Origin of the sequence: Photobacterium jeanii (assembly GCF_001650345.1) — a bacterium.
Classification (GTDB): domain Bacteria; phylum Pseudomonadota; class Gammaproteobacteria; order Enterobacterales; family Vibrionaceae; genus Photobacterium; species Photobacterium jeanii.
In genome coordinates, this window is the sequence record NZ_LVHF01000033.1 from 1 (window position 1) to 922,746 (window position 922,746).

The 922,746-nt window shown below is 43.9% G+C and carries 754 protein-coding genes, 6 tRNA genes, 3 pseudogenes and 4 riboswitches (1 of these 767 only partly in view); of the genes and pseudogenes, 405 read left to right on the forward strand and 358 right to left on the reverse strand.

Annotated elements, in window-relative coordinates; translation table 11 throughout:
• A partial coding sequence (locus tag A3K86_RS17735) for a transketolase-like TK C-terminal-containing protein (RefSeq protein WP_332310137.1) occupies positions 1–652 on the forward strand: 652 nt, incomplete at its 5' end.
• A gap of 336 nt (positions 653–988) precedes the next feature.
• Here A3K86_RS17735 and A3K86_RS17740 read toward each other — a convergent pair.
• Together A3K86_RS17740 and A3K86_RS17745 are read right to left on the reverse strand one after the other, a co-directional pair.
• Positions 989–3,607, reverse strand: coding sequence for an alpha/beta fold hydrolase (locus A3K86_RS17740; protein WP_162844303.1), 2,619 nt, complete (start codon positions 3,605–3,607; stop codon positions 989–991).
• 48 nt (positions 3,608–3,655) lie between these two features.
• On the reverse strand, positions 3,656–4,930 hold the full coding sequence (locus A3K86_RS17745; protein ID WP_068334447.1) for an OmpP1/FadL family transporter: 1,275 nt from the start codon (positions 4,928–4,930) through the stop codon (positions 3,656–3,658).
• A gap of 611 nt (positions 4,931–5,541) precedes the next feature.
• Between A3K86_RS17745 and A3K86_RS17750 the strand changes: the two genes are divergently transcribed.
• The 8 genes from A3K86_RS17750 (at position 5,542) to A3K86_RS17785 (ending at position 11,841) form a co-directional block, all read left to right on the forward strand.
• Positions 5,542–6,081 carry a hypothetical protein gene (locus A3K86_RS17750; RefSeq protein WP_068334450.1) on the forward strand — a complete coding sequence of 180 codons (540 nt, stop codon included), beginning with the start codon at positions 5,542–5,544 and terminating at the stop codon, positions 6,079–6,081.
• 341 nt (positions 6,082–6,422) lie between these two features.
• Positions 6,423–6,824: a DUF2170 family protein gene (locus tag A3K86_RS17755; RefSeq protein ID WP_068334453.1), complete on the forward strand. Its 402-nt coding sequence runs from the start codon at positions 6,423–6,425 to the stop codon at positions 6,822–6,824.
• Positions 6,821–7,507 carry a PspA/IM30 family protein gene (locus A3K86_RS17760; RefSeq protein WP_068334455.1) on the forward strand — a complete coding sequence of 229 codons (687 nt, stop codon included), beginning with the start codon at positions 6,821–6,823 and terminating at the stop codon, positions 7,505–7,507. The genes A3K86_RS17755 and A3K86_RS17760 overlap by 4 nt, the downstream gene beginning before the upstream one ends.
• A gap of 18 nt (positions 7,508–7,525) precedes the next feature.
• Positions 7,526–8,572 (forward strand): potassium channel family protein, encoded by a 1,047-nt coding sequence (locus tag A3K86_RS17765; protein WP_068334458.1) that lies wholly within the window; start codon positions 7,526–7,528, stop codon positions 8,570–8,572.
• Positions 8,565–9,200, forward strand: a complete 636-nt coding sequence (locus A3K86_RS17770; RefSeq protein WP_068334460.1) for a YjfK family protein — start codon at positions 8,565–8,567, stop codon at positions 9,198–9,200. Before A3K86_RS17765 ends, A3K86_RS17770 begins: the two co-directional genes overlap by 8 nt.
• 25 nt (positions 9,201–9,225) lie before the next feature.
• Entirely contained in the window at positions 9,226–9,642 is a 417-nt protein-coding gene (locus A3K86_RS17775; protein ID WP_068334462.1) for a DUF350 domain-containing protein, read from the forward strand.
• Between the two features lie 11 nt (positions 9,643–9,653).
• Positions 9,654–10,277 (forward strand): DUF1190 family protein, encoded by a 624-nt coding sequence (locus A3K86_RS17780; protein ID WP_068334464.1) that lies wholly within the window; start codon positions 9,654–9,656, stop codon positions 10,275–10,277.
• A gap of 670 nt (positions 10,278–10,947) precedes the next feature.
• Positions 10,948–11,841 carry an endo alpha-1,4 polygalactosaminidase gene (locus A3K86_RS17785; RefSeq protein WP_068334466.1) on the forward strand — a complete coding sequence of 298 codons (894 nt, stop codon included), beginning with the start codon at positions 10,948–10,950 and terminating at the stop codon, positions 11,839–11,841.
• Positions 11,842–11,958: 117 nt separating this feature from the next.
• Here the strand turns inward: A3K86_RS17785 and A3K86_RS17790 are convergent, their stop codons facing one another.
• From A3K86_RS17790 to A3K86_RS17810, 5 genes are all read right to left on the reverse strand, one after another.
• Positions 11,959–13,215 carry a quaternary amine ABC transporter ATP-binding protein gene (locus A3K86_RS17790; RefSeq protein WP_084406673.1) on the reverse strand — a complete coding sequence of 419 codons (1,257 nt, stop codon included), beginning with the start codon at positions 13,213–13,215 and terminating at the stop codon, positions 11,959–11,961.
• Positions 13,208–14,107 (reverse strand): ABC transporter permease, encoded by a 900-nt coding sequence (locus A3K86_RS17795; protein ID WP_068334469.1) that lies wholly within the window; start codon positions 14,105–14,107, stop codon positions 13,208–13,210. Before A3K86_RS17795 ends, A3K86_RS17790 begins: the two co-directional genes overlap by 8 nt.
• Before the next feature lie 135 nt (positions 14,108–14,242).
• Positions 14,243–15,241 carry an ABC transporter substrate-binding protein gene (locus A3K86_RS17800; RefSeq protein ID WP_068334476.1) on the reverse strand — a complete coding sequence of 333 codons (999 nt, stop codon included), beginning with the start codon at positions 15,239–15,241 and terminating at the stop codon, positions 14,243–14,245.
• A gap of 349 nt (positions 15,242–15,590) precedes the next feature.
• Entirely contained in the window at positions 15,591–16,991 is a 1,401-nt protein-coding gene (locus A3K86_RS17805) for an alpha-amylase family protein (protein WP_068334478.1), read from the reverse strand.
• 440 nt (positions 16,992–17,431) lie between these two features.
• Positions 17,432–20,134: an EAL domain-containing protein gene (locus A3K86_RS17810; RefSeq protein WP_068334484.1), complete on the reverse strand. Its 2,703-nt coding sequence runs from the start codon at positions 20,132–20,134 to the stop codon at positions 17,432–17,434.
• A 403-nt stretch (positions 20,135–20,537) separates the two neighbouring features.
• Between A3K86_RS17810 and A3K86_RS17815 the strand changes: the two genes are divergently transcribed.
• A complete protein-coding gene (locus tag A3K86_RS17815; protein ID WP_068334487.1) occupies positions 20,538–21,947 on the forward strand; it encodes an alpha-amylase family protein in 1,410 nt (469 codons plus the stop codon).
• Between the two features lie 107 nt (positions 21,948–22,054).
• On the opposite strand, the gene A3K86_RS17820 is transcribed toward A3K86_RS17815, so the two are convergent.
• Complete coding sequence (locus A3K86_RS17820; protein WP_232322025.1) at positions 22,055–23,524, reverse strand: cytochrome-c peroxidase; 1,470 nt, start codon at positions 23,522–23,524, stop codon at positions 22,055–22,057.
• A 457-nt stretch (positions 23,525–23,981) separates the two neighbouring features.
• Here A3K86_RS17820 and A3K86_RS17825 point away from each other — a divergent pair, with 457 nt between their 5' ends.
• Positions 23,982–24,641 (forward strand): nitroreductase family protein, encoded by a 660-nt coding sequence (locus A3K86_RS17825; protein ID WP_068334492.1) that lies wholly within the window; start codon positions 23,982–23,984, stop codon positions 24,639–24,641.
• Positions 24,642–24,728: 87 nt separating this feature from the next.
• On the opposite strand, the gene A3K86_RS17830 is transcribed toward A3K86_RS17825, so the two are convergent.
• Positions 24,729–25,619, reverse strand: coding sequence for a LysR family transcriptional regulator (locus A3K86_RS17830; protein ID WP_068334495.1), 891 nt, complete (start codon positions 25,617–25,619; stop codon positions 24,729–24,731).
• Positions 25,620–25,788: 169 nt separating this feature from the next.
• Between A3K86_RS17830 and A3K86_RS17835 the strand changes: the two genes are divergently transcribed.
• From A3K86_RS17835 to A3K86_RS17845, 3 genes are all read left to right on the forward strand, one after another.
• Complete coding sequence (locus tag A3K86_RS17835; protein WP_068334498.1) at positions 25,789–26,772, forward strand: linear amide C-N hydrolase; 984 nt, start codon at positions 25,789–25,791, stop codon at positions 26,770–26,772.
• Between the two features lie 206 nt (positions 26,773–26,978).
• Positions 26,979–27,665, forward strand: a complete 687-nt coding sequence (locus A3K86_RS17840) for a hypothetical protein (RefSeq protein WP_068334501.1) — start codon at positions 26,979–26,981, stop codon at positions 27,663–27,665.
• 325 nt (positions 27,666–27,990) lie between these two features.
• Positions 27,991–29,103, forward strand: a complete 1,113-nt coding sequence (locus tag A3K86_RS17845) for a BamA/TamA family outer membrane protein (RefSeq protein ID WP_068334503.1) — start codon at positions 27,991–27,993, stop codon at positions 29,101–29,103.
• Positions 29,104–29,198: 95 nt separating this feature from the next.
• Here the strand turns inward: A3K86_RS17845 and A3K86_RS22735 are convergent, their stop codons facing one another.
• The 3 genes from A3K86_RS22735 to A3K86_RS17850 all read right to left on the reverse strand — a co-directional run bounded on the left by A3K86_RS22735 (position 29,199) and on the right by A3K86_RS17850 (position 30,536).
• Positions 29,199–29,342: a hypothetical protein gene (locus A3K86_RS22735; RefSeq protein WP_157599473.1), complete on the reverse strand. Its 144-nt coding sequence runs from the start codon at positions 29,340–29,342 to the stop codon at positions 29,199–29,201.
• A gap of 157 nt (positions 29,343–29,499) precedes the next feature.
• Positions 29,500–29,655, reverse strand: a complete 156-nt coding sequence (locus A3K86_RS22740; protein ID WP_157599474.1) for a hypothetical protein — start codon at positions 29,653–29,655, stop codon at positions 29,500–29,502.
• A 92-nt stretch (positions 29,656–29,747) separates the two neighbouring features.
• Positions 29,748–30,536, reverse strand: a complete 789-nt coding sequence (locus A3K86_RS17850) for a hypothetical protein (RefSeq protein ID WP_068334510.1) — start codon at positions 30,534–30,536, stop codon at positions 29,748–29,750.
• Positions 30,537–31,221: 685 nt separating this feature from the next.
• Positions 31,222–31,285, forward strand: a riboswitch (Fluoride riboswitch).
• A gap of 158 nt (positions 31,286–31,443) precedes the next feature.
• Between A3K86_RS17850 and A3K86_RS17855 the strand changes: the two genes are divergently transcribed.
• The 4 genes from A3K86_RS17855 to dcuC (A3K86_RS17870) all read left to right on the forward strand — a co-directional run bounded on the left by A3K86_RS17855 (position 31,444) and on the right by dcuC (A3K86_RS17870) (position 36,143).
• Positions 31,444–32,136: an iron-sulfur cluster assembly scaffold protein gene (locus A3K86_RS17855; RefSeq protein WP_068334515.1), complete on the forward strand. Its 693-nt coding sequence runs from the start codon at positions 31,444–31,446 to the stop codon at positions 32,134–32,136.
• A 13-nt stretch (positions 32,137–32,149) separates the two neighbouring features.
• Positions 32,150–33,124 carry a GGGtGRT protein gene (locus A3K86_RS17860; protein WP_068334517.1) on the forward strand — a complete coding sequence of 325 codons (975 nt, stop codon included), beginning with the start codon at positions 32,150–32,152 and terminating at the stop codon, positions 33,122–33,124.
• Positions 33,125–33,543: 419 nt separating this feature from the next.
• A complete protein-coding gene (gene pepT, locus A3K86_RS17865) occupies positions 33,544–34,782 on the forward strand; it encodes a peptidase T (protein ID WP_068334519.1) in 1,239 nt (412 codons plus the stop codon).
• Positions 34,779–36,143: a C4-dicarboxylate transporter DcuC gene (gene dcuC / locus A3K86_RS17870; RefSeq protein WP_068334520.1), complete on the forward strand. Its 1,365-nt coding sequence runs from the start codon at positions 34,779–34,781 to the stop codon at positions 36,141–36,143. Before pepT ends, dcuC (A3K86_RS17870) begins: the two co-directional genes overlap by 4 nt.
• A 73-nt stretch (positions 36,144–36,216) precedes the next feature.
• Here dcuC (A3K86_RS17870) and A3K86_RS17875 read toward each other — a convergent pair whose 3' ends face one another.
• From A3K86_RS17875 to A3K86_RS17905, 8 genes and pseudogenes are all read right to left on the reverse strand, one after another.
• The gene (locus A3K86_RS17875) at positions 36,217–36,927 is read right to left on the reverse strand and encodes a glutathione S-transferase family protein (protein WP_068334521.1); all 711 of its coding nucleotides are present in this window, start codon (positions 36,925–36,927) and stop codon (positions 36,217–36,219) included.
• 199 nt (positions 36,928–37,126) lie between these two features.
• On the reverse strand, positions 37,127–38,221 hold the full coding sequence (locus tag A3K86_RS17880) for an NADH:flavin oxidoreductase (protein ID WP_068334524.1): 1,095 nt from the start codon (positions 38,219–38,221) through the stop codon (positions 37,127–37,129).
• Positions 38,222–38,473: 252 nt separating this feature from the next.
• On the reverse strand, positions 38,474–38,851 hold the full coding sequence (locus A3K86_RS17885) for a hypothetical protein (RefSeq protein ID WP_068334526.1): 378 nt from the start codon (positions 38,849–38,851) through the stop codon (positions 38,474–38,476).
• 318 nt (positions 38,852–39,169) lie between these two features.
• The gene (locus A3K86_RS17890) at positions 39,170–39,871 is read right to left on the reverse strand and encodes a hypothetical protein (RefSeq protein ID WP_146145588.1); all 702 of its coding nucleotides are present in this window, start codon (positions 39,869–39,871) and stop codon (positions 39,170–39,172) included.
• Between the two features lie 302 nt (positions 39,872–40,173).
• Positions 40,174–41,048: pseudogene (locus A3K86_RS17895) on the reverse strand (IS1595 family transposase).
• A gap of 146 nt (positions 41,049–41,194) precedes the next feature.
• Positions 41,195–41,296 (reverse strand): annotated as a pseudogene (locus tag A3K86_RS23015) (EamA/RhaT family transporter); the annotation flags it as partial.
• Positions 41,297–41,376: 80 nt separating this feature from the next.
• Positions 41,377–41,943, reverse strand: a complete 567-nt coding sequence (locus A3K86_RS17900) for a hypothetical protein (RefSeq protein ID WP_146145589.1) — start codon at positions 41,941–41,943, stop codon at positions 41,377–41,379.
• Between the two features lie 47 nt (positions 41,944–41,990).
• Complete coding sequence (locus A3K86_RS17905; protein WP_068334534.1) at positions 41,991–52,895, reverse strand: putative Ig domain-containing protein; 10,905 nt, start codon at positions 52,893–52,895, stop codon at positions 41,991–41,993.
• 473 nt (positions 52,896–53,368) lie between these two features.
• On the opposite strand from A3K86_RS17905, the gene A3K86_RS17910 reads away from it, so the two are divergent.
• From A3K86_RS17910 to A3K86_RS17920, 3 genes are all read left to right on the forward strand, one after another.
• Entirely contained in the window at positions 53,369–54,319 is a 951-nt protein-coding gene (locus A3K86_RS17910; RefSeq protein WP_068334535.1) for an alpha/beta hydrolase, read from the forward strand.
• 537 nt (positions 54,320–54,856) lie between these two features.
• Positions 54,857–59,413, forward strand: coding sequence for an SslE/AcfD family lipoprotein zinc metalloprotease (locus A3K86_RS17915; protein WP_068334536.1), 4,557 nt, complete (start codon positions 54,857–54,859; stop codon positions 59,411–59,413).
• Between the two features lie 182 nt (positions 59,414–59,595).
• A complete protein-coding gene (locus tag A3K86_RS17920) occupies positions 59,596–60,843 on the forward strand; it encodes a dipeptidase (protein ID WP_068334538.1) in 1,248 nt (415 codons plus the stop codon).
• 79 nt (positions 60,844–60,922) lie between these two features.
• On the opposite strand, the gene A3K86_RS17925 is transcribed toward A3K86_RS17920, so the two are convergent.
• The 4 genes from A3K86_RS17925 to A3K86_RS17940 form a co-directional block, all read right to left on the reverse strand.
• The gene (locus tag A3K86_RS17925) at positions 60,923–61,444 is read right to left on the reverse strand and encodes a sigma-70 family RNA polymerase sigma factor (RefSeq protein ID WP_068334540.1); all 522 of its coding nucleotides are present in this window, start codon (positions 61,442–61,444) and stop codon (positions 60,923–60,925) included.
• A 216-nt stretch (positions 61,445–61,660) separates the two neighbouring features.
• Positions 61,661–61,909 carry a thioredoxin family protein gene (locus A3K86_RS17930; RefSeq protein ID WP_068334542.1) on the reverse strand — a complete coding sequence of 83 codons (249 nt, stop codon included), beginning with the start codon at positions 61,907–61,909 and terminating at the stop codon, positions 61,661–61,663.
• Positions 61,910–61,954: 45 nt separating this feature from the next.
• Positions 61,955–62,959, reverse strand: a complete 1,005-nt coding sequence (locus tag A3K86_RS17935) for a permease (protein WP_068334543.1) — start codon at positions 62,957–62,959, stop codon at positions 61,955–61,957.
• A gap of 123 nt (positions 62,960–63,082) precedes the next feature.
• Positions 63,083–63,742 carry a CatB-related O-acetyltransferase gene (locus tag A3K86_RS17940; protein ID WP_068334544.1) on the reverse strand — a complete coding sequence of 220 codons (660 nt, stop codon included), beginning with the start codon at positions 63,740–63,742 and terminating at the stop codon, positions 63,083–63,085.
• Between the two features lie 114 nt (positions 63,743–63,856).
• Here A3K86_RS17940 and A3K86_RS17945 point away from each other — a divergent pair, with 114 nt between their 5' ends.
• On the forward strand, positions 63,857–64,765 hold the full coding sequence (locus A3K86_RS17945; RefSeq protein WP_068334548.1) for a LysR family transcriptional regulator: 909 nt from the start codon (positions 63,857–63,859) through the stop codon (positions 64,763–64,765).
• Positions 64,766–64,838: 73 nt separating this feature from the next.
• Here the strand turns inward: A3K86_RS17945 and A3K86_RS17950 are convergent, their stop codons facing one another.
• The 3 genes from A3K86_RS17950 to A3K86_RS17960 form a co-directional block, all read right to left on the reverse strand.
• The gene (locus A3K86_RS17950; RefSeq protein WP_068334549.1) at positions 64,839–66,107 is read right to left on the reverse strand and encodes a sigma-54-dependent transcriptional regulator; all 1,269 of its coding nucleotides are present in this window, start codon (positions 66,105–66,107) and stop codon (positions 64,839–64,841) included.
• A complete protein-coding gene (locus A3K86_RS17955) occupies positions 66,104–68,338 on the reverse strand; it encodes an ATP-binding protein (protein ID WP_162844304.1) in 2,235 nt (744 codons plus the stop codon). Before A3K86_RS17955 ends, A3K86_RS17950 begins: the two co-directional genes overlap by 4 nt.
• 135 nt (positions 68,339–68,473) lie before the next feature.
• Positions 68,474–69,733, reverse strand: coding sequence for an ABC transporter substrate-binding protein (locus A3K86_RS17960; protein ID WP_068334553.1), 1,260 nt, complete (start codon positions 69,731–69,733; stop codon positions 68,474–68,476).
• A gap of 384 nt (positions 69,734–70,117) precedes the next feature.
• On the opposite strand from A3K86_RS17960, the gene A3K86_RS17965 reads away from it, so the two are divergent.
• Positions 70,118–71,449 (forward strand): MFS transporter, encoded by a 1,332-nt coding sequence (locus A3K86_RS17965; protein ID WP_068334555.1) that lies wholly within the window; start codon positions 70,118–70,120, stop codon positions 71,447–71,449.
• A 152-nt stretch (positions 71,450–71,601) separates the two neighbouring features.
• On the opposite strand, the gene A3K86_RS17970 is transcribed toward A3K86_RS17965, so the two are convergent.
• The 9 genes from A3K86_RS17970 to A3K86_RS18010 form a co-directional block, all read right to left on the reverse strand.
• A complete protein-coding gene (locus A3K86_RS17970) occupies positions 71,602–71,970 on the reverse strand; it encodes a hypothetical protein (protein WP_068334556.1) in 369 nt (122 codons plus the stop codon).
• A 243-nt stretch (positions 71,971–72,213) separates the two neighbouring features.
• The gene (gene alr, locus A3K86_RS17975; RefSeq protein ID WP_068334558.1) at positions 72,214–73,434 is read right to left on the reverse strand and encodes an alanine racemase; all 1,221 of its coding nucleotides are present in this window, start codon (positions 73,432–73,434) and stop codon (positions 72,214–72,216) included.
• A 50-nt stretch (positions 73,435–73,484) separates the two neighbouring features.
• Positions 73,485–75,122 (reverse strand): methyl-accepting chemotaxis protein, encoded by a 1,638-nt coding sequence (locus A3K86_RS17980; protein ID WP_068334560.1) that lies wholly within the window; start codon positions 75,120–75,122, stop codon positions 73,485–73,487.
• A 192-nt stretch (positions 75,123–75,314) separates the two neighbouring features.
• The gene (locus A3K86_RS17985) at positions 75,315–76,541 is read right to left on the reverse strand and encodes an EAL domain-containing protein (protein ID WP_068334564.1); all 1,227 of its coding nucleotides are present in this window, start codon (positions 76,539–76,541) and stop codon (positions 75,315–75,317) included.
• Between the two features lie 1,145 nt (positions 76,542–77,686).
• Positions 77,687–78,304 (reverse strand): AAA family ATPase, encoded by a 618-nt coding sequence (locus A3K86_RS17990; RefSeq protein WP_068336972.1) that lies wholly within the window; start codon positions 78,302–78,304, stop codon positions 77,687–77,689.
• A gap of 284 nt (positions 78,305–78,588) precedes the next feature.
• Entirely contained in the window at positions 78,589–79,692 is a 1,104-nt protein-coding gene (locus A3K86_RS17995; protein WP_068334566.1) for an alkene reductase, read from the reverse strand.
• 26 nt (positions 79,693–79,718) lie between these two features.
• Entirely contained in the window at positions 79,719–80,357 is a 639-nt protein-coding gene (locus A3K86_RS18000; protein WP_068334570.1) for a GrxB family glutaredoxin, read from the reverse strand.
• A gap of 117 nt (positions 80,358–80,474) precedes the next feature.
• Positions 80,475–81,665, reverse strand: coding sequence for an MFS transporter (locus A3K86_RS18005; RefSeq protein ID WP_068334572.1), 1,191 nt, complete (start codon positions 81,663–81,665; stop codon positions 80,475–80,477).
• A gap of 106 nt (positions 81,666–81,771) precedes the next feature.
• The gene (locus A3K86_RS18010; RefSeq protein ID WP_068334576.1) at positions 81,772–82,440 is read right to left on the reverse strand and encodes an SDR family oxidoreductase; all 669 of its coding nucleotides are present in this window, start codon (positions 82,438–82,440) and stop codon (positions 81,772–81,774) included.
• 112 nt (positions 82,441–82,552) lie between these two features.
• Here A3K86_RS18010 and A3K86_RS18015 point away from each other — a divergent pair, with 112 nt between their 5' ends.
• Positions 82,553–83,467, forward strand: coding sequence for a LysR family transcriptional regulator (locus A3K86_RS18015; RefSeq protein WP_068334579.1), 915 nt, complete (start codon positions 82,553–82,555; stop codon positions 83,465–83,467).
• A gap of 100 nt (positions 83,468–83,567) precedes the next feature.
• Here the strand turns inward: A3K86_RS18015 and A3K86_RS18020 are convergent, their stop codons facing one another.
• The 4 genes from A3K86_RS18020 to A3K86_RS18035 form a co-directional block, all read right to left on the reverse strand.
• Positions 83,568–84,686, reverse strand: coding sequence for a mandelate racemase/muconate lactonizing enzyme family protein (locus A3K86_RS18020; protein ID WP_068334583.1), 1,119 nt, complete (start codon positions 84,684–84,686; stop codon positions 83,568–83,570).
• 161 nt (positions 84,687–84,847) lie between these two features.
• On the reverse strand, positions 84,848–85,789 hold the full coding sequence (locus A3K86_RS18025; protein WP_068334586.1) for a DMT family transporter: 942 nt from the start codon (positions 85,787–85,789) through the stop codon (positions 84,848–84,850).
• Between the two features lie 62 nt (positions 85,790–85,851).
• Positions 85,852–87,027, reverse strand: coding sequence for a UxaA family hydrolase (locus A3K86_RS18030; protein ID WP_068334588.1), 1,176 nt, complete (start codon positions 87,025–87,027; stop codon positions 85,852–85,854).
• Positions 87,024–87,356: a UxaA family hydrolase gene (locus A3K86_RS18035; protein WP_068334591.1), complete on the reverse strand. Its 333-nt coding sequence runs from the start codon at positions 87,354–87,356 to the stop codon at positions 87,024–87,026. Before A3K86_RS18035 ends, A3K86_RS18030 begins: the two co-directional genes overlap by 4 nt.
• A gap of 202 nt (positions 87,357–87,558) precedes the next feature.
• On the opposite strand from A3K86_RS18035, the gene A3K86_RS18040 reads away from it, so the two are divergent.
• Complete coding sequence (locus A3K86_RS18040) at positions 87,559–88,218, forward strand: GntR family transcriptional regulator (protein WP_068334594.1); 660 nt, start codon at positions 87,559–87,561, stop codon at positions 88,216–88,218.
• A 139-nt stretch (positions 88,219–88,357) separates the two neighbouring features.
• Here the strand turns inward: A3K86_RS18040 and ada are convergent, their stop codons facing one another.
• Complete coding sequence (gene ada / locus A3K86_RS18045) at positions 88,358–89,416, reverse strand: bifunctional DNA-binding transcriptional regulator/O6-methylguanine-DNA methyltransferase Ada (protein WP_068334597.1); 1,059 nt, start codon at positions 89,414–89,416, stop codon at positions 88,358–88,360.
• 213 nt (positions 89,417–89,629) lie between these two features.
• Between ada and A3K86_RS18050 the strand changes: the two genes are divergently transcribed.
• The gene (locus A3K86_RS18050) at positions 89,630–90,586 is read left to right on the forward strand and encodes a DMT family transporter (RefSeq protein WP_068334600.1); all 957 of its coding nucleotides are present in this window, start codon (positions 89,630–89,632) and stop codon (positions 90,584–90,586) included.
• A gap of 107 nt (positions 90,587–90,693) precedes the next feature.
• On the opposite strand, the gene A3K86_RS18055 is transcribed toward A3K86_RS18050, so the two are convergent.
• Positions 90,694–92,562: a fructose-specific PTS transporter subunit EIIC gene (locus A3K86_RS18055; RefSeq protein WP_068336976.1), complete on the reverse strand. Its 1,869-nt coding sequence runs from the start codon at positions 92,560–92,562 to the stop codon at positions 90,694–90,696.
• Between the two features lie 277 nt (positions 92,563–92,839).
• On the opposite strand from A3K86_RS18055, the gene A3K86_RS18060 reads away from it, so the two are divergent.
• Together A3K86_RS18060 and A3K86_RS18065 are read left to right on the forward strand one after the other, a co-directional pair.
• Entirely contained in the window at positions 92,840–93,142 is a 303-nt protein-coding gene (locus A3K86_RS18060) for a PTS fructose transporter subunit IIB (protein WP_068334602.1), read from the forward strand.
• Positions 93,143–93,156: 14 nt separating this feature from the next.
• Complete coding sequence (locus A3K86_RS18065; RefSeq protein WP_068334605.1) at positions 93,157–93,933, forward strand: PTS sugar transporter subunit IIA; 777 nt, start codon at positions 93,157–93,159, stop codon at positions 93,931–93,933.
• 25 nt (positions 93,934–93,958) lie between these two features.
• Here the strand turns inward: A3K86_RS18065 and A3K86_RS18070 are convergent, their stop codons facing one another.
• Positions 93,959–94,798, reverse strand: a complete 840-nt coding sequence (locus tag A3K86_RS18070; RefSeq protein WP_068334608.1) for a helix-turn-helix transcriptional regulator — start codon at positions 94,796–94,798, stop codon at positions 93,959–93,961.
• Between the two features lie 368 nt (positions 94,799–95,166).
• On the opposite strand from A3K86_RS18070, the gene A3K86_RS18075 reads away from it, so the two are divergent.
• From A3K86_RS18075 to A3K86_RS18095, 5 genes are all read left to right on the forward strand, one after another.
• A complete protein-coding gene (locus A3K86_RS18075; RefSeq protein WP_068334611.1) occupies positions 95,167–97,107 on the forward strand; it encodes a fructose-specific PTS transporter subunit EIIC in 1,941 nt (646 codons plus the stop codon).
• Between the two features lie 197 nt (positions 97,108–97,304).
• Positions 97,305–98,519: a mannose-6-phosphate isomerase, class I gene (manA, locus tag A3K86_RS18080; RefSeq protein ID WP_068336980.1), complete on the forward strand. Its 1,215-nt coding sequence runs from the start codon at positions 97,305–97,307 to the stop codon at positions 98,517–98,519.
• Positions 98,520–98,796: 277 nt separating this feature from the next.
• Positions 98,797–99,237, forward strand: a complete 441-nt coding sequence (locus A3K86_RS18085) for a PTS sugar transporter subunit IIA (protein WP_068334614.1) — start codon at positions 98,797–98,799, stop codon at positions 99,235–99,237.
• A 12-nt stretch (positions 99,238–99,249) separates the two neighbouring features.
• Positions 99,250–100,644, forward strand: a complete 1,395-nt coding sequence (locus tag A3K86_RS18090) for a fructose-specific PTS transporter subunit EIIC (RefSeq protein WP_068334618.1) — start codon at positions 99,250–99,252, stop codon at positions 100,642–100,644.
• A 351-nt stretch (positions 100,645–100,995) separates the two neighbouring features.
• Entirely contained in the window at positions 100,996–103,032 is a 2,037-nt protein-coding gene (locus tag A3K86_RS18095; protein ID WP_068334621.1) for a methyl-accepting chemotaxis protein, read from the forward strand.
• A gap of 79 nt (positions 103,033–103,111) precedes the next feature.
• Here A3K86_RS18095 and A3K86_RS18100 read toward each other — a convergent pair whose 3' ends face one another.
• The 7 genes from A3K86_RS18100 to A3K86_RS18130 form a co-directional block, all read right to left on the reverse strand.
• The gene (locus A3K86_RS18100) at positions 103,112–103,531 is read right to left on the reverse strand and encodes a GNAT family N-acetyltransferase (protein WP_068334624.1); all 420 of its coding nucleotides are present in this window, start codon (positions 103,529–103,531) and stop codon (positions 103,112–103,114) included.
• 213 nt (positions 103,532–103,744) lie between these two features.
• On the reverse strand, positions 103,745–106,921 hold the full coding sequence (locus A3K86_RS18105; RefSeq protein WP_068334627.1) for an efflux RND transporter permease subunit: 3,177 nt from the start codon (positions 106,919–106,921) through the stop codon (positions 103,745–103,747).
• Positions 106,922–106,932: 11 nt separating this feature from the next.
• Positions 106,933–108,054, reverse strand: a complete 1,122-nt coding sequence (locus A3K86_RS18110; protein ID WP_068334631.1) for an efflux RND transporter periplasmic adaptor subunit — start codon at positions 108,052–108,054, stop codon at positions 106,933–106,935.
• Positions 108,055–108,245: 191 nt separating this feature from the next.
• Entirely contained in the window at positions 108,246–109,139 is an 894-nt protein-coding gene (locus A3K86_RS18115; RefSeq protein WP_084406676.1) for a LysR family transcriptional regulator, read from the reverse strand.
• 316 nt (positions 109,140–109,455) lie between these two features.
• Complete coding sequence (locus tag A3K86_RS18120) at positions 109,456–109,806, reverse strand: hypothetical protein (RefSeq protein ID WP_068334634.1); 351 nt, start codon at positions 109,804–109,806, stop codon at positions 109,456–109,458.
• A gap of 129 nt (positions 109,807–109,935) precedes the next feature.
• Positions 109,936–110,592, reverse strand: coding sequence for a hypothetical protein (locus A3K86_RS18125; protein WP_068334638.1), 657 nt, complete (start codon positions 110,590–110,592; stop codon positions 109,936–109,938).
• Positions 110,593–110,981: 389 nt separating this feature from the next.
• Positions 110,982–112,238 carry an MFS transporter gene (locus A3K86_RS18130; protein ID WP_068334641.1) on the reverse strand — a complete coding sequence of 419 codons (1,257 nt, stop codon included), beginning with the start codon at positions 112,236–112,238 and terminating at the stop codon, positions 110,982–110,984.
• A 186-nt stretch (positions 112,239–112,424) separates the two neighbouring features.
• Between A3K86_RS18130 and A3K86_RS18135 the strand changes: the two genes are divergently transcribed.
• Both A3K86_RS18135 and A3K86_RS18140 read left to right on the forward strand, forming a co-directional pair.
• A complete protein-coding gene (locus tag A3K86_RS18135; protein WP_068336986.1) occupies positions 112,425–113,321 on the forward strand; it encodes a LysR family transcriptional regulator in 897 nt (298 codons plus the stop codon).
• A 195-nt stretch (positions 113,322–113,516) separates the two neighbouring features.
• A complete protein-coding gene (locus A3K86_RS18140; RefSeq protein ID WP_068334644.1) occupies positions 113,517–114,938 on the forward strand; it encodes an esterase/lipase family protein in 1,422 nt (473 codons plus the stop codon).
• 194 nt (positions 114,939–115,132) lie between these two features.
• Here the strand turns inward: A3K86_RS18140 and A3K86_RS18145 are convergent, their stop codons facing one another.
• Positions 115,133–115,807, reverse strand: coding sequence for a fructose-6-phosphate aldolase (locus tag A3K86_RS18145; RefSeq protein WP_068336989.1), 675 nt, complete (start codon positions 115,805–115,807; stop codon positions 115,133–115,135).
• A 257-nt stretch (positions 115,808–116,064) separates the two neighbouring features.
• Here A3K86_RS18145 and A3K86_RS18150 point away from each other — a divergent pair, with 257 nt between their 5' ends.
• From A3K86_RS18150 to A3K86_RS18160, 3 genes are all read left to right on the forward strand, one after another.
• Entirely contained in the window at positions 116,065–117,006 is a 942-nt protein-coding gene (locus A3K86_RS18150; protein WP_068334647.1) for a glycyl-radical enzyme activating protein, read from the forward strand.
• 2 nt (positions 117,007–117,008) lie between these two features.
• Positions 117,009–119,432 (forward strand): formate C-acetyltransferase/glycerol dehydratase family glycyl radical enzyme, encoded by a 2,424-nt coding sequence (locus A3K86_RS18155; RefSeq protein ID WP_068334650.1) that lies wholly within the window; start codon positions 117,009–117,011, stop codon positions 119,430–119,432.
• 77 nt (positions 119,433–119,509) lie between these two features.
• Positions 119,510–120,250 (forward strand): DeoR/GlpR family DNA-binding transcription regulator, encoded by a 741-nt coding sequence (locus A3K86_RS18160; RefSeq protein ID WP_068334653.1) that lies wholly within the window; start codon positions 119,510–119,512, stop codon positions 120,248–120,250.
• Positions 120,251–120,388: 138 nt separating this feature from the next.
• Here the strand turns inward: A3K86_RS18160 and A3K86_RS18165 are convergent, their stop codons facing one another.
• The 6 genes from A3K86_RS18165 to gshA all read right to left on the reverse strand — a co-directional run bounded on the left by A3K86_RS18165 (position 120,389) and on the right by gshA (position 129,208).
• A complete protein-coding gene (locus A3K86_RS18165; protein WP_068334656.1) occupies positions 120,389–121,408 on the reverse strand; it encodes a linear amide C-N hydrolase in 1,020 nt (339 codons plus the stop codon).
• Positions 121,409–121,550: 142 nt separating this feature from the next.
• On the reverse strand, positions 121,551–122,060 hold the full coding sequence (def, locus tag A3K86_RS18170) for a peptide deformylase (protein ID WP_068334659.1): 510 nt from the start codon (positions 122,058–122,060) through the stop codon (positions 121,551–121,553).
• 180 nt (positions 122,061–122,240) lie between these two features.
• Positions 122,241–123,764 (reverse strand): glutathione synthase, encoded by a 1,524-nt coding sequence (locus A3K86_RS18175; RefSeq protein WP_068334662.1) that lies wholly within the window; start codon positions 123,762–123,764, stop codon positions 122,241–122,243.
• A gap of 43 nt (positions 123,765–123,807) precedes the next feature.
• The gene (locus tag A3K86_RS18180; protein WP_084406677.1) at positions 123,808–125,694 is read right to left on the reverse strand and encodes an ABC transporter ATP-binding protein; all 1,887 of its coding nucleotides are present in this window, start codon (positions 125,692–125,694) and stop codon (positions 123,808–123,810) included.
• Positions 125,687–127,537 (reverse strand): ABC transporter ATP-binding protein, encoded by a 1,851-nt coding sequence (locus tag A3K86_RS18185; protein WP_068334664.1) that lies wholly within the window; start codon positions 127,535–127,537, stop codon positions 125,687–125,689. Before A3K86_RS18185 ends, A3K86_RS18180 begins: the two co-directional genes overlap by 8 nt.
• Positions 127,538–127,558: 21 nt before the next feature.
• Positions 127,559–129,208, reverse strand: coding sequence for a glutamate--cysteine ligase (gene gshA / locus A3K86_RS18190; RefSeq protein WP_084406678.1), 1,650 nt, complete (start codon positions 129,206–129,208; stop codon positions 127,559–127,561).
• Positions 129,209–129,502: 294 nt separating this feature from the next.
• Between gshA and A3K86_RS18200 the strand changes: the two genes are divergently transcribed.
• Both A3K86_RS18200 and map read left to right on the forward strand, forming a co-directional pair.
• Positions 129,503–129,745, forward strand: a complete 243-nt coding sequence (locus tag A3K86_RS18200) for a ParD-like family protein (protein WP_068334670.1) — start codon at positions 129,503–129,505, stop codon at positions 129,743–129,745.
• A 10-nt stretch (positions 129,746–129,755) separates the two neighbouring features.
• On the forward strand, positions 129,756–130,538 hold the full coding sequence (gene map / locus A3K86_RS18205; protein ID WP_068334673.1) for a type I methionyl aminopeptidase: 783 nt from the start codon (positions 129,756–129,758) through the stop codon (positions 130,536–130,538).
• A 121-nt stretch (positions 130,539–130,659) separates the two neighbouring features.
• On the opposite strand, the gene ptcA is transcribed toward map, so the two are convergent.
• The 3 genes from ptcA to arcC form a co-directional block, all read right to left on the reverse strand.
• Positions 130,660–131,706: a putrescine carbamoyltransferase gene (gene ptcA, locus A3K86_RS18210; RefSeq protein ID WP_068334676.1), complete on the reverse strand. Its 1,047-nt coding sequence runs from the start codon at positions 131,704–131,706 to the stop codon at positions 130,660–130,662.
• Between the two features lie 386 nt (positions 131,707–132,092).
• Positions 132,093–132,704, reverse strand: coding sequence for a TetR/AcrR family transcriptional regulator (locus A3K86_RS18215; protein ID WP_068334680.1), 612 nt, complete (start codon positions 132,702–132,704; stop codon positions 132,093–132,095).
• 12 nt (positions 132,705–132,716) lie between these two features.
• Positions 132,717–133,631, reverse strand: a complete 915-nt coding sequence (arcC, locus tag A3K86_RS18220) for a carbamate kinase (protein ID WP_068334684.1) — start codon at positions 133,629–133,631, stop codon at positions 132,717–132,719.
• A 269-nt stretch (positions 133,632–133,900) separates the two neighbouring features.
• Between arcC and A3K86_RS18225 the strand changes: the two genes are divergently transcribed.
• Positions 133,901–135,337 (forward strand): APC family permease, encoded by a 1,437-nt coding sequence (locus A3K86_RS18225; protein ID WP_068334687.1) that lies wholly within the window; start codon positions 133,901–133,903, stop codon positions 135,335–135,337.
• Positions 135,338–135,339: 2 nt separating this feature from the next.
• A complete protein-coding gene (aguA, locus tag A3K86_RS18230; protein ID WP_068334691.1) occupies positions 135,340–136,431 on the forward strand; it encodes an agmatine deiminase in 1,092 nt (363 codons plus the stop codon).
• Positions 136,432–136,516: 85 nt separating this feature from the next.
• Here the strand turns inward: aguA and A3K86_RS18235 are convergent, their stop codons facing one another.
• Positions 136,517–137,590 (reverse strand): hypothetical protein, encoded by a 1,074-nt coding sequence (locus A3K86_RS18235; protein ID WP_068334694.1) that lies wholly within the window; start codon positions 137,588–137,590, stop codon positions 136,517–136,519.
• A 521-nt stretch (positions 137,591–138,111) separates the two neighbouring features.
• Positions 138,112–138,202: transfer RNA gene (locus tag A3K86_RS18240), tRNA-Ser, on the reverse strand.
• Between the two features lie 348 nt (positions 138,203–138,550).
• Here A3K86_RS18240 and A3K86_RS18245 point away from each other — a divergent pair.
• Positions 138,551–138,748: a hypothetical protein gene (locus A3K86_RS18245; protein WP_068334697.1), complete on the forward strand. Its 198-nt coding sequence runs from the start codon at positions 138,551–138,553 to the stop codon at positions 138,746–138,748.
• Between the two features lie 103 nt (positions 138,749–138,851).
• Here A3K86_RS18245 and A3K86_RS18250 read toward each other — a convergent pair whose 3' ends face one another.
• The gene (locus A3K86_RS18250) at positions 138,852–139,532 is read right to left on the reverse strand and encodes a CatB-related O-acetyltransferase (RefSeq protein ID WP_068334701.1); all 681 of its coding nucleotides are present in this window, start codon (positions 139,530–139,532) and stop codon (positions 138,852–138,854) included.
• 271 nt (positions 139,533–139,803) lie between these two features.
• On the opposite strand from A3K86_RS18250, the gene A3K86_RS18255 reads away from it, so the two are divergent.
• The gene (locus A3K86_RS18255; protein ID WP_068334704.1) at positions 139,804–140,502 is read left to right on the forward strand and encodes an HAD-IA family hydrolase; all 699 of its coding nucleotides are present in this window, start codon (positions 139,804–139,806) and stop codon (positions 140,500–140,502) included.
• 5 nt (positions 140,503–140,507) lie between these two features.
• Here the strand turns inward: A3K86_RS18255 and A3K86_RS18260 are convergent, their stop codons facing one another.
• Positions 140,508–141,962, reverse strand: a complete 1,455-nt coding sequence (locus A3K86_RS18260) for a tetratricopeptide repeat protein (protein ID WP_232322027.1) — start codon at positions 141,960–141,962, stop codon at positions 140,508–140,510.
• Between the two features lie 128 nt (positions 141,963–142,090).
• On the reverse strand, positions 142,091–142,315 hold the full coding sequence (locus tag A3K86_RS18265; RefSeq protein WP_068334707.1) for a transcriptional regulator: 225 nt from the start codon (positions 142,313–142,315) through the stop codon (positions 142,091–142,093).
• A gap of 541 nt (positions 142,316–142,856) precedes the next feature.
• On the opposite strand from A3K86_RS18265, the gene A3K86_RS18270 reads away from it, so the two are divergent.
• Positions 142,857–143,582: a hypothetical protein gene (locus tag A3K86_RS18270; protein ID WP_068334710.1), complete on the forward strand. Its 726-nt coding sequence runs from the start codon at positions 142,857–142,859 to the stop codon at positions 143,580–143,582.
• 150 nt (positions 143,583–143,732) lie between these two features.
• Here the strand turns inward: A3K86_RS18270 and putP are convergent, their stop codons facing one another.
• The 4 genes from putP to A3K86_RS18290 form a co-directional block, all read right to left on the reverse strand.
• Positions 143,733–145,229, reverse strand: coding sequence for a sodium/proline symporter PutP (gene putP, locus A3K86_RS18275; protein WP_068334714.1), 1,497 nt, complete (start codon positions 145,227–145,229; stop codon positions 143,733–143,735).
• 220 nt (positions 145,230–145,449) lie between these two features.
• Entirely contained in the window at positions 145,450–146,160 is a 711-nt protein-coding gene (locus tag A3K86_RS18280) for an aldehyde dehydrogenase family protein (RefSeq protein WP_068334717.1), read from the reverse strand.
• A 69-nt stretch (positions 146,161–146,229) separates the two neighbouring features.
• A complete protein-coding gene (gene putA / locus A3K86_RS18285) occupies positions 146,230–149,340 on the reverse strand; it encodes a bifunctional proline dehydrogenase/L-glutamate gamma-semialdehyde dehydrogenase PutA (RefSeq protein ID WP_068334720.1) in 3,111 nt (1,036 codons plus the stop codon).
• 445 nt (positions 149,341–149,785) lie between these two features.
• Positions 149,786–150,559, reverse strand: a complete 774-nt coding sequence (locus A3K86_RS18290; protein ID WP_068334723.1) for an AraC family transcriptional regulator — start codon at positions 150,557–150,559, stop codon at positions 149,786–149,788.
• A 735-nt stretch (positions 150,560–151,294) separates the two neighbouring features.
• Between A3K86_RS18290 and A3K86_RS18295 the strand changes: the two genes are divergently transcribed.
• The 3 genes from A3K86_RS18295 (at position 151,295) to A3K86_RS18305 (ending at position 155,281) form a co-directional block, all read left to right on the forward strand.
• Positions 151,295–152,251 (forward strand): AEC family transporter, encoded by a 957-nt coding sequence (locus tag A3K86_RS18295; protein ID WP_068334726.1) that lies wholly within the window; start codon positions 151,295–151,297, stop codon positions 152,249–152,251.
• Between the two features lie 406 nt (positions 152,252–152,657).
• Entirely contained in the window at positions 152,658–153,848 is a 1,191-nt protein-coding gene (locus A3K86_RS18300) for a putative manganese transporter (protein ID WP_068334729.1), read from the forward strand.
• 722 nt (positions 153,849–154,570) lie between these two features.
• Complete coding sequence (locus A3K86_RS18305) at positions 154,571–155,281, forward strand: helix-turn-helix transcriptional regulator (protein ID WP_068334732.1); 711 nt, start codon at positions 154,571–154,573, stop codon at positions 155,279–155,281.
• Between the two features lie 224 nt (positions 155,282–155,505).
• Here A3K86_RS18305 and pdxH read toward each other — a convergent pair whose 3' ends face one another.
• A complete protein-coding gene (gene pdxH / locus A3K86_RS18310) occupies positions 155,506–156,147 on the reverse strand; it encodes a pyridoxamine 5'-phosphate oxidase (protein WP_068334735.1) in 642 nt (213 codons plus the stop codon).
• 223 nt (positions 156,148–156,370) lie between these two features.
• Between pdxH and A3K86_RS18315 the strand changes: the two genes are divergently transcribed.
• The 3 genes from A3K86_RS18315 to A3K86_RS18325 all read left to right on the forward strand — a co-directional run bounded on the left by A3K86_RS18315 (position 156,371) and on the right by A3K86_RS18325 (position 161,795).
• A complete protein-coding gene (locus tag A3K86_RS18315; protein WP_332310139.1) occupies positions 156,371–158,179 on the forward strand; it encodes a sensor histidine kinase in 1,809 nt (602 codons plus the stop codon).
• On the forward strand, positions 158,176–159,528 hold the full coding sequence (locus A3K86_RS18320; protein WP_068334738.1) for a sigma-54-dependent transcriptional regulator: 1,353 nt from the start codon (positions 158,176–158,178) through the stop codon (positions 159,526–159,528). Before A3K86_RS18315 ends, A3K86_RS18320 begins: the two co-directional genes overlap by 4 nt.
• Positions 159,529–159,857: 329 nt before the next feature.
• The gene (locus A3K86_RS18325) at positions 159,858–161,795 is read left to right on the forward strand and encodes an EAL domain-containing protein (protein ID WP_068334741.1); all 1,938 of its coding nucleotides are present in this window, start codon (positions 159,858–159,860) and stop codon (positions 161,793–161,795) included.
• Between the two features lie 359 nt (positions 161,796–162,154).
• On the opposite strand, the gene A3K86_RS18330 is transcribed toward A3K86_RS18325, so the two are convergent.
• The 6 genes from A3K86_RS18330 to A3K86_RS18355 form a co-directional block, all read right to left on the reverse strand.
• The gene (locus A3K86_RS18330) at positions 162,155–163,801 is read right to left on the reverse strand and encodes a DUF342 domain-containing protein (protein WP_068334744.1); all 1,647 of its coding nucleotides are present in this window, start codon (positions 163,799–163,801) and stop codon (positions 162,155–162,157) included.
• Positions 163,802–164,282: 481 nt separating this feature from the next.
• Positions 164,283–164,657, reverse strand: a complete 375-nt coding sequence (locus A3K86_RS18335) for a hypothetical protein (protein ID WP_068334747.1) — start codon at positions 164,655–164,657, stop codon at positions 164,283–164,285.
• 219 nt (positions 164,658–164,876) lie between these two features.
• Positions 164,877–165,626, reverse strand: a complete 750-nt coding sequence (locus A3K86_RS18340) for a phosphatase (protein WP_068334749.1) — start codon at positions 165,624–165,626, stop codon at positions 164,877–164,879.
• Between the two features lie 45 nt (positions 165,627–165,671).
• Positions 165,672–167,840: a tRNA(Met) cytidine acetyltransferase TmcA gene (locus tag A3K86_RS18345; RefSeq protein WP_068334752.1), complete on the reverse strand. Its 2,169-nt coding sequence runs from the start codon at positions 167,838–167,840 to the stop codon at positions 165,672–165,674.
• A gap of 104 nt (positions 167,841–167,944) precedes the next feature.
• The gene (locus tag A3K86_RS18350) at positions 167,945–168,919 is read right to left on the reverse strand and encodes a ParB/RepB/Spo0J family partition protein (RefSeq protein WP_068334755.1); all 975 of its coding nucleotides are present in this window, start codon (positions 168,917–168,919) and stop codon (positions 167,945–167,947) included.
• Between the two features lie 4 nt (positions 168,920–168,923).
• Entirely contained in the window at positions 168,924–170,141 is a 1,218-nt protein-coding gene (locus tag A3K86_RS18355; RefSeq protein ID WP_068334758.1) for an AAA family ATPase, read from the reverse strand.
• A 1,353-nt stretch (positions 170,142–171,494) separates the two neighbouring features.
• Between A3K86_RS18355 and A3K86_RS18365 the strand changes: the two genes are divergently transcribed.
• The 4 genes from A3K86_RS18365 (at position 171,495) to A3K86_RS18380 (ending at position 177,329) form a co-directional block, all read left to right on the forward strand.
• The gene (locus tag A3K86_RS18365; protein WP_068334764.1) at positions 171,495–173,495 is read left to right on the forward strand and encodes a replication initiator protein RctB domain-containing protein; all 2,001 of its coding nucleotides are present in this window, start codon (positions 171,495–171,497) and stop codon (positions 173,493–173,495) included.
• Between the two features lie 26 nt (positions 173,496–173,521).
• Positions 173,522–175,786, forward strand: a complete 2,265-nt coding sequence (locus tag A3K86_RS18370) for a patatin-like phospholipase family protein (RefSeq protein ID WP_232322028.1) — start codon at positions 173,522–173,524, stop codon at positions 175,784–175,786.
• Between the two features lie 252 nt (positions 175,787–176,038).
• A complete protein-coding gene (locus tag A3K86_RS18375; protein WP_068334767.1) occupies positions 176,039–176,593 on the forward strand; it encodes a sugar O-acetyltransferase in 555 nt (184 codons plus the stop codon).
• Positions 176,594–176,777: 184 nt separating this feature from the next.
• Complete coding sequence (locus tag A3K86_RS18380) at positions 176,778–177,329, forward strand: 3'-5' exonuclease (protein ID WP_068334770.1); 552 nt, start codon at positions 176,778–176,780, stop codon at positions 177,327–177,329.
• Positions 177,330–177,401: 72 nt separating this feature from the next.
• Here A3K86_RS18380 and A3K86_RS18385 read toward each other — a convergent pair whose 3' ends face one another.
• On the reverse strand, positions 177,402–177,755 hold the full coding sequence (locus tag A3K86_RS18385) for a RidA family protein (protein WP_068334773.1): 354 nt from the start codon (positions 177,753–177,755) through the stop codon (positions 177,402–177,404).
• A 634-nt stretch (positions 177,756–178,389) separates the two neighbouring features.
• Here A3K86_RS18385 and A3K86_RS18390 point away from each other — a divergent pair.
• Positions 178,390–179,451: a porin gene (locus A3K86_RS18390; protein ID WP_068334776.1), complete on the forward strand. Its 1,062-nt coding sequence runs from the start codon at positions 178,390–178,392 to the stop codon at positions 179,449–179,451.
• 129 nt (positions 179,452–179,580) lie between these two features.
• On the opposite strand, the gene A3K86_RS18395 is transcribed toward A3K86_RS18390, so the two are convergent.
• Entirely contained in the window at positions 179,581–180,153 is a 573-nt protein-coding gene (locus A3K86_RS18395; protein WP_068334779.1) for a porin family protein, read from the reverse strand.
• Between the two features lie 499 nt (positions 180,154–180,652).
• Between A3K86_RS18395 and A3K86_RS18400 the strand changes: the two genes are divergently transcribed.
• Complete coding sequence (locus tag A3K86_RS18400; protein WP_068334782.1) at positions 180,653–182,650, forward strand: alkaline phosphatase D family protein; 1,998 nt, start codon at positions 180,653–180,655, stop codon at positions 182,648–182,650.
• A 94-nt stretch (positions 182,651–182,744) separates the two neighbouring features.
• Here the strand turns inward: A3K86_RS18400 and A3K86_RS18405 are convergent, their stop codons facing one another.
• From A3K86_RS18405 to A3K86_RS18430, 6 genes are all read right to left on the reverse strand, one after another.
• The gene (locus A3K86_RS18405) at positions 182,745–183,671 is read right to left on the reverse strand and encodes a VirK/YbjX family protein (protein ID WP_068334784.1); all 927 of its coding nucleotides are present in this window, start codon (positions 183,669–183,671) and stop codon (positions 182,745–182,747) included.
• A gap of 160 nt (positions 183,672–183,831) precedes the next feature.
• On the reverse strand, positions 183,832–184,404 hold the full coding sequence (locus A3K86_RS18410) for an Lcl C-terminal domain-containing protein (RefSeq protein ID WP_068334787.1): 573 nt from the start codon (positions 184,402–184,404) through the stop codon (positions 183,832–183,834).
• Between the two features lie 2 nt (positions 184,405–184,406).
• On the reverse strand, positions 184,407–185,861 hold the full coding sequence (locus A3K86_RS18415; RefSeq protein ID WP_068334790.1) for an Lcl domain-containing protein: 1,455 nt from the start codon (positions 185,859–185,861) through the stop codon (positions 184,407–184,409).
• A gap of 29 nt (positions 185,862–185,890) precedes the next feature.
• On the reverse strand, positions 185,891–188,275 hold the full coding sequence (locus A3K86_RS18420; protein WP_068334793.1) for a proprotein convertase P-domain-containing protein: 2,385 nt from the start codon (positions 188,273–188,275) through the stop codon (positions 185,891–185,893).
• 13 nt (positions 188,276–188,288) lie between these two features.
• Positions 188,289–190,469, reverse strand: a complete 2,181-nt coding sequence (locus A3K86_RS18425; RefSeq protein WP_068334796.1) for a TonB-dependent hemoglobin/transferrin/lactoferrin family receptor — start codon at positions 190,467–190,469, stop codon at positions 188,289–188,291.
• An 88-nt stretch (positions 190,470–190,557) separates the two neighbouring features.
• Positions 190,558–192,768 carry a prolyl oligopeptidase family serine peptidase gene (locus tag A3K86_RS18430; protein ID WP_068334799.1) on the reverse strand — a complete coding sequence of 737 codons (2,211 nt, stop codon included), beginning with the start codon at positions 192,766–192,768 and terminating at the stop codon, positions 190,558–190,560.
• 383 nt (positions 192,769–193,151) lie between these two features.
• Here A3K86_RS18430 and A3K86_RS18435 point away from each other — a divergent pair, with 383 nt between their 5' ends.
• The 3 genes from A3K86_RS18435 to A3K86_RS23090 all read left to right on the forward strand — a co-directional run bounded on the left by A3K86_RS18435 (position 193,152) and on the right by A3K86_RS23090 (position 195,582).
• Positions 193,152–194,465, forward strand: coding sequence for an anaerobic C4-dicarboxylate transporter family protein (locus A3K86_RS18435; RefSeq protein WP_068334802.1), 1,314 nt, complete (start codon positions 193,152–193,154; stop codon positions 194,463–194,465).
• Positions 194,466–194,695: 230 nt separating this feature from the next.
• Positions 194,696–195,301, forward strand: a complete 606-nt coding sequence (locus A3K86_RS18440; RefSeq protein WP_068334805.1) for a hypothetical protein — start codon at positions 194,696–194,698, stop codon at positions 195,299–195,301.
• Between the two features lie 146 nt (positions 195,302–195,447).
• Positions 195,448–195,582 carry a hypothetical protein gene (locus A3K86_RS23090; protein ID WP_269747618.1) on the forward strand — a complete coding sequence of 45 codons (135 nt, stop codon included), beginning with the start codon at positions 195,448–195,450 and terminating at the stop codon, positions 195,580–195,582.
• Between the two features lie 253 nt (positions 195,583–195,835).
• On the opposite strand, the gene A3K86_RS18445 is transcribed toward A3K86_RS23090, so the two are convergent.
• On the reverse strand, positions 195,836–196,273 hold the full coding sequence (locus A3K86_RS18445; protein ID WP_068334808.1) for a PACE efflux transporter: 438 nt from the start codon (positions 196,271–196,273) through the stop codon (positions 195,836–195,838).
• A 212-nt stretch (positions 196,274–196,485) separates the two neighbouring features.
• Between A3K86_RS18445 and A3K86_RS18450 the strand changes: the two genes are divergently transcribed.
• A complete protein-coding gene (locus A3K86_RS18450) occupies positions 196,486–197,370 on the forward strand; it encodes a LysR family transcriptional regulator (RefSeq protein ID WP_068334811.1) in 885 nt (294 codons plus the stop codon).
• 121 nt (positions 197,371–197,491) lie between these two features.
• Here A3K86_RS18450 and A3K86_RS18455 read toward each other — a convergent pair whose 3' ends face one another.
• A complete protein-coding gene (locus A3K86_RS18455; RefSeq protein ID WP_068334814.1) occupies positions 197,492–200,365 on the reverse strand; it encodes an FAD-binding and (Fe-S)-binding domain-containing protein in 2,874 nt (957 codons plus the stop codon).
• Between the two features lie 255 nt (positions 200,366–200,620).
• Between A3K86_RS18455 and A3K86_RS18460 the strand changes: the two genes are divergently transcribed.
• A complete protein-coding gene (locus A3K86_RS18460; protein WP_068337007.1) occupies positions 200,621–201,529 on the forward strand; it encodes a LysR family transcriptional regulator in 909 nt (302 codons plus the stop codon).
• A gap of 139 nt (positions 201,530–201,668) precedes the next feature.
• Here the strand turns inward: A3K86_RS18460 and A3K86_RS18465 are convergent, their stop codons facing one another.
• From A3K86_RS18465 to A3K86_RS18475, 3 genes are all read right to left on the reverse strand, one after another.
• Positions 201,669–203,366, reverse strand: a complete 1,698-nt coding sequence (locus A3K86_RS18465; RefSeq protein ID WP_068334817.1) for an L-lactate permease — start codon at positions 203,364–203,366, stop codon at positions 201,669–201,671.
• A 685-nt stretch (positions 203,367–204,051) separates the two neighbouring features.
• Positions 204,052–204,408, reverse strand: a complete 357-nt coding sequence (locus A3K86_RS18470) for a YibL family ribosome-associated protein (protein ID WP_068337010.1) — start codon at positions 204,406–204,408, stop codon at positions 204,052–204,054.
• A 138-nt stretch (positions 204,409–204,546) separates the two neighbouring features.
• A complete protein-coding gene (locus A3K86_RS18475; RefSeq protein ID WP_068334820.1) occupies positions 204,547–205,332 on the reverse strand; it encodes an AraC family transcriptional regulator in 786 nt (261 codons plus the stop codon).
• 169 nt (positions 205,333–205,501) lie between these two features.
• Here A3K86_RS18475 and A3K86_RS18480 point away from each other — a divergent pair, with 169 nt between their 5' ends.
• The 3 genes from A3K86_RS18480 to A3K86_RS18490 all read left to right on the forward strand — a co-directional run bounded on the left by A3K86_RS18480 (position 205,502) and on the right by A3K86_RS18490 (position 208,248).
• A complete protein-coding gene (locus A3K86_RS18480; RefSeq protein ID WP_068334823.1) occupies positions 205,502–206,653 on the forward strand; it encodes a multidrug effflux MFS transporter in 1,152 nt (383 codons plus the stop codon).
• A 162-nt stretch (positions 206,654–206,815) separates the two neighbouring features.
• Positions 206,816–207,193, forward strand: a complete 378-nt coding sequence (locus tag A3K86_RS18485) for a SpoIIAA family protein (protein ID WP_068334826.1) — start codon at positions 206,816–206,818, stop codon at positions 207,191–207,193.
• A gap of 176 nt (positions 207,194–207,369) precedes the next feature.
• Positions 207,370–208,248, forward strand: coding sequence for a 6-pyruvoyl trahydropterin synthase family protein (locus tag A3K86_RS18490; RefSeq protein ID WP_068334829.1), 879 nt, complete (start codon positions 207,370–207,372; stop codon positions 208,246–208,248).
• 128 nt (positions 208,249–208,376) lie between these two features.
• Here the strand turns inward: A3K86_RS18490 and A3K86_RS18495 are convergent, their stop codons facing one another.
• From A3K86_RS18495 to yqeC, 3 genes are all read right to left on the reverse strand, one after another.
• Positions 208,377–209,321, reverse strand: coding sequence for a dienelactone hydrolase family protein (locus A3K86_RS18495; RefSeq protein ID WP_068334832.1), 945 nt, complete (start codon positions 209,319–209,321; stop codon positions 208,377–208,379).
• 99 nt (positions 209,322–209,420) lie between these two features.
• A complete protein-coding gene (gene yqeB, locus A3K86_RS18500; RefSeq protein WP_068334835.1) occupies positions 209,421–211,019 on the reverse strand; it encodes a selenium-dependent molybdenum cofactor biosynthesis protein YqeB in 1,599 nt (532 codons plus the stop codon).
• Between the two features lie 44 nt (positions 211,020–211,063).
• Positions 211,064–211,942 (reverse strand): selenium cofactor biosynthesis protein YqeC, encoded by an 879-nt coding sequence (gene yqeC / locus A3K86_RS18505; protein WP_084406680.1) that lies wholly within the window; start codon positions 211,940–211,942, stop codon positions 211,064–211,066.
• Positions 211,943–211,981: 39 nt separating this feature from the next.
• Here yqeC and mocA point away from each other — a divergent pair, with 39 nt between their 5' ends.
• The 12 genes from mocA to A3K86_RS18565 all read left to right on the forward strand — a co-directional run bounded on the left by mocA (position 211,982) and on the right by A3K86_RS18565 (position 231,727).
• Positions 211,982–212,593 (forward strand): molybdenum cofactor cytidylyltransferase, encoded by a 612-nt coding sequence (gene mocA, locus A3K86_RS18510; RefSeq protein ID WP_068337017.1) that lies wholly within the window; start codon positions 211,982–211,984, stop codon positions 212,591–212,593.
• 424 nt (positions 212,594–213,017) lie between these two features.
• On the forward strand, positions 213,018–216,134 hold the full coding sequence (gene ygfK / locus A3K86_RS18515; protein ID WP_068334838.1) for a putative selenate reductase subunit YgfK: 3,117 nt from the start codon (positions 213,018–213,020) through the stop codon (positions 216,132–216,134).
• 14 nt (positions 216,135–216,148) lie between these two features.
• Positions 216,149–217,477, forward strand: a complete 1,329-nt coding sequence (ssnA, locus tag A3K86_RS18520; protein ID WP_068334841.1) for a putative aminohydrolase SsnA — start codon at positions 216,149–216,151, stop codon at positions 217,475–217,477.
• A gap of 14 nt (positions 217,478–217,491) precedes the next feature.
• Positions 217,492–219,705 (forward strand): xanthine dehydrogenase family protein molybdopterin-binding subunit, encoded by a 2,214-nt coding sequence (locus tag A3K86_RS18525; protein ID WP_068334843.1) that lies wholly within the window; start codon positions 217,492–217,494, stop codon positions 219,703–219,705.
• Positions 219,695–220,165, forward strand: a complete 471-nt coding sequence (locus A3K86_RS18530; protein ID WP_084406681.1) for a (2Fe-2S)-binding protein — start codon at positions 219,695–219,697, stop codon at positions 220,163–220,165. Before A3K86_RS18525 ends, A3K86_RS18530 begins: the two co-directional genes overlap by 11 nt.
• Positions 220,159–221,052 (forward strand): FAD binding domain-containing protein, encoded by an 894-nt coding sequence (locus A3K86_RS18535; protein ID WP_068334849.1) that lies wholly within the window; start codon positions 220,159–220,161, stop codon positions 221,050–221,052. Before A3K86_RS18530 ends, A3K86_RS18535 begins: the two co-directional genes overlap by 7 nt.
• A 255-nt stretch (positions 221,053–221,307) precedes the next feature.
• Complete coding sequence (locus A3K86_RS18540; protein WP_068334852.1) at positions 221,308–222,837, forward strand: hypothetical protein; 1,530 nt, start codon at positions 221,308–221,310, stop codon at positions 222,835–222,837.
• A gap of 584 nt (positions 222,838–223,421) precedes the next feature.
• The gene (gene ygfM / locus A3K86_RS18545; RefSeq protein ID WP_068334854.1) at positions 223,422–224,216 is read left to right on the forward strand and encodes a molybdopterin-dependent oxidoreductase FAD-binding subunit; all 795 of its coding nucleotides are present in this window, start codon (positions 223,422–223,424) and stop codon (positions 224,214–224,216) included.
• A gap of 2 nt (positions 224,217–224,218) precedes the next feature.
• Entirely contained in the window at positions 224,219–227,089 is a 2,871-nt protein-coding gene (locus A3K86_RS18550; RefSeq protein ID WP_068334857.1) for a molybdopterin-dependent oxidoreductase Mo/Fe-S-binding subunit, read from the forward strand.
• A 138-nt stretch (positions 227,090–227,227) separates the two neighbouring features.
• On the forward strand, positions 227,228–228,634 hold the full coding sequence (locus A3K86_RS18555) for a nucleobase:cation symporter-2 family protein (RefSeq protein ID WP_068334860.1): 1,407 nt from the start codon (positions 227,228–227,230) through the stop codon (positions 228,632–228,634).
• An 88-nt stretch (positions 228,635–228,722) separates the two neighbouring features.
• On the forward strand, positions 228,723–230,039 hold the full coding sequence (gene guaD / locus A3K86_RS18560; protein WP_068334863.1) for a guanine deaminase: 1,317 nt from the start codon (positions 228,723–228,725) through the stop codon (positions 230,037–230,039).
• A 305-nt stretch (positions 230,040–230,344) separates the two neighbouring features.
• The gene (locus A3K86_RS18565) at positions 230,345–231,727 is read left to right on the forward strand and encodes an NCS2 family permease (RefSeq protein ID WP_068334866.1); all 1,383 of its coding nucleotides are present in this window, start codon (positions 230,345–230,347) and stop codon (positions 231,725–231,727) included.
• A gap of 149 nt (positions 231,728–231,876) precedes the next feature.
• Here the strand turns inward: A3K86_RS18565 and A3K86_RS18570 are convergent, their stop codons facing one another.
• Positions 231,877–233,634: a sigma 54-interacting transcriptional regulator gene (locus A3K86_RS18570; RefSeq protein ID WP_068334869.1), complete on the reverse strand. Its 1,758-nt coding sequence runs from the start codon at positions 233,632–233,634 to the stop codon at positions 231,877–231,879.
• Positions 233,635–234,206: 572 nt separating this feature from the next.
• Between A3K86_RS18570 and ygeW the strand changes: the two genes are divergently transcribed.
• The 4 genes from ygeW to hydA all read left to right on the forward strand — a co-directional run bounded on the left by ygeW (position 234,207) and on the right by hydA (position 239,798).
• Positions 234,207–235,394, forward strand: coding sequence for a knotted carbamoyltransferase YgeW (gene ygeW, locus A3K86_RS18575; protein ID WP_068334871.1), 1,188 nt, complete (start codon positions 234,207–234,209; stop codon positions 235,392–235,394).
• A 211-nt stretch (positions 235,395–235,605) separates the two neighbouring features.
• Positions 235,606–236,808 carry a diaminopropionate ammonia-lyase gene (gene dpaL / locus A3K86_RS18580; protein WP_068337020.1) on the forward strand — a complete coding sequence of 401 codons (1,203 nt, stop codon included), beginning with the start codon at positions 235,606–235,608 and terminating at the stop codon, positions 236,806–236,808.
• A gap of 221 nt (positions 236,809–237,029) precedes the next feature.
• Entirely contained in the window at positions 237,030–238,241 is a 1,212-nt protein-coding gene (locus A3K86_RS18585; RefSeq protein ID WP_068334874.1) for a YgeY family selenium metabolism-linked hydrolase, read from the forward strand.
• A 102-nt stretch (positions 238,242–238,343) separates the two neighbouring features.
• Entirely contained in the window at positions 238,344–239,798 is a 1,455-nt protein-coding gene (gene hydA / locus A3K86_RS18590) for a dihydropyrimidinase (RefSeq protein ID WP_269747619.1), read from the forward strand.
• Positions 239,799–239,870: 72 nt separating this feature from the next.
• Here hydA and A3K86_RS18595 read toward each other — a convergent pair whose 3' ends face one another.
• Together A3K86_RS18595 and A3K86_RS18600 are read right to left on the reverse strand one after the other, a co-directional pair.
• Positions 239,871–240,620 (reverse strand): MipA/OmpV family protein, encoded by a 750-nt coding sequence (locus A3K86_RS18595; protein ID WP_198160455.1) that lies wholly within the window; start codon positions 240,618–240,620, stop codon positions 239,871–239,873.
• A 188-nt stretch (positions 240,621–240,808) separates the two neighbouring features.
• Positions 240,809–241,879, reverse strand: coding sequence for a linear amide C-N hydrolase (locus tag A3K86_RS18600; protein WP_068334880.1), 1,071 nt, complete (start codon positions 241,877–241,879; stop codon positions 240,809–240,811).
• 259 nt (positions 241,880–242,138) lie between these two features.
• On the opposite strand from A3K86_RS18600, the gene A3K86_RS18605 reads away from it, so the two are divergent.
• Positions 242,139–243,017 (forward strand): LysR family transcriptional regulator, encoded by an 879-nt coding sequence (locus A3K86_RS18605; RefSeq protein ID WP_068334883.1) that lies wholly within the window; start codon positions 242,139–242,141, stop codon positions 243,015–243,017.
• Here the strand turns inward: A3K86_RS18605 and A3K86_RS18610 are convergent.
• From A3K86_RS18610 to A3K86_RS18630, 5 genes are all read right to left on the reverse strand, one after another.
• On the reverse strand, positions 242,962–244,404 hold the full coding sequence (locus A3K86_RS18610) for a sensor histidine kinase (RefSeq protein WP_068334886.1): 1,443 nt from the start codon (positions 244,402–244,404) through the stop codon (positions 242,962–242,964). The genes A3K86_RS18605 and A3K86_RS18610 overlap by 56 nt on opposite strands.
• Before the next feature lie 61 nt (positions 244,405–244,465).
• Entirely contained in the window at positions 244,466–245,290 is an 825-nt protein-coding gene (locus A3K86_RS18615; protein WP_232322029.1) for a response regulator transcription factor, read from the reverse strand.
• Between the two features lie 123 nt (positions 245,291–245,413).
• Positions 245,414–246,103, reverse strand: a complete 690-nt coding sequence (locus tag A3K86_RS18620; RefSeq protein WP_068334888.1) for a spondin domain-containing protein — start codon at positions 246,101–246,103, stop codon at positions 245,414–245,416.
• 9 nt (positions 246,104–246,112) lie between these two features.
• Entirely contained in the window at positions 246,113–246,790 is a 678-nt protein-coding gene (locus tag A3K86_RS18625; RefSeq protein ID WP_068334891.1) for a spondin domain-containing protein, read from the reverse strand.
• A gap of 133 nt (positions 246,791–246,923) precedes the next feature.
• A complete protein-coding gene (locus A3K86_RS18630; RefSeq protein WP_068334894.1) occupies positions 246,924–247,802 on the reverse strand; it encodes a LysR family transcriptional regulator in 879 nt (292 codons plus the stop codon).
• A 220-nt stretch (positions 247,803–248,022) separates the two neighbouring features.
• Here A3K86_RS18630 and A3K86_RS18635 point away from each other — a divergent pair, with 220 nt between their 5' ends.
• From A3K86_RS18635 to A3K86_RS18650, 4 genes are all read left to right on the forward strand, one after another.
• Positions 248,023–248,748, forward strand: a complete 726-nt coding sequence (locus A3K86_RS18635) for a hypothetical protein (RefSeq protein ID WP_068334897.1) — start codon at positions 248,023–248,025, stop codon at positions 248,746–248,748.
• 304 nt (positions 248,749–249,052) lie between these two features.
• On the forward strand, positions 249,053–251,425 hold the full coding sequence (locus A3K86_RS18640; RefSeq protein ID WP_068334900.1) for a Lon protease family protein: 2,373 nt from the start codon (positions 249,053–249,055) through the stop codon (positions 251,423–251,425).
• A gap of 316 nt (positions 251,426–251,741) precedes the next feature.
• Positions 251,742–254,159, forward strand: coding sequence for a TonB-dependent receptor (locus tag A3K86_RS18645; RefSeq protein ID WP_068334903.1), 2,418 nt, complete (start codon positions 251,742–251,744; stop codon positions 254,157–254,159).
• A 241-nt stretch (positions 254,160–254,400) separates the two neighbouring features.
• The gene (locus A3K86_RS18650; protein ID WP_068334906.1) at positions 254,401–255,513 is read left to right on the forward strand and encodes a linear amide C-N hydrolase; all 1,113 of its coding nucleotides are present in this window, start codon (positions 254,401–254,403) and stop codon (positions 255,511–255,513) included.
• A 129-nt stretch (positions 255,514–255,642) separates the two neighbouring features.
• Here the strand turns inward: A3K86_RS18650 and A3K86_RS18655 are convergent, their stop codons facing one another.
• The 3 genes from A3K86_RS18655 to A3K86_RS18665 form a co-directional block, all read right to left on the reverse strand.
• The gene (locus A3K86_RS18655) at positions 255,643–256,293 is read right to left on the reverse strand and encodes a hypothetical protein (RefSeq protein WP_068334909.1); all 651 of its coding nucleotides are present in this window, start codon (positions 256,291–256,293) and stop codon (positions 255,643–255,645) included.
• Between the two features lie 141 nt (positions 256,294–256,434).
• Positions 256,435–257,994, reverse strand: a complete 1,560-nt coding sequence (locus A3K86_RS18660) for a DHA2 family efflux MFS transporter permease subunit (protein ID WP_068334912.1) — start codon at positions 257,992–257,994, stop codon at positions 256,435–256,437.
• Between the two features lie 2 nt (positions 257,995–257,996).
• A complete protein-coding gene (locus A3K86_RS18665; RefSeq protein WP_068334915.1) occupies positions 257,997–259,031 on the reverse strand; it encodes an HlyD family secretion protein in 1,035 nt (344 codons plus the stop codon).
• A 120-nt stretch (positions 259,032–259,151) separates the two neighbouring features.
• Between A3K86_RS18665 and A3K86_RS18670 the strand changes: the two genes are divergently transcribed.
• Entirely contained in the window at positions 259,152–260,039 is an 888-nt protein-coding gene (locus A3K86_RS18670) for a LysR family transcriptional regulator (protein ID WP_068334918.1), read from the forward strand.
• A 162-nt stretch (positions 260,040–260,201) separates the two neighbouring features.
• The gene (locus tag A3K86_RS18675) at positions 260,202–260,777 is read left to right on the forward strand and encodes a PEP-CTERM sorting domain-containing protein (protein ID WP_068334921.1); all 576 of its coding nucleotides are present in this window, start codon (positions 260,202–260,204) and stop codon (positions 260,775–260,777) included.
• A 133-nt stretch (positions 260,778–260,910) separates the two neighbouring features.
• Here the strand turns inward: A3K86_RS18675 and A3K86_RS18680 are convergent, their stop codons facing one another.
• The 17 genes from A3K86_RS18680 to A3K86_RS18760 form a co-directional block, all read right to left on the reverse strand.
• Positions 260,911–262,143 carry a beta-ketoacyl-ACP synthase gene (locus tag A3K86_RS18680; RefSeq protein WP_068334926.1) on the reverse strand — a complete coding sequence of 411 codons (1,233 nt, stop codon included), beginning with the start codon at positions 262,141–262,143 and terminating at the stop codon, positions 260,911–260,913.
• Positions 262,140–262,865 carry a 3-ketoacyl-ACP reductase FabG2 gene (locus tag A3K86_RS18685; protein ID WP_068334930.1) on the reverse strand — a complete coding sequence of 242 codons (726 nt, stop codon included), beginning with the start codon at positions 262,863–262,865 and terminating at the stop codon, positions 262,140–262,142. Before A3K86_RS18685 ends, A3K86_RS18680 begins: the two co-directional genes overlap by 4 nt.
• On the reverse strand, positions 262,862–263,326 hold the full coding sequence (locus A3K86_RS18690) for a hotdog family protein (protein ID WP_068334933.1): 465 nt from the start codon (positions 263,324–263,326) through the stop codon (positions 262,862–262,864). The genes A3K86_RS18685 and A3K86_RS18690 overlap by 4 nt, the downstream gene beginning before the upstream one ends.
• On the reverse strand, positions 263,319–264,545 hold the full coding sequence (locus tag A3K86_RS18695) for a beta-ketoacyl-[acyl-carrier-protein] synthase family protein (protein WP_068334936.1): 1,227 nt from the start codon (positions 264,543–264,545) through the stop codon (positions 263,319–263,321). The genes A3K86_RS18690 and A3K86_RS18695 overlap by 8 nt, the downstream gene beginning before the upstream one ends.
• Positions 264,546–264,562: 17 nt before the next feature.
• Positions 264,563–265,294, reverse strand: a complete 732-nt coding sequence (locus A3K86_RS18700; RefSeq protein ID WP_068334939.1) for a DUF3261 domain-containing protein — start codon at positions 265,292–265,294, stop codon at positions 264,563–264,565.
• The gene (locus tag A3K86_RS18705) at positions 265,291–267,669 is read right to left on the reverse strand and encodes an MMPL family transporter (protein ID WP_107270289.1); all 2,379 of its coding nucleotides are present in this window, start codon (positions 267,667–267,669) and stop codon (positions 265,291–265,293) included. The genes A3K86_RS18700 and A3K86_RS18705 overlap by 4 nt, the downstream gene beginning before the upstream one ends.
• Positions 267,670–267,694: 25 nt before the next feature.
• Positions 267,695–268,345 carry an outer membrane lipoprotein carrier protein LolA gene (locus tag A3K86_RS18710; protein ID WP_068334947.1) on the reverse strand — a complete coding sequence of 217 codons (651 nt, stop codon included), beginning with the start codon at positions 268,343–268,345 and terminating at the stop codon, positions 267,695–267,697.
• Positions 268,326–268,766: an acyl-CoA thioesterase gene (locus A3K86_RS18715; protein ID WP_068334950.1), complete on the reverse strand. Its 441-nt coding sequence runs from the start codon at positions 268,764–268,766 to the stop codon at positions 268,326–268,328. The genes A3K86_RS18710 and A3K86_RS18715 overlap by 20 nt, the downstream gene beginning before the upstream one ends.
• 76 nt (positions 268,767–268,842) lie before the next feature.
• Positions 268,843–270,375 (reverse strand): HAL/PAL/TAL family ammonia-lyase, encoded by a 1,533-nt coding sequence (locus A3K86_RS18720; RefSeq protein ID WP_107270242.1) that lies wholly within the window; start codon positions 270,373–270,375, stop codon positions 268,843–268,845.
• Positions 270,376–270,377: 2 nt separating this feature from the next.
• A complete protein-coding gene (locus A3K86_RS18725; protein WP_068334956.1) occupies positions 270,378–272,087 on the reverse strand; it encodes a glycosyltransferase family 2 protein in 1,710 nt (569 codons plus the stop codon).
• A gap of 3 nt (positions 272,088–272,090) precedes the next feature.
• Positions 272,091–272,438 (reverse strand): ApeI family dehydratase, encoded by a 348-nt coding sequence (locus tag A3K86_RS18730; RefSeq protein WP_068334958.1) that lies wholly within the window; start codon positions 272,436–272,438, stop codon positions 272,091–272,093.
• Between the two features lie 85 nt (positions 272,439–272,523).
• On the reverse strand, positions 272,524–273,900 hold the full coding sequence (locus A3K86_RS18735; RefSeq protein ID WP_068334961.1) for an AMP-binding protein: 1,377 nt from the start codon (positions 273,898–273,900) through the stop codon (positions 272,524–272,526).
• 19 nt (positions 273,901–273,919) lie between these two features.
• On the reverse strand, positions 273,920–274,480 hold the full coding sequence (locus A3K86_RS18740; RefSeq protein ID WP_068334964.1) for a COG4648 family protein: 561 nt from the start codon (positions 274,478–274,480) through the stop codon (positions 273,920–273,922).
• Complete coding sequence (locus A3K86_RS18745) at positions 274,480–274,737, reverse strand: acyl carrier protein (RefSeq protein WP_068334967.1); 258 nt, start codon at positions 274,735–274,737, stop codon at positions 274,480–274,482. The genes A3K86_RS18740 and A3K86_RS18745 overlap by 1 nt, the downstream gene beginning before the upstream one ends.
• A 6-nt stretch (positions 274,738–274,743) precedes the next feature.
• Positions 274,744–275,001 carry a phosphopantetheine-binding protein gene (locus tag A3K86_RS18750; RefSeq protein ID WP_068334970.1) on the reverse strand — a complete coding sequence of 86 codons (258 nt, stop codon included), beginning with the start codon at positions 274,999–275,001 and terminating at the stop codon, positions 274,744–274,746.
• A gap of 37 nt (positions 275,002–275,038) precedes the next feature.
• The gene (locus A3K86_RS18755; protein ID WP_068334973.1) at positions 275,039–275,827 is read right to left on the reverse strand and encodes a lysophospholipid acyltransferase family protein; all 789 of its coding nucleotides are present in this window, start codon (positions 275,825–275,827) and stop codon (positions 275,039–275,041) included.
• A gap of 3 nt (positions 275,828–275,830) precedes the next feature.
• A complete protein-coding gene (locus A3K86_RS18760) occupies positions 275,831–276,559 on the reverse strand; it encodes a beta-ketoacyl synthase chain length factor (protein ID WP_068334976.1) in 729 nt (242 codons plus the stop codon).
• A gap of 142 nt (positions 276,560–276,701) precedes the next feature.
• Between A3K86_RS18760 and A3K86_RS18765 the strand changes: the two genes are divergently transcribed.
• The gene (locus A3K86_RS18765; RefSeq protein ID WP_068334979.1) at positions 276,702–277,088 is read left to right on the forward strand and encodes a hypothetical protein; all 387 of its coding nucleotides are present in this window, start codon (positions 276,702–276,704) and stop codon (positions 277,086–277,088) included.
• A gap of 146 nt (positions 277,089–277,234) precedes the next feature.
• On the forward strand, positions 277,235–278,302 hold the full coding sequence (locus A3K86_RS18770; RefSeq protein WP_068334982.1) for a methyltransferase: 1,068 nt from the start codon (positions 277,235–277,237) through the stop codon (positions 278,300–278,302).
• Between the two features lie 39 nt (positions 278,303–278,341).
• Here A3K86_RS18770 and A3K86_RS18775 read toward each other — a convergent pair whose 3' ends face one another.
• Positions 278,342–279,253 (reverse strand): alpha/beta hydrolase, encoded by a 912-nt coding sequence (locus A3K86_RS18775; protein WP_068334985.1) that lies wholly within the window; start codon positions 279,251–279,253, stop codon positions 278,342–278,344.
• A gap of 367 nt (positions 279,254–279,620) precedes the next feature.
• On the opposite strand from A3K86_RS18775, the gene A3K86_RS18780 reads away from it, so the two are divergent.
• On the forward strand, positions 279,621–282,932 hold the full coding sequence (locus A3K86_RS18780) for a S41 family peptidase (RefSeq protein ID WP_068334987.1): 3,312 nt from the start codon (positions 279,621–279,623) through the stop codon (positions 282,930–282,932).
• Positions 282,933–283,021: 89 nt separating this feature from the next.
• Here A3K86_RS18780 and A3K86_RS18785 read toward each other — a convergent pair whose 3' ends face one another.
• The 3 genes from A3K86_RS18785 to A3K86_RS18795 all read right to left on the reverse strand — a co-directional run bounded on the left by A3K86_RS18785 (position 283,022) and on the right by A3K86_RS18795 (position 285,649).
• A complete protein-coding gene (locus A3K86_RS18785; protein WP_068334990.1) occupies positions 283,022–283,561 on the reverse strand; it encodes a GNAT family N-acetyltransferase in 540 nt (179 codons plus the stop codon).
• Between the two features lie 46 nt (positions 283,562–283,607).
• Positions 283,608–284,774, reverse strand: coding sequence for a glutathionylspermidine synthase family protein (locus tag A3K86_RS18790; protein WP_068334994.1), 1,167 nt, complete (start codon positions 284,772–284,774; stop codon positions 283,608–283,610).
• A gap of 260 nt (positions 284,775–285,034) precedes the next feature.
• Positions 285,035–285,649, reverse strand: a complete 615-nt coding sequence (locus A3K86_RS18795; RefSeq protein WP_068334997.1) for a TetR/AcrR family transcriptional regulator — start codon at positions 285,647–285,649, stop codon at positions 285,035–285,037.
• A gap of 110 nt (positions 285,650–285,759) precedes the next feature.
• On the opposite strand from A3K86_RS18795, the gene A3K86_RS18800 reads away from it, so the two are divergent.
• A complete protein-coding gene (locus A3K86_RS18800) occupies positions 285,760–286,938 on the forward strand; it encodes an MBL fold metallo-hydrolase (RefSeq protein ID WP_068335001.1) in 1,179 nt (392 codons plus the stop codon).
• A gap of 97 nt (positions 286,939–287,035) precedes the next feature.
• Here A3K86_RS18800 and A3K86_RS18805 read toward each other — a convergent pair whose 3' ends face one another.
• A complete protein-coding gene (locus A3K86_RS18805) occupies positions 287,036–287,926 on the reverse strand; it encodes a LysR family transcriptional regulator (RefSeq protein ID WP_068335005.1) in 891 nt (296 codons plus the stop codon).
• A gap of 146 nt (positions 287,927–288,072) precedes the next feature.
• On the opposite strand from A3K86_RS18805, the gene A3K86_RS18810 reads away from it, so the two are divergent.
• From A3K86_RS18810 to A3K86_RS18835, 6 genes are all read left to right on the forward strand, one after another.
• Complete coding sequence (locus A3K86_RS18810) at positions 288,073–289,305, forward strand: serine hydrolase domain-containing protein (RefSeq protein ID WP_232322030.1); 1,233 nt, start codon at positions 288,073–288,075, stop codon at positions 289,303–289,305.
• Between the two features lie 108 nt (positions 289,306–289,413).
• A complete protein-coding gene (locus A3K86_RS18815; RefSeq protein WP_068335008.1) occupies positions 289,414–289,764 on the forward strand; it encodes a hypothetical protein in 351 nt (116 codons plus the stop codon).
• Positions 289,765–289,976: 212 nt separating this feature from the next.
• Positions 289,977–290,414: a hypothetical protein gene (locus tag A3K86_RS18820; RefSeq protein WP_068335011.1), complete on the forward strand. Its 438-nt coding sequence runs from the start codon at positions 289,977–289,979 to the stop codon at positions 290,412–290,414.
• Positions 290,415–290,474: 60 nt separating this feature from the next.
• Complete coding sequence (locus A3K86_RS18825; protein ID WP_068335014.1) at positions 290,475–291,008, forward strand: GNAT family N-acetyltransferase; 534 nt, start codon at positions 290,475–290,477, stop codon at positions 291,006–291,008.
• A gap of 133 nt (positions 291,009–291,141) precedes the next feature.
• Positions 291,142–291,675, forward strand: coding sequence for a molybdopterin adenylyltransferase (gene mog, locus A3K86_RS18830; protein ID WP_068335016.1), 534 nt, complete (start codon positions 291,142–291,144; stop codon positions 291,673–291,675).
• Positions 291,676–292,083: 408 nt separating this feature from the next.
• The gene (locus A3K86_RS18835; RefSeq protein WP_068335018.1) at positions 292,084–292,362 is read left to right on the forward strand and encodes a hypothetical protein; all 279 of its coding nucleotides are present in this window, start codon (positions 292,084–292,086) and stop codon (positions 292,360–292,362) included.
• A gap of 560 nt (positions 292,363–292,922) precedes the next feature.
• Here A3K86_RS18835 and A3K86_RS18840 read toward each other — a convergent pair.
• Positions 292,923–293,480, reverse strand: a complete 558-nt coding sequence (locus A3K86_RS18840) for a hypothetical protein (protein ID WP_068335021.1) — start codon at positions 293,478–293,480, stop codon at positions 292,923–292,925.
• A 145-nt stretch (positions 293,481–293,625) separates the two neighbouring features.
• Between A3K86_RS18840 and A3K86_RS18845 the strand changes: the two genes are divergently transcribed.
• A complete protein-coding gene (locus A3K86_RS18845; RefSeq protein WP_068335023.1) occupies positions 293,626–294,108 on the forward strand; it encodes a glutathione peroxidase in 483 nt (160 codons plus the stop codon).
• Here the strand turns inward: A3K86_RS18845 and A3K86_RS18850 are convergent.
• Positions 294,097–295,059, reverse strand: coding sequence for a CHAD domain-containing protein (locus tag A3K86_RS18850; RefSeq protein ID WP_068335026.1), 963 nt, complete (start codon positions 295,057–295,059; stop codon positions 294,097–294,099). The genes A3K86_RS18845 and A3K86_RS18850 overlap by 12 nt on opposite strands.
• 238 nt (positions 295,060–295,297) lie before the next feature.
• Here A3K86_RS18850 and hppD point away from each other — a divergent pair, with 238 nt between their 5' ends.
• Complete coding sequence (gene hppD, locus A3K86_RS18855) at positions 295,298–296,383, forward strand: 4-hydroxyphenylpyruvate dioxygenase (protein ID WP_068335029.1); 1,086 nt, start codon at positions 295,298–295,300, stop codon at positions 296,381–296,383.
• 124 nt (positions 296,384–296,507) lie between these two features.
• Here the strand turns inward: hppD and A3K86_RS18860 are convergent, their stop codons facing one another.
• Together A3K86_RS18860 and A3K86_RS18865 are read right to left on the reverse strand one after the other, a co-directional pair.
• Positions 296,508–298,028 carry a phospholipase D family protein gene (locus A3K86_RS18860; protein WP_068335031.1) on the reverse strand — a complete coding sequence of 507 codons (1,521 nt, stop codon included), beginning with the start codon at positions 298,026–298,028 and terminating at the stop codon, positions 296,508–296,510.
• Positions 298,029–298,216: 188 nt separating this feature from the next.
• Positions 298,217–299,218 carry a helix-turn-helix domain-containing protein gene (locus tag A3K86_RS18865; RefSeq protein WP_198160446.1) on the reverse strand — a complete coding sequence of 334 codons (1,002 nt, stop codon included), beginning with the start codon at positions 299,216–299,218 and terminating at the stop codon, positions 298,217–298,219.
• Between the two features lie 515 nt (positions 299,219–299,733).
• Here A3K86_RS18865 and A3K86_RS18870 point away from each other — a divergent pair.
• The 4 genes from A3K86_RS18870 to fusA all read left to right on the forward strand — a co-directional run bounded on the left by A3K86_RS18870 (position 299,734) and on the right by fusA (position 305,578).
• Positions 299,734–302,271 (forward strand): FG-GAP-like repeat-containing protein, encoded by a 2,538-nt coding sequence (locus A3K86_RS18870; RefSeq protein ID WP_068335035.1) that lies wholly within the window; start codon positions 299,734–299,736, stop codon positions 302,269–302,271.
• A 179-nt stretch (positions 302,272–302,450) separates the two neighbouring features.
• Positions 302,451–302,897 carry an acyl-CoA thioesterase gene (locus A3K86_RS18875; RefSeq protein WP_068335037.1) on the forward strand — a complete coding sequence of 149 codons (447 nt, stop codon included), beginning with the start codon at positions 302,451–302,453 and terminating at the stop codon, positions 302,895–302,897.
• A gap of 129 nt (positions 302,898–303,026) precedes the next feature.
• Positions 303,027–303,117: transfer RNA gene (locus A3K86_RS18880), tRNA-Ser, on the forward strand.
• A 370-nt stretch (positions 303,118–303,487) separates the two neighbouring features.
• The gene (gene fusA, locus A3K86_RS18885) at positions 303,488–305,578 is read left to right on the forward strand and encodes an elongation factor G (protein WP_068335040.1); all 2,091 of its coding nucleotides are present in this window, start codon (positions 303,488–303,490) and stop codon (positions 305,576–305,578) included.
• Positions 305,579–305,700: 122 nt separating this feature from the next.
• Here fusA and A3K86_RS18890 read toward each other — a convergent pair whose 3' ends face one another.
• Positions 305,701–306,660: a polysaccharide deacetylase family protein gene (locus A3K86_RS18890; RefSeq protein ID WP_068335043.1), complete on the reverse strand. Its 960-nt coding sequence runs from the start codon at positions 306,658–306,660 to the stop codon at positions 305,701–305,703.
• A gap of 178 nt (positions 306,661–306,838) precedes the next feature.
• Positions 306,839–308,473 (reverse strand): methyl-accepting chemotaxis protein, encoded by a 1,635-nt coding sequence (locus tag A3K86_RS18895; protein ID WP_068335046.1) that lies wholly within the window; start codon positions 308,471–308,473, stop codon positions 306,839–306,841.
• Between the two features lie 607 nt (positions 308,474–309,080).
• On the opposite strand from A3K86_RS18895, the gene A3K86_RS18900 reads away from it, so the two are divergent.
• Entirely contained in the window at positions 309,081–309,329 is a 249-nt protein-coding gene (locus tag A3K86_RS18900; protein ID WP_068335049.1) for a hypothetical protein, read from the forward strand.
• Positions 309,330–309,491: 162 nt separating this feature from the next.
• On the opposite strand, the gene A3K86_RS18905 is transcribed toward A3K86_RS18900, so the two are convergent.
• The 7 genes from A3K86_RS18905 to A3K86_RS18935 all read right to left on the reverse strand — a co-directional run bounded on the left by A3K86_RS18905 (position 309,492) and on the right by A3K86_RS18935 (position 318,651).
• Entirely contained in the window at positions 309,492–310,835 is a 1,344-nt protein-coding gene (locus A3K86_RS18905) for a TldD/PmbA family protein (RefSeq protein ID WP_068335052.1), read from the reverse strand.
• Positions 310,835–312,220 (reverse strand): TldD/PmbA family protein, encoded by a 1,386-nt coding sequence (locus A3K86_RS18910; RefSeq protein WP_068335054.1) that lies wholly within the window; start codon positions 312,218–312,220, stop codon positions 310,835–310,837. Before A3K86_RS18910 ends, A3K86_RS18905 begins: the two co-directional genes overlap by 1 nt.
• A gap of 224 nt (positions 312,221–312,444) precedes the next feature.
• A complete protein-coding gene (locus A3K86_RS18915; RefSeq protein ID WP_068335057.1) occupies positions 312,445–313,428 on the reverse strand; it encodes a CobW family GTP-binding protein in 984 nt (327 codons plus the stop codon).
• Positions 313,429–313,519: 91 nt separating this feature from the next.
• The gene (locus A3K86_RS18920; protein ID WP_084406683.1) at positions 313,520–315,679 is read right to left on the reverse strand and encodes an acetoacetate--CoA ligase; all 2,160 of its coding nucleotides are present in this window, start codon (positions 315,677–315,679) and stop codon (positions 313,520–313,522) included.
• 56 nt (positions 315,680–315,735) lie between these two features.
• Positions 315,736–316,377, reverse strand: coding sequence for a maleylacetoacetate isomerase (gene maiA, locus A3K86_RS18925; RefSeq protein ID WP_068335060.1), 642 nt, complete (start codon positions 316,375–316,377; stop codon positions 315,736–315,738).
• Between the two features lie 41 nt (positions 316,378–316,418).
• Entirely contained in the window at positions 316,419–317,462 is a 1,044-nt protein-coding gene (locus A3K86_RS18930; RefSeq protein WP_068335063.1) for a fumarylacetoacetate hydrolase family protein, read from the reverse strand.
• A gap of 49 nt (positions 317,463–317,511) precedes the next feature.
• A complete protein-coding gene (locus A3K86_RS18935) occupies positions 317,512–318,651 on the reverse strand; it encodes a homogentisate 1,2-dioxygenase (RefSeq protein WP_068335065.1) in 1,140 nt (379 codons plus the stop codon).
• A 374-nt stretch (positions 318,652–319,025) separates the two neighbouring features.
• On the opposite strand from A3K86_RS18935, the gene phhA reads away from it, so the two are divergent.
• Both phhA and A3K86_RS18945 read left to right on the forward strand, forming a co-directional pair.
• A complete protein-coding gene (gene phhA / locus A3K86_RS18940) occupies positions 319,026–319,838 on the forward strand; it encodes a phenylalanine 4-monooxygenase (RefSeq protein ID WP_068335067.1) in 813 nt (270 codons plus the stop codon).
• A gap of 58 nt (positions 319,839–319,896) precedes the next feature.
• Positions 319,897–320,247 carry a 4a-hydroxytetrahydrobiopterin dehydratase gene (locus tag A3K86_RS18945; protein WP_068335070.1) on the forward strand — a complete coding sequence of 117 codons (351 nt, stop codon included), beginning with the start codon at positions 319,897–319,899 and terminating at the stop codon, positions 320,245–320,247.
• Positions 320,248–320,328: 81 nt separating this feature from the next.
• On the opposite strand, the gene A3K86_RS18950 is transcribed toward A3K86_RS18945, so the two are convergent.
• Entirely contained in the window at positions 320,329–322,422 is a 2,094-nt protein-coding gene (locus tag A3K86_RS18950; protein ID WP_068335073.1) for a serine/threonine-protein kinase, read from the reverse strand.
• Between the two features lie 263 nt (positions 322,423–322,685).
• Between A3K86_RS18950 and tagH the strand changes: the two genes are divergently transcribed.
• The 22 genes from tagH to A3K86_RS19060 all read left to right on the forward strand — a co-directional run bounded on the left by tagH (position 322,686) and on the right by A3K86_RS19060 (position 353,528).
• On the forward strand, positions 322,686–324,317 hold the full coding sequence (gene tagH / locus A3K86_RS18955) for a type VI secretion system-associated FHA domain protein TagH (RefSeq protein ID WP_146145591.1): 1,632 nt from the start codon (positions 322,686–322,688) through the stop codon (positions 324,315–324,317).
• Positions 324,318–324,319: 2 nt separating this feature from the next.
• Positions 324,320–324,787 (forward strand): type VI secretion system lipoprotein TssJ, encoded by a 468-nt coding sequence (tssJ, locus tag A3K86_RS18960; protein WP_068335078.1) that lies wholly within the window; start codon positions 324,320–324,322, stop codon positions 324,785–324,787.
• Positions 324,788–324,924: 137 nt separating this feature from the next.
• Complete coding sequence (tssK, locus tag A3K86_RS18965; RefSeq protein ID WP_068335081.1) at positions 324,925–326,250, forward strand: type VI secretion system baseplate subunit TssK; 1,326 nt, start codon at positions 324,925–324,927, stop codon at positions 326,248–326,250.
• A gap of 16 nt (positions 326,251–326,266) precedes the next feature.
• Positions 326,267–327,586 carry a type VI secretion system protein TssL, long form gene (gene tssL / locus A3K86_RS18970; RefSeq protein WP_068335084.1) on the forward strand — a complete coding sequence of 440 codons (1,320 nt, stop codon included), beginning with the start codon at positions 326,267–326,269 and terminating at the stop codon, positions 327,584–327,586.
• Entirely contained in the window at positions 327,586–331,131 is a 3,546-nt protein-coding gene (tssM, locus tag A3K86_RS18975) for a type VI secretion system membrane subunit TssM (RefSeq protein WP_068335088.1), read from the forward strand. The genes tssL and tssM overlap by 1 nt, the downstream gene beginning before the upstream one ends.
• A complete protein-coding gene (gene tagF, locus A3K86_RS18980; protein WP_068335091.1) occupies positions 331,113–331,799 on the forward strand; it encodes a type VI secretion system-associated protein TagF in 687 nt (228 codons plus the stop codon). Before tssM ends, tagF begins: the two co-directional genes overlap by 19 nt.
• Positions 331,799–332,623: a PP2C family protein-serine/threonine phosphatase gene (locus tag A3K86_RS18985; protein ID WP_068335094.1), complete on the forward strand. Its 825-nt coding sequence runs from the start codon at positions 331,799–331,801 to the stop codon at positions 332,621–332,623. The genes tagF and A3K86_RS18985 overlap by 1 nt, the downstream gene beginning before the upstream one ends.
• Positions 332,623–333,756 carry a type VI secretion system protein TssA gene (gene tssA / locus A3K86_RS18990; RefSeq protein WP_068335097.1) on the forward strand — a complete coding sequence of 378 codons (1,134 nt, stop codon included), beginning with the start codon at positions 332,623–332,625 and terminating at the stop codon, positions 333,754–333,756. The genes A3K86_RS18985 and tssA overlap by 1 nt, the downstream gene beginning before the upstream one ends.
• 34 nt (positions 333,757–333,790) lie before the next feature.
• Complete coding sequence (gene tssB / locus A3K86_RS18995; RefSeq protein WP_068335100.1) at positions 333,791–334,324, forward strand: type VI secretion system contractile sheath small subunit; 534 nt, start codon at positions 333,791–333,793, stop codon at positions 334,322–334,324.
• Entirely contained in the window at positions 334,324–335,814 is a 1,491-nt protein-coding gene (tssC, locus tag A3K86_RS19000; RefSeq protein ID WP_068335103.1) for a type VI secretion system contractile sheath large subunit, read from the forward strand. The genes tssB and tssC (A3K86_RS19000) overlap by 1 nt, the downstream gene beginning before the upstream one ends.
• 62 nt (positions 335,815–335,876) lie before the next feature.
• The gene (gene tssC, locus A3K86_RS19005; protein WP_068335106.1) at positions 335,877–337,427 is read left to right on the forward strand and encodes a type VI secretion system contractile sheath large subunit; all 1,551 of its coding nucleotides are present in this window, start codon (positions 335,877–335,879) and stop codon (positions 337,425–337,427) included.
• A 3-nt stretch (positions 337,428–337,430) separates the two neighbouring features.
• Positions 337,431–338,243, forward strand: coding sequence for a type VI secretion system accessory protein TagJ (locus tag A3K86_RS19010; protein ID WP_068335109.1), 813 nt, complete (start codon positions 337,431–337,433; stop codon positions 338,241–338,243).
• 6 nt (positions 338,244–338,249) lie between these two features.
• Positions 338,250–338,717: a type VI secretion system baseplate subunit TssE gene (tssE, locus tag A3K86_RS19015; protein WP_068335111.1), complete on the forward strand. Its 468-nt coding sequence runs from the start codon at positions 338,250–338,252 to the stop codon at positions 338,715–338,717.
• Between the two features lies 1 nt (position 338,718).
• Positions 338,719–340,548 (forward strand): type VI secretion system baseplate subunit TssF, encoded by a 1,830-nt coding sequence (gene tssF / locus A3K86_RS19020; protein ID WP_068335114.1) that lies wholly within the window; start codon positions 338,719–338,721, stop codon positions 340,546–340,548.
• Positions 340,545–341,513: a type VI secretion system baseplate subunit TssG gene (gene tssG, locus A3K86_RS19025; protein WP_068335117.1), complete on the forward strand. Its 969-nt coding sequence runs from the start codon at positions 340,545–340,547 to the stop codon at positions 341,511–341,513. The genes tssF and tssG overlap by 4 nt, the downstream gene beginning before the upstream one ends.
• 23 nt (positions 341,514–341,536) lie before the next feature.
• Positions 341,537–344,116, forward strand: a complete 2,580-nt coding sequence (gene tssH / locus A3K86_RS19030; protein ID WP_068335120.1) for a type VI secretion system ATPase TssH — start codon at positions 341,537–341,539, stop codon at positions 344,114–344,116.
• 221 nt (positions 344,117–344,337) lie between these two features.
• Positions 344,338–344,835, forward strand: a complete 498-nt coding sequence (locus A3K86_RS19035; RefSeq protein WP_068335123.1) for an Hcp family type VI secretion system effector — start codon at positions 344,338–344,340, stop codon at positions 344,833–344,835.
• Between the two features lie 53 nt (positions 344,836–344,888).
• Positions 344,889–346,739: a type VI secretion system tip protein TssI/VgrG gene (gene tssI / locus A3K86_RS19040; protein WP_068335126.1), complete on the forward strand. Its 1,851-nt coding sequence runs from the start codon at positions 344,889–344,891 to the stop codon at positions 346,737–346,739.
• A 115-nt stretch (positions 346,740–346,854) separates the two neighbouring features.
• Positions 346,855–347,802 (forward strand): hypothetical protein, encoded by a 948-nt coding sequence (locus tag A3K86_RS19045; protein ID WP_068335128.1) that lies wholly within the window; start codon positions 346,855–346,857, stop codon positions 347,800–347,802.
• Positions 347,803–347,814: 12 nt separating this feature from the next.
• Entirely contained in the window at positions 347,815–352,218 is a 4,404-nt protein-coding gene (locus A3K86_RS19050) for a DNA/RNA non-specific endonuclease (RefSeq protein WP_068335130.1), read from the forward strand.
• Positions 352,215–352,562, forward strand: a complete 348-nt coding sequence (locus tag A3K86_RS19055; protein WP_068335133.1) for an immunity protein YezG family protein — start codon at positions 352,215–352,217, stop codon at positions 352,560–352,562. The genes A3K86_RS19050 and A3K86_RS19055 overlap by 4 nt, the downstream gene beginning before the upstream one ends.
• 300 nt (positions 352,563–352,862) lie before the next feature.
• A complete protein-coding gene (locus tag A3K86_RS19060; RefSeq protein ID WP_068335135.1) occupies positions 352,863–353,528 on the forward strand; it encodes a GAD-like domain-containing protein in 666 nt (221 codons plus the stop codon).
• Positions 353,529–353,702: 174 nt separating this feature from the next.
• On the opposite strand, the gene A3K86_RS19065 is transcribed toward A3K86_RS19060, so the two are convergent.
• Complete coding sequence (locus A3K86_RS19065) at positions 353,703–355,688, reverse strand: bifunctional metallophosphatase/5'-nucleotidase (RefSeq protein WP_068335138.1); 1,986 nt, start codon at positions 355,686–355,688, stop codon at positions 353,703–353,705.
• 483 nt (positions 355,689–356,171) lie between these two features.
• Between A3K86_RS19065 and A3K86_RS19070 the strand changes: the two genes are divergently transcribed.
• The gene (locus A3K86_RS19070) at positions 356,172–356,660 is read left to right on the forward strand and encodes a hypothetical protein (protein ID WP_068335140.1); all 489 of its coding nucleotides are present in this window, start codon (positions 356,172–356,174) and stop codon (positions 356,658–356,660) included.
• 93 nt (positions 356,661–356,753) lie between these two features.
• Here the strand turns inward: A3K86_RS19070 and A3K86_RS19075 are convergent, their stop codons facing one another.
• Positions 356,754–357,380, reverse strand: coding sequence for a hypothetical protein (locus tag A3K86_RS19075; RefSeq protein WP_068335142.1), 627 nt, complete (start codon positions 357,378–357,380; stop codon positions 356,754–356,756).
• Positions 357,381–357,686: 306 nt separating this feature from the next.
• Here A3K86_RS19075 and A3K86_RS19080 point away from each other — a divergent pair, with 306 nt between their 5' ends.
• Genes A3K86_RS19080 through A3K86_RS19090 form a run of 3 tightly spaced genes read left to right on the forward strand, consistent with a single transcriptional unit; the run spans position 357,687 to position 361,274 of the window.
• Positions 357,687–359,042, forward strand: a complete 1,356-nt coding sequence (locus tag A3K86_RS19080) for a paraquat-inducible protein A (RefSeq protein WP_068335144.1) — start codon at positions 357,687–357,689, stop codon at positions 359,040–359,042.
• The gene (pqiB, locus tag A3K86_RS19085; RefSeq protein ID WP_068335146.1) at positions 359,035–360,684 is read left to right on the forward strand and encodes an intermembrane transport protein PqiB; all 1,650 of its coding nucleotides are present in this window, start codon (positions 359,035–359,037) and stop codon (positions 360,682–360,684) included. The genes A3K86_RS19080 and pqiB overlap by 8 nt, the downstream gene beginning before the upstream one ends.
• Positions 360,684–361,274, forward strand: coding sequence for a PqiC family protein (locus A3K86_RS19090; protein ID WP_068335149.1), 591 nt, complete (start codon positions 360,684–360,686; stop codon positions 361,272–361,274). Before pqiB ends, A3K86_RS19090 begins: the two co-directional genes overlap by 1 nt.
• Positions 361,275–361,375: 101 nt before the next feature.
• On the opposite strand, the gene A3K86_RS19095 is transcribed toward A3K86_RS19090, so the two are convergent.
• The gene (locus A3K86_RS19095; RefSeq protein WP_068335150.1) at positions 361,376–361,588 is read right to left on the reverse strand and encodes an acetyltransferase; all 213 of its coding nucleotides are present in this window, start codon (positions 361,586–361,588) and stop codon (positions 361,376–361,378) included.
• Between the two features lie 292 nt (positions 361,589–361,880).
• Between A3K86_RS19095 and A3K86_RS19100 the strand changes: the two genes are divergently transcribed.
• A complete protein-coding gene (locus A3K86_RS19100; RefSeq protein ID WP_068335152.1) occupies positions 361,881–362,870 on the forward strand; it encodes an ROK family protein in 990 nt (329 codons plus the stop codon).
• A gap of 138 nt (positions 362,871–363,008) precedes the next feature.
• Here A3K86_RS19100 and A3K86_RS19105 read toward each other — a convergent pair whose 3' ends face one another.
• Positions 363,009–364,241 carry a serine/threonine protein kinase gene (locus tag A3K86_RS19105; RefSeq protein WP_068335155.1) on the reverse strand — a complete coding sequence of 411 codons (1,233 nt, stop codon included), beginning with the start codon at positions 364,239–364,241 and terminating at the stop codon, positions 363,009–363,011.
• 459 nt (positions 364,242–364,700) lie between these two features.
• Here A3K86_RS19105 and A3K86_RS19110 point away from each other — a divergent pair, with 459 nt between their 5' ends.
• Positions 364,701–365,627: an AraC family transcriptional regulator gene (locus A3K86_RS19110; protein ID WP_068335158.1), complete on the forward strand. Its 927-nt coding sequence runs from the start codon at positions 364,701–364,703 to the stop codon at positions 365,625–365,627.
• 102 nt (positions 365,628–365,729) lie between these two features.
• Here the strand turns inward: A3K86_RS19110 and A3K86_RS19115 are convergent, their stop codons facing one another.
• Together A3K86_RS19115 and A3K86_RS19120 are read right to left on the reverse strand one after the other, a co-directional pair.
• Complete coding sequence (locus tag A3K86_RS19115; protein ID WP_068335159.1) at positions 365,730–367,193, reverse strand: sodium:solute symporter family protein; 1,464 nt, start codon at positions 367,191–367,193, stop codon at positions 365,730–365,732.
• 9 nt (positions 367,194–367,202) lie between these two features.
• Positions 367,203–368,138, reverse strand: a complete 936-nt coding sequence (locus A3K86_RS19120; RefSeq protein ID WP_068335161.1) for a DMT family transporter — start codon at positions 368,136–368,138, stop codon at positions 367,203–367,205.
• A 476-nt stretch (positions 368,139–368,614) separates the two neighbouring features.
• Between A3K86_RS19120 and A3K86_RS19125 the strand changes: the two genes are divergently transcribed.
• The 3 genes from A3K86_RS19125 to A3K86_RS19135 are packed head-to-tail and all read left to right on the forward strand — an operon-like array spanning position 368,615 to position 371,573.
• Positions 368,615–369,772, forward strand: coding sequence for an ABC transporter substrate-binding protein (locus tag A3K86_RS19125; RefSeq protein ID WP_068335165.1), 1,158 nt, complete (start codon positions 368,615–368,617; stop codon positions 369,770–369,772).
• On the forward strand, positions 369,769–370,818 hold the full coding sequence (locus tag A3K86_RS19130; protein ID WP_068335168.1) for a FecCD family ABC transporter permease: 1,050 nt from the start codon (positions 369,769–369,771) through the stop codon (positions 370,816–370,818). The genes A3K86_RS19125 and A3K86_RS19130 overlap by 4 nt, the downstream gene beginning before the upstream one ends.
• The gene (locus A3K86_RS19135; protein ID WP_068335171.1) at positions 370,815–371,573 is read left to right on the forward strand and encodes an ABC transporter ATP-binding protein; all 759 of its coding nucleotides are present in this window, start codon (positions 370,815–370,817) and stop codon (positions 371,571–371,573) included. The genes A3K86_RS19130 and A3K86_RS19135 overlap by 4 nt, the downstream gene beginning before the upstream one ends.
• 77 nt (positions 371,574–371,650) lie before the next feature.
• On the opposite strand, the gene ohrR is transcribed toward A3K86_RS19135, so the two are convergent.
• The gene (ohrR, locus tag A3K86_RS19140) at positions 371,651–372,091 is read right to left on the reverse strand and encodes a transcriptional regulator OhrR (RefSeq protein WP_068335173.1); all 441 of its coding nucleotides are present in this window, start codon (positions 372,089–372,091) and stop codon (positions 371,651–371,653) included.
• Between the two features lie 201 nt (positions 372,092–372,292).
• On the opposite strand from ohrR, the gene ohr reads away from it, so the two are divergent.
• Complete coding sequence (gene ohr / locus A3K86_RS19145; protein ID WP_068335175.1) at positions 372,293–372,721, forward strand: organic hydroperoxide reductase Ohr; 429 nt, start codon at positions 372,293–372,295, stop codon at positions 372,719–372,721.
• Positions 372,722–372,814: 93 nt separating this feature from the next.
• Here the strand turns inward: ohr and A3K86_RS19150 are convergent, their stop codons facing one another.
• Complete coding sequence (locus A3K86_RS19150; RefSeq protein WP_068335178.1) at positions 372,815–373,855, reverse strand: porin; 1,041 nt, start codon at positions 373,853–373,855, stop codon at positions 372,815–372,817.
• Positions 373,856–373,857: 2 nt separating this feature from the next.
• Positions 373,858–374,340, reverse strand: coding sequence for a hypothetical protein (locus A3K86_RS19155; RefSeq protein WP_068335181.1), 483 nt, complete (start codon positions 374,338–374,340; stop codon positions 373,858–373,860).
• 113 nt (positions 374,341–374,453) lie between these two features.
• Between A3K86_RS19155 and A3K86_RS19160 the strand changes: the two genes are divergently transcribed.
• From A3K86_RS19160 to A3K86_RS19170, 3 genes are all read left to right on the forward strand, one after another.
• Positions 374,454–377,123, forward strand: coding sequence for a hybrid sensor histidine kinase/response regulator (locus A3K86_RS19160; RefSeq protein WP_068335184.1), 2,670 nt, complete (start codon positions 374,454–374,456; stop codon positions 377,121–377,123).
• Between the two features lie 258 nt (positions 377,124–377,381).
• Positions 377,382–378,476 (forward strand): NapC/NirT family cytochrome c, encoded by a 1,095-nt coding sequence (locus tag A3K86_RS19165; protein WP_068335187.1) that lies wholly within the window; start codon positions 377,382–377,384, stop codon positions 378,474–378,476.
• Positions 378,477–378,496: 20 nt separating this feature from the next.
• Positions 378,497–380,941 carry a molybdopterin guanine dinucleotide-containing S/N-oxide reductase gene (locus A3K86_RS19170; RefSeq protein WP_068335190.1) on the forward strand — a complete coding sequence of 815 codons (2,445 nt, stop codon included), beginning with the start codon at positions 378,497–378,499 and terminating at the stop codon, positions 380,939–380,941.
• A gap of 777 nt (positions 380,942–381,718) precedes the next feature.
• Here the strand turns inward: A3K86_RS19170 and A3K86_RS19175 are convergent.
• The gene (locus A3K86_RS19175) at positions 381,719–382,876 is read right to left on the reverse strand and encodes an MFS transporter (RefSeq protein WP_107270245.1); all 1,158 of its coding nucleotides are present in this window, start codon (positions 382,874–382,876) and stop codon (positions 381,719–381,721) included.
• Between the two features lie 563 nt (positions 382,877–383,439).
• Here A3K86_RS19175 and A3K86_RS19180 point away from each other — a divergent pair.
• The 3 genes from A3K86_RS19180 to A3K86_RS19190 all read left to right on the forward strand — a co-directional run bounded on the left by A3K86_RS19180 (position 383,440) and on the right by A3K86_RS19190 (position 386,767).
• On the forward strand, positions 383,440–384,603 hold the full coding sequence (locus tag A3K86_RS19180) for a MerR family transcriptional regulator (RefSeq protein WP_068335193.1): 1,164 nt from the start codon (positions 383,440–383,442) through the stop codon (positions 384,601–384,603).
• A gap of 7 nt (positions 384,604–384,610) precedes the next feature.
• Positions 384,611–385,198: a GNAT family N-acetyltransferase gene (locus A3K86_RS19185; RefSeq protein ID WP_084406685.1), complete on the forward strand. Its 588-nt coding sequence runs from the start codon at positions 384,611–384,613 to the stop codon at positions 385,196–385,198.
• Between the two features lie 237 nt (positions 385,199–385,435).
• Entirely contained in the window at positions 385,436–386,767 is a 1,332-nt protein-coding gene (locus A3K86_RS19190; RefSeq protein WP_068335196.1) for a ferredoxin reductase family protein, read from the forward strand.
• A gap of 66 nt (positions 386,768–386,833) precedes the next feature.
• Here the strand turns inward: A3K86_RS19190 and copI are convergent, their stop codons facing one another.
• From copI to A3K86_RS19215, 5 genes are all read right to left on the reverse strand, one after another.
• A complete protein-coding gene (copI, locus tag A3K86_RS19195; protein WP_068335198.1) occupies positions 386,834–387,379 on the reverse strand; it encodes a copper-resistant cuproprotein CopI in 546 nt (181 codons plus the stop codon).
• Positions 387,380–387,456: 77 nt separating this feature from the next.
• A complete protein-coding gene (locus A3K86_RS19200; RefSeq protein WP_068335201.1) occupies positions 387,457–390,627 on the reverse strand; it encodes an efflux RND transporter permease subunit in 3,171 nt (1,056 codons plus the stop codon).
• Positions 390,628–390,629: 2 nt separating this feature from the next.
• The gene (locus tag A3K86_RS19205) at positions 390,630–392,363 is read right to left on the reverse strand and encodes an efflux RND transporter periplasmic adaptor subunit (RefSeq protein WP_068335204.1); all 1,734 of its coding nucleotides are present in this window, start codon (positions 392,361–392,363) and stop codon (positions 390,630–390,632) included.
• 15 nt (positions 392,364–392,378) lie between these two features.
• Positions 392,379–393,761, reverse strand: coding sequence for a TolC family protein (locus A3K86_RS19210; protein ID WP_068335206.1), 1,383 nt, complete (start codon positions 393,759–393,761; stop codon positions 392,379–392,381).
• 147 nt (positions 393,762–393,908) lie between these two features.
• Positions 393,909–394,349, reverse strand: a complete 441-nt coding sequence (locus A3K86_RS19215; protein WP_068335208.1) for a hypothetical protein — start codon at positions 394,347–394,349, stop codon at positions 393,909–393,911.
• Positions 394,350–394,553: 204 nt separating this feature from the next.
• Between A3K86_RS19215 and A3K86_RS19220 the strand changes: the two genes are divergently transcribed.
• On the forward strand, positions 394,554–394,931 hold the full coding sequence (locus A3K86_RS19220) for a VOC family protein (RefSeq protein WP_068335209.1): 378 nt from the start codon (positions 394,554–394,556) through the stop codon (positions 394,929–394,931).
• Between the two features lie 93 nt (positions 394,932–395,024).
• On the opposite strand, the gene A3K86_RS19225 is transcribed toward A3K86_RS19220, so the two are convergent.
• Complete coding sequence (locus A3K86_RS19225) at positions 395,025–395,906, reverse strand: NAD(P)-dependent oxidoreductase (RefSeq protein WP_068335212.1); 882 nt, start codon at positions 395,904–395,906, stop codon at positions 395,025–395,027.
• Positions 395,907–396,186: 280 nt separating this feature from the next.
• On the opposite strand from A3K86_RS19225, the gene A3K86_RS19230 reads away from it, so the two are divergent.
• From A3K86_RS19230 to A3K86_RS19260, 7 genes are all read left to right on the forward strand, one after another.
• Positions 396,187–396,747, forward strand: a complete 561-nt coding sequence (locus A3K86_RS19230; protein WP_146145592.1) for a hypothetical protein — start codon at positions 396,187–396,189, stop codon at positions 396,745–396,747.
• Between the two features lie 263 nt (positions 396,748–397,010).
• A complete protein-coding gene (secD, locus tag A3K86_RS19235) occupies positions 397,011–398,816 on the forward strand; it encodes a protein translocase subunit SecD (RefSeq protein ID WP_068335215.1) in 1,806 nt (601 codons plus the stop codon).
• A 3-nt stretch (positions 398,817–398,819) separates the two neighbouring features.
• Positions 398,820–399,719, forward strand: coding sequence for a protein translocase subunit SecF (gene secF, locus A3K86_RS19240; protein WP_068335217.1), 900 nt, complete (start codon positions 398,820–398,822; stop codon positions 399,717–399,719).
• 459 nt (positions 399,720–400,178) lie between these two features.
• Complete coding sequence (locus A3K86_RS19245) at positions 400,179–401,810, forward strand: methyl-accepting chemotaxis protein (RefSeq protein ID WP_068337046.1); 1,632 nt, start codon at positions 400,179–400,181, stop codon at positions 401,808–401,810.
• A gap of 371 nt (positions 401,811–402,181) precedes the next feature.
• On the forward strand, positions 402,182–402,880 hold the full coding sequence (locus A3K86_RS19250) for a hypothetical protein (protein ID WP_068335221.1): 699 nt from the start codon (positions 402,182–402,184) through the stop codon (positions 402,878–402,880).
• A gap of 136 nt (positions 402,881–403,016) precedes the next feature.
• Complete coding sequence (locus A3K86_RS19255) at positions 403,017–404,207, forward strand: cystathionine beta-lyase (RefSeq protein WP_068335223.1); 1,191 nt, start codon at positions 403,017–403,019, stop codon at positions 404,205–404,207.
• A 170-nt stretch (positions 404,208–404,377) separates the two neighbouring features.
• A complete protein-coding gene (locus A3K86_RS19260; protein ID WP_068335225.1) occupies positions 404,378–404,731 on the forward strand; it encodes a hypothetical protein in 354 nt (117 codons plus the stop codon).
• 128 nt (positions 404,732–404,859) lie between these two features.
• Here A3K86_RS19260 and A3K86_RS19265 read toward each other — a convergent pair whose 3' ends face one another.
• Entirely contained in the window at positions 404,860–405,144 is a 285-nt protein-coding gene (locus tag A3K86_RS19265) for a hypothetical protein (protein ID WP_068335228.1), read from the reverse strand.
• Between the two features lie 255 nt (positions 405,145–405,399).
• On the opposite strand from A3K86_RS19265, the gene A3K86_RS19270 reads away from it, so the two are divergent.
• From A3K86_RS19270 to A3K86_RS19290, 5 genes are all read left to right on the forward strand, one after another.
• Entirely contained in the window at positions 405,400–405,993 is a 594-nt protein-coding gene (locus A3K86_RS19270) for a DNA-3-methyladenine glycosylase I (RefSeq protein WP_068335230.1), read from the forward strand.
• A 90-nt stretch (positions 405,994–406,083) separates the two neighbouring features.
• Positions 406,084–407,034 (forward strand): cation diffusion facilitator family transporter, encoded by a 951-nt coding sequence (locus A3K86_RS19275; protein ID WP_068335232.1) that lies wholly within the window; start codon positions 406,084–406,086, stop codon positions 407,032–407,034.
• A 249-nt stretch (positions 407,035–407,283) separates the two neighbouring features.
• Positions 407,284–407,670, forward strand: a complete 387-nt coding sequence (locus tag A3K86_RS19280) for a hypothetical protein (protein WP_068335234.1) — start codon at positions 407,284–407,286, stop codon at positions 407,668–407,670.
• Between the two features lie 182 nt (positions 407,671–407,852).
• Entirely contained in the window at positions 407,853–408,206 is a 354-nt protein-coding gene (locus tag A3K86_RS19285; RefSeq protein WP_068335237.1) for an SMR family transporter, read from the forward strand.
• A 195-nt stretch (positions 408,207–408,401) separates the two neighbouring features.
• Positions 408,402–409,283, forward strand: a complete 882-nt coding sequence (locus A3K86_RS19290; RefSeq protein ID WP_068335239.1) for a LysR family transcriptional regulator — start codon at positions 408,402–408,404, stop codon at positions 409,281–409,283.
• A 7-nt stretch (positions 409,284–409,290) separates the two neighbouring features.
• On the opposite strand, the gene A3K86_RS19295 is transcribed toward A3K86_RS19290, so the two are convergent.
• The gene (locus tag A3K86_RS19295; protein ID WP_068335241.1) at positions 409,291–410,316 is read right to left on the reverse strand and encodes a zinc-binding alcohol dehydrogenase family protein; all 1,026 of its coding nucleotides are present in this window, start codon (positions 410,314–410,316) and stop codon (positions 409,291–409,293) included.
• A 278-nt stretch (positions 410,317–410,594) separates the two neighbouring features.
• On the opposite strand from A3K86_RS19295, the gene A3K86_RS19300 reads away from it, so the two are divergent.
• Together A3K86_RS19300 and A3K86_RS19305 are read left to right on the forward strand one after the other, a co-directional pair.
• Positions 410,595–410,885 (forward strand): putative quinol monooxygenase, encoded by a 291-nt coding sequence (locus A3K86_RS19300; RefSeq protein WP_068335243.1) that lies wholly within the window; start codon positions 410,595–410,597, stop codon positions 410,883–410,885.
• A gap of 126 nt (positions 410,886–411,011) precedes the next feature.
• The gene (locus A3K86_RS19305; RefSeq protein WP_068335246.1) at positions 411,012–411,788 is read left to right on the forward strand and encodes a glycine betaine ABC transporter substrate-binding protein; all 777 of its coding nucleotides are present in this window, start codon (positions 411,012–411,014) and stop codon (positions 411,786–411,788) included.
• 79 nt (positions 411,789–411,867) lie between these two features.
• Here the strand turns inward: A3K86_RS19305 and A3K86_RS19310 are convergent, their stop codons facing one another.
• Together A3K86_RS19310 and A3K86_RS19315 are read right to left on the reverse strand one after the other, a co-directional pair.
• Positions 411,868–412,803 (reverse strand): LysR family transcriptional regulator, encoded by a 936-nt coding sequence (locus tag A3K86_RS19310; RefSeq protein WP_068335248.1) that lies wholly within the window; start codon positions 412,801–412,803, stop codon positions 411,868–411,870.
• Between the two features lie 328 nt (positions 412,804–413,131).
• A complete protein-coding gene (locus A3K86_RS19315; protein WP_084406686.1) occupies positions 413,132–414,838 on the reverse strand; it encodes an amidohydrolase in 1,707 nt (568 codons plus the stop codon).
• A gap of 415 nt (positions 414,839–415,253) precedes the next feature.
• On the opposite strand from A3K86_RS19315, the gene A3K86_RS19320 reads away from it, so the two are divergent.
• The 9 genes from A3K86_RS19320 (at position 415,254) to A3K86_RS19360 (ending at position 426,980) form a co-directional block, all read left to right on the forward strand.
• The gene (locus tag A3K86_RS19320; protein ID WP_068335250.1) at positions 415,254–416,021 is read left to right on the forward strand and encodes an efflux RND transporter periplasmic adaptor subunit; all 768 of its coding nucleotides are present in this window, start codon (positions 415,254–415,256) and stop codon (positions 416,019–416,021) included.
• Positions 416,022–416,027: 6 nt separating this feature from the next.
• Positions 416,028–419,078 (forward strand): efflux RND transporter permease subunit, encoded by a 3,051-nt coding sequence (locus A3K86_RS19325; protein WP_068335252.1) that lies wholly within the window; start codon positions 416,028–416,030, stop codon positions 419,076–419,078.
• Between the two features lie 176 nt (positions 419,079–419,254).
• Positions 419,255–420,223, forward strand: a complete 969-nt coding sequence (locus A3K86_RS19330; protein WP_084406687.1) for a LysR substrate-binding domain-containing protein — start codon at positions 419,255–419,257, stop codon at positions 420,221–420,223.
• A gap of 111 nt (positions 420,224–420,334) precedes the next feature.
• Entirely contained in the window at positions 420,335–421,219 is an 885-nt protein-coding gene (locus A3K86_RS19335) for a carbohydrate ABC transporter permease (RefSeq protein WP_068335255.1), read from the forward strand.
• A 16-nt stretch (positions 421,220–421,235) separates the two neighbouring features.
• Positions 421,236–422,240 carry a carbohydrate ABC transporter permease gene (locus A3K86_RS19340; protein ID WP_232322031.1) on the forward strand — a complete coding sequence of 335 codons (1,005 nt, stop codon included), beginning with the start codon at positions 421,236–421,238 and terminating at the stop codon, positions 422,238–422,240.
• Positions 422,241–422,246: 6 nt separating this feature from the next.
• Entirely contained in the window at positions 422,247–423,515 is a 1,269-nt protein-coding gene (locus tag A3K86_RS19345; RefSeq protein WP_068337054.1) for an extracellular solute-binding protein, read from the forward strand.
• Between the two features lie 88 nt (positions 423,516–423,603).
• Positions 423,604–425,124, forward strand: a complete 1,521-nt coding sequence (locus A3K86_RS19350) for a CehA/McbA family metallohydrolase (RefSeq protein ID WP_068335258.1) — start codon at positions 423,604–423,606, stop codon at positions 425,122–425,124.
• On the forward strand, positions 425,114–425,842 hold the full coding sequence (locus tag A3K86_RS19355) for an HAD family hydrolase (protein WP_068335260.1): 729 nt from the start codon (positions 425,114–425,116) through the stop codon (positions 425,840–425,842). Before A3K86_RS19350 ends, A3K86_RS19355 begins: the two co-directional genes overlap by 11 nt.
• A gap of 4 nt (positions 425,843–425,846) precedes the next feature.
• The gene (locus A3K86_RS19360; protein ID WP_068335263.1) at positions 425,847–426,980 is read left to right on the forward strand and encodes an ABC transporter ATP-binding protein; all 1,134 of its coding nucleotides are present in this window, start codon (positions 425,847–425,849) and stop codon (positions 426,978–426,980) included.
• 96 nt (positions 426,981–427,076) lie between these two features.
• Here A3K86_RS19360 and A3K86_RS19365 read toward each other — a convergent pair whose 3' ends face one another.
• The 7 genes from A3K86_RS19365 to A3K86_RS19395 all read right to left on the reverse strand — a co-directional run bounded on the left by A3K86_RS19365 (position 427,077) and on the right by A3K86_RS19395 (position 435,982).
• The gene (locus A3K86_RS19365; RefSeq protein WP_068335266.1) at positions 427,077–427,580 is read right to left on the reverse strand and encodes a hypothetical protein; all 504 of its coding nucleotides are present in this window, start codon (positions 427,578–427,580) and stop codon (positions 427,077–427,079) included.
• 93 nt (positions 427,581–427,673) lie between these two features.
• Entirely contained in the window at positions 427,674–429,878 is a 2,205-nt protein-coding gene (locus A3K86_RS19370; protein WP_084406688.1) for a type I secretion system permease/ATPase, read from the reverse strand.
• Entirely contained in the window at positions 429,875–431,815 is a 1,941-nt protein-coding gene (locus tag A3K86_RS19375) for a bifunctional diguanylate cyclase/phosphodiesterase (RefSeq protein ID WP_068335268.1), read from the reverse strand. The genes A3K86_RS19370 and A3K86_RS19375 overlap by 4 nt, the downstream gene beginning before the upstream one ends.
• A 4-nt stretch (positions 431,816–431,819) precedes the next feature.
• On the reverse strand, positions 431,820–432,452 hold the full coding sequence (locus A3K86_RS19380) for a transglutaminase-like cysteine peptidase (RefSeq protein ID WP_068337057.1): 633 nt from the start codon (positions 432,450–432,452) through the stop codon (positions 431,820–431,822).
• A gap of 180 nt (positions 432,453–432,632) precedes the next feature.
• Positions 432,633–433,241 carry an OmpA family protein gene (locus A3K86_RS19385; protein WP_068335270.1) on the reverse strand — a complete coding sequence of 203 codons (609 nt, stop codon included), beginning with the start codon at positions 433,239–433,241 and terminating at the stop codon, positions 432,633–432,635.
• A 14-nt stretch (positions 433,242–433,255) separates the two neighbouring features.
• The gene (locus A3K86_RS19390; RefSeq protein ID WP_068335273.1) at positions 433,256–434,584 is read right to left on the reverse strand and encodes a TolC family outer membrane protein; all 1,329 of its coding nucleotides are present in this window, start codon (positions 434,582–434,584) and stop codon (positions 433,256–433,258) included.
• Between the two features lie 3 nt (positions 434,585–434,587).
• Positions 434,588–435,982: an HlyD family type I secretion periplasmic adaptor subunit gene (locus A3K86_RS19395; RefSeq protein WP_068335275.1), complete on the reverse strand. Its 1,395-nt coding sequence runs from the start codon at positions 435,980–435,982 to the stop codon at positions 434,588–434,590.
• Positions 435,983–436,359: 377 nt separating this feature from the next.
• Here A3K86_RS19395 and astB point away from each other — a divergent pair, with 377 nt between their 5' ends.
• Positions 436,360–437,697, forward strand: coding sequence for an N-succinylarginine dihydrolase (gene astB, locus A3K86_RS19400; protein ID WP_068335277.1), 1,338 nt, complete (start codon positions 436,360–436,362; stop codon positions 437,695–437,697).
• Positions 437,698–438,023: 326 nt separating this feature from the next.
• On the opposite strand, the gene A3K86_RS19405 is transcribed toward astB, so the two are convergent.
• The gene (locus A3K86_RS19405) at positions 438,024–438,659 is read right to left on the reverse strand and encodes an alternative oxidase (RefSeq protein WP_068335279.1); all 636 of its coding nucleotides are present in this window, start codon (positions 438,657–438,659) and stop codon (positions 438,024–438,026) included.
• Between the two features lie 493 nt (positions 438,660–439,152).
• Here A3K86_RS19405 and A3K86_RS19410 point away from each other — a divergent pair, with 493 nt between their 5' ends.
• The gene (locus A3K86_RS19410) at positions 439,153–440,871 is read left to right on the forward strand and encodes a phospho-sugar mutase (protein WP_068335281.1); all 1,719 of its coding nucleotides are present in this window, start codon (positions 439,153–439,155) and stop codon (positions 440,869–440,871) included.
• Between the two features lie 149 nt (positions 440,872–441,020).
• On the opposite strand, the gene A3K86_RS19415 is transcribed toward A3K86_RS19410, so the two are convergent.
• Positions 441,021–442,169: an amidohydrolase gene (locus A3K86_RS19415; protein ID WP_068335284.1), complete on the reverse strand. Its 1,149-nt coding sequence runs from the start codon at positions 442,167–442,169 to the stop codon at positions 441,021–441,023.
• 138 nt (positions 442,170–442,307) lie between these two features.
• Between A3K86_RS19415 and A3K86_RS19420 the strand changes: the two genes are divergently transcribed.
• The 4 genes from A3K86_RS19420 to A3K86_RS19435 all read left to right on the forward strand — a co-directional run bounded on the left by A3K86_RS19420 (position 442,308) and on the right by A3K86_RS19435 (position 448,225).
• Complete coding sequence (locus A3K86_RS19420; protein ID WP_084406690.1) at positions 442,308–442,589, forward strand: PepSY domain-containing protein; 282 nt, start codon at positions 442,308–442,310, stop codon at positions 442,587–442,589.
• A gap of 627 nt (positions 442,590–443,216) precedes the next feature.
• Complete coding sequence (gene glgC / locus A3K86_RS19425; protein WP_068335288.1) at positions 443,217–444,434, forward strand: glucose-1-phosphate adenylyltransferase; 1,218 nt, start codon at positions 443,217–443,219, stop codon at positions 444,432–444,434.
• Complete coding sequence (gene glgA / locus A3K86_RS19430) at positions 444,424–445,935, forward strand: glycogen synthase GlgA (protein WP_068335294.1); 1,512 nt, start codon at positions 444,424–444,426, stop codon at positions 445,933–445,935. The genes glgC and glgA overlap by 11 nt, the downstream gene beginning before the upstream one ends.
• Positions 445,936–446,341: 406 nt before the next feature.
• Positions 446,342–448,225: a methyl-accepting chemotaxis protein gene (locus A3K86_RS19435; RefSeq protein ID WP_068335299.1), complete on the forward strand. Its 1,884-nt coding sequence runs from the start codon at positions 446,342–446,344 to the stop codon at positions 448,223–448,225.
• Between the two features lie 93 nt (positions 448,226–448,318).
• Here the strand turns inward: A3K86_RS19435 and glgX are convergent, their stop codons facing one another.
• The 5 genes from glgX to A3K86_RS19460 form a co-directional block, all read right to left on the reverse strand.
• The gene (glgX, locus tag A3K86_RS19440; RefSeq protein WP_068335302.1) at positions 448,319–450,247 is read right to left on the reverse strand and encodes a glycogen debranching protein GlgX; all 1,929 of its coding nucleotides are present in this window, start codon (positions 450,245–450,247) and stop codon (positions 448,319–448,321) included.
• Between the two features lie 146 nt (positions 450,248–450,393).
• Positions 450,394–451,209: a MalM family protein gene (locus A3K86_RS19445; RefSeq protein ID WP_068335307.1), complete on the reverse strand. Its 816-nt coding sequence runs from the start codon at positions 451,207–451,209 to the stop codon at positions 450,394–450,396.
• Between the two features lie 157 nt (positions 451,210–451,366).
• Entirely contained in the window at positions 451,367–452,677 is a 1,311-nt protein-coding gene (locus tag A3K86_RS19450) for a maltoporin (protein ID WP_198160457.1), read from the reverse strand.
• Positions 452,678–453,621: 944 nt separating this feature from the next.
• Positions 453,622–453,963 (reverse strand): hypothetical protein, encoded by a 342-nt coding sequence (locus A3K86_RS19455; RefSeq protein ID WP_068335312.1) that lies wholly within the window; start codon positions 453,961–453,963, stop codon positions 453,622–453,624.
• A gap of 162 nt (positions 453,964–454,125) precedes the next feature.
• On the reverse strand, positions 454,126–454,308 hold the full coding sequence (locus A3K86_RS19460) for a hypothetical protein (protein WP_068335314.1): 183 nt from the start codon (positions 454,306–454,308) through the stop codon (positions 454,126–454,128).
• A gap of 291 nt (positions 454,309–454,599) precedes the next feature.
• On the opposite strand from A3K86_RS19460, the gene A3K86_RS19465 reads away from it, so the two are divergent.
• The gene (locus A3K86_RS19465; RefSeq protein ID WP_068337062.1) at positions 454,600–456,465 is read left to right on the forward strand and encodes a BCCT family transporter; all 1,866 of its coding nucleotides are present in this window, start codon (positions 454,600–454,602) and stop codon (positions 456,463–456,465) included.
• Positions 456,466–456,707: 242 nt separating this feature from the next.
• The gene (locus tag A3K86_RS19470) at positions 456,708–457,655 is read left to right on the forward strand and encodes a universal stress protein (protein ID WP_068335317.1); all 948 of its coding nucleotides are present in this window, start codon (positions 456,708–456,710) and stop codon (positions 457,653–457,655) included.
• Between the two features lie 97 nt (positions 457,656–457,752).
• Here A3K86_RS19470 and malK read toward each other — a convergent pair whose 3' ends face one another.
• Positions 457,753–458,862 carry a maltose/maltodextrin ABC transporter ATP-binding protein MalK gene (malK, locus tag A3K86_RS19475; RefSeq protein WP_068335320.1) on the reverse strand — a complete coding sequence of 370 codons (1,110 nt, stop codon included), beginning with the start codon at positions 458,860–458,862 and terminating at the stop codon, positions 457,753–457,755.
• Positions 458,863–459,522: 660 nt separating this feature from the next.
• Between malK and malE the strand changes: the two genes are divergently transcribed.
• From malE to A3K86_RS19515, 8 genes are all read left to right on the forward strand, one after another.
• Complete coding sequence (gene malE, locus A3K86_RS19480; RefSeq protein ID WP_068335321.1) at positions 459,523–460,704, forward strand: maltose/maltodextrin ABC transporter substrate-binding protein MalE; 1,182 nt, start codon at positions 459,523–459,525, stop codon at positions 460,702–460,704.
• Between the two features lie 63 nt (positions 460,705–460,767).
• Positions 460,768–462,357 (forward strand): maltose ABC transporter permease MalF, encoded by a 1,590-nt coding sequence (malF, locus tag A3K86_RS19485; RefSeq protein ID WP_068335322.1) that lies wholly within the window; start codon positions 460,768–460,770, stop codon positions 462,355–462,357.
• A gap of 12 nt (positions 462,358–462,369) precedes the next feature.
• Positions 462,370–463,260: a maltose ABC transporter permease MalG gene (gene malG / locus A3K86_RS19490; RefSeq protein ID WP_068335325.1), complete on the forward strand. Its 891-nt coding sequence runs from the start codon at positions 462,370–462,372 to the stop codon at positions 463,258–463,260.
• A gap of 137 nt (positions 463,261–463,397) precedes the next feature.
• A complete protein-coding gene (locus tag A3K86_RS19495) occupies positions 463,398–464,408 on the forward strand; it encodes a helix-turn-helix domain-containing protein (RefSeq protein ID WP_068335327.1) in 1,011 nt (336 codons plus the stop codon).
• Between the two features lie 139 nt (positions 464,409–464,547).
• Entirely contained in the window at positions 464,548–465,876 is a 1,329-nt protein-coding gene (locus A3K86_RS19500) for a metal-dependent hydrolase family protein (protein ID WP_068335331.1), read from the forward strand.
• A gap of 152 nt (positions 465,877–466,028) precedes the next feature.
• Positions 466,029–466,622 (forward strand): DUF3299 domain-containing protein, encoded by a 594-nt coding sequence (locus A3K86_RS19505; protein ID WP_232322032.1) that lies wholly within the window; start codon positions 466,029–466,031, stop codon positions 466,620–466,622.
• 136 nt (positions 466,623–466,758) lie between these two features.
• Positions 466,759–467,955 carry a carbohydrate porin gene (locus tag A3K86_RS19510; RefSeq protein ID WP_068337068.1) on the forward strand — a complete coding sequence of 399 codons (1,197 nt, stop codon included), beginning with the start codon at positions 466,759–466,761 and terminating at the stop codon, positions 467,953–467,955.
• Positions 467,956–468,125: 170 nt separating this feature from the next.
• On the forward strand, positions 468,126–469,385 hold the full coding sequence (locus tag A3K86_RS19515) for a metal-dependent hydrolase family protein (RefSeq protein ID WP_068335334.1): 1,260 nt from the start codon (positions 468,126–468,128) through the stop codon (positions 469,383–469,385).
• A 637-nt stretch (positions 469,386–470,022) separates the two neighbouring features.
• Here A3K86_RS19515 and A3K86_RS19520 read toward each other — a convergent pair.
• The 4 genes from A3K86_RS19520 to A3K86_RS19535 form a co-directional block, all read right to left on the reverse strand.
• Complete coding sequence (locus A3K86_RS19520) at positions 470,023–470,631, reverse strand: hypothetical protein (RefSeq protein ID WP_068335336.1); 609 nt, start codon at positions 470,629–470,631, stop codon at positions 470,023–470,025.
• Between the two features lie 175 nt (positions 470,632–470,806).
• Positions 470,807–471,991 (reverse strand): GGDEF domain-containing protein, encoded by a 1,185-nt coding sequence (locus tag A3K86_RS19525; RefSeq protein WP_107270250.1) that lies wholly within the window; start codon positions 471,989–471,991, stop codon positions 470,807–470,809.
• A 132-nt stretch (positions 471,992–472,123) separates the two neighbouring features.
• Positions 472,124–472,666 (reverse strand): DUF1415 domain-containing protein, encoded by a 543-nt coding sequence (locus A3K86_RS19530; RefSeq protein WP_068335342.1) that lies wholly within the window; start codon positions 472,664–472,666, stop codon positions 472,124–472,126.
• Between the two features lie 227 nt (positions 472,667–472,893).
• Complete coding sequence (locus A3K86_RS19535; RefSeq protein ID WP_068335348.1) at positions 472,894–474,918, reverse strand: exoribonuclease II; 2,025 nt, start codon at positions 474,916–474,918, stop codon at positions 472,894–472,896.
• 656 nt (positions 474,919–475,574) lie between these two features.
• Between A3K86_RS19535 and A3K86_RS19540 the strand changes: the two genes are divergently transcribed.
• Positions 475,575–477,170: a sensor domain-containing diguanylate cyclase gene (locus tag A3K86_RS19540; protein WP_162844305.1), complete on the forward strand. Its 1,596-nt coding sequence runs from the start codon at positions 475,575–475,577 to the stop codon at positions 477,168–477,170.
• A 486-nt stretch (positions 477,171–477,656) separates the two neighbouring features.
• Positions 477,657–479,543, forward strand: coding sequence for a DEAD/DEAH box helicase (locus A3K86_RS19545; protein ID WP_068335353.1), 1,887 nt, complete (start codon positions 477,657–477,659; stop codon positions 479,541–479,543).
• Positions 479,544–479,693: 150 nt separating this feature from the next.
• Here the strand turns inward: A3K86_RS19545 and A3K86_RS19550 are convergent, their stop codons facing one another.
• Together A3K86_RS19550 and A3K86_RS19555 are read right to left on the reverse strand one after the other, a co-directional pair.
• Positions 479,694–480,692: an alpha/beta hydrolase gene (locus A3K86_RS19550; protein WP_068335356.1), complete on the reverse strand. Its 999-nt coding sequence runs from the start codon at positions 480,690–480,692 to the stop codon at positions 479,694–479,696.
• Positions 480,664–481,620 (reverse strand): LysR family transcriptional regulator, encoded by a 957-nt coding sequence (locus A3K86_RS19555; protein ID WP_068335357.1) that lies wholly within the window; start codon positions 481,618–481,620, stop codon positions 480,664–480,666. Before A3K86_RS19555 ends, A3K86_RS19550 begins: the two co-directional genes overlap by 29 nt.
• A 286-nt stretch (positions 481,621–481,906) precedes the next feature.
• Between A3K86_RS19555 and fabG the strand changes: the two genes are divergently transcribed.
• The 5 genes from fabG to A3K86_RS19580 all read left to right on the forward strand — a co-directional run bounded on the left by fabG (position 481,907) and on the right by A3K86_RS19580 (position 486,467).
• Positions 481,907–482,641: a 3-oxoacyl-ACP reductase FabG gene (fabG, locus tag A3K86_RS19560; RefSeq protein ID WP_068335360.1), complete on the forward strand. Its 735-nt coding sequence runs from the start codon at positions 481,907–481,909 to the stop codon at positions 482,639–482,641.
• A gap of 398 nt (positions 482,642–483,039) precedes the next feature.
• The gene (locus A3K86_RS19565) at positions 483,040–484,536 is read left to right on the forward strand and encodes an oligopeptide:H+ symporter (protein ID WP_068335363.1); all 1,497 of its coding nucleotides are present in this window, start codon (positions 483,040–483,042) and stop codon (positions 484,534–484,536) included.
• A gap of 201 nt (positions 484,537–484,737) precedes the next feature.
• Entirely contained in the window at positions 484,738–485,031 is a 294-nt protein-coding gene (locus tag A3K86_RS19570) for a hypothetical protein (protein WP_068335365.1), read from the forward strand.
• A 3-nt stretch (positions 485,032–485,034) separates the two neighbouring features.
• Positions 485,035–485,835: a PD-(D/E)XK nuclease family protein gene (locus tag A3K86_RS19575; RefSeq protein ID WP_068335369.1), complete on the forward strand. Its 801-nt coding sequence runs from the start codon at positions 485,035–485,037 to the stop codon at positions 485,833–485,835.
• Positions 485,836–485,843: 8 nt separating this feature from the next.
• Positions 485,844–486,467: a hypothetical protein gene (locus tag A3K86_RS19580; RefSeq protein ID WP_068335378.1), complete on the forward strand. Its 624-nt coding sequence runs from the start codon at positions 485,844–485,846 to the stop codon at positions 486,465–486,467.
• Between the two features lie 72 nt (positions 486,468–486,539).
• Here A3K86_RS19580 and A3K86_RS19585 read toward each other — a convergent pair whose 3' ends face one another.
• A complete protein-coding gene (locus tag A3K86_RS19585) occupies positions 486,540–486,884 on the reverse strand; it encodes a hypothetical protein (protein WP_068337075.1) in 345 nt (114 codons plus the stop codon).
• 227 nt (positions 486,885–487,111) lie between these two features.
• Here A3K86_RS19585 and A3K86_RS19590 point away from each other — a divergent pair, with 227 nt between their 5' ends.
• Positions 487,112–488,287 (forward strand): methyl-accepting chemotaxis protein, encoded by a 1,176-nt coding sequence (locus A3K86_RS19590; RefSeq protein WP_068335386.1) that lies wholly within the window; start codon positions 487,112–487,114, stop codon positions 488,285–488,287.
• A gap of 132 nt (positions 488,288–488,419) precedes the next feature.
• On the opposite strand, the gene A3K86_RS19595 is transcribed toward A3K86_RS19590, so the two are convergent.
• The 7 genes from A3K86_RS19595 to A3K86_RS19625 all read right to left on the reverse strand — a co-directional run bounded on the left by A3K86_RS19595 (position 488,420) and on the right by A3K86_RS19625 (position 496,942).
• Complete coding sequence (locus A3K86_RS19595) at positions 488,420–489,427, reverse strand: substrate-binding domain-containing protein (protein ID WP_068335388.1); 1,008 nt, start codon at positions 489,425–489,427, stop codon at positions 488,420–488,422.
• Positions 489,428–489,482: 55 nt separating this feature from the next.
• Entirely contained in the window at positions 489,483–490,403 is a 921-nt protein-coding gene (gene rbsK, locus A3K86_RS19600) for a ribokinase (RefSeq protein ID WP_068335392.1), read from the reverse strand.
• A gap of 228 nt (positions 490,404–490,631) precedes the next feature.
• Positions 490,632–491,513: a ribose ABC transporter substrate-binding protein RbsB gene (gene rbsB / locus A3K86_RS19605; protein WP_068335395.1), complete on the reverse strand. Its 882-nt coding sequence runs from the start codon at positions 491,511–491,513 to the stop codon at positions 490,632–490,634.
• 109 nt (positions 491,514–491,622) lie between these two features.
• Positions 491,623–492,615, reverse strand: coding sequence for a ribose ABC transporter permease (gene rbsC, locus A3K86_RS19610; RefSeq protein ID WP_068335397.1), 993 nt, complete (start codon positions 492,613–492,615; stop codon positions 491,623–491,625).
• Entirely contained in the window at positions 492,612–494,117 is a 1,506-nt protein-coding gene (rbsA, locus tag A3K86_RS19615) for a ribose ABC transporter ATP-binding protein RbsA (RefSeq protein WP_068335401.1), read from the reverse strand. Before rbsA ends, rbsC begins: the two co-directional genes overlap by 4 nt.
• A gap of 28 nt (positions 494,118–494,145) precedes the next feature.
• On the reverse strand, positions 494,146–494,565 hold the full coding sequence (gene rbsD / locus A3K86_RS19620; RefSeq protein ID WP_068335403.1) for a D-ribose pyranase: 420 nt from the start codon (positions 494,563–494,565) through the stop codon (positions 494,146–494,148).
• A 1,585-nt stretch (positions 494,566–496,150) separates the two neighbouring features.
• Complete coding sequence (locus tag A3K86_RS19625; protein WP_068335405.1) at positions 496,151–496,942, reverse strand: TOBE domain-containing protein; 792 nt, start codon at positions 496,940–496,942, stop codon at positions 496,151–496,153.
• Positions 496,943–497,182: 240 nt separating this feature from the next.
• On the opposite strand from A3K86_RS19625, the gene A3K86_RS19630 reads away from it, so the two are divergent.
• The 11 genes from A3K86_RS19630 (at position 497,183) to A3K86_RS19680 (ending at position 506,308) form a co-directional block, all read left to right on the forward strand.
• Positions 497,183–498,892, forward strand: a complete 1,710-nt coding sequence (locus A3K86_RS19630) for an NAD-dependent malic enzyme (RefSeq protein ID WP_068335408.1) — start codon at positions 497,183–497,185, stop codon at positions 498,890–498,892.
• A gap of 634 nt (positions 498,893–499,526) precedes the next feature.
• Complete coding sequence (locus tag A3K86_RS19635) at positions 499,527–499,709, forward strand: hypothetical protein (protein ID WP_068335411.1); 183 nt, start codon at positions 499,527–499,529, stop codon at positions 499,707–499,709.
• Between the two features lie 18 nt (positions 499,710–499,727).
• Complete coding sequence (locus A3K86_RS19640) at positions 499,728–500,525, forward strand: EAL domain-containing protein (protein WP_068335415.1); 798 nt, start codon at positions 499,728–499,730, stop codon at positions 500,523–500,525.
• A 1-nt stretch (position 500,526) separates the two neighbouring features.
• Positions 500,527–501,042, forward strand: a complete 516-nt coding sequence (locus tag A3K86_RS19645; RefSeq protein WP_068335417.1) for a hypothetical protein — start codon at positions 500,527–500,529, stop codon at positions 501,040–501,042.
• 13 nt (positions 501,043–501,055) lie between these two features.
• Complete coding sequence (locus A3K86_RS19650) at positions 501,056–501,433, forward strand: hypothetical protein (RefSeq protein WP_068335423.1); 378 nt, start codon at positions 501,056–501,058, stop codon at positions 501,431–501,433.
• A 5-nt stretch (positions 501,434–501,438) separates the two neighbouring features.
• Entirely contained in the window at positions 501,439–501,873 is a 435-nt protein-coding gene (locus tag A3K86_RS19655) for a hypothetical protein (RefSeq protein WP_068335424.1), read from the forward strand.
• Between the two features lie 12 nt (positions 501,874–501,885).
• The gene (locus A3K86_RS19660; protein WP_068335427.1) at positions 501,886–502,365 is read left to right on the forward strand and encodes a hypothetical protein; all 480 of its coding nucleotides are present in this window, start codon (positions 501,886–501,888) and stop codon (positions 502,363–502,365) included.
• A 414-nt stretch (positions 502,366–502,779) separates the two neighbouring features.
• The gene (gene arfB, locus A3K86_RS19665) at positions 502,780–503,193 is read left to right on the forward strand and encodes an alternative ribosome rescue aminoacyl-tRNA hydrolase ArfB (RefSeq protein ID WP_068335432.1); all 414 of its coding nucleotides are present in this window, start codon (positions 502,780–502,782) and stop codon (positions 503,191–503,193) included.
• 192 nt (positions 503,194–503,385) lie between these two features.
• On the forward strand, positions 503,386–504,369 hold the full coding sequence (locus tag A3K86_RS19670) for a DUF4382 domain-containing protein (RefSeq protein WP_068335438.1): 984 nt from the start codon (positions 503,386–503,388) through the stop codon (positions 504,367–504,369).
• Between the two features lie 165 nt (positions 504,370–504,534).
• Positions 504,535–505,227: a DNA alkylation repair protein gene (locus A3K86_RS19675; protein ID WP_068335441.1), complete on the forward strand. Its 693-nt coding sequence runs from the start codon at positions 504,535–504,537 to the stop codon at positions 505,225–505,227.
• A gap of 280 nt (positions 505,228–505,507) precedes the next feature.
• Entirely contained in the window at positions 505,508–506,308 is an 801-nt protein-coding gene (locus A3K86_RS19680) for a DUF4349 domain-containing protein (protein WP_068335442.1), read from the forward strand.
• Positions 506,309–506,403: 95 nt separating this feature from the next.
• On the opposite strand, the gene A3K86_RS19685 is transcribed toward A3K86_RS19680, so the two are convergent.
• Positions 506,404–507,099, reverse strand: a complete 696-nt coding sequence (locus A3K86_RS19685; protein ID WP_068335444.1) for a MaoC family dehydratase — start codon at positions 507,097–507,099, stop codon at positions 506,404–506,406.
• Between the two features lie 432 nt (positions 507,100–507,531).
• Between A3K86_RS19685 and A3K86_RS19690 the strand changes: the two genes are divergently transcribed.
• From A3K86_RS19690 to A3K86_RS19705, 4 genes are all read left to right on the forward strand, one after another.
• Entirely contained in the window at positions 507,532–508,707 is a 1,176-nt protein-coding gene (locus tag A3K86_RS19690) for a serine hydrolase domain-containing protein (RefSeq protein WP_232322033.1), read from the forward strand.
• Positions 508,708–508,803: 96 nt separating this feature from the next.
• On the forward strand, positions 508,804–509,049 hold the full coding sequence (locus A3K86_RS23150; protein ID WP_068335447.1) for an alternative ribosome-rescue factor A: 246 nt from the start codon (positions 508,804–508,806) through the stop codon (positions 509,047–509,049).
• A 58-nt stretch (positions 509,050–509,107) separates the two neighbouring features.
• Positions 509,108–510,181: a phosphotransferase gene (locus tag A3K86_RS19700; protein WP_068335450.1), complete on the forward strand. Its 1,074-nt coding sequence runs from the start codon at positions 509,108–509,110 to the stop codon at positions 510,179–510,181.
• The gene (locus tag A3K86_RS19705) at positions 510,168–511,091 is read left to right on the forward strand and encodes a 3'(2'),5'-bisphosphate nucleotidase CysQ family protein (RefSeq protein ID WP_068335453.1); all 924 of its coding nucleotides are present in this window, start codon (positions 510,168–510,170) and stop codon (positions 511,089–511,091) included. The genes A3K86_RS19700 and A3K86_RS19705 overlap by 14 nt, the downstream gene beginning before the upstream one ends.
• A 27-nt stretch (positions 511,092–511,118) precedes the next feature.
• Here A3K86_RS19705 and A3K86_RS19710 read toward each other — a convergent pair whose 3' ends face one another.
• Together A3K86_RS19710 and A3K86_RS19715 are read right to left on the reverse strand one after the other, a co-directional pair.
• Positions 511,119–511,607, reverse strand: a complete 489-nt coding sequence (locus tag A3K86_RS19710) for a hypothetical protein (protein WP_068335456.1) — start codon at positions 511,605–511,607, stop codon at positions 511,119–511,121.
• A complete protein-coding gene (locus A3K86_RS19715) occupies positions 511,591–512,463 on the reverse strand; it encodes a transcriptional regulator (RefSeq protein ID WP_068335463.1) in 873 nt (290 codons plus the stop codon). The genes A3K86_RS19710 and A3K86_RS19715 overlap by 17 nt, the downstream gene beginning before the upstream one ends.
• Before the next feature lie 903 nt (positions 512,464–513,366).
• Here A3K86_RS19715 and exaC point away from each other — a divergent pair.
• The 7 genes from exaC to A3K86_RS19750 all read left to right on the forward strand — a co-directional run bounded on the left by exaC (position 513,367) and on the right by A3K86_RS19750 (position 518,993).
• Positions 513,367–514,872, forward strand: coding sequence for an acetaldehyde dehydrogenase ExaC (gene exaC, locus A3K86_RS19720; RefSeq protein ID WP_068335466.1), 1,506 nt, complete (start codon positions 513,367–513,369; stop codon positions 514,870–514,872).
• A gap of 45 nt (positions 514,873–514,917) precedes the next feature.
• The gene (locus A3K86_RS19725; RefSeq protein WP_068335467.1) at positions 514,918–515,184 is read left to right on the forward strand and encodes a hypothetical protein; all 267 of its coding nucleotides are present in this window, start codon (positions 514,918–514,920) and stop codon (positions 515,182–515,184) included.
• Positions 515,185–515,260: 76 nt separating this feature from the next.
• The gene (locus A3K86_RS19730) at positions 515,261–515,542 is read left to right on the forward strand and encodes a hypothetical protein (RefSeq protein ID WP_146145593.1); all 282 of its coding nucleotides are present in this window, start codon (positions 515,261–515,263) and stop codon (positions 515,540–515,542) included.
• A 281-nt stretch (positions 515,543–515,823) separates the two neighbouring features.
• The gene (modA, locus tag A3K86_RS19735; RefSeq protein ID WP_068337081.1) at positions 515,824–516,591 is read left to right on the forward strand and encodes a molybdate ABC transporter substrate-binding protein; all 768 of its coding nucleotides are present in this window, start codon (positions 515,824–515,826) and stop codon (positions 516,589–516,591) included.
• Positions 516,581–517,273 (forward strand): molybdate ABC transporter permease subunit, encoded by a 693-nt coding sequence (modB, locus tag A3K86_RS19740; protein WP_068335473.1) that lies wholly within the window; start codon positions 516,581–516,583, stop codon positions 517,271–517,273. The genes modA and modB overlap by 11 nt, the downstream gene beginning before the upstream one ends.
• Positions 517,267–518,349, forward strand: a complete 1,083-nt coding sequence (modC, locus tag A3K86_RS19745; RefSeq protein WP_068335477.1) for a molybdenum ABC transporter ATP-binding protein ModC — start codon at positions 517,267–517,269, stop codon at positions 518,347–518,349. The genes modB and modC overlap by 7 nt, the downstream gene beginning before the upstream one ends.
• Positions 518,350–518,414: 65 nt before the next feature.
• Positions 518,415–518,993 (forward strand): hypothetical protein, encoded by a 579-nt coding sequence (locus tag A3K86_RS19750; protein ID WP_232322034.1) that lies wholly within the window; start codon positions 518,415–518,417, stop codon positions 518,991–518,993.
• Positions 518,994–519,151: 158 nt separating this feature from the next.
• Here the strand turns inward: A3K86_RS19750 and A3K86_RS19755 are convergent, their stop codons facing one another.
• Positions 519,152–519,484: a gamma-glutamylcyclotransferase family protein gene (locus A3K86_RS19755; protein ID WP_068335480.1), complete on the reverse strand. Its 333-nt coding sequence runs from the start codon at positions 519,482–519,484 to the stop codon at positions 519,152–519,154.
• Between the two features lie 160 nt (positions 519,485–519,644).
• A complete protein-coding gene (locus A3K86_RS19760) occupies positions 519,645–520,793 on the reverse strand; it encodes an iron-containing alcohol dehydrogenase (RefSeq protein WP_068335482.1) in 1,149 nt (382 codons plus the stop codon).
• A gap of 137 nt (positions 520,794–520,930) precedes the next feature.
• Between A3K86_RS19760 and A3K86_RS19765 the strand changes: the two genes are divergently transcribed.
• Positions 520,931–521,818, forward strand: coding sequence for an AraC family transcriptional regulator (locus A3K86_RS19765; protein ID WP_068335484.1), 888 nt, complete (start codon positions 520,931–520,933; stop codon positions 521,816–521,818).
• Positions 521,819–521,866: 48 nt separating this feature from the next.
• Here A3K86_RS19765 and A3K86_RS19770 read toward each other — a convergent pair whose 3' ends face one another.
• Both A3K86_RS19770 and A3K86_RS19775 read right to left on the reverse strand, forming a co-directional pair.
• Positions 521,867–522,595: a hypothetical protein gene (locus A3K86_RS19770; RefSeq protein WP_068335489.1), complete on the reverse strand. Its 729-nt coding sequence runs from the start codon at positions 522,593–522,595 to the stop codon at positions 521,867–521,869.
• Between the two features lie 321 nt (positions 522,596–522,916).
• Positions 522,917–523,960 carry a GMP reductase gene (locus A3K86_RS19775; protein WP_068335505.1) on the reverse strand — a complete coding sequence of 348 codons (1,044 nt, stop codon included), beginning with the start codon at positions 523,958–523,960 and terminating at the stop codon, positions 522,917–522,919.
• Between the two features lie 438 nt (positions 523,961–524,398).
• Between A3K86_RS19775 and A3K86_RS19780 the strand changes: the two genes are divergently transcribed.
• Both A3K86_RS19780 and A3K86_RS19785 read left to right on the forward strand, forming a co-directional pair.
• Entirely contained in the window at positions 524,399–524,731 is a 333-nt protein-coding gene (locus A3K86_RS19780; protein ID WP_068335509.1) for a hypothetical protein, read from the forward strand.
• A 252-nt stretch (positions 524,732–524,983) separates the two neighbouring features.
• Positions 524,984–525,511, forward strand: a complete 528-nt coding sequence (locus A3K86_RS19785) for a hypothetical protein (RefSeq protein WP_146145594.1) — start codon at positions 524,984–524,986, stop codon at positions 525,509–525,511.
• 140 nt (positions 525,512–525,651) lie between these two features.
• Here the strand turns inward: A3K86_RS19785 and A3K86_RS19790 are convergent, their stop codons facing one another.
• Together A3K86_RS19790 and A3K86_RS19795 are read right to left on the reverse strand one after the other, a co-directional pair.
• Positions 525,652–526,452, reverse strand: coding sequence for an endonuclease I family protein (locus A3K86_RS19790; RefSeq protein ID WP_068335519.1), 801 nt, complete (start codon positions 526,450–526,452; stop codon positions 525,652–525,654).
• A 557-nt stretch (positions 526,453–527,009) separates the two neighbouring features.
• Positions 527,010–528,050: an AraC family transcriptional regulator gene (locus tag A3K86_RS19795; RefSeq protein ID WP_068335521.1), complete on the reverse strand. Its 1,041-nt coding sequence runs from the start codon at positions 528,048–528,050 to the stop codon at positions 527,010–527,012.
• 159 nt (positions 528,051–528,209) lie between these two features.
• On the opposite strand from A3K86_RS19795, the gene A3K86_RS19800 reads away from it, so the two are divergent.
• Together A3K86_RS19800 and A3K86_RS19805 are read left to right on the forward strand one after the other, a co-directional pair.
• Positions 528,210–528,611, forward strand: a complete 402-nt coding sequence (locus A3K86_RS19800; RefSeq protein WP_068335524.1) for an MFS transporter — start codon at positions 528,210–528,212, stop codon at positions 528,609–528,611.
• Positions 528,604–529,827 carry an HlyD family secretion protein gene (locus A3K86_RS19805; protein WP_068335526.1) on the forward strand — a complete coding sequence of 408 codons (1,224 nt, stop codon included), beginning with the start codon at positions 528,604–528,606 and terminating at the stop codon, positions 529,825–529,827. The genes A3K86_RS19800 and A3K86_RS19805 overlap by 8 nt, the downstream gene beginning before the upstream one ends.
• Positions 529,828–530,036: 209 nt before the next feature.
• Here the strand turns inward: A3K86_RS19805 and A3K86_RS19810 are convergent, their stop codons facing one another.
• A complete protein-coding gene (locus A3K86_RS19810) occupies positions 530,037–531,233 on the reverse strand; it encodes an acyltransferase family protein (protein ID WP_068335528.1) in 1,197 nt (398 codons plus the stop codon).
• Between the two features lie 211 nt (positions 531,234–531,444).
• A complete protein-coding gene (locus tag A3K86_RS19815) occupies positions 531,445–532,617 on the reverse strand; it encodes a cation:proton antiporter (RefSeq protein WP_068335529.1) in 1,173 nt (390 codons plus the stop codon).
• Between the two features lie 413 nt (positions 532,618–533,030).
• Between A3K86_RS19815 and A3K86_RS19820 the strand changes: the two genes are divergently transcribed.
• The 3 genes from A3K86_RS19820 (at position 533,031) to A3K86_RS19830 (ending at position 535,345) form a co-directional block, all read left to right on the forward strand.
• Positions 533,031–533,672 (forward strand): 2OG-Fe dioxygenase family protein, encoded by a 642-nt coding sequence (locus tag A3K86_RS19820; RefSeq protein WP_068335532.1) that lies wholly within the window; start codon positions 533,031–533,033, stop codon positions 533,670–533,672.
• Positions 533,672–534,919 carry a cysteine desulfurase-like protein gene (locus A3K86_RS19825; RefSeq protein WP_068335535.1) on the forward strand — a complete coding sequence of 416 codons (1,248 nt, stop codon included), beginning with the start codon at positions 533,672–533,674 and terminating at the stop codon, positions 534,917–534,919. Before A3K86_RS19820 ends, A3K86_RS19825 begins: the two co-directional genes overlap by 1 nt.
• Before the next feature lie 234 nt (positions 534,920–535,153).
• Positions 535,154–535,345, forward strand: coding sequence for a hypothetical protein (locus A3K86_RS19830; protein WP_068335538.1), 192 nt, complete (start codon positions 535,154–535,156; stop codon positions 535,343–535,345).
• Positions 535,346–535,455: 110 nt separating this feature from the next.
• On the opposite strand, the gene sstT is transcribed toward A3K86_RS19830, so the two are convergent.
• From sstT to A3K86_RS19865, 7 genes are all read right to left on the reverse strand, one after another.
• Entirely contained in the window at positions 535,456–536,694 is a 1,239-nt protein-coding gene (sstT, locus tag A3K86_RS19835) for a serine/threonine transporter SstT (protein WP_068335542.1), read from the reverse strand.
• A gap of 448 nt (positions 536,695–537,142) precedes the next feature.
• Complete coding sequence (locus A3K86_RS19840; protein WP_162844306.1) at positions 537,143–538,849, reverse strand: BatD family protein; 1,707 nt, start codon at positions 538,847–538,849, stop codon at positions 537,143–537,145.
• A gap of 5 nt (positions 538,850–538,854) precedes the next feature.
• The gene (locus A3K86_RS19845; protein ID WP_068335555.1) at positions 538,855–540,765 is read right to left on the reverse strand and encodes a vWA domain-containing protein; all 1,911 of its coding nucleotides are present in this window, start codon (positions 540,763–540,765) and stop codon (positions 538,855–538,857) included.
• Positions 540,758–541,723, reverse strand: coding sequence for a vWA domain-containing protein (locus A3K86_RS19850; protein WP_068335561.1), 966 nt, complete (start codon positions 541,721–541,723; stop codon positions 540,758–540,760). The genes A3K86_RS19845 and A3K86_RS19850 overlap by 8 nt, the downstream gene beginning before the upstream one ends.
• Positions 541,716–542,285, reverse strand: a complete 570-nt coding sequence (locus A3K86_RS19855) for a DUF4381 domain-containing protein (protein WP_068335566.1) — start codon at positions 542,283–542,285, stop codon at positions 541,716–541,718. Before A3K86_RS19855 ends, A3K86_RS19850 begins: the two co-directional genes overlap by 8 nt.
• A gap of 7 nt (positions 542,286–542,292) precedes the next feature.
• Positions 542,293–543,258: a DUF58 domain-containing protein gene (locus tag A3K86_RS19860; protein WP_068335576.1), complete on the reverse strand. Its 966-nt coding sequence runs from the start codon at positions 543,256–543,258 to the stop codon at positions 542,293–542,295.
• Complete coding sequence (locus A3K86_RS19865) at positions 543,255–544,211, reverse strand: AAA family ATPase (RefSeq protein WP_068335579.1); 957 nt, start codon at positions 544,209–544,211, stop codon at positions 543,255–543,257. The genes A3K86_RS19860 and A3K86_RS19865 overlap by 4 nt, the downstream gene beginning before the upstream one ends.
• Positions 544,212–545,044: 833 nt before the next feature.
• Here A3K86_RS19865 and A3K86_RS19870 point away from each other — a divergent pair.
• From A3K86_RS19870 to phaC, 4 genes are all read left to right on the forward strand, one after another.
• On the forward strand, positions 545,045–545,785 hold the full coding sequence (locus A3K86_RS19870) for an SDR family oxidoreductase (protein WP_068335582.1): 741 nt from the start codon (positions 545,045–545,047) through the stop codon (positions 545,783–545,785).
• Between the two features lie 37 nt (positions 545,786–545,822).
• Complete coding sequence (locus A3K86_RS19875) at positions 545,823–547,028, forward strand: acetyl-CoA C-acetyltransferase (RefSeq protein WP_068335585.1); 1,206 nt, start codon at positions 545,823–545,825, stop codon at positions 547,026–547,028.
• 83 nt (positions 547,029–547,111) lie between these two features.
• Positions 547,112–547,462, forward strand: coding sequence for a phasin family protein (locus A3K86_RS19880; RefSeq protein ID WP_068335588.1), 351 nt, complete (start codon positions 547,112–547,114; stop codon positions 547,460–547,462).
• Positions 547,463–547,529: 67 nt separating this feature from the next.
• Positions 547,530–549,359 (forward strand): class I poly(R)-hydroxyalkanoic acid synthase, encoded by a 1,830-nt coding sequence (gene phaC / locus A3K86_RS19885; protein ID WP_068335591.1) that lies wholly within the window; start codon positions 547,530–547,532, stop codon positions 549,357–549,359.
• 110 nt (positions 549,360–549,469) lie between these two features.
• Here phaC and A3K86_RS19890 read toward each other — a convergent pair whose 3' ends face one another.
• Positions 549,470–550,699: a response regulator gene (locus tag A3K86_RS19890; protein ID WP_068335593.1), complete on the reverse strand. Its 1,230-nt coding sequence runs from the start codon at positions 550,697–550,699 to the stop codon at positions 549,470–549,472.
• 400 nt (positions 550,700–551,099) lie between these two features.
• Here A3K86_RS19890 and A3K86_RS23025 point away from each other — a divergent pair, with 400 nt between their 5' ends.
• Positions 551,100–551,855 carry a putative hemolysin gene (locus tag A3K86_RS23025; protein WP_068335596.1) on the forward strand — a complete coding sequence of 252 codons (756 nt, stop codon included), beginning with the start codon at positions 551,100–551,102 and terminating at the stop codon, positions 551,853–551,855.
• Between the two features lie 86 nt (positions 551,856–551,941).
• On the opposite strand, the gene A3K86_RS19900 is transcribed toward A3K86_RS23025, so the two are convergent.
• The 3 genes from A3K86_RS19900 to A3K86_RS19910 form a co-directional block, all read right to left on the reverse strand.
• Positions 551,942–552,592: a hypothetical protein gene (locus A3K86_RS19900; RefSeq protein ID WP_068335598.1), complete on the reverse strand. Its 651-nt coding sequence runs from the start codon at positions 552,590–552,592 to the stop codon at positions 551,942–551,944.
• 146 nt (positions 552,593–552,738) lie between these two features.
• The gene (locus tag A3K86_RS19905) at positions 552,739–556,713 is read right to left on the reverse strand and encodes an AsmA family protein (protein ID WP_068335601.1); all 3,975 of its coding nucleotides are present in this window, start codon (positions 556,711–556,713) and stop codon (positions 552,739–552,741) included.
• 290 nt (positions 556,714–557,003) lie between these two features.
• Positions 557,004–557,810, reverse strand: a complete 807-nt coding sequence (locus tag A3K86_RS19910) for a porin family protein (protein WP_068335604.1) — start codon at positions 557,808–557,810, stop codon at positions 557,004–557,006.
• A gap of 461 nt (positions 557,811–558,271) precedes the next feature.
• Between A3K86_RS19910 and A3K86_RS19915 the strand changes: the two genes are divergently transcribed.
• From A3K86_RS19915 to A3K86_RS19925, 3 genes are read left to right on the forward strand one after another with little or no spacing between them, the layout of a single operon-like run.
• A complete protein-coding gene (locus tag A3K86_RS19915; RefSeq protein WP_068335607.1) occupies positions 558,272–559,006 on the forward strand; it encodes a metal ABC transporter ATP-binding protein in 735 nt (244 codons plus the stop codon).
• Positions 559,003–559,869, forward strand: a complete 867-nt coding sequence (locus tag A3K86_RS19920; RefSeq protein ID WP_068335610.1) for a metal ABC transporter permease — start codon at positions 559,003–559,005, stop codon at positions 559,867–559,869. Before A3K86_RS19915 ends, A3K86_RS19920 begins: the two co-directional genes overlap by 4 nt.
• A 14-nt stretch (positions 559,870–559,883) precedes the next feature.
• Entirely contained in the window at positions 559,884–560,909 is a 1,026-nt protein-coding gene (locus A3K86_RS19925) for a metal ABC transporter substrate-binding protein (RefSeq protein ID WP_068335613.1), read from the forward strand.
• Between the two features lie 137 nt (positions 560,910–561,046).
• On the opposite strand, the gene A3K86_RS19930 is transcribed toward A3K86_RS19925, so the two are convergent.
• Positions 561,047–562,237 (reverse strand): C45 family autoproteolytic acyltransferase/hydolase, encoded by a 1,191-nt coding sequence (locus tag A3K86_RS19930; protein WP_068335615.1) that lies wholly within the window; start codon positions 562,235–562,237, stop codon positions 561,047–561,049.
• A 434-nt stretch (positions 562,238–562,671) separates the two neighbouring features.
• On the opposite strand from A3K86_RS19930, the gene A3K86_RS19935 reads away from it, so the two are divergent.
• Positions 562,672–564,513 (forward strand): methyl-accepting chemotaxis protein, encoded by a 1,842-nt coding sequence (locus A3K86_RS19935; protein WP_068335618.1) that lies wholly within the window; start codon positions 562,672–562,674, stop codon positions 564,511–564,513.
• A gap of 249 nt (positions 564,514–564,762) precedes the next feature.
• On the forward strand, positions 564,763–565,095 hold the full coding sequence (locus A3K86_RS19940) for a YnfA family protein (protein ID WP_068335621.1): 333 nt from the start codon (positions 564,763–564,765) through the stop codon (positions 565,093–565,095).
• Positions 565,096–565,249: 154 nt separating this feature from the next.
• Here A3K86_RS19940 and A3K86_RS19945 read toward each other — a convergent pair whose 3' ends face one another.
• Together A3K86_RS19945 and A3K86_RS19950 are read right to left on the reverse strand one after the other, a co-directional pair.
• Complete coding sequence (locus A3K86_RS19945; protein WP_068335623.1) at positions 565,250–567,667, reverse strand: Ig-like domain-containing protein; 2,418 nt, start codon at positions 567,665–567,667, stop codon at positions 565,250–565,252.
• A gap of 494 nt (positions 567,668–568,161) precedes the next feature.
• The gene (locus A3K86_RS19950; protein ID WP_068335626.1) at positions 568,162–569,853 is read right to left on the reverse strand and encodes an AMP-binding protein; all 1,692 of its coding nucleotides are present in this window, start codon (positions 569,851–569,853) and stop codon (positions 568,162–568,164) included.
• A gap of 274 nt (positions 569,854–570,127) precedes the next feature.
• Here A3K86_RS19950 and A3K86_RS19955 point away from each other — a divergent pair, with 274 nt between their 5' ends.
• The 7 genes from A3K86_RS19955 (at position 570,128) to A3K86_RS19985 (ending at position 577,697) form a co-directional block, all read left to right on the forward strand.
• A complete protein-coding gene (locus tag A3K86_RS19955) occupies positions 570,128–570,832 on the forward strand; it encodes a L,D-transpeptidase family protein (RefSeq protein WP_068335628.1) in 705 nt (234 codons plus the stop codon).
• A 224-nt stretch (positions 570,833–571,056) separates the two neighbouring features.
• Positions 571,057–571,518 (forward strand): TetR family transcriptional regulator, encoded by a 462-nt coding sequence (locus tag A3K86_RS19960; RefSeq protein ID WP_068335631.1) that lies wholly within the window; start codon positions 571,057–571,059, stop codon positions 571,516–571,518.
• A gap of 705 nt (positions 571,519–572,223) precedes the next feature.
• Positions 572,224–573,621 (forward strand): TolC family protein, encoded by a 1,398-nt coding sequence (locus tag A3K86_RS19965; RefSeq protein WP_068335634.1) that lies wholly within the window; start codon positions 572,224–572,226, stop codon positions 573,619–573,621.
• Positions 573,621–574,601 carry an HlyD family secretion protein gene (locus A3K86_RS19970; RefSeq protein ID WP_068335637.1) on the forward strand — a complete coding sequence of 327 codons (981 nt, stop codon included), beginning with the start codon at positions 573,621–573,623 and terminating at the stop codon, positions 574,599–574,601. Before A3K86_RS19965 ends, A3K86_RS19970 begins: the two co-directional genes overlap by 1 nt.
• 1 nt (position 574,602) lies before the next feature.
• Positions 574,603–575,799, forward strand: coding sequence for an ABC transporter permease (locus A3K86_RS19975; protein ID WP_068335640.1), 1,197 nt, complete (start codon positions 574,603–574,605; stop codon positions 575,797–575,799).
• Complete coding sequence (locus A3K86_RS19980) at positions 575,796–576,980, forward strand: ABC transporter permease (RefSeq protein ID WP_068335641.1); 1,185 nt, start codon at positions 575,796–575,798, stop codon at positions 576,978–576,980. Before A3K86_RS19975 ends, A3K86_RS19980 begins: the two co-directional genes overlap by 4 nt.
• Positions 576,981–577,223: 243 nt before the next feature.
• A complete protein-coding gene (locus tag A3K86_RS19985) occupies positions 577,224–577,697 on the forward strand; it encodes an RDD family protein (RefSeq protein ID WP_068335644.1) in 474 nt (157 codons plus the stop codon).
• Between the two features lie 108 nt (positions 577,698–577,805).
• On the opposite strand, the gene A3K86_RS19990 is transcribed toward A3K86_RS19985, so the two are convergent.
• From A3K86_RS19990 to A3K86_RS20010, 5 genes are all read right to left on the reverse strand, one after another.
• Positions 577,806–578,276, reverse strand: a complete 471-nt coding sequence (locus A3K86_RS19990; RefSeq protein ID WP_068335646.1) for a CreA family protein — start codon at positions 578,274–578,276, stop codon at positions 577,806–577,808.
• Between the two features lie 96 nt (positions 578,277–578,372).
• The gene (locus A3K86_RS19995) at positions 578,373–579,425 is read right to left on the reverse strand and encodes a hypothetical protein (protein WP_068335649.1); all 1,053 of its coding nucleotides are present in this window, start codon (positions 579,423–579,425) and stop codon (positions 578,373–578,375) included.
• A 90-nt stretch (positions 579,426–579,515) separates the two neighbouring features.
• Positions 579,516–579,998, reverse strand: coding sequence for an META domain-containing protein (locus A3K86_RS20000; protein WP_084406694.1), 483 nt, complete (start codon positions 579,996–579,998; stop codon positions 579,516–579,518).
• A gap of 107 nt (positions 579,999–580,105) precedes the next feature.
• Positions 580,106–580,447, reverse strand: a complete 342-nt coding sequence (locus A3K86_RS20005) for a hypothetical protein (RefSeq protein ID WP_068335652.1) — start codon at positions 580,445–580,447, stop codon at positions 580,106–580,108.
• Positions 580,448–580,580: 133 nt separating this feature from the next.
• Positions 580,581–580,886 carry a cysteine-rich CWC family protein gene (locus A3K86_RS20010; protein WP_068335656.1) on the reverse strand — a complete coding sequence of 102 codons (306 nt, stop codon included), beginning with the start codon at positions 580,884–580,886 and terminating at the stop codon, positions 580,581–580,583.
• Positions 580,887–581,029: 143 nt separating this feature from the next.
• Here A3K86_RS20010 and A3K86_RS20015 point away from each other — a divergent pair, with 143 nt between their 5' ends.
• Positions 581,030–581,575, forward strand: coding sequence for a hypothetical protein (locus A3K86_RS20015; protein ID WP_068337089.1), 546 nt, complete (start codon positions 581,030–581,032; stop codon positions 581,573–581,575).
• 54 nt (positions 581,576–581,629) lie between these two features.
• On the opposite strand, the gene A3K86_RS20020 is transcribed toward A3K86_RS20015, so the two are convergent.
• Together A3K86_RS20020 and A3K86_RS20025 are read right to left on the reverse strand one after the other, a co-directional pair.
• The gene (locus A3K86_RS20020; RefSeq protein WP_068335658.1) at positions 581,630–581,938 is read right to left on the reverse strand and encodes a hypothetical protein; all 309 of its coding nucleotides are present in this window, start codon (positions 581,936–581,938) and stop codon (positions 581,630–581,632) included.
• Positions 581,939–582,078: 140 nt separating this feature from the next.
• Positions 582,079–582,387 carry a hypothetical protein gene (locus A3K86_RS20025; protein WP_068335661.1) on the reverse strand — a complete coding sequence of 103 codons (309 nt, stop codon included), beginning with the start codon at positions 582,385–582,387 and terminating at the stop codon, positions 582,079–582,081.
• A gap of 493 nt (positions 582,388–582,880) precedes the next feature.
• Between A3K86_RS20025 and A3K86_RS20030 the strand changes: the two genes are divergently transcribed.
• Positions 582,881–583,378 (forward strand): GNAT family N-acetyltransferase, encoded by a 498-nt coding sequence (locus A3K86_RS20030; RefSeq protein WP_068335665.1) that lies wholly within the window; start codon positions 582,881–582,883, stop codon positions 583,376–583,378.
• A 73-nt stretch (positions 583,379–583,451) separates the two neighbouring features.
• Here the strand turns inward: A3K86_RS20030 and A3K86_RS20035 are convergent, their stop codons facing one another.
• From A3K86_RS20035 to A3K86_RS23095, 4 genes are all read right to left on the reverse strand, one after another.
• Entirely contained in the window at positions 583,452–584,003 is a 552-nt protein-coding gene (locus A3K86_RS20035; protein ID WP_068335667.1) for a GNAT family N-acetyltransferase, read from the reverse strand.
• A 187-nt stretch (positions 584,004–584,190) separates the two neighbouring features.
• Complete coding sequence (locus A3K86_RS20040; RefSeq protein ID WP_068335670.1) at positions 584,191–584,634, reverse strand: SRPBCC family protein; 444 nt, start codon at positions 584,632–584,634, stop codon at positions 584,191–584,193.
• A gap of 1,136 nt (positions 584,635–585,770) precedes the next feature.
• Complete coding sequence (locus A3K86_RS20045) at positions 585,771–586,346, reverse strand: hypothetical protein (protein ID WP_084406695.1); 576 nt, start codon at positions 586,344–586,346, stop codon at positions 585,771–585,773.
• 83 nt (positions 586,347–586,429) lie between these two features.
• A complete protein-coding gene (locus tag A3K86_RS23095) occupies positions 586,430–586,930 on the reverse strand; it encodes a type II secretion system protein (protein ID WP_084406696.1) in 501 nt (166 codons plus the stop codon).
• Between the two features lie 520 nt (positions 586,931–587,450).
• Here A3K86_RS23095 and A3K86_RS20055 point away from each other — a divergent pair.
• Positions 587,451–588,659, forward strand: coding sequence for a NupC/NupG family nucleoside CNT transporter (locus A3K86_RS20055; RefSeq protein WP_068335673.1), 1,209 nt, complete (start codon positions 587,451–587,453; stop codon positions 588,657–588,659).
• A 74-nt stretch (positions 588,660–588,733) separates the two neighbouring features.
• Here the strand turns inward: A3K86_RS20055 and A3K86_RS20060 are convergent, their stop codons facing one another.
• Positions 588,734–590,101 carry a serine hydrolase domain-containing protein gene (locus A3K86_RS20060; protein WP_068335677.1) on the reverse strand — a complete coding sequence of 456 codons (1,368 nt, stop codon included), beginning with the start codon at positions 590,099–590,101 and terminating at the stop codon, positions 588,734–588,736.
• A gap of 301 nt (positions 590,102–590,402) precedes the next feature.
• Positions 590,403–591,353 carry a ribosome biogenesis GTPase YlqF gene (gene ylqF, locus A3K86_RS20065; protein WP_068335680.1) on the reverse strand — a complete coding sequence of 317 codons (951 nt, stop codon included), beginning with the start codon at positions 591,351–591,353 and terminating at the stop codon, positions 590,403–590,405.
• Between the two features lie 519 nt (positions 591,354–591,872).
• Between ylqF and A3K86_RS23175 the strand changes: the two genes are divergently transcribed.
• A complete protein-coding gene (locus A3K86_RS23175) occupies positions 591,873–593,171 on the forward strand; it encodes a methyl-accepting chemotaxis protein (protein ID WP_068335683.1) in 1,299 nt (432 codons plus the stop codon).
• Positions 593,172–593,283: 112 nt separating this feature from the next.
• On the opposite strand, the gene dcuC (A3K86_RS20075) is transcribed toward A3K86_RS23175, so the two are convergent.
• Positions 593,284–594,675: a C4-dicarboxylate transporter DcuC gene (gene dcuC / locus A3K86_RS20075; protein WP_068335686.1), complete on the reverse strand. Its 1,392-nt coding sequence runs from the start codon at positions 594,673–594,675 to the stop codon at positions 593,284–593,286.
• 546 nt (positions 594,676–595,221) lie between these two features.
• Positions 595,222–596,259 (reverse strand): YdcF family protein, encoded by a 1,038-nt coding sequence (locus A3K86_RS20080; RefSeq protein ID WP_084406697.1) that lies wholly within the window; start codon positions 596,257–596,259, stop codon positions 595,222–595,224.
• A gap of 171 nt (positions 596,260–596,430) precedes the next feature.
• Here A3K86_RS20080 and A3K86_RS20085 point away from each other — a divergent pair, with 171 nt between their 5' ends.
• From A3K86_RS20085 to A3K86_RS20095, 3 genes are all read left to right on the forward strand, one after another.
• The gene (locus A3K86_RS20085) at positions 596,431–596,823 is read left to right on the forward strand and encodes a VOC family protein (protein WP_068335689.1); all 393 of its coding nucleotides are present in this window, start codon (positions 596,431–596,433) and stop codon (positions 596,821–596,823) included.
• Positions 596,824–597,018: 195 nt separating this feature from the next.
• A complete protein-coding gene (gene eptA, locus A3K86_RS20090) occupies positions 597,019–598,638 on the forward strand; it encodes a phosphoethanolamine transferase EptA (RefSeq protein ID WP_068335692.1) in 1,620 nt (539 codons plus the stop codon).
• Between the two features lie 33 nt (positions 598,639–598,671).
• A complete protein-coding gene (locus A3K86_RS20095; protein WP_068335695.1) occupies positions 598,672–599,031 on the forward strand; it encodes a diacylglycerol kinase in 360 nt (119 codons plus the stop codon).
• 80 nt (positions 599,032–599,111) lie between these two features.
• Here A3K86_RS20095 and A3K86_RS20100 read toward each other — a convergent pair whose 3' ends face one another.
• From A3K86_RS20100 to A3K86_RS20115, 4 genes are all read right to left on the reverse strand, one after another.
• Positions 599,112–600,116 (reverse strand): nickel/cobalt transporter, encoded by a 1,005-nt coding sequence (locus tag A3K86_RS20100; RefSeq protein WP_068335699.1) that lies wholly within the window; start codon positions 600,114–600,116, stop codon positions 599,112–599,114.
• 4 nt (positions 600,117–600,120) lie between these two features.
• Positions 600,121–600,843, reverse strand: coding sequence for a DUF1007 family protein (locus A3K86_RS20105; protein WP_084406698.1), 723 nt, complete (start codon positions 600,841–600,843; stop codon positions 600,121–600,123).
• 362 nt (positions 600,844–601,205) lie between these two features.
• Complete coding sequence (locus tag A3K86_RS20110; protein WP_068335702.1) at positions 601,206–601,994, reverse strand: DUF4198 domain-containing protein; 789 nt, start codon at positions 601,992–601,994, stop codon at positions 601,206–601,208.
• Between the two features lie 41 nt (positions 601,995–602,035).
• Positions 602,036–602,347 (reverse strand): hypothetical protein, encoded by a 312-nt coding sequence (locus tag A3K86_RS20115; protein WP_068335705.1) that lies wholly within the window; start codon positions 602,345–602,347, stop codon positions 602,036–602,038.
• Between the two features lie 200 nt (positions 602,348–602,547).
• Here A3K86_RS20115 and A3K86_RS20120 point away from each other — a divergent pair, with 200 nt between their 5' ends.
• From A3K86_RS20120 to A3K86_RS20130, 3 genes are read left to right on the forward strand one after another with little or no spacing between them, the layout of a single operon-like run.
• Positions 602,548–602,802 carry a FeoA family protein gene (locus A3K86_RS20120; RefSeq protein ID WP_068335708.1) on the forward strand — a complete coding sequence of 85 codons (255 nt, stop codon included), beginning with the start codon at positions 602,548–602,550 and terminating at the stop codon, positions 602,800–602,802.
• Complete coding sequence (gene feoB / locus A3K86_RS20125) at positions 602,799–605,300, forward strand: ferrous iron transport protein B (protein ID WP_068335711.1); 2,502 nt, start codon at positions 602,799–602,801, stop codon at positions 605,298–605,300. The genes A3K86_RS20120 and feoB overlap by 4 nt, the downstream gene beginning before the upstream one ends.
• Complete coding sequence (locus tag A3K86_RS20130; RefSeq protein ID WP_068335714.1) at positions 605,293–605,496, forward strand: FeoB-associated Cys-rich membrane protein; 204 nt, start codon at positions 605,293–605,295, stop codon at positions 605,494–605,496. Before feoB ends, A3K86_RS20130 begins: the two co-directional genes overlap by 8 nt.
• Before the next feature lie 145 nt (positions 605,497–605,641).
• Here the strand turns inward: A3K86_RS20130 and A3K86_RS20135 are convergent, their stop codons facing one another.
• The 3 genes from A3K86_RS20135 to A3K86_RS20145 form a co-directional block, all read right to left on the reverse strand.
• Entirely contained in the window at positions 605,642–606,499 is an 858-nt protein-coding gene (locus tag A3K86_RS20135) for an alpha/beta hydrolase (RefSeq protein ID WP_068335717.1), read from the reverse strand.
• Between the two features lie 187 nt (positions 606,500–606,686).
• Positions 606,687–607,523 (reverse strand): hypothetical protein, encoded by an 837-nt coding sequence (locus A3K86_RS20140; RefSeq protein ID WP_068335720.1) that lies wholly within the window; start codon positions 607,521–607,523, stop codon positions 606,687–606,689.
• A 296-nt stretch (positions 607,524–607,819) separates the two neighbouring features.
• Complete coding sequence (locus tag A3K86_RS20145) at positions 607,820–608,692, reverse strand: hypothetical protein (RefSeq protein WP_068335723.1); 873 nt, start codon at positions 608,690–608,692, stop codon at positions 607,820–607,822.
• Between the two features lie 702 nt (positions 608,693–609,394).
• On the opposite strand from A3K86_RS20145, the gene A3K86_RS20150 reads away from it, so the two are divergent.
• Together A3K86_RS20150 and A3K86_RS20155 are read left to right on the forward strand one after the other, a co-directional pair.
• Positions 609,395–609,862, forward strand: coding sequence for an NUDIX domain-containing protein (locus A3K86_RS20150; RefSeq protein WP_068335726.1), 468 nt, complete (start codon positions 609,395–609,397; stop codon positions 609,860–609,862).
• A 1-nt stretch (position 609,863) separates the two neighbouring features.
• Positions 609,864–610,130: a DUF1496 domain-containing protein gene (locus tag A3K86_RS20155; protein ID WP_068335729.1), complete on the forward strand. Its 267-nt coding sequence runs from the start codon at positions 609,864–609,866 to the stop codon at positions 610,128–610,130.
• Positions 610,131–610,205: 75 nt separating this feature from the next.
• On the opposite strand, the gene A3K86_RS22875 is transcribed toward A3K86_RS20155, so the two are convergent.
• From A3K86_RS22875 to A3K86_RS20170, 4 genes are all read right to left on the reverse strand, one after another.
• A complete protein-coding gene (locus tag A3K86_RS22875; RefSeq protein ID WP_162844307.1) occupies positions 610,206–610,370 on the reverse strand; it encodes a hypothetical protein in 165 nt (54 codons plus the stop codon).
• A 275-nt stretch (positions 610,371–610,645) separates the two neighbouring features.
• Positions 610,646–610,951 (reverse strand): DUF406 family protein, encoded by a 306-nt coding sequence (locus A3K86_RS20160; RefSeq protein WP_068335733.1) that lies wholly within the window; start codon positions 610,949–610,951, stop codon positions 610,646–610,648.
• Between the two features lie 172 nt (positions 610,952–611,123).
• A complete protein-coding gene (locus A3K86_RS20165; RefSeq protein ID WP_068335737.1) occupies positions 611,124–611,468 on the reverse strand; it encodes a DUF3316 domain-containing protein in 345 nt (114 codons plus the stop codon).
• A 267-nt stretch (positions 611,469–611,735) separates the two neighbouring features.
• Positions 611,736–613,661: a RecQ family ATP-dependent DNA helicase gene (locus A3K86_RS20170; RefSeq protein WP_068335739.1), complete on the reverse strand. Its 1,926-nt coding sequence runs from the start codon at positions 613,659–613,661 to the stop codon at positions 611,736–611,738.
• A 357-nt stretch (positions 613,662–614,018) separates the two neighbouring features.
• Between A3K86_RS20170 and A3K86_RS20175 the strand changes: the two genes are divergently transcribed.
• Together A3K86_RS20175 and A3K86_RS20180 are read left to right on the forward strand one after the other, a co-directional pair.
• Positions 614,019–615,662, forward strand: coding sequence for a methyl-accepting chemotaxis protein (locus A3K86_RS20175; protein WP_068335746.1), 1,644 nt, complete (start codon positions 614,019–614,021; stop codon positions 615,660–615,662).
• Positions 615,663–615,865: 203 nt separating this feature from the next.
• Positions 615,866–616,840, forward strand: a complete 975-nt coding sequence (locus A3K86_RS20180) for a GGDEF domain-containing protein (protein ID WP_068335750.1) — start codon at positions 615,866–615,868, stop codon at positions 616,838–616,840.
• Positions 616,841–616,884: 44 nt separating this feature from the next.
• Here the strand turns inward: A3K86_RS20180 and A3K86_RS20185 are convergent, their stop codons facing one another.
• A complete protein-coding gene (locus tag A3K86_RS20185) occupies positions 616,885–617,850 on the reverse strand; it encodes a LysR family transcriptional regulator (RefSeq protein WP_068335753.1) in 966 nt (321 codons plus the stop codon).
• Positions 617,851–617,979: 129 nt separating this feature from the next.
• On the opposite strand from A3K86_RS20185, the gene A3K86_RS20190 reads away from it, so the two are divergent.
• The 3 genes from A3K86_RS20190 to A3K86_RS20200 all read left to right on the forward strand — a co-directional run bounded on the left by A3K86_RS20190 (position 617,980) and on the right by A3K86_RS20200 (position 621,481).
• The gene (locus A3K86_RS20190; RefSeq protein WP_068335756.1) at positions 617,980–618,483 is read left to right on the forward strand and encodes a lactoylglutathione lyase family protein; all 504 of its coding nucleotides are present in this window, start codon (positions 617,980–617,982) and stop codon (positions 618,481–618,483) included.
• A gap of 315 nt (positions 618,484–618,798) precedes the next feature.
• Complete coding sequence (locus A3K86_RS20195; protein WP_068335759.1) at positions 618,799–619,911, forward strand: YcjF family protein; 1,113 nt, start codon at positions 618,799–618,801, stop codon at positions 619,909–619,911.
• Complete coding sequence (locus A3K86_RS20200) at positions 619,892–621,481, forward strand: GTPase family protein (protein ID WP_068335762.1); 1,590 nt, start codon at positions 619,892–619,894, stop codon at positions 621,479–621,481. The genes A3K86_RS20195 and A3K86_RS20200 overlap by 20 nt, the downstream gene beginning before the upstream one ends.
• An 80-nt stretch (positions 621,482–621,561) precedes the next feature.
• Here the strand turns inward: A3K86_RS20200 and murQ are convergent, their stop codons facing one another.
• Complete coding sequence (murQ, locus tag A3K86_RS20205) at positions 621,562–622,467, reverse strand: N-acetylmuramic acid 6-phosphate etherase (protein ID WP_198160458.1); 906 nt, start codon at positions 622,465–622,467, stop codon at positions 621,562–621,564.
• Between the two features lie 195 nt (positions 622,468–622,662).
• Positions 622,663–623,529, reverse strand: a complete 867-nt coding sequence (yghU, locus tag A3K86_RS20210) for a glutathione-dependent disulfide-bond oxidoreductase (protein WP_068335767.1) — start codon at positions 623,527–623,529, stop codon at positions 622,663–622,665.
• 172 nt (positions 623,530–623,701) lie between these two features.
• Here yghU and A3K86_RS20215 point away from each other — a divergent pair, with 172 nt between their 5' ends.
• Positions 623,702–624,451, forward strand: a complete 750-nt coding sequence (locus A3K86_RS20215) for a hypothetical protein (protein ID WP_068335770.1) — start codon at positions 623,702–623,704, stop codon at positions 624,449–624,451.
• A gap of 77 nt (positions 624,452–624,528) precedes the next feature.
• Here the strand turns inward: A3K86_RS20215 and A3K86_RS20220 are convergent, their stop codons facing one another.
• On the reverse strand, positions 624,529–625,419 hold the full coding sequence (locus A3K86_RS20220; RefSeq protein WP_068335773.1) for a DMT family transporter: 891 nt from the start codon (positions 625,417–625,419) through the stop codon (positions 624,529–624,531).
• A 333-nt stretch (positions 625,420–625,752) separates the two neighbouring features.
• On the opposite strand from A3K86_RS20220, the gene A3K86_RS20225 reads away from it, so the two are divergent.
• The 5 genes from A3K86_RS20225 to A3K86_RS20245 all read left to right on the forward strand — a co-directional run bounded on the left by A3K86_RS20225 (position 625,753) and on the right by A3K86_RS20245 (position 630,126).
• Positions 625,753–626,208, forward strand: coding sequence for a hotdog fold domain-containing protein (locus A3K86_RS20225; RefSeq protein ID WP_068335776.1), 456 nt, complete (start codon positions 625,753–625,755; stop codon positions 626,206–626,208).
• A gap of 66 nt (positions 626,209–626,274) precedes the next feature.
• The gene (locus tag A3K86_RS20230) at positions 626,275–627,057 is read left to right on the forward strand and encodes an AraC family transcriptional regulator (protein ID WP_068335779.1); all 783 of its coding nucleotides are present in this window, start codon (positions 626,275–626,277) and stop codon (positions 627,055–627,057) included.
• Between the two features lie 128 nt (positions 627,058–627,185).
• A complete protein-coding gene (locus tag A3K86_RS20235; RefSeq protein ID WP_068335782.1) occupies positions 627,186–627,392 on the forward strand; it encodes a DUF3283 family protein in 207 nt (68 codons plus the stop codon).
• A gap of 202 nt (positions 627,393–627,594) precedes the next feature.
• A complete protein-coding gene (locus A3K86_RS20240; protein ID WP_068335785.1) occupies positions 627,595–627,843 on the forward strand; it encodes a hypothetical protein in 249 nt (82 codons plus the stop codon).
• Positions 627,844–628,170: 327 nt separating this feature from the next.
• Complete coding sequence (locus A3K86_RS20245) at positions 628,171–630,126, forward strand: tetratricopeptide repeat-containing diguanylate cyclase (RefSeq protein ID WP_068335788.1); 1,956 nt, start codon at positions 628,171–628,173, stop codon at positions 630,124–630,126.
• A gap of 86 nt (positions 630,127–630,212) precedes the next feature.
• On the opposite strand, the gene A3K86_RS20250 is transcribed toward A3K86_RS20245, so the two are convergent.
• Entirely contained in the window at positions 630,213–631,550 is a 1,338-nt protein-coding gene (locus A3K86_RS20250; RefSeq protein WP_068335792.1) for a sodium/glutamate symporter, read from the reverse strand.
• A 545-nt stretch (positions 631,551–632,095) separates the two neighbouring features.
• Between A3K86_RS20250 and A3K86_RS20255 the strand changes: the two genes are divergently transcribed.
• Positions 632,096–633,388, forward strand: coding sequence for an MDR family MFS transporter (locus A3K86_RS20255; RefSeq protein WP_068335795.1), 1,293 nt, complete (start codon positions 632,096–632,098; stop codon positions 633,386–633,388).
• A 148-nt stretch (positions 633,389–633,536) separates the two neighbouring features.
• Here the strand turns inward: A3K86_RS20255 and A3K86_RS20260 are convergent, their stop codons facing one another.
• From A3K86_RS20260 to A3K86_RS20275, 4 genes are all read right to left on the reverse strand, one after another.
• Positions 633,537–634,565, reverse strand: a complete 1,029-nt coding sequence (locus A3K86_RS20260) for a hypothetical protein (RefSeq protein WP_068335798.1) — start codon at positions 634,563–634,565, stop codon at positions 633,537–633,539.
• Positions 634,566–634,754: 189 nt separating this feature from the next.
• Positions 634,755–636,335 (reverse strand): BCCT family transporter, encoded by a 1,581-nt coding sequence (locus tag A3K86_RS20265; RefSeq protein ID WP_068335802.1) that lies wholly within the window; start codon positions 636,333–636,335, stop codon positions 634,755–634,757.
• A gap of 372 nt (positions 636,336–636,707) precedes the next feature.
• Positions 636,708–636,953 carry a DUF2164 domain-containing protein gene (locus tag A3K86_RS20270; RefSeq protein WP_068335805.1) on the reverse strand — a complete coding sequence of 82 codons (246 nt, stop codon included), beginning with the start codon at positions 636,951–636,953 and terminating at the stop codon, positions 636,708–636,710.
• A gap of 227 nt (positions 636,954–637,180) precedes the next feature.
• The gene (locus A3K86_RS20275) at positions 637,181–638,335 is read right to left on the reverse strand and encodes a helix-turn-helix transcriptional regulator (protein ID WP_068335808.1); all 1,155 of its coding nucleotides are present in this window, start codon (positions 638,333–638,335) and stop codon (positions 637,181–637,183) included.
• A 177-nt stretch (positions 638,336–638,512) separates the two neighbouring features.
• Here A3K86_RS20275 and A3K86_RS20280 point away from each other — a divergent pair, with 177 nt between their 5' ends.
• Positions 638,513–639,448, forward strand: coding sequence for a DUF808 domain-containing protein (locus A3K86_RS20280; protein ID WP_068335811.1), 936 nt, complete (start codon positions 638,513–638,515; stop codon positions 639,446–639,448).
• Between the two features lie 65 nt (positions 639,449–639,513).
• Here A3K86_RS20280 and A3K86_RS20285 read toward each other — a convergent pair whose 3' ends face one another.
• Positions 639,514–640,236: a YebC/PmpR family DNA-binding transcriptional regulator gene (locus A3K86_RS20285; protein ID WP_068335814.1), complete on the reverse strand. Its 723-nt coding sequence runs from the start codon at positions 640,234–640,236 to the stop codon at positions 639,514–639,516.
• Positions 640,237–640,611: 375 nt separating this feature from the next.
• Between A3K86_RS20285 and A3K86_RS20290 the strand changes: the two genes are divergently transcribed.
• The 6 genes from A3K86_RS20290 to hypE all read left to right on the forward strand — a co-directional run bounded on the left by A3K86_RS20290 (position 640,612) and on the right by hypE (position 646,077).
• Positions 640,612–640,702, forward strand: a tRNA-Ser gene (locus A3K86_RS20290).
• Between the two features lie 44 nt (positions 640,703–640,746).
• Positions 640,747–640,823 (forward strand) — tRNA-Asp (locus tag A3K86_RS20295).
• Between the two features lie 335 nt (positions 640,824–641,158).
• Positions 641,159–643,522 (forward strand): carbamoyltransferase HypF, encoded by a 2,364-nt coding sequence (gene hypF, locus A3K86_RS20300; protein ID WP_068335817.1) that lies wholly within the window; start codon positions 641,159–641,161, stop codon positions 643,520–643,522.
• 82 nt (positions 643,523–643,604) lie between these two features.
• Positions 643,605–643,862: a HypC/HybG/HupF family hydrogenase formation chaperone gene (locus A3K86_RS20305; RefSeq protein ID WP_068335820.1), complete on the forward strand. Its 258-nt coding sequence runs from the start codon at positions 643,605–643,607 to the stop codon at positions 643,860–643,862.
• Positions 643,859–645,046 (forward strand): hydrogenase formation protein HypD, encoded by a 1,188-nt coding sequence (gene hypD, locus A3K86_RS20310; RefSeq protein WP_068335823.1) that lies wholly within the window; start codon positions 643,859–643,861, stop codon positions 645,044–645,046. Before A3K86_RS20305 ends, hypD begins: the two co-directional genes overlap by 4 nt.
• Positions 645,043–646,077 carry a hydrogenase expression/formation protein HypE gene (gene hypE / locus A3K86_RS20315; RefSeq protein ID WP_068335827.1) on the forward strand — a complete coding sequence of 345 codons (1,035 nt, stop codon included), beginning with the start codon at positions 645,043–645,045 and terminating at the stop codon, positions 646,075–646,077. The genes hypD and hypE overlap by 4 nt, the downstream gene beginning before the upstream one ends.
• 207 nt (positions 646,078–646,284) lie before the next feature.
• On the opposite strand, the gene A3K86_RS20320 is transcribed toward hypE, so the two are convergent.
• Both A3K86_RS20320 and A3K86_RS20325 read right to left on the reverse strand, forming a co-directional pair.
• On the reverse strand, positions 646,285–647,616 hold the full coding sequence (locus A3K86_RS20320) for a reverse transcriptase domain-containing protein (protein ID WP_068335830.1): 1,332 nt from the start codon (positions 647,614–647,616) through the stop codon (positions 646,285–646,287).
• Position 647,617: 1 nt separating this feature from the next.
• Positions 647,618–648,271, reverse strand: a complete 654-nt coding sequence (locus tag A3K86_RS20325; protein ID WP_068335834.1) for an SLATT domain-containing protein — start codon at positions 648,269–648,271, stop codon at positions 647,618–647,620.
• Positions 648,272–648,715: 444 nt separating this feature from the next.
• Between A3K86_RS20325 and A3K86_RS20330 the strand changes: the two genes are divergently transcribed.
• On the forward strand, positions 648,716–649,513 hold the full coding sequence (locus tag A3K86_RS20330; RefSeq protein ID WP_068335837.1) for a RecX family transcriptional regulator: 798 nt from the start codon (positions 648,716–648,718) through the stop codon (positions 649,511–649,513).
• An 87-nt stretch (positions 649,514–649,600) separates the two neighbouring features.
• On the opposite strand, the gene focA is transcribed toward A3K86_RS20330, so the two are convergent.
• The 3 genes from focA to hypA form a co-directional block, all read right to left on the reverse strand.
• Positions 649,601–650,491 carry a formate transporter FocA gene (gene focA, locus A3K86_RS20335; protein ID WP_068337103.1) on the reverse strand — a complete coding sequence of 297 codons (891 nt, stop codon included), beginning with the start codon at positions 650,489–650,491 and terminating at the stop codon, positions 649,601–649,603.
• 404 nt (positions 650,492–650,895) lie between these two features.
• A complete protein-coding gene (gene hypB, locus A3K86_RS20340) occupies positions 650,896–651,975 on the reverse strand; it encodes a hydrogenase nickel incorporation protein HypB (RefSeq protein ID WP_084406701.1) in 1,080 nt (359 codons plus the stop codon).
• 1 nt (position 651,976) lies between these two features.
• Positions 651,977–652,318, reverse strand: coding sequence for a hydrogenase maturation nickel metallochaperone HypA (gene hypA / locus A3K86_RS20345; RefSeq protein ID WP_068335840.1), 342 nt, complete (start codon positions 652,316–652,318; stop codon positions 651,977–651,979).
• A gap of 380 nt (positions 652,319–652,698) precedes the next feature.
• Between hypA and A3K86_RS20350 the strand changes: the two genes are divergently transcribed.
• The 32 genes from A3K86_RS20350 (at position 652,699) to A3K86_RS20500 (ending at position 689,585) form a co-directional block, all read left to right on the forward strand.
• A complete protein-coding gene (locus A3K86_RS20350) occupies positions 652,699–653,313 on the forward strand; it encodes a 4Fe-4S dicluster domain-containing protein (protein WP_068335843.1) in 615 nt (204 codons plus the stop codon).
• Positions 653,310–655,337: a hydrogenase 4 subunit B gene (gene hyfB / locus A3K86_RS20355; RefSeq protein ID WP_068335847.1), complete on the forward strand. Its 2,028-nt coding sequence runs from the start codon at positions 653,310–653,312 to the stop codon at positions 655,335–655,337. The genes A3K86_RS20350 and hyfB overlap by 4 nt, the downstream gene beginning before the upstream one ends.
• Entirely contained in the window at positions 655,337–656,290 is a 954-nt protein-coding gene (locus A3K86_RS20360) for a respiratory chain complex I subunit 1 family protein (protein ID WP_068335850.1), read from the forward strand. The genes hyfB and A3K86_RS20360 overlap by 1 nt, the downstream gene beginning before the upstream one ends.
• A gap of 18 nt (positions 656,291–656,308) precedes the next feature.
• Positions 656,309–657,748 carry a hydrogenase 4 subunit D gene (locus A3K86_RS20365; protein ID WP_068335853.1) on the forward strand — a complete coding sequence of 480 codons (1,440 nt, stop codon included), beginning with the start codon at positions 656,309–656,311 and terminating at the stop codon, positions 657,746–657,748.
• Positions 657,749–657,757: 9 nt separating this feature from the next.
• Positions 657,758–658,408, forward strand: a complete 651-nt coding sequence (gene hyfE, locus A3K86_RS20370) for a hydrogenase 4 membrane subunit (RefSeq protein ID WP_068335858.1) — start codon at positions 657,758–657,760, stop codon at positions 658,406–658,408.
• Positions 658,409–658,412: 4 nt separating this feature from the next.
• Positions 658,413–660,041, forward strand: a complete 1,629-nt coding sequence (locus tag A3K86_RS20375; protein WP_068335862.1) for a hydrogenase 4 subunit F — start codon at positions 658,413–658,415, stop codon at positions 660,039–660,041.
• 4 nt (positions 660,042–660,045) lie between these two features.
• Positions 660,046–661,785 carry a hydrogenase large subunit gene (locus tag A3K86_RS20380; RefSeq protein ID WP_068335865.1) on the forward strand — a complete coding sequence of 580 codons (1,740 nt, stop codon included), beginning with the start codon at positions 660,046–660,048 and terminating at the stop codon, positions 661,783–661,785.
• Positions 661,786–661,796: 11 nt separating this feature from the next.
• Positions 661,797–662,360, forward strand: a complete 564-nt coding sequence (locus A3K86_RS20385; RefSeq protein WP_068335868.1) for a formate hydrogenlyase complex iron-sulfur subunit — start codon at positions 661,797–661,799, stop codon at positions 662,358–662,360.
• A complete protein-coding gene (locus A3K86_RS20390; protein WP_084406702.1) occupies positions 662,347–663,249 on the forward strand; it encodes an NADH-quinone oxidoreductase subunit B family protein in 903 nt (300 codons plus the stop codon). Before A3K86_RS20385 ends, A3K86_RS20390 begins: the two co-directional genes overlap by 14 nt.
• Positions 663,250–663,256: 7 nt before the next feature.
• On the forward strand, positions 663,257–663,664 hold the full coding sequence (locus A3K86_RS20395) for a formate hydrogenlyase maturation HycH family protein (RefSeq protein WP_068335870.1): 408 nt from the start codon (positions 663,257–663,259) through the stop codon (positions 663,662–663,664).
• Positions 663,664–664,122, forward strand: coding sequence for a hydrogenase maturation peptidase HycI (hycI, locus tag A3K86_RS20400; protein WP_068335873.1), 459 nt, complete (start codon positions 663,664–663,666; stop codon positions 664,120–664,122). The genes A3K86_RS20395 and hycI overlap by 1 nt, the downstream gene beginning before the upstream one ends.
• 259 nt (positions 664,123–664,381) lie before the next feature.
• Positions 664,382–664,930 (forward strand): 4Fe-4S dicluster domain-containing protein, encoded by a 549-nt coding sequence (locus A3K86_RS20405; RefSeq protein WP_068335877.1) that lies wholly within the window; start codon positions 664,382–664,384, stop codon positions 664,928–664,930.
• Between the two features lie 22 nt (positions 664,931–664,952).
• Complete coding sequence (gene fdhF / locus A3K86_RS20415; RefSeq protein ID WP_084406703.1) at positions 664,953–667,103, forward strand: formate dehydrogenase subunit alpha; 2,151 nt, start codon at positions 664,953–664,955, stop codon at positions 667,101–667,103.
• Positions 667,104–667,270: 167 nt separating this feature from the next.
• Entirely contained in the window at positions 667,271–669,412 is a 2,142-nt protein-coding gene (locus tag A3K86_RS20420) for a sigma 54-interacting transcriptional regulator (protein ID WP_068335885.1), read from the forward strand.
• Between the two features lie 119 nt (positions 669,413–669,531).
• Positions 669,532–670,359: a formate dehydrogenase accessory sulfurtransferase FdhD gene (gene fdhD / locus A3K86_RS20425; RefSeq protein ID WP_068335889.1), complete on the forward strand. Its 828-nt coding sequence runs from the start codon at positions 669,532–669,534 to the stop codon at positions 670,357–670,359.
• A gap of 46 nt (positions 670,360–670,405) precedes the next feature.
• The gene (locus A3K86_RS20430; protein ID WP_068335892.1) at positions 670,406–670,984 is read left to right on the forward strand and encodes a HupE/UreJ family protein; all 579 of its coding nucleotides are present in this window, start codon (positions 670,406–670,408) and stop codon (positions 670,982–670,984) included.
• A gap of 420 nt (positions 670,985–671,404) precedes the next feature.
• Entirely contained in the window at positions 671,405–671,893 is a 489-nt protein-coding gene (locus tag A3K86_RS20435; RefSeq protein ID WP_068335894.1) for a toxin-activating lysine-acyltransferase, read from the forward strand.
• 6 nt (positions 671,894–671,899) lie between these two features.
• A complete protein-coding gene (locus A3K86_RS20440; RefSeq protein WP_068335897.1) occupies positions 671,900–673,282 on the forward strand; it encodes an MchC protein in 1,383 nt (460 codons plus the stop codon).
• Between the two features lie 22 nt (positions 673,283–673,304).
• Positions 673,305–674,477 (forward strand): glycosyltransferase family 2 protein, encoded by a 1,173-nt coding sequence (locus tag A3K86_RS20445; protein WP_068335901.1) that lies wholly within the window; start codon positions 673,305–673,307, stop codon positions 674,475–674,477.
• Between the two features lie 104 nt (positions 674,478–674,581).
• A complete protein-coding gene (locus A3K86_RS22760) occupies positions 674,582–674,752 on the forward strand; it encodes a hypothetical protein (RefSeq protein WP_157599476.1) in 171 nt (56 codons plus the stop codon).
• 16 nt (positions 674,753–674,768) lie between these two features.
• Positions 674,769–674,957 (forward strand): hypothetical protein, encoded by a 189-nt coding sequence (locus A3K86_RS20450; protein ID WP_068335904.1) that lies wholly within the window; start codon positions 674,769–674,771, stop codon positions 674,955–674,957.
• Between the two features lie 81 nt (positions 674,958–675,038).
• Positions 675,039–675,185, forward strand: a complete 147-nt coding sequence (locus tag A3K86_RS22880; protein WP_162844308.1) for a hypothetical protein — start codon at positions 675,039–675,041, stop codon at positions 675,183–675,185.
• Between the two features lie 96 nt (positions 675,186–675,281).
• The gene (locus A3K86_RS20455) at positions 675,282–676,544 is read left to right on the forward strand and encodes an HlyD family secretion protein (RefSeq protein WP_068335908.1); all 1,263 of its coding nucleotides are present in this window, start codon (positions 675,282–675,284) and stop codon (positions 676,542–676,544) included.
• On the forward strand, positions 676,541–678,667 hold the full coding sequence (locus A3K86_RS20460; protein WP_068335911.1) for a peptidase domain-containing ABC transporter: 2,127 nt from the start codon (positions 676,541–676,543) through the stop codon (positions 678,665–678,667). The genes A3K86_RS20455 and A3K86_RS20460 overlap by 4 nt, the downstream gene beginning before the upstream one ends.
• 77 nt (positions 678,668–678,744) lie before the next feature.
• Positions 678,745–679,431, forward strand: coding sequence for a class I SAM-dependent methyltransferase (locus tag A3K86_RS20465; protein WP_068335914.1), 687 nt, complete (start codon positions 678,745–678,747; stop codon positions 679,429–679,431).
• A 198-nt stretch (positions 679,432–679,629) separates the two neighbouring features.
• Positions 679,630–681,159 (forward strand): radical SAM protein, encoded by a 1,530-nt coding sequence (locus A3K86_RS20470; protein WP_068335917.1) that lies wholly within the window; start codon positions 679,630–679,632, stop codon positions 681,157–681,159.
• A gap of 13 nt (positions 681,160–681,172) precedes the next feature.
• Positions 681,173–682,717 (forward strand): radical SAM protein, encoded by a 1,545-nt coding sequence (locus A3K86_RS20475; protein ID WP_068335920.1) that lies wholly within the window; start codon positions 681,173–681,175, stop codon positions 682,715–682,717.
• 266 nt (positions 682,718–682,983) lie between these two features.
• Complete coding sequence (locus A3K86_RS20480) at positions 682,984–683,586, forward strand: TetR/AcrR family transcriptional regulator (protein ID WP_068335923.1); 603 nt, start codon at positions 682,984–682,986, stop codon at positions 683,584–683,586.
• A 160-nt stretch (positions 683,587–683,746) separates the two neighbouring features.
• Complete coding sequence (locus A3K86_RS20485) at positions 683,747–684,778, forward strand: NADP-dependent oxidoreductase (protein ID WP_068337105.1); 1,032 nt, start codon at positions 683,747–683,749, stop codon at positions 684,776–684,778.
• A 177-nt stretch (positions 684,779–684,955) separates the two neighbouring features.
• Positions 684,956–685,498, forward strand: coding sequence for an RNA polymerase sigma factor SigZ (gene sigZ, locus A3K86_RS20490; RefSeq protein ID WP_068337108.1), 543 nt, complete (start codon positions 684,956–684,958; stop codon positions 685,496–685,498).
• Between the two features lie 313 nt (positions 685,499–685,811).
• On the forward strand, positions 685,812–687,629 hold the full coding sequence (locus A3K86_RS20495) for an SgrR family transcriptional regulator (RefSeq protein WP_162844309.1): 1,818 nt from the start codon (positions 685,812–685,814) through the stop codon (positions 687,627–687,629).
• A 324-nt stretch (positions 687,630–687,953) separates the two neighbouring features.
• Positions 687,954–689,585 carry a methyl-accepting chemotaxis protein gene (locus A3K86_RS20500; protein WP_068335926.1) on the forward strand — a complete coding sequence of 544 codons (1,632 nt, stop codon included), beginning with the start codon at positions 687,954–687,956 and terminating at the stop codon, positions 689,583–689,585.
• Between the two features lie 85 nt (positions 689,586–689,670).
• On the opposite strand, the gene A3K86_RS20505 is transcribed toward A3K86_RS20500, so the two are convergent.
• Positions 689,671–690,567: a LysR family transcriptional regulator gene (locus A3K86_RS20505; RefSeq protein WP_068335928.1), complete on the reverse strand. Its 897-nt coding sequence runs from the start codon at positions 690,565–690,567 to the stop codon at positions 689,671–689,673.
• Positions 690,568–690,677: 110 nt separating this feature from the next.
• Between A3K86_RS20505 and A3K86_RS20510 the strand changes: the two genes are divergently transcribed.
• On the forward strand, positions 690,678–691,730 hold the full coding sequence (locus tag A3K86_RS20510) for a linear amide C-N hydrolase (RefSeq protein ID WP_068335931.1): 1,053 nt from the start codon (positions 690,678–690,680) through the stop codon (positions 691,728–691,730).
• 73 nt (positions 691,731–691,803) lie between these two features.
• Here the strand turns inward: A3K86_RS20510 and A3K86_RS20515 are convergent, their stop codons facing one another.
• Positions 691,804–693,726 (reverse strand): amidohydrolase, encoded by a 1,923-nt coding sequence (locus tag A3K86_RS20515; RefSeq protein WP_068335934.1) that lies wholly within the window; start codon positions 693,724–693,726, stop codon positions 691,804–691,806.
• Positions 693,727–694,215: 489 nt separating this feature from the next.
• On the opposite strand from A3K86_RS20515, the gene A3K86_RS20520 reads away from it, so the two are divergent.
• The 3 genes from A3K86_RS20520 to A3K86_RS20530 all read left to right on the forward strand — a co-directional run bounded on the left by A3K86_RS20520 (position 694,216) and on the right by A3K86_RS20530 (position 698,183).
• Complete coding sequence (locus A3K86_RS20520; protein WP_068335938.1) at positions 694,216–696,294, forward strand: TonB-dependent receptor; 2,079 nt, start codon at positions 694,216–694,218, stop codon at positions 696,292–696,294.
• Positions 696,295–696,403: 109 nt separating this feature from the next.
• On the forward strand, positions 696,404–697,621 hold the full coding sequence (locus tag A3K86_RS20525) for an MFS transporter (RefSeq protein ID WP_068335942.1): 1,218 nt from the start codon (positions 696,404–696,406) through the stop codon (positions 697,619–697,621).
• Positions 697,622–697,913: 292 nt separating this feature from the next.
• Complete coding sequence (locus tag A3K86_RS20530; protein ID WP_068335945.1) at positions 697,914–698,183, forward strand: hypothetical protein; 270 nt, start codon at positions 697,914–697,916, stop codon at positions 698,181–698,183.
• 275 nt (positions 698,184–698,458) lie between these two features.
• On the opposite strand, the gene A3K86_RS20535 is transcribed toward A3K86_RS20530, so the two are convergent.
• A tRNA-Gly gene (locus A3K86_RS20535) sits at positions 698,459–698,533 on the reverse strand.
• A gap of 313 nt (positions 698,534–698,846) precedes the next feature.
• Positions 698,847–699,011, reverse strand: coding sequence for a hypothetical protein (locus A3K86_RS22885; protein WP_162844310.1), 165 nt, complete (start codon positions 699,009–699,011; stop codon positions 698,847–698,849).
• A gap of 327 nt (positions 699,012–699,338) precedes the next feature.
• Between A3K86_RS22885 and A3K86_RS20540 the strand changes: the two genes are divergently transcribed.
• Entirely contained in the window at positions 699,339–699,725 is a 387-nt protein-coding gene (locus A3K86_RS20540) for a LexA family protein (protein WP_068335948.1), read from the forward strand.
• Positions 699,725–701,029, forward strand: coding sequence for a Y-family DNA polymerase (locus tag A3K86_RS20545; RefSeq protein ID WP_068335951.1), 1,305 nt, complete (start codon positions 699,725–699,727; stop codon positions 701,027–701,029). Before A3K86_RS20540 ends, A3K86_RS20545 begins: the two co-directional genes overlap by 1 nt.
• Before the next feature lie 88 nt (positions 701,030–701,117).
• On the opposite strand, the gene A3K86_RS20550 is transcribed toward A3K86_RS20545, so the two are convergent.
• The 3 genes from A3K86_RS20550 to A3K86_RS20560 all read right to left on the reverse strand — a co-directional run bounded on the left by A3K86_RS20550 (position 701,118) and on the right by A3K86_RS20560 (position 705,252).
• Entirely contained in the window at positions 701,118–703,088 is a 1,971-nt protein-coding gene (locus A3K86_RS20550) for a BCCT family transporter (RefSeq protein WP_068335954.1), read from the reverse strand.
• 415 nt (positions 703,089–703,503) lie between these two features.
• Entirely contained in the window at positions 703,504–704,379 is an 876-nt protein-coding gene (locus tag A3K86_RS20555) for a tetratricopeptide repeat protein (RefSeq protein ID WP_068335957.1), read from the reverse strand.
• A 231-nt stretch (positions 704,380–704,610) separates the two neighbouring features.
• Entirely contained in the window at positions 704,611–705,252 is a 642-nt protein-coding gene (locus A3K86_RS20560) for a 3'-5' exonuclease (protein WP_068335960.1), read from the reverse strand.
• Positions 705,253–705,312: 60 nt separating this feature from the next.
• Here A3K86_RS20560 and A3K86_RS20565 point away from each other — a divergent pair, with 60 nt between their 5' ends.
• From A3K86_RS20565 to A3K86_RS20575, 3 genes are all read left to right on the forward strand, one after another.
• Positions 705,313–705,609, forward strand: coding sequence for a GNAT family N-acetyltransferase (locus A3K86_RS20565; protein ID WP_068335963.1), 297 nt, complete (start codon positions 705,313–705,315; stop codon positions 705,607–705,609).
• 218 nt (positions 705,610–705,827) lie between these two features.
• Positions 705,828–706,382, forward strand: coding sequence for a type II secretion system protein (locus A3K86_RS23100; protein ID WP_269747622.1), 555 nt, complete (start codon positions 705,828–705,830; stop codon positions 706,380–706,382).
• A 241-nt stretch (positions 706,383–706,623) separates the two neighbouring features.
• The gene (locus tag A3K86_RS20575) at positions 706,624–706,899 is read left to right on the forward strand and encodes a hypothetical protein (RefSeq protein WP_068335966.1); all 276 of its coding nucleotides are present in this window, start codon (positions 706,624–706,626) and stop codon (positions 706,897–706,899) included.
• A gap of 139 nt (positions 706,900–707,038) precedes the next feature.
• Here A3K86_RS20575 and tdh read toward each other — a convergent pair whose 3' ends face one another.
• The gene (gene tdh / locus A3K86_RS20580) at positions 707,039–708,070 is read right to left on the reverse strand and encodes an L-threonine 3-dehydrogenase (protein WP_068335969.1); all 1,032 of its coding nucleotides are present in this window, start codon (positions 708,068–708,070) and stop codon (positions 707,039–707,041) included.
• Positions 708,071–708,134: 64 nt separating this feature from the next.
• A complete protein-coding gene (locus tag A3K86_RS20585) occupies positions 708,135–709,331 on the reverse strand; it encodes a glycine C-acetyltransferase (RefSeq protein ID WP_068335972.1) in 1,197 nt (398 codons plus the stop codon).
• 214 nt (positions 709,332–709,545) lie between these two features.
• On the opposite strand from A3K86_RS20585, the gene A3K86_RS20590 reads away from it, so the two are divergent.
• Together A3K86_RS20590 and A3K86_RS20595 are read left to right on the forward strand one after the other, a co-directional pair.
• Entirely contained in the window at positions 709,546–710,460 is a 915-nt protein-coding gene (locus A3K86_RS20590; RefSeq protein ID WP_068335975.1) for a LysR family transcriptional regulator, read from the forward strand.
• A 50-nt stretch (positions 710,461–710,510) separates the two neighbouring features.
• On the forward strand, positions 710,511–711,578 hold the full coding sequence (locus tag A3K86_RS20595) for an AbrB family transcriptional regulator (protein WP_084406708.1): 1,068 nt from the start codon (positions 710,511–710,513) through the stop codon (positions 711,576–711,578).
• A 123-nt stretch (positions 711,579–711,701) separates the two neighbouring features.
• Here A3K86_RS20595 and A3K86_RS20600 read toward each other — a convergent pair whose 3' ends face one another.
• Positions 711,702–712,997 carry a DEAD/DEAH box helicase gene (locus A3K86_RS20600; RefSeq protein ID WP_068335977.1) on the reverse strand — a complete coding sequence of 432 codons (1,296 nt, stop codon included), beginning with the start codon at positions 712,995–712,997 and terminating at the stop codon, positions 711,702–711,704.
• A gap of 445 nt (positions 712,998–713,442) precedes the next feature.
• Here A3K86_RS20600 and A3K86_RS20605 point away from each other — a divergent pair, with 445 nt between their 5' ends.
• A complete protein-coding gene (locus tag A3K86_RS20605; RefSeq protein WP_068335979.1) occupies positions 713,443–714,627 on the forward strand; it encodes a right-handed parallel beta-helix repeat-containing protein in 1,185 nt (394 codons plus the stop codon).
• Positions 714,628–714,759: 132 nt separating this feature from the next.
• Here A3K86_RS20605 and A3K86_RS20610 read toward each other — a convergent pair whose 3' ends face one another.
• The 3 genes from A3K86_RS20610 to prsT form a co-directional block, all read right to left on the reverse strand.
• Positions 714,760–715,164, reverse strand: coding sequence for a VanZ family protein (locus A3K86_RS20610; RefSeq protein ID WP_068335981.1), 405 nt, complete (start codon positions 715,162–715,164; stop codon positions 714,760–714,762).
• 21 nt (positions 715,165–715,185) lie between these two features.
• A complete protein-coding gene (locus A3K86_RS20615) occupies positions 715,186–716,043 on the reverse strand; it encodes a S1 family peptidase (protein WP_084406710.1) in 858 nt (285 codons plus the stop codon).
• A 106-nt stretch (positions 716,044–716,149) separates the two neighbouring features.
• Positions 716,150–718,933, reverse strand: coding sequence for an XrtA/PEP-CTERM system TPR-repeat protein PrsT (prsT, locus tag A3K86_RS20620; RefSeq protein ID WP_068335983.1), 2,784 nt, complete (start codon positions 718,931–718,933; stop codon positions 716,150–716,152).
• 202 nt (positions 718,934–719,135) lie between these two features.
• Between prsT and A3K86_RS20625 the strand changes: the two genes are divergently transcribed.
• Positions 719,136–720,401 carry a GNAT family N-acetyltransferase gene (locus A3K86_RS20625; RefSeq protein WP_084406712.1) on the forward strand — a complete coding sequence of 422 codons (1,266 nt, stop codon included), beginning with the start codon at positions 719,136–719,138 and terminating at the stop codon, positions 720,399–720,401.
• On the opposite strand, the gene A3K86_RS20630 is transcribed toward A3K86_RS20625, so the two are convergent.
• From A3K86_RS20630 to A3K86_RS20650, 5 genes are read right to left on the reverse strand one after another with little or no spacing between them, the layout of a single operon-like run.
• Entirely contained in the window at positions 720,350–721,843 is a 1,494-nt protein-coding gene (locus A3K86_RS20630) for a chondroitinase-B domain-containing protein (RefSeq protein WP_068335988.1), read from the reverse strand. The two genes, A3K86_RS20625 and A3K86_RS20630, sit on opposite strands and share 52 nt — an antisense overlap.
• A 35-nt stretch (positions 721,844–721,878) precedes the next feature.
• Positions 721,879–723,384, reverse strand: a complete 1,506-nt coding sequence (locus A3K86_RS20635) for an oligosaccharide flippase family protein (RefSeq protein WP_068335991.1) — start codon at positions 723,382–723,384, stop codon at positions 721,879–721,881.
• The gene (locus A3K86_RS20640; RefSeq protein ID WP_068335994.1) at positions 723,372–724,106 is read right to left on the reverse strand and encodes a nucleotidyltransferase family protein; all 735 of its coding nucleotides are present in this window, start codon (positions 724,104–724,106) and stop codon (positions 723,372–723,374) included. The genes A3K86_RS20635 and A3K86_RS20640 overlap by 13 nt, the downstream gene beginning before the upstream one ends.
• A gap of 17 nt (positions 724,107–724,123) precedes the next feature.
• Positions 724,124–724,705 (reverse strand): D-sedoheptulose-7-phosphate isomerase, encoded by a 582-nt coding sequence (locus tag A3K86_RS20645; RefSeq protein ID WP_068335998.1) that lies wholly within the window; start codon positions 724,703–724,705, stop codon positions 724,124–724,126.
• Positions 724,693–725,721 carry a GHMP family kinase ATP-binding protein gene (locus tag A3K86_RS20650; protein ID WP_068336001.1) on the reverse strand — a complete coding sequence of 343 codons (1,029 nt, stop codon included), beginning with the start codon at positions 725,719–725,721 and terminating at the stop codon, positions 724,693–724,695. The genes A3K86_RS20645 and A3K86_RS20650 overlap by 13 nt, the downstream gene beginning before the upstream one ends.
• A gap of 320 nt (positions 725,722–726,041) precedes the next feature.
• Between A3K86_RS20650 and A3K86_RS20655 the strand changes: the two genes are divergently transcribed.
• On the forward strand, positions 726,042–727,361 hold the full coding sequence (locus tag A3K86_RS20655; RefSeq protein WP_068336004.1) for a putative O-glycosylation ligase, exosortase A system-associated: 1,320 nt from the start codon (positions 726,042–726,044) through the stop codon (positions 727,359–727,361).
• Between the two features lie 75 nt (positions 727,362–727,436).
• On the opposite strand, the gene A3K86_RS20660 is transcribed toward A3K86_RS20655, so the two are convergent.
• From A3K86_RS20660 to A3K86_RS20700, 9 genes are all read right to left on the reverse strand, one after another.
• Positions 727,437–728,351: a glycosyltransferase family 2 protein gene (locus A3K86_RS20660; RefSeq protein WP_068336007.1), complete on the reverse strand. Its 915-nt coding sequence runs from the start codon at positions 728,349–728,351 to the stop codon at positions 727,437–727,439.
• A gap of 50 nt (positions 728,352–728,401) precedes the next feature.
• On the reverse strand, positions 728,402–729,595 hold the full coding sequence (locus A3K86_RS20665; RefSeq protein ID WP_068336010.1) for a glycosyltransferase family 4 protein: 1,194 nt from the start codon (positions 729,593–729,595) through the stop codon (positions 728,402–728,404).
• Between the two features lie 4 nt (positions 729,596–729,599).
• Positions 729,600–730,784 carry a glycosyltransferase family 4 protein gene (locus tag A3K86_RS20670; RefSeq protein WP_068336013.1) on the reverse strand — a complete coding sequence of 395 codons (1,185 nt, stop codon included), beginning with the start codon at positions 730,782–730,784 and terminating at the stop codon, positions 729,600–729,602.
• A 7-nt stretch (positions 730,785–730,791) separates the two neighbouring features.
• Entirely contained in the window at positions 730,792–732,672 is a 1,881-nt protein-coding gene (locus A3K86_RS20675) for an XrtA/PEP-CTERM system amidotransferase (RefSeq protein ID WP_068336016.1), read from the reverse strand.
• A gap of 76 nt (positions 732,673–732,748) precedes the next feature.
• Positions 732,749–734,158, reverse strand: a complete 1,410-nt coding sequence (gene xrtA, locus A3K86_RS20680) for an exosortase A (RefSeq protein WP_068336019.1) — start codon at positions 734,156–734,158, stop codon at positions 732,749–732,751.
• A complete protein-coding gene (locus A3K86_RS20685; RefSeq protein ID WP_068336022.1) occupies positions 734,151–735,368 on the reverse strand; it encodes a TIGR03087 family PEP-CTERM/XrtA system glycosyltransferase in 1,218 nt (405 codons plus the stop codon). The genes xrtA and A3K86_RS20685 overlap by 8 nt, the downstream gene beginning before the upstream one ends.
• Before the next feature lie 25 nt (positions 735,369–735,393).
• Positions 735,394–736,434 carry a FemAB family XrtA/PEP-CTERM system-associated protein gene (locus A3K86_RS20690; protein ID WP_068336025.1) on the reverse strand — a complete coding sequence of 347 codons (1,041 nt, stop codon included), beginning with the start codon at positions 736,432–736,434 and terminating at the stop codon, positions 735,394–735,396.
• On the reverse strand, positions 736,370–737,314 hold the full coding sequence (locus A3K86_RS20695; RefSeq protein ID WP_068336029.1) for an XrtA system polysaccharide deacetylase: 945 nt from the start codon (positions 737,312–737,314) through the stop codon (positions 736,370–736,372). Before A3K86_RS20695 ends, A3K86_RS20690 begins: the two co-directional genes overlap by 65 nt.
• 99 nt (positions 737,315–737,413) lie before the next feature.
• The gene (locus tag A3K86_RS20700; protein ID WP_068336033.1) at positions 737,414–738,814 is read right to left on the reverse strand and encodes a TIGR03013 family XrtA/PEP-CTERM system glycosyltransferase; all 1,401 of its coding nucleotides are present in this window, start codon (positions 738,812–738,814) and stop codon (positions 737,414–737,416) included.
• A gap of 216 nt (positions 738,815–739,030) precedes the next feature.
• Between A3K86_RS20700 and A3K86_RS20705 the strand changes: the two genes are divergently transcribed.
• The 8 genes from A3K86_RS20705 to A3K86_RS20740 all read left to right on the forward strand — a co-directional run bounded on the left by A3K86_RS20705 (position 739,031) and on the right by A3K86_RS20740 (position 748,848).
• The gene (locus tag A3K86_RS20705; RefSeq protein ID WP_198160449.1) at positions 739,031–739,678 is read left to right on the forward strand and encodes an XrtA/PEP-CTERM system exopolysaccharide export protein; all 648 of its coding nucleotides are present in this window, start codon (positions 739,031–739,033) and stop codon (positions 739,676–739,678) included.
• A 17-nt stretch (positions 739,679–739,695) separates the two neighbouring features.
• Positions 739,696–741,243, forward strand: coding sequence for an XrtA system polysaccharide chain length determinant (locus A3K86_RS20710; protein WP_068336038.1), 1,548 nt, complete (start codon positions 739,696–739,698; stop codon positions 741,241–741,243).
• A complete protein-coding gene (locus tag A3K86_RS20715; protein ID WP_068336042.1) occupies positions 741,240–742,274 on the forward strand; it encodes an XrtA-associated tyrosine autokinase in 1,035 nt (344 codons plus the stop codon). Before A3K86_RS20710 ends, A3K86_RS20715 begins: the two co-directional genes overlap by 4 nt.
• The gene (locus A3K86_RS20720) at positions 742,243–743,706 is read left to right on the forward strand and encodes a TIGR03016 family PEP-CTERM system-associated outer membrane protein (protein ID WP_162844311.1); all 1,464 of its coding nucleotides are present in this window, start codon (positions 742,243–742,245) and stop codon (positions 743,704–743,706) included. The genes A3K86_RS20715 and A3K86_RS20720 overlap by 32 nt, the downstream gene beginning before the upstream one ends.
• 2 nt (positions 743,707–743,708) lie before the next feature.
• Positions 743,709–744,953: an XrtA/PEP-CTERM system-associated ATPase gene (locus tag A3K86_RS20725; protein WP_068336046.1), complete on the forward strand. Its 1,245-nt coding sequence runs from the start codon at positions 743,709–743,711 to the stop codon at positions 744,951–744,953.
• 179 nt (positions 744,954–745,132) lie between these two features.
• Complete coding sequence (locus A3K86_RS20730; protein ID WP_068336049.1) at positions 745,133–745,705, forward strand: nucleoside triphosphate pyrophosphohydrolase family protein; 573 nt, start codon at positions 745,133–745,135, stop codon at positions 745,703–745,705.
• A gap of 86 nt (positions 745,706–745,791) precedes the next feature.
• Positions 745,792–746,604, forward strand: coding sequence for an alpha/beta fold hydrolase (locus tag A3K86_RS20735; RefSeq protein ID WP_068336052.1), 813 nt, complete (start codon positions 745,792–745,794; stop codon positions 746,602–746,604).
• 537 nt (positions 746,605–747,141) lie between these two features.
• Positions 747,142–748,848 (forward strand): S8 family peptidase, encoded by a 1,707-nt coding sequence (locus A3K86_RS20740; RefSeq protein WP_068336055.1) that lies wholly within the window; start codon positions 747,142–747,144, stop codon positions 748,846–748,848.
• Positions 748,849–749,016: 168 nt separating this feature from the next.
• Here A3K86_RS20740 and A3K86_RS20745 read toward each other — a convergent pair whose 3' ends face one another.
• The 4 genes from A3K86_RS20745 to gcvH all read right to left on the reverse strand — a co-directional run bounded on the left by A3K86_RS20745 (position 749,017) and on the right by gcvH (position 753,669).
• Positions 749,017–749,418, reverse strand: a complete 402-nt coding sequence (locus tag A3K86_RS20745) for a hypothetical protein (protein ID WP_068336059.1) — start codon at positions 749,416–749,418, stop codon at positions 749,017–749,019.
• 103 nt (positions 749,419–749,521) lie between these two features.
• Positions 749,522–749,860, reverse strand: coding sequence for a cytosolic protein (locus A3K86_RS20750; protein WP_068336062.1), 339 nt, complete (start codon positions 749,858–749,860; stop codon positions 749,522–749,524).
• Positions 749,861–750,105: 245 nt separating this feature from the next.
• Positions 750,106–752,985, reverse strand: coding sequence for an aminomethyl-transferring glycine dehydrogenase (gene gcvP / locus A3K86_RS20755; RefSeq protein WP_068336065.1), 2,880 nt, complete (start codon positions 752,983–752,985; stop codon positions 750,106–750,108).
• A 306-nt stretch (positions 752,986–753,291) separates the two neighbouring features.
• A complete protein-coding gene (gene gcvH / locus A3K86_RS20760; protein ID WP_068336068.1) occupies positions 753,292–753,669 on the reverse strand; it encodes a glycine cleavage system protein GcvH in 378 nt (125 codons plus the stop codon).
• A gap of 529 nt (positions 753,670–754,198) precedes the next feature.
• On the opposite strand from gcvH, the gene A3K86_RS20765 reads away from it, so the two are divergent.
• Together A3K86_RS20765 and gcvT are read left to right on the forward strand one after the other, a co-directional pair.
• Positions 754,199–754,825 carry a helix-turn-helix domain-containing protein gene (locus tag A3K86_RS20765; protein WP_068336070.1) on the forward strand — a complete coding sequence of 209 codons (627 nt, stop codon included), beginning with the start codon at positions 754,199–754,201 and terminating at the stop codon, positions 754,823–754,825.
• 387 nt (positions 754,826–755,212) lie between these two features.
• Positions 755,213–756,331, forward strand: coding sequence for a glycine cleavage system aminomethyltransferase GcvT (gene gcvT, locus A3K86_RS20770; protein ID WP_068336073.1), 1,119 nt, complete (start codon positions 755,213–755,215; stop codon positions 756,329–756,331).
• A 160-nt stretch (positions 756,332–756,491) separates the two neighbouring features.
• Here gcvT and A3K86_RS20775 read toward each other — a convergent pair whose 3' ends face one another.
• Together A3K86_RS20775 and A3K86_RS22890 are read right to left on the reverse strand one after the other, a co-directional pair.
• A complete protein-coding gene (locus tag A3K86_RS20775; RefSeq protein ID WP_068336076.1) occupies positions 756,492–757,043 on the reverse strand; it encodes a hypothetical protein in 552 nt (183 codons plus the stop codon).
• 434 nt (positions 757,044–757,477) lie between these two features.
• Positions 757,478–757,639 (reverse strand): hypothetical protein, encoded by a 162-nt coding sequence (locus tag A3K86_RS22890; RefSeq protein WP_162844312.1) that lies wholly within the window; start codon positions 757,637–757,639, stop codon positions 757,478–757,480.
• A gap of 594 nt (positions 757,640–758,233) precedes the next feature.
• Here A3K86_RS22890 and A3K86_RS20780 point away from each other — a divergent pair.
• Positions 758,234–759,214, forward strand: a complete 981-nt coding sequence (locus A3K86_RS20780; RefSeq protein WP_068336080.1) for a DUF6929 family protein — start codon at positions 758,234–758,236, stop codon at positions 759,212–759,214.
• A gap of 69 nt (positions 759,215–759,283) precedes the next feature.
• On the opposite strand, the gene A3K86_RS20785 is transcribed toward A3K86_RS20780, so the two are convergent.
• Both A3K86_RS20785 and A3K86_RS20790 read right to left on the reverse strand, forming a co-directional pair.
• Positions 759,284–759,595, reverse strand: a complete 312-nt coding sequence (locus tag A3K86_RS20785; protein ID WP_068336083.1) for a hypothetical protein — start codon at positions 759,593–759,595, stop codon at positions 759,284–759,286.
• Positions 759,596–760,031: 436 nt separating this feature from the next.
• The gene (locus A3K86_RS20790) at positions 760,032–760,367 is read right to left on the reverse strand and encodes a hypothetical protein (protein WP_068336086.1); all 336 of its coding nucleotides are present in this window, start codon (positions 760,365–760,367) and stop codon (positions 760,032–760,034) included.
• A gap of 213 nt (positions 760,368–760,580) precedes the next feature.
• On the opposite strand from A3K86_RS20790, the gene A3K86_RS20795 reads away from it, so the two are divergent.
• Positions 760,581–762,668 (forward strand): TonB-dependent siderophore receptor, encoded by a 2,088-nt coding sequence (locus A3K86_RS20795; protein ID WP_068336089.1) that lies wholly within the window; start codon positions 760,581–760,583, stop codon positions 762,666–762,668.
• Positions 762,669–762,814: 146 nt separating this feature from the next.
• The gene (locus A3K86_RS20800) at positions 762,815–763,291 is read left to right on the forward strand and encodes a peptide-methionine (S)-S-oxide reductase (RefSeq protein WP_068336091.1); all 477 of its coding nucleotides are present in this window, start codon (positions 762,815–762,817) and stop codon (positions 763,289–763,291) included.
• 251 nt (positions 763,292–763,542) lie between these two features.
• Here A3K86_RS20800 and A3K86_RS20805 read toward each other — a convergent pair whose 3' ends face one another.
• Positions 763,543–764,811 (reverse strand): RidA family protein, encoded by a 1,269-nt coding sequence (locus tag A3K86_RS20805; RefSeq protein WP_068336094.1) that lies wholly within the window; start codon positions 764,809–764,811, stop codon positions 763,543–763,545.
• Between the two features lie 683 nt (positions 764,812–765,494).
• Entirely contained in the window at positions 765,495–766,520 is a 1,026-nt protein-coding gene (locus A3K86_RS20810) for a LacI family DNA-binding transcriptional regulator (RefSeq protein WP_068336097.1), read from the reverse strand.
• Between the two features lie 199 nt (positions 766,521–766,719).
• Between A3K86_RS20810 and A3K86_RS20815 the strand changes: the two genes are divergently transcribed.
• The 3 genes from A3K86_RS20815 (at position 766,720) to A3K86_RS20825 (ending at position 770,602) form a co-directional block, all read left to right on the forward strand.
• Complete coding sequence (locus A3K86_RS20815; RefSeq protein WP_068336099.1) at positions 766,720–768,198, forward strand: glycoside hydrolase family 32 protein; 1,479 nt, start codon at positions 766,720–766,722, stop codon at positions 768,196–768,198.
• Positions 768,199–768,214: 16 nt separating this feature from the next.
• The gene (locus A3K86_RS20820; protein ID WP_068336102.1) at positions 768,215–769,585 is read left to right on the forward strand and encodes a PTS transporter subunit EIIC; all 1,371 of its coding nucleotides are present in this window, start codon (positions 768,215–768,217) and stop codon (positions 769,583–769,585) included.
• Between the two features lie 93 nt (positions 769,586–769,678).
• Complete coding sequence (locus tag A3K86_RS20825; protein ID WP_068336105.1) at positions 769,679–770,602, forward strand: aminoimidazole riboside kinase; 924 nt, start codon at positions 769,679–769,681, stop codon at positions 770,600–770,602.
• A gap of 85 nt (positions 770,603–770,687) precedes the next feature.
• Here the strand turns inward: A3K86_RS20825 and A3K86_RS20830 are convergent, their stop codons facing one another.
• Entirely contained in the window at positions 770,688–771,602 is a 915-nt protein-coding gene (locus A3K86_RS20830) for a LysR family transcriptional regulator (RefSeq protein WP_068336108.1), read from the reverse strand.
• Positions 771,603–771,735: 133 nt separating this feature from the next.
• On the opposite strand from A3K86_RS20830, the gene A3K86_RS20835 reads away from it, so the two are divergent.
• Together A3K86_RS20835 and A3K86_RS20840 are read left to right on the forward strand one after the other, a co-directional pair.
• A complete protein-coding gene (locus A3K86_RS20835) occupies positions 771,736–772,986 on the forward strand; it encodes a C45 family peptidase (RefSeq protein WP_068336111.1) in 1,251 nt (416 codons plus the stop codon).
• Between the two features lie 306 nt (positions 772,987–773,292).
• Complete coding sequence (locus A3K86_RS20840) at positions 773,293–774,684, forward strand: glycoside hydrolase family 1 protein (protein ID WP_068336114.1); 1,392 nt, start codon at positions 773,293–773,295, stop codon at positions 774,682–774,684.
• A gap of 83 nt (positions 774,685–774,767) precedes the next feature.
• Here A3K86_RS20840 and A3K86_RS20845 read toward each other — a convergent pair whose 3' ends face one another.
• Both A3K86_RS20845 and A3K86_RS20850 read right to left on the reverse strand, forming a co-directional pair.
• Complete coding sequence (locus A3K86_RS20845) at positions 774,768–775,583, reverse strand: helix-turn-helix domain-containing protein (RefSeq protein WP_068336118.1); 816 nt, start codon at positions 775,581–775,583, stop codon at positions 774,768–774,770.
• A 79-nt stretch (positions 775,584–775,662) separates the two neighbouring features.
• Positions 775,663–775,971, reverse strand: a complete 309-nt coding sequence (locus tag A3K86_RS20850) for a DUF6506 family protein (RefSeq protein WP_068336121.1) — start codon at positions 775,969–775,971, stop codon at positions 775,663–775,665.
• 378 nt (positions 775,972–776,349) lie between these two features.
• Here A3K86_RS20850 and A3K86_RS20855 point away from each other — a divergent pair, with 378 nt between their 5' ends.
• Complete coding sequence (locus A3K86_RS20855) at positions 776,350–777,675, forward strand: sphingomyelin phosphodiesterase (protein WP_068336125.1); 1,326 nt, start codon at positions 776,350–776,352, stop codon at positions 777,673–777,675.
• Positions 777,675–778,661, forward strand: a complete 987-nt coding sequence (locus A3K86_RS20860; RefSeq protein ID WP_068336128.1) for a hypothetical protein — start codon at positions 777,675–777,677, stop codon at positions 778,659–778,661. The genes A3K86_RS20855 and A3K86_RS20860 overlap by 1 nt, the downstream gene beginning before the upstream one ends.
• Before the next feature lie 142 nt (positions 778,662–778,803).
• Here the strand turns inward: A3K86_RS20860 and A3K86_RS20865 are convergent, their stop codons facing one another.
• Positions 778,804–780,864, reverse strand: a complete 2,061-nt coding sequence (locus A3K86_RS20865; RefSeq protein WP_068336129.1) for a chitinase — start codon at positions 780,862–780,864, stop codon at positions 778,804–778,806.
• A gap of 588 nt (positions 780,865–781,452) precedes the next feature.
• Here A3K86_RS20865 and A3K86_RS20870 point away from each other — a divergent pair.
• The 6 genes from A3K86_RS20870 to A3K86_RS20895 all read left to right on the forward strand — a co-directional run bounded on the left by A3K86_RS20870 (position 781,453) and on the right by A3K86_RS20895 (position 786,434).
• Positions 781,453–781,749 carry a helix-turn-helix transcriptional regulator gene (locus A3K86_RS20870; RefSeq protein WP_232322036.1) on the forward strand — a complete coding sequence of 99 codons (297 nt, stop codon included), beginning with the start codon at positions 781,453–781,455 and terminating at the stop codon, positions 781,747–781,749.
• Between the two features lie 59 nt (positions 781,750–781,808).
• The gene (locus tag A3K86_RS20875) at positions 781,809–782,198 is read left to right on the forward strand and encodes a VOC family protein (RefSeq protein ID WP_068336135.1); all 390 of its coding nucleotides are present in this window, start codon (positions 781,809–781,811) and stop codon (positions 782,196–782,198) included.
• 139 nt (positions 782,199–782,337) lie between these two features.
• A riboswitch (TPP riboswitch) is annotated at positions 782,338–782,437 on the forward strand.
• A gap of 144 nt (positions 782,438–782,581) precedes the next feature.
• Entirely contained in the window at positions 782,582–783,367 is a 786-nt protein-coding gene (gene thiM / locus A3K86_RS20880) for a hydroxyethylthiazole kinase (RefSeq protein ID WP_068336137.1), read from the forward strand.
• Between the two features lie 11 nt (positions 783,368–783,378).
• Positions 783,379–783,987 carry a thiamine phosphate synthase gene (gene thiE / locus A3K86_RS20885; RefSeq protein ID WP_068336141.1) on the forward strand — a complete coding sequence of 203 codons (609 nt, stop codon included), beginning with the start codon at positions 783,379–783,381 and terminating at the stop codon, positions 783,985–783,987.
• Positions 783,988–784,426: 439 nt separating this feature from the next.
• Complete coding sequence (locus A3K86_RS20890) at positions 784,427–785,809, forward strand: rhodanese-like domain-containing protein (protein WP_068336144.1); 1,383 nt, start codon at positions 784,427–784,429, stop codon at positions 785,807–785,809.
• A 106-nt stretch (positions 785,810–785,915) separates the two neighbouring features.
• Positions 785,916–786,434, forward strand: a complete 519-nt coding sequence (locus A3K86_RS20895; RefSeq protein ID WP_068336147.1) for a lactoylglutathione lyase family protein — start codon at positions 785,916–785,918, stop codon at positions 786,432–786,434.
• Positions 786,435–787,016: 582 nt separating this feature from the next.
• Here A3K86_RS20895 and A3K86_RS20900 read toward each other — a convergent pair.
• Positions 787,017–787,107: transfer RNA gene (locus A3K86_RS20900), tRNA-Ser, on the reverse strand.
• 250 nt (positions 787,108–787,357) lie between these two features.
• Entirely contained in the window at positions 787,358–787,672 is a 315-nt protein-coding gene (locus tag A3K86_RS20905) for a DUF3081 family protein (protein ID WP_068336149.1), read from the reverse strand.
• Between the two features lie 275 nt (positions 787,673–787,947).
• On the opposite strand from A3K86_RS20905, the gene A3K86_RS20910 reads away from it, so the two are divergent.
• On the forward strand, positions 787,948–789,132 hold the full coding sequence (locus A3K86_RS20910; RefSeq protein WP_068336152.1) for an amino acid aminotransferase: 1,185 nt from the start codon (positions 787,948–787,950) through the stop codon (positions 789,130–789,132).
• Positions 789,133–789,179: 47 nt separating this feature from the next.
• Here A3K86_RS20910 and A3K86_RS20915 read toward each other — a convergent pair whose 3' ends face one another.
• The 4 genes from A3K86_RS20915 to A3K86_RS20930 form a co-directional block, all read right to left on the reverse strand.
• Positions 789,180–790,901, reverse strand: coding sequence for an ATP-binding protein (locus A3K86_RS20915; RefSeq protein ID WP_068336155.1), 1,722 nt, complete (start codon positions 790,899–790,901; stop codon positions 789,180–789,182).
• A gap of 5 nt (positions 790,902–790,906) precedes the next feature.
• On the reverse strand, positions 790,907–791,443 hold the full coding sequence (locus A3K86_RS20920; protein ID WP_068336159.1) for a heme NO-binding domain-containing protein: 537 nt from the start codon (positions 791,441–791,443) through the stop codon (positions 790,907–790,909).
• A gap of 151 nt (positions 791,444–791,594) precedes the next feature.
• Complete coding sequence (locus tag A3K86_RS20925) at positions 791,595–792,089, reverse strand: hypothetical protein (RefSeq protein ID WP_068336162.1); 495 nt, start codon at positions 792,087–792,089, stop codon at positions 791,595–791,597.
• 213 nt (positions 792,090–792,302) lie between these two features.
• Positions 792,303–793,031: a nitroreductase family protein gene (locus A3K86_RS20930; protein ID WP_068336165.1), complete on the reverse strand. Its 729-nt coding sequence runs from the start codon at positions 793,029–793,031 to the stop codon at positions 792,303–792,305.
• A gap of 303 nt (positions 793,032–793,334) precedes the next feature.
• On the opposite strand from A3K86_RS20930, the gene A3K86_RS20935 reads away from it, so the two are divergent.
• On the forward strand, positions 793,335–794,108 hold the full coding sequence (locus A3K86_RS20935; RefSeq protein ID WP_068336168.1) for a hypothetical protein: 774 nt from the start codon (positions 793,335–793,337) through the stop codon (positions 794,106–794,108).
• Positions 794,109–794,400: 292 nt separating this feature from the next.
• Positions 794,401–796,101 (forward strand): HTH-type transcriptional regulator SgrR, encoded by a 1,701-nt coding sequence (gene sgrR / locus A3K86_RS20940; protein WP_068336171.1) that lies wholly within the window; start codon positions 794,401–794,403, stop codon positions 796,099–796,101.
• A 102-nt stretch (positions 796,102–796,203) separates the two neighbouring features.
• Here the strand turns inward: sgrR and A3K86_RS20945 are convergent, their stop codons facing one another.
• The 4 genes from A3K86_RS20945 to A3K86_RS20960 form a co-directional block, all read right to left on the reverse strand.
• On the reverse strand, positions 796,204–797,424 hold the full coding sequence (locus A3K86_RS20945; protein WP_084406714.1) for a D-alanyl-D-alanine carboxypeptidase family protein: 1,221 nt from the start codon (positions 797,422–797,424) through the stop codon (positions 796,204–796,206).
• A 274-nt stretch (positions 797,425–797,698) separates the two neighbouring features.
• A complete protein-coding gene (locus A3K86_RS20950) occupies positions 797,699–798,172 on the reverse strand; it encodes a hypothetical protein (RefSeq protein ID WP_068336174.1) in 474 nt (157 codons plus the stop codon).
• Positions 798,169–799,170 carry an ABC transporter ATP-binding protein gene (locus A3K86_RS20955; RefSeq protein WP_068336177.1) on the reverse strand — a complete coding sequence of 334 codons (1,002 nt, stop codon included), beginning with the start codon at positions 799,168–799,170 and terminating at the stop codon, positions 798,169–798,171. Before A3K86_RS20955 ends, A3K86_RS20950 begins: the two co-directional genes overlap by 4 nt.
• A complete protein-coding gene (locus tag A3K86_RS20960; RefSeq protein ID WP_068336180.1) occupies positions 799,167–800,012 on the reverse strand; it encodes an ABC transporter ATP-binding protein in 846 nt (281 codons plus the stop codon). The genes A3K86_RS20955 and A3K86_RS20960 overlap by 4 nt, the downstream gene beginning before the upstream one ends.
• A 313-nt stretch (positions 800,013–800,325) precedes the next feature.
• Here A3K86_RS20960 and nhaD point away from each other — a divergent pair, with 313 nt between their 5' ends.
• The 6 genes from nhaD (at position 800,326) to A3K86_RS20990 (ending at position 808,488) form a co-directional block, all read left to right on the forward strand.
• Complete coding sequence (gene nhaD, locus A3K86_RS20965) at positions 800,326–801,753, forward strand: sodium:proton antiporter NhaD (RefSeq protein ID WP_068336183.1); 1,428 nt, start codon at positions 800,326–800,328, stop codon at positions 801,751–801,753.
• A gap of 372 nt (positions 801,754–802,125) precedes the next feature.
• Positions 802,126–804,222: a TonB-dependent receptor plug domain-containing protein gene (locus tag A3K86_RS20970; RefSeq protein ID WP_146145595.1), complete on the forward strand. Its 2,097-nt coding sequence runs from the start codon at positions 802,126–802,128 to the stop codon at positions 804,220–804,222.
• Positions 804,222–804,746, forward strand: coding sequence for a YfiR family protein (locus tag A3K86_RS20975; protein ID WP_068336190.1), 525 nt, complete (start codon positions 804,222–804,224; stop codon positions 804,744–804,746). The genes A3K86_RS20970 and A3K86_RS20975 overlap by 1 nt, the downstream gene beginning before the upstream one ends.
• Positions 804,746–806,770 carry a diguanylate cyclase domain-containing protein gene (locus A3K86_RS20980; RefSeq protein WP_068336193.1) on the forward strand — a complete coding sequence of 675 codons (2,025 nt, stop codon included), beginning with the start codon at positions 804,746–804,748 and terminating at the stop codon, positions 806,768–806,770. The genes A3K86_RS20975 and A3K86_RS20980 overlap by 1 nt, the downstream gene beginning before the upstream one ends.
• A 167-nt stretch (positions 806,771–806,937) precedes the next feature.
• Complete coding sequence (locus tag A3K86_RS20985) at positions 806,938–807,243, forward strand: hypothetical protein (RefSeq protein WP_068336196.1); 306 nt, start codon at positions 806,938–806,940, stop codon at positions 807,241–807,243.
• A 405-nt stretch (positions 807,244–807,648) separates the two neighbouring features.
• Entirely contained in the window at positions 807,649–808,488 is an 840-nt protein-coding gene (locus A3K86_RS20990) for an isopenicillin N synthase family dioxygenase (RefSeq protein WP_068336199.1), read from the forward strand.
• A 98-nt stretch (positions 808,489–808,586) separates the two neighbouring features.
• Here the strand turns inward: A3K86_RS20990 and A3K86_RS20995 are convergent, their stop codons facing one another.
• Positions 808,587–809,330, reverse strand: a complete 744-nt coding sequence (locus tag A3K86_RS20995) for a TetR/AcrR family transcriptional regulator (protein WP_068337130.1) — start codon at positions 809,328–809,330, stop codon at positions 808,587–808,589.
• A gap of 161 nt (positions 809,331–809,491) precedes the next feature.
• On the opposite strand from A3K86_RS20995, the gene A3K86_RS21000 reads away from it, so the two are divergent.
• The 6 genes from A3K86_RS21000 to A3K86_RS21025 all read left to right on the forward strand — a co-directional run bounded on the left by A3K86_RS21000 (position 809,492) and on the right by A3K86_RS21025 (position 816,550).
• Positions 809,492–810,574 (forward strand): efflux RND transporter periplasmic adaptor subunit, encoded by a 1,083-nt coding sequence (locus tag A3K86_RS21000; protein WP_146145596.1) that lies wholly within the window; start codon positions 809,492–809,494, stop codon positions 810,572–810,574.
• Between the two features lies 1 nt (position 810,575).
• Positions 810,576–811,646 (forward strand): efflux RND transporter periplasmic adaptor subunit, encoded by a 1,071-nt coding sequence (locus A3K86_RS21005; protein ID WP_068336202.1) that lies wholly within the window; start codon positions 810,576–810,578, stop codon positions 811,644–811,646.
• The gene (locus A3K86_RS21010; protein ID WP_068336205.1) at positions 811,643–811,903 is read left to right on the forward strand and encodes a hypothetical protein; all 261 of its coding nucleotides are present in this window, start codon (positions 811,643–811,645) and stop codon (positions 811,901–811,903) included. Before A3K86_RS21005 ends, A3K86_RS21010 begins: the two co-directional genes overlap by 4 nt.
• A 2-nt stretch (positions 811,904–811,905) precedes the next feature.
• Positions 811,906–814,980, forward strand: a complete 3,075-nt coding sequence (locus tag A3K86_RS21015) for an efflux RND transporter permease subunit (RefSeq protein ID WP_068336207.1) — start codon at positions 811,906–811,908, stop codon at positions 814,978–814,980.
• 197 nt (positions 814,981–815,177) lie between these two features.
• Entirely contained in the window at positions 815,178–815,735 is a 558-nt protein-coding gene (locus A3K86_RS21020) for a sugar O-acetyltransferase (protein ID WP_068336209.1), read from the forward strand.
• Positions 815,736–816,109: 374 nt separating this feature from the next.
• Complete coding sequence (locus A3K86_RS21025) at positions 816,110–816,550, forward strand: hypothetical protein (protein ID WP_068336211.1); 441 nt, start codon at positions 816,110–816,112, stop codon at positions 816,548–816,550.
• Between the two features lie 83 nt (positions 816,551–816,633).
• Here the strand turns inward: A3K86_RS21025 and A3K86_RS21030 are convergent, their stop codons facing one another.
• The 4 genes from A3K86_RS21030 to msrP form a co-directional block, all read right to left on the reverse strand.
• Positions 816,634–818,040, reverse strand: coding sequence for an amidohydrolase (locus A3K86_RS21030; RefSeq protein ID WP_068336213.1), 1,407 nt, complete (start codon positions 818,038–818,040; stop codon positions 816,634–816,636).
• Positions 818,041–818,390: 350 nt separating this feature from the next.
• Entirely contained in the window at positions 818,391–819,014 is a 624-nt protein-coding gene (locus A3K86_RS21035) for a hypothetical protein (RefSeq protein ID WP_068336216.1), read from the reverse strand.
• Between the two features lie 269 nt (positions 819,015–819,283).
• Positions 819,284–819,916: a protein-methionine-sulfoxide reductase heme-binding subunit MsrQ gene (msrQ, locus tag A3K86_RS21040; RefSeq protein WP_068336219.1), complete on the reverse strand. Its 633-nt coding sequence runs from the start codon at positions 819,914–819,916 to the stop codon at positions 819,284–819,286.
• Positions 819,917–819,928: 12 nt separating this feature from the next.
• The gene (gene msrP, locus A3K86_RS21045) at positions 819,929–820,942 is read right to left on the reverse strand and encodes a protein-methionine-sulfoxide reductase catalytic subunit MsrP (protein ID WP_068336223.1); all 1,014 of its coding nucleotides are present in this window, start codon (positions 820,940–820,942) and stop codon (positions 819,929–819,931) included.
• Positions 820,943–821,302: 360 nt separating this feature from the next.
• Between msrP and A3K86_RS21050 the strand changes: the two genes are divergently transcribed.
• Together A3K86_RS21050 and A3K86_RS21055 are read left to right on the forward strand one after the other, a co-directional pair.
• The gene (locus A3K86_RS21050) at positions 821,303–821,728 is read left to right on the forward strand and encodes a MarR family winged helix-turn-helix transcriptional regulator (RefSeq protein ID WP_068336225.1); all 426 of its coding nucleotides are present in this window, start codon (positions 821,303–821,305) and stop codon (positions 821,726–821,728) included.
• 58 nt (positions 821,729–821,786) lie between these two features.
• On the forward strand, positions 821,787–823,154 hold the full coding sequence (locus A3K86_RS21055) for an MATE family efflux transporter (protein ID WP_068337135.1): 1,368 nt from the start codon (positions 821,787–821,789) through the stop codon (positions 823,152–823,154).
• Between the two features lie 123 nt (positions 823,155–823,277).
• Here the strand turns inward: A3K86_RS21055 and A3K86_RS21060 are convergent, their stop codons facing one another.
• Positions 823,278–823,706: a MarR family winged helix-turn-helix transcriptional regulator gene (locus A3K86_RS21060; RefSeq protein ID WP_068336228.1), complete on the reverse strand. Its 429-nt coding sequence runs from the start codon at positions 823,704–823,706 to the stop codon at positions 823,278–823,280.
• Between the two features lie 15 nt (positions 823,707–823,721).
• Positions 823,722–824,345: a cytochrome b/b6 domain-containing protein gene (locus A3K86_RS21065; protein ID WP_068336230.1), complete on the reverse strand. Its 624-nt coding sequence runs from the start codon at positions 824,343–824,345 to the stop codon at positions 823,722–823,724.
• 164 nt (positions 824,346–824,509) lie between these two features.
• Between A3K86_RS21065 and A3K86_RS21070 the strand changes: the two genes are divergently transcribed.
• Both A3K86_RS21070 and A3K86_RS21075 read left to right on the forward strand, forming a co-directional pair.
• Complete coding sequence (locus A3K86_RS21070; RefSeq protein ID WP_068336233.1) at positions 824,510–824,932, forward strand: c-type cytochrome; 423 nt, start codon at positions 824,510–824,512, stop codon at positions 824,930–824,932.
• A gap of 54 nt (positions 824,933–824,986) precedes the next feature.
• Entirely contained in the window at positions 824,987–825,661 is a 675-nt protein-coding gene (locus A3K86_RS21075) for a hypothetical protein (protein ID WP_068336238.1), read from the forward strand.
• 93 nt (positions 825,662–825,754) lie between these two features.
• On the opposite strand, the gene rfbB is transcribed toward A3K86_RS21075, so the two are convergent.
• A complete protein-coding gene (gene rfbB, locus A3K86_RS21080) occupies positions 825,755–826,783 on the reverse strand; it encodes a dTDP-glucose 4,6-dehydratase (RefSeq protein WP_068336239.1) in 1,029 nt (342 codons plus the stop codon).
• 215 nt (positions 826,784–826,998) lie between these two features.
• Between rfbB and A3K86_RS21085 the strand changes: the two genes are divergently transcribed.
• Positions 826,999–827,478, forward strand: coding sequence for a methylated-DNA--[protein]-cysteine S-methyltransferase (locus A3K86_RS21085; RefSeq protein ID WP_068336242.1), 480 nt, complete (start codon positions 826,999–827,001; stop codon positions 827,476–827,478).
• On the opposite strand, the gene A3K86_RS22765 is transcribed toward A3K86_RS21085, so the two are convergent.
• Positions 827,470–828,090, reverse strand: a complete 621-nt coding sequence (locus tag A3K86_RS22765) for a hypothetical protein (protein ID WP_146145597.1) — start codon at positions 828,088–828,090, stop codon at positions 827,470–827,472. The genes A3K86_RS21085 and A3K86_RS22765 overlap by 9 nt on opposite strands.
• Positions 828,091–828,206: 116 nt before the next feature.
• The gene (locus A3K86_RS21095; protein WP_068337138.1) at positions 828,207–829,187 is read right to left on the reverse strand and encodes a GlxA family transcriptional regulator; all 981 of its coding nucleotides are present in this window, start codon (positions 829,185–829,187) and stop codon (positions 828,207–828,209) included.
• Positions 829,188–829,311: 124 nt separating this feature from the next.
• Between A3K86_RS21095 and A3K86_RS21100 the strand changes: the two genes are divergently transcribed.
• On the forward strand, positions 829,312–831,162 hold the full coding sequence (locus A3K86_RS21100; protein ID WP_068336249.1) for a beta-ketoacyl synthase: 1,851 nt from the start codon (positions 829,312–829,314) through the stop codon (positions 831,160–831,162).
• Between the two features lie 225 nt (positions 831,163–831,387).
• The gene (locus tag A3K86_RS21105; protein ID WP_232322054.1) at positions 831,388–832,023 is read left to right on the forward strand and encodes a DNA-3-methyladenine glycosylase family protein; all 636 of its coding nucleotides are present in this window, start codon (positions 831,388–831,390) and stop codon (positions 832,021–832,023) included.
• A 28-nt stretch (positions 832,024–832,051) separates the two neighbouring features.
• Here the strand turns inward: A3K86_RS21105 and A3K86_RS21110 are convergent, their stop codons facing one another.
• Together A3K86_RS21110 and A3K86_RS21115 are read right to left on the reverse strand one after the other, a co-directional pair.
• Entirely contained in the window at positions 832,052–832,594 is a 543-nt protein-coding gene (locus A3K86_RS21110) for a hypothetical protein (protein WP_068336252.1), read from the reverse strand.
• A 108-nt stretch (positions 832,595–832,702) separates the two neighbouring features.
• Positions 832,703–833,254, reverse strand: a complete 552-nt coding sequence (locus A3K86_RS21115; RefSeq protein ID WP_068336254.1) for a hypothetical protein — start codon at positions 833,252–833,254, stop codon at positions 832,703–832,705.
• Positions 833,255–833,582: 328 nt separating this feature from the next.
• Between A3K86_RS21115 and dbpA the strand changes: the two genes are divergently transcribed.
• Positions 833,583–834,968, forward strand: coding sequence for an ATP-dependent RNA helicase DbpA (gene dbpA / locus A3K86_RS21120; RefSeq protein WP_068336257.1), 1,386 nt, complete (start codon positions 833,583–833,585; stop codon positions 834,966–834,968).
• Positions 834,969–835,085: 117 nt separating this feature from the next.
• On the opposite strand, the gene A3K86_RS21125 is transcribed toward dbpA, so the two are convergent.
• The 16 genes from A3K86_RS21125 to A3K86_RS21200 all read right to left on the reverse strand — a co-directional run bounded on the left by A3K86_RS21125 (position 835,086) and on the right by A3K86_RS21200 (position 852,528).
• Positions 835,086–835,514 carry a hypothetical protein gene (locus A3K86_RS21125; protein WP_068336260.1) on the reverse strand — a complete coding sequence of 143 codons (429 nt, stop codon included), beginning with the start codon at positions 835,512–835,514 and terminating at the stop codon, positions 835,086–835,088.
• A 230-nt stretch (positions 835,515–835,744) separates the two neighbouring features.
• Positions 835,745–836,245 (reverse strand): hypothetical protein, encoded by a 501-nt coding sequence (locus A3K86_RS21130; protein ID WP_068336263.1) that lies wholly within the window; start codon positions 836,243–836,245, stop codon positions 835,745–835,747.
• Between the two features lie 195 nt (positions 836,246–836,440).
• Positions 836,441–837,916 (reverse strand): transcriptional regulator, encoded by a 1,476-nt coding sequence (locus tag A3K86_RS21135; protein WP_068336265.1) that lies wholly within the window; start codon positions 837,914–837,916, stop codon positions 836,441–836,443.
• Between the two features lie 241 nt (positions 837,917–838,157).
• A complete protein-coding gene (tenA, locus tag A3K86_RS21140; RefSeq protein ID WP_068336268.1) occupies positions 838,158–838,823 on the reverse strand; it encodes a thiaminase II in 666 nt (221 codons plus the stop codon).
• A gap of 27 nt (positions 838,824–838,850) precedes the next feature.
• Positions 838,851–839,792, reverse strand: a complete 942-nt coding sequence (locus A3K86_RS21145; RefSeq protein WP_068336270.1) for an ABC transporter substrate-binding protein — start codon at positions 839,790–839,792, stop codon at positions 838,851–838,853.
• Between the two features lie 77 nt (positions 839,793–839,869).
• The gene (locus A3K86_RS21150; protein ID WP_232322055.1) at positions 839,870–840,643 is read right to left on the reverse strand and encodes an ABC transporter permease; all 774 of its coding nucleotides are present in this window, start codon (positions 840,641–840,643) and stop codon (positions 839,870–839,872) included.
• A gap of 28 nt (positions 840,644–840,671) precedes the next feature.
• Entirely contained in the window at positions 840,672–841,436 is a 765-nt protein-coding gene (locus A3K86_RS21155) for an ABC transporter ATP-binding protein (RefSeq protein ID WP_068337144.1), read from the reverse strand.
• Positions 841,437–841,508: 72 nt separating this feature from the next.
• Positions 841,509–842,339 carry a bifunctional hydroxymethylpyrimidine kinase/phosphomethylpyrimidine kinase gene (gene thiD / locus A3K86_RS21160; RefSeq protein ID WP_068336275.1) on the reverse strand — a complete coding sequence of 277 codons (831 nt, stop codon included), beginning with the start codon at positions 842,337–842,339 and terminating at the stop codon, positions 841,509–841,511.
• Positions 842,340–842,408: 69 nt separating this feature from the next.
• Positions 842,409–842,534, reverse strand: a riboswitch (TPP riboswitch).
• Positions 842,535–842,787: 253 nt separating this feature from the next.
• Positions 842,788–844,203 (reverse strand): hypothetical protein, encoded by a 1,416-nt coding sequence (locus A3K86_RS21165; RefSeq protein ID WP_068336277.1) that lies wholly within the window; start codon positions 844,201–844,203, stop codon positions 842,788–842,790.
• Positions 844,204–844,402: 199 nt separating this feature from the next.
• On the reverse strand, positions 844,403–845,440 hold the full coding sequence (locus tag A3K86_RS21170; protein ID WP_068336280.1) for a helix-turn-helix domain-containing protein: 1,038 nt from the start codon (positions 845,438–845,440) through the stop codon (positions 844,403–844,405).
• A gap of 93 nt (positions 845,441–845,533) precedes the next feature.
• Positions 845,534–846,949, reverse strand: coding sequence for a hypothetical protein (locus A3K86_RS21175; RefSeq protein WP_068336282.1), 1,416 nt, complete (start codon positions 846,947–846,949; stop codon positions 845,534–845,536).
• 430 nt (positions 846,950–847,379) lie between these two features.
• Positions 847,380–848,831: a catalase KatE2 gene (katE2, locus tag A3K86_RS21180; protein WP_068336286.1), complete on the reverse strand. Its 1,452-nt coding sequence runs from the start codon at positions 848,829–848,831 to the stop codon at positions 847,380–847,382.
• A gap of 353 nt (positions 848,832–849,184) precedes the next feature.
• A complete protein-coding gene (locus A3K86_RS21185) occupies positions 849,185–850,075 on the reverse strand; it encodes an amino acid ABC transporter permease (RefSeq protein WP_068337147.1) in 891 nt (296 codons plus the stop codon).
• 26 nt (positions 850,076–850,101) lie between these two features.
• Positions 850,102–850,914 carry a transporter substrate-binding domain-containing protein gene (locus A3K86_RS21190; protein ID WP_068336291.1) on the reverse strand — a complete coding sequence of 271 codons (813 nt, stop codon included), beginning with the start codon at positions 850,912–850,914 and terminating at the stop codon, positions 850,102–850,104.
• A gap of 58 nt (positions 850,915–850,972) precedes the next feature.
• Positions 850,973–851,782, reverse strand: a complete 810-nt coding sequence (locus A3K86_RS21195) for an amino acid ABC transporter permease (protein WP_068336294.1) — start codon at positions 851,780–851,782, stop codon at positions 850,973–850,975.
• 8 nt (positions 851,783–851,790) lie between these two features.
• A complete protein-coding gene (locus A3K86_RS21200; RefSeq protein WP_068336297.1) occupies positions 851,791–852,528 on the reverse strand; it encodes an amino acid ABC transporter ATP-binding protein in 738 nt (245 codons plus the stop codon).
• A 322-nt stretch (positions 852,529–852,850) separates the two neighbouring features.
• On the opposite strand from A3K86_RS21200, the gene aroG reads away from it, so the two are divergent.
• On the forward strand, positions 852,851–853,903 hold the full coding sequence (gene aroG, locus A3K86_RS21205; protein WP_068336300.1) for a 3-deoxy-7-phosphoheptulonate synthase AroG: 1,053 nt from the start codon (positions 852,851–852,853) through the stop codon (positions 853,901–853,903).
• A 127-nt stretch (positions 853,904–854,030) separates the two neighbouring features.
• On the opposite strand, the gene A3K86_RS21210 is transcribed toward aroG, so the two are convergent.
• From A3K86_RS21210 to A3K86_RS21220, 3 genes are all read right to left on the reverse strand, one after another.
• Positions 854,031–854,561 (reverse strand): DUF4136 domain-containing protein, encoded by a 531-nt coding sequence (locus A3K86_RS21210; RefSeq protein WP_084406715.1) that lies wholly within the window; start codon positions 854,559–854,561, stop codon positions 854,031–854,033.
• Positions 854,562–854,718: 157 nt separating this feature from the next.
• Positions 854,719–854,916: a hypothetical protein gene (locus A3K86_RS21215; RefSeq protein ID WP_068336303.1), complete on the reverse strand. Its 198-nt coding sequence runs from the start codon at positions 854,914–854,916 to the stop codon at positions 854,719–854,721.
• A 207-nt stretch (positions 854,917–855,123) separates the two neighbouring features.
• Positions 855,124–856,554 (reverse strand): hypothetical protein, encoded by a 1,431-nt coding sequence (locus A3K86_RS21220; RefSeq protein ID WP_068336306.1) that lies wholly within the window; start codon positions 856,552–856,554, stop codon positions 855,124–855,126.
• A 246-nt stretch (positions 856,555–856,800) separates the two neighbouring features.
• Here A3K86_RS21220 and A3K86_RS21225 point away from each other — a divergent pair, with 246 nt between their 5' ends.
• From A3K86_RS21225 to A3K86_RS22895, 6 genes are all read left to right on the forward strand, one after another.
• The gene (locus tag A3K86_RS21225) at positions 856,801–857,625 is read left to right on the forward strand and encodes a crotonase/enoyl-CoA hydratase family protein (RefSeq protein WP_068336308.1); all 825 of its coding nucleotides are present in this window, start codon (positions 856,801–856,803) and stop codon (positions 857,623–857,625) included.
• Positions 857,626–857,754: 129 nt separating this feature from the next.
• The gene (locus A3K86_RS21230; RefSeq protein ID WP_232322037.1) at positions 857,755–858,330 is read left to right on the forward strand and encodes a rhomboid family intramembrane serine protease; all 576 of its coding nucleotides are present in this window, start codon (positions 857,755–857,757) and stop codon (positions 858,328–858,330) included.
• Between the two features lie 5 nt (positions 858,331–858,335).
• Positions 858,336–858,653: a DUF1840 domain-containing protein gene (locus A3K86_RS21235; RefSeq protein ID WP_068336311.1), complete on the forward strand. Its 318-nt coding sequence runs from the start codon at positions 858,336–858,338 to the stop codon at positions 858,651–858,653.
• A gap of 141 nt (positions 858,654–858,794) precedes the next feature.
• Positions 858,795–860,129 carry a DEAD/DEAH box helicase gene (locus A3K86_RS21240; protein WP_084406716.1) on the forward strand — a complete coding sequence of 445 codons (1,335 nt, stop codon included), beginning with the start codon at positions 858,795–858,797 and terminating at the stop codon, positions 860,127–860,129.
• Between the two features lie 213 nt (positions 860,130–860,342).
• A complete protein-coding gene (locus tag A3K86_RS21245; protein ID WP_068336315.1) occupies positions 860,343–860,945 on the forward strand; it encodes a 2OG-Fe(II) oxygenase in 603 nt (200 codons plus the stop codon).
• Positions 860,946–861,190: 245 nt separating this feature from the next.
• Positions 861,191–861,796 (forward strand): PEP-CTERM sorting domain-containing protein, encoded by a 606-nt coding sequence (locus tag A3K86_RS22895; protein WP_068336318.1) that lies wholly within the window; start codon positions 861,191–861,193, stop codon positions 861,794–861,796.
• Between the two features lie 66 nt (positions 861,797–861,862).
• Here A3K86_RS22895 and A3K86_RS21255 read toward each other — a convergent pair whose 3' ends face one another.
• From A3K86_RS21255 to A3K86_RS21265, 3 genes are all read right to left on the reverse strand, one after another.
• On the reverse strand, positions 861,863–862,408 hold the full coding sequence (locus A3K86_RS21255) for a hypothetical protein (protein WP_068336321.1): 546 nt from the start codon (positions 862,406–862,408) through the stop codon (positions 861,863–861,865).
• A 330-nt stretch (positions 862,409–862,738) separates the two neighbouring features.
• On the reverse strand, positions 862,739–863,389 hold the full coding sequence (locus A3K86_RS21260; protein ID WP_068336323.1) for a CatB-related O-acetyltransferase: 651 nt from the start codon (positions 863,387–863,389) through the stop codon (positions 862,739–862,741).
• 399 nt (positions 863,390–863,788) lie between these two features.
• Positions 863,789–864,754 (reverse strand): LysR family transcriptional regulator, encoded by a 966-nt coding sequence (locus A3K86_RS21265; protein ID WP_068336326.1) that lies wholly within the window; start codon positions 864,752–864,754, stop codon positions 863,789–863,791.
• A gap of 258 nt (positions 864,755–865,012) precedes the next feature.
• Here A3K86_RS21265 and A3K86_RS21270 point away from each other — a divergent pair, with 258 nt between their 5' ends.
• Entirely contained in the window at positions 865,013–865,555 is a 543-nt protein-coding gene (locus tag A3K86_RS21270; protein ID WP_068336329.1) for a hypothetical protein, read from the forward strand.
• A 93-nt stretch (positions 865,556–865,648) separates the two neighbouring features.
• On the opposite strand, the gene A3K86_RS21275 is transcribed toward A3K86_RS21270, so the two are convergent.
• Positions 865,649–865,990, reverse strand: a complete 342-nt coding sequence (locus tag A3K86_RS21275; protein WP_068336332.1) for a hypothetical protein — start codon at positions 865,988–865,990, stop codon at positions 865,649–865,651.
• A gap of 208 nt (positions 865,991–866,198) precedes the next feature.
• Between A3K86_RS21275 and A3K86_RS21280 the strand changes: the two genes are divergently transcribed.
• From A3K86_RS21280 to A3K86_RS21290, 3 genes are all read left to right on the forward strand, one after another.
• Positions 866,199–866,576: a hypothetical protein gene (locus A3K86_RS21280; protein WP_068336336.1), complete on the forward strand. Its 378-nt coding sequence runs from the start codon at positions 866,199–866,201 to the stop codon at positions 866,574–866,576.
• 147 nt (positions 866,577–866,723) lie between these two features.
• Complete coding sequence (locus tag A3K86_RS21285) at positions 866,724–868,571, forward strand: M3 family metallopeptidase (protein WP_068336339.1); 1,848 nt, start codon at positions 866,724–866,726, stop codon at positions 868,569–868,571.
• A gap of 54 nt (positions 868,572–868,625) precedes the next feature.
• Positions 868,626–869,435 (forward strand): hypothetical protein, encoded by an 810-nt coding sequence (locus A3K86_RS21290; RefSeq protein ID WP_068336342.1) that lies wholly within the window; start codon positions 868,626–868,628, stop codon positions 869,433–869,435.
• 81 nt (positions 869,436–869,516) lie between these two features.
• Here the strand turns inward: A3K86_RS21290 and A3K86_RS21295 are convergent, their stop codons facing one another.
• Positions 869,517–869,936, reverse strand: a complete 420-nt coding sequence (locus tag A3K86_RS21295) for a DUF3010 family protein (RefSeq protein ID WP_068336345.1) — start codon at positions 869,934–869,936, stop codon at positions 869,517–869,519.
• Between the two features lie 88 nt (positions 869,937–870,024).
• Here A3K86_RS21295 and A3K86_RS21300 point away from each other — a divergent pair, with 88 nt between their 5' ends.
• Together A3K86_RS21300 and A3K86_RS21305 are read left to right on the forward strand one after the other, a co-directional pair.
• Positions 870,025–870,477 carry a methyltransferase family protein gene (locus A3K86_RS21300; RefSeq protein ID WP_068336347.1) on the forward strand — a complete coding sequence of 151 codons (453 nt, stop codon included), beginning with the start codon at positions 870,025–870,027 and terminating at the stop codon, positions 870,475–870,477.
• A 300-nt stretch (positions 870,478–870,777) separates the two neighbouring features.
• The gene (locus A3K86_RS21305; protein ID WP_068337156.1) at positions 870,778–872,064 is read left to right on the forward strand and encodes an L-cysteine desulfidase family protein; all 1,287 of its coding nucleotides are present in this window, start codon (positions 870,778–870,780) and stop codon (positions 872,062–872,064) included.
• 103 nt (positions 872,065–872,167) lie between these two features.
• Here the strand turns inward: A3K86_RS21305 and A3K86_RS21310 are convergent, their stop codons facing one another.
• The gene (locus tag A3K86_RS21310; RefSeq protein ID WP_068336351.1) at positions 872,168–872,545 is read right to left on the reverse strand and encodes a c-type cytochrome; all 378 of its coding nucleotides are present in this window, start codon (positions 872,543–872,545) and stop codon (positions 872,168–872,170) included.
• A 307-nt stretch (positions 872,546–872,852) separates the two neighbouring features.
• Between A3K86_RS21310 and A3K86_RS21315 the strand changes: the two genes are divergently transcribed.
• The 6 genes from A3K86_RS21315 (at position 872,853) to A3K86_RS21340 (ending at position 879,107) form a co-directional block, all read left to right on the forward strand.
• Positions 872,853–873,326: a 2TM domain-containing protein gene (locus A3K86_RS21315; protein ID WP_068336354.1), complete on the forward strand. Its 474-nt coding sequence runs from the start codon at positions 872,853–872,855 to the stop codon at positions 873,324–873,326.
• A 393-nt stretch (positions 873,327–873,719) separates the two neighbouring features.
• Entirely contained in the window at positions 873,720–874,595 is an 876-nt protein-coding gene (locus A3K86_RS21320) for a WYL domain-containing protein (RefSeq protein ID WP_198160452.1), read from the forward strand.
• Between the two features lie 536 nt (positions 874,596–875,131).
• Positions 875,132–876,268 carry an HlyD family secretion protein gene (locus A3K86_RS21325; protein ID WP_068337163.1) on the forward strand — a complete coding sequence of 379 codons (1,137 nt, stop codon included), beginning with the start codon at positions 875,132–875,134 and terminating at the stop codon, positions 876,266–876,268.
• Between the two features lie 26 nt (positions 876,269–876,294).
• Positions 876,295–877,296, forward strand: coding sequence for a DUF2955 domain-containing protein (locus A3K86_RS21330; protein WP_068336357.1), 1,002 nt, complete (start codon positions 876,295–876,297; stop codon positions 877,294–877,296).
• 33 nt (positions 877,297–877,329) lie between these two features.
• Positions 877,330–878,397, forward strand: a complete 1,068-nt coding sequence (locus tag A3K86_RS21335) for an AI-2E family transporter (protein WP_068336362.1) — start codon at positions 877,330–877,332, stop codon at positions 878,395–878,397.
• Entirely contained in the window at positions 878,394–879,107 is a 714-nt protein-coding gene (locus A3K86_RS21340) for a potassium channel family protein (RefSeq protein ID WP_084406718.1), read from the forward strand. The genes A3K86_RS21335 and A3K86_RS21340 overlap by 4 nt, the downstream gene beginning before the upstream one ends.
• Before the next feature lie 68 nt (positions 879,108–879,175).
• Here the strand turns inward: A3K86_RS21340 and A3K86_RS21345 are convergent, their stop codons facing one another.
• Entirely contained in the window at positions 879,176–880,090 is a 915-nt protein-coding gene (locus A3K86_RS21345) for a polyprenyl-phosphate transporter (protein WP_068336367.1), read from the reverse strand.
• Between the two features lie 530 nt (positions 880,091–880,620).
• Here A3K86_RS21345 and A3K86_RS21350 point away from each other — a divergent pair.
• Positions 880,621–881,019 carry a VOC family protein gene (locus tag A3K86_RS21350; protein WP_068336369.1) on the forward strand — a complete coding sequence of 133 codons (399 nt, stop codon included), beginning with the start codon at positions 880,621–880,623 and terminating at the stop codon, positions 881,017–881,019.
• Positions 881,020–881,357: 338 nt separating this feature from the next.
• Positions 881,358–881,648, forward strand: coding sequence for a hypothetical protein (locus A3K86_RS21355; RefSeq protein ID WP_068336372.1), 291 nt, complete (start codon positions 881,358–881,360; stop codon positions 881,646–881,648).
• Positions 881,649–881,679: 31 nt separating this feature from the next.
• On the opposite strand, the gene A3K86_RS21360 is transcribed toward A3K86_RS21355, so the two are convergent.
• The 3 genes from A3K86_RS21360 to pdsR all read right to left on the reverse strand — a co-directional run bounded on the left by A3K86_RS21360 (position 881,680) and on the right by pdsR (position 885,927).
• Positions 881,680–882,327 carry a hypothetical protein gene (locus tag A3K86_RS21360; protein ID WP_068336375.1) on the reverse strand — a complete coding sequence of 216 codons (648 nt, stop codon included), beginning with the start codon at positions 882,325–882,327 and terminating at the stop codon, positions 881,680–881,682.
• A 727-nt stretch (positions 882,328–883,054) separates the two neighbouring features.
• Positions 883,055–885,229, reverse strand: a complete 2,175-nt coding sequence (gene pdsS, locus A3K86_RS21365) for a proteobacterial dedicated sortase system histidine kinase (protein WP_068337166.1) — start codon at positions 885,227–885,229, stop codon at positions 883,055–883,057.
• Positions 885,230–885,234: 5 nt separating this feature from the next.
• Positions 885,235–885,927 (reverse strand): proteobacterial dedicated sortase system response regulator, encoded by a 693-nt coding sequence (pdsR, locus tag A3K86_RS21370; protein ID WP_068336377.1) that lies wholly within the window; start codon positions 885,925–885,927, stop codon positions 885,235–885,237.
• A 216-nt stretch (positions 885,928–886,143) separates the two neighbouring features.
• Here pdsR and pdsO point away from each other — a divergent pair, with 216 nt between their 5' ends.
• Together pdsO and A3K86_RS21380 are read left to right on the forward strand one after the other, a co-directional pair.
• Complete coding sequence (pdsO, locus tag A3K86_RS21375) at positions 886,144–886,875, forward strand: sortase-associated OmpA-like protein PdsO (protein ID WP_068336381.1); 732 nt, start codon at positions 886,144–886,146, stop codon at positions 886,873–886,875.
• A 22-nt stretch (positions 886,876–886,897) separates the two neighbouring features.
• Complete coding sequence (locus tag A3K86_RS21380) at positions 886,898–887,089, forward strand: hypothetical protein (protein WP_068336384.1); 192 nt, start codon at positions 886,898–886,900, stop codon at positions 887,087–887,089.
• 56 nt (positions 887,090–887,145) lie between these two features.
• Here the strand turns inward: A3K86_RS21380 and A3K86_RS21385 are convergent, their stop codons facing one another.
• Entirely contained in the window at positions 887,146–888,426 is a 1,281-nt protein-coding gene (locus A3K86_RS21385) for a glycosyltransferase family 4 protein (protein WP_084406751.1), read from the reverse strand.
• 348 nt (positions 888,427–888,774) lie between these two features.
• Positions 888,775–889,731, reverse strand: a complete 957-nt coding sequence (locus tag A3K86_RS21390) for a chemotaxis protein CheV (RefSeq protein WP_068336389.1) — start codon at positions 889,729–889,731, stop codon at positions 888,775–888,777.
• A 652-nt stretch (positions 889,732–890,383) separates the two neighbouring features.
• On the opposite strand from A3K86_RS21390, the gene fdhF (A3K86_RS21395) reads away from it, so the two are divergent.
• The gene (gene fdhF / locus A3K86_RS21395) at positions 890,384–894,550 is read left to right on the forward strand and encodes a formate dehydrogenase subunit alpha (protein ID WP_068336392.1); all 4,167 of its coding nucleotides are present in this window, start codon (positions 890,384–890,386) and stop codon (positions 894,548–894,550) included.
• A gap of 91 nt (positions 894,551–894,641) precedes the next feature.
• On the opposite strand, the gene A3K86_RS21400 is transcribed toward fdhF (A3K86_RS21395), so the two are convergent.
• Positions 894,642–898,199, reverse strand: coding sequence for an Ig-like domain-containing protein (locus A3K86_RS21400; RefSeq protein ID WP_068336394.1), 3,558 nt, complete (start codon positions 898,197–898,199; stop codon positions 894,642–894,644).
• A gap of 1,174 nt (positions 898,200–899,373) precedes the next feature.
• Here A3K86_RS21400 and A3K86_RS21405 point away from each other — a divergent pair.
• The gene (locus A3K86_RS21405; RefSeq protein ID WP_068336396.1) at positions 899,374–899,754 is read left to right on the forward strand and encodes an NADH:ubiquinone oxidoreductase; all 381 of its coding nucleotides are present in this window, start codon (positions 899,374–899,376) and stop codon (positions 899,752–899,754) included.
• Positions 899,755–899,832: 78 nt separating this feature from the next.
• On the opposite strand, the gene A3K86_RS21410 is transcribed toward A3K86_RS21405, so the two are convergent.
• Positions 899,833–900,300: an RNA methyltransferase gene (locus tag A3K86_RS21410; protein WP_415860044.1), complete on the reverse strand. Its 468-nt coding sequence runs from the start codon at positions 900,298–900,300 to the stop codon at positions 899,833–899,835.
• A gap of 262 nt (positions 900,301–900,562) precedes the next feature.
• Here A3K86_RS21410 and A3K86_RS21415 point away from each other — a divergent pair, with 262 nt between their 5' ends.
• The 7 genes from A3K86_RS21415 (at position 900,563) to A3K86_RS21445 (ending at position 908,136) form a co-directional block, all read left to right on the forward strand.
• Positions 900,563–902,392, forward strand: a complete 1,830-nt coding sequence (locus A3K86_RS21415) for an extracellular solute-binding protein (RefSeq protein WP_068336402.1) — start codon at positions 900,563–900,565, stop codon at positions 902,390–902,392.
• 72 nt (positions 902,393–902,464) lie between these two features.
• On the forward strand, positions 902,465–903,556 hold the full coding sequence (locus tag A3K86_RS21420) for a microcin C ABC transporter permease YejB (RefSeq protein WP_068336405.1): 1,092 nt from the start codon (positions 902,465–902,467) through the stop codon (positions 903,554–903,556).
• Positions 903,556–904,578: an ABC transporter permease gene (locus tag A3K86_RS21425; RefSeq protein ID WP_068336408.1), complete on the forward strand. Its 1,023-nt coding sequence runs from the start codon at positions 903,556–903,558 to the stop codon at positions 904,576–904,578. Before A3K86_RS21420 ends, A3K86_RS21425 begins: the two co-directional genes overlap by 1 nt.
• 3 nt (positions 904,579–904,581) lie before the next feature.
• Positions 904,582–906,258 carry an ABC transporter ATP-binding protein gene (locus A3K86_RS21430; protein WP_084406719.1) on the forward strand — a complete coding sequence of 559 codons (1,677 nt, stop codon included), beginning with the start codon at positions 904,582–904,584 and terminating at the stop codon, positions 906,256–906,258.
• 88 nt (positions 906,259–906,346) lie between these two features.
• Positions 906,347–907,234, forward strand: a complete 888-nt coding sequence (locus A3K86_RS21435; protein WP_068336411.1) for an aspartoacylase — start codon at positions 906,347–906,349, stop codon at positions 907,232–907,234.
• Between the two features lie 113 nt (positions 907,235–907,347).
• Positions 907,348–907,533: a DUF2986 domain-containing protein gene (locus A3K86_RS21440; protein ID WP_068336415.1), complete on the forward strand. Its 186-nt coding sequence runs from the start codon at positions 907,348–907,350 to the stop codon at positions 907,531–907,533.
• A 141-nt stretch (positions 907,534–907,674) separates the two neighbouring features.
• Entirely contained in the window at positions 907,675–908,136 is a 462-nt protein-coding gene (locus tag A3K86_RS21445) for a dCMP deaminase family protein (RefSeq protein ID WP_068336418.1), read from the forward strand.
• A 77-nt stretch (positions 908,137–908,213) separates the two neighbouring features.
• Here A3K86_RS21445 and nagA read toward each other — a convergent pair whose 3' ends face one another.
• The 5 genes and pseudogenes from nagA to A3K86_RS21470 form a co-directional block, all read right to left on the reverse strand.
• Positions 908,214–909,350 (reverse strand): N-acetylglucosamine-6-phosphate deacetylase, encoded by a 1,137-nt coding sequence (gene nagA, locus A3K86_RS21450; protein ID WP_068336420.1) that lies wholly within the window; start codon positions 909,348–909,350, stop codon positions 908,214–908,216.
• Between the two features lie 355 nt (positions 909,351–909,705).
• Positions 909,706–910,635: pseudogene (locus A3K86_RS21455) on the reverse strand (helix-turn-helix domain-containing protein).
• 52 nt (positions 910,636–910,687) lie between these two features.
• Complete coding sequence (locus A3K86_RS21460) at positions 910,688–911,137, reverse strand: hypothetical protein (protein WP_068336426.1); 450 nt, start codon at positions 911,135–911,137, stop codon at positions 910,688–910,690.
• Positions 911,127–912,008, reverse strand: a complete 882-nt coding sequence (locus A3K86_RS21465) for an N-acetylmuramidase domain-containing protein (RefSeq protein WP_068336430.1) — start codon at positions 912,006–912,008, stop codon at positions 911,127–911,129. The genes A3K86_RS21460 and A3K86_RS21465 overlap by 11 nt, the downstream gene beginning before the upstream one ends.
• 368 nt (positions 912,009–912,376) lie before the next feature.
• Positions 912,377–912,916, reverse strand: coding sequence for a hypothetical protein (locus A3K86_RS21470; protein ID WP_068336433.1), 540 nt, complete (start codon positions 912,914–912,916; stop codon positions 912,377–912,379).
• A gap of 277 nt (positions 912,917–913,193) precedes the next feature.
• On the opposite strand from A3K86_RS21470, the gene A3K86_RS21475 reads away from it, so the two are divergent.
• Together A3K86_RS21475 and A3K86_RS21480 are read left to right on the forward strand one after the other, a co-directional pair.
• A complete protein-coding gene (locus tag A3K86_RS21475; protein ID WP_068337173.1) occupies positions 913,194–914,579 on the forward strand; it encodes an MDR family MFS transporter in 1,386 nt (461 codons plus the stop codon).
• A gap of 169 nt (positions 914,580–914,748) precedes the next feature.
• A complete protein-coding gene (locus tag A3K86_RS21480; RefSeq protein ID WP_068336435.1) occupies positions 914,749–915,510 on the forward strand; it encodes a DmsC/YnfH family molybdoenzyme membrane anchor subunit in 762 nt (253 codons plus the stop codon).
• Between the two features lie 80 nt (positions 915,511–915,590).
• On the opposite strand, the gene A3K86_RS21485 is transcribed toward A3K86_RS21480, so the two are convergent.
• Positions 915,591–916,130 (reverse strand): hydrolase, encoded by a 540-nt coding sequence (locus A3K86_RS21485; protein WP_068336439.1) that lies wholly within the window; start codon positions 916,128–916,130, stop codon positions 915,591–915,593.
• A 363-nt stretch (positions 916,131–916,493) separates the two neighbouring features.
• Between A3K86_RS21485 and A3K86_RS21490 the strand changes: the two genes are divergently transcribed.
• Entirely contained in the window at positions 916,494–918,263 is a 1,770-nt protein-coding gene (locus tag A3K86_RS21490) for a bifunctional metallophosphatase/5'-nucleotidase (RefSeq protein ID WP_068336443.1), read from the forward strand.
• Positions 918,264–918,619: 356 nt separating this feature from the next.
• Here A3K86_RS21490 and ribB read toward each other — a convergent pair whose 3' ends face one another.
• Both ribB and A3K86_RS21500 read right to left on the reverse strand, forming a co-directional pair.
• The gene (gene ribB, locus A3K86_RS21495; protein ID WP_068336445.1) at positions 918,620–919,300 is read right to left on the reverse strand and encodes a 3,4-dihydroxy-2-butanone-4-phosphate synthase; all 681 of its coding nucleotides are present in this window, start codon (positions 919,298–919,300) and stop codon (positions 918,620–918,622) included.
• Positions 919,301–919,461: 161 nt separating this feature from the next.
• Positions 919,462–919,632, reverse strand: a riboswitch (FMN riboswitch).
• A 75-nt stretch (positions 919,633–919,707) separates the two neighbouring features.
• Complete coding sequence (locus A3K86_RS21500) at positions 919,708–920,640, reverse strand: hypothetical protein (protein ID WP_068336446.1); 933 nt, start codon at positions 920,638–920,640, stop codon at positions 919,708–919,710.
• 269 nt (positions 920,641–920,909) lie between these two features.
• On the opposite strand from A3K86_RS21500, the gene A3K86_RS21505 reads away from it, so the two are divergent.
• The 3 genes from A3K86_RS21505 to pntA form a co-directional block, all read left to right on the forward strand.
• Complete coding sequence (locus A3K86_RS21505) at positions 920,910–921,101, forward strand: hypothetical protein (protein WP_068336449.1); 192 nt, start codon at positions 920,910–920,912, stop codon at positions 921,099–921,101.
• A 266-nt stretch (positions 921,102–921,367) separates the two neighbouring features.
• On the forward strand, positions 921,368–921,649 hold the full coding sequence (locus tag A3K86_RS21510) for an HlyU family transcriptional regulator (RefSeq protein WP_068336452.1): 282 nt from the start codon (positions 921,368–921,370) through the stop codon (positions 921,647–921,649).
• 435 nt (positions 921,650–922,084) lie between these two features.
• Positions 922,085–922,746: the 5' portion of a Re/Si-specific NAD(P)(+) transhydrogenase subunit alpha gene (gene pntA / locus A3K86_RS21515; RefSeq protein WP_068336454.1), read on the forward strand. 895 nt of this gene lie beyond the right edge of the window; only the first 662 of its 1,557 coding nucleotides appear in the window; the start codon lies at positions 922,085–922,087; its stop codon lies beyond the right edge, outside the window.

The window sequence follows — 922,746 nt, forward strand, 5'->3', positions numbered from 1 at the left end:
TGCGCTAATGAAAGTGCAAAACATCCAAGTTTACACTCACGATTCAATCGGTCTGGGTGAAGATGGTCCTACGCACCAACCAGTTGAGCAAATCTCTTCACTACGTCTAACACCTAACATGAGCACATGGCGTCCATGTGACCAAGTTGAGTCAGCTGTAGCGTGGAAACTGGCTATCGAGCGTAAAGACGGTCCAACGTCACTAATCTTCTCGCGTCAAAACCTAGCGCAACAAGAGCGTGATGCAGAGCAACTAGCGAACATCGCTAAAGGTGCTTACATCCTGAAAGATTGTGAAGGCAAGCCAGAGCTTATCCTTATTGCAACGGGTTCTGAAGTTGAGCTAGCAGTAGCGGCAGCAGCAGAGCTAACAGCAGAAGGTAAGAAAGTACGTGTTGTTTCAATGCCATCAACAGATGCATTCGACAAGCAAGACGCTGAATACCGTGAAGCAGTACTACCATCAGACGTAACAGCGCGTATCGCTATCGAAGCGGGTATCGCAGACTTCTGGTACAAGTACGTAGGTTTCGGTGGCAAGATCATCGGTATGACTACCTTCGGTGAATCTGCACCAGCAGGCGAGCTATTCAAGATGTTCGGCTTCACCACTGAAAACGTTGTGAACACAGCAAAAGAGCTACTAGCTTAATTTGCTGATAACGAATCAAGGGTGCACCTGTGCGCCCTTGTTTTGTTAGTACTGACACTATTCAGTATTTATGGGCAACAAGAATCCTTCGCTTGTTGCCCATAGCAAGCAAAATTCTAACAACAATAAGTTCTACCTTTCATCAGACTGTTAGAACAGAATCCCTTCTTACATTGCCGAACATGACGTTCGGCTTTTTTTGTAAACCCTTTGCCCGCCCATGTTTGATCACATGAGACCAAAGTTTAAGCACCTGAAACAAAAACGCCCCAGCATAAGCTGAGGCATTCATTATTTCACTTCCATCCGAGATTTCACTTACATCCTAGGTGCGAGCTATTCACTTACATCGATAATGGTAAGGTCTTGTGGCGCAATGCGGTGAGAACCTTCTACGTACTGACCAGCGCTCAGTGAATACTCAACAAAGGATGCCGCTTGAATAGCCAATTCAGTTGCCGCCGAGTCAACCGAGCGATAATCCCCATTACCTTCTGTTTCCGATGTCGTCAGTGTGCCTGCTCCAATATTATGAGTCCCCGTCAGAAAACGGGTAAATGAACGATCCGAGCTATTCAATGTATTTTTTAAGCCGTAAACCGTCTCAAGCGGTGTCGCCCCTGCTAGCGGAAATTCGGTGGTATCAAGTGAGTAATAAGGTTTAAATGCCGAACCATTAAAGCAGCCCATATCTTGGCTTGCATTAGCTCCCGTCGTTTCGGTTGCTTGATTACACACTTCGTACATGGTCGGATTCGTATGCTCAACCTTAATCGGCACCGTCTGATCGGCAGTAGTGAAGTAGTTACCGGCAATGTCTTGTAGTGCTGGTTGTTGTGAAATACTCCCGGTCACTGACAACGATAAAATCGGAGTCTCTTTCAGCTCATTACCATAGTTAAGCGGGTCAACCGTATCAACAACAGCTTGCATCAAGTATTGAAACTCACTGAAATAAACTTTCGCAACGTCATCTGATTTCAGTTTGTAGTCACTTGGATTTTGCTCTGCATATTGGCGTACCGCAGCCACACTTTCTAGACCTAGCTCTGTCGCCATACGTTGATGAAATTCAGGCATAGCTTTGATCGCGGGTGGCACTTCGCTGTGACCTAGCCATACTGAATTCATCAAAATACCACCGATACCACCACCTGGGTTGGCAAGGATAGCGCCATTTAACGCAAGATCGCTTTCAGCAACAATGCCACTAAAACTCGCCCCAGCAATAGCGCCCATCGAGTGACCCATCACAAATACATTCTCGCTATCAAAACGTTCAGCAATGTTCGTTGGATATGTAAAGTTCAATCCTTGGTCTAGCGACGCACGCAGGTTAATCAAATCTGCGATACTTTGACGCAAGTTATCACGCGATGTCAGCAACGCATCCGCTTTCAGGAAGTTCTTCACATCAGCCTGCTCATGACCACTAAATAAGCCCCGCAGTGACTGACTCACATTCACTTCATAACTGCCATCACCATCGAAATCCACCGCTCGGGTATTGTGCAATGGGTGATCAATAGCAATCACAGCATAACCTTGGTTGGCTAATTCAGCTTGCACAAAGTTATCCAGTAGCAACATGCCACCGTTGCCGAACTCTTTTGCTGCCGTGATACCATGAGCAAACAACACCACAGGCCAACCATCGTTAGGCATTGGGGTACGATCGGGGTTTGGCAGTACCACTTGTACTTGAAGCTCTTGAGTAGCTGTAGATATCGGCATAAGCGGATCGCGAATTGTCCCCTCACCTTCTACGTGCCAAGCACTATAGAGCGGCTGACAGCTTTCTCGGGTGAAACGATAGCTATCAAAGTAGGTTTCATTGTCATCAACTTTGATACCGTCAGTTTTAAACCAAAAACGCGCATCAGCCTGATTATTGCTATCAATGGCACAATTGGTGTGATTGATAGCAGAGGAGTCAGCAAGGTAATAAGGCAGTTTGACTGTCGCTTGTAACTTGCGTACGCACTCAACCAACAAGCCATCGCCGACGTTGCTATCACAGAAGTTAGGGTCGATATCTGGGTTACCAATAATGCCGCCAACTACACGCCCGACAATAGTATCTAAGACTTCAGGCGGAAGCCCTGCACCAACCAAATGCTCTTCAGGCGTATCAGCAGAAGTTAACCCATTAGCATCGGCTTCTGGATTCTTAACTAATGATTTCAGAACCTTGCCAATTGATTGAGTTTTAATGGCTGCGATATAAAAAGTATTGTCAGGGGTGATCGCTTCATCGCCCAGCGTTGTAAATAAAGCCTCAGTCTGCGCCTTATAAGCCGCTAAAAGAGGATCGGTTTGCTCATTTTGGAGCAAATCATTAAATGCAACGGATGGTTTAACTGCATCGCCACTGGTACTTTTCAGGCCATTTGATACCACTAAAACATGCTGAGTTGCCGCCGCAAAAGGGCGCAACGGTAAAATTTGTAAATGACCAAAACGAGTTGCTTGTACCGTAAAATCTTTTCCGAATTTAAGCTCGCCATAGCCACTTAATGGGAAAGAGCGCTCCGCAAACAAACGCACATTATCTTTAAATGTACCGCTATCTAACTGAGATACATCCCCTTCCATCGGCAGTGAAAACGGCGCAGTGGTTGACCAGCCATCAAGATCTTCTAAGGCACATTTAGTCGCATTTTCAACGCTTGACTCAGGCGTCGCACCATCGTCAGTATCGCCACAACCGAAAATAATCAGTTGGTTATCAATACTTTGAACACCATCCTTGCCAAGAAAATACAAATCATTTGGCATAGGTAGGTTGCTATCACTGGCGATCTGCTTGGTATTCTCGATGCCAAAAGTAAATGCTAAGTTTGCTGGCAATAGCTTATCTTCGCTACTGCTGTCATCGTCAGATGAGTTACATGCCGCTAATGTGCTGGCTGTGAGTGCCACCAGCATCGCTTTCGTAATTAGATTCTGTTTCATGAGATCCTCGCGATTCATACTCTGCTCCGATGGCAGAGCAAAGTATTACTAGAAGGTGTATGAATATTGAATGGCGTAAAGCATGGCGTTACTGGTGGTGGTCTTGAAGAAAAGTCCTTCCTCTTCAATGATCTCACCGGTTTCACCTTCAAGGTAAGTCAGCCCCAAATCGAATTGGTGAGCACCACGGTAGTAAGACACCCCTGCGGAGTACCAGATACGATCCGAGTCAGGAATACTGGCGGTAACATGTTGATCGGTTGGTGTTTCATCGTAAGCGACACCGGAGCGTACCGCCCAATGTGGGGTAATTTGGTAAGTGGCACCTAAAGAGTAACGATTAGAGTCTTTCCACTCTTCTGGCTTTTGGAGGCAGACTTTATCGTTGTCACCTTTGGTACTACATTCATTGCCAACAGAGGTGGCTTTGATCTCTTGGAAGCTACTCCAGCCAATGTGCACCCAGCTGTAATGAAGGGCAAATTTGTGCGTGAGTTGGTGATGGCCAGATAACTCAAACATTGCAGGCAGACTTAACGTAAGCTCGCCATCAACATTTTTTACGTACTCTAATTTGGCATTTTCAGTGTCCATCTGAATACCGCTGAACTCACCGCTCATATCAATATCGGAAGCCCCTGTGTACGCAAAGCCCCAACGATGATTGTCATTTAGCTTATAAACCGCCCCGACTTTATAGCCAAAACCAATCCCATTGCCTTCTAGGCTGGCGAATTTATTGGTTTCTCCTTTCGTCACCATTTCCGCGATAGGTGAATAACGATTTAACTCAGCATGAGCCAGCAATAAACTCGCACTGGCCCCCAACGCCAGACTGTCGTTAATCTCATAAGCAACACTGGTATTAAGGTTAATCACAGTAACGGCGGTATCGCCTGCAATAACGCCAAATTCTTGGTTCACTTCATCGCTGTATTCAGACGCAAGGCCAAAATCAGAATACGAGCCAAAGCCGACTGTTAACTTGTCGTTGAATTCATGCGTCATGAATAGGTTTGGCACAAAAGCCGGTGGCGCCGCTTCTTCTTCAAACGCATCAACCGTGGTGCCTTTACTGAACTCGATTTGAATATTGGGATCGATATACGCAATACCCGAGCTGATGTTGGTACCTTCTAGCATGCTCATCGACGCAGGGTTGCGAGCTAAGGTCGCTGCGTTATCTGCAATGACAGCCTCACCAGCAAATGCTCGTCCTAGGCCAGATGCTGAGTGCTCTGCAATCTGAAACCCAGCTGCCGCTGTCATACCACTCCATGCACCTAGCATACTCAGTGCTATCAGTTTCTTTTTATTCTTCATCCTAACCGCCTCGCTGCCTGACTTACTGAGGGAAAACCTCATCATTTTGATTTTGGATTCAGCGGGGAATTTACAGAACGAAATACCATATATCAAATATTGCGTGAAAAAACTGTTAAGTGGAGAATTCTAATTTTCGCTTAACCTATTGTTTTACTGCAACTATTAATAAGTCCAACAATAAGATTTTAGACTTTTTACTCTATTGCAACACAATGAATTAACGATATTTTATTTTTAGTAAAGCAGGTGACGTTAATTAAGATTAAGCAAATTTATAGCGCGGTAAGGTAATAACAACTGCAAGATAGAGCAAAGAGCCTCCAAACTAGACTAACGACATTTCTGGCGAAAAAACGCTCAACAATAAAATTCAATAGGTGTCATAGTAAATTACTTGCAACACTTTACCGTTTACCATACCATTTAATGGTTAGTCTTTTTCAAATCACTTTCCTTAGCGTTTGCTAATTCGCTAAGTATTAAGGCAGTTACTCTTGTTCTAACTGCCCCTTTTTTTCTCTGACTTTCAAAAGGCACCATCCAGTTGAGTCAAAACCTTAAAATTTAATCTTTTGATGGCATTGGTGGGCACCAATAATGGAATAAACATGGCACGTGTAACGCGCAGCGAAGCTGAAAGAACAAAACAAAAGATCCTCCAAGCCGTCACTCACTGCTTACTCGATCCAAGTATCGGGTTCGATAAAATGACGTACACACGTCTACAAGAAATGACCGGATTATCACGCGGTGGCATCCTCAATCACTTTAATAAAAAAGCTGACTTTTTGATCGCACTCGATCATGATTTTCACCTCTGTTTACTCTCTCCGCTTGATTTCAGTAGCCGTGATGCTTTTATTCATTCCTTCGAGCTCGCTTTACAACAAAGAGAGTTTCGCACCATCCTCATTCTGATGATCCGCCATATTGCACAAGGTGCACCCAATATCATCGCAGAGCGGACATGGCTACTGATGGCAACCAAAATCAAAACAGAATTAGGGGAAACTGTTCTCGAAGAAGACTTACCGCGCCTTCTTGGCAAAGTTTGCACCCTATTGCTGAATGAACAACAACACTTCCCATCGATAGCAATGACCAGCCAACTTCTTACATCTCGTCTCGTACCTAGCGAGGTTGAGTAACCCCAAATTCAGCGCAGAATTACCTTTTCGTACACACAGAAACCAGCCTTACAGTACGCATTCACTTTGCCTTTAATTAGGATTAATGACAGTTCCAATAAGGCACTGCGCTGCAACAAACCGCCTTTTTTTTGACAATTTGTTCCACAAAAGTGCTTCTACCCTTCACAATTCTCACCTTATTTGTTTAAACTTGCAGCTATATCTTGGAGATAACGCCATAATAAATGGGGCATTTTTCCGCTTCATTTAAACAACATTGAACGTTTACACAATCTTGGGACCTAAGTTCCATACCTGATTGTCCATTATTTTAAACAGACCAATGAAAGGGGCTCACAATGACGTGGCAACTACCTGAACTGCAAACGCTGCTAGCAGAACATGATGGCTGGCAAGTTGAAGCAACTGAACAAACGCTCATCATCAAAAACGAAGACCAAATTGAAGCTTACCTAGCGGTTGCAGGCGAACAAATTTTGGTAGAAGTGCTGCTATTTGCTCAACAGCAAGTAAAAGATGCAAACGCACTGAACGACTTTGTTCTACGCACTCACAAAATGTTCCCACTATCAACCATTGGTATTAACGACATTGATGGCGAAAGCTACTACGTTGCCTTTGGCTCTTTGTCTTCACAATCAAAAGCAGAAAGCGTTGTTATTGAGGTAGCAACTCTGTTCCGAAACGTTGAAGCCTTTATCGAACTTTATCAAGACCACCTAGCGGAGAATGCAGCATGAGTGTTTGGAAAAAACTAGTGACAGCCCTTAAAGGTGGCGCAAATGAAGCTGCTGAAGCGGTAGCCGACAATCAAGCGCTACGTATTCTTGACCAAGAAATCCGTGAAGCAAAAGCTGAGCTACGTCGTTCTGACGAGGCACTAGTGAAGATCGTTGCCAAACGTAAGCTGTCTTCACAAAAAGTGGCTAGCTTTGAAAGCGGCATAGCTGAGTACGAAGGCCATGCTCGCTCTGCAATGGAAAAAGGTCAGCAAGATCTTGCACTTGAGTGTGCACAAAAAGTCGCGAACCTTCGCAACGAACAGCAAACAGAGCAAACTTACCTAGAGCAGTTCACTCAATCTGAACAAAGCATGCGCACTAACATTGCGCAAGCTAAAGACAAACTACGTCAACTAGAGCAACAAGTTGATGTTGTTAAAGCGAACGAAGCAGTACAAAAAGCACAATCTGCTGTTTCAGCAACTAACGTGGGTGCAAATGCAAAAATGCACACGGCGGTTGAATCGCTAGAGCGCATTAAGCGTCGCCAAGCAGAGAAATCAGCTCAGCTTGAAGCGGCAGCTGAAATGGCTGAAGAGCAATCTGGCAGCGGCCTAGATAAGAAACTGGCTGAAGCAGGTATCACTCCAGGTGGTAGCCAGTCAGCAGAAGACGAACTAGCGCGTATTTTGGGTAAATAACCCACTCGGAGGTAGTGAATGTCAATCTGGTTAATGCTGCGCCGCTGGGTAGCGACTCAATTCGGTCAACTTAGTAGCCGCAACCTTGCGCTGTCTTTACTTGCTTACGCAGCAATCAGCTGGCTGTTATTACGCCTTGCTGGCGAAACAGCGCTAACTCACTCATTAACGGATTTCGTTTACTACCTCTTTGTTACTGCATCAACCGTGGGCTACGGCGACATGTCGCCAACCACAGACTTAGGCAAATGGGTCGTCTCTTTATTCGTTATTCCGGGCGGATTAGGGCTTTTTGCCATTGGAGTCAGCCGTATCGCGAGCCTATTACTCCACTACTGGAAAGGTGGATTAATGGGGAAACGGAGTCTGAAAGTGAAAAAACACATTCTCGTGCTAGGTTGGAATGAACAACGCACGCTAAGTCTACTCAACATGCTATTGCACGAAGAGCAAGGACGACGCGATATCGTGTTATGTGTCCGACCTGAAATTGAAAACCCAATGCCGGGTAAAATTGAATTTGTACGCGTCGTGAGCTTTACCGATCATCAAGGCATGCAACGCGCAGGTGTTACTGATGCCGATTGCATCATTGTCGATAACCCAGAAGATGATGTGACCTTATCAGCTGCGCTTTACTGCGCGAACCAAAACCCTGATGCTCACTTACTGGCGTATTTTAACGATGAAGCCTTAAGCCAATTGCTTAAGCAGCACTGTCCGAACGCTGAGTGTATTCCTTCGGTATCAATCGAGATGCTTGCGAAAGCGGCGGTTGATCCCGGTTCAAGCGAACTGCACCATGAATTACTGAGCACGCAAAAAGGCATGACTCAGTACTCGGTTATCTATCCGCAAGATAAACCTACCACCACCATAGCCCCGCTGTTTCCGCTTTTTAAACAGCAACACGATGCGATTTTAATCGCCATTGATTCAGGCAACGGTGTGGAGCTGAATCCACCATTAGATCGCACAGTAACACCGGGCGATAAACTGTTTTATATCGCGGATGAACGTGTCGATGACTTTAATTGGCAGCAATTAGGAGAAGAGCATGTTTGATTGGTTTAAGAAGAAATTAACGCCGGAAGAACCTAAAATCCAAGCCCCTGAAGTGCTTGGATTACGTTTAGGTGGCGCTGTGGAATTAGACGATCTTCGCCTCAAGCTCATTGAGCCTGATCTGATCATCGAAGGTGCAGCACGCACCCAGCTCATTCAAGCTGTGGGCGTCGTTAACCTTGATGAGCAAACCCGCTTACTACGCTACTACACCGACGACGATGGCTTCATTCAAGTGCTGCAACATGGCCGCTCTGATGCTGATGTCAGTGAAGTGAAGCTGTACTACTTCTACCACACTAAACCGATTGATACTCAAGCCCAATGGAATGACGCGCTAAACCATCACATTGTGCAAGATAGCAAAGAGCTTGAAGGTCACCACTTCGACAAAGTGTGGGAAAACGAGCGCCCTGTGGCGATGACGGAAAAAACCTACCTCAGCGATGGCACCAGCAGTGAAACCGATCAGTTTGTGATGATTTACGAACGCGAACTCGGCAATGACCAATTTGAGTCAATGATGATCGCGGGTGAAGAGAAGTTTGTTAAAGACCGTGCAGAATGGTGTGTTGTCACTAGTACAGGATTCCCATTAACCCCGACTGACTTCACTGTCATCGGATAATTAATAACGATTTATAGGATAATTCATGGAAGTTTTTAGCCAATCTCTTGCTGGCCTAGGGGCGTTTCTACTCTATTTTTCACTATCAATAGTATTCTTGATGCTATTTAAATTTGTGTACGTACGCTTCACTCCACATGATGAATGGAAGCTGGTTAAAGAGCAGCAAAACACAGCAGCTGCTGTCGCGCTATCAGGATCTGTATTGGGTTACAGCCTAGCCATTGCAGGTGCAGCGTCTAACTCAGTGAACCTAATCGACTTTGCTATTTGGGGTGTGGTTGCTCTTATCGCGCAACTAGCGGCGTTTTACCTTGTTCGCTTTGGCTTTATGCCTAAAGTGGTTGAGCGTATTGAAGCCAACGAAGTCCCTGCGGGTTTATTGATGGCTGCAACGTCAGTGTCTGTAGGCCTACTTAATGCCGCTTGTATGAGCTACTAAGGGAGGCGGCAATGAAAAAGCGTAGTGAACGCGTCGTTCTTGCTAGTATGCGCAAAAACTGGCGCCCATACATGGTGACTCCGCTAACTGCGGTCTTCACTGGTATCGCTTTAACCGGTTGTAGCGACAACAGCAGCGAAGCAGAAATCTATCACACTCTAGATGACTGTATTAGCGATAACCCAAGTTACAGCGAGCAATGCCGCTCTGCATACCAATTTGCCCTTCAAGAAGCACAACGAACTGCCCCTAAATACCAACGCATGGATGACTGTGTGGCGGAATTTGGTGCTAACGGCTGTATGCAATCACCGGGCAACAACTGGTTTATGCCAGCAATGGCGGGCTTCATGTTTGCACGTCTGATCAACAACAACACTGGTTACTACTCTCAGCCAATGTTCCGTTCATACTACCCTGGTAGTGTGTTCTACGACCGCTGGGTCACCGCTGATGGCTACGACTACGGACGCAGTTCATACCGCAAATCGACGGTACGTGTCAGCAAAGATCAGATGAAACCTAAAGCGACACAAAGCAAAACCATTTCACGTGGTGGTTTTGGCTCTAGCGTTTCGGCTAAATCAAGCTGGAGCAGCAGTAAGTCTTCTTCAAGTAAGAGCTGGGGCGGCTAATCGCATAAAATGGGTATTGCTGAGCATTCGATCGATTGACTTAGCAGTACCCATTTCCTCTACACAACACTCTCCCCTAACTCCTATCCACTCTACACTTTGCATTTTCTTTTTCATCCCACTCTTTTTTGCATATATTCCTTTTAGTTTTTTATTCTCATCGCGGCTTAAAACAATTTAATTTTCATCAGCAAAATTATCAAATAAACATTCAAATTAATCATTATTTCTTTGTTATTTAATTTTAATATCAACGCCCTTACCCAAATAAGATAAATATTAACCACCAAATAAAAACAAATAAGTACCACAAATTAATAACACTAATATTCTTGGTAATTTAATTTATTTCAGACGATTATTAATTACAAATGAAGCAGTACATTGTCATGCTTATGTCAGAGTTATCAGCATTAAAACGCATGCATATTGCACACTATAGTGAAAACGGTTAAATTATCACCGGTTCAACGAGACAGTCTCACTTCTAAGAATAGGTAACACTTTACCAATCAACCTTTTATGGTTGTACCTTAGCTAACCCTTTGATCTCATATTACTTTCTATGAGTCTTCACTTGCTTTGAATTAAATCTAATTAAACATTGCAATAACAGTTAGTTAAGTAAATACACCTTTCACTGCTGTGAAATAAAAGAAATTGAGTGCTTATGCGATTATTATCTGCGGTATTACTTTCATCTTTATTGCTAACTGGCTGTGGCTCAGGCTCGGGCGAATCTGCCACAAATAACAATAGAGATAACAATACTACGCCGGTTACACCTCCGGTTCCTGATCCTGACTTAAAACCGGATGTCCCACCGACACCTGAAGGTAATTGGTATAAACCAACACCATCTACCACGTGGCAATGGCAGTTAACAGGCACAGTAAATACTTCGTATAACGTTGATGTGTATGATATTGATCTTTTTGACTCATCCGAAGATTTAATTGCTCAACTACAGCAATCAGGCAAAAAGGTTATCTGTTATTTCTCAGCAGGTTCTTATGAAAATTGGCGCTCTGATGCCAATAAATTTAACGAAAGTGATCTTGGTAATAATTTAGATGGCTGGCCGGGTGAACGCTGGCTTGATATTCGCTCGGCTAACGTACTGTCGATCATGAAAGATCGTATGACCCTTGCGAAGCAAAAAGGGTGTGATGCGGTTGAGCTTGATAATGTTGACGGTTATAGCAATAACACCGGCTTTAACCTAACCAATAGCGATCAATTGGCATTTAACCGCGCAGTAGCTAACTATGCGCATTCGCTTAATCTCTCAATTGGCTTGAAGAACGATCTTGAGCAAGTACTAGAGTTAGTCGATTACTTTGACTTTGCCATTAATGAATCTTGCACCGACTACAACGAATGTCATTTACTCAAGCCATTCATTGATGCAGGAAAAGCGGTCTTCAATGCCGAGTATCAGCAAAAATACGTTAACGATGCCAGCGCACGCGACGCCATGTGCCAGCAATCAAAACAGATGCAGTTCAGCACCTTAGTGCTACCCGAAGATCTAAACGATAGCTTCCGCTACAGCTGTCTATAACTGCAAAAGACACTAACAACAAAAAGGCAGTGAGTAGTATTAACTACCCACTGCCTTTTACTTTCCACCATTTAAACACCTTTGGCTATTCCTGTTGCTGAAAGCACAGCTAAACAACTAGGCCGCCAACTCCTTTTTACTAGCCGACTTTTTTGAGTCATCACCCTCGTCTTGATTGTGATGCTCACTCAGCACTTCAGCTAACGTCGAACGCGATAAACGCCCTTCGACATCACCTTCCGCATTCACGACGGGTAATGGGTGTTCGTTATCCAAGGTTTCAGGGATCACCTCTTCCAACAAAGCATCACTTGGAATAGCAGGTACGTCTTCCAGCAAAGATGCATCAATCGCTTTGCTGTAATCTTCCTGCTCTACATTCTCCAATGCTTCTTGAGTGATCACCCCTTGGTAGCCGTCATCATTAACGTAATAACCGTAATCATCTTTGGCTTTACGCATTTCTGCCACCGCTTCACCAATGGTATCTGCTGAAATACGCACCACTTGCGGCTTCATCACGGTTTCAACCGTCAGCGCACGGGCACGATTAACGTCTTTAACAAAAGCTTCCACATAATCATCAGCTGGATTAAGCAAGATATCGACTGGCGCCCCTTGTTGTACCAATACCCCATCACGCAAAATCGCAATGCGATCGCCCAGACGTAACGCTTCATCCAGATCATGGGTAATAAACACAATAGTTTTGTGAAGCTTTTCTTGTAGCTCGATCAGTTGGTCTTGCATCTCGCTTCGGATCAATGGGTCAAGCGCCGAGAACGCCTCATCCATCAATAGAATATCGGCATCAGTACACAGGGCACGTGCTAACCCAACCCGTTGCTGCTGCCCACCCGACAATTGCGAGGGATATTGGCTTTGATAGCCGCTAAGACCTACGGTATCGAGCCATTCTGTGGCTTTTTGATGACGCTCAGCTTTGGCTACGCCTTGGATCTGTAAGCCATACGCAATGTTCTCAAGTACAGTTCGGTGTGGCATCAAGCCAAAGCGTTGAAACACCATCGACATCTTATGGCGACGGAAGTTTTGTAGCGCTTTTTGATCAAGCTTCATCACGTCTTCGTTATGAACAATGATTTCTCCCGCAGTCGGCTCAATCAAACGATTAAAGTGGCGGATTAAAGTCGATTTCCCCGAGCCTGAGAGTCCCATCACCACAAATATCTCGCCCGGGTACACATCTAAATTGATGTCACTTAACCCAACGGTATGCCCCGTTTGCGTTAAGATTTCATCTTTCGATTTACCGGCTTTCACTTGCTCAAGCACTTTAGCACCATTGGGGCCAAACACCTTGTAGAGGTGCTTCACACTGATCAGCGGCGTTTTATTATCTTGCTTAGCCATGTTCGTGCCCTCCAAGGTGCTGCTGCGTGCGTTTGGCATAGCTTTGTGAAACCCTATCGAAAATGATCGCCAAGGCGACAATGGCTAAGCCGTTAAGCAAGCCTAATGTAAAGTATTGGTTGGTAATGGACTTAAGTACAGGTTGCCCCAAACCTTTCACCCCAATCATGGAAGCTATAACCACCATCGCCAATGCCATCATGATAGTTTGGTTGATCCCCGCCATAATATTTGGCAATGCCAGCGGTAACTGCACGCCAAACAGACGCTGCATTGGGCTAGCACCGTAAGCCGTGGCGGCTTCAAGCACTTCTTTATCAACTAACCGAATCCCTAAGTTAGTTAACCTGATCACAGGTGGAATAGCGTAAATCACTACCGCAATTACCCCTGGGATTTTGCCAATACCAAGTAACATCACCACAGGAATGAGATAAACGAACGCGGGCATGGTTTGCATAATATCGAGCAAAGGCGTCACAACCGACTGCACCCGATTCGATCGCGCCATCGCAATCCCAATCGGGATCCCAAGCCCAATAGCCACCAGCGTTGACACCAAAATGATACTCATGGTGCGCATGGTGTTATCCCACATGCCAAAAAAGCCAATCAAAAAGAAAGCCACTGCCACGCCTAAAGATAGCTTCCACGAGCGACTCGCAAGGTAAGCAAGCCCTGTCAACACGGCAATAACCAACCACCAAGGGGTGGCCAATAACAGCTTTTCAAAACCAATTAAAAATGACAATAAAGGGTCAAATACGGCTTCAATTGCATCACCGTATTCTCGTGAAAAACTCCGATACGCGCCGTCTAAGGTCTTTCGTATTTCTAGCAATTGATGGCGATCCAATTGCGGTATTTCCGTTAGCCAAGACTGATCAGCCATAACTCATCCTTGATTTCTATCTACAACCTCTCCTGCTTTTAGATGCAATCCCCCTAGGTAAGAGCAATACATCATTCAGGAGATAAAACTAAGAAGCCCGTCAATCATTGACGGGCATAAAGTGAGAGTGAACACTTACATTGCTGCGAGTGCTTTCTTGATCTTGTCAGCGGCTTGAGGTGAGACCCAAGGCGTCCAAGTTTGTGGGTATTCTTTGAGGAAGTGCTCCATCGCGATTTCACCATCCGCTTGGTATTCTTCCATCCACGCTAGAATGTCATTCATTTGATCATTACCAAATGAACGCGCTTTCAGATAGGCCACCGCATCAGGGGCACGCTCAGCAAAAGTGGCAGTGATCACCGTATCAACTGGTGATGGCGGATACATCGTCGGTTTAGGCTCTAAACACTCTTCTTTGGTGATACAAGATTGGTAGTGCTCTTCATCTATGCCCGAGCCAAAATCTACCTTCACCATTTTGTATTTACCCAGTACCGCTGTTGGCGCCCAGTAATAGCCAAACCAACCTTCTTTGCGTTCATAAGCTTTAGCAATTGAACCCGCTAAGCCCGCACCTGAGCCTGGATCGATCAGTTCAAAGCCTGACTTATCCAACTCCATTGCGTTAAAAAGGTTATTGGCTGAGATTTGGCAGTTCCAACCAGCAGGACAGCCCATAAAGGCCGATTTTGAATCATCTTCAGGATGAGGGAAAAGTTTGGCATTCGCCATAATGCCTTTAATGGTGGCAAGGCTTGGATCTTTCTCGACCATATACGCAGGTACCCAGAATCCTTCTTCACCACCATCAGACAAAGTAGAACCAGTGATCACCAAACGCCCATCTTTTGCGCCGCGCTCTAGCGCTTCTTTCATTGAGTTACTCCACAACTCAGGCGCAATGTCAGGCTCCCCTTTTTCGATCATCGAGGTCCCCGTTGGCATGGTGTCACCGGGAACAAGCTCGGCATCACAGCCATAGCCCTGCGCCAAGATGAACTGATCGATATGGGCAATCAAAGTTGCTGAGTTCCAGTTCATATCGGCAATGGTCACCTTACCGCACTCTTGTGCTGACGCCGACATTGACGCCCCTGCCAACATCAACGCCGTTACCAGAGTCTTCTGCATAAAACATTCCTTATTTCAGTGTCTTGATATCCATGATTTCGCCTTTTCAGCTACACGATAACCGCTTCCTGCGATCCCTTAAGTAGCAAAACAGCCGCTTTTGTAAGCAACCTATAGATAAACTTTCGTATGGACATTTATACAAAGCGTTTACCTGTTTTAGGTTGCCAGCGGCTGTTAAAGGAATAGTCCAACCATGACTCACCATGATTAACTATATTTTGCACACTAAATAATTATTGAATACTTCAACAGAAAGTCCAACTTGAACTCAGTTATTTTCAGTTAGTTTAAACCAACAACACAAAAATAAATGTTTAGTGCTGTAATAAAATTGCCATTTTTCTCACTAATTTTTCAGCATAATGGCGCTTCTAGCTGGCACTGTCACCGTATGATAACGAGAGTTGATGGTTTCAACGTGGCCGCTTAATACATCTTGATAAGGCTGATACCAGTTAAACTCATAACGATTTGTATCTATGGTGTAAGACTTATCTGTGCCACATTTATTGATGCCCACTAACCCTGCTTTTTCACGTTTAAACACCACTAAGCACTGGTCGCTATGCATCATTTCCATCGTTTTGCCTTGCATTGCATTATGGAAACTGATCATCTTCACCATCTCGCTGCGATTCCAAACATCCGCCCAACGCCCATGGTCTGCATCTTCATGATCGGGTAACTCATCGCTATACACCAATGGTGTGCCACCATCGCGCCCCATAATGTAGCTGTATGCCAGCTTCTCATCTGTTGGGTCCATGATCTGATAACGGAAGCCCTTATTGGTTGGAATATCGTGCGTAATGGTAAAAGTCACTGCACGCTGTGAAGATAGCGCTTGCCCGTACGCTTCAGGATCATGCAATAACTGCATACTACCGTTATAAGAAAAAGCAGCGCGCATCGAAGCAAATAGAGGGAAGTCGTAAGCACCATGTGCTGTATTGTTTAAGTACGGGGCTAAGAACTTATCAAAGCTGCTATTACCTTTACCGCCACTGGTGATCACCTCACCAAACACATGCATGCCTTGCGTGATCTCGTTAGTGAAAATCTGATCAATTTGGTACTGGCTCATGTGCTTCACAGCATCAATGCGGAAGCCTTTGATCCCCATCGCTTTTAGTGCCTTGAGGTATTGACGTTGCTGATCAACCACCCAGTGATTAGGATCTAAATCAGGCAATCCAGTATCACCGTCTGTGCCACATAAGCGCCAGTATTGGACATTACCCGGATTATCCCAATCACTGATGCAACCTGCTGGGTGGAAATCATTGCTAGAAAATAGTCCTTTGCTCAAGTCACCGAATAGCTTTTGGCGTTCAAAATACTCAGCGTTATTTTTATATTGATCTAATAACGCTTTGCCTGGGTAATTAAGGTCGGCGCGTTTCCAACTTTCGTTCGCCATATGGTTGAGCACCACATCCGCGTACACCTCGATACCGTTCTTTTTCATTACGGCAATCAATTTTTCTAAGTCTTCCTTATTACCTAACTCAGAATCGATTAAACGTAAATCTTGAGGCTGATAACGGGCCCACCACTCATTCCCCGAAGATTTCATAGCAGGCGCAATCAAGACTTTCTTATATCCAGCTTGTGCAATTGCGCTGGCATTGGCTGTGATGTCGCTGTACTTCCAGTTGAATGCATGCAAAATCACGTCAGCCGATGCCGTAGAGCTCAGCGCACAGCCCGCAAACGCTGCCGCTAGCAGTAATGGTTTTTTAAACATATAGGGTTTCTCATCGTTATTGGTATTAGTTGCACTTAACCATCGACAAATCATCGTGTTATGCCAAAGGCATAGTTAAAAATCGACAGTAAAGGGTGCAGCAAAAGTCGCCACTTATCATGCAATGTGATAAGTGAACGCATCGGGGAAGTGACGTTGCGATCTGCGAAAATATTTAAATTAGAGGTAAGACGCTAAATGGCAACGCACAGAAATGTAGACAATTTGAATACAAAAATAGACTGCCACAGCCCAAGGTTGTGACTCCCATCAGACTATGTAGAGAAGCGAAGAAAGAAAGTGTGAAGGTGACGATATTTTGCTTACAAATAAACACCACAAAATCATAAGCCACAATGATTAATTACTACAGAATACTAACCGAGATAGCTATTCTCGAATATCAATCTGAAATCTAGGGCTTTGCAACATTTCATCCTTTAAGGATTTTCGCGGTACGCCTGCGCTAGAAAATCATCAAGCTGTGCTGCTGGTAAAGGACGACTATACACATAGCCTTGAATAAGGTTACACCCTAAGGCTTTCACTAATTCAGTTTGCTTATGAGTTTCGACCCCCTCAGCAAGCGTGCAGTACCCAAACGAGTGGCACATCATCACGATAGAGCGAACAATCTCACTACTGGATGATTCGGTATCAATATCCATAATAAATGAGCGATCGATTTTCACGTATTTCAGCGGTAGCTGTTTAAGCAGCGACAACGAAGAATAACCCGTCCCAAAGTCATCCAGCGCAATTTCAAACCCAACTTTTATAAACTTATTCAGCACTCGCTCACAATAAGCCAAATCGGTGATCGCCGCTGTCTCTGTGATTTCCAAAATGATATTAGATGGATCGCCCCCTTCTTCGAGTACGATAGCAATATAATCTTCCGCAAAATTGGGGCGCATTAACTGACCAGGGCTAACATTGATCGACAGCTTAAGCACCTGATCAGGGTACATCGTTGCCCAACGTACGTGTTCTCGCACTGACTTTCGGGTCACAACTTCACCCAACCTCGCAATCAAGCCACTGTCTTCAGCAACAGGAATAAATTTAGCCGGACTCACGACGCCAAGTACTGGTGAATGCCATCGAGCTAAGCTTTCCACTCCGTAAATTTTTCCAGTATGAGGATCAAACTGTGGCTGAAAATAAACCGTTAATTCATCGTTTTCAATCGCTTGACGCAGCAGTTGTTCTAAGGTTGCTTGCAGCTGTACATCTAAGTCCATTGAACAGTCATACAGCATTACATTCACCGAACTACTACGTTTAGCGCGATACATCGCAATATCTGCTTTTTTAATCAAGTCATCAGCGGTTGCGCCATCTTTAGGGTAAAAGGCAATCCCCATGCTGCCACGTGTGGATAGCTCTATAGACTGGTAGCTAAACGGTGTTTCAATCTCTCGCAACATCCGTTGCGCTAACTGCATTGCACTCTCTTTTGTCGAAACATCACAAAAAAATAAAAACTCATCGCCACCTAAACGAGCCAAATAGTCATTTTTTCGCACCACGCGTCGCAGCGAAGCCGAGACATGCTGTAATAGAGCATCACCGACATCATGACCATAAGTGTCATTAACGAATTTGAAGCGATCTAAATCCATCAACATCACGGCATGTGGTACTGCCGGGGATTCACGGATATGACGATCGAGCTGCTCTTTCATCATTAAGCGGTTTGGGATCCCCGTCAAAGTATCGAAATAAGCCAAATGACGAATTTTCTGCGCCATGTTTTGCGTTTTTTTCTCACGCAACTCGATCGATTCAATCAAAGCATCGCGCTCAATAAAAAGTGACAACATATCTAAGTAGTTATTAAACATGCAATAACCACTCATCGTAGAATTCGCGTATAAGTCATCCACCACTGCGACGACCCCACATAAACCATCAGTATCTTGGGGAATAGGAATGAGTGTCACTAAATAGGAATCAGGTAAATGATGATCAAACAACTGGCGAGGCGGATACTGCTCAGGCGTAAATGACACCTTGGTAATTTCGGTACAACGCTGTGTTTGCTCAGCAACTGAACACACCTGCGTAACATAGAGCTTATCCTTGTCTCTTTGCTGATAATTCAGTGCGAAACATGCCCATTTAAGCGACGCGTTATAAACACTGGGTAGATTAAGCAAAGAATAAAAGCCGTGCTGTGCCAAATTAAAAAACGATTCATGAATTTCTTCCGGTCGATTCACCAAATCATCCAAAAGCTGCTGACGCACCGCACTAATCGAAGGACCTTGATTTTTCTTTTCGTCTGGAGCGCCACAAGAATCTCGTACAATCAGCTGCTGCGGCATAATAATCGCCGGTGACGAATAAGGTGCGCCATAAATACGTGCTAATAATCGATCTAACGCTCGCTCCACCAGCACTTCTAATTGCTGATCTACTGTCGATAACGCTGGCTCAAATCGTGCGCCAAGCAAAGTATTATCAATACTGATCACCGCCAAATCATCAGGCACGCGGATACCCGCGACCTTCAGCTGCTCGATAAACCCAACCGCGTTATAATCGGTAGCACAAATCACCGCAGTACAAGGAGATTGACGACGGATAAATTGCCGACCAGCTTCACGTCCACCAGGAAGCGTTGATTCTCCAGCATGGAAAAACCACTCAGGTTTATAGTCCAGATCCCAATGAGTAAACCGATTACAATAAGCTGAAAAGCGGCGTTTGATATCTTTCACTGCGGTGTTACCACAAAAGGCGATCTGACGATGCCCAAGCGAAACTAAATGATCAAAAGCTGATTCAAGCCCCTGTTGTTGGTGACTCGTAATAGTTTCCACTTCCAACTCAGGGTAGATCCCCCCCAACGACATAACTTTAATGCCTTTCTCTATCGCCTTTTGCATCAGTTGAGGTGAAGCGGAATCTAATATCGAAATTAAGCCATCAAGGTGATCAAATGCGAGTGTCAAATCATATTGGTCAAAGCCACCTGAGCGAATAAGTATTAAGTTAATCCCTTTTTGCTGCGCGATAACACGAAGGCTTGAAGTGATCTCACCTAGATAAAAACCGCTCAATAACGGCACTATCACCCCGATAGTTACAGAGGGCTTATTAAAAGGGGAATAATGGTTATCAGCTAACAGTGGCATGAACTCAATCTCGTTATTATTCTAGGCACAGGCTTTTCTGGTCTTAGCACCGCACTTTCTGTCTTTTATGGCTAAAAAACCTGACCAGTGAATCATAAAAGCTGTGCTTTATGACCACATCCTCCTCCCCTGAATAATTCCCATTAATTGACAATTTTGTTAACTGGTTAGCATATTTAGCCGTCGCATCAATCGCTTTTCCCAATATTACTGCCTAAATATCGCAGTCACTGGCATAAGTGCTTATTGTCACATAAAAATAATAAACATCAGCAAAGCCGTTATCCCCTAGCTCCTCGCGTCTCATCCTTGTGACTCCTACCCTTGATTTTGACAAAGAGAGGAGGTTTTCCCACAAAACTGCCATTACTATGCATGCAGTATTTAACAAGGTTGTTTCTCCATGAACGCGATTTCAACACCAATCAAGGCACTGCAGTCACAGGCAACCAATGTGATTTTGCACACCTTTGACTGGCCTTACAGCCGCATTGCGGACTATGCCTCAGATATAGCCAAAGCGGGATTTAGCGCAGTACTGGTTTCACCACCAATGAAATCTTTAAAAAGTGAAACTGGCACGCCTTGGTGGCAACGCTACCAACCGCAGGACTATCGGGTGATCGACAACCAATTAGGCGATACCCAAGATTTTAAAGCCATGATAGCGGCAATGCAGGCCGTTAACTTACAGGTGTATGTCGATGTGGTGTTTAACCACATGGCAAACGAAGAAGACATTAATGATGGGTTGATCTATCCCAACCTCAAGGTATTGGCCAATTACCAACAAAACCATGAGCGCTACCGTGAATTGACACTGTTTGGCGATTTAAGCCAACCTTTATTTAACGCAAATGATTTTGTACTGGCATTCCCGATCAAAGACTGGACCGATCCGTGGGAAGTACAGCATGGACGGATCAGCAATGGTGATCGAGACCCCGGCTTACCGACCCTGAAATATTCAGCCAAAGTCGTTAATGAGCAAAAAGCTTACCTCAAAGCACTAAAAGATCTTGGAGTGCAAGGTTTTCGCATCGATGCCGCTAAGCACATGACCATGGAACACTTGCACCAAGTGTGGGATGAGGAAATTTGTAAAGACTGCCATATCTTTGGTGAAATCATTACCGATGGTGGTGCGACCAAGGAAGAGTATGAGCTATTCTTACAACCCTATTTAGCCAATACCTACTTAGGGGCGTACGACTTTCCGCTCTTTCATACCCTCAAGGCAACGTTAACTGAAAAAGACGGTAACATGGCAAGCCTGATCAACCCTTATTCACTGGGTTCGGCATTAGCACACGATCGCGCTATTACCTTTGCCATCACTCACGATATCCCCAACAATGAAGTCTTCCTTGATCAAGTCATGCCAGAAGCGGCTGAGCGACTTGCCTACTGCTACTTACTAGGACGTGATGGGGGCGTACCTTTGATCTATGCCGATCTTGATACCAGTGGCATTACCAATCATGCCAAGCATCCGCGCTGGTTTGATAGCTGGCAAGATCCTCAGTTACAGCAAATGATCCACTTCCACAATCTCATGCATGGTCTGCCGATGAAGGTTATCAGTCATGATAACGATTGCCTGCTGTTTGCCCGCGTAGACGCGCAAGATCAACAGCGTATTCATGGGCTAGTCGCTCTTAACAAGGGCGATAAAGCCGCCACCATGCGCTTACCAGTTAAAGTCCGTGATGAATTACTCAAACTCGACGGAGTTACAGTTAATACCGAACTACAAACACTCACTCTAGCGCCAAGCACTTGCGCCATGCTGTTTAGCGAACAAATCCAATAATGTGATTTACGATCCCGAGCTAAAAAAATGCCGAGTCTTCATGACTCGGCAAGCAGGGAAAACAATCACTTCAAGCAATCATTACGGTACAAGAACCATGTATACGCTTACTCCTGAGGAAAAGGATCATGGAATAATGGCGATGTTAAGAAAGTCTCATCAGTGAGCGTTTCCATGAAAGCAACCAATGCCTCTTTCTCTTGTTGAGTGAGATTGAATCGTGCTGGCGGTCCCGATTGGCTACCGTTACGACGCAGAATTGGTGCGAGATTACGATGGGCTTGCACGCCACTGTTGTAAAACTCCACAACATCCATCAAGGTTTCAAAACGACCATCGTGCATATACGGTGGACTCGCTTCAATATTGCGAAGCGATGGCACTTTAAAGAAACCACCACCCGCCCCTTCATCGTCACTGGTATTGGCGTCTAATCCATTGTTGTGCGAGCTATCACCGGTATGAGCAGAGGTATGGTGGCAAGTATCGCAACGTAACGAACCATTACGATCGCCCGGTACGCCAGAGAATAAACGTAACCCTAATAACTCTTGCTCGGTAAACACGGCTTCAAAATCGGGGTCATTCCAACTACCAGCAGTAAATGCCTGATCAAACTTCGACTGATAAGTCACCATAGTGCGAATAAACTGTGCTAACGCTTGCGCGATTCGCTCGCTGGTGATCGCCTCATCACCAAATGCGGCTGTAAAGAGTGGACCATAAAAGCTGGTTTGACGGAGTTTCACTTCCAGATCGAGCAAGTTCATCCCCATTTCGACACCATCTTGAATTGGCATCAACACTTGTTGCTCTAGGGTTTCTGCCCGCTCATCCCAGAAAAAACTTTTTGGGGTGTAATAACGTGCATTAGATAAACTCATCGAATGTCGCCCTGTTTTTCCGCCCTCAAAACCATCACTGAACACTTTGGGGTCGGAAAAGCCATGCTGTTGCTGATGGCAAGAAGCACAAGAAACGGTGTTATTTTGCGATAAGCGTTTATCGTAAAAAAGCACTCGCCCAAGGTTGGCACCGGCGTTATTCATTCGGTTTTCAAACGGCTCGGTATCTTGTCCAGCTACATTACCAAAGCTGGCCGTAATACGAGTGTAGTAACGAGGTTGGGCGTCAACATACGCCTCAAAATCAGGTGTTACACTGAGATCTGGAAGGGCGAGGCCATCAATATCCACTTTAGGCTCAGGTTCCGGCTCTGGTGGTGGGTTATCGCCGTCACCGCTGCCATCGCTACTATCACCACCTTCGCTGCCACCTCCACTCTGATCACCGCCACTAGAGCCATCGCCTCCTGAGCCGCTACCTCCAGAATCATCTCCACCAGCACCATCATCACCAGTGCTGCCGCCCCCCTCGGGAGGAGGCGTGACGCCGCCTTGATCGCCAGAACCATCAGTTTCTGGGTTTTCAATCTCGCCCGCTTCATCTGCGGGGGTACGGCCTTCTTCGGTTGTTACTGAAAGTACAGGGGATGCACTTTCTTCATTTGCGTCATCATCACACGCCACGACGGATGTCAGGACGACAGCCATCGCGATCATTTTAGGAGTATTCATTAATACTACCCTCTAGCCAACTTGATTATTGTTAGGGATTTAGCTGGGCTGTAACGCCCATTTCCCCTTGTTTTTATATTTTGTGGTGCGCTTTTTTGCGCCCAATATCAAACTAGCAAGCAAGGGTATGTCTTGTGTCTTATAACCAATAATAACCACCTTTTTAAAATGGTTATTGCCATTTATAAAGTAAAAAAAGGAGAGAAAACAACTACGCAACAGCGTGAGGTTTATCTGAGAATGTTTAGTTTCGTGTTCAATAGAACCCGCTCCCTCACGCTAATTATGGACATTTAATACCATAATGATTGGACGATATGGCTATTTCCCCTTGTGACAATCATCACTATTCTAGCCCCCAACAACACGGAGCAGCATGAATAGCGCAGCCTACCTGCAATCAATCGCTGTCTTTATCGTGGTCATATTTTGCAATAATTAATCGCGGGAGAAGCACATGTCTCACCAAATCATTAAAGATCTAAACACACGTTACACAGCAAAAAAATACGATGCGACTAAACGTATTTCGGCTGATGACATGAATGTGATTAAAGAAGCACTTCGTCTTTCAGCGTCATCAATCAACTCACAGCCTTGGAAATTTATCGTGATTGAAAGTGATGCCGCCAAACAACGTTTCCACGATACTTTTGTCAACAAACACCAGTTTAATCAACCACACGCAACCGAAGCTTCACACATTGTGTTATTTGCTTATAACCCGCATTACACCAAAGAAAACTACAAAAAAGTGGTAGACGCTGAAGTAAGCTCAGGTCACCTACCAGCAGATCGCTACGATGCAATGCTAAACGGTGCGTACGGTTTTGCAGAAGCTAACACAGATGAAAATGGCTTTAACGGTCATTGGACTAAAGCGCAAACCTATATCGCGTTAGGCAATACGCTACACACATTGGCGCGCTTGGGTATCGACTCGACCCCAATGGAAGGTGTCGACCCTGAGATGATCAGTGAACTGTTTAAAGACGAGCTCGACGGTTACATTTGTGACGTTGCACTGGCGATGGGTTATAGCCTTGAACGTGAAGACTACAACCACGGGCAACCAAAAGCGCGTCTAGCTCAAGAGCAAGTTGTGACTGTGCTTTAGGGTTAACCAAAACACTTCCTCCGACTCTGTATATCAAAACCGAGCGAAAAAGCTCGGTTTTGTTTTTAGGTCAATGCAGCGCCAACATTAACGATCCGACAACGTTTTCACTTGCTCAATAAAAGCTGCGACTGCAGAGTTCGCCACAGTATCAGCAGGCAGCAACAGCTCTGTAAACCAATTCACATTTGCTGCTCCATCCACGGTAAACAAGGCTAACTCACCCGATTCCAAATACTCCTCGACTCGGTAACGTGGCACTATCGCCCACCCCATATTCAACGCTACCAAATCCATCAAATCTGCCAAATTCTTTGCGGTGAAATGTCGATTTGCCAAAATATGACCACTCAACTGCGGCGTTTGCTCCACAAACTGATAGATGATCTGCGGGAACTGACGTATATCTTGTTCTGAGACTTTATCCTTATCAGCTAGCCATTTAGGTGATGCCACATAAACCAATTCAAAATTAAATAGCTGCTTAACCGTTAACTGAGGCAAGTTTTGAAACAGGGTGGTGATAATCCCTACATCGGCCTGACCTTCTCGCACCCACTGCGCGACCTGCAAAGGATCACCGCTAAGAACACTAATCGCCAACGTCGGAAACTGCGCCGTCATCGCCTTCACACAACGCAGTAACTGACGATCACGTACGGTCACATCAAGCGCCAAGGTAAACGAATCTGGCTGATGCATTTCCATCGCGGCTAATTTGCTAGAAAGGTGCATCGACTCAACCAACACAGGTTTGGCATAACGATAAAACTCTTGCCCCTGCTGAGTTAAATGGATCTTACGCACTTTGCGCTCAAAAAGCTGAAACCCTAAATCGATTTCCAATGTCGCAACTTGCTGGCTTACTGTCGTGGCATGTTTACCTAATTTGATTGCCGCTTGTTTAAAGCTACCTTCATCACTGGTCGTCACAAAAGCCGCTAATTGCTCAAGAGAAAATTGCGCCTTACTTTTCACCGCACTGGACTCCTCGCTGCTGTCGTTCTATCTGAATTAACTCTTATCACGCCTAAACTGCTCCATCAATATAGCAGGATAAAACCCTTCTTATACGAGTTAATGAAATGAACAAACCCAATCATAATCTCCCTCGTCCTAACCCAATACGTAGTTTTCGAGGTATCCCATGAAAAAGACACTTTTAGCACTCACCCTTGCCGCTACCACTTCTGTTGGTTTAACCGCAACAGCTCAAGCTTGTACCAACTTCCACTTCAATACTGATAAAGGCAATACCATCATTGGTCGTACTATGGAGTGGCCGGGGGAAATTAATGGCCAAATTGCCCTAGTTCCACAGCAACATAAATTTAGCTTTGCACAAGCGCAATACGGATTTGTTGGCATTCAACACGGTGAAGAGCTATTTAGCTCAGCACTGAATGAATATGGACTAAGTGGTGAAGCTCTTGCGCTTGGTGCCGCTGATTTTGCACCAGAAGGTACCGGAAAAATTCGCTCTGGTGATGTCATTGGCTTCGTATTAAGCCAAGCTAAAAACGTTGACCAAGTTATTGAACTGCTGAAGAAGACCAAAGTCTCTGTGGCGAAATACGATGTGGTTGATGGCTTGGCGCTAGGCATGCACTACGCTTTCAATGACGGTAAAAAAGCCATTGTGGTGGAATACGTAGATGGTAGCGGTTACCCAAACATTTATGAAAATAAACTGGGCGTTATGACCAATGACCCAACCTATGAACAACAAGAAGCCCTAGCACATATGATGCTAGATGGCGGTAAAGCGAAATTATCGGAAGAAACATTTGCTGCCTTCGATTACTCACCGATTGGGCGCTTCCAAAAAATGGTCGCTTTTAACTACACCCAAGATCTTAGCCAAGTCAAAACCGACTTCGATGCCGTAAACCGTGCGTGGTCTATGGTGAATGCCGTTGATATTCCTCAAGGCACCTTATACTGGCGCTTTGCCTCAGAGGAAGTGCCGCAATTTACCTCTTATTCCAATGTGGTAGATATCGACAACAAAGATTACTACTACCGCACCTACGACAACATGAACGTGCGTAAAATTGATTTAGACAACATCGATTTTTCAAAAGCGGAATACCACACAACCAGTATTTTCAATACCCAAACTGCGTACTAATTACCACTCATAACTTCAATACCCCGCTTAGCACTTGCTGGCGGGGATTGTCATTTTCGGTGCCAGTAACTGTAAGCAACTTAATGCTTCAGACAATATCCTCACAAGAATTTGAAATGTCATTTTGCAAAAAAACAATATGCACAGTGTTTTGTATTGTGCAATTTTAAATTGGTAACGGCTACTAACATAAGGAAAGAAACGATATGGCTATTTTACAAAGTTGTACTTACCAATTTGATCGCGTTCATGGCGTAACTAGAGTTAGGCTAATAAAGAAACTTTCTTGCGATATGACAGTTCCTCGTTATGACGAGCTTGTTGATGCTGCTGGAAATAGTCACCAGAGTTTTTATTGGCCGGGTTTAGCACCCGCTGCGAATGGCGAAGTTATACAACCTGTTTTGGGGATTTTAAATGGTGGTAATTTCACCCAAATGAGAGCTTACACAGTAAAGTCTGAAGGTGGTTATACTAATACGGGTTGGGGTTATACCCAAGAACATGGTTACAACGTCATGCCTCAAGGTCATATTCACGTAGAACCAGGAACAGTATTACACGGGTACATCGAGTATATAGGTAAAGATCCAGAAGATGACACGGTTTACATTTATGAAGCCGGTTTTTCAAATCCAGGCTTTGAATCCACAATTGAAAGAATAAGAGTTCATCAACCTTATGCTAATGCACAGCTATGTGTAGAACCAAGGGGAGCTAAAACCCTTGCGCCAGTATTTGTGTTTGCAAACGTTCAGGTAGAGTATACCGACACTTATGTGCCATCAGGCTATTATCCAAATAACGATAATAGTAATGGTTGGAGATCTGATAATGGCGAGATAACTATGGTCGGAAATACAGCGACTTTTCATCGTCATACAACAGTATAGGCTTGTTACAATTGTCTCATCCTAAATTTTAGTAAGCCAGTAACGCAAGTTGCTGGCTTTTTTCATGATTGTCATTTTAGGTTGCTGGTAACGGTAAGCATCAACGCAATAAAAAATGCATAGACATTACAACATATCTCCCGCCATTCACCGCCGATGTATTAGCCCTGCTAATACATCCTCATTTAGCGCAAAAGCCCCCTACATAGATAATCTCGCTTTGTATATTGCTGTGTTATTCAACAACCCAGCCAATCAGGGCATGTGATCCACGGATGAATGATCAACCCCTTCGTAAAACGATCATAACTCCGAGGCCAACACCATGAACAAAGCAGCACTAGCGCTTACCTGCGCTATAGCAGCAGGTTTTAACCCTTCATCCGTTTTCGCTAATGACTGGATCGACCCTGTCGATGGGCAGTTAGATGCATCCAAATGGCTACTCGATAACGCCTACGGCTTTATGCCTTTTCCTATTATGTTGACCGACCCAGATATCGGTAATGGCGGCGGGGCTGCATTGTTGTTTTTTCATGAAACCGATGAGCAAAAGAAAGTGCGAACAGAAAACCCAGATAAAGTGGCTTCTATTGCGCCTAGCGTATCTGGATTAGTGGCGTTAGGTACGGACAACGGCTCAAACATTTACGGCGGTTTTCATAATGGTGTCTGGAATGACGATACTATTCGCTACGAAGGCGGGGCGTACAAAGCCAATTTAAACGTTCAGTTTTATGGTTTTGGCGATGCGACCAAGATGAATGTTGACGGCATGTGGATCTACCAAAAAATAAATTTTCGTTTAGGTAAAAAATCAAACTGGTGGTTAGGCGCGGACTATAACTACACCAGTGGCGATATCACTTTCGATAATCAAAAAGATCTTAAGCTAACCGATAAAGACTCAACGTTAGGCGTTAAGCTGGCTTACGACAGCCTAGATAACAAATTTAGCCCAGAGCAAGGCATTAAAGCGGGATTAACCTATACCCGTGCCGCCAAAGCACTCGGCGGTGACTTTGATTACGATAAACTTGAGTTAGACGTACAATCGCATCACAAACTCAATGAACAATGGATTGCGTCTTGGCGTACGAAAGCGATCAACCTGTCTGACGGTGCTGCGTTTTATAACAAACCCAGCATAGATCTACGTGGTATGGCTAACTTACGCCATCAAGGTAATCGCGTTTTCCAAGGTGAAGCTCAGCTCACCTATAAGATTGATCCACGTTGGAGTGTACTTGGCTTTGCTGGTGCAGGTACTGCCTACGATAACGATACGCTTGGCAACAAAAATCCTAAATTTCACGGGGCTTACGGCGCAGGTTTCCGTCACCTCGTTGCTCGTCAACTGGGCCTAAAATGGGGTGTCGATGTTGCGCAAAGTAAAGATGAATCAACAGTAACTCTACAATTTGGTAGCGCGTGGTAATTCGCGCTCCCATACAAAGTAAAACGGCTGCCAATGGCAGCCGCTTGAATAAACCGCCATATAGGCAAGTTATGTATTCATCTATTTATTCGTGCTCAAAACACATGCATTTTTACGATTGCGATAAAAGCGGCAATGGCAAATATTTGCATCGCATTTTGTAACCAGCTTAATTGCTTTTTAATGCTTTCTACATCTTCAAGCAAAATATTGATTTTTTCTTCTGTTTCACGGGGCATAAAATTACTTATTAGGGTGGTAAAGATAAGAGAGCACTCAACCTATTAACTAGCGTTGAGCGATTTTAGGCAGAGTACACTTGACGGTTTAGGTGCGTTCGCAAATTTTCTAACACTATTTAAAATAGATAAGGTTTATCGTAATGATCAGAACACGTCACACTAAGCTGATCCCTAAGCGTTTTTCGCCATCAATCACGTCATAAATTGTTTGCATTACGTATGACGTTAAGTTCTGTGCTGCCCATTCAAGTGTAATAATTACACCTTTATAGTTAATTTTTGTATTGGCATCATAACCGTCATTAATCATGAATTGACCTTTTGTATTTATTATTGGTTATTTCAAAAGTAATAGTGCTTTCAATGGCAATTACTCTAAGCAAAGCTTTTACTGCAAAATCATCAGGCACTTTCAATAGCCATCATTGAAAGTACACCGTGAACAATAATTTGAAATTGTTTTTTATTGCAGTGGAATTTTACTTGTAGGTTATCTGCTGTACATCCGTAATAATCTGCAATTTGCTTTAATGTCTTATTGCTGACTGACTTAACATATGCCGATGCCGTAGAGCTAACAATCAGTTCATTTTGATCAGCAATAGCGTCATCAATGGCTTTCTGATTATTGTCGGTCGTAATTATCTGCAGCCTTTCTGACGTATACTTTGAAAAGCTATTTTCTACTTTCTCTTCAACCTTATTCCTATCGTAATGACCGTAAAAGAAAGCCCACTTTTGATCTTTTAGTATAATTATCGAGTGATATTGTTGTGACTTTATGTCGGTTTTGACCTCCTTAATATCGACTAAGTCTGTCAGGTAATAGCATTTCCCATCTTTGTTTATGCTGCCATTAATGACGACACCTTCAACAAGGTCGCTCGATGTTTGATGCATTCCATTAGCTTTTTTTCCTTCAAGCTGATTAATAAAGAGTTCTTTCTCAACAACATTTACCGCTAATTTCATGTTAGCTAACGCAACACACTTTCTGCCCGTTGTACTGATCGAGTAAATCGACTCTTCAATTGTGTCTAGCGTGGATTTAAAGCGGATATTTAGACCTTGGACTAGATCGGTACAATCACGGCGAAACTCTTCTCTTATCCTTTTCAACGTCATTTTACCGCGCTGAAGCTGCTCAATATTGATTTTAGTTATATTAATAAACTGTGCAGGTGTATTCATAAAAACCTTATTTTTGAATGTTGCCAATCCTAATTTATGTGCTCATCATCACCCATTCAACAAATACACACCAAAAAAGTGTTTCCAAAATTTAAGTGCTTTTCATATTTCTATTTAATTACGTTTTAAATATTCAGCTACTGCTTTGTCATTTCACTTGTATTATTAACTGATTTTTAACCTGAATATAACCACTAAAAGCGCCTTACTCGCCGTTAACCTTAAAGGTATTAGCATCGCCATATTCAATAACAGAAAAAACAGGTACTTCTGAGAGTGAATATAAAAAAAGCAATAATAAAATTATTTACCTACTAACATATTCCCTTAACACGCCATCAGACAATTAGCATTGATAGATTGCTAAAAGGTAACAACAAACATAAAACCATAGGTTGTCAGATATTAAAAAGCGCCGATGCTGCGGCACCAGAGCTTTGTACTAACACTAGCGAAATAAGCCAATGTTTCATCACTTTCGCTTGTTTAAATCAGGCTAAGGGATACCTAGTTGCTGATCGCAGCACCTCGACTCAGTCAACGTTTTCGCTAACTCATTGGAATGGAAGATATACGAGTGATCACCGTCACGTTTTTATATTGATATAACTATAAAGGCACCGATTTATAGAGAAAACGAATCTAAAAAGTGGGTTGCGACGCATAACGCATTAGCCGTAACATGTTTGGCAAAGGTGATGGGGTTCCACCTACTTAACCGCCATGTGGCTGATGACTCCTACAGAAAAGAGAACAGGTGAAACTGTTGGTCGAGCAGCGGATGTTGCTCATATCAATATGCACAAGATAAAGATCCTCGATGGGTTTTCGCACTGTCGCATTGATATATTTTCTGTAGGGAGAGCGCCAACCCTCACTTGTTTTCCTGCAACTAAAGGAAAACACCATGCAATATTCCGCTGAAATCCAATCAATGTGCCCAATTCAACGTGGCGACTTACACCCTTCTGCACCTATTCCAGTTGAAGGTCGCATGATCCGTCCGCAAGACGTGATCGCCATTTCAGGTTTAAGCCACGGTGTCGGCACATGTGCACCTCAACAGGGCGCAGCCAAGCTCACCCTCAACGTAAAAAATGGCATTATCGAAGAAGCGCTCATTGAAACCATAGGTTGTTCTGGCATGACGCATTCAGCATCCATGGCAGCCGAAATATTAACGGGCAAAACGCTACTCGAAGCGCTTAATACCGACTTAGTGTGTGATGCCATCAACGTCGCAATGCGCGAAATTTTCCTCCAACTTGCTTACGGTCGAAGCCAATCGGCCTTTTCAGAAGGTGGCTTAGAGATCGGCGCTGCCCTTGAAGATTTAGGAAAAACCCAACGCAGCCAAGTAGGTACAAGCTACGCCACCAGCGCCAAAGGGGTTCGCTACATGGAATTAGCAGAAGGTTATGTCACTAAACTCGCCCTCGACGACAATAACGAAGTGATTGGTTATCAATATCTCAACCTCGGCAAAATGATGGCAAGCATTGAAAAAGGCATCGCAGCCGATGATGCAATGAAAGAGGCAACTGGCGTTTACGGGCGCTTTGCCGATGCTGTAACCACCATCAATCCACGCCAAGCATAACGAGGGCCACATCATGAATACTCAAATCAACCGCTACCTACAAGAAATGAATATGGCCTCGTTGGAAGAAGCGAACCAGTACTGCCAGTCTTTTGGTATTGCGCCACACCAAGTCGTATTAGACACTCAACCTATCGCGTTTGATAATGCTTGCGATGCTTACACCCTCGGCACAGCATTAGCGCTTTTTCGCCACAGCCAAACCGCTGAAGCGGCGGCCAATGCCATTGGTGAAGGACTTCAAGCTTTTTGTAAAGAAGGAAGTGTTGCAGCCCAACGTCATGTCGGTTTAGGTCATGGTGCCCTTGCCGCTCGCCTATTAAACGAAGACACCCAATGCTTTGCTTTCCTTGCAGGTCATGAATCCTTTGCCGCAGCAGAAGGGGCGATCAAAATTGCCATGAATGCTAATCGCGCTCGCCAAACGCCACTCAAAGTTATCTTAAATGGTTTGGGTAAAGACGCCGCATACCTTATCTCACGCATTAACGGCTTTACTTATGTACGCACTGAATTCAATTACGATACAGGAGAGTTAGTCGAAGTGAGCCGCCGTCGTTTTTCCAACGAACTTCGCGGTGAGATCCTATGCTACGGTGCCGACGATGTCCGCGAAGGGGTCGCCATCATGCATCGCGAACAAGTCGATGTGAGCATTACAGGTAACTCAACTAACCCAACACGCTTCCAACACCCAGTCGCAGGGATCTACAAATCTGAACGTTACGCTCAGCAAAAACCGTATTTCTCTGTGGCTTCAGGCGGCGGTACAGGTCGTACGCTACACCCAGATAATGTTGGCGCAGGCCCTGCCTCTTACGGTCTCACTGACACCATGGGCCGAATGCACGCTGACGCTCAGTTTGCCGGTAGCTCATCAGTGCCTGCGCATGTCGCCATGATGGGTTTCATCGGCATGGGTAACAATCCGATGGTAGGGGCAACGGTGGCACTAGCAGTGGCTGTCGATCAACAATTGCACCACTAATCGGCTCTCTTAAGCGAGATAATACCCCCGTTAATCTCGCCGTTAATGACATCCCTTCCGCTAAGCCCAGCATGACGCTGGGCTTTACTTATCTATCCCCTACTAAAATGACGAGCCCGTCCGTATCCACAAAGATCCCAAATATCACTCAAAAAGATCAAAAGTGCTTTTAAATCATGATGTAAGAAAGAGTAATTATGCTTTCAAATCTGGCTATCTGACCGATCGTGAATAAGAACTAAATAACCAATATTGGAATCACCACCCTCACTAGGCTGTTTTGTGAGGAGCTGGTCACACTTTGCGCACCTGTATTATTTTTATTCATTTATATATCAATAGGTATGAATAACGCACATTAAACATCTCAAGTTATGTGTGGATATATTGACATTTTGTCACACAAATCGAGATGTATTATGGATATTAAAGATCGCTTTCTTGGCTACACAAAAATCAACACCACCACCAATCAAAAAGCGGGTGCAGCAGGGATCATGCCTTCATCTCCAGGTCAAATGGAATTAGGTAAGCTGATCGTTAGCGAGCTCAAAGCGATGGCGGGTTTAACCGATATCGAGCACCGCGATAACGGTATAGTGACAGCAACCCTTCCAGCAAATTGCACTGCAAACTTACCAACCGTGGCCTTCTTTGGACACCTTGATACTTCCAGTGAACATACTGGTGATACCCATGCATCTTTGATCCATTACCAAGGTGGTGATATTGAGCTCGGCCATGGCGCCACTATTACTGTGGAAGACAACCCAGAGCTCAACGACTATCGCGATCAAGACATCTTCGTCACCGATGGCACCAGCTTGCTAGGTGCCGATGACAAAGCAGCAATCGCTGCGATAATGCACGCCCTACAAACCCTCACTACAGATCCTTCCATCAAGCACGGTGAAGTAAAAGTTGCGTTCGTACCCGATGAAGAACAAGGGCTGCTCGGAGCCAGCGCATTCAATACCCCTGACTTTGCCGACTTTGGTTATACCCTCGATTGCTGCGGGATTGGCGAGTTTGTTAAAGAAAACTGGAATGCTGGCGGTGCGGTCATTACCTTCCACGGGCAGAGTGCTCACCCAATGAATTCAAAAGGCAACTTAAAGAACTCACTGTTAATGGCACATGATTTCATCAGCCTCTTCCCACGCCTTGAGACCCCAGAAAACACCGAAGGGCGCGAAGGTTACTATTGGATGAAAAAGCTCGAAGGCAACTCAGCGCAAACCGTGCTCAACATTGATATCCGAGACTTCACCAAAGAGGGCTATGAGCACCGTAAAGTCTTTGTTGAAAAAGCATGTCAGTCCTTCCTTAACCTTTACGGTGAAAAGTGCCTTAGCTACAAAATCGCGGACAGATACGAAAATGTCTCCAATTACCTCGATAACGACATTGGTCAACAAGCTCTACAACTTGCTCAAAATGCCTACGAAAGTAACGGCATTGATATGAAAGTGATCCCAATGCGTGGTGGCTACGACGGCGCTGTTTTCTCCGCCAATGGTATTCCTTGTCCGAACATTTTCACGGGCGCTCATAACTTCCACTCCATCAACGAATATCTTCCTCTGCCCTCTTTGATTGCAGCTTCTAACGTGGTGCAAACCATCATCACCAAGATCGCCGAAGGGAATAACCAATGATTGAAATCCTCATTGTCTTACTGGTTATCGTCGCAACAGCGCGGCTGATCCTGAAAGGCTACAAAACCGAAGCTGTGTTATTCATGGCTGGTATTGTGTTAATGGCCTGCACAGGGCTTTTTGGTTGGGGAGAGGTGTTACCTGCGAAAGTCGCCTCAACCAACCTTGCCGCGTTTGATCCCTTTAAGTTCATCAGTTACATGTTGGGATACCGTGCCGGCGGGCTAGGGCTGACCATCATGGTATTGATGGGTTTTGCAGAGCTCATGACCCGAATCAAAGCCGATGCCGTGATTGTGCGCCTTGCCGTCAAACCTTTATCCGTAGTTAAGAATCGTAATATTCTGTTGTTCTTTGGCTATATCATTGGGGCATCGCTTCAACTTGCGATTCCAAGCGCCACTGCTCTCGCGGTGCTTTTAATGGTCACCTTATATCCTATCCTGACAGGGTTGGGGATCTCTAAAGCCTCTGCGGCTGGGGTTATTGCTTCGACACTGGGCTTAACGTTAACGCCACTCGGTGTTGATGCCATCAAAGCCAGTGAATCGGTTGGGATGGGCTTGATGGATTACCTTTCTTACCAAGCTCCCACCAGCGCGGTAGCCATTGTTGCAGTTGGTGTTGCGCATGTACTTTGGCAGTCATACCAAGATAAAAAAGAAGGTCACGTTATTGACCCTAACCTTGAAGCGTCAACGGCATCCGACTCAGATCAAGCACCAAACATCTACGCTATTTTGCCTATGCTGCCAATCATAGCGGCAATCGTGTTCAGCAAACTCGTGATCAGTTCTATCCACCTTGATGTGGTGACAATCGTGCTGATTTCTGTGTTCATCTCGCTGTTATTTGAAGGGATCAGAACACGTTCGCTCAAAGAGTGTTTAGACTGTTTTGGTGCCTTTATGAAAGGATGCGGCAACGCTTTAACTGGCGTCGTGTTCTTACTGGTAGCTGCGGGTGTGTTCGCCTATGGTATCCAATCTACTGGTGCGATTAATCACCTCATTGAATCTGCGCAAGGAGCAGGTATGCCAGCATTAATGCTGACGTTAGTCTTTGCCGTTGTAGTAGGTTTAGCTGCGCTAGTAATGGGCTCAGGTAATGCCGCCTTCTTATCATTTGTTGATATCGTACCAACCGTTGCCAGCTCAATGGGTGCCAACCCAGTAGCGATGATGCTACCCATGCAACAAGCCTCGGCACTCGCGAGAGCGGCTTCCCCTGTTGCGGCTTGTGTCATTGTTTCAGCAGGTGGTGCAAAACTATCAACCTTTGAAGTCGTTAAACGAACCAGTGTACCAATGCTCGTAGGTTTCGTGGTTCACTTCATCGCTGTCATGGTGTTAGTCAATTAATTCACCCTCTGTAGCTCAAAGCTGACGCGCCTTGTCGCCAATATTTTACGTAAGGCGCGTCACTCTTTTTTCATTAATTACAGCAAGAGCTCGCAGCACTATTGCAGCTTGACGTTGCGCACTCCCCTTCTTCGCCATTCATCACACTAGCTAGGTAAGTGTTAGTTAGATAGAAACCACTGAACGTCGCGACAAAATCTTGTGGCACTGTCTTTTCAGGTAAACCTGACGCCAATAAGGCGGCTTGCCATTGTTGGACTTTCGGAAAGCCATCTAGCATATCAACACCCGATTTCTCTTTGATCACCGCCGCACGGTGCAACAAAGGCAACCAAGCAATATCCACATTAGAAATGTAATCGCCTTTGAAGAACGCACTATCACCCAGCTTGTTTTCGGCTTTAGCAAACGCCTTCGATAAATTCGCTAAACGGGTCTCAAAGGTTTCTTTGTCTTTACTGCCCATGGTGCCACATTGCGGCATATAGTGTTTGCTCGCTTGATAAGACCAAGCGCGATCTTGCGCCTTTTGCTCCGGCGTTAGGGCTTCGATTGGCGCGTATTTATCATCGAGGTATTCAACAATCGCATCAGATTCAAACAGCACCGTTTTATCTTCAGTGATCAACACAGGCACTTGACCGTTTGGCGCAATATCCAAGAACCACTGTGGCTTGTTACTTAGCTCAATGTATTCAATTTCAAATGGGATCTCTTTGGTAATGAGCGCCCCCATTACACGTTGAACAAAAGGGCAATTCTTGAAACTAATTAGTTTAATCATTTGGCGACTCCAACATCGGTCAATTCATTTTACTTACACCTATAAGACGCAGCAGACCAAGAAAAGACGAAACTAAATGCCAATTTCTAAAAAACGGATAAAAAACATAAACAACCACACGTAAAAAAGCCGCAGTGAAGACACTACGGCTTTAAAAATAACGCTCTGCTTTTATGTATTAAACACTCATGCCGTCAGCTTACTTACGCTTATTGTGCACCACGCAGAAGTTACCACGACGAGTACGACACTTAGAGCAGCGCTCACAATCAACAACGGCTTTATCGCCTTCTTTCCAGCGTTTGATCAAATGCGGCTCAGCCAATAGCGGGCGCGATAACGCGAAATATTGAATATTGGTGTTGTCGGCAATAGCTTCAATCGCATCGATATCGCTCAAGCCGCCCACGGTGATAACAGGTACGTTGACATCTTTACTGATCACGTCGCCATATTCGTGGAAATAGCCTTCTTGTTGCAAGGTATAGCCGTCAAACTGCTCGCCAATCAGCTCATTTGCTTTGCCGTGGATATTACCCGAGATAATGATCGCATCAACGCCCATCGCTTCAAGTTGCTTACAGATAATGCGTGTTTCATCGAAGGTTAAACCACCCTCGAAGAATTCAGTTGCCGTTAGCTTCACAAGAATTGGGAAATCATCGCCCACCAGCTTGCGGATCTCGGTATAGATCTCGACCAGAAAACGCATACGGTTTTCTAAACTGCCACCGTATTCATCTTCACGACGGTTGTAATATGGGCTTAAAAACTGGTTGATCAAATACGTGTGGGCAGCATGAATTTCAACGCCATCGAAACCCGATTGTTGCGCTCGACGACTTGCTTGCGCGAAAGCCTGAACGATGTAATCAATCTCGTCTTTGGTCATGGCTTTACCTAGCGTTTGTGTACCACGCTCAGGCACTTCGCTCGGCGCAAAGATAACCCTTTCACCCACGTTGTGAGTGGTTTTCGTGCCGCCGTACGCTAACTGCATCACGATCTTTGAGTCGTTTTCGTGCACTAGCTCGGTCAGCTTTTTGTACTCGTCGATAAAAGAGTCGTTATACATGCCCATCATGCCAGCATTGGGCTTTTCTTCCTCAACAATGTTCGCGTAGCCAGTCACGATTAAACCGACTTCTCCTTGCGCAAGTTCTTCGTAGATGGCGTACAGCTTATCTGTCATGTGCCCATCTTCGGTTGCCATATTTTCCCAAGTCGCGCTGCGTACAAAGCGGTTCTTTAGGGTCATGTTGCCAATACGGGCTTGTGAAAACAAAATGCTCAAGTCCAGTCCTCTTAAATCGTATGTAGGGAACTCATCTACCCTGCATTAGCTGCCAAGTTCCAAAGTAAGCGCTAATACCGTATGCGATGAATGGCCGCCATACTGACGCTAAAAACGAGGAAAATCCTTAATCTGGATTAAGTTAGTGTGAGATATATCACTATGGGATGGGTTCAATGAAAGGCAAAACAAAAAGGCGCTAGCAAACTCAATGCTGCTAACGCCTTAATTCAGTATTTTTAAGCTAAGTGATTACTCTACAATGCCGCAATCAGTACAGCTTTGCAGTGCCACTTCGTGTTCGAATACCGCTTTCTCGTTGCCATCAGCTTGTAGCTCAGCGATTTCTTCCGCTACTTCTTGCTCGTCTTCAGCTTCGATTTGATCAGCTAGTTCTTCTTCTGAGTAACCGTAGAAGTTCAGTAGAAGGTACTCACGCGCTTCTTCTTTAGTACAAGTCACGTTTACTGAAAGATCTGCTTCAACGTTGCCTTTCGCAAGAATCTCATTCAGTTGCGCTACGACATCTTCTTTCATCGCAGCAGTCAACCAACCAAGATCAGTGCTTACTTTGGTCTTTTTACAGTCAAAACAAGGTAGTTGATGAAAGTAGTATTCAAAATTAGTCATAGGTAATTTCTTCTTTGAGTGTTGTATACCCAGATTATCCGCGTTTTCTCGCAAAATACTATCTAAATAGACGCTAAATGTAGGATTGAAGAGATGATTTCGCTAACCACTGCACAAAGGCAGTTACCACCAGCCAAGCGACTAAAAACCTAACTCTTAGATAAAATTAATCTAACAGCAAGAACATTCCCGTAAACGAGTAATGTCTTTGAACTATTTTTGCGCCGTTTTTTTTAATAGAATCTGACCCCAAAGTGGTAATACAGCTTACACGTAAAAAATCCAAACAGTTTAGATTGGTTTCTGATGCCACTCCAATTATTCCCACCAAGCATCTTTCGGCTTAATGATATCAGCACAAGTACCTTTCAAAACCTGCTGACTATATGGTGGTAATAGCTCGGGGTCGCTCAAAAAAAGCATGGAGAGTTGCCGCATCATCTCAGCAAAAGATGGTGTTCTATACTCATAAGCATGAGAGAGTATGGCGACCTCCACCTCTCCATCCTCAGTACGTGAGCTAGGATACATTAATATTAACTCATACGAAGAATAACCATACTTCCCAAGAACAATCGCTTCTTTGACATATGAATACCTACCATCAGAGCCATCTTGCGCGATACCATATCGATAATATTGTTCATCTTCTGATTCAATCGGAAACAGTTGGTAACTTGCCAGCAACTCAGGATCAAAGTCTCTTAAATGAAGTACCTCATCTGGAGAGTAAATTCCAACCTCCTCCTTATCACTAATAGATAAGAACTCTCCACCTAAGGAGAAATACGCGCGATAGAAGTCACTCAATGATTTGGGGATAGCGACAGCAACATATTTCCACTGTTCAATATGATTAGCAGGTATTTTATCTTCGTCAGGAACGTTATTTAATTTAATAAAGTTAAAATCAGAGCTAAGCTCATCCTGTTTTTTTAACCAGCAGGATAAGAACTGCTGCCAACTATCCGATGATGAATGATAACCAGAGTTAAGAGAACTGAGCCTAATACCTGTCATGATTTTTTTATCCTTTTTCCCTGCAAACGCTACATTAAAACACACTGATAAAAGCAGAATAAAAGTTATTGATCTTATCATTTCTCACTTATACATCATGAGTCTGCAATTCCTACTGGGTACCACTGTGAAAAATCGTCTTCATAATAGCGCCAATTTGTTACCAACGTACATTCGGGATTTGTCGCCAACATATCAAAGTAACTTACGATGCTAGCATAGTCAGCGACATCGAAGGTTGTGTTGCGTTCTGGATCTTCATGGCTTACCAAGCATACAGGAAATGGCAATTTATTTTCTGATTACCACCGAACCTCAGCTAGCTTAAGTAAGCGTTGAGGCATCGGAGCGGTTTGAATGCTTGAATATATGAGCTGCTCCAGCATATTTGCTAGGTCAAAGCGCCGATTAAACTTAAAGCAAAATTCAGCAAGATAACGAGGTAAGTGTTTTTTGTTGATGGCATGATAAGTGCCATGCATTGAGTTTTTTACATTACTAATCATGGTATTTACCCATTTAAAATAAGGCAACGCTACGCAATCTGCTCCGCCACCAGTAACAATCGCATGGTGAAAGTTTTCGGTATCTTCGATGCCACGAAAACAAGCAAGTCCATCGGAAATTACGAGTGATTTTGGTCGTAAATGCGATTTAGCCCAACGAGTTAGCTCTGCTTTCTTAAACCCATGAACAGCAGTAAAGCGCATGTGTATAGGGTGCACTTTTCATTCATTGATACTGCCGCAACAAATGGACGCTTTCCTTTCGCGCCACGTCCACGGATACCACGTTGGACACCGCCCCAATAGGCATCATCAATTTGACCATAACCATCTAGCGGTGACTCATCATCACGTTCTTTCATCGCCTGCATGAGCTTCTGCTTTACGCGCCATGCCGTGTTATATGACACACCGAGTTGTCTTAAAAGTTCAAGAGCAGAGATACCATTTTTTTCTTGAGTTATAAGGTAAATAGCGAGAAACCATACAGTTAAAGGCAATTTAGAATGTGCAAATAGAGTTCCTGATATCAACAAAGCTTGATAATGGCACTGATTACACTGAAATAAAGCACGAGAATGTAACTGGCAATATTTGTCATGATGGCAGTTAGGGCAACGCATATTGAACAGTTTTTTCTGGTATTGTTCTTCTGTACCATAAATAGTCATAAAATGATGAATAGAAATACTTTTTTAAAATTGCACTTTATTTTTAGCCATGAATTAGCCCTCAAAAACATTCTTAAATAAGTATAGTTAGAGGAGCTGAGCTTTGTCGGTAATCAACAAAACTTATCAAGTTGCCTCTTTTGGCTTCATGGTTTAGAGTTCACTCCAACAAATACATTGATTAACGCACCTAAAATAATCAAAGTGCCGCCAGTTAATGTCCAACCTGATGGAATTTCATTAAACACTAACTACAAGCCCCCTCTCATCGCCATCATTAATCTAGGAACTTGTTATACTAAATCAGTAAAGAGATTATATCCAACAGTCACATCTCTATATAGCCATTGGTGTGCACAGTATATTTTCCAGAAATTAACCCTGATTCAATGTCCTTTAGGTAATCAAGTATTGAACTTCCTATTACATCACCATCAACATAATAGGATGTAATAATTAGCCTTCCAACGTTCTTCTCAAAATTGTCGTAAAGTATATAACCAGCACCTACTTCAAAGGTAAATATCGGAACAAAACGTGACAAGTTATAAACCACTTCATCACCTAATCCCATCTGTGCTTCGTTTATTACAAATGGCTCTCCATTTATGATTTGATACTCTTCATCTAAATGAAAAAAATAGAAAAATGACTGTTCATTATTACACTTATACTGAGATTTAATCTCTTCAACCGATAGAACAGCATGCCCTTGGAAAAGATTGGTCATTAAATCGTAATGCTTCTTATAAGCATCAACGACAGCAGAGTATTCCTTCGGGAGCAGTATTTTTCCAACATGCTCAATATGAAGCTCTACAGGTTGATAATCGCAACATTCAATGTCATTAATTAGATCTCTTACAAACTCGACATCTAATTTATCTTTACCCATAACGCTAAAACTCCAAAAGCTCATTAGTAAAAAAATTGTATACTTCATTAGTATCCAAACTTACCATTACTGTAATAGAAACTGACGTCACCAGATGCTATTATCAGATATTGATCACCATCATTACCTCGTCGCACAGCTCTGCCCCAAACCTGCCCTGAGCGAATATTATCACTGTGACTAATCAACCTTAGCGATACACGCTTGGAATAGTACATATCTTTCCCTCCCTGATACGACGCAGCAAAGGGATACTCATCACAGGATAAGCCAGTGTTACTAGTAATATTGCCTCGACATTCGTTGGTAGACTTCAGCCAATATCTATCTTTATTTCTACCCTTGCTATATGTCAGAAGTGAAGGTAAAGGTAATCCATTAGATCCTTGTCCACTAATTGAGTCACTAATATGCTCTTTCGCTTCCACATAATCTGAGCCAATAACAACTATATTATCCAGACCACAATCTCTACCTTCTGACATTTGGCATCTCTTCACCTCGGTATGAGTGTATGCTGTAGCCCCTCCAATAACTGTTGTCGCAAATACTGCACGAGAGATTAGATTTCGGCCCAACAGACTCGTCGCTGATGTTGAAATTGACGAGACGGCTCTCATAATGGAGAAACTAACCGAAAAAGTCGGCAAACTCATCGCGTAATATCCAGTAGGGTCAACATAATTTGACGGGGAGCCGTTAACATAGAGGTACTTGTTTAGCGTGATCGGTTGAACTGCATGTCCCGCCCACTCGTCCATCTGCGTAAACCTCCCCACAGATTGATCGTAATAACGAGCCCTCAGGTAATACTTATCAAGCTCCGCATCATATTGCTCACCGGTATACAGGTACGCATTGTCAGATGCACCTGTCTGCTTTAATACTGTGCCGTAGCCGTCATAGTCATAAGTGTCAGTGACTGAACCTGTCTCATCAACAAGCGCACGTGTTGAGCCCAAACCATCATAAACAAAATAGCTGTTTGTTCCCTGAGCATTAAAGCTCAACAGATCTGCACCATAAACATAGGATTTGTTCTGCGCACCGTATTCGCGCACTACCTGAGCGTAATTTCTATTTTCATCAATTATATAGTGTGTAATCACCCCATTGATGCTGGCTGATGTTCTGATGCCATTTGGATTGTACTCATATACCGCAAACTGCGTACCGTCATCAAAACTAGTCAAACGGTTCTTAGTATTATAGAAATAGCGTTTCTCTATAGCACCGGATGTTCGTTCAGCCAATAGGTTACCGTTGGCATCGTAGCTATACTGCGTTAAGTCTTTAGTGACTAATCTGTCGTTGGCATCATAGTTATAGAGTGAAACAACACCGTCAAGCGTTTCCTTCGTCCGGTTCCCTGTCACGCCATATTCATGTTCAATCACCTGACGGCTACCGTCTGCCTCAAGGTAACTTTCCTTGACGAGTCGGCTTAACACATCATATTGATAATCGACATTCCTGCCTCTATGGAGCTCCTCGAGGCGCGTACGCTGACCACTGTCCGACCAGGAATATCGGTAGTGCGAAACAACCGCACCAGAGGTCGACTGTGTGTACTTCTCAATCAATCGATTTAAATTGTCGTACACATGGTGCGTTGAAATACCATTAGGATGATAAATAACATCGGCCATACCCAATGCTGTATAGCTGTATTGAGTAATGCCTCCCTCATTATCAGTTACTGTTGAAAGGCGATTGACTGCATCGTAAGTGTAAGTGGTTGTATTTGTCTGTCCCTGAGATTCAACGGTCAAACTTAACTTATTACCATTCGTATCATACTGATAGCTCAAACGGTCGCCGCTCGGTTGTAACTCGGTGGTTAGGCGGTTAAGCACATCGTACTGATACTCCCACACCTGCACGCTCTTCGCCGTTTCTATCGATGTACGTACCTTGTTGCCTGCTACATCATATTCATAACGCTGAGTCTGCTCATGAAGAGTCCCCACTCCGGATATTTCGGTTATCAATCGACCCATTGCATCATAAGTATACGTTGTCACCTCACCATTAAAATCAGTGTGATTTTCAACTTGATTAAGTGCGTTGTAAGTAAAGGTTTCAATCTGCCCCATCGGCAATGTACGCGACAATACATTACCCAAGCCGTCATACTGCCAGCGGGTTTCCTGGCCAAGAGCATCAATTTGTGCAATGCGATTACCCAGTTCATCGTAACGGTACTCAGTTCGGCTATTTGCCGCATCAACAACAGCAATCAAACGACCTTCAGCATCGTATTCATATTGTGTTGTCACGCCGGATTGGTCAGTTTCGGCTACCTTCCTTCCAAGCCTATCAAACGCAGCACTAATCGCTGTTCCATCGGCAAATCGGGTAACGGTTTTATTGCCTAACTGGTCATACTCGTACTCTGTTCGATTGCCAAGTGGATCAATAGTAGCCGTTACATTACCTTCGCTGTCATACTCATACTGCGTTGTACTACCAAGGGCATCCTTAGTCGCAATACGTCTATTAGCAGCATCATAAACATTTGTGGTTCGGTTCCCGTTGGCATCGACTTCAGCCGCTATTCTGCCGGCAGCATCGTATTCGGTCTCAACCCGACTACCATCAGCTTGAATGATGGCAACCTGTCGATTTAACGCATCATATACATAAGTCGTTACTGAACCAGCGGCGTCAGTCTCGCTGATCAGATTACCCTCGGCGTCATAGGCTTTCTGGGTACGACTGCCATCAGGATACGTAATGGCAATTTCCCGACCGTAGCCGTCATAGTCTGTTAACGTTTTATGGCCAAGCGCATCTGTTGAAACTATTAGCTGGCCCATTGCATCAAACTGAGATTGACGCGAATAGCCAAGGGCATTAATTGTCTCAATTATATTTCCAGCACTGTCGTAGCGGTATTCCGTCACGAGATCCTCTGCCATACCCCCTTGAAGCTTGCGCTCAACAATCTCACGTACCACACGGTTATTTGAATCGTACTCAAACCGTTTTGTTATGCCTGTCGGTGTTATCTCTGTAAGCTTGTTACCTGTACTGTCATACGTATATGAGGTAATGTTACCAAGCATATCCTTAGAAGTTCTTAGATTCCCTTTGGCATCATATTCAAAGGTAGCCTGGCTTCCTGTTGGATCGCTCAACGTCACCAAATTACCAATACCGTCATAGGTATTTACATATCGATTACCTCGACTGTCGATGATTTCAGTTTCCTGTCCTCGATCGTTATATTTATATTCAGTGGTATTTCCCAGTGCATCGGTAACCGTCAGTTGATCATTTTTGGTATTGAACGTTGAATAACTGATATTCCCTAAAGCATCGGTCGAGCTTAATTTGTTTCCTCTCTCGTCATAGGTATATTGTTTGGTATTACCCAAAGCATCCACCTCAGTCGTGATATTTCCATCGTCATCGTAGTAATAGAATGCTGTATTACCGTTGCGGTCTGTCACTACCGACTGTTTTCCCGCAATATCGTGCGAAAATTCAGTTCTATTACCCTGTTCATCTTCTTGAGCAATTAATCGTCCGCCATCATCATAGATATTGCGAACCAGACGACGGTCCAGTGGATCATTGATCTTCAACAGACCGTGATTACGGTTATAATCAAATGTTGTTGTATGACCAAGAGGATCCGTCACCGACCTCAGGTTACCTAAACCATCATAACGATACTGGTGAGCCTGACCAGAAGGATCGGTTACTTGGGTAATACGTCCCTGGGTATCGCGATCAAAGAGTACACTTTTCCCAGCTGAGTGAATCATGCCATCACGGGTATACTGAACCGAATGACCGTTTGTTGATACCAACTTTTTCAGCCCCTCCCCCTGATGCAATTCCATCTTTACACCGGTTTTCAATGTCAGCGCATAGCGATTTGGATCTGCAACATCAATCAGAGTTGAGAAGTCATACAACTGCCCACCTACATATCGAAGCTGAACATGCTCTAATGCCGCCAAAGTAGATTGGGTATCGCCGACAGGTTTGAATGACAACTTCACATCCAAAGCTGGTACTAATTGACTACACTCTGGCGTTAAGACCGCTTCAAAGCGTTCAACATCACCATCTGGCAAAGTGACAGTCACTTCCGGCCTAGCACCTTTCGGCTCAATACAATATTTCGTATTCAGCATGCTGCCGTACTTATTTAACGTCCAACTCATGCCCAACTTATCAGATTCTTGAACATTGAAGTCTGCTAAGCCCAGGCTCCAGCCATATCCGAAATCACCACTTTCAGATTTACTCCGGCTGTCATATGTCCGATCTACTGTGATCGGTAATCCCATCATAGGAATATCAACATCCCGCTGGGTAATTGAGAAGTTACCTACCTTCAGGTCACCAGAAACTAAGACATCTACGCCTGCAACACTCTGGTTACCATCTAAATCAATAGCTTCAATGGCGATTGTGTATACACCATTGTTCAACATCGACGGGTCAAAACTTGCCAAAGCTGAATTAGAAACGGATTGGAAACCTTCCATCAAAATCTGACGTTTAGTCGGCTCACCATCGGGATATACGATCAGCGCATAACTAGCCAGGTTATCGTCTTCTACAGTACCAACTACATCTACCATTGAGCTGATTCCTGCATTCTCAACAGGTGAGGTAATTGAGACCACTGGGGCGGCGGTATCTGTACCCGTAATGACTGCAATGGTTTCCTTCGTCGATACCTCTATACCCTGGCTATCTACAACGGTAGCAACAAGTTTTATCAGAGAAGGCTTATCCGCTTTCGCTTCAGATGTTAATTGGCCATCAAGTGCAAGCAACTGTCCATTAGCTGTCATCACAACTTGATATGGAGGAACACCGCCTGTTGGCTGTACTTGAACCGTAGCAACCTCCCCCACCTTCAATTGACCAGCACTCACGCCAATCGTAACATCTAGCGGCAATGCCCATTCAGAGATAGTGATAGTCCAGCTACGGTGGATAAAATGAGTTCCATCAGAAACTTCGAGTGAGACGGCAACTTGCCCTGTCAGCTCAGCAGGCACTGACCATGCAATACGGCCTTTAGCGTCAACAGTCATCCCAGACGGCGCCTCAATCAAGCGGAAGGTTAGCTGATCACCATCCGCGTCAGTAGCTGACATAACCGATACGTATTGCCCACCTTGTACGGCTTCACGAACAGGAGAACCCGTCAAGACTGGAGCAACATTGCCTCCGGCAGTGCTGACAACAACCTCGTAGCTCTGACGTGTTTCAATTTTATTGTCAGATACAGCAATTTCTACCGACACAGTATCATTAAACCCAGCAGGCACAGCCCACTGAACCGAACCAGTACTACTTATTGTCATTCCTTGTGGTGAGCTAATTAAGCGGAAAGCAAGTGAATCTTTATCAGGATCATTTGCAATAACCTGATAGCGATAATCAGTACCAGCAACAACAGAGGTAACCGGCTGTGAGGTAATAACTGGTGGTTGATTATTTGAACCAGTTTCAATTTTTATCGTATAGCTCTGTTCAACACTATCAAAACCATCATTAACCGCGATAGAAACAGAGTATGTGCTAGGCTGAATATTTGCCGGTACTGCCCACTCAATTAGCCCGCTTTGGCTCACGGTCATTCCTTCAGGATAACGAGTGAGTGTATATGTTAACGCATCACCATCAGGGTCAGTTGCCTTCACCTCATATTGGTAAATTTGACCTGCAGTTCCAATTAACCGTGGAGAAGAAGTAATCACCGGAGTCTGATTTGGTTTAGCGCCAATCACTGTAATTTCATACGATTGCACAACAGTAGAAATACCATCTGAGACTTCTATGCTTACCGGATAGTTACCTGGTTTTAAATTTGCAGGGATAACCCATTGGATATCACCAGAGGCGCTTAAGGACATACCTTGCGGGTACTGGACCAAAGCAAAGGAAAGAACATCGCCATCGTCATCCGAAGCTACAATCTGATACTGATAAATACCACCTTGCTCGATGGACAAGAGCGGTGTTGATGTGATTTTGGGTTCACGATTAAGCGTAGTTTCAACTTCCAATTGGAAGGATTGATCAACACTCCCGCCACGTCCATCCCTGACACGTACCAAAATATCATGTGTTCCGACTACAGGCAGAGACCAAGTCACAAGACCTGTAGCATCGACCTGAACTTCTCCCGGATACATAACTTCATAAATAAGGGAGTCATCATCAGGATCCGACGCCAGAATCTGGTACTGCCACTCCTGCCCTTCTACTGTAGTGAGCTTCGGAGTAGATGAAATAACCGGCGGCTGGTTTTCTGCCATAACCGTCACTTTCATCTGCGCCTGCGATGTTGCACCATAGGTATCAACCGCAACGAATGAAAAGACATGCGTTCCGATATCTGACTCGGTTGGCGTCCAGTTCAGCGAACCCTTTACAGGGTCAAAGAGTGCAGCTGCTGGTAAGCCAGTTGCTCGCCAAGTAATAACATCCCAGGCATTTGGGTCACTGGCCTTCAGGTTAAACGACAACAGCTGATTACTTTTCAGCGTCAGATCTTGTGGTTGTACAAAAGAGGGCGCGACGTTCAGGGGCTCGGTACGAACAGAGAATTGCTGTTTATCACTAGCCCCATCCTGATCGGCTACAGAGACAGTCAATAACACCACGTTTGCCGTGTTATTAAAGCGGTTACACTCCGTTTCATAACCCTCTGCATCAATCAACAATTGAACTGACGAGAAAGCAGAAAAGTCAATGTTTTCAGTAAAGGCAAATTGACTATTTGGCTCAATAGATGGCAATGACCAAGTAGCTAAAGACTGAGAAGTAGTAGGATCCAGCAACGTCAGTGTTAATCCGCCCTGACTTTTCGCTTCACCACCATTTCCAATTGCAATACTCAGTTCACCATCAATATATGTGAAATCTGCAACCGTTAAATCAGATACCGCAGTAAGCGTCCGCCCAGGAAACGTGTTCAGACGGTAAGTATTATGTGACAACCAGCTTGGTAACTGGCCAATCGGAACCGTTCCATCATCATTGATGTTATCAATGTGATAAGCGTGCTGGTTCCAAATTGAACGGGTTGGCGCCCAGCCTTTACCTTCTAGTACTCGAACGCCATTAACACCGTTAAACCAACGATTATTTGAGACTAAAACAATTTCCGCCTCACGATCATTATCTAGATCTACAACTAACGGATACTCATATAACGTGCCCGACGGGTTCGGAAGCTGGTAAATAACATCACCAGTATTGCCATCATAAACTCGGAAATTCAGCTCATCTGAATAAAGGATTTCAGCCTGTCCATCACCGTCAAAGTCAAATACTGATGAGCCTGTTTTCTGGCTGCTTCTATCTTGTGTTTGTTTCTGCCACTTAACACTGCCATCGGCTTCAAAAACAAAATAGTAGAATTTGGCGGCTAAGGTAATTTCTGGTTTAGCATCACCATCAACATCAGCAATGGTTATTGGGCCACCACCAGTGCCCGGTACCGTAATCGGCCCCCAAACATAACTACCGTCATGATTGAGCATACTGAGTTTGTTGTCTCCAGCTATGACCACTTCTGGTAACGAGTCACCATCAAAGTCAGCGACACCGGCAAATAACATCGCAGGACCTTGCCAACGAACGTTACCATTTATGTCGTAAAGTTTCCCGCCAGACAGTACCTCTTGGATACCATCACCATCTGCATCAAAAACAATTGGTGAAATACTTGAATCAATACTGAATAAACGGTCACCGTTTAGATCATAGACACCCTGGGCGTAGACAATTTCTGACGCTCCATCAGCATCCAAATCAGCAATAGCGACATGGCCACGGCCACCAGCAGGCTTACGCCACTTTAAGCCGCCATCATTTTCATAAACAGCTAAGTCTCCATTCGGCTGACCAGCCACTATCTCAACCAAACCATCGGAATCGATATCAGCCGCCGCCAAGCCATAAGATGGGTCTGCCCAAGGGCCTTGATTTGAGGCTGCCCACAATTCACTACCGTCTGCACCGTTCAACGCTCTAACAATACCTGGACGGCTATATTGGCTGCTGTTGAAGGTTGGGAAAACCACATCTGGGTAATCCAGTGTATTAATTTCACCATCAGCATTATCATCATTGAGCTGAACAACAATAGGAGCGGCCATCACTTGGTTGTATGAGCCCATTGATGAACTTTTACTCCAATGCCATTTTATTGTCGGCTTAAATTCACTTGGAGCAGATAATGGCTGACGACAAATTTCTGGGCTTTGCCACCCCATATCTGGGGCTGCACTTTTCCATTGTAATTCACCAGAAGCGCCATTTATTGCTCCTGAGCTTGTTGAATATACGAGTGTATCGCCTTCATTAGGATCGGTTGCAGTAACTAGGTAACGGTACTGACTACCTTCTTGGCTCAAGTATTCAGGTAGCGATGTGATCTTCGGCGGAAAATTAGGCGCTTTGTTTACGGTTACGATAACTGAAATTGTAACGCTATTACCGGCCAGATCTGTCGCCACGACATCATAGGTATACACTCCTGGATCGACATTGGTTGTATCCCATGATACCTGGCCAGTTCTGGCATCGATCTTCACGCCAGCAGGGGAACTTCTTAGCGTAAACTCCAATTGGTCCCCAAGATCAGGATCATTAACTTCTGGGGTAAAGGAGAACTGACCACCTGCATTGATATCTTGAAAAACCTCAGTATTTTCAACCGATGGTGGATCATTGATATTATTCACCCCGATTTCAAACAACTGTGTGTCCACACCACCCCAATCATCTGCCACCTGTAGTGTAACAAGGGCCCGTAGTGTCTGATTGTTGTCAGCTAAACATTCAGATTTTGCATCAGCAAGACCAATGCTAGCCCCTAGCGTAATCGCATTATCTGACATCTTGACGGCATTAAAGCTAATAAGCTGTTCCTGATCAGTTGCTAAATTTAACGCCAGTGTTTGACTTGCAAGCTCCCTTCTAGTGCCATCGTTCAGGACTTCAAATAAGGAGAGTGTCGCCTCTGAAGAAATATTTAATAGACCACGATTATACAGTGTTACCGGGATATTGAGTTGCTCTAACTCTGCTGCATCATGAGGTAGCGAAATTTGTTTAACGATAACATCAGACTGAGGCAGTGGTGGCAACTGACTGATAATTTCACGAACTTTGATTTCAACAAAGGCTTTACTGAAAGCCTGGGCATAAACTCCGCCACGGCGCAAATAATTTAGGTCCCACGCTGCGCCGCCAGTTTCAAGCGCTAACTGAATGTAATGAGCATTTGTAGCACCATAGGCCCTACCACTATGTTTAGCATTGTTACAAAGGCTAAAGCTACCGTCATTCTCTGCAACATAACCGCTACCATCAGCATCCATACCAAGTGCAGCGCGGCCGTCTTCACATACGAATCCACCGTCGATAACAACATTAAGTACCGCTTTTTGGGCAATGAGTTGAGTTTTTATCGATTCATATGTGATCGATGAATTGCCATTATCGCGATCTTCATCACTGATCAATATAATATTTTTTGCAGTTTTTGGACGAAGAGGGTAATCATTCAGCAATAACTGAGCTGCCGACCAACCATCTTCAAAACCACCGCTAGCTACAAACTGCTTAGTAATCTTATTAAACTGTTCTGCATTGACGAAAATGTCACCATCTGTAGCTAGCATACGTAACAAAGCTGCTCCAGAGCCACGATGTCCGAAGCCTACTGCACCATAAAGATTTACCTCATGCTGTGCGCCAACACCTCTTTCGATTAAGAGTGATTCAAGTGTAGATATAATGCTTGTCAACCATTGTTGCTCGCCTCCCATAGATCCCGATTCATCCATAGCAATCAAGATATCGGCCGCACCCTGAACCAATTTTGTAGGCTTCTGAGGAACAGAGCAGTAGCCATTTACGCCTTTTAACGTATCAACAAATTCCTTATTTGGCTGCCAAGTAGTAATCCCTGTATCAGCAATAACACTGAAATTTTCTGGGCCTCGAAGAACGCTCCACGCTAAAGGATCATTATCCTCATCAATAGCCTTTGCTTCATACACATACGTCTCACGTTCGTTTACTGAGTTAAGAGCCGTTGAAACAATAATCGGTGCACGATTAATGAATGACAGATCACCTTCAAATGTATTAAAACCGAGGTGCATTGCTCCAGCAAAAGACTTGGCAATCAATGGGCCATAAGCATCGCCATGAGGCGCATCAAGGTGGGCAGATGGGGCTAATACAGTACCTTCGATGGCTACACCAGCTAAACGAATATTTACGGCATCTGGAAAATTAAAAATGGTACGACTGCGATGAGGAATTAAGTCTGCAAAACTTTTGTTGGTTAGGCTGGCATCGGTACCACTGATATTGAATACGATAGTAGCATCTTCAGGAATGTTGGAAACGGAAAAAGTATGCGCTTTACTAACCGCCGAAGCATCAAGATCGAAAACCTGCCAATTACTGTTTCCATCCCCTTGAAGATATAAACCTCCCCATTCGAACTTAGTTGAACCATTGGCAGGAAAAACAGAGAGTCGGCGTGAGAGATCATTCAGATATAATTTCTGTTCGGGAAGATCCAGTGGTAAATCACCATTCATTATTTTTTGGCTTTCAGACAAACCATCAAAAACAGACTTCCCTATACCATTCAACCTTCCACCAATTATCGCATCACCATAGTAAAGGCGACCCACAGGGAAAGTGATGTCTCCACCAACATAGAGAATATAGCCGCTTGTTTCCGGAGGAAGTCCATCACCAATACTATAACCATTAATCTGCATATTTCTGCCCACATATAGCGGGCCATCAGCGTCACCACTCGGTGCAGTGAAGTCTTCAAATATGAAGGCACTGAAACCTCCAGCTTCACGAAGCGTATTTGCTGAACTAACAGATATGTTGAAAAATAAAAATAGTGTTAATAATAAGGCTATTGGTCTCATATGTCTGACTCGGTTGAGAAGCTCAACAGCACGCTATATTTAAAGCACCTGTATTTAAATCAGTAACAATTAATGTTTCGGAGCAACTAACAGATCACAACAAATGATTAATATAATATTTTCATTTTAAGAATATTCCGCTCGCAATACTCACTCTTTCACATATCAAATAATGGTAAACAACCTCCTCTCTACTAAACTTAGATCGATTCAATTTTCTGCTTCATTCACTTCCCTGATGCTGTCAGCAGAAAAGGCGTTGGTCACAACAGCCTGACGGTTCAAGGAAAATCCTGATTTCTTCCTTTTGACGTACCTCCAAGCCCTACCCTACAGGCATTGACAGGTTTAAGGTTTAGCACGTTTCCTCGGTATTAATTGATGTAGTTTCAGGCCAGCACTATCAGACCAACAGGTATGTATGGATTCAGATGCTATTCACTGATTCACGATAAATAGCGAAGGAAAATGCCATGATTTATTTTGTCTCTAACCGAAACATCACAGATTCTCCATTGTTGTTTGGCGATAGCTTCAATGCGCAAGGTGCCGAAGTTTTGCGGGTGGCGAAAGCAGATCAAGACAATGAGGGAAACTTTTCACTGGCGCTGATGGATGAAACGCCAATTATGCATAACGGCGACATTGCCGATGAGGTGCAAACGCCTTTAGAAGCTGTTTTTGAACAATGTGATAATGCAGATAGCCCATGCGTGTTGTTTGTTCATGGGTTTAATCAAGACATGAAGAAAAACCTGAAAAAATGCCGTGAAATTGAAGCGTACGGTGTGAATGTGATTGCCTTTTCTTGGCCGTCGAATCCGGGGCCTAATTTTATCTTACGTAAGATCAGCGAATACAAACGCGCCCGTAAGAATGCTCGTCGTTCTGCGATGGCGTTTGAACGCTTGCTCGATAAGTTAAACGGCTTTGTTGAAACCAACCGAAGTAAAACCCGCAAGCAAGGACAAATCCAGACGCTTGCGATTCATAGTTTGGGCAACTACCTCATGCAGTCTATGGTGCAGGTGCCAGACTATGATCACCAAGCCGCAATGTTTAAAAACATTCTTCTTCATCAAGCAGATGCTGATAACCCAGGCCATGCATCGTGGCTTGATACGCTTGGGCAAAACAGCCGTGTGCTAGTGACCGTCAATGAAACCGATGACGTGCTCGATTTCTCTGACTTTATTAACCCTGATCGTATCGGTAATACAGCCGCAAACATGACAGCTCAGTACGCTACTTACTACAACTTCACCGATGCCGCTGGTGCAAACGACAGCCACCGTTTATGGCATAAACCCGCAGTTGAAAACCCAACGATTAAGCATTTCTTTAGCCGTGTTTTCCATGGCAAGACCCCTGTTAAGGCAGGAATGCAATATGACGGCAACTTAAATTGCTACAACATACTGTGATTGAGCTTGTGTAATGTAATTTCAAGTTAACCGATAAGGTCAGCCATGCTGACCTTATTTTTTGCCAACTATCGACCCAGCACTCAACGCCTAAATAAATTTATAAATCGAGCAATCGTTAATCACTTGGTTTTATTATTTTCTGGGTTTTAATTTGAGAACGAATAAACAACCAGTTGCAATAAATCGCTAGCAAGTTAATTAATAATTCTACGCATTTGATTATTATTTTCTATAAAACAACCGCTGAACCATTATGCTGAAATGTTTATTTACATGTCACAAAGGATGTTTGGTTTTAGCTGTAATCTATTGTTTAAACTAGAAAGAGTAGATAGGGTTAAATTGATTAGAATCGTAAGTATATTTTTCAGTTATATCTAGACAATTAAACATTCAGTAATTGCATCAAACGCATCTTTATAGGGATAATTGGCACTCACTTCATCTTTTACGAATAACGTTAACTCATTAGCCTTATTCGTTCATCAGTGAAGTATTAAGCCTATTTCATAATTATTTTTATAGAGCCTATCTATGATCAGCCTTAGCTCACTCAATAAAAGTTTGCTTGCTGTTGCTATTGCTTCTTCATTCCTTGCTGGATGCAATGATGACGTAGTAACCAATAACACCCAAACACCTGACACTGGCAAGCCGCCAACAGAAACAACACCGCCGACGGATATCGTGCCGCCAACCGAAACGATTCCACCGACAGATATTATTCCACCAACAACTTATACCGCGAGCTTATTAGCCTCAGGAAAAGTGATCACTGGCGATGTTGACTGTAACGGCACCAGCCTAACCAATGGTACATTCGACGTTTCACAAGGTACGTCTTTCACCTGTTCTTTAGGCTCTGTTACTTTGGGGGATTTCACTGCCCCATTCCCACAAGAATCACAAAGCAAAGCGCTCACTGCGTCAGCGAACCCACCCGCTCACGACGACAATAAAACACTCTCTTTTGAGCTAACAAAAGACGGGAATCAAAACGCAGCTAAGATCCTGCAATCTATCAATAGCTGTGAATCTGACGATAAGATCTGTCTGCAAGAAATCGATTCTTACGATATTGAAGACGTCTACCAGCACCTAGACGATAACGACGCTGTCGATGCTTACTTTGCCGCTAAAGAAGAAAAAGCGACGGATGAAGTGGGCAAAGCGCCAAGTTCACACGTTGATAATACGGTAGTGCCAGCGGTAGACCCTGCTGCCAATAATGATCTTAACTCTAACTTTGTTTCTGCTAATGCAGAGGCGAGCCATGCCTACAAACCAAGTGCTGAGGCTCAAGTTCTTACCCGCAGTAAACTGACTGACAGCAAAGGTACTCCGATTGCTGGCATAAGTTTTTTCTCTGCCCATTCCAGCGGGATGACAGATGAGAAAGGTGAATTTGAGTATAAGTGGGGCGACACCATTACTTTTGGTATCGACACGTTTGAATTCGGTAAAGTCACTGGTAATCAGGTGGATTACAAGCTGACAGATGTCACCGATAACCCAGTGACGAAAGAAAATATTCAAGCACTGGTTGAACGTTACGCCACTAACCAAGGTTCGTCGTATCAAATCACCGACAACATTCACCAAACTTTTGCTAAGTATCCGAATGTTATCAATGAATTGATCAATCTAGCACTACCTAACGGTGAACGTTTAGAAGGGTCTAATTTCTCGCTACCTAACGAGTTTGAAGCGCAGTTTAGTAATGGGCTAACTGCAGACATAGACAGTGAGCTGCGTGTAGCAGGAACGGTAGCGCCTATTATGTACCGCGCTTACTCGGCACCCGTGCCAAAAGCACTGAGCATAGATAGCAGCGGTAAGTATGTTACCAATACACTGCACAAGCTGTTTGCCAATGTAAGTAGCTTCCATGTATTTAACGATAACGGGAGTTTTTACGGCTCAACGGGTTATACCCGTGGTATGCGGGCGCTAAATATCTCGAACGAAGCATTCCCAATCATGATGCCTCGCACCGATATAAACCGCACTATTCCGTTCGGTCTACAACAAGCATGGACACGTGAGGGCAAACCTTACATCGCTGAATACCCGGGTATTAAAATGCCACAAATCCCGTTGGTATCGAAAGACAACGCGACTTACGGTTTCCCGTTTGTTACCGCAGGTAGCATAGGTAAAGGCAAGGTTGTGTTCATGGGTAACGCCATGTATCCAAGCATTTTGTCTTGTCCTGACAACTACTGGGCCAACCGTGAACTGAAAATCGACAGCGCAGCTAAGACGTGTACTGCCACTGCGGTTGAAAACCAAAAGCATAATGACAATGGCGATATGAAACGCTTCTTCGCTAACTTGTTTACATGGTTTAACAATGGCGAATCAACGGCAGGACTCAATGTTGCCACCAATATCGGTACCGCTTATGCGGCTTACCATAACGGCGGATACAACGGTATTCACCTAGGTAGAGAGTACAGTTTCTTTATTAGCTCAGAGTACGGTTTAGGCTCTGTCACTCCACTAACCACAGGTGGCTTTGAGGGGCTTTCTGCTGACGATACGCCAATTCTGATCTTGCAGGCGTATCCACCAAAATCCTTACCAGATGGGCAAAGTAACCGTCTACTTGCCGACTTGGAAAACCCGAACCTAAACCAAGACGATATCACCGCGCTGATCAAATACATCAACGATGGCGGTAACGTGTTGTTTATGGATGCGATCCAAACCACCAACCCAGAGCCAATTGGTCGCTTAGCGGATGCCGCTGGCGTGATGCTAGGTGGGCAAAATGTCACGCCAACCAACCAAACATTCTGCGGTAGCTCGTATTACTGTCAGTCACCTTATCCAAACCCGCATGTGAAAGGGCAAAAGGATATGGTGGTGCTAGAGCGCTTCCCAGATAAAGATGGCAAGCAGCCTTTTGTTGTTCAACAAGATGGCTCGGTTGAATGGACAGACGAGAAAGCGAAGCTTGAAATTCCAACCTATCAAGCACCAAAACTTGATAGCCAAGGCAACCCAGAGCTAGATAGCAACGGTCAACCTGTCATGGTTGAAAAACAAGCGCGTATTTTCGTCGAAACACCACAAGAGCGTGATGCAGCCATCGCTGAACTCCAACACGCTTTTAAAGGTACACCTGTTTGTTCAAATACCTACGAGTACGAGTTCAACTGTATTGAAACTCGCTCTGGCGATGGGATGACAGATCGTGGCAGCTATGGTCGTTCTGACTTTGATCGCTACCCTGTGAGTAAAGATGTGATTGAAAGCATGGTGAAAGCGGCAAACTTAGGGTCGAACTTCACTGCGCTATACAACCATGAAATCTACTACCGCACCCAGGGCAAGCAAGGTCAACGTCTGTCTACGGCTGCCCTCAACCAAGCCTACGATAATCTGGCTGTGTGGATGTGGAACGACAACCCGTACCGCTACGAAACAAACGTACAAGACGAGCTCGGCTTCAAACAAGCGGTGCAGTTCTTGAACTGTTACACCTCAGGTCAGCATCAAGCTAACGCAGGTGAAGCTAATTGTCCGGTCGATCTTAAAGCGTCGCTAGTGGCAAATAAGATGATCCACGGCTCTGGCGAGCTCAGTGATCAACTGAACCCTAGCTACCCACTGAACTACATGGAAAAACCGCTGACGCGCATCATGCTAGGTCGCTCATACTGGGATCACCAAATTGTTGTCGATACCACGCAATATCCGGGTCGCACCACGGGCGCAGGCTCAAGTGCTACTGCCACCATTGAAACCGATGGTAACGCGGTAACGTACTCAGCGGGGAATAACCAATCGACAGGGTTATGGGCACCTCAGCTACAACAAGTGACCGTCAGTGGCGGTGTTGAAGCGACGATTACTGTCATGATGGCCGATGATTTAACGGGGAAACCAAAGCACGAAGTGAGCTTAAAACGCCCACCACGCATGCAAACCAGTTATCACTACGACGGTAGTAGCCTTAACTTCACGGCTCCTTACGGTGGTCTTATTTACATCAAACCGAAAGTGAAAGACAGCGGCGAGCAAACTTTCAATTTCAATGGTGTTGAGCAAGCCGCTTGGTGGAAAGATGGGCATTGGGTGAATACGCCAAGTTCAGCGCAAGCACCCATTGCTGAAGTCGATACAGGTTCTTTCATCTACACCACTGCTATGCATAACCTAAGCGGCACCGATCTTGATCAGTTCGCAAAAGACATGAACCGTTTCGCAGAAGCGGCAAGTGATTTCTACGGTCGTGATGAAATGGTTGAAGATGGTAAGCATCGTCGTTTCACCTACACCGAGCTGAAAGGCTTCCGTCATCGCTTTGTGAATGATGTGCAAATCTCCATTGGTGCTGCGCACTCGGGTTACCCTGTGATGAACACGGGCTTTAATGCCAGCAGAAACACAGTGCCAACCAATGCCGTTGATGATTGGCTAATTTGGCACGAAGTGGGCCACAACTTGGCATCGGCACCCTTTGTGGCTGAAGGGAGTACCGAAGTAACCAACAACCTACTGGCGCTGTACATGCAGGAACTGGAAGGTCGTAATGCTAATCCACAAATGGATCGCATTAGTGCCGACATTCGCAAGGCGCCAATGTGGCTTAGCAGCAATCGAGGCCATGCTTGGGCGAACGGTGATGCTGGTATGCGTTTGGTGATGTTTGGTCAGCTCAAGATCTGGGCGAAGAATCACTTCTCGTTAGATAACTGGTACGCAAGCAACGACACAAAACCTGCAATTTACGGCAAAGACGCTGGCTGGAATATGATCAAACTGATGCACCGTAAAGCCCGTGGCGACGTACAAGGCGATACACTGCAAGGTCGTAACGGCATCAATTACTGTAGCCCTAAAGATACTCGCCTATCAGGTGGTAACTTGATGATGGTATGTAGCTCTTATGTCTCTGGCTACGATTTGAGTGACTTCTTCCAACAGTGGAATGTCGGCGAAACCTCAATGACCAACCCAGACGGCAGCAAGGTTTACGGTGGTGGTATTGATGCGAAAGGGTTAGCAAAACTAGCTGAGCTTAACCTTAAAAAGCCATCGAGCAACCCACTGAATGTTAACTCGCTAAGTTATAGCAACTAAAGCAAAGTGACGCCTTAAAACGTAAACTAAACCCCATCCCTCGACCTAGTCGAGGGATTTTTTTATTGAAGCAAAGCCCCCGCGTCTCAAACAGGAAATTGCACAATCACGCTTATCATCAATACTAAGGTGCGTATTTCACACTAAAGAAGCATCATTTGAGTCACTTTCACGAGGTTGTCATGCTGAAGACGTTATCACTCGCCGCAATTGGGGTCGCCTGTTTCACTCACTCGACATATGCCAGTATCGAAAGTAAAAACTGGCCAGCCTCCGACAAGGCAAAAGCCTTTGTGCAAGACACTATCGTGATTGGCATGTTAGCGAGCCCTTATGGTGCAGGCTGGACCGACGATCAACAGTTACTCGACTATTTTCAAGCCGCCCGTGATGCAGGCATTACCGGACATGAATATACCATTACCGCTGCTGATCATAACTTTGATGATTTCATCTTCCACCACCACAAACACAGATCGGCAATGGCAAAACAACCAGACAATTTCATCATTGCTTACTCCAACCAAGATATAGAGCGTGCTCATGTTGAAGGTAAAACAGCGGTAATTTGGAATAGCCAAACAGCAACTATTTTAGAAGAAGATGTTACCCGTATAGCACTACTCAAAGACATGGGGTTAAAAACCATGATCTTGGCTTATAACGACATATTCAGAACAGGTTCGGGGCAATTAGCGGCTTACAACGGACGTGATATTGGGCTAACACCGTGGGGAAAATCGGTCATTGATGAGATGGTGAAATACCGTATCATCCTCGATTTAAGCCATACCGGCTCGAAAACAGCCAATGATGCAATGGACTACATGGAGAAAACATACCCTGGTGTCCCATTCGTTTACACCCACTCTGTACCCGCGGGTCTTTACAAAAGCGAACCCGATGCCACACCTAAAGGCTGTTATCGTGCCATTCCCGATGATGAAGCGATACGCGCAGCCAAATCTGGCGGCTACGTTGCTCCAACCTTCACCGAGTGGATGATGGATGGTGTTTGGCCGGAAGACATTTCCCCTCAGCAAGCGGCAGATATGGTCGATTACTATGTAAAATTAGTCGGTGTTGATCATGTAGGGATCGCGACTGACGATATGTTTTCAACCGCAATGGTGGTCGATTTTGCTACCAAGAACGCCAAAATGTACGACGATGGCGGCTACATGATAGAAGCCTTTAATAAAGGGGCCACAGGCAATGGCGAGCTAGCCAAAATCTTAGCAGCAATGACCGATGAATTATGGAAACGTGGATACAGCAACGAGGATCTCGCTAAGATTTACGGCGGAAACAAAATGCGAGTTTACGCCCAAGTAGCCGAAGGTGTTAACCCTAAAGCCTTCCAAAAAGCTTACAGCCAAAAATTAAAAACGCTCACAGAGCTGCGTAAACAGTCACGCCAGCAAAAGTAACAAGCACAAATAACAAACCAAGTTACTAGTTTTTAAAGATGATTAGAGTTTGGCTCTAATCATCTTAGCCACTAAGAAATCACTCCTCAGGGGCAATAGCCAAGCGCTTAAAACAGCACACGCCTGTGTGATCTTGCTCGACTCGACATTCGCTCACTAATTTGCTTTTTAAGGTCATACGCGCTCGGCGAAGGCGGGCTTTGGTGGCCGATAACGTCAATTGATGACGGTTAGCATACTCAAGCTGAGTTAAACCATTAAGATCGCATTGTTCGATGATATCGCGCTCTTTATCGGGCATGAGCGGCAATACACGTGGTAAACAAGTTTGCAGTTGAGTCATCACAGGCGTACTCGCCTTCGCTTCCGAGAGTTCATCATTCTGATCGGTAGGCACTTTTCGGCGAAGATGATCGATAAACTGATGCTTGGTCACTTTAAACAACCAAGACTTTCCATCTTGCAGACTACAAAAACGCTGACGATGACGCATGCCCTTGAGAAACACATCTTGCATGATGTCTTCAGCTTCATGCTGGTTTTGCGTCTGCTTCATCAACCAAGCATAAAGTTGTGGCTCTGCCTCACCCCACGCTTTCATCAAACACTTCATGGCTCACCCAACAAACATACTCGGCAACATACCCAGCTAATAGCAAACAGAATAAATTGCGAATAAATGGAACGACAAAAGCCGCTATTGCCATTCCAACATTACATTTTCATGCAACATTGCAAAGCAAAGCGACTTCTAGTAGTTAAATCGTAATGCACTAACGCCTATCAGAATAAACGAGTACGTCTTAACGACCCCTTATTAGGCTACAACATCCTCAGTTAATAATTCGTGCACTCGCTCAAGAGATGGCACCGAACCTGTGTGTTTAACCACACCATCCACGCCCACACCTGGCGTGCTCATAATGCCCGCATTCATAATAGCTTCTAGGCTGGTGACTTTTTCAACTTGGACATCAATCCCCAACTTTTGCGCGGCAGCAACAATGCGCTCTGCTGTGACGGTGCAATTTTTACAACCTGAACCATAAACTTGAACTGTTTTCATAAAAGCTCCTTGTGATCGCTTGTTTCGTTAAATGCAGATGAAATATCAGTAGTAGGCATTAAACAGCCAACCTGTGATAGAAATGGCTATCAACAAATAACCCGCAATCGCCGCTAATAAGCGATAGCGCATCACTTGTTTCAACATAATGAATTCCGGCAAGCTTACCGCCACTGCGCCCATGCAAAATGCCAATGTGGTTCCAATCGGCATCCCTTTATCAAGTAATGAACCCATGATAGGAACAACCCCAGAAGCATTGGCATAGATGGGGATCGCGCTTAGTGTTGCGGCTGGCACAGTCCACCATTGCCCACTGGCAAGGTTTTGCTCAAACCATTCGGCAGGCACGAAGCCGTGGATAAATGCGCCCAGCCCAACGCCAATGATCACCCATTTCCATACTCGGCCAAAGATGGTGCGAGTCTCTTGCGCGGCAATATTGTGGCGATCATGCAAGGTGATAACTTGGGGCGTTGTCGGTATTGCTGTTGTAGTTTGAGAGCTAGCCTGAGCACTGGCTTGATTCACCTGTTGATACGCTTTCGCCAAGAAGGGTTGTAGCCAGCGGTGGGCTTGGCATTTATCGAGCACGACACCCGCGATCATGCCTAACAACATCCCAATCGCCACATACATTACGGTGAATTTTACCCCCAGCATGCTGCCGAGCATGATCACCACCACTTCGTTCACCAAAGGGGAAGTGATCAAAAACGCGATAGTAACGCCAATCGGAATTTGCGCTGATACAAACCCCATAAACAAAGGAATAGAGCTGCAAGAGCAAAACGGCGTAATCGCACCAAACATGGAGCCGAGGAAATACCCCACGCCTTTGTGCTTACCTTGCAGGTAATCGCGCACCCTATCAACGCTCAAGCTGGCGCGAATAAATGAAATGGCATAAATCAGCGCCACCAGCAGTACCAAGATCTTGCTGGTATCTTCAATAAAGAAATGCAGCCCGACGCCAACAGAAGTATCAGGCGAGAGTTGAAAAACCGAGTAAGTTAACCAATCGGCAAGATGAGTAAAAATCGCTAACACTGTCGTGCACCCTAATCATGTATCTACTACTAACACGCAGCAGCTCACCAAAGGATGCACATTTTTTTTATTATTTCCGCCAAATCAGCCAAACAAGCGATGATTGCCCAACCTAGCGTGACATTATTGATGCAATATGTGCTTTTGATAGTAATCTTCCAAGGCAGTGACATCGCCACTGCATAGCCAACGCATCGCCCCTTTGATCTCTTCCAATGACCAATCCCACCACTGAATACGCAATAAAGACTCGGTTGTTTGCGCATCAAAACGTCGCTTCACAACTTGATTGTTACCAACCACCACGCAATAGGGCTCTACATCTTTGGTGATCACCGAACGCGCCCCAATAACAGCACCGTCACCAATGTGAACACCGGGCATGATCATGGCTTCACTACCAATCCACACATCATTGCCAATAACAGTATCACCCGCGCGTTGGAAACCACTCTTAACTTCATCGCCAAATACCTCACTTGAAAACGGGAACGTTGACACCCAATCAATGCGATGACCTTGATTACCCGCCATCATAAAAGTAGCGCCTGAGGCAATAGAGCAAAATTTGCCAATGATCAGTTTATCGACTTCACCAAACACGCCGCTTTGCCACACATCGTGTGTAAAATCGTCGCCAAGTAGATAACGGACGGCTTGTTCTTCAAACGATTTACCGTGATAAAAACCGGAGTAATAACTGTGTGCTCCCACCTCGATATTCGGGTGATTAACCTGCTGCTGTAAGTTTTGCCCTTCGAGCCAACTATTGAATACTTTCATACGCCCTCTGCAATTAAAAAACTCATAAAACTGTTGAGATAAAGGAAGTTGGCGTGAGTTTAAATAACCCCTATTATTTCCAGTAGAGCAAATAACGACATTCAGAATTACCATATGGAAATAAAGTGGCTACCTTACGTCCCTCTCTATATCGCCTTGTGCGAAGAGCGAAGTATTGCTGGAGCAGCAAACCGCTTAGGTTGCTCAAATGCCCATGCCAGCCGTCAACTGAGGCAATTAGAAGATATTCTTGCGGTTCAGTTAATACAGCGTACCACCCGTCAATTTAACCTGACGCAAGACGGCATCGCCTTCTACAAACAGGTCAAAGCTTTATTTGAAAACGCAGAGAGCATCAATGACTCGCTGTGTGGAAAAGAAACATTAACGGGCAAATTACGCATTGCTGCATCGGCATCATTCGGGGCTTTACTTCTTGCTGAACCTTTTGCGGAATTCAAACGAGATTACCCTGAGATTGCGCTTGAAATCATATACACCGAAAAGCCATTGGATTTGATCGATTCCGGGTTTGATGTGGCAATCTATCTAACCGAAAGCCCACCAGAAGGCTATGTCGGGCATTACTTACGATCACGTCAGTGCAAACCTTTTGCACACCAAAGTTACCTTGATGGACATGGCACCATTGAGCACCCTTCTCAGCTCAATAAATACCGTCATATCTTGTACCGCAATACGGAATTTACTTTAGATAGATGGACTTTTACTGAAGCGAATACAAATCACACTGTAAAGGTAAAGCTGCACCATGACTTTAGCGTTAACTTAGTCAACGCCATGGTTGATACCATGATGGCTGGATGTGGTGTTGCAATGCTGGATGAGTTTGCGCTTGCCAAGCTCCCAACAGACAAGCGAGCAGAGGTGGTGGAATTACTCCCCAATTGGCAAACCAGCGCCATATTGCCGCTGTATATTCTGTACCCCAAACGGGAGCATTTGCCGAAGCGCACAAGGCTATTGGTTGAGTTTCTTAAACAACGCTTACAGGGCATGTAACTCACGATGTGAGTACTAACACGCAGCTGCCAATGCTGACAGCTGCGCGCTAACGTTCAGACCAAGAAAAGAATTAATTTCTTTTGTAATTGGCCTTATCTAATCCGTACTTCTTCATTCGCAAATACAATTTTTTCCTCTGTATCTGCAGGTAATTAGAAACATCATTAATCTGACCTGAGAACAAATACAAAGCATCTTCAATCAACTGTCGTTCGTATTTTTCGACTAGCTCATCCAGTGCCCCATCCATTTGTTCTACCGGATAAACCCGCTCAGCAACCGACAACTTCACAATACCAATGGCATAAAGCTCAGCCACACTCTTTAACTCCCTAACATTACCCGGCCAGCAATGATCATTGAGCGTATTCAAATAGGAGCTATCAACCTTTGGCATCTCTTTACTCAGTAGCAAGCAGCTATTTTTTAAGAAATGTTTAAACAGAATTTTGATATCTTCTTTCCGCTTGCGTAAAGGCGGTATCGAGAATCTGGCATTATTGAGCAAATAATAGAGCTCAGGTAACAATGTATGCTCTTGCAGCGCAAGCTCAGGCGCTTGACTAAAAATAGAGACGAACTTAACGGTATGTTTGCCACTGCGTTCTTGCTCAAGAAGATAACGGCTCAAATACCCTTGCACCTCTTCCGGCATTTTACTCGGCTCATTCAGGATGATGGTGCCATTTTCAGCATCTTTGATCAGCGTTTCTAACTCGGTCACTGTTGCTAAACTATCACCAACTTTGAACAAAAGCGGGCCACTTTGCCGCGGGCTTAATTCATGCAGCAAGGTCGCGGATGTATATCGCCCAACACCATTTTCACCTTCGATAAGCACATCTTTATCAGCCATCGCGAGTAACTTAATGCGTTCGCGTATTTCGACGATCTCAACACTTTTACCCAAGAGTTTTTTCGGTAAATCTCTTTCAATCAGATGCCATTGCTCAACAACCTTTGACCGCTCACTAATGACTTTTTCCAGTAAGCTCAAGAGCTTTTTAGGTTTCAACGGTTTCTCAAGATAATCACTGGCCCCCTTCTGAATGGCTTCCACCGCCATTTCGATATCGCCATGACCCGTAATAGTAATAATCGGCAAATGAGGGCTAATCGCTTTCACTTTATCGATAAGCTCCATGCCACTCATGGTTGGCATATAGATATCTGTCAGTATCACCCCTGACCAATTAGGATGAATTTGCTGTAGCGCTTTATGGGGGTCTAAAAAGGCTTTCGTTTTATATCCAGCGAGCTCTAATAGGTGCTGGCTAGAATCTAAAACATGTTGATCATCATCGATAAGCACGACTTGAACATCATCACCTAAAATCATTGTATCGGGAACTCCAAAACTATCATTGCACCACCATCTAACGTCGATGCTAGCTGAATTGAGCCATTTAAACGGGCCATTATTGAATGGCAAATATTTAAGCCAAGCCCTAACCCAACTTCCTTTGTGGTCGTAAAAGGGGTAAATATCTGGTTGATAATGGCAGGGTCAAAACCAGGTCCATTATCGCTACAAGCCAAAACTATCGAGTGCTCGCTACACTCTAGTTTGCTGAGGGTAACAACGCCTTGATCTCCGCCAACAGGCGCTAGTGCATCACAGCTATTAATCAGCAAATTCACTATTACTTGCTCTATTTGAATAAGATCACCTACACAGCAACAGTCATCGCCCAGCTGGTTACACAAGTTGATATTGTGTTGCTTCGCCCTTGAGTCAGCGATACCTATCGCACTGTTAACAGCTTGATGAAGGTTGACCTTTACGGCAGGGTTCATGAATGAGGTCTTTTTAGAAAAGCCACGTAAGTTCGTGATGATCTGCTCCATACGATCGCTGATCTCATCCATCTTCGCCATAGTGTTGTAAATATCGGGATAGTCATTGGCGTTATAAGTCATCTGCACCGTGTAGATGTATGTTGAAAGCGCTGACAATGGTTGATTGAGTTCATGTGCCAGCGTCGTCATCGCTTGCCCCACAACCGCCATTTTCGCCGCTTGAATCAACTCTTCTTGGGTGGCAACCAAGGTTGCTTCTGCTCGTTTTCTATCTTCAATTTGGCTATGTAGCTCGATGTTTGCTTGTGTCAGTGAATGGGTTTTTTCTTCCACCTTCTGTTCAAGCCAACGCGCCACATTCGCTTGTTCGGTAATGTCGGTTAAGGTAATGATGATCTTGGGAATCGTGTTCTGATAATAAACACGTAAATCTAAGCGAAAATAGTTAACTTGCTGCTCTTCACTTACGATTTCCAGTGTAATGGTGTAAGCACCATTAAGTAATAACGCACTATCGGATGCAAATAATGTCCGCAGCTGAAAGTGATAACGAGGGTCAAACAAGCTCCAAATATATTCATTTTCAAATGATCGACCACATAAACTAAAAAGGTGACGAGCACTAGAGTTCATTGACTCAATCACCCCTTCAATTGAGCAAGTCACAAGGCTAGCTTGGGTGTTATTAATTAAATTGAGCGCATTCGTGTTTTCAACTTCTTGAAGCTGAAAACAAAAATCATTTAATGTTTTACCCAGCAGTCCTATCTCGTCATTTCCTGTGACGGGGATCAATCTATTTGTCTCTCCCGTCGCGACCGAGTTTAAATTCAAGCTTAAATGATACAAACGCTGAACAATTCGCTTACGCACAAAATAAAAGTAAATAAGTGCACTCAACAATATTGATGTGGTTAAAACAAGCAATAAAAAGACATTACCCGCCTCAATAATGTTACGAGTACTCAATTTTATGCCAGATAGATCGACACTGGTCGTGCTCACCAGGTGCTTGATTTGTTGCTGTTGATATTCCAAGCGGTTTTGAATGTTCTGGCGCTGCTGATTAGCGTGTTCATTCAATAATTTTAGAGCTTTAAGGTTGTTATATAACTTACCATCCGGCTTGACTAAATCAAAAAACTCTAACAAGAGTTGGCGATAAGTAATACTGGCGGCGTTATGCTCTAACTTTTCACTCAGCCGTGCAATTTCATCGGTCTTGTAACTAATAAAGTGAAAAGCACTCTCTAAATTACGCTGTTTATATTGTCGAATAACTTCATTCACTAACGAAACAAGTTCATTTTCTTTGAGTGTCATCATTTGCAACGTTGTGAAGTCTTCGTACAGAATAGATTTTGTTTCTGAACTTAACCTTGTTCGTTCACTGGTTATTTGCCATTCAATTTCTTGTCTTAATGGATTCACCTCATCGACAATATCTTGGTGAAGCCATGATACACTTTCAGAAATTTTATCTAGTTCTTGTTTGATTTGAATCTTACGCGATAGCAGTGGGACAAACGCATCAATATCAACACCCAACAACTGATATTCACCTCTCAATTTATTAATCACAGATGATTTCGTTAACGTTGCGGTAAAGCGGTCAATATCATCAAGCGTTTTGTCCAAGCTAGCATCAAGTTGGTTAAGTCGAATAATATTTCGCGTCGTATGTATTTCGTTTAAATACGCTTGTAGTTGAGTGCTACTGCGCTCTAACTGATAACTTGCCTTTAATGATGGCATATTATTATCGAGCATTGCGTCCACTTTATCATCGAGCATATTCCAAGTAATAAAAGCCACCGCACTAATAAAGAAAACCATTAGTAAGATACAACTAAATGCAGCGACAAGCCTTGAGCTCAGGGTATTAGGAAACTTTGGCAACCTGACTTACTCTTGATTAATTTCATTAATTAATTGGTTGGCTATCACTAAGTTCTCGCTTAGCGTTTGTTGCCAACGACGCACCTCTTCAGCCACAGCCGTATTAAGGCGGTGCGCAGTTCCTGTTTGGTTAAACAATTCTAAGTAATCGCTTGATTGCGCTTGTTGAGCCGTTACTGGAACTTTAGATGCATAACGCTTTACCAAGGTAAGATTTCTCTTGTCAGCTTGTGACAAATCCGTTTTTTTCTCGAGTTGGTAAATTGATTGCCAAGTAACCTTTAATTGATGGAGTTGCTCTGTGATCGCTTGGTCAAAAAGTAACGAAATAAGTCCATCTCGCTCATAAACCAGCTCTTTATTCAGTACAACACTTGTCTTTTGGGCTAATTCTGGTTGCGCTAAAGAAAACTTAGTGATCGAGGTAGTTTTAAGTAATTCCTGCCCTTTATTTGATAACAGAAAATCAATGATTTTCTCGCTTTCTTTTTTGGCATCACTGTCTTTAGTTATAGCAATATAGGTGGGCATTAATATTGATTTTGGCATATAGCTAAAATCAACATAATCAAAACTACGTTTACTGTTTATTGCGTAATTATCAATCACAGGCCCAGCACCAATAAGCCCTTGTGAAATCGCTTCACTCACACCGAAACTGCGTGATGAAATAAAAGCAATGTTACCGCCAATCTTCATTAACAGTTGCCACCCTTTATCCCAGCCATAATTTTGCAATATATTTTCAACCATCAAACTAGTTGTACCAGAACGCGCAGGTGTACTCATGGTGATATGGTTGAAATATTTAGAATCTGATAAATCCTGCCATGTTTTAGGTGATGCTAAGTTATAGCTTTTTAAATATTCATTGTTATACATCAGCCCAAAACCAGAATAAGCAAATGCGGTGACTTTTCCCGACATTTCTAAAACATGAGGCTTTAACCATTCCGGTGTTTTATTCTCATTGTCGATTAATAGTAATTTCCCTTTTTCTTCTAACTCATGAAAAAGAACTGACGATGAAGAGATGATAATATCAACATTGCTCGCCCCTTCTCGCTCTAATAACCGAACAGCTGAACGATTACGGCGAAAAATGACATCCACTTTGACATTCGGGTTAATCGCTTGAAACTGACTCACCATTTGTGAAATTGACCCTTCAGAAAAGGTAGTAAGAATCACAATCGGCTTTTCTTTTGCTGCCATCACCGCTGTTGATATTGATATCAAAAACGAAAAGAGAATAAATCTGCTCATACCAACATTGCTTCATATCTTTGCTTTAATAATAATCCGCAATGTTAATGATTAATTTCTTGCATTTTGTGTGTTAGGTCAAACTTCAGTAAATAAGTAGAAATTCGCTAAAATCATAAATGTGCCTTTATCGGAACATAAGATTATTGGCCATCGATTAAATTTATTACTCATTCTATTTTAGCCTCTCTAAATGTGCTTTTTTGTCTCACAGAAATAGGCGTTTGGGACATTTCTTTCCCAAATCCACCCTCTTGTTGATTCATTTTTCCTCTTTATTATCCATTCCCATACAGGGGCATCCCCAAAAGAATTCACAAACTCAGGTCACCTTTTTATTGACCTAACAATCCAATTTTACTTATTCGATAGGATTAACAAGAAATGAATACCTCCAAATTAGATGCGACGTATCGAAAATTTCGGTGGCAAATAATCTTAGCTACCTTTTTAACCTACACAGTGATGTATATATCCCGAAAAGCGTTTGCAGCGGCTGCGCCTCTTCTTATGGAAGACTTGGGTATGACAGTGGTCCAGTTTGGCGCAGCATCTTCTATCTATTACATCGTTTACGGGCTAGCAAAGTTTAGCTCTGGCTTAGTTGCTGACCGCATCAACCCTCGCGCCTTCCTTGGTTCTGTTTTAGTACTTGTCGCCATCATCAACGTTGGCATCGGTATGACAGACAACGTGACAATGCTATTAGCGCTGTACTGCCTAACAGCCGTTGTACAAGGGTGTGGTTTTCCACCAATCGCCAAATCTATTAGCCAATGGTATTCAAAATCAGAGCGTGGTGGCTGGTACTCTATTTGGAACACCTCACATAACCTAGGTGGTGCCTTAGCGCCTCTTATCGCCTCTACCGTGATTGCAGCGACAGGTGATTGGCGTTATGCCTTCTATGTACCAGCGGGCATTACAGCGGTACAAGCGATTATCTGTTTCTGGCTAATGCGTAATAAACCTGAAACCTACGGCTTACCAAATGTGGGTGAGTGGAAAGGTGACGCCAAACAAATTGAGATCAACAAGCGCTCTGAAGCTGGCTTAACCATGTGGGTGATGTTTAAACGTTACATCTTAACCAACCCTATCATTTGGCTAGCCATTAGTGGTGACCTTTGTATCTACGTTATCCGCACGGTAACGAACGACTGGGTATCGGTCTACTTCGTAAAAGAACTAGGCTGGGATCTGGTGAAATCAAATTCACTTGTCGCTTGGTTTGAAGCTGGCGGCATCATTGGTGGTTTAACGTCAGGGATTATTTCCGATAAGCTTTTCGGTGCAGACCGCTGGAAAACCATCCTCATTTATTCGTTTGTTTTAGTGGCTGGTATGGTGGGTGTTGTGCTGACCATTGATGTAAGTTACCTCCTCGTTTCAGGCTGCTTCTTTGTCATTGGTGCAGGTATTTATGCCCCTCAAATGCTGTTCGCATTAGGTATCATTGAAGCTTCACACGCCGATGGCGCAGGTGCTGCAACGGGCCTTAAAGGTGGTATTACCTACATTGGTGCCGCATTAGCCGGTGCGCCAATTGCAATGATTGAAGCAGCCTATTCTTGGAATGGTGTCTTTATGATCCTTGGTTGTATCGCCGTGACACTGATTGTTCTTACTTGCGTTATCATTCGTTTGGATAAAAGAAACGCGAAACAAAGTAGTACGAATCTAGAAGGTAAAATCGCGAGCTCTGAAGCGGTATAAAATAAACTAGTCGTGCAAAGTTAATAAGCAATACTAGAGGTTGAGGTGAAGAGTCTCAGCCTCTTTGCTTTATAACGCTATCGACTTTAATCACACTCTATCAGCATCATTCTCAGCTTTCCCCTCCCCACGCAATCAAAACAAGTATTGCGTCAACGGATCTGCACTTTTCCTTCAAGTTTTCGCAGTGAACGAAGCACTTCTTGAAGAAAAAGCTCATCATCAGGAAGTGTTTCCCCTGACTCGTTTTGAGGCTCTGCTTCACCGCGATGATTCGAATCTGGCTCTCGCTTATCTTTAGAGGACGGCGATGAAGGTGCGTCTTCGTTTTTAGCGTTTGAAGCTTGTAGAGAAGATGGTTTCCAGTTCGCTATTTGCTGAACACGAGCAAGGTGCTCAGCTGATAACTTAGGCGGAAATCGCGCAGGAAGAGGAGGAAGCACACCGCTATCTTGTGCGTGTTGGTTTACTCGGTTTGCCTTAGACCATTGACCTTTAAAGTACGAATTGCGTTTATTCATTTATCAAATACCAATTGTTTTTCAGCAGCAAATTGATGCCCTGACAATTGGCTCCCTTAGTTAAAACAGCGCTTAATTGCGCTCAATGTCGCTTCTTAGAAAGCGCCTTATCGAACATCACATGCTATTTTCATGAACGATATTTTCGACGCAGAAAGAAAAAACTACTTTGTCTTCATGCGATAACTCACCTAAAGCCAAAGTAGTCTGTATTTATTTTTATTATTTAAGGTATCGCTAAATTTAGTCTGTGATGTAATAGCGAGGGTTAGTCTGACCCCAAACCGTGTACAACTCAGGGAAGATCAAGCTTGAGTGTGTTTCCATTTCTGTTGCGGTAATTGTCTCACCTTGCTGCTGACCAAATAGCACCACTTCTTGACCAGGTTTGATACCTTCCAATCCTGTGATATCTACCATGGCTGTGTTCATCGACGTTACACCCACAACTTTTGCGCGTTGACCGTTAATGATCACCTGAGCATTGTTACCCATCTTGCGAGGGTAGCCATCAGAGTAACCCACTGGAATATTGGCTAGCACGCTGTCTTTATCAGTTGTGAAGGTGCTGTCGTAACCGACAGTTTTGTTTGCTGGCAAGTGATGAATTGATGCCACTCGAGTTTTGAACGACACAATTGACGGGTACTCAGGGTTAGTTGGCAAATCACCAAATAACACACCACCCGGGCGCACCATATCAAGCTGCGCTTCTGGTACATTCAACGATACGTAAGAATTCGCCACATGAAGCGTAATATCATCACGATTCAAATCAGCTTTGTTCATTAACCACGCAGAATCTTTGTTGAATGCTTTTAACTTCTCGCGCACTTCATCTGCATTGTAGTTCGGGAAGTGCGTCATGATGCCAACAACGTCAAGGTTAGCTTGAGAAGCAATATCAACCGCTTCTGCTTTGCCCGCTTTCGTCGACATATCAATACCATTACGACCCATACCGCCGTTATTCAACGCCACATGTACCTTAATGGTCTTGTTGTTACGCGCAGCAAAATCAGCAATATCTTTTGCTTGCTGGTAACTACCAATCAGCTCTTCAATATCAAGATCTGCGCTTTGCTTCACTTCGCTTAAACTCGCAGAGCGTACACGCATCAGTTGACCTTTAAAGCCACTATCACGTACCGCACGCGCTTCAGCGTTACTCGCAATCGCCACACACGGGATTTGCTGCTCAATGACCATTGGCATCAAACCTTGAATACCGTTGCCGTAGGCATCGGCCTTCATCACTGCACAGATTTTGGTGTCTGCTTTAATGTGCGTTTTGAACTGCTCGATATTGGACTTAAATTGCCCCAAGCTAATTTCCAACCACGAGTTCGATTGGTTGATTTCTTTCGCGGTTGGAATGTGGTGATCGATCGCTAACGGTGCACTAATTGTCGAAAACGCTGGTAGCGCCATCGCTAACGAAAGTACTGTCATTTTAAATTTCATAAGGTTTCCATTCTGTAGAAATTAGCCTGAGGAATTAAGTTCTAAGGCAATTAATTAAGCTTGAATCGGTTCATCGCGTTATGAAGTGAAGTCGCTAATTGACTCAATTCACCACAAGCAAGCACGGTCTGTTGTGCACCTTCAGCAACTTCTTGCGATGCCATATTAATGGTTTCGATATGGCTGCTTAGCTCACCGGCAACCGCATCTTGTTGACTACAGGCACTGGCAATTTCAGTCCCCATATCAGAAATATCTGCCACCGTATCTTCAATCGAACTCATTAGCTTCAACGCTTGGGTGCCTTGATCTGAGTAAGTTTCAATACATGCGCACGACTTCTCGGTCGCATCTTTCGCTTGCTTCGCATAGTTCTGTAGCTTCTCAATCACCGCTGTGATTTCACCTGTTGAGTCTTGCGTACGCGCAGCAAGGGTACGTACTTCATCAGCAACCACGGCAAAACCACGACCAGATTCACCCGCTCGCGCCGCTTCAATCGCTGCATTCAGTGCCAACAAGTTGGTTTGATCAGCAATGCTACGAATCACGTCAACAATGATGTTCACTTGGTTAGATTGCTCTTCCAACTCAAGGACGGTATTACCCGCATCACCAATTACCGCTGAGATCTCTTGAATAGAGTCCACCATCTCTTGGTTACTCTTGGCGCCTTGTTTCGCTTGTTGGTTCGCGTTATTGGCTTGAAGCGCTGATTTTTCGGTGTTTTGCGCCACATCTGATACCGAGGTTTTCATCTCTGTCATCGCTGTTGCGATTTGGGCAATCTTGGACTGCTGATCTTGCATACCACGAGTCGAAAGCTCAGAAATTTGGTTCATTTCCTCAATGGCGCTACTTAGCTGGGTTACCGCAGAAATGATTTCTTCAATAAGCTGGCGAAGGTTACTCTGCATTTTCGATGATGCATCGGCCAACACGCCCAATTCATCATTACCAATCGCATCACGATCAACATGCGTTGAAAGATCGCCTTCGGCAATCGCATTGGCTTGTTTCACAATCAAGTGCAGCGGATTACAAATTAAACGAGAAAGGATAAGAGTCATTGATACCATCACCAACAAGATCAAAATGTTGCTGAAGATAGATGAGCTTGAAAGACTTTGCACTGAACCCAAAATTTGTGAGCGGTTGTCGTTCATTGCGCCTTTTAGAATTTGGCTCAATGTCGATACTTCACTTTCAATGCCTTTGAACGATGAATAGGCATCTTTCAGTAGTAGCTGCGCTGCTTGTTCTTTTTGATTCGCCATAGCAGCTTGGTTGAAGCTCTGAACAATATTGGTGTAGTTTGTCCATGCTTGATCAAGACGGTTAAACGCTTCTTGCTCTTCACCCGGCCAGACTGTTTTACCGTAAGCGGTTATTAGCTGATCAATATCATTCATCAAAGCTTTGCTGTCATTGAGCTCATTCGTCAATTGCACTTCCGAATCGATGTTCACCAGCATGGCTAATTGATTACGTCTCAATGTTGCCACTTCATCGTATATGCGATTTACTTTTTCATAGGCAGGTAAAGTGTCGTCGGTATAGTTAAGAATGTTTGACTCAATATTCGTTAACCCCGAATGAAATACGAAGGCAACAGCGGCGTTTATTATCGTAATAACAAGAAACGAAACTGCAATCTTCTTGCCTATCGTTAAGTTTTTCAAGAACATCAATGTATTTCCTTTAATTTCCACTCTTTGGTGGAACTTTATAAATATCAAGCTCCGCTAACTTCAATGAAGTTAACGCTCACTCTGTCTGTTAATATTTTTATTATTAATGGTTTGCTTTCGACGGCTGACACTTCGTTATAATGAAATGACAACACAAACTGGCAGCAGCAATAGCATTGGTCATACTCACTATTCACCTCTGCTCGTTACTCCACCACAGCAAATCGCGCTAGGCTTTGCAGATTCTGCGGCAGATGAAAAGGAAGGCAGTTTAATCGGCTTAGACAACAAAAAGCCCTGTAAGAATACATTTGATTTTTTCGGCAATAATGCAAGGTGCTCTTCGGTTTCGACCCCTTCAATCACTAAACCAACATCAATACTTTCTGACAACGTCAGCATGAATTTCAAGGTTTCACTAGCGACAATGTCATGGTCACAAGTACGAATAATCGACTTATCAATTTTGATGAAATCAAAGTGCTTTTCAGACAACAAATTAATATTGGAGTAGCCGCAGCCAAAGTCGTCAATCGCAAACCGAAACCCAGCTTGCTTTAAGTTGGCAATATTATCCTTGGCATGTTTTTGCGACAGCATTTCACTGTACTCGACCACTTCAAAAATAATCTTTGAGCGCAGTTCTGGTACCCTTTCAGTCGCAACCATCACATCATCGCAAAAATCGATCATCATAAGATCGGTATTGCTAATATTAATGCTGATATTAGGTAGTGATTGCTTACTTTCAAGTGCAAAATCAATCACCTTCTGCAGAATCATCATAGTGAGTGAATAATGCAAATGCGGCTTGGTTGCCACTAAAGGCATGAACTCACCAGGACCACCATATTCAGATCGTTGCCAACGTAATAAAATTTCCCAAATTTCAACTTTAGCCGTATCTGTACTGTGATAAATCGGTTGGTAACACAGATCGAAACTGTCACCACCTAAGCGGATATCATGACTTAAGTCTTGAATGATTTGGCGTTTACGAAGACTACGTTGGTAGTCACTATCACGATAACTGTAGAGACCATTGAGCGATTTAAGCGACTTCTTTACGCAATACGCCATTTTCTTGAATAGATAACTTTTCCCTTTAGAGATATCCACATCTGAAAACGACATACTGGCAATCGAGTAATCAAATGGCAGTAACTTATCTTCTACAACCTTTTGATTCGGTAGCGCGCGTTGCACTTTTTGCTGTTGGTCAATCAATTGCTCTTGCGTCCATGGCGTGTCTTTCACAAACACCATGACAATGTATCTATCTTCAAACAATCCCATCACGGTTGGTGACAGTGCTTGATCTAGATGTTGATGTAATTGCGCCTTAATTTTACGACTCGTTTTCGAGTCAAAGAAGCGATAATAATCCGACGAACGTCCAACACAGACCACATGCATAATATGGTGGACTTCATCATTGACCTCATTAATTTTAAGTATTTTTTTTTGAATATAATTAATATTAGGTAGCTTACTTTCTTCGCAAAATAAGCTTTTTAGTTTTTGTCTTTTTTGCTCTCTTTCTAATCGAAGCTGAGCAAAGGAACGTTTTTTTCTCTCTCTGGACACCCGAATAGTCAACAATGCGCACATTGCAGTTAGCACAGTAGAACCGCATAACAGAGTTACGTTAATTGAGCTAAATACCATGATTTCTTTCGCAATATGACCATTAGGAAGTGCAACAAGAATCTCAAATTTAAAATTAAGGTCAATTAATATCTGGTCGGATGACTTGTCCTACAAATGAGTTTAATGACGTACAACATTGATAAAATAATGCAATGAAAAAGCAGCTGTAAAAATAATTACACTGCATCTTTTATTGTTCACCATACGGAAAAACAACTATAGCTTAATATAGTCGAAAGCCATGTTAAGTTGATTAAAAGCGCAGTTTTTCTAAATTTTGCTATGCCCTCCACCGCTTTGTTCTATTGATAGAAAACAAGCAGAAAGACCACGCAAGATCATGGTCGAATTTTGATCACCACAAGCGTAAAGCCTTTGATTTTTAGATAACTTATAATGAAACCACAAACGATATGCTAGTCTCGCGACAACGGAAATTGCTTATTAATTATTCTATTAATAGGATTAAAGATTCATTTAGAGAAGTGGTGAGTTTATTAAAAACATCAAAAAAACAGCCAAAATAATGTCATCGCGCGATAATATTTTGACAGTTTTAATCTTATAATTTTTAAATTTAGAGCGAAAAGAAAATACGGTACCAATATAAAAACAACTATAGCGAATAGTTAAAATTTGTATATAAATTACCTTTTAATAGAATTGACATCAAACCTTGTAAAAATTTGAATAACACACTTTGATTGTTCAGTTTGTTAAAAAATAGTCAATTTTTGCTTGTGGCACATAATCCACAGCATTTATAAGGTTAAGTTCGCATCCCAAAAACGTCTAAATGACACAAAATTATTGGAACTATCATCCGAATTTTGACTAAAAAGCAGCGCTTGGTTTATAAAACTCACCACTTTATCGATATTTTAATTGCTATATATCAGTAACAGTATTTGTTAATAATGAACCGCTTCAACATTTAGCTCCTCTAAAATAAATGCCACTCTTTGCTCAACACTTATTTGGGGAACTTCCACCAGCTGATAATCGAATGCTTGATAGGCTTTAATCATTGCCTGATAAGTAGCAGTTGCGGTTGTAAAATCTTGCTTCCTTTCCTTGTCATTAACATAGATCTCCTGCCATGGCGGGAAAATAAAGACGGTTGGATGATAGCGGTGAGACTGGCAAGCATGGTTGAGCATAAAGCTCATTGCCAACTCCTCAAGCAGGGAGTAACCATAACAATCAATAATCCCACGCTCATAAAAGCACAATGACTCACCTTGCACTGTAGACTGGAATGTCACTGACCCACTCTTCTGGGCGTCTGTAGCAAATCGCTTTTCGATTGACGCTCCAGCATGAAATTGATGAATATCGGTCGCCAGCATGACATCCCGAAAAGCCGTTTTGTCATCCCAAGGCAATGCCGTGCCAAGTAAGTCAATTTGTTGCTTGATCACTGAGCGCCCTGCCTCAGGCACACAGGCATACCCCAATTCAGCCAATGCACTAAGCACTGAGGTTTTGCCAGAGCCGGGACCACCTGTGAAAACGACACGTTTTTTCATGGCACTCATAGATATTCCTTTTTATTAAAACTTAGTCGAAATAGAGAGGGAGATAAGAGAACTTGAACCAGCTCGGGATGAAACTTCAGCCACGCCAGAAAAACGCAGCAAATAATAAGAAAGGTCGTAACGGAGGAGTAGGTTATCATCACACTTATTGATAGGAAAGTCAGTAAGTGCAAATTTAGAAGATCGGAATAGGCGTTTTAGTCGTGGCGAGTAAAGAGGATGAAACAACAAAAGGATGGTTTAGTAATAACCATCCTTTTTAATATCAGGTGAAATTACGCAGTCTCTACCTCTAGCGCAGGGTAATCCGTGTAGCCCTTCTCGTTACCACCAAAGAGCGTTGCTCCATCTAAATCCGCCAAAGGAGCTTGATGCTGAAGACGCACCACTAAGTCTGGATTCGAAACAAACGGACGACCGAAGGCAATCAAATCCGCGTAACCTTTTTCTAAGATCTCATCAGCTCGAGCTTGGTTGTAGCGACCTGCAACAATGATGGTGTTGCTAAACAATTGACGTAATTCAATACGGAAACTTTCAGGGATTTCAGGGGCATCATCCCAGTCAGCTTCAGATAAATGCATGTAAGCAATATCACGGGCTTGTAGCTGTTTTGATGCTTCAAGAATCGTCGGTACAATGTCTGGGCAGTTCATATCTTTAAAAGTAATGAATGGTGCTAGACGCACGCCTACCTTATCAGCACCGATAGCGGCAATAACCGCATCAACCACTTCAAGTAAGAAGCGAATACGGTTTTCGCGGCTACCACCGTAATTATCGCTACGATGGTTTGAGTTAGTACGTAAGAACTGATCAATCAAGTAACCATTACCGCCGTGGATCTCAACGCCATCAAAGCCCGCTTCCACCGCACGTTTTGCTGCGTAGGCAAAGTCTTTCACCACACGGTCGATATCAGCTTGAGTCATTGCGCGTGGTTTCACGCAATCAATCATGTTGCCATTGCCTTGCTCATCCGCAATCCATACCTTGGTCTCTACAGGCGCCAATGCTGATGGTGCTATTGGTAGCTCACCGTGTTGGAATGTTGGGTGAGAAACACGCCCTACATGCCATAGCTGACAGTACATAGCGGCACCTTGATCTTTAGCGGCTTTAGTGACTTTTTTCCAACCCTCAACTTGCGCGTTGGTGTAAACACCCGGAGTGAACGAATAGCCTTGAGAGTCATCAGAAATCTGTGTTGCTTCTGAAATGATCAACCCTGCCGTTGCACGTTGTTGATAGTAGGTTGCCATCATATCGTTAGGAATATTCCCTGGCTGGCTTGTACGGGCACGTGTCATTGGTGCCATCACCACGCGGTTTTGTAGCGTTAGTTGTTTTAGCTGTGCTTTTTCAAATAATTGGCTCATTGTTTTGTTCCTTCAATCCTGAAAAATTAGTAATTAGGTGTAAGTAATTTCACTTTTGATTTCTTACTGACCGACTCCATCCAGTCTCGGACAGTGCGATCCCATTCAATTTCTAGTGCGCTAAAAAAGCCACGAAGAATAGAGAAGATCACGGCTTCATCGACCAAGCTCACGTACTGGTAAGAATCGAGTTTGAGTATGTCGCCAGCAAGACGGATCAAGGTTTCCACTTCTTTGGCAATGGCTGGTGTATTGGCAAGCAAAACATCAAAATTTAGCTCTTCCGTTTCTTTCTTGCTACGCCATGCTTTTTTCGCCGATTCTGTCGCAAACTCAGCTAGGTGCATCGATGACCAACGTGGGTAACCAATTTTCTGCAACGGTTTAAAGGCTTCACGTTGCCACTCAAGCACTGCGGGGGACGGTTGGTGAGTTTCGGTTGATTTCGCTTGCGCTAGGAAGTAATGAATAATATCGAGGCTTTCTGCTAACGCTTCACCGTTATTTTTCACCAAAACAGGCACTTGTTTGCTGCCGATAATATCGGTGGTTGTGGTGTCATCATCATAATCGATTGTGATGACGTCAACTGAGAGGTTGAGCATACCTGCGACATAACGGACGCGAGCGCTAAATGGGCAATGTTCGTAAATATACAGTTTCATGTTTTATCCTAATACTCTGATTTTATTTCTTATTTATGCCACTTGAAGTGGGCTTTCTTGTATTGTGTTATCCATAGCGAGTGACTCAGTGGTAAGCCACTCGCTAAAAGTTTGTACTTAGGCGTTATCCAGCTCTGGTGTCATTGCCTGTAGACCTTTCTCTCGACGGTTAGCATGTGCGATAAACAGCAAACCAATCACAGGAACAATGATGGCAGCGTATGGGATCATGCCCGCGCCCATTTGACTATCGAGCACCATGCCACCTAAGAAGCCACCAAAAGCATTCGCTAAGTTAAAGGCTGAAATATTGGCAGTGGCAGCCAATTCTTGTCCTTCACCACCGTGGTTCATTACTCGAAGCTGCATCGCAGGTACGTTGGCAAACGATGCAATACCAAACACAAATGCTGCCGCTACAAACATCACTTTGCTTTCAACCACCAGCCCTACTAGCACCAGTGACACAATCATCGCAAAGGCCCAGAACATTGATGCTTTTTGCAGATTCTTATCTGAAGAATGTCCACCAAGGGTGTTACCCGCAATCAAGCCCACACCAACGATAACGAGAATCCAAGTCACAGCATCTTCACCAAAACCTGTCACGTGCATCGCAATAGGCGCAATGTAACCGTACAAAGTCATGAAGCCAGACCAAGCAAACACGGTGATCGCAAGGCTAAGTAACAGCATTGGATTTTTAAACGCCAGCAATTGTGCTTTAACATCTTTCGCTTCACTGTGACCTGTTGATTGGATCACAGTGCCGATGAAGAACAGTGCCACCAGACCGAATGCCGCTACTGTGATAAACGTGGTATGCCAACCGAAATTAAGTCCAATCCAAGTGCCTCCTGGCACACCTAATACATTCGCAAGAGTCAGGCCGGCAAACATTTGACCCACAGCGCGACCCGCCATTTTTTCAGATACCAAGTTGGTTGCGACTACAGCACCAATCCCATAGAAAGGCCCCTGAACTAACCCTGTCACCACACGACTTACCATCAAAATGAGATAGTTAGGCGCAAAGGCAGATAACAAGTTGCCGGCAATAAATAACACCATCAAACCTGCCAATACGGCTTTCTTATTAAAACGGGCGAGGTAAATCGTCAGTAGTGGGCCACCGAACACAATCGCCAGTGCATAAGCACTAATGAGGTAACCGGCTTGTCCTTCAGTAATGGATAATGAATTCGCCACTTGTGGCAAAATTCCAGCAATAACAAACTCAGCAGTGCCAATCGCAAACGCTGCAAGCGTCAAAATCCATACCTGCAACGGCATTTTTTCTTTATTCATTGGGATCTCTTTATTATTAATTCGTTAAGTGAGCGGGATTACAGTTAACTTTCAAAATAAGTTATTCAGGGCGCGGCGCTGTTTATCAACGCCGCACTGATGCGGCTTAATTCAGCAGTGCACCACCATCAACATCGATGATCGCCCCAGTCATATAAGTGTTTTGAATTGGAAGCAGGTATGCCATAGCCAAATCGCTAGCTTCGCCTACTTTGCCAACAGGAAGACTCTGTTGCGCTCCAGCTAACATCGCTTGGCGCGCATCGTCAGCCATACCTTGATATGCCTCGGTATTAGTTAAACCTGGGCTTACGGCATTAACGCGAATAGGGGCTAACTCTTTAGCCAACACTTTGGTTGTGGCTTCAAGTGCAGCATTCATTGCTGTTTTAACATAGGTATTGGCGACCACTTTGCGCGACAACATGCCTGAGGTTAGCGTGATGCTGCCACCTTGTTTGATATAACGAGCACCATGTTTCGCTGCATTCACCGCCCCCCAGAACTTGGTATCAAATGCCGCTTTCGCTTCTGTAGTATCAACATCAACAACTTTACCGCCCGGTGCAGAAGAACCTGCTGTAATGATCAGATGATCAAACGCACCAATAGATTCAAAGTAGTGGTACACCGCTTGTTCATCGCTAATATCTAAGCCGGTTTGACGACTCGCGACATGCACAATGCTGTTTTCACCTTCCAGTTGTTTGGCAACGGCTGCGCCAATGCCTGATGTTCCACCGATAACCACATAAGTTGTTTGCTCTGTTTTCATGATGACTGCCTCAGTATTGTTTCGATGGAGTTAGTATATTCATTCGACATAATTTGATAATTGAGTAATTATCAAATTAATTATTCGACTGAGATGAACAATAGAGGCGAAAGTGGATAAGTTTTCAGATATGACATTGTTTGTCAGCATAGTGAAGAATCAAGGACTAGCGGCCGCTGGACGAGAGCTTGGACTTTCCCCTGCCACGGTTACCGCAAGGTTGCAAGCTTTAGAAGATCGCTACAGCGTCAAATTACTCAACCGCAGCACCCGTCATATTTCACTGACCGATGCGGGTGCGATGTACCATCAAGCCTGTTTAGAAATCATAGATAGTGTGCAAGAAACTGAGAATCTTCTTCAAACCGGTACGAAAGAAGTCCGCGGTTCGCTAAAAATCTCGGCACCTCGCGATATTGGCAAGCAATTTATCTCACCATTAATCTCTGAATTTGCTGACCAATACCCAGATGTCGTCCCCTATCTCTATTTAAACGATAACTTATCGAACTTAGCGGAGTCGGGACTGGATATCGTCATCCGTTATGGTGAGCTGGCTGACAGCAATTTAATTTCCCGCAAACTGGCATCAAGCCGACGGGTCTTGTGCGCATCTCCTGATTATCTGGCGCGAAAAGGCACGCCGATAACGCCACAAGATTTGGCACACCATGATTGCCTAACCATGGTACGTAGCAACGAAGAACTTAAAACTTGGCACTTCCAAGACAGTGAACAGCACAATGTGATCACTGTAGTGCCCAAACGCTGTTCCGATGATGGTGAAGTGATCCGTCAATGGGCATTGGACGGTGCTGGCATTGCCCTGAAGTCGATTCTCGATGTGCAAGAAGACATTAAGCAGCAGCGCTTAGTTACTCTACTCAATGGGTATATGAAGAACTTCAACGCTTCAACCTCTGCCACAGGCGCAGATCTGAACGTGATTTACATGAGTCGCCAATACCAACCCAAACGCATCCGCTTGTTTGTTGATTATTTAATTGAGCGGTTTCAGCAGCTCTAAAACCGTGTATTGCGCCTCATTACAAAAACAGGGCAGACCATTTTACTGATTTGCCCTAGTCTTTTTTCAACTGTTTTCGTTGTTATTAAAATGAGTGCTGTTAATCAATGCGATACTGTTCAATAAGCGCTTCATCAAGTTCAATACCTAGCCCCGGCGCATCTGACACCTTCACATAACCGTTATCAAATTGAAGCTGATTTTTCACAAGCGACGTAAATAACGGACTAGTGCTTTGAGAAAACTCCATCAAAGTTCCATGCTCACAAGAAGCCAAGAAATGCACTGATGCGGCAAGTAGAATTCCAGTACTAAATCCATGTGGAATCAGTTGGGTACCATGAAGCTGTGCCATGTCGTATATCTTTTTCATCTCAGTGATACCACCACAACGTGTAATATCTGGCTGAACGATATCGGCATTTGACTTGGTAATAAATTCTTGGAACTCGTAGCGTGTTGTCAGTGATTCACCACCAGCAATTTTTTGCGAAACTTGCTGAGTCAATTTGTTGTAACTGTTTAAACTATCCGCTAATACTGGCTCTTCGATCCAGTTGAGGTTAAAAGGCTCTAAACGCTTTGCCATCATCGCTGAATGACCACACGTATGCCATTTAGACGCCAAGTCGATCTGCACTTCGACTTCAGGTCCTACGGCTTCACGTACAACTTTAACAATTTGATAATCGATTTCAGGATCATCACCAAAGACACCACCACCAAATTTAATACTAGTAAAGCCTTGCTCAATAAGAGCCTTTGCAATAACACTGTTATCTTCTGGGTTATCAGCAGGAATAAAAGTCCCGTAACAACGAATACGATCACGATATTTACCACCTAACAAAGTATGTACAGGTACACCATAAAACTGACCCGCAATATCCCATAGGGCAATATCAATCGCACTGATTGCATGAATACCAGCCCCACGGCGTCCCATGTAATTCGAAGCCCAGTACATTTTGTTCCATAGGCGTTCAATCTCTAGCGGGTTTTCACCCAGTAATAAACGCTTTAAGCCATTACAATAAAAATTAGTTTGTGGCGCTTCAATGCATGCTTTGACCATCGCAGGGCTAGTATCTGACTCACCAATACCCACAATACCTTGATCGGTGTGAACCTTTACCACTACCGCATCTTCACCCCATTCACACTCAGCCTCTAATGCAGGAACGCGTAAGGTAATCACTTCAATATCTGTAATTTTCATTCTTTCTTTCCTAACTATTTTTAATTTATTTTCGTTTTTTTGCTTTTATTTAAGAGTGATACAGCGGCAACACTAAACCCGCCCAGCTTGTTAACAAGCAGGTGAAATGCATATCAAAAATCAATTTTTTATAGAGTGTTACCGCTGCTTATTAGCAGCAATTAAGCTGTTTCTTTTTCAGTTGCCGCTGCCAATCCCAATTTACGTTTAATGACATTGATATCCATATCGAACAAAATCAAAGCACCAATTACCAATACTAGACCAATGATTTTTTGTGTTGTAACAGCTTCATCCAATAAGAATATAGACAGTACAAATGCCGATAATGGGATTAAGTTTTGTACCATATTGGCACGAGTAACACCGGTTAAGACTAATGATTTAAAGTACATCACATAAGCCAAACCAGAACACACTAAACCTAACATGAGCACGCTAAATAAATTCATGCCACTCGCAAACACCACGCTCACTTCTGATAAGTCGGAACCTTTAAATGCAGCCAAGATAACCAATGAAATGGTCGCAAATAAAAATTGGTACAGCATAGTAGAAAGACCATCGTAACGATCTGCAAAGTTCTTATTAATAAAGCAAGAAACGATAAAACCCATAACACCAATCACCATATACATGTGGCCGATGTTTAAACCTGTATATTGATTGGTAGGATCGAAAGCAATAAAGAACGCCCCGACGAAACTAATAATTACCGCAATAGTTTGAATCAAGGTTGGCAACTTTCGGTAAAGCGGAATCGATACCAAGACAGTGAAGATTGGAATCATACCGTTAATCACCCCCACTTCCGATGCTGAAATATATTCCAACGCCAGCAGTGAGGTATAAAAGAACATAGCTTGAGCAGCAATACCTGAAATTGCCATTAACGGAATATCTTTCACCTGCAACCATTTACGGTCTTTCGTGAAAAAGAAAAACACAATGCCTAGCCCCACAGTTGCAAGACTATAACGCGCAATCGCAAAAACCACCGGATCAAGTTTACCTGCTAACACGCCAGAAAATGGGAACGAAGCCCCCCACATCACGGCACACATAATCGCTAAGACTAACCCTGTTTTTTCTTGTTTGTTCATGTCTGATCTCCGCCGCACATTTTAGTAATGTACGGCTAATAATTGAATGGTAGGGAAATTGCTTACTCAGGACAGATATTCAGCACTCGCTCAAGTCTTTGATCTTTCTGATACAAAGACGCATAAGCAAAACCAACACCTTCAATATTCGTTAGACCGCCATTGGCAACAAAATGAATTTTCTTCACAATTTCATCTGAAACATTATCGATAGTATCGGTCGCCTTCATGATGCCGCAGGCATTGATATCCATATCTTCAGTGATCAGATGTTCATTACCGGAGACGCGAATTACTGGCGTAATGGCGTTGTTGAAACCAGCACCACCTGACGTCCATAAGATTAAATGTGCTCCAAGCGATGCAAAGTGCATTGCTGCTGAACCACACAGGTGAGTCGTCTCTGTGAGGTAAAAGCCCGGTTTAGTTGGTTTTTCACGATGAAGGTGGTTAATGCGAAGCACATCTTGAATAGCACGAGTCCCCGTTTTATGCATCGCACCATGGGATTTTTCATCAATTGTGGTTAAGCCACCGACACTATTACCAATCGACATGGTTTCCACATCTGTGCCTTCCACATGCCAGCGGTGCTCCTCTTCTGCAATCAACTGACAAATCTTGTCAGCAACCTCAGTACTCACTGCACGCTGGCGAAGAATGTCTTCACAACCAATCAGCTCAATTAACTCACCAGCCATACAGGTTGAGCCCATATCCACCATCTTATCAACTGCAGCTCCAACACTTGGGTTAGAAGCAATACCAGAACTGGTATCCGAGCCACCACATTTCACACCAATCACCAGTTTAGATACGGGCACATCCACACGCTCGATACTGTTAGCATAAGCTTCAAGCTTTTTACCCAACTCTATACCTTCACTTATCGTGGTACGCGTTCCTTTTGATTTAATGACGGTCATTGAGTAAGCATGCAAACCAGTTGCACGAATAGGTGCAGCAACTAGCTCAGGATCAATCGAGCCACACCCCATTGCGATAACCAATACACCGGCCACATTTGGATTAATTCCGGTATGAATCATGGTATCGATCATTTCTTCGTTACCACCCAGCATGCAGGTGTTGTAGTTCGTGACGACTATTGAACCTTTCACTTCATTACTGATATTGCGTGCAATGCCTTCACAACATTCATCAACCGCAATAATCAGTAAATGGTTACGTATTCCGAACGTACCGTTTGGGCGTGGATAACCTTTAAAAGTGCTCATTGTTCAATCTCCATCTCTTCGATAATCAACTCGATAATATTTTCAGGAATATCAAGGCGAATACTGCGCACATTCTGAACATGTACTAATTGACCCAAGGCAATATCTGTAACTGCCTTCCCGATAGTGAAGCCAGACTTAATAACTTCCTGACCATTATCGATTGGGCATAACGCCACTTTGTTACCAAAAGGGATGTTTTGTAGGACCATGACCTTTGCAACGGTCTGGTTTTCTGTGGAGATGATTTCTACCTCTTCACCTTTGCGCAAATTACCCAAAAGCGTCGCCACATTGTCAGCTTTGGAAAGCTGGATCGCTTTAATCATTATTCGATCTCTTGTTTATTGTCGGACAATCGACATTAATACAAACAACAGATTTACAATAATTGATTTTAGTCAATATCCGGTTGAGTCTTTGCGGCGCAATTCACCGAACTGTGACAGATCGCAGATCTTTTGTTGTTTGCAGTCGGTTGATCATCGTAAGATTGTTCGACAGAACCCCGTGTACAAACAAGTAAAGACAATGAAGTTCAATAAACAGAGCCTCGAAGAACAAGTGACCGATTACCTCCGCGAAAAAATTATTAGTGGGGAGATAAGTCAAGGCGAAAAGATCATCGAAAGCACCATGGCGAAAGAGCTCGATTTATCACGAAGTACGATCCGAATGGCACTTAACTCGTTGTCGCATGAAGGATTAGTGATCTCGAAACCCTATGCTGGTTGGCATGTAATTTCGTTAAATGAAGATGACTTGTGGGAGTTGTATAACTTGCGAGTAGCGCTAGAAAGCCAGTCGGCATCTATGGCTGCCGAGCAAGCAACCGACAAAGATAAGCAAGAACTTCAAGCAATCTTAAATGATTACCTTCAGCTTTGTGAAGAAAACCCAACGGATCTTCGTGCGATCATCGATGCAGATTTCGCGTTACACAACAGAATTGTTGAAGCAAGTAACAGTAAACGAATGGAAAAGATCTACAGTCAAATTGCAAATCAGCTTAAGACTTACCTTTGCATGACTCACTATGACTACGATATTTCCCAAAGTGGACTGAGTCATAAACCAATTATTGATGCAATTATTAATGGCGATCCAAAGGCGGCTCGTACTGAAGCAAAGGCAAATATCACCCCCTTCACTGATTTATGTGCTTTGCTAAAAGCAGAAAAGAAAAACTAATTCCCCCCAAGGTGAGTCAGTTATTCTCTACTCTTTTCTCTATTAACTGATCACTCCTTGCTCTATCAAGGCGCTCACTAAGCTGGCGCCTTTTATACCGTGTTTATTATCTATACTTGTCACCAGACGAAAGATGGAATTACTGGTGAATACCTTCTTTTACGAGCAATGCTTGCTTACGCTCCAGCCCCCAGCGGTAACCACCGAGAGAGCCATCGCTGCGCAATACGCGATGGCAGGGGATCAGAATACCAATTCGGTTCTTACCGCAAGCGGTGCCAACAGCACGGACTGCATTGGGTTTATCAATGTGAGCAGCCACTTCACTGTAGCTCATGACCTCCCCCTCTTTGATACTGAGTAAAAAGCGCCATACTTTCATTTGAAAAGCGGTGCCTCGGATGTCTAACGGCACCTCAGGCTTGGGGGCGCCTTGGCTGATATGGTGATCAAGGGCGGTCATCCAGTTATCTAATTCCGGCGTATCTTGTGCGGCGGAAGGGACCAAGGTAGCCTTAGGAAATTCAGCCGACAGCAACTCAACCAAATGACTTTCATCATCACCAAATTGAACCGAACATACGCCTTTTTCTGTCGCAGCCATGATCATCAAACCCAGCGCGGTTACTCGACAAGCATAATGAATATTCTCGCCTTCCCCGCCAGCACCATAAGCTTTGGGCGTCATACCCATAGTACGAGTCGCCTCACCGTATACTCGACTCAGTGAGCCATAGCCAGCCCCGTAAATCGCTTCAGTTACCCCTTCTCCTTGTTGCAACGAACGTTTGAAATGATTCAGCCGCAAAGCATCTTGATAGTGCTTTGGCGAGATCCCCAACATGGCTTTAAACACCCGTTGTAATCGCGATGGTGACAACGCTGCAATATCACCCAATTGAGCTAAGGTGATCTTCTCATCAAGGTGAGCTTCAATATAACGGGCAACCGCAATCATCTGCTGAGTTTGCTCACTTTTTCCCAGTGGAAAACAGCGCTGACAAGGCTGAAAACCCGCTAGCAACGCCGCCGAACTATCAGCAAAAAAACGTACATTTTCTGGTTTTGCCGCTTTTGACGAGCAGGAGGGACGACAGAAAACACCAGTCGTGATCACGCCATAATAAAAACGACCGTCAAAACGAGGATCTCGTTGAGCGACGGCTTGTCTCATTTCATTTTCACTTAGCGGTACCATGGGCTTCTCACTATCTCTGTTGCGACTATCAACTTAATATCATCACAGTTTGCTGGATCCGGCTATCCGATTCTTGCTAACAAAAACACGACAAAGGCAAAATTCGGATGTTTGTTCATTACTCTCATTCCTAAACTCAGTGGCAAATAGCGTGTCGCCACAGGCGAAGCGCTTCATCATCTATAGTGAATACGAACAAACAGGTAGGAATTGATGACAAACTCAATTACTCACACCATGAGCGCCAAAGTCTGGGCAATGTTGATCTTACTTTCCATATTATGGGGCGGATCGTTTTTCTTTGTCGGAATCGCGGTTCACGAGCTACCACCACTCACCATAGTCACTCTGCGAGTCACCTTAGCTGCACTCACTTTATGGCTATTTGCTTTCTTTATCGGGCTTCGTCCACCTACAAGCCTTAAAGTGTGGGGATCATTTTTAGGAATGGGATTATTAAACAATGTGTTGCCATTTATTTTGATCGTTTGGGGACAAACACAAATCGCCTCGGGGCTGGCAGCTATTTTAAACGCCGCAACACCCATTTTTGCTGTGGTCGTGGCTGGATTATTGTTACCCGATGAAAAACCGACCCCATTAAAAATCTTTGGCGTGGCGATTGGATTTATTGGGGTCGTCACTGTTATTGGTTTACCGCAACTAGAATCAATAACCGCCATACAAAACGGGCATCAAAGCAGTGTTTACTTCCTTGCTCAGCTCGCCATTGTCACCGCCACTATTTGCTACGCATTAGCAGGCGTTTATGGGCGCCGCTTTAAAACGCTCGGCATTAACCCCGTGCTGACAGCCGCAGGGCAAGTAACAGCTTCAAGCTTAGTATTACTACCAATTACAATCACTGTAGAGGGAAATTCACAGACTTTCGCGAGTGTCAGCAACATCACTTGGCTTGCCATCAGCGCACTTGCCGTATTCTCGACAGCAATGGCTTATGTTCTGTATTTCAAAATATTAGCGCAAGCAGGTGCAACCAATGTGTTACTGGTGACGCTACTCGTTCCCGTTTCCGCTATCTTACTTGGCGCGGCATTTCTTAATGAATCATTAGCAACAACCCACTTTATTGGCATGATGATCATTGCACTGGGCTTATCAGCCATTGATGGTCGGCTATGGCAAAAATGGCGCACACACCCGAGTTAACTCACTGGCGAGAATAGAATCAAGGTAAGAAAAAGGCTCCATAAAATTATGGAGCCGAGGAGCACAATAGCTTGGGGGAACTATTGAGTTGGTATGAATTTAATAAGCTAACGCTTGGACTGAATTAACGCGGCTGCATTTAGCATCGCATCTTTGGTGCTGACATCAATAGTCGCGATATTCGTAAATCGCTCAGGCGCTTTAATCGCGACATCGTGGGCAAAGATCACCAACTTCGCTTTCGCGATATCACGCTCGGTGATCCGATTAATGATCCCGTTCGCCCCTTGAGTTTCCACCTTGATTTTAACGCCTAACGCACACGCCGCTTTCTCTAACGATTTTGCCGCCAAGAAGGTATGGGCAACCCCTGATGGGCACGAAGTAACAGCCAATATATCCGCTTCGCCTTCACCCTCTACCGAACTGTAATGACCTGAGGCTAAGGCATGATCTTCATCCTCATTCACTGTCTTTTTGAGCGCAATAACAATAAGTGCGGTTGTTAGAGCACCTAGTAGGGTCCCGATTAAATAACCGAGCTTGCCATCAACCACGGGTAACACAATCCATCCGCCCCACGGCGCATGGTTGAGCACATGAAACATAAATCCAGTAACGTTACCCACAATACCACCAGCAACAATCGCTGGAAGCACCCTTGCAGGATCGGCTGCGGCAAATGGGATCGCCCCTTCGCTGATCCCTATCATGCCCATGATGCCAGCGGCTTTTCCCGCTTCTCTCTCATCACGTTTGAATTTCTTTGGCGACAAAAATGTGGCTAACGCCAGCCCAAGCGGCGGAGTACAAATCGCAATACCCACCCCGCCCATCAACCAAGGTTGAGTATTCACTTGGGTCTGAGCAAACAACGTCGCGACCTTATTGATTGGCCCGCCCATATCGAAAGCCGTCATCGCCCCTAAGATACTGCCGAGCAATACCTTACCAGAGCCAGCCATCCCCGTTAGCCACTCGTTTAACATCAACATCGCGCTTGCTATCGGATTACCTATCAGCCACATCACTGCACCACAGGTAGCAAACGTCCCTACCAGAGGATAAATAAAAATGCTGCCGAGCGAGCTCATACTATCGGGTAGGGTGATTTTCTTGAGCATCTGCACCACAAAGCCAGCAAAAAAGCCAACGACAATCGCGCCCAGAAAACCGGTGTGATAATGATTTACCGCCACCCACGAGCCAATCATCCCCGGTGCTAAACCCGGTTTATCAGCAATGGAATAGGCGATATAGCCACCTAACACTGCAGTAAAGAGAGTTAATCCGGCAATGCCCATTTCAGCAATATCCGCCAGCATCCCAGTTTCAGGTACACCACCATGACCTGAAATCATCACCGAAAGCGACAGCAGTACTCCTCCGGCAACAATAAAAGGGATCATATGAGAAGTGCCAAACAACAAGTGTTCTTTAATGTGCGCCAGTCGCTGCTTGAACGGGCTTAATGGCTCTGCGATAAATTCAGGTACATCAAAAGCAGTGTGACCAAACTGAGTTGGCTCAATATCAGTCAGTAACTCAAGTGCTTCCTCCACGGATTCCGCACCCTTGAGCTTTGTAATGAAACTTTCTTCGATTAGCTTGGTTGAGAGTTGCGCCAGCACTTCAATGTGGTGATGATCTTGCCCATCGGGCGAGGCCAACATAAAAAACACATCGGAAAGCTCACCGTCTTCAGCGCCATAATCTATCCCGCTGCGACTAATCCCAACCGCGACCGCAGGTTTCGCCACTGCTCCACTTTTGGCATGAGGGATCGCGATCCCTTCCTCGAAACCGGTATTCCCGATCTCTTCCCGTTTCCAAACATCGGCCAAAAATTGAGTCTTATCGACGAGCTTACCTGCCGCATCGAGTAAGTCGGTCAGCTCTGCGAGCACGTCTTCTTTGTTTGTCGCCTTGAGATCCAAACAAATGATCTCAGACTCGATCAGATCGGTTATATCCATGTGTTTGCCTGTCATGTCTCCAAGTCGCCATACCATCACAGCCCGTGCTGGATGCTCTGCCCTTTGACGCTGGGATCTTACTCGTGTCACAGTCACTTTTTGCCATAAGAGTACCCAGTGGCCCCCCTATGAGATATAGGACTAAAACACCATTAACTGGATAAATGTAACATGGTTGGCAAACTGTGATTTGGGTCTTTCATATATTGCTAGCAAAACAAGGCATTCCTTTTGCGCTGTGCTAATATCCGCAAAAAATAGACGTTGAGAAGATCGCATGAAAATTGTTGCTGTCACTGCCTGCCCAACTGGTATTGCACATACTTATATGGCAGCCGATGCGCTTACCAAAGCGGCACCGAAATACAATGTCCACATCAAAGTTGAAACCCAAGGCGCAATGGGCATCGAAAACCAACTTACCTCGCACGATATCGCCCAAGCCGATAAAGTCTTGATTGTATCTGATATTGAAATCGAACAAGCCGCTCGATTTGAGACCATGGATACCATCAAGATTTCGATTGAAGATGTGCTACTCAACGTCGATAAAGTCTTTCTCGTTCACTGCCGTCATTAACAAACCATACAAGCATGAACGAATACCAAATCACCTTTCTGGTGGATAATGCCGAAGCGAGCACTTACGTCGCCCAACCGCTGCGCCAGTTGGCGAAAAAATTCAAAAGTACGCTCCGTATTATCAACATTACCCGCAATCGTACCGCTGAACTGAGCAAGTCTGTCGCCATGCTACAAGCAGGGTTAGTTCAAGGCGATCTCTGCCAAATCACAGCGGTGGGCATTGATGCCGAGCTTGCCTGTTTTGTTCTCAAAGACATCATTGCCGAGCACTTTACAATTGTGGGTGCGCAAATCAATTACGAATTTTCAAGCCAGCTCACCGAGCGTTTTCCGCAGATTTGTCCACCAAGTGAGATCCACTGGCACTACGCCAAAGCCCAAACCGAGCTGACCAAATTTGAGTGTTTAAAAGGGCTGGCGCAGCTTATCTACCCACAAGATCCTGATGAGTTAATTTTGGCTTTCATCAAACGTGAAGAACGTTCAGCCACTTGTGTCACACCAGGGATCGCGCTGCCGCATGTGATGTTTGCCGATACCAACCATATTTCGGTTGCGGTGATCACCAGCGAGACACCGATTGATTGGGAGTCAAAGATGGGCGAGGTGCACTTAGCAATAGCACTGGTGATGCCAGCCAAACCCACCCGTGAACAGATCGTCTCTGCGACTAACCTCACCCGTAACTTATTGTGCGATCAGTTATGCGAGCGCTTAAAACTCACCAAAAGCCGAGTGGCACTTCAAGCCATGCTGATGTACTCGATGTCACGTTTATTACCTTAACGGGTGAGCTTTATTCTGACGGGTATCACATCGAGCCTCGGTACTCGGTTGGCGTTCTACCGGTACGGCTTTTAAACACACGGCAGAAGTAGTTCACGTCTTTAAAGCCACAGCGTAGCGACACTTCATTCAGCTTAAAATTGTATTTCTTGAGCATGAACTTGGCGCGATCAATCCGTACCCAAGTAATGTAATCAGCCAATGTCATGTGCCCTTGCTGACGGAACAAGCGTGATAGATGATTCGCCGAAATACTAAAGCGAGAGGCAATACTGTCACGGGTGATCGAACGATGAAAGTTCTCTTGAATATAAATACAAATGCCTTGGTAAAGATCTTGAACGCGACTGTGTGATTTCTCGACGGGTGCATCCAGCATGGTTTTACTGTATTGCAACAAGGCTTGGAGCAATAACTCGTCCATCGGTTTTTTGTTACTTTCCCGTGCCAACGAACTCAAAGCTTCCAAAATATTATCAATCGCAAAACCCGAGCGAGTTTGAATACTGTGCTTTTGAATGTCGTAAAAACTCGCCTCACCTTTACGTTTACTCACCAAACTCAGCCCTAACTGGCGCCGTCCAAACAGCATACTTAAGACCGAGCAATCAGTATCCCAATCCGGTTTATTCCAGCAGTTAGGCGGCACAAAAATCGCGTCTCCCGTCTTAGCGATGACCTTGGTAATGGTGCGGTCATGCCCTTCCATTTCATTGATGTATTCGCCATCTAGCACTAACTCTAAACGTGGAAAGTTAACCTGATAGCTAAACGGTGGAGGGGTATGAAAATCCCCCGCAAACCAAATGTGATGGAATGGTTCGCGCTCATTGAGCACCGACGAAATCAAATCATGAAATACCATTATTACACTCTCAATAAGCATGCTTAATGCTATGCAGATATAGATATACCTGCTGTTGAGCTTGTTGGCTATTGAGCAAAATCACAACTTACGATAAGCGTTACAATAATCCAGAAAAAGACTTAAATTTACAGCTCTACAAAGCGTTAAACCCACACCAATAATAAACATAATCCATTGTTATAATTAGATTAAATTGTTTTCACCCCTGTATTTCCATCACTAAACCCGCCTTCAACACCGATCAAAATCACACTCTTTTTCTCTAGCTACAATCGTCTAGTAAATGCATTTTATCTTCACTACAGACTCTGTTTCAGCCAGTGAAAAATACCTTTAACACAAGAAAACAGTATTAGAGGTTTTTCATGATCACCACGTTAATCAATCAAGATTTGATTAAGCTCGATCTCCAAGCCGACTCAAAAGAAGCGGTATTTAACGAATTAATCGAGATCTTATTTGCCCAAGGGCGTATTTCAGACAAGGCGCAATTTCTCGCAGATATCCAAGCGCGTGAGGCCGTCGGGAACACTGGCTTTGAAGAAGGCGTGGCGATCCCGCACGCCAAAAGTGCCGCGGTATTAAAACCGGCGGTGGTTATTGGGGTTAGTCAGTCAGGGATCGACTATGGTGCAGAAGATGGCTTGCCTTCAAAACTGTTTTTCATGATTGCCTCACCAGACGGTGGTGACAATCATCACATTGAAGTGCTCGCTCAGCTTTCTTCTAAACTGATCGAAGATGGCTTTATCGACAATTTCATCAACGCCCCATCGAACGAAGCGGCGTTAGCCCTGCTACTCGCTGAGCAAAACCAAGCAGCACCATCAACCCCTTCTCATACAGATGTAGCAAACCAAGGCTTTATCATTGGCGTGACGGGTTGCCCTGCAGGTGTTGCACATACCTACCTTGCAGCCGAAGCCCTTCAGAAAGGAGCGACCGAGTTAGGTTACGACATCTTAGTCGAGACCAATGGCTCCATCGGGGTGAAAAACAGCCCTAGCGCAGATGACATTGCCCGCGCCGACGCCATTGTGGTGGCGTGTGATAAGCAAGTCGACATGACGCGTTTTGCTGGTAAGCGCCTTATCAAAACCAATGTTAAAGCGCCGATCAAAGATGCCAAAGGCGTGATTAACCAAGCACTTGCCGCACCGCAATACCAAGTCGAACAAGGAGCAAATCCAGCATCACAAGCCGCAACCTCAGCCAATTCAATGGCAAGCAAAGCCTCAGATGCACGCTCTGATCTGTACCGTTATTTAATGAACGGTGTGTCGCACATGATCCCATTTGTGGTGACAGGCGGCTTGTTGATCGCCCTTGCGCTTGCCATTGGTGGCGAGCCTTCAGAAGCAGGCATGGCGATTCCTAAAGGCAGCATGTGGAACCAAATTTTGGATGTGGGTGTGGTCGCCTTTACGCTGATGATCCCCATCCTTGCAGGCTATATCGCTTACGCCATTGCTGACCGTCCAGCGTTAGCACCGGGCTTAATTGGTGGTTGGATCGCCAATAACGGTTCTTTCTACGGCGCTGATGCTGGTACTGGCTTTATTGGTGCCATCGTCGCGGGTTTGTTAGTGGGTTACTTCGTGAAATGGATTGTCTCCATTAACTACCACAAATTCATTCAGCCACTGGTGCCAATCATGATTGCACCAATAACGGGCTCACTGTTCATCGCTGGCTTATTCATCTTTGTGATTGGCGCACCGATTGCGGATTTGATGACCAGCCTTACCGCGCTATTGACCAGCATGAGCACAGGTAACGTGATCCTACTGGGTATCGTCCTCGGTGGTATGGCGGGCTTTGATATGGGTGGTCCATTCAACAAAGTCGCGTTCCTGTTCTCGGTTGGCATGATTGCTAGCGGTCAAACCCAATTCATGGGGGCAATGGCTTGTGCTATCCCAGTCGCTCCACTCGGTATGGCGCTCGCAACCGCATTGGGCCGTAAATTCGAACTGTTTGAAGCCTCTGAATTAGAAGCCGGTAAAGCCGCTGGTGCGATGGGTTTAGTAGGCATTTCAGAAGGTGCGATCCCATTTGCCGCTCAAGACCCGATGTCTGTTATTCCTGCCAACGTACTGGGCTCGATGGTTGCCGCTGTTATGGCGTTCTCTTTCGGCATTACCAACAGCGTTGCTCACGGTGGTCCTGTAGTGGCGCTACTTGGCGCAATGAACCACCCGCTACTGGCGCTGATCTGCATGGCAGCAGGTGCGACAGTGACAGCTCTCACCTGTGTCGCACTCAAGAAAATGCGCAAAGCAAAACTGGTCGCAGTGACAGCGTAACGCACATTCCTCTCATCGTCATGGCTTGAGCAATAACGCTCAAGCCAAACCAAAAACTTTCTTCTATTTCACATTAATGATGACAGGTGATCCTCATGTCTGATCTACATGCTGCCACTGTATCTCACCAAGGATACGCTCCTGAAGCTGCACCTACTGCGCCAAACACGAACACGGCGTTAAACCAGCGCCATTCAATGCAAGTGGAACTAACCTTGCTACCGACTATGTTGCGTAAGTTTTTTCCGATGACCAATGTGATCCAAAACTACGCATGGGGGAGCACCTCTTCCATCCATGATCTCTTTGGCATAACTAACCCAAACCACGAACCTCAAGCTGAAGTCTGGATGGGAGCGCACCCCAACGGCTGCTCAACCATAGGAATTGGCGCTAATGCCACCAAACTCTCTACCTTGATCGACAACAATGCCGCCCTATTTTTAAACGATGCGATTGCCGATCATTTTGGTGAGCTGCCTTACCTCTTTAAAATATTGGCGGCTGAAAAAGCGCTATCGATCCAAGTACATCCAAATAAAGCGCAAGCCGAACGGGGCTTTGCGCGAGAACAACAGCAAGGTATTGCGCTCACTGCCAGCCATCGCAATTACAAAGATCCTAACCACAAGCCAGAACTGGTATATGCCTTAACACCGTATCAGGCAATGAATGGATTTAGATCGACGGCGCAGATCATCAATAACTTTAAACAACTGGCGATCAGCGAGCTTGAGCCCTTAATTAACCAACTAGAATCATCACCGACACCACAAGCGTTAGCCGACTTCTTTGCCGCGCTACTTTCAATCGAAGGTGAAGCCAAAGCTCAAGCAATTAATAAACTAATCCACTATGCCAGCCAATCCGAACAACCGCTGTTTACCTTAATTACCGAGTTAGCTAAACAGTACCCTGGCGATGTTGGTTTATTCGCCCCACTACTGCTCAATGTCATCACTCTAGAACCTGGTCAAGCGATGTTTTTAGATGCTGAAACCCCCCACGCTTACATTAAAGGGACTGGACTTGAGATCATGGCAAACTCAGACAACGTGCTGCGCGCAGGGCTCACCCCTAAACACATGGACGTGGACGAACTGATCGCCTGCACACGATTTGTAGAAAAGCCTTATCAAGACTTACTGCTAACGCCGATAGAGTGTGAGGACATGCTGGAATACCCAATTCCAGTCGACGATTTTAAGTTCGCTATTATTCAACGTGCTCACCAGCGCATTATTGTCAGCAATAGCGCTGAGATCTTACTGCCACTGGACGATACATTAGTGCTAACTCACCCAGATGGAGAATCTTGCGTGATTGAAAAAGGACAATCTGTGTTTATTCCGGCCTACGCACAAAGTTATCAGCTCGATTGTAAAGGAAGGATCGCCCGCGCTTATTGCTAATAGCCAATCTTTAATCGCCTTGCTTTAATAATCCAGCTATTAAGAAAAAACGTTAACAAACATATTAATAAGCCTCGTTCATGCGAGGCTTTCTTTTGTCATCAACTTTGCTAGCAACAAAAATAAATGTGATCACACCGAGGTTCTATTAATGACCTTAGTCACACTTAAAATAGGGTGATACAAAAATATAGTTGATGATCTTTTTTTACTATTTCTGATTTTTAGCTCAAGCCTTAAATTAAACACATCAGTTAAATACGTAACGAGTTAAAAAATGATCACGCAATTAACCAACCTAAACCTAATTAAAAAAGAGCTAACGGCAAATACCAAAGCAGAAGTGTTTGATGAGCTAGCTCAAATGCTGTTTGAAAATAGCCGTATTAGCAGCAAAGCTGATTTCCTTACCGATATCGCAGCGCGTGAATCTATTGGTGTGACATCAACCGATGGCATCGCCTACCCTCACTCAAAAAGTAAAGCTGTTATCGAGCCTGCTATAGCTGTTGGTGTTAAGGCTAACGGCATTGACTACGATGACGAAGACGGCATCAAACCAACCGTGTTCTTTATGATTGCCTCTCCTGATAATGGCGCTGATCACCACATTTACGTTCTTCAAGAATTATTCGGAAAATTCAGCGAAGAATTTATTGAAAATATCCATAACGCAAAAGATGAAGACCAAATTCTGACTATTTTAATTAATTCATAAGGCATAGTAATTATGAGTACCCTAGCCGTTCAACCAACAAATAATAGTGATGTTAAAAAGTTCATGAGTACCTTAAAAGGTCACCTTTTATTCGGTACTTCTCACATGCTGCCTTTCATTGTCGCCGGTGGTGTATTATTAGCACTCGCGGTAATGGCATCAGGTAAAGGCGCTGTACCTGCTGATGGTCTCCTTGCTGATATTTCTAATATTGGTATTAAAGGTTTAGTGTTATTCCCAATTATTCTTGGTGGTTTCATTGGCTATTCCATCGCGGATAAACCCGCTCTTGCTCCTGCGATGATTTCATCTGGCATTATGGCAGACATGGGCGGCGGCTTCCTTGGCTGTATCGTGGCAGGTTTCATTGCTGGTGGCGTCGTTTTCCAACTAAAGAAAATCCCACTATCAGCTAACATGACAGCCCTTGGTGCTTACTTCATCTACCCACTTCTTGGCACCCTAATTTCTGCAGGTATCGTGCTTTGGGGTATCGGTGAACCAATCAAAATCTTCATGGCAGCAATGAACGAGTTCCTTGCTTCTATGGCTGGCGCATCAAAAATGGTACTGGGTACAATTCTTGGTGGTATGACAGCATTTGATATGGGCGGCCCAATCAACAAAGTAGCAACCCTATTTGCTCAAACACAAGTTGATACCCAACCTTGGCTAATGGGCGGTGTTGGTATCGCGATCTGTACCCCACCACTAGGTATGGCGCTAGCAACTTTCATGTTCAAAAAGAAATTCACAAAACAAGAACAAGAAGCTGGTAAAGCCGCCGCTATCATGGGCTCAATCGGTATCTCTGAAGGTGCAATCCCATTCGCTGCGAACGACCCTGTACGCGTACTTCCTTCTATCGTTGCGGGCGGTATCGTTGGCTGTGTATTCGGCTTCTTAACTAACGTTTTACTTCATGCTCCTTGGGGCGGTTTAATCACCGCACCGGTATCAAGCAACATCCCAATGTATGTGGTTGGTATCGCACTAGGTTCGCTCACAACCGCGCTTATCGTTGGCTTCTGGAAACCTGTGGTTGTTGAAGATGACGAACAAGAAATTGAAGCAGCGCCAGTACAAACTGCGGCACCAGTGGCTGGCGAAGGTGAATACGATGTGGTTGCCGTAACTTGTTGCCCATCAGGTGTGGCTCACACCTTCATGGCAGCGAAAGCGCTAGAAAAAGCAGGTGCGGCTGCGGGGATCAAAATCAAAGTTGAAACCCAAGGTCAAAACGGGGTGCAAAACCGCATTACCGACCTAGATGTAGCTAACGCGAAATTGGTTATCTTGGCTCACGATATTCAAGTGAAAGACGCCCAACGCTTCGCAAATGCCAATGTCGTTGAGTGCTCAACCAAAGAAGCGATGAAGAAAGCCGCGACGCTTATCCAAGGTTAAGTAATTCGTTAACTCACGCACAATTACAACACCAATAAAGCTCTCCTCTTTGGAGAGCTTTTTATTTCATGGTACCTTTCGTTATTCCAGCCCAGCTATACTATCAGTCGCTTATTAAATGCATTTCATTCCTAACTGAATAAATTGGTTCACCAAAATAACGAACTGATTGCATATTTAGACTGTAATTTAACTTTTCAATTTTTAAATAAACTTAAATAACCAAGATCAAAAAAAGACATAATTGTCACTCTTATTAATAAGCATTCATTTACACATCCCTTCCACGAATACATTATTGCGTTTTTATTTCCAGAGGGGTAAGAGAAGCGTCTTCTCTAAAAACAGAAAATGTGGAAAGCACTTAATAATAAAAGCATAGGATTCCAACTAAAGTTTGTAATAAGCGTATTGCTTATTATTTCTTTCTCGTCGGTAGCCACCATTGTTTATCGAAACTCTGCCGAGATCTTACTCGAAGATACATTACAAGAGCAGCAATCGAAACTAAACGCGATGGCAGCAAGTATTGCCGGACAATTCAATATCTACCTTGAAAGCGCCAAAGAGCTCGAAAGTGCTTTTCGTCTTGGTTACCTACATGGATTAACCGTTGAAGGTGACACGATTAACTTTGCAGGACAGCAAGTTCGCAATGTCACGCTTAACGGACAATCTATGATCAACAACACCGATGTTGTCGATCGCTTTACCCAAAACACCAGTGCAATTGCGACTTTATTTGTTGCCACAGGCAATGACTTCATTCGTGTAGCGACATCACTCAAAGATCATAATGGTAACCGTGCACTAGGCACGAAACTGGGGCTAAATCACCCTGGTTATCAGCAACTAAAAAATGGTCAGCCTTACTACGCGAAAGTTGTTCTTTTCAATCATGACTACCTTACCTATTACGCACCAATTAAAAATGCCAATGGCAAAGTGGTAGCGATCTCCTTTATTGGTCTATCGATTGAAAGCGCATCTAAAGCGGTGTTTGATAGCGTAAGTAATATCCGCTGGGGTGATTCTGGCTATACCATTGTGACCGATAACGATAAAAGCAACTTGGGTGTTTATCTTTACCACCCAGATAGCACCAAACTCGGTCAATCCATTATCAACATTGCTGACTCCAGTGGTAATAAACCATTTGGTCAGATTTTTGAATCAAACAACGGTATTATCAAATACCCATTTGAGTTCAATGGTATGGTCGGTGAAAAATACCTAGTTTACACCGAAGTACCTGGTTGGAACTGGAAACTACTAGGCGGTACTTTTATTAAAGAAGTCACCCAAGGTAGCCAACAGCTTCTAACTATCATCGTTATTGTTGCGCTTGTTGCTGGCGTGCTGACCTTTATTATCCTTGGTTTCTACCTCAATAAGCTGATCAACCCACTTGTGTCACTAACAGGCTACATGGATCGCTTAGGTAAAGGTGAAGTAACCTTGACCATGGAAAAAGGCAATACCCAATCAGGCAACGAAATTGAACGCCTAACAGGTGGTGTTCATAACATGGCTGCCAAGTTAAACGAATTGGTTGGCGCCATTCGCACCACCAGCGAAACCGTCCATAGCCAAGCAAGCAATGTGTCTAACGACGCTCAACAAAGCCTCAGCCAATCGGATGTTCAGCAAGAACAAGTGGAGCAAGTGGTTACAGCAATCGAAGAGATGGCATCATCGGCGAAATCCGTTGCTGAACAAGTTGAGGCCATTGCTGAGAGTGTCCGCTCAGCGAACCAAGACAGTACATCTGGCTCTGATTTGGTATCGCAAGTGAGCGTAGAAGTGGCAGATCTAAACGAACAACTCAAGCAATCAGCAGAAGCCATCGATATGGTGAGCCGCGAAAGCGACAACATTCAAGCCGTGACCCGCATGATTGATGAAATCGCCGAGCAAACCAACTTGCTGGCATTAAACGCAGCAATCGAAGCTGCGCGTGCCGGCGAACAAGGGCGAGGCTTTGCTGTCGTAGCAGATGAAGTACGTACCCTAGCGCACCGCACCCAAGAGTCAGTAAAAGAAGTTGTCGGTATTATCGACCAACTTCGCGGCTGTACTAGCAGCGCGGTATCTATGATGTCGGAGAGCCAGAAGAAAGGAAAACTGGTAACCGAGCAAGCGACACAAGCAGGTCTGGCTTTAGAAGGCATTACCACGCAGGTAACCGAAATTGCCGCTCAAGCAGAAGTGATTGCCGCAACGTCTGAAGAGCAAGCGCAAGTATCACAAGAGATTGCGACCAATGCGACCGAAATCAGCAACCTGAACCGCCAAGGTCGAGATATTGCTGCAGAAACATCAAAGAGTGCAACCAATCTGCAAGAGCTATCAGAAGAGCTACAAAACCAAGTAGATTACTTCCACTAAGCGATAGCGCTAAAAGCAAAATACCATTGCACTAATCACCAGCAAAAGAGAGGCATGATGCCTCTCTTTTTTTTTATCTCTATGCACTTAAGGTTTTCGTCAAAAAATGCAGCGAGCTGGATTGCGGATAATCTTCAAGGGTCATTTGGCATTGATAGCCCAGCTTTTCATAGAAAGGGCGAGCCTGAAAACTTAACGTATCCACCAGCGACTGACGACAACCTAGCTTTATTGCTTGTTGCTCTAATCGCTCCATCAACTGACTGCCCACCTGCTGACCACGCACTGCTTCATCGACCCACAAAAACTTAATCAATAACCAATTGCCCCACACTTCCGCGTAGATCCCACCTTGTTTTTGCTCTCGCTCATCAATGGCGTACAAGGCCAACGACTGTTTGCGGATCCCCTCTAGGTGCGGAGTGTTATGACGAATCAAACCATCACGGATCACCTTAATATCATCATCACTGGGACTGAGGTCGAACTGATATTCCATGGTGATACTCCTTTATCGCTCATTTCATTCTTTGTCATCATCAATATCGACTTACGCCTTTACTCTATCTTTGTACGGAATAAAGGTTAAGCACAGAAACGAAAAAAGGTTTCCCCTCAATGTATCAGCCAAACATCAAGAGGAAACCTGTGGTTATGTCGTTTTAGTGCAAGTCACCAACACTAAACTTTGAGAACAATTTAAAGCTTGTTATCACGCCTGCTGTGGCGCTTGCTCTAATTGTTCAAGCTGAGATTCTGATTGCTGCTCGACCTGCTTTGTCGCTAATGGGCGACGCCATTCACGTAAGCGCTGCAATGCCACAAAGTAAATCGGTACTAGCAAACAACCAATGATAGTCGCTGCTAACATGCCGCCAAAGCTGGCTGCACCTAGGGCATTCAGGCTGGCTGCACCTGCATTCGATGCCAATACCAATGGCACGACACCCAAGATGAAGGCGAAGGCTGTCATCATTACCGCACGAATACGCAGCGCAATCGCTTCTTTTGCTGATTCAAGGATACCCAGACCACGCTCTTCACGTAGCACTTTGGCAAACTCGACAATCAGAATGGCATTACGGCTTGCCATACCAATCATCAGAATCAGTGCCACTTGGGTGTACAAGTTAATGGTGCCACCGAGTGAAGCAACAAAGGCAAGCGCACCAAAGACCCCGGTCGGCACACACAATACAATGGCTAATGGGATCATCCAGCTTTCGTACTGAGCCACCAAGAACAAGTATGTGAACAAGAGAGCCAGCGCAAACAAGTAAGGCGCAGAATCACCCGCTTCAAGCTCTTGGTAAGTCATCCCTGTCCACTCCACTGCATAGCCATCAGGCAGCGCTGTTTTCGCTAGCGCTTCCATCTTGGCAATCGCATCGCCCGAGCTAAAGCCCGCCGCTGGGATCGCTAATACTTGAGCTGTATTGTACAAGTTATAACGTGCGGTAGAGTCGGCACCCACCAATGGGCGATATTCAGCAAAGCTAGAAAGCTTGATCATCTCACCTGACGCAGAACGAACGTAGACACGTGATAAGTCCGCTTCTTCATTACGGTACTCTTGCTCTGCCAATAAATTCACTTGGTAGTTCTTACCGAACTTAGTGAAGTCATTGACATAGGCGTTACCCATCATAGCGCCCAGTGTGGCATTCACTTCTGCCAAATCCACGCCTAGTGCCATTGCTTTTGCACGGTCAATATCGAGATACAGCTGAGGAACATTGGCGCTGAAGGTAGTAAATGCAAAGTCGATTTCTTCCGCTTCATTTAACGCCGCTAAGTAACTCTCAAGTGCTGGTGCCATCTCTTCGATTGGACGACCATTCAGCTCTTCCACTTGTAACGTCAAACCGCCCGCATTACCTAGCCCCGGAATAGGAGGCATCGAGAACGCCATACCCGCGACATTGGGATCACCATCAATCATGGCCTGTACTTTCGCGACTAAGGCAAACTCTGTTTCCTCAGGGCTATTACGTTCATGCCAATCATCCAGAACCACAATCATCATACCGGCATTCGATGATGCAGCGCCTTTTAGCAAGCTGTAGCCTTTCGCTGCGACGACGTGTTTCACGCCCGGCAGTTCACTCACTTTCGCGACCATGTCATCGATCATAGGATCGGTGCGATCCATCGACGCTGCTTCAGGCAAGCTGACATCGACCATGAATGAACCTTGGTCATCCGCAGGTATAAAGTCAGTCGACATGGTTTTACCCAGCATAGCCGTCGCACCAATCATGGCGGCAAACAAGAAGCCAGCAATCAATAAGCGCTTGCCCAAAAAGCCCACAGAATTTACGTAACCACGGGTTACCCAATCAACAAAACGGTTGAACGCAGCCAGTACACCACGGGTTGGCTTTTCTTCATGGCGCATTAATGCCGCACAAAGCGCTGGAGTAAGCGTCAATGCCACAATGGTTGAGATCGCCGTCGATACCGAAATCGTCACACCAAATTGCTGATACATCTGCCCCACCATACCCGGTGCGACTGAAACAGGACCAAATACCGCCAACAACACCAAGGCTGAAGCAATCAATGGGCCAGTCACTTCCTTCATTGCTTTCGAGGTTGCTTCAGGCGCAGCAAGGTGCTCCTCTTCCATGATCCGTTCTACGTTTTCTAACACCACGATAGCGGCATCCACCACCACCCCGATAGCCAGAATCAAACCGAACATAGAGATGGTGTTGATATCAATACCCAGTGCTGACATCACCACGAACGTTGCCACCAACGAAACCGGGATCGCCACGGTTGGGATCAAGGTTGCACGCCAGCTTTGTAAGAATAAGAAGGTCACTACCACAACTAAGCACACAGCAATGTAGAGCGTTTCAAAAACCTCATCCATCGACAGCTTAATAAAGGTGGTCGAGTCGAATGACACTTCGTAGTCCATATCGGTTGGGAAGCGATCCGCAAGGCTCTCCATCGCAGCACGCACATCTTCAGCAACTTGCACCGCATTCGCACCCGGCGCTTGGTAAATCGCTAAGATTGGACTCTCTTTACCTGCGAACGTAGACATTGCAGCATATTGTTCAGAACCCAGCTCCACTCGCGCCACGTCTTTAAGGTAAATGAAGCTACCATCTGGCTCTGCGCGCAGAATAACCTCTTCAAATTGCTCTGCATTAACCAATCGACCTTGGGTTTGGATGGTGTATTGAAATACCTGCTGACCCGCTCCCGGACGCTCACCCAGTTTACCCGCTGCTACCGTGGTATTTTGAGCCGCAATCGCCGCTGAAATATCGTTGGCTGTAATACCCTTTGCCGCCATTTTTTCTGGGTTTAACCATACGCGCATCGAGTATTTTTGCTCACCAATCACCTGCACTTTACCTACGCCTTTAACACGCAATAAAGCATCAACCATATTGAGTGAAGCGTAATTCGACAGGAACAAGTTGTCGTAGGTACCGTTAGGTGAAAACGGGTTAACTGTCATCAAAATTGAATTCGAGACTTTCTCGACTGTCACCCCTTGCTGTTTCACTGGCTCTGGCAACTTGGCCATCGCTTTATTAACGCGGTTTTGCACCAGCACCTGCGCCTTATCAGGGTCAGTACCTATCGCAAAAGTCACGTACGCAATGTAGGTGTTATCGTTGTTCGATTTTGAGTCGAGGTAAATCATCCCCTCAACGCCATTGATCTCTTGTTCAATCGTGGTAGCGACCGTATCACGCAACGTGTTGTGATCTGCGCCGGGGAAAACTGCAAACACTTCAATCGAAGGTGGTACGACATTCGGAAATTGTGAAATCGGCATTTTCGCTAAGCTAAGTAAACCCGCTAGCGTCATCACAATCGAAATAACGATCGCGAATTTCGGCCGTTTAATGAAAAACTCTGCCATGACATCAACCTCTACTGGATTACTTCAATCGGTTGACCTGCACGCACTTGCTGCAAGCCTTCCACAATCAGGCGTTCACCATCTTGAAGTCCATTTTCAACTACCCAGTTTTTCCCTAAACGCTGACCCAGCGTTAGGTAACGCTGCTCAGCTAAATCCTGCTGATTGGCAACCATCACAAAACGACCCGCTTGATCTTCTTGCACCGCCGATTGTGGGATCACAATCTTTTGCTCACCCTGGCTATTAGTGGTAGTTAGCGTCACGAACTGCCCCGGCACCAAAAGTGCTTCAGGGTTGGGAAATTTGATACGAAAAGTGATTGTGCCGTTGCTACCGTCCACTTGGTTATCGACAAAGTTCACTTCACCTTGGTGGCGATAAACTGTGCCATTGGCAAGTTGTAAACGAATATCCGGTGCGGTGATCGCTTCACCACGCTGCATCTTGTCTTGGAGGTCGTTTAAATATTGTTTCTCGTTAAGCTTGATGCTGACGTACATATTGTCGTAGCTCACCAAACGCGTTAAAGCGGCGCTTTCAGGGCCAACTAAGCTGCCTGTACTCACACGACTCGCCCCAACCACACCATCAAATGGCGCTGTTACCTTGGTGTAAGACAGTTCCAACTTAGCGCGTTCTAAATCCGCTTTCGCAGCTTTCACTTGGGCAGCTAACTCTTTGCGCTCCGCTTCTAATTGCTCAAGCTCAATTTGGGTGAGTGCGGCTTTCGCGACCAGTTTTTTCGCTTTGCGGTAAGTTTTATCACTGATTTGAAATTGCGCATCGGCTTGTTCCACCATGGCTTCAAGGCGCTGCACTTCGATTTGATATGGCACAGGATCAATACGGAATAATACCTCGCCTTTTTTCACCATTTCGCCTTCAGTGAATAAGCGCTCGGTAATGTAACCTGACACTTTCGGAACGATATCAACTTTATCGACCGCCTGAGTTTTTCCCACAAATTGCTCACTCAAACTGGTTTCTTGTAGGGCTAACGGAAGCACTTTCACTTGAGGGCTAGGTGCTGCCATCGTGACCTCTGCGGATGCAGAAGGAATAATAGACTCGTTACACGCTGCCAAGAGTAACGGCATCAAAACAACGAGGGCTTTGGCTGATGTACGCATGTGGATCTCCAGAAGGATTAAAATCGCGGAGATCATAAAAAGAAAGGTATCAATTGAAGAATCAGGACCTATAACCTCAAGTTATAGGTCGCGATAAATGTGCCAGTTAATCTTGATTGAAATCAATGAAAGCTGCCAAGTGATTGAAAACAACCTTCATCATGCAGAAGGGCGAAGCAATAAAGTGTGAACTATTTCAAACTAAACTCCTGCTGCAAACTGGAGCGAAGAAACTGAGCCACAGGGCCGAGTCGCTCGTTAGCACGCCACATCAAATCTACCAAGAACGCAGTGCTATTGGTTTGAAATACAGGGTTAAACTCTTTTAGGGTGCCGCTTTCAATTTTATGCTCAAGTAGCAATGACGGAACGGTCGCCCAGCCAATACCCTGCTCAACCATATGTAATAAATCATGTTGATACTGAGCACACCAAATCTCTTGCGAGATCTTACCCTGAGATGACCAAAATGGATGCTCTAACATGGCTTTACAGGCAATTTGACGCTCATTTAGCATGTCGTCTATCGAAACGGATTCCAGATCTGCCAATGGAAAATCTGGACTGCAAATAAATGACCATTCAATATTACCAATAGAAGCAAAATCCATGTTTCTAGGCACAGCATCAGTCACTAAACAGACCCCAAACAACGCCGTTCCCTCACTCACCAGTTGCTCAAACTCAGCCCCAGATGCTCGCAGCAGATTAATCACTGTCAGTGGGTAGCGCTGCGCTACTTTTTCCAGCGTGGTTTCTATTAACTCAACGGGGATCAACTCTTCAATCACAATCGTTAATGAGTCTTCAACCGCCATATTGGCTTGCTTGGCGTAATTTTGGATTCGCTCCGCTTGCCTCAGTAACACTTTAGCTTGATCGAATAAACGTATGCCTTGCTCTGTCATCACTGGGTATTTCCCCGAACGATCAAACAGAGTCATTCCTAAATCAAGTTCAAGGTTATTAATGCTAATACTGATCGCCCCTTGGCTTTTACCAAGGTGACGAGCAGCAGCAGAAAATGAACCTTTCTCTGCCGCGGTCATAAAAGCGGATAACTGATCTAAATTAAGCATACGCATACGATATTAAGCCTATTGATACATTGATTATTGATGCTGGCTCTTATATAGGCGAATCAAAACCTCAATATTGTGAGCCAATCACATTCACGCACAGTCAATTTGAATAAGCGGAACAAGAGCTCTATCCAAATTACTAGATATAAAAAGACCCCACTCAAAATGCAGGTGAGTGGGGTGGTCGACAATGAATAAAATGAAAAAACCCGATGCAGTAGTGTGCATCCATAAGGTCAATCAACGAATGACCTTAAAGTTGCCCGCTAACTGTAAACTAACGTCTTCATTCGCCATTACATCAGAGAGAGGGTAAAAATTAAGGCAATAACGACGCACCAATTTCAGCTTCAATTAAGGCATCTTCCGTTATGGCATCCTCAATAACGGCATCTTCGACTTCTCTATCGATAATGTCTTGCTCAATACTGTCGACAACAATCGCATCTTGAATGGCTTCCTGACATTCAATGTCGGCGTAAGCACCATCAATCACATTGGCACTCGCACCAATCGCGGCGCCAGTCGACGCATCGCCCGCCACAGCACCAACAACACCACCCACTACCGCGCCTTCAATAGCATCGGTAATTTCATTACGCGGTTCACACGGATTTGCCATCACACTCATCGAGCCCATCGCGAGCAAAACAGCCAAAACTTTTTTCATAACAGATCTCTTTACACTCTTTCTCGACTTAGTACTTCGGCAATGAAACCCACTAAGCCTTTAATAAAATTATTGCTTTCGCCTTCCTTGGCGACGACATCAAATTAGTTATTAACAGAGAGCCTGTTATTAGAAATCAAGCACTAGGCCAATTTTCCCGTAGGAGTTACGCTTATCTTTTTCGATGAAACTACCTTCGTTACCCACTTCAACGTATGGCTTGATACCATCGATATTGTTGAAAGTGGCACGAAACTCATAGTTTTGGATGTGGTTACGCGCCGATACTTTTTTGGTTGCGTTATCCAATTGAGATTGATTAATAAACTTCGCGCTTACGTACACGTTATCCGTCGCTTGCACACCTGCGCCTAAATCAACACGTACGATATTTGATTGCAGATCTTTTACTTTTTTCAATGCAACATCGTTACGAACACGGCCAAATACATCAACTTCACCCAACTGAGTACCTGCCGATAGGCCTAGCTTGCCAACATTTGTTGGAAGTTGAGTTTGGTGTACATACTCGCCTTCACCTTTTAGCCAGAAGCTATCAAAATCGTGGGTGTAGCTCGCGTTATATTCGTTGTTTGAGCCTGCACGCTTAGCAGATAAACCAAAGCCTTCATAACTTACAAAAGCTTTAAGACCTGCTTTATTTTCACCAATCTGGCCCTGAGAGTTCACTTTCTGATCCAGTTCTAAACCACCTGCTAGCTCACTTGCTACTGCGCCACCAGAAAGTAGTGCCATCATAGACACTGCCAAGATTGCCTTTTTCATCCTAAATACCTCTAAATCACAAATAAGGCATCCGTGCTCAATTCCCCTGTCCTTAGGTGAGGCAGACTTTACGTAATGGTGAAATTAAGAGCGAAATAGGACCTATTGACATAACTAATATGTCAAACGATACGTATATAAAAGAGTTTGTGGTGTAGGGTTTTGTGGGCAGGGAGGATAAGATCAGAATGCTCGCAGTACCTGTGGCTAAAGGCACTGCGATTCAATGTGTAAATTATGGCTAAATTGAGGCTTACAAGAATTTCTCAATTAACACTTCATCAATGTATTAACCGCGCACATAAGAGAACAGCTTTTCATAGCCTTTATCTTCAGCCGCAACAAGTGTCGACTCAAACAAACGCTTCAATACCTTGCGAGCACCATAATCAATCACCATAATTAATGAACCTCACCCACAACACTGGCACCAATAAAATTAGCGCAGAAGCAACATAAACCAGCATTGAAAAATCCAGTTGCTGTGAATGAATTTCCACCATCACAAAAACACTACCAACTGCGCCACCAATGGCGATCGAAATATGCTGCAGCGCATTTTGTAAACTAATAAAGATTGGTCTTTCGACCTCATTTAGTCCTGTGATTAACTCAGTTGAAACGACCAAAGTACGGGCTGAACTCACGACGACAAATAAACAAAAAGCGAATGCGGCTAAGTGTAGATTTTCAAACTCAAACCCCATCACTAATGTAGTAACCATCAAGAGTGAACAAAACCAGACTAAAGCCATGACAGCCTTCTGATGAAACGGCTTTCGCGCGTACGCCTGCATAAGTACAAAAGCACCTACCCCGCTTACGGTATAACAGCTACTCAATAACTCACTCTTAATATGAAGGTTGGTTATCAATAGAACCGGAAACTGTGTGGAAACCGTAAAGGTACTAAGTACTGCCGCAACCAAGATTAACGCTGAAAAAACGATTTTCCGGTTATTTACTTGCGAGTTATTACGAATGCCTAAACGCCATAATTGGCGATGTGGTTTAGCATTATTCGAAAGTTCTAAAGTAGGCTTTGATGTAAACGCAGGCTGACCATTTCGCGTATTAAACACCACAAAAATAGCTAACAAAGCCACGCCAATAAGAACTGCGCCCAAAACGCTAAACCCTTGCTGCCAATTCACCGTCGATGAAAGAAATATCAGGCAAGGTACGCCCAAAGCTAGCGCCAAAGGAAAGGAGCTAAACAGCAATGCCAAATTGCGTTTTTTCTGCTCATCACTGGAAATCAACAACACATAATTCAGTACCCGCACCGCTAAAATGCCGCCAAACCCACCAGTGATAACCCGTACGATCAACAACAGATAAAAATCACTGATATGAGCTGTGATTAAGGTCATTAGAGTGATCCCCGTCAGCGCGATATTTATCTTCCTTTGCTCATTGATGTGATGCTGCGTACCGCGAACAAACAAGCAAACCACCGCCGCTGAAACAGCGTAAGCTGAGACCAAGTAGCCAGCATAAGCACTACTACCTACAGTATCTAATGCCATAGAGGCACTAAACGGCACTACCACTAACGAATCGAGGGCAACAAGAAAATAAATGAGAAAACAAAACCATTGCTGGTATCCCAGCTTGTTTGTAGAGCAAGGGGTGACGTTATCCATAGCACTCACTTTGATTTAGGTATCAACAGGAATAACGCAATGTAATTAAGAGTGATTTTGCAATAAAGATGCAATTGCTGGTTAGATAATCCCAGATAAGATAACAATAATTCTCGTATAATCTGTGGCGGATAAGCTCCAGCCATAAAAAGAACATCAACAGAGGCAATGACAGCGAGGTGGGTAGTGCTAGATAAAATTGAACAGAAATGGCTACAAAGTTTTCATGCTGTTTTTGAGCTCAATAGCTTTAAAAACGCGGCCGAGCAACTCGAGCTCCCCACTTCCAATATCAGCCGTCACATTACCTTGTTAGAACAGGCGTTAAATGTACGATTGTTTGAGCGCACGACTCGCCGTGTCAATGCCACCGAGGCAGGGAAACAGCTTTATTCTTCCACTCACTCTATATTCACAAACTTAAACGACGCATTAGAAGATATCGCTAAACACACCCACACCATGAGCGGACGACTTAGGCTCATCATGCCCGACATTGCGCCTTTATCCTCAGCCCTGGTGTCGTTTAGTTGTCGTTACCCTGATATTAACATTGGCTGCGAGACCAGTTTAAATCCACAAGAAGATCTTCTTGATGGCTTTGATCTCATCATCAGCTTTAACCGCGGCAAGCTCACCGACTGTGGTTGGGTCGCGAAAGAAATTCACCGTTTAGAAAGCGTCGTAGTCGGTTCTCCTGCGCTGATTAGCAAAGTAGGTAAACCTTATTTGCTTACCGAGTTAATCCAAATGCCATGTATTAGCAGTTTAACCGCACTCAACGCCAGCCCATGGGTCTTTCAAACAGGCAAACATCAGTTCATCAAACAAAGCGTCAACGCATCATTTAAAGTCAATAGCGGACAAACCGCCAGAACTGCCGCCATTGCAGGGTTAGGTTTTGCGATATTACCAAAAGAATCGTGCCGCCAAGAGCTTGAAGCTGGCACACTGAGCATAGTTGATATGGAAGCCACACCAGCCGATCTGGTGCTATACGCCATGTACTCAGGGCTAAAACATACCCCGCATCGTGTATCTGTGTTTCTTCAACACTTGCAAGAAGTGCTCAGTCAACATTAAGACCCTGTCCCATAAGTGATTCACCCATTGAGCCTTTTGTGACTCTCCTCTCCCTTGTCACCATCTTTATTAACTAGGTTCAAAGCAACCGTTGCCATTATCGTAAATCAAGAGCGTAAACGTAACGCTCTGGTCGTTTCATTGCACCTAGAGCATCGGCAAATAGCGATTAACTTACTGAGAGGGAATCAACACATGATTGTGATATTTGTTCATGGATGGAGCGTTACAGATACCAATACCTATGGCTTATTGCCTGAAGCTATCGCCAAGCAAGCCAGCAACTACGGGCTTAATATCGACATAAAACATATTTGGTTGGGGCGATATATCAGTTTTAACGACACAGTAAATATGACTGATATCATTCGCGCATTTGACCAAGCCTTACGAGACCAAATTCCAGCAGGCGATCATATCGCTGAGTTTTCCTGCATAACCCACTCAACGGGTGGTCCAGTTGTTCGTGAATGGTTGAATCACTATTATGGCAGCCACAATTTAGCGCAGAGTCCGTTACGTCATTTAGTGATGTTAGCGCCTGCTAATCATGGCTCACCATTAGCCGCACTCGGCAAACAGAGGGTTGGTCGAATTAAAGCTTGGTTTGATGGCGTAGAGCCTGGTCAGTTGATACTTGATTGGCTATCTCTTGGCAGCCAGCAACAAATCGATTTAGCTAAAGCCTACCTTGACTACCAACCTGCATCTAACCGCTTTTATCCGTTTGTGTTAACGGGTCAATCCATCGACAAGAAATTCTACGATTTTGTAAACAACTACCTAACCGAGCCCGGCTCTGATGGTGTCGTTCGGGTCTCGGGAGCGAATATGAACTTCAGCATGGTGAAGTTTGTAGAGTCAGAAGAAACAGATACTGTCTCACACATGTCTGAGAACCTCGCGGTGAGTTTGTTAAAACCCGTGAATGGATTCAACCGTCCCGAGCCAGTTCCCATCGGTGTAGTCCCAAATGCCAGTCACTCAGGAAAAAGTAAAGGGATCATGCGTAGTATCGCTAGCGCTAACTCAAAGAAAGTCCAACTTGCTGAGATTCTAAAATGCCTGCAAGTCACCTCACCTGACGATTACCAACAGCGCCAACTGGCACTCTCAGCACTGACCCAACAAACACAAAAACGAAGCCATCGTTATATCAATTTGGTTTTTATCGTTAAAGATGACCAAGGAGTACCTATAACCGACTACGATCTGGTTTTACTTGGTGGACCAAATCGCGAACCCGACAAACTATCAAAAGGCTTCTTCATCGACCGCCAAAAAAATGCAGCCAACCCCAATCATCTCGTCTATTACATAGATTACGATGTCATCATCAAAAGCAAACTAACCGGTTTTAGGATTATTGCCAGACCAGACCAAGGTTTTAGTTTTTATCACCCTGTTGAATTTCGTGATGAAACAGCAGAAATTGATGCGTTACTTAAACCCAATGAGACCTTATACATTGAGGTGGTGATTCACCGCCGTGTTGACCAAGCGGTTTTCCTCTTTGATGAGGCAAGTAATCCCCAAATGCACAAAAAAGGAAAATTAATTAAAACTGAAACCCGCCATAACTTTAAGGAGCAAAAACCAATAGACAAACCAATTTAATCACTCAACCAGAAGCAATTAACTCTGCAAAAGAAGCCGCAGTAATAAAGAAGTGAGAATAGATTAATAATTTTAAAACATGCTCACACGTCACCCTATCGGTTTGAATAGCGAGTTAACCCAAACCACTGAAAATAATAACGCTAAAAAAGGGAAGCTCATTGCTTCCCTTCATTTTGAGAAATGACACACGATCAACTTTCAAATGAAAGCTTCTCGCCGAACGTCTCTTTCCAATCTTTATCGAACTGTTCAACCGCAGGTTTGACTGCTGGATGAGCGAACATTTGCGCCGCCACATCGGTTGGTAATGTAATGGCTTCGATGCCCAGTTTCATCACCTCCATCGCTTGTTGAGTGTTTTTGAAACTGGCTGCCAAAATCTTCGCTGGTAGTTGGTTTTGATCGAGCAACAATTGAAGATCGGCGACCACTTCAACACCGTTGCCGTTCATCGCATCAATGCGGTTTACGTAAGGTGCTAGGTAGTCTGCACCGCACAGTGCTGCAAGGAAACCTTGTTGAGCAGAGTAGATAGCGGTAGCAAGAACCTGAATTCCCTCTTTTTTCATTAACTTAATTGCCGCTAAACCCGTTTCTGTTGCTGGCACTTTTACCACCATATCGTAAGGCAATTCATTCAGTTGACGTGCTTCTGCCACCATGCCTTCAACAGTTGAACTCACGACTTGCGCGTGAAAACGCGGTGTCCCGCCAAGTGCTTCTTGCATGCCTGTTAGGGTTTCATTCAGTCCCTGTTTTGACTTCGCCAAAATGCTTGGGTTTGTCGTCACGCCTTTTAGCGGTAGGCACTGGTTAAAGCGTTTTACTTCTGCCACATCAGCAGTATCTAAATAAAGTTCAATCATGGTTTCTACCTTAAACAAAATCTTCGTTTTGATGATGGGATCACTATAGATCTGACAATCGAACGAGATCTTGATTTTGATCAATTGAAATTTCATTTGAAATCACAATAATTTCACCAAATGAAAGCAAAGTGAAACTTGTGAACACTCAAATGAAGCTTTCAGTTAGAACACAGAAAAGCCGTTCATAAGACTTAACCAGCAAAAAGAAACGAATTAAGTACACAGCGGTAGCACAGACCAAGAGGCAAGCAGAGATGTATTTCAATATCCAAAGATTCTCTACCCATGATGGCGATGGCATTCGTTCCATTCTTTTTCTTAAAGGATGCAGCTTGTCTTGCCCATGGTGCCAAAACCCAGAAAGTCGCAGCGAAAAGCATTCACTGTTGTTTGATCAGCGAAGCTGCATGGAAGGCTGCCAGCTTTGCGTTTCTGCATATCAAACCACAACTCAATCCATAGCGGGTAGCGAAACGGTGGGTGATGGTATTCAACGCATCGACAACCAGCTCATCATCAATCGCAAGGCAATTAAAGAAGACCAATTGATCGCGCTACGAAACGTCTGTCCTACGCAAGCACTGACCGTCTGCGGTGAAGAGGCGAAATCAGACATGCTGTTCGACACCTTGATGAAAGACAAACCTTTCTATGACCAAAGCCAAGGTGGTGTGACCTTCTCCGGTGGTGAGCCTCTCATGCAAGCGGATTTAGTGGCCGAACTCGCGCAGCGTCTGCATGACCACCAAGTCTCGACTGCTATTGAATCGTGCATGCATGTGCCATGGAAGAACGTCGAAAAAGCCGCGCCGCATATCGATTGTTGGTTGGCGGATTTAAAACACACCGATGAAGAAAAGTTTCTTAGTTGGGCGAAAGGTTCACTAAAACGCATCAAAGACAATTTCCGAAAACTGGCACCTATCGCGAAACGCATTGTGATTCGCGTTCCCGTTGTGCCGGGGTTCAATGACACCATCGAAGAGTTGAAAGACATCATCGATTTTGCGGCCTCACTAGAAAGCTGCCAAGAACTTCACTTGCTGCCGTACCACACGCTCGGCATCAATAAATACCGTTTGCTCGATATGCCTTACGAGTGTTCTGACAAGCCATTAAACAAACCAGAACTGCTAGAAAGCGCCATGCAATACGCAAGCGAAAACACCCAACTTAACGTGATTGTAAGAGGTTAACTATGGACCTGAACACCCTTCCTGAGCGTATCAAAGCGCACAAATCGGCACTGGTAAACATTGTAACGCCACCTGTCTGTACCGAGCGTGCAGAGGCATACACTCGTGCTTATCAAGCAAACGAAGACAAACCTGTAATTGTCCAACGTGCGCTAGCACTGCAAGAGCACTTACGCACTCGTACGATTTGGATTAAGCACGATGAGTTAATCGTCGGTAACCAAGCGAGCAAAGTGCGCGCTGCGCCTATTTTCCCGGAATATACAGTCCGTTGGATTGAAGCGGAAATTGATGGACTAGCCGACCGTCCGGGTGCAGGCTTTGCGGTCACCGAAGAAGATAAGCAAAGCATCCACAGCATCACACCGTACTGGCGCGGTAAAACGGTTCAAGATCGTTGTTATGGCTTGTTTACCGATGAGCAGCAAGAAATCTTAGCCAGCACCATCATTAAAGCTGAAGGCAACATGACTTCGGGTGACGCGCACCTAGCGGTGGATAACGAGAAAATCTTGAAGCTAGGCATGAACGGTTTGCTAGAGGATGTTCGTCAGCACCGCGTAAACAATGATGTTTCGACCTTTGAAGGCTTGAAGAAAGAGCAGTTCTACAAATCGGTCGAAATCGTGTTGCTTGCCATTAAAGATCACATGGTGAGCTACGCTGAATTAGCAGCAAAAATGGCGCTTGAAGAGACGCGCCCGCTGCGCAAAGCTGAGTTAGAAAGCATTGCGGCAAACTGTCGTCATGTGGCGAGTGATGCGCCAGAAAACTTCTGGCAAGCACTGCAATTGAGCTACTTCGTTCAATTGATGCTACAAATCGAATCGAACGGTCACTCGGTTTCTTTCGGTCGTATGGACCAATTCCTCAACGAATTTTATGTTCGTGATATCGAAAACGGCACAATTGAGAAAGACTTCGCATTAGAGTTGCTACAAAGCTGCTGGTTGAAGCTGCTTGAAGTAAACAAGATTCGCTCTGGTGCGCACTCGAAAGCATCGGCAGGTTCTCCGCTGTATCAAAACGTGTGTATCGGCGGTCAGAAGTTGAATGAAAAGGGTGAGCCTGAAGACGCAGTGAATCCACTTTCTTGGGCGATTCTGGAATCTTGTGGTCAGTTACGTTCGACGCAACCTAACTTGAGTGTGCGTTACCATGAGGGGTTAAACCAAGAATTCCTGATGGGCTGTGTTGAAGTGATTAAATGTGGCTTCGGTATGCCTGCGTTTAACAACGATGAGATTGTCATTCCTGAATTCATCAAACTTGGCGTAGAGAAAGAAGACGCGTACAACTACGCATCTATCGGTTGTATCGAGACGGCGGTTCCGGGCAAATGGGGTTACCGTTGTACGGGCATGAGCTTCATTAACTTCGCCCGTATTCTGCTCGCTTCATTGAACGAAGGTGTGGATGCAACAACGGGTAAAGCTTTCCTGCCACACGATAAGTCATTAGCAAAGGGCAACTTTGAGAACTTTGAACAAGTGACGGCGTCTTGGGCAGAGCAAATCCGCTACTACACCCGTAAATCGATTGAGATTGATACAGTAGTCGACAGCGTACTTGAACAGCAAGCTCAAGACATCTTCTGTTCAACGCTGGTAGATGACTGTTTAGCTCGCGGTAAAACCGTGAAAGAAGGTGGCGCGAAATACGACTGGGTATCAGGCTTGCAAGTCGGTATCGCCAACTTGGGGAACAGCCTAGCAGCCATCAAGCACCTTGTTTTCGATGACGCACAAATCACTCAACCAGAGCTTGCAAAAGCATTGGCAGAAGATTTCGACGGCATGGAGAACGAGCAGCTTCGCCAACGTCTTATCAACTTTGCACCAAAATACGGTAACGATGATGATGCAGTAGATCAACTACTGGCAGACGCGTACCAAGTGTACATTGATGAGCTAGAGCAGTTCGTTAATACGCGTCATGATCGTGGTCCAATTGGTGGCGGTTACTACGCAGGCACATCAAGTATTTCGGCAAACGTCCCATTCGGCGCTTCAACCATGGCAACGCCAGACGGCCGCAAAGCGAAAACGCCATTGGCAGAAGGTGCAAGCCCATCGTCTGGCTCAGACCGTTTAGGCCCAACAGCTGTGTACAACTCGGTCGGTAAGATCCAAGCGAATAAGATCCTTGGTGGCGTGCTGCTTAACCAGAAGTTAAGCCCGGCAGCGGTTGAGTCTGAAGGGGATAAGCTCAAGCTTTCTATGTTAATTCGTACCTTCTTCAATCATCACAAAGGTTGGCACGTGCAGTACAATATCGTCTCTCGTGAGACCTTGTTGGCTGCGAAGAAAAACCCAGAGCAATATCGTGATCTTGTTGTGCGAGTTGCAGGCTACTCAGCCTTCTTCACCGCGCTATCACCAGATGCGCAAGACGACATTATTGCGCGCACTGAGCATGAGTTATAACTGAAGCTTCACTTGAGTTTCAAATGAAAGGAAGAGGCACTATAATAGTGCCTCTTCCTGTATTTAGAGCCCGCAAGATGAATCCTAGACAAAACGAAATTCTACAATTAGTGAATGACAGAAAACGCATTCAAGTCACTGAACTTGTTGAAATTATCGGGGTGTCAGGAGTGACAATCCGCCAAGATCTTACTTACCTTGAACAAGAAGGATATTTAAAACGCGTACACGGCGCGGCAACCACACTTCAAATTGATGATATCGACAGTCGTTTAGAAGTTCGTTTTGATATTAAGCAAGCACTCGCGAATAAAGCCGCTGATTTAGTGGCTCCGAATGAAACCGTGCTCATTGAAGGTGGTAGCGCCAACGCCCTGCTTGCGAGAACACTCGCAGAACGCGGTGACGTTACTATCATCACACCATCGGCTTACATTGCTCACCTGATCCGCAATACCTCAGCAAACATCATCTTGCTTGGCGGTGTATATCAACCTCAAGGTGAGAGCTTAGTTGGGCCATTGACCAAACTATGCATTGAAAATATTCATTTCAGCACCGCATTTTTAGGTATTGATGGCTTCCACCAAGATACAGGTTTCACCAGCCGCGACATGATGCGAGCAGACATCGCATCCACTATTATGGCAAAACGTCGCCGTAATATCATACTGACCGACGCAAGCAAATTTGGGCAAATCTTTCCGTCTACTATCGGGGCGACAAACAATATATCAGTCCTCCTGACTGACGATTCGGCACCTAAAGACGATATCAGCTTCTTAAAAGCACAAGGTGTAACCGTTTATTTCGGCTAGTCATACGCTTAGTAATTGTCAGCACCACAAAAGACTCTGATTTAGAAAAACATAAAGGGTGACTTACACCAATCGGAATAAGTCACTCTATTTATTATTTAAATTAATTGAGCCTCTTTACACCATCATCCTAGGCAATTACTTATCCTGCGGATGAATACCAAGCGTTGTCGGTGCTGCTTTGTTTACATCAAACATGGTGAAGTTGTACGTTTCTGCCGCCCAAGTATCGTAGCGATCAAGTACCCACTCACCTGCGTTGCGGTCTGTGTGAACTGTCCATAATGTTGGGAAAACATCTGGCGTTTCTAGGCTATGGTCAAGCTGCTCGTAACCAGCAAAGGTGCTGTTAGCGACTGCTTTCATTGCGTTTTTCGCCGCAATGTTATCGGTCACGTCACGTGCATACATGTCTGTCATGATTTCTTTAGCACGTAGGCGACGGTCGATTGGGTGAATACTGCCATCTGATTTTTTACCGTTAGCACTAAACTCAAGATGCACGGAAAGCTCAGGGTTGTTGGTTAACGCCTCTCCGTCTTTACCGCGATACACTTTAAGTTCGCCTTGGACGAATTCAACCACAGCAACATCGCCTGTCTTATCAGCAAATTGGTAATGCACTGGCGCCTGCGTACAGTGACCATGGCTGTTTGGTAAGTTACAAATTTCAGCTTCGATGATATCGACTTTTGAGTTTTCGATAGCGTCTAACACCTCTGCGACTGTCGCAAAGTTATCTGCCGCCCAGTTGGGTACTTCTAGAGCTGATACATCTGGTGTGTCTGCCGTGCCTTCAGGGAAAGCGGTGTAATCGCGCCCCAAGTACAGAATACGCGCTTCTAAGCCTGCGTCATTCATCGCCTCGGCAACAATCCCTTTACCCAGTTCAGTTTTCGACTCTGAGAAAGATTTGATTTTGAGCGTTGCGTATTTCGAGGTTGTTGCTTCGGCATTTTTCGTCGCAGCGTAAACACTCTTCACACCTTTACCTGTACCAATCACGGCCGCTTCATCGTGACCAAACCAGTCCATAGAACGTGTCGATAGCGATGCTTCGCCGTTGTGATAAACCGCAGTGGTACAAGCCTGTGCGGTACCTACGATTGCTGTGGTTGCAGTTGCTGCTAAAGCGATTGCTAAGATTGTCTTGTTCATGTCATCTACTCATTTCGTCATCTGAAGTTGGGTAAAGATTAATGCGACAATGAAATAAACAACAACGAGGAGCTGTAAGCCTAGCTTACAGCTAAGAAGAAATAATCGAGGAAAAAGGCAATTGAGATAAACAATACAGCAGCTAGGCTTTAGCCACCGCTTTAAGGTGTTTCTTCACTTTCTTCATCGCCATTTGGCGCTTGAGCGGTGAGAGATAATCAATGAACAAGTTACCTTCAAGATGATCGATTTCATGTTGCATTACAATCGCCAGAAACTCGCTACTCTCAATAGTGATAGGTTGACCTTGACGATCGAGCGCCGACACGGTTACCGAGGTATAACGCTCAACTTCAGCGTAATAATCAGGGATAGATAAACAACCTTCTTGCCCCATGGCTTTATTCTCGCCACTCACCACTTGTGGGTTAATCAGCACCAAAGGCTGATCGCGCGCCTCTGACAAGTCAATCACGACTATCGCCTCACGACGGCCAACTTGCGGCGCGGCTAAGCCAATACCGTTATCTGTGGCATATAAGGTCTCTAACATGTCATCAATAACAGGCTGTGCAGCAGCAATATCAGTGACAGGCTCTGCTTTTAATTTCAGTCTTGGATCTGGGATAGTCAGTATGTCTAAAACAGCCATAACGTCCTTACACTTATTAATCATTACGATGAAAAGACTGTATGAAGGCACGCAAGTTAAGTCGTCGACTTCACACTTCACCTCTCTTACATAGCGCAAAAATACGCTACACATCAAGCAAAAAGCGCAGCCTAAACTGCGCTTTATGAGCTTTGCTTTCTTTTGGCGACTAGAGAGGGATTAATCCACCAGCGTCAGAGAGTCGAGGATCCCTTTGCCACTGTGGATCCCACCTTCGTTCTCGCTTGCGGGTTTACTGCGGATCAAATACCCCGCATAGCCATTAAACTCGGTAACGGGCTGACCTTGATAGTGCGCCGTGAACAAACCGATTTCACTCACTAAATCCGTTACCAAACTTTGCTTGCTATCGCGCACCGCAATGGTCGGTTTCTCACGCTCGTGTGGATACAAGCGTTGCATGAGCGCCCATGCGTCGTATTCGGCAGGTTTAAGCTCACTCAGCTTGGCACTAATATCATCCCCAAACACACAGTGACCACCGCCCTCACCTTGGTTTTTCAGTACCCACTCTTGCTTATTGGCTTGTGTATTGAACCACGTGATTGTCTCTGTCGAAATCGGCTTCATGTCAGCCAGCACACTTTTCACCAGCTCCGCTTCCGCCAAGCTCAATCCCCAACGCGCATAATCTGCCGCAGGCATCATGGTCAGGATCATCTGCATCGATTTACTGGTCGCCAATTGTTGGCTAATGGTGGCATTAACCGCCACGCGGTGCTTCTCAATAAACAAACGGGTCTGACTCAAAGTATGGCAACACACAGGTTCGTTTAGTGCAGGGGCGTAATAGTCCATGTACTGATAGCCTGCGCGTAAGTAAACCACATCAATCGCGCCCACGCCATCCAACATCAGACGTTGATTGTCGCCACTCGAGAGCTGAGTACTAAGCTGCTCAAAGGTGCGACGAACGGTGCGAATGCCACGCTGCTGTAACGCCACTTCTAATAAGTGCTGATCGTAAACATTGTCTTCGTTGTTTTGCACCACCATTAAGAATGTCGGCTTGTGATTCACCGCTTGAGTGCTATTTTCACCTTGAATGCTAGTTGCACCTTGAGTACTAGTTATACCTTGAATGCAAGCAAACTCAGCGTTGATCTTATTCGCGGCAGTGGCGATGCCGAGCGCGAGCTGCTCCATACCAATATTATCGGCAGGTGTAGCATTTTCATCTTCCAACCACTCGCGGTATATCGCTCCCCACTGATTGGACATAAACTGATGTAGCTCGGTCGCTCGCTGACCGAAAGGTCCCATCCCTGCTGCGATACCATTAAACTCAATCACTTTAGCGCCATGCTGGCGATCATCCATGAAATCGGTGCGCATCAATAACAAAGGTTGGCGTGCTGGTAGACGGCGGCTCTCTTGCTCACCATGCGCTTGCTGATGGAGCGCCATCAAGCTGCCAAAAAACGGATCGGCTTTTGCCATATCGCGCAATGAAGATTGCAGAAAATCATGATCTTCTGAAACCGCACTGATCAACTTAGCGATCAGTGGCGTGACCTTTAACAAATGCTGATACACAGGGCGCTCCATTGTCGTCGGTGCAATACTAAACGGACAATGCCGAGCCGTATTATCAGCCTGACGAAACGCCACACCATGCATGATTGCCCACTCACAGGCATCTTCAATCACTTGATTAGAAACAAAAGGTTGTTGGTTGTTCATTCGCTAATGCTCTTTAATTCTCTATTCTGAGTATCTCAATGCGTTACATGGATACATTCGCGGTGCTTTCCGCCAAGCCAAGTGCACTGTTTTGATGTTCGTTTTCTTCTTGCGCCTTTTGCGCTAAATACAGGTCGCGATAATCCCCTTGCAAGGCAATCAACTGCTCATGCGTACCGCTCTGTACCACTTTGCCTTTATTCATCACCAAGATTTGATCGGCATGTTGAATAGTTGATAAACGGTGTGCCACGGTGATCACTGTACGTCCATCTTGAACACGCGCTAAAGCATCTTTCACCGCCTCTTCGGTGTCACTATCGATATTGGCAGTCGCTTCGTCCAATAAGAAAATTTTAGGATCATGAGAAATAGCACGCGCTAACGCCAGTAACTGACGCTCACCTACCGACAGCGACGCGCCACCATTGCCCGGTTGATGTTCATAGCCATTCGGAAGACGCTGAATGAACTTATGAGCACGCACTTTTTCAGCCGCCTGCATCGCTTGTTCTCTGCTTTGTTGTGAATCGCTATTCTCAGCTTGTGACAAGCTGATATTGTCTAACACGCTACCGCTGAAAATCGTTGGATCTTGCGATACCAAACCAAACAATTGGCGCAACTGACCATCAGGAATGGCTTGAATAGGCTGACCACCCACCAAGATCTCACCTTGCTGATGCTGATAAAAACGCATCAACAAGTTAATCACCGAGCTTTTCCCGCTGCCTGTGTGACCCACAATCGCGGTGAACTTGCCCCCTTTGGCAGTAAAGCTCACGTCTTTGAGGACAGGTTTATCAGCCTCGTACCCCATGGTGACATTACGAAACTCAATATCATGAGGTTCGGCTACAGGCGCAAAAGGTTGCGCATATTGCGGACGTTCGGATTCATCATCCAATAACTCGAAAATACGCTTGGACGATACTGTCGCCACCTGCAATTTACGCAGCTCCATCGACAGTTGACGAAACGGGTCAAAGAAACGCTCGATATAATTCAGGAACGCATACAAGGTACCCACTTCGACCACACCTGTTGCGATCTGAGGTTGATTTAAAGAAACACCCGCAAACCAAGCAACAATGCCAACCGCGGTTAAACTTGATACCAAGCGAGTTAACGGCAACAGCATTAAGCTGTCGATCGCGATCGAGCGAGTACGGAATTGAAACCAGGCTTGGTTTTCCTGTTCAAACTTACGCTGAAATGCTTTTTGCTGACGGAACGCTTGGATCAACGCCATACCTTGAAGTGATTCGTTGATCTGCCCGTTAATATTACTGATTTGAGTACGAATACCATCAAACACTGGCATCGATACTTTGCGATACAAGTGCATGATAAACAGCAAGATCGGGATCAATACCAAGCTCAATAGCATCAAGTGCCAATCAAGGAGGGCTATCGCAATAAAGATCGCGCTAATGCGCAAACTCCCCTGAATAATGGTAGGAAATGTCGACACAAACATATCGCGCAGAGACTCAGTATCGTTGGTGATATACGACACCAATTTCCCCGCAGGCAACTTATCAAAGGTACTGATCGGAAAATGCAGTACATGACTAAACAGCTGCCTGCGCACATCATTAACCACCAGCAAAGCGCTGTGTCGAAAGGTCACGGCTTGCAAATAGCTAAATAGCGCCGACACTAAGTAGAACAGCATCACCAACCCAGTTAAACCCGCGAGGTGCTGCCATTCAAATTGCTGCGGCACAATCACTTCATCAAGGATCACTTTTGCCAACCATGGGATCGCCATCTCAGCGCTCACCGCAATAGCAAGCATCACAAATGCCAACCCAAAACGAAGCTTATGCGGCAATGAATAGCGTAATAAACGACGATACAAAGACGTCTGTTGCTGTGGTTGAGACTGCTGTTGTTTGGAAGAGTGAGCGTGCGTTGAATTAGGCATACACCTCTCCTTGTTGTTCATTCGTTTGAGTTGTTGTTTTAGGTGTTGCACTCATATCCTGAGTATCGCTCGGCTTAGGATCCAAATTGTTACCTAGCTGGCTCTGACGCTGGTACACCATGGCATACCAACCTTGGGCTGCGACTAACTCGTGATGCGAGCCTCGCTCTTCAACCTGCCCATCATTGAGCACCAAGATATGATCCGCTTCGATGAGGTTGGTTAATCGCTGCGTCACTAGCAGCATGGTTTTATGGCTGTAATGCGCTTTCAGGTTCTGGCGCACAGCCACTTCGGTTTTCATATCAAGTGCACTAAATGGGTCATCCAACAGCAAAATATCGGCATCCGATAACAGAGCACGTGCCAGTGTTAAACGCTGACGCTGACCGCCCGACAAGTTAGTCCCACCCTCGCGAAGTTCGGTCTCAAAACCATCTGGCATGGCTTCAATTTCATCGAGAATCCCTGCCATCTTTGCGACATGTTTGATTTCAGCAAGCGTCGCATCTGGTTTAGCTAACGCAATGTTGTCGGCTGTAGAGCCTGAGAACAAAAACGGCTTTTGTGGCACCCATGCAACTTTTCGACGCAGCGAATCAAACGTCAGGCTCTCAATGGGATAACCACCAATGCTGATAGTTGAGCTCGATTTAAGTTGGAACTGGCGCAACGCTAGCTGCAACAAGGTACTTTTGCCGCCCCCTGTTGGACCTGTGATCCCCACTAAACCCCCCGCAGGTAGTTCGAACTGAATATCTTCTAATACGCGGCGTGGCGCATGGCCTGATTCGGAGTTATCACCTTGATAGCTAAAGGCTTTAATATTAAAGCTCATATTAGCCACCGCATCCGATGGCAAAGCAACCTCACCTTCTTTAACTTCACTTTGCTCGGCAAACAGCCCTTCTAAACGGCGCCACGAAGTGCTGCCACGCTGAAACACATTAAACTGCCAACCAAATTGCAAAAACGGCCCCAGCAACTGACCAAGATACAAAGTAAAAGTGGTAAACAAGCCAACACTAATAGCACCTTGGCCTATCAGCCATGCGCCGTAACCCAGTGACATCACAAACGATAATCCGTAAACCAACTGAATTGTTGGCGCGAAAGCGGCATCTACTTTAGCTACCGCTAAGTTAGCACCTAAGGTGTCATCAAGCGTTTTGCCAAAACGCGTTTCTTGGCGTTGACCAATACCGTGAGAGCGTACTGCGCGAATGCCTGAAACCGTCTCGCGGGTTTCTTCCGTTAGGTTGGAGAACATGGCTTGTGCTTGTCCAAACGCCTGATGCAACTTGGTGCCATAAATGCGCGTTATCAGCACCAAGAGTGGAAATGGGAGTAATGCCACGGCGGTAAGTTCACCGCTGACGACAAAAATCATCCCGAAGATCACGGTAAAGCCAGCAATCAAAGAATCCACCAGCGTCATGATCCCCATGCCCGTCGCTTCTTCGACGGCATTGATATCATTGGTGGCGTGCGCCATTAAATCCCCGGTACTACGACGGGCATAAAAGGCAGGCGACAACGATGCAAACTTAGCGAACAAGTCACGACGAAGCACACGCGTAATGCCAATCGCCGCCCCATACAATTTGCTTTGCCACACATAGCGTAAGCCGTACATCGCCAGCGCTGAAAACGCGATACCGGCTAAATGCATCAATAACGAATCTAGCGTTAAGGTATTAGCACTGATGCTATCGACAATGCGACCAATCAACCACGAAGGTACGAGGTTAAGTAACGCGACCAATTGCAGCACCACAATGGCAATCAGGTACTGTCGGGCAAACATTTTTATGTAGCCCCTTAATTTCCAAAGAATATTCATAACTTTCGCTGTTGGTTATTGCTAAATCTCACAGTCACACTGTAAGTTGTTCTTCTGTTTGAGAAATTCATCAAAGCTCATTTCTTGTTGCGCTTCCCTTTGGGCTTGAGCAACCAATGACTCTTGCGCCAAATCGACCAATTTCTGTTGTGCAACAGGATCAAGACCAGACTCACGGTGCTGCGTAGTATGCTGCTCAGATAACGCATGGATCAGAGCGTTATGGCCAAGCTGATGCTTTTTCATATCCGCTAATAGCTTCGCCGATGGGGTGAGTTCGCTGTTGTTAAACTTGGCTCGTTCACGCTCGATAGCAGCAAAGTAACTTTGATTGCTGATAGCGCTAACGTGTTTATCGTGTTGGATGTCATTGTGTTGATCAAACCCTGCCGCCAACGTCCCCATTGCATCCAATAACTGATGACCCAGTTCCGCAAGCAACACATCTCCATCTAACGTTGGCAACATTAAATCTGGCTGCCGCCCTTGGGTCGCCACCAACTCTTGTCGTGCCATGAGCAACTGGCGTTCCTGCTCGTCAATTTCAGGGCTGGGCGCAAGGGCACAATACGTTAAGAACAGATCCAAAAACTGGCTTTGTGCCTCATTAATCCCAAGCGGTAGATACGGGTTGTTATCGAGACTGCGCAGCTCAATGTACTCCACCCCGTGATGGCACATCGCCATTAACGGGCGTAACTCAGCACTCACAATTTTTGGTCGAACCGAACCATAAAGCTCATTTTCCAACTGCAATACCGAGGCATTCAATTGCTGCTCATGGTCAAAATGGGTATAGCGCTCGCTTGGCTTCGTCAGTACACGATATAAGTCGGTTAAATACGCTTTTTGATTATTAAAACTCAACGGGTAAGCCGACTGTTCACTACTGCTGTAACCCAAATTACTAACACGCAATGACGTTGCCCACGGCAGATAATAGGTATCGGTATCCCACTGGGTAAGATTATGTTCGCGCCCCTGCAAATAGCTTTTATCTAACGCAGGCGTCGCGCCAAACAAATACGGGATCACCCAGCCATGACGTAAGACATTACGGATCAAATGAAAGTATCGCTCTGAGATAAACGCCGCTAAGTTAGACTCTTCAACATCCACGCCCGTCTGCTGTTGATACAACAATTGCCACACCGTATTCGGCAACGAGAAATTGTAGTGAATACCAGAGATTAGCTGCATCCGTTTGCCATAGCGGTTAGCCAAACCTTCGCGATAGCGTACTTTTAAGCGACCCGCATTAGACTTCCCATAATCAGCAATCCTAATGTCGTGCTCAGCAGGCAGTACAGGCGGCATACTCGCTGCCCATAGGGTTTCATCACTCGCAATATTACGCGCTACAAACTGGTGCAACTCAGTTAAGGTCGAAAATGTTGCTTGGCGATCGGTCAGTGCTGGCGTCACGAGCTCTAATTGCGCTTCAGCAAAATCCGTCGTGATATACGGGTGGGTCAACGCCGCGCCTAACCTTGTTGGGTGAGCGGTTGTGGTTAATTCGCCTTGTGGTGATGTACGTACCAACTCCCGTTCAATACCTCGTCGAATCCCAGCTAACGCAGCTTGGGTTATTTTTGGATCCTGTCGTTGGGACTCATTTAATTGCGACTCTCTTACCGCTAAACCACGGCTCGTCAATAGTAGTTCACTCATGTTATCTGCTGCTCTTATCCATGCTGAGTTTGTCAGCATGCAAAAATCACTGAATACAGATAAAGACGAATCAGAACCGAAAAAGACGACGAAAAATCACAATTTTTTTCGATTTTTTATCTACGTCATTAAAATAATTTATTTTTCATTGGTTTACGCAATTTTATTTGTACTAGCCTGACACGTATTCGGCTAAGCGCCACCCGTCACCAGAGTGAGCTAATATCGCAACGCTTGACTCATCACACACATCAAATACAATCCATATACGTTTTGTATATGAAAGATATAAAGATGGGTATTGTTAAGATTTCGGAGCAACTTCATGAAGAGATCCGAAAAGCCAGCTCTGTGATGTCACGCTCGATCAACTCGCAAGCTGAATTTTGGATCAAAATCGGCATGCTGGCAGAACTTCACCCTCAGCATACTTTTAACCAAATTGTCTCTGAACTCATGAAGTCGGCAGACGTTTCAATCACCAGCGTTGCTACAGCATCGAGTGAAAACGACGCGCCTAGCGAAAAAAAGGCATAAGGAGAAAGTCATGGCCGCAAATATTCATATCAAAAATGAAGCGGAAATCGCGCTCATGCGCAACGCAGGTCAATTGCTGGCTGAAGTGTTCCATATGCTTGATGACTTTGTGAAACCCGGTCTATCGACCATGGAGATCAACGATAAAGTGGAAGACTTTATCGTGAATGAACTCAAAGCGCGTCCTGCCAGCAAAGGGCAATACGATTACCAATTTGTGCTCAATTCATCGATCAACGAAGTCGTTTGTCACGGTGTGCCAAAAGCCACTCAGTTTTTGAAAAGCAGCGACATCATCAACCTTGATATCACACTGGAAAAAGACGGCTTTATTGCTGATTCCAGCAAAATGTATGTAATGCCTGATGCAACACCAGTAGCCAAGAAGCTGGTGAAAACGACCTATCAAGCGATGTGGGAAGGGATCAAGCAAGTTAAGCCAGGCGCACGCTTAGGCGATATCGGTCATGCGATCCAAAAGTACGCCGAATCTCACGGCTACAGTGTGGTGCGTGAATATTGTGGTCATGGTATCGGTCGCGAAATGCACGAAGACCCACAAGTATTGCACTTTGGGCTGCCAAACCGAGGCTTACAGTTAAAAGAAGGCATGGTGTTCACTATCGAGCCGATGATCAACCAAGGCTCGTACAAACTGAAAACCAAAAAAGACGGCTGGACAGTCGTCACCCGCGATAAAAAGCTGTCTGCTCAATCCGAGCACACCATTGTCGTTACAAGCACAGGCTATGAAGTATTAACCCTGCGCCAAGAAGAATCGCTGCCGCAATAATAAATCACCCAAAGTAGCCACATAAAAAACCACCACTCAAACACTGAGTGGTGGCAAAAAAGTAAGAGGTTACATCTCGATGAGTAATGTGGGCGTAGCACTCACTACGCCCAATATTGCTTTATAGTGCGTTAAGGAAAGAGGCAATTTTGTCTTGGTGCATTTGTACGGTTTGCTCTGTTGGCAATTTCATGTCTTTGTGAGTGAAGTACACCAACAAGGCCATTTGCGCAGTCAGACGGTTTTCTGCCTCATCGAAAATCACAGAAGTATCCGATTCCATGACTTCACGGGTACATTCACGTTGGTCGTTTGCAGGCAAACAGTGCATGAACATTGCGTTTGGACCCGCTTTATCCATCATCTCTTGTGTTACTACATACTCTGGAATGAAGGTTGATAGACGGATTTCTTTTTCGTCTTCTTGACCGAACCAGTAGAAGCTATCTGCCACAATGATGTCACAGCCTTCGACTTCATCTGTGTTATCAGTGATCACCAGTTTACCGCCTGATGTTTCGCAATTATCTAATGCAATATCAACCCATTTTTGTGGCGCTTTGAAACGCTCCGGACAAATGTGTTTGAAGGTCATACCGAACTTGGTACAAGCAAACATCAGTGAAGAAGCAACATTGGTCGCATCACCTACGAAGGCTACAGTGAGATCGCTCAGTGATTTACCTTCAGGTAGGTGCTCTTGCATTGTAAACAAGTCAGCCATGATTTGCGTTGGGTGTAACCAATCACACAAACCATTGATAACTGGTACGCTTGCGTGTTCAGCTAGGCCTGCAACAGTATCGTGGTGGTCAACACGCGCCATAATGACATCAACCATACGAGACAGCACGCGACCTGTATCCTCTAGCGATTCTTTGGCACCTAGGTGAATGTCTTTTGGAGATAGGAACAATGCATGTCCACCAAGGATAGTAGCTGCCGTTTCAAACGAAACGCGAGTACGCGTTGATGGTTGCTCGAAAATCATCGCTACCGATTTACCTTTGAACAACTGAGGAACCGCATTATCACGACGAGCTTGTTTAAGCATCGCCATCAAATCTAGAATTTCAGTTAACTCTTGTTTAGTGAAATCTTGAGTTTTTAGAAAATGACGAAGATTTGCTTTATGTAGGTCAGTTGCACTTGAAGATGGAAGTTTCATAGTCAGATCCTTTTTCTACGCGGTGATTTATTTTGGCAATTTGCCGTGTTTGTTTTGATGCGTTCAGTATCTGAAATATCGGCGTTGAGATCTTAAATTAGAATCACTAATCGGTGGCTACTTTTAGAATAGAAAAAATTGTATGAAGAACATCAAAATAAAAACGTGTCTTTAGTTAATATTTTCGATATTTGATTTTAATACTCACGCCAAGCAATAAAATACTAGCCAACTGTATTATTAATACCGAAGGTGATTAGTCTTATCAGTCAGAAATATAAAGACTTACCGAACTTTCATACATATAAGAACCAAACAAAAAAAGCCCCCAACCGGGAGCTTTTTAATCCTATTAACTTTATAAATCTAAGCTAATAAAAACAGGCTTACATTGCATGTGCAGGTGGTAAATTACGCGGTAAATACGCGCCTAAATAAGCTTCTGTGAGCACAATAGCTTCACGTGCCATTTCAGGAGCAATATCCCCATCTTCACGGTAATTCATTGAGTAGACTTTATCTGCCACTTGCAACGCAATCGCAAAGATATTGACGTCAGCAGGCAGTTCTGGCAAAGCAAAATGACGACGGTATATTGCCTCAACTTTTTGCCCTAATAGCTGATCGTTATTGGCATCGGCTTGACGAACAGACGTGTAGGTATGTTGCCCTAACAGAGTATGCTGTACCAAAGGCGTACTGCGATAATAGTCGACAAAACCTTGCTCTATCATCCGATTAATATCAGACCAATGATGCACTTGCTCATCATCCACCGCATTTTCGAGCACACTCGTGAAATCTTTGAAGATATCGTTCATCAATTCACAAATCAGTGCTTCGATATTGGGGTAGTGATGGTAAACGGTAGAAGCGGCAATGGCGGCTTCTTTGGCGACATCATATATAGAAATCGAGTTCACGTTCCGTTGTGATGCCAGCCGTATTGCGGCGCTGTGTATCCGTTCTAATCGCTGTTCTGTCGACTCTTTTTTCATCGCTCTGTCTACCTATAGGTGAATGTGCGTACCCGAATCTCTTGCCATTATCTGCGCAGCTTTATGCAATGAACCGATATGGCCAGTCCCTGAGGTTTGTTTCGCAAATTCACAACATGCATCCACTTTTGGTGCCATAGAACCCGCAGCAAAAGTGTACTGAGAAATTGCTTCTACACTAATATCATGCAGTGGTTTTTCTGTTGGTTTACCCCAATCAACACAAACATAATCGCCATCAGTGAGGATCAAGAAATGTTCCGCATTCAGTTGCTTAGCTAGTGTTGCTGCGGATAAATCTTTATCAATCACTGCTTCAACACCACGCAGTCCTGCTTCGCTTTCAATCACTGGGCAACCGCCACCGCCGCAACATATTACCGTATGATCGCTATCCAAAAGCGTGCGGATACTATCAATTTCAAGGATTCGTTGTGGTTGAGGTGACGGTACTACCCGACGGTAATATTCCCCATCAGGCTTAATGTGCCATGCATATTGATGCGCTTTCTGCTCTGCGGTTTCTTTATCGTAAACAGGGCCAATAAACTTATTTGGATCAGCAAAAGCAGGATCCTGCTCATCAACGGCAATCTGAGTTAAGAGAGTGCTTATATTACTTTGCGGCATGTATTTTTTCATTGCCTGCGCCATCATGTAGCCGATCATACCCTGAGTTTCAGCACCTAATACATCCATTGGGTAAGGCGGAGCATCGGCATAAGCGAGGTTTTGTAACGCCAGTAATCCAACCTGCGGTCCGTTACCGTGCACGATAACAACACGGTAGTCTTCATTGAGTTGCGCCAATGCTTTTGCTGCAACATCTATATTTTTCGCTTGGTTTTCGTAACTCATTAGCTCGCCACGTTGCAGTAGTGCATTGCCGCCAACAGCTACAACAAGAATTGGCTTATGGGTACTCATTGTTATCACCTACATTGATTTTATGTGAAATGGTGACACTTAAATTAGCGCTATTGATATTTCAGCTAGTTTGATCGGAATCAATTTTCTCGCCTGATGAAGTTTCTCCTAGTTTATTTCTGTTGATGCTCACGAATTAACCAGCCATTTAAAGCGGTCACCCGATAAGTGATTCTAATAACAAGAAGTCATCAATGAGAATCTTATTATTATCCGTGAAAAAGAAATGGCTCAGGAAATAAGTAAAATTCTTCACGGAGATATATATTATGGATACCAAACCTTCTGGTGGGAAAATGGGGGTCGGCAGTCTGGCGTTATTTAGTCTGTGTGCCGTCATTGTGGTTGATACCTTAACTGCGTCCGCTTCAATTGGGGTCAGCGCCATTGGATGGTGGCTGGTAACTTTAATCGTTTTTGTAATACCTTACGGATTAATTACTTCTGAACTTGGTACCACTTATCCTGGTGATGGTGGTATTTACGACTGGGTAAAAAAAGCCTTTGGTTATCGTTGGGCAGTACGTACAACGTGGTTTTATTGGATTAACGTTGGGCTATGGATGCCTGCGGTTTACATTATGTTTGCTGGCATGTTTGCCGAACTCTTCTTTCCAGATCTTTCCTTATTCTGGCAAATCGCAATTTGTATCATCCTAACTTGGCTCACTATTTGGATCTGTAACGTATCGGTTGATGTTGGTGTATGGGTTACCAACATTGGTGCGGTACTGAAAGTGACAGTAATTGGCGTACTGGGTGTGGGTGGCTTTATATACGCCGCTAAACACGGTGTTGCCAACGAGTTTTCAGTATCAGCCATGATGCCTAGTTTAGACACTGGGGTCGCTTTCCTACCCGCTTTGGTCTTTAACCTTATGGGGTTTGAGTTGGTCGCGACCATGACCAAAGAAATGAAAGACGTGCGTGACATGCCGAAATCAGTGTTCCTTGCCGCAGGCATCACCGCGTTCCTGTATGTGTTCGGTACTGTCGGTATTTTAATGGCCTTGCCTGTGCAAGATATCGGCTTAGTTGCAGGGATCATCGATACCCTACGTAAACTGTTTGGTGACTCGGCATTTGGCTCATTCATGGTTTATGCCATTGGCACTATGGCACTGCTCACCTTTATCGGCAACATGGTGACTTGGACTATGGGCGCTAGCCGTGCGGCAGCTGAAGCGGCAGGCGAAGGCGAGCTACCTGAAGTAGTCGGTAAACTTTCAGAAAAATACGACACCCCAATCGGGGCAAATAACATCACCGGGATCCTATCTACCATTGTTATCTTGGCTTACGCGTTATTTGCCCAAAGCAGCGATGAGTTGTTCTGGTCGGTATTTGCGTTCTCTAGCTGTATTTTCCTACTGCCTTATCTGTTCATGTTCCCTTCTTTCTTGAAATTGCGCATCAGCGATCCAGATACACCGCGTCCATTCCGTGTACCTGGCAACATGACGGTGCAATGGGGTCTGAGCATCATCTGTTTTCTGGTTATCGCCCAAGCCGTTGTGCTTTTCATCTTCCCAGATCTACTGACATTAACCGTCGACTGGGTATACAGCGCACCAGTACTTATCGGGGTGATCATCACTGTGTTGGTTGGTGAATACCTGCTGAAACAAGCCATCGAACGCAAAACTGAACCGGAGTCTTCAATCGATTTATCCAACCTTTCTGACAACATGAAAAAGGAAGCCTAATTATGAGCAAACGAGTAAATTCCACCCCATTCACAGATGGGTTCAGAATGCCGGGTGAGCATGAGCCACAGGACGCGGTATGGATGGCATGGCCAGAGCGTTGTGATAACTGGCGCTACGGTGGTAAACCAGCGCAGGCAACCTTTGTTGAAGTCGCAAAAGCGATTTCAAAGACAACACCTGTAACCATGACGGTCAGTGCGCAGCAATTTGAAAATGCACGTACTATGTTGCCAGACAACATTCGCTTGGTAGAGATGAGCAGCGACGATTCATGGATGCGTGATATCGGTCCATCTTACGTCATTAATAGTGACGGTGAACGTCGTGGGGTGGATTGGCACTTCAATGCATGGGGTGGATTGGTTGACGGTCTGTATTTCCCTTGGGACAAAGACGATGCTGTAGCCCAAAAAGTGTGTGAAATGAACCAAGATGCGAGCTACCGTGCGCCAATCGTGCTTGAAGGTGGATCAATTCATGTTGACGGTGAAGGTACGCTTTACACCACTGAAGAGTGTTTATTACACCCAAGCCGCAACCCAGATCTCAGCCGCGAGCAACTTGAGCAAGTGCTGCATGATTACCTGGCTGTTGAAAAAGTTATTTGGATCCCAAGTGGTTTATATAACGATGAAACCAACGGACACGTTGATAATTTGATCCACGTTGTGCGTCCGGGTGAAGTCGTTCTTACTTGGTGTGAAGACCCACAAGATCCGCAGTACGCACTATCACGTAAAGCCTTAGATGCACTAGAAACCCAAACTGATGCCAAAGGTCGTCAAATCAAGGTACATAAAATCCCAATGCCAGGGCCTTTATATATCTCTGAGAGCGAAGCAAACGGCGTTGATGCCTCTGACGGTATGGAGCGTGAAGCAGGTGAACGCCTTGCAGGCTCATACGCCAACTACCTGATCACAAATGATCAAATTGTTTATCCATTGCTGGATAAAAATCACGATGCCGAAATGGAGTCGATCTTAAACGAGTTATATCCAGGCTACATGGTAACCGGGGTAGATGCGCGAGAAATTCTACTCGGTGGCGGTAATATTCACTGTATTACCCAACAAGTACCTGCCGTTTAAACATCTTTGTTTTACGACACGCGAAAAAAAACCGCTGAACCAATCAGCGGTTTTTCTTATTTATTACGCAATGTAACGTGCATCGTTATTGTGTCGCCACAGTATTCGTAAACGCCGCTTTATCATCGATACTGTCATAACTGACTCCATACGGCTTCATCACATGATCAAAAGCCGCCTCAAACAGTGATGTACCCGGCTCAGATTGAGGCGCAATATGATCATCAAAGCTACCGCGAATAATCATCCCCTGCCAACGAGTTGGACCAGAGCCATAGGTCGCCGCATGACCAGAGCACGATGTTGATTTTTCATCAATCGGCGCCAACATTTCTCCGTTATCAAGCGCAGTTTGGTGCACCGCTTTACAGCTCTGCTCAATCTGGTTGATCACCTTAAACACTTGCCAAAAATCTTGAATCGAAGCACCTTGAGACTTCAAGTAACGCAACACACGGTTATAAGCCCCATACTCAGAGCTACCATCTTTAAGTCTCAACATCACCGCCTGTTGCAAACCATCATGCGTCACTTGCGTTGGCGTCATGCCCACTTGAGCGATAAACGCATTCAGCTGCTCATTACTCGCCATTTCATTGGTCGATAGTGCCGTGGCTACCGCTTCGGCATACCAAGTATGGGCAAAATTTAAGCCTGTAGGGCCAATTAGACGAGCTTGATAAGTATGCTTAATCTCGTGCTTCACTAACTTTTCAAGCTCAGTACCAGCGCGTTGAGGGCCAATCACAAAGCCTAGCTCGTTTCCTGCCCCGTTTTTTCCTTCCTTGGCTAACACACAAACCTCAAGAGGATGAGCATAATCAATGCTAAGATCTGCCCAGCTATTCCAACTGTACGCCTTGAGATCGGTATTAAAGGTATGTTGAGCAATCCGCGCGATTTCCTGCATTTTGGCATCACTAACATTACCCTTAGCGCCAACAATAAAATGATCAGTTCGAAATTTCGCTTTGGTATCAAAGCAGTGACCATGCTGATCTAACGCGCTGTTATCGTTTTCTACCTTGATATGACTATATAACTGACTCGGTTCAGCACTATTGCTACTACCACTATCGCCACTCTCTGCGCCACCACAGCCATAAAGCCCAAATACTGACACAAGGCATAGCCCTGTCACTGCTACACTCGAACGCATAATCATCCTTATTATTTGATTATTATTATGCCAACACCATTCGCCACTGTGCCATTAGCGGTTTATCACCTTGATGACAGTGTTATGGACTTCTTAACTCGCTTTCTAAATCAGCTAATTAATAGAATTAGTATTAACGCGATGCATTGTAAGCAAGCAGAAAAATGACACTGTGATTCGCATCAAGCTAGTCAGGTTTAAATGTGGATTTTCAAGCAACAGAAAGATGAGAGTTTGTTGAGGCTTTGGATATGGCGGATTTGTTCAAACCTGATTTCTCAAAACTCAAATGCAAAAAAGGCGCTGATAAATCAGCGCCTTTCTTAAATGTGGCGGAGAGATAGGGATTTACTGCTCGCAAGCTCGCGCCCTGCGGGCTATTGCCTTTTCGCGCCTTCGGCACGGGCAATGTGTTTTCGCTTCGCTCAGGTGAACCCTACTCTAGGGTTCGGCACCCTATCTCATCATTTCCCATGTTACAGATGTAAAAAAGCCAGCAATTAAGCTGGCTCTTTTGAATGTGGCGGAGAGATAGGGATTTGAACCCTAGATACGCTACAAACGTATGCCGGTTTTCAAGACCGGTGCTTTCAACCACTCAGCCATCTCTCCGTAGTGCGGCGAATAATACGCAGTTCCCGAAAACCTGTAAACCCCTCAATTGTCTAAGTGGCCGCAATTTAAACAAAAATAGCGAATTAATTTGATTATCAGCTTAAATGGAAGATTTTAAATGCCTGCGGTTGCACTAGAGAGCAAAAAAGAGACAAAAATCACAGTGTTTTCTATAGTGAGGAATGATCGAGACTACGCGGATTTTTGCTTGAGAGCCATTACTTTCAGCTTTATTTATAACATTTTTGCTGCTGCTCACAGACCTGATTATCTTGTCTTATATCTGTCATATTCCTTTGATAAACATATCAGCGATGTCGATGCATACGTCTTTAGGAGGAAATTGTGTCTATCAATTCTATCAATCATGCAGAAATGTCCGATGTCTCTTCAAAGTGGGATTTCAAAGATGAGACAGCTTCAAACTTAACGGATAACAAGAAACAACAAGCAGAAGCTCGCCGTAAAATTGAAATGATGCGTGAGATCCGCGAAAGTGGATTAACGCTGGAAGAAGCACGCGATTTAGGTCTATTACACTGAACGCTTAGCTACACCCCAATCAATTAGGGGCGTTTAATACTCACGCCCCTAATAGTGCCACCATGTCGGAGTCATGAACCGACAACTAGCGAAACATTTAGGATCATTCACTATCGCTCATAGCTTGATTCCACGATAAGAAGCGCTGATGCAAGCTGGCAATATCGTTACTACAAATCAAATCCATATTGTCTTGCAGACGGCTTAGCGGCCAGTGCCACCACTGCATGTCGAGCAGCATGGTAATTTCATCATCGCTAAAACGCTTCTTTACGCTGTGTCCTGGATTACCTACCACAATGGAATAGGGTTCAACATCTTTGGTCACCACAGCACGAGCACCAATCACTGCGCCATCGCCAATGTTTACACCGGGCATAATCACACATTCAGTGCCAAGCCAAACGTCATTACCAATCACAGTGTCGCCTGCACGCTTAAAGCCAGACTTTACCTTATCGCCAAAGACTTTGTAATCAAACGGAAACGCTGATACCCAATCGTGTCGGTGGCCTTGGTTACCCGCCAGCATAATCGTGACACCGGATGCGATAGAGCAAAATTTACCGATTTTAAGGCGATCGATATCGGTAAACATCCCCGACTCCCACACCTCTCGACTCGGTTTATCGCCCATCAAGTAGCGCACACAGCACTCTTCAAATTGCTTTTCATGGTAGTACCCAGAGTAATAGCTGTATTCGCCGACTTCGATGTTAGGGTTAGTAATATGGTGCCGGATCTCGTGCCCGCTCAACCATGTAGGGAAAATTGGCGCTGTCATATTGTTATCCTTTTATTATTTTTTACCACTGCTGCGCTCAGCCTGAGTAGAAGTTCCATCTTGTTCGAACCAGAACATTCTTACGGTCACTGCCAATGCCGCCCCTTGCTGAGACAGGTTAAGTATAGGTTGTCGTTATCTAGCTCTCATTTATTAACGCAATTAGTTCGTCAATTATGATAAAGATAACAAAAGCATCTCGACGCTATTGTTGTTCAACACGAGTCGTACTATCCCTATACCTCAAGAGCGACAACACAGGAGATCAGCGATGAAAGAATTAGCCAACGTGGAGTGCATCATTTTTGATTGCGATGGCACACTGGTCGATAGTGAAAAGCTCAATCAACAAGCCTTGAGTGAAACATTTGCCCATTATGGTGTGCAGCTAAACGCGGATAATCATTGGCAGCATTTTCAGGGGGGTAAGATGACGGATATCTTGGCTGACACTCGGGATCGCTACAATTTACTCGTCACCGTCGACGAGCTAGAACCGCGTTATCGCGAAGCTTGCCAACGCTTGTACCTTCAAGGGGTTGAACCTGTCGCAGGTGTGCCTGAGTTATTGGATAAACTTAGCACTCAAGGTTATGAGCTATGTATTGCCTCAAATGCCCCCAGCAATAAGATCACCGAACTGCTCAACCTCACAGGGCTGAGCGATTACTTCCAAGGTCGTGTCTTTAGTGGGTTTGATACTAACAGCTGGAAGCCAGACCCAGATTTGCTGCACTATGCTGCGATGCTAATGGGCGTGCCATTAGAGAAGTGTGTATTTGTAGATGATACGGTGCGCGGAGTACAGGCAGGCATTAATGCGCACATTCCCACTTTCCATTTACAAGCTAACCCGAGTGCGCAGAAGTTTGAACACCCAGATGTCGTGGCGCTGCATAGCATGCCAGAGCTGTTAGCTTATCTCAGTCCATCTCACAGCCAAGTTAACACTTGCTGTGAAGGAGCTTAATGCTTCTAGCTCATGACTCCCGATGAGCGTTCACCATTCGATGATTGAACGCTCTCTTCAAGGCTATTATTCATTGAGTCCCACGACGTAGACCAATTCATAGTCTGATACTGCTGAGATGACTTAGGGCTCTTTTCTTGATTCTCTCGGCTCGCATCATCCAAAGGCTCACTCAATACCTGTGTATTTTGCTCCGCACCATCAAAAGTCATTGCTACACCTTCCACACTTGTCTCAAATTCGGCTTGTGATGGCGTTGATACCGCGATTGGCGAAGTAGCCGACTCAGCCTGATAGCCTGCTGATGATACTGGCGATACAGGTTTCGCATATATTGAAACGTGCTCGACAGCTGGCTCTTGCTGCGCGTTTTCAAACATGAACTCTTCACCATCAAGTAATAGATCATCGTGAGCTAAACGGCGTAGGTCATCCTCGGTAGGACGATAGCCTTTACGGTTATACACTTTGTCGATGAGTTTGATAACGCTATGCTCTGGGATCACATCTTGCGCCATCTGACGATAGATGGTTTTTGTAAGGCGCTGCACATCAAGAATAGAGGTAATCCCTACCACTTGTACCACATCATCACGCTCTTTTTTCGCCTCTTTCAAGCCACCCGCATACGCCAGCGATAACCAAATATAAGCAATCGCGGCATCATTAGCCGTCAGACCTAAATGCATTTTGGCTGCAAGGTATTGCGCCTCGCTATTACCTTGCTCTGCGGCACGCTCTAACCAATACAATGCTTTGGTTTTGTCTTTAATCACCCCTAAGCCGGTTTGATAACAGAACGCCAATTTTAAAAAGGCTTTTGCATCATGATTGATAGCGGCACGCAATCGCCAGCGAAATGCTTCCTGAGGATTATTCTGCGTAGCCATTTCAGACACATACCAATCGCCTAAAAAAAGTTGGGCAGGTACGAAATCAAGCCGAGCGGCTGCGAGAATATTTTCGACTCCGCTATCAAAATTGATATCGGTGCCGTAACCACGAAGTTGGTAGCGACCTAGATCAAACAAAGCTTGCTGATCTCGGCGTTTGGCTTTGATGAAAGCTTCCCAATATTTTGAGCGAGCTTCGCCGTGAGGGTCCTCAGGATCGAGTTTACATAATCGCGCCAACGCATGTTGGGCAATTTCATTGTCTTGTTCAGCCGCTTTTTGATACCAGCGAACTGCCAGCGAAACATTATTAGTCTCACACTCCTTCGCTAGCGAGAGCAAACTAGGAATATGACCCGTTTGTGCTTTAAACACTTTATCTTCATGTTCAGCAGCCTTGGCTTTTTCCAATACCAACTGATACTTCTCTGCCTTACTGACTTGCTCGCGTTGCTCTTGTTCTTTGCGACGCGCCGCCTTGAAATAACGGTGAATTAGCCATGCTAGGGGCACAGTCAAGCCTGCCGCACCAACGGCAATGGTAGAAAGTTGATCCCATGAAAACAAAGCAAGCCCCTTTTTCTGCAAACAGAAGCGGTATGATACCGCTATTTTTGCTTATTTTTGCAAAAAAATTGGGGTTAGCTCTTATTAATGTTGCTTTATTGACAATTTAGTCGATAAGTCGAACTAAATTAACGCTTTGGCAGCATCAATATCGACTTTATTTGCTGAAGCTTATTGCTTTGTTCACTACGGATCACTTCGATAATATTCAATAATGCCGTAGTTTGTGCTGAAGGCGATTTACCACCTTCTAAATACTGATAGTTACGCAAGGTCATGCGTAGCTTTTCACTCATTTCTAGCTGTGTACAGCCAAGCTCTTCACGAAGTACTTTTACGTTAGATTTTGTCATTGTCTTGTCTATCAATTCGCCAATTCCACTGGCTATCCCCAACATCTTTCAGCCAATGACCTATGGTTTAAGCGAAAAAAAACCAGCCCAGTTGGGCTGGTAAGCAAAATACTTATGGTAAGTAATTCAATAATACACTTGAACCAAAATAGGATTTTCATGAAAAAGACAGTTAGCTTACTAAGCAACTGTGACGTCGAACATAATATCAACATTCAGTTTGATGTCAAATGAAAACACATTTCCTAACATTTATTTTCAAGTCATCATTTATGTGCTGTTCAATCAAACAGCTTAGAGCAAGTAATTTCAAGCTTGATAAGTGAAGATCATACCATCAACACTGCAAAATACCGTTCCCCCCTTCCCCGCAAAAATTACTTTTACAGCAAATCTATCGTCAAATTATAACCGCTTTTTCTTTTCTTTCTTTTCATGATCTACGTCAAACCCACCCATTGATACTACGACATCAAACAATTAACCTAATAGCTCAACATCGAACAATAATTATAGACGTGTAAGCTTAGAGGTACCTTTTATGAAACCCGCAATTTTCCCACTGCTAGCAGTCGCAGCTCTTCCTGTTCACGCCGAGGAACATCAGCCAGATCCTGCTGATTTAACCCAAACCAATACGTTTATTTGGGCACAGGCAGGCAATAAAGATTACACAGTAACGGGCGGCATCGCAGGGAGCCTAACAAGCAAATTCAATTACTTAGGATTATTTGAACACAGTCGTAGCTGGAAACGCGACACAGGCAATGCAAACGACAGTACTCGGGCACGCTTGTTTGGTACCCAAGATGTTAATTGGGGAGCAATTTCAAAAGTGGGGGCATCGGTGGATTACATCAAAGGCCATAACGATACCCCGTTAGATACTCTGGCTGTCGGTGCCATCGCCAAAGTGGAGACAGGTCTGGATTGGCTTGCCCTCTACCCGAACCTAGCATATGTCGAACTAAGCGCTCGTGATAGCCAGATTAAAAACAAATCTAAGGGTTACCAAGCCAACCTCTTTGCCTCAATCTATCTAGATGAATCAGGCCAATATCTGATGCTCCAACCGCAATATACATCCACTGAATATATTGACGTCAAGAAAATGGAAGTGAGTTACGGGTTACCACTCTCCGAATCAGGCAAGTTATGGGCTGATATCAAGTTGGGTTACACCAGAACCAGCGGCAAGAAAGCCCTATCAAAAGCCGCTTTTGATAGCGATAAGCAAGTGAAAGCAGGCGTGTCTTACTACTTCTAATCCCTTTGGGTCATTAGAGGTTAACAATGAAATACACAAATCATGGATAACAAAAAAGCCCACCAAACTAAATTGATGGGCTTTCCTTTTGTTCTTTAACTTAGCAAGTGGGCTCGTAATCAAAAATCATCTACGAGCCCCTCAACGCTGTTAGTCAAACTCGACCAAGTTTTTCTCGTATTGATCGAACTGTGCTTGAACCTCTTTCGAAGGTTTACCTGTTAGTGAGCTCACCGCCACAATAGACACTGTCGCGAAAATAAACCCAGGTACGATTTCGTAAAGGTCGAAAATGCCGCCATTGAGTTGTTTCCAAATAACAACGGTCATAGCACCCACAACGATACCCGCTAGCGCACCATTACGATTCATGCCTTTCCAGAACAAGCTAAGTAATAATGCCGGACCAAATGCAGCACCAAAACCAGCCCATGCATAAGACACTAAGCCAAGCACTGTGCTATCAGGGTTCATAGCCAATACCAGCGCCACGATTGAAAGGATAATAACCGCAGCACGACCAACAGTCACAATCTCTTCTGTTGATGCTTGAGGACGGAATACTTGCTTATAGAAATCTTCCGCCAATGCCGATGACGATACCAATAGTTGAGAATCGGCAGTACTCATGATGGCCGCAAGGATCGCCGCCAGTAGAATACCCGCTACCACAGGGTGGAAAATCGAGTTCACCAACAGCATGAAGATTTTCTCGCCGTCAGCCAGTTCACCTGCCAATTGGTTATCAACGTACAAGATACCCACAAGACCAACTAAGATCGCACCACCCATAGATAATGCCGTCCAAGCTACAGCGATACGACGTGCCGTACCAATATCTTTATTCGAACGAGTCGCTTTAAAGCGCGCCAAGATATGAGGTTGACCAAAGTAACCTAGACCCCACGCCATGAGCGAGACAATCGCGATCCATGATAGAGGTTCACCTTTTACATCGTTGAACAAGGTCATCAGCTCTGGGTTTTTCATTTCCAGCGCTGCAGTCAGATCGCCCACACCACCATTCATTGCCGCAATCGGCACGATAAGCAACGCTGCCGACATCAGGAGACCTTGTACCAAGTCAGTCCAAGAAACCGCTAGGAAGCCACCAAACAAGGTGTAAGACACGACACAAACCGTACCCACAATCACAGCAATGCTGTAATCAAGGCCAAATACGGTTTCAAATAATTTACCGCCTGCTACCAAACCGGAACTGGTGTAGAAAAGGAAGAACAGCAGAATAAAGAATGCTGAAATGGTTTGGATCAGTTTCGATTTGTCATCAAAACGACGAGCTAAAAACTCAGGTAGCGTTAACGCATTGTCGGTTGTGATGCTGTAAGTACGCAGACGTTTGGCACAGATCAACCAGTTAAGCCAAGTCCCTAGTAGCAGCCCCCCGGCTAACCAAAAAGACTCGATCCCCGCTGCAAAAGCGTAACCCGGAAGACCCAGCAGTAACCAGCCACTCATATCTGATGCCCCCGCCGATAGTGCAGCTGGCCACGGCCCTAAGGTACGGCCACCAAGGAAGTAATCGGCGGAGTTAGACGTTCGTTTATAGGCAATATAACCAATCGCCAACATGGCGATCAGATAGGCAACAAAGGTTGCCGTGATCGCAAAGCTATTTTCAATCATTCTAGAGTTCCCTCACTGATAGCTTCAGTCATAGCTGAAACTTTTTGGTTATGTATTCGTGCCAATAGGCGCTATAAATCACCCAATTTGGCACGAATAAGTAGCATGCTTGCCATCATTCTGCCCACTGAAAGCGTACTCTCAGCAAGCGTATACGTGGCGAAAAGCAATCGACATCCCTTGACGATTACGAGGCCGTATTGACCTAAAATCACCAAGATTAATGTTCTTCTCCTCCTCCCAACTCAAGCAGAGTGGCATTACCGCCCACCGCTGTAATGTTGATGGTACGGGTACGCTCAGTAATAAAGCGTAGCGAATAAGTCGGGCTGCCAATTGTCGGCAACTCGGTACAATCGGTTTCTGCAATCAGCTGAGCCAGCAAGCCATCACGAGCAGCTAATTGACGCGCAAACTGCTGCGCAGTGTTGCTATTACCGGCATACACCACTCCAGCCACCGAGGTATGCAAAATAGCGGCTTGGCCTTCTTCATCATTGAGCACTAACACGGTATTAAGTGGGCAACCCGCGACAGTCAACGACGCCACTAAGGCTTCACCACTCACAGCTGCATTTGCAGGCAGCGACAACAACACGGTATTACCTGTAATTAAAGCAGTGACCAGTTGACCTATGATCGCCACTTCTGAGGCAGACTCGTCGGCTGTAACAACGAAGCACCCTCGTCCGGCACTGTATAACTCATTGGTTTCACCTGTTGGTCCCGGCATTAATTCCACTTGGCCAACGTGTTCCAATGCATTCAAGCACTGGAAATTCACCATTTTTTGGATCTGTTCGTTTTGCCCTGCCGCCCACTGCGTCAAAATACGGTTGCGCTGTTCAAAACCCAGCGCATTCCAGTTCTCCCACGCCGCGAGACTGGTCGCGACCAAAGTATCTAAATGTGTGTGCTGTACGTTTGTCATGACTTAATCCTTCAATCTTGTTCGGTCACGGTGGTGATCCACCGTGAGACATATCTGTTATTTACTGGCTTATGCGCTGTAAACATCTTGGGTAAAGCGATAGAGGTAATGTGGCCCCCCAGCTTTTGGCCCTGTGCCAGATAGTCCTTGACCGCCAAACGGTTGGACGCCAACAACAGCCCCCACTTGGTCACGGTTGATATAACAGTTACCTACTCGCATCCGTTGTTCGATGTAACGGTAAGTGCGCTCGTTTCGGCTGTGGATCCCTAACGTCAGACCAAAACCCGTTTGATTGATTTGATTAATCACAGTATCGAGTTCATCTGCTGCAAAACGGACAATGTGTAAAATCGGACCGAATTTTTCGTTTTCCAAGACATCAATACCGCTGATTTCAAATGCTGTTGGCGCAACAAAATCACCATGCTGACAATCAGCAGGTAAGTCCGCTTGCGCAACCAATTTAGCGCGGTTTTTTAATGCTTGAATATGGGTAAGCAGTTTTTCTTTTGCTTGGGCATCGATAACAGGCCCAACATCGGTTTGATGGAGATGTGGATTACCCACAGCGAGTTCCGCCATCGCGCCTTTGATCAAACCAATAATGCGATCGGCAATGTCTTGCTGAACAAACAGTACTCGTAACGCCGAACAACGTTGACCCGCAGAGGCAAACGCTGATCGCACCACATCACGCACCACTTGCTCAGGCAAAGCGGTACTATCGACAATCATGGCGTTTTGACCGCCTGTTTCCGCAATGAAAGGCACAGGCTCACAATCGCGGTTCATCAAGGTACGGTTAATGCGCTGAGCGGTTTCCGTCGATCCCGTAAAAGCAACACCAGCAATGCGTGGATCGGCTGTTAACGCCGCCCCCACTACAGCCCCAGTACCCGGCACAAACTGAATGGCATCGGCAGGTACACCGGCTTCAATCATCATTTCAATCGCACGGAACGCGATGATCGATGTTTGCTCGGCGGGTTTAGCAACCACGGTATTACCAGCAACCAAAGCCGCTGAAACCTGACCGAGGAAAATCGCTAGTGGGAAGTTCCACGGGCTAATACACGCGAATACGCCACGCCCTTGATACGTGAATTGTTTGGTACGTCCATCGAACGTTTCGACCACATGTGGCTGGGCAAATTCAGTCGCAGCCTGTTGGGCATAGAAGCGACAAAAATCTACCGCTTCACGGATTTCATCGATCCCATCTTGAATCGTTTTACCCGCTTCACGGTGACAAAGCGCGACTAGCTCACCGGTATTTTGCTCCAGTAAATCAGCAAGGCGCGTAAAGCATGCCGCACGCTCAGCCACTGGCGTTTGCGACCACGATGCATAGGCTTGATGCGCGTTATCAATCGCTGTAGTAACTGTCTCTGCGGTTGCAAAAGTCACTTCTCCGACCGCTTGGCGACGATCATAAGGGGAGGTGATTGCGTGCTTATCCCCCGCTTGTGCTTGCCCGTTCACTAGTGGAGCAGCTTGCCATTGGTGATCATTAAACGCCGTTACCGCTGCGTTAAACGGAACCCATTCAGATTCAATATCAATATTGATCCCTGCTGAGTTTTGGCGCTCATCACCAAAAATCGCGGGAGGAAGATCAATCAAGCTGTTATGCAAGGTGGCACGAGAGCGTAACGTATCAACCGGATGTTGAGTAAGTGATTCAATTGGGCAGTTCGCATCAACTAAGCGGTGTACAAACGAGCTGTTTGCCCCGTTTTCTAGCAAACGACGGACTAAGTACGGCAGCAGATCTTTATGGCTACCCACAGGGGCATAAATACGAACGTGAGTTTGGTACATCGCCATTGCATGGTTATAAAGCGCATCGCCCATGCCATGCAGACGCTGGAATTCAAAATCTTTATGGTTTGCCATTGCGACAATCGCCGCCACCGTATGGGCGTTATGGCTAGCAAATTGCGGATAAATCAAACCACGTAGCTGAGGTGATAGCAGGAAGCGAGCACAAGCAAGGTACGAGGAATCGGTCGCTTCTTTGCGAGTAAATACCGGATAAGCTTGATAACCGCTTTGTTGCGCCAATTTCAGTTCACTGTCCCAGTACGCACCTTTTACCAAGCGTAGCGGGATCACATCACCTTGCGTTTTACTCAGCGCTGCCAACCATGCCAATACAGGCAAAGCTCGTTTTGAATACGCTTGGACAACCAGCCCAAAGCGTCCCCAGCCAAGCACTTCTTGTGCACAGTAGAGTTTTTCAAACAGCTTTAGCGATAGCTCTAAACGGTCGGCTTCTTCAGCATCAATGGTGATACCCACATTCAATTCACGCGCACGTACCAATAACGACAATACCGATTGGTACATCTCATCCAGCACTCGCGCTTCATTAGCTACGTCATAGCGAGGATGCAAAGCTGATAGTTTGATCGATACCGTAGGATCCGGTGATTTTGGATTGTGGTAACCGTCTTTACCTACCGCTTCAATGGCCTTGATATAGTCATTGAAGTACTTCTCGGCATCTTGCTTAGTCAGCGCCGCTTCGCCCAACATATCGAATGAGTAGGTAAAGCCTTGCTCGCGCTTGTCATGACCATTTTTCATCGCTTCAGCGATGGTACGACCCAACACAAATTGATGGCCCATGATTTTCATCGCCTGATTCATGGCTTGGCGGATCACAGGTTCAGACATTTTATTGACGAGGCGATTAATCACATGGTTTGGCTTACCATCAGTATTGCCATCCATAGTGACGACTTTCCCTGTTAGCATCAGCCCCCATGTTGAGGCATTCACAAACAGAGAATCGGAATTTTTCAGGTGAGATTTCCAATCCGCAACGCTGAGCTTATCGCGGATCAGCGCATCGGCAGTGGCAGCATCAGGAATACGCATCAACGCTTCTGCCAGACACATCAGCAAGATCCCTTCTTTGGTATCTAGGCTGTATTCCAACAATAACGCATCGATCATCTGGATCGCTGTTTTATCCGCACGAACACGGCTAATAAGTTCGGCGGCGCTCTCCGCAGTATGCGTTCGCTCATGCTCGCTTGGCTCAGCCAAAGGAAGTAACTGGGTCAACCACTCAGACTCATCCACCGCATACAATGGCGAAATCAACGCCCATAGCTCAGCTAATGGTCGTTCAATAAAGGATGGCTGAAGTACCTCTGCCGCATTAAACATAATCATTCCCTCAATTTTGGCTCTGGATATAACCCCAATAAATGTTACATCAGTGTTACCGTTGAGGGGATCATATTTTTCGCCACTCACCTAGTCTTGCTATATTCTCCGATATTTTTTAGAAAAAGTCCGTTTTTTAACAAAACAAGACCCAAAACAGCAGCAAAAAACACTAAAGAACATTATTTTTTGCTCGAACTTGATTTGTACAGCATGCAAAAAGACGCTATTTCAACCAATAAAATACAGCTGTGCAAAATAGCTAAAACGGAAAAATACGTTCAGTGGAGAAAAACGAAAGTTTGAGAAGCAAGCAAAAAGTGCGAGAAAAAGGAAAATATCCGTAGAGACAGCACTGCTATTAACAGTTCAATAACAACAGAGAGAAGATGAAAGGGTAGTTAAAACAGCCAATTTTCGCGGACGAAATATTGTGAAATCCTTGTTATGAGAAGAAATCCTTGCGGAACTTCGCTGGTGGCATACCGTAAGTTCGTGAGAAAGCTTGGGTAAAACTGCTTTGGCTACCAAAACCGCATGATTGTGCGACTTGAGCCAAGCTCAACCCCGATTCCCGCAGAAGTTGCTGTGCTAACTCTAAACGTTTTTGCAAAACATATTGATGCGGTGTCATGCCTGTCTGGGTTTTGAACAAATGATGAAACTGACTTTCACCTAGGTATACCAAACCCGCCAATTGCATAACTGATATTTTGCGGGTGATGTGCTGAATGATGTACTGATCAATGATATCCATATTCAAGCGCGAGATCTGACGGTCTGAAGCTAGAGGTTTGAAGTGACGCTGTAACACGCACATCAAAGTATCGGTGCAAGCTCTACTTAGCAACAAATCATCAGGACTCGCCATCATTTCAGCCGTTAATGCTCGGATCAAAGTCTGTACTTGGCTATCAAGATGAAAATAGCTGGATTGCGCAAACAGGCGTTCGATCCGCTCATCAGCATGAACGGTATGAGTCACGGTCTCGGGTACATTCAATACCAAGATCTCATTTTTGCCCAAGCCAGAGAAAGCGTGTTCAGAGTCTGCCGTCACTAAACAACCTTGTCCTGGCCCCACTAAGTTGCCATAGCCTTCAATATCAAATTCTGTTTGACCAGATAGACCAATAACCACTTGGTTATAACCATGGTTATGGTGATCCATTTGCTCCGGTAACATCACAATTTCAGAAGGTTTGTATTTATCGGCCATAGTATTTAGACCATTTCACTCTTAAGCAGACTCAGACAGTGAGACTACTACATAATGCCCTAAAAACGAATAAATCAGAGCGATTCTCATTCGGCACTGGCTAAGCCAACACCACTCTGCGTCATATAGTAACGATTCCATTTCTAGTGCGGGTTAATGCACAGTTGTAATCGGAACAATGATCAAGAAGGGCTTGAGTTACGGTTAGTGTCATTTCAATTTTTTGACAAGCTTGATCAGGCCTGTATTCATCAGGCATCTGAGCGATAACAAGCAAACGCAGTTTTCATCGTTCCAATAACAGAAATAGACTTCAATTTACAAATACCTATTATTTTTCATTACCTTAGATAAAAATGCACCTTGATCATCGTTTCACTGTTCTAACACTGAAACACCCACCATCGAGAGTAGGAGAAAGGAATAGATCAACAGTTACTTGATCATTTTTCCGTAGTTAGTCGGGATCTGTCGAAGGATCTTACTTGATCATAGTTCCAAGAGCGCATTTGGTCATTGCTGCGAACACTGACTTGATCATCGTTGCAAGATTTTGGGGAGAGTCGGTTGAAAGTCGGATTAATCATGAATTGGACATTAACTTGATGTCACATCCTTTCGCCAGTAAAAAGTTGTGATACAACAACATAATACTGACCGAAATAAGAATATAGTCAGCGACTTATTCTGGTTAGCAACACCATTCTCATCTGGATAAGGAGTTCTTAGAGTCAGATGCACACGTTTCTAGCGCAACTCAGCTTTTCTTTTTCTGTCACCGGGCCCATTTTCATCATGTTGGCGCTGGGGGTGATCTTAAAATGGCGTGGACTCATCGACGATAAGTTTACTCAAACAGGATCTAAGTTGGTGTTTAACGTCACTTTGCCAGCCCTGTTGTTCTTGAGTGTGGTCAAAGCCGATCTTCAGCAAGCCGGACATTTCCAACTTATCATTTTTGCTCTACTTGGTAACTTACTGTTATTTGGTCTATTTGAACTCGCGGCCGGAACCATGATCAAGAGAAGATCCGATCGTGGGGTCGCCATTCAAGGCGCTTTTCGTGCTAATACAGGCATCATTGGCTTAGCCTATGCGGCAAATGCTTACGGCGAAGCCGGGTTAGTGGTCGGTTCTTTGTATGTGGCTGCCGTTACCGTGTTGTACAACATACTGGCTGTGATCACTTTAACCCGCTATAACGATAAAGCGGCAAAGTTAAACATTGCTAGCTTGGGCAAATCTATTGTTCGTAACCCTCTGATCATCAGCATTTTTATCGCAATCCCTATTTCTTACCTTCACATTGAGATCCCAGCGGTACTATTAAAGTCAGGACGCTATTTTGCTGATATGACTTTACCGTTGGCATTGCTCTGTACTGGCGCGAGCCTTGATTTTGGGCAGTTAAAACATGATATGAGTAGCGCACAGTTCGCTAGTTGGGCACGGTTAGTTATTGCACCAACTATCATGACGGTGACAGGTTATTACTTAGGCTTCAAACAGTTAGAACTGGGGATCATTTTCTTAATGACGGCCGCACCAACAGCGGCAGCCAGTTATGTTATGGCACACGCTATGGGGGCCAATGCCAAATTAGCAGCCAACATTATTGCGTTAACCACCCTTTTTTCCACTTTTACCTGTAGTTTAGGGCTCACTATTCTCGGCACACTACAGCTTAACTAATTGTTCGCTAACAATTATTAGCGGTACATCACTCGAACTGTTTTTGACGACGCCATAGAAAAACAGAGCAGTACTCCTATCAATAAATTACTGCTCTGTTTCTATAATTCTAGAAGCACTATATTCTCGCCTCATTATTACCTCATTACCTCTTCTTCTCCCGTCCGCCCATCGCCCTGCTTGATCTCAAGCTGATAACTCGAACTACCCGCTCTAACTGCCTGATCTAACAGCATGGTCTAACCGCCTTGTCTAGAGCGAACGCTAAATACAGCTATATATAAGGACAAAAAGGTTCGAGTTGGTAATAAGCACAAAAACCAATTGATAATGATTCTCAATTGCAGTTAAATATAATGAGTTTAATGGAATAGTGTCTTAACGACGTAAGCGGAGTCAAAACCCAATGTCATCAATTCAACGTGCAGTATCGCAGATCCAGCAGCAGCAAGGCTGGCAGCTCACTAATAAACGACTGATTTTGCCGGTGATCCTACTGGCTTTACTCGCCTCACCTACCACGCGTGAGCTTACAGTCTCTGTGCTTTCAGACGCATTTTGGCAAGTTGCAGCTTATGTAGCGGCCACTTTAACTCTCTACCATGTCATTGCGAGTAAGATGAACAAAGAAAGCAAGCTGAAAACCTTGCTTAACAACCACTCTCGCTTCCAAGTTGTTTTTGCCTCCTTTATGGGCGCACTCCCAGGTTGTGGTGGCGCTATCGTGGTGATCACTCAGTATGTACGAGGGCAACTCAGCTTTGGGGCCGTTGTGGCAGTATTGACCGCCACCATGGGTGATGCCGCTTTTCTTCTGTTAGCAACAGAACCAAGCACTGGGTTAATGGTGATGGCTATCGGTTTTGCGGTTGGTTTAGCTTCTGGTTGGTTGATTGATGCGATTCACGGCACCGACTTCATGCGCCCTAAAGTCAAAACTGAAGCACAAGCCGAATGTTGCCAGCAAAATGCAACCCCGCCGGCCAAAGTCATGAAGCTGCAAGGTCAATTTTGGAAATGGGTGCTCGCTCCAGCCATTGTGGTGGCGGTGATGGGATCGCTACAAATCGATATCGATCAGACTTTCAAACTTGAACAAGGCACTATTGATATTATAGGTACTCTCGCAGTGCTGATGGCCTTGTTCTTATGGGCTATCAGTCGCGATATAACTAACTATGAATCAGCAGTATCAGAAGATCCTAAAGCTGCTTCAAGCCATATGTATCAACGTATCGCGCAAGATACTAACTTTGTAACCAGCTGGGTTATTGGGGCATTTCTGATCTTTGAACTGACAGTGTTCTGGACTGGTGTTGATCTTGGTGCGCTGTTCTCTAATTGGGCGCTGCTGATCCCACTAATGGGGGTATTAATTGGTTTGCTACCGGGTTGTGGTCCACAAATTATCGTAACGAGCTTGTATCTGTCAGGGGCTATTCCGATGTCAGCACAACTCGGTAATGCGATCAGTAACGACGGCGATGCCCTCTTCCCTGCAATTGCCCTAGCGCCTAAAGCAGCCTTAGTCGCAACGCTATATTCGACAATACCGGCAATCATTACCGCTTATACCTATTTCTACTTTTTTGAGTAAACACGCCACAAAAAGTAAGAGACTAGCTAGCGCAGTTAACACAAGAAAAGGATTTTCGAGTAAATCTTTACTCCCCCACCAAAAGCACCTTCGGGTGCTTTTTTTTGCCTATACGACGGGACAAAGTAACCATCAGAGCAGCTTTTTTACTAAGCATCACTTTTTGCAAACTAACAAAGTTTAAGTCGCGATACAAAATCAGCTTATACGAGGTCCTTTACAACAAACCAAGGAAAATTATTCAAAAAAAATTCGTAACTGAACCACACCAAATCGTGACTCAGATCTAACTTTTTAGACCATCACCACCACAAAACACTGGTCGGATCACAAAACGCTTCAAGCTCACAAGCCATTAGAAATGTCAATAGGTGAATTCCCCCCTATCTGTACTCCGTACGGTTCGTTATATTTTATCCCGTAGGCAGCGAGGTGAAACCCGCTAACTACAGTACCCTCAACGGGTGCTTTCCAATTAAGCGCATTTCAGTATAAACCCTCATACTGATATATATGAACTTCATTGGATACCTCTTCTACACGTCGTACAGGATTGTGCTCTTCGGAGTCAAACTCTTGTCTTTGCCGGCCTCTTAGGCCGGCTTTTTTTTATTTTTTTACACTTTTGCCTAAGTTTCCGTCAGTATAGCCTTGTAACCTCTACGAAAGTGATTAAACTTCCATTCTGTATAGTGTTCTTTAGCCCGAACAAGGCATTTCCTGTGACAGATAAAATAGACCAGAACTTACTAAATATATTTAGCCAACTTCCAGGTTGCTGGGGATGCAAAGATAATGATTCTATATTTGTTTTTGCCAATCAAGAATATGGCAAAATAATCGGCGTCGACCACCACCTCGACTGCATTGGGCGTAGTGACTTTGATATGCCGAGCCCGACAGCTGAATGTGCCGAAGCTTTTCGAGTTCAAGATCAGCAAGTCATGGATTCGGGAAAAAGAATGAAAATTCTTGATATTCATCCTTATTCTGATGGAAATTGGCGGGCACATTTATTTACTAAAACGCCATGGAAAAATGAAGACAATAAAACCGTAGGAACTATTTTCAGCGGGATAGAGCTAAAAGACACAGCAATATTAGAAGTCGGCCATTGGATTTGCCGTGCAGCCGGGCTAGACCCACGCCAGCAGGCATCATTCAACCTAGACCTAAACCAAAGTAACATCATACTCAACACTCGCGAATCCGAAGTGCTATTCCTATTACTCTATGGAAAGAAGCCACAATATATAGCACGTGTGCTCAATGTTTCAGTAAAAACAGTTGAAAACTACGTACTAAAACTACGGGAAAAGTTTCATGCTAATTCAAAGAACGAATTAATCGATTTAGCATTGGACAATGGTTTCGGATCGCATATTCCAGAAAGTATGCTTACTAGGCAACTTTCTGTAATTTTAAAAGAATAAACCTTATTTTTTATATGGATGAATAATCTTTCAGTAAAATTCCCTTTATAAATGTAAGCGCTTATAAATTAAAAATATGACACGTCCCGTTTATCTATACTCATCTTGTGTTATATAAATTAATACATAAAAAGAAAGCGCTATATGCGCTTTCTTTTTTATAAGTGAAATAAGTTTTATATTATAAAGCAGTCAGTAAAAGACATTATTTCACTGACTAGAAATCAAGGCGCAAGACGCTCGATATCCCACTCATAACCCGCTTCTGTTTGGGTGAACAAAAAGCGATCATGCAAGCGATGTTCACCACCTTGCCAAAACTCAACCGAAGACAGCTTCACACGATATCCCCCCCAAAAAGTAGGAAACGGCACTTCACCCTTCGCGAACTTCTGTTTTAGCTCCATAAACTTGCCTTCTAACGCCTGTCGAGCAGTTAGGCGACTGCTTTGCTTACTGGCCCATGCAGCGATCTGGCTGTCTTTAGGGCGCGATGAGAAGTACTTCATCACTTCAAACGTAGACAGTTTTTCAGCGACACCAGTAATATGAACTTGACGTTCAATACCATGCCATGGGAAATGAAGACTTATCTTAGCATTGTCTGCTAAATGCATGGCTTTACGGCTGCCAAGGTTGGTATAAAACACAAAGCCGTTCTCATCAAAATGTTTGAGCAACACAATACGCTGAAAAGGTTGACCATCTTGATCAACCGTTGCCACTGTCATGGCAGTAGGATCTGTTAACTTCGCCTCTATAGCCTGATCCAACCATTTTTGGAACAAAGGGATCGGTGATTCAGGTAAGTCATGACGGCGTAACCCGCCTCGGGTGTATTCTCGACGAATATCAGACAAATCCATTGTTATCTCCACTGTTTAACAGGATACACAGCTGTGATTTGTGGCGATTTCACCACCTACAGCTTTGGCGATGATAATACGATATGCCCTATTAAACAAAAAGTTTGCAATAACAATCACATCTTATCTGTGAGGCAAACAAATGCAACTGACGAGCTTGATACTATGGCAGCGTAATCCTAAATCCCACATGCGCATCGTAAAGATGTCACAGGAATGCTAAGTGAATAAACGAACCACCTTGATGGTACTCGCCTTTGTTGGCGTTGTGCTGTGCTCACTTGTCAGTATGATCACTTATCAGCAAGTAAAGCAGCACTTATCTGAACAAATTATCAACGACGTGAGTCAGCTTGGTGAAAAGCTTGATGCTCAGTTATCGCGTTATAGCCAAGTCCCTCAAGTCTTAGCCAACGACCCTCGGCTCCAGTTTATTTTAACTCAGACGCATACCGCCACATCGACACAAGGCACCAAGACCAATCAACTGCTAGAGTCCTGGGCCAATACTTTGGGCGCCGATGTGCTGTACCTTATCAACACCCAAGGAGAAACACTCGCTGCCAGCAATTGGCAATCAGAAACCAGTTTTGTGGGTCAGAACTACAGCTATCGCCCTTATTTCATTCAAGCCATGGCGGGAGCAACGGGTCAATACTTCGCACTTGGCGTCAGCTCTGACAAACGTGGCTACTATTTCTCAGCCCCAGTTTACCAACAAGACCGCATTATTGGTGTGTTAGCGCTCAAAGTGGATTTATCGTTAATCGAGGATATTTGGGATTACGACCAAGTCGACTATGCGATTGTCGATCAGCACGGCATTATCTTTTACAGCTCAGAAGCCAGTTGGCTCTACCGTGCACTGATCCAGCTCCCAGATAACCTAAAACAACAAATCATCGCATCTCGCCAGTATGGTAATGCACCACTATCAAGCATAAGTAAGCACTCACTACTTAACGATTTTAAACAACGTGATATTGCCCATATCACCCATCCAACCAGTGAAATAACAACCAGTATGTTGGTGAGCACTCACGAAATGGCAGAAGCAGGCTGGGCAATTTACGGATTTTCACCGATCAATACTGCATACCAATACGTTATTCAGGCCGTCATGATTTTTACGGTATTTTACTTATTGCTCTGCTTAGCGATTGTGTCTTGGATGCAAACCAGCTTTGCACAGCGTCAATTAGCATTATTGAACGATAAATTAGAACAGCTGGTGATCGAACGAACCCGTAATTTAATGGAAACCAACCAAGCGCTGCGCGATACCATACATCAATACGAGTTAACCCAAGCGGAACTCAAACAGGCACACAGTGAACTGATCCAAGCGGCAAAATTAGCCATGCTAGGCGAGCTTTCTGCCAGTATTAACCACGAGATTAATCAGCCGTTAGCCGCCATGCGCACCTATGCTGAAAACTCGCGTAAATTACTCGCCAAAGAGCGCTACGAGGCCGTTGCAGGCAATATCGATGAGATCATCAGCCTCAACCAAATGATTGCTGACATTATCGCGCGCTTTAAAGTCTTTGCCCGTAAAACCACAGATAACAATAACCGCACTGTGGTTGCCGACTCCATCCGCTCTGCAACCAGCTTATTACGGAATAAGTTGATCAAACATGGCGTGATTCTACGCGTAGCCGAATTACCGCCCCATTTAGTTGTCAACATTGACGCCGTACAATTTGAGCAAGTACTCATTAATTTACTTCACAATGCAATTCAAGCACTTGACGATGCCCATCCACCACAAATTGGGGTTGATTTTGTGACTACCGCTGAGACGGTTGCCATCCATATTTGGGATAATGGCCCAGGGCTAGACGATGAACTTAAAAACAAAATCTTTAACCCTTTCTATACCTCTAAACCCGATGGATTGGGACTAGGACTGACTATTTCACGCCGCATTATCGACGCCTTTGCTGGCACCATTACCGTTGAAAATCACAGCGGTGGCGGATGTGAATTTATTATTAGCTTGCCGCGTAGTAACGAGGAAGGACAATGAACAAAAAAGTCATTTTCATTGATGATGAAAAACCGATTCGTGACGCCCTGGGGCAAACACTTGAAATTGAAGATTATGATGTCAGCTTATACGCCAGCGCCAAACCAGTGCTAGCTGAGCTCGATAATCACTTTGAAGGGGTCATTATCTCAGACATCAACATGCCTGAAATGGACGGTATTGAGTTTCTTAAGCGTGCGCTTACCATCGACCCTGAACTGTCCATCATCCTGTTAACGGGGCATGGCGACATCTCAATGGCAGTCGAAGCCATGCGGCTCGGTGCGTACGATTTTCTGGAAAAGCCTTTCTCAACCGAAAACTTATTAGATGTCGTTAAACGCGCAGGCGATAAGCGTGAATTGATCTTAGAAAACCGCGATCTACGACGTGAACTCGAAGCTCAAAGCGGCCCGGGGCCTCGGATCTTAGGCAATAATCCAAAAATAAAACAACTACGCCGAATACTGACCCACATAAAAGATACCCCTGCCGATGTAATGATCCACGGTGAAACAGGCACAGGTAAAGAGTTGGTAGCCCGTTTTCTTCACGATCACAGCATTCGCCACGATAAACCTTTTGTTGCCATTAACTGTGGTGCTATTCCCGAAACGATGATCGAAAGTGAGCTCTTTGGCTTTGAGTCAGGGGCTTTTACAGGGGCACAGAAAAAGCGCGTCGGCAAAATTGCCCACGCCAATGGCGGCACCTTATTTCTCGATGAGATCGAGTCCATGCCTATGTCGTTGCAAATTAAATTACTGCGGGTACTTGAAGAGAGAAAAGTCGAACCCTTAGGGACTAACCAAGCAGTCGATTTAGATATTCGCATCATTGCGGCGACCAAAAATGACTTAAAGAAGAAAAGCGACAAAGGCGAGTTTCGCGATGATCTCTATTATCGTCTTAACGTTGTTTCCGTTGAAATTCCGCCACTACGTGAACGCAAAGATGATATTCCGATGCTGTTTCAAAACTTCATTCGCTCAGCATCAACTCGTTATAGCATCGAGCCCACAGCCATTACCTTAGATCAGCAGCAAAAGCTCCTCAGCCATGACTGGCCCGGCAATGTGCGTGAACTTCGTAATCTTGCGGAACGATTGGTACTGATGGGGGATGCATCGGTCTTTAATGAAGGTTACAGCATTAACAGCGAGCAAACGCCGTTAAGTTTAAGCGAGCGCGTTAACCAATTTGAATTTACATTACTGTGCGATGCACTAAAACGCCACAATGGGCGCTTGAAAGAAGCACAAGAAGAGTTGGGCTTGGCACGTAAGACATTGTATGACAAGATGAAAAAACACAACATCAACAAAGACGATTACAAATCAAGCCATTAACTCTGCAAAGCAGGCAAGCATCACAGTGATTCTTGCCTGCAAAATCATGCAATCCCTGCACCACTTTCAATCAAGCTTTGCTGTTCACTCGCAAAAACTCCCCTTCCCCCATTTGCTTAATGCTTTTTTTTATTAGCCTTTGATAAATTTTTGACTACGTACAGATAGTTGGCGACAAGCAGCAGAATAAAAAATGACGAATGCTGATTGATAGAAGTTGTCAGGTGAGATCACACTCAAGTCGATTTTTCTTTCCTACAATCAAGTTGCCTCTACACACCATCACGTAAGTGGTTCCGCTATAGTTTACTTTCAGTCAGGCGCATGCAATGACACTATTTAAGCAGTTATTTCGCATCACCCTAATTACTGGTTTTTTGCTCATCAGTTTAGTATTCGTTGCGCGCTTTAGTTGCGAAAAACATGAAGCCTTCAGCCAGCAGCATGAACGCATTCGCTACGTGTTCAACCTCGATTTAGCGAACATTCCACAACAGGATTACGATAGCAGTCTTGCTGGATTGTCGTCACTTTTACGTATGCAACTCCACCCACGTGATTATCAAACCATTAGTATTGCTCCAGCGCTTAGCCAGCAACAGTCGTTAACTATCACGACACCACACAATAAGTCATCGTCACCAGCTTGGTTTTCTAACTTGTTTTCAGGCACTCCTCAGTCGTATAGCCACACGATTCATTTAGCCAAAGCCACAATGCTAGTTACCGTGTCAAACAACGTAAAATGGTTGAGCGATCACTTGTGGGAAAAAGCACTTCATTACTTAATGGAAGCATTTGCCGCTTTTACCGTTTATGGCATTTTACTTTTTGTCTGGCTGCGCCGTACCTTGCAGCCCGTACAACGTTTGTCCCTCTATGCTGAACAGCTAGAGCAGAATCCACAAAGTGCCAGTCCTGCGCCTCGTACGCGCTTTTTAGAACTGAATAACATCGCACGTAGCTTCCAGCATTTGGCGCAGCAACTTGAAAATCACTTTCGACTCCAAGCTAAAGAAGCTGCCCATTTACGAGAAAAAGCTTATCGCGATCCTATCTCCCATTTGGGTAACCGAGAGTATTTTTTAAATCAACTCAATGCTTGGCTCACCAAAGATGAGCAAGGTGGGCTGATGTTGATACAAGCCAAAATCATCAATCAAAGCTATCGCCATAAGAACTTCCAGAAAGGGGACCAACTGGTACGTGACATCGCCGAGACCCTAAACTCCAACGTTATTCATAGCAATTGTACTCTCGGACGAATTTCTAAAACGGAATTTGCTATTTTGCTGCCGCAGATCAGCCAAGAAAAGCTGATGGCATTAGCCGAGTTATTGCACACTAGTTTGCAACCTCTTACCTCGGAGTTTGATACCCCGCTCAGCGTGACTATCGGCTTAGCCATAACCGACAGCAAAACATCCGCCAGTCAACTTTTGGCTCAGCTTGATAATGCGCTGATTGCGGCCTCACAATCGCCTGCCAACCCGATAGCGATGTCACCTGGCGAAGGGAGCACCAACAAAGGCAAGCAATATTGGCACGAGTTAGTTTCGTCCGCGATCCGCAATCGCCAAGTCTATTTTCATTTCCAGCCAGTGTTGCTGCAAAACGAGCAGGTCTATCATCAAGAGGTATTTAGTACCGTACGTCAGCACGATAGTAGCTTTTCTGCCAATCAATTTATCGGTGCGTTAGATGAACTGAGCCAAGGCACCCAGTTTGATAAACACGTTATTGTAAATTGCATTAAGCAGCTGCAAGCCGAGCCTCAACTGCCACCTTTGGCAATAAACTTAACGCGCAGTAGTGTCCAAGACCCCGCATTTCATCGCTGGCTTAACGAGCTCTTACCACACCATCATTTGTTGTGCTCAAGATTATTCTTTGAGATTCAGGAAAGTTGTTTTGTGGAAAACAATGATATGACACAGTTGCTATGCCAACAACTGACGCGATTTAATGTCGGTTTTGGGATCGACAATTTCGGACGGCATTTCAAATCGCTTGAATACCTAAAAGTATTCAAACCCGCTTACGTCAAAATTGATTTTGCGTTTACCGTTCAGCTAAACAACCCAGCTCAAGCGGCCGTACTCACATCGATTTCCCGCACCGCTCATAGTTTAGGTATTGTCACCATCGCGACTCGCGTTGAAACAGAAACTCAACTTGAGCGCTTGTCTGAACTTTTTGTTAGCGGTTTCCAAGGCTTCATTATTGAGCGTCAAGTAAGTAAGCACCACGAGCCACTTACGCTTTAATTCGAATTTACACTGTAAACACCATCCCTAGCTCAATGCTTTTACAGTGTAAATTCACCTCTCTTGCTGCGACCTAGGAACTATTCCCTTGTAACAGTACTCTCAAAAGCTCTGACTTCAGTATTCAAAGCTAATCACCAATAGTTACTAACCAATATTCAGGCTCACTAAATTTGAGAGCTAACCACTAACGGCAACATACAATCTCGGTGACGAAACTAATCTTGTAGCTCAACTGAAGTTGCGATTGGCACTTGATCACCAATTGACGAATTACACTGCTTAGAGGATTTATACGAAGGAGCGTTATTTACAGTGTAAATAACGAAAAGGAAAGAAACAGAAAATAACAACGGAGGCTACAGAGGTTTCATCTCTAGCTGATTATCTCGGACAGAAAACACTGACGGGCCATGCTCACTTGTCAGCAACCGGTTATGCTTCTCAATCTGACAACTCACACCAGCATGAACACATTTAACCGCCGTCACGCTAACTTGAGCTAGCACTTGTTGGTACTCCTCTCTTAACTGCTCGTAACTGGCTTTGTAATGACGTAAATTCTGCTGGTGGCGCTTATGCTGCTCAACAACTTTTGCGACCAGCTCTGGTGGGCGTTTATCGGTAGGGATTTTTAACAACTTAAATTGCGCTTGTTTCATGGTTGCCAGCTGTTGCTTCTCTTGCTCAAACAAACGTACGGTTGCAGCGATCTGCTGGCGAAGCTCAACGTAATTAGCAAAGGCTGTGATCTTAGTGGTGGTTCCCGCTAGCGCACCTATCGTTAACGCATGCACGCTATAACCTACATTAATGTCACCGCCACTCAGAGTGCCGTAACGCTTTAAATCATCAAGTACCGTCAATTTACCTTTTGTGGTTAATTTACAATGCAATGCATGATGGCTGAAACTAATATCATCTTTCGCCTCAACCTCGACGTACTGAGCGAACTTACTTGTCAGCTTTCCCCCAGTGCGAATAACACAAGTATAGCCCTCATCAGTGCTGGCTTGTTTACCCAAAATCCCCTTCATGACGGTGATATCACCTTTGGCTATAATTTCTGCCTGCTCAACAAAACCGAGAACAGTCACCGCCCCCGACACAGTAACCTTCATCCCTGGCTTAACGTCGCCTTTGATAACAACGCTGCCATCAAACTCTACATGGCCAATAGTGGGTGACACATCTTTGATCACTAATGCATCGTCTACTTGGACCCCATTTTTTTTAATGATTGGAACCCCGGACTGAGTCGCAACTAAGATATTCGGATCATAATCACTGACTGCCGCACCGTCGTAATGATTAAACAGCTTGTCTTCACCAGCTTTAGCGGGAAGCGATTCCCCCAACACGTTATAGCCATCAACACCTGCACTCGCGGGTACTCGCAGCATCAAGGATTGACCAACCGACACGCTACATAGCTCACCTAAGTCACGCATATCAACTTTGTCATGATCGAGTTGTTTAGGCTTTAATACGCGATGGCTAACATCCACGATTAAAGGCTTAAAGCGGCTATTCTCACCATTTTGCGGTAAACGCCCGAGTGCGACTTGCATTGTGAGTTTTTCGCCAGCTTTCAACCAACGACTTTTCGCCAACAGCGTTTGCAGTAAATGCTTACGTATCCCTTTAATGATGTTGTTTTGTTTTAGCGCCGCCAATAAAGCTTTTCCGGATATGTCTTTACCACCGTAAGCACCAATCACAGTAATGGAGGCTGACATATTGTTATTTGTAGTCTTCACTATCAAAGAGGCATCGCGCTGCTCAGCAATCACAATATCTTGAGGTTCGAGGGCTTTATCTGCATTTAAGATAGCAATAGCGGAGTCGATGGCACTCTCATAACGAAACAAACTCCCACCATGCAAGGAGGCTAATTGCTGATAAATATCACCACGCTCAACTAAGGTCTCTTGCTCAAGCAACGGCTGGGCATGAATAGAAATGGTATTTTTATCTTTGCTCAACTTGAGGAGCGATAGCGCCATAGAGAAACTCCAGTTACCCTACAAATAAACAGTCATCCTTAAATTCATTTTACTCAGTTACTAAGCAGTAAAAAGAGCCAAGCTTTAATAACGTCGTTCAAGTCTCACCAAAAAATAGTCCCGCTCTTTCACTATTTTTATTCTAAGTCCTTATTAGCACTAAAAGAGTGCAAACCTACCCACCCAAAATAATAAATGGGTAGGTATCCACCCATTCTACATATCCCCATCATAGCTAGTTATAGGACGGAACAAAGATAAGCAATTGATAAATAAAGAATAAAAATTTAAATCACGCAAATTTAAGAACTTGGCACGACTTTGGCTATATGAAGAGTAACTAATCTAGGGCTAACTTCTGAGTGAAGTGGTGATATTCCCCCCGATTATGGTCACCACTTTGTCCTATTTGCTTGCCTCTTCATTTTGAAGAGGCTTTTTTTTGTCTTTTGACTGTATTAATTACCATTCTCAATGGTAATTAATAGATTTGACTCAACAAGGCTTCATCAATGATGCTGTCTGTATTTGCAAGATAGCAATGTAGCCCAGCTCCCTGTGGCAGCGGCGCAAGAACAATATTACGTAACAGACCGATGCTAAACAGTTGCAGTTGCAGTTGATATTCAGATTCGATATCTAGCGGAATGGAAGACTCAATAATGCAAGACGAGCGACCAATTTCTTTAATCCTGACACGTAAACCAAGTTTAGTCAGTTCATCACTGATCGCTTTTTGCTTAATTAAACGAGCGACTAAACCAGAAGGCTCGACACGATAGCGCACTTGGTTAGCTAACGCGTCAACCCAATGAATCGAATTAGCACTGTGACGTGTGAAGGTTGTCAGACGCATAACCACGCTCCTTGTGTTGATCCTGTAGACCCTTATCGCACCTTATATAGTAGAGCAGAAATATGAGGGGTATTTTTAACAATAGACCACTCATTGAGAAAGCATAGCGTTTTTCAATAATCAGTCTGTAGCAAAGATAAGATGGCGAGATTTACAGAGAGGCATTTACAGTGTAAATCTAAAAACATGGAATTTACACTGTAAATAAAAACGAGCTAATTAGGCATTGTGGAAAACGGAGAACTCTTCAATCGGAGCTCGACCACGTTCAGCAAGAAAAGAAAGAAAGCTTGATGGCGTGTATGTAACAACTTGTTCGCACGGGAAATCAACTTTAGCTAATAACTGCTTCACAAAAGTAAAGTTACCGACATCATAAGCAAAGTGGGCATCAGACCCCGTCGTAATACGTCCACCAAACTCTTTAATACACGCGGCAATATCTTCACAACGCTGCTCACTACCAGCGCGAGATCCAGACAACGAAGAGTTATTAATTTCTAATACCACATTGTGGCGTGCCGCTGCTTTGATAACAGCTTCGAAATCAAAGTCGAAATTCGGATTGCCAGGGTGGCCGATAGCATCAACCTTTCCAGACTGAATGACATTGAGTAATGCTTGCGTATGTTGCTTAGCATCAGCGGGGCGAAAAATAGGCTCATGAAAACTCGCAATAGCCCAATCAAGCATGGAGAGAATTCTGTCATCCATATCAATCTCACCGGCGGTGTTCAAAATATTAGTCTCAACACCACGAATCACACCGACCCCATGTAGAAAGCGAGGCAAAACTCGCTGATTGGCAAAATGCCAAAAATGTGGGGCACCCGGCATCGTCGGGGCATGATCCGTTACACACATTATCGACAAACCACGTTGCGCTGCCGCTGCAGCATTTTCGAGAACAGTACTATAAGCATGACCACTCGATATTGTGTGTGTATGAGTATCAACTGAAATTTCCATAACGCTCCTTTCCTTTAACTTGCCCGCAGTAAAAAGCGATGACAATTACCACTCCGAGAGTAACTGTGTCAAAGCCGTACGCATTGCAGACTCCGCCTCTTTTCGACCACTAAAACCATAGTGCGAAATAATTGTCGACCAACTCTGGCGCTGAATAACTTTACTGGTGACCAAATAAAAATCATCGCTTAGGATGCCACTTTTTCGCGAGAGCAACTGAGAGGTAAACCAAGCAAGCGATCCCACAACTTGATCGTATCCCAAGCCACCTTGGCTATATAAACACAACTGATGTTTCACAAGTTGCTGCTGAGTAGAAGATAAACTCACAAGTGCTGGCTTTAAAAGAGGCAAAGCCAGCTGTGGCGATAACTCAGAGAATTGCTCGCCAACTTGATAACTAAAATTGAGTTCGAATAAAAAACTCGCTGACGAATACCATTGGTGCGCTTCAACAGAAAGCGGCTTCACAGCCAACGCTGAATGGCAACCACTGGCCATATCTTTGGTCACACCAAGACGAATCACAGCAAAATCCGCTTGGCGCCAAAACGCTAATAGCTCAGGGGCGATGCCAAAACTAGTACCAACATAATCAAGCTTGTAATCTTGCGCCCAACGCAAAACAGCTTGCAATAACTTAGCGCCTAACTGGCGACGCCATAAACGGGGGTGAATTGCGATACGTTGAATGCGCCCCGCTTTTTGCTGCGCCGCTAATGACAAACCAATATGTGCAGCAACCGACTGCGGTAATAGATGACCACGAAGACGACGTTGACCACGCATAACACAATCTGCTAACTCAGCCGTAAACTCACCTTCAAGCGAAACTAAACAGCAGCCTATCACTTCATCATGCCAACTCATGCACCAAACTTGCAGTGCTTGATCGTCAAGCAGTTGAAAAAAATCAGCAGGTGATGTTTGGTAATGGGCATTGACGAGCAAGCCAAAAACTTGTGACAAGCGCTTCGGGTTAGCAAGCAAATCTTGCTTTGATAGCGACACAACCTGAATGTCATCATTGCTGATAGTCTGTTGAGTTAACAGTTCAATCAACGGATGCTCATCGGCAATTTCAGCATCCAGCATTAAAGTTGAAAAAGTCCACCCTTCTAGTGGATCGCGGCTCGCCCAACGAATAGGTTGTGATAAATGCAAGCCCCGCCATTGCGGCTGGGTTTGAGAAAGGTACTGATTAAACTTAATCGCAAAACCACGCCCTGTCCCTTCATAACCATGAACGGTCGAGGCAAACGCGATACGATTATAATTTTTAAGCAGCTGCTGTAACTGTGCCGCTGGTATTGCTGCCGCTTCATCGACAATCAAAAAATCACAACTAATACCATCTTGTAATAAGCGATCAGGAGCAACAAACCGTAATCGGCTGTGTTGCCAACTCAAATCGTGTTCATTTACTCCTAACGCTTGGTCATCATTTAAAACGGTTGAATTCGCTAACAACTGCTTAGCGTGTTGAAACAGCGTTGCCACGGTAGCCATGCTTGGCGCCGTCACCACAATATCAAGTTTACGCTCGACCATTAAACTGGCCGCAGCCAATCCCAGTGCCGATGACTTACCTCGACCACGATCCGCTGTTAACACCAAAGGACGTTTACGATGCCCAGTAACAACCTTACGGATCGCTTCAACCGCAGTCACTTGCTCTGTCGTCACACATCCCCACGCAAGTTGACTCGTCTGCTGAGCGTTATCATCCTCGCTCACAACGTTCGCCAACAGCCAAGCATTCACCTTTTGCTCGCAAGATTCAGCACTATCACTTTGACACAAACGCAAACACTGCGACTGTGCCATCTGCTGGCGTAACCATTTCATCGAGCCTGTCGTTGCATTATTTTGGTCACCATCTTGTGGTGATATCAGCAGCAACAATACCCCACCACCACATACAGTACCGCTCAAAGTACCAAACGCGTCGGGATGAAAAGTTTCATTAGCATCGACGATCAAGCAATCCACTTCTTGCCCTAGCCACGCTTTGGCCTTCTTCGGCGTAACGCTTGGTACATCAAAACAAGAAGCTGCTTTGCCCAACCAGAGCGGAGAGCGATACAAAGAAATAAAAGCAGCAAGATGATAATGTTGCCAGTCGGCATCGCCTTCAAGGACAACCAAACCGCGATGACGACGCGCTTGTAGTTGCTCAACGAGGTGGGAGGGATAATTTAATGGACTGCTCATACCGATACTCAAACAAGAATTACGGTAAGATCATACCATGTTGGCTTATAAAAAAAGCCACGCAAATGCGTGGCTTCAATAAGAGGCGTTTTCCCAAATAAGGCTTATTTCAGGTAATCGCTGATGTAAGCAAGAATGTCGTCAACTTGCTTGCTCGATAACTTTTTCATTTTCAGCTGCAACTTGTCTTCGTCACGCAGAAAACTCACCTTACCTTTGATCAGCTCTTGCTGCTGTGGCTTAGTCACAACTTCACGAGGCTTGATCGCTTCACCCATATTCTCAAGTACCATAGTGACTTCTCGAGTAATACGAGCAATGCCCTGTACATCCATGGTTTGCCATAGTGGCGCTGATTTATCAGCAAGCTGACCAATCAATTGTTGCTGCTCTTGCTCGGCTAAACCAAAGAATAAGCGGTGTAATTTGACGATAGTTGGGCGACCCAATTCACTCACACTTGGGTATGCCATCAGCAGCTCCATCGGTAAGCTTGCCGCTTTAAGTGCACCACTTACCAAAGCTTCACTGCATTGACAGTATTTAGCCAACTCTTTTTGATCGTCAACTTTGCCTTGTGCCAGCAACAGCTGCATCTCTTTACCACGCTCATACAAAGACAGAGGTTTATGGGCGTTAGCAACATCAGATAAGAACTTCGCATGCTCGCTATTAATGCCTTTGGCTACATAGATAAGAAAGTCTTTGTTCGCCAAAATACACGACATTCGACGGCGACTACCGTCAAGCACTTCGATGCGACCGTCTTCAAGCCAACGACCAACAGCCGGGTATTGCTGCCCACGCTCTTTAAGGGTGGTTAAAATATCGGCTAACGCATGCTCATTAAGAAAAGCTTGCTCACGGGCATTTTCAGCAAACACTTGTGTTTGTGTCGCGACTTTTCCCGCATCGATTTTCACTAACTCAAAAGCGACCGTCTCTTCGCCCGCAACAGCAAGTTCGATAATTGCCGCTTTATCTTGCGCTGCTTTTTGCGCTTCAACCACATTGGTTGCCCGACGTTTATCTGCTTTACCAAATAAACGTGCGTTCAAATCTGTTGTTTTGATTGCCATCTGACTACGCCTCCTTATTCAGATTCGCCCAGTGACTGTGCATCACGCGTTCAAGCTCAAGGCCTACACGTTGGATAGCATCTTGCGCTGTTGAAAGGGTTTTCTTACCCCCTTCAAACTCTGCCGCTGTTAAATCAAACACTGTGCTGTAGGTATCAGCACAAGTTTCAAAAGCACGACTACGTGGCACCGTTGCCATCATCACTTGATCGCGTAACAAGTAATTCATCTCTGTCAATACAGAGACCTGCTTCTTGTTATCATCTTCAAACATGGTTGGCATCAAACGAATAAACTCAAGCCCATGCCACTCTGTCGGGAACATTTCATACACAGTCGGCAAGTGTTGGAAGAAGTTAACCGTTGACGCCCAGTCAAGACGCTTCGCTGCACATGGAATGATCAACGCATTGGATGCATACATCGCATTCCATACTAATGGGTCAATGTGCGGACCAGTATCGATCATAATAATGTCAAATTCGTCGGCGATTGGGTCAATAACCCGCTCTTTTAGCAAACGAACAATATCAAGATCTTGGTTTACAGCCAGATCTTGCCATGCATCAGCATTGAACATCGCATCTTCAGGGAAGGCTGCAATGGTCTTTAAATTTGGGTACTGGGTTGGCAAAACCACATTGTTCATCAAGAAATCTTTGTCCATTTCTTGACCTTCAGGAACATTATTCAACATCACATCAACGGCTGAATAAATCGTTTCCTGCTCACCAATACTGATTTGTGGATTCAAGAACAAGCGCAATGAACCTTGGGGATCAAGGTCAATCAAACAGATGCGGTAACGTTTATCTAAGTCCAACGCCAAGCAAGCAGCAAGGTGAACTGCCGTCATGGATTTACCCGTACCACCTTTCTGGTTTTGAACATTCACCACCCAAGGTTTACGCCCGGCACCTTCACGCTCATAAAACGCCGGCTTCTTTGCAGCATCCATCAACTGGTGTGCTTCTTCTAGCGTGATCGAGTAGTGGTTTGCGTTATTTTTAGTAAATTGATGACCAGTCGCTTCCATACGAGAAATCGCGTCATCCAATTTACGACGAGTTAACCCCGAACGCGTTTCCATTAAAGCTTTCGACATCGGAGGAAAATGCTCTTCGCGGCGCTCTTCCAAAACGATCTCAATACGGTCCGCCTGAACCTGTTTTGTTTGCTCGGCAATATTGAGCAAGTTCTCTATTGTTTGTTCCCTGTTCATTATCACTTTTTACCCCTGACAATCATGTTTGCTATTGTACAGCAAAATCAAGCATCAACAATAAAAAGCTGAACAAACTTGCAGTTAGATAAAATTGATTCAAAAAGCCGCTATTTCACTTTTTATCGTGACTCTTTTTACGACTAAAGTCACACCTTTGGCACCTCAAATAAAAGTGTTACAGCGTCACGCATTTACAATGTAAATCTAACTTTTAGCCCTTATAGCCTCGGAAGCGTGAAAATCAGCCTCCAAATTACGGAGCATGTCATTTCAATTTAAATGCGATCAAAAATCACGCTATTTTGGCCATCAGCTGAAATCAGTCCAATTTCACTATCAAATTAGGCTGAAATTAATAAAAACGCCTAAAATCAACAACACAACCTTGATCATGTATCCGAGTCATTCCGTTGCGCGATATCAGAAACCTGACAATGAAGAGGGGAGGGAGGATATCAACGCGCAGGAAATAGAACTTACTTGATCATTGTTCCAGCCGTTATAGCGATGCATTGAATCAATGATCAAGGGAAATTCACAGCTGAAAAACGCGTAGATCTGAGATAAAATCTCATCATGGGTGATCGGATCGATGATCAAGTAATTGGATCTCAGGTCATTTATCTCGGAAGCATGTAAAATAGCCGCCAAACTACGGTAAGTGCCCTTTCAATAAGGGTTCGTGACAAAAACGAACGGCAAGATTGGTTCTACTCAGTGCGTTAAAATGCCAATTCGTTAAATTGAAAAACAGAATTTACCGCTTGATCATCCATCCGGCGTCGGACACATGTAAACTAGAGCCGAGTTTACGGTGATTGTCTTTTCGAATTTTGTATTTCAACCTGTTTTAGCACTCGCTTTCACAACCAAGCACCGTAAAAACAACTCAAATACGTGCGATCAACAACTACATGATCATCTTTCCGACTTATTTGAAGCCTGAAAATGGTCCAATTGGCGATCGGTTTCGATCATAATCACTACCAGCAAAGAATAAGCTGTGGATAAACTGTGTTTTCTGCATGATCATTGTTTCACTATTAAGATGATCATGCTTTCATGTCTCTAATGATCATCGATCCGTTGCCATGATGATCATTGTTCTTTGACTTATATGATCATCTATCCGTGACTATGTTGATCATCGTTCTGAAGTAACCATTTTTTTACTTTATTAAATTCAGTCACTTAGAGTGAAGTTGGCAACCTGATCATATAATCATTTAATCAATAAGATCACTTTTAAACAAAAAGATCTTATTTAAGTATTTCAATAAAAAGAGCTTTCTTTCTTGTTCTATTTCTATTAATCTTTCGGAAAGATGATAGAACTACGGCTAGTGACAAATGAAAGGCGCCCCAAACGAGCTTAATGATCCCGTTGAAAAGATATTGATCCCTTTGCCGAGATCCCACAAAGATGGGCACTTATTCTCGATCCCTGGTGGTTTAGTGGATTGGTTACCTCAGTACCAACACTTTAAAGGGGTAACGAAAAGCATCGTTGAGTTACTGAACTTAATTTCGCTTCGAGGCTTATCAAGCCAAGACGGAATGGTTTCAACTACTGAATTGGTTGAAGCAACGGAAGGTCAATTAACTCGTGCTGCCATTCAGCAACGTTTACGTGCCGCTGTCACCATAGGTTTATTTACTCAACAACCTGTTCGTTTTGAAGAAGGGTTGGCGGGTAAAACCATGCTTCATCACTTTGTTAATCCGGCCTTGCTGATCTCACAGCTCGGTACTGGTAGCCTGCACTCACAACAGAGCAAAGAGCAAGAAAAGCAAAAGCGCTCCAAAGCCCTCGCGCAAAATCACGTGAATCGCCGTTTACTGACTGAGCATGGTTTAGGCACTCCGCCTTCAATGCCCGATGAAGCGGATCAAATTGTGGTTTCTCCCACCAGCTGGGCTGGGATCATTGATCAAGCGTTAGCGCCTCCGCGTACCAAGAAGAGTTACCAGAAATCCATGGTCGCCATTAGTGGCACGAAAGCGATCATCGAGACACGATCTTCTAAGTCGATCATGACGGTAGATGATCTAATGACCTTGTTTGCGTTATTCACCTTAACGGTGCAATACCATGATCATCATATTGAAGATTATGAGATCCAAGCGCGTTCATTGGCGAACAAAACACCAGTTTATATCACGGATATTTTGGCGTTACGGGGTAAAAAAGACAGTGGTCCTGCCCGTGATTCAATTCGTGAAAGTATTGATCGCATTGAATTTACTGACTTTCAATTGCATGAGTTAACCGGTCGCTGGCTAAGTGAAAACATGCCGGAAGGCTTCAAAAGTGATCGCTTCCGCTTCATTGCTCGCACGATCACTGCATCCGAAGAAGCCCCGCAAGAAGGCGATAACGGTGAGATCAAGATCAAGCCAAACTTGTATATCTTGGTATGGGAGCCGTCGTTCTTCGATGAATTGCTCACTCGCGATTATTTCTTCCTGTTTCCACCGGAAATTTTGCGTCAGCATACTTTGGTTTTCCAGCTGTACACCTTCTTCCGAAGCCGTATGTCACGCCGTGTTAACGATGCCATGCTGCTTAGCGAACTGAATCAAAAACTGGCGCGTAACATTGAATGGCGTCGTTTTTCGAGTGATTTGATCCGAGAGTTGCGTAAATTGGCGGATGATAAAGTCAGCGATGATGTGTTTGCCGTGAATCTTTGGGGCTATCATTTAACGATTTCTCCATTAGAAAACGATAAACGCTACTGTGATTATCAAATCGATATTCGCTGTGATGCCGATGAAGTGATCCGCTATTCGCGAGCTAAGACCTCTAACGAAGGTAAGCGCACCATGGCACCAACCATGCCAAACCCGTTACGCAATGAGATCTTACCTAAACGCGAGCTTGATCAGCTTTCCCAGATCATTGATGGGGAATTTGAACCGATCCAGCGTAAAGAGGGTCGCACCAAAGGTCGTTTAGGTCGTCGCGTGAAGTTGCGTAAGCACCTGGTTGAGATCAACGCTGACGAGTTAACGATCATTTTATCGAAATACACGTCACCAGAAGCGCTACAACGCAGTATCACAGCATTATCTGCTATGACTGGGCACTCTGCTTCAAGTGTATCTGAAGAGTGCCATGAGCTATTAGAGAAGCTAGATTGGCTTCGGGTAGCGGATCAAGTAGTGAGTTACGAAACCTTGAGCAAAACGGTCGAGTTGTACAATAGTCAGCAAGATGATCGCCACTTATCAATTGAGCGGTTAATCTCTGGTTTAGCGGTTCGCCGTAAAGTCTGTAAACTTGTCCATGAAGGGCATATTAACGAGCAGGTACTGACTGCGTTAGATGATGTCGCCCGTGGCGTGTAATGTCATCAATACATTGAAGAGGCTGTGTGAAAAAACGTAAAGGGATCTTATGCTGGGTTGGCGCGATAGCTTTGGTGCTAACCCCCAGTGCCTTGATGGCGCAAGAACGCGCGAAAATGGGCTTGGTGTTGAGCGGTGGTGGAGCGAAAGGTGCTGCCCATATTGGCGTGCTGGAAGTGCTTGAAGCTAACCGTATTCCTGTTGATGTCATCACAGGGACGAGTATCGGTGCGTATGTCGGTGGCCTCTATGCTATGGGCCTAACCGCTGAAGAGCTGAAACAAAAAACCTTGTCCGCCAATTGGGCGACGGGCTATGTGGATCGTGCCAGCCGTGATGATTTGTTGCTGCGTCGTAAGCAGCAAAGCGATAACTACCAGCTTCATACCGACATTGGCGTGACACCAAAAGGGGAGTTTAAAGCTAAACCCGGTGCTTTTCAGGGGCAGGGAATGGCTGTTTTGCTCCGAGATCTGACCGATAACCTACCGACTCTGGCTTCTTTTGATGATTTAGTGATCCCTTACCGTAGTGTGGCAACCGATATTGCCCATATGACACCTGTGGTGATTGACCAAGGGCATCTTGCTACTGCGATGCAGGCATCAATGACGGTGCCGGGGGCGCTTAGCCCTGTTGAATGGCAAGGCAAGAGCTTGGTTGATGGCGGAGTGGTCAATAACATGCCGGTTGATGTGGCGCAGCAGCTGGGTGCTGATGTGATTATTGCCGTGGATTTGCGCGATCCTTTGGTCGATGATGAGCAACTCAATAGTGCTTTGACAATTATTTCTCAGCTCACTACCTACATGACCAACAGCAGTGCGGATCATCAAAAATCCTTGATGACCGATCAAGATATTTACTTAAGACCTGATCTTACTTTCATGACGGCGCCTGATTTCGACAAAATGGGTCAGGCTTATTTGGCGGGTCGTGAGGTCGCGAGCAAGGCGCTACCTCGATTATTGGCCTATCAGCTATCGGAGCAAGATTACGCTCAGTACGTGAAGCAAAAGCAGGATCGTCGCAGTCAATTGTTTGTGAGCTCGGCGTATTACATTGATCGCGTCGAAGTTAAGAATCAAACCCTGCGCAGCGATCACGCCTTATTGACCTTGTTCGATCTTGAAGCGGGACGAGTGGTCACTAATCAAGAGTTGGAAGCGGCGGTAAATCGTCTTAACTCGCAAGATCTGTTCTCCCGCATCACTTATCAGATTGAGCAAAATGGTGATGAAAATGTACTGGTGCTTGATGTCACTGAAAAGTCATGGGGACCGGGCTACCTTAACTTCAAATTTACGTTCCAAGACGATTTCTCGCAACGCTCTGATTTTACCTTTGGTGCGCAATACCTTTACACCAATTTGACCGATAAAGGCGGAGAGTGGTTATTTGAAGCGGAGTTAGGCAGCTGGAAAAACTTTCATTCTGAGTTGTACTTGCCGCTAGATTACTCGCAGCGATTTTTTTCACAAACCTCAGTCTCGTACAGTAACGAATTGCGCAGTTTCCGAGTGGATCAGTTAGCACCTAGATTCGAGTTAAACAGCCGATCATCAAGTGTCGAAGGGCGCTATCAACAGAGCCAGTTGAGCACCGAGTTAGGGGTTAACCTTGGTCGATGGAGCTCCTACAGTTTTGGGCTGATTGGCTTGCAAGGGGATGTCACTATACCGTCAATGGACTTGACTGAGAGCTTTAAAGGTTACGGTGTGTATAACCGTTATGTGTATGATACGTTGGATAATCAGTTCTTTCCGACCCGAGGCACGCAAAGCTGGTTAGAGCTAGGATTACTGCGAACAGAGAGCGAAATTAAATCTAATCGCACTAACGACGATACGTTTGTCTATAACTTTCATCTTCTTAAACCGTTCAATTATGAGCGCCACTCTTTAGTCGCGATGGCTGAGTTTGCGGGCTCTGATTCCAATGAGCTGCTGCCTATTTTCGCGCAAGATCTTGGTGGTTTATTTAACTTGTCTGGCTATCACAAGTACGAGTTAAATGGTCGTCATAAGGTGCTAGGAGCTTTGATATATCGTTATCAGTTGGCTGATAACAACTTTGGTGCGTTTTCTACGCCGGTTTACATTGGTGGCTCGTTCGAGCAAGGCGGGATCTGGAATGATATGAGTCAGATCTCGTCGCAAGATGTTATCACCGCAGGTAGCCTTTTTGTTGGTGTTGATTCGGTGCTTGGACCTGTCTATTTTGCTTATGGTCGAGCTGAAGGCAGTGAAGACTCCTTCTATATTACGCTGGGTAATACCGTCAAAAACTAGGGTTATTATTCATTCGTGATTAAATACAATAATTAGCCAAAGGCAGTGATAATACTCACTGCTTTTTTATTGTTGATGTTTTCTACCAACTAAAAGCGCCCGTGTGCTAACTTAATTTCTTGTTTCTTCACCGAATGTGATCGCGCCTGTATTCCAGCGGCTTTTTGACTATTTTCTTATCCTAGGGGGATGTTGTTTTGCATCATCCCCACTTATGCTGCCCACATAATTTTTACCAAAATGATGAAAAAGATGAAGACTGAAAAAGAGAAGATGCTCGCTGGCGACATTTACCAAGCGTTCGATGAAGCGCTGGTGGCGGAGCGAGATAAGGCGAAAGGCTTGTGTTTTCGTTTGAATCAGACTTGCTCAACAGCGCGAGAGCAGCGCCGAGCAATTGTGGATGAGTTATTGGGTTATGTAAGTGATGCTTGGCTAGAATCGCCATTTCACTGTGACTACGGCTACAACATCAAAGTGGGCGAGGGCTTTTATGCCAATCATGGTTGCACCATCTTAGATGGCGCGCCAGTGCGCTTTGGTGATAATTGCTTGTTAGCACCAGGTGTCGTGATTGCCACAGCGGGACACCCGCTTGATCCTGTGACGCGAGCGGCAGGGGATGAGTTTGCCAAACCAATCACAGTGGGTAACGATGTGTGGTTTGGTGCAAATGTGACTGTTTGTCCTGGAGTGACGATTGGTGACAACGTTGTCATTGGTGCGGGCAGTGTGGTGACTAAAGATCTTCCAGCTAATACTGTCTGTGTCGGATCGCCTGCAAAACCGATTAAGCCGATTGAGTGATGACGACATTGCGGTAAAGATCTTGGAACGATGATCAAGGCGCTCTTTCTTTTCATCTTGATCATTGATCCGAAAATAAGCTTTGGTGGTGGTTTTATCTTAAGCAAACTGATTGGCTAAGGCGTTATTTGAGGTGAAAAATGGTATGCTTGCGGGCTGTGTGTAGCTCCATGCTGGAAAGATAATGAATTATAACCGAATTGTCTGTTTTGACCTCGAAATGTGTTGCTGGAATGATGATCGCAAAGCGCGAACAGGTGAAATCATAGAGATCGGGGTTGCTGAAATAGACTTGCAGCGTGGTGAAGTGGTCCGCCGTGCTCAGCATTATGTGTTGCCTGAGCATGATGAAATCTCCCCATTTTGTACTGAGCTGACCGGGATCAAACCTGAAATCGTTGAAAAGAACGGTAAACCATTGGCGACAATCCTCAAGTCTATCGAGCAAAAGTTTGGTGGTCGCCATAAGATCTATGCTGCTTGGGGGCATGATGATCGTATTTTGCAGGCAGAATGTGAAGCCAAAGGGCTCAAAATGCCGTTTCAGGAGTATTTAAACGTAGCGACTTTATTCCGTTTACAGCCTGAAGTTCATAAGAAGCGATGTGGTCAGCGTGCAGCGATGGAGATGGCGGGAGTCGAATGGGAAGGGCGTCAGCATTCCGGTTATATCGATGCGTACAATTTGGCTCGCTTAACCTTAACCTTATTTCCTAAGCCACAGTCAGAAGAGTAAACCCGCTTTTGCTCAAATACTAAAAAGCCGCTGAGATATTCAGCGGCTTTGTCATTAATGGCTTGCTGTAACTTAATCTTTTAGTGCTGCTGTTACGATTAGCTCAACTTTTAGCTCTGGACGCGCTAGTTTCGCCTCACCACAAGCACGTGCCGGCGCATGACCTTCTGGGATCCAGTTGTCCCATACTTCGTTCATTTCTTGGAAATCTGCCATATCTGCAAGCCATACGATAACTTGTAGCATGTGCTCTTTGTCACTACCTGCTTCGTTAAGTAGTACTTCTACGCGACGTAGTGCTTCTTTTGTTTGATCAGCAACGCTGTCACCCGCGATACCAACTTGGCCACAAAGGTAAACAGTGTTGCCGTGCTTAACAATTTTACTCATACGCTGGTTGGTTTGTTCACGTTGGATAGTCGTCATTGTAGTGCCCTATAAAATGCAGAGTTTGTTGCAGTTTTAGCTTATAACTGCAAATTTTGTTGGTTCGATGTTATATCAGAAAAGGGGGCGATCGCAATATAAATGCGAGAAAAGCACTCAGCATGATGGGTTTTATTTAACTGATTTGGTATTGATTTGTGTTTTGAGTTTTGTGTGAATTATTCGTGTCAAGAATAATTATGTGCTGGCTATGAATATCGTTAAAAAGTCATAGTCAATAAAGTTCAAAAATATTGTTAAATATCTAGAATAAAAAAGAATAACAACCTTTACCTATCTTATAAAAAGTAATGAATGATAACTGAATAAATATTAGTCAGTGTTAAGTGGGATATTCTTTAATTTATCGCCATATGAATACTGTTGATGCCAGTGTTTATGGTGTTTTGTTGTACTTTTGGTTCGTTTTTTAACAAATTAAAATGAATATTTTTTTAGTTTTAAATTGTGTGTTAATTGTGCTAATTGTTCAGCTTATATTTTTGTTTGTTAAAATATTGTGATTTCGTTGTGCGTTTTGCTGTTGTGTCAGCATTTTTTTCCTGATAGGTTTTTGTCAGCAGGTTAAGGAAAGAATCTGCAATTAAGGAATATAAAAATACAGGATAGTATGATGAAAAAAACACTTCTAGCAGTAGCAATCCCTTCTCTTCTTTTTGCAAACATGGCCTCAGCGGCAGAAATTTATAAGTCAGATCAAGGATCGGTCGACTTTTATGGCCAATTACGTACCGAGCTTAAAAAGAACCCTGATAAAGAAGTCACTCTAGGTGCAGGTTCATCGCGTGCCGGTGTAACAGCGCAGTACACCCTGGCTGAAGGTGTGGATGTGTTCGGTAAGGTCGAGTTTGGCCTTGAAGGTAAAGGCGATTACGTAATGAAGAACCGTCTCCACATTGCGGGGGTGGCGACGGATTTTGGTAAATTCTCTTTTGGTCGTCAGTGGGTAGTATCAGATGAAGTATGGGGTGCGGAATATTCTTACTTCTTCGGTGGTACGGGTCTTCGTCACGCAACACTTTCTGGTGCACGTCACGATGCACTGATCAAATATAATTACGATGGCGAAAACTTCTGGGTAGCAGCAAACTACGGTTTAGATGAAGATGATTCTAAACAAGAGTTGGCAGAACTGTATGCAGGTACCTCGATTGGTGATTTCAACCTACATGTTGGTGGTGGTCAAAATACCGCGAAAAATTACAAAGTAGGTACAGATAAAACGACAGATCCTACGAAACCAGCAGATGTAAAAACTGATCTTCGTAATACCTACTTTGAAGGTACTGCGGAATATAGTTTTGGTGCAGCGCTAGTTGGCTTTACTTACTACAATGCAACGCTTGAAGATCTGAAATCACCAGCAGAAATTAAAGAAGATGCTTTCACTGTCGGTGGTACTTACGCAGTGACAGATAAAGCAACAGTTTACTCTGGTTTTGAATACGTTAAACAGAAAACCAGTGGTCTAGATACTGAAGATGGTGACGGTAAAAACTTCTACCTAGGTACAGTGTATAAGTTTAACAGCTGGGCACGTATCTATGGTGAGTACGGTTATGCGAAAGGTACAACAACGGGCTTCACTAATAAAGGTTCTGACAGCTTTGTTGGTCCAACAAAAGTGAAAGACGGTGAAAACCTATTTGCAATCGGTGCACGTGTTTACTGGTAAGCCGATACTCTGAGACCTTTTCTTTTTGCCCCGCCTAATGTTAGGCGGGGTTTTTTCGTTTAAGGGGAAGTAAAAAGCCCAGCTTGAAAACTGGTATCAAGCTGGGCTATGGATGCAGTTTTGGTGATATTAGAACTTGTAGTTCACCATGATGCTTACTGTATCGAGATCAAGGTCATTGTATTCCGGAATATCAACCGAAGAGAATTTGTATTCAGCGGCAAGAACAAAATGCTCATTAAATGTCGCACGTACACCTGTACCTAATGCAAGCGCATATTCGTTTTCGTCGAACTTCCCTTGATTGGTGTCTGTTTGCGCATTGATATTCTCAATACCAATGAGCCCATAAGGCTTAATTTGGAAGTTATTTTTGCCCACAAACGTGTAGCCAATATCGCTATATAAGCCCCAAGTTGTAATATCCACTTTACCCGGTAAGCGAGAAGGATTTTGATCATTATCGTTATCAAAAGTCGCGTCTGAGTAGCGTCCTACGATACCGACAATACGGTTAAAGTCGTATCCGGCTTCAAGAACAAAACCCGTTGCATCATCGATCAGTTCGTCTGACTCGTGATTTATGACCCCGCCACCTACTCGAAAGCCTGAAAAAGATACTTGTGAGTCTGGTTCTGTTTCTGCGAAAGCAGAGCAGGAAATGAATAGCGGCAGCATAGCCATCATTAATTGCTTTTTCATTAATCAACCTTAATTTGCGCATAAAGGCAGTACTCGGCTTATCGTTCATTGCAATAATGCCAAAGTAAATCCATTGCCTGAAATGTTGTAGTTATAGTAATTAGCGTGCTGTCTCCATCAAGTTTCAGCCGCTAATTTAGTTGTAGCACTTATAAGACATATTAAAAGTGATAGCCGCTATCTTATTGTTTAAATTAAAGTCATCTCTCACATTTTAGTGAAGTGATGGTCAACGAGATCGCTTTTATCTCGACATAGTAAGCAAATTATTAGTTATGTGCTTGCGATGCGTTGATATGCTCATTAGTGCTTTTGTAGTGCAATAATATCGTATTTATCCTGACTGTCAGCTTGATAGATGTGTCAATATTACGCTTTGTCTCAGTCTTGAGGCAGTATCTTTCGGTGTCTTCATTTTGCGATAAGTTGTTGTAGTATGGGAGGCTATTGCAAGTTTGCTTTAGATTGGTTGGCGTGAGGTATATTCAACGGTATGGGCATGACGGCGGAAAAAAATAATAACGATACCTTAGTGAGTGTTAAGCATACTGAATTACCTTTGGTGCTGGCGGGTCCGATTGTTCGCAAAGCAACGGCTCAACACTTGTGCTTATGGTTAGTGTGCTCGCAGCCTTTAGAAGGGCTGTTTTCGCTCTATTTATCCGGCGAAACGACACCGATTTATCAAGCCAAAATTACAGCGCAAGATCAGCTTCAAGTAGGACGGCATGCGTGGGTCGTGCTTGCTCAGTTTGAAGGGGAGTTCCCCACTGATGAAGCGCTCGATTACCAGCTGTTAACTCAGGAGGGTGATATCGTCACCTTGCTGCCTCATTTGCGTTATGGCGGTGAGGAGAGGTTAAGCCTCATTATTAAAACTCAGGCCGATTATGTACTCCATGGCTCTTGTCGTAATCCACACCACGAAAGTGCTGATAGTTTGGTTGCCGCAGATGCCAAAATAGCGACCCAAGCGGTGATGGAGCGTCCTTCACTGCTGATGATGAGTGGCGATCAAATCTATGCTGATCATGTTGCAGGGCCAACGTTGGATGCGATTGAGCAAGTTATTTCCTTATTAGGCTTACCTGACGAGACTTTTCCCCTTGCTGAGCAAGCGACAGCAGGGGAAGCAGGTGTGGGTAAACCACTCCTTTCAAGCCAAGAGTTATATCAAAGCCCGTATCACCTATACGGGCGTGATCATCTACTGCCACATCATATTGATAATACACGTAACTGGAATCGTCTTTGCCGCTGGCTTCCTCGCTTATCTCCTTGGCAAGAGGCGATTTTTAGCTCGCGTGAGAGCGAAAACCATCTCATCACTTTTGCTGAATATTTTGCGATGTACTTGTTGGTCTGGTCACCAACCATGTGGCAGTACGTTGATATCGCAAGGTTGGAGAAAGCCAATTTTGTTGTGAATGGCGAACCATTAGCAGATAAGTGGCAAAAGTTATGGCAGCAAGAAAAACAACACATTGAGCGCTTTATCGTAGGCTTACCGCAAGTGCAGCGGCTAATGGCACACATTCCAACTTATATGATTTTTGATGATCACGATGTGACTGACGATTGGAACTTAACCGTTGGTTGGGAGAAAGCGGCGTTTGATAATTTATTATCACGTCGAGTGATAGGTAATGGTTTACTGAGCTATTGGCTGTGCCAAGGCTGGGGTAATGCCCCTGAGCATTTTGATGCCGCCTTTTTAGCCCATGCTCAGCGTTACTTTGTTAACCCAAGCGCTGAGTTACAAGATGCTTTTATTGCCCATCTCTACCGTTTTGAGCACTGGCATTACACCATAGAGACTCAGCCTAAGATGTTGGTGCTTGATACTCGTACCCGTCGCTGGCGGTCTGAGTCTAAGATGAATAAGCCATCAGGGTTAATGGATTGGGAGGCGCTGGTGGAAATGCAACAAGCGATGCTCAATCAGCCTGCGGTGATCATTGTTTCGGCGGCGCCAATGTTTGGGGTCAAGTTTATTGAAATGCTGCAGCGGATCATGACGTGGTTTGAACAACCGCTATTGATCGATGCAGAAAACTGGATGGCACACCCAGGATCGGCAAATACGCTACTCAGTATCTTTACCCATACTAAAACGCCCACGAACTTTGTGATTTTATCGGGTGATGTTCATTATTCATTTGCTTACGACATTAAGCTGCGTTTTCGTCGCTCAAGTCCGAATATCTTCCAGATCACCTCAAGTGGGATCAAAAATGAATTTCCCAACCGCTTACTGCGCTTTTGTGATTTGATGGATCGCTTGCTATACAGCCCGAGGTCACCACTAAATTGGCTGACGAAACGTAAGCGATTAAAGATTTATAAGCGCGATCCTGATACTCAAGGTCATCATCGATTGGTGAACCGCAGTGCAATTGGCGAGTTGCGATTAGATGCGGAAGGTAAACCCATTGATATTGCAATTTTAACCGCCGAAGGGGAGAGAGTGAGTTTTCCTCCGATTGAACGACGTTAGTCATAATTTTGCTGAATATATCGGAGTGGGGAAAGTAAATTAAATACCAGATCTAAGGTTACGATCTGGTATTTAGAATTTTATAACTCATCGCTTAATGGTGAGTATATGCGGCTAGGTTTTGGCGTATAGCGAGTTCTGTTTCATCAAGCCATTGATAACGCTTGGTATATAGTCTTCTTTTATTTTTATTTAGGGTTGAGGGATCTTTTCGTTCTGGTGCAGTTGGGATCGAAAATAAGAATTTATTTGTTTTCGTTCCATTATATTCAGCCCATAAATCATCGTAATCGAATGTCACTGAATTTCGTTTAGAGCCAACATAACGCAGGGCCTGATATATATGCCCTTTATTTGAAACGCCTTTTACTTCGTCGATTTGCCAAATTTTGGCAAGCATTAGCACTAGTTCAACCATTAAGGCTTTTGTTCTTAATCCATGCAGCGAGCGGGTTAAAGTTTTGATGACTTCGTTGCGATCGGCAATTTGTGAGGCAGGACCTTGCAACATACCTATGTGTAAAACGCGTTTATCTGAACCTGAGATATTAAATGATAATGAGTACACTTCTTTTGCATCTTCATTGATCAACTTAAGGCCAAGTCCGCCTTCTCGGCTCGCGCCACAGTAAAGGTTTACGCGGTATTTGGCTTGTTCCCTGTCTTCAAACTCAAGCAAGGTTAACCCTTGGTATGACGTTACTTTTTCTGCATTCAAACCAAAAGTTTGCTCTATAAATTGGTAGTGTTCGCAAAGGTGTTGAGCGCGCTCTCGTGATGACCAATTGACGCATAAATACGGCTTTAATGGCTTTTCAATAATATCAGGGTTTTTATCTAGAACCGGCTTTAACGCCTCAGTATTAAAGGTGTTAATGATGGTCTTTAGTGAGTGGCGATAAACTAAGCCTAATAAGCAAAAGCGTGCATTCTTTCTTATTTTATTTACACCTTTGGAATTTGGGTGAATTTTATTGGCTAATTTCGGTAATGATGACAGATAAGTTGGAGTGCTATGCATAAAATATCAAACGTTGTTTTTTTATTAATCATAACGTTTTTATTCCTAGCTAACCAGAAGGATCGATGTCGCACTAAATGGGTATATTTGACGTATTTGTTGTAAAAAATAACCGAGCATATGCTCGGTTATTAATATAAATGTTTGTAATGATTATTACTTATTTACTGCTAACTAGTAAGACACCTAGTTTTGTACTTGAAGCATCAAAAGTTGTAGTTAAACCATCACCCATACCCACAGTAAGGATATTGCCTTTATTTGAGTAGGATGGTGTTGAACTCCATGCTGTACTTTCTAGTGAGAGGTAATCAAAGTTCAGTGGGAAGAAACGTTTGTTTACCGCGGGTGACACACAGCTTGATTCTCGTAATGACTGTAGCTCTTTAATGTTAGGTAAGCGCCACTCTTGGCGACCACCTAATTGGTGAAGAGGGTCAGATACGTCATTGTTAATGATTTCAGCTCGTTGCAAGGCTGCCTGCCAGTACATCCCCGTTACTTTGCCTTCACAGACATTGTTGGTTTTATTCCAAGTTTGGCCGAGGGCACAGCGACGCCATACCAAATCAGTACGTAGATCTGTTACTGTGCCGTCGTTGTTATCTTTAAAGCGTACATCTGGCGCAGATTTGGTTAAGTTTAAATCACACTCTTGGCTGGTTGCCATCGCGTTGGTGGTCATTAAAGCAAAAAGAGCGGTAATTAGAGTGCTGGTAACTGTTTTTTTCATTGTTATTTTCCTTGGCTAACCATACGTACGTTCATTACTGTTGGGTAATTACATTCGACATTTTCTTGTTTGCATAACAGTTGTACGCCTGCTTCACCGAAGCTATCACTAACCTGATCTAAGTAATTGTAAATATGCATTTCTTTAGCTTGGTTCGGGGCATACATTAAGCTTGAGGACCAGTACCAGCCAAAGCCTTCTGATCCACCGTCAACATTCGGGAAGTACTTAGTCTCTAGACCGATTAAGTTGTCGTCATCGTCAGTGGCGGTTGAACCAAAGTTAAGTAGATCGTATTGCTCGTTAAAGGTTGGTAGACGCCAGGTATTGATTCCACAAAGCTGCTCTTTATTCACCATCTCTTGGTACTGACCTGTGGTGTTAATACCTGACTTATTCGTTTTTTGAGATAGCTTGATCGCTTCACTATGAGGTTGAATACCACCTTTGATTTGGATAGCGAATTCATTTTTCTTCCAACGCGGGGAGGTTGGATCGTTAGATTTCACTTCCCAAACAAGTTTGGTGCGCTCATCTCGAACACAGCTCCATTCGGCAGCACTATCTGGTAATGCCTGACCTTTGGCATCTAGCTTGGTAAATTTAAACCCATTGCCAGAGTGGCTATTTTTTTCGGTTGCATCAAAGCCAATGTTGGCATCTTGCAGTGGGAAACCGGCTTGTGGGGTATCGGTGAAATCAGTACCGTCAAAGTATTGAGTGATACCGGTATCATTACCCACAAGACGGGCTAGGCTTTGTTGCTCTAGTTGCGCGGCTTTATCTGCAATCTCTTGCTCGGTGAGAGAGTCTGCAGTAATGAAGTCTTTTTGACTATGCAGGTCTTTCGCCAACGAACTCAAAATTCGGCTACGTTGCTCATCTTTCACAGATGCTGATAGCAGTTGAATGTTTTTATCAACCTGTGTCAAAGCGGGATCGTTAAAGTTATCGCTAAGATCACCCGAGATGCTCAAACCTTGCTTTTCTAGTTTGGCTTGTACATCCCTGATTGCTTCACGAGCACTAAAACCATGCTCCATATTAGCGGCTACTAAGGTACTGATACCATTAATAACATTACCTTTTTCTTTTTGCAGCGATGGTGTCGCTAAGGTAACACTCTTGCTGGTGTAAGCTCGACTCTGATCATCGGCAGCATTCAAGGTAGAAACTGCAAGTAAACGTGACAGTAAAATATCCTTGTTGTTGCTAGTGATACTAAATAAGCCGCTTTGTACTTGGACTTTTGGTTCACTAGGGTTACAAACCCAGTCTGCATTTAAGTCAACACAAACAGTGGTGTCTTTATCTAGGTAGTTAGATTGCACTTCACCTGTGATGGTGTAGTCCAGTTTTGGATCTGGCTTGGCATTGTTATCAATAGTGTTGCTTGAGCCACCATTACAGCCTGCAAGCAGGGTCGCAATAGTGATAGTGAGTAACGTTTTTTTCATGATGCTGTTTCTCTACAAATAGTTTGGCATTAACGCTTGATTGAACGACGCGTAAATAAGCTCGCTTTGCTATAGCCCAGCTGTACTAGGGCAAGGAGTGCTAACCAGAGTGCACTGCCGCCACCGCCACTGTTGTTATCGGGTTTAGGTTGTGGCGTTGGAATTGGGGTTACGTTGGCGTCTTTACACTCGTAATCTTTGATATGAGTGACACCAAATGACACCAGTTGACCGCGGTTGCCAATTGCAATGTCAGTCACTTCAAGGCGCCATGCACCAGACATACGAGTCCCTAACAGTTCCTTGAGCTGTGGGTGATCTGCTAGGCGGTACACTGTGTATTTATCGGTTTGATAATGTGCTTGATGGTCGTGCAAGGTGATCTGCTGACCATCAGGGGCAATCAAAATGACTTTCAATTCGCGGTGATCTGGGTGCGTTAACTGGGTGATCACCGCAAAATCATCGCCGACCGTCGCTTGATCGCTGTTGCTAAAGAAAGTGGCGTAAGTCACTCCTTTACGCATTGGCGTCAGTGGATTCGTACTTTTTTTGGCGTCAATCAGTGCTTGATTTAACGTTTTTGGTGACTGCGTAAATTTAGGCGTGCCGTACACAAACTTTTGTTGGAAGCTGAGATCTTGCATGCGTTGCTGGCTATCAAAACGCAGTGAAGCATCCAGTGTGAGATCGAGTGTTTGACCACACTGAGGCTGCTTAGCGAGTGGATAAGTCAGCTTATGGTGTTGTTTCGCTTTAAGTGTTAGCGGCTTATCAGCAGTTGCTAGCTTTTGTGTGCTTGCTTGCCCTGTCGCTGATAGTTGACCCGTTAAGCTCATTGGCTGTTGCGTTGGGTTGTAGATAACAGCGCTAATTTGTCCATTGTTTTTTGATGTTTTGCTATCAATAAACTGTGGTGTAGCCGTTAGCATTAACTTCGTGGGTAGCAAGTTATGCTGAGTAAAGTGGCGACGTAAAATTGCACCATACTCCTGATTTGGGTATAGCGTTTGTGCGGCGTCAAGAATGCTTTGTGCGGTATGGTGCATTTTCACACCACGCCCTAAACCGTAAAGTCCTTCGATGATAATACGGTTCATGGCATCAAAGGCATCACCATGATAGAGCGCAACCGCGTCTTTTAGTGATTGGAATAGCGGTGTTGACCACAATTGATCGGATAGCGAGCCATTAACTGAGATATGGGCTTGGTAATCCGCACTTGGGTAGTAGCGTGCTTGGTGATCATCTAGTCGACGGGTGCCACCTTTGCCACCGAAGTGACCATCAAAGTTAAATACCTCATCAAGCTCGAATTCAGAACCTTGCTGGTATTGAGTGCGGAATGACGACATACCTGCCCAGTAGTCACCAAAACCTTCACCAATACCGCCGGTATCACCGTATGACCAGTCAGGTACCACGTAGAAATTAATGGTGTGCCCAAATTCATGCAAGACCACATCGGCATCGAGAGTATCTGGTGAACCACCGAGACCAAACGACAACAAATTCATGTCAGCTAAGAACTTAGAGTTGTTCTCGCTTGAAGCCTGCGCATCGAATTGAACTTTCTTGTAGAACAGCTGATCAAAGCCTAGTTGCTCAACGTAACGTAACGAGCTATCAAGATGGTAGAAAGCCATTACATCGTAAAAGTAATTATGGACAAAGGTATTATCAGCCGCCTTGGCAGGATCAAGCTTGGTAATATCAATGTTAGCGATGCCGTCTGCAACAAAGGAGAGGTGCCCTTGCTGTGGCTGCTGCGCTTGTTTACCCGTTTCACCATCAGGCAGATTGATGATGTCGATTGCCACTAACTTGTCATTGGCAAGCACACACTTTGCGTCAGCTGCGGTGCTACAAAGCACAGGCATAGTAACCTGTTGGTAGTTAGAGGGCAGTGTATAGTTGGCAAAGTCACCATCTGTTGGCACCGGTTCTTGATTCATGGTGCGTGGGTCTGGGTTGTAGACCTGAGTGGTGACATTCACTGTTTTGGCCGCTGCTGGGATCGCTGGCTGAGTAATATCAAAATTGGTGCGCGGTTTTTCAATGGTACCGTCACATGAGCCAGACAGTGCTTCAAGCTGCGCGTAAATACGTTGTACTTTTTGTGTTTTATCAACACTTAGCACCAAGGTTTTATGACAGTTCTTACCTTGATCATCAATCACATCAAAGTTGTAGTGAGTACCGTTTAAACTTTCACGCTGGTAACGAGCAGTGAGATCGGTGACAACACTTGTCGGCTGCGCTTGGAAGTAATCAAGCAAGTATTGCTTCGCTTCTGCGCTGTTATTGATCATGGCAGCATTGGCTGGGTAGAGCAGTTCGGCAGCTACCCCCTGCTGGCTAGCCAGCAGGGAGAGTAAGCAAAGTGTGGTTTTATTTAAAGCATGCGTTTTCATCCGACATCCATCCTTAGAATTGGTAATTAGCATTGACATTGAAGTAGCGACCTGGCTCGGTTGAGTACTGTTTCGCACTTTCACCGATTCCAGCTACGTCTTGGTAACGAATGTATTCTTTGTTGAATAGGTTGATGACGTTGGCGTTAACGCGGAAGTTTTTGGTGATGTTATAGCTCAGACCCAAGTCAACGGTGGCCCATGCATCTGTAGTCGCACATGGCACTTTCATTTCGACATTGTTGTAACACGTAGGAGTGCGAGATAGCGGCATTGCCCCTGCGAAATTCAAGCGAGAGTAGGCCGTGATTTGATCCAGTGAGTAGTCAAATTTGATGTTGCCTTCTACAGGCGTAATGGTGCGAATTGGCTCGCCTTCGTTATCTTTACCATCAACAATGCCAATGTTGCCTGAGAGCTTCATTGCTTCATTGATTTGGTAAGCTGATGACAGCTCAATACCGTACGTTTTCACCCCAGCTAGGTTTAGGTATTGGAATTCCCAGTGAGTTTTATCTGCAGCTTGACCAACAGCTTTTTGCTCGATGAAATTGTCAAACTTGGAGTAGAACACGGCTGCGTAAAGCGATAGCTGACCATCGTCGTATTTACTGCCTAGCTCGAAGTTGTCACTGGTTTCTTGTTTAAGCTTTGCGTTTGGAATGATGACAAACGGCTTAAGCGGGTTAAATAGGTGTGGCACGTAGCCGTAAGTTTTATCGTAAGCGGGTGCCCTAAAACCGTGTGAGTAGCTTAGGTAGCTGTTAAATGCTGGCGTAAATTGGTATGCCACAGATAGGCTAGGGGATAGTTCACTACTGTTATTTTCAGTGATCTCGTGGCCACCAATCTGAGTGACTTTGGTTGGACTGAGTCGTTGCAGATCGTAACGAACCCCGGGTGTAATGGTCCAATTTTGCCATTCAATTTTATCGTGGATGAATGCGGCTGCCGTTAGCATAGTGGCATCAGCAAAAGAGTCTTTCACCGTGTCGCTCAGGCCACGCCAGTCATAGATGTTTTTCGTGATAGGGCGACGGTATTTATTTTGTTCAAATACGAACCCCCAAGCCACTTGGTGTTTGGTGTTGTCACCTAAAAGGAAGTCTTTTTTCTGATCAGCAGATAGCCCGATCAGCTCATCTTCATAGATGCGTTGCTCTACTTGACGGCGCTTCTCTGTGATCCCACTTTGCTCGCGATGCATGTATACATCTTTGAACGTGTCAGAATTCTTGAGGCGGTAGTAAGCTTTGATATCTGAGCTATCAAGCAGTAGGTTATCCAGCACTTCAAATTCAGCACCAACTTGGGCATCAAAGCTGGTGGTTTTGCCGTCTTCAAAGTATTTATCAGCAAGCCATTTACCATCTTCTTGTACTGGTGCAATACCGTCCTGACGCACCATAGTTTCTTTGTAATACGACAGGTTGGCTTTTAGCATCACCAAGTCATTCAAGAAGTAGTTATGGGTAAATTCCGTGCCGTAACCGTCGACATCACGCTCGTAGAGATCACGATTAAAGTTACGTGTTTCACCACCTTTCCAGCCAGAAACCAATAACAAGCTTTCATGATCGCCAAAGCGCTTAGCTAACGTAGTTTCTAGTTTGTATTTGTCGCTGATCCCTGCGTAACCCGCATTCACTTCAAAATGACTGTCTTGCTTACCGAGGTAATCACCTGGTTGTTTAGTAGTTACTACCACCACCCCACCGATTGCACCCGAGCCATACAGTGATGAGCCTGCGCCTTTGATCACTTCAACTTGCTTAACGTTCGCCATATCAAAGCTGTTGCGACCGGTCACATCGTTAAGATCTGCAGCACCATAACCATCACCCACTTTGACGCCGTTTTTGATAATCGCAATGCGGTTGCCTGACATACCACGAATGGTGATATTTTGCGGACGACCAGCACCACCGGTTACGGTGACACCTGGTTGGTGGTTGAGGGCATCATAGAGTTCTGTTGCCCCTTCTTGCTTGATTTGTTCATCAGAAATAACCGCGATTGAGCCGCTAGTTTTCGATAACGGTTGCTCGATTTTGGTTGCGGTGACAACAACGGTTTCCATCTCAATGACAGATTGAGGTGCTGAAATATCCGCCGATTCTGTGCTGTTTTCTGATGCAAAGGCGTGCGAAGCCAATCCGCTGAGTACAGCGAAGGCCAATGGGTGAAGTTTCATGTTGTTATTCTCTGCGTTAACTTAGCTAGTTATTAGGCTCTGTGTAATGGTTTATTGGATTTACTGATTCACTGGCTTGCGTTTGCAATCACGATGATGACGGTTGCATCGAGTCTTGCGACGACTGGTTTTGCGATGTTGTATTTGCCGCCGACGAGGTCATCTTTTGTTGATGTAAGCCCAGTAAGAAGGCGTATTCCATTGCTTGCGCTGCCATTGCCGTTTTGCGGTTTTTCTGGTGGCCAGCATTGAAATCGGTAGTCAGTAAATAAGGGGCGTTAGCTGTACTTAATGCTTGCAGCTTGGCGATGAATTTCGCCCCTTCCCAATACGGCACTTGGCTATCATTAAGCCCAGTGCGAACTAGCATAGGTGGGTAAGCTTGTGGTTTGAGGTTGTCGTAAGGGCTATAAGTTTTCATCACAGCCAAATCTTTTGTTTTGGCTGGGTTCCCCCACTCTTGGTATTCCTGTTGTGTCAGTGGTAGTGATGGATCAGACATGGTGTTGATCACATCCACAAACGGTGACTGTAGTACAGCACCACTGAAGGTGTTCGGTGCCGCATTAATGGCTGCAGCAACTAAAGTGCCACCAGCACTACCACCAATGGCATAAATCTCACGTGGCTGAGGCAACGCTGAATGGGCATTAGCGCCAGTGCCTGCTGAAATGCTTGGCATGTATTGCTGCATTACTTGAGCAGTCGCAACAAAGTCTTTGATGCTATTAGGTTTATTCAACCCTTTACCTGCTTGATACCATTCGCTGCCGAGGTAGCCGCCACCACGAACATGGGCGATAGCATAAATAGCGCCTTGATCGAGCAAACTGATCACTTGCGGCATAAAGTAAGGTTTCATTGGCGTACCGTAAGCACCGTAGCCGTATAAAAATACAGGGCTGTCTGCGGTGATTTTATCGTGACGAAATGCCAGTGAAACAGGCACTTCAACGCCATTGGCGCGCACCCGAATTTGCTCTGAGTGGTAGTGCTCAGGTGCAATGTTAGGGTAGTTATCTTGTGATAAACGACGCTCTTCACCCGTTTCAATGTCGAGTTCAGACCACGTTGCAGGAGTGGTCATCGACATTGAGCGAATGCGCACAAGGTTACTTTTTGCATCACCATTTTGTGATAGCCATGCGACAGTACCGTTTGCCGTCATTGGGCGACGGAAACGTTCTTTGCCGTTCTGATCCAAGACCACCAGCTCATCACTGCCTTGTTGGCCCAAGATCACCGCGATGCCTTTATCGAACAGATACCAGTTTTTGATTTCAGTGCCTGCTTTTGGCACAAACACAGGTGTGAGCTGTTCAATTTGGCTGCCTAAAGGACCACGGAAAAGTGCCATTTCACCTTGGTGATTACTAAAGCTGATCAGCTGTTGATTCAGAATGTCGCTGTAGTATTCAGTGCCTTTCTCACGCTGTTGAAGCGGTGCAGAAAGCTCGCCAGATGTCAGCGATAGCACGTATTGTTCGCTGGTATCGTGGTTGTTGCTTTGTACTAAGGCATAGTTTTTATCACCAGTTGGGTACAGTGATACCAACCATGCTGGGTTGTCGTCTTGCCAAATGACCTGTGGGTTAGCCGGCTGGTGACGATTAATTTTTACGATCTGAAAAGGGCGATAAGTGTGGGCTTCGTTGGTAACTACATACAGAGCATCACTGTTGGTTGTCCAAGCAATTTCAGTGCTTAAACCAGACGCTAATTCGGTAGCTTTTTGGCTTTTGATGTCAATAAGGCTGAGTGTGTAGTTGCGATCGCCACGGCGATCCTCCAATACCGCAATGGTATTGCGATCAGGGCTGATAGCCCAATGACCAAGCGAGTAGTAGTTCGAGAGTGCAGCGCGTTGGGTGAGGTTAAAAATCACCTCGGCATGATCTTCAGATTCATTAGCAAAGCGACGAACTAATACGCGTTCATCGTTACGCGTTTCAAAACGGTATCGGTAGTCACCATCGATTTTCCATGGTTTTTCCGCCTTTTGTGGTGCGTAGTCCTGCCATTGTTGCAAAAGCTGCTGCTGAATGGGGTGATATTGCGCTAGTGCTTGATCTGCATGCTGGTTTTGTTCAGTAAGAAAATGGCGCACTTGGCGAGATTGACGGCTGTCATCACGTAGCCATGCGAAAGTGTCTGAAACCGATGGAAGTAGCTGTTGCTGAGTTTCTTGTTGTTGAACTGGTGATGGTTGCGAGGGGGCACTCGTCACCGAATCATGACTCAGGGCTGGTTGACTTAGTAATAATCCAGAAATAACGAAAGCAACAGCATTAAGTTTCATAGTTTGGGTTCTTATTTATTTTTATGGCATACAAAGCAGATAGCAAGAAAGTGCTATTCGAAAGGCGGGCATAATGCATCTAAATAAAAATGATATCAATTATCATTTCACTTATTTCATGGTTTTTTTGACATATGCCCATTTTTTATACTGTCACCATGGCTTAAGGCAGTTGATAAGTGCTGAAAATTTGACGGTTAATGCGCAATTGCTTTGATGTGATAGTGATTGTTTATGCCGCTAATTTGATACAACTCAATAACCATGCAAAAAACGTGACTACTCATTATTTGTGTGATGAATGTATAAATCTTATGGATATTAAGTCAGTATCATGTGCGCCAGGTAACATTTGTTTAAACGTAGTCATCAGGGAGATTGATGTGTTTATAGTTGAATTTTTAATTGTTCTTGGTTGTATTTTAGTCGGTGCGCGTATTGGTGGTATCGGTCTAGGTGTGATGGGCGGTGTCGGTTTGGCGGTACTGAGCTTCGTATTTGGGCTGCAACCGACCAGTCCGCCAATCGACGTAATGTTGATGATCATGGCGGTTGTAGCTGCTGCAGCATCAATGCAAGCGGCAGGTGGCTTGGATTACTTAATCAAAATTGCGTCTAACATTTTACGTAAGAATCCACGTCAAATTACTTTCATTGCACCGATTGTGACTTATGTCTTCACCATGATGGCAGGTACAGGTCACGTAGCTTACTCAGTGCTACCTGTTATTGCTGAAGTAAGTCGTCGCAGTGGTGTTCGCCCTGAACGTCCATTAGCAATGGCAGTTATCGCATCACAATTTGCGATTGTTGCTAGCCCAATTGCAGCCGCTGTTGTGGCTTTGGTGGCTTTCCTTGAGCCTCAAGGTATCACGTTAGCCGATGTGCTGATGGTAACCATTCCTGCTACCTTCCTTGGTCTAGCTGCTGCTTGTGTGATTGTGAACAAGCTTGGTAAAGAGCTAAAAGACGATCCTGAATACCAACGCCGTCTTCAAGATCCAGCGTTCCGCGCTGAGATGGAAGAAGAAGTGAAAGTTGAAGAAATCGAAATTAAACCTGAAGCAACACGCGCTGTGTCGCTATTCTTGTTTGGTTCTTTAGCTGTAGTAATCATGGGTGCTTTCCCTTCACTACGTCCAAGTTTTGATGGTCACGTAATGGGTATGGCGCATACGATTGAAATCGTAATGCTTTCTATTGCAGCACTGATTATTTTGATTTGTAAGCCTGACGGTTACGCGATTACACAAGGATCTGTGTTCCACGCGGGTATGCGCGCTATCGTGGCTATTTTCGGTATTGCATGGCTAGGTGACACTCTAATCGGTGGTCATGGCGATATGGTGAAAGAAGCGGTTTCTGGCCTTGTTGAAGTTGCACCATGGACCTTTGCATTTGCGCTATTCGGCCTATCCGTTATGGTGAACAGCCAAGGTGCTACAACAGCAGTACTGGTACCAGTAGCTATCGCACTTGGCCTACCACCAGCAGTGATCATTGCGACATTCGTGGCGGTTAACGGTTACTTCTTCATTCCAAACTACGGTCCTATCATCGCATCAATCGACTTTGACCGCACTGGTACGACTAACATTGGTAAGTTTATCTTTAACCACAGCTTTATGATCCCAGGTTTGCTGAGCATGATTTTCAGCATCATCTTTGGTTTCATCTTCGCAGGTATCGTGTTGTAAGTTCTTCTACTCACATCACTCTATTTACAGCCCCGCAATGCGGGGCTTTTTTTGTCATTTTTTTCGTCGCCCTATCTACACAATTATCTGATCATTTGCTTAGCCTTGTTGGTCTTCATACATTTATTTCAGCTAATAGATCGAGATGTCTCGAAATGCGCTAGGTTCAAATTTGCTCTAGATAAACGGCTTACGTAGGTTCTGTTTATTTAATAGTAGAGGGAATCACTATGTCGTTAAATAGCGTAACTAGGCCTGTCATACTTGATGCATTGTCACGCCAGCAACTAGAGAAACAGTGTCAAAATCGAATGAATTGGTCTGACGGAGGACGCTGGATTGGACAAGGAAAAGCGCCTAATTGCGCGGTAAAAGAGCGACATTCACGTACCCTCTCTCATACCTATAGCTTTCCTACCGATGAGCTTGCGACTAAGTGGAACCTTGAGTGGGAAAAGCGAATTCGACATATGGGGCATATGGGAACGGCTGCGCTTACAACGGGGTTAACTTTGATGACCGGAGGTATGGTTGGTATTACGGTAGGTACAATTGCAGCGATAGTGAAGGATGAGTTACAAGCTGGCATGGGTTACCCTCGAATGGCCCGTGGTAGTAGCTATGAGGTAATCTTTAAGTATGAATTTCAGTGGTCCCCTTACCCTAGCCAAGCCTTTCTTTTATTGACGATTGAGACGCTTGGAAAAAATCATCAAGGTGACATTACATATCAGACTTCAGGTACACGTAAGTATATGTTGAAAGATTTGCCTGATGGATTAGGACGTCGGCTTGCTATGGCACCGTCGCAAAAAACACAGTCAGAGTTTAAATAATTGGCGTTACTTTTTGGCTTTAAAAACGTGTTCGTATATGACACATGCAATGATGAGAATATGAGCCAGAATGAGATCTTCTGTATTGTTGATTAACAGCCAAGAGGCAATAACAGCCAAAGCTGCAACGAGATAAAGGGGAATTAATGTCTTTTTTTTCTGCGGGCTTTTTTTCATTTTCACTCAAGTATCTTGGTTCAGAAAGTGAAGATTGGCATAACTTGGCAGAAATGTTGAACTGGAGTGATGTGAGTAGTGAGCAATACGACAGCCTGTGCTGAATTTTTTTTGAATGTTCATAATTGGTGATAGATTGCTCGCACTTTACACTGTAAATAAAAAGGCTGCTCAGGGCGGTGCAACACCACTGAGCAGCGAAATTTATAGTTATGATATTGTTTTTCTTCTACACGCCCTGTTGTTTCCTGGTGGGCTGACTTCTTGCTCTTGGCTGATTGTTCCTACTCGTGGTTGCCCATTCGATAGGTTCAGCGCGGAGGCTTTACATTAACTCTTCATCATCAAAATCCAGTGTTAGGTCAGTGAAGGAGAAGAGTTGATCGACTTCTTTATGATGCTTGCCCTTACGTTGTCGTACACCCAGTTAAAGATAAAGGCATAGATGGTGATAAAGACAGTCACACCCACATCCATGATGAAGGCTTCAATCATGCTGACTTGTAGGATGTATGCCATGACTGGAATGGTTAAAACCAGCAAGCCGATCTCAAACAAAATGACATGGAAAATACGCAGTTTTATACTGCGTTTTTCTTTATCTTCGGTAAAAAACTTATCGAATACCCAATTGAAAACGAAGTTCCATGCCATTGCGATAGTGGCAATGATTATCATGGTTCCTGATACGGCACTCACTTCATGATCGGTAAATACCATCATCAAAACGATAGATAGGCTGACAGCCAATACTTCAAACAATACAGCGTGAAAAATACGCTCAATCGCTCCCATTTTTCTTTCTCTCTCGATTTTTACAGGTCAACAGTCATGACCTTGTTGGTTTCTCGTGATTAGGTTTCAGTTAATGAAGCCCATGTTAGGCTTAGTGCGCTCTGTGAGCAGGCGGGATTATTGCGTTATGCTTATTGATTGAAAAGTTAACAGCCATCACAACTCGTGATGACTTGCTGGTTAGTGAACTGGCGAGAGTAAGAGGAATGACGATGTACAGTTTCGAGCAGTTAAAGATTTTCGTGACCGTGTGCGAATGTGGCTCTTTTTCTGCAGCGGCACGAAAGTTAAAGCGGGCGCAGTCGGGAGTGAGTCAATCCATAGCCAACTTGGAAATTGCGATAGACCAAGAGCTATTCAACCGTGAAAAGAACACACCGACGTTAACCAAAAATGGTAAGGCGTTGTTACCGATAGCCAAATCGATATTGCATCAACAGCATTATTTTGATCAGAAAGTGGAATCGCTTGAGCGCGAGGATGAGCATGAGCTGGTGGTCGCGATAGAAGAAAGTTTGGTTAACGATGAGTTATTGTCTGTATTTAGCGGTATCGCTGAGCAGTTTCCTATCACTCATATTGATATTGTGTCGGCTTCCACTTTCGACATTATTGCGATGGTGAAAAGCGGTGACGCCCAGCTAGGCGTGATATATACCGATGGTGAGTTTCGTGAAGACATGGACTTTGTCTCCTTGGGTTACAGTCGCTTTATTACCGTCACAGCGCCCGATCATCCGTTGGCGGCGTTATCGTCGGTGAAAAGTCATGACTTACAAGAGTATCGCCAGATCGTGCACCGAAGCTCGCAACAGCAGGAGCTGTGGTTTAGTTATGGGATCAGCAGTAAGACATGGTATGCCAATAGCCATCAAATCATGCTGCAACTGGCGATGAAAGGGCTGGGATGGACAGTGGTGCCAGAGCAGTTAGCGCAAGCGAGTATTGCCCAAGGCAAGCTGGTGGCGTTGCCAATTGATTTTGAACCGCAAGGTTGGCTTACCAGTGTTGGTTGCTTAGTTTCTCGGTCACGCCCAACAGGGCCGGTACTTGAGAGTTTATTGTCATCGTTGCAACGTAATATGGATTTACAGTGATGGAATAAAAAATCGCTCAGCCACGCTATGGTTTCTGAGCGATTCATCACTTAATGATTAGCCTAACTTTTATGTGCTTTTTAACCTGTTAACCCATTTACAAGCAGTCGTTATTGGTTAATTAGCGGTTTGAAGTTGCGGTATTTGCGTTCTCAGCGCTGGCATTAGCCGCATGACTCACTTTATCCACCAAATACAAGATAGAGCGATACTCAATACCGCTATGCGCTGATAAGCCAATCTCACAAGTACGGCTGTTAGAGTAACCTTCATTACAGTTTTCAGGCACTTGAGGCTTCAACGGTGCCAGAGCTGATGCATTGAGTTCAGGGGTAGTGAAGCCCTTATCACCCGCAAAGCCACAGCACAGAATATCTTCAGGAATGATGACTTCTTTGGCACACGCTTCTGTGACTTTTTGCATCACACCTGCTAAGCCATTGCGACGTGAAGTACAGGTGATGTGTAGCATCACAGGTTCTTCTTGCGGTGTAATGGTGAGTTTAGGTAGCACGAAATCCGCCACAAACTTAAACGGCTCTAAAATGGTGATCCCTTGGCGCATGGTTTCTTTGCTTAAGCTTGCGCATGGGCTGGTATCCATCAGAACGGGCAACTTACCTTGTTCTGAAATCTGCCACAGGCTCTGTTCAAGCTCTTGGGCTTTGTCGTTGGCGGTATCAGCAAAACCTTTGCTTTTGTACGGCATACCACAACAAAGGTTGTCGAGTTTTTGTGGCAACACCACTTCATAACCAGCCTTTTCCAGCAGCGAAATCGTCACTTCGGCTAATGGACGCGGATCAGCGGCATTCTTCTCTGTCCCCATGTTGCGTGATGCACAGCTTGGGAAGTAGACCACTTTTTCTTTGCCGATTGTAAAGATGGTTGGGGCTTTCATACTGCCAGCTGAACGAGGCATATGTTCATTCCACAATGGTAGCTTTTCACCACTGAGTTTGTGGGCGGTTTTACTGAGCGCTTTCATGCCTTTGGTGCCAATCACAGAGTGAACACCATTGACGGCACCTAAGCTTAGCTTGGTCGCTTTAGTGACGGTGGAGAAATGCTCCGCTGTCCAGCGAGCGATGGATTTTGCCATCGGAGAGTGCTGCTGACGCAGTTTTCGCATCAAATCGCCAGTATTGATCCCCACAGGACAACGATCGGCACACAAGCCAGTCGCTGCACATGTATCCACCCCTTGGTATTGGAAAGCTTTTTCCATTTCAGCCAAACGGGTTGGATCTTCTTCAGTACGACGCAGGCGGCTAATTTCACGAAACACGGTATTTCGCTGGCGCGGTGTTAGCGAAAGATTGCGCGATGGGCACACCGGCTCACAAAAACCGCATTCGATACATTTGTCGATCAGAGTATCGGCCGCAGGCATGGCTTTGAGATCTTTTACATGGGCTTGATGGTCATCATTGATGATCACCCCAGGGTTTAAGATGCCAGTAACATCGAAGATTTGCTTAATGCGCTGCATTAGTGCGAAGCCTTCTTGACCCCATTCCAGTTCGACGTAAGGTGCCATGTTGCGACCAGTACCGTGCTCTGCTTTGAGTGAGCCTTGGTAATCGACTGCCACTAACTGGGCAACGGCATCCATAAAATCGCTGTAGCGTTGGATCTCTTCTTGGCTATCAAAGGCTTGTGTGAACACAAAGTGAAGGTTACCAGCGAGGGCATGACCAAAGATGATCGCCTCATGGTAGTGGTAACGGGTGAATAGTTCTTGGAGCTCGCGCACGGCTGGCGCCAGTTGTTCGATCGGAAACGCCACGTCTTCAATGATCACCGTGGTCCCCGTTTCACGCACCGCGCCTACAGCAGGGAACAAGCCTTTACGAATACCCCAGAGCTGTGCACAGGTTGTGGTATCTGTACTGAAAGCAACTTGGTGCATCGGTTCAAACAAGCTGATGAGGGTCGAGATAGCGGCATCTTGCCCTTTGAGGTCGTCATCGTTCTCAGCGTGTATCTCGATAAGCAGTGCGGCAGCTTCGGTATTACCTTCTTGCCCTAATTGAGCAATGAAATCAGGCATGCCCGGTTCATCAGCCACAGAAGCCAATGCGCGGCTATCCATCAACTCGACCGCTGCGGCAGTGGTTTTGCTAAGCTCGCTCACTGCGCGACATGTGGTTTCGATATCTTTAAACACATACAAGCCCGATGCTTTGTGGGCGTGATCGATCACTGTGTTATACGTGATATCTGCGATAAACCCGAGCGTCCCTTCTGAACCAATGAAGAGGTGCTGCAAAATATCAATCGGATCGCAGTAGTCGGTGAGGGAGTTAAGGCTATAGCCCGTGGTGTTTTTTAAGCGGTATTTGTGGCGAATTTTATCAGCCAGTTCAGGGGTGTTTTTACAAGCGTCGGCAAGCTCGGCCAAATCATTGAGTAACTCAGCATGAGATTGTTGGAACGCTTGGCGACTTGCTTCATCAAGGGTATTGAGCACAGTACCGTCGGCAAGCACCACTGTCATACCCGCCAGCGTTTGATAGCTGTTTTGCGCAGTGCCACAACACATGCCCGATGCGTTATTCGCCGCGATACCACCAATTTTACAGGTATTGATAGACGCGGGATCGGGGCCGATTTTACGACCATGTGGGGCTAGTAGTTTGTTGGCTTCTGCGCCGATGATCCCCGGTTGCAGAGTGATTTGCTGGGCATCATCGCTGATTTTGTAATTACGCCAATTGTTGGTCAGCGTGATTAGTACCGAATCTGACAAAGCTTGTCCTGACAGGCTCGTACCCGCTGCGCGAAAGGTGACTGGAATAGTGAGTGCGTAGCAGGCTTTGAGCGCAGTCACGACTTCATCAAGCGAGTCGAGCTGCAAAATGATTTTTGGTACTAAGCGGTAAAAACTGGCATCTGTGCCGTAGGCCAGAGTGAGGGTCGGATCAGTAATGATGCGCTTTTTATCAATAGTATTGGCAAGCTGATCAATCAATGTGGTGTAGGGATGTTGCATCTTTTGTGCTCCATGGCGTTCACTGTCTTAATGCTTATCGCGACAGGAAATGCTGGGGTTAATTGTAATTATGGTGTCACTTGGCCTTTTCGGCTTCTTATAACTCATTACATAGGCAGGATATCGATGAGCGGGTCTTTTGTGTTGCGCCCGACTGCCTATTTTGAAAGCTGTTAGATTTAATATTTTAATAACATTTGTTTGGTTGATATACTGCCACCAATACACAAGTTTGTTGCAAAAAGTATACTAATGATGCGAAGCACTGATGATTACTTGATCTTCTATCACCTGATTGAGCAAGGCTCCTTCAGTAAGGCGGCCGATCTGGTGGGGCTCACCAAATCGGTAGTCAGTAAGCGGATCACCCGTTTAGAGCAAGACCTTGGCGTTCAACTCTTATATCGAACAACCCGTAAATTAACGCTGACCGAAGCTGGGGAAGTGTTCTTTGCCCATGCGCGCGAGGTTTATTACTCGGTACAAAACGCCGAGCAAGCGATGAGTGGGTTAGGAGAAAGTCTCACAGGGACGATTCGTATTACAGTACCAACGATCTCAGGCGAGTTATTGTTACCCCAAGCGATCGCTGAATTTAGTGCTAAATATCCTGATATTCATATTGATATGGATTTGGATAACCGCTTTGTCGACATTGTGGCTGAAGGGTTTGACTTGGCTATCCGAACGGGTGCTTTACCTGATTCAAGCTTTATTGCACGGCGGTTAGTTGAGGCGCACTGGGTGATTTGTGGTGCACCTGAATACTTTGCTCGTCAAGGTGTACCGAAAGTGCCCGCGGAGCTTACTCAGCATAATTGCTTAGCTTATAGCTATCAGGAAACGGGCGCTAAAGAATGGTTGTTTAAAGATGATGACAAGCCTTACACCCTTAAAGTGGATGGTAATTTCACGACCAATAATGCCTCGGCATTGCGTCGGGCTGCTCTGTTTGGACAAGGCTTAGTGTATGTCCCTCGGGTGTTGGTGGCGGAAGATTTACAATCAGGAGCCTTAATAGAAGTGTTACAAGAGCAGGTGGGTAAGCGTCTTGGTATTTATGCGATCTATCCCTACACCCGCCATCAACCTATGAAAGTGAAGTTGTTTATTGAGCACCTTTATCAGTGCTATCAGAAACATGAAGCCAAGTTTTCATCGTAAGTTAAATTCGTATAAGCGTACTTAAACCAAACTTAATCTCGAGTAAGAAAAGCGAAAAAAGAAGGGTGAATTGACCTTAGTTTTTTCGCTTTTATTTGATTGGCTGACATTTAGTATATTGGTAATAACAGCGTCATTTTTATACCAGCGTACTCATGATTGCCGCGACAATACCGTAGATTAACATTGGGATCACGGTGCGCTTAATGATATAGCCTTCTTTATTTGCAATGCCCAGAATAGTCGATACCGCAATGATGTTGTTAATGCACACCATATTCCCCATTGCGCCGCCAACGGATTGCAATGCCAAAATAGTGGTTTGTGGTAACCCTACGTTAATTGCAATAGTTTGTTGAATCGCGCCAAAGGTAAGGTTAGAGACTGTTGCTGAGCCTGAGAAGAAAGCACCAAGCGCGCCTAGATATGCGCCTACAAATTGCCAACTGGTCCCCATCAAATCAGAGAAGGCTTGTCCTGTTGTCATGATTGGGGAGTTTTCTCCTCCTGTCATCATGAGCTTTACCATGATCAGTGCACCTACAAGAGCAATGAATGGCATTTTGATCCGGTTTGCGGTTTCCGAAAACATTTGTCTTACCACATGACCTTCCAGTTTAAACAGCGGAATTGAGATTAATACCACCAGTAAAAATGGGATCAGTGCTGGTACATACAGAGTTTTGTAAGCCCATGAAACATCAGTACCGAAAATATGGCTGAGTTTTAGTATCAATGCTTGGCTGATACTGAAATCACCCAATGGTCCCAATGAGAGTGTGAAGATTTCAGTGCTATCGGTGAGTAAAGGCTTGATACCCAACTGCTTGATACGCGTCACGATAAGAATCGTAATGAGCAAAATAGTGGGGGTCATGGCCTTTATTATTTGGCTAAATGGAACAGCCTGATCAGTGCCTTTGCTGTTAGTGCCTAATGGGTTTGAGTGGGAGTTGCTTGTGCGTACTGATACTTGTAAATCCACAGAGGTATCTGCATTTGCAAATGTTTCATTTCCCGTCGCCATTTGAACGCTTTCTTGCGGTTCTTTATGAGCTAAACCAAGGCCAAAGCGAGCCACAACCACAGAGAGAATTAAGCCAATAGCGCCACCAACTAATGCTGGGAATTCATAATTCCATTGCGCCAGCATGAAGTAGGGAACGGTACATGACAGTGTGCTGGTTAAGACAAATAAGTAATTTTGGCGAATTGTTTGCCAGCTTACAATAAAGCGCAGCGCGAGTGGAGGGATAACAAATGCCGCCACAAAGTGGATCAGGGCTGAGATTTTGCCTGTCGCGAGTAATGTTGCGTCATCTAAACCTAAATTTGAAAAACCAAACCAAGTCGGTGTTCCGACTGCGCCGAAGGAAACGGGTACCGAGTTCATTACCAAAGCAAGCATGGCGACTTTGAGTGGATTGAAGCCTAATCCCACGAGAATTGGCGCTGCAATGGCTGCAGGAGTACCAAAACCAGACGCGCCTTCAATCATGAATGCAAACGCCCAACCAATGATCATTAATTGCGCGACTTGATTTTTGCTGATCCCTTCTAGCCAGCGACGAATAATGTCTTCTGAGCCGGAAAGGTAGATCATGCGATTTAACAAAATAGCGCCAGCAACAATTGAAATTGGGGTGATAGCTGAAAGGATACCGGCAATGATGTTGGCGCTAATTAAGGTTAAATCAGTACCAAAGTAAAACAGTTGTAAAGCGCCAACCATTAGGGCTGTGATTGGTAGGGCAATGTGAGAGGGCAACCCGTTTTTCTTGGTCATCATCCAAATAAGAATGATGATAGGGATAATGGATAAAAATAAAGATGTCATGTGCTTCCACTCCATGTGGGTTTATTTATCATTTTGTTGTTTTTATTACACGCAAACTGAAAAAACGTTAATTTTTGTAAGCGGCTTTTTGGTGGGGATGACATTCTAAAGCGGAAAAAATGAATGGCTATGGCTGTTTTTTTGTTTAATAAAGCCTTTTTAGTTGTAAGGGTAAATGTTAATGCTTGTTTTAAATTGTGATAAATACAATGGGCGCAGAGAAAACAAGGGTGTAACACATATTTTGTGTCTAATAGCAGAATTAATTAGGTGATTGCAGGAAACGAAGAAGTGCATAATGACGACTAATTTATTAGACGTATTAGATTAAAAAATAGCAAAATATCGGTGTAGTAAAGCTTAATGATGATCAAGCCATTGAAAGCATTGATGTAATTTTACAACATAATTAGCTTTCATCTTATGATTTGTCCGAGTTTTTGTTATTGAGTTTCAGTGGATGCTTAACGTGCTTACTGATTTTATGGTGATTGAGTTTGCTTAAATGTACTCGTTGAGCGGGTAGGTTGCGAAGTGTTTCTCACAAAACGCTAACATCAATATGGCGCTAGTTTGAATTGGCTTGCTTGGTGTGGTGAATTAAAAACAAACAGCCCATCACACTGTGATGGGCTGTTTGTGTTAAGCCGAGTTTTAATGCGGATAGCCGCTAAACAATGAAGGCTTAGAAAGGTTTGTTAGCAAAACCTGTTACTTCTTTGATACCCATTTCACGGCCGATTGCCGTCATTGGGTGAACAACAACAAGACCTTTTACCGATTTTTTCAGCTTACCCATGTCAGCTTGTTCAGCTTTAGTAAGCGCACGGTTGAATGCCATCGCTTTGATGTCGTTGCCCTTATCGTTTGCTTGACGTGAACGTGTGCCCTTAATGCCATCACGTTTCTTTTCAAGCTTAGCAATTTCAGCTTTGAACTGATCAATCATAGGTTGATCACTACGGCTCATTGCCGCTGCCAGCTTATGACGACACTTGTCTAGGCGGTTATTCACTTGCTGAAGTTCTTGCTTTAGATTCATTTCATTACCTTTGGGTGCTAAATCGACTTGTTGTATCAAGTCTGGTTGAGGCAAGTATAACAAGCTCCCTGCCAGATCCCCAATGATCTGTTGTGTGAACTGTTATGACGGGGTGAACAAGGCACGTGTTGGCAATGGCTAGCCTGCGTATTGCTTTGGGGTTTCGCCAGTATGCTGTTTAAAGAAACTAATGAATGCGCTGTCGCTGGAAAACTCCAGCAAACTGGCGGTGGCAGCCACTGATTTGCCGATACTCAAATGTTCAATGGCTGATAATAAACGCCATTGTTGCCGCCACTCTTGATATGACATCCCGGTATCACGCTGGAAAATGCGGGTGATGGTTTTCTCGCTGGCTCCTATGGATTTCGCCATCTCTTTTAACGAACTGGGTAGCGCTTGCTTGGTTTTTATTGTTTGCCACCACGTCTGTAAGCGCGGGTCTTGTGGGCTAGGTAGGTGCAAATCTTGAACTGGGGCTTGTGTGAGCTCTTGCCAAAATAACGCTAACAAAGTGTGCTGATCGTGTGAGGTCACGCTCCATTGCCAAAAGGCCATTCGTTCAATCAAAGCCCGCAGCAGCTCATTAACACTGACTATGTGAACATTTGCCAGCTGTGGATGGGTTTCCAGTAACGCTTGGTATAACTCAGGTGAAAAATAGATTGAGCGGTACGCGACCACGTTATACATGTGAGCGCGATGGACAGTATTTGGTGGGATCCACGCAGCTCGTGTTGGTGGCAGCACGCATTCCTGTTGTTCAAACGCCAGCGTCATACATCCCTTTGGAGCAAACAAGAGTTGTGCTTTTTGGTGGTGATGAAAGCCAGAGTCATGGCGTCCGACATCGGCAGCGATGCCGACTACATCTGTGGCTAGGGTATCGGGGTTAAAAGGCTTCTCTCCTGTGATCAGCGCCATGGTTTTCCTCGCTCCGTATTAACCAAGAGATGACTGGAATAGAAGATCAGCATACGCCATGAAATACAGCTTGTCTTTATTTTGATGTTTTTTGTCTTAATTGTTGTAACTGGACTTTTGGTGGCTCGATATAGTGTGCGCCATTCGTTGTTACCGAGAGATAAAAGACATGACTCGAAAACCCAATACTTGGTTGATGGCCATTTTGATGATGTTTCCCCAGATCATCGAAACCATTTACAGCCCAGTACTTCCTCATATTGCCGATGCATTTGCTGTAACAGAAGCAACAGCGGCACAGACATTATCTGTCTATTTCACCGCTTTTGCGCTCGGCGTTTTTTGCTGGGGGATGTTAGCGGATTGGCTAGGTCGTCGACCTGCGTTATTACTTGGATTGATAACCTACGGTGTCGGTTCTGTCGTAGCCATTTATGCGCCAAGCTTTGATGTGTTATTGCTGGCTCGGGTGTTATCAGCATTCGGTGCTGCGGTTGGCTCAGTCGTTACTCAGACTATGCTTCGCGATAGTTATGAAGGCACTGATTTAGCTAAGCTGTTTTCTATCATGGGCGCGGCGATTGCACTTAGCCCTGTGATTGGACTAGCAACAGGTGGCAGCTTGGCAAGTCTAGGCGGACACCAATGGGTGTTTAGCTTGTTATTTGTGATGGCATTGGTGCTGTTTATCGTGAGCGCGAAATGGCTGCCTGAAACGCAACCTAAAGATAAACATTTATCATCAAGCCAACGCCCATCAGTGTGGTCTGTGGCGGTAACCATGTGTGGCGATCGTCAACTATGGCTCAATGCCGCGCTTGTCGCTTTGTTCAATATTATGCTGTTTAGTTACTACTCGTTAGCACCGTTTGTATTCACTCGCATGGGCTATGGTTCGGTCGAGTTTGGCTATAGCGGCGTGGTGTTAGCGTTAGGCTGTTTTATCGGCAGTTTGCTAAACAAGCAGTTCCACAGCCGTCAGTTTAAGGCGACTACGCTGATTTTGTTCGCAGCAGTGGGAGCTTTGATTGGTAGCGTCGGTGTGTGGTTGTTGCAAACCAGTTTATGGTTCCTATTGCCAATGATGCTGGTGGTGATCAGCTTTGGTATCGCGATCCCGAATGTATTAAGCCAAGCGCTACAGAACTATAAGCAGGTGGCAGGCACCGCTGGCGCTTTATTTGGCTTAGGTTATTACTTGCTGATTGGTGCGGGCTTGGCGATTGCGGCATGGTGGCAGCAATTGGGACTGGTACTGATAAGTTGTGCCTTATTAGCACTGATTTGCACCTTAGGTTTGTTCCGTCGCACTGCATCTTAGTTTTTAGGGAGCCCTTATTTCAATAAAGTGTCAGCTTGGCTGCTTGGTGTCAGAAAGCCGCTACACTGAGTTAGGGGCACCCTAATAACCGCAAAACAGGCTGGTGGATTATATGATTGCATCAGCCTTGGATTTGCTTGTTTGCAAACTCAGGAGGCTAAGATGGCGCTTTCACACGGTTTAGCGATGGACATCGATCAAAAAGATGATCACTTCTTTATTGAAATCAAAGCGATTGGTACTTTGACGCACGGTGATTTTGAAAAGATCACCCCAATACTGGATGACGCTTTGGCGAGTGTCGAAAAGCCACAAATTGATGCTTATATCGATGGTTCCGACTTTGAAGGTTGGGAGCTACAAGCAGCGTGGGACGATCTTCGCTTGGGTTTAAAGCACGGTAAGAAATTCCATCGTGTGGCGATTTATGGCAATCAGCGTTGGCAAGAAATCATGGCGAAAGTCGGTGGCTGGTTTGTGGCGGGAGAAGTGCGCTATTTCGACGAGCCGCTTGATGCTTTGGCTTGGCTTCGCAGTTAATTGTAGCGCTTTTGCTTATAAGCGCAGAGTCATCAAATAGGTGAATTAAGCGTCATCCAGAGAGTGATAATTGTCACAATAGCTTGATGAATGGTTAGGTGGTTTACTCACCGTATTTGCCGAGTATAATGCCCCCTCTTAGCAAAACGACAACCATTATCAATAAGGACTTCAGTTTGAAGCTATTCGTTAGAGATCTCACCGTTATCGATGCCTCTTACCTGTGTGCAACACGAGGTATGGTAGGGGAAAGCTGGATTCTGGATGTAGTGATGTCTGGTGAGCTAAATGAAATGAGCATGGTGCTTGATTTTGGACGCGTGAAAAAGCAAATTAAGCATTTGGTCGATGAATATGTCGATCACCGTCTGTTGGTGCCGATGCGTGATCCTGCGATGAAGCTGGCTGCAACCAAAGAAGGTTACTCAACCCTAGATCTGCTGCGTGGCGAGAAAGGTATTCACCTCCATTGCCCTGACGAAGCGTTCTGTTTGGTCGATGCTGATGAAATCACCATTGAAACCGTGACTGAGCATGTTTACCAAGTATTGAAAGGTGAATTGCCAGAGAACGTTGAAGGGTTAGAAATTACCTTACGTCACGAGAACATTGATGGTGCGTTTTACCATTACTCTCACGGCTTGAAAAAGCACGATGGTAACTGTCAGCGTATTGCTCACGGTCATCGTTCACCAATCGAATTACTGGTGAATGGTCAGCGTGACAGCGAACGTGAACAAGCATGGGCGCAGCGTTGGCAAGACATTTACCTTGGCTCGCAAGAAGATCAAGTTACGATTGATGAACTTGCTCTAAGCGCACATGCACAAGCGATTAGCGATGAAAGCCACTATGGTTTCCGTTACACCGCGCCGCAAGGTGAGTTTGAATTGGCGATTGCCCGTAGCGAAACAGAAATTTTGCCAACGGACACCACTGTAGAACTATTAGCGGGTTACATTGCCGATGAAGTAAAAGCAACGCTATCAGCAGACGATGCGTTAGACGTTGTTGCTTACGAAGGTGTTGGCAAAGGCGCAATGGCATCGCTATAAGTAGCCTTATGGCTTAGCCGCCAATTAGTTTTCTGAAGTCCCCATCATGCTGTGACAGCTACCTCGCTGTTCATCAACAGAGTGATGGGGATTTTTTATGCCTGCTATTTGGTGCTTTTCTTGCCCGTTCATGCCCTGAGGTACTGATTAAAAAAGGTTAAGGTTCGCTGCCAAGCTTGTTCTGCTTCTGGTTCGGCATAACGGGCGGTGGAGTCGTTATGAAAGCCATGATTTACATCTGGGTAGATGTAAGCGTTATAGTTCGCGTTGATGGCTTTCAAATCGGTTTCGTAATCGGGCCATGTGTCATTAACGCGCTTATCTAAACTCGCAAAGTGAAGTTGAAGTGGCGCTTTGATCTGTGGGCGTATTTCTTTGGCTGCGGGTGTACCATAAAAAGGGACGACAGCATTGAGCGTATCGCCTATGGTGGCGGCTAACATATTGACGACATAGCCACCAAAGCAAAAGCCGACCGCACCGAGTTTTCCGTTACTCTGTGGGTGCGCTTTTAAGAAGTTTGCCGCAGCAATAAAGTCTTGTTCTATTTTGGCGCGGTCCATGCTTTTTTGCATTTCCCTTCCTTGATCATCATTGCCCGGATAACCTCCTAATGGAAACAGTGCATCCGGCGCCATGGCAATGAATCCCGCTTTGGCGAGCCGTCTGGCAACGTCTTTAATATAGGGATTGAGCCCTCGATTTTCATGGATCACCAATACCACAGGCGCACTTTTGGGTATCGGATGCGGCATCACTAGGTATCCTCGACCTTCCCCGTGTCCTTGTGGTGATTGAAAGGTTTGATAGCTAGCACGGATATCAGGATCGTTAAACGACACTTGTTCTGCTTGAGCGTAATTGGGCATCAGGGCTTGAGTGAGTACCGCCATACTCAGCCCAACCACCGCCAAACTTGATAGCCGTGCGAGAAACTCACGACGATCAATAACGCCATGAGCATATTCGTCGTACCAATCAAAGGCTTCTTGCGGAATGGGGTGAGGTTGTGGATCCGATACTTCGGGTTGCGAATAGCGTGATTGCGGTGAAGCCTTATGTTGCGAGCTCATGGTCAGTCCCCTGCGTTTTTTATAAAGCATAGACACAATTTAGGGGATGAGTCGTTGCAGGAGCTGACCATAATTCGTTAGTAAGCGGTTGCTAATTGGTTAGCTTACTCGCTTGTGTTCAAGATGTAGCATGGCTTCCAAGACACTCCCTGCTATTGCGCGTGCTTTATCTGATACTGTCGTGTAATCCGCTTCTGAACCTCTAGGGTCAATATCACCAATTTTAAAGCCTTCACGAACGGTCAGACCGTCGTTCAATAATCCGCGTACCATTCCTCCCAGTGGCGCAATGACCGGGCTGTCACCGATATGGGCAATGACATCACCTTCTTCAACCAGATCGCCGAGTTTAACGTGGTTATGCATCACACCAGAACATGGCGAGCGAAGCACACGTTGGTGTGTGTAGCCCGCAATATTGCCGGGAACGCCAGTATTTGGTTGGGTTGAACCGTGGTAAATCACGCGACCTAAATCATGGCCTCGGTTGGTTTCAATTACGGCATCACAATCTTTACCCGCGGTAAAACCTGGGCCCAAGGCGATGGTGATAGGCGCCATGTCTTTGCGAGTGCCGAGATTGTGCTTGGCAAGAATCGCGTCGACCAAGAAGGTTGGCTTGAGAGTATCAGCCGAGGTGCAATCTTCATCGATCACAACCGGAATTTGGTTGCGGTCAATGATATCGAACACTTCGCTTTTGTTGTTGGCTTTGCACGCTGTGATCCCTTCCACTTCGACGGGGCTGCCATATAAGCACTGCGCGAACGATACGCCGCAGCGAATCATGGTGGGTTTGGCGATATCTGTCATCACGACTTTGTAGCCGGCATTGAATAGGCGAACAGCAACACCTGTTGATATGTCACCCGCGCCGCGTAGTAAAACCAATTTATTGCGGTTAAGGCGGGCATCATCTTTCATTTGGCCGCCTACTGACTCATGTTTCACCTTGAGGATTTCAGCCATTATGCTGATGGCGATCTCCTCCGGTGTTTCTGCGCCGATATTGAAACCGATAGGGGAGTGGATATTTTTGATCCTATCTTCATTGACGCCGCTTTGGCGTAGGTGAGTAAAGAGCGCCTGTACTTTTCGACGACTTGCCATAAGGCCGGTATAGCGAGTTTCACAATCGACGACTTTGGATATGGCATCTTGATCTTGGTGATTCGTCGCGATGACGACATAGCTGTCTTTGTTGATATCGAGCTGTTCGATGGCTTGTACCATAGTCTCGCCGAGTAGACGTTTGGTACCGATTGGAAAATGTTCTTCAGCAAGACTATCAGCATAAGCATCGGCGACCGAAATATCGAAACCCAGTACGTGGGCGGCTTGGGCAACGGCACGGTTGACGTGTCCTGCGCCAATAAGAATCAAACTAGGACGTAAGCCGTAAACGTCGATAAATACTGTCATCGCGCCACCGCAATCCATCCCCATAGCATCAGGGCCACTGCGGGTCATACGTCCTTTCACAACGCGCGGCTTTCTCTCTTGTAGCGCTTCCAAGGCTTGCTCGATCACATATCGCTCAATCATTCCCCCGCCGACTGTGCCTGCGATGGTGCCATCAGCCCTGATGATCATCTGGCCTGAATGGCGCGGTGCAGAGCCGCGGGTTTCTATGATATTGGCAAGTGCGAATGGCACGTTCTCTTGTTCTAGTTGGGCTGCCTTGGCAAAGATATTCATGTTCTATGACCTCTGTACTGACGAAGTCAGGTAGCTGCTATGATTCAGTGGCATGACTCAGTAGCATTAGCTACTTGTTCCTTCAAAATAACGTTTTTGATTGGTGTTTCCGCCTGCATTTCCGTTAGCCAAACTGCGTTGAGTTGCGGGCTGTTTGCCAGCACTTCTTCGGCTATCTTGCTTACGGTTTGGGCATCGTTGGCGAGATCCATTTTGTTTATCAACCAAATCTTTTTTGCTGTTTTTGGGGTTGATTTAAAGAGTCCTTGTGGATGAGATACCAACCGCTGCAATACTTGAGTGTCTATCACCTCACCCGGTTGGCATTTTGTAATGGCTGAGAAAGCTGGCCAACGGTGGATGTGACAGGGCATTGCTTTGCGGTTGATGGCTTCTGCGCCAGTGACACCAATCACCATGTTTGAATAACTAGGAATGCAAGGTTCATTCCTATCAGGCGCTTTTATTGGTAGTGAGTGCGCACCATCGCCTTCAATAATAAAAACAGTGAAGGGACAGTGGTTTTCGATAAATTTTATCTCTTTTTCAGATAAGCCTAATACTTTAGGTTGGGGCGTTTTTAAATGATCCGTTATCAAAGATTTGTAGACGAAAGTGATTGTAGGCTCACAAATACCAAAAGCGTGTTGTGCTGAAAAATGATAAACGCTATTTATTTCGTCGATAGGAATAATAGAGTCAGCTTGTTCTTGAGTAGGCAAATACATTTTTGTCGTTGTTGTTACACATACCGAACAGCCCCATTGCTTGAACTTTTTCGCTAGCCAAAATGCAGCGGATGTTTTTCCTCCCCCACCGACCAAAGTAATATATAAAGGGCTATCTTTAGATGTTAAAGTGTATTGATATAACTCAGGCAAGATATATTCACTTGGATTGTTTTCAATTAATCGTGTCTTCATCTGATAAACCATAAATGTTATTTAATGGGTTTCTTTATTATGGATAAATCGTTAAGTCCCAAGCGTATAGACTGCGTGATACCTGCGGCAGGTTTATCATCAAGGATGGGAAGTTGGAAGCTCATGCTACCTTACCAACAGCATACAATCCTTGATGCAAGTATCGAAAACACGCTCTCATTTTGTAGTCGAGTTATCTTGGTTGTGGGCTATAGAAGGTTAGAACTTATTGAAAAGTATAAGGATAATGAAAGAATTTTATTGGTGCACAATGAGAGTTACAAACAGGGGATGTTTAGTTCTATTCAGCAGGGCGTTAAGCATGTAGAGAGTGATAGCTTTTTCATTACCCATGGCGATATGCCTTGTATTCCCTCGTCTATATTTCAACAATTATGGTCAGCACGAGGCAGTTGTACTGTGTTTCCTGGTAGTCCCACACGACCGGGCCATCCAGTGCTGATCCCTCAGAGGTTGAAACATACAGTGATGCATGCCGATGTGAAATCATCGATGAAAGCCATTCTCTTTAGTGAGCAAGCTAAATATTTAGAGATGGATGTAGAAGAAATATATTTAGATGTCGATACGCCAAAAGCTTATAAATATTTGTGTCAAAGGTCACATCAGAACTATCAAATTGATAGTTGATTTTGGCGTTATTATTAATGTGATAGAAATAGCATGTTGATATCACATTTTATCATAGTTTCTATTTAATCCTGTTTTTTCATTTTATCGCTAATATCTATCAGTATGATTTATATCAAACTGATAGCTTTTTATTAATATGATAGCTTTTTCCTTTAATTAATAATCATCCTCATTTGTAGATTGTATTTATTGCAGGTTTCTTGGTGTAAATAAATTCAGTTCTTTTTCTCTAGTGATAAATCACGTTGAATTTTCGACTTCGCTCACGAAATTAATTAATAAATTACTAGGTTTTAATCCGGTTAAAAAGTTTGGCTTAGTAGTTGCTCTTTAGTTAATAACGTATTTATGCGGTTTTGCCCTACACATTGTGTAAATAAACGTGCCTGGAAGAACAAGAATAACATCAAGGAGATCTATCATGGGAGACATCATGCGTCCCGTTCCGTTCGGTGAGCTACTTAACCGAATGTTCAGTGAATATAAGCAGAGTAAATCTATCTTCGGTATTCCAGAACAACAGTTCTACCGTAAAACGAGTAACACCTCGTTGTCGGTATGGGGAGAGTATTGTGAAACCCCTGTTGGTCCTGCCGCTGGACCACATACTCAACTTGCCCAAAATATCATTACATCATGGTTAGCTGGCGGTCGTTTCATGGAGCTGAAAACCGTCCAGAAGCTTGATCAACTTGAGCTCGCAAAGCCATGTATAGATGCGGAAGATGAGTGTTTCAATACCGAATGGTCGACCGAATTTACACTTATCAAAGCGTATGATGAGTATCTGAAAGCGTGGATGGCCTTACACCTACTAGAAGAGGTGTTTGCGCCGAGAACAGACGGTGAGAATAAGTCATTTATCTTCAATATGAGTGTGGGTTATGACTTGTCTGGAATCCAAACGCCAGCAATGCAGACATACATCCACGATATGCTGGATGCGAGTGAGCACCCCAATTTTTCCCGCTATACCAACGAGCTGAAAGCTTTCATCCTAGATCCTGAGTTTATTCATGAGTATCAGCTAGAAGATAGACGCGATCGTTTGAATGCCATGATCGATGCTATTCCTGCCCAGTTAACCCGTGGTGTCACCCTTTCTACTATGCACGGCTGTCCTCCTCATGAAATTGAAGCGATTTGTCGCTACATGATCGAAGAGAAAGGGATCAACACCTTTGTTAAGTTAAACCCAACGTTATTGGGCTTTGAACGTGTCCGTGGGATCCTCGACAACGCTGGCTTTGATTATGTTGCGCTGAGTGAAGCGTCTTTTAGTAATGATCTTCAAATTGAAGATGCTAAAGCCATGCTTCACCGTTTGGTCGATCTTGGTAAAGACAAAGGGATCGGCTTTGGCGTTAAACTCACCAACACCCTAGGTACGCTCAATAAAAAAGGTCGCCTACCTGATAAAGAAATGTACATGTCAGGCCGTGCCTTGTTCCCGTTATCTATCAATGTCGCGTTAGAACTCTCTCGCGAATTCAACGGTACACTGCCAATTTCATACTCGGGCGGTGCCAGCAAATTCAATATTCGCGAAATCTTCGAAGCAGGGATCCGTCCTATCACCATGGCGACTGACTTGCTGAAACCGGGTGGTTACCTTCGCTTGTCTGACTGTGCCAAAGAGCTAGAAGGCAGTGATGAGTGGGGCATGGGCAAAGTGGATTTGGTTAAGCTTGAAGCCTTGGCGGTGAAATCCCTCGATGCCGATTACGTCCAGAAACAGTGGCGTGGCCCTGAAGAAATCAGTGTTAAGAAAGCCGTACCTCTGACTGACTGTTATGTCGCCCCTTGTGTGACGGCGTGTCCGATTAGTCAGGATATTCCAGAATATATCCGCTTGATGGGTGAGCATAAGTACACCGAAGCGCTTGAAGTCATTTACGCCCGTAACGCTTTGCCTTCTATCACGGGGCATATTTGTGATCACCAGTGCCAGTACAACTGTACTCGTCGTGATTACGAAGGTGCGCTCAATATCCGTGAGATGAAGAAAATCGCATTGTCCAAAGGCTGGGATGAGTATAAAGCCAAATGGCATCAGCCAAACCTAGATACAGCCAAACACCCTGTTGCGGTGATCGGTGCCGGTCCTGCGGGGCTTTCTGCGGCTTATTTCATGGCACGTGCGGGTCACCCTGTTACCGTGTTTGAGAAAGAACAAAATGCTGGTGGGGTGGTGAAGAATATTATCCCTCAGTTCCGTATTCCTGCGGAAGCGATAGAGCACGATATCCAGTTCGTGAAAGATCACGGGGTGAATATTGAGTACGGCTGTAACCCAGCGCTGACGGTAGATGCCCTTAAACAAAGTGGTTTCAAATACGTCTGCTTGGGGATAGGTGCAGACAAAGGCAACCCAATTGCGCTATCTGGTGGTAACACCAATATCTACAAATCACTGGAATTCTTACGCAGTTTCAACGATGGCGACGAGCTCAAACTTGGCAAACATGTGGCGGTTGTTGGGGCTGGTAACACCGCCATGGACAGTGCCCGTGCTGCCCTGAAAGTTGATGGTGTTGAGAAGGTGACGATTCTTTATCGCCGTACTATCGCGGAAATGCCAGCCTACAAAGAAGAATATGAAGAAGCGGTAGAAGATGGCGTGCAGTTCATGTTCTTAACCAACCCTGAGCAATTTGAGGCGGGTGGTAAGTTGACCGCGCGCGTCATGGAGCTGGGTGAGCCCGATGAGAAAGGACGCCGCCGTCCTGTTGCGACTGACATGACGATTGAGCTTCAAGTCGATGCCTTGATCACTGCGGTGGGTGAGCAATCAAATTGCGAAGTGCTCTCTCGCATGGGGATCCCGATGGGAGCCGATGGCTGGCCTGTCGTCGACAAAGATAGCGGTGAAACCGAGGTTGAAAATGTGTTCTTGATGGGTGATGCCCAGACAGGCCCATCGTCAATCGTGTCGGCAATTTCAGGTGGTCGCAAAGCGGCAACAACCATCTTGGCCCGTGAAGCACAGGCCGATGAGCAACTAGAAGCGAAATCTGATGTGCAGGTTGAAGCGGTATACGCACGTAAAGGTGATATCCAAGTTAAGTTGATTGCAGCCAACCAACTGGAAGAAGCCGACCGTGAAGCGTTCATCGATCAAGAAGCAAAACGCTGTTTGGAATGTTCGTACATTTGCAGCAAGTGTGTCGATGTTTGTCCGAACCGCGCCAATATTTCACTGCCAATTCCGGGCTTCCGTGATCAGTTCCAGACATTACACCTCGATGCGTACTGTAATGAATGTGGTAACTGTGCTCAGTTCTGCCCATGGGATAGCAAGCCGTACAAAGACAAGTTCACGCTATTTAACTTGCGTGAAGACTTTGCCAACAGCACCAACGCCGGATTCTTCGTTGATGGTGAGGAGGTCTTGGTTCGCAGTCACAGTGAGATTTATTCCTTCCGTATTAATGAGCAGGGCAATGTGGAGATGCCAGAATCGCTCGCCGATGAAGCGACGATTATTAACTATGTCATGGCTAACCACAGCTACTTGCTTGGCAAAGTAGACGTTTAGTGAGGAGTCAGGGAATGTTAGTACTCAGAAACGCAACAGCGGTGCAGTTTGAGCCTGCACTGATCAAAGAAGGCGTCGATATTGTTATTGATGGCGACCAAATCAAGGAAGTTGGCGCCAATTTAGCTGCCAATTACCCTGATGCCGTCATCAAGGATATGGCTGGCAAACTGGTGATGCCGGGCATTGTCTGCTCCCACAATCACTTCTATTCGGGATTAGCGCGCGGAATCATGGCGGATATTAAGCCAAGCCCAGACTTCATTTCGATACTGAAGAACCTGTGGTGGCGAATGGACCGAGCCTTGGATGAAGAAGCGCTGTACTACAGCGGTTTGATTTGCTCACTCGAAGCGATTAAGAGCGGCTGTTCTGCGGTGATTGATCACCATGCATCGCCAAACTATATCGCAGGCTCTCTAAACACCTTACGCAAAGGGTTTATCAAGGCGGGTTTGCGTGGCATGACTTGCTTTGAAACCACTGATCGTAACCACGGCATGAAAGAAATGGTGGCAGGTGTTGAAGAAAATATCGCGTTTGCTCAACTGATTGACAGTGCTAAAGAAAAGGGTGATGAACCTTACTTAGTCGAAGCCCACATTGGCGCGCATGCGCCGTTTACCGTCACCAACGACGGCCTCTCAATGATGGCTGAGGCGGTGCAGGCAACAGGTCGTGGGATCCATGTTCATGTGGCAGAAGACCGCTATGACGTGACCCATAGTCACCATCACTACAGCCAAGACATTGTTGAGCGTTTAGATAGCTTCGGCTTGATCAACGAGAAGACGCTCTTAGCACATGGCCTGTTCTTATCCGACAAAGACATTGCCATCCTGAACGCCAAGAACGGCTTCTTAGTCCACAACGCCCGTTCGAATATGAACAACAACGTTGGCTATAACGACAGGCTGACGCGCTTCCAACATGTTGCCTTGGGTACCGATGGTATTGGTGCCGATATGTTTGAAGAATTGAAGTTCGCCTTCTTCAAACACCGTGATGCAGGAGGACCGTTGTGGCCTGACAGTTTCTTACGCCACTTATGGAACGGTAATGAAATTCTGGCCCGTAACTTCGGCGCGAAATTCGGTCGTCTCGATGCAGGCAACAAAGCCGACTTAACCATTCTTGATTACACCAGCCCGACACCATTGGTTGCGGATAACCTCGCAGGTCATGTTGCCTTTGGCTTCAATGCGGGCAATGTGAATAGCGTGGTGGTGGAAGGTCGCTTTGTTTATGAAGATCGAGCGTTCCCGTTCGATGTGGCGCCGATATACGCAGAGGCTCGCAAGGTTGCTCAGCGTTTATGGCAAACCATGGATCAGTTGGATTAATGTGAGATCCCGTTATGGATACGGTAAATACGCGCTTTAAGTGGGAGGAAGCCACAGGAGCTGCGAAATACATTGCCGATCGCCATTACGAGGGACTATTAGAAGGGCGGTTTTATCGCTCTTCTTGCCCTCGTGGGCAGATTAAATCGGTAACACTTCCATCCTTGCCTGACGGCTATCATATCTTTGGTGCAGATGATGTTCCCGGACAGAATGTGCTGCCCATTGTCGAAATCGACTGGCCAGCGTTTGCTGACCGAGAGGTACGGTTTGTCGGTCAGGTGATCTACTTGGTCGTCGGCCCTGATCCCGATGTCGTTGATTCACTGCTCAATGAAATCCATGTCGATTATGAGCCGTTGACACCTGCCTATACCATCAATGAGTCCAAGGCCCTGAAAGACGGCGCCATTCACGCTGATAACAATGTCCTTGATAGTCACATGTTGACCAAAGGGGACATTGAAGCGGGTTTTGCCAATGCGGTCACCATCATTGAAGAAACCTGCTCGACGAACTATCAAGAGCATATCTATCTCGAAACGCAAGGGGCGGTTTGTTATCCACAAGATGGCAAAGTGGTGCTTGAAGGCTCGATGCAGTGTCCTTGGTATGTGCACCACACCATGGCGGTTGTTCTGGGCCATGACAACGTTAGGGCGATCCAGTGTCCAACTGGTGGCGGATTTGGCGGTAAGGAAGACTTCCCCGATGTGCTTGCTGCGCCATTAGCGGTTGCGGTCGAGAAGTTGCAGCAACCCATCAGGCTTATTTTTGAGCGTGGGGAAGATATTGCCACTACCTCTAAGCGTCACCCTGTTACTTTCCACTACAAAACCGGTGTTGATGCCAATGGCAAGATTGTCGCCATGGACATCAAATTCGATGTCAATGCCGGCGCTTACCTGAGCCTATCAGGCATCGTGTTGCAACGCACCATCACCACGGCAACCAATGTGTACGACATTCCTAATGTCCGGGTCGAAGGGCATGCTTGGGCAACGAATACCGTACCGACGGGGGCGTTCCGTGGCTTTGGTTCACCGCAGAACTGCTTCTGTATGGAAACCCACATTCATCATGTCGCTAAAGAAATTAACGCTGATCCTGTCGCATTTAAACAACAGCATATGCTGACATCTCAATCCCAATCGCTGACGGGCGCTGAAATCTTCGGTGAGTTAGTGCTTGATGAGATGCTGCAAAAAGTGCTCGATATGTCGGACTATCAGCGCAAATTTGCCGAATTTAGCCAGATGGAAGAAACACACCCTGAGCGCCTTAAAGGCAAAAGCACAGGCAAAAATAAAGGTATCGGATTAGCGATATTCCAGCACGGCTGTGGTTTTGCGGGTGACTTGGAAGACACCTTAGTCAGGGCCAAAGTTAAATTGGTTAAAGAGCCTGACGGTACGGTGCAAATCCTCGCGTCTAATACCGACATAGGCCAAGGGCTAAGCCTGACTTTCCGTAAGATCGTGGCAGATACGCTCAATAAACCCCTAGATCTTGTTCAAATTGCAGTACCTGATACAGGCATCGTCCCTGATTCCGGTCCAACAGTGGCGTCGCGCTCGATCTTGATCGTCGGCTATATCCTCGAAAAAGCCGCGAAAAAGCTGCAAAAAATGTGGCTAGAAGGTGAACCACAAGAGATCGTCGAGGTTTACTGTAAACCTGACTATCACCAGTGGAACCAAGACACTTACCAAGGCAATGCCTACCAAGCAACCAGCTACGGCGCCAACGTGGTCGAAGTTGAGGTTGATATGGCAACGGGTGAAGCTGAAATTACGGGCGCTTGGGCGGTATATGACATAGGTAAGGCGATCGACGGCACGATTTTCAGAGGCCAGATTGAAGGTGGCTTGGTGCAGGCTCTGGGTTATGGCAGTTGCGAAAAATTAGAGCTCACCCAAGATGGCGTTTTTGCTCAACGGTCAATGGCCGATTATGTTATCCCGACAGCGCTTGATGTTCCTGCCATTGGTAGCGCACTTGTCGATAACCCGTACCCGTATGGGCCAAATGGCGCCAAAGGTGGTGGTGAGCTGACGCATAATGGCGGCGCGGCTGCCTTTGTTGCTGCGGTTGAGAATGCCATTGGCGTACCACTGTCATCAATACCCGTAACGCCAGAAAAAGTGTGTGAGGCACTGGCTGATGGAAAGCGCACTCAAATTAAGACAAGAAGTGCTGGCAATGGAGAGCCTATCAATGAAGATTGAATTCTACCTAAATAGCGAACTTGTCGCTGTAGACGTTGAACCCATGCAGTCTTTGCTTCACACCTTGCGCGGCACTATGGGGCATACTGCAACCAAAGAAGGTTGCGGGGAAGGTGAGTGTGGTGCCTGTTCGGTACTTTTCAATGGGCGCTTGGTTAATGCTTGCATGATGCCTATCAGCCAAGTTGAGGGCGGTGATGTTATGACCCTTGAAGGCTTACGGCAGACAGAAAAAGGCTTGTGTGTGATCAATGCGCTGCTTGAAGCAAAAGGCGTGCAATGCGGGTTCTGTACTCCAGGAATGGTACTCGCGCTTTATGCCTTACTTGACGCTGATCCTAACCCTTCTGAACATGCTATTCGCACTGCCATTTCAGGCAACCTTTGTCGTTGTACGGGCTACGGGATGATTGTTGAAGCCGCCAAGATTGCTGCGCGAAAAGGGGAGGGCTTATGGTAAACGTCTATCGGCCTGAAACTTTGGCTCAGGCATTGGATACCTTGTCGACAGGCAAGATGACAGTGTTCTCTGGGGGCACTGATTTGATGGTTCAGCATGGCGTCAGAGCTGGGATGTCACCGCGATTTGAGAATGATGTCTTGTTTGTCGATAGCATCGACGAATTACAGTACATTTTGACGACCGATCACGAAGATGAGCACAACCAAGAGCAAGCTTTATATATTGGCTCCGGTGTTGTACTGGCTGATATTGAATGCAATCCCTTGGTGCCTTCGATTCTTCGTCAAAGCGTCGCTAAAATTGCGGCCCCCGCCTTACGTAATCGCGCCACATTAGCTGGGAATATTTGCAATGCGTCACCTGCTGCCGATTCATTGCCAGCCTTGTATGCGCTAGATGCCCGCGTGGTTTTGTCATCCATTCATGGGCAGAGGGAGATGCCATTAAAAGACTTAGTTTTAGCACCAAGGGTTACCGCGCTAAGGCAAGATGAAATGCTCACTCATATCATTATTCCGCAGCAAGATTTGCCTGAGGTGTTTTACCACAAAGTCGGCACAAGAGCGGCGAATGCGCTGAGCAAGTTATCGGTGGCTGGTTTGGCTCGTATCAAGCGTTTTCCAAAGAAAGCACCAGTGCTTGAAGATTGGCGCGTTGCATTCGGTGCGGTGGGGCCCACTGTAGTGCGAAGCCGCGAATTGGAGTCTTTGGTTATTGGTCGGTCATTAGAAACATTGGCTAAACCGAAATTTATTGCTCAGGTTGTAGATTGCTATCGCGAAATCATTCGCCCAATAGACGATCAACGCTCGACAGCAGCTTATCGCCAGCAGGCCTCGCTGAATCTACTCACCCGTTGGTTAGAAATACTGTCACGAAGTTAATTTTACTCTGTTTCGTGTTTTCCTTTGTTATTCGAGTTGGGGCCGTTTGGCCCCTTTTTTTCTAAGTGTAACCACTCGGTTAGATGTGTAAATTTTGTCAGATAACATCCTTTTCTATAATTCCCTCTAGCATGACTGTCAATACGGACTTGAATATTGATCTACACCAAATAGCTTGTAGGTTACGTCGGTACCGCAACCTTATATCTGTACAATATCAAATGTTGTTAACATTACATGGAATAGAGGTATCAATTGTCAGAGTTTGAAGGCGAAGTGAATTTAGGGAAACTTGGTGAAGAGGAGTTTTCTCGCTGGTGTACTGCGGCAAAGCTTGTTGCAAACCGTTCGTTGGAAGAAGATACCAACGGATGGGATCATCTGATCGAATTTCCATATCTCAAGTTTGATGGCCCACGAGATAAGCAACCGAAGCCAATTGAGTGTAAAGTCCAAGTTAAATCGACACAAAGAACCGACGGTGGAGTGAATATCAAACTGTCAGCTTTGAAGCGGTTAGTTGATTACACTTCACCTACGTTCATCGTGTTCTATGAGTACGATGATTCGGATGCCCCTGTCCTAGAAAACTCATATTTAGTTCATGTGGACAAGACGCTAATTTATCGTGTATTGAAGAAGATACGTGAGAATGACCTTCTAGATAAGCCTGAGAAGCTGAATCATATAAAATTATGGGTGAACTATAACGACAGCCTTAAACTTTCTCGTAATGATGGTGAAGCACTACGAGACAAAATAATGACATTTGTGCCTGGCGGTATTGTTAAGTACCAACAAGACAAGCATGTCCTTACCGAAACTGTTGGGTATGAAGATGGTGGTTATCAATTCCGGTTCAATGCGGTACCCGATGAATTAGAAGATTACCTCATGAAAAGAGCTCTCGGTGTAGCAAAAAGTCTCAATATTAAAGATACCATTATGCTAGACACGAGATTTCAATTGGAAGGGATAAATGTTCAAGAATCACAAGAGGCTGAGATTGAACTACTTCCACAGAGAGAAGACCTTTGCAAGTTACGCTTTAAAACAGCGCAGTACTCACCAGCGATCTCATTTGATGCTGAGCTAGTTAAAGTACCAAGTATTTTAGAAAGATCAGCTAGAATGTTGTTTAAAACCAATCTGTTTTCTATCGAGTTCGGGAGTATTTCAAGCAAAGGTATAGAGCGAGTCACTTTCCATGGTACGTTGGATAATAAGGCTTCATTAGATGACTGTATTGGTTTTTTTAAAGTATTTAATCCTGAAAACTCCGATAATCCATTGATACTAGAAATTGATATGGAGAAATACGACTCTCCTTTGATTGAGGAGCTTTGCCTAAGCCATAAGTATGGTGACTTTATAGATCTTGCACATAATCTCCGTTTTCTACAAAGTGGTTTTGAGATTGATAACTCATTATTGGTAAACATAAAGCAGCTTGTAGAGGAAAAAAGTAGAATACGTCTGTTGTGTGATCTTCTTAGAAATGATGCTGGGCGTATCAAGTTTAAGTATCCAGACGTTCCTGAGAATGAGAGATTTAGAAAACAAGATGAAGCGAAACATCTGTTTACTACTATGGTAAATATCGGTGGTTCAAGTTTCGGGGTAGTAGCTTTGCTGCACGCTCGTTATCTAAAGGAGTTTGAATATCACGCATATTCTGCGGAAATCTTAGATACGATATCTCTTCACCAACAAGCGCCGACCCAAGAGTTGCTTGAGGAATTAGAGCAAAAAGCATTTAAACGCCTAGAACTAGATCAAGGCTAACGTGATGACATGATCTGCATCAGCTGGACTTTTTATTAAGCTTTCATGCTTCGCTTTTTCCCAAATACAGACGATGCGATCTCACTGCTTAATCGCAATGCACTAGACTGGATTATATTCACTCGCTTCCTGCGAAATATTAAATTAAATATGATTAGATTCAGCGCAAAGGGACTAGCCTGCTTAACGGCAATGAGTAAGCCCTAAGCAGAGGAGCTAGTCTAGTTCAGAGATAAGCCTGCCACCATAGGGTGATAGTTTCCATGCTATCACCGCTATTCATATCATATTGATAGCTTCAGATATTATTTTGATATCACTATGCGCCTTAGTGATAACCGTTATTATTTAGCGGGTAAGGTCGAGAATAATCAGCAAATAAAAAGGAATATTTGCTCCGACGGCGATGCCAATTTGGGCTAAATTTCTGACTCCGCTCACGAATATTTTCCTTAAATAATCGGTTTTAGCAGCTTGGCGTGTTTGTTGCCTTTTTAGTCTTTAAGACATTAATTACGTTCCGTAGAGCCATTAGGTTGAACGCATGGTGCAGGAATAAATGATAATGCGAAAAGGCAATTAATATGATTGAACAATATCTAACGCCTGATACCCCTGCTCAGGCACTTGAACTCAAGCAGCTTCATGGCAATGACGCCATTTGGTTTGGTGGGGGATCTAAAATCAATGCAGCGCCGACTAAAACGAACAAAACGATCGCGATTTCTTTGGGAAAACTGAATTTATCTCAGATCGAACAGCAAGGTGATAGCTTATATATCGGTGCGATGTGCCACATCCAGCAGTTGATTGACCATGAACTTGTTCCTATGGCCTTAAAGCAATCTGCTGCATTCATCTATTCCCGTCATATTCGTAATCAGGCCACTTTGGGTGGTGAGATTGCCGCCCGACAGCAAGAGGCGTTATTAATGCCGAGCCTACTTGCGCTGAAAGCAAAACTAAAACTGGCGAACGGCCAAGAGATGGACGTTGAAGATTACATCAATAACGATGAGCGAGATCTTATCGCCACTGTCGTTATTCCAGATAGCCGTTTGGCTTGTATTGGTTACAGCATTACTCGCTCTGCGGCGGGGCTTGCGATTGTGACGGCGGCGGTATCAATTGATAAGCAAGGCAATAAGGTTATCGCGCTGGATGGGGTGTCGCCCTTACATCAAGGTGCGGCTCGCCCTGTTCGTCTTCGTGATGTCGAAACACAAGATTTAAAAGGAGAGCTATTAGAGCAAGCCGTTGCCGATGCTATTCACCCAGAAGCCGATATTCGCGGCAGTGTGGAGTACAAGCGGTATATCACCGGTGTTGTGATCACGGATTTGATGGCTGAATGTCAGTACATGGTAGGGGAGGCTTAATCATGACGATTCAATTTACCTTAAATGGCCGTCCTCAATCTTTGGAATGCCGCCTTGGCGAAAATGTACAAACATTGTTGCATTCTATGGGTTACCACTCGGTTCGTAATAGCGATGATGGCTGGGGGTACGCGGGGTCGGATGTGATCCTGCTTAATGGCAAATTAATTAACGCCTCCTTACTGATTGCAGCCCAGCTTGAAGGCGCAGAAGTAAAAACAGCGGAAGCGCTTAGTGAATGGAATCAGTTAAGCTTAGTTCAGCGGACGATGATTGATGTGGGCGTGGTGCAATCGGGTTATAACGATCCTGCATTGGCGCTGATTCTGACCGATCTCCTAGAGCGTATTCCACAGCCAACGCGCGATGACATTGATGATGCGTTATCTGGCTTGTTTAGCCGTGATGCGGGTTATCAGCAGTTCTATGAAGTGGTTGAATTGGCCGTGAAACGCCTTGACGATCCGGCTTATTCGCAACAGTTTGCGCCAGAATTTCGTGATGACTTAACGATAGTTGGTAAGAACTGTCCGAAGATTGATTCAGCGAAGATGGTGCAAGCCAAACCTTGTTATGTTGAAGATCGGATCCCCGCTAACGCTTGTGTGATTAAGATGCTGAGAAGCCCGCACGCTCATGCTTGGATCAAGCATCTGGATGTGTCTAAAGCCGAAGCTCTCGCGGGTGTAGTGTCTGTGATCACTCACAAGAATTGTCCTGATATTCCTTATACCCCAGGTGGTCAGAGTGCACCTGAGCCGTCACCGCTTGATCGCCGTATGTTTGGTCAAAAGCTGCGTCATGTAGGTGATCGTGTGGCTGCTGTCGTCGCTGAATCGGTGGAAATTGCAGAGCAAGCATTGGCACTGATCGACGTCGAATACGATGTGCTTAAACCTGTCATGAGTATTGATGAGGCGATGGCTGCAAATGCGCCGATCATTCATAACGAGCCAATCGAGTATGGCGTAGGTGCGCCTGATGACTTGGAAGAGCAAAACCGAAACGCCGATCCACGTGAAGGTAAGTTAATCGTTAATTTCCCGATTGGTTGTTTCCCGCGCAAAAATATTGCCGCCAGTGTTCGCGGCCATATTGGTGATCTCGATAAAGGTTTTGCGCAAGCGGATAAGATCATTGAGCGCACTTACGAATCGAAACAGGTGCAACAACTGCCTGTGGAAACCCATATCTGCTACAGCTATATGGATGGTGATCGTATTGTGATGCACGATTCGACTCAGGTGCCTTGGCACGTGCGCCGTCAGATAGCAAAAATTCTTAATGTGAAGCAGAACAAAGTCCACATCGTTAAAGAGCGTGTCGGTGGCGGATACGGCTCGAAGCAAGATATTTTGCTGGAAGATGTGTGTGCATGGGCTACGTGGACGACGGGTCGTCCTGTGTATTTCCATCATACTCGTGAAGAAGAGTTTATCTCTAACTCAAGCCGTCATGTTGCCAAAGTGGTGGTGAAACTCGGTGCGAAGAAAGACGGCACACTCACCGCGATTGATATGGATTTTCGTGCCAATACTGGCCCTTACGGAAACCATGCGCTGACAGTACCATCTAATGGTCCTGCCTTATCTTTACCTTTGTACCCTTGTGACAATGTGGATTTCAGGGTCACCACGTATTACTCCAATATTTGTCCGACGGGGGCTTATCAAGGATACGGTGCGCCAAAAGGTAACTTTGCACTGACGATGGCAATGGCCGAAATGGCTGATGAGCTGGGTATTGACCATCTTGATATGGTTGAGAAGAACCGGGTGGTTGAAGGTCAAGAGCTGAAAATCCTCGCGGCTATCGGTGAAGGTAAAATGCCAGCCAATGCCCCTAAAGTTCACAGCTGTGCCCTTGGGCCTATTTTGCGCGAAGGGCGTAAGTTGATTGAGTGGGATAGCCCGAAACAGGATGAAGGTGAATGGAGAGTGGGCCGTGGTGTGGCGATTATCCAGCAAAAATCCGGTATTCCTGATATCGACCAAGCGAACTGCCAAATCAAAATGGCATCGGATGGTACCTTCATTGTTCACTCTGGTGCCGCGGATATCGGTACTGGTCTTGATACCGTGATAAGCAAACTGACCGCGGAAGTGCTTTGTTGCCCGATGGATGACATCACGATTCATTCTGGGGATACCGATCACGCGCCGTTTGATAAAGGGGCTTATGCTTCATCTGGCACGTGTTTCTCTGGTAATGCAGCGAAACGAGCAGCAGAAGCGATGCGCGAGAAAGTGCTTCAATGCGGTGCTGAAATGTTGGGTGAACCTGTTGATGATGTCGCGATTGTCGCGCCGGGTTTGGTGAAAGGAAAGCAGGGCGAAGTGAGCTACTTCGATATTGCCCACAAAGCCGAAAGCGGAACAGGTTGGGGGCAATTATTGGCTTCGGGTTGTTTCACCACGCCTGAATTTGCTTTCCCTTATGGCGCGAATTTCGCTGAGGTCGCGGTGAATACGCGTACAGGGCAAATCCGTCTTGATAAGTTCTATGCCTTGCTCGACTGCGGTACGCCTGTTAACCCTGATCTCGCGTTGGGGCAAATTTACGGTGCCAGTATGCGCGCCATTGGTCACAGCTTATATGAAGAGCTGATTTACGATGAGCATGGCGTCCCTGTAACGCGCGATTTGAAGAGCTATGGTGCGCCAATGATTGGCGATATCCCGCGTGATTTCAAAGCGGTGTTAGTACCAAGTGATGATCCGATTGGCCCTTACGGTGCGAAATCGATTTCTGAAATCGGTGTCAACGGCGCAGCGCCTGCGATTGCCAGTGCCATTCATGACGCATGTGGTGTCTGGATCCGAGATTGGCACTTTACACCAGAGAAGGTTCTACAAGGTATGAATAAGCTGTAATCAAAGCGAAGACGGTCATTTCCAGTGGATGGGAAATGGCCGTTTTTTTGTCGGGGTATCGACGGGTAAACAGAGATAGGCTCTGGTTGATCACGTTGTAAAGCCCCTCGTGTTTCACTGGCTACGGATGGAACTGAAATGAAACTGCTTTATAACGTGGAAGATAAGCCTCCAATGGGGGCGTCGATTCTCCTTGCCCTTCAACATATGCTCGCGGCGATGGGAGCGATTATTGCCGTCCCTTTGGTGGTCGGGAGTGCGATTGGTTTACCAACTGAACAAATGGTTGTTTTGGTCAATGCCGCTCTGATGGTGTCGGGCGTGGTGACTATTATCCAGTGCAAAGGGGTTGGTCCTGTTGGTATCCGGCTTCCTGTGGTGATGGGAACCAGCTTTACCTTTGTGGCGATATCAATTTCTATTGGCATGGACTCGGGTATTTCAGGGGTGTTCGGTGCATCACTGGTGGGTTCATTAGTGATGATTGTTGGTAGTCGTTTCATGCCACAAATCAGGAAACTCTTTCCGCCTGTTGTCTCTGGCACCGTGGTGGTATTAATTGGTCTGACAATCTTACCTGTGTCTGTCGATTGGCTGGCGGGTGGTTTTGTTGGGCAAGAACATTACGGTCAAATCAATAACTTGATGCTGGGTTTATTGGTACTGGTTGTGGTGATTGTGTTATCGCAACTGGGGAAAGGGCTGGTTTCGGCTGCCGCTATCGTGATTGGCATGATGGTTGGCTATATTGTTGCGATCTTTATGGGAGTGGTGGACTTTACGCCAGTAAAAGACGCCAAATTCTTCTCTTTGCCAGAGCTATTACCTTTCGGATTAAGTTTTACGATCAGTGGCGTGATAGGGATGTCTATCGCTTATCTGGTCACCATCATGGAATCGACAGGCGACTTTTTAGCCTTGAGCGATGCCACTCATACCAAGCTGACAGGCAAGAAACTATCGAAAGGGATCTTGTGTGACGGTGTCGGTAGTGCCCTTGCATCGGTATTTGGTGCAACGCCTTTTTCATCCTTTAGTCAGAATGTCGGTATCGTCTCTATTACCGGTGTTGCTAGCCGCCATGTGGTCGCAGTGACTGGGGTGATCATGGTAATTGCAGGCATGTTCCCAAAACTAGGGGGGATTGTCGTCACTATTCCTTCTCCCGTTCTCGGCGGCGCAGGGCTTGTGATGTTTGCGATGATCATCTCCGCAGGTATTGGCATCCTGTCACGAATTAACTTCACCAAACGCAATATGCTCATCATTGCTGTCGGGGTTGCCTCGGGCATGGCGGTAACGGTTCGCCCTGAAATCCTAACTTATATGCCAGATTCAATCCGCGTCATCTTAGGCTCAGGTATTACGACGGGCTCTTTAGTGGCGTTGGGGCTCAATATTGTGTTGGGCATTAACCGTGCCGATGAAGTGGAAAGTGCGAACGAAAAACGTGAAGCACTGAAAGATCAGATTAAAGAGTGTGAAGAATGTGAAAAAGCATTGGCTGAGGAAGAGGCCAAGCAATCACGTGAACAACAAGCTTAAGTTTCACATGAAGTGAATTTGTTAAAGCCAAGCGTTGGTAATAACGGTGACCCTACCACTGACCAGCACTGAAAGATAAGAGGTAATCATGGAATATACCCAATCTATTAAAGCAATTAGAGCATCTATCTTAGATATCGCCAAAGTTGTCGATAAGCCAGAAGACATAGAGCAGAACATTCGCTTTATTGATGATGGTTTGATGTTAGTTGATAACGGACGTATCGAGTGGGTTGGCGAATGGTCTGAAGGTAAAGATAAAATCCCATCGACTGTTCGTGTTCGAAGCTACCCGGGCAAGATTGTCATGCCAGGTTTTGTCGACACCCATATTCACTACCCTCAAGCCGAAATGGTTGGCGCTTATGGCGAACAGCTATTGGAATGGCTAAATAACTACACCTTCCCAACGGAAGCTCGCTATAAAGACAAAGATTATTCTCGCGAAATGTCGACCTTCTTTATTAAGCAGTTACTGCGAAACGGTACCACAACTGCTTTGGTGTTTGGCACGGTTCACCCTGAATCGGTTGATGCACTGTTTGAAGAGGCTGAGAAGATCAATATGCGGATGATCGCCGGTAAGGTGATGATGGACCGCAATGCGCCTGAGTATTTATTGGATACGCCAGAGATAGGCTACAACCAAACCAAAGAATTGATAGAACGTTGGCATAAGCGTGGTCGTTTGCTGTATGCGATTACACCTCGTTTCGCCCCAACGTCATCCCCTGAGCAACTCGCGATGGCTGGTCGCCTCAAAGAAGAATACCCAGATACCTATGTTCATACCCATTTATGTGAGAACCAAAATGAAATTGCGTGGGTGAAAGAGCTCTTTCCTGAACAAGATAGTTACTTGGATGTTTACCACCATCATGGCCTGACTGGCTCTAAGAGTGTATTTGCTCATTGCGTCCACCTTGAAGATAAGGAATGGGACTGCCTACAAGAGACTGACTCGGCGGTGGCATTCTGTCCAACCTCTAACCTCTATCTGGGCAGTGGCTTATTTAAGTTACAGGAAGCTTGGAAACGTAAGGTAAAAGTGGGGATGGGGACCGATATCGGTGCGGGGACAACCTTCAATATGCTGCAAACCCTGAACGAAGCCTACAAGGTTATGCAGTTGCAGCAGCATAGGTTATCAGCGTTTGAGGCGTTTTATTTAGCCACACTTGGGGGAGCCAAATCTCTCTCTTTGGATCATCTGATTGGTAACTTCGAAGTGGGTAAAGAGGCTGACTTCGTCATTATCGATCCATGCTCGACCCCATTGCAGCAACTTCGCTACGACAGCTCGAGCAACTTGCCTGAAAAATTGTTCATGCTGATGACGTTGGGTGACGACCGAAGTATCTACCGAACCTATGTCGATGGCCGATTAGTGTACGAGCGAGGTTAAATTTTACGCAAACGGTTTCGTCTGGAAATGATTTTTTGACAATGCAGGGGGCGCGAGGCGTATAATCGCCGCCAATTTACCTTGCTCAGCCCCGGTTATTCGTTCTAGGAATGCTTTTGTGTGGAAGTTGATGGGTTCTGCTAACTGGGGTTGTGTCGATAAAAGTCAGCAACATTTATAACGTGACGGACAAGTCACAGCCCCTAAAAGCAATCGATTGCTACGGGCGGGTTGAGAGGAAGCTCAACATTTATCGAGGTGTTCAGGCAATAAGCCGGACACTCAATTTTACAAGGAATTACATCATGTCTGAGAATAGTTCGATTCATCATGAATCCACAGTTGTAGAAGAAGACACACCTCGCAAAGGCGGGTTGGATGGATATTTTAAAATTTCCCAACGCGGTAGTAGCGTAAGACAAGAAGTTGTTGCTGGTTTGACAACATTTTTGGCAATGGTGTATTCGGTCATTGTTGTACCGAGCATGTTGGGCGCCGCTGGATTTAACCAAGGCTCTGTGTTTATAGCCACTTGCCTAGTCGCCGCATTTGGTTCGCTGTTGATGGGGCTGTGGGCAAACCTGCCTATGGCGATCGGTTGTGCGATCTCCCTCACCGCCTTTACTGCATTTAGCTTGGTGTTAGGGCAGGGGATCAGCATTCCTGTTGCGCTTGGTGCTGTGTTCTTAATGGGTTTGGTGTTTACTGCCATTACCGTTACTGGTGTGCGCCAGTGGATATTAACGAACTTACCATTCGGGGTTGCGCACGGTACAGGGATAGGCATTGGCTTGTTTTTGTTACTGATTGCAGCAAATGGTGTCGGTTTAGTGGTGCAGAACCCGCATGATGGCTTACCTGTTGCGTTGGGTGAGTTCACATCGTTACCAGTTCTTATGTCGATTATTGGTCTTGCTGCGATTTTCGGGCTTGAGAAACGCCAAGTTCCCGGTGGCATTCTGTTGGTGATTATTGCTATTTCAATCTTTGGTCTGATATTCGACCCTAACGTGACTTATCAGGGATTGTTTGCGATGCCATCGTTTGGCGGGGAAGGTGAATCCTTACTGGGTACCATGGATATTATGGGGGCATTAAACCCTGTGGTGATCCCGAGTGTACTGGCATTGGTGATGACCGCTATTTTTGATGCAACGGGTACTATCCGTGCGGTGGCGGGTCAGGCGAAACTATTAGATAAAGACGGTCAAATTATTGATGGCGGTAAAGCGCTAACATCGGATTCGGTAAGTAGTATTTTTGCTGGCTTCGTGGGTGGGGCACCTGCGGCTGTGTATATTGAATCGGCGGCTGGTACCGCTGCTGGTGGTAAAACGGGTCTGACTGCAACGGTTGTTGGTGGTCTGTTTATATTACTACTGTTTTTGTCACCACTGAGCTATTTGGTTCCTGCTTATGCTACCGCGCCAGCTTTGATGTACGTGGGTTTGCTAATGATGAGCAATGTCAGCAAGTTGGATATGTCTGACTCAGTTGATGCGCTATCTGGCCTTATGTGTGCGGTATTTATCGTGCTAACGGGCAATATCGTTACCGGTATTATGCTTGGCTTTGGTTCTTTGGTTATTGGTCGAGTGGTTTCAGGTGAAGCAAAACGCTTGAACGCTGGTACAGTCATCATTGCAATTGTGCTGGTTGCCTTCTACGCAGGCGGTTGGGCAATTTAGTTTATTTTCACCTTACAAAAACGGAGGAACCCAAGGTTCCTCCGTTTTTTTATGGTCTTATTAATCCTGACCTTTATTAATCCTAACTTCTGCTGTATTCGCTCTGATGTATTTGCCCTGATTTATTTTCAGTCAATGGGGGCAGGGTACTAAGACGGACGATTGTTATTGAGCCCGTATTTTTTGATTTTCCGATACAATGTCGCAATCCCGATCCCCAGCTCCTCAGCGACCATTTTGCGGTTACCAAGCCGAGATATCGCCTCTTCAATACGCATCTTCTCCATCTCTTCTAAGCTCATCGAGTAATCATCGTTATAGGTGACATCTGGGCTAGAAGCTTCAGGTGCTTGTTCAAAGTGTGGAGGAAGGAGATCAATGTCGATTTGGTCACCTTCAGGCACAATGTTGACAAGATATTCAATCAAATTGCTGAGCTCTCGCACATTCCCTGGCCAATGATAAACATTCAGGCGGCGCATGGCTTCAGCACTGATCCCTGGGTAGGCTGCACCAATTTTTTGGGTGTGATACTCAAGAAAGTAGTTAGTCAGCAATGCGATATCGCCTTCTCGCTCTCTTAAAGGAGGCAGCTGGAAAGGGATAACGTTAAGGCGGTAATACAAATCTTCACGGAACTTGTTGGTGGCTATCATCTCTTGGAAATTATGATTGGTCGCTGAAATGACCCGAATATCTACGGGCACCGCTTTATTTGAGCCAATAGGCATGACTTCGCGCTCTTCGAGTACCCGCAGCAACTTCGCTTGCAGCGTCATCGGCATGTCGCCAATCTCATCAAGAAACAGCGTCCCTTTATTCGCAGCTTGGATCAGTCCGTTTTTCCCCTTATTGGAAGCGCCGGTAAATGCCCCTTTGACGTATCCAAATAACTCACTTTCCAATAACTGTTCAGGGATCGCTGCACAGTTGATAGCAATAAATGGAGATTGGCTTCGATCACTGAGGTTATGTACCGCGTTTGCAATGACTTCTTTACCTGTACCGCTTTCACCATTAATAAGAACGCTGGAAGGGCTGCTGGCAACACGCGTGATCATCTTTTTGAGTTGGCGCATCTGAGGAGATTCACCAATAACCGTTCTGAGTAGGGAACCATGATCTTGGAGCGTAAAATCGCTATTGGGTTGATGGTAAGCCATCAAAAATAATTGTTGCCCCTGCGTGTTATAAAACTGACCAACAATTAATTTTTGCCATTCGCCTTGTGAAATAATATGTTGTTGGTGGCTTTTTATTTCATTATTGTGAAGTGACAACGATTGAATTTTAATTTCAAGGTCATATAAAGTGTCCTGCTTTATATTTAAGTGATTAAGCGCAGGCTGGTTACCATATTTTACTCGGTTGTTTTCATCGAGAACTAATACGCCTTGGTCCATGTTTTCAATAAGATGAGTAAAAACCTCGTCGAGTCCTTTATTTTTACTGTTTTTTTCGACAACTTGAGATACAACAATTTGCGCTATGTGTTTAACGTAGTCAGAAAAAAGTTGAACATTATCCTTGATTCTTTCTCGTGAATCTTCAGTGAATGCGACAAGGCTGATCACGCCTAAACACCGCTCTTCAATCATAATGGGAACGCCAAGGAAGGCCATTTCACGGCAAGAGCTCTTGTTGTTACACCCTTCACATAACGGATCGGTTCTAGATTTGACTACAACTTTTTCTTCATTGGTTTCAATGATGTACCTGAATATCCTAGAGCTGGTATTTAGCTTTTTGCCAAAAAACTTACTGTAGGGACCTGTGCCTGCAATCCTAACCAAATCAGCATCGACGACTTCGGCATCAATTTTTAACACCGCTGACAACATTTTTGTGAATCGAAGGATTGTGGGTTGTAACTGCATTAACTCTGAAGGAGGGGGCGTGTTTTGCATGTTTTTATCTAACTATTCCTTTAGTGATAAAATTAGCATAAAGGAAAAAAAAGCATGCTGTTTGGATATTTGTCATACTTTTCTGATTGAAAAGAGGGAAATGAAATATTTTTGTTATCGCGATCATATTGAAATATCAAAATGATATCTCACCACTCTTATCACTATCATTTTGGCTTTAATCGCTGATACATCGTTGATAGTTTTTATGCTATTTAACTTTCCATTTTTATATAAAAGCAGTTAATGGCTTTCTCCTCCCTGTATTCATAGGGAGGAGAGGGCGGTTTATAAATAATTTCTTTAGAAATTAATGTTGGCACAGTTGTTGATTGTTCTTTAATTAAGTTTGATTAAGTCTGGTTAAGTTTGAGTTGTTTTACTTTATTAACCATTTTTATCTTTGAATATTCTACGGACATTATCGTCACACTTACTTTTGGTAAGTCCAAAAACAAAGAGATGATCGCTAATTGAGCAATGCTGAAGGCTGTCATTATCTATTAAGCAACTGCCCTGTGATAACACAGTATTGTCAGGGACGCATAACAATTGAAACCGGGAAGGAAACTATGAAGAGCATCAATGAGCTGATCAAGGAAATCAATGAGCTGAAATCTGAATTACATGATAAAGACTTTCTGTTGACGTGGGAGCAAACACCGGAAGAACTTGAGCGAGTACTGAAAACAGCTCAAGTACTTAAAGCTATGCGTCAGGAGAATATTGCGACTAACGTATTTAATAATGGTCTTGGCATTTCTCTTTTCCGCGATAATTCAACGCGTACTCGTTTCTCATATGCGTCAGCAATCAATATGTTAGGGCTTGCTCAACAAGATTTAGATGAAGGTAAATCTCAAATCGCCCATGGTGAAACTGTTCGAGAAACGGCAAATATGATCTCTTTCTGTGCTGACGCCATCGGTATTCGTGATGATATGTACTTAGGTGCGGGTAATGCCTACATGCGTGAAGTTGGTGCTGCTCTGGATGACGGGGTTAAAGAAGGTGTATTACCTCATCGTCCTGCACTGGTTAACCTTCAGTGCGATATCGATCACCCAACTCAGTCGATGGCTGACTTGGCATGGTTGGAAGAACACTTCGGTGGTTTAGATCAGCTAAAAGGCAAGAAAATCGCCATGACATGGGCTTACTCGCCAAGCTACGGTAAACCTTTGTCAGTCCCTCAGGGCATTATCGGCCTGATGACTCGCTTTGGTATGGATGTGACGTTGGCGCACCCTGAAGGTTACGACCTTATCCCTGAAGTGGTCGAAGAAGCCCGTAAGAATGCGGAAGCATCTGGCGGGAGTTTCACGCAAGTTGCCAGCATGGAAGAAGCATTCAAAGATGCTGATATCGTGTATCCAAAATCTTGGGCGCCATACCAAGTGATGGGGCGTCGTACAGAGCTATTACGCGCTAACGATCATGATGGCTTGAAAGCATTGGAGCAAGAATGTCTGGCACAGAATGCTAACCATAAAGATTGGCACTGTACCGAAGAAATGATGAAGCTAACCAAAGCGGGTGAAGCATTGTACATGCACTGTTTACCAGCCGATATTACGGGCGTGTCTTGCGAAGCTGGTGAAGTGGCTGAGTCGGTATTTGATAAGTACCGTATTGAAACTTACAAGGAAGCGAGCTGGAAGCCATATGTGATTGCAGCAATGATCCTCAACCGTAAATACCAAGAGCCTGGACACATCCTACAAGAGCTGCTGGATGATGCGAAAAAGCGTGTTAAATAACACACACGCCTCATGAACTTTCCCCTGCCTAACAATACTTTTGAGGTGTTGGCTAGGCAGGGAAAGGCCTAATCAAACTGTTTGTCTTATGCAAGTCTACTCGCGGGGTAACTCCTAGGTTGTTAGATAAAGCTGATTGAATCTAGCTTATTAAAGCTAACTTATTTAATAACCCCGCCTTTTCTTTCTCTTATTTTTATGAGGTATGGCCGTGTCTACGTTCACTCTAAAAATGGAGATCGCCGATAACCGCCACTATAACGGTCAGCTTTCTCCACTATTTACCGCCATCGAGGCGGAAAAAGCCCGTGCATTCCATCAAGCGGTGGAAGGCTACCAACCAACACCACTGCATTCTCTTGACTGCCTAGCTAACGAAATTGGTGTTGGGAAAATTCTAGTCAAAGATGAAGCCTACCGTTTCGATTTGAGCGCTTTCAAAATGTTGGGTGGGGCTTATGCCATTGCCCGTCTACTGTGTGATGAATTCAACCTCGATATCAATGCTTTTGATTTCGCGAAACTCAAAAACGACATTACAGAAAAAATGACTTTCGCAACGGCAACCGATGGTAACCATGGTCGGGGTGTTGCGTGGGCTGCCAATAAGCTAGGTCAAAATGCCGTGGTGTATATGCCAAAAGGCGCGGCAGATGAGCGAGTGAATAATATTAGGGCGCTGGGCGCAGAATGTATTGTTACCGACATGAACTATGACGATACCGTGCGTCTTGCCATTAAAACCGCGAATGAAAGTGGCTGGAAAGTGGTGCAAGACACAGCATGGGAAGGGTATACCGAAATACCAACTTGGATCATGCAAGGCTACACCACCATGGCGGCAGAAGCTGTCGATCAAATGAAAGCCATGGCGGTAGAGCGTCCGACTCACGTTTTCCTTCAAGCTGGTGTTGGTGCGATGGCAGGGGGCGTGCTTGGTTACCTGTGTGAACAATTCGGCCCAGATAAATTGCATTCTGTTGTGGTTGAGCCTGATAACGCTGACTGTATCTACCGCTCAGGTATCAGTGAGAAGGGTGAAATGGTTAATGTTGATGGCGATCTTGCCACCATCATGGTTGGTTTGGCCTGCGGTGAGCCTAACCCTATTGGCTGGCCTGTGCTTCGTGACTGCTCAACTCAGTTTGTTTCTTGCCAAGACAGCGTGGCTGCACTCGGGATGCGAGTTCTCGGCAACCCACTAGCTAGCGACCCAAGAATTGTTTCTGGTGAGTCAGGTGCCGTCGGTGCTGGCTTGCTTGCTGCGGTGCATTTTCACCCAGAAAAAGAGCAATTGATGGCTAAACTCGGCCTCAATAAAGATTCAGTGGTACTTCTCATTAATACCGAAGGTGATACCGATCCTGTCCATTATCGTGAAGTGGTATGGGGCGGAAAACATCCAACATTTTGAGTTTTGCTAGCTAGCGAATGATTGCATGAAAGCGCTCATTACTGTTTGTACCCTCGTGCTTTCGTATTGCTCTCACTTGAACTAGCACCACTGAATGATTCAAAAATAGATAAATCCCATTTCCAATTTAGCGTCGTGTCAGCGTCATCAAAAAGGCAGGATGCCGTGCAAATAGATCATACCGAGTGTGATGACCACCGCTCGGTTCAAGGAGAATTATAATGAATATTCCATTCACTCAAGTACTGGACAAAGCCCAAGAATACAAAGCGGATATGACTCGCTTCCTTCGTGACATGATTGCGATTCCAAGTGAAAGTTGTAACGAAGAAAAAGTCGTTTTACGCATTAAAGAAGAGATGGAAAAAGTTGGTTTTGACAAGGTTGAAATCGACCCTATGGGTAACGTACTGGGTTGGATTGGTCATGGCCCTCATCTTATTGCGATGGATGCACATATCGATACTGTGGGTATCGGTAACATGGACAACTGGAACTTCGACCCATACGAAGGTATGGAAGATGACGAGGTGATCGGCGGTCGTGGTGCTTCGGACCAAGAAGGTGGTATGGCGTCTATGGTTTACGCTGGTAAGATCATCAAAGAGCTTGGCTTGGAAGATGAATATACCCTACTTGTCACTGGTACGGTTCAAGAAGAAGACTGTGACGGCCTATGCTGGCAATACATCATTCAAGAAAGCAATATCCGCCCAGAATTCGTGGTATCTACCGAGCCAACAGATTGCCAGATTTATCGTGGTCAGCGTGGCCGTATGGAAATTCGAGTTGATGTTTCTGGGGTGAGCTGTCATGGCTCTGCACCTGAGCGTGGTGACAACGCGATCTTTAAAATGGGCCATATGCTCAACGATATCGAGAAACTCTCTCACAACCTTGGCGATGACCCATTCTTAGGCAAAGGTACATTGACTGTTTCGGAAGTGTTCTACACTTCACCAAGTCGCTGTGCGGTTGCAGATAGCTGTGCCATTTCGATTGACCGTCGTTTGACTTGGGGTGAAACATGGGAAGGGGCTATCAAAGAAATTGAAGAGCTAGACTCTGTCAAAAAATTTGGTGGTAAAGTCTCAATGTACAACTACGACCGCCCAGCTTACACCGGGTTAGTTTACCCGACAGAATGTTATTTCCCTGCTTGGGTGATTGATGAAGAGCACGTTGCGACTAAGACACTAGAAGCTTCTTACGAGTTACTGTTCGACAAAAAACCAACCGTTGATAAATGGACCTTCTCTACCAACGGCGTTTCTATCATGGGTCGCTATGGTATCCCTGTGATTGGCTTTGGCCCAGGTAAAGAACCTGAAGCTCATGCGCCAAACGAGAAGACTTGGAAAGATCACTTAGTCACTTGTGCAGCTATGTACGCTGTTATCCCTCAAATGTACTTGAGTGAACTCAACAAGTAATTTTTGAAACGACAGAAGGAGGATATCAAGCTTTGCTTATTCCTCCTTTTTATCTTTAATTGAGTTTGTTGTAAGGCAAAGCGTAGATCGAAGGAAGAGACTATGTTTTCAACGGCTTCGGAAAAAGCATCAAAATCCCAATCGGACAGTGCAGCTCCTCTGCAACCCAAGGCAATGCTGCTTCGCCAAGGGATAGTGGTTGATCATACACAAGCGCAAAAAGCCGATATTCTTATCCTTGATGGCAAAATCGCTGAAATAGCGCCAGAAATTCATGCTGTTCCTGAACCGTGTGAAATGATTGAAGCTAAGGGCTTATATGTGATGCCCGGCGGTATTGATGTTCATACCCACTTCAATATCGATGTCGGTATCGCTCGCAGTTGTGATGATTTTCTTTCTGGTACTCGCTCTGCCGCTTGTGGCGGTACCACTATGGTCATCGATCATATGGGGTTTGGTCCTAAAGGGTGTAGCCTTCATCATCAGCTCAATGTATACCAAAAGTATGCCAAGGATACGGCAGCAATTGATTACAGTTTTCATGGCGTTATTCAGCATGTTAATGACGATATTCTCGCTGAAATGGCATCAATGGTTGAAGAAGAAGGGATATCCAGCTTTAAGTTATATCTTACCTATGGCTATAAGCTCGATGATGCCGAGGTCTTAAAGGCACTGATGCAGCTTAAACAAGTGGGGGCGTTGGCAACGGTTCATCCAGAGAATGACGCTGCGATTGCCTTGCGGCGAACACAGTTGCTTGAGCAAGGTAAAACCCAACCTAAATATCATGCGATAAGCCGTCCGCTTGAATGTGAAGCCGAAGCGATCGCCAGAATGATCAATCTCGCTAAGTTAGCGGGGGATGCACCACTGTATATTGTTCATCTTTCCAATGGCTTGGGCTTAGATTATGCGCGTCTTGCTCGCGACAACCACCAGCCTGTATGGGTTGAAACCTGTCCGCAATATCTGCTGCTTGATGATAGCTGCTATGAAAAAGAAGATGCGCTGAAATACATTTTGAGTCCGCCATTACGACCTGCCGCTGAACGAGAAAAGCTGTGGGCAGGGCTTGTAGATGGGAGCATTGATACCATTGCGACCGATCATTGCTCATTCACCTACCACGAGCAGAAACAGCGTGGCAAAGACAACTTTAGTGCATGTCCCAATGGCATGCCGGGGGTTGAAACTCGAATGCCGCTGATGTTTTCGGAAGGTGTGATGAAAGGGCGTCTGAGCCCGAGTCGTTTCGTTGAGTTAACCAGCTATCTCCCAGCCAAACTGTTTGGCCTTTACCCTCAAAAAGGGGCATTACAGGTGGGATCAGATGCTGATTTTGTACTGTTTGACCCAGAGCAGAATGTCACGATTACTCATAATTTATTGCACGACAATGCAGATTACACCCCGTTTGAGAATACCCCAACCCAAGGGTGGCCAGTCATGACCATCAGCCGTGGAGAGGTGGTTGCACGTAATCGCGAATTTACGGGGCAAGCTGGCAATGGCCGTTTTATTCCTCGAAAGGCGTTTGACCCTTCTTTGTAAATTGAACAACCTAAGCCGAGCTATTTTGATGCTCGGCTTTTGCGTTTCAGTGCTGCCTTGAATACCTCAATACTAAAACTTATACGCAGCGCCGATGCTAAATTTCCAACCGAGGTTATTTGTGACTAACGGACTATCGCTATCGTGATGTTCTAGTTCCAGCTTAGAAATGCCCAACAAGTTATCGCTGTAATCGTACAAGCCAATTAATCCACCTTTGTATACCCAAGTTTCTTGTGCTTGAAATTGTGCTAATCCAGAAGCACTGGATTCAGAAGAAGAGACGCTGTAAAGGTAATCGGAGAATTTTTTATCGCGATAATCGATTTCAAAGTAAGGAGTGATAAAGACATCATCGAGTGGGGTTTCTAAAATACGCCCTAAATGAAGTTGGATTTCATAGCCGTTATGCTTATCGGTGACATCGTGTAGGAAGGTCAGTCGTGCACCCAAGGTGCCAAAGGTGACGCCTAACTCGCCATTGCTATCGCGATCGTTGATCCCGTTTGGGATATCGCGAAAGTCGCTTGAAACTTCAGATAAGCGAATGTTACCTGAGATCCCAAACCAAGGCGTGATGGCAACGTTGCCTAACCCGCCATCGACAAAGCCATATTGGCTGTGATGAAACAAATATAAGGCCGCGCCAGGTTTGGCACCATCAACAGAAAAAACTGACTCTTCTGCGGCAACCCCTGCACCGACAAAAGTGAAATCTTTAAATCGTTCTTGCGCTTGCGTGATCCCTGAAAATGTAGAAAGCGCTGTAAAAGTGATGCACCCAAATAAAGCGTTTTTATTCATAACATTTCTCCTCTGCAGAGTAGAAGAAATGGGTTTAACGGTTTTTATTTCACCCGCGATGAAAAAAGTGGGGATAAAGAAAAAGCCTGATAAGGAATACCTTATCAGGCTTTGATGGATAGGGCGGTGGCTGTCGTTAAGTCACTGTCGCTAAGTCACTGTTGCTAAGTTGCTTGGTTAAGTTACCGCCTTAAAACGGGGTGTGATTATTCACAAGCTGTCCAAGTCACATGTTTTTCGCCTGCATTGGCTTGTTTCACTAGGTCAGCACACATCTTGGCGTCAAAGTTAACGGTATCGTTAATATTGTATTCAATCGACGTCATGGTATCCCAGTTGGTAAAGTGGAAATCACCCGACACTTGGTTGTATGCAAATTGTGTCCATGTTGCGTATGTTTCGCCGTTCACTGGGTCAATCAAATCTTGCGGTACTAGGTTACCTGCGTTGAAGGTACTTAGTAGTTTACCGCGGGTTTGTGCCCATGATTTGTCTTTATCCAAATGGATGTGCGAGGTGTAGAACAGGCCACGCAAGTTACGGTCTTTTGAGCTAATCGAGCTTGGCACCTTATCGGCTTTTAGGTTGCTTAAATCGACCTTGCTAACGTATTCACGGTGATCTTGTTGTAGCGGTGCATTCGCCATCACACGTAAATCTGATGCGGTGTCACCACGGTGAACAACCATTTTTCCGCCTTCATTTAGCTGGAACAGGGCAATGTCACCCGACTTATCTTGAATCGATAGGTGTAGGCCATGTTGAGTGCCATGAATACCGTCTACCCAAGCAATTTGCCATTCGTTGTTGTTAAACGCGCTCACTGCTTCATCTACTGTTTTGTAGTTCTCGGCAATGAAAGTGGTAATGTCACCAAAGTTAACCGCAGGTGCGCCAGTGTCTTTGTAATCTTTGATGAATTTTGCACTGTCGTACATGTAAAGCAGTGATGCGGCTAAACCTTCGGTGTTCATCGAATCTGCGCTAGTATCAACAAAGACTTCTTTCTCTACCTGCGTCACTGTGTGGTATTTCGTTTTCCACTCAGCTTGATGTTTATAGCTTGGAGTTGCTTTTGAGCTACGCGCTAACCCGACTGGGTGTACTTCCGACACGTTGCCAAGCTGCTGACCCCAATCGAGTGAACGAACGGTTGATACACCGTGTGGCGTGTCCATCGTGATACGAGAACAGGCATTAGCAGCGCCAGATACAGTCGCTATTGATGCAGCAGTTAGTGCGATTGCAGCCATTTTGTTCAGTTTAAAAGTTTTCATAACTCACCTCAGTCATAGCTTTGATTATCCTTTTCAATAGGTCGCATCCTGCGGTGAAAAGTAATGTGTGTTTGCTTGGTGGTTATTATGCTGGTTTTTAACTATGCTCAAACTCACTGAGTGAGGGATACTCCCTTGCTGGTTTGTCGTGTATGAATGCATGTCAAAGTGAGTGAGGGTGATAGTGATGTGAAAGCCTTATCAGGCAATCAGGCAATCAGGCATAGTTCAGGAATAGTCAGGTAATGGAGCGTAGTTGATGGCAGTAACTTTGGACCAATTGATCGCATTCACCGCAACGGTAGAGAAAGGCGGTTTTCGCCAAGCGGGGTTAAGCATTGGTAAACACGGCACTTCGGTTAGTCAGCAAGTGGCGAATCTGGAGATTGATTTCGATTTGCAGTTGTTTGATCGCAGCGCTCGTGCGATCACCTTAACCGACTCGGGAAAAGCGCTATACGAATATGCCAAGGCGGTGCTCAGAGAGGTTGAGCATTTTGAAATGAAGGCGGAGTCTTTAGCAGGTGGCGAGCCAACACGTTTCACCTTTGCTATTGATGCCTCATTGGTGAGTGCTGAAATCAGTGATATTTACCGTGCTTTGCTCGATGCTTTTCCGGTGATGGAATTTCAGATCTTAACAGGGGATCCGCTGCAAGTACGTCAGTGGGTGATGTCGGGTATTGCTGAACTTGGTTTTTCGATGTCGACGTTTACCATCCCTCACGAAATAGCGGTAGCCCGCTGTTATGCCTTTGATGTGATCCAAATTGCCCCTCGTGACTGGGGAATTGAGGATAAAGTGATGACCAGTCAACAGGTGCGTGGTAAGCGCCAAATTGGTTATCACTTTTTCAAGCAATTGGGCCACGATGAAGCCCACTTAATGAGTAACCAAGTGCTGTTTTGTAACACTAGCCAAGAAATTTTATCGCAAGTTATTGCGGGTAATGGCTGGGCTAACTTACCGCGTTTTTGCTGCTTGCAAGCGTTGGCTGATGGACAGGTACAGCAATTTCACATAGGTGAAGAACGCTACGATACATGGCAAACGGAATTGATATGGCAAGCAACCCAACCCATCAACAGCGCGATGCAGTTGATGATTGATGCGATTCAGACGTTGCCGTCGCGCTAAGGTTAAGCGCTGCTTTCTTATCTTGAACGAGCAAACTAAAACTCTGGCGGTATTCATTTGGGGTCGCTTGGGTTATGAGCTCGCTGTGGTGCAAAGCTAAGATTGATTTGATGATTTTGGTGCCAAGCCCAAGAGTGCCATGTGGCGCTTGAGGATCGATTTGGTTTTCTACTTGCACCATGATTTTGTCGTGTTGCTGGCGGGTGCTGATGTTGATTGTGCTTGCGTTGGGTGCATGACGAATTGCATTTTCTAATAGATTGGCGAACAGGCGTTGCAGCAGTTGCTGATCACCAAACACCTGACTGTGTTTATCAAGCGCCAGCTTGAGTTGGAGTGCTTTGTTACTGCGACTGATGGCAAGGTTGTGGTTGGTTTCTCGAATAATGTCATTGACGGCCACAGACTCAAACTGTGGCTGCGGCGCAGTTTGTTGATGACGGGCGAGCTGTAACTGTTGTTCGAGTTGATCCGCGAGCTTTTGCGCATTGCGATGTGCGGTTGAGAGGAGCGGGTCTTGTTGATTATTTTGCAGTAGCCAAGTTTCTAAATAGCCTAATACGCTGGCAAGTGGCGTTTTGAGATCGTGGCTAAGTTGCATCAGTAACTCACGGCGCTGACTCTCTTGTTGTTGTAGCTGAAGAAATTGCTGCTGGATGTGCTGCGACATTTGATAAAACTGCTGACCGATCGGCTGTAATTCGGGTACTTGCTGACGCACGCTGACGGGTAAGCAAAAAGCATGGTGAGTTTGCTGCTGCATGTTCTGCGCAAGTTGGCTAATTGGTTTGAGTAAGGTGCGTTTCACCAAGGCGTAAATCAACACACTAAAGCTAAACACCAGCACCAAGGCAAGTGCCAGAATATGGTTGATAGGAAGGCTGTCGGTTGAAGCGTTAAGTAGGCTACGTTGCTCACTGCCAATCACCACGTATAAGTAACCAATCACGGAGCCAAACTCGGTAATGGCAGCGGCTGAGAAGACTTTCTTTTGCCCCGGATTTCTCGGATCGTCACCTAAAATGGGTAAAGTTTGCTGATCAAGAAATTGCATGATGGGGCTGAGATCCACTTGCTGCTGTTTGACTTTATTATCAGGTGCGGCATGGCTGCGGATCTTACCTTGTTGGTCAAGAAAGTAGATTTCAAAATCAGGCCCGAGCAACATAAGCGTGTGGAAAATTGATTTAAGGGCGACGGGGTTATAGTCGGTTCCTTCCATTAAAGGGCTGTCGTCGCGCATATGAGCGGCAAGATCACGGTGGAGCATTTGCTGGGTGCGTTGCTCGGTATATTGTTGCTCCAAGGTGATGAAGCTACCAATCACTAAGGCAGATAGCGCAAACCACAGGGCTGTTAGTAGCAACAGGCGAAGCTTAAAGTTCATGGGTTTTGCTCCTATGATATTGGCTCTCGCGTTAGCTCATTTCATTACGCTGATATCGACATTACGCGGCTTCAAATTTATAGCCCACGCCCCACACGGTATGGATGAATGGGTGATCAGGATTAGCATGTTCGAGCTTGGTACGTAGCCGATTCACAGTGCTACACACTGTGTGTTGATAGCCACTGTAGTCGGTTTGCCACACCTGCTGTAACAGCTCTTCCTTGCTATACACGCGCCCCGGTTTCTTGGCTAGAAAGTGCAACAAGGTAAACTCGGTCGCGGTAAGGGTGATCATTTGGTGATTCACTTCGACTTGATGACGCTCAGGATTGATCACCAAACCTTCAAACTGTAACGCGTTCGGGTCGCTTGATTTTTCAGTACTGTGTTGGCCTTGTTCCTGCTCTTTATGATGAGAACTACGCATGGATTGCTGCTTTTGTTGCTCGACTGTTTGGCGGCGAAACAAGGTTCTTACCCGCGCTTGAAACTCCAACACGCTAAACGGCTTGGTGAGATAGTCATCGGCCCCAGCTTCGAGCCCTGCGACTTTATCCATTTCGCCATCACGGGCGGTTAGCATTAAAATGGGTAGCCAGTTTTGTTGTTGTCGCAAGGCTTGGCATAGCTCTAAGCCATCGCCATCATCTAACCCGCGATCAAGTACCACGAGATCAATTTCAGTGTTGTCGATTACCTGTTTTGCCTTCGCCAACGAGGTAGTTCTAATGGGTGTATAGCCTTGCATCTTTAAATGCATGGCGATCAGCTCTGCGAGATCGTTATCATCTTCAACTAACAATATTTGGCGCGTGGTTTGATTGTCTATCGCCTTATTCGCTTGGTTTTGTTCCAAGGTGGATATTGGTGTTTGCATTGCCATACTGCGCTCCACTCAGCGGTGATCTTTCAAAACAGACCGAGTAGCGAGCGTTATCTTTCACCCCGACAGAAATTAATCTGCAGGGGTGAAAAGGGTGGCATTTTGCTGGTGGAACATGGTTGCTTATTCAGTGCGAGTGATGGTGACTCTCGCCGCTGGATTTAAGAAGCGATGGGTTGCCGTTAGGGCTGAGGTTGCTAAGCCATCGTCAGAGGTAACCACGCCAGCATGGAAAGTGATTTTGTCGTTGTCATCTCTGGCTGCATTAAAGCCTTCACCGCCACCAGCAGGGCCGGGTATTGTGGCTGCTGTTTCACTGTTGGCTTCTGTGCCCGCATCCCAGACCGGCATGTTCATGCTGTAGCTCGCGCCGACTTCAATTTGACTGGCATCCAGTTGAGTTTCGCCAATGAAGGCATCGTTGGTGTTGACCAACATACTAGCCACTGAAAGCAAGGCATAGTCGTCATCGCTGATACTGACGGTAAGGGTATCTTGCTCACCCGGTAGAATGACGCCGCTACCTGAGTAGCTAGCCTTAACTTGCTCATTGCTGTCTTTTTCAGCCAACAGATCGCTGTTATCACCGCTTTCTGCCACTTTTTCAATGGCTAGGCTGGCAGCCTCACCGACTTTGAATAAATGGTAATCCGCACTGTGGCTCAAGATGGCAATGGGCGATAAAGGTTGAGCAACCGTGAGATTGGTCACTGTGATTTCAAAGGTTTTACTTTGTGGCGTGGTTGTTTCATCGTCAGGACACCCCATCAGTAAGCCGACACTGGCTGCAAGGAAAAGTATGCGCTTTTTCATAGAGCCTCCTTACTTCACAGTGACGGTAACAACCGCAACAGGGTTTAACCAACGGTGAGCGCTGCTATCTAAATCACTTTTGCCCCCCGCAGGATCATTGTCACCTAAGTTACCCGGATGGATGTGGATTTTGCTATTGGTGATACTGGTTTCAACCCCAGTGCCGTTTTCACCAAAGGTAATAAAAGGCGGTTGTGGCATGCTGCCTTTGAGCTCGTCATTGGCTTCTGTGCCAGCGTCATAACCATTGAGGCGAATGGTATAAGTACCAGGTGTGGAAGGAATGGTCCAGCTATCAAGGCCAACAAAACCATCGTTCGTGGGCAGTAACATAGCTGTGATAGATAAGCGGTCGGCACTGCCAGTATCTAAGGTGGCTGTCGCACTGTCGCCGGGGTTTAAGATCCCGCCAGCTGGGTCTTCGCTAACCACCGCGCCTGCGTTAGCTGCGACGGAAGATAGCCCTGAAATGTCGCCCCCTTCAGCCATGGATTTTACTTCAGCAGAAGCGGCAGTACCCGCTTGGAAAAGATGAATGTCGCTGCTGTGCGCCACGACTAATAATGGGGTGAAGTAAATACCTTTGGTGGCGTTGGTAATAGAAACGTCAATGTTAGCGGCTTGAGAGGCAAATGAGGCTGCGCCAAGAACAGTGGTTAGCGCCAGTGTGACCAGAGATTTTTTCATGATTGTCATCCGTTGTTGTTTGGCTGATACAACAAGCATGGCGAGCAAAGTTGGCAATCTTCTCGCGAAAATCTCATAAAATTCTCACAAAGTGAAAAAGGGCGCTTTTCTTGTTTGGTTTTGGGGAATACCGCTATTCCATCATGTGTTCAATAAGCCATGTTCCCGCAGGGCCGAGCGCGTTGGTCCATGTCATTTCAATATCCCAAGTGAGCTCTCGTTCGATGAAATCGAGTTGTAATCGTTTCAGTGCGTGTTGCTCAAAAAGGTGCGGGTCAAGTTGGGCAGGATAGAGCCCAAATCCAGCCCCAGAGAGCAAGATTTCTCGGTATTGGTAGAAGCGTGAGCAATTAATGGTATTAGCGCTAAAGCGCAGTGATTCGATGAGTTCTTCATTGGCAAAGTCAGAAACTGCAGGTAGCACTTGGTGATATTGCAGTAAGTCTTGCTGTGAGAGTTGGGTGCGTTTTTGCGCAAGCGGATGCGACGGCGCAGCCACCAGATGCCATTGGATTTGATCGATAATGTAGGATTCGACCCCGCGGCTTTGCGCCAGTTGCACAGGGGCGATAGCAATGTCTGGGCCGTTGGTTTGTCCTAACGAACTGATGGCGTGATCTTCAACATCGACCAGATTTAAGCTGACGTGGGGAAAGGCTTTCAATAGTTCTGAGATGGCTTCGCGCTGTTTGGGGTACATAGTAAAACCGTGTACCGCGATGGTGAGTGTGTCTTCGACCCCACTTTGGAACGATAAGGCTTTTTTCTCCATAGCTTCAAGGCGTGGCAAAATTTCCAACGCTTGCAAGTACATGGTTTTGCCGACATCGGTGAGCTTTGGGGCTTGACCGGATACCCGATCAAAGAGCTTTAAGTTAAGGTCGATTTCCATGTTTTGGATCACCTGACTGACAGCCGATGCACTTACGCCAATTTTTCTTCCTGCGGCTGAAAATGAGCCTAAGTCAGCAACAAAAACTAAATATTGCAGGCGTTCTGGGGTCATTAGCATGGAGTCATCCTTAACGATAAAAGTGGTAAGCCATTATTTTTTCAAGTTTATACCTAAATAGATATCTCGACCTATTAATTAAGCTTATAGAAGCTGATTTAATCTCTTAGTTTTTGCTGTTTAGTATCTCGTCAAACCAACAAAGTGTGGTGCTAATTCCGGATGATTTCATGGAGTGAAATCGACTAGCGAAAGCATAAATAAATCGATGAGGTATTCCATGAAAAAAGCAATTTTAGCTACAACAGCAACCTTACTAATGGCGGCACTGAGCACAGGTGCGATGGCTGAAGAAGAAAATGTTAACTACGGTGATCCAACTGCCTCTTTCAGTACCTTAGGGGTAAGTGCATCAGAAAATCATACTCAGCTTAATGGTATGTACGGTGCGGGGTCGAACATTTTCCAACTGGATTTAGGTTTTAAGAACAAAACCAATGACAAAGGCAAAGCGGGCGATGTGAATTACCGTGGTCGCTACTTCCACGTAACCGATGGTTTAGGTTACTCGGTTGATGTCTTGGGTGGTGTAAACAACTTTGAAAATGGCGACAAGTCCACTTCTAACACTGTACTTGCTGGCCTAATTTATAAGTTCCAAGTTACCGATAACATTAGTGTCTTCCCAATGGCGAGCATGGGTTATACCCGCTCTGACATGAACCCGAAAACAGGCGCAGACAGTAAAACGACCGATACCTTATTCCAAGGTGGGGTGTATGCGATGTACGGTTTCGATGATGGTCACTGGGTATATGTAAACCCGAAAGTGACTCATATGCGTAAAGCCAATACCAATGTGGCGCAAGTTGAAGCCGGTGGTGGTTTTATGGTGGCAGAAAAAGTGAGTGTCGGGGCAAAAGTCGAGTACACTGCCAAGAATGACAAGCTAGGCATGAAGAAGGACGATACGGTTGGCTGGCTACAGGCTAACTACTACTTCTAAGCTCGAACAACACAAGCCGCAGGTACTCAATAGAGTGCCTGCGGCTTTTTATTGTCAGTCACAGCCCACCTTGTATTTAAGAGTAAATTAAAGCGCTGAATTTGCGGTAAAAACCTACATTTATTATGGTTTTTTCTTGATTGTTGGCGATAAAAGCAGCAAATGCATGGTTTTATTGCTGAGTTAAGCGGTTAAGCTGAACATAAGTCACTAAAACTAAATAGTTTTATGTCTACACTGAGGCTATGGATGTAAATAGTAAGCGGTGAAATATCACTGTGAGCTATAAAAGAAGGATACGCTTATGCCAATTCAACCTCTAAGCAGTGACAAACTGTACCGTGGCTCAGCACTCAATGGACTGGATGAAGAATGTAAATCCACCAAGAATCTTACCCCACTCGACGAAATCGTCGGTCAGGAACGTGCCCAAAAAGCGGTCGAATTTGCTATGTCGATCAAAGAGAAGGGTTACAACATTTATGCCATTGGACGTAACGGTTTGGGCAAGCGCACCATGGTACTGCGCTACCTAAATCGCCATGAACCCAATGGCGATACTGCACCGTTATACGATTGGTGCTACGTGGCGAATTTTGATGATACCCGTAGCCCTAAAGTGCTGAAACTGCCGCCGCGTACGGGTAACGAATTTAAAAAAGATATCGAAAAGCTGATGACTCGCTTGGTGAAAGCGATCCCACTCGCATTCGATAACGAAATGTACTTTTCTCGTGCCGAAACACTTAAAAACCAGCTGGTTCAGAAACAAGAAAACGCCTTGCTGACGTTAACGAATAAAGCGAAATCGCAGAGCGTTAGTTTGAGCATGACTCCCCAAGGGGAGTATCAGTTGGTCGCGCTTAATGGTGAAGAACCGCATACCGAGCTTACTTTTGCTGAGTTGCCTGAAAAAGAGCAACGCGGTTTCCAAAAAGCCATTGATGCACTGGAAATTGAGTTGCGTGGCATTGTACGCAAACTGACGGAGTGGGAAGAAACCTATTCCGATAAAGTGCAAAAGTTGAATGAAGAAGTGGCGTTAGAGGTCATTGCTCATGTTATCGCGTCGCTCAAAGAGAAGTACAAACACCTTCCAGAGGTGAAACACTACATAGCCGCGATGCAGGCAGACATCTTGGATAACTTGGATATCTTCCTTGAAGAAAGTGAAGAACAAGTGGCGCTGGCTTATGCGGCGCTAGAAAAGAAAATGCCACGTCGCTATCAGGTGAATGTACTGGTTAATCAAGACGAGCATAAGTTCCCAGTGGTGGTGGAAGAAAGCCCGAACTACCACAGCATTTTTGGTTATGTTGAGAACGCCACTTACAAAGGCACTGTATTTACCGATTTCTCTTTGATCCGCCCAGGAAGCTTACACCGTGCTAACGGTGGGGTACTGATGATGGATGCGGTGAAAGTGCTAGAACGCCCTTATGTGTGGGATGGTTTAAAGCGTGCTTTGCGTGCTAAGAAACTTAACCTTAGTTCACTTGAGCGCGAAGTGACTCTATCTGGGGCGATCTCCCTTGATCCGGAAGCGATCCCGCTGGATGTGAAGATCATCTTGTTTGGTGATTACGAAACGTACCGCTTGCTGCAGCACTACGATCCTGAGTTTAGCGAGCTGTTCCGTGTGACGGCTGATTTCGAAGATGAAATGGTGCGTAACGATGAGTCAGAGGCGCAATATGCCCGTTTTATTTCGAGCATAGTGAACGATAACAATATGTTGCATTGTGATCGTAAAGCGATTGGTCGCATTATCGAATACAGCTCACGCCAAGCGGATGATCAGAACAAGTTGTCGCTGCACTCGGCGGATATCGCGAATTTGCTGCGTGAAACTAACTATGTCGCCAAGGCTGCAAACGCGACTATGATCCGCGCCAATCACGTTGAACAAGCGTTGCAAAACCAAGAGATGCGTCTGAGTCGGTTGAAAGATCATGTGATGCAGAGCTTTGTTAACGGCACAACCTTGATGAGCACCCAAGGCGAGAAAGTGGGGCAAGTGAATGCATTGTCTGTGATCTCAACGTCGGATTATCAATTCGGGGCACCGAACCGGATCACGGCAACTACTGCTTACGGTGAAGGTAATGTTTTCGATATCGAGCGCAGTGCCGATCTTGGCGGTAATATTCACTCCAAAGGGGTGATGATCTTGTCTGCTTACTTAGCCTCTGTGTTTGGTAAAACGGCGAAGATCCCACTGACTACCCATATCACCTTTGAGCAATCTTATGGTGGCGTTGATGGTGATAGTGCCTCGATGGCAGAGCTCTGTGCTATTGTTTCAGCCTTCTCACAACAGCCGCTGCGCCAAGATATTGCGATCACAGGGTCGATGAACCAGTTCGGTGAAGCGCAACCCATTGGTGGCGTGAACGAGAAGATCGAAGGCTTCTACGATGTGTGTGTGATCCAAGGTCGTGCGACGGGACAAGGGGTGATTATTCCTGAATCTAACGTCCACAACCTGATGCTGCGAAAAGACATTGTTGAAGCGGTCGAGAAAGGCGAATTCAATATCTGGCCGATCAGCCATGTGACTCAAGCGCTGGAGTTGTTTACGGGCAAGAAAGCGGATGAACATGATGGTGAAAACGGTTATTCCAGCCATAGTTTGTTTGGATTAGCACAAGCCAAACTGAACGCACTGCGCCGATAGCAAGCATTACGTTCTAGCACATTAGATTGATAAGAGAACCCGAGCTTTGTCTCGGGTTTTGCTTTTTCTAGTACCTAGTAAATTTAGCGTGATCAGCCAATTTATCGGTTTTTTAGTGTTCTTTTCGCGAATGTTATAGCCATTATTAACGATGTCGTTGTTTTGATTTAGTGGGTTTTTAACGACCATAGCATTTGGGTAACAATCAACTCAATAAGCGTAAAGATTGTAAATTAAGTTTCATTATTTCTGGTAATGATAATTATTATCGGCGAGCGCGCTATTGCTCGTATATATAAATAATAGATATAAGCTTATGAAAAATTACAAACTTTCACTTATTGCAGTTGCCTGCGCAGCTGCTTTTGCACCATTACAGTTATTTGCTGCGACAGACGGACAGAACAATACTAGTAACGACGTTGATACCATTACCGTTGTAGGCTCTAAGCCTCAGCTAGTTTTAGATTCGAGCACGGCAACCAAGTCAGATATGACTTTGATGCAAACACCAGCCCCTGTGGTAGTGGTGAGCTCAGAGTTAATCAAAGAGCAGGGTGCTACCGATCTGCAAGATATCTTGCGCAATATCAGTGGTGTTACTCAAGCGGGTAATAACTACGGTATTGGCGATAACCTTGTTATTCGTGGCCTAGGCGTTAACTACACTTACGACGGCATGTACGGCGGTGCTGGCTTGGGTAATGTGTTTAACCCAACTCGCTCACTCACCAATGTGGAGTCGGTAGAGGTCTTAAAAGGGCCTGCGACTGGCTTGTACGGCATGGGTAGTGCCGGCGGTATTATTAACCTGATCGAGAAAAAGCCACAGTTCACACCAAGTCATTCAGTGGATGCGGAAGTGGGTCAGTGGAATACACGCTCGGTAGCAGTTGATACCACGGCTGGGATCACCGATGACTTGGCGTACCGTTTAGTGGCAAAAACAGCGCGTAGCGATGGCTATCGTAACGTGGGTCAAGATCGTGATGAGATTTACGGTTCACTTAAATATCTGATAACTGAAGATCAGGATATTGTTGTTTCTGCGGCCTACGTTAAAGATGCGATCAAAGTGGATTCGATTGGTGATCCTGTGCGGATTTATCATGCCGCTTCGGCGAACGGTAAGCCTGCTGGTGAAGCGACAGCTGCCGATCTTATGCCTGGTTTTGCTAATTTAACACCAGCCCAACAGCAGCAGCTGATGGACACGATGAGCAATAATGATGGCTTGAAACCACATAATATTGGTGATGCCAATCTTGTCTCTCCTATGGCAAAAGCCAATGAGGGTGAAGAGCTACGATTAAAGCTAAGCCACACTATCAATTTCACTGACGATCTGTTCTTAAACCAGCAGGTTCAATACCGTGATTATCAGTCTGGTTTTGTGCGTCAAACCGGTGCGTACAACTACGTTTACTTCAAGAAAAACAAAGCCCCTCGTGCACCGTTGATTGAAAATGACGTGCTGTATCCGTTTGCGGCTCGTCGTCAGGAATACCGTAAAGTCGATGCGCATGAAAAGTCATGGCAATACTTTGCAGATCTTCACTATCACTTTGATTTAGGCAGTATCAGTAATGAATTACTGCTTAATGCCAACTTTGAAGATCGCAATATTCGCCTAAAACAATCGTCTATCTACGATGCTGATAAGGTGATCAAAGACCGAGCAACAGGTAACGTGACTTATCAAGGTCGCTTGCCATATATCTACGATATTAATAATCCGAACTGGGGCTCGGGTAGCTTTGAAGATTATGATCCGCTTGTCACCTCTAACTATGAAAAAGGTGTTAAAGCATGGGGTGTGGGCGTACAGCACGTGGGTTATTTAGGTTATGGCTTTACGTCGCGTGTAGGTGTTGCCTTTAACCAAGTTGCGCAAACTTATCAGCACTTTGGGGTAGATCCGCGCTACCGTAAAAGTGCTGCTAAGCCGACTCCAGAAGCTGATACCAAAGATAACGGCATGACATACAACATTGGTTTGAGCTACATGCCAATCGACGATCTGTCGTTCTTTGTTAACCACGCTAAGGGACGCACAGCCTACAGCATGACAGGGTCGATTAAGGGGGATGGTGAAGATCGTAAAGACTCTGAATCTATCAGCTACGATGTGGGTATGCGTGTTAAAGGCTTTGATGATCAAGTGCTGGCATCACTAGTGCTGTTTGATACTCGCCGTACCAACCTAAGATACGCGAACCCTGATTACGAAGATGGCGTGTCTGGTCCTGATGTGGCTAAACACTTCTACGATGGTGAAGAACGCACTCAAGGTGTTGAGCTTGATGTGAACGCCGTGATTGGCGAGCAATGGCGCATGAACGTCAATGGCTTGTATCAAGAAGCGCGTGATAGAAAGAACCCGAACAGCAAGAGCTTCGATACGCTGCAGAAAGGTGTGCCACGTGTCGCTGCGGGCGCATGGGTCACTTACGCGGCTGAATGGTTCTCGCTACAAAATCCTCTCAACGTCAGCCTTGGTGGTCAATACGTCGGTGAGCGAAGTGTAGCGGCGGCATCTTTTGGTATTCCAGATGCTTATCTACCTAGTTATACCGTGGTTGATACTGGTGTAAGCTACGGTCAAGACAACTGGTTGCTGCAGCTGAACGTGAATAACCTATTTAACGAACGTTACTACAGCAAAGCAATGTTTGCTGGTGGTATGCCGGGCGAAGAGCGTAATGCAACCTTGAAGATGAGCTACAAGCTATAAGCTGAGCTAGTTATCTAGCTATGATAAAGGCGGCGGCAGGGAAACCTGTCGCCGCTTTTTTACGCTAGTAATATGACTACCGCGATTCATCCTCAATATTTTGACTGCACCTTTTGTTTAACCTGTTAGTTGGGCTAAAAGGTGCTGTTTTCACCTTTCGAATGGTTTGCCGTAAAGTTCGTCTTGTACGCAGGAGCGTACTTCAACAGACAAATTCCTTTTCTTTTCGGAGAACCAAATTATGAAAAAGTCACTGTTAGCTATCGCTCTTGCTGCAACAACTCTAGGTACGGTTTCTGGTGCTGCTGAAGCTTGTACCCGTGCGCTTTACCATTCAGATGCATTAGATACGACCATGGTAACTCGCTCACTAGACTGGGAAGGTTACGACCAAGCAGTTGTTCGCGGTGTGCCACGCGGCACTATGCTAGATACGCGAGCACCAGTGACATACGGGGTTGATTTGAATAAATCAGGCGAAGCCAATAAGCCTTATGCCTCGCAATACGCCATGATTGAAATTGCCAGCTTTGATACCGAGTTTGTGGCGGAAGCGATTAATGAACACGGTGTGCTTGGTCAGGTACTTTATTTAGCGACTGATTGGCAAGATGAAAAGACCTTGAACAAAGGTAATAAAAACGTCGATGGTCAGCAGTTTATGCAATATGTTGTGGCGAATGCTAAGAACCTTGATGAAGTGGAAGCCTTAATCAATAGCACCAACATTCGTGACCAAAAATTCACGGGCGTGCCGGGTAAATACGATGCGGAAAGTACGGTAGACCATGTACCAGCGCACTTTATGTTTGCTGATAACTCAGGTGAAACCATTTTGGTTGAAATGGTGAAAGGCGAAAAACGTGTTTATCGTGGCACGGGGTCATTGGATGCTATTTCAAACAACCCAACCTTTGAAACCATGAAAGAGATGGACAAAGAGTTGCTTGGTGAAAAACGCTTCCCGACTACCTCGATTCACGCTTGGGATCGTCGCCACCGTGCTCAATATGCGCTGGATGAAGTGAAGGCATACGAAAAACGTTTTGGTATTCGCGATAACAAACAGCTAGGCCACATTATGGAAGGCGTAGCGCACGAGTTCCGTAGTGGTTACGCAAAATGGGATGTCGCTTATGATGCGAACTTCCCAAGCCTATGGGTAAGCCAAATGGATTTGAACAATAAAACTTTGAAGTTAGACCGCTGGGATACCGACCAAATTGAAAGCTACGACTTCAGCATGTTTGATATTAATGGCAAAGAAGTGATTGAACTGGGTCGTAACCCAAATGCTTTAGAAGACCAACCATGTACTGAAATTAACAAAGACCAATCATTCTGTAGCAAGTAATTGTAGTAAGTAATGCTGATAGCGATTGTTACGCTATATCACCCATAACCAATAAGGCCTCACATTAGTGAGGCCTTATTCTTTGGATTGAGTTAGCAGCGCGAGGTTTGATGGGCTGAGAATAAGGTTTTAGCTCTCTTTGCTATCTAGCTGCTTCATGATTTGCTCTTGTTTTTGGGTGCTGGTTTCTAATGCTTGGGCTGTAATTTGAATCGATTTTGCCATCGCTGAGATATTGGTGGTCGCAGTACCAACGGTACTTAATAGTGGCCTTAACACAAACCAGTAAATACAAAATAAGATAACGACGAGTGCGACAACAACAGCACTGACAATGAGTAAGATTTTTAATTGAAGGTCGTTTAAGAAGGCTTGGCTTTTGGCTTCAATTACGCCTTTGGAGTGCTCTAACGAAGCAGGTAACTGCGTCAAAGTATCTTTGGACAAGACGATTAACTGGTTGAAGTTATCGACAGTCGCGGCCAGTGTTTCCTGTTGCTCTGCCGATAATTGATCGCTGTGGGCGATGGTATCGAGTGATTGAGCTATCGATTCAAATGAGTTTCCCATATTAGCAACGGAGTGCTCAATTTCATCCAATTCTAGCGAAACATTCACATGAACAAGCGGCGCGTTTCTTTCATTCTCGTTGTCGGTTGTTCTTTGCTCAGCAAATGATGAAAAACTTGTGATTGTCAGTGCCAAAATTAGGCTCGAAAAGATGGAGCGAATGGTGGTGTTCAAGCGTTTCTCCTTATAACCCGTATTGGCAAATAGCATTTAATACCTTAGCTGAGATTGTTCTTGATACCAAATGTCATATCCAGCTAACTGATTAATTTTATAAAGATAAAAGAAAGCCCCAAGGCGTAAATACGGCTTGGGGCTTTGTACTTGATAGAACAGGTAAGCGTTACGTAATTACTCCGACTTACTGCTGAAAATCAGTAAGGCGGCAACCGCGAGAAAAGCCGACATCATCAAGAACACATCGTTATAGGCCATGATCGCGGCGTCGCGTTGCATGGTGGCCGCTAACGAGGCTTGGGCTTGCAACATTGCGGTAGCGCTATCGCTGCCTGTTTGAACAAAGTGCGCGGCTTGCTGTTGCAGTTGATACCATGCATCGGAATTAACCGCAGGTAAGCTGGCTTTGATGTGCGCCAAGTGCTCTCGGGTTTTGTTGTCCAATAGGGTGGCGATAATCGCGATACTAAAGGCACCACCTAAGTTGCGCATCACATTGGTTAAGGTAGATGCATCGGGTGTTTGCTCTTTGCTGATCCCCTGCATGGCAACCAGTGATAATGGCACCATGATAAATGGGCTACCAATAGCGCGAAGTAGCATCGAGAAAATCAGTTGCTGACCACCGTAATCGACTGTCATGTGAGTGTTAACGTAACAGCTTAAGCCGAACATCATAAAGCCGAAGGTCACAAGGTACTTGGGTTTTATAATGGCGGTGAATTTGGGCACTAATGGAAAAATCAGCAATTGTGGAAAGCCCATCCACATTAGCACGCTACCAATTTCCATCGCGTTGTAGCGTTGGATCTGGGTGAGATAAAGCGGCAGCACATAAATGGATCCAAGCAGCGCCATCCCTAAAATTAAGTACGCCAAACACGACATCGCAAAGTGACCGTTGGCTAACAGTCGTAAGTTCACCAGCGGTTTTTTGTGTTGTAGCTCGTTGATCACAAAGTACACCAAGCTCACGCCTGAAATGATGGCAAGGGTGATAATAAAAGGTGAGCTAAACCATTCTTCTCGGTTACCTTCCTCTAATACCACTTCCAAACAACCTAAGCCGAGCGCCATGGTCACAATGCCGATCCAATCGGCTTTAAGCAGTTGTGCTAGATCGAGCGGTTCATCATCGAGCCCGTATCGCACCATCGAAATCAGCATGATGGCTGGTGGAATATTGATGTAGAAGATGTAGTGCCACGAAAGATTTTCCGTTAACCACCCACCCAGCGTTGGGCCGATAGATGGGGCAAAGGTTGCCGTCACGCCAAACATCGCCATGCCAACGGCACGCTTTTGGATTGGTAGCAATTGCACCACAAGCGAGAAAGCCAGCGGGATCAAAGCGCCACCACTGAAACCTTGCATCGCACGAAACACGATCATTGAGGTCATGTTCCATGAAAAAGAACACAGCAATGATGACACAGTGAATAGCGCAGTGGTCCATGTCAGATAACGGCGTTTGCCGAGTGCTTTTGATAGCCAGCCACTGAGCGGGATCGCGATCATCTCTGCCACTAAATAAGAGGTCGAAATCCATGAACTCTCATCAAGCGTTGCCGAAAGCGCACCTTGGATATCTTTGAGCGACGAGTTGGTGATCTGAATATCCAAAATTGCCATAAATGCACCCAATAGACCGCCTATCAGGGCGATCCAATGGCGACGTGGCACGTGATTTTCAGATGGCTGAGCAGGCACAGCCGTTGCTGATAGCTCGCTCATGTTTAGCCTCGAGTATCAACAGTGGCAACTACAGAGAGGCCCGGGATCAGCAACTTATCGATATTATCATTATGAGGAAGCACGATTTTTACCGGAACACGTTGCACAATTTTAGTGAAGTTCCCCGTTGCGTTCTCAGGCGGTAGCAGGGCAAATTTTGCCCCCGTGGCAGGCGAGAAGCTGTCGATCACCCCTTCAATGTGCTGATCAGGGTAGGCATCTAATGCGATATCGACTTTCTGCCCTTGGTGCATTTTGCTGAGTTGGGTTTCTTTGAAGTTGGCTTCTACCCAGACCTCTTCGGTTGGCACCAAACTCAGAAGTGGCATACCCGGTTGTACTAGTAAGCCAACACGTAGGCTACGTTTACCCACAATACCGTCAACTGGGGCGTAGATTTTGGTATAGTTGATGTTCAGCTCAGCTTGTTCAAGTTGCGCTTGCGCTTCTGATAGTGCAGCAGTGGCTTGTGCGATTTGGCTATCAATAACTGCACGTTGATCTTCTGCTGCCTGATGGCTCGCCTGCGCTTCAGATAGTTGAGCACGTGTCACTTTAAGGTGTGACTGCATGTCATCCAACTCATCTTGCGATGAATAATTACGTTTAAGCAGGCTACGGGTACGTGTCACTTGTTGTTGGGCACGTTCAAATTCTGCCTGTGCAGATTCAATTTTGCTAGTGGATTGGCGGATCAAGGTTTGTTGCAGATCGCGCTGTGCTTGTAAGTTGGTGATCGCAGCTTGGCTCACTGCTAGGTTGGCTTGGGCTTTGTCTTGAGCCACTTGGTAATCACGATCATCAAGTGTTGCGATGAGATCACCGGCTTTAACGATTTGGTTGTCATCAACGAAAGACTGGGTGATATAGCCAGAGACTTTCGGGCTGATGGTCGTGATTTCGCCTTGCAGGTAGGCATTGTCGGTGGTTTCAAAGTGGCGACCGTAGCCATACCAGTAGCTACCGCCAGCAATACCAAGGCTGAGCATAATAACGGTCGCAATTAAAGGCGCTTTGTTTTTAGTAGTTCGTGTCATTGCGTACTCTGTGTCTGTTTATTAAGTTTGGGCGCGCAAGTGTAAGGGAAAATGATTAGTTGATTAGATAGGAAAAAAAGGAAACACTGTTGCAGATATCTAACCAATAAGGTGAAGGCGATGGATCTCAATAGTGCCGCAATGTTTGCGCAAGTGGTCGATTGCGGCAGTTTTACGCAAGCGGCAGAAGCATTAGACATGACGAAATCAACGGTGAGCCGCAAAGTGGCTGAGCTGGAAAAGCATTTAGGTGTGCGCTTGATCACACGCTCAACCCGTCAGTTAACCCTGACGCAAGAAGGGGAGAATTTCTATCGTTCGTGCAGCGAGATGCTAGAAATCATGTCGCAAGCTGAACTGGAAGTCAGTGCCAACCAAGACTTGATCCGTGGCCGCCTGAATATCGCAATGCCGGTAGAGCTTGGTCAGAAAGTCTTGGGAAAATACATCAATGCTTTCTTAAAAGAGTATCCGCAAGTCACGATCAACTTAGAACTGACCAATCGTGATGTTGATTTAATTGCCGATGGTATCGATGTTTACGCGCAAGTGGGCCCTGTGAACGATTCCAGTATGGTGGCGCGCCCCTTTCATGAATCAAAACGCATCATAGTCGCGAGCCCTGAGTATCTGGTACAAAACGGCCATATTCATCATCCCAGTGATCTGGTATCGCCCCATCATCAAGTGAAAGTCTCTAACGTGGTAAAGCTACCCTATTGGGAGCTAACGCAAGACGAACAACAAGAAATCGTCAATCTGCCATACCGATTGCGCGTTAACACCATCACTTCAGCACTGATGGCGGTGGTCGATGGCTTAGGTATCGCCATGTTACCTGAGTTTATTTGCCGTCAGCATATAGAAGAGGGACGGCTAGTACGTATCTTGCCTGATTGGGAACTCCCTACCGTCGCTGTGAGCTTCATTTACCCTCAACGCCAGTTGATCCCCAAACGGCTGCGCGTATTTATTGATTATATGATTGAGCGTTTTGAGCAACGCTGATGTAGAAGAACAATGCCAAATTATAAGTGTCAGTATTCTTTACAGTGTTTAAGCAATATGTGGCTAGGTTTTGTCTAATTATCTGATTCTATTGACTTAAAATTATTGGCATCCGAATTGCTGTTACTTGATTAGTCCTAATTCACTTTTAAGGAAAATCGCATGAATAGCATTAAAGGATTAGTCATTGCTTCACTAGCTGCGCTGAGTTTGAATGCAAATGCGGGTTTGATGGGGGTTTCTGAAATTGTTATCAAAAACTCGAACGATCTGTGGATTCAAATCTCTGAGGTGATAGCAACAGAAACTGGGACAGGAAACGATTTAGCCTTGTCTTCGGCAGGAGCGACAGCATCAGGTACGGGTAATTGGTCTCCGACAAGCTCGCCGGATAAAGCGATTGATGGTGCAGGCCCGCTGGATTACCCATTTATGTATCACTCTGATGGAAAAGGCCCATCTGAGTTCCTAAAAATTGTTCTTGGTAGCCCAAGTGAGTTGGACTCATTAAGCATTTTTGGTCGAACTGGCTGTTGTGCATCTCGTGATGTTTTTGATGTCTACCTGTATAACGATAAACAAGAATTACTGTTTAATGGCGAAAAATACAGTGCTTACAATCAACAGCATATGGTAACTATCGACTTACCGGATACTGATATTCCAGAACCTGCTTCTATTGGCTTAATGGTGTTGGGTCTTGCGGGCTTGGGTTTAGCTCGTCGTAAAAAAGCGTAGTGCTTACCCTTTTAGACTCATTCATTTTGAGAAAGTAATGGCACAAAAAAACACACTACTTAGGTAGTGTGTTTTTTGTTTTCGCGGTGTGCTTATTGCGAAAGCGAAAGCGAAAGCGAAAGGCGATAGAAGCTTAATCTTCCCAGCGCTTGAAGATCAGTGATGTATTGATACCACCGAAAGCAAAGTTATTGCTCATTAGGTACTTACAATCAATCTCACGGCCTTCACCAGTGATGTAGTCAAGGTTGCCGCATTGCTCATCAAGGTTATTGAGGTTCAGGGTTGGGCTAAACCAGCCGCTGTTCATCATCTCAAGGCTTAGCCATGCTTCGATAGCACCACATGCACCTAGTGTATGACCAAAGTAACTTTTCAGTGAGCTGATTGGTGCTTGATCGCCAAAGATGCTGGCAGTGGCATTACTTTCTGCAATGTCACCTTTCTCGGTTGCTGTACCATGTGCTGATACATAATCGATCACCTCTGGTGACAGGTTGGCATCTTTCAGTGCCATCTCCATACAAAGCTGCATGGTTTCTTTTTTCGGTTGGGTAACGTGGGCTGCATCGCAGTTGCTAGCAAAACCAACGAGCTCTGCGTAGATGGTTGCGCCACGAGCTACTGCATGTTCGTATTCTTCTAATACTAGCGTACCTGCGCCTTCACCGATCACCAGACCATCACGCTCGCTATCGTACGGGCTTGGAGTGCCTTTGGGATTGTCGTTCTTCAAGCTAGTCGCAAATAGCGTATCAAATACCGCAGACTCAGTTGGGCATAGCTCTTCAGCACCACCAGCAACCATCACTGTTTGGTAACCGTGTTTGATCGCTTCGTATGCGTAGCCGATCGCTTGGCTACCAGAAGTACATGCACTGCTGGTTGGGATCACACGACCACGTAGACCAAAGAACAAGCCAACGTTTACCGCTGTGGTATGCGGCATCATTTGTACATATGTGGTTGCAGTGATCGCTTTGGTGGATTTCTCGTTAAGCATGACACCAAAGGCGCCAATCGCAGGTGTACTACCCGTAGATGAACCGTAAGCGATACCCGTTTCACCGTTGGTGAGTACTTCATTACCTAGTAAGCCACTTTGGATCAGGGCATTTTCAGTCGCCACGGTAGATAGCTTAGAAACGCGACCCATACCACGTACTTGTTTACGGCTGTAGTGCTTAGGCAGGGTGAAGTCATCGATCGGTGCGGCTAACTTAGTGTTCAAGCCATCGTACTGCTCGTAACTCGGCATGTACTGAGTGGCGTTTTCGCACGCGCGTAATTTAGGTTCAACACTTTGCCAGTCGTTACCAAATGCAGTAACACCCGACATACCTGTAACAACAACGCGACGGCTCATATCAGACCTCCATTCACCGAAATCACCTGACGTGTAACATAACCCGCAATGTCAGACATCAGGTAGCTGACTAAGCCTGCGACTTCTTCTGGCTCACCCATACGACGCAATGGTACTTGCGGTAGAGCGTGCTCTTTAACGTGTTCGTCAACCATGCCTGTGTCGATAAGACCCGGTGCAACACAGTTAACAGTGATTTTGCGCTTCGCAAGTTCTAGAGCTAGCGATTTGGTGGCACCAATCACACCCGCTTTTGCGGCGCTGTAGTTGGTTTGACCACGGTTACCCATTAAGCCAGATACTGACGCTAGCGTAACGATACGACCGCCTTTGCGTTTTTGCACCATAGGCATAACGCAAGGGTGAAGTACGTTGTAGAAGCTATCAAGGTTGGTGTGGATCACGCCATCCCACTCTTCCTCGGTCATGGCTGGGAAAGCGGTATCACGAGTGATCCCGGCATTGCTCACAACGCCGTAGTAAGCACCGTGCTCTGCGATATCGGCTTCGAGAACTTCACGACATTGCTGACGATCACTAATATCAAATTGCAGAATACGACCCGAACCACCCACGGCAGTAATGTCGGCTAGGGTTGCTTCAGCGCCTGCTTTGTCACTCATGTAGTGAACAACAAGGGTGAAGCCATCTTTGGCAAGTTGAGTCGCGACAGCGCGGCCAATGCCTTTACTCGCGCCTGTGACTAAAACATGTCGGGTCATGAAGGGTTCCTATTAAGCATTTGTTCGAGTTGTTCGTCGGTGGGTACAAACGCATTAAGCTGGCTCTTGGCAATCTGCGTGCCTTGGTGCTCAATGCGGCAGCTGAATGCTGCCATACCATTATTTTCCATTACTTTTTCAGCGTAAATATCGAAGGTTTGGTGTTCATCAAATTGAGGATAATCGCTGTCGTAACGTCGGCTGCCCAGCAAGAAGCCAATTGGCGCTGCATGGTTTTGACGCCAAGCATGGTAGCCAGACCAACCAGCGACGGTTTGTGCCATGAACTCGATACCTACATAGCCCGGAATGCTACGGTTGTTAGGGTCGAAAAACAGGCAGTCTTCGCTGATCGTCACTTGGCAGTGGATATGATCTTCGCCAACGTCGATAAGTTCATCTATCAACACCATTGGTTGCTGGTGCGGTAATAGCTGATGTAAATGTGGAATATTAGTCATGCACATATCCAAAAATCAGGCTGATATTATTGCCACCAAAAGCGAAAGAGTTGCTCAAAATGGCTTTGTTATTCAGTGTGCTACCCTGCTTTGCTAGCTGAATCGGTGCTAGCGTATCGGCGATATCGCCATCATTCACTTGATACGGTAATGAAAGATTATACATCAAAACATGCCAGCAGATCGCTGCCTCTACTGCGCTAGCGGCGCCTAGGGTGTGTCCTGTTAGTGGTTTGGTGGAACTCACTGGGACTTGATTACCAAACACACGGTGAATGGCTTTAGCTTCCATTTCATCGTTGAGCGGCGTTGCTGTACCGTGAGCATTGATGTAGCCAATGTCTTGTGGCTCAAGCCCTGCATTGGTTAACGCTTTGCGCATGGCTTGCTCTGCACCATTACCTTCAGGGTGTGGCGCTGAAATATGGTGAGCATCTGAGCTATCACCAGCACCAAGTAAGGCGATATTTGTCCCGTCTTTGGTATTCTTCGCTGGGCTGTGAGACAACAGCATGAAGCCTGCGGCTTCACCAATGTTGATTCCTTTACGGTTAGCACTGAATGGGTTGCAAAGCTCGTCTGATAAAGCGTCTAAACCGTGGAAGCCGTTGAGTGTTAGCTTACAAAGAGAATCAACCCCACCAACTAATACAGCATCGGCAAGCCCCGCGGCTAACAAGCGTTGCGCAGTAATGAACACGCGTCCGCTGGATGAACAGGCTGTCGAGATCGTATAAGTCGGTCCTTCAAGCTTAAAGTAATCAGCAACAAATTCGCTTAAGTTGCCTAGCTCCTGCTGGTGGTAGTGGAAGCTCTCTGGAAAGTGCCCTTGTGATTGTTGCTGGGCAAGGGCTGTTTCGCCATCGGCAATGCCTGAGGTACTGCTGCCCATCACAACCGCAATACGCTGATGACCATATTGGCTGATAGCGTGCTGGATTTGCGGCTCGATTTGCAGCAAAGCCGATAACGCGAGACGGTTATTGAAGGTATCAAAGCTTGCCATTTCAGCGGGCAAATTAGGTAGCGTCGCGCTGACTTTACCAATGACAGTGGCCGTGCCGTCGTTCAGCATATCTTGGCTGACGATCATATCTGAGCTTTGTCCTTGGTGAAGTCGGGCGTGAATCTCTGGATGGCTTTGGCCGAGTGCAGAGTGAAAGCCACAGCCGCGAATATAACAGGGAGCTGCCTTGGTGTGGGTAGTCGTGTTAGTCATTGTCGTAAGCCGCGTTTCTATTGGTTTAATTCGTTAGGTGTTGTTCCTGCCTTATTAGCCTTCGAGGCTGCGGCAGGTTCAGGGCTGGACTGATAATTTAAGGTTTTGATGGTGATTTGATAACCCAGCTGTTTGTGGTTGAAAATGATATCACCATTTAGGTATGGTTTTGTTTGATATTGAATTTCAACCACAGTTTCCCCTTGGGCATTGATCAAACGGCGCACAAGGTGTGATTCGGTTAACTGCCAGCCGATGGGGGCTAGCTGAGGTTGCCAGCTTGAAACTGGCCACAAGGTCAGCATGAGGTTAAACAGCACTTGCTCAGGTTGTGGCAGGGTCGTTTCTAACCCTGTTAGCACGCTGGCATCAATGCGTTGATCTTGATAGCTCAACGTCAGAATGCGCGTACCCCAAGACGAAAACCCCGCCAACTGAAGGCTATTGTTTTTTACTTCGAGTTGAACGGGCAGTTGTTGCTGCTGTTTAGCCCCTTTATTTGCCCCATCTTGCTGCGAGCGCCATTGCGCACTGATCAGTTGGCTGGCATGAATGCTATAGCCAAGCTCTGCTGGGGTGGGCAAGGTAACCACTTGGCGATCGTTAATCATGACGCGGTTCTGTGCTTGGGCGTCAGTATCAATCGCGGGTTGGGTTGAAACAGGCTGCAAACTACACGCGCTGAGGCTGGTCGTTAGAATTACCGTGCCGACTAAATTTGCCAAGGCGGTTAACTTTTTGGGTTTCATGCTGTTGGCTCCTTGGCGGTATCTTGCTTGTCGTTATCGCGTTCGTTGCTCGATGACGGTCGTACGTGAGTTTCTTTTCGAGATGCGTGGTTATTGCTCGGTGTTTTTTTCGATGCTAATGGCATTGATAAAGGGGCTAATAACCAAGCGACCATGATACCTGTAAGTACCGTGATACCAAAGCTGTGAATCGCTTGAGTGCTGCTAAGTGCCAGTAAACCGAACGATAATAGTGTCGTCATGGCAGAAAGCGTGATGGCTAATAAGGTGGTATTGGCTTGGTGTTGCTCAGCAAAGAACAAGGTGTAGTCGATACCTATCCCTAAAATTAAAATCAGTGCCAACAAATTGAAAAGGTTCAGTGGTACGCCTGTCAGGCTGGTAACACTCAAACCGACAATGCCCGCAATCAAAGGTGGTAACATTAAACGCCATGCGTGTGATAAGCCGTAACGCCACCACAGCACCGCAAAGATGATCAAACTGGCTGCGATTAATAGCTCGGTCACACGTACGCGATATTCACCAAACAGTGATGAAATTTCGTCGGCCTTGTTGAGGTAGCTGACATTCGCCGCTTGGTCAGCAAAGTCGGCAATGGCATTGATATCATTAACGTCGCTAAGCATGATGATCGCAGCTTGTTGATCCGTTAATTGACCGAGCCACAAAAAGCGCTGCGGTTCAGATACGGGAGACGCTAAAAAGGCTTCTGGCGTTAACGGTGAAAAGCTGTGCTCAAAGGTGAGTGCATCATGGGTTGGCAGCATGGCACTGAGCGCACCGCCTTGTTGCTGATAAAGGCGTTTGACGAGCGCAAAGTTGGCTTGCTGTTTGGCTTCCGAAGGTAAGTATTGGCTTAGGCTTTGAAAGCCACCCAAAACACCTTGGTGTTGCATGTCGTTAAGTGACTGCGAGACTTTTTCTAGTTGAACAAGTAAGCCTTGCTCTGAATCTGCTGTGACGACCAGCATTTGCTGGCTGTTGCTTAATCCTGTAATGCCTTTAATCGTGTCTTCTTGCTGTTTTAGATCTGCAGGCAAGGTTTGCAGTTGGCGGATGTCATCATTGTATTGCACGTGCCAAAGACCAAACAGCGACAGTGCCAATAAACCCGTTGGTAAGCACTTCCGAAATGCAGGGAACTGCCACAGATTCAGCCACTGGTGCATGATTGTAGTAAGTGGTAGTGGGCGAGGCTGACACGGTTTTGCAGCGAGTGTTGGATACCAACAGACAACGGTCGCGTATGCCGCGATAAGCCCAATTGCTGAGAACAGCGATAACTGCTGCAAACCCGGAAATGGCGCAATCAGCATTCCCAGATAGCCAATCAAGCTGGTGATCAGTCCTAAGGTGATGGCGGTGAAGATTTGCTGTAAGCCATGCTGGGCATGCCAGTTTTTACCTGCCGCCAGACGGTCGGTTAAAAAGTGGAAGGCATAATCAATCGAGACGCCAATTAAGCTGGCACCGAACACCAAACTGAAAAGGTGCACCTTGCCAAAAATAGCGACCGTACCAACAAAGGCGGCGAGTAAACCACAACCAATCGATAGCAATGCCAGCGACAGTGGGAGCGGGCTGCGATACACCACTAACAGCAAAATGACGACGCCAAGCAGTGAGCCTAAACCTATGGTGCTGATTTCAGATTTGGCACTTTCGGTGCCATGTTGGGCATAGAAAATTACCCCAGTGTGCAGCAAGTCCACTTGGTGTTGCTCACGTACTTGTTGCTCTAGCAAGCTCAGTTGTGGCAATTGCTGTTGGAGCTGGAAACTGTACGGTGAGCCCGCCAGTTCGGCACTGATCAGGACGTAATTTTTACCTTGGTATTCCGTGGTGAGGAAACCATCGCTAAGGCTGAAATTACCTGTTTGACGCGTTAAGGCGCTGAGGTAATCACGGAATAACAGGAATGGGTCATTGGCAAGCTCGCTGCCCGTGACACCAGAAAATGGATTATAAACCGACTGCACCACATGTTGAGTTTGCGCTTGCGGATTGGTGGTTAAACGCGTTTCTTGCTCAGGGGTGAGAAGCTGAAAGCGTTTTGGAAAGTAGAGTTGTCCCCACGCTTGTTGAGTGTCGGTGGGTACTTTGCCGATCACGTTATCAAACAGCCCTGAGAGCTGAGGTTGTCGCGTGAGTTGGTCACTAAATTGCTCAGCTGCAGCGAGTGCTTGCTGTTTATCTTGGTGGCCGACTAAAAAAATCACCTTGTTGCTCATACTATTGGCAACACGGTCGAAGGCTTGTTGGGCTATTGGGTCTTGGCGATTTTCAGGGAGTAACGCCAGAATGTTGGTTTCAATAGGGCTGGTTGGCTTGAGAAAAAGCTGTTGCCCGAGAGCAACAGCCAGTAAAAGCATGATGAGTAGCCAGCCGAATGCCAGCTTAGAGCTGGAAAGCACGTTGTTCTTCTGCACTTAATGCCGCCGGTGCTGTTCGTTGGTTAGTAAATTCAATCAGGGTGTGATCGCCGCGAACTTCGTTCAGTTGCAGCTGATTAATATGATCTTGCCCTTGGATAGTGATATTGCTGAACACAGCATTGAGTGGGGCTGATTTAGGTTTCAGTACCAATTGCCACGCTTGGTTTGCTTGCTCGGTGAGCGTTAAGTCGAACTGCTCGGTGAGTTGGCTGGTATCACCTTTGAACAAAGACAAGAACACATGGCTAAAGTAAAACACCATGGGGTTGTCTTTTGCAGCCATCACTTGAGCAGGTTGATCACCAAACTGTTGACTGAGTTTGTCTTGGGTTAGGGTGAGCGCAACCGGAAACGGCAGGGTTTGTTGCCATAGTAAACCTTGGTTTTGGGTCAGCAGGAACTGCCCTTGTGATACCAAAGGTTGGCTGAACATTTCCATGGTGCGGGTTTGCGTAAAGTCACCACGTACTAAGGTATGAGCCGCAAGTTGCTGCTGAAGTTCAGGTAAGCTAATGGCGTGTGCAGGTAAGCTGATCCCGCCACTCACTAAACAACCCACCAGCAGCCAAGATTTTTTCAATGATTGAAACGTGTTACGCCATTTTGCCAGCATAGTAAGCCTCAATTTTATCGGTGAAGATCTTAGGTGATACATAACACATGTCACCAGTATCAATATGGACGGCTACCTGCATGGTATGCGCTTTGGTAAGGCGTGTACCGCTATCTAAATCGTAAATAACGTAATCGACACGCAAGCGATTTTCCCATTCGGTCAGGGTCGCGGTAACACGGATAGCATGGCTAAACGGTAGGGGCTTAACATACTTCACACGGGTATCAATGATCGGCCAGGCATAACCGGAGGCTTGCATTTCACGGTAGCTATAACCAATTTTCGCCATCAGGGCATGACGAGCTTCTTCGAAGTAACGGAAATAGTTGCCGTGATAAATCACACCCATAGGATCAGCATCTTGGAAAGAGGTCACTATGGTCACCTCGGCATGCAAGGGCTGGGTCACTTTTGTCATCAACCGTATCCTTATTTGAGTTTAAGCAATGGCGTGCACTTGCACGCCATTGGTCTTTTGGTGCTAGCTCAGAGCCTTAGTAAAGCGCCCAATGTTGCTGTTGGATCAGCGCCATGAACTTGCGCAGATCGCCTTCTAGCGGACGGTCTTCTTTTACTGGCTCAAAGTCAGTCAATACCGCCGTGGTCATCGCTTTGAGTGCAGGGCTAAAGTGCGCTTCATCAAGCTCGTTGTGGGCTTTACGGATTTCAAGCGCCTGGGTTGCCGCCAGCAAGGACGCCGCCGCCACTTGCTCGGTGAGCTCTAGTACACGTAGACAGTCACGCGCTGCAATTGTACCCATGCTTACTTTGTCTTGGTTATGACACTCGGTCGAGCGTGAGAAAACACTCGCTGGCATGGTGTGTTTTAGCGCTTCCGCTGTCCATGCCGAGATACCAATCTGTACCGCTTTGAAACCGTGGTTGATTGGTTTACGTTCGCCTTCTGCGCCCGTTAGGTTAAATGGCAGACCATTGTTGAACTTGTAGTCCATTAGCTGCGCCATTTGACGGTCGAGCAAATCGGCAAGGTTAGCAACTGCTGTTTTTAGGGTGTCCATTGCCATCGCGATATGACCACCGTAGAAGTGACCGCCGTGAAGTACGCGCTCGTTATCACCATCAATGATTGGGTTATCGTTAGCACTGTTTAGCTCGTTTTCAATCATCTGACGTAGCCACGGTAGGCTGTCTTGCAATACGCCAATCACGTGAGGCGCACAACGCAGTGAGTAACGGTCTTGTAGACGGTCACTGTTACGTGGTGGACGTTCAGCTTGTAGATCAGAGCGCAGCCAAGCCGCAATTTGTTGCTGACCTGGGTGAGGTTTTACCGCAAATAGCGCTTCATCAAAGTGGAAGTCGTTACCGTGCATACCCACAGACACCATAGAGGTGATGCGCGTACATAGCTGAGCAAGGTACTCCGCACGTTTGTAGGCCATACAAGCCAACGCTGTCATCACCGATGTACCGTTCATCAACGCTAAGCCTTCTTTCGGCTTTAGTTTGATTGGGTCGATACCCAGCTCGTTGAACACTTCTTGGGTTGGGCGAATTTCGCCTTTGTACATGACTTCACGTTCGCCGATCAACGCTGCTGCAAGGTATGACAAAGGTGTTAAGTCACCACTTGCACCCACAGAGCCTTCTTGCGGGATACGCGGTGCAATGTCTTGGTTGATCAGAGTCGCGATCTGGTTCAGTAGATCGTGGCTTACCCCAGACACACCTTGTGCCAGTGAACACAAACGTGTCGCCAATACCGCACGTGCTTGTTGGTGATTAAGGTTATCGCCCAAACCACAGCCGTGAAAACGCGTTAGGTGCAGTGGTAATTCGTCAACCAAGTTAGGTGGAATCGCAACGGTACAAGAGTCACCATAGCCGGTGGTTACACCGTAAATCACCCCTTCTTCTTTTAGCAGGCGCTCAAGGAAAGCCACGCCACGGTCAATCTTGTCGTTAAACGCCGCTGAATTGTTCAGTTCGGCATTAGCACCGTTTGCGATCGCTACCACGTCTTCAATGGTTAGTCGCTCGGCGCCAAAAGTGATGGTCTTTTTCATAATTAATCTTTTTTATCGCTTAACTGCCAGAAATTAAAATAGTTATGCCACTGCAAGGGAGCTTTCATCGTGTAATGCGCGAGACGATCGGCATAACGACGGACTTCGGCTTCCAATGCTTCAGTGCGGTTGCGTCTTGGCAGGGTCATTTGCTCTGTAAATTTTTCAAAGTACACATTAAAGTGCGGTTCACGCTGGCTTTCGTCCCGTAATCCAAACAGGAGATACACCGGCGCTTTTAACACGTTGGCAAGCATGAACGGACCTTGCGGGAAAGGTGCTGGCTTGCCAAGAAAATCTGCCCATACAGCGCGTTGCTCTTGGGTGGTTGAAGTGCGATCGCCCACAATCACAACCCATTCGCCTTGCTCCAATTTTTGTTGCAGCAAGATAGCCGTATCAGGGCCAAGCGTGCTGACTTGGATCAGGTTCAAGGCCGAGTCTGGGTTGATCGCTTTCATGACCGAGTTAAAACGCTCTGCGTGCTCGGTGAAAACCAAGGCATTGATTTTGATATCGCTGTATTCACGGCTTAGGGCGCGACACAGTTCAAGGTTGCCGAGGTGCGAGCCTAAAATCACGATTCCTTGTTTGGTTTCGCGAAGTTCGGCGAGGTACTCGCTGCCGTGCAGAGTGATATTGTCGATAGACAGATCGCCACGCCAACCAGCCAGTTTGTCTAACATGGTGTAGCCAAATGACAGCAGGTGCTGGTAGCTGTTGAGCTGATCAGGCAGTGGTAATTTATGCTCATTGGCGTAATCGACCACGCGCTCAAGGTAGTCAGCAGAAACCTGACGGGCATGCTTGTTGGTTAAGTAGTAATAACCAATCACCAGTTTTAATAGTGCCGCAAAGGCACGGCGACCAAACAAAGCGTAAACCTGCATTAGGATTTTGATCCCAATGACGGTGCCTTGCTCTTTTTGTTTTGACCAGTGCAATGAACCCGCGGATTCTGTTTGGTTGGTTTTGTTTTGCTGACGACGTTTCAGTAATCGCGGAATACGTGGCAGCATGCCAAAGAACAAACGAGTGTGCATGGCGCTAATTTTGATGTTATCCCATAGGGCATCAAAATGTGACAGACCATCTTCAGGGTAAATGACTTTGGTGTCGATGAAACGGATATCGCAGCCATCCCAGTACATACGTACTAGGATCTCGATATCGAAATCCATCCGTTTGCCGATTTGATTACGCTCTAACACCTTGACGGTGCGACCAATGGGATAGGCGCGAAAACCACACATGCTGTCTTTGATGGTGGTAGATAAGGTTTCAATCCACACCCAGATATGGGTAGCGTAACGACCGTATAAACGCGATTTTGGCACGGATTCATCATACACAGGACAACCAGAAATCAGCGAAGTCGGGTTGGCTTGGGCATCATCAATCAGTTTGGGTAGCGCGTCTAGGTCGTGCTGACCATCGGCATCAATTTGGATCGCGTGGGTAAAGCTTTGGCGATACGCTTCTTCAATACCCGCAATCACTGCGCCGCCTTTGCCTTGGTTTTCCGCTAGAGTCACCAAGGTAACGTGCTCACGTTGTGCTTGCTCGGCTAAAATCGCTTTGGTTTCTTGGCGACTACCATCGTCGACAATGATCACCGGAAAACCAAATTCAGCTAGACCGTCGATCACCGCTGGCACGGTTTTACCGTGGTTATAACAAGGTATTAGGAAACAGGGATGAAAAGTTGTCATACCTTAGTTACTCAGCTTGATGCGACCAGAGGAATGCGTACCGGCTTCTGATTGGTAGCTGAAGTACAGTTTTTTCTTGTCTGCGACCCATTCTAAATTAAGGGTAACCGTCATGTCGGGCGTGATCGGCTCTTGGAACTTGATCACTTCCATTCCTGCAAACTGAGGTGCGGCATTGAGTAACGCTTGACCATAGTGGGTCGCCCAGTCGATTTGGGTTACACCTGGCAGTAGCGCAAATTGTGCGAAGTGGCCTTGGAAATCGGCAATATCAGCATCTACTTTCAGTGTCAGCGTGGCTTTGTTATCGCTAACAACTTGGTCGACTATGGTTGGCTTTCGTTTTGTCATTACTCTTGAATACTTTAGTTATTGTTGGCTTATCTAGGGTCAATTAGACCCTAGTATAGCGTTAACGTTGACTGGCGAGTTGTGCTTATTCAGCGAATAAATCAACCAGAGCCTGAAACTGGCGTTTGCCTTGGCTATTGAGGGGGATTTCATCCACGGCGCGATATCGACGTGGGATCCCAACTGGCTCTAGCCATTGGCGCAATTGCTGACGGATCGCCAACCACAGCTTACCTTTTCCTTGAGCCGTTAATTGTGCTTCACCCGCAGCCGTGAGGGTAATCACCGCGCCTAAAATTAAGCGGTGTCCTTCATCTAGTGGCAAAACAGCCGCTTCGTCAATCCACTCAAGCTCGGTTAGGCGTTGTTCGACTTCAACCAGTGAAATGCGTTTTTCTTCAATTTTGACTACTCGGTCAGCTCGACCTTTGAGCATAAATTGGCGCTCTGGCAGTAAGTCACATTGATCGCTGGTTTGGTACCAGTCGATACCGTCGATAAAAGGCGATTGAATGCGTAAACACTGTTCAGCATTAAGTTCGACTTGGTGACAAGGAAAAAGTTGCCACGGCGTGGTTGGTTGTTGCTGTTGGCGATAGCCAATGCCGCCAGTTTCGGTACTGCCGAACACTTCGGTCGGTAGGCAGCTAAACAAAGCTTGGCTTTGCAGTGCCGCTGGGTGAGGTAGCGGACCACCTGATGAGAAAATGTGGCGGAAACTTTGTTCGCTAACCATGCCGGTTAAACGTTTTAACAGCGCAGGGCTGCTGATCAAGGTGATATTTGCGCTAGCATGTGCCACTACTTGTTCAGGGTAAATTAGATCGAAACGCGAGAAACTGCGACCACTGCACAACGGCCACAGAAGGCGAAATAGCAGACCGTAAATATGCTGATGCGATACGGTGCTGACAATATGGCTATCTGTGATTTTCTCGCCCCAGACTTGCTCTAGCACATCCAGTTCAGCGGCGATCCCCGCTAAGGTTTTCTCAATCGCTTTAGGTGTCCCGCTTGAACCTGAGGTAAAGAGAGTGACAGGGCACTGACTGAGTGGTAGAGAACGAAATGTGATGTCCGTTGCGTCTGCGTTTGCTAATGGCAGTGTTACTGACGGTAAGCCCGCAATGGCATCGACCTCGGCATCGTGAAGCAGCGCATCGAATTTATCAGCAAGTGCTGCTAATGCCGCAGGTTGGTGATTACCTGGCAAAATGATGTGTTTGTTGCTGTGTGCCAGCGCCATAAGAGCAACGGCAAAGTGGTAACTATCAGCAAAACATACTGCCCAGCGAGCTTCAGGGCGCTGCTGTAAAAAGGCTGTCAGCGAGGCAACGTCTTGGGTAAATTGCAACCAGGTTACGGCATCTTGGCTGGCATCATCAATGGCAACGATGGCGCTATTAGCGCGCGGCGACATCATTAGATCAGCTAGGGGATGGTAGGTCGAGCTGGAGTTCATGGTTGTGTATCTACCCGTGTTATTTTTTATCTTCGCGTACAAATTGACGCACGATGAATTCAGCGGCAAACAAGGTGCCAGCAGCAATATAGCTAATCAGGCCGTTATACAAGGTCCATACCGCAAGAGGTTGGAAACAGGTATATAGTGCGATGGTGCCGTTGAGAATGAAAAAGCCACACCAAACTTTGGTGACTTTACGGGTGTAACGAACTCCACTCTCTGGCAAATCTGGCTCTTGTAGACGAGCAAGGCGTTCGATCAGGGTTTCTTTTTGCCAAAGGCTGGCACTGAATAACCCCAACATTAGCGCGTTGACCACGACAGGATAGAAAGTAAACCACCCTTCTTGCTGGAATAGAGTGCCCAATAGTGTCAGGACAATACCCGTTGCACCGCTTAGCCATGCGACATATTTGAGTTCGCGTAAACGTGTTTGATTTCCAGCGATAATGCGCAGCAAAAATAAAAACGCTAGCAGCCCTGCTACAACCCCAAGCCCCCATTGGCTTAGCCCATAGTAGACTGCTAGCGGATAAGCTAATAAAGCAATCGCTGACAGCAGGGTCAGCACGCGCATTAGCCTTCCTTCACAAGTTCGATTACCGCGTCAACAACGTCGTCAACGGTACGTACAGATTTGAACTCTTCAGGTTTGATTTTCTTACCTGTTAGGTTTTGCAGGTGTACAACAAGATCCACCGCATCAATGCTATCTAGATCAAGCTCTTGGTACAGCTGTGCTTCTGGAGTAATGTCAGCTGCATCAATTTCAAAAAGCTCTACTAGTGCGTCACGCACTTGTTCAAATACTTGGTTACGATTTACGTCGGTCATAATGGATTACGCTTTGTTTGCTGCAATGTAGTTGGCAAGGTTCGCCACAGAGGCAAAGTGTTCACGGGTTTTGGTGTCATCAGCATCGATTACGATGTTGTATTTCTTTTTGATCGCTAAGCCAAGCTCAAGCGCATCAATAGAATCTAGACCAAGGCCGTCACCAAAAAGGGGAGCATCGGTTTCAATGTCTTCGACAGCGATATCTTCTAAGTTTAGAGCTTCAATGATTAAAGCTTTAATTTCTGTCTGTAATTGTTCCATTTTGACCTACTTGTAATAATGAAAGCGGTGAGTGTATTTATGATGACTTAGGCGGAAATAACACCTCAGCAAGGTGTTTATTTAAATGCCGCGCAGCGGTCGTTACCGAATCCGCCTCATCAATAAATCGTGCTGTGTGTATTTTATCTTTCACTTCAACACGAAAAAAGGGCTTATTAGCTGGTACGTCGTACCATTTACTTTCCTTGGTCAGAAAGGATGGCGATACCGTAATGTGGATCAAGCGGATATCACTATTCGTTCTGACTGCAATTTGGGCTGCGCCACGTTGCAGCTTAGATTCCTTGTTCGGTGTTGTACGTGTTCCTTCAGGGAAGATCAACAGTACATTGCCATCATCAAGGCGAGTCGAACAATCATCGATCAAATTATCAGGATCGCGGTTTGGGATATAACCTGCCGCTTTGACGATGCCTTTAATAAATGGATTATGCCAAAGTGCGGCTTTGACCAAACAATCACATTGCGGTAAACGCGAAGCGATTAAGACATAATCGATTAAGCTTGGGTGATTCGCAACGATTAGGCAATTGCGATCCGCTTCGAGGTTATCTTGGCCTATAAATTCGTAGTCGATAGCCCCCGTAAATTTCATGGTGTCGCAGAAGAACGCAAAGGTCTTTTGAATAATCGACTGTACCCGCATCTCACGTTGTTGTTGATTGCGTGCCGACATCGTCATGAGTGGAAACACAATGAAGGTGAGACACAAAGCCCCAACGCCAAATAGGGCAAAACAGAATCCCGTGGCCGCAATACGCCAGAGGCGTTCAAGTCGAGCAAACAGTGATTTTTTGTTGTTCATGCTTTATGCGTTCTTTTTCCAATGCCAAAGGTTGCGTTGTGACTCGACTGTCCATTGGGTTTGCTGGGTAACGCAATGCGAGACCATATTGAGAGCATGTGGCAGTGGGTACTGAGCTGTCTCACCATGTTGGGCTTGCCAGCTTAGTTCAAATTCATCGCCTTGTTCGATAACCATTGCGACAGCATAACCTTGGTACGTTTCACTGGTAAACGAGTGGTAGTCTTGTGGCGTTGGCTCGTCAAAATCAACCACTAGCACTTTATGCTTTGGGTGTTGTGCTAGATAAGCGTAGGCTTCAATTAACGCTGATGGGAACGTATTTTCACCTGCGCTCAATGAAGAAACGGGAATGGCCTGCTTGGTTAGAATGGTAAATAACCCCGCCGCGGTATTATGCACAGATTGAGAAAATGCCGTTGGTGAGGCATCTTCCCCCGCGATAATGTCTTTAAGCAGTTGAACAGTGCGTGTTAGCTCGCCGTGACGGCTAGAAAAGATGATGTAGTCGATTGCTTGCTCTTGGCTGGCAGCGATGGCGGCTTGCACAGCAATTTTACTTAGCTTGCTCATACGTCGACGTGCCATCGCTGGGATTAAATCGTGCGGTACGGCGCTCGCATCGATTGGCCATTGATGAGCTTGATTAGCCCAAGATTGCCAATCTTTGTCTGATGTTAATCCAGCTGATAAAGGTAACAGTTTTTTAACGTTAAAGGTTATATTATTCATTATCAATAATTTATCAGTTCAATAATCAACTGTGCTCATAATATGAGTTAATAAAACTATTAGCAGTTTTTTGTTGAGGATATATTATTGGCAGACAATAAAGCAATGTTTCATTACATTTAAGCAAATATAAGGGACCATTATGAAACTCATTAAAGGGCTTATTATCGCCGCCATGATTACAGGTGTTGTTGGTTGTAGCCGTGTTCATCCTGTATTAAATGTCGAAAATGCGCCAGTATCTTATAACTTACAATCACAGCAAGTCCGCTCTGCTATTCTAGAGTCTGGTACTGCTCGTGGTTGGATCATGAATGAAACCAAACCAGGGACGATTCGTGGTGAAATCAATGTCCGTACTCATAAAGCTGTAATCGACGTTGAATATAATAATAAAGCATATTCAATTCATTATGTTAGCTCGGAAAACCTTAAGTACGAAGACGGCAATATCCACCGTAACTATAACAAGTGGATTACTAACCTTGACCAAGACATTAAGAAAAAGCTAGCTACACTTGCTCAATAATTGGATACAATATATTGCTCGGTGTAATAAGCCAATATTCCTATTGGCTTATTCTTTAATGAATAAATACATTTGCTTGCATAGATAATGTGAGCAATTAATAAAACTATTACTTTAAATATCTCATTCAAAAATTAGGTTTTTTTGTGACTCAATATCAACAAGACCCGTTCAACGCACTAGAAGCGAAAACGGAAGCTCAGAAACTGGCGTTTGCTCCTATTGTTTTTCACACTGCACGTACGCTGCGTGACTTAGGTATTCTTGCAGCTCTAGATGACGCAGGCAGCGAAGGACTTAACGCAGAGCAAATTTCAGCACAAACGGGTGTGTCTGAATATGGCGTGAAGGTATTGCTCGATATGGCGCTGAGTGCGTACATCGTGACATGGAACAAACCAAATTATGTGTTAGCTAAGCTGGGCTACTTCCTATTGCACGACGGTATGACGCGCGCCAATATGGACTTCACTGCTGACGTTTGTTACGCCGCGATGATGCACCTGACTGAGGCAATTGAAGAAGGCACGCCTGCTGGTTTGAAAGAGCTGGGCGACTGGCCAACAATCTACGAAGGATTATCTCAGCTACCTGAAAAGGCAAAAGAAAGCTGGTTCAACTTCGATCACTTCTATTCAGATCGCTCTTTCCCTATTCTGCTAGAGCGCGTTTTTGCTAATAAGCCAAAACGCCTGTTTGATATTGGTGGTAACACGGGTAAGTGGGCGCTGCAATGTTGTAACCACGACAGCGATGTGGAAGTGACCATTATCGATCTGCCTCAGCAAATCGAAATGGCAATGAAGAACGCGAAAGAGAACGGTTTTGGTGAGCGTGTAAATGGCTTCCCAGCGAATATGCTTGATAAGAGCCAAGAGCTACCAAGCGGCGCAGACGTATGGTGGATGAGTCAGTTCCTTGATTGTTTCTCGCCAATGGAAATTCTGAGCATTTTGCGCCGTGTACGTGCGGCAATGGACGAAGATGCGACGGTTTACATTCTAGAACTATTCTGGGATGCACAGCGTTACGACGCGGCATCATTTAGCTTGAATGCAACCTCGCTTTACTTCACTTGTCTGGCAAACGGTAACAGCCGTTTCTACCGCAGCGAAGATTTCCTTGAGCTAGTTGAAGAAGCGGGCTTTGAAGTTGCAACCCGTACTGATGACATCGGTCTTGGCCATACGCTTCTTGAGCTAAAAGCCAAGTAATGAAGGCAACAGGATGCTGATTTGTTGATTCAGCGCCTGTTAGTTTTTCGCTAAAACCGCGCCTGAGATTGCTTGCTCTGCAGGATAATCAGGGGCGGTTTTTTGTAGCCAGTTAACTAAGCGCGCTTGATACTCAGGATATTCAGTCGTTAGTCCACGAGCATGCTTACATTCCGTTAAGCGCCAAAACTCTTTTTCACCTTCCAGTTGGTGATAAATGCCCTCGCCAAACTCAATTGGCACGACCTTATCTTGTTCACAATGCAGCACCAAACTTGGGGCTATAGGTAATGTGTCAGCCACTTGATTGGCTGCGTAATCATCACGCATCACAACATGTACCATCCACGAATACAGTTCGCCAAATAGCCCTTGCTCAACCACATGCTCGGCTGTATCGACGTAACTGGTGAAGGAAGAATCAATGATAATGCCGTCGATCTCGATTGGGTTGTCTGCCCATGCACGCAGAAAGATATTGCCACCAGTTGAAGTCGCCACGGTGTAAACGGGAATATCAGATTTAGCTTTCAATGCTTCGATATAATGCAAAATGCTGGTGGCGTCTTGGTAGGCTGCTTTGTCACCGACCTGTCCGCTCGAATGGCCAAATCCTGAGTAATCAAACACCATCACGTCGTAACCATGTTCGGTTAGCCAGTCGACTTTCTCTTTTGTCTCTTCCATATGACCACTGTTACCGTGGAAATGGATCACTGCGCCTTTGGCAATGGCGTGATTGGTTGGTAACCAGAGGTAGGCAATGTCGTTACCAGATTGAGATGCTAACCAGCGAACTTCAGGATTGAGCTCGGCACTTTGAGAAGGTGAGAAAAAAGTGCTGTTTGCGCAGCCTTGTAAAGATAGAACCGAGAACATGAGAGCGATGAATTTTGCGCCAATAACAGATTTAAAGTAAACAACGGATTTCAACCCTAAAAAGCAAGCCATGGTCACCTCCTTGAACTTCAATCGCGCTGACGATATAGCCTTGAAAGGTCAGCCATAGAGGTAATTAATACGGAGCTTTGGATGTTTTGGATCTTAGACATTAGAAAATATGCCCATAAAGGCATATATGTTGACTTAATGATCTGATTTAAATGGTTTTATAAACTCTGACTATGTAGATGGTGACGTTATTTTACTTTTATTGTGTAATTTGGGATGTGTGTTTCGGTTTGTCTGACACATTGTGAATCTGAGTTAAGAAAAAGTGAAATTGGTGGCGTAAGATCGCTTGTAAAGGTGTGCGAGTGATGTTAGTTATGCACACTGTTCGTAATTCATTCCACTCAAATAATTCATAGGATTTGTGATGCCATCAACTACGGTTAAATACCTTTGTGCGCTGGCTACGATTTGTTTGCCTCCTATTGCACAGGCAGATCAAGAGCCATTATGGCTTCGAAATGCCGCCCTATCACCAGACGGTTCAAAAATCGCCTTTACTTACCAAAGCCAAATTTATATTGCGCCAAGTATTGGTGGAGAAGCGCGAGCCCTAACAAGCGGTAGCTTTTACCCTCATGCGCTAACGTGGTCACCCGATAATTCGACGCTCGCTTTTGCGGCGAACCCGTACGGTAATGATGATGTATTTACCTTATCGCTTACTACATTGGTGATGAAGCGACTCACTTATCATTCCGGTGATGATATCCCGACAGCTTTTAGTGCAGACGGTCAGCAAGTTTTGTTCTCGACTACACGATTAACAGATGCGGACCAAGACTTTTATAGCCGTGCAAGTAAGCATTCATTCGGCACGCCGGGGAGCCAGTTGTATGCGGTGAATTTGGCTGATAATGCGATGCAAAGCATCCTGCCTATTCCTGCTCGCCACGCGAATTGGAACTTGCAACAAAGCCGTTTGCTTTATAACTCGCCTCACAAAGATCAACCTTATCGTAAGCACCAAGCATCGTTTGCTGTGCCATCGGTGTGGATGTTTGATGCTAAGACCCAAAAGCATCGCCAACTGACGCCAGATAAAGTCGCTGCACAAATGCCATTGTGGGATCACAAGCGCCAAGGTTTTTATTTCTTGAGTGAGCAAAGCGGTGATTTCAATGTGTGGTATTACAACTTAGCGACTAACGAGCAGTCGCAGTTGACGCACTTTACTCGCCACCCTGTTCGTGACTTAACTGTTGCCAGTAATGGCGATATCGCGTTTAGCTTTAATGGTGAGTTGTACCGCTTGGCGAAAGGGCAGAGCAAGCCGCAGAAGATCAATCTCGATATTGCACATTTTGCCCCGAGTAAAGATCGTTTCTTTGTGAGTTCGGAAGCGACTCAATTTGTGCCTTCACAACACGATGATGAAGTGTTGTTTGCCAGCTATGGCGATATTTTTGCCATGGATACCAACAAAGAAAAAGTGTCACGGCTGACAACCACCGCAGGGGCTGAAAAAGACATGGTCTATACCCCAGATGGTTACGGGGTGTTGTATTCAGCGTTGCGTGATGGACATTGGGGCCTATACCTTGCTTCTTCAAATAAAAAGGAAGAGCTGCTATCTGCGGCGCCAATGGTAAGCGAAACGCCATTTATGGTGCTGGCGGGGCAAGACATTACTCAGCCGCAGTTTTCGCCAGATGGTACTCAGCTCGCTTTCGTCGTTGATGGACGCTCATTGCATGTTATCGACGTCGATAACGATGAGTCGAAAGGGGACAACTCGGGCAAGTTGCTACCGCCGAAGTTAGTCAGTAGTAAAAGTGCGACTAAAGCTGGTGCGGTGCAATCAGTAGGTAAAACCTTGATTACGCCTGATAAAGTGAGTGAAAGCGGTACGCTGAATTTTGCGTGGTCACCGGATTCCACTCAACTTGCCGTTCATGTGATGCCTGCGCCATACAGCCATGACATTTTGGTGGTGGATGCGAAAGGGAATAAGCCTGCAATTAATGTGTCGCAAAATGGTTTCTACAATACCTTGCCGAAATGGAGCGCAGATAACCGCATCCTTAGTTGGATGACCACAGACGGTGGCTTAAAAGATACGGCGGGTGAAGATTCACAATACTTATTGCGTGGTGTATTCACCAATGGTCGTGCGCAAACGGATTACAAAAACGATGTTGCCGTTGAAAGTGGTGATGAAGAAAATGCGACACCTACGATGGATTACCCGTTAACAGCGCGTAATCTTGAATATCGTCAAGCATTTGAATTCCCGTATTCGGGCAACATTATTGATTTTGCTATGTATGGTGATCAGCTATTTGTGATTGATGCGTTAGCCACACCTGAAGGCGATGAAGTGACACGCGGTTTTGTGTACGACATTCGCAAGCAGCAAACCGAGTTCTTGTTTACGGATTTACCATCCGCGCAAGGGGCGACGATTTTGCCGAAACAAGGGCTAGCCTTTGTTCACATCGATGGTGAAGTGGTTAAAGTTGATTTAGAAAGTAGCGATCAAACGCCAATCGTGATCAATCTGCCAGTGGAATACCAGCAAGCGCCGCGTAAGCTGGCGGCATATCAGCAAATGGTGAAACAAACCCAAGAGCTGTTCTACCGCCAAGATATGGGTAAAGTGGATTGGAATTACTACAGCAAACATTACCAGCGTTATTTGCCACATATTAATAACGACAGAGACTTTGGTGATCTGATCAGCGAGCTTTATGGTGAGCTAAACGCCTCGCATACTGGCGGTTATGGTGTAACTGAAGACGGTCTTACTCGTGATGAAACAGCATCGCTGGGACTTATCTTCAAACAACAACGTGCGCAGGTGAGTGCGAAAGCGCCGCAACCAGGATTGATCATTGATGGCATCATGCCGGGAAGTCCTGCAGATATTGATGAGCAAGCGCTGCAAGTGGGCGATCGCTTAACCGCAATCAATGGTAAGCCAGTGAAGAACTTATCTGATGTTGCTCGCTTGCTTAACCACAAAGCGGATGAGGCCGTCTCTCTGACCTTAAAACGTAAAGGTAAGGCAATCACTCAACGGGTGACGCCAGTTGATGCTGACAGCATGCTGCAATTGGTACAAAAACGTTGGGAACTTGAGCGTCGTAATTACGTGACAGCAAAAACCGATGGTCAGATTGCGTATGTCTACTTACCTAATATGAGTAACGAGTCGTTCCAGCACTTGCGCTCTGAAGCGTTGGGTCGTTTCCGTCATGCTAAAGCTTTGATCTTGGATATTCGTTTCAACGGTGGTGGCTTCTTGGCAGATACCTTGATTGAATTCCTCACCGCTCAAGAAGTGGCTGATGTTGTGCCGCACACGGGTGAAAGTGCATCGGATGCAAGCCGCCGTAGTTGGATGAAACCGTCACTGGTTATTGCTAACTCTGCGTCTTACTCTGAAGCATCGGCATTTAGCCAGTATTATCAAGACTTGAACGTTGGTCCTATCATTGGTGAGCCAGTACCGGGAACAGGTACAGCAGTGACAGGCTTCCATGCTGAAGTGTACGAAGGAGTGCGTTACCGCTTCCCATATTTGCCGCTTAAGAACCTAAAAGGCCAATACTATGAGAATCTTGAGCTTCAACCTGATGTGGTGGTGTTCAACACCCCTGAAAAAGTGGTGAAAGGTAAAGATACTCAGCTTGATGCGGCTATTGAAGAAGCGTTAAGTTTGATCAACAAATCATAAGCTTATCTCTCAATTAGTTACAACGAGCAAAACTAAGCCTCAACCTTTTGGTTGGGGCTTTTTTATATGTACCACAAGAGTGGTTGAGCTTATTGAAGTAAAAGGGAGTAAAACACCTTATCCGCATTGGCTTCATGAGGTTGCTTTGTAAAGCCTAAGCTGGTGAGGAGATGGCTGGATGCAGGGTTATCAGTGCTGACGCCACCGACGAGGCTATGCCATTGATGTTGTTGTTTTGCCCAAGGCACTAAATGCGTCAGTAGTTCACGTGCTAGCCCTTGTCCCCAATATGGCTCAGCCAGCAAATAGCCTAAGTGGGCAGTTTGTTGCTCGCTGTAGATGAACATAAAGCCAATGATTGGACTGTCATGGTCAGTCGCGTTTGCTTCCGATGTTCGAGCAGATTGCTGGCTTTCGATAATAAATAGCTGACTTTCTGAGCGCATTTTATCAAGCCAAGCTTGTGCCTGATCTGCATTGGCAATGCCATGAAAATAGGGTGGCAGATGCGCCACCACATTTGGCGTGAGGAGCGACGGAATGGCTGCGATTAATGCGTCTTCATTGCCTGTTCTCGAAGTTGGTACTTGGTAAATTTTCAGTCGCGGAGTGGTAAATTGCACAGCCATTGTGTTCGCTCATAGTGTGGGATGCTGAGTGATTACATCAGTATCGCTAATCTAAGATAATATGTGGAATATAGCGCGACATGTCTTGCGTGACGAGCGAGCTATCTTCACGGATCGAAATCCCCGCCGCTTCCTCATTAACTAACCAACTACCAATGAGCGTATAGTTATCACCAAATTTTGGCAGTGGATGGAAGGCTTGGTAAATCACGCCTTCATCACCGTAAGGGCCATCAACGCGTAAGGTTTGCTTACCGTTTTGGACAATGGTGATATTGGCACCTTCACGTGCAAAAAGCGGTTTAACGACGTAGTCTTTTAAGCTCGATAATTCACGATCGTCGGCGAAAAAGGCTGGAAGTAGGTTAGGGTGACCACGAAACTCATGCCATAGCATAGGCAATAAGGCTTTGTTGCTAAGGACAGACTTCCACATAGGTTCAAGCCAGTTAACTTTCGCACCTGCTAAGTATTGTGCGTACTCTTCGCGGAACATGTCTTCCCATGGGTAGAGCTTGAACATCCAGCGGATAGGGTTGTCTTTGAGATCGGTAAATTCATGATTTCCGTTAATACCTATGTCTTCAACGTGGACGAACGCTGTCGTTAACCCAGCTTCTTTGGCGCAATCTTCAATGTATTGAACTGTGCCACGATCTTCGACGGTATCTTTACAGCAGGCAAAATGAATAGTTTGCCCCGGTTGTAAGCTAGAGAGTTCTTTGAAGCGATTGATCAGCAGCTCTTGTAGCAAGTTACATTGGTCAGCGTCACGGCGAAGTTGACCGTTATCAACCAAATCTTCCAACCATAACCACTGCCAAAAGCCTGTTTCGTACAACGAGGTTGGGGTGTCGGCATTGTTTTCATACAGCTTGGCAAAGCCTGAGCCGTCATAAGCAAAATCTAGGCGTGAATACAGGGATGGTTCACGGCGTTGCCACGACTCCAAGACGTTTTGCCACATGGTTTCGGGAATTTGGAATCGTTGTAGCCAGTATTCGTCTTTCACCACTTTATCGACGATAGACAAACACATTTGATGAATTTCTTCGGTCGGGGCTTCAAGATCGTCTTCGATTTGTTTGAGAGTAAACTGGTAGTAGGCGGTTTCATCCCAGTACGGGTCGTCGTACATTGAGTGAAAACCAAAACCGTATTCTTTTGCTAGTGCCCGCCAGTGTGGGCGCTCAGTTGCGTTGATCCGAAGCATGGGAAAGCCTTATCTAAATGGCTCCGATTTAGGTCAACGTAAAGGCCGTAGCACAATGTATTGCGGCACTGATGATGACGTCGAAGCTGTGTTATCACCTTGATAAGCAAATGAATATGCACTTTCGGCAACCATAGCGCAAGTAAAGCGTTTGAAGTTTACTGTTTATTTAGCAGTATCATTTTGCTTTATGTCTTCTTGGCACTGGAGCAGGCCCAGTGAGCCTGCTTTTTGGTAAAAATAGACTGGCTAGAGCTAAGTTATGCTTTTGCGACTGCATAGGCTGCAATGAATTGATTAACGGCGCATTCAATGGCGATGGTTTGCTGCTCTTTTGAGGCTAACGGTTGGTGCATCAAAATTTGAGGCCAAAAGACAACAGCTTTTAGGCTGGCAAAGAATTGCTCAGCGGCGATTTGCGGGTAGGGTACTACAAGTTTGTTAGCGTCAATGGCACTGCTAATCCATTGTTCTAAGCCATAGCCACCTTCTAACTGCTGTAATCGCGCAATCATCAGCTCTGCGACTTCTTGTGAGCGAACACATTCAGTCATCACCATGCGCGATAGCGCGAGAAACTCGTGCTGAGACAGCAGTGCCACTTCCTTTTCTGCAATCGCAACAAGCTGTTCTTTTATATCGGTGTTAGGGCAAAAGCTAAGTGCTTTCATACCCTTACAGCTCATAAGTAAGCGATCGACTATCACACCAAACAAGCTGTCTTTGGTCGGATAATATTTATAGAGCGTACGCTTAGACACTTCTGCCTTTTTGGCAATGGCCTCCATGCTGGCTTGGTCTAGCCCTTTTTCAGTGAAAATTTCTATTGCTGCCAGAACAATATTTTCCTGTTTTATTTCAGCTACTTTCGCCATAACCCATGATCCCGATGAATTAAAAGGTAAACGGTGGTGTTTACTTTTATCTGAATTTAACTATTATCTAAAAGTATACACCAGCGTTTACTTTTGAGGCTAGCTGCAATATGAACACAGTCGTAAAAACATCTTTGGTTTCTGTTTTGGGCGTTCTGGGCTTAACAGGCTTGGTCGGTAATCCAGTCAGTGGCGCACAGGTACAAAGCGAAGACGTGCGTCAGCAGCGAATTGCCGAGTCACCACAGTTTAAAGATGGCAAGGTGATTTCTAATCTCGTGCAAGTTGAAAGTAATGAGAGTATGGCAAAAGTAATGTGGCGCTTTTTTACTGAGCGTAGTCAGCTAAAACCGGCTCAGTCACTGCCTTATGTGGCGGTTGATCGCCAAGCACTGGCAGAAGCGAGTGATGCATTGCGTGTGACTTGGTTAGGTCATTCATCGCTATTTATCGAGGTTGATCAAACGCGTATTTTGATTGATCCCGTGTTTGGTTATGCCGCTCCTGCTGCATTTTCGCGTTTATTTGAACGTAATGTCGATGCTCCGATTGCGCGTGAAGATCTGCCTTTGCCGGATGTGATCTTGATTTCGCATGATCACTACGATCACTTAGAAGAATCGACTGCTCGTTACTTTGCCGATCAAGGCGTACGCTTTATTGTGCCGCTTGGGGTTGGTCGTCATTTAGAAGGTTGGGGTGTCGATCCTGAGCAGATCGAAGAATTGGATTGGTGGGAGCACCGTCAGATCAATAGTGTGACGCTAACAGCGGCACCAGCAAATCATAACTCAGGTCGTGGTTTGTTCGATAGCAATAAGACATTATGGGCTTCATGGGCGATTCAAGCTGACGCGGGCAGCGTGTTCTTCAGTGGTGATAGCGCTTATGGTGAGCATTTCAAAGAAATTGGTGAGCGTTTAGGTCCATTTGACTTGTCTTTCATCGAAGTGGCAGCCAATGTCAAACAGGGCGAAGGCTATCCAGTGGAAGGTTGGGGGCACATGCAAGCCGCTCATACCATGCAAGCGCATTTAGATGTACGAGCTGAAAAGCTGTTCCCAGTTCATTGGTCGACTTACGAGTTGTTTTTACACCGTTGGGATGAGCCTGTGAATGATTTGATTGATGAAGCAAACCAATGGGGAGCACAGCTAGTTACCCCTATGGTGGGGCAAACCTTAGATTTTTCGCAAGCTGTGACAACGAATTACTGGTGGCAAGAACTCCAAACCAGTGAAGTGGAAGATAACCACTTGCTTGATGAGTATGCAGAAAACCAATCGTAGCAGCTAGCGTTTGGCAATAAACATTTAAAGAGAGCACAATTACGTGCTCTCTTTTTTTTAGCGGCGTTACAACATCTGGCGACTGATTTTAGTGGTGCTAACGTGGCTGATTAAATTTACTCAAGATATCCGTTAGCTGCTGGATAATGGCGTGTTCTACCTCTGATAACACTTTGCTTTTTGGCCAGATGATGTCGTATTGCCTGTCATGGTGAGTGGCTGAAAAATCGGGGGAGAAAGTGGTGATCCCCTCAGGGAGCGGTTGGCTGTGATCGACAGGCAGAAAAGCCCAGCCCACATTAGCCTGTAATGCAGTGAGCAAAGCATCGTACCCTTCACAGAACCAACGTTGAGAAGACATTGCAGCGGATTGGAGTTGTTGGCTGTCGAGAATGGATGCGGCAATGATTTGAGTGGCGGTTGCCAGATCATCGTTGCTAATTCGTCGCTGACGGCTGAATGCATGTCGCTGCCCGCATGCGAACACGAACGGGATGTGTCCTACCGCTTTGAATTCATAAAAGCTCGAGTTCCCTTCAAGAGTCGGGGTTAATGCTAAATCGATCTCATTGTTCTTGATTAACTCAAAAATGGTATGGCTTGCTTTGCGCAGCAGTTTGAACTGCACGATAGGGTGTCGTTGGTGGATTGTTTGTAACCAAGGTTTAAAGGCTGGTAGTGGTAAATCTTCATCAATAGCGACAGTGAGAGCCACAGGTGAACCTTGTGAGATCAAGTTTGCATTGTTGGCAAATCGTTCTGCACTTTCTACTGCGAGTTTAGCGCTATCGTATAAAGCCAGTCCGGCATCTGTAATTTGTGGATACTTTCCTTTTCTGTCGAACAAGCAAACATTTAATTCATCTTCTAATTTGGCGATATTGCTGCTGATTGTGCTTTGTTGGCGTTGTAACTGACGGGCAGCAGCACTAAATGAGCCTGTATCTGCGGCGGCGATGAAACTTTTAAGTAAATCGGAGCTAAGCATATTGTTACTTGTGAAAGGGACTTAGGTTTTAAGTATAGATAGTATCGATGGAAAGCAGTTTAATCTATTTCAAAATTATTGGGATTATGTCGTCAAGCCAAGGCAAACACCTTGATAGATACGAGCTTAAACCCGAGGAAATGATGATGAACAAGAAGCTTTCAATCACTCTAGCTGCTGTAATTTCTGCGATGATTTCTGGAACTGCAATGGCATCACCGTCAGCTATTGGTGGCAATTTTGATACTCAAGATTTCTATAAGCCGTTTACAACGCAAGATATAACACCTGAAAACATGCAGCGCTGGCCTTATTACAAGCATGTTAGTGCAAACTGGGATGACTATGTACAAACGTCATCAGCCTCTTTTACCGCAGCAACAAATCCAGCAAAGCTGTACACACAAGAGAATGGTTTTGACTTAAATGGTGAATTTGCAAATGGTAAGAGCTACTTACAGTCGCTAGTTGATACGCAAACGAAAGCTTTTGTGGTGCTAAAAGACAACAAGGTACTGGCTGAGTTTTATGATAATGGATTTAATGTTGACCAAACTAACTTGTTGCAATCGGCATCGAAGTCGTTTGCGGGGGTGATTATTCATCAGTTAGTTGACCAAGGTAAGCTAGATCTCAATACCCTTGTTGCTAACATTTTGCCGGACTTTGCGGGAACAGTAATTGGTAAAGCGACGGTACAACAAGTGCTAGATATGACCAGCGGTGCTGCGACACTATTAGATTTTCACACCAAAGGAAAACCGGGTTACGAGTGGGAAGTGGAAATTGGCTTGAAGCAAGGTAAAGGTATAGGCCATCGCGAATCGATCAAGGCAGCACGAAAAGCAGCAGAAGCGGGTACTGCGTGGAACTACACTGATAAAAATACCGATGCCTTGGCATTAATAGCAGAACAAGTGTCGGGTCAGTCATTCCAACAATTAATGCAAAACTTGGTTAATGAATACGGTGGTAATAGTGCGGGCTCAATTGCATTAGCAAGCGATGGAAAAGCTTCACCAAGCTACGGCATTAGTTTAACGGTACGAGATTATGCTTTGTTTCATCAGTGGATTGCACAAGGTAATGCTCCAAAGAGTTACTATGCTTCGGTAACTGATGCCAATAAAAAGCTTATTCAAGACAATGAAGTTGCAGCGACTTTGTTTGATGGTGTGACCTATGGTTCGCAAACCTATTATGTTGCAAAAGATAACCTGTTGTACTCAAGCGGGTCATTCGGTCAAATTGGTTTTAGCGATTTAGAATCTGGCATTTCTGTCGTGACTTTCCAAGATTGGGCTGTTAATGCCGAACCTGAAAAATTCTTGGAGTCACGCGAGCGTATGACTTCAATTATCAAAATGTTACGCAAATAAGCAAAATAGCACATCATGATAAGGCGGAGCCAAAGGGCTCCGTTTTTGTGTTTCATCGCGATAAGAATGGTATAAAATGGCGCATATCTATCGATAAGGTTTAGAACAATGCAACAAGATCAATTTGTAGACTTGGTAAAACAGTTAAGCCAATTAGAAGGCTTACCACAGGCGCTAGAAGCGCTAAAACAAGTTGAAGACCAAGAAGTCGCAGAAGCAGCTCAATCGCTAACAGGTCAATTTAGCTTGGCTGAGATTGAAGGTGAACAACGTATTTACCACGTGTTCACGGAAAAGAACGAAGAAGGTGAAGACCAAGAATTCGTTGAATATGTGATGAACCAAGGTGATGACGTACTGGTGTTTGTGTCTTGGTTCTTCTACGCCATGTTTGAAATTAAGCAAAAAGAGACTTACCAAGCTGCGGGTCGTACTTACCAGCAGCCTAAACGTCGCTAATATCGACTTTATTTTATTTAGGTTCTTAGCGCGTAATGCCTCCGAATTTCGGGGGCATTTTTATGGTTTGAATATTAAAGTCGAAGGCGTTAAGTCTTTGGACTGTGAGCAATATTTGATCTCGCTGTACTTTTCACACTTTCGCGGGTGCGAACTTCCTCTTTCCTCATTAGTATGATTGTGTTTGCTAAGTTGCCCGCAAGGAGAAAAGGATGTCGAGTCACACACAACGTCAGCAGTTGCAACTGTTCTACCGTGAATCGGATCGGGTACGCCTGCTTGAGGTTGATCAACTACCTGCCATGACGAGCCAAGAAATGGCGGAGTTTCACCTATGGCTGGAAAATAAACGTGATTTTACCCCTGCTGATACGCAATGCCGTCATTGGTTAAAAACGTGCTCGGCTGGCCATGTTACTGAGCTCGTCTTCCATTCTGATGGCACAGTGGATGAATTCACTTTGTTTCGTCGCCAACATGCTCAAGGGGTGTGGCGATTAGAGGATGGGGTGATCCATATTGCACTGACAGCCAACGACCATGATTACCGATACAGTGTGATTGCTAATCGCCAAGTTAATATTCATTCGGCGATTGAATATAAGAACAATCAATTGCATGCTTATTTGAAATTAGCGCAAGTTAAATAGCGATAACAAGTGACGTTGTCACTTCTGGTTTTAGTTGGTAGCGGAAAAATAAGGAATTCGATGTTTTCAGTTCGAGTGGATGAAGAATTAGAGTTGGTTTTGGTGCACCCTGCGCTAGCAATGAAGTATGTGACTGTGGTTGAAGCGAATCGTGATTACTTATCGCAATGGATGCCGTGGGCGCCACATGTTAAAACGGAAGATGATTTTAAAGCCTTTGTGAAAAACTCCTTAACAGATTATGCCAACGGCAAGAGCATGGTTTGTGCTATTGAATATCAAGGCGTGCTGGTAGGGAATATTGCTTTCAACCAAATGCGTCACGATGTAAAGATGACTGAAATTGGTTATTGGCTTGATCAAAGCTATCAAGGTCAAGGCATCATGACCCGTTGTTGCCAGAAAATGATCGATATTGCGTTCAATCACTTCAAGTTTGAAAAAGTGCAGATTTCGGCGGCAAAAGATAACTACTCGAGCCGAGGTGTGTGTGAACGTTTAGGCATGACTTTAGAAGGGATCATTACCAATAAAGAACGTGTCGGTGAGCGTATTTTGGACCACGCGGTTTATGGGCTGCATAAAGTCGAATAAAACCTGACTATTATTTGCATCTTTGTGGTAAAAGCTGAGATTAAAGCGGGCTATCGACTTGTGATAGCCCGTCTTTCTATATAGCATTGCGTTAATGATCATCGAGATGGTGTAACAGCCAGAGGGATAAAAAATGACAAAAGCAAAGATCGGTATCGTGACAGTGAGTGACCGCGCAAGTGCGGGCGTGTACGAAGATATCTCAGGCCAAGCGATTATCGATACGCTAAACGATTACCTAACTTCAGAGTGGGAACCTGTTTACCAAGTGATCCCTGATGAACAAGACGTAATTGAAGCCACTTTGATCAAAATGGCTGACGAAGACAACTGTAGTCTTATCGTCACCACAGGTGGTACAGGTCCTGCGAAGCGTGATGTTACGCCAGAAGCGACAGAAGCGGTATGTGATCGCATGATGCCTGGTTTTGGTGAGCTAATGCGTGCGGAATCTCTGAAGTTTGTACCAACAGCAATCCTATCACGCCAGACAGCAGGTCTGCGTGGTGATAGCTTAATTGTGAACCTTCCGGGTAAGCCTAAATCTATTCGTGAATGTTTAGATGCGGTATTCCCTGCGATTCCTTACTGCATCGACTTAATGGAAGGTCCATTCCTTGAGTGCGATGAGTCTGTGATCAAACCATTCCGTCCTAAGCAAAAATAAGCTTAACTTGTTTGCCCATCATATTTTGATGGCGTAATAAAACGAGTCATGATGTGAATGTAAAAGCGTGCCTTTAGGTGCGCTTTTTGTCTTTATGACGCCAATAAAAAGAAATAAAGACCCATGAATAATTAGGCTGTGAGTTAATATTGTTGGGGAAATTTAGTCGCAATTAAATGTCATGTCTGTTGTGATTTTTAGATAAAAAATACCGTTCTATTATCTTGTAGAAAAAGAAAAGTTGATCTTGCTCTAAATTATTAAAAAACAAAGTTTTTTAAACTTGGCAAATTTGAAATTTACCGATCACCTTCATTGAGAAATTAGTCATTTTTACGCTATAACAATCGAGGAATTTATCAATTATACCGAGTGCCCTAACTCGGTATCGCATTCAAGGATTTCCTCATGGATTTCAAGAAAAGCTGGGGCTTTATTTCTCTTCTTATCGGTATGGCTTCATTGTTATGGGGCGGTATCTCTCTCGGTGACATGCTAGGCCAACATCAAGTTGTGGCTGATATGGGCGGTTTGTTAGCTGCTGGTGGTCACGAGTTCTTCGATGCAAGTAGTGCAGAGCAAATTGCCGCACAAGCCAAACAAAAAAATACTGTCATATTTATCACAGGCGCTTGCCTCTCTTTCATTGGTTTTATATTGATGAGAGGGCAATGGCGAAATTTATAGTTGGTCTGACATAGCTCGATAGAGATTAGCTTCCAACTCACAATGATAGATTTGTGGGTCTGGTAGACAATAGACAGTTTTTACTACGCGACTTAGCTGGATGATTCATCAACCTATTAGGCTTATTTGTGCCGTATACGTTGACATAGGCAGAGCGTAGTGGGGGGCTTTTGTCTTAAGAAAGTAGGGTAATTCCCGTTTATCTTGGCGGTAGATAGCTTTTATTAGCTTGCTAGCGGGTTTGAATTTGTGTGTGAAAATACAATTCTGGCAGGCAAAAAAAAGCCCGCTCTAAAGCTGAGCGGGCAGGGAAATATAACTTAGGGAACAACATACTTGGTTAAAGCTTGAGCAGAAGTATATCTGTGTATAAAAAACACACAATGATCAACTTTGTAAAACTTGTATGTGCTTTTGTTAAATGACTTTATTGTTAAAAACTTAGGGTTGAAGAAAAATTCACCCCTAAAAGCCGAAAATAAACAACCTGTACACCTATGCCTTATAAAGGCTGCTTCTTGGCGGCTTACTCTTAAGAAAAGTCTTACTTATAAGACTGCTTAGCGCCCAAAAAATCTCTCCAGGCGTTGCCAAAGTGAGCTTGTTGCTTCTGATGGCTGTTTATTGTCTTTTGTTGTTTTTCCATGGTAATAACTGGCTAAAAATTGGCTACGTAATGCTTGTGCCTCATCGCTCGATGTAAGTAATTCCGCTACGCGTTGGGCTTGTTCATTGGCATAGCTAAAATCGATCCCACAGTAGCCTTGCACTAATAGCCACAGGTGAGTTTCAAGCGCTAATTGGTTGTGATCTTGCGAGATGAACTTACTTTTTTGCTCTTCACCTATAGTCTCGCTAAACACTTGTTGCATGCGCTGTATGGCTTCAGCATTTTGGCTATAAGCTAGTTCTGTTTGTTGCTGTGCCTTAGTCAATAGCCCGAGCAGTAAGTCCGTTTGGTGTTTATCACGCTTTTGTTCACAGACTCGCTCAAAAAAAGTATGTTGATTCTCAATAAAGTCAGTGAGTTGTTTTTGCTGGGTTTCTGATAATGCCAGTCGTGGTAACCCAACTTGTTCTAAGGCTTGCTGAAGTAAGGATGAAGATGAGTTTGACATAAAATTGGTGATCGGTTCGCGTCAGTCATAGGTATAAACGTGATACTAACACAAGCTGGCTTGGCATTTATTGAGTAAAAACTCCAACTTAGGGAATGAAGCTGCTAGAGTTAATCGCAACAAGAGAAAGTCAAAGGACAAGACGATGACAACATTCTATGATTTTTCAGCGGATAGTATTCGTGGTGAAGCGATCGATATGTCTGCTTTCGCAGATAAAGTGGTAATGGTCGTCAATACGGCGAGTGAATGTGGCTTTACGCCACAATACCAAGGCTTACAAGACCTGTATGCTAAATACCAAGACCAAGGATTGGTGATTTTAGGCTTTCCTTGTAACCAGTTTGGCGGGCAAGAGCCAGGCGAAAACGATTCTATAGAGCAAGCATGCCAAATTAATTATGGGGTTGAATTCCCAATGTTTGCCAAAGTGGATGTTAATGGTGCTGAGAGCCATCCGCTGTTTCAATTTTTGACTCAGAAACTGCCGGGTACGTTTGGTCGTAAGATCAAATGGAACTTCACTAAGTTTTTGATTGGTCGTGATGGTGAGCCAATTAAACGTTACGCTCCAACGAAAAGCCCTGCTTCAATGGAAGCGGACATTGTGCGCGCCTTAGCGAAATAGTCGTTCACCTTTGGTCGACAGATAAGCGTTTACTTGGCTGATCTGGCCTAAAATGTCAGCTTTGCTGGCAAGGTGTTGTTGCTCGGTTAAAGTGATTAATTCAGAAACTGCCCGATAGCGATGGCTATTGGGCTTTTTATTATTTCGGTAGGTATTTAAAAAGCTCTGCTGTACCGCTGAATCGTTAAAGTCGCCCAGCTTATCTTGCAAGACTTTGAGATGCTTGAGGTGCGTTTTCACCGTCGCTTGATGTAATAAGGGGGCGAAGTATTCCAAACTATACCTAAGCTTTTTACAATCAATCCTAAGTTGGTGAATAACGGCATCTTCGCTTTTGTTATCAATACTTAAAATCCGTTGGCAGACTTGAGTTTGGCTTTTATTTAATACCTGTTTCGCAATAGGTAAGCAAAGGGGCTTTTCTTTGTTTTTCTCCGCCTTTTGTTGCCAAGGTTGGTTAAGCATAGGCAATAACTCATCCCATTGAGCTTGGTAATCCTCACTTTTTAACCAACGCTTCAGATCTTTAAAGCTAGCTTTACGTACATCCTGAATATCATCAAAAAATCGCGCTAAGCCTTGATGGTGTGGATGGTCTAAATAATCAAAGTAGTCATCCATTTTCATGAGATACACATCTAAATCGCGCAGAGCATTAGTGCGTTGCATGAACTGCTTGAGCTGTTCGGTGATGGCTTGTTGCTCTTTGTTTGGGCAAAAAGGTTTGAGCAACTTGAGCAAGGCGCGAACACGGCGAAGTGCGACTCGGTATTGATGAAGAAATTCCGTGTCATCATCACGAATGATGCCTTTTTCATGTTGACGGGCATAACTGATTTCGTTTTGCAGATATTGCTGGAGCAGAGGTAAGAATGTGGCATCGGCGACCAGTTTAACTTTACGTGATTTGCGTTTCGGTAAATTAAGCGTATCTCGTCGCGTTACATTCATGCGGCCACCTCCATGTATAAATCTATACCAAGTGGGCGTCGATTGCTGATGCGATTGTAAATAAACACGAGTGAAAAAGGCGTTTTAATCCATTATCGGTCAGCGCGAAATAGTGATGGCAATGAGTGTTTACAACTTTGGTTTACAGCGTTGAAGAGGCTATTGAGGGTGAAACTTCTCAATGTGTAATGACTATTGCTAAGCCTATTAATAACACCAACCGAAAGGATGTGATGATATGAATGCGCTGGCAAACCCATTGGGGACAGATGGATTTGAATTTGTTGAATACACGGCACCGACCGCTGACGGCGTCGCAAAGTTAAAGCAGCTTTTTGGCCTAATGGGCTTTGCGGAAATCGCTCAACATAAACACAAACAAGTGTGGTTGTTCCGCCAAGGTGACATCAATTTTATTGTTAACGGTGAAGGGGAGCCTGCTCAGCATACCCAAGCTGCAGGCTTTGCGGGCGTTCACGGCGCGAGTGTGAATGCGATGGCTTTTCGGGTGCAAGATTCAATGACAGCGCTGGCTTATGCGGTCGACAAAGGCGCGACAGCTTGTGCAGCCCAAGCAGGCCCTATGGAGCTAAATATTCCAGCCATTTACGGAATTGGTGAGTCGTTAATTTACTTGGTGGATCGCTATGGTGAGCAAGATATTTATAGCGTTGACTTTGATTTCTATCCAGATTATCAGCAGCGTCTAGCACAGGCAGACGCTGGGCTTGAGGTGATTGATCACCTTACTCATAACGTGAAACAAGGGAATATGGATTTATGGGCGAGCTTTTATGAAAAGATCGCTAATTTCCGCGAGATCCGCCATTTCGATATCAAAGGGCAGTTCACTGGTTTGTTATCTCGCGCAATGACTGCGCCATGCGGCAAGATCCGCATTCCGATCAATGAATCAAGTGACGACAAATCTCAAATTGCGGAGTATTTGGATCAGTACAATGGCGAAGGGATCCAGCATATTGCCTTGAGCACCCAAGATATTTACGCCACTGTTGCCAAACTTAAAGCGGGTGGGTTGGGTTTTATGGATACCCCTGACACGTATTATGAGCAGATCAACGCCCGTGTTAAAGGTCATGAAGAAGACATTGCTAAGTTGCAGCAACTTAAAATTTTAATCGACGGTGATGATAGTGGGATCTTGTTGCAGATCTTTACTGATACCGTGATTGGCCCAGTGTTCTTTGAAATTATTCAGCGTAAAGGTAATCAAGGTTTTGGTGAAGGGAATTTCCAAGCTCTATTTGAATCGATCGAGCTTGATCAGATCCGTCGCGGGGTACTCAAGTCGCCATCTGAGTAAAGTCTCTGTGAAAAGTTAATGTATCTCTATTGCCCTATTTTCACCACTGCGAGGGCGGTGGTGATTGCTAAGGGAAGGGGGAGCAAGTGAGCGGCAAGAATGTGAGTTATTCAAGTGCTGACTATTAGAGTAAATCTTCGATCGGCAATATTCCTGAAAACCAAGCCCCAAAGCGGCGTAAGTAGCTGACATCTGGTTCGCTAGTTAATGTTTGCTGTTTATGATCATCAATCCAAACTACATCACCGTTGGAATCTAATGCTAAACGGTAGGTGTTCTTTTTTAAGTTTGGTTCAAGCGCTTGATAAACCTTGGCGGCAAACACTGGTGAGTCAATAACCACGCCCATTTCCGTGTTGTACTGTGCCGAGCGCGGATCGAAATTAAACGACCCCACGAACAGTTGCTCGCGATCCATAATGTAAGTTTTGGCATGCAAACTGGTACGTGAACTCCCTAGCCATGAATGCTGTTTATTAACCTGAGGGTCAACCTTGGTTTCGTACAACTTAACGCCAGCAGCCAATAAGGTTTGGCGACGTTTGGCATACCAACCATGAACGGCAAATACGTCGTTAGAGGCGAGTGAGTTGGTGATAATGGTGATCTTTTTACCGTCACGTGCTGCTTGGGCTAATGCTTCTGCCCCTTCCTCTGTTGGTACAAAATACGGTGAGATCAGTAGCAGCTCATGCTGAGTGTGTTCCAGTAAGGTTGAGATTTGGTGGAGAAGTGGGTTTTCTGTACTTGGCGCTGAGAGTTTAGAAGGTAGATCGTAATGCAGCTCGGCTTCACCCCAGAAAAAAGGGAGCGCCTGTGTTTTGAGCTGTTCGATAATAGGTAGTTTTGATAACGCGTAAAAGTATGGGGAATCGGCAATATGCTCGTATTGCTCGTTATACCATTGTTTGATTTCTTGCTGCGGTATCTGTTTTCCTTTTCCTACTAAGTGCTCAATGGGAGTGGAAAACTCACTGTTCCAGTACACATCAAATTGGTTAGCTATTGGCGGGACAACATCGCCGACGAGCAGTAAATCAAAATCACCAAACTCTACCGAACCGTTAGCTGAGAAGTACTCATCCCCGATATTTCGCCCTCCCGTGATGGCAAAAATACCATCGGCTAATAGCGCCTTGTTGTGCATTCGTCGGTGCAGTTGGTCGAAGTCGTTGAGAAAGCCAACAGCCCTGACTGTGCGGTGTGAAAAAGGATTAAAGAGCCGTACTTCAATATTAGGGTGAGCGGAAATACTTACCATGTCTTCATCATTACGATTTTGCATATCATCAAGCAAAATTCGAACGCGTACCCCGCGTTCTGCCGCCTGATACAGATACATGGAAATGATGGTGCTGGTGATGTCGTCACGATAGATGTAGTACTGAACATCTAGCGATTGCTCGGCGGCTTGAATGACGGCTAAGCGGGCAATAAAGGCATCTTTGCCATCGGCAAGGGGGTGAAACCCTGTTAGTTCAGGGAAAGGTTCAACAATAGGCTGGGTGTATTGAGCAAGTTTGGTCTTGCTGTCGCTGGGGAGCGCGTAGCTCGCAGATTTGGGTAACTCAGGTAAGGTGGTGCTACAACCAGATAAAAGCAGCAAGAAGCCTGAGGCGAAAGCACGAAAAGGTAATCTGTTCATTAACCTATGATTGTTGAGCCTGAAAAACGTAAGTGTAGCACTCGCTGTACTTTTATCATTAATAGAATCTGGCAGCGTAGTTGATAACTTGTTACGTAAGTTGAGTGATTTCCTGTTTCATTTCTCTAGGCATTAAAAAAGCCTGCAATTGCAGGCTTAATTTCAATAATGAAGGTTAGTGATAATGCTTAGCTCGGTAAACCGTGCCACTGATAGTGATTATTGGGTTTCTTACTAACAATACCTTCTTCCATAAACTGCTTGAAAATATCGTCCACTTCTTCAGCGCTTAATTTTAAGAATCGCACTACTGCACGTTTAGTACAGGTTACTTGGTTCTCGTTTAATGCTTCAAACACCTGCTCGTAAGGCGTCTTCGGTTTTTCAGGCTCTGCTGGTGCCGTTTGTTGTGGCTCTTCTGCATCACTGTTTGTGCTGGTGGTGTGTACAGGCGCCAGCAGTTCAGGCTCTTTGTGCTCCGGTTGGTTGTAAGCATCAATTGTAATTGGGTTCATACGACGGAACTGGTTGCGAAAACGTAACTCTTCACCAATTAGCCCTACAAAGAATGCCGCGAAGAAATCGAGTAGTACCGACAAGAAAACAACCAAACCAAGCTGAGCGGTTTGGGTCTGTACGTTAAGTGATTTCGCTAAGCTATCAATTAAACCCAACACAGAGCCTTGGCTAACAACTGGCAGGCTATCGCGTTTAACGGCGAGTTCTTGCTGCTGCTGACGTAGTACATCGTTGGCTTTTTGAATGCGAGCAACACCGGTCGCAATACGCTCCATCTGAATGTATTTCTCAGCGGCAACATTGTTAAGCGCAATTTGCTTTTCAATCGCGTCAATCTGCATGTTATATGTGTTGATTTTGCTTTGCTGTACGTTAACGTGGCTTTGCGCTTGGTTGGTTGCACTGTTAATACCACCAATTGAACCACCAATTGAGATGGCTGCCAGCACAGCATAGAACGCAAAGGCTGAGAAGGCGCCGGTATAGTTACGACGCGCACGGCGTTCGCCAAATTCATACCACGCGAAGAACTTACCTAATTCAAAAATGACAGCTAAGCCACCGAACAAGAACTGCATCAGCGGATCTTCGTCAATGGATAAGAACAGCAGCAGCGAGAAAACAATCGAAGCCAAAATAGAGGCGCTGGTAAAGCTATAAACCGTCCACATTGCGAACGGTCCTTTCGGATACCTTACAGGTAGTGTGTCGTTGTACATCATCATGGTTATGTTAAATGGGGGTGACCCGCTTGCAGGCGTACCTACAGGCTGAAAATTTAAAGGTCGAAAGCATACCGCAAAACTGGTCTTAACCCTTGATAAATCGCGGTCTGGAGGCTTTTCCAGATGTAATTTTACACACTGCTTTCATAACTGGTTATTAGTTGCTCAGCTTCTACTGTAGCGAGGCTTCTTTGTGCTACTTGAGTGCGGAAAATAAGTAAGCGGAGACAATATTGCTAAGGGGAGAGGTTGTGCTTGAAAGCGCCTTGTTGCCTGCTCTTTGCTGTATAAGTAATAAAGGCTTCATGCTTAACAGGAATTAATTGTAACAGTTTGATTTTTATCGGCTAAATTGTGTTCTGTTGGTGTGCTTATTGTTGGGTTTAATCCATTTGGACGGTAATATCCAGCTCGCTTATGAGTATATGCTCAATAATTCACATGCAGAGAAAATAACAACAATGAAACCAAAAAAAATAGGAACTTGGTTGGTTAGCCTTGCAGTCAGTGCTGCGTTAGCGGGATGTAATGGCAGCGCTTCCGATCAGCCAACGACTAATGAAACTCCAAAAGCTGTTATCAATACGCAGTTTGCAGCCACTTACTTACAAACTCTTCAGTCATCACAAGCATCAGGCTATGCGTTAACGAAAAGCGCGAACTCACAGAATCCAGTACTGAGTGCAGCCAAAAATGCCAGCAAAGAGGTGTCTTACAAAGGTACATTACGTATTACTAACCGTAATCAGCCTGATGATGTGAAAGATTACGATTGGCCTATCACACAGAAAGCAGATGGTACTGTGCAGTCTCATCGTGCTTTGTCTTTAAAACCGGGTGTGTATGATTTATTACTGATTGTTGAAGATCATAAAGGTCACCAATATTTGGCTGAATCCTTAGGTCAAGAGATTGAAGATAACGAGCAGCCTGAATTGGAGTTTGTGCTTAAGCCAAACATGGGTGAAACCATCACTGATTTAGACTTCGCTCACTATGTTAGCTACCTCAACTTTTCATTTACTGCTGAAGAACTCGCTTCATTGGTTGAACCACAATTTGGTCTAACGATTAATAGTGATGACGAACGTGTATTCACTATTAATAAAGAAACGGGTCTAACCGAAGTGGTACTGAATGTTCAGCCAGGTGAATACACGATGGCGCTGAAACTGTACGACGGTGACTTGATGGTGGGTAAGAATGAAAACGACACCACTTTAAATATTGTCGAAGGTTCTGATGCCAAGATGGACGTGATCCCACTGCAGGCAGATGTCACCATTAAGCTTGATGAGTTGAAAGACTTGGGCGAGTTTACGTTTAGCGTACCGTCTGAAATTGTCAAAGAAGTGGGCGATGAAAGCCAAGTGGCGTTAATTGTTCGGATGGCATCAAGCGATAACGATGAGCTTATTCATGAGCAACAACTGGATGTCATGAGTGATAACCAAGGTGGTTACTACGCGAAAGGTGTGTTTGAAACTAAAGGCTACACAGATGTGACCGCGACAATGTCGTTCCATCACGCCAATGAAGCGGCTGAGCAATTCAATACTGTGCCATACGCCAAATGTGCGAGTGAATTGGACATTAGTTTGAATCAAAGTAGTGGTTGTAAGCTCACACTAAAACGTGAAGGTGTGATCACTAGCCATATTAAAGGCACGATGCACCTCAATGTGCTGACCAAAGACCTCCAAGCTGCAAGTGGTGCTAGCGTTTACCTCAACGGTGAATTGGTTGGCATTACGGGTAAATCACTCAGCCCTGGGTCGTTAAAAGTGCACGTGATTGGCGGTGAGTATCAAGTAAAAGCGACTAAAGAGAAAAATGTAGCGCTTGAGACGGTAACGGTAAAACCGCTTGAGGTGGTTAACCAAGCACTTTACCTACAGCGTGATCCTAATTTAGGTACTGGTAACTTTGTCGAACAACAGGTGGTGAGTGATTATAATCACTTTGGCCCAAATTTAGTGATTGCTGCAGATTTCAATGGTAACGGTAGCAAAGAATTGTTGATGAGTGGGAGCCCTGGTTATCGCATAGGTGTGATGCAAGAAGATGGTATGTATGGGTTTGAAGATTACAAATTAGGCAATTACTCAAACCGTTATGTCGATGTTGGTGATATTAATGGCGATAATGCCTTGGATTTCCTTGTTGCTGATTCTGATGATAAAGGTAATGTGAGAGTTTTCATCAATGATAAGAAAGGAAACTTTTCTCAATCAAGCCTAGTTCATGAAGGCACTTCTATTCCTACAGCTAAATTTGCTGATATCACGGGTGATGGTCATTTAGATATTGTGTTACATGCTACCCAAATTGATGAAATTATTATTTTGAGTAACGATGGGCAAGGGCAGTATTTAGAAGTGCTTCCTAGGTTAGAAGGGAAAACGAATGCCTCAAAACCTGATCTGATTGCAGTTCATGATATGAATGGCGATGGGCATCTTGATATTGTTTATGCTGGCGCTGGTACATACAGTGATGGCATTGTGTATTTGAATGACGGTAAAGGGCAGTTCCAGCAGACGGTACCACTATGGGATAATGAGTATATGCGTTCATCTAGCGCTGTCGCTGTCGGTGATCTAAACGCTGACGGTTTTCCTGATGTTGTAGTTACTGATGCCGCGAGTAATCGCTTATTTATTAATAATGGTGCTTCGCAGCTCGCATTTAGTGAGAATTCACAAATATTAGGTTCTGGTGGTGCGTCAGCAATCTTATCTGATGTCAATAGTGATGGTCACCTTGATGTACTATTGATGCAAGACATCCCAAGGGCATCCACCCTTTTTCAAAATGAGGGGAATGGGCATTTCCTTTTCCAAGGTGAGCTTGTTGATCAATCTGGCTTTACCACACAATCAAGCTTGTATACTTCGGATTTAGATGGGGACGGTGATGAAGACCTTGTTGTACTCGGTCATGATAACAAAGTACCTTTTTCAGTTGGGGCGCGTATCTACCATAATACGCCTCATTAATCGGATGTAGCCATCTAACTAGCTCCATCTTTCTTCTATATATAAGCGGCAGTTTTTCTGCCGCTTTTTTTGTTTTGGCGGTAGGTAGGCAGCTGAGTGTCAATAAGCTCAATTAGTACAAATTGGGCGATTGGGTCTAGTGTTAATACTCTATGGAAGATGTTTGCAAGGAGATAAAGATGAAGGACCAGCTTGAAGGCTACCCAGTGATCACTGAAATCCCTGTCGCATGGGGCGAGATGGATGCGCTTAATCACGTTAATAACGTGGTCTACTTCCGCTATTTTGAAACCGCGCGCATAGATTACTTCCAGCAACTCGCCTTAATGGCACAAATTCAGCAAAGCGGTATTGGGCCAGTGGTCAGTGAAACGCAGTGCAAATACAAACGCCCAGTTACCTTTCCGGATACCTTGTCAGTGGGTTCGCGAATCTGTGAACTTGGTGATGACCGCTTTACCATGGAATACATCATTTATAGCCAACGCCAAGGTAAGATCACGACCGAAGGCAGTGCCAAAGTGGTGATGGTGGACTTCAATAAGCAGCAAAAGGCATCAATCCCAGCAACGATTAGGCAAAAAATCACTGAATTAGAAGCATCTAGCACTGTTATTGCGGAGTAAAGAGGCTCTGCATGCATAGAATTAGGCTTGAGTAGCACTTTTTTATGATTGTTTGTAGAAAATGTGTTCACTTAGTGAAAATAGGGGTTTACAGCTTTTAGTTTGGACGTTAGTATACGCCGCACTTACGGAGAGATGGCTGAGTGGTTGAAAGCACCGGTCTTGAAAACCGGCATACGTTTGTAGCGTATCTAGGGTTCAAATCCCTATCTCTCCGCCACATTTTAAAACCCGCCTTGAGGCGGGTTTTTTCGTATATAGCATGTGTTTGTGAGTTGAAACATTAGTTTCGCTCGTGAGTGCGGTTATCTAGGCGTCCTGACTTCAACAGTGCCTAAAATTTAGGGTGAAGCTTACGTGAGTATTGCACAGACAGTGCTATATTTTAGCAAGCTACACTCACCCCTTTATTACAGCATGTTGTCAGGTTATTTGAGGTGAATGAGCAAATTGATGCCGATGTGAGCAAAACAATCAACACTATATGCAGTGATTCCTGTAATTGACGCTATAGCTATGTTTTGTTTATCACAAGAAGTGTTATACTCCCCACCCTGAATAGTGACAGTAATTGTTTATAGAGAAAAACAATGACAGATTTATCTAAATACAGAAACATTGGTATTTTCGCGCACGTTGATGCGGGTAAAACCACTACTACTGAGCGTATCCTGAAGCTTACTGGTAAAATCCATAAAATCGGTGATACTCACGATGGTTCAACAACTACTGACTTCATGGAACAGGAAGCTGAGCGTGGTATTACAATCCAGTCAGCTGCGACTACTTGTTTCTGGAATGATCACCGTCTAAACATCATCGATACTCCAGGACACGTAGACTTCACAGTTGAAGTATACCGTTCTCTTAAAGTACTTGATGGTGGTGTTGGTGTATTCTGTGGTTCTGGTGGTGTTGAGCCTCAGTCAGAAACTAACTGGCGTTACGCGAACGAATCAGAAGTTGCTCGTCTGATCTTCGTAAACAAACTAGACCGTATGGGTGCAGACTTCTACAACGTTGTTGACCAAGTTAAGAACGTTCTAGGTGCAACTCCACTAGTTATGACTCTACCAATCGGTCGTGAAGACGACTTCGTTGGTGTTGTAGACGTACTAAGCCGTCAAGCTTTCGTATGGGATGACACTGGTCTTCCAGAAAACTACGAAATCCAAGATATCCCAGCGGATATGGTTGACGACGTAGAAGCTTACCGTGAAGAGTTGATCGAAACAGCTGTTGAGCAAGACGATGACCTAATGGAAGCTTACATGGAAGGTGAAGAGCCTTCTATCGAAGATATCAAGCGTTGTATCCGTAAAGGTACTCGTGACCTAGCATTCTTCCCAACTTACTGTGGTTCTGCATACAAGAACAAAGGTGTTCAACTAGTTCTTGACGCAGTTGTAGATTACCTACCATCTCCAACAGAAGTTGACGCTCAGCCTCTAACTAACCCAGAAGACGGCGAGCCAACTGGTGAAGTTGCTACAGTATCTGCTGAAGAGCCACTACGTGCTCTAGCGTTCAAAATTATGGACGACCGTTTCGGTGCCCTAACTTTCATCCGCATCTACTCTGGTGTAATGAAGAAAGGTGACACGATTCTTAACTCAGCAACTGGTAAGACTGAGCGTATCGGCCGTATGGTTGAGATGCACGCTGACCAACGTAACGAGATCGATTCAGCACAAGCTGGTGACATCATCGCTGTTGTTGGTATGAAGAACGTTCAAACTGGTCACACTCTATGTGATCCTAAGCACGAATGTACTCTTGAGCCAATGATCTTCCCAGAACCAGTAATCTCTATCGCTGTTGCTCCTAAGGACAAAGGCGGTTCTGAGAAGATGGGTATCGCTATCGGTAAGATGGTTGCAGAAGATCCATCTTTCCAAGTTGAGACTGACGAAGATTCAGGCGAAACGATCCTTAAAGGTATGGGTGAACTTCACCTAGACATTAAGGTAGATATCCTTAAGCGTACTTACGGCGTAGACCTAATCGTTGGTCAACCTCAGGTTGCTTACCGTGAAACTATCACTCAAGCGATTGAAGATAGCTACACGCATAAGAAACAGTCTGGTGGTTCTGGTCAGTTCGGTAAGATCGACTACCGCATCAAGCCAGGTGAAGTTGGTTCTGGCTTCAAGTTCACATCAACTGTAGTTGGTGGTAACGTTCCTAAAGAATTCTGGCCTGCAGTAGAGAAAGGCTTCGAAGGCATGATGGACAACGGTGTTCTAGCTGGCTTCCCAGTACTAGACGTTGAAGTTGAACTATTCGATGGTGGTTTCCACGCAGTCGATTCATCTGCAGTAGCATTTGAAATCGCAGCGAAAGGTGCATTCCGTCAATCTATGCCTAAAGCTGGTGCTCAACTTCTTGAGCCAATCATGCACGTTGACGTGTTCACTCCAGAAGACCACGTTGGTGACGTAATCGGTGACCTTAACCGTCGTCGCGGCATGATCAAAGACCAAATGGCTGGCGCAACTGGCGTACGTATCAAAGCAGACGTTCCTCTATCAGAAATGTTCGGCTACATCGGTACTCTACGTACAATGACTTCTGGTCGTGGTCAGTTCTCTATGGAGTTCTCACACTACGCACCATGTCCTGCAAACGTTGCTGAAGCAGTAATTGCAGAAGTTAAAGAGCGCGAAGCTTCTAAAAAGTAATTAGAACTTAACGTTACTTAACTCAAAAGCCCCGATAGCAATGCTATCGGGGCTTTTTTATGCTTTTTGAAATGTCATTGTTGAGTTGCTACAGCTGCAGCTCGCTACAATCTATACCGTTACTAACCGTGCTGTTTGTAATTTTGACTCTTAGGTGGGAAGTCGTTGGTATCTAGTCTTGGGAGAAGAAATGGAGACGCTGTTTCAATATCTACGATATCCACCTCGGTTGTGAACGCTAACTTACACCCTTGTTTCTCTAATTCATCAATCACATCCTGACTAGAGGAGCCGTAAGGGTAGCATGCTGTCCAATTTGTCATGTCGCAGCCTAATGATTGAAGAAAGTCCTTAGACTTTGATATTTCTGCGTGCAATGCGCCGTTATCTAGCTTATCCCACCAATAATGATCATACCCATGACACCCGATGTGCATGCCATCTCTTACCATTTGTTTTAGTTGCCAAGTATTCATATAGAGCTCTTTGGCAAAGGTTCTTTCAGCGATCCCAACGTATTTCTCGAAGTACTTGCTCGAGAGTTCATTTCTCACCACTTCTGGTAAAGCGTGCTGAAGTATTCTTTTAATGAAAATGATGTCTTTATTATCAAACCTATTGGCGACAGCAAGTTCTGCGTAATACTCATCAAAGCTTTTAAGTTGATGTTTCAGCTTGTTTTTTTCAATATCAAATTTTAAGTCTTGCAGAATATCTGCAGTGTTCGCTAGTGACGCTAATATGAAGTGGATTTTGTTTACATCTAATAAAGTGTGCTCGAGAATCGCTTTGGCTGGAACAAAGAAAGAGCCCTGAATCCCCATCTCTTTTAATACGGGATAGACATGATTGAAGTGTTCAGCATAGCCATCATCAAAGGTCAGTAACAGGGCATTGTGTGGTAGTGCGATTTTACCTTCTTTGTGACGGATAACATCTTCCATGGAAACTATTTGGTAGTGGTTATTAAAGAAGGTGACTTGCTCAATAAATTGGTTTAGCTCTAGCCCTTTGATTTCAGGATATCTTGAGTCTTTTATCTCTCTGACATAGTGATACATTACAACGGTTAATTTGCTCATATTGGGTCCATCAGTCAGAGTCAAAGTTTACTGATGTGCAGTTTACTGAAATCCAATAGCAAAAACTTATCTTTTTGCTATCAAAGAATCACAATGTTGATACTTTCCTTGATAGATAAAAAAACGCCGCGCTAGCTTAGCTAGCGCGGCGTTTTTGCTGGAATAGCGTATGTAGGGCTTAGTGAAGCTTAAAGTAGCCTAGTTCTTGTTTCTGGCGCTCTGCTAGTGCAGATACTTCGTTACTTGCGGAGGCACTTTGGCTGATGCCTGCAGCAGTTTGGCTTACAATTTCAAAGATGTTGGTGATGTTACGGTTAATATCAGCTGTTACCTGCGATTGTTCTTCTGCTGCAGTGGCAACTTGGGTATTAATTTCCGTGATATCTGATACTGACTCAGTGATGCTGATCAGCGCGTCGTTCGTCTGTTTGGCAAGCTCACGGTTGCGCTGAAGCATATCAAGGCCAGATTGCATGCTGTCGTTAGCGATCCCAGACTTCGACTGTAGCTCTTCAATGATGCTTTGGATCTCATGAGTTGACTCTTGAGTACGTGCTGCAAGCATACGAACTTCATCAGCAACAACCGCAAAACCACGACCGCTTTCACCTGCACGAGCTGCTTCGATTGCTGCGTTCAGTGCTAGCAGGTTAGTTTGCTCTGAGACGCTGCTGATAACTTCAATAACCTTACCAATTTGCTCAGATTGAGCCTGCAGCTGTGTTACCATCTCAGCGGCTTCATTTAGCTGGGATGCCATTTTTTCATCGGCTTCGCTGCTTTCTGTGAACAGATCTAAGCCTTGCTGTGCCATGCGGTTGGCTTCTTGCGCTGTAGAATCGGCATTGAGTGCGCTTTCGTTAACGTTCTGGGCAGTGCTTGATAGTTGGTTAACCGCTGATGCTACTTGCTCGATTTCGATGCGCTCTTGGTCGGCATTGGCTTCAGATTGCGTCATTACCGATGCCAACTCTGTTGAAGCAGATGCTACTTCTTCACTAATGCGAACCAAGGAATCTACAGTCGTACGTAGTTGAGTGACTGTTGAGTTTACGTCTTCTGAAAGTTGACCGATTTCGTTATTACCCGCGATCTCCACTTGAGCGTTGAGGTCGCCTTTCGCTACTTTACGCATTGCGTTTTGCAGGTTAGTGATAGGGCGAGTGATCAAGCCGGTTAGGTACCAAGCGACAGCGATAGAAATAGCAAGGAATAAGAGTGTTAGCGATGCGGCTTGGAAAATAGTATCGGTAAGTAGTTCTTCTTCGTAAGCAATTTCTTCTTGGATCACACGAGTGACTTCCTCGCTTAATGCATCCATCGACAATACTAGCTTATTACCTGTTTCGCGGAACTCGTTTACCATTGAACGGTATTGTGAGTTTGATAGAGCACCATTGTTATGCTGTTCCTGCGATGGGATCATGGTGTTTTTTGCGAAAGCAATGTAGTTATCGAGAGCGAGTTTTACATTTGCAAGTTCATCACTCAGCTCTGGTAAGGTGCCGAGATCAGCCATCACTTTGTGTGCATCTTGTCGGGTAGTTGCCATTACACGCGGGAACTCACGCATTTTATCTTCGTCGTATAGGCTATAAACCGCAGCCATACGCATCAGGTAAACATGATCGACAAGATCATCGACTTCGTCTTTATGTTGAAGTGCGGAAGAAGTAGTTTCGCTAATTTCATCAATAACATGGCTAATATTATTTTGTGCTACACCTAGCGCCGCCATGATTAATACGGTGGCGAATAACGTAGGCATAAGAATTTGCTTACGTATTGAAAGGTTTTTGATTGAAAGCGGCATTAATGACTCCATCAATTTAGAATGTTGTATTGTGGTTTGCTGTTGAACTTGTTGGTTGGGTATCGACGCTTTTACATTTTTCTTAAGTGAAAATTTAAATAAATTTCAATTTCCATGCATTCATGAACTTGATGGTTATTTATAAAATAAAAAAGCGATATTAATTCGTGGTCGACAAGAATAAATAATTGAAAATAAATTGCTTTATTATTAATGGAAAATGACATTTAAATATTGATAGGAGCAATTTTATTAAACTAATAGAGCGAGGGTGAAATTTCAGATTTATCCTGAAAGTTATTATTGATTAAAAGTATATAAAATACTGAACTATGCGATTTTATAAATGGTTGTTTGACTATTGTTTTATTGTGGAAATTTCGTTTTAACCATTTACTGGGGCTCCTATTACTCTGTATGGCAATGATTCTCCTGTGTTATTTACAGTAATTCGCAGTAAAGAAACATGAATTTTCTATTGTTAATTATTGATTTTAATCGCTATTATCTGCTTTGTCACGCTGTGGAGATGAGAAGCGGCTATTAGCACTTTTATGTGACGTTCTTCATCTATAATTTATAGAAGGGGAGGCATAGGAGTTAGATTATGTATGTAGCGATTGAGCACGAAATAACAGATGCGGTCTTATTTCGTAAGAAGGCAAGCGAAAAATTACACCATCCGCCAGCAGGGATGCAGGTCGTTACTGCGATGTTTGATCCTCACGAAGCCACTTGTCAGTGTATTTGGTCGGTGAATTCGATTGATTTGGTTGTGGATTTTATTAATCAAGAATTTTCTGATTGCGCAATTAACTCTTATTTTGAAGTAGACCCTGATATTGCTATCGGGTAAAGGTATCTCATTTCCAGTATAGGTTGTGTTTAAATTAATTTTAATGTTTTGATATCAAAATATTGGGTTGGTTGTTGGCCTGACTTGATACAAGGCGTTGGGGGATCGTGAAGAAAAAGCCCCAGCTTCATCCTAAGCCAGGGCTGTGTTTGAACTATATTGTTAACTACCTGCGATATTTAAACGCGCGAAGCGAATTTGCGGGGCAAAGAAGTCACGTTCGTAGTCGTTTTGAAGTTGGTTACCAACAGCATCGATCTCTTTCAGCATTTGATAGAAGTTACCTGCAACAGTAATTCCTCGCACTGGTTGTACGCGTTTACCATCACGGCATAAGAAACCGCTAGCGCCAAATGAGAAGTCACCACTTACAGCATCCGCTCCAGAGTGAACCCCTTGAAGCTCAACAAGCTCAAGGTATTCTCCCGCTGTTACTTCCGCTTCAGAGCTGGTGCCTGTTGCAATTACAGTGTGGCGGCTGGAAACACCTAGGCCACCTTTCGCAGAACGTGAGGCGTTAGCTGTGTTTTCAATGCCAAAGAAGCTGGCTGTATGACTGTTGTGTAGTAGGCTTTGCAGCTCACCTTCACCGATTAAAATCGTATCTTTAGTTGCATAGCCCTCGCTATCAAACGCCTTGATGGCAGAGCCACCTTCAATCATCGCGATGTCGGACACGGTCAGCAGTGGGCTTGCTACTTGGGTGTGTAATGCTTCACGCCAAGGGTTGATGCCTTTCATGGCTGCTTGACCTGACAAACACATCCCAAAAGCGCCAAATAAGCTGCTTAAGCAGCTTAATTCGAACATAACGCTGTAGCTGTTGGTGGCAATAGGTTTGCCTTCTAGTAGCGCAAATGCTGTCTCGTAGCCGTGATTGATACAGAATTCTGGATCAAGTTGCTCAAAGCGACGACCAGATGACATCCCGCCATGCATTGCTTGCAGGCCATCCTTTTCAATCAGGCTATAAGCGTAACAATAAGTTGAGCGCTCTTGATGCTGACACAATGTGCCCTGAGTATTGGCGAGGATCACTTGGCTATCTGATTCGCCAAAGCCGTTATAAGGAGCACTTTTGGCATGAGGCTTAGCAACAACACCGCTTTCTAGCGCAAGAGCGAGAGCTATTTTATCATCAACTGTCGCATCGTCTTGCTGGTAAATTTCAGCAACCTCTGTAGTGAGTTTGCTATCGACACAGCTGATGGTTTGATGCTCATCGGCTTGGGTGAACTTAGCGTTGGTTAGGGCTTGCTCTACCATCGCATCAAGGCTGGTTGGCTCTAATGATTCTGAGTAGCTCGTGGCGACATGACCCTCTTTTACCACGCGTACCCCAATCACTTGCCCAGAAGTAACCTTGTACTCATCTAGCTCACCAGCATTGGCTTTGAGTGAGAAATTGTTACTGCGGTTAGCGATGACATCGGCTTGGGCATTGGCTGCCTCTACGCGCTCAAGTACATGATTGATTGCGTTATGTAGTTTGTTTGAATCTGCCATTAGTTACCGCCTCCCACAAGAATGTTATCGACTTTCAGAGCCGCTTGGCCCACTGTGGTTGGTACTGAACCACTTACAGAACCACACATGCCTGCCGCGAGTGCGAAGTCTTGCCCAACCATGCTAATTTCTTGCAGTACCTTAGGACCTGTACTGATTAAGGTCGCTGTTTTAAGGGGCTTAGTGATCTTACCGTTTTCAATCAGATACGCTTCTTGAACGGCAAAGTTAAATTCCCCCGTTCCTGGTTGTACCGAGCCTCCGCCCATCTTCTTGGCATAAATCCCTTTTTCAACGCTGCTCACCATGTCATCTAAGCTGCTATCGCCAGCTTCGATAAAGGTATTACGCATACGAGAAGTTGGAGCGTATTTGTAAGACTCGCGACGACCAGAGCCTGTTGGCGCATAACCAGTTTTTAGTGAGCCCATGTGATCGACCATAAAGCTGGTGAGCTTGCCGTCTTTGATCAACTGAGTGCGCTGGGTTTCCATGCCCTCATCGTCAATATTGATTGAGCCCCATTCGTTGCTCATGGTGCCATCATCTACGGCATTGACCACAGGGTTTGCAATCATCTCGCCCATTTTGTCGTGGAACACAGAGGCTTTTTTAGCAACTGAAGTGGTTTCTAGTAAGTGTCCACATGCTTCATGGAAAATGACACCACCGAAGCCGTTACCAATGATCACCGGCATTTCACCGGATGGGCAAGGCTCAGCGAAGAGTTTGATCATCGCTTGTTTCGCGACATCCTGACCTAGCTGTTCGGCATTTAAGGTATCGAGGAATTCCCAACCTGTTAGAGCGCCAGGGGCTTCAAAGCCTGTTGATTGCTCGCTACCATTTTGTGCTATCGCGGTAGCAGCCACACGAGAGTAGTGGCGTGTATCGCCGATATGAAGACCTGTTGAGTTGAAGATCTCAACTTGTTGTTCGCGCTGCAAAATACGACCAATGAATTGCGAGATTTTCTCGTCTTCATCGCGAGCCGCTTGGTTAGCATGGCGTAGGAAGGCAATTTTACCTTCAAGGTTGGTGTCTTTTGTCAGTGGGTGCTTACATTGGTGCTTGCTGTTGTAACGGTTAAGGTTAAGCGCACCCGCTTGGGCAATTTGTTCACGCTTATCTTTAGCAGCTAGCAGGCTAGTTACGCGTTTTAGCTCTTCTTCTTCTGTGCTGTTGGTGTAGCCGTAAAGCACTTTGTGACCGAAGAAAAGGCGGATACCAATACCGAAATCGATACCGGAGTTAATTTTGTCTACCTTGCCAGAGATTAATTCCACCGAGCTAGACTGGTGGTGTTCCACGAAGAGTTCAGCAAAATCGGCGCCCAGAAATAGCGCATGGTCAATGACCGACTTTGCAATAGCAGGGTTTAGCATAGGTGCTCCTTGCTGAAATAGATGTTTGTACCGCCTTTGTACTGATCAAAAAGAAGGGGGGGAGAACATGCCTCAATACCGACTTTTCGATGAGTATTAATCTAGCGGTTTTCTATGAGTTAGCTCTATAGCATGTGTGCGATAAAGCATGACAGAGAAGCCTAGCCGCCATGATCTCGTGTCATGAATTGGATAGGCTTTTCTCTATCATAGCTTTTTTAAGACTATTCAGCTTGTTGGATGAGTGAAAGTAGGATGTTTTCTAGTTCGTCGTACGGCAATAGGTCTTTATCAATCACTTCAAAGCGAGATTCAAACCCTTCTAGCGACAGCTCATTGACTGAAACTACTTGGTTAACGGCGTTGAAGGCGTAACAACCACGTTCAGTATTCACAACGGCTTTTACTCGCATCGCGTTAACGTTGGAAAGCAGTTTAAATAGTTGTGAGAAATCGAAAACTTGATCGGCCGCGAAGAACCAGCCACAACTTTTGTAGCCTTGACCTGAATTTTCTTTGCGTACGTATGTTTGACCCGGTGCCAATTCAAACCCCGGTAGTGGGGCTGCGTCATCGCTGTGGTGATGGTGGTGGCTATGGGCTGCTTGACGTTGCACGCGTTCTAATTCAAGCCACTCAAGAGCCAGTTCACCTTGTTCTACTTTACCGATCGCCGCTTTGGCTGGTTCGCATGATTCTGCGAAAGTTTCAAAGGCGATTAAATCGTAATCGACACACTCATCGACCTTGTTAGCAACAAGAACATCTGCCAAAGCAAGTTGGTCTTGGAAGTTTTGGTTATCGGTGTACAAAGTATCAGAGAAGTGGCGAGGATCCACCAAAGTGATGGTTGCTTTTAAATCGATGTAGTTAGCAAAAGACTCAGACGTTAGTTTGTTGATGATCTCTTTAGGGTGCCCTAAACCCGTAGGTTCTAGAATCAGGCGATCTGGCTTTTCCGCCAGTAGAGCATTGATGCCCACCGACATTGGCAGTCCTGCCACACAGCACATACAGCCGCCCGGCACTTCTTGTACTAGAGCACCTTGTTTATTGAGCATCGCTCCGTCTACACCGACGTTTCCGAATTCATTGATCAGAATTGCCCACTTTTCGTTTTCTGGTTTACGAGCCAGCAGCGATAAGATTGAGGTCGTTTTACCGGCACCTAAAAAGCCAGTGATGATATTAGTTGGAATGCGCTTCATAAGGCCCCGTTTAATGGCTACATAAATAAACGTTATATTATTACAAAACTCACTTTACCGAAATGCGCTCTGTTTGCCTAATACTAACTACTCAATGCTTGCTATCAGGCTGCAACTCAACTCTATCGGCAAATTCTTTCAGCGCTTCTGGATTGGCAAGAGCACCGATGTTGTTAACGGGGCGGTGCTCAACCACTTCTTTGACTGCCAGTTCGACTAGCTTGCCTGATTTTGTGCGTGGAATATCGTTGACCGTTAAGATCACCGAAGGAACGTGGCGTGGTGAGCAGTTTTGTTTAATGCGCTGGCAAAGAGTCGCTTTGAGCGCATCGGTTAACGCATGCTCTGACTGTAGTTGAACGAAGAGTACCACTCGAATGTCGTTTTGCCACTGTTGACCAATAACCACGGAATCGACAATCTCTGGTAGCGGATTGACCTGACGGTAAATTTCAGCAGTCCCGATCCGTACTCCGCCGGGATTTAAGACGGCATCTGAGCGACCAAAGAAAGTAAATCCACCGTGGTGGTGATGCATCACGAAATCACCGTGATGCCAAGTATTTGGGTAGGTTTGCCAATAAGCTTGGTGATAGCGGCAGCCATCGTGATCGCGCCAAAAGCCAATCGGTTGATTCGGAAAGCTGTTACAACACACCAGTTCACCTTGCTGTTCAATCACAGCGCTACCTTGAGGGTCATACACTTGTACATCCATCGCTAACGCAGGACCTTGGCAGGCACCGCGATACACTGGCACCAGTGGGTTGCCGATGACAAAGCAGCCACAAATATCTGTCCCTCCTGAAATGGATGATAGTTGGAGATTGGATTTAATCGCGCGATAGACATAATCAAATTGCTCTGGCGCAAGTACAGAACCGGTTGAGCATAGCGTTCTTAATGCGGGGTAAACACCAAGCTGATTGGGCTGGTAGCCTTGTTTTTCGAGTGCCTCTAAATATTTGGCTGAGGTGCCAAATAAGCTCACATTTTCCTGTTCAGCAAGATGCCACAGCACTTCACCGTTAGGGTAAAACGGTGAGCCATCATAGAGTATGAGTGTTGTGCCTGAAGCTAATCCGCTCACGAGCCAATTCCACATCATCCAGCCACAGGTGGTGAAATAAAAAATGTTATCGCCTGGCTTTATATCGCAGTGAAGTTGGTGCTCTTTGAGGTGATTAAGCAAAGTGCCACCGACACTGTGAACGATACATTTCGGCTTACCTGTGGTGCCCGAAGAATAAAGAATGTAGAGCGGATCGTTAAACGCGACGGCAGTAAAAGATAAGTTTGAGGGTGGGTTTTGCTTGAGAATGCGTTGCCATGTTGTTTGCTCTACTTGTTGGACTGTAGGCAAGAGGGGAGCAAGGGGCTGCTTTGACTGTGTTGCTGTTTGGCGAATATGTTCAATTAACACACAGTGCTGAACACTTGGGAGCTTTGCCAGTATTTGCGCTAGGTTTTCTTCACGGTTGTGTATTTTACCGTTGTAACGATAGCCATTTGCGCCGAATAAGACCTTGGGTTCGGTTTGTCCAAACCGCTCTACTACACTATCCACGCCGAAATCGGGTGAAGTCGATGTCCAAATTGCGCCTAATGAGGTGGTTGCTAGCATGGCGATAATAGCTTGAGGAATATTGGGTAAATACCCTGCGACTACATCGCCTTTTGTAACGCCAACTGATTGAAGGTATTGCGCTATTTGTGAGGTCTGCTCGTAGACTTGCTGCCAGCTAAGTTGCTGTCGAAACTGATCTTCTCCTTCGCAATGAAAGATAATCGCAAGGCTCGTTGGCTCTACTCTTATTTTTGTCTTTTCCTCATGTTGCAGGGTATTCGTTGAGGCATGTTGGTGAGTGGCTAGCAGTGGTTGTAATAAGTTTTCGGCAAAGTTGAGCTGACTATTTGCAAACCACTGTGTGTCTTTGTTTGTGAGTGATACTGTTGTTTGAGAGGCAACTTTTGAAGGCAAGAATTTGATGGGGAGCTGTTTATCACCAATAATGCCACAGAAGTCCCACACCAGAGCCCAAAAAGCGTCACTATGGTCAATTGACCAGCGGTGAAGCTGATGATAATCATGAAATAAATATTGATGCTGCTCGCTGACTCTTACCATGAATTGATACAGCAAGCTGTCATGAATTTTATGCTTATCGGGCTGCCACATTGGTATCGTATTTTCAGCTTTGGTATCACTCTGTTTATTTATTCCGTGTGGTTCTGCACTTTGCTTTTCCATATCCAGCTCTTCCGTCTCATTTTGTTATCTATGAGGTTTTGCTCATGGGAGGTTGTTTAGGTTTTATCTTGATGAACACGATCAGGGTGCGCTTGCTGAAAAGCGGGTAATTGCTCACAGGCGCGGTGAATGTCTTGGATTAATGGAAAAGGCGTTAAATCAAAATCAAACCGCAGTGCGTTATACACTTGGGGGATCAAACAGATATCGGCAAGAGTCGGTGTATCGCCACAGCAAAAGTCGGTAGGCATTGTGCGGTGCATCAAATGATGCTCAAAAGCAGTGAAGCCGCGCTTAAGCCAGTGGTGATACCAGATCATTTTTTCGGTTTGTTGGATTTGCCATTCGCTATTGAGGTAGTTAAGCACGGCTAAGTTGTTAAGTGGATGAATGTCACACGCAATCAGTAAAGAGAGTGATCGGCATTGCGCTTTCTGCCAAGGATCTGCGGGTAATAAAGCAGGCTGAGGGTGCAACTCATCAAGGTACTCAATGATTGCTAACGACTGACTAAGCGTCCCATGCTCTGTATCTAGGCAAGGTACCCGTTGGTTAGGGTTGAGCTGTAGGTAATTCTCGCTAAATTGCTCGCCATCAAGCAATGATATAGGAATCGCTTCGTACTCAAGCCGCTTTAAATTTAGCGTAATCCGAACCCGGTAAGCTGCAGAGGAGCGGTAGTAATCATAGAGTTTCATGGTCGCTATCCTTTATTTATCTCTATGTTTATTTTTCTTTTCTATTTTGGATTTGGCTCTTGATGATGAACCGCATGATGGTTGAGATCTTCTGCTAAATATTTGTGCTGATATTTCACTACCTGCTGATCAATGGCACCAAAGATGGATTGCCCTTCATCATCAAGCATTTCAATGCGTACCCGATCGCCAAAGCGTAAGAATGGGGTTTGCGTGCTACCGTACTCTAACATTTCCAGCATACGTTGTTCTGCCAAGCAGCAAGAACCATTACGACGGTCGCGATTTGACACGGTGCCAGAACCAATAATGGTGCCAGCACCGAGAGGACGCGTTTTGGCGACATGTTGTAATAAATTAGCGAAATTGAACGTCATGTCGGTTGCGGCATGGGGTTGACCAAATAAGGTGTCGTTGAGGTGAACTCGGAGTCTGTGATGGACTTTAAAGTCGTACCATGCATCGCCTAGTTCATCGGGCGTGACTGCGACGGGAGAAAAGCTGGAGGCGGGTTTTGATTGGAAAAAGCCAAACCCTTTTGCGAGTTCATTGGGGATCAAATTACGCAGCGAAACATCATTGACCAACATCAGTAAGCGAATGTGGTGATGCGCCTCTTCGGTACGCAGTCCCATAGGTACGTCATCGGTGACAATCGCAATTTCCCCTTCAAAATCAATTCCCCAGTTTTCATCGGCAGCTTCGATATCTTGCGTTGGGCCAATAAAACGGTCAGACATGCCTTGATACATGAGTGGGTCGGTCCAAAAGCTTTCCGGCATTTCAGCACCTCGCGCTTTACGAACGAGTTCGACATGATTGACGTATGCGCTGCCATCTGCCCATTGATAGGCGCGAGGCAGAGGAGAGGCGCAATGATCAGGATTGAAAGAAAAGCTGTGCTGAGCATCGCCGTTATTGAGATCGCGCGATAGGTGCTGTAAGTCCGATTCGACGATATCCCAATTATCGAGGGCAAATTGAAGCGTAGGGGCTATGTCATGGGCATGAACAGCAAGGCGAAGATCTTTGGAGACTATGATGAGTTGACCATCACGACCTTGATTTAATGAGGCTAGTTTCACAATAAGCTCCTGATTAATAGGGTTATAGTTTTCAGGTTAGTTGCTGTTGTTATCTTTGTTGATCTAACCAAGAATAGACGTATTGGCTGTTTTCAACGCCTTCTGGCAATGGCGCGATGTCGAGCGGATAGCGCGCATCTATCATCACCGCTACTTCATCGGTTTGTTGTTTGGGGCTTTCTAGGCTGTTTCTTAATGCCTTGGGGTGCGGTCCGTGTGAAAAGCCACAAGGGTGATGCGTGATCATGCCTGCATCAATATTGTCGCGACTGAAGAAGTTACCTTGGTGATAAAACAGCACTTCATCGTAGTCATCATTATTATGAAAAAACGGAACTTTAAGCGCTTGAGGATCGGACTCAATAGGGCGAGGCACAAAGGTACAAATCACAAACCCGTTGGCAACAAAAGTGGTGTGTGCTGAGGGTGGCAAATGGTAGCGATGACTCATCAAAGGGCGAATATCGCGCCAGTTGAGTTTAAAGGCGGTGAGGTTACCTTTCCAACCTTGGGCATCTAATGGGTTAAACGGGTAGGTAATGGTATTAAGAGTATTGCGGGCTTTGAGTTTGACTTGCCACTCTTGAGTATTGCTTTGCTGAGCGAGAAAGGCATCGTCAATACGAGCGTATTCTAAGACCGCAGGGTCAAAGATAGCGTGTTGACCCACGAGACCTCGCTCCGCCATTTGGTAACTGCCATTAGTCGCTTCGATCATCAATAGCGTGACGGTTTCATTATCTTTGATATTGATACGCCAGCTGGTGGCACGCGGCAATAAAATGTAATCACCGTCACCAAAACTCAGGTGCCCATAATCGCAAAATAACTCGCCACTACCTTGATGAACAAACAAGACTTCATCGCCATCACCGTTACGAACCAGATGATCCATATTCTTTGAACTTCGCCATAACCGCATTTTAAGTTGCTGGTTGTAAAGCAGTAACTCGGCATCCCATGGGCTATCACCTTTCGGAGCTAAACGGTTTGTATCGATTGCACGAGGGCGTAGTTCGCCTTCCCATTTTATCCAGCCTGTTGGAGGATGTTGATGATACATATGGCTCGCAGGGCCGAAGAAGCCTTCTTTGCCGCACTCACGCTCAAAGGTACCTTCTGGCAAGTCGCAATGGGCTTGTCGCGATGCATTACCTTCAACGATGGGAAATTGAAACCATTGACGCATTTTGTGATCCCTCAACAAAACTGTTTGCTTGTATTAACTCTGGTTGAGAGTTGGTGATCCGGCAAGGTAACGGCTTGTTATCACTATAAAGGCTGACTGCTGAAGGTTAGGGAAATTAGGGGGGGATTGTAGGCAGAGGTTGACAGTTTCGTCATAGAAGCTGGTATCTCTGTGCTGAATACGGATAAGCGAACAATGAGATATTAATAATGTTGTAAATAATTTGTTACGCCATGAGCGACGGCTTTTCTTAATAATGGGTTATCGTCGTTTCATGTTGCTTTCTAACCTTTAAACATAACCGCTACACATCGTTCTAAATATAAAAATGACATTGACGTTTTTGCTGTAGGGGAAGGGGGAAAGGTGAGATTATGGGAAGTGCAACGCAATATGTATCAAAAAAGCCGGATCGGTTTGGAGTGATCCATTGGAGTGATGACGAACACTTAATTTGGCATGACTTAATTACGCGCCAACTACGCTGTATTCAAGGTCGGGCATGTGATGAATATTGCCAAGGACTGACGCTATTAGATTTACCCACAGATCGCGTTCCTCAGTTAAATGAAGTCAATCAGGTACTGGAAAGCACCACGGGGTGGCGCTGTGTTGAAGTTCCCGCTTTGATAAACTTTGACCGCTTCTTTTCAATGCTTGCCAATCAGCAATTTCCTGTAGCGACTTTCCTACGTCGTCGTGAAGAGTTTGATTATCTGCAAGAGCCGGATTTTTTCCATGAGATTTTTGGCCACTGCGCGATGCTGACTAACCCCGATTTTGCTGCTTTTACCCATGCATATGGGCGCTTGGGCTATCAAGCCAATAGCCAGCAACGTGTTTTTCTGGCGCGCTTGTATTGGTTTACGGTTGAGTTTGGCTTGCTCGAAACGCCTCACGGTTTGCGAATTTATGGTGGTGGCATCTTATCTTCACCAGGTGAAACTCTCTATGCGATGACAGATCCCAAACCGCTAATTAAACCTTTTGATCCTGTCGATATTATGCGAACTCCTTATCGTATCGACATTATGCAACCTATCTATTTCAAACTGCCAGCCATTAAACACCTCTATCAATTAGCCCAGCAAGACATGATGGCTATGGTCGCAAAAGCTCAACAATTAGGGCTACATCGACCGCTCTTCCCTCCAAAAACAACAACTCAAGATCCACTTTCAGCCTAGCGCTTAGCAAAATGCTAGCTATTACTTATTTATGCTGATTTTTCACGGAGAGAACTGCATGACAATGAAATTACACGAACTTGGATGTGAAGCATGCCAAGCGGATGCCCCACGTGTTACTGAAGATGAAATGGCCGCTCTCAGGGTGAATATCCCTGATTGGAAAGTGTTAGAGAGAGACGGTATTTTTCAGCTAGAGCGGGAGTACCGTTTTAAAAACTTTAAACTAGCATGGGTATTTACCAATCAAGTCGCGGAGTTGGCTGAAGTGGAATTTCATCACCCAGCTATTACTCTGGAATGGGGTAAAGTCACTGTATGCTGGTGGAGTCATTCAATCAAAGGATTGCACAAGAACGATTTTATCTGCGCAGCAAAAACCGATCGTTTGTTTGATGAGCAAGGCTAATAGGCTTTGTTAACAAAAAAACCAGCTTTATCATGAAGCTGGTTTTTATAGTGTTACTGCTGTGGAATGTGGCTGAAAACGTTAGCCTCGTGAGCGCGCTTTTTCTACCAAGTTAAATTGCTGAGTCGCTTTTTTCATTGCATCACGTGCTGCACGTGGTTTACGTTTCTGCTGCCATTGCTCAGAGAAGTCTAAATATTGATTTGCACTGGCTAAACGGATAGAGATAAGTGATGAAAAGTCAGCAGGTAACTCTTTCGCCACTTTATCAACTTTATTCAACAAGGAATCCAATTTAGCTTCACTGCGTACACGCTTAAGCTGGGATTTGAATTGGTCAAATTGCTGAGCGTAGATCAGCTCTGCTGATTCATATGGGAACGGCGCAGGAAGACCATCAGATTTGGCTTTACGGTACATCTCTAAATGAGTGATGGCTTTTTTGAGCATTTTCGCTTGCTGGAGTTGCTCAACAGTCCCTTCAGTTTCGAGGAAGAAAGTATCACCAACTTTGAGAAGAGTATCGATATCTTCTAAGTTTTGCGTTTTCATCGCCGTGGCAAACTGTTTGGCATAGGTTTCTTCTGCAAGTGACGTTGGGTTGAACTTGCTGTCGTGACGGAGCGTTTGTAGCTCGGTAAGCAGCTGGTAAATATCGGTTTCTGCCGTTGGCTGATAGTTCCCTTTTTCTAATGCATTATTGATACGACTTACCGTGGAATCAATTGCGGATTGCCAGCTCGTCGTTATATCGGTTTTCATGCGATGGAGTCGCTGAGAGTCAGGGTACAGCACATCAGCTTTTGAAAGCTCAGTTTCAATCGCGTAGTAATCAGGGAAGCGTTTATTACGCGAATTGAGCACTTGATCGATTCGATGATCGTAAATTGCAATAATCGCATTTTGTTTTTCACGAAGAAGCCCTTGCGCAATGAGAGGGTACTGAGATTGTAACTCTGCTAACTGATCCACAACTTCTTGTGGTTTGAGGTATTTCAGTTGCGCTTCTTTATGTTGAGCTTGTTTTAGCTGCGCAATTGTCGTGGTGAGATCTGTAATGGTTTCTTTCTGCTGATAGAACACATAACCAAGCACCGAACTTAGCCCTAAGATAGCCGCCGTAATCATGATGGCTGGCTTATGTTGCTTATGAAGTTGCTGCTGCATTTGCTCAATATTATCGAGGCGTTCACTCGCCTGTAATGCCAAGCCTTGTTGCACTGTTCGCCATTTCGATGACGTCAAATGTTTAGGACGTTGCGGCTGAATCTTCTCTTTGAGCGCTTGATCGGCAGGTTTGCGGTGGTAAGGGTGTTTACTTGAGCAAAGTTCGTAGCTAATACAACTCAGCGCAAAGATATCATCTTGGACACTCGGTGCATTGCCTTCGAGTAAGTTAATTGAAGCATAGTTAGGTGTATAACCACCAAATTCAACATCGTTCTCCGGTTGAACGGCAGCATATTCATCTTGCTTAATAGCGGTTTTTTTCGCGATGCCAAAATCAAAGATCTTAATTTCACCATCACGGGTCAACATGATGTTGCTCGGCTTAAGATCGGCGTGTACTACCCCGTTTTTATGGGCATAAGTGAGTGCCGACATCATTTGATCAAGTAACGGAATTGCGCGTTTGTATGGTAAACCGTGTGGGCGCGAGCGTTGGATCACAACATCCAACGTTTCACCATCAAGGTATTCCATCACGATGTAGTAGATCTTCTTGTCGATCCCGAAGTCGTACACCCGAATGATATTGGGGTGACTTAGCTTTTGTGTTGTTTGTGCTTCGTGGATCAGCACCTTCGCAGCGTCGGGCTGATTGATAAATTCATTTTGTAGTGCCTTAATGGCTACAAAAGGGTTTGCAACTCCAGCTGCTTCTAATAATAAATCCGTCGCCCGATAGACGTTACACATTCCACCATGACCAATACGAGATTCTATACGATAGCGCCCTTTGATAACGGTATTTAATAAGTCAGCGTTATTAGATTCAGTATTTGTATTCTCATCAGGCTGTTTGGCTGAATTAGGAGATGGCTTACGAGTATGTTTGGTCTCGTTATTGGTATTTTTAATTACAGTTTGATTATTTAAATCTTCTTTGTTTTCTGTCTCATGGGATGAGTTGTTTTTGTGTTGCGTGGTTTCTTTAGATGTTTTTTTGGCCATGAGAGATCTCCGATGCTAATTATCGGAGATAATATAATCAGTAAAGATCATTGCAATCACAAATTAATGATACTTTGTTTTGTCCCCGAGTAAAAATGAAAACAATGTAACTGATAAAATAAATAGTAATGTTTAACTCCAAGTACCTCGCAAATAATGGTGGATAATATTGATGATAAAGATTGAATAACCATAATAATGTCTCAGTTTAAAAATGTTATTAATCTTTAAGTTAATAAAGGCTTAGAGATGTGGGTTATATTATGGACTTTCAGCTTTCTATTATTAGCTATCATCGCTATACATCTCAAATTGAAGTAATCAAGCCTTTATTTAGTGCTAACAATAATGCGCCACTATATATTGGCCGGGCTGAGCAATGTGATTGGTGCCTTCCTGATCCTGAGCGTGTTATTTCAGGCCAACATGCCGTGATTGAAAAGCACCAAGGTAAAGTAATTATTAAAGATTTATCAACTAATGGGTTGTTTATTAATCGTGCGGTTGAGCCTTTAGGTAAGAACAATCACCATTATTTATCAATTGGCGATGTAATATCACTGGGTGATTATGAGATAGAAGTTCAGGCAAACACTGAATCTAAAAATACATCGCAAGATAATAAGTTAAATAACTCAGAACAAAATTTTAATTTGGAACCTAGTTCTAAATCTGTTCCTTTATCTGATGTGAATAATGAAGTCTTTATTGGAAATATTGATGACAGTTTTACGTCACCCCAGAACGAAAGCTTAGATTTAATGCAATTCAATGAAACTATTCCTGAAGATTGGAGTGCATTATTTGAGAATCCTGAAGAATCTAAACAAACGCTAAATAGTGATATTGACGAAAACGTAGAGCTAAGTAGTAACGAAGACACAGTATTTTCTTCACTCGATTTATCAGCGCCTAATGCTTTTGAGTCATCCGCGACATCGAGCGTGGAATCTGAGCTGGATGATGAGCCTGAGTCAGTATCGACAGAACTAATGGCAGAGACGAGTGCTGCTGAAGAAGCCGCTCAGAAAGAAGTGTCATTGATGGAATCAGAACCGGTTTCTGTTCCTGAGCATACTGCACCTTCGGTGGAGATGCGCGAAGCTGTTGTTGATACCTCAGTGCTAACTCCTGTGATTGAAAAGCCTCAGCCTACGGCTGCAAGTAAACCAAAATCCCAAGTAAAAGCAAAATCACAGCCAAAAGCCAAGCCTAGACCTAAGAAAACAAAGGTAACACCAGAACCTGTTGCCAAAAGGGTAAAGCCGAATGTGGCTTCGTCGCTTCCTTGGGAGCAAGACCAAACCGAGTTATTAAACGCCTTTATCCAAGGCATGAACGCACATAGCCAAAATCATCAAATTCACCCTGAGATGAGTGAAAAGTGGTGGTTTGAAATGGGTGAAAGTGTGTACTTACTTCTAACGGGGTTAATGACAACACTGCAAAAGCGGGCTGACTTCAAGCAGTCTAACCGTTTGATGCATACTTCTTTTAAGCGCCAAGAAAATAACCCATTGAAATTCTCTGCAAATTTCGAAGATGCCATTCACAACCTGTACCATCGTAAGTCACCCAGTTTCCTATCTGCTCAGCGTGCGATTCAAGAAGCATTTTCAGATATTGATCAGCACGAAAAGGCCATGATTTATGGCACCAAAGGTGCGGTACGCGGAGTGATGTCGGCACTTGAACCTGCACGAATCGCGAGTGTGGAAGCACCTGAAGGCGTATTAAGTAATTGGTTTGGCTCTAAGCAAAAAGCAAATAATTGGCAGCGCTATGAAACCTTGTTTTATGAGTTAGAGAGTGATTTACGTCAAGAGCAACCATTCTATTTAGACGATTTTGTGAAACATTACGAAGCAAGCTTAAAAGGGGTAGGAGAGAAATAACTATGCTTAAGAAAATACGCACTTTTTTCACATCTGTTGCTTTGGTTTCTTTATTACAAGGGTGTACGGTAGCCAACTTAGTTGTAGACCCTTATACAACGTTAGATTTTACTGTAAGTAATAAAGTTAACCCTGATTTAAATGGTCGTTCATCGCCTGTAGTGGTGAAGATTTTTGAATTACAGTCAAAAACAATCTTTGAAAGCCAAGACTTTTTTATGATCTATGACGAATCTGAAAATATCTTTGGTCCTGATTTGGTATCAAAGGATGAATTGTCATTATCACCAGGCGATAAACTTTCTTATGACTTGAAAATGGCACCTGGTAGTAAATATGTTGGGGTGTTAGTTGGTTATCGCGATCTAGAAAATGCGAAATGGCGTGAAGTGATAGAACTAGACCATACAGGCTATAAAACGCATAAGCTTGTTATTGATAAGTTATCTATCTACGTAGACCAATCGTAATTATTTTTGGGAGATATGCCCAGTAAATAATGTTAGGTTTTAAGTCGAATTCATTGTTTATTTTATTATTAAGTCTAAATAATTACTTTTAGATACATACGTAACGATTCAAAGTCTATTAATTGGTAAGGTTGTTTATGAGTAACTGGGAACGTGTTGCTTGGTGTGAAGGGATGTTTTTAAGGCCACAACACTTTCAACAGCAAGAGCGCTATTTATTAAATGAGAGTTCTAATTTTGCGAGTCAATTAACAGCTTTCCCTTGGGGAGTTGTTGACTTAGAGTTAGATCATTCTTTATTGGCTCAAACAACTATCGCATTAAAAAATGCACAAGTTGTTATGCCTGATAGTCGTGTCGTCATGGCGCCACAGCGTGACCAGTTACCTGAACCTTTAATTATTGATAAGAGTGTTAAAAATAAAGTTGTGGTGCTTGCCGTACCTGTTGAAAAAGCAAATAACACAACAATCTCTACTGCAGATAATAAACAAATAACGCGTTACCGTTATAAAGATCAAACTGTTGTTGATAACAGTGGTGAGTTAGGTGAAGAGGTACTTCAGCTTGCTTCGTTAGTTGTAGAGTTGAAGCTAGATAATGACCGCTTAACGGGGTATTACACTCTGCCCATTGCGCGCATTATAGAAGTCACGAATGAAGGCAATATCATTCTTGATGAACACTTTATTCCGCCAACATTGAATGCCCAACGCAACGCGAACATTCATGGCTTATTGTCTGATTTAGTTGGCAAGATCAAGCTTCGTGCAGATACTTTGGCTGGGCGATTAAACCAGTCACAAGGTAATGCGACCTCGATTGCTGACTTCTTAATGCTGCAAACGCTTAATCGTTATGAGCCAACGCTTAAACATTTGGCTGCGATTGAAGGAACTCACCCTGAAGCGGTATGTCGTTTGCTCTACGGTATGGCAGGGGAGCTGTCGACTTACTCAAATAGCCGTAAACGTCCGGCAGAGTTACCAACGTATGCTCACAGTGGTTTAAGCGATGTATTTGCGCAGTTAAAGCAGCATCTCCAATTGTGTTTAAGCACGGTGTTGGAGCAAACCGCGGTACAAATTCAAATCGAAATGACCAAATTTGGTATTCACATTGCGCAAGTACCAGATAAAAAGCTGCTTAGTAGTAGCCAGTTCGTGTTGGCTGTTAAATCGGATCTTGAACCGGAAGATCTTCGTAAGCGTTTCCCGAGTCAGGTCAAAATTGGTCCTGTTGAGCATATTCGCGATCTGGTGAATAACCAATTGCCAGGGATTGCCGTGGATGTGTTGCCTGTTGCGCCACGTCAAATTCCATACCATGCCGGTTACCACTATTTCCAACTCGATAAGAGCAACGAATACTGGGCGCGCTTAATGGCGAGTGGCGGTATTGCTATCCATTTATCTGGTCATTATCCGTCACTGAATTTGCAGTGCTGGGCTGTTAACCAATAGTAGTAGGGAATCGGTTATGTCAGACCAAACGGTTTTAAAGCCTCAGCCAGGAAGACGCAAAAAGGCTGCATCATCACCCGAGTCGACCTTATCGAATAGTGGTGATCTGAATCAAACAGTGTTGGTGATGCAGGCAAATAAGGGCGCGAATGCGCATCGTTTGCCTTCATTGGGTGAAAATCCATTGGTAGATCAAGCGAGCAGTATTTTGTCTTTGATCGGTCAAATGCGCTCAACGCACGATCATAACGATGTTGGCTTTTTACGCCAAACCTGCATTGAGAAAATCCGCGATTATGAAAACCAGCTCAGAGGGCTAGCGGTATCTAGCGAAGATATTGAAGCAGCACGTTACTGCTTATGTTCTTTCCTTGATGAAACTGTGATGAACACCCCTTGGGGTGAGCGTTCTGTATGGCGTTCTGAAAGTTTACTGTCGGTTTTTCATGCTGAAACTTGGGGTGGCGAATACTTTTATTCTCTACTCGATAAAGCGCTGCTAACACCGCATCAATCTTATCAATTATTAGAGTTACAACATTTGTGTTTGGCCCTAGGTTTTACCGGAAAATTGCGTATTGCTGAGCGTGGTGAGGACAAATTACAAGCCTACCGTAGTCAAGTTTTTGAAGCGTTAACTCAAGTACGTGGTAGCCATAACAAGCTGCTATCACCGAAATGGCAAGACAACGTTCAAGCAGGCAGTGAAACACACGAAGGGATCCCACTGTGGGTGACAGGATCGTTTTTTGGTCTGCTGCTGCTAGCAATGTACATGGGCTTTAGTTACCACATCAATGCTTATTCTAATCAAGCTTTTCAGTCATTAAGTACCTTAGTTCCACTTCACGTGGAATCTGAGGAAGTTGAATATTATCAAGACCCAGCGGCGTTGAAGCTGCAGCAACTGCTGCAATCGGAAGTTGAGCGCGGTTTACTAGAATTTGAATCTCATCCAGATCGTATTCGCTTGGTGATCAAATCGAGCGAATTGTTTGCGTCGGGTAGCAATGAGGTCCAAGCCTCTGTGATGCCGCTGTTATCTAAAATTGCCCGAGCGCTTGAGTCGACCACAGGGCGCATCATGATTGTCGGTCACACCGATGACCGTCCTATTTTTACCAGTAAATATCCATCTAACTGGCACTTATCGTTAGCTCGTGCCACTGCTGTTGCCAATGTCTTAGCGATGGGAACAGAACTTCGTGGGCGTTTGTGGCCTGAAGGGCAAGGGGATGCGAATCCTCGATTACCAAATACCAGTGATGTGAATCGAGCAAGTAATCGCCGTGTCGAGATTGATCTTTTATACCAACAACGTAGGGCGGAAAAATAATGGCATTTTTAAAGCGTGTATTCGGTGCCTTGATTGCGTTCTTCCGCAAGAAATGGGTGATCACTTTATTAGGTCTTATCGCACTGTCGTTGTTGATTTGGTTTGGCGGTCCATTGGTTGCAATTGCAGGCTCTGAACCATTAAGTAGCCCTGTATCACGATTGGTTGTGCTGCTTGTTTTCGCCATGTTGTGGGGTTTCTACAACATTGTTCACCAAGCGAAAAGCAAGAAACAAAATGAACAAACAGTAAAGACTCTACTTGATGGTGACGACAGTCAGCCAGCGGATGAAGCCTCGCAGCAAGAAATCGAGACACTACGAAGCCGTATTATTCAGGCACTCGATGTGCTGAATGAGACCAAAGGTAAGCGTGGTCGTGGTATTTATCAGTTGCCTTGGTACATCATGATCGGTCCGCCGGGAACAGGTAAAACGACAGCTTTGCAAAATTCGGGGCTGGAGTTTCCACTGCAAGAAAGCTTAGGTAATGACCCACTAGCCGGCATTGGTGGTACACGCTACTGTGATTGGTGGTTCACCAACAAAGCCGTTCTGATTGATACCGCAGGTCGATACACAACCCAAGACAGTAATTCAGAACAAGATTCACGCGCATGGCTTGGTTTCTTGGGCTTGCTGAAAAAGCACCGCACCCGTCGCCCGATCAATGGCGCCATCATTACGGTGAGCTTAGCGAACCTGCTAACTCAAACGCGTACTGAACGTAATCTTCATGCTCGTGCCATTAAGCAGCGGATCCTTGAGTTGAAAAACCAACTTGGGATGCAGTTTCCTGTGTATGTCATTCTGACCAAAGCGGACTTGATCGCTGGCTTTAATGAGTTCTTTTCCGATTTGGATCAAGAAGAGCGCGATCAGATCTGGGGGATCACTTTCCCTGAATCGACACCGCAATCCGATAAAGGCGTAGTGAGCTTATTTAATAAAGAGTTTCACCATTTGTTGACGGGCTTGCTGGAGAAAATGAATTATCGCTTGAGTCGTGAACGCGATATCGACAAGCGCACATTGATCTACGAATTTCCGAAACAGTTACGCCTTTTACAAGCGGCGGCTGATGATTTCTTAAAAGAAATTTTTGCTGCCAATGCGTTTGAAGAGCCGCCTATGCTTCGCGGGGTATTTGTAGCCAGTGCCACCCAAGAAGGGGTACCGATTGATCGGGTAATGAAAGAAACCTCGGGCGGATTAGGCTTAAGCCAAGTACCACTGCGTCAGGCTGGCGGAGAAGCAAAAGGCTTCTTCATTAAACGCTTATTTGAAGATGTGATCATCAAAGAGCAGTTCCTTGGCACTGTAAACCGTGTACATCAAAAGCAAAATCGCTGGTTGCATCGTGGTGTAGTTGGTACGAGTTGCGCTGCGATTCTGATCATGGGAGCGATTTGGGGCAAGAGCTACCAGTGGAACACCTATCTGGTTGATGAGTCGATGAATGCCATTGATCAATACCACGGGGTTGTGGGTGAGCAGCTAACAGTTGAATCGGATGTAGTGAGCTTGGTTGAAGGGCTTAATGTCCTGCAAGCGTTACCTGCTGGATTTAGCAAGAATATGCTAGATGACGACAGTATTAAGCACTTTGGTTTATATCAAGGTGAAAAGCTGGGGCAGCCAGCGGTATCTGCTTACTACCAAGCACTGCAAGGGATCTTTGCTCAGTTTTTGACGACGGGCTTAGAAAAAGAAATGCGTCAGAACGAAGAGTATCGTGAGTATTTATACGAAACATTGAAAACGTATCTGATGCTGTTTATGCCTCAACATTATGAAGCCACACAAGTGATAAGTTGGTTGGAGTCTTACTTTGAGCGCGAATACCCGGGTGAAATTAATGAAACCTTACGTGCGGCATTACTGGTTCATAGTAAGAACTTGCAAAAAGCGGGCGTGCTCAATGTTGCGATGAATGAAGATGCTGTTAAAGCGGCCCGTAAAGTCTTGACGGCTATGCCGTTATCGGAGCGTGCTTACCAGCGTTTGAAGTTGGAGTTTGTCGAAAGCCATGTGCCATCTTTCCGTTTGACTGATGTTTTAGGTTCGCAAAGCTTAGCCATCTTTGAGCGTAAAAGTGGTAAGCCGCTAAGTATGGGGATCCCAGGTTTTTATACCTATAACGGCTTCCATGGTGTGTTCCAGCTCGAAAGTAGTCGCATGGTTAAGCGTTTGATGGAAGACAGTTGGGTTTATGGCGATGAGCTGAAACTCAATGAAAGCAGCGCCGATCATGTGGTGAAAGATGTGCGCTTTAAGTATTACCGCGATTACATCTACGAGTGGACTCAGTTGCTAAATGATCTGCAGTTGAAAAAGTATCAAACAGCGGATCAGGGTTTGAGCCAAGCTAAAATTTTGGCTGGACCTGAACGTCCTGTTGAATCACTGATTTTAGCGGCGCAGAAGGAACTTCGGTTAACCCATATCCAAATAAGCGAAGAAGCGAAGGCTGCTGGAGAAGTTGCAGCAAAAGCTGCAGGTGTTGCTTTTTACGATCAAAAACAGCGGCTTAATCGTTACTTACCGTCTGACATTGGGAAAAAACAAATTACTCTGCCTGGTAAAGAAGTGGAAGATGCATTTGGTGAACTATTGAGTGTGTCAGAAAACCAGCTTGAAGCCGTTCATGCCTCTTTTGTACAGCTTAACAATTACTTAGCGGAAATGACGAGTTCAGGTAATAACGAGCGTATTGCGTATAAGAGTTTGTTAGGGGAAACCAACAATAAAACCATTGGTGCTGCGATTAAAACGGCGCGGGCAAATTTACCTTATCCATTCTCTAACTGGCTGGGCAAGATCTCTACGCAGACGTCCAAGTTAGCGAAAAAAGGCTCACAGTTACATGTTAATGACTTATGGAAGTCAACGGTGTTGAAGGAGTATCAAACTCTCATTAAAGGTAAATACCCGTTTGATCCTAAGTCGTCACGTGAATTGCCACTTAGGGATTTTGAGCGCTTCTTTGGCTATGGCGGCACCTTAGATGGTTTCTTCAATAAATATTTAGAACCTTTTGTTGATAAGTCGAAGAACAAATGGCGCTTTGAAAAATCGATTGGTTTGAAAGAGGAAAGCCTCCAAGTCTTTGTTCAAGCAGAGGCGATTCGTAAAGCCTTCTTTGAGGCGGGAACGCAGAATGCGAAATTAAAATTTGGTATTAAGCCGCTCTCTCTCGATCAGCATATTAAGCGTTTTAAATTTGAAGTAGGTCGTCAGTCACTATCGTATCAACACGAGCCACCACGAGCGAAGACTTTGTACTGGCCAGATGGTGGACAGACCCGCGTTGTCTTCACTCCTGCGGATGCAGGTCATGTGGTGACCGAGTCGTATGGTGGAACCTGGGGGTTGTTCCGCTTACTAGATAAATCACTAAAAGCGCGCCCACAGTCACGAAAAGACAATATGTTGGTCATTGAGCTGAAAGGAAATAAAGCGCAGTTAGAGTTAATACCAAATAGCGCGATTAACCCATTTTGGTCTCGAGATATGGAGCGCTTTTCATGCCCGACAACATTATAACGCCAGGCTTTGGCTACTTTGGCAAAGTGCCACAACGTGGTGATTTCATTCAAGACAAGCTGTCGGCGAACTTCATTTCTTCATGGAGTGAGTGGCTTCAAGCTTCGGTGGCGGTGAGTCGTGAGCAGTTGGAAGAAGCTTGGCAAGAGTATTACATGACTGGACCTATATGGCACTTCGGTTTTTCGGCCGGTGTTTGCGGTGAAAAAGCACTGATTGGCAGTCTAATGCCTAGTGTCGACAGTGTGGGTCGCCAGTTCTTTTTTTCGCAAGCGACCGTTATCGATCAACCACCTCTGGATTATTGGTTAGACCGCGAGTGGAGCGTGCAATCAGAAGAGCATATTTTGCAGGTACTTGATGATGAAGTGGATTTGGGAGAGTGGGTCGAGAAAACCAAACAGGCGTGTTGGCACCATGAAGTCAAACCACCAGCTTCACCGATTTCTGTACTGAGTCAAAGTAGTGAGCACTGTATTTTAAGTGAGCCCGTTGATGCCAATTTGTTACTCCATCATGCGTACCAGCAGCAATATGGGCGCTATTGCCTGTGGTGGACAAGCGGTTCTGAATACGTTCCTGAATGTAGCGTTATTTCAAATGGATTACCTTTAGTGAGCCAATTTTCGGCTTTTCTTGATGGGCGTTGGGAGCAATGGGGTTGGTAATGCTACACCAAAAATGGAATTACTTTTCATTTACACAATCGCATCCGGGTAAGGTTCGCACATATAACGAAGATGCTTGCCTTGCGATGCAAAAAGAGGGGGTTTGGGTTGTCGCTGACGGTATGGGAGGTCATGCCGCCGGTGATATTGCAAGCCGAATGCTGGTTGATATTGTCGAGCAAAATGTAGCCGCTATTGGTGCCGAGTTATTAACACTTAATGACTTATTTGTTGCATTAACAGAGGCGAATCATCAAATTCATCATTACGGCTTTCATGATTTAGCAAAATCCACCATGGGGACGACAGCCGTACTTCTTTATATCAAAGACGAAGAATTTCACTGCTTATGGGTGGGGGATAGCCGGATGTATTTGTATCGAGACGGGCAATTAATTCAGCAGTCAAAAGATCATAGTCAAGTGATGGAGATGGTTGATAAAGGCTTGTTGGATGAAGCGGAAGCGGAGACACACCCGCTTGCTAATGTGATCACTCGTGCCGTTGGTGTCGATGAGGTGGTAAGTATTGATCATATTTCAGGTTCGTTGCAGGCCGGCGATCAGTTTCTGTTGTGTTCCGATGGATTAACCAAAGAGCTGTCAGTTAGGGAAATTGCAGCCTGCTTTCAGGCGCAAAGCGTGAATGATGTTGGCCAGGCTTTAATGCACTCTGCACTGGTTCATGGCGCTTCCGATAATGTGACTTGTGCTGTGGTGAAGGCTGTTGCGCCTAATCATGATGCGGTGCAAGTATCGGCAAATTATGCCGATGCCACAGTTCCTTTGTTTAGTCAGCCAAGAATACGAACACGAGGTGAATAATGGCTATTTTGCCTTTTGAAGAAAGCGCTCAAGTTGATATCGATAGCTTAGTTTCGCCTATTGACGCGGAACAACCTTGTGGTCAAGACCCTCGAATGGATGCATCACCAACGTCGGTTTATTACCAGCTTAAAAATGTACGTAACAACGCTAGAACAGCTGAACGTAGTGCTTTGATTGATGGTGAACCGTTATTGAGTTTTGCTAACCAATGGCGACCTTTAGTTGAGCGTGTTCCAAATATTCTTTTAGAAGAAGCCAAAGATTTGGAATACACAGCATGGTACATCGAAGCGCTAACACGAAATTATGGTTTTGCGGGCCTGTGCCATGGTTTCACGATAGCCAAAATATTGATTGAGGAGTTTTGGGACACCTTATATCCGATGCCTGATGAAGATGGTATCGAAACGCGAGTTGCGCCATTAGTTGGTTTAAATGGTGTAGAAGGTGAGGGCACTTTGTTGATGCCTATTGCGTGTATTCCTCTAACTGAATTTGATGGAGAGCAAGCTTACGCACTGTGGGAGTATGAACAAGCATGTGAAGTTGAGCGCTTTGATGAGGAAAAAAAACGTTATCGCTTAGATCAAGGAGCTATTGAATTAAAGAGAGTTGAAGCCGCTGTTGAGATGTCTTCATCGAAGTTCTTTATTGAGTTAGTTACTGATATAGAGAAAACAATTCAGGCATATGATGCTTTAGTTCAAGTCATGGATCAGGCGACTGGATTGTCATTATCGACATCACATATATCAAAACGCTTACATGATGCGTTAACAGCCGTGAAATATTTAGCTGGCGATAAACTCGAAGTAGAAAATGATATTGCATCTGAGTTCTTGGATATTAGCCCTAATATGCCAGTCAATGATGCTGGAAATCAAACCGCTAATATTGCACAGCAGCAATTAAATTCCCGTCAGGATGCAATTGCTGAATTAAAGAGAATTTCGACTTTTTTTAGAAAAACAGAGCCTCATTCACCGATGTCATATGCCATCGATCAAGTTGTGAGATGGAGTGATTTAGCGTTACCAGACTTACTTGCAGAGCTAATAGATGATGGTTCTGCTCGTGAGGGGTATTTTAAGTTGGTAGGTATTTCGTCTGATAACGACGCCACGTCATAAATTAAGACTACAGCTATAGAGAAGGGAGAGAAATATGGAAAGTATCCACGGGAAGCTGTCTCGGGTACGAAAACCACGTGTTCACATTACTTATGATGTGGAAACAGAAGGACTAACAGTGAAGAAAGAGTTAGCTTTTGTTGTGGGTGTAATGGGGGATTTTGTTGGTCATAACACGGATGAACAAAAACCATTAAAAGATCGACGTTTCGTACAGATTGATCGCGATAACTTTGATGATGTGATGAAGCGCATGAGCCCTACGTTGAACTTTAAAGTAGACAACACTTTGGCTAATGATGGTACCGAATTGAGTGTAAACCTTACTTTCAATTCAATGAATGATTTCGAGCCAACAGCAATTGTCAATCAGGTAGAACCATTGAAGAAGTTGTTAGAAACACGCAATAAATTACGTGATCTAATGACAAAAGTGGATCGCTCGGAAGATCTTGAAAATGTATTAGAAACGGTATTAAACAATACAGAAAACTTAAATAAGTTAGCTGGTGAATTAAAGTTGGGTGAAGATATTTCTGAAAAACAACCAGAAGGAGAAGGTGCTTAATGAATATGCAGACGCAAGAAACACTGGATCCAACAGTTGAAGCGCAAAGCACCTCTTTTCTTGAGCAAGCAATTGTTGCCACAAAGCAAACTGAAAATTCTCGTGCCGAAGAATTACTTCGGACTTTAACGGAAGAAGCGCTAAAAGGTACTGTTACTTGGAATAAAAACTTAACAGTAACGTTTAATGAGGCGATTGAATCGATCGATAATGCAATTTCGAAACAACTAGCGGAGATAATGCATCAAGATGAATTTCAAAAATTAGAAGGAAGCTGGAGAGGCCTCCATTATTTAGCACAAAATTCAGATACTGGTCAGACACTAAAAATTCGAGTCCTCAGTGTAAGTAAAAAAGAATTACATAAAGATTTGAGTAAAGCAGTAGAGTTTGATCAGAGCCAAATCTTTAAGAAAGTCTATGAAGCGGAATTTGGCACTCCAGGTGGTGAACCTTATGGGGCATTAGTTGGCGACTTTGAGTTTACCAACCACCCTGAAGATATCGAGATGCTGAGCTTGATGTCTAATGTCGCCGCTGCAGGTTTCTCACCGTTCTTAACAGCAGCATCACCAGGGTTATTTGGCTTTAATGAGTGGGAAGAGTTAACTAAACCTCGTGATTTGGAAAAAGTTTTTGAATCCCTTGAATATACTCAATGGCGTTCTTTCCGTGAAAGTCCTGACTCACGCTTTGTTACCTTAGCTATGCCACGTGTGCTTTCGCGTCTTCCTTACGGTAAAGAAACATTACCTGTAGAGGAGTTCCGTTATGAAGAATTTAACCTTGATCCTGTAAGTGGTTTAGCAATTAATGCTAAGCATGATGATTATTCATGGATGAATGCTGCTTATGTATTAGGTGCAAAAATGACAGATGCATTCTCGAAATCAGGTTTTTGTACCGCTATTCGAGGAGCTGAAGGTGGAGGATTAGTTGATAATCTACCAGCTCATATGTTTATGAGTGATGAGGGCGATCCTGATTTAAAATGTCCGACCGAAATAGGTATTACTGATCGTCGTGAGGCTGAATTAGGCAAATTAGGATTCTTACCTTTATGTCATTATAAAAATACTAACTATGCAGTATTTTTTGGCGGGCAAACCTGTCAAAAACCTGTTAAATATGACACGCCAGAAGCCGCCGCAAATGCTGAAATATCTGCACGCTTACCTTATATCATGGCAACTTCTCGTTTTGCTCATTATTTGAAAGTGATGGCACGCGATAAGATTGGTAGTTTCATGGAAACTAATGATGTAGAGCGTTGGTTAAATCGCTGGATTAACGCTTATGTTAATACAACGGAAGGGGCTGACCAAGAAAGCCGCGCAAAGTACCCTCTTGCAGAAGCGGCAGTTAAAGTGCAAGAAATTCCTGGGCAGCCTGGTGCTTATCACGCTGTTGCTTGGCTTCGTCCATGGTTACAGATGGAAGAGTTAACAACGTCGATGCGACTTGTAGCAAAAATTCCAGAAATTGGATAACTCTCCCAAAAAATTAACTGGCCTAGCTAATAGGCCAGTTTAGTCAAAAAGGAATATACGAGTTGCGATCTACATTATCTTTTGTATCTGAAAAATCATTGACACCGTATGAAATAGATAATCATGAAATATATGGTAAGTATGCTGAAAGTCAGTTGATCGATGCTTTTTTAGATATTCAAGATGACGGGGTGGCTTTAAAAGTATGGCTCGATATTCATAATGAGGCTTTGCGAAAAAGTGCTTCTGGTCATATTGATAAAAAGCATATAATGAGTTTGCTTGGTTTTGCTATCACGGCTATTGACAATAAAATGAATAATCAGCTGAATTCGATTATTCATAGTGAGAAGTTTAAAAAACTAGAGGCTAGCTGGAGAGGTGTTAAATACTTAGTTGATGAGAAAGCAATATATGACAAAGATCAAGATTGCAAAGTTAAGCTTCTACACCTTTCTTGGAAAGAATTATCGAGAGACTGTACTAAAGCGATTGAATTTGACCAAAGTGACTTTTTTAGAATTATTTATAATAATGAATTTAATATGCCCGGTGGGGAGCCTTTCAATCTATTAATCGGTGATTATAAAATAACGCATAAAATAGATAGATTAGATGGTATCAATGATATCGATGTTTTAAGGAAAGTCACTCAAGTTTCTGCCGCAGCTTTTGCTCCGTTTATAACTTCAGCTGAACCGAGCTTTATGGGGGTTGATACTTTTTCTGAGCTAGCGTCAGTTAGAGATATTAATGAACAGTTCTCTCAGATGGACTATATCAACTGGAATAGCTTAAGAGAAATGGATGATTCTAAATTCTTAGGCATAACCTTACCCGATATATTAATGAGAGCACCTTATAAGCGAGATGGTTCAAGGCGTGAAAAGTTTTATTTTCATGAAGTACAGTGTGATTCAGAATCAGATTTTCTTTGGGGTAATGCAGCTTACGCATTTGGTGCCGTATGTGTTCGTGCTTTTTGCGAGTCAGGTTGGTTTTCACAAATTCGCGGAGTTCAACAAGGGCAGCTGAGAAAGGGAGTTGTTGTCCGGGTCCCATATAGTAGTTATTGTGTTACTCGTCGATTAAATAAGCATAAAATGTCGGTTAATTTACAAGTAGGTGATAAGCTTGAAAAGCAATTAGCTGATAGTGGGTTTATTCCAATATCAACAATCAGTAATGAAAGTTTACTTACTTTTTACAGTAATGCTTCAGTTAATACACCGAAGAGAACAGGAAGTAGTTCTGATATTGTTAATGCGAGATTAGCATCGATGTTACAATATATTTTGTGTGTATCAAGATTTGCTCATTATATAAAAGTTATATGCAGAGACAAAGTTGGTGGCTTTGAAACTGAAGCTCAATTAAATCAATTTTTACAAAGTTGGATTTTAAATTACACCTCAACATCAGATGATCTAACAGATGAGCTACTTGCGAAATACCCTTTGAATGAAGCTCAGGTTAGAGTAAAAGAAATTGCAGGAAAACCAGGGCATTTTTACTCTGTCATGCACTTGAGACCGCATTTTCAGTTAGACCAAATGGTATCTAATATACGTTTGATTACAGAATTATCACCAATATTAAATCGTCATGGATAAATAATGAAAAATTTGAATGTTCGCCTTAGGGAAGAGAGCTTAAACGTTATCATTGCTGACTTTATTGAAAAGCTAAAGCTTAATCCAACAGACTGTGATTTACGCTGTAGCTTTATTGAACTGCTATGTATTGATGGTCAGTTTGAGCGGGCCGATCAGCAAGTATCATTATTAATTAAGCAACGTCCAGAATATTTAGTAGGCGGTAATAATTTACGACAGCTTATTCATGCTGCGCAATCTCGCATAGATTACTTTAATGGGCATGCCTCGGCACAATTATTAGTTGGTGAAACAGAGACTTTTGAGCATTTTGTTGCTCTGAATATGGCACGTTTATCAAATGATATTGAAGATATTGAGCAACGAACGACTCAATTAGAGGCCACACGAAAAGTTGCTCGATTGAAGGTAAATGGCAAGGTACATGAAGATTGTCGAGAGCTTGATGATAGCTTAGCTGGGTATCTTGAGTTATTTGGTACTGATGGCGGCTATTACTTGGTGCCGTTTGATGCTATCGATCGCCTTGAGTTTAAGCCTGTCACATCTTTGATTGAGTTAGTGTGGCGCAAGGTTGATATCGAAGTGGCTGGAGGACCAAGCGGCGATGCTTTTGTTCCTATTACTTATATCGCCAGCGAAACAGATGCCCAGAAGCTTGGGCGAGAGACTGATTGGCTAGAAATCTCAGGTACGCAAACAGTAGTTGGGCAAGGGTTAAAAATGTGGCTTGTAGGTGAAGAAGCGATTGCTTTGTCACAGTGTGAAGTTGTTGAAGCGGAAGAAAAACGTCAAGTTGTAACAGAAGCGTAATGAGTTATGTATGTACCACTGAAGCCATCACTGTTAGATAACTTGATTGATGAGTCGCCTGAGAATGAGGCTGAACGACCTAAACCTTATTCATTACAAATGTTGAAGAATAGTGTCCGTAGAGACTTAGAATCTTTGCTTAACTCTCGAAAGACATGGCGAAAGTGGCCAAGTCATCTACGTGAATTAGATTCTTCGTTATTAAATTATGGATTGTCTGACTTTTCATCCATGCCTTTTGGTAGCAAAGATAGCAGGCGCCTTTTGTGCAGTATGGTAGAAGATACGATCAAACGTTTCGAGCCTAGATTTGACTCAGTAATTGTATCGGTGCTTGGCGACGATGAGCCGGACGATCGTGTGCTGAGACTTCGTATTCAAGCTGTTTTTCGCGTCGGCGAGGCAGAGGAAGAGATTATCTTCGACTCAGAAGTGGAGCCTATCAGTTTAGGAATTAAGGTAGAGGAATCTTAGCGTGAGCGATGATTTGCTAAAATATTACAATCGTGAGTTAGCTTATATTCGTCGAATGGGGGCTGAGTATGCGGAAAAATATCCTAAAATAGCGGGGCGACTACGGATCAGTGATGATCAAGTTGAAGATCCCCATGCTTCACGCATTATCGAAGCCTTTTCATTATTAACAGCCCAGATCCGCCGCAGTATAGACGACAACTATCCACAATTAACTGAGGCGCTAATTGGTCAATTATATCCTGATTACCACGCTACTATTCCACCAATGAGCGTAATCAAGTTGACCTCAAAAGATAATGTAAATGTTGGTTTTACCGTTCCTAAAGCAAACACTGTTGAGTTGGTAGCGGATCATTTTAAACGTTGTCAGTTCCAAACGTGTTATCAAACTCAGCTGTGGCCGTTTGATTTGGCTGGCGTGCAGTTTGAAAATGCTCCTTTTACTGCACCTGAGGCTAAGTTTCCTAAGACAGCTCGTTCAGTTATGAAGTTGAATTTAGCTTGTCATGATGAAGAACAAATATTATCTGAGGTTGATTTCTCTTGTTTGCGTTTTTATCTCAGTGGATTACCCCACTTAAGTTATCCGCTTTATCAATTATTAATGCGCTCCTTGGTGGGAATTGCCATTGTATCTAGAGGGGAATCTAGTCAAGTTAAGTACATATCACCAAAACATGTTCGTGCTACAGGTTTTGATGAATTTCAGGCGGTACTTCCTTATGGTAAGCAGAGTTTTGCTGGTTACCGTATGTTGGTTGAGTACTTTTTATTGCCTGAAAAGTACCTATTCGTTGAGTTATTTGATTTAGATTCAGCTTGGTTTGGAGATTTAGAACAGGCGGATATCTATTTCTATTTTGATGATGTTTCGGATGTGATGCCAAAGCAGCTAACATCGGATAATGTGTTACTTGGTTGCACACCCATTATCAATTTATTTGAAAAGCAAGTTGAGCCTATTGCGCTCGACAGCGTGAATTATGAATACAGGATAACGCCTTCTTTTAATCAGTCTGAATCTAATGAAGTGATTCGGGTAGAGAGCGTTAAAGCTTACAACTGGAATAATGCCGAAGTGGATGTAGTGCCTTTTTATCGAGGCGAGCATCCCAATTATCTATCTGAGCATGAGCTGTATTGGAATATTCGTCGTGAAGATGCGAACTGGGCTGGTGGTTTTGACGAGCCGGGGCGTGAAACATACATCGCTGTTATTGACCGTTTATCTCATCAATTTGAGCCGGAAGAGCAAGATCGCTGGAGTTTACGTATTGATACTTTGTGCAGTAATCGAAACTTAGCAGCTCGTTTACCATTTGGTGGCGGGCAACCTAAGGTGTTCTTGGGACAACAAGGTGATGTGTTTGAGCAAGCCCGCTGTCTTTTCCCGCCAACAGAGCCTGTACGTCCACGCCTACATGACAGTACTCGTTGGCAATTAGCAAAGCTGTTAACGCTGAACAGTTTTAGTGATCAAGATAGTCTGTCAACATTGAAAGAAACATTACGGCTATATGACTTTAAAGCGTCGCCACAAACCAAGGTATTAATTGATGCCATTATTGGTTTGAAAGTTACGCCTGCGACAGCGCGTGTTAATCAACATGGCCGAGTTGGTTTTTGTCATGGCTCTGATATCGATATTACATTCTCTGCAAATGACGTGCAGCAGTCGACGATATTTATGTTTAGTCATGTACTTGCTCACTTCTTTGCTCAATATGCGGCGGTAAATAGTTTTACTCGTTTACGAGTGTGGCTCCAAGGTCAAGAGCAAGCTTTTCATGAGTGGCCTGCTACTGCGGGTGGGCAGGTGTTGCTATGACAACCAAACTCGACCCGAGCATATTTAATGGTGAAGGTTTCTTCGATGTTGTTTTTGCCTTGCATCGTTATTTTGAGATGCAACAAGATAAATTCGAAATAGGTACGGATGCCTTTGTGGATGATGAACCTGTGCGGTTCGTCACTTCTCAACATTTAGGCTTTGCTGCCAAAGAGGTTGATGTCCAACAAAGTGACCAAGGAAAAACGGTAGTTGAAGTTAGCTCTATGGGCTTAACTGGGGTATCGGGCGTTTTACCTCGGCACTATAGTGAAATGATTTTGCAACGTGCAAAAAAGAAAGATTATGCCTTTCGGGACTTTCTTGACCTCTTTAATCACCGTCTTATTTCTCTGCATTATAAAGCTTGGGAAAAATACCAGTTCCCTGTGCATTATCAACGCCATTTATGGGGTGAAGAGAATACCTTGCATACTGCGCTGAAGGCATTAACTGGGGCAAAGCAAATAGGGGATATTTATTGGGGCGGGTTACTGGCAAAAACGGTACGTAGCAGCGCTTCGTTAAAAGCAATTTTAGCTGAAACTTTGCAGTGTGAAGTGGAGATTGAAGAGTTTGTTGGTCGTTGGGTGCCTCTGCAAGAAAGCGAACAAACGATGTTGGGCACCTCATTTGATCCTGAGGGGCAGCATGCCCAGCTAGGAAACTCCACAGTATTAGGTACTAAAGTTTGGGATGTGAACGCCGCGATTCGTGTGGTGTTACGAGTGAATAACCCGGACTTAGCGGGCGATTTGATTCACAAAGGAAAGCGCATTCAACAACTCGATCATCTCGCTAAGCATTTTGTTCCGCAATCAACTCAAGTGAATTGGCAATTACAAACTCAATATCGCGACCTCCCGCAGGCTTGTTTAAATGGCAAGTCGCAATTAGGGCTGAGTGCAATGCTTGGCATGCCTGCCAGTATGGCATCGGAACCCGTCACAATTTCGATTAGTTAACTTCAGTTTAAGAAAGGTAAAGTATGTCGACAATGACACTAAAGGCCTTGGTGGATAAACTCACGCCAGAGGCAAAAAGGACACTGGAGTCCAGTGCGGCATTAGCGAATTCTCGCAGTCATGCGAGCGTCGAATTATTGCATTGGTTATATAGCATTGGTGAGTCTGGCTCGGCGCAATATCAAACGGTGTCTCAGTTTTTTGGCATCGACCAGGGGCGTTTAAAGCACGATTTGCTAATAAGGTTAGAGCAATTGCCGACGGGGTGTGCTGATGCACCTGGGTTGGCAATACATACTGTCACTTTATTACGTCAAGCGTGGTTAGCTGCGACGATAGAATTTAATGCTACAGAGCTTGATATTGTTCACTTGCTTTATGCCATGTTTGCGGATGATTCATTAACAATGGTAGTGGGTCAATATAGCGTTGAGCTGGAGAAGATAGAACCGAATAAATTAGTTCATGCGTGGGATGAACTGTCTCAACAAGCTGCCAGTGCTTCGTCAATAGCGTCGACATCTTCGCACTCTAGCCCTGCATTAGAGCAGTTTACAATTGACCTTACTGCGCAAGCTCATAATGGGGAAATTGATCCGATTGTGGGTCGTGATGATGAAATTCGCCAGATGATTGATATTTTATCGCGACGTCGGCAGAACAACCCTATTTTGACCGGTGAAGCCGGCGTTGGTAAGACTGCCGTAGTTGAAGGTTTGGCTTTACGTATTGCGGCTGGCGATGTGCCCGATTCATTAAAAGGTGTCGTTCTACGCTCGTTAGATCTGGCTTTATTGCAAGCTGGCGCTGGGGTGAAAGGTGAATTCGAAAACCGCTTGAAGTCAGTCGTACAAGAAGTTAAGTCATCTCCTGTTCCTATCATTATTTTTATCGATGAAGCGCATGCCATGGTCGGTAGCGGTGGGCAAGCGGGGCAGAGTGATGCTGCCAATATTTTGAAACCTGCGTTAGCGCGTGGTGAGCTGCGTACTATTGCTGCTACAACTTGGGCTGAATACAAAAAGTACTTTGAAAAAGATGCGGCGCTTGCACGTCGTTTCCAAGTAGTGAAAGTTGATGAACCGAGTGAAGATAAAGCGATTGTAATGCTACGCGGTATTTTACCTGTAATGGAGAAGCACCATCAGGTCACGATTACAGATAAAGCGTTACAAGCGGCAGTAAAGCTTTCACATCGTTATATTAGTGGTCGCCAATTACCAGACAAAGCCGTTGGTTTACTTGATACTGCTTGTGCTCGTGTGGCAATGAGTCAAGCTACGGTACCTGCGAAGTTGGAACGATTAGTTAAAACGAAAGAACAACTTCAAGCTGAAATTGCATTGTTAGAGAAAGAATCTGTCATAGGCAGTGATCATCAAGATGCGATTGGTTTACTCAATAATAAATTGAGGCAAGTAGAAGCCGATTATGAGCACTGCCAGCATGATTGGGAAAAAGAAAAGGCGCAAATAGACAAAGCGCAAGCACTGACAAAGCAGTTACTTGGTGATCAAGAACAGCTGGAGGTGAAAGCTGAATTAGGCGCAATAAAAACTGAGTTGGCCGAAAACAGTGAGCCGATGGTGTTCTATGAAGTAGATGAGCACTTAATTGCAGAAGTTGTCGCGGATTGGACGGGGATTCCTGTTGGTCGAATGCAAGCTGATGAGATTGAACAAATCCTCACCCTTGAAGAGCATTTGAAAAAACGTGTTATTGGTCAAGATCATGCACTGCATCACCTTGCTGAAGTAGTGAAAATTTCCCGAGCTAACTTGAATGAAGAAAATAAACCTAATGGGGTATTTTTGCTATCAGGGCCGAGCGGGGTAGGTAAAACGGAATCAGCACTGGCTTTAGCAGAGCAAATCTACGGCAGCGAAGCTCATATTACGACGATTAATATGTCTGAGTACAAAGAAGAGCATAAGGTATCTTTGCTTCTTGGTTCTCCTCCAGGTTACGTTGGCTTTGGCGAAGGTGGCGTGTTAACTGAAGCTGTACGCCGTAAGCCTTATAGTGTGGTATTGCTTGATGAAATAGAAAAAGCCCATCCAGGAGTACAAGACATCTTCTACCAAGTTTTTGATAAGGGAACGATAAAAGATGGTGAAGGGCGTGATATTGACTTTAAAAATACCATTATCATCCTGACGTCGAATGTTGGAACCGATCTTATTATGCAGCTTTGTGAAGATCCTGAGCTTGCACCCACCACGGATGGGTTGAAAGACGCCATTCAAGATGAGCTACTGAAAGTATTTAAACCGGCTTTCTTAGGAAGGATGAACATCATCCCTTATTTACCATTACATCAAAAAGTATTAAAAGAGATTGCCCAGTTACAATTAAACCGATTAAAGAAAAGGTTCAAAAACAACTACGGTGCAATACTTGAAGCTGATGATAGCGTGGTTGATTATTTGGTTGATTTATCTAATGACCCAACAGCGGGAGCTCGTATAATTCAACAAAACCTACAGAAAACGTTATTGCCATTATTATCGACTGAGATTCTAGGTAAATTATCTAATAATGAATCTATAAATAAAATTATGGTTACATATAACAGTGATAATTTCATCGTAGATATTGAGTGACTTTTATTTCTTATCAGTGATATTTGTGAGCCATTTTCAAAAAAATAAAGTTTGAAATTGCGCTATTTACTAGCTGTGTAACTATGCTCGCGTAATTAAATATTAACGGAGTTATTTAATAACTCATTTAAAAACATTGCTATCAATAAAATGATGCAGTGAATGCCTGTGCTTAATAATTAGTCTGTGTATAAATTAAAGAATGCTAATAGGAGATTTGCATGCAATCTAATACGTATATGTATTACAACGGTATTAAAGGTGAAGGTACTGGTCAAGAAGGTGGTACTTATGATGGTTTAATTACTGTGCTTTCTGTCGATTGGGGGGTGGGGCGTGAAATCACTTCGTTCACAGGTACAGCAAAAGACCGTGAGGCAAGTGCAGCACGTCTTTACGATATGACAGTGACTAAGCTTCAAGACTCTGCGTCAACTTTGCTATTTAAAGAAGCGACTACTGGTAAGTCTGCAGAAGCTAGATTCCATATTACAAAGCAAGGTGAAGATGGCATCGAAGACATTATTACTTATGTCCTTACTGATGCAATGATTTCAGCTTACTCAATTTCAGTACAAGATGATCGTCCTATCGAAACTTTAACTATTTCATTTACTGAAATGGAACTTAAAGTTTGGCCAACAAGTGATCAGAATATCAAGCAAGGTCATAGTACGTACAAATACAGCGGCAAGCACACTATTGGTAAAGTGGGTTAATATTAAAATTATAGGGGTAGATGTTCTCTACCCCTAATTAGAGCGAAAGTGTAATGATCAGTACTTCTCAAGAGAAACAATGTATTAAGTTACTTACAGGATTAGGGAATGATAGCCTAATCTTAACAAGTTTCGATTATCAGGAGGAATTTTCAGGATTGTTTTCTCTGAAAGCAAATGCTTTTGCTAACGGAATTACAATAGATCGTGAATCATTAATCGGTACTAATGTAACAATTGAGCTTGAGTATAATCTTAATACAGAATTTGTGACCCGTTATTTTAACGGTGTTGTTGCACAATTAGAATGCGTTGGCAGTCGTATACCTGATAGTGCAGATGGAAAACTTTATCAAGATTATATTTTAACGATTCGTCCCAATTTATATTTGGCGAGTTTTAAAAATCATTACAAAATCTATCAAGAGAAAATGCTGGAAGAAATTCTGTCAGAAGTGTTTTCTCGTCATCAAGTTGCTTTTCGAGATGATCGCCAAAAGACTTATCCAGTTTATGGCTATAAAGTCCAATACCACGAAACCGACTTAGATTTTGTCTTACGACTACTTCAAGAAGAAGGGATCTTTTTCTTCTTTGAGCATACTGAAGATGAACACGTATTGGTACTTGCTGATTCTGTTGAAAATTATACTCAGTGTGAGGAAAGCAGTGTTCGTCATATGACGGGTTCATTAAATGAACCGCATGTTCATCATTGGACGACGGGTTTACAACTTGCTGCGGGTAAAAGTGCAGTGTCAGGTTTTAATTTACAAAGCCCCAATAATCCGCCTTCTGCCGAACATAGTCATTTTGAAACGGGGTTTAACCCACCTGAAAGTGAGCTTTATCAGTATCAAGGTGAATCTGGTTTTAATCCTAGGGTTGATTTTACCGCAGGCAATATCCTTGAAGGCTTACAGAAAGATACCCATGCTTGTAGTGGGTCGAGTAACTGCCGTTCTTTTGCTGTAGGAAAAACTTTTAGCTTTAGTGAACATGAAGATCCTGCGCTGGTGGGTGAGGCTTTTGTGATTTCACAATTGCATTTGCACGTTGCTATTCATTCACAACTGGGGGCACAAAAAGAATCACAACAGGTTATCCATAATCAATTTAGTTGTGTGCCTGAAACGGTTGCTTATCGACCGCATAATATTGTCACTAAGCCAAGGGTTCACGGTATTCAAACCGCGATTGTATCCGGTAAAGAAGGTGAAGAAGTTTATCTTGATAACCTTGGTCGTGTGAAAGTGAAGTTCAATTGGGATAGAGAAGGTGAATCGAACGAGAACAGCTCGTGCTGGATTCGCGTAGCGCAAGCTTGGGCTGGTGCTGGCTGGGGAAGTTTCTTTATCCCTCGTGTTGGCCAAGAAGTCTTGGTTGATTTTGTAAATGGTGATCCTGAGCAGCCAATTATCTGTGGGTCTTTATACAACGCCAGTCAACCACCACCGTATAACCGCGGAAATCTAAGCGGAATTAGAACGCATTCGCTTGAAGGCAAAGCCAGTAACTGTAATGAAATTCGCTTTGATGACACCAAAGATAGCGAGCATTTAGCAATTCATGCTGAAAAAGATCATTTCGTCACAGTTGAAAATGATCACCTTGAAGAAATTGAAAACAATCATCAGCTGACGGTGAAAAATGATCGCATTATCTTAATCGAAAATAACCAACAGTTTACGGTTAATAATGATCATTTGGTTGAAGTGAAAAATAACCAATCTAATAAAATTGGTAACCAAATTGTTATTGATGCGGGTAGTGAAATCGTACTTAAAACTGGTTCAGCCTCCATTACTATGTCAAGCGGTGGTGATATCAGTATTCAAGGCTCAAATGTTGAAATTAATGGTCAGTCGATTGCTCTGCAAGCAGGGCAAATAACGCTGAACTAAGCCATGAGTAAAAGCATGGGTTCAAATTAACTTAAGTCATTGTTAATAAGGCACAGATTTTTTATCACCTTGTTAGTTATAGAAAGAATGACGATATAACATCGGTTAGGTGATCATGCCAATTGTATTGTCGCCATTGGCGTTAAAAATCGGAACGAGCAGTGAATTAGATGCTTTCTTTAGTGAAGAAGCATTGGCGCCTAAATGGATTGAAAATGCCAGTTTCACTGGTCGTGCGCATTTAGCAACAAATAAGTTAGATAGTCATTATATGGCTCGGCTTAATTGGCTATTTCATCAATTAATTCCTTTATTACCAAAAGATTGGCAGTCAAAGCCTATTGTTATTTTGATGCCTGCATTTGCTGCATCTTCTCCAGATGCGCCATCTAATTTATTTCAATTATATGCAAGTCAGCTACCAGCTTTGAGTGAACACTCGCAGGTACATTTATATCCTTACGGCCGATCTGCTTTTCTCCTTGCGTTAACAAAATTGCAAGAATTGTTATCTGATGATGCGACAGAATCAGTATTAGTGATTGCCGTAGATAGTCATCGTCGCCTTTGCCTAGATAGCGACTCTTCTTGCTTACCCCATTACCCATTTGATGCGTCGGGTGTAACTGCGTGCGATGGAATGGCGTTGATCGAAGTAAAAGTAGACTCTGAGGGACTTGAGCTTTATTGGCAAAATAAAGTTGCGCAGGCGCATGTAAATACATCTGGCTCCGCAGTGGCTAATTTGTTTCGACACTTTAATAAGCAGTGTTTGAAAAATATCGATGCGATACACCTACCACTGAATAACTCACAGCCTATGGTCGATGAGTGGATTACTCAATTACCACCGCTGGCTTCTTATTTTAATGATGAACTTAAAACGGTTTTCAATGGTATTCGGGTTGGCGACTTAGGTTGTTTAACCGGGATGTTTAACGTGTTACACACGCAATATTTATATCAAAAAAAAATTCTTGATGATGATCAAACAGTAATGCAATTGGATATAGCCGATGGCTTATACCGAAGCGCAGCGTTGTTTGGCTGGCTAGATGAATAAAGTGAAGTAGTAATGGCAGAGATCATAGGCGTCAAACTCAAAGCGAGTAACGGCATGGTTTATCAATTTGTAAACCGTGCCGGTAATGTATCGGTTGCTGATGCTGTTACCTTTAATCACTCAGCCGCGGTACATTTGTTATTAAAGATGTTTGAGCATCTTTACGATATCGGTGATGGGCGCGATCTTATCTCTGTTGCTGGGCTGGTTGATTACACATTATCGAGGCGTGCGAGGTTAGATCCTAAGGCTCACCAAACAGAAGTATTGCAGGTCGTTAGCCAAGCCTTGGTCAGCCAAAAACTGTTTTGCGTGACGATTCCAGAAACGAAGCCAGTCATTCTTCATGAAGAAGCGCCAGAAGTTCCACCGTCTGAGCAACAGTCGTCGTTACCCAAGGCTGGCGCTGAACAAGGTGTAGAGCCAACGAATGGTCAAGATACTGTTCGAGCGGATACACCACAAGTACCTATCGCTGCTACTTCATTTTGTGGCGATCCTGTTTCGATGGTCACGGGTGAAGAGATCCTGCCTTTAATTGATGTCGTTCTTGCAGGTTCGTATGCGCTTGAGTGGGGGCGTACTTACCGTTCAGGTTTGTGTGATGTTGATACCGGGTTAGGTTTTGGCTGGCGAAGTCATTACGATTATCAGCTTACTCTTTGTCCATCGGATGAAGTATCGCCAGCGCAATGGCAATTTATTGATAACGAAGGGGCTGAACTCTTTTTTGACGATATAGAGCCTGGCGCGGTGAGCTATCAAGTACGTGCTGGCGCGAGCTTATATCACCACCCTCAACAGTATTACCTACTGCGCTTACAAGACGGTCGACAGCTTAAATTCAGCTTTATTCATGATGCATGGCGACTTGATAAGTTACGTATCGATCAAACAACACAATACAGCTTCCGCTATTCCCTTGCAGGTCGCATGATAGGTATTGATGTTAATGGCTACCATTCATTAGCGCTTCGTTATGATGCGAGTGGTCACCTCGTTTCTACGGAGATCCCTCATTACGATAAGTCAGAAGCTATCGTCGTTTTATCGTCTTATCAGTATGACGCTCAGGGGAACCTGATTTCAGCAATCAACCGCCAAAAACAAACTGAGCAATATCAATATCGCGATGATCATTTATTAACTTGTCGTACTCGTGCATTTGGTTTTAGTCACTACTTTGAATGGCAAGGGGAAGGGGCAAAAGCGAAGTGTTGCGCGCAGTCTGGTGACGAAGGGGTTTACCAGTACCAATTTGATTACTCAGAGCAAAATCAAACCACCATTAGTACCGATAGCCGTGGTCATCAATGGCGATATACCCATGATCACCAAGGTTTGTTGCTAAGAAAAGAAAGCCCTACAGGGGCTGTTTGGCAATATAGATACAATGAGCTCGGTCTTAAAACGGCAGATATTGATCCTAATGATGGTATGACGTTCTATCGTTATAACGCGCAAGGCCTGCTATCTGAGTTACAAACGGCGGATGGCTCTATTAACCGTTATCGCTATAACCGCTTTGGTCAGTGTGTTGAGGAGCAAAATGCGCTAGGGCAGGTAACACTCCATCGTTTTAACAGTTTGGGTTTATTGCTGGCGACCATTCATTTTGATGGGCGTGAGGAAAGTTACCGTTACGATCATCAAGGCCGAGTGGTTGAGCATGTTTTACCGACTGGTGAGCAGCGCCAATACTGGTGGAATGAAAGAGGTTTGCTTGATGCTGTTCAGCATAATCAAGCCACTACCCGTTATAGTTATGATCGCAAAGGCGAGATGAATGGTATCGCTTATCCTGATGGTCGCGTTTCGGCATTCACTCGTGATATCAGCGGTAATATTACTCAAGTTACTCATCATTTTCCTGAAAGCGATGAAGCCAGTGAGACGCATAACTATCAATACGATGATGCAGGGCGAGTAACCCAATATACTGATCCGCTTGGTCGAACAACCAAAACCTTATGGGGGGGATTATCTCAACCCGAAGCCACTATTCAAGCTGATGGCAGTGAGCTGTATTACGATTACGATCTAGAACGAAATCTTGTTGCAATCCGTCGAAGCGATGAGTGTGTTTTTGAGTTGGACTGGGATGAAGATGAGCGTTTATCTCGTACCGTTGGCTTTGATGGTCGTGAACAGCATTATCGTTACGATGCAAACGGTGAACTGACTGAAGTTGATGAGCATCATCGTCAATTACGTATGATGCGTGATGCGGCGGGGAGAATTGTTGAGTTATACGCGACTTGTAATACTGGAGAGCGAACCTGTCATCATTATCAGTACGATAAAATAGGTAGGTGCATTAATGCCAACACGCCGGCTCGTCGACTCAGCTATGAATGGAGCCATGAAGATAAGCCGATAACCGTTTGGCAAGATCATTGGCGTATTGATTACCACTTTAATGCTAAGGGGCTACGTGACAGCTTAACCCTGCCTGATGGCACCAAGCTTGTGTATCAGTATGATGATAATCAGCAGTTAACCAAGTTAATATTTAATGGCGAAGTGCTGTTAGAGTTTCAACGTGACAATCAAGGTCGAGAGCTTCGTCGCCTGCAAGCTAATGGAATTTGTTTAGAACACCATTTTGATGGTCGTGGGTATATTGCACAGCAAAAATGGCAAGCCGTTAATAGCAGTCTATCTTCAGAGTGTGCCGAGTATGAGCACCACTGTCATTACTTATACGATGATGCAGGGCAATTAACCCGAATTCACGATCAGCAGCGTGGTCAGCAATCATTTGGGTATGACGCATTAAGTCAGCTGCAATACCATGAGCAGGGTGCTACAAAAACTGCCTATCAGTTTGATGGTTTTGGTAATCATCAAACTGATGAAAGTGAAGTGTATCAAGATAGGTTACATCGTTATAAAGATTGCACTTATAGCTATGATAAATGCGGAAATCAGACGAAATCACGTAGTGAGTCCTGTTCGCAGTTCAGACAGTTTAATGGCTTAAATCAACTCAGTCAGACTAATCATAATAGTCGTATTAGTGACTACCAATACGATGCCTTGGGCCGCCGTAGTAAAAAAATTACTGAGCAAGGTGAAATAGATTTCCTTTGGGATGACAACCAACTGTTAGGTGAGCATCAGCAAGGTTGTTATCGATGGTATGTTTACGCGCCAGATGATTACACACCTCTTTTGTTGATAGAGAATGGGCAAGTCTATTTCTATCACACAGATCATATCGGCACGCCACATACTCTTACTGACAGGCAAGGTAAAGTGGTATGGCAAGCGAATTACCAAACGTTTGGCTATGCCGATGTTACTGTTGAAATTATTCAAAACCCACTGCGTTACCAAGGGCAGTATTTTGATGCGGAGTCAGAACTTCATTACAACCGCTTCCGTTACTATGATCCCCTGACAGGGCGCTTCATTCACCAAGACCCAATTGGATTACTCGGTGGCATCAACCACTACCGCTATGCACCTAACCCTATTCAGTGGGTTGATCCATTGGGGTTGAGTTGTAAGGAGGGGGGAGGAAATGCTCTCTTAAATTCAGCGTATTTAGTTGGAGGGATTACTAAGTACTTTGGTGATACGGTAACAGGAACGGCTGAGGCAATATACGCAGACCCGTTTGCTGTAGCATGGGATACACTCTATACAGTAGTTGATGCTGCATACTATCCTATTGATATTATGACTCGCCCGTTTGGTTTTACCACCCATGCAGTTGATAGAACCAATGCGCGAATCAACGACGCATTGGGTGCAGCGCAAGAGCTGAAGGCAAACACTGTCGCTAATTGGGAGTGCCGTAACTGGGAAGGACTTGGTAGTAACTTAGCTGCGATTGGGATGGTGGTTAACCCGAGGTCGTTAGTTAAAGGGAATGTGACACCGGCATACAAAAATTTAGAACCTGTGATTAAACTTGCTCCGGGTAAAAAAGGCGGGTGGAATAAAACACTGAATAAAGATCTTCAATCGAATGCGATATATAAAGTAGGTAATTACACTTATAAAACGGATGACTTAGGCCGTGTAAAATCAGTAAGTGGAGAGCTTGATTTATCTAAGCTAGATAGGAATACTTATCAGCAAGCGAAAGCGGGTAAAACGCACGGAATCAAAGATGGTTTAATCGACGATGAAGGTGGGCACTTAATTGCTTCTATCTTTAAAGGGCCGGGTGAGCAAATAAACTATGCAGCAATGGATGGCAATCTAAATAAAGGCGAATGGAAGCGGATGGAAAATAAATGGGCTAAAGCCTTAAAAGGCGACCCACCTAAAAAAGTAGAGGTTGAAATCAATGCCATTTATGATGGTGATAGTAAAAGGCCGAGTACTTTTGATGTATTTTATGAAATAGATGGTGTAGAGAAATTTGTCTCATTTAAAAATAAACCTGAAGGTAAGTTACTATGAGTTTTGATGAAATCTATTTAAGCATAGCTGGAAATATGCTTGAAAACATCCAGTCAAAGGACTGGATAACATCACATATTGATGTTGAATACTATGGTGAGGATGCTTTAGAGATGGGAGGTGGTTTTACAACTAAAGATAATTTGTTTACATCTTTTAAATTTCGTAAATTTGATAGACGTATCATTAACGATTTTCATCGCTTACATCAAATGACAATAGAAAATAACTTTAGTAAATGGAATAGAGCCAAGTTCACACTGGAACCTACAGGTAAGTTCAATATGGAATTTGAATGGGATCAAGCGTTATTTGATGAAGTTGAACGTTTAAATAACGAGTGAACAAAAATCAACGATAAGCTGAGTATACCACCTGAGCGTACCGTGGGGCTGCACGATCATATTAACGGCAACTGAGTGCTATCAAACTCAATAGTGCCGATATACTTAAGATGCAAAGAGACAAGCTAGGATCAGAGTTTGAGTGCCACCAATCGAATGGTATTACCCAACAGTGTGATTTTGATAGCCGTGGCGCCTGCATTTTAGCTACGACGCGCTAAATCAACTGCAATCACACCAGCTACTATGTTTGATATGAGAGAGAAGCTAAAGCCAAACTTTGAATAAGTAGCTAATAATATGATAACTGAATTTAAACTTGATGAAGATTTTGAAGGTTTTTTAGAAGATTTTGGTGAGCCTTTTACCAGTACCCCTTGCTCGCCAGCTACGATAGCAGAATTTAAAGGTAAATTACCTGATAGGCTACTTGAATATTGGCAAGCCTATGGTTTTTGTGGTTTTAAGCAGGGATTATTCTGGATAGTTAATCCAGTAGACTATGAAGATACCCTAGATGAATGGCTAGAGCACACCGACATACCTGATAATGACATTTACCATGTTATAGCGCGTAACGCTTTTGGTGATCTGTTTTTATGGGGGGAAGAAACAGGCTACAAGTATGAAATAACTGTCGCCAATGGCTGGATCATTGAGAAGGATGGCAAACCGCGTAAGCAACATCATATTGCTATTGAAAGATTTTTTGGTTTTGCTCGCGTTGACAGCCACGACATAACCAGTGAGTCAGGCAAGCCTTTATTTAATGCTTGTATTAAAAAACATGGCGCATTAGGTAGCGATGAAATGTTTGGCTTTGTGCCTAGTTTAATTGTTGGTGGTGAAAGTGAGCTAGCAAACCTTAATAAGGTTAATATTTTTGCACACCTCTCTATTTTGGCCCAGTTTGGTCAAATAGAGGTGCTTGATCACAAAGCGCTTATGAGAAAAGCTTTTAGCTGACTTCGTTCATCCGTTAATCTGTGAGTTATAATCCTGCTTTTGATTCTGTATTCAAGCCCTTGAAATTTACTGTTGTCAGTTTTTTTTGATATTGATACGTCTGATTGTATTGTCACTAATAAAAAAGGGCCAAATGATGACTCATGTGACCCTTAGAGCTGTTAGTTATTTATATCACTTAGCGCGCTTGAAGGTCACTACTTCATAGCTTTGTGGTTTAAGCGTAGGGTGTTTATCTGCGATGTAATCAATAACACCTTGGGCATCGGTGTTACAACGGGTGTTCGCAGCTTTACAGTTTGGCGCTTTACCTTGGTAATGTACTTTGTATTTACCGTTTACTTCTTCGATGTTTTTTACTTTAAAGCCCGTTAACTTGCCATCGACGTAGACGAGATCAACGCGACCTGAAGCTTTTTGCTGAGAGGTAAATAGCGGTGTCCAACCATCGTTACCTGTTGCGTTGTAGTTGTTGATTGCAACGTTGTAGGTCTTATTGTTATCGATCGCAGTCCAGCTTGGGTTTTCTGGCGTACCTGTCATTACTTCAACGTAGTCGAGTTTACCTTTTTGATGAGCTGCTGTTTCCGTGAATTGATAACGAATATTGCCACCGTATGGGAATTTACCTGCGTGCGCCCCTTCAGGTAGTGTTGCTGTGATTGCACCAGCGATCAAATCTTTAATGTCTTTACCTTTTACTGGTACGACAGACATAAAGTTAGAAAATGGCAGCATTTCTAGTGATACGTTACCTTCACGGTACTCACCTGCCTCAATATTGGTACGGATACCACCTGCACCAATAAGAGAGAAATCTACTTTCATCCCTGTTACTGCCGTGACTTCAGGGCTATTTGCCCAGTAGTATTGGCCTGCAGCTACAATTGCGGCAACGTCTGAGCCATGTTCGTCAGTGCCTTTATCACCAGGACGACGCTCGTGGTTAATTTCCTCTGGTACTTGGGCAATCACTTTACCGTAGGCTTTATCAACCGCTGGTTTGTATTTGCTATTAATAAGCTGACGCATAGCAGCTTCTTCTTCTGTTATGGTGATATTGTCTTCACCTTCAATAAAGTCCACTACTTTGGCACTGTCAGCCGCTGAGAACTTACTCTCTGCTTCGCGTGTTGGTGAGTGGTAGTACTCATCGTTACTCAGCAGGGTATTTAAGCCAGCACACTCTGTCACTGTACCTTGCTTATCGAAACTTACATTTAATTGACCAATAGCTTGTGCGTATTGACCTGCTTGTACAACACAAGTTTTGCTGGTGCCGTTAGGGTTGGTCACCATTTGTGCGTATGTGCCAGTATGATCGTGACCAATATTGGTGAAATCACCGAGTAGCGTGTGTGAGTGACCACCAACGATCAGGTCGATACCATTAACTTTCGAGGCAACATCAAGGTCTACTGCATTACCGATATGGGTTACAGCGACGATGTTGTTAATGCCCTTGGCTTGCAGCATATCAACAGTGGCTTGTGAAGATTCCACCATGTTATGGAATTCTACTTTACCCGTGTTTGGTGACAGATTTGGCATGTCATCCAGCGCAATACCAAATACCGCGACAAGATCTTTATCTTTAGGCAGGTTGTTGATGTCGTCGACTTTAACTTTTTCGTTACCATCGAAGGCAAAGATAATGTAAGGCTTGAGGTTGGTTTGACCTTTTAGATCTGGGTCTTTGCTGATATCTACGTTAGCGGCTAATACCGGGAAGTTAATATCGCTAATGAACTGGTTTAGTTTAGCGTTATTCAGGTCGAACTCATGGTTACCAAGCGCCATAGCATCAAGACCCATGCGGCTCAGTAGCTCTGCATTCATTGCACCTTCGTTGAGTTTGAAGTATGCACTGCCTTGCCAAGCGTCACCACCATGAAGGAACAAGAAGCTGTCGTTGTTATCTTTTGCTGCTTGCTTGTACTCTTCAGCCATGGTCATCAAACGTGGATAGCCACCAAACTCGTTGTAAACAAGGGTATCGTTTGCTTTGAAGCTCGATTTAACAGGGTCAAAGTTAGAATGGGTATCGTTGATGTGAGCGACGGTTAGCGTGAAGTTGTCGTTTACTGGTGATGAGCTAAGTGAGCAGCCTGATAGGGCTACCATCACTGACATAGCCAGTAGAGGCTTAGAAAACGTCATGAGGTTACCTTTATAATTATCTGTATGTGGATCAAAAAGAAGCTTTTACTGTTGGTTCTTTGTTGAAAATCCACTTAATAGTGTGCGCGGGCACTATATAGCAGATGAAACACTCAGACAATTGCAAAAATATCAAACTCAGTTCGTAAAATTACAGTTGGTTACAAGCCAATCATTGACTCTTGAAATGATTAGTCTGTGTGACGTTGTCACTTGTTGGGTGGTTTATGAATAATGGGACTTGGATAAATGAGGTAGTGATAAGGCACAATGCCTAAATACGCGGGAGCAATGTAGCGCAAAGCGGCATAAATACTGGGCTGTAGCTCTGGAATTATGCAGCCATAAAAGCGGATTTATTCTTGAAACCTTGAAGTGCGTCACTCAATTTAACGTAAAAATTGATAAAACGCATGGTTATTGCCGCAATGAGTGCATACTGTTGCCAGTGAAGTAATTGTAGAAGTAATAAAGGTTACGAATATGTCTGATGTACCAGCATCTGTTACCACTGCCGCTGAAGTAATCCAACCTGTTGCCGAGTCTTCTGGTTCTATCTGGGGCTATGTTGCGGGCGGTGTCGCGTTACTTGTTTTGGCGGGATTCTTTGGTTACAAGAAAATCAATACGCCAGCATTCATTATTGGTCAGGTGCGCAAACGCAATCTTAAAGAGATGCAAAAGCAGGGCGTAGAAAGCTCTGAGTTCATGCTTGATTTGGATAAGCTACTTGATTCTGTTCTTGAGTATGCGAATACCAACAAGAAAACGGGTAACGACGTGGTGAAAATCATTAGCCCACTGAACGACACTAAGCGTATCAAGAGCCCGCGTGATATGTATCAGTCTATGATCCATATCGCTAATGAAATGCACGATACCGCTTTAGCGCGTGAATTTAAAAATAAGTCTAAGCAAGTGAAAGCAAGCTCACCATTGATGGCTGGTCTGCTTAAACGTGCAGGTATCTAATACCTTTAAATTAGATAGCATTGAAAACCACTGGCTTACCAGTGGTTTTTTTATGCTTGTCATTTGAACTGAGCGTGTGGATTGAATGAGGATTTAAGGCGTTAACACCTGATAGTGGGCAATCTCATCACGAGTCATCCAATGCATGTTCTCTGCAGGTGCAGCATTTAATGTGTACCAATAGAACTCAGGATCAATCCCGATCGCTTGGTAGTAGTTCAGATAGCTTTGGTGCTCTGCATCATCACGTGGAATTTCATTTCCCGCCCTTCCTTCAGAGTCAGACCAACTATGCACGCCGATTTTAGGCTCTGTATCTTCAGCAGAGCGTTTAACTCCCGCTAAAAATAGATCCGTACCACCACTTGCAATCATGCCTCCTGCTTTTAAGTGAGTGTTAATGCCGTCTTGGTGAAGTGTGGTAGAAAGCAAGAGGTTGGTTTCATCATCCGCGCTGCCAGCAATAGTCTCTATGTTGAATTTTTCGATAAAAGGGAAGGTTGCCAGCATGTTGTAGTAAGCATCGAGAGAGCCAGAGCAAATGATGCCGTTCAGTGTCGCCTGCTTTTGCCCTGTTACTTTGAACTGTAAGGGCTTATCGCCTTGTAATTCACTATAGCTACACTCTGATACGAAGGTATTTGGGTCATTGGTTGCGGTGGTATTGCACCCTGTGAGCAGTAAAGCCGTTCCTAGAAGTAAGCTGATTTTTCTTTCCATGTTATCTGTCTTATTGAACGATGTTTTTTATTGGTGCTATTATGGCGAATAAAACCGTAGAAAGAAAGTCAAAAATTGCTTTGCGATTAAATGGCTAAATTAGGTTCTGTATCGATAGAGATAAGTACGCTTGACGATAAAAAGGTTTTATTAATGGTTTAACTTTCTATTGCTATAGTTTTCGCAATTTGTGGTTCGTTACGGTGATTTCTCTCTCTTGATGCATGCAAAGCGATGAGAAACAAACGACCATTAAATCTTTTCTATAATCAGATCACAGGGTTATCTCACAGGTATGTTCAACTTATGACAAAGCATTTTAAAACTGACGCCAAAATTGCCTGTGAAGAGTGTGGCTTAGTGATGGCGGTGCCTGAGTTGGTTGAAGGGCAAAAGGCAACGTGTCCACGATGCCATCATGGTGTGGTTAAGCATATTGACCATCCATTTCAAAAGCCGCTTGCCTATGGTAGTGCGACCTTGGTGATGTTGATGTTGAGCCTGAGCTTTCCTTTTATGTCGTTCAGTGTTCAAGGGTTGAGCCAGAATATCACCTTGCTACACGCAGCAGAGATGTTGCAGCACTTTGAAAATAGCTTATTGGCAATGTTGTTGCTGCTGACGGTGGTAGCGCTGCCTGGTGGCTATATCGCGATTGTGATGTATTTGTATCGTCAAGCGCAGCAGATTCAGCAACAGCGATTGGCTTTCGAATCCAAACCCATGCTAAAGCGATTGGCGAGAACAGTATTTCGGGTTGAGCCATGGTTAATGGTTGATGTGTTTTTGATCGGCGTTTTAGTCAGTTTAATCAAGATCGCTTCTTTGGCTGATATCGGGCTCGGGATGTCGTTTTGGGCGTTTTGTATCTACACCATGCTGGTGGTGAAGTTTGTATCTATGGTTGACCGCACTTGGTTGTGGCATCAGTTACAGCCTTTGGTGGCACTGGAAGGGGTGAAAGAAGGTGATAGCCATATCACAGGTAATCATGAATCCTGCCATGTTTGTTCGCAGCTAAATGTACCTGTTGATCACAGCCAAAAGCATACGCGTTGTGTGCGCTGCGGTAGTCGGCTACATCCGTATTCACCGCAGCACAGTTTGCATCGTGCTTGGGCGCTATTGATCACATCTGTTGTGTTTTATATCCCTGCTAATTTGTACCCCATGATGTATACCGTGAGTTTAGGGAAAACAGACGGCTCTACCATTATGGGTGGGGTGGTTTTGCTATGGAAACTTGGCTCTTACCCAATTGCTATGGTGATCTTTCTTGCTAGCGTGGTGATCCCATTGGCAAAAATGTTGGCATTAGCTTGGTTGCTTGTGAATGCTGGTCGTAATCCTCACAGCTCAACACGACAAGCCATTCAAAGTTTAAAGATTTATCGGCTTACTGAGTTTATTGGGCGGTGGTCGATGATTGATATTTTCGTGGTCGCCATTTTGGTGGCCTTAGTGCAATTACATAATTTGATGTCGATTTATCCCGGCCCTGCTGCATTGTCGTTTGCAGCTGTCGTGATATTTACCATGTTGTCAGCGATGAGCTTCGACCCACGTGTCTTCTGGAATCAAACAGAGCGACAAACAAAGGAGCAGGCACCTCACCTCAGTGATGAAATAGTGCCTTTAAAAGAGAATACACACTATGAGTGATCACAAGCCAGCACAGGCTGAAGTACAAAAAATGAAACAGTTTTCAACCATTTGGTTGGTGCCTTTAGTGGCTGTGGCGATTGGGATATGGATGCTCGTCCAGTTCGTTGGCAGTAAAGGCCCTGTGGTGACTTTGAAGCTCAATACAGCGGAAGGGATTGAAGTCGGTAAAACCGAAATCAAATCGCTCAACGTGAAAGTTGGGGTGATAAACAGCGTAAAGCTGAGTGATGATTACAGCTACATTATTGCTACCGCGCAGATGAATAAAGATGCAGCGCGCATGCTCAAAGAAGATACCTTGTTCTGGGTAGTGAAACCAAGGATTGGTAAAGAAGGGATCTCAGGGCTAGAAACACTCTTATCAGGGGCTTACCTTGAGCTACAACCCGGTGTGAAAGAGAAAGAAAAACTCGATTTTACCGTGCTAGAAACGCCACCAGTAGCACCGCCTGATGCGAAAGGGCTGCGGTTGGTGTTAACTCATCGTGAAGCAGGTAAATTGAGTGTCACCGATCCTGTGTTGTACGAAGGTTTTACGGTTGGGCGGGTTGAGAAAGTAAGTTTTGATCCTGAAACGCGTAAAGCGAACTATCAGCTATTTATCTTTCAGCCTTACGATAGCTTGATCCGCAAACACACCAAGTTCTGGTTAACTTCCGGTGTCGATTTACAAATGTCGGCAGAAGGTTTTAATTTGAAGATTGGCTCGGTGGAATCATTGATCACTGGGGGGGTGAGCTTCCGCGTACCTAAAGGGGCTGAACCGGGAGAGCAAGTGACGACTCAGCTTAAGAAGTTCAAGCTATATAACAACTTGAAGCAGGTTCGTGAGCGGGTGTTTGATCAATACCTTGAGTACGTGATGATGTTTGATGAATCCGTTCGAGGGTTAAACTCAGGCGCACCTGTGGAGTATCGTGGTATTCGTATTGGTACCGTGAAGAAAGTGCCTATGGAATTACCGTCGAAAGAACAAGGTTTCTCGACTAAGCAAATTCCAGTGTTAGTGCGTATCGAGCTTGGTCGAATCTATAACAATGTGGGGGAAGCGGATTTACTGGCGCTGAAACGCAGTTTAGATAAAGAGTTTAATCAAGGTCTAAGAGCCAGTTTGAAAACAGGGAGTTTCTTAACCGGGGCATTGTTTATTGATACTGAAGTGTATGAGAAAGCAGATAATTATGATGTTAAGCGTTATAAAGATTACGACATTTTCCCAACACAAGCTGGCGGTTTCGCTGAGATCCAAAAGCAAGTCACTACCTTGTTGGATAAGTTTAATAACTTACCGCTAGAACAAACATTAGGCTCGTTGAATAACAGCTTGGTTGCGTCTCAGCAGACGATGCGCTCAGCGCAGAAAGTGGCGGATTCGCTTAATAAACTTTTGTCGCAAAAAGACACGCAGGCAATTCCTGCTGATGTGCGTAAGAGCTTGCAAGAAATTCAGACCACACTGAATGGCTTTGGCCCTGATGCTGCGCCATATCAAAACTTAGAGCAGGCATTGGCGCGGTTTGAAAATGTAATGGCCGAGCTTGAGCCAGTGCTAAGACAATTAAATGAAAAACCAAACTCATTGATATTTAGTGGGGAATCGACACGAGATCCGATCCCAGCAGCGCGAGGACAAAAATAATGAAAGCATGGCTATTGGGTAGCGCTATGGCATTGAGCACCTTGGTAGGATGTAGCAGTCAGCCTCAAGATCTACGGGCAACCTATATTTTACCGATTGCCTCAAACACGGTCGCAGCTGTGATGCCGCAACGCGTGAATCAACCTCTATTGGTGGTTCGCCCTGTTGAGATGGCAGCGCACTTATCGGGTATGGGGTTGGTGTATCAAACCAGTGATACAGAGGTGATTCAAGCGCAGCACAATACGTGGGCAGACAGTATCGCTCAGCAGTTAACGCAGCGCATCACTACCGATTTACGAGGTAAGCAAACCAAGTATTGGCCAAGCGAACTGACTCCTGCGTTATCATCCGCTGGACTGGCGAAATTACAGGTAAAGTTCACTCAGTTTAATGGGCATTATTCTGGGGATGCAGTGCTTAGCGGTGAGTATTTGTTGATTGATGCCAGCGGTAAGCTGCAAGGCGTATATCCATTTTCGTTGCGCGTTCCTTTAAGCCAAGATGGCTACGACGCCCAAGTTAGTGCATTGTCGAAAGGGGTTGATCAACTGACGACTCAAATCGCTCAGCGCGTGGCGTTGAAATAAATTACCGATGTTGATGAGCCTTACATAACGACGTTTCATTTCCGCGAGTAAGGCTGATCAAATACTGATAGTTGTTAGCACGAGTAGGCACGATTGAGTGCCTACTGCTTTATGCGGTAATAGCCGTTTAACCAGCATTCAGGCAGTTGCTCACCAGAAGGGAAGGCGAGTTGTTGTTTATCTATGGCGACGGGGTCGGCCAAATCTTCGCCTGATTGATATTGTACTGTCACCTGTTGGTTAAATGGGTTGGTGAGCGAAGACATATCAATTACATCCACCAAATCGCCAGAGCGTGTTTCTTTAAGGAACATCGTGCCTTCTCCTTCCTGTCTCTTGGTATCCCTAATTATGGTTGATTTTGGTATATCTGCGACTCATGACAAAGCGTCTGGGGAGCTCTCTCATTTATCGCGGTTAGTTTGGTCAGAAAAAAGTAAGTAGCTTCAATGGCTTTGTTTGATCGCTGTGCAGCACCTTTGTTTTTAGCTATGAAGGCTTAATAGCAGCCTCGATCACTCTTTTGTTATTTCACAATGGGTGTTTGTTGGGGATCTATATATCGCATCATACAATTACAAGATGGAACCATAAGTGGAGTTCAGGATGGAACATACTCCCTCTCAACCTCAATCGTATCTTTGGGGAATAGATTTAGGTGGCACCAAAATTGAGTGTGCAGTGCTAAGCAGTGAAGGATTTGATTGCGTCGTTCGTGAGCGTATCGCGACTGAGCGAGACAAAGGTTATCAACATATCTTGCAACAAATTAAACGTCTCGTTGAACGATGTGCAAAATTGGTGGGGCATTACCCGCATAGTATAGGTTTTGGCACACCGGGGACGCTCGACCCTATCACGGCGGTCATGAAAAATTGCAATTCAACCGTGCTTAACGATCAGCCCCTTGATCGAGATTTATCGCAATTGCTAGGTGTTGAGGTAGTGATAGCCAACGATGCCAATTGTTTTGCGTTAGCTGAAACTAAAATGGGTATTGTGCCGCAAGTGGCACCACAGGCTGAAACTGTGTTTGGCATCATCATGGGAACCGGCGTTGGTGCTGGCGTTGTGGTGAACGGTAAGGTACTTCATGGGTGTCATGGTATCGCTGGCGAGTGGGGACACAACGTATTAGAGCCTGATGGTGTTGCTTGCTATTGCGGCAAGAAAGGATGTGTTGAGACAGTATTGTCAGGACCGGGGCTTGAAGCTTATCACGCGCGTCTTACACACCATGCGTTTGAACCTAAACCTACCAGTGATGGAGCTTGCGAAGTACATCATTTGACTTTACCTGAGATCGTGGCTCAAGCGCGTGCTGGAACGCCAGCGGCAAAGCATACCTTAACTCGGTTAGTGAATCAGTTTGGTTTGGCAGTCGCTCCAATCATCAATGTGCTGGATCCTGATGTGATCGTCATCGGTGGTGGAGTCGGAAATATTGATGAGCTTTATCAAGGCGCAGAAGCAGCGATTTTACCGCACCTGTTTAACCCGAGGTTGGCGACTAAAATTGTTAAACCAGCCCTTGGTGATAGCGCTGGTGTTTTTGGTGCTGCCATGTTGGTAGCCAATCATGCTGGTGGCGAATAGCAGCAGTAGTTAATTGCGGAGCTGAAAGTCCCTTGAAGCTTGATGGCAAATGGTGCTCCCAAGCGATAGCGCATTAAATAAAAAATGGCTTCCGAAGAAGCCATTTGCTTAGTTCCAATAACAGCTAGCCAATGACGACTAGTATTCCCAATGCTCAATGCTATGAGCACCAGTGAATTGGTGCGCGAAGTAGTCTTCACAGGTACCTTCACGCCACACATCGGCGGTTGCACAGTGGAGACCACCACCAAATGCATAAGCATCACGAAGATCCACAGGAACCACTTCAAAGCCCAGTTTGTCGAATTGTTCCATCTGACCTGTTTCTGATGCTTCAACACACACAGTTTTATGGTCAAGGATCAAGGTGTTCATAGATAGCCATGTACTTGAGTAGCATAGTGGTGGTGGGTTATCCCATGCTGGTGCCACGGCTTCCACAATTTCCCAACCATTCTTCTCAAAGATTTCACGCTGACCTTTAAATAGCGGACGGTGTGGGTTCAATAACATCAAGCCAGGGCGAAGCGGACAGAAGGTCGCATCAATATGGATTGGGTGGTTATCTTCAAAGCTGAGCGTATGAACGCGGTAGCCTTGAGGTTCGTATTTACGCTTGATCCAGCGAATACCAGCAAGGTTAGTGGTTAAGCCGTGTTGAACAAAGATATCTTTACCCAAACGCATAACGTCAGCAGCATCGAATAAGATGTCTGTCTCCTTGGTGCTGTACTCTTTGCGAAGAGAGCGCGCCATGGTTTCTTCATCTGATAAGAATTCGTACGCGGCGACGTAATCCATACGGAAGCTATCGTCAGATAGGCGAGGGCGCGGTGCTTGTTCAATTAAACACTCAGGGTCTGATTCGAAGTATTCGCGTAGAAGATCAACATAAGCGAGATATTCAAAGTAACGGCTACGGAAACTCATCGGTGCCATCAGAATGCTTTTACCCATGGTTAATAGGCAGTCGCGAGGTGGCATACAGCCAAAGCCTGAACTAATGGTGAAATCTGGTGTTGTGATGCGATCGTGCCAGTCTACAGCTCCTGGGCGGTCTACGATAATGCCGCGATCTTCTAAGGTCTTGGCAAAGCCGTTTAGGCATTCGTTAGCACGGTCGATGGTTTCTTGAGTTCGGCGACCCGCTTTGCCACCGCGCATTGGTGAATCCGCAGGGATTTTTTCATTACTTGCCGGGCAAGCTTCAGGAATGTGTTGGTTATCAGCAATACCCACGATAACGTGACGAAGTGGGTCAAAGTCATTATAAGACTCAACGTGTAGTCCTTGGCGAACATAAGGTACGCCAGAATCTTTTCTTTCTAGAGGCAAAGAAGCATTTGGATATAGATCGTTGGAAATACTCATTACAAAATCTCCAATATAATAGTAATGATATTATTGAGTAAAATGATGACCTGAATTCGCTCTGGTTAAACTCGTGGTCAATATTATTCAATGGGAATTGTTAGTGTTGATGAGCATGAACTTTGCTGTGCTCTTCAATAGAATTACTATCCCGCAAATTGATGGCATGAAATAGTCATTTAATGCTGACGACTGGCGTTTTTATGCTGAGATGAAAAATAGGGAAATAATCTTATTAATAACAGTTGTTCACATGTTGATAGCTCGATATTGCCGCAGAACTATACGTTGTTAATTTTCTAATTAATGGAATATGTCTCTAATTGATTTTTATAAAAGTAACACTAATGTCATATTGTGGGGTTTGTTTGGTTAAATATCACATTTTGATCACTTATAGATTGGTGGGTTTGTTGTAGTCAGGTAAATATATCGTCTTACGACGAGGGAGGTACGACCATGACTCAACGTGTTATTGCCAATACACCCAAGTTTCTAATGTTCGATTTACAAAAAGTAGAAGAAACCGAACACATGATCTTTGGTGCCGATTTCATATTGATCCGCCCTAAAACTGCAGGCTGTATATTGCATCTAGCGAATAACAACTATCGGTTGCGTTCGCGCCAGTTGGTGCTGCTAGCGCCCTTTAACCCCTTTAGGCTCAAGTTTGATTCGCCCCATCCAGCAGGACCAATTGATTGCGATGTTTTGCATTTTCGGCTGAATGCGTTAGGGCAAACTTTTGTCGATAGCGTACAGTTCAAGCCAATCAAAGCCATGTTAGATGATGCCAAGCATGGATTACTCTTCGCCGCTGGTGAGCAAACGACTCCCGTTCACCAATACTTAGATAAAATGGAAAATACATTTGAGTTTACTCAAGTGTTGAATTTATTAAGTCTGCTTGAAATATTATCTCAATTATCACCACAAACACATTTAATTGAACAATGCTTTGAAATTAGCAATATCAAGCGTACTGAAAACAGAGTGTCTTTAGTGCAGCAATATATTGCCGATAATTTAGCTGAACCCTTATCTGTTACTTTATTAGCGGAAAAGTTACATATGGCAGATAGCACGTTTTCGCGCTTCTTTCATGCGAATTTAGGGATCACTTTTCGTCAATACTTAATAGAGCAACGTGTTCGACAAGCTGCTCGTTATTTAGTGACAACGGATTGGACAATAGCACGAATAGGCTCTGAAGTTGGTTTTTCATCGCTTTCTAATTTTAATGCTAAGTTTAAAAGTTTATTACGGGTCACACCGCGAGAATATCGCGCCAATCATATTGATATGCGTAAAGATATAGAAGTGAGTAAAGCGGTAACTGGGCAGCTACAAAAACAAGTGGCAGAGGTGATGATGGTATCAGCTTAGTGTTGCCTTAGCTGTAATGTACGCTAGATAAGCAGCTCGACTAAATATAAAACGCTGGCATGATGCCAGCGTTTTTTTGTGATTAAGTAAGAGTTTTGAGTATTAAGCTTGATTAGAGAAGGATATTACGTCGTCTTGCAGTACCGTTACTTTGGCAACGCCCCAGTAGCTGCCACATGCAAGCAGTGAGGAATAAATAGGTGCTTCGACCCAACCAAGGTTGAAGTAGAAAAAGAAAATACACCCAGCACCAAAGCCCACTACAATCGAAGTTAGTGCCGCGTAGATATTGGCAGGAATAAAGTGAGCCAGTAGGGTAGGGGCAACTAAGGCTGCCATTAAAGTCCCTGAACCTAAAATAGCTAACATTGAAAGCATGAAAGGTGGTGCTAGCAGCATGATCAAAAAGCCTGCGCTACCTAAAATCCACACTGCAGAGCGGTTAAGTAGCAATAGCGCTTGATCAGATAAACGGCATTTCGGCCAAATCGCTTGACGTAAATCGTGGGAAACCGAGCCTGCTATGGCGTGTAATACCGAATTGGCGGTGGATTTCATCGCAAATAAGATGAATAAAGTGACTACCGCTGAGATTGATGGTGATAGAAACTCTGTTAAGAATACCGGCATGGCTTGGTCTGGGTTTTCTAGCCCTGGCATTTTGAGGCGGGTATAGAGGCCGGCTAAAGGCACAAGACTTAGCAGACAAGCTATGGGGGTCATGTAGGCAGCAACATGGTGCAGTTTGGTGGTTTTGGCAAATGCCATAAAGCGCACCGACATATAAGGTAAAGTCGCGCTGTAGATGAAAGCGTAAGGGAGTACCAAGAAGACATGCCAAACGCTCGCGCCATAAGGCCCTGAATCGGTTGGGCTGAGCAAGTGAGGATCGATGGCATTTAGTCCACTAATCATCTCAGATGGCGATAGATCGGCGAAGATAGTAACAACAATGATCAACGCGGAGACGCACATGCCTATTACCATGAAGGCGTCAGTAAAGGCCACCGCTGCTAAACCGCCTATTGAGGTGTAAAGGATAATGATCCCAACCATCAATAGCGAAGCGGTTTGGGTATCAATGCCTAGCCATTGACCAGCCAATAATCCGAGTGCTTTGATTTGCCCTACTAAAAACACTAACAGTAAAACGATGGTGATGAGAGCGGCGAGGGCTTGGGTGAGGCGTTTGATCGATTTTGGTCCCTCGTGACTGCGTGCGATGTATTCAGGAATAGTCAGGCTTCCCATGGTTTGCGCTTTTTGATGGAGAAAGCGAGCACAGAAAATGACAGCAAACACCATGGCAGGGGCAAAAAAGAAGTTACCAAGTAACTCAATCGCACCGTATTTATAGGCGACGCCGGGGGAGCCCATAAACCCCCAGCCAGAAAACCCTGTGGCAACGATGGTTGCAGCGCCGATGAATGGGCCAAGGCAATTGGCGGCGAGTAGAAACCCGCCTTCGCCTTGTTGGGTTTTCATAATGTTATTACTGTGTAACGCCAGTCCAACCATGATGATCACCGTCACCACGAGGAGAACCCAGTTCAATGAGGTGATCATAGTGGCTCCTTAGCTATCTAGCTGTGCGTTTTTAATGGATTGGTGTTTTTTCGCCATACTAATCACGATTTCTCCCATCCCACCGCCGATCACTAAAATGCCCCCTAAGGTTTGTAGCATGGTGAGTGATTCGCCAAACATCATGATGCCGATACCTGCCCCGACCACGGTTTCGAGGTAAGACACACAAGCCAGTTCTGCTGCCTTTAAGTGTTTCGCGGCAATGGTCAGTAATGTGAGTGCGCCAAAGCCAATGAAGAAGCCCATAGCTAGTAGCCAGATCCATGAACTGGTATCCATCTCAGCTAATGATGGTGGCTTGATCATAAAACAGATCCCAATCGCCACAGCACCAGATACAAAGTTGAAGAACGAACGTGAATCGGAGCTAACATCGGTACGGTAGCGACTAAAGAACAAGTACAAGCCATAACCAAAGCCAGACGCTAAACCGAGCATGTCACCTACAAATGTCTCTTTTGAAAACGAGAGGGACATGGTGATTCCGTTATTTGGGTCGTAACTGATGATGCCGATGATGAACAAACAGCCAATAAATACAGCTGTAAGTAGACCGCCAGTGAGTGGCGATATCCGCTCTTTTAGGAAGATAGCTGCAAGAACGGTTGAAAAGACCGGACCTGTGTAAATCAAAAATACCGCGTTAGCCAAAGTGGTGTATTGGGTGGCGGAAACATAGGCGGCTAAACATAGCCCTAAACATGCTCCACTAAGAACGACGGTTGGTGAGAGTTTGGTTGATTTGATGAGGTGAAACTTACCTTGATGAAGCATTAAGGCGAAAATACACAATGCGCCTACCGTCATGCGGGTAAAAGCGATCACATCACCGCTGGTGTTAATATTACGGGCAAACAACCCAACACATCCCATCAGGGCTGCTGAGACTATCATGGTGGAATAGCCCAAGGTTTTGGTATTCATGACTTACTCCTTTGATCCTGTTCACTTGATTGGTCACAAAGCATTCCACCCTTGGTGATCTGGTTATAACCAAAAATGACAGCAACGATCAGGCACAAAAGAATGTTCGCTGTGATGAATGCATCGATTGACCAATATCCTGTTAGCATTTGATTTCCCTTCTTAATGCCGTTTTTGGCATGAAAATTTATACGGGCTTGTGTGCTGTGAATATCATCGGTGAAGCCATGGGGGATAACTAGCCAAAACCTGCCGTCGAGTTGCTAATTACTGCCGAGCCAATAAAAAGTGTGAACAGACAAAGGTACAAAGTGAGAGCGAAAAATGTGCAATTGAGTGCAATTTGTAGCGCGGATAACGCGTTATAGAGCAGATGTAAAAGATCCTTTTAGTAGTCTTATATTTCGATAAATATCATTTATAACGATAACCACTCTCATTACTATTCGTGAATAATTCCCCAGGAGGATATTTACGTGCTCAACACTACTAAAACATTAATAACATTATCTTTTGGCTCTCTTCTTTCTCTTTCAGCTCAAGCTGCTGATTACCCAATTTCAGTCACAGATGTGGCGGGTCGAACGGTGACTTTTGATCATCAGCCAGAGCATATTGCCTTATCTTCAGCGCGCGTTTTTCCTTTGCTAGAAATCATCTATCAGCAAGATGCTGCAAAGCATTTAGTTGCAGCGCGTGATGATATGCGTATGTCAGCGCCGAGCATGTACGCGAATTACCTCAAGCAGTACCCTAAACTGGATAAAGTCCCTGTGATTGGCAAAATCAAATCAGGGGAATTTGATGCAGAGCGCTTCATCAATATGAAGCCAAAGCCAGAGCTGTTCATTGTTGATATATCCAATATTAAGTTGGCAAAAGAAAAGGGATTACTGGAAAAACTAGAGCAAGCGGGCATCAAAACCTTAGCGATAGATTTTCGTGAAGCTCCGATCAAAAACACGGTTAAATCGGTTGAAGTGGTGGCGAAAGCCGTTAACCGTGAACAACAAGGTACTGCGTTTGCTAATTACTACAACCAGCATCTTGCGTCGCTACAAGCTGCACTGGCTCAGCATCCAGAAAGTAAAAACAAGCGAGTGTTCATTGAACGTGCGGCAGGGTATGAAGAGTCTTGCTGTCGTACCTTTGCCACAGGCAATATGGGCGCATACATCCCCTACTTAAATGCAACAAATATCGCGATTGAGCCGCTAAAAGGGGCGAACACTGGACAAATGTCGCCTGAAACAGTGATTGCTTCGCAACCTGACGTTTATATCATGCAAACCACTGGCTGGATCAATAAAGATGGGCAACCGATGCATGGTATCCCGCTTGGCTATAGCCCGAATCACCAAGCAATCAAGCAAGCGACCAAACGTTTGATGGATCGCAATTGGTTAAAAGCGCTAACGGCTTATCAAAATAATGATGTGTACTCAATCTACATGCCATTTTACAACTCACCGTATAACCTAGTGGCAATGGAATACTTTGCAAAATGGCTGCACCCTGAGGTATTTGCTTCGCTTGATCCTGAAAGCACTTTTGAAGAAATGAACCTTAAGTTTGGCGCGCGCACTGTGAGTGGCACCTTTGGTCAATCTAACGCAGAGGTACTGGCGAAGTGAGTACTGTGCAACTTGAGTTAAACGCTCATCTTGCTCGTAACAACAAGAAGAAGGTTGCGTTAGCAGCCTTCTTTGTTTTGAGCATCGTGTGCGTCATTGCGGATGTGTTGATTGGTTCGCAAGGCTTAACCTTGAGCGAAGTGATAAAGGCTATTTTTGACCCGAGCCATAGCCCGATTGCGGGTCAGATCATCGTGTGGGACATTCGTATGCCGATGTCACTGATGGCTCCTTTTGTGGGGGGCGCACTTGCATTAGCGGGAGCACAAATGCAAACCACGCTGAATAACCCTTTGGCGGACCCGTATACCTTCGGTGTTTCAGCTGCCGCAGGTTTTGGCGCTTCTTTAGTGATCACCAACGTAATTGCCATTCCTTTTATTCCGGAACAATATCAAATTGCCGTAATGGCATTTGTGATGTGTTTACTCACCACGTTTTTGATTGCAGGCATTGCTTCGGCCAAGCGAATTTCGATTGAAGGGGTAATGCTATTCGGGGTTGCCGTCATGTTTGCGTACGACAGTCTGCTAACTATGATGCAGTACATTGCCAGTGAAACCCAGCTGCAAACCTTGGTGTTTTGGCAAATGGGCTCGTTAGATCGCGGCAGTTGGGAGAAAATAACCGCACTCGCTATCGTATTGCCTATCGTGCTAATCATCATGATGAAAGATGCTTGGCGCTTATCTAGCCTTAAAATTGGTACTGAACGAGCAGAAGCGATGGGGATCAACGTAAAGTTTTTACGAATGAAAACCTTATTGCTGGTGTCGGTGATCACTTCGCTGTCCGTGTCTTTTGTAGGAGCGGTCGGTTTTGTTGGTTTAGTCGCTCCGCACATAGCACGTATGGTGCTGGGGGAAGATCAACGTTTCTTTTTACCCGCCTCCTTTCTTGTTGGCGCAGTGCTGCTTGAGCTTGCTTCGATAGCCAGTAAAGCCATCATGCCAGGGATTATTTTGCCGCTCACTGTGGTGATGTCGATTGTTGGTATCCCTTTCTTTATCTTCCTGATCATTAAGAAAGGAGGGCGTTTCGCATGAGTCTAGATATTACTAAGGTGTCGGTCACTTTTGGCAAACACCAAGTGCTGGATGAGCTCACGATCCCTCGTATTTTCAGTGGTGAAATGGTCGCATTAATTGGTAAGAATGGCGCTGGAAAGTCGACGTTATTACGCCAGATGACCACCTTACTTCGCCACCACCCCGCGCATATTCAATACTGCGAACGACCGCTGACTTTGCACGATATCGGCTATTTGCCGCAAGACCATAGGATCTCAGCTTGTATCACTGTGATTGAGTTGTTGATCACAACGCTCAACATTGATTCTGGTTCGTTACTCGCCAAGAAAAACAGTGCCGAAACTGGGTTAGCACTGTTAAAAGAGATGGGTATTTTGCATTTGGCTAATAAGAGCTGTACCGATTTATCGGGTGGCGAGAGCCAGATGGTGGGATTAGCGCAGGCGATCATCAATCAGCCGAAAGTGCTGTTGTTGGATGAACCGACATCAGCATTAGATATGCAAAATCAATTGCGGTTATTAAATTATGTTCAGCATTACGCTAAAACGCAGGGTGCTTGTGTACTTATGGTGATCCATGATTTAAACCTTGCAATCCAATACGCAGATAAAATAGCCGCGCTTCATCAAGGTAAGTTATTTGCTTATGACAGCCCTAACAATGCAATCACATCGCAGTTGATATGGGATTTATTCGATGTCGATTCGCATATCATAATGGTCGAACAGCGCCCTGTGGTAGTCATGAAGCATCAGCAAGCGAGCTAAGTAACGCTTTAAATTCTAGGTTTGTAAGCCAGAGCATTTGCTCTGGCTTTTCTTTTAGGGCGGATTTGAGCGAGCCGTTACTTGGTTAATTGCTCAAAAAGCTTATCGCAGGTTGCTTTCAGTTGGGTGAGTTCTTCAACGGATAGCTTGCTCTTGCACATCATTTCACTTGGGATAGATTCTGCTTGTTGCTTTAGAGCTTTACCGGCACTAGTTAAGAAAAGTACGCGAGCACGCTCGTCGTGATCACAACGACGACGCTCTACTAACCCTTTGGTTTCAATGCGTTTTAACAATGGGGTCAGGGTGCCCGAGTCTAAATGCAGTTGGTGACCTAAGGCTTTGACGTTAATTCCATTTTGTTCCCACAAAACCAGCATAGCTAAGTATTGTGAGTAGGTGAGATCGAGTTGGTTGAGCAAGGGGCGATAGGCGCGGGTCATGGCATTTGTCGCGCTGTAGAGTGAAAAACAAATTTGTTTGTTTAGCAATAAATCGTCTCGGTTTGGTTTGCTCATTTGCGGTACTCATAAAAAATGCAAATTGATTGCGCACAATATACTTGCATTTGTTCATGAGATCGAGTTTAATAATTGCAAATTAATTGCGCGCAATCTAATTGCTGGCAATCAAAGGTGATTTAAGAGACTCAATGAATATCAATCAGTGATAAGCATGAGCTAACGCGCTGATACACAAAATCAAAAAGGAAGACAGACATGAAAACCCTATACACAACAACAGCTACAGCACTTGCAGGTCGTAACGGTCAGGTGAAAACAGACGATGGTAAGCTTGATTTAGCACTTAGTTACCCGAAAGAAATGGGCGGTAGCGGTGAAGCAACAAACCCTGAGCAGCTGTTTGCTGCGGGTTATTCAGCGTGTTTTTCTAATGCTATTTTGCATGTGGCAAACATGGCAAAGCAGCCACTAAAAAGTGCGCCTGTGTCTGCAAAAGTGGGTATTGGTGCTAACGAAGCGGGTGGCTTTGCGTTAACGGTAAGTCTGCACGTTGAGTTAGATATGCCAATGGAAGCAGCGCAACAATTGGTGAAAACAGCGCATCAAGTATGCCCTTATTCAAATGCAGTACGCGGAAACATTGACGTTGAGGTGACTGTTAACGGTGAGCCTTTGATCGCGTAATATAACAACTTAAACCGTTATTCGCTGATAAAGCCCTGCTTTTCTATTATTAATGAAAAGCAGGGCTTTTTTGTGCCGTGTGCTTTCGTAGGGCTAGAACACGAAATTCACCATTAAGGTATAAAGCTGCACGTCTTTATCTTCTTTTAGCAAGACTGGAGGGATAACAAATTGTCCGTCTTTGCCTTGTTCATATTTGTCCTGCGGCATGTAAACGCCTTGCCATTCAGCATTGAGCGATATTTGTGGCGTTACATCGTAACGTACCCCTGCGGTGACGCTTTTGGTAAAGCGACGCTCATGGCTTTGTCCATAGGTAAGATACGGGGTGAATTTATCGATATTGTACGCCGCTGATGCATACCAGTTGGTTTGCAGTTTATCGTGCTCGATTTCTGCCATGAACTGCCATTGATCCCACGAATATTCGCCGCCAAGGGTAAAGATATTCATGTGCTCTTCAGGACCACCATTTTGCTTGAATTTGGTGTGCATATAGGCGGAGTGGATACGATAGTTAAATCCGCTTAAATCAGCAGAGATACCGGCCATGAAATCGGTGTCGAACACCAATTTATACTGTCCGAGGTTGGTTTTGTTCTCACGTCCAAAACCATAAAACGGCATAACAGAAGCTGTGAGTTCATCTGATATTGAGGTATCCCAGCGGAGTGAGAAACCATCGTAGAACGTAAAGCCGAGAATACTGTCGTATACCTCTTGTGGCGGGCGCGCCCATGTATACGCTTGACCGACATAGTAATACTCGGAAGCAAGGAACAGCGGCAAACGCAGGCGGCCACCGTTAAGGGTGAGCTCGTTGATCTCATAGCTCAGGTAAGCCCATTCAACTTCAGGATCAGACCATTGGTCTTGAGGGCGTTTTACGACCTGTACTGAAGCATTAAGTGCTTCTGTAATGGTGTAATCAAGTTGCAATCCAAAAATGGTGTCACAGTCGTAACAGGTATCTTCCGTGATTTCACGGTGGATAAAGAGCGGTGCTTTATTGTTGGTTTTCGCAATAGAGGTAGAACCAAAGCCACTGATCGACAGATCGTCAGTAATGTTAATTGCAGCAAACAAAGGTAAAGGTAATGCTGACATTACAAGAAGGGGGTATTTGATTCTCATGTTTACTCTCCTTGTAAAACAGTAATCAAGATATTGGCGTTATCAGGCACTTTATTGATAGGTGCATAGGCGATGCCATTGGGGTTTTTATTGAGCCATTCGATAATGTCTTTAATGTCATCACTGTTGAGTTCTTCAGGTGGTTTCCCTTTGCCTGAGAACGATAGGCTGGCCCAATACCCGTTCATCTGTGACACCGATTTGCCCAGTAACATGTCGTAAAACTCTTCGCGGTGGATAGAAGCTTCAGGCAAATCAACCAATACAATTTTTATACTGCCGTTTAATTTTTTCGTTTTTCCTTTATAGAGCATTCTTGCTTTGCTCTTACTTAATTGCGGAATGTCCTTATTCATTGAAAATACTGCAAATTCAATATCTTTATAGGATTTCTCCTCCGCCACTGCTGTAAACGTCAAACCGATGGAAAAGCAGCTAATTATGAGCTTGGTCACAATAGGTTTTAAGTTGAGTCCATTCATCATCAATTATTTACCATTCGTATAAAAACCGTCCTAGTATTGATGATAGTTGACAAAGATGTAACTACAAATAGACATGGTGAAAAGATGTTCGGGTTCACGTTCAAGGAGAAGATATGAGCCTTCTTAACCGCATTTCCATTAAATCGAGGCTACTTGTCTTGGTTATTCTTCCCTTAGGGTTTATGAGTATTTTCGCGGGCTTAGAGATAAAAAACCTGTATGAGAATGTGAATACCTTAAATATGTTGAATAATCGTGTGGCACTAATGGGAGAGACATCACGTTTTTCATCTCAGGCACACGTGGCAAAAATAGAGTTGCAAAATGAGAGCTCTGTCACTTCAGTTAATTCGTCTTCAAACGAACTTGAAAAAATACTCGCAAATATCCGAAATTTAATTCCCCTGTCATTTTCTTCTAATGGCGTAAGAGAGGCGAATGCGATTGCGGATGATTTAGCAGATGCTGTGGCTGAGTTTTCACAAACAGGTAAAGCCGATATTTTAGATTGGTCGACCTGGTCTGATGAAACCATATATAGCGCGTTAATGACGTTAGAAAAGTCACCGCTGAATATTGAAAACAAGAAGATTGAGCAAAACCTTGGTGTGTTGTATCAACTGCAATGGTTATCGTTATGGTCGCAACAGGAAAATTGGTTCATTCGTCAATTATTACTGTCGCCTGAGATGACAGAAGATCTAAAGCCTGAATTACTGAGTGTGATCCAAAATCAGCAGCTTTATATCGATCGCTTCATTTCCATTAATGCCGACCCACAACAAATCGATCTCTTGAAAAACACCTTCGCTAATCCCGCCTTTGCTAATAGTTACATTTTGCGCGAAGCCTTGTTAGCCGGAGAGGTCTCTACCGATGAAGTGAATATTGGTTTAAAAGCGTTAGATGAGCGCTACGAATTGATCCAGTTTGTGGTCGCAGAAGTGGGTGAGCAATTGGTGGCGGAGATCCAGCAAACGATCGCCGATGCCAAAGTGAAAATGGGGCTATTAGCCGGGGCGATTTTGTTGGCGCTAGTCGTGTTAACCATTTTAGGTGTGAACCTTGCTAGCCGTATTATTCAGTATCTTGGCCGTGTTATTCGCACCATGTCGAAGATTGAAGAGTCGACCGATAACAGTATCAAAGTGCAGCAAGATGGTAAGGATGAATTTACCGTGTTTACCCAAAAGCTGAATGTGTTGATCGATGAGCGTTATCATAACCAAGCCAAAATGTTGTTAGCGAAAGAAGAAGCGGAAAAAGCCAATGTGGCGAAAAGTGCTTTCTTGGCGAATATGTCCCATGAGATCCGCACGCCGCTGAATGGGATCATCGGGATGTCTTCTATCTTATCGGATACCGATTTGAATCCATCGCAAGCGGAATACCTGCAAATTATCGAAACCTCCTCGCAAACTTTATTGCTTCTTATCAACGATATTTTGGACTTATCGAAGATCGAATCGGGCAATTTGGTGATTGCACCAACCGAATGTAACGTGCGCGAAGTGGCTTACGACACCATGTCGATTGTGACCGCTAAAGCGACTGAGCAAAATCTTGAGCTCAAAGTGGATATCGCACCTGATGTGGTTGCGCTTTCTATGGTTGATGAGCACCGCTTGCGCCAGATCTTGATGAACCTGATGTCAAATGCGGTGAAATTTACCCTGAGCGGCTCGGTGACCTTATCGATCAGTCAACAAATGCGCGATAACGGCAAGGCGGCATTACGATTTGCAGTGATAGATACTGGGATTGGGATCGCGAAAGACAAGCAAGCGCAAGTGTTTGCGCCGTTTACTCAAGAAGATGGTTCGATCACCCGACAATTTGGTGGAACTGGCTTGGGCTTAGCGATTTGTCGCCAGCTGGTGGAGTTGATGGATGGTGAGCTACAGCTTGATTCTGAAAAAGGGCTTGGTAGTACTTTCCATTTCACCATTGATGTCGATGTGGTTAAAGCGCAAGCGCTACCTGTACCGACATTACAGAATGTGAAAACGCTGATTGTCGGTAACAATGTGAGTTATGTGACAGCACTTCGTACTCACTGTGCGGAACAAGGGTTGTCAGTAGATATGGAGATGAGTTTACCAAGTCCGGTATTGGCATCGAAAAATTATGATTTGATTATTTATTGCCAAGGTGCGTTGATGCAAACCATCGATGCCGTTGCTGAAATTAAATCCATTGAAGCACCAGCAGCCGTGGTGGTATGCATGAGCCATAGCGATGAGCAGTATGACTTTGGCACTCATATCGACGGTGTACTCACCGCGCCACTGTTTGGTCGACGTTTTGTTAAAGCCACGACGCAAGCGTTGAAACGAACGGCTGACCACCGCAAGCAAGTTCAACAAGCCGCGAATCATGTTGGTGAAGCGGAATTGAATGAAAAAGATGTGGTGTTAGTCGTTGAAGATAATCTTGTTAATCAGAAGGTTGCCTCGCTGTTTCTAAAAAAAGCCGGTTATGATTTTGTGTTAGCCAATAACGGCAAAGAAGCTGTCGATGCCGTGACAGAAGGTCAGCAGTTTAAAGCTGTGCTGATGGACTGCATGATGCCTGTGATGGATGGCTTTACAGCCACGGAAGCCATTCGTGAGTGGGAAGGTAAGCATGACAAATCTCGCCTGCCAATCATTGCTCTGACAGCCAGTGTGCTAGATCAGGATATCGACAAATGCTTTGAAGCCGGTATGGATGACTATGTTGCTAAGCCATTTAAGAAAGAGATCTTGCTCGACAAGCTAGAGAAGCTTAACGAAGTGGCGTAATCACCCATAATTTGCCTTTATCTCAAGAGAAAACCGCCTATTTTCCAATAGGCGGTTTTTCTTGTTTTTGGTCTGTGGCTAAGCACGACGGTTAATGTTTATTCATTAGTTGTCATCTGTTTTGAGTTTGTTGTTAATAATGTGACTTTTTATTTCGCAATTTTGATGGTGGTCAATGGAAATTACCCCCTTATGGGTAGTATGTGGCACGTATAAATACACTTTGTCACAAAATGACACATTTTCTTGTGAGTAATAATGAAAAATAAAAAGAGAGCAGTAGCTGGCGTTCTAGCACTAGGTGTTGGGATCGGATGGTTAACCCTAGGTGGCACACATGCAGTGCTAGAAAAAACATCAAGCACAGAGTTTTGTTTGTCTTGTCATACTATGGAAGCGGCATACAAAGAATATCAAGGCTCAGTGCACTTCAGTAACACCAAAGGCATCCGTGCTGAGTGTGCTGATTGTCATATTCCAACAGATACCGTGGACTACCTAGCCACTAAGATCCGCGCGACAAAAGACATCTACCATGAATTCGTAACCGGTAAGATCAACACGGAAGAAAAATACGAATCTCACCGTGCTGAAATGGCTGAAACAGTATGGGCGCAGCTACGTGAAAACGATTCTGCAACCTGTCGTTCATGTCACGACCAAGATGCAATGGAAACGTACGACCAATCTGCTGATGCTCGCAAGATGCACGAATACGCAGTGGCAAATAACCAAACTTGTATCGATTGCCACAAAGGTGTCGCTCACCTACTTCCAGAAGCGAAGATGGATAGCAGCGCTCTTCAACACTTAGTAGAAACAGCGCAAGCGACGCCTGCGGGTACTGAAGTGGTTTACCCACTACAAGTTACGCCAATGGGTGAGTTCGGTACGATTAACCCTGCAACGCCGCTGACCGTTGTTGCTGAAAATGGCAACCAGCGTACTGTTCGTATCGACGGTTACCAAATGGCGGGTGCTGAGCAAGTAATGTACATGGGCGAAGGTAAACGTGCGGTGATCGCAATGGTATCTGAGCAAGGTCAGCAAGCACTAACTACTGGCGAATACAAAGAAGACCCATACGGTAACAAATGGCGTCCAGTGTCGCTGGAAGCGAACATTGAACAACCGGTACTAGCAAGCACAGAGCCGCTATGGGCTTATGCAGAGCAGCTAGATAATGTGTACTGTTCAACGTGTCACGCCAAAATCCCAGGTCACCACTTTACAGTGAATGCTTGGCCATCAGTTGCGAAGAGTATGGGCGACCGTACTGCGATTTCTGCTGAAGACCTAGAAATTCTGACTAAGTACTTCCAATACAACGCTAAAGACGTTGTTGGTCACTAATAACTATAAGGATAAAAGTGATGGCTACTATTTCTCGTCGTAGTTTCTTAAAAGGCGCAGGTGCAACTGCGGGTGCTTTGGCTATTTCTAATGTAACGGCAATGCCTGTTTACGCGAATGAGCGTACAGGTTCGGCTGTTTTAACAGCACAGCGTTGGGGCGCGATGCTGGTTGAAGTAAAAGACGGCAAAATCGTATCGTCTAAAAATGCTCTGCCACAAACAGTTGAAAACAGCCTGCAATCAACAGCCGCAGATCAGGTTCACACTAAAACACGTGTTAAGTACCCAATGGTACGTAAAGGCTTCCTTGAGAACCCAGAGCAACCAACAGGTAAACGCGGTGATGATGAATTCGTTCGTGTAACTTGGGATCAAGCGTTAAAGCTTATTCGCACTCAAGAAGCACGTATTCGTGATGCTTACGGTCATGAATCGGTATTTGCTGGCTCGTATGGTTGGCGTTCAAGTGGTGTGCTTCACAAAGCGCAAACTCTGCTTCAACGTTACATGACCATGGCTGGCGGCTACACCGGTCACTTGGGTGATTACTCAACAGGTGCTGCGCAAGTGATCATGCCACACGTTATGGGTTCAATTGAAGTTTACGAACAACAAACGACTCATGATGTAGTACTTGAAACCAGTGACGTAGTTGTACTTTGGGGTTTGAACCCACTGAATACGTTGAAGATTGCTTGGTCGAGCACAGATGGTTCGGGTCTAGAGTTTTTCCATAAGCTGAAAAAATCAGGCAAGACCATTATTGCAATTGACCCAATGCGCTCAGAAACCATCGAATTCTTTGGTGAAAACGCACAGTGGGTTGCACCGCATCCAGGTACCGACGTAGCAATGATGTTGGGTATTGCTCACTCGCTTGTGAGCAAGAAGCAACATGACGTTGAGTTCTTGAACAAATACACCGCAGGTTACGATAAGTTTGAAGCTTACCTACTTGGTCAAACGGATGGTGTTGAGAAAACGCCTGAGTGGGCATCTGCTGTTTGTGGTGTACCTGCGAAGCAACTAGAAATCTTAGCTGATATCTTTAGCAGCAACCGTACCATGCTAATGGCTGGTTGGGGTATCCAACGTCAGCAATACGGTGAGCAAAAACACTGGATGCTAGTAACGCTAGCTTCGATGCTGGGTCAAATTGGTTTACCTGGTGGTGGCTTTGGTTTCTCTTACCACTACTCGAACGGTGGTAACCCTACACGTGATGCTGGTGTATTGCCTGCGTTGTCAGCCGCGATTGGCGGTGTGGGTGCATCTGGTGCACGCTCTGCAACAACAGGTACATATAACTTCCCTGCTGCCCGTATTGTAGAAGCGTTGGAAAACCCAATGGGTACTTACCAGCACAATGGTCATGAGAAAACCTTCCCTAACATCAAGATGATCTGGTGGGCTGGTGGTGCAAACTTTACTCATCACCAAGATACCAACCGTCTGATCTCAGCATGGCAAAAGCCTGAGCTGATTGTTATTTCTGAACCATACTGGACGGCGGCTGCTAAGCACGCAGACATCGTACTGCCAATCACTACATCGCTTGAGCGTAACGACTTAACGATGACGGGTGACTACTCGAACCAGCACCTTGTACCTATGAAGCAAGTGGTTGAGCCGCAGCACGAAGCGCGTAATGATTTCGATGTATTTGCTGACATGGCTGAGCTATTAGAGCCAAACGGACGTAGCATTTACACCGAAGGCAAAACGGAAATGGAATGGCTAAACGGCTTCTACAAAGAAGCACAGAAGATTGGTCGCCAGAACCGTGTTCCTATGCCTAACTTCACGCATTTCTGGAAACAAAACCAGCTTATCGAAATGAAGTGGAACGCTGAGAATGCCAAGTTTGTTCGTCATGCTGAGTTCCGTAAGGATCCAATCCTTAATCCACTGGGTACACCAAGTGGTAAGATTGAAATCTACTCGAAAACCATTGAAAGCTTTAATTACCCAGATTGTCCACCGCACGCAAGTTGGATGGCGCCAAAAGAGTGGGTTGGTGCTGCGAAAGAGGGTGAGCTACAGCTGATGACATCACACGCAGCGCATCGTCTCCATAGCCAGTTGAACTACGCATTGATTCGTGAGCAATACGCAATCGCTAATCGTGAGCCGATCTCTATTAATACTCAAGATGCAAAAGCACGCGGTATTAAGACAGGCGATCTTGTTCGTGCTTATAACGATCGTGGCCAGATCTTGGTGGGTGCATTGGTAACAGACGGTATCAAGCAAGGTTCTGTGTGTGTTCATGAAGGTGGCTGGCCGGATATGGAACAACAGCATGGCCTATGTAAGAACGGTGCATGTAATGTGTTGACTCAAGACATCCCTAGTTCACGTCTTGCGAATGGTTGTGCTGCGAACTCATCTTTGGTGAGAATTGAGAAGTACACTGGTGAGTCGTTAACGCTAACCGCGTTCATGCCACCAAAGAATGGCTAAGACAGAATGAATGACACCTAAGCAAATCTTGGGTGTTTTTCATACAAAAGAACGATCCGAGAGGGCATTGTCCTCTCGGATTTTTTTATTGCCGAGATTTCCGCTGTTTTGTGTGACAAAAGAGATTGGCAAGATCGCCTGTCATCTTGTGAGAGATCTCTTACAAGATAGTGAGAGAATCCTAGAAAAATCGCATTGTTATTTCTGCATATATTCATCATTTTATTTTAAAACAACCACTTAACTTTAAATTATTAAAATTGATTAATAGGATAAAAAGAAATGTGATCAAAAGCTGTTGTTTAGAATCTGAAATCAAGTAATCTTTACCTCGTCGGAAGGAACTGACGGAACGGAACAGGAACAGACCAAGGATTTGGTAGCCTCAGGAAGAGGGCGGTAGGTTAGGATGACTTATCGAACAGGGACTGTGAAGGGATAACTGAATGGATTCAGTGGAGTAAATAGGAAATTTACTCGTCAGGATGACAAATGGAACACTTCAGGATGAAGTAGGGACACCTCCAGGAAGGAGAAGAGAGTCGAGACAGGACGAATCGACGGGTCAAGGATTGATCGGTAGGACATCTCTAGGATGGAGAGATAAAGGACTAAGCTGACGGATTCAGCGTGTTCATGGAATGATGCAGGGAGCACCATAGTAGCGGGATTGCTGCAAGTAAGACCTAAGGGCGCGACGTAAGTCGCGCCCGCTCTTTTTTGGGCGCTAGGAAAATCAGAATAAGCCTTCCAATTTACCTTCTCTGTTTGTATTGATTAACTCGCCAGCACTTCTGGTTTGCGTTTGGCACTCGCGATTAGCATATAGATCGCGGTTGCTAGGTAAATCACGAAGAAAAACGCGGTTAAGCCGTCTTCGGTTTTCATGAATTTATCCGCAACTAATGGTCCTGTCGCAGAGCCTAAGCTGTAGCTAAATAGCATTACTTGAGTGGCTGCCACAATGAAGCTGCTGTCTAGATCATCACAAGCTAATGTGATGGCGATAGGGTAAAGCGCGAACGCAGACATACCCAGTAGTGCCAACATCGCTAGCATTATGTTGAAGCTGTTATCGAAGTGAATGATCCCCATAGCAAATACACCCACTAACGATGCCATCGCCATCAATAAAGACTTGCTCACGCGAGTCGATAGCCAGCTGATCACTGGCTGGATCAACATCCCACCCAAAATAATTGCCGCCATTAACAGGCTGATTTTGTCATTGCTGATCCCAGATTGTTGCAGTGACAATGGCATCAAACCGTAAATTGAACCCATCAAAATGCCTGACACTAAGCAGCCTATCAGCGCGGGTTTGCGTAGCTGGCTGATTTGGCCTAATGACATGCTTTGTGGGTGCGAGAGTGCTGGCTGACCTTGCTTAAATAACAAAGGTGGCAGCATTGCACAGCAAAGTAACGCCAAAATTGCGATAAACGGTTCAAAGCCTGAAGTGCCGACGGTTGAAATACCGAACTGCCCTAGGGTTGTACCGCCGTATAGCGATGTCATGTAAAAGCCAAGGCGTTTCGCACGTTCTTTTTTATCGCCAATCAATAGCCATGACTCGATCACCACAAAGATCCCTGCGACTGCAATGCCGGCAATAAAGCGCGCAAACAGCCACACTTGCTGTGAAGGTAATAGTGGCATGGTGATCACTGTGAGTGCTAATAGCGCCACAAAGCCAATAAAAGCAATGCGGTGGCCGATACGCGCCACGATCGGCTCGATCAGCAGTGATCCAAGCAATAGACCACAGTAGTAACTACTTGCCAACCAACTCACTAAATCCTGACTTAACTTAAACTCATTGGTGATCAATGGAATAAGGCTCATCAAGTAGCCAGAAGCGATAGCAAAAATAGTTAGGCCGGCAACAGGCACAAAAGTACCTCCGCGACGGCTAATAGTAGTGGTATGTGTCACTACCGTGATCTCCAGTCGATAGATTAATGAAGTTAATACCAGCGAATAAACTGGTATTGATATATGCGTTAGTTAATGAAATCTGCGGGTTTGCGAAGGCGTACAGCCAGTAAGAACTACCGCTGAGGTCGCCGAAAATGTGGGCAGAATTCGTTAGATGGCGCGACTATATCGCAAAAAATACAAAGGTAAAATGAGAAAAAATAATGCGAAAAGTCATCAAAATTAATGGCTTTAATTGTGGCTTTTGGATGCTTAGTGCTAGATGGTGTTTATATTGCGATTAATTTAATTTGTGTTTTTATGGCGTTGAAAAATAACAGGTAAAATTTATTTTCCTTGTTCTTTAACCAACTTTTAACAGCGAAATGTTTCGTGTTGGAATGATTTATTAGGAGCTTGGTGTTGCTGAAAGCGAAGCCTGAGTGTTTTAGATGCTTAAAATTATTTTCTGCAACGATCAAAATCGAGTGTTGACCTGTCTATAACTCTACAGTTTATGATGCAATTATCGCGATGAAGACAAGGCACGGCTGTTTGTCTATCTGTAATAGGGAGCAATGATGTACCGAATATCACAACTGGCTGAACTAGTAGGGCTATCTCGAACGACTTTGCTCTATTACGAAAAGATCGGATTGATAAAAGGTCAGCGGCTAAAGAACGGTTATCGCAGTTATAGCGAAACAGATCTTCAGCGATTGCGATTAATGCAGCGCTTGCAAGCGGGGGGACTGACCTTAAAAGAGTGTCAAGCTTGCCTAAATGCCAAAGTGGAACGCGAGGTATTGGTTGAGCGTCTGCGGCAGTTGGATCACGAGATCGAGCAAAAACAACAATCTCGCCAGTTATTAGCGGCTTTGCTTGGCGAAACACCACTTACCGAATGGCATGAATCTTTGGATGAAGTCGCGCCGGATGCCCACTTGAATTGGTTGATGACACAAGGATTTAGTGAGAAAGAAGCCTTGCACTTACGTTGGTTATCAAAAGATATGAATACACATGAAACTTACATGGCGGATTTCTTCCGCGTATTTGAAGCCCTAGAGTTTTGGGGACCGGGATCTGAGCAAGACACACTAAAGGCGCTTAGCCTGTTACCTTTTCAAGCTAATGAAATATTGGAAATCGGCTGTGGGCAAGGCATTGCAACTCGCACCTTAGCAAAACATGCGCATGTGACCGCAGTCGATAACGATGAGCCATCTTTGCAACGCTTGAGAGGTAAAGCTCAAGCACTTGGCTTAAGTGACAAGATCACCACTGTGTGCGCCAGTATGACCGAACTGCCATTTGCGGAAGGCACGAGCAAGCTGATATGGGCAGAAGGCAGTGCGTACATTATGGGGGTCGAGAGTGCACTCCAAACATGGCGCCCTTTGTTAGCTCAAGATGGCATCTTAGTTTTGAGCGATATGGTGTGGAGCACTCAAACGCCAAGCGAAGACGCTGTCACTTATTGGCAGAAAGAATACCCAGATATCGGTAGCGTTGAAAAGCGTATTGCGCAGGCGAAAGCGGCAGGTTATCGGCTGTTAGAGACTTTCCCTATCAGCCAACAGGCGTGGGATAACTACTACCATCCTTTAGAGCAACGCGTACAGAGCTTGAAAGCTGAGATGCTAGCATCTCAAGTATTAAAAGATATCCAACAAGAGATAGACATGGTTAAACGCCGAGGTAATGAAGTGGCGTATCAGATGTATATCTTACAAAAAGATTGATAGAAAAATGAACCAAGCAACGAATCAGAATATTCAAAAAACAAACAACCTACCTCCTCAATACGAGAGAGCGGTTTATCACAAAGACATGCATAACGACATGGTCGCACTATTTACCCAAACCTTCTCTGATTCAGAGGGAGAAGCGGAAGGTAAAACCATTGGCTCGCTAGTCAGCGACTTGTTGAACACAACGCTAGAGCAAGACTTACAAGGTTTTGTCACTAAGCAAGGTGAACGCTTGATTGCGGGCGTGTTGTTTACGCCACTACGCTTTGAAAATGGTGAAATGGGTTACCTATTGTCACCAATGGCAACCTTAACTGAGTACCAAGGCAAAGGTATAGGACAAGCGCTGATTAACTTTGGTCTTGAACACCTCAAGCAACAGGGTGTTGAGTTGGTGTTTACCTATGGCGATCCTAATTTCTACTCGCGCGTTGGCTTCCAGCAAGTGACGGAAGCACAATTTAAAGCACCGCATTCCTTGAGTTATCCGCACGGTTGGCTAGCGCAATCACTGACTGGTGAGTTGACACCAATCGAAGGCACATCTTCTTGCGTGCAAGGTTTGGATAGTCCTGCGTATTGGTAACGCGTGAAGCTCCGGTCATTGGTTGACCTAATTTGAACGAAAGAGCCCCTTTGCGATGAACTTGTAGAGGGGCTTTTTATTGCTCTCTACTAGTGCGGAGGTAGGAATTATTTCATGATTTGCTTCTCTCTGATGGAACAACCATTTTAGTGTAAGGTTTACTTAGCTTTACTGATATTGACATGGCTTTACACCTAGTGAGTTAGAGTAAAGTATCGTTAGTTTGAGTAACCAATCATGAAAACAATCCGCAATATCATCTGGGCAATGATCGCCGTGATGTCCGTATTATGGTTTGCGATGGAGCCGCAGCTTTTCTCTTCTAGCAATGTCTTTGAATGGCGATCTGCCATGATTCAATATTCAGGCATTCTGTCTTTGATGTTGATGTCGATCACCATGGTGTTGGCGATGCGTCTGCCTGTGGTTGAAAACTGGCTACATGGCATGGACAAAGCGTATCGAGTGCACAAATGGTTAGGTATCAGCGGTGTTGCATTGGGTATTGCGCACTGGCTTTGGTATCAGGTGCCGAAATGGTTGGTTATGTCGGGAGTATTGGCGAGACCAGTAAAACACACGGGAGCAGGACCTGCTGGTAATTTGTCTGGCATTGAAGCTTGGGTTCGTGGTTTACGTGAGTTTGGGCAGAGCCTTGGTGAGTGGGGTTTCTACTTGCTGTTGGTATTGTTGGCGGTTTCTTTGTGGAGTGCGATAAAGTACAAACCATTCAAACTCTCTCACCGTTTGATGTCGGCTGCTTATCTACTTATTGCTATCCATTCCGTGCTGTTGTTAAAACACGCGTACTGGGGTGAGCCTGTTTACTACATTACGGTCGCCTTTGCAGTCGTAGGTTCGATCGCTGCGCTTTACAGCTTATTTGGTTTGGTTGGGCGTCGAAATAAACACTCCGCTATGGTGACTTCTACACGTTACTTCCCACAAGCAGAGGTGATGGAGTTAGTTTTAGAACCAGATACGTCTTGGCAAGGGCATAAAGCTGGGCAATTTGCCTACTTACGTTTTGGTGACGAAGATGCGCATCCATTTACCATCGTATCCGGTAGTGAAAGTAACGAACTGCGTTTCTTAATCAAGGAGCTGGGTGACTTTACCACTGGGCTTTATGAACGAGTGCGAAATGGGGACGCAGTAACGATAGAAGGCCCCTATGGTCGTTTAGCATTTGATTTAGATAAACCGCAAATTTGGGTTGCTGGTGGGGTAGGTATTGCTTCTTTCTTTGCTGCTTTGGAAGCATTAAAAACGAAAGCGAGGAACAATAATGTTCATTTGTTTTACTGTACGCGTGGTGTGGACAGCCATTTAGTTGATGAACTGTGGCACCTTGCTCACCAAGAAAACGTCAGTTTGCATGTGATAGATACACTGAAGTCGCCTCGTTTGAATGCAGAACGTATTGCCGCACAATGTGGTCATTTGAATCAGTATGAAATGTACTTCTGTGGACCTGAAGCGTTCTCAAAAACATTGAAAAAAGAGCTAGAGGCGTGTCAATTTAATATCGAAAGAAGCTATCACGAAGAGTTGTTTGTGATGAGATAAAAAGTGATATTGGCTTAGATAGAAAGGAGCTGAATGATTAGCTCCTTTTGCATTTTAGAGTAAAATTTACAGCGTAATCTTTTTCGTCATTCCCGCTTCCGCATGACCTGGAATGTTGCACGCAAACTCAATTTTGTTGTCACCGTGGAAATGCCACAACATCTGTTTTGCTTTACCTGGCGCAACAGTGACTGCGTTGCCTGAATCATGCATATGATCGCCACTCATGGTCTTCATCATCTCGCGGTGCTCTAGCTGTTCTTTTGCCGAACCAATCGTAAACTCGTGGTTGATCTTACCTGTATTCATCACCACAAACTGCACCACATCGTTTGGCTCAATTTTGACATCTTTTTTGAACTTGATGGTCATGTCATCACCCAAGATGACGTGTACCACTTTGTCTGGCTTTGCCCCTTTTGCTGGCATACCAACGGCCGACATGCCCGGCATATCCATCATGTTTGAGTGGTCCATTTTGCTGTGATCCACGTTTGAATGATTCATGCTGGAATGGTTCATCTGGCTGTGGTTCATATTCGAGTGATCCATTTGTGCAAAAGCGGTCGTTGTTGTTAGGGCTAGAGTAAGCGTGATTAGTGTCTTTTTCATTTTTATATCCTTGTTTTAATTCATTAATAATTCGGTATTTTCCCCTCAAAACCGAGTGTTTGAGAGGAAGGTAGGGATTAAGCCTTGTTGCCAGTTTGCGTGCTTGTTTGACCAAGAGTTGAGTTATCCGGGCGCAACTCGCGTTGCTTCCACAGCTTGAAGATGGCAGGAAGTACCAACAGCGTCAGCAGCAGCGCCGATGCCATACCACCAATCATTGGTGCGGCGATACGTTGCATCACTTCTGAACCAGTACCTTCGCCGTACATGATCGGAATCAGACCAATAATGACCGTTAGTACCGTCATCATTACGGGGCGAACACGTAAGCCTGCACCTTCGCGAATGGCATCGGTTAGGTCTTTCGCCTCAAGTTTCAGTTGCTTCTCTTCCGCATCGAGCTTTTTGTAGTGCCACGCTTGGTTGAGGTAGACCAGCATGATGACGCCAATCTCAACCGCGACGCCAGCTAGGGCAATAAAACCGACCCCAACGGCAATCGAGAAGTTGTAGTTGAGGATATGCATGAGCCACAAGCCACCGACCATAGCGAGCGGTAGGGTAAGCATGATGATCATCACTTCGCCGACACGACGGAAACTGAAGTAAAGCAGCAGCATAATGATGGCGATGGTAATTGGTACCACGACACTCAAGCGGTCTTTCGCACGTTCCATGTATTCGTATTGACCAGACCAAGCCAATGAGTAACCCGCAGGAAGCTCCAACTGATCGGCCACGACTTGCTGTGCTTCCACGACGTAAGAACCAAGGTCACGACCATCGATGTCGACAAACACCCAGCCGTTTGGACGCGCGTTTTCCGTCTTGATCATCGGAGGACCGTCTTCGTAACGAATGTCCGCTACATCAGCCAGCGCAATACGAGCGCCATTTGGTGTCACCAATGGTAGGTTTTGCAGTTTAACCACTGAATCTCGGTAGTCTTGTGGGTAGCGAACGTTGATTGGGTAACGCTCCAAGCCTTCAATGGTTTCACCCACATTCATGCCGCCGACCGCAGTGGAGATCACCTGCTGAACGTCTTTGATGCTCAAGCCGTAACGCGCTGCGGCACGACGTTTAATGTCGATCGTGACATAACGACCACCCGCCACACGTTCCGCATAAACCGATGCCGTGCCTTGTACGCCATTAAGAATTGGCTCCAACTGAGAGCCGATCTTCTCAATCACTTTCAGATCGGGTCCGGCGATCTTAATGCCGATAGGGGTTTTGATGCCCGTTGCGAGCATGTCGATACGCGTTTTGATCGGCATTACCCAAGCGTTAGTAAGACCAGGGAACTGAACCAGATTATCGAACTCTTTGCGCAGTGACTCGGTTGTTACCCCTTCACGCCATTGATCGTGCGGTTTCAACTGAATCACGGTTTCAATCATGGTGAGTGGCGCTGGATCGGTTGCGGTCTCAGCTCGACCAATCTTGCCCCATACGGTTTTCACTTCTGGAACGGTTTTGATCAGCTTGTTGGTTTGTTGTAGAAGCTCGCGCGCTTTACCAATCGAGATACCCGGGTAGGTCGTTGGCATGTACATCAAGTCGCCTTCATCCAGCGGCGGGATGAACTCGCTGCCCAGTTTACTGGTTGGGTAATAAGCCGACGCCATTAGACCTAATGCAATAACAATCATGGTCTTAGGGTATTTTAGGCTGGTATTCAACAGCGGGCGGTACAACGCGACCAAGCCGCGGTTAACCGGGTTTTTGTGTTCCGGTAACACTTTACCGCGGATGAAGTAGCCCATAAGAACAGGGACGAGTGTGATCGCCAAACCTGCTGCCGCTGCCATGGCGTACGTCTTAGTGAACGCAAGCGGCGAGAACATCTTGCCTTCTTGGCCTTCTAAGGCGAACACAGGCACGAAGCTCAGAGTGATGATCAGCAATGAGAAGAACAGCGGTGCGCCGACCTCTTCAGCGGCTTTGCCAATCACTTGCCAGCGGTTTTTGTCGGTCAGTGGCGTTCGTTCAATGTGCTTATGAACGTTTTCAATCATCACGATTGCGCCATCCACCATGGCACCGATGGCAATCGCAATACCACCCAAGGACATGATGTTGGCGTTGATGCCTTGCCAATGCATCACGATAAATGCACTAAGAATGCCGACCGGTAGGCTCAGAGCGATAACCAATGAAGAACGAATGTGGAATAAGAATAAGGCACACACAATCGCAACCACGATGAACTCTTCAGCAAGCTTCTTCCATAGGTTTTCTACCGCTGAATCGATAAGGGTAGAGCGGTCGTAGGTTGCCACAATTTCCACGCCCTCGGGTAGGCTGCGTTGTAGGTCTGCGAGCTTGTCTTTGACTTTCGCAATCACTTCACTGGCGTTTTCGCCAAAGCGCATCACGATAACGCCACCCACGGCTTCACCTTCGCCATTCAGTTCTGAAATTCCACGGCGCATCTGTGGACCAAGGTTAATGTCTGCGATGTCACCCAATAGCAACGGCGTGCCTTTCTCAGTGACTTTGAGAGGCAGTGATTTGATGTCTTCGATGCTGGTTAGGTAACCCGTGGTACGAACCATGTGCTCGGCTTCCGCAACTTCGATAACGGACGCGCCGGTTTCTTGGTTGCCGTTTTGGATTGCCATGTTCACTTGTTGCAAAGTGAGGTTGTAAGCACGCAGCTTGGCAGGATCAATCTGCACTTGGTATTGCTTCACCATACCACCCACGGTAGCGACTTCAGAAACGCCATCCACGGTTTGCAATTCGTACTTCAAGAACCAGTCTTGCAGGCTGCGAAGATCCGCCAAATCATGCTGGCCGGTTTTGTCTTGCAGTACATAGCTGTAAACCCAGCCTACACCAGTCGCATCAGGACCTAGGGTTGGTTTTGCGTTCGGCGGCAGCTTGGGCGCAACTTGGCTTAAGTACTCCAGCACGCGTGAACGTGCCCAGTACATGTCGGTATCATCGTTGAAAATGATATAAACGTAAGAGTCACCAAAGAAGGAATAACCACGAACCGTCTCAGCACCCGGCACAGCAAGCATGGCGGTGGTGAGAGGGTAAGTGACTTGATCTTCCACTACTTGAGGGGCTTGACCCGGATAGCTGGTTTTGATGATCACCTGAACATCGGAAAGGTCTGGGATCGCATCAACAGGGGTGTTCTTTACACTGTAAAGTCCGCCGAAAATAAGCGCTAAGGTCGCGATCAACACGAGGAAGCGGTTGCTCAGTGACCAACGAATAATAGCATTGATCATAATTAACCCTCGACCGCTGTTGTTGCAGGAACTAGCTGTTTAAGAACGTAGTCAGAGCCTTGCTTTTCAACTAGAAACCGAACTTTCTGTCCTTCTTCAAAACCTGATAAATCCACGTCTTCACCCACCGAGAAGTTCATCTCGCCCGCATCCCAGTTCCATTCGGTTACTGGTAGGTGGTTTAAGGTGATCATGCCAAAGTCGGGCATCAGCATGGTGATGTCACCAGTTAGCCAAACTTCTGTCGCAATGACGCTGTTGTCAGCTGTGCTTTTTGATGAATGGAAGTTGATGATTTGGTACTGACCAGATTCTGTTTTCTGCATTTCAAATTCGATAGCCTGACCTTTTTTCAAGTCACCCATCTCGACGCCATCGGCGAAAGTAAAGTTCATCACCATGCCAGGCCAATCCCATTCTGGTACGGGCTGGTGGTTGATGGTCAGCATACGGTGATCTTTCATCACATCCGTGATCTCACCTTTGGCCCATGCCGTTTCTGCTGCCGCTTCTACACCATTGATGCGAGATAGATCCGCCGACTGGCTTGATTCAGAATCGAGCATGAAGTGAGATGAAGTAACGATCTTATCGCCTTTTTTAAGTCCTTGTAATACTTCGATTTGATCGCCAGCTTCACGGCCAACTTCAATTCGAGCTGAGCGGTATTTGCCATTACCTTCAGCCAGAACGACGCGAGTCATACCACCAGAGCGAATAACAGATGATTTAGGAATCGTTAATACCGCATCGTCAGTGACAGGCTGCAAGGCAATATTGGCGAACATGTTTGGCTTCAATGCGCCATCTGGGTTAGGGAATTTAAGACGCACACGCAACGTACGTGTTTTCGGATCAAGGATTGGGTACACGTAATCTACGACACCTTGCCATTCATTGCCCGGAATCGCGTCAAGGGTCATCGTGGCTTGAGAGCCGGCTTTCATCCAATGTGCTTGACGCTCAAAGACTTCCGCATCAACCCAAACATTGTCTAAAGGACCAGCACTGATCACCGCTTGAGCAGGGGACAAATAGCCACCTTCACGCACGTTTAAGCTCGCGATAACGCCATCAGCAGGTGCTTTAATTTCAATGGTTTGGGATGCTTTGCCACGACGAGTAATGGATTGGATTTGGGCACGATCAACACCAAGCGTTACCAAGCGCTCGGTCGCCCCTTTTACAAGACCTTTGCGGCCAGTGCGGTACGCATTTAGCAATTCTTCTTGTGCTTTAACCAGTTCTGGAGAGTAGAGCGTGAACAGCACATCGCCTTTTTTCACTTTCTCACCTACGGCATTGATGGAAAGTTTTTCTACCCAACCCGCCACACGAACGTTGGTTTGCCATAACAGACTTTCATCAAAGGCAATATAACCAACGGTTTCGATGCGTGGTGATAGCTGCTGTAGTGTCGCGTTTGCGGTTTTAACCCCAAGGTTATTTTCAACTGAAGGGTCGATAGTCACTGTACCCGGTGCGTCTTGTTCACCGGATAGGTCTTCTGCGTAAACTGGAATCAAATCCATGCCCATGGGGGATTTACCCGGTTTGTCACGTTTGTAATTCGGATCCATTGGGGCAACCCAATAGAGCGGTTCATTAGAGCTTGCAGCAGACTCGCCACCCGTTGCACTCATGTCGTGAGTCGACCCCGTCAGAAAATGATTAGCACCAACCCCGAAAGCACCACCGACAATCAAAGCGATAGTCGCAATTTGAAATTTATTCATTATGTAATCCAATTATTATTTAAATTCAGACAGTTGTGGTTTTTCCACTTGCAAATCGAAACCACCGAGTAGGGCGGCTAAGTTGCTGTTTGCGATGTTTAAATCCGTGATTAGGCGTTGCTGCTCTAACTGGAGCGCTAGCTCGTCTGTGGTTGCGGCAATGACATCGTTAAACTGTGCTGTGTTGTTTTGATATCCCCGCTCAACAGCTTGAATACGCGCGTTGGCTTGGGGTAATAAGGTGGATTGATAACGAGTGAGACGCTCGGTTAAGTTGCTACGATCTACCAGCAAAGTATTTACCTTGGCGTTCATTTGCGTCAGTAAGGTGTCTTTTTGTGACTGAGCAGCCCCGACTTGATATTGCGCGGCGCTGACGGTTCGGTCTTGGCGGTTATCTGTAAACAGTGGGATGTCCATGGTGAGGTAGGCGCTCACCAAATCTGAAGCGGGTTCCCCCATCATGTTGTTGGCTTGTCGGTTGGCATACATGACTTCGACGCCAAATTGCGGGGTATAGGCTTGTTCGGCAATCTCCACCTGCGTTTTGTTGGCAGAAATGCTGATATCGGCCATTTTCACCATAGGGTGCAGGCTGAGTAGCTGGTAGTGCTGAGTGGAATGATTGTTGGTCGCTAGCTTGTGATTTAGCGTGTCCCAGTTTAGTTGATTGCTGGTGGTGAGCACTTTGTTGTTCGATAACCATTCTGTCCCGAGCCAAGCTGAACCTAACCATTCTGACAATTGCGAGATTAGGCGACGCTGCATTTGTGCATTGGCTTGTAGTTTTTCGTCTAGCTTACTGACTTGCAGCTGGGCATTAAGCAGATCTTGTGCCTCACTCTTACCGATTGAATAGTTGGTTTGAATGAAGTTTTCCATTTCCTTCATGAGCTTACGGTTCTCAAGTAGGATTTGTTCAGCTTGTTGTTGGTAACCAAGTTCCAACCAAAGTTGGGTCATGCTGTTCGCTACTTCCAATTCTCGCGCATGAACTTGAAGTGAAAGACCATCAGCTTGTTGATTGGCTTTCTTTTGTTGTAACTCAAGCGTTGAGCCACGCTCGAATTGCTGCATCAAGCCCACGGATATATTGGTCATAGGGTCTTGATCGAACTTAAAGCTATCGACAGGCAGACCACCAAAACCCACTTTCAGTTTGGGATCCATCAGGGTTGCGCTGGCAATGCCCGTTTCGCGCATGGCTGCTGATTGCGCGGAATATTGTTTGCGATTGCCATCGTTAGTGAGGGCAATCGCAATGAGCTGAGCGAGCTGTTGGCTTGCTTGATTGATGGCTGGCTGAGTCGGTTGTTCAGTCGCCGCAGCAAGGGTTGGGAGTGCAACCATAACCAAAGCGCACGCAGGGGCGACACAGTGATGTGGTTTTAAATCCATAATCTAAATCCAGTATTGCCGGATCTCTGGTTGGGATGATCAGATTCGAGTCTTTGCTTGTTTATAAGCTGGTCAACCAAGATTCGGCGCAATAAAACAACCTACAACACGTACTCGTGTATTGCAGGATCGAATTCTTAGATGGATTTAAGCTATTGGTGGGCGGAACAAGTCACGGCTGACTTGGACGACAGGGGATATTTGCTCAGGAGTGACTGACGCGCGCTGTTCAATGGGGGTAGTGCGATTATCAGGAATGGGTAAAGGGGTGAAGACTATCGAACAAGCCGCAGTACAGCAGGTATGCACCATGCTGGTGCTACCACCACAATTCATGTTGGTTTCTGCTTGTGGGCTAGTTTTGACATGGTGGTCATTGATGTCGTTTTCGGCTGATAAGGCGAGGTCTGTCATATTAGACATACCACAAGGTTCGCTATGATCCATCATGGATTGCCCATGACTCATCATGCCTTTAGACATCATTTCAATGTTCATCAGCGGGGCACTATTAACAACGCTAGAGATGAGAAACATCAGCGAAGTCAGCAGTGTTAACCAAATTGTATGCTTAGAGTTGTGACGCATACCTGATCTCTGTGGATGAACGAAAACTTATCGACCAAAGTGATCTCAAACTAGAAGTAGATGACTTTGATCTCAACAGATAGACAACGGAGCGTAAAGCCTCCCCTTAGGGTAAGGTCAACGGCATTGTTGTTATCTCATCGGTTATCTGGGTGAATTATAATCAATTTTAGCTCTGGATGAAGAGAAAGGAAGGAAAGCACTATGCTCAAACATGAGACGATTAATTATTTAGAGTTTCCGGCAAAAGATTTGGCTGCAACTAAGGCGTTTTTTAGTCAGGTGTTTCATTGGTCGTTTGAAGATTATGGTGATGAATACTCGGCTTTCTCTGAGTCAGCTAATGGGCAATCTGCAACCGGTATGATGGGCGGCTTTTATCAAGCAGATTTGATGAGCACTACAGCCAAAGGTGGGGCATTAGTGGTGTTGTACAGTGAAAAACTGGAACAAACCCAAGCTAAGATAGAACAAGCGGGGGGCGCTATTGTTCGTCCTATTTTCTCTTTTCCGGGTGGTCGACGCTTCCACTTTATTGAACCGAGTGGTAACGAATTTGCGGTGTGGTCAGATAGAAGCTAATCAAGGCTCAAGATAAATAGATGTGGTTGCTGAACATTAATAAAGAAAAGTCAGTGCCAACTCAAAGCACTGACTTTTTAATGCTAATCGAGATTAACGAGACTCATCATCAAACTGTTTGATCAGCACTGAAGTATCAGCTCTGCTGTAACCACGTTGTTGTAACTTGGCATAGCGCTCATCGACTTGTTTCGCAAGTGGTAGCTCGACATTGAGTTTGTCAGCGGCATCGAAACAAATGCCTAAGTCTTTGCGCATCCAGTCGATGGCAAAACCAAAATCAAATTCATTGTTCGCCATTGTGGCTGCACGGTTTTCTAGCTGCCATGAACCTGCCGCGCCATGTTTTAGCACCTCGGTCATCTGAGCAATATCAAGCCCTGCGGATTTGGCTAAAGTGATAGCTTCAGAAAGCCCTTGCAGTACACCCGCGATACAAAGTTGGTTTGCCATTTTAGTGATTTGACCGTAGCCAACATCGCCCATAAACGTGGTTGCTTTTGCAAAGCAGGCCATTACAGGTTGTGCTTGCTCAAATACAGCTTGCTCGCCACCCACCATCACAGTTAAGCAGCCGTTAACGGCACCTGCTTCACCGCCTGATACTGGTGCATCTAAAAAGTGAGCACCTGCTTCTTTGGCGGCTGCCGCCATTTCACGCGCCACTTCTGCCGATGCAGTGGTGTTGTCGATTAACACAGCCCCTGCTTTTACGTTTGAGATAATGCCATCAGCACCCGTGTAGACATGGCGGATATCATCATCGTTACCCACGCAAGTGAAGACATAGTCAGCATCTTGTGCTGCGAGTGCAGGAGTGAGTGCCATCTTTCCTTGATATTGCGTCATCCAACGTTCAGCGGTTGCTGTGGTGCGGTTAAATACCGTTACCTGATGCCCTGCATTGGCTAAATGTCCAGCCATTGGAAAACCCATAGTGCCTAAACCAATGAAAGCGATCTTGTATGTTGCCATGTCTCACATCCTTTATTGTCATTGCTATTGTTCCCCTTAGCACCATGTTCAGGTATTCAAATACTTGAGTGAGCCGCTAGGGTAAATCGGGTCTAAGCATCTTATACCAATCGAGCCCTATCGTTGACCCTGCAATGGTGAATTTATAACGATTTTTCTTTTTTAATTCGTCAGCTAGAGCCGAGAAGATTTAATTATTCATTTTGCAAAAATATTCGCTTGTAACAGGATGAAAGCGAACTTATGATGTGTGAGCTTGTTAAAACTATGAGTTGTAATCTTGTCCCGCTTTATCCGAATTATTGTGATGATGTTTTGTCTGTGTGTTGGTGTGTTTGCGCATGCTGACGAATTGCGCACGACTGAAACATGGTCAACGGTCGGTAATGTAAGCGCAATGTCATCGCTAACGAATCATCCGTTGGCGCAGCAAGTTCATGACTCATTAACTCAATCGACACCAAGCGATTCTGAGGGGATAGGTTTCCCATTAGCCGATTGCCAAATTAACTTGGCGAAAGTTAATAATCGTAAAACGTCTGATGAGCAAGATAATCACTCTCACACTGGTGATATGTATCACTACCATTTCGGTATGATCAGTACTTCGCGTTATAGCAGTATGTTGCGTGATGATCCCGAAACTATCGATCCGGGTTACCAACTCGCGATTGAAATTCCTATTGCGCCTGCCTTGCAGTTTATGATCGGCTACCAGTCTCCACTTAGTCCTACTTTGGATTGGATGCTGAGTCATGTGTCGTCATCGTCGCGTCTATCGGGCTGGAAAGAGTCCAACCTCACTCATACTCAATATCAACACCGTCTATCCCTTGCTTAAGGTCATCTGATGCCTGTGCAATAAGAGGGATAGGGTAAACGCTATCTCACCTTTTTCATTGTCGGTATCGACCTTATCTACCTATGGCTTGATTGCTTTTGCTATCGATTGTTTGAGTTTTTGAAACTCAAAAGTCAGTAGGTACTCACATCGTTTTTAAATCTGAGTATTTGCAGTGCAGGTACTTGAACTATCACGATTTTAACTCTGTTTTCGGCAGCGAATAGTTGCGAGAGAAAGCAGGGATAGTTGGTATATCAAATATGAAAAAACGTCCTAATCAACGTTTGTTGAACCACTACTCAGCATGGAAGTATGTGGTGTTGATTGTCACCTTAGCGGTGATGTTATTAAGTGCCATTCCAACGTGGTACGGCGAAGATGCTGCCATTCAAATCAGCCCTAAAGCGGGATTAACAGCCACTCCGGTTGAGCTGCAACAAGCGCTCAATAAAGCGGGAATTGAAACTAAACGCATTGATCACAATGACATTAAAACCATTGTGGTACTGAAAGATGAGAGCCAGCAAGCGAAGGCAAAATCACTGATTGCTGGCATGGTAAAAGACAGCTCACAAGTTGCCTTAGCACTTGAAGCGGCTGCACCGCAATGGTTGCAATCAATGGGGTTTGCGCCAATCAAATTGGGCTTGGACTTACGCGGTGGCGTGCAGTTCTTGCTTGATGTTGATATGGACCAAGTGTACCGCGCTCACACTGAACAATTATCAGATGAGCTACGTGCAGATTTACGCAAAGCGGGGATCCGTTCTGCTTATATCTCTCAAGACGAAAGTGATAGCTTGGCGGTGCGTTTGCCAAATGAAGCTGCCAATAATGAAGTGCGCCAATTCATGGCAAAACAATACCCACAATGGCAAGTACGCAGCAGCCGTGGTGATGATCTTGCCTTGTTGATGAAAGAAAGTGAGAAAGTACAACTGCGTAACTTAACGGTACAGCAGAACCTACAAACCATGCGTAGCCGTATTGAAGAGTTGGGTATTACCGAAGCTTTGGTACAGCGCCAAGGTGAGCAGCGTATTCGTATTGAGTTACCAGGTGTTCAAGATCCGGCGGCGGCGAAAAGCGTGATTGGTGCTACCGCAAGTTTGGCTTTCTACGAAGTGCGTACTTCGGGTGGCATGGTCATTAACGATAAAAATGGTCAGCCAGTTACAGTGGCGCGTCGTCCTGTGTTAGGTGGCGATCATATCGTTGATGCGCGCGCAAGCTTTGGCGAAATGGGTGTGCCTGAGGTGAACATCACCTTAGATAGTACTGGCGGTCGTATTATGGCGGATTTCTCAGGTCGTCACATTGGTAAACCAATGGCAACGTCGTACAGCGAATACAGCCGTAATGCAGAGGGTAAAGCGAAGCAAACAAATCAGATCATCAGTGTCGCGACGATTCAATCTCAATTGGGTAACCGCTTCCGCATTACGGGCGCAGGCTCACTTCAAGATGCGCAAGAACTTGCTCTTTTACTTCGCGCAGGTTCATTAACCGCACCTGTAACTATCGTTGAAGAACGTACCATCGGCCCAACTCTAGGGGCTGAGAATATCGAAAATGGCTTTGCTGCACTGGGCTTGGGCTTAGGTGTCACTCTGCTATTTATGGCGTGCTGGTACCGTCGTCTTGGCTGGGTAGCTAACGTGGCCTTGGTATCAAACATGATCATGCTATTTGGTTTGCTCGCGATGATCCCAGGAGCGGTTTTGACACTACCGGGTATCGCCGGCTTGGTACTGACTGTCGGTATGGCAGTAGATACCAACGTACTTATTTTCGAGCGTATCAAAGACAAACTTCGTGAAGGGCGTAGTTTGGCGCAATCTATCGACCGTGGTTTTGACAGTGCATTTGGCACCATCTTCGATGCCAACTTTACGACCATGATCACTGCTGTGGTGTTGTATGCCATCGGTAATGGCCCAATTCAGGGCTTTGCGCTAACCCTAGGCTTAGGTCTATTGACCAGTATGTTCACTGGTATTTTTGCCTCTCGCGCCATGATTAACCTGGTGTGGGGCCGTGATTCACGTCGAGAAGTAAGGATTTAAAACATGTTGATTACGATGAAAAATGCAACAAAATGGCGCTACCGTACCAGCATGGTATCTGTGTTATTGATGATCATGTCTATCACCATGATTGCGGTGAAAGGGCTGAACTGGGGGTTAGATTTTACTGGCGGTGTGGTCACTGAAATACAAGTCGCCCCACAAATTACCAGCAGTGAAATTGCGCCTTTGATGAAAGCAGCATTGCACCAAGATGTGAATGTTATTGCTGCTGGTGAATCGGGTCGCTGGGTGCTTCGTTACAGTGCGCCTCAAACTGGTGATAATGCGCCTGCGATCACTGAAATCTTGGCGCCGCTGAACACCCAAGTCCAAGTGTTGAATACGTCGATTGTTGGTCCTCAAGTGGGGGCTGAATTAGCGAACCAAGGCGGTATGGCCATTTTAGTCGCTATGCTGTGTATCTTGGGCTACCTCAGCTATCGTTTTGAGTGGCGCTTAGCGTCGGGCTCTCTGTTTGCGTTGTTCCATGATGTGATCTTCGTTCTGGGCTTTTTCGCGATGACCCAGATGGAATTTAACTTAACCGTGCTGGCGGCGCTATTGGCTATTCTCGGTTACTCGTTGAATGATTCCATCATCATCGCTGACCGTATCCGTGAAATCTTGATAGCTAAGCCAAATCAAGACACGGCAACTACCAATAACGAAGCAATAGCAGCTACTATTTCTCGTACTATGGTGACATCAGGAACCACTTTGATCACAGTGAGTGCGCTGTGGTTATTGGGCGGCGCACCTTTGCAGGGCTTTTCGATTGCGATGTTCATCGGGATTGTTACTGGTACATGGTCATCTATTTCGGTGGGTACAACGCTACCAGAATATTTTGGGGTGAAAGCGCAACACTATATGCCTGTGGCGATTAGTGATGAGCCGTAATGGAATAGTTGCAACTAACTAGTTATCAAAAACGCCAAGCTAGATAATCGTCAGCTTGGCGTCTTTTTGTATATTCCAAATCAAACTAAATGCATTTAATTCTCATCATCTTTTACATGGTATAACTCGGAATTATGAGTCAAACCTAACCCGCCTTTTTTATTGAATATGCAATTTCGTTGATAATTTGTTCACTCAATTTATAAAAGCTAAAAAAATTATGTGATCTGACGCTAAAGTATTTCGTTGCGCCAAGAACTAGAGCAATTACTCTGCTTGGTGCGCTAGAGACAAAACACTAGGAACCATTACCAGTGGGGCTCATATGAGACTCAACCAGCGATACCTGCTGCCACTCTGGATATAACTATAATTTTAACCTTGCTGAACAACTGTCAGTAAAGGCTTCCTCTATATTTGTCGACGACTTTCTGCATATTAATAAGGTGTCTCTAAGTGATAACTTTTCGTAATTTATCCATTGGTAAGAAGATTGCCAGTGTGTTTTCAGCGATCGTATTGGTTTTAATTGGATTTGGTTTCTTCATTAATACTGAGCTGAAAACTGTTCGTGATGGTGTTGTCAATTTCACTGATTCAACGTTGCCAAGTGTACTTAGCGTTGAAGATATGATGTTCGAGCTGTCTTACGCTCGTCGTACTCAGTACGCAATTCTGACTTACTCAGAGTTGGATGCGATTCGCTCTCGTATTACTAAAGCGAACGAGCAATACCGTACTGTTGAAAAAATGATGATGGAATACGGCGCTACTGTTGCCTCGCCTGAAGAACAACGTGTTTTCGATAATATTATGGCGACATGGCGTGCTTATAACCAATCTTTAGCTGGCTTTAATGAAGCGGCAGGACGTGGTGATATTGCAACGGCACAGCCAATTTTGGCGGGCACGCTGTCAGAGTTCCAAGCGTTAGAGAAAGCGATGGATGTCTTGCTTGATATGAACTTGGGTTTTGTTGCGAATAACCGTACTTCTATGCTGGCAAGCGTAAGCAATGTGATCTCCTGGACCATCTTTAGCGTGCTGGGTTTGATTGTCTTTATGGTGTTGATGAACATGTTGCTGGTTCGCCAAATTTGCCGTCCGCTTAGCTTGGTAATGGCACAGTCACAAGCGATTGCTGGTGGTGATCTTACTCATCGTATTGACCGTGATGAGATTGGCCATGATGAGCTAGGTCAGCTTGCTGATACCAGTATTTCTATGCAGATGAACCTACGTAGCTTGATTGAAGAAATCGTTGCGGCGGTAACACAGCTTAGCTCAGCAGTCGAAGAAGTGAGCGCAGTAGCAGAGCAATCAGCGGCAGGCATGAGCAGCCAACAGAGTGAAATCACTATGGTGGCGACGGCGATGGATCAAATGAAAGCGACAGTGGCAGAAGTGGCAAGCAATACTGAACTTGCGTCGTCTTCTGCGTCTGAAGCAAGTGTTGAAGCGTCACAAGGTGCGTCTGAAGTATCTGATACGATCAAACATATTCAAAGCGCTTCTAGCGAGATTGAAAATGCAGGTGCTTTAGTCGGTCAGCTTGTGAAAGAATCTGAGAACATCAGCATGGTGGTTGATGTGATCCGTGATATCGCCGAGCAAACTAACTTGCTAGCACTGAACGCAGCGATTGAAGCGGCACGTGCAGGTGAACAAGGTCGCGGTTTTGCCGTGGTTGCAGATGAAGTGCGTACGCTTGCTGGTCGTACTCAGCAATCAACGGGTGAAATCATTGGTATTATCGAGAAGCTCCAGAAGAGCGCTAACGAAGCGCGTGAAGCGACTAACGAAAGCTGTACCTTGATCCATTCTTGTGTTGAGCAGAGCCAAAACACGGGTGACAAGATCCAATCAATTGAAACAACGGTTGGTAAGATTGCAGATATGAGCGTGCAAATTGCAAGTGCATGTAGTGAGCAAGATTCAGTGACAGAAGAGCTAGGTCGTAGCGTGACGAAAATTAACGAATCTTCAGCTGAAGTAGTTGAGGGCTCAGGTCACACTACTCAGGCTTGTCATGAACTAAGCCAACTGGCGGTGAACCTACAGCAAGCAATGACGCGTTTTCGTATTGTATAAGCCGTAGAAATCATGATGAGAGGGTGAGCATAATGCTCACCCTTTTTTGTATCTAAAGAATGTCAGTTTGGTTGAGCATCACCTTTATCGTCATCGCTTATTGCTAAAGGCTTTCATGCTTTGGCTTTGGCTTTGGCTTTGGCTTTGGCTTTGGCTTTGGCTTTGACTTGGGTTTGGGGACAAAAGGCAAAAAGTGTCACTTGTTGCAGATAGGTTCGCAAAATAAGACAACAAATAACCTCAATCGCAAAATGCACATAGTCAGCACGGTGCTTCTGTCTTTTTTGCTAGTAAATCAGGTAAATAAAAACAGGCATTGTCCTTGCTTGCACTTTCTTATCTTTCATTGATTCATGGCAGAGGACGGCAATATGCATTTATCTGATATGAAAATTAACCATAAAATTACGCAGTATGTGGAATCGCAAATTCAGCGATTGAAGTCGTCCACTGCGGAAAAACAGCCTTGCTCACAATTGCCTTACCAGCAAGGACCTCAAGTGATGTTGCAGATCTTGCAACAGTACCAATCCGGTTTAAAAGCGATAAGTTGTTTGCTTGAACACGGCTTTGTGGCGCAAACGCGTGGTATTTTCCAAACCTTGGGGGATGACTATGAAGATATTATTTTCTTAAGTTTGCCTTGTTTGGATGGAGAGCTCACAGCACTTCATAAAGCCTACTTAAAAGGCGTGACGAATAACGAGTGTCAGGCATGTTACAGCCCGGTTTCTCGTTGTGAAATACGTAGTACGATCAAGCAGGCAAAAACCATCAATCACAATGTGTTTCAGCTCTACCCTAAGAAACAAGCTTTACAAGTATTGCGACCACAAGGAAGTAAACCTTGCTCTGCAACGCTAGCGGTATCCTTACATCGTTATTACGCCCACAAAGCGCTATTGCTAGCAATGTTGACTGCCAAAGTGAGCGGTGTGGAAGAGGTGATGCGAGCGTGTTTGAATTATCGCGCTCATTTGGAGATGAGCGATGAGCTGTTGTGGCAGCGCGATATAGAAGAACATCGTGAAGCGCCAACAAAAGTGACGCCACAATATGCTTCTGCATAAGACAGATAACTGATGAACTTTAACGGCGCGAATGAGCGCCGTTTTAGTTGGTGGCTTTGGCTTTCTTCTATGGTAAGTTGAGTAGCATCAAGTTTGACTTTGTAATATTCAATCAGCCTAAGGAAGTGAATCATTCATGGAAAAGAAAGCCTTGGATACTCGTATTGTCACAGCGGGTCGTGATAAAAAATGGACCCAAAAACTGGTGAATACGCCAGTGAGTCGTGCTTCGACCATAGTGTTTGATAGTGTGGCTGATATGAAAGCCGCCACTAAGAATCGCATGAATAAAGCGCTTTTCTATGGTCGTCGTGGCACCAATACCCATTTTGCTTTTCAAGAAGCCATGGTTGAGCTCGAAGGCGGGGTAGGTTGTGCTCTGTATCCTTGTGGGACGGCGGCAATTAGTAATGCGATTCTCTCGTTTGTAAAGTCGGGTGATCATATTTTGATGGTCGATGGGGCTTATGAGCCAACCCGCAACTTCTGCGATACCATCCTTGCCAATATGGGGGTTGAGACCACTTACTACGATCCTATGATCGGAGAAGGAATCCGTGAGTTGATCAGACCCAACACCAGCGTGTTGTTCTTGGAGTCACCTTGTTCAATCACGATGGAAGTTCAAGATGTACCCACTTTAGCGCGTATTGCTCACGAACAAGATATTGTGGTGATGTTGGATAACACCTGGGCGTCACCTATTAATTTCCAGCCGTTTGAACACGGTGTTGATATATCGGTGCAAGCGGCAACCAAATACATTGTGGGCCACTCGGATGTGATGCTAGGAACAGCAACTGCTAACGAGCGCTGTTGGGATCGTCTGCGCGAATACAGTTATCTCATGGGACAATGCGCTTCTCCTGATGATGTTTACCTCGCAACGCGTGGCCTACGTACGCTAGGTGTGCGCATGCGCCAGCATGAAGAAAATGCACTGAAAGTCGCTAAGTGGCTGGCAGCGCGTGAGGAAGTTGATCATGTCCGTCATCCAGCATTGCCAAGCTGTGAAGGTCACGAATTCTTCAAGCGTGATTTCAAAGGCTCCAATGGCTTATTTTCCTTGGTACTGAATCGAGGCAATACCGAAGCACTGACCGCCATGCTAGATGGAATGAAACATTTTGGTATGGGCTATTCGTGGGGCGGCTTTGAGAGCCTGATTTTAGCGAATGAAAACATCAATAGCCTTCGTACGGCAACGCAAAAAGAGTTTGCTGGCCCTATGTTACGACTTCATATTGGCCTGGAAGATACCGACGATTTGATCCGCGATCTTGAGCTTGGATTTGAGCGCTTTAATGAAGTGCTGAAAAACACGTAATCGCAGCGAGATCCCGCAACGAAATTACATGATTCGCATGTTGGAAGGCTGCCGCAAGGTGGCCTTTTTTGTTGATGGCGTTCAGAGATTGAAGGATATGAAGCGGGTCACACCTAAGATGCTAATTTGGTATAAGCTTAAAAGGTTGATTTCATGGAGAAGGAGCCAGTATGCAACAAACTAAAGCAGTGTGGTTGGTGTGTGCGATTGCGGCCGTGGGTTTATCAGGATGTACCAATAGCGAGATGAGTAACATAGATACAGGTCTCGATAACTATCAGTTTTTACCTGATGAGTACGATGTCGAAACTGAATATGACAGTATTTACTATTATGGTTTCAATCAAGGATGTGCGTTAAAAACGTATCGTGATACGAGCGGACGTTTACCTGTCTCTGTGGATCCAACACTCGAAGGTCGTAGTAGTAAATATAGTGATGGGGTTGAAGCGGGGAAAAAAGCCTGCGCAGATGGTGTGCCAAGAACAATTCCAGAATATTTATCAAATAACAGCAGCCAATAATTGCGAAGATATTTCGTGGTGCTTTTTTGCATTTGTTAGACAAAATAAAAAGAGAGCCGATTAATATCGACTCTCTTTTTGGCTTATTAATTGAGCACTTAAAGGTATTGCATGAAATTGTATGAATTTTATGCAGCTTCGCTTTCAATCATTGAGCTTACTTTACCGTTAATAAAGTTAACGGGTACCGCCATAGAAACTTCGGGTAACAGCAGATGAGGCGTGAAGGCATCATGTTCGATGGGTTGTACTACAAGATGTAGATGGGCATCTAAGATGCTCTTAAGCTTACTAACACTGATAATGCCGCCACCATCAATTTCCTTGTAGCAATCATTCTCAGAGAAAACCCAACAAACAATAGGTGATTGCAGTCTGTCTAACTGTTCGATAAAGGCGGTGATGTTTTTCATAAAAGTCCTTTTTTACCATCAATAATTTATGTATTGATATTTAGACATTATGGAAGGAGATTTAAATTTAGCAAATAAAAAACACCATTAATACTGCGATCTGTGAACAGAGCACGATAGAAAGTCAAATTAGTTAGCATTATATTTACTGAACTAATTTAATATATGTAAATAATTGCTATTTCCTTTTGTTTATAAAGGAAATATAACAAAACAGTTAATATAGACATTGTTGGTTATGGAACAGTTACTGTTATGGAAAATATCATTTGTGGATGGGCGCAACATCATGAGTTAGAAAAAATCTACCACGATAACGAGTGGGGGATACCTATTTATGATGATCTAACCTTATTTGAATTTGTCACTCTTGAAGGTGCTCAAGCTGGCTTGAGTTGGCTAACAGTTCTGAAGAAACGAGAGCAGTATCGGGCCGCATTTCGTGATTACGATTTGGCATGGTTAGCACAGCAAGATGAAACCATGGTTGAAAGTATCATTCAGCAGTTTGATGTGATCAAACACAGAGGGAAAATCGCTTCGGTGTTTGGCAATGCGCGTGCTGCATTATCTTTGCAGCAAGAGTATGGATCGTTAGCTAAGGCACTGTGGCAGTTTGTTGAGCATAAGCCAATGAACAATCGCTGGACATCAGTTTCAGAAGTACCCACATCGACCGAGCAATCAAAAGCGATGAGCCGTTTTTTAAAGAAACGAGGGTTTAAGTTTGTTGGGGAAACAATTTGTTATGCCTTTATGCAAGCAACAGGCATGGTGAATGATCATGTGGTGAATTGTTCTTGTTATCAAAAAGTCATCAGTGCCCAAAAACAACCTGTTGACTGGTAAGCAAGATTAAGAGAATAGTGGTAATTTTCTGCCATTCATGTGCCTATTTGGTATTATCGTCGCACTACTAATTAATAATTTGAGAATGTTATGTCAGATCAGCCTGTAAAACTGATCCAAAAGGCAACTTGGGTTGGTTCGATTGCCAACGTCGCCCTGGCTATAGTCAAGATCACTGTGGGTAAAATCACAGGTAGTCAGGCTTTGGTTGCCGATGGTGTTCACAGTTTCTCAGACCTTGTTACCGATACTGCTATTTTGATCGGTTCACGCTATTGGACAGCGCCAGCAGATAAAGGTCACCCATACGGTCACGGACGATTTGAAACTCTTACTAATATTTTCATCGGTGTTTTGCTTGCCGCTGTCGGTTTAGGCATAGGCTGGGATTCTATCAGCAGCATTGGGCATGAGCAGACCACCACGCCGGGAATGTTAGCTTTTGTCGCTGCTGTCGCCTCGATTTTAGTGAAAGAGGTGTTGTATCGCTGGACGTTAATTCAAGCGAAGAAAATCAATAGCCGTGCGCTGTATGCCAATGCTTGGCACCATAGATCTGATGCCTTGAGTTCATTGCCTGTCGCCATAGCAGTGATTGCTAACTGGGTGGTACCGGATCTTCACTATTTGGATCAGGTCGCAGCATTATTAGTTACTGCGATGATCTTAAAAGCGGCGTTCGAGATTCTATGGCCTGCGATTTGGGAACTGACTGAAGCAGAGGCGGATACCGAGCTGGAAAGCCAGATTCAGCAATATGCGGATGAAGACCCTGATATTCGCGAAGTACATGCTATCCGTAGCCGCCGTACTGGTAGCAGTATTCTACTGGACTTCCACTTATTGGTTGACCCAGAAATGAGTGTAGATCGCGCTCATACCATTGCTGAAAACTTCAAAAGTCACATTTTGAAGCAAATTGAAGAAGTGGTAGATGTGATCATTCACATTGAACCTTACACATGCGCTGAGCGAGTGATGAACCCATGCTGTGAAGGTACTTGTGATGATAGCGGTGAACAAGGTAATAAGAGCGAATAGTAATTTGAATTAAGCGCTCGCTTATCATTATTCACTTCAATCAAGAACGTCAGCTTTTGCTGGCGTTTTTTTATGCCATAGGTAAGGGAGTGATTAAGGCTTACTGGAATCTCTTTACGGTAGTCAGTGGTTTCTCACGATTGGGATAACTTTAAGAGTAAGTGCTAGATTCTCAAACATAAGATGCTGTTTAGATTTGAAGATTGACTAGGATCTATGTAGGGCTGTTGCCAAATAAGGAGCTGAGCTATGCCACTGATCCGTATTAAGTCACTACCTTTCACGCAAGAAGTACCTATTCCTCAAGTGCTCAATAGTTTATCTCAAGCTGTTTCAGCCGCGACTGATATAGAGCCTCATCATATTATGCTGACATGGGAGTACTTAGCTCCGGGGCATTATGTGCATTCGGGTAAAGCGGTTCATCATCAGCCTATTAATACTCATCCTCTCATTATTGACTTAATCGCACCAAGCTTTAACACCGAACAGCAGATTGCCTCTATGCTAGAGTTAATTGCGAATACTTTGGCTGAGCAAGTCCCAACAGCAAAAAACAACATCTTTATTAACTTTACGCCAGCTTATAGTGATGGTGTGTATGATAGCGGGCAAGTGGTTGAATGGGATGATTAAATTTATTGGTTGAACTGTAATTATGAGTAAACTTGGACTCAAAATTTAATATGTTTGATGAATGACATTGCACATAAATAAACTTTATTGTGATAGAAAGAAGATTTAATGGCTTTTGATATTTTAATTTAAGATTTTAAGAGTAAGATGCTTGGTTTGTTGTTAAATCTACTTGTATTCTTATGGTTCAATTTTTATCTTCTTTACCTCCGATGATCCCACTCGGCATCGCGATTGTGTGTGAGGTTATCGCAACCAGCTTGCTGCCACGGACAGAGCAGTTCACGAAGTTAGGTTTAACTGCTGTCGTTCTTCTTTGTTATGCGGTCGCTTTCTTTATGTTGTCGGTGACTGTTCGTACTATGCCTGTTGGTGTCGCTTACGCTATTTGGTGTGGTGCCGGTATAGTGTTGGTTGCCATGCTGGGATGGATGTTCTCTGGGCAATACCTTGATAAATTCGCTGTACTGGGTATTAGCTTGATCATGGCGGGCACGATTATCATTAACGTATTTTCAAAATCGGTCGCGCACTGATTATTCCTGTACAGCAAGCCTAATATGGCTGTTTATTAGGCTTGGTGAAGTGGCTCCCTTCTCTTTTTTATTTTCAACGCATTACCTCATTCTTACTTCATTACTAACTTGCACTATTGGTGAATTTTCATTTCTATTTCGATTGTGGCTGTTAGTATTAGTCTTATTAAGATTACCTAACGCAATGAGTTTGCAATGAATATTCTTCACCTACGAGCGGTATTGCTCGCCCATCAACAAGGTTCTATTTCAGCTGCGGCGAGAGCCTTGGGTAAGCGTCAATCTCAGGTGAGTCAGTGGATTGCAGATTTAGAAATTGACCTTGGGATCAGCTTTTTTGAACGAACAGGTAATCGCATTTATTTAAGTGAGCAGGGGCAAGCCTTGCTACCTGTGATCACTGGGTTAGTGAGCCAAGCTGACAAGCTGGCATTGGGTGCTCAGGCACTGACAGATAATGAGCCGCTAAGCCTTACTATTGGCATTGATAACTACATTCCGTCGACGTGTTTGCAGCGCGCGCTGTCTCATTTGCTCGATTTAAACATCAACCTTGAAGTGGTGAATCAAGATCGTAGCCAGTTAGTGAATATGCTGACGGCACAAACGCTCGATATTGCGATTGTGAGTGAAGGCATGGCGCTGAATCACCACGAGTACGGCTTCAGCCGTTTGGGTCATTACGGCGAGGTTTTAGTGGTTGCCAGCCATCATCCGCTGGCTAAGCAAGTGAAGGTGACTATCGATCAATTATCTCAATACCGAGAGTTGATTTGGAGCCGAGAAGAAAGCGGTGATGACGACGAAATTGGCTTTAGCCACCAGTACCTCATGGTCTCTGAACTCGGCTTGTTGAAAGCGGTATTAAGTGAAGGGAAAGGCTTTGCGTTTTTGCCACAATCGCTAATTGAAAGGGAAGTGGCGCAAGGTAAATTAGTTGTATTGACGAGTGATTTTGAACAAACAGAGATATTACGGCGGGTTGAGCTTTTGTGGGATCCTGCGCTTGAATATAGTCAGATAGGAAAACAGGTGCTGCAACTAATGCAGCAGCACCATGGATTTATTATAAATTGAATTGTTATTAAAACTTAATTGCGACTTTACCAATTGAAGTGCCACTTTCAATTAAGCGATGTGCCTCTTTGAAAGTATCAAGGTGGAAACCATTAAGGGTTTTAGTCAGCGTTGATTTAATACGACCAGAATCAATTAAGTTTGCGGTTTGGAATAAAATATCTTGCTGCTTTTGTAAATCTTCAGTGTTGAATAGTGAGCGAGTAAACATTAATTCCCAGATGAATCCTGCCGATTTACCTTGCAAGGCAGATAAATCGACACCGCCATCAAATTCAACAATAGAGGCAATCATGCCTTGGGGCGCAATTAACTCGACCATAGACTCCCAGTGCCCTTTGGTGTCAGCGACATTGAAAATGTAATCGACATGTTGGATGCCTTGCTCACGGACAGATTCAACTAGATTTCGGTGGTTTGCCACATAATCTGCCCCCATCTCTTTCGCCCATTGCTCTGTTTCAGGACGAGAAGCGGTGGCAATAACCGTCAGGTTTGTTAGTTGCTTGGCAAGCTGTGTTGTAATTGAACCTACGCCACCAGCACCACCAATAATGAGTAATGTTTTCTTTTCTTCAGGGCGAACACGTAAGCGATCAAATAGTGCTTCCCAAGCTGTAATTGCGCCAAGAGGCATTACAGCGGCTTCTTCGTCAGATAGACTCGTGGGAGCATGAGCAGTAATGCGGGCATCAACGGCTTGGTATTCTGCGTTTGAACCTTGACGAGTAACATCACCAGCGTAGTAAACACGGTCGCCTATTAGAAAGCCATCGACGTTATCACCCATGGCAACCACTTCACCCACAGCATCAAAACCAACCACACGCGGTTGTTCTAGCACTTTGTCTTTTGCTGCACGCACACGAATTTTCGCGTCAGCAGGGTTAATTGAGTTTGCTTTTACTTTTACAAGTAGGTCGTTTTCACCAACCTCTGGTAGTGCTTTGTCGAATTCAATCAAGCTGTTTGGTTCATTGATTGGTAGTGATTGAGTGAAACCAAATGCTTTGATGGTTGATGGCAATGACATATTCGTATTCTCCGTTGTTATCGGTATTGCTTTTATTGAGATAGCGTTTTGCTGTTACGAAAATCATAGCGATTTTTTAAAAACTAAAAACAGGGTATTAATTGAAACATTGTCAAAAATATTTTGATAATCATCTTCAAATAAAACGCTCGATATTTTCAAATTTAATTTGATAGTGAAACAAATATAACACTGTTCAATAAGTGTGAAGAGTCGCCTACTATGCTCTGCAACACAGCGAGTAAAGCTGCTTTGGTAACAAATTGAGAATATAAATCATGTCGAAATTGACAATTGTCGCTAGCATTGTAGCGAAAGAAGACAAGCTCGAACTTGTTAAAGCTGAGCTATTAAAGATGATTGATATTACTCGTGCTGAAGAAGGCTGTATTGATTTCAATTTGCATCAAGATAATGAAAATCCAGCCCACTTTTTATTTTACGAAAACTGGACGTCACGTGAATTGTGGCAAACGCACATGGGTAGTGCTCATCTTGCTCAATATATGGCAGCCACTGAAGGTGCTATTGAACTCTTTACTCTATACGAAATGAAGCAAATTGCTTAATGGGGTCGTCATGAGTAGTACTTGAGACTGTAAGATACTCAGGTACTGCTCACCTCAATCCATTTCATTAACCGTAAGTTGGCCTGCTTTCTCTACCAAAATATAAATGAATAAAAAGAGTTAATTATGAAAAATTTAATCACTATCGGTGTGACAGATCTTTCTTTTCATCGCGTCACTGCATCTATTGTTCGTCATGTACTAATGGACATGGGTTTTGAAGTAAACCGTATTTTCTCACCACATCAAGATAATTTTGCCAAACTGAAATCCGGTGAGCTTGATATGCTTTGCTCGGCATGGTTACCTTCAAGTCACGGTATTTATAAAGCCGATGTGGAAGAGGTTCAGCCATTAATGGAGCTTGGCCTGCACTATAAACCATATGCGTTATGGGGTGTGCCAGATTATGTGCCTGAAGATGCCGTTTATGAAGTCAGTGATTTGCTAAAACCTGACGTTGTTGAAAAAATGGCGAAAGATATTCAGGGGATTAACCCTGGAGCTGGCATTACTCGTTTCTCGATTAAGATGATGGATGAGTATGGGCTAAATGATGCTGGATATCGCTTCCATACCGGTACCGAAGAAGACTGCTTCACTGCATTTGAGCAGGCTGTTGAGAACAAGCAATGGATGGTTGTGCCACTTTGGAAACCTCAATTTCTTCATCATAAATACATGATTCGTGAGATTGAAGAGCCAAAAGGTTTATTAGGTATCGTTGATAAAGCGGTATTACTGCTTCGTGAAGATCGCGCAGATAAACTCACTGCGGAACAAATCTCGCAATTAGATGCGCTGCGTTTCTCTAATGATATTATTGCAGAGCTTGATTATCTAGTCTGCCGAGAAGGGCAAGATCTTGATACTGTGACTCGTCGTTGGTTAGATCAACAATAATCAAAGTTTGCTGCGCACCATTAAGAAGATGTAATTATTAATGGTGCCAGTGTTCACCGTTTGTGTGATTGTAGCTGCGTTATTTCAACACATCGCTATTTAATATTCCTTTATCTACCAATTGGCTAAGAAGAGAGTGAGTTTCTTCTCTAAAGTAATCTCTCAATAGGCGTACAGTCGGAGTGATCGACTGGCGACTTGGACAAATTAGCCATAATTCAGTCCCTGTTGGCTGATAATCAGACATGACACTCACAACCTCTTCATTGAGTAATTCTTGCGCCATATCTAAGCTGGATTTGATCGCAAAACCTTGTCCCGCTACACACCAACGTTTTACTAAATCGCCATCGTTAGATGCACGGTTCCCTTTCAGTTTGATTTTATGTGTTTTGCCATCTTTACTAAATGTCCACTCATCTTGCAGCAGATCATGTAGTTGGTAGAAAAGCCCATTATGGTCGAGTAATTCATCGGGATGTTGCGGTGTGCCGTGTTTTTTTAGGTATGCAGGGCTGACACATAATAATCGAGGGACATTGCAGATTTTAAATCCGTACATGCTGGCGTCGGTTGGTGAGCCATAGCGAAGTGCCATATCAACTGCGTCTCGATAAAAATCGATATTACTGTCGGTAACGTTACAACGTAAATTGACTTGCGGGTTGTCGGCAAGGAAGTGATCCAGCCAAGGGGTGATGGTATTGCGTCCAAGATCTGAAGAGAGGGCAATGCGAATTTCCCCATCCAAGCTACTTTGATCTTCTTGGAGGTTCTGCTTAGCTTGACGCAACATCAAGAGTGCTTGCTCACATTGAGGCAGGTAGCGTTCACCCGCCGGCGATAACCTGAGTTGGCGAGTGGTACGAATGAATAATTCAACGCCAAGTGCGGCTTCAACACGTTTTACTGCTGCGCTGGCGGTTGCTGTGCGCATATCTAAATTTGTCGCGGCGGCAGTGATGCTACGAAATTGAGCCACTTCTAAGATAACTTCAAGATCTTGTAAGAGCACGTTATCAATCCATCGTTATTATTCATGCGGAAAATGTAATGGATATAAAGCCGTTTGTGTAGTCTTGTTGGTGTATCTACTTAATTTTTATGCTCTTACTGCTATTCGGAGAATGGATATTAGAACAGGTATAGCAATGACGCGCTGGATTATCACGAGCCACTTCCTTCAAAAAGAAGGAAGTGGCTAGGTTCTTTATTTGCCTTTTTGTTTCTTGAGTGTCCACTCGATTTTTAAAGTCATGCGTTATGCAACACTAGAAATTTAGTGGTACACGGGGTTAGGGTTACTTAGACATAACGGTTTACTTAACCGTGGTTGAAAGAGGTTACTCTTCATCATCTATATCAAATATGATTTCGCCTTGTAATACCGTCATCAGTACCTGTGCATTAGGGATGTTCTCTGGTTTTAGGTTTGTAATGTCTTTATCTAGCACCACAAGATCAGCTGATTTTCCTACTTCAATCGTGCCGATTTCATCAGCAAGCCCTAAGCTCTTGGCTGGATTTATGGTGTAGGCAGCAATGGCGGTGTCGATATCAGGAAGCCCTGATTTATCCATCAATAAGCTATTTGCAATCCCGACTAACGGGTTGATGTCGTGCACGTTCCAGTCGCTGCTTAAACTGATATTGGCGCCAGCTTGGTAGAGGCGGTTGACTTGCATCAGTGAGCGAGCTCGTACTTTTCCAAGGAAAGCTTCTGCCCATGAATGGTCGTGCTCGGCAACGTAATCCGAGCCCACTTGAAAATCAGCCGTTACATCCAATGCCTTAAAACGGGGAATGTCTTTGCTGTTGACTAGTTCTACGTGGGTTAAGGTGTAGTCGCGTTGGGATTTCATCTTACGGGCGTGTTCGACCGCATTGAGCGACTCGCGAATCGCGCCATCGCCAATCGCGTGAATATGAGCGCCGTAGCCGATCTTATCGAGCTCCGTTAGCCAGTTTTCCATCTGTCCTTCAGGAATGTAATTCAAACCGTACGGGCTATCTTCGATATAAGTAGCAAGGTATGGTGCGAGGGTTTTCGCGGTGCCGTTTACAAAAATACCATCGCTGTACATTTTCACTTGGTCGATCACCAAACGTGCCGTCTTCTCTTTCGATTGAATATCTTTCAAGAAAGCTAATTGTGGCTTCATAGGCTCAGTAGGGTAAATCCACGGGCGTAGTGAAACGCGTGCGGTTAAATCACCGTTTTGCTCTGCCTCTTGCCATACATCGAGCCAGCCGCGCTTCCAGTACAAGCGTCCATCGCCGACAGTGGTAATACCGTGGCTACGCGCTTCATCCAAGCCGTTCATCAACCCTTCGTAGCTTTGATTGAACTTGTCTTTGACGCCATTCCACGCCATTTCCATCACCAGATCGCCTGCATTATCGAGCAAGATACCGTTTAGCTCGCCCGTTTCCTCATCACGAAGAATTCGCCCACCTTGTGGCTGCGGGGTATCAAGCGTGATACCTGCTTTTTTTAGCGCCATAGAGTTTACCCACATAGAGTGAGAAGTTTGCTCCATTAACACCACGGGTTGATCAGGAAAGATACTATCAAGCACGGCGAGTGGTGTGCGGTTATTGTCTTCGTTGAGGATGTTCTCCAACGTAAAGCCGTATCCCATGATCCAACTTTTGTCTTTTGCTTGCTTGCGGCAGTATTCCAAAAATGGAATTTGCTCTTCTAAGCTGGCATCCATCCCTAGTTCGCAGTTGCCACCGACATCGGAAGCAGCCTCAAAAATATGATTGTGGTTATCAACAAAACCAGGCATGACAAAAGCACCTTCCAGATCAATGGTCTCAGTGTGCTCGCCTTGGTATTGCATTGCAGCTTGGGTGTCGCCAATAAACACAAAGCGACCTTGATGCACCACGATAGCTTGCGACGATGGCGCTTGGTATAGGTTGGCATTGGTAAAAATAATATCGGCTTGCGGTGAAGCGGCATTGGCATGAAAAGCCAGTCCTGATGACAGTAAGCCACCCGTAAGTAGGGCGTGTTTAATTGAGGTTTTCAGTGACTTCGGCATAAGTGGTCGCTCTGTTTTTGGTTATTGTTGAATCTGTTGGCTAAGTAGCCTCTTGTTAGATGCCATCATAATGCGCAGTAAATATAGTGAAAGTTAGTCACTATCACCATTTTGAGATAGTGAAACTGTCAAATTGTTAACACTTAATATTAGGGTATTTTTAGCTCTCCATGGTTCTTCAACTTAACTATGCGTCAGGTTTAGTTCTTATTTAATTATTACTTTTGTTAGTTTCAATGCGAACCGAATATTCGTTTAAGCTCTCATTTGAGTTAATTGTATTCTTATATTGAATGTAAATGTGTGCTTGTTCATCTTGAATTCACTTTCTATACAGTATTCTATTCTGAAGTGGCGTTATAAGTAGAGATATACGCCTTGTTTGTGATGAATAAGGATATTGAGGTGGGTTGTGATGAAAAAGTATTTATGCCTTGGATTATTATTTGTGTGTAGTCAGGTTGTTTATGCCAAGGACTACGCAATGGGGTATCTCGCGCCTATCCGCAGCGTTACCGTGAGTAGTGAAGTGACGGGCATTGTTGATGAATACTCGTCAGAAATTGGTGATGCAATTGCTCAAGGAGAGGTATTGGTAAAATTATCAATTGTTGATAACTTATTGAATGTAAAGCTAGCTAAAGCAGAATTGGGGGTTAGTCAAAATGAGTTAATCACGCAAGAGAAGCAGCTACAACGCTTTGCATCCTTGTATAAAACTAAAGGGATTTCAGCCAGTGATTATGATGAGCAAAATCGAGTGACGACCTTGAGTCGGGCACAGGTCGAAGTCGATAAAATCAAATTGGCAATGGCACAGCGAGAAAAAGATAAATCGGAAATTAAAGCGCCTTTTTCTGGCACCATTTTAAAAAGAAATGTCGAACTGGGTCAGTTTATTCCATCTGGAGAGGCGTTATATACCTTAGTCGATTTACATAAAGTGAAGGTGCAATTTCATTTATTAGAGTCGGATATTTTAGCAACGAAAGTTGGTGATAAAGTGAGTGTCATTATTCCTGCCCTTAATAATAAAGTGATGGCGGGTAAGGTTGATATTCTTGCTCCTGCTTTTGAAGCGGGTGAGCCGGGCTTTTTAGTGGAGGTCGTGGTTGATAACCCTGAACAAATCTTAAAAGCAGGGATGCAAGCCAAAGTGGAATGGGCTGAACAAGGAGTGTAATTCGTTATGCAATATTTACTGACCTTGCTAAGCCAACGACGTTTGGCTGCAAAGATATTAACCTTAATTGTCATTGTGTTAGGGCTGTTGGCCCTGAAGCATTTGCCCCTAGCAGAGAAGCCGCGTTTTGATATGGGCGAAGGGGTAATACGTACTGTCTATCCGGGGGCTTCGGCATCGGATGTAGAGAGTAATGTCACCAGTAAGTTAGAAAAAGAGTTGTTGTCGGTATCGGGGATCAAAGAATTTCACTCGGTATCTGAAGCTGGTGTCTCTGAAATCGAATTTCGCTTAAACGGTGGGTTGGCAGATCCTGATGCCGTCTATCAAGATGTGCGCGATGCCATTAACCGTGTTTCGGATCTACCAACAGGTGTTACCGATGCGCCTCAGCTGGTGGTTGAGAAGTCCTATAGCTTGGATTTTATGGTGGTTGGGATCAGCTCAGATCTGCCATACGAACAACTGCGTAATCGCGCAAAGAGTGTTGAGTTGGCGTTACGTCGGGTTGAAGGGATAGGACAGGTTTACCCGATTGATCTTCGCGAGCCGGAGTTTTTAATTGCCCTCGAACCAGCGCAATTGAAACGCTACGGTTTGACCATAGATGAGATAGCGCAGTTTATTGCAGAGCGTAATGTGCTGATCAGTGGCGGACGACTAGAGCTATTGCAAGATAACCCTGAGTTAATCACCTTAGCTGAGCTTAATAGCCTTGATAAGTTGGGTGAGATGTTTATTAGCTTCCAGCCGAACATTCGGTTACGCGATGTCGCGGGTGACATTACAGACACCTTTGAAAAAGCTGAAGCTTATGGCTCAATGAACGGTAAGCGCAGTATTTTGTTTGATTTGCGTACCGATCAGCAGGCCGATGTGTTGCAAACATCAAGTGATGTTAAAGCCGTTTTAGCCGATCTTGGCCGCCAGTTTGGCGACGATTACCAATTGGGTGTTGGTTTTGATCTTGCCAATGAAATTCAAGCCAAAGCCGATATCGTCCGTAACAATGGTTTAGTCGGCTTAGGTTTGGTGCTGATTGTACTGGCCTTGTTCCTCGAAAAGCGGATTGCGTTTTGGGTCGCGGTATCTATTCCTGTTTGTTTGCTCGGTACGATGGCGTTGCTGCCATCATTGGGGCAAATTCTGGATGCTTTCACCTTATCAGCCTTGATTTTGATTATCGGGATCATTGTTGATGATGCGGTGGTGGTCAGCGATAAGATCATGGCATTGGTCGAGGAAGGTCAATCGGTACCAGATGCGGTGAAAAATGGTATCAAAGCGGTGTTCCCCGCTATCAGTGCCAGCATCCTGAGTACCATGATTGCCTTTATTCCCTTGATGTTCTTACCAGGCGATGCTGGGCAGGTGATGTATGTGATCCCTCTGACCGTCATTGTTGCGCTGTGTTTCTCGTTCGTCGATGCGATGTTCTTTATACCTGCTCATATGCAGGGGGTATTGAGTAAAACGAAAAATACGCGTGGTGTGGTATCAAGCCGCGATCGCTTTAAACCTATTTATCAAATTGTGCAATGGGCGCAAACCAAGCGTAAGTGGGTGCTCTCAGGCGCTGCGGCATTGTGCATTGGCTTGGGTGTTTACTCATATAACCAGCTGAGTTACCTGTTCTTTCCAACTGATGGCGCGTATTTGATTGAGGTGTCAGCGGAAACCGATCCAGAGCTGTCGCTCGATCAGGTATGGCAACGTACTCAGCAGCTTGAAGCGTTGATTGAAAATACACCTGAAGTTGCCTCGTGGTACGGTGAAGTTGGGACGCCAAACAGTTATTGGATCATCTCTTTAACGCCCGTTAATTCTCGTGAACGTAATGCTGAAGATTTGGTTGAAGAATGGGAAGCGGCTGGCGAGGAAATACCGGGTCTGGCACAGGTTGAGTTTGATATTGATGCGGGTGGTCCACCTGCGGGACGACCTGTTGATATCAAAGTGGTTGGCGGGACCGATGAAGGACGCAATGCGATGGCTGATGATTTGGCTGCCTTCTTAGAAACCGTGCCGGGTACTAAGCGTGTTAATCGTGACTTGCACGATCGCCAGCCTCGGGTTGAAGCTATTTTGCAGTACCAGTGGCTTAATTTTTACGGTATTTCAGCTCAGCAAGTGGGTAATATCATTAAGTATGCGGTTGAAGGTGAGCGTATTTCGCGGATCTTCAACGGTGAAGAAGAGGTTTTCTTCCGCGTTAGTTTGGAAAATGACGATAAAACCTTATTTGAGCTAGATAACCTGATGGTACGCGCTGCCGACGGTAGTTTGGTGCCAATGTCGAAATTGATCCGCTGGCAGGAAACCACCACAGCGTCGCAAATTACTCACTTTAATGGTGAGCGAGTGATCCGAGTCTCTTCCGGTGTCGATCCAAGTGTGACCGATCCGCTTAAAGTTTTTGACCAAGTAACGGCAGCTTTTGCGGGTAAGGATTACCAAGGTGCACGATTGGTGGCTGCAGGACAAATCCTAGAAACACAGCAAGCGGAACAAGGCTTTAGCGTTGCTTTGGTGCTAGCCATCGCTGGGATCAGTATCTTGCTGCTATTGTTGTTTGATAGCTGGATTGAAGGTTTGTTGGTGTTACTGGTTGTGCCGTTTGGTGTGAGTGGGGCGCTGTTTATCCTTTACATCCACGGGCAGGTGCTGAGCTTCTTCTCGGTGATCGGCATGATTGCGTTGATAGGGGTAATGGTGAACAACAGCTTGGTGCTGATTTGGCACTTCCGCTCGACCATGGATAAGTTAAACCCTAACAATATCACTGCCTTTATTGTCGAAGGGACCAAGAGTCGGGTGCGGCCTATCATCTTAACCACAATCACCACTGTGGTGGGCTTGGTGCCGTTGGCATATGGCTTAGGTGGTTACGATAACTACATGTCACCGATGGCGTTAGTGGTTGGTTGGGGCTGTGTGATTTCGATGTTGGTAACCTTGTTGGTGATCCCATCACTCTATGGTTACATTTTGCAGTGGAAAGTTCGTCGTCAGCAACAAGCTACGATGGATTTGCCACCTGCGAGTGTGAACTCATAAGTTGTTTAAACAATAAATAGCCTGATGCCGCGTTAGCTTAATGATAACGCGGCGTTTTTCGTTATGAGTTGTCGCTGTTGGCTCAAAATTGCTCGCTGTCATCTAAGTGACTTAATTGATTCATTTTTTTGTCAACTCCTCCCATTACATTGCCCTTATTTCCGAGAGGGCAAGGTATGCTTCCTCCATTAAAAGCCTTAGTCGCCTTTGAAGCGGTGGCGCGATTAGGATCTATCGGCGCGGCTGCTCGTGAATTGCATGTCACGCAAGCGGCAGTTAGTCAGCAATTGAAAAGCTTAGAACTCTTTCTAGGGGCGACGCTGTGTTACCGCAGCCAACGCGGGGTGTCGCTGACCCATGAAGCTCAACAATACCTCCCCGTGGTGACAGGTACCCTGCATCATTTAAAAGCCCAGACCCAATTTCTGTTCGGTGAACAGCAAGCCGATGTGTTGCGGGTGAAGGTGAATCATTCGATTGGTCACACTTGGCTGCTGCCTAAACTGGGCGATTTTGCGCAGAAACATCCCTTTATTCGGTTAGATATCAGTTTGGTGGATTGGCCTTCTCAGCAGCCATGCCAAGAGGCGGATGTTGAAATCACCAATGGTTTTACAGAAAGCCCTAATACGCGCGCGGAGCGTTTGTTCCAAGAATCTTGGCTATTGGTCTGTAGCCCTGAGTTTAAAAGCCAGTACGCTCAGCCTTTAGCGCAAGCCGATTTAGCTGAACTGCCCGCAATTCAAGTGAAAGGATACGAAGAGAGCTGGATTCAGTGGCTCAATCATAATCACTGTACTTTGCATCCTCCTTCGGTACAGCTTGAAATTACCAATTCATTACATGGTTTGCAGGCTGCCAAGCACGGATTAGGCGTGCTCTTGGTGCGCTCTTTAGTGGCGCAAGAGTGGTTAGAGCGCGGTGATGTGGTCACCGCAGTCGAGGGCGCGATGCCATCGGAATCAGCTCATTACTTGATCACCAAAAAGCAGCGGGCAGCCAAAGTGAATTTCTTTTGCGATTGGCTGCACCAACAGTTTAGTGAGCCGACAGTGTCACGGGATGAAGCGTTTAAAACTGGATTGTCAGTGAATACGCCTACCTCAGAAGGAGGGATTAAGGAAAATGCACCTTCTGTGACGTAACCCAATAGTTTTTCTTATGACGGTGTTTGCAAAAACTGTTGTGGATGCAAATAAGCCTGTCATACAGCGAACTTATGCTATCCCCATCTTGATAAACAAGTGATAACGACTATGAAGTTTAACCGCCAAAAGCTGCAAGATAACAGCAAAGTTTTGTTATTTATTGCACCTTTAATGATCCCGCTTATTACTTTCTGGCTAGTGCCGTTCGGTTGGAGTGTGTATATCAGTTTTACTGACTGGGATTACATTTCGCCTGACTATTACTACGTGGGATTGGAAAATTACCAGTACATGCTGGAAGACAGCGATTTCATTCAGGCAATGCAAAATACTTTTTTGTTCGCCCTTGGTGTGGTGATCCCAACCGTGGTGATTGGCTTGATGTTCGCGCTGCTCTTACACAAGAACTTTAAGGGCAGTCAGTTTTATCGTGCAGTGATTTTCTCACCTTGGATCACACCAACGGTGGCGATTTCTATCGTGTGGTCGTGGGTGTTTGAGTCGAAAGCCGGTTTGGTCAATTTGTTATTAGACAAGGTTGGTATCGGCCCGGTTGCATGGCTCGAAAGTGGTGATACCGCCATGTTTGCTGTGATTGTCGTGACAGTATGGCAAGCGGTGGGTTGGACGATGTTGTTCTACATTAGTGCTTTGAACAAGATCCCGACCTCGCTGTATGAAGCTTCATTAATTGATGGCTGTAGTCCGTGGACGCGCTTTTACAAAATCACGTTACCTCTGATTTCACCAACCACCTTTTTCTTGGTGATCGTCAATATGATCACCGCGATTCAAGCCTTTGATCAGTTCCAAATTCTAACCCAAGGCGGTCCAAGTGGTAGCACCCGAACCTTGCTATACCTCTTCTACCAGCAAGCTTTCGAGCAATACGACATGGGACCGGCGGCTGCAACTTCATTGATTATCCTGCTGATCACCGGCGCTCTCACCATAGTGAATACCGTCATGGGTAAACGCTGGGTCTACTACTAAGCATAAGGACATAACCATGAGCACTATGGATACGCTGGAGCTACCAGCCAATAAATCACGCCCAATAGTAACAAGTCACTTTGCGAATGCCATTTGTGGTGAACAACAGGGTGTTGCAAGTCAGAGCGAGACAAGTCGAAAAACGGCAAGCGGAACAGAGAAAGCGCACCAAGGCGTAACAGCGAAATCGGCTTTATCGCTGAAAAATAGCTTAAAACACGGCTTCTTGCTGGTATCAGGTTTGATGATGGTTTTTCCATTTATTTGGATGCTATCGGGCTCGCTGAAATCGAATGATGAGATTTTTGCTAATCCGCTGATGATCATTCCCAGCACTTTTAACTGGCAGAGCTTTGTCGATGCTTTTCAAAGTGCGCCGTTTGGCTTGTACATCTTCAACAGTTTTACGGTCGCGCTGTGCACCACTTTGTTTGTGATTTTGAACTCAGCCATGTTCGCTTACGCCATTACGCAGCTCAAGTTTAAATCGAAAACTGTGCTCTATTTTGTGGTGATGGGCTGCTACATGCTGCCGGGGGCGGTGACTTACATTCCCTCGTACATCACCTTGGCAAGAATGGGGCTACTGGACTCACACGCTGGCTTGATTGTGTCGAATGCAGCCAGCGTGTTTGGGGTGTTTTACCTGCGTCAGGTGTTTTTGAAAATTCACCCTTCTTTGATTGAAGCGGCGCGAATTGACGGTGCGGGCGAGCTAAAAATTCTGTGGGCGATAGTGTTACCACAGTGCAAAGCCGCATTAGCAACACTGTTCCTCATTACATTTATTACCAATTACAACAGTTACATGTGGCCAAGCTTGGTGATCACTTCACAAGAGCTAAATTTGATTGCCACGGGTATTCGTCAGTTCTTTATCGCAGAAGGGAACTACGGGCTTAATTGGTCACAAATTATGGCGGCAAGCACCATTGCAGTAATGCCTTTACTGGTGCTGTTCGTGTTATGTCAAAAGACGATTCTAACGGGAATCACCAACGATAGCGGTGTTAAAGAGTAAATGGATATGAAACTAAAAACCTTAGCGATAGCTTGTGCTTCATTGGCATTCACTAATCATGCCTTGGCAAAAACGGAAGTGGACTTTTGGTATTCGGGCGGGGTGAAACCTCAGCAAATGATGGCCAAGTTAATCGAAGAGTTTAATAGCAGTCAGGATGAATACGTTATCAAAGGTGCCTTGCAAGGTAACTATGCAGAAACATACCAGAAGCTACAGGCGGGTATGGCTTCAAAAACCGCCCCTGAGTTTGTCCTGCTAAAAGCCGAGCAAGCGTCCGCGATGTCAAAGCGCAATCTTGTGCGAGATATGGCGACTTACATCGACGATAGCTTCAACTTTAACGATTTTCTAGCTGCTTTTCGTCAACAAGTCACCAAAACCAATGGTGAGGTTTACGGTTTACCAGCTTATGGCACAACCCAAGTGTTTTACTACAACAAGCAGGTGTTAGCGAAGCACGGCTTCAGTGAAGCAGATCTGAGAACATGGCAAGGCGTGGCAAAGGTTTCTGCCGCTGTGCGCAAAACGGATAGTAAAGGTAACGTGACCTTCTATGGTTGGGAGCCGATGTGGGGCAAAGACAACATGATCGATGCCGCTTTCTCAAACGGCGCTAAAGTGCTGAGTGATGACGGCAAGACCGTGATGATCGACTCCAAAGAGTGGGTTGAAGTGTGGGATGCTTTCCGTCAGTGGATCCACGATGACAAAGTGATGCGCATTCACCACGGTGGTCAAGGTTGGGAGTATTGGTACAAAACCATTGATGATGTGATGAAAAATCGCGCTTTAGGCTACACAGGTTCATCGGGTGACCAAGGTGATTTGGACTTCACTCGTCTTGCCGCAACCACCCAACCCGGGTGGGGGAATAACCCATCAAAGCCACAAGCCGCGGCACAAATTTTTGTGATGCCAAAAGGTACGGATGACAAGGCAGCGCAAGGGGCGTTTGAGTTCATGCGTTTTTACACCAATGCGAAAAATACAGCGCGTTGGTCAATGTTCACTGGTTACATCCCAGTTCGTCAAAGCGTTGAAGAGGTAGAAGAGTATCAAGCGTTTACCAAAGAAAACCCACACGCGTTGATCCCTCTAAAACAGGCTGGCTTTGCTCAGATGAATTTCTTTGACCCAACGAACGGCAAAATTCTCGATGCGCTAGCGATTGCAGCAGATCAGGTGCAAATCGAGAATATTCCAGCCGAAAAAGCACTGAAACAAGCGGCGAAACGCGCTCAACGAGCGCTAGATCGCGCTAATCGTTCTTAATGTAACGTTATCGTGAAATGCTGCTCAGGCTAAGTACTTAAGCTAGATAATTAGCTCTGAGCAGCCCTTTGGTTAAATGAGAATGCCGATGTTGAAATTTAATGGTGAGCTGACTTTTGGTCATCAGATGATTGTCTTTGAAGTACCAGCGAACACCACTGAGTTGGTTATTACGGGCACGACAGTCAAAAAAGGCTTTATGTATGCTTATTTGTACGCGCCTCAGCAGCAATTACGCGCCAGTGTGTTGTGGCAAAAGGCCGAGAAGCGCTTGGTGATTACTTCAACGCAAGCGTCTTTAGGGGGAATTGCTGGAGGTTGTATTTCGCAAGGGCTGCCAGCAGGTGAGTGGCAACTGCACCTGTATAACCTCGAAGGCGAAATGCGCACCCCGAAAGCGATGCAGTATCAGTGTGAAGTGTTATTCAACTCTAACGAGAGTGCTGGTGGTGTTTTTGGTGCTGAAGATAGTCATTCTGTCGATGCGCTGTTACCAAATAATAGTTTTCCCACTACCACCTCGCTGAGCGCAACGAACGAGATTGTGTTTGATTATAGCCAAGTAAAGAAACCTGACTCGGCTTGGTATTGTGGTGATCTGCATGCTCATACTTGTTTGTCGGATGGACATAATAGTTTGCTCGCGGCAGCAAAAATTATAGAGCAGCAACACCTCGACTTTTTCTTCTTAACCGAGCACAACATCTGTCATCCCCAGTTGCCTCTGCTTGCCAACACCTTGGTGTTGCCGGGGGTTGAAGTCACGACCGACCAAGGTCACTTCAATGTGCATGGGCCGCACCGAGGTTTGGCAATGCAAAATGCTGACTACAGTAGCGAAGCATTGATCAAGCAAGGACTGTCTCTGATTGCGCCTGATGAAACAAGTGCTTTCGTCGGTGCAGCATCTCAAGGTTCGATTAGCATCAATCATCCGATGATGAAACCTTGGCACTGGTATTACAACGCCATGCCGTTGGCGCAAGTAAACACGATGGAAGTGTGTTGCGATCCTACTTGGTCGACGTCACCGCAAGCGACCGAAGGTGCACTACAGGTGCTCAGTGCGTTATGGAACGCAGGACATCGTATTGCAGGCGTCGGTGGCAGTGATTCTCACCTCGAACCCCACGAGCGTAATCCTCAAGCGGAAGAACCGTCGTTATATGGCGATCCTGCGACCTATGTTTATGCCAATGGGTTGAGCGGCGAAGGTATTCTGGCTGGGCTTCGTGCTGGGCATGTGTATTTTGAGCGTAAATGCGGTTTACGGTTTGCCATTAATCGCGGGCAACTGCTGCCGGGGCAAGATGCGGGTGATCAAGCGGTGGATTACTGCTTGTCTGTAGACGATGAGTTTCATGATTATCAAGCCGAGCTCGTGGCTGACGGCAAGGTGATTGCGCGTTATTCAATAAGCAAAGATACAACATCATTTCGTGTTGATATGAGCCAATACGCGTGGTTACGAATTGATATTCGCCGAACTGACGGTGAGTTTGAAGGGCTAATCAACCCTATTTACAACAGCAATTATGCTCAATTTACCACACCCACTTTGTCGACTTGGGGCGAAGTGATGGAGAGTTTGGAACGCAATGGAAATTAAAGGTTTATTGTTTGATAAAGACGGCACTTTGCTGGAGTTTCATCAAATGTGGCTCAAGGTATCGCAAGGTGTGGTGAGTGCACTTAGTCATGAATACCGCAACGAAATGGCGCACCAACAAATTACCGAGCAGCATTTACTTGAAGCGATTGGTATTTACGGTGATTACGTCGATAACCACGGCTTATTGGCTTCGAATCCGGTTGAAGATACCGCGCAAGCTTGGTTTGAGATGTTAGCGTTACAAACAGAATTAAAGGCGTTCTCGATTGAAATAAAAGCTTTATTCAATCAGCAAGTTGAAGACAACCCTCTGCTGATCCAAGCGCTGCCTGGGGTTAAAGATAAGCTCATTAAACTGAAACAAATGGGCTATAAGCTAGGTATCGCCACAGCAGATACTAAAGCGGCAACCTTGTTTAGCTTGGCACAAGCAGAGCTCCTTGAGCTGTTTGATTACCTAGGGTATTCCGATGGCGATATTACGCCTAAGCCAGACCCTGCCTTGCTCAATGGCTTTTGTCAGCAATGCGAGTTAAGCCCTGAACAAGTAGTGATGTTTGGCGATACGGTGTCAGATATGGAATTTGGCACCAACGCAGGAGCACACAAAGTGGGCGTGCTGACGGGTACTGCGACCCTTGATGAATTGCAACCTTACACCGATGTGATTTTGTCGTCGGTGGCAGATTTTGAACCTGAATTACTAGCGAGATAACCTCATGGCAGAAGTTGTACTGCGACAAGTTGAAAAAACCTACCCTAACGGATTTAAAGCCGTAAAAGGGGTCGATCTCACTATCAAAGAAGGTGAGTTTATGGTGTTTGTGGGTCCTTCGGGTTGCGCTAAATCGACCACGTTGCGCATGATTGCGGGCTTGGAAGAGATCACGGGGGGCGATATTTATATTGGTGAGCAGCGCGTGAACGACTTGCCGCCAAAAGATCGCGGCATTTCGATGGTATTCCAAAACTATGCGTTGTACCCGCACATGTCAGTGTACGAGAACATGGCATTCGGCCTACGCCAGCAAAAGCTCGATGAGCACCGTATCGACCGTCGTATTCGCGATGCTGCCGAAACCTTAGAAATTAGTCACTTGTTAGAGTCAAAGCCGGGTGAAATGTCGGGCGGGCAGCGTCAACGTGTGGCGCTTGGTCGTGCGATGGTGCGCAAGCCGGATGTGTTTTTGTTCGATGAGCCGTTATCTAATCTCGATGCCAAACTGCGCGTATCAACACGAGTCAGTATTGCGCAGCTTCACAATGAGCTAAAAGACGAAGGGCAAAACGCAACCATGATTTACGTGACTCATGATCAGGTAGAAGCGATGACGCTGGGAGATCGTATTTGCGTGCTGAACCAAGGGCAGATCATGCAAGTAGATACGCCAATGAACTTGTATCAACGCCCTGCCAATAAGTTTGTGGCTGGCTTTATTGGCTCACCTGCGATGAACCTAATTAAGGCGACGATTACCTTTGAAGAAGGTCACTACTACGTCCATCTTGGTAATGGCTCGCGCTTTATCTTGCCTCAAGATAAGGCGCGTCAGGTTACGGATAAAGTCGGGCAACAAGTGTGGTTTGGTCTTCGCCCTGAGCACATCAGCACAGTGGAAGTAACAGACCAACACAATATGCAAGACATCGAGATGTCGGCCATTAACGTGGTTGAATCTATGGGTAACGAAGTTTACTTGTACTTTAATATTGGAGACGATCAGCTGATCGCTCGCGTGCCTTATAACCCAGCGCAACATATCGATCATGGTGATCTTATGCCACTGCATTTTGATATGTCTCACTGCCATTTATTCGATATGGAAACCGAAGACGCTTTGCTGACAAGCTAGCTCTTTTTGCTTAATTCAGAAAAGTGACAGCCATAATAAACAAAGCCGCTGATATCAGCGGCTTTGTGCGATTTAGCGCCTCTGGCAGACAGTGGTTTAGTACAAAGCAATAATGTCGAAGAACGTCTTTTTGTCGCAGATGGTCAGTTCCACTTCATCATCAACAGCGCGATTCAGTAATTCTTTTCCTAGTGGTGAACTTGGCGTGACGACAGTGACCTCAATGATTGCGTTGGCGTTCTCTTCAGATGGCATCTGCAGTTTTAAACCACCCGCGCTAGGGCCGAAGAAAACCCATTTCGCCTTATCGTCCTCATCGGCAAGTTCAACTAAGCTACCTAAAATAACTTGTTGCTGAGTCATAGGGTTTGCGAAATCTAACGCTTTGAAAGCTTGTAGATCGGCAATACATTCAGCGACGCGTTGTGATTGTCCGTGAGCTAAGTAGGCAGCCTCTAACGATAGGGTATCGTATTCATTTTCAGGGGCGTTTTCTTCGTTGGTTGCCGTTTCATGCGCACGCTGAGCAGCATCCACTGCTGTTTGATGAGTGAGGGTCAACTGTTCAATAATTTGTTCGATAAGCGCTTGCTTGTTCATTGTTATCCCAATAAAGAATGATGAGGTGCTTATTTGGGTTGGTATTAAGCCCTGAAAAATTGAAGCGGATAGTATATATCAATAACCGTGATTTTAGGCTTTTTTAGCGGGTCGGGACGTCGCACGAATATTACTGGCTTTCATCGTGTTCGTTGATTGTGAATGATCACTGTGGTTGTGGTTTGAAGAAGCTGGGTTAATTTGTCCGTCTTTGAGTTGTTGCAGCACTTGCTGCTTAGCGCCATCCGCAATCACTTGCCCTTGCTCTAGCACGATCAAGCGGTCAACGACCTCTAACATGCTGGTTTTATGGGTGATTAGAATTAAGGTTTCTTGATCGCTTAAATTGGCGAGTTGATGTTTGATCCCCGCTTCTGAGCGATTATCCATACTGCTGGTGGGCTCATCCATTAGTAGTACTGGCGGATTACCGAGTAGGGCACGAGCAATAGCGATGGCTTGGCGTTGCCCACCAGACAGCGCACTGCCTCCTTCGCCGACTTGTTTCTCTAGTCCGGCATTATCATGCTGGCTAAATTGGGTAACACCTGCGCGTTGTGCGGCTTGAAGGATGTCGCTATCACTGGCTAGTGGGCGACCCAAGGTGATGTTGTCGCGTATCGAACCGTAAAACAGCAAATTATCTTGCGGCACGCAGCCGATATTGCGCCTAACGTCGATATGGTGGAGTTGATTGATATTGGTTTCATCAATTCGTACCGCACCTTCTTGCGCTTGGTATAAGCCCATGATGAGTCGCTCAATCGTAGTTTTCCCCGAGCCAATGCGACCGATTATTGCCACCTTTTCTCCCGGCTCAATGGTGAAACTCACTTTGTTGAGTGCGCTCTTATCGCTGTCTGGATAGGCAAAACTCACGTTATCGAAGTCTATTTTGCCGTTGAGGACAGGGCGATGAATGTAGCGCTTTTGACTATCTTGCTCGGAAGGCATTGCCATTAATTGCTCCAGAATACTGAACGCAGATTTGGCTTGGTTATATCGGGTAGAAAGCAGAGACAATTGCACCAAAGGCCCAACGGCGCGGCTGCTGAGCATAGTAGCGGCGATCAAGCCACCCATAGTGAGCTGACCATCTGCAATTAAATACACCCCAAACACTATCATGGCAACGGAGGCAAATTGCTGTAAAAAGCCAGCGCTGTTTTGTACCGAATCCGTTAAGCGTCGTGATTTGATCCCCCAATTGGCTAAATGAGCCACGGCTTCTTCCCAACGGTATTGGAACTGATGCTGAGCGCCAAAGAGTTTGACGGTTTCTAAGCCGTGAAGGCTTTCAATTAAGTTGGCGTGCTTTTGCGCGGCAAGTCGCGAACCTTCTTCAATACTGGTTCTTAAAGGACGCTGTATAAGCCAGCTATAAATTGCCAGCACCAACATTGCACCTAACGGCACATACACTAAAGGACCAGCTACAAGTGCGATCACAGCTAAGAATAACAAGGCAAAGGGAAGGTCGATTAGTGCCGCAACCGTAGCCGAGGTGAAAAATTCACGAATGGATTCAAATTCTTGGAGGTGACGAGCAAAGGCACCTACCGAGGGCGGTTTGGCTTCCATTCGCACGCCGAGCACTTTATTGAAGATTTTGGCTGACAATAAGATGTCAGACTTTTTCCCTGCAACATCAATGAAAAAGCTGCGCATCAACTTCAGGATCAAATCAAAAATAAAGATGATCGCCATCCCGCTAGCAAGTACCCACAGTGATTCAAAGGCAAAGTTAGGCACAATTTTGTCATACACCAAGCGGGTAAATAGCGGCGTGGCAATGGCAAATAGATTGATCAGGATTGAGGCGATAAATACATCGCGATAGATAGAACGTGATTGCCATAACGTACCCCAAAACCAATGCCCTTGCTGAGTTTTGAGTACTTCTGGCGAGCGCTCATCGTAACGAAATTGCTTTTTAATGAGGAACAGTTGACCGCCGTAATTAGCTAATAAAGTAGCAAGTGGCACTGTCTGAGCTTCGTTTTGTAAGTGAGGTTGGACGATTTCGGCTTGCTGCTGCTCGTTATCAATACTGAGTAAGACACAGGCATCTTTGTGTTTGAGCACCAAGATTGCAGGCAGTAGCAAAGCGGAAAGGGTATCGAGTGGCTGCTGTTCAACTTGAGCATGAAGCCCTGCTTGCTCTGCCGCACGAGGTAGTAACAACGGACTTAACCAACCATCATTTAAGGGAAGACCTTCGATGATGGCTTCAGGCGAGTTGGCTTGCCCATAGTAGCGGCATAAGTAGGTGAGGCAGTGCAGCAGCGGATCTTTCATTCATCCTCCTGCGGCAATTGAGGATGAAGTCCGTAGCCTTGAAAGCCTTTGATCATTAAGGCGGTGAGTTTGTCTTTTTGTTCAGTCGTCTCGACCCGAGAGGCAATCGTGATGATCCCCAAGGTATGCGCATTTCGAGTGATAGAGGCCAGTACATCGGCTTTGAGTTGATCATCAACATGCTGGGTATAGGCAAAGTCTAATTTGACATAAGCGGGCTTAAAGCGATGTAAATAACTGACCGAACTAAAGTTGTGTCCATAGTTATCGATCCCAAAATCAAACCCGTTGCGGTGAATGATGTCGCAAAGTAATTCGATATTATCAAGCTGATTTAAAAAGCTGATTTCGGGAAGTTCAAACAGTAATTGTCCACTTAGGTGAGGTTTTGACTTGAGCAAGGTACCTAACCAGCGCATAAACCCAGTGTCGTTAATACTGCTTTGAGTAATGTTGATCGCAATTGGTCCTTGGTTTGGTCCGTGAATGCGACCTTCTTCAAGCATTGCCACGATTTGTGCCGTGACATGGCGGTCAAACTCAGGTCCTGCTTGAAGCTGTTCTATCGCCCCTAAAAATTGGCTGGCAGAGTAAGTTTTCTGACCATCGTAAATAGCACTAAAGGCTTCTTGGTGCAGCACCTTGCCTTTGATATCGGTGGCGGCTTGGAGATTAATCGTGATTTGGTTGTGGCTGATGGCATGGTCGACCAGACGTTTCCATTGCTGCTTTCCTAGGCGCAGTGTGTGGTCACTGCTGTCGATCAAAAACAGGTGCTCAGAGGCTTGCTGTCTTGCCTGATTCACCGCGTTATCTGCCTGTGCCAACAAGCTGCTGGTGGTGTCGTCCTCACTGCGTACCACCAAACCAATTGCGGCATTGAGTGGGCTAATATCAAGTGGATCGCTTTGCAGTGCTGCGCATTTATTTAAAATCGCCCGTCCTAACTGAGTTAATTCTGTATTGCTGTTGTGAGGCAGCAACAGCATAAATTCCGCATGATTTAATCGTGCAATGGTGATTTCATCTGAGGCTAATTCCTGCAGGCTTTTGGCGAGTTTTACGGTCAGGTCGTCGCCTGCCTCGTAGCCTAGTCTTTCATAGCAATCGGCAAGAAAATCAGCGCGTAAAAGAGCTACTCCCCCTTCAATACCGTGCTCAACTAGGGTATCGAGTTTGGTGATCAAATACGGACGATTCGCCAGTCCAGAAACGGGGTCTTGATAAGCTCGAATCCGCAGTTTATCGGCTTCTTGGGCTTGATGATTGATATGCGCTTTCAGTTGTTGGCTCATATGGTTAAACGCCATGACCACATCTTTGAGCTCGCGTATTTCAGGTACCACTAATGGTTGGCGAAACTCATTGTTTGACATCGCTTTTGCGCTAGTTTGAATCGCGGTGAGCGGGGTTAAAACGCGGCGCAGAAAGATCGACACCATTACAGTGCCGAGCAAGCAGGTGGCGATGAAGCCCCAGAAGAGCTGGACACTGGCTTGCCATAATTTGAGGTAAGCAAAAGAGGTGTTGGTGGTGACCGAAAGCTCGGCGACTTGCAGCCAGCCATTGGTTAACACGCGGCTTTGGCTTAATGGCTTGATGGTGATCAGTTGCGTGAAGAAATCGGGTACACCTTCGATATCGAGTTGGTATTCGCGCTCGATATTTTGTTTGGGATCGAAGACTTCCAAGGTTACTGATGAGTAGAATCCACCGTCAAAGGTCGCATTGATTAACGATTCTGCGGCGATCATATCTTGTTGATCAAGATAAGGGCTTAACGCCATACCCACTGAGTTGATGGTGTTATCCAGCTCGTTTTGTTGTTGCAACCGCAGGAAATCACGAGTCGTGTTGAATTGAATCAAAAAGACGCCGAAGATCAGTATGATAAGTAGTATCAGCATCCCGCTGAACAGTTGTCGATATAAAGTCATGATCTTACTCATCCAAGTTGATGATAGGGCGGCGGAAGTCTTGCTGCTCGGTGCGTTGGCGTACTTCGTTCCATGCGCTAAGGCGAGAAGCATTACCTGCAAGTTGTCCTTGCCCTTTTTGTTTCATGAGCCACAGCTTGCTACCGTTGAAGCTGTAAATTGGGATCAAATCCGGTCGCTTGGTCGCAGGTTTGATCTCACCATCTATGTTGTCTAGCAGTAACGGTACTGCTTCCGGTCGCGGATAGTAGGCGACCACCATGTGAAACTGATTCAAGCTCATCGATTTCACATAGACTAACCGCAGCTTGCTATCATCGACCCCAAGCGCTAGTAGTGAATAATATTTGGCGATGCTGAAATCTTCACAGTCACCACCGCCTGCGCCGATGAATTCTTGCGGTATCGCCCAGTAATCTTGTATTCCCCACAGCACAATATCGTCGATAAACTCAAGTTGGTTGAAAAATTGGTTAACGGATTTCAGCTTGTCATTTTCTTGCTGTTGTTGGTTGAGTTGTCCAGATATAGAGCCTGAGTTATGTGCCGACTTGTGGCTGAGTTGTTGTAATAACAGCCGCCATGCCTTGGCACGTTTGCCTGCTCGTTCACCGTAAAATTGGCGAATAGTGTGTATATGCTGTTGGTCGGTTTGTGTTAACTGGTGTTGATGACTGGTTACTTTTTCTGGCGCATTTTGCTCTGTGGCATACGCACTCGCCACTATCCACCTTATGGGTATTAAGCCGACCGCTATTAATAACGAATAGCATAAAAGGTTGAAAAAACTAGGCATTGCAGTGCATGGTCGACATGTTTAATTCTGTCGCACAGTGAATATGGTCCATTCTTCGACCACTTTGTTGGTTGAGGTTTTCACTTGCGCAACGACGCGACGGCTCAAGGTATTAGTGAGTTCTGTGCTGTCGGCTGATATCGGTTCGTTATCACCAAAACCAACGGTTTTAATTCGACTTTCAGGCACCCCTGCTGAGAGTAATTGGTTTTTCACTGCCAAAGCTCGGCGTTGTGATAGGGCTATGTTGTATTTATGGCTGCCTACGGGGCTAGCATAACCTTTGAGCTCAAGATAAGTTGAGGGATGTGTTTTTAGAAACTGGCTCATCTCATTGATTTGCGCCTGATACTCGGGCGGTATTTGGCTGGAGTCATTGGCGAACAAAACGTGAATTTTGCCTTCTTCTTGGTTATCAACATACGTTGGGCAGCCGTCGTTATCGACAATGGCTGAGTGCGGTGTCCCTGCGCATTTGTCGCGAGCATTGATCACGCCATCGTCATCATCATCACGTAAGTCGCGAGATTGGTCGGCGATCGGTGGGTTATCGTCAACGCTGGTGGCACAGCCTGTTAAGGCGATGACCCAGACGAATAGTAGTGAGGTGAATAACGAGTGTATGTTCATCCTGAACCTCCGATCTATTTCACCGATGTGAGCCATTGGTCTGGAACATCGACCCTAAGTTCTGATAACAAAAGTCCAGTGGCATTGAGTAAGCGGTACTTGGCTAAAATGCCGTTATAGTGCGCTTCAAGGTAAGCTTTACGCGCTTCGAATAATTCATTCTCGGTATTTAACACATCGAGTAAGGTACGCTTGCTGATCTTAAATTGTTTCTCGTAGGCGATAACGGTTCGCGCTGAAGCATCAACGTGACGTTGCAAAAATTCGGTTTGGTCGTTGGCTAATTCCATCGCGCTCCAAGCCAAACGTGTCCCTTCTTCTAACTGGCGCATCGCACGGTCACGAATGTCTTTCGATTGATTGACTTGATAAGCGGCACGTCGACTGTTGGCTTGATCGCTACCGCCGTTGTAGAGGTTATAGCGCATTCTGAGCATGGCTTTGAATTCATCGTTGCTACCCGGAACACCGTCTAATTCCTCTCCCCATTGTTGCGACGCTTCAACATAGAAAGTCGGGTAGAAAGTCCCTTTGGCTTGATCGTATTGGGAGTACGCTGCATCGATATCGTTTTTAGCAACGTGAACGATAGGGTTGTTTTCTTTGGCTTTCTTCATTGCGTCGTCAAGCGAGGTGGCAATGAAATTGATATCGACCTCAGGCTTTTCTAATGCGGTTGGGTATTGCCCGACGATGCGAACAAACTCGGTAACTTGATCGTTAAGGTTACTTTGTGCCGAGAGTAAGTTGGTATTAGAGCGGGCTAAGCGTCCTTCGACCTGCGCCAAATCAGCGGTAGAGCCGATACCCGAATCTGCCCGTTTTTTGATGTCACCATAAATACGTTGATGAACAGTAAAGTTGGTTTCTGATAAAGCTAAGACTTCCTGAGCCTCTAATACATCAAGGTAGGCTTGGGTTGCCCGTAAGGCTTTGTCTTGTGCGTCGGCTAAGAGTTGAAAGCGTTGGGCTTCGGTTTCAGACTTGTTGCGGGTGATATCATTGTAAGTGATGGCACCATCCCAAATCAGTTGCTGCACACTCAGGCGGACTTCACGAGGGTTGAAACTGCCTTTGCTACCACGTTCGTTGTTGTAATCTTCGTAGCCAACGCCTGCATCTAGGTTGAGATCGGGGAGGTAATCACCTTTGGCGGAGCGGATTTGTTCGTTACGAATCATAAACTCATGATAGGCATTACGAATATCAGGGTTGCTTGCCAAGGTTTGCGCGATGGCTTGTTCTAACGATTGCCCCATAACCGCAGGAGTGGCTAACAGTGCGCAGCTTAGCAAGGATAACCTGAGGGTTGATAACGTGGAGGCAGTAGCATTTCTTTTCATTATTTACTCTCTTAGCGCATTTTGCTGTGCTGAAATGATCGGCTTAAGGAGATAATCCAGCACGGTTCGCTTCCCTGTAATAATGTCGGTGGACGCAGTCATTCCCGGAATAATAGGGAGCTTTTCGCCACTTGAGCTTAAGAGGTAATTTTGTGCGGTACGGATCCGAACTTGGTAAAAACTGTCGCCTTTATCGTTGGTGATCGTATCGGCACTGATGGTCTCTAGCTCCCCTTCTAAACCACCGTAGATAGTAAAATCATAGGCGCTGAACTTGATCATTGCGCGAAGATTTGGTCTTAGAAACGCGATATCTTTGGGTGCGATTTGCGCTTCAATCAAGAGGTTGTCTTCGGTGGGAACGATAGTGATGACGTCCATTCCCGGCTGGATCACCCCGCCGACTGTGTTGGTATGCAGAGTCTGGACTATGCCTGTTACTGGCGAGACTATGATGGTGCGGTTAACGCGGTCTTGTAATCCAATTTGCGATGCCGATAGGCTGGCAAGCTGATCGCTAATGTCGTTAAGTTCGCTTTGCAAGTTGGAGCGAAAAAGCTGGGCGGTGTCGATCCGTTTTAGGATCGCTTCTTGGATTGCAGCTTTAATGATGGGCAATTGCAACTCAGCGGATTTGAGTTCACGTCGCGTATCGTTGAGTTGGCGTTGTAATTTGAGTAGTTCAATTTTCGGTACCACGCCTTCATCGGCGAGTGGCTTCGTAATTGCCAACTCTTTGCTGGCGATGCCGTAACTACTACGCAAGCTGTTAACGCGGGATTGGGTTTCAGTGCGCTCACGAGTTTTCTGACTGATCTGTTGTTCAATAACGGCAAGTTGGCTTTCTAGCTGAGAAATTTGATCGCTAAATTCATTTTGTTGACGACGCACTAACTCTGGATGCGCTTGTTTGAGCGCCTCAGGGAAGTTGAGTGTTTGTGGTTGGATTGCGATTGATTGTCGCCAATTACTCTGCGCACGTTGACGATTGATATTGATGCTAGCGAGTAGGGCATTAAGACGAATACTGTCGGCTTGCAAGCCATTGAGAGATTGGCTTTGTTCGTTAAAGTCTGATTGAAATTGGGTGTCGTCGATGATCAACAATTGCTGACCTTGCTCGACCTGATCACCTTCCTTCACCAGTAGCGTTTCAACAATCCCACCTTCCAAGTTCTGTACCACTTGTAGCTGAGAGGAAGCGATGACTTTGCCATTGCCCACGGTGACTTGATCGAGTTTGGCTTGGGAGGCCCATACCAGCGCAATAATGAAAAACAGCACAATCACCCACAGCATACGGCGGGCACTGGATGGGGTGTTTAACAGCAAAGCGGCACTTTTGTCATCGACAAAATCGAGCTGCTGATCACTGATCGGTTTCGCGTTTTTCACCATTTGTTGTCATATCTTCCTGAAAAACAGCAAGGTTCAAAGGCTGGTTATTTATATAAGTATTAATCTAGGAATGAACTTTTTGAAAATGAAGGCGCAGAAAAATACGTAATTTGTATTTTCTTTGCTTTTTATTGGTATGGGGTGGAGCGGCTGATCCTTAAGTCTTTTTTAGGAAAAGAAAGCGAGATTTGGTGGGAACTAAGCTTAAATAAATGATATAGAAACAAAATAGATACGGTTGGAAATCATGCATAGCTATGTGAATGCTTAGAATTACTATCTATTGATGCAGAGTAGGCTAGCGCTTTATTCGATACTTGATAAAAATGTAAATACTTTGTTATGTTTCCTTGGTGGCTAATCAACATGGAATGTTTATGAAAGCGTATGAAGCGAATTTTGATGGTTTGGTAGGTCCAACCCATAACTACAGTGGTCTGTCGTTTGGTAATGTGGCGTCGGCAAAAAATGAAGCTGCTCCTTCTAATCCTAAGCAAGCTGCTAAACAAGGGTTAGCGAAAATGAAAGCACTCGCTGATTTAGGGCTAGTGCAGGGAGTGCTTGCGCCACAAGAAAGACCCGATATTTTCACTCTTCGCCGCTTGGGTTTTTCGGGCAGTGATAGTGAGGTGATTGCAAAAGCGGCTAAGCAAGCCCCAAAAGTACTAGCAGCCTGTTGCTCAGCCTCTAGTATGTGGACGGCGAATGCGGCGACAGTTTCTCCATCTGCTGATACCGCTGACGGAAAAGTGCATTTCACCCCAGCGAATCTGACCAATAAATTCCATCGTTCAATCGAGCACGAAACCACAGGACGGATCTTACAAGCCACTTTTGCCGATAGTCGTTATTTCACTCATCATCCCGCATTGCCAAGTGTTGAGCACTTTGGTGATGAAGGGGCGGCGAATCACACTCGTTTTTGTCATGAGTACGGTGAGCTAGGGGTCGAGTTCTTTGTTTATGGGCGCCATGCCTTTGATGCCAGCCAACCCGCTCCTTCGCTTTTCCCTGCTCGTCATACTTATGAAGCCTGCGAAGCTGTAGCAAGATTGCACCAGCTACGCGAAGATCATGTTGTGCTGGCTCAACAAAACCCTGCGGTAATCGACCAAGGGGTGTTCCATAACGATGTGATTGCGGTAGGTAACCGTGATGTGTTGTTCTGCCATCAGCAAGCTTTCTTAGCGCAAGAACAAGTGTATCAATCGTTGCGAGAGAAAATGGGGCAGGGCTTTAAGATCATTGAAGTGCCGACAGACTCGGTATCCATTGATGATGCAGTATCGAGTTACCTGTTCAACTCCCAGTTATTGAACTTGCCATCGGGTGAAACTGTACTGATTTTGCCTGATGAGTGCCGCCAGAATGAGGCGGTGTGGCAGTACGTACAATCTATGTTGGCGCAGAAAGTTGGGATCGACAGCGTTAAAGTGTTTGATTTGAAGCAGAGCATGGCAAATGGCGGTGGCCCCGCTTGTTTACGTTTGCGTGTGGTGCTCAATGAGCAAGAAAGAGCGGCGGTGAATCCTGCTACCTTGATGAATGATGAGCTATTTGAGCGACTTAATACTTGGGTAGACTTCCACTATCGCGATGAGCTGCGTGAGGTTGATTTGGCGGACCCTCAATTGTTGATTGAATCGCGCACAGCGCTTGATGAATTAACTCAGATTTTGCAGTTAGGCTCAGTGTATCCATTCCAACAGGTGTAATCGCGTTTAAAGCAAGTTTGAATGCGATTTAAATGATAAAAGTGGAAGTAAGAAAATAAAAAGGGAGGCGGGACTTAGCATGATCCCCCACCTCCCTGTAACGTCTATAACCAAAGGAAAAATTACAGACAGATATTGGCTGTCAGCTGCCAATGTGTTTGCCTCACAGTATCCCCTCTTAGGCTTTTATCAGCCAGTACCGTGAAGCGTTGCCCACTATGTGTGTGGTTTTTGAGTCGTATTGTGATGAATTACGATCTTGTTGTTTTTCTACCCGTCGTAGATCCGGTTATAGCTATTTATAGCCCAATAGCAGGGTTGTTGTCTTATTGCTGATGGGCAGGAAGTACTGCGCTTTCGTAGGCATCAGCAAAGCCGTGATTTCTGTCTCTGTGATGCGCTTCATCTTCGCGAATACGTAAAATTACATCGCGTAATTTGGCATCGGCTGCAAGTTGGTAGTAATCAATCGCAATTTGAGGTGCTTCCACATTTTCAACCTCACCATTGTCGATTTTGCTGAGGTACTCGGTATAGCTTTTACAAGCTTCTTCCTCAAAATAGCCGACGATGCGGTGAGCAATCTTGGACGACAAGAGATAAATAATGCTGTAAACCACCAGAAAAGCACCTTGGCCAAGCAATACCAAAGCACGTTCAATCCAACTTGGCTTCGCAATATCAAGGAAGATCATCAGGTGCATACGTTCATTTTCTGCTTCTTCGAGTAGTTCTCGAATCCAACCTTCATCGTCGCGCATACGGCGAAGTGCTTTAAGGTGATTAAACATACCTGCCACCATGCCAGGAACCGCGGCAATAGTTTCTAAAATGACAGCACGTTTAGCGTACTTACTGCCGTAAAAGATATTGAGCATGAATTTAAGAAATTGCGTGATGCGATAAGCAACCCGCTCGGAAATTTTGCTGGCTTCTTTGTGTGTGTGTTGAAAGTCTGACATGAGCTTTACTCTTATATTTTTGCTATCGCGATAAAAGTTGCATTCGCGATGCACGTTTAAGTTGCATCAATAATACATGTTTAAAATTGGTGCGCAAGCCCTTTCGTGAGCGAAATACGAGTTGAAACTTCGTTAGCTTTTTCCTGCTTTTATCTGACACTTAGCATACATCTAGGGCATTGGGTTGATGTTTACGTCTTTGTGCGCACTTGGTTGTAGCCGTCGTTAAAGCCGCGTAACGGAAGGGGAGTCAAAGTAGATGTGATGCTTTGTACGTTATGAAATGAAAACTATCAGAAAACCAGTTGCGTGGAATCGCAAGGTATATACTTCTCTCAATAATACTTGTGTTAATTAGTCTAAGCTCGGTGGAAATTGTGATAGCCGTAATCGATACCGTGCACAGTTTTTTATTGTGCTAGTGGATAGTAGGTGAGAATGACTATCATTTGCTGTAATTTCTTCCTGAAACATACGCGGCAGGAATCAGACCATGAATGAAACTATTTCCCAATGGATCGCACGCGACCCAGATCCAAAAACTCAACAAGAACTACAAACATTACTGGATGCGGGCGATGACGCAGCCTTAGCTGATCGTTTTTCTCAGCGCTTAGCTTTTGGTACGGCAGGTCTTCGTGGCGTGGTGGGAGCAGGACCTAACCGCATGAACCGTTTAGTGATTCAAGAAACCGCTACTGGGCTTGGTCACTATCTGTTATCACAAATTGAAGAAGCCGATCATCGTGGGGTGGTGATTGGTTACGATGGGCGTTTGGACTCGAAGCAGTTTGCACAAGATGCCGCTTCGGCTCTTACCGCGTTAGGCATCAAAGTGTTCCTTACTCACAAAGTTGCGCCAACTCCGTTGGTTGCTTTTGGGGTGAAGCAATTGGGCGCAGCTGCCGGTATTGTCGTGACTGCGAGCCATAACCCGCCAGAGTACAATGGTTTTAAAGTGTATTGGGAAAACGGCGCACAAATTATTGCCCCGCATGACTCAGGTATTGCTGCTGAAATTGATAAAGCCGCCCAACAACCTCTGAACTTGATGACGCTTGAGCAAGCGGAACATCAAGGCTTGTTAGCATGGCTAGGTGATGACTATTACCAAGCGTATCTGGATGCACAATTCGCCAACCCGTTACTCCAAAACAATACTCAACCAGAGGCTGTAGCATTGGCTTATACGGCGATGCATGGCGTAGGTGCTGAGATGGCAGAGAGCATGCTAAAACGTGTTGGTTTTACACAAGTTCACAGTGTTGCCGCACAGCGTGAGCCTGACGGTACTTTCCCAACGGTTAATTTCCCGAACCCTGAAGAAGCTGGGGCTATGGATTTAGTGATTGCTGAAGCGAAAAAGCATAATGCGTTGTTGGCGTGCGCTAATGACCCAGATGCCGATCGCTTTGCCGTTGCGGTGCGTGATATTCACGGCGAATATCGCATGTTAACAGGCGACCAAGTGGGCATTTTATTTGGTAATTACTTACTGAATGTTGCTCAAGGCACCAATGAAAATCTAGTTGGTACGACGATTGTGTCGTCGAGCTTACTTGAAAAGATTGCTCTTGCGCATAACGCTAAGTTCTACCAAACCCTGACGGGGTTCAAATGGTTAACCAATGTTGCAATGGAAAAGCAAACGCAAGATAGCCAATTCTTATTTGCTTACGAAGAAGCGCTTGGTTACACCGTTGGTAATAAGGTTTGGGATAAAGATGGGCTGACTGCATTGGTCGCTTTTGCCCAAATGACTGCCGAATTAGCGGCGAAAGGGCAGAACATTTGGTCTCAACTTGAAGCGATTTACCGCCAGCACGGTTTCTATTTGAATGCCCAGCGTAGCATCGCATTGCAACCTGATTCGCCAGCCATTGGCAGTATCTTACGTGCTTCGCCACCGTCACGTATTGCGGGTGTTGATATCGTCCAAACTGATGATTTGCAAAGCTTAGAGCGCAGCTTCAGTGGCGAGCTTGCGAATAAACCTGCCGAAACAATTGATTTGCCAGCGAGTGACGTGTTGATTTATCACTTAGCGAATGGTGTCCGTGTGGTGGTGCGTCCATCTGGTACTGAGCCAAAAGTGAAATGCTACTACGAAGTGGTGGAGCAGATGTTGGAAGATGAGAGTTATGAAGAAGCCAAACAGCGTGCTGAAGCGCAAATGACGGCTTTGATCGATGCGCATCAGGCTTCGCTCTAATCATTAACGTGTGAATTAACTATTAAATCCGCTCTGTATTAAGCAGGGCGGATTTTGTTTGGCGGAGATGAATAGCGTGACTTTGCGCATGGGTATTAATTCTAGCGAAGGTATTAACTGTATCGCTATATATTCATCTATCTAAGTCTTTACAGCGCAACGTTGTGACGGGTATGAAGCAATTGTAAGAACAACTTGGCTGCTATATCGAGTAACGGATCGGGAAAATCAAAGTCAGGGTTATGCAGTTCAGGGTGTTGCTCGCCACTGCCTAAGCAAAATAAGGTGCCTTGCCAACGTTGCAGAAATTCACCCACATCTTCAGACCACCGCATAGGTGCAGTTGGGATCACGACAGGGTAGTCCAGCGCTTCTGCTGCAGAAATCACTTCTTGTGTACACTTGCTATCGTTGAGCGTTGCAGCGAAAGGTTCCACCCATTCAATGGTCGCTGTGAGCCCTTGTTGCTGCGCTTGTGCTTGGACGAAGTCTTGAAGTTGTTGTTGCATTGTGTGTAATGCTTGGTCGCTATCGCTACGAATCGTTGCCATCACATCGGCTTTACCCGGTGAAGTACCAAAGCCGGGGTTACCCACTTTCACATGTACCAAAGTCACCAAGCAGAATGCGTCCTCAATGCTATCTGGCAAGGTGGTGAGGTAGTTCATGATTTCACTTACCGCTTTGGCAGGGCTGCGGCCGTTTTCTGGTTTGGCTGCGTGTGAGGTTTTGCCCTGTAATTGAATGCTAACGCCAGTCGATGCGCAGGCGAAAGGACCGTCTTTCACCACCACTGTACCAAGTGGATAGCCCGGTAGATTGTGGTACGCAAAGACTGCGTCTGGATTGAAGTGTTGTAAGCGCGGATCTGCCAGCATATTTTGTGCACCCATCCCGATTTCTTCAGCGGGTTGGAATAGTAGGATCACGCGTCCTGTTTGCGGAGGGTGTTCACTCAAATGGGCTGCCACACTCAGTAGGCTCGCAGTATGACCGTCATGTCCACAAGCGTGCATACAGCCGTGATGGCGTGAAGCGTGATCGTGCTGCGCTTGTTCTGTGATAGGTAACGCGTCAAAATCTGCTCGTAGCAAGGTTTCTTTGCCCGGATTCCCACTATTGATGTCAACGACGATGCCGTAGCCACCTATATTAGTGTGGGGTGAATAACCGAATTTGAGTAATTGATCGATGATCTCTGATGCCGTTTTGTGTTCATGTAGGGAAAGCTCAGGATAACGATGAAGATGGTGACGGAAACGGATCGGGTCAAAAGACTGCGTAGACGATGTAGACATAACAACTCATTGATTAATCTTAATCACCACACTGTACTCAGCTATGAGCTTTGATTGTGTGATCAAATTCGAAATAACAATACATCTCAAAGGTTTAACCTTATTATGATGTTTGAATCCAATTTTTGGGGAAGCTGTATGAATGTTGTAAAACACCGCCTCATTGGTTTGGCTGTATTCGGTTTTATGGTCTCTGGCTCGGTGCTTGCTGATCCGGTAAGTACTATGCCTAAAGATGCCTTAACGGTGCAAAAAGCGATGCGCCTATTACAAAATCAGGGTTATTACGATTTTCGTAAAATCAAAATTGAACATGATGAAAATGAGATTGAGGTGGAAGCTCGCAATAAATTAGGCAATAAAGTTGAGGTCGAACTAGATTTGTTTTCAGGACAAATCCTCACTATAGAGCATGACTAACCCTTTCCCTCTGTTTCAGTTACATAACGTGTGCTTTTGAAGAAGAGCACGCGCTTTGTATTCCTTATACTAATTATCGCTTCAAAAAAAGCCGAGTTATTCCTTTCACGCTACATTCTTTCTACTAAATTAGGTTGCTATTGTGTTGTAAATTAACAATAAATAGCAATTTTAGCGGCGAAATCATGCTTGCGTTCTTCTCGCAAGCACTTCGCTGCTATTTTGAGCTTAACTTCAAGCTTTGTAGCCTCTCTATTTCAATAAACGTAATAAAATTGGCATTTTCTTGTCACTTTCTTGTTGCATTTAACCTGGTAGCATAAGAAAGTAGCAAACATCTGGTTGCTGTTTTTTCTAAATTTATTACAGACCTGTAGTTCACGGATGTCTTAATTAGCTGGGTTTAATATCTTTTTATTGCAGCTTCACCAGTGTTTTATGTTGGTATTGCAGGCTTTATTGATGTTTTTATAAAGTAAATGTGCTGTTGATACTATATTCTTTTATTTGATCGTCTCGTTGTTTTTGGAAATATTCATCAATATTCAGTGCAAGGATATTCTCAATACCCTGCAGACTGTGATATATATGACAACGATTGCTTAATATTAAACACGGAGGTACACCATGGCAGGCGTTTTAGGAATGATTTTGGCAGGCGGAGAAGGATCTCGTCTTCGTCCGTTAACGGATTCACGTACAAAGCCAGCAGTGCCATTTGGTGGCAGTTACCGACTGATTGATTTCGCATTGAACAATTTTGTCAATGCAGACTTAATGAAAATCTATGTTCTTACTCAATTTAAATCTCAGTCGCTTTATGTCCACATGAAAAAAGGCTGGAACATCACTGGTATCACTGATCGTTTTATCGATCCGATCCCTGCTCAGATGCGTATGGGTAAGCGCTGGTATGACGGTACAGCTGACGCCATTTATCAAAACATTCGATTCATCGAATTAGCAGAGCCTGATCAAGTGTGTATTTTTGGTAGTGATCACATCTATAAAATGGATGTGAAGCAAATGCTGACCTACCACAAGGAAAAAGAAGCACAACTTACTGTATCCGCAATCCGTATGCCGCTGAGCGAAGCAAGTGCATTCGGTGTGATTGAAGTCGATGCAGACGGTCGTATGGTTGGTTTTGAAGAAAAACCAGCAAATCCAAAGTCTATCCCTGGTGATCCTGAACATGCGCTGGTTTCTATGGGTAACTACATTTTTCAGACTGACGTATTGTGTTCTGAGCTGGAGCAAGATGCCGAAGATGAAAATTCAAGCCATGACTTTGGTAAAGACATTATTCCTAAGCTAGTTCCTCAAGGAAAAGTGTTCGTTTACGACTTCAACTCTAACGTCATCCCTGGTGAGAAAAATAATGGTTACTGGCGTGATGTAGGTACGATTGAATCGTACTGGCAGGCGCATATGGATCTTCTATCTGAAGATGCACCATTCTCGCTATATAACCGTCAATGGCAGCTACATACTTACTACCCGCCACTACCACCAGCAACAGTGCTGGATAGCGAAGAGTGCAAGGTAGATATCAATAACTGTATGATTTCTGCAGGTAGCTATATTCGTGGTGCGCGCATTCATAAGTCAGTACTTGGCTTCCGTACCAACGTTGATTGCTGCAGTACTGTTTCAGAATCGGTTATTTTGGGTGATGTGAAGATTGGCGCAAATTGTTCGATTCGCCGTGCAATTATCGACAAGAACGTGATGATTGCCCCAGGAACAATCATTGGTGAGAACCTAGAAGAAGATCGCAAGAAGTATCACGTTTCAGACGAAGGAATCGTCGTTATCCCTAAAGGAGCAAAAATTGGCTACTAAAAAATCGTTAAAGATTTTATTTGTCTCTTCTGAGGTTGAAGGTTTAGTAAAAACTGGGGGGCTAGCCGATGTGGCTAAGTCTCTTCCAGCGGCATTAAAGGCGATGGGGCACGATGTGCGTATTGCTATGCCGTATTACCGAGTGCTGGCTGAACGCGAAAATGTTGAGCCACAACTCGATACGGAATTGGCAGTGCCGGCGCAGTCAGTGACTGTGCCATATCAGGTGATGCCACTTCAAAGTGGCGACGTGCCAGTCTATGCCATTAATGCACCGCAATATTATGATCGTGCTGAACTGTACGCTGAAAGTAATGAGGCATACGAAGATAATGGTGAGCGCTTTGCCTTCTTTAGTGCGGCATCATTAGATTTATGTGAGAAAGTCGAGTTCCAACCTGACTTAATTCATTGTAATGATTGGCATACAGGTTTAGTCCCTTTCTTATTACGCACGCGTTATGCAAATAATTCGTTTTTCGCTAATACAAAATCAGTGTTAACGGTTCATAATGCGGTATTTAAAGGTGTGTATAATTACGATCAGTTCCGATTAATCCCTGAGTTAATTCAACATAGATATATGCAGCTAGAAATGGACTCTGCAAATATTAGTATGTTGAAAGCTGGGGTAGCGTTTGCCGATAAAATTAATGCGGTAAGCCCTAACTATGCGAGCGAGTTATTAACTCCACTGGGTGCGCATGGGATGGATTTCGATTTTAATCAACGCGCTAGCGATTTATTTGGCATTATTAATGGTTGTGATTATAACGATTGGAACCCTGAAACCGATCCGAATATTAAACAGCATTATAAAGCGAATAAGGTCAGTTTAAACCGAGGCAAAAAAGCGTGTAAGCGTGATTTGCAAAAACAGGTGAACTTGCCTGAAAAAGATGTACCAGTCTATGGCATGGTCTGTCGCCTAACAGAGCAAAAGGGTATTCATTACTTGTTGCCAATTTTGCAGCAGTTTCTTGTACACGATGTGCAAGTGGCTATTGTGGGTACTGGCGATCCGCGTTTGGCAGCTCAATTACACGAGTTAGTGGCGGCAAATCCTGAAAAACTGGCGTTTGTTGAAGCATACGATAATGCCTTGGCACACAAGGTAGAAGCAGGTTCTGACTTCTTCTTGATGCCGTCTGAATTTGAGCCTTGTGGTCTTAATCAGATGTATAGCTTAGCTTACGGTACACTGCCTATTGTCCGCGCAGTGGGTGGCTTGAAAGACACTGTGATTGATTATGATCAGACACCACAAGTTGCAACCGGCTTTATGTTTGAAGCGCCAACGCCTGAAGCATTATTGATCTGTTTGCAGCGCAGTTTGTTGCTTTATTGCCAGCAACCGCAAGAGTTTAAACGCCTACAGCAAAATGCGATGGCGTGTAAGTTCTTATGGCAAGAGTCTGCAGAGCGCTATTTAGAAATGTATTTGTGTGATGAATTAAATTCTGTTCAGAATGATTTAAGTTCTGAATCAATAACGGATTAATTTCAATATCAACGAACACAGCCCTCGTCATTGCGAGGGCTTTTTTATATGTGGTGGTTAAATTTATAAGATTAATAAATATATTTTGTTGTGACTGATATGCACGGCTGATAATTATTTTGTCATTTATTCGATTGCAAAAAAGTGTCATAATTGACATTTATTTTACTAAGTAAAATAAATTTTTTCATAAAAGCGCAAATTAACTTCCAAAACGGATTAATACGAACTCTAATCAGTCATTGAGGCGCATATTGAGTGTGAGTGAGGGTTAAGCTCATTAAAAAATGCATGTAACACATATTATTTGTTTTACTCGTGTTTTTGAGAGAAATTAGCATTTTTAGCTCAATAAGATAGGTTTGATGCTTGGTCAGAGGGGTGTGAAACAAAGGTAATAAGAATAATGAATTTAACTTTAAGGCAGAAGTTAGCTGTCTCTGCGAGCATTGCTATCATCCTTGGTGGCTTGGTTGTCACGGCGTTATCATTTATTTCTTCTTTAGGTCGCTTAGATCAGGACTTAAGTGATCGATTAAAAGGCGTGGCTTCTGCCTATAATCACTATGTGCAAGATTGGCTTGATGCTAAGGGTACAGCACTTTCGGCGATGCCAACTTCTATCGCTTCTGACTCCACACTTTCCCACCTTAGCCAAGTACGCGACTCTGGTAAATTCGATAACGTTTTTCTTGCTTTCGATGATGGCTCTCAAGTTAACGCTAATAAAGTTGTGCTGCCACCAGGTAACAACGATCCTCGCCAATGGCATTGGTATCAAAATGCCATCAAGTTGAATGGTCAAGTTACAGTAGAGAATCCAACTGTGGCAGCTGCCACTGGTGCGATCGTGGTATCTATGGGTAAAGCGATTAATATTTTTGATCGCCAAGCCGTGCTGGGTGCCGACGTTGAAATGGTTGATATCATTAAGCAGCTTGATGAAGTGATTTTACCTGGTGAAGGTTACATGTTCATCGTTAACGACCAAGGTAACGTGTTCGCGCATGCTGATACATCGCTATTAAATAAGCCAGTAAATGCCAAAGACAGCGATCTTACGTACGATTTACTTAAGCGCTTGGCGATGACAGATCAAGTGTCGCTACAAAATATTACAGGCAAAGAAAGCTATGTGTTTGTGTCTCCAATCCATGGTACAAACCTGAATACTGTTATTGTGGTTGATTACGACTCTGTGGTTGCGCCGCTTTACCAATCACTTTATAGCCAGCTGTTCACTACTTTAGTAGCTGTCGTGATCTGTGCGTTCTTGTTCAATATGCTATGTGCTTACTTGTTTAAGCCTCTACAGTTAGTGTCAGATGCGTTAGCGAAAATCGCACAAGGTGGCGGTGATCTGACTCAGCGTATTAACATTGATACTGAAGATGAAGTCGGTGATTTAGCCCGTAACTTCAACCGTTTTGTGGCAAGTCTTCAAACCTTGATTGGTCATATTCGCTCTCAGGGTGAAGAGCTGAATCATACGTCAGAAGAAGCGCAAAAACGTGCGGAGCACTCGGCGAATGAGCTGGGCCGTCAACAAGAAGAGATTACCTTGGTGGCAACAGCCGTGACGGAAATGGCTTCTGCGACTCAAGAAATTGCTTCTCACGCTGAACAGACAGCACGTGCTGCGCAAGATTCAACGACTCACACGACCACTGGTCACGCACTCGTGACTCAAAGTCGTGAGTCGATCAATAACTTGGCGACGGAAGTGAACGAAGCGACCCAAGTGATCAGTGAGCTTAATAGCCACGCACAGGGCATTAATAGTATCTTGTCGACAATTCAAGGTATTGCTGAACAAACTAACTTGCTAGCACTGAATGCCGCGATTGAGGCTGCACGTGCAGGTGAACAAGGTCGTGGTTTTGCGGTAGTTGCAGACGAAGTGCGAGTGCTGTCGCAGCGTACACATACTTCAACTGAAGAAATTCAAAGTATGATTGCGACTCTGCAAACGACAACCACTAAAGCGGTAAGCTTGATGGAAACCAGTACCCAACTGGCGCAATGTTCAGTAGATGATGCCGTACAAGCGACGTCAGCACTTGAGCAAATTAATAACTCAGTGGCGTTGATCAGCGATATGGCGACCCAAATCGCTACGGCTGCGGAAGAACAAACTCACGTTACCGATGAGATCACCCAAAATACTACGACGATCAAAGACGTGACTGATCAGCTGGCGCTAGATTCACAATCTTCTCGCGAACAAGCACAGCACCTAAGTACTCAAGCGCAAGCGCTGAACGATAAAGTGGCAGCATTTGTCGTGTAATGCGATGTGTTTAGTAAAATGAAAAACGCCCGGGCATATTGCTCGGGCGTTTTTGTATCTAGCTCCGTGCGGAGTTTGTCGAATTCATTGATATCAACTGCGGTGCAAAATCGTGATCGAGTGCGCTGATTGCATGTAAGTCGTACAGACGGTTGGCTGACTCGGGGTGAGGTCTGCGGTATCGCATACGATCTTCCACGGGCTACCTTTTGGTAAGCGGAATCGGGTTGGAACTTTATCAGGGTTGATTAAATACAGTAGTTCAGACCCGCAATGATAGAGCCCTAAATGCAGCATGATTGGCGCGTGCTGATGCCAGTCTTCGACTTGCAACCGCTGGCTGTTTGGCTTCATCCAATTGATTCTGTGCTCACCACGACTTTCGCCACAGAAACTCTCAATGAAAGGCACCATGTACTGGTTGCGGGCGCTAATTATGCGCTCTAGCCACTGAGCAAACTGAGTTTGTTCGTTATCAAGCTGCCAATTGGCCCAACTAATGGCTGAGTCCTGACAATAAGCATTGTTATTGCCTTGCTGAGTATGGGATAGGCTATCGACAGCCAGCATATGTGGAATGCCGAAACTAAACAGCAAACTAGTGATTAAGTTACGTTTTTGTCGCTCGCGTAGAATAACGATGGCAGGTGTGTTGGTTGGCCCTTCAATGCCATGGTTAAAAGAGCGATTATCACCGTGACCATCACGGTTGTTTTCCTTATTGGCGTGGTTATGTTTTTGGTTGTAAGACACCAAATCCTGAAGGGTAAAACCGTCGTGATAACTGACGTAGTTGACACTCAATTTATCAGGCCAACGAGAGGCGCTGAATAAATCACGGGAGCCCATTAAGCGGGTAGCAAATTCGCCAAGTGATGCTTTGTGATTCCAAAAGCTACGTGTGGTATCACGGAATTTGTCGTTACATTCGTTCCAACCTAGAGGAAAGCCGCCAAGTTGATAGCCATTGGGACCAATATCCCAAGGTTCGGCGATTAATTTAACATGCTGCAATGCCGGATCTTGATGAATGCTTTGGAAGAAAGCTGAGCGGCGATCAAACAAAGGTCCACGACGCCCCAGCGTGGCGGCTAAGTCAAAGCGGAAGCCATCGATGTGGTATTCCTCAACCCAGTGGCGTAGTGAATCCATCACTGTGCGTAAGGCGGGTGGGTAATTGAGATCAACCGTATTGCCACAACCGGTGTAGTTTTCAAACTTTCCTTGGCTGTTTTTGAGGTAAGTTTTGGGTGCTAGCTGCTTAAAGTTAAATACCGGGCCACCATCACCACTTTCAGCCGTGTGGTTGTACACCACATCTAAAATCACTTCGATCCCGTGTTGGTGCAGGGTACGCACCATGGTTTTCAGTTCGGTTACTGGGTCATCAATTGCAAACTTCTTATCAGGGGCGAACCAGCATAGCGGGTTATACCCCCAAAAATTGGTGAGTTCTTTTTCAGATAGATGCCCTTCATCAAAACTGGTTGCTATGGGCATTAATTGAAGGGTGGTGACACCTAAAGATTGAAAATGCTTGATGACCGCAGGGTGACATAAACCTAGGTACTTCCCTCTGAGCTCGGCTGGCACATCGGGGTGAAGGTGGGTAAAGCCTTTAACATGCAATTCGTAAATAATGCTATTGGCTTGATGGGTATTAGGGTGACTACTCTGTTGCCAATCAAAGTGATGTTCGACTAACACACTTGCGGGAATCGATTCGCACAGTGGATTTGCAGCCAACTTTTGAGTATATGGGTCGATCAGCCATTGGGTAGGTTTAGCCTTATGAGTTACGCAATAAGCGTAGCGCATACCAGCGTTAAGCCCTTCAACGTGGGCGGAATAGATGTGGTTTACCTGCTTGTGCAGTTTGATCGTGTGATGATCATTATTATGATCAAACACCACCAGTGATAAGCCTGTTGCATTTGGGGCGTGAATTGCAAAATTGCAGCCCGATGTTGTGAGATTGGCACCAAGTGGGGAAGGGGTGCCTTTAGTTACTTGCCAGTCCATGGGGTCCTCAATACGCAATAAAGGCTGCCTTGGCAGCCTTTGTTCTCCTCATCCTTTTGATTATTTTAATCCCTAACATCACAAATAGGCATTTTCATCAAACATTCATGATGTTAGGTCGTGGGATGACGATACGAGTCCTGATTTTACTTCTTAGCTTCAACCGCTTTGATGAAAGTAGGACGCGCTTCTTGAATGCCTAACGTCTCTGCTTCATCAAGCAGTTTCATAGCTTTGTCTAGATCTCCATTATTTACCGCATTCTTAATGGAATTCAAGTAGTAAGAAGATCTTTCTTCTGGGCTTGGGGCGTAGTCGGTACGTTGTGTAGCCTGTACTTTTTGCTCAGAGACAATATCGACCGTTAGCATCAAGTTGCCTTGATCGGTATGAGTAGCAATAGGATCTTTGATTGCTGGTGGCTGGGTGCTACGGGCAATGGCAAAGGCTTTTGCTGGGTGAAGTAAAGTCGTGGTTGTTGCTAGTGAGTCTTGGGTGGTTGAAACCAAGACGCGGATGTTTTTGCTATCTTTTGGCGGCACTAGTGTTAATGAGCCAGATAAGTGATCGTCTTTTAGCATTGCCGCAGGGACGTAGCTAAATTGATCGGCTGTGATTTGATTGATGAGCGTGTTGTTATCATCAAAAAACGACACCGTTGGCGCATACACAGTCTGCTTAGCAAAGCTGTCGAGTGTGAAAGTGAGCGCCCCTTCTGTTGCTGGAAAACTGAAGGCAGCAATGTTACCAGCACTTAATTCATTCGTAAGTTTTTGGCTGTTTGCTGTGATAGTGAATTGGCTACTGCTTGGGGCTTGCAGAGGTTGCCAGTTGAGATCGGCAATAGATTGATTGATCTGATGCGCAGCTGTTGTTGGAGCTTGCGTATTGACCGTTTCAGGTGTGGAGACACAACCGCCTAGTAGTGCGGTTACCATAAGCATACAAGCTGTTTTTTTCATATTTATCTCCTTTTATATTTGGTTTAGTCACTCTGTTTGGCTAGCGGCTAAACCAAATACAGCCAGTCTCTGCAGACTGGCTGAAATTAAGCGTTTTTAGCTAAACATGACGGTCATAGACAGTGCATTGATAGCCAATTTAGCTATAAGCGGGTGCTTACCACCATGCTTCAGCTTGAATACCAACATTGTATTCAGACTTGCTGTCGCCGAATGCTTTGTCGTTTTCGTGGTCAGTGATGTAGCTTGCGAATACGCGGATTTCAGGACGCGCCCAGAAGCTAGAACCAGCAGACCATGCTTGAGCAACAGTGAACTTGCTAAGTGCTTTGTCACCAGTCATTGTGTTTGGTAGGTAGTCGCTTGTAATAGCGCCATCACGTAGGTCACCGTTCTTCTCAGCTGTGTAACCAGCTTCTACGATAGTGCGCATTGTGTCGTTCCACTTGTACATTGGGCGAACAACGATGCTGTAAACACTGTGGTCGTCTTGCTCTTTCTTGAAGCTAGTGTTTGCGTACATTAGCTGGTGACCAACTTCGATGTTTTGTGCTGGCTCAATCACACCCCAGTTGATGATACGGAAGCCTTTATCAGCGTTAGTTACCGCTTTAACACCCATACCAGCACCGTAAGTGGTCATTTGTTCTGCACTACCGTTAGTACCGTATTGAAGAACAGTTTTGTTGAAGCCACCTAGTAGATCACCTTGAGTTAACTCAGCAGTTAGCATGTAGCTGTTTTCAGACTTAAGCTCAGCGTCTTTTTGTGATTTAGACTCGTTAGGAATGAAAGCATTCACACCTAGCTCTAGTGAACCATTTTCCCAAAGACCTAGACCTGCGTAACGAACATCGATGATGTTGTTGTTTACAGACTCAGTTTTTTGAACTGTTTGCTTTTTGCTAGTGCCAGTTTTTGAGTCGAAAACGAATTCTTCAGCTGTTGTTTTCACGTCAACGTCATCGCGGATCCAAGCAAGAGATAGCTTACCAGGGCCAGCAGATAGGTTTTCGATACCACCACCAGCACCAGATGTGTTCCAGTAGTAGAAGTCAGTGATGTGAATGTCGTGACGTTGGTAGTAGCGCTTACCAGCCCAGATCACTGCGTCAGCATCAGCTTCGATAAGACCTTTAGCTTGTGCATTGAACTGAACGATTTGTGGGTTTTGACCACTCCATAGTTTGTTTGATTCTGAGCCGCCTGCAAGCATTGAATCTAGGTAGAAAGATTTGCCATCTTGGTTCCATACTTCTTTACCAAGACCGATTTCACCGTAAGCGTCGTTTTCGTTACCTAGACGACCAACACCATTTTTTGATTCTGAGATCATGCCGCCATTGTCGCCGCTAATACCAGCACCAGCACGCATGTAACCGTGGAAGTCAACGCCACCCTCTGCCATTGCAGATGCTGAAACTAAAGCCGCTGATACAGCCGCAGCTGTAAGGCAGATTTTGCTCATCTTCATTTCTAACTCCTTAAGTGGAACATTATGTTCTTGTTGTTTTTCCGTTATTTCAATTAGGCTTTTGTGCGAGCAAGAATGACCAAACATTATTGACGCAGCCCTTATTTTTTAACTCTTTGCAAAGAATTGGCGGGAATCAGGGTTTTCCCCGCCGACCTGTAAGGTCAAATCTCAATGTGTAAATGAGAAATAGAGTGAACTCAGCAGTAAAACTCGTAATACCTAATACGTTATTGGTATGAGGCATATCCGTAATTGGATGAGGTTATTCTGCGCTGAGATGAAAATAACAGCATCATCCTTATTTGAATTAATTTTGGGAGGAGGGGGGAGGAGGAGTGTATAGATCACACTTTGTTCTTTCATATTGTGAATTAGTTATTTCCTCCGATTATTTGTGTTGTTGATCACTTAAATGAAAAAGCTGTGAAGTGAAGCACGAATTTTTTTTGAACTTAATCACTAATTATTCTCCCGCAAGGGGGAGGAGAGGCTAAATAGCGCTGAATTATAGTTTGTCGCTGAATGATTATGTGATGAGTAAGAAGTTGTTAATGTTAGCGGCAAAATTAACTACTTAAATTTAAGAAGAAAATTGCACGTTTGTTGTTGATTACTTGAAGTGGCTCACGGTTTTGCTGGGATGTTTCTCACTGGATTTAAAAGGTATTTCATACCCTATATTTATCTTTCTTGCTGGTAGTAACGGATGTCGGTTATTTCATTCTCTATGAAGTGAATTTATGCTTGTTAAGTTTGAAATAGCACGCCCATAAAGACAAATAGAAATAAAACCGTCATCCCTATACGGCTTTATTTATGGCCTTATCAATTTTAATGGGCAATTAACTGCTCGGCGTTATTGAAAATAGAAGTGGTAGCTTGCTTTGGTCGCATTTATTTGCATGAAAGTACGCAGCACATGCTATTTATTACCACTAGTTATTACCGCTACGATTGAGATAACTTGGCTCATAAGCACCGTGTCGGTATTGCCCTATATTTGTGAGCTGTTGTTGGCGCGTTAATGTCGGCCCTTTGCTGCTGTGTTTGGCTCGGTAATTAACATAGTTAGGTTCTGCGTAGCCGATATTGGCTTGTTGTTTACTGTCTGTTTGAGGTGTTGCTTTACCGAATGCCCTTTCTTTTGCGTGGGCGTAATTGGTATAACCCGGTTGGTAGATGCCTTGTTGGTCGTAACTGCCGATATTCGTGAGATCGGCTGATGCGGCAAAGCTAATGCCAAGTGCCAGAATGCTGATGGTGAGTTTAGTGACCATGATGATGCCCTTTAGCTAATGAACGTCATCTACAAAGACCGTTGCTTGAATGATTTATTTCAGGGCGTGAAGCTAGCTAATTTTTAGAGCTGAAAGCGCACTTGATGGAATGCTGTGGTCAGTCCATCAAGTGCGAGAAAAAGAGGGGAGAAGTCTTATCCTTTATTCGTCATCAAAAAACACCCGTCCTTCAATGGAGTAAGGCTCATTTCTGTCGTACAGATTTTGCTTGCCGCGCAATATAGTCAGTTGCTGCTCTAGCTTTGCTGCTTCGTGATATAGCCCTTCTTCATACGCCATAGCGATACGGAGTTCCAGATCTTCGAGTCGCTCTTTGTTATGCATCAGACAATCCTCCAGTGATAGTTGTATCAACAGACTTCTTTAATAGTGTATACCCTGCTGATCACTCTCGCAGGTGAGGAAAATCGTCGCTTAGCGATGATGAAAAATGCTTGTCTTGATCATGAAAGAGTTGGTTTGTGTTCATGTGAGTAACCCTTGAATATCGCGCTATCCATTTTGGATTATTGCTGTCAAGGAGACACAGTGAATCGAAGCGAACAACGTGACGAGGCGAGCAAGCCTGGACGATTTGATTTAATAGATAAACCAACCTTTTTTGGGGCACTTGGAATGCTGATTTCCGTTGTCCTTCCTCTTTTATTTTTCCCGGAACAAGGCGCTGAAAAAATTGCGTTAGCCAAAGCCTTCATGACAGATAAGCTCGGCTTTCTGTACTTAGGGTTAGGTATTGCCGCATTTTTCTTTATGATTTATATCGTTTTTTCCGATATTGGTCAGATTAAGTTAGGCGATCCTGATGAGCAGCCTGAATTTGCCACCGCCTCATGGGCCGCGATGCTATTTTGTGGTGGCATCGGTGCCAGTATTTTGTATTGGGGAGCCATTGAGTGGGCGTATTACTATCAGGCGCCGCCGTTTCAGTTAGAGCCGGGGAGTGAAGAAGCGATCCGCTGGGCGGCAACCTACGGTATCTTCCATTGGGGGCCGATTGCTTGGGCCATTTACTTAGTGCCAGCATTACCGATTGCTTACTTTTTCTATGTACGTAAACAACCAGTACTGAAAGTGTCGGCTGCACTGATGCCTGTTATCGGTGAAGCACGTAGCCATGGTTGGCTGGGCAAATTGATCGATGTGTTGTTCATTTTCGGTCTGTTAGGTGGTGGTGCAACCACGCTTGGCTTAGCAGCGCCCTTGATCACCGAAGGGGTGAACTATTTATTCGGTATTCCGAAAACGACCACCACCCAAATTGTAGTGCTACTGATCTGCACCGCTATCTTTGCATACTCAGCTTATGCGGGAATGGAAAAAGGGATCAAGCTGCTCAGTAACATTAACTTCTGGGGCGCGTTGGGGTTATTGGCCTTTATTTTGTGTGCCGGTCCAACTATTTTCATGCTGGAAACGGGCTTAGATTCCCTCGGCCGAATGTTGTCGAACTTCTTTGTGATGGCAACTTGGGCAGAGCCATTTGGTGGTTATGGTTCGTTTGAAAATACCCATTTCCCACAAGATTGGACCATTTTCTACTGGGCTTGGTGGTTGGTTTTTGCTCCTAGCATGGGTTTATTTGTCGCGCGGATCTCTCGTGGTCGCACAATTAAGCAAATGGTCACAGGATCGATCTTCTTTGGCTCGATGGGCTGCTTTCTGTTTTTCATGATCTTGGGTAACTACGGCTTATCGCTCCAGCTATCAGGTGCGTTGGATGTGGTTGGTATCTTAAATAGTGAGGGGGCGAACAAAGCGATCTTCTCGATCTTAGAGCAATTACCAATGAGCACCTTGGTTATCGCGGTGTTCACCTTGCTGTGTTTGATCTTCACGGCAACCACGTTTGATTCCATTTCTTATATTTTGGCCTCGGTGGTGCAAACCAATATTACCGGCGATCCTATGCGCTGGAACCGCTTGTTCTGGGCATTTGCTTTATCTTTCATGCCATCGGTATTGCTGTTTATGGGCGGTTTATCCACTCTACAAACGGCGGCGATTGTTGGTGGTTTACCACTGCTGGTGATTGCGGTGATGTTGATGGTATCAGCGGTGAAGGCGGCAACCTTAGATTTGACGCACCAAGACGGTTACGAAGATCCTGTGATCAATATTGAAGAGTTACCTGAAGTTGATCCTTGGTCGAAAGAAGGGGTGGCATTAGCCAAGTTTGAGCAATTACGCGACACCGCGATTGATGCGGCAGTGAATGAACGTGCGGCGTTGAATGCGATTTGGAAAATGAAAAAACGCATTCGCGCCCAAGCGTTAGCGCGTGGTAGCTATGATACTGAAGATGAAGCGATTCCAGCTGAGTGGATGGAAGAGCTAGAGCGCCTGAACAGTGCTGCGATTATTGCCAAAGAGCAGAAACTCGAAGCTTCAGAGGCCGCGCAAGCGGCACGGATTGAGTTTAATGACTTGATGCGTCAGCGTGAGCTGGACGAAGAAGAAGCGGAAACACCGACTGCATCGTAAGGCTTAGTCATTACTTACATTTCTTAGTTTTTGCCTACCTTTGAGTGACGCATAAAGGTATCCATAATCAGCCCCATTATTGCTTAGTCGATGATGGGGCTTTCTTTTCTGTACCTCCTGTCTTTAATTTCTTACACCTAAACCGGATCGGATTTCAGCTAGGCTAAAAGATGTTACCTATGCTAATTGAGTAAGTTGTAAATAATTGCGTTGATGTCGAGATGACTGGATGAGGAGGGAATATGAACTTTAGCCACTTATTGATCCCAATTGTACCTGAGCAGGCGATTAAAGAATCATTCGAGCAAGTATTTAATATCGCTGATCAACAAGCCTCGCATGTAACTTTACTTGCCGTTATTGAAGAGTTGGCTGAGTTTAAAGAGATTTACCGCTATTCGGGGACGACACTGAATATTTTAGATAAGGCGACTCAGGTTTATCACGATGCACTAAAGCAACATGTCCAGACGTTGAAACACCGCTACCACAATATCCACTTTCACACTCAGATCAGAATTGGCATTCCCTCTATTGAGATCATCAAGCAAGCTCAGGCAAGTCACGCCAGTATGGTGGTGATTGATTCTCATCGCGAAAACAAAACTATCGCTTGTCAGCGTGGCAGTAATACATTGAACCTAATGCGAAAATCAGAAGTTCCCATTTGGTCTATCAGCACAGATGCGACAGAGGTGAAGCGGGTAATAGCAGCGATTGATTTAACGAATCAGGACTACCATGCCTTTAATGAGCAGATAGTGGCTCTGGCGGTCGAATACTGCGACATGGTGGGAGCAGAGCTAACGCTCACACATGCGTGGCGTCTTGAATCGGAAGGTTTTTTGCGAAAATGGAGTGGTTACGAAGATATTGATATTGCGCTATTGTCGAAGAAGATGCGCGATGAACGTTTAGAGCGGCTACAAGCGTTACTGGGACCTTATCAAGACAGTACCGTCACTAAGAAAGTCGAGTTATTGGAAGGTGAAACCCGCGCTGTGTTACCAGAATATGTGGTCAATCATCAGGTCGATTTAGTGATCTTAGGCTCCTTGTCGCGTACAGGTGTCGCGGGCTTTTTAATGGGTAATACCGCAGAGTCCGTTCTTAATCAGCTTGATTGCTCAGTGATCACGTTAAAACCCGACAGCTTCCAATCGCCCGTATTACAACAATCAGACGCTTAATCGTTGGGGTTGTGGGTGAGGTGTTGCGAAGTGGATAAAAAAAGCTGGTAGTGACTAGCTACCAGCTTGATATCGGGGGAGACAATGAAGTCTGGCGTTATACGCCTTCTTCTTTGTGCAGACGCTGGCAAGCGGTGCCATCGCTGTGGAATAGGTGACAACGGTGAGCAGGAATACCTACTTTGAATGTTTCACCTGATTCAATATTTAGGGTGTCGCTTTGACGGTAAATGAAGTCAGCATCCACACCGTTTAGGTTTAGGTAAACTTGGGTTTCGTGTCCTAGTTTCTCAACCACCAGCACTTTACCTTCGATGCAAGCATCGCCATCTTCACAGTGTACTAAGTGCTCAGGGCGAATACCCAGAGACATACGCTCGCCGCGAGTCACTGTACGACCATCAACAGGGATCCAGAAGGCCTTACCGTTAGCAAGTTGCACCATTACGCGGTCATCTTCCACTTGCTCGATGAACACACTCATGAAATTCATCTTAGGTGAGCCAATAAAGCCAGCGACGAAACGGTTAGCAGGGTAGTGGTATAGCTCTAGCGGTTTACCGACTTGTGATACGAAACCTGCATCGAGTACCACAATTTTGTCAGCCATGGTCATTGCTTCCACCTGATCGTGGGTCACGTAGATCATGGTGCTACCAAGTTGCTTGTGCAGTTTAGATAGCTCGATACGCATTTGTACACGCAGTGCGGCATCTAGGTTAGAGAGTGGTTCATCTAGTAGGAAAACGTCAGGCTGAGCAACAAGTGTACGACCAATAGCAACACGTTGACGCTGACCACCTGAAAGCGCTTTTGGTTTGCGCTCAAGTAAGTGACCTAGCTGTAGAATTTCAGCTGCGTTGTCGACACGGCGTTTAGTTTCAGTTTTATCGGCTTTTGCCAACTTCATACCAAACGACATGTTGTCGAATAGATTCAAGTGAGGGTATAGGGCGTAAGATTGGAACACCATACCCACGCCACGTTCCGATGGTGGTACATCATTCATGCGTTTGTCGCCAATGAATAAGTCACCGGATGTGATGTCTTCAAGGCCCGCAATACAGCGTAGTAGGGTAGATTTACCACAACCTGATGGCCCAACGAATACAACGAATTCCCCTTCAGCGATGTCGAGATCGACATTCTTGGAAATCAGGTTATCTCCATATGCTTTACATACATTTCGTAAAGTAACACTCGTCATCGAGCCTTTCCTCTAGTTTTGTTGTCGCCTGACAGCACCATATCATTGAAAGGGCCACTGGCAGGTAAAATCTGGTAAGAAAATACAAAAAGAAAAAACAGTAGCGGCAATCGCCTCTGGCGGAGAAAGTCCGCTACCTTACCAAGCACACATGATTTACTTCCCCAAGAAATCATGCGATTTACGATTCAAGCGGTATGTCTGCACCTGAACCTGTCTGGTCAAAAAAAACATATCATGCGTTGATAACAAGATGGCTATAGAAAAGGAAACCAATACCATCTGCTATCACATCTTCAACACCCCTGTTGGGATGAGGCTATTGTTGATAATTAGGCGTAGGAAAACATCCTCCTCGATCAAAATTTAATTAGGGTGACAGAGGGGGAGGAGTACCGAGATCACACTTTGTTATTCAAGGGCGTGAGGTTTTTTTTATGCACTCATACCATGTGTCATCTATCACAAAACAACCCCGAATTTAGATCTCTATCACTAAGCCGGAATGACGATGATCACGCTTTTGATTCTTACCCGTTGGGGGCGTAGTAGACGGGAGGATGTGAGTTGCGGGGGAGTGATGGATGATGAAGACTGAAATTGAGGTGTGAAGCGCATGACTTCACCCACTTAAAATAACAATCACGAAGGATGTTAAAAATGAAGAAAGTCCTCAGTACTGTAGCGCTTTGTACCCTAGCCGCACTTGGTTCAATCAATGCGCACGCTGCAATTGAAGAAGGTCAATTGACCATCTGGATCAATGGTGACAAGGGCTACAACGGTTTAGCAGAGGTAGGTAAACAATTTGAAGCAGACACAGGTATTAAAGTGACTGTTTCTCACCCTGATAAACTGGAAGAAAAATTCCCACAACAAGCATCGACTGGCGATGGTCCTGACATTATCTTCTGGGCACACGACCGTTTCGGTGGCTATGCGCAAGCGGGTCTGTTGGCTGAAGTAAAACCATCTGCTGATTTTAAAGGCAAGTTCGTTGACTTCACATGGGATGCGGTTTCTTACAACGGTAAGTACGTAGGCTACCCAGTAGCGGTAGAGGCACTTTCTCTTATTTACAACAAAGCACTTATCAAAACGCCACCTAAAAACTGGGAAGACATTGCGGCGCTAGATAAGAAGCTACAAAAAGACGGCAAGAAAGCCATCATGTGGAACCTACAAGAACCGTTCTTCACATGGCCGGTACTTGCAGCTGACGGTGGCTACGCGTTCAAATTCACTGCAAACGGCTACGATGCGAAAGACGTGGGCGTAAACAACGCTGGCGCAAAACGTGCAATGACGTTTGTGAAAGGTTTAGTTGATGGCGGCGTGATTGCACCAGACGTTGACTACACTATTGCAGAGTCAGGCTTCAACAAAGGTGAAGTTGCGATGACAATCAATGGCCCATGGTCTTGGGCGAACATTGATAAAGCAGGTATCGATTACGGTGTAGCTGTACTGCCAAAACTAAACGGTAACCCATCAAAACCATTTGTTGGTGTACTAACTGCGGGTATCAGCACTGCGTCGCCAAACCAAGATCTAGCGGTAGAGTTCATTGAGAACTACCTACTGACTAATGATGGTCTACGCAAAGTGAACGATGACACACCACTAGGTGCTGTGGCACTTAAATCGTTCCAGAAAGAGCTAAGCAAAGATGCTCGCATTGCCGCGACAATGGACAACGCAATGAACGGTGAAGTTATGCCTAACATCCCTCAAATGTCGGCATTCTGGTATGCAGAAAAAGCAGCAATCAATAACGTAGTAACAGGTCGCCAATCTGTTGAAGACGCATTGAATACTGTTGCAGAACGCATCACCAAGTAACACCACCCATCCCGAGGGGAGCCTTGTTGCTCCCCTCGAAAAGAAGTACTGTGAGGATCACTAATGCAGTCTCATCAAGCTGCCGACATGGCGATAGACGCTTCCGACATGGAAAATTCAACGAAAACTACCCTCAACCATAAGAAATGGCTGAAATGGGCCTCGTTAGGATTGGTAAGTTTAATTAACGGCTACGCCACGATTCTAATGTACGCTCGTGGTGAATACGCATTCGCGTTGTTAACTTTGGTGTTAACCGCTCTTGGTGTGTATGTTTTTGCCCGTAAATCTACCTATGCCCACCGCTACATTTACCCTGGTGTTGCTGGGATGATCTTATTCATCATCTTCCCGCTAATGTACACCATTGGGTTAGCATTCACTAACTACAGTGGTAGTAACCAGCTGAGCTTCGATCGCGCTCAAAGCGTTTTACTTCAGCAAACCTACCAGAGCGGTGACAGTTACAAATTCTCTATGTATGAGCAAAATGGCTTGTACAATATTGCAATTCAAGAAGATGGTCAGTGGTATGTGACCGACAGCCTTGATCTGGCACAGCTACCTGAGCAAGACATTCTACTGAGCCGTTCTGAAGCACCACAAGGTGATAAAGCGCCGCTAAAAGTGGTGATCAGTAACCGTGCTGCATTGTCTGCTATTACCTTAGCTTCGGCTGATGGTACTGAACTGAAAATGTCGGGCTTGCGTAACTTTGCTGAAATCCAACCTGTTTATGTACTGCAAGAAGATGGCGAAACGCTGATCAATCAGCGTGAGAACATCACGCTGAAACCAAATTGGGAAATCGGTAACTACCAAGCAGTTGACGACAATGGTGCTTTTGTTGGTGAGCCTCTTTCTCCTGGCTTTATTGTTAACATTGGTATGGACAACTTTGTTCGTATCTTCACTGATCCAGGTATCCAAGGTCCTTTCTTCAAAATCTTTGTATGGACAGTGTTGTTCTCGGCGCTAACTGTAGTTCTGACGCTGGCTGTAGGTGTGGTGTTAGCACAAATCGTTTCGTGGGAAGAGCTAAAAGGCCGTGGCGTTTACCGAGTGCTGCTGATTCTTCCTTATGCGGTACCAGCGTTTATCTCGATTCTGATCTTTAAAGGTTTGTTCAACCAAAGCTTTGGTGAAATTAACCAAGTACTGGAAGGGTTATTCGGTATTAGCCCTGCGTGGTTTACCGACCCATTCTTAGCTAAAACCATGATCGTGATTGTGAATACATGGTTGGGCTACCCGTACATGATGATCCTAGCGATGGGCCTGTTAAAAGCGATTCCTGAAGACTTGTACGAAGCATCAGCAATGGATGGCGCTGGCCCTATCGATAACTTCATGAACATCACGCTACCTTTGCTTGTGAAGCCAATGATTCCACTATTGATTGCGAGCTTTGCGTTTAACTTCAACAACTTCGTACTGATTCAGCTATTGACCAATGGTGCGCCAGATATGATTGGTACTAGTGTTCCAGCAGGTCACACGGATCTATTGGTAAGTTACACCTACCGTATCGCGTTTGAAGGTGCTGGTGGTCAAGACTTCGGTCTAGCAGGCGCTATCGCAACCATTATCTTCTTGTTGGTGGGCGGCTTGTCGCTACTGAACATGAAGTTCACCAAGCTTGAATCTGAATAAGGGGTCCTGAACATGGCTATGGTTCAACCTAAATCATTAAAGTACAGACTATGGGCTACCCATATTGGGATGTGGGTTTTCCTTGGGCTGATTATGTTCCCACTACTGATGGTGATTGCAATCTCGTTCCGCGAAGGTAACTACGCCTCGGGTGAGTTGATCCCATCTAACCCATCACTAGAACACTGGAAGCTAGCACTTGGTATCGCGGTTGAAAATGCCGACGGTACAGTAACGCCACCGCCGTTTCCTGTGCTGACTTGGTTGTGGAACTCAGTGAAAGTGGCGGGCTTAACCGCGATTGGTATCGTAACGCTATCGACAACCTGTGCGTACGCTTTTGCCCGTATGAAGTTCGCTGGTAAAACGCTAATCCTTCGTTCGATGCTGATTTTCCAAATGTTCCCAGCGGTATTAGCACTGGTTGCATTGTACGCATTGTTTGACCGTCTAGGCGCTTATGTACCATTCCTTGGTATGAACACGCATGGTGGGGTGGTATTTGCTTACATGGGCGGTATTGCACTACACGTATGGACAATCAAAGGGTATTTTGAATCAATCGACGGCTCACTAGAAGAGGCGGCAGCATTGGATGGCGCAACGCCATGGCAAGCATTCCGTATGGTACTGCTACCACTGTCTGTGCCAATTCTAGCGGTTGTATTCATTCTATCTTTCATTGCCGCGGTAACCGAGGTACCCGTTGCGTCGTTACTACTGCGTGATGTTGACTCTTACACCTTGGCAGTTGGTATGCAGCAGTACCTGTACCCACAAAACTACCTATGGGGTGATTTCGCGGCGGCGGCAGTATTATCGGCACTTCCTATCACCGCAGTGTTCTTGCTAGCACAGAAATTCTTGGTAGGTGGCCTAACGGCTGGTGGTGTGAAAGGTTAATAGATTAACAAACAGATATCGGCGTCTTATGTGAAACGCCGATCAGCGAAGGGAGTAATGAAGTAGCCTTATGGTTATATTCGTTACTCCCTTTTTTTATATACTTACAGCACTTAGTAATTCATGGTTAACAGCATATGGCAAAGAAGGTAGAGGCGATTACCGCAGTAAAGCGAGAAGACGTCATGTTCTTTTTAAGCTTATTTAAAGATGTTGAGCATGAAAGTTATGCTTTGCTGCGTGATGCTGGTATTCCTAACGATGTGTTTAACGCAACATATACTCATCTTCCTGAAAATACCATTAAAAACCTGATTGCGAGGTTAGGGGAGCAAACCTGCAAAGAAGATTTTGCCGTTAATGTTTGGCTAGCTTGTAAACAAGCGTATGTACCTAGGTTTCTTCAACAAGTCGCAGCATGCCTGCAATCAACTAATCCAACCGTTAAACAAGCGATTGATACGTTTGGTGAGCTGCTGCCATTAGCATCAAGTGGTGGCAAGGTGTCACTCCAACAAGCGGGCGGGAAGTCGTGGTTAGTGCGTGAAAAAGCCTTTAGCGACGAAGCGTGGTTTATGTATGCAGAGTGGTTTTCCGTTATTTTTCTTAACGAGTTGCTGGCGTCGCTGATTGGGGATGAGTGGCAGGCGAAAGAAATTGGGATTCAGCACCATGATGCGACTGACTTTCAATTTTTGCCGCAACTAAGAGACGTTCAGTTTTATACGACACGCCCAGTCACTGCGATATTACTGCCTGATGATGTGCTAAATCAGCCTGCACAGCTAAAGGAAAGCAGTGAAGGGTGTGATCTAGGTGACGCAATCCCTTCATCGTTTCTTGCGGTTTTCAAACTGGTTATAAGCCCTTATTTATCAACAGGGAAGTTACCTATTAAGTGGGCAGCTCAAATTCTGAATCTTAATGTCCGTACGATACAGCGCCGTCTAGATATTGAAGGTGTCACCTACAGTGATGTTATTGAACAAATGGTATTAGAGCATGCTTTAACTATGCTCAAAACGTCCTCGCACCCCATAACCGCTATCGCCATTAAATTAGGTTATTCTGATTCTGCTCATTTTACTCGTGCTTTTAAACGCCAAATGAAGATGACTCCCAGCCAATATCGTAAGCTTCATCGGTAACGCATACCTTCTCGTTTACTTCTTTTGTTCTGCTGTTTGTGACTGTATTTTTTGTCCCAAATTTGAAGCTTGTCTTTTCCGTGCGCCAACTATGCTGATAGTTGGATTTGACCCTGCTACGGACTTCAAAGGTGCACAAATGAAATATCCAGCGTTGAAGATAACTTTGCTTGCGGTTGCAACATCATTAGCGATGGAAGCAAATGCTGCGTCCACCATTATCAAAAACGTCAATATTTTTAATGGGGTAGAAGATAAGTTATTCGAAGATCACCATGTGCTGGTCGAGGATAACCTCATCACCCAAATTTCAGCTGATCCTATAAAAGTTGATGATGCGACGGTTATCGATGGCAAAGGCATGACTATGATCCCCGGGTTGATCGATATGCATGCTCATTTTTGTATTCAAGAAGGCATGCTGGTGGGGCGTGATGGTTATGATCAAATGGCGATGGGAGCGCGTGCACATGTCGCGATGATGCAATACCTTGACCAAGGCTTTACCACAGCTCGAGATGCTGGCTGCAATATTCTTGGGATGGCAAAAGCCATTAATAACGGTTTGCTTGATGGGCCGCGATTATTCCCTGCTGGTGGTTTTCTGAGCCAAACTGGTGGGCATGCAGATACGGGGAGCTTTAATGATGTACCTGGGCGGGTCGATGATCTTGAGCGTCATGGTTTTGGTTATATCGTTGATGGTGTAACTGAAGCGCGGCGTGCGGCACGTCAAAATCTTCGTGCAGGTGCCACACAAATCAAAATTATGGCGGGCGGCGGTGTTGCCAGTGAATTTGATCCCATTCATATGACGCAATTTTCTGAGCAGGAAATGAAAGCCATCGTTGGTGTGGCGGAAGATTACGGTACTTATGTAATGGCGCACGCCTATCACGATCGCTCGGTTAATCGTGCGATTGATGCCGGTATCCGAGTCATCGAGCACAACTTCTTGGTTTCTGAAGACACCATTAAACGAATGAAAGAAGAAGGTGTGGCGTTGTCAGCACAAGCGGTTATGTCACTTGAAGCCTTTGCAGAGCCTGACAAAATCACCTTCTTTAGCCCAGATCAGAAAAGCAAAGCGGCGAAGGTAAATAGCGGTGCCAAGCAGATGTTTGGTTGGGCACGTAAGCATGACGTTTTGATTGTTACGGGTGGGGATATGTTTGGCCCTGCTTATAACACGCGCCAAGCCGATAATATGGTATGGATGAAAGAAGTCGGGTTTACCCCGTTTGAAATCATGAAGATGGGGACGTCCAATGCAGCAGAAGTGTTAAGTTGGTCTGGTGGAATGAACCCATATAAATACGGAAAATTGGGCGTCATTGAGTCTGGTGCGTACGCGGATTTAGTGTTGATTGATGGCAACCCGCTCGAAGATATTACCGTGTTGAACAACTACAAAGACAAGTTCAAGTTGGTGATGAAAGACGGAAAAATCCATAAAAATGAGCTGTAGGCATGCTTATTCAAAGAGGGAGCGAAAGAGCTCTCTCTTCTTTATTCATACTATGGCTGGTTTTAATCAAGACTGCGAGGCGATCCATGAGCGTGTTGGTTGTGCGGATGAAAACAGTGTTAATAAGCGCTGTAGTTTCAATATGGTCATTGATGGCATCAAGTTCTGTGGCGCAACAACTGGGTTGGGCTGATTTGCAACCCGATATCCCCCAAATTGAAGATCCATTCTTATTGCTTAGCGATGAACAGTTATTTGAGCTGGGTACTTTGGCTAAGCTCGATATGCTTGCTTCTTTGTCACCACAGCAAGTTGCCGATAAAAAAGCCATTACCTCCAAACTAAAAGACGAGGGGCTGGATGTTAACTGGTTGTTCTCGAAACGCATTGAGGTGATGCAACATCGTCGCCGTATGGCGACTGAGCCAAATATGACGTTAGTAGGAAAGCGTTACGACATTCCGGGTTTTGTAACGCCTGTTGAGTTTGACAATGATGTAGTGACCAAATTCTTTTTGGTACCTACATCTGGGGCATGTATTCATACGCCCCCACCACCAGCCAACCAGATTGTGTTGGTGAGTTATCCGCAGGGGCTCAAGATGAAATCCTTGTATTCACCAGTGTGGGTTTCAGGAGAGCTTGTTATGAAGCGCGCCAAAGCCGATGTGAGTTATGTTGACGGTGTGGCCGATGTCGAAACTGTGTATCAAATGAGTGCTGTCGATATTCGAGATTACGAATAATATTTTCAAACGTCATCAAATGGCAATGATTGCTAGTCGCCATTCTTATACTCATCGACAGGATATCTAAGACATGAGAACACGATTGATGATTAAGAAACGTCATTACCGAGCCGACTCTATTAAACCATTAGTAATGTTTTTTCCTTTACTGGTGAGCACCAATGTTGCTGCGGCAAATTTTGAAAGCCCTGACTCGGTAGAAAATACCATTGCTCAACAAACGGCGTCACAGCAATCGTGGCGAGAAGAGCTGGCGGAAAATGGGCTGACTTTAGGGGCGGACTACAATGTGTTTGCCGTAGGCTCAGCGAATGGGGCGAGGGGAGGTGATGCGAACCGTTCTTCTGGTGTCGCGCGGTTTTATGGCTCATGGGATTTAGTGGGCCGAGAGTCGGGTAACTTGGGTGGAATAGTATGGAAGGTTGAGCATCGGCACGCTTACAGTGATACCGCACCAAAGAATGTTGCGTTCATTGATGATGTATCTGGTGGGCCTGAAGGACTGGGTTATGTTGGCATCATTGGTTCGGCTTTTAGTGACCAAGGCTTTCGAGTGACGAACTTACATTGGAAGCAGAAGTTTAATCAAGGCAGAACCTCGGTGATTGCTGGCTGGCAAGATGTGACGGATTATGTCGACACCTATGCGCTTGCAAGTCCGTGGACTGGTTTTAGTAATTTGGCGTTTTCAACTGGCGCAGGTGCGATGGGGTTGCCAGATGATGGTGTGTTAGCGTTATCGGTCGGGCACATGTTGACTGATAATGTCTATGTAGTCGCAGGTATTGCGGACGCCAATGGTAAGTCGGATGATATTTTTGATGGCTTCAACACTTTGTTTGATGAAAGTGAGTTTTTTACCACGGTCGAGTTGGGTTGGACGGCCTCACAAGAGCAAATTTTTACCGATAATGTGCATATCACGTTATGGGATTTCGGGAAAAATACCCGTCACAGCAATGCAACCGGAGAGGGTGGCAAAGGGATTAATTTTTCAGCCAGTTATTTTGTGACCGAACAGTTGATGCCCTTTGTGCGAGGTGGTTTTTCAGAAGGTGACGTTGCCTTATACGACAAGTCTCTCAGCGTTGGTTTAGGGTATTTCGGTTTGGGGAAAGCAACGAACAACTTAGGCGTTGCTTTGAACTGGGCTGAAACCAATGAAGTGGCATTTGGCGGCGGTGAGCAATACACCGCAGAAGTTTATTACAACATGCAGTTTGGCGATCACGTGCAAATTACCCCTGATATTCAATACATCAAAGATCCTGTTTTCTCGCAAGAAAGCAGTGCATGGGTGTTTGGCGTTAGGATGCGGATCTTTATGTGACCATGTCATGTTTGCTAGCCATTGATTCTGACTAAAAACACCCAAGGAAACGCGGGTGTTTTTTTGTGCGCTTTCTGTATTTACTGTCATCAAATGGCAATTTTTCACTTTGATCGCTCGCTACTATGCACTCGTCAACGACGCAATATCAGTCCTGTGAGGTAGTCAAAATGAAAAAGCTAATTGTGAATGCAAACGTGTTTAATGGTGTAGATGCGCAATTGATTGAGAATGTTTCGGTATTAATTGAAGACAACTTGATCACTCAGATTGGCGAGATTGATTCATCGCTTGCTGATGAAGTGATTGATGCTAAGGGCGGTACTGTGATGCCAGGGCTGATTGATGCTCATGTGCATATTACGCTGTCAGCACCGTTTAACGAGGTTGATACTATGACCCGAGAAGAAGTGGCAATCCGTTCAGCAAAGATTTCTGAAGAGATGCTGATGCGAGGTTTTACGACGGTGCGTGATGTGGCGGGCAATACATTAGGACTAAAAAGCAGTATTGATAACGGCTATGCCACAGGACCTCGCATTTTGCCTTCAATGGCAGCGATATCTCAAACCAGCGGTCACTCAGATTATCGCCAGAACCGTGCTCAAGAACGGATTGGTCAGCATGAAGATTCGCCAATGATGAAACTGGGGGCGATGAAAGTCGCAGATGGGCGAGCCGAAGTGCTAAAAGCCGTGCGCGAGCAATTATTCATGGGCGCCTCGCAAATTAAAATCATGGCGGGCGGCGGTGCATCATCAACATTCGATCCGCTGGATACTTTGCAATATACCTTAGATGAAATGAAAGCCGCAGTTGAGGCAGCATCGGATTACGGGACTTACGTTGCCGCGCATATTCACACGGCAGATGCGATGCGTCGTGCTGCTGAAGCCGGAGTGATGTCTTTTGAGCACGCAACAATTATGGACGATGAGATTGCTCAAATTATCAAAGAAAAGGGGATTTGGGTTGTACCGTCGTACTTTACCTCTTCTCTGATAGCAGAGCGTAAGATCCCATTACCTAACGAAGAAACTTACCGCAAAACCGAGCGAGTTGGTAAAGCCATGTTTAAATCGGCTGAGTTGATCAAAAAATACGATATTCAAAATCTCGCATTCGGCACTGACTGTGTCGGTGAGCGCGATGTGCATGCGACTCAATTGAATGAGCTGGGGGCAATTGAGCAAACTTTTGACACTATCACGGCGTTGCGAATGGCAACATCAAATTGCGGGCGACTGTTTGAGCTGTCGACTTACCAACACCCATATCAAGAGGGCAAGCTTGGGCAAATTGTCGAAGGTGCTTACGCTGATTTACTGATTATTGATGGCAATCCACTGGCTGGTGTTGCATGCGTGATGGACACTCAAAATCAAAAAATGATTATGAAAGACGGTGTGGTGTACAAAAACACATTGTAATTAAAGCATGGCACATGGATGTGCTGCGATTAGCTCTTAGGGAGGGGGCATGAAACGATAATTAGCACAAGTGAAGCTGTTGAAAAATACCTTTGGTTAATATGCGCTTAAGTTAATACAAGTTCAGGAAGGTGTCAGCTTTACTATGTAGTATGAAGCTTAAAATAGATTTGATGTTGAGCTTTAATGTATGAAAGTAGCGGTTGTACAGAATTTGATTGAATTTCTTGAACTATTTTAAGCGATCATCCACTAATTAAATAAGGGTTAAAGCCAAATAATCCGTGAAATAGTAGTTTTCTACAGCCTATTTGGCTGCTAATATGATTCGTAGATGGAATTTTTGTAACTGGCTTAAATTATTGATTTGTTAAGAAAACAATAATGACCCTGGTTGCATAATGCGGAATACAAATAATAATAAGGCAAGCCTTCCTTATGGAAAGGTAAGTCGCTCCCAAGTATAGGGCTTAACAAAGGTTTGGTCGCCGGTCTGTTAGGATTCCGTACTTAAAATTTATTGGCGTTGCTGCATAGCTGGACCTTTCTTGCTTAGTTCATCCTAAAACAAGACAGGTTTCTTGGTAACCGAAACCCGATGTGTTCATCGGGTTTTTTTATGTCGGTCAAAATGTGGTTAGAACGAGAACTGCATACCGAACTTGTAACCGATTTCGGTTTTATGGCGTTGAGCAAGTTCCAGCCCCGCGACTAAACCGAATACACGACCAAATTGGAATACGTTGTCGAAAGTTAAGCTTTGGCGTGCTTCTTTGTAGAACGCATGCTGATAGTCAACTTTGAGGTTCCAGTGGTTTGCAATTTGAGTGCGGATACCCAGCTTACAATATGGTGCAACTTCAGATTGCCCTTTAACATTGTCACGAGAAGAGCTGTAGTTAATCACACCGCAGCTTACTGGTGTACTAAGGAAAGGACTACGATAAGGGGCATAACCCATGCCTGCTTGCCACTGATCGATGCTGGTGCTGAATCGCGTTGTTGCGTCAGCGTAGCCTTCAAAATAAACCCCATAAGCAAGATCTGCTTGAAGGTCTAAATAAAACCCACCTAAGTTTTTCCACTCATCATTTTTGTAGTTGCCTTTGAAGTAGGGAGCAAGGCCTTCAGTGGCATAACGAGTATGTTTATAGCCAAAACCAATATGGGTGAAATTTTCGTTGATATTGCTCGAAGCTGCTGCTGCGCTAGAAATGAAAGCGGTCGCTAAAAGTAACTTTTTCATGTGCTGCTAGATTTCTTATATTGTTATCACTAATTGTCCGGCGTTCAATTATGCATTCTATTAATAGCAGTATCTAGCTTTTCATTACTTTTAAATCAATGTGTTACATTGTGACTTGCTTTGTAGGTATAAAAGGATTGTTGGGTTGGGGTGGTGTTTTAGTACTGAGTTGACGTTAACTCATTACGCGATTTCGTCCTTTTTGTTTGGCTTTATAGAGCGCCTGATCTGCGGCTTTTAAAACATTCTCAGGATTATGATCAGGGAAGCTATCAGCAACACCAATACTGACCGTAATATTCGTTTCTGTGCTTTTATCGGATTTCTTGCGCATTTTTGCCCCTTTCTTGTTGTCGTCAGGGCGGGTGTTATGATCGCGTAAACTGAAGCTGTAATCAGCAATTGACTGCCGAAGCTCATCCAAAAATGCTTTACAATCGCTGGCTTCTTTCCCTTTGTACATAATGGTGAACTCTTCACCACCGTAGCGAAATACCTGTGCACCGCCTTTAGTATTTCGCATTAGCTGAGCGACTAGCTTTAACACGTCATCACCGGTTTTATGACCATAGGTATCGTTAAATTTCTTAAAATGGTCGACATCCAACATTGCCAGCGTATAGGTACGTCCTAAATGTTTTAGCTCTGTCTCTAAAGCACGTCGCCCTGGAATCCCCGTTAATTGATCAACAAAGGCGAGTTCATGGCTACAGGTGATCAGGTTGAGCAGCAGAATAAGTGCAGCAATGGAGAAAGCTGTACTCGAAATGAAGTTGTACTGAAAGAGTACAAATGTCATTCCAGAAAATAGCAAACTCACAAATACTGTTTGGTCTGAGCCTAAGTTGCGTTTCAAGATAGTTGATGCACTACTTAGCGTAATGGCGACTGACAGTAAAAACAGCACGATAGGCATGGGTGAAAAGTTCGGAATAGCATAAAGGTAGCTATCCCAAACGTGGGTGAGATCGGAATCGCGGAAGTGATTAACCACCAAGGCTGACCAGCCCACCAGCATCAGAATAAACAAGATATAAAAGCCGCCAAAGCGAGAATTAAGGCGTTTATCGGGCAAGATATGTATTTGTAGTAAATTTAATGGCAGTAAGCCACACAGCAAAACAAAGGTCAGCTTGGTGTCGTTATTTGAAAGCGGTGCCTGTAAATGATTCTGAATGATGTAGTAGGCGATAAGCATCAGTAGAGCGCTTAACCCTGTACGACCTTGGTTAAAAGGCTGGCTAAGTAGGATCACCAGTGAGAACAGCACATAAGGCAAAGTGAACAACAATTCTTGGTAGTTCACTAGCGTAAATTTGGCGTACTCAAGCAAGAAAAGGGTGCCAAGTGCTAGGCACATTGGCAGCCCAAATCGAAATCCGGCGCTTCTGAATACATCAAACGAAAGTGGCAGCATGTCAATCAAGCCCTTAAGCGGGTCATCAAATCTCTTATAGTCGTTGTTATTTTATCTTATCGGCGAAGCAAACTGTTACTTGATAAGATATGGGAATAATTGACGTTTTTGCTCAGCAGTAAGATTTTCCACACAGTCAATATTTCGCTCTGGGATCCCCTCAGGATCTGGGTAATGTTTAAGTACCTTTTCCATGCTTTCTTCACGGATCAGATGAAAAATTGGGTATGGCGAGCGATTGGTCAGGTTTTCAGCGTCATCTGGCTCAGTGCCATAGAATTGGTAATCAGGGTGGAAGCTCGCGATTTGATAAATCCCTTGCTTGCCAAGTTGCGATATTAAACCTTCTACCAAATCAAGAAATTGGTTGTAGTCGTCAAAATCGTTCAGCATATGTGGTGCAACAACTAATGTTGTCTCTAGTTCATCTACAGGAGTGTCATCTAAGTGACGGATTTGTTGATAGATATCTTCCAGCAGATCAGCTTCTGTTGTGCACTCACTTACGTGAATTTTAATTTGTTTGTTACGGTTAGGTTTTGCCGCGAACGGGCAAAGATTCAACCCGATGACAACATCTTCTAACCACTGTTGTACGGTTTGAGCAACTTGAGGCATGGTGAACTTTACTCTGTAATATTTTTTGATAAGAGTAACAGTAATTGTAAGGTGAGACGAGAAAATCCCGCTTTTCTTGTCAAAGTTTTGGCTTTCGCGTGTCCATGGTGTGATACAGGAAAAAGATACCAGCAATAGCGTTGCCAGTTAGCTTGTTTGCTATCAAACTGAGCAAAAAAAACCGACACCAAGGTGTCGGTTTTTTCTTAACCCGTTAATACGAAAAATTACGCTTTCGCATCTGCTTTTTGTTCTTCTTTTGGCGCTTCAACTTTAGGTGCAGGGAACTGCTGTACAGGACGAGCAACAAGTTGACGCGTTGCTGCACGTACCTCAGTTAGCTTCACTTCGAAGCTGTCACCAAGTTGGTATTCACGTACTTTATCGATATTGATAACGCCTAGCTCACCGCTACATTCGATGCGCTCTTTGTTATCAACAATCAATGGCGCAGGAATGAATGCCGCAGCCCCGTTTTCTAGTAGACGAACACGCATACCAGCACGGTTGATATCGAAAATTTCTGCAGTAAATACGGTTTCGTCTTTCACGGCATTGCTAAGAAGGCGCACGTATAGCCAATCAGCTACGTCACGCTCAGCCATGCGGTGGAAGCGACGGTGCGCAGCGATTTCTTCGCCTACCGTATCATCAGGTTTTTGGCTTGGCTCGTTACCTGTGATCACCGCTTTCAATAGACGATGGTTGATCATATCGCCGTATTTACGGATTGGAGAGGTCCAAGTCGCGTAAACATCTAGGCCCATGGCATAGTGTGGTGCTGGCGTGTTGCCTACTTCACTGTATGCTTGGAATTTGCGTAGACGGTTATCTAGGTACGTCGTTTCTTGCGTGTTCAACCAACGACGTAGTGCGCTGAAGCCTTCTAGCGTAGCGAGTGCTTCCTTCTCAAATGGCGCTTCTGCTTGAGTTAGGAACTCCATTGCAGTGTCGATTTTTTCTAGGTTGAAACCTGCGTGTGTGTTGAATACACCAAGACCGAATTTCTCACGTAGTACACGACCAGCACAGATGTTCGCTGTGATCATCGCTTCTTCTACCATGCGGTTAGCTGTGCGACGAGGATCGGTGTGAATCGCGAGCACATCGTTGTCTTCGCTTAGCTCAAAGCGGTAATCAGGACGGTCTGGGAATACAACGGCGTTGTTGGCACGCCAATCACTACGTGCATTAGCAAATGCGTGTAACGCATCGATCTGCTGACGGATCACATCGCTTGGCGCGAAGCCTTCACAACTACCGTTTTCTAGCAGATCAGAAATATTGTCGTAAGACAGGCGACCTTGAGATTGGATCCATGCCGCGAAGAACGTGATGTCTTCACTGATCACGCCGTCTTTATCTACGTTCACACGACAACAAATAGCAGGACGCTTTTCATCTTCCATCAGTGAACATAGCTCATCGCTCAGTTCACGTGGCAGCATAGGGATGTTGCGACCCGGTAGGTAGATAGTGAAACCACGCTCACGAGCTTCTTTGTCCATGTCGCTATCAACTTGGATGTAAGACGTTGGATCAGCAATCGCAATGGTGATATCGAAGCTGCCGTCTTCTTTCGCTTCAGTATAAAGCGCATCATCCATGTCTTTGGTTGACTCGCCATCAATGGTGATGAAGGGTAGGTGAGTCAGATCTTGACGCTCAAGACCTTCATCTAACATTGACCAGCTCTCTTGTGGTGCTGGTTCAGCATTTGGCAGGTTGTGACGTGCCAGTGTTACCCACCAAGGTGCAATTTTGTCATTGCTATCGGTGATTTTCTCACTGATCACACAAGTGAAATTCTTGTTCTTGCCGTTGTTACCTTCAGCAAGCGGGTGGTTATTTAGGTTTGCAACAACCCAGTCACCGTCTTTTAAGGTTTCTGGATTTACGCCTTTTGCGGCACGCGCTTTGATTGCATCTTTTAGTTGTGGGTGATCAGGTACCACGTTTAGGCGGTCACGGATCAGCTTCACACGGCCAATAAAACGCGTTATCGATTGCTCAACAAGCTCTTGAGGCTCAGCAACTTCACGCTCTTTCTCTGTACGGATCACAGCAATTACACGGTCGCCATGCATAACATTTTTCATGTAGTTAGGCGGGATAAAAACGCTGTCTTTACCGTTGTCGAGTTCTAGAAAACCAAAACCGCGATCGGTAGCTTTGATGTTCCCCTCTTTTTTAGGAAGGGTCTCTTGAATTTGCTTCTTTAGCTGGGCTAGCAATGGATTATCTTGGAGCATTATACCTAGTCTCAGATTGTGAACCGTCACACTATACGGATTTATAGCAAATGGCACAAATTACAGTGATTTTCATGGCGAGATAGACGAAGTGTTTAGCAAGCTAAGGTGTGAGCTATCAGTCTGAATTATCGATTAATTATTGCATTAACACTGATTGGTGACATAAATGTGTCGGGTCAATCGCTTTTATGATCGTGCATTTGCATATACATCACAAACTCTAGAAAAATCGTTAGGTTACTATGCAATGAAGCGCAATACTTTCTTTCGGTGCAAATGCGGTTTGTTTCCCTTTCAAATTAGGTACAAATGTAATCTAACAAAGGATGAACTCGTATCGGGAATATACAAAGTTCATCATTGTTGAATTAAAGATCATTATGAGCAAGAAGCTAATTTGTAACTGAAATGAAAGGTAGGATTGAACATTAGATTATGCAGCATCATTTTTGTCATTTTCATGTGTAGTGACATTACTCATAAGAGTCAGAGAACTCTAAAGTGATAGCTGCTCGTTCACCGCTTAGTGCCGAACAATAATTATAACGTTAGTGCTAGGATACTTTATGACGGTTTGCGAAGTTCGAGGGTTAAATGATCTCGTCGAACAGCTTGCAAGACAAGCGAATATGGAGCGGTGGTGTCATTGCTTAATGTCTGCTTTGAATTTTGATTTAAAGCTTAACGATATCACCCTGATGGTAGAACAAGACGATAAAACGTTTGTTTTCGCGAGTTGGGCAGGAAAAGGAGAATATCGCTATTTTAACCAGCCTTTGCTTATCACTGAATATAACGGCGTGCCTGTTGGCTTATTAGAGCAAGCCAAGAGCAGTCACGAATTTGTACGTGCGTATGTCAGCAAGCCTTACAAAGCGTTTTGGAATGTAGAAGAAGAAAACCTGTGTTGTCAGATCCTTTTACCTATTCAGATGCACGGGCGGAATGTGGCTTACATTTATGCTGAAACAGATAATGCCGCGTGCTTTGAAGAAAACATTCAGTATGTAGAAAAGTTGTTGGTGGTCTTAGCGTCGGATATTAGTGCGCGGGTGCTACAACAAGAGGTGATCCACCATAATTTAACGCGTCGAAGTATTGAGGCTGAATTAGAAGTCCGAAAACAGTACATCACGGAATATTTAGGTTTATTGCGTAACTTGCATGAAGTGACGTTGAAGTTATCGCAGGTGACTGAGCTCGATATTTTGTATCGCCAAGCGATTGAATTGGGACGCGCCTACCTTGGTATCGATCGGATGGCTATTTTCCTAACGGATTTTAAATCTCACCAAATGATGGGTACTTATGGCACCACGCCGGAAGGGCAGTTGGTTTGTCGTAAAGGTTTTAAGAGTCAAATTCCTGATCATCCATTGGTCAATGAAGCCTTAAGTCATAAGAATCATGTGGTGGTGAAAGAAAATGCACCGCTCTATTACGGTAAAGACCAAGTTGGGGTTGGCTGGAATGCCATGATCGCAATGTGGAATGGTCAAGAGTGCATTGGTTGGGTGGCGGTCGATAACTTGATCACCCAACGCGGCTTAACCGAGCATCAAAAAGAAATCCTCAAACTATTTGGTGCTGCTATTGGTCAGCAAATCGTGATCCGTCGTCATTACGATGCGATTAAACAACTTAATGTAGAACTTGAAAATCGAGTAGTGAAACGCACAAAAGAGCTTCAAGCGACCAATCGAGCATTAGAAGATGCCAACCGCAGTCTTGAGTTGCTGTCGATGCAAGATGGTTTAACTGGGATTGCTAATCGTCGGTTCTTTGATCAAAAACTTCACGCTTATTGGGATATCGCGAAAGAGATCCAACGACCATTAACCTTGATGATGCTCGATGTCGACAATTTCAAGTTATACAACGATACCTATGGTCACCTTGAAGGAGACTTGTGTCTGCAACGCATAGCAGAAGTGTTGAAGACTGAATTCGATGTGTATAAGAACTCGGTCGTGAGTCGATTTGGTGGGGAAGAGTTTGCTTGTTTACTTCCAGGTATCGATGGTGAAATGGCAACATTGGTGGCACAAGATATATTAGCGGCAATCACAGCACTTGCTATTCCACATCAAAAGAATGATGGCAGCCATGTCACTGTGAGCATTGGAGTCCATAGTTTGGTGCCTCAGGATGATGAATGCCCGACAGAATTAGTCACTTTTGCTGATCGCGCTTTGTATGAAGCGAAAACCCAAGGCCGAAATCAGCATGTGGTGTGGCGCAACGCATAAATACGCTGAGTTACCTCAATTGAGTCGTAAGTTGGAAAATGTAAGCCTTCTCAACTAAAGTTGAGGAGGCTTTTTTCTTGTTAGCGCTACTGGAATGTGTTTTTGGGTGCTCTTGTTAGTAAATGCTGTGAGCACAAAGTCATAACCTTAGGCACAAGAACAAAGTTTTGCTGAGATTGGTGAGCCGTTGATTTTCTAAAGCCAGAAAACATCAAAAAATATGAATGGATTCCGTAACTAAACCAAGACTTCTTAAAGTTTATTACTAAACCAATGACTATTTTTACAGCTTTGTTGCTTAGTTATGTCTGAAAATGGATGTTTAGCGGCCAATTTGTGACATCCCTCAATTTTTTCTGGCTTTTTATCGAGTAATAGCGCAGAATACGCGCCTCTCATCGTCGAGGCCCAAGCTTGTGGTTGCTGTTGCAGAACTTTTAAAGCGAAAGGGGCCCCGTTTTTGTTAGATTATTTATTGGGATCCCAATGCAAGAATCTGTTACTGAATTTCGCCAGTTAGATCTGGCCGACACACTATTATCCGCACTTGACTCTATGGGCTTTGTTGCGCCGACTCCAATTCAGGCGGCGTCTATTCCGTTGCTTCTAACTGGTGCTGATGCACTAGGTAAAGCACAGACTGGTACAGGTAAAACCGCAGCGTTTTCTCTACCACTTCTAAACAAACTGAACCTTAAGCAGCACAAACCACAGGCGATCATCATGGCGCCGACTCGTGAGCTTGCTATTCAGGTTGCAGCAGAAATTAAGAACCTTGGTCAAAACATCAAGGGTCTGAAAGTACTAGAAATCTACGGTGGTGCATCTATCGTTGATCAAATGCGTGCTCTTAAATCTGGCGCACACATTGTTGTTGGTACTCCTGGTCGTGTTAAAGACCTTATCACTCGCGATCGTCTACACCTTGATGAAGTACACACATTCGTACTTGATGAAGCTGACGAAATGCTAAAAATGGGTTTCGTTGACGACGTAACTTGGATCATGGAACAAGCGCCAGAAACTGCACAACGCGTGCTTTTCTCTGCGACTATGCCTCCAATCGTTAAACAAATCGTTGACCGTTTCCTACGTAGTCCTGAGCGCATCGACGTTGCTGGTGAAAACCGCACTGTATCTAAAGTAGAGCAGCAGTTCTGGGTAGTGAAAGGCGTAGAGAAAGACGAAGCTATGAGCCGTCTTCTTGAAACTGAAGAAACTGACGCATCTATCGTATTCGTACGTACTCGTCAGGATACCGAGCGTCTAGCTGATTGGCTATCTGCACGTGGCTTTAAAGCGGCTGCACTTCACGGTGATATTCCTCAGTCTCTACGTGAGCGTACTGTTGATCACATCAAAAAAGGTGTTATCGACATCCTAGTTGCGACTGACGTTGTTGCTCGTGGTCTTGATGTGCCACGTATTACACACGTATTTAACTACGACATCCCATTCGATGTTGAGTCGTACATTCACCGTATCGGTCGTACAGGCCGTGCTGGTCGTACGGGTAAAGCGATCCTACTAGTTCGCACTAACCAAATCCGTATGCTTCGCACTATCGAGCGTGTAACTAAGTCTCGCATGGAAGAAATCCAACTTCCTCTACGTGACGTTGTTGCTGAAGCGCGCCTGACTCGTCTAGGTCAAGAGCTTCAAACGCAAAAAGAAGAAATTAACGTTGATGCATTCGTTGAGCTTGTAGAGAAACTACAAGAATCTATCGAAGTTGATGCAGCAACACTTGCAGCTATGCTTCTTCAGCGTCAGCAGGGTAACCGTCCTCTGTTCTACAAAGGTCCAGACCCAATGATCGCTGCTATCGAGCGTGATAAGCAACGTCGTGAGCGTCGTCGTGATGATCGTGGCGGTGAGCGTGGTGAACGTCGTGAGCGTCGTTCTTACAACAACGCTGACTGGGATACTTACCAGCTACAAGTTGGCCGTGAGCAAGGTGTTCAGGTTAAAGATATCGTTGGCGCAATCGCAAACGAACTAGGCCTAAGCAAAGAGTTCATCGGTGCAATCAAACTGGCACCAGAGCACACTTACGTTCAACTTCCTAAGAAGATGACTGCTGAAGTTTCTGCTCAACTTAAGAAACTACGCATCCGTCAAAACGACGTGAAAGCAGTTGTTGTTGAAGGTGAAGTTCTTCGCGAACACCGTGGTGGTAACGGTCGTCGTGACGGCAACCGTGGTGGCTACCGTGGTAACCGTGATGGTGGCAACCGTCGTGATGGCGAGCGTCGCTTTGACCGTAACCGTGGCGGTGATAACCGTGGTGGTTACCGTGGTAACCGCGATGGCAACCGTGATGGTGGTAACCGTCGCAACCACAACTCTGACCGTCGTCGTAACGACGCATAAGAGTCAGTCGCTAAAGCGCATTACATAAAGAAACCGAGCCTATATGGCTCGGTTTTTTTATGCCTGTTTATTGGTAAATACCAATGAGGATAAGGGCGTGTTCTATAACTGATTCGATTGTTATCTCAAACCTTAATCCTTACTCTAACCTTATTCTTCTTGCTGGGTGATAGTGTCAGTTAACGGCAGCGCTTTTTTTGGAGCGTTGAGGAATTTGTTGATTGCCGCGTAGCTATGGTCACATGCCTCTTGCTGTAGCTGGTACAAGTTCAAGAAGGCATGAATGGAGTTAGGGAGTTCCAGATATCGAGCATGGACACCGTGGGTGATCAACCTATCGTAGTAGCGGCGACCGTCATCTTTGATCGGGCAATATTGTGCAGTGATCACTAAAGTTTCAGGGTGATCTTGGTTGATCTGACCGAATAAGGGGGAGGCATGATAACGATCTTCGTAAGGCACGAAATACTGCTCAAAATACCAAGCGATTTTCTTTTTTTCTAGTAAGTGCCCAGAACCATATTGCGCGAGTGAAGGTGCACTCATGGTGTAATCCAAGCTTGGGTATATCAAGACTAGCTTATCAATTTTGCCTTTTAGCGGGCAGCTACGAAAACCCCACTCTTGTATTAGGGTGGCGGCCATTGCTCCACCAGCTGAATCGCCAAGTACGCGTAACGAGCGTTGATAAGGGATATTAGCTTTATCTAAGGTCGTAAAAACGTTGTAGAGGCTATGGCGACCGTCGTTTAATCCCGCAGGATAAGGGTGTTCGGGAGCTAAGCGATAGTCGATAGTGATCACAATCGATTGGCTAGCATGCGCCAGCTGGCGACTAATGCTGTCGTATACCTCGATATTGCCCGCCAAATGCCCACCACCATGAAAGAATAGAGTGACAGGGCAGTCTGTATCTAAAGAAAGCGCTGGCGCTGAATGGGCATGGTGAAGAGTGAGAGGCTGATAGATACGACATGGAATAGTGCTGTTGGCGATCATCGTATCTGTGGTGTGGACAGCAGCAATGTCTTGGCACTGATACTGTTGCGTTAGTAGCTTCAGACCGTCGCGTGCAGCATTAGCATTGAGAGGCGCATCTTGGGTTTGTTGGTGGAAGGCATTAAGCCAACTGCGTAAGTGGCTTTCCATTGGTTGGCATGGTTCCTTGTTTTTGTTGTAAGTCGATCTCAGCCGTGCGCTTTAGCAGATATTGTTTGAAATTAGCGCATCGAGTTGGCATGTGACGGCGGGGCTTGAAATATAGATTGATTTCAAATTGGCTTGAGACATAGTCGGATAGCACGGGTTGCAGCTTACCGTGAGTGAGTTCATGACGGATCAGACAGTAAGGTAAGTAAGCAATCCCTCCTCCCGCAAGGGCGATGTTTTTAAGGATTTCGCTGTCATCGGCTTCGACGGTTTGCGGGATCTCGGCTGCGCTGTAATCGCCATCATCTTCAAAAATCCACTTATTGCCACCCACAAGTGTTGCGGCATATAAGCATAAGTGGTTCTGGAGATCTGATGGCACAACAGGCTCGCCAAATTTAGTGATGTACTCGGGTGAGCAGCACGCCATTAATGGCTCTTTGAGTAGCGTTCGCTTCACCAGTAGGCTGTCTTTATCTTGTAGACCACGGTAGGTGGCGTTGGCGCGTATCGCAAAGTCAACATCATGGGTATGGTCAACATCAAAGGCGGTTTCAAGTACCACGAAATTGACCTCAGGATGAAGCTGTACGTATTCGCCAATGATGGTGGCGAGGTAATGTTTGGCATACAGCGGCGTGCTTGCAACACGGATCGTGCCGCGATCTTCATGACTTAAGTTCTGTACTTCATCAAAGATATCGTTGATTTGGTTATTTATTTGATTGAAGCGGTCGTAGAGTCGTTGTCCTGCTTGGGTTGGGCTGATCTTGCGTGTCGTACGCTTTATTAAGCTGACGCCCATGCTTTCTTCGAGTTCATTGATCCAGCGGCTCGCAGCGGAAGCTGAGATCCCATATTGCTTAGCAGCTTCGCTGAGCGAACCTGCGCGGATGACGTGAAGAAAAAAGACAACCTTGTCTAACATTTGTTAATTCCATTGTGCTAATGCTCTCGAAACAAAGCCTCATAGCTAATGAAAGAGAGTGAATTGGAAAATTCAACTATACCAAAATAACCTTATGCATCTTATTGCAAAATTATTTCATCTTGAGAATGTGAATGAAACCTGCAAGTTATAAGAAAATAATTATGAAAATCTGAATTGCATCAATGTTGGTAATCAAATTGCATAACTGAACTATCATGATTTTATTCAATGACTTTAACTTTTAGCGCAAGGATGACTTGCGGTTGTGAAGAGGGGAAACGTTATGCTAGCGAATAAAGTGTGCTTAGTGACGGGTGCTGCACAGGGAATTGGGCGATGTATTGCAGAAACCTTTGCAAAACACGACGCAAAGATGGTGTTAGTTTGCGATATGAATGCCAGCGCAATGCAGGATTTAACGGAAAGCTATTCCAACGTTCGCGCCGTTGAATTGAACGTGTGTGACCGAGCGGCTATTAGCCATTTGATTGCTCAGAGCAAAGATGAGTTTGGCACCATTGATGTGTTGGTAAATAACGCTGGGATCACCCGCGATAACCTAATCGATAAGATGACCGAAGAAGAGTGGGATATGGTGGCGGATGTGAACCTCAAGGGCGTGTTCAATATGACCCAAGCTATCGCGCCTTTGATGATGGAAAATGGTAGCGGCTCTATTATCACCATGTCTTCTGTGGTGGGGACTGATGGCAACATAGGTCAGAGTAATTACGCCGCAACTAAAGGTGGTGTGATTGCCATGACCAAAGGTTGGGCGAAAGAATTTTCACGCAAAGGGGCTCAAGTTCGCGCTAACTGTATTGCCCCAGGCTTTGTAGAAACACCAATGACAGTCGATTTACCTGAAAAAGTGCTAAGTTTCATGAAAGCAAAAACCCCGTTACAACGCATGGGTAAGCCGCAAGATATTGCTAACGGTGCGTTATTCTTAGCGAGTGAGCAATCTTCTTTTATTACAGGGCAGACATTAAAAATAGACGGTGGCTTGGTTATATAACCTAGTGTAAATAAATCGCAACTATTTTTGTTATAGCCAAATAAATATAAAAAAATCATTTAAGCCCTTATTTAAATATAAGGGCTTTTGTTTTTATCTATTATTTAACTATTAACGATATTGTTAATTAATTAGTTTTCAAAATTTGCGACAGCGATTCACATTTATACTCACCTTTAAGATCTTCATCACCACTACTGTTAATAAAAAGATATAACATGCGCATGAATGGTTAATGAGGTTAAAATAACTAGAGGTAATATCGTTACTGATTACTTAATAATTTAATATCTTACTGAAGCAATATTATTCGTACTTCTTTCTAAAGGAATATTCTTATAGGTCTTTAATTACCACGGACTTCGGGTTTTTTACGCCTGAAATATGAGGAAAGTTCAATGTCAATCGCGTTTTCTCGTCAACCATCAGCATTTAAGTTGATGTGCATAATTATTATGCCAGCCATGTTATCAATGTATGGACTGGTCGCTATTGTTACTGTATTTATGGTAAATGATTTAGGAATGTCAGAAAGTGATGCCTTTTTAATTAATGGTGCAGCTTCTGCTTTCTCTACAATTATTTATGCAATTGGTGGATATTTAGCCGATAAAGTGATCGGTGTTAAGCGGTCTTTGATTATTGGTAACCTAGGTATTGTTGTAACACTGCTCTTGTTAAGTTATGCCGCTTCAATCGGCAGTATACCGCTCGCTATGATAGGTATCGCGGGTGGTGGGGTAAGTCGAGCATTAGCCAATAACTGCCCGTCAAACTTGATCTCCAAAGCCTACAACAAAGATGACAATCGCATCGATAGTGCCTTCACCCTTTACTACATGATGATTAATATAGGCTCATGTGTGTCATTAATCATCACCCCCATTATCGCGCATAAATATAATTACGCTGCTGGATTTTCGATTGCCGCATTATGGAATGTCCTCACTATCGTAATTTATCTGGCTAAACGTAATTGGGTTAAAGAAATTGGTTCTCCTGCTGATTTTGAAAAAATTAACTTCCGTACTTACGGTTTGTTATTACTTGGATTAACCGCTTTGACGCTAGCAGGCAGCTGGTTAATTACCCACTACGAATTAATGCAAGTTCTACTTGTTATTGCTTTGGGTGTTGCATTTACTTTCTTTATTAATTACATGCGAAAAGAAAGCAAAGCTCAGCAGAAAAAGATGATTGTAAGCTTAGTTTTATTAGGTTTCTCAGTTATATTCTTTATCCTCTACAAACAAATGCCAACATCGCTAACCTTCTTTGCGATCCATAATACTCGTCATGAGTTCTTAGGCATTCCATTCGATCCTGTTTCAACGCAAGCATTGAACCCGTTCTGGATAATTATTCTTAGTCCATTACTTGCCATATTCTATGAAAAAACAAGTGCCAACGGTAAAGGCGCATCTTTACCATTAAAATTTGCGGTAGGGATGATTTTCTGTTCGCTGGCTTTCTTGTGCTTATCTTACGGTGCGTATTTCATGGCTGATGCGGAAGGTCGTGTTTCAGCATTCTGGCTGATTTTAACGCACTTATTCCAAGGTCTAGGTGAGCTCTTGATTAGTGCTTTGGGTATTTCGGTACTTGCGCAATTAGTCCCTAACCATATGATTGGTTTTACCTTAGGCTTTAGAACCCTGACCTTAGGTATCTCGGCTGTGATTGCAGCCAACCTTGCGGTGTACATTGCGGTACCTAAATCGGCAGGTGCGGTTGATTCTCTACAAACTTTACCTGTGTACGCAAGTTACTTCCTCAAAGTCGGTATTGGCGCTTTTGTGATGGCATTGCTAATGCTGTTTACAGCGAAAAAACTCGACAGCCTTATTCAAGACCGCGAGCAAGAAGAAGAAACCGTGGCGGAAACGGCGAATTAACACGCTCTGCTCCTTACCCTCAATTGTTAGGGTTACCACTGTTGAAAGCTCCTCATTGAGGAGCTTTCTTTTTGACGTATTGATGGTGATGAAAGTAAGTGATCGAAGCGACATATGTTGTCGTTACTATATGGTATGTTATTCTGTATTGGTTTTGAGGTAGTAACTTAGCAGTAACAATTGGTAATGAGTGATAGCGATATGTCCCTTCTTCAACAACAAGCTTTTGATCATGCGATTCTGTATTTATCATCGGGTGATGCGTTGTCGTGGTCAGTACAACAAAGAGATGATTTCATCGCGCAGTTGAAGTTGTACCAAGCGCCAGATGAATCAAAGTCTGTTTCATTGGCTTTGCTGCAAGCGACGCTCAAGCGCTTTAACCCTGAGATTGAATTTTCAGCCATGTTTGCTGCAGGTGAGCAGCCTTTGTGTGCGGATCGAGACGATCTTTCGCTGCTGTTATTTGCTGCTGTTGCGTTATATGAGGAGTAACCAGTGGATGAGCAAGAAGTAAGTTTCACTGCAATGTCGCATTATTTTGCGGCGTTAAGCGAAATAACAGAGACTCAAGCTCAGCGGGCAACCTCAGATGAGCAGAGTCAGTTAGCTGACTATTACAGCCAAGTTGGACAGAGTTTCCCTGTCGAAGGAGGGCTTGACCCAATATCGAATGATGAGTTTTGTTTTCACTACCAAGTGTATATGTCGCAAGTGGAGAAGCTCTATCAGCAAGATTACCAACAAGGTTGCGAGATCAACGTATGGGCTATCAGTGGGTTAAAAAGAGATGAGGTTAGAAATACTGCCGTTTTGAGCTGGTGGCTTGATGCTAAAGAATCCCATGGTTTGGGTGAGCGTCTATTGGCGCAGGTGATCAATGATCATTTGCCAGTGATAAATAGCGAGAACCTCTATCGTGAGCCATACACAGTCCGTGCTGAAAGTTTGCCGTTAGCAGAGCTACAAGATCGGATAGATATTGAAATCAGCTCTGCGCAACTTTTGATGTTCTGGGAGGTAAAGATTGATGCGCCAGAGGGCAAAAATCAATTATCCCGCTACGCCAAATTATTAGAAACCAAGCGACGTATGTTGTCACCTAATGGTTCGCATGCCTTGATATATCTCACTTGCAAGCAGTCAGCGAGTCAGGGGGATGATGAATCCAGTGGCGCTTATTGTTTGAGCTGGGCACAGCTAAGGCAGAGCTTTTTAACCGTGTGCCAAACATTACCCATTCACTCACAGTCTCAGCAGTTACTGAATCAGTATTGTCAGTTTATTAAGCGTTTTTGAGGGAAATAATGAAGTATAACCAACAACTTACTCAGCTCGTGATTTCAAATATTGAAAACCATGAAAGGGCAAAGCTGGTTTTAGATGAAGTTAACCAAGTTTTGCTGGCGCGTATTGCTAAAGAGGTGCAAGCCTCTTTGTCGACATTACCTCATACTCTTGATGAAGAGAGTCATTTTAAGTTTTACGATGAAGGGTATATCGATTTTGGCTTTGCGTCTTGGTTAGAGGAAGAGCAACGATTGGGATACTTTTCAATCGAAGCTTCAGAGACTGCGGACGAGGCTGATCACGAATGGCTGACGCATGTGTGTGGATTAGTCGATAGCAGTAATTGTTTGTTGCTGCGCTTTTATCCTCATTACCGAACCTTAGGTTTAAAAGCCGTGGTGTTCAAGTCGCGCTTTAAAGAGGCTTTTCTACATTCTCAGTTGCCCGAGCAGGGTTACAAGCTATCAGCAGATGGCTATGCGATTGAGTACCCGTTTAAGCTCAACCACCAAGATATTCTGCAAGGTTATCCGCACGATCTTGAACAGGCGATGGTGCCTGTGACCAATACAATGTTAGCCTTTGAGCATGCTTTGCCGGAGTTTGAAAAGGTGCTCGCGACATTGAAAGAAAAAGCTTAATCGCTGAAGAATAAAGAACAGAGACAAAAAGAGCGCTTCGGCGCTCTTTTTACTAGTAAAAACGTTAAACGCTTAGTGTTTAAAAGTTTTTGATTCGTCTTGGCTGGTCGCGGTGAGATCGCCGGCTGGGTTGATGAGGTGCGGCACGATCTTTGGAAGATTAAGCTCAATGTCTTGGTCTGAAACCGGATCAATGACTTCGTTGTACCAACCGAGTAAACCCATTACCGCGTAGCCGATAGCATCATCGTTATCGCGGTGCTCAAGGATAATTTGTAAAAAGCGAAGTATTGCCTTGTCGTTAGACTTAGCTTGCTGAAGGGTTTCTTGAAAAACTGCAGTGGATTCGGCCACTAATCCTTCGTACTCGGTTTCGATTGCTACTTTGAATGAGCCGCCATCAACAGAAATTTTCATAGTTATTGCCTTAGGTTCTTCGTCGACAAAAATAGTGTGTGCATTATGGCAGCGTCGCTTTGGTTGACGCTTTGATGTCACACCGACTAACGAACGATTGTACTCGATAGTTTGTTCACTTGATGGAAAAAACAGCACATCGTGTGCTTTTGTGAATATCTGTTTGTAAAACATCACTCTAGTCTATAAGGTGTATTTTTTATATATCTTTATGGTTGTGAGTTGGTATGCGATCTCTGTTCCTGCGAATGCGCTTTATCCATTGGGTTGGTGCGCTAGCGCTATTCATTAATGCGGCTTTCTTTACTGATGCGTTATTTTCCCAAGTGCTCCAATTTGTCATTGTGGCAGTGTTGATTGTTCACGATTTGGATGAAAAATACTGGGGGGTAGAATCGCTCAAGCAGGTTCAAAATTACATGCGCCGCTTTGAAGATAAAGATCTGTCGGTCGCCTGCGAGGTGGATAGTCGCTACAACAGTGAAATGGGCGCAGTGTTGAAAGTGATTAATGCCTTTCGCTCGAATGTGAATGAAGCATTGGTCGGTATTCAACGCCAAGCACGAGAGAGTGATGACGTTGCGGATTTGCTGACCACAAAAACGAACTCTATCTCTACCCGTATTCAAGCTCAGGATACCTTGGTTGAGAACGTGACTGCTCAGTTTCACTTGTTGGATCAAACCGCGACCGAGCTACAAGCAAAAGCCGAAGCGACTGAGCAACAGGTTATTAAAACCCAATCAGGGCTACAGCAATCCAATCAAGCGATGGGGAGCATGGTTGCGAGTATTGGCTCTTACATGGACAGCAATATCGAGCTAGATAACAAGTTTAAGTCGCTGCTTGAGCAAACCAAATCGATTGAAGGTGTGGTTTCTGTGATTGGTAACTTAGCCGATCAAACTAACTTGCTGGCGTTGAATGCGGCAATCGAAGCGGCGCGGGCGGGTGATCATGGACGTGGCTTTGCCGTCGTAGCAGATGAAGTTCGTCAATTAGCCATGTCGACCCAAGACAGCCTCGATAAGATTAATCAGATCATCGATGGCATTTTAACTGCAGTGCAAGATGCCGGTGAACAAATGAAGGCGCAATCAGATGCTTTGGCGACGTTGTCTGAGCATTCTCGTACTAGCCAAGATGAAGTCAGCAGTGCCAGTGATAATATCGAGGGGATTTTAGCGCTACTTGGGCAAGAAAACCCGCAGGGTAATGTGGATGTGAAATACATTAGTAAGCTGGTCAGTGAAGTCGCGAAAGAGATTGATGAGCTTAAACACCTATCGAGCTCAAATGCGCATGATTGCCATGAATTAGAACAGCAAGGGCAACGTTTAACTCAGGCAACAGAGCAAATTGTTGACCAGTTAAAAGCTTTTAAAACACAAGAGGTGAGTTGATTTTCGTCGCTAAGATCTTAGTGTTGGAGTTGAGATAAAAAGAAACGGCAGGGTAGTGATGACTCTGCCGTTTTTATTTGTGTTTTATCGTGTAGTTAGCGCTAGCTTAGAGATGACTGTTCGCAGAGGCGATTAAGGCGTTAAGCTTTTCACACTGTCACGTTCCATCAAGGTTGGTTCAAGTTGGATTACCTTGTTGGAATCGCTTTGTTTGTTGATTTTCTCAAGCAGCGTATCCACAGCTTGCTGACCAAGACGGTGCTTTGGTTGATGGATCGTGGTCAGTGATGGCGTGATATATTTTGCTAGCTTGATGTCGTCGTAACCCACAATAGATAAATCATCAGGTACGCTGATCCCTTGCTTGTGGGCTGTATTGATCACTCCCATCGCCATCATGTCATTACAAACGAATAATGCGGTTGGTAACTTTCCATTTTTATAAATGGCATTAAAAGCTTTTTCACCGCCTTCGCACTCAAAATTGCCCGAGGCAATCCAGTCTTTGTTAATCGTTAAGCCAGACTCTTCCATCGCTTGTACAAAGCCAGATAAACGTTGCTGGGCAGGAAGCTTATCAAGCGGCCCGGTTAAACAACCGATTTGCGTATGCCCTTTTTCGATCAAGTGCTTGGTGGCGAGGTAACCACCATGATGGGAATTATCTTGAATTTTATCGCTTGGAAAGTCGATTGGGCCCCAATCCATTACGACTGTCGGTACTGGCTGGTGGCGAGCGAATAAATCAAACGCGCTGGTTTCCACTTCGCTACACATGAGTAATAAACCATCGACACGCTTTTGTAGAAGCATATCAAGGTTTGAGCGCATGCGGTCGATGTCACCTTCGGTGTTACAGAGGATTAAGTTATAGCCTTGCTCGTAACAGCGGCGTTCAACACCTTTAACGACTTCACCAAAAAATGGGTTGGTGGAGGTCGTTACTAGCATGCCGAAAGTACGCGTGTGGTTTACTTTGAGACTGCGGGCGAGGGCTGAAGGTGCGTAGTTCAGCTCTTCAACGGCTGCACGCACACGCGAGGAAATATCTTCACTGACAAATCGTGTTTGATTAAGTACGTGGCTGACGGTTGAGGTTGATACGCCAGCATGTTTTGCAACATCTTTGATGGTTGCCATACGATGTCCCTGTATTGTCGCGCGCCCCGTGACAAGCACGGGGCGTATAGATCGATTAACTATGTTCTAGCAGGAAGTGTTTCACTTCTCGGCGGTGCGGGATTGAAGTTTGAGCACCGAAACGGGTAACAGAAATCGCAGCGGCTGCGTGAGCAAATTTAATCGCATCGTGCAGAGATTTACCTTCTTGAAGACCCGTTAGCAGGGCACCGTTAAAGGTATCACCTGCGGCAGTGGTATCTTTGGCATCAACTCGGAAACCTTCCACTTGTACGCCTTGGCCATTCTCACTCAACCATACCCCTTTGCTACCAAGGGTGATCATCACAACTGGGATGCCTTTTTGGTGAAGGGCATCGGCTGCTTGTTGTGCTGATTGAGTATCATCTACTTTAATGCCAGTAAGTAGTTCGGCTTCTGTCTCGTTTGGCGTAATAATATCAATAAGTTGCAATAAGTCATCACTTAATGCTTGAGCAGGTGCTGGGTTTAGCACCACTTTGGTATTGGCTTGCTTCGCAATACGTGCTGCTTGCTCGATAGTATCGATAGGTGTTTCAAGTTGCATCAATAGCGTATCAGCATCGCTGATCAAAGCATGGTGTGGTGCGATGCGCTCTGGGGTTAGGCAAGCATTCGCTTCTGCCGAAATACAAATGCTGTTTTCGCCTGTCGCAGCGACTTGGATCATCGCAATGCCCGTAGGGGTGTTTTCTTCAACCATTACTGCATCAATGTTGATGCCATCGTTGGCGAATGCTTGGCGAATATCAAGACCAAAGCTGTCGTCGCCCACCGAGGCGATGAAAGCGATGTCTGCGCCTAGACGCGCTGCCGCAACGGCTTGGTTCGCCCCTTTACCACCTGGGATCACAGTGTAACTATGTCCATGAAGTGTTTCGCCCGGGCGAGGGAAAGAGGCTACCTGAAGAACGTGATCGGCGTTAACACTACCAAGAACAACTAACTTATTCATATCGAGACCTTATTTCTACTGTGCTATTGCAAGTGCTTAATTTTTTTATGACTTGCGTTGTGGTCAAAATGCATGGGTTAACGGCGGCGTTAAACGATGAATTTTGATGTGATACTAACTTTAAGTTTTCTTTGCTAAATATAAAAGCTTCATTTATACATTGTCGTAATGACTTGAAGATGTTGAGAATGGAGAAGCACGACAAGTGCTTCTCCATCAAACTATGCGTTACTGCTTAGTTACAACTTTTAGGTCAACTGGGATGTACTCAGCCACTTTTTCACCTTTAAGTACTTTAACGGCAGTTTCTACACCTAGCGCACCGATTAGGTCTGGCTGTTGTGCGATTGTCGCGCCAAGGATGCCACGGTTAACCGCTGCAACACCGTCTTCCGTACCATCGAAGCCAACGATCAACACATCTTTACCTGATGCTTGAACAGCGCGAAGTGCACCGAGTGCCATTTCATCGTTCTGAGCGAAAACAGCTTGTACATTTGGGTTAGCTGCAAGCATGTTTTCCATTACGTTTAGACCTTTTGTACGGTCGAAATCAGCTGGTTGGCTTGCTAGTAGATCCATACCGCTGTTTTTCACTGCTTTCATGAAACCTTCGCCACGCTCACGTGCAGCAGATGTCCCTGCGATACCTTCAAGTTGGATAACGCGTGCTTTTTCGCCCACTTTTTCCATGATGAACTTACCTGCCATTTCACCACCTGCAACGTTGTCTGATGCAATGTGGCTAACTACTTCACCACGGCTTGCACCACGGTCAAGTGTTAGTACAGGGATGTTAGAGCGGTTTGCCATGCGGATGGCGTTAGACACAGCGTCAGAATCTGTTGGGTTGATCAGAATCGCTTTCACACCGCGAACAGTTAAGTCTTCGATGTTAGAAAGTTCTTTACTTGGATCGTTTTGAGAATCAAGAACAATCAGGTCATAACCTAGCTCTTTAGCTTTTGCTTCAGCACCTTCTTTCATGGTTACAAAGAAAGGGTTGTTTAGCGTAGAAACTACCATTGCCATAGTGTCTTGCGCTGCAGCTGTTGTGCTCATAGATGCTGACATAACTGCCGCAGAGATAAGGGTTGCTAACTTTTTCATTCTGTATTCCTTTTAGATTTCAGATCAGAGTCATTCGCTGCGAAATATCGGGGAACGCAGCATTGTTTCCGTTAAGGGTGGGGCTAAAAACTAGCCCCGAATTTAGGTGTTACTTGTTTTTGTTATCAACTAGTACCGCCAGAAGAATTACCACTGCTTTGGCAATCATTTGGTAGTAAGAAGACACGTCTAACAGGTTTAGTGCGTTGTTAAGGAAGCCAATAATAAGTGCACCAATCAGTGTACCCATGATGCGTCCTTTACCGCCGGCTAGGCTGGTGCCACCAAGCACTACCGCAGCAATTGCATCCAACTCGTATCCCATACCTGCAGTAGGTTGAGCCGATGAGAGACGAGAGGTTACGATGATGCCAGCCAGCGCTGCCAACAGGCCGCAGATTGCGTAGACGCCAATCTTGACGCGATCTACGTTGATGCCTGATAGGCGAGTTGCTGATTCGTTGCCACCTAGCGCGTAGATGTAACGACCAAAACGTGTGTGGTTAAGTAGGTACCAAATTGACGCGAAGACGATAACCATTAGCCAGATTGGCACAGGGATACCCATGGCGTAACCAGTACCGAACCATGCGAAAGTATCTGCAACATCAGTGAAGCCTGTAGAAATAGGACGACCGTCGGTGTAAACCATAGTCACGCCGCGCAGCAAGGTCATGGTTACTAAGGTTGCGATAAACGCCTGTACCTTACCTTTGGCAATCACGATGCCGCTGATCGCACCCAGTGCCGCACCTGCCAGTAGGGCAGTTGGAACCGCGATAATCACGGGAATTTCCATGCCGATCATAGTGGCAGCAAAGGCACCACAAAGAGCGAGTACCGAGCCGACGCTCAAATCGATACCGGCAGTTAAGATAACCAGCGTCATACCGACAGCGATAATGGCGTTGACAGATGTCTGACGTAAAATGTTAAGAATGTTATCAACGGTAAAGAAGTTCGGGTTCAGGAACGACACCACGATGATCAAGAAGATCAGAGCGATCAGTGATTTTTGTTCGATTAACCATTCTTTAGTAAATAGCTTGTTCGTAGAACCTGTGTTTGAATTTTGTTCTTTGCTCATAGCCTTGGTGCTCATGCTGCTACCTCGTTCACTTGCTTACCTACAGCGCAAGCTAGTAGTTTTTCTTGATCTGCTTCTTGGGCGCTGAATTCGCCGCTAATCTGGCCTTCGTGCATCACTAAAATGCGGTCACTCATGCCAAGTACTTCTGGCATTTCTGACGACACCAAAATGATGCTCATACCTTCAGCTTTAAATTGGTTGATCAGTTGGTAAATTTCTTTTTTCGCACCAACATCAACACCACGGGTTGGTTCATCCAAAATCAATACTTTTGGACGCGTCATCAAACCTTTAGCAATCGCGACTTTTTGCTGGTTACCACCAGAAAGGTTGCCGATGATTTGATCACGGGTTGGGGTTTTGATGTTGAAAAGGCGAATAAAGTCTTCAACTGCGGTCACTTCATCGTAGTGGTTCAGCTGAACACCTTTAGACAGTTGTTCGAGGGAACATAACGACATGTTCTCTTTTACCGATAAACCCAATACCAGACCATCGCCTTTACGGTCTTCAGAAATGTAGGCAATGCCATTTGCCAAACCATCTTGCGGACTGATTGGGTTAATTTGCTTGCCATCCAGTTTGATTTGACCTGATTCACTTGGCAGTGCACCGTAAATCACTTTCATCAACTCAGTGCGACCAGCACCCATCAGACCCGAAATACCTAAGATCTCGCCGCGATCAAGCGTGAAGCTCACATCTTTAACACCAGAGCCCGTTAGGTTTTTCACCTCAAGGCAAGTTGTGCCGTGTTTAACGTCAATGCGAGGGTATTGTTCATCAAGACGACGACCTACCATCATTTCAATCAAGCTGTCTTCATCGGTTTCAGCTACAGAGCGTTGACCAATGAACTTACCGTCACGAAGCACGGTAATGTCATCACAGATCTCAAAAATTTCTTTCAAACGGTGGGAGATGTAAACAATGCCGCAACCTTCATCACGCAGTTCATTGATCACTTTAAATAGTGACTCTGTTTCGGTGTCGGTCAGGGCGTCGGTAGGTTCATCCATGATGATGACTTGTGATTTGAATGATAACGCTTTGGCAATCTCTACCATTTGTTGTTCACCCAAACTCAGTTCACCCAATAATTGGCGTGAGCTGTGTTTTACATTAAGGCGTTTTAACAGCGCATCGGCTTCACGGTACATTTCAGACCATTTGATCCCACCAAAAGCATTGGTTTTCTCACGGCCAAGAAAAATGTTTTCTGCAATGGTCAGTTCAGGGATCAAGTTCAGTTCTTGGTGAATGATACTGATACCAGCTTCTTGGGAATGGCGAGGGCCATTGAAGTTCACGGTTTTGCTTTGGTAGCGGATTTCCCCGCTGTCCATCGCGTAAATACCCGTTAGTACCTTCATTAGAGTGGATTTACCCGCACCGTTTTCACCCATCAGCGCCATGACTTTGCCTGGGTATACATTCAAGCAAGCATGGTCGAGAGCTTTTACGCCGGGGAAGGCTTTTTCAATGCCTTGAAGTTCTAAAATTGGTTGAGTCATATCGGTTTCCTATGGCGTTAATCGCGGCTTAAAACACCACCCCGGATTGGAAAATGACATTGGCATAAGGTGTACATTCGCCAGTGCGAACGACAGCTTTGCTGTTTTGGGTATGCACTTTGAAAGCATCGTGCGGGACATAGTCGATGCGAATCGTTTTACCACAGGCTTGTTGTTCTTGCTCGATAAGGGTAATTAGTGCGGCGTGGTGTTCAGGGCTAACCGATTTAAACTCTTCCGCCATGATCACACCTTCAATCTGCATTTCACCGAGTACCGCTTTCACAGTTTCAATGAAACTTGGTACACCAGGGATAAGCGCTAAATCTATGCGTTGAGATTCATCAGGAATTGGTAAGCCAGCATCGCAAATAGTGATCTCATCAGTGTGCCCGAGTGTGGCAATCACATAAGAGAGCTCAGCATTGATGAGTGCGTTCTTTTTCATGGGTGCACCTTAGTTTTTAGTAGTGATGATGCTAATTGAGAATATCGCCCTAAAATCGACATTGGTGTTAAGTTTAGAGCATCGAAACGTTTACGCAAACGTTTCGATGGCTGAAATGTAGAGTTAAAAGTCGTATTTTGCACTTGGATTGATGACAAAATGTGACATTGATCGCTTTTGATGAGTGGTTAGTGATTAAAAAGCGAAGGGGCTCACACCGAAAAGGGGCGCTTAAAAATGAATAATATGCAGTAGTGTGATTATTTCTGCATTGTATAGTCGGTTTACGTATGCGAAGTAGGTAGGGATAACTAAACTAAGGCTAGATGACGATTTTTTGAACGGTCGATTAATGCTTCGTCGTTTCCATCGATTAGTATTAACTTATTGATATTTAGAATGAAGAGTGGCCGACATAATGTCAGGTTTATGTAAAGCTTTGCAAAAATTGCGGAATGTTTTTGATTCTTTGATCAAAATGAGATTATCATTCAGCTCCGAGAATGAATGATTGTTCATTAATTAAATTTAAGGTTGGTCGAAAGGCGTGTCGATTCTATCGCTGTCTGTCAATTCATGGTTGTTGGCACTCACGTTAGCCCCGTTATCTATGTTGGCGCTGGTCATTGGAATGAAGAAAAAAATTCAGTGGCTGACGGTGGGCTCTATGGTTGGTTTGGTATTGGCAACTTTGTTATTAGTGCTGTCCCAATACACAGATTATAAAAAGTTTGAGCAATGTATTATGCGTGGGGAAGGGTATAGCCCATTCTCAGGTTTGTGTATAAGGTCGGGGCAACGGGATTGATATTTGGTATCAAATCATCGCTTGCTCCATTTTTATTTTACTCCTCATTGATTTTTCTTCTTTCTGCTTATCTCTCTTCCTGCTTTATGTTTCATTTGTTTTATGGCTGCTTGTGACTAGAACACCCTCATTAAGAGTCAGAGATGTTATTTCATAGCATTTGAATGCGTATTTCTGCTGTTACTTTGGCATCAATATCACAATTTTTCGTGCAAAAATAACCCAAAAATAAGAGTTCGTTGCTTTTGATAATCAGGGCAAATGAGTCACTTTTGTCATTTATGCAATTTGGCATACACTAAATAGTTTCATATCTGTCATGTTTTTGACTTTTGTCACAATGGATGCTCATAAAGTAAACGGTACGTAGTACCCCAACATGCTAATGTGTAGCATATCAATATGAGTTTTATGCTGGCTAATTAGTACTTTGCGGAAGTTAATTTGTTATTTGGATAGACTAAGTAGCATTTGGTACTAGTGGCTAGGATATGTTGTAAGCCTAGAGGCATTAGTTGTTATATGTGCAGTGAATGTGAGTGTAAGAGTGTCGTTAAAGTTAGACGCAATTGGTGGGAAAAGCTGGTATGTAATGTGAAGTATCAGTGTACCGTGTGTAAGAAGATCATTCGACTGTGAATGATAAGCGGCGAGTGCGATGTAAAACCAAGAGGCTTTCATCGCAACACATAAGCATGACTCGCCAACGTTTTTTGCAAACATACCAAATTCTTCTTACTCAACCAGACCAAGAAAAAAATGCGCGTTTGCAGCCACTCAGTTTAGAGTCGCGATGATTACCTGACTAGAGTGGAAAAGTGCGTAAACCTGATCACCTTCTTCGAATTTGTCACTCGTAGGCTGTTGATCAGTTAGCAAGGAAGCACATAAGCAGTCATGCTCACTAATTTGCAATAAATATTCCGCGCTATGGACATGATGTTCGATAGTGTTGATGTTCCCCCTTATCGCATTGTCAAAAAGGGTAGGCTGAGGTTCACGAGCAAGTGACACAGCTGGCCCTTTTATTAATGCCACCACATCTTTCCCTACTTCTAAATTTAATCGCACTGTACTGCCATGGGTGATGGTCGCAGTCACTGTTGCTCCGCTGTTAAGTTGAATCTCGACAATATCGTGAAGTTCTTGGTTATTGATTTGGCGAATAGTGCCAAATAGCTGATTACGAGCACTGGTTTGGAGTGAGAACTTCGCCATTACGCCTAATAGGCTATGCAGTGGCGCTTGTTCATCATTTAATGCTTTTAGCCCCATGTCTTGGATTTGATCTAGCAGATCGTACATTTGTACTAATCGTTGCCCTGCAAGCGTAAGTTGCGCACCGCCACCGCCTTTGCCGCCTTTCTCACTATTGGTTACTGGCTGGCTCGCACGGTTGTTCATGTCTTTGATCGCATCGTGGGCAGCTTTATAACTAATGCCTGCGAGCTTGGCTGCTTGGGAAATAGAACCGGTTTCTGCAATGGCTTTTAATAAAGCAATGCGGCGAGGGTTAGCATACATTTTCCCAGTTTCAGACAGGGTGAGTTGTGCGTCAAAGTTCATCATAAATATGAATTAAATCAGTAAGGTTACGAGCTAGTGTATCCACTTATTGCGCTTTAGCCAAACTATCTCCCTGTAAAGTTTATGGTTAATAAAGAGAGAGTTCGTTTTTATGCGGTGCTGATTGTGGCTGAGAGCACAGTTAGTTATGTAAGCGATTCATCACGTTATGACATCACGTTTTTTATGATTTCATGGGCATAAACTTGATGCCACTATTGCTGGCAAACGTGGAGGAATACCATGACGATAGGAAAATACTTGAGATGGAAGGATGAAAACGGTAATGAATTTCGACCTGTTTCATTAACCGGCACCGAGTTGCTCAACGACCGCACCTTAAATAAAAGTACTGCCTTTAGCTATGAAGAACGTGAAGCGTTCAACTTAACCGGATTACTACCACCCAAAGTGCAGACGTTCGATGATCAGCTAAACCGCGTTTATGACGGTTTTCGCAATGCTTCAACGGATATTGAAAAGTATCTGTTCTTGCGTGCGCTGCAAGATCGTAACGAAACTTTGTTCTATGCCTTGATCTCTCGTCACGTCGAAGAGATGACCCCAATAATTTATACCCCAACCGTCGGTAAGGCGTGTCAGGAATTTAGCCACCGTTACCAAAAAGCGCGGGGGTTATACATCACTCAAGATAATGTCGAAAACATGGGGGAATTAGCACGTCATTTCCAAGGTAAAGACATTAAGATCATCGTGGTGACCGATAGCCAAGGGATTCTTGGGTTAGGCGACCAAGGTGTCGGCGGGATGGGTATTCCTATTGGTAAGCTTTCTTTATATACCTTAGGGGCGGGTATCCACCCTGCGCATTGTTTACCTATTGCCTTGGATGTGGGTACAGACAATCAAGACTTGCTTGATGATCCTATGTACCTTGGCGTACCGCGCAAGCGGATGCGTGGTGAAGAGTATAAGCAGTTTATCAATACGTTTGTTCAACAAGTAAAACGCCATTTCCCGAAAGCGGTGTTGCAATGGGAAGATTTCAGTAAGTCTAACGCGTTCGACAATTTATCGGCCTACGAAGAAGAGCTACCTTCATTTAACGATGATATTCAGGGTACAGGCTCTGTCGTGCTAGCTGGGATCTTAAGCGCGGTAAAAATCAAGCAAGAGACACTTGCTGATCAAACCTATGTTGTTTATGGCGCAGGGGCGGGTGGCGTTGGTGTGGCTGATCAAATCTACGCAGGTTTATTAAAAGAAGGGTGTTCGCATACAGCTGCGCGTGAAAAAATATTTGTACTCGATTCACAAGGTCTCGTGTTTGATGATCGTGATGGGCTGGATGAGTATAAAAAACGGTACGCGAAACCACGTAATATCGCTGAAGGTTGGAAAACTCAAGAATCAAATAAAGTAACGTTAAGCGAGTTAATTAACCATCACCCAGTAACAGTATTACTCGGCACAAGTGGCATTGGTGGGGCATTTAAAAAAGAACATGTTCAAAAAATGATGGAATACACGCCACGCCCAATGGTGTTTCCATTATCAAACCCAACTGCGAACTGTGAAGCCTTACCTGAAGATATTTACAACTGGAGTGACGGACAAGCGATAGTTGCAACAGGTAGCCCGTTTGCTGATGTTAATTACAACGGTGTGAATTATCGTATTGGGCAGGGGAATAATGTGTTTATTTTCCCTGGGGTAGGGTTAGCGGCAATTGTGGCGCAATCTCAGAAAATAACTATGGATATGTTCACCACAGCGTCTTACGCATTAGCAGAATGTGTATCGCCTCAAGATTTAGAAGTCGGTTGTATTTATCCAAGGATCAGTGAATTGAAAGCGGTATCACTTAAAGTGGCAACTTGTGTGTTGCAAAATTTGAAAGAAACCGACCCTAAATTACGTGATTTAGAGATAGAACAAGCACTCGCGCAAACCATGTGGGAGCCAGTTTACTTACCTTATCGTCGCGTATAATTAATCTCTTCAAGTGTTATTTAAAGAGCGGTGAGCATTCACCGTTCTTTTTATTCCTTAACTGGAATGTAAATCGTTAACTGCCTTCCACATGATTTTATCTATGCCATTAACATAGTTGATACCAGTCTCACGGCTCTCTATCACACTTTATTAATACCTATATCCGTATTTGTTTAGATATGGTTATGAAAAACGCATACGTTTGCGTCCTATTTGGCTGCCCCCTTCTTCCATTGCGTAGAAAAAAACACTGTACTTTAGGTTTATGACTCTAGGGTAAGTGTCTGTTTTTATATGTTTATTTTAAGTGATAAAAGTTCACTGCAAAAAGATGGGCTGCTTAGTTAGCATTGTTCTCGTTCGGTTCGTCATCACTTTGTACTGCCGCTATTGCTAGTTAATAAGGGCGTTTGATAGGTGAGTGATGTGACTTAATGACGTGTTAGAAGAAAGAGTATAGGAAGATAACATGTTATCGCACCCGTTAGAGCTGCATACAAAAATGGTCGGAAATTTGGCTTTGCTCCCAACTCATATTGAATTAGCAGGGCTATTAACACCATGGATCACTATAGCGATAGCTTGTTTAGGTTTGATTGTTTTATTACTTAAATTTGAGTGAGGGTTATGTATGGAAGTTAAAAATGAAGCGTCAATTAGGCTTTTGCGCAGCGTATTATCATCTTTGCAAATGGAAATGATGAATAAGCTTAAAAGTGGCAATGTTGAAGACATTGATGCTTTGCATGATGTCTATATCGAAGTTGTTGACTTGATGACAACAAAAATGAACAACCTTAAGTCAGCCGCTTAATTAGCAGTGATATTGCTTATGCGCCATTTAAAAATGCTGTTTAAACTCGTTTATTACTCATTACTAAGCCTTAATTTTCGTCCATTTAGGCTAAAAATGGCGCTCAGTAATGTTGAATTTAAACCATATTACCAACCTATTATGTGCACCAAGACAGGTTGTGTACTTGGTTATGAAGTTCTAGCCCGTTGGATAAGTAATAATGATGTAATTCTACCTGATAGGTTTATTCATTATATCGAAAAATATGGGCTACTTGATGCTTTAACAAGTTCTTTGCTTGAACAAGCCTATGAGGAACTTGGTGCGCTGTCAAAACAACAGTGGTTAAGTGTAAATATTTCACCTTCAATGCTAGAGAGTGACTTTATATATCAATACTTTAAATCTAAAAAGTTTAAGTATGCAGAACGTATTAAGTTAGAAATTACTGAACGAATACCAATCTCAGACTTTACGGTCATTAATGAGCAAATAACTGCACTGAGTAAAGAAGGCTTTGAATTTAGTATAGATGATTTTGGTGAAGGATATTGCGATATCTCATATATTAGCAAATTAAATGTTAACACGATAAAACTTGATAAAAGTTTAGTTTTAGATATCTGTCTTAATGTCAAAAAGCAAAGAATTTTAAAGGCTATTTTGGCACTGAGTAAACAACTTAACCTTCAAGTTATTGGTGAAGGTGTTGAGGATAAAGAAACAGCAATGCTTTTAACGAATATTGGTGTTTCAATGCAACAGGGTTTTTTCTATGGCAAGCCTTCACATAATTTACTAATAACTGAAAACATGAATTATCAGCGGTGTTGATATGATGAATTTAATAACAAAAACTATAATGAAGTTGAAAGTTGTATTTTTTGTGTTTTTCATTATTTTTACTTCTTTTAGTATTTTTGCCAGTGGCTCATATTGTACTCTTGGAGATATTAATGAAGGGAGTATTGGTCATGATTCCCTTTTGTCTACATCAAATACAGGATTTGTTGTTGTTAATACTGATTATAACTATGTGGATTTTGTTGTAGTTAGTACAAAGATTGATTCTAAACAAAGCTTTTCTTTTAAAAAACGAAATGAGAGAGACCCATATTTTTCTCAGAATCCATTTCAGGCGCACCTCTATACGCAAAATGGAAGGGTTCATAATTTTAGATTAGCTATGTTGAGTAAAATTATAACTAGAAAAAGGAAATATAAAGTTAAAGTTGAATATGATACAGCACGATTTGAAATGAGCTTGGTATCTCACTTGGCATTAAGTGATTTTGCAGTAAACTATCATCATAATGCTCAAATAATATTGGAATTCATTTGTAGAGATTAGTGGTTAAATATTAATGATGAAGATGTTTTTTTTACTGATAAGTGCCTTGTTTTCATTAGATGTAGCGTCACACGGTATATCTCCAGTTAGAATAGACGCTGGAATAAAGCCTCTAGGTGTGAAATTTCCAGTGAAAATTAGGATATATAATACAACTGAAATACCAAGAAAAGCCGAGGTTTTTCTTAGAGGGACTGATAAGGTCGAGGTTAAATTAGGAGAAACATCAGTAATAAAGCCGGGAGGCTATAATAATGGTATCGATATAAAAGTTTATTTGGTTGCAAAAAATAGTATATCAGACGTTTGTACGAGAATGAGACACTCAAGTTCAGAATCGGCTTATAACACTGTTATTTGTTCACATGTGAAAGTTATAACACCAGAGTAGTTAATATGAACAAAATTAAATTTATCTTTCTATCTTCATTTTTAACTATAAACTTATTGACTATTAGTGAAGTCGTGGCCAACGATCTTAGATTTGATGTTAGATCTTATACTGGAGCTTCATGTTCATCTTCAAAGAGGTTATCTAGAATTAAAGCTGGCGTTCGAGGCGGTGCAGCGAATGGTAAACGCAATAACATAAATCGTTATCATTGGACTGAAAATTATAATAATGATAAGCACTTATATATAGAGCTAGAAATTCCATTTTCATTCCATGATAACAATCCAAGTCCTGCAGAGTGCGTTCGTATATTGAAACAAGAAGAAAAAATGAGGGATTTTGAACTAGAAGAGAAAGAATATGAAATAGAGATGTTAAAGCAACAATTAGCATCACAAGAATTATTGTTAAGTCAGAATACATTTGTTAGTAATTAAGAGAGAAGTTAAATGTTTTTTATTAATAAGCCATCATTAATTAAAGTGTTTATGGTGTTAATTCTTTTAGATATTCCACTTGTTCAAGCCAATAGTCCTCAGACTGTAACTTTGACATATACAAAAACTATACCTGAAGTTTGCGCGTTTGTTGCTGGTGGAACTATAAATGCAAATTTTGGAGTTGCAGATAGTGAAGATTCTTCAGCCACTAGTTTTTCAGTTAAAAGTAACACTGGAACTACTAAATTTATGGTCACAGCATCAAACTATAAAAGAGCGCTAGGAAGTAATAGTCGACCATTAACAGATGCTAATTTTGATATTAAAGTTAATGAAGGTGCTTTTCAAGATTTATCATCTGTTAAAGGTAAGACTGAGTATTTAAGTACTGATGGTGATTTTTCAGTAAAACTTAAAACAGATTTGACTAATGATAGAATTAAAAAAGGCGTGCAGACGGTTGAACTGACTATTGAGCCTAGATGTTAATGTCTTCTTTTGGTGAAAATTAATTAATAGAATAATACATATTAGTTTATCTTTTTAAGTTGTTTAAGGTAAATAATGCAATCCACTTGTAAATGTACGACTGTAGTAAAAATAAAAAGAAATATATTTGAAAAAATCTTTTGGAAGAGTAAATACCTTTGCGTTAATTGTAAGAGGGTGATAATGGTATGAGTGATAAACTATTGGTTAAAAGGAGAATAAAAGTAGAAAGTAAACGTCTTGTCAGTAAGGCTCGAAATCGCTTTCTAGCTAAAATGTTATGTGATAAGCCACAGTAAACTTTACGTGATACTTTTCAATCTTAATTAAAACTAACTTTTATCTCGTAAAAAGAAGTTTTCTTATGATTAACCACTTATAATCATATTAGTTGTGATTTATAAGTGGTTTTTCATGCTGACAATTTCAAATAATGTACAATTAGCTGACTGGGAAATCGAGCTAACTGCTATCCGAGCGCAAGGGGCTGGTGGGCAGAATGTGAATAAGGTTTCCAGTGCTATCCACCTTAGGTTCGATATTCGTCGCTCGACCTTACCTGCTTTCTACAAAGAGCGCCTATTGGCAATGTCTGATCACCGGATAACCAAAGATGGTGTTGTAATCATCAAGGCGCAGCAATTCCGTACCCAAGAAATGAATCGTGAAGATGCTTTGAATCGTCTTCGCGAATTGATTGTATCTGCTGCTGTTGTTCAAAAGGCACGTCGAGAAACCAAACCAACTCGCTCTTCTCAAAGGCGCCGAATGGATAAGAAGTCTCAACGAGGTCAAACAAAAGCCCTTCGTGGGAAAGTGAATTTTTAACGCCTAATTAGGTAGTCAGATAGGTGGTGTTTAATAGGCAAAAAAACGTGGTTGTGTAAGCTTTCTGTCAGAATGTCTTATGATGTCGAACTGAATCTATAGTCCTCTTACTCTGTTAGGTATCCTTATTCACAATGGTGTTATTAAAGGCATGTCTTTGCTTTTATTTAAGAGATTTACGCAGGGTTATAAATGATAAAGTACGTAGCAGTAACGACACTTGGTCTGATGTTGGCTGGGTGTGGTGGTGATTCTGGTGGAAATAGTGGCGGTAATGAAGGCTCTTTCTCTTTGGCTTTCTCTGATGCACCAGTTGATGGATTGGATAAGGTCTGTGTTGCGTTTGACAAAATTACGGTGAAACACGTCAACGGTGCTGAGTCTTCTTGGGGTAGCGTTTCATTTGCGGCAGATCAAAGCTCAAAAGAATGTATTCCATCGGGACACACTATTCCTAAAGACAGTAATGGTAACCCAGAGTTTATGGTTATCAATCTACTGGCATATCAAGGCGCTAAAGCACTTCAAGTATTGAGCGAAGAGAAACTAGAGGCTGGTCAATATAGTCAAATGCGGTTGTCGGTGCTGTCTACATGGGACAATAGTGCAGATTTATACCCTGATGGTACGCCGTACTCTCATGTTCGTGAAATCATTACTGGTGATGTTTACGACATCCGAGTACCAAGTGGTGAACTTAAACTTGATGGTTTTGATGTCACAGCAAATGCGACTCAAGCTTATACCCTAGAGTTTGATCTTCGTAAAAGCATGGTTAGTAATGCTCATGGCTATCAGCTAAAACCTCGAGGGCTACGTTTAGTTAAGAACGAAAATGTAGCAACATTACAAGGTACCGTTGAGAGTGGCTCTTGCGCTGCAGAAGGTAACCTTAATAAAGCATATATCTACGTCTATCAACCTCGTAGTGATGATAATTATGGTGACTTAGGCAGTTCAACTGAGCCATTTACCTCAGCCAAAGTAGATGCAACACCTGGAAAGTACACGATTGGCTATCTTCCTCTTGGGAACTATGATATCGCGTTAGCATGTGATGGTGCTGCTGATGATCCTGAGAAAGAGGAAGGGGCATCAGCGATTAGTTTGATGACGCCTGTATATAAGAACCAAGCTCTAACGACAACGGGATTAACGTTAGATGTTAAATACTAGCGTTGAGTATTGTCGTGATCCTGTAAACTAGAAAGCATGAAGTACCCCTCTGCTATGGGAGCCAGTGTTGTAAAGACGCTGGCTTTTTTATTGGGCATTCCATTAATTACTTAACGCTATTAAGATATACCCATAAAATATACCTAGAAAGTAGAAAGAAAGTCCATGTCTCTGATGATCCCAATGGTGATCTTCATGCAGCAAAGGCTGGCTGAGCGTGCCAACAAGAGTGACGCCGCCGCTATGCAAGCGTATATGAAGATCGCCCAGCCCTTTTATGGGGTGAAAAGTCCTGAACGCAAAGAAGTGTTCAAACTCGCTCGTGCTCATACTGAAGTGAATAATGTCGAAAACTACCGTCGCTTGGTGTTGTGGTTGTGGTCTGGTGTTTATCGTGAAGAGCAGTATCTAGCAATGGATGTTGCTGAATACTATAAAAAATTCCGTACCATAGAGGTTTTCGGTGTCTATGAAGAGATGTTGAAAACCGCTGATAACTGGGACACGGTAGATAAAATCGCCTCTAATCTAGTGGGTAAGTTAGTTCAAGAACACCGTGAGCTAGAAGCCAAACTTATTGAATGGCGTACCTCTGATAATATGTGGTTGCGACGGGCATCGTTACTCGCGCACCTGAAGCACAAAGGTGACACTAATTTTGCGCTGTTATCTGAAACTATTTTGATGTTGGCGCATGAAAAAGAGTTCTTCATTCAGAAAGCCATTGGTTGGGTATTACGTGAATACTCAAAAACTGAACCTGAATTAGTGAGCGCTTTTACTAAGCAACATAGCCAATTGTTGGCTCCGCTGAGCCAACGCGAAGCAATGAGAATTATGATCAAGACTTCTTGCTGATTGGTATAGCCTCCCTTTTTCGTTGTGCTTCTATCATCACTTAACTATGTGTATCCGACCTTTATGAGATAGTCGTTATTGCCAATCTGAGTGGTGTTAGGAGCAACACCCCCTAATTCTCTTCGTTTATAGTCGAATCTTTTTTAGTTCAATGCTTGCTTCTAACAGCTTTTGTGTTAATCTAATAAAACATTGTTCAAAATAATAAGTTCCACATTAACTCAAAGACAGTAAAAGCTGGAACTCAAATTTTCACTTTAAAAGATATGGTGGATAACAAATGAAGAAATTTTCATTACTGATGTTGGCGGCATCTTTGCTTGTATTGGCTGGCTGCAATGGTGATAACCAGCACTACCAATCAGGTGCTCCTCAAGTGTATAGCCAGCAAGGAGAGAGCGTTGAAAGTGAAACCTTGGCTTATTACCACAGCGCCTCGGTCGAACTAGAACGTGAACAAGTTGAACCTCGTTACTTGAGCTTATTAGATAAATGTACGCAGGATAAAGAGTTTCAGTGTACTGTGGTCAGCAGTAGTTTAAATACCGATCGTTATGTGCAAGCAAGTGTCGAAGTGCGCATTCTACCAACCGGTGTTAACGATTTTCTGGCTGTAGCCTCGCAACATGGTGAAACGAAAAACCTATCTACAACTAGCGAAGACTTAGGTGGCGCGTTAGTTGATAATGAGCAACGCTTAGCGATGTTGTTAAGTTATCAGCAAGAGCTGCTAGAACTGAAAAAGATGTCAGCGCAAGACGTGCAATCTTTGGTTCAAATCGCAAGCGAGCTTGCGAAGGTTCAGTCTGATATCGAATTAGCGCAAGGTGAGCGCTCGAAGCTGAAACAACGAGTGAACATGGATGTAGTCAATGTGAGTTTGTATTCTTACGAGCCACCATCGTTCATGACACCAATTAAAGATGCAGGTGAGGGGTTTGTTTCAAACCTAGCTGATAGTATTGGTCAGGCAATTACAGCGATTGCTTTCTTACTACCTTGGTTACCTATTATTGCTATCTTCGTTTATGTGGTTCGTAAGGCTTGGTCTTTTGCTCGTCGAGCAAAGTCGAAAGAGTAACGAAAGAAGCGTCGTGTAAAGTTACTGCTTCAGAAACAACAAAGCCGAGGTTATCAACCTCGGCTTTTTAGTGTTCGTTTAACTGAAATCAGTTATTAGAAGTACAGGCGAACGACTGATTCAGCAACACAGCCTGGGCGGCGACAGCCTTCGATTTCAACTTTGATTTCTTGCACAATCTCAAGGCCACGCTTAATGGGTGTTACCGATTGAATTGAAGTACGTGCGCGAACTCGAACGCCTGCTTTTACAGGGTATGGGAAGCGTACTTTGTTTAAACCAAAGTTTACCGTCATTTTCGCTGTTGGGTATGCTTGCTTAGTTGGGTCAACACTATCGGTTAGCACTGAAAGTAGTGATAGCGTTAAGAAGCCGTGTGCAATCGTCGTTTTAAACGGAGACTCTTCAGCAGCACGCTCAGGATCGGTATGAATCCACTGGTGATCTTCGGTCACGTCTGCAAAACGGTTGATACGGTCTTGATCAACGATTAGCCATTCGCCAACGTGAATTTCTTCGCCCAAAGTCGCTTCAATATCAGCTTTTACCAATTCAGCTTCTTCTGGAAGCTCAATCGGTGCTGGTTCTTTGACTTCTGGTTGCGGTGCAATAGCATCGTTAGACGCAACAAGCTTGTGCTCACGACCCCAAGCAGCGATAGGGCTATTGTTCGCCTTATCAAGCAACTCACTCCAGTAATCGCGCATAGATGGAGATAGCCAGTCTTTAAGTTCAAACGAGTTGTGTGACAATACTTCACGTTTTTGCTTAATAAAATCGACGACTTTCATGAATATCAACCTTGTTAATAATTGTCTAAAACGACACAAGTGGTTAATTGTAATAGCTTACATCGCAGTACAGAAATTTTTTTGTGCGTCAGATCTCATTTAAAAACTCATCCGACGAGTCAATGTTTATATTTATCAATATCTTAGTGGAAAGTAATTATTTTAATTGAATTTTCACCTTGGTTTGTTCTAGCTAAGAATTGACCATTTTCAGCGTACACTTGTGCGTCGAATAAAGCAGTGTTCACTTCTTTTATATTATGGTTGATATGCAAAATTAGCCATAAAAATTCTTATCTTTCCTATCACTTTTTTGATTTTAAGCGCTGTGGCGAAAATAGAGGTTTCACTAATAAGACAGAAGTGGGCTAAGGGGAAACCGATAAGCTCCTACACTTTCAACTGCACTGGATTTTGTCGTAGGAGTGTCGGGTGGCGGTTTTTTCGTGGTTCCCGCGTTTACTGATCCTTGGTCTAAGTTGCTGTCTGTGGCTGGGGCTTTTTATGTTTCCTCAACTTGCCAGTGCAGCACCAAAAGATGAGATTGTTTACGCGTTGGATGAAAAAGTAAGAGCAGCAGTTGCCAGCAAAATTCCGGGGGCATCGCTAGCCGTGATCATTAATGGTCAGATCCGTCTTTTACGTGGCTATGGTGTGACAAAAACGGGCACCAAGCAGCAAATGAGTTCAGCGACGCGTTTTCCATTGGCATCGATATCGAAAACGTTCGCCTCTGCTGCCACTTCGCTATTAGTCGATAAACAACTGCTCGACTGGGATACCCATGTGGTGCCTTATTTAGAACATGTTGAGTTTAGTGATCCGCAGCAGGGCAGTGCGGTAACACTTCGACACTTGCTATCACATACCACTGGTTTAGTGCCGCAAGCCTATTCTGATTTGCTGGAAGACAATGTGAGTTATCGACGGATCCGTCAGATGGTTAAGCTAATTGATTTCGTTTGTGCGCCAGGTAACTGTTATGGCTATCAGAATGTTATTTATAATTTGTCAGCGGAAATGATCGCCCAAGCGTCAGGGCAAGATTACCCTACCTTTGTACGTGAGCAGCTGTTTATCCCATTAGAAATGGATCATGCTTCCTTCGGTTTAGATGGTTTTACTAGCCATAGCAACAGAGTGACTCCTCATGTCAAAGTGAAGAAAGGATGTGCGGCAGTGAAACCACAAGCGGCGTATTATGAAGTACCAGCAGCGGCAGGAGTGAATGCTAGCGCACAAGATTTAGCGAAATGGATGCTGGCGCAGTTTGGGCATAACCCCACAGTGTTGAAACCTTCACTGCTGGAAATCATGCATAAGCCGCATATTAGAGCCAATCAACGACGCTATAAAGCGAAGTTGAGTAATGTTTATTACGGTCTAGGTTGGCGAACTTTTGATTATCAAGGGCTTACTGGATTCATTCATCATGGAGGTTGGATTAAAGGGATCCGTACTGAGATGGTATTTAATACCGTGACTCAAACAGGCATGGTGTTTCTGATCAATTGTGAACAAAACACTGTGGCGCGCAATATGGTGTTGGAATTTCTGAAATTGTATAAAAAGTATATGGTAGATGAGGTACAATCGTCGGGTTCCTGATGCGCAGTTACCAAGCAAACTATATTGAGCGGTGCTTAGTATTGATGGCGTATCCACGATAAGGAACACCAATTTATGATTAAGAAGGAGTGCCAAATGGCATCGAAAAAACGTAGAGCGCAACGACAGGCGCAGCGAGAAGCGTTACCGATTGTAGAGCAACCAGCTGTAAACGATACAGAAATGGGGCGTGGCGTGATCAAAGATAACGCTTTGAAAGCGGCAGTAACTAGTAAGCTATTCACTACTCGTGTCGTAACAGCCAAAAAAGGTAAAGGTAGTTACAACCGTAAAACTAAATTTAAAGGCCGAGAGCCTTATTCAATGCCGTTAGCTGCTTAATCACCTAAACAGTTGCCAGTATTGAATAAGGTTCTTTGTTTTTAGATAGTCTCTCTTCATGTCCATTCCTGATTCTGTTCTTAATTCTATCGCTCGTCGCTGCGGCGTTTCATCCATTCAATCAACGGACACAATCCAAACCTTATGGGGCGGATATGGCACTCTGTTTCGAGCTCATTTATGTCAAGAGCAGCAAAAGCATGCGGACCCTGAGTCAGTGATTGCTAAATATATTGCCTTGCCACAGCCTAAGTATCACCCAAGAGGCTGGAATACTTCGCTCTCTCACCAGCGTAAGTTGGATTCGTATCAAGTCGAAGTCAACTGGTATCAAAATTACGCTAATCAATGCCATTCACAGTGCTACGTGCCAAAGTGTTTGCACGTTGAGCATTTTGATAATGAAATCTTAGTGGTGTTGGAAGATCTTGCCACTGCGGGCTTTCCTCGAGTGCTTAAGGAAGCAGAACAAGCAGAGATTAACGCTTGCTTGCAATGGCTTGCCTATTTCCATGCTCAGCACTTAGCGGTTGAACCGCAAGGTTTGTGGGCATGTGGTACTTATTGGCACTTAGAGACACGTCCTGATGAACTCAAAGCTTTATCTGATGTTGAATTAAAACAATCGGCAGGGTTGATTGATCGCACTTTACAGCACTGCCGTTTTCAAACTTTGGTTCATGGTGATGCTAAGCTGGCAAACTTTTGCTTTAGCGAAGCGCAAGATCCGGTCCAAGCTGCGGCGGTAGATTTTCAATATGTCGGTCGCGGTTGTGGCATGAAAGATGTGATTTTACTGCTAAGTAGCGTGCTCGATTTTGACAGTGCAGAGCAAGTTGTACCGGATTTTCTGGATTATTATTTTCAGGCGCTGGAAAAAGCGTTGGCTGAGTGCCAGCCAATGTTGTCAGTGGAAGAACGGCAAGCTGTTGAGCAAGAATGGCGACCTATTTATTGTGTGGCATGGGCGGATTTTCAGCGTTTTGTGAAAGGTTGGAGTCCTGAGCATTGGAAAATTAATCCTTATACTGAACGCCTCACTCGACAAGCGTTAGTTCAGTTAGGTGCTGTCACGGAAAGAAGCGTTGAGAAAGGAAAGCCTAATAAAGGAAGCGAAGATGCAACTGACTGATCAAGAATGGCACCACTTATTATTAGCAGCGACAGTCGCTGCTAAGAAAGCTAATGCCCATATTCAAAGCTTTGATCGTTCTTGTTTGCAGGTTAACCACAAAATAGCTGGTTGCAGCCAAAGTGCACAAGTAGTGACCCAAGTTGATATCGCCTGTCAGGAAATCATACTTTCTCATCTTGCCGATTTAACAGCGAAATATGATTTTGCTGTCTTAAGTGAAGAAAATGCAGATGAAGCTGATACTCATAAGCACCCAAGACTGACTAAGGACTACTTTTGGTGTATCGATCCGCTCGATGGCACCTTGCCTTTTATTGAGAACACACCGGGCTATGCCGTATCTATTGCGTTAGTGAGCCAAAGTGGTGAGGCGGTAATTGGCGTGGTGGTTGATCCAGTCACTCAGGATTGTTATCAAGCACTGAATTTATCCAGTGGTAGTTTGCTACTTAAAAACGATCAGCCTTGGTGTCCTCAAGCCTGCGAGCCGGACTCTGTAGGGCAAGGTATAGCATTTACCTTGGTTTATGATCGCAGCTTTGAGTGTGATCCGGCTTATTCTTACTTTATCGATACGCTTTGGTCACAGTTGAAAGTGCTAGGGTATTCAGGGTTGGAAGTCGTGAATAATAAAGGCGCGGTCATGAATGCTTTGACTGTATTAGAGCAGCCTCATTCGACTTACATTAAGTTGCCTAAAGCGCGAAAAGGGGGAGGCAGTTTGTGGGACTTTAGTGCTACTTCAGCTATATTTGCGGCGGGTACCCGATTAGGGTACCCATTAATTACCTGTAATATCTATGGTGCGGCTTTAGATTTGAATCGTCGAGATTCAAATTATATGAACCATCAAGGAGTGGTGTTTAGCCACCAAATAACATTAGCTTTGAGTAAATTTATGCACTAACAGTTATCACACCCTATTGATACGGTATTATTCCGCCATCGATTTGGTACAACCTAAAAAGTTGGTGCTTAAACTGACGCTACACAGAATTTGGTCTTTGTTATAAAGCACTTGGTTATATTCTTCATGAAAATATTCTTCAAGATATGCTTGTGAAGCACTAGTATCACTTTTATCTTTACCTTCAATATCACTTTCTTTTAACTGAATTGAGTACAATTCGTCCCCCCAAAAGTGAAGAGAGTAACGACTACTGTAACGCTGACCAGATAGGCCATTTGTTGTACTCAAATGTATTTGATAAAAACCTAATCTGTCGGTGTTTACAACAGACGACTGTTGGATCTCATCAAAACCTTGATCATGAAAGATAAAGCGTTTGTTATAAAAGGTTTGGGTGTTTTTATTGCCAATGAGTGCCTCGGTACAAGCTTGATTACAATGGAAAAAATAAAAAAACACCGATAATGAAACAAAGGCATAAATAACTAAACTGTACTTAATGGCATTTCTCATTGATCAAACCTTTAATTTGGTCGAATGGGTAATTTAGCGGAAGCGTAAAATCAAGTGTGAAACGCTCATTTAATTTTCGTGATATATAGATACAAGATAAGTAGATCTGTTGCGGGTTTGTTGAAATAAACAAATCACTGATATTGCTTCTAAATGATTGATTTTCTTTTTTTAGCTCAGCAATGATGATTCTACTACGTTTCCCTTTTTTGAAATGTAAGTTGGTCTCGTTAACTTGTTCGGTATGCCAAACTTTTTTTGAAACCGTTTTATGTGTCATTGCAAGATTATAAGTATAGATATTAAGTGCACTTATACCGATGAATACACTAAACATAAATAAAATCAACATCATATGGTTGTTGCGAAGAGATGTGCGTAAATGGGCTAAAAAATGGTTTTCATCTCTAGGCGGTTTTAATGTTGGTACCTCAAGCTCTAGTTCTTGAGTGATTTCTTGTTCTTTGTTGTCAGTAATTTTAATTATTTCATTACTGGTTTCGTCGCTTTCGTTATTTGATTCTAGTTCTATCTTATTCTCTGTTTTAAATGGTACGAGTTGAACTTGGTGAGGGAGTATCATATACCCCTTTCGAGGTAGGGTTTTGATTACTCTTTGCTCTTTACCACTATCACCTAACATTAACCTTAGTTGAGCAATAGATTGGGTTAAGCTTGATTCAGATACAATTCGACCTTCCCAAACCGTAGACATAATCTCTTCTTTCGAAACTGCTTTACCCTCATGCTTAATTAGCAGCTCTAAAATGTGACAGTCTGTGGATTTTAATTTTTTGTGAATGCCTGCTTCGTAATTTGATAATTGTGAGCGTTTAAGCGGATTTAATAACCACATTTATATACCCGTGTGTTAACACTTATGTGCAAACTTTATTAATGGGTAAGCAATTATACACAATTTGCATTAAAACACCATGCAAAATCATACGTGTATATGCGTAATTAGCCATTTGCAGTGAATGAAAACCATTACAGGTTAGTGCTTTTTTATCTATTTTTAAATATTATTTTCTTATTAATCAATATATTAACTGCGGTTTTGAGTGTGGCTTTTGTTGGGGGAGGGAAACACTGAGTTTATGCGGGTAAACAATAATGTGTAAGGAAAAGTCGACATGTGAATGATTGTGTTTACTTGGCTGGTGAGTAATTGTAGTGCGTAGGTAAACGGCTAAAATTTGAGTCTAACTTATCGTATTAGCTTTTTATATAGTTAGTAAGTATTAAGCTAAATTAATTCTCTAAGTTTAAGTGCTTACTTCTACATTAAAATTGTCATAATGCTGTTTTTGTGGTCTTTAGTTCTGTTGTTCTTTGTTGGGTTAGTTTTTTGTTTTGCTAGAATTCGGGTAAGCCGTACATTAAAAATTCAGCGATTAGATTGATTTCAAGTCATGGATGAGTTTTTACTCTTGTCTTAAGATTTATACTCTCCCTGTTCTTCATAGAGTCATTACTCTAGTTTAAATTTTTGATTTCATGGGTTTTATTGTTTTTAAGCAAAGTTTATTAGTATCAAAGGCTGGTGTCCGCTAATTTAACTTCCGAACGACGAACACTGAAATAAGCGCACTGTGTGATGCAATAACGGGTTAATTTTAACGGTGTTGCATTGTGTTATTGCCATTTCAGTGAATAGCTCCTCTTTGTTTAGTTAAGAACTTAGATACCTCTACAGTTTAAGTTTGAGCTGAGCATAAGAGGAGCAAATCATAATTACAGGAATGAAGAGGTATCCATGTTATATCCGGCACCAGGAAGTGAATGTTCAAGTGTTCACTTTAAATCTAAATACCAAAACTACATTAACGGTACTTGGGTTGAGCCAGTAAATGGACGTTACTTTGAAAATCACTCGCCAGTAGATGGCTCATTTATTTGTGAGGTTCCACGTTCTGACGCAGCAGATATTGAACTTGCATTGGATGCAGCGCACGCAGTTAAGAGCGAGTGGGCAAAAACAAGTGTAACCGAGCGCGCAAACTTACTATTAAAAATTGCCGATTGTATTGAAGCACACAGCGAGCAACTTGCAGTGGCTGAAAGTTGGGAAAATGGTAAGCCTGTTCGTGAAACCATTGCAGCAGATTTGCCTTTGGTTGTTGATCACTTCCGTTACTTTGCTGGTTGTATTCGTGCACAGGAAGGTGCCGCAGCTGAGCTAGATAGCACAACTGCGTCATACCATTTCCATGAACCTATTGGTGTTGTGGGTCAAATTATCCCTTGGAACTTCCCATTATTAATGGCGGCATGGAAGCTAGCTCCAGCACTTGCTGCTGGTTGTTGTGTCGTTCTTAAGCCTGCAGAACAAACGCCATCTTCAATCTTAATGTTGATGGAAGTGATTGGTGATCTTATTCCTGCTGGTGTTGTGAATGTTGTTAATGGTTATGGCCAAGAAGCGGGTAACGCACTAGCAACAAGTAAACGTATTAATAAATTGGCTTTCACTGGTTCGACTGAGGTGGGTAACCACATTCTGAAGTGTGCGGCTGATAACCTGATCCCTTCAACCGTTGAGCTTGGTGGTAAGTCTCCAAATATCTTCTTTGAAGATATCTTCCAGGAAGATGACACATTCCTTGATAAATGTGTTGAAGGTGTACTGCTTGCGTTCTTTAACCAAGGTGAAGTTTGTACCTGCCCATCTCGTCTGTTGATTCAAGAATCAATTTATGAACAATTCATCGAGCGTTTGCTTGAGCGTATGAAGACGATTAAGCAAGGTAACCCTCTGGATGTAAACACTCAGGTTGGCGCACAAGTTTCCAAAGAGCAGTTTGATAAGATCCTTTCTTACATTGAATTGGGTAAGTCAGAAGGTGCGGAAGTTCTTGTTGGTGGCGAAGCTGCAGAGCAAGAAGGCTTCTACATTAAGCCAACAATCCTTAAAGGCCATAACAAGATGCGCATCTTCCAAGAAGAGATCTTTGGTCCTGTTGTATCGGTAACAACTTTCCGCGATGAAGAAGAAGCATTGGAAATTGCAAACGATACTGAGTTTGGCTTAGGTGCGGGTGTGTGGACGCGCAATACAAATCGTGCATACCGTATGGGTCGTGCAATTGAAGCTGGTCGTGTATGGATTAACTGTTACCACGCTTACCCTGCGCATGCTGCATTTGGTGGTTACAAGAAGTCTGGTATTGGTCGTGAAACGCATAAGATGATGCTAGAACATTACCAAAACACGAAAAATCTTCTTGTGAGCTATTCCGATAGCCCACTAGGTTTCTTCTAATAATGAATGTACAGGGCTGCAATGCAGTCCTGTTCTTTAACGAGAATGTTAATTTTTGATATTAACGCGATAAGCTGTCTACTTCCGCTACTGAAAGAAAACACTTTGTTGTCTCACAATGAGGTGTTTTTTAGTCAAAATGGTAAGTTACACAAGGTCTATCAATTCGTAGAGCACACAACTACGATTCTTGAAGATCTTGGTGTTTTTAATGATCAGGTGACGGGCTACACCATGGTGCTTGATAGCTTTCAAGAGCTGAAATTGAATGGCACAGAGCTTGTGGTCATGTCGAATACCGTTGTTGGTTAAAGCTTTATTTTCGCGCTATGCCAAATCAGCCATTGAATTCTGCACCTTGAGGTAACTTGAGTTTATTAAGGCGAGTGTGAACAAGATATTGTGCTTGTGGGCATTATTGGTTGCGGTTGTTAATGGTGAACTTAGTTCTAAGTTAACTGAAACTTATCATACTGAGATTGGTATAAATGTACCGGTAGTGAGTTATATCAATGAAGCTGCTCCCATTTATGCGCAACAAGACAGTACTGAACAACGCGATGTTCAACAAATTAAAACGCAACGAGTTCCTGCTACTAATCCCAAAGAACCTGTTTTTGTTCAAAGTGATAGAAAAGCGAGCTCAATGTGGACGTTTATGGTTGATTAAAACATCCAATGTTTTGATATGTGAACTAATGCTCTGAAATTAAGATTTAGAGCTTGTTCTAACGAACGAAAGCCGAGCTCTAACTAACGAAAAAGTGAGGGTATTACCCCCCAATACTCTCGCTTAATTTCACATTTTATTATTTTGCTTCTGCTGCTATTGCGATTCCATCAAAGAGCCTTCCTTATTTATTGAGTAATGACTAATTTTTTGCTGACACTGCTTTTATAGTCGATGTATACTTGGCTATATATCGAATTATGAATATGAAAGTGGTGAAGATGAAGTTAGGAAAATTATTGGCTCTAGCGAGTATCTGTGTGGCGGCAACTGTTCAAGCTAACGATAAGGTGACGATTTTCGCCGCTTCATCATTGACCAATGCAGTGACTGATATTGCTAAAGCGTATGAAGCGCAAGCTGATGTGACTACGCGTTTATCTTTTGCTTCTTCGTCAGCTTTAGCTCGTCAGATCGCCCAAGGTGCACCTGCTGATATTTATATTTCTGCCAATCAAAAATGGATGAGCTACTTGAGCGAGCAGCAAGCGGTTGAATCAGACTCTGTTACACCGTTATTGCACAATAGCTTGGTAGTGGTGGCACCTAAGTCATACCCTGAACCAAAAATCCACGTTTCCGCTGCTTGGGATCTTGAAAAGGCATTAGATGGGACTCGTTTGGCGGTTGGAGATCCTAAACATGTTCCTGCTGGGCGCTATGCGAAACAATCTTTAGAGCATTACGGCTTATGGGCAGATGCGCTTCATTTACTGGCGCGTGCAAATAATGTTCGCTCGGCACTAGTATTAGTAGAGCGGGGTGAATCTCAACTGGGCATAGTGTATAAGACGGATGCGCAAATTTCTGACAAAGTGAAGATTGTGGCTCAGCTAGCAGACGATAGCCATTTGCCTATCCAGTATCCGATGGCAATCGTTGCGGATAAAGCAACGCCAGCGGTGAAAAGCTATTACCAGTTTTTACAGTCAGATGCAGCGAAAGCGATTTTTACTAAGTATGGTTTTGAGGTAGTGAGTGCTAACTGAATACGAAATTCAGGCATTATTGCTCAGTTTGAAAATATCAGGAGTGGCAGTGCTGTGTAGCCTGCCACTCGGCATTTTATGTGCGTGGTTGTTGGCCCGTTGCCAGTTTGTTGGTAAATCGATTTTAGACGGCATAATCCACTTGCCTTTGGTTTTGCCTCCGGTCGTGATTGGTTACTTATTGCTAGTGATGATGGGACGCCAAGGTGTGATTGGACAATGGTTATATCAGTGGTTCGGTTTAACACTCAGTTTTAGCTGGCGTGGTGCTGCTCTTGCGGTTGCTGTGGTGGCTTTTCCGTTAATGGTACGTTCAATTCGGCTTTCTCTTGAAAGCGTTGATGCTAAATTAGAGCAAGCGGCGCGCACGCTTGGCGCAAGCCCGTTGAAGGTTTTCCTAACTATTACTTTGCCGCTAACAGTGCCGGGGATCTTAACAGGGACTATCTTGGCTTTTGCTCGTGCTTTAGGCGAATTTGGCGCCACTATTACATTTGTGTCGAATATCCCCGGGGAAACTCAAACTATCCCGCTGGCAATGTATTCCTTTATTGAAACCCCAGGTGCAGAAAATGAAGCCGCACGTTTGTGTATGATCGCAATCTTTATTGCTTTAGCATCTTTATTTGCTTCTGAGTGGTTATCTCGTATTGCCCGTCGTCGTTTGGAGGCGCAATGTTAGCGATTTCGGTACGCCAACAGCTTGGTGATTTAGATCTCGATGTGGATGTGAACTTACCCTTAACTGGGATCACGGCGGTGTTTGGTCGTTCTGGGGCGGGCAAAACCTCTTTTATCAATATTTTGAGTGGCCTCACCATGCCGGACCAAGGACGCATTCGCCTTGGTGATCAAGTCTTGTTTGATAGTAATACTGGAACAGCCTTGCCTCCTGAGCAGCGTCACATCGGCTATGTGTTCCAAGATGCGCGCTTGTTTCCACACTACAAAGTAAAAGGCAATTTGCTTTATGGCTGTAAATCGAAAGATGAACAGCACTTTACTGATGTCGTGAAATTACTTGGGATCGAGGCTTTGCTTGATCGTTATCCCGCGTCGCTTTCCGGTGGAGAAAAGCAGCGAGTGGCTATTGGCCGCGCTTTGCTGACCAAGCCTGCGATGCTGCTGATGGATGAGCCGTTAGCTTCGCTTGATTTACCTCGAAAACAAGAACTATTGCCTTATTTAGAGCGGTTAGCGAAAGAAGTAAATATCCCCATTTTGTATGTTACCCATAGCTTGGATGAGATCCTGCGTTTGGCGGATCACATGGTGATGTTGCACCAAGGCAAAGTGGTCGCATCAGGCCATGTCAACAGTGTTTGGGGCTCACCAGAGATGCGCCCGTGGCTGCCAGCTAAAGAGCAAAGTTCGCTGCTTAGTGTACGTGTTAACTTTGACCACCCTAATTACGCTCTGACACAAGTGATGTTGAGCCAACACGATTTTTTGTGGGTAAACAAGTTAGACAAACAGCGTGGTGAGTGGGTACGTGTGCGGATCCATTCCAATGATGTTTCGCTTACCCGTGAGAAACCACAGCAGACCAGTATTCGTAATATCTTACGGGCACGAATTGATAAAATTCAGCGTGATGAGCAAAACGAGCGAGTAGAGGTACGTTTACGTATCGGTGAAAGCCAACTGTGGGCTAACATTACCTTATGGGCTGCTGATGAACTTAATTTGCAAGTAGGGGAGCCTATCTTCGCGCAAATTAAAGGTGTGAGTGTTACTCGCGATGATCTCGCCGCTTAGAATGATTGAGAATGTGTAACTTGATGAATTATAGTGTTGTCCGTATTCACGGTAGGGCGCATTGAATGACTAAGCTGCTAAAAAAATTGACTGTATTTTGTGTATCTGGCTTGGTCGTTGGTTTATTGATATTCAGCTACTACGGTTATCAATCGTATCGTGCGCTCACCTATATGAAAAATGACCTTTACTGGTTATGGGTAGATAGTCAGTTAATCAGTCCAGATACAACAGCGATGCAAAGCGGGCGCACTCCTCACACTAAACAATTGGTTTATCGCCAAGTGGATGTAAATCGTCAAATGGCGGTATTTCTCAATACTACCTATAACGGTTATTTTTTATTCACCTTCGTAAAATCAGCCCCTTGTAGTGCTTCATCCTCTTATGACGCGATGCTGACAGTGAATGGCGAAGCGGATCAACCCGTTTCATTTCAGTGTCAAACACCCAACACGGCAATTTATCGCATTGCCGAACCTAAGTTTACTCAGCTAAAACTCGTGAATTCAGACTTCTCGTTTGATATCAGTGAGCAAAAGTGGCCATTTAAAGCGCTGAAAAAAGATGATTTCATGCAGCGCAACTACCACTTTTTCAAAGGGCGCACGAAAGAGCCGCTTTACCCGTGGAATCGCGATTAGTCAGGTTTGTAATGTGAAGAATCATTCAGAAGGATTGTTAGATAGACGGGATAGCTAGATTGCGCATCTAACATTCTTGTTTTGGCAGGCGGTTATGCGCAGCATTCACTAACAAGGCTAAGGCTTAGAATGCTGTCGCGTAATCAATTAGAGCGGTTTTACTGTTCACTTAACATATAAATATAGGCATCAAGGCTGGTGCCATCTTCAAGGTAAACTGGGGTTACGACGCGAGAATATTCACTGCCTTCGAATTCATCAAGTTTGTGCCAGTTATCTGCAAGGTTTTCAGAAATGAAGACAAAACCATTCACTTTTTCACCATCTTCAGCGAGCTCAATGCCTGGGAATCCCATTTCTGCGCCCCAACCTTTGCCTTTGAGGTGACCGCGAACGAAACCTTCACGCCATTCGCCACCAATGGCAGTCATAACGTGTTCATTGGGGCGACCCGGGCACAGTGTGCCATAGACAAATAGCTTATCTAGCATCCTACTTCCTTTTAATTCTGTGGTGATGAATAGCTGACATCATATAGAAAATGAGGTTGATTTCACACTATTAACAAGATTGTTGATAGAAGGGCGCAGCGAATAAAATAAACGACGAACCATTTTTGATGGTTCGTCATTCGGTCTATTGGTTAGCTGATTAAGCGACGGCAGCTTCTAGAATCTGACGCGCTTCCACTGGTGTAACTGATTGGTTTTCAGTTAGCGAAGTTAGACCATGACCTTCAAGGCGTTTGATTACTAACTCGATGGCTTGGGCTTTATCGCCATCATGCTCAGTGAGTTGAGTTGCAACACCTAGTTGGTTGTAGAAAGTTTCAATTGCATCAATGGTACGTTCTGCTAAATCACTTCCGCCTTCTAAGCCAAATACGTTACGCCCCATTTGTTCAAGTTTGCCACGCTTATATTCAATTTGGTTACGAAGTAGTGATGGCTGCACAATGGCGAGCGAGCGGGCATGGTCAACATGCCATAAAGCTGTTAATTCATGGCCAATCATGTGTGTCGCCCAGTCTTGCTCAACACCTGCGGCGATCAAGCCATTAAGTGCTTGGTTAGCTGTCCACATTAAGTTAGCACGCCACAAATCGTTATCGCGTTCAGCATAAGTATCACCCAGCGTTTTTAAAGCACGAAGTAGAGACTCAGAATAACCATCTTGGACTAATGCACCAGATGCTTTGGTTATGTATTGTTCGCAAACATGCACCCATGCATCGACGATACCATTAACCAGTTGTTTCTCTGGAAGTGTTTTCATCACATCAGGATCCATAACAGCAAATTGTGGATGAACACACGTAGCTGCAAATGGCAGTTTTTGTTGAGTTTCAGCTTTAGTGATCACTGAATTGGCATTGGATTCAGAACCTGTTGCTGGAATTGTTAGGATGACACCAATAGGTGTTGCAACTTGTGGTTTGTATGCACCTGTTAAGATATCCCAACCATCGCCATCGTAATGCGCTGCTGCCGCTGCGTATTTGGCACCATCAATAACTGAACCGCCACCTACCGCAAGGATAAAGTCAACATTTTGTTCTTTGATGATGGTGACAGCTTTATCCATGGTTTCTTTGGTTGGGTTTGCTTCAACACCAGAGAACTCAAGCCAGTTATGATCTGTTAGTGCTTGTTCTACTTGCTGGTAAACACCGTTTTTCTTGATTGAGCCACCACCATAAATGACCAATACTTTCTTTGATTTGTCGATGGCTTGAGTAATGTTGCTAATTTGACCTTGACCAAAAAAGATTTGCGTTGAGTTTTGGTATGAGAAGTTCATATTGCCCTCTGTGCTGATACTTTATTTGAGTTTGATTTATTCTGTGTGTATGCATAATAGTAGTCATTTGGCGGCTTATGAAGGTCGAATAATCCAAATAACATGACTATTTCTACAAATGTTGATGAGGAGAGTTAATGTCTTTGAAATCATTAATGCAGCGCTATGTTGATCAGAATAACCTCCATGATTACGAAGGGAGTGTTGCGACCAAGATAGAAGACGTGCGTTTTTATCGCAGTAAAAATGGACATTCTCGTCAGCCAATGATGTATAAATCTGGGATTATCGTTCTCGGTCAAGGGCGTAAAGCCTTATACGCTGGTGGAAAACGCATTTGTTACGGCGAAGGAGACTGCTTGATCATGGGCGTGCCAATGCCAGTAGAATGTGAGGCTTTTCCTAGCAATAACGAACCTTTGCTGGGTATCTCGATTCAAATCCATATGCCGTTGTTACAAAAATTAGTTGCCAAAATTAAACATCATCGAGATGTAGATTTTCAGCCAGTGCACTCAGAGCAAAGTATTCGTCGTGAACCGATCGACACTAAGCTTAATGCTGCTTGTGAACGCTTGATGCTTGCCTTGTGTGATGATTTAGAAGCGGCAGTGATAGGGCAGGCTTTGTTAGAAGAAGTGATCTTCTTTGCTTTGATGAGCAAAAGTGGCAATACCTTGTTTACGCTGGCGGATCAGGAAGGTCGTTACGCAAGGATCGCATCGGTATTACAAGAAATTCATACCAATTACTCTAGCGCGCTTAATGTGTCTGAGCTAGCGTCATCCGCAAATATGAGCGTGTCATCTTTTCATACCGCGTTTCGTAATGTAACGCTTGAATCGCCAATTCAGTACATCAAAAAGGTGAGACTTAATAAGGGGCGTGAGCTTATTTGTTTTCAAGGTAAGCGTGTCAACGAAGCGGCTGATTTGGTGGGTTACTCCAGTGCTGCGCAATTTAGTCGCGAGTTTAAACGTCAGTTTAATTTAGCGCCTAAAGATGCCGCAAGCACTGTTGGATAATTACAAAAAGTAGCCACCGGGAATGATGGCACATTAGTATTAATTTATTCAGTTCAATTTCGCTTCTAGTGCTTCTAAGCGCTCGATTAACTGTGAGTTAATAGCTTTAAGGTCTTGGATCTCGGTTTGTAAGTCATCAATACAAGCTCCGTTTTTATCACAGATTTTCATCGTCCCACCCATTACAGCGAAGGTTCTGTCTTCTGGTACCTGACCGTATACTGAAGGGTCTATGTAACCGCTAAAATCGTAGAGGCCGATGCCTACTGAACTATCACCCGATACATTAATACCATTACCGAAAGCTATGGCGTTTTTACCTTCTGCCTGTGTTCGGTTACCCCACGCAGATGAGTAGTCACCATAAGCTCTTGTACCAAAGCCCCACGCTGTCGAGTATCTACCAGTTGCATGAGATTGTCCCCCCCATACAGTCGCTTGATCACCTGTTGCTTTTGTGTTCGAACCCCATGCTGTAGCCTGATGGCCAGTTGCCTTTGTGTACATTCCCCACGCGGTTGATTGGGCTCCAGCTGCTTCTGCGCCTGCTCCCCATGCAGAGGCTTCAGGGGACGTTGCTTTAGTCAAAGAGCCCCACGCAGTAGCACGGTAGCTAGATGCTGTTGTATCTCGTCCCCATGCCGTGGACTCAAGGGCTGAGGCATCTGCTCGAAGTCCCCATGCTAGTTGATTTTTGGGACCTGTTTCCAATATTCCAGCCTGAGCGGGTAAAACCATCATTGTCAGAACAGACAAAGCAAGTGCTTTCATTTTCATAATATAAATTAACCTCTTAGTAAAAATTCACTTGTTCTTTGATGAGGCTGGAGGTTAACAAAAATTAATATGCTCAATAGAAAAAGGTCGTATATGTGTGATTTTTATTCAAAACATACTACTCGTTGATTTTAAAGTGATTAATCATTATTTCTACTATCAAAAGCAATGCACCTTGTGAATTCGAACTGCAAGCTTGTCGATGCATCTATATGACGGCGATACAAGAAAATAAAGGTGTAAACACTTTGTGGTCATTTCCATTTTTCAGACACTAAAAAGGCCGCTAAAAAGCGGCCTTAAGAATCAGGTAAACTGAGCTTACTCTTTACCAAACACGTTGTTTTCTTGTTCTTGAACGCGGATGAAAGTGGTGCGCTTAGTTAGCTCTTTAAGCTGCGCAGCACCTACGTAAGTACAAGTAGAGCGCACGCCACCCATGATGTCTTGGATAGTGTTTTCAACTGGACCACGGTATGGCAATAGTACGGTTTTACCTTCAGCAGCGCGGTACTTGGCAACACCGCCTGAGTGTTTGTCCATCGCTGACTGTGAAGACATGCCGTAGAACTTCATGAAAGTTTTGCCGTCTTGCTCGATGATTTCACCGTTACTTTCTTCGTGACCAGCAAGCATACCGCCTAGCATGACGAAGTCAGCACCGCCACCGAAGGCTTTCGCTACATCACCAGCACATGCACAACCACCGTCACCGATAATACGACCGCCAAGGCCGTGAGCGGCATCAGCACACTCAATGATGGCAGATAGTTGAGGGTAACCAACACCGGTTTTAACGCGAGTAGTACATACAGAACCTGGGCCAATACCTACTTTAACAATGTCGGCACCAGCTAGAATTAGCTCTTCAACCATATCGCCAGTAACAACATTACCTGCGCTGATCACTTTAGTTGGGAATTCGGCACGTACTTTCTGTACATATTCCACAAGGTGCTCAGAGTAACCGTTCGCGATATCAATACAAATGAAGATAAGATCATCAGAAAGCGCCATGATATCTTTGGTTTTTTGGAAGTCAGCGTCTGACGTACCAGTCGATACCATTGCATTGTTAAGAACAGACGTATCGTTGTTTTTAACGAAGCCAGCCCAGTCTTCAACTGTGTAGTGTTTATGAATAGCAGTCATTACATTGTGTTTAGCCAATGCTGCTGCCATATCGAAGCTTCCCACTGAATCCATGTTTGCGGCAATAATAGGTACACCTGACCATTGACGACCGCTGTGCTTGAATGTAAACTCGCGGGTTAATTCAACTTGAGAACGGCTTTTTAGGGTTGAACGTTTTGGACGAAACAGTACATCTTTAAAACCCAGTTTCAAGTCTTGTTCGATACGCATGGTAATTCCTTATCTTATCTCTTATCGAATTTTTGCTCTCAATCTTTCAGTCGTTGGCAGACGACGGATAGATCTCTGTTGAGCAGGCACAAAAAAACCGGAGCGTTGGCAGACGCTCCGGTTTTCAGCATTATAGGCTCAGAAAATTTATTAACAAGCCTGATAATCAGATTTTTTTTGTGTTACCTTTACAAAGATTGAATCTTACCAAAATGTAAAAGTGAATAATCGCTTTATGTCAAAATATTCGGTTTTCTCGCTTTATACCTTCCATTCTCACTAAATTCTTGCATAATCCTTTTCTGACAAAACGCATTGAAAATTGCGGTATTTATTTGAATGAAATGCTGAGTAATTATCAGCTAGAGTGATAAATCTATTTATCGTTTTAGCCAGTAAAAACAACAGTACAAGCTTGCAGTGAATTTAGGGTTAACTTTGTTTAGTAGAAGAAAAATAAAGAAAATTTTCCCACTCGACTTTTATGGTGAAGAAAGTGGTTGGCGCTTTATTATTCGGGCTCAAGAGCCGAGTGAAGTGCTTGATGCGATGTACTGGCGTGCGTACATCACCTGCCACCGTAAGAAGGTTGACTTGATTCACCTTGCGACTGATAAGTTTAATTATCGCTATAACTACTCGACTGGTGAAACGTCGGACATGCATTTTGCTGGTGGTACAGCACCGATCCGAGTCAATATGATGGGGCCGATAGTCCCGATATCTGCCATCATGGCACGTGTAGAAGCTGGCGACTTTATTCAAGAATAATCTCCATCGCAAATTATGAACAATCAGACCCTTAAAGGTTTGGTTGTTCAGTCATTTCTATTTATCTTTCCTTTTCTAAGCTAAAGCTGCTAAGTTTAAATTAACACGCAATTGTTTGATAAAATCCTATGGAAACATAAGGTTGCTCATAGTCTGGCTTGGTGAGTTGGCTTAACTCGTATTACACAGACAGCAGATGATCGCAATGATTTTGATGCCAGCTGAAAGCGTGAAAGCGAATAAGGATTACAAATGAAAAAAATAACAACAAGGATGGCACAGAGTTTATTGAGGGCTGGGATCGCGATGGCTGTGGGTGTGCCGATGATTGCTAGCGCAGCAACACTGCCGCAACTTGATGGTGTGTGGCAATGCACCTCAGAAGAAACCAATAATGCGACTCAAAAAAGTTGGGTATTGTACGATTTCTCAGAACAGGGGATCGTAAAGTCACAAGAGTGGATTCAATACCTTAACGAACGCGAAATTCAACTTGAATACAGTCTATTTGTTAACTATCAGTTTACCCAGAAAGGGGATGATTACATGCTCAAGCCGATCAAAATGGCGCGAGAGGTTGTGTCAGATCCTTTAGATATTGATCCTTTTAATGCAGAGCAGATGCGTGATCTCAACGGCTATCGTATTTTCTTCAAGCCGAGCTTAACTGCCAGCGATGAAGCGCAGTTTGAAATGTGGTACCACATTACACCTAACCACCATTTCACGATGGATTGTGAGCAGAAACCGACTAAATTTGCAGGTGTTAGCTTTAAATAGCAAAGTTAAAACGCAACAAATAAAAGTGAGTCATTGTTTCTTTTTACTGTAACGAGCAGCAAGACTCACTTAAATTATTTGTGTTTATTTAAGTTCGATATTATTTACGGTGAATGTTTATAATGTGAACTTAATGCCAATTATAACTGTGGACATTTATCATCATAAATATCGTTAACCCAACTTGGATTATCAATGAATGGGTTTCGATTTCCTTGCCATTTCACTGCTTTTTCATGACGTTGTTGTTCCCAGTTATCAACGGGGTCTGCATTATGCCATTGTAATAAAGTACAAAGCTTACCAATCTTTGGCTGCCCTGAAGTACTTGATGTGTCATTAACTAAATATAGATCAGGCATGTTGGCATCATTACCTTGGTAGCGAACTGCCATGTAGAAAATAGCACGTGCTGTATCACCTTTAACGGCATCACGAGGTTCGAAAGTTGTAGATGTCGTTTTATTAAATGGTGATTTACTGATTGGCTGACCGCCGTAACCAAAGTCTTTGTTTGATCGAATAGAGTTAATTTGTGCGTCAGTTGGTTGAAGGTGATGAATATCTGTGTATCCCCATTGGTTTTTACGTTTAAAACCGAAGGACTTAGGCCATAAGTGTTCACGGTTCCAAGCGTCGCGGTTATTAGAGCCTGAAGAGTTGAAGTCTTTAGCTTGGGAGCGGCCGCTGTAAAACAAGATCACGTTCTCTGGGTTGGCTGGATCTTGGTTTGTGTCTTTGAGTGCACTCCATACTTGGCTGTAAGTCAGCTGCTTGTGTCCTCGTGCTGCGATAACCGCCAGCATATCTTTTAGCGCATCACCATGAAGGCCTTGAGCTTCAACGTAATAACCTTCCGGGTAATTGGCGGCATAGCTTGCAGGTGCAGCAGCGATTAATGCCGATGCCAATAGGCACGACAATGTGAATGTCTTTTTCATAATTATTCCTATTCGTAGAGTGTAAAGTACTTATCAATATGTTTATTTATTACTCATTTTTTGGATGAGAATTTTTAATCAGTCGTGTTTTTTTAGGCTTAATGGCGTGAAAGATAACATAATAATTATGCTGCTTGTTTTACAGCAACTTGAGGTTGCAAGTAAAAAGTATTCATTAAGTGAAAGCAAGTAGGGTAATTAAAAATGTGAGAGAGCTTATATTGATTGATATAAATAACGCTATGCGGGTGTCATATTGTCAGTACTGACTAAGGGGGATGTTATAAATATAACTTTCTATAAAACCATATTATAAAATGATTTTTAAATTTATTTTTTACTTCACTGTTTTAACCTCACTGACTTACCAAAATTGTTTCAGCCATACTGAGATATTTATGCATGGATGGTTTAGTTATATTAAATTTTAATTTCTTACCTTATTGTTAACTGCGCTGGTGGAGTTAATAGAAATAGTGAGCCAAATAAAACGTTAAAAGGAATCGGAAATGGATACTCAGGCTGAGAAGTCCATAGCACTAGGTCGTCCTGATGAGTTATATCGATAGGCTTTCACGGCTTCGCTCTAGCAAGCGTTCTTGATATTGGGCAGGCGTTAACCCTCGTTGGCGCTGGAAGGCTTTACTAAAGCTCTGTGGGTTACTGTATCCCAACAGGTGAGCAATCTCTGTAATAGGCTTTCCTGCCTGTAAATATTGAATCGCCAGATTACAAATCACATATTGTGTGATGTTGCTAAATGTCCAACCATGTTGGTGAAGTCGGCGTTGGAGTTGTTGTTTCGATAGTCCGAGTGTTTTGGCGACTAGATCGATCTTTGGCACACCATAGCGACGAGCATAATTCACCACTTCAAACATCACCTTCGCGCTGTCGTGGGGTTGCGGCATATTGAGTAAATCGTCTAGCTGAAGGTTAGATACCATCATTGGGCGGCTGATCGAAAACGCTTTTTCACTGCCTTGGCGTAAGATCCCAAGATCAATCCATACCTTGGTCATTGGTGCATTCCACTCAATGGCACAGCCAAACCAACGTTCTAATTTACTAATGGTTGATGTTGATGCTTGCTTTAGCGCACCACTGATTTGGATTTTGAGTGGTGCATAATCTGCGCCCATGTAATGACGTAACGCGTTCACTTCCATCATCGCGACGCGAAGACTGTCTAATACCCGCCCGTAAGATTGGGTATAGCCGCTGTCGTAAGTCCACTTCATGATTTTGCCTGATTGTTCACCGTGGTAGCTGGCGCCAGATTGCAGGCAAGATGTCCCATAATTTATCCGTCTAACGGCTAATGCCAGATCTGGACTTGATAAATACCATTCACCAAATGTTCCCATCTCACTAAAGCAAATAGAAGGCGCGAGTTTGACCATAAAGTTAGCGTCTTGCGCTCGTTGTTCTGCTTGTTCAAACCATCCAATGAAATCATCAAAAGGCACAAGTGCTTTGGGCTCTGATAACAAGCTTGTTGGTACACCGAGATCGGCGGCGGTAATAGCGAAGTGTTTTCGGATTGCATCGAATACAACCTGAGCGTAGTTAACGCGGATAAAGCTGAGATTGAACATGGCGATGAAAGCTTAAAAGGAGTGGTGGAGGTTTGATTGTATCAGTAAATAATTAATTTTGATTCAATCTGTCCGTATTTACTGATGGGTTCACATTTTTGATGACAATGGCTGCAACAAGAATATGAATGAATTCAACTGATTTACGGAGTTGATCTTATGAGCCTTTTTAGTATGCCTTTTGTTGGAAGCGGTGTTGATACCACGCTTCATGTGATTGCCGGTGTTGTGATGGTGGGGACTATCGCGGCAGCAGCGTTTGGTTTCTGGCGTTTACATGAGCTGCCAATTAAAAAAGCCCACAGTAAAGAACACCACCAGTTGGGGCTTATCACAGTATTAACGTGGATAGGTTTTATATGGCATTGGGTGTGGGTGATCGCGGTGGTCATTGCTTTTGTTGACGGTGAGCAGGCCCTTCGACGCATTCGAGATATTTGGAAAGGGGAGGCGGATAACAATGAACGCCATTCAGCTACGTCGTTATCAGCCAATGATCACATTGTAAGTTCACAAACAGCAGACAACAAAGTAGCAGCTAAAGGGGTGACAAATGCTTGAGGGTTTAGCGGTATGGGCACTGTTTATTTACTTGCTGCGCATGGTTGGCATGCCGTGGAACAAGTTCACTAAGTCTTTTGCGTACCTTGGTGGTGGCGGTTGGCTGTTGTTTGTATGGGTAGGGTTGATCACTTTTGCGCCAATGGATTTGTCTGGTGGTTCGGTAGTGCAATCACCGCATGTGCAGCTTCGTCCTGCTAATTCATCCATTAAAGGCAAAGTGACGGCAATTCATGTTCGCCCAAATGACAAAGTTACCAAAGGTCAGTTGATATACGAACTGGATGATGAGCCATATCAGATTGCATTAAACATGGCGCAAACCAAATTGGATTCAGCCAAAGTTGCCTACGAAATGGCACAAGAGGATGTCGATATCCAAAAAGCCAATCTCGATGCAGCTCACAAAGACATTGAGATTGCTAAAAATCAGTTAGCGGCAGGTAAAGAGGATCTCAAGCTCAAGCAAACCACACTTCATCGTTTTGTTGAGCAGAACCGTGTGGTGCAGCACACAATCACTGACAGCAAGATGGATGAGCAACGTACGCTAGTGGAAGTGGCAAAAGCACAGCAAGTGACGTTCGCGAGTCAATTAGAGAAGGCTAAGTTAGCGGTGAATAAATCTCAGCTTTCGTTAGAGAAAGCGAAATTGACCGTTGATAGTCGCCAAGTGGATGTGGCATCGCAGCAAGAAAATGTCGCTCAGGCACAGTGGAATTTAGAACAAACCAAGGTGTATGCCCCAGCTGATGGTTATTTAACGAACTTCATTATGCGTGAAGGTCAGTACGTGGGTTTAATGCCTCGTATTCAGATGTATACCGATGAAAAGTACGTGTTAATGCGTGTGAACCATCAAGCGATCCGTAACGTAAAAGTAGGGCAACAGGCAGAATTTGCGTCGGCGGTTTACCCAGGAAAAATCTTCAGTGCTGAGGTGGAAGGCATCATTGAAGCGACTGGTGAATCGCAAGGTAGTTTGCTGGCTCGTGATGACAATGTGCGTCAAGTGACAGGTCAAAACGTAGCAAATAAACACCACTTTGTACGTTTGAAAATTAACGAAGATGTTGAGCACGACATCCCCGTTGGCTCGGTGGGGTTAGCATGGATCAGTGCAGAGAAACCAATCTCCTTCCTTGGTTTCCTTGACGTGATTCGCGGCATCATTATTCGCCTGAAATCGCAGATCTTCTACGTATGGTCGATGTAAGACTTTTTATAACAAGAACGTGACCTAATTCCGGAGGGCGGTTTATTCCACTACTGTTTTAAATGGGCTTATATTAAGCCCACTTAATTAAGCTAGTCGCCTGATTTTTTCTACTTTAGTGTAGTTCGGCTGTAACCCTTTTAAGGCTGGGGTTGCAGCCTTTTTTTTATCTCAAGATTTGATCCCATGTGATTAAATAGTTGATTGATTTATACATTTTCTGTTGTGGTTAGAGGCTGTTTCTTTGTTGTGGTTGGGAACAAAGCACGCAAGCGACGTAACGCTGGTTTTTCTAGCCAATGGTAACTCAAGCTCGATACCGCAATCAGGATCGCACTGAATACAATGAGGGAAGTAGCTAAAGCTGTAGTTCTGGTTTGGAGATACCAGATCATCGTTGTATGGGGTGACAGGTAATTAATAACTTCAACGCCCACCAGAAGTAATACCGAGTGCCACAGATAAACTGAGTAGGAAATATCACCGAGGTATCTCGTCAACTTGTTATCAAATAGGCGCAAAAATACCGAAGGTCGGTCGCTCTGGTTAGCTCCTAAGAAAACCAAAAGTGCGAACAGTAGGTAAACCGTTAAGATCTGAGCCATAGCCAGCTTGTGGTGCATTAGCACGAGCAGGGCAATGACGACAGCAAATAACAACCAATCTTGATTTATCCATTGTTTTGCCTTCGGCGGTAGCTTAATCAAGCAAAGCCATGCGCCAAGAGAAAAGCCGCATAAGCCACGCAGAAACGCTGGGATGCCACTGGTTAAATCTATTTTGCCAGTTGTGCTGATCAGCCCGTAGAGTAGCAAGAACACAAACGGTGGCAGCCATAGGCTTCGCTTGGCATTAAACGCCAGCAACGCCATAACAATGGGAAATAGCATGTAACACAGCCACTCAATACTGAGTGACCAGCCCGGAAAGTTCCAGCTCAGCGGTTGCCCTGTAATCCCTTGCAATAAAATCACGTTAGCAAACAAGGTTTCACTGGTGTTGAACGGTCCTTTGAACGCGGGTAGTCCGGTCAATCCCCAGCTATCAAGCAATGAACCACCATAAAAGCCGATACTGTTGAAATGCTTAAATGTCTCCCAGCCAACCATGACCAGCAGAGTTGCGATAAATAGCGGATAAATACGACTAAAGCGCAGCCACATAAACTGTCGCCATTTGGAGCCAGTACAGCCAGCTTGAAATTGCTGACGGTAGACATGCATCATCACAAAGCCGCTAAGAATAAAGAAAATATCAACCCACAAGTACGCGTTTTCAAGAAACAAACTGTAGCTTGCAATCTCTTCTCGCCATTGGGGATACAGAACTAAACGCGCATGAAAAAGCGCGACAATAAAAGCAGCAAAACCACGAATAGCGGTAAGCAAAGGTAATTGGCGTTGCATGGTGATAATTCCTTTATCAAGTCGGCTTAACTTGCGTTAGCAATTTGAAGTTACTTTGGTAAAAGCACTGAGATATAGGCAGAGTAGCATTGTGATTATTCGAAGAATGTGATTGATTTAATTATCATTTAGTTTCATCGAAGTTGCGATTGGAAATGGGAATGACGTTATAAATTGCATTAACTTTGATTAAATCAAAGATTAAGAATATTTAATCTTGGCGAAGTTTATTGGCGAGTGAAATAGGAGTTGGGTAATGTTTGACGATCCAGTAAGTAGAAATAATAAAAGTCGTCAGGGTGGCGCTTTGAATAAACATCATACCACTGGTAGAGAGTAGGGCGTTATTGATTGCAGTGTAGGCCAATAGAAGTGAGAACTCACTCGCTTGCCCAAGCCTGATACTAAGCTCTTTCTTCATGGTTGGGCTCTCTTTCGCGAGAGTAAAAGCATGTCGAAATCCCCACGTTTTAAGGCCAATGAGTAACACGCCAAACCCAATGCCAAATAGGGTATACATTTGCCCTGTAAAGATTTGCATCTTCGCGCCAACCGCAAAGAAAAAGAGGATCAAAAAGAACTCACGTAAGGGTTTTAAATGTTGAGCAATAGCTTGCGACACTTTGCTAACAGCAATTGAAAGCCCTGCAATAAATGCCCCGCTTTCGTAAGAGAGTTGAATATAGTGGCTCGTCATTGCCCACAATAAACACCAAGCCAAAGTCGTAATAAAGCTATATTCCTGAATTACATCAAACTTTTGAAATAGCGGCAGAATTAAATACTTAACACCTGCAAAAGCACAAAAACATAATAGAGAAAACTTAATAATTAACAGCGAAAAGGCAGCGATAAAGCTGTGTTCGCTATCGACGTTAAGTAGCAAAATAACAGTGATCGCGAGGATATCTTGCACCAGCAAAATACTGGTCATGACTTCCCCCATTCGTTTGTGGTGCAAGGTAGTTGTAGGGATCAATTTAAGCCCAATCACGGTGCTTGAAAACATCAGGGCGGCAGCAGCGATAAGTGCATCATGAAGGGCGAGTTGGATAGTTAGTGCGAAAATAAAGGTACAGGCAAAGAAGAAGCCGCAGGTACCAAGGGTGATGAGGGCACTTTCTTTAAAGAGGTTGATAAGCTTACGTGGTTGTAAATTAAGCCCCAGCAAAAACAGCAACAAGATGACCCCAAGGTGCCCAATCTGACTAATATGCTCGGCGTTTTTGACCCAGCCAAAGCCATACGGGCCTAAGATCATTCCTGCGGCGATGTAAGCCAGAATGATCGGTTGGCGCGCATAGAGAAAGAGTGTGCCGAGAACGGCAGAACTGATCACAATGGCGCAGAGTTCAAAAATGAACAGTGCAATATCAGATGGCATTGGGTTGGTACAACTTAATTAACAACCCTTTAAGCATAATAGGCTTTGTCTTGTTCTGAATGAAAAGTTCTGATCACTGCTTTGAGAGCCTAAATGAAGCGCCAAAAAGACGGTTATTGGGTTTAAGTTCCTCATAATTCACCAGTAAATCAATATATTAAGCAATTTGTAGCACGCTAAACTGATTTTGTTGTTACTGACTTGTTAATCTTGGTCGGTATAACTGTCCATTGCGTTTGTGTTGGATTTATTATCTTTATTTTTATGTTTAAGTGAAATAAGTGACCAAGATCTATTGGCAAAACGAGAGGTTTGGTGAATCCTAAATGTAGCGTAAATGTTAACTTTAAGTCTGATGTTTGCGCTAAGAAGTGGCTCAAGGAGTTAGCCACAAAACATGAGGAGCTAATGATATGCACGCGACACTCGAACCGACGTTACAACTCACTCAACTGAGTGGTCAGGCTGTTAACGATCTTTCACCGTCATTTCACCATTTACCTAAGACGACCCACGCTGACGGACAATACCGCCTGCGTCGTTACTCAATCGTAAAAGTCAGTGAACAAGGGGTCGAGCATCTACCTGCGCGTGCTTTCATGCAAAGTGACGATATCAATCACTTTCAAGGCAATGTATCACGTCATTTTGAAGTGATTGAAGATGCCGTATTACAAAGCAAAGGTATGTTTGAGATGTGCCAATTATTCAAACAAGCCAATCAGCTAATGGATGATGATGAAATTGAAATTCATCAAATTCGTATTGCCACCTCAGAGCAAGAAACTCAAGTGGCACCTGAAGGTGTTCACCAAGATGGTTTTCAACATATTGCCGTGATCGGTATTGAACGTCACAACATTGAAGGTGGCGATTTTATGGTGTATCGCGAGCATGATGAACCGCCATTTTTAAGTATGGAATTACAGCAAGGTGATGTGGCTATGTTGGCTGATGATCAACTTTGGCATAACGCTCGCCCAATCAAAGCGGTGAAGCAGTCGCACCTCGGTTATATGGATGTGTTTGTGATGACGGCAAAAGGAGCACTGTAATGGGGTTTTCAGTTGAGCAAACACGTCAGCAGTTTCCGGCACTACACCAAATGGTGGATGGATCGCCCGTTTGTTTTTTTGATGGTCCAGGTGGGGCACAAGTACCGCAGTCAGTATTGGATACCATGACAGCGTATTTAGGACGCTTTAATTCCAATTTAGGCGGTGCATTTTTCTCTAGCGCAGTGACAACGTCACTTATGCAGGAGGCGCGCAGCGCCGGACAAGCTTTATTAGGGGCTGAGTCACCAGATAACATTGTGTTTGGTGCCAATATGACTTCACTGACCTTTCAGCTTAGTCGAACGATTAGTCGTGACTGGCAACAAGGGGATGAAGTGATCGTGACTGCATTGGATCATTATTCTAATGTATCGAGTTGGCAGCAAGCGGCTGAGGACAAAGGCGTCACAGTGCACCAAGTGGGTGTAACGACGGAAGATTGCTCGTTAGATTATGAGCAATTAGCGAACTTGGTATCAGCGAAAACACGTTTAATCGCAGTGACCTATGCTTCAAATACAACGGGTACTATCGTTGATATTGCGAAGGTTGTGAAACTTGCTCGGCAGGTTGGGGCGCAGGTGTATGTTGATGCTGTTCATTATGCGCCGCATGGCCTGATTGATGTGCAGCAATTGGGTTGTGATTTTCTGGTGTGCTCTGCCTACAAGTTCTTCGGACCGCATTTAGGTGTAGCGTACATTGCACCGCAGTGGTTACAAACCCTCACGCCTTACAAAGTAGAGCCTGCTACGAATGAAGGACCAGGGCGATTTGAAACCGGTACTCAGAGTTTTGAAGCTTTAGCGGGTTTTGTCGCAACGGTGGATTATCTCGCCCAATGGGGTTTTGAAGATTTACCGTTGCGTGAGCGCTTGGCACAAAGCTTTGCAGCCTATCAAGCACATGAGCAGGAATTGAGTGCTTACTTCCTTGAAAAATTAGTTAAATACAGCAACGTCAGTTTGTATGGTGTGGCTGGTACACATGCGCTTGATAAACGCACCCCAACGTTTGCGATTCGTATTCGTGATGTTATGCCGCAAGATGTTGCGAGCCATTTAGCCAAAGGAAATATTTGCGTATGGAGTGGTCACTTCTATGCGTTAGGTTTAATTAAGCAACTCGATTTGCTGGATAAAGGCGGAGTGATCCGCATTGGCATGATGCATTACAACACCACGTCAGAAATTGACGCTTTGTTTGAGTACCTAGCCCCATTTTTGATTGAGGCAGACCGCTAGAGTTTGCCCAATAATTTCCCCCTACTGTCACAGGCTCACCCGAGCTTAAGCACCACTTCGAATTTCGGCTTGAAGTGGTGTTTTACTTTAACCATGTCTATTAATCTCACGAACTTGCAAATAATTTACGCTTATCACCACCTAATTTAGAGCAAGGCATAATTCAGCTTGATATAATTACTGCATATTTGAGGGTATTTAGCCCTATACGCTGAAAGTTAAAGAGATTCGACTATGTTGAAATATATTGTTATTGCCTTGGTAGGCTTGGGTGTGTACTTAGGTGTAACGTACAAAGATGAAATCGAAGATGTGACGAATTCACGTCCGATGGAAGAAGTACAAGACATGTACGAAGATGCTCAAGACCAAGTGTCTGATAAAGCAGAAGAGTTATCTTCACAGCTAAAAGATCTGACTAAGTAATCTTTATTACAAAAACAGAGTCTGAAAAACATCAAGTCAATTGTTGATGACATAAAAAACGGCAACCCTCGGGTTGCCGTTTTTGTATGCTTTTTATAAGCAGCAAGCCATTAAGAAATGGTTTGTGCTGGTGTTTCGTTCGCTTCTGCTGCACGGCAAGCTGCGGCTGTGAAAATCACATCAGTCGAGCTGTTTAGCGCTGTTTCTGCTGAATCTTGAATTACACCAATGATGAAACCAACTGCAACAACCTGCATTGCGATATCGTTTGGAATACCAAACAGGCTACATGCAAGTGGGATAAGTAGCAGAGAACCACCAGCAACACCTGAAGCACCACAAGCCGATACAGAGGCTACCAAGCTCAATAGCAGTGCTGTTGCGATATCAACTTGAACACCTAACGTGTGTACTGCTGCAAGTGTTAGAACTGTGATTGTGATTGCCGCACCACCCATGTTGATGGTTGCACCCAGTGGAATAGACACAGAGTAAGTATCTTCGTGCAGATCTAAGTCTTTACATAGCTGCATGTTAACTGGGATGTTTGCTGCCGAGCTACGGGTGAAGAAAGCAGTGATACCACTTTCACGTACACAACGCAGTACCAGTGGGTATGGGTTTTCTCTGGTTTTTACAAATACGATCAGTGGGTTTACTACAAACGCAATGAAAGCCATTGAGCCTAGTAGTACACCAAGTAGGTGAGCGTAACCTGCTAATGCAGAGAAGCCTGTTTCAGCAAAAGTGTTAGCAACTAGACCAAAGATACCGATTGGCGCTAAACGAATGACGAAGCGAACAATCAGTGTTACACCTTCAGACATGTCGTGGAAGACTTGTTTTGTCGCATCGCTTGCACGGTGCAGAGCAAAACCAAGTGCAATAGCCCAAGCCAAAATACCAATGAAGTTACCTGTCATTAGAGCGTTAACTGGGTTATCAACCACTTTAAACAGTAAGGTGTTAATGATTTCTGCAATGCCTTCTGGTGGCGTTGCGTTTGAACTGTCAGCAACAAGCGTCAAAGTGGTAGGGAAAAGGAAGCTCATTACAACAGCGGTTAGGGCTGCCATGAAAGTGCCGAATAAGTACAACAGGACAATAGGTCGCATGTTGGTGTGGGCACCTTTTTTCTGGTTAGCAATTGAAGATGCAACCAAAATGAAAACAAGGATAGGGGCAACAGCTTTTAGGGCACTAACAAAAAGACTACCTAAAAAGCCGACTTGTGTTGCTGATTCTGGGCTTACGCTAGCAAGTAAAATACCAGCCACGATGCCGACGAGGATCTGGATTACCAGGCTTCCATTCGCGACCCGGGCAAGAAATGGTTGTGATTGACTCATAATACATCCTGAATATTTATCATTTATCGAAGCGTTTTATTTGGCTTCCGTAACATTTTTTAACAGGATCTAAGTGCAATTGCTAGTCATCTTTTTAGAAACTCCTGCTTAACACCACATTAACTTGTTTTCTTGAGGGATTAATTTTGCCTAGGAAACCTTTGATGCAACTCACAGTTATGCATCTTGTTGTGTTAACTATCAGAATGTGTATTTGTTAAAATTAAGTGTGAGAGGAGCGAATTTAAGCTTCTTTAAATCACTGCTTTATTATGGTAATTGCAAATGGTAAATCTGCAATTTTGATGAATAGTAGGTGAATGGCTTATACCTATAGGTATTGGTGATATTTTTATCTGTAGTTGCTTTGAAGCGAATGTAAAAGAAAAGGTAGCCCTCAGGCTACCTTTGTTAAAAGCGGGTTAGCTTATAAACAATGAACTGCATTTTATCGTTTGTTGGGTTTACCTTGTGTTTTTTCTGGCACCAAAGAGGCGAGAACTTGCTTATTTGCCGAACTTTGCTTGTTTTCTTTGGCTGCGGCTAATAGCGATAACAGTGTTTGTTTATCCCACTCTTTTGGTTGCTGACCATAATGAGCAGCCATCATTTGATTGATTGCTTGCTCCAGCTGCACAAGATAATCGTCTTGGTACGCGTTACGATCTAGCTGCTTGAACAAGGTTTGTACCTGCATGGTTTGTTCATGGTTAACCGCATCAATAAGCTGCGCAATCTTCGCTTCATCACTCTGAGCAATAGTTGGTTTAGCTTTGGTTGCGGTATCTTGGCTTTGTGATAATGGATTGCGTTGACGCGCTTTAAACCACATACCTAGTGTGAGTAGCCACAGTGAAGTCATGATTGCAGTGAGCCAAGGCCACATACCAGCATCTTTCACGATTTTTACTTCAGCTGGTGGCTGTTCAACCTGCGTGGCGGGAGCGACTTGACTATCGTCAAGAACAGGTAGCTGAACGTTGTTGCTATTGTCTCCTTCAAGCACTTTAACGGTTATGCCGTCTACCGTGGTAGTTTGCTGCTGGTTGGTGTTTGTGTCCCACCAGTTAATCTTTAACGGTGGTAGTGTTAGTTCACCAGCAGTGCGAGGAATGATCACTTGCTTGATCATCATACTGGTATAGCCGTCACGCTCACCGTAAACAGGCTTCTCATCGTAAACACGAACCGAGCGCGGGTAATCAATATTGATATTTGGCATGTTGCTTTGTGCTACATGCTTGATGCGTAACGTGATGATGCGGGTGATAGGCTCACCTACTTTGAATTCGCTGGTGGTGATTTCCGGTTGCCAGTTTTGGTCAAGTTGGAGATCGGTAGTCGGTAACCATAAACCTTGGTAGTTGCTGGGTTTAGCTTTCACATTTAGCGTAATGTCGTCGGTTTGCTTGCTAAAAGGAATGCTGAGAGTAGAGCCAAAGCCACGGCTTCCGCGCACAAGGTTAGTTTTAAACTCTGCGCCACTTAATACGATGTTGCCAGCTTGCTGTGGCGTTAATTGGTATTGGCGCGTAATTTCAATATAACGGCGGCCATTAAGAATACGCTCTGCTTGCTTATCGTCACCCAATTGAATGATGTCGATGCCTTCTGCTTTCGGTGCCACTAAAGCAGCTTGATCAATTTGTTCAGCGATTAAGATCTTCACCGTTAACTTGGTACTTTCGCCAACGTAGAGCGATTGTTTTTCAAGTTTGCTACTGAGCTTGATCTTAGGATCATTGGCTGATGCTTGGCTGTTAGCAGATTTGAGAACCTGAATCGAAATCGGCTCACTTTCTGTTGCTCCAATACGAAACGCTGGAATGGTAAAAGTACCAACCGCTTTGGCTGCAACAGCTAAACGCCATTGCGTGGTACGAGAAACCACGCCGTTGATGTAAGAGCTATTACTGCTCACACTTGGACGACCGTAAGTGAAGTCTTTATCGAGCGCAGAGAGAGCTAAGGAATCGGGATTTACATTGCTATCAATGCTGATTTCCAGTTGGAAGACTTCGTTAACCGCAACGATGTTTTTACTTACTGTCGCTTCAACTTGCGCAGCTTGGGCGCTAAAAGCAATTAAAGAGGCAATTGCGATAACAAAATGCGTCATCCAATGGCGCAATTGCGATGGAGTAGAGTGCTTCATTCTGTTTACCATGTGTTCTCTGTTTCTGGTGGCGCGTCTTTTTGGCGAGCCTGTAAGATGATTTGAGCGCGGATCAAACCACTGGTGTCATCCGGAATTTGCTCTAACTTTTTCAAAATCGGGTTACTGGCAGAGAGCGAGTCTTGCGGTGTGCCTTCTTGTTGTTCACCTTCTGCAATAGCGTCTTTATCTTCACCATCATCCTTATTAGTGGCTTTGGCTGCTTTTGCTTGGCGCTCAGCGCTGTCATTACCTTGCTCTGATTTTTGGTCAGACTTGGCTTGCTGACTTTGCCCTTGTTGCTGATCTTGTGATTGATCTTGCCCTTGATTTTGACGCTGTTGCTGTGATTGTTGACTCTGTGATTGATTAGGTGATTGCTCACCGTTTTTATCTTGCTGCTGTTGGTCATTGTTGCCAGCATTCTGCTGATTCTGCTGATTCTGCTGATTCTGCTGATTCTGCTGATTCTGCTGATTCTGCTGATTCTGCTGATTCTGCTGATTCTGCTGATTCTGCTGATTCTGCTGATCCGAATTATTACCGTTTTGCTGTTGCTGTTGCTGTTGCTGTTGCTGTTGCTGTTGCTGTTGCTGTTTTTGCAATTGTTCAACTACACCACGGTTTTTCTTCGCTTGCTCAAAATCAGGCTGCTTAGCTAAGGCTTCATCGTAAGCTTTGAGGGCTTGTTCGTACTTGCCACTTTGAGCATAAGCGTTACCCAAGTTGTAGCGTGATTTCGCATCTTCTAGCGGTGACAGCGTGCTGATTGCCGCATCGTAGTCGCCATTTTTGTACTGACTCGCGCCTTTCCACGCTGGACTGTCAAACTGCTCGGCGGCAGCAGCATAATCTTGCGCTTGGTAGTGCGAGTAGCCTTGCTGATCCTTGGTTTGCCAAGGGCTGGCGTTGGCTGGTGCTGGTGGTAGTAATAAAAATGCAAGCCCAAACATCATGCCGCGACGAAAACCAAATAGTGCCAAGGCGCACAGAGGTAATAAGAGCCAAAACCCGTTATTAACGTGTTCGTTCAGTGATTGGTCTTGGCTTTGGTTCGCTTGCTGCTGAGGTTTTGCGGTTAGTGCTAATAGCGCATCAACATCGCGGTTGTTACCTTGCGATAATTGAAGCGTACCGCCAGTTTCTCGTACCAAAGGTAATAAGGTGTCGAGATCGACTTTATCAATTACCGTTTTACCACGGTTATCGGTAAGAATGCGTCCATCAGCTAATTGAATTGGAGCACCTTGCTGCGTACCCACCGCAAGGATCGATAAACGGAACTGGTGTTTTTTCAGCAGTGCCAAAGTTTGCTGAGATTCTTTTTCTGATAACCCATCGGTGATCAGGACAATATCTCCCACGGCATGACCTGCTTGCTTCAACAGGGTAATGGCTTCCTGAATACCAAGCGCGGCGTTACTGCCTTGCACAGGCAGCAACTCTGGCGATAAGTGCGGGATCAAGTTTGCTAACGTGCTGCTGTCTTGCGTTAGAGGGCTCACGACATAACCGTCAGCAGCGTAAGTCACCAATCCAGTGCTGCCTTCACGCCAACCCGGGAGTAAATCGAGCGCTTTAAATCGAGCTTGATTAAGACGGTTAGGTTTAATGTCGGTGGCATACATCGAGCGTGACATATCCATCACCAGCACTCTTGCACCAGATAATGAATAAGCAGGCAAGGGGGATTTCTGCCAACTTGGACCTGCTAAAGCGATTACGGCAATAAACCAAGTCAGTGTCAATCCTTGCCATAGTTTGTTCTGGCTCTTGGGTTTAATACCAAAGTGCTTGGCAAGGTGGGGGGCGATAAGCTTTGTGCTATTTTGCTTCTTATATAGCCAAGGTAATACCGCCAATAATGGCAATAAGGCAAAGAACCAAACCGGGTGGAGGAAAGTAAAATCAGCCACGAGTCCTCCTTAGAATAAGCAGTACAAAAGAAAGTAACAGTGCGATGGCGAGTGGGTAGCGAAATAGCTCATCGCGCGGACGCCAAGTTTGTTGCGCTGTGTTGATTGGTTCCATTTGATCAATGAGTTGGTAGATTTGGCTTAGCTCTTCGGGATTGCGAGCACGGAAGTATTGTCCGCCTGTCATTTCAGCAATTTTGGTGAGCATCTTTTCATCAAGATCTTGTGATGGATTAACAACGCGAGTGCTGAAAAAGCCTTGTTGCATCATTTCTTCAGCACCGACACCGACGGTGTAAATGGTGACGCCGCTTTCAGCCGCTAATTTTGCCGCTTCTAGTGGTTCGATAACACCTGCGGTATTGGCGCCATCACTGAGCAGGACAATCACCCGTTGTGGCGCTTCACTGTCAATGAAGGTTTTGGTTGCTACACCTAAGCCTTCACCTATAGCAGTGGCTTGACCAATTAAGCCAAGTACGGTGCGATTGAGTTGTTGTTCAACGGTATGGCGATCAAAAGTCAGTGGTGTTTGTAAGTAAGCGTGGTTGGCAAATAGGACTAAGCCTAAGCGGTCACCTTTACGCTCTTTGATGAAATCCGTGAGTACGTTTTTTACAGCCTGAAGACGATCAATGGTTTCACCCGATGGTGTCACCATATCTTCGATCGACATCGATCCGGAGAGATCGACAGCGAGTAGCATGTCACGGTGCTCAGGGTTGATCTCGATAGGATCACCATACCAAATAGGGCGAGCAGTCGCAGTGACTAAAGCAACCCAAACCAAAGACATCAAGATTAGCCCTAATTTACTACCTCGTTGCTGCTGACCAATATTGTCGGGCAGTTGTGGTAGTGTCACCACCGCTTGCTGCTGTACAGGGCGAGCAAAACGGTAGACCAGATAGGGGAGGGGGAGCAGTAGCCACGCCCATAGCCAAGCAAACTCAAACATGGCGATCCTCCACTTTTGTAGCTGAAGAAGAAGGCGCTTTCTCGTCACTTGTTGGTGACTCACTTTTCGATGATGTTGTTGCTTGGGGTATTTTTTTCGGTGGCAAGGCTTCTGTTAACCAGCGTTTAGCGAGTTTGAAGCAAACTTGCTGCTCTTGCGAAGATAACCCTTGCGGTGAAAAGAGTCCTCGTTGCCAAATTTCTTGCTGGGCAACAAAGCCAGCTTGTTTGCCTTTTAAGTGCTGATCAAGAAACGCTAGCCACGCATGGCCGTGCAAAGATGCCACTTCTTGACGCGGAAAATAACTCAGCGCTGCTTGGCGCAATAGGGTATTGATTGCTTTGAGGTTGTCGTCTTGTTGGTATAAAGCAAGTTGAGTCAACGCGGCTTTTTGCGCGAGGCGTTGTTTCTTATAGCGGTGTAGTTGCCATACCGTCAGGATAAGGGTGACGATAACCAGTGTGATCAATACCCACCAACCCCATGCAAGCTGCCAAGCACTAGGAGGCGTAGGTAAGATAATGTCTGCCAGTGGCAGAGCTGGCGAAGATTGAGCGGGCATAAAACGATTAACCTTTGTTTTGTCCGAGTTGCTGCAATAAAGGCATAGCGGCACTCAAGGTGTAGAGCGGAATCGCTAATTTATTCGTAAATGCTTTCAGCATTTGTTGCTGTTGTTGGTAAAGCGATAAAAATTGCGCACGGGTGTGATCCGCTGAAAAATCCAACCACACTGATTGATCGCCATCGGCAACATATTCTGTTCCTCGAAAGTCGGTTACCCCTTGTTCTAGGGGATCGGTGATTTGTACAAACTGAATCCGATTATGATGGCGTAGTTGGCTGAGTACCCGTTTGTCATTTTCACTTAGAGTATGAAAATCACTGATCAAAATAATATCGCTACCTTTAGGGCACAGATGGCTCAGATGACGCAAGGTCTCTGAGAATGCGATAGCAGGCACTGACGAGTTATCAGAAGTTGGAGTCTGCTGAGCGTTTAACAATGCGTGTTGCTGGCTTGCAATGAGTTGATTGATGACCCTAAGCGCCCCCTGCTGGCGACCCGCAGGTTTTAATTCATGTAATGCCGAGCCGTTGTAGACCAGCGCGCCAATACGATCTTGCGCTTTGATTGTGAGCCAACTGATGAGGCTTGCAAAGTGCGCCGCTTGCACTGATTTGAGTAGCAATTGAGAGCCAAATTGCATGCTATTACTCATATCAACCAGCAGCATTACTGGTTGCTCGCGCTCTTCGGTAAATAGCTTGGTATGGGGTTTTCCCGTCCGTGCGGTTACGCGCCAGTCAATAGCGCGAATGTCATCACCGGCTTGATAAGGGCGGACTTCGGCAAAGTTCATACCGCGTCCTTTTTGTTTACTGCTGTGTTGTCCCTGCAAGTGCGACCATACACTTTGCGCTGGCGGTAACCAGCGCACAGCTTGATCTTTATAGTGCAGCAATTCGGCTAAGCAAAGTTGAATGCCATCACTATGTACAGGTAGGGACATAGCCGTTAGCGGTGTGCTCATACACTCGCGACCTGTTCAATCAGAGAGGTAATAATGGCATCTGGACTAATATTTTCAGCCTGCGCTTCATAGCTCAGTAATAAGCGATGACGCAGAACAGGGTAAGCCATCACTTGAACATCTTCAGGCGTTACAAATTCACGACCATGCAACCAAGCATGAGCGCGGGCACAACGATCCAGTGCCAATGTCGCACGAGGACTCACTCCCATTTGAAGCCAGTTAGCCAGTTGCTCGCTGTAACGTTCAGGTTGGCGTGTCGCCATAATTAAACGAATAATGTAATGCTCAATATCTTCAGCCATGAAGGTGTTCAACACCGCAGTACGGGCTTCAAAAATCGCTTCTTTTGAGAGGTGTACCGCTTCAGGTTTCTCCACGCCTAACGCTTCACCCCGATTTAAGCGAAGAATATCCAGCTCGCTGGCTTCGTTAGGGTAGTCGACATTTAATTGCAGTAAGAAACGGTCTAACTGCGCTTCTGGTAGCGGATAGGTCCCTTCTTGCTCAATTGGGTTTTGTGTTGCCATTACTAAGAAAAGATCAGGTAGTGGGTAAGTGTGTCGACCCGCAGTGATTTGCTTTTCTGCCATGGCTTCCAGCATTGCGGCCTGCACTTTAGCGGGAGCACGGTTGATCTCATCGGCTAAAACAAGCGCATTAAAAATCGGCCCTGGTTGGAAGGTAAATTCGCCAGTTTCAGGACGGAAAATATCAGTACCTGTCAAATCAGCAGGTAGTAGATCAGGGGTAAATTGAATGCGGTGGAAGTCGCCCTCGATACAATCGGAGAGCACTTTGACAGCACGTGTTTTTGCCAGACCCGGAGGACCTTCAACCAGAATATGACCATCGGCTAAAAGTGCAATAAGTAACTGCTTCACTAAAGCAGGTTGACCAATAACTTGGCTTTCCAAGTAAGTGTTAAGGCGTTGAAATGTATCTGCTAGCATAAAATAGATTGTCCTTAGGCACAGACAAAATAAAACAATAATGGGTATGACTTACAAAATGTGAATTAGTTCGTGTTTGTCGCCGAAGTGGTTGTTGTTTACTCAAAATAATCGACGTCATGATGTTATTCGTGTATTTAGGCAAGGCATAGATACGTTTCCTAAGTATGAAAAAACCAACCGTTTTGAAAGCCAACAATAATGGGCTTATTGTTTGAAAATATTGAAATTTGTTCAAGTGATTTTATGTTAATTCTGAGAGCAAGCTTCATGAATTCAAAAATCCTAAGATAGCCATCTTCTAACTGCATGTTACTCCACTAAGCACGCTTGCTATCAACTCCTATCTAATGACGTTCTTCGTAAAACCTTTTTTGATCTTTTTCACGATCGAAGTTGTGTGAGCGCACCATTGTGGTGCTCATAAATATGCAGCTTAAATTTTGTTAATTAGAATAAGTTTATAAAATTCAACATGTTGCGCATTCTATAGCGATTGGCATTGATTATGCTTTGATGTAATTGGATTTTAAATTATTGATAACAATATAAGCATGCTATTGATAATCAGCATAAGTGTGATTCTATTCAGGTATATTGGTACGACCATTGATGCTCTGTGTTGATAACCGTATGACACTGTGTTCTTATAATAAATATGCAATAAATCTATCACGGAAGTGTATTTTTTACGCGATATCGTGTCGCTTGAAGAATATTGCAACGTAACGTCAGTTCTATTGGTAAAACTCACTGCGTTGGAGGTGAAGGAATTAAATGCTTCTTCATCAATAGCATGGGTTTAATGAAAGGGAAGAAAGGAGTCTGTGTTCATGGCTAAAAAAGCATTAGTAACAGGTGCAAAAGGTGGTATTGGTTCGTCGATTACAGACGGTTTAGTTGCGGCTGGTTTTCGCGTTATCGCGGCATACTTCCCTACTGGTGAAGCCAAGGCTAAAGAGTGGTTGAAAGAGAATAATTATTCTGAAGATCAAGTTCGCCTATTCCCGCTAGATGTTACAGATACCGCTTACTGCGAAGAAGTGCTCGCAACATTGTTGCAAGAGGAAGGTAACATCGATGTGCTGGTAAATAATGCAGGTATCACACGCGATACGACCTTTAAACGTATGACGGCACAACAGTGGAATGAGGTTATTAACACGAACTTAAATAGTTTGTTTAACGTAACACATCCGCTTTTCGCAGCCATGTGTGAAAAAGGCAACGCACGTATTATCAACATTACTTCGGTTAACGGATTAAAAGGGCAGTTTGGTCAGGCGAATTACTCAGCAGCTAAAGCAGGCATGATTGGCTTCACTAAGGCACTAGCCGCTGAAGGTGCGCGTTTTGGTGTGACTGTGAATGCAATTGCACCGGGTTATACCGGTACGCCAATGGTTCAAGCGATCCGTGAAGAAGTATTAGACGGCATTAAAGCTGAAATTCCAATGAAACGTTTGGCAAAACCAGACGAGATTGCAGCGGCCGTGACTTTCTTAGCCAGTGAGCAAGCAGCCTACATTACAGGCGAAACCTTAAATGTGAACGGTGGTTTGTACATGCACTAATTGTGCGCACTATTTGATGGAATAAAGGAATCCAAACATGGCTAGAGTATTTATTGTTGCAGCAAAACGTACACCGATTGGCAGTTTTAATGGCGCATTGAAGTCGGTTTCTCCGGCGCAATTGGGTGCTGTGGCAATTAAAGCCGCGCTAGAACAAGCAAACATTAAACCAGCAAACGTTGATGAAGTGATTTTAGGGAATGTTGTTGGTGCTGGCCAAGGTATGGGGCCGGGTCGCCAAGCTGCAATCTATGCGGGTGTTCCTCACGAAGTGCCTGCTTACAGCCTAAACATGGTCTGTGGTAGTGGTATGAAAGCGGTAATGGATGCCGCTGCACATATCAAAGCGGGTGATGCTGAAGTTGTGGTCGCTGCGGGTGCTGAAAGCATGTCGCAAATCCCATTCTGTGTGTCATCGAAAGTGCGTGACGGTCAGAAAATGGGCAACCTACAGATGACAGATTTGCTGATTGCTGATGGTCTAACTGACGTTTTCAATCAATACCACATGGGTGTGACGGCGGAAAATGTTGTCACAAAAGTGGGGCTGACTCGTGAACAACAAGATAACTTTGCGTTAGCTAGCCAACAAAAAGCGGTGGCGGCCATTGAACAAGGTAAGTTCAAAGAAGAAATCGCTGCGGTTGAAGTGGTATCTCGTCGTGCAACTAATGTGGTTGATACCGATGAATATCCAAAAGCCGATGCCAGTATAGAAGGACTCGCTAAATTACGCCCTGCCTTTAATAAAGAAGGTAGCGTCACCGCGGGTAATGCGTCAGGTATTAACGATGGTGGTAGTGCGATTATTGTCGCGTCAGAAGCGGCAGTTGAGAAATATGGCTTAACACCACTGGCTGAGATTGAAAGCTATGCGCAGGCGGGTGTGGCTCCTGAAGTGATGGGATTAGGTCCAGTACCTGCAGTTGTAAAAGCGCTGAACAAAGCAGAACTAACAATCGATAAAGTGGGGCTGTTTGAGTTCAACGAAGCTTTTGCCGGGCAAGCGTTAGGTGTACTGCATGAGTTGGCAGACGAGCTTGAAGTTAAAGTCGAAGACATTGCTGAGCGTGCCAATGTGAATGGTGGTGCGATTGCGCTGGGTCACCCGCTAGGTGCTTCTGGTAACCGAATTATTGTTAGCTTACTTCATGAAATGCGCCGTCAAAATACCGAATATGGTCTGGCAACCTTATGTGTGGGTGGCGGTATGGGTACAGCCATTGTTCTAAAAAGTGTTTAACCAATGTACGTACAAGCGGAAGGCAGCACAGTGACGTGGGCTGGAAGCTAAACTAATTTAATTGATGAATAAGGATCCAAAATATGTATACGGAAATGTTCAAATCTTTCTCAGAGCAAACAGAGAAGTCACTAGCGCCATACGTGAAATTCAACAAGCTATTTACTAAAAATGTTGAAGATATCACTGAGCTACAACTAGCGGCTGTACGTGCTTACAGTGACCTAGGTCTTTCTCAACTTAAAGCTGTGAGCGAAGTGAAAGACGTACAAACACTCACTGAATTCAACAGTCAGCAACTTGAAACACTAACTAAGCTATCTCAACAACTTATGGATGATAGCAACAAGTTCCAAGCGATTGCTCAAGAATTCAAAAATGATGTTGAAGAGCTTGTAGCTGAAAACGTAAAACAAGCGACGCCAACTGCGTAAGCTAATGACCACAAGGCCGCTCGGTAGGATCTGAGCGGCTTTTTAGTCCATAAATGAGGTCATTATCATGGATCAAAACTTCTTTTCGGACTACTTTGCCAAGCTCCAAGAAATGAATAAGCTGTGGTGGAAAGAACTGGATACTGGCAAGGCAGCCATCAATACTCCCCTCAATAAAGCACTTAATGAAGTCAATCTCGACGATGCCACTCAACTCATTGAAAAAGCCGCGGCACAACCAGCTGCGATGGCACAAGTGCAGATGAATTGGTGGGAAAACCAAATGAAGATTTGGCAGAACATCGCGCTCAATCCCAGCGGTGAAGATGCCGTGGTAAAGCCTGCAAAAGATGATAAGCGCTTTAGTGACCCTGCATGGGAAAACGAAGCGTTCTATAACTACATCAAGCAGTCATACCTTTTATACAGCAAAACAATGCAAGAAAGCATTGATGCGATTGAAGGCTTGGATGAGAAAACTAAGGAGCGTTTGAGCTTCTTTTCTCGTCAAGCGATCAATGCGCTTTCTCCAACTAATTTCGTGACCACTAACCCAGAGCTTGTGAAGCTGACGGTGGAAAGCAATGGCGAAAACCTTGTTAAAGGGATGGAACTATTGCAAGAAGATATCCAATCAAGCGCGGATGTACTGAAAATTCGTATGACTAACGATAGCGCATTTGAATTGGGTGAGAACGTCGCCAACACACCCGGTGAAGTGGTATTCAAGAATGATTTGTTTGAACTGATTCAATACAAACCATTGACGGAAACCGTGCACTCGACGCCGCTGCTTATCGTGCCGCCATTTATCAACAAGTACTATATTCTCGACTTGCGCGAGAAGAACTCAATGGTGCGTTGGCTGGTAGAGCAAGGTCATACGGTATTTATGATGTCGTGGCGCAACCCTGATGCATCTATGGCAGAGGTGGATTTTGAGCACTATGTGTTAGATGGCACTATTAAAGCGATCGATGCGGTTATCGACATTACTGGTGAGAAGCAAATCAATACAGCAGGTTACTGTATTGGTGGTAGTTTGTTGGCAACAACGTTAGCTTACTATGCTGGTAAGCGTATGAAGAGCCGCGTTAAGTCAGCAACCTTCTTTACGACGTTACTCGATTTCTCACAACCAGGGGAAATTGGCGCTTACATTAATGATCCGATTATCTCGGCGATTGAGGCGCAGAACCTGTCTAACGGCTATATGGATGGTCGCTCACTCAGCGTGACATTCAGCCTGCTTCGTGAAAATAGCTTGTACTGGAATTACTACATCAATAATTACCTTAAAGGTAATAGCCCAATTGATTTTGATCTCCTGTACTGGAATGGTGATAGCACGAATGTGGCTGCGGCTTGTCATAACACCTTGCTGCGTAAACTTTACCTCGAAAATAAACTGATCGATCCGAAAGGTATTCAGGTCGATGGGGTGAATATCGATTTGAGTAAGGTGAAAGTACCAACCTACTTTATCTCAACACTCGAAGATCATATTGCACTTTGGCAGGGCACTTATCGTGGTGCACTGTGCTTAGGCAGTAAAGCGACGTTCGTGTTGGGTGAGTCGGGGCACATTGCCGGTATTGTGAATCATCCTGCTAAGAACAAGTATGGTTTCTGGCTCAATGATAAGCAAAATGCCGATCCTGAAGCTTGGTTGAAGGGCGCGCAACGCCAAGAGGGGTCTTGGTGGCATCACTGGGATCAGTGGCTACAAGGTTTTGTTGCAGAAGAACCTGTAGATGCACGTGCGATTGGTAATACCAATTATCCAGCGATTATGCCTGCACCAGGGGTCTATGTTCGCCAGACGCTGCCGATTGAACTTGATCTTTCTGAGCAGCGAGCACAAAGCCAGTTACATGATACGCCAGAGCAAGCCTAATGCTGAAGATGTAATGGGTGGATACAAAAAAGCCAGTGATGAAAGTCACTGGCTTTGATTTATCTACCTAGTTATTAATCTCTTTTCTTTTTTTCTTTAGGGCAGAATGATCACACTAATTCTTCTTCGACAATACGGTTACGACCTAGCGATTTAGCTCGGTATAAACAGTTATCGGCACGGCGCAATAAATCGTGGATATTACTTTCAGCAATAACCACACCAGCACTGACCGTGTACTTGATCTTATTGGTTAAAATTGTCAGCTCAGAATTGGCGATATCTTCCTTCATGGCTTCAAGTCGCTGGTTGAAGATATGCGGTGAATTCCCATAAAGAATACAGAACTCTTCACCGCCAAAGCGAGAAACTAGAGCGTCTGGGAAGTAATTCTTTAGCACAGTTGCCAGTTCAATTAGCACCATATCACCAATGTGGTGACCATAGCTGTCGTTTACCGACTTAAAGTTATCAATATCAATCAATGCTAAACAACGTGGTGAATTGTGGTTTTTACTTGTTGGATGCTCGAAGAAGTAACGACGATTCCACGTTTGGGTGAGATAGTCTTGATTCGCTAAGTGGTAGAGGCGGCGCTCGGAATCAAGGATATTCAAAGTGCTGTGTAAACGGCAGTAGAATTCTTCCTGATTAAACGGTTTAGTGAGGTAATCGTTGGCACCCGCTTTCAAAAATTTTGCGGTTAGCGATGCTTCATCACTTGCAGAAAGACCAATAATAGCGAGTTTATCAAGGCTGTATTGCTTTCTTAATTCTTTAACTAAGCTCACACCATCACGTTCTGGCATATCATAATCAGTGATCACTAAGCTGATGTCACTGTCATGTTGCATGATCTGTAGTGCATGCTCACCGTCTTTTGCCTCAATAACGTTTAAATACTGACGCTCTAGCAGGCTGCGCGTGTATTTACGAGCTGTAATGGAGTCATCAACCAGTAGCACTTTGTGGCTACTGTTTTTGGCAAGGCGGTTTAAAATAGGAATGATTGACGAAATGCAACTCGGACTATCTTTAGGGATATAGTCGATAACTGTTTTAGCGAGTACTTTCTCGCGAGTTATTTCATCCATTAAGGCGGTCAGGACGATTACTTTGATGTCAACCGATAAGCAAACATCAATAATTTCTCCGTCTTGTCCGTCGGGCAAGCAGTAATCTAAAATTGCGCAGAGAAAGTCGGTGTTTTGGTCAAGAACTGACTCTGCTTCAGCAATGGTTTCAGCAAAAACAGGTAAAAATCCGGCTTGTCTAAGTTCGCATTCGATAGCTCGGCGAAACGGTCGGCTATCTTCAACTACGAGTATTTTTTGTTCCATTTTCCATTTACCACAACCTATTTTGCTTTAACCGTTGTTACGGCTAAATAAGGCGCAACATTATGAGTTAAAATCTATGCAGATACAAATAAAGATAATGTTGAAAGCGTATATTTCTTGTATGTTGCTTAACCACAAATGCGATCTGTGTCTAATTTTTTGTACTTACTCACAGAATTTGAGTGTGGTTGTTAATTACAGTCGTACTGTTGTGAACAATCACGCCTTTTCGCTTTGTCACTTGAAGCATTATATTACTTGTTGTTGACATAACTTTGACAAATGAGGTTTGACATTGAGCGTGAAATCATTAAAGTAACACATCAAACAACGACTTTAAAAACGATGTTCAATTGCGTATGGCAAAGTCGATTAATTATTCGATAAAGGATATGGCATCATGAAAAAAACACTTCTAGTGGCATTATTTGCAACGATTGGTTTGACGGCGTGCTCTGAAGCAGAAAAGCCTGAGGCGACTGTAGCAGGTGCGGCAAATCCAGCTTCTGTGTTCTGTGAAGAGCAAGGTGGCGAAGTGGTAATTAAGGATGAAAATGGTGGTCAGGTTGGCTACTGTAAGTTAAGTGATGGTCGTTTAATTGAAGAGTGGACTTTCATGAATGAAAGTAAGGAAGACAAAGCTGAGCCTGTTGCGAATATGGCAAACCCAGCTTCTGTATTCTGTGAAGAGCAGGGCGGCAAAGTTATCATCAAAGATGGTGAAAATGGCCAAGTGGGCTACTGCCAGCTAGCCGATGGTACAGAAGTAGAAGAATGGGAATACTTCCGCCAGCACAATACCGAAGAAGAGCAGACGGCAGAATCGACTATTGGTATGGCAAACCCAGCATCTGTGTTCTGTGAAGAGCAGGGCGGTAAGACTATCACTAAAGATGGTGCGGATGGCCAATATTCAGTCTGTCAGCTAGCTGATGGCACAGAAGTAGAAGAGTGGGAATACTTCCGTCAACACAACCAAGAAGCTGCAGAAGGTGAGCTGATTGGTATGGCTAACCCTTCAGCTGTATTTTGTGAAGAGCAAGGTGGTCAATACTTCCTTAATGATGAAGGTGAAATCAAGGCCGGTTCTTGTAAGCTAACAGACGGCAAAGTTGTTGAAGCATGGGAATACTACCGTGCTAACCACAAAGAATAAGACTGTTTATTTTATAAAATAGTCAGTTGAGTTTGTAAGCCGCCTTCATGATTAAGGCGGCTTTTTTGATCCCACTGAAGTTGGATCTAATCAAAGTGGTATTTTAAATGACCTAGTAGATGAAAGGCGGTATCGGGTACATCGGCACTGCCTTGGTTTATGTTGATATCGGCTTCAGAAATACTGACCTTTCCTTCCAGAGATAATAACCAGTGTTTGGTTAGGCTAAATTCTTTCTCTACTCCAACTTGTCCAGAAAGCCCTGCAAATTGATAGCCACCAAAAGTTCTGTCTCCTTCAATTATCACGTCAGGGTGAGCGATAACGCCACCAATTCCGGCACGTAGAATAAGGCTGCCTCGCCAATTGACGGCATAGTTGGTGTAAAACAGGTTATAGCCATCTGTGACTTCAAATTTTTCCACTTGAGTGGGAAGGGCATCATCGACATAGACTTTATGATGGATCCCTTCTAGTTCGATGGCTTGATCATCCCACCAATAACTGACTCTGGCTCCGTAATAAAGCGGGGAAGAGAAGGGCTTACTCTCGCGATTTCCGTTTAACGTAATATCTGGCTGATCTTTGAGTTGGAGTGTGATGTCTTGATCTAAGCTATACGAGGCACCTAGCCCTAAGCTCAGCTCCCAGCCCTCTTTTGTTGCTGCTTGTACGTTGGAGAGCAGCATCAGTGCGATGCTATACAGCAATGTGAGTAGGAGGAAAGAGGCCCGCATGATCATTCCATAACTTCATGATAATGATCTCAGTGTAAGAAGGGACAGTAAGGCTTGATTATGATACTTGAGACAAAAGAAAGCCCAAGCATTGCTTGGGCTTAAGATAGTCAATTTAACAGTACTTTATCGGTATGATCGAACTGTTACTTTTTGCCTTGCCATATTAATTCACAAGTGGCGCTACCATCACGCTCCAGCGGCTTTTCGATTAGCCAGCGGATAGGTGAAATCACAGGACTTGTCGTAAAACGAACTGAGGTTTCAAAGATTGCCGATAGTGGAACACTTAGATCGAAATCTTCAAATTTACCGTGTACTTCAATTGGTGTTTGCAAGCTAAAAATCTGCGCTTTTTTCGATTGTGGACGTAGGTAAAGATCAAAGGCGCGCTCTTGATATGAGGCTTCAAAAATACCATTCACCTGAATACGGGTGGTATCTAACAACATGTCACGTTGTTGAATATTGCCTTTGTTGATATCAAGCCCAGCAGCGACACAGTTTAGTACCGAGTTATTCTCATCGGTAAAACTCGGGATAATGGCATCGGTCAGGTTGACTGCCCACAGGTCGATTAAGTCTGCTTCAAATGCTTGAGGCCAAGCAGCAAATCCAATAAAGCCATCAGCATTATTCATGAAGCTGTCAGGTGAATTGGCAAGGCTTGTCATTCTAAATTGGGTGCTGATTTTACCGCCCATATCGGTTTTAGGGTCAACACGACGTGCTATCACACCATAATCAAAGTTGGTGATGTTGCCTGCCAGACCAATATCGAACATATCGCCTTTGGCTCTGATTTTTGCCGACATATCAAAGTTGCCACCCGGCAGTTTTACCTGCATAGGTTTTAGCTCAAGAATCCCATTTTCTAGATGAAGACGTAAGTGACCTGCACCTAACCAGTCTTTACCTGAACGCACTTCATTCACTTTAAGACGAAAATCAGCATTAACCCAATCCAAACCTTCAGGGCTGATCACTGGCGCGGCTTGTTCTGAATCTGCAGTGCTTTCGTTTGCGGTTGCTTCTGATTCTGCCTCTTGTTGTTTTTGAGCTTCATCAAGCCAGGCTTGCCAGCCTTTTACCTTAAAGTCGTCAAGCTGAATAAAAGGTGCAGTCAGTGCGACGCGAATGTCAGGACGATTAAAGCGACCTTGAGGCTGAATATCACCATGACCTTTTAGCTCGCTTTGATTTACTTTCACAAGTAGATCGGTAAAGCGGTAACCCAGCTCGTCAGAAGCCAGTTTAGCTTGGAACTTGATCGGCCCGTAAGGTGGTAAATCAACACCTGTGAAGTGATTAAGACGATTCAAATTCGGAATAGCAGCATCAAGGTTCACTTTGAGCTTTTTGAAATCCAGAGGCAGAGCAAGCTCAGAATTGGCATTAAATGCCATATCACCAATGGTTAGCTTCATTGTGGCAGGTAGCGTTTTACGACCGTCATTCGCTTGTTTAAGCGAGACTGAATTGAACGCTAGCTTAATTGGACGTTTCTCAACTTGGCCTTGAATCGTCAATGCGGTTTGTGTATCAGGGCCAGTAACAAAGTCACCTGCGCTGAGGTAAACGTCTAACGCTTTGCCAGTGTAGGTATCTGCAAGTGCGAGCTGACCGCCTGATAAGCGCGCTTTGATTTCCGCCATCTCCATTAGCTCAAGCACAGTTCGCCCTGATAGCTTCACGGATAATGAGGCTTGATCTAGCTTCATGCCTAACTCGTCAGTAATGGCAAAGCTCTTCGCAATCTGACCAATATCCGGATTATTCACCACCAGATTGAGGCGTGAATTAATCATGGATGAATTGATGTTAAGCGCTAGGTCTCCTCGATAAGTACTACCTGCGTATTGCATGCTAAATGGCGCCGCTGGCATATCACCATTGCGCATTTTGCCTTTGAAGGCGATGCGATTCAGGCTTTGATCTGCCCATACCAACTTATCAACTTTAATCGCAAGGTCAGCATCAATGATTTGAATATCATCGCTCAACAGTGGAATGGTGAGGTTTGCACCTTTGGTTGGGACCGATTGTTCTACTTCTGGTAGTTCATCATCATTGATGAATTGACCAAACTGCGTGAAGTCCAAACGAGTAAAGCGACCGTCTAACGACACCCATTGGTTATCAGGTTCAGGACGCCAAGTTAGTGCCAACTGACCACGGCTATCTAACAGGGTTAGCTTGTTCATCATGAGCTGAACTAAGCCGTCTTTGTAGTCTAGTTTGCCTTGAATATCGATAGGGCCAGAAACTTGCGTTTGAGTGCCTAACCAAGGGCCTAGCTCGCTCGCATCTTTCCCTTTCACTTGTAGTGTAAAGTAACTGCCTTCTTGCCAGTTGGTTTGAGCAAGCAAACCATCAGCTTTAATCGACAGCACTGGGCTAGTAAAGCGAAACTCGGTTGGCCAATCACGCTTAGCAATAATATCGCCTAGCGTACCGGCTTTTGCCGTAATGGTCGCTGGGATACCCATGAGCTGACCGTTAATTTCCGATTGGAAATTTTGGTTGATACCCGCGTTTAGGCGAGCTTTATCAATGCTGAAAGTCGCTTCACGTGCCCAGTTAACTTTTGCTTGATCGATTTCAAGTGCCACTGCGCTGTTATCTAGCCATTCTTTCAGTTTGGTACCTTGGGTCGATACTTTTAGTTGGGCATTTTCAAGATGACCTTTAGCCGCATAAATACCGGTTAACCATCGTGCCATTTCACCGAGCGGAGAGTCTTTCGCACCAAGCTGAATATCGACCGTTGATGTCCATTCAGTGGCATCAACATTGGCATGTCCACGGAATGGCACTTGTGCGATATCGGCTGTCATTGGTGCTGTTAGCTTGCCGTTTTCACCATCGACATTCAGTGACAGGTTCTGAACCGTTGTACCAAGACCTTTGATTTCACCGATTTGGATCCCCAGCTTAGTGGTGGTTTCCAGTAGCCATTTGTCTAACGCTTGTTGTAGTGGTGATTTTTGTGGTGGCGCACTTGAGTATGCCATCATCATTGGCGGCTCAGGCTCTGGTTGCAGCCAAGGACGTAAATCAATCACTGGGATATCGAGTTGACCATCAATGAAGTTATGTTTGCCAAGCTCGAGCGAGAAGTGACCATCAGCTTGAGTGATCGGGCTACGTAATTTCAGATCATTAACATGAAGGTGGCGAGCCGATGCTGATAGGTTCGTGGTGATAGAGAGTGGCGCTACGTGCTTAACATCAAGACCAAACAAATTTTCGATCGCTTGGGTGTCTTGCCAATCAAGGGACACACTGGCTGTGGAATTACCTTCGTTAAGCGGTAGAAGACTTGCATCCAGCGTTAATTGAGCACCGACAAATGCACCGGCAACATGCAGGTTACCGTGTTGCTGGTTGATGATTTGTTCAAGGTTGCCTTTAAGGGTTAGGTTGTACTCTTGACCTAGCGCATAACCTTTGGTGGTAAGTTGCCAATCATCGTCCTCAGATTGTGTTAACGACAGATTCTCAAGGTGCCAGTCAAAGTAGCTACCTTGAGTTTGATCTTCATACAACATACTCACGTTTTCAGCAGTGATGCGATCACCTATCTGAAGGGCAAAGCTAGTATCGCCTGAGCTTTTCTCTGCATTAATGCTTTCGTCACTTTGCGTCGGAGCGGCTGGGTCGAATATCCAGTTCGCATTGCCATCAAAGTCTTTCGCCAAAGAAAGGTTAATATCTTTAAGTGCCAAGTAGTCAATCGATAAGGTGTTATTTAATAAAGGTAATACATCGATTTTGGCAGAGATATGTCCTGAGGTAAGCATCGGTTGCCAAGGCATAGACTCGATATTGGCAATCTCAACTTGGTTGATATTCACTTCTGGGCTGAAGCCAACTACGAGCTGAATGTCACCACCAATAGTGACCTTACGATGAAGGTTGTCGTTTAGCGTTTGAGCAATGCGATCACGGTATGGCGTCAGATCGATTTTAATGCCGATCGATAATGCGACGACTAACGCAATTACGATTAGCCCAAGCGTGATCCCTACACCTTTTAGGAGTCGACGAGACCAAGATTTTTTCGTTGGTGGTGGGGTGGATATTGAATGGTTGTCAGGCGAACTATTTGCGTCAGTCATAGCTTTAGATCTAGTAATGAGCGAAAATTATGTATGTTGTTTTATTAGGGGCGAAGATAGCATGTTCACGCCAGATAAGGTAGAGGGAGAGGCATAATCTCTAGTTGATTGTGCAGCGGCTACTGAATCTGTGCAATGGAGTGTAACAGGTTGTGAACTAAGATTTTGTGCGGCAATTAAAGGGTGGATATTTAGCTCTAGATGAATAAGACGAAATTGAACCTACTATAGTTATGAACACAGTGCCTAGTCTTGAATAGACACTGTGTTATTACGATTCATTGGCGAGCTTAGAAGCGGTAATCTAGCGCTAAGGTAAAGCCTGTTAGATCAAGCTTTATTTTGTTGTGGCTCTCAGTGTATTGCTCGTAGCGAGCACCAATCACAAAATCATCAGTGAAGTTATAGCCAGCCCCTAAGCCGTAAACGAATTTTCCGTCGACACGTTTTGGCTCTGCGTAAACGCTGAAAGCTTCCATTGCGTAGGCAATGCGAACGGCGTAACTATTGATAGATTCATCTTGAACGCTCTTGTTGCCGCTCTTCATCTGTGTATAGGTATAGCTAGGGTAGAAATTTAGCTCGCCGCTACCAATGTTAACTGAGCTTAGTTTTGCTGTTAGGTTGAGATCATAACCTTCACTAAACAGCGGGGTGGATTCTTGCAGCCAATAGTAATTAAAGTTGGTGTATACCGTATCAACTAAGCGGCTATCGAAGTCTTTAGCAGCGGCAAAGCCTACTTTGAAGCTGTTACGATGACCGTTATCGATTTTTGCATCAGTATCTTTTTTCTCACCAAAACTACGACCGTAAGCACGGTCTAAGTAATTGTATCCAAACAAGAATGCTGCTCGAACGCCGTCATTGTTAAATACTTCTGATGTGATACCTGCACCAAAGATGGTTGCTTTACCGTTGGCCGTTTGGCGCTCTGAACTCGCATTGTCTTCCAGATCTACATTCAGATTAGTGACTTCGCCTTGAATGGCTGTCGCTGTTTTTGTTGGGTCAGAGAAATCGTAGCTAGAGGTGGCAAAAGCAGGAGCCGCGATCATGGTGCTGGTTAGGCATAGTGCTGAAAATTTTTTTATCACAGGAAGTATTCGCTTTGTTTGACAATGAATCAATGCGCGAGATATTAACTGCTTACTTATCAACAAACAAATAGATTCAATGGCATACAATTACTGTAATTTATTGCTCCTTGTTATGATTTTTGTCGTGAATTAAAAACAGAATGGCATTTGCTAAATGAGAGTAATTCTAAACAACTAGTCATTCGCCTTTTTGTTATGTTATATTGTAACGGTGTTGGTGTTAGCGCCATTTTGTTATGTGTTCTGATTCCAATCACATAATGTACAAACCTAAAAGTTAAGTATGAAACAAGAAAACTCGTCTTCTGTTCCCGACGTAAAATGTGATGATATAACATCAAGTAATTGGCGTGCTTCCTTATTACTAGCCAGTGTGCCTGCGCGGCTCATTGTCGCAGTAAGCTTTATTGCGTTACTTTGGGTTATGTTGTCTTTTCTGATTAAGTAGTTTTAATTTAATGATTTCAATAGAAAATTTATCAGTTCGTTACCGTGATGAGTTTGCGCTAGAGCAAGTGACTGCGCAGATTCAAAAAGGCGAATTGTTAGCCGTAGTAGGGCCGAACGGAGCGGGTAAGTCCACACTACTTAAAACCATCATGGATCAGATCAAACCTCATACAGGACACATTGACTTAGCGCAATCACGCTTAAGTGATATCGCTTATCTGCCTCAAAGTAGTCAAATTGATAAGCAATTTCCGATCACTGTGCGTGAATTTGTCGCCGGTGGGGCGTGGCGACGCTTGAGTTTTTGGCGTGCGTTCAACCGTAAAGAAAATGTTCGAATTTATTCGGCCTTAGAAACGGTTGGTTTACTTGGAATGGAGGAACGTCAAATTAGTGCGCTTTCTGGCGGTCAGTTTCAGCGTATGTTATTTGCAAGAATGTTGGTTCAGGACGCTGATATTTTATTGCTTGATGAGCCGTTTAACGCAATTGATGCGCAAACCATTGAAGATTTAATGAAAGTCATTGAGCGTTGCCAGCAAGCGGGTAAAACCGTGATTGCTGTTATTCACGATCTTGCCTTAGTGCAACGTTATTTTCCGCAAGTCATGCTGCTTGCAACACAAATGATCGCTAAAGGTGATGCGCACCAAGTGCTTTCAACCGATAACCTTATCCGTGCGGGCTACCAGCATTTGGCGCACCTTCCTGCAGATTCAACTTTATTAAGCAAAACCGCATGATCCAAGATCTCTACACATTATTCATCGAACCTTTTTCCGATTTTTCTTTCATGCAACGCGCCTTGTGGGGTTGTGTTGTGCTGAGCTTAAGCGCAACGCCAATCGGGGTTTTTCTTACCTTACGTCGTATGAGTCTAACTGGCGATGCAATGGCACACGCTATTTTACCGGGCGCAGCGATTGGTTTTCTCATTTCTGGCCTGTCGGTGTCGGCAATGACAATCGGCGGTGTGGTTGCTGGGTGTGTCGTTGCAGTGTTAGCTGGTGTCGTAGCAAGGCACTCCCATGCTGAAGAAGATTCCAGTATGGCGGCATTTTACCTGTTATCGCTGGCAACAGGTGTCCTGATTATTTCATCAAAAGGTAGCAATGTAGATCTGCTACATGTGCTATTTGGTTCGACGTTAGCCCTTAACGATGACGCGCTAATTCTACTGACCTCTATCGCGACAATTTCAGTATTGATGCTTGCGGTGTTGTACCGACCAATTGTGATGGAGTGCGTTGATCCTGCGTTCTTCCGTACTGTGAGCAAGTTAAGTCCGGTTGCTCACTATAGTTTCCTGTTGCTGGTGGTATTGAATTTGGTCGCGGGCTTTCATGCTCTAGGTACTTTGATGGCGGTGGGGCTGATGATTTTACCAGCTGCTATTGCACGTTTTTGGACAGCTCGACTTGGTGTGATGTTAGTTATCGCTTTCTTTGTGTCGGTAGTGAGTTGTTACTTCGGTCTGTTCTTGTCTTATCACGCTAGTTTAGCAACCAGCCCAGCGATTGTGCTGGTATTGGGTGGAATTTATATAGTGTCGCTGTTGTTAGGGCGTCACGGTGGCTTATTGCTTAAGCAGTTTGCAAATCAATAATTATGGAGAAAGAAATGTCTAAATCGACCTTCGCAGTGTCTATGGTTGCGCTAGGACTGAGTTGTAGTTCTGTTGCGATGGCAGAGAGCAAAATTCCAGTTGTTACTAGTTTTTCTGTGCTTGGCGATCTTGTACAGCAAGTAGGTGGTGATCACGTTGAAATCACGAATTTAGTTAAAGCAAACGGTGATGCGCACGTTTACAATCCTGCGCCAATGGATGCAAAAGCCATTGCCTCTGCACAACTGGTTGTGATGAATGGTTTAGAGTTTGAAGGCTGGATGCCACGTTTGCTTGAGTCTTCTAACTTTAAAGGTACTAAGCTACTTGCGGCTGAAGGTATCGAAACAATTAAAGGTCATAGTTGCACTTGTGGTGGACATGGTCATCATGAGCACCACGACCACGACCACGACCACGACCACGACCACGACCACGACCACGACCACGACCAGCATGCGCATCATGACCATGATCACCATGACCACGATCATGAGCATCATCATGCTCACGGTGAGTTCGACCCACATTCATGGCACAGCATCAAGAATGTAAAAGTGTACGTGAAAAACATCGAACAAGGTTTGGCTAAAGCTGACCCTAAGAATGCCGCAGATTATCAGCGCAATGCTGCGAACTACATTCAGCAGCTAGATAAGCTCGATCTTGAGCTGCATAAGAAGGTTGCTCAGATCCCTGTTGAGCAGCGTAAAGTGATCACCCCGCATGCCGCATTTGCTTACATGGCGCGTGACTACAATATTGATTTCCATGCACCACAAGGTACAAGCACGGAGTCTGAAGCTAGCGCAGGTGATGTTGCGAAAATCATCAAGCAAATTCGCGAAGAAGGTATCAAAGCCGTATTTGTTGAGAACATTGCAGATAACCGCCTGATTGAGCAAATCAGCCGCGAAACAGACGCTGAAGTTGGTGGTAAGCTATATTCAGATGCGCTGTCTGAGCCAACTGGTCCTGCACCAACTTACTTAAAGATGATGGAATACAACATCGATACTATTGTTAACGCGCTAAAGTAATTATTCTTTGATAATTATAGTGTTATATAGAAAGCCAGCTTATATGCTGGCTTTCTTTTTATATCAGCTATCGGCTAAGAGTCGAAATAAAAAAAGCGGGCGCAAGGCCCGCAAAAATAACACCGAAGAGATATTCTTTAGTTTCTGACAGGAGTGTTATTAATAATGACAACTGGCGCCCCACGACCTGCTTTATCCGTTTGGATGTACATGGTGGTTTTTGCTGGCGTCCAGTCAAAGTAGGTTGAAGTCACTGTGCCCATCATTTTGCCACGTCCTTTCCATAGCGGTTTTGAGCCGAGGAAATCTTGTGCATCACCCATGCTGATATCATCGTTCGCCATGAATTTATCCGCTGCGGCTTGGCGAGCCAGAGAGTGGGCTGCGAATTTATCATCAACAAAACTGTCTTGCTGATAGATAGAGTGGTTAGCGTGTGCTTTCCAAGGGGCTGTTGACGTACGAACTGCATTTTTGTAGCCGTTCTCAACGTTTACGACCTCAGAATTACCGTCAGCCACGGTATAAGAGAAATAAGCAGAGTAGTTTTTGTGCTTTTTCACCATCTTAACAATGTCTGAAGGCTGCTGAATATTGTATGCCTCCCACGATAGGTACATAGAGGGCGTGCTGTCGTTAGTAATGATTGCGCCACCATCTTTTTCACGGGCTGTACCATCACTCGCGTTGGTGTTCATTAACACCATTTGACCACCTTTAGCGATACCACCGTAAGGGATCAAACCAGCCCAAGTTTGGATGACACGCGTTTGACCATTTTCATCTGTGTGCTTGAGCACAATTAGGCCAGTGTAGTTGACGCCCATGTAGTCAAAATTGGCTGCTCCCCATGCGTGACCTTTTTGGTCTGTTTTTGCCATTACAGTACATTTGGCAGGGGCATTTGGATCGTGTTCTGCTTGTAAAAAGCCCATTCCACCTTGCGCTTGGCTCTCTAGGATAGCCTCATCAGACATAGCGACAGACAGCAGTAACTCAGGTGAGCGTTGTAAAGATTCAGATAGTCCACGAATGTAGTCAGCGGCATCAGGACTGCTTTTTTCTAACTTTTCAAACACAGACTTTGTTTTAAAGCCTTTAGAAATTCCCTTGGTATTTAAGCCTGGTAGCATCACGTTAAGGGTGCTGTCGAAGCGATCAATCGCATCAATAATCTGATCTTTTGCGACAGTACCCACATGGCGACCAAGTTCGTAGGAGCTGCCATTAAAGCGTACTTCTGCTATTTGATCTGTGTGTTGGATAAGTTCAGCTGAAGCAGTTGCAGAAGCCAACAGTAAACAAAGAGAAAGGTGTTTGAGTTTCATAGCTCACTCCCAATAAAAGAATATGATTTTGTAATGAAAATGTGTTGTAAGCAGAGTTACGCAATCAATAATTCATATTCTTTGATGTCAAACAATGTGGTCATCATTACAGCTAGAGCTAACTTCCACAATGGTTTGATATCGAAATATTTACTTTGTTTGAGGGAGATCAATTTTTGAATGAGAGGTGTGAAGGAGGTCTAATATTGAACGCTACTCTAAATGAAGAAAGTGCAATCCATTACACATATAAAACAGAGAGTGATGTAAATATAAAATTACAAATTAACCATTAAATGAAGGTCTTAAACGCTTTAATTGCGTATTACTGCGATGACAACGGAAAATTGCTGAGGTATATTAGCGCGAAATTTAAGTTTAACGTGTAACTATGTTGTTATGGATTTGGTTTTAAATTAGCCATTAGGAATATAATGAATATTCGAAGTAAATTAACGCTCCTCAGTGCCGGACCTGTTTGTTTAGTTGTATTTATATTCGGCCTCGCCGTGTCATCTGTGTTCCGTGTTCTCGATATGACGGATCAGATCAGTGTTGCTAAAGAATTAGAGATTTCGTTGCTTAACTTGCGACGTTATGAAAAAGACTTCTTGATCCGTCATGATCAAGTGGCATTGGATAAGTTCGCCCAAGAAACCCGACATTTCAATACCTTAAACCAAGACTTGCTGAAAGGTGCTGACGTTATAGGCTTCGACAAAGCGCCGATTGAAGAAATTGGTCATGAGGTTGAGCTTTACCTTGATGCTTTTAATGAATTGTCGAAGCTATATATGCAGCTTGGAGAAGAAGAGAGTACTGCTGGCTTAGTACCGAAAATTATTGATACAACAGAGCACCTTTTTGATCATGTACGTACTCAAGAATCGTTAGTGGCTTATGTTGAACTAACCAATCTTGTACGTGATGTTGCGAGTAAGTTTTCTGCCCAGAAATTAGCGCGAGTGGAGTCTTTAAGTGAGGTGTTACGCTCTGAATTGAGCGCGAATTTTGATCAAGACGGTTTGAAAGACTTAGATCAGTTGTTATCTATGTTAAACCAAGCTGAGTCGCTCTCTTCACGAATTGGTTTGACGCCAACAGACGGTTTACTAGGTAAGACACGTAGTGCTGCCCATAGCATGGAGTCGAAGTTTGATGGCATCGCTATTGATATCTTCAAGAAGGTTGATAGCGACCTAGATGAACTGATGATCATTTCTATTATCATTGCTGCAATCGCGATCATTGCGCTGATCAGTATCAGTGAATTGACCAAGCGTAATATCTTACGCCGCATTGAAGATCTTCAGCATATGATGGAAAAAGTTGAGCAGAATAACGATCTAACTTTACGAGCGGATGCCAATGCTCAAGATGAGATCGGTAAAATGTCTGCCAGCATCAACTCGACGCTTGATAAGCTAAATGGCTTTATGCGTGAGGTTCAGCAGGTGAGTCATACCGTTAATGATGAAGCGGTAAACATTCAATCACGTAGCCGAAAGACAGAAAGTGATTTGAATACTCAGCAGGCTGAAACAGAAATGGTTGTTACCGCTGTGACAGAGATGTCTGCAACCATCAATGAGATTGCTGAAACCACAGGTAATGCGGCACGTAACGCAGAAACAGCAAATGCGAGTGCGCGTGATGGCTTAGATGAAGTAAGCAATACGCGCAATATGATCAACCTATTGTCGAACTCATTGTCATCAACCAATCAATTAGTTGATGAGCTCGCAGCGGCATCGAATAATATCGGTGCTGTGATGAATGTGATTGGCGATATTGCAGAGCAAACTAACTTGCTTGCACTGAATGCCGCCATTGAAGCTGCGCGAGCAGGTGAGCAAGGGCGCGGCTTTGCGGTGGTTGCAGACGAAGTACGTACTTTGGCGCAGCGTACCCAGCACTCCACGGCAGAAATCAGCCAGATTATTGAAACTCTGCAATCAAAAACCAATCAGGTTGTAGCCAATATCTGTGATTGCCAAGGGCATAGTAGCGATAGTGTTGAGCAAGCGTCATCTGCTGAAGCTAAGCTAAACCAAATCATGACTGATATTGAGCTGATCCTAGATTCGAGCACTCAAATTGCCGCAGCAGTTGAGGAACAGAGTCAAGTGACTGGTGAAGTATCGCAAAATCTTAATAACATCAGCGAAGTGGTGCACAACAGTGTGGCAACAGCACAAGAAAATACCACTACCAGCATGCAGCTAAGCGCAAGCTCAGAGCAGCTGAAATCAGCAGTAGATCGCTTCGTTGTATAGAAAATTCATGTTGTTAAACGCACAGGTTTAACGTGTGAATCTAACTCGCCAGCTCTCTCTTTCATTAGAGAGGGTTGGTGGGGGGCAAGTTGTTCCCTCCTTTTGAAATATCACTTCATATTATTTTTTTACCTGAGCCCCTGTGAGAACAAACCATGGTTATAGTTGGGCTTTTACCATCTAAAGTTGCTCGTTTAGTGGTAGAGTCTTTTGATGTATTAAGAAGAGACTTATTGTAGGGAAGTTGAGTTGTTAGAACTTAAAACGATAGCGTTATTTTTTGTTACCGCTATTGCAGAAATAGTTGGCTGCTACTTACCATATTTATGGTTAAAGGAAGATAAATCCATTTGGTTACTCGTCCCCGCAGCTCTCTCATTAGCTTTATTCGCATGGCTTTTATCTTTACACCCAACAGCCGCAGGGCGCGTTTATGCCGCCTATGGCGGTGTTTATATTTTTGTCGCTATATTGTGGTTATGGCTAGTAGACGGTATTCGTCCGACAGTATGGGACGTGATTGGAGTGTCAGTAGCTCTTACAGGCATGGCAATAATCATGTTTGCACCCCGTGGAGCATAGTAACAATTTTCGGTATTAGCTTTATGTTGAGATGAACATGGGAAAGTTGATCATATTCTTGACGCTAACTTTGTATAGCAATTTAAGTTGAATTTTCATAAACAAAAGGCAGCATATGAAGGTGTGCTGCCTTTTTTATGACCAAAATTGTAAATTAGTTATCTAAATCGTAGTAGATAATGCGATATTGCAACGGGGTATCTGGATTGCCTGTTTTGGCTGTAACTGCATCGCCTGAAATTGTGATATGGAAAACTATTTTCTGTGTCGGATCGGCGAGTACTGTTTTTAATGCACCAGAAATGACCCCATATTTAGGTTTGAAGAAGAAAGCCCAGCCGTCTGCTCGATAGTGACCAGGAGCATAGAAGGCTTTGATCAGAGAGCCATCTGTACCAACTTTACCACCGCCTTTTCTCAGCGGCATTTTCATTTCACTTAGAATACGACCATTTTTATCGGTATCTCTGATCGTAATCTTAATGTTTTTACCCTCGGTAAAGGTATGGCTAGCGATGTGAGAAATACTCCATGTTGTTACATGGTACGTTTGATAAGAAATACTCTCGAAGCCTTGAGGATATTTCTTTAAGAACAGACCATCTTTTTGTCGCTTTCGTAATACACGTAGTTCGGCTTGCAGTGGGAAGTAGCCATGCGGAAAAGCAGAAAAATCTCGGAAGCCTTCAGCTTTTCTTCCTACAGGATAAAAAGAGTTACCTGTGAAAACCCTGTCTGCATAACTCTTAAATGCGTTATATCCGATACCAACATATTTAAAGTCTTTGGCTAGGTTGAGTAATCGGTGACCAACTTGGCTGACACCGCCGTAGTTTGTAAGGGCTAGTTTTCTTTTATTTCCATGCTTATCAGGGTTTGTGTATGGTTGATCTGGTTTTTTACCTTCAGTGAATTGCATTTGAACAGTGTCGTGGAACCAACTGTATGCGCTGTGTCCGAAAATACTCGATTCCATTGCAGCTTTTTGACCATCCTTAAATAGCGAACTATTCAGATCAATACCTGCTTTTTCTACATACCCGCGGAATGGCTGCCTCGTCATGTAATGGTCAAAAGAACCTGAAGCTGAGAATAAGTAAGCGGCACGTTCTGCATTTTTATCGAAACTGGCTTTATATTCAGGGTTTGGGCGTTGGGCTACAGCTTTGAAAAAAGCGTACCATTTGAGCATAAATGCTTTAAATTCAGGTTTATAAACTCCCTCGGTATGGACAAAATCACCTGAGGAATCTTTGCTAAGGTTCGGTGCGATCACATATTGGTTTGAAGCACCTTCAACAACATTATTTGCGCTACCATCGTAGTAAGCCATTAGTTCATCGTAGATGGTTTTAATCTTTTCGCGTTGTATCTTTTCTTCGTTAGTTTCAATAAATGTAGGTTTAGCATACGCTTTTGTTATCACTGTAACTGTACTGGTTATACCATCCAAGCTTGCAATGATTTGAGTTTTACCTGTGTTTACTCCCGTTACGATACCTTTAGTATTTACCGTTGCAATATTTGTATTACTCGTGCTCCACGACACTTTTGTCGTGATATTTGCGGTTGAACCATCACTGTATATTCCGTTAGCTGTTAACGCTTGAGTTTGACCTTTGTGAAGTAGCAATTGTGTAGGTGCTATTTGAATTGACTGAGGTGCAGCGTTAATAACTTGAACATTTAAATTAGAGCTTGTAATGCCATTTAAAGATGCCGTAATAACGCTATTTCCTATAGCTTTCCCTGTAATAACACCTTGGTTGTTTACTGTCACAACTCTGTAATTAGTTGAGTTCCAATTAGCAGAAGTCGTAATATTAGTTGTTTTTCCATCACTAAAAGTTGCGGTTGCCACTAATGGCTGTTTTGTGCCTATCGTAATTTGTAGAGGTGATGGGCTAATTGTAATAGCACTAATAACTGCTGGGGTGACATCAATATCGATAGTATTGCTCTTTACACCGTTATAGCTGGCACTTGCTTTCGTGTTACCAGTGTTAACGCCTGTTACTACTCCTGCTGAGTTAGTAGTTGCAATTTTTGTATTGGTAAATACCCAAGAAACGAAAGCAGTGATATCAGATGAAGTACTATCACTGTATGTCGCCATTACTTTGATTGGTTGAGTTAGCCCTTTAGCCAGAACTATTGATGTAGGAGTAATCTGTAGTCTTTGCAGGGTGACACTTGTCACTTCAATATTTACGGTATTACTCGTGATATTGTTAAACTGAGCTGTAACGTCAACGAAACCAGACTTAACACCTTCGAGTACACCTGCACCGATGAATGATGCGATATTGTTATCGCTTGATTGCCAAGTCACACTATTGGTGACGTCTGCGGTAGAGCCGTTACTGTATGTTGCAGTGGCTTTTAGTTGCGATGGCTGGTTTTTAGCTAAAGTGGTTGAATTTGTGGTGATGTGAATTTCTGTAACTACAACTCCCGTTTGAGGTGTAGTATTGGCTTCTTCTGATGTTCCTGAATTACAACCACTTAATATTGCTGATATAAAAAATAAGGCGGTAAAAGTGATTCTTTTAAATAAATTAACAATGGACATAACCGTGTAACCTTTACTCTGTGTTGAAGTATTTAACTCATAATCATCCCTTTTTAATGGAGGATTGTTTGGGTATAAATTACATCATTTATTTATTGCTCATGTTAAAGAAAATATAGGAAGAGTTAATATTACATTTCAAAGTTGCAATAAGGCTTGAGCTGTTTTTGATATATTTATCTTTACATTATGGATGAACGCCATGTTAAAACGGAGTGTTATAGATGGCTTGTTACTTCATTTGTGAAATGGCATAGAGCTTGTGGTTGATTTTATATTGAAGGGCGATACATGCAATATATCGCTAGGTTTTTTGTTGTATATATATGGCGTTTTGTTCAAACAATGGAGTAGGGCAAGCTTTCAATTCTTTGAAATTACAATGATGTTGTGAAAGTGGTTATCGTCTTATTTTATTGTTGAAACTACTACCGCTATTAATAAAAAAGGCGCTGTTATCACAGCGCCTTTTTGTTAAATAACAGGTTTGGTACTTATTCCCACTGAACCAATTGGTCTTTTGGCCAGTTGTTACCAATCTCTTGATAGCGTTTTTCAAGGATATGACGCTTGATCTTCAAGGTTGGCGTGAGTACATCGTTTTCGATGCTCCAAGGGTCTTTGATCATCAGCACGCCTTTGATCCTAGCGTGTGATTCAAGTTCTTGGTTGATGGTATTAATTACCTTGTGAACACGGCGTTCGTAGCGTTCACGGTCGAAGTTAGGGAATTCGTGTGGAACCGCGAGTAGGATAGGGCCTGGCATACCAGAACCCACGACACACATCATTTCGACATTACTTAGTTCGAATAGGCGTTTTTCAATTGGTACTGGTGAAACGAACTTACCTTTCGCTGTTTTGAAGGTGTCTTTCTTACGACCTTCGATAGTGATGTATCCTTCACTATCCATTGAGCCGATATCACCTGTGTGTAACCAACCTTCTGCGTCAAAACATTCTTTGCTGGCTTCTTCGTTTTTGTAGTAGCCCGAGAATACGCCTTCACTGCGTACCAAAATCTCTTCATCGTCTGCGATCTTGATTTCAATGCCAGGACCTGGGTTACCTACAGAGCCGATTTTATCGCTGCGGAATGGGTGGTTAAGGGTGCTATAGGCGAAGGACTCCGTCATCCCCCATGCTTCCGTGATGTTAAGACCGATACTCTCGTACCAACGCAGCAGTGCTGGTGATACTGGTGCTGAACCACAGCCGAGTACGCGAGCTTTGTCTAAACCAAGACCGTCAGCCAGTTTGCGTTTGATAACGCCTGAGATGAACGGGATCTTTAGCAGCAGATCGAGTTTGCGTTGTGGTAGCTTTTCTTGAATACGTTGCTGGAACACTGTCCATAGACGCGGTACAGAAATAAACAGAGTCGGGCGGTGCATTTTCACGTCGTCGATGAAGGTATCGAGCGATTCAGGGAAAGCAACTTGAATTCCCGCCATAACCGATGAGCCAAAGATATATACACGCTCAGTAATGTGCGCAAGCGGTAAGTACGAGAACAAACGCTCGCCATCACGCATGCCAATATGGTCAATCAGGCGTTGTGCTGACCAAGCAAAAGCGCCGTAACTGAGCATCGCCCCTTTCGGTAAGCCAGACGTACCAGAGGTATACACAATCGACATTAACTCATCTTTTTCGTGCGTTGGACGCTCTTCAGATGGTTCGTATTGCTCAATAAGCGTATTGAATTGGTATTGGCACTTAGGTGTGCTTGGGTAGTTAAAACCAATGGTTATTAAGTCTGGGTATTTCGCACAAACTGATTCAATGGCTTTGCTATCGTCAAGTTTACCAATCAGTAAGACTTTTGATTCGCTGTGAGTTACACAGTGCTCGATGGTATCAGCACCTGCGGTTGGGAAGATGGGCACGCTGATGTAGCTGCCAAGCATCATAGCTAAATCACAGATGAACCATTCAGCACAGTTTTTGGACGCGAGCGCGACACGATCGCCGGGTTGAATACCTAATCCGCGTAAGGCGCTAACAAGTCGCAGGGCTTTATCAGCAACATCTGCGTACGAGTAATCCACAAACTTACGATCAATAATTTGACGAAGGTATATCTCATCCGCGCGCTCTTCGGCCCATTTCAGAATCATTTCATGGGGTAAAGGTTGCAGCATACTTGTTTCCTTCAAACGTTCCGCAGAAAGAGGTAAGGTCATACAAAAATCATCCTTGTTTTGTTGCGGGTATGTTAAATCTAGTTTTTCTATAACTGGTCGGTCAAGTCAATTATAGGAACAGCTCGCCATAAAATTGTAAAAAAATTGTTTATCCGTCATAAAAAAATACTATTTTGAGAATTCATTAAGAAAATCGACTTATAGTTGAATGTAAACTCCAAAATTGAGCGAAGAAGGTGCCAGTTAGGGGGAAAGTTCTAATTTTTATGACACTATGCTGTGTAGGCTTAGTGACTCAGCATGGAATGCAGGCATGGTTCGGTTTTTAGTTATGGGATTTGTTATCGCAACATCAAGCGTGACGCACGCTGCGGCTGAATCATGGTCCTATCAAGATTATCCACCTAGAGGCAGTCGCACTATTGATGACGTCCGCAAACGCTACACGCCTATTGTTTTACCTCGTTTGAAAACGATTTTTTCAGCATCAGCAGTGCGTTTTCCGCCTGAAAAGCTTGGATTGTTTGCGATTAAAGATGAGGCCGCCGTTGAGCTATGGGCGCGTCAAGATTACGAATGGCGTTACATAAAGCGCTATAAAGTGACCAAGCAGAGTGGTGAGCTGGGGCCTAAATTACGGGAAGGCGATAAACAGGTTCCTGAAGGAATTTATCGTGTGGTGGCACTGAATCCCAATAGTAAGTATCACCTTTCAATGAAGCTAAATTATCCAAACGCGTTTGACCTTCATCATGCCAAGTTAGAGCAGCGTCATCGGCCGGGTTCGAATATATTTATTCACGGCAGGGCATCATCAATTGGCTGTTTAGCGATTGGTGATGTCGCGATTGAGGAGCTGTTTTTAGCTGTTGATGCTGTCGGAGTTGAAAATGTGAATGTTGTTATTACACCGACAGACCCAAGAAAAGGACCGCTAATTGCCAGTAGTGATCTTCCATATTGGACGACGAATCTTTATCGAGATATTGAGCAAGCTGCAGAAATGTTTGGTCGCTAAGGATGATTTTGGTCCTAAAAGGAATATTGGTTTGTGATGAAACTGTAATTATTGAATTCGAATTATTAGATTTCTCTCTTGTTATTTGAATAAAGATAAAAAAAACGCTCACAATACTGGTTAACGGAATAGCATTTTGTAATACTTAACAATTATTCGCTAAATAACTATTACCTAATCAATGAATTGCCTGATTAGGCCAGAAACTTGCAGAGTCATTCATTATGCCAAAGCGTAGTAAAGAAGATACAGAGATCACGATTCAGACCATCATGGATGCTGTAGCTGATCAGCTACTTACCTTAGGTTACGATAAGATGTCGTACACCACGTTGAGCAAGCAAACAGGCATCTCTCGTACCGGTATCAGCCACCATTTCCCTAAGAAGTCTGATTTCGCTAATGCGATGGACGGGCGCATTTTTAAACTATTTATTGAAAAGCTGGATATCGAGAAAGATCTAAATGCTTTCGTAGCAAGCTGGGTTGCAGCTTTAGACGATGAAAAATTTGTCGCGATCCTACGCCTACTTTTCCACCATATCGTAACAGCCGAAAGTTCAAATGAGTTTGCGATGCGTGGTATTGAGCGTCTTTACCAACTATGTCGTGAGCGCTTTGGCGAAGAGAGCATCAAAGAACTGGAGTGGTTGTTTGGTAAATCACTCATCTCGATGGCGAAGTAGTCAACGAGTAGCATATCTCGCGATAAGCTGATTTATTTGCTGTATGAAAACGGTTCGCCTAGCGAGCCGTTTTTTGTGGCTGCTGTTTGGCTTTCATTTCTTTGCAGAACTAGAGAAGTTATATCTAATTCATCATGTTGAATAATGTGTAAAGTTTGCTCAAGGAATTTAAGTGATCTTGATCACAATTAAATATACAGTCTATTGTTCTGTAAGTTTATGGGATGCTATTCTCTATCCCCGTAATGGTTCTTAGCAATATGGATATTGCTTGATTAGGCTTAAATGACGTTTGGCGGGTGGATAACCCGCCTTTTTTTTGCCTCAAAATCAGACGTATCACTTTACTCCTTCCTATTTTCACTCCAATTTTTTCGCTGATTTTCACTTTTGTAACTTGGTGAGTGAGTCGTGCATGAAACTGTGGCACAGACCTATTAATTATCTGATGGTTAAATCATCACCTGTCATGTCATTTTAGCCGCAAGTTTTTGTTTGATTTGGCGATAAACATATTACCACCTGCGTTTTAGTACTCGCATTTATTGCTGGTGGCGATATATTAACGTCTACGCCTAAAAGCACGTTGTTTCATATCCAATGAATTGCTGATGTTTTTATAAATTTGATATTGAATTGAATAGAGTAAATGCTCTAAAATGAATTTAAATTGCACAAAAGACAAAAACCTATAAGGGTTACTCAATGAAAATAAAGCCTGTTGTTGCATTAGTGGGGCTTCTATTGGGAGCAGCGAACGCCCAAGCTGCTTCTGTTACCTTTAATGATGCGTGGCGAACTGTAGTTGAAAGCAGTGATGCCTTGGCTGCTGAACGTGCCAATATTGATCGTGCGGCTTTTATGGAAGAAGCAGCGCGAGATCTTTACTTACCGAAAGTGACGGCATCTGCCAATTACACCCGCCTAGATAAAGCGATTGAAATTAAGCCTTCCGATCTGGCGGCAAGCACACCTGCGGGGAGTAATATTTCTTCACCTCTTGGTAATGCTATTTTGTCTATGCTGGATCAAAACTTCACGTCACAGCTGACTAAGCGCGATGTGTTTACCAGCTCTATTCGTGCGGTTTGGCCAATTTTTACTGGCGGTCGTATTAGTGCGGCACAAGATATAGCTAAGAGCCAAAAAGACGAAGCTAAGTATCTATTGGCGATGAAGCAGCAAGCGAAGTTTGAAGATTTGTCGAAATTCTATTTCGGCGTTGTTCTCAGTGAGCATGTACTACAAACGCGTAAAGATGTAGAGCAAGGTCTGAAGAAACATTTAGATCATGCTAAGAAGCTAGAAAAGCAAGGGCAGATCGCCAAAGTTGAACGCCTACAAGCAGAAGCGTCTTACGATAAGGCTCGCGTTGAGCGCCAAAAAGCTGAGCGTGATTTTGAAATCGCGCAAGTTGCACTTACTAAGTTGCTGAAACTGTCAGAGCCTGCTGATCTATCTACTGGTTTGTTTACCAATCCATCGTTACCGCCAATGAGCGCGTTCATTGAGAAGACGCTAACAGATTTCCCAGGGCTGCATATTCTTGACTCTAAGAAGAAACAAGCAAGTGGCTTAATTGATGTAGAGAAAGGCAAGTACTACCCAGAAGTTTACCTATACGGTAATTACAGCTTGCACGAAGATGACACGTTAGCAGCAAAAACTGCGCCTGATTGGGCTGTGGGTGTGGGCGTAAACATTAACCTATTCGACAACTCTGGTCGCTCCGGTAAATTGAAAGCAGCGAAGAGTACGGTTGATCAAGTTGCTTACCTACGTCGTCAAGCAGAGCAAGATTTGTCTGTTTTGGTTGAGAAAACATACCGTGAAGCACAGCAATCGCTAGAAGAGTTCAATAGCTTGCAATCGAGTATTGAACTGGCGAAAGAAAATGTTCGCTTGCGTGATAAAGCGTTTAGCCAAGGCTTGTCGACTTCGCTTGAAGTCGTTGATGCAGAAATGTATCTCGCAGGTGTGAAAACTCAGCGCTTGGCAGCAGCGTATCAATATGTAATTTCGTTATCTCGTCTGCTTGCGGTAAGTGGTGAGATCAACAGCTTTAATCAGTACCAACAATATCAAGGTTTAGAGGTTAAATAATGAGTAAGTACAAGTCTTTAGCTGCGGTAGTTCCAGCAGCGGCATTAGTAGGTTGGCTTGGTTACACTTTTTGGCAAGCTTACCAACCTCAACCAGAACGTTTGCAAGGTCAGATCGAAGCGCAGCAATACAATATTTCATCAAAAGTACCGGGTCGTATTGATCAAGTTATGGTGAAAAAAGGTGAAATGATCGAAAGCGGTCAGTTAGTGTTTACTCTGTTAAGCCCAGAGCTAGATGCAAAACTAGAGCAAGCTCGCGCAGGTCAAGAAGCGGCTGGCGCTATGGCTGAGCAAGCTGAAAAAGGCGCGCGTAGCCAAGAAATTGCTGCGGCTTATGATCAATGGCAAAAAGCCAAAGCGGCAGCCACCTTGATGGAAAAGACTTACAAGCGTGTTGATAACTTGTATCGCGATGGCGTGATTGCTGAGCAAAAACGCGATGAAGCTTACACTCAATGGCAAGCGGCGCGCTATACCGAACGTGCAGCATTCCAAATGTCTGAAATGGCAAAAGAAGGTGCTCGTGACGAAACTAAACGTGCAGCAGCTGAGCAAGCTCGTATGGCGGCAGGTGCGGTGGCTGAAGTGGAAGCTTACGCAGCCGATACCCGTGTTGAAAGCTGGCATAGCGGTGAAGTAAGTCAAATCCTGCTACGTTCTGGCGAACTTGCACCACAAGGTTTCCCTGTAGTGAGCATTGTTGATATGGACGATGCATGGGCGGTATTTAACGTACGTGAAGATCGTTTGAAAGACTTCCGTGAAGGTCAAACATTCAAAGCAGTGATCCCTGCTATCGGTGACCAAGCACATACCTTCAAAGTGAGCCATGTTGCTGTGATGGGTGACTTTGCGACTTGGCGAGCGACTGACACCGCCAAAGGCTTTGATATGCGTACTTTTGAAGTAGAAGCGCGCCCAGTTGAGCCAATCGAAGGTTTACGTGTGGGTATGAGCATCTTGGTTGAGCAGGAGTAATATGACGTTGCGTTCACAGTTAAAACGTGAGTGGCAAATTTGGCGTTCAGAAAGTTGGCTAAAAGCGCTAACGCTCTGGATCCCTGTATTACTCTTTGTAGTGGTATGGGCGATTTTCTCGGGTGGTATTGCCCGAGATTTATCTATCGGTGTGGTGGATCTCGATCATAGCCGTATTTCACGTCAGTTAACTCGTTACTACGATGCGAGCCCTGCATTGGCAGTGACTGAGCAATTTGCCAGCGTTGAACAGGGCAGTACTGCACTGCGAAATGGCGATATCTATGCCTTAGTGGTGCTTCCTGCAAACTTGGAAAGTGACACCTTGATTGGCCGCGCCCCAGAAGTAACGGCTTTCTACAATAGCCAGTTTATTCTGATTGGTAAGTTAATTAATTCAGCGCTACTGCAAGCTCAAGGTACATTTACCGCTGGGGTAGATACCCTGAAAAATATGGTGGGTGGTAGCCCTGTGCCGCTGCAAGCGCTTGGGCAAGCGGTGCCAGTGCGTAGCCAAATCACACCGTTATACAACACCAATAGCCATTATGGGCAGTTCTTGGTGTCTGCTGCGATTCCTGCGATGTGGCAGATCTTGATGGTGGCAACCACGGTATTAGCGATGGCGGCAGAGCGACGTCAGCGCGGCGTGAGCCAATGGCTAGTGAATCATCCTATCCGTAACTTGGTGGCAAAAATGCTACCTTATACGGCGATGTTTTGGCTTCAAGGCATTGTTTTCTTAGTGGGGATGTACCAGTGGCTAGATTGGCCGATGCATGGTAGTTGGGGGATTTTATTAAGTGCTCAGTTGCTCACTGTGGTGGCTTGTCAGGGGATCGGGGCGTTGATTTTCTTATTAACGCTTGATCCAACACGCGCTATGAGCATGGTGGCAGGTTTTACTGCACCCGCATTTGCCTTCATGGGCATTACTTTCCCAGCTAGCGATATGCCGCTGTTAGCTCAGATTTGGCGAGCATTATTGCCTATCAGCCACTATATCGAAGTGCAGGTTATGCAGGTGAATTATGGTTCATCGCTTGCCAATACCATGCCTAAGATGTGGGGAATTTTGGCGTTCTGGTTGGTGTTTTTGTTGGTATTCAAAAAAGCGAAGCAGATCAGTCAGCAGCAAGGTTTAAAGCAATCGGAAGTTAACCCCGTAGAACAAGCATCTGAGGAGGTAAAAGCATGAGTTGGCGCGCTTTATTTAAGTTCGAGCTAAACGCTATTTTTACTAATCCCGCATTGCTGTTTACGGTGTTTGGTGGCGTACTGATTTATTCATTCCTGTACCCGTTGCCATACTCGCACCAACTGCCACGTGAGCAACAAGTGACAGTGGTGAATTTGGACAATACCCAAATCAGTCGCGAGTTAGTGCGTATGATTGACGCGACACCACAGGTGAAGGTCAAGCAAAGCGCGCCTACGATTGCTCAAGCTCAGCAGCAGCTAGAAAAGGGAGAAGTGCAGGGCTTATTGGTTATTCCTGAGCACTTCAACCGTGATTTGCTGCTAGGGAAAAGCCCTGTGCTGTCTTATGCCGGTGATGCTTCCTACTTTTTGGTGTATGGCACTATAGTGGAAGGGATGGCTACCGCAGGCGGTACTTTGGGTGCAAAAGTAAAAGTTGCACGCATGGTGATGTCGGGTGATAACGTTGCCTTGGCTGCAGAACAATACTCAGCAATCAAACTTAATAGCCGACCTGTGTTTAACCCGTCAATGGGGTATATAAACTATGTGGTTCCTGCAGTGTTTGTGCTTATTTTGCATCAAACACTGCTAATTGCGGTTGCTATGCTTGGTGGTGGTCAAAATGAGTATCGCCTGCAAGGCGGTAATGGTTATTGGCTACGTTACCCTGCATGGAAGATCATTATTGTTCGTGGTTTGATCATGATGACGATCTATCTGCCACTTACGGCTTATTACTTTGGATATAGCTTTGAGTCGTTGGGTATCGGTCGCTTAGCTGCGATAGGTGATTTGATCGCGATGACAATTCCTTTCCTGCTAGCGGTCATCTTTGCTGGTATGGTGATTGGTCAGTTGATCCCGCGTCGTGAGCTTGCCACTGTTATTGTGCTATTAAGCTCAATTCCATTGATTTTCACAGCTGGTTTTATTTGGCCAACCTCGGCAATTCCTGATGTGCTGAATTATCTTGCTCAGTTAGCGCCATCAACACCAGCAATTAATGGCTTCTTGCGCCTAAATCAGATGGGAGCAAGTTTTGATCAAGTTATTGGCTGGTGGGGGCAATTGTGGCTTCAAGTGCTGGTGTACGGTGTTTTAGCTGGGTGGCTAATGACACGTGCGCAAAAAGCGCAAGTGCAGACACAGCAGCATGAGGCAGCAGTGAACTTATAATTCTAAAGTAAGGTTATTGCTTCATTAAACCTAAATCATAAAATGCCGCTATTCGTAGCGGCATTTTTTATATTACGACTTTTTGACCAGTAAATGATAGTTAACAAGATGTGTAAAGAATCCGATTATCAGGCGAATAAATAGCCAAATGTATTGGTTGTAAATATAAGGAATATCCATTTTTTTCATGATTTTCGATGCGCTAAGGTGCGTGTCATCAGTCAGTCACGAAAGGATATAACGATGGAAAATACGCAATATGTTGGCTTTTGGAAGCGGGTAATTGCCAACGTCATTGATACGATCTTAATCTCAGTTGTTGTTTGGAGCATCTACAGTATCTTTGATGCTAGTGGGAATGATTTCTTTGTGGAGTTCACTGACGGTGAGCAAACACACTATGAGTACAACGGTCGATACAGCACTGATGTAGAAAGCCCTGCAATCTTCAGTTTTATCAACTTCCTACTACCAGCAGCAATTATATTGGCGTGTTGGCATTATCTATCAGCGACTATCGGTAAAATGGCGGTGAAAGCTGTGATTGTTGATGCGAAAACAGGTGGGGAACCGACTTTTATTCAACTGGTTATCCGTTATATCGGTTATTTGATTTCAGGTATTCTTTTTGGCTTACCTTTTATCTGGGTTGGCATTGATAAACGCAAGCAAGGGTTACACGACAAAGCGGCGGGTACCTTAGTGGTTTATCGCTAAGCAGCTCGAAACAAGAAAAAATGCGCAAAGGTTGGAATACCATTGCGCATTTGCATCGTTTCTTGAACAGTGGAAGCCGTTTGTCTTTGACTTCAATCCACGATCAGATTATTTCGTTTCTTCAGTTTTATGGATGTAAGCTTTTGTACCCCACAGCGGTACAGTAGATAGGCTGTGCTTGTAGCTACCTGTTGTCTCTTTCGTTGAGTAAGACAAGTACATCAGAGTTTGCGATTCAGCATCGTAAATACGACGAATTTTCATCGATTTAAAGAAGATGCTTTTTGACTTTTTAAACACCACTTCGCCAGATTTTGATTTGTCGATATCTGCCAGCATTTCTTGGGTGATCTCACCAGTTTGGCGGCAAGAAATAGAAGAGTCAGAAGGATCGGCTAGGCTTAAATTCGCTTCAATACTCGCAATATGACAAGTCACGCCAGGGACTTGTGGGTCGATCAAGGTATTTAGCTTGATGTCTTTCATGGTGAACATACCCAGACTTACATCGCCGACTTCATTACTGTCACACCCTGTTAAAACGGTAGCCAGTGCTGCCGCCATCAATAGTTTTTTCATTTGATCTTCCCCAAAGTTGGTTGGTCTATCATGACTGTCGTTATCATACGCGAGCTGGATTTATTTTCCTAATCAGCGAGTTGGCGCTAGAAGCGCTTACGTATCACTCTTGCTATTATCTTGCTGGCCAAGTCGCCATAATTTTTCAGCTCGTGAGCCCAGTAACCAAAAGCTAAACGCTAATACCGCGAAGAAAATGGTTTTATGAGCTGTATCCCAAAAGTATTCAAAAAAACGGGTGTACAGGTTAATTAATAAGAAAGTGATACCGAAACTACGGCATAAGCTATTTGCGTGGTGGATCCCGAGATAAAGTATTGCGAAGCATGCCGTTATTGACAGTATTGCCCAGTGAACTAGGTCAATTTGCTTGATCTTGGACCACTCGATGAAGTCTGAGTGATTACCAAAAATTGAGAGTAACCAGAATCCAAAGAGGAAGAATAGCAAACCGATAAACTGGGTTGAGTCTGTAAAGTCACGGATCTTAGGTTGTTTAGGACAATAGAGTCCAAAGACAGCAATGGCGGCACCTACGATGGTTAAGCGGATCGGGTGATTTAGCCCTAGGAAGTAATCACCGAAATCGGATAGGTAGGTTGTTTCAAACATAACCCAGCCCGTGAAGCTAATTAAGGCGAAAATCCAGACCAATGTTGAAGGTAACACGAGCGCAACCGCAAAATAGATGATGGTCACAATCAGTAGTAAAGTCGCATCGGAGATAGGGGTAAATAAACTGGTTTCGCCTAAGATACCAACCGAAACCGCACTCATTAGCACGCCAAAGAAGTAGATAGCTTCATTACTGATAGTTTTACTTGGGTAGCGTTGACGACGTTTAAAGCCACCGTAATAGCAGAGTGCAGCCAAAATAGCGGTAGTGGTGCAGAGAACACTTGCTGGCGCGTCAAAAAGGGTGGCTAGCAGGTTCATTAAATAATCGTCAGCAAGCAAGACTCCCACAGAAATGATGAGACAGCTAATGGCAATCCAAAACGAATACACAGCCATTAGACGCCAATCAAAGCCCACCACTTCAATAGATTCTTTTAGCGATTGTGCTTGCTGAGAGTTGATCTGGTTGGTTTGTTGCCATTCATCAATGGCTGATGTCACCACTTTAGCTTTGCGTTTGTTTAGTTTCATCAAATACCGATTCGGCCTAACAATATAATAAGTCTGTCAGCCATTTTGAACGTGAGTTGGATTATTTTCAACACTGTTTTTTATTTAATGCTACTCACTTGGGATATCTTCAGGCATGAAGGTGAGAATATGCTGCTCAGAAGTGAGCGTTAAGGTGTTGTTTTCTAAAGCGACAGTATTCCATTGCTGAAGTGATGTGGTCATGAGCGATTCCATTGTCGCCTGATCATCTTGAATACATGCCATTTTGGTGCTGGCTAATCCTGTAACACGGAAGTTATTTTCTTTTAGTTCTATTTGCCCAAAGAAACGATTACAGCCGCTAAATCCCGCAACCTTTAATTCTGCATCAATCGCCATATTAGGTGTTATACGAGGCTCAGCAATGTGTACGTCTTTACCGTCGATTTTGGTGAGTACCCAGCTTTGCTTGAGGTCATCGGCTGTAAAGCCAACTTTTGCTTGTTGATCACAGCCCGATAGCGTGAATAGACAAAGGAGTAAAAGTGTTAGCCGCTGTTTAGCAAAGAAAGTAATGCTTGCTGTAAGAAACTGTGGGATTAATTTGAACATGACTCACACTCTAAATATGCCGTATTTAGATGAAGCATAGACCAAAAATAGGCGTAAAGAGAGTGTAAGTATCTGATGTTGCGAGTTATGAAGGGATTTATCGGTGTTTAACTAATGCCACGACCAAAGTAGTTCACTTCACCTTTACGAGAACGGAAGCTCGCGTCTTTGTCTGTTTTGTAACTGTGCATAGCAGATTCAGCTTCACAGTAGCTCTGGCTATTTCTAAACACTTCGCGTGCAGCATCAATGGCGCGCTCTGCATCACGACGTGCATCCGGCTCTGCCGTACTATCACTGAAGATCATCTGTTTGTTGATGATCATCTTTTCCAGCGCTTTCATGCAAATGTGTTCATTTTCCGGTAGTGCTTTGGTTGGCATTGAAGCAGTTACAGCACCCGACATGGTTAGGCTGGCAATGAAGAGGGTGTAGCGTAAAGTCGTCATAATGAATGCTGTTTTTTGTGATTAGTGTCGCGATTATAGGGAAGGGGTGCTTTAAAGCCAAACAATTTCCAATTAATTGATGAAGACTTGTTCAGGTTGCTTGATTTTATCTGTAAAAAAGGCGCTTTGACTGCTATTTAAGCGGTAATTTAGATAAACATTGGCGACATAAACACCCGTCAGTTTGGATGCTAGATGTATCACGTTGCTCAATGTCAAAACACCAGCAATGTGATTTTCCTGCACTAATGTCGCAATAAGCTGGTTTACCGCATTGCTCGCAAGTATGCGTGCTTTGCTTACCTTGAATTTGATCGATCGTGGCTTGTTGTTGGGTATCGTCGATCTTACGCCAAATCTGCAACTCGTTCATGGTGCGGTGGCAACCACTGCAAATCCCGTCATTGTTTTTACACATGCCGATACAAGGTGTTTTCACTGTTCATTCTTCATCTATTGATACTAGTCGCAATACTAGCTCGGATCGCCTCTCTTTAGCTAGAGCTGCCATACTCAAATACAGAGTGTTGTATAGCAAGGAAGTAACGGTGTTTTAACTTAGCAAAGTGGAGTGTGAATGGTATGACGCGAAGTTGGCAGATCCCAACATGGACCTTGGTCGCTGTCGGTTTGTTGCTTAATATTATCTCAGCGCTGATGACGAATTTTTATATAGAAGGCGCAACCCAAGATGCTAACCGCTTAACACAGCAGCAAATTGCTAACGATAAACTAATTGCTTTAACTTGGCAGCAAGTCGAAGCCCTTGATCGAAAAAAAGAGTTCTTGTTGATGATGGCACGAGTGGGTGAGGCTTCAGCTACGACAATGTCACTGGAGTTAGCAAGTTTGGTTTCAAGCGATCTTAAAGTATGGCTTGATGAAGTACCTAAGCAACTCACATTGGTTGAGTTACCTAATATATTAATGGCATTAGAGAATATTCAAGCAGAGCAAAGGGAGAAAGTAAATCAGCTTTATATAGAAAATTTAACGTTAATAGAGCGGTATGCTAGTAAATCAAAAAGTATTTCTATGCTACGAAGTTTGGCACTCTTTTTACAAATTATTGGTCTAGCTTTGGTGTTATCCCGAGACTTAAGTAAGCGAGATTACGTTAAAAAATAACCCACTATTAATTACTATAAACTAATAGTGGGATTTATTTTTCTATTGTTGTAATTATTTATTACTTGAGTGGAACGCAAAGCGTGAAGATTCTTTACCGCTCTCAGTTTTAGCTTTGTATTTAATTGAACGAGAATTTTCTAATGTTAATGGCACAAATACTCGGCCGCGCTCATCTGTTGTGTAGGTGCCGCGAGATTGCGGTACATTGGCGACAGTGACTTCGGCATTAGCTGCTGGTTTACCATTTTCCATTACGGTTACCCATGCGCCGTTGTGGGTGTCTGTCACACGGATATCAGCAAATGCAGAAGATGATATGACTAATACAGCAGATGCAGCAATTACTTTAAAATTGAACATGATTCACCCCAGTGTGTTCTTAAGTTAATAACGGTAAAGGCTTTTTAGCTTTATGGTTATTGTCTTTGTTTGATAAAAATCAGCTCACGACCTACCTGATGAGAAATAAGTTGTGAGCAAAATGTTGGCTATAAATGGTGTTATTTATTGGTAGAGTGGAAAGCAAAACGAGATGATTCTTTACCGCTTTCAGTTTTAGCTTTGTATTTAACTGAACGGGAATTATGTAATGTTAATGGTATAAACACACGACCTGTTTCGTCAGTTTTAAACGTGCCTCGGCTTTGTGGTACGTTTGCTACAGTTACTTCAGCATTTGGTGCTGGTTGACCGTTTTCAGTTACTGTTACCCATGCGCCATTTGCATTACTTGATACACGGATATCAGCGAAAGCTGATGAAGACATTACCAGTACAGCAGATGCAGCAATTACTTTTAAACTCGACATGGTTCACCTCAGTGTATGTTGGCTTGGTCCAAAGTATGTTTCTGATAATCACTCTATAAGACCGATACCTTTAATTATTTATTTCAAAAATCCCTATTATTTTTATATCCATATATTTCAATATCTTATCTTTGAACTGGCATGATATGTCTATTTACTTTGTCAAGGCTGTATTTAAAATCCTTCAAGTTATATTAATATCAATGCCTAACATATAACGAATAGCCTGTTTATTTGGATCAATAAATAACTGTCCGTTTTAACAAAATTATAGGTAAGTAGGTGTACTTGGTTAGAATAGTTAGTTTCTTCACCGCATTAATTAATTATAAAAAGAGTATTAGTTGCAATATTGGCATTGTTTTTAATTTTGAATTTGTCTAAGCGATATAGGTGTTTGTTGCATATCCTGTAAGCTCGTTTTTATTAAGGTGTTGATTTTAAAATCGAATATGTCATCTTGATACAGAAGGCAATCATTCAAGGAGGAGCAATGATTAAAATACGAAGTACTGAAGAGAAGGACATAGAGCAAGTTCGTGCTCTATACGGCGGAAAAATCGCTCAAGCAGGGACATTACAGCTACCTTACCCTTCCTTTTCGATGTGGCATAAGCGACTAACAAACTTGCCAGACGGTGTTCATAGCCTCGTCGCTGAACTCGATGGACAAATTGTCGGTCAGCTAGGACTGATGGTGGAGCAAAATCCGCGTCGACGTCATGTGGCTTCCTTTGGTATGGCGGTGCGTGATGATTGCCAAGGGCGAGGTGTAGGCTCTGCTATTTTAGCTGCAGCGATTGATTTAGCGGAAAATTGGCTAAATGTAAGTCGTATTGAACTCACGGTTTATAGCGACAATCAAGCAGCGCAAGCTCTATATAAGAAGCATGGCTTTCAGGTGGAAGGGGAAGCGTCTCAGTTTGCTTTTAGAAATGGTGAATACGTGAGTGCGCTCTATATGGCACGAATACGTGACACGACGTTATAGAGCTGACACATGGCGAGGCTGCCACTGAAGACAAGGCAGCCTGACACATTTTCGCCACCTCATTTAACTTGGCTTAGTGTGGTATCGCAGTGAGTTCGTTTGCGGTTACGGCGTAGTATTCTAAATCTTCAGTGATGCGATTGACTTTGAGGGCGTCATTCTCGCGTCTGATGTGCTTCATGCCTATCTTTCTTAATACCTTGCCTGCAGCTTCTTCTCGACTAAGATGCCGACTTGATACTGCTTTAAGATGTAATTTATCAAACCCGAAATGCAATAACCGATGGGCAGCTTCAGTGCAGTAGCCATTTCCCCAAAACGGTACGCCAATCCAATAGCCGAGTTGGGCTTGCTCTCCATCTATATTGTGTAAGCCGACACAACCAACAACTTGGTGAGAGGATTTTAGAGTGATGGCATAAATTGCCGATACTTGACTTTGCCAGCCAGCAACATGTTTACCAATCCATTGACCAGCCATGCCGTCGCCATAAGGGTGGGGCACATTGATGGTGCCATTGGCGATGTTTGGATCACCAGCCAATTTCTGGACCGTGAGTGCATCGGACAGTTGAAATGGGCGCAAAATAAGGCGATCAGTTGTCAATAGCGGTTGTTGCTTCATTGATGTCTCCTATCTTCAAGGTGGTATCAAAATGCAACCAATATCATTGGTCTAGCATGATTTAATCTTTTTCAGATAATTATTCATACCGACCAGATCAAAATTGCGACTAATAATGGTTCAATCTATAGGCAGGGTGTGACATCAGTGTGACGAGTAGTACAAGATGGTTGGGAGTAGCTTGAGGCTATGATTGCCACTCTTTTTCTCCATGCTTCGCAATGTGTTGAAGTGCTTTTTTGAGCTCTTGTTCCAGTATGAACTTGATAAGCCAGCCAGTGCCTTCCACTTTGGGTGAGAACATGATCCGGTAGTGAATTCGACTTTGCTTGGCATTTAAGCTTTGAATTTGGATCCAACTCCCATGCTCTTTAACTGGTCCCCCTTGGATCACTTTATAGTGCAGGTGCTCATTTTCTTTGTAATCAATAATTTGTTCTTGGTAAGTAAAAGGGCCTGCGGAAACTTGTCTCACAGCACCAATCCCGTTTGTTTCTGGGGTTCCTGCTTTTACTAAAGAAAATTGACCGTGGAAGAAGCGATTGAGGTTTTCATGGTCAGCTAAAAGGTTAAACAGCACTTTACGTGGGACTTGAGCTGTTTGCTCTATCGTGATTTGGTGAACGCTCATTCTTCCCTCCAAGGTGATGATATGGCTCAAAGGAAGAGGAAAGGGACAGAAATCGTTCCGTGATTGTAACTCTCCTAGAGCTTAACTTAGCCTAATTGACCGTTTTAAGTGTTGTATTGAAAGAATATGCTGTCAAGTTACTAGGCTTTTTGATTATCTTTTGTTGTTGAAGTGTAGGAGAATGAAAAACAGAGTTTTGATGTGATTTTGCGTCCCATATTGAAAGAATATGCTTCAGGTGTATAAAAATAAAGCAAACGTTTAACTATTGTACAACAGTGAGTTACGAGAGCTTTTTTCTAAAGGACGGTGGCTATTTAACTAAAAAGGGTGTCATTTATCACATAAAATAATGACACTTAGAGTTGCAACATGACAAAAAGCCACTTATATTTGAACTCATAAATGCAAAACAACAGAGGTTGATAAAGTAAGTCGTAAGCAAATTCCATTCGCAATGCTTCCTTCAAATTCTTCTTTCTGTTTCATTTATTGTTCTTTAACCCTTCAGTATTTAGTTAAACAAACATACCCACAAATGGTGTTAGTGTGTTGAGCGCATTATTGAACATGCACTCAAAGGTGTGACCGTTGACTACAAACCGTCGGGCTGTAAAAAGTGTTGTATTGAGTATCGCCGTAATAGAGACGTCATAATTACCTGCGTATAGTACAACAAGCAAGATGAGTAAAAGGTATAGAGTTGTAATACCACCTACTCATAAATATATATGAAGAGAGGTGTAAGATGAAAAATAGAAACCGCAGACAATGGTTCTACCATCAATCACAGTCGTCAAACGTAAAAACGTCGACTAAGTAACAGAAAATCCTGACATTTTCCCTTGCCGTCTTGGTGTTCTTAATGTCAGGTAAAACTCAAACAGCCGGAAGCATACTAATTTGTTTCTGGCTGAAATTCCCTTCTTAAAGTATTTCTCCTCTGCATTGAACTGTTCAAAAATAGTGTTTTGCGTATATATTTTTGTATAACGAATATCTGTTATTTAATCTGTTCGAGCGTTATCAGTTATTCTTGAAATTATTATTAGTTGGTAAGTTTTACTTTGTTCTGGCTGATATTTGAATCACACAAAATGTAATCGTTTGCTTTTGGCGTTTTTTAACTTAGTACACTATTGATAAATGACGCCACCGACATTGACGTTCTCACCGACTTTTTTGATTTTAATACCTCCGAGATAGATATCACCTTGAACCGTGAGGTATTGAGGCAACTCCGTAATGAGCGTGTTATTGAGGTATAAATTACCGCCAACATATAAAAATGGTGGTAGCTGCTTAATTCGGGTTCCCATTAAGCTTAAGTCGCCCATTACTCGCATGCCGCCATTAAGGAATTTAACTTGAGAGTGAGCGAGGTTGATATAGCCTTTTACGGTTAGGTTGCGTGGAAGCTGCATAACCTGGCTATAAGCGAGGTTAAGGTTGCCACCAACCTTAATAATGGATGGTAAACGTCTGATTTGGCTTTTTTCTAAGTTAAGGTGGCCTTTGACAATAAGAGGATCGGGCAGATCCATTGTAATTTGGCTGGGAATTTTGACATTGCCATAAGTGTCTTTGTAGTTCAGCAGCTTAACATCATCAACAAAGCTGTTCGCTTGTACGAACATAGGTAGTGATAAAGCCGCTGCCATAGCCCATTTAGCAATAGAGTGAACACATTGTGGGAAAGAAATAATTGGCATAATACGTAATGTGTTAATGGGGCTAAGGGCATTATGCCAAATTTTAACTATTGAGTGCTAGGTCAGTCATTCCCAATTTAGGATTAGCAGCCACCATCGACCAACAGATAGGCGAGTTCCCCTGTGTTCCTTTTATTGAGGACTCTCAGGTAACACGCCCCGTTTTCAATGGTATCTTGATCTAGTTCCAGTTCGCCATGATAAGCGTATATGCCTAAGTCGTAGTATTCCTTGGTTGCGGGGATTTCGATATCGGTAATTTGCAGATCTGCGGTCATGGCTTTGAGCACATTTTCTTTGCTTTGGGTTGGATGTCCGTATTTAAGCTCAATAGAGGTTGAGCTTTGTCCTGTTTTTACCAAGCTGCCATCGAGATGGACCGCTTCAATTTTTTCTAACCCTTGAATAATGGCTTTGCCATAAACAATGCCATCAGCCCCCTGAAGCGCCCCTTGAAAACCTTGTAGGGTTGAAATACGTGCATCAGATTGGATGTTTAAAAAGCGTGGCGCAGCAAAAACAGACAAGATACCTAAAATCACGATAACAACAACTAGCTCGATAAGTGTAAAACCTTTCTTCATGTGACACTCCTGGCATATCAAGGGGAGTTATAATCACAATAGGCTCGAGTTATTTGAGATGCAAATAAAACCAGTTTTATATTTGATGTTTAACCAATAGTTATGGTCTAGCTCAAATTAAAGAGCGCTATTACGCAAACGTTTCACTGAAGTTTTTTGTTTAAAAAGCGTTCAAACGCGTTTAGAACACGATTCTTTTTGCCGTTAAAGTTGTGATTGTGATCCTGATCTCTATATACTCCGCTTCCGGTCAGAACCCTCGAGTTCAGCCACCTTATTACAAGCTGTCACAATGGAATAGTGAACGACCCACGGAGTTGGACCGGCAACGTATTAGCTTGTTAATCAAGGTGACTTGTATGTTGTTTAGTTGGACAGACATCTCTTTGTTTTCTGAAGATTTTTCTTCAGAACCTTCCTATTTTGCTTTTTCCCCAAAAGCAGTTGTTCCTCTATTGCAGCAGGCAGTAACACCTTCATTTTTCGCAATCCATTTAAAAAGACTTAGCAGGACGAAATAATGCAGTTGTTAATTAGTATCGCCGGTATCTTGGTACTGGTAGCGTGCGCATGCGCACTTTCTGAAAACCGCAAAGCAATCAACTGGCGAACAGTTGGCGGGGCAATGTTTTTGCAGGCTGGCTTTGCTGCTTTGGTATTGTATGTACCGTTAGGGCAAAAGTTATTAGGGGCAATGAGCAGTGGTGTTGCTAGCGTCCTTGGTTTTGCCGATGAAGGGATCAAGTTCTTATTTGGTGATCTCGCTACCAGTGGTTTTATTTTTGCAATTCGCGTCCTTCCTCTTGTTATTTTCATTAGTGCTTTAATTTCTTTGCTTTACCATCTTGGTGTGATGCAGTGGATCATCAAAGTGATCGGTGGTGGTATTCAGCGTCTTCTTGGTACTAGCCGTGCTGAATCATTAGTTGCTACTGGTAACATCTTCCTTTCTCAAGGCGAATCGCCTCTTCTCGTTAAGCCTTTCCTTCCTCAAATGACTCGCTCTGAACTATTCGCTGTAATGACAGGTGGTATGGCATCTGTAGCTGGTAGTGTGCTGGGCGGTTACGCAGGTCTTGGTGTTGATTTGAAATACCTTATCGCAGCAAGCTTTATGGCGGCACCGGGTAGTCTTCTAATGGCGAAAATCTTGGTACCAGAGCAGAGCGTTGCGGTTGAGCAAACTGAAATCGAGATGGCGAAAAGCGACCACAGCAACATGATTGATGCATTGGCTGCAGGTGCTATGAACGGTATGAAAGTGGCGGTTGCTATTGGTACTATGCTGATTGCTTTCGTGAGTGTGATTGCAATGGCCAATGCTGGTCTAGAAATGGTTGGCGGTTGGGCTGGCTTTGAAGGTCTAACGCTACAAAGTATTCTGGGTTATGTTTTCTCACCACTTGCATTCATTATTGGTGTACCAGCAACGGAAATGCTTCAAGCCGGTGCATTCATTGGTCAGAAGATGATCCTGAATGAGTTCGTTGCATTCCTTGATTTCGTAAGCGTAAAAGAGACGTTGTCTGCACAAAGCCAAGTGATCATCACTTTTGCACTGTGTGGTTTCGCTAACATTGGTTCGATTGCTATTCAAATTGGCTCAATCGGTGTGATGGCACCAGAGCGTCGCAGTGATGTTGCAAGCTTAGGCTTTAAAGCTGTACTAGCTGCAACACTAGCAAACCTTATGAGTGCAGCTCTAGCAGGTATTTTCGTTACGCTATAATGAAAACCTACGCTGAGTAGAAAAGAGAAAGCCGCAGCAATTAGCTGCGGCTTTTTACGTATATAGTGGAGGGCTTACTCGACCCGCACAAACCGAGAGAGATAGCGCCCATCACGCGAGAAAAACACAATTTCTCGGGTTGTGTTGTTTGCATGGCGATTTACTCGGATTTTGTTGTCTATCCCTTCGGCATACAGGCTATGGCTGTTTTTCACAACCAAAGGAATATTGGCTTGATTAACCTTCGCGGTTAACGCTCCCTCCTCATAGACAATTTGTAGTGGCACGCCGAGGTTATCTTGATAATTGCCGACCAGATCTTTGTTGACCTGCCAGGTTACGGTGTCACTCTTTGGTGCGGAAACTTTGTTGATAGCACTCTCGCCGTTAGTTAATCGCAATAGATCTGTGGTGAGAAGCGACAAGTTCGTATTCTGATAATTGCTGAGTGCAATGATGCTGCGCTCTTGCTGAGGTTGGTAAGTCAGCAAAGCCTTAAAGCCATCAATGTTACCTTCCATACTATAAAGCGGTGCACCGTTATAGTCGCTTTTAATCATCCCCAGCTGGTGGCGGTACATGGTTTCTAGTGATGATTGGGATACCACATTGCCGCTGTGAAGGGCTCGGTTCCATTGCAGTAAATCATGCGATGTCGTAATTAAGCCACCTGCCGCCCATGCACACTCTGTTGGCGTGATGTGGGCATTTATAAGCCCAGAGATTTCATAAGATTTCGCGAGCTGGAAAGAAAGCGTGAGCTTCATGCTACTGTCTTTCATGTCCAAAGGGCGAAGAAACTCTTGATCGATAAAGGTGTTGTAATCGATACCTGAGACCTGCTCAATGATGCTACCTAGCAAGAGGTAATTAGCATGGCTGAAATTGTAGCGAAGTGCAGGCGGATAAGTATGGCTTGTTTTAGTGATGGTGCGGATCATCGCTTGGCTACGGCACTGCTTAGGGCTATCACGCCACGCCGTATCACGTTGCAGACCAGCGGTATGATCGAGCAAGTTTAAGACGGTGATTTTATCGCCTTTAGCCAAATTCGGAAAATAACGATCAACCGTGGTGGTTAAACTGAGTTTTCCTTGCTCTGCTAAACGTAAAATTGCAGCGGCAGTAAATTGCTTAGTGATTGAACCAACTTTGAATAGATTACCGTTATTAATCGCCCGATTGCTCTGAACATCAGCCAGCCCTAACGATTGTTCGAAAAGGATAGTGTTGTTGTCGGCGATTAAGACATTACCACTAAACTGCCCATGCTGGTTTTGGTGTTTGAGGTAATTGGCAACACTTTCTTTTAACGAAGGTACTGGAGTGGTAGCGCTTATTTCGACGCTAGGTGTAGAAGCATCGTTAGCAAAGGCGGCTGTAGGCATGGTAATAGCTTGTGCGACTAGGCAAGCAGCAAAGGAGTATAAAGGTAAGCGCATGGTGTCCTCTAGTTTAACGTAGCACACACAAATATAGCACTTACCATAACAGTAAGTGGCGCTAAGCCATTGTTGTTATAGGGCAAAGCTGAGCTTTGCGACAGAACTGTTAGCCCCGCCAAATGTGAGAAAGCACAGTTACAGAGGAGTGATAACTTATTCGCAAAAATGTCGTTAGGAGGATGTTTATGGCTTACAAGCAGCTGGTGTATTTTTGCCTGTTAGATAAAAACTCCCTTTGAACATTGCGTTCAAAGGGAGTTTGTCAAAATGCTTAGATAAGCAGCTGTTGCTTATAGAATTAGCGCTTGTTACGAAGGTAGCGCTTACGACGCTCTTCTTTTTTCTTCGCTTTTTCTTCTGCTTTACGCTCGTTATCTTCTGCAACTTTGATCAGCTCTTCAGTGATCATCTCAGGGCGTTCCATTGTGATGTGACCCAAAGTACCGTTGCGAAGTTCGTTGATCAGAATTTCTGATGCTTTGTGTAGATCAACACGACCACCAGATTTCAGACAGCCACGTTTGCGACCAATGGCTTCCATTAGCTCAATTTCAGACTCAGGAAGATCATCATCAAGATCGTAGCGGGCTTTAATTAGATCAGGGTAGGCTTGCATCAGGTATTCGATAGTGAAGAAAGCGACATCGATGTAATCCATCGCGGTATCTTTTACAGCACCTGTCGCTGCTAGGCGGAAACCACTGTGTGGGTTTTCAACTTTTGGCCACAAGATCCCTGGAGTGTCAGACAATACGATACCGTTTTGCAGGTTGATTCGTTGCTGCTGACGCGTTACCGCTGGCTGGTTACCTGTTACAGCAACAGTACGACCCGCTAAGGTGTTGATGATAGTCGATTTACCAACATTCGGAATCCCCATGATCATGGTACGAATGTTCTTACCCATTTCTTCACGGTGCGGAGCAAGTTTGCGGCAAAGCTCGGTGATCTTTTGAACCTCAGAGATTTGCTCTGTGGTGATAGCAATTGCTTTTACGCCTTGATCTTGCTCTAAGTGCTCAATCCAGCGTTCAGTCATTTCAGGATCGGCAAGGTCGCGTTTGTTAAGCACTTTAACAACAGGCTTGTCGTTCTTCTGGCGGAAAGTTTTGATCAGTGGGTTTTCACTACTGAAAGGAATACGGGCATCAAGTACTTCGATGATCACATCGATCTTCGGTAAAACTTCTTCGATTTCCTTACGCGCCTTGTGCATATGGCCTGGAAACCACTGAATCGTATTAGACATGGGACTGGTAACTCTATTGGTCGCTGTGACATGAATTTGGGAGGAGAATGAACTCAACTCACATCATGGCACATATAATCATTAATTTACGAAGTTTAACTCAGCCAGCGGCAGACATAAAATCTTTGTTGACCTTATGGAATGACTTTTACGAGTTACTGAACTGTGTTGATGTGTTTGAGTAAATTATAAAGTGAAAAGTATGACATTTAGGCATGGGAACTAGAAAACAGATTAATTTTTTATCAATAAAACAGAGTGCTGGTTTTGTTCAGTTTGCGTGGTAATGGATGAGGCTGTTTGTTCTTTGTGACCTTGGTTATGTGTTTCGATGAACGCTTTTTCGTAATGTGTCTTAAATACACTATATGGTTGTCTAATAGGTCGTAAAAAAGAATTAAAAATGGCGTTTTAAACAGATTGCATCCCTTCATTATTGCATTACACTATCGTAAAAAAGTATGAAGCGCTGTCGTTTTATACTGTGCGACGTGTAAAAAAGATAATAAGAGATAGTAAATGTTTAACCGACAATTGAAGAGACAGTTTGCCGAAGCGCAAGCGGAGCTTGAGCAGTTAAGAGCTACGCTTGACTCCATTCATTCTTGCATGGCAACGATAGAGTTTGACCTAGAAGGGCATGTTATTGATGTTAATCAGCCTTTCCTAAACATCATGGGTTATCAGACGGATGAAGTGTTAGGAAAGCATCACTCAACCATGTGCTTTAGTGATCATGTCAATAGTGCTGAATATCGTCAGTTTTGGCAAACGCTAAAAATGGGTCAGTGTGTAAAGGGGACCTTTGAGCGTAAGAGTAAGCTGGGTGATTTGGTTTGGCTTGAAGCAACCTATTTCCCTATTAAACAAAACGGCTCAGTTATTAAGGTGATGAAGATTGCAACGGATGTGACGCAGTCAAAGAATGCCTCGATTGCGCAAGAAAGTGTTTTGTCTGCGCTGAACCGTTCTCAAGCAACTATCGAATTTGAACCTACTGGTACCATTTTAACTGCGAACCAAAACTTTTTAGATACAGTAGGTTATTCACTAGAGCAGATCAAAGGTCAGCATCACCGCATGTTCTGTCATGATGACTTTTATGCTGAAAACCCAACGTTTTGGCAAGACTTAGCAAAAGGTCAATTTAACTCGGGGCAGTTTTTACGTAAGAACAGCTATGGCGAAAATGTTTGGTTAGAAGCGACTTACAATCCGATTATTGATGCGTCGGGTAAAGTGGTTAAAGTGATCAAGTTTGCTTCAAATATCACCGCGCAAATTAATAAAAGCGAAGCTGTCGCGCAAGCCGCTGATGTTGCTTACAGCACTTCGGTAGAAACCGCACAGATAGCAAAACAAGGCTCTGAGTTACTGAATGATTCGGTGCAGGTTTCAGCAAAAATTTCTGAGCAAGTTGAAAGTACTTCGGAGCAAATTCAATTGCTCAATACCAAGTCTCAGAATATTGAAGCGATTGTTTCAACGATCAAAGAGATTGCCGACCAAACCAACTTGCTTGCGCTGAATGCGGCAATTGAAGCGGCTCGTGCTGGTGAGCAAGGGCGCGGTTTTGCTGTGGTTGCCGATGAAGTGCGTCAGCTTGCTTCACGTACCAGCCAGTCAACCAATGAGATTGCTGCCGTTGTTGCTGAAAACCGTAACTTAACCGATCGCGTAACAAGCAGTATGCGTGAAGTGGCGACAATTAGTAGTGAAGGCATGAACAAGATTGCCGAAGTCTCAACTGTGATGGATGAAATCCACACTGGGGCAGAGAATGTTTCGCAGACGGTGATGAGTTTGTCGGAAAGCTAAGTCTAGGTCTGGCTTAGGCTAGTTAATACTTTAGTTTTCAGCAAAATACACAAACAAGCCAGAGTTTAACTCTGGCTTGTTTCATTTTAGGTTGTCTTTGGATCTTTATAGCTTAGAAGCTTGTGATGCTGACAAAGACAGAGATCAAAATACCGCCAATCATAGGTACAGCGGTGCGTTTTGCTAGCTCGAACGGTGATACTTCAGCAACACCTGCGATAGCTACCATGTTTGGCGCGATAGGTGAGATGTTACGGCTCATACCCGCCACAAACTGCATTGGCAGTAGCATTACCACAGGTGCAATACCCATCTTCGATGCAATATCAGGCACTAAGTTCGCAAATGAGAAGAAGGCAGCGTTGCCTGAGCCCATTAGCACTGCAGAAACCATAATGATGGCAACCATCACAATAGTCATCATCACTGGGCCAAATCCCGCTGTTTCTGCCGCATTTACAATCACATCAATGGCACCAATGGTTTTTAGCCCTTGAGCAAATGTTTGACCCGCAACGATGAAAGTCACCACGTTTGCGAACTGGCGACCCATACCATCGAAGAAGATTTGGATAGAGTCGATCACTTTTTTCGCGTCGCCACGGCGGAAGTATTCAAAGAACAGTGTTAGTACAATGGAAACGAACATGGCGGTTGTCACGTCCATTTTAATTGAGCTAATCATTAACTTGCTGAAAGTGAAGATTAAAACAAGTGGAACAACGGGCAAGATTGCGTAGATAGTCGGTGCCAGTGGTTTACCATCTTCACCAACGCTAGTTTCTGTCGTTGTTTGTTCTGCAAGGTGACGGTGCTCTGAAGCGATATGTCCACTTTTCACATCAAAGTATTTTTGGATAACGACATGAAGTAGGGCGATAGTAATCAGTGCGGCTGTTGCAACAACAAGTTGGTATTCCACTACGTAATCGACAACATCAATACCAATGATTTCAGCAGCGAAGTTAACGTTACCTTGGCCTGGTCCCATTTCAACGGCAACGGCTGTGGCGATCGGTGCACAGGCCGATAGACGGCTTAGGCCAACACTGCGCATTAATGGGTATAAGGTCACCATCAATAGCACACCCAAGCCAGAGGCGCTGGTGATGAAGATAGATAGGAACTCACCAATAATGAAACACATCGCCATGAAGAAGTACGGCATGTGTTTGATGCGGGCAAGCGGGCGCGTTAAAACGCGTACCAATGCTTCAGAGGCTCCGATTTCATGCATGTAAAATGCAAAACCGGCGATAGCCATGATTTTTAAACCTAACCCTGCACTTTGCGAAGAGAAGGTCATTTTGATGAATTGGAAAACATCCAGCCATTCAGAGCCTGTCGAGATGTTTTTTGGTAATGGCACGTTCTGACCAATTAACATCGCAGCGACCATTAATACGATACCGCCGGCCATCAAAATTGCTTGTGCTTTATATCCCTTGAGTACAAAGGCGGCAACAAAACCTGTTACTACCAATGCAATGATTATCGATAACATAATTTCCCTTAAATGACATCATGGTAAAACGTCACCGATAATTGGGGGATTAAAGGTGACGAAAACATTCGTTAGCAAATATTCAACTAATTCGGAGTGAACCGATTAATAAGCGAATAAATAAAATGTGCTGTAAATAATTAAATACTGGCGGGCAGATCTTATATTGCATGCTGAAATTGTTTTGTGATGGATGTATGTTGTTGATAACTGGGATAATATGCGGGGCGAATCGATTGCCGAGTTTAAGGTGATGATTTTAAATGGATATTATGTGAATGGCTTTTTGTTATTTTATCAATGTTACTTTGCAAAAATAAATTAGTCATAAATCTAATTCATTCTGTGATTTTATTTGGTTGGTGAATGCCTCTTCTTTTATTGATTGAGTGACTACCTAACTAAGAGTATTAGTAAGAATGTGTTGGTGAATTAATTAAACAAAGCTTTTAGAAGGAATAGCCTCATTTAAGTCTAAGGAAAGGTAATGAGGCTTGTTTATTAAATATACGATCTGCTATTCAATTAAATGAGCATACTTGCATATTAAGCTTGAATAAACGGGAGGCAATTAAAAGCAGGTAGGCCGAAGCTTCTCAAGGCATCGATGTAACAATCAAGCCGCACTTTATCTTTTAAATTCTCACCAGTGCTCAAACCATCTTTTACTGCGTAGTGTTCGACGGATATCATCGCTTTTGGTTGCGTTAATTGCGTGGTAGCAAAAATGATTTCACTGCGGTGAACATGGATAGATGCACTGACTAAGCAGATCTTATCAATATCTAGCTGGTGGAGGATATCTAAGGTATAGCTGGCGTTATCTAAAGTGTTGGTTGCCTGATCTTCTATCCAAATCCGCGTAACTGGGACATGATGATCGACGAGCCAAGCTTTCATTGCTTGTGCTTCAGTGATCCCATTTTGTGCCAAGCCGCCCGTCACTATCACTGGGCATTCTGGCGTTGCATTAATAACGGTGAGTGCCGTTTGTAATCTTTCCTCAAGCATCTCAGGAATTGTTCCATCATTATTTAGCTTATAACCCAGCACGACAATCGCTGAATGTTTAATGGGGCGTTGAGCCCATTGTGGGCTAGCGATTGAGACTTTAGCGAGCTCGTAATTAATGGGTTTCACCAAGGTGGCTTCAAGCGTTCGAAGTAGATGAGTCACACGTATAGCAACTTGTGGTGAGAGGGCATGTAATTGTTGGCGATAGTGTTCAACTAATTCGTGTTCGGCTAAGTAATGGTGCCAAACCATTAAGTAGGTGAGTGCTAAGCAATACTCTGCTTCACTATTGGCCTGAGTAACACAACGGCGATAAAGGTGTAGGGCAGAAGATAACTTACCTTGAAAGCTCAAAATGTTGGCTTGTGTGATAGCGATATCGATTTGTGTGGGTGCTGCGCTGTGAGCAAGTGCTAAGTAATGAAGCGCTCCATCCAAGTTACTGCCACATTGATTGTCATATTCAAAGTGGTGACGATTAGGGGTGCAATAAGCTTTGTAAGCGGCTTCTATGTGGTGGGTAAGCATAGTTGTGTTGTCCGTAACAGTGATGCTAGTGCTGGCTAGCATAACAGATTTAACCTTTTTATTTAATTTTCAATGATTTGTTATGGGGTGAGATTTTTACGTAAGAATACTAGCCAAGATATCAACGCTTTCATTTATCTGCTTTGGGTAGCCGCCATATTGCTAGAACTTGGTCTATGTTGTTTGAGAGGCAAAGCCAAATAGGAGCGAGTAATGAATAATCCATTTAAACAACATGGCGCATTCAGTTGGTCTGAATTGATTGTTGATGACCCCGCTGAGGCGGTGAAGTTTTATCAGCAAGTGATAGGGTGGGAAGTTGAAGCGATGGAAATGCCGGGTGGGATTTACCATGTGGTCAAAGCTGGAGGAGAGCCAGTCGGTGGCATTATGGCAAAACCTGAAGGTGTCCAAGATATGCCCAATTACTGGGGGACATATATTACGGTAGATGACGTAGATGCAACTGTTGCTAAAGCTGAAGCGGCAGGGGGTAAAGCGGTTTATCCAGCAATGGATGTACCCGGTGTTGGCCGTCTGTGTGCGTTCTTTGATGCTGCAGGCGCAATTATTTCAGTCATTACGTATGAAGAGAAAGATTGTTAGTACGATATGTTGGATGAATTATGTGCCACCAGTAGGGTATGGGTGGCACATTAAGTTTTTGAATTAATAGAATAACTGGATTTTTTTGCAACGACTTTTACACAATTAGTTTTTACTTTTTTTTGCATGACGTGCATAATCCGGAGGAATTTTTGACCAGTTTCTTAGGAAACGAAAAATACTGGCGTTACATACATGAAAATCCGCTTAAATAGCATTTTATATACACTGCTAATCGCTTTATTTTTTACTATATTTCAGAATATTGCGTTGTGGGAGCGACTAGATGTTATCTTCGACTCACTACCTGACGCGACTCTAGGCTTTAAGCTTTCGCTGCCTTTCTTCATTCTGGCAATCATGAACGTGGTGTTTACCTTGTTCACTTGGCCTTATTTGCATCGTGCAATTATTGGCTTGATTGTACTGATCTCTGCAGCAGCAACTTTTGGTATGCACCAATACGGTGTGGTTCTTGACTACGACATGATCGTAAACGTTATTGAAACCGATACCAATGAAGCGACAAGCTACATGTCTATGTCAGTGATCCTTTGGTTCACTGCATTAGCGATCATTCCGCTGATTGTAATGAGCCGTGTCCAAGTCAATTTCAATGGCTGGATCAAAGAAGTGCTATTTAAGCTGTTGAGCATCGTTGGCTCAGTGGCGGTTGTAGCAATTATCGCTTCTCTTTACTACAAAGATTATGCGTCGCTGATCCGTAATAACACGGAAATCAAGTCGATGCTAAACCCAACTAACTACATCACCGCGACTTTCCGTGTTGCGAAGAACCGTCTGTATGAAGCGAATTTGCCTTTCGTACAAATTGGTACTGATGCAGTCAATGGTAACGAAGGTAACGAGCGTAAAAACGTACTTGTTGTTGTGGTTGGTGAAACCGCACGTGCAATGAACTCTTCGTTCAATGGTTACGAGAAAGACACCAACGAATACCTAGCAAAACAAGAGGGCGTAATTAACTACCCGAATGTAAGCTCATGCGGTACATCGACGGCTATCTCAGTACCTTGTATGTTCTCGAACATGACTAAGTCTGAGTACAATGCATCGACAGCTCGTCGTCAAGAAGGTGTGCTAGATATCATTAAGCATGCAGGTATTGATGTTCTTTGGAAGAACAATAACAGTGGTTGTAAAGGTGCGTGTGACCGCGTGGCATACATCGATGCGCGTTCAACCCAAGATGAAGAGATGTGTCGCTGGGGTACCTGTTTTGATGGCGTACTGCTTAACGGTTTAGATGAACATATTTCATCACTAGAAAACGATGGTGTGATTGTACTTCACCTACTAGGTAGTCATGGTCCAACATACTTTAAGCGCTACCCTGATGAGTTTAAGAAGTTCACACCAACGTGTGATACCGCTGAAATTCAGAAGTGTAACGAAGAAGAGTTAATCAATACTTACGATAACACCTTGCTTTACACTGACTTCCTATTGAGTGAAGTAATTGATGTATTGAAAGCGAAAGAAGATAAGTTTAACACTGCGATGCTTTACGTTTCTGACCATGGTGAATCCCTAGGTGAGAACGGTGTTTACCTTCACGGTCTGCCGTATGCGATTGCACCAGATACGCAAACACATGTACCAATGGTAACTTGGATGTCTGATAGCTTTACTCAAAAGCATAATTTGGATACTGAGTGTTTGAAGAAAGCTGCACAAGGTGAATACTCACAAGACAACTTCTTCCACTCACTACTTGGTTTGATGGATGTGTCTACTAGCGAATACAAATCTGAGCTAGATATGTTTGCGACTTGTGCGAACAATGCATCGTAATTCGCTTGATTTAAAAGAGTTTGAGGAAAAAGAATGAAACCTGGTGCTACTGGCATTAAACGCGTGATTGATGCGACTGGTTATTCCATTAAAGGTCTAAAGGCTGCGTGGCAACATGAAGCGGCTTTTCGCCAAGAAATCGTACTGCTAGTACTCATGACAGCAGCAACCTTTTTCTTACCTGTGACAAAGTTGGAGCAGGTAGTGATGATTGGTACTTTATTTGTTGTTGTGATCACCGAGCTACTTAACTCAGCGGTTGAAGCGGTAGTAGACCGTGTAGGCTCTGAGTACCACGAGCTAAGTGGACGTGCAAAAGATATTGGCTCTGCGGCGGTATTTGTTGCTTTGACGCTTGTTGTCGTGACTTGGGGTATGATCCTATTCTTTTAGTCTGTGGTGAATTTCCTCGCAGTTAAAATAAAAATCCCTGACCGTTGGTCAGGGATTTTTTTGTCTCGTATCTTGGTTGATTAAAGCACGCTCGACATCCCAGGGAGCTGCGATTGCAGCATGACGGTACCAAGTAGGATCAACGCAGCGCCTCCGATAATCTGTAATACAGGGCTCAACCATTGTTCTAACATTGCTTTGGCTGGATGTTGGGCGTTGGCTTGTGAGTCGGTATTTTTTTGGTAATAAACACGAATCAGCTTTTTACCAGTGATAGTCATCATTGCGAGTGTAGAGGTCGTTATCGCAGTGCCAACCGCCATCATTAGCGCGCTCAACATTCCCATCCAGTACATATCGACCATCAAAGCAAATAACAACACCATGATTGCGCCTGTACAAGGGCGAATACCAATACTGGCGATAATGCTAAGCGTTTCTTTATATGAGTTGCTTTGGTTAACGCGTTCTGCACTCGGGGCATGATTGCAGCATTGGTGGTGATCATGGCTGTGAGCCGAATGGTGGTGATGTGTGTGTTCACAGTTTTGTCGCTGTCGGGCATGCCACAGCATGCGAACACTGCGTAGCAATAAGCCAGCACCTAGCGCAATAACAGCATAAAAGCTAAGGGTGATAAAAGTATCAGCATGAGCACTCACTTCACGCATGGAGCTGTTGAAAACAAATTTGAGTACAGACACTAGCGCAATAGCAACTACAGCTTGCACCAAAGCAGAGAGAACCGTGATCCATAAACTGGTTTTAACTTTGCTTGGATGAGTGGCGATATAGGTGGATACCACAATTTTGCCATGTCCCGGTCCTAAGGAGTGAAGGACGCCATAAAAGAAGCTCAGGCTCATAAGGCTGAGACCTGCTTTTAGTGGCTCGGTTTGAGCATCGAACAGTAAATCACTTAATGATGCGTTAAGGTTGCGTTGCCACTGCATTCCTGTGACTAATAACGAAGGCCAAGCTTGCCATAGGGTATAGGCCAGCGTGCTGAGAATCATTAGTACAGTCGCTAGTCCATAGCCAGAAAAAAGCCACTGTGCGAAGCGGTTTTGGTTGACGGTTTGCACTAAGTTATCCTTTTGACTGACATGCAATGGTCAGTGTTTGCGTAAAAAGTTGGCCTAATGCGTTATCAGGGTCGGCATCTGCTGGGAGCGACATCGCATAACTCATTTGCTCTGCTGTCGGTTCGGGGTTAATGACTTGAATCTGGCAGTGTTTAGCAAGCTCAGGTGATAACGTGATGTCTTGGTTACTCTTCCAGGCAAGATCGACATAGTAACTTGGCTCAAAAACACGCAGCTCTAGTGGTTTTTGTGGCAGTGGTTTTGGCTTGGCGAGTGGGATCTCAAACGATAGAGTGAGTTTCATTCGATTTTGGCTCAGCTTTCCCCCCGGAGATACCTTGTATTTGATTGGTTGCTCGTTGTCGTAGAAGTACGTGAAGTAATGCTCTTGCAGTAGGTTATCCATTACTGAGTCGGCGATAGATTGAAAGGTAGCATCACGTTTCTCTGCTGACATGTCTTCCCCATCGAGCATGTAAGCCGACGTCATAGCATCGAATGTCCAGTCCATTTTAAAACCAGTAATGTGCTGTTCATCGCCTAGCACTTGAGTATGAATATCAACCCAAGAATGGGGGTGGGCAAGAGCGATTGAAGGGCTTATCAATAAGCAACCAAGAGTAAGGCTACCAAGCAGGCGCTGGCGCAAAGAAAGTTTGGTCACAGTGTGAGAGGTATGAGAAGCGCTTGGCTTGCTGATACGGCGTTGAGCAAATAAAGAAGGCATCATGCTGGTTGTGATTGTAAATTATGTAGGTTTGGTGTGATACATTCTGCCTATCATAAAGCACTCTAAGATCTTCTTAAATAGCTCTAGCCTGAACCAAGGTAATAGTTCTCGTGTTTTTGAGTTAATTAACTTCAATATCAATACGTTAATTTAAAATAAATCTTGAGTGATAAAAGTTTAAATTAAGCAGGAAAGCCCTCAACTGAGGGACTTACTTGGATTGCTATAAGTTTGGACTGGAAGCGGTCGGTAAGGCTGGTTAGATAGAAGGGTAAAACAAAAAACGGAGGCAAGTGCCTCCGTTTAAGTATCGATTGTCGAGTCGATGAGCTTACAAGTATTACTTGTATTGCTAAGAATTAAAGCTCTTTTGCTTCAACCCAGATTACAGCATCTTGAGAAAGCTCTTTGCCTTTGTATTCAGTGTCTGGACCAGCGCCTAGACATGCAAAGCCCCAAGTACCAGCTTTTGGAATACCAAACGTGAATACACCGTTGTCATCAGTGAAAGCAACGATTGCAGACTTAGGCTCTTCACGGTAGTTTTCTTTACCGAATGCGTTCTCTTTTAGTTTAACTTCAGTGTTAACAAATTCGATTTCACATTCAGCGCCAGCAACTGGTTTACCATCGCTGATTACTTTACCGCTGAAAGTACCACCAGCGAAAACTTGGTAAGGTTTGTTTAGTGGAACGATCTCAGTTTTCAGACCTAGAGGCTCTTCCCAACCTGTTGGCATAGCGCCTTTGTTTACAAAGCTCTTAGTGATTTGCTGGATGTAGATATCTTCGTTTTTCTCGTAGTAAGGTGTTGGTACTACTGCGAAAATGTAGTCGCCGTTACGCTGTACTTTAACATCAGCTTGGAATGCTTTTGCTTTGTTTTCTGGACCCTGCCAGCTGATTTCTTTCAGCTTAGACATCAGGTCAGTACGCTTATCTTTAAACTGAACAAAGAATTGTTCTGGCTTTTCCATGTCCATTACATGGCCGTTTTCCATTGGGTGACCAAACACTAGTTTCATGTCTAGTGTTGCAGGCTTATCAAGCTGCATATCTGGTGTGTAAACCATTTGGAAGTGAGCATGGCTCGCCGCAGAAAAAGAAAGAGTCGCTGCGCTTACAAGTGCCAGAGCCGTTTTTTTCATGATCGTATTGTTCCTTGTTTATTGAATCGTTAAGTCCAGAATTATTCGACGATATTGTCGCTATCGATAGTGATTAAGTGACCTGGGCCAGCGTTAAATTCCACTTGATAACCACCTTGCGGTTTGTTGAATTCAAACTCGCTGTCTTCGTTCATTTTACCTTTTACCAACAGCTCGCCTTTATCGTTCACAACGTTAACTTCAACACCTGTTGCTGAAGAACCGTCAGAGAAACCACCCTCACAAAGTACAGTGCCATCGCCTGAGTCGTAGCAAGAACAAAGTGGGGTATGAGCAAGAACAGATGCAGGAGCACAAAGTGCGGCGATAAGCGCTAATTGTTGAAAACGCATAAGGTATTCCTTTAAGTAATTTTTATATCAATCAATACTGAACGAATGCCGAAACTCTAAATGAAATGATAGTAATTATCAGCTTCATTTGACATAAAATTGATCATGATCATCTTAATGATAACTATTGTTATTAGCGGTTGAGCTCCTGTGTAAAGGAATGTAAATTTCGTCCATTGTGTCTGAAATTCAATACTCTCATGAAAAAAAAACTCAACCAGCTTGCTGTGGATGAGCAAGCTGTGATCATCCAACACCACGCAGAGGGTGCAATCCGACAAAGGCTGATGGATCTTGGTCTTCTTCCTCAAACTTCAATTAAATTAGTTCGTTATGCGCCGCTTGGAGACCCGATCCAAGTAAAGGTTGGTCGTGCAAATGTGAGTTTACGCCGAGCAGAAGCGGAAACCGTTTGGGTTGAGTTAATTGATAGTGGTAAGGAAACCAGACAATGAGTGCGAGTACGATTCTATTAGCAGGCCAGCAAAATGCGGGTAAATCGACCCTATTTAATATGCTCACAGGTGCGCGGCAACATGTCGCAAATTACCCTGGTGTTACCGTTGATAAGAAGTCGGGTTGGTTTAAGGTTAATAGTGAAACCTACAAGGTGGTGGACCTTCCTGGTACCTATAGTCTTTCTAGTTTTTCATTAGAAGAAAGGGTCACTCGTCAGGCGCTGAATGAGCTTGATGCGGATGTGGTTCTTAACGTTTTAGACGCAGCAAATTTGTCCCGTGGCTTAAACTTAACTATGCAGTTGATTGAGCAAGAACTGCCTATGGTTTTAGTTTTGAACATGATGGATATCGCCCAATCGGAAGGGATCAGAATTAACTCTGAGTTGTTATCTCAGCGTCTTGGTTTACCCGTAGTTGAAACGATTGGTAAGCGAGTTCAAGGTAAGACTGCCATTACCGATTCTCTTCCTAGCGCAACCAAAGCACCACTTCCATACTCTTTAGCGGAACTCGATCAAGATCGCGATGCTATTGTTGAGCAACTATTGCCTTATGAATCTTGTTTTAACCAATCGTTAGACTGGGTTGCTGTAAAATTGCTTGAGAATGATAGTGTTGTTGTCGATCAGCTTAAGCAAACTTTGCCAGAGGCGACGTGGTTTGAGTTCGAGAAAACCTTAAAGGCACAACAATCAGGGCTTGCTGTTCGTCTTACTATGTCAGTGAGTGATTACGTAGTGACTTGTCGTAATCGCTTCATACAGTCTCTTATCGAAGACGTGGTTGATGAGAGCCAAGCGGCACCGGAAACGCGCACGGAAAAGATCGACCGTTGGGTGCTTAATCGTTATTTGGCCCCTTGTGTATTGTTGGCAACGGTTTTTCTTATTTACCAACTTTCGATTGTCTATGGTTATGAGCTGACTAACTACACTTGGCCTTATTTGGCCGCAGCGCGTGAGTTTATCGCGGGTTTATTACCTGAAGCCGGTTTTCTTCATGACCCTTATTTGCGTGCAATGGGGTTATGGATTGTAGATTCGGCGAATACCTTGTTGAACTATGTGCCTATCTTTGTGATTTTGTTTGGCTTGATTGCCGCGCTGGAAGATTCTGGCTATATGGCGCGTATCGCGTTTATCGTTGATAAGATCCTGCATCGCTTTGGTCTTCATGGACAAAGTACATTACCGCTTATTTTAAGTGGGGTATTTGCTGGTGGTTGTGCAGTGCCGGGTGTTATGGCAACTAAAGGGATCCCAGATCACCGCGCACGTTTAGCGACCATTCTTACCGTGCCGTTCATGAACTGTCTGGCAAAAGTGCCGCTTTACACACTTCTTTTGGGGATATTCTTTGTAGAGCACAAAGCGTTAATGATGTTCTACATTGCGACCATTACCATTATTGCCGCTCTTTTAGTGGCGAAACTGCTGACTAAAACTGTATTACGTGGCACCGAAACAGCGCCATTTGTGATGGAGTTACCTCGTTACCATATGCCAACGCTACGCAGCGTGCTAATGCGTTCGTTTGAACGTACTTGGATCTACATCAAGAAGGTCGGCACCATTGTGATTGCGGTGTCTGTCGTGATTTTCTGTTTGCTGCAATTCCCGGGTGTACCTGAAGATCAACAACAAGTTTTTGAGCAGCGTGCGACACAATCAATCGATAAGTTCTATAAAAAGCTAGGCAATAATCCATATGTAGCGGATGTACCAGCAGAGCAGTTGCCGTCATTAGTGAATTACTATAGTGATTACAAACGCGCTAAGTTAAATGCAACTAGCGCAAGTAAGTCAAAAGCAGTGAATGCGGCATTTGAAGAACGAAACGCTCAGTTTTACCCAATGGTCGTGCCACCAAAAGGCGACAAAGCTGCGAAGAAGGTGAGTCGTGAACTACGTAAATTGGCATCGGCACGTAAGAAAATTCGTCGTCAGATGAAAGAAGTGCGTTTAGAAACATCATTGCTCGGTCAACTTGGTCGTGCAATGGAGCCAGTAACCCAATACGCAGGTTTTGATTGGAAAATCAATGTAGCTCTGTTGTCATCATTTGCAGCTCGTGAAAGTAGTGTGGCGACCCTTGGGGTGTTATTCCAACAAGACGATGACAGTAATGCATCACTTGAGTCTCGTATGGGATCGGAGACTAAAGAACGTGGTGGTAATGATTTATCCGCTGTTGCTGTGATTTTGTTCTTTGCGTTGTATCCGCCATGCTTGGCAACCATGATCATGATCCGAGTGCAAACGGGTCAATACCGTTGGATGCTATTAGCGATCTTCCTACCTACTGGGCTGGGCTTCCTTGTCGCTTCGGCTACTTACTCAATTGGTACTGCTCTAGCGTTACCGGGCATTGTGATGATGTCGTGGGTATACGGTATTAGTCTGGCAACGCTATTACTTGTGGCTGTCGGCGATAAGATTAAAGCGAAGTTTCTACCTTCACAACCGAATGAACTAAGGAGTGAAAATGGCTGATTCTAGTGCTTTAGTTGCGGTTAAAGCGGCAACATCATGGCAAGACTTCGCCGCAGTTGGTGTGGTGATTGCTATTGCGTTGGCTTATCTATACCGTAAGTTGTGGAAGAAGAAAGGGCAGTGTGGTAGCTGTGATAGTTGTCCTAGTGGTTGCCCTTCTAGCTCGCCTTCGGTGAAAAAACGCAACAAGCATTAATCGCTATTTTTGATCAGATACATAAAGAAACGGCGCCATTATTTAAACTAATGGCGCCGTTTTTATGTTAGGTCGCTCGGTGCTTACTAGAACCTAGCTTTGGTTCGTTAATCGGTTCAGAACGTTACTCATTGCGTAAGTATCTTTAGATTTGTGCACTTTCATGTTTTATAAGTTGAGATGAAAGCCAGCCAATGGCATCAGCAAAAATTTGGTCTTTTTCTGGTTCGTTAAATAGTTCGTGATAGAGACCGTCATAGATCTTTAACTCTTTATCTTGGCTAGCAATATGCTGTTTGAAGAAGTGGGCACCTTCAGGGTTAACTAATCTATCGGCTGTACCTTGTAGTATCAGTAAGGGAATGATGATGGTATGAGCTTGTTGAGCCAGTATTTCCATTGCGACTTGAATTTGGCGACTTAAGCCAGCGGTTATTAGTCCTGTATGATTGAGCGGATCAGCTTGGTATTGAGCAACGACTTGAGGATCACGACTTACCCCTTGTATATCAAGGGCGACAGCAGGTAATTTAGGTGCGAGGGCTGCAATATATTTACCTAATTTGATCAACAGTGGAGAAAGGTTTGCTGGTGGTTGAATTGCAGGAGCCGACAGTATTGCCCCTGCCAATTTGTCCTGATGTTTAAGAAGATAGCTTGCGCTAATTAACCCACCCATACTATGGCCAATCAGATACAGAGGTAGCTGAGGATGTTGAGCTTTGATTTGATCAATTAGTAAATCGAGAGTGTCAATAAACTCATTAAAATCTTCAATATACACTCGCTTTCCTTCAGAACGGCCATGCCCAGGGTGATCAAGGCTATAAACTGCACTATCAATCGAAATAAGCTGTTCTACCAATGCCTGATAACGACTGGAATGTTCTCCAAGTCCGTGAACAATAACAACAACGGCTTTGATTTGAGCATCGGGTAACCAAGATTGAGTAAATATGTGTTTACCGTTTGGGTTGGTAAATGAACTTTCTTGATGAGTCATAACGTTATTGCTGCCTTGAATAGGTGTAGTGCGACTACATTGCATTGGTATGACCAGTATAACTAACTAAAAATGTTCAACAAAGCATTGTTCAATTGAAGTGAGGCGGTGTTGGTAGAGTTGCAATAGAGGCTAAAAAAGAAAAGCCTTCGCTAAGGAAGGCTTTGAAGTTCGTGTTTAAAAGAAATTAGAAGTTGTAAACAAGACCAACTTTGATTTCGTTTTCACGTTTTAGTTTGTGACCGTCTTTCTTAATGTCTGATTTAATGGTGTATTGCGCGTAAGGAACGAAATCACCTAACGCTGTTACATCTGCACGGAACTCATAATCGTTAGAAGTGAAGTTACCTTTACCGCCATCAACTGCTTTCGGGAAGCTACCGTTAATTTGTTCAGTACCATCAATTTTAATGGTGTGTGCTTTACGAACCCAATTAACAGAAAGGTTAGCAACATCTTGAATGTCATAGCCTAGTGTTAGGTCTGTACGGTGAACACTGTCTTTAAAATCAGCTTTGTAAAATTCGTACTCAACCGCGGGAATTCCAGAATTTTTCTTTGCAAGGTATTCAGCTTTATCTTTACGTGTTTCGTAGCGGTAACGAGCATCTACATATAGGCCGCTTTCGTGTTTGTAGCCACCTTTGATACCCATTTTGTAAGTGTTACCAATATCGTACTTTGCAGAGTGCTCGGTAATTGATGGACGGTAATCACCAGTGGTGTCGTTCGCTGTTGCTGTTTTATATGTGGAAAAAGTAACTTCAGCCAATGGTTGAACATAAGCGCCTTCAGCAACTTCAAACTTCCAAGCAGTGCCAAGAGTTACTTCTTTATTTTCTTTATTTTTAACATCGTACACATTTTCAAGGTCGAAACTTAAGCCATTGTCCATCTCGTAGCCAACTTTAGCTGCGGCTTCACGTACATCCTTGCTGTGCTTGTAGTTTACGTCTGTGTATACATCGGCCATAGCTGGAGCTGAAACTGCGATAGCAATAGCTAGAGAAAGTAACTTTTTCATTTTTACCTCATTGGTTTAATGTTTAACTAATTGTTGGCGTAACTATACCTCTATAAAAATCGGTGTGCAATAAAAATGTTTGGTGTTGAATGTAATTTTCACGTCAATGAAAGATAACAAGCTGATTTAAATTAATAAAAAAAAAACAAAACGAAGTTATTTCGTGCTTTTATGTGATGGCAGTTGTTAGAAAAACGAATGGTGACTGAAGGGGGGTACTGAATTATTTTATAGTTTGGCGACGTACAACGAAAAAAGCCTCCCGAGAGGGAGGCTTAAAATTCGATACCTTGAAATTAGAAGTTGTAAACTAGGCCAACTTTGATTTCGTTTTCACGCTTGTTTTTGAAAGCTTCGCCTTCAAGACCGTGTACGTCAAAACCTTTCACTTTTTCGCTAGTTTTGATGGTGTATTGAACGTAAGGAACAAAGTCACCTAGGCCGTTAGCTGCAGCTTTGAATTCGATATCAGAAGAAGATGCACGTAGTTTAGTGATATCAGCTTTACCTAAATCTAGTAGCTCACCTTTAATTTTTGTAGAACCAGTTTTGTAGATCCAGTTTACAGATAGGTCAGCCATATCTTCAATTACATAGCCAACAGTTAGGTCTGTACGGTGAAGACGACTAGCATCTTCTTTGCTTAGAAGTGTTGCGCCTACTGGTTTCTTATCGTAAGTACCGTTTGCATCTAGTTTCCAGCTACTATCGTTCATTTCGTAACGGTAACGAAGTGAAGTGTAAATACCGTTATCAAACTCGTAACCACCTTTAAGGCCAATTTTGTAGGTATTACCGTTTTTATTTTTCTCTGTAATAGAGAAAGTTTTATCGTCTAATGCGTCACCAAAAAATTTGCTTGCTTCATCAAATTTATGGCTTGAGTTATTAGTCGCAAAAGTTACTTCAGCAAGAGGTTGGATGTAGCCGTTTTCTACAACATCGAACTTCCATGCAGTACCAAGAGTTACTTCTTTGTTTTTCTTGTTTTTGAAATCGTAAACATTCTCAAGATCGAAGCTTAGACCGTTGTCCATTACGTAGCCAACTTTCGCTGCTGCTTCGCGTACGTCATGTTTGCTGTGCTTGTAGTTTACATCAGTGTAGATGTCAGCCATTGCTGGTGCTGACACTGCAATAGCTACAGCAAGAGAAAGTAACTTTTTCATTTTATATCCCCATTAAGTATTACGTTGAACTTGATTTGGTTGAACTATAAACCTATAAAAACCACTGTACAATAAAAAATCATAAATTTTTGATATTTTATGCTTTTCAGGGATGAGTGGTGTTATTAACTGTATGTAAATCAATGGCTTAATTTGATGATCATTTTTTGGAATGATCTGGGAGTTAAATTTTGCTTGTTATTGCATGTTGTTTTATTAATATGTATTCATATCAGGAATGCTTGCTGCAAAGGAGTGTGGTGTGTTTTTTACCGTTTGCTGCTTAATTTGGTCAAAAGGAAAGCAAATCTCATAAATATTAAAAATGGCTTTGTAGTTATTGATTTGATTTGTTGTTGAATCTATAATCCGTTACGCAAAGGAACCATGCGAGGTAGCTAAAATGTGACTGTACGTTAAATGTACTGTTGATGTTAGCGACCAGACTTTGGGAAGGATATGTAAGGTTAAAGTAAGTAGTGGTGTTCAAAGTGAGTACTTGGTTTTGGCTAGGTTACGGCCTGTTTTTTATCATTGTCGCTATGATGGTATTGATTGACTTAAGCTCTGAATCAGGTTGTTTGACGCAGAAGCGAACTTAACAATCTATCCATGCATGAAGAATTTTTGAACCTGCCATTGGCAGGTTTTTTTATATCTGCTTAAATTGCATCGTATTTTTGTAATAGGGTAAAGCAGTTAATGTCATTCCATTATGTCGTGAGAAGTGTCGTATTATCTGAAAATCAGTTATTAGCTGTTCGAGTTGTCGGTGATGATAAGTTTTTCCTTCCTGGTGGACATATTGAATTTGGTGAGCCTGCAAAGCATGCGCTCCGCCGTGAATTTCAAGAAGAGCTAGGAATAACTGCTGATGTTGGTGCTTTTCTGGGGGCCGTTGAAAACGAGTGGATGGAAAAAAGTGAGCGACAATGCGAAGTGAATTTATTGTTTACAGCATCGTCACCGAATCTTGTGGCATCAGAGCTTGTTATTTCAAAGGAGCCTCATCTTGAGTTTCTGTGGCTGCCATTGACAGAACAAGGCCTTGCAAGCTTGTATCCACCATCACTTAGAACATGGTTAGTCTCTTTGGCTGGTCAAAAGATAAATTTAGAAAATACAGAATTGGTCGCTTTTTGGGGATCAGACTTAGTAAAAGGAAATTAATATGATGAAGAAGTGGGTTTTGTTAACAGCAGTAGGACTAGCTTCAATGTCTGCATCTGCTATCGAAACTAAAACTATTTCGACGGGCTCAAAGGCAAAAGTGCATCTTGATGTGCAGGGCATTGGAAAACGAGTGTGCTTTTATGATGATAAGGCGTATTCATTAGGCTCTGTCATTAAGGTTGAGAGCGTCCTATTGGAATGTGTACCAGAGAAAGAATTTGAGCAAAACGGCGCGCTTCGTTGGAACAAGGTCACATACAAATAAAGCAGCTCATTGCTGCTTTATTAAATGGTCTTATTTTTAGGCGCACGCTACAGTGCTGATATTGTTCGCTAACATTTAGCGGATAACACGACCTGAGTTTGGAGCCAGTTTGCCTGTACCACCTTGGTGATGCGGCGTGACAACGCCCATTTCGTTCATTAGTAGCTCTTTCATTGCAGCTGCTTCACGTTCATTTGTTGGTTTCCAGCTGGCAATTACCTTTGCTTTGTTCGCTTTCATACAAGTCGTCCTTTTCTTATAAAACGTCCAAAATAATGCATCTAAACGCATAGTCTGGGTTAAAGTTTATACGACTTTAAGACATTTTCCAATATTTAATTCGCTAAGCGAATTAGTGCTACAGCAAGGCTTCAGCAAGTATTTAGCATTGTGAATGGGTGGTTATGGCTTGGTTGATGAAGTGTTTGTTTTTGGCGGTGAAATAAAAAAACGTGCACTTTAGGAGCGCACGTTTCTATAGGAAATTAAAAATCGTATGACTTTGAATTTACAGCTTACTTAACAATTGAGCGGCTGCGAAGTTCAAAAATCAATTTTTCAGCACTACATTCAAATTGAATACGTGCTGTCAGCTCTTGGCTGTCATCTTTAAGTTCGGTTGTTTCGTACTTAAAGCTGTCGTTTACTTCTTTTGCTAGCGCAAGGTAGTTGTTTAGCTCTGCTTCAAGTGCAGTTTTACCGTTGGCAAAAACTTTTACTTCTGCAACGTCATCATTTTCTTTGATCACGAAGCCCATTTCAGCTGATACACCACAAGCTTCACACGCTTGGTATTCTAGATCTAGGTCTTGGTTAGACATGACTTTATCCCCATTTGTTATATGGGCATAGTGTAATCGCTTGATTAGGGAAGTGCTACGGCTGAATGATGAAAAATTTGTTTGTAAAACTTGTAGTCGTTTGAGTTGATTAAATCCTCATCAACCGAGGTGCTCCATTGGTTGATGAGGTAAATACTTAAGCTGATTGCGATTAATTAGACTCACGAATATCGTAGCTATACCCGAGATTTACAATTGCACGATATTTTACATTACCTTGTGCAGTGGCAAACTCATCCACTTCAATGTGTGAGTTATCAATCTGAATTGAATTGGTTTTTAAGCCGTACTCATAAATCCCTAAAGTGCGTTTTAGCTTTTTAGGTGAAGACTGCTGAATGTTACTCGCAAAGTCTCGTCCTAGTTGATATGCGCCTTCTCTTGAATCACTTACGCCGGCGGTTAAATTGATATTCTCTTGCTTTGAGTCCCATGAAAAAGCAAAGCTGGCACCACTTACTAATAGTAACGGTAGTATAATCAGTGACTTGTTCATAATCGTCCTCTCACGGCAATAACAAATTGTTCTGAATATGTTGTTATTCAGTTCGATGAATAATGTGTGAGGAGCTAGCTCTTAAGTTATAAGACCTGACTGCTGAGGGGAAATTTCAGCTTTATTTCATTGCGAGAGAATTAGCATGAGGGCTGATGAAGCTAGGTTACTAAAGCCATTTGATATTAATGGCTTTAGTTGGAATGCCCGCTTTAACTGTTAGTTACTAAATGCCCTGTTGTTAAAAGCCAGACTTGATACTCAGTGTTATAAAAAATTGAGGCTATTGAGCACTTGTTGGAAAGGGTATTGCTCTAATTTCGCAAAGCCGCTCATTTGGCGTGCTTTCACTTTAGTATTGAGTGGTGTCGTCATGCCGACTAAAAAGCGAGTGATGGCTTGTTTGGTCGGTGCTGCTTGAGTTTGAGTTTGTACAGCCTCAATAAATGGGTCACACCATGCTTTTAATGTGTTTGCTGATGGTTCTGTTAGCTGTTCCGAATTCGATGGCAAGGTTGCTGGTTGATTGCGACACACCGAACAATGCCCACATTCTTGCGGTGCATTCTCGTCAGCAAAATAGCGAGCCAAGCGGTGGCTAAGGCACTCGTTTGATTCAAAGAAATTGAGCATAGTATGAAGACGCTCGATCTCTGTGTTCTCTTTTTGCGAGAAGGTGGCATGCAGTGAATCTGCTAAGCTGTCGATATTGAAGTTGGGTTCGACAATCTTAAATACTTCAGTCATTTGCTTGCTTTCTAATGTGAGCCAACCTTTTTCATTAAAGTAGTCGATGGCGGCAACAACACGTTTGCGATCAGCTTGGAAGCCTTGCCATAGGGTCTCAAAGTCGATGCTATGCCAAGTTCGTGCTTTGGGTGAGCAATCAAAGATAGCTTTGACAAAGTGTTGGCGCTCCCCTTGAAACTGGCTGATGATCCATTCTGGTGTTTGTATTGGCTTGAAGCGATAGTCCGCGAAGTAGCTGTATTGCGCCTCGATCACACCTTCGATCTCTAGGTATACCAGTAAGGTCTTTAATGGTAAGGCGCGGATATTGCTCTCACGCGACAGTTGATGCAACATCACATCCCATTGACCTTGTTGCTGCTTAATATCTTTTAGCACTGCGTAGATAGCATCGCGGTCGGGTGTATCGCCGTACACGAAGTTCTCTAATACATTTACACCATTTCGGTTAGCGAGCACGGTGCAGTGTGAGCTTTGATTGTCACGCCCGGCACGACCAATTTCTTGGCTGTAGTTTTCAATTGATTTAGGCAAGTCGTAGTGAATAATGTGGCGAATATCGGCCTTATCAATCCCCATACCAAATGCAATTGTTGCAACAATACAGTGGATAGTACCGTTCATGAATTGTTGTTGGATGTTTTCACGCACTTCACTGTTTAGTCCTGCGTGATAGGCTGTTGCACGTATTCCCTGTTGATTTAAATATGCGGCAGTATCTTCAGCGGTATGTTGAAGGGTGACATACACAATGCTTGGCTCGGATTTCGCCTGGCTAAGCATGCTTTGTAAGACGTCTCGTTTTTCTTCTTCAGTGACAGCTTTTACCGCGAGATCAAGGTTGTGGCGATAAAAACCAGTCACCACAGTGTTAGCTTCATCAATCGCAAACTTAGCCTGCATATCTTTGATTACCGCAGGTGTAGCGGTTGCTGTCAGCAGTAGTACTTGCGGAATGTTAAGTTGCTGACGGTAGTCTGGCAATTTTAAGTAATCAGGGCGGAAGTTATGGCCCCATTCTGAAATACAGTGCGCTTCATCAACCACTAATAATGAGATAGGTACTTGCTGGATGAAGTGGCGGAAGCGTTCATTCTTCAAACGCTCTACCGAGATCATCAAAATCTTGGTTTTGCCTGCACGTACATCTTGCATTACTTGTTGGCTTTGTTCCCAGGTTTGGCTCGAATCAATAGAAGCGGCTGCAATTCCTTTTTGTTGTAAAAAGTCTAATTGATCGTGCATTAGCGCAAGCAAGGGAGAAATGACCAACGTCAGGTTAGGTAGGTGTAAAGCCGGTAGCTGATAACACAAAGATTTACCTGAGCCTGTAGGGAAAATGGCGGCTGCAGATTGCCCTTCAAGCACTCGGGTGATCACATTTTCTTGACCACCTCGAAGTTGATTAAAGCCAAATACTTGCTGAAGGGTTTGTTGATACATAGGTTCCGCCTAGGTGATTTACACGCAATGATTAAACGTCCGTATCATATACCAATTGGCTTATATCTTCGATTTTTGTCCAGCATCTCTTGTTTTATGTAACTTATCATTAAACTTGGTATTTATAAGTTTAACATATATTTATAAAATATAACTCAATGAAATAGAAGGATTTGCTGGAATCATTGAGTGTATTGGTAGTAACTGGAATTGAGTCGATATCGGCTCAATCGAACGTTATTTTATATTAAAAAGGATAAGTGACTCGATTAATCAATAAGTGAGCTATTTCATAATTACGACAGGCTTCGTAACTGAGTATATTGCGCCCAAATAACTACAAAAGAAGGTAACGATATGCAATGGTTTAATAACCTGTCTTTCCGTTGGAAATGTGCTGCACCGACAACGCTTGTGATGCTGATCTTTGTTGCCATCTTGGCAATGATTTTAGCGGTTTTCTCCGACCAACAACGTATTGACAATTTAACCGATAACGAAGTTCAACCTGTGCTTTTAGACATGGATGAAGGATACCGAGATATGTATCAAATCATCGCTGCAGGACAGGGGGTATTGCTATCAAGTGATGACCCTGAACTTCTAAAATACCATCAAGAAGAATATTACGATAACGCGAAAAAAGCGCTTAGAAGAGTAAGCTCAGCTCAGCGTTTGATTGATTTAAATGTGCTTGAGGTATCCTACCAAGGCAAGCTAGAACAAATGAAAGCTAGCTATGCGAGTTTTAATCAACATTATCGCTATATGGTCGATAACCCTACTTTGGCTTATGGCTATTTTATTGATAATCAAGACCAAATTACTGCTTCATTCGATAAATGGCGCAGTGAATTCAAAGTAATTTACGAAGCGATTGAAGCGATCCAAGCTGGGCTAAAACAAGAGATTAATGAGGAAGTGGCACTGGCGACGACCATACTCGAAGTTGCTGTTGTTGTTGCTATCGTACTTTCCATTTTCATTACTTGGTTGGTTACCAACCTCGTTCTGGCACCGCTTCGCCGTATGACAGATACCATGCAAGATATCGCCTCAGGGCAAGGTGACTTAACGCAACGTGTTGCGGTTGAAACTAAAGATGAAATTGGTGAGTTAGCCTCTGCATTTAACCTGTTTGCTTCGAAAGTGCAGTCGACCATTCGTGACGTAACCGAGATGGTTGAAACGGTGAAATCAGAAAGTCATAAAATTCACCATGAAAGTGCAGCGATATTAACTGCGGCATCAGAGCAGCAAAACGAAAGTGCTCAGGTAGCAACAGCTGTTCATGAGATGAGTGCGACCAGCGATAGTGTGAGCTCTCATGCTAACGAAGCGGCACATGCAACCCAAGAAGCGAATAGTGAATCGAATTCTGCCAAACAAACCCTTGGTCAAACCGTAGCGTCTATTCATCAATTAGCTGAAGAGATTGAGTCTTCGAGCGAAGTAGTGAGCAATCTCGAACGTGATGTAGGCAATATTGCCTCTATTCTTGATGTGATCCGTGGTATTGCTGACCAAACGAATTTGCTGGCATTGAATGCGGCAATTGAAGCGGCGCGAGCGGGTGAGCAAGGCCGTGGTTTTGCTGTTGTAGCAGATGAAGTTCGCTCACTGGCTAGTAAAACTCAAGATAGCACTGGTGAAATTCAGGTGATGATTGAGCGCTTACAGCACGGGGCGCAAGAGGCGGTGACGGCGATGATGCATAGCCGAGAGTGTGGTACCCAAACCGTTGAGAAGGCGAACAGTGCCAATGAGTCCTTAGATGCGATTAGTCGCTCTATTGAAGTCATTGCTGAAATGAATCTGCAAATAGCGACGGCTGCAACTCAGCAAAGCCAAGTGAGTGAGGATGTGAACCAAAACATCCAAACTATTGCCGATAAGAGTCAAGCGATGGTCGATAAGGTACAAACGACCGAACATGCTTTCGATAATTTGACAAATGAGTGTGACCAATTGGATCGCTTGATCCGTCAGTTTAAAGTCTGATCGGTCATTATGGCTGGTGTTGTTGCTTAAATGCACCAGCCATAAAAATAAAGCTTGGATTAATCACATTTTTTATGATGTAACACAGAGTTTTTGTGAATCTGTGTGTAAATGTTTTTTATATCATCATAGGGGCAATGTTATGATGCTTTTTCTTTAGAAAAAGTTTTTATACCTATCTGATAGAAAAGGCAAATCATAGAGTGTTAACGTCAAAGTTACTCAAAGGGATCCCGCATAATCACGATGATATTTATGCGCTACTGACCAATGATTCAGGTGGCTTTATTCAAGCGATCTTGGATTGTATTCCTATGCCTGTTTTCTATCGTTGCATAAACGGTATTTATTTAGGTTGTAATCAGGCATTTTGTACTGTGATTGGTATGGAAAAAGACCAAATCATAGGGCAAGACCTCTTCCATATTTTTCCTGAAGAACAAGCCAAAGCTTATCTAGAGCATGATGCGCAATTATTAGCCTCTCCAGGTCGTAGTGTGTATGAAAGCGAAATGGAAACCATAGATAAGCGAAAGTACTTTGTTCGCTTTCACAAGGTTACTTTCAACGATCAGACTGGCAATATTGCGGGTTTTCTCGGTATGTTTGAAAATCTGACCGAGCAAAAGAAGATGGAGAAAGAACTTCATCGTCTGGCGACGCGCGATCACCTCACACAAATTTATAATCGTCGAGCGATTGAAAATATCCTCGAGGAAGAAATCCAGCTGTCTTTGAAATATCATCGTACGATGTCGATGATTATGTTAGACCTGGATGGCTTTAAGCAGCTTAATGACAGCCATGGACATCAAGTTGGGGATAAGTTGCTGCAATGTGTAGCGAGTGAGTTAATGAATCAGCGTCGACTGACTGACTTCGTGGGGCGTTTTGGTGGCGATGAGTTTATTATCGTATTGCCGCACACTGAACAACAGGCAGCGCAGGAATATGCTGACGAGCTTCACTTCCAATTAGCGCAGAATTGCTTCTCTGCATTCCCGTCTAAAGTCGGTGCAAGCTTAGGTGTTGCTTGTATGTCATCGGCTCAAATGAAAGGCAAATCCGCAGCGCAGATATTTGATGAATTACTAGCGAAAGCGGATAGTGCTATGTATCGGGTGAAACATGATCATAAGCTCAAGCTAACTGGTGTGTGCCCTTGTTCCACCACTTAGGAAAAAGTGTACTGTTGAGTTCACTCAATCACTGATCGAAAACATCAAAGCAGCTCTGGGAGCTGCTTTTTTATTAGCTTAGTAAACCACTGATAGCGTTGAGGCAGAGGACGAAAGCGCTTTTGTACCAGATAGAGTTGCTCGGTGACTTGGATTGGTAGCGGATAGCGATAGAGCTTTTCTGCGTGAGCAAAACTATTTACTGCGGCTTGCGGTAATACTGTGAACCCCAGCCCTTGGCTAACAGGCAAGAGTATCTGACTAATTTGGTTGATGTAGCTACGTATATTGAGTTGCTTGAAGCCTTTGTAATCGTGTTGGTAGTTCGCTTGTAATACTTGAGAAACGTAATGTTCACCATCAGGGTGATTAATAAAACCGAGTTGATTAAGGGATTGAAAATTCAAGTCGAAATCGCATTTTTCACTCCATCCGTTTGTTCCATCTTGCTGTTGCAATGCTTGCAGAGGTTGTTGTTGGCTTAACTGTTGGCAATAACTTACCGGTAATACCAAACACAGCGATGATTGCCCTAAGTGGGTATAACTTAACAAGTCGTTCTCATCTTGCTGGGTAACTAAACCGAGATCCAATTTGCTTGATAACACGTCTTGAATGATGTTCTTGTTAGGCGCGGCTTCAAGATGAGTAGAAAGCTTAGGGTGCTCACTTTGACGCTCTAGTAGTTGTGGGTAGAGCAACATTGCAAGTGACCCCGAGCAGCCAATGTGAAACGCACCACTGAAAGCATCGTCTTCTGCCAAGCTATCTAATAGCAGGCTCTCTTCTTGTTTGAGCTTTACACCGTAGTGATACAACTTTTCACCCGCAATCGTCAGTTCAAATTGTTTTCCAAAACGGTACAGCAGCTGAACTTGGGTTTGTTCCTCAAGCTTTTTGATGTGTTGGCTGACCCCGGGTTGAGTCATGAACAATTTGTTGGCGGTTTGAGTGAAGTGACCTGTTTCCACCAAGGTTATGAAGGTATTGAGCCAAATAGGGTTAATCATAAGCGAACGCAAACAATACGATTGATAACAAAAAATTATTATTTTAAGAATATTTGATAATTTTTCATTTTCAAGCGAAGTTCGTAAACTTTTCCTCGTTGCTGAAACAGACATTAAATCGAGGACATTATGACTCAACCATATCCACGCACTTTTTCTCATATCGGTATTTCAGTGCCAGACCTTGAAGCGGCAGTGAAGTTCTACACCGAGGTATTAGGTTGGTATTTGATTATGGAACCGACCGAAATTGTGGAAGACGATTCAGCTATTGGTGAAATGTGTACCGATGTATTTGGTAAAGGCTGGGAATCTTTCCGCATTGCTCACCTTTCAACCGGCGATCGTATTGGCGTAGAGCTCTTTCAGTTTAAGAATCAAGAAAACCCTGAAGACAATTTTGAGTACTGGAAGACGGGCGTGTTCCACTTCTGTGTTCAGGACCCAGATGTTGAAGGTTTAGCAGAGAAGATTGTTGCTGCTGGTGGTAAGAAACGCATGAAGGCACCACGTTACTACTACCCAGGTGAAAAACCTTATCGCATGATCTACATGGAAGACCCATTCGGTAACATCTTGGAAATCTACTCTCATAGCTATGAGTTGCATTACTCAAGCGGTGCTTACAACTAATTCTTAAGCGAATTTACATCGCGTTATTTCTCCCGCCTTGGCAGCAACTAACATCTCTCGGCCAAGGTGGGATTTTTTTATTTGCTCTTATGGAACGCCTTCACAGGGCAATTAATACTCCTTACTTCTCTTACCTCGTAAAATTCAACCTTTGCATTCCTTCTTAAATTTGATTCCTTGTTAAACCTATCCGTTAGCTTTTATTTGGTATGTTATTCTGTTAATTTTAATGCAAACCGTTTTCGTCTTTATCTTCAGCTGCTATTTGTTGAAATGAAGTACAGTGAATAAAACACAGCCAGAGAAAGTATTGATATGGAATTTTTTGAGAAGGTAAAGTCTTGGCTAAATCCTTCGCAAGACCCTGACTTAACGCCAGCTTTTGACCACCAAGCCTCCCATTTGCCAACCTTGTGGCTATTAGGCAAAACAGGGGCGGGTAAGTCTTCTTTGGTGCATAGCATTACTCAACAAAGTGATGTTGAGATTGGTGATGGTTTCCAGCCCTGTACGCAAACATCGCATCACTATGATTTTCCACAATCCATGCCATTACTGCGTTTTTTAGATACGCGTGGGTTAGCTGAAGCTAATTACGATGCCAGTGAAGATATTGCCGCGTGTCAGGACTGCGCTAACGCTCTCATTGTGGTGATGAAGGCAGAAGAACCTGAACAAAGCCAAGTGCTTGCGGCTATTCGCCAAATTAAAAAATCGAAAGCGATTTCGCAAATATTAGTGGTACATACAGGTGTAATGCTATGCGAAAGTCGCGAAGTGCGTCAGCAGTGTATCGCGCATAATCAACAGCAAGTAGAAACGGCTTGGGGAGAGGCCGTAACTTCTGTTGACGTTGATTTTGAATGCGCCGACGGTAGCCAGTACGGCGTGGATGTTTTACAAGCAGAGCTTGCTAAGCTGTTGCCAATTATTACGCAGTTTAATCTGGATGCTGAGCATGAAAGCCAAGAAGAGCGTAACTTTGCCAAGCTCCGAACTGAAATTTTATGGTATGCCGGTGCTGCGGGTGGTAGTGACGCGGTGCCTGCGGTGGGATTAGTTTCTGTACCTGCAATTCAAGCCAAAATGATCCATAGCCTTGCCAACCGCTATGGCGTGGAATGGGATAAGCAAGCCATGGGCGAGTTCATGGCAACACTTGGCACCAGTTTTGGGGTGCAATATGCGGCCAAATTAGGTATTCGTCAGTTAGTGAAACTGGTACCTGTTTATGGGCAAACAGTGGGTAGCGCGACGGCGGCTGTTGTGAGTTTCTGTACGACTTTCGCCCTTGGGCGAGTGGCTTGCTACTACTTGTATCATGAGAGCAAGGGCGAGTCGGTGTCCGAACAAGATTTAAATGCGATGTATAAAGCGGCATTCGAAAGCATTAAAGAGGTGGCAAAAAGTGAAACGAACAGCCAATAGTGTGAAAGCGGCTTCTCAGTTATCACGAGGGGTTATCCCTTTGCTGTTAGCTGGCGTTGTATTACCCATTGTAACCCTTGGTGGTTTTGGGCTGTACGCCATTGTTGATTTGGGATATTTACTGCCATTCTTAGTTGTTCTAACGGTTAGTGCTTTATTGGTTACCTTGCCAATTTTGTGGCTGAAACGTCAGCATGGTTTGAGTGATGATATATCCTTAAATAGCTCGGATGGGGATGCTCAGCCAACAGCATCAGTGACTGAAGGCTTAGTAGAGCCAGAGCAAGACTGGGGTGAAAAAGATCACCAAGTTTGGTTAGCCATGAATAACACTATTGCAGAGCAACTTGCGATAGATAATGAATGGGGCTCATTACGTGAGCATGCGCTTACATTGGTGACGCAAACTGCTTTCGCTTACCGTGGAAAAGATCAGAAAGAGCTTGCATTTTCAGTTCCTGAATTGTTGAAAATGACGGAAGAGGTGAGCCGTCGTTATCGTGTCTTGCTGAAAAAGCATGTGCCTTACGTTGAAAATATCAGTGTATCGTTGCTTAAAAAAGGCTTTGATAACAAAGAAAAAATGCAAGCTGGACTCGAGTCTGCGAATTGGGTTTGGAATGCCTATCGTGTTGCGCGCATGGCAAATCCTTACACGGCTTTGATATCAGAAGTACGCAGTAAAGTGCTCGGCGAAGTGTTTGATCGTGTTAGTAACGAACTGCAATTTAAGCTTAAACAAGCCTTGCTCCAAGAAGTGGTTTCTGTAGCCATCAATTTATACAGCGGCCGCTTTAAAGTCGATGATGATGAACTCGGGCAAAGCCACGCTCATGACGCTGATCAGCAAACCATGGCTGCGCCTCTTGAGCCATTGCGTGTGTGTTTGGTTGGGCAGGTGAGTGCTGGTAAGTCTTCGTTAGTGAATCATCTGACGGGAGAGCTGGTGGCAGAGGTGAATGCATTGCCATCAACAGATAAAGTGACTGTTCATCAATGCCAAATCGAAGGTTTAGACACGCTACATTTGATTGATTTACCAGGTTTGGATGGTAACCCTCTAACTGAGCAGCTGTTGCTAGAGCATGTTGCGAATGCTGATTTGGTATTGTGGGTGCTCAAAGCAAACCAATCGGCACGTGAGCTAGATACGGCCTTTAAGGCTAAGCTGGACGCCTATTATCAACAAGCAGAACATCAAAGCCGTAAACGTGCGCCAATTATTGGGGTACTAAATCAGGTAGATAAACTCTCGCCGGTTTCAGAGTGGGCGCCACCTTACGATCTTGAAATGCCACAATCTCGCAAAGGCAAAACCATTCAGGCGGCAATGAACTTTAATCAGAATTTACTAGGGTTTGACCAAGTATTGCCATTGAGTGTCAGTGAAAATAAAGCCAACTTTAATGTGGCAGCGTTAGCACAATTATTGGATCTGCATTTCGCTCAAGGGGCACAAGCACAGCTTAATCGTCGTCGTTTTGAGGCGGGTAAAGATGTTGCGTTATCAGAGCAATTTAAGCGGGTTTACCAGTCGGGGAAATCACTGTTTAAGATCATCACAAAATAGGTAGTTCTAAGGGTTAAAGTTAAAGGCGCTGATGTAATGTCAGCGCCTTTTGTTTGGGGGAAGTTAAGCTGCTTGGCTATTTAATGATTGCTATCAATGGCGGCGCGAGTAAAACCATGATGTTGGGTTAATAGCCCTTTGGCTTGCTCAGCATCACTGTTAGTTAACAGCATGACGATCGCTGTTTTACAGTGCCCATTGCAGGCATTAAGCGCATGTTCTGCACTGTTGCGGTCACAACCTGCCGCTTCCATTACAATGCGTTTTTGGCGCTCAACCAGTTTGGCGTTGGTCGCTTCAACATCTACCATCAAGTTGCCGTACACTTTTCCAGTACGGATCATCGCCCCAGTTGTCAGCATATTCAGAATAAGTTTTTGCGCAGTACCTGCTTTCATCCGCGATGAGCCTGTTACCACTTCAGCACCCACGATAGGTGTCATACTGATATCTGCCGCTTCTACCATCGCACTTTGTGGGTTACAGCTGATACAAGCAACGGTTGCGCCCTGTTGCTTGGCGTAATGCATGGCAGCAAGTACATAAGGAGTGCGGCCGCTGGCTGCGATACCGACCAGCACATCTTTCGCCGTAAAATTAATGTCACGCAGATCTTGCTCACCGAGCGTTTCGTTATCTTCTGCATTTTCTACCGCGCGTAGAATGGCGGTATGTCCACCCGCGATTAAACCAACAACTTGCTCAGGCGCAGAGCCAAATGTTGGTGGGCATTCACTGGCATCTAAAATGCCTAAACGGCCTGAAGTGCCAGCACCGACATAAATAAGGCGTCCGCCTTGTTGAAAGGCTGCGGCAATGGCATCAACTGCTTTAGCTATTGTGGGTAGAGTTTGCTCAACCGCAAGCGCAACTTTCTTGTCTTCATCATTGATGACTTTCAGCATATCGAGCGTTGATAGGGTATCAATGTCTTGGCTAGCAGGGTTACGGCTTTCCGTTACCATTTGGGTTAAGTCAATTTTCACTGTCGCAGTTCTCATTTGAAAGCAATGGTCAGATCCTAGCAGGAAGCTACCTTGTTGCGTAGAAAATCTTAAGTCACAGAAATGAATAGTGAAAAGTTATCAAAATATAAGCTTAGTGAAGATTTGAAGTGTGCTGACAACATAGCTTGGGTTAACCATAAACGCACCCTTGGGTGCGTTTAATGGTTTTCCTAGTTATGGACGTAGCTGAAGAATTTTATTGATATCTTCAGCGCTATGACGCTCTGGAACTTGCTCCCATTCTTCGCCCCAAGTGCGGTTAACTAATTTCCCTCTTTTTACAGCTTCTCTCTCTGCGACAGTTTGCGCCCAACGAACCAAGTGGGTGTAGCTACTGACATCTAAAAATTCGGCAGCATCGTAAATGTTACCGAGCACTAGGTTGCCGTACCAAGGCCAGATTGCGATATCAGCAATGGTATATTTATCCCCAGCAATGAAGTTATGCTGGGCGAGTTGTTTGTTTAATAAGTCGAGTTGACGCTTAGCCTCCATTGAGAAGCGGTTGATTGGGTATTCAAATTTTTCAGGCGCGTACGCGTAGAAGTGTCCGAAACCGCCACCTAAGTAGGGGGCAGAGCCTTGTAGCCAGAATAACCAGTTAAGCGTTTCGACTCGTTTGGCTGGTGATTGCGGAAGGAAGTGACCAAACTTTTCAGCGAGATAAAGCAAGATGTTGCCTGATTCGAAAATATGGTGCTCTGAGCCATTTTTGCTATCGGAACGATCAATTAGCGCGGGTATTTTTGAGTTAGGGTTAACCGCGACAAACCCTGACGAGAATTGATCTCCTTCGCCTATTCGGATCAGGTGAGCGTCATATTCGGCTTCTTTAACCCCCTGCGCCAATAACTCCTCGAACATAATGGTGACTTTCTGACCATTTGGTGTCCCCATTGAATAGAGCTGAAAAGGGTGCTGACCAAGAGGTAAATCTTGTTCAAACCTTGCCCCTGCATCAGGGCGATTGATACTTGCCCATTCACCACCGTTTTCATCATCCATTTTCCATACACGCGGTGGGGTATAGTTGTTTGTCATGGCGGTATCCTCGTTATTGTCCTTTTATCAAAGCCACTTGGTTTGACTTATAGCTTAGTGCGCTTTCATATCTTTCACTGCATTGGTTAACAAATCTGACTTGGTTACCATTGGCGGCGGAAACTTTGTGCGCAAACTTAGCGTGCTGTTGAAACGGATGGAGACCTGTAGAGTGGATGAGCTAAAAGCAGCAGAAAATAATGAAAATCGTAAGGTAGTTACAGCCAATATCCGCGAGCTAAACAGTGGTTGGCTTATTGCTTCCTTTTTGCTCATTGCTCTCATCGCAAACGCTATTGTGGCGTTTGTTTATGTAGTGGCGCACGTCGCTCTTCATTTAAAAGTGCCCGAGTCAAAACTAGGAATAAGCAAAGCGCTGTGGTTTATCGCTATATTTTCTTTTTCGCTGACCCAGTGCGCTTTTATTAATGGAAAAAGTAAATTTGAGTCGCATCCAGAAGTCCAAGCATGGTTGTCACATTCGTGGCGTCATGAAGGAAAGGTTGATAATTATCATCGATTGATAGGGCAAGGTTTCGTGCCGTCGGAAGGGGAGTCGAGTTACTCGTTATTTTACCGCTCTGAAGATGATGTATTTCTGGAGTTTGAACAACAGGTTCACCATGCGGTTGATCGGCCTAGCAAATGCGAGGCTTTGAAAGCAGATCCTAGTAGTACGGTGCATGTGGGAGGCTTATATACTCATGAGCAACATAAACTGCCGGCAGAAAAGTACTGTGTGTATCTTCACGGAGAGCCTAGCTTAGTTCGCGTACGAGTTAGTGACCCGAATGCGGTTCACTTGATATTGAAGTTGATGCTAACAGGCAAGATGGCAACGATTGATCAGCTATATCTGCATCCTAATGGCTTACCTGAACAGCTTGAGGTACTTGGTTATCCGTATTTGCCATCAAATTAGTGTGTACTAAAGAAAAAGCCCAACGTTATATGCTTACGTGTAACGCTGGGCTTAATGATATGAGTTCGCTGTGGGGATTAAGCTGTTGCCAACTCTGTTGGTTTTGCCGCTTTTGGTTTGCGCTGAGCCATAGCGACACCACTTAGTACCATTAAACCACCGATGTAGTGATAGCTTGCTAATTGTTCGCCAAGCATGAAGCTGGCAATGACAGCCGTCATAACTGGCATCAAGTTCATGAACATCGCGGTGCGATCGGCGCCCAGAAGCTGAATACCTTTCAGCCAACACCACGGAGCAATAACAGAGGCAGGCACTGCAGCATAAATAATTAGCGGCCATGCTTCGTTGCTGATAGCTACACGCTCACTCATTAGTAGCATTGGCGTTAGCATGATGACGGCTAAAATCCCTTGTGAATATACAGATTGCCAGTTAGTTAGCGGCATTTCCCAGCGTTTAAGCAACACACAGTAGAGCGCGTAAACAAAGGCAGCGAGCAATATCATGCCATCACCTTTGGTGATCCCTTGCGCCAGTAAATTGCTAATGTTGCCGTGGCTTAGCATTAATACTAAGCCTGCTAGTGATAGCACTGCGCCAACAATCGCTAACGGGGTTAAGCGCTGGCTGAGTAATGGCACACTAATGAACATACTGATCAAAGGTACTAATGAAACGATCAACGCCATATTGGTAGCTGTTGTTGTTTCTGCCGCAAAGTAGCCTAAAGATTGGTTCAATACCATACCAAGTGATGCTAGGAAGGCTAATTTAGGTAAATATGGTTTAATGGTTTGGCGCGCTCTCCAAACAGATTTTGCCATAAATGGGGTAAGGACTAGCATGGCGAAAAACCAGCGATAAAATGAAATTGCGCCGGGGTCGATAACGCTAAACGCCATCTTATTTACAATGGCATTCCCTGCCCAAATTGAAACTGTTAATAAAGGGAATAAGTAGAGCATTGTTTGCCTTGTTGTGGTTCGTAATAGTAAGTAACTGAACTATTGTGTCACGTCACCTTTGATACACATATCTCTAATCGGACATACTAGGGGCATAGTCAGACATTTTAAATAACGTGGTAATTTTTAAACAGTTGGGCAGCAAATCAATGCTGTGATATTTTTGTTATCTTTCTGAATATAAACAAGTTATTTTGTCATTGATAAATGAGTGAATATTCTTTCCAGTATGGAAAGGCTGTATGTGCTTTTAGGCTGTGATCCCTATGCACTTGCATGAGCTAATTTTGGTCTATAATGTGGTCAGACCAGGATATTGAAAAAGGAATTTCAATGCGTAAGAACTTAAAGATCTATCAGCGTCTATCTCGCTTTCCTTTCGGTCGACAACTCTTTTCTTGGGTTGTTTGTCGCATAGCGCCGTACTTTGGCTCTATTAGCCCTAAGGTTACGGAACTTAAACCGGGTTATGCCAAAGTTGAAATTAGTAAGCGTCGCCGAGTCACTAATCATATTAATACCGTGCACGCGATTGCGATGTGTAACATGGCAGAGCTGGCCGGAGGTTTGATGACGGATGTTTCAATCGCCAAAGACAGCCGTTGGATTCCAACAGGGATGACAGTGAAGTATGTCAAAAAAGCCAAAACGAATTTAACTGCTGTTGCGAATGGTGAAAATATAGATTGGCAAACCGAGGGCGACAAACTAGTACCTGTCGAAGTTACCGATACCGAAGGTAATCTGGTTTTCACTGCTGAAATTACCATGAATGTGCGTACAGCTTAGCTTGCACCTAACTAGCTATTCGATATAACGTAGCGCCATGCTTTCATTGGTGGTTCTGATAGGTGTATGAGTACGATTTACCAGCCGTTATTTGACGACGATAACCCGCCCGGCGATATCTTCTTTGGTCATGAGGTGTTTTTACCCAACACCTCAACCTCTACTCATAGCCACTCTTGGGGACAACTTCAGCTGATCAGCGGTGGTATTCTCGAACTGAATGCTGAAGGAAAGCGCTTTCTTTCGCCATCGCAATACGCGGTTTGGGTGCCTGCTGGAATAGAACATGACAGCTACATGCGCCGCAGTATGAATTATTGCTCAATGAATATTGTTCCTGAGCTCGCCAACGTTTTACCTACATTTGCTTGTTTGCTGGAAGTGAACCCAATTATGGAAGCCATAGTGGCTGATTTACGAGAACGTCGAGTAACGGTTGCGAAGACGGAGCAAGACAAGCGGTTGGTCAATGTATTGTTTGACCAAGTACGTGCCGCTAAAGAACATGATCAGTTTCTACCCATGACCAAAGACAAGCTGCTGAAACCCATATTGAATGAGTTAGAGCGTAATCCAACATGCACCACGACTTTGGCTGAATGGGCGCAAAAATGTCATACCACAGAACGCACCTTAGCGCGCCATTGCCAAGATAAACTGGGAATGAGTTTTACCGAGTGGCGTCAGCGACGTAAATTCGTGTATTCGCTCCATTTGCTGCGTAAAGGGATGTCAGTGAAAGAAGCAGCGTTAACGCTCGGTTATCACCAGGCATCACCATTTATCACCTTGTTTAAGAAACATGCGAATTGTACTCCAGAGCAGTATAGGCAACGTCTAGGGTTGTAGAGTAGGTAACTTAGCTTGGGTTATTTCGGTCATTTCGAGTATGGCTAACTATGCCACTCTTGGGGTTAATGATAAACTTCCTATCGCTCTCACCATATGGTGTGTGAAACAGAATCAAAGAGGAAACCATGCATAACCTGACCCTGCTATCGCCTGCTGAAAAGAACCGTATCGAGCTAGATAAGCAAGCCGCATATATTGTTTGGCAGCTAAAGAATGCCAAAGCAGGTTATGAAGCTATTACCGCTCAAGCTGAAAGCATTGACGATGATGATGAGCGTGAGTTTTTTAATCATGCGATTACTAAATATAAGATTAAAATGGGGGTTCAATAACCATCCAATCAAGAATTAATCCGTATTAAAGTGAACTGGTGCGCAGCTTAAAGTGTTAGAAATTATGACAAATTTTAGCGCGCATTAGACTAACTCTCCGTTTATCTGCTCTACGTCATGAAACCTGTATTTTTTCATCTTTAAGCAAAAAACTTATCGTAGAATAAGTGTATTGCCATTGATGACATGAACAAGGATCACCATGACACTCTCAATTGAATGGTTTAATAAATCAGAAGCTCGCCAAGCTTGCTGGGATAAAGATGGCTTATCGCTTAATGATGTAGAAAAAGCGTTGGCACATTACAACAGTGATGATTTTCCTATTGCCTTAGAGATGGCTGAATATTTGTTTAGTTGTTGGAGTGCTCGACGCATTGCCATGTTACCGATCCCAACGCGCGATGTGTTGTTCGAAATATGGGATAAACACCTAGCAAAATCCCTTTGATTATTCCTCTTTTATGCCAAATTTAAGTTTTGTTAACGTGTTAAGTTTATGATTATAAATACTTTATAAGTATGCGTGGTGTTAATATGTCGCGTGTGTTGCGAAAACTTGACGTTTGTTAATAACGCAATTGTGTCATTAATGACTTAAGTGTCAGTATTTAAAGCGTATTTTTAGAATCAAAATCAAGTTGATGTCTAGAAAGGATGTTTTTCTGCGTGTATTTTGTGCGCTTGAGCCAAGCAAGCGTTTTATTGTGCTCATGCAGGTTGACTCAGTATGCTAACGGGCAGATGATGACGATTTAGTCAGTAAGATCGCTAGCGAATGTATCAATATTGGTCGTCATCACTTGTTAATGCAATCCGAATTAGTTTCATATCACTAATCATTGCTGTCGGGTGTGTTATTCCTGCTCAGGCCAAACCAAGTGATTTCGTTTATACCCCAGCCATTACAGAACAAGATAGCCGTATCGTCGCGGCTTATATCCAATCTTTACGTGATCCCAAATACGCTTATAGTCTGGTAAAACAGTTTGTTGCTGGTAAGTCGGGCAAACCGATGACTGATTGGGAGCGTGTCTACTACGTGCTGACTATGTCACGGCTTGACGCGTACACTATAACCAAAGAGGAACCGTTAGATACGGTATCTGAACTTGAAGTACTTGCTAGAAAGCTCGGTGTGCCATGGATCAAAGCTGAAGCATTGCTACATCGGGCTATTGTGGCGAAAGAAACGGCTCATTACGGGGAAGGGCTTGCTTACCTAGATGAAGTTTTGGTTATTGCCGATCAAACTGGTTTCAAGAACCTGAGAGCTCGCGCTCTTAAGTGGCAAGCGAATATTTTGTACTATCAATCTAGGTATGAATTAGTACTGGCTAACTACCTCGAAGCACTCACTATTTTTGAAGCGCAGCAAGACTATGCACAGGTTGTGTTGGTGCTTTCAAATATTGGCAATATGTACTTAGACATGGATCAGTGGGAGCTGGCTCAGGCATATAATAAAAAAGCGTTTGAGGCTTTAGAGCGCTATCACGTGAAAAGTGATTACACAGCAGCGCTACTTTATATCCACGCAGGCTTGGTTGATCACTACTATAAGCGACAAGAATCAGAAGCGTCGAATATCCGTAAAGCGATTTTCCATGCTAATCAAACGGGATCAAGTTACATCCAGCTTGTGACGTTAACCAATTACACCTCGATTTTACTTGATGAAAATAAGCTACAAGCGTCGTTAAAAATGTCGAAAGAGTGTTTGGAAATTGCAGATAATATTCAAGACAAACTCGGTCGTGCATTCTGCTACGAATCTAAATCTATGGCTTATTTAGAGCTGAACTCTCTCAAGAAATCGGTAACGGCAGCGTTGATCGCCTTAAATGTTTACAAAGAGTACGGTAGTCATTCTCAGGTGATCAGGCTGTACAAAATACTGTCTGATATCTATAAAAAAGGCGGTAACTACAAAACATCTTTGGAGTATTTTCAGCGCTATATTGACGAGAAAGAGAGTAATTTCCTTCGTCAAAAACGAAAAGAAATCAGACTGTTACAAACACAGTACAATACGCAGCAGAAAGAGCAGCAAATTGCGTTGTTGAAGGCAGAGAGTGAGCTTAAATCATCACAAATTCAATCGCAGCGTTCCCGTGAAATCATTTTGGCATTAAGTGTTTTGCTGGCTGCGTCGATTTTGAGTTTACTTTACCGTCGTAACAATCACTTATCGAAAAACAATGAAGCCCTTACTGAGCAGTCGTTCCAAGATCCGCTTACCGGCATGTATAACCGTCGTTATATAGAGCGTTGGTTAGAAGGTAAATTGCTGAAAGAAAAGCCTCAATCTGGTTCTTATGTATTGGCTATTTTAGATATCGATCACTTTAAAGCGATTAATGATACTTATGGTCATGATATTGGTGATCGCGTGTTGCAAGAGGTCGCCAGTCGACTGCAACAAAGTTGCCGTGAACACGATAAGGTGGTGCGTTGGGGCGGTGAAGAGTTCATTGCTATTTTTGCTGTCACAGAGAGCACGGACTGCCTTGAGCTTCTGGATCGTATTCGCCACGCGGTACGCTTTGAAAATATCGAAATGGCAGGCGAAGCACTGTCAGCAACTGTGTCTATCGGCGGGGTGGAAGTACCTTCGAGTCAAACGCTTCAAAGCGATTGGCAGCATTGGTTAGTGAAGGCGGATAGCGCATTATACTGCGCGAAAGACCAAGGTCGTGATTGTGTAGTAGTGAGCTCAGAAAACGATGATTAGCGCTTGAGCGAGCGGATATAAGAAAGGCGAAGTGGAAATACTTCGCCTTTTTGTTTATTGATTATCAATGCTTAGTGGTGCTCTGATTATTGCGTCGCTAACTGACCTGAACGGCGGAATACAAAGCGCCATATAAACAGAACGAAAGCAATATAAGCAAGACCCACGCCTAGCGCTTCCCAGTGGTAACCTGAGAACATGGCGATTGGCATTAAAGAAATGATGAAGATATCAGTAATAGAACCTGGTACGTAAGCAATTGCGTAGTCATCTAGCACCTTACTCTTCATTTCAGGGTCTACGATGCGTAGTAGAGCAATACCCATCGCCACTGTACCTGTTAACCAACCCCAAGAGAAAATACCTTTCTCGAACCAGTTATCACCCATGATGCGTGGGGCAACCCAGAAGATCAGGAATAGGGTAAACAAGATACCACCAGTAGCCAGTACAACCATAGGTACAATGTACTGGATGAGGACGGTGATCTTAATCGCTGAGATACCAAATACGATCAGGTAGTCAGTGCTAATACCTGATGCATGATTAAACGCACCGTCACATAGGTATTGAGACGCACCTGAACGTTGCGCGATCATGCGCACGAACATACCGCCAAGGAAGCCTGTTACAAATGTTGGGATCTGCACTTTATCGTGGAAAGACGATAGGTAGTCAGCAGATACGTAAGAAAAGGCAGTAACAACAACAACCAAAGCTGCGTGAATAGCGAATGAGTCAACCGACAGTGAAGACATTGTCGATTTCATTGCCCAACGTTGCTCGTCTTCTTCAATCAGACCTTTACGCTCGTGTTTGTTCATGTTGGCGAAGGTGCTGAATGTTTTGATTAAGCCCATCTTCACTGCAATTTGCAGGATCAACATACCAACGGCAATCGAGATAAAGATACCCGCCGTTGCGAATGTAAGGCTTAGGGTAAAGGCATCTTCCCAACCCAGATCAGTAAAGATCTCACCAACAACCGCAGAGGTACCGTGACCACCCATAAAGCCAGCTGACATCGGAATACCAAATGCAGGACTTAGGTCAGTGAAAATGAAGGTTGCTAAGAAAAGACCAAACATCGCAGCAAATAGCCACTGAGATACTGATGCAATCTGGTTGAACGCCCACATACTACCGGCGCGCTTCGCTACCACAGAAGGGGATGGAACATCAGTTGCTAGACCAAGTGCAGAGAATAGCGCTGCAGTTAGAAGACCAGCATTGCTGGTGAAAGTATCTGTCCAAGGGAGAATATCAACCCCAGCTGGGCCAAATGCAAGGCCTAAGATGCCTGCAATCACGGCTGATGGTAGGTACATGCGCTGAAACAGTGTCAGGTGTACTCGCAGTACCTTGCCAAGAATCAAAAGTCCGCCTGCAATAGCAAGATCGGACAGCATTAATCCGTTAGGCATAAAAACTCCTATCGTCTAAAGAATATGTCGCCGCAACATCGCGGCTAAATACACAACTTAAGTCGTTGTGTATAAACACTTATTATTGGTTTGGTTGCTGATTACGGACGATTCCTGCCGGTCAGCTAACCTGAGTGCAAAATCAAGCAGACTTTGCTGAAGGTTTGGTATGTTCATACCGTTCTTGGGATGCTGAGTATGATGAGATTCCGGTCCTCATCGATGTGTCACACACGGATTTTTTGTATTCAGTGCATATAGTTGAGTAACTACTCAACTCACTCAGTGCGCGGATGTTAATAAAAAAGTGCTACAAAATCAAATTTTGCTCATTGTTACCATAAATGATATTTATCGATGCAAAGGGAATGATAGGAAATTGAATTGCGGGGAGAATCACTATTTTGCTTTTAATTATTGGTGGTTTGTAGCTGCTTTGTTGTTGAAGCAGTTAAAAATAAGTGTCTATCTCTAGGCAGTGCAAGGTAGGCTTAAAGGTTCAACTTCTTGCATAATTATTAGCAATCAATCATGGAGGATAACCTATGGCAGAATCCAGCCCCCCGCCGGATGATCAAACACATACTGATAACGATGCTTTACTCAAATGGTCGCGTTTATCTTCTTTTACGCCAATGGTTTGGACTGTTCTGTTCGGTACATTAATGGCGAGAACCAGTTTTTTTATGGCGTGGCCGTTTTTAATCGTCATTCTTCATCAAGACTATAATGCTGATCCTATTACCATTGGCGCGATGCTTGCTGCATCAGCAGTGGTCGGCGTGTTTACTGGGCTTTATTCTGGTTATTTATCAGATAAATTTGGTCGCAAGTGGATGATCATCGCTGGTAGCTGGGTGGCTGCATTTAGCTATGGTGGCATCGGTTTCGCTTCTGAGATTTGGCAGTTCTTTGCGCTCATTATTAGCTGTGGCTTGATGCGCCCTATGATAGAAGCACCTTCTAAAGCGGTGATTAGCGATAACCTTGCCAACATTAAAGATCGCGAACTTGCGATGAATATTCGTTACTTTGCGATCAATGTTGGGGGCGCAATTGGCCCTTTGATTGGTATCACTTTAGCTTTGAGTAACCCACAGCCATTGTTTGTGGTAACGGGTGGAGTGTATGTGTTGTTTAGTCTGTTGTACTGGTCTTGCTTTCGCCGTTACCCAGAGAAAAAACAACAAGGTGCTGAGCAGGTCACTCACTTTGGTAGAACACTACGCGTAGTGATGAAAGATAAACTCTTCATCAAGCTCATTGTTGCCAATATCATCATGATGTTTGTTTATGGTCAGTACGAATCGTCTATCCCACAAATCATCGTACTCAGTGGGATCGAAAACGCCGCTTTCTTTGTCAGCAGCTTAGTGATGGTAAATACTTGTACTATCATCATTTTTCAGTTTCCGTTGCTCAGGTTACTCCAAGATCTACCGTTGTTTACGCGCAGCCAAATAGGGATGGCGTTGATGGCATTGTCTCAGGTTGGTTTCTTGATGGTGCCAATGGATTGGCCGATTGGTTGGTTGCTGGCGTGTTTCGTTTTAAGTTTGGGGGAGGTCGTTGCTTTTCCAACATTGAATGTACAAATTGACCGTCTAGCTCCCGCTCACTTAAGAGGCAGCTATTTTGGTGCAGCTGCGATCTATTCGTTAGGTTTTGCGCTAGCACCGTTACTTGGTGGTGCCATTATTCAAATGTACGGTGCAAGTGAGCTGTTTATCTTATGCCTTGGTTCTTGTGTGGTGATGATGGTGCTTTATCGTGCAGTGAGTCGACATCAAGATCGTGACTTGTTAGATGATGCGCCTCAGGTCGCTAAGCAATCATAGTTTGAGTGGCTGTTAGATAGTTTCTGTTTGCTTTTCTATGCGGTTTTCCGTGAAGCTTTTCAAGCTGTTACTTAACTCATGAAATCGCCCCGTTACACCTACAGTGTGACGGGGCTATTTTTTTAGGATGGATAAATAAGGAGCTGCGTTATTGACTTGCTTGCTGTTCAGCACGCCAAGTTAGCAGAGGTAGCTTGCTGCTACTAACGGCTAGTTTTCCATTGTCGTTAAACAATACCATTGCCGTATCTTGGTTGTGGTAAGGCATAAGATCGAGTGTGACAACTCGTTTGATTACGGTATCTTGAAGCTGACAAATATCAAGGAAAGCTTTTCTTGTCGCGGCATCAGCTTTGCCAAATTGGCTTGTGGTTGGGAAGACACTCTCTTCCGCTTCTAGACCAATCAATAGCTGTTTGCTGGTGGTTTTGCTTGGCAGCGCACCTTTAACAAAGTGACTTAATTCAGTGTTGTTGGATACTTTCACTAATTCAGTGTTGAAAGCGGGCGCACTCTTGTTGGTAGTAACACCAATACAGGCTGCAAGTTCATCACTATGAACATTAGAGTGTGTTAGACGATTAATAACAGCGACTTTCCCTGCTTTATCCCAATCCGCTTTATCTACAAAAAGACGGAAGATACTGTCTTGGATACCAAACTTGCTTTCATCAGGATCTGTTGCTGTCGGTGCAAAGAAGTAATGGGCTTTGCCATTACGCGTATGCTGATACTTAACAGTTTCAGTTCGCTGGGTAGCTTTAGGTGTGTACGACAGTGAAATATCGACTTGTTGGGTGTTGTCACCATAACTCTGTAGGGCAAATTGGTGACCATTTGTCTTAGTACCTAGTTGCTCAAAACGAAGATCGTAGTGGCGGAAAATAGCACTGGAGTCATTTTCGATAGTAATACGAACTGGGCTCGTTGGAGAGATATCGGAACGCTCATTAACAAGGCTAAAGCGAAAAGGGGTGTAGCCATCAAGAATGGGAGCTGCTTTGTTATCGGCGATGCCTGTTGCTAGGTGGAATGCACCTTGTTTGACTTGAGGCTTAACCGGTGGCTTGGTGCCAGAGCCGTTATCTGTACCAGAGCTGCCACTTGAGCTACCGCCGCCACAGCCTGCGAGTAATGTTGATAAGATTATTGAAGCAGCTAGAAACTTTACTTTCATGATTTTGGTCTCGTCATTATTTTGGCGCCATGTTAATAAAAACGATGTTTTTTATCAATGGTAAAAGGTGGAGTAATTGAGGTTGAGTATCGGGTTTTGTGTGCTGCAATGAGAAAACAAGTGCTTAAAACGAAAAAAGCAGCCGTTATGGCTGCTTTTGTATTGATTGCTTATGTATCTAGCGGATACTTAGCTAGTACTCTTAGCGACTTCGCCAGATGCTTCACAGTAACCATTGTCACTGTTTTCAGCTTGGCTCACCGCATGACGCTTCATTTTTGCCACTGCAATCGGGCCACTAATGAAGGTTGCTGCAACTAAGAAAGAAACAGGAACCGCAGTAATAACAATGAAAGACTGCAGTGCATTCAAGCCACCGTCACCGGCAATCAGAAGTACACCAGCTACGACACCCATCATTACTGCCCAGAACAAACGCTGAGATTTAGACGGCTCATTGTCGCCAGAGACAGCCATCGCGATGGAATAAGCCATTGAGTCACCAGTGGTTGCCACGAAAGTTGTGGTTAGCACCAAGAACGCAGGGATCAGCAACCAGCTCAGTGGAAGCTGAGAAAGTGACGCTAGCAATACCGCAGGTAGACCTGCATCTTGTAGTGGTGCAGAGATACTACCCGGTGTTTGAAGCTCAAGGTAAATACCTGTGCCACCTAGTACAGAGAACCAGAAGTTAGTTGCAATTGGCGCAGCAACAGCAACGGTTAGTACCAATTCACGGATGCTACGACCTTTTGAGATACGAGCGATAAAGATCGCCATCATAGGTGCGAAGCCAATGAACCAGCCCCAGAAGAACCATGTCCACCAAGAGTTCCAGCTAGGGTTATCGGCGCTTAGACTCATCGCTGGTAGGTTATGTAGGTAGCTACCAAATGCAATGCCGAACTGCTCAAAGATAAAGCCAGTAGGGCCTAAGATAAGAATGGCTAGAAGCAGAACGACTGCACCAATCACATTCATTCGGCTTAGCCATTGCAGACCTTTATCCATGCCTGTGAAAGCAGAAATAGAGTAAATGCCTACAACACCCACAAGGATAGCCACTTGGCTAAAGAGTGAGTTTTCCATGCCAGTTAGCACAGTTAGGCTGTAGCCAAGCTGGGTCGCAAGGAAACCGATAGGACCAATCGTACCAGCGGCTACTGCAATGATTGAACATGCGTCAATCACAGAGCCGAACCAATGGTTTTCAAGCTTATCGCCAAGGATAGGGTAAAGCAGAGCACGAGGACGTAGCTTAACGCCACATTGGTAGTGGGCATACATAAGTACGATTGTAGAAAGCGTACCTAGTACCGCCCAAGCAAGGAAGCCCCAGTGTAGGAAGCTTTGTGCAAGCGCAGGTGTAACCGCAGCAGCAGTACCGCCTTCAACGCCAGTGAAGCTTGGTGATGGAGTAATAAAGTGGAAAATAGGCTCAGCAGCAGACCAAAATACGCCGCCCCCCGCCAAAAGGGTACACATGATCATTGCGATCCAACGGAATGTTGGAACTGTAGGTTTGGACTTCCCGCCCATTTTGATTTTGCCGTAGCGGCTTGTTGCGATAATCATCGCTAGAGCAAAGTTCATGATCATCAGGCACTGCCACCAGTAACCAAAACTCGCCGATGCTGAAGTAAACATAGACTGAATGGAAGCGGTGAAAGTTGACAGATCGATCAGAGCTGCAAGCAGGAAGAAAAGAATGAAGCCAATCGTTAGAGTTGGAACAAGTTTGTCGCTAGTTTTAGCGCTATAAGTAGACATAAATATCTCACATTTGGTGTGAGGGAACGCACTCTAGCAGCATCAAAGCAATTAAACCAGCAGAAAATGTTTCGTGTTCAAAATATTTTTCGGTCAAAAAATTTGAAGTGCGTCACATATGAAATTGTGTTTTTATCAATTAAATTATTGAGTTAGTGTTGATTGGGTGTGTTGCGACTTGTCGAAATTAGTTAGAAAAACTAAGGAAAGAAATTTAGAGGTAAGAGCAGCCAATGGTGAAAAATTATGCTTTGTTGTGAGTTGACGGTGTTAGGACAACACCGTTACAACACGATGGAAATGCCGATATTTTCCGACATTAAGTTAAGGGTAGAACGAAGTAAAGTGAGTACGATGGTAGTGTTATTTTGTTTAGTCTACGATTTGCTCTAATTCGTAAATACTCTCTTTGATCTCATCGACACGGCGATCCAAAATCGCTTGAGCGTCATACAAACCTTGGTTATAGAAATGGCTGCCAAACTCTTTGGCGATGAAGTCGAGTAGGAACTCGGCATCAAATTGACCTAAGTCCTGATCTAACTCTTGTTCAAAGTAGTTTTGAAGCTTAGAAACTAAAATATTCTTTTGGTCATTCGACAGTGTAATTTTGCTCATACTGGTAATTTGTTCGCTAGTGTTTGGGTGGCAAGGTACTAAAGGTGAATTGAAACAGCTTGATTGTGGCAGAAAAGGCAAAAAAAACCACGCTGATCAGCGTGGCGAATGTTGATATTGAGAACTGCTTGCTAATTACGTCAGGAAGGATGTTAGCAAGCTCTTTAATATTAGGTGTGTGATTGCTTATATCTGTTCCCATATGGTTACAGTTATCGTTTTTGTCGCTAAGGCGCTGTGTTAAACCTTTCAGTTGGCGCACTTGGATAAAAAGCCGGGCTAGCGACTAGTTTGGCTACCAGTTCATTTTGTCGGTTGGTATTGGTTTTCTTCATTATGCGCTTGATATAAGTGCGTACTGTCTCTTGTGATAGGTATTGACGTTCCGCTATTTCGGCAGGAGATCGTCCGTAAACTAATTCGCAGCATACTTTGCTTTCACTATTAGAAAGGCGAAAGAGAGATTTTAAGATCTCGGTATCCAGCATAGGGCGCTGCTGTTCATGATAAATAAAAATAGCGACGCCTTGTTGTGGCTCAAGTAGGTGATTCTGAGGTTTATTGAACTGGTTGACGAGTGGTGTGACGGTAAGCGAGACAATAGGTTGTGAAGGTTCATTCATCGCAAGGGTTTGTGCTTTTCCTGTATTTAATACTTGTTCGATACTTTGCTCGATCAGGCTGCTTTTTTTCGCGGTTAACCATTTCAGTTTGCGATTAACGATTTGCAACGGAAATCGGGTGCCGAGTAGTTGCTCTGCGCCTTGATTGGTATGGCAAACTCTTGCTTGCTCATCTAACAAAATAACGGGTAGTTGGATTTGGTCGAATAGACTATTAGATAACAAACGCTGTTTATCTTGCTGAACCTTGCTGTGATAAAGCTGCATTGCATGTTGTATGTGTGGGATCAGCTTTTCAATGGCTGCTTTTTCTTGATTCGTAAAGTCACCTTGATCTTCTCGTCGCTGAAAGGTGAGTTGGCTGATCCAATCACCATCCGTTGCGAGCACTGTCCCTAATCCGAAATGAATGTCTTTTTTGACTAACCACTCTTGGTGGTATTCAGGGTGATCAGTGATCACCTGCAATGTTGTTTCTTCATTTGCGTGTAATAAGGTTCCGGCTGGGTTTTCTTTAAGCTCGTTAATGAGGGGATCGCAATGACTGAACTTTTCGAGGAAGAAAGGGATGTCATTATCTTGAAAACCTTCAATCCAAACCACTTTAAGCTGATGTGTTCGGAGGTTAGCGAGAAGAATAACGCCAGAACGAAGGTTAAAAATGGTGGTGAGTTTAGAAAGAAAGGGCTGGAAGCCATTTGGGTCGATCAAGGCACTGTAGAGGGACTTGATCATTTCATCCATGTTTAAGTTTTTCATACATGCCGTTTGTCTTATCAAGCAAAGTGTAAATTCCTTTTATCATTAATAAAGTTATCAGCTAATTTGGGAAGCCCCAAAAATGAAACAAGTAAAATAGGGCTGCTATCACAGTTTGTAAAACCAGCGAAGTAGGTTCATGCTCTATCCAGAATGAGTATAAAGAGGAGTTAGCGTGTGGCTGGAGTGAGTTTACTTGCCTTGCTAGATGATATTGCCACTGTGCTCGATGACGTTGCTGTAATGACAAAAGTGGCAGCACGAAAAACAGCAGGGGTACTAGGGGATGATTTAGCGCTTAACGCTCAGCAAGTGTCAGGGGTAAGAGCCGAACGGGAGATCCCCGTAGTGCTTGCCGTCGCAAAAGGCTCATTGCGGAATAAGTGCATCTTAGTGCCTGCAGCGTTATTGATCAGTGCAGTAGCACCGTGGTTAATTACGCCAATGTTGTTGGTGGGTGGCTTGTTTCTGTGCTTTGAAGGGGCAGAAAAAATTTTAGAGAAATATGTTCATCACGGGGGAGCGGAGAACACTTCAGTAAATGAAGATGAGGATTCACCCTCTCCATTAAATGATGAAGCAATGAGCCCTGAAGAACTACAAGCGTTAGAGCAAAAGAAAATTGCGGGTGCTATTCGTACTGACTTTATCTTATCGGCAGAGATCATTGTGATTGCGCTAGGCACAGTACAAACACAAGCATTTGTAACGCAGCTTGTGGTGGTGAGTTTAATCGCCTTGGTGATGACCATTGGTGTTTATGGCTTAGTTGCCGGCATTGTAAAACTTGATGATGCGGGCTTTTATTTTGTCGCGCATAGCGAGCAAGGGCAGTGGAAGCACAAATTTGGTCATGGGTTGGTGCAAGCGGCGCCTTATTTAATGAAAGCGTTAGCAGTAATCGGCACGATTGCGATGTTCTTAGTTGGTGGTGGGATAGTGGTGCACAGTATTCCTGCTATTCATCATTTTGTGGACGCGATAAACTCCAGTGTTGCAACGATTCCTATGGTGGGCTTTTTGTTACCAGCCGTAATAAATGGTGTGATTGGTATCGTCGCTGGTTTGTTAGTTTTATTAGCGGTTGAAGCTTATAAAAAAGTGAAGCAATAGATACGAAAAAGCCGCTGTAAAAACAGCGGCTTTGAATAAACGAGCTAAAAATAACTAACTAGATATTAGTCTGCCATTTCTGCGTTGTGGTAAACGTTCTGTACGTCATCACAGTCGTTCAGTGCATCTAGGAATTTCTCGAAAGATGCAATGTCGTCGCCAGAAATTTCAACGTTGTTCTGAGGAACAAATGAGATTTCTTCAACGTCAATGTTTACGTCAGGCATAGTTGCCGTTAGCGCGTTCTTCACTTTGAAGAATTCAGTGTGAGGAGCGTAAACAGTGATCACGCCGTCTTCACATTCGATGTCGCTAACATCAACATCTTCCATCATTAGGTTTTCTAGTACAGCTTCTTCGTCTTCACCAGCGAATTGGAATACAGCTAGGTGATCAAAGCCGTGTGCTACCGCACCAGGAGCACCGATCTTCGCATTGTTCTTAACGAAACATTGGCGAACATCCATGTAAGTACGGTTGTTGTTGTCTGTTAGACAGTCAACGATTACAGAGCAACCACCAGGACCGAAACCTTCGTAGCGTGCAGTTGCGAAGTCTTCACCGCCGCCACCTTTCGCCTTATCGATAGCTTTTTCGATAACGTGGCTAGGAACCTGATCTTTTTTCGCTTTTTCGATTAAGCGTTTTAGTGAAAGGTTGCTATCAGGGTCGACACCGCCATTTTTCGCACAAACGTAGATCTCTTTACCGTATTTTGAGTAAACCTTGATCTTCGCGCCTTGCGTTTTTGCCATTGACAGTTTGCGTACTTCGAACTTTCTTCCCATGGGGAATCACTCTCTATCTGTGTTTATTACATAGTTTGAGCGATTTTATCAGCTACTAGGTGAAAAAGGCTAGGGGCTGATTCGCTTTCAGCATGAATTTTGCGGCACTTTATTGACATTGAGCAACTCAGTACGGTTTTGGCGTGATCTAGGTAACTATTTCTGCTCAATCTATTATCAATTGAGTTACTCGCTTAAGATAACTAGCACCTTCAATGTTCGTAATAGGCTGAAAATTAAGCGCTAAAATAACTGTCTTTTGTGGTTTGAGGTGTTTAATAAACAAAACTGGTGCATGCTGCACAAAATGATAGCAGTTGAATTAAGGTGGGGTTTACAGCCTCACTTAATCCCTATAATATTCATCGCACTTACGGAGAGATGGCTGAGTGGTTGAAAGCACCGGTCTTGAAAACCGGCATACGTTTGTAGCGTATCTAGGGTTCAAATCCCTATCTCTCCGCCATATTCTAAAAGTTTGATTTATAGCATCGAGCTTTACAAAGAATTGGAGCGGTAGTTCAGTTGGTTAGAATACCGGCCTGTCACGCCGGGGGTCGCGGGTTCGAGTCCCGTCCGCTCCGCCACTACAACGAGGCCTCGTCAGAAATGACGGGGCTTTTTTGTGTCTGAATTTTACCTACCCCCTCTAACTCCCCCTTGAAAAGGGGGAGGACAGTACAACGGCAGCTCTAGATTTTTGAATAATGAACTATCAGTGCCAAAGATGGTTCCCTCCCTTTATTAAGGGGAGGGCTAGGGTGGGGTAACATCTCATTATTCCTAACAAGCTTATTAATTATGCTCAATTAACCCTATTTTTTGTGGGGGTGATCAACTTATTATTCACTCAATTACTTATCATACAAATGTGGGAAAGCGTCTTATGACGATGTGGTATGGATAAGGTAAGTGGTTGTCTATGGATAGAATTCGGCTGTTAATTCATGTAACTGGCATAGTGCAAGGGGTCGGATTTCGTCCTTTTATCTACAAGTTGGCGAAGCAGCACGGTATTGTTGGTTATGTGCTCAATAATGGCGAAGGAGTCAGCATTGAAGCCGAAGGAGAGAATAAAGCTGTCACAACATTCTATGATGCAATCACAACACTCGCGCCGCCACTCAGTCGTATCGACAGCATAACCGCCACCTCAATCGCTGTTAAAAATGACCGTCATTTTGATATCACAGAAAGTGATGCTAGCCAAAGCGCCACCGCATGTGTATCACCCGATCAAGGGGTGTGTGAGGCATGTTTAGCTGATATTAAAGATCCCACCAATCGCCACTACCGCTATCCATTTACCAATTGCACCCACTGCGGTCCACGGTACACGCTGATAAAGCAATTACCTTACGACAGAAAACAAACCTCGATGGCAAAATTTGCCATGTGCCCAAGCTGTGCTGCGGCTTATGCCGATCCTGAAGATCGTCGCTATCATGCACAGCCTGTGAGTTGCCCTGATTGTGGACCTTGGGTGAGTTATTACCATGGTGATCAGCGACTTGAGTGTGAACAGTATGCTGCGATTGAAGCAACAGCACAGGCGTTAGCGCAAGGTAAAATCATTGCAGTAAAAGGCATTGGTGGTTTCCACCTGATGTGTAATGCCACGGATGAAACCGTAGTTGCTAAGCTAAGGCAGCGCAAGCGACGGCAACGTAAACCTTTAGCTGTAATGATGAAAGACAGTAAGCAGGCAAAACAGTTTGTGGAAGGGAGTGAGCAAGAGTGGCAGTTAGTTGAATCGCAGCAACGACCAATTACCTTGTTCCGTAAAAAAGAATCAAGCACTAGTACAACTTGCCAACAGCGTATTGCGTCTAATGTCGCACCGAATATTCCGTACTTAGGCGTCATGTTGCCTTACACACCGCTACATTATCTTCTATTTGAGCTGATCGATTTCCCACTTATTGCTACCAGCGCCAATATTTCAGGTTTTCCTATTCTTTCTTCTCGAGAACAGATTTTCACCCAGCTTAGTGATGTGATTGATGGTGTACTCGATCATAACCGTGAGATTGTTCATTGCTGCGATGACAGCTTAGTGCAAGTTGCTGGTGGGCGCCGACAAACCCTACGTCTTGCCCGTGGTTATGCGCCATATACGTTTTCATTACCGCAAAAACTGTCGCAGCCAATCTTAGCCGTTGGTGCGCAGCAAAAAGTGACTTTTAGCCTTGGCTTTGCTGATCAAGGCATTGTTAGCCCACACATTGGTGATATGGAAGGGTTAGATATGCAGCAGCACTATCAGCAGATGCTCGATGGTTTTCAGCATATTTATCAAGCTTATCCGTCGACTTTAGTGTGCGATAAGCATCCAAGCTACATGACCACTCAATGGGCGCAAAACTATAGTGAGCAGCATCAAGCGCAATTACTCCAGTTACAGCATCATCACGCACACATTGTGGCGGTAATGGCTGAGCATCAAACGACAGAGACAGTGTTAGGTTTTGCGTTTGATGGCACTGGCTTTGGCGATGACCATCAAGTGTGGGGTGGGGAAGTGTTGGTGGCTGATCATCAGCAGGCTGAACGAGTATGGCATTTGCGTCCATTTCGGTTAATTGGTGGCGAAAAAGCAATTAAAGAACCCTACCGTATCTTGTTGGGGTTATTGCTTGAGTATTACAGCTTTGAGCAAATCCTAGCGTTTCAACTGGCGGCATTTCGCAATGTACCACCAAGCGTGCTCGCTAATTTGCATCGTCTATGGCAAGCGGGGCAGAACTCGCCTTATACCACCTCATTTGGGCGACTAGTCGATGCCTTTACCTGTTTGTTAGGGCTGGTTGAAAAGGTGGATTACGAAGGTGAATGTGGAATGCGCCTAGAGGCACTAGCGTTAGACGCTAAGCCGTATAGCAAGCACTTACATTCTGGCGATAACCTTGGTTTCTCTCTTGAAAACCAAGGTGTGATAGACCCACATCCCTTGTTATCAAATGCGATTGATGTACTTGTCACCATGGGCGCAAACGGGACGGAAACTGCTCATCAATCGCCATCAAATCAAAGTATTAAAGCCGATCTTGCCAATCAATTCTTCGACGCCACCGTTGCAATGATGGCGCATATTTCATCCCTATACCCTGAGTATCCCGTGGTGGTTTCTGGTGGGGTATTCCAAAACCGAGTCTTAATGGATCGGCTCGATCAGAATTTTAAACAGCAATGTCGTCGTTTATTAACTAGCGAATATATCCCTCTTAATGATGGAGGGATCGCGATGGGACAGCTTTGGTATGGCATTCATGCCCAAAAGCATTGATTCATCCTCGCGGTCATAGGTAATAAACGGATAGATAAAGATAAAAAATTAGAAGCGCATTAGCGCGAACAGAGAGATAACTATGTGTTTGTGTATTCCATCACAGGTCGTTGAAATACATCCCGAAGACAGCACAGTGACTGTTGATACTTTAGGGGTGAAGCGACGCGTGAGCGTTCATTTGATTTTAGAGCCTTTAGCTTTAGGTGATTACTTGCTTATTCACGTGGGTTTTGCGATCAGCAAAATCGATCAAGATGAAGCCCTAAAAAGCTTGGAAGAGTACCGCCGTTTGTTGGCGGAAGTGGGCGAAGAAGGGGCAAGAGAGCTTTTCATATGATTGAGTTAAAAGATCTTTCCCAAGGGTTTCGTAATCCTGAATTAATGCACTCCCTTTCGCAGCGAATACATCAGCTTGCCAAACAGCTTTTTACTACCAAACCCAATGAACGTATTCGTATTATGGAAGTGTGTGGTGGTCATACTCACACCATCATGAAATATGGTTTGAATCAGTTATTGCCCGTAAATATTGAGTTTATCCATGGGCCGGGTTGCCCGGTTTGTATCATGCCGAAAGAGCGCATTGATCACGCGATTGAACTGGCCATGCTCCCCGAGGTTATCTTAGTGACTTTAGGTGACATGATCCGCGTTCCCGGCTCTAAAGGCACCTTGGCACAGTGTCGTGCTAAAGGTGGGGATGTTCGCCCTGTTTATGATCCGCTTGACGCGTTGGAGATAGCAAAACAAAACCCAGAGCGAAAAGTCATTTTCTTTGCGATAGGTTTTGAAACCACAACCCCGATGACGGCGGTGCTGGTGGAGTTAGCAGAAGCGCAGGGTGTCGATAATCTGTATTTCCATGTCAATCATGTGTTGGTACCGCCAGCGATTGATGCGGTAATGGCTGATGGTCAAGCTAAGGTGAACGCTTTTATTGGTCCTTCTCATGTAAGCGCTATCACGGGGTCTGATATCTATCAGCCTGTGGTTGATAAATACCAAACGCCAGTGGTGGTAAGCGGTTTTGAACCGGTTGATGTGATGCAATCCATCTTGATGATTGTGGAGCAAAAACTAAAAGGCGAAGCCAAGTTAGAAGTGCAATACACCCGTGTAGTTACTGCTAAAGGCAATCAGGCAGCGCAGCAGAAAGTCGGTCAAGTTTTCACATTAAGACCGCATTTTCGTTGGCGCGGCTTAGGCGATATTCCACTTTCATCTCTGGTGCTGTCTGAGCAGTATCGTCATCGTGATGCAGAATACGTGTTTGCGAATGCGTTATCGCACCACGAAATAGAAGATCATAAAGCCTGTCAGTGCGCAGATATTCTTCGAGGTCTAGCTAAACCTAATCAATGCCGCGTTTTTGGACGAGGCTGCACCCCAACCAAACCTATGGGTAGTTGCATGGTGAGCTCCGAAGGGGCTTGTAACGCCTATTACCGCTATGCCGGATTGAATCAAATAGATAAAACGCCTTCCCCAATACTCGCATCAGATAAGGAGATCACAGTATGAAGACAGTGCAATTGAGTCATGGGGGCGGTGGTCAGGAAATGAATCATCTGATCAAATCCCTGTTCTTCAAATACTTTGAAAACGACATCCTGCTTAGAGCAGAAGATGCCGCCGTACTGGAATTGAATGGCCCTGTAGCGTTTACCTCTGACAGCTTTACCGTGTCTCCATTGTTTTTTGCTGGGGGTAACATTGGCAAACTGGCTATTGCCGGAACAGTAAATGATCTCGCGATGGTCGGTGCAAAACCAGAGTACTTGAGTTGCAGTTTTATCATTGAAGAAGGCTTTGCCTTTGATGCGCTTGAAACCATAGTGAAAAGCATGAAAGCAGAGCTGGAAAAATCCGGTGCCAAGATAGTGTGCGGAGATACCAAAGTGGTGCCACGTGGAGCGGCTGATGGTTTGTTTATCAATACCACAGGTGTGGGAAGCGTCATGCATCCGAATATTTCTGTGAATCAGTTGCAAGCAGGTGATGCGATTTTGGTGTCGCGTGATATTGGGTGTCACGGCAGTTGTATTTTAATGGCGCGTGACGAACTAAGGCTTGAATCTGAATTAGAGAGTGACTGCGCTACATTGTGGCCAGTGGTAGAGCAACTGATAGCTTCAGGTGTTCAATTACATGCGATGCGTGATGCGACTCGTGGTGGATTATCAGCGGTATTAAATGAGTGGTGTGAAGCATCGCAAGTCCAAATTGATATTGAAGAGCAACGTATTCCCGTTGCCGATGCAGTGCAGGGTTTGTGTGAACTATATGGCTTTGAACCTTATGATTTAGCCAATGAAGGCACCATGATCCTTGCCGTACCAGCCAAAGATGCAGAAGCTGCCTTAGCCGTTCTCAAAGGCTTTTCTCCAAATGCGTGTCAGATTGGTGAAGTCTCGGTAGCCAATAGCACTGACATGCAAACGGCTGATACTAAGCCAACAACCAGCACCAACAAAGTCATTATTCATAACCCGTGGGGAGGGCGTCACTACCTCGAACTACCACAAGGTGAGCTGTTGCCGCGTATTTGCTAGCGGGGTGAGGTTAGTAGCCGGAGAGTTATTAAGTTCTTTATGTCTTGTGATGAGTCAGGGCGATCTGCTCTGACTCATCTTTGCCCAAAAGCAAGTTAGCTACAGCTTAAGCCTCATGTATCTGAATCTTCATTTGGCCTATTTTTCCTAATGCCTGTCTGGTATCTATAGGGTTGAGGGAACATCTCTCCTTGTATTACACTCAATCTAGTAACCAAAATCTTTCACATCAACTTCTAACTCTTTGACTTGTGAACCTATTTTTTTATTGAAGTGGTAACTAATTTCTTCATCAGTCATATTGGTCAAATCAAAGCTAAAATATTGAACTAAAGCCTCTTTCATTTTAGGAATGTCATATTGGTCGAAGTTTGGCACATAAGTGGTGTTATATTTGTTATGGCTAATTTCTTTGAAGGTACGAACAAACTTTTTAGGTTTGATTTCTACTCCAAAACGCTTACATAGGCGCAGAACATAATGATCTAATCTGTGGAGTAGCTTTTCATCATTGATCTCAGCGAAGAAAAATTGCCAACCTTTACATTTCTTCTCAAATACACAGCCAGTAATTCGTAGGTTCAGCCGCCATTCTAAAATTTTTAAACTCTTGTTTTTAGAGTGCTTATAGCTTGTAAAAATCCCAGCAAGAGAAGCCTTTAACTTTTCAATCGACCCGTTTCTTGCAGAAATATGCTCATTGGTAAATTGATACCCAAGATAATCAAAACCGTTAGCAAGAGAATCAATTTTAGACTTCTCTGGTGCTTTTGCAGGGCAGTGTATTTTTAAGCCAATATTGCGAAACTTCTTAATAATTATTTGTGCTAGATCGTGCGCTTGATCAGCAGAACATAGAATCAATACATCATCTACGTAGCGGTAGCATTTTACGTTAGGTAATTCAGATAAAAATTTGTCAATGTTTTGGAGGTAGATCGCAGCAAGGATATTGGAAACGGCCAACCCTTGAGGTACGCCGACTTCAGTTGGCTTATCATCTTTTCTCGAAGATAGAACTGAAGGAGCAGTGACTGCCGAAAAGATCATATCTAGTATGTGATCTTGCCTAATGCGCTTTCTCAATTGAGAGCGAAGGGTTTTATGTCTGATCGAAGGGTAAAAATTCGAAACATCTAATTTAATATAGCTATCAAAATCACCAGACAAAGCGTGAGTCTTGACATCTTTAATGACATCTTGAGGAAGTGTGAACTTTACGGATTCAGAAAATCGGTCTTGTAGAAAGTTACACATAGCACGTAATGCAATTCTATCTCTCACTGTAGGGATAGATATTTCACGAGGGGCTTTATTTCTCCCTTTAGTCAGCAACTTTAGCTTGTACTTGGAAAATGCATACGAACCTTCAATCATTTTACGAGAAATGATTTCGACTTGCGAGTCCAACTGTTTTCTAAAAGCATACTGATTCATATTGTCTATGCCAGTCGCACCAGAATATACAACATGATTGGAAAAGATTTCTTTAAGATTCTCTTGCCTAAACTCTTTATTAAATTGGTCTTGTACACGCATTTTATACACCTGTACAAGTTTGAGAGGATAAGAAAAATGGCGAGTTTAATGCTAGCAATATCAGTACTGGCAAGACATAGAAAAACACAAGAGTTAAAAACCTAGTAACAAAAGAAGATGCCGCCAAAAACCAGTGATGTGATGTTGGTATTCTTGTAAGAGCTTGTTTGGGTGTTTTTTTGTCTTCCGAGGTGTTTGAATGAAAATCTTTGCTTAGTTGCCTTACGGTGCTAGTGCTTGCCCAATACTCTTGGCATAGCGCGATGGCAAAGTCTTTGTCAGTGTGGTTTTCACAAGCATTTAACTTAGATTCGTAGCTTGCTGCTAATTCGGCAAAATCAGCATTTTGCTTGGAGGCTTGATGCATAATGCTATTCAAGCTTTCATAACATTCTTTGATTAAGTTTGCTCTTTCCTTAAACGATAGCCCATTGATGAAGCCTGAAATACAAAGTACGAGGACAGAATATACGACCCAAGAGATCGCTTCGATTCCATTTTGTGGGTTTTTTAAATAATAAACGGATACGGCTACAGAGAAGAATGAATACCAGAGTAGTATTACTTGTGAGTGAAAGGCGTTAGACAAAAGCCGTTTTTCTGTTTGAATTCGTGCTTTTCTTGTCCACCAAATATTGTCTACCAAAGCCACCATCTTCTCCTAATGTTGAGGGTGTGCTTCATAGAGGTAGTTTAGTTACAATAAGTTAACACTCCTACTGGAGTAAGCATATACGAGATACACTAAGGGCGAACCCTTCGAAATTAGTTTCACTCTTACTGCTAAGAGTGGGCAGCTGTTAAGAACTGCCACCACTATGAAACACAGCGTGTATGGTACATTTTCGGTGTTCGAGGCTCAATAATTTTTTGCCGCTGTTAAGCTTGTTCTACATACTTTAAGTAATTCATAAATCACATATTAAGCAAAATCATTGACTCGTTTATGTCCCAAAATGAGTTACAGAGAAAAGCAAAGATCTGTGCGATTATCATCCACTCTCATCCCACATCAATAATGAGTAATGGCAACCTTGAGTGATCTGCTTTAGAGTCTGATTTGTTCTCTTTGCGATTCACTCTGCCAGTCGAGGTTCTTATGTTTACTCAGCGTTCTATCAAGCAAGCCAAGACCATAGATAATGTTTATGGCAGCGCCTATTACCACCTTGAAGCGAAAGATCGCACCATTGACGAGCTAAGAAAGAAACTGGCAGCAAAGACAGATAATCAAGAGTGGATCGACACAGTGATTAATGATCTGATTGATCGTGGTTACCTGAAATCAGACCAAAAGTTTGCGGTTCACTTTGCGGAAATGGCGTTTAGTGCAGAGAAAGGCAGCCAGCATATTCTTGCTAAGTTGAAAGAGAAGGGCATTCAAGAGTCTGTGGCTCATGAAGCGATAGACTACCTTGTTAATCGCGACAATATTTGCGAGTTAACCTTAGTAAAGAATCGTCTTGCTACTATGCGCTTGGAATCGTTATCGAGCGAAAAACTGTACACGACTTTGCTAAAGCATGGGTTTAAAGCGTCTGATGTGCGCGAGGCGATTCAATCGCACCCTATAGCATCAAGTTTGCCTTCTAAGCAGCAAATCAAAGCCGAAAAAGCTGATTTGGTTAAAGAAATTGAAAAGTTGGCGCGTAAGCTAAAAGGTAAGTCGGTTATCAAACGTGAGCTTCAGCAAAAGCTGATTGATGTATCGAACTTAGATCAGCAAATCGAGCAATTAGAAATGGATGGCACCATCGATTTTTACCTCAACTGTCAGCTAAGACTAGAGAAAAAGCGCTTTGATTTATCTAACCCTCAAGAGAAAAGCAAAGCCTACGCTTATCTCTACTCTCACGGTTTTAGCTCAGATGAAATAAAAGAAACCTTATCTAACTAGTGCCACTTTCTATCAGCCACCACAGTTTAGATGTCGTGGACACCAAACCGTGATGGCCTGTAATGAATTGTTTTAGATACGTAGCAATTACTTTTGCGTTACCGCCTGCTCGTTACGTTGCTTTTCAAGTTGTGGGCGACGGTGAATGGCCCAGTATGTTAAGCCCACGAAGAAGCCGCCGCCGATGATGTTGCCGATGGTGACAGGAATTAAGTTATTGAATACGAAGTTGGCGACGGTAAGGTCGGCAAATTCTGCGGCGGTGTGACCGGTTTGAGCCCAGAAATCCGCTGAGGCGAAAGATTGGATCACAATGCCCATTGGGATCATAAACATATTGGCGATGCTGTGCTCAAAACCACACGCAACAAACATTGCGACAGGCAATATCATCACCATGATTTTGTCGGTGGCACTGTGACAAGAGAAGGTCATCCACACCGCTAAACACACCATTAAGTTACATAAAATGCCAAGCACCACAGCTTGAATGAAGGTGTGGTGGATTTTATGTTGCGCCACCTGCATGGCATGAATACCCCATTCGCCACTGTTGCCCATATGCTGCTTTGCAAGCCAAATAAGCGTGACAAAAAACAAAGCCCCAAGCATGTTGCCGAAATAAACCGTGACCCAGTTACGCATTAATTGCTGATTTGTAATGCGGTTACTAGCGCGTGCGACAGTGGTTAGTACGGTAGAAGTAAACAGCTCACCGCCACAAATCACCACCAAAATTAACCCCAAGCTAAAAGCGATAGCGCCAACAAATTTCGCCATCCCCCACGGCATGTCACCCGCGCCTGTGGTGACGGTGACATAAAACACAAAAGCAATAGAGATAAATACACCAGCCGTGACTGCTAATACAAAGGCTTGGAGGGGAATTTTAGTGGCTTTGTAGATACCCACTTCTTCGGCTTTGAGCGTCATATCGGCGGGCATCAGGGCATCAAATGGATTTTGTTCTTTATTCATCATTCATCCTCCCTTTTAGGGATTGTTAGTAGGGGAATAATGCCAATCACCATGTGGTGAACGGTATTGATTTTCACGTTATCTGATTAAGAGGTAATCAATATCTGTGCCAAAAGAAGAGTTGATGTTAAGTGTTTGTTTTTGATTGGTTATCTAAAGTGATGTGGTGTTGGTGTTGCTTTCGGTATTGACAGAAGTGACGATGAGGCGGGGTAATGTGCTCGACACAAGTGTCGATTTGAGCCGAAATGCAGCTATCTTGCAGTGAAAGGGAGAGTAACAAAACGCGCTTATTCTTTGTTGTATGAGCAGCAGCATGATTGGTCGCATGAGCGGTTTCATGATGAGTAACCAAGGTTTTACTCGTAGCGAATAAGCGCGTTATGGATGAAAGATAATAGTGATTAAGCGTTATTGAGCCAATCGAGCCATGCTTCCATCCCTTCACCGGACGTCGCTGACAGTTTGATGACCTGAATGTATGGATTCACCTTACGAGCGTTGGCAATACAGGCTTCAACATCGAAAGCGACATACGGGAGTAGGTCGATTTTATTGATGATCATCAGTTGTGCTGCCGCAAACATGTTTGGGTACTTGAGTGGTTTATCTTCCCCTTCGGTGACTGACAAAATCGCGACTTTGTATTTCTCACCTAAATCAAAACTGGCAGGGCAAACAAGGTTGCCGACGTTTTCAATAAAGAGGACACCACCCGTTTGTAACTCTAATTGGTGACATGCATCGTGCACCATTTTTGCATCAAGGTGGCAGCCTTTGCCGGTATTAACTTGAATAGCGGGTACGCCTGTTTGGCGAATGCGTTCTGCATCGTTGGTGGTTTGTTGATCGCCTTCGATCACGGCACACGCACGGCTTTCACCGTGATGACTTTGTTGTTGAAGACGATTAAGCGTCTCGGTTAGTAGTGTCGTTTTGCCTGAACCTGGGCTCGATACCAAATTAAGCACCAGTTGGTTGTCTTGCTCAAAGTGCTCACGGTTATGGCTGGCAAGGTGGTTATTCTTGCTGAGTACATCCATCTCAATTTCGATCAGCTTTCGTTGGCTCACGCCAGCAACATGGGTTTCAGCTTCCCCTTTACCGTAGTGCAAATCTCCTTGTTCTGATTGCTCTGGGGTTAGTTCATGCTGGTGAGCATGGTGATGGTCAGCATGATGATCGTGATGAGCTTCGTTGTGGTTATGGTGATGAGCGTGTGAGTGCTGATGTGAATGAGGATGCTCTTGTGAATGGTGTTGCTGCGACTCAGGGTAGTGATAATGATGGTGGTGAACATCGCCTTGATGATGGTAGTGGTGATGTACTACGACGGGTTGCGGATTTTGGTGGTGAGCCTCGCCATGATGATGAGCATGGGAATGGTCATGATGGCTCGGGTGGTGGTGGCCGTGATGATGACCGTGATGGTCGTGACCCACTTGTTCTATTTGGCTGTCACCACAGCCGCAAACATTGCACATATTATTCAACCTCAATTTCTTTGATACGCATTTCGTCGCCTTGCAGCACTTTGAGCTTATAGCCCTGACAAAGTGGACAGCTATCGCCTCGTTTCGCGAGGGCAACGGTCTGATCACAGTCATAACAAAGTGCTTTGCCTTCCTTAGACACAATTTCTAATTCCGCTCCCTCCACTAGGGTTTCTTTGGCTGCCAAATCAAAACAAAACGCGATGGTGTCGGGTTCAACGCATGAGAGTACGCCGATTTCTAACCAGACCTTAGTGACTTTGTTGAACCCTTTTTGTCGGGTTTGAGCAGCAATAAGATCCACGGTTTCCATACTCAGCGACATTTCATGCATGGTGACTCCTTGATTCGATATGCGGGGTGATGCGGGGGATGTGTCTTGAGGCATTGCTCAATATCGAGGATTAAATCATTAATTTCTAAAATATTTTGTGATGATCATCAAATATAAATCAGGGCGCATATTTGGTCAGACTCTGAAAGTAAGCTTGTGTATTTTGTATGTGTTGAAGCAGGGCGGTCGTCATCGTCATTAGTGTCGACATTGCTGTGAACACTAATAATAAAGCGGTGTTTTTGAGCCTGAAATAGAGAGCGGCAATAAAATAAGATTCATAAATTCAATGCCTTATATTTATTTTTGCTGCCGACGATAATCTTGGTATGAATGTTGTTACATGGTGGATTCGAACTGCAATTTAGCAAAGGTTAATTATGAATCGCTTTGTAATTGCAGATCCTCAGTTATGTATCGGGTGTGGGACATGCATGGCAGCATGCTCTACAGCACACAAAGCGGAAGGTCTGCAAACTCATCCTAGATTGACCGTCATGCGCCATGAGCAGGCGACAGCGCCAGTGCTGTGCCGTCATTGTGAAGATGCCCCATGCGCGCAAGTTTGTCCTGTGAATGCGATTACGCAAGAGCAGGGCACAGTGGTTGTCAATGAAAGCCTATGTGTCGGTTGTACGCTATGTGCCATTGCGTGTCCGTTTGGTGCGATCGCCATCGATGGTAGTCGTCCAGTTGAGATGGCAAATGCTTACGACACTTACATTCCATCCACCATCCATTCCAGTAACCCATCAACATCATCACCTCAGTGTTTTGGTAAAGACATCTTGGCGTGGGAGCCAGGGGTTAAAAGCATCGCAGTTAAATGCGACTTGTGCCAATCCACCACGGGTTCACCCGCTTGCGTTGAAGTTTGCCCAACCAAGGCACTGTTCTTGGTTGAAGAGGAAACCCTGAGTCAAGCAAGCCAAACCAAACGCAGTGAAGCCGCGAATGATGTTTCAACCATTGCATTGGAGAGGCAGGGATCATGACATTACTCGACTTATTAATGCTCTCTATTGCGCTGTATTTGGTGGGCGCTGTCGGGGCATTACTGTGGCATAACCAAGAGCAACGCGCTTGTCAGTTCTCTGGCATTTTAGCGGCGCTAGGCGGTGTTGCGGGTATCGCGGCATCAGTGCCTTTGTTGCTCAGTGGTGAGGTGATCACCCACCAACTTGCTAGCCCATTTAGCTTTGCTGATTGTGTGATCCGCTTTGATCCACTGTCTGGCTTTATGGTGCTGGTTATTTCACTTTTGGTGGTCGCCAGTGCGATTTACTCGCTGTCTTACATGCGGGAGTACCAAGGCAAAGGCGCATGGGCGATGGGCTTCTTTATGAATGTCTTTATCGCTTCCATGGTGGCGCTGGTGGTATCAGACAACGCGTTCTATTTCATCGTGTTCTTTGAAATGATGTCGTTGGCCTCTTACTTCTTGGTGATCTCAGAACAAGATGAAAGCGGAGTCAAAGCTGGGCTGCAATATTTCTTGATTGCCCACGCAGGTTCTGTGCTGATCATGATTGCGTTTTTCATTCTGTATCGTCAGTCAGGCAGCCTGAATTTTGCTGATTTCAAACAAGCGGATTTAACCCAATGGCAGGCATCTGCGGTGTTCTTGTTGGCATTCTTTGGCTTCGGTGCTAAAGCGGGGATGATCACGCTACACGGTTGGTTACCGCAAGCGCACCCAGCCGCGCCTTCTCATGCGTCGGCATTGATGTCGGGTGTGATGGTGAAAATCGGGGTCTTTGGGATCGTTAAAGTCAGCATTGATTTCCTTGGTGCAGATACCGAGTGGTGGGGCTATATGGTGCTCGCTTTCGGTTGCGTGTCATCGGTGCTAGGGGTGATGTATGCCTTGGCTGAGCACGATATCAAACGCTTGCTGGCTTATCACACAGTAGAAAACGTCGGCATCATTTTGATGGGTGTCGGTATCGGCATGATCGGTATTGCCAACAATCAACCTGTCTTGGCGAGCTTAGGTTTACTTGGTGGGCTTTACCACTTATTGAACCATGCGGTGTTTAAAGGCTTGTTGTTCTTGGGCGCGGGCTCAGTGATTTATCGCGTGCACACCAAAGACATGGAAAAAATGGGCGGCCTTGCCAAGTTGATGCCATACACAGCGTTAGCGTTTTTAATCGGTACTATGGCGATCTCTGCTTTACCACCACTTAATGGCTTTGTCAGTGAATGGTTTATCTATCAATCGCTGCTCACCATGAGTAAAGAAGGCACGTTTGCGATGTCGATTGCAGGTCCTATTTCGGTGGTGATGTTAGCTATCACAGGCGCCTTGGCATGTATGTGTTTCGTCAAGGTGTTCGGCATTTGTTTTAGTGGTGCACCACGCAGTGAGCAAGCGACCAAGGCAACCGAAGTACCTCTGCCTATGGTCATTGGCACTTCATCGTTGGCGGTATTGTGTATCGTACTTGGTGTTGGCGCTCCTTGGATTGCACCAACGATTTCTGGCGTTGCCACCAGCTTGATTAATAGCGATGCGATCACCGTGACGCAAGGCGCTGCGCTGATCCCAGACAATCCATCTCAAGCCATTCTATCGACTCCAGTCATCGCCTTGACCTTATTGGGCTTGCTGTTAGTGCCTGTATTGGTACTGGCGATCTTCAAAGGACCAAAACTACCGCAACGTCACAGTGGCGATCCTTGGGCATGTGGTTATGGCTACGAAGCGCGTATGTCAGTGTCGGCGGGTGGTTTCACTCAACCACTACGTGCGATGTTTGTGCCGCTATACGCGATCCGCAAACGCCTCAATCCTGCACCGTTACTCTCGCTGATATTAGCGAAAACCAAAGCCGCCGCGGCGTATCTCGAACCCATGTTTGATAACAAGCTGATATTACCAATAGCCCAATTTGCCATGCGAATTGGTAAGCGGGTTCAGTGGCTGCAATACGGTGATTTCCGCACTTACTGCCTCTACATGGTGATTGCCTTGTTGGTGCTGTTATTTATTCCCGTTGAATTAGGAGTTAACTGATGCAAGGGCTTGAAATGCCAAGTCCTGAGCTGATTGCGTTAGCTATCGTTCAGGCATTAATCATGCTGGGGCTCGCGCCTTTGGTAACAGGCTTTTCGCGTGTGTTACGCGCCAAAATGCACTCGCGTCAGGGGCCGGGAATTTTACAAGACTACCGCGATATCGCGAAGTTGCTGCGTCGTCAGGAAGTGGCACCGTCACCGGCGGGTGTGATTTTCAAAATCATGCCGTCCGTGCTGATCATCACCATGTTGTTGATTGGGATGGCACTGCCAACCGTGACCAACTACTCGCCGTTTCCAATTGCAGGCGATGTGATCACCGATATCTACTTGTTCGCCATTTTCCGCTTCTTCTTTGCGTTGTCAGGATTGGATTCAGGCAGCATGTTTTCGGGGATCGGTTCTAGCCGTGAGTTAACGCTCGGTGTGTTGGTTGAGCCTATTTTGATGCTGTCGATTTTTACTATGGCAATGGTCGCTGGAACGTCGGACTTGGGCTACATCAGCAACCACATGGCGACAGAAACATGGGCGGCACCGGGTGCCACGGTACTGGCTGGGATGGCGTGTGCGTTCGTGATTTTCATCGAAATGGGTAAGTTGCCATTTGACTGCGCAGAAGCCGAGCAAGAGTTGCAAGAAGGGCCAATCACGGAATACGCAGGCTCTGGTTTAGCTATGGTGAAACTGGCGCTAGGTCTAAAACAACTGGTTGTTGCTCAGTTATTTCTGGCGATTTTCATTCCATTCGGTAAAGCCACTAGCTTAACCCTACCTGCCTTGGGTGCAGCAGCGGCAATCTTGTTAGCGAAACTCTTTGTGGTGTTCTTAATTGCAGGCGTGATTGAGAACAGTGTGGCGCGTACTCGCTTCTTAAAAACGCATCATTTGACCTGGGTTGGATTTGGGATCGCGGTATTGGGTTTCATCTTCTTCCTAACAGGCTTATAGGGAGCATAGAGAATAATCATGGATATTATTGCGCTGTTAACGATATTTGCTCCTTTCCTCGGGGCGATTATCACCATCTTAGTGCCTAAGCAGGCGGCAAAATGGGTTTGCCAATTGTTTGCTGCGATAGCCTCACTAGGTACGCTAGCGCTTGCCTTTAGTTTCTTTGGCAGCGGCGAAACCAGTGTGAGTTACCCGTTGGTGGTGTTTGCTCAAACCGAAGTGTTTGGCTTAACCATCGATAAAGTCAGCACCTTGATTGCGGTTGCCGTGGTGGTGTTAGGTTTGTTGGTGAGCATCTACTCACTGGGCTACATGACTGACGGCAACCGTGAGCATCCACATGAAGGCATGCCTCGTTACTATGCTTTCTTGCTGATCTTCATTGGCGCGATGGCTGGGCTGGTGTTGTCTTCCACTATCTTGGGGCAATTGCTGTTCTTCGAGATCACCGGGGCGTGTTCTTGGTCTTTGATTGGCTACTACCAAAAGCCAGCATCTTTGAAAGCGGCATTAAAAGCATTATTGGTCACTCACGTTGCGTCGATTGGCTTGTTCATTGCTGCGGCTTTGGTGTTCAAAGAAACTGGCACCTTTGCTTTGTCGGCATTAGCGAGCTTGTCGATGGAAACCAAAACCTTTGTGTTCCTCGGCATCATGCTGGCGGCTTGGGGTAAATCGGCTCAGTTACCACTGCATGTGTGGTTACCTGATGCGATGAATGCGCCAACACCTGTGAGTGCTTATTTGCACGCGGCTTCAATGGTTAAAGTAGGGGTATACATCTTTGCGCGCGCCATTATGTCGGGCGGTGACATTCCTGAAGTGATCGGCATTATCGGGGTCACAGGTGCGATGATCACCTTGATCTACGGTTTCATCATGTACTTGCCACAAACCGATATGAAACGTTTGTTGGCTTATTCCACCATTACCCAATTGGCTTACATCTTCTTAGCGTTGTCACTGTCGGTGTTCGGCTCTGACTTAGCGTTTGAGGGTGGGGTGACTTACATCTTTAACCATGCTTTTGCTAAGAGCTTGTTCTTCTTGGTCGCAGGGGCATTGAGCTACTGCTGTGGTACGCGCATGTTGCCAGCCCTAAAAGGGATAGTGAAAAAATCACCGTTACTGGCGGTGGGTTTTTGCGTTGCTGCTCTCGCGATCACCGGTGTGCCACCATTCAATGGCTTCTTTAGTAAGTTCCCATTGTTCGCCGCAGGTTTTGAGTTAAGTACTCAGCACGCATGGTTAATGCCTGTATTGATCCTTGCTTTGGTGGAATCGGTAGCCAGCTTTGGTTGGATTCTTTACTGGTTCGGTAAAACCGTCTTGGGTGAGCCATCAGAGGCCGTTGCCTCGGCGACCCCGCTTCCTCGCTCCATGTCAGTCGTATTGATTGTTCTGATCATTATGTCTTTCTGTTCGAGCTTTATTGCATCTTACTGGTTGAGTTAAGGAGTGATGATGAACGGAGAAATCGTCATTAATAACCTCGCAGGTTTGTTGATCATCACCTCTCTGATGGTGATAGGTGTTCGCAAACCTCGTGTGGTTGCCATCTTGTATTCATTGCAGTCACTGGTGCTGGTACTGACTTTTGTCGCTATCGCCAACACCGTGGATGCGCCTCAGTTGTACCACTGGTCGATCACTGCCTTCATTACCAAGGTGATCGCCTTGCCTGCGTTGTTGTACTACGCATTTAGCAAAATGTATGACCCTGAAGCCGATAAGCCTGTGATCCATTTTGCTTGGTTGGTGATTATCGGTGGGGTGATCACCTTGCTGAGCTTCCTTGCGATTGAATCAGTGCAGTTGCCGCTGGTGGCGCACTTAAAACCTGCGCTTTCTGTCTCGCTGGGTCACTTCTTCTTGGGGCTGCTGTGCATCGTTAGTCAGCGCAATATCTTAAAACAGTTGTTTGGATACTGCTTGATGGAAAACGGTTCATCGCTGACGTTGGCGTTACTTGCCAATAAAGCGCCGGGGCTGGTGGAAATCGGTGTCACGATTGATGCAGTGTTTGCGGTGATCTTCATGATCATTTTGGTCAAACAGATTTACACCAAGCTGCATACCCTAGATGCCCAGCAACTTACTACGTTAAAGGGGTAATCTCATGTCTTCTACATTTTTACTCCCGCTACTTTTGGCTGTGCCGTTTGTCGCTGGATTAGTGTCATTTGCCTCTTACTGGGGCGGACAAGCGTTGAAGAAACTGGCGCTGGCAGCGCATGTTGTCAGCATGGTGGCTGTGCTTGTTATCTCTTGGTGGTTAGCGGCTGACGTGTTTGTTAACGGGCCAATCTTGATTGCCAATGATTGGTTGTATCTCGATAGCTTATCGGCACTGTTCACCGCGCTACTAGCTTTAGTGGGCTTGCTAACGGGGTTTTACTCGATTGGCTACATAGGCCACGAGTACAAAGAAGGTGAGCTATCAGCGAAGAAAGTGGCGCTGTATTACGGTTTGTTCAATTTCTTCCTCGCGACCATGCTAATCGCGGTGACGGCGAACAACGTGATCATGATGTGGGTTTCTATCGAGGCGACCACCATTAGCTCGGTGTTCTTAGTCGGTTTATACGGACAGCGCTCATCGCTAGAGGCGGCATGGAAGTACATCATCATTTGTAGCGTGGGTGTTGCCTTTGGCTTGTTTGGTTCGATTCTGGCGTACTCCAATGCCGCTGCGGTATTTAGCGATTCAGGCACAGCAATTTTCTGGACGGCAATACATGAAAACGCCACCTTGCTTGACCCAACCTTGGTGCACATTTCCTTTATCTTTATCTTGATTGGTTTTGGTACCAAAACAGGCTTGTTCCCGATGCATGCTTGGTTGCCTGACGCACACTCAGAAGCGCCTAGCCCTGTTAGTGCCTTGCTTTCAGCGGGTTTGCTGAACTGTGCGCTGTTGGTGATTTTGCGTTACTACATCATCACAGTGAAAGCGATTGGTCCTCAGTTCCCGCAAATGTTGCTGATGGTATTTGGCTTCATGTCGGTTGCTGTCGCGGCGTTCTTCATTATTACTCAGCGTGACCTTAAACGTCTGTTGGCGTATTCGAGTGTTGAAAACATGGGCTTGATCACCTTGGCAATTGCGCTTGGCCCGCTGGGGATCTTGGCTGGTTTGCTTCATGTGATTAACCACAGCTTGGGTAAAACCCTGATGTTCTGTGGCTCGGGTAACATTCTGCTCAAATACGGTACTCGCGACATGGACACAGTGAAAGGCGTACTCAAAGTTGCGCCGATCACCGGGATCTTATTAGGAATGGGCGCATTGGCGCTAGGTGGCGTACCGCCATTTAACCTCTTCATTAGTGAGTTCATGGTTGTGACCGCAGGTATTGGTAGCGACCACCCAGTGCTAACCATTTGTTTATTGATCTTGCTAACGATCGTATTGGCTGGTCTGGCGCGAATGGTGGCGGGTTGTGTCTTAGGACCAAAACCTGACCTAGTCGAAAAAGGCGAGCTTGGCGTGATGACGTTAGCACCAATGGTGGTGTTGATTGTGATGATGCTAGTGATGGGAACACACATTCCTAAACCTATCCTTCAAGGCTTAGATCGCGCTGCGCTAGTGGTGCTCGACACAAATGACGAAACCATGATCGACGCCCTAAACCTACCTTGGCAAATGTCACCACCGGCTGAAGCCGACGTGACCCCGACTGCCCAACTGACTCAATCGAGCCTGATTGAGCCAACTGTCGCCCTAAATCAGAAAGAGAGATAAGCGAGTGGATACTTTAGAACTCAATACGAAGCAAAATAATAAGCAGGGCTACGGCTATGTGGCAGGTGTGCGCCAGTTCTTTCCTAACGCCATCTTAGACGAAGAGTGGCAGACGGAAAATCAGGTCACGATCACTGTTAAGCCAACGGCCCTGATTGAAGTGATGAAATGGTTATATTACGACCAAGGTGGTTGGTTGACCGTTTCATTTGGTAACGATGAGCGTTCCTTGAATGGGCATTTCGCGGTTTACCACGCACTGTCGATGGAAGGGGAAGTGAAAAGCTGGGTAACGGTGAAAATATTAGTTGATGCTAATAGCCAAGAATTCCCTTCTATCACCCCTGTCATCCCAGCTGCGGTGTGGGGTGAGCGTGAAGTTCGCGATATGTACGGCTTACGTCCTGTGGGTTTGCCTGATGAGCGCCGTTTGGTGCTGCCCGATGATTGGCCTGAAGATCTTCATCCACTGCGTAAAGATGCGATGGATTACCGCCAACGCCCAATGCCAACCACAGAAACAGAAACCTACCAATTTGACAACCAACTCGGTAGCGACAAAAACCGTATTGTGCCAGTCGGGCCTTTGCATATTACCTCTGATGAGCCGGGGCATTTTCGCTTATTTGTTGATGGTGAAGACATTGTTGATGCTGACTACCGTATGTTCTACGTCCACCGTGGAATGGAAAAATTGGCCGAAACACGTATGGGCTATCACGAAGTTGCCTTTTTGACAGACCGAGTTTGTGGGATTTGTGGCTTCACCCACAGTGTTGGTTACAGCAATACGGTAGAAAATGCATTAGGCATTCCTGTGCCACCTCGCGCCAAAATGATCCGTACCGTTCTCTTAGAAGTGGAACGTCTTCATAGCCACATGTTGAACATTGGTTTATCAAGTCACTTTGTTGGCTTCGATACTGGCTTCATGCAGTTCTTCCGCGTACGTGAGAAAACCATGGAGCTGGCAGAACTGCTCACTGGCGCACGTAAAACTTACGGCTTGAACCTTATTGGTGGTGTTCGTCGCGACATCTTGCAAGAACACCGTGTAAAAGGCATTGCTTTGGTCCGCCAAGTACGCCGTGAGTTCCAGGGGCTGGTGGATATGCTGCTGAGCACGCCAAATATCGAGCAACGCATCGTTGGCGTTGGGATTTTGGATCGTGATATTGCCCGAGATTACAGCCCGGTTGGGCCGTTGATCCGTGGTAGTGGCTTTAAGCGTGACGCACGAATTGTGCACCAAAATACGCTAGAAGCTTACGGCAGTGTGCCGATTGAGCTTCATTCATTCGATGGCGGTGATGTGCAATCACGCGTGATGGTGCGGATCAAAGAGGTGTTTGATTCGCTCAACATGGTGGAATACGGCCTTGATAACTTGCCAAGTGGCGATCTGCTAACAGAAGGTTTCACCTACACGCCAAACAAATTTGCGCTGGGCTTTACCGAAGCGCCTCGTGGTGAAAACGTTCACTGGAGCATGACGGGGGATAACCAGAAACTGTTCCGTTGGCGCTGTCGTGCGGCGACTTATGCCAACTGGCCGACGCTACGTTACATGTTGCGCGGCAATACCGTGTCGGATGCACCGCTGATCATCGGTAGTCTCGATCCTTGTTACTCTTGTACCGACCGCGTGACCTTGGTCGATACCAAGAAACGTAAGTCGACCACAGTGTCGTACAAGGAAATCGAACGCTACGGGATCGAGCGGAAAAACTCCCCACTCAAGTAGGAGGCTGAGACATGTTTAAAGTTATTAAAACCATCATCAAAGCCGGGGAGAGTACGAAAAAGTACCCGTTCGTTCCGCTTGAAGTGAGTGACGATTTTCGTGGTAAACCGGAATACAACCCAGAGCAGTGTATTGCCTGCGCGGCTTGTACTCGCGCTTGTCCCGCGAATGCCTTGATCATGGAAACCGATGCCGCGCAAGGCACGCGTCGTTGGCAATTATCTATTGCGCGTTGCATTTTCTGTGGCCGCTGTGAAGAAGTGTGTCCAACCAAGGCAATTAAGCTGTCGAAAGAGTTTGAGTTGGCGGTTTGCAATAAAGAAGACCTTTACCAAGAAGCGAACTTTTCACTCACTCATTGCCGCGAATGCGACACCGCATTTGCTCCACGTAAAGCGGTGGAATACGCCCTTGACTTGCTGCAGCAAGCGGGCATGAGCGATGAGCAGCTGAACGTGCGTCGTCAGCAATTGGAAACCTGCCCAGCATGTCGTCGTAAACAAAACATGATGGATGCAGCCAATGTTTTCCACACTAAGCATTTGAATAAGGAAGTGGCTGATGAAAGGAATTAAGCCGATTGTCGGTAATAGTCATACCGAGGCTCAACCTATTAAGGTGGATCCACATACCGCCAAATTAAAAGAAACCTTACTCAAAGACATCCGCCGCTCAGCTTATGTTTATCGCGTGGACTGCGGTGGTTGTAATGCGTGTGAAATTGAAATTTTTGCCGCGACAACCCCAGTTTTTGATACCGAGCGTTTCGGGATCAAAGTGGTGGCTTCGCCGCGTCATGCCGACATTTTGTTGTTCACTGGGGCGGTAACTCGCCCAATGCGAATGCCGGCATTACGTGCTTATGAAGCGGCGCCCGATCCGAAAATCGTGGTGTCTTATGGTGCCTGTGGTTGTGATGGCGGTATTTTCCACGACCTTTATGGCGTCTGGGGTGGAACCGACAAGATCATTCCAGTCGATGTTTATATTCCGGGCTGTCCTCCAACACCTGCCGCCACTATTTATGGTTTTGCGGTGGCGCTGGGCTTATTGGATCAAAAACTGAAAGCGGAGAGTCATTTTGAAACCCCGACCGAGCGCGTCACGCTTGAGCACACAGGGATCCCGCTTGAGCTTAAAGTGTTGATTGAGCGTGAAGCTCGACGTCTAGCGGGCTATCGTCATGGTCAGCAAATTGCTGATGATTTCATGGCGATGCTGGTGACTTGTACTCCTGAAGATGTGGATAGCAAGGTGAAGCAGTACATGCTTGATCAAGGTGATCCGCGTTTATTCGAAATCCTCGATAACTTGTATCAAACCTCGCTGTCGTATTTCGGTAAACCTGCATCTTCGACTTGTGGGAAAAGCTGTCAGCACAAAGTGTCATCTGAGCAAGAGCTACAAAAGCAACAACAGCGAGAGTCACTAGCGGAATCAACGCTTTTGACTGAGCAGGAGTAGGGTAGTTATGTCTGACAACGTCATGTTTTACGCCTTAAGCCGTAAGTTTGTTGATGAGCAATACGATGTGCCTGAGGAAGCCAAGCAAGTGATGTATTACAGCTTGGCAATTGGTCATCACCTTGGGGTCGTAGATTGCTTAAAAACCGTATTGCAGTGCACGAAGGAAGAGTACCAAGCGTGGATTGAAAAGCTGCCTGCTGATAGCGAAGCCTACCGAAAAATGGCGGGCTTTTTCACCTTTGGTGAAATCACCATTTATCCCGATCACATCCATATGTTGGCAGGGGCGTTTTCGAATATTCCTGCCGAAGAGCAAACCCCAACCGAACAAGCGTTAACGGATGGCTTAATCAAGGTACTGACTGAGATCTACCACGAGCCAACCATGTATCTAATGGTGAGAAGTCGATAATGAGTAAGAAATTGGTCCTAACCGTAGGTAACAGCATGATGGGTGATGATGGCGCAGGGCCGCTGTTGGCGGAAATGATGCTGCAAAATCCTGTCGATGATTGGGTAGTGATTGATGGCGGCAGTGCGCCTGAGAATTATGTTCACCAGATTCGTGAACTCGCGCCAGAGCAAGTGTTGATTGTCGATGCGGCTGAAATCGGCGAGAAAGCAGGTGAAATTCGCATCATCGAGCCTGATCAAATCGCCGAGATGTTCATCATGTCTACCCACTGCCTACCGCTTAACTTCTTAATCGAAGAGTTAGAAACCTTTGTGCCGCAGGTGACTTTTATTGGTATTCAACCTGCGATTGTCGCGTTTTCTTTCCCAATGACAGATATGGTGCGTGACGCTGTCACAGCGCTCTATCAAGCGCTGCCGACTTGGCAAGGGCAGGGCGAGTTCGCGACGGTATAAATTCAGAATTTGATATGAGGTACATGTAACAACAAGGAGTTCGTCATTTTTGATGATCAAGTGTCGATGTCGTCATCGACACTTGGAAAGTAGTGACAAGCGCACTGCGTTTTAGTGCTCTCACTATTGATAAATCAATGCTTTATGGCTCAACGCAAAGAAATTCAAACTTGGCATAAGCTATGCATTAGATGAATAACTCATCAAGGATGATTCGACAATGAGAATAATGTGAGCAAAAGACAAAGAGGATAATGTCATGAACAGGTTTGTATTTGCAGACCCCAATCGTTGTATAGGATGCCGTACCTGCGAAGTGGCATGCGTACTTTCTCATTCGGATGATAATTCGGTGACTTCGATTGATCCTGCACGATTCAACCCAAGGCTGAAACTCATCAAAAATGCGAAGGTGACTACCCCTGTGCTATGTCGCCAGTGTGAAGATGCGCCTTGTGCTCAAGTGTGTCCCAACAACGCTATCGTGTCGGAAGGCAATCAAATTAAAGTGATTCAAAGTCGCTGTATTGGTTGTAAAACTTGTGCCATTGCTTGCCCATACGGCGCAATGACAGTGGTGACCGACATGGTGGATAACGGAGTACAAAACCCACTCTTTTCCACTAAGGTGCCAAAAGCACAGGCACTGAAATGTGATTTATGTAGCGACAACCCTACTGGTCCTGCATGTGTTCAAGTTTGTCCGACTAGCGCCCTACAGTTAATCGAAGCGGAAGACTTGACGATCATTAATAAGAAGAAACGAGAAGCCGCTGCTGAATCAATTGCTGCAGTCGCTGCCTTGTAACTATTTAAAAAGCGAGAGTGTTATGGAAAAAACAATTGTCGTCTGCCCCTATTGTGGCACTGGATGTAAGCTCCATTTATTAACGGAGAACGGCAAAGTCGTAGGAGCGGAAGCAGCGCAAGGGCGCACCAATGAAGGTGAACTTTGCCTTAAAGGTTACTATGGTTGGGACTTCTTAAATGATACCAACTTGCTAACCCCACGCTTGAAAAGCCCGATGATCCGTCGTCATAAAGACGCTGATCTTGAAGCGGTATCGTGGGATGAGGCTATTAGCTTCGCCAGTGAAAAACTGCTAAGCATCAAAAAAGAATTTGGTCCTGATGCCATCATGACCACAGGCTCAGCGCGTGGGCCGGGTAACGAAGCAAACTTCGTGATGCAGAAATTCGCACGTGCCGTTATCGGCACCAATAATGTCGACCACTGCGCGCGGGTTTGACACGCTCCATCTGTCTCCGGTCTGGAGGCTACCGTCGGTAATGGCGCAATGAGCAACGCAATTACTGAGATCCAAGATACAAAATGCTTACTCGTGTTTGGTTACAACGCGGCAGATTCACATCCTGTTGTAGCGAAACATATTCTTAAAGCCCGAGCTAATGGTGCCAAAGTGATTGTTTGTGACCCACGTATGGTCGAAACAGCACGTATTGCCGATCAATGGTTACCACTGAAAAATGGCTCGAACATGGCATTGGTTAACGCGTTTGCCAATGTGTTAATTGAAGAAGGTTTATACAATCGCGAATACGTTGAGAAATACACTGAAGGTTTCGAGGCATATCGCGATAAAGTCGCTAAATACACACCTGAATACGTTGAATCTATTACAGGTTTGAAAGCGCAAGATATTCGTCTGGCGATGCGTACTTACGCTGCTGCACCTGAATCTATGATCCTATGGGGCATGGGTGTGACTCAGTTCGGTCAAGCGGTTGATGTGGTGAAAGGGCTAGCAAGTTTAGCTTTGATCACAGGTAACTTTGGTCGTCGTGGTGTGGGTGTAGGTCCGGTACGTGGTCAAAATAACGTACAAGGGACTTGTGACCTTGGTATGCTGCCAAACCGTTATCCTGGCTACCAAGATGTTGAAGACGAGAGCATTCGTTCGAAGTTCGAACACGCTTGGGGCGTTAAACTGCCAGCAAAACCGGGTTATCGCTTAACTGAGTTAAACCACAAGGTAGAAGAAGGCAAATGTAAGGCGTTCTACATCTTTGGTGAAGATCCTGCACAAACCGAAGCTGACTTAGCGGCGATGCGTAAAACGCTGCGTGCGATGGATTTGGTGATTGTTCAAGATATCTTCATGACCCAAACTGCTGAAATGGCTGACGTGATTTTCCCAGCAACCAGTTGGGGTGAACACGAAGGGGTTTATAGTAGTGCAGACCGTGGTTTCCAACGCTTCTATAAAGCGGTAAATCCACCGCCAAATGTGAAAGTTGACTGGGAAATCTTCAGCTTAATGGCAACAGCAATGGGCTACCCAATGTCGTATAACAACACCAAAGAAATTTGGGATGAAATGCGCTCATTGTGTCCGCAATTTGCTGGGGCAACCTATGAAAAAATGGCTGGCCTGAAGAGTGTGCAATGGCCGTGTCCGACCGAAGATCATCCGGGAACGTCCTTCTTGTTTGAAGGCAATAAGTTCAAGACACCGAGTGGTAAAGGGCAGTTGTTTGCAACGGATTGGCGTGCACCACTAGAACAGCCTGACGAAGATTACCCGTTTGTACTGTCAACCGTGCGTGAAGTGGGTCACTACTCCTGTCGTTCGATGACGGGGAACTGTAAAGCCCTACAAACCCTAGCGGATGAACCGGGTTATGTGCAGATCCACCCTGAAGATGCCAAAGCTCTACACATTGGTGATGAGCAGCTGGTATGGGTATCGTCACGTCGTGGCAAGATCATCAGTCGTGCAGCGTTGAATGAGCGTGTAAACCGTGGTGTGGTTTATATGACTTACCAATGGTGGATTGGAGCTTGTAACGAACTAACGATTGAGCATGTCGATCCTATTTCGAGCACCCCTGAATATAAATATTGTGCTGTTAACGTTGAGCAGATTGTTGATCAAAGTTGGGCAGAAAATTATGTGCAGGTGGAATACAGCAAGCTGAAATCCAAACTAAGGAGTGCGGCTTTAGCAACAGCTGAATGATGTATTAGCGAAAACCTCAATGTTGGCAAAGTGACGATTGCCACATTGAGGTTATAGCGAAGAGTAGTGAAGCCAATAAAGAATAATGATATTGAGCTGTATCAATGTGCAACAAAGCGACTAGTGTAACCTCTTGATAATGTTGTTTGTATTGGATTATGGATAGTATGCAGAGAACAAAGAGCGCGCCGTTAATTGAGACGATCTCTGCGAAGTGGGACGACGATTTTCAAGAGCTAGCTCAGATTTTATTAGCAGCTGAAGATATACCTGCATTTATTTTAAGTTTAAATAATGTGGGCTTTAACTTTGTGCCAATAAATCGAATTAATTTGATCCTTCACGATAATGAACATGAAGGTAACTCGTTAGTTTATGTGTCACCGGATGATGGCAATCAACCAAAACTGATTGATGTAAACTATTGTCTGCCAGAGCATGATGATGGTGATAAAGAAGTTGTTAATTATTTAAGCGATGGTGAGTTCTTTTATGCTTACCCTGAGCTTATCGATAATGAAATTTACAAAGAACTGAAAATGTATTGTCAGTTCCCACTGACTACTTTTACGCAACATTATGGTGGGGTCGAGTTCATTATTAATAAGCGCATCGTTTTTGATGACAATGTGCTGCAAAAGCTGAAACAACTGTCTTCTATTATTGCGTTTTCCTTAGAAGCGGTAATGGAGCGAATGTGGTTAGTCGCACAAGAAAGTTTACCGCAAGGTAATCATGACGATAATAAAATCTTGGTTGATATTACCAACTCTGTGATCAGCCAAGTTGAAATAAAAGATTTAACCCGAACCTTATTTCGTCACGTAAAGAAGTATTTTGATATTGAGTGTTTTAGCTTGATGTCTTCGGAAAACACCACAGAGCGTTTTTGTTGTTACGATGCGAATAATGCAGAATCTAAAGCAATTAAATGCATTGTTCAACATACGCAATTTGAAGATACGCCGGCTTCATGCGTGTTAGAAACTATGCAGCCATTTATCTTTAATAAAGATGATTTACCACGCTTGAGTCGTGAATATAAAGAATGTAGCAAGTTGATCCCTCATAACTTGCAATCGGCATGCATTCTACCTTTGGTGTTTAGAAACAAAGTGATGGGGGCGATGAAGCTCGTCCATCGTGATAAAGACTATTTTGCGAACTGCAATTTACCTTTGTTCCATCAAATTGCAGCACGCGCTGCGATGGCGTTATCCAACTTCAAAAGTAGCCAAGAAGTGCGTTCGTTGGCGCGAGTGAGTGACGTTATCAAAGTTAATGATGACGAGCCAAAACATGAAGTGTTTAACGACATCATTAGTCAAAGCAGCGTAATGAATGATGTGTTACAAAAAGTGCTGATGGTGGCAGACAGTGACTGTACGGTACTCATTTTAGGAGAGACGGGGACAGGTAAAGAGCTGATTGCGAAAGCGGTACATCAGCTTAGTCATCGTAACAGCCATGATATGGTGAAGATGAACTGCTCTGCGGTGCCGTCTGGGTTGTTTGAAAGTGATTTGTTTGGTCATGAAAAAGGGGCGTTTACTGGTGCGTTAACCAATCGTATTGGTCGCTTTGAACGGGCCAACAAAGGGTCACTGTTTTTAGATGAAGTCGGTGACATGCCGATTGACTTGCAACCTAAGGTATTACGGGTTTTGCAGGAAAAAGAAGTGGAGCGAATTGGGCGCCATGAGTTGATCCCTGTTGACGTGCGGATCATTGCCGCAACTAACTGTGATTTATTGGAAATGGTCAGAAATAAAGAATTCCGCAGCGATCTTTATTACCGTCTAAACGTTTTTCCAATTTTGTTACCACCACTGCGAGAGCGAAGGGAAGATATTCCATTACTCGCCAAACACTTTACTCGAGAGTTGGCGAAGCAAATGAATAAGAATATCACCAGTATTCCGGCTGAAACGGTGAGGCTTTTATCGCTTCTACCTTGGCCTGGTAATATTCGTGAATTACGAAATGTGATTGAAAGAGCAGTTGTTATAACTCGTGGTAGCGTACTTAATTTACCTGCGGAGGAATTACGGGCGTTATTACCAACGGAAGAGCCAATAAGTGCTTCGCCTGACATCGATAGTGTTTTTGACGTGGAGGAGAAAATAGAAACGCCCACCACTGTTAAAGACATAGAGCGAGAGCGCATTATTCAGGTGTTAAAAGAAACAAACGGTATTGTTGCTGGGCCAAAAGGAGCGGCAGTACGACTTGGATTAAAAAGAACGACATTATTATCGCGTATGCAGCGTTTAGGTATATCGTCAAAGTCGTTTGCAACGAACGGATAATTAAAAGCAGATAAATTCAGTAATCAATTTTATTTAATTCTTCTTCTCATTATCTCAATCTAATTTGCTTATTGATTAAGTGAATTAGGTTGAGGTTAGATAAGCCAGGACGGTTTATTATGCATGATGTCTTGCAAGATGATGTCAGCACGCATGTGTATGACACGCATAAAGTATTTCGTTTTCGTAAAAATGCCTTTGAAAAAGATGACCTCGATAATTTGGCATCGGAATCAGCCGTGGCATTGGTTTATAACGGAATCGCACACACAGTATTAATGTGTTCTGCCACCGAGTTGGAATATTTAGCGATTGGTTTTTCGTTATCGGAAGGCATTATTCAGCACTATCGTGATATTCACGATATCGAGGTTGTTTATACCGAAAAAGGTATCGAACTACATATTGAGTTATGTAATCGCTGTTTCGAGCAACTAAAGCATGTTCGTCGCACTATGGCAGGGCGAACAGGGTGTGGTATTTGCGGAACAGAGCAACTCGATCAAGTCGTGCGTCCGTTATCCACCTTGGGTAATCAGCTCACTATGGATATCGCGACTTTTGATCATGCCCTTCAACAGCTCAAGCAACATCAACGTTTGAACCGATTAACGGGGGCAACTCATGCGGCGGCGTATATCTCGCAGCAAGGGGAGATCGTGGTGATCCAAGAAGATATTGGTCGTCATATCGCGTTGGATAAATTGATTGGTTATATCGTTAAACATCGCTTAACAGGCGGCGCTATTTTGGTGACCAGTCGCGCCAGCTTTGAAATGGTGCAAAAAGCCGTGATAGCTGGCGTAGAGATTTTATTTGCGATATCAGCTGCCACCATGATGGCGGTCGAACTCGCGCAACAAGCGAATTTAACCTTAGTGGGGTTCTGTCGTCCGGGAAGGGCGGATGTGTACACCCATCCGGAACGTGTCACTTGTCATCTTTAATTTGCTTTTTTCCTTATTCTAAATTTAACAATGCATAGGTATTGAAATGAAAAAATTCCATTTAACACTGGTTACGTTAGCCGCTTTACTTGCATCACCGATAGCATCGGCACACGTAGGCATTCACGGTTTGCATAATTCATTTTATGAAGGCTTTCTACATCCTTTCTTAGGTTTAGACCACCTTGTTATGTTGCTAGCAATGGGCTTTATCGCTCGCCAAGCCAATAGCGTGAAAAAAGGCTACATGCTAATGGCATCGGTATTGGGCTTTATGTTTGCAGGTGTATTGCTGGGTGAGCTAAGTGGTGCCATTACTGGCATGGAAACCTTGATTTTGGGTTCTGTATTTGTTGTTGCAGCAACGATGTGGAAACTAAAAGACAAAGAAGTGAATGTAGCAAATACGGTATTACTCGCCTTATCTGCAACCTTAGTATTATTCCACGGTTGGGCTCATGGCGCAGAACTAGGTGGTGCAGAATTAATTGAGTTCGCACCGGGTATGCTATTGGCTTCTTCGATTATCGTAACTATTGGTTATCAAATCGCGCAGTTTATTCCAACACGCGTGATGGCTCCTGTCGTTGCCGTAAGCGGTGCGTGTTTAGCTCTGTTGAGTTAGGCGATAGTGCTCTAAGTTAGCCTTAAAATAGAACGCTTTAGAAGCCAGCATGACAATGCTGGCTTTTTTGTGCGCTGAGTATAGCCTTGAGCTAAAAGGTGACAGTCTGCTACGGTCCCATTGCATTCTTTATAAGTGTTGTATGTGAAAGTGCGTATTATATTTGTATGTCTATCCTATAAATTGGTTTTGCAATCTATTTAATCAAGTTTGGGAGTCATGTCTTTACTTTTATTTTTGTTTCTTAAATTTGAGTTTATAAGTTCGAAGTGTCCCGAGCTTTTTTTAATGCTTTGTTTAAATTCAACTTCATTTAATTGATTATATTGTTTAGAGATAAACTACATTAAATTAACTTGATTTGTCTGCTGATTATTTATGTTGGTAGGGGTTTATATACGCATGTTAATAAGTGACGATATGAAAATAGATGGAGATATACCAACAATTCATGATTGGAATTCTATCATCCTTGAAACGACGGAACGAAAGATTTTTTTTGAACCAAGGCAGGCACTATTAGGTGACTTGTGTTATGTCTACGCGAAAAATGAAAAAAGAAAGAAAATCACAGTTGGGTCATTTTATCATTGGATGATACCTGCCATTAATCATGAACAAATTAAGCTTTTTCAGGGTGAGTTTGAAAGAAGTGCAAGCGGCTATGCCTGCTGGGCTTGGGTGAGTGATAAAACGCTAAATGAATACTTAACTGATCCAGCCTTTGTTCCCCATCCATCACAGTGGAATGAAGGTCCAAATCTAATTGTTTTTGATGTGTGTTTACCGTATCCGGAAAAAACGTTTTTAAAGAAATTAATCAGAATAAGTAGAGCGCTGAAAAAGGCGGGAGTAAAAAGTCTTTACTACCGTGAACCGGGCAGCTCTGAGCCAGTATATAGTTGGTAGACAAGTATGAATAAAAACATTCTTATGACTCATGATGTTCCAAATCACGACAATACCGTGCTTTATGGTAATAGCCTACCGGAAAACAGTTTTGTTTCTTACCCTGCATTTAAAGTTAAAAATCCACAAATAGCTTGGATAAACAACAATTGGCTTGAAGAGCGAGGCATGGATGTAGAGAAGGCAGAGCAGCTTATTTTAGATAACTATGCCTATGTTAGCCGTGGGTATGCCGATGATGCTGAATTGGATCTGACCGACAGTAAAACATTTATTGCTGATCGTTACGGAAATACTGGAGATGCAGGTAACGGTGGCAGTGCTCGTTGCGGACTCAATGGGGAATTGCAGATCAAAGGGAATGGCGTTAACCCGCTAGTCGCTGTAAACGTTGATGAAGGGCACTCTTCAGGTAAGTTGCCGTTGAGCGAGGCGATCAGTGAAGCGTTATGGAGTGAACTTTGCCATCAGGAATTGCCTTATGGGGCCTTAAGAATTATTGCTGTGATTCGAACACCGCAGACGATAACTGGCGAGAATACTTTTGGTGATGAAGTTGAACAGCCTTGTTCCATCATGGTTCGAGAAGTCGCCACGCGACCCGCTCACTTTGAACCAGCGCTCAATTTTTGGCCTCGCCAAGGCTATGCACGCTTGCGTGATGCGACGCATAAGTATGTTGAATCCGCAGTGAAGTTACTGGAAAGTAACGAGCGTAAAAAGAGCGGCAGTGGCACTCCTGTATATGATGTGGTGGAGCGATTTGTCACCCGCTTTGCTACTCAGATTGCCGTGAGTCGAATTAAAGGGATGCCTCATGGTTCGCTGACCAGCTCTAATATTGCTCTAGATGGGCGTTTTTTGGATTTAGGAACGGTATCTGGGATTGGTGATTTTTCCAATGTGTTACTGACTTCAGGCCTTGGCGCTACCTGGGATGATCATCTTGGGGTTAATGAGTGGTTGGAAACGTTTTTCTATCATTTGAATAGACACAGTGAGTCCGGACTGAATGGCGAGCAGCAAAAGTCGTTGTTGGATAAATTCAACCAGACACTGGAAGAACAGGAAAATCGTTATACAGCTCTGGAGTGTGGCATTTCGGAACAGGTTCCTAAATTACTTGAAATTGGCAGGAAAATTAAGCAGGAATTGCGAAAAGATAAATGGCATGTTTCTCGTCTTGCCGATTGTGATTTTAACAAGCAACGTTTTTTTTCTGATGTGAAATCTGCACTTGAACTTGTTGGATATCCAGATGTAAAGCCTAATTTCAAATATAGAGATATCAAATATTCCAGATTTACTATATTTGCTGATCCATGTTTGCAAGGCCATTGTGGTACTAAAAAAGAAATTAGTGATTTTATTTCTAAGTATTTAAATTAAATATCATTAGCAGGCTAGTGAAATGGAAGAATTATCAATAATAATTGCAGCTCCTCTTTTGGTGGAACTTTGTTGTGTCATGGTGTTAATGGCAATATTTCTATTTCGTTGGAAGCCAGAGACTATTAATGATGACTTACCTCTAGTTACAGTATTTGTGCCTTTTTATAATGAAGATAAAGCGCTTCTATTGACGGCTCTAGATAAAATAGATCAACAAGAGTATTCATCCAGACTTCAGGTTTTGATTATCGATGATGGTTCTACAAATGATACGCCTGATTATGTTTATCAATGGTTGCAGCAAGAAAGAAAGCAGAGCTACGTAATTTTGAATAAACCGGAAAATACCGGAAGAAAGGGAGCTGCGCTTGATTTTGCATTAGAGCAGCAGGTCGCCACAGGCGAAATATATATTGTGGTGGATAGTGATACTTTTATTGAGCCAGGTGGGATTCTCGCTCTGGCTAATAAAATATGGAGCCATCCAGGTTATGCTGCAGTTTGTGGCTATGTTGTGCCCAAAAATCGGGAAAGTAACCTGTTATGTAAGTCTCAGTTTTATGAGCATATAGGGGTGCACGGAGCCCTAAGAACTTCTCAGGATCAGCTTGGTGTCGTTCCGGTTCTGGCTGGAGCTTTTGTTGCACATCGTGCCAGTGCCGTACGTGAGTTAGGTGGATGGAGCGAGTGGCTAGTCGAAGATATTTCTTGGTGCTGGAAAGCACTGGCTCACCGTTACAGAACGGGTTATACAGCTCAGGCTATTGCAACAACACAATGTCCGGAGAACAACGATGCATTGTTTCGTCAGCGCCGACGCTGGTCACGTGGCCGTGTTGAAGCATTTTGGGAGACTTGGAAAGTGTCTCCTGCTATGGGGGCGATGTCGTTGCCTTGGTTTCTGATCTCAGCGACTGAGTTCTTATTCCCTCCTATTTTTATTGCTATGCCGTTGTTTGCCGTATTCGATATGTGGCTACCTTTTAGTGTAATGGCGATAGCGCTGCTTGTTGAATCGATATTTATATTCTTCTTTATTGCAAAAACCGGCAATGCCCACAACCTTACTCGCGTTGAAATGGCGATGTTACCGCTATTTACTCATTTACTGCGCTTTATTACTTGGATTCCCAATATTCTCGGCTATCTGGATGAGATCACTGGCAAGGATAAGAAGTGGCTGACCCGATAACGTTTTGCTGCTGCAGGTCTTTTTTCAAAGAATTAGGCTAATTACAGTCTAGAGTCGGCAGTGCATTATGGCTGCCAAAGTATTAACGATATAAGGAAATTATCATGTTTGAATTAACTGAAGAGCAAATCAATTTGGTATCAGGTGCGGCATCAGAAGAGAACCGTCCAACAAATCCGGGAGGTAATACTAACCCTGGTGGTAATGAAGAAAACCGTCCACCACGTCCGCCACATCAACGTCCTCCATATGTTGGTGAAGAAAGCCGTTACTAAAAAGAAGGAAAGCCCCATGTTTGAACTGGATGATGATCAGATCAAATTTGTGTCAGGTGCCTTTGTCGGTGAAGAGGGCGCAAACAGTGGTAACGGTAGTGGCGAAGAGAATAAACCTAAGCCTCCTTGTTATTGCAATCAACCCACTGAACCTTGCCCGATTCATCGACCACCTCAAAATGGTGAAGAGGGATATTACCGCTAGGTCGTGGTAAGAAGTTAAACCTGTGATGGTTTATTTACAGCTATCACAATCTTTTAAACTTAAATGTATAAGGAAAACATTATGTTTGAATTAAATGAAGATCAGATCAAGTTGGTTTCTGGTGCTGGCCGCGATGAAGAAGGTCGCCCAATTGGTGGCGGCGGTTCTGATGAGGAAGGGCGTCCAATCGGTGGTGGCGGCTCAAATGAAGAAGGTCGTTACCGTTAATCGATAGAAATTAGATGCAGGTGTAGACCTGCTGTAGTTCACAGGGGTTAGTCACATACCCCTGTTTTTATCCCACAGCAGACGCAGTAACTCTCTATGTCTCAGCAAATATTTCGCGAAGAATATCTTCAACAACAGTACCAGACGGAGCAAGGGCAGATCCTGATCCTATCTGGTCTCAATCAACGTATTGTAACGGTCTGCTGCATAGTGGTGATTGGGGCCATTTTAACTCTGTTAGCCCTTGGCAGTTATACCAAAAAAACACGACTTGAAGGTGTGATTGTACCATCGACAGGCCTGATTGCCGTTAAAGCAGCGCAAAGTGGCGTGGTAGATGCGATCTATGTTGATGATGGGCAGAAGATTGAAAAGTTAGCGAGTTTGTTTCGAGTGAATAGCGAAGTGTTTGACACTAGCGGTGAGAGCATCAATCAGCGTTTAAAGCGCAGTCTTGAGCATCAGTACAATTCATTACAAAGCCAACGTGATTACGAGCGTTTGGTGACTCAGTCCCGCATTGATGAGTTGAATAGTAAAATTGAGCGGTTGGATCTGGAGATAAAAAGTGCTCAGCAATCGTTAGCATTTGCGAAAGAACGAACTTTGTTAAAGAAAGAAGCCCGGGATAGTTACCTTAAGTTACTAAAAAATAGCTATATATCTGATCTCGCTTTTAAAGATTACCTCTCCAGTCTGGTTAGTTTACAGGCGGAAGAAGAGAATCAAAAACTAATGATTCAGCAGTTGGAGCGCGAACGGGTAGCAGCCCAACACCAGATTGATTTCATGTCACTCCAGGGAAACCTGCGTACGCTTGAGCTGGAAAGGCAGATTGATAGCCTGAAACAGCAACAAATAGAACTGACTTCCGCTTCTGAGTCGGTTGTTCATTCACCAGTCAGTGGTGAGATCACTACGCTTCGTGTCGAGAGTGGCCAATCTGTCAGTCAGGGCGAAGTGCTGTTAAATATTATTCCAGAGCAGGCAAGGTTGCAGGTCGAGCTGTATGCACCAAGCCGTTCAATAGGTTTCCTGCGCTCAGGGCAACAAGTTGGTTTGCGGTTTGATGCGTATCCGCATGAAAAGTTCGGTATTCAGAAAGGCAATGTGGTTCAGATTTCTCAATCGACCCTGACACCAGCGGAACTTAAAGCTCAGGATCAGACTATTCGTTCAGACGCAGAAACATTATACCGAATCGTCGTGTCGCTCGATAAGTCAACTATTGGCGTATATGGGAGGGAAGAACCTTTAAAAGTGGGTATGCGTGTTAGTGCTGATATCAATGTCGAAACCCGAAAACTGTATGAATGGTTACTGGGACCCATTGCCCGAATGCAAGGAATAAATGAATGATCCAGAAAGAAAACCTCGATTGGGCATGGCGTAAAAAAATCAGGCTTGTTAGGCAGACTGAGTCGGCTGAGTGCGGTGTCGCGTGTTTGGCAATGATAGCTGATTGGCATGGTTTCAAGATTGATTTACCCGCGCTGCGGGCCCGTCATCATTTTTCTCAGCATGGTCTTACTTTGGCTGATGTGATGAACTGTGCTCAGAGTCTTAAGCTCTCATCACGTCCTCTACATGCTACGCTTGAGGAACTGCCAAAACTAAGCTTACCTTGTATTCTGCACTGGGATATGAACCATTTCGTGGTTTTAAGCAAAGTTACCGATAAATTCTACGAATTGTATGATCCGGCCTCTGGGGTGACCAAACTCTCTAAAGAAGCCATGAATAAACACTATACCGGTATTGCGTTAGAGCTGGCTCCCACACATGAATTTGAGAAAGCCGATGTACGTGAAAAGGTTCGTATTCGAGATTTGATCGGTAAAACGCTGGGTTTTAAGCGTGCACTGAGTAAGATTTTTATCTTCGCTGTCGCGCTAGAAATGTTGGCTTTGGTGTCGCCACTTGTTAATCAGGTGATTATTGATGAAGTGCTGGTAAGTTTTGATCACAACCTACTTGATCTCGTGATTATAGCTCTACTGTTATTAGCGGCGACACAGAGCTTGGTTAGCCTGGCGAGGCAGTGGTTTACCATATATCTGTCAGTCAATTTCAACATGCAGTGGGCGGCGAATGTCTTCCACCATCTCATCAGATTGCCCATCGACTGGTACGAAAAGAGGGAACTCGGGGATATTTCGGCTAAATTTGAATCGCTCGATACTATTCAGCACGCTATTACCAATAATATTATTCAAGCATTGCTTGATCTGATCTTGGTAACAGGCACCTTGATTATCATGCTGTTCTATAGCCCACTGCTAACTATGATCAGTATTACTACTGTTATTCTTTACGCGGTGATGCGTTTTGCATGGTTTGATAGTTTCAAACGAGCAGAAGAAGAGATTTGGTCAACGAATGCTAAAGAGCAGAGCAACTTTCTGGAGACATTGCACGGCATTTTAAGTGTCAGGATCAATGGCGGCATGGGCTGGAGAGAGAATGCTTGGAAAAACCTCAATATTGCGCGCAGGAATGCTCAGCTCAATGAGTCTAAGCTAATGATGATCTATGGTGTGATCATGGAAGGGCTCACTGCAATCTCTACTGCTGGTGTGCTTTGGTTTGGTGCCAAGCTAGTGCTGGATGGTCAGTTTACAGCAGGTATGCTAATTGCTTTTTTATCTTTTCAAGGCCGCTTCTCTGGAAGTGTCACTGAGCTAATTAACAATTATTTTGAGTTTCGTATGTTGTCAGTGTACACAGAGCGTCTGGCAGACATTGTATTAACTGATAAAGAGCAATTGAAAGAAGACGTTGCTTTACCTTCGACTATAGCGAGCCTCTGCGATACATCTGCGGTTAAAGTGAATAACCTTAGCTTCCGCTATTCTGAAAATAGCCCGCTGCTATTTGAACGCCTTTCATTCAGTGTTTCACCTGGAGAAGTGGTGGCTATCACTGGCCGATCGGGATGTGGAAAAACCACACTGGCTAAACTTTTATTGGGACTCTATAAGCCTGAATCTGGGAATGTGCGCATTTTCGGGCATGATGTTTCTCAGTGCAACCTGTCGGATCTGAGAAGTGGAATTGGTTCTGTCTTTCAAGATGATCAATTGTTCAATGGTTCCATTTTATCGAATATCTGCTTTTTTTCGCAGCAAGTGGATATGGATAGGGCGATTGAGTGTGCCAAGTTGGCCAATATTCATGATGAAATTGAGGCAATGCCAATGGGCTACCAGACTCTGGTGGGAGAGATGGGCAATACTGTTTCAGGTGGCCAGAAACAGCGAATTATATTTGCAAGAGCCCTTTATAAGCGACCTCGATTATTAATTCTAGATGAAGCAACTAGCCACCTAGATGTTACCAGTGAAAAAAAGGTTATTGAGGCTGTGCGTGAACTCAACCTGCCAGTAATACAGATTGCACACCGTCCGGAAACAATTGCTGCCGCCGATCGTAATATCGATATTAGTATTAAAACGTCGTTGCAGGAAAATGCTGTTGCTTAACTTTTTTAATATGTGCCAGTAAATAAAGATTATAGCTAATTGTTATAGCTCTGAACTATCGGAATAAGGAGATCGTAATGAGCTCATTAAGTGAGAATGATATGAAGGTCATGAATTATCACGAGGGGCAGCCTCAAGAAACAACGAACGGTAAAAATTATACTTATGATTGGACTAGTATTCATTCTGATAACTTTAAGCAGTGCTTTGAACAAATAAATGAAAAAAAGCGAGCTTTAGAAGTTGGTTGTTACGAAGGTAGGACAACAGCCATGTTGGCGGATGTATTTAATGAGGTGGTGGGGGTTGAGCCTGCGCCCCGAGAGTTACTTCTTGAGACAGTCGCTGAGAATAAGAACGTCACGCTTTGTAAAGGGCTGTTATACGATGTACTTAATGAAGTTGGCTCTGATTTTGATTTTGTTTATATCGACGGTAGTCATATTGGTCAGGATGTGATGCTAGATGTGCAACTAGCTTGGAATAAGCTAAAAGTTGGAGGTGTATTATTGATAGATGACTACGAATGGTATAATGACCCTTATATAGTATCAATGTTTAATGATGGCTTTATAGACAGCCTTGAATTAGATCATAAAGAATATAGGGCAAGGTTTAGTCCCAAGCGAGCTGTTGATGCTTGGTTGAGTGTTTCTGTTGAAAGTGACGTCTTTATAGAAAACTATCAACTAGCGGTCAAAAAAGTAAGAAATATTAATGAACATATTAAGAATCGTAGGGTCTTTTTCTCACCTGACGATTAATAGCTTTGGTTATGATGCCATTTTGTAATTGGCTGAGTTTATCAGCCTTATTCTCAGAGTGAAATCATAACCAGATTTATTTTCCTATCCCGATTGCTTAGATGATAACTAATGAGTTGATAGTTTGATATCTGGCTTTAATGAATTAAGTCATTATAAATTTAATATTACCCCGGGTAAATTTGATAAGGCTAGTGCATGCTGCAGGAAACCACCCTAACTCATAAGCTGTTAAGTTCATTGATGACGGTTTGGGGAAAAAGTGAAAGTGAAGTTATAAATGCTTTAGATGAGTTAGAGGCCGAGTATAGTGTAACAATGAATGAAAATCTTATACATCTTAATAAGAGCATAGAACTCAATAAAGATAAACTTGTGAGTTTATGGGATAGAAAGAGCAGTTTTATCGATTGGTGTGTAAATAATAACCTAGATTATTACTCTGATATTATTGATGGTAGGCTATTTAATAGCCAGAAAGACTATATCGAATATGTAATAACATCTAAGGCGATGCTATATAAACTATTACGTAGTTATCCGGCTACTATAGACCAAGTGTTAATTTGGAACGGCAAATCTTCTGTTAATGATTTTGCATTAAATGAAAAGATTAGGTTTTGGGTTGATAATCATAGAAGTGATAATGTTTTTATAGCTCCGCCTGAGAGGACTGTTGAGGGGTATTGTCCAAGCGCTTTTTTTGATTATATCGTTTGTTATGATGAAGCCTATATGTGTTGTAGTGGTTTACATGCATCAAAGAGTATGGGGAATCCATCGGAACAATCGCTAAAAGACATATGGAATAGCGAAGAGGCGAAATTATTCAGGAAGTCGATTATTGATGGTTCCTATCGTTATTGTTTAAAAGATTCTTGCTCATTTTTGATGGATGAAAGTCATAGATTTCCATTATTGGAGGAATACCATGAAAGTATCCAGAAAGATATTCTTAGAGCTGATGGAGTGATGTCTCATGGTCCCGCTCATCTTAACTGCGGTTTTGATATGTCTTGTAATCTGTCCTGTCCCTCTTGCCGAAATGAACAGTTTATAGAAAGTGGCGAACGAGCAGAGAAAATCCAGGATATTGAATGTGAAATTGAGAGTATGGGAACATTTTTCCATAGTATATATATATCTGGTTCAGGAGATCCATTTGGCTCTCCGCATTCTAAGAAATTCCTGAAAAGAATGACTCAACAGAAATATCCAAGACTAAAAAGCATCAATTTACATAGCAATGGGCAATTATTTACTCAGCGTAATTGGTTGCAATTACCTCAGTTTATTCGAGACTGTGAACTATCGGTTGAAATATCGCTCGATGGAGCAAGCAAAGAAACAATTGAAACTAACCGTAGAGGTGTTAACTTTGATAAGCTATTAGATAATCTTAAATTTATATCAAAGTTAAGGGAAAGCAATGAGATAAAATTTTTAAAATTTAGTTTTGTTGTTCAGGAGAATAATTTTCATGAAATGAGAGAGTTTGTTAGTTTTTGCACTGCGCTGAACTCCGATTGTATTAGCTTTTCTAAAGTTCAAAACTGGGGGGCTTTTTCTGAAAAAGAGTATGAGCATAAGGCTGTTCATTTAAGCTCACATCCTCGTCATAAAGAGTTATTAAACATTCTTGTTAATGAAGACTTATACAATGATAGAGTTTCAATTGGAAACTTAAGTTCATTATTCGATTCTGCACTGCATGAGGTACAAAAATAAAATGAATTGTAGTATGTTGCAGGAAGATGCTGTAAATATTTCTCAGGGATTGCTTGATGCTTTAATGAAACTTTGGTCGAAAGATAAGTACCAGGTAATAGAGACGTTGAATTTACTAGAGTTGACGTATAAGTCTAGGGTTAATGAAGATATTATTTTCATTGAACACAATGAGATGAACTTTTCTGATATTCTTATTGAATCTTGGGATGGAACAATCAGTTTTATAGATTGGTGTGTAAATAACAATATTGAACACTACATTGGAAATCTTAAAAGTCGAGTGTTTAGCAATGAAAAGAAAAATTATATTGAGTACATAATATCGTCAAAGTCAATGTTATACAGTTTATTAAGAGACTATCCTTCAGACATAGATAAAATCCTTAATTGGAACAATAAGCCTTCAGTAAATGACTTTACTCTAAACGAAAAGATAAAATTATGGGTAGAGGATACGCCACTTAAAGAGCGTACCGATTTGGATGCAGCAACAAAACCTGCAAGAAAAGTAGCAGGTTATTGTCCTAAGCCATTCTTTGATTATATTGTTTGTTACGATGAAGCACATATGTGCTGTAGTGGGTGGCATGCAGCAAAAAGTATAGGTAATCCGTCAGAGCAGTCACTTAAAGATATTTGGAATAGTGAGCAGGCGAAGCTATTTAGACAGTCAATTATCGATGGCTCCTATCGTTATTGTTTACATGATAGCTGTTTTTTCTTAACTGATAAGGACTATCAATTTCCAGAGCTGGAAGCATACTCAGAAACAATCCAGGCTGATATTCGGCGTGGAGATGGAGCGGTATCACATGGTCCGGCATTTCTGAATTGTGGCTTTGATATGTCGTGTAACCTTTCTTGTCCGTCCTGCCGTAATGAAGCTGTGATAGAGTTCGGTGAACGGGCAGAAAAAATACAGCAAATTGAAACTAAAGTTGAACAGATGGGGTCATTCTTTCACTCAATGTATATTTCTGGCTCAGGTGATCCATTCGGTTCTCCTCATTCTAAGAAATTTTTGAAAAGAATGAATCGCGAAACCTTCCCAAATTTAAAAGACATCGTTTTACATAGTAACGGGCAGCTTTTTACACAACGTAACTGGTTACAGTTACCTCAGTTTGTTCGTGATTGTACTATTTGCGTTGAAATTTCTCTGGATGGAGCGAGTAAAGAAACAATTGAGCATCACCGTAGAGGGGTAAACTTTAAGAAGTTGTATGAGAATCTTAAGTTTATTGCCAATCTTAGAAAAGAATTCGCTATATGTTCACTAAAGTTTAGTTTTGTAGTTCAAGACAATAATTTTCACGAGATGAGTAACTTTGTCGCTTTTTGTAGTGAATTAAATGCTGACTCAATAGTCTTTACCAAGATTGTGAACTGGGGAACGTTTACAGAGCAGCAATATCTTCATAAAGCTGTTCATTTGCCGGGGCACCCTCGTCATCAAGAACTGCTACAGATCCTCCAAGCTGCTAATCTACAAAATGAAAATGTTGATCTTGGAAACTTATCTCCGTTAGTTACGATACCTGACACGTATATCTAAACTTTCATCAGATGTATTGTCTAGGGGCTATCTCTATAGAGATTAATGCAGCTTCAATGTTGTGCGTTGGGTAATTAAGATGTCAGCAGAGCCATAGTACCTTAAGTATGTAAAGTTGAAGGGAAGGTTTGTACTCAATACATAACCAAGTAGTCACTATAAATTCAATCATGTTTTGCTTCAGAAGTACTTGTAAAAACAGTCCAGAATTTACTTTTGCTAACAAATAACTAGACGACTGGTCTAATTGATCGTAACCTACTCACATGAAAGCAGATACCCAAGATACAAGACAGCACATTCTCGATACTGGCTACCAGTTGATTGCTCAGCAGGGCTTTTCAAATGTAGGGCTGTCGCAACTACTCAAACATGCCGATGTGCCGAAAGGCTCGTTTTATCATTACTTCAAATCCAAAGAGCAATTTGGTGAAGCCCTGATCCAAGACTACTTCGAGCATTATCAAGGTCGACTACGAGAGCGCTTTGAAGATACATCACTAACAGGGTATGACCGTTTGATCGGTTATTGGCAGTGTTGGATCGATGTTCAAGCACAAGAGTGTGCTACGCAGCGTTGTTTGGTGGTAAAACTTAGCGCAGAAGTCGCTGATCTTTCAGAAATGATGCGTGTTGCTTTGCTCGATGGTGTTGAAAGCGTGTTGGGGCTCATTGCTGACTGTATTGAAGAAGGCATCAAAGATGGCTCTATTGCCAAAATGGATAGCTATAAAGCAGCAGAACACCTTTATAACCTTTGGGTTGGCGCGAGCTTACTCTGCAAGCTAACCCAGACATCTACAGGGTTACAGCGTGTTATGAAATCTACCCAAGCCATGCTGAAAAATGGCATGTATGAATCTCTATAACCAGTGATTACTGGTTGTATCTAAATTAAAACCTTCAGACTTTTGCTTCGTATTTTACTTGTAGCAAAAGTTCGCCTTAATACTAGACGACTGGTCTATTTTTAAGGTTGTTAATAAGAACTTATATAAAGCCAGGATATTGAAAGGACATTGTATGACTGTGACTACAACTCAAAACCGCCGCATTGTTTTAGCTGCTCGTCCGCATGGTGCGCCTAAAACCAGTGATTTTCGTATGGAAACTGTGGCGAAGCCAACCCCTCAGGCCGGTGAAATGCTTTTACGTAGTGTGTATTTATCACTAGATCCTTACATGCGTGGCCGTATGAATGATGCCAAATCGTATGCTGAACCTGTAGCGTTAGATGATGTGATGGTTGGTGCTACGGTTTGTCAGGTTGAAGTATCAAACAATCCTGATTTTCCGGTTGGCGAGTGGGTACTGGCCTACACTGGCTGGCAAGATTATGGTATTTCTAACGGCGAGGGTTTGATTAAGTTAGGTCAAGATCCACAAGCGCCGTCTTTTGCTCTTGGTATTATGGGTATGCCTGGTTTCACAGCATACATGGGGCTTCTAGATATTGGTCAGCCGAAAGAAGGGGATACTTTAGTGGTTGCTGCCGCGACAGGGCCTGTGGGCGCAACTGTCGGGCAGATTGGTAAGCTAAAAGGTTGTCGCGTTATTGGTATTGCTGGTGGCGAAGAGAAGTGCCGTCATGCCGTTGAAGTCCTAGGTTTTGATGTTTGTATTGACCACAAAGCTGATGATTTTGCAGCGCAATTAGCGGCTGCTTGTGGCAATGGTATCGATGTGTATTTTGAAAACGTCGGCGGTAAAGTTTTTGATGCGGTGTTGCCGTTATTGAATACAGGTGCTCGTATTCCGCTATGTGGCTTGATTTCTCAGTACAATGCGACATCGCTTCCAGAAGGTCCTGATCGTATGTCTATGTTAATGGCGACCTTATTAATCAAGCGTATCAAGATGCAAGGCTTTATCATTTTTGATGATTACGCACACCGTTACGGTGAGTTTGCTCAAGCTATGTCAGCGTGGTTGGCGGAAGGTAAGATCCAATACCGTGAACATTTAGTGGAAGGTTTTGATAACACCGTAGAGTCTTTCATTGGGCTATTAGAAGGTAAAAACTTCGGCAAAATGGTGATTAAAGTTAACGATCCGCTATAAGCTGAGCTTTTGATTTATTCAGTTAAATAACAGACGCTAAGGTGCTTGTTTCTCTGATTGCTGTTCATCACGAGAAGTTACGTGCCTTGGCGTTTTTGTTTTTAGTTCTCACATTTTTGTTTCTTGAGTCGTCAAGGGTATACAATGCTTTCAATTGGCCAACTAAGTAGTATGGAAATGAACGTCGAACATATCTGGGGCGAGTACCGAAGCAGTCTCCAAGCTTTCTTGCGTAAAAATGTATCAAATGCAGCTGATGTCGATGATTTGCTGCAAGAGGTATTGATCAAAACATATACCCACATGAAGACGATTAAAGATCCATCGCAAATCAAATCGTGGCTGTTTCAGGTTGCTAACAACGCGATCATCGATTTTTATCGTAAGCAGGGTAGGCAGCGTTTAGTTGAAGGTGAGGAGTTATGGCATGCTGAAGATGATAGCAGTGTTCATAACGAGCTTAGCCAATGTTTGACGCCTTTCATCCAAGCATTGCCTGAAGGCGAGGCACAAATGTTAACGGCTATTGAGATCAACGGCGAGTCGCAAAAAAGTTATGCAGAAAAGCAGGGCGTTAAATACTCGACCTTAAAATCTCGGGTTAATAAAAGCCGAGAGCACCTGCTGGAACTCTACAAAGAGTGCTGTGACTTTACCTTAGATGCGAATGGAAACCTGATGGACTATGAACAAAAGCCATCGAGTTGTAATAAGTGTTAGCGATTAGCGTGTTCATCACCCGCTGTTAGTAGTTAGCTGAAATGGTTACGAAAAAATAGGAAAACCGCTGATCAAGATCAGCGGTTTTTTTGTGCCTGCCGTTTATACGGATAGCAACGGTGGGGGGATGTTGCTACTTCACTCAGGGCAAGAGCAATTATGAGGAATAAAGAGGGCTTTAAAAACAGATAGAGTGTAAAATTTTACTACCGCTTTTCCCGTTAAATTCGCTCTATTTTGGTGTAAATTGCTGAATAAGCGCTAAAAGGGGAATAAAGATTAAAAGAGGTTGCTGGTTTTGCATGATGTAAAATTGTTTCGATACTATGTTCGCTTATTGCCATTTGGAGCGAAAGCCGCGTGTTCTGTCACCTTATCTGAAGTTGCCGATAAACTGAGTGCCAGTTTGCGTCACGCTCGCAATTTGCTGAAAGAGATGCAAGGTCAGCAATGGCTTAGTTGGCAGCCGAGTGTAGGGCGGAATCAACGTTCGGTACTGACTTTGAATTTGACCAAAGCTGAACTGCAACAGCTGATCGCGATGCAATATGTCGAGCAAGGCTTTTACGATAAAGCGCTCGATATGTTAGGAGGCGATCAGCAGTGGTTTGGATCGTTATTGAAAGACACTTCAGGGGCGAGCCAACGGAGCGGAGAGCTGCATTTACAGCTAACTTACTATCGTCCATTTAAGCGTATTGTCCCGCACAATCCACAGCGTAATAGTGAACGTTTTCTCCTTCGCCAGCTTTATAGTTGTTTGGTGAAATGCACATCGTCTGGAGTAATAGAAGCTGATTTGGCACACACATGGCGTAGTGAACAAGAGGGACGTTACTGGAAGTTCTATTTGCGCCCTGGGTTGACGTTTCATGATGGTCAGCCAATCACTGCGCATACCATAGCGACTTTGTTTGAATTATTGAAAACTCACCCGTGTTATGAACGTGAGTTAGCGCATTTAACAACAGTCACTGCACTGCGAGAGCAAACCTTAGTCTTCGAATTGTCTCAGCCTGATTTGGGCTTTTCTGGTTTGTTGGCTGATCCTAAATACTCTATTCAACCAGCTGAGCAGTTATCATCAACGTACTTGAATATAGTGGGGAGTGGGCCGTTTCAAATTGTCAGTCATACTCAAGATAAGCTGCATATGCAGGCATTTCCGCATTATTATGCGTGTCGAGCTTTAACCGATGAAGTTACGATTTGGCATGTTCCGCACTTAGATAGTCATAAGCGCTTTATTCAAGATCCGAGCGAAGAGCAAGTATCAGAGGTATCACCAGAGTTGCCGTCTTGTCGACAATACCTTGAGCGTATGGAAGATGACGAGCAAGTTACTCAGCCGCGTGCAACCGATGTATTGCTGACAGATCGAAAGTTAGACGCAGTTTCTTATTCCGATACCCAACCCATCTTATTGGAGCATGGTTGCATGTATGCGGTGTTCAATCAGCGTGCTTCAAAGTTAACCGCTATGCAGCGAGATTGGTTACGGGCTTTTCTTGATCCTAAAGCTTTATTGGCTGCAATTGGTACATCGGAAGATGAGCAGGGTTTACAAGCCGCGACGAATCTATTGCCAATTTGGACACCAGTGCTAAAGCCGGGTATTGGAGCGAAAGGGCATGTGGATTTGAAGCCGAACAAGATCACTATTGCGTATTACAGTCAGAGTGAATTGATCAACGCGGTGAAAGGAATGATAAGCCTGTTAACCGATAATGGAGTCGAGGTTGAAGCAAACCTTTACCTTTATGATGAAATGCAGAGTCTGATTGATTCAGAAGCGCTAAGCGAGGATCTTATCCTAGCCAGTACCAGCTTAGATGATAACCGTCCAGCATCGGCATTTCGCTGGTTTTATGGTGATTCACTCCTCCACAATGCATTGCCAATGCAGGAACAGCAATGGCTTGATGAGCAGTTAATTGCAATCCGACAAACTCGTCAGCTACCTGAATATCTTGCGGCGATAGAACCTTTGGCAACGGCTATGGTAAATGCCTCTTGGGTTGCACCTTTATATCACTATAAGCAAATGCTGCGTTTTCAGGATGTATTAAAAGGTGTTGCTATTACGAACTGGGGCTGGCCAGAAATTAAAGATATCTGGATTGAAGATTAGTTTAAGAGCAATAGAAAAATTAATGGTGCTAGAAATTAACCTTATTGTTGTTTAATGACATACATTTATTAAATTAAAAGATGGTGGATAAATAAATTTAATCATGATGATTACTTTTGTTTATCCTATTTTTCGTCTATTTATATAATTTATGGTAATTTATAAAATGAGATGTAAATATAATGATGGCGGAAATGAAATCTGTAAAAAAATGCTTACAGTAGAAAATTACGAATAATTTATAATAATTGACTCAGTTGCCGCTAAGCCTATTATGACGCTCCACAAATTACGTGTAGCCCCTCCATAAATAGGTTAAAGAAAATGAATTATAAAAATTTGTCGATAGGCAAAAAAATAGGCGTAGTCTTTTTTTCTATCGGTATTGCTGTAGCTGCATTAGGTTATTTTCTGACATCTGAAATTGACCAAATCAAAGGCAATCTCCTTGGTATCACTGATGGTATGGTGCCTAAAATCGTCTTAGTCCAAGAGCTTCAGATAGACATTACGACTTTAAGGAAAGATGAGTTCTCCTTATTGCCTAATATTAACCATCCGAAAATCGGTGAATGGTTGGGTGCCGTAGATAAAATTAAAAGTAAGATTGATAATGATTTAAAACGCTACGAATCAATGTTAACAACTGACGAAGGACGCCGTGTATTTGAACAAGTATCTCAAAGTTGGAAAAATTATAAATTAAGTACGCAAGACTATGCGCCTGCCATTAAAGCTGGAGATATTACTAGAGCGAATAATGCGGTTTTAAATTCCCTAGAGGTATTTAATAAGCTTCATTCTTCACTTGAGCATTTAATGAAATTAACGCATGAGGAAAGTCAATTAGAGCGTTCTTATGCATTAGATAGTGTGGAGCAATCTAATTTATATTCATTAATTGGTATTGTTTTAATTATTACCTTTATGGTGGTAATGAACCTATTTTTAACCCGTCAAATTTGTTCGCCTTTAGATCTGGTTGCTGCAATGGCACAGAAAATTGCTTCTGGCGACTTAACCTACCAGCTAAAGCGTAAAGAAATTGGTAATGATGAGTTAGGTGATTTAGCTGATTCTTGTATTCGCATGCAAGATCGCTTGCGTGACTTGGTACATGACATTTCAAGTGCGGTGACTCAGCTAAGTGCGGCTATTGAAGAAGTTAGTACTGTATCTGCTCATTCTGCGAATGGTATGAAGCAGCAACAGGATGAGTTAACTATGATTGCGACGGCCATGAATCAGATGCAATCAACAGTTAATGAAGTGGCAAATAACACCGAAGATGCTTCTGAGTCTGCGAATAAAGCGACGGAAGATGCTAACGAAAGTACCCGTGTGGTGAACCGTAACATTGAAGAGATCCAGCGTGTTGCGAGTGTGATTGAGCATGCAGGTGACATGGTGTCTCAGCTAGAGCAAGACTCTGCAAGTATCAGCATGGTTGTTGATGTGATCAGTGGTATTGCTGAGCAAACTAACCTGCTAGCGCTTAATGCTGCAATTGAAGCGGCACGTGCGGGTGAGCAAGGCCGTGGTTTTGCCGTGGTTGCAGATGAAGTAAGAACCTTGGCTGGTCGAACATCGGAATCAACCAATGAGATCATCACGATCATCGAAAAACTTCAGCAACGCGCCAAACAAACTGGCGAAGCAACCAAAGAGAGTTGTCAGTTAATTCATTCTTGTGTTGAGCAAACTGAGCTAACAGGTTCGCATATCACCCAAATTGAAGGCGCGGTTAACCAAATCGCCTCAATGAACATGCAAATTGCAAGCGCTTGTAGTGAGCAGAACTCGGTGACAGAAGAGCTAGGCCGTAATGTCGAAAACATTAACCTGTCTTCACAGGAAGTCGCAGCAGGGGCTAACCAAACTTCTCAAGCATGTAATGAGTTAAGTCAGCTTGCAAGTAGCCTTCAGAATGTCGTGGGCCGTTTTAAAATCATGTAATGAACTAGCTTGTAAGCCTTTGCTTGGTAGCTGAAATACGAATAAGGTCTGCATATCGCAGACCTTATTTTTGCTTATCATTTCTTTAACGGCATATTTGACGAAACCAATCGGTGATTGTTGTAATCACATCTTTTTGCAGCGGCTTCAATACTGCCGTTGAAGGATGCAACAATACATAGCCAAAGTGTCCTCCTTGAGCCGCAAAATCGACATGTAGCTTATGAAACACTTGATGCTGCTTATCATCGAGTAGGTGAATTGGCAGCAGTGCATAGCCCTCAACTTCTAGCAGTGCGACTAAGACATCGCTATCACTAACAATGCTTATCTGTGGTGAAATGGCACTCTGTTGCCCAAGCTTGCTGTCGAGAAAATCTTCGAGCATAAACTGACGATGTAATTGTAACTCAGACATCGACACTTCTTTTTGGGTAGCAAGTGGTGAGTCTTGATGCACAAAAAAATCAAACTTAGGGTAACCAAGATTAATAAAACTGACACCAGTATCTGGGTGAACTGCTCCTTGGTTTAAGGCAATTGCAAAGTCAGCATCCCCTTTACTTAGCAGCTCAACTGCCTCATCACGATTACGCTGTAACCAATTGATATCTGTCATGCGGTGCTGCTGACGAAGTTGTTTATCAAAGCCTTGGATGGCATGTGCAGGCAGTGACGCATCGTAGCAGATAGTTAGACTGGTCTTTTCACCCATAGATAGGCTGTCAGTTGCTGACTCTAATGCATTCATCTGATAGATAATAAATTTTGATGGACGCAATAAGGCTTTGCCTTGCTCCGTTAGCACTGGTGAACGACCTGTTCGCTTAAACAAGGTGACGTCCCAATCAATTTCAAGATCGGTCACTTGATGATGCAATGTAGATCGATCTTTTCGTAACACTCGTGCCGCTTTACTGAATGAGCCATGTTCTGCGACAGCGACAAAAGCACTCAGTTGATCAAAGGTAGCCCTTGGCATTTCTCAGTCTCCCTATTGTTATGTTGTAAATCATACAACATAACTGAGATTTTCTGCTTGTTGCTTTGACGTAAATTAGTACTCAACGATAACAAGAAAGGGCATTGACCATGAAAAACCTACTCAAAAAAACGGCAATCGCATTGACCGTTGCAGCTTCGTTCGCATCAACAGCTAATGCTTGTTCACGATTACTATGGGAAACCGACGATCATGGTGTGTTTGTTAGCCGTACCATGGATTGGATGGAAGCAAATCAACCTACGGTAGAAGTGCGTCCTGCTGGTCAAACGTATAAAGGGTATACAACTGATAATGCTTTAGAGTGGACATCTAAGTATGCGTCTATCGGTATGACCATTTACGGTGTTGGTATCATTGATGGTTTCAACGAAGCGGGTTTTTCAGCCAATGCGCTGTTCTTAGATGAAGAAACATCGGGCGATATTGATGGCGAAAAAGCGCAAATTATTAATGCGGCATTCACTGCTTACCTGATTGATAGCTTTGCTACGGTCAGTGAAGCGCTAGAGAACATTCATACGATTGAGATCCAGCAGTTTGAGCACAATGGTATAGCGATGAAGGGTCATTACTCCATTCAAGATGCTTCGGGGGATTCTGCAGTATTGGAGTTTGTGGAGGATAAGTGGAACATTTATCACGGTAAACAATACGATGTGATGACCAACAGCCCTGAGTTTGCTGAGCACTTAAAAAATTGGGAAAAAGCCAAACCCAAAGCGGATGATGTGATTGATGGTAACTTTACTGTGCCGGGTAACATCATGTCGTCCCAACGGTTTGTTTGGAACAAGTATATGAAGTCACAGCTTAAAGAGCCGAGTAGCTATGTAAATGGTATCGCGAAACTCGACAGTGCAACGTATAAAATCCCAATGGATGCTGCAAACCGTCCTGATGCGAATGGTGTGATGCGTGGTTACGCCACATTGTACTCAGTAGGCTATAACTTGGATGAGAAAGTACTGCAAGTACGTTACCAATATGATGATAGCTACACTCACTACTTTGTTGACTTCAATAAAGTAAATAACGGCAAAACTTATAGTCTACAGGCTGATTTATCAGACTTATTTGGTGATGTGACAGGGCGACTTAAAGTTGACGATGGCGTAATGTCACAATACAAAACGCAATAGTTGGTTTTAAAGAAAGCTGAAAATTAAAGACAAAAGCGCTCTGCCAATGCTGAGCGCTTTGCCATTTGAGCAGTTAAAACTGACGACCAACGGAGGCGAATTGCATGTTGTTTTCGTAGTCGCCCGTTAGCATGCCAAGCTCAAGGATCTCTTCAACTTTTGAGCTTAGGTATACATCGCTGCCACCCAGTACGGTACTTAGCACTTTGGTCTTATGAACGTCAGTGATTGGCACGTCAAAGATGTTCTGATCGATAACCACAAAGTCAGCATATTTACCTTGGCTAATCGAACCGATTTCGTCAGCGCGTTTTTGGCTGTCAGCGCCACCTTGCGTATATAGCCATACTGCATTTTCAAGTGAAACCGCGTGCTCTTCGGCATTCATTGAAGGACCGCTAGTAACGCCAGGACCTCGGCGAGTCACTGCGGTTTCAATAGCAATCCAAGGGTTTACTGGTGTTACTGTCCAGTCGGTACCAATTGAGCATGGTGCACCACTTTCAAAGATAGGCTTCATTGGGTACATGTTGTTCTGTACGCGTTCAGCACCGATGTCTTGTTCAACAACGCGAATCGCTGGCATGTCGTACCAGAAGACAGGCGAAAACTCAGCGTGAACATTTAACTCAGCAAAACGATTGATATCTGCTTTATCAACCATAGCAACGTGAGCCACACGGTGAATGAGTTTGTCTGCGTTGTTGTTTGGCACTGTTTTGCGTAACTCTTCGACGCTATCTAACACGAGGCGTGCCGCGCCGTCACCAGCACAGTGAGCATGAACACATAGTCCCATCGCATCGTATTTGAACAATCCTTCTTTATATTGTTCAGGCGTGTTTCGCCATGGGCCGATATAGCTGTCGCTACCTTCATAAGGGTGGACGAGTCTTGCTGTTTGACCAGCGGCTGCACCATCCAGAATGTATTTTACGCCAAGGATCTTAACTTGCTTACCGTTGTATTGCTGGTGGTTGTCAATGTAGCTATTTGCCAGCGCCTGCATTTTCGGTGTAACAAACTCGACAGGCACGGTTGCATAAACAGCAAGGCGCAGTGTGAGCTCATCTTTATCATCAAGGTATTTGTAGGCTTGACCGTACATTTCACGTGACCAAACTTCACTCACTGAAGTCAGGCCGTAGCTGTTTAGGTAGCTAAAAATAGGCTTTAGTTGCTTGTCGCCAAGCTCTTGTGGGGTTGGTAGGGTTTCTAGCCATTTTTCCCATGCAACATTGGCCGCGAGTTCGCGTAGAACGCCAGTAAGTTCACCATTTTCATCTTTAACAAAGTGGCCACCGACTGGGTCTGGTGTATCTTTTGTAATGCCACAAAGCTCTAGTGCTTTGGAGTTCACCAGTGCGGCATGACCTGAACATTCCCAAAAGAATGCAGGTTTATCTGGAATTAATTCATCAAGGATCTTTTTGTGCGACGGCATACCGAACATTTTTATGGCGCTACCGTCATCCCAAAGGTAATCAAGGTTGCCACCAAACACCCATTCTTTATGTGGGTTTTCTTTTAGCTCTTTTTTAACTAAAGCTTTAAATTCATCCCATGTGGTAGAAAGCTCATCAACACGCACATTATTGTAGTTTTCTACAGCCATTTCAGGGTGCATGTGATCATCGATAAGCCCTGGTAAAACGGTATGACCACGAAGATCTACCACTAGTGTTTGCGGTGTTCGTAATTTTAGAATCTCTTCGGTTGTACCCACTTGGATGAACTTTTCGCCTTGAACAGCAAAAGCTTCTGCCCATTTCTGGTTGCTTTTATCGCCTTGGTAGATTTTACCATTGACGTACAGAACAACTTTATCCGTGACCTTGCGAGCCTTGCTGCTGGTTGTACTTGCCACGGCTTGTGCAACAGGGCAGGTAGCAGCGGCAATAGCGGCAGCACCACCCGTCGCTTTTAGGAAGTTTCTACGACTTAGTTTGCTAAGAATATTGTCGTTATCGGTTAGGTCTAACATCTTACGTTTCACGGTTTTGCCTCCATCTAAATCGAGCTAGAGCTTTTATGCTTGCAGAAGATTAACGACCTCAACTCTGGCTCTAAGCTCGTATGTACCCATGCTATATCGCTAATAGTGAGCACTATTGCTTATTGTTTGATATTGAATTATCTGTATCTCGATATTGCACACTGCATGTTTTGATATCAAATTAATTTTCGGGCTGATAATGGAAAAGTGATTAGATATTGATTTGAAGCAAAACCTATAGCGTTTTTTGACTTAGAAATATGAATAATCTTGATATTTCCGCGTTAAGAAAGTGGCACTACTGAGTGATTTGTAATTAGATATGTTGGTGATATTAATTATCATTTGCATTGATTTCCGGGTTAAGGCGAATTAAGATGCCTGACGAAATGCTCCACAGAAATAATCATAAGTAACTCCAGCTGTATTTAATTACAGCTGGCGGTGGCATTTTCTATTAGTAATTTGTGTTGTATAAGGAATAGAGGCATGAATTTCACTTACACAAAATTAGCTTTAGCAGTTTGCTTATCATTTAGTTCTACCATTTCTATTTCAGCTGAAAACAATAATGATCAGTTAGAGACTATTGTTATAACCGCTGAAAAAATAACAGCTGAATCGCAAAAGACACCACTCAGTGTTTCTGTATTATCTGATTATGATGTTGAAAGGGCGGGTATTGAAAATACTTTCGATGTTGTAAAAAGAACGCCTAATGTATCTATGATTAAAGCGGGTAATCCTTCTGATGCAAGTTTCCTTTCTATGCGAGGAATCACGCCAACAATGGAAGGTTCTCAGTCTGTTTTATTTTTGATTGATGGGGCAATGTACCAAACATTTGATACAGAGTTATTAGATGTTGAGCGTATTGAAGTATTGCGAGGTCCACAAGGAACCTTATACGGTCGTAATGCATCATCGGGTGTAATAAGTATTCATACTAAAGACCCTGACCTTTTTACTGAAGGCAGTGCAGGTTTAACTTACGGAAATTATAATCAACTTAAAGGTAATATTATTTCTGGTGGCGCTATTGGAAGTAGTGATGAGTGGGCATATCGGACTGCATTACAATATGCAAAAAATGATGGCTACTTTACGAGAGACTACGACAATAAAGACGATGTAAATAAAGTGAAAGACTTTAATGGTCGAGTAAAAGTTCGCTGGATGCCGATAGATCAACCATGGGATATTATTGCGACTGTCGATGCGCAAAATCGCCGTAATGGAAACATGTCGTTTGCCTCATTAGATCAGATTAAGAAAGATAGCCATAAGGTTTATTCAAACTTTGAAGGTGAAACTAAAGCTGATATTTATACGGGGTCGATTCGTGCGACTTATGCTGCAGATAACTTCGATGTCACTTCTATTACTGTTTATACCGAAGAAGATAAAGCAGATAACCAAGATCTTGATTTCACGCCAGCTGATGTTCAAGAGCTCTTTATTGATTCAAATTTTTCTCGTGTAACACAAGAGCTGAGATTGAGCTCTAATCAGGATAGTGCGTTACGCTGGGTTGGTGGGCTGTATTTCTTTGATGAAACAGCTAAAAACGACATCGATATGAAGGTGAAAGCTTTTGGGATGTTTAATACCACCAAAACAGAGTCGAAAGTAAGCAACTACGCTGTGTTTGGGAATATTAACTATCAATTTGCTGAAAAATGGGAAGCGATAGCAGGGCTTCGGTTTGATTATCAGAAGGTTAAGTTTGATTATAGCGATAAGTCGAACATGGGGATCCCAAACTCTGAAGGTTCAGACGAGGCTAACTTCAATGAGTGGCTGCCTAAAGTTGGTTTAAACTACTACGCGACGAATGATGTCATGATGTACGCCAGTATCGCTCGTGGATATAAGAGCGGTGGTTTTAACATGCTGACGCCAGCTAACTTGTCACCTAAGTTCGATCCTGAATACACAATAAACTATGAGCTGGGTATGAAGAGTGAATGGTTTGATAACCGTGTTCGCTTTAATTCTTCCGTGTTCTGGATTGATTGGAAAGATCAACAAGTCGAGCAACAATTATATCCTAAGTCATTTACTCAAAATGCAGGTAGTACAGTTAGTAAAGGTATTGAATTTGAACTGTCATGGCTAATTCAACCGGGCTTAACGGCGTGGGCGAATGGTGGTTATAACGATGCTAGCTTCAATGACTTTGTCAGCAAAGCTTACGATAACAGCGGTAACGTTATAGGTAAAAATGATTACACAGGTAATCGTCCTGCCAATGCACCTAAATACACTTACAGCTTAGGCATTGACTATAACTTCTTAGAAAATTACTTCGTGTATGCAGATTATAATGTCACTGGTGATTTTTATTTCGATAATGCTAATACCACCAAGCAAGATGCTTACGGCATTCTTAATCTAAGGGGCGGTTATACAAGTGCTAATTTAGACCTTATCTTATGGGCGAAAAACGCACTTGATGAAGAATACCTTACTCGCGCCTTCCCTATGGGGGATGGAGCAAATAAAAAATGGTATGGCCGCTCAGGTGATCCAATGACATTGGGTGCCACAGTCAATCTTAAGTGGTAATGACTGGCAAACTGTATTTGCCCTGCTTTTGAATGTTAATAAATATTCCTGAACATGTTTATTTTGAAGGTAGGGCATATTGTTTGGTTACAAAGGAAGTTATTCATTTATGAGTTCTGATAGTAATAAAAAATTAATTCTCATTATTTGCTGTCTCTACTTTGTTCAAGGTATTCCTATTGGCTTAACCTTTCATGCTATCCCGACACTATTAAAAACCTTAGGGTTACCACTAGAGCTTATTTCCATGATTCCACTTGCGGGGATCTTTTGGGCAATCAAATTTTTATGGGCCCCGTTTGTTGAAAATCATTGGTTAGAGTCAGTTGGGCGAAGAAAGTCTTGGATTATCCCAATGCAACTTACTATGGTTGCAACACTCATTACCTTGGCAATGATTTCAATTAATGAGCAAACGCTGCTGTTGGTTACATTCCTTCTCGCGACTATTTCTATTGTGGGCTCGACGCAAGATATCGCTACTGATGGACTAGCGGCTGATCACACAGATAAATCCGATCTTGGTTTGGTGAATGCAATACAAGTGTCGGGCATTATTATTGGGATGCTACTTTCAGGACCATTCGCCATGATTGCCTTTGAACAAATAGGCTATCAAATAAGTATGCTGTTACTAGCTGCCATTGCTTTCTTGGCTTTGATGCCTGTTTTACTTTGGCAAGAGCCTCAAGTTCAAAATGTGACTGAAAAGACCAAAGCCTCGTTAATTAAATTCTTTAAAACACCGAGAGCGGTATCAACCTTGATTTTATGTTCATGCGCCACGTTATGTGGAGTGATCATTATGGCGTTATCAAAATTCATACTGGTCGATTTGTCTTGGTCTATGTCTCAAGTCGGTATGCTGACTGGCGTTGGTCATTTACTTGTGATGTTGGTGGGGTGCTTTGTTGCAAGTAACTTCATTAAACGCCATGGTTACCGCGTAACGCTCTTAACTGGTTTGAAGATAGTACTGTTGGGTGGATGCTTATGGATTGCGATAGCTGAGAACTGGTTAGCTGGCGCTTGGAGTGTTTGGGCTACATCGATCATCGTTGGCTTTGGGATGGGGTTTGTGGCTGTAAGCACTTATACATATTCTATGCGTTTTTCTCAGCAAACGACCCAACCAGCCACCAACATTGCTTTCTTTCAAGGAACACAGACTTTTGGTGAAATAATTTTTTCTTCAGTCGCAACGAGCCTTGCAGGTGTTGCAAGCTATAGTGTCGCTTTGGGAATGGGGGAGCTAATTGCACTATTGTGCTTATTTGCTTTGGTGAAGCTTAGTTATTACAGCCATTGGCGTGATGCGCATTGCTAGTTATAAAGTCACTTTTATTATAAGCATTTGAAAAGCTGTTTATTTCCGACGATATAATTTGCCCTAGCGATATTTAAGATTTACTTTGACTACAATTAAGAATAGCAATCGCAGATTAAGCCTTTGTCATAGAAATTTTCGATATTTATGACGCCATTAAAAAATAATGGCAGTTTGTCATGCTATTATGCGCGCATTATTACTATATCTTTGACTGAATAACTTCCGGAGCCCAGTTCCACTTATGTGGGTGCTATCGGGAGAGAGTCGCGAGCAATGGAGTGAGTGTGGCATGAAAGATTATGAGTTGATTTGTGATCGTATCAGGGCAAAAAAGGCGCAATGGCATAATATAAAAGCATCGCTGCTGATGAGTGATGTTGAGGGGTTGATTATGGATATTGAACCTTATTCAAATGCGGATCGAAATGCATCACATATTAGCTTTTTACTTAAAGACTTACTCGAAGTGCTGAGTATTGATTTTAAGTCTTCAGCAGAGAAAGAATGTGCATTTAAGTGTCTAGTGAATGAAATTGATTGTAGTTTAGCACCCAAGTAGCACACTAAGTCTTGGCTGGTTGATATTGATTAATGCCAATCAGCCATCGCTCTGTACCTTCTTCCAAATCATCCGCGTTTTCTACGTAACTATTTGTCTAATTATCCAATTTATCTTAACTATCTGAATAATCATTTATCTTACAGAATGTTCTCTGTGTGTTTTTTATATCTGAACTTATGGAGCTACGACATAGAGGTGTGTTGATAATAGCGAAAATACGTTTTTGCTTGAGAGTATATGATATAGAGCAGAAGAGATATTTGGGAAGAAACTGGAGCGGGCAGCGGGAATCGAACCCGCATCATCAGCTTGGAAGGCTGAGGTAATAGCCATTATACGATGCCCGCTTTATGACTGAAGTGAATTCAGCTGGTGATTTGCATCGAACGAGATACATAATGGCAAATTCTCAGAATTAGAAAAGCAATGTTTTTTGCAGTGTGATCAAAATCACGTAAAGTGCATTTAATTGTATATTAAACAGGCGGTTAGTATGTTTTTAGTCTGATCTCTAAAACGGCTTTCGGCTTTGTATCTGATTAGCATAAGGGGGTTATGAATTAGTGGCTATGAAAGGGGAGGCGCGATCTTAGTATCGCGCCGAAAGCGGTATACTCATTTGCTTCCAAAGTCAGTTATCTTGTCTTGTAAGGCTGTTGGCTAATATTCACCTTCTTGCTGCTGCTTTTGTTTCTTTTTCCAATGTTCTTGTGGGTCATAGTTCTCATCGCAAATATCGATAGAAAAACCCATATCAACAATTTCCTTTAAGGTGAGGTTGTCGGCTAGCTGAGCGGTTTCACCTGCAGCATTTTTAAATTCCATATCACTCTACCTTGGTGCGTGACACACCTTGTCATGTTATCGCTTTGTCTCCACAAGCTTCTGCTTGCAGATTTAGTCATCATCGAGCTAAGTATTGTTCCTTTTGCCTTAACAGGCCTCTGAACGTTTACCTGCATCGATTGGTATAACTATAGGAGGTGATAGCGGAGTTTTCCTCTACGCACAGCTTAGAAAGCAATGCCCGCGTATCAGGAGTGATGATTTCCTACCCATTTGCACTTCAGAGACCACATAAAAGTAACGTTTATATCTAAATACGATTAAACTGTATAAATGTACAGTTGTTATTTGACCGAGTGATAGAATATGGCTGAATTTCCGTTGTTTATTGAGCCTGTTCGTTGTGGCTTTCCATCGCCTGCTGATGGCCATGAAGAGCGACTTGAACTTGATGATTATCTTATTCGAAATCCTAATGCGACCTTCATGCTACGTGCTGCAGGTGATTCGATGACTGGTGTTGGGATTTATGATGGCGACTTATTGGTTGTCGATAGGGCTGAGCCTGTTGTGCCAGGGCGCATTGTGATCGCCCGTATTTATGATGAATTTACCTGTAAGCGTTTGATCCGTCATCAGGGGGCTTGGTGGCTAAAAGCAGAGAATCCAAGCATGGCGCCTTTTCCATTACCCGAAGACTCTGAGATTTTTGGCGTTGTAACTCGCAATATTCACGATTTGTTGAAAGTGTAATGACGACCAAACTAACCGGATACCGCGATCAGGTGTGGGCGCTGGTGGATGCAAAAAGCTTTTATTGCTCCTGCGAACAATTGTTTGATCCTAAGTTGGCGAATAAGCCTGTTGTTGTATTGAGCAACAATGACGGCTGCTGTGTTGCGATGACGCAACAAGCGAAAGCGTTAGGGATCAAGCGAGGTGCGCCTTGGTTTAAAATCGCGCATGAAGCGCGTCGTCTTGGTGTGGAGGTGCGTAGTTCTAATTACACCTTGTATGCCGATATGAGCCGCCGATTTGTTGAGGAGCTCAGTGCATTTTCCCCTCATGTAGAGCAGTACAGTATTGATGAAGCGTTTGTGCGTCTTGATGGTTTTAAACTCAGTGAATTGACCGAGTATGGGCGTGAAATGAAAGCGACCATAGAACGTAATATCGGCCTGCCTGTACGTGTTGGGATTGGTGCTACGCCTACGTTAGCAAAGTTAGGGAATCAAGCGGCTAAACAGTACGAGCACAAAGTCGGTGGCGTTATTCAAATCGATACTGATCATAAGCGCCGATGGTTATTAGAGCGTACTGAAATTAATGACATTTGGGGAGTAGGGGCAAAAACGGCCACACGGTTGCACACGGCGGGTATTCATAATGCACTTCAGCTGGCAGACAGTGAGCCTGCTGATATAAAACGGTTATGGAATGTGGTGCTGGCCCGTACCGTGTTGGAGCTTCAAGGTGTTGCTTGTATTGATCCCGGCGACATTGATGAAAAGAAAAAGCAGATTTTATCAAGCCGTAGCTTTGGTACTGGTATTTCAAATTACGATGATTTGAAAGCGGCGTTGGCGTTTCATTGTCAACGAGCCGGAGAAAAATTACGTCGACAGGGGAGTCAGGCAAATATCGTCGGCGTATTTTTGCGTACGAATAGGTATAACAACACACCGCAGCACAATCGTAGTAGTGCGATCCCGTTATCATGCCCAAGTCAGGATACCTACAAGTTTTTAGATTGCGCTTTGGCACAGTTGGCACAAATCTATCGACCGGGGTTTGAGTATCAGAAAATTGGTGTGATTTTGGATGAACTCACGGATGCCGTTAATGACAGCTTTCAGCTGGATATGTTTGATACTAGCGCTCTGGCGGAAATAAAACGTCGCGACTTAATGGCAATTACCGATCAGGTTAACGCGCGTTATAAGAATGGCCTGAAGCCAGCCTCTGTGATGAGCTCAACTAACTGGCATATGCGGCAAGCTTTTCGCTCTAATCGTTGGACGACACGTCTTGATGAATTACCCGTTGCTAAGGCATGAATTTCCTTATCTCTACCTAAAAAAGTACGAAAAAGCCCTTATTGTGAGAACAAATAAGGGCTTTATTTTCATGACTTAGCGTCTGTATTTAGCTTGCTTTACTTGTGACGTTTTCAGACGTTACCAAGTGTAAGAAGTGCATGTGACGTTCATACTGCGTGATTGCATCGGCAATAATCTGCTCTTGGGTATAGCCCAACACATCGTATTGCTGACCACCTTGAAGTAAGAAGACTTCCGCACGGTAATAGGTACTTTGTTCTTCGTTAACATACGTAGGTAGTACGAAACGGCGTAGACGAATACCGTAAGCGAAATCTTCAACACCTTCTTTTTCAATCACCATACGTACACGTTCAGGATCAATTACCTGCATACGTGCTGCCAAGCCTTGTGCTTTCATTTCACGAGCAAGAGCGGTAAGGGCTGGTTTTGCGGTGTCGTCAATGAAGGCTTTCGCTTCAGTTTTCTTCGGGTGGTTAACCAATGAAGAAATACGTTCCTTCCAGCTCACACTTGCTTTGCTGTATTGCACTGATGTGTTGTGGTTTTGAACACTCGATAGCAACAGATAATCGTTACGTAGCGCTTTGAACAAGCAGTAACAGAATATCAGTAGCAAAATCATGATAGGGAAAGCACTTGCAATGGTCATGGTTTGCAGAGCAGATAACCCGCCTGCGCCCAGAAGTGCCGCTGCAACAATCCCTTCAGTTACCGCCCAGAACACACGTTGCCAAACGGGTGGCTCTTCTGCACCGCCTGAGGTTAGGGTATCGATCACCAATGAACCTGAGTCAGATGAGCTGACAAAGAAGGTGATAACCAGCATTACGCCTAAGATCGACAGTAAGCTAGAAAGTGGCATGTGCTCGAAGAACTTAAACAGTGCCACAGGTACATTATTACTTACCGCTTCACTTAAATAAGTCGCACCGTGGTGCATGATGGCGTCGATAGCCGTGTTACCGAAAGCTGTGAACCACAAAAAGCCAAATAATGACGGCAGTAATAGCACTCCGATCAAGAACTCACGAATAGTTCGGCCGCGAGAAATACGCGCAATGAACATACCCACGAATGGCGACCAAGAGATCCACCAGCCCCAGTACAGTAGCGTCCAACCACCAATCCAATCTTCTTTTGGCTCGTAAGCAAACAAGTTAAAGGTTTTGTTGACGATATCGCTGAGGTAACTACCTGTATTTTGTACGAAAGATTGCAAAATCAATACAGTAGGGCCAGCAATAATCACAACGGCAACCAGCAATACAGCTAATCCCATATTGATGTTCGATAGGCGTTTAATACCGCCATCTAAACCAAGGACAACTGAGATTGTGGCAAACAAGGTGATCACGGCGATCAAGCCCATTTGTACCGTGGTGTTTTGCGGCAAATCAAACAGGTAGTTAAAGCCTGCATTAACTTGCATTACGCCGAAGCCTAGCGAGGTAGCGACACCAAAAAGAGTACCGATCACAGCGAAAATATCGACCGCGTGACCAATTGGGCCATAAATTTTATCGCCGATGAGCGGGTGTAAGGCTGAGCGAGGTAGCAGCGGCAGTTTGTGGCGGTAAGAGAAGTACGCAAGGGAAAGCGCAACAACGGCATAGATTGCCCATGCGTGTAAGCCCCAGTGGAAGAAAGTGATCTTCATGGCTTCACGAGCCGCTTCAACGGATTGTGGATCACCAACAGGTGGCGACATAAAGTGCATCACAGGTTCTGCAACGCCGAAGAACATCAATCCGATACCCATACCGGCGGAGAATAGCATTGCAATCCAAGAGCCGAAGCTGTAGTCAGGCTCGGAATGATCGGGTCCTAGCTTGATGTCGCCCATACGGCTACACATCACGAAAACAAGGAAGATTAAGAAGATGGCAACGGAAAGAATATATACCCAACTGGCTTGGGTTACGAACCATTTTTGAATAGCGCCAAAGTAGCTTTGCGCGGAGTCGGGCCAAAATACGCCGACAAATGAAAGTAACGTAATAATCACGATAGAAGTGAAAAATACGGGTTTGTTAATGTCTTTTTGAAAACTCATACATCCTTCAATATGCATTGTTGTTACGGTCTAATCCTTTTATGTCGATATTTTCGACGATGAAACTGGCCGTACCCAGTGGGTGCAAAATGCGATTTAAAGCCTCTGTAGATGAAAATAATGACAATATGCTAACAACTAATTGTTTAGGGTTCAAAACAAAATTCTGACGAATGTAATTGCATATCCCTTTTAAATACGGTTTTAGATAGTATTATCAACAGCTTTGGTAAGTGTTTTTATTGGAAAATGATTAGAGGTCGATATGTTGCTTCGGGCTGGTGTTACCGAGTGGTAAATGGTTTTGGAGCTGTGTATAGAAAAGGGTAGAAAACAGTAGCTAAAACCAAGAGGTGAATGGTTTTAGCTACATGCTGTTATTTGGTGGCGAGTAATATAAGCTTTGTGATATTTATCACTGTTCGGTAGAAGTGATTAATGCTTCAAATCGTTCGTTACCATGGAGCATTTCAAAATCAGCTTCATCGGCAGCAAGTTCACGCATTGAAGCACTTTCTGCGATCGAACGTTCTAAATCCGAAATCGCTTGCTCTTCCACACCAAGACAAGAATAAGCACATGCGCGTTGGTAAAGTGCGTGGGCATTGGTGTCGTCGACTTCTAATACGCGGTTACATAAGCTGAGTGCCCAGTGGAATTCACGGATCTCCATTGCGGCATCCGCTTTATGGGTTAGCGCCTCTAAGTCACCCGGACGGATTTTTAAGATCTCATCGTACACTTCCATTTTCTGATCTGGAGTTTGGTAGCTTTGTGCACGTAGCCACAAGTTGTGAACTTCGTTGATTTTCTCGATCTCTTTGTTGTTGTCACTAATGCTACGAGTTTTACGGCGCAATTCGCGTTCTAACACTTGGAATTTCTTCTCGTACTGTTCAGCAATTTGTTGTAGTTGTTGGTCTGCCATCTTCTTGGTGTTGACCCGCATTTCACGCAGCGATTGCCAGCCAATCAGAGCGATCAAAGAGGCGACACCAGCAATAATGTAGAAGAAATAAGTGACGGTAACGTTGGCATAGTTGAGAGATTTATCGGCAACTGCCAATTCACGGTCGGTGATCTCAACGACTAATCGGCGCTCTAAATCCTGTTGATCGGTTCGCAGCGCTTTCAGTTCGTCCAGTACATAGCGCTCCATTAGCGGCTTGTCGTAAATGCTTTTTTCAGAGTGGGGCACATCTTCAGCCAATGCAGAGAAAGTGAGAGGAATAAAAAGAAGGGGTAATATCCATTGCTTTAATCGTTGGAAAAACGGCTTCGATAACTGCATTGCGCTGTCCTAGATCTGAAAAAATTCGTTATACCCTAACAAATTATGAAAGCGATTTGTGGTTATACCAATTTGATTCCGTGTTTTTTGGTTGTTTTACTGCAATAAAAGCCAACCTAAGCGAAGAATCGAGCTCTGGCTTAGGTTGGTGTGTAGCTTGAGTTGATGTTTGGCTTAAATGGGTAGAACGCTTAACAATAGAGAGGCGATGCGGGTGGCTAACGGGTGCTGTTAAGCGCGACCTTTACCTGTGCGGTATAAAAAAGTGGGTACTGCTGCTTTTGTCTTTTTGGAGATTTGCTGCATCAACTTAAAGCTTGGCGATTGGATATCAAAATCTGTTTTCATGTCTTCCAGCATTTGTAGCCACAGCTTGGCTGTCATTTCAGAGTCAGCTAAAGCTCGGTGAAAAACGCCATCGGTTTCAATGTTCTTATAGGTTACTAAGCTGCCTAGTTTATGGTTTGGTGCATCTTGGTATAGGCGGCGAGCAATCAATAATGAGCAGGCAAACTCACCATCATAACGATGGGAAATACGGTCAAACTCGGCATCGAGGAAGCGTTGGTCGAAAGAAGCGTTATGTGCCACTAAATTAGCATCACCGATGAAACTGGCAAAATCCGTCATAACTTCTTCGCATGATGGAGCATCGCTTAGCATGGTATTAGTAATGCCTGTGTAGCCCTCAATGAAGCTGCTGACGCGGCGTCCTGGATTCATTAGCTGTTGGAATTGATCAACGACTTGACCATTTTCTAATTTCACCGCACCAATCTCGATGGCTCGGTCACCTTGATTGGGTGATAAGCCTGTGGTTTCAAAGTCGAGAACGACAACTGTGTTGGCAAGAGAAGAAGTTGAGATATTCATGGTATAAGTCTGAGTAAAATAGGTATATAACGGAACAAACCGTCGGATGAGGAAAGAATAATGTCTAATTCAGTGAATGTCATTCATGATCAAGCGAATAATGAGTACCGTATCGAATTGGCACCAGATTGTTGGGGCAAGCTGAGTTACCAAAAGAAAGGGAATGTGCTGCATATTGACCATAGCTCAGTACCGAGCGAACTTCGTGGTCAAGGCGCGGGCGGTAAAATGATGGAAGCTGTACTACCTGTTATCGAAGAAGATGGCTTTCATATTGTGCCAGTTTGTAGCTATGTGATTCATTACCTTGGTAAGCATCAACAATGGCAACACTTACTCGCGGTGGTTGATGAATAGTCATCAATCCCTAGTGGTAAGTTATTGTATTGAAAGTGTATTAACCCAAAATGACGAATAAATTCCTGTGTGGTATTTAAACTTACATGGGATTTATAAAACTCATGGTTAACTCTTTAAAATTAAATGTAAAAATAGCGCGCTAAATCTAAGTTTGAGTGTTTACTCCTATTTCCTATAGGCATAAAATTGACGCCGAATTTGTCAAGATGACGTAGGTGGAAGTAGAAGTGAAAGCAAAAGGCTTTACTCTCATAGAATTAGTAGTTGTAATTGTCATTCTCGGTATTCTTGCCGTCACGGCCGCACCGCGTTTTCTTGGCACACAAGTTGAAGCGAGAAACGCGACCTTGCAAGCGATGAAAGGCGCTATTCAGTCAGCGGTAGAGATGAGTTACGGTAAACTTGCGATGGCTGGTCTGGAGTCAATCGATGTTGTATCGAATCATAAAGGGTATGATATACCGATTGAAGGTTGTTCTAAATCTGATCCGTGTGATTTTCGTAATGGTTATCCTGCTGCCGATACTCTAACGCTGCCTAAGTTAGTTAAAGACCTTGGAGCTCATAACGCAGATACTGATTGGGCAATTATCTTAGTCAAAGGTCAAGATGATCTAAATGGACGCTTTTCAGTTACGATCACTCGTCGCGATAATATGTACCGTGAAGGTAAGGAAAGTAAATTAGTAAACAACAACTGTTATTTACGATATTTCTCAAGTAATGCCACTCATAACTCTTATGAGATTCAAGTATCGCCTTGTCAATAAAGGCTTAATGCTTCCCCCTAAAAGCTCGTCACTTCACGGTGGCGAGCTTTTTTCTTTCTATCCGCCCAAAGATATCCAGCTAATATGACGAACCGTGCGGAAGATCGAGTTTTTATAATGCGCAGTTGATTAAGCAATAAGTTGCTTTTAGTTTGGGGTGGAAGAGATTGATAAATTTGCTATTACGCTTCTATTTTTAAATCCGTTTGCTCAACCGTTTTGCAAAGAAGAAGGAGTTGTTATGGCGAAGTATCAGTTTTTCCGCAAAGAAGATGGCGAAAAAGCATTTACGTTTTTGAATTCAGAGTCGGTCAGTTTTTCAGAGGAAAAGTCACAACTGTTGGATCAAGGCTTTGTCGTTGATGGGGACTATGTTTATGCCGATACCCAAGAAGAGGCGATTGAAAGGTATAAATCGAATTTCCTGTACCTTTCAGGTGAGTATGCAGCTTCAACAACCTCAGGCAGTCTGTATTATGTGTTTTCAGAAGCCATAAAGTGGCTTAAGCGAAAGTAAAAACACAAGCACTAACACAAACAGTAGGGATGTCGTTGTAGATAGTAAGCTATTTGTTCTCTATGAAGCCAACCAATAAAAAGCCCCAGTACGAGTACTGGGGCTTAATGTTATCTGCGGTAGTTAAACCTTGATAGGATTATTCCCAATCAAGAATTACTTTACCTGACTTACCAGAGCGCATTGCGTCGAAGCCTGCTTGGAAGTCATCAATTTTGTAGTGGTGCGTGATGATAGGTGTTAGATCCAAACCTGATTGGATCAAGCTTGCCATCTTGTACCATGTTTCAAACATTTCACGACCGTAGATACCTTTGATCACCAAGCCTTTGAAGATAACTTGGTTCCAATCGATACCCATATCTTGCGGTGGAATACCTAGTAGCGCAATCTTACCGCCGTGGTTCATGCTAGATAGCATGCCGTTGAACGCAGATGGGTTACCAGACATTTCAAGACCTACATCGAAGCCTTCGTTCATGCCTAGCTCAGCCATTACATCTTCAAGTTTTTCAGTTGCTACGTTTACAGCGCGTGTTACGCCCATTTCACGAGCAAGATCCAAACGGTATTCGTTCACATCAGTGATCACAACGTGGCGTGCACCTACGTGTTTAGCAACAGCCGCTGCCATGATACCGATAGGACCAGCACCTGTGATTAGCACGTCTTCACCTACAAGGTCGAAAGACAGTGCAGTGTGTACAGCGTTACCAAATGGGTCGAAGATTGAAGCTAGATCGTCAGAGATACCTTCAGGGATCTTAAATGCGTTGAACGCAGGGATAACAAGGTATTCTGCGAAAGCACCTTCACGGTTTACACCAACACCGATAGTGTTGCGGCAAAGGTGAGTGCGACCGCCACGACAGTTGCGGCAGTGACCACAAGTGATATGACCTTCACCTGATACGCGATCACCCAGTTCAAAACCACGTACTTCTTGGCCGATACCAACCACTTCACCTACGTATTCGTGACCCACAACCATAGGAACAGGAATGGTTTTTTGTGACCACTCATCCCAGTTGTAGATGTGTACGTCAGTACCACAAATAGCCGTTTTCTTGATGCGGATAAGCAAATCGTTATGACCTAGTTCTGGTTTTTCAACCTCGGTCATCCAGATGCCTTCTTCAGGTTTTAGTTTGGATAAAGCTTTAATTTTCATTGTTATTTCCCTTACTACTCTCAGGGCTTCTACCATTTAGACTTAGTATTCGCCCAAATTGGTATTACTTGATAATTTCCATATCACGGCCAACTTCGATGAATGCATCAATTGCACGATCTAGTTGTTCACGAGTATGAGCGGCAGACATTTGAGTACGAATACGTGCTTGGCCTTTTGGAACTACCGGGAACGAGAAGCCAATGACGTAAATGCCTTTTTCAAGTGCGCGTTCAGCAAATTCTGCTGCAACTTTAGCGTCGCCTAGCATGATAGGAATGATAGCGTGGTCAGCACCACCCATAGTGAAGCCAGCTGCTTCCATACGAGTACGGAAGTGTGTCGCATTTTCCCATAGACGAGTACGTAAATCACCAGATTCAGCCAATAGATCAAGCACACGGATAGATGCTGAAACAATGGCTGGAGCGACAGAATTAGAGAATAGGTATGGACGAGAACGCTGACGTAGCCAGTCAATTACTTCTTTCTTACCTGAAGTATAACCGCCTGAAGCGCCGCCCATTGCTTTACCAAGCGTACCTGTGATGATGTCGATACGGTCGATTACGTTGTGGTATTCATGAGTACCAGCACCGTTTTCACCCATGAAGCCAACAGCGTGAGAGTCATCAACCATCACTAGTGCATTGTACTTGTCTGCCAAGTCACAAATTGCTGGTAGGTTAGCAACCACACCGTCCATTGAGAATACGCCGTCAGTGACGATCAGTTTATGGCGAGCGCCAGCTTCGTCAGCTGCAATTAGCTGTTGCTCTAGCTCTTCCATGTTGTTGTTTGAGTAACGGAAACGCATCGCTTTACATAGACGAACACCATCGATGATAGATGCGTGGTTAAGTGCATCAGAGATGATTGCATCTTCTTTGTCTAGGATTGTCTCGAACAAACCTGCGTTTGCGTCGAAACAAGAAGTGTAAAGGATAGTATCTTCTTTGCCTAAGAATGCAGATAGCTTTTCTTCAAGCACTTTATGAGAATCTTGAGTACCACAAATAAAGCGTACAGATGCCATACCGAAGCCGTGCTCATCCATGCCTGCTTTTGCAGCTTTGATTAGCTCAGGGTGGTTCGCAAGACCTAGGTAGTTGTTAGCACAGAAGTTAAGAACTTCTTCGCCTGTAGAGATAGAAACAGCAGCTTTTTGTGCAGAAGTAATGATGCGTTCAGATTTGTATAAACCTTCTTCTTTTACTTCTTCAATTTGGTTTTGGATTTGTTGATAAAATGCAGAAGACATTATCCTGTTCCTTCCTAGTCATTATCCGTAACGTTCTAACCGTTACTCTGTTTGTAGGGTTAGCTTTCAATGTTAGTTAGAAATAGTACAAGCTAACATTTAGCGACGAACTCGATTCTAATCCATTGCTATTGCGGGGATTATCCCTCAAGATGGAAAATCATTAGTGAATCTCAGTCACAAATGCTGATATGAAATAAGGAAAAATGAGATAATGATCAACTCTAAGCTGATTGCTTTGCTACCCGATTTAGCGGCATTTATTTTGGTGGTAGACGAAGGAAGTTTTACCGCAGCAGCAAAGAAGTTAAACGTAACACCTTCTGCTTTGAGTAAGTTGATCACCCGTCTTGAAAGTGCGTTGTCGGTGAAGCTTTTTGAGCGATCAACCCGTAAGCTTCTAATTACGCGCGCAGGGCAGAAAGTCTATGACCAATGTGTACTAATGGTGAATGCTGCGCAGCAAGCCGTAGATGTCTCGACCTCAGACCACACCGAGCCTGCGGGCTCAATTACGGTTGCTGCACCGGAAGCTTTTTTGAACTCGGTATTGCAGCCGTTGATCCTGCCTTTTTTGCAACAGTACCCCGAAATTAATCTTAAATTACGCGCAGCTGACGGTAACATTGATTTGTTCAAACATAGTATCGATGTGGCGTTTAAATTGACCGATAAACCCGATGAAAATTTGGTGTTGAAGGAGATCGGGAAAACCAACTTGGTGCTCTGTGCTAGCCCTGAGTACTTGAAGCAAAAAGGCGTGCCACTGCACCCAACCGAATTAGGTAGTCATGACTGCTTATACCTCGCCGAAACCGAACGGGATAATCTATGGAATTTCCTAAAAGATGACGAGTTTCACACTGTGGCGGTACGTGGTCGTTATGCAGTTAACCATTCTCAAATGCGTTTAAAGGGAGTGAAAGAGGGGTTAGGGATCGGACTCTTCCATGACTTTGTGATCAAGGATGCATTAGCGGCAGGAAAGGTTATTCAGGTATTGGATAATTGGACTATCAAAAGTAATTACCATGGTGCAATTGCGATGCAGTACCCGCAAACCAAATATATGCCTGCAAGGCTTCGCGTTTTCATTGATTATGTCACTAAGCACTTGGTGCTGAATTAAGGTGTAGTTAAAGCGGAGCAGCGGGACAAACACAATCAGAAGGAGCTGATGTGGAGTCTAAGCAGAGTGCTAATTTCAGCACTAAATCTGGCGCTATTATCACCATAGTTAAAACCTGCGCTCTGACTATTGTTGGCGCATTGCTAGGGCGTTTATTACCCATCCCTATGGGAGAGATGTTTGGTGCGCTGACAGTGGTGTTTATTGCGAGTAAGTTAGGGCATCGCATGCAGTTACCGCCCCACAACCTTACTTTTATCCAAATTATACTGGGGATCAGCGTTGGTAATTTAGTCGATGGCGCGCAGTGGCAGAACGGTTTTAGTATTGGCATCGTGTTTGGTTTATTCGTTTGTATGGCGATACAAACGGCGGTGGGCTACTTTTGGTTGCGACGCAGAGAAGGCTGGAGCCGAGACGAAAGCTTGCTTGGTGCAGTTCCCGGTGCCATGGCTGCAGTAATAGTGATGACGGATTCTCAGCAAATGCCTGCTAAAAAAGTGATTTTCACTCATACCGTGCGTTTAGTGTCGTTGATGATATTGGCTGCTGCATTAGCTTCATTTGGCGAAACGTCGCCAGCTGCTGTAGACGCTTATGAGCCCAACTCTGCCCCTATGGTTATATCTGTGCTTGGAATTGGCTTGGTGGTGGTTGTGAGCCTGCTGTTAGGGCGATTATTGGAGCAATTTAATGTTCCTGCACCATACATGCTGACAGGGATGCTTATTAGCGCGGTTACAGCGTTGAATTTCCCTGAGTATAGCTTTGCCTTGCCTGATATGTGTTTGATGCTAGCCATGGCATTGCTTGGCGCGCTGGTGGCCGTCCGAGTCCAGTTTGTGACTTTGGCTGAAACGTGCTCCTATCTCAGAGCAGGAATGATCATTCTTGCCCTTGGGCTTGGTGTTACTTTTGTCGTTACTGGACTCTTTAGTTGGTGGCTTGAAATAGAGTGGCTAGTGCTCATTATGGCGTGGGTACCGGGGAGTATCGAAGCGATGACAGTCACCGCGCTTTTGCTTGGGTTAGAGCCCACTTTTGTCATGCTAAATCATATTATTCGGCTAACCATACTTCACGCGTTACCAGCTTTGATTTTATACCGTTCAAGATAACAGGATAAGTTAGCTATGAACATAATTCGTGTTAACTATTTCGTGTTGGCTGTCGTGTTAAGTATTTAATTTAGATAATAAAAAAGCAGCCGAGGTGGCTGCTTTTTGATGATGACTTGAGGCTTATTTTTTAAGGCGAGTCACTTTGCTAGCTTTGTTTTGAATCGCGCGACGAAGACGTAAACGACGCTCTGCTGAACCCGGTTCGTCAAGGTTGTTTGTGCGACCATGACGGTTCTTGAAGGCAGGCTTAGTGCTCATTTTTACAAGTAGAGCGTCACGGTTTGCTGGCTCGTAACCTGCAAGCTGAATACGTTTGATGCGCTGCTGGATTAGTTTCTCAACTTGTACCAGCGTTAGCTCTTCTTCACGGCTAACGAAAGATACAGCGTGACCTTGTTGGCCGGCACGACCGGTACGACCGATACGGTGAACATAATCTTCTGCTAGGAAAGGCATATCGTAGTTAACTACGTGTGGTAGACCTTGAATGTCTAGACCACGTGCCGCAACTTCTGTTGCAACCATCACACGTGCTTTACCTGTTTTAAACTCTTCTAGTGCACGACGACGCGCACTTTGCGCTTTATCACCGTGGCATAGCACTGCTTTGATACCATCAAGCTTAAGTTCTTTTACTACTTCGTTAGCGGTTTCTTTGTAGTTCACAAATACCAGCACTTGCTGCCAGTTCTTCTTACCAATCAGCTCTGAAAGGAGCTCACGCTTACGATCTTCATCGACAGGGTAAACAACGTGGGCAACCGTCGCAGCCGTTGAGTTTTCAGCACTTACGATCACACGTTTAGGCTTACGAAGTAGGTCTTGAGCAAGAGCATTCATCTGTGCAGAAGAGGTTGCAGAGAACAGCATGGTTTGTGGGCTGCTGTCGACATCACTCAAAATAGTACGGATCGCGTTGATAAAGCCCATATCTAGCATACGGTCAGCTTCATCAAAAACTAAGAACTCAAGCTTGTTTAGAGCAATGTTCTTAAGCTCAATGTGCTCGATTAGACGACCAGGAGTAGCAACAAGGATATCAACGCCCGCTTCAAGTTTACGCTCTTGCGAAGACATTTTCGCGCCACCGAATACTGCTGCAACTTTAACATCAGTGTATTGGGTGTAGCTTTGGATATTGTTGGCGATTTGTTCTACCAGCTCACGGGTTGGCGCAAGAATTAGCGCACGTGTTTGAAAGCGGTTTACTTGAACTGGTTTGTCTAAAATCTGCTGAATAATAGGCAACGAAAATGCAGCGGTTTTACCTGTACCTGTTTGTGCGTGAGCAAGGATATCGTGTCCACGACGAGCGTGTGGGATAGCCTGTTGTTGAACTGGGGTTAGCTTCTCATAACCACATTCGGTTAGTGCGCGCACAATTTCAGGTGAAAAACCTTGTGATGAAAATGACATTCTTTGTTCCTAAAGCAGATGGCTATTGTTATCGCAGCTTTGTAACTCACGGCAACAAAAGCTCCTGACCAAAAATACGGCCGCTGATTATAGAGGATTAATCAACGCCTGTGGTGATTAATTGTGAATGCCTGCACGATATTTGTACAGTTAATCCTTTATTGATCACTTAATCGATGTGTTGAAGAGTGTAAAGCGAGCTGCTGCGATTAGATGATAAAACTGTCTGATAAGTAAGATACTTCATTCAGTATCTTGCCTTGAAAGCCATTCTTTTTTCTTTAACTTGTTGTTTATTAATGGTTTTGGTGTTTGTTGCCTTTTATTTGATTGTTTATCAATAGGATAGTATTTAACCAAAAAGGTTCTGACAAGGCTCTGACAAAGTTGTCTGGGAGCTGAATAGAATCGCCGTCGTTATTTTAAGGACGAGCAGGGCAGATACATGTTGAAAACGAAGAATAATACAGCAGTTGGTCGCCATAAGCTGCGAAATGCAATCTTATTGGCTTGTGTACTAGGTTTAACTGCTTGTCAGGGCGGTGGCGCATCTACAGGTACCACGCCGACACCACAGCCAGATCCAACACCTACACCGGGTCCTAACCCGACTCCGGATCCAGGTCCGTCTCCGACGCCAACTCCAACGCCAGATCCAAACCCAGGTCCAGGTCCAAAACCCGTGCCTGTACCTGATGTGGCCGATAATACCTTCAGTGTCGATGGTGTGAAGTACACTAATATCACTGACGCTCAAAATGCGTTAAAAGATAGCAGCACCTTGGTGATTGGTAACGGAACCTATACACAAGGCATGACGATTAAGCCAAGTAACGTCACGATTCAAGGTAGCCCGAATACCCACTTCTCTGGCGCAGCCGTAGGTGGTAAAGCGACCTTTGTGATCCAAGGTAATAATACGACCATGGAACAAATTGAATGTAGTGGCGTTTCTGTACCAGATAATAACGGAGCTTGTATTCGTCAGGAAGGTAAAGACCTGCAATTAAAGTCAGTCTATTTCCACGATAGTGAGCAAGGTATTCTCGCTAACGACGATACGGGTATCATTCGTATTGAGTACAGCCGCTTTGTGAATTTGGGTAAAGCCGGACGTGCCCATGCGATCTATATTAACAAAGCCGACCGTGTTGAGATCCGCTACAGCAAGTTCCATAACTCAAAAGATGAAGGGCATGAGATTAAATCTCGCGCTAAAGAAACCATTATTGAGTATTCAGAGATTGCTTCGTTAAATGGTAACGATAGCCGCTTAATCGACGTACCGAATGGCGGCAAGTTTGTTATTCGCGGAAGTGTGCTAGAGCAAGGGCCAAAATCGGCAAATAATCAGCTGATTGGTTATGCCTATGAAGTTAACCCGTTAGATAGTACACGTACGAATACGATTGAAATTACAGATACGATTGTTGTGATTGATCGCAGTGGTAATAACCAGTTCCTTGGTATTGCTGGTAGTGCGGCAAGCGTACCTAAGACAATCAATAACAATAAGTTTGTTGGTCCACTAACGGATGCGGCAAGCTATCAATCTGGCAACACTTTCTATACTGATCGTGCTAGCTTTGGTTTAGGTGCTTACCCTGAATTACCAAGCATTGGCATTTAAAAAATAGCCATTTGCATTACGGCGAGATGCTTTCGTAAGATGACTATCTACAGCTATTGATAAACCAACGCCAGCATTTTGCTGGCGTTGTTGATCTTATACCGATGGCTTTAGGCTCCGAGGCATTCGGGTTCAGTTTGACGAACGAGAATAAAGTCGCCACAAAGTGAGCTTGGCTCCCATAAGAATTCCTACCAGGTTGGCTAATGCGTCGAGCATCGACGCTTCACGATTGACTATCAACCAGCCTTGCAACCATTCCAACAGCAGACCGTATCCTGCCAATAATAAGCAAAGGGCAATATACAGCCGTGGCGTTAGCCCTAAAAAATAGCCTAACAGAGCAAATAAGCCATAGGCGGCAACGTGCAGCATTTTATCGAGAAACAAAATGCCGTATTGATTGAGATCGAGTAAGCTTTTTTCTTCCGCGCCAGGCAACAACGAAATGATAGTGATGAAGAAGAAATAAGCGATAAAAATAATCCAGCCGAGCAAGTAACGCCAAGGCATGCTGTGAAAACTGCGTACAAACATGTCGTTTCCTAACGATAAGAACTACAAGGTGTTATTGATCAACTGTTGTAGGTGTTTTACTGGGATCGCATAAGTGATGTCACTTGGGTTCGTCAGCGCAGATTCTTTGGTTGATTTCAAAAGTACTTTATTCACGATGGCGACCACTTTGCCTGATTGTGGGTGATAAACCGGACTACCGCTGTTACCCGGATACGCAGTCGCATCCAGTTGGTAAACCATGTAAGGGTTCTTTAGCTGTTTGAGCTGCTTAACGCTGAGTTCTTTGGCATTACGTGCTGGAATGGCGACAGGGGTAATGCTGGAGATCATGCCTTTGTGAGTTACTGGGTATAAACCTAAAATGGCACCGATAGGAAAACCAGTAAATGGGTATTCTTCACCTTCACGCACCGTATTTGTCGCAAGCCCAAGCGTAGGGATTGTGTTACCTGAGATGCGAAGTAGAGCAAGATCATGTTTGCTATCACGAGTTAATACCGTTGCAGTACGCACATCTGGATTTTTCCCTGTTCCCACAAACACCACAAATTGAGTTTTGCCATCTTTAACTAATTTGGCTGGCACGACATGAGCATTAGTCGCAACAATATTGCTTCTGCTAGATGAAGATATTTGAACGGCAAAGCCTGTACCTAGCAATTGTGCTCTTGGCGTGGCGAGTTTGTTGTAGATCCCAACCCCAACAATAGCGGGTTTGACTTTGCTAATAGTGTCGGGAAGGGCGGCAACAGTAGAAAAGCTGAATATGAAAAAGGTGATGAGCACAGAAGCATGCAGTAATGACTTAAAGGCTTTTACGAAGCGAGATTCATCGTGAAGGGAACGATGGCAATGCGGTTGTAATTGAGGGTGAAAAGAAGCTTGGAAAAACGTCATGGTGCATCCTTGCTTAGTGTTTACTGGTACATGCCTGTCTTTGCATGAGCTTTGTCGTTTAAAAGGTGAGTGGAAGCCGCCACTGTGAAAGTGGCGGCGGTCAGGGTTAATTCACGGCACTCAGTTTGTTTTGAAGTTGACCTTTAATAACCATCAAGCGCGGATCTGAGGTGTTGATTTTCTCAAGCACTTCTTCGGCATTATCGTCTTGGTTGTTTTCCAGTAAACTTTCCGCATAGTGAAGAGCGATTTCAGGGTCGCTGTGTTTCTTCGCATAGGCTTCTTTTAACAACTGTAACGACGGCGCTGCTTGGCCTGACTTCAATAAGCAGTAGCCATAGGTGTCTAATACTTCTGGGATAACACCATGTTTAGCCGCAAGTTCGTTGGCTTTATCTGCAGCGCTACAGGCTTTATCAAAGTTGCCTTTTTCAAGGTACAGCCATGCGACATTGTTAAGCGCAATGATGTTATTTGGCTCTCTGACCAAGATGGTCTCGTACTGAGCAATGGCTTCGTCAGGGCGGTATTTTATTTGTAAGTCAGCTAAGCGGATCTCAAGCGAAGCTGCTTTTTCACCATACTTATCAATGACAGATTTCAAGAACTTGATGGCTTGGTCTGTTTTTCCTGCCAGTTCGTAAGAGACCGCTAAATCAGCCGCTGAATCGGTATTAGGCAAGGCATCGTAACGTTGCTCTAAAACATTAATGGCTTGGGCGTAGTCTTTATCTTGAAGATAAATCATTCCTTGTAAGCGAAGATAGTAAGGCGTGGCTTTAATGTTATCTGCTTGCTTATTAAGAATGGCCTGACTTCTTTCCTTATCGCCATTTTTGAGCAATAAGCCAGCGTGCATTAAGGTGAAGCGAGCATCGTTAACAAATAATTGTTGTGCTTTTTCAGCCAGTACCAGACTGTTATCAAGGCGTCCCACGATTTCGTTAAGCTGAATGTTTTTAATGTAAGCAACATTGCTTAACGGGGATTTCTCTAGCCACTTCGCATAGTAGGTGAGGGCATTATCAGGCTCTTGTTGATGTTGATACAAATCACCAAGCATGCGATAGGTTTCGCTGGTTTGCTGGTGCGGCGAGATAGTTTCAAGTAACTCAATCGCAGCTTGATGTTCATTACTTATCGCTAACAGCGTTGCTTTTTGATATTTCAACTTATCATTTGCTGCATCAGCGGTGAGCTGTTTATCAACGGCTTCAGACAGAGCGGGTATTTCTTGTGCTGCATATGCTGAGCGTACGGCTTGTCGGAATGCAATGCTGTTATCAGGAGCTGATAGATAAGCTTCTAGCGTTAGTGGAAAAGCTGCTTTTGCGCCTTCTTCTTGTTGGGTGAGTTGGGCGAGTGCCAGTTTAGCTTGAAGATTGTCGGTATTGGCTGCTAACCCTTTTTCGTACCAAATTTTGGCTTGTTTGGGTTGTTTCTCCATTTGGTAAATCAGCCCTTTTAATAGCATCGCTTGGCTATTGTCTGGACTTTGTTCCAACCATTGGTCGATTGTCTGTTTCGCTTCCTCGACTTTTCCCATTTTGAGATAGAAATACGCTAATCCAATTTTGGCTTCTTTCATCCCAGGATCGACGTTCAAGGCTTGCTGAAGAGTATCAATACCGCCTGTATCGTTATTCGCAAGCTGGATTAACCCGAGTTTGACCTGACTTTGGCTAGAGCCCATTTCAGAGGCTTTTTGTGCTAGCGCGAGAGCTTCATCTTCACGGCCAAGACGGGATAACTCAACACTCATTGATGATAAGAAGGTGCTGTCTTGATCTGACGTCGCGTTGAAAGTGTTAAGTGTATTTAGGGCATCATCAACGTTCCCCAAATTAAATTGGGTGATGGTGTAGAGGCGTTTGACAAAGTGGTTAGCAGGGACAATAGGGTCAATTTTTTTGAAATGCTCGTTTGCTTGCTCGTACTTACCTTGTTGGAAGGCCACTACGCCAGCAATTAAGTAAGTCGCAACGTTTTGCGAGCCATTTTGAATCGCGAGATCGGCATGAGATTTCGCTTCATCATTTTCCCCTTTCGCATACAAAATGCTGGCTTTTAACTCGTTGACGAGCACATGGTTATTGGAGATTTTGAGTAGTTGGTTAACGTATTTTTCAGCATCATTGTAGTTTTCATCACGAACTAATGCTTGAGCCAGATACAGGGTGTATTGAATGGCTTCGGGCGCATTATCAACGGCTTTTTGGTAGCTGCGAGCAGCCGCTTTATGGTCACCTTTGGTTGATTCTAAGTGTCCTTTTAGTAACCACACATCGCTGTTGGTGTCGTATTGCTTAATGATTTTATTGACGATGTAGAGCGCCGAATCAATGTTCTCGTTTGCAGCATCTAAAGTCGCACGTCCTAAGGACTTATAAAGCGTGTCTTGACCTGAATTTTCCGCCAGTTCAAGCTCGTATTGGGCTTCTTTTATTTTACCTTGCTTCATTAAAGCCAGCGCTTTAAAAGCAAGGAGTTCTGTTTTGACATTGGTATTATTGGTACGCGTGTCTTCAACTAAGTCAATGACGGCTTCTGTTTTTTCTTGTGCCAGTAGGGCTTGTGCCAGCATCGGTGTTAGTACGTCGCTATCACCTTTAAGTCGAATGGCTTTTTCTAATTCTTTCTCAGCTGAAGCAAAGTTACCGCGAGCAAGGTAAATCTCCCCTAACATTTGACGTGCTTGGCTATCTTTAGGCGCTTGCTTGATGGCGTTTTTTAGCTCGATAACAGCTGCGCTAAGGTTTTGGTCGTCAATATAGGTTTGTGCTTGCTGGATGTAATCTTCGCCTGATTTATCATTACATGCAGCTAAAGTGAGTGAAATAAAGCTGGCGAGAGCAACCCGTTTGAATGTCTTGCTGGTATTGTGAGTCATAAGCATCCCTGTGATGACAAATAATTGCTGGACATTTTTATCATAGACCCAAATATGCCAACGTGTTGCGGATTGCTATGCTTAGAAGATAAAGGCACTTTTTATTAGGTACTTTCAATTTCTAGTTGTTTAACAAGTCATACTGAACGGCTATTAATGGGGTGTTGGAATAAGTGCGCTTTGCCGTTAATGATGGAGCTAAATGATGAATGGAATCGTCATAAATTGTCCTGAAACTTCTTTGCTTAAGAACAACCATATTGAAAGTCAGCATCGAGCTATGGAAGTGCTAAATGCGGAAGATATTCAATGTGAGTGGCTGGTCAACCCGAGTCGCAATACGATCAAGGCCGTTTGGTTGGCGATTGAGCCTTATGCACCTCGCAATGTGTTCTTGTCTTGGCATTGGATTAGTACTTGGTTCGATACTTTTGTAAATAGCAGTCAATCACGAACAAATGGGTTATTGGTTGCCAAGCGAGGCCAGCATTTAATCGGGGCGGGAATATTCGTTGCTCAACACTCGCGCAATATATTGGGACAAAAAACAACAAGATACTCATTGCACCGCGTTGGTGATGAACTAAGCGATCAAATATGGATTGAGTACAATGATTTTCTTATGGTTGAAGACCATCAAGACGTGATTCGCCAAGCCATGATGGTTGCGCTGCAAACACATATTCGCTCCCGAGATGCAGTACAAATAGGAGTAAGTTTGCCATCGCAGATGATCAAACTTGAGGTCTCATCGACAAAGCCGCAATTTGAAGAAAGGTTAATCTGGCACAGTCCGAGTTATCAGGTTGATCTCCAGCAATTACGTCAGCAACAGTGTGGTGTGATGCAATCTTTGTCGAAAAATGCGCGTAAGCAAATTAAACGAAGCATGAATAAGTATCAGCAGCGTGGTGTGCTGTTGTTAGAAACCGCGAATTCTGGTGAGCAAGCACTTGAGTGGTTTGATGCCGCGAAAGTAAACCATATTGCCCGCTGGGGGGCAAAACCAGAGCAAAGTGGGTTTGCCAATGACAAATTTGTTCAATTCCATCATCAATACATTAGTAAAAGTTTTGCGGGCGAGGCGAAGGCGTTGGCTAATTCAGCAGTGCAATTGCATCGCTTGAAAGTTGGCGAGCAAATTTTAGGGTATATCTATAATCTTCATTTTGGTGACACTGTCTATTTTTATTTGAGTGCGCTGAGTTATGAAGATGACCCACAATTAAAACCTGGGCTGGTGGCGCATGCTTTGTTAATTGAGCAAGCATATATGGATGGTAAAGCCGTTTATGACTTTATGGGGGGGGAAGCACGCTATAAGCAGACGTTCTCTAATCATAAGAGCGAGCTTCTAATGAAAGTATATTTTCAGCCCCATTTTGCTTTGACGGTGGAAAATGGGGCTAGAAGGGTTTATTCAGGGTTAAAGCAGCTTAAAGCGTTTTTGAAGGCCCCTAAGAACTGATCTTGCTCAAGAATAGGGTTGCCACAGAAATCCTTAAGCCCAGTAGAGTAGGCTGAAACGGCTAAGTTCTCTGCTATTGGGTAAGGTGAGCTTTCCGCAGTCAGTTTCTTGCTAGGGGTGAAGTCTCCAACTGCTGGTGCTTTAAACAAGCCATCAAGTTTGTCGCTGCCATGTAAGAAGTTAGGTTCTAAAACTTGGTTGTTGCTGGTTGTCGCAATACCAGAATCTCGTTCACGAATATCGCCACTGAGAACATTGTTAGTCACGATAGCATCTGATTCTTTAAAGCGAACATCGATCCCACGTGTATTGTAGAGAATATTGTTATTCACAATACTGTTCTTTCCTTTGTTGACGTACACACCTACGTCATTGCAGTGCATTATAATATTGTTGCGAATAACGCTATGGTTGGTTTCATAAGCGGCTTTATTTCGACGGTTTGCACGCTTCATACCTCCACCGCCAAGAGAAAGCCCAATCTGATAGCCTCCGTAGTCATTATTGGTGGTATTACAGGCGATAAGGTTATTCTCCATAATCCCATTGTGGCTACCAGCCTTAATAAAAGCGCCATAGCTGACTCGGTTACCACCTAGCTTGATGAAATCACGAATGATGTTGTTTTTAATTGTCCAATCGTTACCCATATCAAGGTTAATAGGGGTGACAGATGACGAAGCCTTGCTTGGCTCGGTAAAGTAAAAGTAGTTGTAAGCGATAGTGCCAAAATCAGGGAAATCTTGATTAACGCCATTTACTTTGATGGCTGCATTAAAATCGACAAATTCGTTATGGCTAATAACAAGGTTATCTGCGTCCGCGACTACATGCATGGCATGTTCACAGTGTGGTTGACAGTTACCTATGAATTTAAAGCCAGTAACAATCCAGTTGGGACGACTTAGTAATAGGCCTTCTAATGTGGTGAGCTCTAGTCTTACTTCACCTGCGGTTTCGGCTCGTAAGATAATCGGCTTGGCAGATGTTGGGTAATGCAAACTAGTGTTAATACGTTTTTGTTCGAGGTAGTAACTGCCGTTTTTCACTACAATCTCATCGCCGGGTTTGGCTTTATTGATTGCTTTGATAAGTTGATCTTCGTTAGTCACAAAGATCGAATTTGATGCTAATGGTAATTTGGCATAGGCGGTAGCGTAGTCAGGACCAACTGTCGGCCAACTTTTAGGGTTAAATTCCCGCCAAAAGTAAGACTTACTCGATAACTGGTTACCCGCTTCAAGTAAGGTATCACCAGCTATTGCTACACTTGGGTAATCTTTTTTGATGGTATTCCCAACACGCTGTAACGTATTGGGCAAAGGCTCTGCATTCGCGGTAATTTTGCTGTAAGCCACGTAGCCGACATACCCTAAACCGAGGTGAGCGAGAATGCCGACGGTGGCAAAATAGTAGGTAAGTTTCTGGAAGCGTGACTGCATAAGTGCCTCTTTAATCAATGGATTCGCATATAGTGCTAACTGTGATTTACGTTAGGCTTGAATAGTTTTTGTTTTGCGAGCTGCTTGCCGTTATCGAGTTGCTCCGAAATAAAGCCATAAGTATCAGAGCGCCCTTTTAAGAGTGCTGTCATCAGTAAAATGGTGGCGATATAAACAATGCAGTAGCCAATACTCACAATGATAATGGAAAGCAGTGCCGGAGAGTGACTGAGGAAAATTGTCTGCAGCGGCCAGCAAAGCGCGAAGGCTACAATCGCTGCAGTAAAAATCGGTAATAGCTCAAGCATAAAGGTGATGGCAGAAAAGCTGATATGCTGTTGCAAGATGAGGAGTAACAGGGCGCAAACCAGTGTGGTTAACACTAATCGTGCAATAACTAGCGTAGTAATGTCACCGAGTGTTACCGCAAGATAAAGCACCACAATAGAAACAATGGCAGTTATAAGCTCAAACTTAAATAAGAACTTCATCTGGTTGAGTAGAGTGAAGACATCAAAGAGCGCAAAAGACAAAATGCGCGTAATCAGTAATGGGGCTGCGATAGGCAAAAGGTAGGTGACCAACTGCCACTTTTGGGCGTCCCCAAGTGCGACTTCAACCAAGGCTTCTGCATTAATTGCTAATAACCCCGCGAGTAGGAATATCACCAAGCTTGTCACGATTAAGGTGCGGTGATAGATAAGACTAAAGGTTGGCGATGTTTTATCTAGCTGACCTAACCCTGGAAAAAGCACGGTAATGAATGGAGTGATTAAGACATCCGATGCTGTTTCGTATATACGTTGCGCAATGCTGAATGCCCCTAGGGCAGCAGTACCAACAAATTTAGATACGATTAATTGATCGCATTTAGTGTTGAAGAAATTAACAAAGCCTTTTAATAGGCTCCACTGAGAAAAAGCAAACTGAAGCTTGAGCTTTTTTAAGCAAAGCGTTGGTCGGTAAGGAGAAAAGTAGTAACTGGAAAGAGTTATAATAACGAAATAAATAACCATTCCGAAAATATACACCCAAAAACTAGTAGAGAAGTAAAGAGCAACTAACGTAAGAGCAAACGAGGTGATCTTAGCGTTGACATCGAACAGCATGAGTTTCTTATAAGCCAGCTCTTTCTTAAGCAGACCAATGCCAATGTTAGCGAAGGCCATAATAAATGGAATGATAGCCAGCACTTTTAAGATCAGAACGAGTTTTGGTTCATTAAAGTAGTGAGCAATTAATGGTGCTGACAAGAAAATAGCAAAAGCGATAAAAAGTTTAGCGACAAGCTGAATGGTCCATGCGGTGTTGATATCATCTTTATCCAGTTTTTCTTCTTTAATGAGATAAGCTTCAGTCCCTAAACGAGAAAACAGCTCAAAGAAAGCCGTTATCAACGTTGCCGTTGCGATAAGCCCAAATTCTTCAACGGAGAGAATACGAGCAAAGATCAGCATAGTTAAAATGCTAATCCCTGATGAAATCCAACTGGCGATTGAGAGCCAAAATGACGCAGAGGCGACTTTTTTTACGAAGGACATGTAATTTGCCCTGTTTGCATCAGTTCGCAGAAGGCGTGATAGTCTTCTGGGATGCCGATATCAATAAAGAAACCATTGATTTTATGTGCTTGTAAGGTTCGTTGCTCAACTTGATGGTAAAGAAAATCAGTTTCAAAAGAGAATAGCGCTTGTACTGGCAGATGCTGGAGTAGTGCTTTAGTAGTGAGATAAACGCCAGCGTTAATTGCCCCTTTTGTGCCAGGCTGTTTCTCCTGAAAGCCTGTAATTCTCATCTGATTATCAAAAGTAACTTTGCCATACCTTTCAGTATCACTGACTTCTTTGGTTGCAATGAACAGTAAGGCATCACTGAGGTTTTTCTCTGTCTGTAAATTCGCAAGTTGGAACTCAACAAAGGTGTCGCCATTGAGGATTAAAATATCTTCATTTGCTGCTATTTGGCAATTTGTTAAAGCATTCTTAATAGCTCCACCTGTACCAAGGGGAGAGTTTTCAATCGCATATTCGATGCTGAGCCCCTGATAGTGGTGACCAAAATGTGTTTCAATTGCTTCTCTACGGTGAGAGACAGCCATGACCACACGTTGAACGCCTTGAGATTTTAAATAATCGAGTTGGTACTCAAGGAAAGGGCGACCAGCAACATCGACCATAGGCTTGGGCTTTCCCTGAGTGATGCTGCTTAAACGTGTCCCTAAACCGCCACATAGGATAATGGCGCAAGTAGTGCGTACTTCCATTTATTTACCTTTATAACTCAAGGCTGAAAATAACCTTTTTCAACAAATCCACATAACGCATGACCAATAAGGATGTGGCACTCTTGAATACGAGCCGTATGGCTTGAAGGAACAGATATACAGATATCGCACATCTGGCGCATTTCACCGCCTGCTCCTGCAAGCCCAATTGTGGTTAGTCCTTGCTGTTTGGCCATTTCGATTGCTCGTAGAATATTGGGTGATTTTCCCGAGGTACTGATACCAATGAAAATGTCCCCTTTTTTGCCGTTAGCTTGAATTTGACGGGCAAAGAGTTTTTCAAATCCGTAGTCGTTACCCACTGCAGTTAGGATGGAGGTATCGGTAGTAAGGGCCTGAGCTGGTAAGCCGGGACGATCAAACTCAAAACGACTAACAAATTCAGCTGCGATGTGCTGAGCGTCAGCAGCGCTGCCACCATTGCCGGCGAGCAAAACTTGGTTACCGTTTTGGTATGCTTCAAGGCAAAGTTCGCCAGCACGTGTCATGGTCTCAAGTACTTCAGGGTGTTCTAACAAAGATTGCTTAGTCGCAATTGAAGCTTCAACTTGTTGCTTGAAATAATTTAGGCTTTCCATGATTGCGTTCCTTGCCATGTAAAGTGGAATGGTTGAATTTTTCCATCAAGATCTGAGAGCGCCTCTTCAACACTTAGACGATGAATAGGGTCAACAAACAGCATCATGAAACCACCGCCACCAGCCCCTGAAATTTTGAGCGATTTAGCCCCTGCAGTTAATGCCCGATCTTCAATTAGGTTGATGTGAGGTGTTGCAATAGAGTCAGAAGTCGCTTTCTTTGCTTCCCAAGAGGCTTTGAGTAAATCTGACATACCGCAAATATCGGAGTGCAGTAAACGCTCTTTCATCTCAAAGGCTAAGCGTTTGACATCATGCATAGCTTCAAGCGGCTTTGTATCATTTGAGCTGGTGGTTTTAACTTGATCTTCAATAATTTGCGCAGAGGAGCGTGAAACCCCAGTAAAAAACAGCATTAATTGGCTTTCGAGTTCATTAATAATGCTTTGGCGAATACGGAGTGGATTTACAAGTACGCGTTCACCTTCGTAGAACTCCATAAAGTTGAAACCGCCGAAAGTCGTAGCATACTGATCTTGCTTACCTCCGGAGAGTTGGCAATCGATACGTTCAATATCGTAAGCAAGACGGGCAACTTCATATTCATCTAATGGTAAGTTAAGCAGTTTCTGGTAAGCACTGATCATAGTGACAACCATAGTGGAAGATGAACCTAAACCACTGCCAGGAGGCGCCTCAGAGTGGGTATAAACCGTGACCGCCAGTGGTTTGTTATCGTTGTAGTCACGTACGATGCGGTTATATACCGCTTTGTGTAAGATTAATTCGTTGTTGAGTTCGAGGTAGTTAAGTAGAGGAGAGTGGAAGCTTTCTTCTATATCTTGGGCGATGAAAGTAATGCCTTTCTCAGGACTATGTAATTCAATAGTACAGTGAGCATACATATTAATGGCGGCATTAAGAACGCAGCCACCAAATTGGTCACAATAAGGGGAGATATCGGTACCGCCTCCAGCGATGCCTAAGCGTAAAGGCGAACGTGAACGAACTATCATGATAAGCATCCTTTCTCTTCGCTTTCGTCATAAAAAATGGCGATTTTGCTTGAACTAATTTATGGATAAAACTTTGTTCTAAGGTACTGCGCATCCTATATTTAGGATGGATGCTGGCTATACATTGTGCAAGTTTGTCCTGACGGCAACACAAAAAAAGCCTATCGTTACTTCTGTAGCACCAGCTAAAACGTGATACTTAAGGATGAGAAAGGGTGAGTTATGGAGTCAATTCTCTTTTTGTTATGCCTCATATTGTTGGTTTATGTTTGTTGGCAAGCAACCAAGACCACTTCACGAAACGATAAAGAGGGATAACAATGCGCGATCTTGTCTTTGTCGCTATTTTTGCATTACTGGTGGTGTTTGCCATTCGTCGCCCTTTTATTGGGTTGTCATTGTGGTTATGGTCTGGTTTGTTCGTTCCAGCCCATTGGTTAGGTGGGTTTGGTGCCTCAATAAGCTATAACACCGCATTTGCTTTGCTTGCTATGCTAGGTTATCTCTTTCTACGAAATAAACCCCAATTTCCAGCTACAGGTCTTTTTTTCTGCGTTATTCTGTTTTGTTTTCATACCTTTCTGACAACGCAATTTACCATCGCATATTACGAGCTGGTGTGGTTGGAATGGGTTAAGTTCGCCAAAATCATATTACTTTTTATCTTTCTTTGTTTATTGGTTCGAGAAAAGCCCCACTTTGACATGGTGATCTGGGCTGTTGTGTTATCGGTTGGGTTTTATGGTTGTGTTGAGAGCTTGAAGTTTTTAGCATCGCTTGGTGGACACAAAATTGCAGGTCCTGAAGGGCACTTACTCAGTGATAATAATCACTTAGCAGTCGCTTTGTGTATGACGATTCCACTTGCTTTGTATTTGGCAAAGCAACAGTCAGATAAGTGGGTGAAATACATTGTATGGGGGATTGCGGCTGCATGCGTGATTGCAGTGTTGGGAACACACTCTCGTGGTGGTTTACTGGGATTATTAATTGTGGGTGGCTATTTCTGGTTACGTAGTCAGCACAAAATGGCATCGTTAGTTGTAATTTTGTTGCTTGGTGTTGTAATGCTCCAATACTTACCTGATGCTTGGTTTGACCGTATGAATACATTGGAAAATGTAGAATCCGATGGCTCATTCATGCACCGTGTAACGGCTTGGAAAATTCATACCTTGATGGCAATGGATCACCCTATATTTGGTGGTGGCTTTAAAGCAGCGCAACATGCTCATTTATGGCAACTTACTGCTGTTAATATTGGTACGTTTGATTTTATTCCATCACCAGAACCGGGTGAAAAAGGATTAGCCGCTCATAGTATTTATTTCCAAGTGATTGGTGACCAAGGTTTTGTCGGGTTCTTTATTTTTGCCCTGATACTTTGGTTGACTTACTCTCAATTAAGTACGATAGAAAAGTATTATAAATCTGATGCACAAACAGTATGGCAATATGATTTAGCAAAAATGCTTAAAGTCTCTTTATTAGCATTTTGTAGTGCTGGTGCAGCACTGTCACTGGCTTATCTAGAATTATTTTGGGCATTAGTAGCAGTAACGAATGGTTTGTACTTACACTGTCGTGCGGCACAGGTGATTGATAATAAGAAGAATGAAGCTCAACCTATATTGAGCTGAGTTAATGCTTAGCTTTTTCTAGCATCGTTCTGGGTCTAAACCTTTAGCAATGAAGTGTTATAGAGAAAATATTGGTTAATGGCTATCTTCTACTCTCTTGTTTATCACGTTTTTCTTATTGGTCAGAGTGTAGTTTGCAATCAGGTCAAAAATAAAATTTGAGCTTGCCCAGCGAATAGGTGGGAGAGCGTCTTTTTCAAAATAGCTTGCATTATCGGGCATGTAAGACAAGCCGTGCTGCTTTAACTGCGGAACAATACTTGACTGCTGCATATATCGGATTGAATAACGGACCCTGCGTCGCAGATATAGTTTAATATCAGAGAATGAAAGTAATTTTAAAGATTCATATTTAAAAATAGCATCTTGGCATACGCCAATACGCTCTTTGGGAAGGTCTGAGTTTTGTTTTAAATCGGTAGCTGCTAAATAGCCTAGCATGCTGTCATCGCCAATCAGGCCAAAGGGGAGCCTGACGTTAATATCAATGATTTTTCCGATAAATGAAGGAGCTAATAAATATAGGGACCCTGTAAATTGGTGCTGTTCCAATAGGTCTTTTCGCCAACTAAGCGCATTGCGTCCATGCTCCCAAGGAAAGCTAGAAATACTATTGTATTGAGAATATTTAAAGTGATAGTCAATGATATTTGAAATAGCGTCATCGCTTAGTTCTAAGTCTCCATCGACATAAATTGGAATTGCGTTCTTCGTGTAATATTGGTATGTGAAAACATTCCATGCATTAGATTTATCACCTACAGGGATCTCGATAACCTGAACATTAGCGTGCTGCTGTGCTACCTTGCGTGCTTTTTCCACTGTTTTATCGCGGCAGCCATTCGCCATAATGAAAACTTCAGCTTCATAATTACCGAGGCTTTCAATAATACTTAAAATAGAACCTTCAATTTCATTTTCTAGGTTATAAGCAAACACACAAACTTGAACTTTCACTTCTACGCCAGTTTTTGTTGCTTGTTGGTTCATTTTCCCAGTTCCTTCTGCTTTTATTTCCTTAATAACTTAGTAGGCGTGCATTAACTGTTTTGGTTGAGTGGCTCATAGGGTGAGGAGTTTTCATGTTGTTGTTCAATTATTGCCACAATTTTTTCGGCGTTACGGTGCCATTCAAGTTCTTTTTCATCGATAGTTGTAACCGCACTCGCTTGTATCTTCTGGCGTAGCGAGGAGGTATTGATAAGTTGTTCGATTTTTGTCACTAAGTCATTCATGTCATTAGGATCAAACAACAAACCGTTATAGTGATCGGTGATCAGCTCTCGAATATTCGCGGTATCTGGCGCTACGATAGCTTTGCCCGTAGCGAGGTATTCGATGAGTTTCAACGGGGAGCACCATGGCGTAACTGCAGGCTGAATCGCAATATCAATTTGGGATAGCCAATATGGCATTTCTTGACGACTAACAAGCCCAGTAATATGAATGTTTTGCTCTAAGTTATCGCGCTTAGCTTGTGCTCTTAAATCGTTCAGGACGGGACCATCACCGACTATCAGTAACATAATATTGGGATCTTGCTGTGCCGCGATTTTTTCTAATACTTTGTCCAACTGGTGCCATTCACGGCAAAAACCAACAAAACCGATAACCAACTTATTATTGAATTGATTGCAGTTGCTATTGGCAGTGGCTGCAACTGATTTTGGATTTGGTGAAAACTGGCGTTTGTCGATGCCGTTATGAAGTACAGTAATGTGCTCTGCTGTTACGCCAGCTTGCTTAACATAGCCTGCAAGCACTTGGGTAACAGGTAATAGGTGATCGCTGTTGCGCCAAGCGTAATATTCTGACCATTTAGCTAACATAGGAATGGCGATGCCACCATAGTGTTCGCGTTCGTTATACAGTGGGGAGTTAATTTCGAGTATGAGTGGTAGCTTAAATAGCTTTTTTGCCCAGACCCCAGAAGGTAAATACAGATTATAACGTTCATAAATAGCATCAGGCTTGTGCTTGATGATGGCGCGACACAGTTGAATGAAATCATAGAAACTATAACCCAATTCAAGCAGCTCGCTCACAAAGCGAGGTAACTTTTGGCGTAACACCGACACCCAACCCCCATCACTACCGAAGCTGGCTTGTTCAGCGACATTGGGAGCAATCATCACCACAGTATGACCTTGTTCTTTTAATGCAGACACGATGGCATCAATGTGTACATATTGTCCATCTTTAGACGCGATGCGGTGATGATAGAGGATCTTCATTTCGTTACCCTTTGACTAATTCAGAGAACACTTGGTATTGCTTGTCTGACGTACTTTGCCAATCAAACTGCTCGGCATACTGGCGTGTCTCTAGACGGGAAAATGGTTTATTGATGAGTTGTGTTATTGCTTGGGCGATTTGCTCTGCGTTGCGCTCAACTAATTGACCAGCATGAGGGTGTCGCACAACTTCTGGAGAGCCCCAAATCTTGGTTGCAACAACTGGGGTGCCGCATGCCATCGCTTCGAGTAGCACATTAGCCCAGCCTTCACGGCTAGACGCTAAAACCAAGGCATTGGCAGCGCCGTAATATTCACATAATGTTGATTGTGGCTGCTGACCGAGGAAAGTAACGCGATCGTTGAGGCGAAGCTTATTAACCCGTTGCTTGAGTTTTTGTTCTTCAGGACCATTGCCCGCAATGAGCAATACCGCATTCGGAACCTTGGCGAGTGCTTCTATTACAAAGTGATGTCCTTTACGTTCGATGAGCCAGCCAACCGATATGATAATTGGTTTATCTTGTGGTAGGTCTAATTTAGCGCGTAGGGCGATTTGTCGTTGTTCATCACTGAAGGTGAATAGCTCTAAATCCACACCATTTCTTAAGGTACTGACTTTCTCTGGTTCAGCGCCGAGATTAAGCATCTCTTGGCGAAGCGCCTCGCAGACAGCCATGTTGTGGTCACTGTTTTGCAATACCTGTTGGATTTGGCGTTTAGGGAGTTCGTATTGAGGGATCAGGTTAATATCGGTGCCACGCGCAGTCACTGTAAACGGTAAATTGAATTTTTTAGCTACCTGTTCAATGGCAACGCCATCAGGATAGAAATAATGTCCGTCGATAGCGTCGAAGTGATGCCCTTGGGCTATTAATCGTTGTATTTGTTTCTCTAAACTGTAAGCGAGTGTTTTCGGCGTTAATGTCATACCTAATTTAGGGACGACCAAAAAACGCGGGTGGTAAACCATAAACCCATTTCGCGCTTCATGCTTAGGCACTTTGGCGTACACGCCATATTGGCCAAACACATCTGAGGTGAAGGGAAACCAGGGGACAGGAGCGACAACCGTGATATCGACATCTGGGTAATGCTTTTTCAAATGCTTTAAACGTGTTTCAACAAAGACACCGTGTTTAGGGTCAATGCTGTTTGGAAAGAGCGTTGAAATAGTTAATAGTTTCATAATCGCCTTACTGTTTAAGCATAAATTGAGAGAACATCAGTAAGCACCATAGCGAGGCACCATGGTCGCGATAGCCTTCAACGTGTTCATGCAGCATTTGTTTGAGGTGAGCAACATTAAAAAAGCCACTGTCGAGCATATTGGGTGAAAGCACGGCGTCATGTAGCGTTTGCTTCAATGAGGTGCGGAACCAACTACTAATGGGCATACTGAAGCCCATTTTCGGACGGTATAAAATATCTTGGTTTACATAAGGTTCGAGTGCTTTTTTAAATGCGTATTTGCCCTGCATACCTTGAATATTGTCTTGGCTGCGAACGGAATATGCCCACTCTATAAATTCGTGATCCAGCAATGGCGCTCGCACTTCTAAAGAGTTTGCCATACTGGCACGGTCAACTTTGGTCAGTATGTCGCCTACCAACCAAGTCTTAATGTCTAGGTATTGAATTAGCTTGAGCGGATCGTCTGTTGGCGCGTTGTTGGCGTGTTGAGTGAGTTGATCAATGCCGTTATAGCCGTTGAGTTGTGTTTTGTATTGATCGCTGAATAACAATGCGCGTTCATCAATTCGCAGTTTTGAAATCGAGCTCGCATAGGCTTCGACCTGACTCAATGCTAAAGACTGGAACGTAGTTTTCGCTCGAAGAGGGCGAGGAGCCCAATCCGCTTTTGGATAAAACCGGCCTAATGAACCAAAAATAGGTTTACGAAAACGAGATGGGATAACTTGGCGGATTTTCTGCTCTGCAATATGCATGCGATGACGGCGGTAGCCTGCGAAAATCTCGTCACCGCCATCACCGGATAGCGCCACTTTTACAGATTGTCTTGCTAACTGACACACTCGATAGGTAGGTAGCGCAGAGCTGTCAGCATAAGGTTCATCGTAAATATCGTTTAGGTGTTTGATAAGGCTTATATCATCAGCATCTACGATTTTTGAAACATGATTGGTTTGATATTGCTGGGCGATTTGCTGGGCATATTCGCTTTCATCGAAAGCTTGTTCATGAAAGCCAATGGCGCAGGTATTGACGGGTTGTTGTTGTAATCGCGCCATCAAAGAAACAATGGCGCTAGAATCAACACCACCAGAGAGAAACGCTCCAAGAGGTACATCGGCCATCAAGCGAATTTTGACCGCTTCTTCAAGTCGTTCAATCAATGACGACTGGGTTTGTTCCCAGCTTAAAAATTGCTCGGGTGCGGATAAATCCCAATAGGGTGAGGTTCTCAGCTTTTCCCCAGGGGTCAGCAGCATGGTATGACCCGCCTCAAGCTTATAAATGTTTTGATAAGCAGTATAAGGGTCGGGAATATAGCCATACATGAAAAAGTCTTCTGCCATTTCTGGGCGAAGTTGTTGGCTAACATCTGGGTGATCAAGCAGCACTTTGAGTTCAGAGGCAAAAACGAGCTGACCTTGTGATGTTTGGCTATAGAACAGCGGTTTCTTGCCTAGACGATCACGGGCAATGAAGAGCTGGCGACGATTACTATCCCATACCGCAAACGCGAACATGCCGCGAAAACGGCTGACAGATTTCTCTCCCCATTCTTCCCATGCGTGAACGATAACCTCGGTATCGCTGTAGGTTGAAAAGGTATGGCCTAACTGTTTGAGTTCGGCAACTAACGGCTGGAAGTTATAGATTTCGCCATTAAACACCACAGCCACAGAGCCATCTTCATTGAATAACGGCTGATGCCCGCCAGAAAGATCAATAATGGATAGGCGGCGGTGGGCGAGACCAATAAAAGGGTCAAAGTAATAGCCTTCATCGTCAGGGCCTCGGTGAGCCTGACGACGGTTAATGCTCTTTAAGCAATCTGGCTGAATTGGAGCCGATTGATAGAGGTTGAAAATACCCGCAATACCGCACATAGACCGTCCTTTTCTATATTAGCGCATTGAATATCCATTCTGTATTTGTCGGTGATGTAATTAACTCATGCCTTGCTTATTGCCAGTGTTTGGCTAAATCCTTAATGGCAGCTTTGTTGGGTTTGGTACTCGCAACTGCGATAATTTCTGCAGTTGCCTCTTGCCCTGTTAGTAGGTGCGTTGCTTGTGCCAGCTTAATATCCATAGGTTTGCTGGAACAAAAATCGGCAATACAGTACCAGTAAACAATTGTGAGCTTCTTACCTGCACCATTAAGCACCGTGAGTTCAGTCGCTGTTAAATCAGGGGCTAAGTTCACCGTGTTACTTGAAAGTGGTGACCATAACTCCTTATTAAACAGCTGATTATTGCCGCTGATGATTTCTCCTTCGTCTTGCCTTAGTGCATAACGTGCATTGTAGATTGTCATCGAACCATCTTGGTTTTGCGCTAGCGTTTGCTGTTTAGCATGAGCAAAGCGAATTCCCCAATCGGTATCAGCAACAGGAGATACGTTTTGTGGCAACTCTCGCGCTGTAATTAACTTGCTATCGTCACTGGTAAAAGTTTGCTCCCATAACCCTAAGCTTAGTAAAGCCATGGTTAGCGTACCGATAACTTTATGACTTTTATTTTGACTTTCTTGAGGATAACCTTGGATTGAAAATGCCATCTGTTTAGCGGGTGGATCAGCGAAAATACTAGCGGTAAAGAAGATAACGACAATCACGAAGCTAAAGAATACCCAGCCATAAACTAGATGATCGGCTCCTGTGGCGTGCTCCATATCCGAAAGATAACCAATAACGATAATGCCAAAAGCGCGAATACCATTGGCGATAATTGGGAAAACAAAAGAGAAGCCTGTAAATAAAATACGTTTCCACCAATGGGTAAATTGAAGGTAAGCGAATAGGGTGCCAAGCGCGACGCTTGAGATTAAGAAGCGGATCCCCGAACAGGCTTCAGCAACATGGAATAGACCATTAGGGATCGTGAGGTAAAGCCCTTCACGATAAACCGGGATATTGACCAAGTTGAGGAAAAATACCGATAAGTCGGCAGTAATAAGTTGAAGCGCAGGAACGAGTTCATCACCAAACGGCGCGGCAAAAATGAGGAAGAAAATGGGAAACCACAAATGTTTGGCTAATGGTGTACCAATCACAGCCCAAATGATGAGTTGAAGACTAATAACACTGGCGACATGTTGAAAGAGTGAGATATCAGCTGCGCTACCAAATAGCCACAGCATGGCAGGAAAAGTCAGTAGAGCAACAGGTATCCAGCTAGAAGATAACGGGATTTTTCGGATATCTTGCCGCTTTTGCCATACCAGCCATAACGAGATTGGTACAATCAGAAAACAATGCTCGTAGGTTTTAGACTGCATCCAAACTTGTACCATTTCTTGCAGTGTGGCGGAAAACACTAATCCCCATGCAATAATGGGCAAGGCTAAGCGAAAGAGAATAGAGTTATTCATGACGCTCTCCTTCTAAATAGCCCAATAGTGGCGTGAGTTTGGCATCCCAGCTGAAGTTATCTTCAAGCCATTGGCGAGAAACATCGGCCTGTTGATTGCTTTGCGCGAGTTTGTCTATCAACCAAGTAGTGATCTCTTGTGGATCATCGGCAACTGAAAGGTATTGTGTCGGATAGCCTTCTAACCCTTCCATGCCAATACTTGAGGCAAGGACAGGTTTTGCCATTGCCATCGCTTCAAGGATCTTGTTTTGAATTCCCCGTGCAATTTGCATTGGCGCAACAGCCGCTTTGGCATGTTGTAAATAAGGGCGAATATCATCGACACGGCCAGTCACGACGACGTTTTGCTGATTGTTGAGCTGTGTTATGGATTTCGGAGGTGTGGATCCTACCACGTAGAAGTAACAGTCAGGTTGGGCTGCAAGTACTTGTGGCCACACATGTTTTACAAACCAGTGAACAGCATCAATATTGGGGTGATAGTCCATTGCTCCTGTGAACACCACGTAGTTGTGATGAGTTAGTGGATAATTCTCCGCCAGTTTATTGGGTTCGTGCGGCGAGAAATAAATGCAGTCGATGCCATTTTCTAGTAATTGAACCTTGGTTCGCGTTTCAGGTTCAACCATGGCGCGAAACTGCTTCACTTCGGTTTCTGAGATAAAGCAGCTGACATCAAAGTTTTCAGCCACCTTAGTTTCAAAATCAGCAAGCGTAATATGTTCACGCTGATAGACGTAACGCATTATTCCTTTTGCTCGCTTTGAATATTGGCGCCATTTATCAGAGTCAATATCTGCAAAATCAATAACTTTGTGGAGATGTTCCGGTGCATCTAACAGGTATTGCGCCATGCAACCTGAGTACACGAAGGCTTTCTTGATGTGTTGCTGATGAATTACCTGATTCACCCAGCTTTGCATCTTCTGATGCGTGTAATAGGGCACTGTGATTGGGTCACCAGTAATGAAGGCTTTTAAACCTTTTACCTTTGCCACTGAAGGGTTGAGCGAAATGAATAATGTCTCTTTGCATAAGGCTTTTACATCGTCGACGTAGCGCTTATCGAAGTTATCATCAATAAAGCACCCGAGATAAACATCGAAATGCTTATTCAAAAATTTCAGTACGTTGCACGTCGTAATTTTATCCCCTTTGTTCGGTGGGAAAGGGATACGATGGCAAAGGTATAAAAGCGGCTCTTTCATTATATTTTCCTAGTAACTTCGATGGCTAACCCAAATACTTAGATAAAAAAGGGCCTAACTGGCGACTAATCATCAGTGGCAGCTTTTGCCATGCTTGAATGAAAAACTTGTATTTAGGATTATTTGGCGACAGATTGGGTAACGATTTCGCTTTCACTAAGGCGATACGGTAATGGAGCGCTTTTTCTTCCATTCCCCAGTGGCGTTTGTATTTATAAGCACCGGAGTCCACTTTACTGCGCCCGAAATCAAACGAACTCATGCCTTTCTTCTGCGCTTCACACATGAGTTGGTAGTACATGTAGTCGTTACTTTTAAGTTGGCGAGCGTCATGTGTACCACCGCCATAGTAGGGGAGGACTTGGTCTTTATAGTAAAAACTCAATACGCTTGAAACCGGTTGGTTGTTGTTATCCCTAACGACAAGGGTTTCGCAGCGATCACCAAAGGTAGTTTTAAGCTCTTTAAACAGTGACGGATGGAATACTGGCGTGCCTAAATTACGAACCGATTCGGCGTAAATTTGATAGCAAAGTTCAGGGTTATCGCTGTTATCAGCTTGGAGCTCATTTTTATTCGACTGGCGGATCACTGCCCGCTGTTTTCGTTTCACCGAGGTTAAAATCGCATCCGGATCATCTTTGAGTTCACAAGAAAATGTGGCGTGATGACAATGTGGTTGCCAAGGTCCTTCGCTTTCTTTGGCTTCTTTATCCCTAAGCTCGACATAATCCACGTCGAGCGAGCAGCCAAGCTCGTAGGCGGCTTGCTCTAGCTTCTTGCGAACATCATCGTTATCGGCAACCGCACCGCCATAAACGCAAAAAGGGGTTGAGATGAGTGCGTGCCCAAAGAGTCGGCTTTTTTGCTCAAACAAGGGTAAAACGCCAACCAACTGGTTGTCTGATTCAGCGAGCAAATAGTGATGCTTGTGACCAAAAACCTTGCTGATCACTTTTTGCCAGCCACTTAAGTGAAAGAAGCTACCTTCTTGATGGTTATCAACGTAGTTGTCCCAGGCTGAAAAGTCGTTCTCTGCTATCTTCCTGATTGCCAGATTTTTCATCGCTTTCGAATTCCCGTAGCTGATAAGTGTTGTACATGGTGTCCCAATTAAAGTCCGTTAATAATTGTTCGACCCTTGGTGCCATATATTTGAGGTTTAGGTAATGACGGACACGAGATTTAAGTGAGATCCCCGCCATTTTCGGCTGTTCAGGATCCACTTCCCACGGATGGAAATAGAAACTAAAAGGTTGTTGAGTTTGCGCTAAGAATTGACGAATGAAGTACCGGCTGAGCGCATAAGGGTAAAGACGGAAGTACCCACCGCCGCCAATAGGTACGTTTCGCCCCATAAGGCTGAGGGTCGGGATTGGGATCTCAATGATGCCTTCAGGGCGTCGATATTTAAAACGCGGCCAATCAGGCGTGCCATAGATGTCGTGTTTAACAGGGTAAGTGCTACTGGTATATAAAAAACCAGCCTTATGAAGTTCTTTAAAAGCCCACGCATTGTTAACGCCGATGGAAAAGCTCGGAGCACGGTATCCTTTTACTTCAACCCCTGATTGATCCTCTAGTAGTAACTTACTGCGCCTTATATCCTGTTTGAATACTTTAGCGGTTTGCTTATTTGCATGCTGATGGGCAAAACCGTGGCTTGCGAGTTCATGACCTTCAGCAACGATACGCCGGGTTAAATTAGGGCAGGCTTCGGCAACCCATCCCAGAACGAAGAATGTTGCCTTGGTTTGGTGATGGTTAAGAATTTCGAGAATACGCTCAGTGTTAGCTTCAACGCGTAAAGGGTACTTGTTACCCCAATCCTGTCGAGACACAACATTAGAAAAGGCTTCAACGTGGAAGTAGTCTTCCACGTCAATAGTGAGGGCATTGGCATTCCCAAATTGTGTATTGTGTTGTGACATATCTTGCTGTGACATACGACTCCCTAAATACACTTGTGACCCTGTCACTACTTGGTGGTTGGTAGCTAATGGCTCTCATTTGATTGATGAAAAAACTAAACGGCTAATAACGGGTTATCGCCCCTTACCAAACAATACGATTTCAGATGTTCGGATTAGAATAAGTATGTCCAACATGAAGCTGCGGTGTTTGATGTAATATAAATCGAATTTAAGCTTCTCAATCGCATCTTCTTTACTACTGCCATAAGGGTATTTAAGTTGCGCCCAACCAGTTAAGCCGGGTTTTACATTATGGCGGTGATTGTAATAAGGAATTGAGTGCTCAAATTGCTCTGCAAATTGTGGACGTTCAGGGCGAGGACCGACAAAACACATATCGCCACGAAACACGTTGAAAAGCTGCGGTAGCTCGTCAATACGATATTTCCGTAAAAATAGCCCAATCTTAGTGATTCGTGGATCCGCTTCCGTTGCCCACTGTGCGCCATTTTTTTCGGCATCAAGACGCATGCTACGGAATTTATATATTTGGAATGGTTTGCCTCTTAAGCCTGTTCTTTGTTGCGAATAAAGGACGGGGGCAGATATACCATCTTCTAACTTGATTAAGATAATCGCCAGTATAATCAAAGGCCAACAGAACAATAAAATAAGCAAAGCAATGGTGCTGTTAAATAACCAATTCAAGGCTTTGACAAAAAAGTGAGATGGTTTTTTGTCATTAAAAATAACCCAAGAAGGATAAATATGAGTAACAGCGATTTGTCCAGTTTCTCGCTCAATAAAGTCAATAATATCAGTGATTAAAACACCGTCGATTTTACAGTTAAATAAACTATCGACAGGTAAGTTTCCACGGCGCTCATCAGCAGCAATAACAATTTCTTCAATGTTATGCTGTTTGACATAATCGCTGAGAGAACAGTCTAACTCGATAATATTACCTTTAGGCGCTTGTTCTTTGTTGTCTCCGCTAATATGTACATAACCTTGAAGATCAAAGTGAACGCGGTCAGATTTACGGCGCATGCAGCGTTCAATTAAGCTCGCTCGCTCACCCGCGCCAATGACAAGCACTTTGACTTGCCCAATTTTTTCATAGTTATTCGTAATCGCGATAAAACGAGAAATTAATAAACCTATGAATGTTAATGAAAAAATTAACTCTCTACTGAAATTAGGTAGGGTGTCGAGTGGGGTGATGAAATAAATGCCACTCGATAGAATATAAGCAAGAACTAGCGCAACTAATAAGCGTACCGCCATTCCGTTAAAGCTTTCACGAAGCTTTTCGTTGTAGAGTCCTACTGCTAATAAAGCTATTTGCAGTGGAAGTGTATAGAGAACAAGGTGAATGAAGAAGTGCGTATCGCCATATTGCGGTAGCTTAGTTGAAGTAAAATGCTCAATTCCTATCAGCCCGAAGCTAAAAATAGAAAAAAGCACCAAAATATCAGCAAAAATAAGTGTAGCATTACTTAAATTTAAGTCATGAAATCGTGAATGCGTCATAGATATCCTTACCTATATATACCGATCTTTATTTCTCTGATACTCCGTCTACATAACTGATTATTGACGAGTATAAAAAATCTGCAAAATAAAAAAATCATATATAGTTAAATAAGTTCAATGGAAAAATGACACTCTCTAAACCATAGTGAAACTAGTCCTAGTAATTTGTTAATTAGGACGTTTGGAACAACTCAGAACAGGATGGATGCTGTTATGAAGAAAAAAGGTTGTGCGCGCATGGTTACAGGAACAATAGCATGTGCCACCATGCTATTTCTTGTCGGCTGTTCTTCAAATGATTTGCCAACATTACCATCATCGACTCCGCAGGCGTCACTTACTCAGAACATTAGCCAGTACAAATACTTAGTAGGTCCTGGCGACTCTCTTAATATCTTTGTTTGGGGTAACCCTGAGATTTCGGGCACCTTTGTTGTGCGACCTGACGGTATGTTATCAACTTCGCTGGTGGACGATGTACCAGCCTCTGGTAGGACGCCAACAGATTTAGCTAAAAGCCTTGAAATGCGATTAGCAGAGTATGTTCGGGACCCAATTGTAACTGTTATCGTGCAAGGTTTTGTTGGTCCTTACAGTGAACAAGTGCGCGTGATTGGGGAGGCATCTAAACCTAAAGCCATTAATTACCGTGAAAACATGACTTTGCTGGATGTGATGGTTGAGGTGGGTGGTTTAACCGAATATGCAGATGGTAATGATGCTCGCTTGATCCGTGTGGTTGATGGTCAGCAGCGTCAGTATGGTCTCAAAATGGCTGATTTATTACGTGATGGTCAAATCCGAGCCAACGTCGATATCTTGCCAGGTGACATCATTATTATTCCGGAAGCTTGGTTCTAGTCAGGGAAGGGAAGCAGATGCAAGAACAGCTTGATAATCTGATTCAGTATGCGCGTGGAGTGTGGTTAAAGCGTCGCTACGCCTTGATTGCCGCATGGATAATCTGCTTGCTTGGTTGGTCTGTGGTGACATTGTTGCCAAACCAATACACCGCCAATGCTCGTGTTTACGCCGATACTCGATCTATTTTGCAGCCTTTATTACGGGGTTTAACGATTGAAACCGATCCTTCGCAAGAAGTGGCTTTAATGGTGAAAACCTTGTTGAGTCGTTCTAACTTGGAAACCATTGCGCGTGATACGGATGCTGACATTCGAGCAACGAACAATGAAGAATATGAGGAAATACTAGAAGACTTAAAAACGAATATTCTTATTCGCTCGGCTGGGCGAGAAAATTTATTCACCATAAGTTATTCAGGGGATAATCCTCGATATGTGCGTGATGTGGTGCAATCTGCATTGAACGTGTTTGTAGAAAATGCACTTGGCGAAAAGCGTCAAGATACCGATCAAGCAAGCCAATTTATTGCGAGTCAAATTGAAGATTATGAAGCCCGACTGCTAAAAGCTGAAACTGGACTGGCTAAGTTTAAGCAGGAAAATGCAGGCTATATGCCGGGTTCTGAGCAGAATTACTACAACCGTTTAGAGCAACTAGAGTCTGAGTTGGAGTCTACACAGCTTAAATTGCGAGAGGTACGTACTCAGTTAGCCACCGCAAGAGGGCAATTGAGCAACGAACGTGCTTTGGCTTCTAAAAACATGTCGAGTATTCGTACTGAATACGATGAGCGTTTAGATGCGTTAGAAACTCGTTTAGATGCTTTATTGTTCCGCTTTACAGAAAAACACCCAGATGTAAAAGAAACTCGTCGTCAGATTGTTGATTTAAAAGCATTAAAGTCTGAATCGCAGCAAAGTGCTTCTGCATTGGGTGGGCGTGGTGATAGCTTGTTTAACGATTTAAAACTCTTTATTCGTCAGCTTGAAAATGAAGAAGCATCATTGAAAGTACGTGTCGCTAGCTATAACGAGAAATTGGCATTTTTAAGTGAAAAATTGGCAAAAATGCCACAAGTTGAAGCGAAAATGACAAACTTGATGCGTAGCTACGACATAACCAAGAATAAGTATGAGGAGCTGTTATCTCGTCGTGAATCTGCATTAATCTCGCAGAGTGTAGGTGCCGCAGCCGATGATATTAAGTTCAGAGTGATCGATCCGCCTCGTGTACCTACGGAGCCATCGGGTCCAATTCGTCCGCTATTACTGAGCATGGTGTTGGTAGTAGGCTTAGGTGCGGGGACTGGAGTTTCTTTCTTGAGCAGCCAAGTATCACCAGTGGTCACCTCGGCTAATCAGCTTTATCAAGCCACCAGCTTGCCAGTGTTTGGTTCCGTGTCAGCCACTGAACAGTCTGGTGTGGTGAAAAAGAATAAGCGACGCACCATTGTGTTTACGGTGATTGCCGTGTGTTTGATTTTGGTCTTTGCCACTTATATGGCGATGAACCTGATCCCATCCCTTCATTCGCGTTTGTTGTCGATCACGGAGTTGCTATGAGTACGATTGAAAAGGCGATGGGAAAGCATCGCAAGTCTGCGGATAAGCCAAATACCATTGCCGCAGCAATGAAAGCGCAAAAGAATAAAGCGCAACACCAGGTTCAAAAAGCAAAGCCTGAGCATGATGAAGCCCCGCAAGCGGAGACGTTAAACCCTGAAGTCGTTCTTGGGGCGACAACAACCAGTGAGGTTGGTTTAGCCGGTAGCGCAGCGCAACAGGTCAATAAAGCGAAAGTTCAGTCAACTCATGCTGAGCTGCCTAAAGGTGAATTGCCTAAAGGTGAATTGCTTAATATCGATACTGAACGGCTTAAGAAAATGGGTATGGTGATGCATACCGATGAGGCGGTGAATGTCAAAATTAACAATGAGTTTCGCTCCATCAAGCTGAAATTATTAGAGAATGCATTTGGAGCTGGTGCAGCTTATCACCAAAATGGCAATTTGGTGATGGTATCGAGCGCAATGCCTAATGAGGGTAAAACTTTTACAGCGGTAAACCTTGCGTTAAGCATGGCGTCTGAAAAAGATAAAACTGTACTGTTGATTGATGCGGATGTGATAAGGCCGAGTGTGAGTAATACACTGGGAATTGAAGATAAGCCGGGGTTGATAGATTACTTAGTCGGTGATGTTGAACAGCTATCAGACATCATCTACTCCACTAATATCCCTAACTTGAAGTTGATGCCTGCTGGGGCATTTCATCACTTAAATAACGAATTACTTGCCAGTAGTAAAATGGAAGTGTTAGCCACAGAGTTGGCTTCTCGTTATAGCGACCGCGTCGTTGTTTTCGATTGTCCTCCATTGCTTGGGGTTGTTGAAACGGTGACGTTATCGAAACTGCTCGGGCAAGCCATGATAGTGGTCGAGCAAGATAAAACCAAAATTGCTGATGTGAAAGCGGCGGTGTCGCAGTTAAACAAGGATATGGCAATTGGTTTCATTATGAATAAAGCCGTACGCGGAGCGTATAGTCAATACGGATATGGATATGGCTATGACTCGAAAGCGAAAAATACCTAATATTTATGTTATTGGAGCTGCAGCCTCTTTAATTTCATTGAGTGGATACTGTGCTGATGTGGTTTTTGAGCCCAGCGTGGATGCTGGCGTCATTTTCACAGATAACGTAGACCGAGAAAAAGATAAAATCCAAAGCGTGATCACCACAATCGGTGTGGGTTTACGAGCGAATGTAGATACCGCAGAAGGTTTTTTGAATCTTGATTATCGTCTTCGTCAGGCATTGTATAGTGATAATAGCGATAGAAATGAGCTTTTTAACGAGCTTGAATTTGCTGCGGAAAAAGGGCTTGGCTACAGCGGTTTCTTCGTAGATGGCAATGCCAGTATCGAGAACGTTGCTCTCTCATTAGATGACGATGCCGCGGCTGATATTTTCTCTGGTAATACAGTCGAGAACCAACGTGCAGAAATTGGTTTAGGCTATCGTAGTAACCCTTTAAGCCAAGTTGATCTTCAAGCGCGTGTTTTTACTCGTGTTAGTCGAAGCGGTGATCGCATTGGTGATTATAACGGTTATGGCGGTGCGGTCAGTTTTGCCAATGGTCAAAGCGTAAAAGATGTTTTCTGGCAAATAGATGCGTCTTACGACTACAAAAAAGGGCGTGAAGACGAAGTAGGGGATACTCGCTATACCGCACTGTCAGAAACTATCGGTTTGCAGACTATTTCCGGTTTCTCGCCATTACTGCGCTTAAATTATGAAAATCTTGAAGGTTCGAGTGATCTGAATAGCCGAAAAACAGTGAGTTGGGGGCCGGGTATACGCTATTTCTGGCATAAACGCTCTTATGCTGAGTTAAGTTACAACTTTTCTGAAGATGATGTAAACCCAGACTTTTGGGCTGGTGCAGTTAACTTTAATCCCACACCAAGAACACGCCTCTATCTTGAATATGGTAAGCGTTTCTTTGGTGACGCTTATGAATTCCTTTTTAGCCACCGTAACCGTCGTGTGACTAATACCATCAGCTATACCGAAGAACCAGTCAGTTTCGATCGAACAAACTTTACCATTGGCGATAAACCAGAAGATATTGTCCTTGTTCGTTTGCTTGATTGGACATCAGAACTGAATTTACGCCGTTCTAAATACAGTCTTTCAATCTTTGGTCGCCAAGAAGAAGCGCTAACCGTCTTTTCTGAGAATCAGGAAGAACGTTCGTACGGTACCCGCTTACGAGGCGAGCATAATCTTACCCGTCGATTCAAGATTGATGGTTTCGTTGAGTATTCCAAATATGATTTCGACCGTATAAATGGTTCCAATCAAAAAGATGACTATTACTTGCTCGGTGTTGGGGGAAGCTATCAGCACTATAAATATGTGACATCATCATTTGGCTATCGTCATAACACCCGCCGCTCAACGTTTGCGGGTAGTGAGTACGACGAAAATCGTCTGTATTACGACTTACAAGTGAGGTTCTGAATATGTATGAAGCGCATTTTGGTTTATCTGATAAACCGTTTAAATTGAGCCCAGACCCTCGCTTTTTCTTTGCGAGCCCACATCATGATAAAGCCGTGTCATATTTGCAGTATGGTTTGTCGCAGGGTGAAGGTTTTATTGTTATTACCGGGCCTATTGGTACAGGTAAAACCACATTAGCGCGTAACCTTCTTTCGCAAGTTGATGAATCTATTGTTGCGGTGCAAATCGCCACGACACGATTAACGCCTGATGAGCTCGTTCGTTTAGTTGCCGCTAAATTTAATTTAGAGATTGAAGGGCTCAGTAAAGCGGACATTCTCAAACGCATGGAAAGCTATTTATTGCAGCTTCATGCAATGGGCAAGCGTGCGTTACTCATTGTTGATGAAGCGCAGAATTTACCGGCTGAAACGGTTGAAGAGTTACGGATGCTGTCTAACTTCCAGTTAGATGATCAACCATTGATCCAAAGCTTCTTGCTGGGCCAAGAAGAGCTTAAAGGCATTATTGAATTGCCGGAAATGGAGCAGTTTCGTCAGCGGATCATTGCTTCTTGTCATCTAAAACCCTTTGACGAGCAACAAACTCGAGACTACATCAAGCATCGCCTTACGCAAGTAGGGTGGAGCGGTTACCCTGAGCTTGACGATGATATTTTTGCACGTATTGCTGAATATACTTCAGGTATACCTCGTAAGATAAATATCTTTGCGGATCGCTTGTTCTTGTATGCTTTTATGGCTGAACTGGCGGTAGTTAATCTAGATGCGGTTGAGCAAGTTGTCGAAGAAATGGGCGGAGAACTATCAGGCTCATTGGCAAAAAACAGTGCTGAAAATCTGCCTCAAGACGAGGTGAATGCAACGAAAGTGGGGCTTGAGCAGCCTGCAAACGCAGAACTTAATATTTCTCCACAGCAACAAGCACAATATCAAAAGAGTTTGAAAGTGCTAGATCAAGTCTCTGCAGTGCTTGATGACGTTATTCAAAGAAAAATCAGCACCATCCGCCATTTAGATAAATTGATTCGTCAGAAACGCAAGTTGCTTTCGGAAGATGATGTAGCGGCATCATCGGTACAAAAAAGCGAAACGGACGTAATACCAGAAGTACAAGCGAGCGATCCCGATCGCGTTTTAGAGTTGGCAAGTAGCAATACCGAAGATGCAAAGAGTGAACAAGCCAGCAAGCTAAAGCGCAAACATTGGTATCGTGCACTAATGAAAACGCAGGGGGAATGCTAGCAGCCTCATATCAGTACAAGATTTGTCGTGATAGTAAGCTAAAACGTCAAAATTCCCTTGATGAATAGCAATGTAAATAGGTATAGCGCCTTTGTTTTTGTATCCCTAGTAAGATTGTTTTACTATGCAGGCTCCCATGAAAATGGGGCCTGTTTTAAGACGTCTTATAGGAAGATTACATGAACCTCTCTCTACTTGATCAATCTCTTTTCGATCACCTTTACCGTGACATCACAGAGTTTCGATCAACGTTCGATCTTGATATCCAATCTCCAGCCACGCTAGATGACAAAGCTGATCAGCTTCATACCTCATTAGCGATCGAAGAAATGACTGAATTAGCTGAGGCTGATTCGTTGGTTGAGCAAGCTGACGCGATTGTTGATACGGTTTATGTATTGATGGGACGTTTAGTTCACCTTGGTGATGCGAAGGTGGAAGACAACATCGGTATTAGCTACCTGATTGATTTACTGCTAAATATTGCAAAACGCCTAAACATTGATTTCGTAAAATGTTGGGATGAAGTCCATTCAAGCAATATGAGCAAAGTATGTTGCAACATGTCTGAATTTGAAGACACTCAAAAGCACTACGCAGAGCAAGGTGTAGAAATTGCCGCTAGCGAGAAAGGTGAATTTATTATCGCTAAGTGTGCGAAAGATGTAGAGCTTGCAGGCAAGCTGATCCGTCAAGGTAAAGTATTAAAGTCGGTTTACTACCGTCCAGCAGATCTAGCGAAACTGGTATAAGCAGCGCAAAACAAGCTTGGAAGTATAACTAAGTACAACACATTGCAAGCTAACGAAAGCTTAGGTTTAAATTTAAGGGAAATGGAATGAATACATTTACTGTTAACGGCAGCACTATGCGTTACCTTGATCAAGGTGAAGGTCCTGTTTTATTGATGGGGCACAGCTATCTTTGGGATCACACTATGTGGGCACCACAGATCGAAGTGCTTAGCCAGCATTACCGTTGTATTGTGCCTGATCTATGGGCACACGGTGGATCTGATGCGGCACCGTCACAAACACTAACCTTGAAAGATTACGCGAAAGACTTGCTGGCGTTAATGGACCACCTAGCGATTGATTCATTTTCTGTAGTGGGCTTATCTGTTGGCGGCATGTGGGGTGCTGAATTGGCTGCATTAGCGCCAGAGCGTGTGAAATCATTAGTTATGATGGACACCTTCGTTGGTTTAGAACCTGAAGTTACTCACGCTAAATACTTCGGTATGCTAGATGCCATTACTGCTGCTGAACTTGTACCTGCACCAATCGTTGACGCTGTCGTGCCTATGTTCTTTGCGAAAGATGCAGAAACAGCATCACCTGAACTTGTTGCTCGTTTCCGCGCGTCTCTTTCTGAGCTAAAAGGTCAGCGTGCTGTTGATGTTGCGACTATTGGACGTAAGATTTTCGGCCGCCGCGAGATGTTTGATGATATCGAACAGTTCACTTTGCCAACGTTAATTATGGTAGGCATGGAAGATACACCACGCCCGCCGCTTGAAGCGCAATTGATGCATGACACAATCAAACACAGTGAGTATGTATTAATTCCGAAAGCGGGTCACATTAGTAACCTAGAGCAACCTCAGTTTGTGACTGACAAGCTTGTTGAGTTTTTAGCGAAAGTACATTAAGTAGCTTAGCTAAACTTCCACTTTTGCGTCAATTTCAAAGCCTCAAGCCTGAATAGGGTTGAGGCTTTATTTGTATCTGCTATATCCATTATTTCTCAATGGCTTCAAAGTAGAATTTGTAATCACGAACACCGTCTATTTAAAGCCTTTATTCCTTAACTCTATAGAGGCGGTAATTTGCTTGCTGATAAAGGTATAAAGCGTATAACTGAACATTGCTGCCGATATATTTCTGAGCATGGAATGTACAGCATAGGTCAAACGTGCCAGTAACATTCTGAATGTACTTCGATAAGCGATATACGCCTAAACGTGAAGCTAAATACTGTTAAATCTATTGATTACAAAGGATTTTCAACACATCAAACGGTAAGTGTAATGTTGTTATTGTTAATAGAATTTTGCTCATACTTTGACAAGAAAACATTCGGTGCATTGAGATCTTAAGCTCAAATCATCACTTAGGTGAATGATGTTCATTTTGTTGCATACTATCTTCTATGTGCTTTTAAGCACAATTATATAGGACATAACATAATGAAAAACGGATACAAACTCTCCGCTCTTGCCATCGCAATTATGGTTTCATCTTCGGTCTCCGCAAACGTTAATATTGAGCCAGACCCAATGAACTCGCCTTTCATTAAAGATGTTAAGGGCAATATCATTGAAGACTACTCTCCTCAACCTATTGAACCTGCAATTTTTTCCATGCGTATGTTCAGTGAAGTAGCTGTAGAGCGTGGTGATTGGTTTAACATGTCTGCTAATTACTCGAGTTTTCAAGGTGTCGGCGCAGACATCGTTTATGACTTCATGTTACCACCTCGTAAGCCACAACCTATTATCGTGGCGGTTTTAGACTCGGGCGTTGATATTGACCACGAAGATCTGAAGAACAAGCTTTGGGTCAATGAGGACGAGATACCTAATAATGGTATTGATGATGACAATAATGGCTACATTGACGATGTTCATGGTTGGAATTTCTTAGGCAACTCGCTAGGGGTTAATGTTGATCATGACACCGTAGAAGTGACTCGTGAGTACAAGAAGTATCTGGCGTTAAAAGAAAATAATGATTGGATTTCACCTGAAAAGCTTAAATATTATCAAGGTGTTGAAGCAGACTACCTAGAGAATGTTGAGCGTTACACCTCGGCTCTTGAGAAAGTAACCGAAGCAACTGAGGAAGCGAATGATTACAAAGAGCAGATTTTAGACGTAGTTGATCACAAAGACTTTACGGTTGAAGGTCTACAGAGTTTACTGGGTCACCCTAACTCAGAAGTCGCAGAGGCGGCGAAAGGTTTGATCAGTCTGTTTGAATCTTGGTACTCATTTGATTACTTAGCGTCTCGCACTAACAGTTATAAAGAGTCGTTGGATTATCATTATAATCTAGATTTTGATCCCCGCCGTGATGTTGTGATGGATGACATCAATAACCCGTGGGAAAAAGGTTACGGGAATAACGATGTAAAAGGCCCTGTTGGCGCACACGGGACTCATGTTGCAGGTATTATTGCTGCTGAACGTGGCAATGGTCTAGGTATTGATGGTATGGCTAATCATGCACAGATCATGGCGGTACGAATGGTGCCAAATGGGGATGAGCGTGATAAAGATATTGCCAATGCTGTGCGTTACGCAGTAGACAATGGCGCCAAGATCATCAATATGAGTTTTGGTAAGAATTACTCACCGCGTAAGAGTGTTGTAGATCATGCTTTCCGTTACGCAGCGCGCAAAGGTGTACTGATTGTCCATTCTGCGGGAAATAGTAAAACGGATAATGATATTAAGCCAAGCTTTCCGAACCGTTATGCTAAACACAATTGGTCTCGCCCAATCTCTACTTGGCTAGATGTTGGTGCGTCTGGCAAGTATGCTGATGACGCTATGGTAGCGAGCTTTAGTAACTTTGGGCAGGAAACCGTTGACGTTTTTGCTCCGGGTTATCGTGTATTATCATCTACACCAGGCAACACTTATGCAGCATACAGTGGTACCAGTATGGCGGCACCAGTGGTTTCAGGTGTTGCGGCGTTGGTATGGTCTCATTACCCAGATCTGACCGCACAAGAATTGAAACAGCTGCTAATGACTCAATCACGCACATATCCAGAATTGTTGGTTAAGAAACCTTCTTCTCCAACTGAGCTAGTACCGTTTAGTACCTTGTCTATTTCTGGAGGCATTGTGGATGCCGAAGCGATTTTCGCTAAGCTAGAAAATCGCTAAACGTTTAATGACAAAATGACGAGAGGCAGCGTTAGTGCTGCCTCTTTTTCCAGACTAAATTAGCAAAACCCTTGGTTAGTTTTGTCGATAAACAACGTATCCATATATTCACCTGATATCGATGTGTTGCCGAGTTTGATATCTAAAATCACTGTCAGGCTATAGCCATTATTTATCAATGGTTTCAAAGTAGAATTTGTAATCACGAACACCGTCTATTTGCACGCCTTTCTCTCTTAATTCAAGGTACTGCTGAAGCTTAATTGTTCTAAAATCCATCGACTTTAGCGCAAGAATGATGCGTAACTCATCCATTGAACGCGATTTAGCCGCAGAGCTACATGTACTACAAACAACATGCGTTTTCTCTTTAAAGCCAACCTTATTCAACCAGTTAAGATCTTTAGCTTCTTTACGCTCACCACAAAAGTAGCAATGGTTCTCTTGCTTCAAGGCCGCCTGTTCCCTTAACTCTTTGGGGCTCGGTGACTTGCTTGCTGATTGACTCGGCGGGGTAGCGTTCGCTTTTTTGTTACCGCTAAACTTAGAGAACTGAACGACATTAGACATTGGAATTGCTCTTACTCTTACTAAAAAAGGTGTACAGCGCATAGCTGAAACTTGCAGCTACGTGCCTTTACATTCTATTTGTGATGGTGTTGGTTAGTAATTTTTAGTCCATTCGAGTAATAAAGGTTTGCTCGTCATCCACAAAAGCGACAAAGCCGCCGTGATAGATAAACACCCGACCGCGTCCTTCAACTAGGCAGGCAAGTTGTGGGTTCAAATCTTCTTCGTTATTCTGACTTTGAAATGTGCCAGTATCGGTGATTACACCGCTGAGTGTAGGCAAATATCCATAAGTGCGCTTGGCTTGATCAATAAGGCTCAATTCGCTGGTAGTAGCGAAGCAAGAGGGGATCGCACCGGCATCTTCGATAAATATAGTTTTCAGTTCTTCAAAAGCTGTAATCACCAGCCAGTCGATGCCGTTCACATGATGGATAAACATAGATTTTCTCGATAATTTTGATGCGGAGATTTTATCACTATCAAGGGAGAACGTCGTAGAGATTTAGTTGTTAAAAGCGCTAATTCTATGCCATTTTCAGACAATCAATAGGACAACTTCAAACACGTTTTTGTCTCAAATGACACATTGTCGCAAAAAAAGCGAGTGCCATTTTCATAGCACTCGCTTTACTTATTTATGCATACCTAGCTTGTTACCAACTAGATACGCTGTGATCACAAACCCTAATCCTCAATATAGTTCTCGATGCTTGGGCAAGAACATACAAGGTTGCGGTCACCGAACACGTTATCGACGCGGTTAACTGTTGGCCAGTATTTGGCATCTTTGGTTTGTGCTGATGGGTAGCATGCGGTTTCGCGGCTGTATGGGTGTGTCCAATCTTGTTCTAACAGATCCACTTGGGTATGCGGTGCATTTACGAGTGGGTTGTCTTCAAGTGGCCATTCACCTTCTTGAACGCGTGCGATTTCTTGACGAATGGCAATCATCGCGTCACAGAAACGGTCAAGCTCAGCAAGATCTTCAGATTCCGTTGGCTCAATCATTAGCGTACCCGCTACAGGGAACGACATGGTTGGCGCGTGGAAACCGTAGTCCATTAGGCGCTTAGCAACGTCTTCTTCAGAAATACCAGATGCTTCTTTCAGCGGACGAATATCAATAATACATTCGTGAGCGATACGACCTTCAGTACCACGGTAAAGAACAGGGTAGTGTGGACGTAGACGCTCCATTACGTAGTTGGCATTTAAGATAGCAAGTTTGGTTGCTTCAGTTAGCCCTTGTTCACCCATCATCGCGATGTAAGCGTACGAGATCGGCAGGATAGACGCTGAGCCCATGTTAGCTGCCGATACTGCGTATTGAGGCTGATCACTTTCTGCGTGCTCAACGTGGCCCGGAATAAACGGTGCTAGGTGAGATTTCACACCAATAGGTCCCATACCCGGACCGCCACCACCGTGTGGAATACAGAAGGTCTTGTGCAGGTTAAGGTGAGAAACGTCAGAACCAATGAAGCCCGGGTTGGTAAGGCCAACCTGCGCATTCATGTTCGCACCATCAAGGTAAACCTGACCGCCAGCTTCATGAACAAGGTCACATACTTCACGCACCGCTTCTTCATATACGCCGTGGGTAGAAGGGTAGGTGATCATGATGCAAGATAGGTTTTCGCGGTGTTTTTCGATCTTCGCTTTCAGATCTTCAACATCAATGTTGCCTTGATCATCACAGCCAACCACAACAATCTTCATTGATACCATTGCCGCAGATGCAGGGTTAGTGCCGTGCGCAGAGCTTGGGATCAAACAGATATTACGGTGGCCTTCACCGTTTGCTTGGTGGTAGCGCTGAATCGCGATAAGACCTGCATACTCACCTTGTGCGCCAGAGTTTGGCTGGAGCGAGAAGGCATCGTAGCCAGTTACTTCACAAAGCATTTTTGATAGCTTGCTGGCTAACTCATCATAACCTTGGGTTTGATGGGTTGGGGCAAATGGGTGAAGCGCGCCAAATTCAGGCCAAGTTACTGGGATCATCTCGGCTGCGGCGTTTAGTTTCATGGTACAGCTACCCAGTGGGATCATGCCGTGAGTTAATGAGTAGTCTTTGTTTTCCAACTTCTTCATGTAACGCATCATTTGTGTTTCGCTGTGGTAGCTGTTGAACACAGGGTGCGTAAGGAAATCGGTGGTGCGGCGACAGTTTTCAGGGATCGCGGCAAATTCATCAGCAGCGATATCAGCAGTGAACATCGATGCTTGAAGTTTGTTACCCGTTAGGATGTAAAGCAGCTCTTCAACATCCGCCACTTTAGTGGTTTCATCAAGGCTAACGCCAAGTTGACCATTCAGTTTGCGTAGGTTGATACCTGCATCAAGCGCTTGTTGGTATAACGCATCGGTTTTATTGCCTGTGTTTAAGGTGATGGTATCGAAGAAGTGTGGGTTAGCCAGCTCGATGCCAGAATTACGTAAACCTGCAGCCAAAATTGCAGTTAAGTGGTGTACACGACGACCAATCTTACGTAGTCCTTCAGGACCGTGGTACATAGCGTAGAACGCAGCCATGTTGGCAAGTAGCGCTTGCGCCGTACAGATGTTAGAGGTCGCTTTCTCGCGGCGAATATGTTGTTCACGAGTTTGCATTGCCATGCGCAGTGATTGGTTGCCTTTGGCATCTTTCGATACGCCAATGACACGACCCGGCATGGTACGTTTGTGTTTGTCTTTGGTTGCCATGAAGCCCGCGTGAGGACCACCAAAGCCCATTGGTACACCAAAGCGTTGTGCACTACCTACAACAACATCTGCGCCCATTTCACCCGGTGATTTTAATAGGGTGAGTGATAATAAATCAGCAGCGACAGTGACCAATGTTTTCTTGGTGTGGGCTTTTTCGATGATCTCAGTTAGATCTTGTACATGACCAGTGGTGCCTGGGTATTGGAGCAGGGCGCCGAATACGTCATGGTTGTCTAGCTCGTCGGCTGTGCCAGTGATCAGTTCGAAACCGATGAACTCTGCACGGGTGCGAACGACATCAAGGGTTTGTGGGTGAATGTCGTTGGCAATGAAGAAAGCTTTGCTTTTGTTCTTCCCTGCACGTTGGCACAACGTCATGGCTTCGGCTGCCGCAGTCGCTTCATCAAGCAATGATGCATTAGCCAGTTCCATACCCGTAAGATCCATCACCATTTGTTGGTAATTTAGTAGTGACTCAAGGCGACCTTGAGAGATCTCTGGTTGGTATGGGGTGTAAGCTGTGTACCAACCTGGGTTTTCTAGTACGTTGCGAAGTACAACATTAGGGGTGAAGGTGTTGTAGTAACCTTGGCCGATAAAGCTGCGATTAATGATGTTCTTATTCGCGATAGCTTTTAGCGATGCCAGCATGTCGGCTTCACTTTGGGCTGGATCGAGCTGCATAGGTTCGGGTAGGCGAATGCCCGCTGGGACGGTTTGCTCAATGAGCTGCTCAACACTGTCGGCACCAATGGCTTCTAGCATCACTTGTTGCTGTGCTGCATCTGGGCCATTGTGACGTCCCGCAAAATCCTTGTCATCACTCAGAGAGTGAAGAAGCGTCATATCGGTCATGGTTCTTTCCTGAACAGTTACAACCAATGCTAGGTAGCATCGATTTATTTGATCTCGCTATGGTGATACCTATGCCAATTCACTTTAGATCATACGGTTACTCATCTTAACCGTAGTCTGTACATCGGGGAGTCGGAATTGGCATAGGTATAAGTCAATTTTCAGCTGTGCTAGCTTTCGAATACGGGCTGAAAAATTGGTGCTATCGGCTTACACTATTTCTAGATGACGTGCTGTGACAGCATCGTTTCTTAATAGCAGAAAAGGCAGATGAAAGCCGATAGCTGAACAATCATTAGCTAATGATTAGTCTTCGATGGTTTCTAGGTATTTTTCGCCATCGATAAGCTTAGCTAGTTCTTCAACATCTTCGATTTTGATTTTAGCAATCCAACCGCCTTCGTACGGTTCTTCGTTCACTAGCTCTGGGCTTTCTTCTAGTTCTTCGTTGATTTCAACGATTTCACCCGTTACAGGTGCGTAAATGTCAGAGGCCGCTTTGACAGATTCAACAAGAGAGAAAGTCTCGCCAGCTTCAGTAGAATCGCCCACTTCAGGAAGATCCACGAATACCACATCACCTAGTAGGCCTTGAGCGTGGTTTGAAATACCCATAGTGATAGTGCCGTCACCATTGTCGCGTACCCACTCGTGGCTCTCTGTGAATTTCAGTGTATTTTCCATTTGTATCTCCTTGCGCAATGTTTCCACTTTCAATGTAGATATCAGCGTTCCAAAGCCAACGCTGATTATTTATTTTTGGGTTGATAACCACTAAATGGCACCTAACAAGTGCGTAACATACAACGCTATAAACTGGTTATCAAACGAAAATTTCCAATAGTGGAACATTACACGGCTTAATCTTCTTAAATCAAGGCAAACGTTTGCGCTTTGTTGTTGAGAAATTTATCATCGAGACGTTTTGTGATTTTGAATGATTAATAGCTAAGTATTAGATATTGTTTGGTAAATTCATGTGCCACTATATTTTTTAAGGGCTGCAAGATGAATTTAAACCTATTAAGTATGATATAAATACCCACAATTAAGGCAAACTGCCGAGAAGAGAATTAATTTTTCAGCTAAAGTTTCCAATAGGAAACTTTATTTGAATTCTGTTGGTGAAGTCATAGATTTTAGACCATGAAATGGTTTAGTTTTGTACCTGATTTGCAAACTGAAATCAGTGCCACCGCCAAGGAGGGGTGTAATGAGCGAGGAAGCGCAACACGATATTTATCCATCTATGACGGTGGCGAAAGAGTGTGGAAATTCGCAAATTGAGCCGTTGCAATTGGGTAAGCGGTTAAAGGAAATTCGCATGTCACATGGCTTAACACTAGAAGAAGCCAGCAAGCGAACAGGTTTGGCGCGCTCAACCTTATCTAAAATTGAAAACGAACAAATTTCACCAACATTCCAAGCGATGCAAAAGTTGGCTGGTGGCTTAAATGTTGATATGCCACAGCTTTTTGCACCTCCGCGTCAAACTCGCACCACGGGTAGAAGAGATATCACTCGTGATAACGAAGGCAAGCCGCATCCAACATCGACTTACGAACATGAGTTGCTAGCTACTCAATTGACCAATAAGAAGATGATGCCGTTTAAGTCCCAAGTGCGGGCGCGAGAATTTAAAGATTATCCAGATTGGATCCGTCATGATGGAGAAGAGTTTTTACTTGTGCTGTCGGGTGAAATCACCTTCTTTTCTGAGTTTTATGAGCCTGTGAATTTAGCGCAAGGTGATTCAGTTTATTACGATGCCAATATGGGGCATATGCTGGTTTCAGTCAGCGAAGACGATGCGCATATACTGTGGGTGACGGCCTCTTAAGGAAAATAATATTTTGATAAATCGTCGTTTGATTTCGCTACTTTCTAAATTGAGTTTATATTTCTAGTACTTACTGCTCTTTAGATTCTTGTTAGTTTAATGAAGGCAGTTATTTCGGAATCACGATTTATAGGATTTTAAAGCATTATTTCGTAGCTAGTTAAGGCGATTTGAAAACACCAAAAGCGTCACAAGACGAGAGGCTAGCGACGAGAAATTGCGGGCTGCAACAATTACAAAACAATTAATGTTAATAATTTGCGTTGTATCACGTTGCTATCTGGCATTTGTGTAACGTGATATCGATAAAAACAGAGCATGATCACACCTTGCTCTCATAATGAAATGGATAACAGTCGCGCGCAGCGACTTATGGAGAAAGTAAAGATGTCACAAGAACTTCTGGTAACACCATTGCATGCACTGCATATCGAAATGGGCGCGAAAATGGTGCCGTTTGCAGGCTATGACATGCCAGTTCAATACGCATTAGGTGTTCGTAAAGAGCACTTACATTGTCGTGAGCATGCTGGGTTGTTTGATGTTTCTCACATGGGTCAATTGCGCTTGCACGGTGCGGATGCGGCTAAAGCAATCGAAGCTTTGGTGCCGGTTGATATCATCGATTTACCAGAAGGTAAGCAGCGTTACGCGTTCTTTACCAATGAGCAAGGCGGGATTTTAGATGATCTTATGGTGACCAATTTTGGTGATCACTTGTTTGTGGTGGTGAATGCTGCTTGTAAGGAGCAAGATATTGCCCATATCAAGGCAAACCTACCACAAGGTGTTGAACTTGAGATTATTGAAGATCGTGCATTGCTTGCTCTACAAGGTCCTAAAGCTGCGGATGTATTGGCGCGTTTGAACCCTGCCGTCAGCGATATGGTGTTTATGGATGCAACCAAACTTGAGCTACAGGGTGTGGAATGTTACGTCAGCCGCTCTGGTTACACGGGTGAAGACGGTTACGAAATCTCAGTACCGAACGATAAAGCAGATGCGTTAGCGCGTGAACTACTAGCGTTTACTGAAGTAGAGTGGATTGGCCTTGGCGCACGTGACTCATTGCGTTTGGAATGTGGCTTGTGTTTGTACGGCCACGATATCGATACGACGACGACACCAGTGGAAGCAAGTCTGCTATGGGGCATTAGTAAAATTCGCCGAACTGATGGTGAGCGTGCAGGTGGTTTCCCTGGTGCTGATATCATTCTTGATCAAATTCAAACAAAAGACGTAGCACGTAAGCGTGTGGGGCTGCTTGGGCAATCTAAAGCGCCAGTGCGTGAAGGGAGCAAGTTGTTTGATGCTGACGATAACGAAATCGGGATTGTAACTAGCGGTACTTTTGGTCCATCAAAAGGTGCCCCAGTAGCAATGGCTTATGTAAAAACAGATCTAGCCGCGATTGGTACTGAAGTATTTGCTGAAGTGCGTGGTAAGAAATTACCAATGACGGTTGAGAAGATGCCGTTCGTACCACAGCGCTACTACCGTGGTTAAGCGATAACACCTTACCTGTAAACTTTAGCCTGTAAATTTGTAGGTAAATAGCTGTAAGACCAAAGGGGCGAACTTCGCCCCTTTTGTCGTTCGTATCAGTCTGTAGTAGCCTACTAAAGCTCTCTTTTGATTTTTCCTTCTTTGTTATCTGAACTCTTCCCTAATCAACAATCCTGATATTGCTTGCTTCAACCGCTGTTAGCAGCGACTGCGCATAAGGCTTTAGTTGCGTGTTTGCTGTGGGAATATAATCCGCCAGTGCTCCAGCGAGTGAGCCTTGTAGCATTTCTAGTTCTAACTTTTCTTTGTCTGTCTGGGCGGTGAATAACATGCCGTTTAATTCTCTTTCGACCCACTTTTGGTAACTGTTTGGATGAGAGCTAAGGACTGCCAAGGTGACCTCTGGGTGCATGATAATGGCTTGCGCGAGTAGGGGAGAGACTTCACCACTGATTGCCCCATCACGCTGAAGCCAAATCTCCCCCAAGGTATTAATGAGTGGGAGTACAGAGTCGGTGTCCTGAGTGAGTAGTGAAGTTTCAATGTGTTGGTAGTTACCACTAAACCAACTTAAATTTATTGCGGTTCTTATTTCTACTGAGTTAGTTGGCGTGGTTGCTAACGAGTTTGCACTGAAACTCAAACCTAGAACGAGGAACAAAGGTGCAATTGAGAAACTAAATCGATTACTGCAGATAGCGTAGTGTTTCATTCTATTCTATTAAGTTGTTGTAAATAGAATAAATAGTGAAGGTTATGTCGATGAGTTACATCTGAATGTTCACTGCATGAGTTTATTTCCGAAAATCACTCCCACTAATAATGATCAAATATCAAAAATGCATATAAAGTTGAGAGCAATATCACCTTTTATATTTCGAGTTAGCTGAAATGAAAGAGGATTGCAGAGCGATAACTATACCGTTTGAATAAATTATTCTTGGCTGGTAAATGATGCGTTTAATTTAAAAGAAGTTGGTCGTGCTCTTCATTATTGCCTTTAAGTTTCAATTGACGGGGAAGGAAAGGGCTTTGATTGCGAAAAGGTGCATGTTGCTTGTTATGCGCGAAAGTGAATGAAAACGCAGTGTGCGCTTCTTTCATTCACTTATGCGGATAAATAACAATTGTTCAGTAAAAACCATGTTAATGAGTTAGGTTTTTGTAAGCTGACTTAAACATAAGTTTGAAGCCTTCTTGGGTTAGGTCTTTACCACTCATGCCAGCTTTGTTAAGACGGCGGTAACACTCGCCTAGTGCAGCAATTACAGCTTCTTGGTGTTGCTCTTTAAGTTGCTTTCTGTTCATTTTTACCTCATTAAATGTCCGTTTATCCGCTATGGCATCTTATTTTACATATCAGTAACCGATCTTTAGTTAACCTAACCTGAATAGAAGCTCTAACGCATACTTTTTGTGTATGCCATTGCGCTATTGTTATTTGTTAACTGGATTCGATGGTTAAAAACAATGCTCATAACGTTGGGTAAGATTAGTTATTTATGAAATTATTAATGTCAAAGCTATGTCAGGTTTTATTAAAAAATACTTATTGATATATAAATTAAACCATAAGTAATTTGGTTTAATATCGACCCAAGCTTTTAATTGTTTGATAGTTCACTCATTAAATTTTTCACATGTAGACACTTATGTCTGCATAAACATATTCGGTTAAAACTGGTTAGATGTCATGCAGCACCGTTTTGCTATTGTGAAACACGGTGAGGCATCTCCAAATAAAAGAATGATTTTACGGATGTTTCTTTCATTTCTTGGGAGCTGTTGATACAAGCCCTGTCAGAGTTGATTTGTTTGAAGAAATTAAGAATATATTTAATTGTTAAATTTCTTAATAAATCAAACAAGGTTTGTTGTTGAATAAGAAAGGACGTTTGCGTAATGAAAAAATTGATGATGAGTTCATTGTTTGCGATGGCAATGGCGGCACCAGCTATTGCTGCACCACAATTTGCGGTAGAAGTTAGCCAACCTACCGTTAATAAGTTGCTTTCATCAGCCTCGGGAATTGTTGCTACTGAAGGGCGCTTATACGCAATTGGCGATGATGCCATGTGGTTTTATACGTTAGGCCCTGAGTTCAATATCGCTGAAAAAGCGCTGATTAAGCGTTACCCAGTTAAAGAAAATGGTCGTATAAAGAAAAAAGTGAAGCCAGACTTTGAAGCAATGGCTGAAATTGACTATCACGGTCAAACAGCATTCTTATTGCTAGGTTCAGGTAGTAAGGAAAAAGTCCGTGAATGGGGCTTTATTATGACGGCTGATAATCAACTAAAAGTTGAGCGTTCGATGGCGCCGCTTTACAAACAGCTTTATCAAGCCGCAGGATTTAGCGGTGACCAAGAACTAAACATTGAAGGTTTAGCTGTAGCGAACGACAAAGCTTTTATTTTGAACCGTGGTAATTCAGGTACAAATGTTATTTTCTCAATTGAAAGCGATAAATTACTGGCTTACATGAAAGGTGAAAGCCAACAACTGAACAATATTCAAGTGTACCCAGTAACACTGCCTGTATTGGATGGATTTGAAGCCGGGCTTTCAGGTGCTGAATATTGGCCTGAAGCCAACAGCTTGATCTACTCGGCATCTATTGAAGCGACGGGCGATGCCTATAATGACGGTGAAATTCTAGGTAGCTACGTTGGTGTTGTTGCGCTCTCAGATTTAAAAGCGGGCGTTATGAATGATCTTAGCAGTCAGACTGAAGCAATTTTCGCAGATGGCAAACGTGTGATCACCAAAGTTGAGTCAGTAGGCATTAAGCAAAGCACTAAAGGTAAAGTGACTGGCGTGCTAGCAAGCGATAATGATGACGGTACAAGCGAATTCTTTAACTTCACACTAAACGCTAAGTAAGCGAAAAATCTGGCCGCGCCTCATTGTTGCTATTCAGTCTTGTGATAACTGATGCGGCGCGGCGATTCGTTATTTATCGCGTTGAATGTATGCGACTTTGGAAATCTCTTTACCACTGTCATCGTCAGTAGCAGTGAATCTTACAGTTTGAGAACGAATTTGAGGTAGCGAAACAAACACGCGTCCATATTCGTCGGTTTTTGCACTCCCTAAGCCGTGAATGTTGGTGGTAACTGTCGCTCCTTCGACGCCTTTACCATTCTCTTTTACTGTAATCCATGCGCCATCATTCGATGAAATCACATTCATACGGTAATCTGCAGCTGCGGTAAAAGACATAGCTAACCCTGCTATAAGTAAACTCGCTCGGATCATTTTCATAGTTACCTCTGCTTCTCGTAGTTAACGGAATCATTTTAATTGTGGCAGCAAAATGCGCATTTGGCATAGCATAATCATTCATTTTTAGAATGTTTAAGCTTCATTTAGTTTGTTTTTACTGCTTGATGTGCCGAAAGATTTTGTGATTACTGAGTGATAGTGTTGCGATATCAGTGTGAAGTCACTCGCGAAAGCGAGACAAAGTGCGGCGATGTGATAAGGATATGTTTGCGGCAAGTTAGAACAGCGACTATTGCACATTTTATTCCAGCATAAGCAAAATAATCGCATTTATATGCGCTTTTGGGGAGGAGTTTGCTGCTTCCCAAATAACACTCAACCAGAGCGCGTGCTATGGCTGAGTTTTTTTGTTCTGCCTAATGTAACCGTTGGGTTCTCGCTTGAAACGAGCGGGGGGGCAGTATCTAATTTTTATTTAGTCTTTTGGCGGACACTTACATTTGCAAGGCACATTGATGTCGCTACCGTTGATACGGGTTACTTGCTCGTTACGGTTAAACAGTAATACGCCATAGTTGTTTTCTGGTTGAGGAAACTCGAACTCAAGGTATTCGTTTACTTGCCCGCCAGCGATATCAATACCGCTTGCATCAGTGACTTTAACATCAAAGTCGCTTGCATTACCTTCCGATAAAATTTCACACAAGATGGTTTGGTCGCAAGTACCTGCACAACTAAAGTCGATTTTTGCAGCAGAAGCTGTGCCTGAAAGCAAAGCCATGATCAGCAGTGAAGAAGCCGTTTTACGCATTTGTGATGCCTTTTGTCCTATTTAATCGTTTGCTGAGTTAAAAATACCAGCACGTTTTCCTTGTAAAGAATGTAAATAGTTATGATTTACAATCGAGGTGGTCTGGTTTTACGTTATACCAAATGTTATAAAATAACAAGGTTTGACGTAATGCTAATTATTTTCATTTACGACAGAGTTTGAAACACAACGCATGAAAACATTTGGGGAAACATGTTCACGATTAAAAAGTCTACTATTTTGGTAGCTGCGGCACTCAGCTCTATGGCTGTTCACGCTCATCAAGATGCAGTACAAGAAGAAAATATGACTGTGATGGGTACGCAGCATGGATACCAAGCTGATAATGTCTCAGCAATGAAAATGGAGATGAGTCAGTTAGATACTCCTGGGGTCATTGCTGTTTACGATGAGACGTTGATTGAAGAGCAGGGTGCCGCTACTTTAGGTGATGTATTAAAGAATGACGCAAGTATTTCTGCTGGTAACACGCGCCGAAATCGTGAACGTTTCTATATGCGTGGTTTTGAATTAAATCCAGATCAAAGTTACCTACGTGATGGCCAATTCCACTTAGCTAACTATGCTTTACCAATCGAACTTTACGAGCGTGTTGAAGTGTTAAAAGGCCCATCATCGTTGCTTTACGGTAAATCGACGCCAGCTGGCATGATTAACCTAGTTACGAAAAAAGCACAGGGTGATTTTCACCTTAACGTAAGCCAAGAGTTAGGTGCTCACAACCATACTAAAACAACATTGGATGTAGGTGGGGCATTAAACAGTGATGAAACGCTTCGTGCACGTTTAATTGGTTCAACGGCTAAGAAAGAAAGCTACCGCCGCCACAAAGATGGTTCTGCTGTTGAAAGTGAGCGTATGGTAGGTGCGTTGATCGTTGAGGCAGATCTTGGTGATCGTGGTACGGTTCGCCTGAACTATGACCGCACTAAAGATGACGGCCACATTGATATGGGTTCGGCATTTTTCCAAAATGGCGACCTTATTGGCACCAAAGAATTTGTATGGGACATGCCTTGGGCGAAGCGTCACAGCACAGTTGAAAACTATGGTGTGAATCTTGATTTTGAATTGTCACAAAACTGGATGCTAACCACGGGTTATAACCGCCAAAATGTTGATCGCCGCACTATTGAGAGTAACTGGGGCAAGGTCTTCAACGAAAGCTCGAAAAAGCCGAATTACGATCCTAAAACTCAAACTTGGAAAGTAATGGCGCGTGACACGTTCGAGGTTTTTAAAGTCGATACCGCTTACCTCGATTTTAAAGGTGAGTTCGAATTAGCTAGCATGCAGCACAAGTTGCTGGTTGGCACTAGCTACGTCGATTACAAGAAAACGGATCAGCAGGATAAGAAAGGTACTCTTGGTAAGTTAAGCATTAACGATAACAAGATTATTGCTAAGCCGACCGATCTTGATTACCGCAAAGGTAAAGTTAATGAGTTTGAGCGCCAAACTCTGGGCCTTTACGTACAAGACTATGTTGAGATTAACCAACAGTGGCACGCACTAGCGGGTGTTCGCTTTGATCAAGAAAAGAACAAAGATGAAACTCATAACAATGTGCTGCCGAAATTTGCGGTGATTTACCACCCATCAGATGAATCCTCAGTGTATGCAACTTATTCACAGAGCTTTGAGCCTAAAGATCCAGTTGCTGCGAAATACAAAAACGCAGGCGAGAAACTGGATGCTGAACGAGGTGAACTGTACGAGTTAGGCGCCAAGAAAGAGTTCTTCGATGGTTTGATGTTGGTATCGGGTGCGTTATTTAATATTGAGAAGAACAACCTTGTTTACGATGATCGTGATACAAACACCATGCACCAAGATGGTAAGGTTCGTCACCGTGGTATTGAATTAGCAGCTGACGGTCAAGTGACCGATAGTCTATCGCTATCATCAAGCTTGATGTGGCTTGATGCCCGCTACCTTGATCACCCCCGCCTTGAAGGCAAGCGTGCGAAAGATGCACCTAAGTTCGTGCTGGGCGCTTGGGCGAACTACCAAATTGATGACAAGAACAACTTCCACTTAGGCGCACGTTATGAAGGTCAGAAATACGGTGATCCGTATGAGAAATTCAATAAGCCAGCTTACACCCTAGTTGATTTAGGTTACACCCACCGTGTAGCACTCAATGATAGCTTAGATGGTTTAGTACGCGTTAACGTTAACAACCTGTTCAACGAACAGTACTTGCGAGGTGGTTGTAACCACAATGCAATGTACGGTGACGAGCGTACAGTAAAAGCGACTTTCCAGATCAACCTATAGATCTGGCTAAGCTACTGACTAACAGTCGTCTAATTAAAAGGTCTGCTTTGGCAGACCTTTTTGCGTTGTGGCGGTTAATAGCAATTTGCACTAAACCTTGGTAAAAGTAGGTTCGTGTTAATCAATAATCCCTAGGTAATGAAGTAATGGAAGAGATTTATTTTGCTGGTGGCTGCTTGTGGGGCGTGCAAGAGTTTATGAAGCACTTACCTGGTGTGGTATTAACCGAAGCAGGGCGTGCAAATGGCACTACCGACACCACCCAAAGCGAGTACGATGGTTACGCCGAATGTGTTCGCACTCAGTTTGATCCTCAGCAAGTGACGATCAGCGAGTTGATGAGTTTCTTCTTTGAGATTATCGACCCTTATAGTGTGAATAAGCAGGGGGAAGATGTTGGTGAAAAATACCGAACAGGGGTTTATAGCAGTAACGCATTACACCTTGAACAGGCTCGAGCCTTTATTACTGCGAGAGAGGATAGCGATAAAATCGCGGTCGAAGTGCTGCCGTTAACAAATTATGTTAAGAGTGATGATGAACATCAAGACAGATTAACGCGCTTTCCTAATGATTATTGTCATATTCCATTTGAATTACTTAGTAAGTATAAGAACAAATAACAGTGCATATATAAGTGTCAGACGCAGAGTTATTGTTAGTTAAATAGTGGAATAATTGACGTGTTAATTCATGCCTCATCATAAAATAAAAAAAGTGCACCATTCTTCATAACTAATGATGAGAAGTGGTACACCAGCAAAGATAGAAAAAATATAAAGGCAATAAAAACAGGCTTTCAAATTGAAAGCCTGTTTACGTTAATAAGTAATCCAGCTTATCGCAATGGAGGGACGATAAGCTGATTATTATCTTATTTAACTTGTGGAAGTGTACCTTCGCCGTTAGATACTACAGCGTCGATTTGAACTAGAGCGTCCATTTCGATTTGAGAAACACCTACTACTGTGCGAGCTGGAAGGTCGCCTTGGAAGAAGCTTGTGTAAACTTCGTTGATTGCTTCGATATCAGCAACATCTTTAAGGTGGATGTTGATTTTAACGATGTCGTCCATTACGTGGTCAACGCTTTCAACGATAGCTTTGATGTTCTTCAGACATTGTTCTGCTTGCTCTTTAGCACCGCCAGCAACGATTGCATTGCTTGCTACATCAATAGGAAGTTGAGCTGCGATGTGGTTGTAGTGAGAGAAAGCGACAGTTTGTGTGTGTAGTGGGTTACGTGGTGCTGCATCAGTGTTGTTTGCACGAATAACGATGTTGTGGCGATCTTCAACTTCTTGTGGTGGTGTACCGTCACCGTGAGATACAGAAGCATCAATTTGAACAAGTGCGCCCATTGGTAGAGCATCAGCAGCGATGATTGAACGTGCTGGAACGTAAGCAACAGTACGTGCGATTGCTGAATCAGGGAAGAATGTTGAGTACACTTCGTTCACTGCGTCAACGTTAGCAAGATCGCTTAGGTATAGGTTGATTTTAACGATGTCATCGAAAGGAACGTCGATGCTTTCTAGAATCGCTTTCATGTTTTTCAGACACTGAGCTGTTTGCTCTTTCACGCCACCTTCAACGATAGCACCAGTCTTAGGATCTACTGGAAGCTGTGCAGAGATGTTGTTGTAGTGAGAGAAAGCAACAGTGTGTGATGCTAGTGCATCTTTAGGTGCGTTTTCAGTGTTGCGAGTTAGTTTAACTAGTGGGCAAGGTTCTTGAGGAGCTGTACCTTCGCCGTTAGAAATTAGTGCGTCCATTTGAACACGTGCATCGCTCATTGGTAGCGCAGCAACTTGAACAACAGTACGAGTTGGAATTAGGTTTTGGAAGAATGAAGCGTAAACTTCGTCAACCGCTTCCATGTCTGCAATATCTTTAAGGAACACGTTGATTTTTACAACGTCGTCCATAACGTGGTCGATGCTTTCAACAATGGCTTTAATGTTAGTTAAACATTGTTTTGCTTGTTCTTTCACGTCACCTACAACGATTTCACCTGTTTTTGGGTCTACAGGTAATTGTGCAGAGAAGTTGTTGTAGTGAGAGAAAGCAACTGTTTGAGAAGATAGTTCACTTTTAGGTGCATTTTCAGTATTGCGTGAAACTTTAATGATACCGCCAGCCATGTCGATATTTTCCTTATATGTAGTACAGAGGTGGTTATACCTATCAGTAAAAGCGAACTTACTTTTATCGATTGGTGTTAATTATCTTGATTAGTTTTATTTGAATGATTTATCAAAGTGGCGTCATAGTAAGTGAAAATATTTGGGGTGAATGTGACACGCTTCAAAACATTTTTTCGCTAGAGCGTTCTAAAAATAGGATAAATAGTCACTTTACGCTTAATTATCCACATTATTATTAATAATAGGGCACTAACAACATTTTAATTCTGCGATTGATTCGTCAAATGTGAATAAAATCTCAGAGGTAATTGGCGTGATTTTTTGAAATTCATTTTAAAATTGATACGCAACTCACATTAATTTTGTTAGAACGAATTATCGAACTGAATTTATTTAACCTTTATGCTGATTAAAATGCATAAATTTCCGAGAATGGATTATCGAATACCAAAAATTAGCAATTTAATATCTTTGTAAATAATGTTTTTACTTAAATTGGTTGATTTGTTTTCTGTTTGTTAACAATTAATGGCAATAAAATGCCACCTATTAAGGATAGGTTGCATAATTTCATCCCGTATAAGCTACGTGTTGCTTATTGTTTGAGGGGAGCGACTCTAGCTGAATTAATAGCTTGGATCCACTGGGGAATAGAAAAGGAAAGAGTGCTTTGGGATGCTTTATGTTCGCAAGATTTCAGGGCTACGTGAACCTGAAAGTGAAGTTGGTGTGTGACGAATAACCAAGCTGGGTTCCAATAAGACTTGTTGGTTGGCTATGTTTTGGCCTGCAATTGTCTCGATCATCATCTCAAAGCCAAGCAAAGCAATTTGTCTCATCGGTTGTTTGATACTAGAAAACCCCAGTGACTGCGCGATAAAGGTGTCATCAAACCCAATAATTTCGATCTTACCTTGAAGAGGAGGTTGGGAATTATAGTGCTCAATGACGTTATTGTGCAGGTTTAAGGCGTTATGAAGGTGGCTTGCAGCAATATCATCGGAGCAAAAGATGCCTTCTATAGGAGATTGGGGGGTAGAGATATGCTGTTGAATAAACTGGGAGAGTGACTCAGAGGTATAAGGTGCAAGCACCAGACTCTTTTCTAGAATGATATTTTGTTTTGTTAGCGCTTTCTTAAAGCCGAGCAAGCGATCTGAATGCTTATCACTGCTACCTATGAATCCCATACGGCGGAAACCTTGATTAAGAAAGTGTTGTGCCGCTAATTCGCCACCATGTTGATGATGAGTACCGACACTCAACATTTGTTCTGATGTTGCCGTTAGTAAAACAACTGGAAATGGGAGCTGTTTTACTGTTTTTAAGTGTTCTTCTCTTAAGGACCGAGGAATAAGAAATACGCCATCTACTCTGTGGTTGACACATTCGGTAAGAAAGGTTTTCTCCAGTTGTAAATTATTGCGACTGTTGAATAACAGAATGCTTCGACCATGTTTATAGGCTTCTTCTTCTAACACATCAACTAACTGAGTAAAGAAGGGGTTAGTCATGTTGCGGACAATAACAGCAAAAAGCTTAGTGGGTTTCTTACGTTTGGCGGGAGGCTTTTGGTAATTGAGTTGTTCTATAGCTTGCTCTACAGCGTGCTTGGCCTGTGGTGATATGCGTTCGCTACCATTAATAACGCGAGACACTGTCGCGATGGAAACGCCAGCTTTTCTTGCAACGTCACGTATTGTCACTGTGCTTTACTACTTCTTCAGATGTTCATTGATAAGTATATTAACGATAACTATGTAACAAGACTTGATGTTACATCACAAATCACAGCAGAATTGTTCTTAGTCGTCATATTTAATTCGTTTACTTCCGCACCAAGCTTTATCTGTGATGGTTAATCGTTATGATTTTCCTAACTCATGGTGATTAGGTGTGAATTAAGTGCAAGAGTTAAAATATAAAACAATTGATTTGGCAACGAAGGAAGATAAACAAGCGTTTAATAAGATTAGAGATAACGCTAAATATCGTCCTTTGTTTCATATAACACCACCGCATGGTCTATTAAACGATCCAAATGGTTTTTGCTTTTATAACAATGAATATCATTTATTTTATCAGTGGTATCCGTTTAATACATTTCATGGCATGAAACATTGGATGCATCTAACATCTGTGGATTTGATACATTGGAATGAACATGGCGCTAAAATAACGCCAGTAGAAAGTTATGAGTCACACGGTGCTTATTCAGGTGCAGCATTTGTTGAAAAAAATAAAGCTTACTTGTTTTACACTGGTAACGTAAAGCAAGGTTTAAAGCGGGATGCTAACCAATGTATTGCGCTATTAGATGAAGATAATAAAGTTAATAAGTTTGCTGGTAATCCTGTAATTCATTCTGTACCACATGGATACACAGGGCATGTGCGAGATCCCAAGATATTAAAAAGGGATAATGGCTACTTTATGCTTTTAGGTGCTCAGCGTGAGCATGATATGAAAGGTACACTATTAGTTTACCAATCTAAAGATTTATTCAATTGGGAAGTGCTTGGTGAATTAGAAATTCAAGTGTCTGGTGAATTTCCTGATGCTTATATGTATGAATGCCCCGATCTACTAAACGTTGATGGTAATGATGTACTTATCTTCTCGCCACAAGGCATTGAACCTCAAGGTCATCGCTTTCATAACAAATTCAATGTGGTGTACTGTATTGGTCAGCTAAATATCGAAACGCTGAGTTTTACTGTTAACCACTGGGATGAACTTGATCGTGGATTTGATTTTTATGCACCTCAAACCTTGGCCAATGCTCACGATACGGTCAGCAATAGCGAAACGTTAATTGCTTGGGCTGGAACGGATGATGAGTTGCCAAGTGCAGAATACGGTTGGATAAACTGTTTAACGTTACCACGTACATTAGCGGTTAAAGAGAAACGTCTATATCAATATCCAACCAATTTGCTGGTTGAAAATAAACACTGTGTTAAAAGTAAAATGAATATATCAGATACCAGTGTTTTAAATTCAACGCTAGATGTTAATCCATTGTCTTTTATAGTTGAAGTAAATGGTGACTTATTTAGAAATGAAATTGAATTTAGCCTTGTTTCAGAGTCAGGGCGAAAATTGCAGTTAAATATAAGTGGGAATAGTATTAAGCTGAGTAGAGAAAATTATGACCATCATATGATTGACTGGCCATATGGTAATAAAAGAGTTTGTGAAACAGACTATGATATTAACGATATTACTTTTGTTTGCGATCAAAGTATTATCGAAATATTTATAAATAAAGGCAGGGATGTGTTTACTTGTTTGTTCTTCCCAGAAGAAGAAAAACATAGATTAATGCTTGTCAATAAAAAAGAAATTGAATTAGACATCAAGTTAACTTACCTTACAAAATAATAAAATGGTGAACACAATGAACTATGACGTTACTGTTGACCAGATACTGGATAGTATCGGTGGTTTAGATAATATTCGTAATGCTGAGCATTGCGCAACACGCTTACGTATTATTTTAAAAGATAATGACAAAGCTAATGCTGAAAAAGCGAAAGAAATTAATGAGATAAGTGGCTACTTTTATCAGTCTGGTCAGCACCAGTTTATTATTGGTTCGGGTAAGGTGTCTCATGTTTACGATACCTTAAAGCGTGCGCTGGGTGGTGAGTTTGAATCGCAGGATTTTAAACAAGATACTTTTGCTAATTTAACGGCGAGTCAGAAAGTGGTTCGAACCTTAGCGGATATTCTCATTCCGCTGATCCCTGCATTGGTTACAACAGGTTTATTGATGGGTTTACGTGGCATGATGCTGCACTCAGGTATTGAGTTTTCGCCTGAATTACTAGCCTTGTTTAGCATGCTAACAGACACTGCTTTTGCATTCTTACCTGTTCTTATTGCCTATTCTGCCGCGAAAAAATTTGGTGGTAATGCCATTATTGCGATAGTGGTGGGGTTAATGATGGTGGCGCCCCAATTACCAAATGCATGGGTTGTAGCGAATGGTGGTGCTGAGCCTATGGTTGTTAACTTACTTGGCATTAGTTTTCCGTTAGTGGGTTACCAAGGTACAGTTTTACCCGCTATTTTTGCTGGATGGTTTGTTTCTTATTTAGAACGAAATCTACGCCGTTTTATTCCATCGAGTATGGATCTGATCTTCACGCCATTTTTAACGATCACCATCGCTGTATTTGTTATTCTGTTTGGATTTGGTCCACTGTTACAGAACATTGAGCATGGATGCACGTCATTAGTGCGCATGGCACTCGATTTGCCGATGGGAATTGGTTATATCCTCTATGGGGCTGTTCAACAAATGATTGTGATAACGGGTCTTCATCATGCGTTAGGGGTGATTGAAATCGGTTTGTTGAATGAAACAGGGTTGAATCCCCTTCAACCGCTAGGGACAGCTTCGATGGCTGGTCAGTTTGGTGCGGCTATCGCGGTAGCAACATTACTTAAGGATAAACTGAAAAAAAGCAATGCGTACAGCGCTTCGATATCAACGCTATTTGGCATTACAGAACCGTTGTTGTTTGGTGTGAACTTGCAGTACGGAAAAGTGTTTGCGTTCGGTATGGTAGGTGGCGCTGTTGGCGGTTTGATGACTTATTTGTTGAGCATTAGTGCTACTGGTATGGGGATCACTTTCATCCCTGGTATCTTGCTTTATTCACACTCTTTATCAGCCGTGTTTGGCTACCTTACTGTGATTGCTAGTGCATTTGTGACTGCATTTTGTTTAACCCGCGCTTATAACCCAATAAAGAAAGCGTAATTATAACGATAAGTGGTGTGTTCGAATCTAGGTAGAGAACAAATTATTTAAGCCTGCCTCAAGTGAGGTGGGCTTTAGCTAAAGGATTTGAAAATGAACAAAGTATGGTTAACCGGTGATGCGGTAGTCGATCTTATTCCTGACGGTGATACTCGTTACTTAAAATGCCCTGGTGGAGCACCTGCAAATGTAGCTGTTGGTATTGCTCGATTAGCTGGTGAATGTGGTTTTTTCGGGCGAGTCGGCGCGGATCCGTTGGGGCGTTTCATGAGAAAAGTATTGAGTGATGAAAATGTAGATACATCCCATTTAATACTTGATGACCAGCAACGTACCTCTACAGTTTTGGTTGATCTTGATGCGCAAGGTGAACGTTCGTTTACTTTTATGGTAAAGCCAAGTGCCGACCAGTTTATGGAAATTGGCGATATTCCTCGTTTTCAACAAGGGCAATGGTTGCACTTTTGCTCAATTGCATTAGCAAATGAGCCAAGCCGAAGTTCAGTGTTTGATGCGATGGCTTCGATAAAAGCGTCTGGTGGGTTTGTGAGTTTTGATCCGAATCTTCGTGATGAAGTTTGGCAGCAACCTTCAGATATGCGTGCTGTAGTAATGAAAGCTGTGATGGCGGCAGATGTTGTGAAGTTCTCTGAAGAAGAGTTGTTGTTTTTAACCGAAACAACTGATCTACAGCGTGGTTTAGCTGCACTTGAAAGCTATCACATTCCACTGGTGTTGGTGACCTTGGGTGCGGAAGGAGCTTTGGTGAAATTTAACGGCAATCAATATCAAGTCGCTTCGCAAGCTGTTACTCCTGTCGATACCACTGGCGCGGGTGATGCGTTTGTGTGTGGTGTGCTAGCAAAATTGGCCCAGCATAATGTATGGCTAAATGAAGTGATTATTTTGGAAGCTGTGAAGTGGGGTAACTACTGTGGTGCTCTTGCAACGACACAAAAAGGAGCAATGACAGCGCTACCCACAAGCACTCAGCTACAACATAGTTTACGAAATTAGCACGATGGTATTATTCCCGCATGAATTAATATGACGAAGTATTAAAGCCTCTTAAGAGGCTTTAATTTTATCAACGCCTTATAGATTAAACAGTTTGATAGCCGTACCAATCACGCAAGCTATCTATCAAGTGCTGTTTGATTTTGGGGTAAGAATAATTAAGTCGATAAAATAGCATTAATGGTAAGTGTTGGCTGAACTCCTCCCAGTTCATATCTAGTTGACACAAGCTCTTGTTCTTTAAGGCTTGTCGAGCAATATGTTCAGGGCTGTAAGCTATGCCTAGATTGGCTTTTGCAAAATCTATTGCGAGTTGGAAGTCTGAGGTGATGATAGATGAAATCGGATTAAAACTTTCATCCTTTTTCTTCTTGCTCAAAAATTGCGGATGAATAATGGTTTCAGGTAATAACTGTTGGCTTTCGATTTGAGTCTGGCTGTTTAGAGGATGTTGAGGATGCGCTAGCATCATGATTTGCTCTTCACCTACAATCATACCGCCAATATCAGGATAGAGATCCTCAGATGCTAGCCCAAGAACAAAATCCACTGTTCCTGCCATTAAGCTGTCTTGAAGTGTATCTTGTAAGCTTGGAAGCAGCTCTATCTCAGTTTGTGGTGCATGCTCACGCAAGTTCTTAATCAAGTCTGTAATACATTCATTTGCAACCAAATGGTTAAAGCTAAATGTGAGTTTATTAGGAGCTTGCTTGTTTTCTTGTGCAAACGCAAAATCCTCAAATCGTCCTAATGTTGCTAAGACGGTTCTAGCTTTAACTAGTAGATATTCACCTTGTTCGTTTAATGTCAGCACTAAGCCACTGCTTTCCCGGTCAAACACTTGGTAACCAAGAAGATCTTCTAATTCACTAAGCCAGCGACTGACGGTGGACTTGGCTTTGCCTAGTTTTAATCCGGCTTTGCGTAGGTTGCCTGTTTCCGCGATAGCGACAAAACAGCTCAATAGGCGAGTTTCAAGTATAGGGAGTGTGTGGTTCATCAGTAAGGCTCTAATATCATCGGCGGCGTCGTTCCATATTTGGAACAATTCGTGTTTCTAGTAATTCAAATTTAGCCGTAAATTTACCTCAAGCCAACAAGGTGAGCGTATTTAAAATAAGTGAGAGGTAAATATGATGAAGAAATCACACCTAGCCGTAGCTTTAACAAGTTTATTGGTTGTGTCAGGAACCAGCTATGCCGGGAATGAGAAAAGTCAAACCGGTTTAAATGGTGTGGAAATTGAGCTAACGGGGAGTTTTTATCATCCTAATGAAAATCAAGTTTTGCAAGAAACAGCGCCAGTTATTGAATTTGATGGGTTAACTTCAAAAGGTGGTAAACAGATCGTTGAAGGCTATAAGCAAATCTTTGGCAAGGATGTGATGGGTGAAACCATTAAAGCAAAACTAGCGGAGCTGGATGAGATTTATACTTCAGAAGAACTTGTAAGCATTTTAGCTACTTCGAACACCTTACAGGAGAGTTTCCCAGAGCTCATTGCCTTTTATACGGGGATGGGAGAGGCATCAGGCTATCCTTTTAGAGATGTATATTTAGCTGCTTGGGCGTCGGATGGCTTATTTGCTAAATCAGTGCAAAGCCTTGCTGCTATGGGGTTAAGTGAATTAAAGCAACAGTCTGACAAAATGCGAGGCTGTACCGTGATTGGTTGGAACAATGGTGTTATTGGTCAGAATCAGGATATGCCAATTTCGTTTGGTGGCTATGGCACCATTTGGAAGAGTGACAGAGTGATAGTGCATGCTGCTGAACCATTATTTAATGCCATGGCAATGGGAAGAGATTTAGCTACTGTTGCGAATACCGTTGATTTGTTCCACAAAGGGGCTGTTGAGCGAGGTGCTCCAGTGAGCGGATTATCGATGGCAATGGTAGCAAAATATGATGATGTTAATGATGCGAAAAAGACCCTTGATAAGATTGAAGTAAACGCAGCTTATTCCACTAGCTTTTCTGATAAAAAAGGCCAAGTTTTGGCTGTAGAAAACCAGCTAGGTAATAACATTGTGATTGATGGCAGTGTGAAAGGGTATGTGACGCATACTAACCACCCACTAGGTCAGGAGCAAGCTTTGGTAGATCATTATGCTAATGGGCAAGAGCAGTTGTTTGACTACGCAATGAAAACCACCTTATGGCGAAATGTAGCGGCGGAAAGTCATGCTAAATTTAGCCCAACGCGCGATGTTGATGCGTTGAAAGAAGCTTTCAAGCAAAAGCCTATATTAAAGGCGCCCTATCAAGGTAATGGTTTTGTGACAACAAACTCAGTAATTCATGATTTGAATGAAGGGTGTAGTTACGGTACCACGTGGTTACCGAGCGTTCAGGAATACACTAAGGTGTGTTTTGATAACTAATTAAAACAAATATAAACCCAATATGATGCATCGAATTTTTGCTCATCATGTTGGGTTTTGTTTTAAAAAGAGGAATACCAAAAGATAAATACTGCCTGTTTTTCCGATTTAGTACTGTGAAAAAGAGAATCTCAGTTACTTAGAGGAAAACGAGGAAGTAATCAGCAAGAAATTAAGCTCTTTTTCTTCCTCTTATGTTTGAGGATACTGATCGCATCAGTTAAGAACCAGCTGGAGGAGATCAATTTGACTATCTTTGAAGGCGGGACAAAATCTTCGTAACAGCGCGATAGTGTAGAGGTTGATATGTTGCAATTTCCAAATGATTTTTTGTGGGGTGGGGCGATTGCTGCCAACCAAGTTGAAGGTGCTTTCGATCTTGATGGTAAGGGATTATCTACGTCCGACATGTTGCCTAACGGTATCTTGAGCCCGCATCAGACAAGAATAGACCGAACTGACGGGATCAAAGATGTCGCAATCGATTTTTATCATCGCTACCCTGAAGACATTGCGCTGTTTAAAGAAATGGGCTTTAACTGTTTACGCTTATCCATTGCTTGGACGCGCATTTTCCCAAATGGTGATGAGTTAGAGCCAAATGAAGCGGGCTTGGCTTACTATGATCGCATCTTTGATGAACTAGCCAAACATGATATCCAGCCATTTGTTACCTTGTCACATTATGAAATGCCTTATGCTTTGGTTGAAAACTATGGCGGTTGGGCAGATCGTCAGTTAATTGAGTTCTTCGAGCGTTACGTCAGCACTGTGTTTAATCGTTATAAAGATAAAGTGAAACTGTGGCTGACCTTCAACGAAATCAATATGTCACTGCATGCGCCTTTCACTGGCGTAGGGCTTCCCGAAAATGCCAATGAACAAGCCATTTACCAAGCGATTCACCATCAACTGATTGCCAATGCAAAAGCGGTCACGCTATGTAAGCGTCTCATTCCAGACGCTAAGATTGGGAATATGTTACTTGGGGCGATAAATTACCCTTATACCTGTAATCCGGATGACGTGATTGCAGCTATGCAGGAAAATAATAAATGGCTGTTCTTTGGTGATGTCCAAACCAGAGGTAAATACCCTGGCTATATGCTGCGCTATTTTCGTGAGAATAATATCGACATCGTGATGGAAGACGGCGATTTAGCAACCCTCGCGAGTGCTTCGGTCGATTTCATTTCATTTAGTTACTACGCGAGCGGTTGTGCAAGTGCCGACCCTAAGCAGAAGGAAGTCGGCAATATAGTTGATAGCGTTCCAAACCCATATCTGGAGAAAAGCCAGTGGGGATGGCTAATCGATCCGAAAGGTTTGCGCATTTTGCTTAATTTCCTTTATGACCGTTATCAGAAACCTCTATTCGTGGTCGAAAATGGATTAGGGGCACGCGATGAGATCAGTGAGGATGGAGAAATTCATGATGACTATCGCATCCAATATTTGAACGATCATTTAGTGCAAGCGCGAGAAGCAATAGCTGACGGTGTTGAGCTAATGGGCTTCACAAGTTGGGGGCCAATCGATTTGGTTGCTAACTCAACTGCCGAGATGAGCAAGCGTTACGGTTACATTTATGTCGATCGCGCTAATGACGGTACTGGCACATTGATCCGCAAGCGTAAAAAGAGTTTCTATTGGTATCAAGATGTGATTAAGACTCAAGGCGACTCATTGATACAATAATGTCGGTAATTGCTTTGGTCAGCAGAGTAGCAATCCTCGGCTTTGCTCGGGGATTTTACTTATGCCTCGTCAGTCTTTGAATTTTAGTTGCGTGGTAATTTAGCTGTATGATTGTAATAGTTTAAAGAAAAGTTTTGCTCAGTTAGATATTCACTTGGTGTTGATTGAGTATAAAATTTAAAATCTTTAATGAAATGTGACTGGTCATAATAACCATGTTCGAATGCAACGGGTAAATATTGACTGGATTGAGCCTTAAGTAGTTTTTTCAATGTTGATTGAAAGCGTGCTGTGCGCTCAAAATACTTGGCGTCTACACCGGTGAATAATTTAAATTTACGTTGAAATGTTCTTTCACTGCAATTTAATTGCTGTTTGACTTCGGTAATACTGTCACTCTGGTTATGGTAGTAGATTTTATCTATGGCCCATTGCAGAGTGGTGTCTTCACTTGTGACTTTCATCAGTTTGTGTAGCAACCATTGTTCTAATAATGCGATTTTTTTACTATCGTTTTTAGTATCAAAAAGCTGTTCGAGCAAACAGGCAGGTAACAGCTCTTTCGCAGAAATAATTTGGTCGGCTATCTCAGTCAGAGGAAGGCCAAATAATGTAAAAAAACCAGCGGATCGAAAACGAACCGAGAGTATTTTGGTTTTTCCCGTTGGCAGAAATTGAATCAGTGATTTTCGAGGACAAACAACAATACAATCATTAGTACCAAGGTGAGAGTATTGGTGTGTGTTTATTTTTAATGGGTCGCCAAAGTTGAATAGCATCTCAACCCCAGTACCTGGCAGCATATTAGGAATAAAAGTAATATTATGTTGTTCCCAAAGCCAGAATTGAGCGATATGTGGGTTCAATTGAAGGCTTGGCTGAATATGTTGTGTGTACATAATTATTATATTTCCTACCACCCCTAATGCTCAGAGAGTGGCTATAGGGGTGATTGTTATCGTTATATTTTTTAGGGCGTTAGAATAACGTATCACCGCTAGCAAAGTCTAAACATGGATGATTATCAAAACGAACAGCACCCACATGCAGTCGTCCATTTGCAGCTTTGACCACCTTGGCAACACCTTGATGGCCAAAACCGCCACAAAGCTCTGCCGCTTTAATTCCTTCCTCTACTAATGCGTCTATCAATTCACAGGCTTGTTGGTAATTTGATACAGCAATTGTTTTCACATGTACTTCATCAGTTCGTACCCATGAGTAGTCTGTCGATGGATTTGCATTTGGTGCGACGAAAATAAATGCGGCTTTAAAAATAGTAGACATAGTATTGCTTCCTGTTAAATGTTGAAGCTGATATTACAAGTTAACCGACACTGGTGATTGTATAAATCCGTCACAATCGCGGTGAAATTTAAATTGATATGTTGATAAGCAAACCATTATGCCTTGGTGTATTTGGAATATAATGTAGAGTTTATAAAAACAGAAGGAGTTGAAATTTAATCCTAATAGGATTAACTGATATTGGATAATCAGCTTGAGTTCAAAGTTTTCCTGCTAAGAAATAAAAATACCTCCCGTCAATTTTAAATTGTCATATATTCATAACTCATATGCAATTTGTTTGTTTTAAGCTTTAACCTCCGATACAACCTATTGATAAATAGACTCTAATTTTATTAAATGAATAAGGATGGATTAATGAATCTTAAGTCGTGGAGTATTTTGTGCCTTTCTTTAACAGCAACCCCAGTTTTTGCTGGAACTGATTTATTTTTGACTAATAACTCAGATCAAACTTTAACAATTCAGGTCAGCCATGATGGAACTGATTTGCTTCAGCATGGTGATGAATGGCAACAGTTAGCTCAATCGATTGGACCTTGGGAAACCAAATCTGTACTGACTTTCAATCGCTGGGAAGGGGTTAAGTCAGGCAAGACTTACCGTTTTAATACAGTGGTATCAAATCCTGTTGGGGAGAGTATCGTGCTCAATCAGGTAATGAAAGGGCATTGGTATAACTCAACGCTAGAATACGGAGTATCGTCAGCAGATGTGTCATTATCACTTAAAGATGACCGCAATATTCATCGTGCTAACACTTCCGCTTTTGGTGAACGACAGGTAGAGCTTGCTTTTAAATCTTCAAAAACAGCTAGATACGATGATCTGCATTACACAATCACTCCGGCTAAAGTCGATGAAAAGATAAATTCAGATGATAATACATTAAAAATGATGACGTATAACATTTGGGCTTTACCTGTCATTGCTTCTCATATTGGTGACCGTTTTAGCTTAATCCCTGATTATGTAAAAGGTTATGACGTATTAGCTTTGCAAGAAGTGTTTGCTAGTGGGCGTAATGCTTTTCTTCGAGAGTTAGCCAAAGAGTATCCTTATCAGACCAAGATGTTGAACAAAGAAGGGATCAATATTCACGATGGTGGGGTCACTATTGTGAGCCGTTATCCTATCGTGAATCAGGCGCAGTTTATTTACCCTGACTGCTCTGGAACCGATTGCTTTGCCGACAAAGGGATCAACTATGCTGAAGTGATTAAAGGTGGCAAGGCGTATCATGTGTTTGCGACGCATACGGCTTCTTTTGACACCGATACAGCTCGAGATTACCGTCAGCGTCAGTTTAGACAGATGCGTGAAATGGCAGCATCATTAAACATACCTAAAAATGATGTTGTCGTTTATAGCGGTGATTTTAATGTAAATAAGCTTAAATTTCCGGGTGATTATCAGCAAATGATTGCGAATCTAAGCGTAATAGAGCCGCAATACTCTGGTTATACTAAGTCGACATTTGATCCCCGTATTAATAACTTTGCGGGCAATCGACTTTCGGGGGGCAAGAATATTGAGTACCTCGATTACGTCATGGTGAGCAATGAATACGGGGTAAAAAATAATAACAACAACCGAGTTGACGTTCCTCGTACTACAGATGAAAAATTGTGGAAGCATTACAACCTATCTGACCACTTCCCAGTCACCGCGGTTATTAAGTAATGAAGCGTCGTATTTCGATCGTGATGCTCGCTGTAATGGCGAGTATCTTTTATTGGCAGTGGAGTGAAAGAGAGGCGACTAAGTTACCTTCTGAACTTACTAAAATATCAACACAATCAACAGGTATGTCGTTATTATCTGCTGAAAATCAAGAGCTTGATGTTGGAGGTGTAGAAGCGCTTCAAGGTTTTACTGTAGTAAAACAAAATGGTCATGAGCCTCAAAATTTGATGTCAGATCAGGTAAGCAAGTTGACTAACAGCCAAGGACAAGCCTTGCATCAAGCGATGGCTGAGTTATGGCAACAGTGTCGTCGATTGAATAACTGTAATGGGTTATTGGCACAATTAAAGATTGAACTGCCAGAAGCGCGTTATTGGCTGGTGGCACAATTTCCTGAGTTGGACGCACAGTGGCAATTGAGGTTGGGGGAGCTTCCATTGGATGACTACAGCTCGTTGGCTGAGAAAGTGACTGAAGTAAAACAACAAGCTAGGGCGTTATGGGGGGATCTTGCTGATACTGTTTTTGCTGATGAGTTTGCTCTGTATGATTTCACGCTAGCTTCGCAGCAGCTGGAGCAAAGCACGAGTGAGGATTTTTTGGCTAATTATCAGGCTTTATTGAAGAAATGGCAGACTGCTGACACCAGCTTATCGCTTGATAATAATATGGCGCTATATGAAAAAGGGATGAGCTTGATCCCTAGCACTTATAGTCAAGCGCAGCGTGAGCAAATCAAACAGCAATTAACAGAGCAATATCTAACGCAAGAGCAATCTGTTTCTATTGCCCACCGAGAGCAACAAGTTGCTGAGCAGCAGGTTCAAGTGGAAGATTATCAGAGCCAATTGGCACAGCTGACCGCATCACTGAATCATCTGAGGTCGACTAGCTTGTCAGGAATGTCTGAAACGGATTGGCAATATTATCAGCAGCAGAAAATTAGCGAGTTTCGAATTGCTTTCTTTAAAGGGAAGCCTTAATCGCCATTCATCGGCGCGACTGATAATAAAAACAGCCCTCACTTAGGCAAGTGAGAGCTGTTAGGTTTATTGCTAGTTTGCTTTTATTGGATACTCGCTTGATTTATTTAATAGCTCAACACCTTAAGGTGAAAGGTATCCGCTAAAGGCGTTCCCATGGTGCACCAGAAGTGCCAGGGATATCTCCTTTCGTCCACCATTTAGCTTTGTAGGTCGCACCTTGATAAGTCACCTTATCGCCTCCATTGTAGGCTTTTGTGGCAATCCACTCAGATATAGAATCTGAATCTTGAGCTTGCCATACATCTGACTGACCCGGAACATCACCTTTTGTCCACCATTTGGCGGTGTAAGTGATGCCATTGTGAGTAACAGTATCGCCTTCAACGTAGGTTTTATTTTTATCCCAATCTGAAGTGGTATTGTTTTCTGGTTTGATTGTGATTGTTTTTGCGGTATCAACTGAATTATTGCCGCCATCAATCACATTCACATGCACATTTACAACCTGATCGGCTTCTACTTCTGGCGCAGTTAATGTAGCGCTGCGATTGTCATCGGCAATCACCATGGTGATATTTTTGTCGTTATTCCACGTAACACTGAATTCTGTGTCGTCAACATCTTGAATATCTAAGTTGAAAGTGATGTCTTGACCGCTTTTTACACTGTCTGGTGCCGTTAACGTCAGTGTTGGTGGGAAATTATCAGGTTTAGGCTTAGCGGTGATAGTCATACTATCGCTATCGCTTACACCATCTTGGTTAGTGATTGTGAGAGTAAATTGGTATTGCGTTATTGCATCTACTCGAGGAATTGTGACTTGTGCTTTAGGTTTGTTTGGTGACTCAACGACTAAAGTGCCGTCAACAGATACCCAGTGATAACTCAATGTATCGTCAGGTGCTGACGTTGAGCGACTACCGTCCAGTATTACGACATTGTTATCAGAAAATACTTCGATGTCTGCACCAGCGTTGGCTGTTGGTTTTGCGTCAACAGTATCGTCAATGATTGTTACATCGAATTTGTTTTCAACACATTTGCGGTAATCACCTTCAATGAAGGCAGAGAAAGGACCTTGATAAGCAACGAGTTGACACTTGTAGGTTTCACCTGATGGTGTATCAGGAGTCCAGCCCCAATCTTGTTCCCAATAGATGTTTAGTGCGCCTGCGCCACTAGCATCAAATTGTTTCATCGCCGCACAGCCAAGCACTTCGCTTTCAGCAATGGGTACATTTAAGTATTCAGCAAAGTGGCGATAGTAGTTAATGCGGTTTTGCGACTGTTGGTGTTCACTGCTACCACCACATTCGACACCACCATTAATGATTTGAGTGGTTACACCGAACCCAGGGACTAAGCCGTTGGTAATATCACGCTCATTGGGTTGCCATGTGCCATCAATAACATGCAGCATACTTGGCTTTGGCGGTTGAGGGTATAAGTAGAAAAATACTGCGCTGGCTAGGTTTAGCCAAGTGTCTGCCACTAATTCTGGCTCGTTTAGCAGTTTTTCAACATTACCATAAATGGATTGTGAAAAAGGCCCATAGTTATAGTTGTAACTTAACTGCTTTGAACCTCGACCAAAGTAGCTTTTGTAACTACCATCGGCGAATTTTCCACATGGATACGCCTGAGCTTGCCATAAGGATGGATCACAAATACCGTATCCGCCAGAAGTACCTTCTTCCCAGCCCACTTCTCGTAAGTAGTACAGCCCTTGTTTCCACTCAGGGTTACTGCTGTGTGGGTTGTGCCCACCTGTTTCTTGAGTGAAATGTGCAAACATTGTCGCTAATGACTTACGACAGATCGCCTCTGAATCTCGACCATCGCTATAGGTGCCACAAAAAGCAGGATATTTACCAATCGCTTTTAAGAAATTTAAGTAAGTGTATTGTTGATTGCGCTCGGGGAAAATTTCATTCCAGGCTGCTTGGCTCACAATACTTTCAACACGTTTAACGTTTGTTGGGTTATTTGCTGAATTGATTTGAATTGCTTCAACAGTTTCGTTATCTAGCGTTTTTATGGAATCCTTTACAAGTTGTAATCCATCAGGAGCACTGGCAATGATATTTTCTTCGTCCTGTTGTATCTGGCTTAACTTAATTTCGTAAGATTGTGCCAGAGCTGAAGAAGAGATAATCGCTAGTGCTAAATGAGAAAGGTGCAGAGTTTTAATTCCGAACATGTTATTTCCTATTTAGTTTAAAAGCATAATTGTGATTGCTCATTGGTGAGCTATGTAATTGTTATGTGGAGCCTTTTATATGCTAGGAAATATGTTGATTTCTAACCTGAACCGATGTCACGAAATATTTATAATGAATATAATCAAAAATGATGAATGAAGCAACCTCTCATATTTGAATGAATGTAAGTATCGAGTAATAAATAATATTAATTGGTTGCATTCAAACTATTAATATCATCAAGGTGTTATTGGGTTAGATATTAATAACTTATGGTTTGGTCGCTCTATTGTGCTTTATTTAGAGTTAATACTTTATGTGGTGGCATTTTTGAACGCTAGAAATTTAATTTTGGTTGTTGCTGGTTTGTATATTTAAAATATTGAAAAATTAGTAAGGTTTTTAGATGGGTTTGTGAAGTGGTAGGAGCAAAATGCGTGTTAAAATGAAGCATGTTTCTTCCTTGGCTATTTCAGTTGGTCATTAATATGTCGAAGTCATACTACGAGCAAGAGTTAGATCGTTTAGACAGTGAGATTTTACTTCGCCCAAAACAGTACATACTGGTAAGGCAATCGAAAGCCTTCATGGAAAAGTACCACTCAGAAAGGGTTGAGCTAGATGATTTAGCAGAAGCTGCATTTATGTCTCGATTTCATTACGTTCGCATGTTTAAGCAAATGTACGGTATTACACCACGAAATTACTTGAAGGATATGCGGATTTTGAAAGCGAAGGAGCTGCTGAAGGAGGGGCATACGATCACTGAGACATGCTTTAAGGTTGGTTATGAGAGCGTCACTACCTTTTCGACTGTTTTCAAAAAGTGCACTGGGTATTCCCCAAAAGAGTATCAAAAGCTTCAGAAAAGCAATCTGGAATAAGTTTTCGGTAAATGTTTTCGCTACATTTAAGTTACTCCAAACAGTAAAGGTGCATTCAAGTGATTAAGATCGTTTTAACCAACGTTCCTGTTGATGATCAGAATAAAGCGTTAGCTTTCTATACCGATATCTTAGGTTTTATCAAAAAAAAGGAAGTGCCACTTGGCGAGCATAAGTGGCTTACCGTCGTGTCACCACAAGAACAATCGGGTGTTGAACTTTTGCTTGAACCAATGGCATTTGAGCCTGCAAGACTTTATCAACAATCGTTAAAAGAAGCTGGCATCCCATGGACATCTTTTGCCGTCGATGACATTCAAAAAGAATACGAAAGACTGTCGAACTTGGGTGTGCAGTTCTCAATCCCACCACGCGAAGCGGGTACAGTAATGATCGCAGTCTTAGATGATACCTGTGGTAACTACATCCAACTAATGCAAGAGCTATAAGGCATCGAGCAAATAATCGTATTTGAGGTTAAGGCGCTAAATTAACAGCGCCTTTTTGCTATTTAGCTTGAATATGTCCAATGGTATGGAGCGGGTTAGTTTTATCTTTTGCTATTTCAATGAAACTTGCTACTATCCGCACAGATAGTCGGGGTGCCAAAAGGCTGAGATCGCATGTTGCGAGACCCGTTGAACCTGATTCAGTTAATACTGGCGTAGGGAACTAAATGTCTGGCTAATGATCGTTTGATTTCAACTTCTCAACATCCTTGGCTCGACTGGCATACGATACTTAGTCCAGTCATTGCATTCATACCTGTTTCCTCCTCAAGGTTCTCCCTATCAGCTATCGGAATTGATAACTCTAAATACTGAGGGATAACATGAACATCCAAACCATTATTCAAGCCCTACATGCGGTTCGCGAGCAGAAACCGTTGGTCGTGAACATCACCAACTATGTTGTCATGAATAACACGGCAAATGCATTGTTGGCGCTTGGTGCATCTCCAATCATGGCGCATTCTCGTGAAGAAATGGCAGAGATGATGTCCTTTGCTGGCGCGTTAGTTATCAATATTGGGACATTAGACAGCGCATGGACACCACGAATGGCTTTCGCTGTTGAGCAGGCAAATATTCATCATCGCCCTGTAGTGCTTGATCCTGTTGGTTGTGGTGCGAGCTGCTTACGTGCAGAAACGTCTCGTCAAATTGCGAAGTCGGCTAATAAGCTGATTATTCGAGGTAATGCTTCAGAAATTATTTCTCTGGCAGGTGAAAAAGGTCAAAGCAAAGGCGTTGATTCACTTGATAGTGCAGAAAAAGCAGTAAATGCCGCGCGATTCCTAACCGAAGAATACCAATGTAACGTTGTGATTTCAGGTGATGTTGATTTTGTTGTGACAAAGGAAGGACAAGTTCAGCTACATAACGGTCATGCCATGATGCCACATGTAACGGGAATGGGCTGTACCTTGAGTGCGTTGACGGGGGCTTTTGCCGCAGTGGGAGAAGAAACTGGGTTAGCCGCTGCTGCTGTACTAGGCGTCGTCGGTGAAATAGCAGCAGAACAATCAAAAGGCCCAGGCAGTTTGCAGGTCAATTTGCTCGATACTTTGTATCAACTGGATGATGAGACATTAATTCAGCGTCTTAAGTTGGCATAGTAGGAGGAAAGATGAGTACATCTCGTATATATCTAGTGACTGATGATCAGCAAGATCTAGAAACGATGAAAATGGTTGTCGCAGAAGCTGTAAAAGGTGGCGTTGCGATGGTGCAAGTTCGAGAAAAGCATGGTGATGTGCGTACCTTTATTGAGAGGGCATCGGCTGTTAAAACGATTTTGCAGGGAACAGGAGTTCCACTGATCATCAATGATCGCGTTGACGTGGCTTTGGCCGTTGATGCTGATGGTGTTCATCTTGGTCAGTCTGATATGCCGGCTGAAATGGCTCGACAGCTTATTGGCAAAGATAAAATACTCGGGCTCTCTGTCGAAAATGAACAGCAATTGGTTGATGCTCAAAACCTGCCTGTCGATTATCTAGGTCTGAGCGCGATCTTTGCTACGCCAACAAAAACTAACATTCAAAAAGAGTGGGGCATTGAAGGGCTATCCAAAGCCGTTACACAAAGTACTCTACCTATAGTGGCAATTGGTGGTATTAACGCGTCAAACCTAAATGCTGTAACGGCGACAGGCGTTGACAGCGTTGCGCTGGTTTCGGCTATTTGCCATGCCGACTGTCCTAAAACGGCGGTACAGAATTTACTTAAAATATAGTTCGAGTATTGGCTTGATTACATAATTAGATGTTAATGAGGGTATTCAATGGCAGAGCCATAAGAGTACCCCATTTCTCCTTTCACTTTTAAGCATTAAGACTCGCCTCTATAGATCTCGGTCGAGATCACTCAATCTTTAATTCCCATATTGTTTAGTTTTAATATAGATCTAAGTTAGATATTTTCACCAAAAAGAAGGTTGAGTTCAAACTGGCAAAGAACAGGTCTTGACCAAAGTTAAATTAAGAGTAAGTTCATCCTATATTAGGAATGAAAACTGAACACAATAATAATTCATCCATACTCTGTAAGTAAATTAAATCTCCAATGTTTGAATATAACCTGAAATATTTCTCATCAGTGAATATTTCATGTTGAGTTGTCATGTTTTTATTCATGAGTCTGATTTTAATTAATAATGAGAATCTGGTGGTAATATGAAGTTTATAAAAGTAACTCAAAGGTTATTGTTTGTTACAACGGTAGCAATAGCCACATTAAACATGAGTGGTTGTTTTTATAATCAGAAAGAGTTAGGAAAAATAGGGGACGAAACTGAGTCAGTAGGTATAGTGTCAGTGACATCAGACTACATTGATTTAAACTTGAAGAATGCTAACTTTGTTTTAATTGATACTCGAACTGACGAAGAATTTAATGGTTGGGTTATTGATGAGAATATAAATGGCGGGCACATTTCAGGGGCAATCAACTTAGCTTTCAATCTGCTAGATGGACTAAGTAAAGAAGAGCTAAAAGAAATGCTTACCAAAAATGGCTTATCACCAGAGAAAAACATAGTTGTCTACTCAAACTATGGTAAAGAAAGTTTGAAAGTCTACAATGTGTTGAAAGAGGCAGGGTACGAAAATATAGCAAACTACGAAGGGGGAATGAAAGAATGGAGTTCGGTCAACCCTTTGAAAATAGAAAAGCTAAAATATTATGAGAAGCTGCTTTATCCTCAATGGGTTAAGGATTTAACTGAAGGTGAAAAAATAGCGCATTATGATGGTCGAGAATACATCATTGTACATGTGGATTATCAAAAAGAAGAGGAATATAAGAAAGGGCATATCAAAGGGGCTATTTATATTGATACCAACGAACTAGAAAGTTTACCACTTTGGAATGTGGTTTCGGATGAAAAAATTAAGAACTTATTAAGTGCAGCAGGCATAACTAAAGATAAGATGATTATCATCTATAGCGATGAGCCTATGGCGTCAGGAAGATTAGCGCATGTGCTTATGTATGCTGGGGTTGAAGATGTACGAATTATTAATTCCAACATAAAAGGACTGATTTCTGCTGGATTAACGTTGGAACAGGGTAGTAACGAATGGGTGCCTGATGATGATTTCGGTGGAAATATCCCGATGCACCCGGAATATACGATTAACTTACAACAAGCAAAAAAATTGATTGAAAACCCAAATGGAAGGTTAGTCGCTGTAGTCTCGTGGGACGAGTACGTAGGTGCAAATAATGGCGGTTATTCCTACTTTACTGAAAAAGGTCGCATTCCTGGTTCTGTATTTGGGCATGGTGGTTCTGACGGCTATCATTCTGAAGATTTTGTCGATTCTGATGGAACAATGAGAGATTACACTCAAATTCAAAAAATGTGGCAAGAGTGGGGAATTAAACCTGAAAATGAATCTTCTTTTTTCTGTGCCACGGGCTGGAGAGGGGCATTAGCTTTCTTTGATGCGTATTTAATGGGATGGGAAAACGTTAGTGTTTATGACGGCGGGTTCTATGAATGGATACAAGACCCTAATAATCAAATTGAAACCGGTGATCCGAGAGTAAATTAGAGCATGATTGACTGTATATCAGCCATAGTATTGACAGTTGCTAAGATAATGATCAAAACAGCAGAGAATTGAGTATTAGTAAGGTTAACCAAAGTGGAGCGTAATCATGATCACACCACCAAACACAAACCATACTTATCCTCGTAGTTTTAGTCATATCGGCATTTCAGTGCCAGATTTAGACGCTGCAGTAAAATTTTATACCGAAGTGCTAGGTTGGTATCTTATTATGAAACCAACTGAAATTGTTGAAGATGATTCCGCCATAGGCGAAATGTGTACTGACGTTTTTGGTGCAGGTTGGGAGCGTTTTCGTATTGCGCATTTGTCTACGGGTGACAGAATTGGTGTAGAAATTTTTGAGTTCAAAAATCAAGAGAACCCTGAAGACAACTTTGAGTATTGGAAAACAGGTATCTTTCATTTTTGCGTACAAGACCCAGATGTAGAAGGACTTGCCGAGAAAATTGTTGCTGCTGGTGGTAAGAAACGCATGAAAGCACCACGTTATTATTATCCCGGTGAGAAGCCTTATCGCATGATTTACATGGAAGACCCGTTCGGTAATATTCTCGAAATTTATAGTCATAGCTATGAACTGCATTATTCAGCAGGTGCTTACTAGCAGTTATATTCATATCAGATAAATGTAGAAGGCACTGAAATCAGTGCCTTAATTATATGAGGCAATGTGTTCGAGCTATTAAGCGAGCTACCCGTTCAGGACTACTTGTCCACATCGCCAATAGTACCTTCGTGTGAAAGATCGCCGAATAATTCAGCCCATACGAAAAAGCCCAGCATTTCTGCTGGGCTTTCTCTAAATGTGGCGGAGAGATAGGGGTTTACTGCTCGCAAGCTCGCGCCCTTCGGGCTATTGCCTTTTCGCGCCTTCGGCACGGGCAATGTGCTTTCGCTTCGCTCAGTTGAACCCTGTTCTAGGTTTCGGCACCCTATCTCATCATCACAAAATTTAGACGAAAAAAAACGCTGAATGTTCAGCGGTTTTTTTGAAATTGGCGGAGAGATAGGGATTTACTGCTCGCAAGCTCGCGCCCTTCGGGCTATTGCCTGTTCGCGCCTTCGGCACGGGCAATGTGCTTTCGCTTCGCTCAGGTGAACCCTGCTCTAGGGTTCGCACCCTATCTCACCATTTCCCGTGTTACAGATGTAAAAAAGCCAGCAATTAAGCTGGCTCTTTTGAATATGGCGGAGAGATAGGGATTTGAACCCTAGATACGCTACAAACGTATGCCGGTTTTCAAGACCGGTGCTTTCAACCACTCAGCCATCTCTCCGTAAGTGCGGCGTATATTATAGGTTATTGATTAAGGTGTAAATACTTGAGTTGCCTATTAGCTTGCAGTGTGAACAATGTGATTGCTAATTGTATTTTTTGTTTGTGTGGTAAGCATTGTGCTGTTTGTAATATGAGCATGCGTCAGAGGAGGTCAGCAAAATTCGCTGTATAAGGCAGGGAGGAGTTAAGCTACCTGGCTGTGAGCTGGAATGTCACTGCTTTAACTCAGGTAGCTTTGAGTTGTAGGGCTAGTATCTTTCGTCCAATTCCACTAGCTTCTTCATGAAAGCTTGAATTTGTGATTCATTATTACTGTGGAAATCAGTTGTAGTTTGGTTAATCACAGTTTCAGGATCTTCATTGGCTGTGTGGAAGTGATATGTATTGTGGAAGTTGATGTCTAAGCTGACGTTGTCATCGGTTAACGTAATACTGTAGCCATCATAGCTTTCGTGGTATTTCACATCTTCCAGCTGGCAACCGTGATCATCGAGGTTGTGACCAACGCTTTTAATCTTTTCGCACACGCTCAGTAGCGTACGAACATCAACATTATTTTTCATGACTGCCTCCTACCGCGCACATTGCTCCTACTTTTACTCTAGATGGTGTGGCTTGACCTGCCACCTTAGTTGGCAGTTGGTTAATTTAGATCAATATTTATAGTGTTGTTGGTAAGAATGCTCATCGAGTATAGGGCAGTTCTTTGTATCTAGTAATTAGATGCACTTTATTGTTTTTACGGATAAATATTCTGATGATTAGAGAAAATTATTCGGTGATCTTTTTTACTAATGTGGTAGTTTGGTTGTATCTATGATGTTAAATGGAATTGAATATGTTTAAACAGCTTAGTCCGGCACAGTTAGATCCCATCCTTTCGCTTTCCATTGCTTACCGCGAAGACAGTCGTACTGACAAAATGGATCTTGGCATTGGTGTTTATCGCAATAGCCAAGGTGAAACACCGATTATGCAAGCTGTTCAAACAGCGCAGACTGCGTTGCTCGCAGAGCAAAAAACCAAGGCTTACGTTGGTTTAGCGGGTGATGAAGTGTTTAACCAATCGATGATGGATTTATTGCTATCAGGTACTTCAGCACATGGTCGTGCGGCTGCGGTGCAAACACCGGGAGCCAGTGGTGCGCTCCGTATGCTGGCAGATCTAATGGCGATTGCTCAACCAGAAACTACAGTGTGGTTGACTGATCCTAGCTATGTAAACCACAAGCCAGTGATGGAAGCCGCTGGGCTGAAGGTGAGGTTTTACCCGTATTTCGATCGTCAAACAAAGCAAGTTAACAGTGACGCTATGTTAGCTGAAATTGCCAAGGCTGGGCCGAAAGACGTAGTTTTGCTGCATGGTTGTTGCCATAACCCAACAGGGGCTGATATTCGTTTTGAAGACTGGCAAGCGGTAACGGAACTTGCCAACAAAAATGGTTTCTTGCCTTTTGTAGATATCGCTTATCAAGGCTTTGGTGATGGTTTGGCGCAAGATGCGGCTGGTTTACAGCATTTGGCGGATAACGTAGAAGAGATGATTATCGCCACTTCTTGTTCTAAAAACTTTGGTTTGTATCGCGAGCGCACTGGTGCCGCAATTATCGTGAGTGACTCGTTACAAGAAGCGCAAAAAGCAAAAGGGCGAATTTTGAATCTCGCACGTGCAACGTACACCATGCCGCCAGATCACGGTGCTGCGGTTGTCGCTAAGATCTTGCAAGATGAAAAGCTTACCCAAGTTTGGCAGCAAGAATTAAATAGTATGCATCAACGCTTGCTGAATTTGCGTCAAGGGTTAGTGAAAGCGGTGAATGCACAAGGTAGTGATGCTTTTGATTTTATTGCGAAACACAAAGGGATGTTTTCAGTAACAGGTTTATCGCCTGAGCAAATTGCCCGAATGCGAGAAGATTTCGCGATTTACGCCGTCGCTGATGGTCGAATTAATATTGCCGGTCTTCAAGAGCAGAAACTGGATTACCTAGCGAACGCACTGGTGACAGTGTCACAATCTTAACCATTTTATGGATTGACATTGCTGTTGGTTGTTTGAAGAAGTGGGGGCTAAATGAGTCCCCATTTTTCGATCATTGCTCTGAGCTCTGATGATTGATATGGCTTACATAAAATATCGTTCATACCTGCAGTTATACAGTCTTCGCGCTCGGCTGTGGTGGTTCCTGCTGTAAGGGCAACAATTGGTTTACTGTAGCCCTGTTCACGGAGTGTTCGGGTTGCGGTATAGCCATCCATGATTGGCATTCGGCAGTCCATTAAAATCAAATCAAAGTCTTTGTCGCTAAGAAGATCTAATGCAATTTTACCGTTATCGGCGATTTCAGGGGTGATCCCCATTTTGGTGAGCATTAATTTGATGATCATCTGATTGGTTTTAAGATCTTCGACCACCAATACCGTGACTTTATCGAGTGGCTTGTCGGTTGATGCTCGTGGGGCGTCTTCTTCAACGGTATGATTATGTACCGCTAACGGTAGGGTGACGGTAAACGTAGAGCCTTTGCCGATATCACTTTCAAGCAGGATATTCCCGTTCATTTGCAAAGCGAGTTGACGACAAATTGCCAAACCAAGACCTGTGCCTTCATGGCTGCGTTTACTGGAGATATCCACTTGGCTGAAAGGCTTGAATAACTTGCACTGTTCACTTTTGGCGATACCACAGCCTGAGTCTGTTACGGAAAAAACAAGGTTTTCATCTTGCCAATCTAAATGAGCAGTAACACTGCCGTACTCGGTAAATTTAATCGCGTTACCGATCAGGTTAACAAAGATTTGTTTGATTCGATCTTCATCACCAACCAAATAATCGGGAATATTAGCGCCGTTGCTAACGGTGAAATCCAATTGTTTTTCCGAAGCGCGATGCATGAATACCGCTTGTAACTTCTCAGCAAGTTGTTTGGAATGAAAAGGAGAGGGGATTAGCTCTAACATACCCGCATTGATCTTACTGTAATCAAGCAAGTCGTTGATGATCGCCCGAAGCAGTTCACCTGAGTGGTTCAATGTTGTTAGGAGTTTTCGCTGCTCTGGCGATAGTGGTGTTTCTTCTAATAGTTCGGCTGTGCCAAGCAAACCATTGAGCGGTGTTCTGAGTTCATGATTGATCATGGCAAGGAAATCGCGAGTTGCACGTTCAGAGGCTTCGGCACGCTCTCTCGCTTGAATTGCTTGCTCTAAGGTCATTTGGCGACCTAGGGTAGTTCTTAGCATCTCGCCAAATAAAGCGATATGCTTGCGGATGATGCTGAGCCAGTAGCCTGATGCTTTCAGGCGTGCAGCAAAAAAACCTAAGCTGCCGTCTTTACTATTAAGGGCAAGCCAAAAAATCCCTTCTTTTTCATCCCACCAGTTTGGGTCATTTTGAAGCTCGGGTGGTGGTGTCCATTGCTGGCGACGCCCACTGTAAAACTCGCCTTTAAAATTTAGTGAGTCTTGTGGATTAATATGGATGCAAACAGCGCGCACAGAGGAGTTATCGACTAAGTCAGTACTGAGTTGCTGAAGCAAGCTTGGGGTTAAAGCTTCGGATAAAAAGCGCTGCCCGTAGTCTAACAGCATAGTTTCGACTCGAGTCTGATACGCCAAACGTTCAGAATCGAGCTCGGCTTGAGCTTTCAGCTTCTCAGCGGATTGTTGCAGCAGCTGGTTGGCATTGAATAAGTCGAGGCTTTTTTCCTCTAACAATTTTTCTGCCGCTTTACGTGCTGATCTTTCGCGTTTCAGCTTTTTCTCAAGTAATGCAATGTGGGCCGTTGGTTCCATAGACTTTAAGCCGCAAGCAGGATGTTAAATCGAACATGGCTTTGGTCGTTGACAATGGGCTCCATTTCAACCTCAATAGTTTGATTAAAGTGTTCAGCGCAGCCTTTGATTAACCCTAAGCAAACATGAGACATACAGCGTGCAGAGCGGTAATCCATCACCATTTGAGATTCAGTTTCTGAAATGAACTCAAATCGCGGTGGGGTCGCATCTGGGTAGAGCTTTTTAACTTCAATATGAATATGTTCTTCTACTTTTTTAATGAAAGTAAATGTCGAGGTTTGCCCATCAACAGGGATAGGTAGGCTCTCTAAAAGACGGGTGAAGACGGCTTTGCCGTAGACTTCTTGCAAGTCTTCAGCTGGCACACTTGTGATTTTGCTTAACGTGATGATGAGCTTAACAAGATCTTTATGATCGTAACTACCAACAGCGGTGTAACTACCTTCGTCAAATGCTTCGTCTAGCATCTGCTGACACACTTCCATCCCAAAAGCGGATTCGACGATATCCAGAAATTCAGTGAAAATGATCCCTTTCATTGCTCGATTTCCTTTTTATCCTTATTACCGCAAGTATGGTAAGCAAAGTAAAAATCGTCAAAAATCAATTACAAGAAAGTGTTTTAGCGTGAAGATAGCTGAGGAGTAGAGTGCCTAGTTTTTATGACTAGCCACTCTGAAAAGGTATGATTTAGTGCTCGATATAAAGGCTGTCAGCCGATGCTTGAGTCGATAGGTAAGCTGTCATTTCAGCTATCAGTTCGGCTTGGTTTGGTAGTGGGAGCGCATAAACATCGCTGATCAAACTACCTTGTTCATTTTGATACAACATACCGCATGCTGCTGGTTTGCCTTTAAAGAAGCCAACATACAGCTGAGCAGGTGAGTCTGCTTCAAACATGATTTGAGTAAGGTATTCCATCACCGCTTCTTGTTGATTTTCATCTTGCCATTGCTTAGAGCGAATAAGTGCATAGCGAATGGTGAGAGGGTGACAATCAACAGGGTAAAAAGAGAGGTGTTGGCTAGGTAGTGGCTGAGGTGCATTGAGAGACGTTGAAGTGGTTTCATCTTGCTGAGACTGGTACAGCGATAAACCTTGTTTACTGAGTTCGGTCGGATATTCTGCATCCGTGATGTGACTTGCCATCCAAGCCTGTTTTGAAGCGTGAAGTTGCTCAATCATTAACTACATCTATTCGTTCTGTGTTGAGGTAGGTTCACCATACAGCAAAAGAAATCAACTGTGTATGGTTATTTTGAACAATTAAACAAAAGGGAAACTCAGCAATCGCAGTGTATTGCTGAGTTTGATGCGTATTCTTTCATCTGCCGAGGTTAAGAATAGAGGTACTTAAGACCAATGAATGAATACTGTAAAATCTGTTGCGAGATTGACTTAGTGTTCGAAAATGATCTCGGCGTTATCAACTCGGTGGCGTTCGCTGTAAATGCCATCTTCAGCACGTTTACCGCAGCCAATGATCATGGTGATCTCTGCGCCTTTTGGTAGGTCGAGTAGCTTCTTGGCACGAACCGAATCAAATCCTTCCATCGGGCAAGTGTCGTAGCCTTCAGCCCGCATGGCTGTCATAAAGGTCATCGCAGCAAGGGAGCTACTTTTGTGTAAGCACACCCGCACATCCGCTTTGGTGACTTCGCGCATCATAGGTTTGTTGCGACCTAAGAATGCACACAACACTTTTCGCGCCATACCGTATAAGCCGAAACGGTCATTACGGTACACAAATGGGATCAGCTTTTCGTAATACTTCAATGCCTTAGTCGCTGTGGCATCGTTGCGACCTTCGAAAGCGTCACGTACCACTTTGGCATTCATCTTAGCGCGAGATTCCCATTTGTAAGGGGTGACAACAAAAGCCACAAGCTCGTTTGCGGTTGCGGCGGCATTTTGCCCCATACAAATTTTGCTGAGTTCTTTGCGTTTGTCTTCACTCACAATGCGGTGAAACTCCCACAGTTGCATGTTAGAGCTGTTTGGCGAAAGTGCAGCCAGCTCTAATGAGCGCGTTACCGCTTGGTGATTAAATGGCGTGGTTTGATCGTATTTTCTCACCGAGCGGCGGCTGTGAACCAGCTGCTCAAAGGCATGTTTGTGTTCAGTCATAATTAGCGTGCTCGTAAAAATCCTGACCGATTTCTACCTATATTCTGTGCAGATTTCAAGCAATTTGATTGTTGTGTTATTGCATAGGTGAATAACATTGCGAATTCTGATTCGTCAAAATGTCATGTAGGAAAAATAAACTTGAAGTTGCTCGCTGTTTTGCATTCTCGATGCGCATTTTTTATGCAATTAAGCTAACAAGGAAAGAGGTATTTTTCCTAGCAGGCAATTTGTTGTTTCATCTAGCAAGGCTGAGTTGCTGGTGGTTAGTTGATTTGCTGGGGTTATTTTGAGGGACTTTTTATGCAAACGACAAACATGGCAGTGTTTCCTGATTTAAAAACTTCAACATGGATAGATCCAAAGCTGTATTTCACCCAAATTCAACTGTGGCTCGATGCTGGCAAAGCGCTAGAAACGATCACGGCTAATCAGCTTCAGCAAGCTGTTGGTGGTAGCTATCAGCATGCTTTAGATATATTGGAAGAACTAGATGCTTATATAGCATGCGAGCGTGAACAAGCATCAGGTTTAGTGTTTCCATTCAATTTGATTAACCAAATGCACAATAATTATATGGATGCATGGCGCGTCATGGTTGGGATGGGTAGTCAATCAAAAGAGATTGAAGCTCAGACATTCAATGAGAAGTTAGCTGAAGTTGAGCAGAACCTACTTGTCTTGAATGAGCAGTTAAATGCTAAGCAAGTAGCGCTTGATGAATTGGAGCAAGCGAAAGCCTCAGAACTGCAAAAAGCGGTGAAAGCTAAACAAACGGCACAGCAAAATGCACGAAAAGCGAAAGCAGAGCTGACCGCAGCAAGTAAAGAGAACACAGCGCTGGCGAAGGAGCTTAAAGCACTGCAATCGACATTGTCAACGCAACAAAGTGAGCATGATAAAACCAAATCTGATTACGAAAAGTTGGTGTCAGATATGGAGCAGCAAGCCAAGCAGCAGGTTGAGGCACAGCGTCATCGTGTTGAAGAACTGAATCAACAACTAGAGCAGGTTTCACGAGAGCTCGAAGCAAAGAACCAACAACTGGCACAACATCATGAAAACCAAGGTCATTAATTGTGATGACGAAAGCTTGTTCTTAAGCGGTTGATGAGATGAATGATGGCTAGTGAATAGAAAGAAGGGCAGTTTTTACTGCCTTTCTTTATGTCTGTTATTCGATAAACCAGGCATGAGTGGAGTCTAGTTAGGCTGTTTGTTCTATATTTTACGGCTAATACTTAAGCAATCGGTTTAATACAAGTTATTGAGTTAATTATTATTGGTGATAGTTATTCAATGAACACGTAATTAACGATAAAATACGGAAGTGTTAAATTAAACTATTAAAATAGCAGGTTCCTCTTTTATGAGCGGTCAGCGTCTTAAAACTCAGTTCCATCGTTTATACAGTCACTTTGAAGGTAAGGATAGTGATACCAGCCTACAAGAGATAGCCGAGATCTTGTTCTGTACTCATCGTAATGTGCGTATGGTCATGAACAAGATGGCGGATAAAGGGTGGATCGATTGGCAACCTGCGGTTGGACGCGGTAAGTTATCTAGACTTATTTTTCATAGTACAGATAATGAGTTACAGCAAAACTATGCTAGAAAGCTAGTCGCAGAAGGTAAGCTTGAACCTGCACTTACCGCTCTAAATAATGATGCCACCATGTTGGCGCAATTGATCCAAGAACAGTTGGGTGTTTCTACTCAGCAAGGCAAGCAAGTGGTGCGTTTACCCTACTATCGTGCCTTCGGTAATTTAGACCCACTTACCCCGTTACGCCGCTCTGAACAGCACTTAGTTCGGCAGATTTTTAGTGGCTTAACACGTTTAGATGAGAAAAAAGGGGAAGTAGAATCTGACTTGGCTCACCACTGGGAGGCATTATCCTCGCGTCATTGGCGTTTTTATTTACGTCCAGCCGTTCGGTTTCATAATGGTAAGTTGCTTGATACTAAGGATGTGATTGCGACCCTTAATCAGGTTAAGCAGCATCGTTTGTTTAGACATTTATTGTCAATTGATTCTATTGCTCCTCACACGATAGATATTCACTTAAAACGTGATGATGTACGTTTGCCGTATTTGTTGGCTGATCACCTTGCTGTTATTCAACCAGCGGAAATGGTGACACATCGCGATCCTGATGCGCTTCCTATCGGCACTGGCGCTTATAAGCTAACTCAAAATGACAATCAGCGCGTCAAACTAGAAGCATTCGATCAGTATTATGGTTTTCGTGCCATGATCGACGTGGTGGAAATTTGGATCTTAGAAGACTTTGATGTTTTCTACCTCAAGCCTGTTAGCGAGAGTGATGAAATCGCTGAGCGTGGTGTCTCATCACGACTGCACCTTGATGAAGGTTGTAACTATTTGCTTTACAACCGCCAAACTGGACTTGCTAACAATCAAGAGTGGTTACATTATTTTGCTCAGCGTTTTAACACCCTTGCGATGCAGTGTTTGCTCGATCAAGCGAAGTTTAGTGAGCTGCGTTTGATCAATGCTTATGGATTGCTTCCGGGCTGGGCGCATAACTCCAATATGAACGTTACTGTGCAATACCCCCCGACACGACGTACCGTGACGATTGCACATTTGCAAGATCATCCGGTTTATCCATTGATTGCTGAGAAAATGACGCAGTTACTGAAACAAGATGGGTTGAAGGTGAAGGTACTCTCGCTTTCAACGGCTGAAATGCTGGTTGGTAAGCATGCGAGTAAAGTTGATATTTGGATCAGTGGCATGAGTCTGACTACGACTCAAGACGAAGCGATTTTGCCTTGGTTATACAGTTTTGATCATCTTTATCGCGCAATGCCAGATGATGAATTTGCTCAACTTGAGGCTTTGATTGCGGAGTGGCGTTCAGATAGTACCAAAGCGTTTCCTGCTAACGAGATTGGCATGAACTTGGTGCAGAGTCATCAAATTCAGCCTTTATTCCATGCTTGGCTAGGTGTCGATAACAGCGGTGAACTACAGGGCATGACTTCTAATTCTTTGGGGTGGTTTGATTTCACTTCGGTGTGGAAGAAGCCCAATTTTAGCTAGTGCACTAGTGCGGTTAAATCGCATAAAAGCAAGACAATAAGAAAGCAATAAAGTAAGAGGGGCTATATAAGCCCCTCTGTTGTATCTGGTACTTGCTTGAGGTCACTGCGTTTGAGTGGGTTCAGGATTCCAGTCTTGGCTGTTAAACCACTGCCCAATAGGTCTCCACACCATGTCTATCATGGTTTTGTACCAAGGTGCTTTTTCTACCGCTTGTGCTGTGATGATAGGTTGGACCGTTAATAATTCATCGTTTAAGTACCATTCCACTTTACCCACTTGAGTGCCTTTTTCTATTGGGGCTTCAAGGTTTGGGTCGTAATACACTTTGTGTTCTAAATTTTTACGTTGGCGACGCGGGACAGTGATCACACCGCTTTCACCTAAGCTAACATCGACTTTGGAAGGCGAACCGTACCAGATCTTCACTGGATCGAGCTCTTTATTATTAAATTGTGGGCGAATATCTTGGAAGAAACGAAATCCCCAAGTTAACAGCTTCTTGCTTTCTGATGTTCGCTGCTGGGTGCTAGCACTTCCCATAACAACGGCAATAAGACGTTGATCATTTTGCTCGGCAGAGGATACCAAACTATATCCCGCCTTAGAGGTATAGCCTGTTTTCACGCCATCTACATTTAAGGTGCTATCCCACAATAGGGCGTTACGGTTGCCCTGTTTAATTTTCTGGAAGGTAAAAGATTTTTCTTTGTATAGGCTGTAAACCTCAGGCAAGTCTTGGATGAAAGCGCGTGTGAGAAGGGCCATATCATAGGCGGTGGTGAATTGTTCCTCAGCGTCTAAACCGTGTGGGTTTGAGAAATAGCTATTTTGCATGTTAAGCCGCTCGGCTTGATTGTTCATCATTTCGATAAAGGCTGATTGATGCCCTGCAACGTGTTCAGCAAGGGCAACGGTTGCGTCGTTCCCTGAAGAGATAATGACGCCACGATTAAGATCGTCCACCGAAACTTCATCACCAATATTCAAAAACATTTTTGAAGATCCGGGGAATTTTTTTCCCCAAGCATTTTCACTAATGATGACGATATCTTCGTTAGTAATATGGCCAGCTTGGATTTCTTTACCCACGACGTAAGAAGTCATGATTTTGGTTAGGCTAGCAGGGGCGAGTGGTGCATGTTCGTTTTCACTGGCTATGACCTGTCCTGAAGCATAACTCATTAAGACCCAAGCTTTGGCACTGACTTGCGGCGGTGTTGGCATAGGAGAGGGCTCAGCCAAAGCAGGGGGAGAAATCCCAAGGTGTGTAATCGCTGCCGTGATAAAGGCAAATTTGACGAGAGGTTTGGCTGATTTCATCACGCTTCCTTCTTATCCATGAATGCGAAATGGTGCGCTGAGGTTTGCGACGCCTTATTGTCTAGCTTAGTAAAATATTGACCGAGTTAGGATAAATTTGTGAAAGCCAGCTTTTAGTTTTCAATCAAATAGAACGTTAGACTGGAGCTTGATAGCAATACTGCAAAGCATAAGGTGGTAACGAAGGGGGGGATGGGTGTCTGGCTTGCAAAAGGTTTAGAGCGATTATTTGCAAACCAGACGGGGAGAAAGTCTTGGCATTTAACAGTGGTGCTTAATAGTAGCTCTCACTGTAGCTAAGGTTTAGGTTGTTCTGACTTTCCATAAAGGCAACGTGGAGATCGATAAGTTGCGTGCTCTCTTGTTGCCATTTGCTATCGGGCTGTTGCTGGCAAAATTCCATCATGGCGACAATCATTCGGTCGAGCTTTTTCAGACACCAGCGTTTTAAATCAGGCGCGATCTGTTGGTCACATACCATGCTTTGTAATTTGGCATAACCAAATTGCATGTAATTAAACGCTTTTTCACTGTCTGGTAAGTCTTGATAGTAAAAACTTAGCCGTTGGCAAGCATCAAGCCAGTAGGCTAGCGCTTCATTATGGGCTTCACAGCTAACATCGGAGAAGATGATATCTGGCGCATGATTTAATGCATCGATTAGTGTTTGAATGTCTCTCTGTTGTGGTGATACCGGCTTTTGGTACCAGGTTTTAATGTTGTCTAACCACAAATGGAGTTCCGTCATGCAACCTGCTCCTTGTCAGAATGTTGCTCACTTGAGTCTTGTTCCCAGTTAGCAACAAAGTGATTCTCATCAATCTGTTGATAACCTTTTACTGACTTCAAGCTTAGCTGACGAATTTTATCTGCACTAACCGAGTAATTCGGATCGGCTTCCAATAAGTGGTGGAATGGTAGATCGGGATCGGGCACCGCTGAGATCAACAAGCGGGTATATGGATGGCGAGGGTTACGTAAAATGCTGCGGGTATCACCCCATTCCACAATTCGACCACGGTACATTACGGCGGTTTCTTCCGCGACATAGTGCGCAGTTGCAAGATCATGCGTGATGTAAAGGAAACCAATGCCCATTTTTTCTTTCATCTCTTTCATCAGGTTTAGAACACCTAAACGAATTGAAACATCGAGCATGGATGTTGGTTCATCAGCCAAAATCACTTCCGCACCAACGGCAATCGCGCGAGCTAGGTTAATACGTTGGCGCTGACCGCCACTTAATTGGTGGGGGTACTTATCTAGATCTGAATGCGGTAATTCCACCAAGTCCATTAGTTCTTTTAGCTTAGGTTCGACTTCTGATTGCTTACTGACTTGGCTGTGGATCATCAGTGGGCGGGTTAGGTGATGGCGAATAGTATGGGTTGGGTTTAAAGAGCCGAATGGGTCTTGGAAAATCATCTGTACTTTGCCGCGATAATCGAGGATATCTTTACGCGATTTAAGGGTATCGATGTTTTGCCCTTTGAACAGGATTTCACCTTCTGTCACAGAGTGCACCTTTGTGATCAAGCGTGCACAGGTGCTTTTGCCACAGCCTGACTCACCAACGAGGGCAAGCGTACGACCTTTGTATAAGTTGAAGCTGATGTCATCCAGTGCTCGGAAGATATCTGAGCTACCAAAACCACCACCAGCAATAAACTCTTTGGTGATGTGTTTCACTTCAATGATCGGTTCTAAATCGTGGGTTGCGGTGTTGGATGGGTTTAGTGTGTTCATGCGCCAATCTCCTCCGACACTTTAATTGGTTGCTGTGCTTCTTCATGAATGTTCGGGAATGATGCCCACAACTTCTGGGTATATGGATGCTGCGGATTATTACGGATCTCATGTGATGAATTGACTTCCACAATTTGCCCATGGCGCATGACCGCGATGCGGTTACAAAGTTGGCTCATTAGGGCAAGGTCGTGGGTAATGAAGAGAACTGAGAAATCAAATTCATTCCGTAATTGGTAAATTTGCTGCAAGATTTCGCGCTGTACAACCACATCCAATGCCGTGGTTGGCTCATCCATGATGATCAGTTTTGGGTTTAGACAGAGTGCAATTGCAATAACCAAGCGTTGACGCATGCCACCACTAAATTGGTGAGGGTACTCAGACAGGCGTTCACGCGGAATATTGACTAAATCCAGCAATTTTTCAGCGCGTTGTTTGGCTTGTTCATTGCTATAGCCAAGGTGGTGACGCATTACATCAGCAAATTGCTCTTTTACTGGCAGTACTGGGTTGAGGGAGTTCATCGCACTTTGGAATACCATGGCGATTTCTTTCCAGCGCACAATGCCCATTTCCGCTTCACTGAGAGAAAGCAGGTCGCGCCCTTGAAATTGAACAGAGCCATGAGTAATCAATGCTGGTGGCTTGTGAAGGCGATTAATGGCGAAAGCAATGGTGCTCTTTCCACAGCCTGACTCACCAGCAAGACCGAAAATTTCACTTTTACCAATATCAAAACTTACACGCTTTACAGCTTTGAAGTCACCGTTGTCAGTGACATAAGTGACCTCCAAGTCTCGCACTTTAACTAGTGGATCGGGATGGAAAGCCTGTTCCATGTCTTTCTCCTAAATTTTCACTGCAAAATAACTTGAGTGAAAATTATTATCATTATCAATTTGTGTAAAGCGAGATTTTGCCGTGAAGTGATTCAGCTAGCAAAGTTTTCGGTAAACGTTTCATCTCTGCGAGCTAAGTGGGATTAAAGAAGCTGGAATGAGATTGGTTGTTGGTGAAATGTTACGAAATTGTCAGCGTTTCGATGTTGTTCACATAACGAAAAGGGCAAGTTGTCTATAGTAGAAACGTTTTATTTTCAAATAATAGCATCAAGAAAGATGCCTACTAAGTATAAAGGGAGTTGTACATATTATGAGTATTCGGCAATGGTGCCTTGTCGTGGGTACTGTTTTATTCTCGCCTTGGGTTTTTGCTAGCGGAGAAGGGCTTGATTACACACAATCAACAATAGGATATGCCTCGCTCATTATTTTCGCGATTGCTTATTGTGTTGTTATGGGGGAAGAATATTTACAACTAAGAAAGTCCAAGCCTGTATTGTTAGCTGCAGGTTTTATTTGGATGATGATTGGCTATGTGTTTCAACAAAATGGTCAAACCGATGTCGCTAAACACGCTTTTGAGCATAATTTATTAGAGTATGCTGAGTTACTACTTTTTCTTTTAGTCGCGATGACTTATATCAACGCGATGGAAGAGCGACGCTTATTTGATGCCCTACAGGCATGGATGGTGAGTAAAGGCTTTAATTATCGAACTTTGTTTTGGTTAACAGGCATACTTTCATTCTTTATTTCACCTATCGCCGATAACTTAACAACCGCTTTGCTAATGTGTGCGGTAGTGATGAAAGTCGGTGGGAGCAACACTAAGTTCATCAATATTGCATGTGTAAATATTGTGGTTGCTGCTAACGCTGGTGGTGCATTCAGTCCATTTGGTGATATTACCACTTTAATGGTTTGGCAGGCAGGACATGCGTCGTTTAACGAGTTCCTGTTGTTATTTATACCTTCTGTCGCTAACTATTTAGTTCCTGCTGCGATAATGGCATTATTTGTGCCGAAAACACAACCAGATACGATTAGTCAGCAAGTCGAGCTAAAACGCGGTGCTCGTCGTATTGTGTTCTTCTTCTTGCTAACCATTGCTACAGCTGTTGGCTTTCATGGCTTTTTCCACTTCCCGCCGGTGGTTGGCATGATGATGGGGCTTGCTTACCTACAATTCTTTGGTTATTTCCTTCGCAAGACATTACCTCGCTCACTGGCGCGTAAACGTGCGGTAGCAGAGGCAAATAAAGATGAAAAAGCATTGAAGCGCCTTGGTTCAGTGGTTCCTTTTGATGTATTTCGTCGTGTCTCTCATGCCGAGTGGGACACGCTACTCTTTTTCTATGGAGTTGTGATGTGTGTTGGTGGCTTAAGCTTGCTAGGTTACTTAGGGCAAGTGTCGCAAGTGATCTACACCGAGTGGAACCCTGTTTTGGCTAATAGCTTGGTTGGTGTTTTGTCAGCGATTGTCGATAACATCCCTGTTATGTTTGCGGTGCTCACCATGAACCCTGAAATGTCGTTAGGTAACTGGTTGCTTGTGACATTAACAGCCGGAGTCGGTGGTAGCTTGTTGTCTATTGGCTCTGCGGCAGGTGTTGCCTTGATGGGAGCAGCACATGGGAAATATACATTTTTTGGTCATTTAAAGTGGATGCCTGTTATTTTTCTAGGCTACGTTGTCAGCATATTTTTGCACTTGTGGCTCAATAACAATGTGTTTTAAGTAATTGTATTTAAGGCCCGGTCATAAGTGCCGGGCTTTTACGATCTAAATGAAATACCTTTCTCAAATACTGCGTCTAAATTCACTATTTGAAATAACTGGAAATATAATCGCCTCATTTATATATCCCTGTTAATTTATTGGTGTGGTGAATTTATACGGGGTTTTGTACTGTATTTTATTGTGTAACTTGTTAAATATTAAAGAATTACCCATTATGTTTGGATTTTGTGCGATATGGGTGAAATGAAAGGACTTATTGTCTGGATACTCGCTAATGTAAATTGATACAATAACGACACATTATTAGAAAAATACCGAACGCTGCTAAATAAAAATAATAATTAGGCAGCAAAATATCAAGAAGCTGCAGTGAATAGATTTTCAGAAATAAAAGAAGCCGTTACGTCAAAAAAATTGGCTCAATATATATTGCTACCAACCAGTTTTTTCCTTCCTTTCTCGGTTGCAATGGCCAATGATGAAATTGACACTCTAATGGATATGTCTTTAGAAGACTTATCTCGTGCGTCTGTGACATTAACATCGGTTGCAAAAAAAGAGCAGTCGCTAAAAAGTGTGCCAGCGGCTGTGCATGTGATTACCGCTGAACAAATCCGTCGCTCAGGTGCCCGCTCTGTACCAGAAGCTCTTTCCTTAGCTCCTGGCATTCATGTCTCACGCTTATCAGAAACGAATTGGGCTGTATCGTCGCGTGGTGTCAATGAGATGCTCTTCAATAAACTACTGGTCTCTATTGATGGGCGAAGTGTGTTTAATCCCATCACATCGGGTGTGATATGGGAAAACCTTAATATCATGATGGCGGATATCGATCGTATTGAAGTGTTACTAGGCCCTGCTGGGACTATGTGGGGGGGTAACGCAGCTAATGGTGTAATTAATATCATTACTAAAGATGCAGATCAGACGAGAGGTTTATATACAGAATTGATGTTTGGTGGTGAAGATCATGAAGAGTTGAATTTGCGCTTGGGTAGCAAAGTTAATCAAGATATAGATGCACGATTATCGTTCAAAGCTATTCGTTCTGCGTATTCCACAGAAGATCGTGGTGACTGGCGTAGCTATAACACGAATTTGCGCGTTGATCATAGTACGAGTAATAGTGAAGTTACTTTTCAACTAGGTGCTTATAATACTGATATTCACACTGAATCTTCCACATCGCACTTTAGTGTTATGGCACCAACCTCGATGGCTTACGATGAATACAGTCGTGGGTACTTTGGTAAGTTGAACATTGACACTGAATTAAATACAGGGATGTTGTCGATTAATTTGTGGTCAGATAAGCATGATCTAAATTATGAGTACTTCAAAGGGAACTATCGCAATTGGGACCTTGATATTTATTACCGCCTTCCTGTTTTTGATGAAAGCGAGCTAACGGTTGGTGGTGGTGGCCGTGGAACCAAAAGTGAAGTGGTTCCAATTGTATCAGGGTTTTCGATGAACCGTGCGCCAGTTGAAACTCGTATTTACAGTGATTTAGAACAAACTTACCAAAGTTACAATGTATATGGTCAGTTGGAAACCGATTTGACCGAGAGGCTAACGAGCTATGTCGGCGTTAAAGTTGAATACTTTGGGTTGGTTGATCGTTATGAATGGTTGCCTCAAGCTCGCTTTTCTTATGATTATTCGCCTTCTCACCAGTTTTGGGTTGGCCTTGGGCGTGCTGTTGTGACACCTTCGATGGTTGATACTGCTTCAACTATGTTTGATTTTAACGTTGAGCAACTTACTGAGAACCAGTCTAGTTTAGATAGCACCATTGTACGTGGTGAACAAAATTTGAGCACAGAGTCAGTGGTAACACTTGATATGGGCCACCGCTATTATATGTCTTCGACTTTGAGTACGAGTACCACTCTGTACTATAGCCATTATGATAATGTACGGGGTATTGCCTATGATCACGCTATGTATCAATTACCACCGCCAGTTGATCCTTGGTACTTATCACCTATGGAGTTTTACAAGTATACCGATCAGATTGAAGCGAATACCTGGGGCGTTGAATTAGCAACGTTTTGGCAACCTCGTTCAGATTTTCGCTTCAATGTGAATTACTCTTTCCGCCAAGCCAAGGCAAAATGTAAGCAAGCTGGCTTATGTGTTGATGAGTTTATTTCCGAGACGAGAACACGCCAACCGAATCATATGATCAGTGCTCAAACTATGTGGGATGTAACAGATACAGTGCAATTTGACTTGGTATACAAATATATTCATGGCAAAAACAACGGTTTTGCGCACGATGGGTGGGACAAAATTTCAACGTTAGATGCTCGCTTGGCGTGGCAACAAAAACAAGATTGGCCTCGAGTGGAAGTCTTGGTCGATGGAGTGTTCAACGATCATGGTTATTACGAATCAAACCGTTCTGCCGCTTATCGTTTAGATCGCCAAGTGTATGTTAAAGCGGTTTGGATGATGCAGTAATGAATCGTTTTATCCTCGGCGTATGTTCTTTGCTAATGTGCTGGTCTGCAGTAGCATCGGTTACATTTGATCCTGACAAAGTAAAAGCCGTGTATTTAGTGCGTTTTGCAAACTTTATTCACTGGCCACAAGAAAAGTCGCTTGAGCACATTAATTATTGTGTCGTTGGTCAGAACGATGTAACCGATGTATTAGAACAAGTTTTGGATAGTCAAACAGTGCGAAATAAAGCGCTGGTTTTTCATCGTGTCCAAAATGAAGCTGAGCTTAACGATTGTCAGCTTGTTTACCTGACACCAGAAAGTACGAAAAATCATACGTACCAGTTAGAACGTGAAGGATTAGTGAGCGTCAGTGATGCTCGTGCTTTTGCAGAAACACAAGGTATGGTGGAGTTTCGTGAAAAGTCAGGTCGTATTCTTCCTGTTATTAATATTGATCAAGCTGATAAGAACAATGTGATAGTGCGCTCCCAACTGTTACGTATTTCTAAAATCATTTCTCAACCGCAAGGAGAGAAGTGATGCGTAACTATCTAAAATCTATGTCTATTCGTCAGAAAATGACGATCCCTGTTACGACAATTTTGATTGTGATTTTCTTTGCGTTTAGCATCTTTAGTGTCTTCTCTGTATTAAAGACAGAACAAGATAACTTGTTAGCGCGATCTTTTATTTTAGGGAAAGGGGTTGCGATTAACTTAAAAGCTGCCTTGCTATTTGATGATGCTATGAGTAGTGAAGAAATTTTGTCAGCGTTTAGGGCTGACCATCTTGTGTATCATGTTGATGTTGTAAAAGAAGACGGATCAGTATTTGCTACTTATCATGCTGAAGGTATTGCAAAGTCGGGCCATATACAGAAAGACATACATCTAGATTTAAGAGAGAGCTTTGCCAAACTAAACAAAAATGCCTTTGATCATTATTTCACCTCAGATTATCTCTACATATCGATCCCTGTAGTTGTTGCGCAATCTAATGTGGCAAGTATGCAAGGAGCCATCTCACTACAAGAGCTGAATAAAGCGAAAACCGACTTATTACGATTCTGTATGTTATTGCTGATCCCAATGGCTCTACTGTGTATTTTGCTGTTGCGTCAGTTACGTATTTGGGTTGTACGTCCAGTAGAAAACTTAAGTAATGCCATGCAAAACTTGGCGAGTACTCAACGTTTGAACCAGCGACCTAAAGTGCATGCCAACGATGAGATTGGCAGTTTAGTGAAATGCTTTAATGACATGCTTGATCATATGGAAGAGCGTGATGCGCAGATTTCCGCCACGCTTGATCAAGTTGCGAGTGAAAAAGCATTTGTGGATGATGTTTTGTCAACGGTACAGCATGCGTTGTTGGTGTTAAATGATAAAGGACAAATTGTGTTGGCGAATAGTGCCTGTAGAGAAGTCTTTCAATGTGTTGATGGCGACTTTAGAGGCTTAACGCTACGCGATATCATGAATGATAAGTTCTGGGATGTTTATGGTACGGAGCTGGAGCCTGTATTAACGATTAACAACGAAGGTTTCGATAAGTTGATCAAAGCCAATGATCCACAAGAGTTACCTCATTACTACAATGTAAAAGCTCGCCCATTAGTTGAACGAAATCAGTTATTGGTTGCGATTGAAGATGTGACACAAAAATATTTGTCGGAAGAGCAGCAGCGCTTAGCGGCGCGTATTTTTGATCAAAGTAGTGAAGGCATTTTAGTGACTGACAGCGAAGGAATGATCCAGATGGTAAATTCAGCGCTGACCAATATGATGGGCTACGTGCCCGAACATTTGATGGGTCACTTCATTGATGAATTTCTGTCGATGGAAAACTTTGCTGAAATTCTTCAAACGCTTCAGCTGCACGGTGGTCGTTGGCGTGGTGAGCTATGTGAAAAACGCAGTGATGGCGTTCTTATTCCACTTGAAGTGCGGGCTAATATTATCGGCGGTCATGACGGCGAGCGTATGCAAATCGTTATGTCGATCAGTGATTTAAGCCATATTAAAGAGCTGGAGCAGCTTGAGTACCTTGCCCATCACGATGCATTAACCGGCTTAGCTAACCGTAAGCGCTTGTTTGATGTATTAGAAGATAAAATCCAAACAGCAGACATTCAAAGTGATGATAAGTTTGCAGTGTTATATATCGACCTTGATGGCTTTAAACCCGTGAATGATACCTATGGTCACCATGTGGGAGATAAAGTGTTAAAAGTGGTTGCTGAGCGAATGCTGGCTAGTGTGCGTGATGGGGATTTTGTCGCACGCTTAGCTGGTGATGAGTTTGTGATTATAGTGAATAATATTCGAGGTTATAGAGAAGCATTGTACGCCGCAAATCGAATTTCAGATGCAATCTCACGTTGTATGCACATTGAAAAGCATCAATTAAAGGTGGGAGCGAGTATTGGTTTTAGCGTGATCCAGCATTCGAAATTAACCTCGATTGAAGAAGTGCTGCAGGCTGCTGATGCTGCTATGTATAAGGCAAAGCAAAATCGTAATAGCTCTGTGGTATGCGCTGATGTTGAAGAGCTGCGTAAATAATTAGTTTTTTGGCTAAGGTGTTTCCCATTATTCTATTTTTGTGAATTTTTATTTAAACACGTACCAGTTGACTACACTTTGTAATGCTGGCTAAAGGATCGTGGAATGCTGCTCTATGGCTGTTAGAGCAAGCAATCACAAATTGGAATGAATAGGGAGGCTCCATCATGTTAGCTGAATGCAGACATGTTGCTTTAGTGGGGGACAAGGCAAGATTCGCGGATATTAAAATTGCGGCTTCGGGCGTAATTGAAGTCGATATTCCAGAAGATCACCGTCACTTCGAGGCTGATTTCGAACAACTTCACTTTCACACTGAGCACCAAAAAACGGAACTGGTTTGCCATAGTGTGAAAGCGGATGCCAATAAAGTTGAGTGGAAGCTAGAGCTGGGAAACGATGATGCCACAGCATTGTTAAAGTTGATCGAGCGTGCGTCTGATGAGTATGAAACTTTGATGCGTGATCTTTAGCTCTGCTTTTTAGCGTCAACCTTACGGTATAAATGACTTTTTGAACAACCCTGTTATGCAGGGTTTTCTTTTACCTGAAATTCGTATTTTGCACTGGACTTATTCTTGGCTAGTGAGGCAAACGTTTGGGTTAACGTTTGCTAGTTTCTGGGTGTAAACAGACTGTTTCTGATATTTTAAGTGTCTACTCTTGTTACGCGCATGTGAAGCACATAAAATTCGAACTGTAACCTTGATTTAGGTCAAATAAACCACTTTGTCACCATAATACAGCGAAGTGCCTGCGGGTGATTGACTGTAATTCTTACTATTAACGACAAAGGTTCAGGTATCAGCCAATCTGAGCAACGAAAATGATATTGGCGTTCAGATGGAAACTATAAAGCCTCAGCCGGAAAAGTGAAAATGAAACTAGAAGCCGTTGATTACACCGCAGAAAATGCGGAGCAGCTATTTGTTGAATCCCTACGTAATACAGGTTTTGGTGTATTGAAAAATCACCCAATTCAGCAAAAGTTAGTGAACGCCATTTATGAAAATTGGTATGCGTTTTTTAACAGCGACGACAAAATGGATTTCCGTTTTAATGTTGAAACGCAAGATGGTTTGTTCCCAACGGATGTTTCTGAAACAGCCAAAGGTCATAGTAAGAAAGACATTAAAGAGTTTTTCCACTACTACCCATGGGGTCAATGCCCTGAGTCACTTCGCGAAGAAATTCAGAGCTACTACCAGCAAGCCAATGAACTTGCAGCTGAGCTACTGTCATGGGTAGAAAAGCACGCACCAGAAGCAGTATCTGGCAAATTCAGTCAACCGCTATCAAGCATGATTGAAGACAGCGAGCAGACGCTACTTCGCGTTCTGCATTACCCACCGCTTCAAGGCGATGAAGAGCTAGGTGCAATTCGTGCGGGGGCTCATGAAGATATCAACTTACTCACTGTACTTCCGGCTGCGAATGAGCCTGGCCTTCAAGTGTTAACCAAAGATGGTGAGTGGTTAGATGTACCTTGTGACTTCGGTAACTTGATCATCAATATCGGCGATATGCTACAAGAGGCGTCAGATGGTTACTTTCCGTCAACGACGCACCGCGTTATCAACCCTGAAGGTGCTGATAAGACTAAGTCACGTATTTCACTACCACTGTTCTTACACCCAAAACCAGAGGTTGTGCTTTCTGAGCGTCATACTGCGGGCTCTTACTTAACAGAGCGCCTGAAAGAGCTAGGTGTGATTTAATTTTGAGTTAATTCCCGCAATGTTTGTTGAGGGATTTAGCTGAGATATATAAAAACGGCAGCACAGAAGTGCTGCCGTTTTTTGTTGTCGTGATGTCTTTAGCTTTCGCCGCAAGTTTTACTGTTAAGATCACAGCCCCATTCGCAAGGTAGCTCGATCAAAATATCTTCAAGCTTTTCAGGGTGGAGCATTTCTTCTGGCGTCACATTCAGGTGTTTTGCCATGTGTTGGTTAAATAACTCCCAGTGATTAAGCAAACATTGCTCATAGTTTTGGGTTTCATGTTTCCATGTCTCTAACAAAAATGGTTTTAAATTTACTGCGCCGTTGGCGTAAATCATCATTTGCCATTTTAGCTCCCATACATTGATCTCTGAGTCTGGAAAGTCTCGATGGAAGGTATCAACCAATTGGTTAACAAACTCTTCCAAATCACCTTTACTGTCTAAGAAGTAATCCATTAACTCATCGCTTTGGCGAATACCGTCAGTGATCAGCTGAATGGGTTGCTGGTGAACCAACTGCTGTGCCAACAACATGGTGATGAAACGGTACAAGATAATGTTGCTTGGCAAATCAGATGGGATGCTTTCCTGCAGCTTGTACATGTACGACAGGAAGTAGGCATGTAAACAGTCGCTGATGTTATGCCAAATCTTTTCTTTGCTACCAAAGTGGTGGCGAATAAGGCTATGCGAGACACCTGCTTCTTCACTGATATTACGTAAAGACACGCGCTCAAAGCCCTGTTCACAGAACATCATTGCGGCAGTTTTTATGATAAGCAGCTTAGTTTCTTCGGCGGCCTGTGCGCTGCGACGGCCTTGTTTCTTTTCAGTCATCGTCATAGTTACTTCATTTCCCACGTAATTTTTACCAGAAATTCGTTATGGCGTCACCTTTATGCATAGCCTAACTTTTTGCTGTCCACCTGTAAAATATAGTTGATCTTAGATTGAATCAATCTATACTGCACATGTGTATAGTAAAACAAAGCGAGAAAATGCACGTGAAAGGACAGCAGCAGATATCTAGCCCCTTTGCGAAAATGGCCGCCATTGCGCTAATGAGTAGCATTTTGATGGGATGTAATCAGGCAAATTCCGAACCGACTGCCGAGGTGGTGAAATCGGTGAAGTTGTATGAAGTGCCAGTTAAAGCAGCACAACAGAGCAGCAGTTTTCCGGGTAAAGCGGAGGCTGCCCAGCGTGCTCAGTTGTCATTTAAGGTAACGGGTGAAGTAAAAGAGATCCTAGTTAACGTTGGTCAGAAGGTAGAGAAAAACCAAGTGTTAGCGGTACTGGACGACAAGGACTATCGCTTAGCTTTTGATGCTAAATATGCAGAATACGAGCTAGCAAAAAGCCAATTTGAACGTGCAAAGCAGCTTCATACTAAAAAGCTAATTAGTACCGATCAATTTGATCAGAACGAAACCCGCTATAAAGCCGCGATTGCCAATATCGAGCAAGCGAAAACTGACCTAGAAGATACGTTAATTACAGCGCCTTTCGATGGTGTGGTATCGCTGAGAATGGTTAATCCATACCAGTTTGTGGCGGCAAACCAAGCGATTCTAAATATTCAAAATGTCGATAGTTTAGATATCAGTTTCCAATTACCTGTGACTTTGGTTGAGCAAATGAGCCTTGCAGAAATCAAAGATGCAGCCTCTTGGGTCGTGATGGATAACTTCCCTCAAGCTCCTGTTAAAGCGCAGCTAAAAGAAATTTCGACTCAACCGAATTTAGAGACTAATACCTATGCCGCCAAGATGACGATTCAGCGTCCAACAGACATGAATGTGCTGGCGGGCATGGCAGGCAAAGTACATATCGCGCAACCAGATGCTGGTACAACAGTTACCTTGCCTGAAGGCGCGTGGGTAGAGAAACATCAAACGGTTGGTACGGTTTGGAAATTTAACCCAATTACATCATCAATCAATGCGGTAGAAGTAGAGCTTGATGAACAAGGGCGTGTGAAGCAAGGCTTAGCACAAGGTTCAATGGTTGTTATCGCTGGTGCAAAAGATTTGTACGCCGGTCAGCAAGTACGTGCATGGGAACGTGAAGGTGGAATTTAACATGCTGAAAAAACTGTCTCTGCTCGCGTTGAGTATTGCGGTGCTGGCTGGATGTCAGGAAACAGAAATGACGGTCGCAGCCCAGGCGCTACCTGTATCGACGCTACAAGTTGCCGAGTCGGTGGAAAACCAATACCGCGTTTTTAACGGTCAGGTTGAAGCGGCGGAGAATACACCGTTAGCTTTTCGTGTTGAAGGCGAACTTAGAGAAGTGCTGGTGAAAGCAGGGCAGCCAGTTAAGAAAGGTCAGTTGCTGGCGGTGCTTGATGCGTACAAATTCGAGCAACAACGTGATGATGCAAAAGCGCAATTTGAACTGACAACCAAGCAATTAAAACGTGGTCGTGAATTGTTTACGCAAAAGATGATTTCAAAAGCAGAGCTTGATGAGTTAACGGCTAATCAGCGCTTACGTGAAGTAGCGTATCAGTCTGCAGTAACACGTTTGAGTTATACCCGATTAGTTGCACCGTTTGCAGGCGTTGTTTCCGATGTAGATAAAGAGTCTTTTGAAACAGTGTCGCCTGGTGAGCCAGTGATTAGTGTGTATCAAGACGACAAAATCTACATCAATATGCCTGTGTCAGACACTGTGATTGCGATGATCAACCCATCGACGAAGAAAAAGAGTTATCAACCCTTAGCTCGTTTTGGTGGTGATAGCCGTTATTACCCTGTGACTTATTTAAAGCACACCAGTGAACCTGAGCCACAAACACAAACTTATCGTGTGTGGTTCGAAATGGCACAGCAAACACCAGCCATCATGCCGGGTACTAGCGTGGCGCTTAAAGTTGATATGGTGAAAGCTGGTCTGAGTACGTTACAAGGGTACCAAATTCCTTTAATTGCATTACAAGCAGGGCGAGAAGAGGGGCAGTTCTTAGTGTGGAAAGTGCAAGATGGCGAAGCACATCCAAAAGAAGTGACCGTTGAGCAAGTGACCAACCAAGGCGCGATTTTAAGTAGCGGCGTTGAGTTAGGTGATGTGTTGGTTACTTCGAGTTTACGCAAGTTAAGAGACGGGATGACGATTTCAGAAATTAAGCACACAGAAGGAGCTGCGCAGTGAAGAAGTCTGCACTCAGACACAAGAGAGCATGGTTGAGCTGTGTGATTATGATCGGTCTGTCGATTATCGGTGTGATCTTCTTGAGTGAGCTGGGGCAGTTTTTGGTATGGCGCTTAATTGGTGATCAGATGCCGGGAATAGAAATGAAGATATCGCCAGATACGGGGATGGAATATCAACATAGTGTTGGGCTTTTTGCGCTAAGTAAAGCGTTAGATGTTGAGCTGAGTTACAAGCAAATAGCGGTGGAGAAATAACGGTGAGTATTGCCGAGTATTCAATAAAAAATAAAGTGATCAGCTGGCTGTTCATCGTCATTTTAGCTGTCGGTGGGGTAACGTCTTTCTTGGATTTAGGTCGTTTAGAAGACCCAGCGTTCACACTAAAAGATGCCATGATCGTTGCAACCTACCCAGGTGCAACATCGATGGAAGTAGAAGAAGAGCTGACCTATCCGCTAGAAAAAGCGGTGCGCCAGTTACCTTATGTCGACAAGATCACCTCAACCTCATCTGCAGGTATGACACAGATTATGGTGAGTATGGACATGATTTACGGCCCTGATGAATTGCCGCAAATCTGGGATGAAATGCGCCGTAAGGTTAACGATCTCAAGCCGTCACTGCCATCTGGTGTGCAATCCGTCAAAGTTATTGATGACTTTGGTGATGTGTTTGGCGTGATGATCATGATGACGGGTAAAGGCTATTCCTATGTTGAATTAAAACAGTATGCCGATTACTTAACGCGTGAATTAGAGTTGGTTGATGGTGTAGGTAAAGTCAGCATTGCAGGTGATCAACAAGAACAAATTTTTGTTGAGATTTCTTTGGATCGCATGGCGGCTTTGAACCTCGACATGAACACTATCGCAGGACTACTGAGTCAACAAAATAGTGTGATTGCTTCTGGCGAAATGATGATCAATGGTCAAACATTGGCGATCCGTCCAAATGGCACCATGAACAGTGTTGAGTCATTAGAAAACTTGGTTATTCACGGTCGCGATACCGGTAATCTTATCCGCCTTAAAGACGTTGCCAAAATTACCCGAGGCGTACAGGAAAAGCCGGGTAACGTTGTGACTTATAACGGTGAGCCTGCCATTAATATTGGTGTTTCTTTCTCTGCGGGCGTGAATGTGGTGGAAGTGGGTCATCGTTTAGATGCGCATTTAGCAGAATTAGACAGCTTTAAACCAGCGGGTATTGAACTTAATTATTTCTACAACCAAGCCCAAGAAGTTGATAACTCAGTTCAAGACTTCATTGTGAGTCTAGGTCAGGCGGTTGCCATTGTGATTGTGGTGCTGCTATTTGCCATGGGGCTTCGCAGTGGTTTGATCATTGGCTTAGTCTTGCTGCTGACTGTATTCGGTACTTTCATTCTGATGAAATGGAATGATATCGAGCTGCACCGTATTTCTTTGGGGGCTTTGATCATTGCCCTCGGGATGTTGGTTGATAACGCCATCGTGGTGGTGGAAGGTATTTTGGTTGGCATGAAAAAAGGGCGAACCAAACTGCAAGCTGCTACCGACATTGTAAAGCAAACCCAGTGGCCACTGCTTGGCGCAACGGTTATTGCAATAACGGCTTTCGCCCCGATCGGTTTGTCGTCTGATGCAACGGGTGAGTTCATGGGCTCGCTGTTCTGGGTGCTTTGTTACTCCTTGTTCTTAAGCTGGATCACGGCGCTAACTATCACGCCTTTCTTGGCAGATGTTTTACTAAAAGAAGATAAAACGGTCGAAGGTGAGGGCAGCAATGAGGTAGAAGACGACCCATACAAGGGCGTGTTGTTTACTGTATTTGGTAGTTCGCTTCGTTTTGCCATGCGTTTCCGTTGGTTAACTGTACTCGGTATGGTTGGTTTGCTGGTGGCATCGGTAATTGGTTTTGGCTATGTGAAGCAATCTTTCTTCCCACCGTCAAATACGCCGATGTTCTACGTTGATATGTGGATGCCTGAAGGCACCGATATTCGCGAAACCATTAAGCAAACGGAAAAAGTTGAAAGCTATATCCGTAGCCAAGATAACGTAGACTTTGTCACGACGTCTATCGGTCAGGGGATGCAGCGTTTTGCGCTGACTTACCAACCAGAGAAGAGCTACGAAGCCTACGCACAATTACAGGTGCGTACGACTAGCCGTGACAATATGTTTGCTTTGCTGAATAAGCTCGATGCAAACTTGGCCACTGAGTTTGAGCAACCGACATTCCAATTTAAGTTGATGGAATTTGGTCCGTCACCAGCGTCGAAAATTGAAGCGCGTATTATTGGTCCTGATCCACAAGTGCTGCGTGATATCGCGGTGCAGGTGGAAGACATTATGTTGCAGGACCCTGAATCGCGAAATGTTCGTCATAATTGGCGTGAGCGTACCAAAGATCTAGTACCACAATTTAATGAATCGAAAGCGCGTCGCCTTGGTATTTCAAAAGAAGATTTGTCGAATACCTTACAGATGGCGTACGGCGGTAGTGCGATTGGTTTAATGCGTGATGGTACTCATATGTTACCTATCATTGCGCGTCTACCAGAAGTTGAGCGTGTTGATTACGATACGTTGAAAAACTTGAAGCTATGGAGCCCTGTACAGCAAGCTTACGTACCGATTGAGCAAGTGATTGACGGTATTGATCTTGCGTGGTCGGAGCCTCTGATTCAGCGCAAAGATCGTAAACGTACACTCACCGTATTAGCGGATCACAACATACTGGGCGATGACACCGCAGCAACCTTGTTTGCGCGTATTCAACCAAAAGTCGACGCGTTACCACTACCTGATGGTTACAGCATCGAATGGGGTGGGGAATACGAATCATCGAAAGATGCGCAGCAAGCTATGATGGGCTCGATGCCGATGGGTTATTTGCTGATGTTCATCATCACCATGTTGCTGTTTAACTCATTGAAAAAGCCATTGGTGATTTGGGCGACTGTGCCACTGTCAATTATCGGTGTGTCGATTGGTTTGTTGGCGACCAATACGCCGTTTAGTTTTACGGCACTACTTGGGCTTCTGAGCCTAAGTGGCATGATTTTGAAAAATGGTATTGTGCTGCTCGATCAAATCAATATTGAATTGGCTGATGGTAAAGAACCGTACAACGCAATTATCGATAGTGCGATCAGTCGTGTACGTCCGGTGAGCATGGCTGCTTTAACCACAGTATTGGGGATGATCCCGCTTGTGTTTGATGCTTTCTTTGATTCACTCGCAATTACAATTATGGCGGGCTTAGGTTTTGCGACTGTACTGACTCTGATTGTTGTACCAGTTCTGTTCGCAATCTTCTTTAATGTAAAAGCACCAGCAAAAGCATAGTGATTAATAATACGATGTGTTGAGCTTTAACCTTCTAACTTAGTATTGGAATAATAACTAAACGGCAGCACTTCGGTGCTGCCGTTTTTTTATGTGATAACAAGATCCTAAAGAGATGATCGCGCTCGTTGCAGACTAGAAATAGAGTCTATATTCTGCACCATATTGATATGCGCAACAAAGTTTAGGAGAGCGCAATGACTGAATTTGAAAAGATGACTTCAGGGCAACTGTTTGATGGTGGCGATGCCAGTATTAATGGTTACCGCGATACAGCGTCGGCACTGTTGGCAACACTCAATAGCACAGTAGATGAAAGTCGACGTAGCACCTTGTTGGCCAAGCTTATGAGCGCTTTTGGTGACGGGAGTGTTATTCGTTCTCCGTTTAGTTGTGAGTTTGGTAAAACTATTTCAATTGGTTCAAATACCTTTATTAACATGAATGCCACCATGTTAGATGGTGCTCATATCACCATTGGTAACCATGTGCTTATTGGTCCTAATGCGCAATTTTATACAGCGGGACATTCACTGGATTATCGCAGTCGTCGTTCGTGGGAAACTTTTTGTAAACCTATCGTGATTGAAGACGATGTTTGGATCGGTGGCAATGTGGTGATTAATCAAGGCGTCACTATTGGTGCCCGTTCTGTTATTGCTGCAAACTCAGTTGTGACAAGAGATGTTGAACCAGATTCACTTTACGGTGGCACACCCGCTAAATTAATCCGCCGTATTACCGAGAATGAGTAATAGTTTGCCCATAAAGGAGTGCTTTCACTCCTTTTTATAGATTTTTAAACGTGGGATTTATTATGAGAATGATTATCTTGATGTTGATTACTCGAAAGTGAAAAGTATAAGGCTAACGATTTCTCTTGAATAAAATTGTGATAGAAATTATTAAAATGCCATAGTGATAAAAATGTTAGAAATGATTGCTGTAAATTTATCAAGGTGTTGTTTTATTTTGCAATAACTATTGGCGACAATTTTGTGTGTTAACATATACAGGTTGTTTTTAGATCAATATCTCTGAAATGAAATCTCTTTGGTTCATTCATCTCTAATTTTGATAGTCTTCCTCGAATTAAGTAAACACCTCAATATCGGAGTTTAAAGAGGGTATGGCAAACTACCAAGTATTGGAAAAAGATAAAGTTTGTGTGGCTATAAATTTATCGGATGAGAGTGCAGCCGAAGAAATGGAGTGTTTAGCCGCGCAGGGTTTTGTATTTGATGACCGAACGATCGTTGCGAATAGCTCTGAAGATGCCGTTTTTTATTATGAGAAAAGACGAGATAATCGCAGTAAAAAGCCTCTCTCAGAGGATGAGTACTTTGTTGATGTATCTTACGACCAAATACCTTTTTATAGAAAACGTTGGTTTTGGGTGTTGTCTTTTTTACTTTTCACTCCTTTGAGCTTTATTATTTTAATAACAGGTGAATGTTATTTAGAAAATGACAATCAAGTTTATAAACTTCCAAGGAAGCAACGTACTTCGCTTGCTTTTACATCATTTGTGTTTATGATCGTGAGTTTTAATAGTGTGTTAGGCTATTAAGTTTGTGAGTGAGAAATAAAAACGGCAGCGCTATGCGAAGTGCTGCCGTTTTATTTTTTGCCTTGTAGCTTTAACTTATGTGATTAAAGGACCTTTTCGCCGCTTTCAATAACGGTTTTACGGACTTTGTCTGCAAACGCTTGTGCTTCGTTACGTACTTCCTTTTCGTCGATAGTCGTCATTGTACGGTCTTTCATTAGCACTTTACCGTCAACAATGGTGTGTTTCACGTTCATCGCATACGCTGAGTACACTAGGGCAGAGTATGGGTTATACATTGGCACCATGTTAGGGGCTTTCGTATCAACAATGATGATATCTGCCAGCTTACCTTTTTCTAGTGAACCAATGCTATCTTCCATGTGAAGTGCTCGTGCAGCACCAATGGTTGCCATTTCAATCACTTGCTGCGGTGGCATTGCTGCGCGGTCATGGTTGATAAGCTTATGTACTTTTGCTACTTGGTTAAATTCATCAATGGTGCTTAGTGTGTTACCAGACATAGGACCGTCGGTACCTAAACCAACACGAATGTCTTTTTCTAGCATTTTGATTACTGGTGACACACCTTTGGCTGATTTGATGTTTGCACTCATATTATGAGCAACCCCAACATCATGTTTTTTCAGCAGGTCTAAATCGCTGTCGCTTGCGTGAATAACGTGGGCGCCAATAAGTTTGTGGTTAAGGGCACCAATGTCAGCCATGTATTCGATTGGTGTTTTGCCGCCACTACGTTCACCGATGACTTGGTTTTCACGCTCTGATTCTGCAAGGTGAATCATTACCGGCACATCGTGCTCAAGTGAAAGCTTGGCAATCTTCTGCAAAATTTCGGTAGTGTTAGTGTAGGTTGCGTGTGGTGCAAAAGCCGGCGTAATACGCGGGTGATCTTTGTATTCTTCAATAAAGTTTAGTGCGTATTTGATGCCTTCTTCAGCGTTAGCTGCGTCAGCGACTGGGAATTTGATAACAGATTCACCTAGAACTGCACGCATACCGATTTCATCAACGGTTTTAGCGACTTCATCTTCAAAGTAATACATGTCAGCGTAAGTAGTTACGCCGCCTTTGAGCATTTCGATGTTACCAAGACGAGCACCGACGCGAACCATTTCACGCGAAACGAGTTTCTTTTCTAGTGGGAAAATGTAGCGGTGTAGGCGATCTGGCACGTCATCAGCCAGTGAACGGAAAACCGTCATCGATACGTGAGTGTGGGTATTGATGAGACCCGGCATAACAATATCACCGTTTGCATCAATAGTTTTCTTGGCTTGGTACTCAGAAAGGTCGCTTCCATCTGAGACAGCAACAATCTTGTTGTCTTTAACTGCAACCAAGCCATTATCAAAGACTTGGCGATCTTGGTTCATGGTAAGAACCGTTGCGTTTTGAATTAATAGATCAACTTTTTCAGCGGCAAGAGCAGAGGTGCTTGCTAAGGATGTTGCTGCTAATGAAAGTGCAAGAAGTGTTTTTTTAAACATGGATAGATACCACAATCACGGAAAGATGCGCAGATAATACTGCGAACGAGAGTGATGAAAATCAGTTATTTATAGTTTGCTCAGTTTATGTGATCCAGTTCTTAATTTATCGTCCGTTTGGCTCTGAAATTGATTGAAATAAACGCATTTTTCGCCTGCGAAACGTTTGCTTTGCGCTATTTTGCTGCGAAGTGGTTGGTTTTACGTTTACTAGGAAAACATTCTTGTTGCGGTTAAGGGAAGGGATGTTGTGCAGAGTAAGGGAGCTGATTGAAGATTGCTTTAGCCGCTTAACAAGGCGATTGTTGCGAGAGGAAATCGCCTTGAATGAGATGGCTTATGAGTAGGTATTACAGGTGAAAGTGACCAGTGAGAACAACGTATTTGTGAAGGGTAGCGTTGTCGCTCGAGCGATGCAGCGGGTGGTGAATCGCGAGGTGGGCATCGTTAACTTGGTAGCTGTCTGTGAGCGCTTGTTTCAAACTACAGTTACTTTCTAGTAAGCGGATCCCATCTTTTAGATAGGCTTCTTGGCTTTCTGGTAATTGTCCCAGCCACCAAGCCGGTATTTCTTTACTGGCTTTACTGCGATCAAACCAGTGATCAGCCACCATGAGTAGATGATTCGTTTGAGCTTGGTCGCGTTGCTCTACCACACTATTTACAGCTTGAAGCAGTGCCTGACGGCGAGCAAGGTTAGCACTCAATAGACGGTGAGCGACTATCCAGACGGTAAACTCTGGTGTACTGAGTTTGAAAATAGGCTGCGGTAGGTTGTTTTGATCTTCAATCTGGCTAAGTTCAGCCTGAATATCATGTTTTGTCAGCGTAGACATAATACGTCGGCACAGCGCTTTACCTAAGTGGTTTTCGCGCATACCACGGTTATGTACAGTTGGGTAATGTTGTTCACATAACTGTTGGCAGTCCGTTTGAAACTGCTGAATACTGACAGTAAGTAAATCACTGACCAAGGTGGAACCTCGAAAACAACCAGAAAGACAAAGTGTTAGTTGGGTTAAATACCCATAGCGTTAAGCTTGGCTTATCGTAGCAGAAAATCTGGCTATGTCTTACAAGAATTGCATTCAAGGCGTTAATTTGCTGCATTCACCATCAATATTCGTGACCAATGCCGAAGGTTATCGGCTTGATATCGGAATATGGCTGATCATTTCCTTTTAGCGCTTCACTCAGTTTCTTAACATTATCTTTGGTTGCAACGAGGTTATTTACTCAGTAATTAATTGGTCGACGTGGTTTTTAGCGTAAACCAGTGCATAGGTAGCCAGCGTTTGAACGTCTGCCAACGCAAGGCGAGTAAAAAGAACGATATAACAATGTAAATAGCAGGTTCGAGCAACCCTGATTTAACCGACCAGTAATAGTGAATTGGACTAAGGATCACGGCAACGTATACATAGTTATGTAAGGTTTGCCAGCGCTTACCTAAGTATCTTTGCATGTATTGATTTGAGGTGAGGGTAAGTAAAAATAGAATTACCCAGCTAACAGCACCCACCGCGAGATACGGACGACTAATGATCTCGCTGCCAAGTAGTGACCAATTTAAACTGAGATCGAGCAAGGCATAGCTAGCTAAATGCAATCCAGCCCAAAAGAAACTGTATAAGCCAATCACGCGGCGCACGCGCATTAACGCAGATTGTTTAAATCGTTTAGCAATCGGAGAGACCAGCAAAGTAATGATTAAAGTATTTAATGCCGCTTTGCCGGTGAAATGGCTGATCCCCTCTGTGGGATCAGCGCCTAAACTGCCATTAAATACACCTAATACCAAAAGGGTGAAAAAGCCCAGTGATACGGCATGGATGACAACTTTTAGATAGGTTATGTGTTTGGGTGTTAGGCGCATGAGTGCTTCCTTTTAATAATTCTTTTTCAGATCAAGCCCTTTGTAGAGTGACGCGACCTCATCCTGATAGCCATTGAACATCATGGTGGGTTGGCGACGGCTACTAAATAGGCTGCCTTCGCCTATAAAGCGTTCACTGGCTTGGCTCCACCTCGGGTGATCAACGCGAGGGTTAACGTTGGCATAAAAGCCATATTCGCTCGGGGCTAACTGACTCCACGTTGTCGGTGGTTGTTTATCGGTGAGTGAAATTTTGACAATCGATTTAATGCTTTTGAAACCGTATTTCCATGGCACCACTAAGCGCACTGGCGCTCCATTTTGCGGTGCGAGGTTTTTACCATACAGACCAACTGCCAAAATGGTTAATGGGTTCATGGCTTCATCAAGGCGCAACCCTTCGACATAAGGGTAGTTAATCCCACCACCTAGGCGACGTGAAGCTTGACCGGGCATTTGTTTTGGATCGTATAGGGTTTCAAACGCGACATATTTTGCATCGCTTGTGGGTGATGCCATGGCGAGTAGATCTTTGAGTGGGAAACCAATCCACGGTACATTCATCGACCATGCCTCAACACAGCGTAGGCGATAGATGCGTTCTTCTAAGGTGAATTTTTTGAAAATGTCGTCGTAATCAAGTGTGACAGGGGAGCGAACTAAGCCCGCGACTTTTACTTGCCATGGGTCAGTAATGAAGTTTTGTGCGAGTTCGGCTGGAGACGCTTTATCTGTGCCGAACTCATAGAAATTATTGTATTTTAATATTTTATCTTCAGGCGTTAGCGCAAGATCAGCCTGGTATTCCTTTGGTTTCTGAGGGTTGAGTGCAATGCGCTTATCAACAGCAGGTGCTTTTTCACCTTTGAATATATCAAAAATGCTAGCGTTTGCTTGCTGAGCGAGCGGGAGAGTTGCCAGCGTAATCCCTAATTTTTTTAGTATCTCACGACGTTGCTTGTAAACACCTTCTGGTGTGACATCGTTTTCGCTAATTGCCCAGCGTGGTTTATTGATCAGTTTCATCCATGTCTCTCTTTATATAGGGCATCGTTCTATGAAAGCGATAGTGGCATAAGCCAATTTTTCAGATGCGGTATAAATGGGTTGCTATATAAGACCTTGTATTGCACTGACTTCTTTCAAGATGTTCGAAATTTTATTGCGATTTTGATTGAGTGGTATCTTTTGTACGTTTTGTCTTTCTATTTTAGTCTCACATTCGTCTGGCTATGAGGTATAAGGCTGAAGTATTAAAATAATTTAGGTTTGATGTTGAGCTTTGTGTTGATTTACGTCAAAATTTCACAGATTATGCATTGGCTAGGACAAGATAGTTAGTTAGGCTAACTAATAACTTGGGCTGATGTTGGAGTTGAAGAAGAGATGGAACTGAAAACCTCGCTTGAGCACATCGAGCGTTATTCCGCTAAGCTTTGGCGTCTTCATTGTAAACAACATAAAGATAATATCATTCTTAGTTTCAATGAATATGATTACCTGAAGGTGATTCAATACGCTGAAAAACCATTACGACTGACTGATATCGCGGCTCAGCTTGAGGTGAGTAAACCTTCAGCGAGTAACATGATAGTACGACTTGAAAGTCGTGGTTTGGTTAGCCGAAAACAATCAAGTGAAGACGCAAGGGTTAGTCATATCACTTTGACGGACAAGGCGGTGCAGTTAATGCAGTTCGACGATGTGATTTACGCGAGCTTTGCCAATGAAATTGAAAAAGTTTTGACAAAAAAGGAATGCCAGCAGCTTGAAGGGCTATTGGCAAAATTGTTTACACAGCTTAAACCTTAACTGAGCAAAAGGTTAAGCGATTACGCCCGCATGAGGGTGGGATGAAGCAATGCAAGAGATGAACAAAGCGATACCATCAGAATCAATTAGCCGTCAATTTTGGCGCTACACATTACCCACTGTGGCTGCCATGTTGGTTAATGGTTTATATCAGGTTGTTGATGGCATTTTTATTGGTCGTTATGTCGGGGCACAAGGCTTAGCGGCGATCAATGTAGCTTGGCCGATCATTGGTACTATTCTTGGTATTGGTCTGATGATAGGTGTGGGTACAGGTGCTCTTTGCTCTGTGAGTAAAGGCGAAGGGAAAGATGAAAAAGCACGCCGAATTTTATCGACAGGTTTGATTTATTTGGTACTAGCTAGCTTTGTGGCTTCTGGCTTTTTATTTGCTTTCGGTAAAGATTTACTGATGTTGCAAGGCGCAACAGGTGAAGTACTTGAGCTTGGGCATCAATACATCTCCATCTTAGCGGTGGCAGTGATTTGTGCATTTGGCTCGATTTCGGTGCCTTTCTTGTTGCGTAACGACGGTCGACCAAACTTTGCGACAGGCTTAATGGTGTTAGGAGCGCTTGCTAATATCGGCTTGGACTATGTGTTAATTGCCTGGTTGAAGTGGGAGCTGACAGGTGCCGCTATTGCAACGGCGGTTTCACAAGGCATTGTAACCGTGATTGGCCTTGGCTATTTCTTCACCGATAAAGCCAACTTAAGACTTTCGCTAAATCAGTTAAGTTTTTCATTCACTCATGCATCGGGCATAAGTTGGATCGGGCTGTCGAGCTTCTTTATGTACGCTTACAGCAGCTTCATGGTAGCGCTGCACAATCTGCAATTTATTAAATACGGTGATGTGACTATGGTGGGGGCTTATGCCATTTTAGGTTACATTGTTACCGTTTACTATCTTGTGGCGGAAGGTGTTGCAGGTGGTATGCAGCCGTTAGTGAGTTACAACTATGGTGCACGTAACCAATCGAATATCCAGAAAGCACTGAAACTGGGAATGTTGTCAGCTGTAATTATCGGTATTCTTTTCGTATTACTGGTTAACTTTAAACCGTACGAATTTGCGAGCATCTTCAACCGTGACGACAACACTCTGATCGAACAAACGGTAATGGGATTGCGCTTGCACCTATTTGCCTTGTTCTTAGATGGTTTCTTGGTTATTGCAGGGGCGTACTACCAAGCGATTGGTAAAGGTGGAAAATCCCTGTTCGTGACAATTGGTAATATGGCGGTGCAATTACCATTCTTGTTCTTGCTGCCACTATTTATGGGGGCGAATGGGGTATGGTTAGCGTTACCGTTGTCGAATATTGCATTGACCAGTGTCGTTGCTGTGATGATGTATCGCGATATCAAGCAGGTGACTGCTGCTGCTTCTGAGTCAAAGATGCAGACTTGCCAATCTTCTTAGTGAAAAAGAATGATGATAGAGCGGCTTAGTTTGCTCTAACAAGACAAAGGCCTAGTTGTTTAACTAGGCCTTTGATCTAACTGGAGTATGAATAACATGCTTGTTATGTGAAGCGGTGTTTTTCTACTTGCTCGGCATCATCTTATTTAACAGATGTATCAGCTGGGTTTGCTCATCTGGCTCTAGTGCGCTGAGCAGATCTTTATTCACTGTGACAGCGACTGGCTGCAGTGTTTCTTTTAACGTACGCCCTTCATCGGTGAGGTAGATGTTATAGGAGCGACGACTATTAGGATCAGCGCGGCGTTCAACGAGCCCGAGTGATTCTAATTTGTCGATTGTGCGCGTCGTCGTTGAGTTTTCCACTTTGGAAATCTGTGCGATTTCACGCTGGGTGATCCCTTCTTTTTCCCATAAGCACATCATGGTTGGCCACAATGAACGAGGGAAGTCGTGTTTGGCTAATTCTACTTCAAGCTGTTTTGCTGCATGATGCGCAACCACATTTACTAGCCAACCGAAACTGGTTTGCCTCTCAAATTTGTCGTCCATTCTATTATTGTTCTCTTATGCTAACGCAATTATTGCAATAGTAATCAATCCCGATGTGATTAGCACTAGCATAGCACGAAGATTTGAAGCGAAATACAGCTTGTCTTGAACGGAAAGAGTGCTTTGTTTACCTGTAAACATGGCTAAAACCAATGGCTTATTGCGTAACTTGTAAAACAAAATTGCACCAAGGTGGAGTACAACTAGCAAAGGTAATAAACGAGCCAAAGCTAGGTGGAGTGTACTCAAAATCTCGAAAACAGTATCAGTTAACCAATAGCTGGTTAGAGGTAGGTTATCTAGCATGCCCGCCAAAGCTAATCCCGAAATACATTGTATAAGCAGAGCAGACAGCATGGTGAGTACCATCCAACCACCAAGTGGGTTGTGACCTGCTTGGCTTGGTGTTTTGCCTTGTAAGTAACGCACTAAATAGAAAGGAGAGCGCAGGAATTGACGAAAACGACTCGTCTCACTACCCACAACACCCCATATCCAACGCCAAGTCACCAGCACAAAGAGCATTAACCCTAGAATAACGTGCGATTCATGCCCGGCATTGCCAGAGGCGAGAAGTGAACAGAATAAAATTGCCTGTAACCAATGATAAATACGTGCAGGTAGATCCCAAATCTTCATAGTGCTCTCTCTTACGTCAAACTGTGTTGTGCTAAACCGTTAACAATAATTTACACAGCAATAGTTGCAATTGCAACTATTGCTGTGTAAATTGATTTCAAGTTCAGCAGACATGAACCGAACAAAACAACGAAAAGGCGTTATCGCCAAATGAGGAGAGAGTGATGAAGAATTTAGCTGTTGTGTTGCTACCCGCCATATTGGCTTTCCCTGCGCAAGCAAACGAGGTACAGCAACGCCAAGATGCTTTTTCAGCAATCGAAAAGACAGTTAAGCAAGTGACCAACGCGCTTGAACAAAGTGAACCAGACTGGAAAACAGTATTGGCATCAAGCCAGCAACTAAAGAGTCATAGTCAGTCGTTGATGACGCTTTTTCCGGATGGAAGTGAAGAGGGGAGTAAAGCGAAATCTTCGGTTTGGAGCAAACCTGAGAAATTTAACGCTTTGATGGCAAAGATGGATCAAGGCTTTGAACAAGCACTAGTCGAGAGTCAATCACAGCAGCTAGCAGGCGTGAAGGCAGGGCTTAAGCAAGCAGAGAGCACTTGCAAAGCTTGTCATCGTAGTTATCGCTCGCGTTGGTAACACTAAAAAACTAAATATTCACTAATAACGAAATAAGCCAATAAAGGAAGTATCATGAAAAATAATCTTAAAAAGAACATCTTAACTACTCTATTTGTATCATCGCTGAGCTTTTCTGCTGTAGCGGCTGATTTTGGTGTTGAGCTAATGTGGAACACGTCTGACGCCAATCAAGTGCTCGATTCTATGGCGGATCAGCGTGCTGCATTTGGCGAGCTTATAAAAAGCGGTGAAGTAAAAGATATGTTTGTGTTCAATAGCAGTATTGAGGGCAAACCAATGGCGTTAATTCGCTTTGTGATTGATGGTGAAGATCAAGCAGACGTTGAAAATAAGCTTAAAGATTTACCTTTATATAAGAAAGAATTGGTGAAAGTGAGCCATGTCCAACCGCTAGGTAACAAATGGTTAGATAATACGCCTGCGATGCAAAATTACGGTGTCACTTTTACATGGCGAGAAGATATTGATGCATTAGAGATGGATCGTGTGCTAGGTATCGATTTACAGCGCGTTATTAGTCTGAATCAAGCTGGCTTAGTGACTTCTTCGTACCTAAACACCCAAAAGCTTGCGAATGGTATTGAACGTCCAGTTTATCATGTCGCCTTTTTAGCAAAAGATGCAGCTCATGCGCGCGAACTGAGTAAACAATTTGAAGCCGTTAATCTAGGTTATGCCAATGTTGATGTTCAGTACCTGGGTCATAAAGTGCAGCTAGTGAAGTAAATCTGCTCAAGCTAAATATTGCGGTTTATAGCAAGTGGTAATAAACAAAACCAAGCGTCGGCTTGGTTTTGTTTTATATGTATTGGTAATTTACTAATCTGCCAATAATGGTCGCCACCAATCCTCATTATTGAGGTACCAAAGAACAGTTTGTTCAAGTCCTGTTTGAAACGTTGTTTGCGGTTGCCATGCTAATGTTTTCTTAATTTTCGTAATATCAATGGCGTAGCGGCGATCATGTCCTGGTCTATCGCTAATGTGTTTAATAAGTTCACGATAACTGGGTTTAGCGGCAGGTGTGGGTACATGTTTCTCTAGGATGTCACAAATAGTTGTAACAACGTCTAGGTTACTGCGTTCGCTATTTCCTCCAATATTGTACGTTTCACCAATCTTTCCTTGAGATATTACTCTGTACAGTGCATCGGCGTGATCTTCTACATATAACCAGTCGCGAATTTGCTGACCACTGCCATATATTGGTAGAGCCTTCCCTTGTAATGCATTGATAATAACTACTGGGATCAGCTTTTCAGGGTAGTGATACGGACCATAATTATTTGAGCTATTAGTGACTATTACGGGTAATTGATAAGTTCTTGCCCACGCTCGAACAAGGTGATCGCTTGATGCTTTCGAGGCTGAATAAGGGTTTGAAGGGTTATACGGTGAATGCTCATGAAAACTCGGCGCATCAGTATCAAGATCACCGAAAACTTCATCCGTTGAAATATGGTGAAATTTGAAGTCATCTTTTTTGCTTATAGGTAGTGTTTGCCAGTATTCACGTGCAACTTCAAGTAGCTGATAAGTACCAATGATATTGGTTTGAAGAAAAGCAGCTGCGCCATCAATAGATTTATCGACATGACTTTCGGCTGCTAAGTGCATTATCACATCGGGTTGATGTTGTTCAAAAACGGCTTGAACTGCAGTTTTGTCACAGATGTCTACGTGCGCAAAATGATAGCGAGGGTTGGATGATACAGAGTCTAACGACGCGAGGTTGCCTGCATAAGTCAGTTTATCAAGGTTGATAACACTGTCTTGTGTATGATTGATGATGTGGCGGACAACAGCAGAGCCAATAAAGCCAGCGCCGCCTGTGACAAGTATTTTCACTGCACGAATGCCTTTAATACCGCAACTAAGAGTATTTACTCAGAGTTGAGTTAGATAACTAGATACCTCAATGATACCTTGTGGTGATCTGTGATAACAAATATAAGCGCTTGTATTCATTTTAGTTGAGGAAAAATAATCCAACTAATGAGTAATTAAAGGAGTGAAATTGTTATTATGAAAACGTCGAGATAAAGAGATAAACCGAGGCTCAAATGTACTGTCATTTTTATTCATCTCCGTTAGGTCGTATTCGCTTATTAGCTAATGACGATGGTTTAACAGGTTTAACGTTACCAACACAAAGAGTGGACGATACGGTTCAAGATGATTGGCAAGTGACGGCTGAGCCTTTTATCGAGTGCTGTCGCCAACTAGATGCGTACTTTGCTGGTACGTTAACCGAGTTTACTGTGCCACTGGCCCCGAAGGGGACGGCTTTTCAGCAACAAGTTTGGAAGGCGCTGTGCAGTGTGCCTTATGGCGAAACGTGTTCTTACAAAGCGATAGCTGAAGCGATAAATAACCCCAAAGCAGTGCGAGCTGTTGGTGCGGCAAATGGTAAAAATCCGATTGCGATTATTGTGCCTTGCCATCGGGTAATCGGCTCAAATGGTCAGCTTACGGGTTATGCGGGCGGGGTAGAAAGTAAGGCGTTTTTACTGAAATTAGAAGGTGCACTGGCTTCATCGTAAGCAAGCTTGGAATCGGGTCAGGTGATCTTCTTGAGCGTAAAATTGGAACGATTCACCTTGAGTGGCAAGCTCAAAGTGACCTGCATCTTGGAATAATAAGTTCGTTAGGCGATCAAAAGCTTTTTGGTAATTATTATCGCCTAAAATGACTAAGCCACTGATTTCGCTATCGGGCGTAAGTGGTTGCCAATAGGTTGTAAAAACGGCAACGGGTTTACGAGCACGACGGTATTCAATATTTTCATAACCTCGTCGCTTTTGATGCTGTGGCGGTAGGTGAGAGTTAAGGCGCAAAGCGCGTTTGATTGCGATGTAGCGGTTGGGTGTCTGTTTGGTCGAGACCATCGCGATTTGAATCACAGGCAAGAAGCTGTTTTGTTGCGGGTGCCGCTCTAAATGAAAGAAGTCTATTCGGCATTCTTGGTCGGATAAAGATACTTGGCTCGTGGGTACGATGTAGGCAAATACAGGGGAAAACAGGCCAAGTAGCAGACTAAATAAGATAGCAAGCTGTACTATTGCGAGCGAGTAAAGATAGAAGCTTAGGTTTCTCCCTGCCAATAAGCGGCTACGATGAAAGTCGCATTGTGATGTTTGAACTCCTGTATTCATCGTATCGGCTCAGCACTGGTTTCTCATAGAAACAGCATATTCAGCCAGTCTCATCTACGGTGTATCAGCTATGAGATAAATCTCATATTCACTATGTTCGCTAAGGTTTATCGTTGTTAGCCGGCGTTATAAATTTTGGCTTTCACCATGTTTCGATATTGCGCAGGCGTTAAGTCATAGGCTTGCTTAAAACGTGTCGCGAAATGATAGGCATCTTTGTAACCCACTTGTTCTGCGACGTCTTGTAAGCTCATACCAAAATCACGCAATAATTCCTGAGCTACCTCCATTCTTATTTTTTGCAAATACTGATGGGGAGCTTGTCCTACCTGATCTTTGAATTTTCGACTAAATGTTCGCAGTGGCATACCGCAAGCATCGGCGATTTGCTGTGCAGTGATCGGGTGTGACAGTTGGCGCTTCATCCAGTCTTGGGCAAAGGCGATCGACTCATCAAACTGTACTTCACCACCGATTTGATAGAAGGGTTGTTGGGTTGATTTTGAAATCTCGTGACCGTAATGAGTCTCAATAGTTGTTGCAATTTTCTGGCCGTATTGCTGGGTGATCAGAAATAAAATCATCTCGGTTTGGGAGTTGATACTTCCGGTGCAATACAAGCCATTTGCTGCGGTAATGGATGCTTTACGGTTTAGTTTAACTTTTGGATAGCGAGCTGTGAATTTGTCGTAAAAGTACCAATGCGTGGTGGCGACTTGATCATCAAGCAACCCCGTTTCAGCCAATAGTGTTACACCCGTTCCGGTAGCGACTAATTTTGCCCCTTGTTGGTATTGTTTGATTAACCATGGGATCAAGCTAGGGGTATGACTCAATGCCGACATCGGATTACCCCACATCGGTGGCAGAATAATCACATCAAAAACATCAGGGTCGTCGAAAGTGATATCTGGCATTAGCCTTAAGCCTGCCGTCAACTTAGGCGAAGCAAGAGATGCGGCAATGAGCTTGATACTAAAGGGATTTTCTTTTTGTAAGTGGCGCTCTCGCAGGCTTGCAGCACTACTTAGCATCTCAGCAGCCAGAGAAACCCCTGTGATGAGGGCGCGATGATAGAGAACAAATCCGACTTTCATACCGTTTTGCCTGAAATTTTGTTTGATTGGCGTTAATGGCAGTGATTTTGGCATAAATACAAGGTGAATAACCAGCGTAAGTTGGTAACCTAGCCGCAAATTATTGTTTTTCTGTAGGCGTCAAATGACAAAGTTACCGCTAATTGTTGGCTTTGGTGGCATGAATGCTGCCGGTCGTAGTTCAGGTTTCCATAGCTATAAACGCATGGTAGCGGATGTATTATCTCAAGAGCAGATGGCTTCAACGTGGCAAGATTTAGCTTGTCGCATGGGATTAGAACAAACTGAGTTAGCTAACGAAGAGTTAGTTGCAGCTATCAAAGCGGGCACTTTAGTGCGTCGAATTGAGTCGTTTGACCCTGACAATATTTTGTATCAATACAAAGCACAGGTAGCGAGTGAAGGTGATACGTTAACTTTCACCGTTCGTAAATCTAAGCTGCCAACAAAGATCCCAGATAACTGGGAACTGGAATCACAAGGTAACAAAGTCAAGGTGACGGTAACGGGCGAGCTAGCAACATTGCTAGAAGATCGCACCCAATACCCTGTCACCAGTGGCGGTAACATCCCTACTGGTTTTGATCCTGCCAAGCTTTATAACTCACGTTTTCATCCTCGTGGCTTAACGCTGAGTGTGTATGGCGCGTCAGATGCACTCAATTCGTTGGGTTTAGAGTGGGATACCGTTCTTCAGCATATCGAACCGGATCAAGTCTCTGTGTATGCCGGTAGTGCATTAGGTCAGATTGATGATGATTCACTATCTGGTATGTTGGCAGCGCCGCTGACTGGGGGGCGTGTTAGCACGAAAATGATGGCACTCTCGTTTGCAGAAATGCCAGCAGATTTCATTAATGGCTACGTGATTAATAGTGTTGGTAATACTGGCACTAATATGGGCGCGTGTGCGAGTTTTTTATACAACCTTCGCCAAGGTATGCATGATATCCAGCATGGCAAAGCAAAAGTAGCGATCGTAGGTAATGCCGAAGCGCCAGTTGTTGCTGAAGTGATGGAAGGCTTCCGAGTGATGGGGGCGCTTGCCGAAGATGAACAGCTTAAAGCGCTAGATAGCAGCGATACGGTTGATAACACCCGCGCCTGTCGCCCGTTCTCTAGTAACGCGGGTTTTACTATGGCTGAAGCATCGCAGTTTGTAGTGTTGATGGATGATGAACTCGCTCTGAAGTTAGGGATGAATATCTACGGCTCGGTTGCTGATGTTTTTGTGAATGCTGACGCGAATAAGAAATCTATTTCTGCACCAGGTATTGGTAACTATGTCACTGTTGCTAAAGCTGCTGCGTTAGCAAAAGCGATTTTGGGTGAAGAGGGTGTGAAGCAAACTTATGTGCAAGCGCATGGTACAGGTACACCACAAAACCGCGTAACAGAAAGCCATATCCTTAACGAAGTGGCGAAAACCTTCAATATTGATCAGTGGTCTGTTAGTGCAGTGAAATCGTATCTTGGTCACTCAATGGGAGCGGCGGCAGGCGATCAGCTGGTGGCATCTTTGGGTGTATGGCAATACGGTTGGGTACCCGGCATTACTACAATTGATCATGTTGCTGATGATGTCTACCACTCAAACTTGAACATTTTGATGGATCATCAGTTTGCTGGCGAAAAAGGTGAAGACTACAAAGCGGTACTGGTGAACGCGAAGGGCTTTGGTGGTAATAACGCAACGGGCTTGGTGCTATCACCTGCGCAGACTATGTCTATGCTAGCAAAGAAATACGGTGATGATGCTATTCATGCTTATCAAGCGAAGAACCAAGTTGTATCTGAGCAAGCAATGAATGCGGATCAAGCTGCATGTCAGGGGAAAGAAGTGATGCGTTACCACTTTGGTGAAAGTGTTATGGATGAAACATCTGTATCAATGACACCAGAGCAACTAACGTTAACAGCATTCGATACCGCCATTTCGTTACCAACGGCGACCCCTTATCAAGATTACGCGTAAATGAGCATGAATTTTTGCGTCTAGTATCTTGAGAGTGCTAAAGATAAATACGAAGCCACCAACACGAGAGTGTTTGGTGGCTTTTTCTTATCTAGAGATAATTACAACGAAGCTGGGTAGGTGTGATAGCGATAAGCGCTAACTTTTTGATAGCGGTTTACACTGTTAATTGGTCGATTAATTGTTAAATGAGTAGTTAAGTCACGACAAAAGGTGATTGCGGTGATGTCATTATTGGAAGATAAACACATGAATGAAATTCAGCTCCAGCAAGGGATCCTCGCGTTAGCTGACATCGATAAGGATGTAGCTAGTGCTCTAGAGGAATATGGGTTTCCGCCACCACGTAATATTCCTGCTGGGTTTGAGTCTTTATTGTCGATCATTGTCAGTCAGCAAATATCAACAGAAGCTTCAAAAGCAATTATGGGCCGAGTGCGCGATTTAACTCCTGTTTTAACGGCTGAGGCATTCTTGGCGCTAGAACCTGATGCTATTCGTGGAGCTGGGTTATCGCGCCCTAAGGTAAAGTATTCGTTATCTTTAGCGGAAGCTATAGTGGAGCGTCGTTTCGAGCCTGATGCTTTGATTGAGATGGATGATAGCAGTGCGATAAAAGCGATAACTGAGCTTAAAGGCTTTGGTCAGTGGAGTGCAGAGATCTATTTGATGTTTGCGCTAGGGCGTTGCGATATTTTTCCTGCGGATGATTTGGCCTTGCAGGTTGCTTTAGGACGTTTGAAAGGGTTTGCTGAGAAACCGACGGCGAAGCAGACAAGAGAAATAGTTAATACTTGGACACCGTGGCGAACAGCTGGAGCGCTCTTTTTATGGCATTACTACCGTGGCGCTCCAGCTTAATTCGATTGCTTGCTCAAAAGATGGGGCACTAGCCAAGAGGGTAGCGAGCAGAAAGCATAATCAGGCCATTCTGTAAGCCGCTGATATGTAAAGCAGCAGCAAGTGAAATCGTAGGAGTAGGGTGGAAGCGGTAATAGGTATGTAGCTTCATTTTGGTATTGTCGTCTGAGATTAAATACGCTCCCGCACTGACACCCACTTCGGATACTGGGTTAACCCAAGCTGAAGCATCAAAGCTAAGCTCTGTAAAAAAGCGACCAAAGTTATCGTCTGACTTTTTTAATTTCTGTGAATGAACCTTGAAATAACCACGAAGATCAGCAAATTGCGATACAGGGGCGTTAAAGCCTGCACCCGCGCTAATTGACCAATCACTATCAAAAGAGCTCGTTGCTTCAGCAACTACGTGAGCATTTTGGTGGATTAGCATAGAGCCGCCCACACCTAAACCGCCCGGGTTAAGAGGAACTAGCACTTCACCATAGTTGTAATTGAAATTGTTTGCATAGGTGGCAGGCACAACAAAAAGGTTGGCGATCAGTAGGCCAACCAAACAGGTATATTTATACATGATAATTTTTAATCGTTTTAATTAACTACATTATCATTTTATAGAAATACAAATAGAAAAGCAGCCAATAAAAGCGTTGTGGCGCTTAATACTGGTAATTCTTTGTGATTATCCGAGTGGATAGCGAGCTGAAAGTAGCATTTGTCCATCATTCAGGCCGCTAAGGTGAAGCTCAACCCCAATCGAAATCAAATCAGTTGCATGATAGCGGTAGAATAGATGGAACTTATCTAACTCTTCGTCTTCCGGCATAAAGTAGGTACCGATAGAGGCGCCTACTTCTGATTGTGCATCTGCCCAGACTGAAAAGTCGATACTGAACTCAGAGAAGGTTTCTCCCCATTCTGCTTGTATTTCATCATTCTTACGTGAGTGGGCTTTTAGGTAGCCGCGAACATCTGCACGATCGGCAATGGGTGCGTTAAAACCAATACCACCAGTGAGTAGCCAGTCTGATTGAAAAGCAGTTTGAGCGTTGTAAACGAAATGCGCGTGCTCATGGAAAGGGACGCTGCCTGCAATACCTACGCCACCAGGATCTGTAATGACTTGTGCTTCAACATAGTTGTAAGAAAAGTTATTGGCATTACAAAGTGGTGAAGCTAAAAGGGCAATAAGTCCAATAGCTGTAAAGGAACAAGAAGGTAAGTACGCGCGCATGATTTACTTATGAGGTTTGATTTTTAACAAGTTGTATTATGGCATGAATTACAGCCTTTTTGATAGCTTAGTGTTTAATGTGGAGGCTTATTATTGCTATCAATGCATAATTCAACTTATATATAAAAAGTTAGGTTTTATGTGAAATTTTATTTTGGGGCATATTTGAGTTGCAAGATGCGGGGGGCGTGGAATTTTGGTTTGTGGTGGTGATTCTGTTCTCTAAGCGGTTTATTGTTGAGAATCGCTAGGAGAAAGCGTAACAAACTGATAAGGTGCGCGACCTTGAAAGCATTTTCAGCCTTATTTCTACTGAAAGGATAACATCTTGAGCCAGACAGCTTTTTCTTCATTATCACTGAAGCCAGCGTTATTGGATAACCTCTCATCGCTAGGCTACAACGAGATGACCCCAATTCAAGCGCAAAGCTTGCCACACATGCTGGCTGGTAAAGATGTCATTGCCCAAGGTAAAACAGGCTCGGGTAAAACAGCTGCCTTTGGTTTGGGGTTACTATCAAACCTGAATGTGAAACGCTACCGCGTGCAAACTTTGGTGCTTTGTCCTACCCGTGAGCTAGCTGATCAGGTAGCGAAAGAGATCCGTAAGCTGGCGCGTGCTATCCACAATATCAAAGTGCTAACTTTGTGTGGTGGTATGCCATTTGGTCCGCAAATTGGCTCGCTAGAACACGGCGCACACATTATCGTGGGTACACCGGGTCGTGTAGAAGAGCACCTACGTAAAGGCAACCTAAACTTAGATGAATTGAATACACTGGTATTTGATGAAGCAGATCGCATGATGGAAATGGGTTTCCAATCCGCGATTGATGCCATCATTGACTACGCGCCAGCTGATCGACAAACCTTGCTGTTCAGTGCGACATATCCTAAGCAGATCAAAGCAATTGTGGATGACATCATGCACAAGCCTGTGATGGTGAAAGTGGAATCGACTCATGATAACAGCAGTATCGAGCAGCGCTTCTTCAAAGTGGACGACAACGAAAGCCGTATGACGGCAGTACGTCTGCTGCTTCAGCATTACCAGCCTGAATCAACCGTGGTGTTCTGTAATACTAAGCGTGAAGCGCAAGAAATTGCAGACGCGTTAGATATGTATGGTTTTAGTGCGGTGGCACTGCATGGTGACTTAGATCAGCGTGAACGTGATCGTACCTTGGTGCGCTTTGCCAATAAGAGTGCGTCAATTTTAGTCGCCACCGATGTTGCCGCGCGTGGTCTAGATATCGACTCGCTTGACGCAGTCATTAACTACCACATTGCTCGTGATACTGAAGTTCATGTTCACCGTGTAGGTCGTACTGGTCGTGCGGGCAGTAAAGGTGTGGCGTGTTCTCTGTTTAGCGATAAAGAGCATTACAAAGTTGCGTTGTTGGAAGACTACCTTGATAAACGTATTGAAGGTGAAATCTTGCCTCCAATGGAGCTATTGAACAAACCAACGCGTCGCCCTACGATGACGACATTGCAAATCGATGGCGGCAAGAAACAAAAAGTACGTCCGGGTGATATTCTTGGTGCACTAACGGGTGAAAACGGCATTCAAGGTTCACAAGTGGGTAAAATTCACCTATTTGATAACTGTGCTTATGTTGCGGTTCACAGTGACGCAACGCGACCTGCTTTACGCAAGTTAGAAAAAGGAAAGATGAAGGGTCGTAACTTCCGCGTTCGTGTGATCCGCTAACGCTTTAATTATCCAAAGATTTATACTACTAAGCCGCTGTTTTAACAGCGGCTTTTTCATATGATTTTTGACATCAACTAGCCCTAAACCTAATCTACATTAAAGGATTGGTCTGTATTAGCCTCTGCTTTGAGCTTCTCTTTCTAAGATTTTTCGTTCTTCTTCTATGACTTTCGTAAGCTGACCTTGTACTTCGATAAGCTGTGATTGAAAGCTCTCTTTTAGGTTTTTAGAGGCTTCATTATCAAACTTTGAGAGGTTTTTAATTTGTTTGACGAGTTCTTCAGCTTTATCACTTAGCTGTTTTTTGAGTTTTTGAAGCTCATCTTTTCGATTCTCATCTTGAGTCATGGCTTTTATTACTTTTGCCGTTGTCGCTTCTATCTGTTCGTGAAGGTTTTTATTATGGTCGATTGGCTTTGGTGTCGATTCTTGGTTTTCAAAAATAGGCTTAACTTGCACCTTAGCATTCTGTGCTGCGAATCCTTTAGTGCTTGCCTGTTGGTAGTCAAAAATTGACATTGAAGGGCTCATTGCTACTTTCATTATTCAGTCCTTTTATATGCTCTCTAGCAATATAAAGCGACCAACTAGGTTTGTTGTTAAATAAAAACTAGGAGCTTGGTTCGTTATATGAATAAGTTGATAGTTGTTATGGTGTCTTCTTGGCTTGCTGAAAGAGAAGGGAATAATAAAAAGGCGGTATTCTGAGGTTAGCAGTCAGAATACCGCAAAAGGGAACTTCAAGGATAGTGATAGTTATATTAATTTATCGGTTATTTACCATTTTCATTGCGAATATACATGATAGCGACCATGCTAAAACCAATGAATTGCCATAAGTATTGACCATCGCTTGCACCAGTAATTGTTTGAGTAAACGCCATACAAGCCGTAACAAATAAAGAAGCAATACCCGCTCTTAATAGCCAAGGTCTTTGCTTTTCTTGCATGAATTCACCAGCGAAAACAGAACGAAGAATCAGAATGAATGGTACACACTGTAAAACGATCAAAATAGGGAACATAAAGTCGAATGTTGGGCTAATAAAAGTATGACCAACGGCACTCTTATCCCAAGTACCTACAATATATTCTTTCCAACCTTGCCATGTATCACCGTGATAAGCTGTTTCAGGCGTAATTATGCCTAATAATACGCCACAGACTTTATCGATGAATCCATTTTTAAACCAGAATACAAACAAAAAGATTTGAAGAGGGATCACCTGAAAAGCAAGTGACTTTAGAAAGTTGGTGTTGTTTGTGTTGTTCATAATGTTCACATCTTACGAGTTGTTGATGGTGAAAATTATGCCGCGAATAAGTAATGACGATCTGATGCAAGACAAGAACGGAAAAAAACAAACAAAAATCAAATAGTGGATAGCAGCTCTGTAAGAAGGAACAATTGGCTGAGATACCTTGTAGACAGGGCTATGGAGGTATCTCAACAGAATCGGTAAAAACAACTATTTTGTTGCAGGGAAAAGGTTTGATTTTTGTAAAGATGCTTTAAGTTCAGCGAGTTGAGCTGATTGGCCATGACTTAGGCGAGTGAAGCGCTGATAGTTGTATTCTGCCCCTTTAGGATTATCCGCTTGGCTATCAGCCACGCTTAGCAAGTAATAACTTAATGGACTTGGTGAATTTTCAGCTGCATAAAACAAATATGGGTATGCTTGCTCACTATGGTTATTAACGATTAAAGCAAGACCTAAACTAATATTGGCAATGTTGCAACGTGGGTTCTTTTCAAAGGCTGCTTTGGCATGGATAAGGGCTTGCTGTTTATTATCATCGAGATGGTCATTAAGGTACTGCATAGAAGCAGCATAGGCAAAGAGTGCGTCAAGTAAGTAATTGTCACGCCCTTGCTGTTTTATTTTGTCAAACTCAGGAAGCAGTAATTTGAAACTGTCTGCGTTTTTACCTTGATAAAATAGGGATATCCCTTTTGATATTACTTGCCAGTCATTGTATGAGTTAACCGAAGTTACACGGTGATTGGCAAAGCCGTAATCTGACGCCGTTGGTGAAATTGTTGTTTTTAGTGATAATACCAAATCACCAATGGCAGAAAAGAAATCTTCTTTTGAAAATGTTTTATCTAGTTCTTTTGTTTTACCATCAAGGTTTGGGTTATCTAATAAAAGCTTAATGTGATAACCATCATGTGTTTCTTTTATCCATCCTTTTAAAGAAATCGCTTCCGGTGTGAGTTGCTTTTTAGCGTCACTTGTCATTTGTGAATAATGATAACCCACAATGTTATTTGATGAATTTAAGCCAAAGAAAAGATAGTTATATACATTGCGAGCTATGGTCAGATCTTTGTTTTGATCCAATACCAACTCATGAAAAATAACAGGGATAATATGCTCATTATTTACTTCGTTGATAATGGGTTGTACGGCATTATCACTACTATCTTGCAAAGCATAATAGCCAAGTCCCATTGCGCTAAGCGTGAAAACAGAAAGCAAGCTTAGCACTGCGACTTGTCGTTTGGCTCTCTTGCGTTTCTCCTCGGTTGGAGCAGTGAAAGTCTCTTGCTTGGACGTTGGTGGTGGAGTGGTGTCTTGCTTTGGATTGTTACTGAGCGCTGTCGCCTCTTTTATTTCGTTTACCTCAATATCAAAAAGATAACCTTGTTTAGGAATTGTCTTAATGATGGAGTATGGGCGATGCTGGTCATTTAACTGGTTGCGGAGTTGGCTGATAACTTGGCGAACTAAGTTATCCGAGACATGGCTGCGTTCCCATACGGCATCGGCAAGCATCTTCGCACTTTGTACTTTGCCTTGATTGTGGATGAAGAAGTGCAACATCCGAGCCTGAAGTGGCTCAAGGTGGCGCTCTTCTTTATTAAGGAGTAGGCGGTTTTGCTCTGGGATAAAAATGATTTCAGGATCAGTGTCTAACCGATAGTTCACAGCAGATGACATAGCTTCCACGCAACGATAAATAAACAGCACATGTGAGGTTATTCATTTTGAGTATGCTAAGCAAGTTAGAGCCTCGTTCTTTGTTAATTGCAAACACTTAGCTGTGCTTTATTAATCATTATCTGTCTTTTGGGATGAAAATTGTGGTGCTAGGTGCGATGTGTAAGTTTTAGCGCCCATAAAATAAAACCACCCGAAGGTGGTTTCATGATATAGCGTAACGTCAGGCTAACCGACGGTGCTATTTAGCTGCGTTTAACCCTTGTTGCCAAAATGCCACTTCCATACGTGTAGCTGTGCGGAAAATCTCGCACAGGCGTTGCCCACGTGTTGAATGAAGGTCGACTTCAGCCAGCATGGTATTGAGACGCTCAATGGTTTTGCCTGCGCCTTGCTGGAAATCATCACTTCCGTACATCTCAATCCAACTATTGTATGGGTTTGTGTCACGAACCGTCGTCGCATCATTGATCAAAGTGTTACCAATAACAGCATAACCAATGGCGCAAGGTGCAAGCGCAACGTATAGGTCTAATAAATCTCCTGCCATCCCAGTATCGAGTACATAACGGGTGTAAGCGACAGTACCAAAATCTTCCAGCTCTGCTTCCATATCAGACTCGGTGAGCCCCCATTGGCTGCAGTAAGTAACATGGTGCTGAATTTCAGTTTCTAACAATGCAGTCAAGCTTGGTAGAGGCTCACGCATGTCAGCCAGTGTCGGTGCTTTATAAACCGCTAATGCGTAAGCACGTGCATAATGCTTCAAAAACAGAAAGTCTTGCTTCAGGTAATGTAGGTAAGCGTGATTATTTAGCGTACCAGCGGCAAGTTGCTGTACAAATGTGTGTTGGGTGTAGTCTTGCCAATCTTGCTGACAAGCTTGGATCAAATCTTGGTAATTCATAGCGATGCTCGATGGTTGTTTTAATGGTTATAGAGTAGGGACGTAGTCTTCAGCTTTTGGCGCATGCTTAATGATTTTGTGTTTGAACATGAATTGCGCGAAGTTGTCGTATCGAACAGGATCAACAGCGGCAGGGCGAAGAGCGAAACGCGGCAGTGTGTCTTGCCATGCACGGCGGTTAAGTTCGTTGTTGAGGGTATCTGGTGCGTATGCAACAAACTCTTTCCATGCTTGCTCTGGGTGATTAACAATGTATTGAGTCGCAAGCTCTAGCGCAGTGTTGAATTTTTTCAAAACAGCTGCGTCATAATTGTTTTTGTTCGCTACCACCACCAACTCATCGTATGAAGGTACGCCATGCTCTTCGGGGAAAAATGCCTTAGCTTTGTAGCCTTCAAGCGCAAGTTGATTTGATTCAAAGTTGCGTAAGCCACCCCAAATCGCATCCACTTTGCCTGACGCTAATGAAGAAGAGAGTGCCCAACCCACGTTGATGATTTTCACTTCATCAAATGCAACGCCGTGACGCTGTAACATGGTACCAATGGTGGCTTCTTCATTTCCTGCGATAGCAATACCAATCTTTTTCCCTTTCATATCTGCAAGGGTTTTGATGTTGCCGTTATCAAGCGTCATCAAGGTATTGAGTGGGGTGGCGATCAATGTTGCTGAGCGAATTAAAGGGAGACCTGCTGCTACATCTGTCGTTAGGCTGGTTTGATAGGAAATTGCCATATCAATTTTACCTGCAGCGACCAGTTTAGCTGGAACGCTTGGGTCAGCAGGTTCTTGGATTTTGATTGTTAGCCCTTGCTCAGCGAATAAGCCTTTTTGTTGAGCAATCACAATTGGGCCGTGGTTTGGGTTTACAAACCAATCAAGCATCAAGGTCATCTCTTTTGCTGAAGCGGCCATGCTGCTAAGTCCTAGTGCTAGGGCTGTCGCAGAGTGAATCATCCATTTTTTCATAGTTGAGCCTTTATTATGTTTCATTACGTTAGTTGTGTTTAATAAGTTACTGTTTGTTATTTAACGAGTGTTTGATGCTAGCTATTGCTTTGCCACGGAATTAAGCGTTTAAGCGCGATATCAGCAGCAAAATATAAAGTGATAGAAAAGCTCGATAAGATCAGCAGTGCTGCAAACATTTCATCGATTAACATTCGGGCGTTAGCTTGTAGCATCAAGTAGCCTAATCCTTCACTTGAGCCAACCCATTCACCGACAACAGCACCAATTGGCGCGACAACCACAGCTACGCGGATTCCTGACGCTAACGCAGGCAGAGCCGCAGGTAGGCGAATATGACGTAGTTGTTGCCATTTGTTAGCGCCCATTGTTTTGGTGAGATCTAAATAGCCTGTAGGGGTATGGCGTAAACCGTCGTAACAGCAAGTGGTTACGGGGAAGAAGATAATGAGCCCTGCCATAACGACTTTTGAAGCCATGCCGTAGCCCAGCCAGAGCATCAAAATAGGGGCAATGGCAAAGACAGGAACTGCTTGGCTAGCGATTAAAATCGGCAGTAACCAGCGACGTAAGGGATCAAATAGCAGCATTTGTAGCGCAAAGCATAAGCCCATTGAAAGCCCAAGCAGAAGACCGAATACGACTTCCGCAGCTGTAACAGATGCGTGATAGAAAAGCACATCGCAACGCTGGATAAGCTTTTCGAACACCGCCACAGGACCAGGCAAAATAAAGCTGGGTAGGGCAAAAATGATCACTGCCAATTGCCATAAGCTAAGGATGATCACTGTGCTAACGAGTAAACGTATAACAGGGTGAGAAAGCCCTGAACGTTTTGATTGTTGCTGCATCACCTTTTGGAGCGTGAGCTGAGGATGACTAGGCATAATCTTGCTCCAAACGTTCGATGATCTGCTGGTGGTGCTCGGCGAGTTCTGCACTGAAATCACGCGGTGGTACGGTTTGGGGCACTGGTAAAGTCACAATTTGAGAAGCCGCTTTTTTATCACTGCGTGCATTCGCGCTTGACATCAGCAATAACTGATCACCAAGGCGTAATGCTTCTTGTGGATCATGGGTGATCAACAAGACGGTTTTGCCTTTTAATAACTTTGCCGACAGGGTTTGTAGCTTATGGCGAGTAACGGCATCTAACGCAGAGAAGGGCTCATCCATTAGCACGACGGGTTTGTCTTGCATTAAGGTGCGAGCTAATGCCACACGTTGACGCATTCCGCCCGATAGTTGGTTTGGACGAGCATGAATGTACTCGCTCAATCCCACTAAGACTAAGAGCTGGTGGGCTTTATCCTGTGCCGCTTTATCGGTTTGAACTTGATTAAATCGTAAGCTCAAACAGACATTTTCGAGTACCGATAACCAAGGCAATAACAGATCTTGCTGCGCCATATAAGCAACTTGCTCAGATAAAACAGTGTCGTTATCTGTTGTAAGTTGCCCATGCCAGGTCGCTTGGGAGTCCAATAATCCGGCTAGTAATCGCAGTAGTGATGTTTTTCCGCAACCACTTTTGCCAAGAATGCAGCTCCATTTACCTTTTGGTAAATGGAGATTGAGGTTGGAGAACAGTGGTGCCTCGTTATCGAGATAGCGAAGTTGGCATTGAGTCAAGTTGATCTCCATACCCGCACGAGTAGAAGCTAGCAGCGAGCTAGATAGCTGCTCTTGTTCAGAATGAGTATTTTGAATCATCGCTTATGCCGTTGGATCAAAGTGACCAGCAAAGAAGTGATGAACAGGGCCATGACCCGAACCAATTTCTAGTTCGTCGGCATGGTAAATAGCGTGAGAGATATAGCCTTTAGCATGGGTGACAGCTTCAACTAATGGGTAGCCTTGTGCCAAGAACGAGGCAATAGCGGCTGACAAGGTACAGCCTGTGCCATGAGTGTTTTGGGTTTGAATGCGTTGGGTGCTAAAACGGAAAACGTCATCAGCGGTGATAAGTAAATCAGTGCTGGTATCGCTGCTTTCTAGGTGACCGCCTTTGAGTAATACGTTTTTTGTATTCAAAGCGCGGAGTTCATCGATAAGGTTATCCATTTCTTGCTGTGATTGTGGAATAGCACAATCTAGCAAAGCAGCGGCTTCTGGTAGGTTGGGAGTAATGACATTTGCTAGTGGAAGTAGCTCAGCTTTTAGTGTTTCGATTGCATCTTGCTGTAGTAATAAGTCACCGCTGGTGGCAACCATAACAGGGTCGATAACTAAATGCTTTGGTTGGTATTGTTTTAACTTAGCAGCTACAGCCTTGATGATGTTACTGTCACTCAGCATGCCGATTTTGACAGCCTTGACATCCATATCGGTAAACACCGCATCAAGCTGTTGTTCAACAAAGTCAGTTGGGATGGACAGAATACCACTCACACCTAGTGTGTTTTGTGCGGTTAAGGCTGTGATGACAGAGCACGCATAACCACCTGTGGCTGAAATCGCTTTGATATCCGCTTGAATACCTGCACCGCCGCCACTATCAGAGCCGGCAATAGTCAATGTGATTGGTGTTTTAGATGGCGCTACCATAATTACCCCTAAAATATGAGACGCAGGGATAACAGGTGCCAAAGATGATCGAAACTTAGGATCAGGAAGAGGGCACTGCTGTTAGTTCCCTCCGCCAGTGTTAACTGGATCAGGTTCAACGGGTCCCGCTCAACAATACAAAGAGATGTACTTTGTATCTCGCAGTCTCAGCCCAAGGCTCCCCGACTAACATGCTTTACAGGATGAAGGTCAAATGACTCATCACTGAAAACTGACCGGATTATATAACTGAAAAGTGATAGTCATCCAGTCTAAATGTGAATTTATCTAATTCTGCCAGTTATCTGAGTACAGACGCGTTGGCATGATGAGCTGGATAGTGGGGAGCGGAGATCAAAAAAGGCTACCAAAGGTAGCCTACGTCATCTTAAGGGGGGAGAGGTGTAAAGGAAGCCTGATAACGTATTATCAGGCTTCAATCGAATGGTTAGTTGCTTGCAGATGCTTCAACGCTAATTAGCTTTTCGTTTGCTGCGCCAATGATGTTTTTATCATCTTTGTATACGAAATAGAACTTGCGTTCTTTTTCAACAATATCATCTTTTGCTGTTTCAATAACGACTTTATTATTGATTTTTAAAGCATTTACCAAGTTGTTTGGGAAATCTTTGATAACCATATGCTGACTGGTTTCATTACCTTTATGAAGTAGTTCAAAGCCAGAGTTATATTTTATTTCCTTTGCGGAAATGTAATTGTAATCCAGATTTTTTGTTAATTCTATAAATGCAGAATTATCATCGTTGTTTAAACGGGTTATTAAGTCTAAATAACCAATGAAGCTTTTGTAGCTATCATCGTTAGGATTAAATTTCTCTACCCATTTTCCATTAATAAGAACGTATATGTAGGGAGAACTATTGCCGTTCTTAGTAACATATTTAAAAGGAACAAAGTAGTGGTTAGATGAAGTGAATTCATATAACGGAATTAAGCCATAACTAATGGTTACTCCATTAGAACTTAACAAGTCGGTTCCTTTGTTTTGCAATACATTAATGTATTGGTTAGTTAAGCGCTGCTTGTTTTTGATGTCATAAACAAAAGCTTTTCCGCCATATTCTTTTGATACAAGGTAATCATTACTGAAGAATAACCATTCAGTACCTTTCGTATCAGGGAGTGTGATATATTGTTGGTTTGTAATGTCGTATGTTTTTACTTCACCATTTTCATTAACGATAAATTCATGACTAGCTTGGTTTATTATAGTATCTGCATATGGTTTAAGCGTGACTGTATTCTCTTGCGTGTTTTTATTGAAAGCACTGTCTTTAACATTATAGAGTCTATTTATAACAGAGAGTTTCATAAAATTAGTTTTAGGAATGACCTTGTCACCTTCTTTTAGTTCTATGATTTTCTGATTGGAACTACCAATAATGTATTTCTTGTTGAAACTATAATTATCATAGCTACACGTCACATTACCAATGTATTTATTAGTAAACTCTGTTGGAAATGATGAAAGAACAACAAGTTTTTGTCCGTTAGTTAATGGCTTAATATTAAAGTATGGGTTGCTATGAAAGCCATAAAACTTCTTGTTGTCTAATGAAATCGGGTCTGCTTTACAACCGAATTTAGCTGTAGTGTTGGTTGGGAATTTAAAGTCTACAACATTACCGTTCTTGTCATAATATTTAACAAGCTCAGCATCTGAATCACCCGTTTTGAATTTTGTAGCATAGTCAATATTTTTACCCAAGAAAGATTCAACTATATTTTCAACATCGTAGGTAACTTTCTGTTCGTCAAAGCTGCTTTCGGCGTCGCCGCCACCACAACCAACCAGTGCAATTGCAGCTGCTACTGGTAATACGCTTAATTTAAAGTTCTTCACTGTCAAAACCTTTTTATCACTAAATGTATGTTTTTAAAAACAAAGTGGGAGGCTGTATTTAACCCTCAACAGCCCCCCACAATGTAAAAAATTTCTTGTGATAGTCTATGATTTTGGATGTTAACTAGTCATGTTAACTTCTGTGAAGTTCTCTTAATTTGCCTAAATAGACATGAAGTGTGCTTGTTACTGGCGGTTTTTACCTTTTCTGTTGACGAAATAAAGAGGGAGAGATACCTGTATAGGTTTTAAATGCTCGAGTGAAGTTTGATGGATCGTTATAGCCAAGTTTTTGCGCAATATCAATAATACTATAATCCTTGCTGAGTAATTTAATAGCATGTTCATTTTTTTGTTCTTGAATTACTCTTTGAAAGCTAGTGCCGTGGTCTTTTAATATCCTTTGAATGTTTCTTTTTGAACTACCAAAAACTTCAGAGATAAAAGTAAGGCTCAAGTCCTCATGTTCAATAAAAGTATTAATGGCAACTTTTAGCCTGTCTAGTGAATCTGTATTGATTGTTGGTGTGATTTTCCCGACAGTGAATTTCTCTGCAATCGAATCAATATTCATCTTGATAGGTATACGACCTAATTCATGTTCTGTAAAAATAGTGCCATTGTTAGTCATTGCAACCATTGAATGAGGAGGAGTCATACTTGATGATAAATACAAACTATCAGGTTTCCAATTTTCACCTAGAAAGCGGCGAAGCACATTTAACAGAATAATTGTTCGGTGATACTCTCCTTGAGATGAAGCAAGCGTGTCTTTAAATGCTGATGTTTGATGGCAAATATAGAAGCAATCTTTTTTATGTTCAACCCAGATGTTACGATGTGAACCAAGTAAATATTGATTTGTGGTCACATAAAAGAAAAAGTCAAAAAAACTTTCAGATTCATTTAAACATTGCGTGAGATTAGGATGTATATGTGAGTAATCATCACTCACTGTTGCTTTTATGCCAATGTTATTGACCTGCATTCTATTGGCTATATCTGTGATTATTTTATAAATGAGATAGGTGGGGATATAGCTTTTTGAATGAATATGGTAGTGCGTTAATTTGAACTCATTAAATAGTTCGTTAGTGTTATAGCCTGAGTTTTTGTAATAATTGATAAATGGCAATAAAGACAAAGAGTTGTGTAATGGAAGCGTCGGAAGTGATTTTTTCATTGTCATTTTAATTATAAGTGATGAGTTCTTTATTTTTAATGTTTTGTCAATCACAAAATAGTTTCACTCGGATTGACTATGATACCCTATTTTTGTCACAGATATGAGTTAGCCCGAGTAAAATCTCGGGCTATGTAGTTACAGGTGTTAGTTATGTGATGAGGAATATACCGTAGTAATATTTTCACCTGTATTACCAATAATCATTTTCTTATTATTATCAATAATATAAAACGATTTATGCTCATTGTTTAATACCTGGTCCGACGTTTCTACTATGACCTTACCATTAATAACTTGTAGCCCTACAAAGTGATCTGAAAAATCAGAAATAGTCACCGGATTTACAGTTGTGCTTAGCATTTTACCAGCTACGAGGTCGAAACCGCTGTTTGAAATATTTTTTGCAGCAAAGTAACGGTTGTCTTTGGGGTTGATATATACGTTGTTATCATCGTTTTTTGCGATTGACGCAGTATCTTTTAATGCGGCTTTAAAGAGCTTGTACCACATCTGGGTTGTAAAGTTGTTCGACTTCACCCATTTGTTATTTTCCCAAAGGTACAAGCTTTTGTCATTACCGTAGTTTTCAGACACGATTTTGAATGGAATGCCGTACTTGCTGTTATCGGCAGTATCAATACTTGGCCATATTCCGTAGCTGAGGGTAGCGCTTTCCACATTTTTGATATTTGTATCAAGGTTTTGCATTACATCGATTGAAGCCGCTGAGACTGCTTGTTTCAATGCAACATCATAGACAGTGACTGTACCACCATGTGGTTTAGACATGATGAACTTATCACTGAAGTATTGCCAGTCTTTGCCCTTTGTTCCTGTTAGCAAATCAAATTGGGCAGTATTGTTGTTATAAGTTTTTACTTCGCCGCTTTTGCTAACAATGTACTCGTGACTAGCATAATTGAAAGTGGATGAGTCGTAAGGCTTAACCAGTAATTTCGTATCTTTAATGTTGGTTAAAGACTCATCATTTAGTAGGCGATTAGCTGTTGAAAGCTTAATGAAATTGGCTAATTCAACGACTTTTTCATCTTCACCAAGTGTTGCAATGTGTTGATTTGAATTATCAATAATATATTGTTTTGAATATGAAAAGTTACTGTAAAAACAGGCCTTTTTCCCAAAGCTAGCATTGACAAAAGACTGTGGCAACGAGTCAAAGTTCACCAAGCGAAGTGAATTACTCAGAGGGATAATGTTGAAGCTAGCGCCGTTGTAGTTGATGTCACGGTTGTTCAGGTCGAGTGGTTTAGCACTACAATTATATTTAGCAACGGTGTTGGTTGGGATCTTAAAATCAACGACATTACCATCTTTATCATAGTAATTGGTTAATTTACTCGCGTATCCTTTTGTTTTATAAGTCGCTGAGTAGTCAACGTTAGCATTTAAAAATGCCTCCACAAGATTTGCATTTTCATAGGTGACTTTTTGGGTGTCATCAGTTAGCGAGCTTGAACTATTACCATCATCTCCGCCGCCACAGCCAATAAGCGCGGTAGAGATTATTGTTGATAAAATGCATGCATTTAGATTTTTCACTTAGCTTAAACCTTCTTAATTTACTTCAAAATCATTAAAAGATGTCATTAGTAATAATTCCCCCAGATAAACACTGTTGCTTTTAAAACTATTACGACACCCAAGTTATTGTTTTATTTATTATTCAGGCTGTATAACCTGATTGAAGTTGTTGTGATTGGTGTATCAAGAAGCTGGTCATTTTATGTATAAATTTATTAATATCCTGTCATTTTGTGCCACAAATGCGGTTTTCTATTCTGGTGGGATAGTGGATAAGTAGGTTTTTCTTGTATCTATTGCGATCGGTTTGCAGTACGAGGCCATAAAAATCAGCTACTTATTGAAAGCAGTAAATGTCTTAAGGGGGGGCTGGCTATGATCAAAAAAAGGCTACCCGAAGGTAGCCTTAAGCTAGTTGTTGTATGGGCTCTCGTGCATAGCCACAAGGTTAGTTTTGGTATTTGCTGTCATCAATCTCAAGCAGTTTAGCAATACCTGCAGCATAAGCAGGATCAGCTTTGAAGCAGTGTTTTAGGTGACGGATCTGAATAAATTCAGGCACGCCATGTAAGCTTCGTGCAGTGTTATCAAACAATGCCTGTTGTTGCTCGGTATTCATCAAGCGGAATAGATCGCCCGGTTGGCTGAAATAGTCATCATCTTCACGGTGATCCCAATGCGCTGCTGCGCCTTCCAAGCTTAATGGCGGCTCAGAAAAGTCCGGTTGTTCTGCCCATTCGCCTTGGTGATTTGGTTCGTATCCGATGGTGCTACCGTGGTTACCATCTACACGCATTGCACCATCACGGTGGTAGCTGTGAACAGGGCATCGTGGTGCATTAACCGGAATACTATGATGGTTAACACCTAAGCGATAGCGCTGTGCATCACCGTAAGAGAATAAACGACCTTGTAGCATTTTATCTGGTGAGAAGCTGATCCCTGGCACCACGCTTGCTGGGTTAAATGCCGATTGTTCCACCTCAGCGAAAAAGTTCTCAGGGTTACGGTTTAGCTCAAGTTCACCCACTTCAATCAGAGGGTAGTCTTCGTGTGGCCAAATCTTAGTTAGGTCAAACGGGTTGTAAGGGACTTTGCTTGCGTCGTCTTCTGGCATGATCTGTACATAGAAAGTCCATTTAGGGAAATCTTTGTTATCAATGCTTTCTAGCAAGTCGCGTTGGTGACTTTCGCGGTCTTGACCAATAAGCTTTTCGGCTTCTTCGTCGGTTAGGTTTTTGATCCCTTGTTGTGACTTAATGTGGAATTTAACCCAGTAACGCTCATTATCTTTGTTGATGAAGCTAAAGGTATGGCTACCAAAGCCATGCATATGGCGGTAAGTCGCAGGTATACCACGATCACTCATCACAATGGTAACTTGGTGTAAGGCTTCAGGTAGTGAGGTCCAAAAGTCCCAGTTGTTTGTTGCGCTGCGCATGTTCGTACGCGGGTCGCGTTTTACCGCATGGTTTAAATCAGGGAATTTAAGCGGATCACGTAAGAAAAATACCGGGGTATTGTTACCCACTAAATCCCAGTTACCTTCCTCGGTGTAGAACTTAATTGCGAATCCACGAATATCACGCTCTGCATCGGCTGCACCACGTTCACCGGCAACTGTGGTGAAACGAGTAAATAGTTCGGTCTTTTTACCAATCTCAGAGAAGATTTTCGCACGGGTATATTTAGTAATGTCGTGGGTGACCGTGAAGGTACCATAAGCACCAGAGCCTTTGGCGTGCATACGGCGTTCTGGGATGACCTCACGGTCGAAGTGAGCCAGTTTTTCTAAAAACCAAACGTCTTGCAGTAATTGAGGGCCGCGTTTGCCCGCCGTTTGCACGTTTTGGTTATGAGCAACAGGACAACCCGCTGCCGTGGTTAATTTTTTACTCATGATATTCCTTCCTATGATGTAGGTAATGGCTTGATTTATGTGACAAAAATGAATCGCACTGATCGTGATATGAGGCATGTCACTTCAAGTCTTCCAAATGAGTATAGGTGGCATTTATCAATAGTTTTAATCGTTTGTTTTTATTCTATCGATAGCTTTTGTTTATCAAGTGACGAGTGAATTTTGCTATGTGATTTGAATGTGGGATTGTGCTTGTTTTAATTATGTGGGAAAAGATGAAAGAAGAGGTATGGCAAAAGCGGTGGTGAAAGTTAGGAAATAGGAAAGCATAAAAATCAGTACGCTTTCCTATTTGTTGAAGGTTGTTGAGAACAGTGCTTTTAGAGAGTCAGCTAGCGGACCGTGTGGCGCTGGCTACGTTTTTCTAAACGAGAGAAAAGTAGTGATAGCCCTAAACATAGGATTAAATACCCAGCACCAACCAGTAACCAGATTTCAAAGATAAGCCCCGATGAGTTAGCGATTTCGCTGCCAACAAAGGTCAGCTCTTGAATTGAAATCAAAGAGATAATCGAAGAATCTTTTACTAGAGAGATAAACTGACCCGCCAGAGGTGGCACTATTCCGGCTAAGGCTTGCGGGAAAATCACATAGCGAAAACGATCCCAGCTTGAAAGCCCTAAAGAGTTAGCGGCTTCCCATTGTCCTTTAGCGATATTATCGATACCAGAGCGAACTATTTCCGCTATGTAAGACGCAGAAATTAACCCTACACACAACACACCTGAGAATAAGTTTTCCCATAGTGCCGCAGGGCCAAACAAGAACGCTTGTAAGGCATTGGCTTCACCTTGGTGATGACGAAGTGTATCGGCAAGGCCTAGCGCAGGGACTAATTGGCTTGAAACGAAAAAGTAGAAGATAAACACAAACACCAAAGGTGGAATGTTTCTAACTAGTTGAATATATGCCTGGGCTGGTAAACGAAGTAGGGTGATGGATGAGCGTCTCGCTAAGCCCAACACTAGTCCAAGGGTGCCAGCAAATAAGATCCCCCACAGGCTTAATCTGAGTGTGGCAATTAAACCTTGGAAAAAGTAGGGTAGTTCACCTGCTTTGCCTGAGGTAAAAATAAGCTCGAAAGCCCGCGACCAATTCCATTGGTAATGGATACCGACTGAAGAACGATAACCGAGCCAAGCAACGAAAGTCGCTATGATAGCCAATAGAATGAAGTCTAAGGTATTGAGTTTTTTCCATGCAGGCACTTTAGGTGCCTGCATGATAGATGTGTCAGTTGATGCCAAGATTATTGTCCTTCGGCAACATCATTTTGCCAATCAAGGGTAGTGAACCAGTAGTCGTGACGTTCTTTCAGCCAGCCATCTTCGGTACGAAGTAGGATCCAGTTGTTGAAGAAATTAAGAAGATCGAATTCACCGTGACGAATGGCGAATGCTTCTGAACCGCGATCTAAACGTTCAGTGAGTGGAATGTAGAGCTTTTCATTGTACTGAATAGCCATTTGTTCTGGTTTTGGTGAAGATGCGAGTACTGCATGTGCATTGCCATTTAACACTTCTTGGAAGGCTTGTGCTTCATCGTCGAATTGACGTAGCTTGGCTTTCGGGAAGTATTTCTTTGCAGTTTGTGCAGTGAAGGCACCACGACGAACAGCAAGGGTTACGCTGCGCTTATTGAAATCGGTAACCGCTGTTTTGTCACCAGCCGTGGTTTTATTTGCAGCAAGCTGCACGCCTGAGTGAGCATAAGGAGAGGTAAATAGCACGCTCATGTTACGTTGAGGCGTGATCGATAAACCGCCGATGATGACATCAAATTTACCCGCAAGAAGTGCTGGAATAATGCCATCCCATGCTGTTGGAATAAACTCCACTTTTAATCCTGCATCTTCGGCAAGACGACGTGCGACATCAACTTCAAAGCCGATAAGCTCGCCTTGTTTGTTACGCATCGCCCAAGGCACAAACGTTGAAAGACCAACACGTAGCGTGCCACGCTCTTTGATTTCGACTAAAGCGGTTTTGTCAGCGGCTAAACTCGGCATGCTGGCAAAGAGCAAGGTGATAACAGCGACAAAAGTCGCGAGTAACTTTTTCATGAATCCTTTCTCCATTTGTAAAAAACTTTCATTCTGATATTGCTTTGAAACATTAAAATTAATGACTAGGTACGTTGAGCCTGTGACCTAGCCAAGCGGCGAACCCTGATAACAGCAGTGTGATGCAAAGGTAAATGCCTGCCACGGTAAACCAAACCTCAAAAGGCATTGCTGTATCTGCGACAATATTTCGTCCTTCAGTCGTTAAATCAAAAATAGCCATCACACTGACAATAGAAGAGTTTTTCACTAAAGAGACCGCTTCGTTTGTGAGCGGTGGCAAAATTCGGCGGATTACTTGTGGCAAAATGACAAAGCGATAACTGTCTTGAGTTGATAGTCCAAGACTTTGGCTGGCTTCAAATTGCCCTCGTGCAATGCTGGTTAAGCCTGCTCGGAAAATTTCAGCAGTGTATGCGCCTTGAAATAGTGACAGTGCTAGTACGGCGGTAGTGAATCGCTCTAAGCCCAGTACAGGACCAAAGACGAAATACAGCAGGTAGATTTGCACTAGCAGCGGAGTGTTTCGGATCAGTTCGATATAACCGCGCCCCAAACCTCGTCCGACGATAGAGTTAGAAAGCCGAAGTAGGGCGGTTGTAAGGCCAATGAGCAGGGTAAAGACGAGGCTAACAGCTGAGATTTGAAGAGTAACGATTAGGCCTTCTAGCAATTCTGCAGGGAACCATTCGCCGTCTTCGACAAACCATAGGTATTGAGAAATGCGATACCATTGCCAGCGGTAGTTCATGGCTTCAGCACCGCTGTTTAGTAGCCAGAAAAGCGCAATGGCAACAACAGCGATTTGTAATGCACCTGATAACACAGGTTTTAAGATACGAAAGCCCGTTGATGTGAAATTTTTCATACGCGCGATTAGTAACTCAAGATTTGTTCGAGGAATTGCTGTGTACGGCTATGCTGAGGGTTATCGAATAGCTGAGCAGGTGGAGCAACTTCGACAATTTCCCCTTCATCCATGAATACCACACGATCAGCCACTTGACGTGCAAAGCCCATTTCATGGGTGACACACACCATAGTGATCCCCTCGTTGGCGAGTTCTTTCATAACATCTAGCACTTCGCGGATCATTTCAGGATCCAGTGCCGATGTCGGCTCATCAAACAGCAAAATGTCGGGCTTCATGCATAGTGAGCGAGCGATAGCGACACGTTGTTGTTGGCCACCAGAAAGTTGAGCTGGGTATTTGTCGGCTTGATGGGCAATGTGTACTCGTTCTAAATATTCCAAAGCTAACGCCTTAGCATCAGTGTCAGAAAGTTTCAAAACACGTTTAGGCGCAAGGGTTAAGTTCTCAAGTACCGTTAGGTGAGGGAAAAGGTTGAAGTGTTGGAAAACCATACCGACTTTGCCGCGAATGGTTTGCAAATGTTGCTTATCAAGCCGTTTTCCTGCGACTTCGATTGCGCCTGTATCGTAGTTTTCTAATCCATTGATACAGCGAATAAGTGTGGATTTCCCCGAGCCAGAAGGACCACAGATAACTAAACGCTCACCGCGCTGAATGGTTAAGTCGATAGACTTCAAAGCATGGAAGTTGCCATACCATTTGTCTACTTGCTGAAAAGCAATTAAAGGGTGTTGAGCCAACCGAAGTCCTTAATTTATTTTAAAATTGTTTTGGTCATGTTATTGCTTTGAGGTCAGTTTTTCAAAGATTGACGCCCTAAATGGCTAAGAAAAGTGCAACTGAGCGCAGTATTTATCATTTATGTGAAATTGGTATGACCAGTAGGGTTCTAAAATGCAAACTGTAATTATCTTTCAATTACTATTTGACAATCAGTCATGAGGCGATAAGTTAAATCAACAGGCTCAGAAATACTGGATGAATATAAAAGCACTCTTTTGGCCTTAATAAGAAGAGATATTCTTTGAAGAGATGCTAATGCTGTAACACGGGAAGTAACCAATGCATAAGACTGATGACGTTCGCATTCGCGAAGTAAAAGAACTATTACCACCTGTTGCCGTGCTGGAAAAATTCCCAGCGACCGAAACGGCATCTGAAACCGTATACCAAGCCCGTAAAGCCATCCACAATATCCTGAATGATAACGATGACCGCTTGTTGGTCGTGGTGGGACCTTGTTCGATTCATGACACTGAAGCGGCAATTGAGTACGGCACCAAATTAAAAGCATTACGTGAAGAGTTAAAAGATAAGCTTGAAATCGTGATGCGCGTATATTTTGAAAAACCACGTACCACTGTGGGTTGGAAAGGCTTAATCAACGACCCATACATGGACGGGAGTTTTAAACTCAATGACGGTTTGCGCCTCGGTCGTAAGTTACTGCTCGATCTTACTGATATGGGTATGCCAACAGCAGGCGAATTCCTCGATATGATCACACCCCAATACATGGGTGATTTAATTAGCTGGGGTGCGATTGGTGCTCGTACTACGGAATCTCAGGTGCACCGTGAGTTAGCTTCTGGTTTGTCTTGTCCGGTTGGTTTCAAAAACGGCACCGACGGTAATATTAAGATTGCGACCGATGCTATTGGTTCTGCAAGTGCACCACACCACTTTTTGTCTGTTACCAAGTATGGCCACTCAGCGATTGTGTCGACAGCTGGTAACGAAGATTGCCACATTATTTTGCGTGGTGGTAAAGAGCCAAATTACAGCGAATCGCACGTTAACGAAATTACAGAACAGCTTGAGAAAGCTGGTCACCGCCAGAAAGTGATGATTGATTTCAGTCATGCGAATAGCTTGAAGCAATTTAAGCGTCAGCTTGTGGTTTCAGAAGATGTGGGTTCACAAATTGCTAAAGGTAATAAAGCTATCTTTGGCGTGATGATCGAAAGTCACTTGGTCGAAGGTCGTCAAGATCTTGCGGAAGGTGAAAAAGGGACTTACGGTCAGAGTGTGACAGATGCTTGTATTGGTTGGGAAGATACAGAAACTGTTCTTCGTCAACTAGCAGCAGATGTAGATAAACGTCGTCACGCTTAAATTACCTGGAAAGCATGAATTCAGTGCTTTAAGCCAGATTGAAATATCAACGCCCAGCTTTTTAGCTGGGCGTTGATATTTCAGCGTTTAGCAACCTACTTTCGTGGGTGGCTATTATTGCGTGCATCTATTGAGGAGGGTAGTTCTTAAACATTTCTGTAATTTGCTCATCGATAAACTTTTCACGTTCATCCGGAGACATGGTTTCTTTTAGCTTGCGTTGTGAAACAGAGCGCCACACCACCTGCTTATTGTCATTTTCGATCATTTCTACAATTAATTTACCGTACTTATATTCACGGTAACGTGTCGGTGTGCTGACCCCAACTCCGACATTACTAAAGCCATAACCAAAGCCAAAACTGGTTCCTGATGATTGGTAATCGGATTGGCTTTCGATCGCGTGGCGAACCGTGATGTCGGAAGTTGAATCAACGGTTAAGCGCATTCCTTTTGCACTGAGCTCGCGGTTAATGGCATTTTCAACGCGAGCGCCATCAAGAGTGGTGGAGTCTTTATCGCCAACGGCTGCGTATTGGTAGGTTTTGAACTGGTTGTAATTTGCTTGTTTATCGTAGTCAGTTGAAACATCGGCACTACAAGCCACTAAGCCGCCGAATAATAGAGCTGAAATAAAGCTAGGTTGCAGAAGCTTCACGTTACCACCTCGCGTAAATGAGCATTGCCTGATTTAGCTGCATTATTTGTCGTGCAGTGTTGAATATCAGTATCTTAAATTAACAGGTGCGATTAGATTCAGTATAGCACTCGTCAGTTTTACGTGTGGTGGGAGAGGTGGCGACTCACTTGAGTATTTATCTGTCTTTCCAGTTTCGGCTACAGCAGTAGCCATCATTAAACTCAACATAGCGAGCCTCATACAGGCGATCTTCATGGGTGTTTTTACTGCAATGAGGAAACTGGCAATAGATGGTGTAGTCGCGGTGAAGACCGTTATCTAAGAAAGCATCTAAAATCGCTTGAGTGTCGGCAATTAAGACTTTTTGTTCCATTGGACTTTCCTATACAGCGATAGTGGCGATGCAAGATCAAAGAAAAGAGTATTAAGAAAGTATTGATGACGAGATGATAAAAATTGTCTCATCATTAAGACGAAAGCTGAAGTGGTAAGGTAATCCTGAAAGCGTTTAGGAAGGGAAATAGAAGGAGAGGTTTTAGCGCTACATCAACAATATTTGCCGACATAGCGCTGTTAGCGGTTAGCTTAAAATATATGCCTGTAAGCGTCGGTCAATTTCTTCGACCAATGAAACACCATCAACATTGTGTATGTTTGGTGTCTCGCAATTAATGATTCGAGGTAAACCGCGCTGATTGCCGTCGAGCAATAAATGACGGTGTGAATGAGTAAAGTCAAACACCAGTCCCTGAGCTTTGTCTTGCTCAGGAATGTTGTAGTAACCACGCCCTGAAACACGGAACTTTAGACTCATAGGGTAATTACTAAGCGCTTGTTTAGCATAAGCCTGAGTGAAGTTCTTCACGGCAACTTCATCATCAATGAGCTGTTTAAAATGAATCGTTGGCTCATAAATTGAGTATTCATTTTGTTTAGCAAAACGCTCGAAATAATTGATGAAACTGCGGCTGGCAGTATTAATTCGTAAATTTTCATCAATTAAGCCGTAAGGAAGTTGACGTAACCGTTGTTCTTTCAGTTTTGCTAAGCGGAATTCATAGTCTTCAATCGAGTGAATTGTCGCTTGCTCTGAGAGAGACTGCTTTTCGCGCAGCTCCAACTTTGCCTTGGTGTATAGCTCACGAAGGTTATTGGGGAAAAACTGCGTGTTGTAAGTCGTATCAAAAAAACCGCTTAGCTTAATTAGCGAATTCCAAAGCTGCGGCGCATAGTGATCGATCAACTTTTCAGCCTGTGAATGATAAGCGGCTGGGATCTCTTGCAGCAACTCTTCACGGTTTACGTAGGCACAGCCATCGCTGAACGGTGTGATAAGTTCTCGCATTTCATCAAATCGGCTGCACATCGCACGAGGTTGCTGAATGTAGCTGAATCGAATGTCATACGCCATTGGGTGGTCATCCGAATCAAGTTCTCTAAACGCGGATTGGAAAGCATTGCGTAGCTTGGTAAAGCGTTTTCTCTCCGTTTGGATAGCGTCTGAAAGCGCTGTGATCTCTTGCTCGTATTCATCTTGTGGTGTTTTCAGAATACGGATCTGGCGCTCAAGCTGGTCAATACTCTCAGAGTAATATGCCACTTGCTCATTGATCTTGAGTTGCTTGGCTTGCGCGATCGCGTTGACCTTGGCGATATTGGACGCGTACTGAGACGTTGTTTCATCAAGAGCATCAATAAACACCTGAGCTTCGCTTAGCTCAGTGGACTGAAACAAGATTTTCAGGCTATTCGCTTGTTCAATAAATTTAGGATTCGCTAACCAGTGTTGGTCGATCAGCGAAGAGGCGAGCTGATGAAAATCATGGAAGATCTCAGGGATCGCCAATGGGTTTTCCTGCTCGGTGATCACATACCCGAATGAGGATGCATTAAATTTGTTCACTTTCGCCACTTGGAGTGACTCAAGATCGAGTTTGTTGTCTGCCTGACAAGCGACGAGGCTACTAACCGCCGCAATAATCCCTAATTGCCGTAAACATTTTTTTAGCATGATGATTACATAAAATCATTAGAGTGAGAGCAGTTTACTCAATTGATTGCACTGTGCAATCGTTTTCTATTCAACACTGTTCCACATGCGCAATTAATCAGCATGTTATATTCTTAGTTAATATTTAGGTCTAAAGTTATTCTTACAAGTATATTGAAGCGAGTTCGATGCCGTAGCGGCATAAATATAGAGTAAACAATCTAGATTTAACATCGAATATGTAAAATCACAACAAGGAAGCATGTGATGGAGTGGACAAGATTACGTGTAGAAGAAAATAGCGGGATCGTAACTGTAGAATTACACCGACCAGATAAGTTGAATGCCCTTGATATCACCATGTTTGAAGAGCTAGATAAAATCAGCTCAGCTCTTAAAAAGCGCCGTGATATCCGTGCTGTTATTTTAAAAGGGGCTGGGGGAAACTTCAGTAGTGGGCTTGATATTAAAAGCATGGCAACCGCTAAGTCTTCAATGTTGAAGTTGTTGGCGAAGTGGTTACCGGGTAACGCAAATCTCGCTCAGCGAGTATCTCGAAACTGGCGAGCGCTACCAGTGCCTGTTATCGCTGTGCTCGAAGGTCGCTGCTTTGGAGGCGGCTTACAAATCGCGTTAGGGGCGGATTTCCGTTACGTTACTGCAGAAACTGAATTGTCGATCATGGAAGTGCGTTGGGGGCTGGTGCCTGATATGGCTGGACTGCTTAGTTTACGTGAAGTAGTGGGTCGCGATGTGGCAATGCAATTGACTATGACTGGCGAGATCATTTCTGGGGAACAGGCTCACGCATTAGGTTTAGCAACAGCAGTTGTTGATGATCCTATGGCTTGTGCTGTAGCTTTCTGTCAAAAAATCTCGCAGGCGTCGCCCGATGCCATTGCGGCAATTAAGCATTCAACTAACAAGAGTTGGTTAGGATCTGAGCGTATGCTGTTAGCACGTGAAACCCTAAGCCAAGTAAGACTTCTTCTTGGAAAAAACTTTTTTATTGCTGGTAAACGCCAACGTAAACAGCTTAAAGGTGAAACGGCGAGCGATATCGATTATCAGCAGCGTCAGTCCTTTTGGTAAACACTGTTTTGGAAAGTGCTTTTTTGGAGATAGGTACCGCATGTTCAACGATATTTCGTTCCTTGCTAGCCATAGGTAACTTGATGTGGCATATAGGTTTATATGTTAATCAAAGGAAGAAGGTGAGATGTGTTAAGTCAAAAAGATCGTGATGCCATTAAGTTAATTGGGTTTGTATGCTTACTTTGTATTGTTGTGCATATCATCAATATTGCGATGCGTGGAGCGCTGAACGATTACGGTCTGTTGCCTCGCCATATTACACATATAACAGGTTTAGTTGCGTATCCTTTTCTTCATGGCTCTTGGTCTCACCTTATTAGTAATCTTATTTCATTCTCGGTGCTGGCATTTCTTGTTGCACGTTCGGGGAGTGCACGCTTGATTGCGGTTATCGTGATCACTTGGGCTGTTAGCAGTATTGGGGTATGGCTGTTTGGGCGCACAAGTTTCCATATTGGTTTAAGCGGCATTGTTTACGGGCTTTGGGCGTACTTGATCACTTATGCTTTTATCTTTAGAAGCATTAAATCAATCGTGATAGGCGTGATTGTGATGTTTTTCTACGGTTCTATGGTGTGGGGATTTTTGCCTGTGCACCAGTGGATCAGCTTTGAAAGTCATCTTTTCGGTGCTTTAGCCGGTATTCTTGCCGGTTTTCGTTTTGCCCGTCGCGATAAGTCGAAACAAATTGAAGTGGGGTAAGGAGTATGTTGATTACCTTTCATTGTAAAGCCAGTGCGGATATCACCATGTTTGGTGATGTTGCTAAGCAATTACTGCATTTGATGGGGCAAGGTGAAAATGTCCCTGGAGTCATCGAGTCAAAAGACATTCCTACGGCTCTGGCTAATTTAGAGCGTCACTTGTCACGTCTACCTGCACAGCCAGAGGAAGACCCTGATGTTGACGAAGATGACATCGACTACGAACCGCCAATCGGTCTTGGTACACGTGCCATTCCGCTGATTGCGATGCTAAAAGAGGCGCAACAGCAAGACTGTTTCGTGATGTATTCGAGCGAGTAGTGCTTCCATCATGAATAAAACCACAGCTAACTTAGGTGTTTTGGCTGTGGTTTTTAGTGATTAAACTGAAACAAAACACAACATGATTCGACTCTGTGATAGACTGCGCCGCTTGATTGCCACAAATTACCGAGAGTTTTCATGTCATTCTCAACGCTTGGATTAAGTGATCCAATTCAACAAGCTATTGCTGAAATGGGCTATGACGCCCCAACGCCTATTCAAGAGCAGGCGATCCCTGTTGTGCTTAATGGACGCAACCTGATTGCAGGTGCGCAAACGGGTACGGGTAAAACAGCAAGCTTTGCGCTACCGATTTTAAGCATGCTGGACAGTCAGCAAAAAGTACGTGGTAAGCGTATTCGAGCTTTGATTTTGACGCCAACTCGTGAACTGGCAGTGCAGGTCGAAAAGAATATTCAGCAGTACAGCAAGTATTCAAATCATTCGTCTTTAGCGATTTACGGTGGTGTAGATTCCGCAGCACAGAAAAAGCGCTTGATTCAAGGTGTTGATATTCTTGTGGCAACACCAGGTCGCTTGCTTGATATGTGTACGCAAAAGGCGATTCACTTTGATGAGCTAGAAGTGCTGGTATTAGATGAAGCTGACCGTATGCTTGATATGGGCTTCATTGAAGATATCAACAAAATCATTGAGCGGTTACCGCTTGATCGTCAAAACCTGTTGTTTTCTGCAACCTTGTCTAAGCAAGTTCGCGCACTAGCAAAAACAGCGATTGCTAACCCAGTTGAAGTTTCAGTGTTAGCTGATGCCAATGCTGCACCAAAGATTGATCAATGGTTGGTGACAGTAGATAAAGATCAAAAATCAGCGTTATTGAGCCATCTTATTAAAGAAAATGATTGGCAGCAGGCGTTGATCTTTATCGAAACTAAACATGGTGCCGCCAAGCTAGTTTCTCAGCTAGAAAAGCGTGGCATTGTAGCTGAAGCGTTCCATAGTGGTCGCAGCCAAGCGATTCGGGAACAAGTGCTACAAGATTTTAAGTCAGGTGAGCTGAAGCTATTGGTTTCTACTGGTGTTGCTGCGCGTGGTATTGATATCGATAACCTTGAGCGCGTTGTGAACTACGATTTGCCATACCCTGCAGATGAGTACGTGCATCGTATTGGCCGTACCGGTCGTGCAGGTGCATCGGGTGAAGCGATTTCTCTGGTATCAAAAGATAACTTCAAAAACCTTTGTATGATCGAAAGCCGCTTAGGGCATTTAATCACTCGTAAAGTAATTGAAGGTTTCGAGCCGCGTAAAGAAGTGCCGATTTCAATTCTAAATTATGTGCCGAAGAACAAGCCAAAACCATCGGCGAAGAAATCTAACGATAAATCTCCTGAGGTTAAGTTAGAGCGTGGTGCAGGTGCTAAACGTCGAAATCCTGCGCCTAAGCGACGTCCACGTCGTGGTGCTAAACCTCAAGGAAAACCACAAGGTCGCTCGCAGGCATCTGAATAATCTGAGCCTCCAGCAGGCACAACTTATTGTAACAAAGGCAGCTATTTAGGCTGCCTTTGTTGTATTTGGCTGTGTTGTATTACCTCAGAGTTTATGAAGCTTTTATCAGTAATTGATTATTTTGATGGTGACGATAAATAAGCTGATTTGTTGCAGGTGGCGCTTGGGTATATAACGCGCATCCTTCTTTTGGATACGAGCGATACCGCCATCATGCAAAAATTAATCGATGCTCTAGCAACTCATGGTTACTACATTTGGGATGACTTTCTTTCTGAAACTGAAGTAACAGCGCTGAAAGACTGTATTCCAGAACAATGGAAGAAAGCCTGCATTGGTCGTAATGATGAAGCAATGCGTGAGTCTTCGATTCGGAGTGACAAAATTCAATGGCTAGCGCCAGATCAAGGTGCGCCTGTGGCTGATTTTCTTGCTCGTATGGAAGTGATTCGAGCAGAAGTAAATCGCTATTTCTATCTTGGGCTTTTTGAATACGAAGCACATTTTGCTAAGTACGAAAAAGGTGACTTCTACCAAAAGCACTTAGATTGTTTTCGTGGTAACGAAAACCGCCGCTTAACGACAGTGTTCTACATGAACGATGAGTGGTCTGAGCAAGATGCTGGCGAGCTGGTAGTTTACGACTTGGATGATAATTTGATTGCTAAAATCCCGCCTAAGTCTGGTCGTCTGTTTGTGTTTTTGTCGGAGCAATTCCCTCACGAAGTGTTACCGACCAATACACCGCGTTTTAGTATTGCAGGTTGGTTTAGAACCAATGGTGTGACAGCTAATAAACTCGATATCGCGCAGTAATTCCGGTTGGTATGAGCTCATTATTTAGAGGTATTATTAATCTTTAGAATGGGCTCTTATTTTTGAGTATTGCGTCAGTATTTTTTACACCTCTCATAGTAATACTATATCATTGCCAATATAAAACCTTATTAAACATGTACTTACTGTGGTTTTGGTTGTTGGTATATATCTTGTATTCCTCTTTAGTGCGAACCGAAATGTGAAGAAGAACTTTACATACTGCTCTTGAAAGGGGAATTAAGATGGACTTTAAAAAAGGCCTTATAGCAACAGCAATTATCTGTAGCTCACTAGTAGCCGCGAATGCTCAAGCTGCAATTTTGGATATCTTCGATGGATCGGGTGCTGGTGAAAACCGTGCTGATTGGGAAGCGGCTGTTGGCGCTTTTAGTGAAGAAGACTTTACTGGCTTTAACAATGACGGCAGTGAAGATTTCGTGATTACGGCTCAAGGCGGTGGTCATACAGACTTTGGTTTTGCCAATGATCGTCTCAATGACCGTTTAGTGTCAGGTAGTAGTACAACGATTACTTTTGATTATCCTATTCTCGCTTTCGGTGCAAATTGGGATTTATCACCAGCGGGTCAAGGTTTGGGTATTGAAATCACGGCTGGTGGAACCACATTGACAACAGAAATTCCTGCAAACTTTACAGGGCAATTCTTTGGCTTTACCTCGGACATGGAGATTAGCTCAGTTGTTCTTCGTTCAGGTAGTCAGCCTGGGATAGCAGAAACCTACAATGCTGATAATTTTGTGTACAAGGTACCAGAGCCAGCATCACTTGCATTACTGGGCATTGGTTTAGCAGGATTAGGCTTTAGCCGTCGCAAGAAAAACAGTTAATGATTTCTGCTAGAAAAATAATAGAACTGCCCACATTATGTGGGCAGTTTTGTTAGGTAGCTGGTATTACTGCTGGGACTGCATTTGATATTGTTTTGCCATTTCAACGGCAATTTCAGTTTGTCTCGCCGTGAGCTCCTGTACGCGTTTCATGTCTTTGTCGGTTAAATCATTTTTGGTCATTAACTGATTGAGCTCTTTTTCAATCGCTTTTAGCTCTTTCTGTTCCGGTGTTGCCAAGCTTTCATCCGCTTCAATCGCTTGTTGCCATTTATCGATAGTCGCTTGAGAAACATCGAAGCCTTTCTTTAGCTCTTGGTTGGTACAAGTTTCGAGTTGTTTATCAAGGCCGCTATCCATTTTGCTCATGTCTTTGCCAAGATAATGCTTGTTCATGCATGTGCTAATCGCACCAGTGGTGATAGCTTTGACTTGTTCTGGGCTTTTTCCCGACAGGGACGACAATTTTGAGAGGTGACCGCTTCTTTCCATATCGGTACTGATCAACGTAATCATCTGATTAATTTGTTCTTTGGTTATTATCATGGACTGAGCCTGAACCCCAAAAGCACATAAGCTGATAATGAGCGCGGCAAGTTTACATTTCATCATTGATACCTCTTAAATATGTACGGTAAGCAAGATAGCAAGGGCATTTCGTGCTTCGAGGTGATTTTGAAAGAGAAACTAAATTTCTAGAACGGGTCGACTGCGCTGCATAACTTGTTTCAATATCGACATCCAGTTTTGAGAAATATTCAGCTTCTCTTTTTGGCTTTAGGTGCATGAAAAAGCCTGTGTTCAGTGTAGCAGGCAATGATCAGGTACTTATTCTTATAACCGTTAATTAAGATGCGGTATTAGCCCTGTCTTCTTGATGAGAAATACCAAGTGTTAAACAGGGCTGATGCAGGACTTATACGATGATTAAATCGCTAGGAGTTATTCGCTGTGATTTCTTTGTGCAGCTTCGTAGCTGATATGTGCTTGCTCTAACTGTCCAATATCATCGCTGCAAATCGCTTCTTTTAGTGCCTCAAACTTTGCAGATGACCAGTTGTAGATATCTAGTGCAATTAAACGAGTAATGTTCTGTTGAGAAAAGCGATATTTGATCACTTTAGCGGGATTTCCGCCAACCACAGCGTAAGGAGGGACATCTTTTGTGACTACACTGTTTGCAGCAACGATACAGCCTTCGCCCAATGTGACGCCGGGCATGATCATCGAGCGCATGCCAATCCAGCAGCCATCTTTAATGTGTGTGTCGCCTTTAGATTGATAAGCTTGTTCGATCTTATCCATGAAAGGGTAACAGCAAAACCAATCTGCTCTATGGGTATGATTTCCTCCCATTAAGATCACCGTTTCGGCGGCAATACAAACGTAATCACCGATGTAGAGTTGGTCTACTTGCCAACGTGGTTCGCTATGACGTGTTTGCTCATCACCTAATAGGTAGCGCACAACAGAGGCTTCAAAACCGTTATCGTAAGCGTCACTGTAGTAACTGTGTGTGCCTTTGATATGGATGTTTTTATTAGTTACAACTTGGTGTAGGAGCTCGGTTTTAGTCCAGTGTTTGGTGGTCATTGTTTTATCCGTTCACTAAGCACGCAGAACAACTATTCTGGTGCATTAATACAAACCAGAAAAAGTAACGGTTTAGATACTTTTTCCGACTGATGTAAAAATAACAATGCCGTTTATGAGGAATTTAGACGCGACAACAGCGAATTAATGCGTGCTAAAGCTTGGCTGTTTATCGTGAAGCTAACTTGATTTCAATTGTCATAGACGGCAGTGAAAACTTCTTTCACTGCCATAGCTAAGCGATTTGAGGTTGCTTCAAGTACGCGATCGGAAAGACGACGCAGTGTGGATTACGTAGTTGTCGTAACATATTGTCGCCTCCGTTGAATTCAGTCTGTGGTTTTTAATGTAGCTAAGAAACTTCTTAGGCTGGCTATAGTAGCGTGATTGTAAATCCTGTCAACAAGGTGATTGAATTCCTTTATAGCATTGATCGTAATTTGGAATATGCTGTTCCCAAAATGGTGGGGTGCCAATATAGCTCTGAACTGCTTTAATAAACTCGCTGACCAGCGGAGTATGCTTTCGGTGTGGATATACCGCATAAATGCCAGTGTTCATATTTGATAGGGTGTAGTCGGTGAGTAAAGGAATAAGCTTTAACTCGTTAATTGGGCTGTCGAGGTGAAATAAGTCAACACGACTATAGCCCAAACCTCCTTTTACAGCGTCCATCATAGTCCGAACATCACTGACACGATAATTTCCATGCATTTTAATATTTACCAATTTGTCGCTGCTTGGTGTTTCGCTGATATGGATGGTGTCTAAATTCAGGCTTCCATTACTGTAAATAACCGCAGGAAGGGCAAGTAGCTCTTCTAAAGTTTGAGGCTTCCCATGTTCTTTGATAAAGCATTCTGAAGCGACAATGGCGAAGTTGGTATTGGCAATTTTCTTAGCGATTAAATTAGACTCGGTGAGTTTGCCAATACGAAAGGCGACGTCAAAATGCTCACCTATAATGTCAGCACGTTTATCATCTAACGATAATGTGATTTGTACTTTAGGGTACTGCTTCATAAAACGGGTGATCACAGGTTGCAGATATTGCTGCCCAAAATAAATCGGTGACGTGATCCGCAATACCCCCGTAGGTTCCGACTGGTAAGAATCAGCAATGTTTTTAATTTGCTTTAAAGTTTCTACCATATTCTGTGCTTGCGCTAAGATTTCTTCACCTGCTGGGGTTAGGGAAAATGAGCGCGTAGAGCGGTTAAGTAGCTGCACACCAAGACTGGCCTCAAGCTTCTTGATTTGTTTTGAAAGAGATGAATTGTCCATATCGTGCAGGGCTGCGGCTTTGGCGAAAGAGCCTTGCTGAACCACATCAATAAATAACGACAGTTGATTGGTGAGCGACACGGTAAATTCCTTCACAGAAGATATAATTGAGTATCAGCGGTAGTGTATACCTAAATAGGTATATGGGACGATAAGCTTGCTGAGATTTATGGCAAATTTGTTCCCACCTTGCTGGATATAAATTGGATACCATCAATTAGCAAAGACTATAGCTAGGCGCATATTGATACATTTTAAATGATTGTTTGTTGGTAATTCTTTATGTAATATTGCCACTATGTTTGTTGTTGAATTAATTGCTTTTAGAGGCGTTAGACAATGTTAAAACTTATCCCTTTATTGCTTGGCGTTGTTTCTTTAGCTGCATGTTCACCAGAACAAGAAAATGCAGCAGCGACTCAAGTCGATAGCCAAGTTGAGAGTCATGAGCAAGCACTCACGTTTGTATCGGCGTTGGTGCAAGATAAAATCGTAGCTCCAGAAGGAGAGTTAATTTCTCATGCTCAATTTACCTTTGCTAAACATGACTTAAACCAAGACGGAAACCAAGAATATTTAGTCTTAATGTCAGACCCGTATTTTTGTGGTTCAGGTGGTTGTAACCTCTATATTTTTGATGACCAAGGCAATGAGTTGAATTATTTCACGGTTGCAAAATCACCAGTGTCAGTGGGTAAACAAGGTGAGAGTGGCTGGGCTGATTTGGTAATGTATAGCAATGGTGCCAATCGATTAATGGTGCATGATGGTCAACATTACCCTACAAACCCTTCTGTTGAACCTGAAGCAACAGATGCCACAGTTACTGAATTGATCCCACGTGACTATGAAATGTACGGTAAGTCGTCTTTACAAGAATAGGAATTGGTTTTTCTTACTTATCGATTTGTTAATCTGATTTTTAAAAGCCGAAAGTACTATAAGTACTTTCGGCTTTTTATTTGTAGTTACCCGTTATGCTTTAACAAGCTCGACAGGGCCATGATCATCACAGTGATCACCGTGTTGGTGATGTAGGCGACCATTAACTATGTAGTCAATATGATCACCGTGCTTCACAGCTTCATGCCCGCAATTCGGCCCGTGTTTGTGTTCACCACAAGTATGCACAGGTTTACATTCGTTAGGGTTATGATCGTTGATTTCAATGGCGTGCTCGTCGCAATGGTCACCATGAGGGTGATGTAAAACACCATCGACAAGGTAATCAATATGATTGCCATGACGAATTGCGGTATGGCCGCAATCAGGTCCATGAACATGCTTTGGATGGGAGTGAGTATTAGAGCATGACATCCAAGTACCTCCTTAAATTTCCTATAAAACCTCTTTAACGTTAGCCGTTTAATGTGAATTTATTTCATCATTGAGGTGAATTGTGAAGCGGCTCAATAATATGTGTGCAATTGCTTATTTGTTGGCAAGGTGAGCAGTCTGAACTGATAACGATTTTCTTCTTGTATATAGTCGTTGAGATTATTTGTTTTACTTAAAGGGTAATATCATGCGTCAGCAATATCATTTTCGACTGTCAGATGAAGGGCTATTGTCATGGGACGTTTTTAGGTTGATCCGTTTAACCGCAGATCTACCCGTTAAGCAGGTAGCTTTGGGAGATATTAATGAGTTGGATGAAGCATTCTGGTACGACTTAGGTGGTGCAAAGCCAACTTGTCGTAATGTACTTGAACATGCCAAGTTGATTAATCAGGCCGACTTGTCTTATCCCATCATTTTATGTCATCAAGGACGGGTGATGGATGGCATGCACCGAGTGTGCAAAGCGAAAATGTTAGGGCATACAAGTATTTCTGCGGTTCAATTTACTGAACATATCGCGCCTGATCACATAGGTGTAGAAGCTGAGCAGTTGCCGTATTAAAACCAGTACAAAACAAAGTCTCTTGCTTATTGTCGCTATCAATATGATTTAGTGCGCTTTTTCTTAGCTTTGTGAAATACAAAGCTGCGTTTCATTGCGCAATATGATATTAAATGCCGTTCATTTGGTCATATTTAGGGAATGAAAATGACAGCAACAGACTTTCTGAATGCTCTTAACCGCGAATACCTCGACGTTCATCGAACCAAAGAAGACTTCTTCTGGCAAACTTACATGGGCACCAGTGATGATCACCAAGGTTCAGCTCAAGCGCAAAAAGAGTGGACGATTTTTTTAAGCACCGCTGATCGTATTCATCAAGTACGCGAGCAATTAGTGGCAGCAGAACAAATTAGTGACCCTCAAGAGCGTGAGCAAACCATCATTGGACTAACGGGATGGCTTAATACGTTTCAAGCGCACGCATTGGAATCGGAACAAGCACAAGCACTTAAAGCTGAAATCATTCAGTTTGAAGCGGATTTGTTTGAGAAAAAACAACAGTACGAGATGCGTTTTACCGATGAAAATGGTGAATCCGCTGTTGGCTCACTGCCAGTGCTGGGCGCCAATATTCGCACCAGTGCGAATGAAACGGTTCGTAAAACCTCTCATCAAGCTTTACTCGAGCTAGAGCAATGGCTGTTGGTGAACGGTTTCCTCGATTTGGTGAAATTACGTAACCGCTTTGCACGTTCATTGGGGTTTGCCAATTTCTTCGATTACTCGGTAGTTAAAACTGAAAAAATGACCAGTGATGAGCTGTTCACTATTTTAGAAGATTTTGAGCATCGAACCAGCGCGAGTAACCAAGCTAGCTTGACGGCATTAGCTGAGCAAAAAGGGCTGCAAGCCTTGCAAGGGCATAATTTTGTGTTCTCTTTCGCAGGTGATGCGATGCGTGATTTGGATCCGTATGTGCCATTTTCGCAATCCCTCCGTCGTTGGGTGGAATCGTTCGGGCGTTTAAATATTGATTATTCTGGCGCTGAACTGACGCTCGATTTACTCGACCGTAAAGGCAAATACGAGAATGGTTTTTGTCATGGGCCTGTACCTGCGTTTTATGATCAAGGCGAGTGGATCGCGGCAAAAGTTAACTTCACCAGTAACGCCAAACCTGATCAAGTCGGTAGTGGTTATGATGGGATTAATACTTTGTTCCACGAAGGTGGTCATGCCGCGCACTTTTCAAATATGAAAATGAACGCGCCATGTTTTTCTCAGGAGTTTGCACCAACCTCGATGGCATATGCTGAAACCCAATCCATGTTCTGCGATAGCTTGTTAGGGGATGGAGATTGGTTGAAGCTGTACGCTCATGATGAACAAGGCAACCCTGTGCCAGATGCGGTAATTAAGGCATTGGTTGATAGTCGTCAGCCATTCCGCTCATTCATGGAGCGTAGCCTGCTGGTGGTACCGTATTTTGAACGCGCGCTATATCAATTGGATGAAGCACAGCTAACCCCTGCAGCAGTGACACAGCTTGCCCGTGAGATGGAACATAAAATCCTGGGTTTAGCGTGTAGTCCTCGTCCATTAATGGCTATTCCACACTTGTTATCTGACGAAGCTGCTTGTTCTTATCAAGGTTACTTGCTTGCCAATATGGCGGTTTATCAGACTCGTGCTTACTTCACCGAAAAATTTGGTTACTTGACGGATAACCCTGAAATTGGACCGCTATTGGCGGAGCATTATTGGCATAAAGGTAATAGTGTGACTCATAGCGCGACAATCGAGAGTCTCACTGGTGAAGGCTTTAATGCTAAATACTTGGCTGATGAATGTAATTTATCTGCAGAACAAGCGTGGCGAGCCGAGCAAGACAAGATCGCTGCTTTAGCTGGACGAGAACGAGCAGAGATTGCTTCATTAAACGCAAGTATTGCTGTTGTTGATGGTGCCAAAGTGCTAGCCGAAAACACGCAGTCTGATGAAGCGCTTTGTGTTGATTTCGAATGCTATATTCAAACGACTTACGGACGTTAATCTTACCTATCTGCCTGCAGCAAGTTAGCTGCAGGCAATCTTTTGGATATCTTCATGTTTAAATTTTCAAGCCTTGCTTTTGCGCTTCCTCTTGTTACCTCAACTTTTACCTATGCAGCTACTCTGTCGTCGGAATTTGAGCCTCAACCCAATGCAATTTCAAGTTGTCCTGCTCAAATGTTTACGCAACAAGCCGTGGTTTTTGACGCAGTAACTCTTTGTGCGACTAGTAAAGTGAGCTTGGATAAACTTAAGCATGCCGCGAATGTAACAGCCAAATGGCTAGATAATGATGAAGATGGCTTAGTTGATGAGCCAAAAATCCTTGATGCTCTTCGCGCAAATAAAGCCTTGTTAGCTATGAGCGAGAGAGGTTTCTCTCAAGCTGCTTTTGAACGCCTAGAGCCAGAGCTAGAAAATAGAGTAGGGCAAGATCTTGCGGTGTTTGAAACTGCGCCAGTGGGTGAACGTGATGCATCACAAGAAGAGATTCATCATTTAATTGTTAATGCAGGTTGGCAAACACTTTACCCTCACGTGTTTAGTGATAACAGAGCAAAAGCCAGTTTGTTGTATCAGCAGTGGCAACAGGCAGAAGCTAAAGGGTACTACGCGTATGACGATCCAACTTGTGATGATAGTTGCAAGACAATTGAGTTTTTCTATTTGGCGACTGCGGCATATTTAGGTTCAGAGGCTGATTTGTACTCAGATGAAATGCGACTTAAGAATAGAGTCGAACTGTCGAAAGGCTTACCTGAGATGATCACAATTATTGAGTCTGACGATTATCATTATCCAAAACAGGTTTGGCCTGATGGTCATTACTCTCATCAGCAAGCGATTCGTTATACGACTCAGTAAAGTGGAGTGTGTTTTAGATTGGGAATAAAAAAGCGGAGCCAAAAGGCCCCGCTTGAAAATAGTTTCGCGTATTGCGTTCAATTAGCTAAGGTGTGCGAAAGCAGTAGTAAATGCCGCTTCTTGGAACTGGCGCAGACCTGTGCCACGGAAATCAACCATTAGAGGTGTGCGTTTCAGTGCTTGTTTGATGTCTGTCGAGCTCATGAATTGAACGTCAAGACCATCGATCAGCTGGATTGCTGATTCAAGCTTGAAGCCAATTGCGCTGCCTGCAAATTTACCACGTGTTTCACGAGTACGGATAACCACACGATCCACTTGGTAATCATCAAGTAGTTTTTTAAATGCGAATTGGAAATCGCGCATTTCTTGGTTATCTAACGAATCCTTGATAATGAATTTTTGAGTGCGGCAATCTGGAATGTCTAACAGACCATTATTTTTGTTCATCAAACAGATAATGGCTTCGTTGCTACGTAGCTCAACAGCACAAATTTTCATGTATTCACCTATGATTTAGATCAGCCGCTCATTCTATTCAACTTTCAACGCCTTGTCAGTTGTTGAAAGTGTTCAACGGAGATTTTGTATGTATTTAAAGCTGCCACCCCCATTATTAATGCTTATTACACTCGCAGCTATGTACGGTGTAGGGCAGCATTGGCCTTGGTGGCATTTTTCATTTTGGGGCAAGCAGGGGGTGATGTTGTTACTGTGTGCTTTAGGGGCTTTCTTTGGTTTGGCTGGTGTCGTGAGCTTTGCTAAGGCCAGAACAACCATTAACCCTCACAAGCCGACTAATGCGTCCACCTTAGTGACCAGCGGCATTTATCAGTATTCCCGTAATCCAATGTACCTAGGATTAGTTTTTTTCTTATTAGCAGCATGGCTGTATATGTCTGTGTTATCACCAATAGTCATGGTGATCCTGTTTGTTCTTTACATGAACCATTTCCAAATTGAACCAGAAGAAGAAATGCTTAATTTGAAGTTCGGTGATGACTACAAACAATACTGCCAGCAAGTTAGACGGTGGTGCTGAGTCACAGCTGTAACCGAGCTAGATATACCTTGCTAATGTGTCGTAGCTAAAAAATTGATTGTGTTAATTTGGATGTCTAATCTAGAAAATTTAACGTGATCTAGTTCAAATATAGAAATCCATTCCCATTTAATCGTTTGGCTGGGAAATATTTTTCTTTTGATGCCGAAAATAGACTAAACATTGAAAACCTTTTTCCTCAGAAAGCACCTATATTAACCACATAAAAATTATGTTTATTAATAACTTATCAGCACAAGTGTGGGGTAAGTTAAATTACCAATAATGTGGGTGGTTAACGTGAACAAGCATCTCTGGAACGGTTTTATTAATGTTGTTAAGCGTGAAGTAGTACCAGCTCTTGGCTGTACTGAGCCTGTTTCTGTGGCACTGAGTGCGGCGATTGCAGCTCGTCGTTTAGCGGTAACACCTGATCGTATTGAAGTTCTGGTGTCGCCTAACTTAATGAAGAACGGCATGGGTGTTGGTGTTCCGGGAACAGGTATGGTGGGTTTGCCTATCGCTGCCGCTGTTGGTGCGTTAGCGGGCGATCCTGATGCTGGGCTAGAGGTGTTGAAAAACATTACTGACAGCGATGTTGCTCAGGCAAAAGTATTGCTTGAGCAAGAACGAGTATCTGTTGGTGTCGCTTCAGTCAGCAATATTCTCTATGCTCAAGTGACGCTTCATGCTGGTGAGCGTGCAATTGCTGTGACTATTGCCGACACTCATACTCAGGTTGTTGAAATAAAAGAAAACGATCAAATTATTTTTGCCGCTGACAATCAAGCTACTTCAGATAAGCCACAACACGTAAACCCGTTCGAGCAGGCTTGCGCGCAAGATGTGTTTGAGTTCGCAACGCTTGCTCCTCTTGCTGATATTGATTTTATCGAGCAGGCATACCAATTAAACGATGCTTTATCTCAAGAAGGCTTAACAGGTGATTACGGCCTACAAATTGGTAAAACTTTTCAGCGCAATATTGACCGTGGGTTATTAAGCCAAGATTTGATGACGGATATCATGCGTCGCACCTCTGCCGCTTCTGATGCGCGTATGGATGGGGCAATGAAACCGGCAATGAGTAATTCAGGTTCGGGTAACCAAGGTATTGCTGCCACTATGCCAGTGGTTGTGGTGGCGGATCATATCAAGGCAGATCGTGAAACGTTGATCCGAGCATTGATGCTTTCTCACTTGATGGCGATTTACATTAAAAGTCACCAAAATAAATTGTCTGCACTTTGTGGTGCAACGACGGCTTCAATGGGGGCGGTTGCAGGCATGACCTGGTTATTAGGTGGTGAGTTTAGCCATATCAGCGCAGCAATCTGCAATATGATCGGCGATATCACAGGCATTATTTGTGATGGTGCGAAAACCAGTTGTGCAATGAAAGTTTCATCGTCAGCAAGCGCAGCGATTAAGGCGGCCATGATGGCTCTTGATGGTATTCGTGTGACTGGCAATGAAGGAATTGTCGATACTGATGTTGATGCGACTATCCGTCATTTGTCATCGCTGGCAAATGGGGCGATGACGCAAACCGACGTACAGATTTTAGAGATTATGGTTAGTAAATAAAGTGCATTGCCTTTAATAACTGACATTGGTCGATGTAAATGAACTACGGGCATGATGGTTATCTATTATGCCCGTTTTTTAGTTATTGTTAACGCTGTTGGTACTAGTGAGTATTAGCGTGACGTACATACTCAAGAATATCGTCGACGTCTTTTTCAGTCAGAGTGGTTTTGAATGCGGGCATGAGTCCACCTTGTCCATTGTCACCATCTAGCACTGAACTAATGAGTTCGCTTTTTAAGCCGAATGGATTTGAAACTTCCTCATAAATATTATCAGGGCTGATAGTTAAACTTGCTGCTGCAAGACCATCACCTAAACCTCGATCACCATGACATACCGCGCAATTCGTGTTGAATTTTACTTTGCCGTTGGCAAGGTCTGGCGCACCATATTGGTTATCACTGATAAATTTATAGCTAAATAATCCCACGCCCATCATAGCGATGGCTAACCCTGTGCCGAGAATACGCTTCTTCATTTATTATCCCTCTCTAACGGCAACGTCTTGCTTGATATAGTTATAGCGCAAATATACAGAACGTTAAACTGTAAAATCAATGCGTAATTTAAAATTGCTTTGTGAAATACGCATTTATTTCATGTTTTGTGACGTGATCTAGTTTGTATATGTTTGTGCTCTATCTTTTTAAACACTGGATAGAGTGCTAGCGTTAATTTCTAACTATCTGAAAATTAAGCAGTGTCATGCTGGTGTCGCCTTGCTGACGTGATGTGTCAGCCTGTAAATCAGTATGCTTGAGTAAACAGCAGAAGGGATGTAAATCATGATTGTACGGAAACTAAGACTTCAGCGTGGTTGGTCGCAAGAGCAATTATCCCAAATGAGTGGATTGAGTATCAGAACGATACAACGTATTGAGCGAGGCCAAAAAGCGGGGTTGGAATCATTAAAGTCTTTGGCTGCTGTATTTGAAGTTCAAGTATCAGATTTACAAAAGGAGCCAGAAATGAACAACGAACAAGACATCAAACTCACCCAAGATGAGCAAGAAGCATTAGATTATGTACGTGGCATTAAAGGCTTCTACTCACACTTGCTGACCTATGTACTTGTGATAGGTATGCTATTCGCCATTAACTTGTTTACTAGCCCGGATGATATTTGGGCTTGGTGGCCTGCAATGGGCTGGGGGATAGGTTTAGCGATACAAGCCTTAAATACCTTCGACTTGGTGAATTTCTTCAATGCCGATTGGGAAAAGAAACAAGTCGAGAAGCGCCTAGGACGTAAGTTGTAAGCCTGTTAAGGGCTTCGACCCACCGACGTAGCGAATAGAATATGAGGAGGAGCAACAGTCATTGCTCCTTTTCTTAAAACAATATCGAATGCGAGAGTTGGTATACTCGCGTTTTCAGACGACTTTCACGCCCCACAAAGAATGTGTCGCTTCTGACGACATGTCGATTTCTATCACACTAGAAAACTTCGCGAAAAATCAAAATAATAGCCCTGTTGCCAGCAAGACTACTAGTATCGATTAGCTGCTCAGTCATTTGTGCGATATCAGTAAGAAGGTCAGTCTCTTTTGTACTGAGCATAGTTAAGTAACAGTGTAAAAAGACAATATCTACTTCACTTTTTTAGTTGAGCTAGTATGATGGGGGTGTATGTTTGACGTGGAATTAATTTAATGGCTTTATCTGTACCTATGGGGCATTACTCAAACGATAAGATCAATCGTTTTCGACTTATTGAGATCATCGCATTGTGGGAAGGGCGATTAACAACGAATCATCTTCAAAACTGTTTCGAGATTGGTCGTCAACAAGCATCAAAAGATATCAATACCTATATTACAGAGATAGCACCAAATAATTTAGAGTACGATAAGTCCTTGAAGGGATATAAACCTTCGTCAAGTTTTGTTCCTGTTCTTACCGATGGTCGAGCTGAGGATTACTTATTACTTCTTGGGATGAATCAACGCTTGGTATCCAAAGGTAGCCATATAGGGTGGGGGTTTAATAATGTTGCGACAGTTTCTTCTCCGCCACGAAATATTAAGCCAGAGGTTATTCAGTCAATTGTTTCTGCTATCACCCATCAGCAGCGATTAGAGATTGAATATGTCTCTCTGTACAACCCAATGCCAGAGACGCGCGTTATCGCGCCGCATACATTAGTACAAACGCCTCTACGTTGGCATGTTAGAGCTTATTGCGAAAAGAATCGCCAATATCGAGACTTTGTACTAAGCCGTTTCTGTGGTGAGCCTGAATGTATTGGTAAGTCGGAACATGGCATTGCTGACGACGAAAATTGGCACTCAGTGATTGAATTAGAACTCATTGCAGATCCTCGTTTGAACGATAAACAAAGGCAGCTTGTAGCGTTAGATTATGGCATGCAAGACAATGTTTTGATCCATAAAACATCCGTAGCTTTACTGCATTATGACTTAAGTTGCTTAAATTTAAGTTTGTCTGAGAGTCGAGAACTACCTGAATATCAACAGTTGGCAATTAGAAATATTAACCAAATTAAAATGCAGCTAAACAATATTTAGTTGTTAACTTAACAATTTGAGCCATTTATTAGTGTGATGAAAAATAAATCTTGTCAGCACAGCAATGTTGTGCGTGTTAAACGTAACTTTTTTCAAAAACTTTTCTACAAAGCAATATATGAATGTAAGACATGCGGAAAACTAATAAAACTTTAAATAATGAAAATAAGCGTCATCGTGAGCTTGTGAAGATAAAAGCGAAAGCCCATGTCAAAGCGGTAAGATTAAAATTATTAAGTGAGTTGAAAGACAATGATATTAAAGTCTTTCCTTCTCGTAGCTTTTGATTATTTTAATTGCACGGCTCTTATCGTTTATTAAATAGTAAACGGCCCACAAAAATTATTCTCTTTACCACTAATGAGAAAGCAACCTCAGCTCTCGATGATAGATTTATTAAGGATCTAGTTGTTTGCATTGATTAACAATGCCGTTTGTACGAGTGTTGATCGACATTAGTGGGAGAGAGTATGTCTGAGACTTCTCCGTCTGAAAAACAAGAACGAAAGCAAGATACGTCCCTTAATGAACAAGGTATTAGTAAGCAAGGCGTCAGTAGCCAAAAAACTGATGCAAGCGAAGCGCCGAAAGAGGGGCAGAAAGATGGACAAAGGATAAATAAAGTTCGTCGTTTCACTAACATTCTATTACTGGTGGTTTTTTCGATGCTGGTTTTTAGCATCATTTCAGATCGCATCATTCCTTTTACTGATAATGCTCGGGTGAAGGGGTATGTTGTGCCGATTAAACCAGAGGTATCTGGGCAGGTACTGAATATTTTAGTGGAGCCTAATCAGCCTGTTCTTGAAGGAGATGTGTTAGTTAATCTTAACCCTGCCGATTATGAAATTGCGGTAAAACAAGCTGAGCAGAACCTTGAAATAGCAGGGCAAAATGTAGGAGCACAAACAGCTGCGATAGCGGCTTCGCAAGCTCGGTTAACAACAGCAAATGTTGAGCTCGAAAACAGTAAATTGCAGACCAATCGAGTGCTTGCAATGGCGAGGCGGGGTGTTGTGTCACAGTCTGATGCGGATCAGGCAAGGGCTGATCTGGCGACAGCAAAAGCGAATGTGGTCAATGCGCAGGCGGATTTAGAAAAGTCGAAACAGCAACTTGGCGCGCGAGGACAAGACAACAGCCAAATCAAAGCGGCACTGTTAGCCCTAGAACAAGCTCAGCTGAATTTAGAGCGAACAACGATTAAAGCTCCAACAGCGGGTGGCGTATCGAATTTCAGTTTATCGGAAGGTTTTTACGCATCGGCAGGGCAAGCCTTGATGACTTTTGTATCAACTGAAAGTATTTGGATCGAAGCTTATTTTCGTGAAAACAGCCTAGGTAATATTAAAGCTGGCGATGAAGTTGAAGTCGCTTTAGATTTTGCTCCCGGTAGAGTAATTAAAGGCAAGGTAACCAGTGTTGATTGGGGGGTGGATTGGGGGCAAAACGATCAAGCCGGCAAGTTAGCACAGGCAAATAATCAAACTGGCTGGTTGAGGCAAACTCAGATGCTGCCAATTATGATTGAGTTCGATCATCAAGAAGTCAGTGGTTTACTGCGTATTGGTGGTCAGGCTGATGTGATTGTCTACAGTGGTGACAATACCTTCTTTAATGCTTTTGGGCGAATATGGATTCGCTTAATAAGTTTTATGTCTTACGCCCGTTAAGTGTTTAGCCAGCGATGGGTTTACGGATGGAAGATAATGCTCACACCCAAGTTAAAATTATTCGCTATACCTTTGGCGTGGGTATTGCCGTCTTTTTAGCGGCATGGATTGATTGGCCACTGGCGTTTATCACTCCTATTTTTGTAGCAAAATTCTTGATAGATAAATCCGCTTTTAATAAAGCGACCTTCTATGAACTCGTTATCTCGATGTTGGTGACTTTGGCGTTAGGGTTACTGCTTTCAAACGGTATTACTCACTATCCAATTCCGCTGTTGATCCTCGTTGGTTTAATGATGCTGTGGGGCTATTACCTCTTCACCGATCCCAAATGGAATCTGTTTGCGACTATTTTGATTATTGCGGTTTTGATGTTGCCTTTTATGGCAATTTCAAACCCAGGCATTTCGGTATATTTAGCTGTGGGCTTGGCAAGCTCAGGTATGGTAGCTGTGATGATTTTTTCACTTGTACATGTGTATTTACCTGAGCCGCCCTCTGAGTTTTCAGGCTATGACTCTTCGCCATTAACGAAGCAGCAGCGTTGGCATGCCGCCTTTCGTGCAATGTTGTTGTCTTTTCCTGTGGTGTGCTTTTTCTTCATTTTTCAAATTGCTGAAGCTTTGCTCACCATGATTTTCATAGCATTGCTATCACTAATGATCACAGGTGAAAAATCGATAAAACTCAGCGCCTTCTTGATCATGACCAACACTATTGGTGGCATTTTAGCTATCGGTGTCTATTTCATTTTATCTTTTGTGCCACACCTTTTGTTTTACACCGCGTTTATCTCTTTGCTGGCAATCTTGATTGGTACGCAAATCTTTACGAAACCAGAAAGTGCGCCAATTTACGCGACGGCATTTAGTACGGTGCTAGTGTTATTGGGGAGCACATTAATGAGCTCTGGTGATATTGATAGCAATATGCTCATTCGCATTTTTCAGTTGCTGATGGTGGGGATATACATGATTGCCGCCTCGTTCTTTTTAGAAACGCGTAACTGGCGATTTTTACAGATCTAGCTTCTTATTGGTATTCAACCGTAAGGAATACTTATGAAACACGATAGCGATTTCACAAAGCAAGTAATTGATGTTTCGATAAAAATAGCCGCAATTGCCGTGCTGGTGTTCTGGTGCTTCTCAATTCTACGCCCCTTCATAATGTTAGTGGTGTGGGGAGGCATTATTGCGACTGCGCTTTATCCTATAGTGACTTGGGCACACGGCAAATACGGGATTGGAAAGAGTAAGCTCAGCGGTGGTTTAGCTTTTATTGGCGTACTGTTATTGCTGCTGCCTTTAATTGCGCTCTCAACTGGGCTCTATACCAGTGGGGCGGATTTAGTGACAGGGATCCAAGATGGCACGATGACGATCCCCAAACCGACCCCAAGTATTCAGGAATGGCCTGTGATTGGCGATAAGGTTTACGCCTTTGCCCTGCAAGCATCGTCCAACATTGAAAGTGTCTTTGCTAATTATGGCGAAGAAGTGAAAGCGGTAGTGACTAAGCTTGCCTCTCTCATTGGCTCGTTGGGTGGTGGTTTTATTCAGTTTATTATCTCGACAATCATCGCTGGCGTATTTATGGCAAATGCTGACAAATGCGAGCGCGCATTTGTGTTGATTGCTCGACGGTTAACAGGTGAGCACGGTGAAGACCTTACTCAGCTTTCAAAAACAACCGTAAGAAGCGTGGTGCAAGGAGTGATTGGGGTTGCGGTTATCCAATCTATTCTGACTGGAATTGGGGTAGCAGTTGCTGGTGTGCCTGCGGCTGGATTCTGGATGCTATTAGTTTTGCTGGTGGCGATTATCCAGTTACCACCGATTATCGCTTTGTTACCCGCCATTATTTATGTGTTTAGCGTCGATACCACCACAACGGCAGTGCTGTTTTTAATCTGGTGTATTTTAGTCAGCGGTAGTGATGCCATTTTAAAGCCAATGTTGTTGAGTCGAGGCTCAGACATTCCAATGCTGGTGATTTTACTTGGGGCATTGGGAGGTATGGCAATGTCAGGGATTGTCGGGTTATTTGTTGGTGCCGTGGTGCTGAGTTTAACTTATCAGTTATTTATCGTATGGCTTGATAGTGAAGCCGATGGAAGCTCGTCATGAAGCGAGTATCGAAAGACGATAATTTCTACTTCCTCTTGGTCGCATTGCTGGCATTACTTTTTTGTAGTGCCGTAGTTCAACAGCTTGATATTGGCGGACAAAAAAGCGTATTGGCGTTAACCATTATGTGCCTTGCGGTTTCTATTATGGGGGTTAACCGTCAACAAACCTTGTATCGTAGCTGGTACGGTTTGCTGTTGGTATTGGCATCAATTTCGGGGGCATTTTCGTTTCTTGATCAGTTTGATTTAGCGCTCGTGACTTTGCCGGCATTGCTATTCTTTCTGTTATCCCATACCTATAACGCGCTAAAACAAGTGATGCTTACTGATTATGTGAGCAAGAATCAGATCGTAGGCTCGATTTGTGTCTATTTGTTATTAGGCGTGTCGTGGGCATTTATTTACCTTATCCAACTAGAGCTATTTCCTAACGCGTTTAATGGTATGGAGAAGAAGCCTTGGCTCGATAATATGTTCGAGGCGATTTATTTCAGCTTCATTACGCTTACTACAGTCGGTTATGGTGATATCTCACCTGCATTGCCTATCCCGAGGTTCTTTGTGTTTCTTGAGTCGATCCTTGGCAGCTTTTACCTCGCCATTATGGTCGCAAGTTTGGTGAGTAGCCGACTAAACCAGTCAGATCAAAGTCGAGATGTGATTGTTGAGCAGAACAATGATGAAGTGGAGAAGAATCGAGATAGATGAAAAAAAGCGCCCAAGGGCGCTTTTTACGAGTTAGGTGAGGGGGCAGATAAAGCCCATAGCAAGGCGTATTATTTGTCGCTTGCGAACTTCTCTAATCCCCACACAAGGCCGATCCCCAGAATCATAGCGATGACAGCATAGCCAAGTAGCGCTGGTTGACCTGTTGCATGCTCAAAACTAAATGGTGATAAGTTTTGCTCAAGCAGAGGCACTTGGTTACCGCTAGAGTTTGTACGCCAAGTTAAGGTTTCTTTCCACGGCCAGATTTTGCTTAACGTACCAATCATTAAGCCAGTAAGGAAAGTTAATGCGATATCGCGGTAATTGCGTAGCACCCAAGATAGAACATGGGAGAAGGTAAGCAAACCGATAATACAGCCAGTTGCGAATAGCGCGAGGGTAGCGATGTCTAAGGATTTTGCTGCCGCAAGTACAGGCGCGTACATGCCAAGCAGTAATAGAATGAAGCTACCTGAAATTCCCGGCAGGATCATGGCACAAATCGCGATAGAGCCAGCAAGCAGGATATTCAATGAGGTAGGTTCAAGGTGCAAAGGGTGTAATACCGTAATGCCGTAAGCGAATGCAGCCCCTGCAAATACAGAGATAATGCGGCTGATACGCCAATTCTCAACCTGTTTGAACATGTGGATCACAGAGATAATGATCAAGCCAAAGAAGAAGGACCATAGTGGAATTGGGTGAGTATTAAGCATCCAAGTGATCACACGTGCCAGCGTGAAAATACTGGTGAGGATCCCGCCAAATAGTAAGATTAAAAATCCGCCGTTGATATGCTCAAAAGCTGCTGAAAATCCTTTTTCACGCCATATTTTAAGCAGGCTAGGGTTGATGCGACGAATGCTCTCAAGCAGCGTGTCGTAAATACCTGTAATGAATGCGATAGTACCACCAGAAACGCCAGGTACGACGTCAGCAGCGCCCATAGCCATTCCTTTCAGAAAGGTGAATAGCTTACTCATTGTGTCCTTTTTACCTTGTAATAAGAGAAAGTGTCCGCGGCATTATATAAGCTATCGAAATGCAGCGCTAATCCTTATGCAATATTGTTTAATTGTTTGAATTTATTAGAAACCTTAAATTGATACGTACCAAAAATGGTTCTTTTTCGTCGCAAAATAGCTATATATCTTCAAAGGGAGTGTTGGTTACGCAGGCTAGCATGGTATGAGGTGGGCTAACTAATGATAGGGAACATTATTCAAAATATTTAATTTAATAATCATAATGTTAGCTATGAAGAGTGTGATTGATAAAAGGGTAAGCTATTTCCCAAATCATTAGATTTATCATCAAAAATGTGCCGTAAGTAGCAAAGCTATGATTTTAAGCAAGATTTTTAGTAATAATCACTTGACGGTATAGGTGTCACTTGCCACAGTTGAAATATATACAGTGCAGTGCTTATAAGTACTAATGTACTGATTTTCTTTGGTGACTTCCCCAGCTGTACCAAAGCATAAAAATATAATTATCAGAGGATGATGAAACTATGATACCTAGAGACGCAACACTGCGTGTTGTTCGCCCAACCGATAATCTGAAATCGATTGCTTTGATGTATAGCAAAGCGTTAGGTTTTGAGATGATCAAACAATTTGAAGACCATGACGGCTTCGATGGTGTGATTCTAGGCCACCCTAAACACCCTTATCATTTGGAGTTCACTCAACAACAAGGTGTTGAAGTAGGCAAAGCCCCATCACAAGATAACATGCTGGTGTTTTACATCGCGTGTAGCCGTGAGTGGGAACGTGCTTGTCGTAACATGATTGATGCAGGCTTCGTTGTTGTTGAATCTAACAACCCATATTGGAATGGCTTGGGTAAAACATTTGAAGATGTTGATGGCTACCGTCTAGTGCTTCAAAACCGTGATTGGACTTTCTAATCTATGAGATGGTACTGCTGTTTCAGTTGTGTCATTTCACTATAAACAGGCGAGGTGAGTGCCTTTCATATTGCTAGTCATCGGCAGATACACTCGTATTTGCATATAGCCAATAGCTTTCTTCATTTTCGCCTGCTAAAAGCATAGTTTGACTCATTGATGAGTCGCTATGCTTTTTTTTGCCTGTAAATCTTCTTATTCGTTACAAATATTAGTATCCGAATTGGCTTACATGTTGGTTAACAGAATGCACATTAGTCTCATTTTTCAGTCTTCATTTAGAGCTGTATCCGCTTTACTTATTAGTACCAAGTGGAAAGGTTATCTGAGGTGGTGAAATGCGCAAGCTAAGATTACTGGTTGCTAGCTGTTCAGGGTTGTTGTTGGCGCTTACTGCAAATGCGGAACCACTGCTTTCTAAGCAAGAGTATATAAAGCTATGTATTGACACTTATGGCGAAGATATGATCACGCGTTCAGTGTGTGAGCAAGAGTACTTTGCGTTAGTGGAAAAGGAAAAAGAACTCTTTATTGAACATCACGATAAAGGAGAAATTGAAAAAGCAGGCTTAGAGTCTAATGAACAGAATGAAATATTAACTGAGCAACAAAATGAATTTATTGATTAATGAATGTTTAGAAACAAAATGACACTCGCTATTAACTTTTATTGTTCATTTTAATGTAGTTCTGTAGTGGCTCTGAATGAATTAAATTCGCAAAAATAGTGCATGGTTGGTTCGGAAATGTGATTTTATTTTGTTGGTTGCCAATGATTGACAGTAGTTGATGTTCAGCTTCTTTTTTTGCTGTTAACCGTTGCTGTGTATTGAAGTAAATTAATATTGGCGACATGAGATCTTGATCTACTTGTTGCAGTAAATAATAGCAATGGTTAATCGACATACTATTGACTAACAATTCAATTGCTTCTTTTTCACTGAGCTTTTGTTCTGGGGAATTGTAAAGTTGCAGCAAACGTTGCCAAATGGAGGTCGCTAACAATCCCATAACGACATATTCTGGTTGCTTATAAGCAGCCAGTAGTGCTTTTTCGTAATCATCTCGCACATTGTTATTGTTATAGTCTGAACCAAACAGCAACTCACTATTGATTTCAGTATAAGCCGGAAGCTCTGTGGAACTCACTTGCCATTTTGCTAACAACTTCAAGGCGCTGTATTGGTTGAAAGGAAGGTCGATGTGATGTTGATTGTTGAGTTGAGTGTCTAGTGCTGTTTGGCTAAAACCATAGGTGCTAAAGCTGACTAAGGCAAGGCATAACAAAAAACGATATAGCTGTGTCACTTCAGTTTTCCTTCCTGATATAAACACCCATGCGAGTAAGGAATACAAGGCTGGTGAGTTATCGTGTTAGTTCAATTATTTGTGAGGTTTTGGTTACTGCTTCGCTGTGTTGATGGGCGATGAAAATGAAGATTATCAATATTTTCTTTGATAAAAATTGCTTATCAATTCATTAATAAAAACAATGGGAATGACGTAAACTTTCACATTTTAATTTTCACTGTGTTTCAATATTTTTACGACGTAAGATTGAATTATTTTGCTATTGAGTATTTTATAGAATATCAACCGATAAGCTTGTTAACTGTTCAGGTTATATTTAGCTAGTTATCGATATGATTTAGTTTCAGTAAAGAAGTTGAATTTATAAAAACGAAACGGCACACCGAACTAGTCAATAAACCTGACCAAGAAGGCGAGTTTAGAAGGCGAGTTTAGAAGGCGAGTTTAGATTGTAGAGGGTAGCGGTATGAAAGAAAGAATTTTTGAGGTGTTGCTCACTCTTGTCGCTATTTTTGTCACTGTCGGGCTATATCGACTGGTCATTTAACTTTTCAGATAAAACCGTTTGTCGAGAATCGGTATCGAACATCATCAACAAACGGCTTTCCGCTTCATTTCTACTTTTTTTCTCAATCCGTGTCGGGTTCATCAGTATCAAGTGACGAGCAAGCAAAATTGCTCTCGCTCTCGGTGATTTTCTCTAAGTAATTGTTAAAACAATAGCTTAATCTGCTTGGCATAAAGGTAGTTTAATCTCAACTTCCACCCCTAAGTTATCGTGACGATTACGTATCGCAATATCACCTTGATGATAGTCTGTGATCAATCGTGCGATGTATAAGCCTAATCCTAGGTGTGGCTTGTCTTTTTTCTCCTGACTTCGAATCGAAACCATAGAGTTCAGTAACTGGTTTGCCATATTCTCTGGCAACAGAGGGCCTCTGTTGCTGACTGTTAGAACTGCTTCTTGAGTGTTGGTTGCTAGCTGAACTTCAATAGCTGTTTTATCTTCACTGAACTCTTCTGCATTAGCGACCAATTTATCAAGGAGTTGAGCAAGATAATCAGGCGCGCCATCAATCATAACGGCTTGTTCTGGCACTTTAACCTCAAATGTCTGATGAGGAAACGCCATTTGATAACCTTGTAAGCAGCCAGATACCAGTTCATTTAATGGGAATCGCTCTTTTTCTGCTCCCTGAATACTTTGCTCAATTCGCGTTGCTTCTGTCATGCTGGATAGAATACTGCTTAGGCGATGAATACCGTTCTCTGCTCGCTCGATGTACCGTTGAGAATCAGGATCTGTGTTGTGCATAGACAAGTTCTCTAGCGAAGAACGAACGACAGCAACAGGCGTACGGAGCTCATGCGAAAGCCGTGATGATAAATGCTCTAGGTAATGGTGGTATTGACCAAGTCGACCAACCATTGCGCTTAAACTTCGCGATAAATCACCGATTTCATCTCTATCTTGACTGGCATCCATACTCTGCTTGATGCGCCCTTGGCTATCAATCGCGTGTTCGGCTTCATCACGTAAACGTCGAATGCGGGATGAGATATTAGAGGCAAATAAAAACAGGGTGATCGTGCCAATACTAATGATGGCGATAAAGACATTGAATAGCTGCTCTAGGGCACGGTTACGCAGCATTTGTATACCAATGGTCGATTCTTCTGCAATCACCGCCCCCATTACTTGGTTGCCAAGCCATATTGGATAAGCCGCAGAGAGTATGAGCGCTTTACCGTCGCTCGACATTCGCCACTGAGAATAACCGCGTCCTTGTAATGCTTGAGCGACAGGCACACTTTTCATTAGTGCGGCATTCGGTTCTTGATCGGAAAAACTGGTCGGTTCGGTAATGAAGAATTTGTAATAAATAGGGTGAAGGTAAGCTTCTTCAAATTTTGACCACCATGAAGTGTCACGATCATCGTATTTGATAGATGTTGACCAAACGCCATTTGAATCTTGAATGTCGCCGCTTTGAGCCAGCACTCGCTGGTGGCGGTCGATCACCATAATTCGAGAGCTGGTATGCCCTAATCCTTTAAGGATGTTGTCGATTTCAGGTGAAGGAATGAGCACAGTACCAAGGCGATCTGCTTGGTTGGTGTTGGAAGTGCCGATGATGCCATCAATCATCCGATTTGATGCGTTATTAACATCGTAAAAGGCAAATCCTAATTTGCTGCCTAGTTCGTTAAGCGGCAGTCTTAGCTCGATATTGTAGCCTTGTTCAGTGGTACGCCAGAACCCTTGAATATGATTGGCAGGTGTAAGGTTGGCAGGAACGCTAATGTCGCCTTGTACTTCAAATGCGTTTACCCAACCATCTTGGTGTGCTGCAATGACATAACGATGAAAGCTGCCATCTGGTGATGTTAATCCGATGATCAGGTGGTCGTTGCGATTAACCCGCAGTGAGTTTTTCCTACGCATAACAGGGAAGGCATCTTTCACCTCAAACATGGCATAAAGGTGACCTTGGTATTTACCAATAATATGGCGAAAGCTTAGGCTTTGGCTTGAGTAAGGGCGACGACTGTATTGGCTGAATTCGCGCCCATAATCCATGATATTGCTTTGAAAGTTTTGCCAATCACTTAGCTGGCCGTCTAGCTGGATAGGGGAGTGTAATTCGTAGGCGTAGAGGTCACGCCCTAATTTGACAGAAGAAAGAAAACTGGCCTGATCGTTAAACAAGTTTGGTCGCTCGTTGAGTGCAGTAGCAACGGCACGAGTGGTACCAATTAAGGTTTGTTCTTGCCCCTGACGGAGCAATTTTTCCATTTCCCACACATATTTATAGCCAAGCCACGGCAAAGCCAATAGCAGACTAGAAATAAGGATCACCTTAGTGCGAAGGCCGGTAGCCAGTTTTAGTTTCATCACAATTACTCACCACCCCAGCGATAGCCCATGCCGTAGACGGTATCAATGCGATCAAAATCGGTATCGCTTTGCAGGAATTTCTTACGGATACGTTTAACATGTGAAGTGATTGTGCTGTCATCGACCACGACTTGAGCTTCTGTCATAAGATCTTGGCGACTCTTAACGTGTCCAGGGCGTTTGGCAAGGGCGTAAACCATCCAAAATTCAGTGACTGTCAATTCAATCGACTTTTCCTTCCAGCAAACTTGCATGCGGTTTTTATCAATTGATAAATGACCACGTTCAAGCAAGCTTTCTTGCTCGGTTGCTGGTGCTGCCATCAAATCGCTGCGACGAAATAAGGCTGCGATACGGGCAATGAGATGCGGAAGGCTGATGTCTTTAGTTAAGTAGTCGTCAGCGCCCATACGAAGGCCACATACAGTGTCAAAGTCACTGTCGCGTGCGGTAAGGAAAATAATAGGTAATGTAGGAGAAAGCGCACGTAAACCTTGGCATAGAGTAAAGCCGCCATCGATTTCATCCTGAAGACCGATATCAATAATGGCCAAATCTGGCAGCCTTTGTTCAAAGGCTGCCATGGCATCTGGGCGGTTATCGTAACCTTGCACAGCGTAACCATGCTTTTTCAGCACATCTATATAGTTTTCTCTAATCGCGGTTTCGTCTTCCACAATCGCAATATGTTTCATGGTTATACCCGTCTCAATCTTTGTTGAACCAGACTATACAACAAAAACTTAGTGAAAAAAGGGGCGAGAAAACATTGCCTTTTTTTTGCCACATTTGATCACCACATTGCCTTTTTTATTCCCCGATATTGCCAGATCTACTTGGTTTAATTACCTCATCGAAACGGCAACGACAGTGTTAGCCAAACAGACCAAATAACAATGAGGAATACAAAAATGAAAAAGCAGCTAATCTCAACACTTATCGCAGCTACTATCGCAACATCAACTTTTGCACCAATGGCAAATGCAAGCGAAACAAAAGATGAATACAAAGTGGGTCAGCAAGAGCAACTCATTGGCGCAGGTTCAGGCGCTGCAGTCGGTGTGCTTGTTGGTGGTCCAGCTGGCGCAGTAGTTGGTGCCATTTTCGGCGGCATCATTGGTACTACGGTTGGTCAGCAAGATTACATTAAAGCCCAAGACCAAGAAGTGAGCGAGCTTGCAGCGCGAAACACAGAGCTTGAGAAAGTGAGTCAACGTTATAACCAGGCACAAATTGAAATGGCACGCTTGAAGCAAGCTTACGATAACCAACGCACATTGGATTTAGCGCTAGAAATGAATGTTCATTTCCGTACAGGTTCAGCTGCTATTGAACCGCAATTTCAACGTCAGCTTGATGATATTGCCGAGTTAATGAAGCAAGCTCCAGATGTTAATTGGCAACTTGCAGGCTATGCAGACCGTCGTGGTGACAGTCAGAAAAACTTGGCGCTTTCAATGAAACGTGTCGATGCAGTGCGTGATTACCTAGAAAGCCGTGGTGTTGAGAGTGACCAATTTGTTGTAGAAGCTATGGGCGATCAATACCCACAAAAAGCAGAACAAAACTTTGAAGGTGACTTTTTCGACCGCCGCGTAACACTGCGCAGTCAGCAAGAAGACACACGTACAGCTCAGTTCTAATAAGCTTAGGGAAGATTTGTTTATGGAAAAAACGCAGCAGGAGGCACCTTTATGGGTGCTTCCACTCGCAATCCTAGTGGTGTTGATGGTGCAGTTTACCGCCAATATTGAAGATGCGAGCCAACAAAAGATCAATACCTTGCATGGCGAAACCTTGCAGTTGTGGCAGTCACTTGAAGAGGAAGGACACTTTAGCTCTACAATGCAAAGTTAGCGAAGGCATTACGGTGAAGTAAGAGCAATTTCGTTGATAGTGATTACGAAAATACACTATCGACTTTGGGAGTTTGTCTCCTGAATATGGATTTTGACCTTTTTAGGTGCGGCTGAGTTTTGAGCGGACTCATCAATCCAGCGACATAAATTTCTAGCTTGTTGTTCAGAATCAAAGTGTTGCGTAACACGTTGACGCGCTTCATAACCCATCACAGCTCGCTGTTGTGGAAGGAGCTGGCAAAAGGTATTTAGGGCTTGGCTGAGTTGTTGGCTATTTTTTTGCGCCACAATATACCCTGTATCGAGAGTGACTATTTCTTGGCAGCCACCAATATCCGTTGTAATTACAGGCAGTCCGGCCGCCATTGCTTCTTTTAGTACTAAAGGACCTGTATCTACACTGCCAGATCTTGCGACACAAAATGGCGCAACTAAGCAATCGTAAGAGGGCAGGTGCTCAACTAACCATGAATGAGGTTTAGAACCGAGAAAGTTGACTTGTTGAGTTAATTCTAGTTGTAGAGTTTGCTGTTTTAATTCAGAAATAAGCTCTCCATTACCAATAATATCTAGGGTTAATGTTGAGTTCTTAAGAAGACTTAAACTTTTAAGTAAATATTTGACACCTTTGGGTTCAATTAATCGGCCAACAAATACCAATTTTATTGGTAAAGATGGAGCTGATGCTTGGCTTATTGACCCTTTATATTGCTCAGTTAAACCTGAGTGACTATTAGCTTTAAATAGTGCTGTTTTTACACCGCAATGCAGATACTTGATATTACCTTGATATAAAGCGTTAAATTTATTTTGCATCTCTTTGCAAACTGCAACAACAAAGTCTGCATGCTTAATTTTGGTTGCAATATCAAAAGGTGTTTCGTTGACATCATGACCATGACCGACAAAAGAAGCCGAGATGCCAAGTAATTTAGCCGCGGCAATACCGTGTGCCGCAGTATGCTGGCTAAAGTGAGCATGGACATGCTGGATATTGGCTTGAGCAAGTTGATACGCCAATTTAAGGCTGTAGAGCCACAATGAACGTTTAGGAAGGCTCTGCTGTTCATCAATAAAGCGCTTACAGCGCAAGACGTTAGTTGCACTGAGTTGAGCGACAAAGCGTTTGAAAGACCGTATAGCGTGCTTAGAGTTTTCTTGCTTGATGTCGCCAATGGTATGAACAGGGTAATGAAACTCCAGATTGGTAGCTAACTGCTGAAAAGTGAAAACCGTTACCTCACGTTGACAAGTTTGTAGAGCATCGATTTCAGTTCGAATAAAAGTCTCACTCAGCACCGGAAACTGAGGAGCAATAATGGCAATGCTTTTTATCACGTTGTCTGTGTTCATCTTGGCTTTTACCTACAACTGCTAAAGATAGAGTAACTACTGCAAGCCTTATGCCAGTTATTGACCACTATTAATCTCATTTTAAAAAATAACTTAGGGCAGTTGTTTTTCAAAATGATAAGCAAATTAGTTTAGAGAAAGAATTAAGAGGGTAGAGTGAAATGGAAAAGTTAATTTCATTAATGGATGAGAAAATGAGCCTGTTATTTCTTATTAAATTAACAGTTCTGCATTTAAGTGTTATTTATTGTTAATTGATAACCGTTTATAAAAAAGAAAACTCGCGAAGTGCGAGTTTTCTATATTTATCGTATTAGGTTTTAAAGTGGCTTAGTCTACAAACTCAAAACCAAGCACTTCACGGAGACGATCTTGTACTACTTCAACTAAGCGGTCTGGTTGGAACTTAGAAATAAAGCGGTTACAACCGACTTTTTTCACCATAGCTTCGTTAAAGCTACCACTCAGTGAGGTATTTAGTGCAATAAACAGATCACTCATACGAGGATCGTTACGAACTTCGTGAGTCAGTTTGTAGCCATCCATTTCTGGCATTTCTGCATCGGTAAACATCATCAAGATTTCATCTTGGATGTTCTTACCTTCATCACACCATTGTTTCAGCATAGTTAGGGCTTTTAAGCCGTCACTCTTCTCGATCACTTCAAGACCAAATTGCGATAGGGTATCGCGGATTTGTGCACGGGCAGTTGATGAATCATCAACAATAAGGATCTTACGACCAGGCATTTGTTCAACTAGTGCTTGGTCAAGTACGTCTTCAGATACCTGTACATCGTATTCGATGATCTCAGCTAGCACTTTTTCTACATCGATGATGCTAACCAAGCGTTCACGACCTTCACGCTCAAGTTTAGTAATGGCGGTAAGGTAGTTTTCTTTGCCTACGTGCGATGGTGGTGGCTGAATATCACGCCAAGTCATGTTGACGATATTCATCACCTGACCAACCAAGAAGCCTTGGATGGTACGGTTATATTCGGTAATGATCAGGTTGCATTCGTCGCTGCGTTCGATGGCGCGCATACCAATCGAGTAGCGAAGGTCAATCACAGGGATCGACATACCACGAATGTTTGCCACACCACAAATGCTTGGGTGCGAGCCCGGCATAATGTGAAGGTGTGGGAGCTTAACGACTTCCTTAACTTTGAAAACATTAATGGCAAATAGTTGTGATGTATTGAGCTGGAAAATCAGTAGCTCAAGTCGGTTTTCGCCCACCAACTGGGTACGTAAATCAACGGAATCTAGAATGTTGCCCATAGTCTTCACAGGAATTGTTATGTTTATCATTAAATTATAAAGGGCGCTATTTGCTAAGTCACGCGCTATCTCTCTGTACGCTTAAGCAAATTTCCGTGATTAACCTTCGTAAATGCCAAAAATCACCACTAAAGATCAACTAAGCGCATAACCTAATAGCGGCAGAGCAGCAAAATACTTTAGTGAAATAATCTTAATTTGCCCATTTTTGGTTACAGAATGCCAGTGATAGATGAGGTGTTTTTAAAGCAAGATAAATGCGTTTAATTCCTTTTATTATTTAAGCTTTCGATTTTAGATGCTTAACTTCGATATTTCTCCTCAAAAAACATGCGCAACCGTGCTTGTAGCACTTGATTTTCACCAAAAACAAACGCCTTGAATGCGTCAAATCAAAGAATTTTATCCTGTAAAAGGTAGGGTGGTGAGATTACTAATGATAGTTTGATGAATAGAGTGATCCCTACTTATAGTGGAGCTAAATAACTCCATTTTCACTTCATCAATTATCGACAAAAACTGATGGTAAAAAGCCGTCCTCAGTGCTGCAAGTTTCTGCATATAAAAACCATGACATGAACAGAAGCACTCCCTAAAGCAGATAGAAAGTTATTTCACTTTGCGGCGCTGAGCATAATAAAAGAGGCAAGTAATGATGAATGTCACTATTGATGGACAGGTTTATGCACTTGATGCGGAACTGTCACTGCTTGATGCAGTAAGTCAGCACAATATCGAAATTCCGTCCCTGTGTGGACTTAACCAAAATGGTGAAAAAGTCCCTTGTGGTTTATGTGTCGTTGAAGTCGCTGGTGAAGGCGTGCAACGTGCGTGTGAAATTAAGCCGCAATCAGGTATGGAAGTCGTAACCCAATCTGAAGACTTATCTCAGCGTCGTCAGCAAGCGCTTAACAAGATCATGTCTGATCACTATGCCGACTGTGAAGCACCATGCCAAACAGCATGTCCAGCTGGGGTGGATATTCAATCTTACCTGTATCACATAGCGCAAGATGATCATCAAAAAGCCGTTGAAGTTATCAAACGCACTCTGCCTATGCCGCTGTCGATTGGCCGTGTGTGTCCGGCGTTTTGTGAAAGTGAGTGTCGTCGCAGCTTGGTTGATGAACCTTTAGCGATTCGTCAGTTAAAGCGCCATGCAGCGGACATCGATCTTGAGGCTCAAGAAAGCTATGTGCCACCGAAAAAATCGGCAAAAGGAAAGTCGATTGCCATTGTAGGGAGTGGACCGGGTGGCTTGACTTGTGGTTATTACTTGTCGAACGAAGGTTACAACGTCACTGTTTTTGAATCTATGCCAAAAGCGGGTGGTTGGCTTCGTTATGGTATTCCTGAATACCGTTTACCTAAAGCTATCCTCGATAAAGAAATCGAGTTGATGTGCCGAAATGGCATGGTTGTCGAAACCAATAAAAAGCTGGGTGAAGATTTCTCATTATCTCAATTAAGTGAAGATTTCGATGCAGTGTGTTTAGCTGTTGGTGCTTCGCAAGCGGTTGAGATGAATTACACAGGTAGTGATTTTGACGGATGCTACTTAGGTGTTGATTACTTAAAAGATTTTGTTACGGAACAGCAATACACCACAGGAAAAAAAGTGGCTGTGATTGGCGGTGGTAACACAGCAATTGACTGTGCACGTACTGCGGTTCGTGCCGGCGCAGAAACGACGCTGATTTACCGTCGTACACGCGATGAAATGCCAGCTGAAGATTACGAAATTGTTGAAGCTGAACACGAAGGCGTGAAATTCCACTTCTTGACTAATCCAGTAGAAAACTTTGCCGATGCTCATGGTCGTGTGTGTGAAGTGAAACTGGAAAAAATGGCGTTAGGTGAGCCAGATGCGTCAGGCCGTCGCCGTCCAGAAGCAACAGGCGAATACTTCATGGAGGCTTTTGATACAGTCATTTCTGCTGTTTCGCAAAAGCCTGATTTGTCTTTCATGGACAACGAAGCATTGGATCTGCCACTAACTCGTTGGAATACCCAAGACGCGAACCCAGATACCATGCACTCAGGTACGGGTAACATTTTCAGTATTGGTGATTTCCGCCGTGGTCCTGCTACGGCGATTGAAGCTGTGGCTGATGGTCGTGTTGCTGCTAAAGCGATTGACCGCTTTTTTGAAGGCACTATGGAACATGTGCCAGTTAAACCGTTTAACGCTCAAAAAGCACCAAAGCTTAAGCAAGTTGATGCCAAGCACTTTGAAAGTATCAAGAAAGTCATGCGTTCAGTGATGCCAGAGCTTAGCAGTCAAGAGCGTGAGCTGAACTTTGCTGAAGTTGAAACAGGTTTTGCCAACATTGATGCGATTCGAGAAGCAGAACGTTGTTTAGAGTGTGGCTGTCAGGCGAACACTGATTGTAAATTGCGTGATTTTGCGACTGAATACAAAGTAGAAGAAACCGATATTAACCTTGAAGGTTGTCAGAAGTTCGCCGTTGATAATAGTGCTGAATTTATTGTGTTCGATGCGAACCGCTGTATCAGCTGTGGTCAGTGTGTTGATACTTGTAGCAATAAGACGGTACATGGCGCGCTCAGCTTCATGAAAAATGAAGATGGAACCAGTGCTAATCGTCCAGAGTGTCGCCCAGGATTTGAAAATGGCTACAGCATGGGTGATTCGAATTGTGTGCAGTGTGGCGCTTGTGTTCAAGTGTGTCCGACTGGTGCGTTAACCGATGCTCGAGACCGTTCGCAAGGGCGAATCGAAATGCTTAAGCCTGTCGACACTATCTGTACCTACTGTGGCGTGGGCTGTAAGTTGACCATGTTTGTTGACGAAAGCCGTAACGAAATTCGTTATGTCCAAGGCGTAAAAGATTCTCCGGTTAACCAAGGTATGCTGTGTGTGAAAGGGCGCTTTGGGTTTGATTTTGTAAACAGCAAAGACCGCCTGACAACGCCGTTGATCCGTCGTGATGGTGAGTTGCAACCGGCAACTTGGGATGAAGCTATTGCGCTGGTGGCAGATAAACTGTCTGCGATTAAATTAGCAAATGGCGGTAAGGCGCTGGCTGGTTTCTCATCGGCAAAAACCACGAACGAAGATAACTACGCTTTCCAGAAGTTATTCCGTCGTGAGTTGCTTACCAACAACATTGATCACTGTGCTCGCTTGTGTCACGCCTCGACGGTTACTGGGCTTGAAGCCTCGATTGGCAGTGGTGCCATGACTAATGACATTCCGTCAATCAAACACTCAGATGTGGTGTTTGTGATTGGCTCTGATACTACGGCTGCACACCCAATTATTGCGTCGCATATTAAGCAAGCGATCAAGACTCACGGTACACGCTTAATTGTGGCTGATCCGAAGAAGATCGATATGGCTGAGCATGCTCAATTGTACGTTGCACAGCGTCCGGGTACGGATGTGATGCTTCTTAACGGCATAATGCAGCAAATCATTAAGCATAACTGGCATGATCAAGCCTATATCGCAGAGCGTACAGAAGGCTTTGAAGCGTTAGCAGCGGAAGTGATGCAAGAGGCTTACTCGCCAGAGAAAGTGGAGTTGATCACTGGCATTAAAGCGGACGATGTTATCGCGATGGCGAAAATGATCGGCACCGCAGAGCGCACGGCGGTGTATTACTCAATGGGTATTACTCAGCACACCACAGGGCATGATAATGTTCGCTCGATTGCCAACTTACAAATGCTGTGTGGCAATATTGGTATTGAAGGTGGCGGTATTAATCCACTGCGTGGTCAGTCGAATGTGCAAGGTGCATGTGATATGGGGGCGCTACCAAATAACTTCCCGGGTTACCAGAAAGTGCACAACCCAGAAGTTCATGCCAAATTTGTTCATGCATGGCAACAACCTGAATTGCCGAGTGAGTCTGGTTTAACCCTAACTGAAATCATTGATGCTGCGTGTCACGGTGACGTAAAAGGGCTTTACGTCATGGGTGAAAACCCTGTGCTGAGTGATCCTAACCAAGCACATGTCATCGAGGCATTAGAAGCGCTCGATTTCTTAGTGGTGCAAGATATCTTCCTAACTGAAACAGCGCAGTATGCAGATGTTGTATTGCCGTCTTGTTCATTTGCAGAAAAAGCGGGTCACTTTACCAATACAGAGCGTCGCGTTCAGCGTATTTCTCCTGCGGTAAACCCTCCGGGTGAAGCGAAAGAAGACTGGTGGATCATCCAACAAATCGCGCAAGCGATGGGAGCTGATTGGCAGTATGATTCGGTGAAAGCGATTACGGAAGAAATTACGCAAGTCACACCGCAGTATGCTGGAATTCACTGGGATCGTGTTGGACGTGATGGTCTTCAATGGCCATGTTTATCGGATGATCATCAAGGTACACGCATCATGCATGCGGAAACATTTAAGCGTGGCTTGGGCGAAATGGTGGCTGTACCATTCCGTTACGCGGCGGAATTGCCTGATGACGAGTATCCATTAGTGCTAACGACGGGTCGTCTGTTGGAGCAATTCCATACTGGCACCATGACGCGTAAGACCAAAGGTTTGGACAATCTGGCTGGTCCTCGAGTGATGATGTCGGTGGTTGATGCTGAACGTTTGGGTATCCAAAATAGTGAGATGGTGCGCCTGTCGACACGCCGTGGTTATATCGAAACGCCTGCATTTGTGACTAAGCGTATGCAACCTGGGGTAGTCTTTGTCCCATTCCACTTTGCCGAGTCGCCAGCAAACCGTCTGACAATTACAGCAACGGATCCACATGCGAAGATCCCTGAGTTTAAGGTTGCCGCTGTGAAGTTGGAAAAGATTGCAGTACCAGAAGTTGAAGCTGTACCTGTTTAACGTAAGGTGGATTAAGTTAGAAACAAGAAAAGGGCTACTTCATGTAGCCCTTTGTTTTATTGCATAACTAGACGTAATTTAAGCTTTTAACTTAAGATTCCGGAGTTGGCTCAGGCTCAGGTTCTGGCTCAGGATTTGGTTCCGGCTCTGGCTCAGGGTTTACTGGCGGTTTACGTAGTTGTAGCTGCCAGTATTGCTGCTCATCTTCATCGGTTGTACCTTCGTGACTCAGAATAATGGTATCACCGATATGATAGTTTTTCTGGTGGTTGCCGCGTGGGAAGCCAAACATAATATGGTTGGTATTCCAGTTGCCATTTTCCCCTTTTAGCGCAATACCATGCTCAAAAATACCAAAGACTTCAGCTGGAACATCAGGGTTACTGATTGTTTGTGCTGTACCGTCAATTGCAGGGTAGTCTCGTTCATACTTGCTATATAAATCGCCCGTAGTTTCTTTAATCGGAGCGCTGTGAATAACTTGTTGCTCGATAGAACCATCTACTTCAATATCCACTATTTCAGCGACTTCGAAATGGCGAATATAAGCACCTTGTTCAATACTGCGCTTACCAGCAGTGTAGGCGATGTGACCGTCCTCTTTAATAGTTGCAACACCATAATTTTCAGCACTATTTAGAATGTCGCCAGTGTTAGGTGCGAATTTATGTAGCTGAGGTTCCTCTGCAATTGAATCCCATAGGAAGTACCCGACAGCATTTTTGTACATTTCATCAGTGACTAAACATCCAGCTCCAGAGTTTTGAAGTGTATCTCTAACAGCGATACTCACACTTTCTCTTGAGCTACAAGTGAAAGTTGTATCGCCTGGGTACATAAACTCTTGTTCAGAAATTTCTAGAGTTTCTAGGTTTATGATCTTAAGTACAGGAGGACTGAAGTAGTTGTCATAGCTTGGCATTTCGAGAATACCAATCTGATCATGACTGTTTGGCAGTTGAACATAATCCCCTTTGATCTTGCTAAGTTCATTCCATTGAGCTGTTTTAAAGTTATAGGTGGAAATAGTTGAAGAGCCAATACTTAGTAGATCGCCGTTCTTAGCAAATACATAGCCTTTTTTGAGCCATTTAGTTTCTCTTTCTCCTTGACGTGGAATCGGGAGAAGTTCGCCAGTAACTGGGTTGTAGCGGTATGCTTTATCCTCATCCATGACACCTGATGAATCATGGTTTGAAGTGACCAAGAAAATGTAGTCGCTGCTACTGTTGATCATTCGGCTACGTCTTAATTTGAAGTCTTCGGTAGGTAAACCAACTACTTTAGCTTCACTCTCACCTTCAGAGGTCACTTTCGTAACGTAAAGAGGTCCTTTAGTACCTAGTCCATCAACTTGCCAGAAACGGTAGACTGCATCACCACTTACAGTTGCTTGGATTAACTCTAGGCTTCCGTTAGTTAAGCTTTCTTTTACTGCTTTAATCGAATCATTTAGAGGTAATCTGTGCCATTGGTATACATTGGCATTATCTTTAACCTCTACTGGAATAGTTACCGAATCAGGGTAATCACTGGCTGATTTGATTGCACCAAGTTCAACTAATACTTGTTGGAACTCTACAGAAGCTTTATAAATTTTAAGCTCAGTTTCACCTGCACGTGCACCAATCATAACTGGACCATCCTCAGCTTTTAAATCAAGCTGGCCAATTTGAATGTTTGAGGCATCGCGGTTTGTATTGAAGTCACTAAAAGAGTGGAACTTTTCTTCTACTTCGTAAACCTCAGTTACACCATTTGAACGTGTGAAGCTGAACTTGAACGCATCGTAGTTTACGCCTTCATCTAGAATCATTACCCCTTCTTCGTTAAATCTAGGGTAAGAGTCAACAATTTTCGGTGCGATAACTTTGACGGTTTCTTCTAAAGTATGCTCTTTATAAGTTGCCGTAATTAAAGACTCACCTTCGAGAACACCTAAAGCCATACCGTTTTCATCGATTGTTAAGTGTTCAGGGTTGCTACTGTTCCAAACAATATCTTCATTAATAACGCTGACAGAGCCGTCACTATATTCACCGTTTAATGTAAGCTGGATACTTTCTTCACGGGAGATTTGATTATGAGGTAGGTTTAAACTTAACCCTTGTAGTTCAGCAACAACATCAAAATCTTGGCTAACCGTAAAGTCGCCGTATGTTGCTGTGAGCGTAGCAGTACCAACGGTTCTACCATTGAACATTCCATTTCCAATAGGTTGGATGATATCTACATCGCTTGAAGTCCATTCGACATCTCGGGTTAAATCAAGGATATAACCGTTTTCATGTTTGCCTTCTACTCGAATTTGGAAAGGCTTGCCAAAGAATTGTTTACGCTGATCAAAACTCAATTCTAACCCTGTTAGCACTGCTTCTTGAGCGTTGATCACAACAGTCGATGTTTCACTCATGTATGAAGCGGTTAGCGTTATCTCACCTGAAGTGGCGATATAAGCGTATCCATCTTTAAACTTAAGGGCATCACGTGGTGAGTATGTGATTTCAGATAGTGCACTAATATCTGAAGTGGTGCCATTTGACCAACTAGCTGAAATTTTAGGTGTTAGTTTATCCCCAACTGTTGCCGTTTCATTTACACCAGACAGAGTAATGCTGGTAAGGGTAGTATCACCCATATCAACTGCAATTGTTTCTGTAACGATTACGTCTTGGTATTGGGCTTTGACACTAATGAAACCAGCTTTTTTGATAACCCAATGTGTCCCCTTGCTTTCTAATGCGTCGGCAGGACTAACGGTATAAGTTGTTTTGCTAGTAACATTCTTTGATGTCATGTTAGTGAACAGGGCAAATGCTTTTGGCGTTACCTTATCACCTACGCTGGCTTTATTTGGGATACCAGTGATAGAAAGCCCATATGCTACTGGTTCGTTAAAATCTGGTGCAGTGACTTCATCCAGTTTAACTTTCCAACTTGTAATGTCTTTAAAGCGATGTTTTTCTTGCTCAATAAACCAAGTGTCAGAGAATAATGCATCCCATGCTTGTTTGTACTGGGCTGTGTGTTTTTGGTACCAACTGTCCCATTTTGCTTCATTTCTAAGAGCGCGAAGCCACTGCGTGGTATTTTTATAACCATCTAAAGATGCAGAGTAGTCAATAATAGACTTAAGACCTGTACCGTATCGAATAATGAGAGGTTCTGTGTAGTTACGGTCAAAGGCTAAATATAGATCCCACTCAGCTCTTGAGACAAAGTCATTGTTATCAGTATCAGCCAAGATGTATTCAACAGTTGAGAAGTTACTGATAAGTGCCGAATTTTCTTGTTTTTTGAACGCTTCTTCTAAGCTTTTTCCATCGTATTGATAGAGGATAATGTCGTCACGAAGTGCACGGTAGGTGATAGGTTGAGTTTTAATTTTCTCATAAACGCTAGTTTCAATGGCGGCTTTAATATTGTACTTACCATCGGCGTTGGTTTTACCTGATGCGAGAAGTTGATCACCTGCGTAGATAGAAACGGTTGCATCTACAATAGGGCCATCGTAGACATCACCAATAAAGCTGAGTGTCTTTTTCTCTTTTGGATCTGGAGTAGGGTTCGGATTTGAGTCATCACTGCCACCGCCACATGCAGTTAGCATAACAATGAGTGGTACACTCATCCAACAAGGCTTGTACATTTATTCTCCTTAATAAATACGAGTACAAAAAGCACACGTAACATGCAAAACACGTTGTGTGTGAAAAATAAACAAAGGAAAAGCAGATAGATAGCGATGGTATTACCAGAGGAAATATCTGCTGAGTGCGAAAAGTAATAACTCAAGCCAGATATTTCAACTGCATGAAAATAGGGGCAAATGACCACTTATTTAGCTGGTGATAGAAGTGAAAGTTACATTGTTTCTATAGTGGATATAAAAATTAAAATGTTACTTTTGGGTTAAAGTGTAATTAAATCAGAGGTTTGCTGGTTTGGTTTTATAATGGTGATTTTGCGGTAATTATTATTATGCAATTAATAATAACTTACTGAGTTACTTTTGTTCTGAGAAATAAATCCAGAATAATGTTTAGTTTGATATAAATACTAATTATCACTTAGTTTTACTTTTTACGCGCTTATTCGAAACTATCTTAAATCTAAGTGGTTTATTGCTTTTACAGTGGGAGATATATCACTGTCACTAATAGACTTAGGCGTTACAAGCTTTGCTTAATTGCCAATCATCTCTTTCCGTATTTTCCAAGCCACTTCAAAGTTTAAGCTCACTTTTCTTTATTGTAAGACTGAGCAAAAGCAATCAGCTTATAAACACAGCGTTCTATTTATTATGACCTAAGTAGATAGCAGCTTTTTTATTGACTGTATTCGTATATTTGAGGAAACAAGGAGACGGTATAGGAATATTACTTAGTTATCAATTTATAACTTCTTTAATGAAATTTTTTTGACTGCGCTCTACCGCTGATCAGACCACGTGAATGACTCCAACAGTGAAATGTAAAATTCCACATTTATGTTCAGCTAAGTGACGAATTTTGAATATAAATAGGGTAGGTAATCGGAAAATTACGGTTTCAATGTGGGAAATGGCTGCAAAAGCAGAGATTGAAATCATTTCTTACAAATTGATCATTGTTAACAATGAATTAACATTATTTCTGTGGGGTGCTTGTAAACAATGGTTTAGGGTGTTACAAAATGTAAAGTGCTGAAGTATATTGTGTGCGTGATCATTAGTTAACATTTAGCGTGGTTGAAAAATGTGCATTTCATGAGAAAATGCGTCTGTCAACTAAGAGACAAGCTTAAGGGACGCTTTCTATTCTATTTGCACTAATGAGGTGTGTATGAAATTTGCTCTTATTTTCCTTATCTCGATGATTGCTGGCGTGATGTCTGGTGAACATTATCACTCTTTTGTCGCTGGTTTTGCGGTAGCTGCATTGGCTGTAGGTAGCGGCTATTGGCTGGCGTTTCGTAGCTCAGCCCGTTATCCGCAACTTGCATTATTAATGCTTCTTCTTGGTTTAGTTGCAAAGATGGCAGTGACAGTGGTTGGTGTTATTTGGAGCATGAACGCAAATCTGATTAACTCTCCAATTGTGTTCTCGTTATCTTACTTATTCTTCTCTATTGTTGTGACTTATGGTTATTTCAAATTGCGCGAATACCAAATGAATCGCCGCGTACAAACAGAGAAGAAAGCATTGCAAGCGCAAACAGCTTAAACGCTTTAAACTAATTTATTGAATATAAAAACGGGCTGTCATGAGACAGCCCGTTTTTGTTTGTTTCAAAACCACAAACTATTTATGGTTTGAGAAGTTCTCGCCTTTAGCCATTCGATCGTAAAGGATCACGTTTACTGCTGCGGCTAGGTTCATACAGCCTTGGGTTGGCACGTAGATAGTCTCACGGCAGAACTCAGTGATTTCTTTCTTCAAGCTGCCATCTTCTGGGCCAAAAATGTAGAAAGCACGAGGTGGGTGTTTGTAATCAGGTAGCGGCTTAGCATCGTCTGTAAGTTCAACAGCTACAGGTACACAACCATGCGGTAATACAGCTTTTAAATCTTCAACGCCGATTAGTGGAATATCGCGGTGAACATTTTTAGTGTCAGTACAAAACTGTTTAGCAAGGTCGTATCGAGTGCCTGTGTAGTAAACAGAATTCACGCCATAGCAGCCAGCGGCACGCATCACTGATCCAACATTTTCAGGGGTTTTCGGGTTAAAAAGCCCGACACAAGAGTAACCTTTGCTCATAACACTCATCTTAATTTTTGAAATGATGCGCGATTATACGGACTTTTTTGCTAAAGATCAGTTATTCCTAATATGCTACCGATCTCTAGACTAGGCTTTATTTTCTCCTGTTGCTTTTTCTTTATTAATTAGTCAATTAGATTTTGGTTAGTTGTTGAATAAGCTGATGTGTTCTATCGTTTAAGATATCGACGATACATAAGGTCTTTCCATTTTTTGCGCTCTTTTGGAAATTTCTTGTGTGATTCTGCATGATATTTGAGAGGTTTTTATGCAAAGGGGAGTTGTGCTAAAGAAGGCTGCATGGACTGTCGGCTTAACCTTGATGGGAGCACCCTTGGTACAAGCCGAGGTTGTAGAATCTACCCGTCTGATTGGCTTTGGTGAGGCAAAATACGCTGAAGACTTTAAGCATTTTGAGTACGTGAACTCACAAGCCCCAAAAGGCGGCAATGTTACATACTCAGAAGTCGGAACGTACGATAGTTTTAATCGTTATGGCTCCCGTGGTGTTTCTGTTGCAGGCGCCGATAACATTTACGACTCTCTTTTTGTTGCAAGTGAAGATGAGATAGACAGCTATTACCCACTGATTGCTGAAAAAGTGCGTTATGAAGATGACTATTCATGGATGGAAGTCGATCTAAATCCTAAGGCCATTTTCCATGACGGGCGATCTATCACAGCGGAAGATGTTGCCTTTACTTTTGAGAAGTTCAAGACGCAGGGTGTCCCTCAATTTAAGATTTATTATAAAGATGTCAAATCGGTTAAAGCGGTTTCAAAGCAAACTGTACGAATTGAAATGGAGAAACCTAACCGAGAAGTTTTACTTGCGCTAGTGCAAGGGCTGAAAGTGCTCCCTAAGCACTACTGGCAAGATAAAGATCTTAGTGAACCATTAAATAAGCCACCTATTGGAAGTAGCGCATATCAGATCAGCGATTATCAGTCAGGACAGAGTATCACTTATACACGCGTAAAAGACTATTGGGCTGAGCAATTGCCAGTGAATGTTGGGCGTAATAATTTCGATACCATCCGCTATGACTACTACCGTGATGCGACCGTGACTCTTGAAGCATTTAAAGCTGGTGAATACGATTTTAGGCAGGAAAATGTCGCTAAGTTTTGGGCGACTTTATATCAGGGTAAAAACTTTGATAGCGGTTTTATCAAGAAAGAAGAAATTACGCACGAGATCCCTCAGGCGATGCAAGCGTTCGTTTTTAATACGGAACGTCCTTTTTTTAGTGATGCACGCGTACGTGAAGCCCTAAACTACGCCATGGATTTTGAGTGGATGAATAAGACGCTGTTTTATAATCAGTACACGCGTTCACGAAGTTATTTTCAAAATACCGAATATGAAGCCAAAGGCTTACCATCTGATGCTGAAAAGCAGTTACTAGCACCTATCAAAGACCAAATTCCTCCACGAGTTTTTACCCTAGAGTATCAACCTCCTGTGTCTGATGGTTCGGGGCGTATTCGATCTAATCTGCGCAAAGCTATTTCATTATTGAAAGAGGCTGGCTGGGAGCTTAAAGACAAGGTCATGACAAACGTGAAGTCAGGAGAACCGCTGGCGTTTGAGCTCATGATTTACAGCCCAACCTCAGAGCGTATTGCGATTCCAGTTCAAAAGAACCTTAAATTGATTGGTGTGGAAATGAAGATCCGCACTATCGACACTACCCAATATATTAAGCGCTTACGTGACCGTGATTTTGACATGGTGTCGCATGGTTACGGAGCGAATAAATACCCAAGTACCAACTTGTTGATCGGCTGGAATAGCAATTATATCGAGAGTTCATACAACACCGCAGGGGTGAAAGATCCAGCTGTGGATTACCTCACCGAGAAGATTGCAGAAAATCAAGAAAACCCACAAGCCTTATTAGATTACGGGCGGGCACTAGATCGAGTCTTACAGTGGAATTTCTATGTGATCCCCCAGTGGCATTTGAGTAAGTTTCGGATTGCAACATGGGACAAATTTGAACGTCCTGCAATTCGACCTAAATACGGTTTAGGGCTAGATACTTGGTGGGTTGATGTGAATAAAGCAAGCAAGCTACCTAAGAAGCGTCAGTAGCAGCTGAATTAATAGAAAGTATTGCCCACGGCTTTTCATTTCTGTGGACAATGCAGTGAACAAGGATATTGAATGGCAGCATATATTCTTCGTCGCTTGTTACTGGTGATCCCCACATTATGGGCGATCATCACTATCAATTTCTTCGTGATCCAAATTGCGCCAGGTGGACCAGTAGAGCAAGCAGTGGCTCAGCTTGAAGGTCACTCATCTGGCATTATGGAGCGCTTTTCTGGCGGTGGTCAGGAGGTACAACTTGATGGTGCAGGGGAAGGAGAGCAAGCCAGTGGTTACCGAGGTTCGCGTGGTTTAGACCCTGAAGTTGTTGAAGCGATAAAGAAGCAGTTTGGTTTTGATAAGCCGATGCTAGAGCGCTACATCGACATGCTGAAAAACTACGCCACGTTTAATTTTGGTGAAAGCCTATTTAAAGGTGGTAACGTAATTGATCTAATCATTGAACGTTTGCCCGTTTCCATTTCTTTAGGTCTATGGAGCACCATCATCATCTATTTGGTGTCTATTCCATTGGGTATCGCTAAAGCCATTCATCATGGTTCACGGTTTGATGTGTGGAGTAGCGCCGTTGTGATTGTCGGCTACGCTGTTCCTGGTTTCTTATTTGCGATTTTGCTAATTATATTCTTCGCCAGTGGTAACTATTTCAGTTGGTTTCCATTGCGTGGTTTAGTGTCTGCTGATTGGGATCAAATGACCTGGTATCAGCAAATTGGTGATTACTTCTGGCATTTAGCATTACCCACTTTAGCTATGGTGATAGGTGGTTTTGCCACCTTGAGCATGCTCACCAAAAATTCCTTCCTTGATGAAATTAACAAGCAATATGTTGTTACCGCGAGAGCCAAGGGGTTAGACGAAAACAACATCCTATATCGTCATGTTTTTCGTAATGCGATGCTGATTATTATTGCCGGCTTTCCAAGTGCTTTTATCAGTATTTTCTTCACCGGCTCTATGTTGATAGAGGTGATGTTCTCGCTAGAAGGTATTGGGCTCCTAGGGTTTGAGTCCACTATACAGCGCGATTACCCAGTGGTGTTTAGTTCTTTGTATATCATGACGTTACTTGGCTTGCTGTTAAATATTCTCTCGGATATTACCTATACCTTGGTGGACCCGCGTATTGATTTTGAGGCGCGCTAATGGCTATGACTCCGTTAACTCAGCAGCGCTGGCTTCGTTTTAAAGCGCATAAGCGTGGTTACTATTCTCTGTGGGTTTTCTCATTGTTATTTGTGCTCAGTTTATTTGCTGAGCTTATTGCTAATGATAAGCCACTGTTGATCAGCTTTGATTCACGATGGTATTTCCCTGTGGTTGAACAGTATGCCGAAACAGAATTTGGTGGGGACTTTGCTACTGAAGCCGATTATACCGATCCCTTTGTCGCTGAGTTAATTGAAGAAAAAGGCTACATGATATGGCCTCTTATCCGGTTTAGTTATGACACTATAAATTACAACTTGGCAGGGCCAGCGCCTTCAGCACCGGACGGTGTGAATTGGCTTGGTACGGATGATAAAGGGCGCGATGTGCTGGCGCGAATTATCTATGGTTTTCGTATTTCAGTGTTGTTTGGTTTTGCGCTCACGATTATCTCCACCATTGTTGGCGTAGTCGTTGGGGCTGCACAAGGCTATTACGGCGGCTGGTTTGATTTGATGGGGCAGCGCTTCATTGAAGTTTGGTCAGGTATGCCAACCTTATTTTTGCTGATCATTTTATCGAGTTTCGTTGAACCCAATTTCTGGTGGTTATTGGGCATTATGGTGCTCTTTAGCTGGATGGGGCTGGTGGGCGTGGTTCGGGCGGAATTTTTGCGTTGTCGTAATTTTGATTATGTTCGAGCGGCACATGCTTTGGGCGTCAGTGATGGGCGGATCATGCTGCGTCATATGTTGCCTAATGCCATGGTGGCATCTTTAACCATGATGCCCTTTATTTTGAGTGGCTCAGTAACCACGCTTACTTCACTCGACTTTTTGGGCTTTGGTTTACCTGCAGGTTCACCGTCTTTGGGGGAACTGCTAGCTCAAGGGAAAACCAACCTCCAAGCGCCTTGGCTTGGGCTCTCTGCTTTTGCTGTACTTTCAATCATGCTGAGCTTACTGGTTTTTATTGGTGAAGCTGTGCGCGATGCTTTCGACCCACATCATCAAGGATAAATCATGACAGACACTGTAGCCTCTAACGATAATTCACCTATAAGTGCTAATAGCGCTAATGGGCGTATGGTAACGAAAGATGCTTTGTTGTCGATTGAAAATCTTTCAGTTGGCTTTTCGCGGGGCAATGGTGAAACATCACAAGTCACCCACGATGTGAGTTTGAGTATCAAGCGGGGTGAAACCTTAGCGTTAGTCGGTGAGAGTGGCTCTGGTAAGTCTGTTACGGCTAACGCGATTTTGCGTTTATTACCCAAAAGAACAGCGCAGTATCTTGGCGGGCATATCCATTACGATGGCACTGATATGTTGCGTTGTAGCGAACGTGAAATGCGAGGTTTTCGTGGCAACCGCATAGGGATGATTTTTCAAGAGCCGATGATGTCGCTGAACCCGTTACATCGAATCGGTAAACAGTTGTGTGAAACGCTAGCTATTCACCGTGGGATGCGAGCAAAGCAAGCTGAGCAACACGCATTGGGTTGGCTAAAAAAGGTTGGGATTCGCGATGCAGAAAAAAGGCTAAATGCATACCCTCATGAGCTTTCAGGCGGCGAGCGTCAGCGCGTGATGATAGCGATGGCCTTGGTCAATGAACCGGAACTTTTAATTGCCGATGAACCAACGACTGCATTGGATGTGTCAGTTCAAGCGCAGATCTTAAAGCTACTTAAACAGCTGCAACAAGAAATGGGCATGGCGATGCTTTTTATTACTCATGATTTGAGTATCGTGCGCCAAATTGCTGATCGTGTGGCTGTGATGCAATTAGGGAAGTTGATAGAAATAGATGACAAGCACACTATATTTACTAACGCCTCTCACCCTTATACCCAAAAGCTGATTGACTCTGATCCGAAAGGTCAACCTGTTGGCGTTAACATGAAATCGGATGCGATGTTTGATGTGCAAGATTTGCGGGTGTGGTTTCCCATAAAAGGGGGATTACTCAAGCGCACGATTGATCATGTTAAAGCTGTTACTGATATTGGTTTTACTCTTCGTAAAGGACACAGTGTTGGGTTGGTAGGGGAAAGTGGCAGTGGTAAATCGACCACAGGAATGGCATTGCTCAAATTGGTTGAGAGCCAAGGTTTAATTGCTTTTGACGGGCAAGACATCTCTGCGTTTAATCGTAAACAAATGCTACCGTTCCGGCATCGGCTTCAAGTGGTATTTCAAGATCCCTTCTCTGCGTTAAATCCGCGGATGTCAGTGGCACAAATTATTGGTGAAGGGTTAAAAGTGCATGAGCAGTTAACGCCTGAGCAGGAAGATACAGTGATTTGCCAAGCGATGCGTGATGTGGAGTTAGATCCTGAGACTCGGCATCGGTTTCCAAATGAATTTTCTGGAGGGCAGCGCCAGCGTATTGCGATTGCGCGTGCTCTCGTCTTAAAGCCTGAGTTTATTCTATTGGATGAGCCAACGTCATCGCTCGATCGTACAGTACAAGCACAGGTTCTAGATTTGCTGAAAGAGCTTCAATTGAAGTACGGCTTGAGTTATCTCTTCATTAGCCATGATCTGAATGTGGTCAAATCCTTGTGTCATTACACCTTGGTGTTGCGCCATGGTGAGGTGGTAGAGCAGGGCGAGACGGCACAGCTATTTAGTCAGCCGCAGCATGAATATACTCAGCAGTTAGTTCAATTGTCATCGGCAACAGAAATTGCATAAATATACTTAACTTCCTTTTCGTTGATGTGATATATCTAATTTAATTGAATCAAATGATTATCAATAAAACACAGGGAGAGAACGATTAATGGATAAAATCAACACGGTTGCTATTGTTGGTGGCACTCATGGCAATGAGTACTCAGGGATCTACTTATTACGCCATTGGGACAAGCAACCTGAGATCGTTTCGCGCAGTTCGTTTTCAACACAAACTGTTTTTGCTAATGCCAAAGCTCACGATGAAAATAAACGTTATTTAGATGCTGATTTGAATCGTCAGTTCGGAATGGATGATTTGAATAATTATGAACTTCGTGGTTATGAACAATGCTTGGCAAAGTCATTAAATCAACAGTTGGGTCCGAAGGGTAACGCGAAAACGGATTTCATCATCGACTTACACAACACCACCAGTAACATGGGGCCATCTTTGATTCTACTTCAAGCTGATGAGTTTAATCGTAAGATGGGCGCTTATGTGAAAGATAAAATGTCCGATGCCGTGGTGGTGTTTGAAGATCACGCTACTGTAGAAGAACATTACTTCGTGAGCTCAATTAGCAAGCAAGGGGTGATTGTTGAGATTGGTCCACAGCCGCAGTCGGTGATCCGCCAAGATATTCTTGATTGGATGGCTGAGATGACTAAGCACATTCTTGATTACATTGAGCTCCATAATACTCAGGCGCTACCTGATTTATCGAGTAGCTACGAAGCCTTTAAATACACAGAGACTCTGTCTTTACCTTTGGATGAAAAAGGTGAGCGAGCAGGAATGGTGCACAAAGCGGTTCAAGATGCGGATTTTTCGCCTTTAAAAGACGGTGACCCAATTTTTACGCTGTTTAATGGTGAAGAAGTGTACTGGCAAGGTGATTATATTGCGTATCCGCACTTCATTAATGAGGCCGCGTATTACGATAATAACTTGGCGATGTCACTGGCTGAGAAAATTATCGTCGAAACGGTCTAGTTTGATACAGCTTGTTACTTATGCGAGGGGAGATGAATAGTGTGATCCTCGCATCTTGACAGTGGTTTTGTATATAATCGCCTGCAACAAGATAATTTAAGTATGTAAGCACTATGAACCGTAAAAAGAAAGTTAACGAGATTCTGAAAAAGAGACTGAAGAAAAAGAATGCTAAATTGCACAAAAGCAATAAGCCTCGTTACATATCGAAAGCTGAACGTGCCAAGATGGAACTCGAAAGTGCACAAACGACAGAGCCACAACAAGAGAGTTCAGAAACAAGCGCTGACTCTGAGTAATTCAGGCTTTAATTTTTATACCTGTGACAGTATGTTAGTAACAGTTTCGGTATGATTTATTGAAAATAAAGACCCATCAAGCCCTAATCAGAAGAGAAGGTGTTTGGCTGGGTTTTTATCTATTTTTTAGTGAGGAAAAACATGATTTCAAAGTGGGCAATACGATTTAATCAGATGGCTGAACTGGTTGCCTCTTGGAGTAAAGATCCTTCGACCCAAGTTGGCGCTGTGATCACCAAACAAAACCGCATTGTTTCTGTAGGCTTCAATGGTTACCCACACGGTATTTCGGATAGTGCGGAAACTGATGATCGCGATATGAAATACTTGAAAACATTGCACGCAGAAGAGAATGCCATTTTGTTCGCTAAGCGTGATTTAGATGATTGCGAAATTTGGGTGACGCATTTCCCATGCCCTAACTGCGCTGCAAAAATCATTCAAACAGGCATTAAAGCGGTGCATTGCCCTGAGCAAACAGAAGACTTTTTGTCTCGCTGGGGTGAAAAAGTGAAAGTAAGCCAAGAGATGTTTATGCAAGCAGGCGTGAAAGTAGATTGGTTGCCACTTGATGAGCTTGAGCTAAGCGCTGCAGAAAGCTAATACATAAGAAAGTATGTATATGATTAGAAAACAGAGCCAATTGGCTCTGTTTTGTTATGTGCAAGATGTAAAACGTATTAAACGAAGCGATGTTCTTTACCCATTTGGAAGGTGCTTTGCACTTCTAACGCTTTGTTAAGTAAAGTGATGTTGGCTTTATAGCCCGCAGCAATACGCCCGTACTCGTTTTCAATCCCCAAAGATTTAGCCGGATTTAAACTTGCTAAGCGAAGCGCTTCTTCTTTGCTGACACCTACGTGCTCAATTAGGTTACGTACGCCTTCAATCATAGTGATGGCTGCGCCTGCGATGGTGCCATCAGCATAGTGACATTTTCCATCGGTAACATAGGCCGTTGTACCAGCCATGTCGTACTCTTTCATGTCAGTGCCTGCTGGGTTTACCGCATCTGTCACCATGAATAGCTTGTCGCCAAGTTGCTGGTGAGCAATGCGTACTGAAGCGTAAGAGGAGTGGATACCATCAACAATAATTCCTGCGTATGGCTTTTGATCAAAGATATAACCAACCGTACCAGGTTCGCGTGAACCGAGTGGTGTCATTGCGTTGTATAAATGCGTTGCCATGGTGATACCGTGTTTAGCGGCGCATTCGTCATAGGTAGAATTGGTATGACCCAGTGAAACCGTAATGCCAGCTTGTGTCAGAATATCGATCACTTTCTGCGAAGCGTTCTCTGGTGCCAGTGTTAACACGCTGATGTGTTTCGCATTGTCAGCAAGGTAGTGGGCAGTTTGCTCGTCAAGTTTACGAATACAATCTTCTTGGTGAGCGCCTTTTTTTTCTTTGCTAATGAAGGGACCTTCAAGGTGTAAGCCTAAAATGCCTTCGGCTTGTGGATCTTCAATACTTGCAACCAAATCAATGACTTCTTTCATTGGTTCTTCGCGGCTTGTGATGAAAGTCGGTAAATATTGGGTTGTGCCATGACGTAAGTTGGTTGCGTTCATGGTATCTAGGGTTGCTTTACGGCGATCAGTATTTAGCAGCACACCACCACAGCCATTGATTTGAACATCAATAAAGCCAGCCGTCGCAAGGGCGCCTTTTCCATCAATGGTATCTGCCGGTAATTCCGCGGCTTCCATTGCAACAACGCGTTCAATGGTATCGCCGTTTAAGATAATCGCTTGCTTGGTATGGATTTGGTGCCCATCAAAGACATCAACATTGGTGATTGCACGTAAAGTCATGGCATGATTCCTTTTCACCAACCAAACCGCAGCTACATTGATTGGTTCTATTAAATTATAGAAGGTGGCAGTATTTGTCAGATCTATATAACGCCACTTAATTCTTGGTTAAAAATAAGATACGCCTGATAACGTTAGAGGTCAATGCTTGAGCGTGATTTTGCTTTTAATCATACGTATAGGTAACTTGATTTTGGTTATGGAGTTATTATCTAAAACAGGGGAGGAATTAATTTTAATCATGATTTTGGTAAATAGGCACCGTCTGGCAATAAGTATTTAGAGTGATTTTTACTCATTTAATGTAGGTTATTCATAGAGGTCTTTTCAATTTTTGAAGCTCAAGAGCAAGTTTCTAGTTCTGTTCTTGGATCCTCTCATCCTCGGGCTGATAACGCTTTTGAACATCCTCAGAGTAAGGTGTGTTATTAGCTAATTCGGAGTAAGGATCCATCGGTGATTTCCCTTTCAAAGCACTGTGTGCACGATATCAGTTATAACAATATCGGAATTCAACTAGATGCTTATTGGTGATTGTCAGTTCGATCTCTGCTGTTGGGTAATATGCACATTTGTCAGTCTTCTGAGACCGTTCAATCTTGCCATTGAGGTGTGAGTGAGGCTGGTTTATTCGGGGGGAATTTTATTCCATATTCTTTGAGCATCTATTGAACAAACACATCAAAGAACGCTCGACCTCCTCTGTCGGGTTGAATTCTCTGAATTGGAAGAGGCATTTCGTCGATCACACATTCAATAAAATCTAGCGGTTAGCTGCTGTACAACGTGAATAGCACTGCAAAACACGGTCGCGAGTACAATCATCGATTGTCGTGTATTGACAAACTCTAGGAGTGATTTTAGAAGTATCCATTTGTACTCTATCGCCAAGAATTGGCCGTTCATAGTGCTGAAAGTCTTGCTTCCTAGGGTATGTGACAATTGGGGGGAGCATTGGAGGTTAGCACTTTATGGATGGTTGCGGTGCTGAAATGAAGATTTTGAGAGCGTGCCAATTCATTTGGAGCTTTCTGCTCCAAGGTTTCTATTTTTCCTCATATCCAAAATCAACTTTTCAATATCAGGAGTAACTTTAATGTTAGGATAAGAATGAGGTTTTCGGATAATGCTTTTTTAAGTACGATAAACCATCGTTTTCATATCGGGTTATCCACTTGCGAAGTGTTTGTCTTGAGATACCACAACGGTGGCAAACCAAGGCTGCATCACCGCATTCTTGATAGAGTTTTACCCAATGTAATCTTTGTTGAATTTCTCTGTCCATAGACATCCAGTATAGTGACAGGATATCTATGAATTACATACTTAATAACTTGTTAATTATATAGCTCAATAGTATCTTCAATTTCAGATAATCGGCTAAAACTTTTATTGTTACAGGTTATTTTTTGTTTTTTATTTTCTATATCAATCTCTATGCTGATCTCTCGAGTATCTTCTCCTAGTTCAGCACTATTGTATTCTGTGAAAGTTAAGTTTTTCACGTTATTCTCTGATTTTAAAAATAAAGTATGCTCATCAACTAACGACCTGTGGTAACTACCTTTTTCAAATGTTGAGTGTTCAAACTCACTTAGTGAAATTTTATCGTCGAAATTAAATTTTTTAAGTGTTAGTGCACTGTCTTCTAAGCATAGTAAAACTTCAACATCGGCAGGTATGCTGGACTGACAGTAAAAAACCTCAGTTTCACATTTAGCTGATGTAGCAAATGATAGAGACATTAAAGCGCTAGTGATTAAAGTAAGAGTGATTTTACGATGCATGTTTTTTATAAGCCTCTGCAAGTTTCGTATCGTACTTATTTTTCTTATATTCAGAGCCATTATAGCCCTTGGCAAACTGCGCCCAGTTTTTCTCGACCATGTGATTTTTTAATCCGCAGCTAACTATAAAAGATAAGAAAGCATCGAGTTGTTTTTTCTCTGACTTATACATACTCGAAACAAAACTTTCTACGGTATCAAATCCCGCTAATTTATGGTTAAAACCCATAATTTGGAATGCGCCCCATGATGCTGACTTTAATGCGTGTTGAGGGGATAAACTAATCGCATCCTCTAATCGCGGATATTCTTTTTCGCCACCTTTATAGAGTGTTCTGTTCCAGGTTCTACTGGATATATGAGGGTGGCTGACATCAAATTGCCGCTTCGTTAATTTAGAAAAGATGTGTGCTTCAAAAAGTATTTTTGGCTTTCCACTTAGTAAAAAGGCACTCCCGCGTGATTCAACATCAATAACGGCTTTTATAACAGCAGCCTCACAACCGATCTTCTCAGCCATTTGGTCGATATCATGCTCTGTTATTTTTTCTGAACTCGAAGCAACAGGCAGGCGATACGTAAGGGCATTTACTGCTGTTAGTTTCTCATTAAACTTTCGATGACTTCGGCCATTAACATCAATTTTTCCGTCGGGGCGAATCATACCCACAATCTGTTTTTGAAAACACTTTATAGCGGCAACAGTCTTAGAGCGTTCAGGTTTAGAGCCTAATTTTCCATCAACGGCTAATTTTTGCGTTGGAGAAATGAAGTGTATTAGTTTATTTAAGGCTTTTTGAACAGATTTTATGTCGTTTGCTTTATTGTCGCCGTGAAGACCAACAGAAGAAGTAATATGAAGATTTGCCATAAGTGAACCTATATTTATGACTCAGTAATAGTAAGCTGATGTCTTGTATTTGCTTTTTTATCAAATCTTTTGGCTTTGATTGAAATAACAATAGGTTAGGTTTCGATTGATGTCACATTATGACATTGAGTGAGAGTTTATAGCAGCAAGATCTACAAAGGGCATGAGCTTATGACGCTACGTGTGTATCATGATGGTGTGATAGCTGTTCCTGAGCGTGGCACGTATTCTAATTATCAACAATGGCTAGCTTGGTACAAAGGAAAGGGTGTGAATTTGGCGAGTAACAGGCGATTACTTTGTTTAAAATTGATAGCCCTTTAACTAACAGGGCTATTTTATCATTCATAAATTAGATTAGCCGCGACTTATCGCTCGCCAACTGGGATCATAATGTGAACATAAGGTGTGTCTTTCCACATAACATACGGGCCGCCGTTATTTGGGTCGACAGGTAGCGAATCCAGTAAGCTTTGATCGGGCGTTATTATCATCAGGTGTGGTCCTTCTTTGACCCACTGATTATCTTTGGTTTCACCTGTAGCATAAGGATCGATATTACTTGCGCCTTGGTCACCTGCAAGCATATAAGAGATGCCGATTGTTTTTGCTTGGAACGGTTTTTTGTTCATCCAAGCATCAGCCCATTCCATCCAAGCTTCGTCCATACACATTGGCGCTTTACCTTCCATCTGTGGTGGAGTAGGGAAGCAGGTATAACGGCTATCACCTTTTTGTAAGACATTCTTATCCCAATCGAGCACGGTGACTTTGTCTTTTAGTGTCGGTGGTGCTGCGCTTAATGCATCTTCTAGCATCTCTTTAGGGCTGGTATCAGCCGCATAAACATTACAACAGAGCCCTGCCAACAGCGTACTGGTTGTTAAGATAGTAAGTTTGTTATTCATAATTTATTTTCGGATTTTTATCCGCCTTGATTAGAACGCACTTAATTATAGGTGACGTTGTCACTCTGGGTTAATTAAGTAAGGCTTAAGCAAAAATCTCGTCTTATACAAACTTAGTCTTCATGGTTAGTAGCAAAAAAATACTTATTCATTAATGCGTTAGTATGGGCAGGCAAAGTTATGCGGGATGTGCCTATTTATTGATTTTAAGCAAACTGACCAATGTACCTTGGCGAATAAATCCATTAAGGTGTCGCTGAATTCTGTTGGAGGTGGTATGAAACCGCAAACCGTCCTAATGAGCGTTGGTCTTGTTATTGCGCTAGGTTCATTAGAAAAAAGTATTGTTACAACGCCTTTGCCGATCATCGGTGAAGAGTTAGGTGCGGGTCAGGCACTGACTTGGGTGATCACAGCTTACCTGTTGGCAGCGACAGCTGTGTTGCCGGTATATGGCAAGCTCAGTGATCTCTTTGGGCGAGTCAAAATGCTCAATATCAGTATTGTGTTGTTTTTGCTTGGCTCTGTGGCTTGTGGCTTAGCACAAGATCTTACTGGCTTGATTGCTGGACGAGTGCTTCAAGGTATTGGTGGTGGTGGTTTATTAGCACTGGCCTTTACCGTGGTTGCTGACTGCATTCCTGCCCGTGAAGTAGGTAAGTATCAGGGCTATATTTCGATCGTATACGCAATTTCAAGTATTGCGGGACCTTTATTGGGCGGCTTTTTTGCTGAGCACTTAGATTGGCGCTGGGTATTTTGGATCAACCTGCCATTAGGTGCACTGGCGATTTGGCTGGTAAATACCAATTTAAAAGGGTTAAGCAAGGGGCGAACCACCAACTTTGACTGGCTAGGTGCTCTATTGTTGATGGTGACATCAACATTGTTGCTTTTGATCATCTCACCAGAGTCGGCATTACCGAACAGCATTATGGTGCCAGTGCTTATTGGGGTGATGCTGTTGTTGTGGTGGGTTGAGCGTAAACATCATGATCCTATGTTGCCATCACGTTTGCTGCACTTAAATGGCTATATGACCAGTGTCGGATTAATGATGTTCTCTCAGCTTTTGATGTTTGCTGTCTTGGTTTATCTACCGTTACAGCTGCAATGGCAAAAAGGCATGACAGCATCGGATAGTGGTGTGCTTATGATGATTTTCATGTTTAGCATCACAGCTGGTGCTTTTAAAGGCGGGCGAATGATTGCTCGCACTGGCAAGTATAAACCTTTTGTTTTAGTCGGTTTCGCTTTAGCTGCCGCCTCTTTTTGGTTGCTGCACTACGATCTGTGGGTTTCATTGGCACTAGGTGTTGCAGGACTGGGTTTGGGATTCACTATTCCCTCATTAAGCGTGGTGGTGCAAAACGTATTACCGCCTGCTGATCGCGGTATTGGAATGTCGATGTATAGTTTCGGTCGTGAATTAGGAGGGGCGGTTGGGGTTGCACTGTGTTCTGCTTTATTTCAGTCGCAATTAACAAGCGGTGGTGAAGTCGCTGCAAGTGGTCATCACGCAGTATCACTTGATCAGTTTGGTGCGGCTGAATTAGCGGCTGGCTTTAATCTGATTTACGGTGCGATGGCTGCTATAGCAATGCTATCGCTGATATTGACTGTCATATTGCTACGTCATCAGTCTTTAGAAGGAAGCGTTTAACACTTTCTTTATTTCCATCCTGTTACCTATTCACGCCAGCGACGTCTTAAGAATCAAACAGATTGTCGCTGGCGTGTTGCTTTTCTATCGGGCAGAATAGCCACCTTTCAAAATTGTTGTACTTCGCCAAAGGAGGTTGAGCTTTCCGTTGGCGAGAATGAGGTTTGTCATGTCTTGGTCCGACTGGCCATTTATTCTATCGAGCGTCTTTGCTCAGCTTGTTATTGGTGCGTTTATTTCGCTTGGCTGTGTCATCTTAAGTGGCAAGTTATGCTTCGGACAAAGTGATAGGGTGCATAGAACCATGCCTGCACTTTGGCTGATGATGTTTGTGTCGTTAGTGCTGCGCGAAGGTAACTTAATGCTAATGCAGCAACACTCGCCATTTACTCTAACCAATGAAGTGCTATTGGCGATTGTTTTCTTTGGTTTAGCTATTGCATATTGGTTTGTAGAGAAAGCGCTGATTGGCCCAGATCTCATGCGTAAGGTGTTACTCGTGAATGTGATGCTGGTGGGTGTGGTGTATTTGGTCAATGGCTTTGTTGTTCGAGGCTCACATTGGTTGGTTATTTCTCACTTTTTAGCGACGACCTTAGTTGGTGGCCTATTGTTTGGTCATGCAGCGCTTGTTAGAGCCAAGCACAAGGTGGAACAAGTTGATAAGCTCTTACCAATTTTAGGCTCTCTTCTGGCGTTAGGCTGCTTTGTGTTAGGTGCGGCGCAGCTAACGGACTTGGAAGCGCAAGGGCAAGCGAATGAGCTGAATACAGCGCTGATGGCACAAATTGCGAGTCTTGGTGGGTTAATTGCTGCGGTTGGGGTATGGCTAATGCCTTTAATTACTCGCACTAAACCTGTACAAGGTGTGATGACGCTAGCTATCTTTTTGATTGTTGTGTCTTCGTTCTTAGCGGGGATCGGTATTTAAACTACTCTCAGCTTGAGGCACTTGAGTGAATACTCATGTTTTTATACTAAGGCGATACGAAAGCATCGCCTTTTTTAATGCTATTTGATGATAGAAATCAGCTGCTTAAATTGTTCACCTTGAGCTACTTTTTGTAGTTCAAACAGTGCCATTTCTGTACTGGTTAGTTTGATGCCAGCTAAAGACATTTTGTTTAAGGCTAGCTGTTTGTTGGCTTTGGTGCGTGAAGACACCGCATCTGTCACGACTTCTACGTGGTGGCCTGCTCGGTGTAAATCCATTGCCGTCTGGTAAACACAAATATGTGCTTCAATCCCCACAACTAAGATGCTGGTACATTGGGTGGCTTCAAGCGCATCAAGAAACTCGCGATTACCGCAGGCACTGAAGGTATTTTTAGCGATAGGTGCTTGGCTTGTGAGTAATGCTTGTAATTGAGGAATGGTTGCACCGAGTTTATCGGGTATTTGTTCGACCCAAAGGATAGGGAGCTGAAGAATTTGTGCTCCTTTGACCATAGTTTCTAGCTGCTCAAAAAGTGCTTGGTGCTGGTCCATTATCTGTGCAAGCTTCCCTTGCACATCAATGATCACTAGCGCGGTATTATCTGCATCCAGCATAAAAAATCCTTTTATCAAATGATTACGCTTGAACTAATTTTAGCACTTCACAGTAAGTACTAATATGTGCGCTGTTGTATTTAGCTTAAGAGGAAATAGAAGTAAAATATTGCGCTTCATACTTGTGTCATATACACATGGCTATTTTGAATATCACCACGTGACTTAATTTTAGAATCTATTAGGTTGGAAAAAACGGTAAGTCGCCAAGGTAAAAGATGAATTTCCAAATATTCATCATGGGGAAAGAGCAAGTCTGTGTTATATTTTGTCTTACATCACGTTTTTCTCGTAAGTAATTTCATTGCCTTACAACGTGATTTGCTCTTCATTTTTTGCTCTACGGGAGGATGCTGACTGATTATGATTCAACATAAAGCAGCCAAAATTACCATTGCTCATATCAATGACACACACTCTCATTTTGAGCCTTCCGCAATTCAACTTCATTTGCCGATGCCTACTGAGTTGGGTGAGACTTTACCGGTTTATGCCAGCTGTGGTGGATTTTCTCGTGTTTCATCGGCGGTAAAAGACGTAAAAAAACAAGCCTATGTTAATGGGCGTGATTTTATGTTTGTTCATGCAGGTGATTGTTTTCAGGGAACGCTGTATTTCTCACTCTATAAAGGTGTCGCGAACGCTAAATTACTGAATGCCATTGGTGTTGAAGCAATGGCGTTGGGCAATCATGAGTTAGACATGGGTAACCAGCCTGTTGCTGATTTTCTTGATGATACCCATTTCCCATTATTGGCAGCGAACTGGGATCTATCGCAAGAAGATCAATCGAAAGTGAATCCGCTTCGTTCTAAAAACAATGTTTACGCGTATCAAGCCGCGACAATCGACAAGCCTGCTTTTGGTCGTTACATGCTAAAGGATGTGGATGGAGAGAAAATCGCATTCTTTGGTTTGGCAATTGAGAATATGGAAGGGATTGCCAACCCAGATCCCGATACAAGTTTTGTCAATGTTGTGACCGCAGCTAAACAAACTATCGAAGAAATTCATCGTAACGGTATTAATAAAATCGTTATTTTAAGCCACTTGGGTTATGAGCGCGATTTGCAGCTAGCTCAAGAGGTTGAAGGTATAGGCGCGATCATTGGTGGTCATACTCATACTATGCAAGGTGACTTTAGTAATTTAGGTTACGGTGTCACTGATAAATATGCGCATATGGTTCACGGTACGTGCGTTGTGCAAGCTGGCTGTAACGCAATGTCGTTAGGGCAGTTAGAACTTGATTTTAACCCTGATGGCACCGTTGCTAGTGCGGGCGGTAAGCATGAAATTTTGCTTGGACGACAATTTACCCTTGATGCCACACGTACAGAGCATCTTGAGCAAGCACTTCACGATCAGGTGAAAGCATATCTGCAGTCTCAGCCGAATGTTCGGTTTTGTGTCAAAGATCCTGAAGTCGAAAACTTGCTAAATAGTGAGTATCGTCCTGCGGTTCGTCAGTTACAGACTCAGCATATTACAACGGTCGCAGAACCGCTTCGTCATACTCGAATCCCTGATGCTAAAGGGCCAAGCCAAATTGCGCCTTTAGTAGTGGATAGTTTCCGTTGGCAAGGTCTGCAGATGGGCTATGACGTTGATTTCGCCATTCATAATGCAGGTGGTGTACGTTCATCGCTTAATCCAGGACCATTAACGGCAGCTGATATCGCTGGGCGTTTGCTACCTTTTGCGATTGGGCTAATGGTGTATAAGGTGAAAGGCAAATATATCCGTGCGGCGCTTGAAGGTGCGATTGATAACGCCATTGATAATGGGGTAGAAGGCACAGGTAGCGGCAGTTTCCCTTACATTTCGAACCTGCGGTTTACTTATCGCTGTTGCTCCGCGAAAGGTGAGCGTGTTGAAGAGTTAGAGACTTATAAAGCAGGCTGTTGGCAGCTGATTGAGGATGAAGCGATTTATACTTCTGTATCATCGGGTTATACCGCAACAGGTAAAGAAGGTTACGATGCGCTCTTAAATTATGAGATGGAGCCGATTGCTTTGAATGTCACAATGGCTGAGGCTTTTGAAGGTTATGCTGCCTCACTGGCAGAATTGAGTGCGCCTCAGGAAGTGCGCGTTAATTATATTCCTTGCCAGTGCCCTGATGCGGCTTAAGCAATATTAGCAATCTCCCTTTTATTAGAGAGCAAGATTAAAACACCAGCTTAGGCTGGTGTTTTGTTATGTAGCAATGAGATCACGCAGATCGCTTGTAGCAATCACGGCTGTACATAATAGCGACAAAAAACGCTCAAGAATCATCCGTAGCGAACGATAAGTTAATAAGCGGATCATTTAAGGGCTGAATAATGAAATGTGAATGGATGGATGTGTTGACTGTTATTGGTTGGGTCAGTGCGTGGGCAATTTTGATCTATTTCATGCCAAATGTTGCGCTATAAAAATAGAATGATTCGCTAGATACAAAAATGGCCACGCACTGTGACCATTTTCGTTAAGCATATTGCGTATTATGCAATGGCTTCTTCTGTTTCATCTGCGCGATTCGCCGCTTCAGTTGCAAGGCGGTATGCAGCAAGATCTTCAATGGTTAGCACTGGCATATCGTGTTGTTTACCAAACTCAATAACCTCTGGTAAGCGTGCCATAGTGCCATCTGGATTTGTTAGCTCGCACAGTACGCCGTAAGGCTTCATGCCTGCTAAACGCATCAGGTCGATAGTCGCTTCAGTATGACCACGACGACCTAGCACACCCTGCGAGTTAGCTTTAAGCGGGAATACATGACCTGGGCGGCATAGATCTGATGGTTTAGCACCATCAGCGATTGCTGCTTGAATAGTTGTAACGCGATCCGCTGCCGATACACCGGTTGTAACGCCTTTAGCTGCTTCAATCGTAACAGTAAAGCCTGTTTCGTTTGCACTGGTATTGTTTTCTACCATCATAGGCAGTTCAAGTTGTGCTACGCGCTCTTCAGTTAGACACAAGCAAACAATGCCTGAACATTCACGGATCATCAGTGCCATTTGTGCTGGTGTTAGCGTTTCTGCGGCATAAATGATGTCACCTTCGTTTTCACGATCTTCATCATCAACAACAAGTACACCTTGACCTTGGCGAATAGCTTCAAGACCGGCTTCAACACGCTCAAAAGCTGTGCCGTAAGGGGATAGTAGTGACTGATTCATGGTAATTGACTCCAAAATTATTGTGATACCAGAATCAGGGCGTAGAAAGGCAGCGTTTCAGGAAAACTGAAATAACTTAGACATGCAGAAAAACACAGCTTTTTGCTGTGCAAAACCACAAAGATATAAAGTATGAGGCGACAAGATACACTTATCCCTCCACTGATCCTCTTTCATCCGGACTATGACCGTCGGCTCTGGGTTTTCACCAGATCTGCTGACCTTACTTGAATACTTGAGTTATGTGTTCAAGTAAGCGCTCGCGGGCTGATCAAGTCACTTCAACTTGATTTACCGCCGGTGGGGAATTTCGCCCCGCCCTGAGAATTCGCAAGCATCATAGAAAAATCAGTAAGCTGAGGCAAGGTCGTAGTCAAAAAAGATAGCCAGAGTTTGAACTTTATACGCTATTGATTGATTTGTAATCGACCTTGATGCAAGCGCGGCGCTATGAATTTGACAATGAGGGGAAGGGTATAAGTTGGGAGTTGAATTGCCCCCATCAATGCGAGGTACTCAGGACCAAGGTAACTACCAGCAACCGTAAACGTGAGAAGCACATTTCGATTAGCTGCGGTAATTGCTGCGAGCAGGGCATTATCGATACCCGTAGAGCGATAACAAAAATATCCGGCGATAAAGAATAATGTACAAATCGCTATGCCCATCGCGAGGTATTGAAGCCCAACCAAGGCTGAAATGTTAAACATTTCTCTAAACTCGCCAACTAATCCAAAAGGAAAAGCAAAAACGAGCAAGATGGTAAATTGTGCTAATTTCGTATGGACGCGGTGAAGGTAATCTGGATTTACGTAACGATGGCAAAGGGCTGACAGCAACATCGGCCCAGCAATGAAAATCGTTAAGCGCACAAAATAGCTCTGCATATCGAGTGAAAACTCGTTGCCCTCTATCAATAATAGATTTACGTAGAGAATAGCTGGCATCAGTAGTGTTGATGCTATTGTCATTGCCATGGCATTAAGAGTATCCAGCCCGATAGAGCGGGCAATGGCTGGAGTAGCAAATAACGACCCTGTAGCGCTAACAGCAGATATGGCAAGGAGTAGCGCTTGGCTAGCACCAAATAAATAAGCAATTGTGCAACTTATAATTGAAAGGCCGATGGCATGGAATAATGCATAGCCCCAAACCTTCAATGTAGCGAGTTGGCGGAGTAGCGCAGCTTGTTTAATTCCAAGCAAGGTAAAAAGCATTAGGAAGAAAAGGATAAAGGGGAGTATCGGAAAAAATGCTTGTGATGCAGTTGGAAATAGGAAGCCAATTATTGCTGCCAGCATTAAAAGTAATGACGAATGCTTTGAAATAAATGGCAACATAAATAATCCCTCCTCTTTTGTTGCCTTATTGTTACTACAGCTATTGATGAAAAACAAACTTATTCCAGTTTATTCATTAAATTGAGCGGATTTGCAGATCTATGCGTAAGTTTTGAGCTTGTATTCAAAGCGATATTAAATGTAGTTACAAAGTCTTAACCTATTATTTTTTCTAATCTTGCATAAGAATTATTGTCATTTTTCGATCGAAAACTAAGCGGCTATTATTACCACAGTTCAAAATTAAACCATAATAAGTAGAGGCAATCATGGCACAGGCACTTAACTTCGATACTATTGCTCCTTCAAGCACTAAGAATACGAAAGCCTATGCGTTAAATATCAAAGGATTGATTGCACACGCACTAGACATTCTATTCGGTGGTTCTAAAGCACCAAAACAGTACAATGTATCTGACTTACCTGCTCACCTTCAGAAGGATATCGGTATTTACCGTTAATAAGGTATAGCGATAGTCGACAATACGTTAGATTATATTTTCTAAACGCCAGCATTAAGCTGGCGTTTTTTGTTGCTTGCTATCTTGATTTCGTGACCATGAAGGGTAACCTGAACAAGTCGATATCAGGATAACCTGATGCTATACAAGGTTTTTTTGCTAATACTTTAACCTTGGTTTCATTTTTCTAACGTACAATATGGCATGATTGAAGAGTGGACGGCAGAACATGCGTCTACACAGGTGTGCTATAGGAGATAATTGTCGTGGGTTTCCTTTCTAAACTTTTTGGCTTCGGAAAAGAAGAAAAACAAGCAGTGTCAGTTGAACCAGTGGAGTACAACGGCTACTTGATCTACCCAGAACCGATTGCCGAAGGGGGACAGTTCCGCATCGCAGGTCGAATCTGTAAAACTATTGATGGCGAAGAGCGTACGCATACCTTTATTCGTTCTGATCTTCTTGGCGCAAAACAAGACGCCGAAACTTTTATGCTTGATAAAGCAAAAATGTTTATCGATCAAAATGGCGATCGAATGTTCAACTAATTATAAATCGCAGCTCTTTTGTGGGCTGCGTTTTCTGTATTTGGTTATAGCTAATTCAAATTCAGTATTGCGCTAATTAATCTGAAATTGTTATTAGTGAACCAAATCGTTTGCAAATTATGCAAATGAATGCGAAAGCGTGTTTTAAACCGGTGTTTTTAGCGCGATGTGTGGTCATTTTAGTCTATTTGCTCGCTAAATCTGCATGTATTAGTCATTTATGCAATGTATCTAGGCTAACACCCCGAAATATAACGTGGTTTGACCTCTGTCCTGACGTTATAAACGTTATTTTATTTCAATAGGCGGTGACATATCATGTAAATTACTGCCTTATTGTTGGGCTTTTTGTATTTTTCCTACAAAGCACTTGCTATTGCTCTGTCGGTTGGATACAAAATCATTACTTTAAATGCCAATGTTCAGGGAATAATAATGCTAATTGGTGTACCAAAAGAAATACTCGCGCAAGAAACGCGAGTGGCTGCTACGCCTAAAACGGTTGAGCAGTTATTAAAAATGGGGTTCAGTGTTGCCATCGAAAGCAATGCTGGTGCGTTAGCGAGTTTTGACAATGCAGCATATGAAGCTGCGGGTGCAACTATCGTTTCAACTGATGAAGTGTGGCAATCAGATCTTATTCTGAAAGTGAACGCTCCTCAGGTAAATGACGAAACGGGTGTTGATGAGTTTGACCTAATTAAAGAAGGCGCGAGCCTTGTTAGCTTTATTTGGCCTGCTCAAAACCAAGAGTTGCTAGAAAAACTATCGACTAAAAACATCAATGTTATGGCGATGGACTCAGTTCCACGTATCTCTCGTGCGCAAGCACTGGATGCACTGAGCTCTATGGCTAACATCGCAGGTTACCGTGCGGTTGTTGAATCAGCGCATGAGTTTGGTCGTTTCTTCACGGGGCAAATTACGGCTGCGGGTAAAGTTCCACCTGCAAAAGTACTTGTGGCTGGTGCGGGTGTTGCTGGCTTGGCTGCTATCGGTGCTGCGGGTAGTCTGGGTGCGATTGTTCGTGCTTTTGACGTTCGCCCTGAAGTAAAAGAGCAAGTTGAAAGTATGGGTGCTGAATTCCTTGAAGTTGA

Bases quoted from the DNA above. Each gene is read 5' to 3' on its own strand.
- A3K86_RS17740 (WP_162844303.1), bottom strand. From the start codon at position 3,607: ATGAAACAGAATCTAATTACGAAAGCGATGCTGGTGGCACTCACAGCC.
- A3K86_RS17745 (WP_068334447.1), bottom strand. From the start codon at position 4,930: ATGAAGAATAAAAAGAAACTGATAGCACTGAGTATGCTAGGTGCATGG.
- A3K86_RS17750 (WP_068334450.1), top strand. From the start codon at position 5,542: ATGGCACGTGTAACGCGCAGCGAAGCTGAAAGAACAAAACAAAAGATC.
- A3K86_RS17755 (WP_068334453.1), top strand. From the start codon at position 6,423: ATGACGTGGCAACTACCTGAACTGCAAACGCTGCTAGCAGAACATGAT.
- A3K86_RS17760 (WP_068334455.1), top strand. From the start codon at position 6,821: ATGAGTGTTTGGAAAAAACTAGTGACAGCCCTTAAAGGTGGCGCAAAT.
- A3K86_RS17765 (WP_068334458.1), top strand. From the start codon at position 7,526: ATGTCAATCTGGTTAATGCTGCGCCGCTGGGTAGCGACTCAATTCGGT.
- A3K86_RS17770 (WP_068334460.1), top strand. From the start codon at position 8,565: ATGTTTGATTGGTTTAAGAAGAAATTAACGCCGGAAGAACCTAAAATC.
- A3K86_RS17775 (WP_068334462.1), top strand. From the start codon at position 9,226: ATGGAAGTTTTTAGCCAATCTCTTGCTGGCCTAGGGGCGTTTCTACTC.
- A3K86_RS17780 (WP_068334464.1), top strand. From the start codon at position 9,654: ATGAAAAAGCGTAGTGAACGCGTCGTTCTTGCTAGTATGCGCAAAAAC.
- A3K86_RS17785 (WP_068334466.1), top strand. From the start codon at position 10,948: ATGCGATTATTATCTGCGGTATTACTTTCATCTTTATTGCTAACTGGC.
- A3K86_RS17790 (WP_084406673.1), bottom strand. From the start codon at position 13,215: ATGGCTAAGCAAGATAATAAAACGCCGCTGATCAGTGTGAAGCACCTC.
- A3K86_RS17795 (WP_068334469.1), bottom strand. From the start codon at position 14,107: ATGGCTGATCAGTCTTGGCTAACGGAAATACCGCAATTGGATCGCCAT.
- A3K86_RS17800 (WP_068334476.1), bottom strand. From the start codon at position 15,241: ATGCAGAAGACTCTGGTAACGGCGTTGATGTTGGCAGGGGCGTCAATG.
- A3K86_RS17805 (WP_068334478.1), bottom strand. From the start codon at position 16,991: ATGTTTAAAAAACCATTACTGCTAGCGGCAGCGTTTGCGGGCTGTGCG.
- A3K86_RS17810 (WP_068334484.1), bottom strand. From the start codon at position 20,134: ATGCCACTGTTAGCTGATAACCATTATTCCCCTTTTAATAAGCCCTCT.
- A3K86_RS17815 (WP_068334487.1), top strand. From the start codon at position 20,538: ATGAACGCGATTTCAACACCAATCAAGGCACTGCAGTCACAGGCAACC.
- A3K86_RS17820 (WP_232322025.1), bottom strand. From the start codon at position 23,524: ATGAATACTCCTAAAATGATCGCGATGGCTGTCGTCCTGACATCCGTC.
- A3K86_RS17825 (WP_068334492.1), top strand. From the start codon at position 23,982: ATGTCTCACCAAATCATTAAAGATCTAAACACACGTTACACAGCAAAA.
- A3K86_RS17835 (WP_068334498.1), top strand. From the start codon at position 25,789: ATGAAAAAGACACTTTTAGCACTCACCCTTGCCGCTACCACTTCTGTT.
- A3K86_RS17840 (WP_068334501.1), top strand. From the start codon at position 26,979: ATGGCTATTTTACAAAGTTGTACTTACCAATTTGATCGCGTTCATGGC.
- A3K86_RS17845 (WP_068334503.1), top strand. From the start codon at position 27,991: ATGAACAAAGCAGCACTAGCGCTTACCTGCGCTATAGCAGCAGGTTTT.
- A3K86_RS22735 (WP_157599473.1), bottom strand. From the start codon at position 29,342: ATGCCCCGTGAAACAGAAGAAAAAATCAATATTTTGCTTGAAGATGTA.
- A3K86_RS22740 (WP_157599474.1), bottom strand. From the start codon at position 29,655: ATGATTAATGACGGTTATGATGCCAATACAAAAATTAACTATAAAGGT.
- A3K86_RS17850 (WP_068334510.1), bottom strand. From the start codon at position 30,536: ATGAATACACCTGCACAGTTTATTAATATAACTAAAATCAATATTGAG.
- A3K86_RS17855 (WP_068334515.1), top strand. From the start codon at position 31,444: ATGCAATATTCCGCTGAAATCCAATCAATGTGCCCAATTCAACGTGGC.
- A3K86_RS17860 (WP_068334517.1), top strand. From the start codon at position 32,150: ATGAATACTCAAATCAACCGCTACCTACAAGAAATGAATATGGCCTCG.
- pepT (WP_068334519.1), top strand. From the start codon at position 33,544: ATGGATATTAAAGATCGCTTTCTTGGCTACACAAAAATCAACACCACC.
- dcuC (WP_068334520.1), top strand. From the start codon at position 34,779: ATGATTGAAATCCTCATTGTCTTACTGGTTATCGTCGCAACAGCGCGG.
- A3K86_RS17875 (WP_068334521.1), bottom strand. From the start codon at position 36,927: ATGATTAAACTAATTAGTTTCAAGAATTGCCCTTTTGTTCAACGTGTA.
- A3K86_RS17885 (WP_068334526.1), bottom strand. From the start codon at position 38,851: ATGACTAATTTTGAATACTACTTTCATCAACTACCTTGTTTTGACTGT.
- A3K86_RS17890 (WP_146145588.1), bottom strand. From the start codon at position 39,871: ATGACAGGTATTAGGCTCAGTTCTCTTAACTCTGGTTATCATTCATCA.
- A3K86_RS17900 (WP_146145589.1), bottom strand. From the start codon at position 41,943: ATGGGTAAAGATAAATTAGATGTCGAGTTTGTAAGAGATCTAATTAAT.
- A3K86_RS17905 (WP_068334534.1), bottom strand. From the start codon at position 52,895: ATGAGACCAATAGCCTTATTATTAACACTATTTTTATTTTTCAACATA.
- A3K86_RS17910 (WP_068334535.1), top strand. From the start codon at position 53,369: ATGATTTATTTTGTCTCTAACCGAAACATCACAGATTCTCCATTGTTG.
- A3K86_RS17915 (WP_068334536.1), top strand. From the start codon at position 54,857: ATGATCAGCCTTAGCTCACTCAATAAAAGTTTGCTTGCTGTTGCTATT.
- A3K86_RS17920 (WP_068334538.1), top strand. From the start codon at position 59,596: ATGCTGAAGACGTTATCACTCGCCGCAATTGGGGTCGCCTGTTTCACT.
- A3K86_RS17925 (WP_068334540.1), bottom strand. From the start codon at position 61,444: ATGAAAGCGTGGGGTGAGGCAGAGCCACAACTTTATGCTTGGTTGATG.
- A3K86_RS17930 (WP_068334542.1), bottom strand. From the start codon at position 61,909: ATGAAAACAGTTCAAGTTTATGGTTCAGGTTGTAAAAATTGCACCGTC.
- A3K86_RS17940 (WP_068334544.1), bottom strand. From the start codon at position 63,742: ATGAAAGTATTCAATAGTTGGCTCGAAGGGCAAAACTTACAGCAGCAG.
- A3K86_RS17945 (WP_068334548.1), top strand. From the start codon at position 63,857: ATGGAAATAAAGTGGCTACCTTACGTCCCTCTCTATATCGCCTTGTGC.
- A3K86_RS17950 (WP_068334549.1), bottom strand. From the start codon at position 66,107: ATGATTTTAGGTGATGATGTTCAAGTCGTGCTTATCGATGATGATCAA.
- A3K86_RS17955 (WP_162844304.1), bottom strand. From the start codon at position 68,338: ATGCTCGATAATAATATGCCATCATTAAAGGCAAGTTATCAGTTAGAG.
- A3K86_RS17960 (WP_068334553.1), bottom strand. From the start codon at position 69,733: ATGAGCAGATTTATTCTCTTTTCGTTTTTGATATCAATATCAACAGCG.
- A3K86_RS17965 (WP_068334555.1), top strand. From the start codon at position 70,118: ATGAATACCTCCAAATTAGATGCGACGTATCGAAAATTTCGGTGGCAA.
- A3K86_RS17970 (WP_068334556.1), bottom strand. From the start codon at position 71,970: ATGAATAAACGCAATTCGTACTTTAAAGGTCAATGGTCTAAGGCAAAC.
- alr (WP_068334558.1), bottom strand. From the start codon at position 73,434: ATGAAATTTAAAATGACAGTACTTTCGTTAGCGATGGCGCTACCAGCG.
- A3K86_RS17980 (WP_068334560.1), bottom strand. From the start codon at position 75,122: ATGTTCTTGAAAAACTTAACGATAGGCAAGAAGATTGCAGTTTCGTTT.
- A3K86_RS17985 (WP_068334564.1), bottom strand. From the start codon at position 76,541: ATGCATGTGGTCTGTGTTGGACGTTCGTCGGATTATTATCGCTTCTTT.
- A3K86_RS17990 (WP_068336972.1), bottom strand. From the start codon at position 78,304: ATGAAAAAACGTGTCGTTTTCACAGGTGGTCCCGGCTCTGGCAAAACC.
- A3K86_RS17995 (WP_068334566.1), bottom strand. From the start codon at position 79,692: ATGAGCCAATTATTTGAAAAAGCACAGCTAAAACAACTAACGCTACAA.
- A3K86_RS18000 (WP_068334570.1), bottom strand. From the start codon at position 80,357: ATGAAACTGTATATTTACGAACATTGCCCATTTAGCGCTCGCGTCCGT.
- A3K86_RS18005 (WP_068334572.1), bottom strand. From the start codon at position 81,665: ATGAATAAAGAAAAAATGCCGTTGCAGGTATGGATTTTGACGCTTGCA.
- A3K86_RS18010 (WP_068334576.1), bottom strand. From the start codon at position 82,440: ATGAAAACAGAGCAAACAACTTATGTGGTTATCGGTGGAACATCAGGC.
- A3K86_RS18020 (WP_068334583.1), bottom strand. From the start codon at position 84,686: ATGAAAATTACAGATATTGAAGTGATTACCTTACGCGTTCCTGCATTA.
- A3K86_RS18025 (WP_068334586.1), bottom strand. From the start codon at position 85,789: ATGAACAAACAAGAAAAAACAGGGTTAGTCTTAGCGATTATGTGTGCC.
- A3K86_RS18030 (WP_068334588.1), bottom strand. From the start codon at position 87,027: ATGAGCACTTTTAAAGGTTATCCACGCCCAAACGGTACGTTCGGAATA.
- A3K86_RS18035 (WP_068334591.1), bottom strand. From the start codon at position 87,356: ATGATTAAAGCGATCCAGCTTTCCAAAGCTGACAATGTGGCGACGCTT.
- A3K86_RS18040 (WP_068334594.1), top strand. From the start codon at position 87,559: ATGAAGTTCAATAAACAGAGCCTCGAAGAACAAGTGACCGATTACCTC.
- ada (WP_068334597.1), bottom strand. From the start codon at position 89,416: ATGGTACCGCTAAGTGAAAATGAAATGAGACAAGCCGTCGCTCAACGA.
- A3K86_RS18050 (WP_068334600.1), top strand. From the start codon at position 89,630: ATGACAAACTCAATTACTCACACCATGAGCGCCAAAGTCTGGGCAATG.
- A3K86_RS18055 (WP_068336976.1), bottom strand. From the start codon at position 92,562: ATGGATATAACCGATCTGATCGAGTCTGAGATCATTTGTTTGGATCTC.
- A3K86_RS18060 (WP_068334602.1), top strand. From the start codon at position 92,840: ATGAAAATTGTTGCTGTCACTGCCTGCCCAACTGGTATTGCACATACT.
- A3K86_RS18065 (WP_068334605.1), top strand. From the start codon at position 93,157: ATGAACGAATACCAAATCACCTTTCTGGTGGATAATGCCGAAGCGAGC.
- A3K86_RS18070 (WP_068334608.1), bottom strand. From the start codon at position 94,798: ATGGTATTTCATGATTTGATTTCGTCGGTGCTCAATGAGCGCGAACCA.
- A3K86_RS18075 (WP_068334611.1), top strand. From the start codon at position 95,167: ATGATCACCACGTTAATCAATCAAGATTTGATTAAGCTCGATCTCCAA.
- manA (WP_068336980.1), top strand. From the start codon at position 97,305: ATGCAAGTGGAACTAACCTTGCTACCGACTATGTTGCGTAAGTTTTTT.
- A3K86_RS18085 (WP_068334614.1), top strand. From the start codon at position 98,797: ATGATCACGCAATTAACCAACCTAAACCTAATTAAAAAAGAGCTAACG.
- A3K86_RS18090 (WP_068334618.1), top strand. From the start codon at position 99,250: ATGAGTACCCTAGCCGTTCAACCAACAAATAATAGTGATGTTAAAAAG.
- A3K86_RS18095 (WP_068334621.1), top strand. From the start codon at position 100,996: ATGTGGAAAGCACTTAATAATAAAAGCATAGGATTCCAACTAAAGTTT.
- A3K86_RS18100 (WP_068334624.1), bottom strand. From the start codon at position 103,531: ATGGAATATCAGTTCGACCTCAGTCCCAGTGATGATGATATTAAGGTG.
- A3K86_RS18105 (WP_068334627.1), bottom strand. From the start codon at position 106,921: ATGGCAGAGTTTTTCATTAAACGGCCGAAATTCGCGATCGTTATTTCG.
- A3K86_RS18110 (WP_068334631.1), bottom strand. From the start codon at position 108,054: ATGCGTACATCAGCCAAAGCCCTCGTTGTTTTGATGCCGTTACTCTTG.
- A3K86_RS18115 (WP_084406676.1), bottom strand. From the start codon at position 109,139: ATGCGTATGCTTAATTTAGATCAGTTATCCGCTTTTATGACCGCGGCA.
- A3K86_RS18120 (WP_068334634.1), bottom strand. From the start codon at position 109,806: ATGAAAAAAGTTTTGGCTGTTTTGCTCGCGATGGGCTCGATGAGTGTG.
- A3K86_RS18125 (WP_068334638.1), bottom strand. From the start codon at position 110,592: ATGAAAAAGGCAATCTTGGCAGTGTCTATGATGGCACTACTTTCTGGT.
- A3K86_RS18130 (WP_068334641.1), bottom strand. From the start codon at position 112,238: ATGGATAACGTCACCCCTTGCTCTACAAACAAGCTGGGATACCAGCAA.
- A3K86_RS18140 (WP_068334644.1), top strand. From the start codon at position 113,517: ATGATTGTGATATTTGTTCATGGATGGAGCGTTACAGATACCAATACC.
- A3K86_RS18145 (WP_068336989.1), bottom strand. From the start codon at position 115,807: ATGATTGAACTTTATTTAGATACTGCTGATGTGGCAGAAGTAAAACGC.
- A3K86_RS18150 (WP_068334647.1), top strand. From the start codon at position 116,065: ATGTATTTCAATATCCAAAGATTCTCTACCCATGATGGCGATGGCATT.
- A3K86_RS18155 (WP_068334650.1), top strand. From the start codon at position 117,009: ATGGACCTGAACACCCTTCCTGAGCGTATCAAAGCGCACAAATCGGCA.
- A3K86_RS18160 (WP_068334653.1), top strand. From the start codon at position 119,510: ATGAATCCTAGACAAAACGAAATTCTACAATTAGTGAATGACAGAAAA.
- A3K86_RS18165 (WP_068334656.1), bottom strand. From the start codon at position 121,408: ATGAACAAGACAATCTTAGCAATCGCTTTAGCAGCAACTGCAACCACA.
- def (WP_068334659.1), bottom strand. From the start codon at position 122,060: ATGGCTGTTTTAGACATACTGACTATCCCAGATCCAAGACTGAAATTA.
- A3K86_RS18175 (WP_068334662.1), bottom strand. From the start codon at position 123,764: ATGAACAACCAACAACCTTTTGTTTCTAATCAAGTGATTGAAGATGCC.
- A3K86_RS18180 (WP_084406677.1), bottom strand. From the start codon at position 125,694: ATGCCTAATTCAACGCACGCTCACTCTTCCAAACAACAGCAGTCTCAA.
- A3K86_RS18185 (WP_068334664.1), bottom strand. From the start codon at position 127,537: ATGAATATTCTTTGGAAATTAAGGGGCTACATAAAAATGTTTGCCCGA.
- gshA (WP_084406678.1), bottom strand. From the start codon at position 129,208: ATGAGTGAACTACTATTGACGAGCCGTGGTTTAGCGGTAAGAGAGTCG.
- A3K86_RS18200 (WP_068334670.1), top strand. From the start codon at position 129,503: ATGGGTATTGTTAAGATTTCGGAGCAACTTCATGAAGAGATCCGAAAA.
- map (WP_068334673.1), top strand. From the start codon at position 129,756: ATGGCCGCAAATATTCATATCAAAAATGAAGCGGAAATCGCGCTCATG.
- ptcA (WP_068334676.1), bottom strand. From the start codon at position 131,706: ATGAAACTTCCATCTTCAAGTGCAACTGACCTACATAAAGCAAATCTT.
- A3K86_RS18215 (WP_068334680.1), bottom strand. From the start codon at position 132,704: ATGAAAAAAGAGTCGACAGAACAGCGATTAGAACGGATACACAGCGCC.
- arcC (WP_068334684.1), bottom strand. From the start codon at position 133,631: ATGAGTACCCATAAGCCAATTCTTGTTGTAGCTGTTGGCGGCAATGCA.
- A3K86_RS18225 (WP_068334687.1), top strand. From the start codon at position 133,901: ATGGATACCAAACCTTCTGGTGGGAAAATGGGGGTCGGCAGTCTGGCG.
- aguA (WP_068334691.1), top strand. From the start codon at position 135,340: ATGAGCAAACGAGTAAATTCCACCCCATTCACAGATGGGTTCAGAATG.
- A3K86_RS18235 (WP_068334694.1), bottom strand. From the start codon at position 137,590: ATGCGTTCGAGTGTAGCAGTGACAGGGCTATGCCTTGTGTCAGTATTT.
- A3K86_RS18250 (WP_068334701.1), bottom strand. From the start codon at position 139,532: ATGACAGCGCCAATTTTCCCTACATGGTTGAGCGGGCACGAGATCCGG.
- A3K86_RS18255 (WP_068334704.1), top strand. From the start codon at position 139,804: ATGAAAGAATTAGCCAACGTGGAGTGCATCATTTTTGATTGCGATGGC.
- A3K86_RS18265 (WP_068334707.1), bottom strand. From the start codon at position 142,315: ATGACAAAATCTAACGTAAAAGTACTTCGTGAAGAGCTTGGCTGTACA.
- A3K86_RS18270 (WP_068334710.1), top strand. From the start codon at position 142,857: ATGAAACCCGCAATTTTCCCACTGCTAGCAGTCGCAGCTCTTCCTGTT.
- putP (WP_068334714.1), bottom strand. From the start codon at position 145,229: ATGATTGAAAATAGCTTTGCGATCACGGCAACCTTTGTTGCCTATCTG.
- A3K86_RS18280 (WP_068334717.1), bottom strand. From the start codon at position 146,160: ATGACAAACGTACAGCACACACATTTAGATACTTTGGTCGCGACCAGT.
- putA (WP_068334720.1), bottom strand. From the start codon at position 149,340: ATGTTTAATGCGGCAGAGGTACTTCAGCCATCCTTTATTGAACGACCA.
- A3K86_RS18290 (WP_068334723.1), bottom strand. From the start codon at position 150,559: ATGGCCGATAAATACAAACCTTCTGAAATTGTGATGTTACCGGAGCAA.
- A3K86_RS18295 (WP_068334726.1), top strand. From the start codon at position 151,295: ATGCACACGTTTCTAGCGCAACTCAGCTTTTCTTTTTCTGTCACCGGG.
- A3K86_RS18300 (WP_068334729.1), top strand. From the start codon at position 152,658: ATGTCATCAATTCAACGTGCAGTATCGCAGATCCAGCAGCAGCAAGGC.
- pdxH (WP_068334735.1), bottom strand. From the start codon at position 156,147: ATGGATTTGTCTGATATTCGTCGAGAATACACCCGAGGCGGGTTACGC.
- A3K86_RS18320 (WP_068334738.1), top strand. From the start codon at position 158,176: ATGAACAAAAAAGTCATTTTCATTGATGATGAAAAACCGATTCGTGAC.
- A3K86_RS18325 (WP_068334741.1), top strand. From the start codon at position 159,858: ATGACACTATTTAAGCAGTTATTTCGCATCACCCTAATTACTGGTTTT.
- A3K86_RS18330 (WP_068334744.1), bottom strand. From the start codon at position 163,801: ATGGCGCTATCGCTCCTCAAGTTGAGCAAAGATAAAAATACCATTTCT.
- A3K86_RS18335 (WP_068334747.1), bottom strand. From the start codon at position 164,657: ATGCGTCTGACAACCTTCACACGTCACAGTGCTAATTCGATTCATTGG.
- A3K86_RS18340 (WP_068334749.1), bottom strand. From the start codon at position 165,626: ATGGAAATTTCAGTTGATACTCATACACACACAATATCGAGTGGTCAT.
- A3K86_RS18345 (WP_068334752.1), bottom strand. From the start codon at position 167,840: ATGAGCAGTCCATTAAATTATCCCTCCCACCTCGTTGAGCAACTACAA.
- A3K86_RS18350 (WP_068334755.1), bottom strand. From the start codon at position 168,919: ATGGCAATCAAAACAACAGATTTGAACGCACGTTTATTTGGTAAAGCA.
- A3K86_RS18355 (WP_068334758.1), bottom strand. From the start codon at position 170,141: ATGAACAGGGAACAAACAATAGAGAACTTGCTCAATATTGCCGAGCAA.
- A3K86_RS18365 (WP_068334764.1), top strand. From the start codon at position 171,495: ATGAAAGGCGCCCCAAACGAGCTTAATGATCCCGTTGAAAAGATATTG.
- A3K86_RS18375 (WP_068334767.1), top strand. From the start codon at position 176,039: ATGAAGACTGAAAAAGAGAAGATGCTCGCTGGCGACATTTACCAAGCG.
- A3K86_RS18380 (WP_068334770.1), top strand. From the start codon at position 176,778: ATGAATTATAACCGAATTGTCTGTTTTGACCTCGAAATGTGTTGCTGG.
- A3K86_RS18385 (WP_068334773.1), bottom strand. From the start codon at position 177,755: ATGACGACTATCCAACGTGAACAAACCAACCAGCGTATGAGTAAAATT.
- A3K86_RS18390 (WP_068334776.1), top strand. From the start codon at position 178,390: ATGAAAAAAACACTTCTAGCAGTAGCAATCCCTTCTCTTCTTTTTGCA.
- A3K86_RS18395 (WP_068334779.1), bottom strand. From the start codon at position 180,153: ATGAAAAAGCAATTAATGATGGCTATGCTGCCGCTATTCATTTCCTGC.
- A3K86_RS18400 (WP_068334782.1), top strand. From the start codon at position 180,653: ATGACGGCGGAAAAAAATAATAACGATACCTTAGTGAGTGTTAAGCAT.
- A3K86_RS18405 (WP_068334784.1), bottom strand. From the start codon at position 183,671: ATGCATAGCACTCCAACTTATCTGTCATCATTACCGAAATTAGCCAAT.
- A3K86_RS18410 (WP_068334787.1), bottom strand. From the start codon at position 184,404: ATGAAAAAAACAGTTACCAGCACTCTAATTACCGCTCTTTTTGCTTTA.
- A3K86_RS18415 (WP_068334790.1), bottom strand. From the start codon at position 185,861: ATGAAAAAAACGTTACTCACTATCACTATTGCGACCCTGCTTGCAGGC.
- A3K86_RS18420 (WP_068334793.1), bottom strand. From the start codon at position 188,275: ATGAAAACGCATGCTTTAAATAAAACCACACTTTGCTTACTCTCCCTG.
- A3K86_RS18425 (WP_068334796.1), bottom strand. From the start codon at position 190,469: ATGAAACTTCACCCATTGGCCTTCGCTGTACTCAGCGGATTGGCTTCG.
- A3K86_RS18430 (WP_068334799.1), bottom strand. From the start codon at position 192,768: ATGAAACTTAATGCTGTTGCTTTCGTTATTTCTGGATTATTACTAAGT.
- A3K86_RS18440 (WP_068334805.1), top strand. From the start codon at position 194,696: ATGTCGTTAAATAGCGTAACTAGGCCTGTCATACTTGATGCATTGTCA.
- A3K86_RS23090 (WP_269747618.1), top strand. From the start codon at position 195,448: ATGTCTTTTTTTTCTGCGGGCTTTTTTTCATTTTCACTCAAGTATCTT.
- A3K86_RS18445 (WP_068334808.1), bottom strand. From the start codon at position 196,273: ATGGGAGCGATTGAGCGTATTTTTCACGCTGTATTGTTTGAAGTATTG.
- A3K86_RS18450 (WP_068334811.1), top strand. From the start codon at position 196,486: ATGTACAGTTTCGAGCAGTTAAAGATTTTCGTGACCGTGTGCGAATGT.
- A3K86_RS18455 (WP_068334814.1), bottom strand. From the start codon at position 200,365: ATGCAACATCCCTACACCACATTGATTGATCAGCTTGCCAATACTATT.
- A3K86_RS18460 (WP_068337007.1), top strand. From the start codon at position 200,621: ATGCGAAGCACTGATGATTACTTGATCTTCTATCACCTGATTGAGCAA.
- A3K86_RS18465 (WP_068334817.1), bottom strand. From the start codon at position 203,366: ATGACATCTTTATTTTTATCCATTATCCCTATCATCATTCTTATTTGG.
- A3K86_RS18470 (WP_068337010.1), bottom strand. From the start codon at position 204,408: ATGAATCTAAAGCAAGAACTTCAGCAAGTGAATAACCGCCTAGACAAG.
- A3K86_RS18475 (WP_068334820.1), bottom strand. From the start codon at position 205,332: ATGGCGCTGATCACAGGAGAGAAGCCTTTTAACCCCGATACCCTAGCC.
- A3K86_RS18480 (WP_068334823.1), top strand. From the start codon at position 205,502: ATGACTCGAAAACCCAATACTTGGTTGATGGCCATTTTGATGATGTTT.
- A3K86_RS18485 (WP_068334826.1), top strand. From the start codon at position 206,816: ATGGCGCTTTCACACGGTTTAGCGATGGACATCGATCAAAAAGATGAT.
- A3K86_RS18495 (WP_068334832.1), bottom strand. From the start codon at position 209,321: ATGAGCTCGCAACATAAGGCTTCACCGCAATCACGCTATTCGCAACCC.
- yqeB (WP_068334835.1), bottom strand. From the start codon at position 211,019: ATGAATATCTTTGCCAAGGCAGCCCAACTAGAACAAGAGAACGTGCCA.
- yqeC (WP_084406680.1), bottom strand. From the start codon at position 211,942: ATGAAGACACGATTAATTGAAAACAATCCAAGTGAATATATCTTGCCT.
- mocA (WP_068337017.1), top strand. From the start codon at position 211,982: ATGGATAAATCGTTAAGTCCCAAGCGTATAGACTGCGTGATACCTGCG.
- ygfK (WP_068334838.1), top strand. From the start codon at position 213,018: ATGGGAGACATCATGCGTCCCGTTCCGTTCGGTGAGCTACTTAACCGA.
- ssnA (WP_068334841.1), top strand. From the start codon at position 216,149: ATGTTAGTACTCAGAAACGCAACAGCGGTGCAGTTTGAGCCTGCACTG.
- A3K86_RS18525 (WP_068334843.1), top strand. From the start codon at position 217,492: ATGGATACGGTAAATACGCGCTTTAAGTGGGAGGAAGCCACAGGAGCT.
- A3K86_RS18530 (WP_084406681.1), top strand. From the start codon at position 219,695: ATGAAGATTGAATTCTACCTAAATAGCGAACTTGTCGCTGTAGACGTT.
- A3K86_RS18535 (WP_068334849.1), top strand. From the start codon at position 220,159: ATGGTAAACGTCTATCGGCCTGAAACTTTGGCTCAGGCATTGGATACC.
- ygfM (WP_068334854.1), top strand. From the start codon at position 223,422: ATGATTGAACAATATCTAACGCCTGATACCCCTGCTCAGGCACTTGAA.
- A3K86_RS18550 (WP_068334857.1), top strand. From the start codon at position 224,219: ATGACGATTCAATTTACCTTAAATGGCCGTCCTCAATCTTTGGAATGC.
- A3K86_RS18555 (WP_068334860.1), top strand. From the start codon at position 227,228: ATGAAACTGCTTTATAACGTGGAAGATAAGCCTCCAATGGGGGCGTCG.
- guaD (WP_068334863.1), top strand. From the start codon at position 228,723: ATGGAATATACCCAATCTATTAAAGCAATTAGAGCATCTATCTTAGAT.
- A3K86_RS18565 (WP_068334866.1), top strand. From the start codon at position 230,345: ATGTCTGAGAATAGTTCGATTCATCATGAATCCACAGTTGTAGAAGAA.
- A3K86_RS18570 (WP_068334869.1), bottom strand. From the start codon at position 233,634: ATGCAAAACACGCCCCCTCCTTCAGAGTTAATGCAGTTACAACCCACA.
- ygeW (WP_068334871.1), top strand. From the start codon at position 234,207: ATGAAGAGCATCAATGAGCTGATCAAGGAAATCAATGAGCTGAAATCT.
- A3K86_RS18585 (WP_068334874.1), top strand. From the start codon at position 237,030: ATGAATATTCCATTCACTCAAGTACTGGACAAAGCCCAAGAATACAAA.
- hydA (WP_269747619.1), top strand. From the start codon at position 238,344: ATGTTTTCAACGGCTTCGGAAAAAGCATCAAAATCCCAATCGGACAGT.
- A3K86_RS18600 (WP_068334880.1), bottom strand. From the start codon at position 241,879: ATGAAAACTTTTAAACTGAACAAAATGGCTGCAATCGCACTAACTGCT.
- A3K86_RS18605 (WP_068334883.1), top strand. From the start codon at position 242,139: ATGGCAGTAACTTTGGACCAATTGATCGCATTCACCGCAACGGTAGAG.
- A3K86_RS18610 (WP_068334886.1), bottom strand. From the start codon at position 244,404: ATGAACTTTAAGCTTCGCCTGTTGCTACTAACAGCCCTGTGGTTTGCG.
- A3K86_RS18615 (WP_232322029.1), bottom strand. From the start codon at position 245,290: ATGGCAATGCAAACACCAATATCCACCTTGGAACAAAACCAAGCGAAT.
- A3K86_RS18620 (WP_068334888.1), bottom strand. From the start codon at position 246,103: ATGAAAAAGCGCATACTTTTCCTTGCAGCCAGTGTCGGCTTACTGATG.
- A3K86_RS18625 (WP_068334891.1), bottom strand. From the start codon at position 246,790: ATGAAAAAATCTCTGGTCACACTGGCGCTAACCACTGTTCTTGGCGCA.
- A3K86_RS18630 (WP_068334894.1), bottom strand. From the start codon at position 247,802: ATGCTAATGACCCCAGAACGCCTGCAATATTTAGTTTTTGTTGCTGAC.
- A3K86_RS18635 (WP_068334897.1), top strand. From the start codon at position 248,023: ATGAAAAAAGCAATTTTAGCTACAACAGCAACCTTACTAATGGCGGCA.
- A3K86_RS18640 (WP_068334900.1), top strand. From the start codon at position 249,053: ATGCCAATTCAACCTCTAAGCAGTGACAAACTGTACCGTGGCTCAGCA.
- A3K86_RS18645 (WP_068334903.1), top strand. From the start codon at position 251,742: ATGAAAAATTACAAACTTTCACTTATTGCAGTTGCCTGCGCAGCTGCT.
- A3K86_RS18650 (WP_068334906.1), top strand. From the start codon at position 254,401: ATGAAAAAGTCACTGTTAGCTATCGCTCTTGCTGCAACAACTCTAGGT.
- A3K86_RS18655 (WP_068334909.1), bottom strand. From the start codon at position 256,293: ATGCTATTTGCCAATACGGGTTATAAGGAGAAACGCTTGAACACCACC.
- A3K86_RS18660 (WP_068334912.1), bottom strand. From the start codon at position 257,994: ATGAGCGAGCTATCAGCAACGGCTGTGCCTGCTCAGCCATCTGAAAAT.
- A3K86_RS18665 (WP_068334915.1), bottom strand. From the start codon at position 259,031: ATGACACGAACTACTAAAAACAAAGCGCCTTTAATTGCGACCGTTATT.
- A3K86_RS18670 (WP_068334918.1), top strand. From the start codon at position 259,152: ATGGATCTCAATAGTGCCGCAATGTTTGCGCAAGTGGTCGATTGCGGC.
- A3K86_RS18675 (WP_068334921.1), top strand. From the start codon at position 260,202: ATGAATAGCATTAAAGGATTAGTCATTGCTTCACTAGCTGCGCTGAGT.
- A3K86_RS18680 (WP_068334926.1), bottom strand. From the start codon at position 262,143: ATGAGCCGTCGCGTTGTTGTTACAGGTATGTCGGGTGTTACTGCATTT.
- A3K86_RS18685 (WP_068334930.1), bottom strand. From the start codon at position 262,865: ATGACCCGACATGTTTTAGTCACAGGCGCGAGTAAAGGCATTGGCCGC.
- A3K86_RS18690 (WP_068334933.1), bottom strand. From the start codon at position 263,326: ATGACTAATATTCCACATTTACATCAGCTATTACCGCACCAGCAACCA.
- A3K86_RS18695 (WP_068334936.1), bottom strand. From the start codon at position 264,545: ATGACTAACACGACTACCCACACCAAGGCAGCTCCCTGTTATATTCGC.
- A3K86_RS18700 (WP_068334939.1), bottom strand. From the start codon at position 265,294: ATGAAACCCAAAAAGTTAACCGCCTTGGCAAATTTAGTCGGCACGGTA.
- A3K86_RS18705 (WP_107270289.1), bottom strand. From the start codon at position 267,669: ATGCTTTTACTGGCTGTTGCTCTCGGGCAACAGCTTTTTCTCAAGCCA.
- A3K86_RS18710 (WP_068334947.1), bottom strand. From the start codon at position 268,345: ATGCTGGCAAAATGGCGTAACACGTTTCAATCATTGAAAAAATCTTGG.
- A3K86_RS18715 (WP_068334950.1), bottom strand. From the start codon at position 268,766: ATGACAAAAGTGACCCAGCCCTTGCATGCCGAGGTGACCATAGTGACC.
- A3K86_RS18720 (WP_107270242.1), bottom strand. From the start codon at position 270,375: ATGAAAAAGACCATCACTTTTGGCGCCGAGCGACTAACCATTGAAGAC.
- A3K86_RS18725 (WP_068334956.1), bottom strand. From the start codon at position 272,087: ATGACAACTTTTCATCCCTGTTTCCTAATACCTTGTTATAACCACGGT.
- A3K86_RS18730 (WP_068334958.1), bottom strand. From the start codon at position 272,438: ATGACAAAACGAAAGCCAACCATAGTCGACCAAGTTGTTAGCGATAAC.
- A3K86_RS18735 (WP_068334961.1), bottom strand. From the start codon at position 273,900: ATGAACTCCAGCTCGACCTACCATCCCCTAGCTGATCTAATGATGTCG.
- A3K86_RS18740 (WP_068334964.1), bottom strand. From the start codon at position 274,480: ATGCGCGTGCTGACCCTGCTGTCAGCGATTGCTTTATTAGCTTATCCG.
- A3K86_RS18745 (WP_068334967.1), bottom strand. From the start codon at position 274,737: ATGACCGACGTAAATCGTAACCAAGTATTTGAACAAGTGCGTGACGCA.
- A3K86_RS18750 (WP_068334970.1), bottom strand. From the start codon at position 275,001: ATGGAACAATTACAGACAGAAATTAAAGCTTTAATCATTGAAGCTCTA.
- A3K86_RS18755 (WP_068334973.1), bottom strand. From the start codon at position 275,827: ATGAACAACAAAAAATCACTGTTTGCTCGACTTGAACGCCTCTGGCGT.
- A3K86_RS18760 (WP_068334976.1), bottom strand. From the start codon at position 276,559: ATGAATAATATAACCTTTAACGTTAAAAAACTGTTACCTTTATCAGCT.
- A3K86_RS18765 (WP_068334979.1), top strand. From the start codon at position 276,702: ATGAAACTCATTAAAGGGCTTATTATCGCCGCCATGATTACAGGTGTT.
- A3K86_RS18775 (WP_068334985.1), bottom strand. From the start codon at position 279,253: ATGGCTTGCTTTTTAGGGTTGAAATCCGTTGTTTACTTTAAATCTGTT.
- A3K86_RS18780 (WP_068334987.1), top strand. From the start codon at position 279,621: ATGCCATCAACTACGGTTAAATACCTTTGTGCGCTGGCTACGATTTGT.
- A3K86_RS18785 (WP_068334990.1), bottom strand. From the start codon at position 283,561: ATGGCTGTGCAATTTACCACTCCGCGACTGAAAATTTACCAAGTACCA.
- A3K86_RS18790 (WP_068334994.1), bottom strand. From the start codon at position 284,774: ATGCTTCGGATCAACGCAACTGAGCGCCCACACTGGCGGGCACTAGCA.
- A3K86_RS18795 (WP_068334997.1), bottom strand. From the start codon at position 285,649: ATGGCGAAAGTAGCTGAAATAAAACAGGAAAATATTGTTCTGGCAGCA.
- A3K86_RS18800 (WP_068335001.1), top strand. From the start codon at position 285,760: ATGAACACAGTCGTAAAAACATCTTTGGTTTCTGTTTTGGGCGTTCTG.
- A3K86_RS18805 (WP_068335005.1), bottom strand. From the start codon at position 287,926: ATGCTTAGCTCCGATTTACTTAAAAGTTTCATCGCCGCCGCAGATACA.
- A3K86_RS18810 (WP_232322030.1), top strand. From the start codon at position 288,073: ATGAACAAGAAGCTTTCAATCACTCTAGCTGCTGTAATTTCTGCGATG.
- A3K86_RS18815 (WP_068335008.1), top strand. From the start codon at position 289,414: ATGCAACAAGATCAATTTGTAGACTTGGTAAAACAGTTAAGCCAATTA.
- A3K86_RS18820 (WP_068335011.1), top strand. From the start codon at position 289,977: ATGTCGAGTCACACACAACGTCAGCAGTTGCAACTGTTCTACCGTGAA.
- A3K86_RS18825 (WP_068335014.1), top strand. From the start codon at position 290,475: ATGTTTTCAGTTCGAGTGGATGAAGAATTAGAGTTGGTTTTGGTGCAC.
- mog (WP_068335016.1), top strand. From the start codon at position 291,142: ATGACAAAAGCAAAGATCGGTATCGTGACAGTGAGTGACCGCGCAAGT.
- A3K86_RS18835 (WP_068335018.1), top strand. From the start codon at position 292,084: ATGGATTTCAAGAAAAGCTGGGGCTTTATTTCTCTTCTTATCGGTATG.
- A3K86_RS18840 (WP_068335021.1), bottom strand. From the start codon at position 293,480: ATGTCAAACTCATCTTCATCCTTACTTCAGCAAGCCTTAGAACAAGTT.
- A3K86_RS18845 (WP_068335023.1), top strand. From the start codon at position 293,626: ATGACAACATTCTATGATTTTTCAGCGGATAGTATTCGTGGTGAAGCG.
- A3K86_RS18850 (WP_068335026.1), bottom strand. From the start codon at position 295,059: ATGAATGTAACGCGACGAGATACGCTTAATTTACCGAAACGCAAATCA.
- hppD (WP_068335029.1), top strand. From the start codon at position 295,298: ATGAATGCGCTGGCAAACCCATTGGGGACAGATGGATTTGAATTTGTT.
- A3K86_RS18860 (WP_068335031.1), bottom strand. From the start codon at position 298,028: ATGAACAGATTACCTTTTCGTGCTTTCGCCTCAGGCTTCTTGCTGCTT.
- A3K86_RS18865 (WP_198160446.1), bottom strand. From the start codon at position 299,218: ATGTGGACGGTTTATAGCTTTACCAGCGCCTCTATTTTGGCTTCGATT.
- A3K86_RS18870 (WP_068335035.1), top strand. From the start codon at position 299,734: ATGAAACCAAAAAAAATAGGAACTTGGTTGGTTAGCCTTGCAGTCAGT.
- A3K86_RS18875 (WP_068335037.1), top strand. From the start codon at position 302,451: ATGAAGGACCAGCTTGAAGGCTACCCAGTGATCACTGAAATCCCTGTC.
- fusA (WP_068335040.1), top strand. From the start codon at position 303,488: ATGACAGATTTATCTAAATACAGAAACATTGGTATTTTCGCGCACGTT.
- A3K86_RS18890 (WP_068335043.1), bottom strand. From the start codon at position 306,660: ATGAGCAAATTAACCGTTGTAATGTATCACTATGTCAGAGAGATAAAA.
- A3K86_RS18895 (WP_068335046.1), bottom strand. From the start codon at position 308,473: ATGCCGCTTTCAATCAAAAACCTTTCAATACGTAAGCAAATTCTTATG.
- A3K86_RS18900 (WP_068335049.1), top strand. From the start codon at position 309,081: ATGTATGTAGCGATTGAGCACGAAATAACAGATGCGGTCTTATTTCGT.
- A3K86_RS18905 (WP_068335052.1), bottom strand. From the start codon at position 310,835: ATGGCAGATTCAAACAAACTACATAACGCAATCAATCATGTACTTGAG.
- A3K86_RS18910 (WP_068335054.1), bottom strand. From the start codon at position 312,220: ATGCTAAACCCTGCTATTGCAAAGTCGGTCATTGACCATGCGCTATTT.
- A3K86_RS18915 (WP_068335057.1), bottom strand. From the start codon at position 313,428: ATGAAGCGCATTCCAACTAATATCATCACTGGCTTTTTAGGTGCCGGT.
- A3K86_RS18920 (WP_084406683.1), bottom strand. From the start codon at position 315,679: ATGGAAAAGCAAAGTGCAGAACCACACGGAATAAATAAACAGAGTGAT.
- maiA (WP_068335060.1), bottom strand. From the start codon at position 316,377: ATGAAACTCTATGATTACTACCGCTCCTCTGCAGCTTACCGGGTTCGG.
- A3K86_RS18935 (WP_068335065.1), bottom strand. From the start codon at position 318,651: ATGCGTCAATGGTTTCAATTTCCCATCGTTGAAGGTAATGCATCGCGA.
- phhA (WP_068335067.1), top strand. From the start codon at position 319,026: ATGGGAAGTGCAACGCAATATGTATCAAAAAAGCCGGATCGGTTTGGA.
- A3K86_RS18945 (WP_068335070.1), top strand. From the start codon at position 319,897: ATGACAATGAAATTACACGAACTTGGATGTGAAGCATGCCAAGCGGAT.
- A3K86_RS18950 (WP_068335073.1), bottom strand. From the start codon at position 322,422: ATGGCCAAAAAAACATCTAAAGAAACCACGCAACACAAAAACAACTCA.
- tagH (WP_146145591.1), top strand. From the start codon at position 322,686: ATGGACTTTCAGCTTTCTATTATTAGCTATCATCGCTATACATCTCAA.
- tssJ (WP_068335078.1), top strand. From the start codon at position 324,320: ATGCTTAAGAAAATACGCACTTTTTTCACATCTGTTGCTTTGGTTTCT.
- tssK (WP_068335081.1), top strand. From the start codon at position 324,925: ATGAGTAACTGGGAACGTGTTGCTTGGTGTGAAGGGATGTTTTTAAGG.
- tssL (WP_068335084.1), top strand. From the start codon at position 326,267: ATGTCAGACCAAACGGTTTTAAAGCCTCAGCCAGGAAGACGCAAAAAG.
- tssM (WP_068335088.1), top strand. From the start codon at position 327,586: ATGGCATTTTTAAAGCGTGTATTCGGTGCCTTGATTGCGTTCTTCCGC.
- tagF (WP_068335091.1), top strand. From the start codon at position 331,113: ATGCCCGACAACATTATAACGCCAGGCTTTGGCTACTTTGGCAAAGTG.
- A3K86_RS18985 (WP_068335094.1), top strand. From the start codon at position 331,799: ATGCTACACCAAAAATGGAATTACTTTTCATTTACACAATCGCATCCG.
- tssA (WP_068335097.1), top strand. From the start codon at position 332,623: ATGGCTATTTTGCCTTTTGAAGAAAGCGCTCAAGTTGATATCGATAGC.
- tssB (WP_068335100.1), top strand. From the start codon at position 333,791: ATGGAAAGTATCCACGGGAAGCTGTCTCGGGTACGAAAACCACGTGTT.
- tssC (WP_068335103.1), top strand. From the start codon at position 334,324: ATGAATATGCAGACGCAAGAAACACTGGATCCAACAGTTGAAGCGCAA.
- A3K86_RS19010 (WP_068335109.1), top strand. From the start codon at position 337,431: ATGAAAAATTTGAATGTTCGCCTTAGGGAAGAGAGCTTAAACGTTATC.
- tssE (WP_068335111.1), top strand. From the start codon at position 338,250: ATGTATGTACCACTGAAGCCATCACTGTTAGATAACTTGATTGATGAG.
- tssG (WP_068335117.1), top strand. From the start codon at position 340,545: ATGACAACCAAACTCGACCCGAGCATATTTAATGGTGAAGGTTTCTTC.
- tssH (WP_068335120.1), top strand. From the start codon at position 341,537: ATGTCGACAATGACACTAAAGGCCTTGGTGGATAAACTCACGCCAGAG.
- A3K86_RS19035 (WP_068335123.1), top strand. From the start codon at position 344,338: ATGCAATCTAATACGTATATGTATTACAACGGTATTAAAGGTGAAGGT.
- tssI (WP_068335126.1), top strand. From the start codon at position 344,889: ATGATCAGTACTTCTCAAGAGAAACAATGTATTAAGTTACTTACAGGA.
- A3K86_RS19045 (WP_068335128.1), top strand. From the start codon at position 346,855: ATGCCAATTGTATTGTCGCCATTGGCGTTAAAAATCGGAACGAGCAGT.
- A3K86_RS19050 (WP_068335130.1), top strand. From the start codon at position 347,815: ATGGCAGAGATCATAGGCGTCAAACTCAAAGCGAGTAACGGCATGGTT.
- A3K86_RS19055 (WP_068335133.1), top strand. From the start codon at position 352,215: ATGAGTTTTGATGAAATCTATTTAAGCATAGCTGGAAATATGCTTGAA.
- A3K86_RS19060 (WP_068335135.1), top strand. From the start codon at position 352,863: ATGATAACTGAATTTAAACTTGATGAAGATTTTGAAGGTTTTTTAGAA.
- A3K86_RS19065 (WP_068335138.1), bottom strand. From the start codon at position 355,688: ATGACGTTTTCTAAGCCTCTACTGGCTATGTCAGTGATGGTAGCCCTA.
- A3K86_RS19070 (WP_068335140.1), top strand. From the start codon at position 356,172: ATGTCTGATGTACCAGCATCTGTTACCACTGCCGCTGAAGTAATCCAA.
- A3K86_RS19075 (WP_068335142.1), bottom strand. From the start codon at position 357,380: ATGGAAAGAAAAATCAGCTTACTTCTAGGAACGGCTTTACTGCTCACA.
- A3K86_RS19080 (WP_068335144.1), top strand. From the start codon at position 357,687: ATGACAAAGCATTTTAAAACTGACGCCAAAATTGCCTGTGAAGAGTGT.
- pqiB (WP_068335146.1), top strand. From the start codon at position 359,035: ATGAGTGATCACAAGCCAGCACAGGCTGAAGTACAAAAAATGAAACAG.
- A3K86_RS19090 (WP_068335149.1), top strand. From the start codon at position 360,684: ATGAAAGCATGGCTATTGGGTAGCGCTATGGCATTGAGCACCTTGGTA.
- A3K86_RS19095 (WP_068335150.1), bottom strand. From the start codon at position 361,588: ATGTTCCTTAAAGAAACACGCTCTGGCGATTTGGTGGATGTAATTGAT.
- A3K86_RS19100 (WP_068335152.1), top strand. From the start codon at position 361,881: ATGGAACATACTCCCTCTCAACCTCAATCGTATCTTTGGGGAATAGAT.
- A3K86_RS19105 (WP_068335155.1), bottom strand. From the start codon at position 364,241: ATGAGTATTTCCAACGATCTATATCCAAATGCTTCTTTGCCTCTAGAA.
- A3K86_RS19110 (WP_068335158.1), top strand. From the start codon at position 364,701: ATGACTCAACGTGTTATTGCCAATACACCCAAGTTTCTAATGTTCGAT.
- A3K86_RS19115 (WP_068335159.1), bottom strand. From the start codon at position 367,193: ATGATCACCTCATTGAACTGGGTTCTCCTCGTGGTGACGGTGATCATC.
- A3K86_RS19120 (WP_068335161.1), bottom strand. From the start codon at position 368,138: ATGAATACCAAAACCTTGGGCTATTCCACCATGATAGTCTCAGCAGCC.
- A3K86_RS19135 (WP_068335171.1), top strand. From the start codon at position 370,815: ATGAGTCTAGATATTACTAAGGTGTCGGTCACTTTTGGCAAACACCAA.
- ohrR (WP_068335173.1), bottom strand. From the start codon at position 372,091: ATGAGCAAACCAAACCGAGACGATTTATTGCTAAACAAACAAATTTGT.
- ohr (WP_068335175.1), top strand. From the start codon at position 372,293: ATGAAAACCCTATACACAACAACAGCTACAGCACTTGCAGGTCGTAAC.
- A3K86_RS19150 (WP_068335178.1), bottom strand. From the start codon at position 373,855: ATGAGAATCAAATACCCCCTTCTTGTAATGTCAGCATTACCTTTACCT.
- A3K86_RS19155 (WP_068335181.1), bottom strand. From the start codon at position 374,340: ATGATGAATGGACTCAACTTAAAACCTATTGTGACCAAGCTCATAATT.
- A3K86_RS19160 (WP_068335184.1), top strand. From the start codon at position 374,454: ATGAGCCTTCTTAACCGCATTTCCATTAAATCGAGGCTACTTGTCTTG.
- A3K86_RS19165 (WP_068335187.1), top strand. From the start codon at position 377,382: ATGAAAAATAAAAAGAGAGCAGTAGCTGGCGTTCTAGCACTAGGTGTT.
- A3K86_RS19170 (WP_068335190.1), top strand. From the start codon at position 378,497: ATGGCTACTATTTCTCGTCGTAGTTTCTTAAAAGGCGCAGGTGCAACT.
- A3K86_RS19180 (WP_068335193.1), top strand. From the start codon at position 383,440: ATGTACCGAATATCACAACTGGCTGAACTAGTAGGGCTATCTCGAACG.
- A3K86_RS19185 (WP_084406685.1), top strand. From the start codon at position 384,611: ATGAACCAAGCAACGAATCAGAATATTCAAAAAACAAACAACCTACCT.
- A3K86_RS19190 (WP_068335196.1), top strand. From the start codon at position 385,436: ATGAAAACAATCCGCAATATCATCTGGGCAATGATCGCCGTGATGTCC.
- copI (WP_068335198.1), bottom strand. From the start codon at position 387,379: ATGAAAAAGACACTAATCACGCTTACTCTAGCCCTAACAACAACGACC.
- A3K86_RS19200 (WP_068335201.1), bottom strand. From the start codon at position 390,627: ATGATCAATGCTATTATTCGTTGGTCACTGAGCAACCGCTTCCTCGTG.
- A3K86_RS19205 (WP_068335204.1), bottom strand. From the start codon at position 392,363: ATGAATAAATTTCAAATTGCGACTATCGCTTTGATTGTCGGTGGTGCT.
- A3K86_RS19210 (WP_068335206.1), bottom strand. From the start codon at position 393,761: ATGGATTTAAAACCACATCACTGTGTCGCCCCTGCGTGCGCTTTGGTT.
- A3K86_RS19215 (WP_068335208.1), bottom strand. From the start codon at position 394,349: ATGCGTCACAACTCTAAGCATACAATTTGGTTAACACTGCTGACTTCG.
- A3K86_RS19220 (WP_068335209.1), top strand. From the start codon at position 394,554: ATGCTCAAACATGAGACGATTAATTATTTAGAGTTTCCGGCAAAAGAT.
- A3K86_RS19225 (WP_068335212.1), bottom strand. From the start codon at position 395,906: ATGGCAACATACAAGATCGCTTTCATTGGTTTAGGCACTATGGGTTTT.
- secD (WP_068335215.1), top strand. From the start codon at position 397,011: ATGAAAAAACGTCCTAATCAACGTTTGTTGAACCACTACTCAGCATGG.
- secF (WP_068335217.1), top strand. From the start codon at position 398,820: ATGTTGATTACGATGAAAAATGCAACAAAATGGCGCTACCGTACCAGC.
- A3K86_RS19250 (WP_068335221.1), top strand. From the start codon at position 402,182: ATGCATTTATCTGATATGAAAATTAACCATAAAATTACGCAGTATGTG.
- A3K86_RS19255 (WP_068335223.1), top strand. From the start codon at position 403,017: ATGGAAAAGAAAGCCTTGGATACTCGTATTGTCACAGCGGGTCGTGAT.
- A3K86_RS19260 (WP_068335225.1), top strand. From the start codon at position 404,378: ATGCAACAAACTAAAGCAGTGTGGTTGGTGTGTGCGATTGCGGCCGTG.
- A3K86_RS19265 (WP_068335228.1), bottom strand. From the start codon at position 405,144: ATGAAAAACATCACCGCCTTTATCGAACAGTTAGACAGACTGCAATCA.
- A3K86_RS19270 (WP_068335230.1), top strand. From the start codon at position 405,400: ATGGAAAATATCATTTGTGGATGGGCGCAACATCATGAGTTAGAAAAA.
- A3K86_RS19275 (WP_068335232.1), top strand. From the start codon at position 406,084: ATGTCAGATCAGCCTGTAAAACTGATCCAAAAGGCAACTTGGGTTGGT.
- A3K86_RS19280 (WP_068335234.1), top strand. From the start codon at position 407,284: ATGCCACTGATCCGTATTAAGTCACTACCTTTCACGCAAGAAGTACCT.
- A3K86_RS19285 (WP_068335237.1), top strand. From the start codon at position 407,853: ATGGTTCAATTTTTATCTTCTTTACCTCCGATGATCCCACTCGGCATC.
- A3K86_RS19290 (WP_068335239.1), top strand. From the start codon at position 408,402: ATGAATATTCTTCACCTACGAGCGGTATTGCTCGCCCATCAACAAGGT.
- A3K86_RS19295 (WP_068335241.1), bottom strand. From the start codon at position 410,316: ATGTCATTGCCATCAACCATCAAAGCATTTGGTTTCACTCAATCACTA.
- A3K86_RS19300 (WP_068335243.1), top strand. From the start codon at position 410,595: ATGTCGAAATTGACAATTGTCGCTAGCATTGTAGCGAAAGAAGACAAG.
- A3K86_RS19305 (WP_068335246.1), top strand. From the start codon at position 411,012: ATGAAAAATTTAATCACTATCGGTGTGACAGATCTTTCTTTTCATCGC.
- A3K86_RS19315 (WP_084406686.1), bottom strand. From the start codon at position 414,838: ATGCCGAAGTCACTGAAAACCTCAATTAAACACGCCCTACTTACGGGT.
- A3K86_RS19320 (WP_068335250.1), top strand. From the start codon at position 415,254: ATGAAAAAGTATTTATGCCTTGGATTATTATTTGTGTGTAGTCAGGTT.
- A3K86_RS19325 (WP_068335252.1), top strand. From the start codon at position 416,028: ATGCAATATTTACTGACCTTGCTAAGCCAACGACGTTTGGCTGCAAAG.
- A3K86_RS19330 (WP_084406687.1), top strand. From the start codon at position 419,255: ATGCTTCCTCCATTAAAAGCCTTAGTCGCCTTTGAAGCGGTGGCGCGA.
- A3K86_RS19335 (WP_068335255.1), top strand. From the start codon at position 420,335: ATGAAGTTTAACCGCCAAAAGCTGCAAGATAACAGCAAAGTTTTGTTA.
- A3K86_RS19340 (WP_232322031.1), top strand. From the start codon at position 421,236: ATGAGCACTATGGATACGCTGGAGCTACCAGCCAATAAATCACGCCCA.
- A3K86_RS19345 (WP_068337054.1), top strand. From the start codon at position 422,247: ATGAAACTAAAAACCTTAGCGATAGCTTGTGCTTCATTGGCATTCACT.
- A3K86_RS19350 (WP_068335258.1), top strand. From the start codon at position 423,604: ATGTTGAAATTTAATGGTGAGCTGACTTTTGGTCATCAGATGATTGTC.
- A3K86_RS19355 (WP_068335260.1), top strand. From the start codon at position 425,114: ATGGAAATTAAAGGTTTATTGTTTGATAAAGACGGCACTTTGCTGGAG.
- A3K86_RS19360 (WP_068335263.1), top strand. From the start codon at position 425,847: ATGGCAGAAGTTGTACTGCGACAAGTTGAAAAAACCTACCCTAACGGA.
- A3K86_RS19365 (WP_068335266.1), bottom strand. From the start codon at position 427,580: ATGAACAAGCAAGCGCTTATCGAACAAATTATTGAACAGTTGACCCTC.
- A3K86_RS19370 (WP_084406688.1), bottom strand. From the start codon at position 429,878: ATGAAAGATCCGCTGCTGCACTGCCTCACCTACTTATGCCGCTACTAT.
- A3K86_RS19375 (WP_068335268.1), bottom strand. From the start codon at position 431,815: ATGACTTTATATCGACAACTGTTCAGCGGGATGCTGATACTACTTATC.
- A3K86_RS19385 (WP_068335270.1), bottom strand. From the start codon at position 433,241: ATGAACATACACTCGTTATTCACCTCACTACTATTCGTCTGGGTCATC.
- A3K86_RS19390 (WP_068335273.1), bottom strand. From the start codon at position 434,584: ATGAAAAGAAATGCTACTGCCTCCACGTTATCAACCCTCAGGTTATCC.
- A3K86_RS19395 (WP_068335275.1), bottom strand. From the start codon at position 435,982: ATGGTGAAAAACGCGAAACCGATCAGTGATCAGCAGCTCGATTTTGTC.
- astB (WP_068335277.1), top strand. From the start codon at position 436,360: ATGAAAGCGTATGAAGCGAATTTTGATGGTTTGGTAGGTCCAACCCAT.
- A3K86_RS19405 (WP_068335279.1), bottom strand. From the start codon at position 438,659: ATGTCAGACTTTCAACACACACACAAAGAAGCCAGCAAAATTTCCGAG.
- A3K86_RS19410 (WP_068335281.1), top strand. From the start codon at position 439,153: ATGAATGAAACTATTTCCCAATGGATCGCACGCGACCCAGATCCAAAA.
- A3K86_RS19415 (WP_068335284.1), bottom strand. From the start codon at position 442,169: ATGTCTACATCGTCTACGCAGTCTTTTGACCCGATCCGTTTCCGTCAC.
- A3K86_RS19420 (WP_084406690.1), top strand. From the start codon at position 442,308: ATGAATGTTGTAAAACACCGCCTCATTGGTTTGGCTGTATTCGGTTTT.
- glgC (WP_068335288.1), top strand. From the start codon at position 443,217: ATGGCAGGCGTTTTAGGAATGATTTTGGCAGGCGGAGAAGGATCTCGT.
- A3K86_RS19435 (WP_068335299.1), top strand. From the start codon at position 446,342: ATGAATTTAACTTTAAGGCAGAAGTTAGCTGTCTCTGCGAGCATTGCT.
- glgX (WP_068335302.1), bottom strand. From the start codon at position 450,247: ATGGACTGGCAAGTAACTAAAGGCACCCCTTCCCCACTTGGTGCCAAT.
- A3K86_RS19445 (WP_068335307.1), bottom strand. From the start codon at position 451,209: ATGAAAAAAACAGCTTGTATGCTTATGGTAACCGCACTACTAGGCGGT.
- A3K86_RS19450 (WP_198160457.1), bottom strand. From the start codon at position 452,677: ATGAGCAAAATCTGCCTTACAGCTGCGGCTGTATCAGCGGCTTTAGTT.
- A3K86_RS19455 (WP_068335312.1), bottom strand. From the start codon at position 453,963: ATGGTCACTAAACTCACCATCAGCATTCTGGCACTTGGCATTAGCTTT.
- A3K86_RS19460 (WP_068335314.1), bottom strand. From the start codon at position 454,308: ATGCATAACAAAGAGCGACTCGAAGATCTGGAACTCCGTATCGCTATG.
- A3K86_RS19465 (WP_068337062.1), top strand. From the start codon at position 454,600: ATGCTGATTTCCGTTGTCCTTCCTCTTTTATTTTTCCCGGAACAAGGC.
- A3K86_RS19470 (WP_068335317.1), top strand. From the start codon at position 456,708: ATGAACTTTAGCCACTTATTGATCCCAATTGTACCTGAGCAGGCGATT.
- malK (WP_068335320.1), bottom strand. From the start codon at position 458,862: ATGACGAGTGTTACTTTACGAAATGTATGTAAAGCATATGGAGATAAC.
- malE (WP_068335321.1), top strand. From the start codon at position 459,523: ATGAAGAAAGTCCTCAGTACTGTAGCGCTTTGTACCCTAGCCGCACTT.
- malF (WP_068335322.1), top strand. From the start codon at position 460,768: ATGCAGTCTCATCAAGCTGCCGACATGGCGATAGACGCTTCCGACATG.
- malG (WP_068335325.1), top strand. From the start codon at position 462,370: ATGGCTATGGTTCAACCTAAATCATTAAAGTACAGACTATGGGCTACC.
- A3K86_RS19495 (WP_068335327.1), top strand. From the start codon at position 463,398: ATGGCAAAGAAGGTAGAGGCGATTACCGCAGTAAAGCGAGAAGACGTC.
- A3K86_RS19500 (WP_068335331.1), top strand. From the start codon at position 464,548: ATGAAATATCCAGCGTTGAAGATAACTTTGCTTGCGGTTGCAACATCA.
- A3K86_RS19505 (WP_232322032.1), top strand. From the start codon at position 466,029: ATGGCATCAAGTTCTGTGGCGCAACAACTGGGTTGGGCTGATTTGCAA.
- A3K86_RS19510 (WP_068337068.1), top strand. From the start codon at position 466,759: ATGTTTTTTCCTTTACTGGTGAGCACCAATGTTGCTGCGGCAAATTTT.
- A3K86_RS19515 (WP_068335334.1), top strand. From the start codon at position 468,126: ATGAAAAAGCTAATTGTGAATGCAAACGTGTTTAATGGTGTAGATGCG.
- A3K86_RS19520 (WP_068335336.1), bottom strand. From the start codon at position 470,631: ATGAAAAAGTTACTTTTAGCGACCGCTTTCATTTCTAGCGCAGCAGCA.
- A3K86_RS19525 (WP_107270250.1), bottom strand. From the start codon at position 471,991: ATGTGCCTAGCACTTGGCACCCTTTTCTTGCTTGAGTACGCCAAATTT.
- A3K86_RS19530 (WP_068335342.1), bottom strand. From the start codon at position 472,666: ATGCCTCAAGTTGCTCAAACCGTACAACAGTGGTTAGAAGATGTTGTC.
- A3K86_RS19535 (WP_068335348.1), bottom strand. From the start codon at position 474,918: ATGCTCCAAGATAATCCATTGCTAGCCCAGCTAAAGAAGCAAATTCAA.
- A3K86_RS19540 (WP_162844305.1), top strand. From the start codon at position 475,575: ATGTCTGCTTTGAATTTTGATTTAAAGCTTAACGATATCACCCTGATG.
- A3K86_RS19545 (WP_068335353.1), top strand. From the start codon at position 477,657: ATGCAAGAATCTGTTACTGAATTTCGCCAGTTAGATCTGGCCGACACA.
- A3K86_RS19550 (WP_068335356.1), bottom strand. From the start codon at position 480,692: ATGGAAAGCCACTTACGCAGTTGGCTTAATGCCTTCCACCAACAAACC.
- A3K86_RS19555 (WP_068335357.1), bottom strand. From the start codon at position 481,620: ATGTTAGACAAGGTTGTCTTTTTTCTTCACGTCATCCGCGCAGGTTCG.
- fabG (WP_068335360.1), top strand. From the start codon at position 481,907: ATGCTAGCGAATAAAGTGTGCTTAGTGACGGGTGCTGCACAGGGAATT.
- A3K86_RS19565 (WP_068335363.1), top strand. From the start codon at position 483,040: ATGTCAATCGCGTTTTCTCGTCAACCATCAGCATTTAAGTTGATGTGC.
- A3K86_RS19570 (WP_068335365.1), top strand. From the start codon at position 484,738: ATGTCCCTTCTTCAACAACAAGCTTTTGATCATGCGATTCTGTATTTA.
- A3K86_RS19580 (WP_068335378.1), top strand. From the start codon at position 485,844: ATGAAGTATAACCAACAACTTACTCAGCTCGTGATTTCAAATATTGAA.
- A3K86_RS19585 (WP_068337075.1), bottom strand. From the start codon at position 486,884: ATGAAAATTTCTGTTGATGGCGGCTCATTCAAAGTAGCAATCGAAACC.
- A3K86_RS19590 (WP_068335386.1), top strand. From the start codon at position 487,112: ATGCGATCTCTGTTCCTGCGAATGCGCTTTATCCATTGGGTTGGTGCG.
- A3K86_RS19595 (WP_068335388.1), bottom strand. From the start codon at position 489,427: ATGGCAACCATCAAAGATGTTGCAAAACATGCTGGCGTATCAACCTCA.
- rbsK (WP_068335392.1), bottom strand. From the start codon at position 490,403: ATGAATAAGTTAGTTGTTCTTGGTAGTGTTAACGCCGATCACGTTCTT.
- rbsB (WP_068335395.1), bottom strand. From the start codon at position 491,513: ATGAAAAAGTTAGCAACCCTTATCTCTGCGGCAGTTATGTCAGCATCT.
- rbsC (WP_068335397.1), bottom strand. From the start codon at position 492,615: ATGAGCACCAAGGCTATGAGCAAAGAACAAAATTCAAACACAGGTTCT.
- rbsA (WP_068335401.1), bottom strand. From the start codon at position 494,117: ATGACTCAACCAATTTTAGAACTTCAAGGCATTGAAAAAGCCTTCCCC.
- rbsD (WP_068335403.1), bottom strand. From the start codon at position 494,565: ATGAAAAAGAACGCACTCATCAATGCTGAGCTCTCTTATGTGATTGCC.
- A3K86_RS19625 (WP_068335405.1), bottom strand. From the start codon at position 496,942: ATGATGAACTTTGACGCACAACTCACCCTGTCTGAAACTGGGAAAATG.
- A3K86_RS19630 (WP_068335408.1), top strand. From the start codon at position 497,183: ATGACGATAGGAAAATACTTGAGATGGAAGGATGAAAACGGTAATGAA.
- A3K86_RS19635 (WP_068335411.1), top strand. From the start codon at position 499,527: ATGGAAGTTAAAAATGAAGCGTCAATTAGGCTTTTGCGCAGCGTATTA.
- A3K86_RS19640 (WP_068335415.1), top strand. From the start codon at position 499,728: ATGCGCCATTTAAAAATGCTGTTTAAACTCGTTTATTACTCATTACTA.
- A3K86_RS19645 (WP_068335417.1), top strand. From the start codon at position 500,527: ATGATGAATTTAATAACAAAAACTATAATGAAGTTGAAAGTTGTATTT.
- A3K86_RS19650 (WP_068335423.1), top strand. From the start codon at position 501,056: ATGATGAAGATGTTTTTTTTACTGATAAGTGCCTTGTTTTCATTAGAT.
- A3K86_RS19655 (WP_068335424.1), top strand. From the start codon at position 501,439: ATGAACAAAATTAAATTTATCTTTCTATCTTCATTTTTAACTATAAAC.
- A3K86_RS19660 (WP_068335427.1), top strand. From the start codon at position 501,886: ATGTTTTTTATTAATAAGCCATCATTAATTAAAGTGTTTATGGTGTTA.
- arfB (WP_068335432.1), top strand. From the start codon at position 502,780: ATGCTGACAATTTCAAATAATGTACAATTAGCTGACTGGGAAATCGAG.
- A3K86_RS19670 (WP_068335438.1), top strand. From the start codon at position 503,386: ATGATAAAGTACGTAGCAGTAACGACACTTGGTCTGATGTTGGCTGGG.
- A3K86_RS19675 (WP_068335441.1), top strand. From the start codon at position 504,535: ATGTCTCTGATGATCCCAATGGTGATCTTCATGCAGCAAAGGCTGGCT.
- A3K86_RS19680 (WP_068335442.1), top strand. From the start codon at position 505,508: ATGAAGAAATTTTCATTACTGATGTTGGCGGCATCTTTGCTTGTATTG.
- A3K86_RS19685 (WP_068335444.1), bottom strand. From the start codon at position 507,099: ATGAAAGTCGTCGATTTTATTAAGCAAAAACGTGAAGTATTGTCACAC.
- A3K86_RS23150 (WP_068335447.1), top strand. From the start codon at position 508,804: ATGGCATCGAAAAAACGTAGAGCGCAACGACAGGCGCAGCGAGAAGCG.
- A3K86_RS19700 (WP_068335450.1), top strand. From the start codon at position 509,108: ATGTCCATTCCTGATTCTGTTCTTAATTCTATCGCTCGTCGCTGCGGC.
- A3K86_RS19705 (WP_068335453.1), top strand. From the start codon at position 510,168: ATGCAACTGACTGATCAAGAATGGCACCACTTATTATTAGCAGCGACA.
- A3K86_RS19710 (WP_068335456.1), bottom strand. From the start codon at position 511,607: ATGAGAAATGCCATTAAGTACAGTTTAGTTATTTATGCCTTTGTTTCA.
- A3K86_RS19715 (WP_068335463.1), bottom strand. From the start codon at position 512,463: ATGTGGTTATTAAATCCGCTTAAACGCTCACAATTATCAAATTACGAA.
- exaC (WP_068335466.1), top strand. From the start codon at position 513,367: ATGTTATATCCGGCACCAGGAAGTGAATGTTCAAGTGTTCACTTTAAA.
- A3K86_RS19725 (WP_068335467.1), top strand. From the start codon at position 514,918: ATGTTAATTTTTGATATTAACGCGATAAGCTGTCTACTTCCGCTACTG.
- modA (WP_068337081.1), top strand. From the start codon at position 515,824: ATGAAGTTAGGAAAATTATTGGCTCTAGCGAGTATCTGTGTGGCGGCA.
- modC (WP_068335477.1), top strand. From the start codon at position 517,267: ATGTTAGCGATTTCGGTACGCCAACAGCTTGGTGATTTAGATCTCGAT.
- A3K86_RS19750 (WP_232322034.1), top strand. From the start codon at position 518,415: ATGACTAAGCTGCTAAAAAAATTGACTGTATTTTGTGTATCTGGCTTG.
- A3K86_RS19755 (WP_068335480.1), bottom strand. From the start codon at position 519,484: ATGCTAGATAAGCTATTTGTCTATGGCACACTGTGCCCGGGTCGCCCC.
- A3K86_RS19760 (WP_068335482.1), bottom strand. From the start codon at position 520,793: ATGAACTTCTCATACCAAAACTCAACGCAAATCTTTTTTGGTCAAGGT.
- A3K86_RS19765 (WP_068335484.1), top strand. From the start codon at position 520,931: ATGTCTTTGAAATCATTAATGCAGCGCTATGTTGATCAGAATAACCTC.
- A3K86_RS19770 (WP_068335489.1), bottom strand. From the start codon at position 522,595: ATGAAAATGAAAGCACTTGCTTTGTCTGTTCTGACAATGATGGTTTTA.
- A3K86_RS19775 (WP_068335505.1), bottom strand. From the start codon at position 523,960: ATGCGTATCGAACAAGACTTGAAACTGGGTTTTAAAGATGTACTGTTT.
- A3K86_RS19785 (WP_146145594.1), top strand. From the start codon at position 524,984: ATGAAAAAAATAACAACAAGGATGGCACAGAGTTTATTGAGGGCTGGG.
- A3K86_RS19790 (WP_068335519.1), bottom strand. From the start codon at position 526,452: ATGAAAAAGACATTCACATTGTCGTGCCTATTGGCATCGGCATTAATC.
- A3K86_RS19795 (WP_068335521.1), bottom strand. From the start codon at position 528,050: ATGTTCAATCTCAGCTTTATCCGCGTTAACTACGCTCAGGTTGTATTC.
- A3K86_RS19800 (WP_068335524.1), top strand. From the start codon at position 528,210: ATGAGCCTTTTTAGTATGCCTTTTGTTGGAAGCGGTGTTGATACCACG.
- A3K86_RS19805 (WP_068335526.1), top strand. From the start codon at position 528,604: ATGCTTGAGGGTTTAGCGGTATGGGCACTGTTTATTTACTTGCTGCGC.
- A3K86_RS19810 (WP_068335528.1), bottom strand. From the start codon at position 531,233: ATGCAACGCCAATTACCTTTGCTTACCGCTATTCGTGGTTTTGCTGCT.
- A3K86_RS19815 (WP_068335529.1), bottom strand. From the start codon at position 532,617: ATGCCATCTGATATTGCACTGTTCATTTTTGAACTCTGCGCCATTGTG.
- A3K86_RS19820 (WP_068335532.1), top strand. From the start codon at position 533,031: ATGCACGCGACACTCGAACCGACGTTACAACTCACTCAACTGAGTGGT.
- A3K86_RS19825 (WP_068335535.1), top strand. From the start codon at position 533,672: ATGGGGTTTTCAGTTGAGCAAACACGTCAGCAGTTTCCGGCACTACAC.
- A3K86_RS19830 (WP_068335538.1), top strand. From the start codon at position 535,154: ATGTTGAAATATATTGTTATTGCCTTGGTAGGCTTGGGTGTGTACTTA.
- sstT (WP_068335542.1), bottom strand. From the start codon at position 536,694: ATGAGTCAATCACAACCATTTCTTGCCCGGGTCGCGAATGGAAGCCTG.
- A3K86_RS19840 (WP_162844306.1), bottom strand. From the start codon at position 538,849: ATGAAGCACTCTACTCCATCGCAATTGCGCCATTGGATGACGCATTTT.
- A3K86_RS19850 (WP_068335561.1), bottom strand. From the start codon at position 541,723: ATGTTTGAGTTTGCTTGGCTATGGGCGTGGCTACTGCTCCCCCTCCCC.
- A3K86_RS19855 (WP_068335566.1), bottom strand. From the start codon at position 542,285: ATGCCCGCTCAATCTTCGCCAGCTCTGCCACTGGCAGACATTATCTTA.
- A3K86_RS19860 (WP_068335576.1), bottom strand. From the start codon at position 543,258: ATGAGCACACCGCTAACGGCTATGTCCCTACCTGTACATAGTGATGGC.
- A3K86_RS19865 (WP_068335579.1), bottom strand. From the start codon at position 544,211: ATGCTAGCAGATACATTTCAACGCCTTAACACTTACTTGGAAAGCCAA.
- A3K86_RS19870 (WP_068335582.1), top strand. From the start codon at position 545,045: ATGGCTAAAAAAGCATTAGTAACAGGTGCAAAAGGTGGTATTGGTTCG.
- A3K86_RS19875 (WP_068335585.1), top strand. From the start codon at position 545,823: ATGGCTAGAGTATTTATTGTTGCAGCAAAACGTACACCGATTGGCAGT.
- A3K86_RS19880 (WP_068335588.1), top strand. From the start codon at position 547,112: ATGTATACGGAAATGTTCAAATCTTTCTCAGAGCAAACAGAGAAGTCA.
- phaC (WP_068335591.1), top strand. From the start codon at position 547,530: ATGGATCAAAACTTCTTTTCGGACTACTTTGCCAAGCTCCAAGAAATG.
- A3K86_RS19890 (WP_068335593.1), bottom strand. From the start codon at position 550,699: ATGGAACAAAAAATACTCGTAGTTGAAGATAGCCGACCGTTTCGCCGA.
- A3K86_RS23025 (WP_068335596.1), top strand. From the start codon at position 551,100: ATGAAAAAAACACTTCTAGTGGCATTATTTGCAACGATTGGTTTGACG.
- A3K86_RS19900 (WP_068335598.1), bottom strand. From the start codon at position 552,592: ATGCGGGCCTCTTTCCTCCTACTCACATTGCTGTATAGCATCGCACTG.
- A3K86_RS19905 (WP_068335601.1), bottom strand. From the start codon at position 556,713: ATGACTGACGCAAATAGTTCGCCTGACAACCATTCAATATCCACCCCA.
- A3K86_RS19915 (WP_068335607.1), top strand. From the start codon at position 558,272: ATGATTTCAATAGAAAATTTATCAGTTCGTTACCGTGATGAGTTTGCG.
- A3K86_RS19920 (WP_068335610.1), top strand. From the start codon at position 559,003: ATGATCCAAGATCTCTACACATTATTCATCGAACCTTTTTCCGATTTT.
- A3K86_RS19925 (WP_068335613.1), top strand. From the start codon at position 559,884: ATGTCTAAATCGACCTTCGCAGTGTCTATGGTTGCGCTAGGACTGAGT.
- A3K86_RS19930 (WP_068335615.1), bottom strand. From the start codon at position 562,237: ATGAAACTCAAACACCTTTCTCTTTGTTTACTGTTGGCTTCTGCAACT.
- A3K86_RS19935 (WP_068335618.1), top strand. From the start codon at position 562,672: ATGAATATTCGAAGTAAATTAACGCTCCTCAGTGCCGGACCTGTTTGT.
- A3K86_RS19945 (WP_068335623.1), bottom strand. From the start codon at position 567,667: ATGTCCATTGTTAATTTATTTAAAAGAATCACTTTTACCGCCTTATTT.
- A3K86_RS19950 (WP_068335626.1), bottom strand. From the start codon at position 569,853: ATGACCTTACCTCTTTCTGCGGAACGTTTGAAGGAAACAAGTATGCTG.
- A3K86_RS19955 (WP_068335628.1), top strand. From the start codon at position 570,128: ATGGTTCGGTTTTTAGTTATGGGATTTGTTATCGCAACATCAAGCGTG.
- A3K86_RS19960 (WP_068335631.1), top strand. From the start codon at position 571,057: ATGCCAAAGCGTAGTAAAGAAGATACAGAGATCACGATTCAGACCATC.
- A3K86_RS19965 (WP_068335634.1), top strand. From the start codon at position 572,224: ATGAAAATAAAGCCTGTTGTTGCATTAGTGGGGCTTCTATTGGGAGCA.
- A3K86_RS19970 (WP_068335637.1), top strand. From the start codon at position 573,621: ATGAGTAAGTACAAGTCTTTAGCTGCGGTAGTTCCAGCAGCGGCATTA.
- A3K86_RS19975 (WP_068335640.1), top strand. From the start codon at position 574,603: ATGACGTTGCGTTCACAGTTAAAACGTGAGTGGCAAATTTGGCGTTCA.
- A3K86_RS19980 (WP_068335641.1), top strand. From the start codon at position 575,796: ATGAGTTGGCGCGCTTTATTTAAGTTCGAGCTAAACGCTATTTTTACT.
- A3K86_RS19985 (WP_068335644.1), top strand. From the start codon at position 577,224: ATGGAAAATACGCAATATGTTGGCTTTTGGAAGCGGGTAATTGCCAAC.
- A3K86_RS19990 (WP_068335646.1), bottom strand. From the start codon at position 578,276: ATGAAAAAACTATTGATGGCGGCAGCACTGGCTACCGTTTTAACAGGG.
- A3K86_RS19995 (WP_068335649.1), bottom strand. From the start codon at position 579,425: ATGAAACTAAACAAACGCAAAGCTAAAGTGGTGACATCAGCCATTGAT.
- A3K86_RS20000 (WP_084406694.1), bottom strand. From the start codon at position 579,998: ATGTTCAAATTAATCCCACAGTTTCTTACAGCAAGCATTACTTTCTTT.
- A3K86_RS20005 (WP_068335652.1), bottom strand. From the start codon at position 580,447: ATGACGACTTTACGCTACACCCTCTTCATTGCCAGCCTAACCATGTCG.
- A3K86_RS20015 (WP_068337089.1), top strand. From the start codon at position 581,030: ATGACGCGAAGTTGGCAGATCCCAACATGGACCTTGGTCGCTGTCGGT.
- A3K86_RS20020 (WP_068335658.1), bottom strand. From the start codon at position 581,938: ATGTTCAATTTTAAAGTAATTGCTGCATCTGCTGTATTAGTCATATCA.
- A3K86_RS20025 (WP_068335661.1), bottom strand. From the start codon at position 582,387: ATGTCGAGTTTAAAAGTAATTGCTGCATCTGCTGTACTGGTAATGTCT.
- A3K86_RS20030 (WP_068335665.1), top strand. From the start codon at position 582,881: ATGATTAAAATACGAAGTACTGAAGAGAAGGACATAGAGCAAGTTCGT.
- A3K86_RS20035 (WP_068335667.1), bottom strand. From the start codon at position 584,003: ATGAAGCAACAACCGCTATTGACAACTGATCGCCTTATTTTGCGCCCA.
- A3K86_RS20040 (WP_068335670.1), bottom strand. From the start codon at position 584,634: ATGAGCGTTCACCAAATCACGATAGAGCAAACAGCTCAAGTCCCACGT.
- A3K86_RS20045 (WP_084406695.1), bottom strand. From the start codon at position 586,346: ATGCCAATTATTTCTTTCCCACAATGTGTTCACTCTATTGCTAAATGG.
- A3K86_RS23095 (WP_084406696.1), bottom strand. From the start codon at position 586,930: ATGAAGAAAGGTTTTACACTTATCGAGCTAGTTGTTGTTATCGTGATT.
- A3K86_RS20055 (WP_068335673.1), top strand. From the start codon at position 587,451: ATGCAGTTGTTAATTAGTATCGCCGGTATCTTGGTACTGGTAGCGTGC.
- A3K86_RS20060 (WP_068335677.1), bottom strand. From the start codon at position 590,101: ATGCGCTTACCTTTATACTCCTTTGCTGCTTGCCTAGTCGCACAAGCT.
- ylqF (WP_068335680.1), bottom strand. From the start codon at position 591,353: ATGTCTAATACGATTCAGTGGTTTCCAGGCCATATGCACAAGGCGCGT.
- A3K86_RS23175 (WP_068335683.1), top strand. From the start codon at position 591,873: ATGTTTAACCGACAATTGAAGAGACAGTTTGCCGAAGCGCAAGCGGAG.
- dcuC (WP_068335686.1), bottom strand. From the start codon at position 594,675: ATGTTATCGATAATCATTGCATTGGTAGTAACAGGTTTTGTTGCCGCC.
- A3K86_RS20080 (WP_084406697.1), bottom strand. From the start codon at position 596,259: ATGCTAGCCAGCACTAGCATCACTGTTACGGACAACACAACTATGCTT.
- A3K86_RS20085 (WP_068335689.1), top strand. From the start codon at position 596,431: ATGAATAATCCATTTAAACAACATGGCGCATTCAGTTGGTCTGAATTG.
- eptA (WP_068335692.1), top strand. From the start codon at position 597,019: ATGAAAATCCGCTTAAATAGCATTTTATATACACTGCTAATCGCTTTA.
- A3K86_RS20095 (WP_068335695.1), top strand. From the start codon at position 598,672: ATGAAACCTGGTGCTACTGGCATTAAACGCGTGATTGATGCGACTGGT.
- A3K86_RS20105 (WP_084406698.1), bottom strand. From the start codon at position 600,843: ATGCCTTCTTTATTTGCTCAACGCCGTATCAGCAAGCCAAGCGCTTCT.
- A3K86_RS20110 (WP_068335702.1), bottom strand. From the start codon at position 601,994: ATGAAAAAAACGGCTCTGGCACTTGTAAGCGCAGCGACTCTTTCTTTT.
- A3K86_RS20115 (WP_068335705.1), bottom strand. From the start codon at position 602,347: ATGCGTTTTCAACAATTAGCGCTTATCGCCGCACTTTGTGCTCCTGCA.
- A3K86_RS20120 (WP_068335708.1), top strand. From the start codon at position 602,548: ATGAAAAAAAAACTCAACCAGCTTGCTGTGGATGAGCAAGCTGTGATC.
- feoB (WP_068335711.1), top strand. From the start codon at position 602,799: ATGAGTGCGAGTACGATTCTATTAGCAGGCCAGCAAAATGCGGGTAAA.
- A3K86_RS20130 (WP_068335714.1), top strand. From the start codon at position 605,293: ATGGCTGATTCTAGTGCTTTAGTTGCGGTTAAAGCGGCAACATCATGG.
- A3K86_RS20135 (WP_068335717.1), bottom strand. From the start codon at position 606,499: ATGACTCATCAAGAAAGTTCATTTACCAACCCAAACGGTAAACACATA.
- A3K86_RS20140 (WP_068335720.1), bottom strand. From the start codon at position 607,523: ATGAAAAAGTTACTTTCTCTAGCTATTGCTATCGCAGTTTCAGCTCCA.
- A3K86_RS20145 (WP_068335723.1), bottom strand. From the start codon at position 608,692: ATGAAAAAGTTACTTTCTCTTGCTGTAGCTATTGCAGTGTCAGCACCA.
- A3K86_RS20150 (WP_068335726.1), top strand. From the start codon at position 609,395: ATGTCATTCCATTATGTCGTGAGAAGTGTCGTATTATCTGAAAATCAG.
- A3K86_RS20155 (WP_068335729.1), top strand. From the start codon at position 609,864: ATGATGAAGAAGTGGGTTTTGTTAACAGCAGTAGGACTAGCTTCAATG.
- A3K86_RS22875 (WP_162844307.1), bottom strand. From the start codon at position 610,370: ATGAAAGCGAACAAAGCAAAGGTAATTGCCAGCTGGAAACCAACAAAT.
- A3K86_RS20160 (WP_068335733.1), bottom strand. From the start codon at position 610,951: ATGTCTAACCAAGACCTAGATCTAGAATACCAAGCGTGTGAAGCTTGT.
- A3K86_RS20165 (WP_068335737.1), bottom strand. From the start codon at position 611,468: ATGAACAAGTCACTGATTATACTACCGTTACTATTAGTAAGTGGTGCC.
- A3K86_RS20170 (WP_068335739.1), bottom strand. From the start codon at position 613,661: ATGTATCAACAAACCCTTCAGCAAGTATTTGGCTTTAATCAACTTCGA.
- A3K86_RS20175 (WP_068335746.1), top strand. From the start codon at position 614,019: ATGCAATGGTTTAATAACCTGTCTTTCCGTTGGAAATGTGCTGCACCG.
- A3K86_RS20185 (WP_068335753.1), bottom strand. From the start codon at position 617,850: ATGATTAACCCTATTTGGCTCAATACCTTCATAACCTTGGTGGAAACA.
- A3K86_RS20190 (WP_068335756.1), top strand. From the start codon at position 617,980: ATGACTCAACCATATCCACGCACTTTTTCTCATATCGGTATTTCAGTG.
- A3K86_RS20195 (WP_068335759.1), top strand. From the start codon at position 618,799: ATGGAATTTTTTGAGAAGGTAAAGTCTTGGCTAAATCCTTCGCAAGAC.
- yghU (WP_068335767.1), bottom strand. From the start codon at position 623,529: ATGACAAACAACTATACCCCACCGCGTGTATGGAAAATGGATGATGAA.
- A3K86_RS20220 (WP_068335773.1), bottom strand. From the start codon at position 625,419: ATGCTCTACTTATTCCCTTTATTAACAGTTTCAATTTGGGCAGGGAAT.
- A3K86_RS20225 (WP_068335776.1), top strand. From the start codon at position 625,753: ATGCGTAAGAACTTAAAGATCTATCAGCGTCTATCTCGCTTTCCTTTC.
- A3K86_RS20230 (WP_068335779.1), top strand. From the start codon at position 626,275: ATGAGTACGATTTACCAGCCGTTATTTGACGACGATAACCCGCCCGGC.
- A3K86_RS20235 (WP_068335782.1), top strand. From the start codon at position 627,186: ATGCATAACCTGACCCTGCTATCGCCTGCTGAAAAGAACCGTATCGAG.
- A3K86_RS20240 (WP_068335785.1), top strand. From the start codon at position 627,595: ATGACACTCTCAATTGAATGGTTTAATAAATCAGAAGCTCGCCAAGCT.
- A3K86_RS20245 (WP_068335788.1), top strand. From the start codon at position 628,171: ATGTATCAATATTGGTCGTCATCACTTGTTAATGCAATCCGAATTAGT.
- A3K86_RS20250 (WP_068335792.1), bottom strand. From the start codon at position 631,550: ATGCCTAACGGATTAATGCTGTCCGATCTTGCTATTGCAGGCGGACTT.
- A3K86_RS20255 (WP_068335795.1), top strand. From the start codon at position 632,096: ATGGCAGAATCCAGCCCCCCGCCGGATGATCAAACACATACTGATAAC.
- A3K86_RS20260 (WP_068335798.1), bottom strand. From the start codon at position 634,565: ATGAAAGTAAAGTTTCTAGCTGCTTCAATAATCTTATCAACATTACTC.
- A3K86_RS20265 (WP_068335802.1), bottom strand. From the start codon at position 636,335: ATGTCTACTTATAGCGCTAAAACTAGCGACAAACTTGTTCCAACTCTA.
- A3K86_RS20270 (WP_068335805.1), bottom strand. From the start codon at position 636,953: ATGAGCAAAATTACACTGTCGAATGACCAAAAGAATATTTTAGTTTCT.
- A3K86_RS20275 (WP_068335808.1), bottom strand. From the start codon at position 638,335: ATGAAAAACTTAAACATGGATGAAATGATCAAGTCCCTCTACAGTGCC.
- A3K86_RS20285 (WP_068335814.1), bottom strand. From the start codon at position 640,236: ATGGGAAGAAAGTTCGAAGTACGCAAACTGTCAATGGCAAAAACGCAA.
- hypF (WP_068335817.1), top strand. From the start codon at position 641,159: ATGGATAGAATTCGGCTGTTAATTCATGTAACTGGCATAGTGCAAGGG.
- A3K86_RS20305 (WP_068335820.1), top strand. From the start codon at position 643,605: ATGTGTTTGTGTATTCCATCACAGGTCGTTGAAATACATCCCGAAGAC.
- hypD (WP_068335823.1), top strand. From the start codon at position 643,859: ATGATTGAGTTAAAAGATCTTTCCCAAGGGTTTCGTAATCCTGAATTA.
- hypE (WP_068335827.1), top strand. From the start codon at position 645,043: ATGAAGACAGTGCAATTGAGTCATGGGGGCGGTGGTCAGGAAATGAAT.
- A3K86_RS20320 (WP_068335830.1), bottom strand. From the start codon at position 647,616: ATGCGTGTACAAGACCAATTTAATAAAGAGTTTAGGCAAGAGAATCTT.
- A3K86_RS20325 (WP_068335834.1), bottom strand. From the start codon at position 648,271: ATGGTGGCTTTGGTAGACAATATTTGGTGGACAAGAAAAGCACGAATT.
- A3K86_RS20330 (WP_068335837.1), top strand. From the start codon at position 648,716: ATGTTTACTCAGCGTTCTATCAAGCAAGCCAAGACCATAGATAATGTT.
- focA (WP_068337103.1), bottom strand. From the start codon at position 650,491: ATGAATAAAGAACAAAATCCATTTGATGCCCTGATGCCCGCCGATATG.
- hypB (WP_084406701.1), bottom strand. From the start codon at position 651,975: ATGTGCAATGTTTGCGGCTGTGGTGACAGCCAAATAGAACAAGTGGGT.
- hypA (WP_068335840.1), bottom strand. From the start codon at position 652,318: ATGCATGAAATGTCGCTGAGTATGGAAACCGTGGATCTTATTGCTGCT.
- A3K86_RS20350 (WP_068335843.1), top strand. From the start codon at position 652,699: ATGAATCGCTTTGTAATTGCAGATCCTCAGTTATGTATCGGGTGTGGG.
- hyfB (WP_068335847.1), top strand. From the start codon at position 653,310: ATGACATTACTCGACTTATTAATGCTCTCTATTGCGCTGTATTTGGTG.
- A3K86_RS20360 (WP_068335850.1), top strand. From the start codon at position 655,337: ATGCAAGGGCTTGAAATGCCAAGTCCTGAGCTGATTGCGTTAGCTATC.
- A3K86_RS20365 (WP_068335853.1), top strand. From the start codon at position 656,309: ATGGATATTATTGCGCTGTTAACGATATTTGCTCCTTTCCTCGGGGCG.
- hyfE (WP_068335858.1), top strand. From the start codon at position 657,758: ATGAACGGAGAAATCGTCATTAATAACCTCGCAGGTTTGTTGATCATC.
- A3K86_RS20375 (WP_068335862.1), top strand. From the start codon at position 658,413: ATGTCTTCTACATTTTTACTCCCGCTACTTTTGGCTGTGCCGTTTGTC.
- A3K86_RS20385 (WP_068335868.1), top strand. From the start codon at position 661,797: ATGTTTAAAGTTATTAAAACCATCATCAAAGCCGGGGAGAGTACGAAA.
- A3K86_RS20390 (WP_084406702.1), top strand. From the start codon at position 662,347: ATGAAAGGAATTAAGCCGATTGTCGGTAATAGTCATACCGAGGCTCAA.
- A3K86_RS20395 (WP_068335870.1), top strand. From the start codon at position 663,257: ATGTCTGACAACGTCATGTTTTACGCCTTAAGCCGTAAGTTTGTTGAT.
- hycI (WP_068335873.1), top strand. From the start codon at position 663,664: ATGAGTAAGAAATTGGTCCTAACCGTAGGTAACAGCATGATGGGTGAT.
- A3K86_RS20405 (WP_068335877.1), top strand. From the start codon at position 664,382: ATGAACAGGTTTGTATTTGCAGACCCCAATCGTTGTATAGGATGCCGT.
- A3K86_RS20420 (WP_068335885.1), top strand. From the start codon at position 667,271: ATGCAGAGAACAAAGAGCGCGCCGTTAATTGAGACGATCTCTGCGAAG.
- fdhD (WP_068335889.1), top strand. From the start codon at position 669,532: ATGCATGATGTCTTGCAAGATGATGTCAGCACGCATGTGTATGACACG.
- A3K86_RS20430 (WP_068335892.1), top strand. From the start codon at position 670,406: ATGAAAAAATTCCATTTAACACTGGTTACGTTAGCCGCTTTACTTGCA.
- A3K86_RS20435 (WP_068335894.1), top strand. From the start codon at position 671,405: ATGAAAATAGATGGAGATATACCAACAATTCATGATTGGAATTCTATC.
- A3K86_RS20440 (WP_068335897.1), top strand. From the start codon at position 671,900: ATGAATAAAAACATTCTTATGACTCATGATGTTCCAAATCACGACAAT.
- A3K86_RS20445 (WP_068335901.1), top strand. From the start codon at position 673,305: ATGGAAGAATTATCAATAATAATTGCAGCTCCTCTTTTGGTGGAACTT.
- A3K86_RS22760 (WP_157599476.1), top strand. From the start codon at position 674,582: ATGTTTGAATTAACTGAAGAGCAAATCAATTTGGTATCAGGTGCGGCA.
- A3K86_RS20450 (WP_068335904.1), top strand. From the start codon at position 674,769: ATGTTTGAACTGGATGATGATCAGATCAAATTTGTGTCAGGTGCCTTT.
- A3K86_RS22880 (WP_162844308.1), top strand. From the start codon at position 675,039: ATGTTTGAATTAAATGAAGATCAGATCAAGTTGGTTTCTGGTGCTGGC.
- A3K86_RS20455 (WP_068335908.1), top strand. From the start codon at position 675,282: ATGTCTCAGCAAATATTTCGCGAAGAATATCTTCAACAACAGTACCAG.
- A3K86_RS20460 (WP_068335911.1), top strand. From the start codon at position 676,541: ATGATCCAGAAAGAAAACCTCGATTGGGCATGGCGTAAAAAAATCAGG.
- A3K86_RS20465 (WP_068335914.1), top strand. From the start codon at position 678,745: ATGAGCTCATTAAGTGAGAATGATATGAAGGTCATGAATTATCACGAG.
- A3K86_RS20470 (WP_068335917.1), top strand. From the start codon at position 679,630: ATGCTGCAGGAAACCACCCTAACTCATAAGCTGTTAAGTTCATTGATG.
- A3K86_RS20475 (WP_068335920.1), top strand. From the start codon at position 681,173: ATGTTGCAGGAAGATGCTGTAAATATTTCTCAGGGATTGCTTGATGCT.
- A3K86_RS20480 (WP_068335923.1), top strand. From the start codon at position 682,984: ATGAAAGCAGATACCCAAGATACAAGACAGCACATTCTCGATACTGGC.
- sigZ (WP_068337108.1), top strand. From the start codon at position 684,956: ATGAACGTCGAACATATCTGGGGCGAGTACCGAAGCAGTCTCCAAGCT.
- A3K86_RS20500 (WP_068335926.1), top strand. From the start codon at position 687,954: ATGAATTATAAAAATTTGTCGATAGGCAAAAAAATAGGCGTAGTCTTT.
- A3K86_RS20505 (WP_068335928.1), bottom strand. From the start codon at position 690,567: ATGCCAAGGGCTACCTTTGATCAACTGAGTGCTTTTGTCGCTGTCGCA.
- A3K86_RS20510 (WP_068335931.1), top strand. From the start codon at position 690,678: ATGAAAAACCTACTCAAAAAAACGGCAATCGCATTGACCGTTGCAGCT.
- A3K86_RS20520 (WP_068335938.1), top strand. From the start codon at position 694,216: ATGAATTTCACTTACACAAAATTAGCTTTAGCAGTTTGCTTATCATTT.
- A3K86_RS20525 (WP_068335942.1), top strand. From the start codon at position 696,404: ATGAGTTCTGATAGTAATAAAAAATTAATTCTCATTATTTGCTGTCTC.
- A3K86_RS20530 (WP_068335945.1), top strand. From the start codon at position 697,914: ATGAAAGATTATGAGTTGATTTGTGATCGTATCAGGGCAAAAAAGGCG.
- A3K86_RS22885 (WP_162844310.1), bottom strand. From the start codon at position 699,011: ATGGAATTTAAAAATGCTGCAGGTGAAACCGCTCAGCTAGCCGACAAC.
- A3K86_RS20540 (WP_068335948.1), top strand. From the start codon at position 699,339: ATGGCTGAATTTCCGTTGTTTATTGAGCCTGTTCGTTGTGGCTTTCCA.
- A3K86_RS20545 (WP_068335951.1), top strand. From the start codon at position 699,725: ATGACGACCAAACTAACCGGATACCGCGATCAGGTGTGGGCGCTGGTG.
- A3K86_RS20550 (WP_068335954.1), bottom strand. From the start codon at position 703,088: ATGAGTTTTCAAAAAGACATTAACAAACCCGTATTTTTCACTTCTATC.
- A3K86_RS20555 (WP_068335957.1), bottom strand. From the start codon at position 704,379: ATGCAGTTATCGAAGCCGTTTTTCCAACGATTAAAGCAATGGATATTA.
- A3K86_RS20560 (WP_068335960.1), bottom strand. From the start codon at position 705,252: ATGAATATCTCAACTTCTTCTCTTGCCAACACAGTTGTCGTTCTCGAC.
- A3K86_RS20565 (WP_068335963.1), top strand. From the start codon at position 705,313: ATGTCTAATTCAGTGAATGTCATTCATGATCAAGCGAATAATGAGTAC.
- A3K86_RS20575 (WP_068335966.1), top strand. From the start codon at position 706,624: ATGGCGAAGTATCAGTTTTTCCGCAAAGAAGATGGCGAAAAAGCATTT.
- tdh (WP_068335969.1), bottom strand. From the start codon at position 708,070: ATGAAAATTAAAGCTTTATCCAAACTAAAACCTGAAGAAGGCATCTGG.
- A3K86_RS20585 (WP_068335972.1), bottom strand. From the start codon at position 709,331: ATGTCTTCTGCATTTTATCAACAAATCCAAAACCAAATTGAAGAAGTA.
- A3K86_RS20590 (WP_068335975.1), top strand. From the start codon at position 709,546: ATGATCAACTCTAAGCTGATTGCTTTGCTACCCGATTTAGCGGCATTT.
- A3K86_RS20600 (WP_068335977.1), bottom strand. From the start codon at position 712,997: ATGTCATTTTCATCACAAGGTTTTTCACCTGAAATTGTGCGCGCACTA.
- A3K86_RS20605 (WP_068335979.1), top strand. From the start codon at position 713,443: ATGTTGAAAACGAAGAATAATACAGCAGTTGGTCGCCATAAGCTGCGA.
- A3K86_RS20610 (WP_068335981.1), bottom strand. From the start codon at position 715,164: ATGTTTGTACGCAGTTTTCACAGCATGCCTTGGCGTTACTTGCTCGGC.
- A3K86_RS20615 (WP_084406710.1), bottom strand. From the start codon at position 716,043: ATGACGTTTTTCCAAGCTTCTTTTCACCCTCAATTACAACCGCATTGC.
- prsT (WP_068335983.1), bottom strand. From the start codon at position 718,933: ATGACTCACAATACCAGCAAGACATTCAAACGGGTTGCTCTCGCCAGC.
- A3K86_RS20625 (WP_084406712.1), top strand. From the start codon at position 719,136: ATGATGAATGGAATCGTCATAAATTGTCCTGAAACTTCTTTGCTTAAG.
- A3K86_RS20630 (WP_068335988.1), bottom strand. From the start codon at position 721,843: ATGCAGTCACGCTTCCAGAAACTTACCTACTATTTTGCCACCGTCGGC.
- A3K86_RS20635 (WP_068335991.1), bottom strand. From the start codon at position 723,384: ATGTCCTTCGTAAAAAAAGTCGCCTCTGCGTCATTTTGGCTCTCAATC.
- A3K86_RS20640 (WP_068335994.1), bottom strand. From the start codon at position 724,106: ATGGAAGTACGCACTACTTGCGCCATTATCCTATGTGGCGGTTTAGGG.
- A3K86_RS20645 (WP_068335998.1), bottom strand. From the start codon at position 724,705: ATGGAAAGCCTAAATTATTTCAAGCAACAAGTTGAAGCTTCAATTGCG.
- A3K86_RS20650 (WP_068336001.1), bottom strand. From the start codon at position 725,721: ATGATAGTTCGTTCACGTTCGCCTTTACGCTTAGGCATCGCTGGAGGC.
- A3K86_RS20655 (WP_068336004.1), top strand. From the start codon at position 726,042: ATGCGCGATCTTGTCTTTGTCGCTATTTTTGCATTACTGGTGGTGTTT.
- A3K86_RS20660 (WP_068336007.1), bottom strand. From the start codon at position 728,351: ATGAACCAACAAGCAACAAAAACTGGCGTAGAAGTGAAAGTTCAAGTT.
- A3K86_RS20665 (WP_068336010.1), bottom strand. From the start codon at position 729,595: ATGAAGATCCTCTATCATCACCGCATCGCGTCTAAAGATGGACAATAT.
- A3K86_RS20670 (WP_068336013.1), bottom strand. From the start codon at position 730,784: ATGAAACTATTAACTATTTCAACGCTCTTTCCAAACAGCATTGACCCT.
- A3K86_RS20675 (WP_068336016.1), bottom strand. From the start codon at position 732,672: ATGTGCGGTATTGCGGGTATTTTCAACCTCTATCAATCGGCTCCAATT.
- xrtA (WP_068336019.1), bottom strand. From the start codon at position 734,158: ATGAATAACTCTATTCTCTTTCGCTTAGCCTTGCCCATTATTGCATGG.
- A3K86_RS20685 (WP_068336022.1), bottom strand. From the start codon at position 735,368: ATGAAAGAGCCGCTTTTATACCTTTGCCATCGTATCCCTTTCCCACCG.
- A3K86_RS20690 (WP_068336025.1), bottom strand. From the start codon at position 736,434: ATGAAAAATCTGGCAATCAGGAAGATAGCAGAGAACGACTTTTCAGCC.
- A3K86_RS20695 (WP_068336029.1), bottom strand. From the start codon at position 737,314: ATGTCACAGCAAGATATGTCACAACACAATACACAATTTGGGAATGCC.
- A3K86_RS20700 (WP_068336033.1), bottom strand. From the start codon at position 738,814: ATGACGCATTCACGATTTCATGACTTAAATTTAAGTAATGCTACACTT.
- A3K86_RS20705 (WP_198160449.1), top strand. From the start codon at position 739,031: ATGAAGAAAAAAGGTTGTGCGCGCATGGTTACAGGAACAATAGCATGT.
- A3K86_RS20710 (WP_068336038.1), top strand. From the start codon at position 739,696: ATGCAAGAACAGCTTGATAATCTGATTCAGTATGCGCGTGGAGTGTGG.
- A3K86_RS20715 (WP_068336042.1), top strand. From the start codon at position 741,240: ATGAGTACGATTGAAAAGGCGATGGGAAAGCATCGCAAGTCTGCGGAT.
- A3K86_RS20720 (WP_162844311.1), top strand. From the start codon at position 742,243: ATGGCTATGACTCGAAAGCGAAAAATACCTAATATTTATGTTATTGGA.
- A3K86_RS20725 (WP_068336046.1), top strand. From the start codon at position 743,709: ATGTATGAAGCGCATTTTGGTTTATCTGATAAACCGTTTAAATTGAGC.
- A3K86_RS20730 (WP_068336049.1), top strand. From the start codon at position 745,133: ATGAACCTCTCTCTACTTGATCAATCTCTTTTCGATCACCTTTACCGT.
- A3K86_RS20735 (WP_068336052.1), top strand. From the start codon at position 745,792: ATGAATACATTTACTGTTAACGGCAGCACTATGCGTTACCTTGATCAA.
- A3K86_RS20740 (WP_068336055.1), top strand. From the start codon at position 747,142: ATGAAAAACGGATACAAACTCTCCGCTCTTGCCATCGCAATTATGGTT.
- A3K86_RS20745 (WP_068336059.1), bottom strand. From the start codon at position 749,418: ATGTCTAATGTCGTTCAGTTCTCTAAGTTTAGCGGTAACAAAAAAGCG.
- A3K86_RS20750 (WP_068336062.1), bottom strand. From the start codon at position 749,860: ATGTTTATCCATCATGTGAACGGCATCGACTGGCTGGTGATTACAGCT.
- gcvP (WP_068336065.1), bottom strand. From the start codon at position 752,985: ATGACCGATATGACGCTTCTTCACTCTCTGAGTGATGACAAGGATTTT.
- gcvH (WP_068336068.1), bottom strand. From the start codon at position 753,669: ATGGAAAATACACTGAAATTCACAGAGAGCCACGAGTGGGTACGCGAC.
- A3K86_RS20765 (WP_068336070.1), top strand. From the start codon at position 754,199: ATGAGCGAGGAAGCGCAACACGATATTTATCCATCTATGACGGTGGCG.
- gcvT (WP_068336073.1), top strand. From the start codon at position 755,213: ATGTCACAAGAACTTCTGGTAACACCATTGCATGCACTGCATATCGAA.
- A3K86_RS20775 (WP_068336076.1), bottom strand. From the start codon at position 757,043: ATGAAACACTACGCTATCTGCAGTAATCGATTTAGTTTCTCAATTGCA.
- A3K86_RS22890 (WP_162844312.1), bottom strand. From the start codon at position 757,639: ATGAACAGAAAGCAACTTAAAGAGCAACACCAAGAAGCTGTAATTGCT.
- A3K86_RS20780 (WP_068336080.1), top strand. From the start codon at position 758,234: ATGAAAAAATTGATGATGAGTTCATTGTTTGCGATGGCAATGGCGGCA.
- A3K86_RS20785 (WP_068336083.1), bottom strand. From the start codon at position 759,595: ATGAAAATGATCCGAGCGAGTTTACTTATAGCAGGGTTAGCTATGTCT.
- A3K86_RS20790 (WP_068336086.1), bottom strand. From the start codon at position 760,367: ATGCGTAAAACGGCTTCTTCACTGCTGATCATGGCTTTGCTTTCAGGC.
- A3K86_RS20795 (WP_068336089.1), top strand. From the start codon at position 760,581: ATGTTCACGATTAAAAAGTCTACTATTTTGGTAGCTGCGGCACTCAGC.
- A3K86_RS20800 (WP_068336091.1), top strand. From the start codon at position 762,815: ATGGAAGAGATTTATTTTGCTGGTGGCTGCTTGTGGGGCGTGCAAGAG.
- A3K86_RS20805 (WP_068336094.1), bottom strand. From the start codon at position 764,811: ATGGCTGGCGGTATCATTAAAGTTTCACGCAATACTGAAAATGCACCT.
- A3K86_RS20820 (WP_068336102.1), top strand. From the start codon at position 768,215: ATGAACTATGACGTTACTGTTGACCAGATACTGGATAGTATCGGTGGT.
- A3K86_RS20825 (WP_068336105.1), top strand. From the start codon at position 769,679: ATGAACAAAGTATGGTTAACCGGTGATGCGGTAGTCGATCTTATTCCT.
- A3K86_RS20830 (WP_068336108.1), bottom strand. From the start codon at position 771,602: ATGAACCACACACTCCCTATACTTGAAACTCGCCTATTGAGCTGTTTT.
- A3K86_RS20835 (WP_068336111.1), top strand. From the start codon at position 771,736: ATGATGAAGAAATCACACCTAGCCGTAGCTTTAACAAGTTTATTGGTT.
- A3K86_RS20840 (WP_068336114.1), top strand. From the start codon at position 773,293: ATGTTGCAATTTCCAAATGATTTTTTGTGGGGTGGGGCGATTGCTGCC.
- A3K86_RS20845 (WP_068336118.1), bottom strand. From the start codon at position 775,583: ATGTACACACAACATATTCAGCCAAGCCTTCAATTGAACCCACATATC.
- A3K86_RS20850 (WP_068336121.1), bottom strand. From the start codon at position 775,971: ATGTCTACTATTTTTAAAGCCGCATTTATTTTCGTCGCACCAAATGCA.
- A3K86_RS20855 (WP_068336125.1), top strand. From the start codon at position 776,350: ATGAATCTTAAGTCGTGGAGTATTTTGTGCCTTTCTTTAACAGCAACC.
- A3K86_RS20860 (WP_068336128.1), top strand. From the start codon at position 777,675: ATGAAGCGTCGTATTTCGATCGTGATGCTCGCTGTAATGGCGAGTATC.
- A3K86_RS20865 (WP_068336129.1), bottom strand. From the start codon at position 780,864: ATGTTCGGAATTAAAACTCTGCACCTTTCTCATTTAGCACTAGCGATT.
- A3K86_RS20870 (WP_232322036.1), top strand. From the start codon at position 781,453: ATGGAAAAGTACCACTCAGAAAGGGTTGAGCTAGATGATTTAGCAGAA.
- thiM (WP_068336137.1), top strand. From the start codon at position 782,582: ATGAACATCCAAACCATTATTCAAGCCCTACATGCGGTTCGCGAGCAG.
- thiE (WP_068336141.1), top strand. From the start codon at position 783,379: ATGAGTACATCTCGTATATATCTAGTGACTGATGATCAGCAAGATCTA.
- A3K86_RS20890 (WP_068336144.1), top strand. From the start codon at position 784,427: ATGAAGTTTATAAAAGTAACTCAAAGGTTATTGTTTGTTACAACGGTA.
- A3K86_RS20895 (WP_068336147.1), top strand. From the start codon at position 785,916: ATGATCACACCACCAAACACAAACCATACTTATCCTCGTAGTTTTAGT.
- A3K86_RS20905 (WP_068336149.1), bottom strand. From the start codon at position 787,672: ATGAAAAATAATGTTGATGTTCGTACGCTACTGAGCGTGTGCGAAAAG.
- A3K86_RS20910 (WP_068336152.1), top strand. From the start codon at position 787,948: ATGTTTAAACAGCTTAGTCCGGCACAGTTAGATCCCATCCTTTCGCTT.
- A3K86_RS20915 (WP_068336155.1), bottom strand. From the start codon at position 790,901: ATGGAACCAACGGCCCACATTGCATTACTTGAGAAAAAGCTGAAACGC.
- A3K86_RS20920 (WP_068336159.1), bottom strand. From the start codon at position 791,443: ATGAAAGGGATCATTTTCACTGAATTTCTGGATATCGTCGAATCCGCT.
- A3K86_RS20925 (WP_068336162.1), bottom strand. From the start codon at position 792,089: ATGATTGAGCAACTTCACGCTTCAAAACAGGCTTGGATGGCAAGTCAC.
- A3K86_RS20930 (WP_068336165.1), bottom strand. From the start codon at position 793,031: ATGACTGAACACAAACATGCCTTTGAGCAGCTGGTTCACAGCCGCCGC.
- A3K86_RS20935 (WP_068336168.1), top strand. From the start codon at position 793,335: ATGCAAACGACAAACATGGCAGTGTTTCCTGATTTAAAAACTTCAACA.
- sgrR (WP_068336171.1), top strand. From the start codon at position 794,401: ATGAGCGGTCAGCGTCTTAAAACTCAGTTCCATCGTTTATACAGTCAC.
- A3K86_RS20945 (WP_084406714.1), bottom strand. From the start codon at position 797,424: ATGAAATCAGCCAAACCTCTCGTCAAATTTGCCTTTATCACGGCAGCG.
- A3K86_RS20950 (WP_068336174.1), bottom strand. From the start codon at position 798,172: ATGACGGAACTCCATTTGTGGTTAGACAACATTAAAACCTGGTACCAA.
- A3K86_RS20955 (WP_068336177.1), bottom strand. From the start codon at position 799,170: ATGAACACACTAAACCCATCCAACACCGCAACCCACGATTTAGAACCG.
- A3K86_RS20960 (WP_068336180.1), bottom strand. From the start codon at position 800,012: ATGGAACAGGCTTTCCATCCCGATCCACTAGTTAAAGTGCGAGACTTG.
- nhaD (WP_068336183.1), top strand. From the start codon at position 800,326: ATGAGTATTCGGCAATGGTGCCTTGTCGTGGGTACTGTTTTATTCTCG.
- A3K86_RS20975 (WP_068336190.1), top strand. From the start codon at position 804,222: ATGAATCGTTTTATCCTCGGCGTATGTTCTTTGCTAATGTGCTGGTCT.
- A3K86_RS20980 (WP_068336193.1), top strand. From the start codon at position 804,746: ATGCGTAACTATCTAAAATCTATGTCTATTCGTCAGAAAATGACGATC.
- A3K86_RS20985 (WP_068336196.1), top strand. From the start codon at position 806,938: ATGTTAGCTGAATGCAGACATGTTGCTTTAGTGGGGGACAAGGCAAGA.
- A3K86_RS20990 (WP_068336199.1), top strand. From the start codon at position 807,649: ATGAAACTAGAAGCCGTTGATTACACCGCAGAAAATGCGGAGCAGCTA.
- A3K86_RS20995 (WP_068337130.1), bottom strand. From the start codon at position 809,330: ATGACTGAAAAGAAACAAGGCCGTCGCAGCGCACAGGCCGCCGAAGAA.
- A3K86_RS21000 (WP_146145596.1), top strand. From the start codon at position 809,492: ATGCACGTGAAAGGACAGCAGCAGATATCTAGCCCCTTTGCGAAAATG.
- A3K86_RS21005 (WP_068336202.1), top strand. From the start codon at position 810,576: ATGCTGAAAAAACTGTCTCTGCTCGCGTTGAGTATTGCGGTGCTGGCT.
- A3K86_RS21020 (WP_068336209.1), top strand. From the start codon at position 815,178: ATGACTGAATTTGAAAAGATGACTTCAGGGCAACTGTTTGATGGTGGC.
- A3K86_RS21025 (WP_068336211.1), top strand. From the start codon at position 816,110: ATGGCAAACTACCAAGTATTGGAAAAAGATAAAGTTTGTGTGGCTATA.
- A3K86_RS21030 (WP_068336213.1), bottom strand. From the start codon at position 818,040: ATGTTTAAAAAAACACTTCTTGCACTTTCATTAGCAGCAACATCCTTA.
- msrQ (WP_068336219.1), bottom strand. From the start codon at position 819,916: ATGCGCCTAACACCCAAACACATAACCTATCTAAAAGTTGTCATCCAT.
- msrP (WP_068336223.1), bottom strand. From the start codon at position 820,942: ATGAAACTGATCAATAAACCACGCTGGGCAATTAGCGAAAACGATGTC.
- A3K86_RS21050 (WP_068336225.1), top strand. From the start codon at position 821,303: ATGGAACTGAAAACCTCGCTTGAGCACATCGAGCGTTATTCCGCTAAG.
- A3K86_RS21055 (WP_068337135.1), top strand. From the start codon at position 821,787: ATGAACAAAGCGATACCATCAGAATCAATTAGCCGTCAATTTTGGCGC.
- A3K86_RS21060 (WP_068336228.1), bottom strand. From the start codon at position 823,706: ATGGACGACAAATTTGAGAGGCAAACCAGTTTCGGTTGGCTAGTAAAT.
- A3K86_RS21065 (WP_068336230.1), bottom strand. From the start codon at position 824,345: ATGAAGATTTGGGATCTACCTGCACGTATTTATCATTGGTTACAGGCA.
- A3K86_RS21070 (WP_068336233.1), top strand. From the start codon at position 824,510: ATGAAGAATTTAGCTGTTGTGTTGCTACCCGCCATATTGGCTTTCCCT.
- A3K86_RS21075 (WP_068336238.1), top strand. From the start codon at position 824,987: ATGAAAAATAATCTTAAAAAGAACATCTTAACTACTCTATTTGTATCA.
- A3K86_RS21085 (WP_068336242.1), top strand. From the start codon at position 826,999: ATGTACTGTCATTTTTATTCATCTCCGTTAGGTCGTATTCGCTTATTA.
- A3K86_RS22765 (WP_146145597.1), bottom strand. From the start codon at position 828,090: ATGAATACAGGAGTTCAAACATCACAATGCGACTTTCATCGTAGCCGC.
- A3K86_RS21095 (WP_068337138.1), bottom strand. From the start codon at position 829,187: ATGAAAGTCGGATTTGTTCTCTATCATCGCGCCCTCATCACAGGGGTT.
- A3K86_RS21100 (WP_068336249.1), top strand. From the start codon at position 829,312: ATGACAAAGTTACCGCTAATTGTTGGCTTTGGTGGCATGAATGCTGCC.
- A3K86_RS21105 (WP_232322054.1), top strand. From the start codon at position 831,388: ATGTCATTATTGGAAGATAAACACATGAATGAAATTCAGCTCCAGCAA.
- A3K86_RS21110 (WP_068336252.1), bottom strand. From the start codon at position 832,594: ATGTATAAATATACCTGTTTGGTTGGCCTACTGATCGCCAACCTTTTT.
- A3K86_RS21115 (WP_068336254.1), bottom strand. From the start codon at position 833,254: ATGCGCGCGTACTTACCTTCTTGTTCCTTTACAGCTATTGGACTTATT.
- A3K86_RS21125 (WP_068336260.1), bottom strand. From the start codon at position 835,514: ATGAAAGTAGCAATGAGCCCTTCAATGTCAATTTTTGACTACCAACAG.
- A3K86_RS21130 (WP_068336263.1), bottom strand. From the start codon at position 836,245: ATGAACAACACAAACAACACCAACTTTCTAAAGTCACTTGCTTTTCAG.
- A3K86_RS21135 (WP_068336265.1), bottom strand. From the start codon at position 837,916: ATGTCATCTGCTGTGAACTATCGGTTAGACACTGATCCTGAAATCATT.
- tenA (WP_068336268.1), bottom strand. From the start codon at position 838,823: ATGAATTACCAAGATTTGATCCAAGCTTGTCAGCAAGATTGGCAAGAC.
- A3K86_RS21145 (WP_068336270.1), bottom strand. From the start codon at position 839,792: ATGAAAAAATGGATGATTCACTCTGCGACAGCCCTAGCACTAGGACTT.
- A3K86_RS21150 (WP_232322055.1), bottom strand. From the start codon at position 840,643: ATGCAGCAACAATCAAAACGTTCAGGGCTTTCTCACCCTGTTATACGT.
- A3K86_RS21155 (WP_068337144.1), bottom strand. From the start codon at position 841,436: ATGGAGATCAACTTGACTCAATGCCAACTTCGCTATCTCGATAACGAG.
- thiD (WP_068336275.1), bottom strand. From the start codon at position 842,339: ATGGTAGCGCCATCTAAAACACCAATCACATTGACTATTGCCGGCTCT.
- katE2 (WP_068336286.1), bottom strand. From the start codon at position 848,831: ATGAGTAAAAAATTAACCACGGCAGCGGGTTGTCCTGTTGCTCATAAC.
- A3K86_RS21185 (WP_068337147.1), bottom strand. From the start codon at position 850,075: ATGCAGGCACCTAAAGTGCCTGCATGGAAAAAACTCAATACCTTAGAC.
- A3K86_RS21190 (WP_068336291.1), bottom strand. From the start codon at position 850,914: ATGAAAAAGTTACTCGCGACTTTTGTCGCTGTTATCACCTTGCTCTTT.
- A3K86_RS21195 (WP_068336294.1), bottom strand. From the start codon at position 851,782: ATGAAAAATTTCACATCAACGGGCTTTCGTATCTTAAAACCTGTGTTA.
- aroG (WP_068336300.1), top strand. From the start codon at position 852,851: ATGCATAAGACTGATGACGTTCGCATTCGCGAAGTAAAAGAACTATTA.
- A3K86_RS21215 (WP_068336303.1), bottom strand. From the start codon at position 854,916: ATGGAACAAAAAGTCTTAATTGCCGACACTCAAGCGATTTTAGATGCT.
- A3K86_RS21220 (WP_068336306.1), bottom strand. From the start codon at position 856,554: ATGCTAAAAAAATGTTTACGGCAATTAGGGATTATTGCGGCGGTTAGT.
- A3K86_RS21225 (WP_068336308.1), top strand. From the start codon at position 856,801: ATGGAGTGGACAAGATTACGTGTAGAAGAAAATAGCGGGATCGTAACT.
- A3K86_RS21235 (WP_068336311.1), top strand. From the start codon at position 858,336: ATGTTGATTACCTTTCATTGTAAAGCCAGTGCGGATATCACCATGTTT.
- A3K86_RS21240 (WP_084406716.1), top strand. From the start codon at position 858,795: ATGTCATTCTCAACGCTTGGATTAAGTGATCCAATTCAACAAGCTATT.
- A3K86_RS21245 (WP_068336315.1), top strand. From the start codon at position 860,343: ATGCAAAAATTAATCGATGCTCTAGCAACTCATGGTTACTACATTTGG.
- A3K86_RS22895 (WP_068336318.1), top strand. From the start codon at position 861,191: ATGGACTTTAAAAAAGGCCTTATAGCAACAGCAATTATCTGTAGCTCA.
- A3K86_RS21255 (WP_068336321.1), bottom strand. From the start codon at position 862,408: ATGATGAAATGTAAACTTGCCGCGCTCATTATCAGCTTATGTGCTTTT.
- A3K86_RS21260 (WP_068336323.1), bottom strand. From the start codon at position 863,389: ATGACCACCAAACACTGGACTAAAACCGAGCTCCTACACCAAGTTGTA.
- A3K86_RS21270 (WP_068336329.1), top strand. From the start codon at position 865,013: ATGTTAAAACTTATCCCTTTATTGCTTGGCGTTGTTTCTTTAGCTGCA.
- A3K86_RS21275 (WP_068336332.1), bottom strand. From the start codon at position 865,990: ATGTCATGCTCTAATACTCACTCCCATCCAAAGCATGTTCATGGACCT.
- A3K86_RS21280 (WP_068336336.1), top strand. From the start codon at position 866,199: ATGCGTCAGCAATATCATTTTCGACTGTCAGATGAAGGGCTATTGTCA.
- A3K86_RS21285 (WP_068336339.1), top strand. From the start codon at position 866,724: ATGACAGCAACAGACTTTCTGAATGCTCTTAACCGCGAATACCTCGAC.
- A3K86_RS21290 (WP_068336342.1), top strand. From the start codon at position 868,626: ATGTTTAAATTTTCAAGCCTTGCTTTTGCGCTTCCTCTTGTTACCTCA.
- A3K86_RS21295 (WP_068336345.1), bottom strand. From the start codon at position 869,936: ATGAAAATTTGTGCTGTTGAGCTACGTAGCAACGAAGCCATTATCTGT.
- A3K86_RS21300 (WP_068336347.1), top strand. From the start codon at position 870,025: ATGTATTTAAAGCTGCCACCCCCATTATTAATGCTTATTACACTCGCA.
- A3K86_RS21310 (WP_068336351.1), bottom strand. From the start codon at position 872,545: ATGAAGAAGCGTATTCTCGGCACAGGGTTAGCCATCGCTATGATGGGC.
- A3K86_RS21315 (WP_068336354.1), top strand. From the start codon at position 872,853: ATGATTGTACGGAAACTAAGACTTCAGCGTGGTTGGTCGCAAGAGCAA.
- A3K86_RS21320 (WP_198160452.1), top strand. From the start codon at position 873,720: ATGGCTTTATCTGTACCTATGGGGCATTACTCAAACGATAAGATCAAT.
- A3K86_RS21330 (WP_068336357.1), top strand. From the start codon at position 876,295: ATGGAAGATAATGCTCACACCCAAGTTAAAATTATTCGCTATACCTTT.
- A3K86_RS21335 (WP_068336362.1), top strand. From the start codon at position 877,330: ATGAAACACGATAGCGATTTCACAAAGCAAGTAATTGATGTTTCGATA.
- A3K86_RS21340 (WP_084406718.1), top strand. From the start codon at position 878,394: ATGAAGCGAGTATCGAAAGACGATAATTTCTACTTCCTCTTGGTCGCA.
- A3K86_RS21345 (WP_068336367.1), bottom strand. From the start codon at position 880,090: ATGAGTAAGCTATTCACCTTTCTGAAAGGAATGGCTATGGGCGCTGCT.
- A3K86_RS21350 (WP_068336369.1), top strand. From the start codon at position 880,621: ATGATACCTAGAGACGCAACACTGCGTGTTGTTCGCCCAACCGATAAT.
- A3K86_RS21355 (WP_068336372.1), top strand. From the start codon at position 881,358: ATGCGCAAGCTAAGATTACTGGTTGCTAGCTGTTCAGGGTTGTTGTTG.
- pdsS (WP_068337166.1), bottom strand. From the start codon at position 885,229: ATGAAACTAAAACTGGCTACCGGCCTTCGCACTAAGGTGATCCTTATT.
- pdsR (WP_068336377.1), bottom strand. From the start codon at position 885,927: ATGAAACATATTGCGATTGTGGAAGACGAAACCGCGATTAGAGAAAAC.
- pdsO (WP_068336381.1), top strand. From the start codon at position 886,144: ATGAAAAAGCAGCTAATCTCAACACTTATCGCAGCTACTATCGCAACA.
- A3K86_RS21380 (WP_068336384.1), top strand. From the start codon at position 886,898: ATGGAAAAAACGCAGCAGGAGGCACCTTTATGGGTGCTTCCACTCGCA.
- A3K86_RS21390 (WP_068336389.1), bottom strand. From the start codon at position 889,731: ATGGGCAACATTCTAGATTCCGTTGATTTACGTACCCAGTTGGTGGGC.
- fdhF (WP_068336392.1), top strand. From the start codon at position 890,384: ATGATGAATGTCACTATTGATGGACAGGTTTATGCACTTGATGCGGAA.
- A3K86_RS21400 (WP_068336394.1), bottom strand. From the start codon at position 898,199: ATGTACAAGCCTTGTTGGATGAGTGTACCACTCATTGTTATGCTAACT.
- A3K86_RS21405 (WP_068336396.1), top strand. From the start codon at position 899,374: ATGAAATTTGCTCTTATTTTCCTTATCTCGATGATTGCTGGCGTGATG.
- A3K86_RS21410 (WP_415860044.1), bottom strand. From the start codon at position 900,300: ATGAGTGTTATGAGCAAAGGTTACTCTTGTGTCGGGCTTTTTAACCCG.
- A3K86_RS21415 (WP_068336402.1), top strand. From the start codon at position 900,563: ATGCAAAGGGGAGTTGTGCTAAAGAAGGCTGCATGGACTGTCGGCTTA.
- A3K86_RS21420 (WP_068336405.1), top strand. From the start codon at position 902,465: ATGGCAGCATATATTCTTCGTCGCTTGTTACTGGTGATCCCCACATTA.
- A3K86_RS21425 (WP_068336408.1), top strand. From the start codon at position 903,556: ATGGCTATGACTCCGTTAACTCAGCAGCGCTGGCTTCGTTTTAAAGCG.
- A3K86_RS21430 (WP_084406719.1), top strand. From the start codon at position 904,582: ATGACAGACACTGTAGCCTCTAACGATAATTCACCTATAAGTGCTAAT.
- A3K86_RS21435 (WP_068336411.1), top strand. From the start codon at position 906,347: ATGGATAAAATCAACACGGTTGCTATTGTTGGTGGCACTCATGGCAAT.
- A3K86_RS21440 (WP_068336415.1), top strand. From the start codon at position 907,348: ATGAACCGTAAAAAGAAAGTTAACGAGATTCTGAAAAAGAGACTGAAG.
- A3K86_RS21445 (WP_068336418.1), top strand. From the start codon at position 907,675: ATGATTTCAAAGTGGGCAATACGATTTAATCAGATGGCTGAACTGGTT.
- nagA (WP_068336420.1), bottom strand. From the start codon at position 909,350: ATGACTTTACGTGCAATCACCAATGTTGATGTCTTTGATGGGCACCAA.
- A3K86_RS21460 (WP_068336426.1), bottom strand. From the start codon at position 911,137: ATGCATCGTAAAATCACTCTTACTTTAATCACTAGCGCTTTAATGTCT.
- A3K86_RS21465 (WP_068336430.1), bottom strand. From the start codon at position 912,008: ATGGCAAATCTTCATATTACTTCTTCTGTTGGTCTTCACGGCGACAAT.
- A3K86_RS21470 (WP_068336433.1), bottom strand. From the start codon at position 912,916: ATGAATAACAAACTTACTATCTTAACAACCAGTACGCTGTTGGCAGGG.
- A3K86_RS21475 (WP_068337173.1), top strand. From the start codon at position 913,194: ATGAAACCGCAAACCGTCCTAATGAGCGTTGGTCTTGTTATTGCGCTA.
- A3K86_RS21480 (WP_068336435.1), top strand. From the start codon at position 914,749: ATGTCTTGGTCCGACTGGCCATTTATTCTATCGAGCGTCTTTGCTCAG.
- A3K86_RS21485 (WP_068336439.1), bottom strand. From the start codon at position 916,130: ATGCTGGATGCAGATAATACCGCGCTAGTGATCATTGATGTGCAAGGG.
- A3K86_RS21490 (WP_068336443.1), top strand. From the start codon at position 916,494: ATGATTCAACATAAAGCAGCCAAAATTACCATTGCTCATATCAATGAC.
- ribB (WP_068336445.1), bottom strand. From the start codon at position 919,300: ATGAATCAGTCACTACTATCCCCTTACGGCACAGCTTTTGAGCGTGTT.
- A3K86_RS21500 (WP_068336446.1), bottom strand. From the start codon at position 920,640: ATGTTGCCATTTATTTCAAAGCATTCGTCATTACTTTTAATGCTGGCA.
- A3K86_RS21505 (WP_068336449.1), top strand. From the start codon at position 920,910: ATGGCACAGGCACTTAACTTCGATACTATTGCTCCTTCAAGCACTAAG.